We start from the raw sequence: 922,746 nt of genomic DNA on the forward strand, positions 1-922,746 counted from the left end.
TACCCAGTGTTGGAACTCATCGACTGTGGCTCCGTAGGGGAGGAATTCGAAGGCTCCCGAAAGATGGGTAAACTTAAACTTTTCGGTTTGGTGCTTAAAGAAAAGCTCCATCCAGGGCCATGTGAAAAATTCCATACTCATCGAATGAATTTCGCAAGCCTCAAGGGTGGGCCATCCGTATTCGAGAAGACGGGCATCCCGGCTTTGATAGGCTTGGAAGGCATGGCCTGCTTCGTGGGTCATAACCTCGACATCGTGCTGGGTCTTGTTAAAGTTTGCAAAGATAAAGGGAACCTTGTACATGGGGAAGCCCGTGCAATAACCTCCGCCTGCCTTTCCCTTTGTTGAAAGTAGGTCCATTAGTCCGTAATCGGTCATAATGCCGAAGAATTCCTTTGTTTCGGGTGAAAGCTCGTTGTACATCTTCTTTGCCTGCTCAACAATCCAATCAGGCTCGCCTTGGGGAACGGCATTTCCCGTAAGGTATTTGAGGCCGGTATCGTAATAATAGACCTTATCGAGCTTTAATCTCTTGCTTTGTCGCTTTTTTAAGGCCTGAGCAATCGGAACAACAAGCTCATAAATCTGCTTGCGGTAGTTTGCAACCATTTCGGCATTGTACTCGGTTCTTCCGAGGCGGTCATAGGCAAGCTGAACAAAGTTCTTGTAGCCGAGTTTTTTGGCTATCTTTGTGCGTACCTTTACAAGTTCATCATAGATAGAATCGAATTCGGCTTCGTTTTCTTCAAAAAAGCTGTAGTAGGCCTTGGCCGCAGCCTTTCGTACTTCTCTATCCATGTCCTGCATAAATGGGCTAAGCTGGGAAAGGGTGCGTTTTTCGCCTTGGAATTCGATCTGGGCAGAGGCGATGAGCTTACTGTATTTGCTGGTAAGCTTATTTTCGGCCATTAGGTCGTCCATAATTTCGGGGCTGAATACCTTTAAGGATAGGTCGGTTAAATCAAAAACCTGATGACCGAATTCCTTTTCAAGCTCGGCTCTAAATTTCGATTTTACCATTTCTGCACCGAATTCGTTTGAAAGCTTGCTAAAAAGAGGGCCTGCCTCATCATAAAAATCGTTTTCTTTATCGTAGAATTCGTCCCTTGTATCGATGGTGTGTCTGACCGAGGCCAGCGAAGACATGGTGCTGTACTCGCGGTTTATGGCCTGTACCATATCGATAGCTTCGATCTGCTCTTTTACCGAAGCTGCAGCCTTAAATTTAGATAGGGCATCGGCAAAGCCCTTTTCAATCGCCTTCATATCCGGCCTCGTATAAGGCATTTCCTTAAACGGAACCAAAGGCAGAGTTTTTACTGTACATGTGTCTGACATAAGTTCTCCTACTGAGGAAACAAAGGTTTCCGAATTTTTTACAAAAATAAGTATATAGAAGAAATCCTCTTATGTCAATTGAAAATAATTTTGAATTATAGCTTTGTACTCCTCTATTGTTGAGGCTTGTACTAATTCTTGGCGGAGTTTTGAGCCGTCGGGTATGCCCTTGGTGTAGGCGACAAAGCGTTTACGCATTTCGCGGCAGCCTTTTTCTTCTCCCTTTTCATCGCATAAAAAAATGAGCTCTTTAAAGCCGGTGCGGATTTTTTGTTCCGTGCTTATTTCTCCGTATGTTCCCTTGGTCAAAAGCTCCCGCGTTTGTGTAAAGATAAAGGGGTTTCCCATAGCCCCGCGGGCAAACATTATGCCGGCACAGCCTGTTTCTTCAAGCATTTTTTTGGCATCCTCAGGCGAAAAAAGATCTCCCGATCCGAAAACAGGAATTTGATAAGGCTTCGCAAATTGAACCAGCTCTGCAAGGATGTTCCAATCGGCCTTCCCCGAATACACCTGTGCACGGGTGCGCGGATGTAGGGTGAGCATTTTAACCCCGGCATCAATTGCGGCTGAGGCTGCTTCTTTCCAGTTGAGTTTATCGGCGGTAAAGCCCGACCTTATTTTAAGAGTTACGGGTATCTTATATGGAGCCATTGCATCATTTACCGCCTTTACAATTTTGTATAAAAGCGGGATGTCCGTCATCAAAGCCGAACCTGCTCCGTTTTTGGTAATCTTTGCCATAGGGCAGCCCGAATTTATATCGATACATTCGGGAGAATATTTTTCGGCGATTATTACGGCTGTTTTTGCCATGTATTCGGGATTTGAGCCGAAAATCTGCACGGCATAGGCCTTTTCGTTAGGAGATCTTCCGATTAGGCTCTCGGTTTTATTGGAATCCCTCACGAGGGCCTCTGAGGAGACCATTTCGGTGTATGTAAAATCGGCGCCGCAGTCCACGCAGATTGAGCGGAAGGCCTTGTCGGAATAGCCTGCAACAGGGGCCAAAAATATGTTTCCCGATAAAAGAAGCCCGCCTATTGAGACGGGCTTGTAAAGCGGTGTTTTTGCCATCTTATTCCGGCAGCCTGAAGAGTTTGCAGCTGTTTTTCCAAAGCTGATCGGCAAGTTCTTCAATATCCATCTTTAACATTTCAGCCATAAACTTTACAGTCTCGATTGTATTGGCCGGCATATTCCTTTGGCCTCGGTATACCGAAGGAGGCATGAAGGGGCTTTCGGATTCGACTACGATTCGGTCAAGAGGAAGCGCCAATACCGTATCGTGCAAGTTTCTTGCATTGCGGTAAGTCAAATTTCCTGCAAAGGAGAAGTATAGGGGAAGCTTTAAGGCCTCTTTTGCATAAATATCGTCTTCTGAGTAGCAATGTAAAACGCCGCCCTCTTTAGGAATCCTTTCTTTTAATATGTCAAGAAGGTCCTTGCCTGCTTCCCTGTTATGGATAATTACAGGAAATCCCGCTTTTGAAGCAATGTCAAGCTGGGCTATAAAAAGTTCAATCTGAGAACGCTTGTCTCCGTATTTTTTGCAATAATCAAGACCTATTTCTCCTACAGCCACTACATTGGGCAATTTTAAGCTTTCTTCTATAATTTTTTGCCAGTCCTTTCCCGGGGATGTAACTTCGGAAGGAGATACGCCTACGGCATGGTATACTGCAGGTGAAAACCTGAGAGTCTCGTACACCTTTGAAAAGTCGTGGAGGCTGTTACATATACTTATTATCCTTGTTACAGAGCCTTGTCTGGCTTCCTGTACAACCCGCAACTGCTCAATCGGATCAGAATATATCAAGCCGAGATGAGCATGAGTATCAAAAATCTGCATATTATTCTTCCATGTAAACTGATGTTATAAATTTTTACCTATTAACTAAGGTAACACTACCGTCTTGTACAGAATAGCATAGAAAAGCGTAATCGTCAACTTAAATTTTAAAAATTGTCAATAATTTATGTTAATAATAAAAATAGCTTGCTTTTTTGATGGTTTCGGTATATGATTATGGTGTAGGTATATTTTTGGAGGTATATTATGTATAATCAATGTTTAGATCCTTGGTGTATAGCAACTATCGTTTTGTTTGTTGTTATTTCGACAATCCATTTGATTAAGTGTTTTAAGCAAAAACAAAAATGGGCAGATATTACAAAGTTTATGCTGATGCCGTCTTTGCTTTTATTCTTTTTGGCTTTCACTTTTGTTAATGTTCAAAACTTCTCTATTTTACACATTTTAATAATTATTGCTCTGATATCCAGCTTTTTTGGGGATGTTGCTCTTCTTTTTGATAGGGAAAAACAAAACTTTGCGCTTGGAATTTTATTTTTTGCGATTACCCAAATCTGTTACATAGTTTTTGCAATACTCGGTGCTAAGGTTGATTCTATTCCCCTTATTCCCGGAATTGTCACGGCTGTGATTTTTTTAGTTGTAATTATTTACAGCATAATGAGAACAAAAAAACACTTAAAAGGTCTTAAGCCGATTGTAATAGCCTACGGGCTTATACTCTCATCGATGAGCTGGCTCTTTATAGTTTTTGCCTTTGCAAATCCTTCAATCGGACTTATATTGGCTGCTGTAGGAAGCATTTTGTTTATCGTCTCGGATGCTCTTGTTTCAGCCCAATACTTTTTGGGCGGTAAGGCCGGAATGCGCTTTATTATTATGAAAACTTATATTCTTGCCCAACTTTTAATCATATTCGGTGCTATAGGAATTATAGGAGCTTAAGAGTTTAAAACTCTCAGCTTGATAAGCGGCAGCGGTTAAGACTCTTATCCGTTGCCGCTTAATTTTTGTACAGCCGATATTAGGATGTTTTTTAGATAAATTGGTATTGCTCTTTATAACAATATATGGCATAATTCTATTTTAGAAAAATGCGGAAATACGCAAAAATCTAAAATGAGGTAAGATGTTTATGAAAATAGCTGAAAGACAAATTTATTTGCAAAGATTAATCTCAAAAATGAATAACGGTATGATTAAAATTATTACAGGAGTGAGGCGATCAGGTAAATCGTTTTTACTTTTTAATTTATTTTATAAATATTTGCTGAAACAAGGAATTAAAAAACAAAACATAATAACACTTGCTATGGATGACTCTGAAAATTCAGAATTTTTAAATCCTGAAAAACTGGCAAGTTTTTTGCAAAACAGAACGAATGATGAAACTGAGCCGTACTTTATTTTACTGGATGAAGTTCAATTGCTTATTAATCGCGAAGAATTAAAAAACAAAGATTCTTTCATTAAGCTCTATGGAATATTAAACGGTTTATTGCGTAAAAACAATGTTGATGTTTATGTAACAGGGAGCAACTCCAAATTGCTTTCGAGTGATGTACTGACTGAATTTAGGGGCAGAGGAGATGAGATACATATAGCTCCGCTTTCTTTTTCCGAATATTATCCGGTTGTTCAAGGTGATATATATGCAGCATGGAATAATTATCTCATGTATGGCGGAATGCCTTATATTTTACGCCTTTCAAATGACGAAGAAAAAGTCCGTTATCTAACACGTTTAAATAGTGAGATATATTTGAAAGACATCAGTGAAAGATATGCAATCTCAAATAGCTCCGGTATGGAAGAATTGCAAAAAGTTATTTCCTCATCAATTGGATCGCTTATAAATCCGCAAAAAATAGTTAATACTTTTATTACAGGCGGACAAAAAGGAATTTCAGCACCCACAATAAAAGACTATCTTCAATATCTTCAGGACGCTTTTTTAATCCAAAAAGCGGAAAGATATGATGTAAAAGGAAGAAAATATATAACAACGCCGGTAAAGTACTATTATGCCGATACAGGACTACGTAATGCAATTTTAGGATTTAGACAATTTGAAGAAACGCATCTCATGGAGAATGTTATATACAACGAGCTTATTTTCCGCGGGTTTTCCGTAGATGTCGGTGTCGTTGAAATAAATTGTAAAGAAAATAAGGGCAATGTACGCAAACAACTTGAAGTAGATTTTGTTGCAAATCTTGGAAATAGAAGATATTATATTCAATCTGCATTTGCAATTCCCGATTTAGAAAAAATGCAGCAGGAGCAATCTTCATTGCTGCATGTACCTGATTCCTTTAAAAAAATAATAGTTGTCGGAACACAAAGTCCTATTTGGAGAAATGAACAAGGCATAACTATTATGAGCATTTATGACTTTTTGCTCAATGAAAATAGCCTTGATGTTTAGGTTTTAATCTGAGAGAATGCCGATTTGATAAAATTTCTATATTTACGGCAGCATCCGAATACCAAATCAATTTTATTTATAAGATTCTCTAAATTCTATTCGCTCAATTTTCCCGATTTTTTTTCAATATGCACTTTTCTTTTGCTGAAAATATGTTATAATGCTTTTAGGTGGTATAGATGATTAGTGATAGACAGAAGCTGGAGGCTTTAAGTAATACTCCTCTTTTTGCAGGATGGGATGAGGTTTACTTAAAGGATATAGCCGATAGGGCAGGGATAGACAGCTATCAAAAAGGCGATGTTATTTTTAAACAGGACACATGCGGTGACCGTTTTTATATTATTGTAGAAGGAAACGTTATCATTTTGTCTCCTGAAGATAATTCCGTCCTTGCCGAATTTGTAGCAGGCGAGATGTTCGGCGAAACGGCAATGTTGACCGGAGAAGAACAAAAGGCAATCGCTTCTGCCAATGAAGATACTGTCATCCTCTCTTTCCCGAAAGACGGTACACCTATGGAAGATGTCTTTAAGGATAATCCCGTAACCTATGCTCAACTGTTAAAGTCCTTCTTGGTTATGGTTTCAAGAAGAACCCGGAAGGCGAACTCTTTAATAAAAGAAAACTCTCCCATAATGCAGGAATTACAAAAGCAGGTTTATGGGGATAAGCTTACGGGTCTTTTAAACAAGGCCTATCTTGAAGAAAACATTGCAGAGTTTATGAAAAGCTCTTTTTCTCTTATTATGATGAAGCCCGATAATTTTAAGGCTATCAACGACACCTACGGCCACGAAAAAGGCGATGCCTGTCTTACCTTTATAGGCAATCATTTAAGCCGCTTTTTGGATACAGATTCGGTTTTAATCCGTTATCAGGGGAACGAATTTGCCGTTTTAACGCCCGAATTAGGACGTACCGGGGCTGCAAGTTTAGCCGAAAAGATAAAGGCAGAGCTTGAAAATTTGGATATATCTCCGGTCTTAAACAATGCTTTTAAATTGAGCATGAGTTTAGGTATCTTGCTCTATCCGGATACAAAGATTGCAAAGCCTGAATTTATAAAACAATGCTCCGAAATGCCTCTTATAGGAAGAGCCCGTGGCGGCTCCCTCATTCTATTTGAGGAGGATATAAATGAATAGCTCAAAACAAAAATGGCTTGAAATTTTACAGACGGCACGGCTCTTTGCTCATCTTTCTCTGGGTGAGATTCAAGTTTTAGCTGAAGCTATGTTTTATTCCGAATTTGAAGAAGGGCAGGCCTTGGTTTATGAAGGCGAATCGGGCAATGAGCTTTTTATCATAGTCAAGGGTTCTATTTCCGTTTCGGTAAAATCCGAAGGAAAGGAAATTGAACTTGTCCGCCTCGGAGCAGGAGACTTTTTCGGTGAGATGGCTATGCTTGAACAGGAGCATAGGTCGGCAACCTGTAAGGCTGTAGAATCTACTTCCTGTCTTGTTTTAAAATCCCAAGATTTTTCTTCCCTCATTATCGATCAGCCGAAAATTGCTTCGACGGTTTTGTACAATATGCTTAAAATCACAGGCAGTAGATTAAGTAAAACGGACGGGCTTTTGTCGCAGATAATCAGATGGGGTGATGATGCAAAAAAACGCGCCATTACCGATGAGTTTACAGGGCTTTACAATAGAAGATATTTAGATGAGTCCTTTGAAAGCCTATTGAAGCGCTGTGTCCGCCAGCACATCGGGGTAAGCTTTGCCATGGTGGATATCGACCACTTTGGTCAGCTTAACAGGGACTACGGAGCCGTTTTTTGTGATAAGGTTCTATTAGCCATTGTCGAAGTTTTTAAGCGCAATTTTGATACGGACGATATTTTAATCCGATACGGCGGAGATGAGTTTTCATTTATTATCCGAGGAATGTTGGAAAGAGCCGAATATCAGTGCAAAAAAGTATGTACCGAGGTTAACGCCTTGACCTTTCAAGAGCATCCCGAGTTACGGGTTTCATGCTCGATCGGCCTTGCAGCATATGACGAAAAGATGACAACAGCTGAGCTTTTAAAATTTGCCGATACAGCTCTTTATTCTGCAAAAGAAACCGGAAGAAACAGGGTTTTTGTTTATAAAAAATAGCAGTATCTTCCCCTATTGTAATTTTCCTTAACAAGTGATAAAGTAAGCCAAGTAAATTTTTTTTACATTCTTTTTGGAGGCAAAATGAATTATCTTGAATCGAACAACCTCGCAATTATCGCTTGTCCGGGAGGAGAAGAGTTTGCAAATTTAACGATTAGGAATTTGAAGCATATCTATGCCCGTAAGTTGTACCAGCAAAGCGAAAAACTTGCAAAGAGGTACAATACCTCCGCTGAGGATATGATTCAAAAGTTTAACTTTTATAACGATTTGTTTGCAGGCAGAATGTCGGTAAACAAAGATACAAATAAAATCCATGTACCTAAATTTAAGGTAGATGCCCGTTTTACATACTTTATGAACGGGGAATTTAAAACCGAGCTTCTTGAAACAGTCCGAGGAAAAGATGTTTATATTTTTCAGGATGTTGAAAACAAGCAGGAAATTATAATTAACGAAGGAAAAAACAAGGTAGTCTTTTCAGTAAATGATCACCTTATGTCCCTCATCGTAACCATAGATGCAGTGCGCCATGCCGGTGCAGGAAGAATATCCTTGGTTCTTCCGGTTTATCCTTACAGCCGCCAGCATAAAAAGAAGGGAAGGGAAGGTTTGACGGCCAGCTTACTCGGTCATATTTATGAAGACCTCGATGTAGAGCAGATTATAACCCTCGATATCCACTCTCGCGAAATTGAAAATTCCTTCCATTCTGCACGTTTACAAAACCTTCATGCAAGTTATCAGATTATCCGTGAACTTACTAGAATACTCGATTTAAGTGCCGATTCGGAAGAACAATTTGTAGTTGTTTCTCCCGATTCCGGGGCTGTCGACCGCAACAAATTCTATTCGTCGGGCTTGCAAAAACCCCTCGCCATGATATATAAGGAAAGGGATTATTCCGTTGTTACCCAAAATGCCAAACAGTCGAATATCATAAGCATTAAGCTTTTGGGAGATGTAGAAGGAAAAAACGCCTTCCTCGCAGACGACATGTTGGGAACGGGAGGAACTCTTTTAAAGGCTATGGAATTCTTGAAGAGCAAGGGAGCAAAAAAGGTTATAGCCGCAGTAAGTCTTCCCTTCTTTACGGGAGATGCCATTCAGCAATTTGATGAGGCCTATTCCAAGGGGCTTTTTTACAGGGTCATAGGTACAAACGCCGTTTACCACACCGAGTTAAAACAAAAAGAATGGTATATCGAAACCGATGTATCGGGTCTCTTTGCTCAAGTTATTACGCGGCTTCACGAAAACCTCTCGCTTTCGAGTCTCCTCGATAACAGGGATATTATCGAAAAATTGCTTAAAAATGCATCAATGCCTAAAAAATAATTTTTGTGCTGCCGTCTTTGACATAGGAACTTCCTCCCTCAAAGGAGCCCTTATAGCCGAAGACGGCAAGGTTTATACTCAAGGCCGCTTATTTTTTCCTCAAAACCTTGAAGCCGAAACATGGCTTGTTTCTTTTGAAAATCTTTTTAAACAGTTTTCCGACTTTGCGGAAAAAAAAAGCATTGAGATTTGCGGTATCTGCATTTCGGGGAACGGACCGAGCTTGGTCGCCGTATCGGAAAAAAGCGAAAGCAGGGATTTTTTGCTTTTATGGAACAAGACCTCTTCCGAAACCTCTAACGGAAACGCCAAAGAGAAAAATCCTCTTTACGGTAAGTCCATCTTTTTGCCGCGCTTGGACTTATTCAGAAGCTCTTACCCGGAAATATTCGATAATGCAAAATATATTTTATCGGGCCCCGAATATTTAATTTATAAGCTTACAAAAAATGCGGTGACCGTTTTACCCGAAAAGAGATATGTATCCGCTTATTGGTCGGATGAAGAGCTAAAGGCCTTATCAATACCCAAAAAAAAGATCCCACCCTTTGTTCCGCTAGGCGAGCACTGCGGCCTTTACCGTAATATCCCGGTTTTTGCAGGGCCTCCCGATTTTATAGCAGCCCTCATCGGCACAAACACCTTGAAGCCGGGAAGGGCCTGCGACAGGGCCGGTTCAAGCGAGGGAATAAATATCTGTATCGAAGCTCCTCCTGAAAGCTCCAAACTGAAAGGCTTACGCCTTCTTCCTTCTCCCATTCCTGACCTTTGGAATCTTTCGTACATAATAGAGGATTCGGGCAGCCTTTTTTACGAATATATAAAAAAGCACGGGGGGAGTTTTATGGACTTTGATGCCTTTGTGCACAGTATAAATACTATCGAGTCCTATAAAGAAAATGAAGCGGAAGGAAGGGCTATCATCGAGGCTCTTGCTTTTAAGGTAAAAGAGGGAATGGATTTGCTTGAAAAGGCCGCAGGTTTCCGCCCTGTGTATACACTCTCGGGCGGGCAGGCCAATAACAAACTTTGGCGGGAACTAAAGGCCGAAATTACGGGCAGAGAATTTAAGGTGCTGCAAATAGCCGACGCCGAGCTCTTGGGCAACGCCGCAATAGTTTTTACTTCTCTTAAACCCTATGCCTCAATAAGCGAAGCCGCAGATGGAATAGCTATATTCTAGCCTGCCGCATAGCCTTATGCGAGAGGCTCGCATAAGGCGTATAGCTGTTATGCCCTAAAATGTGCTGAACTTCTTTTTTTGTTCGGTTTGATTGCCGACCGGCGGTACTTTCATCTTCTCAAGGGCGCTGTAGGTTGTGTATGCGTCATAGTGTGCAGTCTTTACCTGTATGCCGCCTATTTCTAAAGCATTACAGTTGAAAAAGACAGCGGCAAAGTTTATTCCTGAGGCATTGTAAGGGCAGTTAAGTTTTACTTTTTTTAGAGAAGAACAACCTTTAAAGCAGTAAGACATATCATTAACGCCTTCAGGAATATCGGGGCCTTTAATTAAACTTGTGCAGCCTGAAAAACAATTACTCATATTCGTAACATTTGCGGGGATATTCGCAAGCGATACAAGATCGGTACAGTCTCTAAAACAGCTTTCCATACTTACAAGACCTGCAACCGTTTCGGGCAGTTTAAGGTCTATTTTTTTAGGGGATGCATTCTGTATCTTTTGCCCGAGTGCTCCCGGACCGGAGCTATCGCCCTTAAAGGCGGCAGCCGGTATGGTTCCGGTTATTTCGATGTAGTAGACACCGTCTGTAGCCGCCGGTTCCGTGTTAAGGTAGTTTTCCAAATCGGCATAGTCTACCGGTACATATAAAAGAGGCGGAGGATGCGGCAAGATGATAGGGCTTTCAACACCTCCCGAATCTTTCTTGATTAACTTCCACTTTTTTGTGTCGCGGGCCTTGTAAAAAGCATCTCTTAAATCTGCGGGAAGGGGATCGGTGAAATCATAGTTGTGTTCATTCGAAGATGTTTTAAAAAGAGTGCCTTTTGCTCCATCACCCGCTGCACAGGTAGGCAGATTGGTTAAAATGCCGGTAAAAGCGGCCGCATTAAGTTTATTTTCGTTGCATGTGAATTCCTTTAACTTAGGAGTGTTTTGAATTAAAAGGCTTTGCAATTCGTTATTTCTACAGAATAGTTTCTCCAATTTAACCGCATTTTGCACATTAAGACTTGTTAATTTATTTTCGAAGCAGACAACAGACCGTAATTCGGCTAAGTTTTGCAGATCAAGACTTGTCAGTTGATTTTTGTCGCAGACCAGCTTTTGTAAGCCGGAAAGGCCCCGTACATCAAGGGCGGTAAGCTTGTTGTTAAAGCATTTAAGCTCCGTAATAGAGTTGTTTTTTAAGATAATCTGCGAGCCGGTTGCGGTCAAGGCGGTTGGCACCCGCTTGGTATATCGGTTTTGTCCGCGCCCTCTACTTCTATTGAACCGCTCGTGCATACTACCGTAACAGTGATTGTCGGTTTACTTGGGTCTACGATAAAAATTGCCGCGTTTGATATAATAGGCAGTACAATTTCTTCACTGATGCTTGCACTGTTGTATTTTTTGAGTGTCCAGTGTTTTTCGTCACGGGCTTTTTCAAAGGCTATTCTCAAGTCTGCCGGAACGGTGCCGTCGAATTTGTAGTTTCCCTCGTTATCGCTCGGGTCTTCGCTGAAAAGAAAACATTCGGCGCCGTCGATTGCCTGCCGTGCGGGCAGATCTTTCAGTATGGCGGTCATGGCGGCGGCATCCAGTTGATTAGCGTAGCAGTTCAGTTAACTTGTCTACTTTAAGTGCCGTTAATTGGTTTTCGTCGCAGTCCAGGTACGATAATTTAGTCACATTGTCTACATTAAGCTCCGTTAATTGGTTCTGATAGCACTTCAGGGCTTGCAAGTCGGAAAGTTCCTGTATGTCAAGGGCGGTAAGCTTGTTCCCGCCGCATTTAAGCTCTGTAATTACGGCGTTTTTTAAGGTGATTTTGTTATCCGCCGCTATTGCCGTAAGTTCGGTTTCTTCACCGCTGTTTATGCTTGTTTTGTCCGCACCTTCTACCGTTACCTTGCTTCCGCCGGAGGTTATTACCGTAATTTTTATTGTTTTATTATCAGTGTCTACGGTAAGAACAGCCTTGCCGGGTGTAACAGGCGTAATTGAGCCTCCACCCCCTCCTGCGGCGTTGGGGCAGGCTGTAAAGAGCCCGATAATCAATAACGATGCGGCAAGTGTGAGGACTGCCGCCCAACTTTTAAAGCATTTTTGGCTTTTGTTTGTGTGTTTCATAAGAAACCTCCTTATAATTGTGTAATTTAACCGCCAAGGGCGCAAAGATATTTAAGAGAGATGGTTTTAGATGTGCATTAATTATTCTTGGCGGGGTTTGCCTATTTTGCGTGTTTTTTAATTTAACCGCTAAGGGCGCGAAGGACGCAAAGAAATTTGAGGGAGATGTTGTAAATTCCTTTATAATTCTTTGCGATCTTGGCGATCTTTGCGGTTTATTTAAAAGAGTGCTGAGTGCTGAGTGCTGAGTGCTGAGTGCTGAGTGCTGAGTGCTGAGTGCTGAGTGCTGAGTGCTGAGTGCTGAGTGCTGAGTGCTGAGTGCTGAGTGCTGAGTGCTGAGTGCTGAGTGCTGAGTGCTGAGTGCTGAGTGCTGAGTGCTGAGTGCTGAGTGCTGAGGTATTATGGGGGCAAATTCTGCTTTGTCAAGTAGTTTGACAATTTTTTGAGAACTTTTTATTATACTACACCGATACTCTATTTTTCTTTTCATCCTATACATTATAGCGCAAGTTTTTGAGAATAACAACTTTTTGGGGAAGTTTTTTAATTTATTTTGGAAAAGGGGGAAATGCTGAATGACGAACGGCGAGTGAAGGGAAGTTCGAATGGCGAGTGCCGAACTTCGCACTTCGTACTTTGCCCTTTGTCAATTTTAATAATTTATGTTATAATAATGGGCGAGGAGGCGCAGGAAAATGTCTAAGCATAAACGCAGCTATAAAGATTCGGTATTCGTTGACCTTTTTGCAGAAGACGAAAAGGCCAAGGAAAACTTTTTGTCGCTCTATAATGCCTTGCACGGTACTTCGCTTACTGCTACTGAAGATTTGAAAAATATCCGATTGGATCAGGTTCTCTATATGGCTTTCTATAACGATGTGTCTTATCTGGTCGATAACAAAATAATAGTGCTCGCGGAACATCAATCGAGTATCAATCCTAATATGCCTTTGCGGTGTCTTGAATATATCGGCCGCCTGTATGAAACTCTCTTGGAATCAAAGGAAAAATACAGCCGTAAACTCCTAAATATTCCGACACCGGAGTTTTATGTTTTTTATAATGGAGAAGAAGCCTATCCTTCCGATAAAACTCTGAAACTATCGGATGCTTTTATCGAAAAATCTTCATTGCCTAGTCTTGAATTAACCGTTCAAGTAATAAATATCAACCAACAAAACCGCCATCCTTTATTGGAAAACTGCAAGACGATGTATGAATACACCGTATTTGTGGAAACTGTGCGCAGATGGAAAAAAGAAGACCCTCAAAACGGCTTTCAAAAAGCCATCGAGGAATGTATACAAAATAATATTTTGCGTGATTATCTAAAACGCAAGACCAAGGAGGTAATAAATATGTTGCTCGCCGAATATGATTACGAAACAGATATAGCAGTACAACGAGAAGAAAGCCTGATGATTGGAATACAACAAGGAATTGAACAAGGAATTGAACAAGGAATTGAGAGAGGCTCTTACCAAACCAAACTTGAAATGGCAAAGTTGATGAAGGGGATGAATTATCCGATTAACGATATTTGTACAATATCGGGTTTAAGCATTGAAGAAGTGAAAGCATTATAGGGATCGCTCTTCTTCATTTCCCCTAACTTGAACTGTCCTCTTTAAACATGTATAATGTCAGGCTATGCAAGAATCGAAACCGCTTATAATTCAAGGAGACCGCTCCATTCTTTTGGACATTCACGACCCGGAGGCAGATGAGGCTCGCTTTGCCCTTATACCCTTTGCAGAGCTTGAAAAGTCGCCTGAACATCTTCACACTTACAGGCTGACTCCCCTCTCGCTATGGAATGCGGCAGGGGTCGGGCTTTCAGCCGATTCTATTATGAAAACTCTCACGGGCTTTTCCCGCTTTAAGGTTCCCGAATCGATCTTGGTTTGGATGAAAGAGACGATGGGCCGTTACGGGAAGATAAAGCTTCTCCCTCTCGAAAAGCCTCAAGAAGACAATACTGACATTATAGAAGAAAAAGAAACCGGCGCTGCAAATCTCGAAACTGTTGAGGCGGAATTCTTGCGGCTAAAGACTGAAAACGCTCTTATTTTTAAAGAACTAAAAAGCAGTAAGCTTCTTTCAAAATATCTAATAGAAGACCCGGATGAAGAAAACTCTTTTTTAATTTCTCTTTTAAACAGGGGAACGGTAAAGCAGGCTCTTTTAAAACAGGGCTGGCCCGTGAAAGATGAGGTTCCCCTCCGCGACGGCGAGCCCTTAGATATTTCTCTAAAAGAAAAAACTTCGAGCGGGGCCGAATTCGAAATCAGAGATTATCAAAGGGATGCGGCTTCTTCCTTTGTGGGAGATAAGTCGGCAGGAACGGGCTTCGGTACTATTGTTCTTCCCTGCGGTTCAGGAAAAACTATAGTCGGAATGCTCACGATGAGTCTTCTTAAAACAAGCACCCTTATTCTTACTCCCAATGTGGCTGCCGTTTACCAGTGGAGGCGGGAGCTTTTGGATAAGACAAATATAAGCGAAGAAGATATAGGTTTATATACCGGTGAGGTAAAGGAGATAAGGCCTATTACGATAGCCACCTATCAGGTACTCACTTGGAGACCTAGCACCGATGCGGCCTTTCCTCATTTTAAAATTTTTAGGGAAAGGGCTTGGGGGCTTATAATCTATGACGAGGTTCACCTATTGCCCGCTCCCGTTTTTAGAATTACGGCCGAGCTTCAAGTTATAAGAAGGCTCGGGCTTACTGCAACCCTTGTGAGGGAAGACGGCTGTGAAGGCGATGTGTTCAGTCTTGTCGGGCCTAAGCGCTTCGATGTGCCGTGGAAGGACCTGGAGCAAAAGGGCTGGATAGCAAGGGCTTATTGTACCGAAATCCGTGTAAACATTGCTCCTTCAAAGGAGATAGAGTACGCTGTGGGTACAACGCGAGAAAAGCACCGCATTGCAAGTGAAAATCCTGCAAAGCTCGAAGTAGTCAAAAAACTTTTGGCCAAGCATAAGGAAAATCAAACCCTTATAATCGGGCAGTACCTTTCCCAACTTGAGACAATTGCAAAAGAAATAGAGGCGCCCCTTATTACCGGGAAAAATACAAATGCCGAAAGGGAGGTTTTGTATGATGCATTTAGAAAGGGGGAGATAAATGTTTTGGTGGTCTCTAAGGTTGCAAACTTCGCCATCGACCTGCCTGATGCCTCGGTTGCTATTCAGGTGTCCGGTGTGTTCGGGAGCCGCCAAGAAGAGGCACAGCGCTTGGGCAGAATCTTGCGGCCTAAGGAATGCGATTCTCATTTTTACAGCATCGTAACTCGCCAAACCATAGAAGAGGGCTTTGCCGAAAAGCGTCAAAAGTTTTTGGCTGAACAGGGCTATGACTATTCGATTCTTACCGAAGCCGAACTGGATGACTGTGCCGGAAGCTCATCTTAATTTAGGAAAACATAGATGAATATTGTTTTGTTTTCAGCTGATGATTTTTTAGACGATGATTGCGTACAATCTTATTGCGTAAACTCCGATTTATCCGATTTAAATGAAGAAAGATTTTTTCAAAATGCCGAAGATAGGTGCTGTGTTTTTTACAAAAACGATGAACGCTATCAGCACATAAAAAAGGTCTTGCATCTAAAGGAAGGCGATGTTTTTAAGGCCGGTCTTATAAACGGAAACATAGGAAAGGCTCTTATCTCTCACCTTTCCGAAGAAAAAATAGTTTTTTCTTTTTCTCCGAATGCATCCGTCAAAAGCAGGGCCGATAAGGGTGCCGGTAAAATTGATGATAACACAGATGCCGATAAAATTGAAAGAAAACCGCTGCCTCTTCCGCCGATAAAAATAATCTTGGGCTTTCCACGACCCATTCAGTTGAGGCGCATCTTGCGGGATGCGGCTAGTTTGGGTTTTGCAGAAATCATACTATGCGGAACGGAATTGGGAGAGCGTTCCTATTTAAGGTCGAACCTTTCAAGTTCCGAAGAAATAAAAAAATACATTATCGACGGAATCTCGCAAGCAGGCCAAACCCTGATGCCTAAATTTTATTTTTGCAATTCTGTAAAAGAAGCTTTAAAAGATATAAAAAACTCCTCGTTCAAGGGGAGCAAGGTTCTTCTCGACATAGGAGCCTTTCCATCACTTTCTACGTTTAAGATGCAGGAAGGGGAAGATTTAACTATAGCAATCGGAAGCGAGAGGGGCTGGACTCAAAACGAGCGGGAATCATTTTTAGCCGAAGGCTTTGTTTCTTACTCGATGGGAAAACGCATCTTACGCACCGAAACTGCTCTTACTTCCGCCTTAGCCGTTCTCCTTGCAAACAACGGTTTTTGGGGATAGGGCCATTGGGCTTAAACCTGCCATATAAGTTCATTTTAAAAACGCCGATTTTTATAGGGCTTGGATTTCCTGAATGCTTAAACCTGTTCCTTGGGCTATTTTATCAATATCAATTCCAAGTTTTTTAAAAGCAGCCGCTGTTTCAAGAGCTTTTTGGTAGGCTCCTTGTTCAATCCCCTCTTGATAACCAACATGTTTCCAAGAAGCCTTGTCATGTTCGTATTTCATTCGGTTTTCATAAAGCCATTTTTCTTTCGGGCTCATTTCCATTATTTCAATAGTTGTATTTGCTTTTGCCATCATCGGTGATTCTTGGGCTAACATATTACGGACCTCCCTATCATCGGTTTCAATAAACTTCAACCAGTTATAAAGTTTTTTTTTCTTTTCATCCTGTTCAATATTTTCTTGTTCTTCAATCTTGGCTAAGTTTAAAAAGTGGATTTCAAGTTCATCAGAAAGTTTGTCGTTCAAGTGCTTCTCTACTACATTATACTCACTGTGAATCAGATTGTTCAAATTAAAACCTTCACCCACTATGTTTATTGTAATACATTTAGGCAATTTTGTATACACTTCACCTGTTTTTAAGTTTTCCGTATACATTTTAGCCCAATAAAAGATAGTTCTTTGAGCAAACTCACTGTTCCACCTGTTTTGAATTTCTATATCGATAATGGTATTGTTTTTTAGGCGTAGTTTTACATCTAAAACACCCGTTTTATCGGTTATCGAATCCCTATGAAACTCCTTATCCAGAAGTTCCAAGCCTGCGATGGTTTCAGGTGGAATGTCCAAAATACATTCCAGAAAATCTTGAAGAATGTCTTTGTTTTCCTCTACTCCGAACACTCGTTTAAAGGCATAGTCGTTACGGAGAGTGATTTTAAATAGTTTTTCCATGTTTAATCTCTCTAATAGTTTTTTAAAAGAAGAAAAATTTTCCCCTTTCATAATTATTGTATAAAAAGTTTGTAATAAATGGTAAAATTTAAAAAATTGTTGACTAATTTAATATAAAAAACTCGAATAGCTGTATAAGCTTTTTTTCCTCCCCTATATTTTTTCTTAAAAATGTGATATACTCTCAAGAATTATATCGTTCGGAGGGTATCTTATGGAATTGGAAGAAAATAAGTTTGAACAAATCGAATATTTATTATCCGAAAAACGGTATATTGAAGTACAAAGGCTTTTGGCCGATTTAAACGAGGTAGATATAGCCGAATTTCTTGAGGCCGAATCGGCACAAAATGCCATTCTTATGTTCAGAATGCTGCCTAAGAGCATGGCCGCCGAAGTTTTTACCCTCCTTCCTACAGAACAGCAAAGTAAATTTATAGCTGCCGCTACAGACAGGGAGCTGGTTTCCATCTTGGATGAAATCTTCTTGGACGATATGGTAGATATTGTTGAAGAGATGCCTGCAAATGTCGTAAAAAAAATCCTAAAAAATACGGGCAGTGAAGAGCGGATGCTCATAAATCAGTTTTTAAAATATCCCAAAGATTCGGCGGGAAGCCTTATGACCATCGAGTACGTAGGCTTAAAAAAAGGAATGACCGTTGAGCAGGCCCTTGCCTACATCCGCAAGATAGGTTTGGAAAGTGAAACCATTTACACCTGCTATGTTACCGACCGAAATCGCATTCTTGAAGGCTTTATTTCTTTAAAAGAATTGGTACTCGCCGATGGGGACAAAAAGATTGAGCAGATTTTTAATAAAGAGTATATCTGCGTGAACACCCATGACGATCAAGAAAAGGTTGCCTTCACTTTTAAAAAGTACGGCTTTTTGGCCCTCCCTGTTGTCGATAACGAAAACCGGCTCATCGGCATTATTACCGTTGACGACATAATGGATGTTATGGAGCAGGAGGCTACCGAGGACTTCCAGAGGATGGCCGGTATGCAGCCCAACGAAGAAACCTACCTCGAAACCGGAATTTTTAAACTTGCAAAGCATAGAATAGGCTGGCTTCTTTTGCTCATGGTATCCGAAACCTTTACGGGAACCATAATCGAACGCTATAACCATTTACTTGCCTCTATGACTATTTTGACGGCCTTTATTCCCATGCTGATGGATACGGGAGGAAATTCGGGAAATCAGTCTTCCACCCTCATTATCCGAGGTTTGGCCACAGGAGAAATCGACTTAAAGGATTGGAAAAAGGTATTTTTTAAAGAACTGGGTATCGCCGTTTTGGTAGGTCTTATCTTAGGTATTTTTAGTTTTTTAAAATCGGTTTTCCTCGGAGGAAAGAACCCTATGATAGCCCTTACTGTGGGAGCCACCCTCGTTGCAACCGTAACTATCGCAAAGATTACGGGAGGTCTTCTCCCTATTATGGCAAAAAAATTAAAGCTCGACCCCGCAATTATGGCAGGGCCCTTAATTACAACCATTGTAGACACTGTAAGTTTGATTATCTATTTTAAGATAGCCGCAGTTTTGTGTGCAGGGATGTTTTAGTTTATGAGTTTTTTAAGAAATCTACGGTATAAAAAGCTTTCTCAAAATGCAAGGGTAGAGGATCTGGTAAAAGAAACCTTCCGCAAAGCTATTCATCTTTGTGCAGCCCTTGTTCCCCTCTTTGCAAGATACTTTTTTTATCCGACAGTTATAGCCTTGTCCGTAATAACATGTCTTTATATAGTCTTTGAAATTTTAAGGTTAAGGGGCCATCAAATTTTTATGGTTTCAAGCATTACGGGCTTTGCAGCAAGAGAACGGGATAAGGGAAAATTTGTGTTAGGGCCCGTAACTCTTTCGGCCGGGGTTATCAGCACTCTTCTTATCTTTCCGTTTAAGGATGCAAGTATAGGAATTATGGCCTTGGCCCTAGGCGACGGCCTTGCAAGCCTTGTAGGAAAATTTTGGGGAAGGCATCACTTAAATATTTCCAAGGATAAAACCATAGCAGGAAGCATAGCCTGTTTTACGGCGGTTTTTATTTCTACCTTCGCAATAAGTCTGAGTCTTGTAAAAAGCTTGTTTATTGCCGGCATCGCTGCAGGAACGGAAGCCCTCCCTCTAAAAGATTTTGATAATATACTGATTCCTCTGGTTTGTGCAGGGGTTGCTCTTGTGTTGGGCATGTAAGCAGAGTCCGGCCTATAGAAATTAAAACCGGATTACAGGCTTAGGCTAAGGCAAGCCTTAGGATTTCTTCAGGACTTGAAATTATTGCATCAGCTCCTGCGTTTTCCAATTCGGGACGCTTTCTAAAACCCCATAAAACGCCGATAGTAAAAAGACCTGCATTTTTTCCGGTTTGAACATCCGTTGCCGTGTCTCCTATGTAAAGAAAATCTTTTTTTTCGAGATTAAGCATTTTTAAAATTTCATAGACGCCTGCGGGGTCAGGCTTCAGGGCTACGGAATCCCTGGCACCAAGGATACACGAAAAGGTGTTTTCGCCGAAGATGGTTTTAACAACCTTTTCTGTCGTCGAGTGGGGTTTATTTGAAAGCACGTTTACCGAAATTCCGTTTTTGATTAGGCCGGCTAAAAGCTCTTTGATTCCGGGGTAGGCTTCACAAAGATAAACAGGGTCGGCATCATAGGCTGCATTATAACCTGTAAGGATTTTTTCTTCCAATTCTTTGTCATTTTTTCCTGAGCGTTCAAGCACTCTTTGTACGAGCTTTCTTGCTCCGTTGCCGGTTAAAATTTTAAATTCTTCAGGATCGACAGCCGGTATGCCGTGCTTGGCCGTTTCCGTATTTAAAAAATGAGCTATCGAGTAAAGAGAATTGGTTAAGGTTCCGTCCAAATCAAAAATACATGCTTTTTTCATAAGGCCCTCATTCTAACAAAAATAAAAAATCTATGCAAGGTCAAAAAAAGAGTCCGCTTCCATATATTCTGCTTTTGGTGTATGATGAACACATGGGTAAGAAATTTGAAAAAGAATTGCCGGTTTGCGGCTTTGAAAGCTGTCTAGCCTTGGCAAAACATCATCCCGAAAAAATCTCACGCCTGTTTTTTTCGGAAAAAAGAGCAAAACAGTTCGGCGAGGTTTGTAAGTATTTGGCTTCCAATAAGAGATTATATAGAATAGTCTCCGATGATGAGCTGGAAAGGCTCTCCGAATCGGTTCATCATCAGGGGGTAACGGCGATGATTTTTGAGCCCGAGATCCCTGTATTGGAACATGAAACGATAAACATTTGGGCTCAAAATAGGGCTCAGGTTTTGATGCTCGATGAAATAGGAAATGCAAACAACCTCGGTGCGATAATAAGGAGTGCTGCCTTTTTCGGTATAGAAAACATAGTTTTAACAAAGGAAGATAAACAGGCTTCGATTACTACCTCGGCTTACAGGGTAGCTCAAGGCGGAATGGAATTTGTGAACATTTTTAAGGTTTCGTCAACGGCTTGGTTTTTGCGTCAGTGCCGCGGAAGGCTCACATGTATAGGAACCGACTTAAAAGCCCACCACGAAATAGCCGACATGGGAAGATTGATCGAAAGGGATGAGGCTTGCGTAATTGTTCTAGGAAATGAAGAAAGGGGAATAAGCGAGGAAGCTAAAAAGCTTTGCTCGCACCTTGTAAAAATAAAGGGAAGCGGCAATGTGGAAAGCTTAAACGTCGCCCAAGCCGCAACCCTTTTTTGCCATGCTCTTAGTGCAATAAATCTTCGATCTTTTTAATTACATATTCTTTTAAAGGAAGGCCCGAAATCTTAATATCCTTCGGGTCTTCATAATTCGGAATAAGTTTAAAAAAGTTAATATATATTTTATTTTCCTTTATGTAGAATTCTTCTGCATGGGCCGGAATAAAAATGAGTTCGATCTCATCGAATTTTGCCGAAGCCTTATATTTTTCGGTAAGCTCTGTAAGGTTTAATGTCTTAATCGGAGCCATCATATTGTGCATGGTCTGTAAGTCTTCCAAAATCCACATATTGTTATTCCAAAAGCGGCTCTCGCTCATCGTGCGGTCGTTAAGTCTTTCCCTGTTGGAAATTGCAGACATAACCCTGCGGACAGAATCCTTAGAAAAGTCCCCGTTGTAAACAACTTCCATCTGCGGCTTTTCGGCAATGCTTACAAAGTAATCATCTCCCATCTTATCCTTTGAAGCTACGCTTTCCCAAAAGAAAACCATCATTTCCAAAACATCAAAATCAATCTTTATATTTTTCATAAAGAAACCTCCAAAAAGTTTTTTTAATCAACGAGGATTTTACACCTATTGCCGTTTTTTTTCAATGAGGTCTATTTTTTTATTCCCGACACCCATTTGGTGTTTAGGATTAAAATTACGGCAATCAGACCGGCCGTTATGTTCGAAAAAAGATTTCCCCAGTATATCGAGTAATAGGAAAGATATTTTTCGGTTGTAATTATAAATATGTAGCGCAAAAGCCAGATACGCAAAATACCCAACATTAACGGAACCTTGGTTTTTCCGAGGCCGATAAAGGCTCCCTGAATTGTCATACATATACCGAATCCTATTACCGAGTAGGTGTAAATGTGCAGGGCCTTTACTGCGATTTCCCCTATTTGGGGCATTTCGGGCTTAAACATTGATACAAGATAGGCTGAAGACGGCACTATGATAGCTATAAGGACTGCTCCGCTTATTGCACTTGTGATACAGCCTAAAAGGCAGGACCGCTTTGCTTTTTGGGGATTTTCGGAGCCTATATTCATACTTACCATAGTTGTAACTGCAGCGCTAAAGCAGCCGGGTATATTGAAACAAATTGTAGATATATTGTTTGCAATACTTTGACCATTTAAGATTACTGCGCCGTAAGGCTCCATTTCTCTGTTTATTAAAAAAAAGCCTACATATATAAAGGCATAATTGAGCATTGCCGGGAAGCCGACCCGTAATAATTCGTATATCGCAGGAGAGGAGAATTTAAATTGTTTTAAAGTTAGTTTATCGGGTGTTGGTTTCAAAAAAAGATCGTAGAACATCCACGCTGCGACTACAATATTGGCTAAAAGAGAGGCGAGAACACAGCCGTCTATTTTCATTCTAAAAATATATAAAAAGATAAAGTTGCCTATGATTTTTATGATAAGCATTATGATCATTCTTATAAAGGGAGCTTCCGGCTTTCCGTTGGCATTTTTTATACCGTTGTATATAGCTTCCATAAAGCTGAGAGGCATTACAAGACAATAAAGCGAAATATACCTAAAAACCAGCGGAGCTATTTCACTTTTGAGCGTATAGCTTATTACCGTTCCCAGTATAAATAAAACGGGAATTGAAACCAATCCCAACAAAAAGGCAAATACGAAAATCTGCGTGGCAATTTTTTTGCTTTCATCTATGTTTCCGCGCCCGTTGAGCTGTCCGATAATTGCTGTAGCTCCAACGCTTAAGCCTTGACCAAGCGCTAGGACAATGAAGATAATAGGCTGGGAAAAGCTGACTGCACTTGCCGTTACATGGTCGGTAAGTCTGTTTATAAAGAGACCGTCAGTAAAAGGCATCATAGCTTGCAGCATAGCCATCATAAGAGCCGGTAAAGAAAGGATGATTAATGTTTTGATAGGTGAAGCGGTTAAAATAAGCTCTCGCCTTTGTGCTGTGGTTTGTCCTATAAATTTAAGCTTCATATTCTCGCTATTCTACCCTATTATTAAAAAATAGGGAAGACATATAATTATAAAAAAATATTAAAAATTACTTGATATTATTGACATTTTGTGTGTATATTGTATTATAAATATATCCATCCCTATCATTTTTTCATTTTAATTTAGATATATTAAAGATTTCAGCTGCTTTAGCCGATAAGCTATCGGTTAAATTATTGAATTAGTTTAGGAGTATTTTATGAAAAAAATAACAATGTATTTATTGATAATGTTTAGCTCTTTGAGTTTGCTATATGCAGGAGGATCAAAAGATATAGACAGTGTACAGATGACCAACACGGAAAGCTGGCAGCAATCGATAGATATATCGGCTAAGAAAAAAGGAAAATACAATGTATTGATAAAGGCTGTAGATATAGCCGGTAATGAGGGTTATGTAGGTCCTTTTAATATGTATGTAGACCCTAATTCAGACTTACCGATAGTAAACATAAGTAATCCTAAAACTGAAGCAGTAGTATCAGGTAACTTAAACATAATAGGAACCTGCGTAGACGATGATGCTGTAGAGTATGTAGAGTTACGCATAGACGGCGGAGAAAATATATACCGGGCCAAGGGGAAAGAATTTTGGTCATACTATATAAACACTGAAAATTTTGAAGAAGGAACTCACACTATAGAGGCCTGGGGCGTAGACATTAACGGCGTAAAGGGAAAATCAGTAAAAAACAGATTTTACATAAATCGGCTGTCGCCGATTACTGAGATAGGCAATAAGAGTATAGGAGAACTTGTTTCAGGTAAGATAACAATTGACGGAACGGTAGAAGACGGTAACGGTATAGAAAGACTGCTATATTCATTGAACCATGGAGAGAACTTTGAAGAAGTAAAGTTAGCGTATAACAAAAAAACAAAGCAATCAACGTTTTCATTAAAATTAAACACAAAAACGCTGGAAGACGGGCCTAAGGTAATTTGGTTTAAGGCAATAGATAAGCAAGGAAGTATAGGCATACACACATTTTTGTTGTTTGTCGATAACACAGCCCCTATCGTAGAATTTATCTATCCTGAGGACGACAGTCCTGCTGCTCCGGTATTTTCTGTTGCAGGGAAGGCTGGTGATTCGGCAGGTTTATCAAGCCTTTCTTGGAAGTGTAATGGAGAAGAAGGCAGTTTTGAGCTTACTGCGGGTAATAATTATTGGATAAAAGAGTTCGATGTTAGTAAGAGCGGAGCTAAAAGTGCTGTTGTCGAAATAACCGCAAAAGATATAGCCGGAAACATAGTAAGAGCAAAAAAGACATTTTACATAGATCAAAATAAGGGAAAGCCCGTAATCGAAATGCTAAGCCCTGTCCTTGATGGAAAGGTTTCGGGAGATCTCTATATCTCAGGAGCAATTTATGACTTATATGGACCAAGTGAGGTAAGATACAAGATAGACAAGGGGGAAGAAAAAATAATAGACGCCTCCGATGCAGGTTTTGCAGCTGTAGAAAGCGGATTGAGTGCAGGAACTCATACATTGACTATTTATGCGGTTAATAAAAAAGGCATTAAAGGAAATCCTTTAAGTGTAAAGTTCAGCGTAGAAGGGAAGGAGCCTGTAATCGCTTTTGATAACGGGCAGACAATCATCCCTGTATATACGGCACAAACAAAGAATTCTACTTCTGTCCATGTAAAATCGGCTTCCGGGTTAAAATATATAAGTGCAGGCTTTAACGGAGAAGAAGAATCCGTTTTACCTTTAAAGACCGGACAAACCGATTATGTGATAAAGACAAATATAAGCGGAAAATCGCAGCCGGGTATATATACAGTGTCTGTTACGGCAACAGACATTAATGATAAGGTTAGCAAACAGACTCTGGTTATCCGAGTTTTAAATGCATCGGGAGCAGGCGGTGAAGAAAACTTTGTGTGGTCTAAAGGCAAGATAAATGAGAGCAATCAAATAGTATTGATAAACGATAAAGCCTTGGAAGGGATTTACCAGCCTCGGGACGGAATGGTCATAGAGAGTTTAGAAGTAATAGGCGGTAAAAATATTGAAGCAGAGCAAGAAGGAGAATTAATAAGATTAAGGATAAAAGAAGAGGGCGTATATAAAGGAATCGGAGTAAAGATAACCGATAGTGAGGGTGTAGTTTTTACAAGCCCTTTAGTAGATATTCTTTTTGATAAGAGTTCTCCTAATATAAATCTTGAAATGAGCGAAGCAGCTTCTTTTGTGACAAGTTCTATAAATTTAAAGGGTAATGCTGAAGATTCGGTTGGAATTACAAAAGTTGAATATAGCTTAGGAAGCGGTTCTCCTTATGTAAAGTTATCTAACTCATTTAACGAGAAGATAAATATAAGCGGACAGGCGGACGGTCCCATTGTTGTTACCGTAAAGGCAACAGATGCAGCCGGAAGAGAAAGCTATGAGAGAAGACTGTTTTATAAGGACAGCGAAGCTCCTGAGGTTGTTATGATTTTGCCGGAAGGCGGAGAAAAGGTAAACGGTTCAATATACTCGGCTTTTAAGGTAAGCGATAGGTTTGCCGGAGTAAAGTCTGAGTATAAGGGAGCAAGTAAGGGTGCCGAATGGCAGAGCTTTGAATATAGCTCCTTACCGAATCTTATAATAGGCAGTGCAAAAGAGCCCTTGAGTAAGAATATGCTGTTTAAGTTTACTGACCTTGCAGGCAATTCAAGAAGTTTTAATAGTTATAGTTTTGAAATAGACAATAGCGAAGATGCCCCACGGGTAGACTTACATTTACCGAATGAAAACGAAATAATAATAAAAGACTTTGAAATATCCGGTATGGTATATGATGACGATGAGGCAGCAAAGATCCATTATAGGATAGATAAGGGTGCTTATAAATCGATGGATATAAAAAACAGCTTTTCTATACCTATTTTACTAAGCGAGCTTACGGATAATGAACATGAGATAACCATGTATGCTGAGGATATTTACGGAGTAACAAGCCAGCCTGTAACCAGAAAAATCAGAGTGTCTCTCGATGTACCTCAGGTTGCAGTTTCTTACCCTCTTATAACTGACACAGTGCAAGGGGTAAGCGTAATATCCGGAAGTGCATTGGATAAAAACGGAATCAAGAAGGTTGAAGTATCCTTTGATAACGGGCAGACCTATAACCTTGCAGAAGGCAGAGAAAAATGGCAATACCGTATAAATACCCATATAATAAATGACGGAACCCATGTAGTTTTTGTAAAGGCGACAGATAATTATGAGCAAGTATTTTTATACTCGACATTGATAAACATAGATAACACGCCTCCTATATTAAAACTTGAATATCCCTTAGCCGGTTCAAAATTGGATAACAACCTTTTTGTATCAGGTCAAGTTTATGATAATGTTTCTCTTGAAGGAGTAATGTTAAAAATAAAGAGCCTTGACGGAAAATCGGTGCCTCAAAAGCTATCCGAGATCAAGCTTGAAAAAGATATAATTCTTTCAAAAGATATAGATATAAGCTCATTGCCTGAAGGAAGGTATAATCTTGAGATAAGCGGAGTAGATAAGGCCAATAATACTAATGAGGCTTCTATCAACTTTGATGTGTATAGAAAGAAGGATAAAAACAAGATAGAGTTATTGTATCCTTTAAACGGCGAAACGGTAAGAGGCGAGTTCAATGTATATGGAAGGCTGATGGCTGATAATGGTGTAGAAGAGGCCGCTTTATATATAGACGGAAAAGAAGTTGAAAGGGTTTCTGTATCTAAAACGGGTTATGTTTGTTTTAAATTAGACAGTGAAAAGCTCGTAAATGGAGAGCATAGCCTTGAGTTAAGGGCAAACCGTGCAGGTGCCGGACCGCTTAATTCTGAGGTACATAAGATAAATTATGGCGCAGAGGGGCCGTGGATCACCATAGACAATTTTGCGATGGGAGACTTTGCAATAGAAAGGCCCTACCTTAGAGGAAGAGCCGGTTATACAGTATCCGAAGAAGAAAAGACCCGTGTCTACTCAAAGGGTTCTACATCTGAGGATAAAAGAGCTTTTAAAGCAAAGCGCGTTAAGTATGTAGAAATCAGTTTTGACAACGGAAAAACCTTTGCTCCTGTTAAGTCGGCTGCTAATTGGAAGTACAGGCTTGAAACAGAGGATATGGCAGAAGGAAATCACTTTTTATTGTTAAGGGCCGTTATGGAAAATAGAGAGGTAGCGGTTTGTAGGACAATAATAAAGATAGATAAGACAGCTCCAAAAGTTACCTTGATATCGCCCGGTGAGGGAGGCCGGTACAATGGAGCAATAGAGTTTAGCGGCTTATCTTCAGATGACATAGAGCTGTCAACTGTAGAAGCTCTTTTAAGGAAGGGAGATAAGGCTAGTTATGGAGTACCAAAGTTTATTCAAGGCTTGCATGTTGAAGGTGCGTTTTGGGGAGCGGCCTTATGGGATATAGGCTTAGGTTTAAGCTTTTTTGATGATAACGTAAAACTCCAGCTTCATTATGGGCAGTTTTTACAAAGTCAGTTTAATCTGCTATATGGCGGTAACCATAAGATGAGATATGGAGGGCATATAATATCGTTAAAGCTATTGGCAAACGTATATGAGCTGCCTTTTGGATATTATTTTGGACCTGATTGGAAGTGGTTATATTTGGATGTGGCCTTGGGTGCACAGTTTGGATTGTTTACGCAAACCCAGAGCGGCCGTCCTCAAGTATTGTCAGCTTTGCTTATGCAGCTTGAGTTTCCTAGAGTTAAATTTCATAAGCAAAAGTATTTCAGCGCTATATCCTTATTTACAGAAGGACAATTGTGGTTTGTACCTACTGATGTAGATTCTAAGGGAAAAACGTCTGCGATAAGATCTGTAATTCCTAATATATCTGTCGGCTTAAGGTTTGATATATTTTAATTTAGGAGGAAATGAATGAAAAAGAACAAAAAATTTTTAAGTTTTTTAGTATTAAGTTTATTTACGGTGATAATGTTACTGACATGTAAACCTCTTGTTTCGTTGGGAACTACGGTAGACGTCTTACCGCCTGAGGGAAGAATAACCTATCCTGAAACAGGAGAAACGCCTATCCGGGGCAGCTTTATTATAAAAGGGACCGCCTTTGACGATGAAGAAGTCAAATCTGTATCGGTTATGTTTAAAAATAAAGAAAACCCTGGAATACAGAAAGGCCCGTTTCCCGGGCATGTTACTGCAAGCGGCAGCGGAAACGTAACTTGGGAAATAGCGATAAATAACGAGTCTACCGGTACTGAAGATGGTCATCCCTTGGTAAAGATTTATCCCATACCTGATGGGGAGTATGAGATTACCGTTACTATCAAAGACAAGAATGATAAAATTACAATGCTAAATAAAACTTATAAGATAGATAATACTCCTCCTGTATTTATTGTTTCAAGACCGTCATTAGTGGCGATCGATGAAGACCCTTACCCTACTGTAGACCAATATGGTGCAGTTATGAAAATAGAAGGTTCGGCAGGTGATATGCATGAATTGAGTTTGATTACATTAAAGGTGAGAGATGATTTATCCATAACAAAACAGAACAAAGAAAATTCTGTTGATATTGTTATGGCAGCTTATCCCGACCAATACTATTCAGATTTGATAAATAACGGGGTAAATATAGATAAACCAATAAGAGCCGATATAAAATTGCAGGATAACGCCCGTATGTATAACGGAAGCGTAGACAATAAAGGAAACGAATCAGATTTTTATTACGTAAAAAATGAAATAGAAGGCTCTGTTGATTTAAATAAATATACGGCAAAGGTAATAAGCGATTATTTCTCCGGTAAAAAGGGAAAAGACGGGGGGACATCTCACGAACAAGCTATATATGATTTAAGAAAATCTGAAAGTGAAAGTATCCGAAATATTTTATTAAATAAACAAGTAAAACCTTCAAAAAATAAAAGCGTATTCTCTTTAAATCCGGATAAGTCTCCCGGGTTTAAGGTTATCGGAGCTCATCCGGTAATCTTCCCTGAAGGATCAACTAATCCGGCTCCTCTTCCGGCTCCAATGTTGTTCGGTTCTTCTTCTTCCTTAACTGTTGAGTTATATCCGAATATGGACAAGAATGCTCTTGTTGCCGGTACAGACTATGCAGGAAGCGAATTAAAAGTTATTCTTTGCAAGGGTAATACTGTTACAGATTTAAAAAACGGTAATTATACCTCGCAGTCTCCATTTTTTGATGCTACAGTACCAAGCCCTGATTTTTCGGGAGTTACGCAAAGCGGAGGACTTATAAAAATAACTAAGCCTCTTCCTGGAGACATTGAGCCGGGACTTTATAGGATTAATGTTGAAGGGCACGATGTAAAAGGAAACTCAGATTTTACACCATATAATGATAAAAATAAACCATCAAATGGTTTGCTTATTGTTGATTTTAAAGCGGCCGGAGCTCCATATATGTTTCCCCATCAACCTAATGAATATCAGAATGGAGATGTTGATATAAGCTGTGCTGTTGAAAATCTTGCAGGCGGTTCGGTCTACTATAAGATTGATTCGCCCGCAGATGCAGAGACGCCTACGGATACTGATTTTTTGTTAACTCAAGTCGGGGCAACCAATATATATAAAGGTAAAGTTAAGGTGGCTGGACTTTCAGAAGGTAGGCGTCATATTCATTTTCGAGCTCGCAGTACAAATTCAGTGTTTGCGGTTGGGCAGGTTAGTTTTGTACTTGACAGGACAAACCCTAAAGAACCTTCATTGCTAGACCCCCTTCAAACTGTATTCAGTACTTGGTCCCGTACATTTAAAGGAACAGCAGCGGATATGCCGATAGGCAGTGATCTTATGGGTTCAGGTATAGATAAAGTAACCTATAAGATAGGGGCAAAAATCGGAGGCAATATTAACTATGAAGCAGATGAAACACCCGCAAGATTAATTCCTCCGGAAACAGGTTTGACTGAGTACAAATGGGAGGCTATTGTAAGTTTCCGGCAAAAACAAGAAAACTATGTACTTGTAAGCGTATATGACAAAGCAGGAAATAAAACCGATAAAGAATTCGGTCCTTATGAGGTAAATACCGATGCTCCGCAGATTAAATTCGATGATGTAAGGTTTTCGTTGGGGGCAACATATGTTGAGGCGTCACCCATAACCTTAGTAAAACAAAATACCGTTATCGGTAACTATGCAAATAAACAAGCTTCTTTCAGGATTTTCGCAAAAAATGCTTTTGGAATTAAAACCGTAAAAGTTTCGATAGGCGGCGGTGTAGAAAAAAACGGAACAAAAACAGGTGTTTCCGGAGACTATGAGGAATGGACAATAAACGATGTTGATCTTGCTCATGTTGAAGGAAATCCCAATTTTAAGCTTTATGTTGAGTCTAATTCAGGTACAGTAACCGAATGGCCTAATCCTATAGTAGTTGATTTTACAGCGCCGAAGGTAACGCAGTCATCTCCGGATTTACAAAACATCTTTTTCAAAGAAGTAAAGCTGATGGGCAACATAGTTGATGAATCGGCTTCCGGAAATGTAATTACCTCAGGCGTTAATGAAATGACTGTAAAATATAAAATCGGTAACTCAGGTTTTCTAACATCTCATGTGCATAACAGTGAGGAATTAAGCAAAATAATTTATTCAGGCGGAGCATGGACTATAGTAATTCCGGATATAGCAAAATATCAAACCTTTAGCGGTGTTTCAGCTCCCGGATTAGGCAGCAGCATTTATAGTATTCCTATAGTATTACAGGCATCAGACAAGGCGGGCAATGAGGTTACTTCTTCTCAATTTAGTGTGAAGTTTGACCCTGCCGGAGGTACACCCTTCGCCGAGCTGGTTTCACCAAAAAATGGTGATGCCCTTGGAGGCGATATATTAATAAGCGGAAGTGCCCATGTTGCAAACCCTGCTTCAGGTAAAACCGTCAAAAAGATTTATTTACAGTTGGGAAAAACTCGGGCTGAGCTTGAAGCAAATACAGCTTGGTCTTTAAATAACCAAAACTACGGATCAGCAACCGGAGTTCAAATTTATCCTGACTCGGGTAATGCTGATGTGTATTATTGGAACCATATTCTCCCATCCGAAGTGAAAACAGATATTTTAGCCGGAGCCGATAAAAAGGAAGTATTTTTACGCGTAAAGGCAGAAAATAGCGACGGACTAATCGGAGATTGGACTTCTATAGTTAGCTTTACAATAAATACGGATGTTGCCCAATTTACCGGTATAAAGCAATTAGTGCCGAATAATGCTCCTCCTCCTGATTATATTGAAGAAACGTACGTTCAGAATTCGGTTTGGGTAAAAGGTGATTTATTTAAAATAAAAGGTGCTGTAAGGCATAGTGCCGGTATAAAGCCCAACATTAAAGCCGAATCACCGCCGACATTGCCGGCCGGATATCAAAGTCTTGATACAAGCAATACTTTAGGCTGGTTTACTGAGGGAAATATTAATGATAACGGAGATATTGTTACTGTAGGAGGTTTACCTGGCTACGCTTTTACAATTCCTATCAAAACATCTCATTACACAAAAAAGGCAGGAAATATTCAGTTTGATATTTCGGCTATAGATGCCCGTAACGATGGTTCCTCCGTTCCGGTATCTTATACTATAGTTCTTAGATATGATAATAGTCTTCCGTCTGCAGTATTCGGAACGGCTGCCGGTAAATTTAAAAAGGCTGTATTTACCGCTACCTCAGCTTCAGGTGTTTCGGTAAGTCTTCAAGGTTCTGAAAATATAACACAGGCTGTTGCAAGGCTTAAAAAGAATATAGGTAACCTTGTCTTATTTGCTGAAACAAAGGATGGATCGGCTAAGGCTGTTAAAATAACTAATATAGAGGTAGATGGAAGTCATGCAAAAGTAACCTTTGCAAGTACAGGTATTTTTGCAGATTCAGCGAACTGTATACTGATTGAGCAAAATCCCATTGTTTTCGATAAAGATGGCAGCAATTACCAACTGCAGGGTTTTGCCTATGACAGCGGATCTAAAACAAAGACCCTTTCAGTTAAGTTTGGCGATACATCTATGGCAGATATTAATAAATTTGATGCTGAAATCGGAGACTTTGTAAGTTTTAAGCATAGTATAGAAACTAAAAATATCAATGACGGTATGTATAGCTTAAAACTTAATGCAACCGATGATGCCGGTAATAAGGGTGATGAATATTCATGTCCCATATATGTGCGTAACAAGCCCTTAAAGCTAACGAATGTAAGCTTTAGTACGGATCTAAACGGCAGCAATTCTTATTCTAATAATGTGAGCTCCGGCTTGATTGAAACAGTGACAAAGAATGGTGATGATTCATACATAGATGAAGTAAAAAATTACAGTCAAACTATTGATATAGCAAGTGAATTTACTATTAAAAATGCAGATAAGTCTCAAATTAAGTTTGAATTACTTGGCGGTTATGGAGCACGCAGTTATAAACTTTATAAGGCTGATAGCTCGGGTAATCAGTCAGGAGCGCCGGTTAAAACCGGAACTCTCAGCTCTTCAAATTCGAATCCTGAGCTTAACGATGCGATTAATTTTGAGAACGTAGATTTTGGAAATGCTGCAATACAGGATGGTGATAATCAAAAATTCGTTATTGTTCTAACGGATAGTGCTTCAGTTGAGGATACAGGGCGAAAATTAACTCTTAAGGTAACATTTAACGTAAAAACAAAGGATACCCGCAAGCCTTCTGCCTTTGTTTCTCCTTTCTATTGGAATGGAGAGAACGAAAACAGCCTGGTATCAAACAGCCGGGATAAGGGGCATATTGAGATTGCAAAAGTTTCATCCGGTGCAGGAGAAAGCGATGTTTCGGGACAGGTTGTTATCAGAGGAACAGCCTATCATCCGACCAAGCTTACCAAGCTTACACTTACTGTGGACGGATCGGAAAAAAAAGCAGAGTATGCTGCCGGAAGCTGGACCTCCCTGACTGATTTAAAGGTTAAAGATACGAGACTAGACGTAAACGGTCACTGGGTGTCATGGGAGTATAGCTGGATAACCGGAACACCGGGAAACAACAAGCAGATTTTACTTAAGGCATACCACAGCGGTACAGTAGTAAGCGGCAATACAGTTGTAGGTAGTCTTACGAAAAAAAATGCCCAGGCACGAACGGTTCAGTCTCTTACCCTTGCTCCTGGTGATAAGGCCGTGCCCGGACAATTTATCCGTATTGTTGGTAAGACCGGTTCAACCGATGCCGATGCTTCATATTTGCTTCCTATAACATCGGTAAACGGCTCGGTTGTTGAGTGGAAAGATGTACTTCTTCCTACAGTAGCCAATCCTGCTACAGATGATACATTGATGTCTTATTACCTCTATCCTGTAGGGTATGCGGGCGATGAACCTTCCTTTAATAAGCCGGCGATGAGCGTAAATGTGGTGCCCTATGTAACCGGCATAAAAACAGCTCTTTCAAAACTCGGCGGAAACGATCCCGACTTGTATGCACGGACAGCAACGGGCCGCTATCCGGTAGAGGATAAGGAAAAAATAGAGATACAGGGCTTTAACCTTACCGGTGCTGCCGTAACGGTGGGAGGCGTTTCCTCCGGAACTTTGACCGATACAGGATCTCCGTGGTCTTTGACTCTTGATGCCGGTGCAAAAAGCGGTGCTCTTGAGCTTACCGTAACTCCTTCAGGAGGAAGTGCAGTTAAGGCCGTCAACAATATCAACAATAACGAGAAGCCATACAACAAGGCAAAGAAAACCGCCAGTAACGATAAGCTGACGGATGACCTTTTCCTTGATGTCTGGCAGTTTAACAGTAAAGCTGCTTTGCCCGGCCGCGGTGTTATAACCGAACCCGTTATGCGTATCAATCCTTCAAACGGCATGATAGGCTTTGCCTTTGCCAACGGCCCCGACTTTTTCAGTATGAGTAACGGAACAAGCAATTCGTATACAAAGTGGCAAAGAAACTATGACGACTATGGTAATGTGGAGTTTGTATACGACAGTGTAGGAAAGTCACACGGTGTAGCTGTAGGACGGGATATAAACTCGGGCGGTAATCAAGGCGGTAAATTTGCTTATTTTACAAGTCAATGGGGAACCGGCAGTGTTTCGGATCAGGGTGCCAATTATAACGGACAACAATCCTTACGATTGGAATCTATCGGGCAAGTTGACGATATGAATGGATCAGGAGGTGCCATACTCGATAAAACCCGTATCCAGCACCCCTCTCTTGCGGCGGCAAAACGTACTGCTAATGAAACACGGGTTTATCTTGCCTATTATGACGGCATAAACGATCAAATACGGTTTAAGTACGGCACTATTGCGGATTCATTGACATATACAAGCCCGCCTGCAAACAATGAAAATCCCAGTCCGACCCGATTCGGGCAGTTTGTAGATGAAGCATCGAAACGAGCAGTACAGCCGTACAGCCAAGCCAATGTAAGTATCGTTGCAGGAGAATATAAAAGCAGTTCCGCCGTTGTTAATACGGGTAACGCTACGGGAACCTATTTGTCACTAGGTGTTGTGTCGGGTACCACGGCGGCGGCGGATACGGCCGTCTTAATTTGGTTTGACGAAACGAACCGAAAGCTTAAATACACCTATAAAACCGATCCGCAAAACGGAAACCACGCTTCTCAAAGCGGCAACGGCAGCGGAACTTGGAAAAAACCTATAGATGTTTTCAATAAGATGAATGTGGGCGAATACTGCAAGATTGCCGTCGATAAGGCCGGCGGTATACATATTGCAGCCTTTGACTCGGATACGGCTGATTTGAAGTACGCTTATTTGGCAAGCTATAATGCTGCGAGTTTCCAAACCTCTACGGTTGATTCTTACGGCATAGCCGGAACTCATATTACTTTGGATGTCGCATATACGGCGGCCGGTAAGCCGGTACCCTATATAGGCTACTACTCGGCTTCCGCGGGACGCTCCAAACTTGCCTATCTTGTGGATACGGAAACGGGCGTATCCGGCTCGGCCCAGGGTACCGATGATACCGGCTACTTTACCGGTAAGTGGGAGGTTTCGGTTGTGCCGACTGCCAGCCGTGTCCAGCAGGACAATATCAACGTCGGCGTATGGAAAACTTCCGGAGGTGTTATCAAGAATTCCGTAACCGGCACGAATAGTTCCGGTATTGAAAACGGTACGGTATACGGCAACGGTACCGCAAATCCCGTGCTGGCTTATGCTATACGGCAGGCGATGAACGGCTATATCGAAACTGCACAAAAGAAGTAATTGTATGGCAAGGTAGTTCCTTGTGCCTTGCCGGACGGCGAAGTTTGAGGCTTCGCCTCAAACTTCGTTGCTGCGTGGAACCACTGCCGCCCATGGCGTTACATCCGTGCGGCTAATAAAAATCCCCCCATCGGATTATCCGGCGGGGGGATTCCAATTTACTAATACTTAAAGCTTTTATATATGGTTTTAAATATTTCAAGATATCGATTAAAATTATTAGGATTGGAAGTAAATGTTAAAACATATGCTTCATTTCCTTTCATTTCAACAAACTGTATTTGGGTTACAAGTATACCATTTATATTTCCCGATATTATATGGTAATTTTTTCCTTCCTCTATCAATTTAAAATCGCCGTACACGATTTTTAGAGCTTCTCTTCCTGTTTCCAAATATTTTTTTACCGTATACTTTGTGGGTAATTTTTCAACCGCTAAATTAGCATTTTCTTGAAAGTCATCATTTTCCTCGATTGGCGAATACAACATAAATACTGTAGCCGAATCGATTCTCTGTGCCATCCAGCCTGATGGGACGGTAATTTCATAATTATCGATTTTTATTCTCATACCGTCATCGCCAAAAACTTTTACCGCTGACAATGATATTAACAGCAGTATAAATACAAATCCTTTCTTCATTTACGACTCCTTAAAATATGGGATGTTTTTAAAAATAAATTTTAATACCTGTTTATTATTCTAGTGGCTTTTTTATAAATTGTCTAGTGTAGGGCCCGTATTTTTTTGAATCATCTTATATAAACCTGAACCCCTTAATCTGTAATACTATGCTTGAATTCCCTTAAAAGCTATTGTATAATAGTCCTTATGTTAAACAAGCAAAGAAAGATGACTTGGCGGACTTATCTCGCCTATGGGGCTGCCGATTTATACGGCGGAGGATGTTTTTTTATCGTTACTACATTTGCAATGTATTATCTGGTAAATGTAATAGGACTTCATCCGGTACTTGCAGGGCTTATTCCTGCAATCGGAAAGTTTTGGGATGCTATATCGGATCCTATGATGGGCTATATAGCCGATAATACACCGCAAAACCGCTTCGGTAAAAGAAGGGTGTGGTTTTTGGTCTCGATTGTTCCGATTGCTCTTTCCTTTATCATAATTTGGTTTCCGACCGGGATCGAAAGTCAGGCCGGAAAATTTATCTTTTATACGGTAGCCTACATTATCTTCTTTACGGTTTCTACTGTTTCGTACATACCTTATGCGGCTCTTTCAGCCGAAATAACTAAGGACTTTTCCGAAAGAAATAAACTCAACGGTTCCCGCCTTATGTTTTCTTTTATAGCTACCCTTTTAGGCGGACTTTTGGCTCAGCCTATTATCGATGCCTTTCACGGCAGTATGATGGGCTATTTTGTGATGAGTATAGTCTTTGCCCTCATCTTTGCCCTTCCGTGGATTCCTCTTTATTTTGAAACATGGGAACTGCCTGAAGAAAAACCTCAAAAAAAATCCGAAGCTAAATTTATAAAAAACTTTTTGTCTCTTTTTAAAAGCAAGTCTTGTAGAATTCATATTGCTATGTATGTATGCTCCTATGGAGCCTTGGATATAGTAATGTCTTTAGTTCTCTTCTACATTGTAGATTATTTAAACCGCGGAAGCGTTTTTGTAATAGCCCAAGGTGCTCTTTTGCTGACCATGATGGCAACCCTGCCGATTCATAACCGCATAATAAACAAGAGAGGACACAAGCCTGTCTATGTTGCAGCCCTAATCATCTTTGCTGTTTCTATAGTTCTTATGTCTCTTCATACGCCTCAAACAAATTCGTTTTTTTTAATATTGAACATGGTATTTATGGGTGTCGGAATTTCGGCAAACAATTTGATTCCTCATCAGCTGCTTCCTTTTTTGGCCGACATAGATAAGCTTATGAGCGGAGAAAACCGTGCCGGAACTTATTCGGCGGCTATGACTCTTACCCGGAAGTTGTTTTTAGGCTTGGTGATAATGACCACAATAGGCTTTGTTTTAAGCGGCATAGGTTATAAAAATCCCGTCCCCTCGGTTTTGACTCAAAAGCAATTTAAAGAAGCTCAAGACTTGGCCGTAAAAAATAATGAAAATTTCGAAAAAATAAACAAGTATTATTCTTTGCTGGAAGACGGAAATTTTCATTTAAAATACATGAGCCGAAACACTGATGAGATTATCAGCTCTATCGACAAAAAAGTAAAAGGTAACTTTGATGAGATACCCGAAGCTGTTTTTGAAAGTTTACTTTCTTCTTTTGATAAAAAAGACTTTGAAAAGATCGATGAAAAATTCTTGCTTGAGGCTTCTTATATAAAATCGGGAGCTGTTTATAAAAAAATAGAACCGAAAGATTTTTATACTAAGACCGATTTGTATGATTTAAAAGTTTTGTTGGATAAAATAGATTTTAAATATTCAGGTATAGGGCAGGTCCAAAAACCACAGCAAAAGGAAAGCACCTTAAGAGGTGTCAAAATTTCTTTTATAATAATGCCTTTGTTTATGATTCTTTTCGGTATCTTCTTCGGCCTTAAATTTAATGTAAGCCCCGAAAACCATAAAATTATCCTTGAAGAGTTAAACAGATTGGAAGCCGGAGGCAAAAAAGAAGATGCTGATGAAAAAACCAAGCAGGTTTGCGAGCTTTTGATAGGTGAACCTTACGGAAGAACTTCTTAAAAGCTATCACAATAAAAATCAAAGATAACAAAAACAATAAGAAAAACCTCCGAATCCGTAAAGACTAGGAGGTTTTTTATTTATTCTATAAAAGTCTTATGCTTAGCCGCCGAAAAATAGCGGAACCAAGAATGAGGCCAGCAAGATTATAAAGGCCCCTCCCAAGCGGGACGATATCTGAGCAAAGGGCATCAGCTCCATTCGCTTTGAAGCTGTAAGAACGGCAACATCTCCTGTTCCTCCCATGTTTGCCATACAAAGACCCGCAGTGATCGCAGCTTCAATCGGATAAAAGCCTACAAATTTTCCTATAACTCCGGAGCCGATTATTGCACCTATTACAACCAATAGTACGAGTACTACATATGCGAGACTGAAAGCTCCGATAATGTCACCGAGGTTTGTATAACCTATACCGATACCTACCAAGAGGGCTGCGGTAAAATTCTTTGCAACAAATTTATACCATAAGGCACAAGCGTTTTCAAATGTCTTAGGTAAGATGTTTGCAGCTTTTACAACAGCAACGCTGATAATCATCCAAGCATAGGTATGAATATTTAAACCTACAAGTTTAAATAGGTTGGATACTATATTTCCCCAGGTAAAGAAGGCTGTTGCAATTACTATGGCGATTCCGAATTCTTGCAAAGAAAAATTCTTTTGCATTGCTTCATCGCTTGGAACTTCGAATGTTCCGCTTGCAAGAAGTTGACCGTTTCCTGTCCAAGCCGGTTTAATTTTTCCGAGCTTGTTAAGCATTCCGCCTGCGACTATGGCAAGAGCATTACCCAAGGCAACAGCCGGGACAAGTTTAGAAAGGATTTGCTCTGCAGGAATTTTTAATGCAGAAGCAAAAACTTGCGAAATAGGTACGGCTCCGGCTCCCATTCCTCCTCCCATTATGGGAATACCAATGTGAGCAATGGCTTCGGTTGCTTTCATTCCAAAAAGCGGAGCTCCTATAGCAACAAAGAGTAAGGCTACAGCAACAGAGCCTATGATGCACGGGAAATAGCGTATAGCTGCCTTAATTAAAAGTTTTCTATCCATTCCTAGGATTGAGCCTGTAATAAGGGCTGCAATGTAAAAGTCTAAAAAGCCTCCTCCCTTCATAAAGGTCGAAATATTTTTTAGGATACCTTCAGGCAAGATATGATAATAAGCGAGGGCGCTTGAGGCGAATATAATTACGATTGGTCCTCCGCCGAAGAATGTCTTTACTATAGGAGTATTGTCTCCGATAATGTTTAGCACTTCGCCAAGCACCATCATCAAGAGAAGGGCTCCTATCATTCCACCCGGCAGCTTGTTCCACCAGGTTGCAGCAATTACAACGGCTGCAACAATAACGAATAGTATGAGGGGCATGCCTAAGATCTCATACTTTTTGTTTTCGTTTACCATAACATAACCTCCTTATTTTTTTCTTATTCAGAAACGACTATATTGGTTAAATCGGTTAACTTTAATAATCTAATAGCGTTCTTACTGTCTTGGACCAATAATCCCCTGTCGCTAACTGTTATAGGTGTGTAAGGTAATACTTCAACTGCCGACTTGGCTTGGAGTTCAAGTTTATCGTTATAGCGTCCGATGAGGTATTTTCCGTTATTATCGATTACGGCATAATAGTCTGCCTCATTTTTAACTAAAACGCTCTCTGCTGCAATATTCTCTTGACTTTGTTTAACAATCTCTAAAGATTTTGCATCGATAAGAACCAAAGCTATAACTGCATTTCCTGATTTAGTGCCTGCAATTGCCATAAGGTTTTTGCCTACAATATGCAGGTTTCTTCCTCTGATTGTGTTGATACCCGAGGTTCTAAGCTCTTCTTCGGTTTTAAGGTCTAAAAGAACAAGTTCAGAAAGCATCTTTGAGTCGTCTACAACCTTTAAACCATAGCCGGGAATTGATGAGGCAATGGCAGCATCGCCTTCAGCCTTTTTCTCTGCCTTCTTTTCTTCGATAATTTTTTGTGTATCTGAAGCAATGTCCTTTCTGTCAGTTTGAGCTTCTTCAGTCTTTTTTTCGGCCATCTTTTCTTCTTCTTTTACTTCTTTTTTGGCCTCATCAGCTTTTTTTTGCTTTTCTTCGGCAGTTTCCTTAGCCTTTTTAGCCTCTTCTGTCTTCTTTTCGGTCTCTTTTTGAGACTTTTCAGCCTCTTTTTTCTTTTCTTCGGCTATTTTTTTATCTTCAGGTTTACCTGTTTTTACTGCCTTCTCTTCAGCTTTTTTAGCCTCTTTTTGTTTTTGCTCTGTTTCTTTCTTTTGCTTTGCAGCTTCTTTTTGCTTTGTATCGGCTTCTTTCTTTTGCTTATCGGCTTCTTTTTGCTGCTTTACGGCTTCTTTTTTTGCAAGCTCTGCACGCTTAGCGGCTTCTTCACTTTCTCTTTCTTTTAGGTCTACCATGTCTTTGCGTTTTTCAAGGTCCTTGTCCTTATCTTCACGCATTTTTTCGACAACCTTTTTATCCGAGATTGAAGTAGTGTCTACGGTGCTTATTGTTCCCGTATATTTTTGATCCGTTAGAGGAATAACTATTTGGGTTTGTCCCGGCCATTCATCGTAACGTAAGGCGATACCGGCTTTTTCTTTTGTTAAATTCTTTGTAACAATAGGCTTGTATTTTTGATTAAAAAAATCCATATTTCCGCGGTAGACGGCATTATATATTGTAACAAAGTGTGCAAGGGTTGCGGCATCCTTATCGGAATATCCGTAAGCGGCTTTCAAATATCCTGCAATTATCAGCCTGACGTTGTTAATATGATCAACACCGGCATTTTTCCCGATAATGAAAATATCTGCATCAAGACCTTCTTTTATTGCAGGATCAACACAATGAATAATTGCATATCTATTCATATCGCCTGCACGTCCGCTTTTTACGGCTCCTGCAAGATTCGATCCTATTCCTCTAATTGTGTCAGCACTATCTACCACATCATGAGGTCCGGTGTAGTTAATAAATTCTATAGTCTTGTTTTTTACAGAATCAATTTCAGGCTTGTCAACTTCAATTGCAAACCCCGAAAAAACTACCATAATTAAAAAAAACGAAAAAACTAATAGCCTTCTCATAAGTAAATCCTCCGTTCTTTCTATTTTACTATATTTTTGATTTTTTGTCTTGCATAATTTTGAATAATATTGGAATAAGGGCCCTTAATAATGTAAAAAATATTTGAAATTGCAGCAGATGCTGTCTCATTGGAACCGAACCTCATCAAGGCAGTCAAACAATCGCAAACTGCGGCCATAAGGTTTATGTCATCGTATTTTGCCTTTCCCATGACAAAGCGGATTCCATCCATTGTCCGCCCGTCGGGGTCGTAGGCAAGATATTCCAAGCCCCTTAAAATCCCGGCAAGAACATCCGGATTATCTATTTTATACATTGCGCCCAAGAGAATATCCCGATACTCATAGGAGCCGAGCCTTCCTAAAAGCTCTGCAGCTCTTGACCTGTCAAACGAGTTAAAATCTTGAGAGAAATATGAGGCCTTCCTCTTGTTTTCCAATATGGTTTTTAGCCGGAAGGCATAGCGGGGTTCTTTTTCGCCTACCGTGCCGTCTTCTATTTCTTTTTGTATAACATCTAAAAGTTCTGCCACAGTAGCATATTCCACAAAAAAAGGTAAATCTTCCTTTCCCTTGTCGTCTTTTTGTATTATAGAATAAAAATTTTCGGGAGCTTCGCGTTTTGTTCCCTTGCGTAAAAGCTTGGTTTCGACCCTGTAAGCATTTAAAATTTCATTTGTTATCCCGACCAAGAGTCCGTTTTCGGTTATAATGGGAAAAAAGAGAGTTTCGGGTATCTTTTTTTCCCATTTAATGCGCCCGGTGTCGGTAATCAGACAGCCGAATCCTTTTGCGGTAATATTGAATTCGTTAGAGATCGCATAGCAATTAACTCCGCCCGAAAAATTACCCGAAGTTTTTTCTTCCCATATAAGTTCATTTGTTTTTAGATCTTTAAAAATCAGCTTGCCGCTTTCAAACATGTAAAGAACTTTTCCGCCCTTATAAAAAACATTTTTACATATTTCAGGTTCAATGCTTTGCCAAAGGGCTTCAGATCCGCCTCCCGTTTTATAATAGGAAATCGAGCCGTCCGTACATGCAAGTATATATCCGTCAGGGGCTTCTCCTATGGCCGAAACGGTCTTTTTAAGCCTATGCTGCTCTACAACCGATCCGAAGATAGAAATGCGCAAGAAATCTCCGGACTTTAAAATCAAAACTATATCTTTTGATCCGGTTTCTGCAGGTTGAAAGACGGGAGTAGAAACAAGGGGCAAAGACCATTTTAATTTTCCTCCGGAGGTGAGGCATATTATATTATCTTCTTGAATTATAAAGATGCGTCCATCCCGTGCAGTATGTATAGGAAAGATCGGCTTTTTCTTTAGGGCATAGGTCCAAAGAGGCATCCCCTGAGAGGAAAAGGCTTCAATATTTCCCTTTGTGTTCACCATGAAGACTATTCCGGCTTGAGAAACCGATAAAAACTTGCCGGGGAAACCTTCAGTGTTTCTTCGCCATAAGAAAGTCCCTTGCGAGGTAATGCAGTTTAAGGCCTTGTCATCTCCTGCGGTGTAAATGTTTCCGTTCCAAAAAACCGGAACAGTTATATTTTTCCCTGCAAAAACCAAGGTCCAATGAGCATCAAGGGTTTGAGCCGATACTTTGAACGAAAACAAGGAGAAAATAATTAAAATAAACCACAGGTGTTTTTTTTTCATAATTTTACTCGCATCGGTTAAAATATAAAAGGAAATACCCTCTTAGGCTTTAGAGCCGCAAATTCTTCGGGAAATTCTTCCCTGTATTTTTTGTTTATGGCATAGGCTCTTGGAACAAGGTTTGCGCAAGTCCAAAAAGCGAACAAGAGGCCTACAAAGCTCCATGAAAGAAGAGCAAAGCCGAACCATTCCAATATTTCGCCGAAATAATTGGCGCTGGATACATATTTGTACATCCGTTTATGAGGAAAATAGTGTGAACTATCACCTGGTTTTCGCAAAGAGCGGATATACTTGTCCGAATCTATATTTATAGCCATTCCTATTAAAAAGATAAGAACTCCGATTATAAAACGAGGATCATAAAGCCAAGAGATAGGATACATGGTTTTGGGTGAAAGGTAAAAAAGCCATGCTCCGATTAAAAAGGCATTTATGGTATTAAATGTAATTCCCATCAAAACTATGAGGAGGGGCATCTTACTTTTGCCCTTAAGTAAAAAAGGAAATATAAAAACTCGTTGAGCATAGTGCAGTACAAAAAAAAGACCTATTATAATTCTCACAAAATTTTCAGGTTTAGCCCAGACGGACATGAGCACTATCATTGTTATAAGAGTAGGAACTTCCATTAAAAACCAGCCGAGCTTATTGTTAAAAGAAAAGCCCCATTTTTTATTTATCATCTTACCGTATCCGGCCGGAACAAAAAACAATACTACAAAACAAATTAAGCCTACGCCGAATAGGACAAGCTGTGCAATATTAAAGGTAAATATTAGTCTTTCCATAGGTGTTAAGTATAGATTATCCGTGTATCAAGGTCAAGAGAGGGAGTATAAGGCTCAGGGCAAACGCATCATAGTTTTATCTTCGCAAAAAAATAGGCTGTTCAACCCGCCTTTCGCCGCTATGCGGCTGCAAGAGGGGTATTCACAGCCTATTTTTTTGCTATTTTATTTACCCTCATGATGCGTTTGCCCTGTCCTAAGGCCAAGGAAATCAATTTTGCAATAAAAATTTATACCCTTTTAAAATCAGTTAATCTATGCTATAATGTATGAAACCACCGCCGTCCATGGCGGAATATAAACTAGAGGGCAGAGTTATGAGTACGGCAAACAGAAAATATAAAGATTCGGTATTCGTTGATCTTTTCGCAGAAGATGAAAAGGCTAAAGAAAACTTTTTATCGCTTTATAATGCCTTGCACGGTACAAATTTACAATTATCTTGTCCTGTAGAAAACATAAGGCTTGATAATGTTATGTACATGAACATAATCAATGATGTATCCTGCCTTGTATACGGTAAAATCATCGTATTGGCTGAGCACCAATCCATAATCAATGAAAATATGCCCTTACGCTTTTTACAATATACAGCAAGACTGTATGAAAAACTTCAAGCACCGACCGACAGGTATTTAAAAAAGTTGTCAAAAATACCGACACCGGAGTTTTATGTATTTTATAACGGCACAGACGATTATCCTGAAACTGCAACGCTAAAACTCTCCGATGCCTTTATTACGAGACCTGAACAGATACCTTTGGAGTTGACAGTGCAGGTTTTAAACATCAATACCGATAAGGCAAACAAAGTTCTAACAGCATGCAAACCGCTTGAAGAATACAGCCTATTTGTAGAAGAGGTAAGAAAGCAAACGCAGCTTGACCATGAAAACGGCTTTACCAATGCAGTAAAGATATGTATAGAAAAAGGAATCTTAAAAGAATACTTGACGAGAAAATCACGGGAGGTAATAAATATGTTGATAGCAGAATATGATTATGATACGGATATTGCAGTACAAAGACAAGAAAGTCTGATGATTGGAATCAAACAAGGTATTACACAAGGTCTTGAACAGGGCTCTTACCAAAAAGCTATCGAAACGGCAAGGTTATTAAAACAGTTTGGAGATTCAATTCAGAAAATTACACAAGTTACAGGGCTCTCCGAATTAGAAGTAGAAGCGCTGTAAAGATGTTTGGTAATCAATATGTTACCGGCAGAATATGATTATGAAACAGATATAGCTGTACAGTGCAGAAGAGCGAGAAATAGCCTTTGCCGAAGGAATTGAACAAGGCTTTTCTGACGGTTCTTACCAAAAAGCTATCGAAACAGCAAAACTGATGAAAGATATGAATTACCAGATTAGTGATATTTGCACAATATCGGGCCTAAGCAAAAAAGAAATAGAAGTCCTATAAGGTAAACATATTATCGGCGAATATGGCGGTATGACAGTAATTTGTTTTGCCGTAAATTAAAACCCTCTCCGATTTTAAAACCGAAGAGGGTTTCTAAGCTAAAAATCAGCCGATAATCGGCTTGTTCGATAACTATGTTGCCGAACAGGTTTAATTTAGGCTTGTTTTTTTAGGGTTCCGTCAGGTTTATAGAAAATACCTCTGAGAATCAAGGCCAAGGCTCCGTCGCCTGTTACGTTACATGCAGTACCGAAACTGTCCTGAAGAGCAAAGATAGCTATGAGTAAGCCCGTTCCTGTGCTGTCAAAACCTAAAACGCTTAAAACAAGTCCCAATGAGGCCATAACCGTTCCTCCGGGTACGCCGGGAGCTCCTACTGCAAATACACCGAATAAGAATGAGAATAAAATCATTGTTCCGAAAGAAGGAAGAGAGCCGTAAAGCATTTGAGCTATAGTCATACAGAAGAAGGTTTCGGTTAAAACCGAACCGCAAAGATGTGTTGTAGCACCGAGCGGAATTGCAAAGTCTGCAACTTCTGAAGGAAGAGCATCGGACTTATGGGCACAGCGCAAGGCTACAGGAAGGGTTGCCGCACTTGACATAGTTCCTACAGCTGTAGTATAAGCTGGACCGTAGTGTTTGATAACGTCTAAGGGGTTCTTCTTTGAAACAGCTCCTCCGATAAGGTAAAGGAGGGTAAGCCAGATAAAGTGCCCTATTAAAACGATTATGATAACCTTTAAAAATACCGGAAGCTGCTTTGTTAAGCTTCCGCTGTATGCGAGTTCTGCAAAGGTAGTTGCTATGAAGAAAGGCAGAATAGGTACAACTATGCGGTTTACAATTTCCAAAATCATTTTTTGGAATTCTACTAAAACCTTTTCGACGGTTTCGGCCTTTGTCCATAATACGGAAATGCCGACAAGAATTGCCATAATTAAAGCTGTCATAACAGGCATCAGAGGGGGAATAGATAAAACGAAGGCTGTTTTCGGAATGTCAGCCAATGAACTCATAGAACTGGGTACGTGCAAAAATGGAATCAAAATATATCCCACAATAGCAGAGAATATTGATGCACCTACAGCAGACATATAAGATAAACCTAAAAAGGTTCCAAGCATTTTTCCTGCATTGTGCTTTAAGCCGCAGATTGCAGGAGCAATGAAGCCGAAGATAACCAGAGGTACGATAAAGAAGATAACCGAACCTAAGATTGCCTTAATTGTGTTGATGACGGCCATAACAGATGCGGGGACAAAGAGTCCGAGCAAAATACCGGCCGCAATACCGATACCGAGTTTGGGCAAAAGCCCAATCTTTTTTTCGTTTGCCATAAAAAACTCCTCACATTTTTATGATGTGATATTTTAGCAGTTTTAAATAAATTTGTCCATACGATAAGAAGCTTCTATTAATTTTATTCTATTTCTTATTGAATATTACCCCTCAAATTGGTATATTATATGGACGATTATAGGAGTTTTGATGAAACTATTAGATATACAAGGACTTCAAATGTCGGTTGATGAGAAGCAGATTCTTAAAAACCTTAATTTGAGTATAAACAAGGGTGAGGTTCATGTAGTCATGGGCCCCAACGGAGCAGGGAAGTCTACCTTGGCGGCGGCCATAGTGGGAAATCCGCGATATACTATCGATAAGGGCGAGATTTATTTTGAAGATGAGCTTATAAACGAAGTTCCCGTCTATGAAAGAGCCCGTAAAGGTATTTTTCTTTCTTTTCAGATCCCTGAAGAGGTGCCGGGCTTAAAGATTGAAGAGTTTTTGCGTGCCTCAAAAGAGGCTGTAACGGGCGAAAAAATACCCATGATAAAATTTCACAAGCTTTTATCGGACACGATGAAGCAGCTTAAGATTAATCCTGCCTATGCAAACCGAAGCTTAAATGTCGGTTTTTCGGGCGGAGAAAAAAAGAAAAACGAAATATTACAGCTTGCTATTTTAAACCCGAAACTCGCAATCCTTGATGAGACGGATTCGGGGCTGGATATAGACGCTACAAAGATAGTCTTTGAAGGCGTTTCCAAAATACGCACCCCCGATATGGGAATTTTGATTATTACCCATCATAATAAAGTTTTAGATTATATAAGACCTGACTTTGTTCACATCCTTGTTGACGGCAGCATTGTAAAAACAGGCCGTCTTGAACTGGTAGAATATATCGAAAAGAACGGTTACGAAAACATAAAAGAAAGCCTATGAGTAAGCCTGTAAACCAAAACACAGATAAAGAAACAGAGGAGACAACTCTCTTTCAAGAAAGAAAGCGTACCTTTGTTTCGGACATAGAACGCGGAATCTATGACATAAAGGACAGCATCGATTATAAATACTCGACAGGGCTCGGCTTAAACGAAGAAGTCGTAAAAAAAATCTCCGAACGCAAAAAAGAGCCCGATTGGATGCTGGACTTGCGCCTTAAATCCCTCGCATATTTTAATGCCCGACCCATGCCGGACTGGGGAGCGGATATTTCCGACTTGGATATTCAGGAGATTATCCACTACATTGTTTCCGATACAAAGCCCTTGGCTGAAACATGGGATGATGTTCCCGAGGAAATCAAGAAGACCTTTGACAGGCTGGGTATACCTGAGGCAGAACGCAACTCCCTCGCAGGAGTTGGTGCCCAGTATGACTCGGAGGTTGTTTATCACAGCCTAAAAGAAGACTTGGAAAAGCAGGGCGTGGTCTACTTGGATATGGAAACCGCCGTACACAAGTACGAAGATATAGTAAAAAAACATTTTATGCAGCTTATAAAGCCGAATGACCATAAGTTTGCAGCCCTCCACGGAGCTGTTTGGTCGGGAGGTTCCTTTGTCTATGTTCCCAAGGGGGTAAGGGTCGAGCTTCCGCTTCAATCCTATTTTAGATTGAATGCCCAACAGTCGGGTCAGTTTGAGCACACCCTCATAGTTGTAGAAGAAGGAGCCTACCTCCACTTTATAGAAGGATGCAGCGCTCCAAAGTACTATAAAAATGCCCTCCATGCAGGAGCCGTCGAGCTTTATGTAGGCAAAAAAGCAACCTTGCGTTATTCTACCATCGAAAACTGGTCGAGAAACCTATACAACCTAAACACCAAGAGGGCCATAGTCGAAGAAGACGGAGCTATTGAATGGGTTTCAGGTTCCTTCGGTTCAAGGGTTACGATGCTCTACCCGATGAGCATCCTAAAGGGAGACCGCTCCCGCTCGGAGTTTACAGGGGTTACCTTTGCTTCGGAAGGACAGTGCCTCGATACGGGAACAAAGACCGTCCATATCGGAAAAAACACCGTTTCGGAAATGCGCTCCCGCTCCATCGCAAAAAACGGAGGAGAGGCAAACTACCGCGGACTTTTGTATATAGGAGCAAATGCAGCGGGGGCTAAGGCTTTAGCTGAATGCGAATCCCTAATGCTCGACGATAAATCCCGCTCCGACACGATTCCGATTATCGAAGCTCATACCGATGATGTGGACATAGGCCATGAGGCAAAAATAGGAAGGATAAGCGAATCGATGGTATTCTACCTTATGCAAAGAGGCTTGGATGAGGCCGCCGCAAAATCCCTAATCATCAAGGGCTTTGTCGAACCCATCTCGAAGGAGCTCCCTCTGGAATATGCCGTTGAATTGAATAACCTTATTACAATCGAATTAGAAGGAACAATAGGATAGATATGAGTGACAGAACTTATTTTAAACGGCTTGACTATACAAAAGCGGATGTTCCTACAAAGCCTTTTTGCAACTTAAACTGCCGGGCCGGAGATAAAAGTATAGAGCAAATGCCGATTGAGCAATTTTTAAAAACCGCCCCATCGGAAGATATAGAAAACTTCTTTGACTTTACAAAAACAAGGCGCGAAAAAAATTGCGGCCTCGGGGATAATTATGTTCAAGAGGTAAAGGATAAAAGGAATTCGGGTATTTATGTAAGGGTAAAAAAATCGGAAGATAAGGAGTATGTTGCCAATATTCTAATCAATTTTACAATGGATCAGGCTAACAATGTTCTTTATGATCAAAATCTCATTGTAGTTGAAGAAGGAGCAAGGGCCAAAATCTTTTTTTACCATGATGTGAAGGCCTACGACTGCTCAAAGGCCGATATTTTTAGAAACGGCTTATTAAGCATAGTTGCCGGAAAAAACTCTCAAACGGAATTTATAAAGGTGCAAAATTTGAGCCATTGCGGCATCAACTTTGAAACCGTAAAGCTTTATGCGATGGAGAAGGCTAAAGTTACTCTTTACGATATTCAGCTTGGAGCAAAGATAAACGGAGCGTCAACTTCTACCTATATGCCGGAGGAGTGGGCCGAGGTTCAAATATACCCCCTTTACTTTGCAGATAAGACAAGGCGCATCGACTTGGAGCAAAATTTTATCGTCAACGGAAAAAACTCCCTCGGCGCAATTACCGCAAAAGGAGCCTTAAAAAACAAGGCTCACAAGATGTTCCGGGGCAATATCTTTTTAAACAGGGGCTGCTCAAAGTCCATTGCCCGCTTTTCGGACAACACGATTATGCTGGATAAGACTACCGTCGGCTCTACAATCCCGACCATCTTTTGCGATGAGGATGATGTTATCGGCGAGCACGCTGCGAGCTTTGAGGCCGTAAACAAGGCAAAGCTTTACTACCTTATGACCCGGGGCTTTGACGAGCTGAGCGCCAAAAAACTCATAATCGAAGCCGCTTTTAAACCTGTCTTTAACCGAATTGACGATGAAGCAATCAGAGAAAAGCTTTTGGAAGAGTTTAGGGTGAGCTTGGATGAGATAACGGAATAACTCCTTTTCCGATTGACTTTTTTTTCAAATATTGAGATATTTAGAGAATGAGTGATAAAAAAGAAATTGTTCCGATTGAAAGTTTGCTGCCGCAAAAGCTGAATATTATTCCCTTGAGCGGCAGGCCCATTTTTCCCGGCATTTTTACGCCGCTTTTAATTAATGCACCCGAAGACATAAGATCGATTGAAGATGCTTATGCGGGCGACGGCTTTATAGGGCTTACCCTTCTTAAAAACAATATAGAAAATCCTCAAGCCAAGGACTTGTACAAGGTGGGCTGTGCCGCCAAAATTGTGCGCAAGATAAATCTGCCCGACGGCGGACTCAATGTTTTTATCGCAACGCAAAAACGCTTTAAGATACGCAAAACGGTCAACGATACAAATCCGATAGTCGTAGCCGTTCAATACCTTGATGATGAAGAAGAAAAAAGCCACGAGGTGGAAGCTCTTACCCGAGCCCTCATAAGCGAGATGAAGCAGCTTTCAGAAAACAATCCCTTGTTCTCTGAAGAGATGCGGCTCAATATGATTAACATTGACCATCCCGGAAAAATAGCCGACTTTATCGCAAGTATCTTAAACATTCAAAAAGAAGACCAGCAAAAAATTCTTGAAACCCTAAACGTAAAAAAGAGGATGGAAGAGGTCTTTGTTCACATTAAAAAAGAACAAGAACTTTTACAGGTTCAGCGCAAGATTCAGGAAGACCTTAACATGCGGGTCGAGAAAAACCAGCGCGATTATTTTTTAAGGGAAGAGCTAAAGTCAATCAAAGAGGAACTTGGGCTTACATCGGATCCTAAGACCAATGAAGAAGAAAATTTTGCAAAGAGGATAGAAGAATTTCAGTTTACGGGCGAGGTAAAAGAGGTGGTGGATTCCGAGTTCGAAAAGTTTAAGATGCTCGATCCCTATTCCTCCGAATACATAGTTACCCGCAATTACTTGGAAACAATTCTTTCCCTTCCGTGGAAGAATTCTGAGCCGGAGGAGTATGATATTGCAAAGGCTCAAAAGATTTTAAACAAGGATCACTACGGGCTTGAAGACGTAAAGACCCGAATAATAGAATACCTTTCAGTGCGTAAGCTAAAAAAAGATACCAAGGGTTCTATCATCCTTTTACTCGGCCCGCCCGGTGTAGGTAAAACGAGTGTCGGAATGTCTATCGCCCGTGCTATGTCTAAGCCCTTCTTCAGGTTTTCGGTCGGAGGCATGAGGGATGAGGCCGAAATAAAGGGCCACCGAAGAACCTACATCGGCGCCATGCCGGGTAAAATCCTCCAGGGCTTAAAGATAGTAAAAACCAATTCTCCGGTCTTTATGATTGACGAGGTCGATAAGATGGGGCAAAGCTATCAGGGCGACCCCTCAAGTGCCCTCCTTGAAGTTTTAGATCCCGAGCAAAATATAAACTTTAGAGATCACTATTTGGATTTGCCCTTTGACCTTTCCAACATAGTTTTTATCCTCACGGCTAACACCCTCGATTCCATTCCACGTCCTCTTTTGGACAGGGCCGAGGTAATAAAGCTTTCGGGCTACATCGATGCCGAAAAGGTACAGATAGCAAAAAAACACCTTATTCCGAAGAGTCTTGAAAAGCACGGCCTCAAAAAAAATCAGGCGGTCTACAGTCAGGAGATGCTCCTTTATATTGCCAACTCTTATGCGAGGGAAGCCGGAGTGCGCAACTTTGAAAAGAAGCTTGATAAGATTCACCGCAAGGTCGCAACCGAAATTGTAAACGGTAAAAGAAAGGAAGACGAAAAGCTGACAGTAACAAAAGCCGATATTGAAAAGATGCTCGGCAAGGTTATATTTCGCGATGACGATATCAAAAAGGCCGATGTTCCCGGTACCTCGATTGGTCTTGCTTGGACTTCGATGGGAGGAGATACTCTTTTGATAGAAACGGCATCGATGGCCGGAAAGGGAGGCTTTAAACTTACGGGCCAGGCCGGAAACGTTATGAAAGAATCTGCCGGTATAGCTCTTTCTTGGACAAGAATGTTTGCCGTAAAACATAAGATAAAAAATGCCGACTGGTTCGACAAAAATATAATTCACCTTCACCTACCCGAAGGGGCGACTCCCAAGGACGGACCTTCCGCAGGTATCACCATGGCCACGGCTCTTTTATCTCTTTTTTCGGGTAAAACAATCAAGCCGAAACTTGCAATGACGGGAGAGCTTTCACTCACCGGCCAAGTCCTTGCCATAGGCGGCCTAAAAGAAAAAACCATAGCCGCCCGCCGCAACGGAATAAAGGATGTCATCATTCCGCAGGCTAACACAAGGGACTTGGACGAAATCCCCGGCCACATTAAAAAGGGCATAAGCTTCCACCCCGTAAGTCATGTCGAAGAAGTCTTGGAAATAGCCTTTAAGGGTGCACTGACAAAGAAGAAGAGGTAGGGGAAGACTTTAATTATACTTAAAAGCAGATTAGCTGCTTGGGGAGTAGTTTTTTAAGGTATAAATCTAGTTTTAATATTCAAAACAAGGTATAATATTAGATATGAAACCTAAAGAGAAAAAAGAAATTTTTGATTTCCTAGAAGACAATAAAAATATTCTCCAATCCTATGGTGTAAAAAAAATAGGTCTTTTTGGTTCTTATGTACGTAATCAGCAGAATAAAAATAGCGATATTGATATATTGGTAGAATTTTATGCCGGTAAAAAAAATTATAATAATTTTATAAATTTAGTTTATTACTTGGAAGATAATCTGAATACCGAAATAGATTTATTAACCATAGAGAGTTTAAGCCCATATATCGGCAATAGAATACTCAATGAGGTTGAATATGTATCGATCGAATGAAGATTTATTTAAACATATTTTTGATGAAATTCTTTTTTTAGAATATGAAACAGATAATATGACAAAGGAAGTGTTTCTAAAAGATGAAAAAACTCAACGGGCATTTGCACGAAGTATTGAAATTATTGGAGAAGCCGTTAAAAATATTTCAAATGATGTAATCATTAAATATAAAGAAGTTCCATGGAGAAGTATTGCCGGTATGAGAGATAAACTTATTCATGGTTATTTTTCCGTTGATTATGAAATTGTGTGGGATGTCGCAAAAAATATTATTCCTGAATTTAAAGAGCAGCTGATAAAAATTATGAATGCGGAAAAAAATAAAAGTGACAGTTAAAGAGATAATTGCTGAAATCAATAACATAGAAATAGATATTACTCATTTTATAAGTATCTACAAAGCTGAAAATAGAGCCAGCAATTACAACGATTGGAATCATAAAGATGTCATAGCTCATTTGCTTGAATGGATTGCATTTTCAAAGAATAAGCTAAATGCCATTGCACATAATCAAGATTTTCAAGAGGTCAGTAATATTGATATATTCAATAAAGAAAATTATGTCAAAAATAAAAATAGACATATTGCCGAGTTGCAACATGACATAATCGTTGAACTAAATGAATACAAAAAGGCTGTGCTGTTGTATTCAGATGCTGATTTAAAAAGAAAAGATTTACCGATAGGTTTTTCTTTTGAACTATGGCGGTATATGGTAATGGATACTGTTACCCATCCTATCATGCATTTATTATATTATTTACTCAAAACAGAAAAGTATGAATTGTTCTTTAGATTATGCGAAAAACATAATGAATTATTTTATCGTTATTCAGAAAGAAATCAAAAAAGATTCAACATGGGTTGAAGTTGATTATATGGCAACATGGAAATATGGATATGATTTTATTCTGGATGCAGTTCAAGTTTTAATCGATATGGATTTCAAAGATAATACCCAAAAAGCAGCTACTTTTTTTATTGCCGGAGCCTCCGATGAAGATCATATCGAGGAATTAAGAAAAGCCAACCTTAAAGTAAGAGAATGTCCTGTATTTCAAAAAGAATGCGGGGGAATTTCGATTGCAGGCAGCAGCTCATTTATGGAGGTCTCATTTCAAATTTGTTTCTTTAACCAGACTAATGTTATTAAATTGTTTTGTCCGGTAAAAGAATACTTCGAAAAAAATGGTGATCGGGTCTTTGATAACTATCTTAATAGTATTGAAATAAAAGCATATTGTGCAGATACAGAAAGGAGAGTAAGAGAAGAATTGAAACCTAAATTAAAAAAATAAAAACCGCATAACACAATTTTCAAATCCGACAAACCGGTCAAGGCTGTTTGTGTTTTAAAACAATGTAGGTTTATAATTATTAGTATGATAGACAATAGCAATTATTTAATATATTAAATATTTTTATTTATCTATTGACAAATATGCACTATAATGCATATAATATAATTATGTGGAAAGTTAATGTAACGGAAGAATACGAAGAATGGTATAAATCTTTGGATAAGGATAGTATGTCAGAGTTGTACTATTTGACGGAGCTTTTGAGATTAAATGGTCCTGAATTAAGCCGTCCATATGCGGATATTATCCATGGTTCAAAGAAGATAAAAAATTTAAAAGAATTAAGAGGCCGAACTTCTGAAACAGTTTTAAGAGTTTCTTTTTTCTTTGATAAGGAAAGAAAAGCAATTTTGCTTATAGGCGGGGATAAAAAAGGTGTAAATGAAAAGAAGTTTTATAAAGATTTAATAAAACGATCGGAAGAAATTGCTGAAAAATATGGATATATTTAGGAGGTTAATATGAAAGATGCGTTTGAAATGATGGAAAGATATATGAGTGAGGAAGAAGTAAGGAAAGCAAAATTAAAAGCAGAAAGAGAAAATTTTTCGATCAAATTAGCTAGGATTAGAGAATTACAGGAACTGACTCAAAGCGAGATTGCAAATTTTAGTCAATCATCTGTTTCAAGATTAGAAAAAAGAAAGGATATAAAGCTATCAACACTTATTGATTATATTGATAGTATTGGAATGGGACTAGAAATAAAAATATATCCTAAATTAACTAATTCAAAAGTAAAAGAAGAAGTTTTATTAAGAACATAAGATATCCTAACACCCGCTTCAACGTTGACATTTGATAGGTATTTTAAGATACTTATCTCGTAAAATATTACGAATATTGGAGGTTAGTATGATTGCTATAAAACCAGTTTCGGATTTACGTAATTATAATGAAGTTTGTGCGGAACCGGCCTATAATATTTTTTTTGATCTAAAAATAAATTTATAGGAGACGTGTAGAAATATTTAATAAAAGTTATTGACAGCAAGTACCTAATTTTGTTATAGTATAAGTAAGGAAAGTAAGGAGGTGCTTTATGGAACTTGCAAAAGTAACTTCAAAAGGTCAGATTACAATTCCTCTTACGATAAGAAATCTGCTTGGATTAAAAACCGGTGATAAAGTTTTTTTTAAGGAGAATAGAGGAAAGGTTTATATTATGAATGCGTCTCAAATAAGTTTATCAAATATTCAAGCTCAAATGCAAGGAGAAGCAGAAAAAGCAGGCTTTCAAACAGAAGATGATGTCATTACTTATATCAAGGAATTACGGAAAGCACGTTGAGAGTTTTTGTAGATACAAATATCGTTATTTCTGCGATACTTTTTCCTAATGTTAAAACGGCTAGAGTCTTTTCCCATTTGCTTGCAAAGCATACGGTGATAATTTATTCATATACAAGGGAAGAATGCGAAGAGGTTTTTGAAAAGAAATTTCCGTTGAAAAAAGAACTGTTGGATATTTTTTTTGATGGAATTAGTTTTGAAGAATTTAAAAGTCCTGAGAAAATTGATGAAGATCAATATCCAAAAATTCGGGACATAAAAGATTTACCGATTCTTGTATCTGCAATTTTATCTGATTCCGATATTTTGATTACCGGAGACAAAGATTTTGAAGATATAAAAATTGATAAGCCATTAATTTTTACGCCAACAAAATATTTTGACTTGATTGAAGAAATAACCTAACACTCGCTTCAACGCTGACAACTAGGACAAATCCGTTTGTAGGTTAAGCGAATGTTATGCTCACAAACCATAGTCTTAGTATGAAAGGAAGGTATTAAAACTGGAATTGAGAGAAATAGAAAATATTGCCAAAGAAAATTATTCCGCTGCTAAGCTTCAAAATAAATGGTATGAATGCGTAAATTTTGCTTTTTATTTATTAGATAAAAAAATTGAATCTAAAAACATATATATTTTGGCAGGCTTAAATTCAGATGATTATGATAATATAAATAAATATTTTCTTGCTGTCATTGATGAACTTAAAATAGTTAAAATAAATGAAAATATTAACTATAATTTTTTGTGCTATTTAAGTAGAAAAATTCATAATGATGAAATTGAAGCGATATATGCGCTTACAATAAAAAAAGAAATAATGTTATAGCGACAGGCAGCGGTAGTATGCAGCTTTTCACTGCTTACTAAACTATTATCTGCTTGACATATACACGCAAAACGTATATAATATGACTATGATAAAGAGTTTTGCGGATAAAGATACGGAACTTATCTACAATCAAAAGTTTTCTAGACGGCTTCCTACTACAATACAGAAAGTTGCCTTGCGTAAACTGATGATGTTGGATAACGCAAAATGTCTGGAAGATTTACGAATGCCGCCTAGCAATCATCTGGAACTTCTTGTTGGAAACAGAAAAGGTCAGCATTCAATCCGTATAAATAACCAATGGCGTGTCTGTTTTACCGAAAAAGACGGGCATTATTATGATGTAGAAATTGTGGATTACCACTAGGAGCAAACTATGTCTGATTATATTGAAACACCTACAATGGGAGAAATCCTTAATGAAGAATTTTTCATTCCTCTTGGTCTTTCTGCCTATAAAGTTGCAAAAGAAATAAATGTTCCAACTTCCCGAATTCAGGATATTCTCCATAACCGCAGGAGAATTACCGTAGATACATCTTTGCGTCTTGCAAAATTTTTCGGAATGTCCGACGGATATTTTATGTCATTGCAGAATGATATAGATATTCGGAATGCCAAATTGGAACTTGCTCCCCAGCTGGAAGAAATAAAGACTTATGTGTATGCGTAAAAAAATGCCGTCAGAGCAATAATATAAATAGTATTCCTGAACTTGAAAAACAGGGTATTTTGCAATACAGGGAACTTATTCAAGGATATTATAGAATTGTATATGAAATTTTAAGTGATGCTGCAATAATACATACAATTATTGACGGTAGAAGAAATTTTGAGGATATCATCATTTCAAAATTATCCCGCTATTATGAAAGTAAAATATAAGTTTCTAATTCAACTTTTCCCTAACCCTCATTCATTGACTAATTATAATCATTTATGATAATATATCTAAAAATTTAATATATTGTGAGGTCATTATGATAGAAGTAAATGCTATGGGACAGGCTTGTCCTATTCCCGTTATTATGGCAAAAAAGGCTGTAAGAGAAAATACGGGGAAAGAAAATATTTTGGTTAAGGTGGATAATGAGGTTGCAACTCAAAACCTTTCGAAGATGGCAGCTCAGCTCGGTATAGGGGTTGAAGTAAACAAGACAAATGAAAAAGAGTTTACCGTTCTTTTAAAGGCCGCGGAGGGTGTAAGTTTAAATCCTGTTGCGGTGCCTCAAACTTCAAGCGGTGAATATGCCGTTGTTATAAACTCGGATCAGATGGGATCGGGAGATGAAGGCTTCGGAAAAAAACTTTTAGAAGGCTTTATCTATGCTCTCACAGAACAGGATGTGCTTCCCAAGTTCGTTATCTGTTATAATTCGGGAGTAAGGCTTACAACAGAAAACGAAAAAACCGTAAACGACCTAAAGGCTCTTGCTTCTCAAGGCTGTGAGGTTCTTTCTTGCGGACTATGTCTTGACTTTTACGGGCTTAAAGAAAAGCTTCAGGTCGGTTCTCACACAAATATGTACCGCATCACCGAAATTATGCGTACCCATTTTGTAGTGCGTCCCTAAGCTTCAAATTATAATTTAAGAAGATATCGAGGTTAAAAGATTTTGAAAACCTACGGCATTTTTTCGTTTTCGTCTTCTCATCATGCGATAGCGGCTGAAGCCGTAACTTCAGGCGGAAGAGCCTCGGAGGACGGGGGGCTGACTGAGGCGAGGCTTATTCCGCTGCCGCCTGAGATTTCTGCGGGCTGCGGACTTGTTCTAAGGGTAAATGAAGGCGGAATAAAAGAAGCCGCTCGCCTCCTAGCCGAGGCCGAGATTCCCTACACGGGAACCTATCTATTAAAAACAGAAAAAGGTGAGAGGATTGTGGAAAAATATGATCTATCTTGACAATAGTGCAACCACTCTTCAAAAGCCCGAAAGCGTGGCTCAAGAAGTTTTTCGCGGGCTTGCTTCAAACAAGTTCGGGAATCCGGGCAGAGGAGCTCACTCTTCGGCCCATGCAGCCCTCACGGAGCTTTTTAAAACAAGGCAGACCCTTGCAAGGCTTTTTAACATAAAAAAAACCTTAAATGTTGCCTTCTGCCAAAATGCTACTTCCGCCTTAAACCTTGTAATAAAAAGCTTATTTTTAGGCAAAGAAAAGGATACCCACATCATAACCACCGCCCTTGAGCATAACTCGGTTTTGCGCCCCCTTTATCAGCTTGAAAAAGAAGGGGCTCACCTTTCGGTTATTCCCATCGAAGAAGGCTTTTTGCGTTATGATCTAATCGAAAAAGAAATCGAAGAGCACACCAAGGCGATTATAGTAAACCACTGCTCAAACGTCATAGGCTCAATCTGTGATTTGGACCGGGTTCATTCCATATGCAAAAAACACGGACTAATCATGATTGTGGATGCTTCTCAAAGTGCGGGGACTATTCCTATAGATGTTTCAAAATACGGGCAAAGTATCTTTTGCTTTACGGGGCATAAGGGGCTTTACGGGCCTCAAGGGACGGGCGGAATTGTCGTAAACGGCGCCTTCGATTTTGCTCCCGTCTTTTCGGGGGGAAGCGGGGTTCATTCTTTTGATAAGGCTCACCCTTCCGAAATGCCAGACATCTTTGAAGCCGGAACCATGAATGTTCCCTCCTTTATGGGCTTAAATGCCGGCGCCTCCTATGTTTTAAAAACAGGCATTGATTCCATTCAAAAAAAATTGGCCGATTTAAAATTAAGCTTTATCGAAGAAATAAAAAACATTCCCAATATCAAAATATACGGAACCCCTTGGAGCGAAAAAACGGGGCCTGTTGTAGGCCTAAACATAGGCTCCATCCCGTCGGGCGAAATAAGCCGCCTCCTCGATGAGGATTACGGTATTGCAAGCCGCCCGGGAGCCCACTGTGCTCCCTTGGTACACAAGGCTTTGGGCACCGAAGAGCAGGGCATAGTACGATTCAGCTTTTCTTCGTTTAATACCTTTGAAGAAATCAAGCAAGCTGCCGAGGCCTTAAAAGAAATAGCCGGCAAGTCATAAAAAAAGCGGCCGATTTTAAAATCGGCCGCTTGCTTAAAATCTTTTAATAAATATTAAGAATTATTTATCCGTTTAGATAACTGCTCCTGAAAGCTCGCCTGGGGCCTTTTTGCCTCTGGTAATCATCTCTCCGGCTTTTTTACCCTTTGACGTTGCAGCGATAAAATATGATGCAATATAAATTGACGAATAGGTACCGCTTATAAGACCTACAATTAGGGCTAAGGCAAAGTCCTTCATGGCATCGGTTGTAAACACATAAAGAGCTACAACTGCAACCATTGTCGTCATTGTTGTAATAATTGTTCTGGTAAATACTTCAGTTAAAGCCTTATCCAAAACTTCGTTACATTCAAGCCTTGGCTCAAGATGAATCTTTTCACGGATACGGTCAAAGATAACGATTGTATCGTTTATCGAGTAACCGATAATCGTAAGGATTGCAGCTATGGTCGTCGAATTAAATTCCATCTGAGTCCATGAGATGAACATAACCATTACCATTGTATCGTGAAGCAGGGCTAAGATAGCAGCTACAGAAAAATTCCACTGGAAGCGGAACATTGCATAAACAAAGATTAAGACCAAGGCACCGCCCACAAGTAAAATTGCCTGTTTGGCCAATGAAGAAGAAAAGCGCGAACCTACAAAGTCTGTTCCCATAACTGCAATGTTTTCAGTGCCGTAGGCAGCATTTAAAGCAGAGGTTATAATTGAGCGCAGCTCTTTGTTTGCATTTTCGTATTTTCCGTCATCTGCTAGTCTTATCTGAAAATACCTGTCTTCAGGTGTTCCCAATTGCTGAACTGAAACCGAAGGAATGGAAGAAAGAGCGTGGCGCACCTCATCAGTGCTTATTGGTTTAAGATTTTTATCCAAATAATGGAGTCTAAAAATTTCTTGAGAAAGACGGGGTGAGGATTCCGAATCCGTAAACAAGTCTTTGAGCAGTGTGTTTGCAGATGCATTTATTTTAACCTTTAGACCTTCGATAGAAGCAATACCGTCAGCAAAGTCTTTAAGAGTCGGATTATCGGCAAACTTAAATACGTAAGATTTGTTTTCTGCATCCAGAGAGGTGGTCGTAATTGAAATGTCGGATATACCTTGTGAAAAGGAAACTGTTAAAGGCCCTTCATAGGAAAGCTCTACTGCCGTAGGTGCAATCTTGATCTTTTCAATAAAACCGGCCTGAAAGTCAATACCAAAATTTATTCCTTTGGTGAAATAGCCTATAATTCCAAAGGTCATAAGCCCTATACTGATAATTACGCCCGGAACAAAAAATTTTGAAAAACTAATTACTTTTTTCATTTTCTAACTTCCTCCAGCTGATATGAATCTTATTTAATTTTAGAGTTTGAGTTCCGAAGTCGAATATTAAGCGCGAAACAAACAAGGCGGTAAATACTGAAGAAACAACGCCTATAGCTAAGCTGTATGCAAAGCCCTTTATCGGTCCTGTTCCTAGGATGGATAAGAAGAAGGCTGCAATGAATGTTGTAATGTTGGAGTCCATAATTGCAGAAAATGCATGTTCAAATCCTGCATTTATAGCGGCTTCCCTTGTTTTACCGAGTTTAAGTTCTTCTTTTATTCTTTCAAAAACAACAACGTTAGCGTCAACAGCCATACCTATGGTCAAAATCATACCGGCAATGCTGGGCAAGGTAAGAGTTAGGTTAAAGGCTGAAAGAATACTGAACATTATATAAAGGTTTAAAATTTGGGCAATACAAGCGTTGATACCCGCTTCTTTATAGAATACAAGCATGAAGATCAAAACGGCTATTAAGCCCCACTGTAAGGCCATAATACCTTCGTTAATCTTTTCGTCTCCTAAGCTGGCTCCTACAACCTGCTGTGTTTCAAGCTGGAGAGGAACATTTAGCCATGCAGTTCTTAAAACCGTTTTAAGGTTATTTGCCTCTGTTGCAGACATTCCGCTTATACTTCCTGCTCCTCCCGTTATAGGTTCTTTGAGGTTGGGGGCAGACTTTATCTTATTGTCCGAAACTATGGCGAGTCTTTTTCCGACATTGTTTGCCGTCAATTCTGCAAATATCTTTGCTCCTTCGGCATCAAGTGAGAAGTTTACTAAAGGATTATTGGATCTTTGATCTGCTGAGGTGTCTACGCTTACAAGATGCTTTCCTTCAAGACCTGCCTGTTTTTTTACAACTAGGAAGGGCTCTCTGTCGTCTCTTTCGTCTATGCCGTAGGCATCTTTATGATATACGCCCAGAACCATGCAGTCTGCAGGTATAATTCCGGGGTTTAAAAGATTGTATTCTGCATCAAAGGTTTTTCCCGGATTGTTTCGGTAGTACTCTCTAAAGGCCTGTGTTGCCTCATCATCCACTATATGAAAAGCCAAAATACCGCGTCCCATGATAATGGAGTTTATCTTATCTGCATCGGCCGCTCCCGGCATTTCAATATAGATTCGATCATCTCCTTGGCGTCTAATTACAGGGTCTGTAAGGCCGAACTTGTCTATTCGGCTTCTGAGGGTGTCCATGGCTAAAGTCATGGCGGCCTTCTTTGAGTCGGCTATGGTCTCGCTGCTTGCTCCGTCTGCAGAAATAGCTGCATCCAAGTCGGCTTTGATAATAACCAGCATACCGCCTGAAAGGTCAAGTCCTAATTTTACGGCATTTGTTTGATATTTTTTTATACCTAAAATCGAATCCCTATACGCAGTTTCTAAGATAGGCTGGGCTACAGGAATGAACTTTTCCTTTGAGGAAAGCTTAAAACTTGCTGCCACATCTTGAGCTGTCCATTGAGAGGGAATTTCCATACCTAAGGCCTTTCTACGGGCCTTAGCTTCTTTAATGATAGGATCATATTTTTCCGAAAGAGGCTCTGTTGAATTTGAAGCAGCCATTTCTATAAGTTTGTCCACATCAGCTCTTGCCATGTTTTCGGAATAATCTTTAATCTTTTCTCTTGATGCCAAGGCTAATGCCTTATCTTCTTGATTTGTCCAAAAATACCATTTAAGGGTAGGGTGTAAGAAAACAAAGCACAAGGCAATGACAAGAAGAACAACGATAAATCTAAATCTTTTGCTCATTATTTATCTCCCTTTGCGGTTCTAAGTTTAAAATTTAAAACCGCAAATTGTTTTATTTTGATTCGTTTTGTGAGGCGCTATCGTTGCTTTCGGAGTCATTTGATTTTTTTCCGAATAAAGATCTTTTCTTTTCTCCTTCCCCGCCGAAATCGGGCTTGGGAGGCTCATCTTTTAAAACGGCTCCTACTGCAGAACGGTTAATTTCGATTTTGCAGTTATCATCAACTTTTATGATAATGGTCTTTTCTTTTGTAGAACTCACAACACCATGAATACCGCCGATAGTGATTATCTTATCTCCCTTTTGAAGCTGAGAGATCATTCTTTCTGTTTTTTGCTGTTCTTTTTTTTGCGGGCGTATAAGCAAAAAATAAAAAATAACGAAAACCAAGAGCATTGGTATTAAAAAACCGAAGGAGCCGAAACCGCCCGGAGCTGCTCCTTGTAATAAAGGCATAAAATTCATAAAACCCATCCTTTTTAAAGTAATTTAAAATATAAATATAGTGAAACACAATACCATATTTTTACATATTCAGTCAATAAGAGGTAAACTTTTAAAAAATAGTTTTTTTTATGTTGAATTTTATAAAACTTTTTTTCTGAAATTTTACTAAAAATTGCGTTTACAAGCCTATAATTAGTTGAAAGCAAGGGAGCGGCGCCGCCTTAAGCTTTAGTAAAATTATTGAACAAGTGTTCAAATTAAAGTTATTTTTTGATTTTTGGAGGTATGAAATGAAATCATTAAACTCGCTAATTATTGAAGGAAACATGGTTCGGGAACCTGTTTTAAAAACTACGGCAAATGGGACTGCCTTATGTACCTTTGCTATTGCTTCAAACCGAAACTACAAAAAAGATAATGAATTTGTGCAGGAAACTTCATATTTTGATGTAGAAACATGGGCAAGTCTTGCAAAATTATGCGAACAAAACGGGGCTAAGGGCAGGGGAGTCCGTGTTGTCGGCAGAATTAAGCAGGACAGGTGGGTTGGTACGGATGGGAAAAATTACAGCAAGGTAAAGGTCGTTGCAGAACATGTAGAATTTAAGCCCGTCTTTAAAAATTCGGGCGATAGGGCCGAGGCAAGAGAGGAGGTGCTTATTGAAGAAAAAGTAATGACATTTTAAATAATTGTGCTATCAGGGCCTAAAACGATTTCTTTACCTAAAAGCTGCTTTACAGGTTATTCACTCATCGGGCCTTGATAGCACCTTATTAGGCATATAGCTTTTTTACTATAAAAAGGCCTAATCTGCGGGGTAAAATTCTATACAAAAGCAGCAAGAAGGCGTAAGTCCAATCATAAGGATAAAAAAATCCGATTTTCCGCTTTTCGGCGAGGGAGACAACGAATTTTCCTAATCTTTCGGGGTTCATTCCTTTTTGCTCGTCCTTTTCCATTTTGGAAACGCTTTTTGAGATTCTCCCATCATAAATATCGTCTCCGGCATTTGATTTGTCCCTCGCAGCCGTGAAGGGGGTAGCAACGTCTCCGGGCATTATCAAGGCACAGTCTACACCGAAGGGTTGAAGTTCCGCTCTAAAAGCTTCTAAGAGTTTTCCTAAAGCAGCCTTCGATGCCGAATAAAAGGCCTGAAAGGGGATGGCAATTTCTCCTGCTATAGAGGTGATCACAAATATCTTTCCGAAAGACTGAGGTCTCATATACGAGGCTGCAACCCTTATAAATAAAAAAGCACCGAAAAAATTTACATCCATCTGTCTTTTTGCATCTTCGAGACTTGTAAATTCCACAGCTCCCGAAATGCCGAATCCTGAGGCACAGACGGCTAAATCAATCCTTCCTTCCTTTTCCCAAATATCGGCAAAGGCCCTTGTCAGTTTTTCTTCATCCGTAATATCAAGTGAAATATGCTTAACTTTATCTTCCTGCAAGCTTAAAAATTCTCTGCGGCTCATGGTGTATACAAAATAATTTTTTAGAACCAAGGCCTTTGTAATCTCAAGGCCTATACCGCTTGAGCCTCCGCTTACCACCGCTATTTTTTTCACAACTATATCCTCTTTTATTTAATTGAAGTCTGCCTCATTATAGGTAAAAATATAATTTTCTTCTATCGGAAAAATTGTAAATTGTGCGGATACTTGAAAATTTATAAATCTTCATATATACTTGGCGGGTAAAAATTTATCCTAAGGAGTTTAAAATGATTTCACGAAATGCAGCTTTTAGAGAATCTAATTTACCTCTTCCTTCAAAACAAACCGGAAAGGTCAGGGACTGGTATTCACCTGAAGCAGGCAAGCGCTTGATTGTAACAACCGATAGAATTTCTGCCTTTGACAGGGTTTTAACAGCTCTTCCGTATAAGGGGCAGGTTTTAAACCAGCTTTCTCTTTGGTGGTTTGAAAATACCAAGGATATAATCAAAAATCACATAATTTCTTGTCCGGATCCTAACTGCATTCTCGTAACGGAGGTTAAGCCCCTTCCCATAGAGGTAATAGTGAGGGGATACATTACGGGTGTAACTTCAACGGCTCTATGGTATAGGTATTCCTTAGGCGAAAGAAACATTTACGGGTACGATTTTCCTGAAGGCTTGACAAAAAATCAGGCTCTTCCTAAACCGATTATTACACCCACTACAAAGGGCGGTCCCACGGGTCACGATGAAAGGCTTACCTGCGATGAGGTAGTTTCGCAGGGCTATCTGTCAAAAGAGCAGTGGAACTCTGTGCAAAAGGCAGCTCTTGCCCTTTTTGAGTGCGGCCAAAAAAGTGCAAAAGAAGCAGGCTTAATTTTGGTTGATACAAAATACGAATTCGGTGTAGATAAGGATAATAATATTCTTTTGATAGATGAGGTTCATACCCCGGATTCTTCACGCTATTGGAAGCTCGACACTTATGAGCAAAGACTAAAGGAAGGTAAGGAGCCCGAAAACTTCGATAAGGAATTTGTAAGAATGGCCTACGCCGCAAAGGGCTACCGAGGCGACGGCGAAATACCGGAACTTGATGAAGATGTCTGGAACGAGGCTATTCAGCTTTATATTACGGCCTACGAAAAGTTGACAAAATCGAAATTTGTTCCGGGAGAATATCCGGCCGAAGAGCGCATAGCAAAAAACTTAAAAAAGGCAGGTCTGATGTGAAACCTCTCGTAATAATACTTATGGGCTCGTCCTCGGATATGAGCCATGCAGAAAAAATAGCCTCAGAGTTAAAGGTTTTTGGAATAGAGTATGCTATAAGAATCGGCTCGGCTCATAAAACGGCAGAGCATGTTGTTTCTATGCTAAAAGAATATGAGGCTCTCGATAGGCCGAAACTATATATTACAATTGCCGGAAGAAGCAATGCTCTTTCAGGTTTTGTGGACGGCTTTGTAAAGGGTGCGACAATTGCCTGTCCTCCTTCTTCCGACAGCTTTGCAGGGGCAGACATTTATTCTTCTCTTAGGATGCCATCAGGCATTTCTCCTGCCCTGGTGTTGGAGCCTAAAAATGCCGCCCTCCTCGCTGCAAGAATCTTTTCGCTTTACGATAAGGAAATAGCAGGCGCAGTCAGATCTTATATGGAATCAAATGCTCAAAAAATAATTGAAGATGATTCCAAACTAAAATTAACAAACTAAAATTAAAATCAAGGCAGTTTTATATGTACTATAAGACTGCCTAAATAATATTATGGTGGAATAAAATGCACAAACGATTTTTTTTAACGGCTGCACTATGCTGCCTTTTTGTAACTAATCTTTATACTCAAAACACTGATGAAAAACTCGAAGCCGGTAAGCCGGTTGCTGTTACGGCTTATAAGATTGAAAGTGTTGAATACATCATAAAAGGTTTTACTAAGGTGAAACCCCTATCGGCTAAAGTTCCTGTGGATACAAATCGAGTGTTTACCTCTAAAGAAGAATTTGATTTATATATAGCAGAACTGAATTCGGAATTCACTAATATGAGGACAATAGAGTCCCATGAAATTACTTTCGATTTTTTGGAGTCTCAAAATAATATTACTCCTGTAAAGCTTAAAATATATGTTAAAGATACATGGAATATCATAGCCTTGCCTTATCCGAGCTTTGATTCGAACAAAGGGCTTGAGTTTAAAATTAAGTTAAAAGATTTTAATTTTTTAGGTTCTCTTGAGCCTCTTACAATGGACTTAATATATAACCGTAACAATGATGGAAAATCTTCTTTTTCACTAGGATCAAATTTTGCTCTGCCCTTTTATATTAATCCGGTGAAGCTTCTTTGGAGCACTAATGCAGGAATGAATATAGATCAGGATAAAAATTTCGGATTTAACTTTGGTACTGGGCTAAATGCTTCATATAAACCGGGTGTTGATTGGATTACTTTAACGGCAGGTATAACTCAGGGTATAAATGTTTATGCATCTCCGTCAGAAAAAAATTATTATCTTACAAACGGTTTTTATACATCTTTGTCTTTTGACATATATAAAAATCAGACCTTAGGTACAATCACATGGACTCCTTCTTTTGGTATAAACGGTAATTGGAAGTTCACAAAAATTATCGATGAGAATAGAAAAGGATTAAATATTAATTGGGCCCATAGTTTTGATATGGGAAGAGTGAACTGGATAAATAATTTCCGGCAGGGTTTTAATTTAGATTTAAGCAATACGTATACTTATAATACATATAGAAAGGGAAATGTAGATGTTTCTTTTGAACTCGAAACAAAGGGCTTTTATTCTTTCTTGGATAGGGTAGGACTGTACGGCCGGCTTGATTTCCATTATAACCTATTTACTAAAAAGTCAAACAGGGGCGGAGAAATTTTGCGCGGTATTTTAAATAAACGGATTTCTACAGATACGGCTATTAGTTTTAACTTTGACGTACCTGTAAAAATCGGAGTTTTTAAATGGGAAGAAATTACCGGAATTGAATGGACCCGCTTTTTCGGATTTGAGTTACATATATCTCCATTTTTAGATATGGCCTTGGTACATGATACCGAATCAAACACTTATTATAATCCTAAATACGGCTGGTATTCGGGCGGTTTAGAAATAATAATGTATCCGATAAAAATGAGAAGTATTTATGCGCGTATAAGCTATGGGCATGATCTAAGAGAAATAAAAAATAGAAAAGGCTATGCAAAGCGTGACGGCGGGCCCGTTTCCGAAATTTTTATCGGTATAGGTCTTCATTATTAAAAAAAGTATTCCTAAAATATGGAGGCAGAATGCGGTTTAGTTCCCATTATAAAATGGAAGGCGATGATATCATCGATTATGTCTTTGAGCACAGCAATTTTTTCGATGCAAATGAAAATTTAGTTTATGAAGAAATAGGAGACGGCAATATAAACTACGTCTACCGAATTTTCGAAAAGGGCACAAAAAAATCCCTTATTTTAAAACAAGCCGATGTTCAAACGAGGGTGCGCCCCGACGGATATTTAAATCCGGATAGAAGCGCACGGGAAGCCGGAGTTTTAAAACTGTATAATGAATGTGCTCCAGATTTTTCGCCGAAAGTAATTTATGCCGATCCCGTGATGGCCGCAATCATAATGGAGGACATAGGTTCTTATTCCAATTTAAGAAAGGAGCTGATGGCCGGTAAAATATTTTACGGACTCGAAAAATTAATTGCAGGTTTTATTGTAGACACATCCCTACCCTCTACCGATTTAGGTTTGGGCTATCAAAAAAAATGTCAAGCAGCTTTTAAATTTTATAATCCCGATCTTTGTAAGATTACTCAAGACTTAGTCTTTACTCATCCCTATAAGGGTGTGAGGGGAAGAAATATTTTCCTGCCCGAAAATGCCGATTGGCTTAAAAAAAAGTTTTATGAAGACTCAAAGCTCATTGCAAAAGTTGCGGCCTTAAAAGAAAAATTCAATAATTACCCGCAAGGGCTTATTCATGGGGATTTACATTCCGGTTCTATCTTTGTAAAAATCGAAAATGAAGAAACAAAGATAAAAATAATCGATCCTGAATTCGCATTTTACGGACCGATAGCCTATGACCTTGGAAATGTGCTTGCTCATTTTATATTCGCTGAAGGGTATGCAAAGTACTCGTTTATCTTTGATGATGAAAATAAAAAGGCTTCATTTTTACTTTGGATTGAAAATGCAAAAAAAGATCTGCTTAAATTCTTTTCTATTTTTGCAAAAGAATTTCTTATTAAGAATATAAAAGACCCGATGTATAAAAATGAAATTTTTATTGACGATTATATCGAAAAAATAAAAATAGATGCAGTTTCTTTTTGCGGTACCGAATTAAACAGACGGATAATCGGTTCTGCAAAAACGCCTGAAATTACCGGTATAAAACAGATAGAAAACCGCATCCTCCTCGAAAGAGAATTAGCTGAGGCGGGATGTGCCATGATTTTAAACCCCGAAGAAATTTTAAGAGGGATTAAAGCTTGATGAAGGTGCTTGCCGGTTTAAGCGGAGGCGTTGATTCCGCCGTTGCAGCAAAACTATTAATCGATCAGGGCTATGAGGTTACAGGAGTTACGATGAAGCTTCTGCCGAAACTATCCGGCATTTATAAGGAGCAGACCGATGATATTGAAGATGCAAAAAAAGTTGCCGCAAAACTCGGTATAAAACACATGGTGTACGATATGCGTGAAACTTTTAAAACTGCAATCATCGACTATTTTGTTGAAGAGTACAAAGAAGGAAGAACGCCGAATCCCTGCTTTATATGCAACAGCAAAATTAAATTCGGCCTTTTTTTGGAGCAAGCCTTAAAGGACGGCTTTGATAAGATTGCAACAGGCCATTATGCAAAAATAGAAAAAACCGAAATTGAAGGCGAGGAAAGATTTTTACTAAAACAGGCTAAAGACAGCCAAAAAGATCAAAGCTACTTTTTAGCTCTTCTTAATCAAAAGCAGCTTTCCCGTTCTATTTTTCCGTTGGGAGATTTTACAAAAGAAAAAGTGAGATGTATGGCCGAAGAGGCGGGGCTTATAAATGCTCACCGCCCCGACAGCCAAGACATCTGCTTTGTTCCCGATGATGATTACACGAGGGTAATAAATGCCCTTGCAAAAGATTCTTTTAAAGAAGGCAAATTTGTAGACACGCAAGGAAAAGAAATAGGCAGGCACAAGGGCCTTCAATATTACACGATAGGCCAAAGGCGCGGGCTTGCTATCGCGATGGGCTATCCCGTCTATGTCGTAAAAAAAGATGCACAAACAAACACTGTTACTGTAGGTAAGGACGAAGAACTCTTTGCCGAAAGCCTCATCGCTTCAAATGTAAATATAATCTCAAAAAAAATAATATATAAGGAAATAGATATCGAGGTAAAAACACGCTACCGCCAACAAAAGAAAAAAGCAAAATTAATTCCGCTAAAAACTGAAGATCTTAAACCTACAGGAAAATTTAAGGTAGAATTTCTAGAGCCCGAAAAAGCCGTCGCCGAAGGACAGGCCGCAGTTTTTTATGACAGGGATTATATTATCGGCGGCGGCATAATAGAATCGGTAAAGAGACCGGGAATACTTTAAAAAAGACTTGACCGCATATGTATATTGTATAATAAGTAAGGAGTTATGATAAACAACTTGGCAGAAATTCTGCCTCATTGTTTATCCGGCGAGTTTTTATAGGAGAAACTGTTCATGTTGTATAAAAAATGTTATTTTAAATTACATGCTAAAATTGTTTTGCTTTCCATTATTCCGCTTGCATGTTCTGCGGCGATTCCTTTGCTCTTAGGACAAATAATAGATAGTTTAAGCAAGGGGTTTTCACCCGAAGTATTTAGAACAATAACAATTTGTTTTATCGTTATCTTTGTTCAAAAAATTTTTAATTTTATTTGGAACTATAATTTTAATACGGCAAAAAATATTGTTGCCGCCTCCGAGACCGAAATTCTTTTTGACGAGTTTTTAAGTGCAAAGTCTAATTTGGCAGGTACCTTTAATAACGAAAAACTTTTAAACCGTATCGCAAATGAACCTTATAAATTAGGCTCTCTTTATGGGATAAGTCCCGTAATGCTTGTCAACAACATTATGATGTTTGTATTGGCTTCCGGTGTTCTTTTATATTTAAATTGGCAGCTTTTACTTTTAACCTCTCTTTTTATTCCGCTGATTTATCTTATAGGCTGCTTTGTAAGAAAAAACATTATAAAGTATTCGAAAGAAAGTTCTTTAACTTCCGAAAAATTTCTTTTACACTTAGGCGAAGCCTTAAAGGGTTTTTCGGATATAAAAATTTTTTCTGCCGAAAAGAAAATAAAAACCTCCTTAACGAAGGTAAGAAGAGATATGCTGACAGTGGAAAAATCGGAAGAGTTTTATCAGAGGCTTTATAGGGATATAAACGGATTTTTATACACATCCTTGCCTCTTATAAATTTGGTTGCCGGTTTTATATTAATGAAATACGGTAAAATCACATTGGGTTCTACAATTTCATTTTATATGTATGTCGGGCATTTTATCGAACCCGTACAAAACCTTGCCGACTTGCGTATGGCAATTTTAAATTCAAACGAAAAAAAGAAACTGGTTGATGAGATAAAAAAGGAATTTGCCGCAGATTTGGCAGGGCATGATAAGGCTGTCGATTTTAATTCACTTTTATTAAAGGATATAAAACATTCGTTTGAAAGTAAGGACATCAACATTAAAACCGATATAGATATTTCTACTTCGGGATTTTACGGCATTTCCGCCCCCTCCGGATTGGGTAAAAGTACAGCCTTAAAAATTCTTTCAGGTCTTTTATATTCCGAAACGGCCGGCCTGTATATTGGAGGGAAGGAAGTGAAAAGCTTAGACCCTGATTCTCTTAACGGAAATATTTTTTACATAAACGATAAGTCGATAATTTTTCAAGGTACTGTTAAAGAAAATGCTGAACTTACGGAAAATGCAAATATTACAAAAGAAGTCTTTGATTCTATTTTTGATGAAAGCGATAATCTTTCTCTTGAAACAGAATTGGAAACTGAAGGAGCAAATATTTCGTTAGGCCAAAAGCAAAGGGTTGTTTTATTAAGACTTTTTGCCCTTAAAGAAGAACCTAAAATCATCATATTGGATGAAGCTCTTTCGGGTCTTGATGAGCTAAGGGAAAGGCGGACTATTGAAACCTTGCGTAAGGCATTCCCTCATTCAATTATTCTTTTTATAACTCACCGCAAAAAATCCTTTGCTCTCTGCGATAAGGTTTTTGAATTTAAAGAAAGTTAATTGAATTTTTTAACCTCAAGACAAAGTTCAAAAAAAATGATATAATCCCGCCATTATAGATGATAAACTATTAGGAGATTTATTTATGATAAAACTTGCCACAATTGCAGGATCTGACGCTTCCGGAGGAGCCGGTTTAGAGGCCGACTTAAAAACCTTTCAGGAATACGGTGTATACGGAATGGCTGCCGTTACGGTAATTGCAACAATGAATCCCGACAAGGAATGGGGCCATGAGGTTTTCCCCCTTGATGAGAAGACAATAAGAGCTCAGCTTGAAACTATTTTTAAGGGCATAGGTGTAAACGCCGCAAAAACGGGAATGCTTGCAACAAACTACGCAGTTGAACTTTCTGCCGAGTACCTCAAAAAATATGATGTAAAAAACTATGTTCTCGACCCCGTAATGGTTTGTAAGGGCGGAGACCTTGCTTTAAACCCTGAGCTTAACAATCTCATCATCGAAAAACTTTTGCCTTTAGCAAAGATTATAACGCCGAATCTTTTTGAAGCGGGGCAGATTGCTAAAATGCCTACTCCTTCTACAATCGAAGAAATAAAAGAAGCCTGTAAGATTATTCACGGAATGGGCGTTCCCTATGTCTTTATTAAGGGTGGAGCCAAGCTGGAAGGTGAACAGTCGGCTGTAGACATTTTTTATGACGGAGAACAATTCCTAAAAGTGGAAGGCGGTCTTATCGACACAAAATGGACTCACGGAGCAGGCTGTACAACAGCCGCTGCCATCGCAGCCGGTTTAGGTATTGGCCTTGAACCCTATGAAGCTGTAAGGAGGGCAAAGAAATTTATAACTTTAAGCCTCCAAAACGGATTCCAACTCAATAAATGGGTAGGCCCCGGTAATCCTGCCGCATGGCGAAAGAGCTTTAATTAATTTGTAATTACCGACGGGTAATGAGCGGATGAACCTCTTATTACCCTTTTTTATCCCTTCTTTAAAGTAACCTCCTATGACAAATGTCATATTTAAAACCTAAAAAACATGACAATTTTTACTTTTAAAATTTTAAAAATAAGGTATAATCTATCCATAAGTGATATAGAAAGTTTTTATAGGGGGACATTATGATTTTAACGGTAAAAAATCTTGTAAAAAGATACAACGAAAAAACGGCACTTGATCATTTTAACATGGAAGTTAAAGAAGGTGAAATTCTCGGTCTTTTGGGGCCGAACGGATGCGGAAAAACTACAGCCATAAACTGTATGCTTTCTCTTTTAAAACACGGGAAGGGCGAAATCAATATTTTCGGTGAAGAGATGAAGCCCAATGCCCTCCATATCAAAAAAAGGATAGGCCTTGTTCCTCAAGAGGTTTCGGTTTTCTATAATTTTACTGTAAGACAAAATATAGATTATTTTTGCGGCCTTTATGTGAGCAATGCTGCGGAGAGAAAAAAGCTGATTGATGAAGCGATCGATTTTGTAGGCTTAAACAATTACGCTTCCTTCCGTGCAAAAAAACTTTCCGGCGGTCTTTTGCGTCGGCTCAATATTGCCTGCGGTATAGCCCATAAACCTGAGCTGATCTTTTTGGATGAGCCGACAGTTGCAGTCGATGCTCAAAGCCGCAACTTCATTCTTTCAGGAATAAAGGAACTTGCAAAAAAGGGCAGCACCATTGTGTATACTACCCATTATCTTGAAGAAGTGGAAGAGCTTTGCGATAGAATCATCATAATGGATGAAGGACGCGATATTGCAAACGGAACTTTGGAAGAATTGCACAAGCTGATCCGCACGAGCGAAAAGATGGTTGTCGAATTTGTTGAAACCAAAGACAATCTGCAAGAAGAACTAAAAAAAATCCCTCACGTTTTGGAAGTTACAAAAAACGGAAACGAATTTTTAATCAGCTTTGAAAATTCGATTAACAACTTAAATGAACTTATCTTATTTATAAACAATAAGAACTTGGCTTACACCAAGTTATATTCGGAATTACCCAGCTTAAACGACATTTTCTTGGAGCTTACGGGAAAGGAGTTAAGGGACTGATGAAATTCTTTTTACGCGAAATAAAATATTATAGCATAGATATGCTTCATTCTTTGGACGGAATGTTTTGGACCCTTATATACCCGATTCTTCTGTCCTCACTTTTTTTTGCAGTATTTTCCGCCGTGGATAATTACGATAGGGGCAAAATAGAAATAGGCATTGAAAAGAACAATCCTATTTATATGCCTCTTCAATTTACAGGAATGTTCAATGCAACCATAATAGACGAAAGCGATGCAAACGAGATGCTCCGTACAAAAAAAATAAAGGCCTTTGTTGAATCCGATCAATCTTTAAGGCTAAGCGAAGACGGATTATCTCAGACAATAACAAAAACGGTTATAGATCAAATAAAACAAATTAAAGCTTTAGATATTCCAATCAATTCTCTTGAGCACGGTAAAAATTATATTGAAAGTAAAAATGAAAAGATGAGTTTGACGATTATCTTGTTCTATTCTCTTTTGGCAATGGTTTCGATTTACACAATGTTCGGGTCACTGGATATTGCCGTAAAAATACAGGGAAACATTTCAAAGCTTGGGGCAAGAATTTGTACAACGCCTATTAAGCGCTTTTATTCTTATCTTGCAGGAATTGTATTTTATATTATTTTTAATCTTACGGCCAATCTCATATACATTTCCTTTGTGCTCTTTGTTTTAAAGATACCCTTTATTACCGATTTTAGGCTTACGCTTTTACTTTTGGTTTATGCAAATGTTTTTGGTGCAGTTGTAGGTTTATTTATAGGTTCTATGTCCATAGGCGATGTCCAATCGAAAAGTATGGTCTGTGTTTTTACAAGTCTTTTTTTAGCCTTCTTATCAGGATTGATGGGACCGGAGGTAAAAGTGTCTCTTGAAAATGCAATACCGATTTTAGGTACGCTAAATCCTATAGCTATTTTTACTACTAACCTTTACAATATAAATATTTTGGGGGAATATAATGCAATATCCGAATTTTTTATCGTCTACACAATAGGTATTATCATTTTTTTATCGCTTTCATTTATTAATTCAAGGAAGGTGCAATATGACAGTTTATAAAAACTTTTTAAGATTGGTTTGGACAAGAAAAGTGAGTACCATGATTTATGTTGTGATTTTTTTGTTTATAAGTTTTATGACACTAAAATCTCAAAACTCTCAGGTAAGCGAATTTGCAGAAACTCCTTTAACCATAAACATAATTGATAGGGACGGTTCTGAGCTATCAAAACATTTAATCTCTTATTTACAGTCAAAGCATGATGTTTATATCATAGATGAAAAAGACAAGACTAATGAAGAGATTTTACGGGAACTGAAAAAAGGAATTTCCTTACAAAGAATCCATGCAGGGCTTATAATAAATGAAAACATGGAAGAAAATGTGACTAAGGGCAAAAAAGCTCTTATAAGTTTTAAAGATGACAGAAAAAAATCCGGCTTTTATATAGATCTTCAGGTGAACATGTATTTGGCTTTTGCCGCAAGCGTAAAAAAAGCTCAAGGAAATTTTGATTTTCAAAAAATAGAAGATGCTTTGAAAGTAAACACAAAGGTGAATAAGGTTAATTTTCAAAAAAACATTTCGGTAAATATTTGGTTTAAAATCTTTTTTAACTTTTTGGGTTGGATAGTTTTTTCGGTTATTCTTAATTCGGTAGGCTGGGCAATGTTCGAGCTTAATAATGAGCGTTTAAAGATGAGGAATAATATCTCGCCCCTTTCTACCTTGCGCTTTGTTTGTGAAAATTTTTTGGCTCAATTAACTGTAGTAGTTGCAATTCTTTCAATTTTAATAGGCTTTGCCGTTATTACAAATATAACAAGACTTGATAACATTCCTCTTCTATTCTATATATTTAATGCTTTAATTTATACGGCTGTTATTTTGAGCCTCACCTTTATGTTTAATTCTTTTTTAAAGAAGGGTTCGGTTATGGGGATAGTTGGTTCAGTTCTTCCTCTCTCCCTGGCTTTTATTTCCGGAGTCTTTGTGGAGCAGGAATTGCTTCCCGATTTTATTGTAAATATCTCCCGGCTTTTCCCGACATATTATTACATAAGCGCAAACGAATTTACTCAAGTTAATTTATCGATTGACTGGAAAAGCATCGGAATGCTGTTTTTGTTTCTTCTTCTTTATTTTACGATAGGAACTTACTTTTCAAAATTGGGAAGGTCTCAAAGCAGAATAGAATTTACCCAGCAATAAAAAAAACCGATAAGATTTTTATCTTATCGGTTTTTTTGTTTAAATCATTCCTTCAACCATTAACTTTTCAAACCATAAAAATGATCCGACTGTAATCGTTAAGGTTCCGTTAACAGAGGGTGTTCCCTTTTTAACGTAAACGATAATTCCGTTGTCTTCAAATTTATCGAAATTATCAATATTGTTGGGCACGCCGACATACACGGTCGGTTCTAACCTAGTGCCCCCTCAAGATGCGCACATTTGAAGTGCACAATAAACCGAGTCTGTATTTTTTGCTTTAATCTTATCTCTAGCAGAATCTTCAACTCTAACATTCATGTTGGGCCTCCAAAAAATAATTGCAATCCGCCTTATCAATACGGTGTGAATTGTTTAGGCTCTTACAGACTTAAAATAAGAATTTTTACCGTAAAAGTCAACAAAATTCTAAAATATTTTTCGTTCAAACTAAGCCGAGCAGTCACAATCATCTACAAAGAACAAGAACCACTTATCTTCAATATCGAAAAAGTAAAAGGTCTTTTTGATAAAGCCTTCATCCAAAATAACGATTTTTAAAATAGCCTTATAATCTTTGGGTAAGTCTATTTTTAATTCCTTTATATCTCCATTTTGAAAACTTGCAGGATCAACGGCTGTAGGAAGCTCTTGTACGATGGCACAATATACACCGTCTTTATCATTTGACTCTTCACAAAAGCCTCCTTTGGGCATTTTTTCATAAAAGGGTATTGAGCCTCCGAACTTATTTGCTGAGGGGATTGTAGAAAAATCGGTGCTTTCATCAAAGCCGAAGTTTTCCTCTGCCGAAAAAAGCCGGACCGTCGTTCCGGGATTATAAAAACGTCTGACTCCGTATTCCGGATGTACAAAATCGGCTAATTTGGAGCTTGAATTTTTTAAAAGAAGATTAAAATTGTTTTCCCAATACACATTCGATAAAAATGAAAAAGCAAAAGAAATGAGTTTTCCCTCATCATAAGAATTATTATGAGAGGCTACTGCAGAAGTCAACTCAAATGAATCAATTATATGAGTTAAAATATCCCTATATGTATCGTAATCTTTTTTATTATATTCAAATCTGATTTTATAAAACTTTTCATTTATAGCAAGGGCCTGACAAAAAAACATTTTATCCTTCGAATAACCTTTTAAAATAAAGCCGTCGCGCCCCATGTTTTTATCGCTTACAGTAAACTTTTCAGATTCCTTTTTTTCGTAAAGGTCGGCGGTTTTAAAAATAAAGTCAGGACCGGTTTCTTCTATATCCGAAACGGAAACCGATAAACTCACATCTCCGTCATTGCTTGCAAATACTTGTTCTGAAGGAGAACTTTCTAACGGTTTTAAAATTTCTGAAGGATAGTCAATCTCATATCCTTCTTGTGTATTTGTGTATGTTAAATATTTTCCGCTAAATTCAGGCTGTTTCTTTGAACATGATAGTATAAAAATTAATGCAAAAAAAATAAAACCGATTTTTTTTAGATTGAACATATTGCCCCCATAAAACTATTATAAAATTTTGCAGGTAAAAAGAAAATGCACTGCAGAAGTCCTGCAGTGCATAAAAATTATTGGATTATTTCTTCGGCCATGTCTATGGTCATCTTCTTTATATCGGTGAGATCTGCAGACATAATAATCTTTGTTTTTTCATCTATAGAGCTTAGAGCGCTTATCCATTCCTGAGAAACGGTGAGCTTTGCAGCTTCCATACCGCCTTGGATTTGGGTAGAAGCGGCAATCTTCTTAATACCCTCGGCAGTTGCTTCGGCAACCGCAACAATTTCGCGTGCCTGACCTTCCGCTTCGTTTATCATTCTTTCTTTTTCACCCTCGCTTATGTTTACGGCTTCTTCGTAAGCGGCTCTCGAAAGGTTAATAACCGTTTCCATCTCTCCGACAGAGTGGGCTATTTCGGCTCGCTTTTCGCGTTCGGCCTTCATCTGGTTTTCCATTGCATCCATGATAGAATCGGAAACTCTTATGTTTTGAATTTCGTAGCGTGTAACCTTTACGCCCCAAGGATCCGAGGCCTCATCTACAGCCTTTACGACCTGAGCGTTTATCTGTTCTCTGGCCTCGAAGGTGTCATCCAAATCAAGCTGTCCTACCACCGAACGCATGGTTGTCTGTGCAAGCAAGATGGTTGCATAGCGGTAATCCCGTATACCGTAGCTTGCCTTAATCGGATCGAATACTTGAAGGTAGAGGATACCGTCAATGCGTACTTGAACGTTATCCTTTGTAAAGCAGTCTTGAGCAGGAACATCTATCGCTTGCTCCTTTAAATTCTGCTTATATTTTACCCTATCCAAAAATGGAAACAGGATGTGGAAACCTGCATCCAAGGTTGTGTGGTATTTTCCTAAGCGCTCTACAATTAAAGCTACCTTATGAGGAACAATGCGGATGCTTCTAAAAAGGGCAACAATAAAAACTATGGCTATGATTGCTGCAATAACAATCGGGATTATAAAATTAAGCATTTCTACCTCCCTCCGGTGTCTTTATTTCTTTACCGGCATTTTTAATAATGTCGGTAAAGGCTGCAAGACCTGCAATGTTTTCGGGGTAAACCGAAACATTGGATTTTTTGATAATGTGTTCAAACCTTTGAATATAGTTTTCGGCAAGGCGGATACCCATAGCCGTTCTTCCTCCCGGCTGAGAAAGGGCATCTGCAATTAAACGCAAACCTTCGGCTGTCGCATTACTCGTTATCTCGATAGCCTTTGAGCGTCCTTCAGCGAGATTGATCCTTCGTTGTTTTTCGCCCATAGCCTTGTTTATGGCTTCCTGCTTTTTACCCAAAGAAATATTTATGCGGGATTGCTGTTTTCCTTCACTCGAAAGAATATTAGCCCGCTTTTCGCGTTCGGCCCTCATTTGCCTTTCCATGGCTTCGAGGATTGTGCGGGTAGGAGTGATATCCCGTATTTCGTAACGGGTAACCTTTATGCCCCAGTTGTCGGAAGCCTCGTCTAAAGCCTTTACAATATTGTCGTTTAGGCCTTCTCTTCCGCAAAAGGTTCTATCAAGTTCCAGCTTTCCTATTTCGCTTCGCATAGTTGTCTTTGCAAGCTGAGCAACGGCATAGCGGTAATTGTCGATTCCGTAGCTGGCCTTAACCGGATCAAAAATCTTTAGGTAGAGAATGCCGTCTACCTGTACCTGAACGTTATCGGCTGTGATACAAACTTGCGGATCTACGTCCAAGGCTTCTTCCTTTAGGTTTTGCTTATAAGCAACCCTGTCTATAAATGGGGTTAAGATATGGAAACCCGCAGTAAGAGTCCGCGAATATTTTCCAAGCCTTTCAATAACATAACTTTCCTGTTCCGGAACTACAACGGCTATAGAAAATAAAATAATAACCGTTATGACCAGAGCAATGTATAAAGCTATCATCAGAGCGACCTCCTAATTTAATTCTTGGTTACTAAAATTTATATTTTAATGACCCTTTTGATTGTAACTTGTTTTGTAAGATTTGTCTATAGTTTTAACATGATGAATCGGGTTATATCGATTTTTTCCTCAGTTATGTCTTTATTCTTTTTTAAGTACTTGCCGAGCTTCGGTCTTCTATCTTCTTGCAAGTTTTTCATCTTTATAGTAGTATGAGCTTTCTTTAATTTAAGGAAGCACCGAACCTATGAAAGAACCGCAAGAAGAAAATAAGGACTTTCTTACCACACAGATAATTACGTATCTCGGAAATAAAAGAACTCTGATAGATAAAATAGAGGAAGAGGTGAAGCTTATTTCAAAAAGCTTAAACAAGGAAAAACTTATCTGTGCGGATCTTTTTTCAGGCTCCGGTATAGTTGCACGCATGTTAAAAAAATATGCTTTAAAAATAATCGTTAATGATTTGGAAAATTATTCGTATGTGATAAACTCATGTTATCTTACAAACAAAGAAGAATATCCTAAAAAACTTTGCGATCAATTAAGAAAAGAAATTATCTCTTCTTGTTCAGATAAAAAAATCCCGGGCATAATTACCGAAAACTACGCTCCCAAGGATGACAACAAAATCGAAAAAGGAGAAAGAGTTTTTTATACACATCAGAATGCTCTTTTAATCGATACCTATAGAAATCTTATCGATAAAATTGTACCGGAAGAAAATTTAAAGAGATTTTTTTTGGCCCCCTTAATTACCGAAGCTTCAATTCACGTAAATACGAGCGGTGTATTTAAGGGTTTTTATAAGGACAAAAATACGGGGATAGGCTGCTTCGGCGCCAGCGGAAAAAATGCCCTAACAAGAATCTTAGGCGAGGTGGAATTAAAAGAACCCGTCTTTAGTAATTTTAATTCCGAACTTGAATTTTTTACAACGGACGCTGTAGAGCTTTCAAAAAAAATAAAGAATATAGATATCGCTTATATCGATCCGCCTTATAATCAGCATCCATACGGTTCAAATTATTTTATGCTTAATTTAATTCTTAAAAATAAACTTGATGTTCCTATAAGCAAGGTAAGCGGAATTACCCAAGACTGGAAGCGTTCCGCCTTTAATAAACCTTATCTGGCTTTAAAATCTATGGAAGAAATTATCTCTTCTCTTGATTCGAAGTATGCAGTTATTTCTTATAATTCGGAGGGCTTTATTTCTTTTGAAGATATGACCGGGATGCTGCAAAAATACGGAGAATTAAAAACCGTCGAAATAAAATACAATACTTTTCGTGGAAGCCGAAATCTTAACAATAGAAACATTCATGTTTCGGAATACTTGTTTGTTTTAAAAAAATAGATTAAAATACCTGTGATGGAAGAACAATTATCTAATTTTAGAATTAAACAGGGCCGCAGCGTTTTTAGTGCGTACAATGGAATCAACTCGTTTTCATTTGCTCTCGTTACAGGAAACACAATCACTCTTTATGCTCTTGCTCTAAAAGCTAACAGTACCGTCATAGGTTTGCTTACAGCCTTTATGTACATGTGCTATTTTACAATTCCCTTAGGAAAGCTGATGGCTCGGCGTTTTACAATTGTAAAAACCTTTGCTTATACTTGGTTTTTGCGAAACAGCTCGCTTTTACCCATCTTGTTTATTCCGTTCTTTTATTTTAGAGGCGAAAATGAAGCCGCCATCTTTATGCTCTTACTTGCAGTAGCTCTTTTTAATTTTTTCCGTGGAGCCGGAATAGTTGCAAACAATCCGGTCATAAGCCTTTTGGCTCCGGGCAAGGATCGAAATTCTTATATAGTCAAAATCTCATTGACAAATAACTCGGCAGCCCTTGCAGCCATAATATTTTTAACCGTCTTTTTATGGTTTTCTCCAAGACTCGGAATCGATATAGTTTCTACATATAATATAACTGCAATAATAGGAATTATTACGGGCTTTGCAGCCTCGGCTCTTTTGCTTAAACTTCCCGATCCCGATTTTGAAAGGAGAATGGAGGCTGTAAAAGAAGCTAAAGCAGAAGGAAGAAGCCGAAAGGAAATACGAAAGCTAAAGAAAGGAAACCAAAACCTGCAAAAGGGTTCTTTTTTTGCTGCTGCAAAGGAAGCCTTTGGCGATAAAAATTTTGCGCTCTATATTTTTTCGTTTTTTATAATTCAGTTCGGAATAAGTTTGGCCCGTCCCTTTATAATTGTTTATGGAAGATCGGTTTACGGTATACCCGATAATTTGGTAATTATCTTTTCTCTTGCTTCAACTATGGGTTCCCTTTTGGTCGGGCTTTTAATGCGTCTTTTAATAGACAGGATGGGAGCAAAGCCGATGTATGTTATTTTTACGGCACTCAGTGTTGCAGCTCTTTTTCCTGCAATTGTAGCTCCTGCGAGAGAAATGCAGCTTATCGCATTTATATTTTTAATTCTGTTTTCGATGATAACCAACATGGGCTTTTCCGCTCAAATGGATGCATCTCAGGCCTACTTCTTCGGAATAGTTCCGTCAAAATCCTTGATGGATTTGAGTATGCTTAATTTTTTTGTTATGGGTATTACAGGAGCTCTTGGTTCAATCTTGGGCGGCCGCATTTTGGATATGCTCCAAACCTCAGGCTTTTCCAATTTGAGTATGTACCGTTTATTTTTTTCGGGCGTTATAATCTGCATCCTTTTCGGAATGATTTTTCAGATTAGGCTTTTAAATCTTGGAGGCCGCCTTGTAAAAGATGCTCTTGCAGTTATTTTTTCGCCGCGCGACATGAAGGCTTTAAACCTTTTATATAAACTGGATTCGAGTGAAAGCCTTCAAACGGAAGAAAAAATTTTGCATGAACTTACGGCAACAGCTTCTCAAGAATCGGCCGACAAGTTAAATCAATATATGAAGTCTCCCCGCTTTTCGATAAGATATTCTGCAATGAAGTCGCTAAATTCCTTAGAAAAACTTTCGGCAAAAAATAGGGAATCTCTTTTAGAAGAATTGAATAAGGGAGAATTTACTACGGCCGCTCTTGCTGCTAAAACCCTTGCCCATTTTAATGTTTACCAAGCTGTCGAACCTTTGAGAAAAGCCATTGAAAGTGAAGACTATCTTTTGGCCGGAGAGGCGATGGTTGCTCTTGCCCGCCTTAAAGATGAGGCTTCTCAATTTAAAATTTATCAAATCCTATCGGGAACACAAAATCCTAAAATTCTGCTTGCAGGCATTAAGGCTATGGAAACTTATAGGTCGGTAAATTCTATTCCTTTTATAATCGACTTGCTCCGCAGGGAGGGACTTCCTTCCTTGGTAGAAGATGAGGCTTATTTAAGTTTGGCTTCGATGATGAATGTGGAGGGCGGTTTTTATTTTGCTTATGACCGCTTTAAAAACGAAGCGAGAGATACGGGAGCTATTTTTACCGACATGCTGGATGAAGCCTTTGCAAAAAGAAAAAATTCTGATCTTGAATTTAAAAAGATAATTTTAACATTTATAAGCGAAGCTTCAAACGATACAGAATTTATAAAATGGTTTTTAGATTTGGCTGAAGATTTTTTAGGCATGAATACGGCTCTTCTTTTGAGCGTTGTAATGGATGTCGATATGGTTACAAATAAATCCTTTAGATTTTTCTTGTGCTATTGGGCCGTGTCGATTTTTAAGGAACCGAAATTGGCAGCAATCTAAACTAAGGAGTGGAATATGAATGAGGTTATTGAGAACATGCTCACTCGTGTGAGTGTCCGTAAGTTTACGGCAGACAGGGTCGAAGACGAAAAGCTTAAAACGATTGTAGAATGTGCTAAGGCTTCTCCGACAGGTAAAAACAGGCAGATGAGAAAATTTACCGTTGTGCATAATAGGGAGAAAATACAGGAACTTGCAAGGGCTGTTTCTTCCGTGCTTGATATTCCGAATTATCGAATCTATGACTGTGATGCGTTGATACTCATAAGTTTTGAAGAGGATGACCGCTTCGGCTACTGCGATTCTTCGGTTGCAATTCAAAATATTTATCTTGCAGCCCATGCCTTAGGGCTGGGGTCGGTTTGGATAAATCAGCTGAGGGAAAAATGTAATTCGCCCGAAATAAGACGCGTTTTAGATTCTTTTAATATTCCTAAAAATCATGTTGTCTGCGGAATATCCGCTATCGGTTATCCTGCTGAACATCCCGAACCTAAAACACGTACCGAGCCTGTGGAATTCATAAATTAAAAGAATAAAAAAAGACCGGTCAACTTTTGCTGTAACCGGTCTTTTATATTAGCCAAAACTATCTAATAATTTTTAGAAGTTTCCTGTAGGTTTTACATAGGGGAGGTAATCTCCGTAACCTTCTTTTTCCATGTTTTCATAAGGGATAAAGCGCAGGGCTGCACCGTTTATGCAGTATCTTAAACCGCCCGCATCGGCAGGACCGTCATCGAAGACATGACCGAGGTGTGCTTCTCCGGTTTTTGAAACAACTTCGATACGGTTCATACCGTAACTTCTGTCTTCCAAATACTCAAGGGCTTGAGTGGTAATAGGCTTTGTAAATGAGGGCCAGCCGCAGCCTGCATCGTACTTGTTTAATGAAGAAAAAAGAGGCTTCCCTGTTGTGATGTCGACATAAATTCCTTCAGCATCAAATTTATCGTACTCGCTTGTAAAAGGTCTTTCGGTCGCTTTTTCTTGAGTAACGGAAAACTGTATTGTCGTTAAAGATTTTTTTAATTCTTCTTTTGACGGCAGTTTAAATTTACTCTCATCATAGAGCGGTTTTAAAGCAAGGGTTAAGTCTATGTGGCAATAGCCGCCGGGATTTTTTTCAAGATAGTCTTGATGATAATCTTCTGCAAGAATAAAATGACGCAGTTTTTCTACCTCAACAACAATCGGCCTTGAATATTTTTTTTGCATAAACTTTACAAAGCTTTGTATTTCTTTAACCATAGAATCATCTACATAGTAGATGCCCGTCCTGTACTGACGGCCTGTATCGTTTCCCTGTTTGTTTAAGGATGTCGGATCTATTATTCTAAAATAATGAGCCAATAACTCCTGCAAACTTACTGTAGAAGCATCATAAACTATCTTTACAGTTTCGGCATGATCACTTTCCTTTAAGCCATTGTAGCCCGCTTTTGAGCTTTTGCCGTTTGCATAGCCCGTGTCCGTTTCTTTTACGCCCGGTATCTGTCTAAAATATCCTTCAACGCCCCAAAAACAACCGCCTGCAAGATATATTTCTTTAATCATTCCGTTTCCTCCAATGGGTAATTTTTGCTCTGCCTGAGCCTTTGTGCATGATAGGAATAAAACTATCATCAGCAAAAGACTCGTGTGCATTAAGATGTTTTTATTTTTCATATCTAATTCCTCTCGAAAAAAAATTTACATCTTTTTTTTATAAAAAACAAGGTATTTTAATAATAAATTTATTTTATTGTTTTTTGTTTGCTGCTTTTTTCTTTATGGTTCTAATAAGACGTGTTGCCGATGTAGAAATAATTAAGCCTATTGATATGGCTATGGCTATAAAAGCTGCTTGAACTCCTTCGCTTACCCCTTTTTCTAACCTGTCAGTGACGAAAAAGAGCATGGTCTTATAAACCTTAAAGCCGGGAACCAATGGAATTGTGCCTATAACGATAAAGCATGTAACCGGAGTCTTTTGAAGGACGGCAAACCAATCAGCTAAGAGGCCTACTGCTAAGGCTCCTGCCAAGGTTGCAAATATATAATTGACACCCATATTCTGAAAAAATATTAAGACCGTCCAAGAGATGCTTCCGCAGAGGGCGCTTAAAACCGTATTTTGTTTCGGAACCGAAAACAAAAAACAAAAACAAAAACTTGCTATAAAAGATGCTATTGCATGTATGTAGAGCGGCATTATATTCCTCCAAAAAGAGAGTAAGCGAAAAGAACGGAACCTATACCGAAGGCGATGGCCACGGCGATGAGTACAGCCTCACAGGTACGGGCAATTCCCGAAATTAAATCTCCCAAAATAAAGTCCCTTATACCCGATGTAAAGGCGACTCCCGGTACAAGTGATAAAACGGCTCCAACTATTATCATGTCAAGATTTTTTACAAAGCCTACATGATAAAAAAGAATGGTTATTATGCCTACAAAAAAGCCCGCTATAAAATTTCCTAAAAATACCGTTTTAGAAAACCGGGTAATCCTATCATTTAAAAATACGGCAGCAAAGGTTGCAAGAAAGGTAACGATAAAATCGTTTACCGTACCGCCTAGAAGTACGGAGAAAACTCCGCAGCCTATTCCGGCCGTCGTCAAGATAAGCCAATAGGGATAACCTTTTTCTGCATCAATCTTTTTTAAAATATCGAGGGCCTCAGTTTCAGCGATTTTGCCTTGAGTAAAGTTTCTTGAAAATTCGTTTACCAATGAAATCTTTTTTATATTGCTGCCGCGGCTCTTTATATTTTTAATATACGTAGTGCCTTCTTTTTTGTCGTCACCTATCATTATTACGGTAGGACTTATAAAAACGGCTATATCTGTAAAACCTCGCGAAGCACAGATCCTTAAAATAGTCTCTTCGGTTCTATTCATCTCGGCTCCGTTTTTTATTAAAAGCTCTCCGGCCGCTAAAGCGATTCTAAAAATTGAAACCGCTTTTTTTTCTTCTTCCATTATTTTCCCCAGTCGTGTTAAAGTCTTGAACCAAAATATAACACAGGCGATTGAAAAAAACAAGTAATCCTGTGTTATGTAAGGGTAATACCGCTTGCAATTTATACGGTACGACTTAATCGGTGAAACTTAAATTAGAGGCAGTACTTTATTTAATGCGGATTTTATGATATAATCACTCAAATATGGATTATTATGTAGTTCAGGTCAGTACAGGTAAAGAAAAGAATTTTATCGAAGATGCGGAATTTAAAAATAAATTTAAAGAACTATCTTATTCTATAGTTTTTCCTCAAAGAATTTTAAAGATAAGAAAGTCCGGTAAGGTAACGGAGAAGCAGCTGCCTGTTTTTGCTGGGTATTTGTTTATAGGTGCTGATGAGATTTCAAAAGAGTTGTATCAGCATATTAGAAAGTGTAAAGGCTTTTATAGATTTTTACCTAATAATCAAGAACCCAGATCTTTAGAAGGAAGAGATTTGGAAATCCTTAATCAATTTATTTCTTTTGGAGGGGTTGCGAAAATTTCACAAGTCGTATTTGATGAAAATGATAGAATAAAAGTTATTGAAGGTCCTTTAAGCGGACTTGAAGGTTATATTGTAAGAGTGAATAAGAGGAAGGGAAGAGCTACCGTTTGTCTGGATATGTGTCAGACTGCTTTTTCTATCGACTTAGGATTTGAAACAATAAAGAAGGAAGAAAAAAATGGACCGTCCTAATAAGCAAAAATCTTCTATATATATAGTAGGCGCAGGTCTTGCCGGAACTATGATTGCGCATGAAATTTCGGCAAAAAAAATATTCGGTAAGGTTGCCGCATTCTTGGACGATGATCCTAAAAAAATCGGAACCAAGATTGATGGAATCCCGGTATTCGGTCCCATAAGTGAAACGGTTCATTTAATAAGAATAGATGCAGGAGATGTGGCTCTGATTGCAATTCCCAGTATACGCTCCGAACGTTTGCGGGAAATATATGAGCTTTTAAAATCGGCAGGGTTTTCAAAAATAAAGTTGTTACCTGCAATTTCGCAAATCATTGACGGTTCGGCGCATTTGGTGCAGGCCCGCGAGATAGACCCGCAGGACTTACTTACCCGCACTCCCGTCACAATTTCTTTAAAAAAAAGTTTGGCATACCTCAGAGGAAAGCGTGTTTTAATTACAGGTGCCGGAGGTTCTATCGGGAGCGAACTCTGCCGTCAGCTTTTATCCGGCGGTGCCGAACGCCTCTATCTTTTCGGGCACGGAGAAAATTCCATCTACCAAATTTATAAAGAGCTTAAAATATTGCAGGCAGGCGGTGTCGGCGACAAAGCTACAATTGTTCCGGTTATAGGAGAGTTAAAAGACTGCGAGTATATGCGCTACATCATCAAGCAATTAAAATGCGATGCGGTTTTTCATACGGCGGCTTATAAACACGTTCCTTTGATGGAAGAAAATCCTGTTGCGGTTATCGAAAACAATGTCTTCGGAACAAAGAATCTTTTGGATGCCTGTGTCGAATTCGGAGTAAAACGCTTCGTTTTAATTTCGACCGATAAGGCTGTTGAGCCTGTTTCGGTTTACGGTGTTTCAAAACTATTAAGCGAAAAATTGGTATTGCAGGCTGCCGAAGCCGTAAAAGAAAAAAAAGATTCGGCCTACATGTTTGTCCGCTTCGGAAATGTTTTGGGTTCAAGAGGTTCTATCTTTCCCTTATTTGTAGAGCAAATACAAAACGGAGGTCCCGTTACCGTAACCGATAAAAAGATGATCCGCTTTTTTATGACAATCCCCGAAGCTTGTTCCTTGGTATTGCAGACTGGAGGTGTCGGCAAATCGGGCGAGTCCTATCTTCTCGACATGGGGGAACCTGTAAATATTTATGAGACGGCAAAACAGTTGATAAGCTACATGGGCTTTGAACCTGAGAAGGATATTAAGATAGAAATAATCGGCCCCAGAGAAGGGGAGCGTTTGGAAGAACCTCTTTGGTCATCAACCGAATATCTTGAAAAAACCGATTACGAAAAAATTATGCGTCTCCGCGATAAAAAAGAATTCGATTCTAAAATCTTAAACGAAATTTTAAAGACCCTGCACCCTTTTTGTTTTTATAGTGAAGAAAACAAAGATGACTTCCGCAACAAAGAAAAGATGCGCAAGTTTTTAGAGGAAAAAGAGCTTTTAAGATAAACCTTGACATATATTTGAGTTGTGTTATACTTATAAAGATGATATTTATAACCACCACGGAAAACTAATTTTACTGTTTAATAAAACCGCGAAAAAGATGTCTTGTTGCGTAATTTGTAAAATTTTAGTATGCTTTTGAAAGGTGTTTGCAAGCAGGAGTTTAAGATGAAAAAAATTATCTTTCGAATTGTTATTGCTGTTTTGATTATTGGAACTGCCGCTTTTTTTATTTTATTTTCAAAATATTCCGAAGCAGATGAGCAAAAATATAAAAATTCTTATATGTCAAAAAAAGAATTGGAAGAAGATTACGCCTTTGTTTGGGATTTTATAGAAAACGGTTATCCTTTTAAAAATGTTTGTATAAGAGCCGGAACTGATTTAGAAAAAATAAAAAAAGATTATTTTAAAAAGTTACCGGATATAAAAGATGAATTGGAGTGTTATTTATTTTATATGAGTTTGCTTTCTAAAATACAAAATAATAAACATATTGGGCATCTTGATGTATATGATGTGTATTCATTAAATTCGGATACATATAGAGTACAAAATACTAATGTATATGATAATGATGTAAAAGTAAATTCGTTTTATTATTTACTTCTTATGAGAATGAACTCTGCAATAGAGCAAAATCGTTCGGAAGAGATATTAAAAAAATATGATTTAAACTTAAAGCCTACTATTGATTTGGAAGAGGAGAATGGTCTTCAATCTTATTTTGAAACAAAAATTATTGAAGATAAAAAAATTGCCTATTTAAATATAAAAAGCTTTTATACGTATACTAATGAAATTAAAGAAGCATATAAAAAAAGACTGAATTCAATTTTAACTTCATTTCAAGATTATGAAAATTTAATCATAGACCTGCGGGAAAATAGAGGGGGTGTTAGACGCCTTTGGCAAGATTGTATTGTTTCTCCCTTAATTAAAAAAGAGCAGGAGTTTTGCTGGGAGGTTGCTTATAATAGTAATAATAAATTTACAAAGGCTTTTATAAAAGATTTTCATTCCAGTAAACTTGAACCCAATAGAAATTTCGATTCTTTTAGTTTTAGCAGCAAAAATAAACCCGATAAAGAAAATTTTGATTCTATATGCAGTTATACAAAAATTATTAAACCCTTGCAGCCTTCTATTAATTTTTCAGGAAAGATTTGGTTATTGATAGGATCGGCCGCCGAATCTGCGGCTGATGAATTTGCATCATTTGCAAAGCAGACAAAGTTTGCGAATGTGATTGGAGAAAATACTTCAGGAAACGGTCTTAACAGCAGCTGCTTTTATTTAAAACTACCCAATAGTTCCCTTCTTATCCAAAGCGATATTTTGTACGGTCTTAATTCCGATGGTTCATGTAATTCCGAAGTAGGCACAGCTCCCGATATTTATAATCTCCCCGGTAAGGATGCCTTAGAGACTTGTTTGGAAGAAATCAAAAGATTGGAAAATAAAAACTAGTTTTTTACCGTTTAATTTAACCGCCAAGCCCGCGAAGGGCGCAAAGAAATTTTTAGGGGAGAAGAAAAACTTTTGATGGAGCAAAAGTTTTTCTTCTCCCCTAATATAGCGGTATGGATTATCATTAAGACAAACCTGCGGTTTTTCTTAATAATCTTTTTCCTTTGCGTTCCTTACGGGTTATTAAAAATAAATAAAATTGTAAACTTCTAAAATAAACACTTGACAGATTACAAAAGTATGTTAAGATTAAATTAAGGTCTTTTTAAAAGACTAAAAATATTTGAATTTAGGTGTAGGAGCCTAAACAAAGGAGTTTTTATGAAAGACTTATTGAACAATGGGTTTTCAGCCTGTGTCTGAAACAGAGATGCTGATGGTTGAGGGCGGTGCAGGTGATAATGGGCCGCAAAAAGGTAAAGATCCTTTATGTCCATTTCCTGATGAAGGCGGAGGAAAACCGAAAGAACCGAAAGAACCAGATCCTGGTTCCGGCGGAGGCAGTGGTGACCTACAAAATTTTAATGTATGATAATAACAATTAATCGTTGAGATGGATTTCTGTCTCAACGATTAACAATTATCATATTAAGGAGAATTTTTATGAAACCTGATGCTAAAAAGAAAGTAGAATTTTTTTTTATTTGTGCTTTAGTTGTTCTAGTAATTTCTTTTTTTGCATTTTCTATATATTTATCAAAAAAAGAGGAAAATGGAGAGTTTAGTTTTAATTCATTCAAATCGGGTTTTATTTCTTTTGAAGATTGCATCGCTGATTACGAAGCTTTTTGGGATTTTATCTACACCGAATATCCTTTTACCGAAGTATGTGAAAGAAAAGGAGCCGATTTAAAAAAAATAAAGGACGAAGGACATAAAAAAATTGAATATTCAGCCCCCATAGATAGTCAAAACTCATATATATCTTTTTATGCAAAACTTTGTGAAGATATCACTTCCCGTTATTTTACAGGTCATCTTTATCCTGTATCTATGAGAGATTATGAATATGGTATGGCTTCTTCCGATTCCTATTTTAAGTTATATGATGTAGATTTAATGAACTCTTTTTATAGTGCTAAGCCTTATTATACCGTTAATTCTTTAATAGGCAGCGGTGCAAGAATGGTTAAGGCCGATATAAAAATAATCGAGGAGGGTAAGATAGCTTATGTAAGGATAGATTCTTTTCGGAAAAGAGGATATGCAAAAGAGTATGTACAGTATAAAAAGGATATGAAAAAGTTTTTCTTGGATACCGAAAAATATAAACATATAATAATAGATGTATCTCATAACGGCGGGGGAAGTGTTGAATGTTATGACAGTGATATTTTGAGTTATAATAATATTGGCAGAAATATCCGGCAAAAAATATATTTTTTATGCTCAAAAAACAAATATACAGAGCTTAATCCTTCATTTAAAAACAATCAAATAGATATAAAAGAAGTTCCCAATATAAAAAATGCAAATACAAAAAAAAATACTATAGCTCTTTATGAAGAAGATGCTGCCAGTTTTCAAGAGTTGTCTCCCGGATATGCTCCGCCCAAGGATAGGAGATATTGGTTATTGATAAGCGGAAAAACAGCCTCGGCCGCTGATAGGCTTGCAGGTTTGTGTAAGGCTTCAGGGTTTGCGACCCTTGTAGGCTCTAATACGGGAGGCTTGGGACATAACGGTTTCTATTCTCCTATTCACATGATGCTCCCGAAAAGCGGACTCCTTATAAAATTCGATCTATTGTACGGATTAAATTCTGAAGGATATTGCACAGACGAATTCGGCACCGCCCCCGATATTTATAATCTTCCCGATAAGGATGCTTTAGAGACCTGTTTGGAGGAAATACAAAAATTAGAATCGAGAGATTAATTTAACCGCGAAGTTCGCAAAGGGCGCAAAGAATTTTTAGGATGTTTTTATAACCAAATCTTTAATATCCCGTTGCGGTCTTGGCGTTCCTTGCGGTTATTAAAAAAATAAAAATTATAAATTTATGTAAAGAAACACTTGACAGATTACAAAAGTATGTTAAGATTAAATATAGTGTCTGAAACAGAGATGCTGATGGTTGAGGGCGGTGCAGGTGGTAATGGGCCGCAAAAAGGTAAAGATCCTTCATGTCCATTGCCTGATGAAGGAGGTGGGGGTAAAATAACACGACCTCCTAGGCCTGGAGGCGGCGGCGGAGGATCAAGCTGTGGTCACAGTTAAATAAGTTATTATTAAAAGATAGCCGGTTTAATATTAAATCGGCTATTAATTAGGAGCGCTTTGTGAAAAAATCTCATATATTTATAGTTATAAAATGTTTATTCTTAGCCGCCTTTGTAATATGTACAATTGTTATCTCAAAAAACCGGTATAAAATATCAGGTTTTATAAGTTTTGAAGACTCCGAATCCGATTACGAAGCTTTTTGGGATTTTATTTATAACGAATATCCTTTTACCGAAGTATGCGAAAGAAAAGGGGCCGATTTAAAAAAAATAAAAGAAGAAGGTTACAAAGAAATAAAATCTTCATCTCCTAGATATAGTCAAAACACATATATATCTTTTTATGCAAAACTTTGTGAAGATATCACTTCCCGCTATTTTACAGGTCATCTTTATCCTGCATCTATGAGTGATTATGAATATGCTATGACTACTTCCGATTCCTATTTTAAGCTATACGATGTAGATTTAATGAACTCTTTTTATAGAGTTAAGCCTCATTATTATATTAATTCGCGTATAGGTTATAGAGGAGTCGTTAAAGCTGATATAAAAATAATAGAAGAAGGTAAGATTGCTTATGTAAGGATTGATTCCTTTTGGTCAGGAGGATATGCAAAAGAGTATATACAGTATAAAAAGGATATGAAAAAGTTTTTCTTAGATACCGAAAAATACAAGCATATAATAATAGATGTTTCTAATAATGGCGGAGGAGATGTGAAATGTTATGACAGTGATATTTTGAGTTATAATAATATTGGCAGAAATATCCAACAAAGAATATATTTTTTATGCTCTAAAAATAAATATACCGAGCTTAATCCTTCATTTAAAAACAATCAAATAGATATAAAAGAAGTGCCCAATATAAAAAATGCAAACACTAAAAAAAATACTATAGCTCTTTATGAAGAAGATTCTGCCAGTTTTCAAGAGCTGGCTCCCGGATATGCTCCGCCCAAGGATAGGAAATATTGGTTATTGATAAGCGGAAAAACAGCCTCGGCCGCTGATGGGCTTGCGGGTTTGTGTAAGGCTTCGGGTTTTGCAACCCTTGTAGGTTCTAATACGGGAGGCTTGGGACATAACGGCCGACATTCACCGATTTATATGATGCTTCCGAAAAGCGGACTTCTTATAAAATTCGATCTATTGTATGGATTAAATTCGGAAGGCTATTGTGCAGACGAATTCGGCACCGCTCCCGATATTTATAATCTCCCCGGTAAGGATGCCTTAGAGACCTGTTTGGAAGAGATACGAAAATTAGGGGAAAAGACAAACTTTTGATGGAGCAAAAGTTTTTCTTCTCCCCTAATTTAGAGGTATGGATTATCATTAAGACAAACCTACGGTTTTTCTTAATAATCTTTTCCCTTTGCGTTCCTTACGGGTTATTAAAAATAAATAAATAAAAACGAAAAAAAATATTATAAATATTTGTAAACATCACTTGACAAATAAATAAAGTATGCTATACTTAACCTAATCTTAAATTTGAGTTTAGGTGTAGGAGCCTAAACAAAGGAGTTTACATGAACAATTTATTAAGAAAAGGGTTTCAGCCTGTGTCTGAAACGGAGATGGTAATGGTTGAGGGCGGTGCAGGTGATAATGGGCCGCAAAAAGGTAAAGATCCTTCATGTCCATTGCCTGATGAAGGTGGTGGGAGAATTGGACGTAAAAAAAAGCAGAAAAAGACTTGGGATCTCACTCGTTTTCCTGAAGAACGTTTTGGTCCAGATACTATAGGTGGGGTATTACCAATTACTCCATGGATGTTATATCGTTAATATTAGTTTTTATTGCTGTTAAAGATATTTTTTTGCGTATAGTAACTCTTTATGATTAAAAAAATTTTAGGTATCTTTCTTGTTATTAACTTACTATTCTCTTGTTCAAAAAAGATGGAAAGTCGAGATAATAAATTTATGTCGCTTAGCCAAATGGAAAAAGAGTATGAATATTTTTGGAAATTTATTTACGAAGCTTATCCTTATAAAAATGTATGTATTAGAAATGGTATTGATTTAGAAAATATCGAACAGATATATAAAAATAATCTGGAGAGTATAAAAAACGAATTTCAGTATTATAAATTTTATAAATATCTTATTGCTCAAATAACCGGACATAAGTATTATGGACATTTTTATCCTTTAAACTATACTATGTATTACTATGATATAAAAACGTGGTTACCCGAGTATGATGATTATGAATTAGTTAAACCTATTCAAGAAGATGAAAATGTAATTAAATTTTATGATAAAGGTTTGATTGAATATGAAACTGTTTTATATAAGAATTTTACAAGTTCTAAAATGTTTTGCAATAAACCTTATTCAAACACTATTGAAAAATTTGAATTTAAACCTCTTAAAGAGAATGAAATATTTTATATAAAAATTCCTACATTTATGAATTCAGATGATTTTGATTGGGAAAAATTTCATGATGTATGGAAGGAGATTTGCATAAAAAATTATAAACATATAATTATTGATGTTCAAAATAATATGGGCGGATCTATGAGCAATTGTGAGGATTTTATTATTTATCCGTTTTTAAAAGAAAATAAAATCTACAAGGCTTTTGTAATGTATAGATATACTAAATTTTCTGATAAATATATTCCTTATTTTTTTAACCAAGAAAAACAGGAACTTGAAATTTCAATTAGTAAAAATGAAATTTTGGATTTACCTAAAATTAATCAAGATGATAAAGAAGAATTTAACATTTTTTACACAGTGTTCTATAAACTAAATCCTATAAATTCAAGTTATAATTTTGAAGGCAAATTTTGGGTTTTGGTTGATTCAAATTCTTTTTCTGCATCAGATAGGTTTGCATCTTTTTGTAGGCAAACGAAATTTGCAACAGTAGTAGGCTACAATACAGGGGGTGATGGATTACAAGGTTTTCATCCCGTATTCTTAAAATTACCTGATAGCGGGTTAATTATAAAATATGATATGTTTTATGGTCTAAATCCGGATGGTTCATGTAATTCCGAAGTAGGCACAGCTCCCGATATTTATAATCTCCCCGGTAAAGATGCCTTGGAGACCTGTTTGGAGGAAATAAGAAAGTTAGGGGAAAAAACGAATTAGGGGAGAAGAAAAACTTTTGATGGAGCAAAAGTTTTTCTTCTCCCCTAATATAGCGGTATGGATTATCATTAAGACAAACCTGCGGTTTTTCTTAATAATCTTTTCCCTTTGCGTTCCTTACGGGTTATTAAAAATAAATAAAATTGTAAACTTCTAAAATAAACACTTGACAGATTACAAAAGTATGTTAAGATTAAATTAAGGTCTTTTTAAAAGACTAAAAATATTTGAATTTAGGTGTAGGAGCCTAAACGAAGGAGTTGTTTTATGAAAGATTTATTGAACAATGGGTTTCAGATAGTATCTGAAACAGAGATGTTAATGGTTGAGGGCGGTACAGGTGATAATGGGCCGCAAAAAGGTAAAGATCCTTTATACATTCTTGATGGAGATGGTGAATATACACCGCCTCCACCTCCTTCTAATGGCGGCGGATGTGGTGATGTAAATTGGGTTGAGATGAGATAGGAACTCTAATTCTAGGACACCCCCTCACAATTCTATGATTTGAATTGTGAGGGGAAATTATCGATATGAAAAAACAATTTTTATTTATTTTAATATTTATTTTTATTCTTTCTTTTTCATGCTCGGATTATACAAATGGCGATGAAGTCAGATTTATCTCTTATAAAAAAATGAAGGCTGATTATGAATATTTTTGGGATTTTATTTATAAAGGTTATCCCTTTAGTGAAGTATGTGAACGTAATGGTGCCGATTTAAAAAAGATAAAGAGAAAAAATTATGAATACCTGCCGGAGCTAGCCTCTGAAAATGCTTATCTTGCCTTTTATGATAGACTGTGCAGACAAATAACTGTGGGAAAGGCAACCGGTCATCTATATGCTGCAGATAAATATGATTACAAATACATATTTAAAAAATCATCAGCTGTTCTTCCGATTTTTAGCAAATTGTCACTTATAGACGGTTTTTATTCTAAGCTGATAGGCGGAAGATCAAGTATTGAAGCCGAGAAAAATATATTCTATTGTGATTTTTTTAATGATGAACTTCCTTGTTATTCATGTGATATTTATACGGGGTTTTTAAAACGCATAATAGAACCGGGTAAAATAGCTTATGTAAAATTGGACTCATTTTTAATAGTAAATCGTGAGATAGAATATCAATACCTTAGAGATTTAAAAGATTTTTTTATTGAAACTGCCGACTACAAACATATTATTATAGACATACAAAATAACGGAGGCGGGTACACCGATAACTACGAAGAAATAATATCTCCAAATATAAAGGAAAATCTGACAGTAGTCTCTTATGGTCTTTATAACGAAAATAAATATACGAATCCTTATTTGGAAATGTTTTTTAAAGATTATAGAGATATAAAAAAGATAGAAAAACATGAAGTTCCGAATATAGAAAACTGCGGTACCGCAAAAAATGATAAGGCTTATAAATTGGAAGATGTAATTTGTTCTCGTCGCATTAAGGGATATAAACCTTGTGAAGATAAAAAGTTTTGGCTTTTAGTAAGTGATGATGTATATTCAGGTGCAGACCGTTTTACTTATGTGTGTAAAAAGACCGGTTTTGCTACAGTTGTTGGGACTAATACAAAAGGATCCGGAACTAATGGTTTATGGCCTATGTATATCGTTCTTCCCAACAGCGGCTTATTGATAAAGTTTGATTTTATGTACGGTTTAACCGACGACGGCTATTGCACAGACGAATTCGGCACCGCCCCCGATATTTATAATCTCCCCGGAAAAGATGCCTTAGAGACTTGCTTGGAAGAAATAAGAAAATTAGGGGAAAAGACAAACTTTTGATGGAGCAAAAGTTTTTCTTCTCCCCTAATTTAGAGGTATGGATTATCATTAAGACAAACCTACGGTTTTTCTTAATAATCTTTTCCCTTTGCGTTCCTTACGGGTTATTAAAAATAAATAAATAAAAACGAAAAAAAATATTATAAATATTTGTAAACATCACTTGACAAATAAATAAAGTATGCTATACTTAACCTAATCTTAAATTTGAGTTTAGGTGTAGGAGCCTAAACAAAGGAGTTTACATGAACAATTTATTAAGAAAAGGGTTTCAGCCTGTGTCTGAAAAAGAGATGCTGATGGTTGAGGGAGGTGTATTATATTAGCCCCCTGTAGATGAAATTATGGGAGCTGAGTGTTATAAAATGACTGGTAGAAGTCGTCATTTTTCAGGTATACGAGCTGAGAAATATATAAATGGAATTTCAGGAGCAGCATCCGTTGCTTCAGCATTGAATACTGCTAGAAAATTTGATTCGATTGGTACTTCTGGTCTTTTTTGTGCTGTTAAAAGTATAAACGATTGGTTCTAAAGTTAGATTTTATTAAAGATTGTCCTATGTAATTTTGTATTTTACATAGGACAGTTATTTTTTATGGGAGTTTAATGATGAAAAAAATTATCATTCGAATTATTATTACTGTTTTGATTGTTGGAACTGCCGCTTTTTTTATTTTGTTTTCAAAATATTCTGAAGAAGATGAGCAAAAATATAAAAATTCTTATATGTCTAAAGAAAGATTGGAAGAAGATTATGCCTTTGTTTGGGATTTTATAGAAAACGGCTATCCTTTTAAAAATGTTTGTATAAGAGCCGGAGCTGATTTAGAAAAAATAAAAAAAAATTATTTTCAAAAATTACCGGATATAAAAGATGAATTGGAATATTATTTATTTTATATGAGTCTTTTTTCAAAGGTAAGAAATGATAAATTTATAGGTCATCTTGATGTATACAATATTGATTATTTAAATCCCAAGACTGATAGAGTACAAGGCACTATTGTTTATGATAATGATTCGAAGGCAAACGGATTTTATCAATTGCTTCTTAGACGGGTGAATACCGCATTAAAACAAAATAATTTGGAAGAGATTTTTAAAAAGTATGATTTAAAGTTAAAGCCTCCTCTAAGCTTGGAATTTGAAGATATTCTTGAAAATTATTTTGAGACAAAAATTATTGAAGATAAAAAAATTGCCTATTTAAATATAAAAAGTTTTTATACGTATAATGATGAATTTCAAGAATTATATATAAAAAAAATAAATTCAATTTTACACTCGCTTGGAGGCTATCAAAATGTAATTATTGACTTACGGGAAAACAGAGGCGGTTTTAATACACTGTGGCAAGAGCATATAGTCTCACATCTTATTAAATATAGTTTGGAATATTATTCCCACCTTGTATATAATAATCAAAATAAATTTTTTAAGATTTTAGAAGATAACTTTTTATTGGTAAAGCCATTAGAACCTAACGGCAATTTTAAAACGGTGTTTTTTTCTAAGCAAAATGAAGACGATAAAGAACTGTTTAATTCTATTAGAAGTTATTTTGCCGAAGTTTTGCCTTCTCCGCCTTATATTGATTTTAAAAAAATATGGGTACTTATCGGAAACGATACTATATCGGCTGCCGATGAGTTCGCAGCATTTGCCAAACAAACGAAATTCGCAAAACTTATAGGAGAAAATACCGGCGGCGGCGGTTTGAACTGGCTTCCTAAACTGTATTTACAGTTACCTAATTGCGGCTTGCTAATCCAAAGCGATATGCTTTATGCTTTAAATCCCGATTGGACCTGCAATGACGAAGTAGGCACCGCTCCAGATATTTATAATCTCCCCGAAAAAGATGCCTTAGAGACTTGCTTGGAAGAAATCAAAAAGATAGAAGGCAAAAATTAACGGCGGATGAAACTTATCAGGCAATTTGACGGGACGGATTGCGGGGCGGCTTGTCTTGCTATGGTTGCATCCCATTACAAAGCAAAATACTCTGTAACATCGATCCGTGAAATTGCCGGAACCGATACGCACGGTACAAATCTTGCGGGACTTGTAAAAGCGGGTGAGGCTATGGGCTTTTCGGTGCAAGTTTTAAAAGGCGATAAGGAAGCCCTAAGCCAAGACCTGCCGCTTCCCTTTATTGTCCATATAAAAAAATGTGAAGAAAAAAGAGAATTTTTTCATTTTGTTGTTGTCAAAAAAATAAAAAACAAAAAACTTACAATATACGATCCAGCAGGGGAAAAGAAAAAAATTGATATTGAAGAGTTTGCAAAAACATGGACGGGGTATACTGTTTTTCTTAGTCCCTCAGCCGAGTTTAAAATACAGGATAATACCAAAGGATTTTTTGAACGCTTTGCTCCGCTTTTAAAACCCTATATCCACGAAATAATTCAAGTTATAATAGCATCTTTTTTATTGACTTTTTTGGGTATTATAAGTTCCCTTTATTTTAGATACATAATAGATGATGTAGTTTACTCAAAAGCTTTTACGTCTCTTACAAGTCTTTCTATAGGAATAATTATTTTAACTCTTTTTTCCTCAGGGCTTTCTGCGGTACGCTCTCATATTATTTTGTTTTTTTCGTTAAAGATGGATTACCATCTTATCTTTTCATATTTTAAGCATGTGTTTTCTCTACCTATAAAATTTTTCGATACAAGAAAAACGGGCGAAATTCTTTCCCGCATAAATGATGCTCAAAAGGTCCGTTCTGCCCTTTCCGGAACGGCGGTTTCGGTTGTCATTGATTCTTGTATGGTAATTATTGCAGGCGTGGTACTTTATTTTAAATCTCCCTTTCTTTTTTGGATAGGTCTTATTACCGTGCCGTTATCTTCTATTATAATATGGCTTTTTTCAAAAAAATTTGCAAAGGCCTACCGTGAACTTATGGGTCAATTATCCGAAGTACAGTCATACTTGGTTGAAGCCGTTTCAGGGGCGGCCTCATTAAAAGCTCTTAATGCAGAAGATTCCGTTTATGATGAATATGAAAAAAGAGAGGTAAAGTCCGTAAAAATAAACTATAGACTTGGAGTTTTAAGCAATATTCAATCTTTTTTAAATTCTATTTTAACGGGTTGGAGTTCCAATATTATTTTTTTTGTAGGGACTTATTTAATTTTAAAAGATCAATTTACCGTAGGACAGCTCATCTCATTCAATGCTCTTTTGGGCTTTTTTACAAGTCCTCTCCAAAGGCTTTTAACATTGCAGCCTAGTTTGCAGGAAGCCTTTGTTGCAGGAAGCCGCTTGGGAGAAATTTTCGATTTAAAAAAGGAAATAGCAGATGAAGGGTATTGGATAAAACCTGAAAAAATTTTAGGCAATATCGAAATCAAAGACCTGATTTTTAGATATGGAACGCGTAAGCCTGTTTTAAATAAGATATCTTTAAACATAAATGCAGGGGAAAGTATAGGCTTTGTCGGAGCATCAGGCTCGGGAAAAACAAGCCTTATTAAACTGCTTTTAAAATTTTATTCGCCTGAATCAGGCTCAATAAAAATTGACGGACATAATATTGAAGATATAGATACAAAAGCTCTCCGTGCAAAAATAGGCTATGTGCCGCAAGATATCTTTTTATTTTCCGGAACCATTGCAGAAAATATTTCTATTCATGATGACAATGCTTCTATTGAAGATATTATAAGGGTTTCTATGGAAACGGGAGTACACTCTTTTGTAGAAAACCTTCCTGAAAGATATAATACCATTCTTGCAGAAAGAGGTGTAAGTCTTTCAGGCGGAGAAAGACAGCGCATAGCTCTTGCCCGCGCCCTTATATCGGATCCTGATCTTTTAATTTTTGATGAAGCTACAAGTAATCTTGATACAATATCCGAAAAACAAATTCACGGTATAATCGAAAACATAAAAACAAAAAAAATAACCACTCTTATGATTGCGCATAGACTTACAACCGTAAAAAATTGCGATAAAATTTTTGTAATGCAAAACGGCGTAATTGCCGAAGAAGGCAATCACTCATCTCTTTTAGAAAAAAAAGGCTTATACTATAGGTTATGGAATGGAGATGTCCTATGAAAGTAAGGGATTTGGAAACGATTAAAAATAGAATTCTTTTTTTTGAGTACAGGCTTCCGATAGTTTATACCTGCTTTATCTATATAATTTTATCCGTCTTTATAATTACTCTTTTATGGATATGCTTTGCAGAAATGGATCAGACGGTAAAAGCGTCCGGAATCTTACGATTAAAAACAAATACTTCAATAGGTAAGGCGGCTTATTCAGGTACCGTAAAATCAAAGAAATTTAAATCCGGTTCTAGAATAAAGAAAGGGGATATTCTTTTGATTTTAGAAACAGCCGATATTGAAGAAGATAAGACTAATACCGAAAACGAAATACACCGGTTAAATAAAGAGATTAATAATCTTCTTTCATACGAAAAGGCTGTTCATTCGGATAAAAATAATATTCCTTTGGAACAAGCCATAGCTAAGGCCAGAGCCGAAATATATTTTGCAAAAAAAGAAAAGTTAAGAATCTTTTATGAAGAAGCAAAAGAAGAATATGCTCATGAAAAAGAATTACCTTCTTCAATGAAAACAAAAAAATCGTTAAGTTCACTTTTTGATAAAGTTAAAATTGCAGAATTGGATTATAAAACTTTTAGTGCTCAAGAAATAATAAACATAGAAAGTGAAAAAAATCTTCTTACACAAAAACTTGAGTCTGCTAAAAAAACTTTAACCCGTCTTAATAAAGAAATATACGAAAGTAAAATAACATCTCCTCTTAACGGCACAGTAGAAGAATTAATTAGAATAAATGAAGGAGACTATATATTTTCAGGTACGGAAATACTCCGTATCATTCCGGATATGATAGAAGAATTAAAAGCTGAGTTGATAATATCCGATAAGGATATAGCCGAATTAAAAATCGGTATGGAAGTAAATTTAAAATTTACGGCACTGCCGCCTTCCGAATACGGTGTATTAAAGGGTATAATTACAAATATTTCCAATGACAGCTTTAATAATCAAAATACTCCCTCATTTTTTTTAGTCGATGCCGATATCCTTTCTTCTTCTTTAAAAAATAATGAGCAAAAGGAAGTTAAGTTAAAGCCCGGAATGAGTACCGAAGCCCATATTATAATAAAACGTAAAACAATTATAAAATTTATTTTAGAAAAACTGGATTTTGTTAAATGAAGCGTATCGGTTTAATATTGTTGTTTTTGATTTTCCCATATTTACTTTTTACTGAAAGCCGTGATTGGGAAGAATTTTTTAATGAACGGCTTTCATATTCTTTATCAGCATCCTTAAACGATATCGAATTAAAAAAAATAGAGCTTTTGGAATATAAAGAAAAAACAAAATGGATACCCTCTCTTTCTTTTGACTTTCCAAAGCTATTTGCATGGAAAAATATTCCTGTAGAACTTACTAATACAAATTCATTAATTAAGAAAAAATATGCTGATGTTTTTAGCGGTAAGTATTCTCTATTGTTAAATCAAGCCTTGCCCTCAGCCGGAAATATTTTATTTTCATTTAATTTTAATTATGAGAACTTATTACAAAGTAAAGAATTTAAACATACTCCTTCTTTTGCGATTCAATTTACTCAGCCTATAACTAAATATAGTTTCGGGTTTTTAAATGAAGCAAAAAAAATAAACTTTTTAAAAAGCTCGGTTAAAGAAAAAAGATTTGCACTCTATGCCGATTTTATTAAAACATTTTTAAAATCGGCTTTAAATATCGAAGTTTTAAGTGCAGAATCGGAATACTTAAAAAATAATTATCTTTATGCAGCAGAACAATATTCTGCAGCCGAAGCTGAGTTTAAAAAAGAAAGATTTAAAAAAAGTGAATTATTAAAAGTAAAACAAAAGATGATTGAAGCAAAGCAGGAATACGATCTAAATCTAAATTCTTTAAATAGATTAAAGGAAGAGTTTGTCTTAAATTATAATTATGAGTACTCTTTAATGAATGAAAAAGATTCTTCTTCTCTTATTGATTTTTTGGAAACCGTTTTTTTTGATTCGTATATTTTTGATATACAAAATACCGAATATGAAATATTTTTATTAAACTCGGAAAAGGAGCAAGCCCATATTAAAAATGCTCCCCGTTTTAGTATAGGCTTTTCGGTTGATCCTAATCCCTTAAAAAACAGGTTTTCCTCTTATACATCCTCATGGCAAAGCCTTAAAAAAACTGAATGGCTGCCTGAATTATTTATATCCTTTTCTTGGACTCCCGACTATACTTTTACACAAAAAAAAGAAATAGATTTAATCGATTTAAAAATATCTTATGCAAAAAATAAACTTAAAACTTTAAAAGAAAAAAAAGAAATTAAAAATAAGGCTAAAACATTACGAATAAAAAATCTAAAAGAAGATTTACATATTCTTTCTGAGAATTTAAATCTTTATCTTGAATTAAATGAAGAATATAAAAAGCTTTATAAAGATGGAGTTATAACAAACCTTAATTTATTGGAATACACCGTAAGCCATTACCACCAAAAACTTTTAAAATTGAAAAAACTTAAAGACCTGATTTTTGAAATCTTTTAAAAAAATTGCAAATTTATGCAAAAAGACTTGACATATTACAAAAGTATGTTAAAATTAAATTAAGGTCTTTTTAAAAGACTAAAAATATTTGAGTTTAGGTGTAAAAACCTAAACGAAGGAGTCGTTTTATGAAAGATTTATTGAACAATGGGTTTCAGATAGTATCTGAAACAGAGATGTTAATGGTTGAGGGCGGTGCAGGTGCTTCAGATATGGTAATAGATGGTGATAATCCTGGAGCTCAAAGACCAACACCGCCTCCACCTCCTTCTAATGGCGGCGGATGTGGTGATGTAAATTGGGTTGAGATGAGATAGGAACTCTAATTCTAGGACACCCCCTCACAATTCTATGATTTGAATTGTGAGGGGAAATTATCGATATGAAAAAACAATTTTTATTTATTTTAATATTTATTTTTATTTTTTCTTTTTCATGTTCGGATTATACAAATGGCGATGAAGTCAGATTTATTTCTTATAAAAAAATGCTATCCGATTATGAATATTTTTGGGATTTTATTTATAAAGGCTATCCCTTTAGTGAAGTATGTGAGCGTAATGGTGCCGATTTAAAGAAAATGAAAATAAAAAATTATGAGTCCTTATCGGGTCTGGCCTCTGAAAATGCTTATCTTGCCTTTTATGATAGACTGTGCAGACAAATAACGATAGGAAAATCAATCGGCCATTTATATGCTGTGGATAAATATGATTACAAATATGTATTTAAGACATCAATGATAGGAGGTCCGTTTATTACTAAGGTTTCACTTATAGACGGTTTTTATTCTAAGCTGATAGGCGGAAGATCAAGTATTGAAGCCGAGAAAAATATATTCTATTGTGATTTTTTTAATGATGAACTTCCTTGTTATTCATGTGATATTTATACGGGGTTTTTAAAACGCATAATAGAACCGGGTAAAATAGCTTATGTAAAATTGGACTCATTTTTAATAGTAAACCGGGAGATAGAACATCAATATCTTAGAGATTTAAAAGATTTTTTTATTGAAACTGCCGATTACAAACATATTATTATAGACATACAAAATAACGGAGGCGGGTACGCCGATAACTACGAAGAAATAATATCTCCAAATATAAAGGAAAATCTGACAATAGTCTCTTATGGGCTTTATAACGAAAATAAATATACGAATCCTTATTTGGAAATGTTTTTTAAAGATTATAGAGATATAAAAAAGATAGAAAAACGTGAAGTTCCGAATATAGAAAACTGCGGTACCGTAAAAAATGATAAGGCTTATAAATTGGAAGATGTAATTGAACCTTCTTATATTTTAGATTATAAGCCTTGTGAAGATAAAAAATTTTGGCTTTTAGTAAGCGATGGTGTATATTCAGCAGCAGATCGTTTTACTTATGTGTGTAAAAAAACGGGTTTTGCTACAGTTGTTGGGACTAATACAAAAGGAGCCGGAAATAACGGTTTATGGCCTATGTACATCGTTCTTCCCAACAGCGGTTTATTGATAAAGTTTGATTTTATATATGGTCTAACCGATGGCGGTTATTGCACGGATGAATTCGGCACTGCTCCCGATATTTATAATCTACCTGGTAAGGATGCCTTAGAGACCTGTTTGGAAGAGATAAAAAAATTAGGGGAAAAGACAAACTTTTGATGGAGCAAAAGTTTTTCTTCTCCCCTAATATAGCGGTATGAATTATCATTAAGACAAACCTGCGGTTTTTCTTAATAATCTTTTCCATTTGCGAAGTTGAGCTTTAGCTCAACTCTTGGCGTTTCTTGCGGTTTATTTTCGGGGTCAAGCTTAACCGCGAAAAAGGTGTCTTATTGCATAATTCTTAAAATTTTAGTATGGTTTCGAAAAATACTTGCAAATAAGGAGTTTAAATGAAAAATAAGATTCTAGTCATTTTACTGTGTGTATTTATATTTTCTTGCTCAACAATGAATAGTAAACATGCAGCTAAAAATAAACTACCGATTTATATATTATCAGGAAAAGTGCGGATAGAACTTATACGTCAACATTCTGTATATCATCATCAAAATGATTCTATAATTAAAATTCATAGGCAAGGTGTAAATAATGATTCACTATTTGAAAAAGGAATAATGTTTTTTAAGGCGGGTGAGATGTTTGATCAATCATTGGTATTTTATGACTCTATTATAGCTAAAGTTGTTGCAGAGGAGCAACCTGCTGAAATAATGTGTAGCGGAAAATATTATAAAATTACTCCTGATAACAAATCTGGGATAGTTTTTTCTTTTTATAAAAATTAATAAAAAAGAGTTATTGGTATTTATAAAAAATACTTAACAAATAAATCTTTTCTGCTTAACATAATATGCGAATAGTGTTATAATGCGTTTTGAGGAGAGATAAGGAAATGGTTGGGATTTAGAATTTGGAAACGGCTCATTTGTTAAAGTTTCAGGCGGAGGAGGTTCTTTTTCAGTTCATTCTATTAGATTTTCTATAGGTTTTAGTTACTAAACTATTAAATTAAGGAAAGAAAATGAAAGTTATTCAATCTAAAAAAATTATCACAAAAAAAATATTAGCTATGAGTGTATTGATTTATATTTTTTGCTGTGCTGATTTGCTTTTTGCTTTCGATTTTGCTCCCTCGTGGGATTTTGGACACATCAACATTGCAGGAAGTTTTTCAAAAGATTCACAAATCCTATATGGTTCTGGAACTTTATTTGATATAAACCTATCAGATGCTGACACAGGGGTAGCATTTTCTTTCTCGCCTTTAGAAATAGAATCAAATCAACAATTAGGGAAAACCAATCTGTTTTTTATAAATGCTGAATTTTCATATAACACATTTAATAATCTATATAAAATATTTCGCTTAGCAGTGTTTGCTAGAATAAATTGGCTTACAGAATCTAATACTTATAAATATAGATTTATGTCCGGTCTTGAATTTTCAATAATGGCGGAGATGTCTCCATTTTGCGATTGGAAATTTCCACTTATTTTTAAGGCTTTTTCAGCTAAGACAGGTTTCAGATTAGACTATCCGGCTAAACCTTCTTTTTTTGTAGTGCAGGCATAACACTTTCACTCCCCTTTTATGGCTTAAGTCAAAGTGCTAATAAAAATTAGTAATAAAGTAAAAAAATTAAAATAAAAAAATTATAAATTTATGTAAAAAACACTTGACATATTGCAAAAGTATGGTACACTCAAATTAAGGTCTTTTTAAAAGACTAAAAATATTTGAGTTTAGGTGTAAAAACCTAAACGAAGGAGTCGTTTTATGAAAGATTTATTGAACAATGGGTTTCAGATAGTGTCTGAAACAGAGATGGTAATGGTTGAGGGGGGAGGAGGTGCTTCAGATATGGTAATAGATGGTGATAATCCTGGAGCTCAAAGACCGACACCTCCACCACCTCCATCAGGAGGCGGAGGTAATTCATATTCCAATCAGTAAGGTAATATGATTCAACGAAAGGACTGCATGACGTTTTTTAGGTTGTGTAGTCCTTTTTATCGGCATCCTACAATGAAAAAGAAAAAACTAATATTCCGAACTATAGTATCTATTTTTGTTTCCGTGTTTGTTGCAATAGCTCTTAGTGTATCAAAAAAAAATGATACAATATCCGGTTTTATTTCTGCTGAAAAAATGAAGGCTGATTATGAATATTTTTGGGATTTTATTTACAACGGCTATCCTTTTAGTGAAGTGTGTGAACGAAAAGGTATAGATTTAAAAGAAATACAACAAGCGGGATATAGATATTTATCGGATCCTATGATGCAACATGGATATTATTCTTTCTATGGTGATTTATGCAGAAAAATTACAGGAAATAGATATATAGGCCATCTTTATCCTTCAGATTATTTTGATTATAAGAAAATATTTAAGCAGACTACAGCTCAGTTTCCATTGCGTGAACAAGAAGCTTTGATAGATAATTTTTATGCTTCAATGCCTAAAACAGGTGCTTTTGCCGAGAAAAACAATATGCTATATGCAGATGATTTTAAAAATATAAATCCTCCGTTGATGGGGACTCGTAAGTACTCAAAACCATATACAAAGATAATAAATACTGATTATATTGCATACATAAAAATCAATTCTTTTCTTATAACGGAAGGGAAAGAAAAGCAAGAGTATATAAAAGTCTTGGAAGATTTTTTTATTGAAACGGCAAATTATAAACACATAATAATAGATATACAAGATAACGGAGGCGGATATATTGAAAATTATGAAGCAATAATATCTCCCAATATAAAGGAAAATCTGACAATAGTTTTTTATGGTCTTTATAATGAAAATAAATATACTGATATTTATTTAGGTATGTTTTTGAACTATAACGATGTAAAAAAAATAAAAAAGAATGAAGTTCCAAATATAGAAAACTGCGGTACTATAAAAAACGATAAGGCTTATATATTAAAAAATATAATTTTTTCTCGTTCTGCTAAGGGATATAAACCTTGTGATGATAAAAAGTTTTGGCTTCTTATAAGCAGTGATGTATACTCAGGAGCAGATCGTTTTGCTTATGTGTGTAAAAAAACAGGATTTGCTACAGTGATCGGTACCAATACGGGAGGTGCCGGAACAAATGGTGAATCGCCTACGTACATTGCTCTCCCCAACAGCGGCTTATTGATAAAGTTTGATTTTATATATGGTCTAACCGACGATGGCTATTGCACAGACGAAGTGGGAACTGCTCCAGATATTTATAATCTTCCCGGTAAGGATGCCTTAGAGACCTGTTTGGAAGAAATAAGAAAGTTAGGAAAATAGAATGATAAAGTTTTACCTAAAGTTTTTATTTTTTTTACTTGGTTTGATTTTATTTTCATGTAAGGTCTCCATTGAAGAAAATATTGATAACCAAGTAGAAGTATTTGAATTTGAAATACGGCCTATGGCTAGGATAGTTGTTCCGGCAAAACTTGGTAATGTATCTTGTAACTTTATGATAGATACAGGATGTGATTTCTCGGTTCTCTCAGAAGAATTTGCAAATAAAATCGGTAAAAGTTTTTTATTTCCTACGGTTATTAAGACATTTTCCGGGAGCGGTATTAGTCTTGGAGGTAGATGGAAATCAAAAGATGTATTAAGAATAGGAAGTTTTAATTTCGGAAAATTACAATTTGTTATCGGTGAGCTTGATGATTTTATGTTAAAAAATATTCACGGAATAATCGGTACCGATATTTTACAAAAATGTATTTTAAACTTAAATTATTCAAAAGGAAAAGGATATCTTATCCCCCGATCAATTTTCAATGATAAAGAATATTCAAAATACGAGAAATTAAAAATAGACAGAAAAAGTTTAATGCCTGTCGAAATTGAAAATAAAAAATATAAGTTACTTGTAGATTCCGGTGCAGAAGGTATCTTTTTGGATATCGATAATAGAATAACTTTTACTGATTCGGTTGTTGTAAAGAATATTGAATCTAAGTATGATACTATTATTTCTTCTGTTAAAATTGATGGTAAATTATGCCGATCGCAAAAAGGAATTAAGATAAATAACATTCTTATTAATGATATTGTGTATCAGACATATAAATTATCTAAAAAAGTTATATTTAATTCTGAAAAAATAATAGCAGGTATTGTATTTATATCCAAATTGGATTGGGTTTTTGATTATTACAATAATTCGGTGTATATTTTTAAACCGGACAATTTTACTTCTGATTTCAAAGAACATAAAATTAAAGAAGTTGTTTCGTATCGTAAATTAAATGCTCTATGGTTAAAATGGGAAAATAATGAAAATCCTCTTATAAATATAACGGATATTAAAAGCAGTGATAAAATTATTGAAGTCAACGGAGTGTCTTTTAAAGAGTGTATTGAAAAACTGGGTTATGAAAAAGGTTATGATGTTTTTTTATCTGTGATTGAATCTTTAGATTTTGATTCTATCACTGTTATACGGGAAGATAAAAAAGTTATCTTAAAGCGAAAAAAATAACTAGGAATGTATTTGTTTCACTTTTCAATTTAACCGCAAAGCGTTGAGCTTATGCTCAACTTCGCGAAGGGCGCAAAGGAATTTTAAGGTAGCTTTTATAAGCAATATTTTAATTAGTCTTTGCGGTCTTGGCGTTCTCTGCGGTTTATTTTTATAAAGCCCTTGATTTATTGCAGAGTTGTGATATAATTAAAATAGAATTCGGTAAAGGAGGTAAAATAAATATTATGAAAAAATTAATATTCCGAACTGTAGTATCTGTTCTTGTTTTGGTGTTTGTTATAACAGCTCTTATTGTATCAAAGAAAAATGACACTGTATTTGGTTTTATTTCTGAAGAAAAAATGAAGGCTGATTATGAATATTTCTGGAATTTTATTTATAACGGCTATCCTTTTACTGAAGTATGTGAGCGCAAAGGTGTGGATTTGGAACAAATACGGCAAGAAGGATATAAATACTTATCTGATCCCATGATGCAATATTCTTATTATTTTTTTTATAAAGATTTGTGCAGAAAAATTACGGGAAATAAATATCTGGGGCATCTTTATCCTTCCGATTATTTTGATTATTACTTCAATTATTATTTTAATTATAAAACAATACTTAAAAATGATTCAGCTCAAAATCCATTTATTAAGAAAGAGACTTTGATAGATAACTTTTATTATCATATATATCAGGCAGATGCTATTAGTGATAAAGACTATATGGTGTATGCGAGAACCTCTAGTGATAGGATTGCTCCGTTAATAGGAACACGTACATATTCAAAGCCGTTTATACAGATTATCGAGACCGGCCGTATTGCATATATAGAAATCAAATCTTTTTTTACAACGGGAGTAGAAAAACAACAAACGTATCTAAAAACTTTAGAAGATTTTTTTATTGAAACGGCAAACTATAAACATATAATAATAGATATACGAAATAATGGAGGCGGCCGTTCAGAAAATTATGAAGCGATAATATCTCCGCATATAACGAAAGATATGAATATAGTTTTTTACGGCCTCTATAACGAAAATAAATATGCGGATGCTTATTTGGATATGAATTATATGGAAATAGAAAAGATCGAAAAGTACGAGCTTCCTAATATAGAAAACAGCAGCACTATAAAAAACAATAAAGCTTATAAATTAAAAAATGTAATTTCTTCTCGCCCAATTATGGGGTATGAACCCTGTGAAGATAAAAAATTTTGGCTTCTTGTTGATGGCGGTGTATACTCTGAAGCGGATAGATTTGCTTATGTGTGCAAAGCAACAGGTTTTGCTACTGTGGTCGGGACCAATACAGGTGGAGCCGGAACAAACGGTAAATCACCTGCGTATATTGTTCTTCCCAACAGCGGTTTATTGATAAAGTTTGATGGCCTGTATGGTTTAAATGAGGAAGGTTATTGTTCTGATGAATTCGGTACTGCTCCGGATATTTATAATCTTCCCGGCAAAAGTGCTCTTGGAACCTGCTTGGAAGAAATAAAAAAATTAGGGGAAAAGACAAACTTTTGATGGAGCATGCTTAACCGCGAAAAAGGTGTCTTATTGCATAATTCTTAAAATTTTAGTATACTTTGCTGCTGATTTTATGAGGCAAAGGACTAAGATTTATGCAAGATGCTCCGGTTAAAAAAACGATTCCTTTTTTTACTCCTTCCTTTTCTGATGAAGAAGAACAAGCTCTGATAAGGGTGCTCCGTTCAGGATGGCTTACTACTGGAAAAGAAACTCTTGAGTTTGAAAAAGAGTTTGCCGCTTTTACCGGAAGTAAGGCCGCTCTTGCCGTCAACTCGGCTTCAAACGGGCTTATGCTTGCAATGGATGCCTGCGGTATAAAGAGCGGAACTAAAATCTTGACTAGTCCTTATACCTTTATTTCGACGGCAACCTCAGCCCTACACTTAGGCGGTGATGTAGTTTATGCCGATATAGAAAAAGACTCTTACAGTATCGACCCTGAAAAAATTGAAAATATATTAAAAAAAGATAAGAGTGTGAAGGCTATTGTTCCAATTCATATTGCGGGAAATGTTTGCAATATGAAGGCTATAAATGATCTTGCAAAAAAATATTCCGTTGCCGTGATAGAAGATGCGGCTCATGCTTTTCCTTCAAAGACAAAAGAAGGCTATGCCGGTACTTTCGGAACCTGCGGCGTTTTTTCTTTTTATGCAACAAAGACAATTACGACGGGCGAAGGCGGAATGATCTGTACCAATGATGATAAAATTGCAGACCGTATAAGGCTCATGCGTTCTCACGGTATAAACCGCACCATCTGGGACAGATACACCGACACAAAGGCCTCATGGAAGTACGATGTTACGGCTGAGGGCTGGAAGTGTAACCTGCCGGATATTCTTTCTGCAATAGGAAGGGTTCAGCTTAAAAAGGCTCAAAGTTTTTTTGAACAGCGTAAAAAAATTGCCGAAAAATATAATGCTGCATTTGCAGGGAATGATTCTTTTATTCTTCCACCTGATGGAGAAGGCAATGCTTGGCATCTTTATATTTTACGGTTGAACCTTGATGCTTTAAAAATAGGCAGAGACGAGTTTGGTCAAGCCTTACAAGAAAGAGGCTTGGGTATTTCGATGCATTTTATACCTCATTTTGAAATGTCTTATATAAAAGAAAGGTATGGTTTAGATCGTTCCGATTTTCCGGAATCAAATAAAAAATATTTGCAAAGTTTAAGTTTGCCCTTCTATCCTTCAATGAGTGAAGATGATGCCGATTATGTTATTGAAACAATAATTAAACTTGCAAAATTAAATAGGCGCTAATTTATGGATAAAACTTTTGTTTCCGATTTGGAATTTGAAAATCAAGAATGGGCTTGTCTTATACGCTCTTCCGATACAGATGCTAAAATTATAGATATAGAAATTCCCGAATTACCTGAAGGTTTTTCTTTTTTTTCTGCAAAGGATATTGTAGGAAAAAATTCCATCAGCTTTTTAAAAACGGAGATGCCTGTTTTTGCCGACGAAAAAATAGAGTATGCCGGCCAGGCTGTAGGAATTTTGATAGGCCCGGATAAAAAAAAGTTATTTGAACTTTCAAATCTTTTTCAAATCAAAACTCAAGGTCTTTCGCGTCCCAAGGCTCAATTTACCTTTGAGGAAGAAGAAAAAAATTATTTTGATTATCCTATAATTTCTCGGGAAAGTTTAAGTTCGGGAAATGCTGAAGAAGTTTTTGAAAAAAGCTCACAAGTGGTTTATTCTACTTTTTCTTTTAAACAAAGATATCACTATCATGCTGAAACTGCCTGCGTTAAAACAAATTGGATTGATGACAGGCTTGAAGTTCATCTTGCAACCCAGTGGCCTTATCAGGTTTTAAATTCTGTTTGTAATGTTTTAAATTTACCGAAGGAAAAAATAAACATAATTTCACATGCGGAAGCCGAATCTCTTGACGGAAGAATTTGGTTTCCTGCTTTACTTGCTGCACAAGTTTCCATAGCATCTTTTTTGACAAAGAAAAATATAGTGATTGAATTTTCCCGTCAAGAAGATTTTCTATACACGGCGAAGACTCCTGTCGTTATGATTCAGCATAAGACTTCCGTTTCCGAATTGGGAAAAATTACGGCTATGGATGTTTCGATAATTGTGGATGCTGGTTCATTTAATCCTTTTATAACTCAAATGCTTAAGCAGATGGTTGTAACTGCTGCCGGTATTTATCATCTTCCCGTTTATATGATTAGTGCCGTCGCAATAAAAACCGAAAAAGGTTTGACGGGTTTATTTTCAGGCTGGGGAGATTCTTATGTAATATCTGCATTGGAAAAACATATCAGTGAGATAATCAATCAGCTGGATTTATGTCCCATTCAATTTAGACTTCAAAATAATTTGAAAGTAGGGCAAAAAACAATTACGGGAATAAAAAAAGAAGAAAATTTTATTTTTGAAAATATCTTAAAGGCTGTTTGCAACACCAGTGATTTTTATAGAAAGTTTTATGCTTATCGATTGATGAATAAGGGCCGTAAAAACCGTTATGACGGAAACTGGAGAGGTATAGGAATTGCTGTAGGTTGTCAATATAACGGCTTACACATTCTTGTAAAATCGGGAATGAATTATAGTGCTGAAATAACTTTGACAAAGGACGATAAGGTCTTGGTTAAGGCCGAACCTACCTCAGAGGGCTTAAAGCGTATTTTAAAAAAACAAATTGCAAAAGAATTGGAAGTTGAAGAAAATCAAATTGTTTTTTTAGGAGCTTCAACCGATGAAATGATTCCCACAGGAGCTTCAACTGCATCCTGCGGTATCAGCATCTTGCCTGACCTTATTGCAAAATGCTGTACGGGAATAAAAAATCAAAGATTTAGAAAGCCTCTTCCTATTACCGTAAGCAGAACCTACAAGCTTTCACGTTCTAAAGACTGGGATAACGAAAGCTTAACAGGTCATCCCTTTATTTCCGAAACTCCCGGGGCCTGTGTTATTGAGCTTGAACTTGATCCGAGTACCTATCAAATTAATGTAAGAGGTATTTGGTTTGCCTGTGATCCCGGAAAAATATATTCAAAAAAAATGGTGCATAGAAATATTCATAAGACAATTGCAAATGCCGTCTCAAATATTTCTGTAGAAGATATTAGAGAAAATAATTTACTTCCCTCAAATTATAAAATAATTGCAACAGGGGCGATTCCTCCTATAAGAGATTTTATTTTAGACAGCGAATTAAAAACCAGAGGTCTGGGAGAATTAGCTGAAAGTCTTGTACCTGCAGCCTATATTTCTGCACTGAACCAAATTATGCTTAACCACGAACGTATAGATTTTTTACCTGTCTTTACTGAAGATATTTTTAATGCCGTTACAAAAAGCGAGGCTGTAGATGAAGATTAGTTTTAATTTAAATAAAACCGCAGTTCAAATTGATGCTCCTGCAAATGAAAGGCTTTTATCGGTGCTGAGAAGGGAGTTTAATCTTTTAAGCTTAAAAAGTTCATGCCTAAGCGGTCAGTGCGGTTCGTGCACCGTTTTAATGAACGATAAACCCGTACCTGCATGTTTTGTTCCTGTATTTAATGTTGAAGGAAAAAATATAATAACCTTGGAATATTTTAAAACAACCGAAGAATATAAAATAATTGCAACAGGTTTTGATCAAGCCGGTGTCGATATGTGCGGCTTTTGCGATGCAGGAAAAATATTTTTTACATATGCAATTTTAAATTCTAATATAGATATCAGTTCCCCTGATGCAGAAGAGATTGTAAGAAAATATTATTCGAGTACGATGTGCCGATGTACAAGCTTTGAAGATTTATTTTCGGCTATTGAAAAAATAGGTAAAAATCAACGGAGAAAATAGAGCTTATGATTGAATTAACTAAAAATAGTATTGTTTATAGGGTACGTCATATGCAGGAAATGCAGGCTATCTTAAAAAATATTTCAAATATAAAACCTATTGCAGGCGCTACCGGTTTTTTAAACCATCAGACTGAAGAGATACTCGATTTACCTGAACATATTTTGGATTTGAATTTTTTACCCGAATTAAAAGTTATTTCAAAAACCGAGCGCTATTTCGAGTTCGGTGCCGCCGTTACATTAAATGATATATTGGATCTAGGTAAAAAAAATATTCCGCCTTCCTTATATTATTCGATAGAAAAAATTGCAAATAATGCCATACGCTCTCTTGCAACAATAGGCGGCAACATAGCAACGGCAAACCCTCTTGCAGGAACTTTTTTACCTATGCTCGCTCTTGATGCAAAGCTGGAAATCAGAACAGCCGAAGATATTGAATGGGTTCCATTTGCAAGGTATATTGATAAGAGTTATGCCGAAAAAAGACAAGAAAAGTATATTATCAGCCGGATTAGAATTCCCAACGAAACATGGACAAAGAGTTTTTATACAAGGCTCGGCACTCCCGGATATATAGGAAGCGATACAGCCTCGTTTTTATTTTTGATTCTTATTCAAAAGAATATATTATCAGATATGAGATTGTTTTTTGCATCGGATAAACTTATAAGGAATAAGGAATTCGATAACTTGCTTTTAGGAAGATCTTTGCCTCTTTCTCAATCTGAAGTTCCGGTAATTATTCAAAAAGCAAGACAGATTTTTACTCCCGAACAATTTTCTTCGGAGTTTCATAATTCTTGTTTTTATAATTTACTTGAAGATAACTTGTACAATCTGACCTAAACAGGGTTTAAATATTATCTAAGGTATACTGCTCTATTTTATTTCCGGACTTACAAGCTATTTCATATAGGCACATATCCATAACAAGGTTTTGAAGTCCTGTACCTAAGGACCTTAACTCCAAATCCGTTTCCGATAAGAGAGCAATTATTTTTACGCATTGAACCTCATTCCAGAGTTTTGCAGCTCTTCTGTATTGAGATAGTGCGGTCTTTCCCGAAAAACCGAAACGCTTTAAAGCAAAATCATCCAAGTATTCGTTACCCCGATGTATTTTGTGCCAGTCCTGTAAGCGCCTAAAACAATAGCTTAAGCCTGCAATAATTTGAGCCGGTGAAGAATTTTTTGAAAGTATTATCTTTTGACTTATGGATAAGGCTGTTTCGAGGCTTCCCATTGTTAGGGCATTAAAAAGACTGAAAGGCGTTTCTTCTTTATTGTGCGCAAAAAGTTTTTCGATATCTTCCTGTATAAGATGTGAGCCTTTTTGAAAGTAGAGTACCAAGTGAGAACAGGCTGTTTTTAAAGCGTCGGTATTATTTTCTACTAATTCCAAAAGTTCATCTACAGCTTCATCTTCAATCTCAATGCCTTCTCTAAAAAGAAAAGATCTTATCCACTCTTGTTTTTTGTTTTCAAAAAGTTCCCAAAATATTTTTTGTTGAGTTTTAGAAACCGTATCGCTTATTTTTTTTGCAACAGATGTTTCGTCGGAAACTAAAATTAAAAAAGAATCGTTTGTATTTTCTTTTTTTGAAACGGATTGAATCCAGTCTGTAAGCAGATCGATGTCTTCTTTCTTTTTGATAAGCTCTGCCGATTTTAATATGAGGAGCTTTGCCGAAGAAAAAAGAGATGCGTTTTGTAATAGTGAAATTATACTGCCCATGCCTGTATCTCCTGCATAGACGGTATGCGTTTCAATATCACCGTATTGCTTTGAAAGAGTTTTTAACACTGTGTCGACAGCGGTGTTTCTTTCTCCGATTTCAGGCCCCATAAAAAGCCAAACAGGACTTGTCAATTGTTTCTCCCTAAAAAAATTTATACACAGCAGTATACAATAAATACAGGACTTTGTCAGCCGCTCTATTCTACAATTTCACTAAAGGCTAAAGCTATTGCCTTTGCAATAGCAACTGAGGCCGATCTATGAGCTTCTTTTTCGGTAAAGCCTGCACCTCTTTTGCTTATATGTTTTTTATAAAGGATTTCTTGTGTGCGCAGATTTTTTATTTCTATATGTGCATTAAGCCTCACTAAAAATCCATCGGCAGCCTTTGAGACTTCGTCTGTTTCTATCCTTGCGTGAATAAAAAAATCCGTAGATTGGTTTTCGTTTTTTGCAGACATGGTTTTAAAATTCATATCTTCTAAAATATCGGAAGTTTTTTCTTCGGTAATTGAGCTTTTAATATCAGCCTGTTCTATAAAAAGCGAAACTGTTCCTTTTTTTTCGTTTTTTATTTTATTGTCATGTTTTTTAAATTCAAAATTTATCACTTGTTTAAAAACAATTTGCTGAAGATCTCTGACAGCTTCTTTATATTCATCAAAATCTTTTGATCCGAGGATTTGTTTTATTTCGGAAATATCCAATTCTATTCTTATCCGGCTTTTGTTTTCAATTTTTTCATCATGTAAAATAAAATGTGCAGTTCCGTTTTGATCCGTTTCAACACCTTCGATTATTATGGATGTAGTATTTTTTATTTTTGTTTTGTAGCTTATCAATAAGGGAACTCCTTCTTCAAGGCTTCCTATATCGATGGGAATTAAAAATTCGTTTGAAGGATCTTCAAGGCCGGCTTTTTGTACATTAAGCTTAATCTTTTTTAAGCTCTCTTTTGCTTTTGAAATATTGTTTCTATATTTTATGTCATAGTTTTCTATTTGCGAGTTCAACGCTGCAGAGGCTGCTTTAATATAATGAAGAGTCGCAGAGTAATATTTTTTATCTTCAAAAAATTCATCAGCTTTTTTTTGCGGTTCGCTCACCGATAAGATTTTTTCTTCTGCAATTTTTAATAAGCGGTTTCGTTCTTTACGAAGCTCATGCTTATCGTATTCGGCCAAAAGATAAACGGTAACGCTGTCTTTGCCTTTCTCGGTATAGCGGTTTTTGATTTTTAATTTTTTTATATTAGCAGCTGAAGACTGAGAAATTTCGGACTTTAATATTTTTTCAAGATTCTCAACGGAACCTAAAGCTGTCGTCGTCGTTTCCGTTTTTATTGATACACCTAAGTATCTTATGATTTCATTTATAAGATTATTTTTTGCATCCGTTTCTGCAAGGGTAAAATCTGTGTTTGTTCCTGAGGCTGTAAAGTATTCGTAATTTTCATCACCTGCCGGTACCTTCTCTATCCAAGCAGGATACTGTTCCTCGGTTTTGTTTTTATAACTTGCACAAGAGAATAAGGTTAAGGTTAAAATCAATAAAATTAGTATTTGTTTTTTTTTCTGCATATTCTTTATTTTTTAAAGGAATAATGCGAAAGAAAGAAAATTTTATAATTTATAGCTTATAAATAAAGGCTTTTCTTTCTTCCGCAATTTAAAAGATTTATAGGCCTTCTGAAAGAGCTTCCCTTACTCTTTCACGGACAACCTTCTCTTCTTCACTCTTGGGTTTATCCTCGTCTGCTCCGTTGATTGCGTTCTGAATGAGCTTATCCAAGGTTTTTTTGGAGATGCTGTATAAAACTAGGTAGGTATAATCATCTCCAGTGGGATTTCCATCGGCGTCAAAGTACCTCATCTGAACCCAATAATCAGTTTCTTTCTTAAAGCCGGAAAGTTTTGTAGAAGTAACCGTTTTGACTATGTCTTCAAGGTAGCCTTCAATCTTATCCTTATCGCCTGCAGCGGCAGCGGCAGCCTTGCTTTCTACTCTTACCTTAACCATCCTTGCCATTTCGGAAGGGACTGAAAAATCTCTTGTCCATAATTCGGCTCCCTCCAAACTTTTTGATCTGGGTGATTCAAACTTAAAAAGATAAACGTCCTTGCTCTTATAGTCATCCGTTCTTTCGATAACATTGGGTTCTTCTGCAACCCAGCCGGGGACAGGCTTATCCCATTTAAGGTTTTTGTGATCGAGCATTTCCGGCTTTTTAACCTTGCTCGAGACGGTTCCAAGCGGTTTTAATTTGTTTGCACAGCCTGATAAGGCTATAACTGCAAATAATGCAAGGAACATAATTTTAATTGCTTTTTTCATATCTTGCCTCCTAAAATAATGCAAATATATTTTTAAAATTAGGCGTATTTTACGTCCAATTTAAAAGCCCGATTTAAATGTTAAGGTCTTACCTCTTAGCATTACCAATTTTATATTTTCGAATCCCGGGACGGAATCTGCTGCATCGTAAATAACGGCTTCAAGGTCATCAATCGTTCCGAAAAATGAAACGGCGTATTTTGTTTGTGCCGAGGATTGATATAAGGTTTTTATATCATTGAGATTTTCGCTTAAAGCCTTTCTAAGGCGGGACATGCTCTTGCTGTCGGGAGTTTCGTTTATGATAACTTCATATCTTATACCGCGTGAATAGGCCTTGGCCAAAAGAATCTTTGCCTGGTCTATAGCCATAGGTAAAGCCTTGTTTACTGCTGATTGGATGGCATTCGATTGGGCATCATAGCTGCTTACTCGGCTGAAAGTTTTTTGACTTGTGTACGGAACAGCTCCCAACAGTTCGCCTGTTGAAGGATTAAATATTTTTAAGGTTATTTTAGCCGAACCGTAATAGCCGTTTGACTCATAACCGCCTTCGGTTACCGCATCAATTTCCATATAGACATCGGCATTCAGCTTTTGGGCTATCAGCTGAATGGCAGACATTCCTTCTTCGCTGCTTTCCTGATATATGACGGCTTGGTCTTTTTTTAGTTTTTCTACCTCTTTGGAATCTATTGCCCTGTATCCCTGTTTTAGAAGAAAGGCATTGCCCGTTTCTACTGCTGCTTTTAGTAAAAATCTGTCTGCATTTGCTTCTTCTGCATCAAAGACCATATAGGTCATGTTTTCTATGTAATTATTTAAAAATTGAAGATTTTTTTTGCCTTCGCCGGAAGCTTGGGCTTCTTTTAAAATAAGATCTGCATCCTTAGGTTTTTGTGCGGAGTTGGGGTTTTCATTCAATTGTCCATCTCCGAAAACCAAGTCATCCATAGTTTTATTGTTTGAAGTTTTTTGTGAAAAAATCCCTGCTGCAGAAAGAGCGGCCGAAACCTCATTCATTTTTACGGGGATCTTAATCTTGATTATATATACATCGCCTGTTTTTGACTTTTGTAAAACATCCATTTTTTCATTTACTACATACTTGTTTGGATATTCAGTATTGTAAAGCTCTTCTCTAATTCGTTCGTAATTGTTTTTTTCCGATTCGGGGCCTATAATATCTATGACTCCTTGACGGATTGCTCCTACTTTTGCCTTATTTATTGCCTGCAAAAAAGAAACATCTTCTCCCATTGAAGTATACTCTTTTGTTTCAGTGTAAGCCGGCCTTTTTACGTCTAAGGCATCTTCAATACTTGCACATGAAAAAAAGAATAAGGGTACAGATAAAAACAAAAAAAGTGAAATCTTTCTCATTATATTTCTCCTAAAGTTATAATTTTATTGTAAAGCCGACTCCTGCGGTAAATCTTAGGATTCCTCCTATCCCATCGTGAAAGGTTGAACCTATTTTTACGCCCGCATCGCCCCCTATTTTAAAATTCTTTGTTACAAGAAAGCTTGCATGTACAAAGGCCCTAAGTCCTGCTCCTCCAGGAAGCGGAATCTTTTCTTTAGAACCGGTTATAATCATTGTATAATAAAATTGCACAGTAGGCAAGATTTGTAAACGTCTAAGGTAGGTATTTCCTATTTCGGCGCCGGCGAATATTGTTATAGGAGCCCCTAAAGAAAGCAGTTTTGGGAAATGCGTGTCAATCGTCATCTCAGTTCCAAAGCATGGTCTAAATCGGTAAAATCCTCTTGTCCCCGAAATATGAAGGCCGAAAGTCCCTCCTGCGTCATATAAACCATTTTCGAGAGAAAAAACGCCTATTTCTCCTAGGGCATAAGCCCTGTATTCAAATGGCCCGTGAGGAACTTCCTTAATAGGATCTCCTAACTTTAAGGGATTTTTTGAATAAAGTATTAAGCCTTCCGAAAAATCGTTTTCTGTTTTGGTAACAACAATTAAGCCTGTTTCTTTCTTTCCGTCCTCGTTTAAAACAACATACTCATCTCCAAGTTTCACACCCATTTTTTTCCCAAGCTCAAATGTAATGGTGTTTTTTTCGGACTTGATTATACCTGTCTTTATCTTAAATGCTTCTATTTTGCGCAGCTCAAGATCAAGTTTATCTGATAAGCTTGAAGCGGCTGCCTTACAGGCTTTTTCATAAGAGTAACTTGCAGATTCTATTCCTACAAGAAATTCTTCTTTTAGATCTTCTTTTGGAGAATATACGGTAAATTTAGCTGTAAATTTTACGCAAAATCCGTCAATTTCTCCCAAAAACAGATCATTGTATTTTTCTTTTTTGATGGAAATGTTTTTGACTACCGGTACGGCTACATAGTAAGAGTTGACTAGTTTCTCCCAATCTTCTCTTGTAAAGGCTTCAAGGCCCCTTAATACATCCTCAGGTATGGAAACATTTTCTTCACGGGATTTGAGGATGACTTCGGTAAAGGCATCTGCATCCTCTGTAGTTAACCTGTATTCTAAGCCTATTATATTAAACCTTTCTAAGCTAAAAAAAACATCCATGATTGCTTCATCAATCATGGCAATGAATTCGCTTGAAGTATAAAGATCTTCATAGAGTGTTGCAAATACGGCTACATCCTTTTTTTCGCTGACCTTTTGTGCATAAAAAGGGAGTGAGAAGAAAAATGTCATAAAAAGTACGGAAAAACAAATTTTTTTCATTTTTGTCTGCTTACTTTGCCTTTCTCCTTAGTTTATTGGCAGTATATACCATTTATTAGGTATTTTCAAGTAAAGCCGTTGCCTTTTTTCTGTGCGAAATTTTAGACAAAATTTCGCATATTTTTTTGCGAATATAAGACTCTGATGTGTTTGCCCTGATTACATCTTGATTAAAATGATAAAACCTGATATATTTGTGAGGAAATATTTAGGAGGACTTTATGTCAGAAAAATATGATTTGGTTATAATTGGAGGCGGTCCCGGCGGTATGGCCGCAGGAATTTATGCAGCCCGTTCAAAGTTAAAGACTGTTATTCTTGAAGAAAAGCCCAACCAGGGCGGACAGTGCTTCATAACAGAGGAAATCGAAAACTACCCCGGTTTCCCCGAATCTTCAGGTCCTGCACTAACCGAGGCCTTTCAAAAACATGCCGAGAAATTCGGTGTTGAGTTCAAAAGAGCAAGGGCCGAAAAAATCGAGCTTGTTCCCAATTCACCTACACGAATCGTTCACGGAAGTGACGGCGTAAAATATGAATGCTTGGCTGTTGTTGTAGCAACAGGTGCAAGCGCAAGAGAGCTCGGCTGTAAGGGTGAAAAAGAACACTGGGGTAAGGGTGTTTCATACTGTGCGACCTGCGACGGTGCCTTCTTTGAAGAATGCGAAATCGTAGTTATCGGCGGCGGAGACTCTGCTGTTGAAGAAGCTATGTACCTTACAAAATTTGCCGACAAGGTAACTATCGTTCACCGAAGAGATGAACTTAGAGCTGCAAAATCCATTCAGGACAAGGCCTTTGCCAATCCCAAGATGGCCTTTAAGTGGAATGCCGTTGTTGAAGAAGTTTGCGGAGAAGGTCTTGTAGACAGCGTTATCTTAAAGGATACAAAGACAGGAGAAACTTCCAAATTCGATACCGAAGGTGTATTCGTATTTATCGGACACAATCCTCAGACAGCCTTTATTCAGGGCTTGGTAGACCTCGATGAAAACGGCTACATCCTTACAAACGGAAAAATGGAAACAAACGTACCCGGCATTTACGGCGTGGGCGATGTTATTCAAAAAGAATCTCGCCAGGTTGTTACAGCCGCAGCCGACGGTGCCCTTGCAGGTATCTGGGCCGGTCACTATATCGACGATATCAAAGCCAAAATGGCTATGAAAAAATAAGGAGATACGATAAACAGTTCGGCGGGAATTCGGCCTCACTGTTTACAAAAAGTTTTTATAGGAGAAAAAAATGATTGAATTGACAAAAGAAAATTTTGAACAAGAAGTTCATCAGTCAAAGGGTGTAACCTTTGTAGATTTTTGGTCGGACGGATGCGTCCCTTGTAAACAATTAATGCCTGATGTTCATGCAATGGCAGAACGCCATGCAGGAAAGGCTAAGTTTTGCTCATTCAATATTGACGGTGCAAGACGAGTCGCCATGAAAGAGCAGGTCTTAGGTCTTCCTACAATGCTCATCTATGTTGACGGAGAGCGAAAAGACGGTGTTACAGGAAGCGACTTAACCATCGATCAAATCGAAGAGATGGTAAAAAAATACATCTAATTTTACTTAATTTTTAATCTTTTAAGCCGGAGGAAAGGTGATAAACTTTTTTGACGGCTTTTTAAAGATACGGTTTAATAGACCGTGGGCAGGTTCTCCCTGCCTCAATAAATTTTATCCTAGGAGGATGCTATGGTTGAATTGAAAACCAAAAAAGTCATCATCATTGGTGACCGAGACGGCGTTCCCGGGGAGGCTATTAAGCTCTGTGCAGAATCGGCAGGTGCTGAGGTTGTATATGCTGCAACCGAATGCTTTGTCTGAACAAGCGCAGGAGCAATGGACTTGGAAAACCAAAAGCGAGTCAAAGATTTAGCTGAAAAATACGGTCCTGAGAACGTAATCGTTCTTTTGGGCGGTGCAGAAGCCGAATCTTCAGGTTTAGCCTGCGAAACTGTTACAGTAGGCGACCCGACTTTTGCAGGTCCGTTGGCTGGAGTCTCGTTGGGACTCTTGTGCTATCACGTGGCAGAACCGGAAATTAAGAGCCAAATAGACCCTGCGGTCTATGAAGAGCAGGTAAGCATGATGGAAATGGTTATGGACGTCGATGCTATTATCGCGGAAATTTCGGAATACCGAAATAAAGGCTGCAAATTTCTGTAATGCCTTTCGGAGCTTATGAGTTTTAAACCATAGGCTTCTTTCGTGTTAGTCGGCGGTGCGGTTATACAAAAATGATTCCATTCTTTAAAATGGAGCATCTTGTAGCTGCACCGCTTTTTTTATTTACAGCGGGATAGGTTTTCATAAAATAAAATTACATATCAAGTATGTTTTTTTTTCGACTTTTAGAAGGATAAATAATGGCTAAGAAAAATAACGCAAACATAGGTTTTGAAAAACAAATTTGGGAAGCGGCTTGTGTGCTTTGGGGATTTATTCCTGCCGCTGAGTATAGAAAGGTCATCATCGGTTTAATTTTTTTACGCTATATTTCCAATGCTTTTGAAAAGCGGTATGCAGAGCTTGTTGCCGACGGCGAAGGGTTTGAAGATGATAGGGATGCCTATGCCGAAAGGAATATTTTTTTTGTACCCGAAAAAGCCCGATGGAAGGTTATTGCTGCTTCGGCCCACACTCCCGAAATAGGTTTGGTAATCGACAAGGCTATGCATTCTATTGAAGAAGAAAATAAAAGTCTTAAAAATGTGTTGCCTAAAAACTACGCGAGCCCCGATTTGGATAAAAGAGTTTTGGGCAATGTTGTAGATCTTTTTACCAACATGGATATGGAAGAAACGGAGGATAGCAAGGACCTTTTAGGAAGAACCTATGAATATTGCATAGCCCAGTTTGCCGCCTATGAAGGGAAGAAGGGCGGAGAATTTTATACTCCTGCGAGCATCGTAAAAACGATAGTTGAAATTTTAAAGCCTTATTCAAACTGCCGGGTTTATGACCCCTGCTGCGGTTCGGGCGGAATGTTTGTTCAATCCGTAAAATTTTTAAAAGAACATTCAGGCAAGCGGTACAGCATATCGGTATATGGACAGGAAAGCAATGCCGACACATGGAAGATGGCCAAAATGAATATGGCTATTCGCGGAATAGGTGTAGACTTCGGCTCCTATCATGCGGACACCTTTTTTAATGATCTTCATCCGGCTCTTAGAGCAGACTTTATTATGGCAAATCCTCCCTTTAATTTGTCAAACTGGGGACAGGAAAAACTAAAGGATGATGTAAGATGGAAATATGGAGTTCCTCCTGCCGGAAATGCAAACTATGCTTGGATTCAGCACATGATTTATCATCTTGCCCCTAACGGAAAAATCGGCCTTGTTCTTGCAAACGGAGCCTTGTCAACTCAAACGAGCGGGGAGGGAGAAATAAGAAAAAAAATTATAGAAGATGATCTTGTTGAAGGTATCGTAGCTATGCCGACCCAACTTTTTTATAGCGTTACAATCCCCGTAACTCTTTGGTTTATTTCAAAAATTAAAAAACAAAAAGGAAAGACCTTATTTATCGATGCCCGAAAAATGGGTTACATGGTTGACAGAAACCACAGAGACTTTACCGATGAAGATATTCAAAAGCTCGGCAAGGTCTTTGAAGACTTTCAAAACGGAAAAACAGAAGATGTTAAGGGCTTTTGCGCAGTTGCCTCAACTGAAGATATAGCAAAACAAGACTATATCTTAACTCCGGGGCGCTATGTCGGGGTAGAAGAACAAGAAGATGACGGTGAACCCTTTGACGATAAGATGAAGCGTCTTACCTCCGAACTATCCGAACTTTTTGCAAAATCCCATGAACTTGAAACCGAAATCCGCAAAAACCTGGGAGCTATCGGCTATGAGATGTGAAGGTGGAGATGTTGGTGTTATAAAGATGGAAACTATTCCTGCATACAAATATTGTAAATTTGTTACAGATGGTACTCATGATTCACCAAAAAGAACAAATTTTGGAAGAAAACTTATTACATCTAAGCATTTAGGAAGATATGCATTAGATTTTCAATCTGCCAATTATATTTCCGAAGAAGATTATCTTAAAATAATAAAAAGAAGTAATGTTGAGCAGTGGGACATTTTATTCAGTATGATAGGCACAGTAGGAAATATTTATATTGAAACAATGCCTAATGTTGATTATGCATGTAAAAATGTAGGCATATTCCAATGCGGCAATGATCAAAATAAATCTAAGTGGTTGTATTATTATTTACAGACTCCTAAAGCAAAAAAACATATTTATTCTTTTATTAGAGGTACAACACAAGGGTATATTCCTCTGGTATCATTACGAAATATACCTATTGATATTATTGATTTTACAACGCGAGATAAAATAATTCAAATACTGTGGTTATTGGATGAAAAGATAAAGAATAATATGCATATAAATGATAATTTAGAGCAGCAAGCACAGGCCATTTTTAAAGCATGGTTTGTCGATTTTGAACCGTTTGGCGGTATAATGCCTGATGACTGGAAAGTATATAAACTAGGAGACTTTTTACCTGTTATAACCGGTAAAAAAAATGCTAATGTTTCTTCCTTAAAAGGGAAATATCCTTTTTTTAGTTGCTCCCATGATATAAGCTGGACTGATGAATACTCTTTTGACGGATATGCTATCCTAGTAGCAGGTAATGGTGATTTCAATGTTAAGTGGTATGACGGAAAATTTGAAGCATATCAACGTACTTATGTATTAATTCCGAAGGATCCAAGATATACAAGTTGGTTATATTATGCCGTTAAACATAATTTATCCGACATTACAAGGGCTGCTAGGGGATCCGTTATCAGTTTTATTACAAAAAGTAATCTGGAAGAGTTCAGTTTTGTTGCTCCTAAAAATCTTGAAAAATTTAACCTTATTGATAAATTTATATCTATTAACAAAATAATTGATCATAATATAAAACAAATTTATCTACTAACATCCCTCAGAGACACTCTTTTACCAAAACTCATGTCAGGCGAGATAGATGTTTCAAATATAGAGATATAGTACGCAGAAATAAGATTTTCATTAATTAGCTGAAAAAAGTGGGACGAGGCAAAATGGCTGCCCTGTTAATCAATTATAGATTTATACTGACAATCTAATATTTTATTATTATATTGTACTTGCAAATTTTTTATTTTGTATTATAATGTTATATGGAGGTAAGTATGGCAAGTACATTAGTACAAATTCGAGTTGATGAAAAATTGAAAAATGATGTGACTGCTGTATATGAACAGCTGGGCCTAGATTTATCAACAGCTGTACGTATATTTTTTAAGCGAAGCATTGCTGAAAATGGAATTCCTTTTAGTATGAAGTTGGAAAATACCAAGCAGAATGATATAAAAAAACAAATTCCGCCTGAAATTCTGTCTGCAATGCGTACTATGTCGCAAAGTGCTGCTATAAATGGTGTGGCAGAAATGAACCTTGATGAAATCAATAATGAAATAGAAGCTTCCCGTAAAGGACTATAATATGCCTTTGTATGCTGTCATTGATACAAATGTTCTTGTTTCGGCATTTTTAAAAGAAGATTCTATTCCCCGCTTTGTTATTAACTATATGTATTCAGGTAATATTGTTCCAATCTACAATGAAGATATTATTGCAGAATATTTTGATGTATTGCATCGTCCTAAATTTTGTTTTCCGCCAGAAGCGGTTGATATTGCCGTTAATGAAATTCAAAAAATAGGCTTAAAATTTGATGGTATAAAAGTTTTAGATACAATGCCTGATCAGAAAGATACCGTTTTTTATTCAGTCACATTACATGCTAGGCGTACTTTCGAGACTTATTTAATTACAGGCAATATAAAACATTTTCCCAGAGAAGATTTTGTATTAACGCCTCATCAAATTTTGGATATAATTGAATGTCAAACTTAGTGAAGTTTAAAACCATTTTAAGCCTCGGCTTAAGCCGATAAATTATCATTTATGAGCTTATTTATCTCAATTTTACTATCAATTGCTCTAAGTATTTTGGTTAGTTTTTTCTGAATTTTATATTCAAAATCATGTATATCAAATTTGTTTATTGCAGATTTATCACCTCTAGGCATCTTAGTACCCTTAGAAGTTTTCATAACATAGTCAAAAAAACGATCGTTCGCTAAATTATAATAAATAAAATCATAATAATAATTTTCTTTAGCTCGAAATACAAGAACATCATTGGAGCAAACTCCATCATGTGTTGCGAGCCATATTTTTTTAAAATACGGTCTAATATTTGATACCAAAATATCATTGATTTTGTATTTATTAGTACTTTTAATATCAGGAATAGATTTTGATGGTATAATTCCGTTTTTATTCGGTAACATATTTTCTGTAGATATATAATTCAAATTTATGAGATGGTCATTTATAATTTTGTTAAGTGGAATTTTTTCAGTTATAATGTCGCATATATATTCTAGCGTTGTAATCTTATTCATATTTTCCTACCCTATGTATTTTCTATGTGCAATTTTTACATTGCTTTGTTTTACCATTGCGTATTGCAAGGTGGTATCTATACGTTTATGCCCTAAAAGCTGTTGGAGCTGCTCAATGGGCATTCCCTTATCTATTGCCATTGTTGCCAATGTCCTCCTGAATTTATGAGGATGAACCTTAGAGATACCAAGTTTTTTACCGATCCGCCTTAATCTTACTTCAATTCCTCCGATGTTCATTCGTTTGTGCGGAGACCTTAACGATACAAAAAGAGCCGGGTTATTGTCGGTTCTATGTCGTAAATAATCTTTTAAATGTATCTTAGTTCTTGCATCAAAATATACTATTCTTTCTTTGTTTCCCTTTCCTAAAACGATGCATTCCCTTTCATTAAAATCTATATCATTCCGGTTAAGAAGAACCATTTCTCCAATCCTCATGCCTGTTGAAGCAAGCATGTCTATCATGGCTAGGTCGCGTTTTTCCATGCAGCTGTCTCTCATAAGCTCAAGAGCTTCATCGGAGTAGGTTTCTTTTATATTTGTTGCAGTTTTAACCTTATGGATTCTTCTTACAGGACTTTTTAAAATATAGTCTTCATCTTCAAGCCAAGAAAAAAAACTTGATAGAATACGTCTAATATTATCTATGGTTACCTTACCGGAATTGTTTTTGTATTGATAATCTGTTAAATAAGAGCGTATGTCCTCAGTTTCAATTTCTTTTACATTTTTTTTCATATAATTAAGCATAGATTGAATTGTGGAGTAATAGTATTTTAAGGATTTTTCAGAACAGCCCTCCACCCTCTTTGCAGACAAGAATAGATTTACAAAATCAATTTTTTCATCTTCCGAGTTTTCTTCTTTTTTATTTACTTCATAACTAAAAAGAACATGCTGAATTACCGTTTGTAATTTTTCGATCTGAGCATTATTCAAATGAGGCAGCATTTTTTGAGTAATGTCATTAATAAGTCTTTGTTTCATTCTTATTTTCTCCTTAATTACTATGGTATCGGCATAATTTTAACTTAGCTCTTTTTAGATAAATGATAATTTAGAGCAGCAAGCACAGGCCATTTTTACAAAAAATTTTATAAATATTTCTCATATTCCTAATGACTGGAAAAAGAAAAGTTTATTGGATATAGCCGATTTTTTAAATGGTTTACCAATGCAAAATTATCGCCCTGTCGAGTCTGAAAAAGGGATTCCTGTTATGAAAATAAAAGAACTTAGACAAGGATTCTGTGATGCTAATAGCGAACAATGTTCACCAAGTATAAATTCAGAATATCTTATACAGGCAGGTGATGTTATTTTTTCATGGTCAGGAAGTTTAATAGTTGATTTTTGGTGTGGGTTAACTTGTGGACTAAATCAACATCTTTTTAAAGTTACTTCAAATAGATATGATAAATGGTTCTATTATTCTTGGATTAAATACCATCTTTATAGTTTTATCAATATAGCTGCAGATAAAGCTACTACACTCGGTCATATTAAAAGAGAGGATTTAGCAAAAGCGGAAGTCATAGTTCCTAATCAAAAGGATTATATAAAATTTGCTAATTTATTGGAGCCAATATATAATTTAATAATAGCAAACCGAATAAGCAATACCATGCTTACATCCCTTCGTGACACCCTTTTACCGAAACTCATGTCGGGAGAGATAGATGTTTCAAATATAAAGGTATAGGATGCATAACCGACAGCCATTTAAGAAAAAATAATTGATTGTCTCTTAAAGTTATTTTTTTATAATAATTCATTAGTATGCTTGATAAAAAGTATCAAATTTGATACAATATATTTAATGAAAATGGATAAAATAGTTGTAGCCAAATTTTTTAAGACCGAAACGGGAAATGAACCTGTTCGTGATTTTCTAAAAGATTTAGCACCGGCTGATCGAAAAACAATAGGAGCGGATATAATGGCAATAGAAATGTCTTGGCCTCTTGGATATCCTGCTGTAAGGAAGCTTGATTCAAATTTGTGGGAGGTGCGTTCGAATATTTCGGATAAAAGAATTAGCAGAGTGTTTTTTACGATAGAATACGGTAACATGATATTGCTTCATGCAATTATAAAGAAAACTCAAAAAACTCCTCAAGAAGATATAGATTTGAGTAAAAAAAGAAGAAATTTAGTATTAGGAAGGCATTATGAATGAGAAGTACATAGGAAGGTCTTTTGATGATTTTCTTGAAGAAGAAAATATTGAAGTTGAAGTTAGAAATGAAGCTATAAAAAGATTAATTTCATATAATTTATTGAATGAAATGAAAGCTCAAAATATTAACAAAACAGAAATGGCAAAAAAAATGAACACATCACGAGCCGCATTAGATAGACTTCTTAATCCTAAAAATGATTCGGTTACCTTGGCTACGCTAACAAGGGCTGCTAATGTATTAGGCAAAAAGTTGGTTTTACAATTACAATAGTATATTGAGTTCTTTTAACCAATGTTTTAATTTAACCGCTATTTAAGCCGATAAATTATCATTTATCATAATACCGTCTTATTTGACTTGGCAATTCATCGATAAAAGGTTATAATCTAAAAAAAGCCATAGAAGGCAGAAAAAACATGTAGAGGCCGATATGTCGACATCATTTACCGAAAACGATTATGAAAATTCAATTATTGAGCTGTTTAAAAATAATTTGGGATATACTTATGTTTACGGTCCTGATGTCGAGCGCAATTTTTCGAGTCCGCTATATGATGAGGTTTTAGAGGATTGTCTTTACCGCTTAAACAGCGGGCTGCCAAGGGAGGCTATACAAAATGCTCTTTTTAAATTAAAGCATTTTGAAAACGGGGAGCTCGCTCATAAAAATGAAATTTTTACAGACTATCTTCAAAACGGCATACCTGTACATTATCTTGATAAAAATGAAACACGGTCGGGAATTGTATATCTCGCAGATTATAAAAATCCTCAAAACAATTCCTTTATAATTGCAAATCAGTGGACCTTTATCGAAAACAGCAATAAACGCCCCGATATAATTTTATTTTTAAACGGTCTTCCATTAGTTTTGATGGAATTAAAGTCTCCTTCAAGGGAAGAGACCGATGCTTCCGATGCATACCGCCAAATCCGTAATTACATGACCGAAATACCTTCTATGTTTATCTACAACTCAATCTGCGTTATGAGCGATCAGTTAACTTCAAAGGCGGGAACCATAACTTCAGGCGAAGACCGCTTTATGGAATGGAAAACAAAGGACGGGAGTTACGAAAACACTCAATATGCCCAATTCGATACTTTTTTTGAAGGCCTTTTTCAAAAAGAAAGGCTGCTTGATATTATAAAAAACTTTATCTGCTTTTCAAACGAGGGTTTGCAAACTTTTAAAATTCTTGCAGGCTACCACCAATATTTTGCGGTTCGTAAGGCCGTTTTCTCCACCCAAAAAGCTGCGTACAGTGACGGAAAAGGCGGAGTTTTTTGGCATACCCAAGGCAGCGGAAAATCTTTATCAATGGTGTTTTATGCGCACCTATTGCAGGAAGTCTTGGAAAGTCCGACAATTGTAGTTATAACGGATAGAAATGATCTTGATGATCAGCTTTTCGGTCAGTTTGTTAAGTGCAAAGAATTTTTACGCCAAGAACCTATACAGGCTGAAAGCCGAAAAGACTTAAAGAAACTTCTTGCCGGAAGAAAAGCAAACGGAATAATTTTTACGACGATGCAAAAATTTGAAGAGTCTGCCGATGCTCTTTCAGAAAGGCGGAATATAGTTGTTATGGCTGATGAAGCTCATCGAGGGCAATACGGACTTACCGAACAAATTAAAATAATAAAAAATAAGGCCGGAGAAGATGTCGCAAAGAGGGTTATAGGCACTGCCCGTATTATTCGGAACAGCCTTCCCAATGCGAGCTATATAGGTTTTACCGGCACTCCTATTTCTGCCGCTGACAGGAGTACCCGTGAAGTATTCGGAGACTACATCGATATTTACGATATGACTCAGGCAGTGGAAGACGGAGCAACTCGCCCCGTGTACTATGAAAGCAGGGTTATCAAACTTAAGCTTGATAAAAAAACTTTGCAGCTGATTGATGAAGAATATGATCTCATGACTAAAGATGCCGATGAAGAAGTTATCAAAAAAAGTAAGCATGAACTCGGCAAGATGGAAGTGCTCTTAGGCAATGATGAAACTATAAACTCCCTAGTGAACGATATACTCTTCCATTATGAAAACAACAGGGAACATCTGCTTACAGGTAAGGCAATGATAGTCGCTTACACCCGTGCCATAGCTATGAAGATTTACAAAAGAATCTTGGAACTTCGTCCCGGCTGGGAAGAAAAGGTTGCCGTTGTTATGACTTCTGCAAATACCGATGACGAAGAGTGGAGAGAGATTATCGGGAACAAAAACCACAGGGACAAGTTGGCTAAAAAATTTAAAGACAATGCCGGTCCTCTAAAAATTGCAATTGTAGTAGATATGTGGCTGACAGGCTTTGATGTTCCTTCCCTTGCGACTATGTACATATATAAACTTATGGCAGGACATAATCTTATGCAGGCTATCGCCAGAGTTAATCGTGTATTTCAAGATAAAGAGGGAGGATTGATCGTCGATTATGTGGGAATAGCCGGTGCCTTAAAGCAGGCTATGAACGACTATACAAACCGCGATAAAAATAATTACGGCGATACCGACATTTTAACCGCTGCCTATCCTACCTTTCTTGAAAAGCTTTCTATATGTAAAGATATGTTCCATGGATATGATTATTCAAGTTTTATGAAGGGCAGCGATCTTGAAAGGGCCAGGACAATAAGCGGTGCCGTAAACTTTATAGTTGCCCAAGAAAAAGAAGAAGAGAAAAATATCTTTATAAAAGAAGCTCTTATGATGAGGCAGGCCTTATCCCTTTGTTCATCCGTAGTTGAAGAAAGTTTGCGCTTTGAGGCTGCCTTTTTTGAATCGGTCAGAGTCTTCCTTTCAAGGCTTACAAATGCAGGAAGCGGAAAAAAGATTTCTTTACCCGAAATGAATGAGCGTATAAATTCTCTTTTACAGCAGAGTATAAAAAGCGAGGGCGTTATAAACCTCTTTTCTGACATTAAAGAAAAATTCTCTCTTTTTTCTCCCAAGTTTCTTGAAGAAATTTCCAAGATGAAAGAAAGAAATTTGGCTGTCGAATTATTAAAAAGACTCATTGCAGAACAGGTAAGAGTTTATCGAAGAACCAATGTAGTTAAGTCCGAAAAATTCAGCGAGATAATGCAAAGAACCGTTAATTCGTACCTAAACGGGCTTCTCACAAATGAAGAGGTTATAGCCGAAATGCTGAAACTTGCCAAGCAGATTGTAAGTGCCGAAAAGGAAGGGCAAGACCTCGGCTTAAATGCCGAAGAAGCCGCCTTTTACGATGCCCTCACCAAGCCTCAGGCCATAAAAGACTTCTATCAAAATGAAGAACTGATTGCAATAACCAAGGAACTCACCGAAACCTTGCGTAAAAATAAGGCCGTAGATTGGCAGAAAAGAGAAAGTGCACGGGCTCATATGCGTATGCTCATTAAAAGACTTTTAAAGAAGCATAAATATCCGCCTGAAGGTATGGATGATGCAGTTCAAACCGTTATGGTTCAGTGCGAGCTTTGGGCCGACAATCTAATGGACCATTATTATTTTGACAACGAAAATAATAACTATGCAGAAATTGCCGCAGATAGAGAAGAGGTTTATCTGTAGCCCAATTTTCCTGCGGTAAACTAAAAATTATAAATGACTATTTAGCCAACAAATCTTCTTGAAGTCTTTATTGTTATTATTATCGTTTCTATATGAATCTTTTGATGATGCTTCATAAATACCTAAAAACTGTTTTAGACTTGGTACACGAAACTTTATTCCGTCTAGTTGAATAAGTTCTATATCCGATTCATAAATACCTGCAAAATCATACAATGCATCAATTGTGCCGTATTCTACGCTCACTCCGGTTTTTTGAAATTCATGCTCATGAACATCTATTAAATTATATCCTAATTCTTTCATAACCGCCATTATTTTGTCCCAATTATAAATTCTAAGTTCGTCAGGAGCTTCCCATCCTCTTGGATCGCCTGGAACATGAATATCAATATCTGACGGCTCCCAATCTTCTTTTGATATAAATTCTAATCCTAAAGAACCCATTAGTGTAGGTATGATTCCGGCTTTATTTAAATGTAAACAAATAGTCTTAAATTCATCAAATAAAAAACTCATTTCTCCTCCATAAATTCTAAATCGTCAGTTTTACCGATTGTAGTTATGCAAGCACAAAAAATCAGGTTTATTTAAGCAATGATAGCCGGAAATTAAAAAAAGCTGCACGGTGCTTTTTCACAATGCAGCCTTTGTTTGTTCTTATTTTTTCTTCAACCTTACCTTCGGTTCGCTTGCGATTCCGAATTTGGGGAAGATTCTGTCTATTCCGAAGAGGGTAAACAATAAAATAGTTGCAACCGAAATATGGGCCATAAAGTTATACTGTATTATCTGGGTTTGGCTGAATTGGTAAAGAGGATATACCGTGCCTGCGATGCCGATAAAAAAGCTTAAATAAACATGCCAAGGAATCAGCTGGGATCCGAAGATACCGAGGGCAGAAGAGAAGGTTGCGTTTCTCAATTTTAAAGAATAAAGGTCTTTTTCATCTCCTTCTACATTTTCTTCCGTAATATCTCTTATTATCGGGCCTACCGTAACTATTTGAGCCATCTCATCGGCAAGGGCTGCATTTCCCAACAAAGAGATGATGCCGTTCCAGAACATTAGCTGTCTTACGTTTCGGGAAAGTTTTACGGCAAGGTTTGAAAGGGGCCTGAAGGCATCCATCTTCGACATTATGCCTCCGAAGGCTGCAACCCACATCATCATTATGATAACCCATGAGCCGGCTCCCACAAAGCCGTTATACACTATGTCAAAAAAGGCGAGGAGTCCTGAGACCGTTCCTGCAAAGCGTCCTAAGATAAAGCATGATACAATGCCTGCTCCCAAGCAAAGGAGGGTAGAGTAGCCTTTTAAGGCAATCCCTATAACCAGGATGAGGGGAATTACCATGTAAACCGGAACTCCGTGCTGTACCTGATGGAGGAGGTCGACTGCAACAGGCTTTTCTTCAGCCAGTTTTTCCCAAACATCTTGGGGAATAGCCTCGATGGCTTTTTGCGGGCTTACGGCATCTCCGGGGAGGCTCAAGCCTGCAACCAAGAAGAGAACTCCGGCTATAACTAAGCACATTAAAGACCAAAGGCCCTGATTTTTCATACGGTGGGTAACCTCAACCCTGTGAATACCTGAGCTTACGACTGTTGTGTCCGAGATAAGACCGAGGTTATCGCCGAAGCAGGACCCGCCTGCAATGGCTGCAATGCTTAAAACCATGTTTCCGCTTAAAATATGGGTCATCCACAAGAAAATCGGAGCACAGGCGGCGAAGGTTCCCCATGATGTTCCTGTAGCAACCGACAATACTGACGAAACCAAAAAGGCAACAAGGGCAACGGTTCTTGCCGATATACCTATGTTCAGACTCAATGTAATAATCGAGGCTCCGACCCCTGTAGACATAAAGGCATCTGCCATGGCATAGGCAAACATGAGAATAAAAAATACCAATTGCATTTCTTTAACATTGTCTACGGCAGAGTTTAAAATATCGTTGAATTTGAATTTTTCGGTTATCATAGCAACGATGGACGCATATATTACGGCAATAGGGGCTATGATTAAAATGTCCAGTTTAAATCCCAAGGCAGTCGAAAATGATTCAATATTCGAAATCATCATCAGACCTGCAAGCAATAAGACCGGAGTGAGCTTAAAAAAAGCGCGCATAAAGTCTCCTTTTATGTGAAATAAGGGTGCCAGTGTATCATATTAGTAAAAAAAAGTGTATAGGTGTTGGATATAGAGATTTACATCATAAAAATCGGATTAAACGCTTTTAAAGATTACATGAGGCTTTTTTTCTTCATCATAAATAATTTTAGCATCCACATCATATAAGGCCTTAATTACTTCTTCCGTTATGACCTCATCTACGCTGCCTGAGGCGATAATCTTTCCTTCTTTTAGTGCATATATTTTGTCGCAATACATTGCAGCTATGTTAAGATCATGGATTGCCGATATGACGGTTATTTTTAAATCTTTTGCAAGGCTCATAAAATGCAGCTGATGTTTTATATCCAGATGGTTTGTAGGTTCATCGAGAATGAGACAATCGGTATTTTGCACCAAGGCACGGGCTAAAATAATTCTTTGTTTTTCTCCTCCCGAAAGGTTGGAAAAACTTCGTTCTGCAAAATCTTTCATATCAACCTGTTCTAGTGCCTTATACGCAAGTTCAATATCTTCGGCGGAATCACGCTCCATAAATTTTTTATGAGGCGATCGGCCGATCAAAACCATTTCAAGTACGTTAAAGTCAAAATGAGTTTCGTTGTGCTGGGCAACTACAGCCATCTTTTTCGCCGTTTCTCTAAAGGGATAGTCATTTATGTTCTTGTTGTCTATAAATATGGTTCCTGTTTTGGGTTTAAGGACACGGTATATACATTTGAGCAAGGTGCTTTTTCCCGAACCGTTGGGGCCGATTATACCGACAATGCCTTTATCCGTAATTGCAAGGTCAATGCCGTTTAAAATATTTTTATCACCGAAGTTAAATGAAAGAGTGTTAATGTCAAGAAGCATTACGATTTCCCTCCAAACCCGTATTCTTTATTTATCAATAAATATAAAAATACAGGGGCTCCTACAAGGGATATGACTACTCCTACAGGGATTTCTCCAAGAGAAGAGATTGATCGGGCAAGTACATCCGCCCAAACAAGAATGATAGCACCGATTAATACTGAAGCCGGTATTATGTTTTTATGATTAGTCCCCCAAAATATTCTTGCAATATGAGGTACTATGAGTCCTATAAAGCCTATAATACCTGCATTATATACCAAAAAACCTATAACTGCAGAACACATTAAAAGGTAGATTTGGCGGTAAATATGTAAGTCTTTACCTAAGGTAATTGATACGCTGTCGCCCAGGAGCATTAAATTAAGAGTTCTGTATTGCGTCATAAAGGCAAAAATGCTCAAAAATACGATAACGGATAATAAGCCTAAATTTTCCCATTTTGCTCCTCCGAAACCTCCCATCAGCCAAAAAGAAATACTTCGTATAGCTTCTCTGTTTTTTGTAGTAAAAACTATGAATGAAGAAAATGCCGAAAATATTGTACTTATAGCGATTCCGGCCATTAATAATTTTACGGAATTGGCTCTGCCGTTTATATTTGCAGTTGTCATCACAATTACAGATGCACCGAATGCAGAAAAACAAGCAGACAAGCCTACATAATTGGGGCCCAGACTTGCTCCTATCCCCAGGGCAATAGCCAAGGTTGCTCCAAGAGAAGCCCCTGAAGAAATACCCAATATATAAGGATCTGCCAACGAGTTTTTTACGATAGCCTGCATTACAACCCCCGTTAAAGCCAAGCCCATACCGGTAAGGCAGGCTAAGATAATTCTAGGCATCCTTACAATCCAAACGATATCTACAGTAGATTTTTTTACTCCTTCAAGGCTGCCTATTCCGAAGATTTTATATTGAGCGATTTTTAAAATATCGGCGGGCACTATATTTACGGCTCCGAATCCTACCGATAGGATTATTGAGAGTAGAAGTCCCGCCAAAAGAAAAAGAAGTGCTGAAGATATAAAAATTATTTTCAGCACCTTGGTTTTATTGTTTTGCATATTATAGGTCAGGATATAGACCTGAAATGATAGTCTTTATTCCGTCATAGGTTCTTATGCCGCTTGCATAAACCTCACTTAAATTAATCGGAAAAACTTTTTTATTTTGAATTGCTGCTATGCTTTGTAAGGCCTTATCTTTTGTCAGCATTTCTATAGATTGATCTTTTTCAATATAGTCTCCAAAATAAACGGTAAATATAACATCCGGGTTAAGCTCTATAAGCTCCTCTTTTCCTATGCCGTTTTTTTCTTTGCCCACAAGGTCTGCCCCGACTTGCATCGCAATTTGTCCGCCGATTGTTTTTTCTCCATAAACACGGTATTGCCCTTCTTTTTCTACCTCAATTATTATAGCCTTTACTTTTGTTTTTCCTTCAACATGTTTTTTTGCTGCCTCAATTTCGCCTTTCATCTTATCGACAATCGATTGCGCTTTGTCTTCTACATTGAAAATTTTACCTATGTTAAGAATATCCTGATATTCATTTTCGAGAGAATCCTGTTTTTTTAAGCCGGAATTTTGCCATATATAGGTTTTTGTACCTCTATCATGCCAAAAATTTACATCCCCATAACGTTTTTCGCCGAATAAAGATGACCATGCAAAAATAAAATCGGGCTCCATGTCGATAACCTCTTCTTTTGTAGGGCGTTTGTCACGGTAATCTACTTTGCTAAAAGCTTCTTTAAATTCATCTTTTACAGGATCATCAAGACCGACAGCTAAAATGAGTTTGTCTGAAAGTCCGAGTGCAAGCATAGTTTCTATCGGGCTTTGGTAAAAGGCAGCGACTTTTTCAGGGGCTTTTTCAAATGTAAGCTCGATAGGTTCTGCCGCATAGTTATAAGTCGTGATTGTTACAGGATAATACTGTCCATCCGCTTTCGGCATCGTTTTGCCGGAATTTTGTGATTGATTTTCTTTAGGACTGCACCCTAAAAAAAACAAAACTGCCGATACTAGCAGTAGTGAGTAAAAAAAAGTTTTTTTCATACTTCCCCCAAATGTGTTAATTTTACGGTTTCAAACTTAAAAGACTTGAGTTTATGCAGCAGGTACAAAGATACTTTGGGGATCTTATTAGTTTATAGAGAAAACAAAAAGGCTATAAGTTCCTTCAAGCGTCCGGTACTTTATCGCTCGTAAAGCACAAGGTTTAAGCCCTCTACAGGCAGGTATTCTGACTTCGAGCTTCATCATCTTTTTAAGCCTTCCCCGATTCCTCTCGAGTGACATATTTTAAAAAGACTCTTCTCTTACAGCGGCGGGACCGTGACGGAATTACACCGTACTTCCCTTTTAACCGAATTTCGGCACCTGAAAGGTTTGAAATGTCGCGTCCGATTTTAATGCTTTTGTAGATTAATGTCAAGGCTATAATTTATCGCCGTTTTTATAATAAAACTAAGATTTACACTATAATTTTAATTATTTTTATAAAAATTCCCAAAAATATGAAAAAAAAGTCTTGTTTAATATAATCAATTGTGTTACACTTCTTACATGAAATATCATGTTGTATTGTTATTTATATTTTTAAGTTTGTTTGGCTGTAAAACTACGCCTAAGAAATTTTCCGAAATTTCTGCAACAAAATCCGATAAAACATTTAAAAGAAGCATTGATTCTGATTTAAAAAAAATTGAAGAAGCCGATAAATCTTCGCTGAAAATTGTTGAGATCGCTTATGAAATTTTAGCTCAAGGAAATAACTTTAAGGAAGGTCTTTCATCAATTATTCGGTTACAAGAAGATCTTGATAAGCTTTATTCCATTTTATATGCAGATTCCGTAAAGGCTCCAGTAATAGATTTTTCCAAAAAGGCAGTAGTTATAGTTGAAGCAGGGCCTTTTAGCACGGGAGGTTATTCCATTATTCCTGTGTCTGCAACAAAGTCAGGTAAGATTATAAAGTTTGTTTTTGAGGTATCGGCTCCGGGGCCTATGGATATAGTTACTCAGGCCTTTACACATCCCTATTTGATAGTTGCTGTGGATGCAGATCCTTATGATGATATCTTTATTGAGGTTAAAGGGAATAATAAAAAGAAAAAATATAAATCTAATTTTTAAATGATTTAAGGTATTATTTGGTATAAAAAATATTTACTTATGGATGACATTTTTTAGATTATTTTGATAAATAAGGGGGACTTTTATGTCACAAAAAAAATGGAACGCTTTTGCGTTATTTGTTGTTATTGTTTTGACTGTGCTGCTTGGATCTTGTTTTCATGAAGCAGGTCAACATTTCGGGCCGGAAGACGGGATTGCCTTTTTAGATATCTTTGTTGTAGATTCGATTGGAGGAACTGTGGTTGACGGTACAAAGCTAAATGTAATTGACTGTGAAACCAATCATACAGTTTATTCCTCTGTTTCTGTATCCAATGGAAGAGCAAGCTTGGTACTTACTTCCGGGAAAAAATATGACATCAGTCTTGCTGGAGAAAAGGGAAAGTGGGCCGGTTCACTGATTCAAGACTATTATGTGGATAAAGTATTGCAGCAAAAGCTGACAATATTTCAGTTTAAACATGGGCAGATAACAAGAGGTGTTACCCCCCCCCGTATCGAAAAGGTGATGGGTCTCGATATCGACTTTAACTTGATTTCCGATATAACCGACGGTTATACTATTAATGACGCTGTAAAACATGTTTATGTAGAATTTACCTCAAAGGTAGGTGCTGTAGAAGATGTTGCTTGGAGCGGCTTTGGAGCAAAGCTCGGAATAGGAGCTGTCCCTTCAGGTTCAAGCGGTATTTACGGTTATTACATACCGGACTCTGATCCTAATGACGGAATTTTTAAGTCAGAATATGTCTTTAACATAGAACATGCTTCATTGCCTAACGGCGATACGGAACTTGTAATAGTAGGTTACGATATCGCAAACAACAGGGTCGAAAAACACATTCCGGTAAAATTTAATAAAACCCCTGCAGGAAACGATCTTGCAAACGCAGAATTCGACGATCCTTTTATGATTATGGAAAGGGTTCCCTTTACAAATAATACCTTTTCGGCTGACCCTGATCAGGGGTTGGTTCAATTAAGTGCCGAGAGCGGTTTAAATCCTGCTGCCTTAATGCCCATCGGAGGTGAAAATTCCTCTTATATGGCAGTTGTTGTTTTCCAAGTTGTTGATAAGACTACTTCTGCTAAGATTCCTATTATAGGTTTTGATTTATACCGTAAAGAAAGAGGAGCAAGCGATGAGTTTAAATTCGTAAGCAGGACTCATTACGATGCACCAAAGACGAAAACCAGGCCCGGTTGGGAAGTTCATCAAGGTTTTGATACATCTTCGGAGCTTGAAGAAGGTAAGGAGTACGAGTATAAGATTAGGGCCTTTACTGCAAACGGCAATTTGGAATCCGGAGTGCTTACCGGTAAGATTATGGAATCCTTTACCTACACCTTGGAAGAGCCTAAGAACCGCAAACAGGTTCCTGTTGCTCAAGCCTCAGGCATATCTTACTCCTGTAAGATAAGTAACCCCAAGCTCTTAACTAAGGAAGAGGCCGATTGGTGTGATCTTGGTATATTGATTCTTGACGGACAGGGTGAGCCTGTATTCGGCTCAAAATTCCGCTATGTGTTTGACGGCGGCGATGGTACTCCCGACTTATGGATTGATACCATAGGGTTCGCTCCGGGAGACGTTAAGCGTTTTTCATATAAGCAGCACCTCGCTGCGCCGCTACAAAACTATTACGGAATTACTGGCCTTGATGACCTTATAAAGGTTGACTCTGCTGCCGGCCTTATCACCATTACCGCTAAATTTGTAAAAATACCTAATTTTAATGTAGCTAAAGGCGCTCCCATGGAATATCAAGCAGGTGTAAACTACCAATGGGATATACAGGATTGGGGAAAAGATCCTTATAGACTAGACGACGACAGGGCCTTAAGAATAGTTAAAATGTATGGGTCTAATCAATCTAGGTCTATGGGAAACAACAGTTCAAGCGGTTCCAATGCCGTAAACGGCAGGTTTACCTTGGTAATTACCGAATAGGAGGTTTGATATGAAGAAAAAAATATTATTCTTTTTAATTGCAATGACTTTAATCCTTTCTTCCTGTAATTTAGGCATGTATAATGCCGGTTCGGGAGTATACGGCGGGCATACGTCGCAAGATATAAGCGGTTCGTCAATTGAATTGCCGAATGGTGCAAATTATGCACCCAAGGATGAAGATATAGTTGACGGGTTCTTTATCGTTAAGACAAGGGACGGCTTTGATAAGGCTCTTTTTGAAGAAAAGGGTTTTGCAGTCAAGGGAAAGATTTCTCTTGCAGGTACGGGTTTTACTTACTGGTATCTTAATAAGGAAGGAAATGATAAAAAAAATCTATCCCTTGCAGCTTCGGTAGAAGGAGTGCTTTCAGCCGAGCATGATTATAAGGTTGCAGAGCCTGACGGTACTAAGGTAAATAATCAAAACACTCAGCTTGTGGACCCTGCCGGTGAAGGAACCTACGGGCTTACGGATGGAAACTACCTGAATGACCCTATAGCTCACAATTCCGATTACGGACTTTCGATAACCGAGGCTTTAAAGGCATATGAGGAAATCGGGTATGGGGATAAAACCGTAGTTGCAGGTATTATAGATACCGGTATAAACATGAAGCATAAAGATTTTAAAGATGAAAACGGAGAGTCGATAGTGCTGTATGCAAAATCCTGCGCTACCGATGGTACCGGTGGTACATATATCGGTGATGGAAACCCCTTTACCGAAATTCCTATCGGACTAAACTGGGATAAGGGAGCACACGGCACGCACTGTTCGGGCACTATCGCCGCTCGCGGTAATAATAATATCGGTATCGCCGGCGTTGCATGGAAAAACACAAAACTCATTTCATATCAATCGCTGGGAGTTGAAGGCAGCGGTAGGACTTGGTCTGTTTACGGCGCAATGGCCGACCTTACAAAGATGGTTACAATCTTGCGTAAAGCAAAGGCTGATAGAACCCCGGCAGAGAATGCTGCCTTGCCATCTTATTTACGAGGCACAGATTTTCAAATTACCCAAAAAACGGTTCCCGTAAACATGAGCTTGGGCGGCTCTTACGGCTCCGAATTTGCATTTGCGGTTTTAACCAATGCAGTAAAACACAATATACTCCCGGTAATTGCTATGGGTAACGAAGGCCGATACACGGCAGCTTATCCTGCAGCCTTCCCGGGCGTATTGGCAGTTGGAGCTACCAACGGTAAAGACAAAAAAGTGCATTTCAGCAATTCCGGTGCATGGATAAGCGTTTCCGCTCCCGGCGACGGTATTAAGTCTTGCGGTATCTATGGTAACGACTCTTATGAAACTATGAGCGGTACCTCGATGGCGACCCCCTTTGTAACAGGTACTTTGGCTTATCTTCTTTCCTTCCCTGAGGCTCATAACTTGACCCCCTATCAAATTAAAACCTTGCTTGAAAAAACTTGCGATAAGATTGAAGGGGCAACAGGTTTTACCGACAGCTTAGGACACGGACGCGTTAATGTGTACAAGGCTGCAAAGGCATTAAAAGACGGTAATGTTTCTCCGGCTAATGATATTTATAGCGAGGCAGAAGTTAAGGTTGCCGTACAAAATAATGACGGTATTTCAAACGATATAGTTCCGGCTAAGATTACTCTTGTAGATGAAGTTACCAAGGCTCCTCTAGCCTATGTTGCAGGTTATGGAGGTGAGTCTCCCGCATTTAAGGGTTTAATTAAAGACCGTTCATATTCGGTTTACACTTCTTTCTTCGGTGAGGTAAAAAAAGAAACCTTTACTATGGGGGATGCCGATAAGAATATTACCTTCCAGTTTAATAAGAAGCTTGTCTTTGTTTCGACCGTTAAAAATCTTCATTATAACGGCGGTAATGATAAAACCGATACTATAATCACCGTTTACAAGGCTGATGCCTCAGGTGATCTCCCTGCAAATGCCCAACCGATTTTAAGGTATGATTACGATGCCCTTGATACGGCTTATTTTGAGGCTGAACATGGTAAAACGTACTACGTAAAAATTACCGGCTATGGTGCTCTTACAGGTTCTAAAAACTACGTTATAAGTATTGACAGAGCTCCTCTTCCCGGAGATGAGAGCCTCGATGATCCGGCACGGTCACCGAATAATGCTGTAACAAATGACAGCCACGAAGACGATGACACGGCTGCTGCTGCAAAATTAAAAGGTAATGCCTGGCAGCAAAAGTATGCCTGTAACCTTGTGGCTCATCCTATAGGTTCTGCAAACACTGATGAAGATTGGTTCTATGTAGAGTACCCGTAAAAAAGGGATTATAACTTAAGTATAGGCAGTGTGCTGTTTTAAGTACGCTGCCTTTTTTCCTTAAAACAAAACGATTTTACTATTGACATTTTTTTTTCTTTATGGTATAAAGAACGCTGATATTTACATTATGATTTAAGGCCTAAAAAGGCTTTAGATCGGTATTCTTTAGAAGTTTTGCATTGCCGTAAAGCCTTTTAGGCAGGCGTATGCCGCCCTCATTTATACAAATAAGGGAAGAATTCTTTAAAACTTCGCAGGATGCCAAACCAGTCATCGGAGTTACGGTTTAAGGTGATCAGGTGGGTCCGAATGCTGTCCGAAAACCTATGGGCGGTGGATAAAAAGCGTTTTTCTTTCTATAAAATAGAGAAAATGCTTAAATCTTATCTGATTTTAATCACTGCTTTATGTTTCTCCGGTTTGTTTCTTTGTTAAGCTTGTTTTTCGGTTACGAAAGACCGGTTAACTTTTTAATCTCGTCATTTTTAATGCGGGAAATATTAGACTTGCCTACGTCTTTTAGGAGGATCTCATGGCAAAGGAAAAATTTAACAGAACGAAAGTTCACATGAATGTTGGTACCATCGGTCACGTTGACCATGGTAAGACCACTCTTTCGGCAGCGATCACTACGTATTGTGCAAAGAAGTACGGTGATAAGCTTCTAAAATATGACGAGATCGACAATGCGCCGGAAGAAAAAGAGCGCGGTATTACTATCAATACCCGACACTTGGAATATCAGTCCGATAAGAGACACTATGCACACATCGACTGCCCCGGCCACGCTGACTATGTTAAGAACATGATCACGGGTGCTGCCCAGATGGACGGCGGTGTTCTCGTAGTTTCCGCTCCGGACTCGGTTATGCCCCAGACAAAAGAGCACTTGCTTCTTGCCCGACAGGTAGGTGTACCTTCAATCATCGTATTCCTCAACAAGATTGACCTTGTTGATGATCCCGACCTTGTAGAGTTGGTAGAAGAAGAAGTTCGAGACACCTTGGCTTCTTACGGCTTCCCTGAAGATACGCCTATTATTAAGGGTTCTGCTTTTAAAGCTCTTCAGGAAGGCGCTCCTGCCGAAGATACAGCCTGTATCGAAGAATTGCTCCAGACAATGGACAGCTACTTCCAGGATCCTGTTCGAGATGCCGAAAAACCCTTCCTTCTCCCCATTGAAGACATCTTCACAATTCAGGGTCGAGGAACAGTTGTTACAGGAAGAATCGAACGCGGTATCATCAAGATGAACGAAGAAGTTGAAATCGTCGGTATCCGCCCCACAAAGAAGACTGTTGTTACGGGTATCGAAATGTTCAACAAGCTTCTTGATCAGGGAGAAGCCGGAGACAACGTAGGTCTTCTCTTGAGAGGTATTGAAAAGAAAGAAGTTGAACGCGGACAAGTTCTCGCTAAACCCGGTTCAATTCATCCTCACACCAAATTTGAAGCTCAGATTTACGTTCTTTCAAAAGAGGAAGGCGGACGACACAGTCCCTTCTTCTCAGGTTACAGACCTCAGTTCTATTTCAGAACAACCGATATCACAGGAACTGTAAACCTTCCTGAAGGAACAGACATGGTTAAGCCCGGCGATAATACAAAGATTATCGGTGAACTTATTCACCCCATAGCTATGGATCAAGGTCTTAAACTCGCTATTCGCGAAGGCGGACGAACTATTGCTTCGGGTCAGGTAACTGAAGTTATCGAATAAATGATGCAAAAAAACGGCGCTTGCGCTTTTGTAAGTGCCGTTTGCATCTCTTCGGAGGGAATGATGACAAAGGAAAAGATTCGCGTAAAGCTTCGCGGATTCGATGTAGAATTGGTTGATCAGAGTTCAAAGGCTATTGTACAGGCTGTTCAAAAAGCAGGCGCAAAGGTTTGCGGTCCTATCCCGCTTCCCACTCGGATTAACAAATTTACAGTGCTTCGCTCACCCCACGTAAACAAAAAGTCACGTGAGCAGTTTGAAATGCGAACGCACAAAAGGTTAATCGATATTATCGAACCTTCGGCGGATGTTATGAATGCCTTATTGGCATTGGAACTTTCAGCCGGTGTTGATGTAGAAATTAAACAATAAGATTTAATTAATGGTAGACGGCCTTTAATCAGGGGTGCGTACCTTAGGAGAAATTAAATGATTGGACTGATTGGAAAAAAAATCGGTATGACCCAAATCTTCAATGAAGTCGGTCACCTTATGCCGGTTACAGTTATTCAGGTAGAACCCAATACCGTTGTTGCACTAAAGGACAAGGAAAAGTTCGGATACTCTTCAGTAGTGCTCGGCTTGGGTGAACTCAAAGAAAAGCACACCAGTAAACCCTATGCAGGACAGTTCAGCGGAGACATTAAGCCTTTAAAACTTTTAAAGGAATTCCGTGATTTTGACAAAGAAGTTGCAGTAGGTGATAAACTCGGTGTAGAGGTTTTTGAAAAGGTTCCGTATTTAGACATTACGGCAATTTCAAAAGGTAAAGGTTTTCAGGGTGTTATGAAGCGATGGGGCTATGGAGGCGGTAGAGCAAGCCATGGTTCTAAGTTTCACCGTGAAGCAGGTTCGACGGGACACTGTACAACTCCGGGCCGTTCTTTTAAAAATACGACAATGCCCGGAAGAATGGGTTTTGACAAGGTTACCGTTCAAAATTTGCAAATCGTAAAGATTGATCCTGAATTGGGTGTTATAATGGTTCGCGGTTCTGTTCCGGGTAAAAAGGATGCAACTGTATTCTTAAAATCCGCAGTAAAGCGGGCTAAATAAGGACGGTAGAAGACATGGAAAAGAAAGTCTATTCAGTCGATGGTAAAGAATTGAGGACAATTAATCTTGATGACAAGGTGTTCGGTCTTCCCGTAAATGATGATGTTATTTACTACGCCATCAATAATGAACTAGCCAATAAACGAGTCGGAACGGCTTGTACAAAGGGCAGAGCTGAGGTTCACGGTTCAAATTCCAAGCCTTACAGCCAAAAAGGTACAGGACGCGCACGACGCGGTGATAAAAAATCCCCTCTTTTAGTCGGAGGAGGAACTATTTTTGGACCTAAACCGAGAGATTTCGGCTATTCTATGCCTAAAAAAGCAAAAAGATTGGCTATGAAGTCAATTTTGAGCCTTAAAGCTCAGAACGACAGGTTAGTGGTTGTTGAAGATTTTACGGTAGAAAGCGGTAAAACACGCGACCTTGTAAAGATTTTAAATAACTTTGCAAAGGACGAGCGCACTGTTGTTATTCTAAAGGACGACGATTCCTTGGTAAAAAGAGCAGGACGCAATATTCCGCATCTTTCATTCTTGGCATATAACCGCCTTCGAGCCCATGATTTATTCTACGGCCGAAAAGTTATCGTGCTTGAATCTGCCGCAAAAAATCTTTCCGATTTTTACGGATGTAAGGAGGCCGAATAATAATGGAATACAATGATATACTTATCGCGCCTGTTCTTACCGAAAAAAGCACAGAACTTCGCGAGCAGGGCAAATATGTTTTCAAAGTAGCGCCAAAGGCTACCAAGATTCAGATAAAGGAAGCAGTACGAAGATTGTTCAATGTAAAAGTTACCGATTGTACTGTTGTTAATGTTCGAGGAAAGACTAAACGTCTCCGCTACAAGGAAGGTAAAACTTCATCTTGGAAAAAGGCAACCGTAAAACTTGCTAAGGGCGAGACGATTAAGATTTTTGAAGGTGCGTAAGCCTTAATGTGCTTATGCTAAGGGGATAGCAAAATGGCTCTAAAAGAATATAAGCCGATGACGCCCGGATTGCGCGGACGAATTGATTTGCGAAAAGATGAAATTACAGCTCAAAAGCCTGAAAAGTCCTTGACTACAGGCAAAAAGAACAGAGCAGGACGCGATTCAAGAGGACGCATTTCAGTTCGAGGCCAAGGCGGCGGACATAAACAGAAATACCGACAAATCGATTTTAAGCGAAACAAATATGGTATTCCGGGCACTGTAAGGACAATCGAATATGATCCTAACCGCAGTGCAAATATTGCATTGATTTTTTACGCTGATGGAGAAAAGCGATATATCATCGCTCCCAAGGGTTTAAGAATCGGTCAAAAAGTTATGAGCGGCGAAATGGCTACATTGGATGTTGCAAATGCTCTTCCTTTGGAAGCAATTCCCGTCGGCTTTACCGTGCACAATATTGAGCTTACAATCGGAAGAGGCGGACAAATGGCGCGTTCGGCAGGTGCCGGCGCATTGGTTGCTGCAAAAGAAGGTGAATATGTTACCATAAAGTTGCCTTCCGGAGAAACTCGCTTGGTAAACAAAAAATGTTATGCAACAATAGGCGAAGTCGGCAATGAAGATCACATGAATACAAGTCTTGGCAAAGCCGGTCGATCAAGATGGCTTGGAATTAAACCCACCGTTCGCGGTATGGCTATGAACCCGATTGATCACCCCCTCGGAGGCGGTGAAGGACGAGGAAAGGGACGACATCCCGTTACTCCTTGGGGTCAGCCTTGTAAGGGTTATAAGACCCGCAAGAAGCGCAATCCTTCGGATAGCTTCATTGTCTCAAGACGAAAGAAGAAGAAGTAGGGGGTTGCAAAAGTGTCAAGATCAGTTAAAAAGGGACCTTTTATTGCAAAGAGTCTTTTTAAGAACGTAAACGAGATGAACAGATCGGGCAAAAAGAAGCCGATTAAGACTTATTCCCGCTGTTCTACAATTATACCTGAAATGGTCGGTAACACTATTTCGGTACATAACGGTAAGACGTGGATTCCGGTTTATATAACCGAGAATCTTGTTGGACATAAACTTGGAGAGTTTGCTCCTACGCGCACATTCCGCAAGCATGCAAACTCTGACAAGAAGGTTGGAAGATAGGTGAATGAAGATGACTGAAAGAACAGGATATCGAGCAACAACTAAATTTCTTATTGCATCACCTACCAAGGTAAGACCGGTAGCAAATGTTGTAAAAAACAAGCCCTATCCGGAAGCAATGGCTATTTTGGAAAATATGCCGCAAAAGGGAGCCGTCTTAATTTCTCAGACAATGAAATCGGCTGCCTCAAATGCTCTTTACAAAAATAAGCAGCTTGATGAAGACATGCTCTTTGTTAAGGAAATTATGATTGACGAAGGGCCTAGGCTAAAAAGAATTTGGTGTCGCGGCAAGGGCCGTGCGGACATTCTCTTAAAGCGAATGTGTCATATCACAGTTGTCGTTGACGAGAGAGCAGGAGAGTAGATATGGGACAGAAAGTAAACCCTACAGGATTAAGACTTGGTATAAACAAAACTTGGTCGTCTCGCTGGTATGCAGGCCCCCGAAATTATGCCGACTTGTTGCTTGAGGATTTAAAAATTCGAGCTATGATTCAGGAAATTCCTGAATGCAAAAATGCCGACATTGCCGAAGTTGAAATCATCCGTCATCCCCAGAGGATTACAATTATGATTCATACGGCTCGCCCGGGCGTTATAATCGGTGTAAAAGGCGCCAATATCGAAAATATCGGAGCCATTGTACAGAAAAAGCTAGGCAAAAAAGTGCAGATTAAGATTAAGGAAGTAAAGAGAGCCGAATTAAGGGCTTCTTTAGTTGCTCAAAACGTTGCACGCCAGCTTGCCGGAAGAGCTTCTTTCCGAAAGGTATTAAAGCAGGCTTGTTTTAATACGATGAGGTCCGGTGCTCAAGGAATAAAGATTAGAATTTCAGGACGCTTAGGCGGTGCTGAAATGTCGCGAACCGAAGAAATGAAGGAAGGACGAGTTCCTCTTCACACACTTCGGGCAGATATAGACTACGGTTTTGCTGAAGCCGATACAACCTACGGAAAGATAGGTGTTAAGGTATGGCTTTACAGCGGAATGATGTTTGGCGGAGAACAAAAAGAAGATGCAGGCGCCTTGCTCAAAAAGCAAAGAAGACCCCGATCTGAAAAACCCGCTCAAGCAGGGAGGCAATAATTATGGCATTCAGTCCCAAACGTGTAAAACATAGAAAGGTTCAGCGCGGTAGAATCAAGGGCGAAGCTACACGATGCAACAACATCGATTTCGGCGATTACGCCTTAGTTTCTCTTGAGCCTTTTTTGCTTACAAACAGACAAATTGAAGCTGCCCGTGTTGCTTTGAATCGTAAGATTAAGCGAGGCGGAAAATTGTGGATTCGAGTTTTTCCGGATAAACCATATTCAAAAAAACCCGCTGAAGTTCGAATGGGCGGCGGAAAAGGCGCCCCCGAATACTGGGTAGCGGTTGTAAAACCCGGAACTATTATTTTTGAATTAGCCGGCGTTGATAAGAATTTGGCCGAACAAGCTATGACCTTGGCAGGAAGCAAGCTTCCCTTTAAGACAAGGTTTGCCGAGCAGATTCAGGCCGACTAAGGAGCGTTTAAAATGAAAAAGAAGTCAAAGTACAGAGAAATGTCGTATAAGGAACTTGTTTCAAAACGCAATGATCTAAAGCAAAAATACATGGATTTGAGATTTCAAGCTGTGGTAGGCCATTTGGATAACCCTCTTGAAAAGAGAATTATGCGTCGTGAAATAGCGATGTTAAATACCTTTATCCGCCAAAAAGAATTGGCAGGCGAAGGTGCAAATTAGGAGCTAACCCGTGGAAAAAACAGAAAACACAAAAAAAATCGGGAAGCGCGAGTTTGTCGGAATCGTAACAAGCGACAAGATGGAAAAAACCATCGTTGTTGAAGTCCGAACCAAAAAGCTTCATAAGCTTTACAAAAAATACGTATCGAGCAGTAAAAAATACAAGGCGCACGATGAAGAGAACACAGCTCACATCGGCGATACGGTAAGAATTGTAGAGCATAAGCCTATCAGTAAGGATAAGGCTTGGATGCTTACTGAAGTTATTGAGCGGGCTAAGTAAGGCAAGGAGTTAAGGTAAATGATACAGGTTGAAACAAGATTAAACGTTGCCGATAACTCAGGCGCTAAACTCGTCGAATGTATTAAGGTTATCGGCGGATCAAAACGCAGATATGCAGGTATTGGGGATATAATCGTTGTGGCAGTTAAAGAAGCCTTGCCTACATCGGTTATTAAAAAGGGCGCGGTACAAAAAGCCGTTATTGTGCGTGTTTCAAAAGAATACCGTCGTCCCGACGGAACTTATATTCGTTTTGATGATAATGCTTGCGTAATCATCGACGATAATAAAAACCCTAAGGGAAAACGTATTTTCGGCCCTGTAGCCAGAGAACTTCGTGATCATGATTACATGAAGATAGTTTCTCTTGCTCCGGAAGTTCTTTAAGGAGAGTTTATGGCAGGAAAGATGAAAATTCACCGCAATGATAGTGTTGAAATCATTGCCGGTAAGGAAAGGGGCAAGCGGGGCGAAGTCGTAAAGGTCTTGCAGGAAGATAACAAGGTTATCGTCGGCGGGCTTAATATGATAAAAAAAGCCATGCGCAAAAGAAGCCAGCAGGATCAGGGCGGAATTGTAGAAATTGAAGCTCCGATATCTGCATCCAATGTTATGATTATATGCAAAAAATGCGGCAAAACCCGAATTGCATACGAAATAAAGGACGGCAAAAAAATAAGAGTTTGCCGTAAGTGTGGAGAAACGTTATAATGAGTAATTACGTACCTCGGCTTAAGAAAGTCTATACAGAACAAATCATGCCCGAGCTTAAAAAGGAATTTAACTACAGTTCTGTTATGCAAATTCCTCGGCTTAAAAAAGTCGTAGTAAGCATGGGTGTTGGTGTAGCTCTCACGAATAGGAAACTACTTGATGCTGCAGTAACTGACCTTGAAACAATCACCGGTCAAAAAGCTGTGAAAACAAAGGCAAGAAAGAGTATAGCAAACTTTAAACTTCGTGAGGGAAATGAGATTGGGGCAATGGTAACATTACGCGGTGCCAGAATGTATGAATTCTTAGATCGCTTTATCAATGTTGCTTTGCCGCGTGTTAAGGATTTCCGCGGAGTTAACCCGAACGGTTTTGACGGTCGCGGAAACTATTCAGTGGGTATTACCGAGCAGATCATCTTCCCCGAAATCGACTTCGACAAGATCGAACGCATTTCAGGATTGAATGTGAACGTAGTAACTTCTGCCGAGACTGATCAAGAGGCAAGATCGCTTCTTGCAAAGTTTGGTATGCCCTTTAGAAAGTAAGAGAGGATTTCATGGCTACAGTTGCAAAAATTAATCAAGCTAACAGAAAAGCGAAGTATCCGACACGACAGTATAACAGATGTAAGGTTTGCGGACGCCCCAGAGGTTATCTGCGAAAATTCAAGATGTGCCGTGTTTGTTTTAGAAAATTAGCAAGCGAAGGGCAAATCCCCGGCGTTACAAAGTCAAGTTGGTAGGAGGTAGATAATGAGTGTTTCAGATCCAATAGCAGACATGCTCACTAAAATTAGAAATGCTGCTTCCGCCGGTCACGAATCGGTTGATGTTCCTTCTTCAAAAATGAAATGGGAAATTATCAGTATTCTTAAATCGGAAGGTTATATTAAAAACTTTAAAAAGATGACCCAAGAAGGGGCAAGCAATATCCGTGTATTCTTAAAATACGATGATAAAGAATCTTCGGTTATTCACGGAATCGAAAGAGTTTCAACACCCGGCCGCCGAGTATATTTAGGTTATAAGAGCTTACCGAGAGTTTTTAACGGCTACGGTACTCTTATTGTATCGACTTCAAAGGGTATCATTACCGGAAAAGCTGCCGGCGAAAGCCAAGTAGGCGGCGAGCTTATTTGCAAGGTTTGGTAGGAGGAGCAATATGTCAAGAGTTGGAAAAATGCCTGTTGCTATTCCTGCAGGTGTAAAAGTAAATGTTGCAAACGGTACTTTTACCGTTGAAGGCCCCAAGGGAAAACTTTCACAAAGCTATCATACCGAAGCTGTTGACTTTAAGATTGAAGGCGACCATGTTCTTGTAACAAGAAAAAATGATGCCCTTCAGACAAGGGCTTATCACGGTTTATACCGAAGCCTTCTCAGCAACATGGTAACCGGCGTAAGCACAGGCTTTACAAAAACCTTGGTAATCAATGGTGTAGGTTATAGAGCTGAAGTTCAAGGCAAACTCCTTGTAATGGCCCTAGGTTATTCAAACGACTTTTCAGTTATTATTCCTGAAGGAATTGAAGTAAAGGTTGATCAGTTAAAGGTTATTATTTCCGGAAATTCAAAGGAAGCAGTCGGTCAGTTTGCTTCTCAGGTACGAAAGTTGAGAGGCCCTGAACCCTATAAGGGCAAGGGAATTCGTTACGAAGACGAAATCATCAAGCGAAAAGTCGGTAAGTCCGGTGTAAAGTAAGGGTAGTATTATGGACAAAAAACGTAATGATAAAGATAGAAAAAGATTTAAGCGAAAGATGCACATTCGAAAGTCTATTTTCGGTACTGCAGAACGCCCGCGCATGACCGTTTTCCGAAGCAATAAGCGCATTTCGGTTCAGGTTATTGACGATGTAGAGGGCAAGACATTGGCTGCCGTTTCTACAATGGAAGAAGATCTTCGATCGCTTAAGGTTAATGTTGAATCTGGGGCAAAGGTCGGTGAAGAAATCGGCAAGCGCCTCAAGGAAAAAAATATTGACACTGTTGTTTTTGACAGGAACGGATATCTTTACCACGGTGTTGTAAAGGCCGTTGCCGACGGTGCAAGAAAAACAGGAATTAAGTTTTAGGAGAGGTTATGAGTCATCAAAAAGAATCAAAACGAGATAACCAGCATACCGATAAAGAATATGTTGAAAAGCTTGTTAAATTGAACCGAACAGCTAAGGTTGTAAAGGGCGGACGCAGGTTCTCCTTTTCTGCTCTGACTGTTGTCGGCGATCAAAAAGGACGAGTCGGATACGGTTTCGGTAAGGCAAATGATGTAAGCGATGCTATCAGAAAGAGTATCGAAAAGGCAAAAGCCAATATGGTAACCTTTCCGCTTAAAAACGGTACGATTCCTCATGAGGTTCAAGGCAAGTTCAAGGGCTCTGAAGTTCTTTTGCGCCCTGCTTGTTCCGGTACGGGAATTATCGCAGGCGGTACAATCCGTGCTATTATGGAAGCTGCCGGTGCTACCGACTTGCTTTCAAAGTCTTTGGGATCAAGCTCCGCAGTAAACGTAGTTAAGGCAACCTTTGATGCTGCAAGTCTTTTGATGGACGGCAAAAAGATTGCTAAAAACCGCGGAAAAACCCTTTTGGATGTATGGGGGTAAGTAAATGGCAAAGAGAATTAGTGTAAAATTAGTAAAAAGTACAATCGGTCAAAAGCAGCCGGTTTGTTCGACTATCCGCTCTTTGGGATTAAGAAAGCTTAATTCCACAGTTGAGCATGATGCAAATCCTGCCGTCTTAGGTATGGTAAAACGCGTTGCTCACTTGGTTGAAGTTAAGGAGTTAAACTAATGTCCGAATTTAATTTAACTGTTCCTGCAGGAGCAACTCATAAAAAGAAGATTGTAGGACGCGGTTCTTCTTCCGGCTGGGGTAAAACCTCCGGAAAGGGACATAAGGGTCAGCAAGCCCGTTCAGGCGGCAAGGTTTATGCCGGCTTTGAAGGAGGTCAGATGCCCTTGTACCGACGTGTTGCAAAAAAAGGATTTTCAAACTATCCTTTTAAAAAGGAATTCTATGTTGTAAACCTTACCATGCTCGAAACAAAGTACAGCGATGGTGAAACCGTAAACAAAGAGTCCTTAATGCAGAAAGGGCTTCTCCGAAAAGGTTCTCTTTATGTTAAAGTTTTGGGAACAGGAGATATAACAAAAAAATTGACGGTTGATGTAGATAAGATTTCTGCATCAGCTAAGGAAAAAATAGAAAAGGCAGGCGGAACAATAGTTCAGTCTGAAGCATAAAAGGCGGTAAAAAATGGCTAATAATGTAGTTGCAAATATGTTCAAAATAAAGGATTTACGAAACCGTATTTTCTTTACGATCATAGTTTTAGCAGTTTTCCGCTTAGGTTCGGTACTCACCATCCCCGGTATCGATCCTAGGGCTCTTACAATGTATTTCCGTCAAGGTCAGGGAAATGCTTTTGCAGATCACATGGACTTCTTTGTCGGAGGAGCATTTTCGAACTTTTCGGTATTTATGCTCGGTGTAATGCCCTATATTTCGACTCAGATATTGATGCAGCTTGCCATGATTATTTTCCCGCGCCTTAAAAAAATAGCGGAAGAAGACGGAGGACGCAAAAAGATTCAGGTTTGGACAAGAATCATAACCGTTTTTGTTGCCCTTCTTCAATCTTCCGCTGTCGGTACATGGGCCAGAGCAATTCCGGGTGCCGTTGTAATTTCAAGTCCTGTTTTACACTTGTTTATTACGATGGTTACGGTAACAACAGGTACCATGATTACCGTTTGGATGGGTGAGCAGATTACTGCAAGAGGTATCGGAAACGGTATTTCAATGTTGATTTTTGCAGGTATCGTTGCCCGTCTTCCTCAGGCTGTTTGGGAATTGATCAAGCTTGTAAGCACTAACGAATTGAACCTTGTGTTCGTAATTATTGCTTTTGCAATGTTTGTCGGAATCATAGCCTTGGTTGTTTACGAACAACAAGGTCAGCGCAAAATACCGGTTCATTATGCAAAGCGCGTTATCGGCCGAAAAATGTATGGCGGACAGAATACTTATATTCCGTTCAAGATTAACCCTTCAGGTGTTATCCCCATCATTTTTGCTTCGTCATTTTTGACCTTCCCCCTCATGCTTTCACAGATGTGGGGTCCGAATGTTTCTTGGTTGGCTGCAGTTGCAAGATTTTTGCGTGCAGACGGCTGGGGCTATAACATTCTATATGTTGTTTTGATTGTTTTCTTTGCTTACTTTTATACACAGGTTGCACTTAACCCCACGGAAATAGCAAAACAAATAAGGGAAAACGGCGGATCGATTCCGGGAATCAGAACCGACAAAACTGAAGAATATTTACAGAAGATTTTAAACAGGTTGATATTGCCCGGTTCGCTTTATTTGGCTGCAATTGCGGTACTTCCTACTGTAATTCAGTGGGCATTTAGTTTCCCCAGAAATATTTCGATGTTGATGGGCGGAACTTCACTGCTTATTTTGGTTGGTGTTGACTTGGATACCATGAGCCAAGTTGAAGCATTGCTTAAAATGCACCATCATGACGGCTTGCTTAAAAAAGGCAAGATTAGATCAAGGAACCTATAGAATTTTTTTTAAGAATGATATAAAATACATTCTTTAAAGGAGTGGATATGAAGGTTAGAACAAGTGTAAAGCCTATTTGTGATAAATGCAAGGTTATTAAGCGCAACGGAATAGTACGGATAATCTGTACAAACCCGAAGCATAAACAAAGACAAGGTTAACGGAGGACACTGGATAATGGCTCGTATTGCGGGAGTTGACCTCCCTAATAAACATGTTAATGTTTCATTAACGTACATTTATGGAATTTCGACTTCATCGGCAAACAAAATTTGTGAAGCCACAAAGGTTGATCCGATGAAAAAAATGAATGATTTGGATGAAGCCGAATTAGCTGCAATCCGTGAAGTGATTGACAGAGAATACAAGGTAGAAGGCCGCCTTCGAACCGAAGTGGCTTTAAATATCAAGCGTCTTCAGGATATCGGATGCTACCGAGGACAAAGACACAGAAAGGGTCTCCCGGTACGCGGACAGAGAACTAGGACAAATGCCAGAACACGCAAGGGTAAGAAGAAGACCGTTGCCGGTAAGAAGAAATAATCGTGGTTGGAGGTAATTAAAAACATGGCTACTGTAAAGAAAAGAAAAGAAAAGAAAAGCATATATGAAGGCAATGTTTATATTCAAGCAACCTTTAATAACACAATTATTACGATAACCGACTTAAAGGGAAATGTTCTTTCATGGGCATCTTCAGGCGGCTTAGGCTTTGCCGGTGCCAAAAAATCGACACCCTTTGCGGCTCAGACCGTTGCAGAAACAGCTGTACAAAAATGCCAGCCCTACGGCTTGCATGAGGTTCATGTTTTTGTAAAAGGACCCGGAGTCGGCCGTGAATCGGCTATCAGAACGCTTGGAACAATGGGATTAAAGGTTCGCTCAATCAGCGATGTAACTCCCATTCCGCACAACGGCTGCCGTCCCAAGAAGACGCGCCGAATATAAGGAGACGTGAATGGCCCGTAAAAATCTTTTAAAAGGATTTAAGAAGCCGAAAGGCTTGGAATTTGCTCAGCAAGAATCAACCGAAAGCTATGGTAAGTTTACGGCATCCCCTTTTGAGACAGGTTTTGGAACCACAATCGGAAATTGTTTGAGGAGAATTTTATTATCCTCTATTCAAGGTTATGCCATATCGGCAGTGCTTATAACATCGCATGATGCCGACGGAGTACCCCATACGATTTCAAGTGAGTTTGAAAATATTCCGAATGTCTCTGAAGATACGCTGGAAATTTTGAATAAGCTAAAGCAGATCCGCCTCCGTTTATCGGATGAATCGGAACAAGGTGACTTTCATTTTGAATTTAAGGGGCCTGCGTCGATAACCAGCAAAGATTTTGCCGTTGAAGGACAGCTTGAAATTTTAGGCGAACCTTTCCATGTTATGGAATTGATGAAGGGTGCTAATGTTTCGTTTGATGTTCAAGTAGATTTCGGCCGAGGTTATGTACCGGCAGAAGTTAATGAAAAATACATTGAAATTGTCGGAACCATTCCGATGGACGCAATCTACGGTCCTGTTCTAAAGGTAAGCTATTCTATTGAACCTTGCCGAGTAGGACAAAGAAACGACTACGATAAGCTCATCCTTGAAATTTGGACTGACAGCACAGTCAGACCTGAGGATGTTTTGGGCGAAGCTGCAAAAATTGCAAAAGATCATTTTTCCATCTTTATTAATTTTAACGAAAATGATTATCTTGGTGAAGATGAAGATGATGATGAAGAAGCGGCAATAAAGCAGCTTTTAGCAACCTCGATTACTACTCTCGATTTTTCCGTTCGGGCTAAAAACTGCTTGGACTCTGCCGGTATTAAAACTCTCGGCGAGTTGGCTCAAAAGTCGGAAGATGAGATCGAAAGTATGCGCAATGTCGGCAGAATGACTTTGAATGAAATTCATGCTAAGTTAGCGGAATACAATTTGCGCTTGGGTATGACTGATTACAGTCATCTAAAAAATACGATAAAAGTATCAAGACAGAAGGAAGAAACAGATGAAGCATAAGAACGGCTTTAATCCGCTCTCGCGTACAACTGCACATCGCCGTGCTTTGCACCGAAATATGGTTACATCGCTATTTAAGTACGAGCGGATTACGACAACAAAACAAAAAGCGATGGAAGTACGCCGAACTGCGGAAAAATTGATTACCCGCTCAAAGGTTGATACGTTCAACAACCGAAGGCATGCTGCAAAGTATATCTGGGATGATGATATTGTAAAAAAACTATTCAGCGATATCGGTCCTAGAATGAAAGACAGAAACGGCGGTTACACCCGGATCTTAAAAATCGGCTTCCGTGAAGGCGATGCAGCTGATGTTGCTATCTTGGAACTTGTAGACTATGACTTTGAAAAAAAGGAAAAGGATACAAAGAAAAAAGATGATTCAAAAAAATCCGATGACAAGAAAGCTTCCAAAAAAGAAGCAGGCTTTAAATCATCAAAGAGTGAATCTGAACACAAAAAGAATACCGACCAGGTAGTAGATAGTTCATCAAATCGGAGGTACAACCGTGTCAAAGGCTCATAGAGGTAAGGGTATCCGCGCAGAGCAAAACCGCGGACGCGGGGTATGCCCCGTATGTAACAAAACCGGAATCAAAGTTTTATACGAACAAGAGATTAACGGTGCAAAATCAAAGATCTGCAAAATATGCAGAGCAAACATCAAGAATAAAAAGGCTGCCGAACCATCTGCAGAAAAACCGGCTGAAGCATCGGCCGAATAAATTATTAAGCCTTTTTTGCACAACGCCCGCCTTGGATGCGGGCGTTTTTTTATATCTCTATGTTTTTTCCATGGAGATTAGTGATACATTCCTGCATATATTTTTCATCATGTTCCTTGTAAATAGGATAGGTCTTTTTGATTTTTTTTAGGTCCTCGTATGGCGGACATTTTTTTCCTCTGTAATTTTGATCTAACCATTCTTCTGAAACCTTATAGCCTCTTTTGTGCATCTCTTCCATTACCAGTTTATGGTATTGAAAAAGTTTGTACGGTGAATATAAAAATACATAGTCTACTACAGAATGCTTTTTCCCCCAGCCGTTTCCTCGTAATGCACAGCATTCTCTGTGCTGGCCTAATAGCTGCTGTGTCGGTAGTCTTTGTATCAGGTCTTGGTGCCATAGTCTCATTTTTTAACACTCTATGATATTTTTTGTTTTATGTAGAAACTGTATCACAAAATTCCGGCCTTTTTCAAGCATTTTTTCACAAAATTCCGGTAAAAATTATTAAAAAAAATCACAAAATTCCGACTATTTTTGACTTTATTTTCACAAAATTCTATATTTTATTCTTCTATTAAGGCAACTGCACCGGAATGTTTCTGAAGCGGTTGCCTTCTTTCTGTGCGAAATTTTAAACAAAATTTCGCACATTTTTCAAAAAAGGGCAAACGCATCATGGGGTTAAATAAAATAGCAAAAAAATAGGCTGTGAATACCCCTCTTGCAGCCGCATAGCGGCGAAAGGCGGGTTGAACAGCCTACGTTTTTTGCGAGGATAAAACGATGATGTGTTTGCCGCTATATTCTCCGATTGACAAAGACTTCCATAATAAATAAAATTATGTTGATGAAAGAAAGCAACTTAATAAGCAATTTCCACACCCATACTTATTTGTGTAAACATGCTGACGGCAGGCCCGTCGATTATGTAAAAGAAGCTATAAAGGACGGCTGTTCGGCCCTAGGTTTTTCGGACCATTGCCCCTATCCCGATTCTTCATGGGATTATTGCCGTATGGGAGAGTATGAGATAAATCTCTATAAGAGCATGGTGGAGGAAGCCGTTATTGATGCGCCCTTCCCGGTATATTTCGGCTTTGAGTGCGAGTGGCATCCTCGCTATAAGAACTGGTACAAGGATTTTTTAAGAGGAGAAATGAAATCCGATTTTTTGGTTTTGGGTTCCCACTGGTATGATTCTGAAGGAGTATTGGAATATGCACCTAATCTTACAAAAAAAGAACTTTTCGGATATATAGATTTTACAATTGACGGGATGAGATCCGGGCTTTATAATTTTTTGGCTCACCCCGATCTTTTTTTGGCGAATGTTTCAAAGATAGATGCCGATCACATGGCTTGCTCCAAAGCTTTGATTCAGGCAGCTATTGATCTTGATATGCCTATAGAAATAAACGGTTACGGCACTTTTAAAAGAAAGATTGAACGTGCCGGAGCTGATGAGTTTATTTACCCTGTCCGGCAGTTTTGGGAGCTTGCTTGGGATATGGGGGCAAGAATTATCTGTAATTCCGATGCTCATTTTCCTGAGCATACTATTTTGGGCTGTAGGAATGCAATAGCTTTTGCTAAGAGTATAGGAATTAAGCCCATAGATCCGGCTAAAGCCCTGGGTTTTGAATATTTGGACTCTTCTAAACTTATAGCAGCCAATGAATAAAGAAAATTTGAGAGCTCTTCATATTATAGTCAAGGGCAGGGTTCAAGGTGTGGGCTTCCGTTATTGGACGCGTTCTCTTGCAAGGAGCCTTAAAGTAAAAGGTTGGGTGTGCAATCGTGCAGATTACTCGGTAGAGATTCTTGCAGAAGCCGATACGGAAACTCTCGGAGAATTTGTTTATGCTCTCAAACACGAGCATCCCTATGCCCGTGTTGAAAGCCTTAGTTCCGAAGAAGTTCAGGTGAAAGGATATGCTGACTTCCGAATTGAAGTATAATAAACTTAAACCTACATTCAAACATCTTAAATAAAAGTTTATTCTACCTTATCGTGCTTTTCGCCGCGAGTAACCCTTCCCATCATAAGCCAGGCAAGAAGGAAAAAACATGCACAGTATACAAAGACTGCTCTGTGGCCTGCAAAGTCGATTATAAGACCTGCAAGGAAGGGAGCTATTATTGCAGCTCCTTGAGAAAAGGTATAGTATAAACCTGTGTAAAGACCTATGTGTGAAAAGCCCGCCATTTGCCAAAGCATTGGGAAGGAGTTTGCTATTATGCAGATCCAAAAAATACCGAAGATAAACATCATACCCCAAAAAAGATATTTTATTTGTCCTCCGGCAAGTCCTAGGATGGAGGCAATTTCGGTTAAAAAGAATTGAGCTAGACACAAGCTTGCAACAACGACCAAGGCGATTCTTATCATTCTTTTTCGTCCCCACTTACTTGCTGCATAGCCCATTGGAATGGCCGATAGGGCTGAGGCTATGCCTACCATTCCTGCCGCAAAGGCTCCCTGACCTGTTGATACGCCGAAATTTTTTATGCTGTACTCGGCGATATAGGGCAGCATTCCTTGATAACCTAGGAACCATAAAAAAAGCGAAACAAGAACAAAGAGGGCGCTCTTATCAGGCTTTTCTTCTCCTTCAATTTTTCTGCCTGCCAATACGGTTTTCATTGCCTGTATAAATGGAACTTTTTTTTCTTCTTCTTTTTCGGGAGAATCGGGAGGCGGAACATTCTTTTCTTTTACGAAGAGAAAGAGCATTAGGGTTGCAAGGATTACCAAAAGACCTGCTGCAGGAAAAGAAAGAACATCCTTTGTGTGACCTATAATGGGCAGGACTGTATCTACGTCCATTAAACGGGCTAAAAATAAGGTTCCCACTATTGCTGCAATGTTTCCCATAGTATTTATAACTCCGTTGCCTTGCGAGCGGAATTCGGCAGGAACAATGTCAGGCATTAAGGCGATAACGGGGCCCCGCACCGATTGTTTAAATAAATTTAATAGAGCTAAAACTATAACCAATGAGGCCAACGAGGTTTTTGCTGCATATGGAATAAAGCTAAAAGAAATTGCAGACAATGGAAGCAAAATTATAATCCACGGCATTCTCCTTCCTATTTTTGTCCGTGTTCGATCCGACCATGCCGAAACGATGGGGATTAATAATATTGCCAAAACATTATCAAGCGACATCAACATTCCGACAAGCCATTTGAATGGAATATAACGGCTTAAAAAAATCGTTACATAGCTGTCATACAATGGATCCATAAGTCCCATCGTAAAAAAACCTGCTCCGATCAAAAAAGTTATCGGAAGGTATTTTCTAAATCCGTCTTGTGGTTTCATAGTTTCTCCTTATGTAATACACTTAACAGTATAACCTATATTTGGTATAATCTCTATAGTAAAAATAAAAATTATTTCATTTATGAGGAAAAGAAATATGCATAAAGAAATTTTACCTAATGCAAAAAGGCCTCTTTTGTTTGGCCATAGGGGTGTTCCGAGTCTTGTGCCCGAAAATACAATTGCCTCATTTAAGAAGGCTGTAGAGATGGGTATCCCCGGAGTCGAATTGGATGTGCATTTAACCAAGACCGGAGAACTTGTTGTTATTCATGATTCCTCAATTAAGCGCACCGGAAGAATCTATGAAAATGGAAGGCTTATTGAGGCTCCGGATTTGAAAGTTGAAGATTTATCTTGGGAAGAATTACAAAAATACGACTTCGGTCTTTGGTTTTCAAAAGAATATGAGGGAGAAAGGCTACCATTGCTGTACAATGTGCTTAAGCTTTTAGGTTCCGATATCTATGTCGATATAGAAATTAAAATAGATAACTTAAAATACAAGGGTGTTGTAGAAAAAACTTATCAGGTTTTGCAGGATATTTTAAAAATTCTGCCTGAAAATCCGCATAGATTTTTGGTTTCTTCTTTTAATCCCTTTGCAATAAGATATTTTTCAAAGATATGTTCCTATATTCCTACTGCCTTAATCTATGACAACCATCCCAATACTCCCTTCTTTTTAAAAAAGGGCAGGGGACTGTTATTTTGTAAACCTGATATTTTAAAGCCTTCTTATAAATGCTTTACTAAAAAGAGAAATAAAGAAGCTTGGTGCTGGACTGTTGACGATAAGGAAAAGGCCGCGGAGCTTATCAAAAAAGGAGTAAGCGGAATTACTTCTAATAGGCCTCAGGATATAAAGGAGATTTTATAAATTCTTTAAAACAAGATTAAGGTTTTCTTTTAGTTTTTGCATTTCTTTAGGAGCCTTCATTGAATGGCGGTACATAAACTTATTTCCGAATTCGCTCTTATATGTTAGTTTTAAGATGAAGGCGATAAGAAAAAGAGGACAAATTGTAACAAGATAAAATTTATTGGGCGAAAGCATTTTCCGTTTTGCCAAGAGCCTAAAATTATCCCTCATCGTTTTACCCGCTTCGTACATAATTTTTTTGTTTAAGTATACTGTTTCAGGTTCATCGCTTTTATAATAAGCATCCGCAAGCGGAACGACCATTGCAAGATGGGAAAGCTGCCAATTATGCATATCGGGGACAATCTGATAAGGAATTCTGCTCTTTTTAAAAAGAGAGGCTAGAAGTTTTGATCGTTCAGTGTGTTTGCCGTCTTTTTCCCCGAATGTTGTAGGCTGAATAAGACGGGGAGTGAGAGCTGCATCCAAGATACCGTCATCAATACTGCCGCCTGCTCCCGGAAAGGCCGGTAGAATTTTCCCTTTTCCGCAAAGTTTTTCAAGCTCGGCATAGGGGCTTATGGTATTTACCATTGTAACGATGGTTTTACTCTTGTTTTCTTTTAATTCGGTCAATGCTTCTTTTAAGTTATCTTCACGGACGGTCAAAAAAATAAAATCATAGATATCATCATCAAAAACTTTTTCAAGCACTTTCACATTTACAGTTTTTATTTTATTTTTTTCAAAATAGGATAGACCTTTTTCTTTTATCTCCTGCAAACGGCTTCCCCTTGCATAAATTGAAACATCAGAGCCTCCTTTTGAAAAATAAACCGCATATAAACTGCCTATAACCCCGGCCCCATAAATTAAAATTTTCATTTGTACAGCTTACTCCATGTTCATTGTATAAATATTTGATTCAAATTCCATATCGGTACCGCGTTTTTTAAATGTTTGTGTCTCTTTTATTTTTAATCCGCATTTTTCCATCACTCGGCACGAGGCCTTATTTTCTTTTGCAACTGTACAATAAAAATTACGCACGCCGAATGAGTACGCAAAATTTATCAAAGCTTTTACCATCTCGGTTGCAAGTCCTTTGCCCCACAACTCTTTTTTTACCGTATAGCCGAAACCCCAATGACCCTTTGGTCCTTCCGTCCCTAAACAGCAGGTTGCAACGGGTTCGCCCGTATTTTTGCAAACAGCAATAAAAGGATATTCATCTTCCCATTCGTCTATATCGTAAATTACCTTTCTAAGTTCATCGCCGTTTTTATACGGTGCATCTGCAAGATACTTTCCGTTTTCAGGATCACCCCAAAGCTTTGCTGCAAAATCTGCATCGTCAAGTGTCATGCTGCGTAAAATAAGTCTTTCCGTTTCTATATCTTTTGTTTTCATTTGTACTCCATGTTTTTTATTTTATTTAAAATGGCTTGCAGGGTAAATGAATTTAATTTTTTTTCGAGGGCGGTTTGCGCGTCTATAAAGTAGCCGTCAAGTAAAAAATTTATTCTTTGTGCAACAGGGCATTCGTTTGGAGGTGTATCATGTATTTTAAAAAGTTTACCGTCTTTTACGGATTCTACTGCATTAAAGATATCGAGGAAGGTGATTTGGTTTGCATTTTTTTTTAATGCGATACCGCCTGTCCCTTGAGTAATTTCTATAAGTCCGGCATCTTTTAACGCACTCATAAGTTTGCGTATAACTACCGGATTTGTCTTTACACTTTCGGCAAGAAAATCGCTGGTTACCTTACACTTATCTTTAAAGAATTCCACGCAGAGTAGGATATGAATTGACACCGAAAATTTTGTTCCTATTTGCATAAGCCGTCCTGATCTTATATAGTTTATACTAAAACTATATAAGATACAATAGGGCGGACGGCTGATGGAGCTTTTATAAACTTACAACCGAAAAATTATCTTGAACGAATTTTGCATTTTCTACTTCATCAATCATAGCAACGGCATAATCGGCATAGCTTATTGTACTCTCTCCCTGTGAATTGAAAGCGAGCTCTTTACCTGCAAGTTTATATTTTCCGGTACGTTCACCTTCGGCCTTAAAATCCAATGGCGGCGATAAGTAAGTCCACAAAACATCTTTTCTTTCTTTTAATTCAAAAAAAGCATCCGTTTCTGCCTGTGCTAAGGGCCGGAATTCTTCGGGGAAATTGGGAGCATTAAGTAAGATTGTTTTATGCTCCTTGTCCGTGTAAAGGCAAGCTGCTCCTCCGACTACTAAAAGCCGCGTTTTAGTGTTTTTTAAGCAATCACATAAATGCCTTAATGAAGTGATGTGCAGATTAAAAGTTTCCGGTGTCCACGCGCCAAAGGCATCGATGACCGCATCAAAGCTTGCCAAATCTTCAGGTTTTAAATCAAATAAATCTTTTTGAAGAACTCTTGCCTTTTCATTTTTAGCGCAAGACTGACGGATAACGGCAGTTACATCAAAGCCCCGCATTACAGCTTCATTTGTGAGGCATTGACCTTGCTTTCCATTTGCTCCGATAATTGCAATCTTTTTCATTAGAACCTCCAATATTTTTATACTATAGTTGTAACTATAATTGTTATAGCTATAGTATAATCTTTTGTTGGTGTAATGTCAATGGTTACAGCTAAAATTTTTTAATATATTTTATTCGTGCGGAGGGTTTAATACCCCGACGCTTTGCGTCGGAGTTGTTGATTTGAGATTCACATATAGTTCTATTTTTATTTCCAAATCATTAATTACACGGATATGATAAAATTTTCATCATAATATGGAATCAATGCATCATGAGTCATGAGAAACATATTTTCTACCTTTGCTTGGCAAATTAATATGCGATCAAATGGATCGTTATGTATTTTTGGTGCCTTTTTAGAATAAGTAAGTGTTCCAAGTGCAGTTACATGATTTGGTTTTACATATAGGCAAGATAAATTTGCTTTAAGGCTTAGTTTATCCAAATGTTCTCCTGAAAATTGAAAAGAATCAGGATATTTTAAATGTTTAAGTTGAGCTTCCCAAATATTTATTGAGCTATAAAAAATGTCATTTTGAGGATTTAGTATAATTTTTCTAGCTTTTTGAGAAAGTCTTTTATCATTTTGGTGCAGCCATATTAAAATATGTGTATCTAATAAGATTTTCATATGTATTCCCCGAACATATCAATTATTTCGTCATCATATGCATTTATGTCATCAGGCGTGGGGAATTTTCCCTCTGCAAGTCCTATAATAGGAATTTTTTTTGAAAGCTGATTTTGATTTAAAAAGGAAATCTTATACTTTAATAGTTCAATATATTCTGCCACAGATTCAAGGTATTCTTCGGGCAGTGTTTTCAATTCTTTTTCTAATGCACTATAACTCATATTTTACCCCATTATCTTCATATTATATCATATTTTTTATCGGTAGTATACTATTTTTCTTTTTTTTAATATAATGTATACATGAAAACTGTTAAACTATTTTCTTTATCTTTAATTTTATTGAGTCTGTTTGTGTTGATGACCGGATGTGCAAGCATGTATATTCACGGTTCAACACCTGTTCAAAGGGCAGTATCAGCTGCCGAACTTCTTATTGACGGCAATGTATCGGATGACTATATACGGGTTTATAAAACTGAGGTTTCGCAGGCTGAGAGGTCTATAATGGATACGATAAGCAAGGCTGAAAGAAACGATATATATTATGCCGATATTGCAGATAATATTTCCGATTGGCTGCTTCTTTACAACCGTGTTTATACTCTTCAAAGAATGTATCCCGAAGGTTTACGCGGAAAAAAAGAGTTTGTAGTATTTGAAGCCCGCGATTATAGCAGCCTAAAAGATACCGCTTATACGCGAGCAACAGAAGCTCTTTATAATGAAGCCTTGCGTATTGTGCAGATGTCGGGAAACAATTCTAAAAATATTTCAAAGGCATTAGCTCATCTAAAACGTGCAAAAAAATACTCCCGCCATTTGGATAACGAAATAAATTCTTTAGGTGCCGATATAGCCTATAATGCTGCCGAAACTCTTGCTTATACAAATAAGCCCGATAACCTTCTCCAAGCTTCAGAATATTATATGCTTGCTCACTCATGGGTTCCCGGATATAGGGGGGCTTTGGAAAAGGGCAGGCTCGCAAAAGAAAAAGCTGCTTATCTTTATATCGAAGAAGGTACTTACAATTTAAAACTAAAAGACTATACTGCATTCCGCCATGCAAAAGTTTCTTTTCAAAAAGCGGAAAAAATAATTCCGGGTATAGCTTCAAGAGAAATTGCAGAAGTAAACCGGCTCCTTACAGTGAGGCTTGTTATTGTAAGACCCGATAATAGCTACAATGATGAAGATAGAATACGGAGGACAATAACTTCCGAGCTTGCTTCGGCAAAGTCAGGCCCTGAGACTATAGAAATAAATTTTATCAGAGGCGGAATGAGTTCTATTTTTAATCTTATAGATATCAGAGATGCAGATTTGGTTTTTATGCCTTCGGATAAATATGGAAATGTTAAAGAAACATATGGACCTGTTAAAACTGTAAATAAAAATATATCAAAGACTATAAATGGAATTTTATACACCGGTACGATAACTGAGCAAAGTCAGCTTGTTACTGTATATGCTCAAAATGATTTTGTGCTATACGATATTAGAACATGGAGAAAAACCGAATTACGTTATTTTAATAATGAAACAAATAAATTGTCTAAAAATTTTACAGTGCGGTATTACAGCGGAGCTCCTGAAGCAAAGCCTGCAGATTTTAATCCCGGATTTTTATATGAAGCCGGGCAGTATAAAAAATTCTTTCCCGAATTAATGAATGAAGGTAATTCAATGAATTTGATTAACAATTACGGCAGTCTTAGTTCAAACGGTAAAGAGTTGTGTAATGTAATTAAGAGCCTGCAATATATAGAGCGGAGGTAATTAAAATTAGCGAGAAGAAAAATAAAAAACGAGCAATATTTATTTCTATTGTATTGGCAGTGTTTCATACTCTCGGCTTTTTTAGCTCCTTGAATGCTATTATGACATCGCGGACTTCTCAAGGAGCTATTGCATGGACTGTAGGATTAAACTCTTTTCCGGTTATAACCGTTCCTGTTTATTGGATATTCGGCCGTAATAGATTTGACGGGTATGCAGAAGAATGGAAAAACAACTCCGAAGTTACTCAGACTAGAGTCAACGAAATAAGAAGTGCTCTGGAGCCTTATTTTGTAGAACCTCCGGATGTTTTCCCTGAATATGAAGTGCTGAAAAAATTAGCTCTCTCTCCTTTTTTAAACGGAAATAAAATTGATTTATTATTAAACGGAGCGGAAACATATAGAAGTATTGAGGAAGGAATTGAAAAAGCAGAAGAATATGTTTTGTTTCAGTTTTATATTTTAAAGGATGATGAGATTGGAACAAAGTTTAAAGATCAGTTAATACGCAAAGCTAAAGAGGGTGTTGCCGTCTATGTTTTATATGATGAGTTAGGAAGCAGGGGAATATCCAAAGAATGGTTAAATTCTTTTTCTGTAAATGGAATAAAAGTTCTTCCGTTTAATACTCAGCAAGATCACCGCTTTCAAATTAATTTTAGAAATCATAGGAAGATTGTTGTTGTTGATGGTAAGGCTGCCTGGGTAGGCGGGCTCAACATAGGTGATGACCACTTAGATAAAGATCCCGTTTTTACGCCGTGGCGAGATACTCATTTGATGATTGAAGGGCCTTCAGTAATTGCGGCGCAAGCAACTTTTTTGGTTGATTGGCATTGGGCAAGTAAAGAACTTATAAGCGGTTTAAACTGGGAGCCTAATATTTTTAAAGGTGATAATTCCGATAAGAACGTATTGGTTTTAGCATCGGGGCCGGCAGATAAATACGAAACTGCAAGTTTATTTTTTACTAATCTTTTAAACGCTGCAAGAAAAAGAATTTGGATTGCAACGCCTTATTTTATTCCTGATGAAGCAACTATGACGGCTCTTAGGTTAGCCTTGTTAAAAGGAATTGAAGTTCGTATTTTAACTCCGAGGATGTACGATAATTGGTTTGTATTTAATGCTGCAAATGCTTACCTTGATGAATTAGCGGATGACGGTGCAAAAATATATTTTTATGAAAACGGTTTTATGCATCAAAAGGTAATGCTCATAGACGATTCTTTATCGGCTGTCGGAACCGTAAACTTTGATAACAGATCTTTTAGATTAAATTTTGAGATTACGGCTTTGATAGCAGATAAACCCTTTGCATCGGAAATAGAACAAATGCTTTTAAATGATTTTGCTGTAAGCTCAGATGCTACGGCCGGTTATGGAAATAAACAATCTTTTTGGATTCGTCTAAAGTCCAAATTCAGTACTATGTTTGCCCCGGTATTGTAGGAGTATGCTAATTAGGTGCTTTGAAGTTATATATCGGTTTTACAAAATCTTTTACATCGGCAGTCGGCTTAATGTGTTTTAAAATTATTTCCTTATTTTTATAAGCAGAGGGAGCCTCATCCAATGTATTTTTTGTTGCAGTTGTAGTAAATATTCCGGCACTTTTCATTTCTTTTTGAAAGGCATTTAGTGAAAGCTCACTAAATGCCTTGGAGCGGGACATAATTCTTCCTGCCCCATGAGGAGCCGATTGGTTGTAGTTATCATTTCCTTTTCCTACACAAAATGCAAATCCGTCACGCATATTAAAGGGAATAATAAGTCTTTCATTTAATCCTGCTGAAGTCGCCCCCTTTCGAATAATGCCGTCTTCACCTATAAAATTATGAACTGATTCTACCGTTTCTTCAATTTCTGCACTTAAAAATTGCGAGATTAGTTCTATCATTTTTTTTCGGTTTTCTTTTGCATATTTTTGAGCAAAATAGGTTGCCCTTAGATAAGCTTTTCCTTCATCACTTGTTGTAAATAGGTATTCTAAGTTTTTATCTTCAGGGGTGAGAAGTTTCTGTTCATCTAAAAGCTGCTGTGCTTTTTTTTGATAAAAAACGGCAATTTGAAGACCTAGATTTCTGCTTCCTGAATGAACAGTCAGCCATAATCTTCCTTGAGAGTCTCTTCCAAGCTCTATAAAATGGTTTCCGCCTCCTAAGGTACCTATACTTTTTAAGGCCCTGTCCTCATCCATATTAACCTTTTTTGATTCTTCTATAATTTCTTCTTCAAATTCTTTATTGTCTATTTTCATGCAGCGATGGACGCTTTTTCCATGGGGAATGTTTTTTTTGATAAAGTTATCCAGCTCTGCAAGATCCGGATTTTTTATATTGAGCCGGGCGGAAAGAATTCCGCAGCCGATATCTACACCCACAATGTTTGGGATTATGTATTTATCTATATTCATCGTAAAACCGATAACGGCTCCCTTGCCTGCATGGCAGTCCGGCATTATTGCTATGTTTGTGCCTTCAAATGCCTTATGATTGAGAAAGGTTTTTATTTGTTTTTCGGTTTCAGAATCGATTGAATCGATCATTACACTAGCTTTGTTGTATGTTCCTTCAATTATTTGCATGAGTTTATTTTAGCATAAGGAAGGTAAAAAGTCAAATTGGATTTATAGGATGTATATTTATATAGAAATATAAAGCGGATAGTGGTATAATGAATTATCCTGTATTGAAAAAAATTGAATAAGGGGGGCAAATGACAATTCATGAATTCGGACGTAAAAATACTGAAAAGATACTTTTGATTCATCCTTCTTGTGTAAGATGGGATTATTTTGAGAAAGTGATTACCTTGCTTGAAGACCGATATCACTTAATTGTTCCTGCCTTGCCCGGCTATGATTTTGATCGAGGAAGTGATTTTACAAGCGTTGAACAAATTGCTTCGGAATTGAATGAATGGATGATGGAACAAAAAATCGAAGGCCTTTATGCAGTCTACGGCTGCTCTATGGGAGGTTCAATAGCCTTACTGACAACGCTGGAGAAAAGAACACGAATAGATCACTGCATAATGGACGGCGGAATTACTCCATATGAACTGCCTTGGCTCCTGACACGTTTTATTGCCTTGCGCGATTATCTTATGGTGATGATAGGAAGGATAGGCGGTGTAAAATTATTGTCAAGAGTTTTTTCTACGGATGAGTATAGCGAAGAAGACATCAAATACGCAGCTGAAGTTTTGCGGCACAGCAGCCGGAAGACTCTGTGGAGGAGTTTTGATTCCTGCAATAATTATAAGATGCCTTTTCCTATTCCCGTCCTTTCCACAAAAATTCATTATTGGTATGCCGAGACTGAAGAAAAAGCTCGCTCTTGGGATATCCGCTATATGAAAAAATATTTCCCCCAAACAGATTTTAAGATTCTGCCTAAGCTCGGGCATGGCGGGCTTGTTTTGCTTAAACCTGAGCTTTTTAAAGAGATGATTGTGGGGATGTGAGTATGCAAGATTCTTATTGAGATCATTTATCCGCTGCAATTTGTATACCGTATCCGGGATCGGTTTTGTAGATATTGGTTGACTCCGTTTTAATTGTGTATGTTTTTGCGAGATGGGAAAAAAGGCAATGTAGTCAGCCGTGTATTCGGGAAAAACGGTTTGGCATTGGTCTATTCCTTTTCTTCTTCGTTTTCAGTATGTGATAAAATCCATTGTTTTATTTTATTGCGGGTTATCTCACCTGATGCAATTCCTAAGCCTAAATCTACTAAGTCCTTTTGAGTATATATCATTTTTTTATTATTGAGTTCAAGAAATATAAGCATTACATGAACCCCTATTCTTTTATTACCGTCAATAAACGGATGATTTTGAATGAGTGCATAGCAAAGCTGGGCTGCTTTGTCAATAATGTCGACATAGAGTTCTTTTCTATTGAATGTTTGGAATGGGGAATGTAATGCTGAATCGAGAAGACCCTCATCTCTTATGCCGTCTATTCCGCCGGTTGCATTGATAAGGCTACGGTGTATTTCTTTGACCTGATGTTGTGTAAAGAAAATCACTGTGCCAGAGCCTTATATGCTTCAAGATTTTTATTTATAAGATTATTGGAAACTTCAAAAAGTGTTTTGTCCGCAACGATTTCGGCCTTTGTTCCGAATAATGAAGTAGCCGATAAGTTATCTGCTTGAGTTTCTTTCATGTTTTCTTCGTGCGTTTGTTTACTCAATTCTTTATTTTTTAGAAACAGATATTCAATATAGTGCTGTACTTCCTGCTGTAATTCTTTTGAAAGCAAATTATATTGATGTAACATTACCTCATTCATAGATACCTCCATCCTATTGCCATTATATCACATTTTGCTGTTTGTTTGAACTACCTATGAGTCTTCATTTCCTTTATCGACAGAGAATTTGCATCGTCTTTGATAAGATACGTAGTTCCGGTTTTATTTGCTTATCCTTGTCGTACCACGTTAGTTCAAGTTTTTGGGACATGTATACAGTATAGCACAAAAGAGGGAAAGGTGGGAGGGGGCAAAGATTTTAGCAACCTAAAACCATATTTATAAAAATTGAAATAGCTTCTAACCGATAGTGGAAATGGATGATAATAAAGCTCCCGTTATTTTTTCTAATGTTTCATCTCTTCTTTTTATTGTTAAAGTACATTGCCAAACTACTATCACATTATACCCCATTTTTTTTAAATCACTTATATTTTTCCTATCTCTAATAATGTTTTTATCTATTTTTTCTTTCCAGAAATTAAAATTGGTTGTAGGTAGAGCGGCTTTTTTACAGTTTTTATGACCGTGCCAAAAACAACCGTTGACAAAAATAACGGTTTTATACTTGGGTAACACTATATCAGGTTTGCCGGGTAAAGTTTTGACATTTTTACGATATCTGAATCCTTTTGCAAAAAGATATTTACGTACTAAAATTTCAGGTTTTGTTTCTTTTCCTGAAATTTTAGACATAATTTCACTTCGTTTTTTTTGAGAAAATTTATCCATATTTTTTAATTCAATTGATTAAATACTTCTTCAAATGTTTTTTTATATTTATTGCTTGTATCTTACAGAATTGCGGTGGTAAAGCGTTTCCTATCATCAATGCTATTTTTGAAATAGGTACATCAGTAGGAAATTTATAGTTCTTAGGAAATGATTGTAATAATGCCGCTTCACGTGCGGAAATACAACGATCTTGTTCGGGGTGTAAAAATCGCCCCTTTGAAGGATTTAAACATCCTCCTGTGATGGTTGTCGAATAATCGTCCCACCGCAATCTACCGTAAACGTCATTAAAACCTACATTTGCTTTTTTATGGCATTCCAATTGCCTACTTTCTCCCAAATCTTTTCTGCTGCCTCCGTCATGAGGAATATCTTGGATTAAATCTTGAATCCGTTTTGTATGTTTAGGATATATTTTATGCAATTTGTCGGATGATTCTTTCGGATGTGGTAAACTGCCTATTGTTTCTTTTACCGTTACTTTTTTATTGGACGGTTTTGCTATTTCTATAGGTCCCAATCTTGAACCTACCATTACCAATCGCTTTCTATTTTGAGGAACCTCATAATCTTTAACATTAACCGTTTTATAATCTAAAATATATCCTATATTTTTTAATTCTTTTACGGCTTGTTCAAAATTTGATGATAATGCCAGACCGGGAACGTTTTCCATCATAAAGGTAAATGGATTTAATTCTTTTATGAAACGAACATATTCATCGATAAGATCGTTTCTATCATCTGCAACGGGGTTGGGTTTATTAAGTCTACGTATGGCACTGAAACCTTGACATGGCGGGCATCCGGCTAATAAGTGAATTTTTTCATCCTGTAAAGCTGCCTTGATTTCATCTATATCAACTTTGCGAATATCTTTTGTTATTACTTCTACTCCTTTATGATTCATGGAATAAGAGCGAGAAGCAACTTCATCAATTTCAAATGCATACTTTGTTTTGAAGCCCGCTTGTCGAAGGCCTTCAGTTAATCCCCCGACCCCGGAAAAGATATCTATTGCCGTAAAAATCACTTTTTCGATCCCTCCATTCCTATTGCTTTATTAAATTTTTCTTTTAAATACTCCGATAATGTTTTCGGAAAATCGGGACAACCGTAACCCGTAATATTGTCTTGTACAAATTGTATGAGTTGGTTTTTAAAATTTTCGGAAATTGAAACGACTTTTGCTATAGTATTTCTATCATGTACATCGACATAGTCAAGTGCTTTATTATTCTTTATCTTCTTTTGTGCACTTTTATCTTTTACGGGAGGAAGAGAAATTTCTATAGTTCTTATCGCTTTCGGGCAAAGGATATAATCAAAAAAATCATCATTGATCGGAATTGCCGGTAATACGGCTATATTCTCAATACCTTGGGTGTTTGTTAAAGAAGTCGGATAAAAATTTTTTGATTTTTTTAAATCTCCGAATAAATCTTTACATTTTTCATTTTTATCAATTTTATATAAAGGTATTACAGCTAAAAAGCCGTAATTTTTACACCAAAATTTTTCCATGTGACAGTCTGAGGAAAAAACCAAAAATAAATCATCTTGATATTTTATTATATCGCCTTGTTTGACTTGACCGTTTTTCGAAGTGTAATATAATCTATAAGACCAAATCTTTTTTATGACATCTTCAGAAACATCTTTCTTTTCAGTTGAAGGATTTTTTAAAGGAGGTAGATTTTCTATCAGCTTTTGTTTATATTTATCAAAAATAATACCTGCAAATTCTTCAGATTCGACAATAAAATTATTATTCTCTTGATATCCGAAAGAGTTTATAAACTGATCCACAGATAATGAGGATATTTCAGACAATACTTCATTTAAACTTCTATTTGCATTGTACAGTAATTCTTTTGCATATTTGTATGAAAAATTGAATTCGAATCTGTTTTTTGCTTCTTTTATGACTTTATCAACACTTTTTTCAGCATTGTTTTCATCATTGAGCGGTTTGCCTTTTTCGATAAGAGTTAACCTATCTTTGTAAGGTTTGAACTCTTCTTTTTGAAGTATACCGGTAAGCTCATCATTTTTATCCGCCCCGGTATATATTATTATGATGGAGTGTGTTGATTTTAATAGTTCAAATAAATGTACTTCGGAACTATCGGAACTTATCGAATCGTTATAATCCCAATCGTACAGTATAATATCAGGATTGATGTAATTTCCGTTTTCTCTATGATTTATAAAAAATTGTGGAGCTGTAAATGCATAGCACTCCCAATCTGCTGAATGGTCTAAAAGAGATACAATTACACCTTTTACATTCTCGTCTTCCGACCAATCGGTTGTATCGTTTTTCAACAAAAATCTTAAGACCTGTTGATCAATTAATTTTGTCTCTTCAAAATAATCGGGAAAATTGGCAACAGGTATTTTATCATCAATATAACAAACTGTTTTCATTTGGCATTCTCCTTTGTTTCCGGAACTCTTTCAAAATCTATAGTTATTTGCGCTCCTTGCATATCAGGTATTCTTTCACGTATTCCGGTTTCGTATATTTTTCCGTTCATGGCAGCCATATATGATTTACATATATATAAACCCAATCCGCTCGGTGGAATTTTTAAACTATAACCGGGTTCAAATAAATAAGGGCGTATTGAATCATCGATTCCGATTCCAGAATCGGCAAAGATAAGTGTTCTATATTTCTTGTTCAGCTGTATTTTTATTTTGCGTTTTTTTATATCTTTTGACATCATCCAATAGATACTGTTGTCTATAAGATTTATCATAATTTGGTTAAATGTGGAGTATCGTGCATATACTTGAAAATCGTTGTCAAAATCGACAATAACTTGTACTTTCGCTTTTTTTAGAGCCGCAGCATATATTTCTAAGGCATATTTTATTGATTGAGATAGATAGAATTCTCTTCTGTTTTCATTTCTTATAGTCCTTAAAGGGCTTAAACGTTTTAATTCGGATTTTAAAGAATTTGAAGCATCCTTCAAAGTTTCAAGTTTCATTTTATCCGCATTACCGGTATTTATTAAGTATGATATACCGTTGTAAAAGTTACTTGCTATCTTGGTTAATTCATGCAGAGAAACCGCCACCGCTATTCCGAATCCTGCTTGTTCGGTTATTTTTTCTTGAATATTTTCTATCACTTCAATACTCTTTTTTAAATTTTTTATTGAAGATTCAAGGTTTACAAGACCTTCTTTACGCTCCGCAACGGTATTACCGAAGCGTTCAAGTATACTCCATGGATCGTTTAAAATTTCATAATTATCATGAATGCTTTTTATGAGTTCGGCACTATCGGCGGTAACGGTTTTCAGTTTTTGAGGATCACGTATAAGCCCTTTAGTTAATTCATTGTATGTATTTCGTACCGATATATATCGTATTTCCACTATATTTTGAATAACGGTTTCAATCAATTTGGATAAATCCAGATAAGCTGTGTTTTCAAGCATTCCTTCTCTATTTGTTTTATCAATCAACTCAAAATTTTCCGATTGTTCTATTTCTATATTGCCGATCATATGATAATATGAAATTCTAAAAGCTTGCTTTATTTGTCTTTGCGACAAATTCAGCCAATCGTTTTTTGTTCCGGATTCGGCTGGAAAAATGATTACATTATCACGATAAATTGATATGCCTCCATATTCTGCCAGATAGTCTTTCATTTCTTTTGCATCTATGCCGTCTATCCACGGTTTTTCTCTGTACCAAACATCCAAATGCATATAAAATGCACCGCATTTAGGTGTGCGGAATACATTTTCTTTCGTCATCCAATAGTCATGTGCCGGTACTTTAAGATCATATTTTTCATCGCTCCATGTTTCTTTTGATAGAGGTATGCCGGTAGGCGGATTAAATTTTAATGTGTAGTTGTCGGCGATACCGTTTTTATTAACAAATATATCCAAACTGAAAATGGGATCGAATTTTTTATATACTTCTTCTTGATCCAAATCATTGATTTGCGGACACTCTACTGATGCATAAAACGGCGGTTTCATTTTCTCAGGATTAGGGTTTGGGGTATTTAATCTCAAAACGGATTTATTTATATCGCGTATTTTATCTTCCGTTAATTCAAATCCTTCTTTACCTCCGAATATAATAATCTTTGTCCATGATTTTAGTTTATCATTTTCTTGAGAGATATGTCGTCGTGTAAGTTTTACCGGTATCCTGTTTAAATCTTTAGGTATTCCATCCTTAGAATCAAAATCATCCCAATCAATGGACAAAATATTCTCAAAGTCGATATTTTTAGGTTTAGTTTCTATCAATAATCTTCGTCCTAATCTATGTGTTGCAAACCTACCTACACCTTTTTCTCCTAATGGAATTCTTCCTCCGTTTTCTTTTTTTATCTGCTCTACAATTGTATTGTATGAAGCGAGTTTTCCCGATTTTTCGGCTTTTTCACGCTCTTTTCTAAGTTTTTCTTTGACTTCCGTTTTTATGGTAGAAGCAGGTCTTAACCACCCGTTTTCAATAATATCTTTATCCATACCGTCACCGTCATCTTCAATAACGATAACAGGACCTTCAAAATCATTATATTTATATTCATTTGAATCCACCGGTTTCAAGTTGGGTATTTTTTCAAATCTTATTCTACAATACGATGCATTTGCGTCTATAGAGTTTTTTACAAGTTCTAATATACCTACTTTTTCAGAGCCTATAAGTTGCTCCCCCAATACTTTAATCAGGTGAGCATCCGCACTAAAATTCACTAACAGCTGACCGTCCATGCATACGTTATCCAAAAACTCCGGAGAGATTTTTCTAACGGCGTTGTTAGAGTTATATGTTTCCGGATTATACTTTTGTTCTATGACTTCTCCTAAGGCATTTTTATAACTTACAGGTTTTGCAAAAGATTTGTACTCGGAAATTTCTATAAATGAGAAATCTTTGTCTCTTTTATCATCAAATGACGGTTTATGTATTTTACCGTAACCGTAAAATACTCCTTCTCCTTTTTTGTACGGTTCGTAATAAATAAATTCTATAGGTAAATTTTGAAATGACGACAAATAATTTTTCTTGTTATTTGAAGGAAAATGATAGAATTTCCCAATAAAATCATTGTATTCGTCGCCTTCTCTATATTGTGTTAAAACCAAACAATTCCTTTTTTTCATATAATAAGTTCTAAATCCTTTTATTTTATAATTTTATAGAAAATATTACCTCCTTTTATTTTACTATATTTTGTTTTATTTTTCTATATTGTGGATTAATATATAGCTTATTTTATTCCAACCTTTTTAATACCTTCCACTCCCCCCCCACATTACGCCCATAATAGGCGTCCTCTTTCAGCTGCAATAGAACACCTATTACAGCCGTAATAGATGGCATGTTTCAGCACTACACTAGACGGTCTCGTGTAGTACTGCAATAGATGACCTATTACAGCTACAATAGGGCACATGTTTCAGTACTACACGAGGAGCCCTCGTGAAATACATCAAAAAAACTGTAATTTTTAAACAAAAATCGTATAAATTCTACAAAATTTGTAGAATTTATTTGTAAAATCTGTTGACTTTATTCTTTATTTTGTGTATTATATAAACATAAGGAGTGTTTATGGCTGGGGTTACATTGTATGGTAAGGCTTTAAGGAAGCTTCGTGTAGAACATGAGCTTACGCTTAAAGCACTGTCGGAGAAGTTGGACGAGGAATTGTCGCCGGCGTACTTATCTGCAATAGAGATAGGTAAGAGGGCGATACCTCAAAACCTTTCCGACAAAGTAAAGGAAAAGTTGGGACTGAGTGAGGCGGAGTACAACGAGTTAAAGGAGGCCGAATATAAATCCGCAAGTGAGTTAAAGCTCAATTTTAATGAGATGGAAGAATATCAGGCAGAAACGGCGCTCGTTTTTGCACGATTATTAAAAAACTTTGACACTGAAAAGTGTAAAAAACTGCAAAGTATGATGCAGAAACCATAAATTATCGGAACAGCATACTTATGTCCGGTAAAAGGAGAAATTTTATTGGAAAAGATAAAAAGACTAAAAACGGTATGCATCAGTGAGGCTGACTTATTGATAATCGCCGTGATTGTACACTGCATTTTGAAAACGGACACAATGTATGTAAATGTCCCGGCTCTTATAGAGCTGAAACTGCAAAAGTTTGATGAACATTTTCAATTTATCGTGCTTGAAAAGGACGAGTTTATCGATGAGGTAAAAGACAAGAATATTCAGGCTTTTACCGAAATTATTCCGCAGAGTAATGAAGCGGTTCATTCCATTGTTGTGCCTTCCGATGTGTATGATGGTGCCTGTATAGGTAACTTTCAGGATAGGATGACTTTGGCACATGAACTTGCTCACTACATATTGCACGGTATTTTGAAAATACCCGTCAGTGAATTGCAGGATGGGGAGATCTGCTCAAAGTATGAAGACCCTGAAGCAATTGCAGATATGCTGGCTAGGTTTTTATTGTCGGTCTGCGGTCTTGTTCAAAATATGAGTACTGCAGAATTATCCGCCGAATGCGGCCTAAGTGAGCAGGATGCCGTATCGGTACAAAAAGAATATAAGGAGGGCGTAGCGAAAATACTGTTTAGTATCAAGACAGTGCTGTTCAAGCACAAAATAAGCTCAAAGTCGGCAGCATAGCATTCGGCTTTGAGCTTATTTTTTAAGGATGTTACCATCTCTTTTAAGCATAAGAACATGGTAGCACTCCTTAAAAATAAAGTCAAGAGCTGTATTAAGAAATTTTATAGCTCATCGTTTTCTATATTTAATTTTTAAGGAGGAAATTCTATGATGAATTTTCAAATCCCTGAACACCGGGTAAGTATGGTGTTGTACAAGAACCGTTTTGATAAAACGGGAGAATCATTTTATGGTCGGGTACACCGCAGTAATAAGACGCTCAGTCTTGAAAATCTTATAAGTTTGATTGATGAGCGGGATACGGGCATATCGGCACATTTGGTACAGCATAGTGCACAGCTGCTGCATGAAGAAATTATGAGGCAGCTTAGACAAGGTAAGGCTGTAAATGTGCTGGGCATAGGTACATTCTATCTTGCCGCTGACGGTATAGTGAAGGGCAAAAACCCGACACCTGCCGATGCTCCGCCTCTGTGCCTGCGTTTTACTCCTTCTGCGGAAGTAAACAAAAGCTTAAAAAAGCTTTCGGTTTCGCTTGTAGTACAGTCTCAGCACGATCCTCAAATCGATGCAGTAAGGGATTTATTCAGTCAAAAAGACAATGAGATTATTACTTGCGGAAAATCGCTTAGGGTTTCGGGAAACAGAATCCGCATTCTCGGTACGCTGGAAGACTGCGGTATATACTGTGTACCTCAAGACGGTTCGGAGCCTATCAAGGTAAAAGAGGAACACATTTTTACCAACACTCCTTCATTAGTGGAATTTTTTGTTCCTCCCGAACTTGAAAAGGATAAACAATACGCTATCCGTATTTGCACGCAATTCTCATCGGGACAGATAACCGTCAAGGATCTCCGCACTACGGAAACGGATTTTTATCTAAAAGCAGTGTAGGTTGGCTAAGGCGAAAAAGCTTTTTGATGTTCCGTCTTAATCTTTTAACTGCTAAAACTTTCCGGCTAATCTGTAAAAGGATTAGCCGGATTTTTTGTTTTTAACAAACAGGGTTGGTTAAATCATTACGGGAATAAAATTGACATTGCTAATTCTTCGGCTTCAATTCTATTTGCATCTTCAGGGGTAACAAAAGCTGCGGTTTGAACTATTTTGTTACCTGATAGATAAGCAGTTGTTCTTGCATCTGCATTTGCTTCTACTTGTTTTGTTTTTGCATCTGCTTTTATTTTTGTACGCTCGGTGTTTCCTTCTTGAGCAATTTTGAGTAATTCTTGTTTAGCTTGTGCTTTTTGTTGTTCAGGTGCAAGATTTTCCTGAACTGTGAGCATACGGCGTTTAGCTTCAAGTTCAAATGCTTTTTCTTGTTGACTCATAACAGTCGGATGACGCGCATCTTCCATCATTGTCTTTACTAAGTCCTTAACATCCTCTTGTTCAGGACTTAAATCTTCCGGTATTTCGTGACGAATCTTATTTAGATAATAGGCACAAGTTATTGCCCATGTTTTTTCCGGGATTACATAAACTTGATATACAATACACTTGCGTGTAATCTTACCGTTTAGAGCATCTTCTTCATCGACTATGTGATAGAATTCGGCTTTTTTTTCATGTCCCGATATTTCGACTTGAGACTGCGAGGTTGTAACTTCTTCAATAGCTTGTCTTGTTTTTTCGGATATATCTCCATTACGTGCCTTTTCCGCTGCTGTTACACAAATGCTTCTTTGAAGCTCTGTAGCTACTAATCGGGCATAATTCATATCGGCATACATTTGTGCTCCTCTAACATCACTTGCACTTACCATAGATACCTTTACAATATCGTTATCCGAAATACCGAATTTAGCTCTAGTCTTATCATAGTTATTTTGAAATGCTTCCATCAACCACTCAGGTCTGGCTTCAGTTCCAAGAGAACGTCCCGACCAATCTCTAACATAGGTCTTGTTAGCTTCAACTTTAACACCTGATTCGTTGTATTGCTTTGCCGAAGTTTTATTTTCTTTTTCCGATAAAGATACACAACCTGTAAAAATCATAAGTACGGCTGCTGTACTTATTATGATGATATTCCTTTTCATATCACCCTCCTAAAATTTACATATTTCATTCACCGGCCTTTTTAAAGGCTGGCGGTAATGACACTTTTATTTCAGAACAAATGTTATGTTCTATGCGTTTTTTTGCCATAACTTCAGTACTGGCTCCCATCCTGACAAATCTTTTTTTATAAGAAAACACAAGCTCATCGTTTTGTTGAGATACAATATCTATACTCAAGTCCGGCGTAAAAAATACACCTGCTTGCAATTCGCTTTTATTTTCAGCTAACTTGGTTTTACAAATATATGCTGCTTGTGTGTTCTTATTACTGAGAGGGAATCCTAAATTTAGAAGAACCTCTTCTATCGAAGTTTTTATTTGTTCCGGCATCGCTCCGGTTAAAGTAACCGAAACCGTACACTTTGTTTGTATTTCCTTTATTTTTGCATTGAGATTAATGATTTTATCTTCTACATCCGCATAATTTTCCGCTTCATCAGGAGATAAAACATGTAAGAATTGCAGAACTTTTAATGCTGAATTATTTTGTACTATATTTTTTGCCTGTAAATAAAAAATAGTTTTTTTAAATAAATCTCTTTGTATTTCTGCCTGTGAATAAATGGCTAAAAACGGTTTTATTGCTTCTTTTATTTTAGGTTCGTATATTTTCAGAGCTTCATCACGGTTGATGTAAGAAATTACCTCATATTGTTTTGCCGTTTTATTAAATTTCGGTTTTGTATAATGAACGGCAAAAAGTTCCGTATCGGACAGCACCCTTGTAATGTCTTCAAGACGGCTTTGACTGACGCTTTCTTGAACAATAGTTTTTTGAGCTGTTTCAACTTTTATTTGAGAAGAAAAATATCGTGAAAGAGCAGCAATAGCATTTTGACAAGATGCCTCTTCACTTTCTCCATAACCTCGTGCTGCAATATAAGCGGAAGAAAAAAGTTCATCTTCCGTTAGACCTGTTGTTTTAGGTTTTGGCGTGGAAACACATGAACAAAGGATGCACGATATTAAAAATATAACAATATTTTTAAAAGTTTTTTTCATGCTTTATTCCTGTTCTTCAAGATAGATTTCCCATTCTTCAAGAGAAAAAATTCCTGACATGTTAGAATGTCTTTTATGATTCTCAAAAAATTGAAAGTCTATAATACGAGGTATTAATATTTCGGTAAATTTGTCATCTATTTGGATATCAGAAAAAGTTACTTGATAAAATTCTGCATTATTAAATAATCTAAACTGAGGCGGTATTGCCTGATTTTCAAACCGCACATCTTTATAATGCATATTTTGAAGATTATGTATGTTTTTCCAACTTCCATACCAAATATTACCTAATAATTCTCCGTATTTATTATATAAACCTATTTGTATATGAAAACTCATTTCGTAATCATGATATTCTCTAACATTTCGTACCCATTCGTAGTTTTCTTTATTAGCTTTTATTTTTTTCCATTCATCCCATATAGTGTTAAATACAACAAGAGCTTTTCTGTTTGGAACAAGTTTTATTCCTGCTTTCAATGTTATATCTACCGTATTTTTACGGCTGTTTATTTTATCACTCATTTTAGAAAAATCATATATAATTATTGGATAATTTCTATTCATATATTTTTCTAAATCTCTCCATATTTTATTCCATTTTGCTATTTGTTCTTTGTAATAATTTGCTCGTTCTCTAATATTTGTAGGTGTAGAAACTGATAATATTTCGGATATGACGGTAGCTGCTTCTATATTGCCTGATGTGGAAGGAGCGGAAAGAAAGGAAAGTGCAGTGACAAAGTCACCGTTTTTTTCGGCTGCCATACCTTGAGCTAAATTTTTTATATTTGATGTTTCCGATTTATTTTTTGTGATGCTTTTTAGCTCTGTTTCACTAAGCGGAATTTCAAGCCCATTAAATAAATCTTTAATGATTTCTGAAACGGCTTTTCCGTTTTCTATGTCAACCGTTGCATATTGACCGTTAAACGAGGCCTTTATTTCATTCGTTGAAATATCATTTACGCGAAAGGTTAAAGAATAAAGGGTAGGCAGTTTTTGTATTGTTCCGGTTAAAACATATTCAGCATTTGTAAGTTGTCCGAAAGTTGCTGCATTGTCAAAAGAATAATGTCCGCTTTCAGAAAGTTTTTGCTCGGCAATAATTACGCTTTCATTCTTCCGATCCAATACCTTCATATCAGAAAGCCTTGCAAATTGTCCTGTAAGCGAATCTTGTAAAAATTGAGACATCCAAATGTCATTTTTAGGTGCTTTTTCAAATTGAGGAGCAAGGATTGCAATAGTTTTATCTTTATATTTTGTATTTTTATGATTAATAACTTTATCTTCTTTATTTTTACGGCTTTTTTTATCAAGAGGATCTTCAATCATTGTCAGCTTAAAGTCGTCTTTTGTAGTTTTATCTGCTTTATTATTAGATATTTGACTGTTATTTGAATGTGTATCTAATGAAAGGCAGCTGGTGAGTAAGAGTGCTGCCAATATTGTAATACTTAATATGAGTATTTGAAATACAAGAAATTTTTTCATAAAATTTTCTCCTTTAGTTATAGCATATTTATTTATGTGGTAAGTGTCTCCAATAACCGGAAACTATAGTACCATTACTTCTTGGGTAGCTTTTGATAAAAATCTCTCCTTTATGCATATCCACTTGTTGTACTTCGGACGGCTGATAAAATGCATTTGAAATTAATGTATGTGCAAGCCAAACAATTAAAGCAGTTATCGGTATTGCCATAAAGATGACTACTTGACGCATCATTGCATTTTTTAGACTATACTTAAACGCCAGGATAAGTGAAGTGAGTGCTGAAAGGCTTATATATCCCAACATTATTTTTGAAAAACTAAAATTGAGCCCAAAAATAGATATTTTTATAGTGCCATACATAAAATCAAAAAGATCATATAGATTAAATTTTATGATTAAAATATCTGCAAAAAGTAAGGCGGCAAATAAAATACCCAATAAAAGCATGGGTATCATTTTTATAACGGAAATTATTTTTGAAATCATAGATATGATTCCAATAATAGCGATTATGATTCCCAACGGAGGAAAAATAATTGCCAGCACAGCTCCTATTATAGAAATAATCATTCCAACAATCATATTTTTTATAATATGTTCTGTGATAATATAAAAAATCAAAAAAATTATACTATAAGCAACGACTACAAAAGCTATGCCTAGTGCAATATCAGAAAGAGAATTTCCGTTTACAATCATTTTTTGCTTTAAAACTACCAAAGCAAAAAAGATACAGAATAAAATCGCACTTTTTATTAACCACCCTAAAAGTAGTATTAGTTTACTTGTAAGTGTTAAGTCAGAAAAAGCAATGCTATCACTAAAATCAGACATGTCTTATACCTCCCATATAATGGGAAAATTCTGATATTTTAGCTTATAAGCTTACCATCGGAATCAGTAAATTTTCCCATTAATATCATAATTAAATCAAATAAGATACCAAAGTAACCGAGCCCCATAGTTAGAGCATATAATATACCGGTAAAATACTTACCAACATAAAAACGGTGAATACCGAATATACCTAAAAAAAGACAAAGTAATAACATTGTTCCCTTTTTTCGTGGTGATTGATTATTGTAATCATGGCCTGTAACTATCATAAATTTCTCCTATAGATATTATTAATTTTCCACTTTCATCGCTAATGGAATAATATTTTGTAATAAATTATACAAAGCAATGGTTCCCTTTAATATTTGCTCTGTTTCCACTTCTGTTGTATTTATTGTTAATTTATTTGATGTAAATTTTACTGTAGCATCAATAAATTTTATATCTGCTAAAGGAATACATTGTTTTAGTTTTCCTCCACTACCGATATAGATATTTTTATTTGTCAATACAAATCCATTCTTACAATTTAATGTCCATGTATTGTCAAATATAAGGATAGCATTTTCACCTATACAATCTTTTGCATATGTTTTGACTGCTTTTGCAATCATGTCGGGCCTTTTATCAGCTAGATTAACATGTTTTTTAAAATCATCCATATTTTCACCAGCTTCGCTTATTGCTTGATAATAAAACGCTTCTATTTGTTTTTCTGAATCTTCGATCTCTACATTTTCTTGTATATTTGATTCTTCATAAGTTAATGATAGATTCTCAGATTTAAGTGATTCTATTGCTGCCTCACAAGTAAGTTTTTCAAACATATCCGCAATATCATCTGTATCTTTTTGGACAATCCCTGCCAGAGCTTTATAGCATTCAGCTAGTTCAGAGCGTTGCATTAAAAAATATTTTTTTATTAGATACATGTTATATATATGTGCGGGGGTAATTGCCTCTTTAGCTATTAATTCTGTATACATATAAAGCATATATGTATAAATAATTGCCGCACAATATCTATCATTAGTGATAGATACAATTCCACTGAAGAATGTTTTTGGATTAGTGTCTTTTATCTGTGAATAAGCATCATCTATTTGATCCTCAATGGAAAATAAAGAAATTTCTTCATCATATAATTGTGAAAGTGCATTAGCTATAGCTTTTTTGCCGCTTCGTTCCAACTCCATGTTATACGATACCATGAAAACCATTGTTTTTAACATGTCTAGCCTATTAGATTCTTGCTGTGCAATTTCCTCTTGTTCAGCTTGATCTGCAGCATGTTTTTGCATAGCAGATGAGAAGGAATTTATTACTCCATCAGCAATAGCATCTCCTAATCTTAATTTAAACATTTCAAAACCAATACCCATAATTACTCTCCTATAAAATGTATTTTTGATTGAAGTAACTTTATGATAGGTTTTAACCAACGCTTTTAACAAGCTGTTAGCTTATCAACCCGTATATTGTACTCCAATGCATAAAAACTAAAAAATGAAGTAAAGCCTGATTTGTTTGTCATAAAACTTTCGAATCAAGTTTTACTTCCACATTCAATAATCTGAATTTATGTATCACATATTATTCAAAGTATTTTCAGCGTTTTTGATTAATCCGGTAAGAATATAATTTACTCCATGAATAAATTTATCTAATCCGCTTACCTTGCCTTCTTTCAAATTAGCTTTATATTCGTTATTTTCTATTTCTTGTCGAGCTAATCTTTCCTGAGCACGGTCATTAAAATCATTTCTTCTTTCTTCAAATTCATCTCTTGTCATGTCATATTCCCTATTTTTTGTGTATACCGGTAACAGACTGGCACTGGCGATTTTTTGCTTTAAATTTTGCTTTAGCCTCAGAAATACTACCAGCTTGTATTGTACTTGCCGCTGTATGTGTTTTTCCTTTGATATCAATCCATACTGTAATTACATAAGTATCCATTGTTTAACTCTCCTTTATAAAAATTTATTTTCTATATTTTCCCGTTCAACCCATAATCGAAAGGGTTCTGCACAGACGGATTTTGTAAAGAAATGCCGGCTGTCATTTCGTACAGGTTGACCGTAAAAACCTAAGCTACTAAACCGCCTTACTAAATTGTAAAACAAAAATCTTGATTTACTTTCAAATTTAATTTCAAGGCGGTAAATATATAAAAAAACACACAAGACAAAATAACATAATTGTCTTATGCGTTTATTACAAAAGAGAAAAAAATAATGATATAAAAGATTTTGACTTAGTTTATAAACTGTGTCATTTTGATACACGGGGGGGGGGTAAAATGGCACAGTATTTTATTTATAAGATCACTGCGTTTTTTTACCTTATCTAAAGCATTTAATGAGAAAATTTTAAAAAAGCATAAACTCAAAAAATCCTGCATGTGCTTACCTTAGCATAAAAATATCTATTTTGTCAAGCATTGTGAACAAAGATTAAATTAATTTTTATTTATATATCCCTCTGCATTATAATCTCATCTTCGTCTTTGTCGATTTCATAAAAGCCGAAATTTTCATAGAGGCGTTTTGCTGCTATATCGCCTTCAACATAACAAAGCTGAATACATGGATATTTTTTTTCTGCTTCTATCATTGAAAGCCATTTTTTTAAAGCTGCTTTTCCTAAACCCCTTCCTTGACTTTTTTTGTCTATCATAAATTGGTCCATAATGCAGACTGTTTTTTCACCGTCAATCCAGTCCCTCTGCATTATAAGACCTATGGGTTCATCCGAATAATAGACGGCAAAAACTTTTGCATTTTCTTTTCTGTAAGCAAAGGCTCTTGCAAGGATGGTAACATTCGAGGCTGCAAAATTTTTTTGTTCTTTTTTTATGGAAAGAGAATTGATTATTCTCCAGTTATCGGGAGTAACCTCTTTAAATTCGAGGCTATCGGGAGTAGGGTGATTAGATTTCATAAAAACATAATATGAACTTTAAGTGTAAATTTCAATAGACCAATAATATTTATTGGAAAAATATTTATAAGTTTTGCCTTTTAGTAAAATTTCAAATTCTTTTTCGGGGTAAAAGTTTTTCATTATTTCATATTCGGTGCCGTCTTTAAGTTTTCGTATTTGATAGGTGTTGCCGTTTTTATCGGTTTTGGATATCGGGGTGCTTTCTCCTTCTACAAAAAGGTTATCCATAAAAAAAATTAAAGAAGGCTTTTTAGTTTTTTCTATGAGGTTTTCGATAAGGTTTACAAATGCAGGTTTTGTCAGATGACTTGCCAAAAAGCCTATAAATATGCCGTTGTATTTGTTATTAGGTTCATAGTTTCTATAATCTAAAATTGCAAATTCCGGCTTGCAGGCTTTAAAAATTTTTTGTTTTGCAAGTTCCAGTACTTCTTTATTAATGTCGGTTGCAAGTACGGTTTTTGCAGTCTTGGTTAATGTTTCCGTCCAAAATCCGGTTCCGCAGGCAAGCTCTAACACATTCCTGTTTTGAAAAAGTTTTTTAATATAATCTTGGTATTCAAGAATACTCTCTTGTCTTTCAGGCTTTTTATATATGTCTTCATATTCTTTTGCTCTTTTTTTGTAATATTCGATCATACCTTTTACTTTTCCTTTGATAGTTTTAAATTCCCCTCATAGTCCAAATCGCCGTCCAAACCGAAAGCTTTGAAAACTGAATTCTTATCTTTTTTGTTGGCGGGATTATTTAGGCCGCCGCCGGTTGCCGGATAAAGGGGGGCGTTTGATTTTGCTTTTATACATTCTTCCAATTTTTCTATGTTTAAAGAAAAGCCTATTGATTCTGCCCGGTAATTTTTATGATACCATTCTTCGTCTTTGTATAGAGCGTATTCTTTTAAAGACATTTCTTTATATATCAAGCCGTATTGGAGATAGGCAATATCCTTGTCTTGATGATTTATACTCTTGCTTGTCGATATTGGAGCGTCATTTAAGTCTTGGTAAGTAACTTTTTTGTTTCCGATAATTTTGTATTCGCCGTAATAGATATTGTTATCCATGATGGGCTGTGCGGGGAGGGAAGGGCATTGTTCCAATTCGTCAAGATTGATGTTTATGCCGGTGCTGATTTTATGGTAGACCTTTACAATTAAAGCGGTTCCCATGAGGTTGTTAAGACCGTAGTTTTTATTCTTTTTAAATTCCGGATTTTTTCTTAACTTAACAATATCGATTAAAATTTTTCCGAAACCGTATTGCCGTCTTCCTATTTTAAAAGCAAAGATATCTCCTTCTTTATATTTTTGGTGAGCTCTTTTTTCGTTTCTAAAATTTTCCAAATCGACTAAATCTTCTTTTGATGTTTCTTTTATCCATTTTTCAATCCAAGAATTGAGAGCCGAAACCTTGCTTTCTTTTAAGTTTTCCGAATAGTAGGTTTTTTGTGTGGTGTAGTTTCCGATAAGCACATGTCCGCTTCCGAATGAAAAATACACTCCGATTCCTTTAAATGATTGAGTTGCCGTAAAGTTTAATTTTTTCGGCTTTCCTTTTGCCGTCTTGGGAAGAACAATAGTTCTGTTTTCTCCCGTTTCAACATCAAGCTCGTTTTCTTTATAGTAAAAAGCTTCTCCCTCATAGTCCGATGCGGAAATTTCTTTTTTGATAGTATCTCCGTCAAAATAATATAGGCTGCCCTTTATATCCATTACTTCCCAGTGAGCCTCAATCGGATTTAGACCCAGATATTTTCGCTGTTCGTTGGCTAAGATAAATTTTTTAGACATGCTTAATTCCTTTTAATGATTGTACCTTTTTTTATAATATTAGGCAAGGGCGAGGTTAATCTAATTTTCAGTATTTTTGAATAAGATATATTGTTTTTATGCTTTTTTTATATAAATAAATTCCGACAATGCCGAAACTTAGACATATTGGAATTATTATATAAATAAAATTTATAATAAAAAATAATGAAGTTGATATTATAATAGTGATTATAGCAATTAGATGTGTGATAATAGATGCCGGACTATGCTTTATAATGCTTATCTCATCATTCCAATTTAGATTTAAATATTTGATGTTAAAAAAAATTCCTACAGTCGAAATAAAAAAGGAATAAAAAACAGGTACAAAGACTGTTAATAAAATTTGTAAAAAACCGCTCCGTATATTCGGTAAAATGGCAATCATTGCAAAAAGATATCCTATTAGATGAATACTCATATTGACTGCGATTTTACTATTTAAAATTTGGGATATGCCGATTGGAGCTGTTTGCAGTATCCATACATTTTTTCCTTCCAAAGATATTGATGAAGATGTGGTGCAGCTCATAAGAAAAAATGCCCCTATCACCGATGAACCGTAGTGTGTAAGAATATGTTCAAGACCTCTAATACCGAGTAATATTTCAATCTTGTTAAATCCCAATATCATGCACCCGACAGATAAAACACATAAAGATATAATACCTAATCCGCAATTTAACACACGAATAGGCGAAGTAATAAAACGGTTAAACTCTTTTAAATATAAACTAAAAAATGGTGTTCTTAAAATAGATTTTGTTTTTTTATTTTTAAAGCTTTGAGTGTTTAGTTTTTGATGAATTTTATTATAGTTTTTACCTATAAAAAATATATATACAATGGTTACAATAATTGTAAGACTTATAAATTGTAAAATCTTTAGGTAAATATTTTGATCTATATAAAATAATTTGGATAACGGAAATATTTTATATAATTGTGTTTGAAGTAAATTGTCTAATAAAATGGAATCTAAATTGCGATTAAATGATACGGTTATAAAATATCCTGTCATCAATAAATAAAAAAATAAAATTGATATTTGATTTTTTCTTTTAAAAAATACACTGCAATATTCTATAATAGTACTTAATATAGAAGCTGCACACATAGGTATCACCGGAATGGTGAAGCCTGACAGTAAAAATATTATTCCGGCAGAGACGCTGATAATTTTTTTAAAAATTAAAAGAATGACTGCCGGAAATATACAGCTGCAACTGATAATAAGATTTAAAGAATATAGTACTAGAAATTTACTTAGAATAATATCTTTTTGTGTGATCGGTAAAGCCGATAACATATTAAAGGGCACCTCTAAAAACCCCCTTTAAAAAAGATTAAAAAAATGATAAAATGAGGTATGAAACAAAAAGGATTATTTGATGAAGAAGATCGTTTAAGAGTATTAAGTAACTTAGGTGATAGTCTTGAAAAATTAAACAAAAAAATAAATTGGGAAATATTCAAACCACTATTAAAAAAAGCATTAACCAAAGAGCCAAAAGGTTTAGGCGGAAGACCTGCATACGATTATGTAATGATGTTTAAAATAATAATCTTACAAAAATTATACAACATAAGTGATGATCAAACGGAATATCAAATAAACGATCGGCTATCCTTTATGAGATTTTTAGGATTGGAATTAAAAGATAAAGTACCCGATTCAAAAACAATATGGCTTTTTAAAGAAAAACTCATTGAAGCGAGAGTATCAAAAAAGTTATTTGAAAAGTTTGGAAAAGAATTAGCTAGAAATAACTTAATAGGAAAAGAGGGAACGATAATAGATGCGACAATAGTAGAAGCTCCGATACAGCATAACAGCAAAGATGAAAATGAACAAATTAAAAACGGAAAAATCCCTGAACAATGGCAAGAAGCAAAAAATAAGGCAAAATTATCACAAAAAGACTGTGATGCTAGGTGGACAAAGAAGCACAAACGTAGCTATTACGGTTATAAAGATCATATAAAAGTAGATAAAAAAAGTAAGCTTATATTGAAAGCAACTGTAACAGCAGCTAATGTTCATGATAGTAAAGAATTAAAAAATTTAGTTGAAAAGGAAGATGAAAGATTATACGCAGATAGTGCCTATATAGGAGAAGAAATAGAGAGAGTTTTAAAAGCGAAAGGAATAGAAGGGCAAATTTGTGAAAGAGGAGCAAGAGGGAAACCTCTTAGTAAAAAACAAAAAATCGGTAACAGAAAAAAATCAAAAATACGGGCGAGAGTCGAACATGTATTTGGCTTTATGACAAACTCAATGAAAGGTATATATGTAAGAACGATAGGATTAGCTCGTGCAACATTTTCGATAATAATGATGAACTTAACATACAACTTATGCCGATATTGCTATCTAAAGAAATAAAATGAGGGAGCATATAGGTAATAAAATGAAAAGTAAGGGAACTTAAGATAAAGAATCCAAGTTTTACACTAGACAATTTATAAAAAAGCTACTAAAATAATAAATAGGTACACTAAAAATAGGTTTTTAGAGGTGCCCTAAAATCTTTATTATAAAAAAACATTGAGTTACTTTTTAGCACAGTCATCATAAAAATAAAAAAACTTGATATTGCTGCCGAATAGGATAGGGTAAAAGAATGCAGCCCTAATTTCATTACTGAATTTATCGAAATAATATTATATAGGCATAACAAAAAAAATATTACGATAAATCCTAATAAATGATAGTTGGTTTTTTCCGAATTTGTAAAAATTGAGTACCGAAATACGGAATTTTTAAAAAGTATTATTATATTTTTCATTTTTAATAATATCCATAAAATACTCTTCTAATGAATCGGTCTTGCTCAAAACAGTGTTTACGTTTCCTTGCACAATTAATCTGCCTTTATTTATTATTCCTATCTTGTTACATAGTTTTTCTGCAACTTCTAAAACATGTGTAGAGAAGAATATTGCATTTCCGCTTTCTACTAATATTTTCATTTCTTTTTTTAAAAGATAACAAGCTTTTGGATCCAAACCTACAAAGGGTTCATCCATTATTAATAATTTTGGTGAATGGATAAGGGCTGCAATAATTACAATCTTTTGTTTCATTCCGTGAGAATATGAAGATATCGTATTATCTAAAAATGAGCTCATTTCAAATATTTCACTGAATGATTTTGTTTTTTGTATCCGCTCATTTATAGATACTCTATACAAATCTGCTATAAAATTGATATATTGCCGCCCTGTAAGATATTCATATATATCCGGGTTATCGGGTATATATGCTATATTTTTTTTAAATTCTACAGGATTATTTTTTATGGAAATTCCATTAACATATATTTCTCCTGTAAAATCATGAATTCCTACAATGGATTTAATTGTTGATGTTTTCCCGGAGCCGTTTGTTCCTATAAAACCATAAATATCGCCTTGAGAAACTTTTAAGTTTATATTATTTACTGCAATGCGGTTTTTATGATAGATTTTTGTTAAATTCTTAATTTCCAACATAGTTATTCTTTTTACAACCTCAGTAAGTTCTCTAAACTGAGGTTGTAGTGTGTTTAATTTAATTATAAAATTGCCAAGAAAATAACTAGGAAGCTGATTATAATAGCAGATACCGGTATGATATAGTACTTCCATATATTTCCCTTTTGATTTTGAAATTTTATAAACCCGATAAGATTGATAAGAAGATATGCAAACGGTGCTCCGAATGTCAGATATACCTTTTCGATGGTGCCGTTTACATTTCCTGCTGAATCCCAGTGTACGGGAACCGTCTCCGGGAGTTTGCTTCCAAAGGCTATAAAAATAACCGTTGTAGCTAAACATAATAAGCTTCCGATAATCAAATGCTTTTTGTCGGATAAATTACTCATACAATCTCCTTTCTTTGTTTAAAAGTAATAGTGAATATATTAATGGAATAACATACAATAGGGAAAAGTAAATTATTAGATATTCCCATCTTGCAGATACTCCAAAACTCAACAAAAGAATTCCTGTGATTATCCATAAAAATCCGGCAAGGCGATGAGTTTTATACCATAACACGGGTTTATCCAATAACCAAAAAAATTTTAAACCGACAAATCTGCTTGGTTTTGTTTTAGGCAAATAGTTTCCGATTATTATGATAATCATTGAGGCTAAGATATGAATATATTTTTCAATGCCGGAACTGATTGAATCTTTAAATATATATTTGCTGCTTTGAGCGATTGCAAATAATAGAGGAGTGCTTAAAACAATTGGAATATATAGTTTTTTAGGCAGTTTATTATTATTCGATAATGTATTTACTGCAATTTCCATTACAATGCTGAAAATAATTATTAATATAGGCAGTATATATAAATCATAATTTTTTATATTTTCATTTCCAATATTTATTATATAATAAATACTTGGAGAAAAACTGAGTAATATAATAATCATGTATACTATTCTTTTAGTCATTTTTCTTATCTCCTTTAAACTGTGACAGCCACATAATTGCTTCTTCAAAAATCGATATATTGATGTCGTAGTAAATAAAATTTTTATATTTTCTTTCACTTATTAAATCGGCTTTTTTTAACAAGGATAGATGATATGAGATGGTGGAATTTGATAATTCATATTTATCGGCAATTTCACCTGCCGTAAGCGATTTTTCTTTTAAAGAAATCAAAATGTCTCTTCTTACAGGGTCTGCCAATGCTTTGAATGTACTTTCAAAACTCATCCTTGTTATACCTCTCAATCTATTTCGATTTTTATCTAAATAGATTATAATATGTGCAGGATGAAAAGTCAATAGCTATTTTGATTTTTTTCAAAATAGTTTTTACCCAAACACAATCTTAGGCAGGGTTAGCAAAACCGTCTTATCGTTAAAGGTGTAGGATATTTGTTCGGATGTGTTTTCCAATATAAGCGCTTCCGGTTTGAGTTTGGGGGCGAGGGCAAAGTAGGCGGCAACTTCGGATAAGCCTTTTTGAATGGGAAACTTTTCGGTCAGCTCTGCAAGAGAAAATTGAGGTCTTCCGTGTAAAAATTCGTTGCGGTAGTTTAAGATATTTTTTTTAAGAAGATTTTCATCAACATAAAACTGATTGAATATTCCGCTTTGCCTCAAAAGCTCTGCCGATTCTTGTTCGGTAAAACTTGTGATAGGTTCAAAACTTTGCTCTTGTTCGGGAAATTTTAAAGTGCGTGCCTGAGGAAAATATAAAAAGGGTCTTGTCTCAATCGAAAGAGGTTCCCGTAATTCAAAATCGCTGCCGGCCAATTCAAAGGCTCTTGTCTTTATAAAGGATATTAATTCTGTGAGAAGTTTGTGTTCTTGTCTTCCTTGAGAAAGAAGAACCCGATTTAACCGGTGCGTAAGGGAGCGGTTTGTATCTATTATTTTTCCGCCTGCTTCGTGAAGATATTGCTTTAAGTGAAAAAGAAAACCGTCTTCCCATTCTATGCCTTGATTTCTCACCTGTTCGATTATGTTTTCTGTCAAGCTGTTGATTTCATTTTTACCTGCATCGGCTGCGAGGAAGTCCCAAAAAGAATCAAAGCTTTGTCCCTGAGGTGTTTCTTTCATTTCCAAATATGCATCTAAGGCATAGCCGAGAACAGCTCCCTTTGTTTCACTTACAGATTGTTTTTTGTAAACATCCGAAAGAATTGATTTAAAGTTTTCTTCGACTTGGCGGAAGTCCGATAAAAGTTCTCTTGACGCTCTTGAAATTTCATGGAGGCGTTCAACCATTTGAACAGGCGTGTATATTTCGGCCTTACCGGTTTTTTTAATTCGGTTTATGCGGTCTTGTAATTCTTTTTTCTTTTTTTCCAAGTCGGCAATTTGAGAGGCCGGGTCATGGGTTGTGTTTTCAGAAAGCTCACGCAATTTATATAGGATGTCTTTAAAGCGGGATTCCGTTCCGATAAAAGTTCTTGAATCCATATTGTCAAGCCATGTAAAAAGACGCTCTACTCCTGCACTTAATTCTATAATCAATTCTTGATTTTCGTTATAATATTTTCTGATAAATCCTATTTTTTCGGAGCACCATTTATTGGCTAAAAAATGAGAGCGGCTTTCGATGGTTTGCATTGCAAGCCGAAATTCTCCGTTATCGGGTTCTTCCGAATCAAAATCATAATGAGTATTTGAGAATTCTTGATCCCTCAAAAAATCTGCGAGCAGGGTTTCAAAGCGGTCGGCTGAAATTGTTTGAATATGCTTTTCTCTAAAAATCTTATATAAGAAGGAAATAGTAAGAGCTGCATTTTTTGTTCTTAAAAGTCTTATGCCCGAATCTTCTGAAAGCATGGCCGATATATAAGCACTGTCCGAACTTTTCATTTTTCCTCCTCATTTATATTGTTAAATATTTCTTCCATACGGCTTTTGATAAAGGCATGAGATATTTTTTCTTGTTCAAGCCTTCCGGTTCTTTCTCGCAAAAACTTAAAAAGTATTAATTCTTCTTCATTAAGATTAAGGTCTTCAATTTTTGAGTGAGAATTTTCTCCCCTTACTGCAAAGATCGAAAAAGTTTCATAAGTTTTTTTATCCATGCAAAATGATTTTACATTTGGAAAAATGCCGCGTACATTTGAAAGTATTTCAAAGCCGTGTTCATCCATATCTCCGAAATAGTATAATTTTTTTTCGTTTAATGCTTTGTTTTCTTTTAAGTTTACGGCAGCGAAACCTGAACCGAAAATGCAAAGAGCTTTGCTAAAAGGCGGAAGTGTAAGATAGACCATTAAATTTTCAACAATAAAAATATATTCTACGGAATTAAAATTTATTTTTGCAAAGGCACCTAAAGGAATTTGAGCTTCATAGCTTGCAATTTCTTCGTTTAGAATTTTTAAATTTATGTCTTTATCGAGGCAGCGGAATCTTATGAAGGGTTCGGGTGTGCGAATTCTCCACCTTTTATATATATCTGCATTTGAGTTTATCTTATCCTTATTTTTATTTAGGACTGTATAAACCGAAAAAATCAATGAAGTGTTTTGTTCTATAAATTTTGTGTGTACCGATAGGGGAATTTCTCTTAGATACAAATTACAATTAGGATTATTTAAAAACCAGATTGCACAACGAAAAATGTTTTGCCAATAATCGGCTTCAACCTCGGTAATAAGATTACGCAGATGTTTATTTAGCCAATCGTTTTGAATATCCTCGGCATTTAAATTTGAAAATTGTTTTTTAACAATGGAAAGATGCTTTTTAAAATTTTCAGTTTCTTTTTCTTTTCCTATAAAACTTATAAAATCGATTTCAGTTTCAAAATATATTTTTTCTATTATTGTCTGCATTCCTTGTTTATGAGTTTTAAGGGTTTTTGTTTCTACGGTATAGCCTATTCCCTTAGCGTTCTTTGAGTCCTTGTAAAGCTTTTCCGCTTCAAGTTTTCTTTCATCGAAGGCATCTTTTACGGAACCCTTTGCAGACGGAATGAGGAGAGGAAAGAAATTTTTTTCATCTATAATCGAGTGTAAAAACGGTAAAAATTTATTTTCGGCTTTTTTCTTTATTTCATCAATACTTATCATCTTATTCCCTTAAAGTAACTGTCTTAACTTAAATCTCTCTTTTCTTGCTTGTACCTTTCGATTGTTATTTCAAGCAGACGGGAAGTATTGTCGTTTTTCTTTTCGGTGATGTGCATTGAAGAGATATAATCTTCGACAATGTTTATCTTATCCATAGGTGTTACCAAAATCATCTGTAAACCGATCTGCTTAAAAAGTTCCATTGCATAACAGGAATTATCAATATCGACCTTGCTGAATACCTCATCTATAATTACCAAACGGAGGGAACGAGGTGAACCGCTTGTTATTCCGAATTGAAAGGCTATGGCCGAAGCCAAAATCGTATAGGTGAGTTTGGATTTTTCGCCTCCCGATAAACTTGCGGAATCTTCATAGTATTGTTTTTGAGTATTATCGTTTTGGTAATATTCTATTGCCGCAAATATAAACCATTGGCGGACATCAAGAACTTTTTTCCGCCTTTGATCGTTCTCTTTTAAATATGAAATCAATATTTTTATTTTTTTAAAATTCTCGAATTCGGAATCAGCTTCTTTATTAAATACGGAGGCTGAGTCGGGTATGGCGGCCAGTAAGATACCTTGAAATTCTTTTATTTGAATATCATTTGTAAAACGGTGTTCAAGTTTTATATAGGTCGGAGGATTTTTACTGTAAGGGATTATCTTTAAACTTTTGTTAAGTTCTCCGATACCTTCAATAATTTGTTGTGTTCCTCCGTCTAAACGTGCTTTAAAGTCTGTAATATCTTGTTTTACGCTATCGTTAAATTTTCGTTTGAATTTTTTTAAGCAGGCTGGTAAATCGTCATGGTTTAACCTTTCATAAAAGGCCTTAAAGTCGGGCAGGGCTGCGGATTCAGCCTGCAAATCTCTTACATCCGCACTCCATGAAGGAAACTTTATTTTTATTTCATCCTTGGCATTTGTAAGGGCCGACATCTTTTCGCGCAGTTTTCTTTCCGTATTTTTTAAACTTTGCTCCGATTTTTCTGCATCCTTTTCGAGTTTGGCTGTAAATGTTTCTTTTGCACTATCAAGAAGCTCTAAGTTTTCAAAGCCCCTGTCTATCTTAAAATGTTTTTCAAAACTTAAAATCAGGCTTTCGGTTTCCTCATCGTTTTTATCGGAATAGTTTTCGTTAAATTGAACCTGCATCCTTGCTTGTTTTAAGTTTATATCGGCGAGCTGCTGCTCAAGTCTTCCCATTTCATTGGTGAGTTTGGATCTTTCCTCCTCTCTTGACTGCTTGTCATCTTTTAAAATTCTAAGTCTTTCTTCAAGCCGGTTGAGTTCCTTATCTCCTTTTAAGAGCTTAGCTTTTTCTTCAAGATTTTTATCAAGTGCCTCAGCATATTTTTGAACATCGATTGCATCCCAGTCTGTAAGCTTAGTTAAATTTTCCAAGATGATGAGCTTACTCTTTGTTTCGTCTTGTTTGCTTTTATATTTGTTTAAGTTTTGACTATTTTTTTCTATTTCGTTTTTAAGTTTATCCAGCCTAAAAGAAAGCTCTCTTCGTTTTTGGATATTGTCCCAGCCTAAGACAAAGGATTGAGTTCCGGAACGCTGAGGCCTGTCGTCTTTTTCATGCCTTATCTTTGCCTTAATTAAACCGCTTGAAGTTATTGCCTTTGCTGCATGGTTAAACTCTTCCATATTGTCAGTGCAGATATAATCAAAATTATCTCCGATATAGCTTTCAATCCAATCTGCAAGTTCATGCTTTTTGTTAATCTCAAGTTTAGAAATAAGGGAATTGCTCTCAGACGTAAAATTTTTAAGTTGGGGTCTTTTATCCGTCTTAAAATAAACAAGCCTTCCCTTCAAATTATTTTTTGCCGCATAGGAATTGACCTTTGCATAAAGATTTTCAGGAACCAAAAGACAGAGGGCAAAGTGATGGAGAAGTTTTTCTATTGCCGCCTCCCAACGGGATTCGGTTTTGAGTACTTGCAAAAGCTCGCCTGCAAAGGTAAGCTCTTTTGGAGAACAATTAATTCCCGCGGAAATTTCATCCCTTATCCTGATATTTTGGGAGGGAATATTTGTATTGCGCTTACTCAAAGATTCAAGCTCCGATTTAAGCTCTGCAACTTCATTATTCCTTTCCGTGTTTAAGGTACCGGCTTCGAGAATCAGGTCAAAAAGGTTTGTTTCTTTTTTTGTAAGTTCTTTTTTTAGTTCCGGTAAAAGCTTTAAGTTTTCATTAAACTTTTTTTCCGTTTGGGGAGTTTCCAAAGAAAGAACTTCGGCACAACGCTCATAGCCGCGTACATTGTCTCGGCGTAGTTTTAATTCCCTTTCGTTAATATCTATTTTATGTTCTACTGCAGCAAGGCGTATCGAAGCGGCATTTTGTTGAATTGCGGATTTTACCGAGTCGAGATCAAAATCCAGCTTTTTTATTTCTTCTTCTATTAAAGAAGTTTTATTTTCGATTATTAACTTTTCTTGATTAAAATCTATTGTTCTTTTTTCGATTAAGGTGAGAGCCGTTTTTAAGTACCAAAGTTGTAAGTTGTTTTTAATTTCTTTTAATTCCAAATCCTTCTTTTCGCAAAGTTCAAAGGTTTTGCCTGCTTCCAAAACTTCTTTTAAAAGCCGTATCTGTTCTTGTGCTTTTTCAATCTCGTTATAGATTTGTGAAAGCTCTTCATAGTGGTTTACCATCTCCTCAAATTTGGTTTCGGTATTTTGCCCCTCGAACATGTGTGTCCGTATAAACTCGTTTAAGTTACCGACTCCTTTTAAGCCGACCGTTTGCGAAAAAAGATAGAGAGCCCTGTCGGAGCGTAAGCCTGCAAGCTGCGAGAAAGCTTCGGAATAAGAAGAAAAATTATCTCCGTAAAAAGTGGTATTGAATTTTTCTGCCATGATTTTTTTCCATTTGCCGTAGGGTGTCAGGTCTCCGGTTTCTTTTTGAATATCTTCGATAGAAAGCCTTTTTCTTGTTATGGAGTATACCCTTTGCAAGGTTCCTGCTTGCGAAAAAAATCTCATCTGCATGAGGGTTACAGGTCCCTGATCGTCTCCCAGAACAAAGCAGCCTAAAAGAATGGAAAAACACTTATCCTTTGAGCGCAAGTTTTTTGCAGTACTTGAAATAAATTCCTCGTCCCTCTTGCTTCCGTAAGTACCGAGCACGTAGCTTGCCTCATCTCTTTCTTTTTTGCTTTCGGCTCCGGCAGATTGATTATAAAACCTGCGCCGCGGCGGAACAATGAGAGATAAAAAAGCATCGACTAAGGTTGTTTTTCCTGAGCCGTTTAAGCCTGTAAGAAGGGAAGATTTTTTTCTGCATCGCATTGTGTAGATATTCGAATCGAAGATGCCCCAGTTATACACTTGAAAAAAATCCAAATAAAAGCCGTTTTTATTCTCTTCACTCATCAATTCAAATTGCATCATTTTTCTTCCCTATTATAATTTTCAAGCCGCTTTTTAAATTCGGATAAGAATTCGGTTGTGATTTTTGCCCTAAGAATTCTGCGTACTTCAAATTTTCTATCGATTAAATCGTCGCCGATTCTTCCGTTTTGGTCTTGATGCAGTTCTTTTAAAAAGCCTAAGTCTACTGCCTGATTCAAATATTTGGTAAGTTCGTTATAGAGTTTTGTTTGATCGGTTTTTTCTTTAAAGTAAACCGAGAGCATACTGCGGATTTCGCTTTCAGGTAAAACCAAAATAGAAGAATCGCTTTGAGAAATATCGAATTGTTCTAGGGCTTCCCGCAATAAAACGCAGAGGATGGACATTTCAAAGCTAAGAGGATAGCGGCGTATCAGCCTAACCGATTCGGTTTCTCCTTCTTCATCTTCTTTTTGTTCTAAAAAGGCATAGCCTTCGGCAGGTTCAATAAAAACGCTTATTCCTATTTGATCGAAAAAAGAAGAAATTTCCCCTTGGTATTGAATCAAGAGTCTCCAAGAATCGGGGTCTCCTTCTTTTTCATACAAGGGGCCTTGTAGAAGCTTTATACAGGGTGCCGCCCAAACCGCCGTCATTCCTACCTCCATAAAAACTTTCTGCAGGAAATATTAATTTCCAAAAAAAGTCTTTATATTATAGAAGATTTTTAAGAGATAGTTAAGTAGGCTGTTGGGCAGCAATTAACTTAAGTTTTATAAAGCCAGCTTTTCAAGATATGAAAATATTTTTGAAACAGCTTCTTTGTTTTCTTCGGTCATGTTCATAGCACGCTCGATTTCAGTTGCAATGAGCTCAGATTTTTGATTTATTTCGTTCATATTATTGCTTATACTCTTAGAAATATCTACAAGTCTTGTCATTTCTTTTCCTGCTTCAGTGTTTCCTATAAGCATTTCTTCCGAACCGTTTTTGACTTCAGAGGTTATCTGCATAATGTTTTTTATTGCTTGAAGTATCTGTGTGCTGCCCACATCTTGTTCATTCATGGCATTCATTATTTCACTGTTTCTATTATTGACAAGATTTAGGATACGCATGACTTCAGTAAACTGTGTTTCACCCATTAAAGAGGCTTTGGTTACTTCTTCGATTTGATTTTTTAATTCCATTAAAACGGTAGTTATGGCTTTGCCCTGAGTGCCCGACTCTTCGGCAAGTTTTCTTATTTCATCTGCAACGACGGCAAACCCTTTTCCTGCTTCTCCCGCATGGGCAGCTTCAATGGCGGCATTCATAGCCAACAGGTTCGTTTGACTTGCTATATTTTGGATAACGGAGGTCGTTTCTAAAAGGCCCTCCGATTTTTCACTCAAGGACTTCACAAATTCGTTTGTTTCGGAAATAGATCTTCTTCCCTTTTCGGCTGCAATATTTAATTCTTTCATAGAATCTAAATTACTTTTTAAAACCGATGTAATGGATTTTATGTTTGCCGTCATTTCTTCTATTGCTGAAACCGATTCTGTTACTGCTGAAGATTGATTTGTAATATTTTGGTCAAGGCACTCAATATTTTTTGCTATTTGTTCAAGTGTAGATTGAGTTTGCAAAACTCCCAATGATTGATTTTGGATGCTGTTATTGATTGAAGCAATATTTCCGGTTATTTGATCTACAACATTGCCGGTTGTAGTCATATTTGATAATAGTTTATTTGCTATGTTGTGAGAAGTCTCTCCCGAATTTTTTACATCATTAAAAAATTCTTTATTAAATGCTAAAAGAGTGTTAAAATCTTTTATCAAAAGAGCCGCTTCATCACGTGAATCGGCTGTGAGGAACTCTTGATTATAATTACCTAAGGATAGATTATTGATTGCCGATTGAAGACTTGCTATTTTCTTTTTGGTAGACTGAGTTATAAGGACTATATTTATTATTGAAAGAGTAATTCCATAGCTAAAAAGCGGAAGTACCTTTGTCAAAAGCTGCATATAAATATCGTCTGTTTTTGTTCTAACCAACGGAGCTATCGTAAAAAAAGCGATTGAGAGAATACTTAGGATACTTACAATGGCTGTTCTTCGCGTCATAGAAAGATCCAAGTGCTTTTCTTCTAAGGGCAAAAAAGTTGCCCATCTTTCCAATGATCTTACCATAAAACTGCTGAAGAATGTGCTCATCAAGAACATATTTCCCATGGTTATACTCATGTACGAAATGAATGTTCTTGTTTCGGTGATTAGGCCCGACTCCAATGAAGTAAAAAATGGACCGAAGAGGGCAATCATCAATGGAATAATAAATGCAATCATTACATACAAGGAGATACTTTTTTGTGCTTTTACGGGGTTTTCTTTCCAATTTACTATTGAGGGCATAATAAATTTCCATTTTAGTATCGGATTAAAAGTTGAAGTTATCATGATAACTGCAAAAGCTTTTGTACTCAGAATATTCATGATGTTTCCTGAGCTGCCAACAATACGGTTGGTTAAAATAGTGGATAAAATCCACGCAAGGTTAGTTAATAAATCAAATATCAATATCTTTTTAGGCGGATTGTAAATATCCATATTTGTTTTTTTCATTGCATACTCCTTCGATACTTTTACATCGTTTACTGGTACTGTAAGGATGGTTTAAGGTACAGTTTCATTTTTTAAGCAATTACCACTTATAGTAACTAATAAGTTTTAGGATATAAATAAATTTACTGTAAATAGGTTACTCGGCAAGAGGCATTTCTTCATTTTTTTGCCATTTAGTAATGCCTGTCCTTAATAATCTGAATTCGCGCAAAAGAAGGATGGAAACAGGTATGCCGCTTAAAACTTCTATGAAAAATGTACCATAGTATACGCCTGCAACGCCTATAAAGATAGGAAAAATCAACATCACCGGTATGTAAAAGACGATTTGCTGTAAAATTCCCAATATCGAGCTTATTTTTCCTTTGTTGACGGCAGGAAAAAAGGCTAGAGCAAAAAAGACTAAGGGCATAATGGGTAGGAGTGCCATGTAAATCCTAAAATAGGAAATATTTTGAATGCTTAGATGAGGATTTTTCATCATCAAAGAAACTGCTGTTTGCGGGAAGATAATCATTAAAATCCATAATGGAGCTATCAAAACAAGGGCTGCAAATACAAATCGCTTAAAGGCTGAAATAAGACGTTCCGTCTTATCTGCTCCGAAGTTTATTCCGATTATGGGACTGAGGGCAAACATGAAACCTCCTATCGGCTGTAGTACAAAGGAAAAAATACGTGTAACTATTCCGTAAAAGGCAATGTCTTCTTGCGAACCGTACCGGTTGAGTACATTTAAAACCAAAAGCATTTGGATAGTTCCCATAAACTGCATTATAAAACCTGCCAATCCCATCGAAATAATCTTAGATATAATTTCACCGTCCATTCTGATTGTAAATACATAAGCCGGAGAATCCGTGTTCTTTTTTGCAAAATAATAGGCGCCGATACAGGCCTGTACTGCCATACCTATATTTGTTCCGATAGCTGCTCCTTTTACTCCGAAGCTGAATATAACCATAAGAATGTAGTTAGCGCATCCGTTTACAATAAGGCTTATTCCCATAATTGCCGCTGCCGTTTTCATTTTCCCTTCGGAGCGGATAAGGTTATTAAGAGCAATGGCATATATCCAAATCGGAGTACCCCATAAAAGGGTGAGGTAGTATTCGCCTCCGTGTATTAGAGCCTTGCCCCTGCCTCCCATTAAAAAAAGAGTTTGTTCCGAAAAAATAAAGCCTAAGCTCATTACGATTACACTTATTATAAGTGTCAAAAAATTGACATTTCCGAGAATATTTTTTTGTACTTTTTTGTCTTCGGCACCGATTGCAATGCTTGAAAGAGTTCCTGCCCCCGAACCTACGAGAATACCTAAACCTATTATTGTTATAACGGGGGGCAAGGCTACCGAAATACCTGCAAAAGCTCCTTCCTCGGCAAAGTGCCCGACAAAGATTCCGTCCAGCACATTGTTTGCTCCCAATAAAATCATTGCAATAACGGCAGGCCATGAAAGATCAAAGATAACTTTCCACAAGTTTCCGTTTAATATAAATTCTTTTTGCTTTTCGTTTTCCATAATGTAAAAATCCTTAAATAGTTTATGATGATTATTTTAAATTTTTCGGAATTCTTGTTTATGTTTTAGAACTCCTATTAATAAAAAAGGCAATGCTAAAAGTATTATAAGAAATGAAATAACATTGTCCATTTGTTCTAAACCATAACTTTGTGCGGCTGTAGGTAATATGTTGTGAGCAATATAATTGCAAACGCCAAGCACAAGGACAGTAGCTGATACGCCATACCATGTGTTCAGCTTTATTCTTGCCCAAATGAACATAATAACTCCGGCTGTTGTTATACATAAAAGGAATTGCGGTAACGCAATATTTAAAAACCATTGTCCGGGACTTGTACACTGTTCCGTTATATAAAGGAATATCGGAATTGTGCATACAGCCGTCAAAAACAAAACCACTATCTTTTTCTTTTTACAGATAAATAAGGGTAAAAACAATATCCATGATAAGGCGACTGCACTGTCAACAATAACAATGGTAGAAAGATTTTCTCCAATAATACTTAGGACGAGGGTAGGAACAAAAATACCCAGAAAATGTGCCGTTGAAATTAGTATAAAAAGGTTTCTTTTGATTTTACTATTCATAGTAACTCCCATAAAAACTTTTTGCAGCAAATATTAATTTGCAAAAAAAGTTTTTTCAAGTGTGTGCCGGAAAGCACACACATATAATAATGCGATGTTTTGTACCTAATGGGTACAAAACTCGGCAGATAAACAGCGAGGCAGAATTTCTGCTGAACTGTTTATCATATCTCCTTACTTTAACATATAATGCGGAATTTATCGGTCTTTGTCAAGAGTTTTTATTGATATCAGAATGATTTTTAAAATATTTTTTAATTTTTCAATGTAATTTTCTTTATTTTGGAATGTTTATAATAGTAAATGGAATGTTTTTAGGGCATATCTAAAAACCTTGTCGGCTTTTTAGATATGCCCGTCGAGTTTTTAATAAGTCTTTATCTAATAATGACTTATTAAAAACATCGCAAATAAACTTAATGTGAATCTCTAAAAATTGATATTTTTAGAGATTTCCTTTACTTTGAGGAAAGATATGCGCAGTTTGGAAGAACATTGGAATGATTTGGAAAGGTTAGGCTTTACCCGTGCGGAGGATAGGGGAACTATAAGATATGAGGTGCCGCCTAAGTTGGGGAAGGGGGCGGTTACAATCTTAGGAGATTTTGATCGAGCCTTGGTATCGATTGCAGATTTGGAATTTTTTGAATCCATAACCTTATTAGAGAATGTAAACGAAAAAACCGTTTCTATCGGTCAGTTTTATGAAGGTGAGCTGGACATATATGAAAAAGACAGCTCCGAACTGTTGCCCTGCGAACACGGTCTTAATGCCTTTGTGAATAACGCTTATTTTTCGGGCTTTAAGCGTTTTAGTGCAGGTGTCCGTTTGGTAAATGTCGGCTTTGTTTTTAGGCAGTTATTTTTTGATGAGATGGAAGATAAAATCGGCTGCAAGCTGCCTGAAGATTTTTGGGAAACTTCCGCAAAGATTTTAAACCCCGGAGTGCTTTATGTTCCTCAAATTACCGAGATTTGTAATCAGGTAAAAGATTGCCGATTAGAAGGTTTTGCTCTTAACATGTTTATTCGGGCAAAATGTCTTGAAGTCTTTTCAATTTTATTTGATTATGTTTATGCGAATAAAAAAAAATCAGCCGTTTATCTTTCCGATTCAGATATTAAAGCCTTAGACGGGATTCGTAAACTTTTGGAAACCGAAATGCTTTCGCCTCCTTCGATAAAAGAATTATCAAAACGCTTCGGTATAAATCAGCAAAAACTGATGTTGGGCTTTAAGGAGCGTTACAATATGACGGTGTATTCTTATGTAAAAAGACTTAAAATGGAAAAAGCCTTGCAGCTTTTACGGGATGAAAATCTTTTGATTGGAGATATCGCCCGTCTTTCCGGCTATAAGGGAGAGGGGCATTTTCAACAAGTGTTTCGGGAAGTTTACGGTCTTACACCTCATAAGATGCGGAGAGAATTATTTAAATAAAATAATTTAATCTTATTTTGTTCTATATCTTAATTCATTCTTGACAGTAATTACTCAAAGTACTATAATCTTATATGTTAGCTCTGTATTACAAGGAGGATAATAATTGTTTCGGTTTATATTCAAACAAAAAAAATATTTTGTGCTTTTTTTTGCCTTAGGCGGAGTTAATTTGTTATGTACAATGAAGCTTCAAATATGGAATGGCCGGATTCTTGATACGGCCTTAGGAAAAACTTCCTACTCTATGTCTACCCTAATGCTATTGTCATTAGGGGCAATGATTTTTGCAGCTTTGTTTACCTATTTTTATGATCTTGTAAAATCAAAACTTGTAATTGTTGCTGAGGCTGATTTACGAAAAACTTATTTTGATGCCCTTCTTAAAAAAAATATGGGAGAGTATATCAACATACCTGAAGGAAAAATAAGTGCAGATTATACCGATAAGATAGATGCCGTAAGCGGAGAGTATTTTTATGTATGGACTGCTTTAACCGATCATGTTTTGATTTTTTCTGTAACTATAATAACGCTTTTAACAATAAATATACAGACTGCTTTTGTTACTGTTGTTTTATTAATGATTCCTCTTATGGTTCCGACGGTTTTAAAAAATATTTTGGCCAAAGTTTCAAAGGAAAGGATGGCAGCGGTCGAAAAACATTTTTCGGCTGTAAGGACATGGTTAAAAGGAATTGATATTATAAAAGTTTTTTCTTGCGAACAGTATATAATTTTCAGATATGATAAAGTAAACGAGTTTTTAAGAAAAAAACAAATGGATGCCGTAAAGGTGAGCTGCTTTGAAACGGCTTTGAGTTTTTTTGTATCTGCTATAGTTAATTTGCTTATGACAGCTTATTGTGCATACTATGTTTACAAGGATGTTTTTTCTATAGGAGAACTTTATACGATAATGGGATTGGTTGCAATGATGTCAAGACCCATGTATTGGACTGCCAATTTATTAAAAACTTTCTTTTCTTCCCGTCCTGTGCGTGATGCAATGGTTGAATTTATAGATGCTAAAACTGAAATAGGGGAAGATGAAGTATTAGAAGATTTTACTGTTGATGCTAAGGGACTATCGTTTTCGTATAATGAAAAAAAGATTTTAAACAATACGGATTTTACATTTAAACAAAACGAAAAAATATTGATTTTAGGTGAATCGGGGTCAGGAAAATCTACTATAATGCGTCTACTTTTAGGAATACACGTTCCCGATTCCGGTTCAATTACGATAGGCGGAACCGCTCCCAAAAAAATAAAAAATATTTCCGATGTTATTTCCATTCAGCAGCAAGAAGCTTATATCTTTAAAATGAATCTTTTGGATAATTTATTTTTGGATAAGGAAATAACTGAAGAAAAAGTTAAGGATGTTCTTAACTCCGTAGGTTTAAATAAGTACACCGAAGATAAGTATTTGAAAGAAACCGTCATAGGTGAAACCTACGGTTTTTCGGGCGGAGAAAAAAAGCGTATAAGCATTGCAAGAGCCGTTTTGCATAAACGCCCGATTATGATATTCGATGAGCCTCTTGCAAATATCGATAACGAAAATATTGAGCGGGTAAAAAATTTAATTTTTTCTATAAAGGATTCTACAGTAATAATTATTTCGCACATTGCGGATACCGAAACAAAAAAACTGTTTGATCGAATTTATAAATTCGATACAAATGAAAGGAGCTTATATGAAGAAGCTGTCTAATCTTGAAAAATTATTTATATTTTTTGCTCTTCTATTTTTAGTCTTTTCGGCTGCAGCCGTTACGGTTTTTTCATGGCTAGGCGGAAAGATAGCCGATGCCGCCGTAAGTAAGGATATTCAAAAAGTTATTGTTTTTATTTCCGTATATTTTACTGCAATACTGGTAAGAGCCGGAGGACACGGTCTTTATTCTTATTTTTTCGGAAGATTTAAAACAAGCCGCTTAAAGTTTCTCAGGCAAGGTCTTTTTCATTCTTGGGTAAGAGCCGAGTACGAAGAATTTTATAATATTGATGAAGGAAAAAAACTTTCATACTACCAACAACAGCTTCCTTCCCTCAACGGACTATATTATCAGTCCTTCTACGGAATGGGTCAGATTCTTATGGAAACTATTTTTGCTTCCGGCTTTCTTTTATATATTAATTTAAAATTAGCCCTTGTAAGTTTATTTTTTGTTTTAATAACCTCTCTTATTCCGCAACTATTTAAAAAGATTTTGGATAAAAAACAATCCGAGTCCATAAGTATTTTAAACGGACACATGGGGGAATTTTCGGATTGGTTAAAAGGTTTTGAAGTAATAAAAAATTACGGCAGTGAAGGACGTTTTCAAAATCTCTTAAATAAGTCGGTAGAAAGGTTAGCAAAAAAACAATTTTCCGTTTCAGCCGTAAGTATCCTATCCCGAAATCTTTCTTCTCTTGCCTCTCAATTAAGTATAATTACCGTTGTTTTTTACGGTGTTTATCTTATTTATAAAAACGAATTAAGCATTGCCGAATTTATGATGGCTAACGGTTTGATTGTACAGCTGAAATCTCAAGTTTATTATATTTCGATGTATGTTAATCACTTTATTATGAGCAAGGTTATCTTCGACGGTTATAAGAGTTTGGTGGTTAAAGAATCGGAAGAAAAAAAGATTGAAGCCGAGGTTTCGTCAAGCAATATATCTTTTGATGATGTAAGCTATGCTTACAGCGAATTACCCGTTCTTCAAAATGTAAATAAAAAATTTACCGGCAACGGAATACATATCATATACGGAGAAAGCGGAAGCGGAAAGTCCACTGCAATGAAAATTCTTTTAGGTCTTTTAAAACCCAAAAACGGAAATGTTTTAATCGATGAAAAAAATATTTATTCCATCAAGAATAGGTCTACTCTTATTTCGTTTTTAGCTCAAGAAGCCGTTTTCTTTGACGATAGTTTAAAAAACAATTTAACCTTAGGTGAAGATATTGCAGAAGAAAAAATCTTTACCTTAATGGAAAAATTAGGTTTAGAAAAATTTGCAAATGCCGAATCTTTGAACATGGACTTTACGCACATCGAAAATAAATTTTCAGGCGGAGAATTAAAGCGTCTAAGTTTTGTGCGTACCCTATTGCGCGATACGCCTGTAGTAATTTTTGATGAGCCCTTTGCAAATATCGATGCTCAAAACATAGGAAGGGTAGAAGATCTTATTTTAGGCTTAAGGAATAAAAAAGTTTTTATTGTAACTCATCAGCTTAATGACAGGATCAAAGAAAGGGCCGTCTCTCTTTGGAAGATAGGCAGATAATTGTATGACACCTTCTAAACGGTATAACCTTCTTAGAAGGTGTCAAATCATAAACTATCAATTAAGAAAGGATTACTCTATAATCGTTACCCTGTCATCAATATTTTCTTTTTCTTTCGGGTCGGGCTCGCTGCCGATACCGCCGAAGGGCATTTGAGCAATCAGCACATATTCCTGCGGAATGGAAAAAAGCGATTTTACCTTTTCATCAATAACGGGATTGTAGTGCTGCAGTGAAGCTCCAATGCCTTCTTCCCGTAAGGCTGTCCAAACGGCGAGCTGAAGCATTCCGTTTGCCTGATTTGCCCATACGGGAAAATTGGCTGCGTAGGAAGCGAATTTTTCTTGCAGAGCCTTTACGGTTTTTTCGTCATAAAAGAACAGAACCGTACCTGCCCCCGCCTTAAAAGAATCGATTTTTTCACGCGGAACTTTGCCGCCGAATGCCTCGTATATCGAATCCCACAATAAATCGTGCTTTTCGCCGAATACCGTAACTATCCGTGCACTTTTCATATTAAAGGCATCAGGCACCAATTCTACCGCTTTTTTTATTAAAGCTCCGGCTTCTGCGGCAGACACCGGCAGGTTTTTATTAATGTTGTAATAAGACCTGCGTTTTTCCAAAGATTGTATAATTCCCATATCCTTCTCCTATAAAAACTTTTTGCAAGGATTATCAAATCCTGAAAAAAGTTTTTTCAAGCAGTTTGTTTACAAACCGCATACAATAATATGATGTTTGTCTGAAAGACAAACTCAAATATAAACAGCGAGGCAATATTTCCGCCGAGCTGTTTATCAGCTCTCCTATAAAAACTTTTTGCAAGGATTATCAAATCCTGAAAAAAGTTTTTTCAAGCGGTTTGTTTACAAACCGCATACAATAATATGATGTTTGTCTGAAAGGCAAACTCAAATATAAACAGCGAGGCAATATTTCCGCCGAACTGTTTATCATATCTCCTAATATATAGCTCTGTATCGGTTAAATAAACGTTCCATCATGCAAATCGCTAAAAGCTTTTTGCAATTCTTCTCTTGTATTCATTACAATGGGACCTCCCCATGCAATGGATTCGTTTAAGGTTTTTGAGCCGACAAACAAAACTTTTGCCGTATCTGTTCCTGCCTTTATCGTAACGGAGTTTCCTTCAGTCAGTTTTACTGCCGTTTTTTCTTTTACGGTCTGACCGCTTATAACCGCATCCGAAAGGAGGGTAAAAAGCATAACCGAATCATCATGTTCCGTTTCGATTGTTATTTCGGCACCGGCATTGAGTGTAATGTCGTAATAGTTAAGCGGAAGATACTTGCTTTTAAAGCCGGTGTGTTCTTTATATGAGCCTGCAAGCAAGCGTATAAAACCTCCGTCAAAAGGTATTTCTTTAATTTCCGTATTTTTTATGCTGCGGTATTCCGGCGGTACCATTTTTTTAGCCGCAGGCAAATTGAGCCAAAGCTGAACACCGAGGAGGCGTTCGCTTGCAGGCAGCTTTTCTTCATGAAGAATTCCTTTTCCGGCTGTCATCCATTGTACTTCGCCGTCGCCTACCGTGTCTTCAAAGCCAAGGCTGTCCTTGTGCTGCATTTTTCCCTTGTACACATAGCTGATTGTTTCAATTCCTCTATGAGGGTGCATTGGGAAACCTGCCGTGTAGTCATCGGGATTGGTGCTGTCAAAAGAATCAAGCATTAAGATGGGATCAAAATCGCTTGTTGTGCTATGCCCCAACACACGGACAAGATTAACGCCTGCTCCGTCTTGTGCAGGGAAGCCGGTAACTGCTGTTTTTATTTTTCTTTCCATAGGTTTTTCCTTTTCCTTAGGTTATAAAATACATAATACACGGCATTTAGTCAAATTCAATTATACATTTTAAGAATATATATTCTTTTCATCTTATTTTTGCATGGACTTTAACACCTTCATATGTATCATAATTCTCGTTTTATATTTTTAGCGGATAGATAATAATCACAGAGTTTGCAAAAACAGTTAAAAAATGATAGAATATAAACCGTAAAAAAGACGGACAAATCTTTTTTGGAGGCGGGCTATGCATACGGGGGTTGATTTTTGGAAGAATTACATGGATAGATGGTTCGGAAATGAGCTGATAGCCGAATGGAATAAAAATGTAAAAGTTGAATATGCGAGAAAAAACTTTACCGGGAAAGTATTTCTCGGAGGAGCCGGTATGGGCGGCCCCTTAGCTTATGCTTGCGATGCAAGATATAATCTCGCCGATGGATTAATATGCTGGTGTCTATGGGATTTTCCCGGTCCGCATTTTCCCTTAAAAAAGGAAACATACCGGAAATGGGCAAAAGAAGTAGATGCTTTTATAAAAGAAATATAGCCTGGCAGTTAAGAATCAATTAGTATTTGATAAAGTTACTTCTTTATTTGAATCGCCTCGCGGCAATGCCCTAAGCATTTACGGCATTAACGTTTTTCCCGTTTTCCATGCCTGACCGACTTTTTCGCCGATTGCATAATAACCGTACTGAAATTGATCAAATACAAAGGCGTTTAGTTTTGCAGGGTTTATTTTGCCGTTTTCGTCGAGTACTTTTTCATCGGCTATGACATTGACTATTTCTCCTACAACGCGGAAGCCGAAGCGGTCATTCTGGATGGCGGCTGCCGTACATTCAAGCGTCAACGGAAATTCTTCTACGATGGGAGCATCCACACGGCTGCTTTTTACCGCATGCAATCCCGAGCGTTCAAATTTATCGTGCATGGTATTTGCACTCGCAATTCCGAAAAAATCCGCCGCTTCAATATGCGGAATATCCGCCACGCTGAGCGTAAAGGCCTTCCGGTTTTTAATATTGGCTGAAGTTTTATGCGATTCGTCAAGGTTTAATGCGACCATGTTATTATCGCAGATTCCGCCCCAGGCCATATTCATAACATCGACAGAGCCGTCTTCATTGTATGTTGCAACCATCAACACCGGCATCGGAAACACAAAGGGATGTACTCCTAAATCTTTTTTCATATCTACCTCTCTTCTGTTCTAAATGATTTTATACATACTATCACTTTTTTGTTATTTATTCAGCTGCCTCGCATTTTTGTATTTTCGGAATTCGCATAGTCTTGCAGCAATCTTGCTTTCGGGCAGGCTCCGGAAAAATATGCTATCGGCACCTTGCTTCCATCCTTTCATGATTCTCCTCTCCCCATTTTTGCATGGACTTTAAGACCTTCATAAAACTTTTCCCCATCTCGGTTAGAGAATATTCTACACGCGGCGGGATTTCTTTATAGTCATACCGTAAAAGAAACCCATCCGCTTCAAGTTCGCGTAATTGCTTAGTCAAAGAAGACTCGTTAATTTCGCCTATCTTGCGGCGCAATTGTCCGAAACGATTAATCTTTTCAATTCCGATATAGTAGAGAATTTCAATCTTCCACTTTCCGCCCAGCATTTTTTGAATTGCCGAAACCGTTTCACATTTTTTTATAGCTTCTGCCGTTTTTTTCATATTATGATGATTTTATCACAAAAACTATATAAAAACAAGTACGCTAAAAAATAATAGTACTTGTTTTATCATAGAATAGTATAACTAATATTTAGAAACTACATCCCTGTCCAGCTTATTAAATCCAGTAAAAATACAGATATAAAAGATAATAGAATTAAGGCTATTACCGGTTTAATTACCCATTTAAACCATTTATCATAAGAAACTTTGGCTATTGTCAAAGCTCCCATCGTCCAGCCCAGAGCCGGTGAAATCATATTTGTAAAAGCATCACCAAATAGAAAAGCTTGCACTGCAACTTGTGATGTTATTCCTAAAGTTTTGGCAATTGGTTCCAAAATCGGCATTAGTACCGCAGCTTTTGCTGTAGCAGACGGTACTATCGGATTTAATATTGTGATAACTGATGTAATTCCAATTACTGACATACCTCTATTTAAGTTCATCAGTGGTTTTGTTATAAAATATACAATTGTGTCCAATATTTTTCCTTCTACCATAATTATTTGCATTGTAGAAGCAAGTCCAATAACAAAGGTAACAAATGCCATTGCTCCCAAACCTTTAGCAAAAGAGTTGCCTAATTGATCAGCCGACAAACCTCCTATGAAGCCGATTATTATGGAAGTTACTATAAAAAATCCGATTAAAAATTCATAGATATTCGTACCTACCGTTAAAGAGTATACTACCAAAGCAACATACTGTAAAATTGTTAAAATCAAAACTATTACAGATCCAACAGGAAGTTCGATTTTTGCAAATTGCTCGTCACTATTAATTTCTTGAAGCCAATCCGTTCCTAATATAGAGTTATTCGGATCTTTTTCTATTTTTCTAACGTACCTCATCGTAAACATTAGACCGATAATTCCGAAAAGATTCATCATAATAAATCGAAGCCCAAACCCTGAAAGAGATTCCACTCCTAGCATAGTTTGGGGAATCAGTACTTTAAGAGTCGGCCCCATACCGAATCCGATCATCGATGGGAAAAAAGTGGCTGCCAATCCGCTGACGGGATCCAATTTTAACTTTTTAGCAAAAATAACACCTATAGGGACCACTGCTATCAAAGCATCCGTTCCGGCAAATCCGGCAATATATAATATTAAAAAATACAAGACGGGAATTAATACCTTGGTACTTTGTTTTTCCAGTTTATAAGTTGCCCAATTTAGAAAATTATCTATAGATTTTGTTTCTAAAACTACAGCCATATTTGCTCCGCTGATCATAACAACCCAAACCACTAAACCTGAATTTACCAATCCTTTCATAAACATAAACATAGATTTGATTAAACTCACAGGTTGTTGTGTTTCCAAAAATTGGAAATTACCGGCATCTATATTACCGTCTACATCTTTATAAAATGTTCCTGCGGGAATAATATATGTTAGACAAGACATTATTATAATTAAACCGATCATGATAAAGAATAAATGCGGTAATTTAAATTTTTTTTTATTTTTTTCAGTCATAATAGTTACCCTCTTAAATAATCATAAACAAATTTTACTTGAGCAGCCGTTCCATAATATAATGCTTTTTCATCCATGTCAAAAAATTCATTATGATGCTCTGCTCCCATCCCTTCTTCTAAATTTTTTATACCGACAAAGGCAAAGACAATAGGAGCTAAACAGCTGTATTTGGAAAAAGACTCTGATGCAAACCAATTCACACCCTGTATTAAAACTCCCGGTAGAATTTCATTAATGCCGTCTCTGGCAATTTTCGATAATTCAATATCATTGATTACCGGATGGACTGCTATTTGATTGGCGCCTTCTGTAAACTCTACTGAACAGTTTTGTGACATTGCCGCATGTTTTGAAGTGTTTTTCATAATGTTAATCGCTTTTTCCCCCTCTTCAGAATCGTAAAATCTTAACGAGCCTGTAATTTTAACTTCGTCCGGAATAACATTAAATGCTGTGCCTCCATTTATCGAACCTAAGCCAAGTGTAACTGTTTTAGTTACATCAATTTGGTTTGACCAAGCGGATGCCAACGCATTTAAAACATTTGCAGAACCGAAAATAGGACTAACTGACAAGTCCGGTCTTGATCCATGCCCTCCTTTACCTATAACTTTAAAGTCTACCAATATTGCACCTGCCATTACCGGCCCTGCATCAACAGAAATTTTTCCAGCTTCTAGAAATGAAACTAGATGATTTCCGTAAATTGCATCAATTTTATAATTTTTTAAAATTTCAATGATTTGTTCAGCTCCTCCTCCTGCTTCTTCACTTTCTTCAAACATAAAGATTATTTTTCCGGCTAGTAAATCCTTCATTTCATTAAGAATTTTTGCGGCAGCTAATATTATAGCCATATGACCATCATGAGCACACGCATGCATAGCCCCGGCATTTTTTGAGACGCTAACTTTTTTCTTCCTCAAATTCATAGCATTTTCCTGAATTGGTAGAGCGTCAATGTCTGTTCTCAGTGCAACAGTCTTACCTTCTTTTCCCGTATCTAAAATTGCAATGAATCCCGTACCGGGAGTCTCGATAATTTCAAATTCAAGTTTTTTAATTTCTTGTTTTAAAAAAGTTGAAGTTTGATATTCCTTATGCGAAACTTCCGGATTTTCGTGAAGATACCTTCGAGTGGAGATTAGATAGTCTTCAAGATTAGATACATTTTTCAGAATAAAATCATTTGACATTTTGTACCTCCTTTATTTAGCACTTTAATGATTAAATAGCTTAACTATATACTACTATCATAATGCTCAGTTGTCAAGGCCAAAAATAGAAATTTTTGTAATAAACTTATACGCTTTTCATTTTATCGGGAAAACCCTCTAACAATCTTGATGAAGTACTCTCGGTATTTTTCACACGCAGTATTTGGTTTTATAAAATCACAAAAGCTATATAAAAACAAGTACGCTAAAAAATAATAGTACTTGTTTTATAATTGTAAAAGTCTTATATTAGAATTACTTTGCAATTTTGATAAATTTTAAATATGTTTTTATGGAGGAAGTTATGCATTTTACGGGAACTATTTGGAGGCCGCCTTATGAGGCCTCATCGTCTTTATTACAGGTTACAGCCGGCTGCACACATCATAAGTGCAAGTTCTGTTCTCTTTATTCGGATCTGCCCTTTAAATTCCGCCTTTCACCCGGCTATGAAATAGAAGCGGATTTAAAGGAGTTGAGTATTTACTATCCGCAAGGGAAGCGGATGTTTTTAACCGGTGCAAATCCCTTTGCCCTATCGGTAGAAAAACTCAAAGCTCTTGCGGACAAGATTCATAGATACCTGCCCATGATTAAAACGATAGGCTGTTTTTCACGGGTAACGGATATAAGCCCGAAAAGTTTGGATGAGCTTCGAGAGCTTAAAGAATTAGGTTATGATGAAATTATTATCGGAACCGAAACCGGTGATGACGAAACTCTTTTATTTATGCGCAAGGGCTACAAGGCTCAAGATATAGTTTATGAATTGAATAAATTGGATGAAGCAGGAATAAGCTATCATATTTCATATTTGAACGGGCTTTCCGGAGAAGGAAACGGAAACCGTGCTGCCTTAAATACGGCTGCAATTTATAACCGAATAAAGCCGATAAGTATAAGTATCGTTGCTCTTACCGTATTCCCCGAATCGGAACTTTATGATGAAATACAAAAAGGTCTTTTTATTGAAACTTCTGAAATAGAAAAATTAAAAGAACAAAAAACCTTAATCGAAAATCTAAATATCGAAACCATGATTTATGCGAACACGGTTTCAAATACGGCTCCTATCTCAGGCAAACTTCCTCACGACAGGGACAAGATGTTGAAGCACTTGCAGTATGCTATAGATACAATCGATGAGAAAATGCTGAAACATTACAGGAACGGAATAGTACATTTGTGATGAGGTTTGACAAGATTCAATTAGGAATGAAGAAGTAAAGTTTTTTGCTTTAACTTCTCCACACCTAATTATTTCAGTACACCCACTTTTCCGTGGCTGTAGATTTATCGATCATACTTCTGTACAAATCCGATTTTTGTAAAAGCTCCGAGTGTTTGCCTTCGGCTTCAATTTTACCTTCGTTCATCACGATGATCTTATCGGCATTTTCAACCGATTTTAATCTGTGTGAAATGATGATGACGGTTTTATTCTTTATGAGCGTATTTAAACTCTCTTGAATCTTCATCTCATTTTCGACATCTAGGGATGCGCTGATTTCATCCAAAATAATTATCGGGGCATTTTTTAAAAATGCACGGGCGATTGAAAGACGCTGGCGTTCTCCGCCTGAAAGACGGCTGCCGTTTTCTCCGACAAAGGTATTCCAGCTTTCCGGCAAGGCTTCGATAAAGTCCGTACAGTTTGCAAGGCGGGCTGCTTCCTTTACTTCTTCGTCGCTTGCATTTTTATTCCCGACGCGGATGTTTTCCATAATCGATGTGTTAAATAAACCGACATCTTGGAATACAATCGAAATTTTTTCGAAAAGACTGTCGGTGTCAATTTTTGCAATGTCTTTTCCGTCGATAAGAATTTGTCCCTTGTTGTAATCGTATAGGCGGGAGGCTAAGCGGAGCACCGTTGTTTTTCCGCAGCCTGAAGGGCCGACAAGGGCCGTAACTTGATTTTGTTCTGCTGTAAAAGAAATACCGTCAATAATTTTTTGTCCATCATTATACGAAAATTCTACATCCTTAAATTCAATTCCGTATTTTTGTAAGTTTGCAGGAGTTCCTTCTTGAACTTCAGTTTCTCTAAGTTCATTGATACGCTTAACTCGCGAATCAATGTACATAAGTTCTGCAAGGTTTGCTTCAACAGCTGCAACCGCATCAACGACACGGGCTGCTGCAATAATATAACCTATAAAGTAAAGAAGAGATGCTGTACCGGCCAAGTACATTTTTAATCCGAAGAAGACTGTTACGCCTATAGAAAATTTCAATGCGGCCATGGCGATATTAAGCGGAATTGCTTGATGTGCCTCGACGGAAAGATGAAGTCTTTCGGCTTCATCAACATTGCGGTTTAGTTTTTCTGCGACCGTATCTGTGCGGCCGTAGCTTTTAATTTCTTGCTGAAGCTCAATTGCTTCTTGAAAAAATTCGGAACGCTGTCTTTGCTTGTGAAAGTCCCGTGTGGTTTCGCGTATTTGAATCTTTTTTGATAAAACAAGTAAAATAAAACTAATGATAATGGGAATAAAGACGCAAAGTCCTAATGCCGGATGAGCCGCTATCATCATTATTCCTACAATTACAAGGTAAATAACAAGGCCTATAGTTTGAGGAATGGCATGACTTATTGCATGTTCTATTACCGCAACATCGGCCATAACAGTTTGAGATAAATCCGATATGTCATGTTTGGAAAAATATGCAAGAGGTAAGGCTCTAAGTCTGTTTGCAATTTCGACTCTTAATTCTTTGCATTCTTTAAATGTGACGGTATAAAGAGTATTGTAATTTATACGTAAAAAAATATGCATTACAACAGCAATTGCTGCTATAAACCCTGCATAAAACCAAGCACCTTTTAATGAGCCTTCAAAGTATCCTTGTAAAAAAAACATAGTTAAAAATACGGGCAAGATATATACAATATTTGAAATAACTGACCATATCGATGCCGTAACCAAATCCCGAGCTCCTTGCTCGGTAACTGCAAATAATTTTTGTAATCTTTTTATCATTCTTAAACTCTCCAATTTTAGGGGAGGGAAGACACTTTTTCGGATAAAAGTTTTCTTCACCTCGAAACTTCGTTGGTTGTACCTCCCCTATGACCCCTCCTATCTTCAAAAGAACCGCTTAGGGGCGCGGCCCCTAAGAACCCCGGCTTTTATCGCTAGGTTTAGGTGTATTTTTAAGTTGAAGTAATCAGTAATGTTTTTCCCGAATACTTCAACGTCCGATTTAATAATTGCAAAGGTACATTTGTACTTTGTTTAATTTTTAATTCATAATTATGAGTTAAGTTAATGTACGTCGAGGACTGTTTTTTGTTAAGCGACAACGCAGATGCCCGCATATTTTCAAAAGCGCCATTCGTTTGCCTTAGAATACAACTTCTGAAGCTGACAATATTTTCCGTCTTTTGTCATAAGCTCCTTGTCGCTGCCGCGTTCTATTATGTTTCCGTCTTCAACAACCAAGACCTCATCTACGTTTTTAATTGAACTTAAACGGTGAGCAATCATGATAACCGTTTTGTTTTTCATCAGATTGGAAAAGGCTTGCTGAATTTCGTATTCGTTTTCCGGGTCGGCGGCGGCGGAGGCTTCGTCCAAAATAATAATGTCGGCATTTTTCAAAATTGCGCGGGCGATTGCAACACGCTGAATCTCTCCTCCCGATAAATGAACTCCTTTTGAGCCGATTAGAGTATGTTCTCTATCTTTAAACTTATCCAATATGTCATCACATCGGGCAAGGCTCAAAGCCTTCATTACTTCTTCATCGCTTGCGTTTTTGTTTCCCATTTTCACATTTTCAAAAATACTTGTCTTAAAAAGTTTAGAAGTTTGGAATACAAAGGCAATATTTTTCATCAGTGCATTTTTGGAATATGAAGCGATATTTTTTCCGCCGATTAAAATTTCTCCTTCATTGATTTTATAAAAACCGGAAATAAGTTTTGCAATTGTAGATTTTCCTCCGCCGGAAGAACCTACCAATGCATAAGTTTTATTCGGTTCAAGTTTAAAGCTGACATTGTTCAAAATATTTTCTTTATTGTAACCGAATGAAACATTTTTAAATTCGATTCCGAAGTTATCGAATTTTTCTTCGGTTCCGTGCTCAATGTTATCTTTACTCATTTCTGTAAAAAGATTTTCCAATTTATCAACGACGCTTTTAGCTTGAAAATTATACATGCCGACATACATAACGCGCATAAAGGCGCCGAAAAGGATGCCTGCAAAACAAACATAAAAAATAATCTTTGCAATGATGATATTTCCATCCGCTCCCTTATTCATATAGTAAATTGCAGCAGGTATTGTAAAAGCGGTAAACAAATTGAACAAGACTTGAAACATTACATAAGGCTTTCGGCAGCTGAGCGTGTACTTATACGCCAGATCGGAATAGTCGGTAATTGCAGTGTAAAAAGCTTTAAAAGATTCTACCGTGCTTTTAAAAATTTTTACTACCTGCATACCGCGCACATACTCCACCGCTTCGCCGTTCATCTTTTCCAAAGCGGCCTGATATTTTTGCATAAAGTGCTTGTCGCCCATCATAAACATCATCTGCACACCGCCGATAATTGCGATGAGTAACAGCAAAAGACCGAGCTTTATGTCCACCATAAAAATAATGACAAACATTAAAATCGGGGTAACAATAGCTGCAACATTGTCGGGAATAAGGTGGGCGACAATCATGTGTGTTTCTTGTGCGTTGTCGTCGATGATTTTGCGGATTTTTCCCGAATTGTTTACATCGAAAAAAGCAAAGGATGCATTCATCAAATGTTTGATTGCTTCTTTACGTAAATTCGATTCGAGCCGGAATCCCAGCACGTGAGAAGCCCACAAGGAAGCAAAATACACAACGGAATATCCTAACATCAGTGCAACAATTACAGTTGCGTAAAATGAACCGTCCGTAACGCTTTTTGTTACCAAAAGAGCGTGTAAAAACTTCCATAAATACCAAAATGCTCCCATTTGGCAAGCAACGCCCAAGGCGGAGCAAACAATGGAAATATACACGCAGTGCATTTTTTCAGGCGTGTATTTAAACAATCTTTTATATGTGTCCATAGACACCTCCTATAAATAATTTGTATTACTTAACGGATAATGTGTATTTGAGAATGTAATTACCCATTACCGAGACTTGTACAGTATAAGCAGGCAAGTTAAATTCCTAATTCACAAGTTAAGCATTTGCCGCCAGTTTCCAGCTGATACCCGATTGAAAGTTGTTCCACATTTTGGTATACGAGCCGCCCTTTGCCAAAAGCTCCGCATGGGTGCCGGTTTCTTCAATTTTACCGTTGTTGATAACGCAGATTTTGTCTGCACTCACAATAGAAGAAAGACGATGGGCAATCATAATGACGGTTTTGTTTTTAAGCAGCTGACTGAAGGTCTTTTTGATTTTATACTCGTTTTCCGCATCGGCAAAACTAGTAGCCTCGTCCAGCACGACAATGGGAGCGTCCTGTAAAAGGGAGCGGGCAACGGCAAGCCGCTGAGCTTCTCCGCCTGACAGGTAAGTTCCTTTGGTGCCGTACACGGTGTCTATACCGTTTGGAAGTTTTTCGATAATGTCCATGCACTCGGCTTTTTCGAGCACAGCAAGCACTTCTTCGCGCGTTGCGTCTTTTTTGCCGTAGCGGATATTTTCAAAAATACTTTCGTTAAAAAGTTTATTTTCTTGAAACACAAAGCTGATAAGGTGCATAAGGTCATCCGTTTTGATATCCTTAATGTTCACGCCGCCGATGCTAATTTCCCCCGAATCGAGCTCCCAAAAGCGTCCGAGCAAATTGACGAGGGTTGTCTTTCCTCCGCCCGAAGGCCCTACAAGGGCGGTAAGTGTATGTTCCGAAAGATTGAGCGATACACCGTCAATCGCTTTTTTAAAAGACGGGGCAGCTTTTTTTTCCGCATTCTCCCCATTCGTGCCTTGCACCATGCTTTCGGAATTTTCTTTATAAGAGAACACAACATCTTTAAAAGCAATGTCGAATGTGTGCGGCATAACGGACTTTTCAGGTTCCGGAGCGGCTTTTTCATTTAAAATAGCTTCAATACGGTTTAGGGCATCGCCGCCTTGCATATTTAAGCTGGAGCCGTACATGATTTTTATCATCATATTGAGTATAACAGGCGAAAGTGAAAGATAGAAAATAAAGCCGTATAAAAACTTTGCATAGCCTTCACCTTGTATTACCGTACCTGCAAAAATAATGGCAGCCGGTACCAAAAACACAAAGCCCGCTTTTAAGAGTGCAAGAAAAATCGAATAACCGTTTTCCCAGCTCATCGAATATTTTAAAACATAATCGCGGTAGTTTATAATTGAAGTATAAAAGTCCTTAAAACGGTGTACCGATTGATTAAAGGTTTTTACTACCGAAATGCCGCGGATATATTCGGTTCCTGCACTGTTCATCTTTTCGAGGGCATTTTCGTAATTTTCCATAAAGCCCATTTTTTGCCCCTTTGCCATCATTACCCCTTGCAATATAAAGGCAATAACAAGCGGCAAAAACGAAATAAGCCCGAAGCGCCAATCAAAAAAGAACATCAAAAACAAAACTGCAATGGGCGTTACCGCATTTTGTACAACATCGGGAAGCATGTGAGCGATAAGAGCTTCAAGCGAATAAACGTTTTTTTCAAAAACCTTGCGTACCGAACCGCTTGCATGTGTTGTATGCCAGCCGACAGGAAGACGTGCAAAGGTATCCGTTAAGCGCATATTTAAATTCCCCATTAGGTTAAAGGCGGTAAGATGCGAACACATGAGTGCCGCAAAATAGAGGAGGAAGCCCGCAGCCGCAGCAATAAGAGCGGTAAGCCCGTAGATAAGCATTTGCCCCACATTAACAGTAGTTCCCACCGTATATGTCGAAATAATGTCTCGCATAACATAAAACACAACCGCATACGGAACTAGCATTGCAAGCGTGCTTAAAGCCGACAAAAAAAGCGACAAATAGATAAAGGGCTTGTGTTTTCCCGCATAGGCTAAAATGCGGCTTACAACTCCTGCCTGTTTTTCCTTTTTAGCTTTCTTTTTTTCATTTTTATTCATATATACTCCTATAAAATTTTTTTGAAGGAAACTTCAGTTTCCGAAAAAAATATTTTATCTGTGCTTTTACGGGCAAAGTGCAGCTTTGAACGAAAAGCACATACAACAACCGATGTTTGCCTATTGTCCACCTATTAAGGCAAACTCGTAGATAATCAGTGAGGCGGCATTTCGCCGAACTGATTATCCTACACTCCTATAAAATTAATTCGTAATTCCTAATTACCTAAACCAACCCTGTTTTTTCAAAGTGTTTTTTTAAGACCTTTTTACCCAAAAGCCCGCCGAGTAATCCGCCTGTAAAAGCGGTAGCGTAGAGAATGGGCATAATCCAGATAGGCAATCCCGTTAATTCAGCGGCATAGGCGGTTCCCATCATTTTTTCGGTGAGAGCAAAATATTGCTCTTTTAAAATAAAAATTTGCCAAAAGCCTCCACACAACGCTAGCGACATAACAGCATAGCTTAGTATGCTTCCCTTTGCCGTGTTATAACCGAGCACCTTACGTACAATTTCTGCAAGGGCGGCAACTATAAGCGAATGGATTGCAACGACCGGAGTGTGTCCCATCAGCGTCATCAAACAGCCAGGAATAGCGACGAAAATAAAAAGTGCAAAAGGCTTTTGCACCTTGGCAAGTAAAAACAGTACTGAGATTCCCAACATTACACTGACGGCAAAAGGAACCGCTAAAAAAGTCAGCACCAAAAAACCAAGGGGAGTTCCAATTACAGTCAACCCAACAAAATAAATAACGGAAAAAATGGCGATATTTATCAAATCCTTTAAAACCAATTTGTTGTTCATAACAACCTCCTTAAAAATTAAACACTCCAGCTTTCACTCTCCTTTTGCAGCCTATACATCACAGGGTACGAGGAGCTTCCTTTCATCAATTCAGCGTGTGTGCCGATTTCTTCTATTTTGCCTTCTTTGAGGACAACGATTTTATCGGCGTGTTCTACGGTGCGCAAACGGTGAGCAATAACAATGACGGTTTTATTTTTGACAAGTTTCGTCAAGGCTTCTTGAATAAGCGTTTCGTTTTCGGGGTCGAGGGCTGCCGTGGCTTCATCGAGCAAAATAATAGGCGCATCTTTTAAAAGTGCGCGGGCAATGGAAAGCCGCTGCCTCTCGCCGCCTGAAAGGGTATAGCCGTTTTCGCCGATAACCGTATCGTAGCCTTCGGGCAGTTTTTCGATAAAATCATGGCAGCGTGCAGCTTTTGCGGCTGCAAGCACTTGTTCTTTGGTTGCGTCCTTATTGCCGACGAGGATATTGTTATAAACTGTGTCGTTAAAAAGTACGACATCTTGGAACACAATTGAAAAAGCCGTTAAAAGCGTTTCAGGCTCTACTGTAGAAACGTCAACCCCGCCAACACGTACTGTACCTGAAGCGGTATCCCAAAAGCGTGCTGCAAGACGGGCAATCGTAGATTTTCCGCAGCCTGAATGTCCGACAAGGGCGGTTATTTCTCCCTGCTTGGCGGTAAAGCTGATGTTACTTACCGTGTCGCGGTTTGCATCATCATTGTATGAAAAGGAAACATTGTCGTATTGAATGTCGTAGCCGTTGGGATTAAACGTTTCGCTTCCTGTCTGCTTGGGATAATTGACGATTTCCAGCTGACGTTCTACCGCCGTACGTGCATGAAAAAATTCGCCGAGCAGCATAAAAACGGCGGTAAGGGGCTCAAAAATTCTTCCTGCAATCAGCAAAAAAACAAGATAGGTAAAAAGCGGCAATGTCCCTTGTGCAAACAAAACCGCACCGACGGCAATAACCAACGGAAAGCCGAAACGGATAACAATAATAGAACCTATCATAATAGAGCCGACAAATAATTCAGCTTTTACGGCTTCCTTTGTGATGTATGCAATATCATCTTTTACCTTTTTAACATAGTTCTCTTTTTTGTCGGAGGATTTAAGCACCTTTATGTTATCAAGCATCTGCTGGATTGAATTATAAATACCAAAAAGGATTCCGTTCACATGAACTGCATAGCGGCGTGCCTTTTTACGCGACAAGTACACGAATAAAAAACCGAAAGCTGCACAGGTAAAAAGGGCAAGTGTCATACGCCAGTCAAAAAAGGCGAGCATTGCCGCCGATATGATGATTGAAGCTATCGCCCCGAATAATTCTGCCCCTGTGTGTCCAAGTGCATGTTCTATTGTAGTAACATCGTTTAAAAGCGTTGCCGTCAAATCGGACAAATCTTTTTTTCCAAAATACGAAAGGGGCAGTTTTCGGATATGTTCGGCAAGAGAAATACGCACGTTCGCCGCTTCTTCATAGCAGGTATTGAACGTTTTGCGGTATTTCAGTTTTTCAATCAAAAAAAGAACAAAAACGATTAAGACACACAAACCGGTAATCGCCCACGGATTGAGTGCCGAAAACGTACCGCCCTCCAAAGGCTTTAAAAGCTCCTGCAAGGCATAAAATGAAAGTCCCATAGGCACAATCAAAAACAAATTCCCCAAGGTTGCAATTACGACTGCCTTATTTAAGTCTCGCGCGCCCTTGTCCGACAGTGCAAAATATTTTTTTAACATAAAAATCTAAAACCTCCTGGTGTTTAATTTATATTTCATTTAATGAACTACCCCATTTTTCAAATAATTAAAAACTTCTTCAGCCCTGTCTTTTGTAAATGCAGAGTGCGAAATTACCGTTCCCTTTTCCATCAAGAGTATTTCGTCTGCAACAAGGCTTAAAAATTCAAAGTCGTGACTGATAATTAAAATAAGTGTTTCGGGCGAGCGTATCGAGTTAATTAGTTTTGCAGTTTCTTTCATGTGAAAGTAGTCCATACCCGAAGTCGGTTCATCCATTATGATGATTCGCGAGTTTGAACTGACGGCAGCTCCAATTGAAACCCTTTGTTTTTGTCCGCCGGATAAACTTAAAGGGTGCTTATCTTTTAGTTCGGTTAAATTCATTGCTTTTAAAATTGTTTCAATACTTGGAGCTATGTTTCCCGTACTTTCGGTTTCGCTGATGTGTTCCCGTTTAATCTTTTTATTTTTTCCTAAAGCTATTTCATCTTCAACGCTTTCGGTAAAAAGCTGATAGCCTACATCTTGCAATACCATGTACGAAAGGTTGAGCCTTTGTTTTGCATTAATCTTTTTTCCATTTAGCAAAACAGAATCTTTTTTTGCTTTAAGTAAACCTGTAAGACATTTAGCAAATGTACTTTTGCCTTGCCCGTTTTTTCCGGTAAGAGATATTACCTTGCCGAACTCCATTTTTAAATTTTGCACATGGAGAAAATCCTCTTTTTCTTTTTTAAAACGGTAGCGTAAATTTTCTACAGTCATAAAATTTGAAGATGGCACTTGAGTATAATGCGAATTTTCCGGACGGTTAAAAACACTTTTATCCATCGTTATAGGGCGAAGTAATAGTTCTTTTCTATTTTGTTCCGAAAGCAAAATAAATTCTTCTTGAGAAAATTCTCTTTCGATTTTACCTTCTTTTATTAAAAAAGCCCTATCTATAAGGTCTTTTAAAAAATACAGACGGTGTTCACTTATGATTAAAGTTTTTCCCGATTTTTTTAAAAGGTTAAGAACTTCAGTTATTTTTTCTATATAGAATAAATCCAAATTGGAGGTCGGCTCATCCAAAACAATGATATCGGTATCCGCAGCAAGGGCAGAGGCTATAGCGATCATCTGTTTTTCTCCGCCCGAAAGGTTAAAAATATTCCGGTCAAGAAGATGCTTGATATTTAAAAATTCCGAAATAAATGTAAGCCTTTCATGCATACGTTCAAAAGGTGTGCCTGTGTTTTCAAGAAAGAAAAGAATTTCGGAAGTAGTATCCAAATTAAAAAACTGTGATTTCGGGTTTTGAAAAACGGTAGAAACTTTTTTTGAAATCTCGTAAATGGGTTTTCCCTGTACCAGTTCTCCTAAAAGTTCTATCGAACCTAAAAGTGTTCCTTCATAATAGTTTGGAATTAAACCGTTTATTGTACGCAGCACACTTGTTTTTCCGCAGCCTGAAATTCCTGTAAGCAGAATACATTCTCCCTTTTTGACCGAAATTGAAATATCATTTAGGGCAGATAAATTTTTCGTATTTGCTTGATCCGTATTTTCCGAAGAACGATAATTAAAACAAAGATTTTGAAGATTGACAGCCGTTTCCATTATGAATGAATCCTTGTTATAGCGGCAGCGATAAACACTGCAATGATATAAATAAAAATAACAACATCGGCGCCTGTAAAACGGGAAGTTTTATAGCGCACCTTTTTTAAAGGAGCATCTACTCCCTTTGTATGTCCTGCTGCAGCAAGTTCATCTCCTATTCTTGAAGCGGATGATAGAAGGGGAACCATCACATATTCAAGCGTTAAAAGGGGCTTAGTAATTACGTTTACTGCATTAAGGCCGATACCGCGCATCTTCATTGCATTTTTAATATTTCCGTATTCTTCTTTTAATGTAGGAAAAAAACGGAACATAACTGCCGCAGTTATGACTATTGAATAAGGCAGTTTTAATTTTTCTAGGGCATTCATTAAAAGCCCTACAGGGGTTGATGCGATTAGATAATTTCCTGCAACAATAGGCATCATAAAACGGCGTACCATAAAACCGACCGGCAATACGACGGTTGTAACTCCCGATAAGTTTTTCGGTAAATAGGTGAGAGCTGCAAAAAATAAAAAAACTGCCATCAATTTTATTGCAGACTTAACTTGCCCGTTCATCAAGAATAAGAAGGCTAAAAGACCTGCGCTTAAAATCTCTACATATATAGGAACAAGAATTGTTATCGAGGCTCCCATAGCTAAAACTAAAAATATTTTTGTCCGCGGATCAAGAACCACGAGTGCGTCTTTTTTCATCAAAATCTCCCTTACCATAGTTCCGAATTAAATCCCGCCATGGATGGCGGTGTTTTAAGCAGTAACGAGTTTTGCATAATGCAAAACTCGTTGTAAAAGAATTGACACGGATGTCAATTCTTTTACAGAAGCCCTGCCTTTTCAAAGTGTTTCTTTAAAACCTTTTTACCCAAAAGTCCTCCGAGTATTCCGCCTAAAAATGCGGTAACATAGAGCATGGGCATAATCCACCAAGGAAGACTTGTTAATTCTCTTGCATAGTCTGTTCCCATCATTTTTTCGGTGAGGGCAAAGTATTGATCTTTTAAAAGGAAGATTTGCCAAAACGCACCGCAGAGCCACAGCGACATTATAGAATATCCTACGATGCTTCCCTTTGCTGTGTTATAGCCGAGTACCTTTCGTACGATTTCTGCAAGGACTGCAACGATTAAACTGTGGATTGCAACTACAGGTGTGTGTCCCATAAGAGTCATAAGACAGCCGGGAATTGCTGCAAAGATAAAAAGTCCTAAAGGTTTTTGTACCTTTGCGAGCAAGAACATTACTGCAATTCCTAAAATTAAGCTTACTGTAAAGGGGAAGGCCAAATAGGTTATAACCAAAAAACCTAAGGGCATACCAATCACAAAAAGTCCGACAAAATAAATAACGGAAAAAATACCGATATTTATAAGTTCCTTTAAAGCTAACCTGTTGTTCATCAACAACCTCCTAAAAAATTAAATGAGCAATTCTTCAGAATTGCAAATATAATTTTTAAGCACTTTCGTAATGCAATGAGAAAGTGCATATAATAATATGACGTTTTGCGCTTTTGCGCAAAACACAAGTTGAAGCTGAAGACGCTATTTGTGTCTGAAGCTTCAACGCCCCTCCTAAAAAATTGTAAATTATGAATTCACTTTTTCCATCCAATAATATTTCCATCCGGCACAGTGATAGGTATTAAAATCCAGTACATACTCTATAGCTTCTTTTTTTGTTAAGTCATGATAGAATATTTCTTTTAAATTATCGAAATGCGAAGAAGCCATGACATGAATAAAAAATTTTATTCTTTTGTTAATTTTTACTCCGTCATATTCTAACCATCGTATGGTTTCTTTTTCCATCATTGCTGCAGCTTCATCAAAAATGAATTCATAAGAGCTTCCTCTTGCACAGCAAATAAGAAGCTTCATCTCATCCCGATGTTCGAAGAAAAAATCGATCATGTATAAAAAACGCTTGCGTGAATTTTCAACAATCACGGAAAGGTCGCTTGTCTTCATATTATATCCGCTTTCTGAAGGAGAGGTATCTTTTTTTAATGCTTTTATCATCTCATCAAAAACTTCTCCAACAAGGGCTTTGAAAATAGCGTCTTTGTTTTTGAATAGGTTATAAATTGCTCCTGTTGTAAGACCTGCTTTATCGGCAATAGAGCGAACTCCGGTTCCCATAAAACCCTTTCCAAGAAATTCTTGCTTTGCAGCGTTTAAAATTTTTGCCGCCGTATTGAGATCTTCCTTATCTGCTAAAATTTTTTCTTTCATACATCCGTATAATGATAACAGCGATATTTTTTAATAACACTGTTATTAAAAAAGTAAAAATAAAAACAGTCATCGCAATGAAGAAGTCTGCGATACTGTAATCAACAGCTAACATTATACAAAAAATAAAAAATTAGTCAACTATTGATAACTTTTTTTAGATACATTTTTATAAAAATACTTATAAAATAAGTCCTCCTTGTTTAATTCTTTTATTTTGTGTAAAATTGACTAATTATAAATATTTATTACCATATTATATATTCTATGGAAGATAAGGAGAAATTTATGAGTCTTACAAAAGATATAGAAAGTTTGATTCCTCACCGAAAGCCTTTTTTGTTTGTTGATGAGATTATATCTGCCGATGAAAAAGGCAGTGTGAGCGAGCATGTTTTTACACAAGAAGAATTCTTTTTTAAGGGACACTTTCCCGAATATCCAGTAGTGCCCGGGGTTATCCTTGTCGAAACAATGGCTCAGGCCGGAGGAGCCGCTTTAAGCTTTCAAAAGATTTTTGAAGAAGGCTCTTTATTCTTTTTGGCCACCGTGGATAAGGTTAAATTCCGCTCTCAGGTTAAGCCGGGGGACAAGGTGAGAATGGAAGTTACAAACTTGCGTGTATCGCCCCGAATGATTAAGCAGGCGGGCAAGGCATTTATAGGCAATACCCTTGCCGCCGAAGCCGAATGGATGTGCCTTGTCGGCAAGGAGGCTTAAAGCCTATTTTGAAATATAGTCCCCTGCGAAGTCCATAACGCTTACGGCACCGTAGGGGGCCTTACCAGTATCATTATAACCGATACCTACCTTTTTAAATTCTTTTTTGAGGATATTTATGCGGTGGCCGCGGTCCGGAACTCCGTCATCGATTAAAAGCTGTGCTACAATTTCTCTTCCTGTTTTAGGGCCGTATGCACAGTTTTCTCCGGCAGTTATAAGCCGCTTACCGTAACGGTTCATTCGGTCAAAGGGAGAAGACCCGTCGCTTCCGTAGTGACCTGCCTGTCCTGTTTTGGCTTGATCATCGGCAAGCCACTGGGCTGCAAGACTGAGACCCTTTTCAAGCTCTAAAGTTCCCATAGGCTTTGTCTTCATTAGAACATCTATACATTCCCGTACAGCCGGAGCTCCTTCATTTGTTAATATGGGGATTTCGCCCGGAACCTTATAAAGCTTTCCTTCAAAAAGTTTCAGTCTGGGTTTAATTTCTTCTTCGGCATATTTTTTAGGATTGCTTCTTACTCTGTTAAGTTCAATTAGAACATCTCTTACGATAGGATTTTGTATTATATTATTGTTTAAAGAAATATTTTTGGCTGCATGGGAAGAAATACTTTCACATGAACTTAAAAAAATAAAAGTAGTAAACAGCCAAAGTGCAAATAATTTGTTTTTCATATAATTGCTCCCTTAATTAAAAATAATTTCCTTAAGAGTATTGTAACATAAGTTTTGCCTTCATATCAATATGACTTGATAATTTTCATCTTATCAATTATAATTTTTATTATGGAATACACAAAATCGATTGCGGAATGTATCAAGGCTGTTGAAGTTGTAAATAGCTTTGGAAACGATAAGTCTCTTATAAATTCTACCGAATATGATTCACGCAAAGTCCGTCCTTGCGGCATTGATGATAAAACGCATCTTAAAAAAGGCACCGCCTTTTTTGCTCTTCCGGGCATTCATACCGACGGAAAAAAATTTATAAATTCTGCAATCGAAAACGGAGCCCTTTGTGTTTTTTATGAAGGAGATTTAGAAGTCTCTGATGCCGCAGATAAAACGGGTGCTTCAGCCATAGAGAAGGCCAAGGATGTTTGCTTTGTTCAGGTGAAGGATGTACGCAAGGCCATGTCCAAGGTTTCTGCCTTTCTTTATGATAAGCCTTCAAGTGCCCTAGGCGTAATCGGTATTACCGGAACCGAGGGGAAGAGCAGCACGGTTTCTTTTATTTTTCAGCTTTTAAACCTCTGCGGAAAAAAGACAGGCTTTTTCTCTACGGTCGAATACTCCATAGACGGAAAGGTAATTCCTAACCCTGAGCACCAGACTACTCCGGAATCAACCATTGTCCAGCTTCGCCTTGCACAAATGAGGGATTCAGGCTGCGGTTATGCTGTGGTAGAGTCTTCCTCACACGGCCTTTCACCTAGGACGGCTCGCCTTGAAGATGTGATCTTTGACGCAGGTGTTTTTATGAACGTAACTCAGGAGCACTTGGAATTCCACGGAACTATCGAGCAGTACCGCTATGACAAGGCCAATCTTTTTAGGGCCTTGGATAAAAATGAGGGTAAGGGTATGCCGATATTCGGGGTAGTAAACTATGAAGACCCTTCAGCTCCTTATTTTATGGAAGCAACCAAGAAGAATGTCTATCCTTTCAGTACTGAGCCTAAAGACCTAAAAAAGATTGAAGAATATGAAGGCCTTTTTGCAAAGGATATTGAAGAGTCGTCAAACGGAATTAAATTTACACTTTGCGATTTTTCTTCTAAAAAAGAATACGGGTGCGAATTAAAACTTGCCGGAATCTTTAACGTAAAAAATATTTTGGCCTCTATTTTGGCTGTTCAAAAAATTACCGGCCTCGATATCGAAACCATAATCGAAAAGCTCCCCCTTGTAAAACCCGTAAAGGGCAGGATGATGCTCATAGATGAGGGGCAGGATTTTGAGGTTCTTATAGACTATGCACACACTCCTTCTTCCTTTATGACGATTTTTCCTTCGATAAAGAGACGTATAGAAAAATCCGGCGGAAAGGTAATAAGCCTTTTCGGTTCCGGCGGAGAGCGTGACGTAAAGAAAAGACCGGAGCAGGGCAGGATAGCGGCTCTTTATTCCGACATCGTAATCCTTGCAGATGAAGACCCTCGCGGAGAAGACTCCGTTGAGCTTTTGGAAATGATAGCAGCAGGCTGTCCCGAAAAAAGGCGAGGCGAAGAACTCTTTATCATCCCCGATCGCCCCTCAGCCATCAAAAAAGCCTTCAGTCTTGCCGGCAAAAACGACGCAGTCCTCCTTCTGGGAAAGGGACATGAAAACTCCATCATCTTTAAGGATAGAACCATGCCCTACGATGAAGAAACAACGGCAAGGAAATTGTTAAAAGAAATGCTTGGAAAATAAGAGCCTAAATTTATTTGAAAGATACATATAAGCCTCATTTAAAGTTTTTCGATCGTTATATATGAAAATTATCATAATTATAAAATTTTAGACTTGACATTTACCAAAAATTAAGCCAAAATATAAAACAAGGGTTTAAAATCCGGTTTTTATAGGTGCCCATAAGCTATATAATGTGGGACATTTGAAATGGAATAGTTATGTAAATTTTATGGAGAGAATATAGTTGGGTGTTTTTATAGGTATTGATTTAGGAACAACTTCCTTAAAAATTATAGGTATCAATGAGAGTGCGGATCATCTTTTTACTGAATCGATACCTAATGTAGTAATTACAAAAGGGAGATGCAAAGAACTGGATATGGCTGTATTATGGAATAGCGTTTGCACCTTAATAAAAGATACCATTTTAAAACACAACCTTCAATCTAGAAATATCTTAGCTGTGGGAATTTGTGGTCAAGGTGAAGGCCTTTTTGCTTTAGATGCAAATAAAAAGCCTTTTCAAAATGCTATTTTATGGAATGATAACAGAGCAGCTTCTTTGGCAAATTCATTAAATGAAGATATTAAAATTAGAGAAAAAATAAAAAATATAACGGGTTCTTTTCCGTTTTCCGGTGCGACCGGTGTTTTGCTTACTTATTTAAAAACAACCAATCCTAAAAATTATAAAAATATTCAGTATGTTTTATTTTGTAAAGATTATATTAGATTTTGTTTAACAGGAAAAATATATACTGATTATACGGATGCTTCTACTTCTTTATTAAATTTAAAAACAAAAAATTATTCAGAAGAATTATTTTCCTTATTGGGTATCTCGGATATTATCGATAAATTACCGGAGTTAAAATCACCTTTTGATTTAGGCGGAACAGTAAGTCGGGAAGCTGCAAAGTTAACCGGTTTGTTGGAAGGTACTCCTGTGTCTGTAGGTATGTTGGATCTTGTTTCCGCATTTATGGGTAACGGAGCAAAGAACATTAATGATGTGAGTATTACTCTCGGTACTACAAGTTCAGCAGGTATAATATTAAATAATGACACGTCTTTAAACACTCTTGCAGGCTTTGAAATGCACTACATCGATTCTAAACTAATAGAAGTAATGGCTACTATGAGTGGGGCCGGTAATTTAAACTGGATAAAAAAAATATTTTTTACCGACACAGGCTGTGAAACAAATATTGACGATAAAACCTTTTTTGAATACTTGGATAAAAATATTCCGCTAATTCCGCCCGGGGCTTTGGGTGTAATGTATTTGCCTTTTATAAGTCAAGGCGGAGAAAGAATGCCTTTTAACAATCCTAACGCCAGAGCAAGTTTTGTAGGCTTATCACAAAATGTATCTATCAGTGTGATGATTCGCTCTGTTATGGAAGGAGTTGGTTTTTCTATTTTGGACTGTCTAAAACATTTAAGCGATTGGGATAAAATTAGTCAAGACAATAAAATCTTTCTTTCAGGAGGAGGAGCTTCAAGTGCTGTGTGGCCTCAAATTATATCCGATATATTAGGAAAAAATATAATGGTTATAGACGGAAAAGCTTTTTCTGCAAGAGGGGCTGCATATTCGGCTTTATATTGTTATTATAAAACGGCCCCTGATAAAACAAACCTTGTAGATTTTTCTACTTTTAAACTTTTCAAACCAAATATAGAAAATCATAAATTATATGAAAAAATGTATAATTTATACTACAAATTAAGATTATCGCAGGCTGAAATGTGGGATGAACTCAAACAAATAAGAGATATAAGCAAAAGCTTAATTACGGAGAAAGAACAATGAAAATATTGATAACTGCCGAATTAACGGAGCATGTAGTTAAAGAGCTTTCAACCTTAGGAACTGTAACAAAAGATGGATGGCAGACCGAGTTTAGAGTTTTTAATGAAGATGAAATGCAAAAAATAGTTGCCGGTTATGATATAATAATTACCAGTTATGATGAAATAACAAAAAAAGTTATAGATTCAGCCGATAAAACAAAAAATATAATTTGTACCAGAGCATCTCCTGTTAATGTGGATATTGCCTATGCAAATGCAAAAGGTATAAAAGTATCTTTTACCCCCGGAAGAAATTCCGATAGTGCAGCGGAGTATACAATTGCACTTATGATGACTATAGGCAGAAAAATTGCTCAGTCATATACTGCTTTAAAACGAGGCGAGTATACGAAAAAATCACAATCTGAAAAAAAACTTAAAGATGGATTAAAAGAAGATGTAACATGGGCTCTTAGTGCCGACACACCTTATGTTATTTTTAAGGGCAACCAATTATGCGGTAATACTTTGGGTATAATAGGTTACGGTGATATTGGGCGGAGAGTTTCTAAAATTGCTAATGCTATGGGAATGAAGGTTTTGGCTTATGATAAATACAGTAAAGCGGCGGATGGAATTGCGGAATTTGTTGATTTTGATTATTTACTAAAGCACAGTGATTTTATAAGTGTACATGTTAAACCTTCACCGGAAAACAAGCATTTTATAAATGCTGATGCTTTCAAACTTATGAAAAAAACAGCATATATCGTGAATACAGCCAGAGGCTCTTTGATTGACGAAAAAGCCTTGATAGAAGCTTTAAGAAATAAGGAAATTGCAGGAGCTGCTTTGGATGTATTTGAATCGGAACCTATTTCTGAAAAACATCCGTTTATTACTGAGTTAGATAATGTTCTTATAACGCCGCACTTGGGCGGTGCTACTTATGAAGCAATACAAAATCATAGTAAAATGGTGTTGGAAGAAGTAAAAAATATTCTAGACAATAGAAAACTCAGTTATGAATATAAATTATAAGGAGAGCCTTATGGAAAATTTAATACAAGAAAATTGGGACTTTAACACAAAAGCGGTGCATATAGGCAGCGAACCTTGTCCTTTAACGGGAGCCTTGGTTCCGCCAATATATCAAACATCAACCTACACTTACAAGGATACGGAGGAAGCCGGTAAGATTTTTTCCGGAGAGATATTTGGCTACCTTTACGGAAGAGACCACAGTCCAACCCAAATTCAATTGGAAGAAAAAATTGCCGCATTGGAAGGCGGAGAAGCTTGTAAAACTTTTGCTTCCGGAATGGCTGCAATTGCTGCTACTACTGTCGGATTATTAAAAGCCGGAGACCATGTAATTTGTAGTGATGTTGTATATGGAGGCTCTTACGGGTTATTTGAAAAAATATTTAGCAGATACAGTGTCGAGACAACATTTATGGATACCTCTAATTTGGAAAATGTCGAAAAGCAAATTAAAAAGAATACGGTCCTATTATATTTAGAAACTCCTGCTAATCCGACTTTAAGGCTTACAGATATAGAGCAGGCGGCAAAAATATGCAAGGCTCACAATATAACCTTGGTTGTAGACAATACATTTATGACTCCTTATTTTCAAAGACCATTAGAGTTAGGTGCAGATATAGTTGTGCATTCCGGAACCAAATATATGGGAGGACACGGGGACTTGATCGCCGGAGCTGTAATCGGTAAAAAAGATTTTATAACGAAAGGATTGCATGAGCCTGTAACAAAACTAGGCGGTCTTATTTCTCCTTTTACCGCATTTTTAATGAAGCGGGGTATTCAAACTTTACCTTTAAGAATGGACAGGCATAATAAAAATGCTATGGCGGTTGCAGAATTTTTAGAGGGGCATAAGGCAATAGAAAAGGTTATATATCCTGGATTAAAATCTTTTCCGCAACGAGAGCTTGCTTTAAAACAAATGAAGGGTTTTGGCGGTTTAATTTCTTTGGAAGTAAAAGGCGGTATTGAAGCAGGAAGGGCTTTTTGTGATAACTTAAAGATGATTCATTTAGCGGTAAGTCTTGGTGATGTCGGCTCCTTGGTACAACATCCTGCCAGTATGACACATAAATCTGTACCTCGTGAAACTCGTATTAAAAATGGAATTACCGATGGTCTAATCAGGCTATCCTGCGGGATAGAAGCAGTGGAGGACATTATAAAAGATATTGATAATGCTCTTTCAAAAATATAAGTCGGAGGATTAAAAGGAATGCAATTTTTAGAAGAGAGAAAAGAACTTGTTGAATACGGGAAAAAAGTCTTGGACATAGGACTTACAAAGGGAACCGGCGGTAATCTTAGTTTACGCGTAAAAAAGGATTTAATGCTGATTACGCCAACCGGAATTCCCTATCATGATACAAGACCTGAAGACATTGTTTTAATGGATCTCAACGGAAATGTTATTGAAGGAACTAAAAAACCTTCAAGTGAACATGGCATGCACTCCATTCTTTACAAGAATAGAGATGATATAGATGCGGTTCTTCACACCCATACAACCTATGCAGCGGCGGTTTCCTGCATGAATATGGACTTGCCCGCAGTGCATTATTTGGTTGCGATGGGCGGAGGAAAAAATGTTAGATGCGCCAAATATGCAACATTTGGTACGCCGCAATTGGCAAAAAACGCTTTGGAAGCCATGGAAAATAGGTATGCCTGCCTTTTGGCTAACCACGGAATGTTAGTGGGGGCAAAAGATATGCCTAACGCTATAAACATTACCGAGGAAATAGAATTTTGCTGTGAGCTTTATATGCGAACTCTTGCCAGCGGTACACCGGTTATATTATCTGATGAAGAGATGGAAGCTATGCTTGGTAAATTCAAAACTTATGGACAGGTTTAGAATTACAATGTGGATATTATAAATATTTTTATGTTTATAATTTAGTAAATATTAAGAGGAGAAAAAAATGAAAAAAGGTAATTTTTGGGGATTAACACCACTTATTGTGTTTTTGCTGATTTACTGCAGTACAGGTATTATTTCAGGTAAATTTGATAACATGCCATTGTTAGTTGCTTTTATGATAACAGCCGGCGTATCACTATTCTTAAACAAGAAAGATGAAAAGTTAAGCATTGACAAGAAAATAGATATATTTTCTAAAGGAGCGGGAGAGCCTACTTTGATGATTATGGTAATCATCTTTATCTTAGCAGGTGCATTCTATTCGATAGCCAACGCTTGCGGTGCAGTACAATCAACCGTAAACTTAGGGCTTAGTCTACTGCCGCCTAATATGTTACTTACAGGCTTATTTCTTATTGGATGTGTACTTAGTTTTTCTATGGGAACTTCAATGGGAACAATTAGTGCTCTGTGTCCAATTGCTATTGGTTTGGCAGAAAATACAACGCTATCGTTGCCGTTGGTTTGCGGTGTTGTAGTAGGAGGAGCGATGTTTGGCGATAACTTGTCATTCATTTCTGATACAACAATTGCTGCAACAAGAACCCAAGAAGTTTCAATGAAAGATAAGTTTAAGGTAAACGTTTTAATCGTCTTACCTGCTGTTATCATAACCGCTATAATTTTATTTTTTATAAAAGTTGAAGTAACGGGATTAGAAAGTTTTGAGTATTCATTAGTAAATATAATTCCTTATGTTTCAATTATTGTATTGGCTTTGATAGGATTAAATGTATTTTTTGTACTGGGTGCAGGTGTACTAATCGGTCTCGTAATCGGATATGCAAATGGCAGCTTTACATTTATAGAATCCTTGGCTTATCTGCAGCGAGGTATGGGCTGGATGGAAGATGTTGCCATTATTGCTATTGTAGTGGGCGGTGTTGTTGCTTTGATGGAGCACTTCGGAGGTATAGAGTGGTTATTGTCATCAATGAAGGCGAAGATAAAATCTAAAAAAACTGCTGAGTTGGGTATTGCCGCGTTAGTGAGTTTATTGGATATAGCAACTACAAATAATACTATTTCAATAATCACCGCAGGACCAATTGCAAAAGATATTTCGGATGAGTTCGAAATTGACCGAAAAAGAACAGCCGGTTTATTGGATATATTCTCATCAGGCTTTCAAGGTTTAATTCCTTACGGCGGACAGCTTTTAGTTGCCGGAGCTTTTGCTAAAATTTCGCCGGTTTCAATAGTGCCTTATGCTTGGTATCCGATGCTGATATTGTTAATGGGAATAATTTCAATTATTACCGGCTTTCCAAAAATTAAAACTGTTAACAAATAAATTGAACTTTTGAGGGGTATAGTAATGAAAAGAAATGATGAAAACTTAGCATTTATGCTGCAATATGAAAATGTTGCATGGTATGATAATGGAAAAGTAAAAGTCCTTGATAGAAGAGTATACCCCTCTGAGGTCAGATTTGAAGTGTGCTGTACTTATCAAGAAGTTTCCAAGGCAATAAAAGATATGGTTACACAAAGTGCAGGTCCCTATACCCTTTGCGGTATGGGGATGGCTCTTGCCGCCTATCAATGTAAGGACTTGCCAAAAGAAAAACAGTTAAAATTTTTAGAAGAAGCAGCCTTTGTTATATCTCATTCCAGACCGACTACCATAAACAGAATGACCCTTATAACTCAAGGCTGCTTAGCGGAACAAAAAAAAGCTTTGGAAAACGGATGTTCTGCTATAGATGCGGCATTTAATAGGACAGTACAATCGCTTGAAAGAAGATACGGAACTATGCAAACCATTGCAGAGCATCTAGTAAGCCTATTTCCCAAAACAAAAACAACGGTAATGACCCAATGTTTTGGAGAAACTATAGTCGGATGCATGGCAAGAGAAATAAAAAAACGCGGACTTAGTGTTAAATTCTTCGTACCGGAAACTCGTCCATATTTACAAGGCTCAAGGCTTACTGCAAGTGTACTTTATGATATGGGCTTTGAGGTTAAGGTTATCACCGATAATATGCCTGCATGGGTAATGGAAAATAATGGAGTAGATATTTTTACTTCTGCCGCCGATACAATATGCATGGATGGAAGTATTGTAAATAAAATAGGTACTTTACAAATTGCAACCATTGCAAAAACTTATGGTGTACCATACTTTGTAACAGGTATTCCAGATGCAGACAAAAAAAATAGAAATGATGTAGTTATTGAAGAGCGTGATAAAAACGAAGTTTTATGTTTTAGAGGAATGCAGGTTACAATGGAAGGGGTTGATGCCTTTTATCCTGCCTTTGATATTACGCCTCCGCATTTAGTAAGTGCAATTGTTACCGATAAAGGAGTTTTTGCACCATACGATTTAAACCGCTATTTAAAACAAGGCGTAAGTGTTTTTTATTAATTGTGTTATAATTAAACTAGGGAGTAGCTATGTATGATAAACATTTTTTATTGGACACAAATACGGTAAAAGAATATGTAAAAGAAAAAGTAAACTTTTTCGATAAAGGCGAACCGCTGTTTTCCGAAGAAATCGGAGACGGCAATATAAATTTTGTTTTTAGAATAAAAAGCAAAAAAACGGGGAAATCCCTTATTATAAAACAGGCGGACATTTTACTCAGGTCTTCCGGTAGACCCTTGGATATAGGCAGAAATAAAATTGAACACAGCATTCTAAAAATACAGGGTAAGTTCTGCCCCGAGTATGTTCCCAAGATATATTTTTATGATGAAAAAATGGCAGTAATAGCTATGGAAGATGTGGGCGAATATAAAAATATGAGAATGGAACTTCTTGCCGGGAAAAGCTTTCCGCTCTTTGTCGATGATATAACTAATTTTATGGTAGAAACTTTAATTTATACTACGGATATGGTCGGCGACAATAAAACTAAAAAGAAAAGAATGGCTTTATTTGTTAACCCCGATCTTTGCGAAATTTCCGAAGACCTTGTATTTACCGAGCCTTATATAAATTATAAAAACAGAAACATTGTCTATACAGGTATGGAAGACTTTGTACAAGAAGAACTATACGAAGATAAGAACTTATTGCTTGAAGTTGCAAAATTAAAATATGCCTTCATGACAGAAACTCAAGCTCTTATTCACGGAGACTTACATTCAGGCTCGATTTTTATAAACGAAAAAGGCATGAAAGTAATTGACCCCGAATTTGCTTTTTACGGCCCGATAGGTTATGATGTCGGTAATGTAATAGCTCATTTAATTTTATCTTATACTTATCATTATGTAAATCATACACAAGTTGATGAAGAATTTTTTAGCTGGATTGAAAAGGCAATCAATAAAATTCTGCCTGTTTTTTTGGAAAAGTTTGACAACCGTTATACTGCACTTGTAGAGGAGCCTGCTTTTAAAAATCCTGACTTTAAAAATTGGTTTATACAAAAAATAAAGAAAAACTCTCTTGCTACAGCAGGTTTGGAAATAATTAGACGGACAGTAGGCGATACAAAGGTAAAAGAAATAGAATTTACAACGGATAAAGCCGCGAGAATAAAAATGGAAAAAGCATTAATAAAATTATCTAAGAAAATGATCTTAGGCGGGACAATTGTAAATATTACCGATGAATTGAAAAATCTGTTAATGTTAATGGACTAAATTATGACCAAATAACCAAAAAAGGTGACACCTTTTTCTTTTATTCTAAAGATGGAGAAGGCAATTTAGTCATAAAAAAATAAATATCAATATTGAAGCTGACATAATAACTATTTATACCAACTAACGCTTTATTGTTAAAAATCCTTCTTCATCATAAACAGTTCCAATCTCAATATTACTAATTCTTTTGTTTCTAACCTCAACCAAAGAACCTGCTATAAACTTCCTTGATATTAGGGGTTTCCAAAGGGATGCCCCCTTTGGCAGCGCGAGTGGACAGTATGTCCGCCTCGGTTTTTAATCAGCCTCTTGTAAATAGGCGGAGCAGATTCAAGCCACGAACAAAAAACGCCCGCAAGCTTATTTTATAAGAACTTTTAAATTTAGCTCAAATCTTTTGTTTCTAACCTCAACCAAAGAAGATGTCAAAAATTTGGTTAAATATACGGGTTCTTAGCGATTGCAAGCCGGCGTAGCAATCCCAGCCCTAAGCGGTTCTTTTGAAGATAGGAGGGGTTATAGGGGAGGTACAACCAACGAAGTTTCGAGGTGAAGAAACTTTTATCCGAAAAAAGTGTCTTTCCTCCCCTAATTTACAAGAGTATAGACAAAAGCATAACATCCGAAGGCCTAATCCCCCTAATCCTGCTTGCTTGGCCTATGGTTTCGGGGCGGACTTCTTTTAGGCGGGTTCGGGATTCGGTAGAAAGGCCTGAGACGGCGTCATAGTCAAAATCGGGAGGAATCTTGGTGTTTTCCATACGCTTAACCTTGGCTATCTTCCTGTTTTGAACAGCTATGTAGTGCTCGTACCTTATTTCAAGCTCGGCCGATTCTAAAAGTTCTGCACTGTAAGTATGAGAGCTCTTATCTATTTCACTGATACATTCAAGGGACACTTGAGGGTCATGGAGAGCATCGGCAAGGCTCTTCCCTATATGGTTTTTAAGCTCAGGGTGCTCCGATGCAAGCTCCCTAGTAATTTTTATATCCTGCCAGCCGGAAATAATTTTTTCTCTCTGTAAAAGTTTTTCCTTTAGGCGGCCGGAAGCCTCCTTGGTTTGAAGGCCTATTTGGTAGGCCCTTTCTGTTAGCCTTTCATCGGCTGTGTCGTGCCTGAGGTTCAGCCTGTACTCCGCACGGGCGGTAAACATTCGGTAAGGTTCATCCACACCCTGGGTTACAAGGTCATCTATCATAACGCCTATATAGGCTTCATCCCTTTTGAGTACAAAGGGAACATATTTTTCATCCTTAAATTTTAGGGAGCGCGAAAAAAGGGCCGCGTTTATTCCGGCTATAATGCCCTGTCCTCCGGCCTCTTCATAGCCTGAGGTTCCGTTAATCTGCCCTGCCAAAAAAAGGCCTTCGATACGGCGGGTTTGAAGATCCGATGAAAGCTGAATGGGCGAAACATAGGCATAGTCTACGGCATAGGCAGGCCGTGTAATTATTACATCCTTAAAGCAGGGAATGGTTCTTATCATCCTGTCCTGAACATCTTCCGGGAGAGAAGAAGAAAGCCCGTTTATATAAAGCTCTTCCGTGTTTAAGCCCTCCGGTTCTATGTAGACATGATGGCGGTCCCTTTCGGGGAACTTTTTAATCTTATCTTCGATGGAAGGGCAGTAGCGGGCTCCTGTACCCGTTATTCGGCCTGAAAAAAGGGCTGCCCTGTGAAGGTTTTCCCTTATTATATCGTGGGTTTCGGTGTTTGTGTGGGTAATGTAACACTTTGCATAGGGCCTGTGTATTTCGGCATTTGCAAAAGAAAAGGGCCGCATAATCTCATCGGCCTCCTGCTCTTCCGTAAGGGAAGGGTCGAAGGATCGGCGGAGGATACGCATGGGTGTTCCCGTTTTAAGCCTTCCGACGGTAAAGCCTTTTTTTGCCAGGGCGGGGCCGAGGCCGAGGGCTGCCCGTTCTCCGAGCCTCCCGTCAGGGGATTCGTACTCGCCTATGTAGATCTTCCCTTCCATAAAGGTGCCTGTTGCAAGGACTACGGCCTTAGCTGAAAATTCCCGCCCTCTTTCCGTCTTTACATACTGAACGCTTCCCTTTTCTACATAGCCTGAAATGAGAGTATTTGAAGAAACTATGTCGATAACGGTGTCCTGGAAAACATGGAGGTTCTTTTCAAGCTCAATCGCGTGCTTTGCAAGTTGCGAATAAAGGAATTTATCGGCTTGAACTCGCGGAGCCTGTACTGCAGGGCCCCGGCTCTTGTTTAAAAGCCTGTACTGAATCATCGAGGCATCGGCGAGCTTTCCCATTTCGCCGCCAAGGGCGTCTATCTCGCGGACTATGTTCCCCTTGGAGATGCCGCCTATCGATGGATTGCATGAAAGGCGGCCTGCACTGTCAAGGGTCTGGGTAATGAGCAGGACTGCTTCCCCCATTCTGGCGGAAGCTAAGGCGGCTTCAATGCCTGCGTGTCCTGCTCCTACGACGATTACATCATAATCGGAAAATCTGTACATTTAACTCATCAATCTCTTAATTTATAAAGCTCTATTTATAAAACTCTGCAAAGGCCTTGGTAATGTACTCTTGATCTTCGGTGCCTCCAAGTTCGCGTACGGAATGCATACCGAGGATGGGGTTTCCTATATCGACGCTCTTTATGTTGAGGTTAGAAAGAGAAATCGGGCCTATGGTCGAGCCTCCTGCAACGTCAGAGCGGTTTACATAGTTTTGACATGGAACTCCTGCCCTCGCACAGATATCCTTAAAGATTCCGCCGGATATTCCGTCCGTTGTATAGCTCATGGAAGCGGCTACCTTAACGGCAGGTCCCTTGTTCATCAGGGGGAAGTTTGTAATATCGTTTTTCTCGGTATAGTTGGGATGAAGGGCATGGGCCTGATCTGCCGAAATCAAAAAGGACTTAGCCAAGGCTTTTTGCAATTCTTCAAAGGAATTTCCCTTTGAAGTTGCAGCTATTATTCTTTGTAAGGTGTCGTGGAGGAAGGGGCTGCCCGCTCCCTGGGCTGTCCTTGATCCGACCTCTTCGTTATCGAAGACGGCGGCAACCTGAACAAAGTTTGAAGGAAGGGCATCGCCTAGGGCATCTATTGAAGCACAGGCCATTCCGAGGTTGTCGATTCTTCCTACCGAAAAGAACTCGTTGTTGGCCCCTACAAAGCAGCCGGGCTGCCTGTCATAAAGGTAGAGGTCAAAGTCCAAAATCTTGTCCACACTTACGCCTGCTTCTTCGGCTATAAGGTTCATCAAAAAGCCCTTTTCTTCAAGCTTTTCGTTTATCAAAGCGATTAGGGGGAGGGTATCCTTTTGCTTGTTGAATTTATAGCCGTCGTTTACTTCCCTATTCATGTGAATGGCGAGGCTGGGAATTGTCAAAAGGTTTTTATCGAAGTTGATGAGTTTAACTTCGGGCTTTAAAAGATCATCCGTTTTTATTACAACCCTTCCTGCTGCCGAAAGGGGCCTGTCAAACCAGGTTGAAAGGATAACTCCTCCGTAGCCTTCGGTGTTGAGTTTTAAATAATGGTTGTTTACCTTAATTTCGGGATTGGGCTTTATGCGGAAGGTGGGAGAATCGCTGTGGCTTCCTACAATCCTAAAACCGTTTTCTGCATTACCTGACTTAGGCATCTGCCATGCAATCAAGGCACTTCCGTTATTTGTTACAAAATATCTTCCTTGAGGTTTTAGCTCAAAGGTGTCTTCTCTGTTTAAATGAACAAAGCCCTTTGCTTCTAAAAATTCACCTGCATTTTTGATTGCATGGTAAACTGAGGGGCTCTTGTCGATGAACTTCATCAATGCTTCCGCTTTTTTCATATATTTAGGCTCCTTAATTATTCTAATATATTGGTGTTGAGGATTATATCAAAATATGGAATTATAAGCAATATCAAATTTAAAACTTTATTCTAAGCTAATTTCTTGGGATATATGGATTTCTAATAAGGGTAATAGGTTCTCCGGTACCTAAAAAATTCATTTTTATTTCAAGATAGTCACTTTGGCGTTCTTTTTTCAAGTTTATGCGTGTAATAAGGAGCAGCTCACCGCTTCGTCCTACCGATAAAAACTTATTGATCGGATTTGCTAAAAGTTCATGTAAATTTGCATCCCCATTAAGGCTTAAAATAAAACCGCTGTTATTTTCATAGTCCAAAGCCGTATTGGAGAATGTCAGCCAATCATTTTCCCCTTTATTTCCTTGTTCCCGCACGAGATACATATTTTCCGGTATGTATTTTTTTCTCCACGAATTAAGAGTTCCCGGGTTTCCGTCTTTGTCATTGCTTTTTACGATAGAAAAACCGAATAAATCTTTTATTGTTTCTTCATTTACCTGTCTAAAGCCTGTTACTTTTACGGTATTTTGCCTTAATGCAAAATTTATATTATCTGTATCACCGATTATCTTGTTTGAAGCAACATAATAAGTTAATGATAAAGAGCCTTCATAATCATCAACTTCAATTCCTCCATTTCGAGGTTCTGAAATTCCTATATTGAGCCCGTCAAAAGTTAAATACTTATTCGGTTTTTTTTCAGTGTAAAGTTTTCGGTATTTTTCTATTGCCGAATCGTTAAATAATTCTTTGGGTGGCCTGCCCGTTACAACGGCGTTTGCATAAAATTCCGATGCAAAGCGGTGAGGATAAACTTTTACAACGTCATTACGTTTGTTTAATTCATTTAAGATATGAATATAAACATCATTTTCGCTAAAATACTTTACAGGCTGTAAAAACCCGGCCAGACTGAAAGTTTCTATTTCTTCTTTTTCCGTTTTATCCGTATCGGTTTTTAGCTTATATTTTATGTTAAAAATAGGTATAATTTTTAAAGCGGTATTATCTATTTTTTCAAGTTCGGCTGTCATGCTGTATGAATCATGCTCACCTAAAACTATTACCTCGTTTATGAGCCTGTTTCCTTTATGGAGCATAAAAGATAACCCGTCTTTAAAAAAGTTTTCGATATCTGCATTTGCTTTTTTAATATAGTCATCAATTAAAAGATTTTCTTCAATACCTGCGGTAAAATCCAAATCTTTTTTATAAACCGATTCGGGCGGATTAACATAAGGATGAGAAAAGCCGCTTATTCTCATTTTTTTGCTGAACGGTTTTTCTTTGTATGTTCCCTTTATATAAACCGTAAAGATCCCTTTTTTATCGTCATAGTTAAGAATTTTATTTTCTTCAAAAATAAAATTACCTATGGTTTTATTTGAGGCTTCTTTAATTTTTTTTGCAGCGGCTGAGGCGGTAATCTTTGTTTCGGTCAAGGAAAGGGCCGAAAAGAGATATTCTTCTTTTATGTCGATAAGCCCTTGAGGAGGGAGAGATTCTTTAAAGCCGCTGATTGTAAAGGTTCTGATTTTAGATCTTAGATGATTCTTTGTAAGATAAAAGGTGATTTCTACTTCTTTTTTTTGTGAATTATATTTTTTTGCAATGTATTGTATAGAATATTGTTTTTTATATCCCGATGCAATAAGCTTGTCTGTTGTAAGCTCATCAAAGCTTATTTTTTCGATATCCGGTATGCTTAATACTACCTTATCGGCTTCAATGTTTATAAGCTCTTGATCACTTAGGTTTTGCTCCGGAGCTTTAAATCCGCTTATAGTAAAAACCTTCGATACCGACTCCGTTCCGGCTTTTTTTAATGATACGGTAATGTAGACCTCTCTTTTTTCGCTGTCAGCTTCTATTTTTTCGTAATTTATTGCATAAACATTGGCATTAAAACCATAGGCCCTTATGTCTTCTTGCCTTAGCTCTCCTGCCGTTATGTTTTCTTTGTTTTTGATTTCAAGCACAACTTTTTTTAACTCGTTATTTATGTCTTCTTGTTTAGAAAGGGTTTTATGATCACAATTAGTTAAAAGTAAAAAAAGACTTAAACTTATTAAAATTATTTTTTTCATGAGATATCTCCTAAATTCCATATATGTTAATTAAAAACACGATACAAAGCAATAACTAGAACAAATTATGTGTAGATAAGGTTACTTTTAACGCAGTTTTTGAATGGTAGAAATGGCGAAGTTAAAGTGCCGAACGGCAAAGGGCAAGCGCCGAAGTTCAAATGTCGAGCTGCAATTTGCATTTTATACTTCGACATTTGAACTTTGTCCTTCGTCATTCGTACTTCATCTTTTAAATCAGTCCTGCGAAGCCTTCAAAGGCCATGGATAAGAGGGCTGCTGCTATAAAAAGAATGGGAGTTCCTTTTAAGAATTTCGGAACAGGGGCATTATCTATTCTCTGTCTTAAGCCTGCTAAAAGCAAAAGCGAGATCATAAAGCCGAAGGCCGAACCTGCAGCATGAATGAGGGCTTGTACAAAGGTGTAGCCTTCATCGATGGCGTCTATTGTAACTGCAAGAATGGCGCAGTTTGTAGTAATAAGGGCCAAGTATACACCCATCGAGCTGTAAAGAGCCGGGGCAGCTTTTTTTAGATAGAATTCTACCAGCTGAACCAAGCTTGCAATTACCAGGATAAAGATAAGGGTCTGAAGGAATTCAAGGTTCCCTATCAAGACGTAATTGTATATGGGATAGGTTACGGCTGTAGCCAAGAGGGTGACAAAGAGTACTGCCCAGCCCATGCCGACCGATTTTTTTACGTCGGATGACATTCCTATAAAGGGACAAAGGGCTAAAAAGCGCATTAAAACTACGTTTTTTACAAGGATCGCAGAAAGAAAAATACTAATTGTTTCAGGCATTTTTTTACTCCTCCTCTTTTTTGGTTTCCGGCCCGGCTTGCGGGGCAGGCGAGCTTTGAATCTTCTTCTTGGGTTTTTCTAAAAGCATTTTTGCAAAGAGGTTTATGGAAATCATAATACCGAATACAAAAAAACCTCCGGGTGCATTTGCAAAAAATCGTATATGATAGGCTTCAGGTATAAAGACATTTCCTGCCAAGGCGCCCGACCCTAGAATTTCTCTTATGGCCGAAATAAGCACAAGAACTATTGTGTATCCGACTCCCATACCGAGGGCATCTAAAACGGATTTTCCGGGGTTTTCTTTTGAAGCAAAGGATTCAACCCGGCCCATGATAATACAGTTTACAACTATGAGCTTAATAAAAAGTCCCATTGCATCTGAAAGAGCAGGTGTATAGGCCTGCATCAAAAGGTCTACAATGGTTGTAAAAGAGGCAATTACAATAATAAAAACCGGAATTCTTATATCCTGAGGAATTAATTTTCTAAAAATACTTATAATTAACTCGCTCATAACGATAACAAAGGTCATTGCCATACCCATTCCAAGACCATTTAAAACATTGGTTGTAACGGCTAGGGCCGAACATAGACCGATCATCAACACCAAAAGAGGGTTGTTCTTTATAATTCCGTTTGTGAAAATAGTTAAGTTTTTCATTTATTTTCCCCCTCCCCCGGGTTGTTTTTGTTAATATATTCCATTGCAGTCGAAGAGGCATCTTTTAAAATAGCTGCAACTCCCTTTGAAGTAATTGTAGCTCCTCCTATGGCGTTTATATCTCCTTTTACCTCAAAAGGAGAATCTATTGGTTTACCTGTAAATTGTCCCTTAAAAGGCTCTTCAGCTGCCTTGCTTCCTAAGCTTGGTGTATCGGTAAGCTCAAGGAATTCGATCTTGCGGATTGTTTTGTTTAGATCAAAGGCTACGAGTATAGTGGCTTTGGCATAAGTAGGTCCGTTTGCTGTGATAGTTATGCCGACATTTTCACCGTTTTTCATTGCCGCATAGGCATTTAAAAATTTTGTTTTGTTTAGGGTTTGAGGTATTTCAGCACTTATTTCTTTAAAGTCTTCAGCTTCAGGGAAGACTTTCTTTAAAGCCCTGTTTGTCTTTTCTGCCTTTACCTCTGCAATTCGCGGAGCTGTAAAGCTGTAAACTGCAGCAAGGGCTAAACATGCTATGACGGCATAGGCTGAAAGGGTGCATGCCAATTTTATCATCTGTTTCATTTTGCAGCCTCCTTGTTCTTTTTAGGCGGTTTTACATAGCCGTATTTTACGGGTATAAGTTTGTTTAAAAACGGCACTACGGCATTCATTATAAGAATACTGTACATAACGCCTTCAGGCATACCTGAGAATAATCGGATAAGACCTGTTATAAGACCGCAGCCTGCACCGAAAAGGAATTTACCCTTGGGTGTTACAGGACTTGTTACATAATCGGTTGCCATAAAAACAGCTCCGAAGGCTAAACCTCCCGAAGTGAGGGTTAAAATCGGATCTATGCCGCCTATGGCAGTAATTGCAACGGCTGTTGCCATCATGGTTACCGGGGTTCTCCAGTCTATAACCTTTTTAAAGAGGAGGTATGCAAAGCCTAAAAGGATTAACAAAATACTCGTTTCGCCTATACAGCCTGCATGGTTTCCCAAAATAAGCCGGGTATAAAGGTCTGTGCTTGAGCTTAAATTTAAGGTTTTTGCTATTTCGGAAGCACTCATTGCAATACCTTCTTTTGCATTTATTAGCTTTAAAGGCGTTGCAGTACTCATTGCATCAAAGAAAGAATTTCCGGGTTGAATCCAGCTTGTCATCGCTCCCGAAAAGCTTGCAAACATAAAGGCTCGTCCTACCAAGGCCGGGTTAAATACGTTGGCTCCAAGCCCTCCGAAAAATTCTTTTCCGACAACTATTGCAAAAAAGCAGCCTAAAATAAGCATCCATATTGGAAGATTAGGCGGAATTACAAGTGCTATCAAAAGTCCGGTAATAACAGCCGAAAAATCTTTTACTCTTATCTCCAGATTACATATCATTCTAAAAAAAGTTTCAAAACCTACACAGCAAAGTACGGCAACTATAATTCGAACCAAGGCAGGTATCGAAAAAAGATAAATTCCGTAAGCCGTAAGGGGGAGAAGGGCGATAATTACATCCAGCATCAAGGTTTGAGTCTTAACCGGTGTTACTACATGGGGTGCCGGAGACATAAAAATTTCGTTTTTATCTGATTCTGCCATTATTTGCCTCCTTCTTCGGTTGTTTGAGCTGCTTGCTTTTCTGCTTCCGCGGCGGCTTTTGCAGCAGCCTTAGCTTCCCGTTTTTGCTTTTCTTCTCTTGCTATCTGCTTGCCCACCTTAAACCGCTGAACAAGTTTGATTCGGGCAGGGCAGGTGTAAGCACAGGTTCCGCATTCAACGCAGTCTAGTAGACCGCAGCGGATAGCCTCTTCGGTATTTCCGGCTTTTAAGGCTCGGATGATTAAAACCGGTGAAAGGCGGCAGCTGCATACATCAATACACTTACCGCAGCCTATACAGGGGCTTTCTTCCTCTAAGGAAACCTCCTCTCTTGTTAAAAAAAGAACTCCTGAGGTGTTTTTTTGAATGGGAAAGTCGGCATTTTTCATGGCGAAGCCCATCATCGGGCCGCCTGAGATTATTTTTACAACTCCGGGTTTAAGGGAAACTACGCTCGGGATAAGATCCCCGACACAGGTTCCTATAGGGGCTATTACATTTAAAGGTTTTTCGCAGGCTCCGCCGCCTATTGTTAAGGCTCTATCGATAAGCGGCTTTCCTAAGCGGAAGGCCTCTGAAATTGCCTTTAAGGTTCCTACGTTTTGAATAACGCAGCCTATTTGAAAGGGAAGGCCGCCGGAGGGAATTTCCCTGTTTACAACTGCATCCGTAAGAGTTTTTTCTCCGCCTTGCGGATATTTTGTCTTACAAAGTTGAACGCTTATATCATATGCTCCCGCTGCAATCGGATTGGCTTTTAATTTTGAAATAGCTCTTTCCAAAACAGGAACCAAATCTTTTTTATTATCCTCAAGGGCGATAATTCCTTGTTTTGCACCTACTATCCTCATAGTGATTGCAAGACCGTCAACAATACTATCCGAGCCGCTAAAAATTGTTGCGGCATCTGTACAAAGATAGGGTTCGCATTCGGCTCCGTTTGCAATTACATAATCGATTTTTGCATCAGGCGGAGGGCTTAATTTTACGTGCGTAGGAAAAGAAGCTCCTCCCATTCCGGTAATACCTGCATCTCTGACTCTTTTAAGTGCTTCTTCTTTTGTGCAAGTAAAAGGATCAAGAGGCGGCATGAAGTCTTCCCTGTTCTCTTCATCAATTTCAATCAAAAAACAAAGATTTTCCGTATTGCCTGTAACAAGATGCGGCTCAATCTTTTTTACCTTTCCCGATACTGAAGAATGGACAGGTGCAGACATAAATTTATCCGTTTCGGCTATCTTTTGTCCGCGTGCTACCAGATCTCCGACACTTACAAGAGGAGTATTAGGCATTCCTCCCTGTGTAACAGGAATCCAAACTGACTTATTTGACGGCAATACCTCAATAACGCTTTCGCTCGGTAAGACCGCCTTTCGCTCGGGCGGATGCACTCCGCCTTTAAATGATTTTATACCCATACCGCCATTTTATACATAAGTAATGAAACTTTCAAGAGGATAAAGTTAATTTTACCTTTGTTTACTTTACAAGTTTAAAAGGATATTCTAAAACTCCGTCAATAGCGTTATAAATTTCCGTGTAACCCAGCTCTGACAGTTCTTGAGCAGCTCTTGAAGAAGCTGTGCCTACATTACAATACAAAAGTAATTTTTTCTTCTTGTCAGGTATTTTGTTAAGATTATTTTTTATTTCCGATATGGGGAATAGCAAGGCGCCTTCTATATGACCTGTATCATAAGACGATTTGTTTCTGCAGTCAAGGATTAAAACATCGGGATCTTTCAGCATTGTTTCAAAAACTATGCCCCGTACAGCGTTGTAAGTGATGGTTTTATAGTTATATTGATTAACTCCATCTGCATTGTAAATTTGAGAAAATCTATTTTCCGCCAATATCTCTGCCGCTTTAAAGCTTTCATCATTAGTTTTGGAATATAAGTATATAGGTTTGTTTTTCCAATCGGTTATTTCTTTTAGATGGTTTTCTATTTCATTTACAGGTATATTTATAGCGTGTAAAAGATGTCCTTTTTTATATTGATCATAGGATCTGACATCAATTATCAATATAGAATCTTTGTTGGAATCGGAATTTAAATATTCAAGTCTTGAGCCTTTAACATCTTCAACTTCTACTTCAATACCGCATGAAATTAGCGATATATTTACAATTAAAACAATAAAAAGTAAAAATTTTATTTTCATAATTTAATCTCCAAAACACTAAAATACGCTGAGATTATTATAATGACTTTTACTCTCATTGTCAAAAGGGATGCTTATTCTCTTTCAAAGACGATAGGCTCATCACCTGTAGGTATTACATCATTTATGCTCAACTTAATTTTTGTCCAAACCATCCGCTGTACATTGTTTTTTTCACTTAGTTCAAGCAGATAAAATTTATTTGTATCCTTTTCCGACTTCATTTGAATGATAACTCTTTCATTTATTTCTAATATGTTAAAATAACCTTTTTCGATATCTTCAGACTGCTGAAGTGTATATGAGTTACCTAAAAGGTCTAAAATGGTGTTATTTATCGATTTCCACTGATTTGAAGATTTTGATAAAATTTTTTTTGCTTTTTCCGCATTATTTTCCTTTTGGTTTGTGTTACTCAAAAGTAAATTGGTATTTTTTTTATAGTTTCCATTCCAAAGAGATGCCGTTCCGAATTTAATTCTTAAAACGTCTTCTATTACACGCACCTGTATTTCGTCAAGTCCCTTAATTTCTATTTCGACTCGTCTTACGATATTCGGAATTGACTTATTGTTTGTTGTAAAAAATAAACCGTATCTTCGGGGTAAGGTTGTTTTTATTTCATATATTTCTTCAACATTGTCTAAATTAAAAATAATATGACTGTCGTTTTTGTCAAAATATACGCTTCTGCCTGTTTCTCTATTTCCCTCTTCTTGAAACCATAATCCCGATAAAAAGTCGATAAAAGATTCCATATTTCCGCTTTGAAGTTTTCTTAAAAGCTGAATCTCTATTTTTTCGCCCGGAATTGTCCTTTGGAAGCCTTCTTCATATTTTTTTGTTTTTACATTCCATGTATATTCCGTTTCAATTTGGTTTAAGGTATTAGGTGCAGAAGGATCGGAGTTGTAAGTGTATACCCGATATGAAGATAGGCTTGATGCAGTTTCTTCTTGAGTTTCTATTTCCTTTATCTGAATCTGCATATCCGCATGTAAGTCAGCTATTTGATCAAGCTTAACACTACCGTTATTTTCTTTTTTGATGGTATGTATGGACAAAACCTGTCTGTTGTCCGATGTCATTCCCGAATAAATGAGGGATTTAGGATCTTCCGTCAAATTCATAATGTAGAATGTAAGAGACTTAGGCTGTGTGATTGTAGTTCTTATTTCTTCAACTCTGTCCCATTTTTGAGTTATCGGGTTTTGGATTGAAATTATAAGGTACAAAAAAGGATCTAATAGCTTTTTTACGGCAATAATTTGATCTTCTACACCGTCTTCATTTAAGTCATCTGAAATTGCATCAACAAAGGCTTCATCATTGAGCAGCTCTAAAAATATTTTTGCCTCCGTATTAGGCGAATCATTTTCGGTCTTTTTATCTGCTTTATCTATTTGTGAAGAAGCTATGGGAATTATTGTTTGTGTAACAATCTTCTCTTCAGTTTTTGTGTTTGACCGTATAAACTTTAAGTAAATTAAAAAGCTCAACAAAACCAAAACAATAAAGGCTGAAGTAAGATACATTATCCGTTTGAGCATACTTTGTTTAAATCCTTATTATCAATTATGGTTACGGATTATCTTTTTTGATTAAGGCTGTATTTTCGTCAGATTGCACCCTGTCCTTTCCTTCGTTTTTTATTAAATCCGAAAAAAGAGCCTTGCTTGTTTTTACAACCCTGTCTTGCAGGCCCATATCAACAGTAATTTCATACCAATTATCGTGTTTTATAATTCTTGATTCAACTAAGTAAGGACTTGAAAACTTTTTTTGTTTACCGCTGTATTTGGAGGTTATAGGAGCATCTTGTTCAAGATCGGTGAGCATAAAAAGAACCTTATACCTTCCGTTTTCGCCTCTTTCATTTACGGCTTCCTGTATTTTATCGAGAGCCTTTCCTACATCAGTAAATCTTCCGTTCGGGCGAATTTTATTTACCGTTTTGATTATCCTGTCTGTGTCTTCTTTGTTTTTTACTTCAATTGAAACCAAATGCTCGGGACTTTCATAGAACTGATAAATGCTTATCCAGTCGCCGTTGATAATAATTTCACCGATTAATTCGTCAAGAACCCATTGTTTTAGACTATCAAATTTGCCGGGATCCTGCATGGATAATGACTTGTCAATCATTATAATCATATCGACAGGCATCGTTCTTTCGCCGGCATTTAAATTAAATAAAACTCCTGCTAAAAGCAAAAATATAAAAATAAGCTTTTTAATTTTCATAAATACTCCTTTTTAGTGCTTTATATACAGTATTATATAACATATTCGAAAAAAAATCATCAACTTTAAATAAAAAGTCTTTACATTATGCAAAATATGTTTATAATTATATAGTAGTGATGTATATTGTAATGTAACAAAATTGCTAAAATTAAGGAGAGATAAGAATGGCAAATTTAGATCTACCACAGAGCCCTAATGTGTTCCATCCCGAAAAGCCCAGTGCTGTCGGTTCAAGAAACTCATTGGCTCAAGATTACCGTGATCAGCAGAAAGAAGTAAATCAGCTGATTGAAGAAGAAACAAATAAAGTGTTACACCACTTGACCACAAAGCTTCCCAAGGAAGTCCTCGAAAGATTGGACGTTATGGGCGGTGTTAAGGAAAAGCTGTATAACTACTTTAACCAGAACTACCAGAACATGTTCAACCGATACATGGTAACGGCTGAAGATGAGATGCTCAAAAAGGTTCGAGGTTTTATCGATCGGGAAGAAATGAAGGTTTTAGACCGCTACACTCCGAAAGAAATCGCAACCCTTCTTGATGCAGTCGGCGGTGCTGACAAGTTTAACACAGGCGAAATCGAAAAGTCGATTGTAAACATGTACGGACACTTACAGGGCCATGTACAGCGCGGTGTTAATGATTTGGAAACCTTAACAAACTCATTGTTAAGACAGAAGACGGACGTAGGAGCCTTTGTTCGAGGTGAAAACGCATATTCAATCGTAAAGTGTGCATTTAAAGACAACCTCTACAAACCAAAAACGGTAACCGATGTTAAGCTTTCAGTAAACATTCTTGATACTGAACTAATCAGCCCGATCTTCCAGTATCAGTCAACGGTTGAATATCTTATCAAAGACCTCTTGTCAAATCACTATATGGATGTAATTGACAAGGAAATTGAAAAGATAAAGGACCGACGAATTGATCAGGGCTTGGATGAATTGTCTGACGGCGAGATCGTTTTTGCAAAAATCGACAAGGTAGGCGATATTACTGATGACGATGTTGAGAATCCCAAGAGCAAGAGATACGATGTTGTATCCAAGCAGCTTATGGAAAGAATCAACAACTTAAGAGCTGAAATCGATCCTGAGACCTTTGATCAGCTTAACATCAGAGAAAACATCAAAAAGATTATCGACCTCGAAAACATCAGAAACCGCGGATTCAACACAGCTATCAACTCGATTACTTCAATCCTTGACACTTCAAAGATGGGATATCAGTACATCGAGAACTTAAAGAATGCCCGTGAACTTATCTTGCGCGAATATGATGACACAGATATCGCTAATCTTCCTGATGAAAGGTATCAAATCCGCCTCAAGTACTATGACAATGCTCAGTTGATCGCAGAACGACAAGCTTATGAAGTAATGATGAGCTCTTTTGAAACTGAGATTCAGCACTTGTGGGATGTAGTACGTGCCACATACGACAAATCCAAGTTTATGACAAAGATCACAGACTTTAACGATTTGGCTGCAAATTACAAGAAATTCATCAAACGAAAGTACAAGGATCAGTCAGGCGAACCTGTATATGAAGACACAGCTAAGGTTTGGGATGAAATCTCCTTTGTTAAGGCCCCCGAAACTGAAGTTGAAAAAATGAACAGAACCTATGTCTACGAAAAAGACAAGCTCCGCAAAAAGCTTATCATCATGCGCAGAAAGATGAAGGATCTATATGATTATCAGTATCCTATCGAAAGACGTGTTATCGAAGACAGACTTTCGTTCTTAGAAGCCGAATTCAACAAATTCGATTATTTAATCAACCCCTTCCACATCCAGCCCGGTCTCTTGCTTGATATCGATATTACATCTATCAAGAGAAAGAAGGCTACCTTGGACGGAATGGCCAACGTGCTCAACGAATTCTTGCACGGTGTATCAAAGGGCTTTGCCGACGCAGCATTTGCTTCGTTCAGCCGCAGACGATCCACAGTCCGTGCCGATATCGCACAGAGCTTTGCTACTTCCGATGAGGATCCCAAAGCCGGTGAGATTGCAGGACGTTCGCAGTTTATCGATATGCTGAACAGCACTCCTGCTATCGAAGCTCCTGCAGCCGAGGCAGTAAGTTCTCCGGCTAAACGCAGAGGACCCAAGAAGGGCGCCGTTAAGGCAAAAAAGACAGGCTCTGTTGATGCAGGACGAGGCCGACGAAAGGCTAAGTCAGGAATTAAAGAAATTTAATTTGGAATTTTAGAGCTTAACTGATTAAACATTAAGCCCCTGGAACAACCCCGTTTCGGGGGCTTTCGCTTAAAAAGGAGTAATTATGGTTAATATGACTAATTTTTTTGTTCCGCTGGCTAAAAAGACTGATTTTAATGTTTCGGTTAAACATATTCAGTCTGTTATAGAAATTTTAGAGGACTGTGATCCCAAAGAGAATATTGCGGACAAGATAAATCTTATGATAAGAGAACAGACGATAAAGCCCGAGCAGGTTAGGGCTATTCTTTCGGTTTCTCTGCTTGATAAATGGAATTATAAAGTTGTATCTGAAAATTTGAAATTTATTTTGGATGACGCATCCTCCTTTGTTGCTGAGGTTGCCAAATGGACCGGTATTGATTTAGTCTTCGCTTACGATCATCCGGATCTGGGTTTTATTGTTATAAATCCTAAAAACCCTGCGGCTGCCCAAGTTATTCAGGGCTTTAGAAAAAATGAGCTTCTTCTAATATTTGTAGGAAAACAAGACAAGGGTACTGTTGATGCAGGTCTTGCCGATTCCGTTATTTCTGCTATTCATAAACTATTTGAAAAAAAAGCTTGCTCGGTACCTGCATCCGTAAAAGCAGGTCCCTTTATATATGTTGAACCAAAAAAAGCTGTTACTGTAAAAGTTAAGAAAGCTGTTGCTAAAAGACCCGGTAAAAAAGCTCCGGCTCCGTCTGCTCCTGTTGCAAAGGCTCAGGCAAGTTCAGTTCCCTCACATTTGGAACGCCCGTCAGCCGTATCCACAGGACCAAAAAAGATGTCGCAGCTTGTTTCCGTTCCTGTTTCAAATGAGCTATTCCATAACGGAAATGTTGAAGCATGGAAGCGAATTATAAGAAGTTATACTGCAAAATATCAAGATGCTGAAGTTATGGTATACTATGACGGAGAGCGTATTGTAGATATAAATACCTTATTTAAATGGGGAAAGGTTAAACATGGAAGTACAATCCAATTTTCCGTTTCTGCACAAGAAATAAACGACCTTTCAAAGTTGTCAAAATATTTTAGGCAGGGAGCCAGTCCCATGTTTGAAGCATTTTTGCGCGGATCTCCGGATACCGTATTAAATCTATTTTAAGGAGTAAAAAATGAAAATTTCAAACAATATACATTTTTTTAACAGTAAAGAGACAGTCAGTAAAAAAGTTGACAAGAATTTATTGGGTATCCGAGGAAGACAGGCAAACGAATTTGCAGAACTGAAACTTCCAATCTTGCCGGGTATTATAATCGATGCTTCTGTGATGCAGGATATAGGCGATATAAATATATATTCCGAAATATCTCCATATTTAAGTAAATTCGGCTCAGAAGTAAAAAAGACATACGGCGATGCTGACTCTCCCTTGCTTTTAAAATTAGTTATTTCGCCTAACATGCTTATTACCAGTTACCCGACCTTGCATAACTTCGGTCTTACTAAGGATACGGTAATAGGATTTCAAGAAAATGTAGGAGAAGATTTTGCCGCAAATGAGGTTCTCTTTTTGCTTAACGGTATTTTAACCGTTGTCCTAAAGATAGAGGAGCTGGAAGAAAACGAAAAGAAGGTTTCAGAGTTGGAAAAGGCCTTACAGGAAATCAAATCAACAATGAATACAGGTAAAATGAATGTAAAGCCCGGTGCCATAATGGATAAATATGCCAAATTTTTACCAGCTCGCTTCTTTGATGATTACAAGGTACAGCTCGAAGAGTCTATCCGCCTTATCGGCCGGCTTTTAACCCTTGAAGAAGATACCGATCATGATGTTGCTCTTTTGATTCAGCCCATGGTCTACGGCAACTACGGCAAAGATTCATATTCAGGTTCTTTCTTCAGCCGCAATATTGTAAACGGCGAGAAAAAATTGCAGGGTCAATTCTTTGCCGAAAAATTCAATGAGGTAAATGCAGAAGGTAAGGATATAAACTCCATCAAGCCCGAATACCTAAAGCACCTCCAGCAGATTGCATGGCAGCTTGAAGATTATACAAAGGATATCCGCAATATCCGCTTTACAATCGAGGCAGGAAGACTTTGGCTTATCGAACAAAAATCCGTTGAGGCTAAGAGCACAATCTCAATGGTTCAGATTTTACTTGATTTGTACAACAGAAAGATTGTAGATGCAGAATATGTTGTTCGCGCCGTTAAGCCCGGCCAATTGAACGAGATTTTGCATCCCGTTATCGATATTATGAGCACAAAGGGAATGAAGTCTTCAAAGGGCGGTATAGCAGGAGCTCCCGGAGCTGCTGTAGGAAGGGTCTATTTTACGGCCGACTCCCTTATCGAAGCTCAAAGAGCGGCCAAGCTCCAGGGCATGGATACAAGGTGTATTCTCTGTATGCCTGCAACCTACGCAGGAGATGTAAAGGGAATTGAAGTTTCTACAGGCGTTATATCGAACGAGGGCGGTTACTCGGCCCATGCTTCAGTTGTTGCCAGACAGTACGGTAAAATATCTCTTGTCCGCCCAGATATGAAGATAATAGGAAAAAAAGCCGTTATTGATGGCGTTACAATAAATGAAGGCGACTATATTACCCTAAATGTTCCTTATTACGGCGACTCTACCGTTTATTTCGGTGAGGCTAAGCTCATTGAACCTGATCCGGAAACATCAGGCCTTTTAGACTTTATAAGCCTTGCAAAGAGCTTCTTATCCAACTTCCATGTAAGGGCCAATGCCGACAGTCCCCGCGATGCCCAGCTAGCCTTGGAGTTCGGTGCTGAGGGTATAGGTCTTTGCCGAACCGAGCATATGTTCTTTAATGAAAAGAGAATAAATGCCTTCCGCGAAATGATTTTAGCTCCAAGCGAAGTTGAAAGAAAGAAGGTTCTTGATAAACTTCAAAAAGTTCAAACTGAAGATTTCTACGGTATCTTTAAGGCTATGAACGGCAAGGAGGTTACTATCCGCTTGTTGGATGCTCCATTGCACGAATTCCTTCCTCATAATGAGGTTGAGCTTGACGGCTTTGTAAAATACTTGACGGCTCAAAAGAAAAAGGTAAGCAAAAAAGATCTGGCTGAAGAAATTGAGAAACTTTCCGAAATCAACCCCATGCTTGGTCACAGAGGCTGCCGAATTGCAATAACATATCCCGAAATTTATGCTATGCAGATCAGGGCTATCTTTGAAGCCGCATACAAGCTTAAAAAGGAAAAAATGGATGTCCGTCCTGAAATTATGATTCCTCTTATCATGAACTTTAGGGAATTAAAGCAAATTGTTTATGGAAAAAAGATCGAGGGACACACCTATGCAGGTATAGCTACTATTGCCGATGAGGTAAAATCTGCCGTAAAGGGCGGCGACCTTGAATATAAGGTCGGAACTATGATCGAGCTTCCTGCCTCAGCCTTAAGTGCTGATGAGATTGCAAAATATGCACAGTTCTTCTCTTTCGGAACAAATGACCTGACTCAGACAACCTTAGGTCTTTCGAGGGATGACTTTAACAGCTTTATGCCTGACTATACCATGTACGATCTTATCGACGGAAACCCCTTTGCCGTTCTTGACAGCCGGGTAAGGGATTTAATCGAAATAGCAATTCAGCGCGGAAAACTTACCCGCCCCGATTTACATCTGGGGCTTTGCGGTGAACACGGTGCCCGTCCCGAAAACGTACGCTTCTGTATGGAAGCGGGACTGAACTATGTTTCATGTTCATCCTATTCCGTACCTATTGCCTTGCTTTCGATTGCACAAGCCGAGCTTGAAAATGCAGAAAAGGCCGGAATAAAACTTGAGCCTAAAGCTCATGTTTCGCGAAAGCCTTCTTCGGCAGCATCTAAGCCGGCCGAAAAAAAGACGGCCCCAGCTAAAAAAACTGCGGCCAAAAAGCCTGCAGCAGCAAAAAAGGCCGCGCCGGCTAAAAAGAAGTCTAAGTAGTATCTAAATTAAACGGCTCCGTATGGAGCCGTTTTAAATTCATCTTAATTTTAGGAGTGTTTTATGGAATACAAAATAATAGGAGAGTCCTTTCCGGCTGTTATATGTAGACTTAGAGCCGGAGAAACAATGATAAGTCAGTCAGGCGGAATGGCATGGATGAGTGAAGGCGTTTCTATGGAAACATCTGCAGGAGGCTTGGGAAAGGCCCTAGGCAGGATGTTTTCAGGAGAAAGTCTCTTTTTAAACAAGTATACGGCACAGTCTGAAGGCGAAATTTCTTTTGCATCAAGATTCCCTGGAACAATTAGAGCTGTCGAGATAAACTCAGGCTCTTCGTTAATTGTTCAAAAAACTGCTTTTTTGGCTTCTACGGAAGGTGTCGAGCTTTCAATCCATTTTCAAAAGAAATTGGGAGCCGGTTTTTTTGGGGGAGAAGGCTTTATTATGCAGAAGCTTTCAGGTACCGGAACTGCCTTTATAGAGATTGACGGATCCGCAGTAGAATATACCTTGGGTGCCGGTGAATCTATGATCTTGGATACAGGTTACCTTGCAGCTATGGAAGATACCTGCTCAATGGAAATACAGATGATAAAGGGAGTTAAAAATATGCTTTTCGGCGGAGAAGGTTTGTTTAATACCAAGGTTACAGGCCCGGGAAAAATTATTATTCAGACCATGCCTATTTATGCCGTTGCAGAAATTCTAAGACCTTTTTTTGCAGGTATAAAGTCCTAGAAAATTGAGTTGGAGACTTCTATGGCAAAAATGCAGATCGTAAAATCGGAAGATTTCGGTTATGACTTTATTTATGATAAATATTTGCCGGCCGGTAAAGACGAGTATTATATACGCTTTAACCAGACAAGTAAAAAAGAGCATAATTACCGGCGGCTAAGCTCAGATGAAATAGAACGCTTAATCAAAAACGGAAATTCAAGTACCGACTGGACGAAGGTTCTTGTAGAAGATCCCTTTGATACCGATTTGATAACAAATAGTCTCTTTGCAGGTTTAGTCCGGATTGCTTCAACTCAAAATTTTTACTTAAAATATCATGATTTTACTGTTCCGGTAGGCATAACAAACAGTAAGGTTATTTCTTGCGATATAGGTGAGAACTGTGCAATTCATTATTGTGCCTATCTTTCACATTATATAATAGGCGACAGGGTTATTTTGAGCCGTATTGATGAAATGTGTACGACCAATCATTCAAAATTCGGAGAAGGTTTAGTAAAAGACGGAGAAGATGAAAAGGTTAGGGTAACAATAGACACGATCAATGAGGCCGGCGGAAGAGAGGTCTTTCCTTTTTATGATATGATTACAGCCGATGCATTTTTATGGGCAAGGTACAGGGATGAAACTGAGCTTATAAAAAGGTTTGAAGAAATAACTCAAAATTCTAGAGACTCAAAAAGAGGATATTACGGTGAGGTAGGCTCCGATTCTGCAATAAAGAGCTGCCGGATTATCAAAGACGTTAATTTCGGTTCTTCAGTGTATGTGAAGGGAGCAAATAAGCTTAAAAACTTAACCATAAAATCAACGGCTGAGGAACCTTCGCAGATAGGGGAGGGTGTAGAGCTTGTAAACGGTATAATAGGCCTCGGGTCCAGAGTGTTTTATGGAGTAAAGGCTGTCCGCTTTGTTATCGGTAATAACTGTGAATTAAAATACGGCACAAGGCTGATACATTCAATAGTTGGAGATAACTCGACCATTTCATGCTGTGAGGTTCTAAATGCCCTCATCTTCCCGTACCATGAACAGCATCACAATAACTCTTTTTTGATTGCAGCTATGATTCAGGGACAGTCCAATATGGCGGCGGGAGCTACGGTCGGTTCCAATCACAACACAAGAGGAAACGACGGCGAGATTATAGCAGGCCGAGGCTTTTGGCCGGGGTTGTCTACAACCCTAAAACATAACAGCCGATTTGCTTCCTTTGTTATTTTGGCAAAGGCTAATTATCCAGCCGAACTTGATATTCCTTTTCCGTTTAGTTTAGTTTTAAATGATGCACATGAAGACAGACTTGAAATTATGCCGGCATATTATTGGATGTACAATATGTACGCCATCGAACGCAATAATAAAAAATTTTTAAAAAGGGATAAAAGGATAACAAAAACTCAGCACATTGAAACTAACTATCTTGCCCCCGACACTGTTGCCGAAATTTTAAATGCCCGCTTTCTTCTTGAAAAATGGATAACTGCCGCTTGGATTGCAGCCGGAAAACCTCCTTTAAGTATAGATGAAATTCTTAAAGAAAAAAAAGAAGAGGCAAAAAAACTTTTTGTAAAAGGCGAGAATATTGAAAGATCCAAACGCACTGTAAAAATCATCAAGGCTATCGAATCTTATGAGGCCTATCGGGATATGCTTATATGGTACGGAGTTACAACCTTTGCCGAATATTTTGATAAAGATTTAGAAAAAGCTAAAACAAATATTGAGGACTTTAAGATTCAGGAAGAATTTGATTTTAATTGGGTGAACATTGGGGGGCAGCTAATCCCCGAAAAAAAACTCGACTCGATTAAAGAAGATATAAAGGCCGGTAACCTTAATACATGGCAGGATATCCACAAATCCTATGATGAAGCCCATGATGCTTATTGCCGTGATAAGGCGGAAAATGCTTATGCTGTTCTATGTAAAATTATGAAGGTAAATAGTTTAGATAGAATCCTTTGGAATACTCTCTTAGATAAAGCTGCTGCAATAAGAAAATATATTGAAGAACAAATATTCTACACAAAGAATAAGGATTATAATAATCATTTTAGGGATATAACATACCGAAATGCTGAAGAAAGAAAGGCTGTTTTGGGAACTGTTGAAGATAATGCCCTAATTATTGAATCAAAAAAAGACACGGAGTATTATCTGAGCCTTTTTGAAAAATGTAAGGCTTAAATTATTATGGAAAAAGAAACGGAAAGTTTTAAACACACAAAGGCTGCCGAAATGATTTTGCTTTTGGATAGGGTATATAAGGAAATTGAAGAAGCCGAAGCGGAGTGGATGGCTAGGTGTCCAATCAAATGCATTGACGGCTGCGGAGCCTGCTGTATTCATTTTGAACCGGAAATTTATGAAGTCGAAGCTCTTTATCTTGCGTCATGGCTTGTTTTTCATCAAAGAGGAAGAGCCTTACAAATACTTGAAGGGAAATTTAATGAAAATGTTATGGATAAAGAAAACGGGTGTCTTCTTTTTGATATTGATAATCCTTATCATTGCACCGTGTATGGAGGGCGTTGTTTGATATGCCGTCTTTTCGGTTATTCCGGAGATAGAGGCAAAGATTTTTCTGTCCGCTGGCGGCCATGTAAATATCTTGTTTCAATGGATAAGAATCTTTCTGCATCTAAGATTAAGCAATATTCTCAAAATGATTTGATGGATACATTCGGTACTTTGCCCCCGGTAATGAGCGATTTTACTTCAAGAATTTTATGCTTTATGACTGAGGGTTCTTCCCATCCTCTTCCGATGCGGGAAGCCTTACCGGCTGCAATTTCTAAAATTCTTATGCTTGAAAAATATTCTCATAATCCTGAATTTGAACCCGATACGGATCCTGAAACGCCTCCTCTTGCATCGTAGTAAATTGGGCTTATTCACTTTTTTTTATCTTTGTGTTAGTATCGCGGCCATGGAAAATACACAACTAACTCAAGGGGTAAATGAAAATGACCCCATTAAGAAAACGAATTTCTTGCCGGTAATTTCCGGACTCTTTGTAGGCGTTTTGGTTTTGTCGAATATTCTTGCGGCAAAGATGGTACAGCTTGGCCCCTTCGTTTTTGACGGAGGTACTCTTCTCTTTCCTTTTTCTTATATTTTTGGAGATGTTTTAGCTGAAGTCTATGGTTATAGGGCTTCAAGAAAGGTTATTTGGACCGGGTTTTTTATGCTTCTTCTTATGAGTCTAAATATCCGGCTTATAAGCGTTCTTCCTGCCGAAGCAGAGTGGATATTTCAAAAAGATTTTGAGAACATTCTTTTGCAGATGCCACGTATTTCTGCGGGCAGCCTTTGCGGTTATTTTATCGGCGAGTATTCCAACTCGGTGGTTTTATCTAAGCTAAAGGTAGCAACAAAGGGCAAGTATTTATGGCTTAGAACAATAGGCTCTACATTAGTAGGACAGCTTTTGGACAGCATCGTTTTTGTTGTGATTGCTTTCTTAGGCCTTTACAGTTTAAATGTTCTCATCATAATGATTTTTTCAAACTATCTTTTTAAAACTTTTATAGAAGTTATCTTTACGCCGCTGACTTATAAAGTAATTTCTTTTGTAAAAAAACATGAACAGATTGACGTTTATGATTACAATGTGAGCTATAATCCCCTTCCGGGAAAATAGACTTTAAAAAATACCCATCCTTAAATTTTTAAGGATGGGTCAAACTTATAACTTTATTGCTTGATGATTTTATGCTAAACCTTGAATTTCATTACCTCACCAGCCAAGCCTTCTATGCTTTCTTTATTCTTTTGAGTTATACCTTGAACCTCTTGGACGGCATGATTTATTTGCAATGCTCCTGATGCCATTTCATTCATCCGGTTTGTAATTGTCCTGGTAAGCTCATCAAGTTTGCTCATTTCCTGGGCTATACCTTCTCCTCCTTTAAGCATTTCGGATGAGCCTTGTTTGACCTCCTGCGTTACGGTGTTAATATTCCGTATAGCGGTTAAGACTTCTTTGCTGCCGTTTTCTTGTTCACTCATTGCCTCCATAATGCTGTTACTCATCTCTTTTACATTTTCTGCAAGAGTAAAAATTGAGTTAAATTTTCCTTCAACGGTTTTAGCTGATTCAGCCAATAGGTCTATCTCACCTGAAAGATTTTTAAGGGTAGATGTAATGGTTTTTCCTTGCGCACTTGATTCTTCTGCAAGCTTCCTTATTTCGTCAGCTACTACTGCAAAGCCTTTTCCGGCTTCTCCTGCATGGGCTGCTTCAATTGCCGCATTCATCGCCAAGAGGTTTGTTTGGCTTGCAATATGCTGTATAACATTGGAGGCTTCCATCAAACTTCCCGATTCTTCAGCTATTTTTTGGGTTACTTCACTTGCCGTAGAAACCTTGCCTTTTCCTTCTGCTGTAGCATCTGCCAGCTCTCTTATAATGTTATCGCTCTTACCCAATGTTTGTGTAATCGATGCAATATTTGCAACCATTTGTTCAATGGATGAAGAGGATTCGGCAACGCTTGCTGCCTGTGTCTCGATGCTGTTGTTAAGCTGTTTTATTGTACGGATGATCTGCTCAACCGTTGCTGCCGTTTCGGTTACGCTTGCTGCCTGAGTTAGAGCCTGCTCTTTTATGTTGTCGATATTTGAGTTAATCTCTTCTACGGCACTTGCAGTTTGGGTCATATTACTTGCAAGTTCATCTCCTATAAACTGCATGGTGTTTGTATTTGTTCCTACAGATTTTATCGAATTGCCTATCTTTTCGATAGTCTGGTTAAAATATCTTGACAGCAAAGTAACCTCATCATTGCTTGCAACGGGAAGCCGAACTGTGAGATCTCCTTCGCCTTGGGCAATATCTTTTAAAGCCAAAACAACTTTTTGCAGAGGCAGGATCATTCGGCGTGTTACAATAAATGTCGATACTAAGGCTACACCCAAGAGTGTAAAGCCCGTTACAACCATAAGATATTGAAGGCTTTTTACGGTGTCCATAAAGTCGTCAACCGGCGCCCTTATTACTACCATCCAGCCTGTTGACTGCATAATAGCATAGGATCCGATATTTTCTTCTCCATTAAAAGTATAATAACCGATGGAGGTTTTTTTTGACTGCATGGCTTGTTTTGCAAAGTTTGCAATTGACACTAATGCCGGATTTGTTTTTGCGTTTTCTTGGAAATTGTCTTGATTGATTACTAAGTCTCTGTTGCGGTGGGCTACGGCATTACCGGTTTTGCCCAATATAAAACAGTAGCCGCTTCTTCCGACTGTAATGTGATCTATGTCGTCCGAAAGCTCTGTGCCCGGAGTATCTGCTGCAAGTACTCCTATTATTTTATTATCATAATCATATACGGGAACAGAAAGAGTATTTACAAGACTTCCGTCAGTTCTTGACTTATACGGCTCCGATACGAATTGTTCTCCTGCTAAAGCTCTTTTAAACCATTCACGATCATTTACATTAAATACCCGTCCGTCAAGTGTGTGACAGTTTCCGTTTATATCCGTTATTGAAAATTCGGATATTCTAGGATTAAAAGCCGCTTCTTTTTTTAAGTAGGCTATTTTTTCGGAATATGGAATATCAACATTTCTTAGCTCCGAGGCCCTGGATGCACTTGATACAAAATTCAAAAAAGAATACACCATCGAATCTATAATGCCGGCGGTATCTGTAGCCTTATCGGTTAAATGTATCTCTATTTTTTGAAGAATTGCTTTTCTTGCCATAAGGGCCCCTATTATTCCCTGAGTAGATACGGAAATAACAACGATTGCAGCAAAAAGGATAAGGAGTTTTTTTCCAATAGAAAATATCCTATCTTCCGATACACCATCCCGCATAACTAATTCTTTTTTTGCAGCAGGCTTTGCAACAACTAATTCTTTATCGTTCATTTTTCCTCCTAAAAAATACACTTTAGATTATGTCTTATAAATAGTTTACACCCATATTGTAAATAATGCAAGATTATATATTTAAATTTTAAACTTTTGTACCTCGTCTACAAGATTTTGAATGCTGTTTTTATTTTTTTGTGTAATCAGATTTACTTCTTGTACGGCATTATTTATCTGTGCCGATCCTGCTGCCATTTCATTTACGCTGTTGCTGATAATATTGCCCAACTCTTCCAGTTTGGACATTTCTTTTGCAACATTTTCGCTTCCTGCAAGCATTTCTGCTGAGCCGTTTTTAACTTTTTCGGTAACATCCGTTATGTCTCTTATAGCTTCAAGAATTTCGGTGCTTCCCATAGATTGTTCTTTCATGGCCTGATTTATAACATCTTCTTGATTGGAAATGTTTGTGGTAAGCTCATAGACTTCATCAAAATTTTTCTCTGCCCCGCTGCCGGCAATGATAAGGTTGTTTATTATTTCTATAGATTCTTTTAAAACCGTACCTATCTGCTTTCCTTGAGCATTTGATTCTTCTGCCAATTTTCTTATTTCGTCGGCAACTACAGCAAAGCCTTTGCCGCTTTCCCCTGCATGGGCTGCTTCTATAGCGGCATTCATAGCTAAAAGATTGGTCTGACTTGCAATGTTTTGGATAACCAAGCTGGCTTCAACAAGCGAATCGGACTTTTCGGCTATTTTTGTAACAACTGAGTTTGCTGTTCTTGCACCTTCTTTTCCTTTTTGAGTTTTTTCGTGTAAATCTTTTATTAAACTGTTGTTTTTATCAAGTATTTGACTTATTGAATGTATATTTGCTACCATTTCTTCAATCGATGAAGAAGATCGGCCTATGCTTGAATTTTGCACCTCGATACTTTCATTTAAAACCTTTATTGTTTTGATTATTTGTTCTATGGTCTCAGCCGTTTTATTGCGGCTTGCGGACTGTGTATAAATTTGTTCACGGACATTTTCTACATTGCTGCTTATTTCTTTTACTGCACTTGCAGTTTCTGTCATATTTGTAGAAAGAACTGTTCCTATTTGGTTCATTGAATCAGCCTCTTTTCTGAGAGAGCTGATCATGCGGCTTATATTATCCAAAGAGGAATTAAAATAATTTACCAGCCGGCCCAGCTCATCTCTTTTTTTGTATGTAAGCCTATCTGAGAGATCTCCTTTAGAAATCTTTTCCAGTATTTGTCCTATTTTTTTAAAAAAGGCTAAAAGCCGTTTTGAAAAAATGAAAACACCTATTAGGCAAAGAATAATTAAGCCTGCACCTATTGCTATCATATTTTGAATGATTTTGTCAAAAGTAGAAACTACCTCATACCTTTCTACAAGTGTAACCAGCTTCCAGTTAAGCTCATCGATATGAAAAATTCTTACATTCCAGTTTTTTCCGTCTATCTTTAATTTTATGGAACCTTCCATCATTTCTTTGAACATACTAAAAGCCGGAATTCCCGAGTCTTCCAGTTTTTTATTATTTACTTCGGGGTGGGCAGGATCTGCTAGAATTATGCCGTCATCTTGGATAAGCATTGCATAACCGGTGTTTCCTATTTTGATATTATTTACAAAACCGGTTAATTCATCAAGACTTATATCTATACCTAAGGCTCCGACAAATTCATTTTTGGGAGATTTAATTGCCTTAGTAAAGGTTATTACCGCCTTACCGCTGGTGGAAATGTAGGCCGGGGTAATTATGACTTTTTCCTGATTACTTTTGGCTTTAACAAACCATGAACGGGTTCGAGGGTCATACCCCGGATCTTCTCCGTTTCCTGATGTAGAGTCCCCACCCCATTTTGTTCCCAAATAAACTTCATCAAATTCCGGAAAATTCTTTGAAGCATTTTTTAGGATTGAATTTATTTCTTCTTGTAAAACCGTATCATATAATTCAGGATCCGGTGCCTTTGTTTTATCAAAGCTATAGTTTCTAAGGTTATCTCTTAAATTTTTTATTTTAGGATTTTCACTTAAAGTTGTAACTATGTTTTTATTGTTTTTTGTAAAAAGTTCAAACATTTGCTGAACAATTGATGCTTGTTGCGATATGATCTGCTCAAATTGATTGATGCCTGCTTTATATACCTGTATTCCTATTATCGTGCAAATTGAAAGTATTATTGCAATAATTGCAGAGGTAAAAGCTATGATAAATTTTGTCCGGATTGATAATCCCTTTGTCTTTTGATTTTTCTCTTTCATGATATGCTCCTAAATATCTTTGTGTCATTTCAGAGAAGACAATCTATACGGATATTAGGATTTGTTCAAGCTGTTACCTCATTATTTATTGCTTTTTACAATTTATATTTTGAATTTGTTGACTTCTCCCGCTAATACTTCAATATTTTGCTTATTTTTTTGAGTTATATCGTTAACTTCTTCTACAGCCCTGCTTATTTGGGTTGCTCCTGATGCCATCTCGTTTATACTGTCATTTATCATTCGTGTCATGTTTTCAAGTTTCCGCATTTCGTCGGCAATGCCTTCTCCGCCTAAGATCATTTCGGCTGAGCCTCCCTTTACTTTCTCCGTTACCGAATTAATATTCCGTATTGCGGTTAGAATTTCCTTGCTTCCGTTTTCTTGTTCCAGCATTGCGGACATTATGGTATTGCTCATTTCTTTTACATTTTCTGCAAGATTAAAGATAATATTGAATTTATCTTCTACGGTTCTTGATGAAGTTGAAAGCATTTCTATTTCATTTGATAAATTTTTTAGAGTTGAGGTGATTGCTTTACCCTGTGAACTTGACTCTTCTGCTAGTTTTCTGATTTCATCTGCAACAACAGCAAAGCCCTTTCCGGCCTCTCCTGCGTGAGCGGCCTCAATTGCCGCATTCATGGCTAAGAGGTTTGTTTGGCTTGCAATATGCTGTATAACGCTTGAGGCTTCAAAAAGACTTCCCGATTCTTCTATTATTTTTTGAGAAAGATTGTTGGATTGTATAATGGTTTCTTGTCCGTCAGCGGTGGCCTCTGTAAGATTTTTAACTATTTCATCAGTTTTAGCCAGTGTTTTGGTTATAGAAGAAATATTTGCCGCCATTTCTTCTATCGATGCAGAAGATTCGCTGACGCTGGCTGCCTGATTTTCAATGCTGTCATTTAGTTGTTTGATTGTATGGATAATTTGCTCTACAGTTGAAACGCTTTCCGTAACGCTTGCCGATTGATTTATAGTTTGCTGCTTAACGCCGTCTATGTTTGCACTTATTTGATGGATTGCGCTCGCCGTTTCGGTCATGTTTCCTGCAAGTTCGCTGCCTGTTTGAACCATTTTTTCGGCACTATTATGTACAGAGCGGAGTGCAGAACTCATTTTTCCTATTGTCTGGTTAAAGTGGGACGACAGAGCCGTTATTTCATCATTTCCGATTAGAGGAATGGAGACAGTTAGGTCGCCTTCTCCAACCTGCTTAAATACTGAAACAACTTTTAAGATGGGCCTTACTATTAGACCTTGAAGGAGGCTTATGGTTATAAGTATTACAGTAACTAAAATAGCACCTGAGCCTATCAGAGTATAGATAACAGCATAATGAAGTTTCGAGCTTATTTCGCTATTGATGTCGGTAATTTCTGTCCCACAGAAAAGGACAAATTGTATCTTACCGTCCCGAACTATAGGCTTATATTTTGTGATAAAGGCTTTATTTAAGATTAGAGCATTTCCGCTATATTCTTTGCTTCGAGATATTGCTTCATAGGCCTCTGAGTGACTAAGCGTTGTTCCTAAAGCTCTTCTTCCTGTTTCATCAAAAATTGTCGTAATGATACGTTTGAATTCATTATTTTCATAAGCAAAGATTGTAATTTCGGCTCCCAGCTTTTTTGAAAGCATATCTATTATTTCGTGATCGACAGTTTTTTTTGTTCCTGTTAGAACAGAGTCCTTGATACGTAAATTACCGTAAACTGCTTCAAGATAGGCCTCTATTATTGCCAAGTCTCCATCGAGTTGATGAATTACACTGCTGTAAACTGCACTTTGAGATGTTGATTTGACCGAATAAACACTGATTCCGGTTAAAACTCCTATAGCAACAAGCAAGGATATAAAAAAAATTCCCCCGATTTTAAGAATAAGACTTCTTCTTTTTGAACCTATTGATTTTGTACTATTTGACATTTTTTTCTCCTTTTACAATTTTAATACATATATTTTAAACCCGTAGAATCAATATGTCAAGTTTCTTTATTCCATGTTTTGATTTTTTGTCTCTAGTTGACGAAAGTGCTTAAATATGTAATAATTAAAAAGAATTAGGAGGCTTTAAATGCTAGCACTTATTATTGGTATTGTTTTAATCGCTTTTACGGTTATTGCAGCCCTCCCCATGGGCTTGGCTTGGGGACAGGATATTCTCTTATTTTTAAGAGGCGGTTTACCTATTTTTGCAGCCTTTGTCGGCCTTATTTCCGTATTTATCGGAATTGCCGATATTAAAGACAAGCAAGACGCAAGAAAAGAAGAAGCAGCTATGAAGGCTGCCGAAAATAAAGCCGAGTAATTGTCATTGCATTAAGTTATTGACACTTATTCTATATTTAGTTATAATATCAGAACCCACATTATCTGCATATATTGTTTGTAGAAGGTATACATTAAATGAAAACTATTTTTTTAAAAGAACATGAAGCGCCGCGCTCTTGGTACGTTATTGATGCCGCCGGGAAGCCGCTTGGCCGCGTTGCTGCTAAGACTGCAGCTATGCTGAGAGGAAAGCACAAGGTAGGTTTTGCACCTCATCAGGAAATCGGTGATTATGTCGTTATTATTAATGCCGAAAAAGTAGCCGTAACAGGAAATAAGGCTAAGGATAAGATGTACTATACTCACTCCGGTTATGTAGGCGGCTTAAAGTCCATCAACTTTAGCGGTTTAATCGCTAAAAAACCGGCTGAGCCCTTGATGATTGCAATTAAAGGTATGCTTCCTAAGGGCCCCCTTGGAAGAAAGCTTTTAACGAATGTTAAGGTCTATGCAGGCCCCGAACATCCTCACCAAGCACAGAACCCCATAGCGGTTGAAGTATAAGGAGAGTAAAGTGAAAAATATTGGAATGGGAACAGGCCGACGAAAAACTTCAGTGGCGCGAGTATACATTCGGGATGGTAAAGGTAAGTTAATGATCAATGATAAAGACATTAACGAATACTTTGCTACTCCGGAACAAATCCAAAAAGCAAAAGAACCCTTAATGGTTACTGCGGGTGAATCTAAGTATGATATTATCATCACTGTACGAGGCGGAGGTCTTACAGGCCAAGCCGGTGCGTGCTCTCACGGAATTGCAAGAGCTTTAGCTCAGGTAGATGCATCAAATCATGCATCCCTAAAGGCTAACGGCTTGCTTACACGTGACTCACGAATGGTTGAACGAAAAAAATTCGGTCAGCGCGGTGCAAGACGAAGATTCCAGTTCAGCAAGCGTTAATCCTTTTTCTATTGCGGATATATGCAGCACTTCTTCGGATTTGGTGAAAATCATCAATTCTGAAGGAGTGTCTTTCGTAACAAGGCCTAATTATTTTGATGAAGATGACTTTGACGGTCTTGTTGGTGAATGCGGTTGCCCTATAAGTGAAGAGTCGCTTGATGCTCTTCTTAATGCGGTAAGAATTTATGAGGCTGAGTGTGCCGCTGCAGCCTATTTGTACAGAGCTGAACATTCCCGGTTTCAGTTGGATTTGAAGCTCAGAAAAAAAGGCTTTTTAGCCTCTGAAATTAATCCGGCACTCGATTACCTTACGGGAAAAGGTTTACTTGATGACAGGCGGTTTGCCGTAGCTTGGCTTAACACCAGAGTTATCAGTAAAAAAGAAGGCCGTAATAGATTGGCCTCCGAGCTGGCCCTAAGAGGAGTGAGCTTTAAAATTGTTGAGGATGTGCTTAATGAGTTTTTTTCGGAGCATTCAGAAGAAGAACTTTGCCGAAAAGCTTTGGAAAAACAGCTGATAAATGGATTGGATAAACCTCGGTTGATGCAAAAAATGTATAGACTGGGTTTTTCCGTTAGCACTGTAAATATATGTTTGGAGGGAATTGAAAACATTACCGACTCTTTTTAAGGTTTGTTTCATTGTTATACTATGGGTAAAAGCGAAAATAGAAGACGAGTTAAAATGTACTCCGCCCTTGAGGTTGCAAATATATGCGGAGTTGTAAATCAGACTGCCATTAACTGGATTAGAAACGGTTATTTAAAAGCTTTTAATACGCCGGGCGGACAATATAGGGTATATTATGAAGACTTGCTCCTCTTTATAAAAGAAAGAGGAATGAAGATTCCTCCTGAGTTGCAAGATTCGTTGGATGATGCTCATTGGAATTCCATCATAATTATAGATGATGACGTTGTTTTAAATGAGGCTGTCGCTTCATTTTTTAATAAAAACCTTCCTAATTTGACTGTATACAAGTCCTTCGACGGCTTTGATGCAGGGACCCAGCTTGTAAAACATAAACCCGGATTTGTTATTTTGGATATAGACCTTCCCGGAGTCAACGGTAAGGAAATATGCAAAAAAATAAAGACAGACCCCTTCTTCGGTCAGCCTTATATAATCGTTATAACCGGATTGGACGACGATACCTTAGAAAAGCAAATGAAAGATCTGGGGGCAGATTCCTTCTTTAGGAAGCCTATAGATTTCAATGCTATATTGAGAGAAATAAACGAGGTTGTAAGCTAGAGCGAATGACCCTTGATAAAGCAAAAAGTGTTATAATAGAGACGGGAAAAAGGCTTTTAACGTCCGGTTTGACGGTACGTACATGGGGAAATGTAAGTGTCCGTATTGATGCCGATACTTTTGCTATCACTCCTTCCGGCTATGCTTATGAAGACTTAAAGCCCGAACACATAGTTGTTCTTAAAATAAACAGGCCTGAAAGCTCAGGGCCTATCAAGCCTTCTTCTGAACGCTATGTTCATGCAGGTCTTTATAAAGCCGATCAAAATATAAAATTTATAATCCATACACATCAAAAATTTGCCTCTGCCGTTTCGGGCTGTTTTTCTTCCATACCTGTGGAGGACAAGGCGTTAAGCTCTATTTTGGGGGAATCCGTACCTGTTGCGAAGTATGCTTCTTCGGGTACAAAAAAAATCGCCCGTAACACCGTAAAATGTTTAACTAGGCCGGCCGGAGCAATAATAATGGCTCAACATGGGGCGGTCTGTTTTGGTGCTGATGCAGATGAAGCTTTTAAGCAAGCTGAGGCTTTGGAAGAACTTTGCCGTAATTTGATTTTTGCTGAAGTTCCAGCCCTGGCCCTTGCTTACCGCCGGTATGAAAAAAAGACCTTGCAGCCCTTGATTAATTTTTATGCAAGCTGCCGTGAAGGAGACTCATGCACCGTTTACGATAAAACTACCAATATTACAATTTGCAAGATGGATATAAAATCCGGAAATATAACGGAAGGCCTTTTTGATTTTCAAGCCGATTTGCATAGGCGTATATACGATACATATCCCGATATTAACTTTATAGAGCAAAGCTCCATGCCTTCCGCTTTTTTTGTTTCAAAAAAAATGAACATAGATAACTGCATCCCCGCTTTTTTAGATGATTTTGCTCAGATTGCCGGAGAAAACATCTTTTTGTTTCCGTTTTTTGAAAGCCGGGCTGAAGAGATGAGCGGCGAAATTGTAGATGCCTTGAAAAACCGTTCTTGCGTGTTGATAAATGAAAGCGGAGCCCTCTGCTGTGTTTCCGATAAGGATGATATTCGGCCCTTAAACGAAATTTTAGAAAAAAATCTTTTGGCCTTCGTCCTTTCATGGAAATTTAAAAATTATTTTCCGATCAGCAGAAGAAGTGCACAAAGAATGAGAAGCGGTTACATCGGAGAGTATTCCAAAATGAGTTTACAAATTTAGAGGTTTAAATTTAAGATGAAAAATATAAAAAAAATATTGCTTGTAGTTTTTATCGGCCTTTTATTCGGCTGTAGACGCGAAACTCCTTTAGAGCTTGAAAGAGAAGAAAAGTTTACCCTTAATTACGGACTTTTTGAAAATGAGCTAAATCTTTTTAATTTGAACAGTACCTACTCACGCCCCGATACTCAGATTTTAATGAAGGAAGGTATATTCTATATTGTAAATTCCGGCGGGCAAAAAATTTTAAAACTCTCTTCATTCGGCGATTTGCTTACATTTTTTTATAATCCCGAGTCAAATATGGAACCTTCCTTTATGCAGAATAATCCTCAGGATGTTAAGGCGACTACAAGGGGATCCGTAAAATATCCCTTTAACCATCCTGCTCTTTTGACCGTAAGCTCTTCTAAGGAACTCTTTGTTGTAGATTCGGTTTTAGATGAAAGGATCGAGTACGATCATGAGGAGAATTTGGCCCTAAGGGATATAATCCTGCATTTCGACGAAAACGGCAATTTTATAGACTACCTGGGGCAGGAAGGTTTCGGCGGGACACCGTTTCCTTCTATCGAAGGAATACATACAAATTCTTCCAACGATATAATAGTCGTTTGCCGGACACAGACGAGTTTAAAAATTTATTGGTATAACCGCATGGGAGATCTTTTATATAAGATACCTATATTTTTTAATGCGATACCGAATCCCTATGAAGGTTCCGTTAAAATATTTTCTTCAATCGATAAGATAATTCCGGATTTTGATGATCTTTATTTATATATCAAGATTGATTACTATCTTGAAGAAAAGGATGCAGCAACTAAGGCGAACCTTGGAGTAAGTTACGATAAGAGCTGTTTGTATTTTTTAAATATTAAAACCGGTAAGTATGATAAAAAAACGGATATAGATGCCTATGAGGGAACTGAAGTATCGGGAAACGAAAATATTACTTTTAAAAAAGTTTATGAGATGATAGGCATTACCGAAAAAGGCTGGTGCTATTTGTTGACTCCGACAAGTAAAGGCTATGCTCTTGAGATTATGAATTTAAAATCCCACAAAAAATATAAAAAAGATTTGATTGTTTCAAGCGGAGAAATGTTTTATAATACCTTCCATGTTTCTTCCAAAGGAATTATCTCGGCCCTTCTTGCCAGAGATGATAAGGCCTTAATCGTATGGTGGAGGGCCGATAAAATTATCGGTGATAAATAATGAGTGATGATGATCTGTTTGAAAAAAGGAATTCTTCTTCGCGTGAAGTTTTTACACGCTATAATAGGGAAGATAGAATAAAAAATGCATCCGAAAAGGTCAGACAGCTGCACGATCCGGATTTTGTAAAAAGAAGAAGCTTTATAAAAAGTGTGACGGAAAACAGGGGCTTAAGATCAGTATTTTTTGTTATAGTTGTTCTGGTAAGTATCAACATTGCTTTTTTTATTACCCGCTCCGATAGAAATAGGGGGAAAATTTATGGAATAAAAACGGAATTAAAATCCCTTATTTATCAAGACAGAGTTTTGGCAAATTTACATTTGAGTGAAAATTCTAAATTTTTAGAAAACTTAAAAGAAAGCCAAGAAAAAGACGGGGCCTTGGTAAGAGTAAATTTTATCTTTTTGGATGACAAGGGCGGTAAATTATCGTCCTCGCTTCAGTCCGGTATTTATACGGGAGGAGAGCTTAGGTTTTCTGCTCAACATGAATCGGGTAATGCAAAAAAAGTTCAAGCCGAGATTTATATTAAAGAAAAACTTTTAGTTTTATCTGCAAAAGTAAAATGAGAAAAAAAATGAGTATAAACAAAAAATATAAGTGCCGATTATGTAAGATCTGTGACGGCAGAGGCTGTATAGGAGAGCTTCCCGGAATGGGCGGAGTCTTTGAGAGCTCTAACTTTATTTTAAACTGTGCCGACTGGAAAAGCTATTATACCTCTCAATCCCATCCTCTGCCGAGGCTGCGGCTTGCTCCGATTACGGGAGCTGTAGAAAATATCGGCTATGAGGACGAAAGGCAGTTTTATTTTGATCTTATCGAAGCTTCGGTTAAGGCCGGCTTGGCTTTGAGCATAGGAGACGGCTATCCCGATTTAAAACTTTTTTCAGGCATTGGAGTTTTAAAAAATGCAAAAAAGAAGGGTGCCGTCTTTTTAAAACCCTACCCGCAAATGAAGCTTTTTGAAAGGATTGAAGCCTCAAAAGAGGTTGCGGAAATTATCGGGGTAGACACGGATGCCTATAACATAGTAACTATGCGGAATCTTGTTCATCTTGAAAAAAAGACTGCAAAAGATTTGACTGCCTTAAAAAAATATGCAAAGCTCCCTTTTGCCGTTAAGGGTGTTTTTACCTCTTATGATATCGAGGTGATAAAAGAACTTAAGCCCGACATTGCCGTAATTTCAAATCACGGGGGACGTATCGAAACCGATAGGGGAAGCGTTGCTGCCTTTGCCCATGCCCATTTAAAGGAAATAAAGAAATATACGGGAGAGGTTTGGGCTGACGGCGGCTTACGAAAAAGAGATGATTTTATCGCAGCTTCATCTTTAGGGATTGAAGAGGTTTTAATAGGCCGGCCCTGCATTACCGCTCTTCTTAGGGATAGGAAAAACGGCATAAAAAATTTTATCGATTCGATTTTAAGTGAAGATTTAAATCGAGAAGCCTCGCGGTCAAGTTAAGGAGCTTTGAAAAAATTTGAAAACCCGTTTAGACAGAATATTGGCCCTAAGCGGCCTCGGCTCCAGAAACGATGTAAAAAAAATGATACGCAAAAAAAACTGCTGTGTGGACGGGGTGCGTATTGTTTCTCCTTCTTTTATTTTGGATACGGAGCTAAATAAAATAACCATAGACGGCGAACCTCTTGTGCTTAGAACAAATGTTTATCTTATGTTTAATAAACCGCAAGGCTGCGTAACCTCGACAAGCGATCCCGTGCATAAGACCGTAATGGATTATATAAAAGCTCCCTTTGACAAGATGAAGCTTTTTCCCATTGGACGGCTTGATATAGATACCGAAGGTCTTTTGATTATCACCGATGACGGGGAGATTACCCATAAGATTACTTCGCCCAAGTCGGGAACAGTCAAGACCTATTATTTGGAACTAAGCCGCGAACTCTCCGCCGAGGAATTTAAAAATTACTGCGAAGAATTTGAAAATGGAATTGTTCTAAAAAACGGCTACAGATGTCTTCCTGCAAAATTTGAAAGATGTGAAAACAAAACAGGTTCCAATAGAAGCGGATTTTTAATGCATATAACCGAGGGGAAATTTCATCAGGTAAAAAAAATGTGCTTGAGCGCAGGCAACGAACTTTGTTACCTGCGCCGCATTGCAGTCGGCTCAATCGTTTTGGATAAAAGCTTAAAAAGCGGGGAATACCGAGAGCTTTCCGCCTGCGAGATAGACTCACTGAGAGATTATTTTTGATGAGGTTTATTTTAAAACATATACTTCCGGTTTAGCCGAAAATTACCCTCATAAAGCGTTTTTTTCCGGCACGCAGAATCATTTCGTTGTCCTTATCGAGTTTATCTTTTCCGATTAAAGCCTTGATGTCGGAGATTTTTTCTTCGTTTATAAAAGCTCCTCCCTGTTCGACAAGGCGGCGGGCCTCGCTCTTGGTTGAGGCAAGTCCTGCTTCGGCAAAGAGGTCAAGCACTCCGATTCCTTCGTTTAATTTTGCAAGGTTTAAATTTGCTGTGGGCATGGCTTCTTTATTGCCGCCGCCCGAAAAAGCTGCCCTTGCGCCTTCCAAGGCTTTTTCGGCTTCTTCCTTTCCGTGGATGACGGCTGTAACTTCAAGGGCCAGTCTTTCCTTAGCCTTGTTTATGTCTCCTGCACAAATAGTCTTTATTTCTTCTATAGATAGGAAGGTAAAAAGAAGCATGAATTTTTCGACATCGGCATCGGCAACATTTCTCCAATACTGGAAAAAGTCGTAGGGCGAAACCATGTCCGGATCCAAGAAGAGGGCTCCCTTTTCGCTCTTTCCCATCTTTTGGCCGTCAGACCTTGTAATGAGAGGAACGGTGAGGGCAAAAACTTCCTTAGATACCTTTCTGCGGATAAGGTCGCTTCCTGCAACCATGTTTCCCCATTGGTCGTCTCCTCCTAATTGGAGCTCTACATTGTAGTTTTGATTGAGCATTAAAAAGTCGTAGCTTTGTAAGAGCTGGTAGTTAAATTCCAAAAAGGAAAGGCCTGTTTCCATTCTTTTTTTGTAGGCCTCAAAGCTGAGCATCCTGTTTACCGAAAAATGAGAGCCTATATCGCGTAAAAAGTCGATGTAATTTAAGTCTGCAATCCAATCCTTATTGTCGGCAAACCGGACTTGAGCGAAGTCTTCGGCTAAAAATTTTTCAAGCTGCCTTTGAATCGAAGCAGCATTTTTATCGAGCTCATCATACGGAAGCATTTTGCGCATCTCGGTCTTGCCCGATGGGTCGCCTATGCGGGCTGTGCCTCCTCCTATCAAGACTATGCCCTTGTGTCCCTCGCGGCATAAATGCTTTAAGGCAAACATCGGAACCATGTGTCCTATGTGTAAGCTGGGTCCTGTGGGATCTGTTCCTATGTAAAAACTGATCGGCCCCTTGTCCATCCTGTCTGATAGGGCTTGCAAGTCGGTGCATTGCTGAAAAAAGCCCCTCTCTTGTAATCTTTTTAATGCTTTGTTCATGTTTTGACTATACAATAATTTTAAGCTTGGGTCAACTAACGTATTAAAATTATAGTTTTTCAATTTCGGATTCTGAAAGACCTGTAACCTTCTTAATTAAAGATATATCCAGTTTTTCCATTTTCATAAGTCTAGCGGTTTCCCTTTTTGTATTGTTCTTGATATCCATTTCAAAAGTAGATAATAACCTATATTCTTGCCTTGCCTGTTCATTTTGTTTTACTGTTTGTATCATTTCTTCTATCCCCCTTGTAAATTCATTATTTGTTTTACCTGTTTTAAGATATTCTAAAAAGTCCTTTAAATCTTTGTCTTCAGTATTTTCAAAGGCATTCGCATTTATTATAACTTTTTTTGTGCCGTCTTGTAAAGATGTGTTTTTATCTTCAAGGCAAATATTTTCAAATGTATAAACAGGTATATTTTACCTATAGCATCAAAGGTGCAGATAAAAATTATAAAGCTGTCGTTTAAAGCGTTATAAGAATTCCCCTTATCCAAAAACGAAATATCAATAGCAGCTTGATAAAACCTCATTCTTTTTGGTATATTCCTTTCATTGCTTACCTGCATTTCCACATCATAAAATTTACCATCTTCTGTTTGCACAAGAACATCAAACCTTACTGACTTTGCCTGTTCATAGGTTTTAATATTATGCTGAACAGAAATATAGATAATTTTACCTATTGTGTCTGATAGTATGATTTCAATAAGTCTTTTACAAAAATTCGGATCTTGCATGACCTTATAAAACATAAAATCATCCTGTAATGTTAATTCTTCGAATCTTTTTACCATTTGTTTTCTCCTAATTTTTTCACATTTACCCTCCTCATTATATTTGTAGGATTTATTTGAAAAAAATACTAAAATTTCCGGATAAAAATATTTATTATTAAAAATTCCTTCGCGGCCTTTGCGTCCCTTGCGGTTTATTCACACGCAGTTTCCAACATAATTGACACGCTATCCTAATTTATGCTATAATAGAGCGTTGTTTGCCCCGATGGTGGAATTGGTAGACACGCTAGTTTCAGGTACTAGTGCTTCACGGCATGGGGGTTCAAGTCCCCCTCAGGGCAAAACTTCAAAACCTACAATGACCTTTGCAAGGATGTTTTATGGATGCCGGAGTTTTAACAGACAAAATCATTATAATTCGTTTGCTTTTAAGCTTTTTACTCGGTTGTTGTATAGGTATGGAGCGCTCAGGGAAGAGGCAGGTAGCCGGTTTACGTACTCATATTTTGATCTGTGTAGGTGCCTGCGGTATGATGATAATATCCATCTGGCTTCCTCAAGTCAGCGGTAAGGGCGATACGGCCCGAATAGCAGCGCAAGTTGTTTCTGGCATGGGTTTTTTGGGGGCCGGTGCTATTTTAAAGATAGGAGCCAATGTAAAGGGGCTCACAACAGCGGCTTCAATATGGGTAATTGCAGGTATAGGCTTGGCTATAGGAAGCGGACTATATACGGCCGGAATAGTGATGACGGTTATATCCCTTCTGACCCTCTCGCTGGTGAACAGGCTTGAACTTAAAATTTTCCCTGCAAGGCAAAATAAATTATTGGAAATATATTTTCACGGAAATAAACCTCCCATGACGGAGATAATCAATGTTTTATCGGAATACTCCGCATCCATTGTATCTACAAATGTCCGCTCATCAAAATCGTCTAAAGAACATTCCAAGGTTGTTCTTTTTATAAATGTTCCTAAGAAACTGAATATTTCTAAGATGACCAGAGATTTTCAAGAAATCGAAGAAGTTGATACGATTGTATTGAGAGAAAAAATAACTTAAAAAATTTTTAGGTAAAACACGAGGTATTTGTAATTGAGAGACACAAACAACAGCATAAGTATAAATAATGAATTATCAAAAATGATATTATCTGCTTCAGGATGGAGGAAGGTTTTTGCCGACTCAGGAAAAGAAGAAGATAGAAATCCTGACATAAAATATGCGGACTCAATATTAATATCCCATGCAGCCTTGGCCTTTGCAGAATTTTTAAGGATAAATTTTCCTAAAATAAAGACGATAGTAATTGGCCGGGACAGCCGTCCTACAGGTGCTGCTATTGAAGATGTGTTTATTAAAACTCTTATTTCAACTTCTTATAATTTAAAAGTTGTAGGCTGTACGGCAGCTCCGGAAATCATGGCCTATTCAAGAACCATAGGTGCCGCCTTTGCTTATATTTCTGCAAGCCATAATCCGATAGGACATAACGGTCTTAAATTCGGCTTGGACTCCGGGGGAGTTCTTGACGGAGATCAAGCAAAGACCTTAATCAACATGTTTAAAGAGCGTCTTAAAGCAGATAATGCCGAAGATGAAGCTTTAAAATTCCTGCATGATTATAATTTGAAAAAATTACAAGATATAAGAATGCAGACTGTCTATGTAAAAAAAGAAGCCTTGGAGGCTTATTATAATTATTCCAAGGCGGTAATTACAAATTCGGCTGACCCCAAAATACAAAACAAATTTTTTGATAAGCTAAAAAAAGCGGTTACTGCTTCGAAAAACGAAGGTCATCTTTTTTCTATAGTGGCCGATTTTAACGGAAGTGCAAGAGCTGCATCCATCGACAGACGGTTTTTTAGGGATAACGAAATAGCATTAATCGGTATAAACGAAGAACCCGGAAATATTTTGCACGGCATATTACCTGAGGGTGCTAACCTGGGTTTTTGTGCAAAAAAGATGGAGTATCTTCACTTGGATCCGGATGCAAGTCCATTGGATAAAAACTGTTTTTTGGGTTATATGCCCGACTGCGACGGCGACAGGGGAAATATTATCTATTGGAATGAGGAGCTTAATAAGGCTGTACCTCTTGAAGCACAAGAAGTTTTTACTCTTTCAGTAATTGCGGAGTTGGCTGATTCTTTCTATTCCGGAAGAGGAAATAAAAGGCAGGCAGTTGCCGTAAATGGGCCCACTTCTTTGAGGATTGAAGAAGTTGCTGCCTATTTTGATGCTAAAGTTTTTAGGGCTGAGGTAGGTGAGGCCAATGTTGTTAATCTTGCTGCTGAGCTGCGGGAGAAAAAGTACAATGTCCGAATTTTGGGCGAGGGTTCCAACGGAGGAAACATAACGCACCCTGCAAAGGTAAGGGATCCTATAAACACGATTTTTGCAATTTTAAAGCTGCTTTTAATAAAAACCGAGTTTATGAAAAAGGGCTTATTCCATATTTGGTGTGAGAAGTCAAAACAAATGGATAAATATAAGCCTGATTTTACATTGACGGATATTTTAAAGACCTTGCCTCAATATACAACAACTCCTACAGGAGAAGAGAGGGCTGTTTTAAAAATCCGTACCGAGGATCATGCAATTTTAAAAGACCGATATCAAAAGATATTTGAAGAAGAATGGAATCAAAAGAAGGAAGAGCTTAAAGAAAAATTCGGTATTGTAAGGTACCGCAGTTTTTCAAATAATGGAACAAAACAGACTCAAGACTTAAAGGACTTTTCCGTTTCGGGTAAGGGCGGTCTTAAGATTCAATTTTATAACTCGAAAGATGAGCCCATAGCATTTATATGGATGAGGGGTTCGGGAACGGAACCAATATTCAGAATAATGGCCGATATAAAGGGCTTATCTCTTGAAGATGAAAAATACTTGGTTGAATGGCAGGGTGGAATGGTAAGGCGTGCAGATCTGGGTGCATAGTCTACAAAAAAGTTTTTATGGGAGATTTGATAACATAAAGGCTTGAGATATAAGCCTTAGGAGAATTATTATGGGAATTAGAGGTGAACTTTTTACAACTCAGGTTTCGGCAGAAAACCGGACCTACTTTTTTAATGTTAAAGAAAATACAAAGGGCGACGTTTTTTTACAGGTTGTCGAAAGCAAGGCATCCGAGGGGTTAGGTTTTGACCGCCATGCTGTTGTCGTTTTTGAAGATGAAATGCGCCCCTTTTTGCAGGGCTTGGATAAGTGCATAGAATTTATCGAAAAAAACAGAAAGGAAAAAGCAAAGGCTAAGGCAAAGAAGCTTAGCGATGCAAAAAAGCCGGCCGAAAAGAAGGATGGGGAAAAATCAAGGGTAAAAAAAGTAATAAAAAAGAAGAGCCGCTGAGGCTGTTAAGTTAACGGAAAGTTTGTCTGTAATTTTGTATTTGAGTTACTTGCACCTTGTTATATCGCCTATTTTGTGATAAAATAAATCTTATATGAAAAATTGGCTGCTTGTACCTGTAGTTTTTATCTCGAATTTTGTTTTAGCTGTTTTAGCCTTTTCTTTATCGGTTGGAATTTGGCAGTCTTTGATGTATGGAGGTGTACCGGGCATATTTTTCTCTGCCTTTTTACATTGCCTTTATCTGATACTTCCCATAGCCTGCATTATTTCGATATTTGCAGTCTATGTTTTTATGATGCGGCATTCCGAAAACTACGGACTTTCTTTTTTAGCCTTGATTATATCTTTTGCGCTGTTTTTTGCTTTAATTATTCCGCTTGTATACTCTCAGGGAGAAAAAATAAATCAAGCCTTTAATTCAAAAGAAAAGGTATTAATTGATGATAAGCACATGGAAGCCTTTATAGAGCAGCCTGCCTTTGTGCTGGCAGCCGGCAGCATAGTTCGCCCCTTTGTGTATGATATATATGGACAGTATAAAATTTCTTACATATCTTATCTTATTTTTTCAGGTTCGATTTTTTTTCTTATATTTTCTCTTTGGGTATTTACAACAATAACGGAATGGAAGATAGTTAATTTTACCCTCCTTCCTTTTTTACTGATTTTAATCCTATACGCTTACAGTTATATAAGAACTGATTATTTTATCCTGAGCATAGACGATATGCTGCCTTTTGAAATTCCGAAATTTTGGATACAGCCTATTTTGTTTTGTCTTTCAGCCTTAGTGCTTTATACTTATACAACGATATTGCTCCTTGTAAGGCGTGCAAAAAAAATGCCGAAAAAAATAAAAAAGCAAAAGGTAAAGGTACCTAAAGTAAAGAAGCTTAAAGTTAAGGGACCAAAAGCCATTAAGCCTAAGAAAGCAAATAAGATCAAGGAAGAGTTCGAGACCTTCATTCCCGATACCTTAGGAGACTTTAGCGAGGGGGACATTGATGCATAAAATTTCAAGATTTTTTTCTTACCTTTTTGTTCACTTTTTACTTGGTCTGCCGGCTTCCTTTGCTTATGTATTTTTTTTACCGATAAAAGAAACCGTACTTCCGGTGTTTTTATTTTCATGGAAAATTCGTGAATCGATATTATTGTTTATTTTTTATTTTCCTTTTATCTATACATCCGCATTGATCTTTGCTTATCCTATTATTTTTGGAAAATTCGGACCTGCAAAAATGGAAAGACGGTCGCCCAATATGATCCGCTTTCTTCAGCATTTCTTTATTTTTTCTCTTGCAGTTTTATCCTTATACGTTATTTTAGCTGAAGCGGTTAAACCTATCCTGATGGAAAGCCAATCCCGCTCTGTTTCTCAAACTCTCACATACAGAGAATACAATAAGCTGGCAAAAGAAGCTTATACAAGAAACGACTACAATCAAGCGGGAGATCATATCGGGAGAGCTTTAAACATATGGCCTCAGTCGGAAGAGGCAATGAAGCTGAATGAAAAGATTAAGATTGCTAAAGAAAAAAATTCTATTGATACGGCCGGCTCCGTTTTAGGTAAAACTATTCAGACAGAAGATAATATAAACAACATGAGTGCCGAAGCTGCCTTAAAAAGAGCGGAACGTGCTGCTCTTTCATTTGATTTTTATACAGCTCACTATTATGCAAAGCTTGCAGTTCAAGCTTTTCGGGATGAGGATCCTTTAAGAGTTGATGCAGAAAACCTTGCAGTGCGAGCTTGGGCTGAAGTTGAAAAAGGTTTGGCTTCATATAAGGATGCTCCCTCTATTGCCTTATATAAAAGTAAAAAGGCTGCCTATGAAGCTTTACAAAGTGGAGATTATATAAGGGCTTATTATTCATTCTTACAAATTGATTCATCTATGCGCGCTTCGAATTCTGACCAAAAAGATCCTGAGGTCGAACGTTTTTTAAGTCTATCCCGGCTTGAACTTGAAAAAAACGTCTTTTTTACCGATGAACTTAAAAATATTCCTAACTTTATAATGCGGGGCGATATACGTTTTACGCTTGCAGAGCAAACCTATGAATATTCCGAGATAAAAATACACGGCATCTCCCATGGAAGCTCAACTTTGCGTAATGAAATATATCTTATGAATGTTGTATATACACGCTTAGGAGTCTCCAATGCCGAAAAATGGTCTATAATGATTCCTTATGCAAAACTTGTAGAAGTTGTAGACAATGAAGGAAAAAACAGGTTAATGCTTCAGATTTGTTCGGTTGACAGATATTCTGAAGAAAAAAATGTTTACCCCAAGGTTTTGGCCGGAGAACTTCCAAGAGAAAATCTTCATAACATTTTACTTCCCATGACCATGCCCGATTTTATTTTAATTGAAAAATCTGTAAGCGGACCATCGACTATGAAGATATCCGATTTGTACTATTTTAGCTTGATATCGGAGAAATATGGTCTAAAAAAAGAAGCCTATTTGAGCGAGGTTTTATACCGCTTGATTGAGCCTCTTTTATTATTGATTGTCTCTTTGCTTGTTCTTATATTGGCTTGGCGCTTTAGAGTATTGCCGGGTAGAAGATTAAATAAAAGGCTTTTTTTGTTTTCGCCTCTTTGTCCGTTTTTGTCTTATATTATAATGGAGACTTTCAGATATATTTTTAAACTGCAAATTGCGTTTTTTGTTTGTTTAACGCCGCGGTATGTATCTCTCATAGTTTTCAGTTTGCCTGTCATAAGCCTTATTTTTCTGATTATTACACTTCTTTATCAGCGTTCGGAATAAAGGGCCTTACAATTCTTTGAAAACTGTGATAGAATACTAAATAGCACTGATTTTTATGGAGGCCTTGATATGTCTTTATTGTTTTCTAGTTTTAAAATTAAAAATATCGAGCTTAACACAAAATTGGTAATGCCTCCTATGGCTTCCGAAAAGGCTGATGAAGGCGGAATTGTAAGCCGAACCCTTTGCGATTATTACGATGAAAAAACCGGAGGGGCTTATATAGGTCTTGTTATAACTGAACACTCTTATGTAAGTCCTGAAGGTAAGGCCAGTCCGGGACAGCTTTCTATTTCGGATGATTCTACAATTGAAGGTTTTAAAGAGCTTGTTTCCGTTTTGCACAAAAATGGAGCAAAAGTGATAGCTCAGATTTCTCATGCAGGTGCTGCTGCAAAACCTAAAATAACAGGATACGATGTTTTAAGTTCAAGTTCTATTAAGATTCCGCGTAAAACATCTGATTATGAGCTGCCTCGTGCTATGACCCAGAAAGATATAGATAAGGTTATAAACGATTTTGCTCAGGCTGCAAGGCGTGCAAAAGAAGCAGATTTTGACGGCGTCGAAATACATTCGGCTCACGGCTATTTGCTAAACCAGTTTTTTTCTCCTATTATGAATAAACGGACAGATAAATATAACGGCTCTTCCATTGAAGGAAGAACAAGACTTCATATAGAAATAATAGAATCAATCCACAAGATAACGGGCCCTGATTTTTTAATTGCAGTCCGTTTAGGGGCTTGCGACTATATTTCGGGAGGCAGTTCCCTTGAAGATTCCGTTAAGGCCTGTCTTCTTTTTAAGGAAGCCGGAGTCGATTTACTCGATATTTCGGGAGGCTTTTGCGGCTACACAAATCCTGAGCTTGAAGAAGAAGGCTGGTTCAGCCGTATAACTCAGGCCGTAAAAGAAAGGGTTCAAGTGCCTGTAATTCTTACAGGCGGAATCGTAAGCCCCGAAGCTGCCGAAAATATTTTGGCTGAAGGAAAAGCCGATCTAATCGGGGTAGGCCGGGCTCTTCTAAATGACTCCGATTGGCCTAAAAAGGCAATGAAAAAACTGGAAGGCTAAATAAACTCACGGCTTACGCATGAAAAAAAATAGCCGATATTTAAAGTATGAAAACATTAAAAGAATATTTTAACGAACTTAATGATAATCGTCAGTCGGGCAAAGTAAAACATCTAATCAGCGAAATATTGGTAATAGCACTGTGTGCTGTTTGTAGCGGAGTTCAAACTGTATTTGAAATAGGGGAATTTGCCGAAGTAAAAAAGGATTGGCTAAGAAATGAGGTAGGACTCTTGTTAGAAAATGGAGTTCCTTCGCACGACACCATAGGAAGAGTCCTTGCGATGATTAATCCCAAACAATTTCAAAGCCTTTTTATCTCGTGGATTGAACAATCCCTTAATATTCCAACAGGTTCATACATTCACATTGACGGAAAAACATTACGTGGAAGTGCAAGTGAACAAAGTAGAGGTATTCATTTGGTAAGTGCATTCGCTCACGAAGCGGGAGTTGTATTAGGACAAATAAAATGTGCTGAAAAATCGAATGAAATCACAGCAATTCCTGAACTCCTTAACCTTTTAAAACTAAAACACTCGATAATTACTATAGATGCCATGGGGTGTCAAAAAGAAATAGCAAAAGAAATCACAAAGAAAAAATGTGATTATGTATTGGCTCTAAAAGAAAATCAGCCGGCAGCGTATAATGATGTAAAAGATTATTTTTCTATAGAAGATAAAGACTTTCAAAACACACTTTTAAGATTTGAAACCTTGGATATAGGGCATGGCAGAGAAGAAAAAAGAGAATACTTTCTTTCAAATAATCTAAACTGGTTTGAAGACAAGAATAAATGGGCAAATTTAAAGAGTTTTGGAATGGTCAAAAGCACTGTAAGGTGCAAAGGCAAACAATACAGTGAAAAGCGTTACTTTATTAGCAGCATAGAGGATATAAATGAGTTTGTAACAGCTGTAAGAACACATTGGACAATAGAAAACACTTTACACTGGTCGCTGGATGTAATATTTAGAGACGATGAATGTCAAATTCGAGAAAAAAATACTGCTGAAAACATAGCAATTTTAAGGAGGATTTGCTTTAATCGAATAAAAATGTATCAAAATGGTAAAACTCTGAAAAGGAAGAAAATGCTTTGTACTTTTGATGATTCATTTAGGTTTAATGTTTTATTTAGCTAAGGAATTCATGCGTAAGCCGTGTAAATAAACTATTCATCATTGACAGGCGCATATACTCATAGTATAATTTTATTGGAGTATGCGTGATAGAATTTTTGCGGTAGTTATATTTTTGATTACCATTTTTTTGCTTATCTTTATGCCTCAAATTCGGACCGGTTTAGGGCAAAGGCCTATGTTTACTCAAGAATTTGCTTTGGGTGTGGTTCAAGATGTCCTAGAAGAAGATCTTACTGAGGATCCTATAGTTGCCGGACGTTATCGCGGAATACAAAAAATTTCAGTAAAAATTCTGGACGGCAGTAAAAAAAATAAGGTTTATGAGACTTACAATACTTTAAGTGCTCTGCATAATACAAGGGCCTATAAGGATCTAAAGGCTGTATTCACAATCAGGACTCAAGACGAAAAAGAAAGCATTTGGTTGTACAATCAAAAACGGGATACTCATATTTATATCTTAGCCTTGGGGTTTTCTTTTTCCCTAATCTTCCTTGGGAAGCGTCAAGGTCTTAAGTCCTTATTGGGTTTGGTCTTTACCTGCACCGTTATTGTGAGCCTTTTAGTTCCTGCTTTATTTGCAGGCTTTGCTCCTATTCCTATTTCCATTTTACTTGTTTCAGTAGTAACCTTCGTAAGTTTTATTTTGGTAAGCGGTTTTTCCCGCAAGACCTATGCGGCAATACTCGGAACCATTTGCGGAATAAGCATAGCAGGGCTTATTTCGATAATAGTTTCGTATACGGCAAATCTTTCCGGTGTGAATATGGAAGGCGGAGAACAGCTTTTGAATATTGCTCCTGACTATAATCTGAAATTAAACGGTCTTCTTTTTATTTCTATTTTGATAGCCTCTCTTGGGGCCGTAATGGATGTAAGCATGTCCGTCTCTTCTTCAATGCACGAAATATTGACAATAGATCCTTCAATCGAAAAAAAGAAATTATTTAAATCCGGCTTAAATGTAGGTAAAGATATAACCGGAACTATGAGTAATACTCTTATCTTGGCCTTTGCAGGGACATCCTTACCTCTGATAATGATGATATGGGGATATGGTATGAGCTTAAGGCAATTTATAAATATCCCCAAAATTGTAATACATATTGTACAAGGGCTTGCAGGCAGCATGGGTATAATCACTTCCGTTCCTTGTACGGCATTTTTTGCGGCAATGCTTCCACGTAAATAAGAAGCGGGATATGATAAACATTCCGGCTTAAAAAGCAAGTTTCTATGTTTATCATAATTGTATGTAGTTTTGCAAAAGCAAAACTTCTCGAAAAAAAAATTTTATAGTAGGAGGAATGCTATGAAAAAAAAGGTTGATGTGTGTTTTAATTTCCATCTTTGTCATTTTTTCTTTTACTTCGTGTTTGGAGACCCGTGTAAAAGATAGCAGTGTAAGATCAAAGAGGGAAATGCTTGCAACAGGCAAGCAGTCGGATGAGGTTAAGTTAACTCATGCGGTAATTAGGAAGGGTGAAGCGGGAAAGGAAAATGTAACCCTCACCTTCGGTGTAACCGGAGATGTTCACGGCAGGCTTTATCCGTTTGAGTATGCTGTTTGTGAAGAGGTGCCGGGTGCCGGTTTTTCTAAAACATTTACCTTAGCCCAAGAGCTAAGAAAGGAAAATCCAAACACTGTTCTCATTGATGTAGGCGATACCGTTCAGGATAATAATGCCGAACTTTTTAATGACTTGGAAACTCACCCGATGGTTCAGGCAATGAACTACATGAACTATGACATTTGGGTTTTGGGTAACCACGAATTCAATTTTGAAAAGGAATTTCTTGCACGGAATATCCGTAATTTTAATGGGGCAGTCTTAAGTGCAAATATCAGGAATGAAAAGGATAAGAGCTTTTTTGTCCTGCCCTATCAATTATTGGAAATTGAAGGAGTAAGGGTTGCTGTTGTGGGACTCATTCCGCCCCATATTCCGATGTGGGAGTCTTCTTCACCTTCTCACTTTAAGGGCTTAAGCTTTGAAGAACCCTTGGATGCTGCGCGCCGCACTGTTGATTCTTTAAAGGGGCAGTATGATGTCTTGGTAGGAGCCTTCCACCTAGGCCGAAATGCCGAATACGGTTCTAACGGAGGCGTTATTGAAATTGCAAAGCAAATCCCGGAATTCGATATAATTTTCGGAGGGCATGAGCACGCTAAATATGCAAGTATAGTGGATGGTATGAACGGGGATAAGACCTGGATAATAGAACCCGGTGCCTACGGATGGGCCTTGGCTGTAGGAGAAGTAAAGGTCAAAAAAGAAAAGGATAAGTGGACGGTTGTTTCTGTAAAGGCTGAGAATAGGGAAACAAAAAAAGTTCCATCTAATAAGCAGATGGAAGAAGAATTCAAATTTGTTCATCAAACTTCTTTAAGTGATGCAAATACGGTAATAGGTAATATAACCGAGGACTTTATAAAGCGCGTCGATTATATTACCGGTGATGATAAGGTTACTACCATGCCGACCATCCAGTTGGAGGATACTGCCTTAATAGATCTTATAAATACCGTTCAGCTGTATTATACGAAGGCTGATGTTTCTTCTGCCGCGGCCTTCAGGTCTGAGATGAATTTGAAATCAGGTCTTTTTAAGAAAAAAGATGTAGCCTTCATTTATAAGTATGCAAACACCTTGATGGGGGTAAATATAAGCGGTGAAAATCTTTTAAAATACATGGAGTGGTCTGCTTCTTATTATAATACTACCAAAAAAGGTGATGTGACAATTTCATTTAATCCCAATATCAGAGGCTACAATTACGATATGTTTGAAGGTATAACCTACGATATTGATATTTCTCAAGCACCTGAAAAAAGGATTAAAAATGCAAGGATAAAAGGAAATCCCATCGATCCGAAAAAGACCTATAAATTGGCTGTAAATAACTACCGTTTCGGCACTTTGACAAAACTTGGCCTTATAAGCGATAAAGATGTTTACTATGATTCTTATATGGAGATGCAAGATGCAGGGCGTATAAGAGACTTGATAGTAAAATATGTTAAGGATGTGTCAAAGGGTGTTATTAAACCTGTGACAAACAATAACTGGAAGATTATAGGTTTTGATTCCAATGTCAAGGGCAGAGAAGAAATCTTAAATAAGATTAGAGCAGGTGAGATAAAGATTCCCAAATCGGAGGATGGAAGAACACCGAATGTAAAATCTATAAATATCTATGAACTAAATTAAACTACCTTGCTTAAAGCTCCGGTTGTCTTATGAGGGCCGGAGCTTTTTGGTTGACTTAAAACGCTTAAGACTTCTTGCTTTTTGCCTAAAAATTCTATATAATAAACAAATCTTTTAGCAGTTCTTAATTTTGAACTGTATTTGATCAAGAAAAATTAAAACTTTTTTATATTTTTTTTAAAAGGGAGAAAAAATCTTTTTTATTTATACAATATTAGTAGAATGAGAAAATTTTTTATAGGAGATTCGATAAACAGTTCGGCAGAAATTCAGCCTCACTGTTTACCTTCGAGTTTTGTGTTTTGTACAAAACATCATGTTATTGTATGTAGTTTTGCAAAAGCAAAACTACTTGAAAAAACTTTTTTCGCAAATTGATATTTGCTTCAAAAATTTTTTATAGGAGAACATTGTGGCAAAAGTAAAGACTGAAACACCGGCGGTTACAAGTCCGGACGATAAGTTAAAGGCTCTGGAGGCAGCCCGTCTTCAAATTGAAAAACAATTCGGGCAGGGTTCCTTGATGAAGTTAGGAAATAATTCCGCTATCGGAAACATAGAGATAATTCCTTCGGGAAGCATTCTTTTGGATGAGGCTCTCGGTATCGGCGGGTATCCGCGAGGCAGAATTATCGAAATATTCGGCCCCGAATCTTCGGGTAAGACTACCATAGCTCTTCATGCCGTCGCCGAAGCCCAAAAGCAGGGAGGCATAGCTGCTTTTATCGATGCCGAGCATGCCCTCGATCCCCAATATGCTAAGGCCTTGGGTGTAAACATTGATGAGCTTTGGGTATCTCAGCCTGATACGGGAGAGCAGGCTCTTGAAATAGCCGAAAGTCTTGTCCGCTCAGGTGCGGTTGACATAATAGTAATTGACTCTGTAGCCGCCCTAACTCCTCAGGCAGAAATCGCCGGAGAAATGGGAGACTCTCACATGGGCTTACAAGCCCGATTGATGAGTCAGGCCTTGCGAAAGCTCACCGCCATTATCGGCAAGTCCAACTGTATGATAATCTTTATCAACCAAATCCGAATGAAGATAGGCGTTATGTTCGGAAGCCCCGAAACCACTACCGGCGGAAATGCCCTTAAATTTTACGCCTCCGTCCGATTGGATGTACGCAAGATTGAAACTCTCAGTAAGGGAGAAGATGAAGCATGGGGAAATAAGATCCGCGTAAAGGTTGTAAAAAACAAGGTCGCTCCTCCTTTTAGAAAGGTCGAAATGGAAATCCTTTTCGGGAAGGGGGTTTGTCCCTATGGAAGCCTTTTAGATTCTGCCGTAAAACAAGAGATAATCGGAAAGAGCGGCTCATGGTATTCTTACGGAGACGATAAAATCGGACAGGGAAGACCCAATGCCGTTAAATTCTTGGAAGATAATATAGAAATAACTCAAAAAATCGAAAAAGAATTGAGAGAAAAGCTCTTCCCGGGCAGGCCCTTTGTTTCAAGCTTTGTAGAAAAAACTAAGGAGCAAAAGGAAGCTCAAGAAAAGGCTGTCGAAGCTCTTAAAAAAGAAGATAGTTCAAAAGAAGCTTCTCCGAAAGGCAATAAAGAAGAAGATGATGATTTTGAAGAAAAACCGGCTGCTTCAAAGACAAAGAAAGCCGAAGTAGTTGGTGTTCCTGCAGACGACAGTCTTTTTTAAGTTTTTTTTTAAAATGCCGAACAATAAAAGAGGAGCGGCATTATGAGTACACAAGCTTTAAGTCAGATTGATACACATGAAACAACCTATTCCAATACGGAATTTAAGGTGCATAATTTTGAAGGCCCCTTAGACCTTCTGCTTTTTTTGATAAACAAAAACGAGGTAAATATCTACGATATTCCGATTGCAGAAATAACCGAGCAATATCTGGAATATCTGGATTATGCAATTGAACCCGATTTGGATAACCTTGTCGATTTTTATTCGATGGCCGCAAATTTAATTTATATAAAAAGCAGAATGCTTTTGCCGGTTGAGGTTTCGGTTGATGATGAAGACATTGAAGACCCGCGTTCAGAGCTGGTCGATAAGCTCATCGAGTATCAAAAATATAAAAAGCTTTCCGAACTTATGGAAGAAAAAGAAAGCGAAGCGGAATGGTTTTTTGAAAGAAAAAAAATTCAGCACGCCCTTCCTTTTGGAGAAGAAGAACTTTGGGAGCGGGTCGATACTTGGGATCTTTTAAAAACCTTTTCACAACTTATGTCGAACTATAATGCCGAACACATCCTAGACCTTTACGAAGAAGTTTCGGTAAACGAAAAGATTACCCTCATGAACGAACTTTTGGATCAAAAGGGTGAGTGTATGTTTACCGATTTGATTGTGCGTAAGGGCAATTTAATGGATGTGGTCTGTGCTTTTATGGCAATTTTAGAAGCCGTAAAATTTAAGATGGCGAGTATCTGGCAAAACAGAATGTTCGGCGATATAAAAATACGCCCGTGGGAGCAGGATAATGGTTCAGAATTATAATTTGGAAAAGGAAATCTCATTGGTTGAGGCCATCCTCTATTTGGAAGGCGACCCCTTAACCGATGAGGCTCTTTGTAAAATATCAGGTCTCTCGCCCGAAATCGTAAACGATGCAATCAAGGCCCTGCAGGAAGCCTATGCTGCGCCTCAAAGCGGAATCGAGCTTGCTAAGATGATGGGCGGCTGGGTGATAATGCCCAAAAAAGAATTGTGGGAGCACCTAAAAGACCGCTACGGTAAAAAAAATGAGGGCCGCCTTTCCCGTGCCGCCATGGAAACCCTTTCGATAATTGCTTATTCCCAGCCGGTAACCAGGGCCGAAATTGAAGCTATCCGCGGTGTTTCCGCCGATAATATGATCCGCCTCCTTGCCGAAAAGGACCTTATAAAAGAGGTCGGCAAAAAGGATGTTCCCGGCAAGCCCTCAATGTTCGGCACCACAAAGGAGTTCTTAAAAGTTTTTAGGCTTAACAGCATTGCTGATCTTCCGAAGCTGGATGAAACCGAAAGAGAAAGATTCGAGCTTGCCCGATAAGGTGTTTTAATTTTTATGGAAGAAATAAGACTTCAAGTTTATTTAGCCCGCTGCGGAGTCGCTTCGCGCCGAGCCTCGGAAAACCTCATCCTAAACGGAAGGGTAAGTGTTGACGGCAAGATTGTAACGGAGCTCGGCACAAAGGTTTCCGGTACGGAAAAAATCTGCTTTGACGGAAAACAAATTTTCCCCGAGGCCGAAAAAAGATATATTCTATTGAACAAGCCTGAAGGCTATGTTTGTTCCCTTGCCGATGAGAAGGATAGACCCATCGCTGCCTCCCTCTTAAAAGATATCTACACCGAAAGGCTTTACAATATCGGCCGCTTGGATATGCTTTCGGGCGGGGCAATCATCTTTACAAACGACGGAGATTTTTCTGCAAGGGTTGAGCACCCTTCTTCCGAAATCGAAAAAGAATATGAGGTCTTAACAGTTTTTGAATACCCCGACGAGGTTCTCCAAAAATTTTTAAGGGGTGTGCGCATTGAAGGCGTTTTTTATAAGGCCCTCTCGGCTGAGCGCCTAGCCAAAAACAAGATGCGCATAGTTTTGATTGAAGGCAAAAACCGCGAAATCCGCCGCGTCTTAAAATTTTTTAATATCAAAATAAAAAAACTTACACGCGTCAGAATAGGCTGCGTGTACCTATCAGACCTTCCCCCCGGCAAACACCGCCCTCTAACTCCCGAAGAAATTAAAGGACTATTGGGTTAAGTGTGCTTTTAATTTTTACGGACAATAAAATCCCAAGAGGCTTTAATTTTTTATTCAAATATAGTATAATTAAATAGTATGGAGGTGAGAGATGGCTACATCAAGTTTGGCAAAATCTTTTGTTATAAAAACAAAAAAAGAAGCCGGTAATTTTGTAAAATTATTTTCAGAACAAGAGAACCAAAGGCCGTTAAAAGATATCAATATTGTAACACTTTCTCAAGAACGCCTAATAGAACTGATAAATGCAAAAAGAAAATAGTTTTGAAATTATTAGATTATTTGATCTATTAGCAACAGAAGGAGGGGAGATTTTTTTTAAATCTATGTCGGATGTGTTTTCTTCAACAAATAAAGATGTTGAAGAATTCTTGAAAGAAAAAGCAGTCCAATCAACAAAACTTAATACCTCATCTACCTATCTTGTGGTTTCTTCAAAAAAAGGATGCGACATTTTAGGATATTTTACATTAGCTACAAAGATGTTAACTTTGAAAAAAGAGGTTCTATCAAAGTCAGAAATAAAAATTATTAGCCGTTTTGGATATTATGATAAAGATTCTAATTCTTATAAAATACCTGCGATTCTTATTGCTCAGTTTAGTAAAAATTTCAATAAAAAATCAAAATCAATTAATGGTTCTGATTTAATGGATATTGTTTTAAAGCAAGTAAAAAATATTTTAAATTTGACCAGCGGAAAAATTGTTTTTATTGAATGCGAAAAAATAGAAAAGGCAATAAATTTTTATATAAAAAGCGGATTTCAAATTTTAGATACTGAAATTATAACAAAAAATAAAAAAGACCTTGTACAGCTTTATCGTGTTTTATAACCAAAATTACCCAAAAATCAACTTGACACCTCAAACTATACCATGTTAAAATGTAGGTATGCACGATATAAAATTAAAATCAATCACTAAAAGCTATTCTATCGGAGATGAAAAACAAATTGTTTTGGATGACCTTTCTCATAATTTTGCTTCGGGAAAAATAAGTTTTATTTTGGGGCCCTCAGGCTGCGGAAAATCGAGTCTTTTAAATATAATTGCAGGCATAGACAAAAACTATTCCGGCGAGGTTTTGTATAAGGGTGAAGCGATTCAAGACTACGATAAATTTAGACGGGAAAATATCAGCTTTATTTTTCAAGACAGTAATTTAATTCCGCATCAAAATTTATTAAAAAATATCGTAATTGCTCTCCATAACGGTATAGAAAATAAAGAAGAGCTTGCAATTAACTTACTTAAAAAGGTCGGCCTATCCGAACATATTTATAAAAAACCTTCTATGCTTTCTACGGGCGAAAGACAGCGGGCGAGTATTGCAAGAGCTTTGGCAAGAAATACCGATATCCTGCTTTGTGATGAGCCTACAGGAAGTTTGGACGAAACAACAAAGATTGAAATCTGCGATTTAATTTTAGAAGTTTTTAAGGGCAAAACAATTATCTTTGTAAGCCATGATGAAGAATTGGCAAGGATATACGCCGATGAAATTTTAACTATCGATAATAAAAAACTAAAATCTATAAAAGAAAAAACTCAATCTGAATCCGATTCACAAATTGAACGCAGAGCGGAAAATAAAATTAAGCCGGAAGATTCAAGTTTTAAAAACAGGTTTTATATAAATATTCTATCAGAAAAATTAAAGCTTTTTAATTCGCTACAACTTTTAGTTATTATTTTAGGAATATTTATATTTTCGATCGGCTCATTTAAGGCTGTAAGTTATGGAATAGATCAATATCTTTACGGTAAGTACAAGGCCGATAAAATTACTTTAAGCAGTGCAGGTATGAGTTTAAACGCCTTGCTTCAAAACATTGAAGACTATAACGGAAAATTTAAAGAAAAAATTTACGGTTTAACTCTAGGCTTGCCTTCAAGTATAAGACTCGAAAAAGAAAAATTACCCGTTTTTATAAATATGATGCAGGAAAAAAATAAGGCGAGCTTTTCGGAAGATATAATTGCAGGACGCTTTCCTGAAAATCCTAAAGAGATTTTATTCAGCAAAGCTTATGCACTTAAACTGCTTTATACTTTTGATAATCTTATTGATATTAAAAATATTTCCGCCGGCGATTTATTTAACCGCTTAAAAGAACTTCCTATTTCGTATAAAGCCGTTTGCAAATTTGCAGGGAAGGTTCCAAAGGACTCCGACTTTTACGATGAAGATTTAAAGATTGTAGGTATAATCGACGACTTAAGATACATCTCTGATTTTGATGAAGGCCTTTTTTTTGAAATGAAGAAATTTAATGAAGATATGGATGTGTCCGGTTTTGTTGCCTTTATGCGTAATATCGGAATTAATTTAAATTATCCTTTTTATTTAGGGGAAGAAGGAATCTCCGATTCGATCTATGTAAATGAAAATATTTATTTTTTGGAAGAAGAATTTACTAAATATCTAAGTAAGATTTATCTTTCTGAAACTACTTATAAATTTACATATTTCGATATATTTATAGATGAAAATTTAGATACCAGAAAAAAGGTGCACACTAATTACCTTTTGTTTAAGTCCATTTTTAAGGGAAGCGATAATATTTCGCTGGAAAGAAAATCATATCTTGATGATATTTACGGTTATAAATTAAGTATAATCTTTACATTAATTATTCTCGGTGTTATTGCCGTGCTTTCGGCATATAACGGCTTAAAAAATTTAATTACGGCTAAACGTAAGGATATCGGCATTTACCGCTCATTGGGTTATACAACAAAGGAATTAAAAAAGATGTTTATCAAAGAAGGATTGATTATTTCTTTTTTTGTCTGCCTTGCATCGGTTTTCTTTTTTATGATAATCAGCTTATTTTTGGGTGAGTATTTTATTAACTTATTGGATTGCAGCAGAATAGTAAATTTAAAGAGCCTTTTTAACTTTGATATTTTTTCGCTCTCTGCAGCGTTTCTTATAATCATTTTGATAATTATAATTTCGATAAGCTCTGAGCTTAAAAAAACTAATATCGATGAACTTATAAGGTAAAGTTTGGAGGAACTATGCTTGAATTAAAAAATATAAATAAGTCATATAAGATTAGAGCCGGTTTGGAGCAAAGGGTTCTTAAAGATTTAAACATTGTTTTCGGCGATAAGGGCTTGGTAAGTATCTTAGGCAGAAGCGGAGGCGGAAAGTCTACAATTTTAAATATAATCGGCGGTTTATGTAGTTTTGATTCCGGAGAGATTTTTTATAATAATAAAAAAGTTGAAGACTATAACGAATTCAGAAAAAGTAAAATTGCCTTTGTCTTCCAAGACTTTAATTTAATAAACCATTTATCAAGTGAAGATAATATTATTGCAGGTATGACTGATAGTATTACCGGCGGTATAAAAAAACGGAAAGAACATTCCGTTTCTATATTAAAAAGTTTAAACATAGGAGAGTTTACAAAAAAGAAACCTACACAATTATCGGGCGGACAAAGACAAAGACTTGCAATTGCCCGAATGCTTGCAAAAGAGGTTGATATTATTTTGGCCGATGAAGCGACTTCAAGTTTGGATAAAAAAAATGCACACCATATAATGGATATTCTAAAAGATATCTCAAAAGAAAAACTCGTAATCTTTGTAACCCATGATAAAGAACTCGCTTATGAGTACAGCGACAGAATTATAAGTTTAATAGACGGACAAATTCTCAAGGATGAAAATATAACTAAGGATATAAACGCAGAATCAGGAAATTCAATTAAAAGCAAATTGAGTGTGCCGAAAAAAAATAACTCGTATAAGAAAAATACACGATACTTACCTTTGAAAAATTTAAAAGGGCGGGCGAAGGCTAGTATCAGGAATATAATAATCATAGGCCTTATTTTTCTTTCTATATTGTTTTCAATTTTTATGGAATCGGATTATTTTAAGAACTATATGCATGATATCTATCTTCAAGAAGGTATCAAAACAAGTGTTTTGGATGTTGCAAAAGAAAAGCTAAGTGATGAAACTCTTGTCGAAGAATTAAATATGCAATACAAAGAGCTTCCTAATATTGAACATTGTTCCTATACATATAATACAAGAATAAAAATTGCAGGTTCAAATTATATTGAAGGCCTTCAAGCAGGAAAGCCTGTTCTTTCATATACAAATCTGGAAGATATAAGCTCTAACAATTATTTTAAGAAAATAATAACCGTCGGACGTTTCCCCAAAAAAGCTGACGAAGTTCTTATGAGTTCATCGGGTGCAATAGCCTTGCTTAAAGAGCTTAAAATCGGCGGGGAAAGATTGGAAGATCAATTTAATACAGGCAAGCTTGATGATAAGTATGTTTTTAGTCTGGTTGAAAATGCTTTTTTCTTTGTTGCAGAATACCGTTTGCCTAAGATTAAAATAACCGGTCTTATCGACAGTACAAAAGTAAGCGAAAAAACTCACACGGTTTATTTTATAGATGGCTTTACAAATCTTTTTGAAATAAAAAAAGGCGGCTTGTACAAACACGGCCTTAAGCTATATAAAACAGATCTAAGCGCAGAAAAGCATACTGAACTTTTAAATGCCTTTAAAGAAAATAAAAAAATAAGAGTGAACGAAGTACATCAAAAACGAGTAAGTATAGCTTATAACAAGATAGCTTCTTTTTTTGACTTCTCAAGAATTTTACTTATACTGATATGCTCAGTTTCAATCTTGTCCTTAATTTCTATTTTTTACACTACTGTCTTAGAAAGAAAAAACGAAATCCGGATTTACCGCTCTTTGGCCTACACCAAAAAAGAAATCGTAAAAATCTTCTCTTTAGAAATATTTTATACAAGCTTGGTTTCTGCAATCTTTGCCGTAATAATTTTGACAGTTGTTTATTATAGGCTGGGGTAAGACTGTGTTTTTGAAAATTATTGTTTATATAAAATATTGACAAATACTTCCGTTTTGCGTTAGTATATGTACCTATAAGAAGAAAATAAACATTTTAAGGAATTTGAAACGATAAGAATGTATTCTTATGCAAAATCGGTTTAAGATTCTTTTATAAGTAGAGTTGTATAATTACTCATTTTTGTCAATAAAAATTAAATCGGCTTAAAAACTTATTTAGAGGTACTTTTATGAATATTTTGGAAAATACGCTGAATTCGATTAAACCCGTTTCGGAAGAAGAGGGGAAGAAGGCTAAGCTTTTTTGGGACAGCCTTGCTCATCCGCCGGGCTCTTTGGGAGAGCTTGAAGAGATGACGGTCAGGCTTGCGAAAATCAAGGGGCTTGACAACCTAAAAATCGATAAAAAAATAACGGCTGTTTTTTGTGCCGATAACGGAGTCTATGCGGAGAAAATTACCTCCCAGCCCCAGATTACCACCTTCTTGCTTGCCGAGATTATGCACACCGGAAAGACGGGCTTAGGAGCAATTTCTAAATGGGCAGGAAGCAGCATCAGGGTTTACGATGTCGGGATGATAAAAACGAGTGAACGGAAAGATGTCATCAACAAAAAGATAAAATGCGGTACCGCAAATATAGCTCAAGGCCCTGCGATGAGCCGCGAAGACTGCATCCGCATGATTGAAACCGGAATAGAGGCGGCCTTTAAAATAGCAGATGAGGGCTTCGATATTGCCGGAATAGGAGAACTCGGAATTTGCAATACCGCCACAACGGCCGCAGTTCTTGCAGGTCTTTGCGGGGCAGATCCTGAGCTGACTGTAGGGCGCGGTGCTTCTACAACACAGGCTATGTATGAGCTTAAGATTAAGACAGTAAAAAAGGCAATCGAAATAAATGCTCCCAAAAAAGGGGATGCAGTAGACTGTATTTCTAAGGTCGGAGGCTTTGATATCGCTGCAATGTGCGGCTGCTACATAGGCCTTGCTGCCCGCGGACTTCCTGCCGTAATCGACGGCTATATTTCCGGCCTTGCAGCCCTCTGCGCCATAAGCTTAAATCCTCTTGTAAGAGATTACCTTTTTGCTTCTCATAAGTCGGAAGAAAAGGGGGCTAAAATATGCACAGCGGAACTTGGTCTTGAGCCCGTTCTCGGTATGAAAATGAGGCTGGGCGAGGGAAGCGGCTGTCCCCTTCTATTTAAGATGCTTGAAGGGGCTATTTTCACAATGCAAAATATGGGAAAATTTACCGAAACCATGATAGATGGAGCCGATTTGGTGGATATCAGGAAGTAGCATAATCCGCGGAATTCCCTATTGACTAATTCTTTTCTTTATAGTATTATGCGTTCTTACCCCTGTTTTCATTAAAGTACGGGGTTTATATTGAAATTTTGGGTTAATCCCGGGAGGTTTACGTGGTAAAGATCAGACTTAAAAGACTCGGAACTAAAAAACGCCCTTATTATCGAATTGTTGTTCAGGATGCCAGAGAGCCCCGAAACGGCAAAACCATCGATGAAGTCGGCATTTATCATCCGATCGAAACGGCAGAAAAGCAGATTTCTTTTGATGCCGATAAGGTTAAAAACTGGTTGGGAAAAGGCGCACAGCCAACCGACACAGTTAGACGCTTACTTAACAAAAAAGAATTCACTCTATAAGTGTAAAATCACTTGAAGAAGTGAAAAGGAAAACAAAATGCAAAAAGATTTAATAGAATACATTGCCAAATCCCTTGTTGACGATCCTTCCGCCGTAACGGTATCGGAAAGCGAAAACGAAAAGGGCACTGTCATCGAGCTTAAAGTAGCCTCCGGCGACATCGGCAAGGTAATCGGAAAGCAGGGAAGAATCGCAAAGTCGATCAGAACCTTGCTGAGCGCAAGTGCAGGAAAGTCGGGAAAGCGTTATTCGCTTGAAATTGTAGACTAATAATGGATTTGCTGGCAACAGGACGAATCCGTGGCACCTTCGGGGTCGAAGGATTTGTAAAAGTTGAAAGTTTTTCCGGGGAATATGAGCATTTTTTAGGATTTGACAGAGTTTTTTTAAGTATCCCGCAGGAAAAATTAAGAGAGCAAAAGTATAAAGATGGCTGGTTTGAAATTGAAGAAGTTAATTTGAGAAAGGCCGATGCTCTCATAAAATTTAAGGGGATAGACAGCCCCGAAGCCGCCAAGAGCTTGACGGGTTCGGAATTGTTTATTCCTAGGGACAAGGCCGCCCCCCTTGAGGAGGGTGAAGTTTATGTCCATGATCTTTGTAATTGTGATCTTGTATGCGAAGGAACTCTTGTTGGAAAAATAACAAGTGTAGCAGAAGGCGGAGGCGGTTACCTCTTAGAAATAGCCGGCAAAACCTCCGAGGCTGCTGCGGAATCGAGCTTTTATGTTCCCTTTAACAAGGAATTTATCGGAAAAATCGATTTAAAGGCTAAAACCGTGGAGCTCATGCACCGCTGGATTCTTGAATGAGATTCGATGTGCTGACCTTATTCCCCGAAATACCCGAAGCTTTTTTTAAAACTTCGATTATGGCTAAGGCTGTAGAAAAGGGAATTATTAGCTGCAACTTGGTGAACATCAGAGACTTTGCCTTTGACAAGCACCGCTCATGCGATGATATCGTTTACGGCGGGGGAGCCGGAATGTTGCTCTTACCGGAACCCTTAAGCCTCGCATTGGATTCGGTTAATGCTTCTTCTAAAAGAGTAATCTATGTTACTCCTTCCGGGAAGCCCTTTAACCAAGAGCTTGCAAAAGAGCTTTCTTTAGAAGAAGAGCTCGTCTTTGTCTGCGGAAGATACGAAGGCATCGATCAGAGAATTATCGACGAATATGTCGATGATGAAATCTCGGTCGGCGACTACGTTATGTCCTCAGGCGAGCTTGCTGCCCTGGTGATAATCGATGCGGTTTACCGCCTGATAGACGGAGTTATCTCCGGTGAGTCGCTTGAAGAGGAAAGTTTTTCGGGATTTTTGCTTGAGTATCCGCAATATACAAGACCAAGAAATTTTAAGGGAAGAGAGGTTCCCGAAGTGCTCCTTTCAGGACACCACCTAAACATCCATAAGTGGAGGCTGAAAAAGCGTATCGAAAAGACGCTTAAAAACCGGCCGGAACTTATCGAAAAAGCAAGAAATTGCGGAACGTGGACAAAGGAAGCAGAAAAAATATTTAAGGAGTTTGAAAATGAGTGATCTTATTATGAAAATTGAAGCTCAGCAAAAGGCTGAAAACCCTCCCGTTTTCCGCGTAGGAGATACGGTTAAAGTTCACTTTAAAATCGTTGAAGGAAAGACCGAGCGAATTCAGGTTTATGAAGGCTTGGTAATCTGTTTTAAAAATTCCGGAATCGGAAGAACATTCACTGTACGAAAAAATTCTTATGGTGTAGGCGTTGAGCGCGTTTTCCCCCTTCATTCACCTCGAATTGCCAAGGTTGAAGTGGTACGCCCCGGAAAGGTACGCCGAGCCAAGCTTTACTATATCAGAGAGAAGGTAGGTAAGGCCGCTAAGATTAAAACCCTTATCACCAAAAAGAACTCATAGTTTTGAGTTTAAAATTTTAAATCGGCGAAAGACTTCGTGATTTATACGGACGGTACAAAACTTTTTTTTACCGCTTCAAGACGGGCTGACTCAGCTTCGATGAGCTTAAAAAACGGCGACATTGTAAATGCCAAAATTTTAAGCTTAAAGACGGATGGAGCAGCCCGTATTTTTTTTAACGGCCATATTTTTGAGGGGAATGTTTCAGGTGCTCTCAAAGAAGGCGACAGCCTTAAAATGCGGGTCATCATTGACTCTGACAGAGTTTTCCTCCTCCCCGAAAAAGGAAGCGAGACCTCTTCTTCAAAGGACATCTTTTCTAAACTGGGCCTCCCTCAAAACGAATTAATCTCAAATATTATCGCCTTTTTTACCGCAACTGAAACTCGTCTCGACGAAAAATCGATAAACCGTATTTTTAACTTTTTGCAAAAAAAAGCAGCTAAAGCAGCTTTAAAAGAAAAAGAAAGAGGAGCCTTTGCCGCCTCCCTCATCGAAAGCAAGGGACTTGAACTTTCCGATGAGCTTTTTTCGCAAATCTATGCAGCTATTTTCGGCGGCGGCAGAGATAAAAATGACGATGAGGTCTTGGAGATGATAAACCATTTAAAAGGCGAGGGGCTCCATTGGATTATCCTTCCCTTTGAAAGAGAATTCGATTCTTCCAAGGCAGCAGGCTCCTTAGCCCTCTTGCTGGATATAGGCTTAAAAGAACTTAAGTCTCTGGTACTTAGGTGCAATTTTAAAAAAGAACCGTCCGGAGCGGATGAGTCTTGGATCTTTTCTTTGCATGATAAAGAGTTTACATTTATGCGTGAAGATGCTGAGCTTTCTAAAAAAGAAAAAGAGGATTTGGAAAAGCTTTTTACTTTTTGTTTAAAGGAGTCAGGTTTTTTCGATTCGGAAGCCGCCTCCGTTTTTGTCCGGTACGGAGAGCCGCCAAAATGCGATCCGCCTCCGTCAGTAGATTTAAGGGTGTGATATTTTGATAAGAAATTGCTCCGGTGTACAAGCTTCAATTCTTGCCTGCTTAAAATCAGACTTTGCTCTTGTTTTTTTTCCTTTTTTACTATATTATTACGGTATAATTTTTGCCTAAAACCGGCGGCTTTTTATGGAAATAACAGAACTTGAAAAACAAGTCTTAAAACAAGAATATCCGCAAGTGAGTCTTTCGGATGATCTTGATATTGAAAGATATTTTGAACTTAGAAAGACAGGGCATTTAAATGAAGCCCTTTTATTATATAACGGAAAACTAAAGCGCAAATACCCCGATGATTCTATGCGCTATGAACTGATGTCTTCATATAGGCAGAGATCGCATAGGTTTCAGGAATTGCTGACTGCAAATTTAATTCAGCTTGCTCAAAAAACCATCATGCAGATTAAGCAGGTAATAGGGTTTATTACCGAAAGAACGGCCAATCTTGATACAAATGATGTTTACAATGTTGTGCAGGAGTGTGAAAAAATAGTTTCGGCCGTTTCTTCCGACAGGTTTGCTTCGATTTCGTTTACCGAAAAATATGCGCGATATGCGGACATCATAGGTTTTAAACAGGCAGCTATGAAAAAATCGGCAGAGCTTATCCGCCTCTATGTTACCGATACCCTTTCATCGGTAAAGGCTTATCGTGATGAACAGGCTGAAATTTTGTCACGTCAAAAAAGAGAACGGGCTGCATACAAGCCTCCTAAGACCTTTGACTTTTCAAAAATTGTTTTTACAAAAGAACAAATAGATGCGATAATTATTTCTCCCGATATTAAACGGGTTGAAGATCAGGTCATTGCCTACACCTTAAAGTATTGGCCGGTTTATGCTGACGGAGGCTTTGAAAATATCGTTCTATTATACAGCCGAAAATATAAGACCAATAATTTTAATATTTTTCAAGCCGTAAAAATCGGAAGGTTTAGAAGCTGGAAGGATGAAGAAATTTTGCAGGCCGTTTTATTGAATCTTGTAAACGGTTACTACTACAGCATAAGCGGAGACCTTTATCTTCAAAGAGAGTGGGCTAGAGTAAAACTTTCGATAGAACCTGTAAAAAAAGAAGCAGAACTTTCCGATACGGCTCCTGATAAGGAAGCTCCTTTAAAAGAGAAGGCAAAACCGAAAAAAGAAAAAAAGACTCCCAATAAAAAGGCTGAAAAGAAAAGCCTGAAAAAAGTTTCAAAAAATTCGGAAGCTGCCGGGCAAAAAGATAATATTGCACAAAACAAAGAAACAGTTCAGTATAAAAAAGCAGAGGAAGTTAAAAAATCCGAAATCAAAAAAGAAAATCTTACAGAAGCTAAAAAAGAAGATCCGATTTTGAGCTCTTATTTTGAAAGGCCTAAACTTGAGACGAATCCTTCAGGCTCCATATCCGAAATGATTAAGACTATGAGAGGCGATAAATATCAAATTCACAAAGGCCTCTTTTTTGAAGGCATAAGACCTTCAATTCGAAAGGTGCTTGAAAGGTCCGCTGTTCAAAAGATTTCGATGTTCGGTAACGAGCAAAACGATGCCGAGAATTTTATCTACGATTTCTTTGATGAAAACTACGACAACCCTTACCAAAACTGGGGCATCTCAGATGAGAGGGTCCAAGTATTAAAATTAGGCTTCGATGTAAAGACTCTGGAACCGATAATAGAGGACTGGATTAAAGGGCTTAAGTTTTGACGAAAGAAAAAGAACTATAAAAGAGTGGAAATCAGTTAATGATGCCCGATAATTTTCCGTTTTAAGTTATAGAAACTTTCCCATTTTTTTGATATACTCACCCTTCCTATGAATGAATTTACTGAAGGTCTTAATCCCGAACAGTTTAAAGCCGTTACGACAATTAACGGGCCCGTGCTTATAATTGCGGGAGCCGGTTCGGGGAAAACACGCGTTATCACTTTTAGAATTGCCCACATGCTCGACAAGGGAATTCCTCAGTCTCAGATTTTGGCCCTCACCTTTACCAACAAGGCTGCTAAGGAAATGGCGGATCGGGTAAAGGAACTCACAGGTAAAAAACTTCAAAACCTGAGCGTGAGCACCTTTCACGCCTTTGGAGTCAAGGTCCTGCGTGCCCATATCGACAAAATAGGCTGGAGGAGCAACTTCAGTATTTATGACGAAACCGACCGCAATCAGCTGATTAAAGAATGCGGAAGAGAACTTAAATTCTCCGCGGATGCCTTGGATGTGTACAAGGTCGGTATTCTTTTTTCAAACATCAAAATGGGAAGAAAGGATTGGACAAACGAGCACGATTCTTACAAGGCTCTTTATAAAGAATATCAAGAAGGACTTAAACTTTATAATGCCGTAGACTTTGACGACCTTATAATGCTCCCCATAAAAATATTTAAAGAGCACCCCGAGGTCTTGGCGGAATACCGCGAAAGATACCAATATATAATGGTTGACGAATTTCAGGACACAAGTACACAACAATATAATTTTATGAAGCTAATCGCCGACAAAAATATCTGCGTGGTAGGAGATGACGATCAATCTATTTATTCGTGGAGGGGGGCGAGCTTTGAAAATATCCGCACCTTTGAAAAAGACTTCCCCGAAATGGTTGAAATAAAACTTGAGCAAAACTACCGCTCCACGGGCACAATCTTGGCCGCCGCAAACGGGGTAATTTCTCATAACGTAAACCGCAAGGTTAAGGCTCTTTGGTCGGAAAAAGATTCGGGCCGGCCCATCGAAATTTTTATCCCCGAAAACGAAGCTGCTGAAGCCGACTTTATTTCGGACATGATTTTAAGCTTAAAGCAAAGGGAAGGCTTTAAATATTCCGACTTCGGAGTTTTAATCAGAGCCAACAGTTTGAGCCGCCCCTTGGAAGAATCCTTTTTGGAAGTAAACATTCCGTATAGAATGTCGGGAGGAACGAGCTTTTTTCAGCGTAAGGAAATAAAAGACCTTATAAGCTATCTGCGTGTGGTTGCAAACCCTGACGATGATGTAAACCTCTTGCGCATTATAAACACGCCGAGGCGGGGTATAGGCAAAAAAACTCTCGAAACCCTTTCGGCCCTTGCAACCGAAAACGCCTGCTCGATGCGGAGTGCAATCCGCCTCCTCCTTGAAAATCCTCCTGAGGACATGAGGGGAAAGAGCATCGAGGACTTAAAGGAATTTGCCGAGCTTATAAGCACTCACCGCACCCATCTTCTTTCGGGAAAGGGCCTTGCTCAAAAGGTAAGAAAGCTCTTGGACGACATTGCCTATAACGAGTATCTTATCGCCGAATATCAAAAAAGCGAAAAGGCCGCCCAATTTAAAATGATGAATATCGAAAGTTTTTTACGCTCGATGGATGACTGGGAAAACAATCCCGACAACCGGGACGGAAGCCTCTACGATTATCTTAACCGTATTACCCTTTTAACCCGCGACGATACTGAAGAAGATAAGGGTGAGGTAAACATTATGACCATTCACTCTTCAAAGGGTTTGGAGTTTCCGGTCGTGTTTATTGCGGGTGCCGAGGACGGCCTTATTCCCCATGCGCGGAGTGTTGAAGAAAATGACGGAGATGTCGAAGAGGAGCGCCGCCTTTTCTATGTTGCCATTACCCGCGCTCAGCAAAAACTTTTTATCACAAGCTGCCGTCAAAGGCGGAAACAGGGAGGAATCGCCGAATGCGCTCCCTCTCCCTTTTTGGATGAAATTCCTGCCGACCTCGTCGAATACCACGAGCCCGATGCCCAAGCCGAAGAAGAACGCATCGCCGATATTTTCAGCCAAATGAAAAAGAAGTTTTCGATGTAGGGAAGGTTAGTTTATTTTCTTGTGAGGAAGTTTCTGAGAGTATAGTTTTATTGCCAACTTTGTATTTTTCTGTTATACTGTATTTATGAGTACACGCAAAATGCCTATCGGCGTTCAAAGTTTTGAAGTTATAAGAAAAGAAAATTTTGTCTACATAGACAAAACGGAGCTTGTTTGGAAATTAATAAATGCAAGCCGTGTTCATTTTTTAAGCCGTCCGCGCCGCTTCGGGAAAAGTCTCCTTCTTTCCACATTAAAGGCCTATTTCCTCGGTCAAAAAGAACTATTTAAGGGCTTGGCTATCGAAAAGCTTGAAGAGGGTGAAAAGGAAAAAAGAGAAATATGGCAGAAGTATCCAGTGTTCTACCTTGACTTTAATCTTTCAAAATACGAAACAAGGGAGGACTTGGAAGAGCTTTTAAATGTAAACCTTTCTTTATGGGAAAAAGAATATGGAACAGAAAAGTCCGAAACCGCTTTTTCAAGCCGCTTTGCAGGCCTTATCCGCCGGGCCTATGAAAAAACAGGTAAGCAGGTTGCCGTTCTCATAGATGAATACGATAAACCTCTCCTTCAAACAATGTGGAAGGATGAAACCCTAAACGAAACCTACCGCACAATACTTAAAGGCTTTTACGGCGTTATTAAAAGTTCCGATCAATATGTCCGCTTTGCCTTTTTAACGGGAGTTACAAAGTTCAGTAAGGTAAGCATATTCAGCGATTTAAACAATCTGCGGGATTTAAGCCTCTTGTCCGATTATTCTGCTATATGTGGCATTTCCCAAGAAGAACTTGAAGCAGGCTTCCTCCCTGAAATTGAAGCCCTCGCAGAAAAAAATGACTTGAGCTATGAGGAAACTCTTACAAAATTAAAGCAAAGATATGACGGCTATAAATTTTCTGAAGACGGAAAAAATATGTATAATCCTTTTAGCTTGTTAAATGTTTTTGCTGACGGAAAAATGCGGGATTATTGGTTTGCAACGGGAACTCCTACTTTTTTGGTGGAATATTTAAAAAAGGCCTATTATAATATTCCCGACCTTGACGGAAATGTAAAAATGAACGAGGCCGGTTTGGAAACTTATAGGGCAGAAGCTCTCAATCCCTTGCCCATACTCTTCCAAGCGGGCTATCTTACGATTAAAGACTATAATGATTTTTCTCGTCTTTACCGTTTAGGTTTTCCGAATGAAGAAGTGCGCTACGGATTTTTGGATAATTTACTGCCTGCCTATACCCCGATAAGAACCGATAAAACCGGGCTTTCTATTTGGGAATTTTATGAACAAATCGAGGCCGGAGATGTAGAAGGTTTTATGCAAAAGATGAGGGGAATAATTTCGGGTATTCCGTACGATAACTTAACGGAAAAAGATCTTGCCCTACGTGAGCAAAACTATCAAACGGCTGTTTATCTTGTCTTCGCTCTTATGAACCAATTTGTGCAAACTGAAGTTCATTGTGCAACAGGCAGAGCCGACTGTGTTATTGAATTTAAAGACAAGGTCTATATCTTCGAGTTTAAGCTTGCATCAAACGGAACAGCTGAAGATGCTCTACAGCAAATCAAAGAGAAAGGCTATGCCGATAAATATTCAGGAAGCGGTAAAAAGATAATAGCCGTGGGTTCAAGCTTTGATGAAGAAAAGAGAACTATCAAGGATTGGGCCGTCTCCCCCTTTACATAAGCCCTCAAAAGTGTTAGGCTCTTTCTCGTAAAAACTTAACACTTTTATGGAGGCTCTATGCACTATCTTGAAAGATTTAAAAAATATATTTCGATGGACACCAAGTCCAACGAAGAAAATGAATGTTGTCCCAGCACTCCCGGGCAGCTTGAACTTGGAAAATATCTTGTAAAGGAGTTGACCGATATGGGCTTAAAGGCCGAGCAGGACAAGCACGGCTATGTTTATTCGTCCCTCCCTGCAAACACCGATAAAAAGGTTCCCGCAATCGGCTTTATCGCCCACATGGATACGGCTCCCGACTTGGACGGAAAATGTGTCAATCCTAAGGTCTTTGTATATAAGGGCGGGGATATTAAACTCAACGATGAGTACACAATGACTGTCAAAGATTTTCCCTTCTTAAAAGAGCTTGAAGGACAGGAGATTATCACAACCGATGGAACAACCCTCTTGGGTGCCGACGATAAGGCGGGCATCACGATTATCATGGGGGCTATAGAATATCTTTTGGCTCATCCCGAAATTAAACACGGCGAAATAAAAATCGGCTTTACCCCCGATGAAGAAATAGGAAGAGGAGCCGACCTCTTTGATGTAAAAAAATTCGGAGCGGACTTTGCTTACACTGTAGACGGCGGCCCCTTGGGTGAGCTTGAATACGAAAACTTTAATGCTGCAAGCGTTAAGATTGAGATTCAGGGAAAGAATGTGCATCCCGGTTCTGCAAAGAACACGATGATTAACTCTCTTTCTGCAGCGCGTGAATTGGAGAACATGCTTCCCGAAGAGCAAAAGCCGGAATACACCGAAGGCTATGAGGGTTTTATTCATTTAACCTCTATCGAAGGCAGCGTCGATTTTACAAAGATGTCCTACATTATCCGCGATCACTTTATGGAAAGCTTCCTTCATAAAAAAGAGCTGATGAAGGCTGCCGTCGATTTTTTAAATAAAAAATACGGCAACATAATCAAGATGGAGATGAAAGATTCCTATTACAACATGAAAGAAAAAATCGAGCCTCACATGGAAATAATCGAGCTTGCAAAAAAATCGATGGCCGATGTAGGTATCGAATCCCATATAGTTCCGATAAGGGGAGGAACAGACGGAGCCCGCCTTTCTTTTATGGGGCTTCCCTGTCCTAACCTTTTTGCAGGCGGCTATAATTTTCACGGCCGCTTCGAGCTCATCCCGACAAAATCGATCGAAAAGGGAATTGAGCTTGTTGTAAAAATTGCAGAGAACAACGCCAAGTAGTTCTTTTAGCTTAAAAGTTTTAACGAAAATGTTTAGCGGGTCAGGAGAAAAAAATCTTTTTGATTTTTCCTGTCCCGTTAAATTTAAAGGCCTAATGCCTGATCTTGTTTCTTATCCTGGTCGAAGTAACTTCCAAAATAATAGCCGTTCCGAAAATAAGATAGGATATAAAGCCGACTTCACTCATATTAAAGTTTAAAGAGCCTGCCATAAAAAGCTCGTAACCTATTCCGCCGGCCCCTGCAGCAGCTCCTACAGCAACCGCATTTCCGAAGTTAATTTCAAATCTAAAGAAGCTCCACGAGATTAAATTGTTTATTGAAGCCGGGAGAACTGCCTGACTTATAATTTCGATGTAGCTTGCCCCGCAGGCTTTTAAGGCTTCGATAGTTTTTTTGTCTATGCCGTCAAAGCTTTCCGAAAAACCTTTTACGAGGTAGGCCGTGCTGTGAAAGCTCATACCGAGGACGGCGGCTTCCGCTCCGATGTTTGCGGTTACCGAAAAAATTAAAACCCAAATAATGGTCGGCACCGAGCGGATAAGGGACATTGCGGTTCTTACGATTTTTACAAGATACTTGTTTGAAAGATTTTCCGAGGCGGCTATTCCTAAAAAGAAGGCAAGCACAATTCCGAATACTGTAGTTAAAAGGGCAAGGCTTAAACTTACCAAAAGAGAAAAAAAGATTTCCGCATAAGAATATTTTTGCGAGAGCTTTGGGTAAATAAATAAATCTTTTGAATATTCCGTAAATTGTAAAAAGGCTTTTTGAATTCCGTAGTCCGGCTTTTCGATTTTAAATAAGGTTATGATTGTAAGGCAGGATAAAAAGGTGAGCACAAGTAAAATTAAAAGCCTTTGTTTTGAGAATTTTTTTATCTTTATTTTTTTGTTTGTCTGTCTGATTTTTTTTGCTTGTTCAATCATAGAAGAATCCGCCTTATTTTATTTGAAAGAATGTCGATGAATAAAACTACGATTATCAGGCTAAAAATAATAAGGCCTGCGCTGTTATACCTGAAACTTTTAAAATAAAGATTAAATAAAAAACCGATTCCCGTTCCGGTTAGAATCCCTATGAGGGCCGAGTCCCTCACATTTGTTTCGATCGTATATAGGAGCCATGAAACAAGGCCGGGTGCTATGCTTGGGAAGACTGAATTAAAGAGGGCAGGAAAATACGGAACGCCTGCAGCACGCAGGGCTGTAAAAGACTCCTCGCTTGTTTCATCTATCATCTCCTTAAAAGCCCTTACAAGATGCCCGAAGGTAATTATAAAGAGGGCTAAAAAGCCGGTAAAGTTATTTTGTTTAAACGAAAACAATAAAAGCATGGCCCATGCAACAAGCGGAATGTTTCTTAAAAAAGAAGCTGCCAAGGTAAGGCCTATTTTAAAGGGTTTATTTATGCCTGTGGTTTCGGAACCGAGGAGGGCAAGTACAATTGCAAAAAAGGCCGCTGCCGTAGTTGCCGAGGCTGCTATCACGCAGGTTTCGCCCAAGGTCTTTATTATAACCGGAGTGTGTTTTAAACTTTCACTGTCGGGGATAAAGTTTTTTATAAGCCAACCTATCGCAAGCGGAAATTTAAAAATTGCTCTAAGGTCTTTAAAGCCCGTTATATTCGCCGCAAAGTAATAAATTAAAATAAGGCTTAAAAGAATACAAATTGCTTTTAGTTTTTTTCTTGCAAAAAATATCTGCTTTTTTTCCCAAGAGTATGAGGCCGTTTTTTTATGATAATGCCTTCTATGCCTTTTTTCTTCTGCGTGAATTTTTAAATCGAACTTCATAAAGTCTTTTCTCCGCTGCATGTAGAAGAATTTGTAAAAATTTCTTTATGGAGGATTTCGTCATTTAAGGAATCAGGCCTTCCGTCAAAAACTATTTTGCCGCTATTGAAGGCTATTATTCTATCCGCATATTTTTTTGCGGCCTCCATTTGGTGAAGACTTATAAGGCAGGCTATTTTTTTTGTTACTGCAAATTCTTTAATATAGTTTAAAACTATTTCTGCAGACTGGGGATCGAGGGAGGCTATGGGTTCATCGCATAATAAAAGTTTCGGGTTTTGCATTAGGGCCCTTGCAATGCCTATCCTTTGCTTTTGGCCGCCGCTTAATTCGCTGCATCTTTGAAAGGCAAAGTCTTCCATGCCCACCGTCTTTAAAAGGGCAAAGGCTCTTTCTTTTTCTTCTTCGGTATAAAGGCCTAAGGCTCCGCGGTAGGACGGAATTGAACCGAGGCAGCCGTGGAGGACGTTTTCGACGGCATTAAGCCTCTCGACCAGATTATAGTTTTGAAAAATCATTCCTATCTTTGAGCGGTATTGTCTTAATGTTTTTCCTTTGAGTCTGTTTATTTTTTCTCCCAAAAAAATCACTTCCCCCTCATCCGGCTCAACCAAGCGGTTTATACATCGCAGCATCGTGGATTTTCCGGCGCCGGAGAGCCCTATTATTGCGGCAATTTCTCCTTCTTCTATTTTAAAAGAAATGCTTTGCAAGGCTCTTCGTCCTGAAGGATAAGTTTTTGAAATATTTTTAAGTTCAAGAATCACAAGGCTGACCTCCAAAAAAAATTAAAGACTCTTCCTAAGTTTTTTAGAAAGAGTCTCAGGTTAGCCGTCAAAATTTTTATGGCTAACCTTCGAGTTTTTCATAAGCCTTTATTCGTGCGGAGGGTTTAATACCCTGATGCTCTGCATCGGGGTTGTTGATTTTTAACGGCTTATGAAAAACATCGTAAATAAAGTTTAAGAGATTAGCACATTGTGGCATACATAACGGCTTTGATTGTATGCATGCGGTTTTCGGCTTCGTCAAAAACAACCGATTTATGAGATTCGAAAACCTCGTTTGTTACTTCCATTTCGGGAAGACCGAATTTTTTGTGAATCTCCTGACCCTTTGTTGTCTTTAGGTCGTGGAAAGAGGGGAGGCAGTGTAAGAAGATTGCATCCTTGTCTGCATTGTCCATAGCGGCCTTGTTTACCTGATAGGGCTTTAAAAGCTTAATGCGCTCTTCCCATACGCTGTCGGGTTCACCCATAGATACCCAAATGTCGGTATAAAGAACATGGGCACCCTTTGTTCCCTCATTTACGTTTTCTGTGAGGGTTACGCTTCCGCCTGTTTCGGCAGCGATCTTCTTTGCTTCGGCTACCAAGTCTTCGGTGGGGAAGAGGTGTTTGGGTGAACATGCAGTAAAGTGCATTCCCATCTTTACGCAGGCTATCATGAGGGAGTTGGCTACGTTGTTTCTGGCATCTCCCATGTATGTGAATTTTAGCCCCTTCAAATATCCGAAGTTTTCTTCGATTGTAAGAAGGTCTGCAAGCATTTGAGTGGGGTGGAAAAGGTCGGTCAAGCCGTTCCATACGGGGACGCCTGAATACTCGGCCAAGGTTTCTACAAGCTCTTGGCTGAAACCTCTGTACTCGATACCGTCATACATTCTTCCCAAAACGCGGGCTGTGTCTTCGATAGATTCTTTGTGTCCCATCTGTGAGGAATTGGGGTCAAGGTAGGTAACGCCCATCCCTAAGTCATAACCTGCAACTTCAAAAGAGCAGCGTGTTCTTGTGGAGGTTTTTTCAAAAAGAAGAACGATGTTTTTTCCTTCGAGGTATCTGTGAGGAATTCCTGCCCTTTTCATGTCTTTAAAATTTTTTGAAAGGTTGAGTAAATAGCGGATTTCGTCTGTAGTAAAATCCAACAATTTTAGAAAGCTTCTTCCGCGCAAGTTCTTTGCGCTCTTTCCGCGAATTTCTTTAAGCATAGTTTTAACTCCTTAAGATGCTATTGATGAATGAGAATAATATATCAGCTTTTGCAAAAATAATCCAGTACCTTTTTTATTCTCCTATTCTTCTCCAATGCCAACCGAATACGGAATGGGCATTGGTTACAACCATAAAGGCTTTAGGATCATTTTGGGCTAGATAGCTCTTTAGTTTTACAAAGTCCCGGCGGCTCATAACGGTTTGAATAACGGAGCGCTCTGCCTTTGTGTAGGCACCGGTTGCCTTGTAGACATTTGCCGAGCGACCGAGTTCTACCATAAACCGGCAAAGATCATCGGGTTTATCGGTGTTTATTATACAGTATTTACTTACATTAAGGCCGTCAATTGTCGAATCTATAACAAGCCCGTTTATGATAACTCCTACAAGAGAGAACAAGGCTATTTCGGTTCCGTAGGCAAAACCTGCAAAGACGGTGATGGTGAAGTCCGTAAGTAAGCAGCCCTTCCCCAAATCGAGGCCGAAATATTTTTGAAAGATCATTGCAAAAATATCGCTTCCTCCGGTAGATGCATATTGATTCAAAACTATACCTACGCCGCCGCCGTAAAGGATAACGGCGATTATCAGCTGTAAAAATTTATCGTTTACAATCGGTCCTTGCAGGGGAACTAAAATTTCCAAAAGCCATACGGCTCCTGAAAGTCCGAGGCTTGCACAAACCGTTTTAAGACCGAATTTGTTTCCGATGATTAAAAAGCCCAAGGCAAACAAAAAAATGTTTACCACGACAAGCAGTGCCCCTGTAGAAAGCGGCAGGTATTTTGACAATACCAAGGCCATACCGGTTGCTCCGCCCAAAGACAGTTTTGAAGGCAGCAAAAAGAAATGAATGCCTGATGCTATCATCAAAACTCCGCAAACAATGTAAAAAAAACTTAATAATTTTTCTTTCATCTTTTTTCCTTTAAAATAAAAATTAATCTATAGTTGTTATTTAAAATTGAAAATCCGCCAAGTCAAATCATCCGCTTATTTTTTTGCATCAAGAATCTTGGCTGCCTTTTTTTTCCATTTTCCCGAACAATAGTAAATGAAGGTTAAAAGACAGCCTGCAGCCGAACCGATAGAAACTGCCAACCAAATTCCGTCCGAGCCTAAGTATTTTGAAAGAAGAGCTGCTGCCGGTACCCTAAACACCCACATAGCCATCAGGGTTGAAATCATCGGGAAAACAGTTTCTCCCGCTCCGCGTACAACTCCATTCAAGGTAAAGGTTATCGTATTAAAAAAATATGCAGGGGCGACTATTATCAGGTATCGGGCTCCCAATGCGATTACTTCGGGATTGTTTACAAAAAGATGCATAACGCTTTTGCCGAAAATAACTATTGCAGTAGTAGCCGTAACCGTAATTCCGAGACCTAAGAGTAATGAAGCATGTAAGCCCCTTTTTACCCTGTCCAATTTTCCGGCTCCTATGTTTTGCCCCGTAAATGATGAAAGGGCAACACCGATATTTAGGGCCGGCATAACGATAAAACCGTCAAGTTTTCCTGCGGCCGAATAAGCTGCTGCCGTCTGTGTGCCGAAGGTGTTTACAATCGAAAGGAGGGCCATAAAGCCTCCTCCGACCAAGGCTTGCTGAATCCCTGAGGGGAAGCCCATTTTGACGGACTGTACACAGATAAGCTTATCGAACCTTAACTTAAAAAAGTTGAGTCTAAAAGCCTCATATTTTTTTCTCGAATACAGGATGAGCCAAAGGCATGAAACAAATTGGGCTATCACTGTTGCTATTGCAGCTCCTGCAATTCCCCATTTAAATGCTATGACAAATAAACAGTCAAGGCCTATGTTTATTATGGTAGAAATTATCAGGGCATAAAGAGGTGTCATCGAGTCACCGAAACCTCTCAGCATTGAATTGAAGGCATTGTATATAAACAAAAAAATCATTCCGCTAAAGATGAGCCTTAGATAAATAAGGGCTTCTTCAAAGACATCCGAGGGAGTGTTCATCATCTTTAAAATATAGGGCGCAAAAAAGATTCCTATGACCGTAACTATAAGACCTGCCCAAAACAAGATCAATATACTTGTTTGAATTACCCTGTCTATTTCTTCATATTTTTTTGCTCCTACAAATTGGGCTATTAAAATATTGCAGGCCATGGTAAAGCCTATGACAAGGGATATAAAAATAAACCATACCGGGAAGGAGATTCCTACGGCGGCAAGGGCATGGTCGCCTATGTTTTTTCCTACTACAATGCTGTCAACCACATTATATAATTGCTGAAAGATATTGCCTAAAAGCATCGGTAAGGAAAAAAGCGTTATTTGCTTTAGCTCATTTCCTTGAGTTAAGTTTTTCATAATTTGTGTCCTTATAAACTAAGAGGTTTATTTTGTTGTCATGTTTACGATATCGCTGTGAGTTGAGGCCGTTTCAGTATCTGCAAGAAGCATATTCATTCTTTCAACATACATCTTTGAAGGCTCATCATCCGGGGCAACTTCCAAACACTTGTTAAAAAGGTTAAGGGCTTTTTGATATTCCCTTTGCCGGTAAAAGTCGATCGCATTTTCAAATATGCCTACGAGCCTTACCATTTCGGCAGGGGCCTCCGATTTTACTGCCATAACATTGTAAAGCTGAACCGGAGTATTGATACCTACAACCCTTACGCGGTCGAGGCGGCGGCCTAAGAAAGCATCATTAGTTTCGTTCCATGTAGATTCGGATGCCAATATCCATGTGCCGTATTTTTTGTTTACACCTTCAAGACGGGCTGCAAGGTTTACGTCATTTCCCATAATCGTGTAGTTCATCTTTTTTTCGGTGCCCATGTTTCCTACAACCATTTCTCCGGTGTTTATTCCTATGCGCGTAAAGATGGGCATGGGAATGTCTCCTGCGTCATAAAGCTGCTTATTGAGTTCTTTTTCTGCCTGCTTCATCCTGATTGCGGCAAGGCAAGCCCTGTAAGCATGATCCGGTAAGTCTGTCGGCGCTCCAAAAAAGGCTACGATGGCATCTCCAATGTATTTATCTATTGTGCCTTTTTCATGTAGAATTAAATCGCTCATTTGTGTGAGGTAAACGTTTAAAACCGAAACTAAATGCTCAGGCGTAATTTTTTCCGAAAGGGTAGAGAAGGATTTTATGTCGGTGAACAGAGCCGTAATTCTTTTTTGTTCTCCGCCAAGAGTGAGTTTGTCGGGGTCGGAAATAATTTCGTTTACAACATCGTCCGAAAGATAAACACCGAAAGCCTTTCTTAAAAACCCCTTTTCTTTTTCGCTAAAAATAAAGTTAAGTAATAGAATGACTATAAAGCTTACAACTACCGTTATAACCGGAAGAAAGAGCTGTAAGTATATCTTTCCGAATACAAATAAAAGGATTCCTAAGGAAAGAGTTAGGCTCAATAAAACTATTCCTAAAATAACTTTTACAAAACCTCTTTCTATTTTCTTTAGCATAAAGGCCGTAAATATTGCTATTACAAAAGCAAGGATTATTGAAACCCATTTCGGAATCGGAGTTATAAAATCCTCATTCATAATAGTATTATAAATATTGGCATGGGTACCTACATTGGGATAGGACTTCCAAAAGGGGTTAACACCTAAATCGGAGGTTCCTACACCGCTGTAACCTATAATTGCAAAGGCATTGTTGCAAAAGCCGTTTATATAGTTTATGTGTTCCGAATAGTTTTTATATTCTTCTTTTGCATTTTTAAAGAGCTCTGCAACATAGGCATCTATATCGTCATATTGGTTTGATCCGCTCTGTTCTTTTATTTTTGCAAAAAGACCGTGTATTTCTTTATCGAAGTCTCCGCTTAAAAATTTGCTGTAGTGATCAAAAAAGGAATTACGCGCTGCGAAGTATTCTTTAAAATTTTGTTTGGATTTATTGAGAAGCTCTTTTTTCCACTCCCCAAGCCTTGCATATTCATCTTCCAGAGAACTAACCGCACTGTGATAAGAAAGATAGCCCTCCGATGTTCTGATTTGCAAATTTTTTATGGCTTCCAAAAGTGAAACTAAATTCTTTTCCATTATGTCGGCATAGGTAAGGGCATAAACCGATAGACTTTTAAAACTGCCGTTTTCGGGGTTGTCGGTATCGGCAAAGCGTTTTTTTAGCCAGTTGATTAAAAGGTTTCCATCCTCATCAAGAGGGATTATAAGATCCTTTCTTTTTTCCAAATCCGACGGGTCTTTTGCATTTTTTAAAATGAGTTTCCTGCCCGACCGGATAATTTTTTCCGGTTCAAGGATGTGAAGTATAGGTGTGAAAACCAGCTGGCCTATGTACTTGCCTTCATATTCCGTTAAAAGCGAAATGCGGCGGCGTACACCGTCTTCGTCTATAACCACGTTCGGAAATCCGGCTCCTCTTGCATGTTTGAGTATCGGCATAATGGCCGGAGCCATTCCGTACTCTTCATTTGCTGCCCTGCGGTTTGCCAATGTTTCTTTTTTTAAAAGACCTGCTTCATCTTCGATATTGGTAAACAAGAAATTGTTATAGGCAAAGTCTTTTAGCTCCTTTGTTTCGCCGCTTATGTTTATATTTACTGCGTTTATGGTTAAAAAAGCGTTTTCGAAAAATCCTGTTGCAGCTCCCATATAGGCGTCATTATCTCGAAACACATTATGTTTAATTGAGTCGGAAAGCTCATCAATTCTTGATTCAAAATATTCGGACATATCCTGTCCTATCGTTTTTACTTCCGAAAGCGGAATGTTTTTGGTTGCTACTGCATCCGAAAAATCTTTTATATATTCTCCGAATTCCTGACGGACGGCTGCATATTGTTTCGGTAATTCATGCTCTACATAGGTGTTGTTTGCACCCGTCCTTCCTGCGGACAGGTACTCAATATCGAAAACGGCAGCCTTACCGCCGGCTTCCTTTAAGCGGATTAAAACATCGGCTAAGACATCCCTCGACCAAGGCCATGAGCCGACTTGTTCTATAGAAAAGTCGTCGACATTTAAAAGAAGAATTTCGCTCTTTTCTTTGATTTCAGGTTTAAGTCTTAACATTGCATCGTAGACCTGATTTTCTATATTCCTTCCTAATTTAATAAAGCTGAAGGCCGTAAAAATTAAAAACATAATTATTGCTATTATAAAATTAAGATTATTTTGCAAAAAAACTGCAAATGCCGATTTACTCGTTTCTTTTTCGACCATAATTTCTCCTAATGCTTTATCAATTGAGGATTATAAATTTCATTATAATGTAAAAATTATTAAAAAACAAGCCTTTGTATCGATAGACTTTTATTATATTTTGAGGTATTATATTCAATAATATTACTTTTCATTTTTAAGGAGATATATAATGAAGATATTGGTTATCAACTGCGGAAGCTCTTCTTTAAAGTATCAGCTAATCGATATGACTAACGAAGATGTTTTGGTAAAAGGCCTTGTCGAAAGAATTGGGATTGAAGGTTCACGTATTAAGCACGAAAAAAAAGGAATGGATGCCGTTTTAATTGAAGAAAAAATGGATGATCACAAAAAAGCAATTCAGCTTGTTTTGGAAGCCCTCATCGATAAAAATCACGGCGTTGTAAAATCTATGGACGAGATTACGGCTGTAGGTCACAGGGTAGTTCACGGCGGAGAAGAATTCAATAAGTCCGTTCTTTTAGACGACAGGGTAATGGCCGGTATCAAAGCTTGTATCGACCTTGCTCCTTTGCACAACCCTGCAAATATTATGGGAATTGAAGCCTGTAAGGCTCTTATGCCTGATACGCCTATGGTTGGTGTTTTTGATACTGCTTTTCATCAGACAATGCCTGCCGAAAATTATATCTATGCTCTTCCCTACGAGTATTACGAAAAATACAAGATACGCCGCTACGGCTTCCACGGAACATCACACCGCTTTGTTTCGGAAAAAGCTGCCGAAACCCTTAAAAACACCTCACCGGATTTTAAGGTAATTACCTGCCACTTAGGAAACGGCTCCAGCTTGGCCGCTATCAAGGGCGGAAAATGTGTAGATACCTCCATGGGCCTTACCCCCCTTGAAGGTTTAGCAATGGGAACCCGCTCCGGAGACCTCGACCCTGCCATTCTTCCCTTTATTATGAACAAGGAAAAACTCTCAGCCGATGACATGAGCAATGTTTTAAACAAAAAATCCGGCGTTTTGGGTATTTCCGGTGTAAGCAGCGACTTCAGGGATATTGAAGCTGCCGCCTCTCAGGGAAACAAGAGAGCTCAGCTCGCTTTGGATGTCTTCTGCAACAGGGTTAGAAAATACATAGCTTCCTATGCAGCTCAGCTCGGCGGAGTAGATGCCTTAGTATTTACAGCCGGTATAGGTGAAAACTCTATCGAGCTTCGAGAAAAAATCTGTCACGGCTTGGAATTCCTCGGCGTTGAACTTGATTCCGAAAAGAACAAGGTAAGGGGAAAACTCACCGATGCAAGCAAGGCCTCATCAAAGGTTAAGGTGCTTATAATTCCTACAAATGAAGAGCTTATGATTGCTAAGGACACAATGAGCTTAGTAAAATAAAAATTAAATAAAAATAAAGCTTAACCAAAACAGACTATAGATGTTATCCGATAGTCTGTTTTATTTTGGAGGTTTATATGAAAAACAAAATTATATGTATCGCCTTTTTTTTGTTGACCCTAACTATTTTTGCCGATATAAGGGATGCGGTATGTATTGTAAGGCCAAATTATGATGAAAAAACTTTACAATTTATGAATGATGCTGCCGATGAGCTTGCAAAGGCCGGTTATGCGAATATTGCTGAACTTTTTGAAAATGCTAAAGACGGTGTTTTCGGTTCGGGATTCTTTATTCAGGGGCAAAATAAGAAAACCTATGTATTAACAAACTACCATGTTGCAGCCTATGCTTCTTCTCTTTCCCTTGAAGTTGAAAATATTGACGGTGCAAAGATTAAAATCGAAAATTGTCCTGTGGTAGCAATAGATGAAGAGTTGGATCTTGCAATAGCCGAGGTTAACGATAAAAGAGTAAAATCTTTTTTAAATTTTGCGGCTAAACTTCCTTCCGATGGAGCTGATGTCTGGTCCGCAGGTTATCCGGGGCTTGGAGGAAAACCGCTTTGGCAGCTTGGAAAAGGAACTGTTACCAATTCAAAGGCAAGGCTTAGTAATGCTGTTGATCCTAAAAAATCCTTTTTTATTCAGCATTCGGCCCCTATCGATTCCGGAAATTCCGGGGGGCCCCTTTTAATAAAATCTCCAAATTCCCCTAGCGGATATGAGATTATAGGCATAAATTCTGCCAAGGCCGTTTTTAGGCAATCTACCAATTTTGCAATTCCTGCAACATCAATTAAAAATTTCATCAATGCAAGAGTTTCTGGCGGAAGAGAACTAGCAGAAAACAATTTAAAAACAGCTTTAGATGAATTTGCACAAGCTTGTAAAAATTTTAAGATTGATAAAGAAGAGCAAAAAAATGAAGAAATTCTAAAACGGCTTCGAAAAATTGCAATGTATGTTTCTGAGGACTATGCCATAAATGAGGGATTGGATGCCTATAAGACAGCCTTGCGAAAAGCTCCTAAACTTTTTAGAACCGAGATTCTGGCTGCTTCAATACTTGGAAACCCAATAAACGGAATCAGAACAGCCCTTGCTTATGAAATATATAGTTCTATAAATCCCGAGGACAATTCATACAACCCTCAAAACGAAATTGATATTGCCGGATTAAAAAAGACCGGTAAAAATTATGAGTTTGTGCTTTATGATGAGGCTGCAAAATCAAAATTTTTTACCGTTTGGAAAAATAACCTCAACTTTTGGCAAATTGAAGACTCTAATTTAAACGAAGCACCTGAAGCAAAGCCTTCTGAAAAAACCGGTAAAAAGGCCAAAGAAGAAAAGCAAAGTACCGGCGGTTCTTTTATTTCTATCGAAGAGATTCCGACAAAAATGAGAATATACGCAGCCTATACAGGTTTAAAAAAGGATACCGGCTGGACATCAGGATTCTCCTTAGGGTATCTTTATAGCTTTAAATATTTAGAAATAGGTTTCTCAGGAATTATCGATAAACCTAGAATTCTGCCCGATTTTTCTTTTAGTAAGCCGCCTAAAATCGGTTTCGGAATGGGACCGGAATTACGGCTTCAGCTGCCCCTTAATATTAAGGATACACTATATATCGCTCCTCAAGCCTTCGTAGGCGGGGGTATATTTGTACCTCCCTTTGAGCCATTTCTTCAATATGGCGGAGGAATCGAGGTTGTACCGGTAAGTTTTACAGCCGTATCATTCGGTATTGAGTGCCTTGTCAGGTCATATATTAAAGAAATAAAAGAAACAAATATAGGAATTCGCGCAAGTATTTCGGTGCGTATATAATAAATATTAGGAGATTAATTATGGAATTGAAAAAGAATTCTATCAAGATTGCCGCATCGCTTATATGCTGTATAGGCTTAATGGTGCTCCTTAATTCATGCCTTTTTTTGGCTTTAGGAGGCAAGGGTGTGACTGAAGGAGAAGCCGGTATCAACGGTGAACAGGTTAAATTAAAAGATTTGGTAAATTCAGATAAGGAATGCCTTGTATACGGTTACTTGAATGTGGGAGGCTTCCATACATATGCTCAGATGGATACTTCAAAAGAGCCTATGTTGCTTTTGCCTAAATCTTTTGGAGGCGGAGTTTTTGCTTTTCCTCCAATGGATAAAGGTTTGAGTTTTCAGCTTTTGGAAATGAATTATAGTAACTGGTTTACTAAAACCACCACAAATTTCACACCCGGTCTGGGTAGAGCAGGTAATATAACATTTATTACCAAGAAAACCGGGTTACAGTTTATCGGGGCTTATGACTTCATAATTAGCGGTTCTACAGCCTCTCTTTCTCTTTACCCGCGTGAAGAACAATCCAAGTACGAGTTAAAATGTTTGAATAAAATGAAGAGTAAGTTTAAAAATACTAAGTGGGAAGCTTTTATTGACAAAAGAATAAAGGAGATTGAAAATGAAAAATAGAAAGTACCTTTTATTATTTCTTATTGCATTTGTGAATATTGCAGTATTTGCAGCCGATAAAAAGCCGCCAAAGCCTCCTGCAAAAAGTGAAGTTGTTATTGTTTTTGCGCTAAAAATTAAGCCTGAGCCTAATACGGATTTCTTTTCAAATTATGTGTATGCTGTTGATTCTAGGTTGGAAACAAAGGACTCGCGAAATGCAAAGGATAAAATAACTATTAAAGCTTCAAACCGTAGGACTCCTATTTTAGGTTTGATTGACGAAGATGCTAAAAAAATTGAATTTGCTATGATAAAGCTGCCTTTTGCTTATGGTCAAAGGTATATCAATGTTGAGTCTTTACAATACCATTTTGCAGGTGCTGAAGCTCTTAGAATAACTATCCCTTTAAATGGAAGACTTGAAGTCCCTGAAGGTGTAAAATACGTTTACATCGGAGATTTTGTCTGCAAATGTTCTCTTCCGTTTTATGATATAACTGATGTCAAAAAAATCGATAATTTTGATGCTGCTGCTAAGGCATTGAAGACAGTATATGGAAAAGATGCTGAGCTTGAAAGACTTCCATTGATTCCAATAGAGAAAAAATAAAACTCTTTTAAACTGAAAACGAAAAAAGGCGGGGCTTTAAACAAGACCCGCCTTTTTTTAATAAGCTTTTATCTGTCAGATAAAAACGCTAAACCTTATTCTACAACAGCAACCAAATCATTTGATTTTAAAATCAAATGATCTACACCGTCGATTTGAATTTGAGTTCCGGCATATTTGTCGTGAATAACTTTTTGTCCGACTGAAACCTTAATCTTTTCTTTGTCGTCTCCTACAGCTGCAACAACACCTCTTTGTGTTTTTTCTTGAGCTGTATCCGGAATGATGATTCCTCCGGCTGTTTTTGTTTCTACGGCATCCGGTTTTACTAAAACTCTGTCTCCTAAGGGTTTAACTTTCATCAAAAGACCTCCTGAAAAATTAAAAGAACACAAAAACCTGTTTTGTGCCTTTTTGGCACTCTTTTTTGTGTTTTATTTCGGGTTGTGTCATTTCAGTACATCTATCCCGAATACCATAAAATATAAGAAAAAAAAGCCAAAAAGGCAATAGGTTTTGATTATTTTCGGTCTCAGATATTAAATTCTGTAAGTATATATTCATTATAAACTTATGGAATTAACCCCTTTTTTTTCTAAGTTAAAAGTATTTTTTTTAGCATATTTTTGTCTTAGCATGATTTTTGCTTGTATATATCGGAGGCCGAAAAAGCTTCCCGATTTTATACAAGGAGTTAAGTTATGTATAACAGGACAAAAAACAATTATGACGCAGAAAAGAATTCGTTGGCTACTTATTTAAAAGAAATAAATCAGATCCCGCTTTTAACTGCGGAAGAAGAAATAAAATATGCTAAACTTGCCGAAAAGGGAGATGAATATGCCAAAAATATGCTGGTAAATTCAAACTTGCGTTTTGTGGTAAATGTAGCAAAAAAATATCAAAATCAGGGCCTTCCTCTTATGGATCTTATCAGTGAGGGAAACATAGGTTTGATGAATGCCGCTGAAAGATTTGATGTCTCGAAGGGCTATAAATTTATTTCTTACGCTGTTTGGTGGATTAAACAGTCTATCTTAAAGGCTATTTGCGAAAAATCAAGAATGATACGCCTTCCCTTGAACAGGGCAAATGAGCTTGTTCAAATCGAAAAGGCAAAAAAGGAAATCGACTTTGCCGGAAACGAAGCTCAGGAACTCAATGAAATTGCAGGCATCTTAAATATGAACAACTCTATGGTTCATACGATTATGAATGCCGCCCGCGATCCTATTTCGATTGATGCTCCCGTTTTTGATGAACCCGGAAGCTCCAGTATAAACGACTTTTTACAGGATGAAACTCATCAGATGCCTGAAGAGTATGCGATGGACATGAGCCTTAGAGATGAGGTAGACGAGCTGCTTAAAAACCTTGATGAAAGGGAAGCGGAGATAATCCGCTATCGTTTTGGGCTTGGAGGTTATGCTCCTCTTTCATTAAAAGAGGTAGGGCTTATCTTTAATCTTACAAAAGAAAGAATCCGCCAGATTGAAAAGAAGGCCTTGCAGCAGCTTAAAAAGCCTGCCGAAAAACAAAAACTTGCCGTTTACGTTGCGTAAACGATTTACGTTGCTTAAACGGTTTACATAAAAATCTGTTCCATATGATGCGGGGCTGCCGGAAGGCAGCCCTTTTTTGTAAGCTAAACCTTCGATTTACTCCATAATGTACAAAACGGTTTCCATGTTGCCGCCGCGGAGGCCGTGTTTTTTTAAGACTGCATCCTTATTTTGCTTACAAAATATTTTTTCAAATTCTTTTTTGCTTGTGATAAAGCCCAGCTTCCAATCAGGGAAGTGCCGGGGGATTTCTGCCATCCTCTTGTAAAGCTCAAAGGCTTCTTCCTCGCTTCCGAGCCTTTCACCGTAGGGCGGGTTGGACAAAAGGATGCCGCTTTCGTATGGGGCTTCCAATTCGGAAAAGTCCGATTGAATAAAATCGGGCCTCTCAATGTGATGGGTAATGCCGGCTGCATGAAGTTCCCTTCCTGCGATTATACAGGCCCTCTCGGCATTGGCCTTTGAAAGAGAAACGGCTTCTTCCGAAATATCCGAGCCGGTTATCCTTGCAAGGCAGTCGGTGCGCACCTGCGAGGCTGCTTTTTCTTTTTCTTCTTTTAAAACGGATTCTATTTTTTCTTTTTCAAAACAGATAAAGTTTTCAAAGGCAAAGTGACGGGCGATCCCCGGCGGAATATTATAGGCATACCAAGCCGCTTCAATCGGGATGGTGCCTGAGCCGCAAAAGGCATCGTGGAGAGGAATCTTTCTTTTCCATTGCATGAGCCGGATTAAAACCGCAGCCAAGGTTTCCCTCATGGGGGCTGCTCCTCCGCTTAAACGGTAGCCCCTCCTGTAAAGCGGTTCTCCGGACAAGTCCAGGCAGACATAGACATTATTGTTTTCTATATATATTCGAATCATAAAACGGGTTCCCGTTTCGGGGAGGGAGTGCATATTCCATTTTTTGCACAGCTTGTCGCAGACAGCCTTATGCACGATGGATTGAACGGCATGTTCCGAAGAAAGTTTGGACTTATAGGTGCGCACCTTATCGATGGTTATGCGGGCATCCCGCGGAAAATAATTATGCCAGTCTATCGAAAAGACCAAATCAAAGAGGTCATCAAAATTTTCGGCCTTTGCGGTATTAATGAGCATAAAAACCCTGTCGGCCGTGCGTAAAAAATAATTTGCCTGAAAAAAGGCTAAAAGGGAATCCTTTTCTTCCGACGTAAAAAACACCCTTCCGGGTAATCTATTATAGGGCTTAAAACCTAAGATTTTTAATTCCCTCGTAAGAACAGGTTCTGCACCTATGGCGCATAAAGCAATAAAATCATTCATAGTACCTCGCAGTATAGCATTTTTTACGAATTTTTTATATACTTTTTGTATAAAATAATCGACTTAAATTTGGAGAAAAAATGAAGAACATAAAAAAACTTTTGCCCGGGATTTTGACCCTTTTATTCCTTTTTTGTTTTTTAAGCTCTTGTGCCACAAAGAACTCTAACTTAAAAGACGGGGCGGAACCTAAGGCCGTTTTAATCAAGCATCCGGAAAGGATGTTTTGGGAAATAAAAACGGATGAAGCTTCAATTTATATTTTGGGAACGATTCACGTTGCAGATAAGGATTTTTATCCCCTGGAAGATAAGATACTTGAGACCTTTGATAAGGCCGATAGGCTGGTAAGTGAGTTGGGCGGACTTCCTGAAATGAATTCTCTTCAAGAAAAGTTACAGGTAAGAATGCTTCAAAACATGAATCTTAATCCCGAAAAAGATTTGTCTAATTTTTTATCCGAAGATGAAATAAATGTCGTTAAGCAGGAATTGGGAGAAGGTATTGCTGCCCCTCTTTTTAAATTTAACCCGTGGATTCTTACAATAACTTTAAACCAAATCCTATATACAAAGGCTGATCTTGAGCCTCAAAACGGTATAGATATATATCTTATAAACCGTGCCGGTGAAAGAAAAATTGAAGCTCTTGAAACTATTGATGAACAGCTGGATATCTTATCATCCGGAAGTTTTGAAGAACAAATTTATGATCTTAAAAAAACTATAGATGATTTACAAAATGCCGATAAAACCATTGACTTCCTGACCAAATTAAAAAGACTTTATCTGGAAAACAATAGCGAGGACTTAAAAGATTTTATAGGTTCTCTTTTAGATATGAGTGAGGGTATACCTCATGATGCCCTGTTAAAAGTCCGAAATATTGTGTGGGCAGAAAAGTTTGATCAGTATCTTAATGAAGGCGGAACAAGCTTTGTATTTGCAGGTATTGCTCATTTTTTGGGCGAGGACAGTGTCTTTGAACAAATGAGATTAAAAGGAATTTTAGAATAAGATGAAAAGGATAATCGTTTTTTTTGCTGTTTTGATGCTTTGCTTTTTGTCATGCAAGACAAAGCAAATTCAACCTACAGGAGCCTATGTGCAGCTGACAGACAAGGCTCAAATATCTTTTAAGGACCTTCCCTGTACTGTTTTCTTTTCGGACGGTACCCAAGAAAATTATATTACAAATGAAGACGGCAAAGTTATAGTTCAAGTTATCGAGGGGCGTCTAATAACGAAGGTCGTATATGATTTTTCCGGGTATAAGAGACCTGAGGGTAGACTATTGGCAAAGGAAGAGTTTTCGATAATAAGAAAACTTAAAACAAAACCCAAGTCTCTGATACAGGAATTCGATATCAATCTTGAGCCGCACAAGGGAATGCAGCTCATAATAATATTGGACGTGTTTGATATTTAACTGTTTAATTTCGAGCTTTTTATTTATTAAAAATTTCTTCCGGCTCTAAAAACCTTCCGGCAAAGCGGTATGCTTTTTTCCAGTACTTTTCGTCAAGGGATGAAATTATTACGCCTGTATGTTTGCCCTGTGATGCCGCATGGATAAATTGCCTATTTCCTATGTAAATTCCTACATGAGATAATTTATTTCCTACAGTATAAAAAAATAAAAGATCACCGGGTTGAACCTCTTTGTTTGGAATGCGTTTTGCAAAGTCCGCAAGGCCTCTTGTACTCCGAGGTATGGTTATTTCAAGGCCGTCAAGGGCTGAGCGGTATACAAAGCCTGAACAATCCATCCCTGCCTTAGTGGTTCCTGCATATTTATATGGAGTTTTTAGATATTTATATGCAGCATTTATAAAATCAAGACGCGGGGATTCAGGCGGTTGAGCCCCAAAGATCATACATCCGTTTAAAAAAAAGCTTAAAACAATAAAAATAAATATTTTTTTCATAAATTCTGCAACCTCTTATCTCTTATCGGGTCTAACTATAAGAGAATTTAGCTAAATTTATTTATAAAAGGAAGATCTTATGGCAAATCTTAATAAAAAGCCCTGGGCTTTTTTGGATGAGTGGAGAGGTAAAAAATTTAAAGGCGAGTGGCCGACCCTCCCTGAAATGTTTGAAATTACCGCAGAACGGTATCCTAAAAGAAATTGTTTTACGGTATTTGAACCCGATCGTATTACCCTTTCATATGCTGAAAGTTTAAAGGTAATCAGAGACTTGGCTTATTGGATGACCGAAAACGGAGTTACAAAGGGAGATCATGTTGCCGTTTCAGGGAAAAACTCCCCCGAATGGGCTGTCGTATATCTGGCTGCTCTCTTTGCAGGGGGAATAATAATTCCTATAGACTACGGTCTTCATAATGAAGAGATTGAAACCTTATTAAAAACTGCAAAGCCCAAAATGTTCTTTGTGGATGAGGAAAAATTCGGCTTTTTTGAAGAAAAAGCAAAAACCGAGGCTTATGTGGGTTCACTTTATTCTTTAAGTAAAAAACATCCCGAAATTTATGTATATAACTTAAAACCCAATGGTACGCCTGAGCTTGCAAAGGCTGAAGAAGGCGATACGGCTGCCATCCTTTTCACCTCAGGTACGACGGGAAACCCCAAGGGTGTTATGCTTACTCACAAAAACTTTGTTTCCGACTGCTATATAGCCCAGTCTAATTTAAATATTTATCACACGGATGTATTCTATGCTCTTTTGCCGCTTCATCACTCGTATACGATGCTTGCGGTATTTATCGAAGCTCTTTCGGTTGGTGCAGAATTGGTTTTCGGCAAGACTCTTGCCGTATCAAAGATGCTTGCCGAGCTTAAAGCCGGAAAAATCACGATGCTTTTGGGCGTTCCGCTCTTGTTTAATAAACTGCTTGCAGGTATCTTCAAAGGCATAAAGGCTAAGGGTGCCGTAGTTTTCGGTATTATCAGGGCCTTGATGGGAGTTTCTTACTTCTTTAAAAAGGTATTTAAGGTAAATATCGGCAGCAAGCTCTTCCACGGCATTTTGGACAAGGCCAGCTTAGGAAATGTGCGTATCGCTATCTGCGGAGGCGGCCCCCTTGCTCCCAATGTATGCAGGGCTTATAACGAGTTCGGTATCGACTTTGTTCAGGGCTACGGTTTGACTGAGACCTCCCCCATTGTTGCTCTTAATCCCAAGGAACACTTTAAGATAGCCAGTGTCGGACAGTATTTTATTTCTTATATGGAAATGAAAATCCTCGATCCGGATGAAAAGGGAATAGGCGAGGTTGCTGTAAAGGGGCCGATGGTTATGCAGGGCTACTACAACATGCCTGAAGAAACAGCCGAAGTGCTTTCACCCGACGGCTGGTTTAGGACAGGAGACCTCGGCCGGCTGGATGATGAGGGCTATCTCTATCTTTGCGGACGGGCTAAGAACCTCATAGTTACTGCCGGAGGAAAAAACGTCTTCCCCGAAGAAATTGAGAACATGTTCCAGCTTTATTATAATGAGATTGAACAGATTACAGCTGCGGGTTATCAGGCAGAAGAAGGCGAGGAAGTTGAAGCCCTTGTTTATCCCTCGGATGAACTTTATAAAAAGCTCAATATGACACGCGGCACAAGCGAAGGCGATGCAGCCGTTCAAAAAGAAATCGATGCCATTATCGAAACTGTAAATAAGAAGCTTTTACCTTATCAGCGGATTACAAAGACAACTTATCTGTCCGAACCGCTTGAAATGACCACAACCAAAAAAGTAAAGCGTTTTAAGAAGTAGGTAGTTATAAAAAGGAACCTCTAAGAGCTTCAGTTTTTTAGAGGTTCCCATATCTTTTAAGATGGAAAGATGTTTGAAATGGGCCTTGCAATATGCAGCAAAACCATGTATACTAAACACCAATGATATGGAAACGCCCGGACAGCAGTTGCAAACATTCTCACCAAAAAATTACAAAAAGTTTTGAAAAAGCTCTTGACATAAAGTACCGCATAGGGCAAGCTTCACAGCTGATAGGTGCCTGTGCTCAGATAAATTTACAATCAAACACAAACAAATTTACTCACATAAAGTACCGCATAAGGGCCGTAGTACGCTTTTATGCGTTTTTTATATTACACCGCAAGGAACGCAAAGCATTGAGCTTTGCTCAAGTTCGCAGAGGATTATTAAGGAATGTCTTATAAAGACTCTATTAAAACCTTTTGTGTCCTTGGCGTGCTCGGCGGTTAAATTAAAAATTAACTTTGACAGGAGGAATTTATGACAAAGTTTAAAACAAATAAGAAGAAAGCAAAAGCCTTCACAGTTAAGGGAGCCGCGGTGCTCATCACAGCCGCAATATTGGCAGTAGGGCTGCTTTTTACCGGCTGCCCCAATAGTGCGGGCGGTTCGGGCTCAGGCAGTTCCGGCGGAGGCGGAACGCCGCCCACGCCGCCCAATGTAGGTTCTGTTGAAGATACAGGCGACGGCTTTATAAAAATAATACCGCCTGCAAACGGCATCACAGGCGTTGCCCCTAACTACGACTTACCCGGAAGTGAAGCTTGGTGGAAAGGCGTATTCCGTGCAGGCCGAAAGGTAAAATTAAGCCCCTACAAGCTCGGCAAGACGGAGGTAACGTATGAGTTATGGCATTCTGTACTCAAATGGAATACTGATAATGCTAAGGGATACATCTTTGCCAATCAGGGCAGGGAAGGAAGCGGCGGAGGTGAAGGAACAGCCCCCACAGATGAAGGGAAAAATGAGCCTGTAACGACTATAAGCTGGAGGGACTGCATTGTGTGGTGTAATGCGTATACGGAAAAAGAAAAAGGAATAGACGCATGTGTATACCGCAACAAAGACAATCACGATTTGGTATTAAAAGACGCAACGGCAGAAGCTGCTTGTGATGCAGCCTATGCTGAGATGAGTAAAAAAGGCTTTAGACTTCCGACTGAAGCCGAGTGGGAGTACGCAGCCCGTTGGCAGGGAAGCGATAAAACAAATGCGGCACAATACGGCGATGTATGGCTGACCAAATTGAACAGTGCAAGCGGAGCGAAAAAGCCCATAGGCTTTAGTGGTCTGACCTTACCTGAAGGAGAGACTTGGGAAAGTTTACGTGATGAAGTTACGAGGGTAGCGGTGTATGATGAATGGTGGGACGGAAGTAATTGGGTAGACCAACCAACAGAGGTAACTAAGACGGCTGCAGTTAAAAGTAAAGCTGCGAATGCTATTGGATTATACGACATGTCGGGAAATGTTTGGGAATGGTGTTTTGACTGGTATGGCAGCATAGGAGCAGGAGAGGTTATCGATCCTCAAGGGGCCGCGTCGGGTCTTAACCGCGTCTTTCGTGGCGGCAGTTGGGTCAACTACGCGCTCGACTGCGCTGTAGGCGTACGGGACTACGGCAGTCCTGGCCGCAGGAACGGCATTCTTGGCTTCCGGCTGGCTTGGTGCCCTTGAGTTCACGCATTTGTGCGTAGGCGGGTAAGCAGTGGAGGGCGCAGCGTAAGCCGCCCGTAACGGCGCACCTGCCAAAGCACAAATGCGTAGATGCGGTGCAGTACATTTTTTGAAGCAAAGATGAAACTGCACTGAGTAGCCGCTTTAGCGGCTCGAAAATTTTTGAGTAAAAAACGGTATGGACTTTATAAGGTGGTGCGTCGGGTACTAACCGTGTTAAACGCGGCGGCAGCTGGAACAATAACGCGAACAACTGCACTGTAGGCAAACGGAACAACAACAGTCCTGACAACAGGAACAACAATCTTGGTTTCCGCCTGGCTTGCGTATTGTAATAGGATTTTATGCCGGTAATGCTGCCGGACGAATGTCAACCGGTTTCTGCTCTTCGCTTTCGGTATGCAGCAAGTTAAAATGCCGCATCTAAACAAAAAAAACACCCCATCGTTCCTGATAGGGTGTTTTTTTGTTTAGGCTTTAGCCTATTCTTCTTGTTCTTCCATAAAGGCCTTGGCTTCTGCTATGATTTCATCGGCAATTTTGCCCGAAATCGGGTCATAGTGATCAAAGGACATTTCAAAAGAACCCGTACCGCTTGTCATCGAGCGGAGGTCGATTGCATAGCGCAAAAGTTCTTTATGCGGAACTTGGGCTCTGATTTCTTCGATGCCGCTTGCAGGAGAAGATTGTCCCAGTATCCTTCCTCGGCGGGAAGAAAGGTCGCTCATTATGTCTCCTAGGTAGCTGTTTTCAACAAAGACGGTTAGGTTCATAATTGGCTCAAGGAGGATGGGGCCTGCATTGCGCATTGCATCCTTAAAAGCATTTCGGGCAGCAATCTTGAAGGCCATTTCCGATGAGTCTACGGGGTGTTCTTTACCGTCAAGAACGGTTACGGCAACATCCACTACGGGGTAGCCAGCCGAAACGCCCTTTTCCATAGCCTCAATAACGCCCTTTTCAACGCCGGGTATGTAGCCCTTGGAGATGGCTCCTCCGAAAACTGCGTTGGTAAACTTGTATTTTTCGCCTCGGGGGAGGGCTTCAATGGCCAAAACAACCCTTCCGAACTGTCCGTGTCCGCCCGACTGTTTTTTGTGCGTGTATTCAGCCTGAGCTTTGCGCTGAATTGTTTCTCGATAGGCAATGCGGGGGATTGAGGTTTGGATTTCTACCTTGGATTGCTTTTTGACCTTATCCAAAACTATGCTTGTATGTAAGTCGCCCATGCCTGAAAGGACATTTTGCTTTGTTTCGGCATTGAATGCGAATGAAAGGGTCATATCTTCTTCGCAAGCTCTAAAGAGCTGCTCGCTGACCTTATCGTCATTCTTTTTATCTATTGCCGAAACGGCCAAAGAGTAGATGGGCTCGGGTGTTCTAAGCCGTACAAAGGGTACTGCATCGGCAGAGGCAGCCAAGGTATCGTTTGTCTTTGTGCTTGCAAGCTTTACCAAAACGCCTATGTCTCCTGCGGCAATTTCTTTTACCTCGCTGAGCTTTTTACCCAAGATCTTATAAATCTTACCGACTCTTTCCTTTTTTTCTTCTCTAAGGTTGAAGACCTCGGAGTCGGCTGAGAGGGTTCCCGTAATAACCTTTACATAGGAAAGACGGCCTGAGAACTGGTCGTTGGAGGTTTTTACTACAATGGCCGAAAGAGGGGCTGAAGGATCCAGTTTAACTGAGATTTCTTCTCCTTCCTTTGTAACTCCTCTTTCCAGGGCTCCTTCCGGTGAGGGGAGAATTTCGCTTATAAAGCGTAAAAGAGATGTAAGACCCGAATTATTGAGGGCTGAACCTGCAAAAAGAGGAACAATTCTATTGTCTGCCATAGCGAGGGTAAGACCTCGGCTTATTTCTTCAGGTGAAAGCTCCCCTTCATCTATAAATTTTACAAGTAATTCCTCATCACCTTCGGCAGCAGCTCCGGCTAAAACTTCCAGGGCTTCCTTGTACTTATCTTGATATTCGGCAGGAATTTCGGTTTCTACTTCTTTTCCGCCTTCGATTTTATAGGCCTTTCCGTGAAGCACGTCTACAACGCCCTTAAAATCGCCGCCTAAGCCCATGGGAAAGCTTACAGGGAAAACGTCTACCTGAAACTGTTTTTTAACGTCGGCTATACAGTTATCGAAGTCGGCCCTGCCTTCATCCATCTTATTTGCAAAAACCAAGCGGGGCTTGTTTCTTCTGTCGAGGTCGCGCCAGTACTTGATTGTTTCGATTTGTACGCCCGATCTTCCGTCTAAAACTATGAGGGCTGATTCGGATGAGCGGAAGGCTGCGATTACTTCACCGATAAAATCAGAAGCTCCGGGAGTATCCCAAATGTTTATGAGCTTATCGTCTTTTTGTAAGTTAACTAAGGTTGAGTAAATAGATATTTTTCGATCGATTTCTTCCTGACTGTAGTCCGTCACGGTTTTTCCCGAGTCTACCGATTCTGCCTTATCGATAAGGCCCGAAACATAGAGCAAGTGTTCCACAAGACTGGTTTTGCCCGATTGACCGTGTCCGGCAACGGCGATGGTTCTGATTTTATCCGTTGTAAATCCCATAAAAACTCCTTTTATATAAAGCGTAAAAGCTTAAAAATTTAATCACAGAATAAGGATACACTATATTTTCAAAAATTGCAAGGTTAAGAATGTAGAAAATTTATTCTTATTTTTTATTTTAAACGACCATATTAAATTCCATATCGGGATCGAATAAAGGTAGAATGCAAAAAGGCCGGCTTTGCCGGATACATTTAATATTTCGAGGGGGACGCTCATGGCGATTGCCCACGGTATTAGGGCAACGACTATTATCGAAGAGTTTTCGAGGCTGATGGCCATTTTTTCTTTGGGCATCAGGTCCCTACACAGCTGATAGGTTAAGATTGAGCCGAGGGTTTGGTTACAGGTGACGGCGCCTGCGACTATTGAAGTAACCAGTACTGCTCCGAAGCTGCTGATTTTTTCGGCTATTACCTTTGTACACTTTTTTAAGAGGCTTAGGATTTCCGTTTCTTCAAAGATGCCTGCGTAGGCAGAAGAAATAGCTACAATGAAGCAAACCTTGACCATAGAAATAGCTCCTCCTCCGCTCATCATTGCATTTAATTCTTCACTTGAAGTTTTGTAGCCGAGGACTGCAAAGCGTAAAAGGTTTACTATGCTTTCTTTTTGAATAAAGAGTGCGGCGGCAAGGCTTGCAATTATGCTTATGATCATTGTTTTTTTTACCCTTACCTTAAAAACAGAAAGAACTATTATGAGGGCTGCGGGAACTATTGTTATAATATTGAGGTTATAGTGGCTGTAAAAAAGAGCTGTTACATCGGTTTCTATGTTTTCTGTTTTTGAGGCAAGGCCTAAGAGCAAATAAAAAATACAGCTTAAAATAAAGGGAACTATCGAAGTTTTAATCATTCCCCTTATGTTTTCAAAAAGATCGGTTTCGGTAATTTCGCTTACAAGGATTGCACTTGTGGACATGGGTGAGCATCTGTCTCCAAAAAAAATGCCGCTTAAAATAGCCCCTCCTGCATGGAGCTCATTTATTCCCATAACCCTTGCTATCGAAATGCAGATTACGCCCATGGTTGCGGCTGTTCCGAAGGCAGAGCCTATCATAACCGACAAAAAACTGCAAAGTAAAAAACTCAAAAGTAAAAAGATTTGAGGAACAATCAGTTTTGAGCCTATTACTATGATTGCAGGGATGGTTCCTGCTGCTCTCCATATTGCGGTGATTATTCCGAGAAGCATAAAAACCATAACTATGTTTTTAATCTTTAAGATTCCTTTAGCAGACATTTTAAGCAGCTTAGAAACAGAGTGACCCTCATAGATTCCGTAAGTTAAAAATATAAAATACCCTGCCAAAAGAGAATACAGGATTTGAATATTGAATATAAGGCAAAAAATTAAAAATACTGCAAAAGCCGATAAGGCTATTATACCTGCCATAACCGAAATTATATCAATATTTGTATGAATTTACAATTGGAGAAAGGCGGATTTTCTTTTCGGCTTGATTTTATTTTGGAATAAGAGTAGAATTAACTATCGGCTTTATCTTAAGGAGGTTAATATGTCTGATATTATTTATATTGAAGGCCGCGAGATTTTAGATTCGCGGGGAAATCCTACTGTAGAAGTTGAGGTTCAGTTAAGCGATTTTAGCTACGGACGGGCCTGTGTTCCTTCAGGGGCTTCTACCGGAGAATATGAGGCTTTGGAAATGAGGGACGGCGATAAGAGCCGCTACATGGGAAAGGGTGTTTTGAAAGCTGTTGACCAAGTTAATACGGTTATTGCCGAGGAGCTTGACGGGGCTGATGCCTTGGATCAGGCCGAGATAGACAACATGCTTCTCAATCTTGACGGTACCGAAAATAAATCCAAGCTCGGCGCAAATGCTATGCTCGGTGTTTCGATGGCCGTAGCACGCGCCGCTGCCGACAGCTTAGGCCTGCCGCTTTACCGCTATTTGGGAGGCGTTCATGCAATGCAGATGCCTGTTCCCATGGCAAATATAATAAACGGAGGACGCCACTCCGACAACAAGATAGATTTTCAGGAGTATATGATTATGCCTGTGGGAGCTCCATCAATCCGTGAAGGCATAAGGATGACTGCTGAGGTTTTCCATGCTTTAAAAGATATTCTAAAAAAAGACGGACATGTTACGGCTGTAGGCGATGAGGGCGGTTTTGCTCCCAACATCGAAAATGTTCAAGCTCTGGACTACATAATGAAGGCGATTGAAAAGGCAGACTACAAGCCCGGCAAGGATATAGTAATCGCCTTGGACTGCGCTTCTTCGGAGCTCTTTGATGCAGGCGGCAGAAAGGGCTACAAGTTCTGGAAGTCCGAGCCTTCTAAAATTTTAAATGCAGATCAAATGATAGATTTGTTTAAGGATTGGATAAACAATTATCCGATTGTTTCTATTGAAGACCCTCTCGATCAAAACGATTGGGAAGGCTACGCAAAGATGACAAAGGAACTGGGAAACCGGATTCAGATTGTAGGCGACGATTTTTTTGTAACAAACACAAAGAGGCTTGCCCGCGGTATTGAAGAAGGAGCTTGCAATTCTATCTTGATAAAGCTTAACCAAATCGGAACGGTTACCGAAACAATCGATGCCGTAAGAATGGCTCAAAAGGCCGGCTACACTGCCGTTATTTCGCACCGCTCAGGCGAGACCGAGGATGCCTTTATTGCCGACTTGGCCGTAGCCCTCGAAACCGGACAAATTAAAACCGGTTCAATGAGCCGAAGCGACCGCATAGCAAAATACAACCAGCTTATGAGGATCGAAGATGAGCTCGGCTACAACGCCCGCTATGCAGGCATGGCAACATTTGCAAACCTGATAAAAAATAAAAGATGATAGTTTTAACCGGCGGGTCCATTTAGGTCTTGCCGGGTTTTTATTATATGGGGAAATAAATATTTTTGTGAGAGTATGAAAAAACTTTTTTATCTTATTTGTATTTTGTTATTGCTTTTTTCTTGTTCCGTTGAAAATCATAACAATGGTGTTCCCGAAAAATGTTTTGATCTTTCAAATGAAAAAGATAGAATATACATTGAGGATAAAGGTAATTTTTGGGAATTATATAAAATAGAAAATTTAAAAAAATGTTCCGTTTATGTGTCTGAAAATATAGTTAATTTTAATTTTTATTTTTCGAAAGATGTAAATGTGACTAGTATTAAAAATACACAAACATTTTTTTCTCATGTTATAACTAAAACATCAAAGAAATATCCTTCCGCTTATGAAGATATTGATAAGTTTATTAAAAACGATACTATTGTTAAACTGCGTATTTTTGTAAATAACAGAATTTTATTATATACTTCTTTTGATTTTAAAATAAACGAATTCGACTACTATGAAAATATTGATATTGATATAGATAGAACTATAGGAAATGTTGATGTAGAAAATTTTGTAAAAGATTTAAAATCTATAAACAAGAATATTGAAAATGTAAAAATATTTAAAGCTTTGAAAGGGTCTGTTGTTTGTGTTGTGATAGATACAAAATCTAAAATTGATAAAATTCAAGAAGCCGAAATTTGTAAATATGCGGAAAGTAGAATAGCTTCTGAATTTGAAAGGGTATCAAAAGATTTATATGGAATGAATATGGATGCTTTAGGACTGTATTTGGAAATTAGATTTAGTAATATTAAAATTTTTGAAGGTACTTATCTTAACGGAGATAAAAAAAGATGGGCTAATATTGATTGGTATAATTTTGATTTTTTTAATTTGGGAAATGAAATATGAAAAAATTTGGAATATGCATTATAATATTGACTGTAATATTTGTAATTCTTGCTAGAACAGATAAGTATTATGCCAGCGGAAAATTAATTTTTGATACAACAGATATTATAAATGGCAATTATTATTTAACTAATAAAGAAGATATGGAAAATATTCAGGTATCAGCTTTACAGTGGTATTATACTAACATTCTGGTTAGTATTTTATTAGTATTATGGATTTTAACAGGCTTATTGTATTTGTATGTGATGGGGCGCCATGTCTTGCCTTATTTCTGGTATAAAAAATATGATCATATGTTTGATGAAAGCTGATTTTTGTTCGTTGTTAAAATAAATAGTTTTTGCTATGAAAACAAAATTTTGCATTTATTCACAAGCAAACTATCTCTTTCGGACAGCGATTGAAAGGGAGCAAAAGCAATTTATAAAAATTGCTTTTGCTGTACATCTTTCCGCAGTAATTTCTGCGGAAAGATACCGAAGCGCTAGCAAAGCCCTGAAAAGAGCGGTGCACAATTTTGTTTTCTTCGTAATGCTAAAAAACAAAATTGAGCAGTCCGCCAAAATAAAATTATTACTAAACCTCCCCACTGACAGGACTTTTGGAAATAGGCGGAGCAGTAGTACATTATCCAAACTGTAAATCGTAAAATAATCTTAACGTATCAGTCCCTATTGTACAAGACATTCCAAAGTTGAAGTTTTTCGGTCATATCGCAGTTTTCGTAATCATCGGTCAGCCTCCATTGCCAGTTTGTACCCAGAGTCGATGGAGCGTTCATTCTTGCTTCCGAATTTAAAAATAAAAGATCCTGCATCTGAACGCCAGCAAAATCGGCGACGGAAGAAAATGTTGTGCGGATTATTTCGGAGGCTAATTCTTTTTTAAATTCAAAAGTTTGTAAAATAGAGCAAATCCTTTCATCCACTTTTTTTCCGTAAAGATAGGTATAAATAAATTTCAGCATCTCCTCGGAAGAACCTTCAAGCCAACCCATGATGGTGTCGTTATCGTGGGAGCCGGTATATACGGCACAATTTTTTTTGTGGTTATGAGGCAGATAGGGGTTAGTCAGTTTTTCTCCTTTTAATTCGTTTAAGTCGAAGGCAAATTGTAATATCTTCATCGTCGGAAAATTAAAATCATCCCGCAGGCGGGCAACTTCGGGTGTTATCACTCCAAGGTCTTCGGATAAAATCGGGAGCTCTGCCCTGTATTTTTCATCCAACGAAATGAGATCCTTTTGTACTTCTTCAAAAAAATGATGGTTAGGCCCCTTAACCCATTTGCCTTCTTGAGCTGTTCGTGCACCTTGAGGAATTGCCCAAAAGGCTTCAAAGCCTCTAAAGTGATCTAACCTGATTATGTCGAAAAGTTTTAGGGTGTGCCGTATGCGGCTTTTCCACCAAAGGTAGCCGTCTTTTTTCATCTTAGCCCAGTCATAAAGAGGGTTGCCCCAAAGCTGTCCTGTCGGGCTGAAAAAATCGGGAGGTACGCCGGCGACGGCTTTAGGGTTGGCTTCCTTGTCCAGTAAAAATAAAGCTTGGTTTTGCCAAACGTCGGCCGAATCCATTGCCGCAAATATCGGAATGTCGCCTACAAGTTGTATGCCGTTTTCTTCAGCATATTTTTTTAATTTTTTCCACTGCGAAAAAAAGAAAAACTGTATAATCTTTTGGATTTCATACTCTTCGGAGTGCGCGTTTAAAAATTCTTGAACAGGTTTTTCTTTATTTAAGGCAAGAGGTTTAGGCCAAACACCGCTCCAGATTCCTTGCGGCAGATGTTCTTTATTTGCCCTCTCTTCATAATCTTCTTTAATTGTCATAAAGGCGGCATAGCCTTCCAGCCAAAAATTTTCTTCTTGATAGAATTTTTCAAGTTCTTCTTTTAAAAATGAGTCCGTTTTTATTTTTTGTGATAAGAATGCTGCGGCTTTTTTTAGCATCCTTGTTTTATGATAATGGATCAAACCGAAGTCAACTCTTTCAGGATTAGTATTTTCGTGTACTATTTTTTTGTATTCGTTAAAATCTCTCTCTTCTAAAAAGCCTTTTTCATAAAGAGCTTCAAGGCTTATAAGATATGGGTTTCCTGCAAAGGCCGAAAAAGATGCATAGGGAGAATCTCCGTAACCTGTTGGGCCTATAGGAAGCATCTGCCAAACTCCTGTTCTTGTTTTTTTTAACCAATCTATAAAGGCAAAAGCCTCTTTACCTATTGTACCTACTCCTTCATTATTCGGAAGGGATGTAGGATGTAAGATGATGCCTGAAAGTCTTTTCATTTGTTTTCCTCCGTTATCAATCTATAGTTTTCTGCTATGTAAAATATAATTCCCGTAATTCCCGGAAATATAAACAGGGCAGGTAATGAAATCAATAATTTTAAGGCGCTTAAAAATATTATCTTATATGTAAAAAAAGAATCTTCAAAAAAAAGATAAAAGGCTTTTTTTAAGTTTGCGATTATTCCCTGACTTTTAGTTTGAAAGCAAACTATTGCGGGATACCAAAAAAGGGAAAGCTCAAAAATTAAGAAGATAAAAATGATGAGTCCCGATAAAAAATATCCGGTAATAGTTTTTAGGCTTAAAAAATATCTTAATAAAAAAATCAGGCTTAAAATAACCGGTACTTTTATTGCAGATAGGGTTAAGGCTTCAGTAAGATTTTCTTTTAAACTGTTTATAAGTTTTTTTACTGCTGCCTCATCTTTTTTATAATAAAAAGAATATAAGGCAAAACTCATTATGTGAAAAATTATATAAAAACTTATGTTAAAACTAAAAGCAGCATAATAGCTTTTAGGCAAAATTACCGGCATAACAATAATTAAAAAGAATATGAGAATAAAAATTATGTTTAAAAAAAATATTTCTTTTTTCTTTTTTATCATCGTTCCTAGTTGATTTAATTTAAGATTGACGGCATGTTTTAAGTTTTCTGTCCGTATCAAATCTGTCGATTGCGAGTTCAATCAAGTGCATGATAAGTTCGTTATATGGAAGGCCTGAAGCTCCGCACATTTTAGGAAACATCGAAATTGAGGTAAAGCCGGGAATAGTGTTCACCTCATTTAAATATATCTTTCCGGTTCTTTTATCGATAAAAAAATCTACTCGGGAAAGACCTGAAAGATCCAAGGCTTCATAGGCCTTGATAGCGGTTTCCCTGATTGTTTTTCTTTGACTTTCGGTTAAGTCTGCCGGAATCTTTAATTCGGCTCCGTTCGGGTCGGTATACTTTGCATCATAGTCATAAAATTTGTGTGTGGGAATTATTTCTCCCGGAATGTAGGCTATCGTTTTTGTGTTTCCCGTAACGGAACATTCTACTTCTCTGGCTTCGATACAGGCTTCAATTAAAATTTTATTATCCCATAAAAAAGATTCTTCTGCCTGCTCCAAAAGTTCTGTTCTGTTTTTTACCATTCCGGCTCCTACAGAGCTTCCGGCTCTGCAAGGTTTTATAAAGAGGGGATATTCCAAATCCTTTTCGGCTCTTGCCAAGAGAGTCTTTTTCTTTTCGGGATCATCCCAGTCTTGTTTTTTGATTGCTATGTAAGGCACGATGGGAAGGCCCGAATAATCCCAAATCATTTTGGTTTTTTCTTTGTCCATAGATATACTTGTGGACATTACATCGCCCCCTACATAGGGGAGATCTGCCATTTCAAATAGACCTTGGATTGTGCCGTCCTCGCCGAACCTTCCGTGTAAAACGGCAAAGACTGCATCGGTCGGTAAAAACTCGTCTCCTGCTTTTAAGCCTTTTTTTGTGCCTCCTCCCGGAATAAGGGTTACTCTCTTTGCCTCATCTTTTTTTATTTTTAAAACGGCCTTTTCGTTTTTGATAATACGCTCTCTTTCTGCGTCATCATGTAAATACCATGTTCCGTTTTTTGAAATGCCTATCAGATGTAGCCTGTGTTTTTTATCTATTGTCCTTATAATCGACGATGCCGATTTTAGAGAAACCTCATGCTCGCTGGATTTTCCGCCATAGATGATTGCTATATTCATATTTACTCCCATAAATTACTGTCTGTAAAATTAAATTGACGTAAGTTATTCTATCATTGTTTTGTAAAATTTTCAATCGGATAAGATTAAAATGTATTAACCGCTTCAATACCCTTATACGCAATCTCACTTTTATTATCCGATAAAAAAACTTCTAAGATGCTGATTGCGGAATTTTTAGGAGCAAATTTATTTCTTAAAGAAAAATTATCCAAGGCCCAGGCGAGAGCCATAGTTATTGTGCCGTAGTGTGTTACGATTATGATGTCTTCATCTTTTAAGGCTGTCTCTTCTAAAAATTCTGCAGTTCTTTTAAAATGGTCAAAGGATGTTTCGCCATCAGGAGGAGCTACGGTATCGTTCTTTTCGATCCAGTTTTTTGCTTCAAGAGGATATTTTGCCTGAGCTTCTTCAAATGTTAAACCCTTAAAAATACCGAAATTATATTCTTGAAGTCTCTTATCGGTTTGAATATTTTTAAGCCCCAGGTACTCGGCTGTTTGCAAGGCTCTTTTAAAAGGACTCGAATAAACCTTAAACGAAGCAAATTCTTTTAGCCTGGGTTTTAACTCGTCAAGCATGGGATAGGCTTCTTCCGCCAAGGGACTGTCATCCAAGCTGAATATCTTTTTTTTATTTGTTACCGTTATTCCGTGTCTTATTAAAACTATCTTCATGTTCTATCCTTAAAGCTTATTTGCAAAATTTTTATAAATGAACTGTGATAAAAAAACTTGTACTTAAAACTGCAAGTTCCGTTAATTCGACAATAAAACCGTTTACGTCGCCTGTTGTGCCGCCGATTTTTTTGTATGAGATTCTTATTACGATAAATGTTAGAATGAGTGCGATTGCAGGAAAGAGTAAATATTTTATGCGCTCCGTTAAAATAAAGGCACCTTGAATTTTTGAAAAGGCTGCTATCTCAGGTGCAAAAAGCGAAAGGATGCATACGATTATGAGCCAAAAGAAAAAACCGGCCTTGGAGGCCGCTTTATGAAAGAGGGCGCCGAGACCCGTATCCTTTGCAGGTTTTGAGAAAACTACCACAGCCAAACCTGAAAGCCGCGAAATTATTCCGGCTAATATAAGAAGTCCTGCATCGGGCATTATGGTAGAATAATTTATGTATCTAAGAAGCAAAAAAACATTGAGGCCTATTGTTCCATAAGTTCCAATTCTTGGATCCTGCATAATTTCCAATATTTTTTCTTTTTTTCTTGCAGAAAAAAAACCGTCTACGGTGTCTCCAACTCCGTCAAGGTGAATGCTGCCCGTTAAAAACAAGTATAGGAGTAAGCTGAGGAAGCCCGATATTTCAAGATACTTTTGCGGAAGAAAATAAATCGGAATAAGCACAAGGCTTGCAATCAGAGCCCCTATAAGAGGGAAAAAATAAAAAGCTCTTTTAATATTTTTTTCGTTAAAGTCGACGTTTATATTTATGGGTATGCGTGTAAAAAACTGCAAAGCTAAGATAAATCCTTTCATATTGATACTCTCTTTTTTAGTTAAGATTTTATTTTTATAGGTAAACCGCAAACGCAGAGTACAACCTCATCTGCAAGTTCGGCAATTTTTGAATTTACTATTCCCTGAATATCCGAAAAAGCTCTTGATACCGGGTGCATGGGTACAATAGATGATCCTACCTCATTTGTTACAAGAATTAAGGAGCCGTTTATTTTTTTTATTTCTAAAATAAGATTTTTAATTTGAGTTAATGAGACTTCTATTGTTTTTTGTATATCTTCTTCGTTCGGTTTTTCTTTTTCTCCGGTTATTTGAAAGAGAATTCGAGAAATTAAATTTGTTATGCAGTCAAGTAAATAGTGCTTTTCTTCTTTGACGGCCTTTTCTAAATTTAAAAAGCCCTCATATGTGCGCCATTTGGGATTGCGTCTTGCAATGTGTTTTTTAACTCTTTCCTGCATTTCATCATCATAGATTTCGGCGGTCGCAATATAGACAACATTGTCTATCCCGTCTAAAAGTTTTTCGGCATAGGCTGATTTTCCGCTCCTTGATCCGCCGGTTATAAGTGTTATCATAAGGTAATTATATCAAAAAAAAGAAAAATGTTAAGAGGGCAAAGACGCCTAGTGACAGGTTTTAAAGCGTTCTATTTTTAAAAAACAACAGCCGCATAAAAAAGCCTTTTACGGCAGGAAGACTTTCATAGTAAACCGTTCCATCAGTTTCTTTTACTCTTTCTTCGATAGCTTTTAAGCCTATTCCTTTTTTGATTTCGGTACAGCCGATGCCGTTGTCCTTCATGGTTACTATGAGAGAGGTCTCTGTATAGGAAAAATGAATTATGATTTTTGAAGCCTTGCCGTATTTTGCAGAGTTGGATAAAAACTCCTGCACTGCCTTATATACTGCGTGGCTTTGTTTTTCGTTTAAACTCCAAATATCTTTTGAGAAGGTAAACTGTACATTGATATTTGTCATTTTTTTAAATTCGTTTATCAGGTTATGAATTAAAATTATTGTTTCATATTTGTTATAGTCTATCGGTTTTAATTCTCTCAAAGCAAATCTGACTTCTTCTAAATTCTTTTTTGCAAAGGAATTTAAATCTAAAATCTTTTGAGGTAACTCATCGTTGTTGTTTTTTGCGGCCGCATAGAGGGCGTTAAGCTGAATAATCATTGTAGAAAGTCCGTGTCCTACGCTGTCATGGATTTCTCGTGATATACGGTTTCTTTCTTTTAAGGTCATAAGATCTTCGATCGACTCATTGTATATTTCCAAATCATGAATGGAATTTAAAAGCTCTTCTTTTTGAATATCAAGTTCGTCTATTTTGTTTTGGAAAGAAATAATTTTATTTTGATTGTTTTTAAAATACTCTAAAACTCCTCCGCTTAAAATAAAAAGAGCCGTATAGTTTACCATTGTTCCTACATCAAAATTTCTTAATGAAAATATTGAGACTGCAAGTCCTGCCGTGCCGAGGATATAGGTATACGGCTTTGAATTATAGTAAAAACTATCTATCAAAGGAATTAAAAATAGGAGAAACGGAATGTCCGCACCGGTTATATGCAGTAATAAACAAAGAGTCCAATCGGTTAAGCAAAGAATAAAAAAAAGAAAGGTCTTATTATTTATATAGAAAAGTCTAAGATTAAATAAAATAATAAAACAAAGATATAATAAAAATTGAACTCCGCTAAGTTTATCTCCATTTATGCTTATTTGAATAAGGCTTGATGCTATTAAAAAATAATGAATAAAAATAAAAAACTTATTTTTCATATGTCTGATTATATTATAATAATTAAGATATTGCAAGATTGGTGTTCAAAAAAGGAGGCAGAAGTTGCCTCCTTTTAATTAATTGATTTCGTTGTTAAACTCTTTTATCTTCCGGCTGCCGGCCGTAAAAATTGCGGCACACATTGCCCAAACTATCAATATATTCGGAAAAAGTTTTTCTTTTTCAAGCATTTCCATAAGCCAATATAAAGGTGATAACATGGAAATATTTTTAAATACAGGCGGAAGCGAAACAAAGGGCATGACAGCAATCAGAGCAAGGAAAAACATTACTATTGTAATCAGGCTTGTCATATTCGATACTAATGGCAGCTGAGATTCTTTTTTAAAAATTCTCGCGACTAAAATGGCTATGGAGAGGGCAAAAAAGCTTGTTGAAACAACAGCTAAAAATATCAAGAGAAGCCCTGTAATCTCCAGTTTAAATACTATTGTCGCAAAAACAAAAACAACCATGTTTATTACTACCTGAATAAATACAAAGGCCGATAAAAAACTTCCCACTATTTTAAATTCGGAATTGGGGCTTATTATTGCACGTGCAAGCATCTTTGTTTCTCTGAATTTTATTAGATCTGTAGCAATTGCATTTGAGCCGAAAAGTATTATGTACAATACGAGTAAGGTCATCATTTTTAAGCCTAGACTTATGATGTTTCCGTTATCTTGAGCTTTAAATACCACATTTATATTGTTGTTTAAAAGACTGCCTTTTTTGCCGGAAAGATCCGAGCTTTTAATAAAGTTATCCAAAAGATAAGCATTTATGCTTAAATTCAGGGCTTGAATTCTGTTATCAAGAACAACGCTTTCTTTCGTTTTTAAAATTTCAAGCTCCGGTTTTTCTCCTTTTGAAATCTTTTCGGAAAAATCTTTAGGTATAATTATAAGGCCCGGTATTTTTCCCATTGCAAGTTTTTCCTTAGCCTTTTCCAGTTCCTTTTCTCTATTTTCAGGACGAATCGTAGACTCGGGACCCGAAAAAAAGTTTTCCCAAAGATCTCCGGAATCATCTACAAAATAGGCTGTCTCATTCATTTGAACTGTATATTCAGTACTCTTTTTTGAAGTCTCAGTCTCTTTTGGTTTAAGAATAAATCCTATTATAAGAATCAAAATTATCATCGCAAAAGGAAAAAAAATCAGCATTCCTGTATTTGACATATTTTTCAATATTCTTTTTAACTGTGCTAAAAATAAAATCAAGAATTTTTTCATATCCGCCCCCTTAAATTTCCGTCTTCCTAAAATTTACCATAAGTAAACCAAAAATATAAAATGCCGCACCAAGGGCTAGCATTATAATAAGGCTGCTTAACATTCCTCCAAAAGAATTTTCCACAACAAGATCCTTAAGAGGGGTTGTTATAATTTTGGAAATATTATATTTTAAAAATATTTTTGAAATTTTATTGTCATTTGGAATTGTAAAAAGAACTGTTCCTAAAACTCCAAATATAAAAAATACACCTATTACTATAGTATAGATAATTTCCTTTTTGTTAAAAGTTGTAAGTGAACATGCGATGCTTCCTGTCACGAGTGAAAAACTTAAAGCGTATATAAAAAGCAGAATAGGATTTCCCATAAAAGAAACTTTTAACAATCTAAAAGTTAAAATATAAATTACGATGGCAATAAAAGCTTTTAGTGCTGTGCTTATTATTTGAGCATTAAAGATATAGGTCGAACTTTTAGGTATCGAATTAATACGCAGGGTAAGGCCTACATGCTTTTTCTTATATGCCAAGGTAATAGGCTCCATAACAAACATAAAGAATAACAATATACTTATGGCTATTGCATAGGCTTCATAGCTTGACATACTTTGCAGGGCCGGGTGCATAGTAATTTTTCCTATAGATTTTGAACTTTCTTTTTGAATATTAAGATATTGCTTCATAAGATCTTCAGGTTGCGAAGATGCCGAAATAGCCTTAGTTATTTTATGATTCCCGTTGATGGAACTGCTTATGTTTTTAATTATATTTGATAAAACCATAATTGCTGCAGAAGACTTTTCTTTTCCGATAATTAAAATATCAAAGTCTTTGTTTTCTTCTACAGAATTTTGATAGCCTTTAGGAATCTTAATTGTGTATTTTGCACTTTGTTCCTCTTCAATTTTTATGAAGTTTTTTAAGATATCCGAATTTAAAATACCGGTCAGCTGTTCCGATAATGCGGATTTGTCTTCATCGTTTAGAAAAACCGGAATAGCCTTTTCGTTTGTTTCGGCCTTAAAATTATCTTTTTGCAAAAAACCGTTGTAGCCGACAAAAATTATCGGCAAACAAAGGTAAACCAAAAAAAATGTAATGAAGTTATCTTTTATCGCTATAAGCGTAATCTTTAAAAATGCTTTCATCTTTTCTCCTATAAAAACTTTTAATAAATTTATTCACGCAATTTTTTTCCGGTAAGCTGTAAAAAAACTTCACCTAAATTGAGCTCGTTTATTTGTAAGGCCTTGATTACGGCTCCTGATGTTTGTAAAATCTTGATAGCCTCATCAAGATTTACCTTCTCTCTTTCATAAAGGATATTTAGCTTGTCTCCTGTCTGCTCTACATTTAAGGCTCCGTCAAGGAGGCGGATTTTTTCCATCAGCTCTTCATTTATATTGTCCGCTCTTATTTCGAGGGTTACGGTTCCGTTGGCCTTTTCCTTTACGGAATTAAGGGAGCCGTAGGCAATCTCTCTGCCCTCATCGATTACAAAGATATTTTTGCAAAGCTCTTCAACCTCTTCCATGTAATGCGAAGTGTAAAGAATTGTAGTCTTGTCTTGTGAATTTATTTTGCGCAAATACTCAAAGATATTGTTTCTGGATTGGGGGTCAATACCTACCGTAGGCTCATCCAAGATTAAAAGACGGGGCTTATGCATGATGGCTGCGGCAAGATTGAGCCTTCTTTTCATTCCTCCGGAAAATTTTTTCACCTTTTCTTTTTTCTTTTCCGTTAAGCCGACTACTTCCAAGGCCTCGTTTACAGCTTCTTTTAGCATTTTTCCTGAAAGGCCGTAAAGGCTTGCAAAAAAATTGAGGTTGTCGATTGCCGATATATCCTCCGATAAGGCAAGTTCCTGTGGTACGAGGCCCATGAGTTTCTTTGCCTCTATCGGTCTTTTTTTTATACTGTGTCCGCCTATAAGCACCTCACCGCTTAAAGGGTCCAAGATTCCCGTTATTATATTTATCAGGGTGGATTTTCCGGCACCGTTAGGCCCTATAAGGCCGAACATATCGCCTTCTTCAATATCAAAAGAAACGTTTGAAAGCACCTGCTTTTTTCCGTATTTTTTTGATACATCCTTAACTTCCAATATTTTCATAAAACGCCTCCATAAGAAGTTTGTTGATTGATATGCCCCAATTTTAATCGATTTTGCTTAAAATAAAAGTGCCGAAAGTCATTTTTTATAGGGAAAATAGTAATGGTGCCTATCAAAAATCTTATCTTAGGCCCTTGTATAAAGGGCTTTTTTTTGCGAGAATGAGAAGTAATGAATTTTTATGATGAAATAAGAAGCCGGTACGGGAACATAAAACGAGCCCGCGGATTTTACCTTTATACCGAAAAAAATATAAGACTCTTGGATATGTACTTGGATGGAGGAATGTCGATATTGGGCCGAAGAGAAAACCAGGCTCCATTGGTTTTTAAACAAAGCATAGATAAGGGTTTAAACGCTTTCTTGCCTTCTTCGGGGGATTATCGTCTTAAAAAGGCCTTGAATTCTCTTTTTCCCGAGCACCCTTATTTTTACCTTCTTTCGGAATGGAACTCCGCTCTTTCATTTTTGGAAATGAGAGATAATACAACCGTTTCCGAATCTTCAATTGGCGAAAATATTTGGAAGCCTTTTTTGCCCTCATCGGAAAATTTAAAGACCAAAGCTGCCTTTTTTGTAAATCCTCCGTTTTGCACCTCGATAAAAATTCTTGTTTCTAAAAATCCTCTTCCTATTATGTCCTGTGCAGTTTCTGCAGCCGAAAAGGAAGTTTTAGCCAAAGCCTTTTTCGATTTGATAAGAATCATTAAATTGAGAGAACAAGAAAAAGAACTTTCGGATGAAGAATTGATAAATTCGGCCCGTGGAAAAAAGAAAAAAGAGCAGCTTGCAAAAAACATAAAGTCATGCAGAAGGGTAGAGGAGCTTTGTTCCAATTTTTGGAATATGGAAGGTCCCTATCTTTTCTCAAAGTTGGATGAAGAAAAATATGAGGATTTTTTTAAATCTGCCTTGGATTCTCATATTCTTTTGTCTCCTTATTTTACTATTCCGTCGATATTGCCGAAAATAAGAGTATACACCGAGCTTGAGAGTTTTCTTAAGGCTCAAACATAAAATAAAGGATTAAATAATGAATGATTTAGTTAAATTTTTATCGGAAGGTTATCCTATTCTATTGTTCACAAAATTGTTTTTAGGAGCGGCTGCCGTTTTTTTCGGAATTATAGTATGGAGTAAAACTAAGAAGGTCTCAATGATTCTTTTTGTGCTTGGTGTGTTTTTGATGTATATTTCGATTTTAACCGATACGCTCACATATTTCGGCTTTATAAATACTAAATTTTTTACTATAGGGCATATTCCCATTCTTTCTCTGATTTTTGAAAGCACACCGATAGCTTTTTTTATAGCAAGTTTTTGCACCTTTTTAAAGGAAAGGCATTTTTAAAGCTAATCAGTCTTGTTCTTTTAGTTCGGTATCCGGTTTTTTGCAAGCCCTTACGATATAAATCGGGTTTTCGCTTTTAAATAAGCCTGTTTTTCCCATTGAGGCGGTTTGAATAAGATGGGCTTCAATTTCGGTATATCCGTATTTCGGGAGGAGCTCTAAAAATTCGTTTAAATTTTTTATAAGAATAAAATTTGCACAGATTATTCCGCCTTTTTTTAAATGCTCTTCAAGATACTCAAAAATATTTTTTAGCTCGCCTCCGCTTCCGCCGATAAAACACTTGTCGAATTTTACAGACCCGTATTCAGAGTTTAAAAGAGCCTCAGGGGCCTTGCCCGAAATCAAATTTATTTTGACCCCGAATTTTTTTGCATTTTCCAGTATCAGGGAGCAGGCCTCTTCGTTAAATTCAACTGTTGAAACTTCCGCTCCCTGCAAGGCCGCTTCAATCGATACGGAACCGGTGCCTCCGCCGATATCCAAAAATCTATCTCCCTTTTCTATTTGAAGATGGGAAAGAGAAAGGTTTCTGATATTGAATTTGGTCATCGGCACCTCGCCTCTGATAAAGTCCGAGTCTTTAATATTTTTCATTTTCAACAAGTACCGTATTTAAAAAAGATTTTACTATAATCTTATCGCCTATATTATATTCTTCAATCAACTCATCGGGATATGAAAGATTGTAGCCTACAAAAAGCCTTCCTCTAAAACCTTCTTCTTTTAAGCGCGCCGAAATTGTATCGGGATTGTTCGTTTTATCGGTAAGAATAAAAAAGCTTTCCTTGTCCTTCATAGAGGAAAAGTCTACCTCTCTTCCATGAAAGGAGTAAAAGGATAGAGCCTGCCATTGTTTTTGAAGTTTGTTCATAAGGTACTGCATTGAAGAAATACCTGTTATAATTTTTTCTATTTTTATGTTTTTCTTTTTTACGAATTCGGTAATGCCGAAAAAACAGGGGTCGCCTGAGGCAAGGACTAAAACTTTTTTTGATTCTATCGGGAGATCGAGAATTTCCGAAATTGTTTTTAGAGTTTTTACGTCATCTCTTATAGGCTGAATATCGGAGGCTATACGCTCAAAACCTGCAACTATATCTGCATTTTTGATTGAATGTACAGCCTCTTGGGTTAAAAGTTCTATATTTCCGGGCCCTGCCCCGGCAATAATTAAAGACATGTTTTATTTTGAGCCTACAGTTTTTAAAGCTGTTTCAAAAAGTTTTTCAAAACCGGCCTTATTTAATCTTCCTGTGTGAATGGTCCCGGGAATGAGCATTCCGCTTTTGTCTACAATAAAACTTGTAGGTACACCTGCAATTTGCTGGTAGATGGGAAGAAAGTTATCGACAGTTATGAGGGCCTGAAAAGAACAGCCTGCATCCTTCCATAATTCTTTGGCAAAGGCTAAGGTTTCTTTATCTCCTTCTTGAAGATCGGCTGTAAGGGCTATCACATTTACTTTTTTATCGGCATAGGCCTTGTAAGCTGCTTCCAAGTCGGGTAACTCCGCCCTGCATGGACCGCAAAATGTTCCCCAAATATTTATCAAGGTAATATCGTATTTGGCGAAAATTTCATCCGTAACCATGTTCCCGTCAAGGTCCTTTGTTGAAAATTTAAGCCGGTTTTTAGCATCATCTGAAGTTTTTGACTCCGACTGACTTGTAATTGCAGATGTCTTTGCTTCTTCATTACCTTTTGCTTCTGCTTTCGAGCAAGATATAAAAAATACGCTTGCAAATATTGCTATTAACACATAAAAATGTAATTTTTTCATTTGTAAACTCCTATATTATAAAATAATTTTCAAATTTCTACCCGAAAATATACTCAGACTTTATGGAATAATCAAGGGATTTGAGAAAAATTATTCTTTTCTTCTATAATTGGGCCTGTGTTTGTAGGTTTTTCCGTAAAAAGAAAACTGTGGTCGATGGCGTGAACAGGGCAGGCCTTGATACATTCTCCGCATCTTATACATTCAGGGCTGTTCGGTGCCTTATATGTCGGAATATCGAGCTTGCAGGTTCTTTCGCATTTTTTGCATCTTATGCACTTGTTGTTGATCTTTAGTCGGTAAAGGCTTATAGGATTGAAGATGCCTAAAAGGGCTCCGAGTGGGCATAAATAACGGCAAAAGGGTCTGTAAAAAATTATTGAAAGCATCGCTATTATTACGGTTATAGTTAGTTTAAGTCCGAATAAGGCTCCTAAAGAGGAGGTAAGGGCTTGGTTTACCGATATGAGCGGAATAGCCCCGAAGACAATTCCGGATGGGCAAATATATTTACAAAAGTAGGGATCGCTTAAGCCGTACTTGTCCTGCAGGGCAAAGGGTAAAACAAACACAAAAAAGGCAAGGATAAAGTATTTTAGGTATTTTAAAATTCTGTTTATCTTTTGCGGAACCTTAAATTTTTTTAATGGAATTTTATCCAAGAGATCTTGTACTAGACCGAAGGGACAAATATATCCGCAAAAAAGTCTTCCCGCCGCTATTGCAAAAAGGGTCGTGAGTCCTACAACATAAAATGCAAAGTTAAAATTCCTGCTTCCTATCGTTGCCTGTATCGAACCTATGGGACAGCCGAATAGGGCACCCGGACATGAGTAACAGTTTAGAACCGGTATACAGACCTTTTTCATAGGCCCTTTATAAATTTGCCCCTTTAAAAATCCTGTGAGGTTTCCGTTTAATGCCATCATCCCTAGGACTTGAATAGCATGACGTTTTTTGTTCAGCGTTTTTTGTTTATTTTGTTTAGCCAATTCCTATGCACTCCGTACAAATATTTACGGCTTTTTTGAGGACGACAGCAACCTCTCCGCGGTATATTCCTATAAGAGTAAAACCTGTTGCCAATATAATAACAAGGAGCGCCGCTATTTTCTTTTTCATTTATCCTCCTGCTTGATTTTAAGTTACATTATATATACAACTTAATATAATATTTGGATACAGACTCTGTTTTAAAATTTTATTTACTTACTCACATTGACCCAAGCCGCTGCCCTTGAAGCCTTCTCAAGTTCTTTTACATTCATACGGACAGCCGTATTTTCGGTACCGGCTGCGGGATATACCGTTTCCAGATTTCTTATAGATTCATCAATATAGACAGGAACCTCGGTCTTTAATCCGAAGGGACAGACGCCTCCTGCCGGATGGCCTATAAAACTTAAAAGCTGTTCTTCATTCATCATCTTTGTTTTGCAATGAAAGGCCTTTCTGAATTTTGCATTATCTATGCGGGCCGAGCCTGCAAGTAGGATGATTATAGGCTCTTCTTTTACCATAAAGGCTAGGGTTTTTACGATAAACTCGGGTGCACATCCTACCGCTTCCGCTGCAAGGTCTACGGTTGCACTTGAGGTATCGAATTCTATAATCCTGTCTTCCAATGAAAACTGCCTTAAATGTTCTCTTGCTTCTTTTAATCCCATTTATTTTACCTTTTAAATCCGCCTATATCTTCATTTAAGTATTTTAGAGCTTTTGCCTTATCCTTATCTTTTATGGCATAAATTATGTTCTCATGGTGTGAGCTAAAAGTCTTTTTTGTTATTTCTTCCCATTTTTCCCAATAATTTTGAATAAAAAAACGTGTCATTTTTTTCATTGTATGCTCCAAACTTAATAAGGCATGAGAATTATTATGTAATTTGAATAAGCCTATATGAAATATCGAGTTATTTTGCCACTCACTTACAGCATTTGTGTTGCTCAATTTTCTAGTATGTTCCAATAGATAATTTAATGTTTCATGATCGCAGCTCGCAACTTCTTTCCAGTTTTTTTCCAAAAAACCGCACTCCAGAACTAAGCGGTAGTTTAACATTTCTACAAGGTCTTCTTGTCGGAGCTTGATTAGTTCATATCCGTATCGCGGAATACTCTTAAAAACGTTTTCATTGCAAAGTTCTATTAGTGCATCTCTAATCGGTGCCCTGCTTATTTTTAAATACTTTTCTAAATCTGAAAGATTGATTATATCTCCCGGTTTGATTGTATTATCGGTTACGAGGTCATATATCTTTATGTAAGCATCCTGCTTTAAGGAGATTTTTATTGTTGTCAATTTATTGTTTGTCATATCAGATTTTCTATATAAGCTTCTTTACTTAAAGTTTTGCGATTAAAAATTATACTCGTCATATTATAGCATAACTTATGACATTAGTTCAATTGTTTTCATATTATATTATTTTAGATTATAAATTGTAAGAGGTTTAAGTCAAAAAAGCAAAGAAAATTTGAAAAAAATAAATTTTTTTGTTGACAGCCGGAAAATTCTGGTTTACAATATAGATATATCAATAATATATCAGTGATTGAATGATGTAAATGGAGGTCCTGATGTTATTGCAGCAATTAATTAATGGTTTAGTTATAGGAAGTACATATGCATTGGTAACCATAGGTTTTAACATGGTATATGGTGTGTTGGAGCTAACTAATTTTGCCCATAGCTCTTTTTATATGCTTGCAGCATATATAGGTCAATTCATTCTGCTAAAATTTTTTATGAATATATCGGTTCCTCTCGCTCTAAGCATAACCTTTTTAACTTCAATAATTATTACAGCTTTTTTGGGGGCCTTGATGGATAAGGTTGCTTTGGAACCTATAAGAGTAAAACGGGGAGCTCCTATTTCGTCTCTGATAAGCACTGTTGGTGTTCAGACAATAATTAATAACTCGGTGCTTTTAATTTTTGGCACTGTTCCCTTATATTTTCCGGATTTATTAAAGTTGGGTAAATTTACGATTGCCGGAGGAACAGTAGTACAATGGATACAGGTTATTATACTTGTTGTTACTTTAGTCATAATGCTTTTATTAACTTTTATTGTTACTAGAACGCGTTTGGGAAAATCAATGAGGGCTATTTCACAAAATCAAACAGCTGCAAGACTTATGGGAATAAATATAAATAGAGTTATAACTATTACATTTTTTATAGGAACAACAGTTGCAGGTATTTCGGGCTTGATGGTTGCAATGTATTATCAGCGAGTTGATACCTTAATGGGTGCCTCTGTCGGCTTAAAATCATTTGCGGCAGCAGTACTTGGTGGTATGGGATCTCTTCCGGGAGCCGCTGTAGGAGGGCTCCTTATAGGATTAGTAGAAACTCTTTTTGCCGCTTATGTAAGTTCCGGATATAGGGATATTGTTGCTTTTGTAATATTGATATTGGTTCTTCTTATTCGGCCCTCAGGCCTAATGGGCAAAAAAAATATAGATAAGGCATAGGAGTCGGTATGAAAAAAAAGTCGATTATCGTAGATAAAATAATTCAAGAAATAGCAAAAAATCAGATAATTGTTTTAATTATTCTGGGTGCAGCGGCAATATTTTTTCCGATTTTTATCGACAATAATTACTATCTTGGAATAGCAATAATGTTCTTTATATATTCAATATTGACCTTATCCCTTAATTTGATTACGGGGTATGTCGGATTTACACTTTTGGGACAAGCTGCATTTTTCGGTTTGGGAGCCTATGTTGCTGCAATACTGGGAACTCGTTTTCAAATTGATTTTATTGTCGGATGTGTAGCGGCTTCTTTATTTGCTGCTATTTTTGGGGCAATGCTGGCTCTGCCTACACTTCGTATAAGAGGCAGATATTTTGCGATTGTAACTTTAGGCTTTTCAGAAATTATGAGGATGATAGAGCTTAACTGGATGGATTTGACCAGAGGACCCCAAGGAATTTCCAGGATCCCAGGTATAGTAATTTTTGGTAAGGATTTCGACTCATATAGATTTAAGTACTATGTAGGACTTGTGCTTTTAATATGTGCTCTTTATATAATTAATTCAATTTTAAAATCAAAGCATGGCCGTGCTATACGTGCAATAAAAGATGACGATTTGGCTGCCGGAGCTATGGGAGTTAATGTGTACAAGTATACTGTCATTATATTTTCGATTTCGGCCGGTATTGCAGGAATGGCCGGAGCCTACTACGCTCATTATATGAGCTTTATTGATCCTAATGCTTTTAATTTTGAACAATCAATTTTAATTTTGTCTATGGCAATATTCGGCGGATTGGGAAGTTTGCCCGGAAGCATTTTAGGAGCCTTGGCTTTGACTATTTTACCTGAAGCTCTCAGATTTTTATCTGATTATCGTCAAATTATATATGGCTTTATATTGGTTTTGATAGTTATATTTAAGCCTTCAGGTATTATGGGAAAAGTGAATTTTGAAAGAATACGGTCCATAGCAAATATGGAAAAGGAGGACTTAAATGTCGAGTCCAATTCTTAAAATAATTGATGTAACTAAGCGCTTTGGAGGTATTACGGCTGTAGATAATATAAACATGTCGATATATCTTGGGAAAATTCAAGGAATTATAGGACCTAATGGAGCCGGAAAAACTACTCTTTTCAATTTAATATCAGGTATATATAAACCCTCATCCGGAAGTATTTACTTTTGTGATGATAATATAACTGCCTTGAAGCCTCATAAAATAAATGAAAAGGGAGTTGTGCGTACATTTCAAAATATACGTTTATTTAAAAATATGACAATCTTGGACAATGTAATGGTAGGGTATCACAATAGAGAAAGTGAGGGTGTATTTGATGCCTTATTTAAAAATAAAAGACATAAACTTGAAGAGAAAAAAAATAAAGATGAGGCTTTTAGACTTTTAGACCGTGTCGGGCTGCTTCATCTTAGGTATGAAATGCCTGATTCATTGCCTTATGGGTTGCAGCGTAAGTTAGAGATTGCTCGGGCTTTGGCTTCTGATCCTAAGGTGCTTATGTTGGATGAACCTGCTGCAGGTATGAATGAACAAGAAACAATCGAGTTGACTGAATTTATACGAAGTTTAAAATCTGAAGATATGGCTATCATGCTCATAGAGCATGATATGAAGTTAGTTATGAATCTTAGTGACAGTGTTTATGTTATAAATCACGGGTTAAAAATAGCGGAAGGCTCTCCTGAAGAGATAGTTAAAGACAAAGCCGTTATCAACGCTTACCTTGGTGAGGAGGATGTTTAGTGCTTTTAGAAGTTAAGGATTTGTATGTTAGCTACGGAGAAATAAAGGCAATACGCGGAATTAATTTTAATATTAATCGCGGTGAAATTGTAACGATCATAGGTTCAAATGGTGCCGGCAAAAGTACAACATTAAACAGTCTAGCAGGATTAATAAAACCTGCATCCGGGCAGGTTATGTTTGCCGGTGAAGATGTTACAAAATTAGAGTCTTATGAGCTGGTAAAAAAAGGGATATCTTTGTCTCCTGAAGGGAGACAAATATTTCCCAGAATGACGGTAATAGAAAATCTTGAGTTAGGAGGTTATTTTAGAACTAAAAATGAATTGGAACAAGGGAAAGAATTTGTTTTTGAACTTTTTCCGATTTTGAAAGAGAGAAGTTGGCAAGCCGGTGGAACCTTATCCGGAGGTGAGCAGCAAATGCTTGCAATTGGGAGAGCTTTGATGGCATCACCTAAGATATTGATTCTTGACGAGCCTTCACTAGGTCTTGCTCCTATAATTGTTAAAGAAATCTTTAAAATGATTAGGAGAATTAGAGATGAAGGAATGACGGTTTTATTAGTTGAACAAAATGCAAAAATGGCTCTATCTATTTCCGATAGAGGATATGTGCTTGAAACCGGAAAAATAAGATTGGAGGGTAAGAGCAAAGAACTATTAAACAATGAAGAAGTCCACAAATTATACTTAGGAGGAATATAGTGGCCATAACAAATGTAAAACGGAAAAGCAGCCCCGCTTTAGATGGGCAACGTAATATATGTCAAAGAAGAGCGGCTACTATCAGTAATATGATAAAGTGTGCAGCTGAGCGCGGACTTGATAAGCAATTTGCAAGAGATGCAATCTACAAGTACGGGCAAGACATTGCGGCAAGTATGAAAGAATCTCTAAATGAAAAATTTACTATTGATGAGTTCCTTGAAGTATTTGCTTCGCAGCCTCACTTTGATATTTATGAAATGGAAGTCGTAAAAAAAACGGAAGATATGTTCTTGATTCATTTTAACTATTGTCCCTATGTTGAAGAATGGCTAAAGCAGGGGTATTGTGATGATGAACTTTCTGAGTTATGCGACATAACAATGGAAGGCGACAAAGCTATCGGAGATTCTTTTCCTGGTTTGAAATTTACACTTGGAAAAACAATAGCTCAAGGTCACTGTGTATGTGAATTATTATTTGAAAAAATAAAGGAGAAATAAAAATGAAAAAAATAAGGAATTCTATTTTAGGTTTATTAAGTGTTGTATTGATACTAAATTCTTGTACAGGAAAAGATGAAACAAAGACGGCTGAAGATAAGTCAAAAAAGCCTATTTATTTTGCATGGTACGGACCTTTAACCGGAGATGCAAAACAATATGGTGATACCGAAAAGATTGCTGTAGAACTTGCTTTAAAAGATATCAATGATGTGGAAAAGGGTGTTCTAGGCGGAAGAAAAATTGTTGTCGATTTTTATGATGATAAAAATGACGCAAAAGAAGCGGTTAATATTGCAAATAAGATTGTTGCAGAAAAGAAATATATTGCCGTTGTAGGCGGCTTTGGTTCTACACCTTCAATGGCTGCAGCTCCAATATATGAAAAAGCAAAGATTATCAATTATTCACCGACTTCCTCACATGCCGACTTTTCCTCATTAGGTAAATTTATGTTTAGAAATACACCTACACAAGAAATTGAGACTAAACAGTATGCAGACTACGTTTATACAAAACTTGGGATTAAAACTGTTGCAATTCTTAATGTAAATGATGATTGGGGAAATAATATTGCAAAAATATTTACTAACCAGTTTATAAAACTTGGTGGAACAATAACCGATCGCCAAACTTATATACCTAACCAGACATCTGATTTTACTCCAATGATATCCAAAGCGAAAACTACAAATCCTCAAGCATTTTTTCCTGTTGCCTACTATCAAGACTCTGCAAATATAGTTCGTCAGGCAAAAAACTTGGATTTTAATGTTCAAATGATTCTTTCAAGTTCTACATTAAAACAAGAGCTTATTGATTTAGCAGGAGATATTGTTGAAGGTGCTTTTATTATGAATGCATATTCGCCCGATATAAACACTCCGGAATTTATCCGTGTAATTGGAGAATATACAAAGATGACAGGCAAACAAGGCGATGCTTTCGTAATGCAGACTTATGATGTTGTTAAGCAGATAGCTGCAGCTATAAATATGGCTAATAGCGATGACCCTGTGGTTGTAAGAGAAACATTAGCTAATATGAAAGGCTATAACGCATTGTCGGGACCGTATAATATGAACGAGTTGGGAGATGCTGTTAGATCACTTGTTCCTATGTTTATTAAAAATGGTAAATTCGTCAGGATTACCGATTAAGGAGCTCCTATGAAAAAAATATTAAATAAACCTGAAGATTTTGTAGATGAGATGATTGAAGGAATTTTGCATGCTTATCCTAATAAGATAACTGCACTAAATGGAGACAGGCGAGTCATCGTAAACAAAACAAAAAAAGAAAACAAGGTCGGTATAGTTACTGCAGGCGGAAGCGGTCACTTACCTGTCTTTCTCGGGTATGTAGGAGATGGCATGCTGGATGGATGTGCTGTAGGAAATGTTTTTGCTTCTCCCTCCGCAAATAAAATGTATGAGATGATTAAAGCCTGTAACTTTGGTAAGGGAGTTTTATGCTTATACGGAAATTATGGAGGAGACAAGCTTAATTTTGAAATGGCTATGTCTATGGCCGAAATGGATGGTATAGAAGTAAAAGAAATAAGAGTAATGGATGATATTGCTTCTTCACCCCTTACGGCAAAGGATAAAAGGCGGGGTGTCGCCGGAATGGTGTTTGCTTATAAAATAGCCGGAGCCGCAGCACAAAACGGCTATGACCTTGAAAAACTTATTTCGGTTACCGAAAGAGCTCTTGATAACATGCGTACAATGGGAATAGCTTTATCTCCATGTATAGTACCTGAAGTAGGTAAGCCTACATTTTCGATCAATGAAGATGAGATGGAAATAGGAATGGGCATTCATGGGGAAGTAGGTATAGAAGTTTCAAAGATAAAAACTTCAGCCGAGGTTGCAAAAATGATTTTTGACAAAATTGCAACAGAGCTTTCTTTTTCGGGCGGTGATGAGCTTGCCGTAATGATTAACGGTCTCGGTGCTACCCCGCTTGAAGAGTTGTTTATTATCTATCGGGATTTATTTAATATTTTAGACGGATTGGGGGTAAAAGTAGTGAGCCCTCACATAGGAGAATTTGCAACTTCCATGGAGATGGCAGGGCTTTCAATTACGATTATGAAATTAGATGATGAATTAAAGACCTTGCTTCTCCATGATGCAAACACCCCCTTTTATACTAATGCCAATAAGAAGTAGGATGCCGACATGATTACAAAAAATATAATTCTGAATGCATTATCTGAAATAGCAAAAACTATGGATGATGAAAAGGATTATTTAATTGAGCTTGACCAGCAAAATGGAGACGGAGATCTGGGCCTTTCTATGAGCGCCGGGTTTAATGCTGCACTTAATGCTTTTAAAGATGACTCCGGAGAAGATTTAGGTATGGCAACCCTTAAGGCTGCTTTTGCTTTTAATGAAAAAGCTCCTTCAAGTCTTGGAACTATAATATCCTTTGGATTGATGGCTTTAGGAAAAAGCTTTAAGGGCAAAACAGAATTAAGCGAAGAGGATCTTGCAATAGGTTTTTCAAAATTTAACGAAGAGGTTATGAATAAGGGGGGCGCTAAGCCTGGAGAAAAAACAATACTAGACGCCCTTGTTCCTACCGAAAAATACATTCGCGAAAATTTAGGAAAAATTTCAAATGTGGATCTTATAAAGGGTGCGGAACAGACTGCAAAAGAAGGTTCGGAATCAACAAAAAGTATGAAATCCGTTCATGGTAGAGCTGCTTATTATGCGGAAAAAAGTATTGGTGTGCTTGATGGAGGTTCCTATGTAGGATACTTAGTATTCAAAGCTTTAAATAAATACCTGAAGGATAAGTAGTTTAAGAGGTGTTAGGTATGAAAGAAAAAAGAAAATTGGTTTTGGATACCTTTGATAATAAATCTGTTTCAAGGGTTCCGGTTGGGTTTTGGTGGCATTTTGCTGATGAGTATAGGCAGTTCCGAGGTTTGCTGGATGACGGAATTATTCAAGCAACAATTGACGGTACAAAAAAAATGTATGATGATTTAAAGCCGGACATGGTAAAAATAATGTCAGACGGTTTTTTCGGACATCCGTCAATAATGGAAAACGATATTAATAGTATTACCGACATTAAAAAGATAAAATCGATAGGAAATTCTTCACCATGGTACGATAAACAAATTGATATGGTTAATGAAATCTTAGCGCACTTTGACGGAGAAGTTGCTGCGTTTTACAATATTTTTGCTCCTCTCAACTATATCAGATTGTATACAGAATGTTATAAAAAACAGCCGGATTTGTTTGTTAAGCTTTTTTTTGAAGATCCGGATGCTATGTTGAATGCTTCCTTAGAAATTGCAGATGACTTGATTATTCTTGCAGATAAACTTAAAAGCAAAACAAAACTTGACGGAATTTATTACAGTGTTCAAAGTGTTCAGTCGCAAGATGCAGATCTAAAATTCCATCAGAAATATGTTTTGCCTTCTGACAAAAAAGTTCTTGATAAAATAAACGCTCTTTGGGACAATAACATTCTTCATATCTGCGGTTATGCTGATTATACAAATAATTTATCTTTCTATAAAGATTATAAAGCTAAGGTTTATAACTGGGCTGTAAATACGGAAAAACTTTCTTTGGCAGAAGGAAAAAAATTCTTTGGAAATGCCTGTGTTTTGGGCGGCTTTGATAATAACAGGGGTACCCTTATTGATGTAGGCCCGGATATCGAGATTGAAAACTGCGTTGAGAAATTGATAAAAGAAGCCGGTACTACAGGCGTTATTATCGGTGCAGATTGCACTATTGCTCCAGAAATAGGATATAAAAGACTTGCACAAGTAAGAAGCTTCGCTGAAAAGCATAGTAAATAAAGCTCCTCCTATTGTAATTGAACAGCCGGCTTTGCATATTTGCCGGCTGTTCTCCCATTTACTTCCTCCTTAAAAGATAGACAAAAAAAGGACCGCCGACCAGGGCCATCAGGGTACCGACCGGTAATTCTATCGGGGCCGCTATTGTGCGGGCAAAGGTGTCGGCGATGAGCAAAAATATTCCTCCGTTTAATATTGAAAGAGGTAAAAGATATTTGTAGTTTGGGCCTGTGATAAGCCGCACAATGTGGGGAATTACAAGGCCTACAAAGCTTATGACCCCGACAAGGGAGGTGGAAATAGCCGCCAAAAAAGAGGCTGTAAGCGAAATTAAAATTCGGCTCCTTGTGATGTTTAAACCTAAACTGCCTGCCTTTTCGTCTCCGAATAAGAGGAGGTTGGCGGGGCGTATGGCTGCAAGGGCGGCGGCAAGGCCTATGAGGGAGTAGGGCAAGATGAGCTTCACGTCATACATACTGCGCCCGGAAAGGTTTCCGCTAAGCCAGAGCATTATGTTTTGAATCTTGTCGCTGTTTAAGATTGTGATAAGGTAGCTTACTCCCGCAAAAAAAGCGTTGACTGCAACACCTGCCAAAATAAGTCGGACGGTTTTTACTCCGCCCTTCCATGCCAAGAGGTAAACCAAGACTGCCGCACCCATTGCTCCTATAAATGCAAAGAGGGGGGCTGCCGTAACAAATTGCGGAAAAATCAAGAGGGCCAGTAAGAGGCCTAACTTTGCTCCGCTCGAAATGCCTATTATCCCGGGGTCTGCCAAAGGATTTTGAATAACCGCTTGGAGAAGAGCTCCCGAAGCTGCAAGGTTGGCTCCGACTATGAGGGCCAAAATAATTCTTGGAATTCTTATATCCCAAATAATTATTGTAAAATCTGAAGCTTCATTAAAAAATATGATTTTTATTATTTCATTGACGGGAATCTTTGTGCTGCCGAAATAGATTGCGGCCAAAACGGATATTGCCAGAAGAACACAGGAAATAAAGAGAAAGATGAGCATTTTTCTTCGGCGTTCTTCCAGCATTTTTTTTACCTTTTGGAATTTAGTTTTCGGTTTCTCCGTAGATTATTTCTTTTAAATTCTCGACAGCATTCATTATTCTGATGTTTCGTGAAACGGTGTATAAATTACTGTCCAGGTCGTAGATTTTGTCTTCTTTTACGGCCTTTACCTTCTGCCAAATTTCGTTTTTTGCAAACTCGGTTCTAAGGCTTTCGGCTGTGTCTTCGGCCTTTGTGTGGGTTAATCTTATGATTACGTCGGGCTGATGTTTTACGATTTCTTCTATGTTTACGGGAACATAGGTTTTGTCGAAGTTTCCGATATCGTTTGCGATGTTGTGAATCTTCAAAACTTCCATTAAGCTTCCCGTATAGCAGAGTTTTGTTCCCATCATCAATTTTTTGGGAGAACCTAAAAGCATCAATACCTTGGGGCTTTTTTTGCCGTGAACGGATCGGCGTACTTCAAGGGTTTTCGCTTCGATGGTTTGAATTACATGCTCGGCTTCTTTTTGTTTTGAGGTAAGTTCGCCTAAATGTCTGATTGTGCTTAAACATGCTTCATAGGAATTTAAATCGACATATTCCGTTTTTATGTTTTGGTTTTGAAAAAGCTTATCCAATGTAGGTTTTGAACCCAGGGAGGCGAGATAAATGTCGGCATTTAATCTTTTGAGAACTTCAAGATCCGGCTGCATGGGCTTTCCGATTTTTTCGGTCTTTGCATAAAGCTCGGGCATAGGATGTCGGCTTGAAGGAACGCCCACAACATTTTTATAGCCTAGGTCGTCCAAAATTTCGACTATGGACATGGTACCTGCAATAACACGAGGTCCTGCTTCAGCTATTGTGCGGTCGGGTAAATCCTTTTTATCTTGCTCAAAAAAATTATTGATTTTTGAACAGCTTACGATAAATAAGGCTAAAACAAAAATGAGTGCAAAAAATTTATTTGTTTTCATAGGGAGGTATTCTAATGGTATAGGCAAAAAAAATCAAGCCCGGCAGAAAACGTAGAGAACGCAAAGACTAATGAAAGACCGTCTTACTAAAGATACCTTCAAAACCTTTGCGTTCTTTGCGAGCTTAGCGGTTTAGTTTAAAAAACGGCAATTTATGAAGAACTTCCTATTTCTTTTTGAGATGAAGTTCCGGTAAGTTCGGCTTGGCATCTCGAACCAAGGCTGCTTTGTTTTCGTTTTGGATTTCTTGGTAGATTTCTTCACGAAAAACCTTGACCGAAGCCGGCGCATCCACTCCGATTTTTACCTGATCGCCCCGAATATCGATTATGGTGATTTCTATATCGTCACCGATAAGGATTTTTTGGTTTGTTTTACGGGAAAGTATGAGCATCAGTTCCTCCCCGCCGCATTCAATTCGGCAAGAATATCGTGTTTGGTATTCCATTTTCCGTCATTTAAGACAGCCTGAAAAGCCTTTTTATTTTTTTTGTTTATGATGAGAGGACCCTGCAGGTTTGCGGTAATGGGACCTCCCGCAGGCGGAATGGTAACAAGGGCAAAAACCAAGAGGTCTGTAGGAGACTCTGCTTCAATAGGTTTTAAAAGCTCATCATCTATATCCAGCTCATAATCCGGCCTAAACAAAAAGGGATCTATAACGATGAAGGCTAAATTTTGATCATCAAGGGATTGAACCCAAAAGAAAGGCTCCTTATCGGAATCCAACAAGGCATATTTATGAAATTCTTCAAATCCGTAAAATCCGTCAACCAATTCAATTATCTGTTCATCTTGAATATCAACAAGCCCCATAGCTTTTGTCTTAATTTCCATCTTAAATTCCATCCTATCGTAAGTAGTTTAAAAGAGAATCTCTGTAAAGCCTTCCCAATACGCTTAAAGAAGCTTGATGAGTGTGTTCAAACATCTTTAAGTCGGTTATCGCCTTTGTAATGTCAAGGTCGGCTTCCCGAGATTCTGCTGCAGTTACATTTAATGTCTGCGTGTCAATGCGTGCCAATATGACCTCTGCTCTTGCATACTTGGAACCTGTTTCGGCCATCCTTGTAGTAAGATTATGTATACCCTCATCGAGACTTCCCAAAATCTTTCCGCCCAAGGCTTCTTGATCGCCCGAAAGAAAGGCATCGCGCACGGCAATGGCTGCATCAAAAAGAGAGCCTCCCGAAACGCGTACCGAATTTGCCAAATTATAGGGAGGTCTTTGCTCGGCCTTTATCAAGCCCAGTTCCGATAAAACTGTGCTTCCTTCGGCATCTCTCAGCCAAAGCTGGCGGGCATCGGTGGTTGTTAAGTTTAAACCGCTTGTAATTGGGTCAAGACTTGCCTTTACGGCTGCTCCCGAATCGTTTATCTTTGAGATAATTGCATGAACATTGTCTCCTGCAATTAAAGGAATTTCAACCCCGTCAACCTCGATGCTTGTGTCTTCCTTTATGACAAAGTTGCTTGCATCAGTTTCCGAAATAAGAATTTGCTGTTCGGCCCAAAATACCCTGTTTCCGGCCTGATCTGCCCTCATAAAAGAAAGCTCGTCGGTTTCTATTTCTTTTGAATCGACTGTGCCGTTATATCTAACCTGAGTTATAAGGGCTGAACCTGCTCCGTCCACATCTCCCATTACGGTTTCAAAGGGTTCGGTAAAGCTCTTGGTTCCCGAAAAAACTCTGACTCCGTCTGAATTGACGGCATTTCCGTTTTGGACTAGTTCTTTTAAAAGTTCATCAGCCTCGGCTGCCATGTCCTTTAAGTCGTCCGGAGTATAGGTTCCGTTTGCTCCCTGTACGGAAAGTTCTCTTAATCTTTGCACAACTTGAAGCGAATTATTCATATAGGTTTCGGCCGCCATATATTGATCTCGCAAGGTCTTTGTGTTTTTTTCGAACCTTTCGAGGCGGGCCAGGAAGGACTTGTACCTTACCGAGTGTCCTGCAGAAACAGGATCATCTCTAAGTTGGGTTATCCTTCGCTGAGACTGAATCTGATTGTTCAGATTGTGAAGCCTCGACTCCTGATTGCGCATCGAAAAATTGCTGTCCGTATGCTGAATATTTGTACTAATTCTTTTCATCATATTCTACTCCAAAAAGGCTAAACACCCAGCCTGTTTATAACGGTATCGATCATTTCGTTGATGACCGAAACAAACCTTGCAGATGCATTATATCCGTGCTGGAATTTGATAATATCCGATAGTTCTTCATCTATGTTTACGCCCGACACGGAATCCCTCATATCGTGTAATTCCTTTACGATAGCAATCTGTGTATTTAGACTCATTTCTGCCTGCTCGCCCTTTAGACCGATTTCGGTTACGGTGTCGGCAAAAAAGTCGTCAAAGGTGGCTGAGCGTCCTACCATAACGGGCGTATTTCTGATTGCGGCTATTGCAAGGGCTGCCCTATTGTCTCCCGGATAGGCGACACCTTCAGGGCCCTTATAACCTGCGGCGATATTCTGTATATCGTTTTTGATTACGGGGTTCATTTCCATCCAGCCTGAAGGATGGGCTATGGGAGAAACCGCATATTGGGCTCCGGCCAATACGTCAACAGCATTTAGCCTTCCCCAGTCATAGGCTCCTTCCGGCCCGGCCTGAGAAAGCACGCCCGAATAGCCTGCCAAAAATCTTCCCGAATCCTCGATATGGCGGATAACAAAGTCGGGGTTTTCCTTGTCGAGGCTGGTCATACCCTTTAAAACAAGTTTATTGTTTTGGTCGAGGTAGGCCGCCACTTCGGAACCGGATCTATTGATTCTTTCTACAAGGTCCGAAACCATGTCCGTCGAATAATAGGGAACCTGCACAAGGCCGTCTCCCGAAGAAAGGGTCAAAGTTCCTTCCAATCCTATTTGTTCTCGAGGATCAAGGATGTTTGTGCCCGTAATTCTAAAAATATAGGAAGAATCCTCTTCTCCGTCTCCGTTTCTGTCAAAGTTACCGAGGGTATTGTTTATAAAGTATTGCTCTTTAAAAAAGTCGATGCCTGTTTTTCCGTTGGGGCTCATGGCATTTCTGTGGACATCGTTTACCAGATCGACAAAGTTCATTGTCATGGTATCGAGTTTTCTGATTTCGTCCCGAATATCCACATCTCTCAGCTCAATCAAGGCTGCCAGTTTTCCCGATTCAAAATGAGCCAAGTTGCCTGAATCGGACCAAACCACATCAGCATATTTATCGTTTTCAAGCGAAGCCTTAAAGTCAAAGGTTCTGTGAGTTCTTCCCTGCACTATTTCCAAACCTGCGGTATGAATTACATAGGTTTCATCTTCATCCCTCTTATCTACGGAAATGTCTATGAGTGAGGCAAGTTTTTCGGTTAAAAGGTCTCTTTTATCCATTAAATCGTTGGGATTGTCTCCCATAGCCTTAACCTTAACTATCTCTTCGTTTAGTTTGGCTATACGGCCCGTTATGTCGTTTACCTGCTTTACGGTCGCTTCTATATCGTCGTGAACCATGTCCCTTATGCCCTGCAAGCCTCTAAACTGATGATGAATGGCATCGGTTAAGGTTTCCGTTCGGGTACGCACAACCTGACGGGCTGCATCCGACTCAGGGTAGAGCGACAACTCCTGCCATGCTTCCCAAAATTGATCCATACGGCTTCTGACCGAAATATCTTCGGGTTCGTTATGAACTTGTTCTAAAAGTGCTATGTAGGAATTTCTTGTTTCCCAATAACCCAGGTCATCGGTAGTTCCGACTATTCTTTGGTCTAAAAGCTCATCCCGTAATCTGGTAATCGAACCTATGGTAACGCCCTGTCCTATTTGTCCCGGAGTTTCGGCTCTGGTTAAATCGGGCCTGTAAATGGGCTCAAAGGCTTCAAGGTTTACCCTCTGCCTCGTATATCCCTTTGTTGATGAGTTCGAAATGTTATGGCCTGCCGTTTGAATCGACTGCTGGTGAGCAAATAAACTTCTTTTTCCTAATTCTATTGCATCAAATGTCGCCATCTATACCTCCATCTTTTCTATAAGACCTCATTTAAAACGAGGCTTGTTATTTCCGTATTAACCCGCTTTCCTTCAGCTGTATAACACTTACCGTTTCTTTCTTCCGAAATAATATCGACCACGCCCTTAACCAAGGCTTGAGCGTGTGAAACATAATTTGAGAAGACGTCATTTTCAATCTTTGAGTAAAAAACTTTTTCTTTTAGTTTTTCATATAAAGAATCTATCTTTTTTTTATCCGATGAAGTAAATTGCTTTGTATGCATATAAAAGTCAAATTCTTGAGAATTATCCTCATCAGCCTGTAAAAGTCCATATAGTTTCTTATCCAAATTTGAAAATTTTACTGAAGCCTCATTTAAGGAACTCAAATTTTTTTCACTTTCCTGCCAGTCTCTATCCAAGACTCCTTGGTACATGGCCTTTTGTAATTCATAGATATTATCTATTAAATCGATTTGTTCATGTAAGATGTCTTTTATGTCTGCTGCAATTGAATGTTTTTCCATAACAATCTACTCCTCAGAACCAGTATCGGCATATAGAAAAAAAGCATTAGAGATTTTTTTATTTGATTTCATACAAAGAAGTAAAATTTTAGTTGACTCAAGCCGAAAATAAATGTATTATGGATAGTATGAAAAAGACTGTTTATTTTTTAGGCCTGTGCCTTGTTTTATTTTTAATAGTTTCATGTACTTCTGCACCTGAAACAAAGCCCGTTCCTGTTGTTGAAACTCCGGTACCGCAAGAAAAGCCTCAGGAGGTTCAAAAGCCCGCTGTTGTTGAAAAGCCTGTAGAAAAGGCAGAACCAAAGGTTGAAGCGGCAAAACCTGCCGATGAAGAGGTTGTAGCCCAATTTGAAGGCGTTTCGATTACCAAAAAGGACAAGGAAGTAGCAAAGTCCGAGATTGAAGAAGTCGTAAAAAAATTAAACGAGATAACTGCAAAAAAGGATTACGGACGCTGGAGATACTGGCTTTCGACAGAGTATATAAAAGAGTTTTCAAAGCCTGAGGTTTTGAAAAAGACCAGTGAAGGTCTTCCTGCTCATCTAAAAGGAAAGCAGTTAAAAAACATTGAAGATTATTTTTACTATGTTTTTGTACCCTCAAGGCAAAACGGAAGGGTAGATGACATTACTTATTTAACACCGACAAAGGTTAAGGTTTTCAAGATAGAGCCTACACGGACTCTGATATTTTATAACCTTGAAAAAATAGACGGCAGGTGGCTTTTAGTACCTTAATAGTATTTAAAAATAGAACTAAAAGTGAAAAAAGCCGATTTTACTACTTGACTTTACAATGAAAATGATTGAAAATAAAAGTATATGTACCAAACTAAGGGGGTAATTGGAAATGCGACGAAAGTCTTTAGTTTTTATAATGATGATATTATTTTTGGGATCAGCCCTAGTCTTTGCACAGGAGAAGAGCTCCGATTCTATGATGACCGTCGAAGAGGCTTATCTTAATTCGATGGAAGGCGTAATCCTTAGAGAGATGGTTCTTTCTGAAGGAAGGGATGCTAAGTTTGTAGCCTTACAGGTAATTGAAGAAGCTATTGAAGGCGGAAGAGTAACTCCCGAATTGCAGGAAGCTCTTGATACTCTTGCTACTGTAGGTCTTACTTCGGTTGTAAGGGAAAATGGAAGGGTTGCAAACAACTATCCCGATGTTAGAAGGGAAGCTTGCCGTCTTTTGGGAAAAGTTAAAAACGAGCAGGCAAAGAAGTCTCTTCTGACAGTTATGTACACCGATAATGAGCCGATAGTAATCATGGAAGCCGTTAAATCTTTAGGTGACTTAGGTTATAACAATAATGACGAAGTTGTAGACATGATAAACTTCATCAACCGAAAATTCGACATTATCAATCCTACAAGTTCCTTAGCCCTTGAAGTTCTCAATGCTTATGAAAAATTGGCTCCCACTGTAAAGAATAAGAGGGGCATGACTGAAAGTATTTTGAGAATTGCCAACAACTTTAACTACATAACACCTGTTAGAAACAGGGCTATGGAAGTGTTGAAATCAATAATGGCAGGACAAAATAAGAACTAAAATTTACCTAAAATAATGAAAGAGCTGATACTGGCTTCTGCATCACCCAGACGAAAAGAGATCCTCGATTCGCTGGGTGTTTTATTTTGTATTAAAACCTCAAATTTCGATGAATCTTCAATAAATGAAACAGATCCGGTAAAAAAGTGTATCTTAACTGCACGGGGGAAGGCTGAAAGCCTTTTTAAGACCTTTCCTCAAAGTGAAAGTCCTCAAAAGCTTATCTTGGCGGCCGACACCCTCATTTTTACCGAAAATGCTGTTGCTCCAAACACAAAAATAATCTTCGGTAAGCCTAAAAATAAAACTGAAGCCGAAATGATGCTTAAAAGCCACTCAGGAAGATCCCACTTTGTGGTGAGTGCAATCTGCCTGCTTGACTGCGAAACGGGCCTTATAAGCGAAAAACAAAATATCTCTAAGGTTTTTTTTAAACCTCTTTCCGATGAAGAAATTTCGGCCTATATAAAAACGAAAGAATGGAAGGATGCCGCAGGAGGCTATAAAATTCAGGGTAAGGCCTCCCTTTTTATCGACAAAATTGAAGGCTCTTATACCGGAATAGTAGGTTTGCCTGTCAGGGAGCTTTATGAGCTTTTGTCCGAAAAAGGCTTTATAAACCTCTTTTAAGCTGTCTAAGCACTATACAAAATCTTAAAAAAACTATATAATACGCCCATGCCGTTTTTTACGGTAAATATCCGGAAGGATGTCCTGCGTGGCCGGTCTTTGAGGCCGCTAACGGCCGGTAGTCTGTTCCGAGAAATAGAGAAGGCAGGAGCTTTTTAGCTCCAAAGGAGAATCACATGGCAGTAGTAACCATGAAGAACTTACTTGAATCAGGCGTACATTTCGGCCATCAAGTAAAACGCTGGGATCCGAGAATGAAAAAATACATTTTTTCGGAAAGAAACGGAATTCACATCATCGATTTGCAAAAAACAATCGTTGCAATCCGTGAGGCCTATGAGGCTGTCCGCAAGGCAACATCCGAAGGCAAATCGGTTTTGTTTGTAGGAACAAAAAAACAGGCCCAGCAGACAATTCAAAAAGAAGCCGAAAGATGCGGAATGTTTTATGTTAACAACCGCTGGCTCGGCGGAATGCTCACAAACTTTTCCACAATCAAAAAGAGTTTGGCTCGTCTTAAGAAAATCGAAAAAATGGAAGTTGACGGAACTTTCGATAACTTGACAAAAAAAGAAATTGCTTCTTTACAGAAAGAAAAGTCAAAACTCGAAAAAAACTTGGGCGGTATTAAAGAAATGAAGGACCTCCCCGGAATTCTCTTTATTATCGATACTCGAAAAGAAGAAATTGCTATCAGAGAAGCCCGCTCATTGGGCATTCCCATCATCGCTGTTGTAGATACCAACTGCAACCCTGAAGGCATCGATTATCCGATTCCCGGAAACGATGATGCAATCAGAGCTATTTCGCTTTTTACTGGCGTAATTGCTAATGCAGTTATCGAAGCCGACAACGAACACGGTCTTAAAATCATCGAAAACCTTCAAGAAGATGAAGAATCCGGTGATTCAGGCGTTGATCCCTATCAGGACAGAGAAGAAGAAATTACCGATTATTCCAATTACACTCCCAAAGATGAAGCTTCAGGCAGTGATGAGGATGAAGATGAAAATTCTCTCGTAAACGATGAGGATTTGTACGACGACAAATAAATATGAGCAAAAAGTTTTTATAGGAGATTCGATAAACAGTTCGGCAGAAATCCTGCCTCACTGTTTATCTTCGAGTTTTGTGCTTCGCACAAAACTTTGTTATATTTTATGCAGTTTGTAAACAAACTGCTTGAAAAAACTTTTTTTCGGAAGCTGAGACTTCCTGCAAAAAGTTTTTATAGGAGAATTTTATGGACATTAAAGCATCTGATGTAAAAGCATTACGCGATAAGACCGGTGCAGGTATGATGGAATGTAAAAAAGCCTTACAGCACTGCAACGGCGACGCAAAAGAAGCTGAAAAATATTTAAAAGAAAAAGGCTTGGCCGCTGTCGAAAAAAGAGCCGACAGGGTAACAAGTGAAGGTATTATCGTTATCAAAAACGACAATAAAAAAGCCGTTATGCTCGAAATGACCTGCGAAACCGACTTTGTTGCAAAAAATGCAGACTTTATCGCTGTCGGAGACGACATTGCAAATACTGCCTTTGATAAGGACATTGCTGAGGTTACACCCGAACTTAACGATAAGCTCTTGGATTTGGCTACCCGTGTACGCGAGAACATGAACCTTACACGCTTAATCAATGTAAAGGCCGGTGCAGACGAATACCTTTCACGCTATATTCACTCCGATAAAAAAACAGGTGTTATTGTGGTTTTAAAATCGGATAAGCCTGAAATCTTTGAAAAGACTGAGGTACAAGATTTTGCTTATGACTGCTGTTTGCATGCTGCCGCCTTTATGCCCCTCTATGTTAAAAAAGAAGATGTAGATGCAGCTTATATCAAAGAGCAGGAAGAAATCTTTAGAGGCCAGGTTGCCGAATTGGATAAGCCCGATAACGTAAAAGAAGGCATCGTTAAGGGAAAAATTTCAAAACACTTATCCGAAATCTGCTTCCTTGAGCAGGCCTTTGTAAAGGATGATAAGCTTTCCGTTTCAAAGAAAATGGCAGAGGTCGGCAAAGAAGCCGGCGGCTCCTTGAGCTTGTCAAAGCTTATAATTTTTCAGTTAGGACTTGGAATGTAAGTTAAGACCTTTTTAATGCTGCGGGGGACTCCTTGCAGCATTAATTCTTAATTGTTAAAATCAAAGATCGGAGGCAAAGATTATGATAGAAGAAGTTAAAAAGAATTGTGAAGAAAAAATGAAAAAAGCGGTTGCTGCATTAAAAGAAGAATTCAATATGCTGAGAACCGGACGGGCATCTTCTGCTCTTTTTGATAAGATAAGAGTAAATTGCTACGGAGAGTCCACTCCCCTTAACCAGCTTGCAAATATTTCTATCCCCGAAGCAAGGCTTGTAGTAATTCAGCCCTGGGATAAGGGCTTATTGGTCGAAATTGAAAAGGCCGTTTTACAGGCAGATTTGTCGGTTAACCCCACAAATGACGGAAAGGTTATACGCATTGCAATTCCGCCGCTGACCGAGGAAAGAAGAAAGGACCTTGCAAAAAAGGCAAAGACCATTGCCGAAAATTCGCGCGTTTCGGTCCGTAACATCAGACGTGACGGAATCGATGAGGCAAAAAAATTACAAAAGGACGGAAAGATAAGCGAAGACCAGCTAAAGACAGCTGAGGATGCCTTCCAAAAATCCACTGATGCCTACATTGCCGAAATAAACAAGGTGCTTGAAGCAAAAGAAAAGGAAATAATGGAAAACTAAATGTCCGATGACTTAAAACATATCGCCATTGTCATGGACGGCAATGGCAGATGGGCAAAAAAAAGAGGCCTTCCCCGATCTATGGGACATAAGGAAGGTCTTAATACGGTCAAAAGAATAACAAAGGCCGTATCCGATTTGGGGATTCCTTATATAACACTTTATATATTTTCTACCGAAAACTGGAAAAGAACGGAAACGGAGGTTGGCTTTTTAATGGGGCTTATTAAGCAGCATTTAAAAGCCGAGCTTAAGTTTTATGCCGATAATAATATACGCATAGAGCACATAGGCAATTTAAGCGGACTACCTCAAGATATTCAAGATGAAATTAATTCGGTAAGGGAGAGAACTTCCGCTTATACCGGAACTGCGATTGTGCTTGCCATAAATTATGGAGCACATGATGAAATTATAAGAGCAGTAAAGAAACTGAATTCCGATGAGCTTGCTTCTATAAATGAAGAGTCTTTTTCATCAAAATTGGACACCGGCTCTATTCCTCCTGTGGACCTGCTTATCAGAACCGGGGGAGAAAAACGGTTGAGTAATTTTTTGCTTTGGCAAAGCGCCTATGCGGAACTCTATTTTACGGATACCTTGTGGCCTGATTGGACGGTGGAAAATTTATATGAAGCAATAGAAGATTATAAAAAAAGAAACAGGCGTTACGGAAACGCCTAATGTAATAAAGGGAGAAATAAAATGAAAATTAAAAAAATTATTGAAAGGCTTATCATATTTTTTGTAGGAGCACCTTTAGTTTTAGCTTCAATTTATTTTTTACCTCATTATAATTTTTTAGTTTATCATATCGAATTGTTTATTGCAGCCCTTATTGCAAATTATGAGATATATAATATTTTGTCCCAAAGGTCTCCTGCCTATCCTAAAAAGATACTTGCTTTTTTCGGTGCAATTTTAGTTCTTTCATCATACCTCATAGGCTTACATGCCGTACCATTCTATTATATCTTTATAGTGTTCGGCTGCGTAATCGTGGGAATGATGTTTATGGAAATTATATTTTCATTATCAGGAAATTTTACCAATAGCATTGCCCGTCTTGCAACCGGAATGTTTATGCTGATTTATCCTTGGGGCTTGGCTGTCTATTTATCTGCAATTGCGAACCTTCCAAATGCAGGTGCCCTTATTATCATGTTTTGTCTTATGACCTTCGGCTGCGACTCCTTTGCATGGTTTTTCGGTATGCTCCTAGGAAAAAACAATAGAGGTTTTATTAAGGCCAGCCCCAAAAAAAGTGTTGCAGGTTTTATAGGTGGCTTCATAGGTTCCATTACAGCTGCCGTTGCTTCATTCTATTTTTTTAATAGACAATTTAACGGAAAATTAAGCGAGCTTATAATCATAGCTGTTTTTACGGCCTTATTTTCGATAATCGGAGACATAATAGAATCTATTTTAAAGCGTTCTGCAGACGTAAAGGATTCAGGTAAGGTAATTTTAGGGCGGGGCGGCATTCTTGACAGCATTGACTCCCTGCTTATAGCAGCCCCTGTATTCTATACCCTGTGTATGTTCTTATTAGGCGGTTTTTAATGGGCAAAAAACGGGTTATCGTCCTCGGTGCCGGAGGCTCAATCGGAAAAAACAGCTTGGAAGTAATAAGAAGATTTCCCGATAGGTTTGAGCTTGCAGGTTTTTCCGTGCATTCAAATTTGGAATTTGCAAAAACTATTCTTGCCGAATTTGAAGATGCACAATTTGTTTCTACAAAAAAAAACGATTCTAATTTAAAATACGAGATAGATGTAGAAGCTGTAAGGCAGCTGATCGAAAAATCAAGGGCCGATATAGTCATTAACGGTATAGCGGGTTCGGCAGGCTTAAAGGCTTCCGTCGAAGTTATAAAAAGCGGCTTGGATTTAGGCCTTGCCAATAAAGAAACCATAGTAGAGGCTGGTGAGCTGATTTTTAAAGATGCCGAAAAGTCGGGGAGTACAATAATTCCTGTCGACTCGGAACACGCTGCGATTTTTCAGCTTATAAATGCCCACAAAAAGGAGAACATCGAAAAGATTATAATAACCGCCTCAGGCGGCCCTTTTTTGCACAGTCCTAAGGAAAAGCTCGGCACAATGAAGCTTGAAGATGCCTTAAAGCATCCGACATGGAAGATGGGCGGAAAGATTACGATAGATTCAGCCTCTCTTGCAAACAAGGCCTTGGAAGTAATCGAGGCCGTAAATCTCTTTTCTTTTCCGCCTGAAAAAATCGAAGTTACGGTTCATCCTCAAAGTATAATCCATTCGATGGTGCAGTGTAAAAACGGTGAGATCTTTGCTCAAGCCTCTCCTCCCGATATGAAAAATCCTATTTTAAATGCTTTAAGTTTTCCCGATATGCCTGAACCTTTTTTAAAGCCCTTGGATTTTTCTCAAGCCATAAAACTGGAATTTATGCCTCCCAGAACCGATGACTTCCCCATGCTGGCTTTAGGATTTGAAGCGGCTAAAAAAGGCGGTGCCTATCCTATAGCCTTTAATGTTGCAAATGAAGAAGCCGTTGAGGCCTTTATGCAGGGAAAGATAGGCTTTACCGATTTAGCCGATATTACCCAAGAGGTTTTAAATTCGGATTGGACTATGAAACCTTCTTCTTATGAAGAAGTTTATGACTATGAAAACAGGGCAAGGGCTGTTGCCTTGGCAAGGATCCTTGCCCGCAACTCCTCTTGCAATAAGATTTATTAAGATGGGAAATTTATGATTAAGATTTTAATAGGTTTGATTATATTGAGCATCATGGTTTTTATCCATGAACTTGGACATTTTATTGCCGCAAAACTGTGCGGTGTTGTGGTCGAAAGTTTTTCGATAGGCTGGGGCCCTGTTCTTTTTAAAAAAAAGAAGGGAGACACCGAGTATAGAATTTCTGCAATTCCCATGGGAGGCTATTGCGGCATGAAGGGCGAAAAAGCCTTTCAGCAGGCCATCGAAGAAAACTTATCCGCAATTCCTAAAAAGGAAGGAGAGCTTTACGGTGTTCATCCTTTTAAGCGGATTATAATTGCCTTTGCCGGCCCCTTTGCAAACTATATAAGTGCAGTTCTTGCTCTTGCAATTGTAAGTGCCATAGGTTCAAGCTATTATACAAGTTCTAACAAGATAGCTCCCGTTTATTATTACAACGAAGCCGATGACTCTCCCGCCCGCGAGGCCGATTTAAAAATGGGGGATGTGATCTTAAGCATTAACGGCGAAAAAACCGAAACCTTTGCCGACATTGTGCGGCTCATAGTGCCGGAAGCAAAGGAAGAGGTTACCTTAAAAATAGAAAGGGATGGCCAAATCTTAACAAAAAAACTTAGGCCCAAGCTCGACCCAAAAACCGGAGCAGGGATAATAGGTTTTTATTCTTTTATTCCTCTTGAAATAGAAGGAGTAAAGCCTTCTTCTGCAGCCGAGCTTGCAGGGCTTAAAAAGGACGATCTTATTGTATCGGTAAACGGAATTGAAGTTGCCAATACTGTAGACCTAAACCGTGCCCTGGATGCGATAAACGAAAAAACAGCCGAATTAGGGATTTTAAGAAGCGGAAATAAAATCACAGCAACCGCGAGTCTTATCAGAACTGAAAACGGAATAGATCTGGGGCTGAATATAAAGAGCATCAAGGTTGAAATCCCCGGAACCGGATTTTTTAAAAGCATAGTGAACGGCTTTGTTTCGACTCATAAGAGTTTTATATTAACGTTTAAAAGTTTAAGTCTCTTGTTTAAGGGCGTTGACTTGAGGCAGGCCGTTTCAGGACCGGTTCGCATTACCCACATGCTGGGCGATGTCGCCTCCCAAGGTTTTAAGGCCGGTTTTTTAATCGGGCTTTCGGATATCTTAAACTTTGTAAGCATAATTTCTATTTCTCTTTTTATAATGAATTTACTGCCGATTCCGATTTTGGACGGAGGCTTAATTCTTTTCGCCTTTATAGAATTTATTTTTAGAAGACAAATTCATCCGAAGGTGTTGTACTATGTTCAGTTTATCGGCATAGCCTTTATCGGCATAGTTTTTATATTCGCCCTCTGGGGAGACATAGGATATTTTTTAGGAAGGTAAATTTTTTAATATGAAGAAGATTTGTTTTACCATTATAGTTTTTGTTTTGAGTATTTTTTTATTTTCTTGTAATGTAAAAAATGATGAAAAGATTGTTTCAGGTATTTTTGAAGGAAAGGCCGAAGGCTTAATGGGAAATATAAGCGTAAGGGTTGTGATAGAAAAAAACGAAATTAAAAATATAGATATCTTAGAGTATGCCGATACGCCCGGCTACAGCGATACCGTTTTTGAATACCTGCCTAAGAGGGTTATCGAGAAGGATTCTACGGATGTGGATCTTGTGGCCGGGGCTACCCTGACGAGTAAGGCTTTTTTAGAGGCTGTAAATGATGCTTTAAAAAAAGCCGGTATCCATGCCGAAAAAGAATAGCCCCTGTTAAATAATTTCCCTACTGCACTACAATATTTACAAGCTTATCCGGCACGGTAATTATCTTTTTAATCTCCTTGCCTTCAATGTTGCGGATTGCTCCCTCATTTGCGAGTGCAAGCTTTTCTAATTCCTCTTTAGAGATTCCTGCCTCAGCCTCAAACTTACCGCGGAGCTTTCCGTTTACCTGCACTACAACTGTGCATGTTTGATCGATACAGAATTTTTCGACAAACATGGGCCAGTGAGAATAGGCTATCGATTCGTCATTCCCCATCTTTTGCCAAAGCTCTTCAGCCAAGTGGGGAGCGTAGGGGTTTAAAAGTTTTACAAAATTATACCAAACATAGTGGGGTATCTTTTTGTGCTTTGAAACCTCATTTATAAAAATCATCATCTGGCTTATGGCCGTGTTAAAGTTAAGAGAGGCTGTATCCTCGGTTACCTTTCGAATCGTCTTATTTAAGAGAACGGTCAAGGCCTTAGTTTCAGGAGTCGAGGTATCGTTGACGGGAGTTTTGTATATTTCCCTGTCGGAAAGGTTCCAGATCTTTTCCAAAAATCTGAACACGCCCATGATGCCGCTTGTGTTCCATGGTTTTGAAACCTCCAATGGGCCTAAGAACATTTCGTAGAGGCGCAAGGTGTCTGCTCCGTATTCCTTTATGATGTCGTCGGGGTTGATAACGTTCTTTAAGCTCTTGGACATCTTGGCTATTACCTGCTCAAGTTTTTCGCCTGTTTCCATGTCTTCAAATTCGGTTTCGGATATTTTTTTGACCTTATCGACCGGAACAAGGCTTTTGTTTTTCCGCATATAGGCAAAGGAGGTTATCATTCCCTGATTTACAAGCCGTGTAAAGGGTTCCTTTGTAGAAACAAGACCTAAGTCATATAAGACCTTGTGCCAAAATCTTGCATATAATAGGTGTAGAACGGCATGCTCCGTTCCTCCTACATAGAGGTCAACCGGCATCCAATAATCGCATTTTTCCTTGTCGGCAAAGGCTTCGCTGTTATGAGGATCTGTGTATCGGAGGTAGTACCAGCAAGAGCCTGCCCACTGGGGCATGGTATTGGTTTCTCGTTTTGCTGCTTTCCCGCACTTGGGGCATTTTGTGTTTACCCAAGAATCGATTGCAGCCAAGGGGCTTTCTCCTGTTCCTGTAGGTGTATAGCTCTCTACTTTCGGCAGTGTTAGGGGAAGATCATGCTCGTCTATGGGGACTATGCCGCAGCATGGGCAGTGTACCAAGGGTATGGGCTCTCCCCAATAGCGCTGTCGGCTGAAGATCCAGTCGCGGAGCTTATAGTTTACGGCTTTTTTTGCAATACCGAGATTTTCAAGATGCTCGGTTATCTTTGTCTTGGCTTCTTCGGTTTTTAATCCGTCAAATTGTTTTGAGTTTACGGAATAGCCGTCCTCGGTTGTACAAGCCTTGGGTTCTTCCGAAAAGTCTCTTTTTCCGCCTTCCCATTCTTCTACTCCGGCTACTACCTTGATTTTAGGTAAATTGAACTGAGTTGCAAATTCAAAGTCCCTTTCATCGTGGGCAGGAACAGCCATAATTGCTCCCGTTCCGTAAGAGATTAAAATATAGTCCGAAATCCAAACCGGGATTTTTTGCTCTGTTAATGGATTGATTGCATAGGCTCCCGTAAAAACGCCGGTCTTGTTTTTTGCAAGATCGGTTCTTTCAAGATCGCTTTTTTTTGCAGTCTCCTCTATATAATCGGCAACGGCTTTTGATTGTTCCTTTGTTGTTATGCTTTTTACAAGCTCGTGTTCCGGAGCCAAGACCATGTAGGTTGCACCGAAGATTGTGTCGGGGCGGGTTGTATAAACCTTGATCTTTTGCCCGGTTTCTTTTCCGTCCTTATCGATGAGAGCAAAATCTACCTCGGCTCCCGTGCTTTTTCCTATCCAGTTCTTCTGCATGATTTTTATGGATTCGGGCCAGTCGAGTTCATCCAAGTCCTCTAGGAGGCGGTCTGCATATTCGGTTATCTTTAAAATCCACTGCCTCAAGTTTTTGCGTTGGATTTGAGCTCCGCACCTTTCGCATTTACCGTCCTTTACTTCTTCGTTGGCAAGGCCTGTTAAGCAGGAAGGACACCAGTTGATGGGGGCTTCTTTTTCGTAGGCTAAGCCCTTTTTAAATAATTGGAGAAAGATCCACTGGGTCCATTTATAATAGGATTCTTCGCTTGTAGAAATTTCCCTGTCCCAATCATAGCTTAAACCTATGGACTTTATCTGGTTTCTAAAGGTTTCCATATTTTTTCGGGTAGTGATAAGAGGATGAATACCGGTCTTTATTGCATAGTTTTCTGCAGGGAGACCGAAAGAATCAAACCCCATCGGATGGAGTACATTGTATCCGTTCATGCGTAAAAAACGGCTGTAAATATCCGTTGCAGTGTATCCTTCAGGGTGTCCTACATGAAGTCCGTCTCCCGAAGGATAGGGGAACATATCTAAAATATAAAGCCTCTTATCCTTGGGATAATTTTTGTCTTCGACTGTTCTAAAGGTTTTGTTTTCTTCCCAATATTTTTGCCACTTAGGTTCTATTGTACTAAAAGGATAAGCCATATTTTACTCCAACTAACTTGATGAATTTATCAAAATTGACGAAAAGTATTTTATAGAAAAGAAAGGAAAAATTCAAGGGCCGTCCAAAAATGTACATCCTTGTACATTTTTGGACTTCGAGTTTTTAGCTTCGCAAAAAACATCGACAGGGTGCCGAGCTTTGCGGTTTCTTATATCGCCCAGTTTCCGTTTTTTAGGATTTGGACTTGAGTTCCGTCTTTTTTAACACCTATAACCGAAAGTTCGGGGCCGCCTACCATGAAGTCTACATGAATTATAGAATTGTTCATTCCTATTTTTTTCTTATCTTCATCTGAAAGTTCGGCTCCTCCTTTTATGTTTTCGCTGTAGGCATTTCCTATTGCAAAGTGACAGGATGCATTTTCGTCAAAGAGGGTGTTTTTAAAAAGAACTCCCGTGTTGCTGATGGGGGAATCATCTGCGACGAGAGCGACCTCTCCTAGTCGGCTTGCTCCTTCATCGGAATCTAAGAGGGATTGAAGCACTTCCTTTCCTTCCTTGGCATCGAAATCTACAACCTTTCCGTCCTTAAATGTAAAATGAAAATCATCGATAATTCTTCCTCTGGCAGCCAGAGGTTTTGTGGCTTTTAGTTTTCCGTTTACTTTAAAGGCATGCGGCATCGAAAAAACTTCTTCGGTCGGAATATTGGCCATAAAGACGTCTCCTCTTGTGCTCTTGCCTGAACCGCCTACCCAGCGGTGGCCTTCTGTAAGGTATACTTCCAAGTCTGTTCCCGGTCCCTTGTATAAAAGTTTTTCAAAGGCCATTTCGTTTAAAAAGTTTTGATGCTTTTTTAAGGCTGCATCGTGTTCTTTCCATGCGGCGACAGGATCGTCCATGCTGACCCTTGTTGCATCAAAGACTTTTTCCCAAAGTTTGGCAAGGGCTTGGTCTTCGGGTAATTCGGGGAAGACCGATTTTGCCCAAGCCGGAGTAGGGTGGGCAGCAACGCACCACTTTACATGGTTTTCCATTGTATATTTCATTATCGGTTTTGAGGCTATAGCCCTTGTCTTATTCCATTCCGAAACTTTTTTTGCATCGGCATTTTTTAAGAGCTCTGGATTGTCGGCTACTATGGCAAGACGGTGATAGTTATTTTTATAGGCTGCTTCCATGTAGTCGATTTTAAATTTGGGCATTTCCTTAAAAATGCCTTCATCGCCATAGGCATAGCGGGCAAGGGTCATCTCGTCATCCGAAAAATCATAGATAACATCCTTGGCTCCCATCTTATAAGCCTGCTTTGTAACTTCCCGAACCATGCCGATTGAGTGTTCGTTTACAAGCACAAAAATTCCGTCGCCCTTTTGTATATTAAGGCCGACTTTTAAAATAAGCTCAACATATTTTTCTATATTGCGTTTAAAATCCATTAAAGACCTCCAAAATGATTTATAGCTTTGATACTCTAACATAAAAAAGATAAAAAGTAAATGATTTATGCTTTATTAAATTTTAAAAAAAAGACTTGCGGTTTGACGGGTTCAATGGTAGAATGATTATTAGTTTTGTTGAATTATATAAAAATAATTCGCAATTTTATTAGGAGGGAGCTAATGAATAAAAAGCTCGTATGGATGATTTTTATAGCATTCATCCTTGGTTTGGTTGTCGGTATCGTCCTTTGGCAAACAGGTGTCGATGTTGGCGGTTATGTAACTTGGGTATCGCCTTTTGGAAATATCCTTGTATCTATGTTAAAGATGATCGTTATTCCGGTTATCTTTTTGTCTCTTATTTCCGGTGCGGCTTCTTTACCGACAAAGGAATTCGGTAAGATAGGCGTTAAGGTTATAATTTGGTATTTTGTTACTTCTCTGTTTGCAGCGATTGTAGGATCCTTCCTTGCTCTCGCCTTTAATCCGGGATCGGGAACTTCTCATGCCGAATGGGCAAGTTTAATGAGTATGGGATCGGCCGAGGTTACTCCGGCTTCCGCAGGTTCTCTTGCCGATGTATTTTTGGGTATGTTTCAAAACCCATTTAAGGCTCTTGCTCAAGGTAACTTCTTAGCTATTATCGTTTTTGCCATTGCTTTCGGAATCGCGTTAAAAATAATTTCCGAAAAGAATGATGTAAAATTGCAGGAAGGTGCAAAACTGTTTTTAAATATTGTTGAAACTTGTAAAGAAACCGTATTTAAGATGGTTGACTGGATATTGGCTTATTCTCCCATAGGTGTATTTTGTTTGACTTCCGTAAACTTTGCACAATACGGTTCAAAACTTTTCGGTCCCTATGTAATGCTGACCCTCGGTGTTGTTATAGGTATTCTTGCAATGGTGTTTGTTGTTTACCCTGTAATGATTGCAATTTCGACGCGCAAAAATCCGATTAAGATTATGATGCAGATACGAGAGCCCATGCTGACAGCCTTTGTTACCCGAAGCTCTGCAGCCTCTCTTCCCGTATCTTTGAGAACGGCAAAAGAAACCTTACACATAAGCGATAATCTTTCATCGTTTTCGCTTCCCCTCGGTTCAACCGTAAACATGGACGGTGTATGCGTTCACCTGCCTATGTTTGCAGTTTTGGCTGCAAATATGTTCGGAGCGGATATCGGGTTTACAGCCCTCTTGGTTTTGGTCATTACAACGGTTCTTGCCTCAGTCGGAGCGGGCGGTGTTCCGGGCGGAAGCTTGATGCTTTTATTCATTATTTTGCAAAATATGAATTTAGATCCGGCACAGATAGCTGTCATCGTAGGTCTTGCCCTCGGTATCAATCCTATTCTAGATATGTTTGAAACGATGAACAATGTCGCCGGAGACTTGGTATGTACCTACTGTGTTGCCGATATGTCGGGAATGATTGAAAATGAAGAAAAAAAATAATTATGTTTTATAATTAGAATTTAATGGGTAATGTCTAAGACACTTACCCATTAAATTACTTTTTTTTAATGTCTAAAGTATTGACAATATCAGCCTTGCTGTATTATACTATTTTGTAAAGTTAAGTTTACAATAGTTGGAGAAGTTATGTTTAAGATACAAAAAGAAGCAGGTGATATTTTTAAATCTATCAGATTTAAAAGAATGTTTGGAGGTTTGTTTTTACTTTCGGATGAATTTTTGACTGTTGTACCGGGATACTACATAGGCCTTGCAGTAGACGAGCTAAAAAATTCTACGATGACCCAAAGCTCTCTTATTGCATACGTGCTAAAAATAATTTTTTTCACTTGTCTTGGATATTTCTTTTCTGCCATGTTCATGTTTTTTATTCATAATTCGGGGAACAAGGCTTCTTATCTTTTTAGAAAAAAAATACTTTCTTCGGTTTTAAAAAAGACTCCGCCGTTTTTTAAAAAATATACCTCAGGAGATATTTTGGCAAGGACTTCAAACGATGTTATTGCGCTGGAAAATTATTTTTCCTTGGGCTTTATAATGATGATGGATTCTTTTGCTTATCCCGGAGTTGCAATTTTTATGATGTCGGTTTTAATTTCGTGGAAGCTGACCGTTGCAGTCGTCCTTCCGATTCCGCTTATAACTCTTATTTATTTTTCTTTGGGTAAAACAATAAAGGATAGAACGAGTAAATCCTATGCGGAATTTTCCAAGGTCAATCAGGGTATTTTGGAACTTGCTGAGGGAATAAAACTTATACGCTGTTATGTGAACGAACAAGTCAGGTTAAAAAAACTTTCTTCGATTGTCAAAAATTATTTTTCGGTTTTGTATGCTCAAGTTAAACTTACATCTCTTTTGCAGCCCTGTACGGTTTTTATTACAAACCTATGTATCATAATTGCGTTTTGCTACGGCGGTTATCTTGTTCATGCAGGCGAAATTACTTCAGGCAATCTTGTTTCATTTTTTGTTTTTGTCGGAATGATTGCATGGAGCGGAATCGCAAGCGGTTTTTATTTGCAGCTGCAAAAATCGGGAGAAGCTGCTATCGACAGAATAAATGCTCTTATAAAAGATAATAACGAATTCCCTCCGATGGACGGAAAAACTCAAATCGAAAAGGTAGAAAAAATCTCTTTTAAAAATTTCAGCTTCGCATATTCCGATTCAGAAAAAAAAGTTTTGCAGGATGTTTCACTTGAAGTTTCGCAAGGACAAATTTTAGGAATTACCGGTAAAACGGGTTCCGGTAAAACAAGTTTGATAAAACAGTTTTTCAGCCTGTATCCTCAAAATGAAAACATCTTTATAAACAATCTTCCTTTAAAAGATTGCGATGTTTTTTCTTTTAGAAACAAAACAGCTTATGTAAGTCAGCGTCCTGAACTTTTATCGGGAACCGTCTGCGAAAACCTTTGTTTTTATACACAGAATATCGAAAAAGAAAAAATACTAAAAGTTTTGGAAACGGCTGACGTAAAAAGCGACATCGAAAAACTTGCAAACGGAATCGATTCAAAAATAGGAGAAAAGGGCGTTATGCTTTCAGGAGGACAGAGGCAAAGAATAGCTCTTGCCCGCGCCCTTCTTAAAGAACCGCAAGTTTTAATTTTAGATGATGCAATTTCCGCAGTTGATGCGGACACCGAAGTTAAGATTATCGAAAACTTGAAAAAATCTTCTTCATTTAATATTTGCATTATATCGGCACACCGCCTTTCGGCTGTTCAACATGCAGACAAAATAATTGTACTTGATGAAGGCAAAATTATTCAGCAAGGAACCCATGAAGAACTTATAAAAGCCGGCGGCTGGTATGCAGAGCAATTTGAGTACCAACACAGCCATTCTGCGGAGCTCATACAAAAAGAAGATTCCTATTTACAAATTGACAAAATTGACGGAGGGAAAAACGATGGAAGATAAGACAAAAAAACTTAAAGTAAATTACAGATTTTTTCTTTCGTATTTAAAATACTGCAAGGCTTATGTTTTGGCGGCTTTTATTGCCGTAGGCATTTTTATTGCATCCTCTGCATACCTTCCCGTAATTTCGGCAAACGTTATAAATGCCGACCTTGCAAATATGATCGATTTAAAAGCTTTTTTATTTAGGCACGCTCTTTTGTTTTTGGGAACAGCCGTTTTATTCTTTTTGTCGATGTACATAAAAACCCTGCTTTTCAGAAAAATTGCCAACACCGCCTGTGAGCATATTCAAATGGACATGGCCGGTCATCTTTTAAATTTAAAGATGAAGCATTTTGATGAAATGACTTCGGGAAATATAATGAGCCGGTTTTCGTCCGATGTAAATGCAGTAGGCGATTTATACTTTTTGGTTTTGGGCGAAGTTTTCAGTGTAGTTTTATTGAGTATCGTTTTATATATCCGCTTGGCTTTTATGAGTCCTTATCTTTTCGGAGCGAGCTTTGCGTATCTGCCGGTTGTTTATTTTCTTGCACGGTACTATTTAAAAAAGAGCGATAAGCCGACACGGGATCACAGGAGCTCAATCGGAGAGTTAAGCGGTTTTTTTAACGAAAGCATTAACTCTATTGAAACTGTGCAGGCCTTTTGTGCCGAAGAAAAAATAGAAAAAGAATTCGATACATTTAATCTTCCGGCATATAAAGCAAAGCGTAAAATGCTTTTACTTTCAGCTCTTTTTTCGTGGAACATTATTGCAAGAATCAGAACTTTAGTTTATGCAGCGCTTTTAGGCGTGTTCGGTTATCTGCATTTTCAGGGAGCTCATTTTCTTGTGGGTACTCTTGTAATCGTTATAAGCTATAACAAAGAAATAACCGATGTCTTTTTAAAATTGTTTATGCAGATGAACATTTACAAAAATGCCTTTGTTGCGGCAGGAAGAGTTTCCGAGATAATCAATTATGAACATGAAAGAACAAACGGCGCTCCTCACTCTCCCTTGGGGAATATAAAATTTTCAAACACCCAGTTCGGATACAGGGAAGATACTCCCATTTTAAAAGGGCTTGATTTTACTTCGGAAGACGGAAAGACAATGGCATTTGTCGGAAAAACCGGCTGCGGAAAATCTACAATTATGAATTTGATTTTAGGTTTTTATGAAAACTCCGGCGGGCAAGTTTTAATTGACGGGGAGGATATACGCTCTCTCGAATTAAAAACTCTGCGCTCAAAAATTGCAGTGGTCTTGCAGGAGCCCTATCTTTTTACCGGAACCCTTTTTGACAATATAAGTTTAAATGATCCTTTTATAACTAGAGATGCTTGCGAAAAAGCCTTAAAAGCTGTGGGCGGTATAAATCTTATAAGACGCTCAGAAAAGGGTTTGGATACGGAAGTAAACGAAAACGGAAAAAACTTTTCGGAAGGTGAAAGACAAATTATCTGCTTTGCCCGAGCCATGGTGCGCGATCCTAAAATTTTAATTTTAGATGAGGCTACTGCAAACATCGACACCGAAACCGAAAAACTTATAAATGCAGGAATCGAAGTTTTAAAGAAAGGACGCACCACACTGATAATTGCACACAGGCTTTCTACCGTAAAAAATGCCGACATAATAAACGTAATTGATGACGGCAAATTATTGGAGTCGGGGACTCATGAAGAACTGATTGCCCTAAATTCCAAATACGCCGAATGGTACAGACTGCAAAAATAGAACTTACTCTTTTATTATTGTCATATCGTTTGCCTGATATTCGGGCATAAAGCGTTTTATAAGGCCGGTTTCAAATTGGATGTTTACTACGAGTTCTCCGCTTGAAGCATCGGCCTTTACTATTACCCCGTAGCCGTAATCGTCATGGTATATTTTTTCTCCCTTCTTCCATACGGAAAGGAGGGGGTGTTCTTCTTTTTTTGTTCCGAAATCTTCAGGCTTGATTTGTTTTCCGAAGCCGCCTGAAAAAGATGAACCTGAAAAACTTGGATAAGAGGACGAGGATTCAGAGATATTTACAAGGCTTTGGTCTATTTCGAAGATAAAGCGGCTGGGTTGGGTAAATGTCAGGCTTCCGTAAAGGCGGCGCGAGGCGCAGCTTGTCATGTAGAGGGCATCCTTTGCGCGGGTGCAGGCTACATACATTAGTCTTCGTTCTTCTTCAAGCTCATCAAAGTTTCCGTTATCGCGAGGGAAGACGCCTGTTTCAAGCCCCGTGATAATTACATTTTTAAATTCCAAACCCTTTGTGTTGTGAATGGTGATGAGGTTGACGGAATCTTTTTGCTCGCCGCTGTCGGCAAGGCTTCTATCCAGTTCGATGTGCTCTAAAAATTCGTTTAAGCCCTTTACCGAAAAATCGTAAAGAGAGGCCGTGTTTGCAAGCTCGTTTAAGTTTGCAGTTTTTTGGGTGCCTGAAGCCGAGTCAACCGATTCGTAGTATTCGGCAAAGCCCGATTGTTTTAAAATCTCATATATAAAAGGTGCCAAGCCTTCACCCTTAGGTTCTTCTTTTTTAAAAAAGATGTCGCCCGCTTCTATTATGCTGCGTAATTCCTTTATGGTGTTTAAAAAATTTTTTAAGCCCTCCTTGGCTTTTTTTGTGAGGGAAGCCGAATCTAAAAGGGCGGACATGGCCGATATATAATCGTCCTTGGATTCAAGTCCCAGCTCATCGCTTTTTTTGGAAAACATAAGTTCTCTTGAGAGATCGATGAGTTTTTTTTGGGTGATTTCTCCCACGCCGCGGGTGGGCTTATTTATTATGCGCCTCAGGGCTACCTCATCCCTTCCGTTAGAGATAAGGGCAAGGACAGCGAGGGCATCCTTTATTTCTTCACGCTCATAAAATTTTAAGGTTCCTATAACCTGATATGGAATTTTTTTGTGTAAAAAATCCGTTTCAAAATTTAAGGATTGGGCGTTAGTTCTGTACAAGACAGCCCAGTCGGAATAGGCTCCTCCGCTTTCAACATCCTTCGATATGAGACGGGCACAAAGTTCCGCTTCGGTTTCCTGATTAGGTAAAAAATAAATGTGAGGCTTTTGCCCCTTGCCTCTTTCGGCGACGAGGGTTTTACCGAGCCGGCCCGTATTCTTTTTTACGACGGAATCTGCGACCGCAAGAATTTCCGAGTATGAACGGTAGTTTTTTTCAAGCCTTATTATCTTCGTGTTTTTAAAGGTATCGGCAAATGTTAATATGTTTTGAACCTCGGCTCCGCGGAAACGGTAGATCGATTGGTCGTCATCTCCTACCACGCAGATGTAGGTATTTTCTCCCGTGAGCACTTTTAAGAATTCGAATTGGGCTATGTTCGAGTCCTGATATTCGTCTACCATGATTACCGAAAAGCGGTTTTGAAGAGAGGCTCTGATTTGCGGGTTTTCTTTTAAGAGCATAACGGGAATCATGATGAGATCCCCGAAGTCTACGTTTCCGGTTTCTTTTAATCTCTTTTGATATTCACCGTAGATTTTTGCAAACTCAGGGTTAGGATCTATTTCCTGCAAGAGAGGGTCATCGGGGAGAAGGCAATAATCCTTTGCCCGCGAAATTTTTTTGATGATGCCGCGGGCAGTATTTTTTGTAAGAGCAGGGGAGGCCTGTACCAAAAGAGAAAGGGCATCATCGTCATCATAGATTGTAAAATTATGTGAAAGCCCTGCCCATTCCGCATACATGCGTAAGATCCACGCTCCGAAGGAATGAAAGGTACGGAGCATTGCTCTTTCCGCCCTCTTATCAAGATGAGAAGCTCTTTCGGACATTTCTTTGGCTGCCTTATTTGTAAATGTTACGGCGAGAATACGCTCAGGCTCGATATTATGCTCGGCAATGAGGTAGGCAATCTTGGTGGTAATAACCCGTGTTTTTCCTGAACCGGCCCCCGCAAGAATCAAAAGGGGAGAACCCTGATGCTTGACAGCCTCGAGCTGTTCTTCATTTAGAATGTTTAAATAATCCGGTTGAGCCAAAACAATCCTCCAAAAAATTATAATTTTACCACTCAATTATTAAATCGGTGCTCAGCTTATAAACTTTTTATATTCATATAAAAATAACGGAAAAGCATTTAGTATTGCTGTTTTTTGCTGCGGCAATACATACGTACTGACTTGAGATTTAAATATTGCAAGTTGATTTATTTCTGATTTTTCTTTAGGAAGCACATCATTTTCAAAGCATATATAATTGGCTTTTCTAACATTTAAATTCTCTATATGATTCCAATTACTTTTTAGCTTTCGAATTTTTTCAGGATTATCAGGAATTTTTATTTCAAGTGTTTTTTTATCTATTTTAAAACTGACAAAATCAAGATTTTTATAAAAAGATTCCTCATTTGCCAGCTCTTTAAAAGATTTTTTGCTGTCTAAATTTACGGTATAATATATATAATCATTATCAGGTAATGGCTTTTTAAAATATCGAATTGATTCAATCATGGGATAATTAATATACAGCTTTCCATTTCCGGTTTCATCATCAAAATATTCCAACATTTCTGTAACATCATTATTTTGCTTTTCAATTGATGTTTTATTAATCTTATCCGGCATGTGTATATCATAGTCAAAAAAAAGATATATTTCGGAAAAGATATCGCTGTCTTTAATATCTTTTAACACATTATCTGCATCATTTTTAGAAAGTTCTTCTTTCAATATTTGAACAATATCGGAGCCCGAATTATTAAAACTGTCATGCTGTTTCATCTTTTTGCAGAGTGAATAAATATTGTTACAATATGAAACAAGTATTTCATTTTTTGAGTCTGAGTCGAAAAACAAGTATTGCATTGTTTTATAAATTTGAGGTTCCCGTTTTTCGCCTTCAAAAATAAATAAAATCATTTCCCGAAAGTTCCGCCTCTGTACAGTTTTTCAAGATTATGACCTAAGCGGAGTTCTTTTTCCGTTGCATTATGTGCATTGACAATCTTTTCTTTTGAGCAAATGTAAAAACAATCAGGACGTAACAAATCGTTTGTAAAAAGTGTTGTGTTATGTGTGGTAAGAAGAACTTGACAGTCAAGCTCTTTTAATTTCCTTACGATAAAGCGTGAAAGTTCAAAGTGATAAAAAGCATCGAATTCGTCAATACATATAAATGAAGGACATCTTGCAGGATTGCGCACATCTTGCAACCAATAGTAAACAAGCAAAAGAGAGCGCATTCCTGTAGAACAAGCACTATAAAAGTTCAATAATTTTTCATCGTATTTAACATATATTTCTTCACTGCCTGAGTGGTTGCTATAAACCAGTTCATCGGTAAACCCAGCTTCCCGAAAAAAGAATTGCAATTCTTTAAAATGGTTAGATTTTATAATTCTCTCAATGATCTTATCATTATCATTTGATGTATAACCAACAAAAGAGCGGGTATCCAACGACCAAAATAAAAGCATTTTATTCACAAAATCAAAGAGTTCATTAAAAAGATGATTTTCGATGTTATCGTCAAGAACGCTATTACTTTTAATCCATTTTAAAGCGGAAATTTGAAGATTAGGCAAATCTTTATTTAGGTTTTCTGTACCGGAAAGAAAAACATCAAAGTCTTTGCTGCTCGAAGCCCTGTCATAGTTTATCACGGTTCTCTTGTCAATTATAAGTGTTTCTTGAATAAATATATTACTACTGCTTTTTCTATACTTATAAATTACATCCGTATTTTTAAAACTGAATGTATACTCAAATTCCACAGGTTCTTCAGGTGAAAACATGTTTTGATAATTCTTGTAATTGCCGGGATTGGTGTAATTATCGGTCAAATTTCCTACAACATCAAATAGAGCTAAGGCAAGTGAAGATTTTCCGCCGGCATTTTTACCGTACATAACAGCAGTCTTTACAATACCGCCTTTTACAGCCTCGGTGTTGAACTCATAGTTCCCGGTTGCCGAAAAATCGAGAGTTACACTATTTCGAAATGCTTTAAAATTTGTCACAGTAAATGATTTGATCATAATATACTCCAAAGGTAATCCAACACTATTATCGGTAAATATCAAATAAAAATCAAGTATGCCGTAAAAAAATTACGGATAAAATACGCGTTTTATGCCTTTTTTTTATCCTTCCCATACCGCTTTACCTGTCGCCCAAACCCCATGCTGCGATTCGGGCACAAATATCCATATAGCATTGTCAGCTTATTTATTGTATAATAGCTTGTAGGAGGCTATTATGGACCGTAAAGTTTTTTGCGAAAAAGATGGAATTTTAATTACATATACCGAGAAAGATGTATGTTTTGAAGATTGCAAAACAGCCGAATCTATTTTGCTTACAAATGAAGGAGAAATAATACATTCTAATTTTGATTTAGAAAAGAATGAATATTTTAAAAATTATCTTAAACAAATTTACCGGTCGATAACGGATTTCCGCAATCTTGATGCATTGGAGAGTGCTTGATGCCCATATATCTCCGTACTGCAGGTTATAAAATTTATTTTTGGTCAAATGAAGCCGGTGAACCTATTCATTTTCATGTCACTAAAGGTGATCCAAGCAAAAATGATACAAAAATTTGGGTTTTATCGAACGGTTCTTTTAAACTAGCCCACAACAGGGGCAAAATTCCTCAGAAAGATTTGACTCGCATTTTTTCTGCTATGCAAAGCTACTATTTTGACTTTATAAACTTTTGGAAGATATATCATAACTCGCAGGTGCAATTTTATAATTGACCATATAAGAACCCACCCTGCCGTCCAAAGGATGGCAGGGTGGGTTTTTTAAGCTAATCCGAAAGATCGATTAGATATGGATAAATGCTCCGGGGCCTAAGGGCAGACCGAAGATGTACCAGATAATCATGAGACCTATCCATGAAAGCAGGAAGCAGATTGAATAGGGCAGCATGGTTGAAATCAATGTTCCAAGACCGGAATCTTCATCGTATTTTTTCATAAATACAACAATCATTGCAAAGTAGCTCATCAAGGGTGTGATGAGGTTTGTGCTTGAATCTCCGATTCGGTAGGCGACCTGTGTTAAGGCAGGTGAAAGACCTAAGTTTACCATCATGGGAACAAAGATAGGAGCCATGATAGCCCACTTTGCAGAAGCCGAGCCCATAAAGAGGTTAAGGAAGGCCGAAATAATAACGAATGAGATTATAAGCGGCAAACCTGTAAATCCGATGCTCTTTAAGAAGTTTGCACCGTTTACCGAGATGATTGTTCCGAGGTTTGTCTTTCCGAAGTAGTTTACAAACTGTGCTGCGAAAAAGCTCAATACGAGGTAACCGCCCATAGAGCTCATTGCTGCAGTCATTCCCTTGATAAGGTCGTGGGAGTTATGAATTTTCCCCGTTTTTCTACCATATATAAGACCGGGAATCAAGAAGATTAAAAGAATTACGGGTAAAAGACCTCCGTGCATAAAGTTTGAAATTGAACTTTCCCCTGTTTTGGGGTCAATTTCTCTTAAAACTGCAAGACCGGGAAGCTTGGGAAGACCGAATAGACCAATAATTAAAATAACGGCCATAATCAAAATAGAAATACCGGCAAGCTTTAATCCCTTGTTTTCAACGTCAGAAATAGGCATGTTGTCCGGTTTGTATGATCCGTTATATGTGCCCAAGTTCTTTTCGACGATTCTTTCCGTAACGAAGGTTCCGACAATTGTAAGAATGAAGGTAGAAGCAATCATAAAAAACCAGTTACATGTCGGGTCAATTGCAATATCCATACCGGCATTGTGTAAGGCCTCGGTTGTGATACCTGTTAAAAGCGGGTCAATTGTTCCGAGCATGAGGTTGGCTGAGAAGCCTCCCGAAACACCGGCAAAGGCTGCTGCAAGACCTGCCATCGGGTGGCGGCCTGCATTAGCAAATACGATGGCTCCTAGAGGAATAACTACAACGTAACCTGCGTCGGAAGCGATATTGCTCATAATACCTGCAAAAACAACAACAACAGTTAAAAGTCTGGGGTGAACACCTGAAAGAAGCTTTTTAAGAGAGGTATTGATAAGTCCTGTCCACTCTGCAACACCTACACCGAGCATAGCAACCAAAACTGTTCCCAAGGGTGCAAAGCCTGTAAAATTCTTGGTAGCGGTATTTAAAATGTACCTAAGACCATCAAGATTTAAAAGCGAAACGGCTCCTATAGTAACTTCTTTTCCCTTTCGGGCATCAAAGTATGTAACAGGGGTTCCGAATGCTTCTGCAAGAGCAGAGACAATGATTACAATGATACTTAAAATTAAGAAAATCATAGCAGGATGCGGCAATTTATTTCCGATCCTTTCAACTCCTTTGAGGAAGCCTGAAACTTCCTTGTTCTTTTTTTTATCCATGAAGAACTCCTAGAAAATGTATTTGTCTATGTAAAATAGACGTTCGGGGCATTATATATGATGATTGAAAATATGACAAGTCAGCCTTGTCAAATTCCTTTAATATTTTAGCATTATTTTTGCGTATCATTGATTTTTTTATCGATTTTTATTATTTTTTATACATGAATATAGATAAGTATACAGTTAAGGCCTCTGAAGCCGTTCAAGAAGCTTCATCGCTGGCTCAAAGAGATGACCACAGTCAGGTTGAAAGCGAGCATCTTTTATATGCTCTTTTAGAACAAGAGGACGGAATTGTTCCTCCCTTGGTAGAAAAAATCGGCGTCAATCCCGAAAGTCTTTTGGATGAACTCGACAAAATGCTTGACAGAAAGCCCCGTGTTACAGGGCAGTCTGCTCAAACCTATATTTCGCCCCTGCTTGCAAAGGTCTTTGCCCATGCAGAAGGCTATGCTGATAAGTTAAAGGACGAGTATGTTTCTACCGAACACCTTCTTCTTGCTCTAAGCGAGTCTAAGGACGCAACGGGAGAACTCTTGCGCTCGCGGGGAATAAATTTAAAAAATCTCCTTTCAGCCTTAAAAGAGGTTCGGGGCAACAACAGGGTAACAAGCGAAACGCCTGAATCTACATTCAGAAGTTTAGAAAAATTCTGCCGCGACCTAACCCAACTTGCTAAAAACGAAAAGATAGACCCGGTAATCGGCCGGGATGAAGAAATAAGGCGGGTAATGCAGGTGCTTTCCCGCAGGACAAAAAATAATCCCGTTTTAATCGGAGAGCCGGGAGTCGGAAAAACCGCCATAGTCGAAGGCCTTGCAAGGCGGATAGTTTCAGGGGATGTGCCCGACAGCCTGAAGGGAAAGCGTCTTTTATCCCTCGACCTCGGCGCCCTTGTTGCAGGAGCCAAATTCCGCGGCGAATTTGAAGAAAGGTTAAAGGCCGTAATTTCCGAAGTTCAAAAATCCGAAGGAAGGGTAATCCTCTTTATCGACGAGCTTCACACCCTTGTAGGTGCCGGGGCAAGCGAGGGTTCGATGGACGCTTCAAACCTATTAAAGCCTGCCCTTGCCCGCGGAGAGCTCAGGGCGATAGGAGCTACCACCTTAAACGAGTACCAAAAATACATCGAAAAAGATGCAGCCCTTGAACGCCGCTTTCAGCAGGTTTACTGCCCCGAACCCACGGTCGAAGACACTATAGCCATCTTGCGCGGCTTACAGGAAAAGTACGAAGTTCACCACGGGGTGCGCATAAGGGACGAGGCCCTAATTGCCGCGGCCGTCCTTTCCAACCGCTATATCACAAGCCGCTTTTTGCCCGACAAGGCTATCGACCTTGTGGATGAGGCTGCAAGCCGCCTTAAAATGGAAATAGAAAGCCAGCCCGTTGAGCTCGATCAGGTTGAACGCAAAATCCTTCAACTAAATATCGAAAAAGTTTCTATCGGAAAAGAAAACGATACGGCCTCAAAGGAAAGGCTTTTAAAACTTGAAGAAGAGCTGGCAGAGCTTTCTTCCAAGAGGAATGCGATGCAGGCCCAATGGCAAAACGAAAAATCTCGCATTAACGAATCGCGCAAATACAAGGAAGAGCTTGAACAGCTCCGCATTGAAGAAACCAAGTACAGCCGCGAAGGAAACTTAAACAAGGCCGCCGAGCTTAAATACGGCAAGATTCCCGAGGTCGAAAAAAAGATAGCCGCCGTTACGGCCGAGCTTGAAAAAAAGGCCGGCCAACAGGGGCAGCTTTTACGCGAAGAGGTATGCGAAGAAGACATAGCCCGAATAGTTTCCATGTGGACAGGCATCCCCGTCGCCAAAATGCTTGCAAGCGAGATGCAAAAGTTCTTGGAGCTTGAAAAGGTTCTTCAAACGAGGGTTGTAGGCCAAGATGAGGCTGTAAGGGTGGTATCAGACGCGATAAGAAGAAACAAGGCCGGGCTATCGGATATGAACCGTCCCTTGGGAAGCTTTTTATGCATAGGCCCGACCGGTGTCGGTAAAACGGAATTGGCCCGCACCTTGGCAGACTTTTTATTTAATGACGAAAAGGCCCTTACCCGCATAGACATGAGCGAGTACATGGAAAAACATTCCGTAAGCCGCCTCATCGGAGCTCCTCCCGGTTATGTAGGCTATGACGAGGGCGGTCAGCTTACCGAGGCCGTAAGGCGCAGGCCCTACAGCGTAATCCTTTTTGACGAAATCGAAAAGGCCCATCAAGATGTCTTTAATGTCTTTTTACAGATTCTGGATGACGGCCGCCTTACCGACGGACAGGGCCGAGTGGTGGACTTTAAGAACACCATTATAATTATGACAAGCAATATAGGTTCGGAGTATATTTTGACGGCCAAGGACATGGGAAGCATCAAAGAAGAAATTACCCAAATCCTGCGCGATAACTTCAGGCCCGAATTTTTAAACCGTATTGACGAGATACTCACCTTTAACAGGCTCGAAAAAGGGCATATCAGAAAGATTGTCGATATTCAGCTTAAATCGGTTGCAGAACGCTTGAAGGCCAGACGCCTTGGCTTAAAGGTTTCGGATAAGGCTAAGGATTTGCTTGCAGACATAGGCTATGACCCGATGTTCGGCGCTCGCCCCTTAAAGCGAGCCATACAGGCCGAGCTTGAAAACAAACTCGCCCGTGAAGTCCTCGAAGGTAAATTCCCCGAAGGAAGCACGATTCTTGTTGACAAGGGAGAGGCCGGTCTTATCTTTAAGAAGGGATAAAAGATATTCGGGCTTGTGTTTAAGAAAGGTAAAAGAATGCGCCCTGGTTTATCTTTAGAAAGGACAGCGCTTGAAAAAGACTATAAATTATGTTAATATCCCGATTTATAAGCATACATTTAAAGTTCGTAATTACTATAGATTAGGGGTTATCCATAATGATGAGACAAGAAACTGGGCAAACTAAGGTAAGGTTTTCGATAGGTGCAAAACTGGTTACGATTATATCTATTTTGATCATCCTATCCTTGGGCGGAATTACGGCTTTAGTTACATGGTTCGGCCGCTTGGATGTTCAGCTCACGGCTGAAGAAAACAACCGCACCGTAAATAAGCAGGCTGCATCTTCGGCTGAAAAAGATTTGACGGCATTAAGAGCCAATGCTTCTTTGCTCTTAGATATGCTTAACACAAATGAAAGTTCAAGCTCTTTTTCAAACCGGGTTTCGTCCTTATATTTTCAGAAAAACCCTTATGTAGCTGCAATATTGGTTACGGATTCCAAGAGGGAAAGCGGTGTTGAAACCAAACTTTTAAGCTCTCATTTTTTTGCTTCCAATGATATTGATTTTGACTTGGTAGATGAATTTTTGAAGCAATCAAAGAATTCCTTGCTTCAAACCGAAAAGGGGATAACTCAGGTTTTAAACGCTGCTTGGCTTTTCGATATGCCTATGCTGGTTTTTTTCTATCCCTACACCGAAAAAGGTTTAGCTCAGGGCTTGGTTGTTTTCTTTTCAGCCGAAAAGCTGTCGGAAAGTTTCGGTGCCGGAACAATGCAGACAACCTATCTTGTTAATAATGAGGGCGATGTGCTTGTTCACCCTGATTTTAATCTTGTAAAAAATAAGGCGAATGTAAGTAATTTTCCTCTCTTTATACAGATGCGGGAAAACGGAGACAATGACAGACAGGTTCTTGTAAAAGATGAGGACGGAAAAGAATATTTCGGCTCATATAACAGGCTCTCATTGGGAGATCTTGCGGTTTTAACAAGTGCTTCGGCCGATGTTCTTTTGGAACCTGTAGAAAATACCACAAGGCGGAATATCTATCTCAGTATAATTGTTTTGTCTTTTTCTGTAGTCTTCGTATGGTTCTTTTCAAAATCGATAAGCCGTCCCGTAAAAAGTTTAGCCCTTGCGGCAGACGAAATAAAGCAGGGTAATTACGAAATAGACTTAAAAGCTAAAACCAAGGATGAGCTTGGTCTTTTGACTACAAGCTTTGTCGAAATGGGTAAGGGCCTCGCCGAAAGAGAAAGGCTTAAAGATTCTTTCGGCCGATTTATAAATAAAGAAATAGCCGAGCTTGCTGCCAAGGGAAAGCTGGCTCTCGGAGGAGAAACAAAGGAAACAACGATTTTCTTTTCGGATATCCGTTCTTTTACTTCGATTTCCGAAAAAATGGATCCGGCTGAGGTTGTAGAATTTTTAAATGAGTACATGACCTTGATGGTAGATTGCGTAAATAAAACAAACGGAGCCGTAGATAAATTTATAGGAGATGCCATCATGGCGGTTTGGGGTGCGCCTACGTCTACAGGGAATCCCAAAGAAGATGCTTTAAACTGTCTTCGTGCAGCTCTTAAAATGCGTGCAGCTCTTATATTTTTTAATCGGGGCCGCGGAGGAGATAAAAAACCGATAATCAGAATAGGCTGCGGAATAAATTCCGGGGCAGTGGTTGCAGGGCAGATAGGCTCGCATGAGAGAATGGAGTACACTGTTATAGGGGATGCGGTAAACACGGCTTCAAGAGTTGAAGCTTTAAATAAACCCATGGGCACCGATATTCTTATTACCGAACATACTTACAATTTGGTAAAGGATCATGTTGTTGTTGAAGAAATGCCCTCGGTTACCGTTAAGGGAAAAGCAAAACCCTTACGAGTTTTCGCCTTAATCAATATGCCGAACGAAACAAATATTCCCGGTGCAGGATTAAAAGGACCTAAAAATCTGGCACAAATAAGAAAGGTTCTCGGAATACCTGCCCCCGATTTTTCAAAGGTGGATGTAAATGAAGACGAAAAAAAATACAAGATCCAATCCTAAACTTGATAATAAATTTGCGGACATCTTTGTTGTCCTCATCGCATTATTGATAGCCTGTTCTACCATATTTTTGTTTTGGAAGAATTTAAACAAAACGCTTAATAGAGATAAGCCTTCAATTGCAATTGTAAGTTATAAAGAAAAGAGTGTTCAGCGTAAATTTATAGATAGGGCTGTTTGGGATAGACCTGCCCAATATTCTCATGTATATAACGGGGACACAATACGCACAGCATCGAATTCGGAAGCGGTTATTTATTTTACCGATAAGAGTACGGTAAATGTCGGTGAAAACACCATGATTCAGATTTTTAAGCCTAGGGCCGAAAAAGATGTTTCAGTTCAAATAAGTGAAGGAAATGTTTCGGTAAAAACCGTAGATTCCAAAATGCTTGTAAGGTCCGGAAATGCTTCGCTTGCTATCGAAAAAGAGTCCGTGCTTCACACTTCAAAATCCGGAGAAGAACCGATAAAAATTGCAGTCGAAAAGGGCGAAGCCTCGGTATCTAAAGTTGAAAACGCTCAAGCGGAGGATTCTTCCGATTCGGTTATCGAGTCTTCAGTTTTGAAAGCCGGAACTGTTTTGGTTGAAGGAGGTAAACCTTCCATTACCATGATAAGTCCGTCTTCTTCCGAGAAGATTTTTAATTTTAATAAGGAACCCATAGAAGTTTTGTTTAGATGGCAAAGTTCTTTTCCCGAAATGGAAGACCTGATCTTTGAAATTTCTTCGTCACGGAATTTTAATGCCGATACCGAAAAAGTTCAGGTAAAGGGCTTGAGCGAATTAAAGCGGAGTGTTTCATCGGGAAATATTTTTTGGCGGCTTTATTCTTCTTCTTTGGGGCCGGAAGATGTTTCAGCGGCAAAGGGAAAACTTAGCATTACCGATGCTCCGCCTCCTAAGCTACTAGAACCTAACTTAAATGAAGAATTTTCTTATGTAAACGATTTACCTGCAATAAAATTTTCTTGGGAAGGAAATTCTGCTGCTTCAAATTACTTGATTGAGCTCGCAGATAATGACTCCTTTGAAAATCCGAAACTCAGCCGGCTTATAAATGCTTCGTCGGTAAACCTTAGCGGTATTGAAGATGGAAAATGGTATTGGCGTGTTGTTCCGAATTATATTACGGAAGGTGCTCCTTCTCAAACTTCCGAGACAGGTGTTTTTTATGTTCAAAAGACAAAAAATAAAGAACCCATAGTTTTAGACCTTTCTCAAAATATGAGCGAAACGCTTGAAGGGAATAAGGCCTTTTTTTCTTGGCCGTCAGTACCGGAAGCAAAAAAATATAATTTTCGCATTTCTACAGATGAAAGCATGTCGAACATAGTGTTCGAAAAAGTATTAACTTCAAACTATTTTGAAATAAAAAATTTTGAAAATCTTCTGCCTTCATCCGGCTATTACTGGAATATAGCAGCTCTGGATAAAAATGAAATACCGGTGGGCTTAAGTAAACCCGAAAAAATAAAAATAGGCGGAGAAGAAATTTTTATACGCTCGGTCTTTCCTCCGGACGGTTATGTTATTGCAGATTCTTTTTGCAAAGATACGCAGTTTACATGGAAAACAAATACAAAGGATGAACTCTATTTTCAAGTTTCGTCATCTCAAGATTTTAAGAAACTTGCAGCCGATAAAAAAGTAAATGGTTCTTCGGTAGAAGGTGTTTCCTTGGAAAAGGGTGAATGGTATTGGCGTGTTTTAACAAAAAATAAAAACAATGATTTAAAGAGCGAAGTAAAAAAACTGATTATTGTTCCGCCTCTTTCCAAACCGGAATTTATCGATTTAAAAAATAAAATAATTATTTTGCCCAAGGGAGAAAATAAATTTAAGTGGACGCAGGTTCCTGAAGCGGAATATTACCGGTTTAGGATTACACCTGAAGGTTTAAATCAAAAACCTGTATATGAAAACTCATTTATTACCGGAACCGAAATTGATGTTGATATAAAATCTATTGAGAACGGTTCTTATATAATAAGTGTTCAAGCTTTTGCATCTTTAAACGAAACGGCAGGTAAACGATACGGTTATACAGCTGACCGTAAAATAGAATTAATGCATTTAAAACCTGTTGAACTTATATATCCTATTGACGGTATGAGTATTAGCGGCATGGATGCAGTTTTAAAACCGGAAGTTTTAAAATGGTCCTCCGTTGAAGATCCGGAAACATCCAGGTTAATTTTGATTAAGGTGGGAGAAAAGAATCCTGTTCTTTCTATACAAAATCCTGAGACATCCGTTCAATTACCTCCTCTTGGTGCAGGTAAATATATATGGAAACTAATCGCAAAAACTGCAAAGGGCTTTGATATTTCAAGCCGAAAAGATGCTTCATTTAAGGTTCTTCCTATTCCTTTATTGGAGGCTCCGGATATGCTTGCGCCTAAGCAAGACACGACATTGAATGCAGACTTCTTTAAAAATAATCGAAGTATAAAATTTGTTTGGACTAGGATCCCTGAAGCAGATCACTACCTTGTAAGAATATATAATTCTTCAAAAACGGTTTATAGAGACAGCCTTCCGCAAACCGTTACAGGAAATATTGAATTAAATTTTACTAAATTGAATTTGTTGTCACGTGGTGTGTTTTATATAGAGGTAAGGGCTCAACAAAAATTTGAAGGCACTAATATCGTTCAGGATGGAAAAGCTGCCGTTAGGAAATTTAAGATAGAGCTACCTCAATCAAAAAAAGTTTCTACTGATGAAACCGGAGTTATGTATGGTCAATAGAATTTGTTTTATTTTTTTAGTTTTATTATTTTGCAGACTTGTATATTTATATCCTCAAGAAGCGGCGAAGGCAAGCAACAATGATTCAAAGATTCAAAAAAGCTATTTTATAGAAGAAGGAAAGGAAGGCTCTTCTTTATATCAACACTTGTCATGGGAAGCAATAGATGACATATTGGGTTATGAATTCTTACTTGAAAAAAAAGATCAATCCGGAAACTGGATTCAAATTGATAAAAAAACTTTAAAAAAGAATTCGATAAATGTTTCTTTAAAACCTGGTAAATATCGTTATAGGGTAGCAGTCATTAACCTTCTTAATCAGAGTGAGTTTGCAAGTGAATATAGGAATTTTGATGTACGTGTTGCATATCAGCCCGAAGTGCTGTCCTTATCCATCGAGTCTATATATTTTGATGAACCTGCAGCAGATTATATTATAGTTTCCGGAAAAAATATATTTCCTGAAACCATATTTACATTGACTAGGAATAACGAAAATCCGGTACAATGTGAGGTTGTTGATTCCGATAAGCCCGGTAAGAAAATTAAAATTCAGCTTAACTTTTCAAAATTAAAGGCCGGGACCTATGTTCTTACAGCTAAAGATCCCAGCGGTCTTTATGACAATTCAAAAAGTATAAATTTTAAATTTCAAAAACCTATCGATATCTTTCTTTCTCTGGGTTATACTTTCAGTTATTTTATTCAAAATGAAACTCTTTATAAATATTTTAAATCCAACATTTCCCCATTAGGAGGCTCTTTGAGATTTGCTTTTGTGCCTTTAAAAAGAGCATATGGGCATTTCGGTTTGAGTCTGGGGCTTTCCTTAATGCAGTTGAAAAATAAGCCCGCTTCATATATCTTAAAAACCGGTTTTATCTTACCTCAGGCTAATTTTGTATATATGTTTCCTATAATTAAACGTAGACTTAACTTTGATTTACACCTTGGCGGCGGCGGTGCATTTATGTTTCAGGCAAAATTTGAATATCCGGGAACCGATATCAAAAGTCCTGCATATTGGTTTTGGTGTCCTTCGGTTAATGCAGGAACTGCCGTGCAGGTTTATCTTTATAAAAAATTATATATTGAATTAAATTTGGAGCATACTTTTTTGTTTAGAAAAGATTTTCCTAAATATGTAATTCAACCCTCTCTTTCTTTAGGTTGGGAATTTTAAGCTATAGGAGAACCGGAGTATTATGAAAAAAATTTTAACTAACTTTTTGATTTTTTTGATTTTGTTTAGTTTAACATCATGTCAACAGCTGATTATCGGAATTGAAGAAACTTTTTCATATTGGGCAAATAATGCAGTCATAATTGATATAGAAATTCCGCCCGGAAGTTTAGTTGATGGTGAAGGGTTTTCCTCTTTACCCTCTAATAAAAATGCACAAATTATTTTTAAACTTCATAATCCACAAAAATTTGATTTTATAATGCCCCATGATTCGGATGCTCCTAATGATATTATCGTTTTTGATGAAAACGTAAAAGGTAAAAACGGCGGAAGCCCTGAGCAGGGAATAGATTATTCTTTAGAGCAAATAGGTTCCGATAAAATACGGCTTGAATACAAAAAAGAATTTTTACTTAAAAATGAACAAGGCAAGACGAATCTCAATCCTAAAATAAACCTGTATAATAAAAAAGATAACAGGAGGTTTGAGCAAAACTACAATTATAAACTTAGAGCTAACACAGTTCCGCCTAAACCGGAATGGGTTACTACAGGGAAAATACAAGAGGGAAATGATTGGTACTATGTTCTGATATTTGAGCTTGAAAGAATTTCAGAATCAATAGATCTTCACGGAGATATATCTGAGGTTCACTTCACTGAGGGTGGTGTTACAAAAGCTCCCATTTTAATAAAATTAACAAATAACGGCTTCGATGTGAGCGCTTCCCAGGGAAACCTTCTTTCTTCGGATAAATTAATCACGCCTCTTGCAGCTGGAGATGTAACAGGTGACGGCATAAGCGGCTTTAACTCTATTCCTGATGCAAATGCTAGAAAATGGATGCTATGCATAAAAACCGATGCAAAAATCGGAAATAGTTTAAATTATAAGATCAGAGTAAAAGATTTAAGAGGTCTTTACTCTCAAGAAACTTCAGGGGTAACCAATTTAGCAAAGCTTCCCATTCCCAAAATCAAATATGAGGCTTCAATGGCGCAGTTAAATGTTTTAGGCGTTTATATCGACAACCAAAATGCTTTAACTCCTTCGGCTTCAAGCTCCGGTAATCCCGTCATTATTTCATCATGCTTTGATGAAACCGTAATTCTTGAAGCTTATCATGACTCATACACTTCCGGTGTAACAATACGTGCCGAGGTAAAATTGTCCAATTCTACTCCCCCGCCTTCAGGTCATACGGGCGATACCGGCAGTGTCGCACTAGATGAAAATAAAACAAAAATCAGATTAGATTCTATTCCGGGAGTGGATGAAATATATGAGGTTAAATTAAAGGCTCAAGCTTCTAATTATGCCGACAGCGACGAAAAAACTTATTACTATAAGGTCAGAAAGGAAGTAAGGTCGGGAAACTCATCCTGGCACATTCTTAAAACGGCAGTAGCCAATGCAAAAGAAAACGATACTATTTATATAAATGGGGCAATAAGTTCGACGGATGATGTAAACAACTACGGCGAAATTGAGGTAAATAATAGTATAAGTATCCAAGGCTTGACAGGAAAAACTTCGGATATAATTGATGCAAATAAGGATGCTGTAACTACAAAACATCGAATATTTACATTAAAACAAAATAAAAAATTGACTTTGACTAACCTAACATTACAAAACGGAAAGGCCGGTGTAGGCGGGGCTGTAATGGCTAATAATGGCTTCGTTTTAACCCTCGACAATACCGATATAAAGGACTCGGAAGCCGTTACGGGAGGAGGAGCCGTATATACAGACGGAACCTTAAATATTAAGAGCGGCTCTGTCATAAGCGGAAATAAAACGACCGGTTCAGTAGGTGCAGGAGGAGCAATTAATATTACTCCTTCCGGCAGTCTTATAATGACGGGCGGAACAATAGAAAACAATACCGCCGTCTTAGGAGGTGCTGTCTACAATGGCGGAATCTTTGAGATATCGGGTGCTGCAAAGATTGTCCCCTCCTCCGGATCTGATGAGAATTCTATAGGAAAAAATGATGTTCATCTTCCTGCAAACAAGTTAATTACGGTTACGGGAAATTTAACTCAGCCTATTGCAGCTCGAATAAGCCCTGTAAACTATCCTTCTACATTTAACTCTACAATCAAGGTCTTACAAGCAGGTTCCGGCGTTGATCTTTCGACTCAAGTTTCCAAATTCAAGGTTACCGATTCCACTGACGGCAAAAAGTGGAAGATAAATAATTCGGGACAATTGGAAGAGGTTACTCCCGGCGGGAAGACGGTTACAAGCTGGTCAGAATTAAAAAGTGAGGTTGAGAAGACCAGCGGGGGAGCTGAGGTAATTATTGTGGATGGTACACTTACTGCTAGTGGTGACCACGATAAAATTACCGTAGGACGTAACCTCACTATTCGAGGTAAGGATGGTACCGCAATTCTTGACGCCGATAAAAAATGCAAGATATTTAAGGTTAAAAAAAATAATAAACTTATTCTTGAGAGTCTTACATTGCAAAATGGAGATGCAACAAAGTTATCAAAGAAAGAAAGAAATGGAGGAGCTGTTGATCTTGAGGAGCATGCCTCTCTTGAAATAAAATCGGGAGTAATAATAAAGGATAATGTGGCGAATCAGGGAGGGGGTGTATATATAGGCCAAAATGCTGAGCTTTTAATGACTAGCGGAATTATTCAAAGCAACATAGGAAAAGGAGTTTCTAATAAAGCTCATGGAGGTGCTGTCTATGTATCCGGAACTTTTAAAATGTCAGGAGATGCAAAACTAGATCCTTCAGGCGATCATACAAAAGGGAAAAATGATGTTTATCTTATTAACGGTGCTACAATCATACTTACCGGTTCCTTGACCTCAGCTGAAAATCAAATCGCACGAATTACAGTGCCGGATACCAATTATTCTGAGGGAAGACTCGTATTGGAAGCTGAAGACGGCGTTGTTCTTTCAAATGAAGCTAAAAAATTCAAAGTTACACAGAAAGATGGATACAACTGGTATGTGGATGGTAATGGTAAATTAACAACTACAGCCCCCAGCCCTTAGAAAAGAAGTTTTAAAGCAGGCCTTATTTAAGGCCTGCTTTTTTAAATTCCGCCCTTAAATCCCGGCTATCTTAAAAATAAAATCCATATCGCTGTTCTCTTCGATGAGGGCAGCGAGTTTGTCCAGTTCTTTTTCGATCTCGGCCTCGCTTTGGCCTTGGGTATTGCATTTTTTATCATCGTCTATGAGGCTGTCCTCATCGGCGAGTTCCAAGTGCATGTAGGGGATTGTAGCGATTACGGGAATCTTTACGAGCTCTTCAATCATCTTTATGCCTGGATCTAAAAGGCTCTTGTCTCCGCGGAATTTATTTATGATCATGCCCTTAATTCTCTTCCTGTCCTTTTCGGGGAGGAGCATTACGGTCCCGTAGAGCTGGGCAAAGACGCCGCCCCTGTCTATGTCGGCAATCAAAAGGACGGGAGCATCGGCCATTTCTGCCATGCCCATGTTTACTATGTCGTTTTGGTTTAGGTTTATTTCGGCGGGGCTTCCTGCTCCCTCGATAACCACAATATCGTTTTCCCTTTCAAGCTTTTGAAAGGTTTCCAGAATTATAGGTTTGCAGGTCTTTTTATACTCAAAATATTCCCGCGCCTTCATCTCTTTTTTTTCTTCTCCCAAAATTATCACCTTAGAGCCCACATCCGTTTTAGGGATGAGGAGGATGGGATTCATTTCGGGGCGGGGTTCAATGCCGGCGGCCTTGGCTTGAAGGGCTTGGGCGCTGCTTATTTTTTTTCCGTCAGCTGTAGTAAAAAAAATCGAGGACATGTTTTGGGATTTAAAGGGAACAACCTTTAAGCCCCTCTTTTTAAAGATTCTGCAAAGGCCTGTACAAAAAAGGGACTTGCCCGCAGAGGATGTAGTCCCTTGAATCATTATGCTTGCCATTATCTTAAGAAGCCGTCTTATTAAGAGTTATCTTAAAGCACAAAGGCTATAAGGTGGGCGACAAAGCCTGCAAAGAGGCCGCCTATTGTGTGGCTTAAAATAGCCTTGCCCGTCATCTCCTTTGTGTCGAGGGCGTCCATCATTGCAATATGGGTAGAAATATAACCGCTCCAGCACATACAGATGGCGGTAAAGACAGCTATATCGTTTGCGTTTATTTTTCCCATTAAGGACATTTCTTTTACAATGCCGAGGGCGGCTCCCGTAGAACCTAGGGCCGTAATCGGGACAGAAATAGCCTCAGGAGAACTAAAACCGTAAAGGGGATTTAAGATAAAGCTCAGCTTTTGACCTATCCATGGAAGGAGGGCGATTCCTTCTCGTGCTGCTCCCGTGTAGGTGCCGTCTGCACTCGGGCCGTTTGTAAGCATTATAACTATCGTACAGATAATTACTACACCAGGGATTATGGCCATACCCATGCTGACCCCCGATTTTCCGCCGTCAAGCATAGCCTGAATAAACCTAGCTCCGGCTCCGCCCTCACGGACAGGGCGCATTTTTTCGGGGATTGGGTCTACCCTTCTTGTAGAAACCATAGCCTCTGTTCCGTAGCGTTTTTTTGAAAAATGAATCATCAAGCGGACCGAAACTATACTTCCGGCAACAGCTCCGACATTTCCGATTAGGGCTGCCGGGACTGCCGATTTTACGTTTAAGCCCATCATTGCCGTTGTGGTAATCAAGCCCATTCCGAAGGCAGTGCCGAGGTTTGTAAGGGCAGGAAGCTGGTATTGCTTAAAATAGCGCCTAAAATTATCGTCATCGGCAAGGGTTAAAATTGCAGGGTTGTCCGATAAAAAACAGTTTAAGATACCGAGGGAGGAGGCTCCGGGTAAATCGTACAAGGGCTTCATCAGCTTGTACAAGATCTTGTTGATCAAGGCAACCGTTCCGAATTCCGAAAAAAGACCTGAGACGGCTCCGGCCAATACGGCTACCGCCATCAGATACAAACAGATATTGATAAGAAGATCAAAGCCTGTTTCCATCATTGTCTTAATCATATTTACGCCGCCCATAACAGAGCCGACACCGAAAAAGAAGGCAAAAAACAATCCTAAAAAGATAAAGTTTTCTATACCGACTTCTTTTTTATAAAAAGCTTTTGTTTCCATACCTTAAGCACTCCAAAGTAACTGTACCCGATTGAATAAAAGTACATAATATTCGCGAATTATATTCCAACTAAGGCTTTTTTTCAAGCGGGGGAGGAAATGTGAATGAAATGGCTATGAATTGAGGCTCAAGAATTTACACAATTCCGTTTTTAAAGGCAAAGGCGGCGAGCTGTGTTCTATCCGAAACAAAGGTCTTATCAAATATTACCGAAATATTGTTTTTGATAGTGCCTTCAGAAAGCCCCTGCTTATAGGCAATCTGTTTATTGGAAAGCCCTTCAGAAACGAGCCTTATAATTTCTACTTCCTTTTGGCTTAAACCGTACTCGTCTTGAATTTCGGTCAAGGGCCTTAAAATTCTTTCTTCTGTTTCTTCATTGTTTTTAAAAAGCATGGTTTTTGCGACTTCAGGGTTTATAACGATGTTTCCCGAAATGGCAGCCTTGATTCCGTCATAGATTACGTCGGGCGAGCTGTCTTTTAAAAGATAGCCGGATGCTCCGTATTGAAGGGCTTTTTGAATATATTCCGTATCGTTAAATGTGGTGAGAATCAAAATCTTTGTATCGGGAAAATCTTTTTTTATTTTTTTTGCGGCTTCCACTCCGTTACATTCGGGCATTCTTATATCCATGAGGAGGAGCTCAGGCCTTTTTTCTTCACATATTTTTAAAGCTTCATTTCCGTTATTGCCTGTTGCAACAACTTCAATATCCGGATAGGTAGAAAAAATAAATTTTAAGCCCTCGCATATGAGCTTTTCATCGTCTACAATCGCTATTCTCATAGGGCTACTATAACACAGTTTGTACACCTGAATCAAGAACTTAGGTTTTCAAAAGCTCTTTACAGAGTCGGCTTTTTTAATTAAAATCAAAGGGATATTTTTAAAGGGGCTTTGTATTCTATGCAAAATATTATGGATAATTTTCAAATGTGGCTTTCGGAATATTCTGTGCGAAGCGATATTTTTTGGCTGATTAGCGTTTTGGCTTTTTCTTTTATTCTTCACAAAATATTAAAAAAGACGGCAACGGGAGCAATAAGAAAGATTATTTCACGCCTTACGGCTAAGACAAAGAGCAAGTTGGATGACTATATCTTTGATGAAATCCATGTTGAACGCATTTCTTTAATTATCTACATATTTGCCTTTAATTTTTTATCGGTAAAGCTTAGCTTCGGTGCCGCTGTCATGCAAAAGCTTTCAAGTATTATTTTAATCTGGATAATCATAAGGCTTTTGCACGGCCTTTTGGACGGGCTTACAGCCTATACCGAAAATGCCCCTCAGTTTGAAGGCAAGCCCTACCGCAGCTATATTCAGGTTTTTATCCTGATTGTTTATATTGCAGGTTTTATAATTGCTGCGGGAACAATCAGCGGTAAGTCTCCCTTAACCCTCTTAAGCGGAATAGGAGCGATGACAGCCGTTCTTCTTTTGGTCTTCCGCGAAACGATTTTGTCCTTTGTGGCAAGTTTGCAAATTTCTTCCTACGATTTGGTGCGCCGAGGAGACTGGATTTCGGTTCCCAAATACGATGCCGACGGGGATGTTACCGAGGTCGCCTTACATACGATAAAAATTCAAAACTGGGATAAGACGATTTCGGTTTTGCCTACAAGCGACCTTATGCAAAGCGGTTTTAAAAACTGGCGCGGTATGCAGGAAACGGGCGGAAGGCGTATCAAGCGTTCAATCTTTTTGGATGTTTCTTCCGTAAAATTTATGGATGAAGAGCTGAGGCGCAGGGTAGGGAAGATAGAGCTTTTAAAGTCCTATTTTGCCGAGGTTGAAAGCTCCGACATAAGTGCCCAATACGGCAGCGATACCGAGCATCCCTTAAACGATAGAAGGCTTACCAATATCGGAACCTTTAGAATGTACGTTACCAGATATCTTCAAAGCCTTGACACCTTACGAAAGGATTTGACTTTTTTGGTGCGCCAGCTTGAACCGGGAGCTACAGGGATCCCATTGGAGATTTATGTTTTTACGGCAACTACGGTCTGGGGCGAATACGAAAAAATTCAGGCCGATATTTTTGATCACCTTTTTGCGGCTGTCCACGAATTCGACCTTAGAATCTTCCAATATCCTGTGGGCGGTTTTTTGGCAAAAAATTAAAAGCTTACTATTTAGAGGGTTTTTATGGGTAAGAATAAACGGAAGGGCTTAACGCTGTATATCTTTCTTAAATACCTCCTTTTTGCGTTAATCGTAATTATAATTGCAGGCTCCGTTTTTTCTCTTTTTAATAAAAAAGATACCGGTGAGCTTATAAAACCCAAAAGCCCTTCGGAGATACGCGGAAAAAAAGCTCTTTATGCCGACTTGGGGCGGCTTAGGATTCCTACGGCCGATAAGACATCCGGAACCCTTGTAGTTTTTCCCGTTTTGGAGTATAATTCTGAGGATAAGGCCTTTGAAGAAGAACTTGTTCAAAAAAAGGAAGCTATCCGAAAAAGCCTTATCGATTGGTTTTCGCAAAAAACCGTATATGAACTTTATACCATGCCCGAAAATGAGGTAAAAAAAGAAGTATTGACCGAGGTAAATTCTATCTTGAATTTATCGCGTATAAAGCGCATATATTTTAAGGACTTTGTTATTTTGGAATAAAAATTGTTAAGGGTAAAATTTTGGAGGATTAAAATGAGCGGACAACCTGTTGCTGCTGCACAAATTATTATAGCCGTTGTTCCTATAGTCGGTATTCTTATGGCCGGCGTTTTAATTTTTTTCTACTTATTTTGGCGTAACAAGCAGATAATCTGTCAAATTCAAACTAAAACATATATTCCGATAAAATTCAATTTGTCGGGGTTTTGCCTTATATCCGGAATTCTTTTATTGATGATAGGAAGCGTTTTGACTGCCCTTTTTTCCGTAATAGACGGAGTAAGTTATGTTCTTTTAGGAGGGCTTGTTCCCCTAAGCTGCGGTATAGGTCTTTTGGCCTACTATTTTATCTCATCAAGGGCCGGGAAGGAGAGGTCTAAAGATGATTAAATTTTCCGGTTTCCTCAGAAAAGAATCTCCTGAAGCCTTACAAGACCGCCTCTTATGTAAAGCCGTCCTTGCAGGAAATACCGAAGCCTTCAGCCTCATTGCTGCAAAGTATCAAAAGCGTGTCTACTCTTTGGGGATGAGCTTTTTTAAAAACCATGACGATGCGGAGGATTTTGTACAGGATATAATGCTTAAAACCTTTTCGGCCCTGCCCAAATTCCGCGGCGAGTCTTCTTTTTCTACATGGCTTATGAGGATTGCCTATAATTCGGCGATAAATTCCGTTAAGCGTAAGAGAGAATTCGTTTCAGCCTTTGATGATTTTGAGATAAAAACAAACGATTTAACTCCCGAAGAAAGGCAAATTCAAAACTGTGTAAAAAACGCAATCAGGCGGGCTGTAAACGATCTTCCCGAAAAATACAGAATATGTATAGACCTTTACTTTTTTTACGATATGCCCTATGCCGATATAGAGTCCGTTACCGGAATCCCTGTAAATACGATTAAATCCCATATTTTCCGCTCAAAAAAAATATTAAAGACAGAGCTTGAAAATCAAGGGATTTACGGACAAGAGGAAAGTCCTGAATATCCGGTTTTATTTAAATTGAATTTGGCCTATGACATGTAATGAAGCTATTAACCGTTATATGATGCTTGATAAGCATGAGGCGGTTCCTTTTACCGTTACCTTTCATCTTTTGCGGTGTAAAAAATGCCGCAGCCTAGTCCGTGCTCTTACCCAGGCTTCAAATCTATATACTTCTTCTTTACGGACAAAGGCGGATGAGGTTCTTACCGAAAAAACTATGGTAAAGATTCAGGCTGCTGCTCCGGATTTTTTTAATTTGCAGGCCGAAAAATATCAACTGCCCACCGTAAGTATCCTGCCTTGGGCCCTTGTCGGCATATTGATGATTGTCGGTCTTGCCTATATCCCCTTTACAGGAATAGGTAAATGGGCTGCGGAAAATTTTAAGCTTAGTTTTGTAATTCCCTTTGCTCTTGTTTTTGCCGTCTTTGTGAGCGTTTATTCTGCTATCTTTGTTTACCGTAACCTTGATTTTTTTGTAAAAAAATTCGATCTAAAAAAAGAGAAGGTTTAGTTCCATACGGCCACGGGGTTTATCGTTGCTCCGTTTTTATATACCGTAAAATGAACATGGGGGCCGGTACTTCTTCCTGTAGTTCCTACGGTTCCTATCTTACTTTGAGGTGTAACATACTTTCCTCGTGAAGTTAAAATAGTATGCATGTGTCCGTAAAGGGTTTGATAACCGGAGTGATGTCTTATTATAACATAGTTGCCGTATACATTGCTGTAGCCCGTCGCGGCTACGGTTCCCGGAAGGGCTGCGTAGATGGGAGCACCGTGGTATGTCGCAAGGTCTATTCCGTTATGAAAGCTGCGTTTTCCCGTAAAAGGATCCCTTCTCCAGCCATAGCGGGAGGTTACCCTGTATCTTCCGTGTATAGGAGACTTAAAAAGATCTCCGTTGATTTCTTGAAGTGTTATCCAATCCAGCTTTGCATCAGGCAAAAAGATAACGGAACCTGCTTTTAGAATATTGTTGTCCGAAATATTATTTACCAGAGCAAGTTTTTCCAGCGAAATTTTATAGGTATCGGCTAATTTTTCAGGGGTGTCGCCTTTTTTGGGTGTATAAACGATTCCGTCCATTGAGGGAATCTTTAAGAGCTGGCCTATTTGAAGGGTTCTTGTATTTCGAAGTTTATTTACGCTTATAATTGCGTCCTGACTTACCCCGTAGCGGGAAGCTATTTCGCCTACCATGTCGCCTTTTTTTACGGAATATACTATGTAGTCAAGCGGGGGGAGTGTTATATCCGAAATTTCCTTGTCAGGTCTAAAAGTAGGCAGCCTTGTATCTCCTCCTCCCATTCCGTCATCCAATGAGTTTTGAGGCACACTAATAACATCAAACCCGTTTAGCGCGAAATAGGCTGTACCGAGTACTAGGAGAAAAACGATTATACCTGCAAACAAATAGTGATTTTTTTTCATTTAAACCTGCAAAACTTTTTCGATTTAATTATCGGCAAAAAGTAAATTTTATTCACTCTTTCCAAGTAAATTATAATAAAAACTGCGAAAAATTGCAAGGTAATAGGCAACTTTAATCCTTTTAAGTTGTCTAAATAATTATGAAAGAAGAAAAAATTAAACGCAGATATTCTATAGGTGAAGAAATTGCAAATGCAGTAACCCACGGCATAGGGGCAGGTCTTTCGATTGCAGCCCTTGTGCTTTTAATTATAAGGGCAGCCCGTTATGCTCCGCAGGATTTGAAAGCCGGTTATATTGTGGGTTTTACAATCTTCGGTGCATCCCTAATAATCCTATACCTTTTTTCAACCCTCTATCATGCCTTGCCTTTAAAGGCAAAAAAAGTATTCGGTATTTTCGACCACTGTTCAATCTATATTTTGATAGCCGGAACCTACACGGCCTACTGCCTTTCGGCCCTTCACGGGGCTGTCGGCTGGGCCATCTTCGGTATTATCTGGGGAATGGCCGTTCTAGGCATAGTTTTATACTCGATATTCGGAAGCCGGGTGAGGGTTCTATCGGTTATAACCTATATTCCCATGGGCTGGCTCATCATCTTTGCGGCAAGGCCCTTAAAAGAACAGCTGCCCCTTTTAAGCTTTAAGTTTTTACTTATAGGCGGAATTCTTTACACTGCCGGCTGTATTTTTTACGCAATGAAGAGGGTAAAATGGTCTCACAGCATCTGGCATCTTTTTGTGATGGCCGGGAGCATAATGCACTTTTTTTCGCTTTATTACAGTCTTTAAATTTTTTAGCTTTTTATAGTTTTTCGCTTAACCACTCGTCAACGGTACCTTCTTCAGGATCAAAGCTTACGCCGATAAGGATAATTTCTTTGCTATCTGCCTTGTACCTTTCGGCATAGTTTTTTTCTTTGATTTGTTTTAAGGCCGCTTCCGCATTTTCTTTTAGTTTAAACTCAAAGATATAAATTGCCTTTTCGGTTTTTACAACGCAGTCCGTTCTTCCTGTAGATGAGGGTGTTTCAACTTCGACAAACTGTCCCATAAGGGCAAAGATCAAATAAACACAGACTTGAAAATTATGCTCTTTCAATGCGATGCTTTCGCCGCTTTCTTTTTTTACGGTGTCGTAGGGAAGACTTGCCATTATCGACTTTAGCCTTTGCATAAATTCGTCCACCCTTCCGGCCTTTAAATCTTTTGTAAACTGAACCACATTAAAAGAGGTTTTTATAAAACTTATATTTGAATATTCGGGTAAGAGGTTGTACAAAAAGCCGTAACGCACTTCCTCATTTGGAAAGCCCAGCCTGTACATCCTGTATTCTTTATCGTAATCCTTAATCGTTAAGTAGCCGGCTTGAAAGAGTACCGGTATAACCGAGTCCGCACCTACTCTGTAATCCGACAAAAAGGATTCAATCATTTCCACATTTCCATCCAATTCGGGAATGTTGTAGTCCTCTCTTTTTAATTCGTTTACCAAAAAGGTCGGTGTTCCCGTTGCAAACCAATAATCTGCAAATTGTTTTCCATCAAAAACATTGAGCAAACTAAAGGGATTGTATATTGTTTCGGTTCCGTAAGAAAAACAATAACCGTCATATTTTTTCTTTAAAGCTGAAAGACAATCCTCATAGCTTAACTCGTTTCTTTCAGCTAAGGTCTTTATTTCCGGGCGGAAGGTTTCCTCTAACTCTTTTTGAGTTAGTCCGCAAATAGCCGAATATTCAGGTTTGAGACTTATGTCGTTTAAACTGTTTAAATCGCTGAATATGCTTACCTTGCCGAATTTGGTAACTCCGGTTAAAAAAGCAAACCGGAGATATTGATCGGTACTTTTTAATACGGAATAAAAGGCTCTTAAGACAGCCTTGTACTCTGCGTTTAGCTCTTCATTTAGTCCCATTGTTTGAAGAAGAGGTTTATCGTATTCATCTACCAAGATGACAACCTGCTTGCCTGTTTTTTCGTAGGCTGTTTTTATAGCTCTTTCAAATCTTGAACCTAAACTGTCTCTACTGCCGGGGATAATTTCATATTGTTTTTCTATATCTTTAAGTAAAAAATCTAACCTTTCATTGAGTGCTTCCGTATCGGCATACTTTCCTACATTAAAATCAAAATAGAATACGGGATATTCTTGCCAAATTTCTCTTTTTCCTTTTTCGGCTTCTTCAAACTTTTCGATTGCCAAGCCCTTAAACAATTCTTTTTGACCCAAAAAATAGGCTTTCAATGTAGAAAGAAAAAGGCTCTTTCCGAACCTTCGCGGACGGCTTAAAAAGTAGACACGGCCTGAAGAAGCCAGTCTATAAACATATTCGGTCTTATCAATATAGAGAAAATTATCATCACGCAATACCTTAAAACTCTGTACGCCTATAGGCAGTTTTCTACTAAAATCCATCATAACTAATAGTCTAGCATAAGGCTTGACTGCTTGTCAATCGAGGTGTTCCCCGGCAGACAGGCGATAGACTATGCTTTAGTTTTTTATAAAGAATTTTGCGCCATTAAGCGGTATGAGTGTAAAGTCAGTCGTAGTTCCGCCTATGGAAAAATCTACCGTGGAGTCTGTGAGTTCTCCTTCATTTCCCATATCTAAATCAAAGCCTTTTAGATGACTTATACTCTTATTATTTCCGGAACTTCCGTTAAAAGTTTCATAGTTAAAAGTCATCACAAGACCGATGCCGGTAACTGGAATCATATCAGTTACGGTAATGTATCCGAATTTTCCTTCATTTGTTTTATAAATAATGGAGGATGGTGCACCGCTTTTAGTCTGTTCGTTTGAAGACATAAAACCTTCCATTCCGGCTATTGAATCCTCGGTTAATGGTAATGTAGAAAAATTTAGTAATTTTCCGTCATCACTAATAACCCAATACTTTGGACCTGTTGTTGGAGACTCCACTTTAAATTTGGTCTTATTTTTAGGAGATCCGCTTGTTATTGCTCCGCTTAATACCTTTGTACTTGAGTTATAATTTTCAGGCTCAATGCAGGCTACAGGTGTATTATCTGATAGAGTTCCTTCTAGCTCAATAACAGAGCCGGCATCGATATAAATTTTACTCTTTGTATCTAGTTTTACTTTGTCGCCCGAAATAGTCAGCTTTCCGCCTGCAATAAGTGCTATTCCTCCTCCTTTTCCTCCTAGATCACCGCTGCTTGCTTGCCCGTTTTTGAGAGTAATATTTTCTAATTTGAGTGTTTTGCCGCTTGTAACCTTAAATATTCGGGACAGGTTATTTGCATTAAGAACGGCTGTAGAAAAACCTGCTTGTTTTATAGTGAGGTTTCTGCCTATTGAAATTTCCCCGTTATTGCCGCTCGCTGCTGCTATTTCTCCGCTTATCAAAATAGTCGGGACTCCGCTTGATTTGCCGGCTTCTGTTTTAAGCTTAGTCCATGCGTTGCCATCGGTTGAAGATATTGTTACACTATCACTGACAACCTTATAATAAATTATTTTGGTATTTTCAGGCATTCCTTCAGCAGAAACTCTAATCTCTACCTGATAGATTGCAGACGATCCTTCAACAGGAAGAAATACTGTTGCATTATCGATGCCGCTTGGATTGCTTACAAGATTACTAAAACCTATTCCTTTTTTGATATAGCAATTTATATAAGCCCCCGGAGTGCTTGTCGAAAGATTAAGCTTTACATTATTTGTTCCTTCCTTTGCGTTTATTTCATGTGGAGAGGCTGCACTGTTAGTGTTGTTTAAATTTGCCGAAGTTGTTCCCGTTGATGTATCAAGATTTACGGTTACAGAAGGGCTGTTTGCAGGCGTGCTGATGTTTATAGGAGAAGCACCAAGACCTCGTTCATCTTTAATCTGAATCTGATATGTTTTACTTGCTCCTTTTAGAGGTACAGGAACTTTTAGGTATATGAACCAATTTTGGTGTGAGTCAGGATAATCAGGTTTTGGTAATACATTTACTATGTCTTCATCATCTAAATCTTCTGCTGCACTGTGTTTAATAAGTCGGATTCCTGAGTTACTCTGTATAGGCGGAGCAAAATCCGTATAATCACCATTCATACCTATTATCATTCTAGTGTGGTCTACGAATAGATAATGAACATCTTGATGTAGCCTTTCATACTTGAAAGTACCGGGCAGGTTCCCCGATTCAACATTATAGCCGGGCATGTCTTTTACTTTAAAGACGAGAACATAGTGATATTTTCCTTCTTCATTTTTTTTTGTTTTACCGCAGCCTATATAGTCAAGTTCAGGAGCCGGCGAGTTCACTTTTAATTTAAAACTCCGGGTTAAAAACTTTCTCCCTTCTTTGCTGTAAAGAATGATTGTAGGGTGCAGATCTACGATACCGCATTCATTTTTTCGTAAAAAGCCGCTCTTTAGAGTGAGAATAAGTTCTGTAGGATTGGGTTGAGTAAGGGTATAATCCGTATTGTACACGGGCGAGCCTGTTCCTGAGCCTATTACTCCGTTTCCGAAGACTATGATGTCGTGAGGAGCCCCCGGTTCTCCGGGAAGTTTTAAAGTGTAATTTTGCGGGTTTATAAGTTTTATTTTTATGATTTGATCGGTATCACTTTTTATGCAGGGATAGTTTTGTGTGTCTGTTCCAATAGAAGGTATATCTATACTTTGAATTATAATTGTAGATGACCAATATTCAAAATCTCTTTCTATATCTGCTACAAACTGATCACATCCGGAAAGTAAAAGGATAATTACGAGGTTTATAAAAAAAAATAATTTTTTACACATGAAATTTCTCCTTACACTACTATACCATTATAGCATAGGATAAGACGCTTTTCAATAATTCTGAAATAAAAATTGATAAAAAAGGAAAAGTGGGCCCAGCTGGACTTGAACCGGCGACCCGCGGATTATGAGTCCGCTGCTCTAACCAACTGAGCTATGGGCCCTTAAAAGAGTTTTGAGTATATCAAAAAGTTTAAAACTTGTCAATCGGTAAATTAAAATTTGTCAGGGTAAACTTGTGCTCGTTTTGGGTAAAAAATTTGCCTCGTTATCTACCAAATTGGGAGAAAGTTTGGGACCGAACTCGCTGACTCCGTATTTATCGAATTTTTCTCTCGGCTCTTTTAAGGGTGCCGAAAAGCCCAAGTCTATGTCCGAAAAAGAGGCGCTCATCGAGATAAATTTTTTAGGTTTTGGAGGAGAGAGAGCTAAGAGCCTATCGGTATATGCTTCCCCTGCATAGATGAACTTTTCGCACTTTTGTTGGGTTACAAAGAGGTTGCAGTGTTCTTTTTCTTCGGCTATCTCAATTTTTGCCTTTGAAAAGTTTAAGCAAAAATCGGCCGCACTTACAATGCCGTTATTAAATGTGAGGCTGCCGTTTGAAAGTGCAATCAGGCTGTTTTTTAAGCGGGAGCCGGTAATTTCAGCCTTGTTAAAATTCCCCGAAGCCGAAAAATGGACGGCCTTTATGCCTTCTATCTTTATGGAAGAATGAGATGCTAAAACTCTGCACGATTCGAGTAAAAAATCTTTCGGAACATAGATAAAGAGCTTTCCGCTTGCCGGCCTTATCTCTGTAAACCTCAACTTTTTTTTATGCTCAACTATCGAAAGTTTTGTGCCCGATTTGAGCTCCGTTCGATAGGCTATTGTGTCGCCGTCATAGCTGCTTATAAAAACATCCACCTCAGAAACGGCGGCTTCTATATTTACAACCCTCTTTTGAACCTTCGTTAAATTCTCAATATCTTGAGAAAAAAGGGCAGAGCCGTAAAAAAGAGAAAAAAAACATAAACCCAAAAAAAGTCTACACTTCAACCTTTGCATTTTCGTTCCAATAATAGGAATCGGGATAGTTTCTTTTACCGAAAATTGCAGTGCCTACCCTTATCAGGGTCGAACCTTCTTCGATGGCAATTTCAAGATCTCCGGTCATGCCCATAGAAACTGCCTCCATGGAAACATTCGGAATCTTCTTTTCGGTAATCTCCTTGCGGATTTTTTGCAGGAGTTTAAAACAAAGCCTTACCTTATCCATATCATCGGAAAAAAGACCTATTGTCATAAGGCCTTTTATGTTTAAGCAGGGAAGTTTTGCAATTTTTTCGGTAAGATCGAGCGCTTCTTCAGGCTTACACCCGAATTTACTTTCTTCTTCGGAGGTGTTTACCTGAATAAGAATATCTATGCTTTTTCCTTCAGCCTCAAGTCTCTTACTCAACTTTTCGGCCAGGTCAAGCCTGTCTACAGACTCGATGCAGTCGGCATATTTTATAACATCTTTTATCTTATTGGTTTGAAGGTGGCCTATAAAATGGGTTTCATGCCTTACCGATGAAAGAGCCTCGTATTTTTCGCAAAGTTCCTGAACCTTGTTTTCTCCGATTAAAAGTTCTCCGTATTCAAAGGCCTTTAAAATGCGTTCTGGTGTAACTGTCTTTGTGGCCATAAGAAGTCTCACCTCTTTAGGGTCCCTCCCGCAAGCCTTACAAGCGGCTTCCATCCGTCTATGGACTTCTTCTAAATTTATTTTAATATCGTCTTTCATAATTCCCCCATAAAATCTTGTATGTGATATTCTACCCAAATTTTCTTTCTTATTCAATCATGTTGATAAAGCCTTTTGACAAAGATTGATAATGAGGGTATAATCGCAGGGTATGAATAAGGCTATACCCGTATTAAATAAAACCAATCCCATCTCTGCCGAGCAGGTGCTTGAGCTCATCCTCGAAGCCCTGAGAGAGCTTGTCAATTACGAGCTCGCAGTTGTAATGCGTTTTGAAGATAATAATATTTTAAAGGTCAGGAAGGCCTTGGGGCCTCTTTCATCTAAACTCCTTGAGGATTTTACCATAAATTTAAATTCCAGAAAGGATATAGCTAAAATTTTATCCGAAAAAAAAGCCTATCTTTTTGATGAGGCAAGTCCTCATGTCGATACCTATGACGAAATAATGGAACTGCCCGAAAACCATTCTTGCTTGGTAGCTCCCCTCTACATAGGGGATAATGCTATAGGAATGATGACCTTGGATCACAGAATGTGCTCCCAGTTTACTCCCGAAATTGTCCGCTTTGTTTCTACAATTTCAAAGCTGATTTCCGTTGCCTTGGTTCAAACAGATGCATCCCAATCCCTTATTCAAAAAACCGAAAGCCTCTTGCTTGAAAGAAATGTTTTGCTCCGGTCGTCGACAAATGTTTTTAAGGACATGGTCGGAACTTCCCGGGCTTGGACTACCGTTTTGGATTCTATAAAACTGGTTGCGGCCTCGGATGTGCCTGTTTTAATTTCGGGAGAAACGGGAACGGGAAAGGAACAGGCTGCCCGCACCATTCACAGGCTTTCCAACAGGGCGGAAAAACCCTTTGTGCCCGTAAACTGCTCGGCCCTTGTGCAGAGCCTTGCCGAAAGCGAAATCTTCGGGCACGAGAAGGGGGCCTTTTCGGGTGCGGCGGCCTTGAGGAAAGGAAGGTTCGAGCTTGCCGACGGAGGAACCCTCTTTTTGGACGAGGTCGGGGATTTACCCTTTGATTTACAGCCCAAGCTTTTGCGTGTTCTTCAAGACGGAAAATTCGAGCGTGTCGGCGGGGAAAAGCCCGTTTCCGTTGATGTACGCATAATCGCTGCAACCAATGTCGATTTGGCCGAGGCTGTTGCCATGGGCCGCTTCCGTGAAGACCTTCTTTACAGGCTGGATGTTTTTCCTTTACGGCTTCCGCCATTAAGGGAAAGGGAAGATGACATAGCTCTTTTAGCTGAGCACTTTATTTCGGATATACGCAAAAGAATAGGATTTGAGAACACAAGTCTTTCTATGGCTGCTATCGAAAAACTTATGTCTATGCCTTGGCATGGAAATGTCCGCGAGCTTAAAAACGTTGTGGAGCGTGCCGCTATTCTTTCTCAGGGCGGAGAAATTCCTGCCGAGCACTTAGTTCCCGGCACAAGAGAATCCTATGTTTTAAACGGGGTACAAAAAAAGCCCGTAAAAGCCGCCGGCAATAAAGAGGCCGAAAAAGATAAGGTTTTGCCCGAAGAAATTAAGACCTTTGATGAGGCCCAAATCGAAATTATCGAAAGAGCTCTCTCAGCTTCTAACGGAAAAATTTACGGAAAAGACGGAGCCGCAGCTCTTTTAAACCTAAAACCCGGAACCCTCCAAAGCAAGATGAAAAAGCTCGGCATAAAGTATTAAGAAAGATAGATAAAATCCGTTATAAATAAAAAAGCCGATTAAGTAATTTTGTTCTTACACAAAACTTCTTAATCGGCTTAAGCCGGGACCGGAGGGACTCGAACCCCCTACCTACTGCTTAGAAGGCAGTTGCTCTATCCTGATGAGCTACGATCCCAATACTGTAAGGATCGGGATGGAGGGATTTGAACCCCCGATCTTCTGGTCCCAAACCAGACGCCTTAGCCCCTAGGCTACATCCCGATGCGAGTCAACATAATACGCAAAAAGTGCATCAATGTCAATACCTGGGAGCAAAGGTTTTTTATAATTTGATTTTTACACCGAGTCTTCCGCTTATAGACTTAGCTAAATCAGGCATATGATTTGATGCAATATCTCCTGAAGTCGTTTTGTCGCCTATTTTGTTCGACCACTTACCTGATACAGGTTTATAGTATGTATTCGAAATACCTGCAAACATTCCGATCTTATTGGTAAACATAAATGAAGCCGTAAGATTGATTCCGGCCCCTATGTTAAAGAATCTATTTGTGATACTTACATTTCCTGATGACCACTTAAACACTGAACCGCCGAATGCTAAACCTCCTCCCAAAAAGAGGTCAAATCCCTTTCCCGGTTTAAACGTATAACCGGCACCGAGCATTGTGTCGCTTACAAAGGTACGGTTAAAAGCAAATACCGTGCTTACAAATACTGACCAGTTTTTCGGAAGAGGGTAAGATACCCCTAAATTAAATCCGAATAAGCTTTTTGATTTTATCCCCTGATGTTTAAAGCCGTCATGCCTTGTATCATTATCAAAATAGTGTAATTGATGATTTGTATAAGCCGCACCAGCTTCCAAATTTAAACCGATTGATTTTGCTGTCAGCATCCCTGTAAAAACCAACGCAAAAACAAGACAAACAAAAAATATTTTTTTGTTCATAAAATACCTCCAAGATATAAAAGATTATCAATACTAATAATCTTAAAAAAATCGGTATTTGTCAAGCCTCAAACGTACAATTGCTCTAAAGTCTTGACAGAATTCAAAATAAAAAGTACAATTTTATCATGTTAGATTACAAATTTATTAAAGAAAACCTTGAAGCCGTAAAACAAAATATTAAAAACCGGCACATGAATGCGGATGCCGATAAGGCTGTAGAACTGTATGATAAGCGTACTGCTCTCGTTACCTCCTTGCAGAACCTGCAAAAAGAACGTAACGATAATTCCCAATCAATGAAACAAAAGCTTAGTCCCGAAGAAAGACAAAAATTAGTCGATCAGGGGAAGATTATAAAAGAAAAAATTGCCCAAGTTGAGTCCGATTTAGCTGAGGCTGAAAAAGCCTTACACGAGGCTGTAAGCAAAATTCCGAATATGGCTCATCCCGAAGCTCCTGTCGGTAAGGAAGATTCCGATAATTTGGAAATAAAACGCTGCGGCACAGTGCCCAAGTTTGCTTTCGAACCTAAGGATCATGTTCAGCTCGGTCAAGATTTGGATCTTATCGACTTTGAAGCCGGTACAAAGGTTTCAGGCGTTAAATTCTATTTTTTAAAAAATGAGGCCGTATTTTTGGAGCAAGCCCTTACCATGTACGGGCTTAATATATTAAGAAAACACGGATTTAAGCCCTTTATCACACCCGATATAGCAAAAGAGGAAATCTTATACGGTATAGGTTTTAATCCTAGAGGGGAGGAATCAAACGTATATTCTCTTGAAGGCGAGGGCACTTGTTTGGTTGCAACTGCCGAGATTACTCTGGGAGGCTACCATGCCGATGAGATTATCAAAAAGGAAGCTCTTCCTTTAAAATACTGCGGTATTTCCCATTGTTTTAGGCGGGAAGCCGGAGCTGCAGGCCAATTTTCAAAGGGGCTTTACAGGGTACACCAGTTTTCAAAACTGGAAATGTTTGTTTACTGTACGCCGGAAGAATCGGATGCTGTCCATGAGGAGCTTCGGGTAATCGAAGAAGAAATATTCACCGGACTTGGAATCCCCTTTAGGGTTGTCGATACTTGTACAGGCGACCTTGGAGCTCCTGCTTATCGAAAGTGGGACCTGGAAGCATGGATGCCGGGAAGAAACGGGGGAGAGTGGGGAGAGGTTACTTCTACTTCAAACTGTACCGATTATCAGGCACGCCGCTTAAATATACGCTACAAGGACGATGACGGTAAAAACAAATTCTTACATACCCTAAACGGAACAGCCATTGCCATGTCCAGGGCTATGATAGCTATCTTAGAAAACTATCAGCAGGCTGACGGTTCTATTAAGATACCCGAAGTGCTTGTGCCCTATTGCGGATTTGATAAGATCGGTTAAAATAAACAGTCTTTTAGAATTGAAATAAAAAAGCCGGAACTCAAGTCCGGCTTTTTTTTATGTGCTTGATGTAAGCTCCGAAATATCTTTTTTCCATTGATAGAGCTTATTTTTGTCTTCCCATTCTATAAGCTTTATTATTTTAAAATTCTTACGTATCTTCGGGTTTTCAAAATATGCAACTGCAAAATTTCCGTTTCCTATGTAAATGACTTCTTCTCCTTCTTTGAGGTTTTCAGCCTTTTTTAAAAACTCAATAACGCAGTCAAAGTGTACGGGAAGACCGCTTTCTTTATCGGCAATTGCATAGCTTAGATCCTGTATTATTTCTCCGCATTTTGTACATTTGTATTCCGGATATTCTATTTTTTTAAAAGCCGGTTCCATATTTTGGGCTTGGAATGGTTTATTTTTTTTGATTTGGCCGTCAAAAGGACGTTTGGAACCTGCATCATCCGTTCGTTTTTCCGGTCTTTGGCTTCTGCCGGGTTTAAACCTTCTTTTGCTCATACTCTGCTCCTCTTGTTTAAATTCATATCTTCGTAATCCAAGCCTCCATTTAAAATTCTTTCCGTTATGATTGAAGCCAATCGGTAAATAGCGGCATTTATATATTCGGGGTCTTCAAGTTTTAATTCCATTGCATGAATTTCCGCATCCGTTAATACGGTATTGTGGGTTGATGTGTTTTTTTTATGTGGAAATAAATTCACACTAGTCATAGCAATCTCCAAAGGCATCTTTTAAATGTAATATCTCAAACGGCTGTTCCAAAAAAGGGTTGGACCTTAACACAACCACATCAAATCTTATATACATCTTATTATATTTTCGATGATTTAGGAGAAAACATTTAGCTGTTTTTATAATCCGTTCTTGTTTTTTTTTGTTGATAATAAGATCCAAATCGGATAGTTCGGTTTTTAATAAGGTTTTTACTTCGACAAAAACCAAGACCCCGCAGGGTAGATTTTGATCGCTTTTATCTAAAGCGATTATATCTACCTCTCCTGTGCGGGTTCTCCAATTTTTTTCTAAGATAAGATAGCCCTTATCGGTAAGCCAATCGGATATAAGTTTTTCTCCTTTTGAGCCAAGAGAATCCATTATTTATTTCTGTAAACCCTTGGATCGATAGCTCGAACTATAAAAAGATTTTTATTTTTCTTTAAATCTACGGGCTCCGAATTATCATCTAAAACCTCTCCTGTTGAGTCAATCAGGATACGGATGAAGGGGCGCATCGGTGCTTCCGGTGAGCTTTTAATTACTCTGGCAAGAGAAGCATCATTCATTAAAACAATGGAGCCGATAGGATAAATTCCCACACTTCTAATCATAGCCTTTATTATTTCGGGATCAAAAATGCGTGCATTATCTGCGAGCAGGTTTTTCATGGCTTGATATCCCAGCATTAGATCTCGGTATGACTTAGGTGTTATCATTGCAACAAAGGCATCGGCTACGGTTATAATTCTTGCTCCTATATCGATATCGGTTCCGGAAAGACCGTTAGGATGGCCCTTTCCATCCCACCTTTCGTGATGCTGCATGATGCTCAAGGCAATTTCTCTTGTGTACATGAGCTCACTCATGGCTGTCTTATAACCGTATGCAGTATGAGCTGCAACAGCCTGCTTTTCAATATCAGTCAGGGTTTCTGTTTTATTGAGGATTTTTTGAGGGATTTTCATCATACCGACATCGTGTAAGAGGGCTGCAATAGTTATTTCGTTAATTCTATTTTTTTGAAGTTCAAGAGCTTCGCTTAAAATTATGGCTAAGATAGCCGTATTTACTGAGGATCTGGCCAAATTATCTTCTTCAAGCTCGGTGCCCAATATAAAACCCACACAAAGAGGGGGATTTTTTCTGACAAGTTCTATCAACTGTGTTGCGTGATAATTTACAGGCATATTATCCAACGGTTTTCTGGCTTTGAAATTTTCAAATATTTTTTCAAGGCTCTTTATAATTTCCAAATATTCGGTATGGAGCTGCATTGAGCGGGGGTCTTGTGTAAGTTTTAGAATACAGTCAGCAGAAATCTCTCCTATTTCTGTTCTTTTAAGTTTAGTGCCGTTTATGGGATATTCTTCCTGAACTTCTTCGACTTCATCATCCAAATCTTCAAGATCTTCTACTTCACTAAGCTCTTCTACTTCTTCGTCTAAGGTTTCTCCCTCAGGTACGGGTTCTCCTGATGTAACTACATATTGGATTTTCCACCTTTTTAAAGTATTTAACTCATTTTCGCTTAACGGCATACCCCTTAAAAGAAACATGTTTCGCCCGTCATCAAAAAACACGGGAGCCGAAAAACGGGCTCCAATCTTTAATTCAGCCGTTTTAATTTTCTTTAACATTTTAATTCCCCTTTTAAGTTAATCCTTTTTCAGCAAAAAAGCAAAGATAGCGGCTACAGCTTTATATGTATACTCCGGAATACATGAACCTATCTCGTGATGAATAAGAATGTTTGCCAAGGGTTCATCTTCTACAATTTTAATTCCGTTACGTTCTGCCGTCTCTTTGATTTTTTTTGCTGTCAGCCCCTTCCCTGATGCCGTAATTATCGGCGCCTTTGCCTTTAAAGCATAACTAAGAGCTACTGCGCAATCAACTTTTTTTTTATCAATTTTTGTCATAAATCCATTTTATCACAAATATAAAAAAAAACAAGGTAATAAACAAATTTTCAATAGTTTTTTTTATGTAACTTGACTTAAAACCTCTTGTTTTATTATCATAATTATAAGTGAGGCTAGATGTATGCGTAAATTAAAAAATCCATTTTCAGCAACGGCCGGAATTTTATTGATTATACTTTTTTCGGTGTTTCTTCTTTCCGCCCGCTGTTCAAGCAATCCCGAAAATGCGGCAACGGTATATGCCGATTCCGGTCTAAGAACGGAACTGAGCAAAGAGTCTGTTTCTGCCCTTGAAGCCCTTCAAAGAGCAAATCGTGAGCTTACCTCGATGATTTTACCCTCGGTAGTCACCCTTGATGTTATCGAAACAAGAAAGGTACAAAACAATATAGACGGTTTTCCTTGGTTTTTCTTTAACCGCCCTCAGGATCAAAAAGAAGGTCAGGGCGAAAGGGAGTATGAAGCCGAAGGCATGGGCTCAGGAGTCATCGTAAGAAAGACGGGAAAGACCTATTATGCTTTAACAAACCAGCACGTTACCGGCAATGCCAAGACAATCTCGGTTATCCTTTATAACGGGGATAAGGTTCAAGGTAAATTGGTCGGTTCCGATCAGAGGAAGGATGTTGCCCTTGTTTCCTTCGATTATGATAAAGATTTGAGGGTTGCCGTTTTAGGAGACTCAAATACCGTACAGGTTGGCGATCTTACATATGCAATCGGAGCGCCCATGGGTTATGTATCGACTGTTACAAGCGGTATTGTAAGTGCGGTAGGCCGTTCAGGCGGACCGAACAGAAATAACATAAACGATTTTATCCAAACCGATGCAGCTATAAATCAAGGCAACTCAGGAGGCCCCCTCGTAAATATTTACGGTGAGGTTATAGGCATAAACAACTGGATTGTTTCATCGAGCGGCGGCTCCCAAGGTCTTGCCTTTTCGATTCCTATCAATAACCTTAAAAAGGCTATTGACGATTTTATTAATTCCGGTGAAATCAAATACGGCTGGCTCGGTGTTCAGCTTCTTGAGATAAACGATAAGTTTAGAGAAAGCTTAAAATTAAAGGATATTGAAGGCGCCTTTGCAGGACAGGTGTTTTTAGGCTCGCCTGCAGATAAGGGCGGCATCAAACCCGGTGATTATATTACCGAGGTCAATTCAACAAAGGTTAAAAATGTTGACGATATTTTGCGCATTATTGCCGACTTAAAACCGGGAGAAAGCTCATCGTTTAAGATTTTACGCAGGGGAAAAGAGATATCCGCTGCGGTAAAGATTGAAGAAAGGGATGAAAAAAACGTAGCCGATTCATCTAAACTTTGGCCGGGCTTTGTTCCTTCACCATTAACGGACGAGATTATAAAACAATTAGAGCTTAAAAAAGGTCAAAACGGTGTACTGGTAACAAGTTTACAGCCTAAGAGCCCTGCTGCCGTTATGAGCTTGCAGCCCGGCGATCTTATAGTAAGTGTAAACGGAAAAGATATTAAAGATGTTTTAAGCTTTTATGAGGAGCTTTCAAACACGAAGGGTGAAATTTGGTTTGACTTTATAAGAGAAGGTCACAATCTGGTTACCCCTAAGATTAAACGATAACAACATTCTTAAATAATTTTACCTCCTTTTTGGGCTAAGGCGGCAGCTAAAAAAAGCGCTGTTTTAGCCCTCCTTTTTTAGGTGCCTTTGATTAAATTCCAATATCATGTTAAAAATCAATATTAAAAAGATACCGATAGGAAACCAATCCTTATAAGAAGCATAAAATGTTTTTGTGTGCTCATAAATGGGAACTTCCGTATAAAGGGAGCCGGCTTCAAATAAGGGAAGATCTGCTAAAATCTTTCCTTTGGGGTCTACAACTACAGAGTAGCCTGAGTTGGTTGAGCGCACCAAAGTTGTTCTAAGCTCTATGGCTCTAAAGTGAGCTACTACAAAATGCTGATATTCGGCACTCTTTGTTTTGGACCAAGAGTCATTTGTTATGTTTATAAGAACCTCACTTCCCGCATTGTGTAAATTAAGACAGACTGAAGGAAAGGCATCTTCAAAGCATATAGGGGCCGTAAATTTGACTGTCTTTCCTTCCGAATTTTTGATACTAAATACCTTATATTCAGTTCCCGGATTCCATCCTGAAGAAAAGCCGACCAGCTTATCAAAAAAACGGGCAACAAGAGGATTATCTATAAAGGGAATATACTCGGCAAAGGGTACGAGCTGTATTTTTGAATAAACGTCTATAATTTCTCCTTGAGAAGATAAAAGATAGGCTGAGTTATATTGCTTTTCTCCGTCTACATATGGGGAACCTACTAAGATGGGAGAGCCTGTCTCGGCTAAAAAGCGTATAAAAGGATCTCTGTAAGGGATAAATCCGTAAAAATCCTCATTGTCCTTGTATGGAGCTATCAGGGATGATTCGCTCCAAACGATGAGGTCCGGTTTTTTGTCTGCCGGTAAGATCGCCTTACGGCTTAAATTTTGAGAGGTTTTTAGATTTTCTTCAAACCGGGAATTGTCCCAAGGATCCGTGTTTTGCTGGACTATCACGGTGTTTAAAAAGGTTTTAGGCTGCATTTCGGTGAATAAAATTTTTATCCCGTAAATGTTGATAATTAAAACCAAAAAAGAGGTAAAAATAAGGGGGCGTTTAATTTCGTCTAAGTTTTTAAGAAAACCGGCTGAATTTGCCGAAAGGGCATAGCTTTGTAAAATTTCACCTAAGCAGGCTGCAATAAGGGGGACAATAAAGGAAAGTCCCCAAACTCCCGTTATGTCTATAAACTGAATAAGGGGCTTTAAGTTAAAGCAGATCATCGGAGCTGTTCCCCAAGGATAGGCTAAAAAACCTGTAGATTTGGAAATTTCCCAGAGGAGCCAAACTGAGGCGAAGAAGAACGGGCGTAAATTTTTATTTTTTTGAAGACCATGATAAAGTAAAAAACCGAAGGGCATGGCCATAAAAAAATATGCAAGGGTACTGGCTCCTAGCGTAAATATTGCAAAATCTTCAAAAAAAGCAAGCCAAAAGCTTGACATAAAATTTACAAAGGCGGCAAAAAATCCGTATAAAAGGGCCGCTCTTTTATGTGAGCCGCAATTAAGGAATGTATAATATAACAGAATCAAACCTGCAAAACCGGCAAAGGGAGAGCCTGAATTTAAGAATTCATTGGGGATTCCGAGAGAAAATAGGGCTGATGATGCAAAAATACTAAAAAAAGATAAAAAAAAGTGCATATTTATATATCTATTTAATCATTTTTCTTGAAAAATTTCAATATAACGAGTATTATATAATTATGCAAAAAATAGTTACATTTCATATTGACGAATATGGAGATGAGCCTGAAGTATGTGCTGCCGCCCCGGGGCGTTTTCATCTTCTAGGTGAGCATACATGGTTTGCTCAAGGAAATACTCTTTCCATGAGCATTAATCACTGTTTGTATGCTTGTGCATCGAGACGCAGCGATAATAACTTTAGGCTGTTTTCAATTTCGCTTAATGAGCGGAAAAAAATATCCTATTCCGGTCTCAGGTATAAGAGGGAAGACCGATGGGCCAATGCTGTTAAGGCCGTTATTTCGGCATTTAACGACTTCGGCTACCACATTTCCGGTTTGAATTTTACTATTTTATCCGAAATACCTGCGGATGCGGGATTGGGAACTCCCAATGCTCTTAAAACGGCTACTGCCCTTATATTGAGGAAGATGTTTGCTCCCAAACTTACCAAAGGCGACTTGGTCGATATTCTTGAACATGCAAACGTTCAGCACCTAAACACCTATGCTCATAGGGCGGATATTTTATGTGCCCTCTTTGCAAAATCCAATCACTGTGTGCGTACCGATCATCGAAAAAAAACTGCGGATATTTATCCTTTCCCCATAGAGGGGCATTCCATCATATTAACGGATTCCCGCGTACCGCGCATAATTGCCCGTGAAGAGTTGACGGCCCGATTGGATGAATGTGTAGAAGCCTATGAACTGGTAAAAAAACAGCCTGATATGCCTAAAAACATGATGTATTTGACCGAAAAAATGCTTGAAGAGATCGATATCCCCGAATCGGTGCGGAGAAGGGTTACCTATATTATCAGAGAGTCTTTAAGTGTCGATGAAGCTGTGGATGCCCTAAGGCGTAAAGACAATATCATGCTTTCACGTATCTTAAACCGCTCCCATGACGGACTTAGAGACCGCTTTGAGATTTCTTGTCCCGAATTGGACTGGCTGGTTAAGCGCTCCCTTGAGTTTATGGAGCCTTCGGTAACCAACCTTGTGTGTTCACGAATGACGGGAAAGGGCTTCGGCGGCTGTACCTATACTATTCTTAGAGATGAGGATGCAAAAGCTTATATAGAAAAAGTTGGAGACTATGAAAGAATTTTCGGATTTAAGCCTTTGATATATAAGGCTAAGCCCACAGGTTCTGCAAGAACTTTTTGATAAGGCTTGAAGATAGGTGAATTTTTAAGTGTACTTCTCTGCTATTGTGTAAAAAGTTTTTTTTCTGTATAATTTGAAAAAGGGAGGGTTTCATGTATTCCGAATTAAAAGAGGGTGTAAACCTATATAACAAAAAAGACTACCAAGAAGCTTTAGTTTTCTTTTTAAGTGTAAGTACGGAAGATGTTCTTATTAAAATCGAAATAAACTATTATATAGGTCTAATATATTCCCGGCTATCAGAGTATGAGCAGGCTCTCGAATATCTTGAACAGGTCGTTACTGCAAGCAAGGATATTGCAAAGGTTTATCAATGCAGATTGATTTTAGCCTTTATCTACGCAAATACCGGCCGAACAAGGCTTGCAGAGTTTGAACTTTCAAAACTTATTGAAGCCGGCTATGAGTCGGTGCAGGTTTACTCTTCATTAGCCTATGTTTATTATGAACATCATGAAACCGAAAAGGCTATAGACTATTACGAAAAAGCCTTAAAGGCCGCTCCCGAAAACAGCACGGCTCTAAACGGTTTGGCCTACATTCTCGCAGAAACAGATAGGGATCTGACCCGTTCCTTGCTTCTTTGCAAAAAAGCCGTAGAAAAACAGCCTGAAAATCCGGCTTATTTGGATTCTATGGCCCTAATCTACCATAAGATGGACCTTGAGCCGGAGGCTAATTCCTATATTACTCGAGCAAAGGAAAAATTACCCGATAATAAGATTATACTCAAACACTTTGAAATGATAACCGCCGGTGCACGGGAGGCTTAAGATGAAGTTCGCTATAAAATTTCGTATAATTGTTTTTATAAGCTTAATCTTATTTACTCTTCCTATTTTTTCGCAAGATAAGAGTTTTACCGATAATCCGTCCTCGTCGGATAAGAGGGTCGCTTCCGAAGAATTCAGACGGGGCGTTCAAGCCTATTACCGCGGAACCTTTAACGAAGCTATTCTATTATTCGAAAAAGCCCTTTCGTATTTGCCCGGAGAGTCCTTAATTTTAGATTGGCTCGGCAAGGCTTATTACAGCTCCGGGGTTGAGGGGGCCGCCTTAACTCAGTGGGAATTTGCTGAAGCCTCAGGCTACGGCGGAATGCTTTTAAAAAACAAGATAGAAATTTTAAAAGAATCGAGGAGCCTCACTCCCCATTCTTCAGATAACATAAAATATGTAGAAAATTCATCTTTTAGCTCGAAGAACGGAAATGTAGAACTTTTCCGTCAGCCTCTTTCGATAGCTGCCGTTTCCGACGGATCTTTTTGGATGACGGCCTACGGTTCAAACGAGCTTTTGCATTTTAATGTAAACGGTATAATCCTTGACAGAACTCGCGGTCCCATTCAAGGCTTTGACAGACCCTTCGATGTTATAGCCTTATCGGACGGGAATCTCTTGGTTTCGGAATTTGCCGCCGACAGGCTTTCTCTTCTCGATAAAAATGGTTCCTTTATAAAATCTTTCGGAACGAGGGGCAGGGGAAACGGGGAATTCATCGGCCCTCAGTTTTTGGCCGAAGACGATTACGGCAATATCTATGTTTGCGATTTTGGAAATGCAAGGATTGTAGTTTTTTCTTCTGCAGGAGAACCTCTTTTTACCTTTGGAACAAAAAGCGGTCTTTTCGGGGGCTTTACGGCTCCTTCCGGAATAGCTGTAGTTGACGGACTTGTCTATGTTGCCGATGCGGTAAAGGGTGCCGTCTACACCTTTGATACGGCCGGAAACTTTGTACAATCCCTTTTGCCTGAAGGCACATTAAAACAAATAGAGTCGCTTAGAGAGTGGAACGGCAATTTGGTGGCCTCTGCCGGAAACAAGGTTTATCTTATAGACATTGCTTTTTCGACTGTGAGTGAGTTGATGAGCTTGGGAAATGTTCCTACAAAGATTACGGCAGCTGTTCCTGATGTAAATGGAAGTCTTCTTTTGATAGATCATAAAAATCAAACGGTAGAAATAACTTCAAGAATAAATGAGCTTGCGGGCGGTCTTTTTGTGTTGATTAAAAAAGTCTACTCCGATAAATTCCCTGAAGTTTTGATTGAAGTAAGCGTTCAAAATCGGGACGGCAAACAAATTGTCGGTTTGACTCAGGATAACTTTATCATCACGGAAGGTAATAGACCTGTTGCCGACTATGCCCTTACCGGTTCTTCATATTTTAATAAAACCTGCGACATAGCCGTCATTGTTGAAAGATCTCCTAGTTCCCTAAAGGAAAAAGCCTTGATAGAGGCTGCCTTAAAGGAAATTGCAGAAGCCATGCAGGGTAAGGGAAGGATAAGTCTTATTTCGGCATCATCTATTCCCTCTCTTGAGGGTAAATTCTCTCCTGCCGATTTGGTGACCCTACCTAACCGCATAAAGGCTCATGCCTCGCCTGATTGGAAATTCGATCTAGCTTTGCGCCTTGCCGTAGGGGAACTGATAAATGCCGAACAAAAAAGAGCCGTCCTTTTTTTGAATTTCAGCGATCCCAATTCGGATAATTTTAAGCAATATAATTTAAACGATCTTGCTGCATATATGAAAAATAACAATATACATTTTTATCCGATTAGCTTAAAAAAGGGAGCTCCGGCCTCCGAAATGAGTTATCTTGCAAAAAAGACAGGCGGTAAGGCCGCATACATATATGCCGAAAGGGGCTTAAAACCCATCATTGATGACATTATAGAACAGCCCTTGGGAATGTATCAGCTGAAATATACTTCTACCATGTCCACCGATTTCGGCAGGGCTTTTTTACCAGTAGAAGTAGAAGTTCAGCTTTTAAAAAGATCCGGAAGGGATGAAATAGGCTACTTTGCTCCTTTGGAGTAGGGATTGATATAGACATCCATCTGTGGGAAGGGAATCTTGATTTCGGCTTCTTCAAATAGCTCGTTTATCAGCTTAAAAACCGAATTCTTTATTACAAGAAAATCTTCATTTAATCCCCAAGCATAAAAGGCGACTTCTATGCCGGAATTTGCATAAACCGACCATAAAACAAAGGGTTCGGGGTCTTGTAAAATTTGGGGTACACGGTTCGGGATTTCCATTAAAACGGCTTCTACCTTTTCCATATCGGTGCCGTATGCAACGGTTATCTTTGTTTCAATTCTCCTTATAGGAAGGCTTGAATAGTTTATGAGATTTCCCTTTATGACTACCTCATTAGGGATACGCACTATGTTTCCGTCAAGGGTTTTTACCCTGACAGCCATAAAATCGATAGATTCTACATTTCCCGTTATGTCTGCAAGCTGGATGCGGTCGCCTACCTTAAAGGCTTTTTCGGCAAGGACAAAGAAGCCGGAAATTATGTTTGATACCGAGGTTTGGGCTGCAAAACCTATGGCAACACCGGCTATACCGGCAGCTCCGACAAAGGCATTTATGTTTATGCCTAGCTTTTTGAATATTGTCATCAAGATAACTGCCAGACAAGTGTATTGGAGAATCTTTGTTATAAGGTTCTGAATTGCAGGACTTACCTTGTGTTCGGTAAATTTTCTTATGGATTTAATTATAATTTTAAAAAAGATGTATGTAATTAAAATTATTCCCAAGAGGGACAAAACAGACATAAAAAAGGGCAGGGTAAAGTTTTCCCTGAAAAAAATTTGTATTTGTTCTAAGCTTATCTTCATTTTGGTAATCTATCAAATTTTTTGTAAAAAGCCAATGGGGGCATTCTGAATCGGCAGGGCAGCCTCATTAAAGTTTTATCTTTGCAAAAGCTATGCTGTTCAATCATTACTTTGCTGCTATTTTGATGTGTTTATATTTATTTTTTAAATTTTACTAATTATTTAATTTATAACCCTATAATTAGGTGAAGGCAGGGAAGAAAATAATACCTGCAAAGGAGTTATTATGGATGAAGAAAAAATTTTAAATCCCAAGACCGATTGGGTTTTTAAGTTAATGTTCTCTAAAGGTGAAGAAGGCAACAAGGCCCTTATAAGCTTTCTTAATGCCTTTTTGGAAGATTCTTACGGTAAAATCAAAAAAGCCGAAATCCTAAACACCGAACTGATTCGGGACAGGCCGTCGGGTGAAACTTACCGCCTCGATTTTTTGATTAAAACCGACACAGGTCTTCTTGTAGACCTTGAAATGCAGCAGTTTTGGAAAACCAACTATCCAAGGCGGAGTCAAATGTACCTTATGCGGTTAGCTTCTCGTTTTTTAAAATCGGAGCCCAACGAAGACGATTTTTTGTATGCAATAAGCCTCTCTGTCTTTGGCTGCGATGTTCCTAAAAACGCAGAGCTTGTAAAGATGCCTGAAGGTTCTGTAATTCAATATCTTTATGTTGAATTAAACAAGCTAATAGTTTATACTATGAAAAAGAGATTAGAAGAGTATAATCTAAAAGATTTTTGGATAAGATTTTTAACCAACTATGAAGAAGATAAAAAAAGCGGGATGTTGGAAGAATTGTGCAGATTAGAGGAGGGTATAAAAATGGCAGAAGCAACACTCTTTAGGGTAACTGATGAAGAGAGGCGAATGGCAATAGAGCTCTCTAACGAAAAGTACGAGATGTATGTGGAATGTGAAAGGAATGAAGCTAGAAGACTGGGATTAGAGGAAGGCCGTGCCGCAGGTTTAGAAGAAGGTTTAGTCGAGGGCCGAGCTGAAGGTTCATATCAAGCAAAGTTGGAAACAGCAAAAAACTTGCTTGAAATAGGGCTTGCCTTAGAAATAATCTCAAAAGCTACAGGGCTTAGTAAAGAGGAGGTGGAGAAACTATGATTAGTGGAGGCCGGCAATTAAAAACAACCTCCTAGACAAAGCTTCTCATTTTATAGTATAAGTATCTATGAAGTACGGTATTTCTGCTATAGCCTTTGACATTGACGGTACGCTCTATCCTTCATGGCGCTTTAATTTACGTATAATTCCTTTTCTTTTAAAAAATTTTAATTTTATGTCTGCTTTTAATAAGACCCGCAAAGATATTCGATTATGGCAGGAAAAAAATCCCGATAAAGTTTTAGATAATTTTTTTGATTTTCAAGCCGAAATTTTGGCAAAATATGCAGGAAAGAGCAAGGAAGATGTTAAAAATTTTTTGGAGGCTGAAATTTATACCGGCTGGAAAAAGCGTTTTGCAAGGATAAGGCCTTACTTTTTTGCAAGGGAATCTATAGAGGAATTTAAAAGCCGAGGACTTAAAATAGCCCTTCTTTCGGATTTTTTACCGGAACAAAAAAATGATGTATGGGGTATTTTACCCCTTTGCGATGCCGCTTTCGGGACAGAGACTATAGGAGCCTTAAAGCCTTCTCCTCTCCCCTTTAGAAGATTGGCAGAAGCCCTTGATCTGCCTTGCGATAAGATTCTCTATGTGGGAAACAACCTCAAGTATGATGTAGCGGGAGCCAAGGCTGCAGGAATGTACACTGCCTGCATAAAGAGCAGATTATTTATTTTGCTGAAAAAGATTTTTGCTCAAAAAGATACCGAAAAACCTGATATTTATTTTTCAAACTATCGCCAATTATTGAAATTTATGATATAATCTGATATTATAAAAAAAAGGGTGGGAATTTTTAATGAGTTATATTCTATTCAATCTTATAACACTGGTAATTTGTGTGGGTATTATTATTGCTTTTAGACAAAGCGATAAGAATAACCGCTCCATCGAAAAAGCAAAAAGATACGGAGATAAAATAAAGGAAGATCTTGAAGCTTTTGTAAACGAAAAAAATTCTACTTTAAGCGATCTTTCCACAGAATTAGGGGTACAGCAAAGTAAGGCTATTGCGACGGTAAAGCGGCTTGATGAACTTCGAGCCGATTTTTTAGTGCAAAGTCAAACAGTAGAAGAACGGTCTGCTGCCATCAGGGATATTGATAGATATATTACGGAATCAGGTCAAACAATTCAAAAACTTATGGATATGACGGCCTTGGCAGAAAAAAATCTAATGGAAATTACAAGAGAAGCGGACTTTGTCGATTCGCTTGCAAAATCCATCAATAATGCAAGGGCTCAACTTAATAATCTCACCGAGAGTATTCCGGAATTAAAGCAAAATTTTGCAGCCGAAGCCGATGCAAAACTAAGTGAATATAAGAGCAAAATATTGGACGAAATGGGGCTTGTAATTAATGATGTTGAAAACCGCCTTGCTTCAGCCCAAAGAGATACCGGCGAGCTCTTGGAAGTGACGGCTATCAAACTTCAAGACTTATATAAAGAAGCGTATAACTCTGCTGCAGACAAGGCCGGTGCCCTTCAAGAGGCTGCCTTTGCTAAGTTAAAGGAAGAAACGGCGGAAAGGGTTCAAAGCTACCGCAAAGAATTTGAAGAGACAGCTGCAGAGATTGAAGCTCAGATGGATGACAATTTAAGTCAAACAAGACAGATTGCTTCCGATTTTAGGGCAGAATGGGAAACTCAGGCAAAGGACTATCTTGCTCAAATGCAGTCTGATTTTTCACAAACCGAAGAAAATATTTCTTCACGTATAAACTCCATATCCGAAAGATTAAAGGATGCTGAGGATAGTGTTTCGGTGCGCTCGGATGCTCTTTCTGCAGATTTGAGCCAAACGGAAGCTACAATGAGGTCTCAGTTTAATTCCCTTGCTGCGAACTTTCAGGATAACGTAAATTCTCTTTCTAAATTTACGGATAAAAAATTAAATGAATTTAAGATTCAGACAGAAGAGAGATTTACCAAATTTGAAAAGGCTATTGAAAACGTCGACAGCTTAAAAGAAGAAATCGAAAAATCTCAAGGTCTTATCAAAAATGAGATGATGGCCGAATTCTCTTCTTATGTAAATGCTGCAAAGCAAAGCCAGCAGAACTTTTTTAACGAGTTTACAAATAATTCCGAAAAAATACGCGAACGCATGAAGACTATTGATGCAGGCATCGATGATCTAAAAGCTAAGGCCTATACAAACGTTTCGGAAAAACTCAAAATGTTTGAAGACGATTTCTTTGCAGACCTTGCAAAGAGGAGCGAGGCTATAAACTTAAGTTTTGATCAGTGGAAAGAGGATGTTTCCGCCAACATGACTCTTCTTGCTTCTGAAAACGAATCTGCAAGAAAGGATTTGGAAGAAAAATATAAGGCAGAACTGCGTGTAAGACTTGGTCAGGCCGCCGAAGAATATAAGGCCCTTTTTGCAAAACTGGATGACAAGGTTAAAGATGTTGAAGCAGGTTTAAATTCGAGAGTTGCTGCAATGGACGGTACTGTAGAGCAATATATAGAATCCTTCCGTGCAGATATAAATCAGATAAAAGCAAAGGCCTCGCAGCAGCTTGAGACTGAGCTTGCTTCATATAAGGATCAGGTTCGAGAGGCTATATCCAATCAAAATGCAGAACTTGAAAATACCTCAAAGGGCTTGCAAGAAAAGCTCCTTTCAATCCGGGAAGAATCGGAAGCTAAGTTTGAGACAATTAAAAAAGATTTTGAAGCTTGGAAGAGCCGCACAGATCAGCAGTTTACGGATGCCCGCTCCTTCTTTGATGAGAAGATTACAAACTTTGCAGGCTTGACGGAAAATGCCATTAAAAATCTTGATACCAAGTACAATGCCCAATACAAGGACTTTGTAGCAAAGAGCGGAGATGCCTTTAACGGTATTCAAGCTAAGCTTAATTCCGTTGATACCAAGGTTGCAGCTGCAAATAAGGCCATTGATGAACATGCTGCCGAAATAACGAACCGCTTTAATACTGAGGCCGAAAAACTCGATGAGGCAATCAACAAAAGAATCAATGATGCCGCTTCTGAGGCAGAGCAATCCGTACAGGGTATGAATGATATGATTCTCGAAGTAAGAAACCGCCTTGATGAAACCCAAGAGAAGGTCCGCGAAAAGATACAGGCCGATGCAGACCGCCTAAATTCGCTCATAGAAGAGATAGATAAAAAACAAAATGACTTTATTACTCAAACTAAGGTCTTTGAAAGAGCTGACGAGCTAAAAGAGGGTTTAGAGAAAGACATTGCTTCTCTTAAAAATGAGGTTACTAAATTTGAAGTTTATAGAAACGCAATGGATGACTTGGCTCTTCAATATGAGAAGGTTACTCATTTGGAAGAGGAAGCTAAACAAAAGGTCAGCCGCTTTATGAATGAGCGCAAAAATATCGAGCTTCTTGAAGGCGAGTTTATAAAGCTTAATACCCTTTCCGATTCTATGGACAAAAAAATCATCGAGCTTACTGCCGTAAATGATGATTTACAGCAATATCAGGTGCAAATCAGACGGCTGGAAGAGGGTATCGGTGATGTAAACACCCGCTACGAAAGGCTTGAGAAAAAAGAAGCGGTTTTAAACCAAACTCTTGAAAGTATTGATTCCGCCTTTGAAAACCTAAAAGAACTTGAAGCTGATATTAAACAGTTTAAGACTGAGGTAAGTGTAATTCCTCCTGAAATGGAAAAGATAAAGGTAACCCTTGAGACTCTTTTGTCAAATCAGGGCAGGGCTGAAGCTGTTTGCGAGAAGATTGAAAGCGTAGATTCTACATTAGAGGATTTGAATTCCAAGATGGATAACCTAAAGCAGGCCAGAAGCTGGCTTGCCGCCACCGAAACCAGGCTAAAAGAAATTTCAGGCGAATCCGAAGCTCAGTTAAAGCTGATGGCAGACCTCTTTAAGGGAGAAAAACCCGAAAGGAACGAAAGCGGAAGTCCGTCATTAAATGTGCAAGAAAACGTACTAAAACTTTCCCGACAAGGCTGGAAAAACAACGAGATTGCAAAGGCCTTAAACTTATCTCTCGGGGAAGTAGATCTTATTCTTGAGTATGCCGACAAAAGATAAGGCATGAGGCAAGGGCGGCAACGGCCTTGCCTCTTCCTATTATTCCTATGCCTTCGCCGGTCTTAGCCTTTATAAAAATTTGCTTCTTTTCTATTTTTAAAATTCCTGCTATTGAAGCTCTTATTTCTTCTCGGAAGGGAAGGATTTTTGGTTCTTCGATTATTATTACACAGTCAATATTTTGAATTTCCCATCCTTGCTCACTTATCTTTTCCCATACCATCGATAAGAGATCTGCAGAATTTGCATCCTTCCATTTTTTATCGATTGGAGGAAAAAATTCTCCTATGTCGCCCATGCCGCAGGCTCCGAGAAGGGCATCGGTTATGGCATGAAGGAGGACATCTCCATCCGAGTGGGCTTTTTCACCTTTTTTAAAAGGAATATGGATTCCGCCTATCATAAGTTTTTTTCCTCTGATCAAGCGGTGTAAGTCGTAGCCTAGGCCTGTTCTCATTTTATATCTTCCTTAAAAGTTATTTTTTTGTTGGATATTTCTCCCGGGCAAATAAAAACGTCTCCTGCGAATTCTCCGTAAATCTCACTGTCGTCTGTATACTCTTTCCCGTTTCCTGAAGCTTTTTTGTGAGCGGCCAATATCTTTTCAAAGTCGAATCCTTGCGGAGTTTGTACTGAGAATACGGAACTGCGTTTGAGGTGCCGGGTTATTTTACCGGATTTGTCGGCTATTTTTTGCGTATCAACGGCTTGATAGCCGGGGATTACCGCTCCGTTTTTGCTTAACTCATCAGAAACGAATTTTATAAGCTCAGGACTGACCCTGGGGCGGGCCCCGTCATGGATTAATACAAAGTTAAAATCGGCTTCGTTTTTTTCTTTAAGTTCTTCAAGTTTAACAAGTGCCTTAAAGACGGAAGCCTGTCTTGTATCGGCACCGGCTGCAAAGATTATTTTTGTATTTTTTTCAAGCAGAGTTTTTGCTATTCTCTTATCTTTAAAAATTAAACTTTCGGCTTTTGAAATATCGCTGGAGGGAACAGTGATAACTATTACGTCAAACAGCTTTGTTTGCAAAAATTTTAAAAGACATTCGGAGAGAACCGTAACGTCCTCTCCGTATTCAGGTAATTTTAAATATTCTTTTTTTGTGTCTAAATTCATCCGTTGGGATTTGCCCGCTGCAGTTATTACAGCTGCAAAGCCTAAACTTTTAATCGTCCTCATACATATCCGAATCTTCTATGTCGTCTTCATCCATATCGTCATCGTCAAGTCTTTCATCCTCATTTACGATTAAGTCGTCATCGTCATCATCATATTCATCTTTGAATTTTTCTATCGGGCCGCCGAGCGGTTCAAGGTGTAAGTGTATGGATGCCTCTACTTCGGTTTTCGTCATCTTTAATGCTGCTGCTATTTCGTCTTGAAAAATTCTATAGGCTGAGTCGTAGAGCTTTCTTTCCTGAATGGGAAGCTCCTTTGTTTTGCTGCGCTGGTAGAGGGAGCGTACAACAGAGGCTGTGTCCAAGATTTTTCCGCTTTTAAATAAATCCATATTCATTTGATAGCGTGCCTTCCAATCTATGGGGATGGGTTCAAAATCTTCAGACAGGAATTTGAGGGCTGCTTCAGCTTCTGTCTTTGTTACTATGCGCCTTATTCCAAGATTATCGATTCCGGTAATAGGAACTAAGACCGTCATATCGGAGTCAGCCAGATAAATAACATAATAGTCTATAACTTCGCCGGCTATCTCTTTTTTGGTGATATCGGTGACAGTACCAACACCCTGACCCGGGTAAACGACAACTTCTTTTGCGGAAAAAACAAATTTCTTACTCATATGTTTGAGCATTATAGCATAAATATTTTTTTTAGTCTACGAGGCTGAATTTTTGCCTTTAGCACTACGTATGAAAAGGTCTAGCTGTATGAAAAATCGCTGTCTCCTATAAATTCTCGCAATATGGATTGTCCATGCACAAAACCGGCCGGAAGAGGTAAAAAGTTTCCTAAAAAGGTTAATAGTCTCGATGCTTCGTTGTATTCCTTTTGATTCGGCTTTACAGCCTTTAAAAGAGGTTCTGCATAAACCTTTAAGACTGAAAGCTCGTAGTCCAGGGCTGTGTTGAAGACTGCATCGGCGTTTCCTTGGAAGGGGAAAATATATTTTGATTCTCCGCTTCTTACATCGCCCCACATTCCTATTGTCCTTGCTGCAGGGCTGCCTCTAAATTGGGCATCCCGTACTATGCGTCTTATAAGTCTGTTGTCCGAAGTCGGAATGCGGTTATGGTCATCCAAATTAAGCTGGGTCAGGGCTGAAAGGTAGACCTTAAATTTTAATGACTCGTCTATCTTTGCCGTAAGTTTATCGTTTAGAGCATGTATTCCTTCAAGTATAAAGATGGTGTTTTGTTCGGGAGTGAACATCTTGCCTTCAGGACGGCGGCTGCTCACCTTAAAATCGTAGGAGGGCATTTCGACTGTTTCGCCCTTAAAAAGGCGGAGGAGTACATCGTTTAAAAGCTCAATGTCCAAGGCTTCAACGCATTCAAAGTCGGGCCGCCCGTCTTCTTTTTTCGGCGTTTTGGCTATGCCGAGGTAAAAATCATCAAGGCTTATAACCTTAGGCACATAACCAAGGACCTTAAGCTGCATTGAAAGTTTTTTGGCGGAGGTAGTCTTTCCTGAGCTGGATGGCCCTGCTATCAGGATTACCCGTGCTGTTTTTTTAGCCGTTACTTTTTTTGCTATTTCTGCGAGTTTATTGTTTTGGAGTATCTCGGTAATCTCGACATAATCTTTTATTTTTCTTGAAGTAATTAAATCGTTTAGCTGACCTACCGAGGAAACGCCTACCAGCTTTCCCCATTGTTTATACTCTTTATAAATTTCAAAAAGATGGGGTATGTCTTTAAATTCTGAAAGTTTTGTAGGACATGAGGTCCTCGGAAACCTGAGTAAAAAGCCGTTATCATAGGGCATTACATCAAAGACCTTAACCTCTCCTATTCTATCCATGAGGGGCTGAAAATAAAGGTCTTCATAGCTGCCTAAACGGTTTATTAAAATGCGAGGCTTGCTGGTATAGTTTAAAAGCCTATAGGTGTCAGGCTGATTTGAGTGTTCGAATTTCTCCAAAGCCTCTTCGTAGGAAAGCCAATGGGTATCGATAGGCATGTCTTGAGCTACCATCTCATCCATTTTTGCCTTGATAGCCTTAAAGTCTACCTTAGATGAATTTTTTCCTTCGAGGGTGTAATAATAACCGTAATCCAAACTGTGCCCCATTAAAAGCCTTAAGCCGGGATAGAGTTCCTTTGCAGCTGCTGCCAAAATAAGGCAGAGTGTCCTTCGGTAAAAATTTGAGCCCTCACGGTCCGTTAAGGTTACCGGCTCTATCTTGGATTGTACATCGATGGTTTTATTTAAGGGTAGTACTAAATTGTTGACCTTTATGCCTACTATAGGAGCAGGGGAGGCCGGAAAATATTGCACCAGCTCACGTGCCGACACAGGATGAACAAATTCTTTTTGAGTTCCGTCAGGAAAGGTTATTTTAAATGAAGCCATGAGACTCTCCTTTGTATTAAATTGTACTATATCAATTATATCATATTTTTTATAAAAGTCCAGCTATTGACTGTTTTTTAAAAGATTGGTAATCTTACCCTTCTACATTCAATTTTTATAAGGATTTATTCTATGAAATTTATTAAAAATTTTACTCTTATTTTATGCTGTGCTTGTCTGTTTTTTATGTTTACGGCTTGTAAGGATAAAAAAGCTGAATCTGAGGCTTCTTCAGAAAAAACCTCGGCCGAGGCGGAAAAAATATCTGTAACCGAAAATGAAGTCGGTTATGCATTCGGGGTTATTATAGCACAAACCGTGAAGCAAGACGGTATAAAACTCAATCCTCAGCATATTTTAAAAGGTTATAATGAGGCGATGGCTAAGGACTTTAATGAAAAAGATATTCAAGATGCTCAGATGATTATAAACCAAGCCTTTCAAATAGCTCAGCTGGAAAAAGCTGCAAAGGCCCTTGAAGAGGCCAATGCCTTTTTTGAAAAAAACAAGGCTAAAGAGGGCGTTATAGTTACCGAATCAGGTTTACAGTATGAGGTGCTTTCAAAGGGTAAGGAAGATTTCTATCCTTCGGAAAATGACGAGGTTGAAGTAAACTACATCGGAAAACTTGTAGACGGAAAGGTTTTTGATGATTCATATAAAAGCGGATCAAGCGTAAAGATTCAATTATCGAGAGTTATTCCGGGTTGGAGAGAGGGATTAAAGCTGATGAGCCAGGATGCAAAATTCAGACTTTATGTTCCGCCGGCATTGGCCTATGGAGAGCAGGGGATTGCCCAAGGCAATACGGTTATAATTCCCGGCAATGCAGTCTTGATTTTTGACATTGAGCTTGTAAAGATCGTACCGAAAAAGTAGTAACCGGTAAAAGCAAAAAAAAGAGTTTTGCGGTGTTAGTTTTTAGCTTTTTCTTCAAGCTTAGCCTTATTCCAAAATTCTTCCATTTTTTCAGAATTTTCAGGCAAAAGGTCAAAGCCGTTTTTTTTCATTTCGGATTCGACGAATCGAAAACGGGTTTCAAATTTTCTGTTTGCATGCATGAGGGCCATTTCGGGATCTATCTTTAAAAATCGGGCAGCGTTTACTGCAACAAAAAAGACATCTCCTATCTCGTCTTCCATAGCGGACTCTGAGCCCGATTTAACGGCTTCGGCAAATTCGGCCGTTTCTTCCTTTATTTTTTCGATGACGCCTCCGATTTCGTTCCACTCAAAGCCTGCCTTTGCAGCTTTTTTCGAAATCTTTAAGGCCCGAAGCATCGGCGGAAAATTTTTAGGAATGGAATCCAAAATCGATTCGGTTTTAGGTTTTTCGATTTTTTCCTTTATGTTTTCCCATTGGTTTAAAACCGATTCGGGAGTTGAAGCCTTTTTATCGCTTTCAGGGCCTTCATAGCCCTCGGTTTCTCCAAAAACATGGGGGTGCCTTCTTATCAGTTTTTCTGTAAGATTTTTCATAATATCGGCAGACGAAAAAAGCCCTTCTTGTTCGTACATATAAGAAATCATAAGTACGTTTAAAAGGATGTCTCCAAGTTCTTCTTTTACATGCTCGGCATCCTTACCGGAAGCCTTGTGTTCTTCTATTGCATCGGCGGCCTCATAGGCCTCTTCCAAAAGGGGTCGGCGCATACTCATCGGGGTTTGGGCTATATCCCATGGACAGCCTCCGGGGTCTCTTAATCTTTTAATTACATTAAAAAGAGCTTCAAAGCTCTCAATCAGTTGTGAATTTTCCATAATGAGGGTATTATAGCAAAAAGGTCCGATAATTGACAAGCTATCAGCCTTGTGCTAGACTATTAGTCATGATGGATTTTAGTAGAAAGCTGCCGATAGGCGTACAGAGTTTTAAGGTATTGCGTGATGATAATTATCTCTATGTAGATAAGACCGAATATATTTATAAATTAGCCTCTACAGGACGTGTTTATTTTTTAAGCCGCCCGAGAAGGTTCGGAAAAAGCCTTTTTCTTTCGACATTGGAAGCTTATTTTTTAGGAAAAAAAGAATTGTTTAAGGGCCTCGCAATCGAAAAACTTGAAGAAGCCGAAAAGGGAAAAAGAGAAATTTGGCAGGAGTATCCCGTTTTTTACTTGGACTTTAATGTCGGAAAATATGACAATATTGAAGCTTTGAATACCAATTTTAATGTGTTTTTGTCCGATTTGGAAGAAAAATATGGTACATCCAGGGCTGAGGATAATTTTGCAAAACGCTTTGAAGGTCTTTTAAAAAGAGCCTATGAAAAAACGGGAAAACAGGCGGTTGTACTGATCGACGAGTATGATAAGCCTCTTTTATACTCTATGGAAAATCAAAGTCTGAACGACGAGTACCGTGCCGTTCTAAAATCCTTTTACTCGGTTTTAAAAAGTTCCGACCAATATATACGTATGGCTTTTTTGATGGGGGTGACAAAATTCAGCAAGGTCAGCATATTCAGCGACTTAAACAACTTAAACGATATAAGTCTAACGCCTCAATTTTCAGGCATCTGCGGAATAACTCATACCGAACTGTTAAAAACCTTTGAGCCCGAAATAAAGGCCCTGGCCCAAGCCAACGAATTAAGCTATGAGGCCTGTATCAAAACCCTACAGCAAAAATATGACGGTTATTGCTTTTCGCCCGATACTGAAAGAATGTACAATCCTTTCAGCTTACTCAATGTATTTTTCGGTAATCAATTTGAATATTATTGGTTTGCAACGGGAACACCGACCTTTTTGGTAAACTCCTTAAAGCGCAGCGATTATCACATTCCCAACCTTGACGGCAATGTGGAAATGACCTCGGCCGGTCTATCCGATTACAGGGCCGAAGCCGGTTCGGAAATCCCCGTATTGTTTCAAGCAGGTTATTTGACGATTAAGGGTTACGATAAGCTCTTGCAGCTTTACAGGCTGGGCTTCCCTAACGATGAAGTGCGTTACGGCTTTTTGTATAATCTTTTCCCCAATTATTGCAATGTGGTTTATGCGGAAGGGCCTTTTTGCATAGCCCAATTTTATCGGGATATAATTGCGGGCAGGGTAGAAGAGTTTATGCAAAGGCTAAAGTCGATAATGGCAAGTCTTCCCTACGACAATATAAAAAAGAATACCGGTGAAAGCATCGCTCTGAGGGAGCATAATTTTCAAGTCTGCGTATACTTGGTCTTTGCCCTCTTGGGACAGTTTATCGAGCTTGAAATACCTGTCGCTAACGGCAGAACGGATGCCGTAATAAAAACGGACTCAGCTATTTACATATTTGAGTTTAAACTGAAAGAAGGTGCCGAAGCCGCCTTAAAACAAATCAAAGAAAAAAACTATGCCGAAAGATTCAAGGCCGAAAACAAAAGAATAGTACTTATAGGCGTCAGTTTTGACCCTGAAGAAAAGACCGTCGGGGAGTGGTTGATTGAAGAGGGGTGATCGATTTTGAAATAAGTTTAAGAAAAAGGCCTGCACCTAGGTGCAGGCCGCTTTTTTTGCAGGATAATTACTTAAAAATTATTTAAGCACTATTTCTACTGTAAACTTATCGCCTTTTAGGTCTTCATCTTTTAAAGTATAGTAAAACAGAGAGCTTGCACTGTCTTCATGCTCAATACCGTTAATTTTCCAGCTTTTTACTTCTTCCGAGCCGGATAAAAGAGCATTAAATTCAAGTCTGACACCTGCATAAACTCTTAGGCCTGAATTAAATTCATCTCCATATTGTTGTTTGCATTTTATCTTTTCTGTATCGAAGTCCAAAGCTGCACTTTTTAAGCCTTCTTTAAGCTCGCAGCTTACCCTTATGGCACCGCCTAAGGCTTGTGAGATATATGCTTCTGTTACCGTAAAATCGAACAGGTTGTTTTCTTGCCCATTCCAGCCTTGAGGCTCCTCGTTATTTATCTTCCAGCCTTTAACAGCGGAATAAGGCATACCCAGAGCTTTAAAGTCTATAGATTCCCACTCATAAACAATAGTTGTTCCGGATTCTACATTAATGTCTGTTCCATTTCGGTTTACAGAACACCTTATGTTGTCATCAAAGTTTACCTTTGTCTGAGCCAGATCTTTTACTGTATAGCCTATAGTAATCTTACCGTTTACAAAGTGTTCAGGTTTTACGGTAAGTCGAAATCTGTTAGGTCTGTTATCTGAGCCGCTTGATACTTCAAGGCCGTTTACCATCCACTTATCTACTACTTTTCCTTGAGGAAGTTTGGCATAAAAGTTAAGCTCGGCCCCTTCTTGTACTTGTTGCCCGTTATTTATGTATCCTTGGTTTGCTGTGAAACATGTCATGGGGCTTTCCGCATCCCAGTGAACGGTTCCTTTGGAAGGTGTTTTTTCGGTAAAGCTGAACTTGAGGGTTTTATTGCTGTCTGCATCCGCCCTGTTTACCTTATAGATAAGAGAGCCCATCATTATTTCGCCTGAGACCGGCTTACCGTTTACCAGACATTTATCTATAACCATGCCCGCCGATAAATTTGCTTCAATAACAATCTCTGTGCCTGCATCTACCTTTGAGCCTTTTGGGATGGATGTCCCATTTTTCATGATAAAAACCCTTTTTACTGAGCCGTCATAATCGATTGTAAGTTGTGTACCTGTTACACTAACAAACTTAAGTGTAAGTTTTATACTTTGTTTATCCTTTATTGTGAGTTCTGCTTTTAGCTTATCCGAAGAAACAGAGAGCTCCCCCCCGTGTGGGTGTGAACTGCCCCACATTTTAGGACAGTTTAAGCATATTTTTCGACCGGCGGCTGCCAGCCGAGATTCTTTTGAATACGCTCATTATTGTAATATTTTATAAAATTGTCAATCAGAGCTCTCACTTCTTGTTCTGTCGGAGTTCTGATTTTTATTAGCTCGTTATATCCGCTTTCTATTTTGAGAGTTCCGAAAAAATGTTCCATACAGGCATTATCCCGGCAGGTTGCCCTACGGCTCATACTTTCAATGATTTTCTTTTCCCTAAGGCGATTTGTATATGCTTTGGAAGTGTATACTGCGCCTTGATCGGAATGGAGAAGCGCTCCGGGTTCAAGGCATGGAAGTTTATCCAACATATCCATAACCGGTTTTTCATCATTATGAGTCGACATGTGGTATGCACTAATCTGATTTCTATATAAATCAAGCACAGGACTTAGATACAACCATCCTTTTGTGGTACGAAAATATGATACATCCGTACAGAGTTTTTTAAGCGGTTCTGCTGCATAGAATTGACGATTCAGAATATTCTCAGGTAGGTTTTGCTTGTTTTGCTTGCGCTGCTCGTAATAATGTTTAGGAAACTTTCTTCTTCTATTCTTCGCAAGAAGGCCATATGCTCGGCAAATACGCTCGATGCGCTTGTGATTCACAAGAACACCGAATTTTTGTCTTATAATATTCGCTTTCGCCTTGTTTCCTCGCCGTAATAGGACTTCCTTGGGCAGTTTCTTAAGCAAAGTTACGATTTGTGCATCCTTCTGTGCCTGACTGTCGTTCTTCCGGTTATAATAGAATGTTGACTTTGAAACTCCTGCAACTTTACACAATTTCCGTATCTTCGTGTGCGGTGCTATTGATAGGCAGTCCTCCATCGTTTTCAAAACGAGTTTTTTTTTACCTTGTTTTGCAAGTTCCGCTTCGATATTCTTTGCATAGGTTTCCCAAAAAAGAGCAGCCGTTTTATAATATTCAAGGTCGCACTCTTCGTTGTTAATTTTCTTTTTCCGAGTCATAGTTGTTATTTCATGCAGACGTGGATTTAGACACCAATCGCGTACGGTATCTCGAGAAAGCCCGTATGTTCTGGCGAGTCTTTTGTAGCCGCATGTTCCTCGTTCATATTTTCCTACAACTTCTAGTTTGAAGTCAATACTGTACTTCTCTATTTTTCCCATCTGTACACCTCCAAAAGGTGTCCTAATTTATGGGGTCAGTTCATACAGCCGGATAATAATGTAATTAATTCAAGTTATCTTTTTACTTTAAACATTTATTCTACAATTAAATCGGTTTATATATTTACAACGCTTGAAGATTTTTTATTTGTTGTTTTTACATGCGTTTATTTTAACTTAAAAGCCCGTGCAAATTTATTTTGTACGGGCTTTTTGTGTTTTGATAGAATTAATTGCGTTGGAGGAGGGGGTATGACCTAGGTATTAAAAAATTGTATTGAAAAATAATTTTAAATATTTATTTAAATAATAAACAAGAACAATATTATTTAGTTTATATAATATTTTTTGTAGACAAATATGGAGGTTTTATATTTTGAAAGAAGTAATTGTAATTCCAGAAACAGAAGAATACATACGAGACCCTGTAAAATAAATTGTGTAAATGGCTGAAAAATGATATATTAGGAGAAATATTATGACAGCCAAAAGAAAGAACAAAGAAAAAGATGTAATCGATTTGATGCTTGACCAACTCGATTTTCATGGAATGACAAAAGAAGAACTTAACGGATGTGATGGAATCTTGAGACAGCTTACTAGTAGATTCTATGAGCGGGTATTGCAGGCAGAAATGGATGAACATCTTGGTTATCTTAAGCACGATAATGCAGGGGATAATTCGGGTAACAGCCGTAACGGCTATAGTGAGAAGACTGTAATTTTGGATGATAACAGTACTACCAATATACATGTACCGCGAGACAGAAACAGTACATTTGAGCCTGTTATTATACCAAAACATGAGAAACGCAGTCCCTTATTCAACGATCAGATCATTTCGATGTATTCATACGGTATGAGTTGCCGTGACATTCAGCGGCACTTAATGGTTAGAAGCTCTACCAAATTTGTTTCTTACAAAGACCTTAAAGCTGTATGCAAAGACTTGAAAGAAGTATATTCAGCTATAAATGAAAAAAGCGGCGCTGAAGCTCTTGAAGATTTTGGAAAGAAATGGGATGACAAGTATCCAATGATTAAAGCAGCTTGGCAGAGGAATTGGAATGAGCTAAGTGAGTTTTTTAATTATCCTCCAAGAAATCCGAAAAGCTATTTACACGACGAATGCGATTGAATCGTTAAACTTCAGCTTAAGAAAAATCACTCGCAATAAATCAAGCTTTCCGGACGATGATTCGATATATAAAGTGATGTATCTTGCGATACGGAATGCGAGTAAAAGGTGGACGATGCCTATAAGGAATTGGCCTCTTGCCGTTAATCAATTTGCTATACTATTTGACAAAAGGGTTCCTTTTTGATAAATTAAAAGAAAGCATTTACACAGTTTTTTGGACAAGGCCCTCACACTCCCTCAAATTCCTTGGCGTCCTTCGCGCGCTTCGCGGTTAAATTAAAACAATCACCTACACAGTACAATCTTCTCACACCGTTTAATAAAACCGCAAGGAACGCAAAGACCGCAAAGTATTATAAAAGAATATCTTACGAAGACTCTTTCAAATTCTTTGCGTCCTTGGCGTGCTTCGCGGTTAAATTAAAAAATAAACCGCTGCTTTGGGCTGTTATAATTTGCAGCTCTGCCTCGGTCATTACTCTTTTTATAATTTCGGGGAAGAATAAAAAGACCTATACGGCTATTTTAGGAACCATAGGCGGCGTTATTATTGCGGGCCTTTTTGCCTTTGTTGCAGGAAAAATTTTAAGGCTTTCAGGCCTTGGAAACGAGGATGCTCAAATGCTGGCCTTTGTGCCTCAATACTGCAAGATAGATTATCAGGGCCTCTTATTTGCAGGTATTATGATAGGTTCCCTAGGGGCTGTTATGGATGTCGCCATGTCTATTTCTTCTTCAATGTGGGAAATAATTTCTGTAAGTCCTAAGATTTCGAATAAGCAGCTTGTAAAATCAGGAATGAATATAGGCAGGGATATTATAGGTTCTATGTCAAACACTCTGGTTCTTGCTTATGTCAGTACATCTATCCCCGTGCTCTTGCTCTTTATAATTTTTTCCAACGGCTTTACGGAAATTATAAACTTGGAACTCTTATCTGCCGAGATATTGCGGGCTGTTTCAGGGAGTATAGGTTTAATTTGCACGATTCCTATAACCGTAAACTTGGTAAATATTTTTAGGAAGAATTAAAAAAAGGCTGTTCAAATTTTTTGAACAGCCTTATACTCGGGAATTCCAAGCGGTCTAATCTTTAAGGATTAACCTCATTTCCGTTTGAATCAAGGTAGTAAACAGGTATGGTTACAATCTTGTCTCTTTCATTTCTAAATTCCGTTTTAAAGCTTCTTGTTGTTATATCATAATAAAATGCTTTTGATGTTTTTTCGGCGGTTGAAGTCCAAAAGTTTTTATTTGCAAAAGGAATAATTTTTTCGGCCTCATCACGCGAGGGGAGCCAGCCTCCGACTGATCTGCAATAATGAGCTGCATTATTGGATACTGTGTGCGCGTGAGAACTAAATTCACCTGTTAGATATAAGGTATTAGCTTTTCCTTTTCCCATATCTGCAGCCATATTTTTATCGTTTAAAAATCTGCTTGCATCATTGGCCCACTGTATAGGTTTGGAAGGTGCTCCGATAGCTAAAAAGCGCCAAGAATCACCCTTTGTGTTAACCCAAACAATCGTTTTACCGTTTATTCGGCTTCCGACATCCAATGTCATCGGGGCCGGTTTCGGCGTATCCATGGTTGACTGGTCCAACAAAAAACATCCTTGTACCGAAAATATCAGTACGAGCACCATAAGTGAAAAAATAAGTCTTCTTTTCATGTTTCTCTCCTAAGTTAAGATTATATATTCAGTATAGCAGCTTTTAGCAAAAAAACAAAGTGTTTATGTTTTTTTTCCGACTTTTTGATAATACCTTCAATCTTCTACTCTTCCAGCACTCCCAGTTTTTCAAAGACAAAGAAGATAAAGCTTAAGATAACGGCAACGAGGGAGGCTAGTACCATTCCCTTAAATTCGATTTCGCCGAATTTTATGCTGAGGCCGCTTAAGCCTGTGGTAAAGACGACCGAGGTCAGAATGAGGTTTTTTGATTTTGAATAATCTACTTTTGAGTCTACCAAAAGGCGGATGCCTGAGGCTCCTATCATTCCGTAGAGAAGGAAGGTTATGCCGCCTATGACATTCCCGGGCACGGTGCGGATCAGGGCTGCAAGGGGGCTTATAAAGGCCATGCAGATCGAAATTATTGCTGCTCCTGCAATTACATAGACGCTGTAAATACCTGTAACCGCCATAACGCCTATGTTTTCACCGTAGGTTGTGGTGGGAACTCCTCCGACAAGGCCTGAAAGGGCTGTCGAAAAGTTATCGGCAAAGATACTCCTGTGAAGGCCCGGATCTTTTAAAAGGTCTCTTCCTACTATGTTGGAGGTTACTACCTGATGGCTTATGTGCTCGCTTGTGATAACCAGCAAGACGGGAAGCATTGTAATGACGGCCATAAGGTCGAATTTGGGAAACTGGAAATGAGGAACCGTAAAAAGCCCGGCTTCTCGTATTATAGAAAAATCTACCATACCGAAAAAGATTGCGGCTATGTAGCCTGCAATGCTTGCAATTAAAATGGAAATTGTTGATAAAAAGCCCTTAAAAAGAACGGAGCCCAGAACGGCTGCCCCTATCGTGATAAAAAAGACTATTATGTCTCCCCGTGAGGCCGATTCCGTCATGATGTTTGCCCCGATGGTTCCTCCCCTTACTGTGAGTCCCGTGAGCTCAAAACCGATGAGGGAAACCACAGAGCCCATTGCTGCGGGCGGAAGGATTATGTTTATCCATGAGGTTCCGAACTTATAAATTATAAAAGCAATGAGACAGCCTAGAAGACCCGTTACTATAAAGGCCCCTTGGGCATATTGAAAGCCTATTGAAGAAATAATCAGGGTAGCAGGCCCTAAAAAGGCAAAGCTTGAGCCGAGGTAGGCCGGGGCTTTTCCCTTTGTTATAGCTATAAACAAGAGGGTGCCGACCCCGTTCATAAATAGAACTATGCCTGCGTCAATTCCGAAGATAATGGGAACCAAAACCGAGGCACCGAACATTGCAAATGTATGTTGAATACTTAAGGGTAAGAAAAGCCCCGCAGGAACTTTTTCGTCAACTTGATAAACTCTTTTATGTGACATATTAAATCTCCATCGGGGCTGTATGATAACTTTAATTGACGGTTAAGTCAATCGGGCAGGGTAAATGCCGAGTGATAAATGACAAGTACCAAATGTCGAATGACTATTTTTTGTTTATCTTTTCAAAAACCGTTATCAGGCCGTAGCCTGCAAGCATACAGAGGACCGCCGCCGGCCTCATCGAAGGATGCAGTCAGCCGTCCGGAACCAGATGCCTGATTGAGCCCGCAACGAGGCCTAAAATAAAGGCATAGGTTATCTTGGGGAACCTTTCCATCAAAAAGCCGATTAATCTTGCAGAGAGGATGATGCCTGCAAGGACTCCTAGGCCTACAGGAATCATTATAGGAATGTTAAGGTCGGTAAGGGCCTTAATCACCGTGTAATAAGCCCCCATTATCAAAAGGAGAAAAGAACCGGATATGCCGGGAATGACCATTGCGGCAGCTCCTGCAAAACCTGCAAGGAATAAGAACAAAAAACTGCCGAGGCTTAAGGTTTCTATTGCAGAGGCTGAATAAGCGGAGGCTCCCTTAAAAAAGTAAAGGGCAAGCATCAGGCTTAAACCGATAAAAAACCAAAGGATTTTAGAGGCCTTTGTAAAAGAACTCTCTTTTTCGCGTACAAGGTCAAAAATTATAAAGATGCTTCCTACAATTAAGCCTATAAAAAAGAAGTTTGTCTGTATGGGGAACTTTTCATAAACAAGTTTAAAAAATCGGGCAAAAAGGAGGATCCCTAGGCCCATACCTCCGAAAAGGCAGAGGTAGGTTTTAAAATTAGCCTTAATGGTCTTGACATTAAGGCTTGCTGCCCCTATAAGATCGGAATAAACCCCGAAGACGACGGCTATGGTTCCGCCTGAAACACCGGGTATAACATTTGCAATGCCGACGGCAATACCTGCAATTATTTTCTTTATATAGTTTAACATTGCTCAAATATACATAAATTTTACAATATAAACAAGATAGACACAATCCATCAAAATTTGCTATAATAAGCGAATGTTATATCATATTGCAGAATTGCTCGGCCCATATTTCGGGCCTATGAGACTTTTACAATCCTATGCCGTTTTAATTTCTTTAGGCTTGTTTTTAGGCTTTTTAATTACCGTCTTATTATTGCCTAAATTTTATTCCAAATTACCCAAAGACAGGGGGCGGGAGTTTACCGTAAACCCGGAAGCTGCTGTGGGAAAACCCACAGGAGGCGGAGTAGTTTTTATTTCTATCTTTGTAGTTTGCGTTTTTTTATTGATTAAACCGACTATTACTCAGATTCTCATATTGGGGATAACCTTTGCCGTTATGCTGACAGGCTTTTTGGATGATAAATCCGAAAAATCTTGGGGAGAATATTTAAAGGGCAGCTTGGATTTTATTTTATCGGCTGTAACAGCCCTTGTTATTTTTTATATCTATTTTGAGGGAAGAGTTTCCTTTTGGCTTCCCTTTACTTCCAGCCTTGTCGAAGTGCCTCCTATTGTGTTCTTTGCCGTTTCGATAATTATTTTATGGATTTCGATTAACACGACAAACTGTACCGACGGGGTGGACGGTCTTTCAGGAACTCTCATCCTCTTGGCCCTTGTTTCTCTGGGTATAGTTTTTTATTTTGTTTTGGGTCATATCAAGGTTGCGGCCTATCTTTTGGTTCCCAATATCAGCACAGGAGCAAAATGGGCTGTTATGATTTTTACCCTCTGTGGAGTGCTTACGGGCTATCTTTGGCACAATGCCTATCCTAGTAAGGTTCTCATGGGGGATGCAGGCTCGCGGGCTCTCGGCTTTTTTATCGGAGTTCTCGTAATTATTTCACGCAATCCCTTCATCCTTTTGATGACGAGCGGCGTTATCCTCATAAACGGAGGAACGGGTATTTTAAAGGTGGTTATGCTCCGCTTTTTTAAAATCCGTATTTTTAAAAACATCAGGTTTCCCCTCCATGACCACATGAAAAAGAATTTGCAATGGTCGCCGACTCAAGTTTTGATCCGCTTTGTAATTATTCAAATTTTAATTACTATTGTGATTTTAGGAATTCTATTTAAGATTAGATAGGCTTTTAAGATTTTTAGAAATTGAATTTTTGCCATGAGTTTTTTATCGAGGTTTGAACCTCTTATCGGTTCATCAAATTTAAAGAAGATAGAAAATACCCGTATTGCTGTTTTCGGCCTCGGCGGAGTAGGAAGCTATACTGCCGAGGCTCTTGCCCGAAGCGGTGTGGCCCGGAACGAGGTGTCTCAAAAGGGTGCCGCCCAAAATGGGGCAGGGGAACTCATCCTAATTGACGGCGACAAGATAGAGGAAAGCAATATCAACCGCCAGCTTTATGCCCTCTATTCTACCATAGGAAAATCTAAAACCGAAGTTGCAAGGGAGCGCATTGCCGATATAAGTCCCTCATGTAAGGTAACAGCAATCAATTCCTTTATTTTACCCGATACTTTTTATACTGTCTTAGGCGAAGATTTTTTTGATGGTTTAGACTTTATAGTCGATGCCGTGGACACGGTTGCTCTCAAAATTTTTCTTGCCGTTGAGGCCGAAAAAAATGAGGTTCCTCTTATTTCGGCAATGGGCTGCGGAAACCGCCTAAACTCCGATTTTGAATTTGCAGATATTTACAAGACAAGCGTCTGCCCTCTTTGTAAGGTAATGCGCACCGAGCTAAAAAAAAGGAATGTTAAGCACTTGAAGGTGCTTTATTCTAAAAGTGAATGTACAATAAAGCAAAACCCTCCGGCTTCGGCTGCATGGGTTCCCTCGATCGCAGGTCTTTTAATCGCCGGCGAGGTAGTTAAGCATCTATCTCGGCCAGAAGATTTTTCATGATAAATTTGCGGCGCTCCGGGGTGTTCTTGCCCATGTAGAATTCCAAGATTGAAGGAACTTTTTTTAGGGTTTGAACGGTTACGGGGAGGAGCTTTATATCGGCCCCGATAAATTGACCGAACTCCTTGGGGCTTATTTCTCCCAAACCCTTAAAGCGGGTAATTTCGGAAGATGAACCTAAGCGGCTTACAGCCTCATCCCTTTCCTTTTCGGAATAGCAATAAGATGTCTCTTTTTTGGTGCGCACCCTGAAAAGGGGCGTTTCCAAGATGTATACGCGGCCTGAGGTAACCAGCTCTTCAAAATAGCTTAAAAAGAAGGTTAAAAGCAGATTGCGGATGTGAAAGCCGTCGTTGTCGGCATCCGTTGCTATTACGATTTTAGAATAGCGCAAGCCCTCGATGTCGTTTTCGATGCCGAGTGCCATCATCATATTGTAAAGCTCGGCATTTTTGTATATCTGTGCCCGCTTTTTGCCGTACATGTTTTCGGGCTTTCCTCGAAGAGAAAAAATTGCCTGAGTTAAAACATCCCTGCTTGAAACCATGGCTCCTGTCGCGGAATCTCCCTCGGTGATAAAGATCATGGTGTCTTCACCGAATTTTCCGTCTCCCAAATGGAATTTGCAGTCCTTCAGTTTCGGAATCTTTATGGCAATTTTTTTTGCCGCGGCCTTTGCTTCTTTTTTTACGGTGTTTAGCTCGGTGCGGAGCTTTTCGTTGGCAATTATTTTGCTTTCAAGCTTTGCGGCCGAGTCCGCATTTTTTTGAAGCCATTCTACGACCGCCGACTTTGTATCGTTGACTATCCAGGAGCGCACCTCGGTGTTGCCGAGTTTGTTCTTTGTCTGGCTTTCGAATACCGGAGCTTGAATCTTTACCGAAACGGCAGCACAAGTTCCCTCTCTTACGTCCTCGCTCTTATAGCTTTTTCTAAAATATTCGTTGATGCCTTTGAGAAGCCCTTCTTTAAAGGCGGAAAGGTGGGTTCCTCCGTCGGAAGTGTATTGGCCGTTTACAAAGGAATAATAGGTTTCGCCGTAATTGTTTGTGTGCGAAAATGCAAACTCAAGCTGCTTTTCCTTGTAGCGGCAAACCTCATAGATGGTGTTTGTGCCGACATTGGATTCAAGCAAGTCCAAAAGGCCGTTTTCGGATTTAAAAAGCTTTCCGTTAAAACTTAAAACAAGGCCTGAGTTTAAATAAGCATAGTTCCAAATCCGTTTTTCGATAAAGTCCAAGTTAAATTTATACTCGCCGAAAATTTTTGTGTCGGGAACGAATTCGACAAGGGTTCCGTTTTTGATGCCGGGCTTTGCGTTCCCTTTTTTTTCGCTTACAAGATTACCTCTTTCAAAAATTGCTTCCGCGTATTTTCCGTCCCTTACGGCGACAACCCTAAAATGTTCCGAGAGGGCATTTACGGCCTTTGTTCCGACTCCGTTTAATCCGACGGAAAACTGAAAGACCTCATCGTTGTACTTTGCGCCCGTATTTATAACCGAAACACATTCTACCAATTTTCCCAAAGGAATGCCCCGCCCGAAGTCGCGGACGGTTATCTTGTTTCCGTCTTGCTGAATATCTATGCGGGAGCCGTTTCCCATTATAAACTCGTCTATGGAGTTGTCGATAACCTCTTTTACTAGAATGTAAATTCCGTCATCGGGATTTGAGCCGTCGCCTAAGCGGCCTATGTACATACCCGTTCTCAAACGGATGTGTTCAAGGGAGCTTAAGGTTTTTATTTTGGACTCATCGTAAACAGCCTTTTTTGTTGCCATTATTCTTCCTCCGAGACCGTTTCAGAGATCTTGCCCGAAAATTTTTCTTCAAGCCCGGCTGCGAAGTCTTTCAAGTCCGCTATTTTGGCTTGTGAGTTTTTGATGGCCGCTTCAGAATTGCTGATTTTCTTTTCGGCTTCCTTTATGGAGTTTTCACAATTCTTTATTGTGCGGTTAAGATTTTGGATATGATTTTCTTCCGCCTTAATTTTTTGCATTACTTCACAAAATTCTATATTGTATTTTACCTTGCTTATCTCTTTGCGGTATTTACCGGCTTTTTTTAGATAGTCTGCATATTTTCCAAGAGCTTCATCCGAAGGATTTTCTCCTAAAGCCGAATCTCCTTCTACAGAGTAAAAATTTTCCGTGTATTTTAGACCTGCAGATTCCGAAATAAGGTCTATTTTTTCATCTATTTCTTTTATCCTGTTTGTAAAATTATCAATGCGTTTTTTTGAATTTTTATCTGCTCCGGCATCGGCTAATTTTTGAGTAACAAAGCCGGCCTCCTCATCTATCATTTTAAGGCGGTTTTCGGAGTCGCTTAAATCGGTGCCTAATTTTAAAATTTCTTCGTAGCTTTTTTTAAGTTCGGGTAAAAGCTTATCTTCATCATAGAGGGCTTTTACCTCTTGAGAATTTTCAATGTTTATATCCGATTTTGTTAAAATATTTTTAATCTTTTTTTCGGAATTTTTTATCTTTAATTCGTGGGAGGAAATCTTGCCCGAGAGGCCGAGCTTGACAAAAAAGTTTGCTTCATTTTTTTCCGCCTTTAAGGTTTCAATTCTTTCTTGGGCTTCCTGTATTTTTGCTTCCTCTGTGCGTATTTCGGCAGATAGAGGATCAAAAAGATTTACGCACTGTGGAAAAAAGTCCTTGTATATTTTGAGTAAAAAATCTCCCTTTAGTTTTTCGGTTTCTTTTTTTGTATCCGAGAGTCTGTCTTTTATCTGTTTTTTAAAACTGTCCAGTTCCGAAAGGCGGGTATTATTATTTTTTATATCCAAAACACTTTCAGTACAAAACTTTCTTTCATCGTGCAGCCTTTGCCATTGAAGAAAATTTTCCAGGGAAACACCGTTTGCTTCTGCAGCCGGATCGGCCGTATCTTTGATAAGTTTGTTTCCAAGCTGTTTATAAGCTTCCGTCAATTTTGACTCAAGGTCTTTTAATTCTTTTAAAAGAACAGGGATTGTTTTATTGCTATTATTCATAGCTTCCATTTTACCCTTTTATTTGTTTCTTGACAATAGCTGTTCTCGGATGTTGACTTTTTCCTCTTCATTTTTTAAAATGAGAAAGCGTTGAATCGCCTGATAATTGTATAGGAGTACTTAAATGAAAAAAATTAAAATAGAAATTTGTGCAGGCTCTTTTGAAGATGCCGTTTTAGCTGAAAAGGCCGGAGCTTCAAGGATTGAGCTTAATTCTTCTCTTTTTTTGGGAGGATTAACTCCGTCCCTCGGCACCCTAAGGCTGGTTAAAAAAGAAACAGGTTTGGAGGTTATGGTCATGGTAAGGCCCCGAGCTGCCGGCTTTTTTTACTCTCCTTATGAATATAAAACGATGATTGAAGATGCAAAACTTTTTATAGATAACGGAGCCGACGGCCTTGTGTTCGGTTTTTTAAAAAAGGACGGAACCATCGATGCAAAGAGGTGCGAGACTCTTATAAAGATTGCAGGCAGCAGGGACAAGGTTTTTCATAGGGCCATAGATGTAGTTCCCGATCCCCTAAAGGCTTTAGATGAGCTTATTTCTTTAGGTTTTACAAGAGTTTTAACGAGCGGGCAAGAGCCGACAGCCTATGAGGGTGCCGATTTGATTGCCAAAATGATAAAAAGAGCTAAGGGCCGAATCGAAATTTTGCCCGGCGGCGGCATTACCGAAAAAAACGCTTCAAAAATAATCAAGCTCACAGGTGCGGATCAAATTCACTTTGCTGCTCTTAAGAGGAGGGAAGAACCTTCTACCAAGGCAAACCCTGCAATCTATTACGGAGGAGCCCTCTATCCGCCTGAGGACAGCATCGAAGTTGCCGGCCTCGACGAGATGATAAGGGTAAGGGAAAATTTGAAGTAAAAAATAAAAGTTTTTTTAAATTTTACCATTTATTCAACCTAGAACCCTATAATTAAATGAAAGCAGGTAAGAAGATAATACCTGCAATGAAATATAGGAGTCAGTATGAATAATGAAAAAACTATTTTAAACCCCAAGACCGATTGGGTATTTAAGCTGATGTTTTCCAAAGGCGAAGAAGGCAACAAGGCTTTGATAAGCTTTTTAAATGCCTTTTTGGAAGATTCTTACGGTAAAATCACAAAGGCCGAAATCCTAAACACCGAGCTCATTAGAGATAGACCGTCGGGTGAAACCTACCGCCTTGATTTTTTAATTAAAACCGACACAGGCCTTCTTGTAGACCTTGAAATGCAGCAATTTTGGAAAACCAACTATCCAAGGCGGAGTCAAATGTATCTTATGCGGCTGGCTTCGCGCTTTTTAAAGACAGAGCCTAAGGAAGACGATTTTTTGTACGCCATAAGCCTTTCGGTTTTCGGCTGCGATGTTCCTAAAAACGCAGAGCTTGTAAAGATGCCTGAAGGTTCTGTAATTCAATATCTTTATGTTGAATTAAACAAGCTAATAGTTTATACTATGAAAAAGAGATTAGAAGAGTATAATCTAAAAGATTTTTGGATAAGATTTTTAACCAACTATGAAGAAGATAAAAAAAGCGGGATGTTGGAAGAATTATGCAGATTAGAGGAGGGTATAAGAATGGCAGAAGCGACACTCTTTAGGGTAACGGATGAAGAGAGGCGAATGGCAATAGAACTCTCTAACGAAAAATATGAGATGTATGTAGAATGTGAACGTAATGAGGCTAGGCGGCTGGGTTTAGAGGAAGGCCGAGCTGAAGGTTCATATCAAGCAAAGTTGGAAACAGCAGCATCTTTTAAACGGCTTGGAATCGATATCGATAAAATAGTTGAGGGAACCGGCTTAAGCCGCGAAAAAATAGAAAGTCTTTAGCTCTAAGGTTTTTATCTCAAACTCTTGCCCCACTTGAAGCTCTATATGGCTTTGTGATACAATAACCCCACTATACTTTAGGAGCAAGAGTATGAGATGGAAAAATAAAAAAATCCCTGAGGGAGAGTTTATGGAGATGAGAGAAGAAATTCTCCAAACATGGCCCACGGGAAAGGATGTTGACTTAAAAGAGTCTATCGATTATCTAAAGAAGATCCCGCCTGAAAAAAACTTTGCAATTAAACTTGAACAAGCCGATAAAGAAGGCATTACTACGGCACAGCCTCGTGCCGGTGTTCCTCTTTTGGATGAACACATCAATCTATTAAAGTTTTTACAGGATGAGGGCGGTGCCGACTTTTTACCGAGTACCATTGACGCTTATACGCGCCAAAATAGATATGAAGAGGGTGAGGCCGGTATTGAGGCTTCAAAGAGGGCCGGCCGCTCTTTAATGAACGGTTTTCCTGCCGTAAACTGGGGTGTAGGTCCCTGCCGCCAAGTTTTGGAAGCCGTAAACCTTCCCTTGCAGGCAAGACACGGAACCCCCGATGCCCGTCTCCTTTCAGAGATTATCCATGCCGGAGGATACACCTCCAATGAAGGCGGAGGAATAAGCTACAACGTTCCCTATGCAAAGGCCGTTTCAATCGAACATAGTATAATGTGCTGGCAATATGCCGACCGCCTGGTAGGCTTTTATGAAGAAAACGGAGTTCACCTAAATAGAGAACCCTTCGGTCCTCTTACAGGAACCCTCGTGCCTCCCTCGGTTGCTATTGCAGTAGGCGTTATCGAAGCCTTGCTTGCAGCAGAGCAGGGTGTCAAAAGCATCACTGTAGGCTACGGTATGTGCGGAAACATGACACAGGACGTTGCTGCCGTAATTTCCTTGAGAGAAATCACCAAGGACTATATGAAAAAATTCGGCTACAAGGATACGTGCATCACTACCGTTTTCCACCAATGGATGGGAGGCTTTCCCGCAGATGAGTCCAGGGCCTACGGTCTTATTTCTTTGGGAAGTACAACCGCTGCTCTTTCCGGAGCTACAAAGGTAATCGTTAAAACCCCGCATGAGGCCTTCGGTATTCCTACCAAGGAAGCCAATGCAGGAGGCATCAAGGCTACTAAGATGGTTTTGAACCTTTTGAAGGGACAACGCTATCCCGATTCAAAAATTCTCGCCCAAGAAATTGAGCTTATCAAGGCAGAAACAAAGTGTATTATGGACAGGGTCTATGAGATAGGACATGGAGATCTGGTTGAAGGCACTATCAAGGCCTTTGAAGCCGGTGTAATCGATATTCCCTTTGCCCCTTCCCAGTACAATGCCGGAAAGGTAATGCCTGCCCGCGACAATGACGGATGCATCCGCTACCTGATGCCGGGAAACCTCCCCTTTACAAAGGATATTCTCGACTTTAACAGGGAAAAACTTGAAGAGAGGGCCAAGGCCGATAAGAGGGAAGTTGACTTCCAGATGTCGGTTGATGACGTTTATGCCGTAAGTTCCGGCGTTTTGGTCGGAAGACCGGCTAAACACTAAAATTATAGTAGGATTATATAGGAGTTTCGATAAACAGTTCGGCACATCTGCCTCACTGTTTATCTGACCGAGTTTTGTGCTCATGCACAAAACGTCGCATTATTGTATGCGGTTTGTAGACAAACCGCTTTGAAAAAACTTTTTTCGGAAGCTGAGGCTTCCTGCAAAAAGTTTTTATAGGAGTATAAAGATGAAAATTGTTGATGTTGTTTGCGCAGAAGGAAAAACAGGATTCTATTTTGATGACCAAAAGGCTATCAAGATGGGCGCAGGTCATGACGGATTTTTCTATACCGGAAAACCCGTAACAGAGGGCTTTACCTCAATCAGACAGGCAGGTGAAGCTATTTCCGTTATGTTCGTTCTTGAAGACGGTCAGGTAGCCTACGGCGACTGTGCTGCCGTACAGTATTCCGGAGCAGGCGGACGCGATCCCCTCTTTTTGGCAAAGGACTTTATTCCCGTAATCGAAAAGGACATAAAGCCCCTCTTTGTAGGAAAAGAAATTACAAACTTTAGAGAAATGGCCAAAACCTTTGAAGAACATAAAGTAAACGGAAAGAGAATGCACACGGCTCTCCGCTACGGTATTTCTCAAGCCATCCTTGATGCAGTTGCAAAGGCCCGCCACATAACAATGGCCGAGGTTGTTGTAGACGAATACAAGACCGGCTGCAAAATAAAGAGAATCCCGATCTTCACCCAGTCGGGCGATGACCGCTACTTAAATGCCGATAAGATGATTATCAAGCAGGCTGAAGTTCTCCCCCACGGTCTATTTAACAATGTTGAAGAAAAAACCGGTAAAAACGGTGAAAAACTTTTGGAATATGTTAAGTGGCTCAAAAACAGAGTTGAAACCATGAGAACCTGCAAGAACTACAATCCTATCTTCCACATTGATGTATACGGCACAATCGGAGACTTTACAAATAACGATGTTCCCAAGATGACTGCCTATCTTAAAACCTTGGAAGAAGCTGCCGCTCCTTTTAAACTTAGAATTGAAGGCCCCATGGATATGGGCGACAGAGAAAAGCAGATGCAGGTGCTTGCAGCTCTTACAAAGAGCCTTGACGATAACGGCGTAAAGGTAGAGCTTGTTGCCGATGAATGGTGCAACACCCTCGAAGACATTCAGTACTTTGCAGATAACCGCGCAGGCCACATGATTCAGATTAAGACCCCAGACCTCGGAGGAATTAACAACACAATCGAAGCCATCCTTTACTGCAAGGAAAAGGGAGTCGGAGCCTACTGCGGAGGTACATGTAACGAAACCAACCGCTCGGCCGAAGTTATCGTAAACTGCTCTGTTGCAGCCGGTGCTGCCCAGCAGCTTGCAAAACCCGGTATGGGTGTTGACGAAGGCTACATGATCATCAATAACGAGATGAATAGGATCGTTGCCTTAGCCAATAGGAAATAAGTTGTTTAGGAGTTTCGATAAACAGTTCGGCACAAATAGTGCCTCTCTGTTTATCTTCGAGTTTGTCTTTCAGACAAACGTCGTGGTTATTTTATGCGGTTTGTAAACAAACCGCGTGAAAAAACTTTTTTCAGGAAGCTGAGGCTTCCTTCAAAAACTTTTTTTAAGGAGTAGTTATGAAAAAGTTTAAGAAAATTTTCTTTGTGTTGACCATGATTTTGGCAGCCGGCACCATGGCTTTTGCAGGAGGAGCAAAAGAAGCAAGCCTTCCCTCGATTGATTTAACGATGGACAGGGCCGGTGCTTCCATTACCTTACCTGCAAAGGTTGAAAAAATCGTTTCGATGGCTCCGTCTACCACCGAAATCCTTATCGATTTGGGTGTAGCAGGTAAGATCATTGCAGCCGATACCAACACTCAAAAGGACGGACTTTTAAAGCAGGATATTCCATACTTTGATATGATGAAGCCCGATGCCGAAAAACTTATCGCCCTAAAACCGGATGTAGTTTTTATTTCGGGTATGTCGAATGCAAAGGGAAACACTCCTTTTTCTCCCTTAACAGATGCGGGTATCTGCGTTATAAACATTCCTTCCGCTTCAAGTATTGAAGCCATCTATCTTGATATTGCATACATAGCTGCCGTCGTAAAACAAGATAAAAACGGAGCAAAAATTATTGCAAACATGAAAAAGGAAATCGAAGCTGTCCGAAAGAAGGGGGCTTCTATTGCCCAAGATAAAAAGAAAAAGGTTTATTTTGAAATAGGAGCCGCTCCTTATATGTACAGTTTGGGAACCGATACCTTTATCCATGAGATGATCGAAATTATCGGAGCTCAAAATATCCTTGCCGACCAAAAAAAATGGGTAGCTGTTTCTGATGAGATGGTTTTGGCAAAGGATCCTGATGTGATCGTGACCAATGTAAACTATATTCCTAACCCCATTGATGAAATAATGGCCAGATCAGGCTGGGCTTCTCTTAAGGCTGTCAAGGGTAAACAGGTTTTTGCTGTTGACAATAATTCCTCTTCAAGACCTAACCACAACATTATCAAGGCCTTAAAGGAAATGGCTAAGGCCGTCTATCCCGAAGTTTATAAATAATGAAACTTCAATTCAAGCTTGCAGGCTCAATCGCAGCCTGCATCCTTGTCTTAATCTTGGGAGTAGGAATAGGCTCGGTCTTTGTTCCTCCCCAAGATATAATTAAAATCATCCTTTCAAAAATAGCTCAAAAAGAAATTTTAAGTATTCAAGAAACCTTTGTTGCGATTGTCTGGAATGTAAGGCTGCCCAGAGTTTTGGTTGCTTTTTTGGCTGGAGGAGCATTGGCTGTAAGCGGGGCAGTCATGCAAAGCATTTTAAAGAACGCCTTGGCTTCTTCTTACACCATGGGCGTTTCATCCGGTTCCTCCCTCGGAGCGGCTCTGGTAATTTTGACCGGGCTTACTCTCCCTCTGATGCCCGCTTTTACTCTTCCGCTTGCAGGAACTATTGCAGGCCTCCTTACAGTCTACACTTCGGTTAAATTTGCAGCCTTAGTTGATAGAAATTTTGAAAACTCGACGATTATCTTAGCCGGTATAGTTTTTTCTCTTTTTATAAACGGAATTATAACCGTCATAATCGCCCTTAACAGGGACGGAATGGCACGGCTCATATTTTGGCAGATGGGGAGCTTTGCAAGCCAGAACATAAAAAATTTTAATGTACTTCTGCCTATCTGTGCGGGCGGCACCTTGATTCTTACCTTTCTTTCGCACGAGATGGATCTGCTTACCTTCGGAGAGGAACAGGCTAGAACCATGGGAGTCAATACAAAAAAAATTAAATGGAGTCTTTTGTTTTTGGTTTCCGCCCTTACAGGGGCCGTAATTTCCTTTGTTGGCATAATCGGTTTTATAGATTTAATAGCTCCCCATCTTGTGCGCAAATTATTCGGAGCAAGGCATAAGATAGTTATACCTATGTCCTTTTGTATAGGAGGCACAGGAATGGTGCTCTGCGATATGATTGCAAGAACGATTTTGTCGCCCCAAGAGCTTCCGGTCGGAGCAATTACCGCCCTCGCAGGTGCTCCGTTTTTTTGCTATGTCTACTTTAAAGGCCGGAGGAGGGCTTAACTCTTATGGAGCATCCGCTGATAGAAGCAAAATCACTTTATGCAGGATATTCAAAGACACCCGTTTTAAACGGTATTTCCTTTTCGGTTTTAAGGGGCGAAAGCCTTTGCGTTTTAGGTCCCAACGGCTGCGGAAAAACGACTCTCTTAAAAAGCCTTGCAGGTCTTATAGATTATTCGGGAGAAATTCTTTTAGACGGTAAAAATCTAAAAGATATAAAGCATAAGGATATAGCCAAAAAAATCGCTCTTTTAAGCCAAGTCTCTTCAATATATTTTTCATATTCCGTTTACGATACGGTTATGATGGGACGCTATGCCCGTCTTGAAAACTCGTCTTTCCGTTCTTTTTCAAAAAACGACAGGGCCTATGTAGAAAAATGTTTAAGGGCTGTAGACGTTTGGAGCTTGCGCGAAAAGAAAATAGATGAACTTTCAGGCGGTCAGCTTCAGCGGGTTTATCTTGCCCGAACCCTTGCCCAAGAGCCCGGCCTCATTCTTTTGGATGAGCCTACAAATCATCTGGACTTAAAAAATCAAACCGAGCTGATTTATCTTTTAAAAGATATTTGCAAAACGGAAAACAAGACCGTCATCGGAGTCTTTCACGATATCAACCTGGCCCTTCAATTTGCCGATAAGCTCCTTTTTTTGAAGGACGGAAAGATAGCCTCATTCGGAAAAAAAGAAGATATTTTAACCGGAGAGATTTTACAATCCGTTTACGGAATGGATGTAGCCGGCTGGATGAAAGATTCTTTTAATTTATGGCTTACAGCTTTTTAGCTTACAGGCAAACGATTATCGGAAACTTGAAGCTAAATCTTTTTTTTATTTGCGGCTATTTGCTTTGTTGCTGTGTGGAAAAATGTACAAAAATATGCTATACTGGAACTCGGGAGGTATGATATGTTTTTTGCAGATTATGAAACCCACAAAAAAGAAAAAATTTCTCAGTCAATTCTTTGGGAGTATGATACAAAAGCTCCCGATTGGGATTGGAATATAATGGCAAAAACTGTTGTCGCCCGCGTCTTGGAATACGGCAGACCGGAGGATTATTATGCCATGTTTCAACTTTACGGCGGTTTTGAAAAGGTAAAAAATATTGTTGTACAAATTCCGTACCTTCCCCCAAAAGAATTGAACTGGTCTTGTTTGCTTTTTGATTTAAAAAAGGAAGATTTTTTATGCTGCAAAAGAACACTGTCGAGAAAACTGCATTTGAATTATTAAGAACACTCATGAAAGACTCTCAAATAGATCAATTCTTTTTAGTTGGCGGCACTTCCATTGCATTGAGGCTTGGACACAGGAAAAGTATTGATTTGGATTTATTTACTCAAAATGATATATCGGTACAAGACCTTAATAAACATTTATCAAAAGAATACGGATTTATTGAGAGGTATAAGGCTCATAATACATTAAAAGGCGAAATAAATGGTGTATTTATTGATTGTATCAAATATGATTACCCTTTACTAAAACCATTGTCTACAGAAGAAAATATACGGATAGCAAGTTTTGAAGATGTTATTGCCATGAAACTTTCGGCAATTACCGATAACGGTACTCGGTTGAAAGATTTTGTTGATATTTCGTTTTTATCAACAAAATATTCATTAGAGGCAATGCTGGACTTTTATCGATTGAAGTATAAAAATGTAAATATACTATCTGTTGTAAAAGCCTTATCTTATTTTGATGATATAGACTTTATGGATGAGCCGGTAAACTTAATAGCCGGAAAATTTAATTGGGAACATATTGAAAAACGCTTGCATGATATGATAAAAAATCCTCAAAAAATATACAAAACCTATCCTATATAAGTACAATTAAACTCACATGGTAAGTATATTAATTTCTATATTGTTTTTTTTTGTATTTTATAATATACTAAGAGCCTAAAACATAAATAATTTGGAGGCAAAAATGAACCCATTACAAAACACCGAACCTAAAGAAGTATTTAAATGGTTCTACGAGATCTCTCAGGTACCGAGAGGTTCCGGAAATGAAAAAGCTGTCAGCGATTTTCTTGTAAAATTTGCAAAAGATAGAAATCTTGAAGTACATCAAGATAAGGCTATGAACGTTATCATAAAGAAGAGCGGAACTGCAGGATATGAAAAATCTCCGACGGTTATTATTCAGGGACACATGGACATGGTCTGCGAAAAAGAGGCTTCTTCAAACCACGACTTTTTAAAAGACCCGATTAAATTCGTTGTAAAAGACGAAATGCTCTATGCAGATAAGACCACCCTCGGCGGAGACGACGGTATAGCCGTAGCCTACGCTCTTACCCTTCTCGATTCAAAGGATATTCCCCATCCGCCTCTTGAAGTCTTAATTACGACCGAAGAAGAAACAGGAATGGGAGGTGCGATGGCTCTTACCGGAGAAAACCTTCAAGGAACACGCCTTTTAAATATCGACTCCGAAGAAGAGGGTGTATTTTTGGTAAGCTGTGCAGGAGGGGCCAATATTCATGTCTTTTTCGATATAAAGAAGGAAGCTGCGAAGGGCAAATTCTTAAAAGTTACTGTGGGCGGTCTTCTCGGAGGGCACTCAGGCATCGAGATAAACAAGCAGAGGGCAAACTCAATCAAGCTCTTGGGCCGTGTTTTGTACAACATCAAGCAAAACGAAAAAATCAACATTGTCGAAATTTCAGGCGGTTCAAAGCACAATGCAATTGCAAAGGACGCTTACGCGGTTATAGCCGTTGAAAATGCTGATGCCGTTTTAAAGATTGTAGAAAAAATGGCTGCCGATTTTAAGGGCGAGTACAGGGCCGTGGATAAGCTTTTAAGTCTTACTGCAGCAGAGGCTCAAAATCCTTCCGGTCAAATGTTTACAAAAGAGCTTACCCTAAACATCATAGACTTTATGGCCGGTATCCCCAACGGCGTTCAATACATGAGCATGGAGATTCCCGGGCTTGTTCAAACAAGTTTAAATAACGGCGTTTTGGAAGCGATCGACGGAAGAATCAAATTTACAACCTCCGTACGAAGCAGCGTAAAGAGTGCCCTTGACGAAATTGTGGATGTTCTTAGAATCCAAGCTGAACGCTGCGGAGCCGAATTCAAAAAAGCTTCGGAATATCCCGCTTGGGAATACAGCCCCGATTCACCCGTACGAGATGCGGCCGTTAATGTTTACAAAAAACTTAACGGAAAGGAACCGGTTATTACAGCAATACACGCAGGGCTTGAATGCGGTCTTTTAAAGAAGACCCTCCCCAATGTTGACGCTGTCAGCTTCGGTCCCAATCTGCATGACGTGCACACGCCTAATGAACACATGGAAATCGCCTCTGTAGAACGTGTATGGAAGTTCTTATTGGCATATCTTGCCGAATTAAAGAACTAGAAATAAGGAACAAAAGTTGAGGTCCGGTTTACCGGGCCTTATTAAAAACTAAAAAGGGGCATGAAGTCATGCCCCTTATGGGAGTTGTGCTTTGAACCGCCTAAGGGCGGATGCTCACATCTCCCTCCTAATTTAATTGTATCATAACTATTGTAATTGTCAAGTGAAATAACCGTAAAAATCTAAATTTTCTTTTCGTCAAAACTCTTGTATGATATGTAAAGAAGATTAAAAAGCGTTCCCAGCAATAGGATAAAGGCCCATGTGCGGGCATGGATAAAAGGATTTTTTATGGGTAAAAAAAGATCCGATAGTACAGAGCTCAAATTTGTTACAACATCCCATGAATTCCAGCGTAAAAATCTTCCTAGATAGATGCCGAAGGCTGAAATATAGATTACAAGAACAGAAAAAAATTGCGGAAACCTTAACTTAAAAAGCGCCTTAATCTTTGTCTCGATAAAGTCTAAACTTACAAAGCCGTAAAAAAGTCCTGTAAAGCTATATGAAAATAAAAGAATTAAATCATACCATCTCATAGATGAGGCTGCCGTTTTTAAGTGTATAAAATCGGTTACTATATAAAGGGCATTAGGAAAAAAAATAAGCCATACCGGCAAAAAAATAAGAAAAATTACTTTTTTGTTATTTTTTGACAGGTATAATATTGAAGAAACAAACCAAGGGACAAAGGCTAAAAACAAATTCCAAACCAAGAAAAGTAAAAAATAATTTTCTGCAATAAAAATTCTGCAAACAGATAAAAATATGCAAAAAAAAGATAAGAACATTAGAGCAAAGGTGCTTTTTATTTTGAATATATTTTTAAAGTAATGGCTCATTTATTCTCCAACAATTAGGATAAAGGCGGTCTTTTTTGCATTGAAAAGACCGCCTGATTTTTTTATTTTAGATTTTCATAGATCCGCATTAAATTCGTTTTCATGCGTTCAAGATAGCTCTTGTTATCCTCGGGGCTTTCGATTGTATAAATCTTTTCAACCTTGGCCCCAAGCTCGGCAGCAAGGGTTTTTGAAACAAGGGGGCTTGCCGCTTCTTCAGTAAAGATAACCCTTACCTTATGCTCTCTGCAATAGTCTACCAGTTTTGCAAGCTCTTTCGGATTAGGCTTGTTTTCATTAAAGATATCCGTGACCGAATTTTGCTCCAAGCTAAAGTCTCTGCAAAGATAGCCGAAGGCTGCGTGCCCCGTTACAAAGTGTTTGTTTTTAAGCTTAGAAAATTTTTCTATATATTCTTTTAAAAGGGTATCTAGGCCGTAAATATATTTACTTGCATTTTCATGATAGCTTTTTGCATTTGCCGGATCTGCCGCTGCAAGAGTATTTTCGATATTTTTAACCATAATTTTTGCCGAAGATAGGCTGAGCCACGTATGAGGATCGAATTCTCCGTGGTGGCAGTGCTCATGCCCCTTGCCGTGTTCGTGCTCTCCTGCACAAGCTTCACAGTCGCAATCTTCGCCGTGTTCATCATGGTGGTGGTGACCGGATTTTATCGGTTCAATTCCTGCGCTTGCTTCTACCATAATCAGCTTTCCGTTGTTGACGGCTTTTAAAGCATCTTCAAGCCAAAATTCCATGCCTAAGCCGTTGTATACCAAGATGTCGGCCTTTGACAAGAAGGCAAGGTCCTTGGCCTTGGGCTCAAAATCATGGGGCTCCATCCCGGGCGGGATGATGACCGAAATATTAACCTTATCCCCTGCAACAGCCTGAGTAAGCTCCTTCATTGCATCGAAGGTAACGGCAACATTCTTTTTTCCATTATCGGGCATTTCTTTGGCTCCCATCGCAAAAACATTTATCGATGAAAGGATAGCAATAAATAAACATGTTTTTAATACAGACTTCATATAAACTCCATAGGTAATTTTTTAAGACGGAATAGAATATAATACCGTGCCTAAATTAAGTCAAGAATTAAAATTAAATTTTTAAGGTTGAAGGCCGGGAACCAAGTACTTTTCGGGGATTTTAACAGGCCGTCCTGTGCTGTCGACACAGGCCCAGGTTACCTTTGCTTCTGCACAAACCTTTCCTTCTTCATTCTTTACTACCTGTAAAAAAGTCCCCGACACCTTACCTAAATCCATATGGGTAACCTCAATGGCCAGTTTATCGTAAAGTTTGGCAGAGTGCTTGTATTTAATATCTATGTGTGATACATAGAGCATGTAGCCTTCTTCAATCATCCCTACATAGTCAAAGCCTATTTTTTTTAAAAACTGCATTCTGGCATATTCCAGATAGTTTAGGTAAACTGCATTGTTTACATGATTATAAGCATCAAGCTCGTAGCTTCTTACTTCAACATAAAACGTATGTGTCACAATCTTCCCTTCTTATAAAAACTTTTTAATTCAGTCTTCCGATTTCGTTTGCTTCGTGCATTTTTTCAAGGTCTGCCATTACCTGATCGACTACGGCTTGTTTTTTATCTATTCCTGTAAGTTCTGCATGTTCGGCCTTGACCCTTTCTCTATATTCTTCACAGTTTATGATAGGGCTGGCATCAAAGATGAGTCTATCTTTATGGATAGTATCTTCTGTCATATCTCCGGAATCGGAAATGCGCAGACAGTTTCCATTTGCCGATATCAGGAGCATTATATCGGACATCTTAATATAAGAATCTATTTCTTTTACCCCCTTCTTTGTTTCGGGATTTCCGGGGCGGTATCTTGTGCCTGCAGGATATACAAGAATTACCCGGCCTTCTTCTTTTGCTTTTTCGAGAGCCCGCATTGAAGCGAGGTTTATCATCTTGCTCCTCTTTAATTCTTCTGACAAAACTTCCGGGTCCTTAATTGATTTGATATATCGGCTGGGATAGATATAAATGCGGTCATAGGCACTTGCAAAGGCTGCAACATAGGGATTATCTTCTCCAAGTTTTAAGCCGGCCATTGCGATGCACTTTTCTGCCAGTTCAGTTCCTTTGGGGCCTGTTTTTTTCATCAGATGCATAAAAGCAGGGTAATCCATATTACTGTAGTGTTCTGCAAGGATTATTCCCTTTTTACCCTTGTTTACCTCATCCAAAAATTCTTCCAGATGTTCCGGATGCCTAAATTCCGAATTCTCAAGGGCGAGATCGTCTACCATCTCATCAAGAATTTTAGAAAGAGCGGGATTACCTTTTTGTAATACGTTTTCTGGTGTAACTGCAGGATTTTTCATAGTATGTTTTGCAATTTCCGGTAAAAGGTCTTTAACATATTCCATTAAAGTCTGCTGCATTTTGAACCTCCATAAAGTTTTTTTAGAATTTAAAATAAACCGTCAAAATAATCTTTGTATTTTTGGTACGAAGCCTTATCGACAGTCAAACTTACTACAGTATATTTTGAATTTTCTCTTTTTATTATCAATTTAATATCGTGCTTTATGCTCTTTGTTTCAAGATCATAGACGTTGTTTATGACCTTAAATTTCTTGCTTGAACCGCTGAGTTCCGTATCTTTTGCAAGTACCTTGGACAGCTTACCTGAAGACGAAAAGTATTTTATTAAAAAATCCGTCTCCCTGCCTTTTGCTCCGGGTATAGTTTTTAAGTCTATTGTGTTTACATTTAAAAAGGCCTCATTTCCCATAAAAAAAGTATTGTCTGCTATCTGCGTCCATTGGCTGTCTAAAGAAAGCTTAACCCCGTCAACGCTTCTTTCCTCTTTTTTTGCCTTAGGGTTTAAAACGAATTTGGTCTCAAGCTGTTTAGTTTCTTCTTTGGGGGTAAACTCAAAAAAAGTTTTTTCGTCCCCGGTTTTTCCCATTTCTACCAGCTCAAAGGCTTTGTTCTTATCGGAATCTAAAATTTCTTTTACATGAAAGAGTGGAATGTAAGAGTGGAGTTTTACCTCGCTTTCGCCTCCGAATTGTTCTTCATTTACCGTTTTGGAGCCCGTTTTTATTACAAGGCTTTCAATCAGGTTTTGAGACTTCCATGAATATAGTTTTGGGAGCATTCCCATAAGATAGTTTACGGCATAGGTGTAGGCAGGATCCGTGTTGATACCCGAAATGTTGTTTTGGCCTGTGATTACGAATTCCCCATCCAAAATTTCTCCGCTAAAAAGAACCTTTGCAAAGACCTTCCCGTTTGAGGTGCACAAGAAGCTTCCTATCTCATTGTCATTGTAATATAAAAAACCTGCCCAAGTGCCTTCTTTCCATGAAAGGTCTTGGTATATAACGTAATCACCCGATTCCGTACCCTCCCATGCTGACTTTTCTTCAGCTGCAAGCCGAAAACCGGCTGCCGTCAGGAGGAAAAAAAGTAAAAAGCTTAAACTTAAAATCTTTTTCATCTTAAAAAGCCTCTAGCTTAATTTTGCAAGTTCTTCTTTTACGTTTTTTTCCACCAAATCCATCACTTCATCTTTATTGACCAAGCTGTTTTCGGAACTGCTTCTCAGTTTAAATTCGATATTGGGAAGATTTTTTTCGCCGACTACGAGCCTTATCGGAATGCCTATGAGATCCATATCCTTAAATTTAACGCCGGTTCTTTCTTTTCGGTCATCCAAGAGAACTTCAATTCCTCTTCTTTTGCACTCGTCATAGAGGCGGTCGGCTTCTTTTTGCATTTCGCCCTCGTATTTTATGGGAACTATGGCAACCTGAAAGGGGGCGACGCTCATAGGCCAGATTATTCCGTCCTCATCGTGGTGTTCTTCGACGATTGAAGCCGTAAGGCGGTCAAGCCCTATGCCGTAGCAGCCCATCGAGGGATGCTGCTGTTTTCCGTTTTCATCGAGGTAGGTCATATTCATCGACTTGGTGTACTTATAGCCCAGCTTAAAGATGTGGCCGAGTTCATTGCCTTTTTTAGTGTAAAGAGGAGTGCCGCAAACGGAGCACTTATCTCCTTCTCTTACCGTGCGGAGGTCAAAGACATGGGCAGGGGTAAAATCTCTTGAAGGCTCCACATGAATAAGGTGTTTGTCTTTTTTTAAGGCTCCGGTTACTGCATCGTGTATGAGCATAACGCTTTCATCGGCAATTACGGGAATGTTTTTTAAGCCTACGGGGCCTGCAAAGCCTACAACCGTTCCTGTCGCTTCTTCTACTTCGGCATCGCTTGCAAGGATTGCTTCCGAGGCTTTAAGGGAGAATTTTAACTTTGCTTCGTTTACTTCCAAATCGCCCCTTATGCAGACTGCTGCCAGGTGAGTTTCTTCATCGCTCTCTTTCGCTCTTTTTTTACTATTTTCTGCATTACCGAGTACTTCGGAATTTTCTATGCGGTAAATCAAGGTTTTTATAAAAGAAGAGCTTTCCGTTTTTAAAAAGGCCGTAAGTTCTTCTATCGTTTTTATGTTTGGTGTGTCGATTTCTTCTATATTACTTGCAGAAGCCGAACCTTGCTCCTTATCGGGTGCGCAGGCAGCCTTTTCTTCATTTGCTGCATAACCGCAAGAAGGGCAGAGAAGGAGGGTGTCGTCTCCTACGGAAGACTCTACCATAAATTCCTGCGAGCCGCTTCCTCCCATCGCCCCCGAATCGGCTTTAACTCCTATTACCGTAAGGCCGCAGCGCTTAAAAATCTTTACATAGGCTTTTTCAAAGCTGAGATAGGCTTCATCTAAGCTTTCGTCATTTGTATGGAAGGAGTATGCGTCCTTCATTGTAAATTCGCGAGTTCTCATAAGTCCGTAGCGGGGCCTGACCTCGTCGCGGTATTTTGTGTTAATCTGATAAGTTAAGACCGGATAGTTTTTGTAAGAGGATAATTCGTTCTTTAAAAGAGCCGTAAAGGCTTCTTCGGCCGTAGGGCTTACTACCAACTCTTGGTTTAAGCGGTTTTTAATGCGCAAAAGTTCAGGCCCCATAGAATCCCATCTTCCCGACTCCTGCCAAATTTCACCCGGAACAATTACGGGAGGCTTAAATTCTAGACAGCCTATTGCATCCATTTCTTCCCTGATAATTTTTTCGACCTTTCTAAAGGCCTTTAAGCCGAGGGGGAGATAGGCAAAAAGCCCGTTCGCCAAATTTCTTATCATTCCTGCCCTCAAAAGCAGCTTATGGCTTTCAACGACAGCCTCATTCGGGATCTCTCTCAAGGTAGGCATATACATCTGCGTCATCTTCATAATTACTTCTCCAAAAAAATTATTGTACCGCTTTTGCTTAAAAAAATCTATAGGATAAAATTTAAGATGTTTTTTTTAATTTTACTTTATACTGCATAAAAAATATACAATAATAATGGAGGCATAAATTAATATGGAACAGGAAATTTTAAATCCCAAAACGGATTGGGTATTCAAATTAATGTTTTCAAAAGGAGAACAGGGCAACAAGGCTCTTATAAGTTTTTTAAATGCTTTTTTGGAAGATTCTTACGGTAAAATCAAAAAAGCGGATATTTTAAATACAGAACTTATTAGGGATGCTCCGAATGGAGAAACCTATCATCTTGATTTTTTGATTAAAACCGATTCAGGTCTCATTATCAACCTTGAGATGCAGCAATTTTGGAAAAGCAACTATCCAAGGCGTAACCAAATGTATCTTTTACGTTTGGCTTCTCGTTTTTTGAAGTTGGAATCTAAAAAGGATGATCCTTTATATGCTATAAGTATTTCGGTTTTTGGATGTAATGTGCCTAAAAATGCGAAACTGGCAAAAATGTCTGAAAATTCCGTTATTCAGTATCTTTACATTGAATTAAATGACTTAATAGGTTATACTATACGAAAGAAACTGGAAAAATACACACTAAAAGATTTTTGGATAAGATTTTTGGCTAATTATGAAGACGATAAAAAGAGCGGAATGTTGGAAAAACTATGTAATTTAGAGGAGGGTATAAGAATGGCAGAGGAAACACTCCTGATGGTAACAGAAGAAGAAAGACAAATCGCTAGAGAACTATCTCGAGAAAAGTATCAAATGCTTTTAGAAGCGGAAAGAGCTGACGCAAGAAGAGAGGGCTTAGCCGAAGGCCGTGCAGAGGGGTTTGAACAGGGAATTCAACGAGGAATTGAACAAGGAATTCAACAAGGAATTCAACAAGGAATTGAGCGGGGCATGCTGCAGGGCAAAAAAGAAGGTTTTGCTGACGGTGCATATCAAAAAATACTTGAGATGGCTAAACTAATGAAGATGTTTAAATATCCTTTTACAGAGATCAGTAAAATCACAGGCCTGAATATAGAAGAAATAGATAATTTATAAAAAACGGGTCTTTCAAAACTATAGCACAAAATACAAAAAAGTGATATAATCCGCTGCCTATAGCCCTTTGTTTAGGCGGTTAGCTAATATAGAAATTATCAGGAGTTTTCATGTCAGTTCTTTTTTACGCAGAATCGGTTTTAAGTTTTGTATTTTCAATCTTGTTAATTATAAAAAACGGCTCAGGCCTTGCCGGTGCGGCTTTGGCCTTGGGTTCGGCTTATTCTCTTTGGAAAGCTTTTTCTACCTTTTCTTTTTTTAAGAAAAAGACTGTAAGTACTATGCTTATAATGCGTAAAACTATGGAATATGTGCCCTATATTTTTATGGCCTGCTTTATTATGTCCAGGGCTTCTCAAAGCGGAGAGGATAGGTCTACTCTTGATGCTGTCTTAGCCCTTTATTGGATTGTATTAGTTATTTACAACAGAATTCTTTTGTTTAGATTAAAGGATAAAAGGCTTTCTAAGTATTTTCCTGAATTACCTGAGATACCTAAAAAAAAGCGCTCTTTTATTTCGGAAATTTTAGATTGGGCTGATGCAATATTGCAGGCTGCCTGTATAGTCCTACTTTTTAGCGTTTTTGTTTTGCAGCTCTATGTTATTCCTTCAGAATCCATGGTGCAGCAGTTTATGATAGGAGACAGGGTTGCAGGTTTTAAGGCCGCTTCGGGCCCTACTTTTCCTCTTTCATCGTTCCGTTTTCCCCAAATTTATAATTATAAGAGGGGAGACGTGGTTATAATCCGCAATCCTCATTATGAGAATGACCCGAATAACGAGCTTAAATTTTTTACTTCCCAGCTGGTTCAATACTTAACCCTTACTATGGTAAATATCAACAAGGATGAAAGCGGAAGAATAAAGGCCGATCCCTTGGTTAAAAGAATCGTAGGTGTGGGCGGAGAAAAACTTATGCTTGTAGACGGAGTGCTCTACATAAAGAAAGCCGGCGAAAAGGATTTTAAGGCCTTTGATGAAAGTACCTACGCCGTTTGGGATCTATCCAAACTTCCGCAGTCAAGTTTAAAATATGTAAAAGACGTAAAAATGAATACCCAAGACCTAAACAGGCTTCAATCTGTGGAAGCTTGGAGAGCAAGGGTAAATTTCGATGAGGCAGAAGCTGAGGCTCTTACCCTTGTTAAAAAGATGAAGGAAATAAAGTCTAAACCCGATAAGATTTTTTCGGCTAAAGACTTTTTGAGCAAGGCTCAATATCTTGTTACTCAAATGGCCCGCGATAACGAGGCAATAGCCTCAAAGATTTTGACTACCGACGGCGGACTTACCTGGTTTGAAAACTTTTTAACCTCATGGAAAAAATCTGCCGAAAAAAATTCCCACAATTTATACGAGATGAGAAATGCCCGGCTCAATGTTCTTGTAAAATTGACCTTTGGAAGGCTTCTTGTAAGGAATGCGGAACTTTATAAGGCCAATGTGAGCGAGGCTGCCTTTTCTTCGGATGCGGAGCGTCAAGCTATTATAAACGAGCTTGGTGAGTACCTGTATTATTTGGCCCTCTCATCTCAAAGAAACATGGATGAATTTCCTAAGGGGGAAGAAGAGTACATCCCTGAAAATTGCTATTTTATGATGGGAGATAACCGATTTAATTCCACGGACATGAGGCACGAGTATCAATACCACTTGGAAGCTTTGAATAAAGATGATCCCATGTCGATGATGTTTGTAACAAATGTGGCCCCCCGCTATATTCATTCTTCGAGAATGTTGGGAACCGTAAACCTGATTCTTTTTCCCAGAGCCCGTTTCGGTTTGGTAAAATAAATTTAGTTTAAGTAAAAAGCCGCATAATTTATGCGGCTTTTTTTCAAAGTTTCAATTCGTGCTGCTCTGTTTAGCCTTTTACTTTTAGTTCACGTGCAAGTTCTTTTTCGTCAGCCCATTCGGAACGGGCTTTGAAAACCTCGCTTCCGTCCTTGGCCCTCACTATGGAGTGAATACAGACGTTTTTAGAAAGGCTTGATCTGCATATAAGCTCTTCACCATACATGGCAGACGAAATGAAGTTGGTATCAAGGGTTTTTAATAGTTTTCCCTTGCAAAAGTCCGCATCCATGTATGAAAGAATCCACCTTATATAGTTCAAATTGTTTACATGGGAATTCATATCTATATCCAAGAGGGTGGGGCAGAAATTTTCTTCGATATCCCATTTTTCGGGTATGGCAATCTTTGCAAATACCTTACCTTCAAGATGTTCATCATTGAAACTTAAATTTCGCATAGTTTTTTCGTCAGGCTTTACAGGCTGTCCCGTTTCAGCGTTCAATATTACCCAACATGAGCTTGCCCTAAAAATAGGCTTTTTAAGCTCTTTAAATTCTTCTTCTATAGATAAGCTTTTCTCTCTCCCTTCTTCAATACGGAATTTTTCTTCAAAGGCCTCATCAATGGAAGTTTTTTTTCCGTTTTTGGCATAAAAGAAGGCACAGTCCCTAAAGCAAAAAAAGCCCTTAGACGGCTGTGCCCAAGTCTGAACGATTAGATCATCCATCCAAAGGGGATATTCGGCAGTTTCAAAATGTTGTTTTGTTATAACCCAGGTCATTCCCATTCTTTGTAAGTGAGGGATGGAAAGCCCCGTTGTACTGTAATGCCCTGCTGCCAATTCCTGAACTAAAAGAGCAAATTCCATGGGTGTAGCCCTGCATTTTCCGTCTATGTTTCCTGTTAGGATCTTATGACGGATGGTGTATTTATTGTCTATAATCATAGGCCGGATTATAGCAGTTTTTTAAAATTGTTTCTAGGGAAGAGCTTTAACCCTATATAGACATATTTTATAAAATATAATATACTCACACTCAATTATATTTTAGGAGGTGCGCATTTATGAAAAATTTTTCTAAATTTGCACAGATAGTTTTTTTTGCTCTTCTTATTGTGTCGGCTGTTTTTGTTGTAAGCTGCGGCGGAAACGGAAATGCAGTTCTTAACAAGGATAAGCCTCTGGTATTTTTTAACAGACAGCCTTCAGATCCGACAACGGGAAAAATCGATATGACTTCTATGAATTGGAACGACAAGACCTATTATGTAGGTTTTGATGCCGCAGGCGGCGGTGCGGTTCAGGGAAAACTTATCACCGATTTTCTTGCTTCGGCAGATGCTTCACTTGACAGAAATGAAGACGGCATCATCGGTTATGTTCTTTGTATCGGCGATGTAGGACACAACGATTCAAAGGCCAGAACTGAAGGAATCAGAAAGGCTTTGGGAACTTGGGCCGGTTCCACCGATCCCGGTAAAACAAAGCAGGGTTCCGTAACAATCGCAGGTAAAACCTTTGATGTTATCGAGCTTGAAGGAAAGGCCATGACAGGAACAGACGGTTCTACATGGAATGCCAATGCTGCAACAGAAGCCATGGGCGGATGGGCAACAAAATTTGCCGATCAGATCGATATGGTTGTTTCAAACAATGACGGTATGGCAATGGGCTGTTTACAGGCTTCAAACTATCCTGCAGGTGTTCCGATTTTCGGCTATGATGCAAACGCAGATGCTATCGAAGCTGTAGGCAAGGGCCTTCTTACAGGAACAGTTTCTCAGAACGTTGATGCTCAGGCAACTGCAACCTTACAGGTTTTGCGCAACTTGCTCGACGGTTTAAAGGGAACTGATGTATACACAAAGGGTATTACGGCTGCAGACTCTTACGGCAATAAAATTTCGGCTCCCGTTCAGTACTGGGCTGATGTAAAGGCTGTTATGGCTGCCAACTCAGGTGTTACAAAGGCTAACTACAAGAACTACCTCGGCGGAACACGCGATGCCGGAATCAAGCAGACAAATGCTCCCAAAAAGAAGGTTCTTTTAACGATTTATAACTCAGGCGATAATTTCCTTTCTTCTTCATACTTGCCTGCATTAAAATACTATGCTCCCCTTTTGAACATTGAATTGACAATCGTTCAAGGTGACGGACAAAACGAATCAAGCTGTTTGGATAAATTTACAAACTTGAACAACTTTGATGCCTTTGCCGTAAACATGGTAAAAACGAACTCAGGTTCAAATTACACCGACAAGTTAAAGTATTAATGAGTCTTAAATTTAAGACTGCCGTTAATCTTTGATGGTTTTAAGGCAGGGGAATTTTTCTCCTGCCTTAAAATTAAATAAGAGGCTTTTAAAAGGAGTTGAGATCTTTGGGATGAGTGATGTAGTTCTTGGAATAAAAAACCTTTCAAAATCTTTCGGAAAAAATAAGGTTTTGGACGGTATTAACTTAACCGTAAAACCGGGCTCCGTAATGGGACTTATGGGAGAAAACGGAGCAGGAAAATCCACCATGATGAAGTGCCTTTTCGGTATATATACACGGGATGAGGGTACCATTTCTTTATTAAATAAATCAATCGAATTTAAAAATCCTAAAGAAGCTCTTGAAAGCGGAGTAGCTATGGTTCATCAAGAGCTTAATCTTTGTCTTGACAGAACCGTTACCGACAATTTATTTTTAGGCCGTTATCCGACCAACTTAGGTGTTGTTGACGAAATAAAAATGTTTGAATCTGCAAGTTCTCTTTTTTCTTCGCTCAATATGAATGTCAATCCCAAAACAATAATGCGCACCATGTCCGTTTCGCAGCGGCAGATGGTTGAAATAGCAAAGGCTGTTTCCTATGATGCAAAGCTCATCGTATTGGATGAGCCTACCTCTTCTTTAACCGAAAGGGAAGTAAAAAAACTTTTTTCGATAATTAGAGCCTTGCAAAAAAAAGGCGTTTCATTTATTTATATTTCGCATAAGATGGATGAGGTTTTTGAGGTTTGCGATGAGGTTGCCGTTTTAAGGGACGGCAAGATGATTCTTTCAAAACCCATAGCTGAAACCGATATGAACGAAATTATTGCGGCCATGGTCGGCCGCTCTCTGGATAAGCGTTTTCCCGATGTGGATAATGTTCCCGGAGAAGACTTTTTAAAAATAGAAAACTTAAAAACAAAATATGCTCCCGTTTTGGAAGATATTTCCTTTACCGTAAGGAAGGGAGAAATCTTAGGCCTCTACGGGCTTGTAGGAGCCGGAAGGAGCGAGCTTTTGGAAGCCCTCTTCGGAATCCGCACCATAGAGTCGGGAAGCATAAGTATTAACGATAAATATCTTAATTTTAAAAGCAGTAAAGAGGCTATGGCTTACGGCTTTGCCCTTTTAACAGAGGAGCGTAAATTAAACGGAATGTTCGGCAAGGACACAATCGAATTTAACACGGTAATTACCAATTTGAATAGCTATAAAACTATGGGTGTCTTGTCAAACCGTAAAATGCGTGAAGCCGCAAACAGGGAAATCGACACCATGAGGACGCGCTGTCTTTCAGCCGATCAGAGTATTTCTGCCTTGAGCGGAGGTAATCAGCAAAAGGTTATCATCGGAAAATGGCTGGAGCGTTCTCCCGATGTGTTTTTGATGGATGAGCCTACCCGCGGTATAGATGTCGGGGCCAAGTACGAAATATATCAGCTCATTATCAATATGGCTAAAGAGGGTAAAACCATAATCGTCGTTTCGAGCGAGATGCCCGAAATCTTAGGTATCACAAACCGCATCGCCGTCATGTCCAACCGCCGCCTTGCAGGTATTGTAAATACAAAAGAAACCGATCAAGAAACCCTGCTCAGGCTTTCGGCTAAGTATTTGTAGGAACATTTTAAGGAGTATGTTGTATGGAAAATAAAAACAATGAAAAAGTAGATTTAATCGATTTTAGTTTTTTTAACGAAGATAAAAAACTTGCCGAGTACGGCAAGGCCCTTCATGAGCTCCGCAAGGACGGGGTCGATAAGATAGCTTCTTTAAAAAATCATATCTATGCCCTTAAAAAGAACCGCCTGATAGACGATGAGGTAAAGGCTTCTTCTATCGAAGAATATAAAAAAGAAATCGAAGAAGCAAAGAAGACCGCTCTTGAAAACAAGGATGCCGAAAAGAAGCTTGCAGCCGAATCTGTTGCCTATTCGAATAAGCTTTTTAACGATAATATAAAGGATTTTATAAAATCCGAAAACCAAAAGCAGGAGCAGTACAAGGCTGAGTATGAAAGTCAAGCCGCTTCAATTATGCAGGAAAATGAACTTGCAAAAAAAGCGGTGCATGATGAGTTTGCCGAAACTAAGGATTCGGGAGAGCTTAACCGCAAGCTAAACGTTTTAAAGTTTCAGCTTAACTCTTCCTTGGCTGAGGTAAAAAATAAATACAGGGATGCCCTTGCCGCCTCTAAGGAAGCAAAAAATCAAGCCTACATAGACCATGTTCAAAAAAATATTTCTTTAAGAAACGGAAGAACAAATCTTAAAGAAAACATGGTTTTAAATTTTAAAGATTATGTTTATAAGTTTAAGCTCTCAAGCTTTTTGTTGAGCAACGGTCTTTATCTTGCAATTTTGGTTTTCTTTATTGTCTGTATAATTGTGGCTCCCATATCGGGAAACGGAAACCTACTGTCCCTTCCCAATATCTTTACGATTTTGGAACAGGCTTCGACAAGAATGTTTTACGCCCTCGGTGTTGCAGGGCTTATTCTTTTAGCCGGTACCGACTTGAGTATAGGAAGAATGGTCGCCCTCGGTTCGGTTATTACGGGCTTGATTTTACATCCGGGGCTTAACATAGTGACCTTTTTCGGGCTCGGCCCTTGGGATTTTACTGCCATGCCGATGGTTTGGCGCCTTATTCTTTCGCTCGGTCTTTCAATCTTGTTTTGCGTTTTATTTAGTGCCTTTGCAGGCGTCTTTTCTGCCCGCCTTAAGATTCACCCCTTTATTGCGACCCTTGCAACCCAGCTTATTATCTACGGTCTTTTGTTTTTCGGCACTAGCGGAACTCCGGTAGGATCAATCGATAATGAGGTAAAGGACTTACTCGGCGGAAGATGGATTTTGGGCATTGTAAATAACGAGATGATTACCTTGCCTAAGCTTATAATCCCTGCCTTGGTTGCGATTGTAATTGCATGGTTTATTTGGAATAAGACCGTCTTCGGAAAAAATATGTATGCGGTAGGCGGAAATGCCGAAGCTGCTGCCGTAAGCGGAATAAGCGTTTTTAGGGTTACCATGGGAGTCTTTATTATGGCAGGTGTCTTTTACGGTGTAGGCTCCTTCCTGGAAGCTTTTAGGGCTAACGCAAGTGCAGGAACGGGACAGGGCTATGAACTTGATGCCATTGCTGCCTGCGTTGTAGGAGGCATCTCCTTTAACGGAGGTATAGGAAAGATAAGCGGTGCCGTAATAGGCGTTATCATCTTTACAAGTTTAACCTACTGTTTAACCTTTTTAGGAATAGACACCAACTTGCAGTTTGTGTTTAAGGGTTTTATCATCATTGCGGCTGTTGCCTTAGACAGCGTAAAATACCTAAAGAAAAAATAAGTCTTAGGAGATTTAAATGATCAGCGATAAAAACAATTGCGATAAAAGTGCTTACGATAAAAATGCGATTAAGGATGCCGTAAAAGAACATTACGAAAATTTGGCAAGGGAAAATCTTGCGGTAAACGGAGAAGCCGAAAAGATAACTGCCTCAATAGGCTATGCCGCTAAAGATCTGGCAGGAATCCCTAAGGAGGCAGACTTAGGGCTCGGCTGCGGGAATCCTCAAGAGGCGGCCAAGCCTCGCCTAAACGAAAGCGTTCTTGACCTAGGCTGCGGACGGGGGCTTGACTGCTTTATAGCATCAAAGGCAGTGGGTAAAAACGGAAAGGTCTTCGGGCTTGACGGCTCCGAAACCATGATAAGACGGGCCTCGGAAATCGCCGTAAAAAACGGCTTTACCAACTGCGAATTTATTTTGGGCGAGATTGAAAACATTCCTCTTCCCGATAATTCCTTAGACCTTATCATGAGTAATTGCGTAATAAACCTGTCTACGGATAAATACGGAGTTTATTCCGAGATTTACCGCTGCCTTCGCAAAGGCGGAAGAACAGCTGTTTCGGATATAACCTTAAAAAAAGCCCTGCCCCAAGAGTGGGTATCCGATCCCGATATGGTAAAAACCTGAGTGGGAGGAGCCTGGTCTGCGGAGCAGATCAAAACAGCCTTCGAAAAAATCGGCTTTAAAAATATCGACATAAGCTCAAAAGAGGTATCCGACGAGTATGCCAAAAAATGGGGCCACGGCTTGGAAATAAAAACCTACATCCAAAGCAGCCTCATCTATGCCGAGAAGTAGGAATCTTTAAAATTTACCCGTTTATAGAAAACGCAGGAGTAAAAAATGATTGAATATAAGGGATATATCGGAAAAATAGAATACGATCCGGAAGCAAAAATACTACATGGAGATGTTATAAATACTCGTGATGTTATTACATTTCAAGGTACAAGCGTAGCGGAAATAGAAAAAGCCTTTGTTGACTCGGTTGACGATTACCTCAACTGGTGCCGGGAAGAAAATGTAGAACCCGAGAAACCATATTCCGGAAAATTCAACATACGCATATCACCGGAACTTCATAAACGAATTGCAATCAATGCTAAAAGATTAAATCTTTCATTAAATAGTTTCGTTGAAAAAGCCTTACAACATGAATTAACAATGACTAGAATATAAATTACTATGCTCTCGGCATCCATGTAAGCATTATATATAAAATGAAGGAGGAGAAAACTTTGAACTTAACAGACGATATACAATTACAAGAATTAAAAAATGCCTTTATTTCTTTTTACGGGAATTCGGAAGAAAAAATTATTTTTGCGGCTTCACCTGCTCGCATAAATATAATAGGCGAACACATAGATTATAACGGAGGTCTTGTACTTCCTGCGTCGGTGAATTTATATTTAAGGATTGCCTTGCGTAAACGGCGGGATAAAAAAATAATTTACCGCTCGGTTAAATCGGAAAAAGTTTTTGAATTTGAGCTTGACGGAAATTTAGCCTTTGATGAAGAAAAAGATTATGCAAATTATTTAAACGGAATGTTTTTGTTTTTAAAAGAAAGGGGCTTAAAGGCCGACACCGGTTTTGAGCTTTTAATCACAAGCGACATTCCGCAAGGAAGCGGTATATCTTCTTCGGCTGCCTTGGAGCTTTGTTTCGGCAAAATTATTTCTCATGCCTTTGATTTTGAAATCAACGGAGTTGAGCTTGCTAAAACCGGCAGGCGTGTCGAAAATGAATTTTTAGGCCTTAAATCGGGAATTATGGATCAGTTTTCGATAGCTATGGGTAAAAAAAATCAGGCCCTGCTTTTAGACACTTCCTCACTGGAGTATGAGTACATTCCTCTCGAAACCGAGCCTTACCGAATTGTAATTATGAATTCAAATAAGCCGCGCAAATTGACGGAATCTAAATACAACGAAAGAAAGGAAGAATGCGAAAAAGCCCTTGCCTTTTTACAAAAAGAAAAAGATATAAATTTTTTGTGCGATCTAAGTGTTTCCGATTTTAAAAAATTGGAGCAAGGCTTGGCTTCCAATTTGGGAGAAAAATTTGCCCGCAGGGTAAGGCATTGCGTTACCGAGATGGACAGGGTAAGGCGGAGTGCCGAAGCCTTAAAAAATAAGGACTTAAAACTTTTAGGCGATTATCTAAACCAATCCCACCTTTCCTTAAAAGACGATTACGAGGTTACCGGAAAAGAACTGGATGCTCTTTTCTTTGCAGCCATAAAAGAAAAAAGCTGTATCGGTGCAAGGATGACAGGTGCCGGCTTTTCGGGCTGTGCCATCGCCATTGTTCACAAGGACGGCTTTGAAGACTTTGCCGAAAGGGTCGGGAAGGAGTACACGGAACAAACCGGCTTTACCGCCTCATTTTTTGCCTGCCAAGCATCCGACGGAGTATCTGTTATTTCGGTGTAATTTTAACCGCAAAGCTCGGTGTCAAAATAATAAATCAGTCCTTGACGGCTGCCGCGGATAAAGTACTTCCACCATAAGACGAGATGAGGGCTTAAGGGCTCTCCTATTTTTTGAGTCTTGAGCATCCGTTCTTTTAGCTTCGGTTCAAGGTCAAACGATTTTTTTATTGCTTCCCGAATAGAAAGGCCGTGTACATCAAAGGCCGTATTTAAAAAATCTTTAAAAAATGAAGGGTAGAGAATTTCATCTTCTTCTATCAAAATAGAATTTTCCAATAGCTTATCGAAGCTTTTGTTTTTAATTTTGTCTGTGCTTTTGTTTTGCGGAAATTTAAAAAAGTTCGGCGGATAATTATTTTGCTCAGCTATTGAAGGGTTTGTCTTTTCAAAAAAAAGATTTGTTTTGCTGTTTGCTTTTTCAAGGCGCAAAAAGATTTTTTGGACGGCCTCCATGCTTGCCTTGACTGCTTCCTCATAGCTTTCTGCAGAGCTTAGGACATTGCCGCATTTTTCTACATTGTTTTTAGGAAAGACAGCCTCATCATTTTCAAAGAGGCGTGGTAAAACATCTTTTACGTTTTTTGTGCTTCTTGCTCCTTCAAGCCCTTCTATTTTTTTTATTATTCCCGGCACCGAAATCCAAGCCCGTTCTGCACTAAACCGGGCGGCACCACCTATGGGAAGCTCATCTACGGGTTCGCCTAGGGCGATTTTGACGGCGGCCTTAGTTACATTAAAGCCCGAAGAATAGGGAACCGTCCAGCCTGACATGTAACCCCCTGAAAGGCGGGCCGCGATTTCGCCGACACAGGCAGTCCTTTTGTCGCCCTTTTGGGGATCGGCTTTTCGTAAAAAAATATCTCCCTTGGCCGCTCCGTTTGTAAGCCCCAAGGCCCTTATGCCTAGGCAAAAAACTCTTATAAGCTCATCGCATTCTTCTTTGCCCTTAATAGACGGAATCGTGTGCCCCATTTCGACAAAGTATGGCGGGAAAAAAATATGCCTGTCTGCGAGGGCGTTTAAAAAAATCTCTCCGTTTACAACGAGGGCTTCAAGCGAAAACTCTTCACCGTCGATGAACTCCTCGGCGATGGCCTTTCCGCTCCGCGAAAAATTTACCGCATCTTCTAAGGCCGGTCTTAACTCCTCTTGGGAGTAAACCAAGCGGCAGCCGCGGGCTCCCATATTGTCGGCAGGTTTTATCGTAATAGGAAAGGGAATGTCTTTTTGTTTTAAGATTTGAAGAGCCTCATCGATTTCGTTTTTAAAAATATGGGTAAACTTAGGGGAAGGTACTCCGTGCTTTTCAAAGCACTCCCTCATCAAGACCTTATCGCTTGCGCGGCGGGCTGCTTCCAAGCTGTGCCCGGGAAGAGACCGACTTTCTGCAACGGCTGCAACCGATACTGAAAAGTCCGTAGCTGCAGTAAAGACCCCGTCCAGGCCGGCTATGCCCTTATCGGCCGGGCCGCCTTCTTCTTTTAACTTTTTTGCAAGGTCTATGAGGGAAGGAATATCTTTTAAATCTATCGGAAAAAATTTGTCGGCCTCTTTTGCACAAACCGCATTCGGGTTTCCGTCGACAGCTATAACCTCACAGCCCAATTCCTTTGCAGCCCTTATTGCAGGCCCCTGCATTAACCCTGCTCCTAAAATCAAAATCCGCTTTTTATTTTCTTTCATATCCGGCTTAAACTCATCCTAATTCTAAAAATTTAAAAGCCTGTCGGAATATCTATAAAACAGGTCTCAAGGTTTGTATCAAGTTCAAGCTTTTTTGCAACCAATTGAACGCCTACGGTTTCCGTTTGGTAATGCCCGCCTGCAATAACATTTATTCTGTTTTCGAGGGCATTGTGATAGGTAATGTGTTCTATTTCGCCCGTTATGTATAAGTCGAGCCCTAAGGCTATGGCATCATCTATTTCCGAAGCGGCTCCTCCCGAAATGACTCCCACGGTTTTAATCTTTTTAGGTCCGAAGGGAAGGATGTTTGCAGGTTTTTCTCCTTGGGGGAAAAGCTTATTTACAATCTCGTCTATCTCCAAGCCTTCTTCCGACCCCGGCTTTGCAGGAAGGCTGCCGTAAAGACCTATGTTTATACCCCTGTACATTCCGAACTCTTTTAAGTTTTCAAGCTCAAGGCGGCGGGCAAGCCCGATGTTGTTCCCGTAAAGAGGATGAGCATCGAGGGGAAGGTGAACGGCATAAAGCACAATGTCATTGTCTAAAAGAGCTTTTATCCTGTGATAATGATTTCCCATAATCCTTAAAGAGCGGCTCCATAAAAGGCCGTGGTGTACGAAGAGCATATCGGCCTTCCGCTCGGCGGCTTCCTTTATCGATTGAAGACAGGCATCTACTGCAAAGGCAATTTTTTTTATTTCTTTTCCGCTGTTTTGCACTTGAACGCCGTTTTGCGACAAATCCTGAGCCGCAAAGGCATCTATGTTTAATAATTCGGTAAAATAAAGATCAAGGTCTTTTAACTTCATAATAATCCCCCGCAAAAACTTTTGTTAGATTATACTTTAGATTCTTTTTGAATTCAAGACGGCGGGATGATTGACGATTTATCAATCAAGTTTTATGCGGATTGATGAGGCTATTTAAAAAAATATGTTTTCGTTTCGTAAAAACTATGATATAATTATTCTTAATTAATTTAAGGAGGTTTGAGTATGCAACTTACTCGGGAACAGGAAGAAATTTTAAACGGTTCTCAAGGAGAGATGCAGGCTAAGGTTTTAAAAACCTTGGTCATGTATGGTGAAGCCTTTGGTGCCGAAAGGCTTGTGAAAGTTACGGGAAGATACGGACATCTTGTTACAAGTTTTGGGATAGGAGTTATGAAGCCGGTTTATAAATTGATGGATGAACTTCTTCAATCCCAAGCTGTTTCAGGGATTCCGTTTACGGTAGACCCGCGTCCGCTCGATGACGTGGTGCCCAAAAGTTTTTTGGAACGCCTTGTTTTTAGGTTTATGTACAGCAAGCAGGAAGAATATGAAAAGCAGCTTAAAGCTATGGGGCTTCTTTCAGATGAGGGCTACACTTGCACTTGCTATTTCGATGAGGTAGGGAATACGCCGAAGAAGGGAGAAATCTTAAGCTGGGCCGAATCCTCTGCCGTTAATTATGCAAACTCGGTATTGGGAGCGAGGTGTAATCGCAATTCAGGTATCATCGAAATGTTCGGGCTTATTGCAGGCTGGGTACCCGAGTTCGGCTTATTGACCGATGAGGGGCGTAAGGCCGATTTAATTGTCGAGATCGAAACCGAAAATCTAGCCGAAGCCCAACTTTTGGGAAGCGCTATAGGAATCAAGGCTGTTGAAAACGTGCCCTACATTCGAGGCTTGGATAAATTTTTAGGACATGATCTGAATGAGGAGGTAAGAGCCTACTTTAAGGATATGGGAGCCGCCATGGCATCCAACGGAGCCGTCGGTTTATACCATGTCGAAAACCTGACGCCTGAGGCGAAGGAATCCGGGGCTTCTTTAATCCGTAAAAATGCAGAGACCTATAAAATTACCGAAGCCGAGCTTTTGAGGATAAGAGCTTCATATCCTGATATTAGAAAAAATAAAAATGCCGCTCCCGAGCTTTGTTTTATAGGCTGTCCTCATCTTTCAAAACAACAGCTCATTAAATGGACAAATACTATAGAAAGAAAGTTAAAGGAAAATAACAAATCAAAAATTTCTATACCGACGGTTATGACTTCGCCAAGGGGAGTTTTAAAGGAGTTTTCCAAAACCGAGGAATATGCAAAATTAAAATCCTTCGGTCTTCTTTTTTCTGAAACCTGTCCCCTCATGTATATGAATAACCCGCTTTGTGCAAAAAAATCGGTTATCACAAATTCCAATAAACTTAGAACCTATACTACGGCTGTCTACTATAAGGACGATGAAATAGCCGATCTAATTACGGGAGGCGTTTAATATGAAAACATTTAAGGGAAGAGTAATTGTTCCGGGAACAGTATCGGCAGAGGCCCTTGTAAGCTCTCAAGGTTTTAATACCCTTGCAAGCTTTCAAAAAGCTTTGATGTTCGGGGATAAGAAGGCTCATTGCTCCGATCAAAACAATCCGGACTTGTATAAAAAGGAAATAGCAGGGAAGGCTCTTTGTCTTCCGCAGACCATAGGCTCAACTACGGGCGGAATGGTTATATTCTGTGCCGCTTCTATGGGCCGGCAGCCTGCCTGTATGCTTTTTTCGGAACCCATAGATTCATTGGCTGCAGCAGGCGTAATCCTTGCAGCAAACTTTGCCGATAATCCTATTCCTACAATCGATAACTTGGGAAAAGAATTTTTATCTGCGGTTAAAAGCGGAAGCAGAATCGAAGTTAAAGAAGGTGGTGAAGTTTTAATTGAAGACTAAGGGTTCAATTTAAAACTATAGAGTATAAAACTATTTGGAGGAAACTTATGAAATTTGATGCCGAAATAAAAAAGATGGTGGACGCTTACGGCGGATGGATGGAAGGCGATTTTGAAAACAGGGCAGGGGGAACAGGCCGAATGACTAAGGCTCTCTATCCTTACACCCAATTATTTTCGCCTATTTTAATAAACAAAACAAAAATTAAAAACCGGGTTGTAATGGGGCCGATGGGAAACATAAATATGTGTGAAGAATCGGGACGGCCCAACAAAAAAATGCTCGAATATTTTTTTGCCAGAGCTAAGGGAGGTGTCGGCTTATTGACAACCGGCCTTGTACCCATAAGCCACGGAATAGATCACTCGGTAACGGAACCTCATAATTATTCTTACTTTCCCCGTATCGACGGAACACGTACAAACCTTGTAGGCTGGAGGGATCTGGCTCAGGGCTGCCATGCCTTTGGAAGTAAGATCTTTATTCAGTTGACCCCGGGGTTGGGCCGTGTAGGGAACCCCCAATGTCTTTTAACCAAGTTTAGATTTCCCGTATCGGCCTCGAATAATCCTAACTTTTATATTTCCGAAATTCCAAGCCTTCGCCTTTCCGGCCGTGCCTTAGGAAAAATTATAAAAAATGCAGGACAGGCTGCCGCCGATGCCAAGGAGTGCGGGCTTGACGGCATCTATCTTCACGGCCATGAAGGCTATCTTCTTGAGCAGTTGACCAACCCGGCCTTTAACCGCCGTAAAATCGGAAAATATGCCGACTGGCAAAGATTCGGGCTTGATCTTGTAAAAGAAATAAGAAACAGGGCCGGTGCCGATTACCCTATCATGTACCGTATAGATCTTTCCCTTGCTCTTAACGAAACCTATGGGGAAGAAGGCATGAAGGTTAAGCAGCTTAAAAAATTTAAAAACGGAAGAACAATTCAAGAGACCCTTGATTATATGAAAAATCTTGTAAAATGCGGAGTAGATATTTTTGACGTAGATCTGGGATGTTACGATAACTGGTGGCTTCCCCATCCTCCCGGAGGAATGCCTGCTGGCTGTTTCCTGGAAGTGTCAAAAATAGTAAAAGACTATTTTGCTTCCAATAATATTATATCCAATGCCGGAGTCCCTGTTCCTGTGGTAGCTGTCGGAAAATTGGGCTATCCCGATGTTGCAGAAACCGCATTACGAAACGGTGACTGCGATATGGTCATGCTGGCCCGCCCCTTATTGGCCGATGCCGATTGGTGTAATAAGGCCTATGCAGGAAGAGTCGAAGATATCAGGCCCTGTATAGGATGTCAGGAAGGCTGTATTAACGAATTTGTTTTAGGAGGGCATCCCCAATGTGCGGTCAACCCGCGCACCGGTTTTGAAGATGTGCTTCCCTTTGATGCACCTGCGGCCGAGGTGAAAAAAAATATCGCCGTTATCGGTGCAGGCCCCGCAGGTATCTTGTTTGCATCCAAGGCTGCAAAAAGAGGTCATACTGTAGAGCTCTTTGAAAAAACGGACAGGGTAGGCGGCAGCGTAATTACGGGAAGTGTGCCTAAAATTAAATACGATTTTGAAAACTATTTAAACTATCTTAAAACAGAGGTAGAAAAGGCTAAGACCCTGCCTAACTTTAAACTTTCTTTAAACACTGAAGTTGATTTGGAAAATTTAAAAAACAAAAAATTCGATGCCGTAATTTTTGCATACGGAGGTAAACCCATTTCTCTTTCCGTTCCGGGAATTGAAAAGGCAAAGACGATTCAGGCCGTAGATCTTCTTTTAAATCCTAAAGAGGCGGAAGATGCTCAAAAGATTGTTATAATAGGCGGAGGTGTTGTAGGATGTGAAACAGCCTATTGGCTGAAATATGAGCTCAAAAAAGATGTTACGGTAGTAGAAATGCTTCCTTATTTTATGAAAGGAGTTTGTACGGCTAATAGAGGCTACCTTATCTACTATATGCAAAAGGCCGGTGTTAAACTTTTAAACTGTGCAAAGCTTATAGGGCTTGATTCGGGAAAGGCCCTTGTAGAAAAAAATATTTCGAAAGGTGTTCCGAATCCTTATAATACTTGGCAGCCCATCCTGCCTGAAAATATTCCTAATCCTCTTGAAAAAAAAATAGGCAATGAAACTCAAAGACTTGAGCTTGATGCCGATTTAATCGTTTTTGCCGTTGGAAATAAAACCGATGATAGTCTTTACCTTTCGGCTCAAGCTGCAAACATAGCACCTGAGATTTACAACATAGGGGACAGTTCTTTTTCGGGAAAGGTTTTGGAAGCAACCCGTGCTGCCGAAAGGCTTGCAGCCGGAATTTAGTTTATATGCTTAAATTTAACCTGTATAGATGTGATCATGCTGGCCGTCTGCATTAAGACCTGCTGTAGGTCCGATGGTTGAGTCTGATGCGGGGGATCCAGCATCTCCCAAGGCTCCGGCTGTACCGAGTAAGCAAACAATAGCGGCAGGGTTGAAACCTAATTTTATACTCAGCGGAAGATAGATGGTTGCAATAATCGGGATTGTACCGAAGGATATTCCGACATTGTGCTGTCAACTTTTTTGTTAAAATTTATATTTTTTCCTTGACAATCGGCATAAGCTATGCGATAATCTAGTAATGCAAAATATATGGGTTATTAGGCAGCTTATATATTTTGAGTAAAACTTTTATGGAGGATATTTTTATGGAAAAATCCAAAATTAAACCAAATGGTTTAGCTCTGTTGCCTTTTTTAATTTTTGTTGTCGTTTACCTTGGAATAGGTGTAACACTTGTTGCAAAAGGCGATCCGATGGGTTTTTATGGCTTTAAGGGGCCTATTGCGGTTATTGTAGGTATTATAGCCGCTTTTTTGATGCACAAAGGTTCTATGAATGAAAAATTCGATGCATTGATTAAGGGATGCGGAGATGAAAACATTATTACTATGTGTATTATTTACATTTTAGCAGGCGCCTTTTCGGTTGTTTCAAAACAGATGGGAGGCGTTGACTCTACGGTAAACCTTGGTTTAACATTAATTCCTGCTAACTTTGTTACTGCCGGTCTGTTTATTATCTGCTGTTTTTTATCTATCGCAACAGGTACCAGTGTTGGAACTATTGCTGCCGTAGGTCCTATAGCTGTAGGTTTTGCAGAGAAAGCCGGTATTTCAATGCCTCTCATGATTGCTTCTATGGTAGGCGGTGCAATGTTCGGAGATAACCTTTCCATTATTTCCGATACAACAATTGCAGCTACAAGAACCCAAAATGTAGAAATGAGAGATAAATTTAGGGTAAACATGGCCTTAGCCTTGCCTGCCGCTCTTATAACATTAGTTCTTCTTTTGATTTTCGGAAGACCTGCTGTTCCTCCCCAAATCGAGTCCTTGGAATTCAGTATTGTTAAAGTCTTACCCTACATATTCGTATTGGTTGCTGCCATTGCCGGCCTTAACGTATTTGTAGTTCTTCTTGGAGGAATTGTATTCTCAGGTGTTATAGGAATGGTTTATGGGGCATTTGATCCTTTACAGTGGACAAATCATATCTATGACGGCTTTAACGGAATGTTTGAAATATTCTTGCTCTCTATGTTAACCGGAGGTCTTGCCTATATGGTTACACAGGCCGGCGGTATGGAATGGCTCTTACAAAAAATAAAGGGTATGGTAAAGGGAAGAAAATCAGCCGAGCTCGGTATCGGTGCCCTAACCCTTATTACCGATGCTGCAACAGCCAACAACACCGTTGCAATTATTATCGATGGACCCATAGCGAAGGAAATGTGCGAAGAGTTTAAGGTTGACCCGCGAAGGTCTGCCTCTCTTCTTGATGCCTTCTCCTGTGTAATGCAGGGACTAATCCCCTACGGTGCTCAGCTTTTAATAGCCTGCTCGTTCACAAACGGTCTTGTAAGCCCGGTAGGCGTTATACCCCTATTGTGGTATCAGCTCTTATTGGCAGTTTTATTAACTCTTTCTATCTTCTTCCCGTTTGCAGACGGATACATTAAAAAGCATCCTTGGAATTTTGAAGAGTGGAAGGCTGTTAAAGCAAAATAACTTATTGGATTGTAAGTCTTTATTTTTAAACTAAAGCTTAAGCCTTAGTTTAAGCTAAAACTAAAACCCGAGATTCTTTATGAGTTTCGGGTTTTTATTTGAATATTTTAAATATTTTTCTTTGCCCCTTTTAGAGAAAACAAAACAATACTTGCTATAATGACTACGCCGCCTATAGCCGTGCCTGCATTTAAAGTTTCACCGAGAGCAATATAACCCAAAATACTTGCTATCAAAGGATTACCAAAGAGAAAATTAGTAACATCACTTGTTTTTTCCGCTATTTCTATCCCCTTGTTAAAACAAAAATATCCAAGGGCACTTGTAAAAATTCCTAAATAAATGAGGCTTCCGGTATACTTGAATTCCGCATTAATAATTTGTTTATATGCATCTACACAAAAAGGAGATAAAATAATGGCTGCGGCAATCATACTGTAGGTAACAATCTCTATTGAGGTATAGCCCATCTTTCCGAGCTTTCTGCTTAAGATATTGTAACCGCAGAAAAAAACGGCAGCTGTCAGAGTCCAGAGGACTCCTATGTTTATCGATAGGATTCCCTTCCACAAAATAATAATTAAGACACCGCCAAAGGCAGAAATAATTGATAAGACTCCTATCTTGCTTATTTTTTCTCCGTAAATGAGAGAAGCAGCGGCTGCCGTCATTATGGGAGTTGTAGCGATTATAATGCTTGATGTTGCGGCAGTAATTGTTTTAAGCCCCATATTAAAAACTATAAGATACAGGGCAAAGCCGAGTGCGCCCGACAAAAAGAAAAGGCCTATATGCCGTACCTTGAACGGCGGGCGTAAATTATTAAATTTTCCTATAATCAAAAGAACAATACTTGCTAAAACACATCTTAAAAAGCCTAATGCTTCCGGACCGAAATGCATCAAAGCAAATCGTGAAAACGGAAAAGAGGAGGCAAAAAAAATAACAGCCATTAAAGCAAATAAGTATGATTTTATTTTATTGGACATAGCATGACTCTGGATTTAATATAGACTTTCGTCTAAGGCTATGATATAATAAGATCATAATGAAGTCAAGTATGAGTGTTATAGTTAAATTTTATTTAGTAAACAGTTTATTTTATTTGGTTTTTCTCGCAGTTATGTTTATTGTTTTAAACCGCCTAATTACAGGGCCTGTCAGTTTTGGAGCTCCCTTAATTTTTATTCTTTTAATTCCTGTCATAATTGTAGTTGCTGCATTTTTTTTGGCTCATAAATTTACCGGTTCTGCTTTTCATGCTGTTCCTCCTATTATAATTACGATCTTTATTCTTTTAATTCCTAGAGGCGTAAGATTCGTAAAAAAAAACTACATTCCGGCAGATTTTGAAGAGCTAGTCTGTGTGTATGATGAATATTATAATGCAAAAGGAAAGACCATTGCCGGTATAAAAGACGGGTTATTTAAATATTACGTCAGGGATACAGGCATTCTTCACCACGAAGCTGTTTGGTCAAAAGGTGTGATAGACGGCTATTCCGTTTTTTATTATCCTGACGGACAAAAAGAAATGGAGGGTAATTTAACGCCGATAAAAGATTTGCCTGTTTTTTTTGAAGACAGGGTCTACCGCTGCGGGAAATGGCTTTTTTATAATAAGGACGGCTCATTAAGAGATACCCGAATCTACGATGAGAACGGTATTCTTATTTCGAGCGATGCTTGCCGTTTGTATCAAAAAAAAGAAGGTGAAAATCTATATAGAATCTATGAACTAAAAACCATGCTCCCCTTTACGGGAAAAATTACACGTGAAGCCGTTATCGATGATAAGGATGACTATCCTTATCACACAACAGCCGAAATAAGGGACGGTTATATGGAAGGTCCTTGGGAAGAATTTTCTTCTTTTGACGGACTTGTTCTTGTAAGCCGCGGAAACGCAAAATCAGGCTATCTTGACGGCGAATACACTTCTTATTATGAAGACGGGCAGATCGAAGAAAAGGCTTTTTTTGTTATGGGAAAATTTGATGGAGAGTATAAGGCCTTTTATCAAAACGGTAATCTTCAATGTTCCATATTTTTTAAAGATCGTCATCGTCAAGGCCTTGCTCAATGGTTTTATGAAAACGGAAACCTTGAAACGGAAATAGAATATGACAATTCCGGAAATATAATCAATGAAAGAAATTTTGATAAAAACGGAAATATGATATCAAACAAGGATTAATTTCTTTTTTACCTGCTGTTATTTTTGAATTTTTCGATTTTTATACTTGCGCTAATACAATAAATGTCTTATAATAATCGCAATATGTGTCTTTTATTTGGAGGAAGATATGGATAAAAAAGAATTAGAAAAACTGGGATTTGCTTCAAAACAGATTCATGCAGGAAGCATCAAGAACAAATACGGTGCCTTAGCTACACCTATTTATCAAACTTCAACATTTGCATTTGACTCTGCAGAGCAGGGCGGCCGCAGATTTGCCTTAGAGGAAGATGGCTATATCTATACCCGCTTAGGCAATCCTACGACTACAGTTGTTGAGGAAAAACTTGCCTGTCTTGAAAACGGTGAAGCATGTATGTCTGCAAGCTCCGGTATCGGTGCCGTTACCTCATGTATTTGGTCAATTGTAAATGCAGGAGATCACATCGTTGCAGGAAAAACTCTTTACGGCTGTACCTTTGCTTTTTTAAATCATGGTCTTTCACGCTTCGGTGTTGAGGTAAGCTTTGTCGATACACGTGATCCTGAAAATGTTAAAAAAGCCTTAAAACCGAATACAAAGGCTGTTTATTTGGAAACACCTGCTAACCCTAACATGTATCTTTGCGATATTGCAGAAATAAGCAAAATTGCTCATGCTCATAATCCTGAATGTAAGGTAATAGTAGACAATACCTATATGACACCCTATCTTCAGAGACCTCTTGATTTAGGTGCAGACGTTGTTCTTCACTCTGCAACAAAATACCTAAACGGACATGGAGATGTTATTGCAGGTTTTGTTGTAGGAAAAAAAGAATTCATCGATCAGGTACGCTTTGTAGGTGTCAAAGACATGACAGGTTCTACATTGGGCCCCTTTGAAGCCTACTTAATCGGCCGCGGTATGAAGACACTCGATATCCGAATGGAAAAACACTGTGCCAATGCTCAGAAAGTAGCAGAGTTCTTGGAAAAACATCCTGCAGTTGAATCCATCGCCTTCCCCGGTCTTAAGTCCTTCCCGCAATACGAGCTTGCAAAAAAGCAGATGAAGCTTTGCGGAGCCATGATTGCCTTTACCGTTAAGGGAGGTTTGGAAGCAGGTAAGACTCTTATAAATTCCGTTAAGTTTGCAACTATTGCAGTAAGCTTAGGTGATGCCGAAACCCTCATCCAGCATCCTGCAAGTATGACTCACTCTCCTTATACACCCGAAGAAAGAGCCGCTTCGGACATTGCCGAAGGTTTGGTACGCCTTTCTGTAGGTCTTGAAGATGCTGAGGATATTATTGCCGACTTAAAGCAAGCCTTGGATAAACTTGTTAAATAAGTCTTAATTTAAAAACGGACAGGTGTTTTCACCTGTCCGTATTTAAAATGGAGGTTGTTGATTTTTGAAAGCAGCTGTGTTTGCCGGAACCACAGTTGATACCCGAATGGGAGTAGAACTTTTAAAAGGGCACGGTTTAGAAGCTATTGCCGTTCCTATGTCGAGTAACTGTGATGAGCAATCAAATTTACAGTATTTTTCACAAGAAGCTCTTGAGGAACTTTTTATTACGAAATCAAAAGAAGCTTTATCCCAAGGAGCTGATATTATCGTCATATATTGTAACTCCTTAAGTGCTGCCGTTGATTATGAAAAAATAAAAAAACTTTTAAATATCGAAATTTTTAGTCCTTTAGATACATATAAAAATTTACCCGGCTATTGTAAAAATATAGCTATTTTAGCTGCAAACGGATTATCGGCTTATACAATAGACAGGATTATTCAAAGCTATAACCAAGATAAGAATACTATTCCTATAGGAAATATTAGTATAGTCAGACTCATCGAAAAGGGTCTTAGTCCGGCTGAAATAGTAAAACTATTAAATCTTAAAGGCTTTTTATCTTATCTTGAAAAAATTGAAATAGATGAATACAAAATAGACAGCCTCATATTAGGCTGCACCCATTTTCCATATATAAAAAAAGAATTGGAAAAATACACTTCAATTAGAATTATAGACCCGGCAGATAAAATGCTGGAAACCATATTACATACTAAGGAGAAAAAAGAGTATGCAAAAGAAAACACAAACAATGACCGGTAATAATGCGGCTTCGTATGTAGCCTATGCCTTTACCGATGTGGCTGCCATTTATCCGATTACGCCCTCATCAGATATGGCTGAGCTGGTTGACTCATGGGCTGCCAACGGAAGAAAAAATATTTTCGGTCAAACTGTTCTTGTTTCGGAATTGGAATCCGAAGCGGGAGCTGCAGGATCAATGCACGGAGCCCTTTCTGCCGGAGCCTTAGCTTCAAGCTTTACAGCCAGTCAGGGGCTTTTACTTATGATACCCAATATGTACAAGATGTCTGGTGAACTTTTGCCGGGTGTTTTGCATGTATCGGCCAGAGCCCTTTCGTCTCATGCCCTTTCTATTTTCGGCGATCATCAGGACGTTATGGCTTGCCGTCAGACCGGTTTCGGTATGCTTGCCTCAGGCTCGGTTCAGGAAATCATCGACCTCGGCGGTATTGCTCACCTTGCAGCAATAAAGGGAAGAGTTCCCTTCCTCCACTTTTTTGACGGGTTTAGAACCAGCCATGAACTTCAAAATGTCGAACTCATCGATTATGAAGAGTTCGCAAAGATGCTTGATTGGAAGGCCTTAAACGATTGGCGCACCACAGCCATGAATCCCGAGCATCCCTTTACAAAGGGAACGGCTCAAAACCCCGATGTTTATTTCCAAGCCTCGGAAGCCTCAAATAAATTCTACACAGACGTTGTAGAAATAGTTGCAGACTATATGAAGCAGATTTCTGCCTTGACAGGAAGAACTTACCGCCCCTTCGACTATCACGGAGCACCCGATGCCGAACGAGTAATTATCGCCATGGGTTCTATCACCGAGACGGCCGAAGAAACGGTTGACTACCTTGTTTCTAAGGGAGAAAAGGTAGGTCTTATTAAGGTAAGACTTTACCGCCCCTTCTCGCCTAAATATCTTTTTGATGTAATGCCGAAGACGGTTAAAAAGATTGCCGTTCTTGACCGAACAAAGGAAAAAGGCGCTCTTTATGAACCCCTTCATTTGGATATACTCGGTGCTTACATTGATGTACCCAATAAGCCCTTAATCGTGGGCGGAAGGTACGGCTTGGCTTCTAAGGATACGACCCCCTCAATGGTAAAGGCCGTATTCGATAATCTTAAAGCCGATGCACCTAAAAATAACTTTACTGTAGGAATCGAAGACGATCTTACCAATTTAAGCCTTCCTGTTTTAGAGGAAATTAAAACCGAACCTGCCGGAACAATCAGATGTAAATTCTGGGGCTTCGGTTCTGACGGAACTGTCGGTGCAAATAAGAGCGCCATCAAGATTATCGGAGACAGCACGGGTATGTATGCCCAGGCCTATTTTGCCTATGACAGTAAAAAATCGGGAGGCGTAACAATTTCTCACCTCCGCTTCGGAAAGCAGCCGATAAAGTCAACATACCTTATAAGCGATGCCGACTTTATTTCTTGTTCAAAACAGTCCTATGTTCATCAATACGATTTATTGAAGGGCTTAAAAAAAGGCGGAACCTTCTTGCTTAACTGTCTCTGGTCAGATGAGGAGCTTGAAGCCAACCTCCCCGGCGAGATGAAACGCTTTATCGCAAAAAATGAAATTAAGTTTTATACCATAAACGCTACAGGTATTGCTCAAGATATCGGTCTGGGCGGAAGAATCAATATGATAATGCAGTCTGCCTTCTTTAAACTTGCAGAAATTATTCCTATTGAAGAAGCCGTTGACAGTTTAAAAAAATCCATAGTAAGAGATTACGGTAAAAAGGGTGAAGACATCGTAAACATGAACTATGCAGCAGTAGAAAAGGGAGTTAACTCTCTTCACATGGTTGCCGTTCCTGCCGCTTGGGCAAATGCAGAGGATTCTGCTATTTTAAATTCTCATCTTCCGCCCTATGTACGCAATGTACTTATTCCTATCAACAGGCAGGAAGGCGATGCTCTAAAGGTAAGTACCTTTAAGGGTGTTGAAGACGGAAGAATGCCTAACTGCACAAGCCGATATGAAAAGCGCGGCGTTGCTGTTGAAGTTCCGCATTGGATAAAGGAAAACTGTATTCAGTGTAACCAGTGTTCATTTGTATGTCCGCACGCCGTAATCCGCCCCTTCCTTCTTGACGAAAAAGAAAGATCTGCAAAGCCTGAAGGCTTTGAGACAATAAAGGCCAACGGAAAAGGTCTTGAAGGGCTTGAGTACAGGATGCAGGTTTCGGTTATGGACTGCACAGGCTGTTCAAACTGTGCAAATGTCTGTCCTGCAAAGAACAAGGCCCTCGTTATGAAGCCCTTAGCAGAGGAAGAAGCTCAGGCGAAAAACTGGGACTATGCAGTTGACAATGTTTCTACAAAGCACGGTCTTATGGATCAGTTCTCGGTTAAGGGAAGCCAGTTTAAGCAGCCTCTCTTGGAATTCCACGGAGCTTGTGCAGGCTGCGGCGAAACAGCTTATGCAACCCTTGTTACCCGTCTTTTCGGAGACCGCATGATGATAGCAAATGCTTCAGGCTGTTCTTCGATATGGGGAGGTTCTTATCCCACTGCCGGCTTTACCTATAACGAAAAGGGTAAGGGTCCCACTTGGGCAAGTTCTCTTTTTGAAGACAATGCAAACTACGGCTACGGAATGGCCCTCGGTGCCCGCAAGCTAAGAGAACAAGCCGAAGACTATATGAAAAAATTTATCGAGCTCAATGTCGGAACCGATTTTACTCCGCTCTTTAAAGAATGGATTGAAAACAAAAAAGATGTTGAAGCAAATATCCTGACCTGCGATAAGATTAAGGCCCTCTTTGATGCTCATCAGCCGCCTAGAAATACGGCCGTAAAGAATACGGATGCTGCCGATTATCTTCCTCAACCCGAAAGCCACACCTTCAAATATAATACGGGAAATATCGAGGCTGACAGGCTCTTGGAATATATCTACAAGCTGAAGGACTTTATCGTCAAAAAGAGTGTATGGTCCTTCGGAGGAGACGGATGGGCCTACGATATCGGTTACGGCGGTCTTGATCACACCATGGCTTCGGGCGAAGACTTTAACATCCTCGTATTCGATACTGAAGTTTATTCCAATACGGGAGGACAGTCCTCAAAGTCGACCCCCACAGCGGCTGTTGCAAAATTTGCGGCAGGCGGAAAACGAATCCGCAAAAAGGATTTGGGTGCAATGCTTATGACCTACGGCTATGTTTATGTAGCTCAGGTTGCCATAGGTTCCAATATGAGCCAGTTTGTAAAGGCCATAAAAGAAGCCGAAAGCTATGACGGTCCTTCTATCGTTATCTGTTACGCTCCCTGTATTAACCACGGACTCAGATCCGGAATGGGAAGAAGCGTTGAACAGGAGAAAAAGGCTGTTGAGGCCGGCTATTGGCACCTATACCGCTTTGACCCGCGCTTAAAAGCTGAAGGCAAAAATCCCTTCCAGCTCGACAGCAAGGAACCGACCGGCTCATTCCAAGACTTCATCAACTCCGAGGTCCGCTACACCTCGCTTAAAAAGACCTTCCCCGATGTTGCGGAAGTCTTATTCAAGCACGCAGAGGAAGACGCTAAGGAGAGGTATAATCGGTATAAGCGTATGGCCGAGTAATTTTTATTGGCTCCTAGTACTCGCCTCGGCTATTTAAAAATTGAATTTTTAAACAGCCGGGCGATTACGCTGCCGCTCCAATAAAAATTAGCTGATAAGCGGACATCCTTTTCCTACGGGAAAAGATGTCCGCTTTTTTTATGTTTAAGATTGTTTTTTGATTTGTGATTGCTATAATTTTTGTATTTCTTCTTTACTAAGGCCTGTTCCTTCAGCTATTTTTTCGATATCTATTCCTAGTTTTTTAAACATAGAGGCTGTTTCAAGTTTTGTTTTATATGCTCCATCAGCAAAGCCTTGTTCAATTCCGGCTTCAAGCCCCTGTTGATAACCTTCATTTATACATGAAGCTTTATCGTGTTCATATTTCATGCGGGATTCATAGAGCCATCTATCCTTGGGACTCATTTCAATTATTTCTATCATTGTATTTGCCTTTCTCATCATGGGTGATTCTTGTGCCAACATCTTTCTTACCTCCTTATCATCGGTTTCGATAAATTTTAGCCAGTTTAATAAGCCTTTTGTTTTATTATCTTTGCATTGAGATTCTTTTAAGGTTTTAGCTTTTTCAAGGTTTAGTATATGAATCTCAAGCTTTGAAAGTAAGGGCTCTTTTGTGTCTTTTTCCAGAACAAGATACTTGTTGTGGAGACGTTTGTTTTTATTAAAACCTTGCCCTATTAAGTTTATTGTAATACACTTTGGAAGTTTTGTATAGTCTTGACCTTGCTTTATACCTCCATTGTACATTTTAGACCAATAATACAAAGTTCTCTCAGCAAAATCACGGTGCCAAAGGTTTTGAATTTCGATATCTACAAAAGTTCCGTCTTTTATTCTTAGTTTTATATCCAATACACCTAATTTTTCACTTAAAAGCTCCTTATGAAACTCCTTATCTAAAAGTTCCAAACCTGCGATGTTTTCAGACGGAATATCCAGAATGCATTCCAGAAAATCCTGTAGAATATCCTTGTTTTCTTCTACTCCGAAGACACGCTTAAAGGCGTAGTCGTTTCGCAGGGTAATTTTAAATGCTTGTTTCATATCAACCTCCATGATAAATTATTTAAAGGAATATTTTTCCCCTCTCATAATTATTATAGAAATTGTTTGTAATACATAGGAAAATTTTAAAAAATTCAAGAAAATAACCGGCCTTCCCGAATCCGAAATCGAAAAACTGTAATCTATTTGTCAAACTCTTTTGCTTTTAAGCAAGCTTCAATGCAGGCCGACCATAGCTTATCGGGAGAGGGCGGAAGGGCGGAAATTTCTATTTGTTTTTTTGTTTGAGGATGGCAGAAATTTAGGGAGTAGGCGTGGAGTCTTATTCCGCCCGATTTTTCGGTGCGCTCAAAGCCGTATTTGATGTCTCCCTTTATTGGCATCCCCAAATGGGCGAGCTGAATGCGGATTTGATGGGTGCGGCCTGTTTCGGGAAAGACCCGTAAAAAATTATAGTTATCGCCGATACCTGAAAGCTCCCAATAAAGCGAGGCTTTTTTTCCTCTTTGTTTTGATTCGGTTACAAAGCCCTTTTGTATTTTGGTGTTAAACTCAAGATAGGCTTCGCACAATTCTTTTTTGTACAAAGACTTAGGGTTTATTTTAAAATCGGCTGCGGGGGATTTAGTTTTGGCTTCTTCTCTTTTTTTGCAGATTGCCCAATATTCTTTTTTTACACTTTTTTCTTTAAAAAGATTATTTAGTTTTGTATGTATTTGAGGAGAAAAAGCTACAAGAACCAAGCCGCTTACCGGCTTATCCAAGCGGTTTACGGCCTCGGCATATTTTTTTTCGCTAAAGGCTTTTTTAAAAAAGGTCTGGGAATTATCTCCGCAGTTTTTTAAAACCACGGCAAAAAAATTGTCTTCAAATAAAATTCTCACTTCATTTTGCATTTAAAAATCCCTGACCAAAAAATTCTAAAGCATGATATAAAAAAATCAATAGCCTTGTCAACAGGTTTTAATTTGTTCAAGCATATCGGCTGATGACGGCTCTTGACAATATCGCCAAAAAGATAAATAATGTCTCAATCTTAAAGTTATTTACCTTTAAGAATTTTAAACATTTTATTAGGGGGAACCTATGTCGAATATCCATGATATGGAATTTTTACAAAAGAAAGTTCAAGAATTAAAAGAGCAGGGCTTATACAAGGAGCTTGTTACTCTTGAAGGTCCGAGTGACGCGGAATGTGTTATTAACGGAAAAAAAGTTATTAACCTTTCATCCAACAACTACCTAGGATTTGCCAATCATCCTCGCCTTAAAAAGGCTGCTATCGAAGCAATCGAAAAATACGGAGCCGGAGCCGGAGCCGTACGCCCCATCATCGGTAACATGAAGATTCATGACGACTTGGAAAAACTCTTAGCCGAATTTAAAAGAGAAGAAGCCGTTTTAGCCTTCCAATCGGGTTTTAACTGCAATGCAGGCGTTATCCAGGCCATTACAGATAAGGGAGACCTAATCATCTCCGATCAGCTTAACCACGCTTCAATCATCGACGGTACCCGCCTTTCAAAAGCCGACAAGGCAGTTTTCCAACACTCGGATATGGCTGACCTTGAAAGAGTTTTAAAAGAAAAAAGAAACAACTACAACAACGTTTTGATTATAACCGACGGAGTTTTCTCTATGGACGGAGATATCGCCAAGCTCCCCGAAATCGTTGCTCTTGCAGAAAAATATAATTGTCTAACCTATGTTGACGATGCCCACTCAAGCGGTGTTTTGGGAGAAAGCGGACGCGGAACCGTAGACCACTTTAAGCTTCACGGAAGGGTTGATGTTGCAATGGGAACTCTTTCAAAGGCTATCGGTGTCGTAGGCGGTTATGTCGCAGGAAAGAAGGTAACAATCGACTGGCTTAAAAACAGAGGCCGCCCCTTCTTATTCTCGACAGGTCTTCCTCCTGCAGCAGTAGGAGCCGCCATAGAAGCCGTTAAGATGCTCATGGAATCAACCGAACATACGGACAAACTTTGGGCAAATGCCAAGCACTTTAAAGAGGGCTTAGGAAAGCTCGGCTACAATATCGGCCGCAGCGAAACCCCCATCACCCCGATTATCATCGGAGATGAGGCCAAGACCTTGGAATTCTCCAAAAAGCTCTTTGAAAACGGTATGTTCTCAGGCCCCATCGTATTCCCCACAGTTCCCAAGGGAACCGGCCGAGTCCGATGTATGGTAACTGCAGGCCACACCACAGAGCAGCTTGACAGAGCCGTAAAAATCTGTGAAAAAGTCGGCAAAGAAATGGGAATTCTTTAATCCTATTCTTTGAATGCGGAAAAGCACCGATTTGGAAAGCTCAAACCGGTGCTTTATTTATAGGGAAAAGTTTATGGCAGCAACAAATAACAATGAAGAAAAATATAAGCGCCCCTCATGGGATGAATACTTTATGGATGTTTGCAGGGCAATTGCAAAAAGAGCTACCTGTGACCGCGGAAGGTCGGGCTGTGTTATTGCACGCGATCACCAAATTCTTGTTACCGGCTATGTAGGAGCTCCCACAGGCCTTCCTCATTGCGATGATGTCGGTCACCAATTTAAAAAACTTCAGCACGAGGACGGAAGCATTACCCAACACTGCGTGAGAACCGTCCATGCAGAACAAAACGCCATCTGTCAGGCAGCAAAGCGAGGTATCGGCATAGACGGAGCAACCCTCTACTGCAAGATGACCCCCTGCCGTACTTGCGCCATGCTCATCATAAATTGCGGAATAGTGCGTGTCGTAGCCGAAAAACGCTATCACGATTCAGCCGATACAATCGAAATGTTTAAAAAAGCAGGGATAATCCTTGAGCATATTTCCGATTCACTCGAAGAATATAAGGGTCAGTAGGGAATCACTCTTTTTACTTTTAAGCCTTTAGAGAGATAATGCCCATTCTTTGAATTCGTAATAGTCGGGAGAGAGATTTACCGCTTTTAAGGGCCTATATTGCAGGCTTTCAAGTCTATCCGGTAATGAAGGCGGCCTTCCTATGGCCGGTTTCATGATTTCGGGGAACTTTGCAGGATGAGAGGTCTGAAGAATTATGCCTATCATGTTGTTTCTCCGGATCGAAGATGCCCATGTTTCTACATCTGCATATTTTGAAGGAATTCCCGGTTCTTCGCCGCTTTCGGAATTTTTTCTCTTTACTGAATTTAAGACTCCGTGGTAGATATCCTGCCATGCAGTCCACGCCATACCGCCGTAAGGATCGATAATATAACCTGTTCTTTCATGACAAGACCTGACAGCTGTCACGGTTCCTGCACCGTCAAGCCAATAAGGAATTATCAGTTTTTTTAGTTCTTCAAAATCGTAGATTTGAAGCATACGTTTAAAGTTGATTGTATTTGGAATATCCAGGGCCGGCGTATTGGTTTTTATTGCTGTTCTTTTTTCAAAATCTCCAAGGGTCAGCCAGTCTGAAAGAGCATGATTTTCGTTTTCTGCCGAAATAAAGCCGCTTATTGGAGTTCCCATTTTTTTTGCAATCAGGGCTGCCGTAAGAGATGAAAAACTTCCTGAAGGCACTGAAGCTATAATTGAAGGATTTTCAATTTTGTTATCGTAATCGCTGCGGTATAAGACGGTCAGGGCTGCATATACAAAAAAGGCCGTTTGCGGTAAAAGAGGTGCTATGTTTAAGGCTCCTCCCGAGACCAATTTTAATTTTTTCAGTAAATCTTCATCTTTTATTGCCTTATCCACAAGATTTTCACAATCTTCAAAGGATCCTTCCACACAAACGGGGTAGATATTTTTAGGCATTGAAGAAAGGATGTTTTCCTGTATTTCCGTTAATGAGCCTTGAGGATATAAAAGGAGGGCATTGACTCCCGTAACCTTGGAAACGGCTGAGGCAAGAGCACAGGCTCTTTCTCCTGAGGCTGCAACAATGAGGTTAATCTCTCCGTCTTCGTCTCTGTTAAAATATTCTAAAAGATAGGCTAAAAAACCGGCCCCGATGTCCTTGTAGTTGCATGTAGGTCCGTGAAATAGCTCTAAAACGTAGGTTGTGGGCGTTATCGGGTTTATCGGTAGCCTGTGAGGATAAAACTGGGCTATTATCGACATTAGATCGCCTTCAGGGATTTCGTCTCCGCAAAAATTCTTTATAATTTCAAAACTTATATCCCTAAAAGAAGACGGAGGATTTCGGTAAATCATGGCCTGACTTACCTTGCCGAATTCCGCCGGCATAAAAACTCCCCCCGTTTCAGAGTTAAAACCTCTTAGTACGGCTTCTTTAAAAGAGACCTGAATATTTTTATCGGTTATATCGTAAAATTTCATCCCTACTTATCCACAAGTTTTACATAGATTCTTCACATTTGATATTTTACAATATAAATCATTCATTGTCAATTATCAAGTCAATCAAGTTTTAGACTTGACATTTATGTTTTTTCATACTAATATCAGAAATGAGAGGTAACACATGAGAGCAACAGATATTATTATGAAAAAACGCGGAATAAAGGGGCAAAATCTTGAACCCTTAAACCGCAAAGAGATAGAGTTTATTGTAAATTCTTATGTAAGAGGTGAAATCCCCGAATACCAGATTTCGGCATGGCTTATGGCCGTGTATTTTAACGGAATGACCTTTGAAGAAACTGCCGTCCTTACCGATGTTATGCTTCATTCCGGGAAGGTTATGGATCTTTCAGGGCTTGAAGGGCCCTTTGTCGATAAACACTCTACCGGAGGGGTAGGGGATAAGCTCTCTCTTCCGCTTGCACCCATTGTTGCGTCAAACGGCATTAAGGTTCCCATGATGAGCGGCCGGGCCCTTGGCCATACGGGCGGAACCCTCGATAAGCTTGAAGCCGTTACGGGTTACCGTACCAACTTAACGGAAGCCGAATTTAGATCCTTTATAGAAAAAACAGGCTTTGCGATGACGGGGCAGACAAAGGAAATTGTTCCTGCCGACCGCCTCCTTTATGCGATGCGCGATGTTACGGCCACGGTCGAATCGGTTCCGCTTATTACTTCGAGTATTTTGTCGAAAAAAGTTGCGGAAGGCTCCGAAGCCCTCGTTTTCGATGTAAAATGCGGAAAGGGCGCCTTTATGAAGACCTTGGACGATGCAGAGGCTCTTGCAGTGAGCCTTGTAGGCACGGCTAAGGCGATGGGAAAAAAGGCGAGGGCTCTTATAACCAATATGAATGAACCCCTCGGCACAATGGCCGGAAACTTTTTGGAAATAGAAGAAACCATCGATATTCTAAAGGGACAAGGCCCCGCCGACAGCACCGAGCTCACCCTGCATCTGGCAGCCCACATGCTCATCCTCGGCGGCAAGGCAAAGACTGAAGAAGAAGGCCTTGTTCTTGCAAAAGAAGCCGTAAGCTCAGGCAAGGCCTTGGAGCTTTTTATGCAGAATATAGAACTTCAGGGCGGTAATCCTAAGACCCTCATGGCCGAGTACAAAACCCGCCGAAGCAAATTCTTTGAAGAATTGAGGGCCGAGAAGGACGGCTTTATCGAAAGCATAAATGCCTTTGAGGTCGGAATGGCCGGCGTAAACCTCGGAGTCGGAAGAAACAAAACCACCGATCCCGTATGCCCCGATGCCGGAGTCGAAATTTTAAAGCACAAGGGAGACTCTGTAAAAAAAGGCGACCTTATAATGAGGGTCTACGGAAAGGATTCGGCTTCCGTTTCCGCTTCGATGCCCTTATTGAAAAATGCCTTAGCATATTCCGATAAGGCTCCGCAAAAGGATAAGCTTATTTTTAAAATTATCAAACAAGAAGATCTTTAAAATTTAAGCCTGCTGCGGAGAAAAAAAATGAACTGGCAAAAAAAAGAAATCGGTCCCGAACTGGTAAACGAAATAAAAAGAAAATACGGTTGTGATCCCCTGACCTCGGCAATCTTGGTGCGCCGAGGAATTATAGACGGGAAGGATATTCTATTCTATCTGGAAGAGGACATGCGCTATCTTTACAGTCCCTTCCTCTTTAAGAACATGGAAGATGCCGTAGACCGTATTTTGGATGCAAAGGAAGAAGGCGAGAGGGTTTTAATTTTCGGCGACAGGGATGTTGACGGTATTACAAGCACAACCCTTCTTTATGAAGCCCTAAAAGATCTGGGCCTTGATGTGTCATGGCGCATCCCGACCGGGGATGAAAGCTACGGGCTTTCTATTGAAGCCGTAGAAAAACATGCAGCAAATGACGGAACTCTTATCATCACTGTGGACTGCGGTATTTCCAATTTTAAGGAAATCGAAAAAGCCAATAGTTTAGGCATTGATGTAATCGTGGTCGATCACCACACTCCCCAAGAGACCTTACCGGATGCAGCCGTAATAATAAACTGTAAGGTTCCCGATTCAGGCTACCCTCACGAAAACCTATCGGGCTGTGCAACGGCGTGGAAGCTCATTACCGCCCTCCGCTTCGGAATGCAGCCCTTTTATAAGCAGCAGGTTTCCCTTTTAAATGTAAGGCCTGTAAATGATGCTTATTCGATCGAAGCCGTAAAACTTGTAAACATGGTTCAAATCGGAAAAATCACCGAAACCATCGTTCCGGGGATGCTTTCCTTTTCGGAAACAAGGCTCGGCTCTTTTTTAAACGGTCAGCAGATCTTTGTCTGGGATGCTCCCTTGCAAAAAAAACAGCTTAAAAACATCTTCGGGAACGGAATCGAATTTAATTTTTTTGATTTTCAACCCGAGGTTGCAAAACAGTTTCCGCAGATGGGAGACATGAGCCTCTTACGCCTAAAAGAATTTTCTACTATAGGAAAATACTACGAAGAAAACCGGTCGGAACTTGAAACCTTTAAAAATATCTTCATAACCTTTGTTCAGCAAAAAAACAATTTTTACGGAAAACGCGAGGCCTCCGAAATTCAGCTGGTCGCTCTTTCAACCCTTGCCGACCTCATGGAGCTCTCCGGGGAAAACCGCATCATAGTAAAACAAGGCTTAAAAGAGATAAACAAAAAACCCCGACTCGGACTTGTAGACCTGATGGCCATGCAAAAACTCTTAGGAGCACCCATAGGCACCGAAGACATAGCTTGGAACATCTCGCCCTTGGTAAACGCCGCCGGCAGGATGGGCCGCCCCGAAACGGCTATCGAGCTTTTTCTTGCTCAAGATTCAGGTGAAAGAACAGCTAAGGCCCAAGAAATATTTCAAATGAATGAGGATCGAAAGGCTCTCGGAGCTAAGGCTTGGGAAGTTGCCCTGCCTCTGGCTATTGAAAGCTTAAAGGATTATAACGAAAAATTGGTAGTTGCCGTCAGCGCGGAATTTCATCGCGGCATTACCGGCATCCTTGCAGGAAAGTTGGCCGAATACTTTAAGCTCCCGGCCCTTGCCATCTGCCTGATGCCTGACGGAAGTGCGGTTGCCTCCATAAGGTCAGCCAGAGGCTTCCGTCTCTTAGACTTCCTTGAACCCTACAGCGAGCTTTTTTTGGACTACGGAGGACACGATTTTGCGGCAGGTTTCGGCATCGAGCAGGAAAAGCTTCGTCAATTTTTGGAAAGTTTAAAACAATTTTCCCGGGCAATGGAATTTGAAAATGATTCAAATTCCGAAACGCTTACAATTGATGCCGAACTTCCTCATGAATATTTAAAACCGGAAATCTTAAACTTGGTCGATAAATTTGAACCCTACGGATGCAATTCTCCGGCCTTGACCTTTATGACAAAGAGGGTAAAGATTTTAAATGCAAACATTATAGGCAAGGCTGAACCTCTTCATCTGCGCTTTAACTTGGAATGCGGAAAATATAAATGGAATGCTCTTTATTGGAAGGCTGCCGAAAAGCTTGGAACGGAATTTAAGGTTGGGGACTATGCCGATATAGTATTCAATGTATCTAAAAATTACTTTAACGGATCCGTTACGCCTAAGATGGTGATCCGGGATTTAAAAAAAATAGATTAGCTAAAATTACTGATTAGCTAAAATCAAGGATGATGAATGTTAAAAAGAAAGCTCCATGTATTTATTTTTTTCTGTTTTTTGCTAAATATTTATGCATCGGGTAAAGCTGAAGTTTCAGAAAAAGAACAGGATGCCGAATCCGCAAAACCTCTCTATATTGTTTCGATGCCGGAGAGCGGAGAGCTTGGATCTTTTTTTACCGTCAAATTTAAGGCTATGCGCGGGATAGAAAGGGCTTGGATTAGTGTATACAATGTGGAAGAAAAAAAAGTACAAACCATCAATGCCTTTCCCATCGACAAATCGAAAAAAGAATGGGCTGTTATTTCTGCTGTCGCCGTTTGGTGGAAAAGCGGAAGCTGGAAGATTCGGACTCATCTGATAATCGAAGGTGCTTTGTTTGAAGAAGACAGGGGCTTTGAGGTTTTGGAAAAGGAATTTAAAGAGCTTGTAATGAACTTAAGCGTAAAAAACACCAAAATTTTAAAAGACAAAAGCCCCAAAAAAGCGGAGCAAAGAAACAGATTTGCAGAAATTTTAAAGGTACAAAACCTTGAAAGCCTTTATTTTAAGGGCCCCTTTTCAATGCCCTTTGATGCTAAAAGAATAAGCTCAACATTTGCCGAAAAACGCACCTCAAAATATACTGACGGAAAAACCTCGGTAAGCCGTCACTGGGGAGTAGATTATCCGGCTCCTATAGGAACTCCGATCTTTGCTCCGGGAAAAGGAAAGGTTGTGCTTGCCGAAAACAGAATAGTAACCGGATGGACCCTTGTAATAGAGCACGCTCCTGCCGTTTACACCATTTATTATCACCTCAACAAGATTCATGTAAAAGAAGGCTCTTTTGTAAAAATGAGAGAAAAAATAGCCGATATCGGAACAACAGGTTTTTCTACAGGCCCCCACCTTCATTGGGAGCTGCGGATAAATGAAGTGCCTGCCGATCCCGAACTTCTTCTGAAAAAAGAATTATTTTAGAGTTTTATGGTTATATAGCTACATAGTGTTGACAAGTTCTCTTAAATTTTTTATACTGTTCGTATGAGGTACTATATGAAAAATTTTAAATCTTTTATTTTATTCACCCTTATTGGAGTCCTTTCCTTGAGCCTTATTATTTCCTGCGGCAAAAAGGACGAAAGAGACATTATTGCATTAAAAAAAGAGTCGAGGGCGAGAGCCGAAAAATCCATTAAGAAATTTGCAGATGAATATTTTATGAGCAGTGAACTGGAAAAAAACGGTTCAATTACTTTTGATGCCGGGATTAAGGATTTTAAAAATACTATTAAGAGAACCGAGGCTGATAAGAAACCTTTGAATACAGCCGGTATTGAGAAGCTTATCGAAAACAACATCGGTTTAAATTTTACTTTTATCAATGACCAAAAAGAAAAAGCTATAATTTATTATTATGGTATCAAAAGTCCGGTTCCCGGAATGTCTGAGCTTCCTGCTTTGATTATGAAATTGGGAAATAAAAATATTGAGGCTGCAAGTCCCTTGCTGCAAGATAAGACCTTCTATCTGCCCTCAAACGGCATAGGTAAATTTTTAGCTCTCATCTATCCTAAAGACTTTCTTTCGTTTTTTAATATGAATTTTTCATATAACGAAATAAAAAACATGATGACTATGAAGCTTGACAGACATTCTCAAAAAAGATATGCCAAGGCAGAAAAATCTCTTTATAAAAATGCCGACATCAAAAAAACGGATTCCGGTTATATGGTTAGTTTTAATAATGAACAGCTAAAACAAGTTCCCTCTCTTATTTGGTATGCATTAAAAAACGATAACCGGCTTAAGTTAATGTTGAGTATGTATGAAAATATTCTTACAAAAGAAATAATGGATAAGTTTTCCGAAGAGATTTCGCCCGAAAAATTGGCTATCCCTGAAGGTTTCCGTATTACCGAAGAAATAAGCGTAAAAGACGGATTAATTTCGAAGGATATGTTTACGATTTTTGTAGAAAATAAGCCTGCAGCTAAATTAAGCTATGAAATTGGAGACTATGATTATGTTCTAAATAATTTAACTGCAAGTATAGAAGTTATTGAAAATAAACTCCCTTCTTCCGCCGTTATGGAATTTAAAAGCAGAGGCGAATCAAATGAAAACAAGGCTGATTTTAGTATAAATATTTGCTTGAGCCATAAAAATTCAATGGATGAAAAATCGGTAATTTTTGATGCAAATTATTCCGTGTTTATAGATAAAACAAAGCAATCGGATAATTTTAAGGTGTCAATGAATTTCGGCTTCCCAAAAATGATACCTGTATATGCAGAACAAACCGAAGCAGATATGGATAAAGACAATACGATGGAAAGAATGGAAATGTCTGTTTCGGGCAGTTTTAATAAGACTGCCGATACTGCGGAATTCGGTATCTATAAAATAAGCTTAAATACTCCTGAAGAGCTGGGCGGCGGCAGCCTTGAAGCTGAGCTTGAATCAAAAATGCTTATCACAAACAAGATTGTAAAAACTATGGAAATGCCGAAAGATAAAGTGAATGTACTCGAAATGAATCCTGAGGAGTGGACAAAACTTAAAAATGAGGTTATGATGAAGCTGGAGAGTATGTCAAAGGAGTATGGAAAATAAATCCTTTGATACAAGGAGGACTTATGCAGATTCCCATAGAGGAGATAAGGGTAAGGCAAAGAGCCAGAAAAGAATTTATAGAAATTGATGAGCTGGCAGAAAGCCTAAACCGTATCGGGCTTTTAAATCCGATTATTGTAGATCAAAACAAGGTGCTTATAGCCGGTCAGCGAAGGGTGGAAGCAGCAAAAAAACTGGGTTGGAAAACTATAGAAGCAAGGGTTCTTTCTGTAGAAGATGAGAGCCTCGCTCTCGATATCGAGATTGAAGAAAATGTGCAAAGACAGCAGTTTTCGGATGAGGAGCTTTTAAATGCTTTTACCCGTCTTAACCGCTTAAAAAATCCCGGATTCTTTGTAAGGCTCTGGCGTTCAATAAAAGCCTTTTTTAAACGGATCTTCGGTAAAAAAAAGGAATTGCCGGAATCTTAATATTTTACCGGAGTATCAAACCGATTTTAGTAAATGTAGTAAACAAAAAAGCCTCCCTTTTGGGGAGGCTTTTTTTATTCTTCTTCTTTTGTCTCTTCAGGTTGGGATTTTCTATGACGTAGAGAATAAAGATAGCGCTTGATTTTTTGGCTTGCCGTTTTTTCGAATTCTTCTACAACTTCGATTTTATCTATCTTTGAAAATTTGTTTACTTTCGAGTTTACAAAAAATCTTATCTCGTTTAGAACTTCTTCTCTTTTATGTAGTATTGCATTGGAAAGCTCTGACACGGCATCTCCTATGGCATCCTGTAAGCGGACATAGGCAACCAAGGATGTGTTTTCGCCTTCAACGACGAGGGCCTCTGATACAAGAGGATGCTGGTTTAAGACAAATTCTATATCTTCAGGGTAGATGTTTTCTCCTGCAGCCCCTAAAATCATATTTTTTGATCTACCCTTTAAGCTGACCCTTCCCTTATCATCCATAACGCAGAGATCGCCGGTCTTAAACCATCCGTCTTCGGTAAAGACTTCCTTTGTTAAGTCCGGGGCATTGTAGTATCCCTGCATTACATTGGGACCCTTTACCAAGAGCTCTCCGACTCCGGTTTGCGGATCTTGATCTCCTATTTTTATTTCGACTCCGGGAAGATTAACCCCTATCACTCCGGGAATAGTTTTATACACTGCGGAGTAGGCTACCAAGGGAGAGGTTTCGGTAAGGCCGTAACCTATCGCATATGGAAACTTTGCATCGATCATAAACTGTTCAACAATAGGATCCGTTTTTGAACCTCCTATACCGAAAAATTTAAGACGGCCGCCGAAGGTCTTCTTTAGCTTTTTTCCGGCCTTACGGCATAATAATTTTCTTCCGAGCCTTGTTCCGTAAATTTTCTTTATAAGAGGACTTGCATTAAAGGCAGGCAAAATTTTTTGCTTATATATTTTTTCGATTACAATAGGAACGGTCAGCATAAAATGAGGCCTTACCTTTTGAAGGGCAGGAAGCAGATTTCGGGGAATAGGCGGTCCTTCAAGGTAGTAGATGCAGGCTCCGTTTAGCATGAACATTAAAAAGCCTATTGTAAACTCATAAACGTGGGACATGGGTAAGATTGAAAGAGCTACCTCATATTGGTTTATACGTTGACAGTGTTGACCTGCGATAGCCGTAAAGATAAGGTTTTTATGTGTAAGGACAACTCCCTTAGAGCGGCCTGTTGTTCCAGATGTATAAATAATTGAAGCTGTGTCTTCTTCCTTACATTCATGATCCGGCAGGGGAGAGTCCGTTTTTACCTCTCCTTTTTTTACTGCAAAATCGCTTATGTTGATTATGATATCCAAGTCATCCGTATTGTTTAATTTTGCTAAAAGTTTTTCTCCCGCAAAGACAGCCCTTGCTCCCGAATGTTTTAAACAGGATGAAGCCTCACTTTCATTAAAATCAGGTAAAAGAGGTACGGCAATAGCTCCGAGTGTAACTATCGCAAAATATGAAATTGCCCACTGGGGGGAACTTGTACTGAAAATTGCTACCTTATCAAGAGGTTTTATTCCCAGTGAATGTAATAAGGTTTTTATAGAGGTAACCTTTTCGTCCAATTCTTTGTAGCTTATGGGCTGTTCTGATACATATGAAAGAGCGGGTCTATTCGAAAATTTTAAGGCCGAATTTCTTAATAAGGCCTGAAAGGTGTATTTTCCAAGATCATCAATTGTCTGCATAAGTCCTCCGTGCTAAAATAATTCCTGCTATGAGTAAGACACTTGAAGGGGAATAAGGTTGCATTTTTATTGATTTTTGTACCATTCTGCTATCCTTTTATTAAGCGAAGGGATAGAATCAGGATAGATTGAGGTATTACATGTATCCTTTAAATAGGGCATTAGAATTTCTTTTTTTAGCATCGGCCAGTTGCTCGGCAGTATATGGGGTGCATAAAAACTTTGAGTTTGAGGGAGATGCGACAATAAAAGAGGGTAATACCTTGGGAATAGTTTTTCCGTTACTTGGCGCAAGGCCGAAAAGCCTCCTGCAAGGCCGAAGGCGCTTATCATAAGATCCATCTCATTGGCTCGATTTAAAAGCTGCTCTTGAGTTTTGACCTGAAAAAACCAAATAAAAAAAGCTTCCGCGGCCTTAGCGTTTTTTGCCTTGCTGCAGATTCCTCCATATAGAATATCGTCCTTTAAAGGGGTTTTTCCGTTAAAGGCAAGCCACCTAAAATCTATATTTTCCAATCGTTTTTGAGGTGTAGAAAAAAGCTCCTCACTCGAGGCATAATAAAAAAGACATTTTCCGTTTTTGACTAAAACATAGGGCGAATCATAAAGGTATTTAAACTTAAAGTCGTCTTCGGCTGCTGCTGATGTATTTACCTCGCTGCTCCAATCTCTTATATAGTTTATTGCATTTTGAAGAGACTTATCGCTCCACGAAAAAAAATCGTTTTCTTCTTCAAAGGAGGCATTGAAGCCCTTGGTGTTCATGTATAAAAAGTCATCTGACCAGCGGGGTGAAAAGCCCATTGCTGTATATGTCCCTCTGTTTGCCTTGTTAAACTTAATCGAAAAATCTCTTATCTCATCAGGAGAAATTGAAAAGTCGCTCTTTGTTTTAAACTTATTTGCCGAGGAAAAAATAATCATCGGTAAGTTAAAGCTTATAGGCAATAGATATTGATTGCCCGAAATATTTCCCAAGTTTAAGAGCTCGGGATAAAAATCGTTCTTGTTTATTTTTTTTTTCTCCGAAAAGATTATTGATCTTTCTAAACTTTACTCTGGCGGATTTGCCCTTAAGCCATGCACCGATAACTATGTCGGGCTGGACTTCCGTATTTATAAGGGCATCGACCGGATTTTTTTTGTATTCTACAATAATTTTGTGCTCGCTTTGAGAGTTGTTAAAAACCTCACAGTATGAAACAAACTCCGCCCTGTCCGTCCAGATGACCGCTATCTTGTCCTCTTCGGTTTTTGTACATGAGGTAAAAATTATCGCTGCAAGGATCAAAAATAAAATATATTTTTTCATAAATTTTCTCTTACTCTATGTTTATTGTTTTTAAAATAGCCCCGGTCTTCCGCTCATACCACGATAGGGTATCGCCGAAGTTGAGACTTATAAAATATTTTTTTAAGATAATCGCTTCTTTAGGAAATCCATAGGAACGGGACAACCTTTTTCCCTGCTTTGAGGAGGTATTGTAGTGAACAAGGGAGCTGTTCCCTAAGTTTGTTAAAATGTCGTTTCCCGAAATTTCCAAAAAAGCATCTACGTCTTCTTCCTTATAAGAAAGGATGGGCTTAAAAGTGCTGTCTATCAAATTCTTACGGTTTAAGCCTATATGAAGAAGTTCAGTCTTAGGTGAAGGATTTGTTCCGGTTAAAAAACATGCAAGGCTGTTAGGGCGCGAGCTGTTTTGCTCAAGGGAAAAGGCTAAATTTCCTTCCATAGGAATCGGGCTTGTTTCTTCCGTCAGGGTGTTTATTATAAAGACCGGGCTTTGAGAGCGGCCTATGGCGCTTTTAGCAATCAGCATTGTGCTGTCGTCTACTTGAACCGCATTTTGAATTCCCGGGGCATTATAGACAAATTCTTTTTTTCCGTTTTCAAAATTAACCAGTGTAACTCCGTTAAAGGACTCGACATATAAAAATAAATTCTTATAAACCGAAATCGATATAACCGTTTCCTTAGGCGTGATAATCTTTTTTAGGCTCTTTGTATCAAGGGAGTAGTGGGATATGGGAGTTCCTTTTTTTATGTCCGACCAGAGCAAAAAGCCGTTGTTATAAAATGTAAACTTATTTGTTTTCAGGTTTTCTATTATTGAAACGGGTTTTTCTTCAGGTGAATTTTGAACATAGATTTTTCCGTCTTTTAGGATGTACAAAACATTTCCGTCGCTTGTTATGTCGTCTATTTTTGAGTCGGAGTAGGCGAGCGGTTTTTCAAGATTGACCGAAGAGTCTTCGTTTAAGCCTATCATGTAAATCGAACCGTCTCGGGTTCCGATTATCATGTGATTTTTAATATGGCGGGCTGCCGTTATTTTGGAATTCCCCGGCACATAAAAGCCCTTTGAAGATGCATCTCCTTGTCTTATGCACCATTCATTTTTTCTCCTTGTTCTTTCGATCCAAATAGGAACCGAGTCTTGAATTTTGGAAGCGAAGAGGGCATATCGGGCTTGATGTTTCGATACCGTTTCACCGGTAACGGCATCTATTACATAGACATTATTGTCCTTATAGCCGATAATTCTTGTAAAGTTTTTTATAAGATTCGGATTTTCAAGTTTGTTCTCTGTTCTGAATTCTTTTAGCTTTTTTTTCTTTGATATATCTGTGTAAACGAGGCGGCCCGATTCTCCGTAAGTTACAATGCTTCTTTCGGTTGATGCTGTCGCTGCCAAAAAAACTATTCCGGGGGCTTCCTTATAAATATTTTGTACGATGCCCTTTGAATCCAATACGGTAATGCCGTCGGTAGATCGGTTGCCTACGAAGAGGTAGGTTCCGTTTGCCGACCATGAAAGGGATACGACCGAATCGGATAAGCGCTTTGAAAATAGGGCCTTCTTTTTTGCCCAATCCCAAAGGGAAACTTGGTGAACGCTGAATCCGTTTGTTTCATAAACGGCGACGAGTTTTCCCTGAGGATGGACGGCTATTTTTTGTATGGGCATACTTGAAAGCTGCCAAGTATCGGGCTCAAATTTGGGATAGGAATATCTGGTAACAAAGCCGTCCTTTCCGGCCGCAAAAAATATCGGCAAGGTGCCTGAGTTCATTATCTCTGTAACTCCGCCCGAAAATTTGTGGACAACCTTTGCCGAGCGGAATCTGTCTTTTTCAGGGGCGTTTGCTCTTGAAGCTGTGTTGCGTGAATAAAGAGCCTTGTCGTTTGCAACTGCAAGGGTCATAGCCTGAGCAAAGGCAAGGGCGTTTATTTTTTTTTCTTCCGGCGGAGATTGCTGTGGTGTGTTTGAATTTTCTGCCGGTTGAGTTTGTTGGCTTGTATTAGCGCTTGTTTCAGGCGGCGCCTGCTGTGATGTACTTGCGTTTTCTTCTGCCGGTTTCTGTCCTTGCTCCGTGCTCTCTGTGTTTGCCGTTTCACTGCTTTCCGTTTGTTGGAATTCAGGTTTATCTGTGCCGGCGTTGCCTTCGTCCGGAGCAGTATTGCCCGTTTCTTGTCCTTGATTTTCGGCAACCTCGCTCCAAGGGAGATCCTGATTTTGAGCCCCTAAAGAAAAACATAAAATTAAAGCAAAAAATAAACAAAGATATTTTTTGTACATAAACTATGAATCCCTTCCTTCGGTAAAAATATTTTGGTAGGAAAGATAGTTCCCCAAATATACGGCTGTAAAGACTTCAGACTTTTTATTGTTTTTGATATCTTGACAAACCGAGTCATACAATCTGACAGGAATTTTCATAACCGCTACTTGGTCTTCTTTTAAGCCGTAGACATAAAATTCAAAGTTTCCGTCATTGCATATCGAGTGGAAAAAGATTTTTATCTTTTTTCCTTTTATGTCCTTTCCGCTGTCCAATATAAAGAATTTTAAAACTTCCATGGCATGGGGATCTAAACCTGCTTCAACAACGGCAAGCCGCTCAGCCAATTCCGAGTAACCTATAACCGGGGTTTCATCGGCTTTTTCATATTCTATCTTTTCAGCTTTTTTTGTTTTTTCGTTTATCTCTTTTAATCCCGAGCAGCTGGAAAGACAGGCTATTCTATCGGCCTCCGGAACAAAAAGTAAAACAAGCTTTTTTGAAGGCCATTCTATTCTTGTCTTTATCTCCGAACGGACCTTTCTCCCGCATTGAGGGCACTTAAAGGTCAAATATGAACCGTCGGCTATTTTTTTTAATATTTCAGGTTCCTTATCCAAATTTATTTTAGCATGATGTTCAATTTCAAAACTTTTATCGCAAGGACAATGTATCTTCATAATAAAACTCCAATATTCTCGTATTGTACCATATTTTAGAGAAAAATGTAAGGGCTTTATGAGCCGGGTTGTCAGACCGGCAAAATACCGGCTTGCATATATCTTCAATTTATGGCATTATGTTGCCCTATGAAAATTTTTTATTGCGGTAAAAGAGCTTTAAGGCTTGCTTTTGTTTTGTTGATTATTATGCTCCCGCTTTATGCTCAAGATGTTTTTTTGGCAGGAAGCTCTGAGGGCTTGTTTAGAATAGATAATTTTAGAGTAAAGAAGATTTGGAGAGATGCGGCTGTTTTAAAGATATCTAAGGCCGGAAATCAATGGCTTTTTTTAACCGGGAAGGGGCTTGCCGCAAGCAAAAATTTAAAAGATTTTTACTATCTAAACGATAAGCTTCCAAAAAAAATAATTAAAAATATAGATAAAAACGGAAACAAAACCTTTATAGAAAAAATTCCTCAACTTAAAGATTTGGAAGTTCATCCCTTTAATCCGAACATCTTTGTTACTGCAACTTCAAGCAATGTTTTTTTGACGAGGGATTCAGGAAAAACTTGGGAGGACCTTGGTGCCAATCATTCGGTAAACGGAATAAAGGCTGTAAGTGTTTTGGACATGCCTAATGCAAGTGGTGAAAAAGTTTTAACGGTTTTTGTTTCGCACTCCATTGCCGGTATGGCATGGAAGCAGCCCGATGTAAATTCTAAAATTTGGAACAATATAAGCGACGGCTTAAAAAAAGGTCCGGAAGGAGTTGAAGAAGTATCCGATATTGTTTTTAATCAAATCTCAAACGAGTCTCAAGTTTACTGTGCTCAAACATTTTCAGGTTTGATGTACAGGCTTGATTGGAATAAAAAAATCTTTATACTCTTAAACGAAAAAGAAGCAAACGATAAAAAGCTTGTTTGTGTAGATAGTTTAAATATAATAGACAATACCGTTTTCGGAGTTATGGAAGGCGGTTTATTTGAAACTAATTTAATTATCCCTAATACCCAAATTTACACTTCTAAAAAATTATTAAAAAATTATGACAAGGTTAAAAAATATCTTAAAAATTCAAACTATCTGTGTGCCTTTGTGCCGAGTAATTTGACCTCATTTAACGGTAATTTATCCCTATCCGAACTCTGGTTATTGCATGATAAAAAAAATCAAAGCAATCCTTACTTAAAGATCTCAGACGGTAAAAAAGGAATTTATACGCCTACCCATCAGATGCGGGAAGATAAATCTTTTGAAAAGCATCTTAAAACAATCAAGGACAATAAACTCAATGCCCTTGTCATCGATATGAAAGATGAAGCGGGTTTTGTCCGCTATGAAAGTAAAAATGAGAATATAAAAAAATATAATGGTGTAAAATATACTCTCGATATCGAAAAACTTATAAAAAAGGCAAAGGCTGAAAATATCTACCTTATCGCCCGCATTGTAGTGTTTAAAGATAAAAACTTATACAGATATAACGAAGGTCAATACGCCGTCAAGGATAAGGAAACCGGAAAGCCATGGCAGGGTTATAATATTTATAACGGAGAAAAAGAAATTATACAGGAGCATTGGGTCGATCCTTATAATGAAGACGTTTGGAAATACAATGTCGATATAGCCGAAGAGCTTTGCTCGCTCGGCTTTGATGAAATTCAGTTTGACTATATCCGCTTTCCTACAGACGGCCTAAACCTTGCAAATGTCCGATACCCGGCCCAAGAAAACGGCATGGATAAGGTTAGTGCCCTAATGTCCTTTTTAGCCTACTCGCGCGAAAGAATCAAGGCTCCTCTTTCTATAGATATTTACGGGGCAAACGGCTGGTACCGCACGGGAGCCCGCACCGGACAGGAGGTAGAACTCCTTGCAGAATATGTAGATGTTATCTGTCCTATGTTTTATCCCAGCCATTTTTCTCAAAGCTTTTTAGCTTATAAGCCTGCCGAAGAAAGGCCCTATAGAATTTATCATCAAGGTTCATACAGAAACAAATTGATGGCACGCAATAAGGTAATAGTGCGTCCATGGGCTCAAGCGTTTTTTATTCCGGTTTCTTACGATAAAAAATACTATGATGAAAATTATGTAAAACGCCAAATTTTAGGAATTAAGGATTCCATAGATGAGGGTTATATTTATTGGAATAATTCGGGCCGCTACTTGGATCTGCGTCCTGACGGGGAGGGCTTATAATGACGGAATTTACAGCAGCTTCAAAAGAATTTCATGCCGTGCACCAATGGGGGATAGAAGTAATTAGGACTGTGCAAAATTTTTCAAATCCGGTTATTACCGAAATCCTAAAAGTTTTTACGGATGCTTCAACCTACGGCTTTGTAGTTTTTATTATAGGCCTATATCTTTGGTGCATCGATTACAAAAAGGGGCTTCACCTTGCTTACGCCGCCGCCTTTACCTCAGGGCTTAACGGAGGAATTAAGCGTATCTTAAAAGTCCCGAGGCCTTTTACTCATGCCCCGGAAATTATGCTTAAAAGCATAGGAGGATATTCGACGCCTTCGGGGCACTCTTCGATAAGTGCCTTAATTTATCCGGCAGCCTTGTTTTATAAGCCCTTTCAAAAAGAGCCATCGAAAGATTCCCAATCGAATAATATCGAAACAAAGGGTACAGCTTCAGCTAGGCTAAAAATAGCAGCGGCAATTAGCCTTCCGCTCTTGGTGGGTTTTTCACGTGTTTATCTCGGAGTACACTATCCGACCGATGTCCTTTTGGGCTGGGCTCTTGGAGCATTTATCTTTTTAGCTTTGATGTTTTTGCTTCCCGCAGTTGAAGCAAGGCTTTCTTCCTCAAACAAGACCGATGAAGAAGATCCGCAAAATATTAAATTCAAAAAAGATGCTTCAATAAGGTTTACCCTTGCCGCTATTTTTTCATTTATACTCATTTTAATTTCGAAGGAAAAGGTAAATGAGGCAGGCGTTATCCTTGGGCTTGCTTTTGGAAATATCCGAATCCTAGAAAATTCAAAATATAATTTTGATGCTTCTTCAGGCTCTGCGCTTCAAAAGCTTTTAAGATTTATTATCGGGGCAACTCTTTCATGTATTCCGATTTTAATTTTCTATCTTTTAAAAATAGATTCAAGCTATGCCCAATACAGGCTCTACCGCTTTTTGGAATTTTTTGCGGTTGGAGCTGTTGCTTCGGGTTTAGCCCCGATAATCTTTTGCCGTTTAAAACTTTCGGGAGGAGAGAATGCAGACAGGTAAATATTCCCTAGACGATCCGATAGCCGCAATAGCTACGGCCTTAAGTCCTGCCGCCCTCGGCATTGTCCGTACCTCAGGGAAGGGGGCGATAGACCTTGCTTCCGCAATTTTTTCCCGCCCCGAAAAACTAAAAGAGGCTCAAGGAAACACTATCCTGCATGGCTGGATCTTGGATCCCGAATCAAAAAAAGAAGTCGATGAGGTTACGGTCTGCGTTTATAGGGAGCCTAAGAGCTTTACGGGAGAAGATGCTGTTGAGTTTATCTGTCACGGCGGCACTGCCGTCGTTTTAAAAATATACCGCCTACTAATCGAGAACGGTTTTAGGGCTGCCGAGGGCGGAGAGTTTACCTTCCGTGCCTTTGCGAACGGAAAGGCCGACCTTACGCGTGCAGAGGCTGTAAACGAAATTATCAATTCAAAAACCGATATAAATATAGAACTTGCAGCAGGCCGCCTGTCGGGAAATCTTTTTTCGGGGATAGAGGAAATAAAGCAAGGTCTCACAAGGGTTATCGCTGCCGCCGATGTCGAAATAGAATACCCTGAGGATGAGGAAACGACAGAAGGGGCCTTTTCGCCTGATTTGATTTTAAAGGTGATAGAGCCTCTTCAAAATTTAGCAGACTCATGGGCAGCAGAAAAAATCTTTATTCAAGGGGCTAAGGTTGTTCTTGCAGGTAAAACCAATGCCGGAAAATCCTCCCTCTTTAATGCCCTTTTAAAAGAAGACCGGGCCATAGTTTCGGACATTCACGGCACGACAAGGGACTGGCTTGAGGCCTCCTTAAACTTTAACGGAATCCCTGTAAGCCTTTACGACACGGCAGGTATTCGTTATACCCAAGATTCCATTGAGGCTATCGGGGTAGAGCGGAGCTTGGAGATGAGCCGCAACGCAGACCTCATCCTCTACCTTTGCGATCCTAAAGATATTTTATCTTCGGGTAGTTTAAACAAGGATGATTTAGACTTTATAAAAAATACAAGGCCTCCCGTAATTACCATTATCACAAAAGAAGACCTGCTTGATGCCGAATCGAAAGAAAAGCTAAAAGAAATTTTAAGTAAAGAAAAAATTGAAGAGGCCCTTATAATTTCATCGAAGGCGTCAAGCGGGATCAGGGTTCTGTCCGAAAAGGCTTATGCGGTTTTAGCAAAAAACACCGACAGGTCCGGCTTTTCAAAGGCAGCCTCCCTCGGAAGCGAGAGGCAAAGGGATGCCGTTCAAAAGGCCTTGGATGTGCTTGAAACGGCTTATCAAAACGCTGTCTCAGGCTTCCCTCTCGACCTCATCGTAGAAGACCTTGAAGAGGCCTTAAGCTTTTTAGGAGAAATTACCGGCGAAGTCCGCTCCGACGATATCCTCGATAAGGTCTTTTCAGGTTTTTGTGTCGGTAAGTAAAATCGGTTTATTCCTCGACTTGAGCCATCTCTGCGATTTGCTCCAAATGGGACTCTACATGGCGGCCGTGGGTTAAGACTACGAGTCTGTCGCCTGCCGAAATAGATGTGCTTCCGTCTGGGATGATTTCTTCTTCGCCGCGGGCAATGCTTACGATTAAACACTCATCGGGCCATGTAACATCCTTTATCGGCTTTCCATCCAAAAAGGATTCGGGAGAAACGCAGACTTCAAAAACCTGCTTGCCGTGATCTTCTTCCTTTTCTTTTTGATTTGAAAAATCTTCGCCGGTTAAAATCTGCTTTAAAAGTACCTCGTCATTTGGCGGAGACTTTATTATGTTTGCCGTAATGTAGGCAGCGGCCGAGGTAAGCACCAAGCCGCCTAGGTGGAAAAGGTCTCCGCTCGTTTCTGCAAGAAGCACTATTGCTGTAACCGGAGCCTTTATTACTGTCGTAAAAAAGGCGGCCATCGCAAAGACCATTAGGTTTACGGCATATTGGGCTTCGATTAAATTAAAATAAACCAAAATATTCGAAAAGATAATTCCGGTCAAGGCTCCGCATGAAAGGAGGGGAACAAAGATGCCTCCTATAGCTCCCGAACCTGCCGAAAGGCCTGTAAAGATTATCTTTGCCGCAAGAATCAAAATCAGCATGGAAAGCGGAAAGCTGTGTTCCGCAAGGGCCTCGATAAGGTGATCTCCTCCGCTTGCCGCAAGGGGCAAAAAAAGACAGACGGGTACCGAAATAAGATAGGGAATCAGGGGCGCAAATTGGGGAGGAATATTTAGCTTTTTGTAAAGTTTTTGAGAAGTATAAATCGATTTTTTAAAGAGATGTCCTATTACCGCCGCCGCAGCGCCCATCAAAAGGAGCCAGCCGAAATATTTTATCGGGAAAAGCTGAAGGCCGTGAAAATCAAAGATAGCTCCCTGCTTAAAAAATACCGAGGCGACAAGGTCGCCTGCAAAGGCTCCAAGCATTACGCAGGTTAAAAGGAGGGGGCTTAGATATTGATGAAGATCCTCTATTGCAAAGACAATACCTGCAAAGGGAGCCCCGAAGGTAGCTGCAAGTCCTGCTGCCGCTCCGCTTGTTACCAGGCAGACCCTTTCTATATGGGAGGTCTTGCCGATTTTTTCGAAGGCGCTTCCTACATAGGCACCGATTTGAACTGATGGACCTTCCCGTCCGACTGAAAGACCTGCACTTATATTTAAAACGCCGCCTAAAAATTTCAAAGGTAATTCGGGCCAGGGCGTCATGTCAAGCTTTTTCATAAACTTACCCTTGATTTGCGACACTCCGCTTCCCTTAATCATCGGATATTTTTTTATTATAAAGCCCATAAAAATCCCAAGAAGCGTTACCGCTAAAATCAAAACGGCAAGGTTCAATAGATTTCCGCCTGCAGCCTTGTCATAAAAATCAATCCGTAAACCTGAAAGAAAATCGATTGACTTTCTAAATGCCGTAATTGCAAGCCCTGTAAGAATACCAACAATAAAACTTTCTCCTGCAATTATAAGATGATTGCCGTACCAATTTTCAAGAATTTTCTTTGTGCTTAAACCTGTGTATTTCATCTTTGATATTATATAAATAAGTCTTTTGCCTGTCAATTAAAATGCGCTCCAAATATCATGGAAAGCAAGATTAATGAAAAATGTAAATCCTTACCGTGTCGGTTGACAGTGTCTTATTGCGCTTTTTGACATCACAGGCGGTTTAATAAAAATATTAAAAATCGATTTTCATAACCATAAATACCCTCTTGATAAAAAAACAATGACGTGCTACTTTAACTTTTAGATTGGAGGAAAACTTGAAAAAACATATTTGGAAATTTGCAAGATTCGGCGGGGTAACTCAGTTGGTGTTTGAAACTGCCGATGATATTCTTAATCTGAGGCAATTAGATCAAAAGCTTTGGACTACATTAGCGATGCCGACAAAAGGCATTTTCTTTAATCCCGAAACGGCTGCCATACTGGATACGGATGCCGACGGATTTATCCGCCCTCCGGAAGTTTTAGATGCCGTCGATTTTTTAGCAGAAAGTTTACAGGATGTCGGTATCATCATGAAAGACGGCGATACACTTTCACTCGGTGATATAAAAAGTACCGAAATTGCCAAGACAGCGGAATGGGCTTTAAAAAGTCAGGGAAGAACAGGCAGTATAATTTCGCTTGCGGATATTGTAAACGAAAATGAAATTATAAAATCAAATGAACTCGGAGAACTATCTGATAATGACAGCGATGATCTCCGCCTGAAAAAAGTGCTTTCACTGTATGTAAAAGAAAATATAAACAGCACGAGTGAAGCCATCTTTGACATGTTTACTAATGACAGGAACCAATGCCTCCAAAACACCGAAGATTTAAAAGCCGTCAGTGCCGGTTTGGAAACCGCATCGATGCTAAAAGCCGTTGCCGCTTTTGAAGCCGTTAAAAACAAGATAGATGACTTTTTTGTTCGTTGTAAACTTTTGACCTACGCCAACGGGGACAATACCCCGCTCACCGACTACAGTGAAATTTTTAAAAACTTCACTACTGTTGAATTGGACACATCCAGCGAAAAATTACGCGAGCTTCCCATTGCATTGCCGAATACCGAAATGCTTTTGGACACACAAAGCAAAATAAACCCGGCTTGGGCAAATGAAATAAAAAAGCTCTACGCAGATGCTGTTTCACCTTTATGCGGAGAGATTTTGGTACTGACAGAAAATGATTGGAAAAATATTTCACAAAAAATTTCCGACTTTACTACGGTGTATTCAAAGCAGGCTGAAATTAAGGCTGCAAAAATCAATCCTCAGTTTTTGGAAACAAAGCTCAATCAAAAAGATGAAATTATCACGGAAATAAATGAACGGTTGACCTTTGAAAAGGAAAAACAGCACATCCAATCGCTTAAAAAATTATTGCTCTTTCGAAAAGACTTTTTTACACTTTTGAAAAATTATGTCAGTTTTTCCAACTTTTATACCGGAGGAGAAACGGCCTTTCAGGCAGGCGTTTTATTCTTTGACACAAGGGCAACGACCTTGTGCTTTGAATTAAACGGAGATGACCGACATGCAACCTTGGATATTTTGTCGGGAGCGTATTTACTTTACTGTGATATAACACGAGGAACAGCCAAGCGAAAACTTTTGGCTCTTTTAACCAATGGCGCTTCTGACAATATTGTTGTTGGAAGAAATGGTTTGTTTTATGACAGAGATGGAAACGATTGGAACGCAACTATTACTAAAGTTATTGCCAATCCGGTCAGTGTGCGTGAAGCGTTTTTCTCACCGTATAAAAATTTAGCCCGCATGATTGAAGAGCAAATTGCAAAAAAGGCAAATGCAGCAAACGAAAAATCGGATGCCCTCGTTGCAACGGCCGCAGACAAAACGGTCAATATGCCGAAAGAAGCGGCGGCGAGTTTGCCGAACAAAAAGCTTGATCTCGGGACGATTGCTTTAATCGGAACAGCAATAGGCGGAATTTCAACCCTCATCGGAAGCTTACTTCAAGCATTATTCGGCTTAGGCTTGTGGGTCCCTCTAGGACTCATCGGGCTTATACTGATTGTATCGGGGCCGTCGATGATACTCGCCGCCATGAAATTGCGCAAGCGAAGTATCGGTCCGATTCTTGAAGCAAACGGCTGGGCGATTAATGCACATGCAAAAATCAATATTCCTCTTGGAAGCTCGCTTACAAAATTGGCATCATTGCCGAAAAACGCACGGCTCGCACACCTTGACCCGTTTGCCGAAAAGAAAAAGGGTAGAAATATTTTTATTGCCGTTTTAATCCTGCTGCTTGCAGCCGCCGGTGTCTTTTGCTATTTTTATCTTATTAAAAAAACGGGTATCTATCCGTTCAATCTAAAATAAAACCGTAGACACACAAAGGGGAGATGGAGCACCATTGGTAATTCCATCTTCCTCTTATTTGTCGAATTGATGCACTTTCGGAGTAGTGAAAATCACTGCTCCTTGACAATATCAAAGACTTTGAAGGAACAGCCAAGGAGTATGGAATTGATTTTGCTTTGAAGAAAGACATTTTAGAGAATCCACCAAGGTATTTAGTTTTCTTCAAGGGCCGTGATGCAGATGTGATGGAAGCAGCCTTTAAGGAGTATATGGCGAAGAATCTCCGCAAGGAGAAAAAGCCATCCGTGAAAAAGGCGCTATCTGCTTTCAAGGAAGCTGCGGAAAAAAATCACAAGACTCGTGAGAAAGTTAAAGTGAAAGATCGTGGGGTGGAGCTATGAGTGATTCTTCACATCGGAAACAGGAGTGATATATAGACACAAAAAAGGAGGATAATGCCATGATAGAATATCATAATAAAATCACAGCACTATACTCCCGCCTTTCAGTTGGTGATGAAGATAGAGACGGTGGCGAGAGTAATAGTATTGTAAATCAAAAAGCATTTTTAGAAAGGTATGCACGAGAGCAAAAGCTGATAAACATTCGCCACTATACCGACGATGACGAAAGCGGTAGGTTCTTTGACCGCTCAGCCTATACACAGATGATAAACGATGTAGAACAAGGCAAAATCGGAATTGTCATCATGAGTTTAAGGTAATACATTCTAAGGGGGAATAGTAGCGAGTAAGTGGGAAATCTGGCAGTAGAAAAAAATCGCTTAAAAATGTTACAATATTAGCCGATATAGACAAATAAATTTGAATTTACGGTGGTGATTTTATGAAAATAGTTATTATACATGGTCAAAGTCATAAAGGTTCAACATATAATAGTTCAAGAATGCTTGCAGATAAATTGGGTGGAGAAGTATCGGAATTTTTTCTACCAAAAGATTTTAATCATTTCTGTATTGGGTGTGGGAATTGCTTTACTAAAGGAGAAAGTATGTGTCCGCATTTCGAACAATTACAGCCAATTACAAATGCCATAGATGAGTCGGATATAATTATTCTTGCAAGCCCTGTATATGTATATCATGTTACAGGTTCAATGAAAGCGTTTCTTGACCATTATGGTTATAGATGGATGGTTCACCGACCAAGTGAAAGTATGTTTTCAAAACAAGCTGTCTGTTTTTCAACAGCTGCTGGGGCAGGAATGAAAAAAGCTAATAAAGATATGGCAGATAGCACATTCTTTTGGGGATGTGCTAAAACTTATAAATTAGGTATTGCAGTTTGGGAGACGGATTGGAAGAGAGTTGACGAGAAGATAAAATCAAAGGTTGACCGCCAAACAACAACTCTCTCGAATAAAATAAAAAGCAACTATACAATGGTAAGACCTTCAATAAAAACAAGGATTTTATTCAATATCATGAGAATTATTCAAAAAAAGGGATGGAATGAGAGAGATAAGACATATTGGCAAGAGAAAGGATGGCTTGCTAAAAATCGTCCATGGAAATAATCAAATCCCGGTTGTTTGTTGAACTAACAATTTAATAAAAACTACCACAGAAACAGTAAATCGGAAAAAGGTTTACTGTTTTTTATTTGCTCAAAATTAAAAAGAGAGGAAACGAAAAAATAAAAAACATAGAAGAAAAAATCTTAATGGCAGATGAAGAAATCAAGTAGTTACAAAACAAAAGAAAAAAGCTCATCAGTCAACAGAAACAGGAAGAACGAAAAAAGAGAGATAGACGCCTTTATGAAAAAGGATCAGTCTTTGAAAGTATCTTTACAGAAAGTAAAAATCTAACCAAAGATGAATTTTATCAGCTAATAACAAGTCAAAGAAATAAAGATGAAATCAATCTTAAAAATCATAGAGAGTAGAGAAATTGCAACAAGAAAACAGAGAACTATCACAGGAAAGAAGCAAGAATTAGACCTGTACAAATTGGCTAAAAAAATGGTATAATATTACAAACATCGAGTAAAACAAATTAGAATTTGTAGAGGTGAGAAAAATGTAATGGCAACACATCCAACTTAAATCGAAATAGTATAAAATTACGAGGAGATTATAAGATCAACAATTATATAAAATTAAATGAAGATAGATGGAATAATGTAAAAAATGACTATACTGAACCATTGACACATGAAGAATTAGAAGAAGTTAGAAATAATTCAATTTCTGTTGCATTAACTGTTGGGAAAAAAGTTCCGAAAGAATGGTTTGAAAAAGCCAACGGAAAAAAGATATTAGGTTTAGCTTGTGGTGGTGGACAGCAGGGTCCGGTTTTTGCTATAAAAGGTTATGATGTAACCATAATGGATTTTTCTAAATCACAATTACAAAGAGATGATATGGTTGCTAAAAGAGAAGACTTAAAAATCAATACAGTTCAAGGCGATATGACAAAACCATTTCCATTTGAAAATGAAACTTTTGATATTATTTTTAATCCGGTTTCAAATGTATATATAGAAGATTTAGAAAACATGTATAAAGAAGCCTCTCGAGTATTGAAAAAGGGTGGACTGTTAATGGTCGGATTTATGAATCCTTGGATATACATGTATGATGCTGACATTGTATGGGACAAACCCGATGAGGAATTACTTTTAAAGTTTTCAATACCTTTTAATTCAAAAGAGCTTGAAGAGGAAGGCAAAATAACCATAAATCCGGAATATGGATATGAATTTAGTCATACCTTAGAAACTCAGATTAGAGGACAACTTAAAAATGGTCTCGCTATGATAGATTTTTATGAATCATGTGATAAAAGACATAGATTATCACGTTATGGAAATGACTATATAGCTACACTCTGCATTAAACTATAATATTAAGGAAGACGCAGGCCAAGAAGATTGAGAAAAAGAATCCCCATCATTACCATTTCTGTCTGGCTTGTTGAAATGCTCTTGCTGTGGCAAAGGGATGTATGGCAATGTAGGCAGAAATATTTTTATTCGTGCAGAGGGATTGTTGATTGCCGTTTTAATCTTGCTGCTTGCAGCCGCCGGTGTTTTTTGCTATTTTTATCTTATTAAAAAAACGGGTATCTATCCGTTCAATCTAAAATAAAACCGGAAACACAAAAAGGGGAGATGGAGCACCATTGGTCATTCCATCATCCCCTTTCTTGCGAATTGTGCTTTACATTTAAAGAGCATCTCTAAAAATTCAACAAGTTTTTGTGGTGCTCAAATATCGTTTATCATGCAAAAATAACTACAGTTAAAATAATCAAAACGACAATATTTATAAACACAATAAAGGGAATAACTTGATTTAGTCTTTTTTTATTTTCTTTTACCAAGAGAATTGAAACTGCAATCATCGTAAAAATTACATAGACTGCTATTACAAGTTTTTCGGTTTGCTTGGACATTTGAAAGAATTGAAAAAAAAGACCTACTGCCAAGGAAAGAACTGAAAGAAAATAGAGGCAAAACCCTACATGCTTGCCTATGGAAGATGCATTATATTCTTCTTTTTCCTCTTTGCTCATCATATTATAACCTGCAATCAAAAAATAGAATTTAAACTTTTGAATTAAAATACCGAAAACCGCAAGCAATCCTGCAATTATATAAAAAGCTGTCATTCTTTCCTCCAAAAACGTTTTTACTTTTAAATTATAGCATGATAGGTTCTTGTTGTAAACTATAAGCCGCATTAAAGAATCTTTGCTCTCCTTGCGGTTTATTTCAATTCAATTTTATCTTAAATCATTTCTATTTACTTTTTTAGGTCTTTGTGATAAAATTCAAGCTTAAGTGCCTGCGGATAAATCCGCAAATGAGTTAAACATTATTTACTTTTATGGAGCGTTTTATGAGTAAAAAAGACAAGCCTAAAAAAATCTTGTATGCAGTCGATTATAAGCCTAAAAGAAAGAGCCCATTTCTTTTGGAATTTGCCAACCATCTAAACCGGACAAAACCCGGTTCCAAAAGGTCAATTACCTACGACGACCCCGAATACTATGTTATGGAAAACATCGTTACCGACGAAATGGCAAAGGTCGGTATGTTTTTAAAAATCAGAACACCTCTAAGTGCTCAAGATATATCTCCCCTATGCGGAAAAACCGTGGAGGAAACCGAGAAGATTCTTTGGGATTTGGCCTATGTAGGCTGCTGTATTACAAATACCATTGACGGAGTAAATAAGTATTGGACCGAAATATGGGTTCCCGGCATTATGGAGATGATAAACAACAACAAGGAGCTTACCTCAAAGCATCCCGAAATAACCATAGCCTTCGATGCCTACGGAAAAAAGAAAGGAGAAATAGCTCCCGGTATCTTGCCCATGGGTGTTTCCCCGATGAGGGTTATTCCTATCGAAAGTGCAATCGAAAGCGATACCCATCATGCAAGTTACGAAGAAATTTCTCATTACCTAAACCAGCACACTCTTTTTAGTGTTTCAGATTGTTCTTGCAGAACGGTGCGCGAAAAGATGGGAGAAGGCTGCGGCCATCTAAAAGAAGATATGTGTATTCAGATGGGACATGGAGCCGAGTATTATATTAAAACCGGAAGAGCCAGGCAGATTACTCGTGAAGAAGCCTTTGAAATTATAAAAAAGGCTGAAGAAAACGGACTCATGCACGATATTCCGAACCTGGACGGGGAGGGAAAAACTCATGCTATCTGTAATTGCTGCGGCTGCGGCTGCCTTGCAATCCGAAATGCGATTATGTACAGGAATCCCGATTTTTCCCGCTCAAATTATATTTCGGTAATTGATGAAGAAAAATGTGTAGCCTGCGGTGAATGTGTAGAGCACTGTCCGTCTAATGCCCTAAGACTGGGGCAAAAAATCTGCTCGTCAAAGCCCATCCCCGAAGAAAAGACCGTAAAAACTCCTCGAGACCACCGATGGGGGCCTGAAGACTGGAATCCTGATTACCGCACAAACAGGCAGGTTGTCGTAAAGACCGGAACAAGCCCCTGTAAGGCTAACTGTCCCGCCCATATAGGTGTTCAAGGTTATATAAAACTTGCATCTCAAGGAAAATACAGGGAAGCCTTGGAGCTTATAAAACTCGAAAATCCCTTCCCGGCAGTATGCGGTCATGTCTGTCCCCGTTATTGCGAACAAGGCTGTTCACGGCTCGGTCTCGATGAGGCCGTTGCCGTTGACGATATCAAAAAATTTATAGCGGAGCAGGATCTTAATTCGGAGCACCGCTATGTTCCGAAAAAGAAAAGAGACTATCACGATAAAAAAATTGCCATTATAGGAGGCGGTCCTGCAGGTCTTTCATGCGCCTACTATCTTGCAATAGACAATTACGATGTAACCGTCTTTGAAAAAGAAAAATCCTTGGGCGGAATGTTAAAATTCGGCATCCCCTCATTTAGGCTCGAAAAAAATGTTCTTGATGCCGAAATAGATGTTTTAAGAGAACTGGGCGTAAACTTTAAAACCGGAATCGAGGTAGGAAAGGATATAAGCCTTGATGAACTTAGAGCTCAAGGCTTTAAGGCCTTTTACCTTGCAATCGGAGCCCAAAAGGGAAGGCTCTTGGGCATTGAAGGCGAAGATGCTGCCGGCGTAATTACCGGTGTGGACTTTTTAAGGGAAGAAAACTTAAACGAAACCAAAAGCCTTTCAGGCAAGGTAATCGTTATCGGAGGCGGAAACGTAGCCGTTGACGTTGCCCGAATGGCTGTCCGCGCAGGCGGAGAAGAAGTTTCTATGTTCTGCCTCGAAAAGAGGGAAGAAATGCCGGCCCTCCCCGAAGAAATCCATGAGGCCGAAGAAGAGGGTATAAAGATTACAAACTCATGGGGCCCCAAACGAATCCTCGTTCAAGGCGGAAAGGTAAGCGGAGTGGAATTTAAAAAATGCGTTTCCGTTTTTGATAAGGACGGAAGGTTCAGCCCTGCCTATGATGAAAACGATACCATGACTGTCGAGTGCAGCTTTGTTATAACCTCGGTAGGACAGGCAATCGATTTGGGCTCTATCTTGGAAGGTTCCGCCTGCGAGATAAACAAAAACCAAACCGTAAAGGCCGACCCGGTTACCTATCAGAGCGCTCAAAAAGACATCTTTGTAGGCGGCGATGTGTTGACAGGCCCCAAATTCGCCATAGATGCCATAGCCCAGGGAAAGGAAGGTGCTGTTTCGATTCACCGCTTTGTACACCCGGGGCAAAGTTTGGTTATGGGAAGAACAAAGAGGGATTATAAACCCTTAGACCGTGAAAACTTGGAGCTTGCAGGCTTTGACCGGCTGCCCCGCCAAAGAGCGGAAGAACCTTCCGGCGAAGAAGGCAAAAAGACCTTTAGGGATTTACGCAAGACCTTAACCGAAGAGCAGGTCAAGGCTGAAACTGAACGCTGTTTAAAATGCGGAGCCGTCAAGGTTGACGAGTATATGTGCATAGGCTGCGGAATGTGTACTACGCGCTGCCGCTTCGGAGCCATCAGCTTAAAGCGTGTTTATGATGCTCGCCCGAGTACCCTCGAAAAGATTAAGGGTGTCGTTATAAGAAACATGGTAAAAAGGGAAGGGAGAATTTTATTTAACAAGATTTTTAAGCCTTCTCCAAAGCGCAAATAAAAACCGGATTTAAGTTTATGCACGAATTAAGTTTGGTCATGGAAGTTGTCCGCCGTGTTGATGCAATCGCTAAATCGAACAATGTCAGCGAGGTCGATACAATAGTTTTACAAATCGGCGAAATTGCAAGCGTTGTTCCTCACTTTGTTCAAGCCTGCTATCCTGCCGCCGTAGACGGGACATGGATGGCAGACACAAAGCTGAAAATCGAAATGGTAAAGGCTTCTGTACGCTGCAACAGTTGCACTCAAGTTTTTGACCCGATAGAATATCACGGTGTCTGCCCCTCCTGTTCTTGTAATGAGCATGAGATTCTTACAGGTCGGGAATTTTTAATAAAAGAAATTGTATGTTATTGAATTTTTATGGGAGTTATGATGAACGAGTTTAAGGTTATCGAAATTAAAGAAGGTGTTTACGAAACAAACAATGCCCATGCGGCAAAACTTCGCAGTAAACTAAAGGAAGAGAAAAAGTTTTTATTGAATTTGATGTCGTCTCCGGGGTCGGGAAAAACTACCTTGCTTAAAGCAAGCATCGAGGCTTTAAAAAAAGATTTTAGAATCGGTGTTATGGAAGCCGACCTTGATTCTGCCGTAGATGCCGAGACCATTTCGCAAACAGGTGCAAAGGTTATTCAGCTTCACACAGGCGGAATGTGCCACTTGGATGCCGATATGACCGAACAAGGCTTGGAAGCCCTCGGTATTGCAGACCTGGATCTTATCTTTCTTGAAAATGTGGGCAACCTGATTTGCCCCGCAGAATTCGATACGGGCGCCTTAAAGAATGTTATGATTTTAAGCGTTCCCGAGGGAGACGATAAACCCTTAAAATATCCTCCGATGTTTCAGGTTTGCGATGTTCTTTTAATCACAAAGATGGATACCGTAAGCGTCTTTAATTTTGATTTGAAAAAATGTACCGAGTACGTAAAGAAGCTCAATCCCGATATAAAAATCTTCCCCGTATCTGCCTTAAAAGGAGACGGAATGGAAGCATGGATTGACTGGCTGCGTTCTGCCGCAAAAGACTTTTAAGTATCTTTTTTTGATAAGCAATTTTAATTGAAACTTTTTGAGCTTATTGTACTTTATATCTATATCCGGTATAAAAGTAGAAAGTTTTTATAGGAGATACGATAAACAGTTCGGTAGAAATTCCACCTCACTGTTTATCCATATTTTATAGGAGAAATGAAAGTGAAATGTATTAGAACCATTATGTTTATGCTGATTGCAGGTCTTGTATTGGCTTCTTGTGCGCCTAAGGCCGATATCTTTGTTCAGCAGTCGGGAGATGTTGTGGTAACCTTGGATATCCAAACAGGAAAAACAATCGATGCCCTTCTCGAAAATGCGGCTCAGTTTACCGAAGAGGAAAAGGCTAAAAGCCCTTCAATCTTTAATACGGAAGAAATAAAAAAAGAGCTTGAAGCCAAGGGAATAAAAGTTTTAAACATGACTACCAATTCGATAGCCGGTATAAATGCAAAAATCAAAATCATGAGTAAGGACATGGATAGTGAAACCTCCTTTGTAAAAACCGATATGAAGGCCGGTCTTTTGTCTTTGAGCATAGGTCCCGATAATATAAAGGAATTTGTAAGCCTGCTTTCAGAAGACGACAGGGAGTATATCGAACTTTTAATGGCTCCGGCTATAACGGGAGAGCCTATAGGAACTGCGGAATATGAAGATCTTATTAAGGCCGCTTACGGAGATAAGCTTGCTTCCGATTTAAAAAGATCAAAGTTCCATGTTTCCATTACCTGTCCTAAAAAAATTAAAAGCATCAAGATTACTCCTTTCGGATATTCTTCTAAAGACGGTAACAAGGGGACAGTCGATATCCCCCTTTCAGAATTGCTTTGTGTAAGAGACCCCATCTTCGTTGAGGTTAAATTCTAAATTTTTTTGGAGGAGTTTATGTATTTCGATTATTATTATTTGGTTTTGGTTGTTCCGACCCTGCTTTTATCCTTGTATGCTCAATTTAAGGTAAAGTCGGCCTTTTCAAAATACTCTCAGGTCCAGACCATGAGGAAAATTTCAGGCAAAGAAGCTGCAGCCCTCCTGCTTAGATCAAATGCAATATCCGATGTGAATATCGAAAGGGTAGGCGGAAGTTTAAGCGATCACTATGATCCGTCTCACAAGGTTTTACGCCTTTCGGATCCGGTCTACGATAAGACCTCGATAGCAGCCGTAGGTGTTGCCGCCCACGAAACAGGACACGCCATTCAGGATAAAGAAAAATACGGCCCGCTGGTTTTGCGCAGCACCTTGGTACCGGCTGCAAACATAGGTTCGGCTGCCGGCCCCTATTTGGCCCTCGCCGGTATAATCTTCGGAATGAATTTGCTTCTCAACATAGGTATAATTCTTTTTGCCTGCGCCGTTTTATTCTATCTTGTAACCCTGCCGGTTGAAATCGATGCTTCAAGGCGTGCCTTAAAAGTCTTGGAACACAATGCAGTTTTAAGCCAAGAAGAACTAAAAGGTGCCAAAAAAGTTTTGTCGGCTGCCGCCTTAACCTATGTGGCCTCAGCCCTTACTGCAATGGCAAACCTCTTACGCTTAATTTTAATTTCGCGGGATAGAAGGTAAATTTAATTTTTTTGAATGAGTGAAAAATAGATGGGCCCTGCTCCCTCCGCCTTATCGGGAAGAAAACGGAATCCGTATTTTGTTTTTTCGGGGAGGATGGGCCCAAGGCTGTCAGGTTTTTCTTCAAGCCTTACTCTTTCCTTATATTTTTTTATAAGCTTTTCGATTAAAAAATCGTTTTCTTCATCGGCAAGAGCACAGGTCGAATAGATCAAATAGCCCTTAGGTTTAAGGAGCAAAAAGGCCGCAGATAAAAGAGCCCATTGTCTTTGGCTTAAATTTTTTATGCGGGCTTCCGTCCATTGTTTAAGATATTTTTCGTTTTGAAGCACATGCCTTTCGGAAGAGCAGGGGGCATCGAGTAAAATTCTCTCGTAAAGCTCTTGACCGTAGCGGGGCATTCGGGAAGCATCATAGCCGGAAATCTTGATTCGTTTTCGGTCGTCTTCATTTAAGTGCTCATCGAGAACCCTTATAAGCCTGTTCCGCCTATCGGCCGAAAGCTCGTTTGCCTGTATTTCGGCATCTCCCTTAATCCTGCTTAAAAGAACCAGGGTCTTTCCTCCGGGGGCAGCACACATGTCGAGGCAGCTTCCTTCTTCAAGAAGAGGCATGGCCTTGGCGGCTTGGATGCTTGCATAATCCAGATAGTAATTTTGTATGAGGTTTTCGCTGTAGGCTTCCGCCTTGTTTTCTTCTAACAGGGCTGCTTTGAGGGCAGACCACCTTTCTCCAAAAATGGAAAGATAGTAGTTTTCAAAACCTTCTGCCCCGCTTAGTTTTTGTTTTTTCATAACTAAAAAATTTTTTTCGGATAAATAAAACTATAAATAACCTATAGTTCAAACTCGGGATGCTTTGCATAAAAATCTTCAGGGATAATATCCATTAAGATTATGTCGTGCATTTTCCGGTTGCGAATCAGGGCTCCTCTCCTTGCTCCTATTTTTTTAAAGCCGACCTTTTCGTAAGCCTTAATAGCTCTTTCATTATAAGAATATACATTTAAGATTATGTTGTGCAGGTTGAGTTTTTGATAGGCATAGTTTATAAGTAAACACATAGCCTCGGTGCCGTAGCCCTTTGACCAGTAAGCCTTGTTACCGATAAAGATGCCGAGCTCTGCAGTTCTATCCAAATGACTGATCTTCATAAGCCCCATGTTTCCTATAAGCTCATCGGTTGCAGTATCCACGATTGCGTAATTATGTTCCTTTGAAATCCTATCGATTATTAGGCGTTCGGTTTCAAGGCCGATAATAGAAGAAGCAAAGTTAAGATATTCGGCCACTTCCTGATCGTTTGCCCAAACAGCATATTTTTCGGCATCTTCAATTCTCATTGGGGCAAGATAGCATTTTTTTCCGATAAGTTTTTTTATGTACATGAGACCTCCCATAAAAATCCAATAAAAGCTTTTTAAAAGGATTATAGTTAAAAGATGGGGCAGGGTCAAGAACTTGTTTTAGGCCGCCTATTATGTTATACTATATTTATGAGTACTAAAAGAAAAATGCCTATCGGCGTTCAAAGTTTTGAAGTTCTACGAAAAGATGCTTTTGTTTATATAGATAAAACGGAATTTATTTGGAAATTGGTGAACGAAAGCCGTGTTCACTTTTTAAGCCGGCCGCGCCGTTTTGGGAAAAGCCTCTTGCTTTCTACCTTGAAAGCCTACTTCCTCGGGCAAAAAGAGCTGTTTAAAGGTTTGGCTATCGAAAAACTTGAGGAGTGCGAAAAAGACAAAAGAGAAATCTGGCAAAAATATCCTGTACTCTATTTGGATTTTAATCCAAAAAACTACGCCGACACTAGGGCTTTGAATGATATTCTTAATGCCCACTTATCTGAATGGGAGGATGAATTTAAGATAGAAAAAACGGAGGAATCTCCTGACGGACGCTTTAGAAATCTTTTAAAACAGATTTATGAAAAAACAGGCAAGCAGGCTGTCATCCTCATAGACGAATACGATAAGCCCCTTCTTCAAACTATGTGGAAGGATGAAGCCTTAAACGAAACCTACCGCACAATTCTTAAAGGTTTTTTCGGAGTAATAAAAAGTGCAGACCAATATCTCCGCTTTGCTTTTTTGACAGGAGTTACAAAATTCAGTAAGGTCAGCATATTCAGCGATTTAAATAATTTAAGGGACTTAAGCCTCTTGTCGGATTACTCTGCCATCTGCGGTATTTCCCAAGAAGAACTTGAAAAGGATTTTCAACACGAAATTGAGGCCCTTGCCGAAAATAATGATTTGACCTATGAGGAAACCCTCGCAAAATTAAAACAAAGATATGACGGTTATAAATTTTCAGAAGACGGAAAAAATATGTACAATCCTTTTAGCTTGTTAAATGTTTTTGCCGATGGGAAAATGCGGGACTATTGGTTTTCAACAGGCACCCCGACCTTTTTGGTTGAGTATCTTAAAAAAGCCTATTATAATATTCCCGACCTCGATGGAAATGTAAAAATGAACGAGGCAGGTTTAGAAACCTATAGGGCAGATGCAATCAACCCCCTGCCTATTTTGTTCCAATCGGGCTACTTAACAATCAAAGACTATAACGACTTTTCAAGACTTTTCCGCTTAGGTTTTCCTAATGATGAGGTGCGTTACGGTTTTTTGGATAATTTACTTCCGGCCTACACCCCGATACGAACCGATAAAACAGGGCTTTCTATTTGGGAATTTTACGAGCAAATAGAGGCCGGAGATGTAGACGGCTTTATGGAAAAATTAAAGGGAATAATATCCGGTATCCCTTACGACAGCTTAACAGAAAAAGACCTGGCCTTGCGTGAGCAAAACTATCAGACCGCCGTCTATCTTGTCTTCGCCCTTATGAACCAGTTTGTGCATACTGAAGTCCGCTGTGCAACAGGGAGAGCTGACTGTGTTGTGGAATTCAGCGATAAGGTTTATATCTTTGAATTTAAACTCACCTCAAACGGAACGGCCGAAGATGCTATAAACCAAATAAAAGAAAAGGGCTACGCAGACAAGTACTCGGGGACAGGCAAGAAGGTAATAGCAATAGGTTCAAGCTTTGATGAAGATAAACGCACAATTAAAGACTGGCTGATTGATAAATGACAAAGTTCAAATGTCATTCGCTCTTCGTCATTCGTCATATGTACTTCGTGCTTTGACACTTGAACTTCACACTTCGCAATTTTAACTTTATTTTATTCCGGAATTCTTAAAATGTTTTCCCAATATTTTTGAGCCTATAAGAACTCCTACAAAGCCCAAGGCAAAGGTTGCAATTAAGATGATGACTCCGAGGTATCCTGCACTTGCAGCAACGCTTTGTTCAACCTGAGCTTCATTCATCTGCATTCTTTCAAAGCAGAATTTTTTATAATGCTCTACGAAAAAGAGAATGGGGATAACGCCTCCTGAAGCGCTTCCCAAACACATAAAACCGCTTGCAACGGCTATCGTGTATTTGTTCTTATACTTCGAGGTATTGGCTGCAATGTCGGCCAGCAAGGCTCCGATAAACATACCTATCAGCCAAGGAAGGTATCCCATTCCCAAAATTAAAACAACCATGATGAGTAAAAGCTGGCTGATAGTAAAAACACCGAATTTGGGAACCTTAATAGCCAAGAATAAATAAATTGTTCCGACTACAAGTCCCGAAATTGCCGGGGAAAAGGCATGTAAAAAAGGGTTTATTGCCGCAGTAACAAAACCTATGATCATAAAGACCGCAATATAAACCACAGTCATTATTCCGATAAAAACAAAATCCTTTGTTTTAAATTTGTTTGACTTTTCCATAAAGTCCTCCATAATCTATAAATATGTAGAAAAAATACTTTCCAATTTTTTGTCGTGTTTCTCGAGCCTTGAATCTAAGGCTATTTTTTTATCTTTTAAAAGAATCAACCTGTTGCATATCTTCGAGATAAATTCAAAATCATGGGTTATTATAAGCACTGCAGAAGTCTCTGCTATCTCTTCGATAAGTTCTCCTACCCTGATCATGTTTCCGTAGTCCAAGCCGCTTGTCGGTTCATCAAGAATTGTAAGCGGACAGCCTCTTACATAGGTGGCGGCAATTATAAGCCTTTGCTTTTGTCCCATCGAAAGAGAAAAGGGGTGCTCATCCTTGTAATCGTAAAGGTTGAGCTTCTTTAAGGCCTTCTCTATTTTTTCGTTTATGTTTTCAAGCTGCTTGTTTCCTATCAAAAGTTCCGAAAAAACATCGGCACCGAAAAGCTGATATTCAACATCTTGAAGAACAAAATTTGTACGGCTCACTCTTTCTTTTTCGTTTAGAATTTTTTCTCCGAATTTAATGCAGCCCGAATTTTGGCGGTAAATACCCGATATGATTTTTGCGAGGGTTGTTTTTCCTGCTCCGTTTTTCCCGGTAAGGGCGGCAATGTCATTTTTGTAAAGGTTTAAGTTGATCGAGTTTAAAATCTCGGTTCCGTCCTTAAACGAAAACGAAATATCGGAAAGACTGCAAATTTTTTCGCCTTCCTTATAGGAATTAAATTTATTTGAATCAAATTTACCGTTTAAATCTTTATTTGTTATAGAGCTGATAGCTTCCGTTTCATTTTCATTTTTAAAAAGATGCAAACTTCTTAAGCCTTTCGAATTTAAGTCTGCATTTTCAAGAGCTAAAAATTCTTCACGAGTGTATTCGTCTTGTATGTTTCCTTCATTTATATAGATAACTCTGTCAAAAAGATCTTTTAGATAATGAAGACGATGCTCCGCTATAATTATAGTAAAGTTTCTTTGTTTTAAAATTTTTAAAATATCGGCTAAGATTAGGATGGAGTTAAAATCCAGATTGGACGAGGGTTCATCAAGAACTATAATTTTAGGCCGCAAGGTTAAAATTGAGGCGACGGCTGCTTTTTGTTTTTGTCCGTTTGAAAGGTTTTCAAGTTTTTCGGTTAAGAGGTTTTCGATGTGTAAAATAGAACAAACCTCGGCAATCCTTTCTATTATTTCATCGCGGGAAAGCCCGTAGTTTTCGCAAGGAAAGCTGAGCTCCGAAATTACGTCATCGGTAAAAAACTGACTCTTGGGTGATTGAAAAACCGAGCCTATATCTTTTGAAATTTCATCTATGCTGAAATTCGAAACATCTTCTTCGTTTATAAAAACGGAACCTGAAAATTCGCCCTCGTAAAACCGCGGGATAAGGCCGTTAATACATTTTGTCAGCGTAGACTTTCCGCAGCCGCTTATGCCTGTAACAAGTAAGAATTCTCCCTTTTTGATATTAAGAGAGTTTTTTTTTAAATTTGCTCTTCCGTCTTTTGAGGATTCATATATAAAAGAAACATCTTTTAATTCTACTGCTGTATTCATTTTATCGTCCTTTAAAAGAGCCTAGTAAATACGGAATCGAAGTCGAAGATTATTGCAGCACCGACAACAAAAAGGGAGATCAGGGTAAAGGAGTAATCTGTTATTTCGAATTTTATTTTAAAAAGCTCTGCAGCAGTTTTTGGGGATTCGGCTCCCTTTACGAGGGCTGCAGCCGTCATGTCATCCGCAAGAGATACGGCCCGAAAAAGAACAGGAACGAGAGCATACTCCAGACTTTTAATAGGATGAAAAAAAACGTTTTTTGCCCCTAGTTCGATTCCTCTCATTTTCATGCTGTTTGTGATTATGATCATCTCTTTTTTTATGGTAGGTAAAAAACGCACTGCAACCGTAAAGCCGAGCATTATACTCTTAGGAAGCTTCATTTTATTTAAAGAACTTACGAGGCTCTTTGTATCTACCTTGTTAAAAATTACCGTTGCCGCCATAAGGAAGGGTAAAAATTTTTGCACACCCATTGCGATGAGGGAAACGGAGTTAATCAAAAACTGTATGGGCAGATCGGGCAGGGCTCTTATCCCGAAAGGAAGAGCGAGCGCTAAAAAGAATATTAAGGTATATTTTATTGCCTTTTTGTACATTTTAAAAAGGCAGACAATGCTCAAGGACACAAAAAAAATAAAAATATTTGCAGAAAAAGATGAAGAAACCGTAGTTATAAGTGAAAGCACAATGTTTAAAAATACTATTGTGCGGGGATCCAAGATAGTTCTTTTTTTTGAAGTGTAGGTTCTTATCTGCTCTGCAAGAACCGAAATATCGTTTGAATTTTCCGTATAAAAAGCGTAGCCTTTTAGCTCCGAGTTTAAGTATACTATATTGTTAGACATAGGCGACATATTAACCGAAAAGAAAAATTTTGTCAATCGATGAGACAAGATATTTTTGCATTTGGATTTACACAAAGCTCTGGTATTTTTTGCGGATTTGTGTTAAATTTTACTTAGCTGATTATTTTCACTTTCCATAAAAGGAGATTAAAAGAATGAAAAAAAATATTGTAAGTTTTTTGTTTATCATCATTACTGTTTTCGTTATTCATTGTGAAGAATTATCATATATAAACTATGCAAATAATTACAATATTTCAGAGTATGATATTAAAAATATTCTAGGGACTTATATGGAAAAAAATTAATATGGAGATTGTGTGATATGGCTGCTTCAATTTTAATATTATGCGCTTTTTTGAGTATTTTTTTATTTATATCATGTTTTATATTATCTATATTTATAGGTTTTTATCAAAAAAGAATACCCGGATTAGATTATAATTCTCTTGTAGAAACTGCTTTTTTAGAAGGACATTATTACGGTAAATATTGGAATCATAAAAATAATGAGGGGAATTGGACATGGGTAATGCCTGATTCATATATTAAGAAAAAGGCATTGGAATTTAGGGATGATGATACAGAGAAAATAATAAAATACAGAAAAAAACTTGTCAAGACTATAAAAATTAGAACTGTATTATTTGTAATTATAGGTTTTATATATGCCATTGTTTTTTTTATTTCGTTATTTGTTGACTCAAAATAAAAGATTTTTATATGTTATTGGTACAAATATAAAAAAGATTAACATTATGAACTCAAAACCTTGTCTTGAGTACCGATACTTGTTTACTGTTATGTTTTGTGTAATAATAAAAGCTAGGATTATATTAAATGAAATTTAATACGAAAATTGAATATTGTTTAGTAGAATTTAAGATGTCTAATCAAACATGTTATTGTTTATGGTTTTCTGATAATCGTGATGCGTTTTTGATTGATGAAAATGACAAACTAATTATGTTTTATTGTGAAGATGACATGAGAGCGTTTTGTAAAATTCATAGTTTAGATATTCAGATGGAGGCTGCTGTATTGTATGATATTGATGCATTTATGGAAAAATATGTCTGAATGACATAGATTGCAATCTTATTTTGCGTTTTTGGAATATTGCATCTGACATGGCGTATACATTGAAAGAATCGTTTATAGGTGATGATGATGGTGTGGATTGTGTAATATTGGATGTATATAATAAACTGTTTTACGGAACAAATCCGCCGGCTCTGAAAAAAGACTCTCAGGAAGTATATATTCCTAAATGGACAAAAGAAGAAAGTCTTATTATAAATAATGTAATGGATGATGCGGTTAGAATATTTTATAAATATTTAAAATAAATATTGGAGGTGTATGATGACACATGTATTTTTATTATCATATGAGATACCTAATGATATAAAAATATGGAGGGAAAATAAATGTCAAGCCACATAGATAATTTTTTTACAATTTTGTCGTTCTTGCCCGGACTTTATTGGGTGATATTGTATATTCTTTTATTGTTATATGTAATTGCCTCATGGTTAGGAAGATTGAACAAAAAAATAAAAAATATTGTATTTGATAGTCCGGCAGTTGATACATGGTTCCATATTTTTAGGTATACAATACTGCCTTTAATAATATTAATTATTTTTACGATAATTTTAGTTAAAAGGATATATTATGGTAATATGGACTATCATTATGGTTCTATAAAAATTTTAATAATATTTATTGTAGGAATAATTTGGTTTTTAGGAGCGTGGATCATATCAAGTATACAAAAGAAACGTGCAGAAAATGGTGATTTGGGATTTGCTTATAAAATAACAGCAATATTATCATGTATTTTATTTCCTCTAGTTGCATTAATTATTGTATTTCTTTTAGTGAGAAAATAATAACGAAATTGAGGATGTATGATATGAAAGAATTAGATTTATCTTATAAGCAATTTTGCATATTTAATAGATGAAGAAATAACAAAATTAACAGATTTTGTGTTAGATAGAAAATCTGCAACTTAAATAAAATAGCAGCTACGACACTTGTTTGCTTTTATATTTTGTGTAATAATAATTAGGGGGTTAATTATGAAAAAATTATGTATTTTATTAATTATTTTTGTTTTGATTTTTTCATGCAAAAAAAGTGATGAATTTTATGAAAGAAGCTTTTTACTTGATTGGAATTTTTTTAGACCTAAAGGGCGCAACAGTAATTTTCTCCCTTCATCATATAGTTATGTTAAGAGCGGTGTCAGCCATATTATGACTGAAACTAAATTTACTTGTATTTTTGCAGCTATTTTTATGTGAGTTGACAAAAATTAAAGATAGTATTATAAAGAGATACCTAGCAGGGGAGGTAAAAAATTTGAGATTAGATCGTAAATTTGGCATAATATTTATAATTTTATTGCTTTTTTATTGCGATGCTTTTTCAATGGGAATCCTTTGGAAGCAGAGAGTTTCTCGAAAGAAAGAGAAAGAAGTGGAACAATACATGCAAGGTGTTATTGATAATATCAAAACATTAACTGAAGAAAAATTTATTTCATTATTTTATGAAGACAAGGTTAGTGTTTATATGCAAAAGCCGTACAGTGCCTATGAGAATCCCAATATAGGATCTTATTCTTGTATTCCTGATGATATAGAAGAAGTAATTTTTAAGAGCGACCTATTTAATACGGAACCCCCGGCTACTTGTTTTAAATCATTGACTACAGTATTCTCTCTTGGAGATATTATTTACAAAAAGAAGCCTGAGATGCATAGACCTTATGGGTTTGATCACGAGGCTATAAATGCATCGCTGCCATATAACCAGCTTATTGATTATTTTCAGAGTATTTTTATAGAATGTAACGAAAAAATACTTCGTATTTCTTTTGTTGCTTCATTGTATGATGACGGAAAAGGTAATTTTTATATATTTAATATTATTTGCGATTTTAGTGAATTCTCCTCTATTGAAGAATATGAACGAATGAAAAAAGAAGAAAAATATTATTGATTTTTAAACCCCGCCGATAAAATCGATATATTCTTCCTCTTTACTTTTTTCATCTTCAGAGCTTGACTATTTTTTTTATTTTCGATATAATTAACCCTAAATTTTATTATATCGCACGCTTAAGGAAGGTGCAGAAGGAGAATCGTTGGCTGAAGTAAAAGGTTTGCGGATAAATGATCAAATCCGCGTGAGAGAGGTTAGGTTAATTGGGGCTAATGGCGAACAAGCAGGTATTGTTCCCACTATTGAGGCTGTAAAAATGGCCGCAGAAGCCGGACTTGACCTTGTTGAAGTTGCGCCTACCGCGAAGCCTCCGGTTTGCAAAATAATAGATTACGGTAAATATCGATTTCAAATGGAGAAAAAGCTCCGTGACTCCAAGAAAAATCAAAAGCAGCAAATGATGAGAGAAATCAGAATGCAGCCTAAGATACACGACCATGATCTTGAGTTTAAATCCGCACATATCAAAAAATTCCTTGACGGCGGCGATAAAGTAAAGGTAACCGTGCGTTTTTGGGGACGCGAACTTGCTCATACAGAGCTCGGTTATGAAGTTTTAAACAAGGTTTTGGAAAAACTGGGGGGTGAAGAAGCCTGTACCCTCGAGAAAAAACCTGCTATGGAAGGACGGACAATGTCTATGACATTGAGTCCCAAACAAAAAAAATAAGCTTATAATAAATTTTGGAGGTACTTATGCCTAAGATGAAGAGCAAAAGAGCTGCTAAAAAGAGATTTTCTCTTACTGCAAGCGGTAAGGTAAAATACAAGCAGATGAACAAGGGTCATATTATGACTAAAAAATCTCAAAAACGTGTACGCCGTCTTAAGAAATCGGCCATTCTTTCAGAGGCTGACAGCATGAAGATGCGAAAGCAGCTATTGCCCTACGGTTAATTTATTTGAAATAGAAGTCAGGAGTTTATAATGTCAAGATCAACAAGCAGTGATAGAAGAATTACAAGAAGAAAAGCTATATTGAAGCAAGCCAAGGGCTTTAGAGGCCGCCGTGGTACCAACTTTAAGGCAGCCCGCGATGCAGTTCGAAAGGCCTTGCTTCACAGCTATGTAGGACGAAAAGATAAAAAAAGCGATATGAGGCAGATATGGATTACCCGTATCAATGCAGCCGTTAGAGCTGAGGGTATTTCCTATTCACGCTTTATTGCCGGAATGAACAAGGCCGGAATCCAATTAAACAGAAAGGCCCTGTCAAATATGGCAATCGAAGATCCCTCCGCTTTTAAGGCTGTCGTAGAAGCTTCAAAAAAGGCTTTAGGAGTCTAATATGCTCAATCTCGATCAGGTAAGGCTCCTTGAAAACAAGGTAGAAAGGGCTGTACAGATGATAAAAAGCCTTCATACCGAAAAAGATTCTCTAAAAAAAGAAATTGAAGCTAGAGACAAGCGGATTTCCGAATTAGAGAAGCTTATAGTAACTTTTAAGGATGACCAATCTAAGATCGAGGAAGGAATAATCAACGCACTTAATCAATTAAGTGCGTTTGAGGATGCCTCTTATACAAAAAAACACGAAATGAGGCCTTCTGCCTCTGAATTTGAAACCGCAGTCCCTGTTTCAGCCGGATCTGAACCGGAGTCTTTTTCACCTCCTCCTAAAACCCCTTTACAACAAGCTCCTGCAGCAGATCCCGTTTCGGAAGAACCGGGTTCCGGTAATCTTCAAAAAGACCTTGATGATGTACTGGGGCAAGCCTCCGATACAAGTAAACAGATGGATATATTTTAGGTAAAATGAGCAAAGGACAATTAAATATAGACGTATTGGGAACTTCCTTTGCCATTCAAGCCAACGAAACCGATGAATACCTAAATCGAATTTACAATCACTATCTAAATGTTTTAGATCAAGTGAGGCAAAGTTCGAAGGTTACCGATCCTTTAAAACTTGCCATTCTTACTGGTATTTTAATTACCGATGAGCTTTACAAGGAAGAATTTTCGGAACAAAATTCGCAAGATCTTATCCAAAAAGCTTGTGACATAGAAAAATCCGCTATGCGGATGATAGAAAAAATCAATGAGGTAATATGAAAATCTGGGTGGATGCCGACTCGTGCCCTGTAAGAATAAGACAAATTACGGCCAAGGCCGGAGAACGTCTAAAGCTGCCCGTGATCTTTGCAGCAAACAGGGAAATCCCCGTGCCTAAGGGTGCAAGCATGGTTGTTACCGAAAATACGGAACAGGCGACCGACCTCTACATAACCGAAAACTCGGCTGAGGGAGATTTGGCTATAACGAGGGATATCCCCTTGGCAAAACTTTTGGTAGATAAGGGGCTTTATGTTATAAACGACAGGGGAACAATTTTTACCCGCGACAATATAAATACCTACCTGTCTGCAAGAAATTTTATGTATGAGCTTCAGGCCAACGGTCTCGCTCCGGAAAAAACCGCCTCTTTCGGTAAAAAAGAGATTCAGAAATTTTCAAATCTTTTAGACAGCCTTTTGGCTAAGGCCTTAAAATAAGGACCCCGTATTCAAGGTTTTAAGTCCTTATTGTACTTTTAGGGAGAAAATGATATTATAAGCAGATGAAAAATAAACTTATTTTAATGTTCATGCTCTGTCTTGTTTTTATAAGCTGTAAACAAGATCCCGATTTTTACTTATATGATGACATGGATAACTTAAAAGACGAGCAAAAAACTCTTATTGAAGTTTTAAAAAAAACGGAAAGCAAGGAAATGAGCTTTGCCGTTAAGGATAGAATAGCAAAAAATCTCAAGGTTAAAAAGAAAAATAAACTTTTAATTGTCTTTTTAAGCTCCCTTGTAGAAAACGACCCTGATGACACTTACAAGGGCTATTGGCTTTTAATGCTGGCAAACGAATATATGGAACAAAAAATGAATGAGCCGGCTGCTTATTTTTTTGAAAGAGTTATAAAACTGGATAAGGATATGGAAATTTCGGGAAAGTCCATTCAATATTTAAGCTTAAAGAATTTGATAAATATAACAACTGATCCAAAACGCCTTGTCGAGTATTATTCTCTTTTGCTTTCCAATTTTTATGACAGCATAGATCCCGCTTATTCTTATTTTATGCTTGCACAAAATTACGAAAAGCTCGGAGAATGGCATTTGGCGATTCAAAGCTATTCAAAATTTATAGGACTGGGACGTTTCGATTTGATTATACCCGGCATCCCCGACAATTACGGCTATGCTCGAAAAATCGTAGACTACAGCTCTTCAACAAAGAGCTGGACCATGGAAAGCCTTGACGAACTTTTGTCCATTATTAAGTCTGCAATTCAAAGGAAGGACTTTGATACCTTGGAAAGGTACCGCTCAAAGGTAAACTTTTTTTCGATGGCTTGGAAACAGGAGCTTTCGGATATTTACGGTTCTCCCGATTTTTCTTTAAGAAATTTTATGCGCGGAAGTTATATAAAGATAGAATCCGAAATTGACCCTTCCTCTACACCCTATGAGGCCTATCTTAAAACCTCAGGTTGGAATCAATATTCGAGAATATGGTACCTGTATTTTAGAAAGGTCAACTTCCCGGCAGATCCTGAAATTCACGGAAGATGGGAATGGGCAGGTATTTACTACGGAGAAAAAATTTAGTGAAAATACGGCTTTTTTTTATAGTCTTTATTTTTTTTAGTTTTAATTTCATTCATTCAGCCTCTTTAAATTTTACAAGGGATGAATCAGCTAAGCTCAGACAGTTTAGCAAGATTTCCCTGTCTTATAACCGTCAAAAATCGCTCCACGGTACGGTTATTGTGCCTCCAAGATATCCCCTAATTGAAAGATTTAGGAATCAGTATCTTACCGAAAACGGCTTAAGGTACTTGGAGGCCATTATGCAAAGATCCATCCCTTACCGGAATTTTATTATTCAAGAATTGCGCAGGGAAAATCTTCCTCCCGAACTCTTGTTTTTACCTGTAATAGAGTCGGGTTTTTCGCCTAAGGCTGTGTCAAAGTCGGGAGCTGTAGGCATTTGGCAATTTATGCGGAACAGTATAGGCGGCTATGATATTCACATCGATGAGTGGATGGATGAAAGACGGGATCCATGGAAGACCAGTGCTGCAGCAGTAAAAAAACTGAAATGGAATTATAATTATTATAATGACTGGTACTTGGCCCTTGCGGCCTATAACTGCGGGGTAGGGGCCTTGGATAAGGCAATAAAAAAGGCCGGAAGCCGAAACTATTGGTATCTGGCCGAAAAAAAATTCTTAAAACCGGAAACTTCCCTCTATGTTGCCAAATTTTTAGCTATTGCAGAAATTCTTATGAACAGCGAAAAATACGGTATTGATTGGGGCGAAGCTCTTGATTATGAAGCCACCGAGCTTATTCCGATAAAACGCTCTGTGGATATCATCTTACTTGCAGAAAAAGTTAAGGCTGATACCGATCTTTTTTCGGCCCTTAATCCGTCTTTAAAATTTAATATTACACCGCCCAATGTAAAATATAACCTGCGGATTCCTATGGAGCATAAGGAGGCCGTTCAAGACTTGCTCGCAAAAAACACCCTTCTTATAAAATACTACAGCTATAAGATAAGATCGGGAGATACTCTTTACGCCTTATCAAGACACTACGGTGTAAGCATTAAGTCGATTATAAACTATAATCCCGGTATCAAGGCTTCGGCTCTTAGGATAGGGCAGGTGCTTAGAATACCTGCTCTAAAAACGGTGAATTCCTACAGGCGTAAAAAAGACGATCAAAATGTTGAATTTAATGGTGTATACATAATTCAAAAAGGCGATACCCTCTGGTCAATAGCCTTAAAACATGATGTTCAAGTTGAAACTCTTGCGGCAAAAAACGGAATAGAAGTAAATTCGGTGCTTTCCTTAGGTCAAAAACTAAAGGTGCCGATAATAAACTGATAAGCAAGGGGATAAAGCAAATGAACAAATTTTTAAATAAAAACACAGCTTTAAAAAATGCCAAGGCTTTAAGCGGCTTTTTTTTGTTTTTCTTCCTTTTTAATTTAGCCTTAACCGCCTATGAGCCTGTTCTCCAATCTTCTTCCGTTCAAAATTGGGAAAAGGGCACAATCGAATCCTTAATAAAACTTGATATGAATAAAAGCGGCTTTTATCTTCCCGGTGACAGGGATGCGGCTTTTAATACGATAGAAAAATACATGCCCTCTCTTTTAAAAGATATCTATCTTTCGGTTGTAGTTGACTCTTCCCACCGCTTGGGCAACTATCTTGCTGAAGAAAAAGTAAACTTAAACACCATAAACAAGATAATCGAAAAAGGGAACTATAAAAATCCTCATTTTTCAAATGATCTGTCAAATGCGCTAATTAAAACAAGCACCGAAATGCATGAAATTGCAAAACTTTTTATAAAACATTCTACCCCCTATGCTCCGTCGATTCCTCCAAGTACCACGGTCAGCAAGGTGTATACGGGTATTTTAATCGATGCGAGGGGCTTGCTGCCCGTACATGGGGAGTATACAAAAGAGAAACTTCAGCCCTGTATTTTCCCTAAAATTTGGAATACAGATATGTCTACGATATACGAAAAGAATATGGTAGATCCTAAAATTGCAAAAAAGCTTGGAATCGTTTTATATTCTTCAAGTCTTAATGAAGAACTTTATAGGGAATATGTGGGTACCGAGCCCCTGCGTATCATAGCGAGAGGAGTTTTCGGCCAAAATAGAACCGATCCGATTATCTCGATGGAAGATAGCAGCCGTATTTTGTCAAAACCTGAAAACTTAAAGCTTTTAGAGGAAGGGCGGATAGTCATAATCTGTGATGAGGATATGCTCCATGTTACCGAAGCCTTTACTCCTCCGGATGAAAACTATTACTTTGCCTATCATGATATTGAACTCTTACTTGAAAAACGTAAGGAAAAAGGAATTGAACTTTCCAATCCTAAAAATATCATTAAGATAACGATGTACGATATCAGGTTCGTTGCAGATATGCCCGATGTTCTTCCTGAAGAGACCGGAAAAATAGATGTAATTGCTGAGGCTCTTTTAAAATTGGGTCCCTATACAAAATTTTTAATTGAAGGTCATACGGCAGATCTTAACAGGCCTGAGGACGAAAAGATTCTTTCGGTTCAAAGGGCGGAAAGAATTGCAGATGAAATTTCTAAGCGGGGTATTGACCGCTCAAGGATAATGACTGCCGGCTATGGAAGTACAGTACCCAAGGCTCCCAGCAATAACGAAAAAAATATGGCAAAAAACCGCCGTGTCGAGATTACGGTAATCCGTGAATAAACGCTTATATTAAGCTTAAAATGATACTTTTTGTAATATTGTTTGTTTAGGACGTATTAACACAGGTTTTAAATAAAATTTGGAGAATAAAAATGACAAAAAAAATTAAGGCAAGATCCTATTTTTTTAATTTAATCGGTTTTATAACTTTAGCTGCAGCATCAGTTATGCTTTTTTCTTGTTCAAGTCTTCCGACTGATGAAACGGTTCCCGGAAATCTTACGCCCATTGAGTTAAATCAAAGGGCCCAAGAAGAGCTTGACAACGGTTATTTAAGAAATGCTCTTGAGTATTATAAAATAGTAATAAAACGTTACGGCTCTGATGCCTCTATCAGGACAGCTGCAGAATATGAAATTGCTCATATCTATATAACTCAAAACAAGTGGCTTGAAGCCGATGATATGCTTAAAGCCATTATCGACAGATACGAAATGGCCGGAGGAGCCGGCCTTGCTCCTAAATATCTGGTTCTTGCAAGAAAGGACTATAAAAAGACTCAAGAGTATATTCAAAAATATAACTTAAGAAAAACAACAAAGGATAACCCCGAAAAAACTGAAGAACAAGTTTAATCGGGCTTTACCCTATCCGTTTTTCTATCCATTCAAAGATATCGGCCTTAACTTCTTCCTTATTTGTTTCGTTTAAGATTTCATGACGGGCTCCTTCGTAGAGCTTTAAGTTAAGGTCGCTTATACCGTTGGCCTTGTAAATATCATAGAGTTTTTTTACGCTTTTACCTAGGTTAGAAACAGGATCCCGCTCGCCTGATGTGATGAGTATAGGCAGCTCAGACGGAATCTTTGCCATTTCTGTGCCCCTGTGGGTTTGTTTTAATCCTTTGATCAAGTCTTGGTAAAAACCTACAGTGCACACAAAGCCGCAAAATTCATCATCAATATATTTTTGAACCTCTTTTTCATCTCTCGAAAGCCAGTCAAAATTTGTTTTGGGGGAATCGACCGTCTTATTGTAGGCTCCAAAACTCAGTTTATCCATAAACTTGGAGGGTATTTTTCTTCCCGAAAAGAGCTTATTTAAGCCGGCTGCAAGGCCTGCAATGCTCATCATAGGGTTCGGGCCTGCACTTCCAACTAAGATAGCGGCATTAACGGTTTTACCGTAGTTTTCTATATAATTTTGTGTGATAAAAGAGCCAAACGAGTGTCCCAGTATTATAATTGGAATATCGGGATAAATCTTTTTAATTTCTTCGTTTATCTCTTTTTGATCTTCTACTACCCGCTTAAAGCCGTCTTTATCGGCAAGATAACCTTTGAGCATTATATTTCCACAAGTTTTACCGTGCCCTCGATGATCCGATGCAAATACCGTAAACCCGCGTGTACATGCATCTTCGGCAAAGTCGGCATATCTTAATGCATGTTCTGCCATGCCATGAACTATATGAATTACAGCCCTAGGCTTTTTTTTGGGCAGCCACTGATGAACTGCAACGGCCGACCCATCGCTCATTGTTTGATAAATTGTCTGCATAAATCATCCCCCATAAAAATAGTATAATCCATAAAAATAAAATTTTCAATCAAAAAAAAGATAAAATTTATTTTATCTTTAAAATCTATTTTGTTGATTTTTTACCGTTAATATGTTATAAAGCTTATCACCGTTTTTTGGAGGATGTATGCATTTTTTTAAGCAATTTTTGAAAAAAATTAAAAATATGGATCCTTATGCTAAGACAAATATATTTTATTTATTTCTTGCCGCGGCAATAATAGGAGGTCTGCTTTTTTTTACCCGTGAAAAAATTATAAACTATCCCTATGATTCAATCGAAAATTTTAAGACAATGATAAATGTTACAAGGAAGAGCGTAACAGTAATAGGCAAGGGAGATGACGGGGTATTTTTGGAAGGGCGGAGCATCACTTTAAGTCCCTACAAAATAGGAAAATATGAGGTTGCTTTTACCTTTTGGCACGAGGTATACAATTGGGCTGTTAACGAAAGCAAGCATAAATATGTATTTCAGTCTATGGGCCAGCCCGGAATTTTTATGACCTCCGGTTCAAGTCCTGATGACTTATACGAGATTCCTGATGTCAGAAAAAAAGCGGAATCTCTTGGTCTGCCTTATGAAACCGTAAAATGCGGTCTTTATCCCGTCACTAAAATGTCATGGAGCGATGCAATAATCTGGTGTAATGCCCTCAGCGAAAAAGAAGGTCTTGATCCTGTTTATTTTTATGACGGACAGGTTTTACGTAATTCTCTTGAGATAACAAAGAGTGAAAATCCTGAAGTGAGAATGAAAAATAACGGATACCGATTGCCTACTGAAGCTGAATGGGAATTTGCTGCAAGGGGAGGCGATGTTTCCGCTCCCGATTGGAATTTCGGCTTTGCAGGTACCGATGACTTTAACGCAGCGGATGACTATGCCTGGCATTCCGGGAACAGTTCTTTTTTAAATGCAGGTGCAATAACTGAGGTTATAGATATTCATCCTATCGGTCAAAAAAAACCTAACAGGCTCGGCCTCTACGATATGTCCGGTAACTGTTGGGAATGGTGCTTTGACAGACATAATAGAAGACAGCCCGGAGAATTTATAGATCCTATCAATAATATGGGTGCCCGTCCCCGTATTATAAAAAGCGGTTCTGCAAGAAATCCGCCGGCCTTTGCCCGAGTAAAATCTTGGGGTTATGCCGTGCCTGTAAATCCGGGATATATTTTAGGTTTTAGATTGGCCCAAACAATTACAGGAGATGATAAGTAATCCTTATCCGATATGTTGACATGATTTTAATATCCGGTTAAGATAAGGTTATAATTTTAATTTGGAGAAAGAGTATGAGCTTAGATAAATCAAAAAAGGAAAAGTATGTTCAAATTCTAAAAGAAGAGTTGGTTCCTGCCCTTGGGTGTACGGAGCCTATAGCAATCGCTTTCACAGCTGCCAATCTGCGTAAAATCATGGGAGGAATCCCCGATGAAATCTTGATTGAAAGCAGCGGAAATATAATTAAAAATGCAAAGTCGGTTATTGTGCCTAATACCGGCGGAATGAAGGGAATGGAAGCTTCAACCTTGATAGGTCTTATCGGAGGAAATGCCGATAAGGGCTTGGAAGTTTTGGCCGATGTTACTGAGGAACATGTAAAACTGGCTCATGAGTATTTAGCTAAGTCCTGTACTAAACTTAAGCTCATGGATACACCCGCAAGCCTTCACATAAGGATTACCGGAAAACTAAACGGCGATACGGGAGTTGCCGAGTTAATTCATCAACATACCAATATTGTCCTTCTTAAAAAGAATGATGAAGTTATTTTCGAAAAGCCGTACAGCTTAAACTCTGCCGCAGGGGCCTTGACCGATAGGTCCTGCTTAAACGTAAAAGATATTTTGGAATTTGCAGATACTGTTCCGGTGGATGAAGTTGCTCCTATAATAAACAGGCAGATAGAATATAATATGCGTGTTTCCGAAGACGGTTTAAAAAATTCTTACGGCATTGAAACCGGAAAAAATATTTTAAAATACAATCAAAGGAAAGGCGATCATTTTTCGGTTAAGGTTCAGGCTGAAGGCGAAGTGGCCGCTGCCTCCGATGCCCGTATGTGCGGCTGCTCTTATCCGGTTATTACCAATTCGGGAAGCGGAAATCAGGGCTTAGCCGTTTCCGTTCCTGTTGTGGTATATGCCCGCGAAAATAAGATAAATGAAGAAAGACTAATCCGCTGTCTTATTGTAAGCAATCTTTTGGCCATTCACCAAAAGACAGGAATCGGAAGACTCTCTGCTTATTGCGGGGCCGTAACTGCCGGAGCTGCCTGTGCTGCTGCTATTACCTATATGAAGGGCGGCTCTTATGAACAAATATGTGGAACAATAGCAAACACCTTAGGAACCGTATCGGGAATTCTTTGTGACGGAGCCAAGCAGTCATGCGCCGCTAAAATCGCTTCTGCCTTGGACTCGGCCCTATTTTCTCACGAGCTTGCAATGGAAGGAAACTTCTTTGCAGGAGGCGACGGAGTAGTTAAGGACGATATCGAAAAAACCATAGCAGGTATCGGTGTAGTCGCGGCCGAGGGAATGCACAAGACCGACGAGGTCGTGCTTCAAGTAATGCTCAAGGACTAATGGTCAATTTAAAAAAACTAACATAGTTTTTGGAATGTTCCTAATTCTCGTTTAAGACGTAAAAAATTCTTTTGCGGGTATTTCCCCTGTTATCTGTAAGGGTGAGCTCATGCCTTCCCCTTACAGCCTGTATCTTCATTTGATGATAGGTCTTAGTGCTGCCTAAATATTCTCCGTCCAAATCCCAGTAAATTACCGCCTCAGGGTTTTTATGAGCTGCTTCTGCAACCAAGGCACCGAGGGAGCCGTCAAGCTCTGTCGGGATATAAACCGAGGTTCCGTCTTCGGGAAAGAGAATTTCAAACTCGCCCTTATTTGATGCCGTACTTTTAGGAAGCCATTGGGGGAGTGGCCTATATTCGGGATGCCCCTGCTTATAAAAATATTCCGCGGCAGCCGGAAGGACGAACCTTTTTTCTATTTTGGGTAATTCGTTTATGTCGTTTGCCTTAACCTGAAACTTGCCGTCGGGACTTAAGGAAATGATTTTACAGTAAGGGCAGGTGCCTTGGCAATGACTTTCCCTCGGCTTTAAAACGTCCCTTGTGCCGTTACAAAACTCTCCTGCAGGATAGCCCGAATCTGCACAAGTTTTGATAAATTCAAAATCCTTTAACTCTTGTTCGGGCCATTCGGACTTTGGAAGAATATTAAAAATTTCAAAGAGGATGGGGGCAGCGAGTTTTGTGCTTGTAATTTCAGGCCTTCCCTCGCCTGAGGCGTTTCCGCACCAAACACCCACGGAATATTTAGGCGTAATGCCTATGGTCCAAGCATCCTTGTTTCCGTAACTTGTTCCCGTTTTCCATGCAATTTTTTGGTTTTCTGCATAGAGCTGCCAGACGGCTTCTTCTTCAGGCCTGTTTCCCTCTGTGAGGACATCCATGGTGATCCTAGAGGCAGCGGAAGAAAAAGGAAATTTTTCGTCAAGCTTGTTTTGCGCCCTTAACATCATCTTCCTGTAAGTGTTTGTAATTTCGTAAAGCGTTATCTCTCCTCCGCCTAAAATTAAGGGAAGGCCGTAGTCATCGGCAGAGCGGTTAAAGGTGGTAAAGCCCGACCGCTTTAGAATATCCAAAAAGGCAGGTACGGTAAATTCTCGTAAGGCCCGTATAAAGGGAATGTTCAAGGAATAGGATAGAGCCTTTCGGGCAGGGATTGCTCCCGAATATCTGTAGTTACTGTTTTGAGGCGTGTAGCCTGCAATCTTTGTCGGAATATCGATGAGGAGCTGATCAGGTAAAATCATTCCCGCGTCGAGCATGGCCGCGAACAAAAAAGGTTTTAGTAAGCTCCCGGAACTCCGTCTGGCATAGATCATATCGACATGTTCGTTTTTTGCATTCGCACTTTGAAGCCCTGTGTTTCCTATATAGGCTAGAGTTTTTCCCGTTTCGGTATCTAAAATTAAAACGGCCGTATTGTAAACTCCGCTTAAAAGATTTCTTTTAAAATGATGATCTGCAATTTCAAAAACTATTTCCTGTAAAGAGGCATCCAGACTGCTTATGTTTTTTTGATTGGAGCTTTGTGTTTTTGAAAACTCAAGGTAGTGGTAGGCCTTTTGCGGAAGGGCTTTGGGTTTATCGGGAACGGGTTCCGCAAGAGAAAGGACATAGGTTTCTTCATCTATTTTTTTTTGCAAAAAAAGATTGTATAAAAGATTGTCTCTTTTTTGTTTTAAGATTTCGCTTCCTTTTCCCGGGCGTACGAGAGATGGCTGATTTGGAAGAACTGCCAAGCAGGCCGCTTCTGCCCAGGTTAAGTCATCGGGGCTTCTGCCGAAGTACCGCCATGAGGCAGCTTCAAGCCCGACCACGTTTCCGCCGTAGGGCGCATGGGAAGAATAAAGATTAAGGATATTTTCTTTTGAATAGGAAAGCTCCAAAAAAAGAGACAAAAAGCTTTCTTTTAGTTTTTGCTTAAAAGTCCTTAAAGAATTTTTTTCCGAAAGGCGGGCGGTCTGCATCGTAATTGTAGAAGCCCCCGAAACTATTTTTCCCTTTACCGTATTTTCTTTGACAGCCCTAAAAACCGAAAGAGGGTCTATCCCGAAATGAAAATAAAAGTTTTTGTCCTCGTAGGAAAGCAGGGCTTCTTTGTATTTTAGAGGCAGGCTTGTATTTTGCGGAAAGCGCCATTGCCCGTCCCTTGCAGCCGAGGCCCCCAAGAGTTTTCCGTCTGAACTGTAGAGGGTAAAAGAATAATCGTTTTTAAAATCGGGAGTAAAAAAAACTATTGACAGTAAAACTATGCCGGTAAAAATAAAGGCAGGGAGCAGGGCTTTTAAGATTTTCTTTTTAGGCAGCTGTTCGGGAAAATACATTCTTTTTGTTCTCCGGAAGGTATTATAGCATAAGGGAAAAAAAGATAATAGGGCATCTCTAAAAACCTTGTTGGATTTTTAGAGGCTCCCAATAGTATTTAAGCGTGTTGTTTTTTTAATTTAACCGCGGAGTACGCAAAGGACGCAAAGAAATTTTTAAGTAGGTTTTTGTAAGGACTTTCTTTAATAATCCTTGACGAAGTTGAGCGAATTTGCAAGGCTTGGTTTTGATTTGGATAATAAGGATAAGTTGTTTAGTTATGATTCACGGCTTACGCATGAAAAAAAATAGCCGATATTTAAAGTATGAAAACATTAAAAGAATATTTTAACGAACTTAATGATAATCGTCAGTCGGGCAAAGTAAAACATCTAATCAGCGAAATATTGGTAATAGCACTGTGTGCTGTTTGTAGCGGAGTTCAAACTGTATTTGAAATAGGGGAATTTGCCGAAGTAAAAAAGGATTGGCTAAAAAATGAGGTAGGACTCTTGTTAGAAAATGGAGTTCCTTCGCACGACACCATAGGAAGAGTCCTTGCGATGATTAATCCCAAACAATTTCAAAGCCTTTTTATCTCGTGGATTGAACAATCCCTTAATATTCCAACAGGTTCATACATTCACATTGATGGAAAAACATTACGTGGAAGTGCAAGTGAACAAAGTAGAGGTATTCATTTGGTAAGTGCATTCGCTCACGAAGCGGGAGTTGTACTAGGACAAATAAAATGTGCTGAAAAATCGAATGAAATCACAGCAATTCCTGAACTCCTTAACCTTTTAAAACTAAAAAGCTCGATAATTACTATAGATGCCATGGGGTGTCAAAAAGAAATAGCAAAAGAAATCACAAAGAAAAAATGTGATTATGTATTGGCTCTAAAAGAAAATCAGCCGGCAGCGTATAATGATGTAAAAGATTATTTTTCTATAGAAGACAAAGACTTTCAAAACACACTTTTAAGATTTGAAACCTTGGATATAGGGCATGGCAGAGAAGAAAAAAGAGAATACTTTCTTTCAACTAATATAAACTGGTTTGCAGATAAGAATAAATGGGCAAATTTAAAGAGTTTTGGAATGGTCAAAAGCACTGTAAGGTGCAAAGGCAAACAATACAGTGAAAAGCGTTACTTTATTAGCAGCATAGAGGATATAAATGAGTTTGTAACAGCTGTAAGAACACATTGGACAATAGAAAACACTTTACACTGGTCGCTGGATGTAATATTTAGAGACGATGAATGTCAAATTCGAGAAAAAAATACTGCTGAAAACATAGCAATTTTAAGGAGGATTTGCTTTAATCGAATGAAAATGTATCAAAATGGTAAAACTCTGAAAAGGAAGAAAATGCTTTGTACTTTTGATGATTCATTTAGGTTCAACGTTTTATTTAGCTGAGGAATTCATGCGTAAGCCGTGGTTATGATTATATCCCTGTAGACGGAAAACCTTCATCTCCTTATAATGTAGGCTGAAAATATACTGAGCATAAGAATATGCTCTTATGCTCATAAAAATTTAGGAGAAACAAATTGAAGCAATCCGATTTTGGAAAACCGCCCATGGCGGAAATAAAAGCAACGAATTTCGAGAAGTTTGGAAAGACGAGAACCGATAATTATTATTGGCTTAAGGACAAGACCGATAAAAATGTTATCGATTATCTAAATGCAGAAAATGCTTATACGGATACGGTAATGGCCTCTTCAAAAGATTTACAAAAGAGTATTTACGATGAAATTGTAGGCCGTATAAAAGAAGACGATGAAACCTATCCCGTTTTTGAAAACGGATATTATTATTACAACCGCGTCGAAAAAGGAAAGCAGTACCGAACCTATTGCAGAAAAAAAGCTTCCCTCGATGCACATGAAGAAATTATCTTTGATGTGAACAAGATGGCAGAAGGAAAACAGGCCTTTATTTTTATGGATTATATAGTAAGCCCTGATAATAAAAAGGCCTGTTATTTTTATAACGAAACGGGCTCCTTTGCTGAGTTTACTTTAAAAGTGCGCAATCTTGAAACGGGAAAAGACACCGGCTTTAGCTACGACGGAGCCGCTTCTGCGGCATGGGCATCTGACAGCGGAACTCTTTTTTACAGCGCAATCGACAGCACCCTGCGTTCAAGCAAGGTCTTACGCCAAGGCCTTAATGAAGAGGCAGGAACTCTTGTTTACGAAGAAAAGGATGTAAAGTTTTCCTGCTATGTAAGCGGTACAAAAACAAGGGACTTTATTTTTATTTCAAGTTCAAGTTCTACAACTTCCGAAGATCGTTTTATACGCGCCGATAAGCCTGAAGAAGAATTTAAGAGCTTTCTTCCGCGAGTTAAGGATACGGAATACTCCGTTCATCCTCACAAGGAAAAGTTTTTTATCCGCTGGAAGGATAAGCAAAACCTAAACGGCAAGATCTATTCCGCTCCTCTTTCTTCTTATTCGGATAAATCTACATGGAAGGAAGAAAGAGCCCATGACGAAGATGTACGCATTGAAGCCGTTTCCGTATTTGAAAACTACCTTGTGTTAGAGCTCCGCAAAAACGGCCTTATCGAGATTGAAGTTAAATCTCTTAAAACGGGCGAGGTCAAAAATATTTCCTTCCCCGAACCCGTTTATACGGCCTATTTGGGGGCAAACCCCGAATACACTTCTTGTAAGGTGCGCTATAACTACACCTCCTTAAACCGCCCCAACAGCTTGTACGATTACGATATAGTAAGCGGAAAATCGGTCTTGTTAAAACAGCAGGAAGTTCCGTCAGGCTTTAACCCTGATGACTACACTGTAGAGAGACTTTGGGCAACGGCAAAAGACGGAGTAAAGGTTCCTATGGCTGCCGTTTATAAAAAAGGCTTGGCAAAGGATGGCGCAGCTCCGGCTCTTCTATATTCTTACGGAAGCTACGGCTACAGCTCTGATGTGTATTTTAGTCCGAGCGTTTACAGCCTTGTCGAAAGGGGTTTTGTGTACATAGTTGCTCAAATCAGGGGCGGAAGCGACATGGGAGAGCAATGGTATGAGGACGGTAAGCTCTTAAAAAAGAAGAATACCTTTACCGACTTTATAGCCTGTGCCGAGCACCTGATTTCTCAAAAATATACTTCTTCGGAAAAAATTGCAATCATGGGCGGAAGTGCGGGCGGTCTTCTTATGGGAGCCGTCACAAACATGCGTCCTGATCTTTTCCATTCGGTTGTAGCTGCCGTTCCCTTTATAGACGTTGTTACCACCATGCTCGACGATTCCTTACCCCTTACTACAGGCGAATACGAAGAGTGGGGCAACCCGAACGAGGAGGAGTACTATAACTACATGCTTTCATATTCACCCTATGACAATATCGAAGCAAAAGATTATCCGCACATTCTTGTAACAGGCGGTTTAAACGATTCGCAAGTTCTTTTCCACGAGCCTGCAAAATATACGGCAAAGCTGCGCGCAAAGAAAACCGGGGATAATATTTTAATCCTCCACATGAATATGGATTCAGGCCACGGAGGCGCTACCGGCCGCTATGACAGAATTAAGGACACAGCCTTTGAATATGCTTTTATTCTTAACATGGTAGGGATAGATAAATAGCTTTTGTTTCTTTAATCACCGCAATTCCGGTCAAGGTTTTGCGGTGAACTTTTAACGGTTTCTTTATACCTTAAGCACTTATTTTTCTGCAGCGTAGATTGTCGAGTATTCCGTTAAATCGCTTGGGGTAAAATTATAATCAGAATAGCAGCCTATCTTTTTAAAGCCTGCTTTTTTTAAACTTTCTTTTAAAAATTCCTGTTTTAGGGGGAGCAAAAAGGTATGATCCGATAGACTTTCGTTATTTTTTTTATCCGTAAAGTTTATGATAAATTTAAGCCTTTCTTGTTCTGCAAAATCATAGGAACGTTTAAAAATAAAATCCCCATTTTCGATTGTTTTAAAATTTACCTTTTGTTCTGAAATAATTTTATCGTAATTTAATATCTGGAAGATAAAAACTCCGTCTCCTAAAAGGCTTTTATAAATATAAGAAAAAAATAAAAAAACTTCATTCTTATTTTTTAGGTGAGGAAGAGTGTTGCCGAAACAGAATACGGCGTTGAGTTGCCCGAATTTTACAATGTTGAGCATATCCTCAACTTCAAATCTTATATTTGAAGCGGAAGGTCTTATTTTATTTTGTGCAATCGAAATCATTTTTATGTTTAGGTCTATTCCGGTTGGTGTAAAACCTTCATTTAAAAGAGTAAAACAAAGCTCTCCCGTTGCACATCCTGCATCGATAATTTTTCCTTTTTTACAAAAAGTTTTAATAAAGTCAACTTTTTCTTTTTCGAGAGGAAAAATTGTTTCGTAATTTTCTGCAATTAAATCGTAAAGTTTCATAAGGCATCCTCTTCTTATTAAAAATTATAACAGATATTTTAATAGTGCCGAAGTTCGAACTTTGCACTTCGACATTCGCTTCTTCACTCGGTAAACTCGAATAGAACTCCGTATGTTTTTTGGGGGTCGGTATAAACCGATGAGCCCGTATCTTTACCGATTAAATCTTTTTCCGATAAAAAGGATCGCGCCTTCTCTAAGGATTTAACCTTTACTTCAAAACTTATAAACTTGTCGTAATCGCCTTTGATTATTTCGATATTTGGGGAGGCTTCTATTTCCCAAAAGCCTTCTTTAGTTTCTTTGTGCGGAACAAGAAGCTTCCTCCATAAATCGAGGGTCTTTGTATAATCGCTGTATGCTATTTTTACTTTTTCTACATATCGAATCCCTAGGTTTCCTCCGGGTTCTTTTTCCGGTCTGTTGACAGGAATTTGATACTCGCAAAAAAAGACTGTTCCTCCTGTAGACAGCTCATTACAGATTAGATTTTTCCAATACTGATTTGAATAAAGATTTGTTTCTTTAAATCCTTTTTCTCTTAGCCTGTCCTGTATATCCGAAACCTTCATTGCAGGTTCAAAGGCCATTCCCAGTATTCCCTCAATGTCTTCTTCTATTTTAAAGTCAATCGCTTCCAATACACAGTTCCCGAATTCTATTCCCCCGCTTGTAAAATTACCCATACTGCGGTACTGCCATGAGACTGGTAAATCAAATGTATATACCAGCATGTCGTATAATTCTTTGGGCTCCTTGCAGGTCAGCATAAAATGATCAATCTTTTTAACAAAGATTTCTTGACTCTCTTTTGAAGCGCAGGCTGTTAATAATAAGCTTAGACATAAAATAATTAGGTTGCTTTTCATCATTTTCTCCGGTTTTATAAAGATTTTAAGTAAGTAATTAATTCTTCATTCTTTGCTAAAAGAGCATAATCTTTTATTGTCATGCCGTCCTGCTCTCCGCCTGTAACTTTTTCATCTATGCAGGCGCCTTCTGAGATTACATAGTCAAGCATTTTTTTGTCGCCGCCTAAACCGACGGCGTGAATTATCGAAAAACTATAATCCGCTTTAATTAAAACATCTGCTCCTTTTTCGATTAAAAACCAAAACAAGTCTTTATAGCCGAATTCGCTGCTTCCATAACAGCCGTAAATCCGTCCTTGTCTTGAGTATTAATATCAAAGCCGTTTTGTAAATAAGCTTTTATAAGTTCAGCATTGTTCTTTTTTGCAGCTTTTATAAATTCGTCAATGTGCATATTACTCAAAAGCCTTGATCCTTGTGCCGGGGAGGATTGCCCTATATGCGTAATCGTACATTGCTTCGACAAAGATTGCCGGTATATAGTATTCTCCTCCATATGTTACGGTTCCCGTAAACTCAAAGTCCTTTGTGCCGTAGCCCTCCAAGGCAAAGTGTGTGTAAATATGGGTGTCTTTTAAATCTTGGAAGTCGTATAATTGTCTTGCGTTACGTTTGTCTTCCGAATCCGTATCGTCATCGCCTCCCAGCCTTGTGTTTGTAATCTCCCAGCCTGTCGGGATGGGGATTGAAAGGGTAAGGTTTTCAAGAGCTCCTTGAGTCTTATTGTGAACTCTTACGCTCATCTTAAATCTCTGTCCTTTTTTAAGAGCTTCAGGAGAAACTTCCTGCCCGTCTTCATTTCTATAGACAAGGTTAAGTCTTAGGTTTTCTTCAATGCGTGTTTCAGTTCCCGGATTGAGTTTGCCTGCCGTGTTGATTGCGGCAAAGATTGGCGTATTTCCGGTATTTTTAATTTCTATCTTTTTTTCCGCTTCGGTATTTACAGGAATCTTATGAAGCTTTGAGGCATTGTTCAATTTATCTTTGATGACGTTTGCTTCGGTTACAATTTCGTAGCTTACACTCTTATTCTTATCAAAGGCATAGTGAGGAGCGAGGGCTAAAAGAATCCAAGCCGTTTCCTGTGTCGAAAGCCATTCATTGCTTGAAGAAATTTTTGCAAGCTTCGAAATAAGGTTTGTCGTCTTTGCATTTTCTCCGGCCATGGTGTAGGCATTTAATATTAAGGCGAGGTCTCTGATGTTCGACGAAAAGTTTCCGCCTGTGCTTCTGTAAACACTTGTCGGCTCGTAGAGTTTTTCGAGCATGGTCTTGGCTGTACTGTTGTGGCCTGCAAGACTGTAAGCGTTTGCAAGGAAGGCCCTTGATACAGAGTTAAGGCTTTGCTCCATATTTTTTAAGCGGTTCATCGCTCCTATTTCGGCTTTGCCTGCGAGGGCGAGGGTGTAGAGGCGGTAGGCTTGAGCTTCCATGCTGTCTGCGAAGGTGCCTGCCCAATTCTTTGCCGTTTCGGTTTGATGGGAAAGCCAACTTTGGTAGATACTGTCGTTTACTTCATAACCTGCCTTTTTGGCTTCTACCATAAAGTGTCCTGCATAGTTTGTAGCCCACGCACTTTCATATCCTCCGTCAGGCCAATAGCTGAATCCTCCCGACCTTAACTGATAGTTTATGTAGCGGTCCAGAACCGAGTTTACATTGCTCTTAGCCCTGTCGATTTCGGTTTGGTCTAAGGCCGTTATGGTGTTTAGATATAATTGCGGGAAGGCCTTGGAAGTGATCTGCTCTATGCAGCCGTAAGGATAGCCCAAAAGATAGGCCAATCGGTTTTCAAGTCCGAGGGCCGGCATTTGAGATACTTCTATGTTTAAACTCTTTGTTCCGTTTTCGCCCTTTAGCGGAAGAGTTTTTGCAAAGGTTTTTCCGGCTTCGATATTTATGAGCTCAACCGTAGAGTAGGGTGTTCCTCTGGAAAGTACATCGATTTCGGTTACGGCCTTTGCCATTTTTGAAATGCCTGAGGCTGAAGCTTCCGCCGTAAATTTTGCAATGCCGCCCTTATCCGTTTTTACCGTAAAGAAAACGGAAGAGTCGGAATTTGCAGGGATGCTGACTTCTTTTGTTTCGTTTGAGTTTACGGCTCCCTCGCTCTTTAAAACTACCCTTGCTTTTTTTTCGGAAGAGGTTCCGTTAAAAACCGTTACGGGAACCTCTATTGTTTCTCCTATGCCCATGGTGCGGGGAAGGGTCGGCATTACGATAAGATCGCTTTTTACCTTTACGGTTTCTTCCTTTATACCGTAGGCTCCGTCCTTGCCTGCAACTGCCATGATGCGCAAGGCTCCGATGTATTGAGGAAGATCGAATTCGATTGTTTTCTTTTCCTTTGCCTTGATTTCAAAGGGGCCGAAAAAGTAAACTATCGGTTTAAAGCGTTCAGCATTCTTTGAGGTTTTATTATCTATAAAGCCTCCTCCTCCTACCGAGAGAATAGACTCTATCTTTCCGCTATACGCTCCGATTACGTACTTGTAAATATCCCAAGAGGCAATTTGTGAAGATTCTTTTTTATAAAAGCTGTCCCAAGGGTTGCCCGTATAAAAGGCTGTAAGTCCCAGTAAGCCCTCATCTACAACGGCAACAGTAAAGGTCATGGGTCTGCCCTTTTCTTCGCTTACCGTAAACGAAACCTTGCTGTTAGGCTCAAAGCTTTGTTCCGTATTTATGACGGGACTTAGGCGGGATAATTTGTTTTCGATCATTACGGGAGTTATACCGTACATTCTTATGGGGAGGCTGTTTTTTGTCTGGCTGTGCTCCTGTATTAAACTTACATGAGCATAGATATTCGGCGCCATTGAAGGATCTAGTTTTATTTTGTACGAAAAAATCTTCCCCTTGGATTTTACCCATTCTTGTTTTAGAACCTTGCCGTTTTTTTCGACCGTGATGAGGGCTTTTGCTCCCTCATAACCTGGGAAGGTAATTTCGGCCGTTTCGTCTGCATAGTATTTTGCTTTGTCGGTTGTGAGCATTATGATTGAATCGCTTGACTCATCAGTTGTTCTTCTGCTTGCCCAGCCCTCCCAGTCGAAGTATACAACCTGAGCAGAGCTGTGTCCGCCGTTCGGATCCGAAACCATAATCAAATATCGGCCCCAGCTTCCGTTATCTACCTTTATGTTCAGCTTTGCCTTTCCGTCCTTTGCCGATATGCTCCAGTCCCTTACATGACGGGTATGCCTTGAGTTTGTGTAGTTGGCGGCTTCTTCATCTTTTTCCCACCACCAATACCATTCGAGTTTATAGAGGCTGACCTTTAAAGCTGCTCCTTCTTTTACAGGATTTCCTTCAGGATCCAAGACCACAAAATTTAAACTTTGGTCTTTTCCGGTATAAAGCATCTCGCGGTATTCGTCATCGCTTTTAGGAATCTGCATTCCTACATAACGTGAATAAGGAGAATAATCGAATACCTTGTTTTCCATAGAGAAGGCACCGGAAGGTTCGTATATCCTTGTTTCAAAAACAGCCTTTAATTTTCCGGGAGATTTAGCTTCCGATGAAAGATAAAGATTTATATCGGCCTTTCCCGAATCATCTAAATTTCCTTCCCAAATTTTATTTAGATCTTGTTGTACTCTAAGTTCGGGATTTATAAAATTATAGTTTTTATAATTTTCAAATGGATTTCTGTTTAAGACATAGCGGGCGGAAATCTCGGCCTTTAAGCCTGAAGCCTTAGCTCCGTGGAGCCATTCGCCTCCGATTACTGCCGGATTGTATCCTTCCGAAAAATATTTTGCTTTTGGATTAAGATTTACAAAAAGACGGTTGGGCACAATGGCTTCAACCTTTATGCTCTTAGACCAAGTTTTTCCTCCGGCGGTAACCCTGGCATACCAAGTGCCGGTCTTGTCTTGAGGATTAGTTTTAGTATCTATTCTGTAAAAACCGTCCACCGAAGAGGTAAAGACCTTGGACTCCGTTTTTTTTCCTAAGGGGTCTTCAAGGTAGAATTTAACGGGATAATCTTTGGGGAGGTTCTTTTCCAAATCCTGTAAAATAAATACCAGATGAATATCGTCGCCCGGCCGCCAAACTCCGCGCTCCCCGTAAATATAGCCCTTGACTCCTTTTTTTGAAGATTCGCCTTCTACCTGAAAGTGACTTGTAGAAAGTATATCGGAATTAAGGGGAAGCCAGTTGACATCTCCATTTTTTTCGGCTTTGATAAGGAATGCTTGGTTTTCGTTTTTGAGCATCAAAAGTCCGTCGCTGTCGGTTTTTCCGGACTCCAATTCTTTTTGAGCAAAGTTGAATAAGCTTATCTTGACTCCGCTCATGGGTTCTGCCGTCAATAAGTCGGCGGCGCTTATATAGAGTTTACCGTCTCTGTCTTTTTTTGCAGATAGGCCTATGTTAGAAACCAAGACCTTTTTTATCGCCATACAATATTTACTGTAAGAAGGGAGGTAGAAGGCCGGATGATTCGGGTTTTCTCTCTGCTGCCAAAAGTTGTATCTATCCTCGTCTTCTATCTCCGAAGTGTTCCAATAATCTGTTTCAATGTTTTTAAAGTTTTCAAGTTCGCTTATGTCCTTGGGGAATGGAAGGTGTGCAAACTCGTTATTCTTTGAAGGAGATTGGTACATGCTGTGTTTTTTTGTAAAGCTCGCACGAAGCTCGAACATTCCGCCGGGGAATTGTTTTACCAGTTTGCTTATATCCAGGGAGTGCTGAACTGTTTTATTTTTCATTGAGCTCGTCCATTCAAAGTCAAAGCTTTGTCTCCAAACAGGCTCTCCAACGCGGTTTAGTTCATCACTTCCGTCTATGCTATTTATTTGAAAGAACTGAGCCATGTTCTTATCGTAGATTTGAAAGGCTTCGAGCATGAGACCGCTTATATTCTTTGTAGAAACAAGGACAGACATTTCCTTTGCCGGAGTTATGTTTCCTGCCTTTGTAAAGCGTATGATAGGCTTTTCCCAGGCAACAGTTATTGCAAAATCCGCTTCCGACTCAAGCTTTTTTCCTCTTGAGTTTTTTATTCCGGGAAGAATCGATATCTTTGTATCGTCGGGGAATATTCCGCTTTGTGAAAATATTTTAAGCTTGTATCCGTCGATGCTGTATCTAAAAGGAATTTCGGGAGAAGAAGCAATTCTTATAAAACCCCTTAAATCTTGTGACGGGTCGAGAGCATCCGAAAAGTTTACGCTTATTTCGCTTCCGGTTTCTTGATAAAACGAAGTTACCTGAAAAACAGACTGGGCAGCAACAGTAAAACCCCTGGAGTCTCCTCCGGCTCCTCCGAGGGCTGCCAGATCCCATGAGATATTTAAATGCTGCACTTCTTTTTTTCTGCTTATTTCTTTTATGATGATCTTATATTGATTGGAATTTGGGCCTTGACTTACCTTTACGGCCGGGTTTGACTTTGTATTTCCTAATTTTAACTCGGCCGTAAGCATCTTCTCTATTGAAGTGATGCTTTCAGGGATATCCGTTTCGCCTATACCCTCAAATCTAAAAATATTCTCCCTTTTTTCGTCAGGAATGAGTTCCCCCGATAAAAGAATAAATTCCGGCCGGGCTATACTGAAGGTAAGGCTTACAGTCTTTTTCTTTTCGGTGTTTTCGAGGAGGAGGCTTACATCCAAATCTAAGTTTAGGTCAGTCTTAAAATTATAGGCCGATGAGGGGATAAAGCTTATTTGATTTTTACCGATTATCTTCCATTCGCCTGAGGGCTTGGGATTAAAAACGCAGGCCTTTTCGAGGTTCTCAGGATACTTTATTTCTTCCTTAAAAATCACATTAATAGGCTCAAGCCGCTTTAAGGCTCCGTAGCTTACACTTTCAATATCATCCATTGCATTTTGCAAGGTTTGTTCACTTTTTTTACAACCGGCAACAAAAACCGATACCGACAAAACAAAAATAAGAGCTTTTAAAAGCTGTTTTAATGAGGGGGTTAAACTTTTCATAGCTATATAATAGCACAGAGTATGAAAATTTTCAATTGAGACATAAGTAAAAATGTACAAGGATGTCCGATTCAATAACTGCCACGGACGGCGGTGGTTCCATGCTTTAGAGAGTTTTGCTGTCAAGCAAAACTCTAAGCTTAAAATCGGACACGGATGTCCGATTTTAACCGAACCCCTTGTCTTTCTCCTACAAAAGTGCTATAAAGTAAAGAGTTTCTTACAAGGACTTTAAAATCATGGATGGGTTAAAAAAGGCGCCTCACATAACTTTATACATTCTTTTCTTTTTTTTGTTTTATCTTTCGAGCGTTAAGCATATAGAAGTTTTAATACTCTGGGTTTTTATAGTTATTTCCATGATCTTGATTTTTTCGCCTGAAAGGATTAAAAACTTAAAATCGGTTTTGGGTGTGCTGCCCTTTGTGATAATGGTGCTCCTTCCCTTTTTTATCCGCGGTTTTTACAATGTGCCGATAGAGCAAAGATATTTTTCTGCAAAGCTCATACTCCGCCTCATGTGTGCGATGATGACTATTTCCTTTATTTCTTCAAAATACTCTTATCTTTATTTGGTCGAAGGCGTGATGAAGCTCGGCCTTCCCAATTTCTTAAATCAAATTATTTCCCTTACCTTTAGATATTTCTTTATGGTAAGGACAGATATAGACAAGACCGCAAAGGCGATGAATGCCCGCTGTTTTGACAATGCCCGTACCTTTTCAAAGGTTTCAACCTACGGCGAAATGATAGGCGGCTTTTTTTTGAAGGCGGCGGATCACGGCGACAAGGTTTATAATGCTATGAGAGCTCGGGGCTTTACCTCCGAAACAAAATTTAAGCCCGAAAAAATTGCCTCGCCCCTTTATATAGGCCTTCTTGTCTTCTTTGTTTTGCTCTTTGCGAGTCTTACAATAATAGAAAGATTTATGGAGATCCCATGGCTGTTTTAATCGAAAATTTATCCTACACCTATCCCGACGGAAGGAATGCAATACACAGTATAAATGCTCATTTTGAAAAAGGAAAAAAGACCGCCGTAGTCGGTCTAAACGGTTCCGGTAAGTCAACCCTTCTTTATCATCTTAACGGAACAATTTTGCCTCAAACGGGAAGGGTGAGCATCTTGGGAGAGGATGTTTCCAAAAAGAGTTTAAATTCGATAAGAAAAAAATCGGGCTTCTTGTTCGATTATCCCGATCATCAGCTTTTTTTGACAAGCGTCTACGAGGACATAGGTTTCGGTCTAAAGAACTTAGGTATGGATAGGGAAGAAATAGAAGCAGCCGTAAACCGTATCTTAAAAAAGCTTAATATCGAGTACTTAAAGGATTATTCGCCCTATCAGCTTAGCTTGGGGCAAAAGAAGATTTGTGCCATAGCAGGCGTCCTTGTTATGGAGCCTGAAATCATCGTATGCGATGAACCCTTTTCGGGGCTTGACAGCAAGGTAAAATCTGCCTTTAAAGCTATCTTGGATGATTTCTCCAAGGAAGGAAAGACGATTATTTTTTCGACCCATGATCAGGATTTTTGTTATGAGTGGGCCGATAATGTTTATGTGATGAACGAGGGAGAGCTGGTTGCTGGAGGGGAGGCCGTGAGCGTTTTTAATAATGCAGAGGTGCTTCAAAGGGCCGGCATAGTTATGCCTAAACTTGCAAGGCTTTTCGGCCATAAAAATCCGGCCCCGCGTTCTGTTGAAGATGCCTTACATCTATTGTTATAGGGTATAGGAGGTTTGATAAACAGCTCGGCACAAATCGTGCCTCACTGTTTATCTGCCGAGTTTTAGGAGGAGTTATGCATATATCCGATGGAGGATTATCGACGGCGGTTTGTGCCGTGGGTTATGCGGCCGGTGCTGTAGGAATTGCGTTTGCCGTCAAGGGAACAAAAGAAGAGGATATCCCGAAGATAAGTCTTATGGCGGGAACTTTTTTTGCTATTTCGTTAATTATGATTCCGATCCCGCCGAGCTCGGTTCATCCGCTCATGTGCGGTCTGATAGGAATTATTGTCGGGCGTAAGGCGCCCCTTGCGTTTTTTCCTGCCCTGCTGCTGCAAGCTCTCTTGTTCCAGCACGGCGGGATTACAACCCTCGGAGCCAACACCCTGATGCTTTCCGTTTCTTCAATATTATCGGCAATTATTTTTTATAATTGGAAGAGCGATAATGTGCTTTTAAAGGGAACGGTTATCGGGGCTCTTTCCGTAATCTTTGTAGTTTTGGTTTTGTCGGTTCTTCTTATGACGGGTGGAAGTTTTGCAAAGGAGACCTTTATAGCCCTCTTTGTTTCTCACTCAGTCGTCATGGCGGTTGAAGCTGTAATTACCGGCTTTGCAGTCAAGCTCATGATGAAGGCGAGACCCGACTGGTTTAAAAGGAATTTATAAAAAAAATCTTAATTAATTTGATTTTTATATAGAAGGTAAATTATGAAAAAATATGCTTTTACATTATTGTTTTTATTTGTTGTAAGCTTTGCAGCTTTTTCTCATGCAATGTTTTTGGAACTAGTAGAGCCCGGAGTTTTTCAGGTGCAGTATGACGGCGGAGGCTTTACCCCCGGCACCAAGGTTATCCTTTATTCAGACGGAGGCTTTGATGTAATTCAAGAAGGTGTGGTAGATGATAAGGGATTTTACCGCTTTGATCCCTCTCTTAAAGTAATGTCGGCAGAGGCTTCGGATGGGGCAGGCCATGTTGCCTATTGGGAGGCAAGCGAAGAAGAAATGTCAGAAGAAGGAACTTCAAAAGAAGTCGAATCTTCCGAAGCTTCTGCAGCAAAACCGAAACGAATCAAAACCAAAAGACCGAGTAAGCTCCCAATAATTTTGACCGTTTTAAATACCTGTGCAATTGTTTTTCTGTTCTTTGAATTTAGAACCTTTAAAAAGAAGGTATTAGATAAAAAGAATTAAAATTAGATTTCTTTATTTTGAAGTTTATATTAGGAGAAGGACAAGACTTTAATTATTCCATATTGGATAGTATTTTGTCTTTCTCCTAATTTTTTATTTAAGTCTTGTCATATTAAAAAAGGCTAGGAGACATAAAAAGCATCCTGCAAAAAGAAAGACCGGATAGAAAATTCCTGTTGCGGCTATGCTGCTTCCGATAAGCATGCCTATCGGTGAGGATATTTGAATCAGCACGGTATTAAAGGCAAAAAATCTTCCTGAAAATTCGGGATCTACTTTTTTTTGGTAAAGGCTTGTTGTATGGACATTAAAGAGTCCCATACTAAAACCCGCCGATAGGGCGGATAAGCTTACAATACTGCCAAGTAAAATTACATTAAATAAAAAGTTGTTTTCTCTTAAAAAATAAAAATAAAAACCTAAGATCAAAAAAGAAAGAGACTGCAAAATCAAAGTAAATAATTTTACATTTTTACCTGAAACTTTTTGGGAAGCAAGACTGCCTAGTATATTCCCTATTCCTATGCCGAAAAAACAAATTGAAGAAAAAAGGGTTAAAAAAGATTTTTCGTCTTTTAAAAAATTATTTATAAAAGCAAAACCTGTCTGCCAATTAAGAGTAAAAACCGTCTTAAACTGATAGGTAAGTATATTCGAAAAAATAGGTGTACAAAAAAAGTTTAAACATGAAGCCAGCAAGGCTAGACTTAAAAGTTCTTTTTCGCCTAAAACATAGCGGTACCCGTCGAAGATTTTTTTTAACTTTGAATCGGTTTTCTTTTGTTCATCTTTCTTTTTAAAATCATAGCGGATAAAAATCTCGGATAGGGCCGATATAAAAAAACTTAGAGCATTGATCAAAATACAGAGCTCGCAGCCTAGAAGCATCACAAGCCCTGCCGCAAAGATAAGGGCAAGCATCGAAATTAAGCTTCTGCTCATTTCCAAAACCGAATTAGCCTTTTTTAAATTTTCTTTATTTATTAGTTCGGGTAAAATTGCCCTGCTTGCCGGTTTAAAGATTGCTAGACAAAAGCCTTGCGAAACACTTATAAGGCAAAATAAAAATACCTTTAAGTTAAAATCTAAATTTACCGCAATCAAAAATAGAATAAAAATATTTAAAACAAATTGAGCCGAGTCGCTTAAGTATAAAAGCTTTTTTTTGTTAAAGCTGTCTACAATTGAACCCGAAAAGAGCGAAAAAACAATTCTTGAAAATTTGGCTGCAGAATAAACAAGGGCGAAATTTACAGGATTATCGGTTTGAAGAGCAACCCAGATAGAAAGGGCTACGCTTCCTATCTCATCTCCTATCAGCGAAGTGATTGTACCGAAATAAATTAAAAATAAATTACGGTCTTCTGTTCTTTTTTGAATTTGCATAAAAGCATTTTAACCTTTGATACCGGATTCGTCAATCCAGTTTTCGAGTTTAAGAGCTTTTATTCTTTTAAATTCTTTTGTATTATTCGTTACCAATATTCCGTTATTGTATAAGACTATTGACGCTATAAGTAAATCGTTGGGCCCGATAATGATACCGTTTTTTTCCGGCTTTGAACGGATGTCTGCATAGGTGTATGCCGCTTCATCCGAAAAAGGCTCAGCTTCAAATTCTTTAAAAAATACTTCAAGCCTTTTCAGATTCTCTTTCTTTTTGATGCTCTTATATGCACCCAATAAAAGTTCAGCCTTTACAATTGCCGGAAGCCTTATCTTGGAAGGAGGAATAGACAAAATTTTATTTTTGATGGATTGATATTTTCCGTTTAAAAAATAAATACAGATATTTGTGTCCAAATAATACATTATAAGAACTCCCTAAGGCTGTCATCTTCCCATTTCGGCTGTTCCGGTCTTTTAAAGGTTTTATCATCTATCGAGCCGAAAAGATCTATAAATTCTTTGGAGTAGGAAGGCTCAATTTGAGGAAGAATTTTTTCCAGCACCCAGCTTGAAATAGATTTGTTTGCATTTTTGGCGGCTTTTTCAATTTTTTCAAAATGACTTTCTTTTACATATAAGGATATCTGCGGCATCCGTCATACCTCCTATTATGTCAATTATAAAGCTTTTTTATTTAACCGTCAAGTATACTTGCAAGTATATTTGTAATATAAGATTAGGAGTCCAAAATTCCAAGATACCGATTTCTCGGTATTTTAAAGCCGCCGAAGCGCCTTATGTTTTCGGAAGGGATTTGGGCATCGATTAAAAGGCCTTTTTTGTTTTTAAAAAAGTCTTGGGAAAAGAGGGCAAAGGCGGTTTTGGAAGCTCCGCTTACCTTGCTGAACATGGACTCGCCTATAAAGACCTCGTTTATGTAAAGCCCGTAAAAGCCGCCTGCCAATTCGCTGCCTTGCCAAGCTTCAACTGAGTGGGCAAAGCCTAATTTATGAAGGAGCCTGTAAGCTTGAAGCATGTCATCTGTGATCCAAGTTCCTTTTTGTCCCTCTCTTTTTATTAGGGCGCAGTTTTCTATAACTTCATCAAAGGCCGTATTTTGCGTTATCCTAAAATCGGCTTTTTTTATTTCTCTTTTTAATCGGGACGGAATATGAAAGGAATCTTTGTTTATAACAAAGCGCAAGGAAGGGGAAAACCAAATTATAGGGTCTTCTTCCGAAAACCAAGGAAAAAAAGAATGTCTATAGGCCGAAAGAATCATGCCGGGTGAAAGGTTCCCTCCCGATATAATCTCATCATCTTGGGATTTTTGAATATAATCTTCTTCACCGAAGGCCTTGTTAAAATCAAAAAAATCATCGCTTTCAAGCCAAGGAAAATCCTTTTGACTTCTTTTTAAGAGTATATTTTTTTCACCGGAACTTAAAAGCGATAATGAAGAAAAACCCGTCAACATTGTTTTTAAGTATTAAGCCCTTTATTTTACGCTCAAAACCAAATAGGGCTTTTTAGTCTTATCCCCGATACGGCATTTTACGGAGCTTCCCTTTTTTGTTTCTCCGAAAAGAATCATGTCGGTTAAGGGCGTTACAAATTCGTCTTCGACAAGGCGGGCCGCATTGCGGGCTCCGAATTCTTCCGAATAGCCTTTTTCGGCTAAAAGAGGAATAACATCTTCTTCAAGCTCAAGTGTGATCTCTTTTTCGGCCAGTTGAGTACATATTTTTTCAACTTCTTTTTTGATGATGAGGCTCATAACCTGCATTGTAAGAGGTCCGAATTTTATGATTGCATCAAGTCTGTTTCTGAATTCGGGGGTAAAGGTCTTTTCAACAGCCTCATCCACGGCCGATTCCGAAATGCGCTCTCCTCCGAAGCCTATCAAGGGTTTTCCTATATTTGAAGAGCCTGCATTGCTTGTCATAATAAGAATTATATTGTTAAAGGCTGCCTTCCTTCCCTGATTATCCGTGAGGGTTGCATAATCCATAATCTGTAATAGAATGTTATAGATGTCGTGGTGAGCCTTTTCTATCTCGTCCAATAGAAGAACCGCATTAGGGCTTTTTTGCACGGCAGAGGTTAAGAGTCCTCCTTCTTCAAAACCTACATAACCGGGGGGAGAGCCTATGAGGCGGCTTACCGTGTGCTTCTCCTGATATTCGCTCATATCGAAGCGGAGAAGGGGAATACCCAACTCTTCGGCGAGGGTCTTAGCAAGTTCCGTCTTACCGACACCCGTTGGGCCGACAAACAAAAAGTTTGCAACAGGTTTATCCTTGGAGCGGAAGCCTGCACGGGAGCGCTTTACAGCCTTGGTAACGCCTTCAATAGCCGGGCCCTGACCGAAAATCTTCTTTGAAAGAATTTCTTCAAAGTGCCTGAGCTTTTCCGTCTCGTTTACGGAAACCTTCTGCTCCGGTATCCTTGCAGCTTTTGCGACAATCTTGTCTATGTCCGAAAGGCTTACCTCAGGCAGAGCTTCTTCGGCAAGGCTGTTTTTATCGGCCTCATTTTCGTTTCTTTCTTTATCGGCTCTTATCTTAATAAGAGCTCCGGCCTCGTCTATAAGGTCTATAGCCTTGTCGGGTAAAAATCTGTCTCTTATATGAAGGGCCGAAAGATGAACTGCCGATTCCAAAACCTCATCGCTGTAATGCACATTATGAAACTTCTCGTAGCTTTCTTTAAGGCCCTTTAGTATCTTAACCGTTTCTTCTTCGCTTGGTTCTTCAATGTCTATTTTTTGAAAACGCCTTGCAAGAGCAGCATCCTTTGTAAAATGCTTATTGTATTCTTCAAAGGTTGTAGCCCCGATGCAGCGCACTCTTCCATTCGATAAAATCGGTTTTAAAAGGTCAGGGGCTTCAATTCCGCCTCCGCCTGAGTTTGCATTTACTACAGTATGAATTTCATCTATAAAAAGAATAGCATTTTTTTCTCTTGAAATCTCGGATATGATCCGTTTAAGCCGCTCTTCAAAGTCGCCCCTGAATTTTGCTCCGGCCAAGAGATCCGATAGGCTTAAGCTGTAGATATTTGCGTTTTTTAAAAAGCTCGGAACCTTGTTTTCCGTAATTCTTTGGGCAAGCCCTTCGGTTATAGCCGTTTTTCCGACCCCTGCTCCGCCTACATGGAGGGGATTGTTTTTTTGTTTGCGGCATAAAATTTGAACGGTTCTTTCTATTTCTTCTTCCCTTCCGATGATGGGAGAAAGGCGGCCCTTGCGGGCTTTTTCGGTTAAATTTACCGTAAACCGTTCAAGATAAGTTTTTTGTGCCTTGTTTTTGTCGTGTTCGGGTGAGCTTTTTTCTTCAACATTATGAGGGGCCGCACCTTCTTTTAAGTCCGGATCTTCTTGGATATTTTCGGTTTGCTCATAGGCACTTTTGGTTTTGCCGTCATCATAGAAGTCGGGGCTGCTTACCAGCTGGAGGAGTCTCAGCCTGTCTATGCCGCTTTGCTTCATAAAAAAAGAACAATGATTTTTTTCTTCATCCATAAGGCTCACTATTATGTCGTTAATGCCTATAACGGGTTTTTCGGCAGCATTGCAGTTTAAAATGGCCCTTTCAAAAACATTTTGCAATCCTACTGTCTGAATCGGTTCTGTCTGATTATTTTGTGTTCTTATCGGAATCTTGTTTTCAAGATAGGTGTTTAGGTTATCGTGGATATAGCCCAAATCCGAACCTGAAAGGGTAAAAAGTTCTAAGGCCTTAGGATTAAACATAATAGCCCACAACAAGTGCTCCGGAGTAACAAATTCATGATTTCTTTTTTTTGCATCCTCTACCGCATCTTGAAAAATGCGTCTGACAGTTATACTTACCGTAAAATTCATACTTTTTCAACCTTGCATTGCAGCGGAAAATTATTATTCTTTGCTGCCGTTAATACTTGAAAGCACTTTGTTGTTGCTATGTCATATACATAGATACCAACAGAGGCTTGTCCCGTTTTGTGAACCTTAAACATCAAAGATTCGGCCTCTTCCGGCGACTTGTTAAATATAGAAATAAGGACGGCCACAACAAAATCCATTGGGGTAAAGTCATCGTTAAGAAGAATAACTCTATAATTTTCCGGTTCTATAAATTTTTCAGATATAATAGTCCCCTTTTGGGTTTGTTTTTTTAGTTCCATACATATAAAGTACTGTAAAAATACATATTTTACAAGCAAATTTTTATTTTTTTAATAATATTCCGTGATAATGTAAGAATTTTTATAAAAAATTGGATATATTTGCAAAAAAAGGAAAAAGAATCTTGATATTTTGGTATAATGTGTTATACTATAATGCAATGAGTTGTAATAATTGTGAAGTTAAAAAGATAAAACCTATCAGTATTGCTGGAAAAAATGCGGTAATGGAAAGGGTTTTTGAGCTTATATATACCAAATCATCATTTTTGCTTTTAGGGCATGAGCACGCTGATGAGGATTGTATATCCTCGGTTGTGGCCTTCGGCTTGTTGTTGCGTAAATTCGGAAAGACGGTAAATGTGTTTTTGGAAGATCATGTACCCGACAATCTTTCTTTTTTTGCGGACATTTGCAGATACAATTCTATTTCGTTGTTTGTTAAAGATGTGACTGAGGTCATAAATCCTGACGTTGTCGTTATTTTGGATACTCCTAAGCCTGATATGATAGCTTCAAATGACGATATTAAATTTTTTTTAAAGGACGCTGCAGTTCCTAAGGTTGAGATAGATCATCATTTTACTGCAGATGCCGGCTATTCGGGAGATGAGGATTACCGGCTGACTATGAGGGCTTCAAGCACATGCGAAATCATAGGTCAAATGTGTTTAAAACTGGAACATAAGCCCGACATTCTTAAAAAATACGGTATAAACGATCTGTATTCCCGTAATATAGTTCTTGCCATGCTTACCGGCATGATAGGGGATGCAAAGATGGGGAACTATCTTTTTAAGAAGCGTGATAAGGTTTTTTATGATTACTTTTTAAAGAAATTTAACGGCATTCTCAGTGAGCAATTTAATAAGGGCTCAGGAAATATAAGCTCTGTTAAAGAAATATTGGAGCTCATAGAAAAGCTTTCAGACGAAGATGCCAAACTTTACAATGAGATAATGAAGAATGCTTTATATGACGGGCGTATAGGAACGATAATATTGGACGAAAAACAGTCTGAAGCCTTAAGTTCAGGAATTGATTATAATCAATTTTTGGGTGTCATAAAGAGGGCTACAGATGATATAGCAGAGAAGGCTCATGGAGTCGGTATATCGGCATACTTTGACCCGGCTGAAGTGTCGGATAAAATTCAATTTAGAATAAGAGCTTCCGGAGATGTAAAGGGAATTGATGTAAGGCCTATTTTAGATGAATTTAATATTACGGACGGCGGAGGCCATCCCGGTGCCATAGGCTTTAGGTTTCCCAGAACGGAAATCAAAGATCTTCCCGGCTATGTAGATAAAATTTCTAAAAAAGTTAAAACCCTTATTCCGCAATGACAGCTCAAAAAATAAACTATGACAGGCTGATGCAGGATACGATAAAAAATTTAGGTTCAACCGATAAAACTCTCCTGCTTCACTCCTGTTGTGCACCTTGCAGTTCTTCCGTTATCTTAAAGCTTGCTCCTTTTTTTAAACTGACTATTTTCTACTATAATAGTAATATCGATACTTCTGAAGAATATGAAAAAAGAGCCCAAGAGCAAAGGCATCTTATTTCCATATATAATGAAGAAAAGCTCTCATCTCACAGGATAGAAATAATAAAAGAGGCCTATGACCCGCAAGAATTCCGTGAAATTTCCCAGGGTTTGGAAGACTGTCCTGAAGGGGGTGAAAGATGTATGCGCTGCTACCTTTTAAGGCTGAAAAAAACTGCCGAAAGGGCTAAAAAAGAAGGTTTTGATTTTTTTTCCACAACCCTTTCCGTAAGTCCTCTAAAAAATGCGGAAAAACTTAACTCTATAGGTCTTTCCCTCGAAACCGAAAACTGTAAATGGCTTCCCTGTGATTTTAAAAAACGCAACGGCTACCTTGATTCCATAAATTTAAGTAAAAAATACGGCCTTTACAGGCAGGACTACTGCGGCTGCGTTTACTCCAAACGATAAAAAATTAGTTATTTTTATCCTTATAATTTAAGTTTTAGAATTGACTATATACTTAATTCCTGTTATAATGGAAGCCAAAGTAATCAATCTATTGACTAAAAATAATAGGAGGTCAAAAGTGAAACTTGAATTAGGTATTATACCCATTAACGACATGAAATTTGGAAACAAAACAGCTGTTAATGGAACATGCCTTGAAGTAAACAAAGCTGAACTTGAGGCTCTTATCAAGGAAGATCCGCTTGTAACCGGTGTTGAATTGCACATTGCAAAGCCCGGCGATAACACCCGAATTATCCCTGTAAAAGATGTTCTTGAACCCCGATGTAAGGTAGAAGGCAGCGGAGTTTGCTTCCCCGGTTTCTTTACCGGCGAAGAGGCTGTTGTTGGAGCAGGTAAAACCCACGTATTGAAGGGTGCTGCTGTAGTTACAACCGGAACCGTTGTAGGTTTCCAGGAAGGTATCATCGACATGAGCGGCCCGGGTGCCGAATATACACCCTTCTCAAAGACCGTTAACCTCGTTGTTGATTGCAAGATCCAGGACGATGTTACCCGTGCTATCAAAGAAAAGGCCTTACGCCTTATGGGCTTAAAGACAGCCCGATATCTCGGAGAAGCTGCTAAAAACGTAAAACCCGCTTCTGTAGAAACCTACGAAACACTTCCCTTCGTAGAGCAGGCTAAGCAATATCCCAACCTTCCCAAGGTCGGATATGTTTACATGCTCCAGAGCCAGGGTCTTTTACACGACACCTACTACTACGGTATCGACGTAAAGCAGATTCTTCCCACAATCATGTACCCCACAGAAGTTATGGACGGTGCAATCGTAAGCGGTAACTGCGTTTCTGCCTGCGATAAAAACCCGACCTATGTTCACCAGAACAGCCCCATTATCCATGAACTCTATAAGAGACACGGAAAAGACATCAACTTCATGGGTGTAATCGTTACAAACGAAAACGTTACTCTTGCAGACAAGGAAAGATCTTCTAACCTTTCAGCAAAATTGGCCGAAATGCTCGGCTGCGATGCAGTTATCGTTTCTGAAGAAGGTTTCGGAAACCCCGATGCCGACTTGATCATGAACTGCCGCAAGATCGAAGAAAAGGGTATCAAGACCGTTCTCGTAACCGACGAATATGCCGGTCAAGACGGTGCAAGTCAGTCTCTTGCTGACTCAAACCCCTTAGGAAATGCAGTAGTTTCTAACGGAAACGCAAACGCTGTTGTAAAACTTCCCCCGATGAAGACCATCATCGGAGATGTAAAGCAGGCAAACGTTATTGCCGGTGCTTGGGACGGAAGTTTACATGCCGACGGAACAATCGAAGCTGAAATTCAGGTTATTACCGGTGCTACAAACGAGCTCGGATTCTGGAATCTTAGCGCAAGAGGAATATAAGGAGTTAAGCTATGAGTAAAGTAATTGTTCATTATATCAATCAGTTCTTTGCCGGAAAGGGCGGAGAAGACATGGCTGACTACAAACCGGAGGTTATTGACGGAACAGCAGGTCCCGGTGCCGGAATTCAGGGCGCCTTGGGAGATGCGGGAAAGATCGTCAAGACCATTATCTGCGGTGATAACTATTTTAACGAGCACGAAGAAGAATGTTTAGCCTTTGTTAAAAAGGTTCTTACAGATGCAAAAGCAGACCTTCTTATTGCCGGTCCCGGATTCAACGCCGGACGATACGGTATGGCTTGCGGTAACGCAGCAAAGGTTGCCTTTGAGCTCGGTATCCCCGCTATTTCGGGTCTCTATGAAGAAAACCCCGGTTATGATGTATTCAAAGCCTTTATGTACACAATCAAGACAGGTAACTCTGCTGTAAGCATGAGAGAAGCCGTTCCTGCTATCGGAGCTTTGGCTAAAAAGATTTTAACAGGCGAGTGCATCTGCTGCCCCGAAAAAGAAGGTCTCTTACCCAGAGGCGTACGCCAAAACTACTTTGCAGAAGAAAGAGGTGCAAAGAGAGCTGTTGACATGCTCATCAAGAAGATTAAGGGTGAAGAGTTCGTAACGGAATATCCGATGCCCGTATTCGACAGAGTACCTCCTCAGCCTGCCGTTAAAGATATTTCCAAGGCAAAGGTTGCATTGGTAACATCAGGCGGTGTTGTCCCCAAGGGTAACCCCGACCACATCGAAGCTTCAAACGCTTCACACTACGGCGAATATTCAATCGCAGGTATGGCCGCTCTTTCATCAGCCGACAGCGAAACAGCTCACGGCGGATACGACCCCACCTATTGTAACGCAAACCCCAACCGAGTTCTTCCGGTAGACGTTTTGCGCGACATGGAAAAAGAGGGAAAGATCGGAAAGCTTCATGACAAGTACTATACAACGGTAGGAAACGGTACCGCTGTAAAGCGCTCAAAGAAATTTGCCGAAGAATTTGTTCAAAAACTTGTGAACGACGGAGTGCAGGCTGTAATTCTTACCTCCACGTGAGGCACATGTACTCGTTGCGGTGCAACGATGGTTAAAGAAATCGAGAGACATCTCCCGGTAGTACATATTGCAACTGTTGTTCCTATCTCAAAGACTGTTGGTGCAAACAGAATTGTGCCGGCCGTAGCTATTCCTCACCCGCTCGGTGATCCTAAAATGAACGATGCAGATGAGAAAAAACTCCGCCGCGCCCTTGTTGAAAAAGCATTAAAAGCTCTTGAAACACCCGTTTCCGAGCAAACCGTTTTTTAATTTAGCTTTTTAAACTAAAAAGGCCCCCTTGCCTTTAGAGCAAGGGGGCTTTTTTATTTATCTTTTACTCTTGTAGACAAATTTTTACTTTTAGTGTATCATCTTAAAATACTTTTTTTTGAGGAAAAAGATGGATTATATTGAAAGTCTTTTTAATAAGAATTTTTTGGAATATGCAAGTTATGTTATCCGCGACAGGGCCATCCCCGACCTTGAGGACGGCTTAAAGCCCGTTCAAAGGCGAATTTTACATTCTCTTTTTGAGATGGATGACGGGAAGTTTCACAAGGTGGCAAACGTTATCGGTCACTGTATGAAGTACCACCCCCACGGAGACGCTTCCATAGGAAATGCCCTCGTGGTTCTTGCTTCAAAAGAGCTTTTTATCGACACTCAAGGAAACTTCGGAAATATTTTTACAGGGGATGAGGCGTCCGCTCCCCGATACATAGAGTGCCGCGTAAACGAATTTGCAAAGACCATCTTTTATAATCCCCATATAACCGATTATACCGTTTCCTATGACGGAAGAAACAAGGAGCCCTTAGCTTTTAGGGCCAAGCTCCCCGTAGTGCTTGCTATTGGGGCCGAAGGTATTGCCGTAGGTATGTCCACAAAAATTTTGCCCCACAATATTCTCGAAATAATAGAAGCCGAAAAAGCTTTTTTAAGCGGAAAATCCTTTGCTCTTTTCCCGGACTTTCCCACGGGAGGCTTGATCGATGTTTCGGAATACGAGGACGGCTTGGGTAAGGTCTTAGTCAGGGCCAAGCTCGACACCTCCGACGAGAAGAGAATTGTAATACGGGAGCTTCCCTTCGGCAGCACTACCGAAAGCATGATTAACTCCATAGAGGCCGCTTCAAAGGCCGGAAAGGTTAAAATTTCGGAAATAAGCGACTACACGGGTGAAAAGGTCGAGATTGAGTTAAAGCTCCCCAGAGGAGTTTACTCGGCCGATGTGGTGGATGCCCTCTATGCCTTTACCGAATGCGAGCAGTCCATTCCCTGTAACCTCTTGGTCATAAAGGACAATCTTCCGGTTCAAATTACCGTAACCGATATAATAAAATATCACGCCAAGCAGCTGGTGCAAATTTTAAAGGATGAGCTTGAATACGAAAAAGCCATGCTGACCGACCGCCTCCACCTGCGAACCCTTGAGCGCATTTTTATAGAAGAGCGCATATACAAAAAGATTGAAACGATGAAGACGGCCGAAGGAGTCATCAATGCGGTTATCAAGGGCTTTGTTCCATTTAAAAAGGAATTAATCCGCGAGGTAACCGAAGATGATGTCGACAAATTGCTTAAAATTCCTATCCGCCGCATATCGCTTTACGATATAAACAAGAACCGTGAAGAGGTTAGGGAGATAAATAACCGCTTAAAGGAAATTGCCAAACTATTGAAGAACTTAAAAGGCTATGCTATTTCGGTTTTGGACGGAATTGCGGCCAAGCTTCCGGCAGAGGAGTTTAAACGCAAGACCGAGATTACCGGCTTTACAAAGGTTGACGTAAAAGAGGCCGTAACAAGGGACACCGCCCTCCGCTATGATGAAGAAACAGGCTATCTCGGCACCTCCGTTACCACAGGAAAAGAGATTTTGCGTGTCAGTCCCTACGACCGCATCTTTATTTTGAGAAAGAGCGGGGTTTATACAGTAATGGATGTACCCGACCGCGTCTTTGTCGATACGGGAATGTGGTACTGCGGTTTTGCCGAAAAAGAAGAACTTTCGAAGGTGCTCTTTACGGTAATTTACCGCGATTCCAAGACGAAGTACGCCTATATAAAGAGGGCGAGGGTAGAAGGCTACATCCTAAACAGAGACTATCTTTTTGCTCCCGACAACACTGAGGTGCTCTTTGCAAGTACAAAGCCTAAATTTTCTTTTAAGCTCAACTATGCGCCGAAACCGAGAGTCAAAAAAATCGAAGAAGAATTTAAGACCGACTCTTTCGCCGAGAAGGGCTTAAAGGCTCAGGGCGTGCGCCTTTCGGTACGAGAGGCTCTTTCTGCCGAAGAATTGACAGAAAAAAAATCCCTGATTAAAAAGGCCCAAGAGAAGAAGAGCGAAATGATTTTCCCTGAAAAAGACGGCGAAGAGTCTTCTTCCAAGAAAAAGACTACAGTCTCCAAGAAAAAAGCCGAAACAAAAAAGACCGTTAAAAAGGAAACTTCTCTAAAAGAGAAAAAAGAAGCCGTAAAGAAAACTAAGGCCGAAAAAGAACCTAAGACAGTCAAAGCCGAAAAGAAGTCTAAGGCCCGCAAATCGGAGACGGCAGAAGGCATCCAGAAGACTTCAAAAACAGGGAAGAATAAAACATCCGATAAATAAGCCGGCTTTTTAGTCAAGAAACAGGATTTTTTTGATTTCTTCCAAAAGTTTAAGCTGTTGTTCGGCTCTGGCTATACCTTCTATTGCGGGATCATAGCGTTTGTCTATCGTTAAAATTTCCTGCCAAAGCTCTATAGCCTTTTCATAGTTTTTATTGTTATACTCTTTTAAGGCTTGAACATAGAGTTTTTTTATTGTGTTCAGCCTTTCATCCCGTTTATCTTGGCCTAAAAGAAGTTTTACACCGACACTTATACGGCTGATATTTGTAACCTGACTGGACAGGTCCAGTGTATAATTTGCAGAAATTTGAATACCTGAAAAATTGACCTCTCCGCCCAAGGTGAATCGAGGGTTTCCTCCCTTAATACCGAAACCCGTTAGAAGATTGAAATGCCTTGTAATTGAAAACATAAATCCTAAACTTCCATAGGGCAGTCCTGAGCTTTTTATGTTTGCAACATTCACCCCCTGATTTACGTCTATTCCGAATAAAAAGAAATCTACAGGTCGATATGCAAAGCCTAGAGAGATATATGAAGGAGGTATGTCACCTCTTATGGGTGCACCGAAGTTTTTTAAGCTAAGACCGAAGTAAAAATTCGGCTCATCACTGTAAAAAATTTTTGCAAGATTGGCTCTTATCATAAGTCCAAAGTCGCCAAGGACTGCATATCCGTTTTGTTGCGATGCATTTTTATGCTGCTTTTCGGGATGATCTAAATCTGCTGCTTCTTCCTGTCCCGAAAAAGGCGGCATAGACCTTATTCCCGCTTTTAGATTTCCACCAAGGCTTATACCTTTAAAATCATAGCCCGCAAAAAAATTATAGGCTATATTTGCGGTTAAAAAGGTTTCACTGTAATATCCGGAGGCCTTTTTTTCTCCCAGGGGGCCATATTCTGTAAAGGGAATATAAAAACATCTTAGAGATGTTCCCCAGCCCAGATGGTTTTTTCTTTGTGTATAGCCTACCGTTTCGAGCTTAGAATCGGCTATCCAGCTATTGTGCAAAACGTTTAGTTCGGTTTCCTTTAAAAGAGCACTTGCAGCAGGGTTTGCATCGAAAAAACTTATATCGTTTGAAAGAGCCGTAAAAGTTCCTCCCAGCCCTTCAAAGCGGCCTCCTGAGGGAATCAAAAGGGAACGGAAGGCTGTCTCTCCTTCAAATTTTTGTGTAAAGATATCGAAAATTGACGATACTCCTGAATAAAAATTTGAAATATCTGCACAAAAAAGCCCTGTTTTTGAAAAAATGAGAAAAATAATTATGCAAACGGCTTGAAAAATTCTCTTCATATTTATACTATTATATATGAATTTCGGTTTTTTTTTAAGCAGTTTTTAGAGATTTTTATTAAAAAAAAGTATAAAAAGCCGAAAATTGATATAGGAGTTTTTTGTTAAGTTGAATAAAAAACGGCTTTTTGCGGGTATTTTTATATGTTTTCTCTCTATTGCTGCCTTTTCAAAGGGATCTGCCGAAGAAGATTATGCAACGGCTAAAAGTCTTTTGGAAGAGTCAAAAAATACTGCGGCCTTGCAGGATATAGTCAATGTCATTGAAAACAAGCCTGAATCCATAGAGAGCGGAATAAGCCTTGCCCGAAAAACAATGAAAAATCAAGCCGAATTTCAAAAAACCTTCCATGAGCTTATAGAGCTTTTAAAAGTAGATCCTAACAATAACTTAAAACGAATTGCCATAATAGATAAGATGGAACTTTTGGAATCCGATATGGATCCTGTGCTTAGAGATTTTTTAAATAAGGTCAAAACCTCCTCATTCTACGCCATTTACCGCATAAAATTTAATGATTTGATGAATGAAGGAATCAAGCTAATACAGGAGAAAAAGTATAATGATGCCGCTAAGACCTTTATTCAAGGTTTTTCAATGTATGACGGTGATACAATGAACGAAGATCAAAATGCCCAAATAAGCAGTATTTTGAAAAAAGAACTTGATCTGGTTAAATCCGACACAAAAAAATATGAAGACGCTTATGCCGAATTTATGTCGGACCTGAATAAATATAGGGCAAAAGCTTTTTCATCATCCTTATCATCTCTTGAAAGCGAGTTAAACAATTTAAAGAATTCTTCTTCTCAGCTTAGAAGTATTACAGATTCATTAGTAAGATCCGGTGCATCTTTAAAACGGATTTATCTAAACGAAAGGAAAAGGAATATTGAGACCGAAGAATCTATTTTACCCTTTGCGTACCGCCTGACTTTAGGAAGAGATTCTGCAAAAGAATATGAAGGTGTTGAAGGAGCTATGGAGGCGGGAGTTCATGATCCGCTTTATTCTTTGGCAGACAGGCATTGGTTGGAAATTAGAAAACTATGGTTTGAGTCATGCGATACATTTGATTTTGAAAGCGACATATCCATCGATAAAAATCTCTCCCTAATTGATTTTCATTTAAAGAGCTTGACCGGAATTTATTCCGTTATAAATACACGTTCCGGCTCAAGATTCGGAAAAATAGTTGATTCTCAAGACAAAAAAAGAAACTCCCTGGCTGAGCTCAATAAAATCATAGATTCGTCAAAAAAATATTACAGCAGTTTTTTAAGCATAAGAGAAAGAATACAGCCTCTTTCATCTTCCTACACCGGAAGCTCTGATGAATTGCGCAATCCTGATAATCCTAAAATTAAAACTTTCAAAGCCGAGATTCAAGAATTGGAATCGATGATATCATCAGTAAAAAAATTATCCGAATCTTCGATACCTCACATTGCGAACGATCTCGGCAAAGAACAAGAAGCTTTAGAAACCAAAAATAGTTTATTGTTAAGTAACTTGGATAAGACCCGTCTTATATGTTATGAGGAACTTGCAATCATAAATAATAGATCCGGTAAAGAGGCTTTCGCTGAGACAAAACAAAGATATGACCGCTTTACAAATAATCAAAAAAATAACGATAAGACATCTCCGGGAGAAGCAAGGCAAGAGCTCATAAACTTAAGGGAGATTATAAAGCTGGATCTTCGTATCTTGAATAATTTTATTAAAGATACGGATTCCTCCATATCCGGATCAAGTAAGGTTTTTGCAGAAAACAAAAACGGTATTGAAAAAACTATCGCATCTCTTAAAGATCTTTCCGGTATTATAGCTTCGGACTTGGCATTAACTGAATCTACTCTTTTAAAAATACAGTTGGCAAAAAATGAAGCCGATTTAAGGTTTGAGGAAGCAAAAAGAAATTTAAAATCCGGTAATTTTTCTGCTGCAAGGAGGAGTATAGAGCTGTCCCGAACAAGAACAAATGATGCTTTACAGCTTGAAGAAGATGCAGAATACAGAAGCTCCACGGATAAAAGGCTCGAACAGCTCGGCAAAGAAATTAATGATGCAGAAAACGCCGTAGTTGTTAAAGACGTCCGTGCATATTTGGAAAAGGCAAAAAAAGATTATTTTAATACCGAGTTTGTAAAGGCTGAAGAAACGTTGAATGCGGCACGCAGCCGTTGGGCAGTAACCAATATTGAACCTAACGAAGAAGTTGAAAACTGGCTGGCTATCGTAAATACTGCAGGAACCTTAAAAACCGGAAGAACAATTCCGCCTTCGGCTCCTCTTTATCCTCAAATGATACAGCTTTTAAATAATGCCAATCAGCTTTATTTGGATGCAGAGCAAAAAATAAAGTCGGGTCAGCGCCGTGCCGCCTTAAATAATTTAAATCAGGCTAAGGAGAATATACGGCAGGTATTATTGATATTCCCGTATAATGAAATTGCAGGACAATTAAATTTAAAAATCGATAAGCTGATCGATCCGGTAAACTTTAATGAGCAATTTAAGCGGAAGGTTCAAACAATCAGAACCGAGTACAAGCGTAATTCTCAAAAATCATACAGCGACCTATTGGACCTCTACGGTATAGATAAAAACTTTCCGGGGCTTGCTGCATTAAAAAATGAGGTTGAAATTTACTTAGGCCTTAAACTGCCTCCTCCCAATCTTAAAGCAATAGCCGAATCTGCAAGTCTGACTAAGTCGGCTCAGGCAATATATAGAGCCGGTGACAGACTTTCGTTCCCGATTGCCCTTCAGCAATTGGATACAGCTATTAAGTTGGATCCTCAAAATATTGCGGCAATACAATTAAAGGACTCAATTCAAATGACCATGGGAGGTGAGGCCGTTGTGGTACTCTCTGCTGCCGATGAGGCTAAATATCAGCAAGCCGTTTCCGAATTACAAAAAGGAAATAGGGTTATAGCTGCTGCATTGGTTGAACAGCTTATGCAAAGTCCGAATGCAAGAAACTCGGCAAAGGTTAGAGAATTAAAAAAGAGGATAGATGCATTACTATGATTAACGGGAAAAAACGCATGAGGAAATTTTTAAATATATTCTTGATATTTTTATTTTTTACGGTCTCTTTATCGGCAAAAGAATTTTATTGGGAAAATCCTTCCGTTATAAGTGGGCGAAATGGGCACTTTTTAAAGTCCGCTTCAAATGCAAATATTTCTGCATCTGTCTGGGAAGAAGCCGTTAAATCCTCCGATAGTGAAGGGCTGATATATATTTCTGCAGGCGTATATGTAAATAACAAATGGACAATAAATGAAAGAATAATTCCGCCTATCCCTTATACAGCCGATATTCCGTCAATTGTTTCTATCGCTGTAGGAAATGATGACAGTATTTTAATTGCATTGGTAAAAAATCGTAATACTATTACAATTTTAAAAAGTACCGATTACGGTAAAACATATACGGTTAAAAATATTACCACAGAAATATACGATTTGCTTTCTCCTCAACTATCCGTTGCTTCAAACGGTAAGTATCTTATGTTTGTTTCGCATGGGGCTGATGAAAAATTTTCTATATTTTCTTCTTCATCTGAGGACGGTCTTAATTGGTCGTCTTTTTCGGAGTTTAACTTTGCAAAAAAAATGGACAGAATTTTTCTTCCGGCACATACAGCTTCTGCAAAAAATGATGTTTTGGTTTTTCAAGCCTTGGATAAGAGCGGTGACAGACGTGCTTATCAGCTTTTTTCTTCTTTTTCTTCCGATGGAGGAAAATCTTGGTCCGAACCTGTAAGAATAACGGATGATTTTAATTTTAATAATCAAAGACCCCATATATCCTATATTCAAGCGGAAAAATCTATTTCAATTGTTTGGGAACAATCTCCTTACCGCAGCGAAAAAAATTCTACAGCCTACGCAGTCTTGGACAATAAAGGGAAACTTTCTTCTCCTATCGAAGTTCTTCCTTCTCAAAATGGAAGCATATTTAGTCCTAAGATTATAACTTATAACAATAAACCTCTTATATCATGGTCCGAAGGCTATGACGGCAGATCATCGGTTTTTATTGCACGAAAAGAAGATAACACTTGGCTGATTGATTCAGTTATATCGATAAACGGTTCCGTACTCTTTGTTAATCCGTTTTTTGTAGACGGTAATCTTCATGTCTTATGGCAAGAAGGCCTTCGTTCGGCAAAAATAATGCATATTGAACCCGATTATGAAGTCGGAAAGGCCCAGCTTCAGCCTTTGAATTTTGATTCAAAGACTTCAGAGGGAAAACAAAAAATTACAATGAAGATAAGGTTTCCCAATGACTCATCCGGTATAGCCGGTTATTCATATGAATGGTCAAAGGATGTCCCTCCCGAATTTGTAGAGCCGGTAATTAAAAAATTAAAAGATGAAACAGTCTTGGTTTATGAACCCGAAGAGGATGGTCTGTGGTATTTGGGCGTAAGAGTCTGCGACTATGCAGGAAACTGGTCTGAGATGACAACGGTTTCTTATGAAAGAGATATAGTTCCTCCTGCACCTCCCGTTTTTGACTTACTGGCCTTAGATAAAAAAGGTTTTTTAAAATCTAATACCTTTGATATTCGATGGGCTCCTCCCGATTTGGATATAAATGGAAAGCCCGAAACGGCTATAAACGGCTATATATGGAATCTCTCTTATATAGGTGATATAGATAAATTTCTTTCATATCTAAAAAAAGCAGACTCTGCCTTTATAGATGATGAGGTTGTGCAAAAAGTTTTGTCAGATAATTTAAAAGCTGAATTAAATACATCAAAAATAAGTTCAGTTTTAAATAAAAGAGAATTTAATAATTATGAAAACGGTCTTTATGCTTTGACTGTTTCTGCCGTAGACGCTTTTGGGAATATCGGTGCTCCGGCAGTAAAATATTTTGCTTTAAATAAATACATTCCGTATACTTATATTGCAGATATAAATGCTTCTCAATCTCTGGATGGATCTATATCTCTATCGATAGTAGGTAAGGGCTTTGCTGCCGGAGGTGAAGTAACCTCGCTCTATGTTGATGCTGATGGAGAACCTCCTTATGATTTAACCGTAGAAAAAAAAGATTTTTCTATTCTAAGCGATAAGCTTATATCAAATATAAAAATAAACTATTTGGATCCCGGCAAATATTATGTAGGACTCATGCACTCAGGCCGCGGAGTCTACTTTGCAAAAAAAACTATGTCTTTTGATGATATAGGAAATATTAAGCTAGGTGATTATGGAAATACATATAAATATAATTGGCTTCTTTCAGCTATCGATTATAATTTTGCCGATTATTTTTTAATTATTTTTTTAGTTCTATTTATTTTACTTGTTATGATTTTGTCGATATTGGGAGTTGTTCATTCGATAAAAGAAGCTATAAAAATAAAGCATGAAGTAACTGTTTTATTGCGCGGAGGTGCTATGACATTTGGAAAAGAAAAAAAACTGTCTGCATTAAAAGTTAGAGGCGGCGGATTAAGGTTGAAGTTTATTGTATTTACAACTACTTTGATAATATCCGTTATTTTAACCTTGGCCCTTCCTTTGGGATTTAGGTTTTCTGAAACACAGGAAAGACTTTTGGCCGAAGGCTTGGCTTCAAATACTCAAGTTTTACTTGAAAGTTTGAGTTCCGGCGCTAAGGCATACCTCCCTTCAAAAAACGTATTGGAGCTGGGCTTTTTACCCTCGCAAGTTTCCGCACTTAAGGAAGCAACCTTTGCAACGATAACCGGTGTTCATATAGATAATAAAAAAGTGGGTTATAATTTTGTTTGGGCTTCCAACGATAACGATATTCTTTCTAAAATAGATACTCCCGATTTTGTTGTCGGCAGATCCGAGTTATCATTGCTCCAATTGGAAGATGTATATAAAAAGCTTGATCAAATTGACCAAGAAGCAAAAGCCAATGTAGGCGAACTTGCAGATGAAATTCAATCTTTAACAAATACGGCAGTTGGAATTGCTCTGAGTACGGATAAAAAATCGGTAGAGCGCCGAAATGAAATTCAGTCTGCCATCAATCAAATGGAAACAAAACTTACTTCCGAGCTTAACAGCTTGAGTATAAAAGGTGCAGGTTCTTATCCCGAATTTAATTCAAAAAAACTTTCAAGGGATGTTACAAGCTATCTTTTTTATAAACCTATTCTTTACAGGCAGCCGGGCGGGCAATCTAATTTTGTTCAAGGTATGGTATATATTCAGGTGTCGACAAGGGGATTGATTGAACAAATTGATGAAGCGACTACAGCTTTGTATAAAATTATATTTTTGATCTCATTGGGTGCTCTTGCAGCAGGTATAGTCGGAGCTTATATTTTGTCTTCAATTATTACTGCCCCAATTAAAAAACTTGTAGAGCATGTTGCTATGATTGCAGCTACCGAAGACAAGGAACTTCTGGCAGGTAAGGATGTTAAACTTAAAACAAAGGATGAAATAGGAGTTTTAGGTACAACCATCAATGCGATGACAAACGGTCTTGTTGAAGCTGCTGCTGCATCTAAGGACCTAACCATGGGTAAGGAAATCCAAAAAATGTTTTTACCGCTTGATGTGGATTCGGCAGGCAGAAAACTTACTTGCGGCAAAACCGTAGACGATAATGTCGAATTTTTCGGCTACTATGAAGGAGCCCGAGGTGTATCCGGTGACTATTTCGATTATATAAAGCTTGATGACCGATATTATGCAATTATAAAGTGCGACGTTGCAGGTAAGGGAGTTCCTGCCGCTCTTATCATGGTTGAGGTCGCAACTCTTTTCTTGGACTACTTCAGAGATTGGAATTACAAAAAGGATGGACTAAAAATAGATCAGGTTGTAGCTCGAATAAACGACTTAATAGAATCTCGCGGATTTAAGGGCCGATTCGCAGCCTTTACCCTTTGTATTATGGATTCGATAAGCGGTGATGTTCATTTTTGCAATGCAGGCGATAACGTTATAAATATTTACGATGCCGCTTCCAAGAAAATGAAAGAAGTTATTTTAACCGAAGTTTCCGCTGCCGGGGTTTTCCCGACATTTATGATAGATATGAAGGGCGGCTTTAAGGTTGAAACCGTAAAACTTAATCCCGGAGATGTTCTTTTCCTTTACACTGACGGTATTGAAGAAGCAAAGCGCTTGTTTAGAAATTCCAAGCTGGAGCCTGTGCTATGTGAAGAACCGGGGCTTGAAAAAGATGAGGAACATGAAACTCATAGTGTAGGTCAAGACGGAGAAGAGTTGGGTAAGCCCCGCGTATGCAAAATTATCGAAAATATTTTTGCCCGCAGTTCTTTTAGTTTAAAAAAATGGCATAACCCAATCGAAAACGAAGAATTTGATTTTGATTTTACAAATCTTGAAGGTTCGATTGAAGATGCTGTTTTAGGTCTTGTGTCAGTCGAAAAAATATTCCGAATGTATCGAGATCCTAAGGCAACCGAACAGGATATGGTTCAGGTAGATAAAAAAATCGACTTATTCTTAAATAAGCATTTTAGGCAGTATCAAACCTATTGCGGGAATCGTAAACCCAATGCCGTCTACGACGAATATCTTTACTATACAAATGTGCGGGAAGATCAGCAGTATGACGATTTGACCATATTGGGAATTAAGAAAAAATAAGCCATGCTCAAGGTTCAAAATTTAGCAAAATATTACGGAAGCAAAAAAAATCCTGTTATAGGCTGCAAGAATATTTCGTTTGAATTAAAGACGGGAGAGATAACTTCTCTTTTGGGTTTAAACGGTGCAGGTAAAAGCAGTATCATAAACTGCATCTCAGGTTATTATACTCCTGATGAAGGTGATGCCTTTATAGACTCATACTCCGTCTTAACTGAGGGGTTTGAAGCAAAAAAACTTTTAGGTATTCTATACGAACAAAATCCTCTTTATTCGAATATGACAGTTTATGATTTTTTATATTTCGCAGGTCAAATGCACGGAATGAAAAAAGATAAATTGGAAGATGCTTTAAATGAGGTAATCGATTTTTGCGAGATAGATGAGGTAAGGGATAGATTGATTAAGGGGTTGTCTAAAGGGTTTAAACAGCGTACCGGTTTGGCTCAAGCCGTTTTACATAATCCTCCCTTAATTATTTTAGATGAGCCGGCCTCAGGTTTTGATTCGGTGCAGGTAAAAGATTTTGAAAAAAAAATCCTGCACATTGCAAAAGAAAAAACTATCTTGATTTGCACGCATGATTTAAGACAGGCGGCAGAGCTTTGCTCCAATCATATTTTGATTAATAAGGGAGAAATAATAGCTATAGGAAATCTTTTAGAAATAAAAGAGCAGCTTCAAGAAGCCGGCTGCGAGTTTGATTCCGGAATTAATTATACCGTATTGGAAAAAGCCTTTGAGTTTTTTGCAGGGATAAATAAAAATGAATTTAGAAAAAACGAATAAGAATCTTATTTTTTTTATTGCAAAAAAAGAATTTAAAATGATGTATAAGAGTTCTTCCCTTTATGCATCCTCTCTTTTTTTTATCTTGGGGGCTGCTATTGCCTTTATCGGTTCGGATTCATGGTTTAATGCAGGTCTATCTGACTTAAAAACATTTTTTTTAAATATGCCTTTTTTGCTTTGTGTTGTAGTTCCTATGCTGACGATGAGTGTATGGAGTGACGAAAAAAAACAGTTTACCGATAAGTTTTTGTTTTCTCTGCCTGTTTCAATCCGTTGTGTTGTACTGGGAAAATATTTAAGCCTGATTTTAATTTGGTTTATTATGCTTTTTTTTAGCTTGATAATACCTGTTTCGGTTTTTTCGTTGGTTTACTTTGATGCCGGTTCTTTTTTCGTTTCTTATTTTTCCGTTTTTTTATTCGGTGCAGGAATTATTTCGATTTCGCTCGGTCTTTCTGCATTAAGCAGTAAAACCGAAGTCAATTTTTTGCTTTCGTTTTTGACGGTTTTGTTTTTTACCCTTATTTATCCTTTAACAAAAAATTTAAATTTTCCGGTATTGCTGAATAGGTTTATAGGCTATCTTTCCTTTAGTTCTCATTTTGAATCGGCTGCACGCGGACTTTTAGATTCCCGGGATCTTATCTTTTATCTTATTTTAATAGCCTTAGGCATCGAGTTAAATGTTTTTATTTTAACAAGGCAAAGGGATGCAAGATGAAAAAAGAATATAGACTTCAATTCCTGCTTTTTGTTTTAATGCTCGTTTTAATTTCTCTTGTTTCTTCAAAATTATATTTTAGATTTGATATGACAAAAGAAAAAAATTATACCTTGTCGGCTTATACAAAAGAATTGTTGCTTAATCTTGAAGCTTCAGTAAAAGTAACTTGGTTTAAAAGCCCGAATGTAGATGTTTTTTTTCCTTCATTAAAATATCTTAACGATATGCTCTCAGAGTATAAACGCTGCTCAAAAGGAAATTTTGATGTTTCGGTAAAAGATACTTCAAGCCTTTCATCTGAAGCGGTAAACAAACTAGGAATAATTCCCCGCGAAATAGAAGCTCAGGATAATGCCGTCAAGGTAATTCATAAACTCTACTCCGGGCTTATGATTGAATACATGGGAGAGACAAGGGTAATACCCTTTGTAGATGATGTTGATTCTCTTGAGTATGACATTGGAAGATTTATTTTGAGTATGAGAGATGTGACTATGGGAAATATTCAAACCGGAACCGTTTCTTTGATTGCCGATCCGGCCTTGCTTGAAAGCGATTATTCTTATGTAATTCCTTGGCTTGAATATGCAGACTTTAATGTTCTGCCCTTAAAACTGCCCATAGATACGGTACCTCAGGATCTTCCTCTTTTGGTTATAGGCTCCGATTATATAGATCATTCTTCGGCCGCTGCCATAGATATGTTTTTACAAAAAGAGGGCAGGGCTGTTTTTTTTGTTTCGGGGAACAAGGTTGATGTAAAAGGCTCATGGAAGCCAAGACCTAAGGTGAAAGATTTCTTATTGGATGTACTTTCTTATCACGGCTTTTATATAAACTCGGACATGGCCCTCGATTTGGTAAATAACTTCCGCATCACGATGTCTCAGGTTGATAATAAGGGAACAAAGTTAATCAATTATCCTTTTTGGATTCAGATTCCTTTGAGCGGAATCAAGCAGGGTAATCCGGTATTTGCAGCCTACCGTCCTTTAATTTCTTTTTGGCCTTCTTCAATAGATATTGATTTAGATAAAAATCCTAATCTTGTTCCCTATGCGTTTACCGGTAATAATTCTTTGACGCTTATCGATTCTTACAGCACCGATCCTCTTGAAAATCATTTTAAAAAATTTGAGGATGCGTCTTTTAAGCCTTCAGTAATTACTGCAGGCCAAACAAAGCCTTCCCGCATCTTGGTTATAAGCGATGAATATATGATAAGCAGGGCAATAGACTATACCGGTTCTACCTACAATATGGATTTTATGGTAAACTGTGTAGAATATATTTCTTTAAAAGATAATCTTCTTTTATTAAAAAATAAAAAACATTCCCCTCCGCCTTTTAAACAATTTGAAGATAGTGAAAAACTGATAAGCCTTATATTCAGAGCCAGATTAATTTCTCTCATCTTTCTTCCTCTTTTGATTTTTATTTTGGGTCTTTACGTGTTTATAAAACAAAGGAGATTAAGGTGAAAAACTTTTTTAAGTTAAAAAAATATACTCAAGGTTTGATTTTTGTAAATATTTTTTTTCTCTTAGTTTTGCTTTTTGTAAATATTCCAAAAGCTGAAGCAAATATTTTTAACACTTCCCTTGTTTTAAAACAAAATATAGAACACATAGATGAAATTATTTTTACCATTCCCGATAATTCTCTCCCGCCTCGATTCAACGAGTTAAGACTTATCAAAAAAAAGGATAAGTTTATTTTAAGTACTAAAACAGGAGAATATAAGGTTCAGCCGGCCCTAATAGAGCGCCTCTTTTCGGCATTAAGCACAAGGCAAAATTTTAAGCTTGTAAGCGATTCCGTCAAACAATATTTTAATTTCGGCTTGGATGAAGATCATGCTGCGCGGTTGCAGCTTTTGCGTTCCGATAAAACCATAATAGGAGATTTTGTTTTCGGAAAAAACGATACTCTCGGTATAAACCGCTATGTGCGGATAGATGCCCGCACAAAAATTTTTATTATGCCCGATGTTTTAGCCTCTTTTTTAACCGTAAGCAGTAATTTCTGGCTTGACTTACAAATTTATAAATACAGGTTTGAGAAAAATTCAATCCAGCTTATCAAAAAAAATAAGGGTTCCATAATCCGTTCAAATAAAAATGAAAAGGTCTTTGATGAGCTGCAAACATTTTTAAAACAATTTTCATGTATAGATATTTTTCCCGCACTTCCTCTTAATAATGCAAAAAGTGAAGAGCTTAATTTAATTTTAGGAAGCGGGGAAAACATAAAGATGATTTTTACACCGATGGAAGGCGGCGATTTTATTTTGTTTGATTCTTCTTCAAATAATTCCTATGTGATAAGCGGATACACAAAACGCCGCATTGATTCCATCTTAAATTCTATTGCCCCTAAAGACTGATGTTTTTAATTGCAGTTTCGCTCAGTAGTTTTTCGGTATTGCTTATGCAAAGCTCCAAATAATTTTCGGGTATAGGTGCTTTTTTCCAAGGATGGGTTAAGCCGCTTGAGCTGTTTATTCTTATAAGGGTCAAATCGCAGCCTGCATTTTTAAGAACTTCCATTACCGTTTTTGCATCACCCCCTTGGGAACCGACTCCCGGAATCAGCATAGGAACTTCTTTAGCTTTTGCATAAATTTCTGCAATGAGTTTTAATTCTTCCATTCCCGTAGCTCCGACAACGGCTCCCGTTCCCGGAAATTCGTTTGCATAAAAAGCGATTTTTTTTGCAATCTCGATATAAAGCTCCGAAGATTCTTTACCGTCCGAGCTCATTCTAAGATTTTGAAAATCCTTTGCACCGGGATTGCTTGTCCGGTTTAAAATATAGGCTCCCTTATCGATATATTTTTCCGAAATAAAAGGAAGAATAGAGTCGCTTCCCATGTAGGGGCTTACCGTTACGGCATCGGCCTTCCAGCTGTCAAAGGCCTCGATAGCATAGTTAAGGCTTGAGCGGGCTATATCGCCCCTCTTCGAATCAAAGATTACCGGAATACCCGGAAAATGCTTTTCGATTAGGCTTAAAATTTCTGCAAGGCTTTCAGAGCCCGAAAAATCCTTTTCCCTGGGCTTATCCAGCGCGGAATAATAACCTATATTCGGTTTAAAGGCTGCAGGAATTAAATTCTTTTCCTGCATCTTATCGAAAAGCTCTTTAAAAAAGCTTACAAGATTTTCTTTTACATTTCCCGTTTTATTTGGAATTGCTTCAAGGACAGGGTCTAAGCCCATACATGCACAGTTGTTTGTTTTTTCTGCCGATTTTTTTAATAATTCTATGTAGTTCATATTGGGATAAGTTTAGCCTAAATTTAAGGCCTTGTCAATTGTCTTTAAATTTTAGTAAAAAATATAGATAAATTTAAAAAAAAACGATTTTTTTACTTGCAGATATAAAATTTCGGATTTATAATATAGATATGAGGAAAAATAAGTTTTTTTTAATAACCATGGTCGCATTTTTAGGTATTGCTCTTTCGGCTGAGTCTCTGTCTTCTAAGTTGGAAGCTGCTCTAAAAACAAAAAATATGAAAGCTGTGCGGGAACTTCTGCTTTCGGCTCCTGCAAGTGAAAAAACAAAATTTGAAAAAACTATTATTAATGCTGCAAAACAGTCTGTTCGTTCTGGTGATTTGGATTATGCAAAAAATCTTGCTGAAGTTGTTCTAATATCAAATCAGGATAATGTTGAAGCTCAAGATCTCTATTCATCGATTGTAGAAATGCAAAAAAATCAAAAAAAGCTTGATGAGCAAAAAAAACAGATGCAAGCTGAAGCTGAAGCCAAGGCTAAGGCAGAAGCTGATGAAAAGGCTAGAATAACGGCAGCAGAACAAAAAGAGAAGGATAAAGAAGCTTTGTATAAATCCGTGTATGAAGTTGACCTAAAAAATTTCTATCTTGATGCAAGTTTGGGGCCCTCATTCAGCATTTTCGGCAGCAGCTTTGCCGATAAAGCCTTTGGGCGTAAAAAAACTAATTCCGATATTGGTGTATTGCTAGGATTTCATGCCGGCTTTGTTCATCCTTATGTATTATTAAAGCTGGGATTAAACCTAAATTGGCTTACCGTAGCGATGGCAGGAAAAGATCTTTCAGTCTTTGTAGTATCCCGATTTGCAATAGGGACCAATGCTGCTGGCGGTGTGCCTATTTTTTTGTCGACGGGACATAGTTATATAAACTATTACGGTAAAGGCGGAGGTGAACAAGCGTCCATGCTGTATACCAAAATAAGCAGTCCCTTTGTGGGGCTCAGTGTTGAAGATTGGCACCCCATCGAAAAGTTAGGCTTAACTTTTAAATTTAATTGGATTCCCATATCGGTTACCAGTCCGTTTATGAGCTTTGGTATGCATACGAATATTGGAGCAACTTATGAATTTTGGAAAAACCACATCATGTCGTTAAGAGTAGGAAGCGACATGGATATATATGCCTTTACTGCAAAGAAGTATGCCGACTGGAATCTTATTCCGAATATATATGTAAATGCAATATTCCATGTTCCCAAATGATTTGAGGTATAATAAAAATGAATTGTAAGACAAAAAAGGACTTAAAAGTTTTATCGTATACTCGAATACTTTGTTCCCTTTTTTTCTTGATTTTTACGGTTCAAGTCTTTGCCGGCACTGAGCTTATGGAAAAAATGGTTGAATCTATTAATCGGGGTATTTTATTAAAAGAGTATGATAAGGCATTTACAAACAGCCTTTTTGTATTACGCAATTACAAGGATCAAGAATTACCTATTGATGTTGAAGATGCCTGCAAAAGAGCCGTAGCCTCATGGCTTTCTTATCTTGAAAACGAAAAAAAATGGGAAGAAATTATATATACTGAACAAAAATTATCTTATGCTCCCGATTCCATTAAAAAACTTTCTAAAATTCCGGTTGATAAGGCAATAGAAAAACTGAAAACCTCTTCTGCTCTTCCTGATTGGCTTAAAAACAACCCGGTTGAACATAGACTGCCTCAAGTTGAAAGCGGTATAAATGAAAGTGCTTCCGTTTCAATTCCGAAGGAGTCCGGCGTTTTAACTATAGAGGATAAAATACAGATTCTGGAAGAGCAACGAAAGATCTTTAAGGAATTTCTTTATAACATGAAAAAGATGGAGAAAGAGCAGGAGAAAATTCGCTATAGCGAAAGGGAATTATATGAAAAAAAACGTTTGGAGATGGATCTTGCAAAAATAGAAGCAGATAACGAGCTGCGTAAGTATATAGGAGAAATTGTTGAAGATAACAAAAGAAATACTAATAAAATTATCATAATGGTTTTAATTGCGGCGTCAATTTTTTGTATATGTTTGACTACAGTTATTATAGTACTTGTACTTGTTAACAAAAACAAAAGGAGTTAACTATGAAACGTTTGTGTGTTATAATTTTAGTTCTTGGGGTATTGATTTCATCATGCGGTATAAAAACAAATTTGGATATTCAGGAGGCTGTTTTTCCGCCTGAACACTCAATCATAGTATATCAGGATGCTACTTCACAAGGCTTTAAAAACGGATCCACATTATCTTTGGTAGGAATAGGTGATGCCGGATACAGTTCATGGGAAGAGCTTCATATTGAAAATTTAACCGAGCATGAAATAAAATTTGACGGTCTTCCTAAAATTACAAATACCGATGTATTTGAAATTAGGGACACTCTTTTTAAATATAAGATCGGTCCTTATGAAAGAACCGCTTTTGAAGTCCGTTATAAGCTTGCCGATATAGGATCGGTTGAAACCGGTCTTACAATAGATTATCGCGTGAATGATCGCAAAAGGAAATTTTCTATTCGGCTTAATGGAAATTTTATAGGTCTTCAAATAGTTGAAGTCATTGATGCAAATCCTCCTGCTATTCCAACAGAGATTGAACGTAACCTGCCTAATGGCGGTGCCGGAGTCGATTTCGGATATAAGCCGAACGCACAAGCTAAGCGGAAATTCCGTATAAAAAATAATAGTAATGAACGCATTACTATCCACAGCGTTTCACTTGATTCCTTTGCAACTATTGCCGGCTTTAATTTTGACGGTCAAACCGGATTGACTTTGGGTGTTATTTCTGCTAATTCTTCAAAAGATTTCGAGCTCATATTTCCTGAATCCTCTATGCCTACATACAAGGAAGGAAATATCGTAATACAGCATGACAGAAGCCCTCTTCCTTATAAAATTGCAGTTTGCGGCGGAGGTGAAATTATGCCTATTGAAATAGTGCATAGAAAAAACGGTCAAGATGTTTCTTGTGTTGTGCCGTACAAGCTGGACAAAAACTGTTATGACTTCGGCTATAAGTCTGCCGTGTCGGAATCTCAGGCTATCAGTATTAAAAATATGAGTAAGGCTATATTGCGCTTTGAGAATATTGATGTGAATCTGGACCCGGGACCTTTTACATTAGAAAAAAATTATGGAAATACAGAGCTTGTCTATCCCGGAGAGAAGGCCGGACTTGAAATTAAATTTACTCCGCAACCAGGTGTGTGGTCTGAAAAAGATATTACCATTGATGATAAAAATACGGGAAGAAAATATACTATATCTCTCACCGGTTCCGGATTTAAACAGCCTAAGGATATAAAAGATCTTGTTCTTTGGTTAAGGGCTGATAGGATTGGATTGGAGCATATTTCTGAAGGTAAAATAAACTGTCTTCCTGATGTATCCGGAAATAATAGACATGCCTATAAATATAAAGGAAATAGTCCTACATATTCCGCTTCGGGAGTTAGCGGACTTCCTTCTGCTACTTTTGCAAATAAGGAAGGCTTGGCTGTAATTTGTGCTCACGATGACTGGATGTTATATGAAGCTACAGCTAGTACTGCCTTTTTGATTTTTAGTTGTTCTAACAATATTAATCAGCAAATAGCTATTACCGGCTCAAATGGATCCAGGCGCGTTTATCCTTCAATAGGTTTGATTCCGTTTCAGTATGATCCTGTAGACGGTGTTTACGGCAATGGTGCCAATACAGGTAAACCTACTAGAATAAAAAGATTTTATATAGAATCGGATTATGTACTGGGTATTAGAAGTCCTTCCGCATCTATGACATATGATGTCGAATCGGGAAAAGCTTTTTCGGCAGGAATACTTGTTAATGTGGATATTTCCGGTAATGATCCTCAAGTTAGATTTTATGTAAACGGTAATGAGACTAAAACGGGTCAGACGCCTATAGCCTATCTATACTCTGCACCGGGAGGTACTTCAGGTGGTAGTGAAACTGCTGTAAACAGAGCCTATGGCTATCCTGTAGGCGAAAATGGGTCAATAAGAGACTATGCACTAGGATCTAATCAAGATACCGATCCTTGTAAATTAGACTATGCCTGGTCTTTGCCGGGCAATAGTGCTTATTTTTCTTCAAGATTGGCTACTCATATAGGTGTTGAAGGCAGCGGAACCTTAAAGAATCTATATATCGGTAAGAATGCTGATGAGTCTTTGCCTTTTTACGGACAAATTGCAGAAGTCATGATTTTTAAACGGGCTTTGACTGATGCTGAAATTAAAGACATAAATAATTATATAGTTAAAAGATATAATACCGTGACTATAGAATCTTTATATACACGGCCTCCTTATCCTCCTGCACCATAATTGCATATTTTTGAGTAATGTGATATAATCTTCCGATTATGTTAATTACTTTTAAAGAATTGGGACTTGACGATATAGTCCTACAAGCAGTTGAAGCCAAGGGGTTTGAAGAGCCGACTCCGATTCAGGTTTTGGCAATACCGAGGCTTCTTTCGGGAGAAGCAAACGTTATAGCTAAGGCTCGTACCGGAACGGGAAAGACGGCAGCTTTTGGCCTCCCCCTTGTGCAGGAGCTGCGCGCAAATACGGGAAAGGTGCGGGCGCTTATTTTGGTGCCTACCCGAGAATTAGCCGTACAGGTAGCAGGTGAACTTGAATCTTTTAGAATCGAAGAGTTTCCCCGAATTACAACCGTTTACGGAGGAGCTGCGATAGGCCCCCAGCTGAGAAGCTTAAAGACCGGTGTCGAAATCGTTGTAGGAACCCCCGGCCGTGTGATGGATCATCTTGAACGGGGTTCCTTAAAAATTGAAGACATCGAATATTTTATTTTGGATGAAGCCGATGAGATGCTCAACATGGGCTTTATCGAAGACATAGAAAATATCTTTTCAAAGGCAAATCCTGAAGCCCGCGTTTTAATGTTTTCGGCGACGATGCCCAAGCAGATCTTGTCTATTGCCTCCGACTTTATGGGGGACTATGAAATTGTCGAAGAAGAGCCTCAAGAAGAAAGAGCCTCTTTAACCGAGCAATTTTTTTGGGTAGTCAGGGAAGGGGATAAGACCGAAGCCCTTGTCCGCCTTATAGATACAAGCCCTAACTTTTACGGCCTCGTATTTTGCCAAACCAAAATCGATGCCGATGATGTTGCAAAAGAACTTGACGAAAGGCACTACGAAGCTGCCGCCCTCCACGGGGACATTCCTCAAAGTCAGAGGGAAAAAATTTTGGAGCGCTTTAGGTCCAAAAAGACCCGCATCCTTGTTGCAACCGATGTTGCCGCCCGCGGTATCGACATTGAAGGCATCTCGCACGTTGTAAACTATGCAATTCCCTATGACGGGCCGACCTATACCCACCGAATAGGAAGAACAGGCCGTGCCGGAGCTGCCGGTATCGCAGTCAGTTTTGTCCGCCCTAACGAGGTAAAAAGAATAGAGTACCTGCGCAAACATGCCCGGGGCGAATTAAAAGAGGGTAAGCTTCCTTCAATCGAACAAGTTATCGAAATCAAAAGAACCCGTATCTTAAAAGAAACGGCTGCTCAAATCGAAAAAAGAATAAATGAAGAAAAACCCGAACAAGGCTTTTCGGCTTTTGCAAATAAGCTTACGGAATACGGAGATGCTCAAACCGTGCTTTCCTTTATTCTTCAAATGCAGTACGGTTCATTTTTATCTCCCTCTCACTATAAGACAATTAAGCCCGTCCGCTCCGAAGGCCGCATACGTAAATCCGATGACGATACCTTACGCCTTTATATAGGAGTCGGCCGAAAGGACGGAATTACAAAGCGTAAACTTGCCGAAATGTTAAGCCGCCTTCTTTCGATTCCTGAAAGGCTGGTCGACGATATCGAGGTTATGGATAAGTTTTCCCTTGCTACAATGCCTAAAAATGCAGCAAATGATGCCCTGCGTCTTTGCAAAAAGAAAAGAGGCTTACCTCATATGCACATTGACGCAAAAAGTGAAGCCCCGGCCTTTTCCGGATCTAAAAGACCTAAGCGCAGTTTGGCCTCAAAGGGAAAACATGATTCAAAAAAGAAAAGAGAATCTTCCGGATCTGCCTCAAAATACAAACGTAAATAAGTTTTATGTATTTGCTTGACAACTCACTCTTTTATGATATATAATTTAACTCCAAGGGGGAATTTTTATGAGTGCTGTTAAGGGTTGCGTTCGGGATAAAAATAAAAAACCGGTAAGCCATGCAAAGGTTGCTCTTTTAACCGAAAGGTTTGAAGTTATTACGGGCGGTGAAGCTGATGAATCCGGCTGTTTTTGCTTAGAAGCCGAATCAAAAAAATACCCTTATTTTATTGCTTCAAAAGGTTTTAATGAAAATTTTCTTGAATTTTGGGGCTACAATATAGATTTAAGGCAAAATGTTGAAATAAATCCTAAGCTGGGAAAAATAGAAATTTTTAGCTTGATATTTTTTCCTTCTTTGGATACTGATAATACCATGATGGTGTATTTTAGGCCTATGAGCTCCAAACTTATTTTAGGAGAAGAAAAAGCAATAGCTCCGGAACTCAATACCGACGATATAACCGTTTCAGTAAACGGCGATTTTTGTGAAATTGTTACTATGAGAGTGATAAACGAGACCCTTGATAAGGATGTTGAACCGATAAAGGCCTATGCCTTAAAGATAGGAATGACAGATATAGAATTTGACGGAAAAAACAAGCTCGAAATAAGTATCATAAAAGACGGCGAGTACGGCGAAGCCGTTTTGTTTTTCTAAATATAGGTTTTTAAAATTTTTAAAAAGAGAAATTTATGATAGATTCACATGTTCACCTTAGGGACGGCCTATTGGCCGAAAAAGAAACCATCGCTCATGCCCTTTCTTTGGCCTGCCCTGCAGGTTTTACGGCCTTCTTTGATATGCCTAATACAAATCCTCCTCTTACAAATGGAGATGCGGTTTTGGAACGCTTTGCTCTTGCAGATAAGTCGATAAAAGCCGCCGGTGTTTCCGGCTTTTACGGTGTTTACGGCGGCCTTACTTCCGATGCTTCGCAGATAGAAAAAATGGTCTTGTTTTATAAGGAGCATTTTCCTAAAATAGTAGGTTTTAAGATGTTTGCCGGTCATTCGACAGGCAATATGGGAATAGTCGAAAAAGAAGATCAAAGAAAGGTTTATTCCGCCCTTGCAAGACTCGGTTATGAGGGCTTAATAGCTGTCCATTGCGAAAAAGAAAGCCTCATGAATAATTCAATCTTTGATATTGAAAATCCTATAACTCACAGCCTTGCCCGTCCGCCTATTGCCGAAATAGAATCTATAAAGGACCAAATTGAACTTATTAAAGCTGCGGGTTTTAAGGGGCACCTTCATATTTGTCACATAAGTACAAAAGAGGGAATAAGGCTGGTCTCTGATGCAAAAAAAAGCGGACTGAATATCTCCTGCGGAGTTACGGCCCACCACGCTCTTTTAAATATCGATTCTTATAAAAAGTCGGGCCTTTTTGTAAAGATGAATCCTCCCTTGCGTGAAAAAAAAGACCAAGAAGCCGTTTTTAAGGCCTTGATTTCGGGTGAGGCCGATTGGATAGAAAGCGACCATGCCCCTCATACAATCGAAGATAAGAAAAAAGGCGCCTCCGGCATCCCCGGCTTTGCAGGCTCTCTCATTCTTTTAAAAGAACTGCGCAAGGCCGGCTGCTCTGAAGCCCGCTTAGAAGAACTTTGCGGCAAGGCCGTCAACCGAATTTTCAAACTTAATTTGCCCTATAAAGTACCCTCAAACACCGAAATTGACGCCTCCCTCCCAATCCTAAGAAACGGCTATCCCTTTGATGCATTTGAATTTATGTAGCTAAGTTGTAAAAAAGATTACTTGACAAATATAAAAAAAATGTATATTATAATTATAGTTACTCTTTATGAGTACTGTTTTAACAAACCTGTATAGTACGGCTTCCCACTTATTCGGGATAAGCCGGAGTTACAGGTTTTTTTATATTGGGAGGAGATTTGATGAAAAGAACTGCTATTTTAGTGGATGGGGGATTTTACCGTAAACAAGCCTTATATCATTTTGGTAAAAAACGGCCGGATGAGCGTGTTACCGAATTAATAAAATATTGTAAACTGCACCTAGTGGAACGAATTATACCGAATATTTTATTATGACTGTCCTCCAATATCAAAAGCCTTATATCATCCTCTAACTAAAAAGAATATAGATTTTTCAAAAACCGATACCAATAAATGGATGGTGGAATTTATTGAACAGTTAATTCATCAAAGAAAGGTTGCTTTAAGGATGGGGACATTGGCTGATAGCACTGCTTACTATGGTTTAAAGAATAATACGGTTAAAAAGCTGTTTTCAGAACGTTTATCAATTTCAGATATAACTGAGAATGATTTTGATTTGGTTTTACGGCAAAAAGGGGTAGACATGAAAATCGGTATAGATATTGCTACTCTTGCATATAAAAAGTTGACTGATCAGATTATTCTTATTACTGGAGACAGTGATTTTGTGCCGGCTGCTAAATTAGCACGCCGAGAAGGCATTGATTTTATAGTTGACCCGATGGGACATAAAATTTTGCCTGATTTAATGGAACATATTGACGGATTACAATCCTATTATAAACATGTTGCACTTAAAAATTCTGCACTGCAATGTTAAAAAGGTAATTCTCCCTCCCAATCCTAAGAAACGGCTATCCCTTTGATGCTTTTAAATTTATGTAATTTTTTCTTCATTTTGCTTGGTATTTTGAATTTTTTGATGTATAATGAAAGAAACAAAGTTCGAAGTTCAAAGTAAGAAGTGCGAAGTACAAAGTTCGAAGTTCGTACTTCCTGCCGTTCGGCATTTGTCATTCGGCATTTGAACTTTCCATCGTTCGGCCTTTATTTTGAGGAGGTTTTTTATGAAAAAGATATTATTTTTTATTTTGGTACTTGTTTTGACGGTGTCATCGTGTAATCTGTTTGTAAATGAAGAATACGGCGAGCTTATTTTGAGCTTTGACGGAACTCTTCCTGACGGAGCAAGGGCATTGGACTCCAATGGACTTCCTGTTCTTTCATCGACAGATATGAAAATCAAGATAGTCAGGGAAAACGGCTATACGATAATACGGGAGCTGGCTGCCGAAGAATCCAAATCCTTAATTGAGCTTGTTCCCATAGGCGAAAAGCTCGAGATAACGGTTACGGCCTCTAATGCTTCTTCCCAATGGTCAGGTAAAAAGACCCACACCGTAACCTCAGGCCGAAATCAGGTAATAGTCCTCTTAAGCAAAAAAGCTTCAGGTTTAAATAACCTGCTGTTTACACAGAAAAAAACAGTTTCCGCATATGGGGACGTTAATTATGACTTAACCCTCTACATGGACGGAAAACCGATTACTGTGCCCCAATCGACAAGGTCGGAGCATATCTTTGCCCGAGACAGTTTGGGAAGAGTGTATGTACGATATGAAGCCGGCAATACCTATGTTGTACGCTATACGAGCGAGGGTGACGGACCTGAGAATATAAGTCTTCCGCTAGCTCCGTCTATTACCCCTTCAGCATTTATGAATGATTTTACAACAGGCATAACTTATGTTGTTTATCAAAACGGTAGTGTTTATGAAATAGAAGAAAACGCGGTCAACGGTTCCTCTCTAACAAGCCTCACGTTTTTTAAAGGTCAGGCAGCAATCGATAACGATCGTGTTGTATGGTTTGGGCATGATGCCCCTACTGAACCTAAAATCTATGTCAAAAATATTGGCAGCACAGAATCACCTACTGAAAAAGAAATCGATGATGATATTGAAATCGATGATTGTGAGACTTCCGAGGTAACCGATATTTTTATCCGCAATGGTTATGCCTATGTACTTTTTAAGACAGAGTATAGACCTAGCGGTTTCAATTTTCCCGTTTATGCTTTCGGCGGCGTTGTGCGCTATAATATAAACAATTTGGATGAGGACCCCGTAAAAATCGGTTTTACCGACCCCAAAATTAATACCAGCAATCATACACTTTATAAGCCGTACGATTATTCCAATAACTTTTACGGGGCGGTAAAGGTAATCGGCTTTGACGAGGACAATATCTACATAGCCGACGACGGCTTTGATGCCGTTTATAGCGGTCATCATACGATCATTACGGCAAACCGCAACCGCATAGCCGCGCTTAATATGGAAACAAACGCGCTCCGCTTTACCGATGCAGCACCTGCAAAATGGTTTAATGAGTGGTAGTGAAGTGCGAAGTTCGACCTTCGTCGTTCGGCATTCGAACTTCCCATCATTCGTACTTTCGGTACAGGGCAACCGCACCAGATTGCTGAAGCGGTTGGCTTCCTTATTGAGCGAAATTTTAAACAAAATTTCGCTCTTTTGTTCAAAAAAACAGGGTAACCGCATCATAGGGGGAACAAAATAGCAAAAAAATAGGCTGTGAATACCCCTCTTGCAGCCGCATAGCGGCGAAAGGCGGGTTGAACAGCCTATGTTTTTTGCGAAGATGAAACTCTGGTGCGGTTACCCTGACTTTCGGTACCTTGACTATGTATGCAATCACATATATACTATAAATTAAAAGAGAGCTGGATATGATTTTTGAATGGGATGAGGTTAAAAATGAAACTAACATAAAAAAACATGACGGTATTTCATTCAGAATAGCAGCTCGTATTTTTCTCGATAATAAGCGTATAGAAAAATACGACGAGCAGCATTCAACTATTGAAGAACAGCGTTGGAATGCGATCGGTCTTGTTGAAGATGTGCTTTTTGTTGTGTTTACGGAACGAAAGAACAATATAATTAGGCTTATATCTGCACGAAAAGCAAATCAGGAGGAAATAAATGAATACTATAGTAACTATGACATTAGATGATTTAAAGAAAACTCCGCTCACAGAAGAAGAAAAACAAACTATCCGAAAAGCAAAGTCTATCCCTGCTGATGATTGCCCCGAACAATCTAAAGAAGAGCTTGCCAAATTCAAACCATGGTATGAAGTACATAAAAAAGATGAAAATAGTATTAAAATAGATGCTGATGTATTGGAATGGTTTAAAGCTCAAGGTAAAGGCTATAAAACAAAAATTAATGCTGTTTTACGTTCTTATGCGTTTGGCTGATGAGGCTGCAAAGTACAAAGTGCGAAGTGCGACATTCGACCTTTCCATAGTTCGTCCTTAGTAATAGGTGACCTATTACAGCTAAAATATGGCACATATTTCAGTACTATACTAGGCGGCCTCGTGGGATATTACAAAATTGGTTTATTGCGGGTTAATTTTATAAAGCTTCAATTTCTTCTTTGCAAAGCCTTGTCATTTGCATAATAAAATTAAGTTCGCAATTTGCTTCTTTCATCAGCTTTGCTGTTTCACGTTCTTCGGCACGCTGTACGGTTATATCGGTTTCATAATCATATTCGGCTAATAACATGTTTATTACCTCCTCTTTTCGAAACGAGGGCATCTCCTGCGTCGCACGGCAAAAAAGTGTCCTCAACGTATACCCGATACGCCTGCGGCCGCCACGGATGGCGGTGGTTTCAACTTTACGATGTTTTGAGCAAAGCTCAAAACTCGAAGATGAAAAATGTACAAGGATGTACATTTTTCATCGGCCTTGAATCTGCTCCGCCTATTTTCAAAAAGGCTTATTCTTATAATGATTTCACTTCTTGAATGCTTAAACCCGTTCCTTCAGCTATTTTAGCAATGTCAAAGCCAAGGCGCTTAAATGCTGCAGCAGTTTCAAGGGCTTTTTGGTGTGAGCCTTGTTCAATACCTTGCTCAATACCTTGCTCAATACCTCGTTCAATACCTTGCTCAATACCCTCGGCAAAGGCTATTTCACGTTCTTCAGCACGCTGTACGGCTATATCTGTTTCATAATCATATTCGGCGAGTAACATGTTGATTACCTCCTTAGTCTTGCGTTTTAGATAGTCTCTCAAAATATTGTTTTGTATACATTCCTCAATGGCTTTTTGAAAGCCGTTTTGAGAATCAGTTTTTTTCCATCTCCTTACCGTTTCTACAAATACGGTGTATTCCTGCATCGTTTTGCAGTTTTCCAGTATAGGATGCCTATTGTTCCGGTTTATGTTTATTACCTTAACGGTTAATTCAAGGTTGGGTTTTTCTGTGCTTTCTATAAAGGCTTCCGAGAGTTTTAGTGTTTTATCGGAAGGAAAAGGTTCTTCCCCATTGTAGAAAACATAGAATTCCGGGGTTGGAATATTAAGAAGTTTACGGCTATATTTTTCTTTTGATTCAAAGAAGGTTTCGTAAAGGCGGCTGATGTATTCAAGGCAGCGTAAAGGCATGTTGGGATTGATAGTTGATTGATGCTCCGCTAGAACTATAATTTTGTTTTCTACAAGGTAGGACACATCATTATAAAAAGTCATGTACAAGACTTGATCCAAGCGGATGTTCTTCAAAGCATCCGCAGCTGTAAGAGAAGTACCATGCAGAGCATTATAAAGCGATAAAAAGTTTTCTTTTGCCTTTTCATCTTCGCTGAATAAATCGACGAAGACCGAGTCTTTATATTTTCTGTTTGAAGTACTCATAGCTATGTCTCCTTGCCGTTCGTATTATAACATAGATTAGCAAGTTTTTAAAGAGTTATAGACAGATATTTTAAGGGAGAAGTGCGAAGTTCAAAGTGCGAAGGACAAATGGCGAAGTGAGAAGTACGGCATTCGTACTTTCAGACATTCGATATTTCCATCATTCGAACTTTCCAATTTTTTTAAAAAAATTTTACTATTTATTCAAAGTAAAACCCTATAATTATGTGAAGGCAGGAAGGAAGATACTGCCTGACACCTAAAATAGGAGTTCTTATGAATGAAGAGAAAATTTTAAACCCCAAGACCGATTGGGTATTCAAGCTGATGTTTTCCAAAGGCGAGGAAGGAAACAAGGCTCTCATAAGCTTTCTTAATGCTTTTTTGGAAGATTCCTACGGTAAAATCACAAAGGCCGACATCCTTAACACCGAGCTCATCAGGGATAGGCCGGCCGGAGAAACCTACCGCCTTGATTTTTTGATTAAGACCGATACAGGTCTTCTTGTAGACCTTGAAATGCAGCAGTTTTGGAAAGCCAATTACCCAAGGCGAAATCAAATGTACCTGATGCGCATGGCCTCACGATTTTTAAAGACAGAGCCTAAAGAAGATGATTTTTTGTACGCAATAAGCCTTTCGGTGTTCGGCTGTGACGTTCCTAAAAATGCAGAACTTGTAAGAGTATCTGAGAGCTCTGTAATTCAATATCTTTATGTTGAATTAAACGAGCTAATAGTTTATACTATGAAAAAGAGCTTGGAAGATTATAGCCTAAAAGACTTTTGGATAAGGTTTTTAGCCAACTATGAAGAAGACAAAAGAAGCGGAATGTTGGAAGAATTGTGTAAATTGGAGGAGGGAATAAGGATGGCAGAAGCAACACTCTTTAGGGTAACGGATGAAGAGAGGCGGATGGCAATAGAACTCTCTAACGAAAAATACGAGATGTATGTCGAATGTGAAAGGAATGAAGCTAGAAGAGAGGGATTAGCTGAAGGCCGTGCCGCGGGTTTGGAAGAAGGTTTGGCCGAAGGCTCATACCAAAATAAACTCGAAACGGCAAAAAACTTACTTGAAATGGGATTTGCTCTAGAGATTATTTCAAAAGCCACCGGCCTAAGCAAAGAAGAAGTGGAAAAACTTTAGAAAAGTTACTCGCAATAAATCAAGCTTTCCGGATGATGATTCGATATATAAAGTGATGTATCTTGCGATACGCAATGCGAGTAAAAGGTGGACTATGCCTTTGACCCACCTGACGACTTCGTACTTCCTACCGTTCGGCATTCGTACTTCCCATCATTCGACCTTTGCTGTTTGTCGTTCGGCATTCGAACTTTTCCTAGTTCGCCCTTTTTAGTACATCAAATACCTTTTCCTCTTCTTTAAAAACCTTTGTTCGTCCTTTTCGATAAATTTAAGGTACTCATCTAAGGAAAGGCTCATTGTGCTTAGCTTATCCGTTCCGGTTAATAGATTTAGGCCGCAGTGTTTTACGGGGTAGTTGTTTATCTTAAACTTATCCGGATACATTTCCTTTATCTTGTACATCACTGCAATTCCGGTCTTTACGGGTAAAAATTTGTTTTTATCCTTTACGATTATCTGAATCCCCTCGCATAGCTCATCCTTATAAACCGAAAGAGAGGGTGTAAAATAAGCGGGTTTAAAAAATACTCCGGCAAGGTTGAGAGCATTTAGTTTTTCTGCCAAGGCTTCAGCCTCTATGTAGGGGGCTCCTATGTATTTAAAGGGCATTGTGGTTCCGCGGCCTACCGAAATATTTACTCCTTCAAAAATACAAAAGCCGGAATAGACCAAGGCCGTATCGGGTGTGGGAATATTGGGCGAGGGCGGAATCCACATCAAATTGAGGTCCTCAAAATAATCTTCCCTCTTCCAGTCCTGCATCGGGATTACTTTTAAATTACAGCCTATCTTAAATTCCTCATTGAACATCAAGGCTAATTCCCCGCAAGTCATTCCGTGACGCTGCACAATGGGAAAATAGCCTGTAAAGGATCTATATTCCTCTTCCAAGATATTTCCTTCGACATTTATTCCGTTTATGGGATTGGGCCTGTCAAAAACTACAAAGGTCTTTCTGTCACGGGCGCAGGCCTCCATGGCATAGGCCATTGTGTAAATATATGTGTAAAACCTTGCGCCTACATCCTGAATATCGAAGCATAAAACATCCACTTGCTGCAGCATTTCCTTTGTAGGCCGCTTTGTTTTTCCGTAAAGGCTGTAAACTGTGAGCCCCGTTTTTTTGTCTACTGTGTTGGAAATTCCCGCTCCCTCCCTTGCGTTTCCCCTTATTCCGTGTTCGGGAGAAAAGAGGGCTTTAAGGTTTGTTTTTTCATATAGAATTTCGATGCTCGATCTTCCCAAAGAATCTATACCTGTTTGGTTGGTAATCAAGCCTATATTTTTTCCTTTAAAAAGGTTAAAAAACTCGTCTACTCTTTCAATGCCGAGCTTAAAATCCGGCTTGTCCGTTTTTTCTTTAGCAAGGGCCAGGATTGTAAGGCTAAAAAAGAAAAATAAACAAAAGGCCTTTTTCATTTTACCGTACCTTCGGAATGGCGTTTTGCCAAATTTTTCTTTGAGTGCCTTGAGGTCAAATCTTCGAATATCTCTTTTGCTTTTTTGCTTTTTAAAAAGCCTCTCAATGCAGCCGATTGCCTTGACTGTTTTTTTATGCCTTCCATAAGGGCTTTTAGGTCTTTGTAGGAACCTTCGTTGCCGTAGATTTCGGGAATCGTATCTATAATTTCTTTTCTGCCGATTGCAAGTTCGATAAGCATTTGATCCAGCATCGCGTCATCATAGTTTTTAAATGCGGAATAAATAAGGGTGGTAAGGGCTCCATAGTTTTTTGCAAGATAAAAATCGCCCTCATACTTTCCGCGAAAGTTTTTTCCGAAAAGGGCAGGGGTGTTTTTTGCACTTGTAAAGATTATAATTATTAAATCTTCCTTAGGATCGATTACGGTCAAGGTTCCCGTCCAGCCCGTGTGCCCTATTGTGTTTGGGCTTGCAAGCTGTGAAAAGGCCCAAGCATAGCTGTTATTAAGCCCCTGCCTCCTCCATCCTAAACCTGCCTGCGAAAAAAAGTTTCCCTGACTGGTAAATAAATTCAAAACGCTTGAATCAAATAGTTTGACGTTTTCGTATCCTCCGCCGTTCAGCATAACCTGAGCAAGAACCGCTATACTTTTTGCATTTGCAAAAAGCCCTGCATGACCGCTTACCTGATTCATGGAATTATAGGCTTCCGGATCGTGCACTGTTCCGTGAACGGGCAAGTATTTTAGATCCTTAAATTTTAAATCCTTTGTTCTTTTTGGGGAATGTATTTCGGTTGCGGTAATATCTTCCTTTGTAAAGCCTTTTTTTAATGGCTCATAGCAAACCGAAGATAAATTTAAGGGTTTATAAAGATTTTCTTCCGCATATTTATCCAAGGGAAGCCCTGTTACCTTTTCTATAATAAAGCCTAAGAGCATATAGTCTATATCCGAGTATAAGACCTCCGTACGGGGTGGATATATTAGCGGAGTGCTGCAAATAAGCTCTAAAACAATTTCCTTGTTTTGTCTTTTATCGGCCTTCTTTTTTTTAGTTATCTTTTTGTTTACATAGTATTGAGCCCCGGCAGGAAAACCCGCCTGATGCTTTAATAAGTCTTCAATGGTGATCTCGCTTTTTCCCTTAAAAAGAGCTCTCTTTTTATCCTTAAACTCCGGGAAAAAACTGCTTACCTTATCGTAAATTGAAATTTTTTCTTCGGATAGAAGCTTTTGTAAGGCAAAATTTACCGTGTACATCTTGGTATTGCTCGCCAAATCGAAAAGGGTTTTATCCGTAATAGGCTTTTTATTTATCAGAGGAGCACCGAACTCGTCTACAGTGCTTATATAACCGTAGGCCGAGTTTTTTATCATTTTTCCGTCCTTTACCACTACAATTTGTGCAGAAGGAAAGCCATTTTCTATTTCTGCCTTCATAAGGTCGTCTATTATTTGAAAGGCCCTATAGTTTACGTTATTTAATTTTTCTTTTTTTTCGATAATGGAAGGGTAGGGGATTTTTACCGACAGGGTATAATCCTTATCAAAGCTTTTTTCGGCTTCAATATTTGTAATAAGTAAATTATTGGTGCCGTTTATTACATCATCTCCAATGTAGATTTGAGTATATTTATTTTTGCATATTTTTTTTGTATCTATTTTTTTTCCGTTTAAATATAAGAAAAAGCTTTTTATATTTTCAGTATAAAAATAAACGGTTCCTTGACCCTTATAAGCCTTAAAGGGAATAAAACTGTTCGGCAAAATTGAAGGATCAAATTTTTCATCTTCCGGAGGAAAGCTTACATCCGTCTGAAAGCCTAAAAAGCCGTCTTCGGTTTTTTCCGATTTATAAAATATTTCCGCTTCTGCCCGATTGGTCCTTATCGTTCTTATTCGAGCCGAGCGGCATGACAGTATTAAAGCAACAAAAAAAATGCACAAAAACTTCTTCATTTATGCATTGTATCATAAAATTTAAAAATATAAAAGAAGAAAAATTTCTTCTTGCACATCAAAGGATTATCGTATATAATAAATTCGGAGGTAATTTATGTCACAATTTAAACTGCAAAAAGCGACTGCCGAAGTTCTGGATAAATTGATAAAGCCTATTTCATCGATTACCGGTCCGAATAATGAGGGTTTTTTACTGACTGCAGGATGCGGAACCGGGCGTGAACAATGGAATACAATGACTGCCGGCTGGGGATCTATAGGGTTTTTATGGAATAAGCTGACAGCTACCGTTTATGTAAGGCCCACCAGATATACTTCCGAATTTATCGATAAAGAAGATTATATAACTCTTTCTTTTTTTGACGAAAATGATCCATGGGCTAGGAACACTCTGGCTTTTTGCGGATCCGTTTCGGGACGAAACGTCGATAAGGCAAGAGAAACAGGCTTAAAGCCCGTTATGCTTGATGAGGGCGTTATCTCCTTTGAGCGTGCTAAGCTTGTGCTTTCATGCCGTAAGCTATACCGCAGCGAATTCGATATGGATTTATTTATTGATCCTCAAATTATAGTAGATTCATACCCAAAAAAAAACTTTCATTACGTTTATATTTGTGAGATAATCAACATCTACACAAAATAAGTATATTTCAAGGGGCTTAGCGTCCTATGATGGATATGTTAGCGCCGAACCATTTTTTACTCGTTTTTTCTAAAAAATCGGTTTTAGCCATATCTTTTAAGGTTGATTCGACTGCATTCATCAGGGCAAGATCTCTTTTTCTAAAGGCTATAACATATTCTTCATATGCTATAGCCTCATCAAGAACTCTGTATGATCCTGTTCTTGCCTGCTGCAGGCTGTTAATTGAAAGAAGGTCATATAATACACATTCTACCTCATCCTTTTCAAGAGCATTTAAGGCTTCTTGGGCTCCCTGAAAGATAACCGTCTTTTTAAATGCTCCGTGAGTAAATTCGGCTTTTTTAAGACTTTCCTGTATAAATGATGAGGCCGTAACTCCTATTTTCTTGTCCCTTATGTCTTGAATGGAATAGTAAGGTGATTTATCCTTTACGACCAGAATGATAGCACTCTTTATATAAGGTGAGGTAAGAGAATAAATTTCGTCCCGTTCCTTGCTGTATGCAAAGGCGCTCCATATACAGTCTATTTCTCCCTCATTAAGTAGTTTATCTCTTTGCTCCCACTTAATGGCCTTAAAAATCGGTTTTACCTTCATCTTATTGCACAGTTCTTGAGCTATCTCAATATCATAGCCTTCCATTTTTGTCGTAAAAAGATTGAGAAAAGAAAAAGGAGGGTGATCATCTCTTATACCTATTATAAATTCTTTTTTTACTAGAATTTTTGCAAGAGAAATATCGTTTTCTTTTTTTTGTATGCGGACGGCCTTAGGTTTACAAGATGTCATAACCAATACCGCAAATAAAAAGATAAAGCTAAGTTTAAAAATATAATTATAATTTTTTTTCATAATAAATTTTCCTTATCTACTTTCCAAAAATTACTAAATCCGCATCAAACCATTTTCTTGAAATTTTTTCAAGAATACCTTTTTTTTCTAATACGTATAAAACTCTTTCTATTTCCATTTTTAAAGCCTTACTTCCTTTTTTACAGGCATATACATAAGAGTCTAAGGCTACAGCCTGTCCGACAAGACTGTATACATCCGGCTCTTTACTCAGGTATCCGGCTATTGTTGAAATATCTCCGACACAGGCGTCTAATCCAAGAGTTTTTAAGTCTCCCAAAATTTGAGGAATATTATTATATGAGTCATTGATTGAATGTATTTGACTCATCATATCGGGATTATTTTTAATCAAGGCTGCCCCTAAACTTCCTTTTTGTCCGCCTATCTTCTTACCCTTTAGATCTTCGATAGTTTTAATTTCCCTTGATCTTAGAGTTAAAAGAACTATTGCATTGCGTAAATAAGCTTGTGTAAGCTCATAGGTCTCATTTCTCTCATTCGAATAAGAAAACCCTGATGCGATACAGTCTATAGCTCCGGAATTGATAAGCTCGTTTACCTCACTTGGAACTATAGGACGGAATTCTGCCTCTATATTCATTATATTGGCTATTTCTTTAAAGACATCGACATCAAAGCCTATGATTTCATTGTTGTTATTGTAAAAACATATGGGCGGATTGTATACATTTACCCCTACAATAATCTTAGATCTTACAAGAACTTCCGCTAAGGAAACGTCATCGGAAGACATTTCATAGGTTTCATTTTTTTTGCATGAAAACATCAAGCCGAAGAGTAAAATTACCGCAAAAAAAAATGCCTTTGAGTTTAATTTATTACGCATGAAACCAATATATCACAGTATCTGCAAATTGTAAAGAACGGAAAAGAAGCTTGTTTTTGAATTTCCATTTATTGAAACTTTTATCAAAAAATGATAAACTCAAAAACAGGAGAAAATTTGTGAACGATAAGATTGCCATTATCGGAGCAGGCTCTTGGGGAACGGCTGTTGCCTGTTCTCTAGGTAAAAACGGACAAAGGGTTGTTCTTTGGAGCCATAGTGCTTCCGTTGCCGATTCGATAAACACGGACCAAATAAATGTAAAATACTTACCTAACCATAAATTGCCTAAGACTGTTTCTGCCTCTACAGATATGGAGGATGTATGCAAGGATGCTTCTTTTATTTTTTTAGCAAGCCCTTCTCTCTATTTAACCTCAACAGTTGAAGAGTTGCTTAAATTTGCTCCTTTCAGCCATGATGACGGTGAAATGCCTTATCCGACAATAGCAGTGTTGACAAAGGGCTTTATTCCGGATGAAAACGGGGAGCCTCAGTTTATAATAGATGTTTTAGAAAAAATGCTTCCCGATTTTTATAAAAATCATCTGGTCTATGTAGCAGGCCCCAGCCATGGAGAAGAGGTGGCTGAGGGTAAGCTGACAGGTCTTATAGCCGCTTCTCAAAATCCCATGTGCTCTATCCGCTGCCGCGAGATTTTAAAATCGAGGAGTATGCTTGTTTATTCCAGCTTGGACATAATCGGAGTTCAGGTTTGTGCAGCCGCTAAAAACGTTATAGCCGTCGCTTTCGGTGTCTTGGATGCCTTGACAGTAACCTCCGATATCTTCGGCGACAATACCGAATCCCTTCTTTTGGCGGCAGGTTTAAACGAGATTCAGATTATAGGCAGGGCAATGGGGGCTACCCATCCCGAAACCTTTACATCGATTTCCGGAGTGGGGGATTTGGATGTAACTTGCCGAAGTAAGTACGGCAGAAACCGCCGTTTCGGAAACGAAATCATAACAAAAAAGATTCTCCTTTCTTTTGAAAATTTGGACGATCTCATTAAAAATATAGATAAGATAGGCTACTTGCCCGAGGGGGTAGTGGCCTGTAAATACTTGAACATTCTCGCAGAAAAGCGTAATTTAAAGCTGCCCATATGTTCGGGGCTTTATAAAATCTTAAACAAGGAATTAAAACCTCTTGACTTAATAGAAAACTTACTAAAGGGAGATACAAAGTAATATGCTCGAAAATATTACCGAAAAATTCGGCGGAATACTGCGCTCTTTGAGCGGTAAATCCAAAATTACCGAAAAAAATATCGAAGATACAATCGAAGAAATAAAAACGGCCCTTTTGGATGCCGACGTAAACTTGCGTGTTGTACGCCGTTTTATAAATGCCACAGCCGAAGAAGCCAAGGGTGAAAGGGTTTTAAAATCCGTAGACCCCGGGCAACAGTTTACAAAAATCGTATACGATAAGATGACCTCCTTTTTGGGGGACGAAAAAAAAGCTCTTGACCTCAGGGGGCCTGATACCCAATCGATTATCCTCTTTTTAGGTCTTCAAGGCTCAGGAAAGACTACAAGTGCCGCAAAATTGGCCTTAAAACTTAAAAATGAGGGCCGAAAGCCCTTGCTCGCTGCCTGCGACCTTGTACGCCCTGCCGCTGTAGAGCAGCTTTCAGTTTTGGGAGAAAATATCGGCGTGCCTGTTTACAAGGAAGAAACAAAGGATGCGGTAAGGGTAGCCAAAAATGCCTTGGCCTTTGCAAAAAAGAACTTTTACGATACGGTCATAGTCGATACGGCAGGACGCCTCCAAATCGACGAAGACATGATGAAGGAAATCGTCAATATCAAGTCGGCCGTAAAACCTATGGAGACCATCCTTGTTGCCGACTCCATGACGGGACAAAGCGCCGTTGATGTTGCAAAGGAATTCGATGAGCAGGTAGGGCTTTCCGGTTTAATCCTTACCAAATTCGACTCCGACACCCGAGGCGGTGCAGCTCTTTCTTTAAAGACCATAACAGGCAAGCCTATTTTTTACATAGGAACAGGCGAAAAGCTCGAAGATTTTGAAGCCTTTTACCCCGACCGCATTGCAAGCCGTATCTTGGGCATGGGCGACATTGTTTCGCTTGTCGAAAAGGCTCAAGCCCTCTATGACGAAGAAGAGGCAGAGAAGCTTCAAAAAAAGATGCAAAGCGAAAGTTTCAGCCTTGCCGATATGCTCATGCAGTTGGAGCAGGCCGAAAAGATGGGCCCCCTAGAGTCCATGCTCGATATGATTCCGGGGCTTTCAGGTCAAATAGATAAGGATAAGCTTGACCTCTCTCTTTTAAAACGCCAAAAGGCTATAATCCAATCTATGACCTTAAAGGAAAGAGATAATTTCCGCATCATAGGCCCGCCCCGCCGTAAGCGAATTGCAAAGGGTTCCGGAACCTCTGTAGGCGATGTAAACAAGCTTTTAAAGCAATTTGAAAAGACCCGTCAAATGATGAGGAAGGTATCAAAAAATAAGGGTTTGCAGGCTAAAATGATGTCGGGCGGATTTTTCGGATAAGTTATCTATAATAAAATTAAAAGAATAAAATTAAAAGGCCTTGAAGCTTTAAGCTCAAGGCCTTTTTAGACGGTCACAGTTTATTTAAGGACGCATCTTTTTTTCGGATTTGGTTTGGCATTGAATGCATTTTAGGGCATAGGGCAGGGCCTTTAGCCTGTCTTCAGGAATCTGCTCCTTGCAGGTAATGCATTTTCCATACTTACCCTCTCTTATCCTTTCCAATGCAGAATCAATCTTTTGCAGCTTTTTTACATTATTTTCGCCGATAAATTCGAGCATATCTCTGTCGGTACTATACGAGGCCAGATCTGCAAAGTCTTTGGGAATGCTGTTTGCTAAGGTTTCTGCATACTCCTCATCATTCCGCTGCAATGAAGCTAGTATTTCGTCCCTCTCTTTTAGCAAATATTCTTTCATTTCCTCAATAAACTTCTTTTTCATATACGTCTCCTAGTTGACAATTTTTTTAATAGACTTTAGAATTATACGACTAAATTAAGCAAAAAGCAAATGTTTTTTTGGAATTTATTCATTTTTTTGGAGGTCTTGTGGCTAAGGAAGAAGCAATTGAAGTTGAAGGTATTGTTAAGGAGTCTCTTCCCAATACTATGTTTAGGGTTGAGTTAAAAAACGGTCATGTTATTTTGGCTCATTTATCGGGAAAAATGCGCAAGCATTATATTAAAATTGTACCGGGAGATACGGTCAAAGTTGCCCTATCCCCCTATGACTTGACAAGAGGCCGAATTATCTTCAGAGAAAGATAAGCACTCACCTTAGGGCTAAGCTCTCAATTAAAGGTAAGCCTTAATCGAATATCGCCATATAGCCTTTCCGTATTCGGAGGACTCCCTCCGTAACAAGGGATAAGGCTAAAAGAAGCCCGAAAATTCCTAAAAAGATAATACTCTTAAAAAATAATAGACCGACTATTGTTAGTATTATACCGCGTATAAGAATTTTGAAGGCTTCGCTTCGGCTGATCTTTTCTCTTTTCTTTGCATTCTCATTGCGGACATCTCTCCACTTTTTCCACCATTTAGAGCTGAAAAGATCTTCTCCAAAGGGACTTGTGTTTTGACTGTAAGTATAGGTTTTTCCTGATGAGTTAAAGGAGCTTGACATACTGAAGTTATAGTCCCTTCGCTTTTGAGGGTCGGAAAGCACGGAGTACGCTTCACTTATACGCTTAAATTTTTCTTCGGCTATCTTGTTGTCCGGATTTTTATCGGGATGATATTTCATAGCCAAGGCTCTATATGCGTGTTTAATTTGGTCTTCATCAGCATTATTAGAAACATTAAGAATATTATAATAATTTTCCACTAGCCTATCACCGTTCCTTTAAATTCTTTACCATTGAGAATGTTTTCCAAATTCTCAATATCCTTGCCTGCCGCACATATTACCTTTAAGCCTGCTTTTTGAGCCCTTTGACTGGCTATGGGATCAAAGGGGGTATTTTTTCCCGGAATCCATTCGGTCCCGACTATTTTTATAAAATCTTCCCAAGATATTGAATCTATAGGTCTTGCTTCAGGATTTTTTTTGGGATCGTCAGTATAAACTTTGGCAATGTTTGAAAGGTTTACTACCAACTTTCCTCCAAAATTTTCTGCAAGGACTACGGCATCATTATCTGTCGAAAAACCCGGTTTCCAGCCTGCTGCAACCAGAATTTGTCCGCCGAATTTATCTATTGCCGTAGGGTCATACACCACGGGATTAGGGCAAAGATCTTCAAAAACTGCCTTTACAAGCTGGGCATTCAGTCTTGTTGCCATTATTCCTATCCAATCTGCCTCATCATTTTTTGCCGGGGCCTTTCTTAGATCACAAACTGTTCTATATGCGTTTTGATAATCCCGGGCAGGAGCGCCTCCTCCGATTACCATAATGAGTTTTCGTGATGAGTCTTGAGAAAGCCAAGTTCTTATAGTTTTTGAAAATTTATCTAAAAAATCGAAATCAGGTTTATCCGGAGCTACTATAGAGCCCCCTACCGATAAAACAGTTACCATAATCTCCCTCCTAAAAGCTAAGCTATTGCGTGTTAAATATACTGCATTACCGTATCATCGGCAATAAAAAAAATATTTTTTTATTACGCCATGCATACTCTCAATTTGTATACTAACAACTGTACATAAAGAAAAGTTTCTTAAAAATTTCAGTTAAATGCATTGTATCGAATTCCGAGGCCCCTGCAGAGGATAAAAGCTCGGTAAAAAAGGTCTCGTTTATTTTTTTACCGCCCTTTTTAAATAAGCCCAGCCCCGAAAGATATTTACATATCTGTTCGGAATTTTCTTGAATCATCTTCATTGAGGCCTTTTTTAAGTAGATGTTTTTTTCCGCGTTCGGATTATTCTTTTCTGCTATATACAGGGAATAGCAAAGAATAAGCACGGCATGGGAAAGATTATAAGAGCCGAAAGCTTCTTCAGCAGGAATATTAACGGAAAAAGAGCATATATTGAGTTCCTCATCTATAAGACCTGTGCGTTCATTCCCGAAAACAAGGCCTAATCTGCCTCCGTAAAATCTTTTTAAGTCAAGACAGAGGTCTTCGGGGCTGATGCCCAGATCTTTACGTTTATGGCCGGTACGTCTGCTGGTTCCTATCAAGGTTGAGCAATCCGATGCCGCTTCTTTTAGCCCTTCGATGGTAGGAGGATAAAAATGAGCATTTCTCCACACGTGGGAAGCGTGAAGGGCCAGTTTTAAGACCTCCGTTTCATCGTAATCTTCCTTGTTTCCCGTAATTCTCAAATCGTTAAAGCCGGTATTTGCCATAACCCTGCATACGGCTCCTATGTTTGCGCTTGTTTCCGGCCGGCAAAGAATAATTGTTTTTTCAAAGTTCATTTTTGTATATTGCTGTCATTCGGCTCTTATGTCAAGAGAAATTAAAAAAAAATCTTAAATTTTGGAAAATAAGCTACAACCCTATGAATATTAGCCGATACTGTAACTGTAAAAGAATTTCTTTGTTCTTGTATAGTATTCTTTGAATTATTAAAAGTACAAGTTACAGAAAAATAGATATTTTTTTGTTTTATGTTTGACTTTTTTTAAAATAAAGGGTATAATACACGTTAGAGATACTGGATTATTTCTTTATTTTGAAAGTAAATCGGGAGAATTATGAGTAATAACAGTGTTATAGCCGGCTTTGATGATGAAAAAGATGACAGCTTGAAGATTCGGCTTCAAAGAGTAGATGGACTTGACAAATGCGTGGTTGTTTTTTTGAACGGCTACATTGATACCTATAACTCTGCGTTTTTTCAAAAGCGCATTGCAAAAATTATAGACGGCGGTTTTATACAGATTGTATTTAACTGTGCAGCTTTAAACTACGTTTCTTCAACGGGTATAGGTTCGTTTACAGCCTTTTTAAAAACAGTAAAACCAAGAGGCGGGGATATAGTTTTATTGGATATTCAGCCGAAGGTATATGAAATATTCCAGCTTCTAGGCTTTTCGCAATTTTTTAATATTAAGGATGCCTTGTCTGATGCGGTAGCATTTTTTCAAAGCTCAAGTACAACCGCAAATGCGCAAGTGTTTCCTAAAATATTTGCTTGTCCTATATGTTCAAAGAAACTTAAGGCTACTAAGGCCGGACGTTTTAGATGCTCGGAATGTAAAACCATATTGGCTATCGACAACAATGCTCAAGTATTCTTGGGCTAAATCTTAAATCCTCTTAAAATACTTGAAGCTTATAGGCTCTTTCCTAACCGAGCTTATAAGCTGAAATGCATATCTTTAAGTACACATTTAACCGTTTAAAATTATCTTGACTTATAAAATTATCTTAAAAACGAATTAACCGATAGGGGGGAGCCTATCCATATACCCTCGGCTCCGAGGTACTCTTTTTTGTTGCCATTGATCAAAAATTGAACCGAGCTTACTGTTGAGAATTCGCATGCAGTGAAAACTATTTGTTCAAGCTGGGCTTGATAGGCTTCTATGCCGTATCTGTTAAATTGAAAGTCTTCGCTTATATTTACTTCTGCAACCCCGTTTTTCACCTCAATCGATAAAAGTTTTGTATCGGGAGGTATAAAGGAGCGGAAGCCTTGTTTTGCTTCTTCCGTTGTGGGGCCGTGTAGGAGGCTGTTTATGGCATCGGTTAAGGGTGAATCCGTTTTTACAAGCTGCCTCATAACTGCCTTTCTTACCAATTTACCGTCCGAATCTATTTTGACCAAGTAAATTTTAGAGCTGCGTTTTTCGGATGCTTTTTCATTTTTTTGTTCAACCTTAGTTACATCTTTTTTAGATTCATCTTTGTTTTTGTTTTCGGAGCTTTTTTTGGCAGTTTTAGCTTCAGTCTTTGCATTTTTTTCGGTTGAGTCTTTAGGAGCAGGCTTTTTTTCTTCCTTAGGTTTATCGGCCTGAGCTTTTTCCGGCTCTGAAGTTTTCTTTACCGTTTTTTGATCTTGTTCAGCAGGTTTTGCCGGTTCAGCCTCGGCTTTTTCTTCAGAAGAATTTTCTTCATCTTTTTCTGCCGCTCTTATTTTTTCTATTTCGTTTTGAATGCCTTCAAGATCTACTTCAGTTTGTTTTTCTTCCGGCGGCTCTTTTTTTTGGAATATGCTTATTGCATTTGTTTTTTCAAAAACCCGGGCAATATTGTCTTTGTTGATAAAAAAGAGCAGGGCTATCAATAAAATAAATGCAAGCCAAAAAAAACAGCCTAAAGATGTATTTTTCTTTCCCATAATTACCCACATAATAATATATTTTAGAAAAAAATACTATACTTTTTATAAAAAAGTATATACATAATGTTAAAAAAATTGTATAATCGTAGAATATGATAATAGCGATTGATGGACCTGCAGGCTCAGGCAAAAGTACCCTTGCAAAGATGCTTGCCGAACACTTGAACATTACATTTATGAATACGGGCAGCTTTTATAGAGCCTTGGCTCTGGCTGTGCTGCGCTCCTTCGGCGGAGGAGATGACGGAAGCGGAGGACAAGCTCCCGATCTTTCCGATGAAGAAAAATGGACCTCTTTTGCCGAAAAAACGGAACTGTTTTATAAAAAGGGGGCAATGTTCTTGGGTAATGAAAATGTCGAAGCCCATCTTCGAAGTGATGCCGTTGAATCCATTGTGGCCCCTCTTTCAGCTATAGTTCCTATAAGGCGTATATTAAATAAGAAAATTCGTGAAGAAGCCGCTAAGACGGGAGCCGTTTGTGAAGGCCGGGATATGACAACCGTTGTGTTTCCTAATGCCGATATTAAGTTTTATCTTGATGCTTCTGCAGAGGCCAGGGCAAAAAGGCGCTTTGATCAGGGGACAAGCAATCTTTCACCGGAAGAAATAAAAAAAACAATCCTCGAAAGAGATGAAGTCGATAAAAATAAAAAAGAAGGGAGCTTAAAGATAGCTTCCGATGCCGTGTATTTAGATACGTCGGACTTAGATATAAATGAAGTTTATGCAAAAATGCTGGCGAAGGTGTCGGCAATAATGCCGGCAGCAAAGTCGGAAAATATCAATAATAAAGGGTTATCTATGGAAAAGATGGAAGTGGTAAAGGATGTTGAAAAAGAGTCCAATGGAAGCATCCAAGCACAATTACAAGAGGAGTACTTAAATAATTTTGAGGCTCCGGAGGCGGGGACAATTAAAGAAGGTTATGTTGTTGCTGTAAACAACGGAACCGTTTTTGTCGATGTAGGCGGTAAATCAGAGGGGCATATTCCCTTGGATGAGTTTGATGAAGAACCTAAGGTAAACGATAAGGTTAATGTTCTTATCGAAAAAACCGAAGGCTCAAACGGTCATTTGTCCGTATCAAAACTTAAGGCCGATAGACTTATTCTTCAAAAAGAGTTTAAACAGGCTCATGCCGATAAGACTCCTATTGAAGGTACTATCTTAAAGCAGGTTAGGGCCGGTTATGAGGTAAAGCTCGGTGGCGGACTGACTGCCTTTTTGCCTTTAAGCCAGGCAGATGTATCCAGAGTCGAAAAGCCTGAAACCTTAGTAGGTTTAAAATCAAAATTCTACATCGAAAAGTTGAGTTTTAACTCGCGCTCAGGTGAAAATATTGTTGTAAACAGGCGCAGGTATATGGAAGAGCGTACCGAAAAAGAAAGAGACGCTTTTTTTGAAAATACAAAGATAGGCGACACCGTAAAGGGTACGGTAAAAAGCTTTACCAGTTTCGGTGCCTTTATCGATTTGGGCGGCTTTGACGGCCTCTTACATATCAATGATATGAGCTGGGGTCATGTAACCCGTCCTAAGGACTTCGTAAAGAAGGGTGAAGAGATTGAACTAAAAGTAATCCGCCTTGATCCCGAAAACAAGAGAATAAACCTCTCCTTAAAGCATTTTACTCAGGATCCTTGGCTTCAGTTTGAAGACAAGTTCCACGTTGACGACATTGTTACGGGAACGGTTACAAAGACAACCGATTTCGGTGCCTTTATCGAGTTGGATGAAGGAATCGAAGGTTTGGCTCACATCAGCGAATTCAGCTGGGTTAAGAAGATTAATAAGCCTGAGGATATCTTAAAGCCCGGAGATAAGGTAACATGTATGATTCTCGGCTACGATATTCAGGCCGGAAGAGTTTCTTTGGGGCTAAAGCAGGTTACGGACAATCCTTGGGATACCATTGAGGAGCGTTACCCTGTAGGAACACGCTTGACCCGAAAGGTTGTTAAAATTACAAATGCAGGCGCCTTTATTTCACTTGAAGAAGGTATCGACGGATTTTTACACGCAGACGATATTTCGTGGATTAAGCGCGTAAAGCATCCGGGCAGCGAGCTTGAAGTAGATAAAGAAATCGAAGTTATCGTTATCGAATGCGATGCCGAGTCGAGAAGAATCCGCTTGGGTATCAAACAGCTTACCGATGATCCGTGGGAAAAATTCGGAGCCGCTTATAAGGTCGGTTCTATTGTTGAAGGTGAAGTTTCCTCAATCACGGACTTTGGTGTATTTGTAAAGGTTCCCGGGGACATCGAGGGCTTAATCCATAAACAAAATTTGGTTGAGTCCAGGGATGAAACACCGGAAGAAGCTCTTGCAAAATATGCTGTAGGCGATAAGATCAAGGCTGTAGTAATCGAAATAAATCCGAGAAACAAAAAGACTGCTTTCTCCATTAAAGATTTTAAACGAAAACAGCAGCAGGAAGAAATTTCTCAGTATATGTCAACCGAACAAGAAGATGACGATTCATCTTATACTCTTGGAGACCTTTTAAAGAATAAACCGGAGTAAATCTGTTCGTTCTATGAGCACGGTTGAGAGCATTAAAAGAGATAAGCTTAATACTCTTATAAACACAAGCTTGCTGATAAACTCAAACTATTCAGATTTGAGTGTTCTTTTGGAAAAGATTGTAGAATCGGCAATGGATGTTGTGGAAGGGGAGGCTGCATCTCTTTTGATGCTTGAGCCGGACGGTGAAAGGCTTAGGTTTGAAATTGCAATAGGACCTAAGGGGATTGAAGCAAAAAAGATGGTTATTGCCTTGGACGGTATTGCCGGCTGGGTTATAAAATACAACCGCAGTGCTATCATAAATGATGTATTAAGCGATCCCCGTTTTGATCCTACCGTGCAGAAGGTTACGGGTTATAAAAACCGTAATATGATTGCGGTGCCTATGTGTATTAAAGACGAGTGTATCGGGGTTATTGAAGTCTTAAACAAGAGAGACGAAAAAGATTTTGATGCAGACGATTTAAACGTATTGGAGCTTTTTGCTACACAGACGGCTATAGCCTATGAAAATGCAAAGCACTATAAAAAGTCCCGGGAAGAAATTATTTGCCTCCAAGATCAATTGGAGCAGGATAGGGGCTACCACACCTTTATTGCAAAAAGTAAGGTGATGAATGAAAAGCTTGAGCTTTGCCGTAATATAGCGGCTTCCGATGCCTCCGTACTCATATTGGGTGAAAGCGGTGTAGGAAAAGAGCTGATTGCCGAGCAGCTTCATTTGAATTCGAGGCGTGTTAATAATCCCTTTATCAGGGTAAACTGCGCAGCCTTACCCGAAGGCTTACTTGAAAGCGAACTTTTCGGTCATGTAAGAGGAGCCTTTACGGATGCAATCTCGGATAGAAAGGGCAGGTTTGAGCTCTCCGATAAGGGAACTATTTTTTTGGACGAAATAGGAGATATCCCTTTAACCTTGCAGACAAAACTTTTAAGGGTCTTGCAGGAAATGGCCTTTGAAAGAGTAGGGTCAAATAAAACTCTTACGGTTGATACCCGGATAATTGCGGCTACAAATAAGAACATAGAAGAGCTTGTAAGGCAGGGAAAATTCAGATCGGATCTTTATTACCGCTTAAACGTCTTGCCTATATATATTCCGCCTCTTAGAAACAGGAGGGAGGATATACCGGAGCTGGCCCATTTCTTTTTGAAGAAATTCAGCAAAGAGGTAAAAAAGCCTTTTTTAGGTTTTTCGCCTGATGCGGAAAAGCTTATAAATGCTTACTCTTGGCCTGGAAATATTCGGGAGCTTGAAAATGCCGTTGAAAGAGCCTGTGTTTTGGGTAAGCCGCCCTATATCGAGGAAAAGGACTTGCTTTTAAAAATTGAATCCTCTTCTTTTGAGCCTGAGGTTAATTACTCAAATACGGATTTAAAATCAGCCGTAAATGATTTTAAAAAATCTTTTATCGTAAAAATTCTAAATGAGAATAAATGGAATCAAACAGCTGCTGCCGAAAAACTCGGAATACAGCGTACATATTTATCGAGATTGATAAAAGAGCTTGAAATTAAGGAGATATAAAATGGTTCTAGATGAAAATAAAGATTTGGCACAAAAAATCAATGATTTTTTAGTCCAATATAGAAAAATAGTGCTTGGCGTTTTGGTTTGTATTTTGGTTGCCGTCGCAGGTATTGTTGTTTGGTTTGTAACAGCCGAAAATTCCAGGAAAACTTCGATTACAAGCGTTGAAAAAATTATTTATGAGCTTGAAGATTTTAAGAGGGAAGATCGGGCTAAAAATTCTGTGACTGAAGATACTGCCGAACAGAGCGAAAAAAAGGTTTCGGAGGCTGTAAAGGAAGCTGAAGATAAGGCCATTGAAGAGTTAAAAGGCCTTGGTTCCAAATATGCTTCTTCTTATGCAGGTTTTAGGGCAAATACGGTTATAGCCGAAATTTATTTTCAACGCAAGATGTATGAAGATGCTCTAAAATTCTATGAACTTGCAGCCGGAGCTGTAAAAGGTTCTTATGTTGAAGGTGTTGCATCTTTTAATGCGGCTGCTTGTGCCGATGAGCTTGGCGATAACGAAAAGGCCCTTTCTTATTACGAGAGAGCTTCAAAGGTTGAAAATTTTCCCCTAATCCCCAGGGCTATCTTTAATACCGGCCGCCTGTATGAAGCTTTAGCAAAGAAAGAAGATGCCATACTTTCCTATAATAAACTTTTGGAAAAATATCCTCAAAATGAATGGGCTCTTCTTGCAAAATCTCGTGTAATTGTTCTTACAGGGAATGATAAGCAGTAATTGATTTTAAGGATAAATTCGGTGTATGCCGGTTTATCCTTAACAGAGGTCATATGCCTGGAAAAAAATTATTATTTTTTTTAAATATTTTTATTTTTTTCTCCTGCGGTATAGACGATATTGATTATTTGGAGCCTCCAAAATTAATTCACAGCCCTACGGGACATAGTGATGAAGCTCAGATGTATTTTGAGTTTGAAACTTCAGATAAAGAAAATTTGAATGCTGCTCTAGGCTTTTTTAAGGGCTTTGAAGTTTATTACCGTATTTACGAATCTGAAGATGATTGCAAAAAATTAATAGAGAAGATGATCCAATATACTGATTCAAATCCTGCCAACTCAGTTAATTATCTCTTGTCATCTTATAATTATAAGCTGTTAACATATCAGGGACACTCCTATCAAGATAGGCCTCTTGTTCCTGCTTCAGGCTCTCCCGCCAACCGTAAGGTAAGATTCCGTATTGAAACTGTGCTTACATTACCTAATGAGTTTTTTGTTGAGGGTGGAAGTTCTTCCAAGGTATTGCGCCAAAACGCTGAAGAATTTACTGGCGTAAAACCCGGTGACTATGATGTTCAATCTTCAAGTAATCCTTCTTCCGATTCGTTTTATGTCGCAGCCTTTGCAGCAACTTACGGCTTCGATAAAAACTTTAAGCCTCTTTATAGCAGCCTTATTTCATTGGGTTATGTTAAAATAAAAAAGAATCCATAGCGTTTATTAAACATAAAAAAAAATACTTTAATTTCTCCATAATACTTGCAATTCTCAATATGATATGCTAAAATATAGCACACGAGGCATTTATGAAAATATTGAAGCTTGTCATTTTTTGTATTCTTTGTTTGCTTATAAGTTCATGCAATCGAATTTTATCTAAAGACAAGACCGTTAAGTATGATGTTGATAAAGTTTTAAATAAAAATGAACCTATCACTATAAATATTTGGCATTATTATAGTGCAACTCAAAAAGAAAAATTTGACAGGCTGGTGGATAATTTTAATGCTTCAGAAGGTGCAAAATACGGAGTCTATGTCCGAGGTATCAGGAGGGCGGGAAATGCAAGCGAAATATCTTCATTCTTGGCAGATGCCCTTTCGCAAAAACTTGGAGCAGATGAAATCCCCGATATTTTTTCGGCTTATCCCGATACAGCCTATGACTTCAACAAACAAGATCTTTTGTTGGATTTAGCAGATTTTTTTACTCAAAAAGAAAAAGACGAATATGTAAAAAGTTTTTTATACTCCTCCGGGTTTGGCGTAAAAGATGAAATTAAATTATTTCCGGTTGCTAAGGCTACCGAGGTTTTTGTTTTAAATAAGACTGCATGGAAACCTTTTGCAGAGGCTATGGGCGTTTCTTACCGTGATTTAGTTACCTGGGAAGGTTTAGTAAAGGTTGCGGAATTATATTATAAGTGGACTGATTCGTTAACTGCCGAGCCTAATGACGGTAAACCTTTTTTTGGGCGGGATGCCTTGAGTAACTATATTTTAACCGGTACTTATGAGCTTGGCCATAGTATTTTCAATGTTTTGGAAAACGGTGATGTTGATTTTGTATTGGATAAAAAATCCTTGCGTGCTTGCTGGGATAATTATTATATTCCGTTTGTAAAAGGTTTTTTTACTGCAAAGGGCCGTTTTAGGGCCGATGATTTAAAAACGGGTGATATTATTGCTTGTGTAACCTCAACTTCATCCTCAATTTATTTACCGTCAAAGGTTATAAATTCTGAGGGTAATTTTGAGCCTGTCGATTTAGAGGTTTTACCAATTCCTCATTTTAGAAATGCAAAGCGTAAAACCATTGTGCAGCAGGGAGCGGGTATGGCCGTATTAAAAAGCAACATAAAAAGAGAGACTGCTTCTATCCTATTTTTAAAATGGTTTACCGATATGCAAAAATATTCCGAATTTGCCGTTTCAACAGGTTATCTGCCTGTCAAGAAAAAAGAACTTGAAGCGGAACAGGTAACTGCTGCTTTTTGCAGTGACGGTATATGTATTTTACCTGTAGTCCAGGATGCGCTTAAGGTAAGCATAGAAACAATGAAATCCTTAGATCTTTATTTTCAGCCGGCTTTTAAGAATTCGGATAAGGCAAGGAATATTCTTGCAGATTTACTTCAAGAAAAAGCAAAAGAAGATAGGGCTAAGGTACTTGAAAAGATTAAGGCCGGGAAAAGCTATAAAGAAGCTGTAACTGATTTCATTGGTGATGATTCCTTTGACGTCTGGCTTAAGCTGCTTGAAAAAAAATTACTTGATTTAAAATAATTGGAGTGATAATGAAAAAAAGTAAAGGTAAACGAAAATATTCTACTTCCATTTTGTCACGGCTTTTGGTTCCTATGCTTTTTGTATTTGTTATTCAGGCAGCTGTAATGATGTCGATGTTTTTAAGCTCAGACATTCTTAAAAAATCCAGCGATAATGCCTATGGAGTTCTAAGTGAAAAAGTTTTAAACCGCAAAATACTGATCGAAAATGAAATGTCGAATAGGTGGACAAGAATTACAGATTTGCATGAAAAGGTTTTAAAAGTAATTCAAGAAGAATTATCCCGTAATAATATTGAGCTTTATCAGCTTGCAGATAATCCTGACTTGCAAAACAGTATTCTCGATATACTTCTGCCCCAGCTTATATATACCATAAGAAGGAACTATGTTACAGGTGTCTTTTTGGTGATCGATGCTCCCGCCCCTCTTGCAAAAACAAACGACTTTTTTTATCCGGGTTTATATATAAGAAATGAAGATCCTTCGTCTTATTCTTCAAGCAATGAGGATATAGTTATATCGAGAGGTCCGGCAGAGGTTGTGCAAAATAATAATATTGCCTTAGGGGTTGATTGGTCTCCCTTTTTTACCATTTCACCTAACAGCCGGGATATTGTTTACAGATATTTTAATGCACCCATTGCAGCTGCCGTAAAATATCCGAATGAATCCGTCAAAAATCTGGCATTTTGGAATACTCTATTTAAGCTGGACCCTTTAAGTGATGAGGCAATTACATACTCTATTCCGATAATGGATGAAAAAGGAAATATTTACGGAATTCTTGGCATAGATCTTTCGGCAAAGTATATTCAGACCTTTTTAGACTTTGATGAGCTTGATATTTCTAAAAAGGGAATGTACTGTATGGCTGTTCATGATATAAGTAATGATGCCGGAACTTTTTTGCCAATAGTTTTTAACAGCATTGCAAGTAATTTGAATTCCAGCCATATTCCTGCCTTTGAGGTTGAACGGACCGATTATAAAAGTGTTTATAGTATTGATAAGGGCTCAATATTTACAGAGAGATATTGTTTGGCCATAGAACCCTTTCATCTTTATCAGCGTAACGGAATGTATGAAAATCAAGAATGGGTGCTTATAGGTTTGGCTCCTGAGGCCGGAATTCTTTCGTTTTCGGTAACACTTAAAAAAATATTTTGGCAGTCTGTTCTTGTATCGGGCTTTTTGTTCTTAGCCGGATCTTACTTGTCGAGTAAGCATATTTCCAATATGTTTACAAAGGTTGTATTAAAGCTGCAAAACAGTGATCCTAGAAAGATAGTAAATATCGAAAAAATGAATATAACCGAAATAGATACTCTAATTGTTGCAATAGAAAAATTAAGTGCCAGTGTTTTTAATGCAGCTTCTCGGGTATCTACGATTATAGAAAAACTTCAAGTTCCTATAGGCGTTTTTGAACACAATATTTTAATGGGGACGGTTTTTTGCAATTCGATTTGGTTTAAGCTTTTTAATATTCAAAAATATTCAGGCGATTCCGTTTTGAAGACGGACGAATTTTATAAATTGTTGGATCATTATGAGTATTATATAAATACAAAGGATGATGCAAAGACTATCTATGCTATACCGACAGGGGCTCATGGAAAGGTTCGTTGGATTAGGTTTATGCAGACGAAGGAAAACGACAAAATTTTAGGTATAGCACTAGATATTACAAAGGAAGTTGAAGACCGCAAAAAACTTGAGCTTCAAATGAATTATGATGAGCTTACAGGTCTTTATAATAGAGCTGCCTTTGATAGAAAGATAACCGAAGTATTTAAACAAAAGCATTTAGGTATTTGTGCCCTTGTTATGTGGGACCTTGATAACCTAAAATATCTAAACGATTCTTTTGGCCATGCTTATGGCGATACGCATCTTATGGCGTTTGGAAAAAAACTTGCTATGCTGCAACAAGACCGCTGTCTTGTTTGCAGACGCTCCGGAGACGAGTTTTATACCTTCTTTTACACCTTTTCGACGTCGGACGAAATAAAGCTTATTTTGACCGCTTTTTGGAAGGATATACAGGAAACGCCTATAACCCTTCCTAATGGAGAGACATCAAGGCTTCGAGTTTCTGCCGGTTTGGCTTGGTATCCTTATGATGCCGACAATCAAGCCGATTTGATTCGATATGCCGATTTTGCAATGTATGACGTAAAACACTCGTTTAAGGGCTCTTTACATGAATTTAACTTGGATGTTTATAAAAAAAATTATATAATGATCCATGGTACGGAAGCTCTCAATCAGATGCTTGAAAGGAATCTTATAGAATATGCTCTACAGCCGATTGTTACTTCCGGTACGGGCGATATTTACGGATATGAAATGCTGATGCGTTCTTCGGCTCCGGAATTTAAAAGTCCGGAGGACATACTGCGTCTTGCTAAAGCACAGTCAAAACTGCATAAACTTGAAGAGCTTACTTTTTTTGGCTCTATGGATACCTTTGTTAAAAAGATCGAAAAAGGAGAGATATCTAAAAATGCGAAGATATTTTTAAATACCATAAGTTCTCAAGTTTTATCGGATGCCAAATTCTTTGAATTTGAAGAAAGATTTAAGCCTTATCTTTCAAATATCGTTTTGGAAATCACGGAATCAGAGCCTCTCAACACGAACTTTTATGATCTAAAAAATGAAAGAATCCGTAATTGGAATGCAATGGTTGCTATCGATGACTTCGGAAGCGGTTATAGTAACGAGTCATCCCTTTTATTCCTATCGCCTCATTTGGTAAAAATAGATATGTCCATAGTAAGGGACGTTCATAAGAGCCTTGATAAGCAAAATGTATTGGAAAACCTTGTTTCTTATGCAAAGAAGAGAGATATAATAATATTGGCCGAAGGTGTTGAAACAATCGATGAGATAGATGTATTGCTGCGCTTTGGTGTCGACTTGTTCCAAGGTTACTTTTTTGCAAAGCCGTCTTTCGATATTGTTCCTATACCTGAAGAAAGGATACAGGAGTTAAACAGGATTTTCTCTTTGTATTAGGGCCTGTTTGATCTTACTTGCGGTAGATCCCAGTTGACCGCAAGCTCCTCCTATTTTTTGCCCTCGTTTTTGTCTGGTGCTTATGTTTAAGCCTGCTTTTTTTAGATAGTTTTCAAAATTACGGACTTCGGCTTCTGAAGGGCTTTTAAAATTCAAGCCTTCTACCGGATTCCAAGGTATTAAATTTATAAAACACTCAAGGCCTTTTGCAAATTCCATAACCTGCTGAGCTGCCTTTTTATCGGTGTTAAGCCCCTTCATAAGGGCCAGTTCTAATGTTACTCTCTTATTTGATTTTGAATTAAAATATTTTATTGCTTGCTTTAATTCGTCAAGGCTGTTTGTTTTATTGACAGGCATAAGCTCTGACCTTAATACCTCGTCAGCTGTTGTCAGAGAGACTGCAAGACGCACTTCAGGCCCCTTATCTGCCATATCGTAGATACCCTCGCATAGGCCTGAAGTCGAAATTGTTATGCGTCTTTTAGAAAGGTTTCTTCCTTTGGGATGAGCAAGAATTTTTATTGCCTTATCTATTTCGCTCAAATTCAACATAGGTTCTCCCATACCCATAAAGACTATATTATCCAAGGCGCCGGCTTCTCTTTCCAAATGCAAAAACTGTTCTACGATTTCTGAAGCCGAGAGGTTTCTTAAAAAGCCTATCTGGCCGGTCTTACAAAATGCGCATTTCATAGGGCAGCCTGCCTGACATGAAACACAGGCCGTTTTTCTTTTTGCTTTATCTGTCAATAATACGGTTTCTATGACGGAACCGTCATAAAGCTCTACAGCCAGTTTGATTGTACCGTCTTTGTCTTTTAAAGCTTCTTTTATTTTGGTCGAAAATAGAGAAAAATCTTTTTTTAGTTTAGAGCGCATGTCAAATGACAGATTTGTCATGTCATCAAAGCTATGTACTCCTGAAGCTATCCAGCGAAAAATTTGTTCGGCCCGGAATTTTTCTTTTAAGCCGCAAAAGTTTTGAATCTCTTCAGGAAACATTCCTGAAAGAGATATTTCGTTTTTTTTAATGGTCATTTTTTGTCAGCTCAAACAGAAGATCCGAAACTGTTTGATTTTTAATTCCAAGTTTTTGGAAATCCATTAAAGTTTCTATTGCTTTTTGTTTTTCTTTTTTTTCTATATAGCACTGGGCAAGTTCAAGATATACCCTGTAGTTTGTATCTTCGGTATCCTTAAGATGCTTTAGGGTAGTAATAGCCTGATCATATTTTTGCTGCAGCTTACACAATATTGCAAGACCTAACATTGCATATGAATCAAAGTCTATATCGAGAGCTTTTTGATAGCTTTCCTTTGCCTTTTCAAAGTCATTCATACTGCGGTAGGCATCGCCTATTCGTGTTAAAATGACCTTGTTGTTAGGATCGAGTTCAAGTATTTTTTTCCAGTATACTATTGAGTTATATTGCTGATTTAAACCTCTGTAACAGTCAGCCAAGCCGAAAAGTCCGTAAAAGTTGTCGGGAGCACGTTCAAGAGCTCTTTCAAAATAATATACGCCTCTATCAAATAATTTCATTTTTCGGTAGCAGTTTCCAATAGATGTTAAGATGCGGATGTCTACAAATTCTCCGCTTGATTCCATTACCTTTTCCCAGTAGACAAGTGCTTCCCTATATTTTTTAAAGTCATAATTTAGGTGTCCCAAGCCTATCAGGGCATAAGCGTTTTTCGGAGATTTTTCCAATACTTTTAGATACAGCTTTTCTGCCTTGTCAAATTCCTTGGTTTTTCGGTAAGCATCGGCAACCCGAGTTAAGACTGTAATGTTTTTATCGTCAAATTTAAGGTACTCTTCCCATATGGATATAGCTTTTGGAAATTGGTTCATGGATTTATAGCAGTCAGCAAGGCCGAAAAGAGCATAGTTATTGCTGGGATGATATTCAAGACATTGTTTGTAAAATTTTATTGCTTCATTGAATTTGTTGTTTTTACGCTCTGCATCACCTAAGCCTACTAATGCATAATTATTTGTAGGATCAAGTTCCAATATTTTTTTAAAAACATTGATTGCTTCGGTAATACTGTTTCCTTTCAAAAGAGAGTAGGCTTGTTTTGAAAGTTCCGATATTTCAACCTGTTTTGAATCCTCGGGGCTGAATATGTCTTCACTAAAGGCCGGACCGGTTATAAAATCCGATTCCTCAAGAGCAGAAATTCCTTTATCTAAATTGTTTTCAAAAATTTCTGTAGTCTTATCCGGAATATCCGTATTGGCTAATTTTTTTTCATATTTGATGTCTGACATTAATCCTCCATAAATGTATGTACTTACATCTAAAATCAATTAAACGCTGCTAATTTTTAAATCAGCATACGTATAATTTCCGCCAACTTATCCAGCAAAATACCTTCTTTATAGGTATTATGAGCCAGATGATAAAATTTTAATGCTTTTAGGTGTTCATTTTGGTTTGCGTAGTAGTCGCCTATTCTTGCGAGGCCGTCCGAATAGCCGGTTGTAATAAAAATCCTTTCTGCAGCAGTTATGTCCTTTTTATTGTAAAGTTCATTACCGCGAAGGTTGAGTTTTGCCTTTTGTTCTGCAGTCAAGGTTTTAACAGGCAATTCGCTTGTTTTTATAAAGCCTTCTTTAATTTTTTGCAATATTCTTTCCTTTAAATATACTTATATAAATATTTAAATTTTATATTGTACGACTGTAAAAATAGTAAGCATTGATTTCATAGAACTTTAAACATCACTAATTGCAAAATGTTACATTAAAGCCTTATTTATACAATCAATTACCGAATATTATACCCCGGCTTTTGGTTTAATTCAATAACTAATAGAAGAAAATTATAACCAAAGAGTAGAATTCGGAGCACTCCTTGGTTATTCGGGAAATTTATTTTTACATATTATTCATCAAAATCATCGTAATCCAAGTCATCATCGTCATCATATTCAAAGTCTTCGTCATCAAAGTCATCGTCGAAATCATCATCAAAGTCATCGTCATCATCAAAATCGTCAAAGTCATCGTCAAAATCATCATCGTCGTCGAAATCGTCAAAATCATCATCAAAGTCATCGTCGAAATCGTCGTCATCAAAGTCATCATTGTAGGAATCACTGAAAATTAAGGTATTATCGAATTTTTCCAATTCAAGATTTTCAAGCATAAACAACCCCTTGTACTACTATTAGTTTATATCTATATGATTATAATAGATGAGAGCTCGTATTTTTGTCAACTAGATAATATCAAATTCTTGTATTTTTTATATAATTTATTGCCGGATTTTATATACCAATAATCCGGTGCGTCCTGTTTCGAAAAAGCTTTGTTCTTCCCAGGCCGAAATTATAATATCATTTTTGATTACAAAGTATGTATAAATAAAGTCTTGGGGTAGAGCAGGCAGTGAGATTTCCTTCCATTCTTGTGTTTCAGTATCTGTATAAAAGAGCCTGCCGGTTTCTAAAAGAACAGCTTTAAAAGGGTTTTGATTGTTTTCAGGCGTAAATTGGCATACGGAGGCTGTAATTTCAAAATCTCCGGCATATGAGTTATTGGTGTTTTGGTAAAAAATTACCTGTTTTGTATTTAAGTCTTCCGAAAATATCTCTGCTTTTATGTTTTTTCCGGTCATCTTCAAAATTTTTCCTATGCCGTCCTTATCTCCAACGAGGGAAGAAGGAGAAGATGCATTGATAAATTCTTCTTGGCTTATTACGGAGTAAGTTCCTTTTAATAAGTCTTCAAAAGAAGAAAAAGAAAAATAGTCGAATGTTACATGGTCACCTTGTTCCGTTTTAAAAGCTGCAAACCATTTTTTATCGAATTCCAGCGCCGAGAGTTGTGAACCGGTTGTGAGTTTAAAATGTTCGGGACGGATGAGGCTTAAAAGCTCTCCGTTTACGCTATTATACCTAAGGAGACTTGAAGGGCCTTCATCGGGCAGAACAGGCGAGAAAATAGTATTGGTATACAGTCTTAAAAGGCTCCCAATGCCGGTTTTATAAAAGCCTTCAGCCGTTTTTGTATAAAATTCGCTTTTGATGTCTATTTTAGGCTCTTCTTCAATGGAGAATGCCGGTAAAATTCCTGCCTTATTTACAAGAAAAAGGGGCGGATCATACATAAGCCCTAGGCCGGACACCCTTAAAGCTTCAGTCCACGGCATAAAACCTTGCTCCGGAACTTTTTCGGGAGAATCCGTTTGCTTTAAACACGGAGTTTCCGATTTTTCAGCTTGAGTAAAATAATACCAGCGTATGTTTAGCGATTTGGTTTCCGCCTCGGTTTTTTCCGTTAAAGAGACTGTTTCTGGTTCGGCCTCTTTGTTTGCACAAGCGGCAAATAAGAGGACCGAAGCCAGAAGTACAGGAAAAACCCGTACTTTAAGTAAATTATGCAAGGGCTATTACTTCAATTTCGACGAGGGCGTCTTTAGGAAGGCGGGCAACCTGTACGGCTGATCTTGCAGGATGGTTTGATGAACCGAAGATTTCTGCATATACCTCGTTCATTGCAGCAAAGTTATTCATATCGCTTAAAAAAACGGTGGTTTTAATTACCTTATCGATGCTTGTTCCTGCCTGCTCCAAAATGGCCTTTACGTTAAGCAAGGATTGGCGTGTTTGGGCCTTAATACCTTCGGGGAAGGCTCCTGTAGCAGGATCCAAGGGAATCTGTCCCGATGTAAACACAAAACCGTTTGCCTTAATTCCCTGGGAATAGGGGCCGATAGCTGAGGGTGCCTTGTTTGTTGCGATAATTTCTTTCATTTAAAACTCCTTAAAAACAAATTTTATGAAGCTATTTTACCTTTTTAAGGCCTCATAGTCAAGCATAAATTATGTCCGCTTTATACGCTTAAAAAGTTCGGTGCGGTCGATTATAAAGTAGAGGGGGCGGCCGTGGGGGCAAAGGGGTTCGGGGAGGGCGAAGGTTTTTACTGCGATGTTGTATGCAGAGACGGGATCGATTATGTCTCCGTCTTTACAGGCTGCTCGGCAGGCTGAGCTTGCAAGGATGTGGTGCATGAGTCCGGACGGGTCCTTTCCTGCTCCTGCAAGGTCTTCTTTTAAGTCTTTTTCGGTGCCGTGCCATCTTATGGGAACAGCCCTTATAATCCAAAGGCCTTTTTTTTCTTCATTTATACTAAAGCCTGCTTTTTGAAGCTCAGAGAGGTTTAATCTTATTATTTCATCGTCTTTGTCCGATTCCGTTTCGATGCGGTACGGAATTAAAAGTTCCTGCGAGGGGCCTAGACTTGCTTTTAAGTCTTCAAAAAGGATCCGCTCGTGGGCGGCGTGCCGGTCTATTATATAGAGGGCATTGTTTTTTTCGACGGCTATGAAGGTACCGCAAAATTGACCTAAAAATTTAAAGTCGGATTTTGGAAGATCTTGCGGGGCTGTCTGCACTCCATGGGTTGCGGCCGATGCTCCATGAGCGGATGCCTGCACTCCATGAAAGGCGGGCGATGTGCCGTAAGGAGAGACTGAAACCTCAATTTGTCTTATCGGAGAGGGCGGCCAATAGGTAGATGTATGGCCGGGCCAATAGGTAGATTTATTTCCCGGCCGATAGTTTTCTTTCAAGCCGGAGCTATAGCTTTCGTTTAAATCGGCAGCTTCATAGTCCGTTTTTTCAAAACCTAAATCGGGCGTATATTCTGGTTCATAGCTTTCCTTTAAAAGATCCGATACCGTTTTTTGCCTATAAAAAGAACTGATGGTTGAGCTTAGACTGTGATGAATTTCTTTATAGTCTTCGAATTTAGCTTCCCTTTTTGCAGGATGGATATTGAAGTCGACTCTTTCGGGTTCTACATTTAAGAAGACAAAGGCCGCCGGAAAACCTCCGTTGGGAAAGTATCCTTCCGAGGCGTAGCAAACGGCTTGAACAAGACCGTACTCGTTTATCCGCCTTCCGTTTACAAAGATGTAGATATTCCGCTTGTCTGAGCGGACTACCGCAGGGCTTCCTAAAACGGCTTTAAAGGAAAAGCCGTCTCCTTCTTGGTTTATCTCATAAAAAAGCTCTTCAGGTTCTTTAAAGCTCATGGCTGTAAGACATCTTTCTTTTAATGAAGAATGAGCCGGAAGGATTAGTTTATTTATTCCGTCAGCTATATAGCGCATTTCTATATTGTAGTGGGGGAGGGCCTTTTCGACAAAGATCTGCCGGCATTGGGTCCCCTCGTATTGAGGCCGTTTTAAAAATTTTTTACGGGCAGGGAAGTTTTCAAAAAGGTTTTTAACTTCGACTGTCGTGCCCTTGTTTAGGCGGGCAGGGGAAATCTTTCCTAAGGAGAGTTTCCAGGCGGCAGGGCCTTCTCTGGTTGAGGTAATTTCGAGGGCGCTTACAGCCTGTATCGAAGAAAGGGCTTCACCTCTAAAGCCCAGGCTGCGTAAGTGGAGAAGGTCTTCGGCTTCTTCTATCTTGCTTGTGGAATGGGTATGGGTGCAAAGCTCCAGGTCTTCCCTTGTCATACCGCAGCCGTCATCACTTACCCTGATTGTACTTATTCCGCCTTCTTCGATTTCTACTATGATTTGAGAGGCTCCCGCATCTATAGAGTTATCCAATAGTTCCCGCACAACGGAGGCCGGCCTTTCGATAACTTCTCCGGCTGCTATTTTGCTTGCGGTTTCTTTTGATAAGAGTTTTACGGGCTTGTATTCTCTCATTAGGACTTCCTTTAGACGTTTTCCGTTACCGTGAACAGGTCAAGTTCAGGTTCTTCTTCAGGCAGTACGGGCTGATTTAATAATATTTCGATTTTTCCTTCCATCTTGTCTATATCTTTTTCAAGCCCTTTGGCAAGTTTTATGCCTTCTTCAAAAAGGGAAAGTGCTTTTTCCAATGGAATATCGGAAGATCGTATATCGTTGCTTATCTTTTCAAGCTTTTCAAGTCTTTCTTCAAATTTCTTCATATGCAGATACTATCCTTTTTTTTGATGAGGGTCAAGTCTGTTTTACGAATTCGGATACTATCGATATAGAAACAATAGCGTTGACATAATTTATAAGTTTTGATAAGATAATTATATACTGAAATTGTGATTTATCGATACAGGATTGAGAGGAAAATAAATTGAATAAATAGACAAAAACAACCGCCGTTTACAGATTTTAACTTTCTTTAAAATTAGATAGTTTTCTCAAAAATTTAATTTTTTGGGCATTGCTGTATGGTGTGCTTTTTAAGTTGTAAACTTTTTTGTCTGGGAGTTCAATTATGTTAAAGAATTTTATTAAGTGCATCTGCACTGTTTTTAAATACGGAGCCTTTCCGGCTGTAGTTTTAGTTTTTCTTTCGGTTTTTACGGGACTTACCCTTCCTTTTACGGTTTTATATACTCAAAAGCTAATAGATTCTATAATCTTATTTTTAGAAAGCTCTATTGCTCTATCTTCCGTTTTATGGAATGCCGCTCTTTTAACCCTCATAATTCTTTTTATGAATCATGTGAATTTTATAAGCAATATAGCCTTTATCTATCTTGAAAAAAAATTGACTTATAATTTATCGGAAGCTGTTTTGACCAAGATGCTGAAGATAGACTTTGCATGTTTTGAGGATCCTGCCTTGCACGATGCCCTAAAGGAAATAAGGAACCGGCCTGCAAAAAAGGTTATAAATCTTTTTAAGGAATGCAGGGCATTCCTTTGCGACAGTATAAAACTTTTCGGAATGATTTTTATCTTTGCAAAGGTTTCTCGTTGGCTTAGTTTGGGCTTTTTTGTTTTTTTGGCTTTGGATTTTATAAACGAATATATTGCAACAAAAAAAATCCAAGCCATCTATGCTTCTCAAGTTTTTGATGAAAGAGAGCTTGAAGATTTAAGCTCCCTTCTTTCAAACAAGGAGGCCCTGCCCGAATTAAAAATATTTTCCGCAGTTCCGTTTATCGTAAAAAAGTTTAAGGATAAGTATAAGGTTTTGTTAAAAGAAAGAATATCGATTACCTTAAAATCTTACCGCTACATGGGGCTTGCTTCCATAATAATGATAGCATGGTTTTCTTTTTTAATCTTCTGTTTAATCCGTTTAATTATAAAGGGCGAAATATCTGCCGGAATGTTTGCGGGGTTTATTACCTCGACAACGGAAATATATTATTTACTTGTATTTATGTCTCAAAGTTTTTGGGGCTTAATCGACGATAATAAGAGCATAGGCTTTTTATACACCTTTATGGATCTTCCCCACGATGTTCATTATAAAGAGCTATGCGGTACGGAAAAAATTTTAGATAAAGAAATTATAGAGCAAAAAATTTTTGATAAAAAGAATACAATAAGTTTTGAAAATGTTTCTTTTTCTTATCCTAATTCGGAAAAGCAAGTTTTAAAAAATATTTCGTTTAGGATTGAGCCCGGCTCTCATATCGCCTTGGTGGGAAGAAACGGCAGCGGAAAAACAAGTTTGATTAAACTGATAACCGGGCTTTATAAGCCCTCAAGCGGAAGTATCTTTATAGGTACAAAAAACATAAAGTCCCTTTCCCGGGCGGAACTTCATCGGAATTTCAGTGTTGTGTTTCAAGACTATGCAAGTTATCAGATGAGCTTGCGCGAAAATGCCGCTCTGGGGTGTATCGAATTTTTAAACGATGATGAACACTTAAAAAAATCCCTTGCCCTTGTTTCCGATGATCCTGTCTTTGATGATTTGGATAAGCATCTCGGAAAACTGGAAGAATCCGGAGTTGAGCTTTCGGGAGGTCAAAGACAAAAACTTGCAATTGCAAGAGCTTGTGCCGCGAAAAGCGATTTTATAATCTTTGATGAGCCTACGGCTTCGTTGGATCCTTCTGCCGAAAGGGAGATGTATCAAAATTTGCAAAAAATTATAGACTCTTCCAATCAGGGGCGGGGTTGTATTTTTATTTCGCACCGTCTTGCAAGTGCAAAAATGGCAGATCTTATTTTTGTGCTCGACGAAGGAAAAATAATCGAAAAAGGCTCCCATGATGAACTTATTCAACAGGGCGGACTTTATTCTAAGATGTACAAGGAGCAGGCTTCTTGGTACCGGGAGGTTTGATAAACAGTTCGGCAGAAATTCCGCCTCACTGTTTATCTGTCGAGTTTTGTACTTTCAGTACAAAACATCGCATTATTTTATGTGTGCTTAAAGCACACACTTGAAAAAACTTTTTTCAGGATTTAATAATCCTTGCAAAAAGTTTTTATGAGAGGAAATTTATGAAAAATAATTATCTATACCGTTCTTTTAAATTTACATTCGGGGTGAGTCCGGTTTCACATATTTTTGTTTTAATTGAAGAGATTTGGCAGGCCTTGTTTCATTCCATAGCGGCTTTTCTTTTAAGCGGTTTTATCGATACAGTCATAGCTTATTCTCAAAAACAAGTTGAGGTCAAAGTTCTTTATTTTTATGCTCTGAGTTTTGCTTCTCTTTACATCTTACAGGAATTATGGGCTCTTGTGTATAACGGTGCAATGAATATCGGAATATATGAAAAGCCGAATAATTATGCCAATCTTTTGATTGCCGAAAAAGCTTCACGGTTGCGCTTAATCGAATTTGAAGATGCGAATATTTTAAACATGTATAAGTATGCCAAGGATAATATCGAAAACGAATATGTTCCTTATCTTGTAATGCGTATGATTTATATTCTGTGCCGATTTATCGAAATAGCTTCTTTGACTTTTGTAATCACCAAATTCGATTGGCGGCTTTTCCTTGTCGCAGCCGTTTCGGTTATTCCGTATTTTATTACCCGCCTTATTCGGGGAAAAGAAATGTATAAATATAAATCGATCCAAATTCCTGAAGAAAGAAAATTGGATTATCTTTGGTCTCTTTTTACCGATAAGAGTGCAGGGAAGGAATTGCGCATTTCAAGATCCGATGAGTATATAAAAGAAAAATGGCTTAAAAAAAACAAGGAAGTTTTTGATCCCGTTTGGAAGTTAAAGAAAAAAGATGCTTTTTCCGTTTTGTTTTGCGACATGCTTTCTTCTATAGGATACGGTATTGCAGTTTTTTTCTGCCTTTATCTTGCCTTAAATAGAATTATCAGTATCGGAATGCTCGGAGCTGCAATAGGGGCTTTTACTATGATTCAGTTTTGTATGCGGAATCTTTTGGAAGCCTTAGGTTCGATTTCAATGTACGCCGCCCACACAAAGCACTTTTTCGATTTTTTGGATTTGCCCGAAGATCTTCCTTTAAAAGAATCGGAAGCTGTGTCTAAGGAATCGCCCGCCGAATCTAAAAATTCGGCTTGCAGTTTAAAAAATTGTATCGAATTGAAAAACTGCATCGAGCTTAAAAATGTTTCTTTTTCATATCCGAACAACGATAAAAAAGCCCTTAACCGTATAAGTCTTTCCATCAAAAAGGGTGAAACGCTGGCTCTCATAGGCGAAAACGGTTCGGGAAAAACCACTCTTTCTAAAATTATTTTAGGGCTTTATGAGGCCGGTACAGGGGAAGTCCTATGGGACGGTACCAATATAAATTCGATAGATAAGACTGCTCTTTATAAAAATATTTCTCTCACCCTTCAAAAACCCGTTCAATATAATTTTAGTTTAAGAGAAAACGTCGCAATTTCCGATTTGACCAGGATAAACGAAGATAAAAAAATTATAGAGACCCTAAAAGAAAACGATGCCGATTATCTTTTAGAAAAAACGGGAGGCCTTGACGGAAGACTTGGGCGTATTTTTAAGGGCGCCGAACTTTCAGGCGGAGAATGGCAGCGCCTTGCTCTAAGCCGCTGCCGCTTTAGGGAGGCAGATTTTTTAATCCTTGATGAGCCGACTTCAGCCCTTGATCCTATCGAAGAAAGCCTTGTGTTAAAGCGCTTTATAAGCCTTATAAAAAACAAAACCGCCGTAATCATTTCGCATAGGGCGGGTTTGTGCAGGCTTGTAGACAGGGTAGCTCTTATGAAGGAGGGGAGACTCCTAGCCCTCGGTACTCACGATGAGCTTTTTTCTTCTTGTGATGAATATAGAAGGCTTTATTCCGCTCAAGCCGATTTATACAGGGATTAAATTTTTATTTTTTTTTAGTTTATACCTTGATTAAAATAAAAAAATAATGTATGTTCCTTGAAACATTTTGTGAGAGGTCACTGACATTGTTACCCTTAATTATTTTAAAGGAAGGCGATAAGGCCTCCGTGCTTAAATTTGACGGAACGGGGGCCGAATTTTCCCGTCTTCGCAGTCTTGGAATAGATATAAATACGGAAATAACCGTTGTTACTTCTCAGGCCGATAAAAAGGGGCCTATTTTGCTTTTGGTAAACGGTTCAAAATATGCGGTAGATTATAATCTTGCTTCCAAAATATTGGTACGTTTATAGATTAAGGTAAAGGAGGTTTAAATGACTCTTGATGAATTGGAGCAGGGTAAAAAAGGAATTATCGAGGACCTTGAAATCAGCGGAATGACCCTGCAAAGGCTTATAAGCTTGGGCTTTACCCCCGGGGCTGAAGTTTCGGTTGTAAGAAAGGCTCCGCTTTTAGATCCTTTTGATATTTCAATCTGCGGTTCGCTTGTAGCAGTCCGTAAGGACGAAGCTAAAAAAATCATTGTAAAAGAAGTTTAGAATATGAAAAAAGAAAAAATAAATATTGCTTTTGCCGGTCAGCCTAACTCCGGCAAGTCAACCCTATTTAACATGATGACGGGAGCTCATCAGCATGTTGCAAACTATCCGGGCATCACAGTAGAGAAAAAAACGGGAGAGTATTTTGCCCTTGATCAGTCGGTTTTTATTACCGACTTGCCGGGTACTTACAGCCTTACTTCTTATTCGCCTGAAGAAAGGGTGACCCGCAATTTTATTCTGCGTGAAAAACCTGAGCTTTTAGTAAACATTGCCGATGCCTCAAATTTGGAAAGACATCTTTATCTTACATTTCAGCTTTTGGAGATGAATTGCCCCATTGTTATGTATTTAAACAAGATGGACTCCGCAAAAAATGCAGGTCTTCAAATTGATGTAGACAAGGTTTCCTCCCTCTTAGGCATTTCTATAATTGCCGGTTCAGCCAAGAAAAAGGAAAAGGTAAACGAGTTAAAAGAACTTATTTCAAGAACGGCTGAGAGCTCTGAGCCTCAAAAGCCCTTTATGCTTACCTACGGTAAGGACATGGAATCCTATTTGGAAAAGATTGTCGAAAAATTAAGGGCCTCCGCAAAAGATGAGCTTTTTCCCATCCCCTTAAGATGGCTTGCAATCAAGCTTTGCGAAAAGGATGCTGCAGTTATCGAGGAAGAGGGTAAAAATTTTACAAACTTTGATTCCGTCTTAAATTTTATAAAAGAAATCGAAGCTGAGCACAAGGAAAAACATAAGCACAGCTTTGAAATCGAAATAGCCCTTGCCCGCTCGGCTGCAGCAAAGAAAATTGTTGAAGCTGCGGTTTCAAAAAAAGAGCTTGAACAAAAAGCCGTCGAGACCTTAAATATTAAAAGAAAGGTTTCCGAGGCTGTTGCAGTCCTTATTCTTTGTTTTGTAACCTATGAGATTTTGGATTCGCTTTTTTTGCTTTTGCCGATTCCCATCTTTGCAAACAACATTCTCCGCTTTGTTCTTAGTCTGGCCGGAGCTCTTGCCTTTACGGGAGGAGCAGCTCTTATCTATACTAAGGGAGGGTCAGGCAGTATAAACTCGACCGACAGGATCGATAAGGTACTTTGTCACAAGGTTTACGGTCTTTTGATCTTGGTTGAGCTTGTTTTGGTCTTTTATTGGATAACCGTAGTTTTGGGTTATAAGATGACCGACAAGGTTTTCCCGATATTTAAATTTGTGCGCACGGTAGTTTCTCAGCTTATTTATCCTGAAGGCCTTATAAACGAAGGTCCTTTGCGAGGTCTCTTTTTAAGCGGAATAATTGACGGTGCAATAATGATTCTAAACTATGTACCCATATTTTTCTGCTTGTTTGCCTTAATAGCCTTTTTGGAAGATGTCGGATACATGGCTCGTCTTGCCTTTATCATGGATAGGGTTTTACGCAAGTTCGGTTTACACGGGCAGTCAACCCTTCCTATGATTTTATCGGGTGTTATAATGGGGGGCTGCGTTGTTCCCGGTGTTATGTCCACAAGAACAATCAGGGATGATAAGTCTCGCTTGGTAACTATCCTAATCTTGCCTCTGCTTAACTGTATGGCAAAGATTCCCTTTTATGTTTTAATTACGGGAATATTTTTTACAAGCTATCAATGGATAGTGCTGGGCGGAATTTCATTCTTTACTTTGATTGTGGCCTTGATTGTTGCAAAATATTTCAGCCTCTATGTTGTTCACGGCAGGCCCGAACCCTTTGTTTTGGAGCTTCCGGCTTATAATATGCCGACTTTAAGAGGCGTTTTAATCCGCACCTTTGAACGCTTATGGAGTTTTATAAAAAAAGTTGCGACTACAGTAGTCGCCGTTTCGGTTATAATCTGGGCGGGTGTAAACTTTCCCTCTTTGAACACGGAAAAAACCGCTCAATACGAAGCAAAAAAAGAAGCCTATATTCAGGACTTTGCAGGAAAACTAAATAATTCATATTCCCAATATTTTGCTTCCGAAAAAGGTTTTATAGAATTCCAGCGTTTAAACGAGAAGCTTTATCTATATGATGCCTTAAATTGGTTCGGCGGAGCTAAGGGGACGGAAAGGAATATAAACAGGCTTTTTTTACAAAATCCTGAAATGACAAAAATAGCCTTAAAAGGAAAAATCGATCTCGGCAGCAATATAGGTGCTTTTAAAAACTACCTTGACATGTATTCTGCCGCAAAAAAAGACTTTGATAAGGCCTATGAGGGTGCTCAAGAATTTCAAAAGCCTATTTTGAAGGCTTCGTTTTATGCTTACTGGCAAAAATTGAATCCTTACTTCTTTGCCCTTGTCAGAACCGGAAAGATAAAAATTTCAGGAACAGCTGTGGTCGATTCTGAGGCTGCCGCCGCAGCAAAGGCTATACGTCCTGCGAGTGCTGATTTAAAGCTGATCTCGGTTCAGCTGCGAAAAGAAACCTTGGAAAACTCTATTTTGGGCTACCTAGGAAAGGGTATGGAGCCTGTCACAAAATATGCAGGTTTTGACTGGAAGGTAAACATTGCTATTTTAGGTTCTTTCGCTGCAAAAGAAGCCCTTGTTTCGACCTTGGGCACTATTTACAGTGTGGAGTCTTCAAGCGAGGATTCGGGTAAGGTTTTGGAAGCCCGTATTCAAGATAAGGAGACGGGGTTAACCCCCTTAGACGGTCTTACCATTATGATTTTGATCGCCCTCTTCCCGCCCTGTATTGCTACCGTTATGGCAACAAAGACCGAGACTCAAAGTGTAGGCTGGACCTTGTTCAGTGTTCTTTATCCTGTAGTGCTCAGTTCTCTGGTTGCCGTCCTTGTATTCCAGTTGGGAAGATTATTCGGCTTTTGATGTTTTAAATTATAAATTTTAGAGGAGTTATATAAATGAAAAAAATAAGCATTTTATTTGTTTTAATGATGTGTTCTATGATGCTTTTTGCACATTCGCCCCTATTGACTGTTGAGGATAACGGCGACGGAACTATCTATGTTCAAGGCGGATTTTCAAACGGAGCTACTGCTGCCGGTGTTAAGCTTTATCTTACGGATAAGGCTACGGGTCAAAAAATCTGGGAAGGAGAATTCCCCGATGTAGGCGAACTCAATCTGCCTATTCCGAGTGTTCCGTATACTGTAACATTTGATGCAGGTCCCGGTCATATTATTGTAAAGGAAGGACCTGAGCCCGCAGGCGGTTTCGGCAGTCAGGCTGCTGATGCATCGGCAAGCGGAAACGAAGCTCCTGCAGAGGCTGCTCCGGCACAAAAACCTGTTGCTGCTGCCGGTTCCGTAGGATGGGTTCCCATGGATACCGTTTCGGCAATGCCCGCTGTCGGTCCCTCTTTTACGGCAATCTTGGCCCTTGTGCTTGCCGTGATAAATTCGGTACTGATTGTTATCCTGTTTAAAAAACAAAAAAGGTAGGTGTCAAAAGTGAAAAAATTATTTCTTTCCGTATTGCTATGCTGTACGGCTTTGAGCCTTTTTGCTCACTTTCAGATTATTTATACTCCGTCTTCCATAATAGAAGATTCAAATAATAAGGTTGATTTTATAATTTCTTTTACCCACCCATTTGAGTCTGGGCTTACAATGGATATAGGTAAGAATGAAGCCGGAGAAGTCAAGGGTTTAAAAGAATTTTATTCCGTTCATAAAGAAGCCAAGACCGATTTAATGTCCTTTTTAAAAAAAGGAGAATTTGAATCTTCGGAAAGCAAGGCCTTTGCGTATACCTTTGAATTTAATAAGGAAGCAGGTTTTAGAGGAGGCGGAGACTGGGTCTTGGTGGCCGTTCCTCATCCTTATTTTGAAGCCTCCGAAGACGGATATATCCAGCAGATAGCTAAGGTCTTTATCAACAAGGCCGGGCTTTCCACCGATTGGCAATCAAGGGTTGCCGAAGGTTATCCCGAGATACTGCCTTTGGTAAAGCCTTATGAAATCTGGGAGGGCGGAGTGATTCGTGCCCTTGTTCTGGACTCCGAAGGAAATCCCGTGCCCTATGCTCAGGTTGAATTTGAAAATATGAACTATGATGTTGATATGGCAAACAAGAAATTTACCGGAGAACCCAAGCTGCAAAAATCCGGTGCCGGTATGATAATGGCCGATAATACAGGCGTTTTCGAATTTATTCCTCCCTGTCCCGGATATTGGGGCTTTGCCGCCCTCGGTGTAGGTAAGGAAAAGGAATTCTCCGGCAAGGAACTTTCTCAGGATGCCGTTATCTGGTTTGAGGTTAGTAAGATTGAAGATGCTTCAGAAGAGGCTGTTATGCCTGTTGCCCAAGCTCCTGCTGCTGAAGCCGCAAAACCTGAAAAAGCCGGTCCTAAGGATGGCTTTTCTCCTGCTGCCTTGATTATCGTAATTTTACTCTTTGTGGTTATGTTTGCGTGGCCTCCTATATTTAAAAAGATTTCGGATAAGGCCGAAAACAAGTAGATAATAAAAGCCGAGCCTCTTTGGGGGCTTGGCTTTTTTTTTAAAATGTTTATAATCATTATCGAGGTTATAGTCAAATAAGGTTCTTAAATAATTTTAAGATTAAAAGGGAAACAGGTGAAAAACCTGCACAGCCCCCGCTACTGTAATTGAGTTTGTTTATCATAATGCTTGTAATTTATTTATATGGTTAGAAGCATGAGCCACTGTTAATATGGGAAGGCGATAAACTTTAAATCATAAGTCAGGAGACCTGCCTATTTGTGTTACGAATCCTTCGGAGGGAAGGAAAATCGGAAAACTAATTATTATATAGCTCTATCCATGTTTTTCGTTTTTTCTTTATTTATTCTCCGTGTATTTTTAATTAAGAGTTTCCTATAAATTTTTATTGGAGGGCTTGCTTTTTTTTAAGAAATAATATAGATTGTCAGCGATAATTTACATTTAAATTCGAAAAAAGATTTATCCGTGAGTTTTAAGGGGTGCCTTTTTACTCTATCTTTTTTTGAACTTAGATAATGAGTCTTTAGACTAGAATATGTATAGGAGTTTTATATGAAAAAAATTACAGGAATAGTTTTACTTTTATTCTTTGTAGCTATGGCTTCATTTGCTCACTTTCAAATGATTTATACCCCGACTTCAATCGTTGAAGGCAACTCTGTTGATTTTAAGATTGTTTTTACCCATCCTGCCGATGCAGGTCACACAATGGACATCGGTAAAAACGAGGCCGGTGAAATTAAAGGTTTTGAAAAATTCTTTTCGGTTCACAAGGAAAAGGTACAGGATTTGCTTCCCTCTTTAAAGAAAACAAAATTTGCTGCTTTAGAAAGTGAGGCTTCTGCTTATGACCTTACCTTGAGCAAGGATAACGGTTTTAGAGGAGGCGGAGACTGGGCTCTTATCGCTGTTCCCCATCCTTATTATGAAGGAGGATCTGAAGATATTTATATTCAGCAGGTTACTAAGGTATTTATAAATAAGGCCGGACTTGATACCGACTGGAGTGCAAGATGTGCCGAAGGTTATCCCGAAATAATGCCCTTGGTAAAACCATATGATGTTTGGGTAGGCGGCATTTTTAGAGGTACTGTTTTAGATTCAAAGGGTAAGCCCGTACCTAATGCAGAAATTGAAGTTGAATACATTAACTTTGATGTAAACATGAAAAAGAGCAAATTTGAAAAGAAGGCAAAAACAAAGAATGCTGCTGCAGTAATTTTGGCTGATGCAAATGGAAACTTTTCCTTTGTTCCTCACAAGGCCGGATACTGGGGCTTTGCAGCTCTTGGTGCAGGTAATACAAAAGAATTTGCAGGTAAAGAACTTTCACAGGACGCTGTACTCTGGATTGAGGCAATGCCGGTAAAATAAGGAATGTCCTTATGACATTAGGAATGGTCTTGACTATTTCCATAGTTGCAGGCGTTATCATCTTACTCATCCGTAAATATTACAGGATATTTAAGGGTAAGGCTTCGGCCTGCAACTGCGGAGAAAAAAACATCAATCCTAAGAGCGGCTGCGGTTGCGGATGCTGTGGCTGTTCTATGGAAGAAAAAAAGTAGACTAACTTGCTTTAATTCGGGGTTCTCTCGAATTAAATGTTAGATATATTTAACTTATTAACTTAAAGGAGTTTTATTTTATGGTTAATAAAAGAATGGGTGCAAAGATTGCACTTATATTGGTTACACTTGCAGTTTTATTTACTGCATGTAAGTCTATGCCTGCTGTAGTGGAAGTAAGTCCCGATAAATTGGTAGCAGGACAAGAACTTGCAGCTTGGAAAGGTAAATGGGTTTCTACTTATACGGTAATGAATGATGAGTCATTGAATGCAGCCTATAAGAAGACTGCTGAAGGAATGCCTTATTATACTGAAGGCGGTTTGAAGGCTGCCGTCAAAGATATGTATGGAAGTTCTGTAACCGCTATGAAATTTAACGGTACCAATAAGGTTACTCTTACAATGCAGAAGAAAGACGGTAGTAAATCCAATGTAGTATGTGAATACAAATACATGGGTACGAAGGCTGTTCCCGGTTATGAGGGTTCACTTTGGTATACGTTTGAAGCGGTAAACCCAGGAAAAGAATTGCAGGCTGTAAAAAATATGATTATTATGCCTCCTCATCAACACGGAGATGGTCCTCTTCATTGGCATGTTCGTTTCGGCTACTACGGTTTTGATTGGCTTATAAACGGAGAAAAATCATGGCCTACCTTTGTTCCGGCCTCAACAAAAAAGAACGATATGTTAAAGGGTGCAGAATCTTCAATTGAAACTATGCCTAAATGGACGGATGCAGCTCCCTTTAAGTCTTATGCAGAACACGGAAGGTGGATCAATAGTCTCCTTGTTTTTGAAAATTCAAGCAAAGAGGTTATGGATGTCTATGCTAAGCTCATCAAAGAGTTTGAAGGAAAAAATCCTAAGGGCGGAGACTTTACCAGAGCAGAAATTATTGCAGAATTGCAAAAAAGCGATGACAGTTTAAAAGATTTTACTCATCTTGAGTTTAATATAAAAGACGGAAAAAATGAGCTTATAGTTTTTAAAGGTTCGAAAGAAATCTTCAGATCAAACTATGTAAGAGTTGCGCCCGGCAAGGCAAAGGCTTATATGACAATGAAAGCCGAAAAGAAAGATGCCGGAATGTTCTCTCTTATATCCTTTGTAGTTGTTCATGGTGCTCCTAATTATCACTTCCATTTGTGGTACGGAGCAACCGAAGAGGATATTGCTGCTCAGAGAGGTACTCCTACCTGTTACAAGGTAGATGTTCCTGCCGATATCCGAGCTAGCGGTATTGAAAGATCCGCAAAAAGAACTCTTTCAGCATTAACCGGAAAATAGTTCTGTTATTAAAAATGAAATTGCTGCCGATTGTTTAAATATAAATCGGCAGCATTTAGTCATAATTTTATTTTAAGGAGATGTTTATGTCTAATAAAAAAATCGGTGCAAAAATTGCACTTATTTTGATTGCTGTTGCGGTAGCATTTACTGCATGTAAGTCCATGCCTGAAGCCGTTAAGTCGGCTAAGGCTGAAGTTGAAAAACTTATTCCCGGAAAGGAGCTTGCTGCCTGGAAAGGTGAATGGGTTTCGGTGGATGTTGTAAAAAATGATCCTTCTTTGAAAGAATTATACAAAGAAGCTGCATCAAAGAATTCAAATTATACCCAAGAGGGTATCAAAGATGCTATTGAAGGAAGAAGAAAGACGCCTTTTGCAAGGGTAAAATTTGACGGGACTAATAAGATAAGTTTTACCGTTATTGATGCAGACGGAAAACAAAAAGAGATCGTTGCCGAATATAAATATCTAGGCAAGGTTCCTATGCCCGGTTATGAAGGTTCTTTTTGGGAAACATTTGAGGCTGTAAAAAATGTACGCGGACTTACTATGGCCAAGTATATGATCTGTACTCATCCTCATAGCCATGACGGAGGACAGGTTCACTGGCATGTAAGATTCGGCGAAACGAATATTGATACCCTTGTAAAAAAAGCCGATCCTTCTTATTGGCCTACCTATGTTGACGGTTCGACAAGCAATGAAAAACTTTTGGAAAATTTTAAAAAATCGATAGAAAATAGTGCTGCAAAACTTCCTGCACCCTTTGCCGTTTATGCTAAAGAAGGAAAATGGATGAACAGCTCCTTAATTTACGATAATACAAGTGCTGAAGTTAATGCTGCTTACGACAAAATCATCAAAGAATTTGCCGGAAAAAATCCTAAGGGCGGAGACTTTACAAAGGCCGAAATCATTGCCGAAATGAAAAAAGCATACGGAACAACAGAGCTTTATACTCACATCGAATTTGTTACCGAGAATGGAAAGAACGAATTTGTAATGTATAAGGACGGAAAAGAAATTTACAGGGCAGCTTATAAGAGAACTGCCGAAAATGCCGCCAAACCCGGATCGCTTGCCGTTAAAACAGACAAAAAAGATGCAGGAATGTTTAAAACGATTTCTCTTACGAGTGCAGGAGGAAGCCCTGCGCATTTCCACTTCTGGTATGGTATGACAGATGCCGATTTTGCTAAAATTAAAGAAAAACCGACTTGCATACCTGCAAATTCATCAAACGAAATGATTGCAAAGCGCGTTGAAGGTTCTTGCCGCAAAATTTTAAGCGGACTCATACAAAAATAAATGGATATTCCTCTAAGGTCTGATTGACTTTAGAGGAACTTATTTGATATTATAATAAAAAATTTTAATAGGAGAAGGAAAGATGAAAAAAAGAACAGCTATTTTTATTTGTTTTTTAGTATTGGGAGCAGCTCTTTTGTTTGCTCATGCCCCGAGGTTGCTTTGCTATGACAATGGCGACGGAACCTTTACCTGTGAAGGCGGTTTTTCTGACGGCTCACCCGCTGCAGGTACCGAAATACGCATTGAAAACCCCAAGGAAAAGGATCCCAAAAAAAAGGTTATTCTTAAGACCAAGCTTGACAAAAACAATGAGGTTATCATTAAATATGCCGACATCAAGGTAAAAGACTTTGTGATTATCTTTGATGCAGGCCCCGGCCATATTGTAAAAGTAAAATCAAGCGATATCGAAAAATAAGCCTTGGTTTTGCTGTTTATTAAAAAGGGACTTTGTTTTACACTGTCCCTTTTTTTTCGTTTAAAAGAACATCGGCTGAGTGCCAGCTTAAAGTTGCACATTTTATGCGGGCAGGCATTTGGGCAAAGTATTCCAAGATTTGAGCATCTTCCAGTTCTTCCTTTTCTTCTTCAGAAACTTCTTTCCCGTTCATCATCTTAAAAAATATTTCTACCTTGCGTTTGCCTTCTTCGGCTTTTTTTCCTTTTATAAGTTCGATGAGCATATTTGTAGAAGCCGTAGAAATTGCACAGCCCCTTCCTAAAAAAGAAGCCTCTTCGATGATTCCGTCTTTTTCCCTGATGAGGAGGGTAAGGTCATCACCGCATGAGGGGTTATGACCTCTTTCTATCTTTACGCCTTCTCCCGAAAGTTCCCGGCAGTTTTCTTTTTTTCGGGAATATTCCAAAATCATTTCCTGATAAATTGTATCTATATCCATTTATGTTTCCTTATCAATATTCTTTTTTAATCCTTTAAAAAAACGCTTTTTACTTTTTTTAAGGCCGTAATCATAACATCGATGTCTTCTTTTGTGTTAAAAATAGAAAAACTTGCACGGCAGCAGGAGTTTATGTTTAAGTGAGCCATTAGGGGCTGAGTACAATGATGTCCGCTTCTTACCATGACTCCGTACTCGTTTAAGATATAGGAAGTGTCGTGCGAGTGTACATCTTTTACATTAAAGGCGATTATGCCTGCCCGCTCCGGAGCATCGGTTCCGTAGGTTTCAACAAAATCGAGTTTTTTTAATTCTGAAAGAGCATAATCGTCCAATTCTTTTACGGTTTTTTCTATATTGGCATAGCCGATTTTTTCTATATATTCTATTGCGTGTTTAAGAGAAACTATGGCGGAAGTGTCATGGGTGCCGCCCTCGTATTTATAAGGGGCTTCCTTAAACTCGCTTGAATCTTCCGTAACAAAATTGATCATATCTCCGCCGTATAAAAAAGGCGGCATCTTGTCTAATAGCTCTTTTTTCCCGTAAAGCACTCCGGCTCCGAAGTCGGAAAAAATCTTATGGCCCGAAAAAACCAAAAAATCGCAGTCAAGGGCCGATACGTTCTGCCTGTAGTGAGCTATCGATTGGGCTGCATCGACTACAACAACGGCTCCGTTTTCATGGGCGAGTTTTATAACTTCTTCTACAGGGTTTATAATTCCTGTTGCATTTACCACGCTTGAAAGGGCAACAACCTTCGTTTTAGCCGAAAGTTTTGCTTTAAAGTCATTCATGTCCAAAGTGCCGTTTTTATTTAGGTAGATAAATTTTAGGGCTGCCCCCGTTTGTTTTGCAACAAACTGCCAAGGTACAAGATTTGCGTGATGGTTTGATACAGCCAATAGAATTTCATCTCCGCTTTTAAGCTGCGATAAGCCGTAGCAATAGGCGATGATGTTTAAAGCCTCTGTAGAATTTTTTGTAAATACAATGCTTTCTATTTTATCTGCCCCGATAAATTCGGCCGTTTTTTTTCTTGTTTCTTCAACCAAAATGGAAGAAGCTATTGCAAGGGAATGAGAGCCCCGCCCCGCATTTCCGTTTGAGTGTAAAAAATATTCTTTAACGCCTTCTATAACTTGTAAAGGCCTTTGTGCCGTTGCCGCCGAATCCAAATAATGAATGTTAGGATTTTGCATAAGCAAAGGAAAATCGCTTTTATACATCTATTTCTATGCTCCTTAAAGCCGCATTTAAAGTTCTATTCATTTTACAAAAAAATCGGCCTTTTGTCCAGCAATGGGGAAAAGCCTATAAGCCGCAAGACCGTTTATCTGCTTTCCGCAACCCCGACCTCTTGCAGAAATGCTTATAAAAAATGGGGTAGTGTACCACTCCGATTTAAAAGATATACAAAACGCTTACAAAATAGCTATGGAGGTATGAAATGAAAGTTACTAAATGGGATATGGCAGATTACATAGAAACAGCCGAAGACGTACTAATTTATTTATCCACAGCCCTTGAAGAAGGCGAGCCTGCCGATGTTATAAATGTACTTGGAGCAATATCCCGTTCAAAAGGCATGACACAGCTTGCAAAACAAATAGGCGTAAGCCGTGAAGCTCTTTATACTTCTTTGTCCGAAAAGGGCAACCCCTCATTTTCAACCGTCTTTAACATACTTCGATCAATGGGCATAACGCTCCACGCACGCCTAACCGAAACGGCTTAATTCCACATTCCTAATTAAGCATTCCTAATTAGGAATGCCCAATTATAAACCGCAAAAATAAAAAAGCTATTAACCAAAAATAAAAAAACAGCTTGACATATAATCAAAAAATGATTATAATTTATATATGTATAGGATAATCCAAAAAAAGCGGATAACAAAAGCTGTAGCAAAAATGCCGCAAAAAGAACAAGAACTATATGCCCAGCTAATACTGGATTTAAAAGAATCAGGCCCCGTGCAAACATGCTGGCCTAATTTCAGTTCTTTAGGCAAAAATAAATATCATTGCCACCTATCCTATCATTGGATTGCCTGTTGGAAAGAAACAATCAAAGGTATTGAAATGGAGGTATACTATGCAGGTTCACGTGAAAATGCCCCTTATTAAAATTGAAGGCGACATTCCGCCCGATTTATTGGCATTCGTAAAAACACAATACAAACATGTTACCGTCGAATATGATGACGATGACGAATACGAAGAGGTAACTGAAACCGAATGGTTTAAGAACATTCAAAAAAATATGACACCTCAAAAAACATTAAAACTTTTAAGAAACCGTGACAATCTTACACAGGCTGGACTTGCAGAAAAACTTTGTATCAATGTACAAAATGTTTCCGGAATGGAGCGGGGAGTCCGCCCTATAAGTATAGCTATGGCAAAAAAACTGGGCGCCGTATTTAACACAAGCTACAAAAAATTTTTATAGTTTATTATGATACAATTTTGCCTTATTTTTCCATCTTGATCTTTTTTATATTTTAGACTATATTGTTTCTATGATAGCTAAATCTTACTTAGGCTTAAAGTTAAATCTTTCGCACTCTAATTTATTGCACACGGCTAGTGTGTTAAAAAATATTAGCCTGAGTTTACCCCCCCCCCAATTTCGCTATTAAGTAGAATATCTCTAATTAAAGCTTTTAATATTTATTTTTCTCAATGTACAAACCGCAGAGTAGGCTTTATTCGGCTTTGCGGTTTTTTGTATAAATTTAATTATTTAAAAGGAGAATTAGTTATGAAACAGACTAATTTCAAATTTAAGACTAAGGTCTTAAATCGGGCAGTAAGTTTTACTGCATTGTTGTTGGCTGCAGGACTTTTTATCGGCTTATTAACCGGTTGTCCTACAGGTCAGGGAAAATCAGGCGGAAGTCAATCTTCCGAAGTAATTCCTAATACTCCCGGAAAGGCTTACACTGTGGAAGGTGTAACTTTTGTGATGAAGTCTATAAAGGCTGTAAGCGGTGCCGGGAATCAGCTGGGAGCAGAGTATATCTATAATAATGGATTACATGATATACAGCTTTCAGCCTACAACATAGGAGAAACTGAGGTAACGCAGGAGCTATGGAACAAAGTTATGGATAAAAATCCCAGTGTTTTTAAATCTAATCCTGCATCCGGAGAGGTACAACAAAGGCGTCCTGTAGAAAACATCAACTGGTACCATGCAATAGCCTTTTGTAATAAGCTCAGCCTAAAGCTTAATCTTGAACCTTGCTATACGGTAAAAGTTGGAGGAAGTCCTGTTGATTTTGATACTCTTACCTTTGATCAAATTCCCACAACCGATAATGCTGATTGGAATAAGGCTGAACTAGATATGAGTAAGAACGGCTTTAGGCTTCCGACGGAGGCAGAATGGGAGTGGGCTGCTAAGGGAGGAAAAAAATATATATGGCCTAATACAAATCAAAAGGATAGGTTAATAGAATATGCTTGGTATTCAAATCTTGACGGTGGAGATTCGGATCTAAAGACCCATGAAGTTAAAAAGAAAAAGCCTAATTATTATGGCCTTTACGACATCGCAGGAAATGTAATGGAGTGGTGCTGGGATTGGCAGGAAAATATTAACGCCGGAGCTGTATTACCACAAGACTATTCCGGCCCTGAGAGTATGTTCAAAGATAAAAAATTAAATAAAGAGGTAATATTTATGGTAAATAATAAGCTAAGAGACGGAATATTTTTAATAATACGTGAGTTTAAAAATAATATAGGAAATAATAATTTTATCCCTATGACCAGTTTTGACTCAAAAATAAGTAAATATTTGGGGCAATATTCAAGAGAAGAAATTGGCTCTGAACTTGAAAAAATGCAGCAGGAAGGGCTTATCTTTTTTCGGAAAGATTCAGGTCTTGCTCATGGCGGTATCAGTCTTACTACTGAAGGAAGAGATATAATTTTTTAAAATTAATATTAAAAAGAGCTAAGAACATACAGTTTATAATCGGACACGGATGTCCGTGGTTCTATGCTTTGAGAGTTTGTGCTTGCCGCAAGCTCTAAGGTTAAAAATGCACAAGGAAGTCCATTTTTAACCGCCTTTCAGCACACTTTCTACATATTGCGGATTAGCCGAAACAATTTTAAGGAGAGATAAGGCCGCTCCGTCAGGTTTACGCCGTCCTTGTTCCCAGTTTCGTAGGGTTCCTATACTGATATTAAGCATAGCGGCAAATTCTTCTTGCGTTTTATTTGTCTTATCACGTATTTTAGCAATATCTAAAGGCTCTATTTCAAAAACCCTTGAAGGGGGGATTTCTCCTTTTTCAATTAAAACAGCTTCTTTTACACTTTGGAGTAATTCAGTAAACATCTCATCACTCATTTTTTTTCTTTTAAACATAAAAACTCCCTATAAATCTTTAATAAAACTTGCCAGCATATTTATTTGTTTTTTTGTAATATTCTCCGCATCGCTTTTTGAATAAGCAAATAGCAAATATATCTTTGTTTCTGTTTTTATAAAATAGATAATCCTAACACCACCACTTTTTCCCGTATTCTTTTTACCCCATCTTATTTTTCGTATTCCTGCGCCTCCTTTAATCAATTTACCTTTTAATGGATTGCATACTAGATATTCTTTAAATTGTTTATATGTATCTTCATCCAGTAATTTATTTATTTGTTTTGTAAAAACAGGCGTTTCTATAATCTTCATATCTTATTATACGCCATTGGCGTAAGTCTGTCAATGCCGATTAAACACTTACTAAAATAAAAAGTTAAAACAAGCTGAATTTATAAAATACGGCCAGATTAAAAAATTAAATCTAATAAAATATTTATGATTTGTTAAAGGGTGGTAAAAAGAAAAGAGATGGGCGCTGACGGGATCGAACCGCCGACATTCTGGGTGTAAACCAGACGCTCGTACCAGCTGAGCTAAGCGCCCGATGAGATGGATAATATTACAAATCACAAAAAATGTCAATACCTGTTTTATAAAAAAATGAATTTTTTTTGTAAAACGGGTATCGGTTTTGGAAAAGCCGGTTTTAGCTTATTTATTTAATTTTACAAGACCGGGAACGGGCCGGGGCTCGATAAATTTTATAAACTTAAAGGGATGTATATCTATTGCGTTTGAATACCAGCCGCCTATGGAGTAAATGTCTATAATGTTTACGCTCAGACCATAGGATATCGGAATAATGACGCTCTCGCCTAACAAAAGTTCCTCTGCCTTGCTTAACATCTCATACCTTTTTTTAAAGTTTTTTTCGGAATGGGATTTAAGTATTATGCGTTCAAATTCCGCATTTTTCCAGTCGGAATCGTTTAGGTTTGAAGCAGGGCGAAACATTTCCAAAAAGGCTGTAGGATCAGCAAAGTCTCCTATCCATGTGATTGTTCCCAAATCGTAATCGTTTAATTTCAAACTGCCGTAATAGCTGGTGAAAGGTAGGCTTTTAACCTCGGTCTTTATGCCGATTTTTGACCATGCAGACGATAAAATTTCGGCAAGCTCTTGATAGTAGGTGTCTTCAGGGATTTTTATAACGAGTTTTTTTTGTTCTTCTTTTAAGTTAAGCTTATTTATAATTTCTTGGGCTTTTTGAAGATTGTACTCGCTCACACCCTTGATTTTGGGATAGCCTGCAAGGGGAAAAATAAGGGTTTCAGCTTTTATCGGATAGCCCTTGCGCAATTCCTCATATGGAATAGCTAAAAGAAGGGCCTTTCGTAATTCGGAATTTTTCACATTTGTGGATGATGCCTTAAAGAAAAAATACTTCGTAGAAAAAAGAGGATCTATGTTGACACTGCGTTGATCTCCTATTTTCGAAATCACATCGCTTCTCGAAAGCCAGTCCATTTCTCCCTTATTAAATTTTTCGATAGCAGCTTCTTTACTTAAGTCAAGGAAGATATTGATTTGAGGAATTTCGACCTTTTCTTTATCCCAATAGTTTTCGTTTTTTACCAAAATCAGCTCTTTTTCCGAAAATTTCTTTATTTTGTAAGCTCCGCTTGATGTAGGTTTAAAGCTGTCTTTTAATTTTTCTATTTTTTCTATGTTAGAAAATTTTAAGGCCGCCGTAAGTTGAGAGTGCTCAACGGCCGAAAAGGCGTGATGACATAGAATATTGGGGAGGTGCTCAATTTCGGTATTTGTGTAAACCAAAAGAACATGCTCGCTTTCGGCTTTGATTCCGACCTGATTTTTATTCTTTAACTTTCCGTTACGGTAGTCTGCGGCTCCGTCTATGCAGTCTAAAAGAGAAGCATAAGGGTGATTCCCGGCCGGGTTTAAAAGATTCAGCCATGAGTCGGCAAAGGTTTGGGCCGTTATGGGCTTGCCGTTTTCGAATTTGGCTTCTTTTCTGATTGTAAAACGCCATGTTCTTCCGCCTGAAACAGTGTATTTTTCTGCCAGGCCCGGCACAGGCTGCAATGTGTAAGGGTCGTATACAAACAGCCCTTCATAAAGGGCTGTTAAGATTTGGGCTTCTCCTGCATCAAAGGCTGTATGGGGGTGAAGCATGGGTATTCCTGAGTTTATGGAAATATTAAGTTCCCGATATTGATTTTCTTGCGAAAACAAACAAAAGGATAGTAAAAACAAAAATAATGCTGTAAGCCTTTTTTTCATATAATCTCCCATGAAAATTTTTATAGGAGCCTATTATATTGTTTTTTATATTATTATTCAATCCGACTATATTTTAGATAACTCCGAGTTTTTTCATATGGCTTACCTCATCCGCCAGAGCTTGATATTCGGCCCTGTACTGGTTTGCCTTTATAATCGAGTTTGTAATCGTTGTAATTTCTATCTTAATGCCTCGTATTTTGCTTCTAAGTTCGGGTTTTACGTTTTTATAGAATTCGTCAAGTCCTCCGAGCTGTTTTAACATTTCATTGCTGTCACTTATGTACTTTGAAAGGCTGTTAAAGAGAAGCTCATCCGGCATAGTTTTTATCTTTTGATTAACGGCCGAATTCGGCATCAAAATATTTTGGAATAAGGCTATTTTTTGAAGCACTTCTTTTTCAAAAACGGAATAGTTGATTGTTTGTTTTTTTGTATTTTGATTTATGTTATCCGTGATGATGATTGTTATATACTTTTCAGGAGGGTCTAATTTTAAAAGCTGCCTGAAAATTTCGGCAATTTTTCTAAATACGGTATTTTCAGCCTTATAGACCAGTTCTTGATTAGTTTTAATTTTTTCCAGAGCAGCCTTTAAGTGAGGAGCCGAATTTGAAAGAACCTTTAAGCCCGATATTAAAATAGGCCTATGATTTACTTCTTGATTTGAAAAAGAGCTCTCCTTTGGTTTAACCTCAAGTCGTGATAAGATCTCCTGCTGTAATATGGCCGAGTCATCACCGTAATCTTCTCTGATTATTTCGACTATAAGATCCGTATAAAAAGGCTTTTTTTTGAGCTTTAGTGTGAAAATCTTTTTTATTTCTCTTAATACATTTGAAGGATTTGCACAGTCGGCCTTGGTTATCTTTACTGACGGTATAATCTCTCTGCGTATTAAAAGTTTATATTCTTCCCGATGAAAGATCGACAGGCTTTTAAGCTGGGTATTGATATAGGTCTCGCTTTTGCCAAGATGGGCTACGGAATCCCTCAATAAGCTGTTTGATAACTGATCAGGTCCTTTAAAAAGGTTGTTTATTATATCGGCTATGGCCCTCGTATTTGTATGATTCGATGTATTTGTAAAATCAGACCAAATAAAGGTACTGTTTAGTTCGAGAAGTATGGAAATTCTTTTTGGGGTTAAAAACTCGGTATTAAACTGATAGTAGTTGTTGACAAATTCCAGCATCGTTTCATAGTGGGCCAAGCGGGTACCTATAACGCTGGCCTTTTCCGAATCTGCAAAGTTCTCTTTGCTGGGAATTTCAACCTCAGTCATTTTACTGTCATATTTATAAGGATCATCATGGATGACCCGTTTTTTTAAAAGAGTGCTTCTGATTGCGTGGAGTGCACTGCTTTGAATATTGTAGTTTTCCCTCACTTTGGGAAGAATTTGAGAGTTAAATTCATTCCTTTTTGTTTCAAGGATTACCGAAAGCTCCTCAACAAAGTTTTTTCTATTTTCCATACCACACTTATCGGCATTTTTGCCTTTTTTTTTAAGTATATAATAAGTAAAGATTTTTACTTATCTTAGGGGTTTGACAAAGTTTGTCTTTTGTCGTATTCTGTTGTATATGTTTGTTTCAGTTGTTATAGATCCGGGAGGAAGGGAATCGGCTTCTCATCTGGCAGAAGTTCTAACGGCCAACGGCTTTGAACGGGTTCAGCATGCTTGCTGGGAATCGGTAACAATAAATGACGAAGGACTTGTTACATTAAAGCAGGATATAGACCGAGTTACCGATTATTACGACATCGTCCGTCTCTACCAATATCCTATTCAGGATGTATTGGCAATAACTACGCTTTATAAAAAAAAGTGGAGGAGGGTCCTTGTGCGCCCGCCTGCAAAAAAATTGGAGAAGTAACCTTATGGAAGACTATAGATCAAATTTAGAAGAATTAAAAAACGATATCTCTAATATTTGGGGGCGTCTTTGACCCTGAGGCGGTAAAATCAAAGATTGCCGAAAAAGAAGCTATAACCTTAGCTCCCGATTTTTGGAATGACAGTAAAAAAGCCGAAAAAATCATGGGTGAGATAAAGGCCCTTAAAAACAGAATCTATCCTTGGCAGGAACTCATGGATGAGGTTTCGGATTTGGAAGTTTTAATGGAGCTTTCAGATGAGTCGGGCAATGAAGAGCTGGCCGAAGAGATCAGCTCAAGCTATAATTCCGTTTACGAAAAATACAAAAAATTAAGTATATTGAGCCTCCTTTCAGGTGAGGTCGATAAAAACGATGCCTATCTTACCGTTCATGCCGGAGCCGGGGGAACGGAGGCCTGTGATTGGGCAAGTATGCTGGTGCGTATGTATTTGCGCTGGTGTGAATCCCGCGGCTTTAAAACCGAAGTCATAGATTTGATTGAAGCTGAGGGAGGGATAAAGTCCGCTACCTTTCAGATTTCGGGTGATTTTGCCTTCGGTCTTTTAAAAAGCGAAACGGGAATTCACCGCTTGGTACGCATAAGCCCCTTCGATTCCAACGGCAGGAGACATACGTCCTTTACTTCCGTGTTTGCCTTTCCCGTTCTTGATGATACGATAGAAGTCGATATAAGGCCTGAAGACCTGCGCATCGATACCTACCGTGCCGGAGGTGCCGGAGGTCAGCACGTAAACAAAACCGACTCGGCCGTCCGCATTACCCATATTCCCACAGGTATAGTTGTTGCCTGTCAAAGTCAAAGGAGCCAAATCAGCAATAAGGCCACGGCAATGAATGTTCTAAAATCAAGGCTTTATAATTATTATGAAGAGCAAAAAGAAAAAGAGAACATGAAATTTGCCGCCGAAAAAAAAGGTATTTCCTGGGGCAATCAGATCCGTTCCTATGTTTTTCAACCTTATACAATGGTAAAAGATCATAGAACCAAGTATGAAACCGGAAATATTCAGGCTGTAATGGACGGAGATATAGACGAGTTTATAAACAGCTTTTTAAATACAAAGATTGAAGATATGAGCATTGATGAGGACGATTCTCTATGATATGTATTGTATGCAAATCCGAATTTTTAGCAGCCGATATAAGGGCAATATGTCTTTCTCATGTAAACGAAACAATTAAGATTTTGCCTCAAGTCTCCCTTTTGCATACATTAATAAGTGAAAATGTCCGCCTTGTTTTTTTTGACTCAAAGCTTTTTACCGATACTGCCGCTTTTCGACAAAAAAGTCCGGGTACCCAATTTGTCGTTATTTCTTCTATAGGGGATGAAGGTCTTGCAGAAAAGGCTCTTATCTGCGGGGCCTCAGACTTTTTATTATGCCCCTTTACCGAAAAAGGAGTTATAAACTGCTTATGAGCTCTTCCTTTAAATTGAAAAAGCTTATTTTTTTATCGGTCTTTTTTTTTATAGTTTCTTTTTTGTTTGCACAAAAAACTGAAGATGAAAATTCCGATTGGACTATTGCCGTTTCCGAATTCAAAACGGAAGGACTTCCTTCCTCTTATCAAAGCTATAAAACGATAGTGCCTCAAATGTTTTTAATCTACATGGATACCGGCTCAAAAAGAATAGTACCCTTTGAAGAAAAAAAAATGCGGGCCTTGATGGAAGCTTCAAACAAAAAACTAAAACTTATAAAAGAAAGGGCAAAACTTATTAAGGACAGGGATGAGCTTTTTTTATCCGTTGAAGATAAAAAAGTAAAAGATGAAAAAGAAAAAAAACTTACGGAGGAAATTTTAAAAAAAGAAAAAGGTATTTACGATGCCGGTATAGATATCAAAATAGAAGAAAACCGTTTTTTTACTTCAGGTCAGCCTAAAAATATAAGCTTGTGGAAATATGGGGAGACTCTGTACAAGATGTCTGAAAATGCCGACTTAGGTGAAAGCTTAAAAAAAGAAAATATATCGGCTCTTATTTACGGCTCGGTAAAAGATATTTCCGGTTATATGGTTATAACCGCTTATTTGGATACAGGACTTTCCGGAATGAAGGTTCACGAATTTTCAGGGGCCGGAAGATACGACGATGTTGAAAAAGTCGTAGAAATGCTGGTGCGTCAAATATACACAATTATTCAAAATACAAAAGAAGTAAAAGTCTTCTTTGAGGTAAATCCTAAAAACGCCAAGGTTTATATTGACGGTAAGCTTATACGGGACTTTTCAAAACCCGTAACATTGCGTGAGGGATTTTATCAAATAGGGGCTTCTGCTCAAGATTATGTTGAGGAAGCAAAAAAAATAGAGCTAAAAAATAAAGATGCCTATACCTTAAAGATTAATTTAAAAAAAGAAAAAACCGAAACAATAGGTTTTAATCTTAAAAGCGGTTCCCCCAATTTATTTTTTAAATCCCAATATTCCATTCGAATACCCGGAATCATAACCATCCCTAAAATGAAATCTATTTTTGAATTTGAAGAAAAGGGGGTGCATACCTTCGGAGTTCTTGAGCCTTCAAATAATAGTTTTTCACGGCAAAATGTTCAAAATATGATAATAAAGTTAAACAAAAAAAATGTAAAAGATTCGATAGAAACTCAACGGAAAATTTTATATTGGTCTTTAGGCGCCTTGTACATAAGTTTGCCCATAACAATGATTTTAAAATCCAGAGTGGATGATGAGGTATATGCTTTTAAAAGCGGTAAGGTTCCTTATCAACAGTCCAAGGTTGAGCGTATAAACAGGCTGGGCATGACTCAAAATGTTTTTCAGGGAATTACGATTGCTTTGGGAGTTAATTATTTTATACAGTTAATAATCTATCTTGTAAAGGCAGATAGGGCCTTACCCCGAAAGATAAAACCTAACTACTCCGATCCTGTTTATGAAGAAACTGCTCTTGATAAACCTGCCGGAGATCAGTCTATAGCCGATAAACCTATTATTAAAGATGAGGAGAATAAAAATGAAGAATAAAAGTTTTGCTGCCGGATTAAAAAAACTATTCGGTTTATATAAGGGCCCGGATGAATCTTTTTTTGAAGATTTAACCGATACCCTGATAGAAGGTGACATAGGAGCAAAAACAGCTCTCGAAATTGAAGCCTCTTTAAGAGATTTATGTAAAAAGGAAAAGCTTGTTTCTGAAGGCGATGTTTTAAACGGTCTTTATAATATTTTATTACCCTATGTAAAGGTAACCTCCTTAGAACCTGAGAAGGGTAAGGTTTCTATTTATCTTGTTCTGGGTGTAAACGGGGTAGGAAAGACAACCTCAATAGGAAAGATGGCTTCTTATTATAAACAAAAATGCGATATTCCCATCATTTTGGCTGCCGGAGATACCTTTAGAGCAGCTGCCATAGAGCAACTGAAATTTCATGGTGAAAAAAATGATGTGAGGGTGGTTGCTCATCAGCATGGCGGAGATCCCGGTGCCGTTATCTTTGATGCAGGGGATGCCATGGCTGCTGCAGGAGGCGGCCTCGTCCTTGCAGACACGGCAGGGAGACTTCACAATAAAGAAAACCTTGTAAGAGAGCTTCAAAAAATAGACAGGATTGCAAAGTCAAAGGCCTCTGAGGGCTGCTATAAAAAGATATTGGTTTTGGATGCAACAACAGGCCAAAACGGTCTAAGGCAGGCCGAAGTCTTCCATGAAGCTATAGGAGTGGATGCAGTTTTTTTAACAAAGTATGACTCTACGGCAAAGGGCGGTGTTGCCGTTACGGCAGGAAAAGAGCTCAATCTTCCCATGCTCTTCGTCGGAACCGGCGAAAAGTATGAAAACATATCTCCTTTTTCGGCTGAAAATTATGTAAAGGAATTTATCGGAAAAATATAAATGAGTTTAAAAAAACTATTATTTTTTGTTTTTATTTTATTTTCTCTTTTTATTTTTGCAGACGGAACGGAAAATGCCGATGTTCAGTCGCCCCCTGCGGCAGCGGAAAGTGCCGATGTTCAATCGCCTCCTGCGGCAGCAGAAAGTGCCCATACTCAATCACCTTCCGGTAACGAAAATCAAAATTTATCCGAAAACGAAAAAGAGCCGGAAGAACTTGATAAGGGTTTTTACTCCATTCAAAGCTCAGGGCTTACGGCCTGTTTTGAAGATCGATGGTTTTTTGAAAAACTGGATGATGACGGCAGACCTCTTATGTCCGTTTTATATGAAAAAGATAAACTCATAGAAAAAAAGACATATACCTACAAAGACGGATATCCCGAATCTTGCGAAGTTGTTTTATCCGATAAACTTATCAAAATAAAATATAATAAAAAAAGAATGGAAACCGAAAAAATTATTTACGATGTCGAAGGTAAAAATGAACTTGAAAAAAATATTTATACCTACGATGAGAATAATTTATTAATTGAATCCTTTTTAAAAAAAGATGGGATTGAATATATTTCAAAATTTGAATACGGGTCTGAAAATAAAACAAAATCCAAAACAGATTTTGTAAACGGAAATAAAATTTCTTACACCGAGTATATGACGGATAAAAAGATAGTCCATTTATTCGAATACGGAAAAGAAATCGGAGTAGTAGAGGAAGAAACATAAGATGAAAAAGCGTAATTATAGATGGATTTTTTTTGTTTTACATAGATTTAACTCCGCAGATACAAAGGGCCGCTCCTCAATCGCTACTCTTTTTTCTATATTGGGGATTGCCTTCGGAGTAATGGTATTGACTGTAATTCTATCAATAATGAACGGTCTTCAAATGGGTTATATCGATACAATTATGCAGGTAAGCTCAGGGCATATAAGGTTATACGGCGAAAAAGAAGATTTAACAAAAGCCGAAAATTTAAACCTTCATGAAGCCTTTTTTATTTTTCAAGAATCCCAAACTCTTATGCAGGGAAATTACGGCAGGCAGCACGGCGTTTTAATCCGCGCAGTGGAAGAAGATATAATGCAAAAAGATAAGGGCTTTTGTGAGGCCTTAAAAATATCTTATGGGTCCTTTAACATCTTAAAAGAAGATGCCGTTATTTTGGGGTATGAGCTGGCCCGCCAGCTTGGCGTAAAGGTTGGGGATAACGTAAATATTATAGCCGCCTCAGGCTCATCCGAGACAAGCCTTTTTCCTGAAAATCAAGACTTAACTGTTACGGGTATTTTTAAGACCGGATATTATGAGGTCGATTCTTCGTTTGCTTTTATATCGTTAGAAAGCGGAGAAAAACTATTCGGAAAAGAATCAAAGCTGTATGCCTCCGTCAAACTACAAAATCAAAACAATGATGCCGCCTATATATCATCCCTAAATGCTTCCTCGATTAACTTAAAATCGGAATCATGGCGCTCTTATAATCATGCTTTTTTCGGGGCTCTTAGAATAGAAAAAAATATGATGATGCTTTTGGTGTTTTTGATTTTCTTGGTTGTGTCGGTTAATATCTATAACGGAATGAGACGTTCAATTTATGAAAGACGGGAGGAAATTTCCGTATTGTCATCTCTTGGTGCATATTCAAAACACATTCAGGCTCTTTTTATTGCAAACGGATTTACGATAGGTTTGATAGGGGCAAGTGCCGGCCTTTTATTGGGTCTTTTGCTCTCGGTTCAAATAAATTCCATTTTTGCTTTAATAGAAAATATAGTCAATTCGGTCTTGACCTTTGTATTTATCTTATTTCAAAGTTCGTCCGATGCGGATTTTGCAGTATTCAGTCCTGTCTATTTTTATATGGAAACCGTTCCTGTCAGAATATTTTTTAATGAAATTTTGCTCATTTTTTTATTCGGCATTTTTTCGTCATCCGCTGCCGCAATGGCAGCTTCAAGGCGCATATTAAAATTAAAGCCTGCGGAGGTATTACGCTATGAGTAGGAATATTGTTTTAATTTCCAATTTAACCAAAACATTTTCTTCGGCAAGCGAAAAGCTCGTTATATTCGATAAGCTTAATTTTTCCATTGAAGAAGGGAAAAAGATTTCGATTACCGGAGAATCAGGTTCGGGTAAAAGTACCTTTTTAAATATCTTGGGCGGCCTTGAGTCGGCAGACAGCGGAGAAATCCTGGCAGGCTCTTATAAGGTTCATTCCCTCGATGAAAAATCCCTCACCGAGTACCGAAGTTCATTTTTAGGTTTGGTTTTTCAGTTTCATTATTTGTTAAAAGATTTTACCGCTCTTGAAAACGTAATGCTTCCTGCCCTGATTGCAGGAAAGCCTAAAAAAGAAATAAAAGAAAAAGCTCTCTCTCTCTTGGAGGATGTAAAGTTGGCAGAACGCAAAGGCCATTTTCCTTCTCAGCTTTCCGGAGGAGAAAGACAGAGGGTTGCAGTTGCCCGCTCCTTGATAAACAGCCCCTCTCTTATTCTTGCAGATGAACCCACCGGAAACTTGGACCCTGCAAATGCCGAGACCGTTCAAAACCTTTTATTTTCTGTTGTCGATAAACACAAAAAGACCTTGGTGCTTGTTACCCACGATCAAAAAATAGCCTCAATGACGGATATTTCTTATAAACTTTATAAGGGCAATTTGGAAGAAGTATGAAAAATTTAGTCTTTATAAAAATGGCATTTAGATTTTTAGGCATAGGTTCGGGAAAGACGGTTTCCAATGCCCGCAAAAGCTTGTTCGGTGCCGTTTTGGGTATAGGCATAAGTATAATTCCGCTCATTGTCGTTTTAGTTGTCTCTGACGGTATGATTCAGGGAATCACTTCCCGTACAATAGAGCTTGGAACCGGACACCTTCAAGCCATAGATATGCGGCCCTTATCAACTTATAAAAATGCCGAAACGGAGAAGGATGCCCGTTCATTAATTCTTGAGTTTTATGAGGGTAACTTTATCGAAAATGCTTGGATCGAAAGACAGGGAAACGGTCTGGTTATAGGTAAAAACGGAAGAAGCGGAGGAACTATCCGTGCAGTCGAGCCCGAATTTTTTACTCAAAATATCAAGGCTCTTAACCTGATAAGAGTAATATCCGGTTCTCTCGAATTTGAAAATAATAAGTCGGCAATTTTGGGAGCTAAGATAGCGGAAAAACTCGGCTTAAAAGTAGGGGATACATGCAGGATTATAACCTTAAATAAAAACGAAAAAGGTAAAACTATTCCCCGTGTAAGTGCATTTAAAATTTCAGGGCTTATATCTTCAGGTTACCAAGAGTTGGATGCCCTATGGGTTTTTATTCCCCTATCTGAAGGCTTAAAGATTATGCCGATGACTTCTTCTTTAACCTCAATAGTGGTTTCGACAAAGGATCCCTTTGATGATGATAAGATGCAGGCCCTTCAATTAAAATTAAGCTCAATATTACCGGAAACTTTTTCTATATATTCTTGGGCCGACTTAAATCGCCCTGCCTTTACCTCCTTTAAAACTACAAAGAATATTTTGCTTTTTATCATGTTTTTGATAGTTTTGGTGGCTTCTGCCAATATTTCTTCAGCAATTGTTATGCTTGTAATGGAAAGAAGAAGGGAGATAGCCATCCTCAAGGCGGCCGGAGCCCATCCTTCCTCCATAAGTCTTGCTTTTTTGCTTGCCGGCCTTTTAACAAGTTTAGGCGGGATTATTTTAGGAATGCCCTTAGGTATTTTAACCGCCTTGCATATAAACGAAATTTTTGCCTATGCCGAGAAGATTTTAAACTATCTTCAAAACTTGTTTTATGTCTTCTTTTACGGGGGCGGAAAACCTCTTGAAATTCACCTTTTGGACCCGGCCTATTATTTGGAGCATATTCCCGTAAAATTAAATTTTTTTGACCTTTACATAATAGCCGTTTGTATGTTAATATTATCAGTAGTAGTGTGTTTGGTTCCTGCAGTACGGGCAGGAAAAGAAAAGCCGATAGAAATTATGAGGAAATTATGATTTGCGATATGTGTAAATTAAACGAAGCTGCGGTTTCTGTGGAACAAGTTGCAGACGGTGTGACTAAAAATATTTATCTGTGTCCGGCTTGCTCACAAAGGCTCGGGTTTGGTATGTTTTCTGAAACTATTGATATTTCCATAACAAAACTCCTTGGATCTAATGATATCGACAATGATGACTGCAAAAAATCGGGGCAATGTCCTATATGCGGATTAAGTTTTAGAGACATAGAATCTAAACAAATTATAGGATGCACGGAGTGTTTTTCGTTTTTTAAAACCGAAATTATGGAAATATTGGGAAAAAAGAAGAAAAATCTAAAGTATTCGGGCTTTACCTCGGATGATCAGGTCCCTGAAACCTTTTTTGAAACTCATAGTTCTCAAGAATTACGTGAAGAACTAAAAAAAGCTGTCGAAATCGAAGATTATGAGAGGGCTGCCGCCTTAAGGGATGAGATCAAAGCTTTGGAGAAAAACCATGATATCAAGACTTGATGGCTGGTATACGGAAAACGGTCCCAACACCGATATTGTCCTATACAGCCGTTGTGATATAGCCCGCAATATATCGGGTTTTTTGTTTCCGAACAAAATTAGTCTTTGCGACTCGGTTGATGTTGTTTCGCTTGTTTTTTCTTTTTTTTGCTCTTTGGGTGATTCCGCTTATTTTAAAAAATTAAAACTTAGAGCAATAGATCCGCTTTCCATCAAATTACTTGAAGAAAAAGGAATTCTTCTTCCCGATATGCCTGAAAAGATAGAAAAGGCTGTTTTAGTACATGAAAACGGTTCTCTTTATATAGGCTTGAACCTTGAAGATCATGTAAACATAACTTCTTTTGCTGCCGGAATGGACCCTGAAGAAGTTTATGCAAGGGCCTCCTTTATGGAAGTCAAAATGAGGGAAAAAATTAAATTTGCGGAAGATAGGGACTTAGGTTTTTTAACTTCCAACCTTATGGAAATCGGTACAGGGGTAAAATTTTCGGTTTTATGCTCTCTGCCGGGTGTCCTTTATTCCAACTGTCTGGGCTCGGTTTTGGAATTAACAAAACAAAGTAATCTTAATGTTGCCGGCTACTATTCGCCTAATTCCAAAAATTCCATAGGAGCTCTTTTTTTGATTTCAAGTGCCGTATCGGCAGGCGATAATGAGGATATTCAAACGGCGGATTTTATCGCAGGTGTAAATACTATCATTGAAATTGAAAGAGAGAAAAGAAAAAATTTTCTGAATGAAAATACATTAAAGGTTGAGGACATGCTTCGAAGAGCTATTGCAATAGCTCAAAGTGCAAAGCTTATGGATTTTAAGGAAGCTGCCGATATAGTTTTTAAAATAAAGTTCGGCTTAAATATGGGCTTGATTACAGGTATTACCAATGAAGAATGTAACTCGATGATTTTTAAATCCCAAATGGGACATCTTGCTTTTTTATTGCTTAACAGCCATATGGGTTTAGCCGATAGAAATTTAAGCGATTTTTCGATAGAAGAATATAGGGCTCGTACCATTCAAGAACTTTGCTCAAAAGTCCGAATTATAATGTGAGGTGTTATATGTGTCAAGGTCTTTCACAAGATGCTCATAAGCTGCTTACTCTTTTCGGTCAGCAGGAAGCCAGACGGGTTAATGCGGATCTGTTTCAACCCGAGCATATTTTATCTGCCCTAATCCGCAATAAGGTAGGCAGAGGCTACATAATTCTTCAAAAATTAAATATCGATATTCTCAATTTACAGCTTTTTATAGAACAAAACACTCCTATCCGTACAGGAGATAGGATCATAGGTGAAATTCCTCCTTCCCGAAGAATTAAAACTCTGGTAGATCTTGCAACAATAGAGGCAAGGACCATGAGGCAAAGTGTTGTCGGTACGGAGCATATTCTTGTAGCTCTTGCCAGAGAGGAAAATTCCATAATATCCGATTTCTTTATGAGGTATAATATCTTAACTGAAGATATAAGGATGATGATATTAAAAATAACGGATCAGATGGAAACTGTCCGGACATCTAAAACAGCCGACGTATCTAAATCAAAACCATCAGCTCTTTCCGAATTCGGGCGAAACCTAACCGATATTGTCAGCTCCGGCAGCCCGGATCCTATAATAGGCCGCGAAAAAGAAATCAGAAGGCTCATTCAAATTCTTTCCCGAAGAACAAAAAATAATCCGATCCTTGTAGGAGAGCCCGGAATAGGAAAGACATCCATTGTTGAAGGTTTGGCCTTTGCCATAATAAATGAAAACGTACCTCACGATTTGCTCAACAAAAGTATTATTTCTTTAGACCTAGGCTCGGTAATTGCAGGAACAAAGTACAGAGGTCAGTTTGAAGAAAGGTTAAAGCAAATTATAAATGAGATAAAAGAAAATAAAAATATAATTTTGTTTATAGATGAAATTCATACCCTCATCGGTACGGGCGGCTCTCAAGGGGCTATGGATGCAGCCAATATTTTAAAGCCTGCCCTAGCCAGAGGCGAAATACAATGTATCGGGGCTACAACAATTGACGAATACAGAAGATATTTTAAAAACGACTTGGCTCTTGAGAGGCGCTTCCAATTAATCCAAATAAAGGAGCCTAATCCTGAAGAAACCTTTGATATAATATGCGGTATAAAACATAAGTATGAAGAACACCACAATGTACTTTATGAGCCTGAAACCATAACAAAGATCATTGAGTATGCAAAACGGTATATCCCTGACAGATTTTTCCCTGACAAAGCTATTGATGTATTGGATGAAGCAGGCGCGATGAAAAAAACCGTCCTTGACAAAAGACCCGGCGAGCTTTTTGAAATAGAAGACAAGATAAAGGTTTTAATGCTTGAAAAAGCCGAGATGGTTGAGATGCAAAACTACGAAAAAGCCGCCTTAATTAGAGATGAAGTCTTAGATCTAAAAAACGACATATATCAAATTAAAAATAAGTGGATGACTTCTTATCAACATCCTATATCCTATGTCGATGAAAACGATATAGCAGAGGTTGTTGCAATGATGACGGATATTCCCGTAAATAAATTAAGCCAAGATGAGGCTGAGCGGATGCTTCACATTGAAGAGGAATTAAAAAAATCGGTTGTAGGTCAGGATGAACCCATATCGATTTTATCCAATTCAATCAGAAGGTCCCGCGCAGGTATTTCATCTCCTGACAGGCCCATAGGTTCATTTTTATTTTTAGGGCCTACAGGTGTCGGAAAAACTCTTCTTGCAAAAACTCTTGCCGAATTTTTATTCGGCACAAAAGAGGCCTTAATCAGAGTCGATATGAGCGATTATATGGAAAAACATAATGCTGCCAAACTTATAGGTGCTCCTCCCGGATATGTCGGTTTTGATTCCGGAGGATTTTTAACCGAAAAAATAAGACGCAATCCTTATTCCGTTTTGCTTTTGGATGAGGTTGAAAAAGCTCATCCGGATGTCTTTAATATTCTTTTGCAGATTTTAGAAGAAGGAGAGCTTAGAGACAGCCGCGGGCATATTGTAAATTTTAAAAACACCGTTATTATTATGACCAGTAATGCAGGCTCAAAGTCCATCATAAAGGAAAACCGGCTGGGCTTTAATCCCACGGGAGATGGAGTAATGGCCTATTCCGAAATACAGGCTAGTGCTCTTAACGAAATAAAAAAATTCTTATCGCCTGAGTTTATAAACAGAATTGATGAAATGCTTGTTTTTAGACCTCTCGATAAAGATGACATCAAACGAGTATTAAAACTTGAGCTTAAAAAATTTGAAGATAGAATTGCAAAGTTAGATCTGTATATTGAGCTTTCAAAAGAGGCTGAAGATTTCTTTGCAGATAAGGGATATGATCCGGCTTACGGTGCACGCCCTATGAGAAGGCTTCTTCAAAATAAGATAGAAGATGCCTTATCGGTTAAAATAATAAGCGGAGAGTTCTCAAAGGGTAAAACCGCCCTTGTAGATTTTTCGGCAGAAGATGATGACATAATAATCAGCATTAAAGAAAACACCGATTATGAAAATGCTTACAGCGCATCGGTCGAATGCAAAACCGAATCCAACTGATGCGCCGCATTTTTATATTGAAGTATTATCAGGTATTATAGAATTTTTTACTATAACGTATATTCCGTCTATAACATGATAGAAGCCGTAGTCGCCGTCGGGAGGTGTTTGGTCCATACCTATGGATACGTTATTGCCTATACGAACATTTTTGTCTATTATTGCAGAGCGTATACGGCAATGATTTCCTATGCCCAAGTTAGGCCCTCCTTCTTTTAAGCGGGCTTCTTTTTCTTCATGGGTTTCGTAATAGTCGGCACCCATACAGATGGAGTCTTCTACAAAGCTGCCTGATTCTATAATTGAACGGACTCCTATGACAGAATGATTTATGGTTGCATTTGTGATAACGCAGCCGTCACTGCACATAGACCTGCTTAAATGTGCATAGTTTACCTTTGATGGAGGTAAGTTTCGGTTATGTGTGTATATCGGGCTGTCGGCATCATAAAAGTCGAATTGAGGTTTTATTTCGGTGAGGTCAAGGGTTGCATCATAAAAAGACTTGATTGTTCCTATATCTGACCAATATCCGTTATGAGGAAAGGCTGAAACCTTGTATCCCCCGTTTATTGCTGCAGGAATTACTTCTTTTCCGAAGTCGGTATGATCGCTGTCTAAACATTCTTCCATAACTTTTGCACCAAAAATATAGATACCCATAGAAGCCAGATATTGTTTATTCGGATCATCAGGCTTGATAAGAGATTTTCCGGGAATTTTCCAATCGTCTATATTTTTTTCGGTGCCCGGTTTTTCCATAAACTCGGTAATTACCGAATCCGAGTTTACCTTCATAATTCCGAAACCTGAAGCATCTTCCCGTGTTACGGGTGTGCAGGCAACGGTAATATCGGATCCCGATTCTTTATGAAAATTTAAAAATTTTTTTAGATCCATGCGGTACAGCTGATCTCCTGCAAGAATCAAATAATGAGAGGGATTTTGATGTCTGAAATGATGAAGATTTTTTCTGATAGAGTCAGCCGTTCCTTCATACCATCCCGTATTATCAAAAGTTTGTTCGGCTGCAAGAATTTCGACAAAGCCGTTTGAAAAACTGTCGAAGGTATAGGCCTTTGCAATATGGATATGCAAAGATGCCGAGTTAAACTGTGTTATAATATAAATGTTCCTAAAACCGGAATTTATACAGTTCGAAAGAGGGATATCGATAATTCGATGTTTACCTCCGAAAGGTACGGCCGGTTTAGACCGATGCATAGTAAGCGGATAAAGACGTGTTCCTTTTCCGCCTCCCAATATTATGGAAAGAACTTTTGCCATAGGCATCCTCCTGCCTACATTATATAATGCTTTTTAAAATTTTACCAGACTAATTTATTAATTCTTTATAAATTTCCTTTTTATATTTACACCGGCTTTAAACAATACTTGACATAGAACCTAAGACCAACTAAACTAATGCTTGGTATGAGGGATTTTTACAGGCGGATAATTATTTTTCTTATTCTTTTTATAAGTGCTAAAACTGTCATAGGTGAAGAAGGAAGATATTCATTTAACCTTTCTGTTTCTCCGTCTTTGATAGCAGGCTCCGGTTTCGAGTATGTCTTTAGAAGTGATTCACTAATTAAAAGCAAGCTTGATTGGCCTATTTTGCCTGCCGGAGGCCTTACTGCCTGTACCGAATTTAAACTTAAAAACGGCTTTTACCTTTCCTTTTTTTCTTCATTTATAATTCCTTCTTATTCCGGAAAGATGTTTGATTATGACTACCTTAATCCCTATGATCCTTCAATGTTAACTAAATTTTCGGAGCACAAGGCCTATATTAAAAAGGGTCTGGATTTAAGTTTAAACCTGGGTTTTATGAAACCTCTTGTTGTGTATAAAACATATTCGGATAAAAAAATAAAAATCTATTGTTCCCCTTCCATAGGAATAAGGTATATTTTAAATTCATGGGATGCAGTAGACGGCTATCGTAAGTATCCTCCTGATACAAATCCGCCAAGTCCGGTTTTACCCGATACTCCTATAACTCCTATGACAGGACTAGGAATCAGGTACAGCCAAACCTTTATTTTGCCTAGTATAGGAATTCTATTTAGATTTGAGCTTCCACGATATTGGAAGATTGATTTGTCTACTCAGCTTTGTCCTAATGCCCTAGGCTTTGCAGAGGATTTCCATTATATGAGGGGTGTTGAAGGTTTAAAATTTGTAGATGTTTTTAAAAAGAAAAATCTGTCTTTTTATTTATATCTTTCGGCAGAGAAAAAGCTTTCAAAGTTTTTTTCTTTTTTTTCTTCCGTTGATTACACCTCGATAACGGCTTATAACGGAAAATCCTTTGTTTATTTTCTTAAGTCCGGATTATTAAAAGAGGTGTCTGCTTCAGGGTCTGCCGGGGCTTCCCTGCATTATGCCCGTATCAATTTAGGCTTTATATTTTATATACTAAAATAGATTTTTACGGTGAGTTTTAATAAAAAACCCGAACCCCTTTTGGAGCTCGGGAAAAATTATTTTAGGAGGTTCTATGTTTTACCAACTTTCTTGGCGTAATATATAATCGTTAAAAGAATTGAGCTCAAGCACTCTTTTTACTTTTTCGAGGTCCTGAGGTCTTATTCCGTATAAAACAACTCTGGTGGTCGTTTCCGTTTTTTCATAAGCAGGTTCAAAACCTATCTTTCTTAATTTTTTGACAAGCCTTAGGGCATTTTCTTCACGCTTAAATGCTCCCAGCTGAATTCGCCATAAAATTCCCGGTGTTTCCGAAGCTTTAGCAGGCGTATAAACAAGGCTTTGATTCCTTGTATTAAATTCCGTATAATTTGGAGCTTGTACAGTCTTTTTTTCCGTTTTTACCAAGTCCTTTGCTCTCGTGCCGGTTTCTTCTTTAGTTTTAACATCCGTAAAAGAACCCATATCATTCGGATTTATCTTTTTTAGGCTTACTCTTACAACTCCGTGGGCTAACATATCCAAGGCGGCGGCTGCAGCCTTTGAAACATCTATTTCGCGGTTGCCTACAAAGGGACCTCTATCGTTTATTCTTACGATGACCTTTTTTCCGTTTTCTAAGTTTGTAACCTCAACAAGGGTACCGAAGGGAAGGGTCTTATGAGCCGCCGTGTAAGCATTCATATCAAAGATTTCTCCGTTTGCGGTAGGCCTTCCGTTAAAGGCTTCCCCATAGTACGAAGCATAAGTTTCCTCGCTTATAATTTCTCCCTGTCCGGTTAAAAAATGAGTAAGAGCTAAGGACAAAATTAATATAAGGATTGCTTTTTTCATTTAATTCCTCCCGAATTAAAATCTTATATATTCAGTATCGGAAGAAAAAAAAAGAAGATTAGAAAAAAAGCCTTAAACCGTTTTGGTTTAAGGCCTTGTGCTGAAGACGGGAATTGAACCCGTACGGCATTACTGCCAAGGGATTTTAAGTCCCTAGTGTCTACCTATTCCACCACTTCAGCAGATGTGGTATACTATCATAAATTTTAAAGGAGGTCAAGATGTTTTCTGACTCTCATGCACATTTTTTTATGATTTTTAAACGAAATGAAGGCGATCCTTCGTTTTTACATACAATGGAAGAGCGCAAATTCAGGTTTGCTATGGACATAGGTACAGAGCCCGGAGATCTGGGGCCCAGACAGAGGTTTATTTCGCAAGTTTTTGAAGAAAAAATGCCCGGGCAAATGCCTGTTTCTTTGTCCTGCCCGGAATCCTTGCATTTGCCCTCATTTTTACACTTTGCGGCAGGTCTTTGGCCCCATGCTTCAAGCATTGCCGAGCCTGAAAAAGCTCTCAAGGCTTTAAAAGCCGACATTGACACTCTCTTTTTGCAAAAGGCCGAATCGGAAAAAACTCATCCGGGTAAGCCCTTTTATTGCTCCCTTGGAGAATGCGGGCTTGACCGCTTTTGGAACGGCCCTGCCTGCGAAAAAAGAGGAGAGAATTTAAACCCCGATGAACGAGGAACTGCCAACATAGAAGGGGAGGAGTTTCTATTTAAAGAACAGCTAAAAATTGCAAAAGAAAAAAATCTTTCGGTCATAGTTCATTCAAGGGATGCTTATGAAGATACCTTAAAATGTATTGATGAGATAGGCCATCACAAGGGGATAATTCACTGCTATTCCTACGGTCTTAAAGAGGCTTATTCCTTTTTGGAAAGGGGCTGGTATATTTCCTTTCCCGGAAACATAACCTATGCAAAAAAGCAGGCCGATAAGGACAGGATTGCCGAGCTTGTGAGGGCAATTCCTGCCGATAAGCTCTTGCTTGAAACCGATGCTCCCTATCTTGCTCCCGTTCCTTTTAGGGGAAAGATAAATACTCCTCTTTTGATAGAATACACCTATGCTGCCGTTTCAGAAATCTTAGGTAAGTCTATGGAGGACTTGGCCGAGCAGGTTTATCAAAACTGCTGTTCCTGTTTTTTGGTAAAGTGAAAAGTGTAAAGCTTTTTCTTTTATAAATGGTCTCTTGTGAATCTAAAAAAAGGCTGCCCTCCCGTGACGGAAGGACAGCCTTATTTTTTTACTTAAAAAGTTTTAAGTTTTACTTGTTACTGCTTAATCAAAATAAATTCTACTCGGCGGTTTTTCCACCAGTTGTCTCTATCGCTCAAAGAAGCTACAGGTTTTGAGCTTCCCATTCCGACAGAAGAAAGGCGGGAACTTCTTACTCCCTCCTTTATGAGGAATTGACGCACAGCGTCTGCTCTCAGCTTTGATAAGGGGAGAAGGGCCGCCGTTTCTTCTTTTTCGGTACCGGTAGTCGTGTTTGCGTGTCCTTCAACCTGAACCTGATATTCGGGGAATTTGTTTAGGATAACGGCAATTCTTTTTAGGATATTCTTATTTTTATCGACAATTGCCTGATCGAGACCGTTAAAGTCGGCCGCATTTGCTCTAAAGATAATCGAAGGTACGGCTATTTTAAGTTTATCCCCGTCCCTTATAACAAGGATGTCTACAGGAATATAGCCCCTGTAAACCGAAGTTAATCCTACCTTATCGGTCACGGTAAAGGTAAAAGGATAGTCGGTTGCAGACTGAACGGTTTCGCCTGAAAGAGAGCGGCCGTCCCAGATAAGTTCCTTTGTTATCTTTTCCTTTCCGGAAGTTTGCCAGAAAAGTTTGCCTCCGTTTTCTTCAGGCTCGGCAATTTCAAACTTCCAGTTTTCGATACCGGCCTTCGAATCGGCTTTTAGACTTATGTATAGATCGTCATCGGTGCCGTCATTGTCGGGACTAAAGTACTTGGGACTTGTACTGACACCTATTTTCGGAGCCTGAGTTGAAAGGATGAAGGCATCGGTAAAGGCCGTTACAATATCGCCTTTTTTGTACTCTATGTACATGGTTGCCATGTACCTGCCGTCAGGAGCCTTAGAGCTTCCGCTCTTGCCGTCCCATACAAGTTTTTTAGGCAGCTTTTCTTCTTTTTTGGAGCTCCATTCGGCAAAAAACTTTCCGCTTTCCACATCCGAAACCTGTATATTCCAGTTGTCGATTTCGGCATCAATATTGGTAAGAACCGAAATGTTTTGAACATCCTTTATTCCGTTGCCTGTGGGAGAAAATACCTTATGTTCGGCGGTTATGTAGCCCTTGGCCTGACGGCGGTCTACAATGATGCCTTCAAGTTTTTGGACGGTTTTGTTTCCGGCCTCATCTTCGGCTTCGGCTATGTAGGTGTATTTTTCGTCAGGCACCTTATTGCCGGTATCGTCATCTGCTTCCCAGATAAACTTATCCGCCTTATCCTTCCACCTTAGGGTTTTTACCGTTTTGTTTTTTGAATCGACAAATCGGCCTGTCCATTCTTTTTCGGAAGAAGAAATTTGATCTATGGGAAGGTTGGGCTTGTTGTTTCCTTCTACAGGAGAAAAGGCCAAATAGGGAGCCGAAATTTGAATTTCGGGATAAACCGTGTCTATCATTATCGACGAAATAATTGATTTTGCCTTGTTTTTATTTGCAAGCTCAACTTCAAATTCGGCAGAGTAAAGGCCGTCAGGTACTATCGGTTTCTCATCAGCTTGACCGTTCCAAGTTATTTTCTTTGGAGAGGTATTGCCCTTGTAGGTCTTGATAAGCTTGCCCTTTGAATCTTTAATGTTTACCGCGTATGAGTCTACCTTAGTTTTTGATTTTACGACAGGATAGAATTCTATGCTGTCCTTTACCCCGTCGTTGTTGGGAGAAAAGGCCGTATAATTTGATTGAAGAATTATATCGGCTTTTTCGGTATTGAGCTCTACAAGTACGGCATTTGAAAGAGCTTCGTTTTGAGCCTCGTCAACTCCCCTTAATACATAGATGTACTTACCGTCTTCGGCAAAGCTGCCGTCGGTTTTTCTTCCGTTCCACTCAAATTGAGGCGGGAGTTTATCGCCGAAGCTGTTTGTAAAAATCGGTGTGCCGGCAGGTTTGCCTGCAAGGATATCGGCAGTATTGCCTGCAAGGCTGTCTTCGCTTGAGGCCCTATATATTTCTGCAATCCATGTTCCCGGTTTTTCTTCCTTGTGAGTAAAAATGAGAGTATCGAGCTCTCCGTCCCCGTCGGGAGAAAAGAGCTTTTGAGATGCAGAGGCTTCGGCCTTGGGCGGTGTAATGTCCAAGGTGAATGATGGTGTTTGAGTTGAAGGAGCATGTCCGTTTATATACCTTGCTGAAATAAAGGCCTTGTACGAGCCTTCCGGCAAGAGCTTTCCTTCCTCGTCCTTTCCGTCAAAGGTTTTAGGCTCGATTTTTGACGGGCTGCCTGCATATGTTTTTACGGCTGCTCCAGCCTGATTTTTTACTTCAATCTTCCATTCTTCAAGACCCTTGGTAATCGGAATAGAAGGAATGAAGTTTATCTTGTTATTCGATTTGCTTGCAGGAGAAAAAGCATTTTTATCGATATTTATGTTAATCGAGGGTTTGTAGGTGTCTACAATTATATTTGAAAGATTAGAGACCGTTTTGTTTTTTGCCCTGTCCATGGATTCTATTTTGTAGCTGTAAACTCCGTCCGGTACAAAAATTCCTGCATCGTCTTTTCCGTCCCAGCTTAAGGGAGAAAGAGCCTTATCCTTAACTTGAATTGTTCTTATAACCTTGCCTTGGGCGTTGCTGATACTTGCCGTCCAAAGGTCTTCATTTGAACCTGTGTTATCAAAGATAAAGACATCCTTGTTTCCGTCACCGTCAGGACTGAAAATGAGGGCATCCTGAGTTTGCGGTTTATTAAATGTAAGAGAAGGAGGCGTTTTATCGATATGAGCCGTGTAAATTTGAGACTCCGATTTATTTTTGTTGTCATCCTGCGCTCTTATTATAAAACTGTACTTGCCGTCGGGGGCTGTTTCTCCCGAATCGGTTCGTCCATCCCAGCGGAGGGCGCCGGGCACTTCAACGCCTTCTTTGGATTTTCCTAAAAGCTTAAAGAACGAGGCTGCATCCTTCATTTCGCGTAAGGGGATTTTATTGGAAATTGTGCGGACAGTGTTTCCTTTTTCATCCTTTATTTCGCAGCTCCAAGCCGTTACATAGCGCTTGTCCGTAATTTTTAAGGGGATTTCCATGGCATCGTTTTCTCCGTCATTATTGGGAGAAAAATATAGGATGCCGCTTTCGGGCATTTCGGCTTGAATTTTAGGTCCTTCGTTGTCCTTTAGACCGAAGTGAACGTTGACCCCTCCGCCGAAGGCCCAAATTCCGTTATGGAAGGGCTTTGCAGCAAATTCGGGACGGATTTCGTTTTCTTCCCAGCCGTTTTTCTTTAAAAAGGAATCCTTTGTTCCTTGAGATTTGATTTTTATATTTACCCCTATGTTAAAGGAAGGGATGAAGCTTTGTTTTTTATGGATTGCTTCAAGTGTGTTGATTACAAAGCCTGTTTTAAAGGATATCATGTCGGCCATGAGCATGTGAAGTCCGGTATTAATGACAAGATTTTGGAAAAAGGGAGCTGAAAGATCTGTGTGCATTCCGAGTTGGAAGCCGTCAATATCGACCAAGGTTGCAGCAAAGCCTGCTCTCGGAGTGATTATTGCAGGGCTTCCGCTTGAAGCTCCTCCCTTTATTCCTGTTGCCTTGGGATTGTAGGTTTTGCCTAAGCCCGTTATTGAAACGCCCAGCTTGGAGTTTTTTAAAAATCCTAGGTCGCCGAACATATAAAGGGCTCCTATATCAAGGCCCAGCCCCCAGTCCTTTCCGAAGTCCGCATAAGAGCCTACGCCTACTGAAAGTTTTTCGGTTAAATCCTTTGAATATGAAAAGCGTAAGCCTCCCATTGTTCCAAGTTTTAAGGAATCAAATTCTGCATTTAAAAAGTGAAGGCTTCCCGCAATGTTTCCCCATCTAAAGGGGTAGAGGAGGGCAGCATTGGCTGCGTGGCCGAAGCCCTTTTCTTTGCCGAGCCCTGCAATCAAAAAGTATGAAGCGTCCAGAATCGGCCTTTGTTCTGCCCCGCCTAGGGCCGGGTTGACAGCCAAACTGCCCGGTACCGTATCTCCGAAGGGACCTCCCGTAACCGAGTTCTGTCCTCCGGCAACCGCCGGGGATTGCAGTGTAGGTTTTTCTTCCCCCCCGGGAAGAGGATCATAGGCAAAGACAGCCGTTCCGATCAAAAAAAAGCATAAAACAAAAAAAACTTTCGCTTTTAAACCGAATTTTAAAAAAATCATATTACAGCTCCTTTAAAAGCAAATATAACCGTTTAGTAAAACATATATTATAGTAAAACTGTTACGAAAATCAATTCCTTAATCTATAAATAAATTCTAGAAAATTGAAATTAAGCTTATGGTGTACTCAAGTTTATAATATTTACCTGATATCTCAAAAAAGTGAAAAAAATAATTTTTTAAGAATTTAAGTCTTGACAAATTAATATATGTATGATAGGTTTACAAATCGGCCGTTTTGTGTGCGTATCATTTTCTCCCTTCAATTTGACGGCTTAATACTTTTATTTTTAGGAAAATCACTTTTATGAAAAAATTAAATATTAAACAGATTTTATGTTTATTATTCTCTGCTTTAATCCTTGCAACCGGCTGTTCAAGCGTATGGAGCAAGAAATACAAAGACGATGCAGGCGTTATGTACGGGATGATATATGATGGGAATGAAGAAGGGGTTTCAGGAGTAAGTGTAAAAGTAAACGGGTGGCTAAAGGCCGTATCGGACGGGCAGGGCAGATTTATCTTAAAATTTTTATATGCAGACATCAAGGATAAAAAAGAACAAAGGATAGAGCTTGAAAAAGAAGGCTATGAGAAAATCGAAGAAGTATTTTATTATGAGCCTATGAGCTTATTGCATATAAGGATGGAAAGCGGAGAAGATATATTAAAAGAAGCTGAAAGCTTGATAGATGAAAAAGAATATGGACGGGCAGAAGAATCTATAGATAGGGCTATAAAGATAGAAGAGTATCGGGATGAAAGCTTTTTTTTAAAAGCAGTGATTAAATATAAAGAAGGTAAGAAAAAAGAAGCTGAGCAATTATTGGAAGAAATAAAAGAAAAAGATGATAAAAGCGTAAAAGAATTTTTAAAAAAATTAAATTAAAGGATAAGTTTAATATATAGTATGGAAAAAGAAAACGGTAAAAGCTCATCAAAAACGATTATAAAATTCTCTGTTATATCTGCTATAATTATAGTGTTTTTTTGTTTTAATATTTATGTAGTTTTTCAAATAAAGAAAGAACAAGAAGAAAGATTAAAGTATATCATTACATTGCTTGAACATACGGAAAAAAATATCATCGGGCAGATAGAACATAATCGGGATGAAATAAATGCAAAAATCGATACAAACACTGAGAATATATTAAAGGACGTAAAAGAAGTTAAAAATCTATTAAAAATTCAAGACAGTGAAACACAAGTAAAACTAAAAAATATATTATCAGGTCAAAAAAGAATAAATGAAACAGACAGAAAAAAAGAGATGAGATTGATATATGCAGACGGTGTATTGGAAAAAAAAGAAATGGAAGCGTATAATTTGCTAAAAGAAAAAAAATATGCGGCAGCATATAAAATATATAAAGAAATAAAAGAAAGTGATCCTGAAAGATTGAGCTCACGATATTACGGAGTATATAGTTTGTTTTATTCAAATGAGATGGATAAAGAAAATTATGATTATATATTGGAAGAAATAGAATACTTAAGAAAAAACGGAATGGAAGAAAGCAGTTTTAAAATAATAGAAAACTTTATAAAAAGAGAAAAGGCAATAAACGATGAACAGAGTTAAGAGTTTAATATTAGCTGTAATAATAATTTTTATGAGATTGGAAGCTGAACAAGTATATATAGCCCCTTTATTAAGTGTAGATGAAGGAGAGGAGAGCTATGAAACAGATACTAAATTGCAAGACGATATTTGTGAGAGCATAGAAGAACAAAAAGAATTTTTAGGAGTAGAAATAATAAAAACGAGAAAAAAGATAAAACAGGTAAGGTCTTCATATGATGCGTTAAAGTTATGCAGAGAAGAAAAAATAAAATATTTGATCTATGGCTGGATAAAGAAAACTGAATATACATACGAAGGTGAATTAAGAATTTTTGACGGCGAGGGAAGGAAAAATATATTTACCGTGTATGAAAAAGATGGAATAGAAAATTATGAAAAATTTATAAAGAACATAAGTAAAAAAGTTCTGGATAGTTTACACGAAATTTTTTATATTCCGAAACAGGAAGAAGTGGAGAAGTATAGCAGAATAAATGTAGGGACTGATATTTGGTATTGGACATTTATGAATAAGGCTTTGGTAAAATACATGAGTGGAACTATCGGAATAGGAGGCAGTTTTGAGATAATACCTGATGACAGCGTGTTTTTTATAAGAACATATCCCGTTTATTTTTCGGTAGGATTATCTTTGGATTATAGATTGGGTGTAAACCGCAAAGAGGCGATAAAAAGTTATTTAAATAATATAAATGCAGTAGGATATACAAATATGTACATAAACTTTTATGATATTCATAGAGTTTACGCCAAAGCCGGAGTCTTATACAGTTTAGACATCGTATCATATCAAGATAAATATTCGGATAGTAAAGTTAATACATCGGGAGCTGTTGGAATTATTACAGGTATCGGTTATAAATACGCAGTAACTGAGAAGATAAAAATAATATTTGCGAATGAATTTGAATTTGTATTCTATAAAAATGTAATGAGTAAATATCTAGGAAAAGTCGGAGTTGAGTTTGAAGTTTTTAAAAAGGAGTATAAAAGAAAATGAAAGGGAAAATATTGAAATTACTTATAATAGTCATTGTAATTTTTAATGGAGCGTGCGGAACCGGAGTATATGAGATAGTATCGAGAGATCAAAGAGATCCTGATAATTTTTATGTAAACGTAGATTCTTTTAGCGAAGAAAATGTAATAAAATGCATTTGGGAAGAAGATGAAAGGTGCGATAAATACATATTGATGAGAAGTGAAGATAAAAACGTATTAAAGTTTAAAGAAGTGTATAATGGAGAAGGGACGGAATATGAAGATAGAGTATTAAAAGAAGATACAAGATATATCTATAGACTTGATAAGATTAGAGGTAAAAAAAGATTTTTAGGGAATATACATTACATGGGCATATACAGTAAACAGGTAAAAGATGTATATGAACCCAACGATAAAAAAGAAAAGGCTGTATTATTGCAAAACGATAAACAAGGAAATGTATATTATTATAGGTCGCATGAAGGAACCGTTTTAGAGGATGAGGATTGGTATAAGGTAAGAATCCCTGCAAAAAGACAGGCCAAGATAGCAATAGTATACGATGCAGCTAATTTACCTTTTATAATAACAAAACCGTATAACGGCAGCAGTGAAAAGCCTGCAACTAATGCGGTTATCATAATAAAAAATGATACGGATGGAGAAAAAGAATTAAGCTTTAAAATATCGCTGGATAGAAATATAGTGGTAAGCGGTAGTGCAGGTGGAGAATGCTATCCGTATACGTTAAGGCTTTTATCGATAGAATAGGAAAGAAATAATGAAAAAGAAGGCCGTTTTATTTATTTTATTTTTCTCGGTATGTATGGTATATGGGCAAGAAGGAATTAAAGATATAAAAAGTGAAAAATATGAATTAAAGTATATTGAAGTAAAAAAATTTATAGATGCATTGCCTGAAGAACTGAAAAAACAAAAAATAAATATTTTGACGGATATAAACGGATTTATAATAAGATGTACTCAGGAAGAACAAAAAATAGTGGAAGAATATATAAAGATACTGGATATAGAAAAAGAAGAGAGAGCGATATTATTAAAATATATATCTTCGGAGGAATTGTTAAAACATCTTCCACCTGCCGTAAATAAAGAAAGTATAGTAGTAACCGGAAATCCCAATTTAATATTTTTTAGAGGGAGCAATATAAAGAGGGAAAAGTTTTTAAAAGAAATGGAGCTGATAGATAGACCTAAGGCACAGATACGGTATCAGCTATTGGTAGTGCAATATGAAAAAAGTGAAAATATAAACTGGGCAAAAAGTCTTGAAGTAAAAAAAACTAAGGGAAAGCCTATGAGTGAGTTTTCAGGTATAATGAGTAATATATTTAATATAAACTTTGATATAGTCAGCAAATTCGGTTATCAATTTATAGCAAAACTTAATTTTGAATTAGCTGAAAATAAGGCAAGAGTTTTAGCGGATACGACATTAAACGGAATAACGGGAGAAGAAGTAAAATTTCAAAATACAAATACATTCAGATATATAGATAAAACACTTGATTCAAACGGTAAACCCTTATATGGTTCTGTAAGAGAGATAACATCTGGGTTATTACTTAATATAAAAGGAAATGTATCCGGAGACGGAATGATAACTATGGAAGTAAATGCACAAGTATCAAAACAGGGGTCAGGCGGAGTTACAAGCGGTGTTTTACCTCCAACATCCGAAAAAATAGTAAGAACAAAGGTGCGGACTCCTTCCGGTAAGCCGATTATAATAGGCGGACTATTACAGGTTGAACAAAACTCAAGCGAAAAGAAAATACCCGGTTTGGGAGACATACCGATAGCAGGATTGGCTTTTAAAGATATAAATGGCTCTGAAACTGTAACTGAAATGGTCATCTACATAGTGCCGTACATACATCGAGAAAGAGAGAAAGTAAAGAGTAAGAAAGAAAGGCTTATAAGGCTCTATAAAAAATACATAGAAGGAGAAGATAAAGAATGAAAAAAATAAAGAAGGTGATAATCTTAATTATAATATTTGTGATAACAGGCTGCGTTAATCCTTATAACCGGATAAGGGATGGAGAAAGCGGGATTTTTGAAGAAGGTAATGAGCTTGAAGGAAATGAAGATGAAGAGGGAGGAACAAATCCATTTGAAGATAAACTGTTTATAAAGGAAGGAGAAAAAATCATATTAAAAACAAACAATACAAAATATTGGGGTGTGAGGGGTTATACGTTATGGAAATTTTTAGGAGAAGAAATAGATAAAAATGCCCCGAGTATAAAAGTAGTAAAAAAAGAAGGGGCAAGCGAAGCAGGATACGGATTAGTATGTTATAGTACAAAGACGGAAGCAGGACAAAAAAAATATAGGATGCTCGTGATTTTAATACATGTAGATGGGAAGTATTCTGTAGGCTATGTAGTAGACGGCTTGTATAAAGATATAGAGTGGAAAAGACAAAGTGAAAAGTTAAATAAAGGCTATGGTGTAGAAAACAGCATCAGTGTAAAAAAGGCAGGGAAGAAAATAGAAGTATATTTTAACGATGAAAGTTATTCCGGAAGCCCGTCATATACGATAAACGATTCAAGTGAATATTTACTTGGAGAAGGGGAAGCCGGGTTAATAGGAGTAGTTTCGGCAAAGGATAAGTTTTCTGATGATTTTGTTTGGATAGAATACAAGGTAAAGTAAAGGATTTTAAATAAAGTCTTATAAAAAGAGTGGAGATAAAAGCAAATGAGAAAGATAATGGAAGGAATAAAAGAAAAAGGCATTTCGATAATATTGTTTATAGTATATATGACGGTAGGAGTACTTCCTTTAAACCTATATGCCGAAGGAACAAGCGGAGAGCAGATAAAAATAAATAACTCTATCTTATTGGCAAGCAAGGTAATAGGAAAAGAAGGGGGCATAATTGAAGGGGAGGGGGTGAGATTTGAAGTACCGAAAGGGGCATTAGAGAAAGAAGTTGAAATAAAGATAAGCCGGTTAATAAGAGTAGAAGAGGGGGAAGTAAAAAACGTAACGGCAGGGTTAGGCGGGTACAGGTTTGAGCCTTCAGGGATACAATTTAAAAAAGAATGCTTGATAAAAATGGCATATGATGAGCGTATAGAAGAAGAATATGCACAAGAGATATATACGTATTATTATAATAAAAGAAAGAAAGCATGGGAAGCGTTAAAAAGGAAGGGCGTAGATGTAGAAAAAAAGGTAATAGAGTCTTACACAAATCATTTTACGGATATGATAAACGGGACGTTAAGCTTACCTGAATCGCCCGGTCCTGTAAACATAAACTTAAACAGCATAAAAGAACTAAAAGCCGCGGATGCAGCAGGGGGGATAGAAAGAATAGAAGGATTAAAGGGGGTAAGTGAAGGAAGTGCCTCATTTAACATGAAACTGCAATTACCCGGCGGAGTAAGAGGGTTTACACCTGAGTTGGCGGTAAGCTATTCAAGCGGAAGCGGGTATGGAGTATTGGGCAAAGGCTTTAGTTTAAGCGGAATAGAAAGCATAAGTATAGATACAAGATTGGGCTTACCTGAATATAACGGCAAAGACACGTATATAATAAACGGAACAAAAGTAAAATATGAGGGAGGGAAATGGAAAGAAGAGAGAAAACAAAGTTATGCAGCAATAAAAAATGAGTGGGCAGAAGGAAGAGGAAGCGAAAACTATTTTGAGATAAGAGAAAAAGACGGAAGTGTTAAAATATATGGGCTAAGGAATTGGAGCGGAATAAGTGAAGGTAAAAAATATATATATTACTTGGATGAGATAAGGGATAGTTTTGGAAACGTAATAGAATATAACTATGAAAATGGAAAAAGCGTAGAAGGGGAAGAGGTAGTATTAAAGGAAATAGTGTATGGGAAAGAAAGAGAGAGGCGAATAAAGATAGAGTATGAGGGAAGAGAGGATGTAAGAGTAGAGGGAAGGGGAAAGTATTTAAAGAAGGAGAGTAAGAGGATAAGAGAGATAAAAACGGAAGTTAAAGGAGAGGAAGTAAAGAGATATAAATTTAATTATAAAGATAATGCATTTTTAGAAAGTTTATTAGAGAGTATAGAAGTAAGAGGAAGCGGAAAGGAAGAAGGAGTATACGCATACAGGTTTGAATACGAGGATGCACAGAGCGAAGGGGATGGTGGAATAAAAGTATTTGGCGATACGGAAGAATGGGAGAAAAGCGGAAGCATATCGGAGAGTGTACATATATCAGGCGGAGGATCGGGCAGTGTAGGAGTTGGAATAAATATAGAAAATTCGGTATCGATAAGCGGAGGAATGACCGGTTCAGGGGGTGTAGGCCGCGGTTACAGTAAGAAGAACTTTGTAGATGTAACAGGGGATGGACTAGCGGATATAGTAGGATGGGAGAAAGGAAAATTAAAATTATATGAAGCTATAAGAGAGGAAAACGGTAAACTGATATATGCAGAAAAAAGAGATTTTGATTTTAGTGCATTGGAAGGTTCTTTTTTAAGTGAAAATGAGGATAGCAGTTGGAGTATAGGCGGCAGAGTCGATATAAATGCCGGCGGGGTAGGAGCTAATGTCGGAGTAACAAAACAAGGAAGTTTAGGCGAAAATAAGGCAGAGTTTACGGATGTAAATAGGGACGGCTTTATAGACTTTGTATCGAACGGGAAATATTATGAAAATAATGAAGGGAAAGGCTTTAAAGCGGGAATAGGCTTTAAGGGAGCAAAGAATGCAAAGATAAAAATGAGTGAAGCTGAAAAAAAAGAAATGGAAAAGGCTCATTATTTTCAGGAAGGGATAAAGGCATGGAGAAGTCCTGTAAGCGGAATAGTTCTTATAAATATAGATGTAAAAAGAAAAGATAAGACAAAATTATGTGTGTATAGAAGTAAAAGAGGAGAAGACAGTGAAAAGCTTTGTGAATGCCTGGAGAATAAAACCTATGAGATTGAAACGGATGTAAAAAGAGGTGAGTACATATATTTTGTAAGTGAAACAGAAAATAAGGTTGAAATAGGGGCGGGAATAGAAGCTGAAATAAGAGTTGAATATAAAAAGTACATGAGGGATGAATTACTTGGAAGAAATATACAGTACCTTTTTCCAAATAAAACGTATAGCACGCCTGAAAAAGAAATCATAAATTTATATGATAAAAATGAAGAATCTATACAATATGAAGATGAAGAAGGGAATACACATAAGGTAGAAAGAACTTTTTGGAGTTTAAAGAGTAATTATCTTTCATTGATAGATGAGAATGCAATCGAAAAAGCACTTGCTTTAAGATATTACGGATATATAGGCCGTGAAATAAAAAAAGAAGAGTTTGAAAAGTTGTATGAAAAATACGGGGATAAAAGCGATATTGAAAATATAATAAAATATGACGGAGGATTTAAAGAGTATATACACACAGGAGACAGGACCGGACATTTAAATCAACATGTAATGAATCGATTTATATCACAGGCAGATAATCAAACTTTAAAAAAACTAACAGGGTATGAAAAAAGCGAAAAATTAAGGTATCCTTTATTTTATGGTAATGGAGAGAAGTATTATCGGGATATATTAAAGGTAGCAGAGAATAAGGAAAGGAAAGAAGAAAATGGAGGATATGAATCGGAAGAAAAAATATTGATAGGAAGGATAAGAGGGAAAGAATACAAGATAAAAAAAGAAGGGGAATATAAATTATATGAACAGGGAATAAAGAATGAGGAAGCTGAAGTAATTTTAGATAAGAAAACTAAAGACATAAAAGTATTATTGAAGAAGAAAGAAGATGCAGGATATGAATTATATATAAACCTTATTAATAAAAATATAGGGTGTGTAATAAGCGATAAAGAATATGAGAAAGGGATAGTGGAAGTAATACAAAAAGATTTGGAGTATAGATTAAACCGTATAGAAAGATTGAGCGGTGATGTATATGAAATAATAAAAGAAAGACTTGCCTTTAAGAAAGGAAAATATGTAAAGATAAAAGAATTATATGAAAGATATGAAGACGGATATAAGATAAAAGATGATGTAGAAGAAGAAAGTATACTCGGAATAATTGAAGCTTTAATTGATGTAAGAAAAGAAGGAAAGATATATATAAAAGAAAGCATACCGTCCGGAGAAAGACGATTAAGAGAAATATGTATATTTACTGAAGAAGAAGTAAAAGAAATAGGGAGAGATTATTTTGAAAAGATTGGAGGCGATTCTAATCAAAGCTACCAAATAAGAAAGGACATTTCACCAGAAGAGAAAGAGAAGTTAATAAAAAAGTTAAAGCTATATGAAGGAGATAAATATGATTTTACATACTTTGAGTATGATAAGCTAAAAAAAGAGTATAAGACAAAAAGAGAAAACCTTGTAAAAGAAAAAGTAAAAAACTTTTTGGAATATTTGGAAAGTTATTATTATGAAAAAGTAGAACTTATAATAGAATATCCTTCAAGCAGTTTGTATCCTGTAAAAAACGGAGAGATAGAAGTCGCCAAAGTAAAAGGAGGAGATCTTGTTATAGAACGTGAAAGGATAAAAAAATATGAAGGAAATGAAAATTATAAGAGCGGAATATATGAGGGTGAAAGAGGTTTGGAAAAAATAAGCCGATATGAAAGGCTATATGGAGGAGAAAATCTATGGTACTACGGATTATATTCACGATATGGAGAACAAACCTTTAGTGAAAATGAACTTCTTAAACAGAATACTCATGAAAACAAAAATAAAGATGATATAGAGAAAGAAAAAGAAGGTGTTGAAAAAGATGTAGAAAAAGATAGGGGAAGTAACGGAGAAGAAAAAGATATAAAAGATGAGGTTAATCAAAAAATAGGAAAAGAAAAACTCGGCGGATATATTTCAGTACAAACATATAAGGCGTTGACAGCGAAAAATGGAAAGGTTCCTGAAAGAGAGAGTAATACAGGTTTTGAATTTAGCGATAATAGTTTAATAGGTTCAATTTCGACACATGTAAAAAATGGATTTGATAGAGAAGGAGAAATAAAAAGCGAAGTAAAACATTATGCTGCCTATATTGACAATAATGTAATTTATGCAAGCAGAATAACAGGCCCTTCTTATAAAGACCTTCCATGGATAAAGGAAGAAGGAGGAGGGGCGGTATCGTTTGCATTAAGCAAAACGGAGAGCGAAAGTTTTGACAAAAATATAGGAGTGTCAGGAGGACATTTAAGCGGCAGCATAGGCTTTAATTCAGGTACAAGTGAACAAACACAAGGTTACATGGATATAAACGGAGACGGGTATCCTGACATATTAAAAACGGAAAACGGATATCTTTTAGTTCAGTATGGCCAGGATAATCTAAAGTTTGAAAAAGAAAAAGGTCTTTCGGGAGCTTCTTTAAGTTCAAATACTAATTCGTCAAAAGTTGTAGGCTCTGCAGTAGGCCTTTCAGGTTCATTAAAAGCGGTAAGAGATAGTAAGGGGAAGATAAAAAGTGTAACGGTAGCCCCATCCGGTGATACCCCCTACGGTATATCCGGAAATGCCGGAGTTAATTATTCAAATGGAAATCAAAGTCAAGAGGCGGGGTTACTAGATGTAAACGGAGATGGGCTTGCCGATTATAAAAATGGGGCAGAGACAAGGCTAAACATAGGAGATGAATTTAAAAAAGCGGGAGGATGGAATACAGAATATATATCTTCCGGAAAGGTAGAAAGTGCAGGGGGAAATATAGGAGGCGGATTTAATGCTCCTATTGGCATTTTTTATGGAGGAGCAAGCTTTGGAGTAAGTGCCAACATAAGCAGAAGCACTACGGAAGAAATATTGACAGATATAAACGGCGACGGTCTTCCCGATAAACTAAGCACGGCAGAAAATGGAAATTATAAAATAAGAATAAATACAGGCAGAGGTTTTTCCTCTAAAGAAAAAAACATTTGTATTGGAAAACTTGAAATCCCTGAGTATGCAAGATTTTTTAAAGAGATGATAAGTAAGGTTGTAGAACAAACGGAGAAAATACAAATTCCTTATAAGCCGCAAAAAATTGCAGGAGATTTTATAACGGAAAAAATAGATAAGATATTAGCAATACCTTCTTCTCTTGAGTTTAACACAAGCCGAAGCATAGGCATATCCGGAAGTCTTTCAGGACAGGTAGGTATTCCGGTGTGGAGCCCTCCTAAAGTCTCATTGATATTTAATTTTTCAGGCGGAGGTAACGGAAACTATAGTGAAAGTGAGGTAAGTTTAAGATTATTCGATATAGACGGGGACGGATTAATAGACAGAGTGTTTAACATAGGAGGAGATAATAAACTATACGTCCAGCGTAACCTTTTAGGAAAGGTAGGCTTACTAAAAAAGATAAAGTTACCCCAAGGCGGAAGCTACGAATTAAAATATGAGAGGGTAGGAAACACGGTAGAGCTTCCCCAAAGTAAATACGTATTAAGTGAAGTAACTGCAAAATCGGGATTAAAAAGTAAAACAGGCAACAGCCAAGAGTATACAACCTATTATAGTTACCACGACGGCTATTATAACAGAATAGAAAAAGAATTCTACGGCTTTAAAACCGTAAAAAGTAAAAACGCAATAGGCACTGTAACTGAAACGGAATACTACACAGACTCTTACTACCGCAAAGGTATGGTAAAACGTGAAATAATAAGAAACGGAAACCGAGTATACTCAATAAAAGAATACGAGATAGACACAGCACCCCATGCGAGAATAAAAAAAGAAACTAACACAATACGAGAAAACTACAACGAAATAAAAACCGAAAGCGAATACGACTACGATAAATACGGGAACGTTACAAAACTTTACGATAAGGGAGAGGTAACAAACACAAACGATGACCTCATAGCGGAAATAACATATTGGAAAGGGGGAAGAGAAGAAGCGTACTTTAAAGCCCACCCCGAAAAAATACATGTCCTGCACGGAAAGACGGGAACTCTTTTGCGTAAAAGGGAGGGTGCATACGACAGCAGAACAGGAGCCTTAACGGAATTAAAACAATACACGTCGCATGGAGCATATCTTGTAAACCGTATAGAATGGACAGAGGAAGGAAACATAAAAGCGGTAACAAGCCCGACAGGTAAAAAAGCGGAATACAAATACCTTGACGGCATATATCCTATCGAAATAAAAGAGATAAGCTCTAAAGGAGATAAATCTTACACGAGCACAATAAAATGGAATACAGCCTTAGGGGTAAAGGTAGAAGAAACAGACAGTGCAGGAAACTTCATGACCTACAGTTACGACAACTTTGGACGGGTAACAGAGGTGAGAAGCCCCTACGACTTTGAAAGAGACAAAGACACCGAAAAAATCATCGGACCAGGAAAAACTCCTTATGCAAAATACACATACATTACTCCAAAAGATTCCTTTTGGTACACCGTAACCGAAAACAAAATAAGCACCGAAGCCGACGATACGGCGGTTATGAAAACAATAGTACTCCATGACGGTCTGGGAAGAATAAGCTATACAGCAAAAGAAGGGGAAGTGTACATCGACGGAACCGATGAGCAAACACAAACAGGCTGGAATATTTCAAGTGCAATAAACTATGATGAAGCAGGGCGAAAGATAGAAGAAGGAATGCCCTTCTTTTACGGAGGGAACTTAGAACAAGAACTGGTAAATAAAAATTCTTATGAAGCCCTTGAAGCGTTTTATGAGCTTAACAATTTTACAACCATACGGAACGGAACAAAATACGAATATGACGACATAGACCGAAACATATTAACGGTTTTACCTGACGGGCACACACAAAGAAATGAATACTCGATAGACTCTTCTTTACAAATAACAAAGGCAACTGACCCGAAAGAAAACGTAAGCATAAGCAAAAAAGATGCACGGGGAAACATAAAAGAAGTAGAACGCTTAGATAAAAACAATACTATATTAACCAAAGCCCGATACGAATACTCTGTCCTCGGAGAAATGCTAAAAGCCTACGATGCTAAAGACAACCTATTGGCAGTAAACTACGATATGCTAGGACGGCGGATAAGTTTAGAAAGTAAGGACACTGGCAAAAAAGAATGGATATACGACGATAAAGGAAGGCTTCAAGCAGAAACCGATTCGGTATTAAAAAACAAGGCAGCCGAAATAAGATACGAGTATGACGGCTTTGACCGCATAATAAAGACGGATTATCCTTTTAGCCAAGACATAGAATATAAATATGGAGCTCCCGGACAAAATGGCGCCGGACAAATAGTCTACAAAAAAGATGAGACTGGAGAAACAAGATATAAGTACGGCTATCTCAATGAAGTAACAAAGGAAACTCGAACCATCAACCGCTATGGAGCGGGAACTAATCCTGAAACAGCCTCTTTTGAATACCGCTCTGACTATCTTGGGCGAATGCAGAGTATGAAATACCCTGACGGAGAAACCATAACCTACACCTATGATAAAGGCGGACAGTTAAAGGGAGTGAGCGGCGTAAAAACCTCGTCAAAGGGAACGGCTGAATACTCTTACGTAGATAAAATCATTTATGACGAACACGCACAAAGAGTTTACATACGCTACGGAAACGGAGTAGAAACAAGATACAGGTACGATGAGAAGCGGCGTTGGTTAGATACAATAGAAACTAAAAATAACCAAACTCAAGATGTCTTTCAAAAAATAAAGTACTCATTCGACCCTGTCGGAAACGTCCTAGGCTATAATAATGATGCAAGTACTTATGAAACAAAACAAACATACTCTTACGATAATCTTTACCAGCTTATAAGCGTAGAGGGTACAAGTAACCAATACAAGGCTAAAAAAAGCTCTGGAACAACACCTGTAAGCATTGCAAAATACAGACAAACCTTTGCCTTTGATGGCATAGGAAACATGAAAGAAAAATTAAGCACCACAAACATACCCGGTGCACAAGGAAACTCCTATCCCAAGGCTGAACTTGACTATAGCTTAAATTACGAGTATGACCCTGCCTATGCACACCGTCTAATAAGAGCCGGCAACCGATACTACCGCTATGACGCAAACGGTAATATCACAGCCGAAAAAGACGGACCTTTCACAGATGAAGAAGAGTTTGTATTTACATACTCATACTTTGAAAATGAAGACGTATACGGTGCCGACTACGGCTTCGGGCTTGACGCACCTAAAGAAACGGAACAGTCAAACCCGCAAGACCTATTTGCCTACAGAAGAAATTACACTTGGAATGAAAGAAATTTACTCACTAAATCAAGTGACCGAAACTTTACCGTACACTACCGCTATGGTGAAGACGGACAGAGGGCACTTAAGTACACCGATGAGGGAAGAAGTGAAACCTTATACTTTAATAACTTCTTTACGATACACATACCCACACAAGACCAAAACAACCCTCAAGGCTTAAGAGTACACAAACATATATTCGTAGGAAACTCAAGGCTTGTAACCGCGATGACACATACGGATAACCAAGGCGACAACGATGAGCAAAAGGCAAAGCGGTACTACTATCATTCAGACCACCTTGGAAGTGCACAATTTGTAACAGATTGGAAAGGCAGGCAGTACGAGCATATTGAATACACGCCGTATGGCGAACTCTGGGTTGAAGAAGTTGCTGCGGGGTTGGACAAGTTACCTTTCCGCTTTACGGGTAAGGAGCTTGACGAAGAGACCGGGCTGTATTATTACGGGGCGAGGTACTTAGACCCTAAATACAGTAGATGGTTGAGCGGGGATCCGGCGTTAAATGACTATATACCCAAAGCACCGATAAACGATGAAGCAAAGAAACATAATGAAAACCTGCCGGGAATGGGCGGCGTGTTTAATACCGTCAATCTTCACGTGTACCATTATGCTGGGAATAATCCGGTGAAGTATACCGATCCGGATGGGAATGCATCAATTCTTATGCGACAGATAGATGCTGGATTAAATGCAAAATATGATTCGGGACATGCTCTTGGGAAATATTTTGATTTTGCAAAGCATTCATTAATTGATTATGGCAGTTTAAAGTCATTTAGAGATTCGTATGGACTAATTCATCAACTAGGAAAAAAATTAGGAATATTAAAGAGAGAAGTAACAAAAAATGATGAATATATCATAAAATATACAAATATGGATGATAACATTACTAAGCAAGCTGTTGAAAATGTTTTGGATATGAAAAGGTTTGGAGGGAGACTAGAAGATGGAAGACATAATAATGACAATGCAAAACAAAAATATAAAATTCTGATAAATGATTGTAATGCATTTACAAGAACTGTATTCAAAGAATACAAAAAATTATGGAAAGAAAATTGGAAAAAAGAGAATAATTCTACTAGTAGATATCAGGCATGGAAAGCGTGGAGAAGACATTATAAAGAAATTTCTGCCAGACGCAATGAAGAAATTCAAATTAAACATTAAAGGAGATATTGTAACATGAAAAAAATACTATTTTTTGTAATTTTATTATTATCTTTTCACCTATTGCAGCTATTTTGCTATGGTTGTGTTGAAATAGAAATGGATGATAATAATAAAAAACGAATAGAAAATTTTATGTCAAATTTTTATACAAGAATCTTTGATTTATCTGCTGAAGAATATGAAGATATTTTTTATAAAAAATTAGTCTCTATTTCTTTTTGTTATGATGGCGTTAATGGGGGTGGTGCTGTATTTAAAAAATTTTTAGATTGTACCGCTTTACCTGAAAATAAAAAAACTAATGAAATAGAACAGCCTTTAGAGCAAATTTTTTTATTTGGTAATGGAAAGAATGCTCGAGAGTTTATAAAGCAGTTTGAAAATATTGATATGTTTATAGAAAAAAATAAAGCAAAAATAGTATGGTTTTCAGGATTTGATGTAGGAGTTGCAGCTTTTGATATCCCCAATGAAAATTGCTGTAGCTTTGATCAAGATTTGCTTTTGGTAATTAACAAAGAAAGGTTTAATGTAAAGGCAACTGCTCTATTATATGTTGATGAGGAAAATATTTTTTTGGCATATATTTTTTTTGAAATAAAAAACTTGGAGGAAAAATCAAAAACTATTTAGTTAAAATAGCTAAGTGTTAAAAATATTATGAAACCAAAACCTTGCATTTTTCCAAAGCCCAACTATCTCTTTCGGACAGCGATTGAAGCAGAAATCCTTTTTGCGGTGTGTTTAAACAAAAAGCAAGCTCTGACCGGAGGAAAGAGCCTTGCCTGTGAAGATAAATACAGCAAAAAGATTGGAGCGGTATTGGTGCAGCAAGCCGATAGGCGCAGCTTCGAAGCAAGCGCGATGCCGGTATTTGTGTACTTTTACATAATTATGATAGTACACAAGTGTCAGCAGTCCGCCGCTCAAAGCTGCTTAGGCACCTTTGAGCTTCGAGTTTTGCCATTCGGCAAAACATCGGGGATTAAACTTTTAAATTTACTAAGTAACTCCACTGACAGGACTTTTGAAAATAGGCGGAGCAGATACAAGGAGTTAGGCAAAAAAGTACCGCAGGCGTATCGGGTATACGTCGAGGACACTTTTTTGCCGTGCGACGCAGGAGATGCCCGTATATTTTCAAAAGAAGTAATCCATGACGGCTTAGGACGCATAAGCTATACAGCAAAAGAAGGGGAAGTGTACATCGACGGAACAGCCGATTCTACCCAAACAGGCTGGAATATTTCAAGTGCAATAAACTATGATGAAGCAGGACGAAAGATAGAAGAAGGAATGCCCTTCTTTTACGGAGGAGATTTAGAACAAGAACTATCAAGTAAAAACTCTTATCAAGCCCTTGAAGCGTTTTACGAACTAAATAATTTTACAACGATAAGAAACGGAACAAAATACGAGTATGACGATATAGACAGGAACATCTTAACTACACTTCCTGACGGACACAAACAAAAAACGGAGTATTCGATAGAAAGCTCTTTACAAATAACAAAAACAACCGACCCATTGGAAAACGTAAGCATAAGTAAAAAAGATGCAAGAGGAAACATACGGGAAGTAGAGAGGCTGGACAAAAACAATACCTTACTTACCAAAGCCCGATACGAATATTCGGTATTAGGAGAAATGTTAAAAGCCTACGACGCAAAGGACAACCTTTTGGCAGTAAACTACGACATGCTCGGAAGACGCATAAGCTTAGAAAGCCTTGACATGGGAAGAAAAGAATGGAACTATGACGATAAGGGAAGACTTGAATATGAAAGCGACTCCGTATTAAGATCAAAATTAGCATCAATAAAATACGAATACGACGGACTGGACAGAATAATAAAAATAGACTATCCCTTTAGTGAAGATGTGGAATATGAATACGGCCCTCCCGGCGATAAAGGCGCCGGCGAGATAATCCGCAAAAAAGACGAAACGGGAGAAACAATGTACAGCTACGGCCAACTAAATGAGGTAAAGGTAGAAACACGGACAATAAAGAGGGGAAGAGAATTTCAAAAGCCCGTAACTGCCGTGTTTAACTACGAAGCCGATTACTTAGGCCGAATGCAAAGCATAAGCTACCCTGACGGAGAAGTGCTGACTTACAGCTACGACAAAGGAGGACAATTAAAAGGAGTTATAGGCACAAAAGGAATAGAAACCTATAAATATGTAGACAATATCTTATACGATGAACACTCACAAAGAGTCTACATCAAATACGGCAACGGAGTAGAAACAAGATACACCTACGACCCTGCACGGCGTTGGCTAAAAGACATCAAGACAGAAAACAAAGATAAGAATTTGGTATTCCAAAAAATAAACTATAACTTTGATGCAGTAGGCAATGTAGAGGGGTATACAAACACTTCAAGCAAATACGAAACAAGCCAAAACTACAGCTACGATGCCCTCTATCAACTTATAAAAGCCGAAGGAACGCACAAACAATACGGAGGAATAAACCCTAACCCCGATAACCCGCATCCTTCAACTCCCTTACACACAAATAAATACAGACAAACCTTTGCCTTCGACATAATAGGGAATATGACGAATAAGAGCAGCACCACAAACCTTCCCGGAGGCTCAATAGGAACTACGGATGACACAAAATTAAACTATGAACTAGACTACGAATATGACAGTAAATACGCACACCGCTTAATAAGAGCCGGAACCCGTTATTACCGCTACGACGCCAACGGCAACATAACGGCCGAAAAAGACGGCCCCTTTACAGAAAAGGAAGATTTTACATTTACCTACTCCTACTTTGCAGAACATGACGTATACGGCGTAGATTACGGCTTTGACTTAGAACCCCCTGAAGATGACCCTGCAAACCTGGAAGTAGGCACAACCACAGGAGGCGGAATACAAGGCGGTTACCGAAGAGATTATACATGGAATGAACGCAACCTATTGATAAAATCAGACGATAAGTTAAACACAGTAATATACCGCTACGGAGATGACGGACAGAGAGCATTAAAGTTTACTCAACAGAGTAATAGCGAAACTTTATACTTTAATAATTTCTACTCGGTACACCAAGTTGCCCATGAACCTAATCACGAACATGGATTACGAGTAAGCAAACACATCTTTGTCGGAAACTCGCGATTAGTAACTGCAATGACACATGCGGATAATAATGGAGACACAACGGAACAAACCGAAAAAAGATATTATTATCATGCAGATCATTTACAGAGTGCACAGTTTATAACAAATGCCAGAGGCGAACAGTATGAACATATAGAATATACACCATACGGAGAGTTATGGATAGAAGAAACTGCTCCCGGAATCGATAAGTTACCATTTAGGTTTACAGGTAAAGAACTGGATGAAGAGACTGGATTATACTACTATGGGGCAAGGTATCTTGATCCGAAGTATTCGAGGTGGTTGAGCGGGGATCCAGCGCTGAATGATTACATACCCAAGGCTCCTATTGACGATGAGGCAAAAAAACACAACGAGAACTTGCCGGGAATGGGAGGCGTGTTTAATACCGTCAATCTTCACGTGTACCATTACGCAGGGAATAATCCGGTGAAGTATACTGATCCTACCGGTAAGTTTTTTATCATTGATGATTTAATAGGGGCGGTAATTCAATCGATTCGTGATAATAATTGGTCAAATTTTGGAGAGAAATTTAAATCTAATTTTATTAATACATGGAAATTGATAGGTCATTCAATAGCAATGTTACCGCAGACCCTGTGGTTTGCACCACAAGAAATTCTTGGATTACTATTAGGGTATGGTTGTATTCTTGGATCAGGAGGAACCGTTGATTGGGATGGCGGTTTTACATATGTAAATATGACAGATTCTTCATGGGATGAGAGGGGAATAACCCTAGGAAGTATTGGTATAGGGGATCCTGATGTAAAATCGCATGAAAAAGGACATTATTACCAATCGTGGATATTGGGGCCCTTATATTTATTTGTCATAGGGATACCAAGCGGTATTCATGCTGCGTTGCATAATACAAATAAATGTAATAGATGTAATGAATTGTATGGAAATGGAGATGAAAAGGCTTATAAGCATTTCTGGACGGAGCAATGGGCTGAAAAATACAATAAAGAAAAGAATAAAGAAGAAAAAAAATAATTGAAATAAGGAGTGCTGTATGAGAAAAATATACATAATATGTATAGCCGTAATAACGATGAGTCTAACATCATGTCTTCCTAGTGCGAGGCTTTATATACTCAATGCAACTGATGACCCTATTTTAGTGGAAGTAAAAACTATCTATCAGGTATCAAGTGATAAATTCTATGATGTTAAAGTTCGATATGATGGACGGATGTCTTTTAAAAAAGACGAAGAAACTAGTTTTGGTCTTTCTGTTGCATTGGCTCCGATAGTCCTAAAACCTTCAGAGTTTGCCAGCTTAGTTAGTAGAGCCGATAGTTTGGATATTCTGCTTAGTATGGGGTTTGGTATTTCTATTTCACGAGATGAAGATGGTAAAGAATTTATAGATATGGATAAAATTATTAAAGCATTAGATACGGTGTTTATTGAAATGAATGTGTATAAAATCGTACCGAATGAAAATGGTAGAGAATTATTATACACTAAAACAGATATTTTGAATGAGAAAAATATCTGTTGTTATTTATTCGATTTAAAAAAAGAAATTGATATTGACAAAAAGTATAAGGAATTTTTAAAAAAACGTTTTCTTAGTAATGATTTTTATATAGTTATAAGGGAAAAAACCGAAGAAGGAAAAAATGAAGATTAGTTATTATTCACAGCTTAACTATCTCCCTCGGACAGCGATTGGAAGGGAGCAAAAGCAATTTATAAAAATTGCTTTTGCTGTACATCTTTCCGCAGTAATTTCTGCGGAAAGATACCGAAGCGATAGCGGAGCCCTGAAAAGCGCGATGCTGACACTTGTGTACTTTTACATAATTATGATAGTACACAAGTGTCAGCAGTCTGCCAAAAGAAAGTTATTATTAAATAAAAACAGCTTATCAGAGGTTTTTCCGCTTACGGTAGGAAACGGAAAAACAATGGCTTTTGAAAATAGACATGATGGATGCAAGGAGCGAGAAAAAATTAACCGCAGGCGTACTTTATGTACGTTGAGGATTAATTTTTTTGAAGCGACGCCGCAGACGGCGTGTATATTTTCAAAAGAGGTAGAAGGATACATAAACACGTCTAGTAAATATGAAACAAGCCAAAGCTACAGTTATGACAATTTGTACCAACTCATAAAAGCCGAAGGAACGCACAAACAATACGGAGGAATAAACCCTAACCCCGATAACCCGCATCCGTCAAATCCCTTACACACAAATAAATACAGGCAAACCTTTGCCTTCGACATAATAGGGAATATGACGAATAAGAGCAGTACTACGAACATTCAAGGCGGCTCAATAAGCAGTGATGACACAAAATTAAACTATGAACCGGATTATGAGTATGACAGTAAATATGCACACCGCTTAATAAGAGCGGGTAACCGTTATTACCGATACGACGCCAACGGCAACATAACGGCCGAAAAAGACGGGTCATTCACGGACAAAGAAGATTTTACATTTACCTACTCCTACTTTGCAGAACACGATGTATACGGCGTAGACTACGGCTTTGACCTAGAACCCCCTGAAGATGACCCTGCAAACCTAGAAAGTGGAGGCACAACAAGTACTACACCTACAGGAGGCTATCGACGGGACTACACATGGAACGAAAGAAATCTCTTGATAAAATCGGACGATAAGTTAAACACAGTAATATACCGCTACGGAGATGACGGACAGAGAGCCTTAAAGTTTACTCAACAGAGTAATAGCGAGACATTGTATTTTAATAATTTCTACTCGGTACACCAAGTTGCCCATGAACCCAACCACGAACATGGATTACGAGTAAGTAAACACATCTTTGTCGGAAACTCAAGATTAGTAACCGCCATGACTCACGCCGATAACCATGGAGACACAACAGAGCAAACAGAGAAAAGATACTACTACCATGCCGACCACCTACAAAGCGCACAGTTCATAACCGATGTCAGAGGCGAACAATATGAGCATATAGAGTATACGCCTTATGGAGAGCTTTGGATAGAGGAAACAGCACCGGGAATAGATAAGTTACCGTTTAGGTTTACCGGCAAGGAACTGGATGAAGAGACGGGGCTGTACTATTATGGTGCGAGGTATCTTGATCCGAAGTATTCACGGTGGTTAAGCGGGGATCCGGCGTTAAATGATTACATACCAAAAGCACCCATTGATGACGAGGCTAAAAAACACAACGAGAATTTACCGGGAATAGGAGGAGTATACAATACGATAAACTTACATGTATATCATTATGCCGGAAATAACCCGGTGAAGTATACCGATCCGGATGGACGGGATATAATTTTGTTGAATAGATCATATGGCGCTGGTGGTTTTGGACATAATGCTGTGTTAATTGGAAATGATACCGATGGATGGTATTATTATAGTAAGGATGGTAAAGCGGATGGAAATCAAAATGGAATTCGATTTGATAATTTAAATGCTTTCAGACAAGCTAACAACAAGGTTGTGGGAAAAAATAATGAATATGGTGCTAGTTTTAATTATGATAAAGGATATCAGTTGAAAACAACACCCGAGGAAGATGCACAAATGCAAGCTTATGCAGCAGGTAGCAGGTAGAGTTAATAAAGATTATTCGCTTTTTGCTGAAAATACAGAACAATTTCTTGATTTTTCTGGTGGATGGAAACAGAGACCCAGCTGGAAATCGATAGCACTTGAAGATAATAAAGCAGAAAATTGTGCCGATTTTTCCGGTAAAGTTATAGAATTTGGTGGTAAAGGGGCGTTTTTTCCGAATATATTTGGAGCAACTATACCTAATACCCAATATAAAAATTTTAAGAACGCACATCCTAAAGGAAAAATCCTAAATTTTAACCCGCTTCCACCAGGAGAATATAATTATGAAAAAGTGGATCGTATGTATGAGTACATGTATGGATTGTAAATATAACAATTAAGTATGAGGAATTATGAAATGGCGAAAAAGTCAAGATTAGTATTATTTGTAGTTTTTGCTGTTATCATTGCTATCATAATTAGATACCAACTTGATAAATATATCATTGCAGAATGTAAAGCAGAATACCTTAAAATAAAAGATCAATTCGTATATGCTAGATATCGAAATAATGAATATGAGTTATGGACTAGTGATGAGTATTTTGTTCTTTCTGAAAAAGAATTCATTGAAAAAAATAAATCTTTAGAAAAACTACATCCGCTTGAGTTTGGAACTTATGGATATCATACATTTATACTGCTTGATGATAATACCATTGTTGCAGGCGGATCCGGAAATATTTTTTATATTGATATACCTACAAAAAAACTTTTAAGGCATTTACGGATGCCTGATAGGAAAGGTGTGTATTTTGATATTTACAATGATAAAGATCTTATATTTATATTTGAGGGCGATGTTTATATCTATGATTATGAATCTGATATAACTGAAAAACAAGAAAGTATAAATATTAAAGAATTTTTTAAAAAACATAAACTTTTTCTGTTTTCAAATAAAATAACATATTCAAAAAAATATAATATTATGTTATACCATGCAGAAGCAACAGTCGACGAGTCTAACCGCACCTTTGATAATGAAATATTTGCTATCAATTTCAATACCTGTGAAACTTCTTTTCTCGGATATGGAAACCATCCCTACAAAGATGCTGCAGGAGAATTATATTATGCATCTAATAATATAATTTATAGATATGATCCTGAGGAGAATAAGACAATAGAATTTTTTACACATAAGAAAACTCTTTTCGAATATAGTGATGTTATTAACGGCTTTATTATTTTAGAGAATACGCTTTTTATTTTTACTTCAGGGTATCCTGACTTTAAAGGATTTAAAGGCTGTGAATTAATTATTTATACCGATAAAAATCGTTTAAGATTAAAGAATATTATTTTCACTGACGGTGCTTATGAAATGGAGAAGCAAAAAAGATTTCTATCTTCTTTTGCCGGAATCGATATAATTCAGCGTAGGTAAGCGAAATAGGACAATAAAACTAAAATAAGAATATGCAATAAAAATAATCATATAAAATAAATTGTGTAAATAGTTGAAATATGATATTATATGAGAAAATAAAAAACTTGGAGGAAAGAGTAACAAGTAATTGATAAAACTTTTAAGGTAAATAGAAAAAACTATGAAACCAAAACTTTGCATTTATCCAAAGCCTAACTATCTCATTCGGACAGCGATTGAAAGGGAGCAAAAGCAATTTATCAAAATTGCTTTTGCTGTACATCTTTCCGCAGCAATTTCTGCGGAAAGATACCGAAGCGATAGCGGAGCCCTGAAAAGCGCGGTGTTCAATTTTGTTTTCTTCGTAATGCTAAAAAACAAAATTGAGCAGTCCGCCAAAAGAAACTCATTACTGAAAAACCTCACTGACAGGACTTTTGAAAATAGGTGGAGCAGATACAAGGAGTTAGGCAAAAAAGTACCGCAGGCGTATCGGGTATACGTCGAGGACACTTTTTTGCCGTGCGACGCAGGAGATGCCCGCATATTTTCAAAAGAGATGACGCATACGGAAAACCAAGGCGACAACGATGAGCAAAAGGCAAAGCGTTACTATTACCATAGTGATCACTTAGGCAGTGCACAATTTGTAACCGACTGGCGAGGTAAACAATATGAACACATAGAATACACGCCTTACGGCGAACTCTGGATTGAAGAAGTTGCTGCAGGCTTGGATAAACTGCCGTTCAGGTTTACAGGGAAAGAGCTGGATGAAGAAACAGGACTGTACTATTATGGGGCTAGGTATCTTGATCCGAAATATAGTAGGTGGCTGTCAGGCGATCCGGCGTTAAATGATTATATACCTTCTCCTGGCACAGATCCGGCCAAACTTGCAGGTATGGGCGGGGTGTACAACACGGTAAACTTACATGTGTATCATTATGCGGGGAATAACCCGGTAAAGTATACCGATCCGGATGGAAAAATATTAAGAATTGCTGGAAGCAACAGTTATAAAAATCAAGTGATGAGTGTATTAAAAAAGCTTGATCCTAATGTAAAGATAAATATGAGAACAGGAATAGTAACGACTAGCAGTACTAATAATTCTGCTGGAGCAAAATTGATACGAAATTTGCAGGTCAGTAAAAATACAGTCACAATAATGAATGATAGTTCAATAGGTACAGCGCCAAAATCTAGAAAAAAAGCTGAGACTCCAGGTATAGGTTCAGATTCAATTGTTTATTTTTCAATTAATGTAAAATTGAGTAATGATTATTTTATAAGAGACGAAAATGGAAATATAGAAAAAGCTAAACATACTCCAGCAGAAATTGTACTTGGACATGAACTTATTCATGGATTACATTATGCGGATGGAACTGGAGATAATAGCACCGATGACTATACATTTATTACTTCAGGATTTCAAGATGGTAAATATAAGTCTGGAGAGGTCGTATTTAAGGGTGGTTTATTCCATGATAAATATCCGCGAGAAGAAGCTAGAACGATAGGTGTTGGAGAATTTTCTAATGATCCAATAACAGAAAATGCATTAAGGAGGCAATTGAAGTATAATGAAAGGCTTACACATTAATAATAAAATATTTATGCTAAATTGTTTATTTTTATTATCTATTTTTTGTTTTGCAGAAGAAAATACTGAAAAACGTCTTGAAAAGAACATTGATAGAATAACAATTGAAAACTATTTTTTGGAAAATATTTCAAAAAAAGATAATGCAACTATTCCTGTTATTATTGTTTATTGTTATGATGGTTATTATTTTTTATATGAAACAAAGATGAAATATGAGGTAATAGATACTAAAAGATATTTTTTTGATTATAAAGTTGATAAAAATATCAACAAGTTATCTACAGATATAGCCGATAAAAATATGAGCCTTGATGATTTTATTAATAAATATTTAATAAAAAATGATGATAACAGCTATAGTATATCTTATAAAAATTATGATATATTTACACCTAAAGATGAATTTTTATCTCCTATATTTTTTGCTGCCCAATACAATTATGACTTTTTAATTTTAATTGAACACGGGTATTCTACAACAATAACATTATATTTACCCAATAGTTATGAATATGTTAAAAAAGAGTATAATATTTTTTTAAATTAGAATTGGAATAACAAATATTAGGGCACCTCTAAAAACCCCCTTTAAAAAAGATTAAAAAAATGATAAAATGAGGTATGAAACAAAAAGGATTATTTGATGAAGAAGATCGTTTAAGAGTATTAAGTAACTTAGGTGATAGTCTTGAAAAATTAAACAAAAAAATAAATTGGGAAATATTCAAACCACTATTAAAAAAAGCATTAACCAAAGAGCCAAAAGGTTTAGGCGGAAGACCTGCATACGATTATGTAATGATGTTTAAAATAATAATCTTACAAAAATTATACAACATAAGTGATGATCAAACGGAATATCAAATAAACGATCGGCTATCCTTTATGAGATTTTTAGGATTGGAATTAAAAGATAAAGTACCCGATTCAAAAACAATATGGCTTTTTAAAGAAAAACTCATTGAAGCGAGAGTATCAAAAAAGTTATTTGAAAAGTTTGGAAAAGAATTAGCTAGAAATAACTTAATAGGAAAAGAGGGAACGATAATAGATGCGACAATAGTAGAAGCTCCGATACAGCATAACAGCAAAGATGAAAATGAACAAATTAAAAACGGAAAAATCCCTGAACAATGGCAAGAAGCAAAAAATAAGGCAAAATTATCACAAAAAGACTGTGATGCTAGGTGGACAAAGAAGCACAAACGTAGCTATTACGGTTATAAAGATCATATAAAAGTAGATAAAAAAAGTAAGCTTATATTGAAAGCAACTGTAACAGCAGCTAATGTTCATGATAGTAAAGAATTAAAAAATTTAGTTGAAAAGGAAGATGAAAGATTATACGCAGATAGTGCCTATATAGGAGAAGAAATAGAGAGAGTTTTAAAAGCGAAAGGAATAGAAGGGCAAATTTGTGAAAGAGGAGCAAGAGGGAAACCTCTTAGTAAAAAACAAAAAATCGGTAACAGAAAAAAATCAAAAATACGGGCGAGAGTCGAACATGTATTTGGCTTTATGACAAACTCAATGAAAGGTATATATGTAAGAACGATAGGATTAGCTCGTGCAACATTTTCGATAATAATGATGAACTTAACATACAACTTATGCCGATATTGCTATCTAAAGAAATAAAATGAGGGAGCATATAGGTAATAAAATGAAAAGTAAGGGAACTTAAGATAAAGAATCCAAGTTTTACACTAGACAATTTATAAAAAAGCTACTAAAATAATAAATAGGTACACTAAAAATAGGTTTTTAGAGGTGCCCATTATTATAAAATAGGAAAATTTGGATGAAAAAATGAAGGTTTATGATCATGTCATAAAAAAATGTAAACAATTAAAGTAATATGTTGCATCACAGACAGAAGAAAAAAATAGAAGACTTGGATGTAAAAGAAAAGAAAATGATGAAAGCCCCTTTTTATTTGTATCTACAACTTGGCCATTTTATCTCTCGGACAGCGATTGAAGCGGAAATCCTTTTTGAGGTTTGTTTAATCAAAAAGCAAGCTCTGACCGGAGGGAAGAGCCTTGCCCGTGAAAACAAATACAGCAAAAAGATTGGAGCGAAAAGCGTGGTGCTCAATTTTGTTTTCTTCGTAATGCTAAAAAACAAAATTGAGCAGTCCGCCGCTCAAAGCTGCTTAAAAAACAACTTATTACTAAACCGCTCCACTGAAAGGACTTTTGAAAATAGGCGGAGCAGATACAAGGAGTTAGGCAAAAAAGTACCGCAGGCGTATCGGGTATACGTCGAGGACACTTTTTTGCCGTGCGACGCAGGAGATGCCCGCATATTTTCAAAAGAACAAGAGTATACCACCTATTACTCTTACGAAGACGGCTACTATGATAGAGAAACAAAGGAATTCTACGGCTTTGCCAAGGTAACAAAAAGAAGCGAAGGCGGCACCATCCAAGAAACCGAGTACTATAACGACAAATATTACAGAAAAGGCATGGTAAAAAAAAGCAAAACCATATATGACGGATTTACCTACACCGAAAAAGAAATAGAAGTAGACATCGCCCCTCACGCCCGAGTAATTAAAGAAGAAGTAACACAAAGAGAAAAAGAAAACCCCTATAGTTACCTAAAAACGTCTAAACGCTATGTATACGATAAATACGGCAACGTTACAAAACTCTATGATGAAGGAGACGTCACAAAGGCAAATGACGACATAACGGCAGAAATAACTTACTGGAAGGAGGCGAGTGAAGAGAAGTACTTTAAATCACACCCCGAAAAAATAGAAGTAAAAGACATAAACAATAAACTCCTACGCAAAAGAGAAGGAAGCTATGACAGTAAGACGGGAGCCTTAACCGAACTAAAACAATACACATCACAGTCCGCTTACCTTGTAAACCGCATAGAATGGACGGATGAAGGAAGTATAAAAGCAGTAACAGCTCCAACCGGAAAAAGAATTGAGTACAAATATTTAGACGGCATATACCCGATTGAAATAAAAGAGATAAGTTCTAAGGGAGATCAAACTTACACAAGCACTATAGAATGGGACAGCGTCTTAGGCGTAAAGTTAAAGGAAACGGACAGTGCAAACAATACAATGACTTATAAATATGACGGCTTTGGAAGAGTAACAGAGGTGAGAAGTCCCTACGACACAGACAAAACCCCTTACGCAAAATATACATACTTTACACCTGAAGAAAGATACTGGTACACCGTAACCGAAAACAAAATAAGCACAAGAAAAGAAGATAAGGCAGTAATGAAGACGGTAGTAATGCATGATGGTCTAGGAAGAATAAACTACACAGCCAAAGAAGGAGAAGTATACATAGACGGAACCGATTACCAAACTCAAACAGGCTGGAATGTTTCGGGAGCGGTTTATTATGATGAAGACGGAAGAAAAAAAGGAGAAGGACAGCCCGTGTTCTATGGAGGAGATATACAAAATGAATTAAGCGGAAGCTCAAGCCAAATCCTTTTATATGAAAAATTAAACGAATTAAAACATCCTACAAGCTATGAATATGACGGACTAGGCCGCGTAATAAAAACGACCCTTCCCGACGGAAACATACAGCGTAATGAGTACTCGATAGATTCTTCCTTACAAATAACAAAAACAATAGACCCTAAAGAAAACATAAACATCAGTAAAAAAGATATAAGAGGAAACATAAAAGAAGTAGAAAGACGTGATAAAAACAACACTCTTCTTACTAAGGCAAAATACGAATACTCTGTTCTTGGCGAGATGCTGCGAGCCTATGATGCTAAAGACAATCTTTTAGCAGTAAACTATGACATGCTTGGACGGCGCATAAGTTTAGAAAGCCTTGATACGGGAAGAAAAGAATGGAACTATGACGATAAGGGTAGACTTGAGTATGAAAACGACTCCGTATTAAGATCAAAATTAGCGTCAATAAAATATGAATACGACGGACTGGACAGAATAATAAAAATAGACTATCCTTTTAGTGAAGATGTAGAATATGAATACGGAGCAGCGGGAGAAAAAGGAGCGGGAGAGGTAATCCGCAAAAAAGACGAAACGGGAGAGACAAAATACGAATACGGTGAATTAAACGAAGTAAAGATAGAAACACGCACAATAAAGCGCGGCAGAGAATTCCAAAAACCCGTAACTGCCGTGTTTAACTACGAAGCCGACTACCTTGGCAGAATGCAGAGCATAAGCTACCCTGACGGAGAAGTGCTGACTTACAGCTACGACAAAGGAGGACAATTAAAAGGAGTTATAGGCAAAAAAGGAATAGAAACCTATAGGTATGTAGACAATATCTTGTATGACGAGCATGGTCAAAGAGTCTACATCAAATACGGCAACGGAGTAGAAACAAGATACACCTACGACCCTGCACGCCGCTGGCTAAAAGACATCAAGACAGAAAACAAAGATAAGAATTTGGTATTCCAAAAAATAAACTACAACTTTGATGCAGTAGGGAATGTAGAAGGGTATATAAATACTTCAAGCAAATATGAAACAAGTCAAAGCTACAGTTATGACAATTTGTACCAACTTATAAAAGCCGAAGGAACGCACAAACAATACGGAGGAATAAACCCCAACCCCGATAACCCTCACCCGTCAAATCCCTTACACACAAATAAATACAGACAAACCTTTGCCTTCGACATAATAGGGAACATGACGAATAAGAACAGCACCACAAACCTCACAGGCGGCTCAATAAGCAGTGATGAGACAAAACTAAACTATGAGCTGGACTACGAATATGACAATAAATACGCCCACCGCCTAATAAGAGCAGGAAACCGCTATTACCGTTACGACTCCAACGGCAACATCACTGCAGAAAAAGACGGAAAGTTCAGCGACAAAGAAGAAATAACATTTACCTACTCCTACTTTGCAGAGCATGACGTATACGGCGTAGATTACGGCTTTGACTTAGAACCTCCCGAAGATGACCCTGCAAACCTAGAAGTAGGCACAACCACAGGAGGCGGAATACAAGGAGGCTACAGAAGAGATTATACATGGAATGAACGCAACCTATTGATAAAATCGGACGATAAGTTAAACACAGTAATATACCGCTACGGAGATGACGGACAGAGAGCCTTAAAATTTACGCAACAGAGTAATAGCGAGACATTGTATTTTAATAACTTTTATTCGGTACACCAAGTTGCCCATGAACCCAACCACGAACATGGGCTTAGAGTAAGCAAACACATCTTTGTCGGAAACTCGCGATTAGTAACTGCTATGACGCACGCAGACAACCACGGCGACACAACAGAACAAACAGAGAAAAGATACTACTACCACGCAGACCATCTGCAAAGTGCACAGTTTATAACCGATTGGAATGGTATGCAGTATGAACACATAGAGTATACCCCGTATGGAGAGCTGTGGATAGAGGAAACGGCACCCGGAATAGATAAACTGCCGTTTAGGTTTACCGGTAAAGAACTGGATGAAGAGACGGGGTTGTACTACTATGGGGCGAGGTACTTGGATCCGAAGTATTCGAGGTGGCTGTCAGGGGATCCTGCACTAAATGATTATATACCAAAGGCTCCTATTGATGATGAAGCGAAGAAGCACAATGAGAACTTGCCGGGAATGGGCGGAGTGTTTAATGTTGTAAACTTACATGTGTATCATTACGCAGGGAATAATCCGATTAAATATATTGATCCGGATGGGAGAATATTAATAATTGATGGTTCGTCATCCGATGACCCTAATTACGTAAAAAAAATTGAAAAATTACTTGATTTAGCTTCCTCTGCTTCTGCAGAATTTAAAGATATGCTTGATGCTATACGAGAAAATAAGGAGATAACAGTTACTATAAAAGACTTTAATGAAGAATTCAAAATTCCTGTATGTGGAATTATGAACAAAAAAAATTTTCTTTTAGACTACCCTTCTGATTCAACTATTTATCTAAGTCCAGAATTTACATATAGTGAAAAATCAACAGGGGATAATTTTAGCGCATTAGAGATTATTGCCCATGAGTTAACACATGCTTATGATAATATGAGAGGGATGTATTATAAGAATTCTTACATTCCGGTTAATGGTGGGAAATCACGTTTCAATAGAAAAAAAGAGTTAAATGCTGTTAATATTGAGAATCAAATTAGACTATTTTTTGGTAAGTCACATAGGAATACATATTCAAGTTATGATATAGGAATAAGAACTTATGAAAAAACAAAAAAACGTGTTGAGATGTGGAGTAAAATTAGATGAAAAAAAAGTTTTTTACTTTAATATTTTTTCTATATTTTAATATTTTAGCATTAAGTTTTGAGATTCCTAATGAGTATCAAAAATTTTCTTATATAGATTCTAAGGATAATTATTATAAAATACTGATAGAGGAATTTAATAATGATATAGATAAATATTATGAAATAATTATACCTGGTTTATATCAAAATCCTAATTCTATTAATTGGCATCTGATCTTTGTGTCTTCATCAAAAAAGAATAAATATTGTATTTTTTACTTTAATAACAATTATGGTAATGTATTATTAGAATTGAATGAAGATATTTTTAATAAATATATTTCTGAAATTGAATTAATTATTAAAAATAAGAAAATATCAGAATATGAAAAAGGTATTATTGATTCACCGTTTCTTATTTTCTTTTTTGGGAGAATTAAATCATTAAATATAAATGAATGTTTTTATGGAGTATTAAATTATAAAAAACATGACGATTATCAAAGAAAATTATACGAGTATTTTACTGAAAAATCAAAAGAACTACTAAAAGAAATAGGAGAAAATGAAAACTAGTTATTTATTTAAACATTCTGCCTACCTCTTTTCTCGGACAGCGATTGAAGCAGAAATCCTTTTTGCGGTGTGTTTAAGCAAAAAGCAAGCTCTGACCGGAGGGAAGAGCCTTGCCTGTGAAGACAAATGCAGCAAAAAGATTGGAGCGGAAAGCGCGGTGCTTAATTTTGTTTTCTTCATACTGATAAAAAACAAAATTGAGCAGTCCGCCAAAAGAAACTCATTACTGAAAAAAACTACTGACAGGACTTTTGAAAATAGGCGGAGCAGATACAAGGAGCCTAGTAAAAATAAAGCGGAGGCGTATCGGGTATACGTCGAGCATTTATTTTTGCGTAGCGACGCAGGAGATGCCCGCATATTTTCAAAAGAAGTAATCCATGATGGTCTAGGACGCATAAACTACACAGCCAAAGAAGGAGAAGTATACATTGAAGGAACAGCTGATTCTACTCAAACAGGCTGGAACGTTTCGGGAGCAGTTTACTATGATGAAGACGGAAGAAAAAAAGGAGAAGGACAGCCCGTGTTCTATGGAGGAGATATACAAAATGAATTAAGCGGAAGCTCAAGCCAAATCCTTTTATATGAAAAATTAAACGAATTAAAACATCCTACAAGCTATGAATATGACGGACTAGGCCGCGTAATAAAAACAACCCTTCCCGACGGAAACATACAGCGTAATGAGTACTCGATAGATTCTTCCTTACAAATAACAAAAACAACCGACCCATTGGAAAACGTAAACATCAGTAAAAAAGATATAAGAGGAAACATAAAAGAAGTAGAAAGACGGGATAAAAACAACACTCTCCTTACTAAGGCAAAATACGAATACTCTGTTCTTGGCGAGATGCTGCGAGCCTACGACGCTAAAGACAATCTTTTAGCAGTAAACTATGACATGCTCGGAAGGCGTATAAGTTTAGAAAGCCTTGATATGGGAAGAAAAGAATGGAACTATGACGATAAGGGAAGACTTGAATATGAAAGCGACTCCGTATTAAGATCAAAATTAGCATCAATAAAATACGAATACGACGGACTGGACAGAATAATAAAAATAGACTATCCTTTTAGTGAAGATGTAGAATATGAATACGGCCCTCCCGGCGATAAAGGCGCCGGCGAGATAATCCGCAAAAAAGACGAAACGGGAGAAACAATGTACAGCTACGGCTTACTGAACGAAGTAAAGACAGAAACACGCACGATAAAGCGGGGAAGAGACTTCCAAAAACCCGTAACCGCCGTCTTTAACTATGAAGCCGACTACCTTGGCAGAATGCAGAGCATAAGCTACCCTGACGGAGAAGTGCTGACTTACAGCTACGACAAAGGAGGACAATTAAAAGGAGTTATAGGCAAAAAAGGAATAGAAACCTATAGATACGTAGACAATATCTTATACGATGAACACTCACAAAGAGTCTACATCAAATACGGCAACGGAGTAGAAACAAGATACAACTATGACCCTGCACGGCGTTGGCTAAAAGACATCAAGACAGAAAACAAAGATAAGAATTTGGTATTCCAAAAAATAAATTATAACTTTGATGCAGTAGGCAATGTAGAAGGATACATAAACACGGCTAGCAAATATGAAACAAGCCAAAGCTACAGTTATGACAATTTGTACCAACTTATAAAAGCCGAAGGAACGCACAAACAATACGGAGGAATAAACCCTAACCCCGATAACCCGCATCCTTCAAATCCCTTACACACAAATAAATACAGGCAAACCTTTGCCTTCGACATAATAGGGAACATGACAAATAAGATAAGCACAACCAATATTGAAGGAGGCTCAATAAGCAGTGACGACACAAAACTAAACTATGAGCTGGACTACGAATATGACAATAAATACGCCCACCGCCTAATAAGAGCAGGAAACCGTTATTACCGCTACGACGCCAACGGCAACATAACGGCCGAAAAAGACGGCCCCTTTACAGAAAAGGAAGATTTTACGTTTACCTACTCATACTTTGCAGAACATGACGTATACGGCGTAGATTACGGCTTTGACTTAGAACCCCCTGAAGATGACCCTGCAAACCTGGAAGTAGGCACAACAAGCACTACACCTACAGGAGGCTATCGACGGGACTACACATGGAACGAAAGAAATCTCTTGATAAAATCAGATGATAAGTTAAACACAGTAATATACCGCTACGGAGATGACGGACAGAGAGCCTTAAAATTTACGCAACAGAGTAATAGTGAAACTCTTTATTTCAATAACTTTTATTCGGTACATCAAGTTGCCCATGAGCCCAACCACGAACACGGACTTAGAGTAAGTAAACACATCTTTGTCGGAAACTCAAGATTAGTAACGGCCATGACTCACGCCGATAATAACGGCGACACAACAGAACAGAATGAGAAGCGATATTATTATCATGCAGATCACTTACAAAGTGCCCAATTCATAACCGACGTCAGAGGCGAACAATATGAACATATAGAGTATACACCATACGGGGAACTCTGGATAGAGGAGACTGCTCCCGGAATCGATAAGTTACCGTTTAGGTTTACGGGAAAGGAATTAGATGAGGAAACAGGATTGTATTATTATGGGGCAAGGTATCTTGATCCGAAGTATAGTAGGTGGCTAAGTGGAGATCCGGCATTAAACGATTATATACCGCAAGCTCCTGTAAATGACGAAGCGAAGAAACACAACGAGAACTTACCTGGAATGGGCGGAGTGTTTAATGTGGTGAACCTTCATGTGTATCATTATGCGGGGAATAATCCGGTTAAGTATACTGACCCGGATGGAGAAAAAATACTGGATGTTAGTACGACTTTGGTCCAAGAAAACGGAGAAGAAGATCCCTTAGGTAAGGGTAATACTACAATTGCTTCACATGGCTGTGTTTTAACAGCATATACTAGAATTGCAAATGCGATAAGTGCTATTGGTGAACGTACATTACAAAATGCTAATTCATTGGCTCTTAAGAAGGATATTTATGATGGAAATAACAAAAATTTAATATTTAACTCTCCTACTGCTTCCAAATTAGTAAATTCCATATCTATTCTAAGTGAATATAAAATGTCATTTTATAAATCATTAAATAATATTAGCTTAAATGAATATGGTAGCGAATTGGAAAAACTAAGCAAATCAGAAGACTTATATGCTATTACCATTAGAGTTTCAAATAAGTATGGAGGTCATACTGTCAACATGAATTCTGATGGAATTATTGTGGATACTGAAGATAATTATACCATCAAAATTAATAATACCTCAGAAAAAGGATATTTACCGTCAACAGTCGTTAATGATATCATAACGGATTCTTCAGCTATAATCCGTATTGATATATTTAAGATAGAAAAGGTAAAAACTGTTCCATTTTTACCCGAATAACTTATTAAGGGAGACTAAATAATGAAAATTTTAAGGAATATGATTTTTATTTTTATGTTGGTTCTTTTGGTTTCATGTACAAAAAGAGAAAATAATGAATTCGATAATAGTAAGATTTTAAATAATATAAACCTAGATTCAAAAAAGGATGATGATATTTATGACCGTGGCTTTCTAATAAAAGAATTAAAAAATAATGATTTAATTCCATATCATTTAGCTTATCTTACAAAAAAACCTGAGTCTATTTTTGTATATGTTATAAAAAGTGAATGGGCACTGAGAGAGGCTATATCTGATTATGAAAAATATGGTGAGAGTTCAGGGGAAATACCTAAATTAGAAAATTTAGGTAAGCGAGAATTTATTTTTGAAAGACATTATGATTATTACGGTAATTATATATATGAAAAAAGAAAGACGGTTGCCGGATATATATATGAGAGTATCAAATATGATAAATATAATCGTCCTATAGAAAAGATAGAAATCTATGAAGACTCTTATGTTAAGAAACTTACGAGTATGATAGTTATTGAGTACGCTCCGGTAAAACAATCAGATAATATATTAGAAGCAAAAATATATAAAGCTGATAAAAATGGAGATAAGAGAGAAATAAATATAGTTAGATCAGGTAAAAAAGAAAATATTTATTTTTTTAATGACAATGAATTTTATTTTGAAAATAATCAGATCACAAAAATTAATACTCCTGATAAAAAATGGATATTTAAATATGCTAATAATACTTTTTTATCCGAGATAGGAATTTCTCATGCAGGAGTAGGATATGAATCTATAAAAATGGAATATGAAAAAGGTGAGTTGGTGCAATGCATAAATGTATTTGGAAAATCAAAATCACGGTATAAATTTATCAGATACGACAAATTTGGAAACTGGATAGAGATGCAAATATTTCATGGAGATAATACTGATTTTACAGATACTATTATCCGTGAAATAAAATATTATAAATAAATACCTAATATTATCTAAAAAACAATATTAGGTATTTTAGAATAGATAAATAAATGAAAAAAATTTTCTTGAATAGAAAATTTATTGATGTAAATTATTTAACTGCTTTAGGAAGATTAGATTTGATAAGAGTATATTTAAATAAAATATTGGAATTGATAAAACAGAGGCAGGAAATAAAAAAACTATGAAAACAAAACTTTGTATTTATTCACAACCTAACTATCTCACTCGGACAGCGATTGAAGCAGAAATCCTTTTTGCGGTGTGTTTAAGCAAAAAGCAAGCTCTGACCGGAGGGAAGAGCCTTGCCTGTGAAGACAAATGCAGCAAAAAGATTGGAGCGGAAAGCGCGGTGCTTAATTTTGTTTTCTTCATACTGATAAAAAACAAAATTGAGCAGTCCGCCAAAAGAAACTCATTACTGAAAAAAACTACTGACAGGACTTTTGAAAATAGGCGGAGCAGATACAAGGAGCCTAGTAAAAATAAAGCGGAGGCGTATCGGGTATACGTCGAGCATTTATTTTTGCGTAGCGACGCAGGAGATGCCCGCATATTTTCAAAAGAGGTAATCCACGATGGCTTAGGACGCATAAACTACACAGCCAAAGAAGGAGAAGTATACATAGACGGAACCGATTACCAAACTCAAACAGGCTGGAATGTTTCGGGAGCGGTTTATTATGATGAAGACGGAAGAAAAAAAGGAGAAGGACAGCCCGTGTTCTATGGAGGAGATATACAAAATGAATTAAGCGGAAGCTCAAGCCAAATCCTTTTATATGAAAAATTAAACGAATTAAAACATCCTACAAGCTATGAATATGACGGACTAGGCCGCGTAATAAAAACAACCCTTCCCGATGGAAACAGTCAAAAAACGGAATACTCGATAGATGCTTCGCTTCAAATAACAAAAACAACCGACCCATTGGAAAACATAAACATCAGTAAAAAAGATATAAGAGGAAACATAAAAGAAGTAGAAAGACGGGATAAAAACAACACTCTCCTTACTAAGGCAAAATACGAATACTCTGTTCTTGGCGAGATGCTGCGAGCCTACGACGCTAAAGACAACTTATTAGCAGTAAACTATGACATGCTCGGAAGGCGTATAAGTTTAGAAAGCCTTGATATGGGAAGAAAAGAATGGAGCTATGACGATAAAGGCCGATTGGAATATGAGACGGATTCAGTCCTGCGCTCAAAATTAGCGTCAATAAAATATGAATACGACGGACTGGACAGAATAATAAAAATAGACTATCCTTTTAGTGAAGATGTAGAATATGAATACGGAGCACCGGGAGAAAAAGGAGCGGGAGAAGTAATCCGCAAAAAAGATGAAACAGGAGAGACAATGTACAGCTACGGCCTACTAAACGAGGTAAAGGTAGAAACACGGACAATAAAGAGGGGAAGAGACTTCCAAAAACCCGTAACCGCCGTCTTTAACTACGAAGCCGACTACCTTGGCAGAATGCAAAGCATAAGCTACCCCGACGGCGAAGTGCTGACTTACAGCTACGACAAAGGAGGACAATTAAAAGGAGTTACCGGCACAAAGGGAATAGAAACCTATAGATACGTAGACAATATCTTATACGATGAACATGCACAACGAGTCTACATCAAATACGGCAACGGAGTCGAAACAAGATACACTTATGACCCTGCACGCCGCTGGCTAAAAGACATCAAGACAGAAAATAAAGATAAGAATTTGGTATTCCAAAAAATAAACTACAACTTTGATGCAGTAGGCAATGTAGAGGGGTATATAAATACTTCAAGCAAATATGAAACAAGTCAAAGCTACAGCTATGATGCCCTCTATCAACTTATAAAAGCCGAAGGAACGCACAAACAATACGGAGGAATAAACCCTAACCCCGATAACCCTCACCCGTCAAACCCCTTACACACAAATAAATACAGACAAACCTTTGCCTTCGACATAATAGGGAACATGACGAATAAGAGCAGCACCACAAACCTTCCCGGAGGCTCAATAGGAACTACCGATGACACAAAACTAAACTATGAATCGGATTATGAGTATGACAGTAAATATGCACACCGCTTAATAAGAGCCGGAACCCGTTATTACCGATACGACGCCAACGGCAACATCACTGCAGAAAAAGACGGAAAGTTCAGCGACAAAGAAGATCTTACCTTTACCTACTCCTACTTTGCAGAACATGACGTATACGGCGTAGACTACGGCTTTGACCTAGAACCCCCTGAAGATGACCCTGCAAACCTAGAAAGTGGAGGCACAACAAGTACTACACCTACAGGAGGCTACAGAAGAGATTATACATGGAACGAAAGAAATCTCTTGGTAAAATCGGACGATAAGTTAAACACAGTAATATACCGCTATGGAGATGACGGACAGAGAGCATTAAAATTTACACAACAGAGTAACAACGAGACACTGTATTTTAATAACTTTTATTCGGTACACCAAGTTGCCCATGAACCCAACCACGAACATGGGCTTAGAGTAAGCAAACACATCTTTGTCGGAAACTCGCGATTAGTAACTGCTATGACGCACGCAGACAACCACGGCGACACAACAGAACAAACAGAGAAAAGATACTACTACCACGCAGACCATCTGCAAAGTGCACAGTTTATAACCGATTGGAATGGTATGCAGTATGAACACATAGAGTATACCCCGTATGGAGAGCTGTGGATAGAGGAAACGGCACCCGGAATAGATAAACTGCCGTTTAGGTTTACCGGTAAAGAACTGGATGAAGAGACAGGGCTGTATTACTATGGGGCAAGGTATCTTGATCCGAAGTATTCGAGGTGGCTGTCAGGTGATCCGGCGTTAAATGATTACATACCAAAGGCTCCGATAGATGATGAAGCGAAGAAGCACAATGAAAACCTGCCGGGCATGGGAGGCGTGTTTAATGTTGTAAACTTGCACCTGTACCACTACGCGGGCAATAATCCGGTGAAGTATACCGATCCGGATGGGAGAAAAAGTAGATCTATATCATCAAATGAGTTATCTTATATTGAAGAAATTCTTGGTACTATAGGTAAAAATATAAATAATAATGTTACTATTAAATCATCACCTATAAATGGCAGCGCATCACTTGCTTGGAAAACAATTTATTTAGATAAAGAGATTTTTAATAATCCTTTGGCGAGTGACCATGGAAAAAAAACTCTAATACATGAGGCATTTCATCAAGTACAATATTTTTTTGACAGTGCAGGTGCTGGTATTATTCCTCTTCCAAAATTATTTCCATCAGCATGGGATCGGTTGGTTATAAATGAAAGAATTTACTCTCTATTTTCAGATGTTTATAAATCAGGTGATTATGAATTAACAGACATATCTAAATATAATAAATTATCTGACATACCATATTTAGAAGGGCAAGCTCAACTGGTTGGTATTTATGCCGCTCTTTATACAAAATTCAGGCGAGGCGATAAGATGTCTGATAAAGATCGTGCAGCTTTAAAAGATATGAATCGTATACTAATAAATTCAGGAATAACGTCGGAGGCTACAAAATGGGTTTCAGAAAATTTACAAGATTAATCTTAATTATTTCTTTTTGTATACATTTATCTGCATGTATATTACCTAAGCCGCCATTAATAAATTTTATTTCAATGGATGGTAATGATATTATCATTGAATATAATGCAAAAAAAATAGGTCATGAAATGACTAAGTTATGGGCAGAGGCAATAAGTGATATGGAGCGAGTGGAAATCCCATTTGAGATTTTAAAATATAGTATAAGTCCGAAGAATAAAAATAAAATATTAATAACTGTGTCTAAGTTTTCTGATAATGATATTTATCAAGGTTCATTTAATATTTTTATAGGATTTCAAAATCGTAGATTTGATAGAATTACGGTGTTTGTTAAAATAAACAAAAAAGATTGTACAATTACAGTTTTAGATGAATATAGTTTTTGGTTTCTATAAATATATGATAAAGGCTAAAATGAAAACTTATAATGTATTATCTACTGTTTATATATTTTCTCAAGTTATAAAGTTGTACTATTATGTTTTACTTTTATGGATGGTTAAAAATCAAACTAAAGCTTCGGGATTCTTAAGGGCAGAGCCCTTAGGTAGCAATTTTGAAGATAGGAGGGGTTATAGGGGAAAGAAGTACATCCGGCGAAGCTTCAAGGTTAATCTTTTATCTGACAAAAGTGTCTTCCCTCTCCTAATAGACTTTAATAACTTTTACTCCGTACACCAAGTTGCCCACGAACCCAACCACGAGCACGGACTCAGAGTAAGCAAACACATCTTTGTAGGCAACTCAAGATTAGTAACCGCCATGACTCACGCCGATAATAACGGCGACACAACAGAACAAACAGAGAAGCGTTACTACTACCATAGCGACCACTTGGGCAGCGCACAATTTATAACCGACTGGAGAGGCAGACAGTACGAACATATAGAATACACGCCTTACGGCGAACTCTGGATTGAAGAGGTCGCCGCGGGCTTAGATAAGTTACCGTTCAGATTTACGGGAAAAGAGCTTGATGAAGAGACGGGGCTGTACTACTATGGAGCGAGGTATCTTGATCCGAAGTATAGTAGGTGGTTATCGGGAGACCCGGCGTTAGGAGAGTATATACCTCCTCCTGGGACAGAACCTAGTAAGCTTGCCGGTATGGGTGGAGTATATAATACGATAAATTTACATATTTACCACTATGCGGGCAATAATCCGATTAAATATATTGATCCGGATGGGAGAGATATAATATATCTTAATGATCAGAGTGCTGTTGGAGGCAATGGTCATGGAGCGATGTTGATTGGCAACGATAAAGATGGATGGATTTATTATAGTAAAGATGGCCCCTTTGAATCTAATAAAGATATTGATCCAATAGATGATAATGATAAAAGACGAAGAACTGAAAATGGAAATTTTAGATATGATAAGTATGATAGTATCGAAGCCTTTGATAAAGATAAAGCTGTTTCAGGACGTTATAATCGTAGAGTTCGTATAAAAACTTCTATAGCTGAAGATAAAAGGATGAAAACATATGCCGATAACCATTGGAATGACAAATATAATTTTGGTATTGAAAACTGTAGTGATCTAGTATTAGATACAATGTATTCAAGTGGTAATTCTATGTTAGGATTTGCATTATTATTAGGTACTACCGACGAATTTTTTCCATTAACATCCCCAAATAGATTATATGATACACTTAACTCAGTATATGGTGAATCTTTTACTTCACGATTGGGTTCTAGAATAAAAAATAAATTTGGTGTATTGCCAAGAATGCTGGTAGATTATTTATTTCCAAAGAGGTAAACTTAATGAAACAAAAACAAATTATAGTTATACTTTATATTATTGTATTAATGATGATTATTCTTCCTGTAGGAATTTTGATTCACTGGTTGTTTTTTAAATCAGGAATAAAACTAAAGCTTAATACACAAAATCGGCAAGAAGTTTCAAGTGAATATATTTATGACTTTGATACATCAGAATATATATTTGCATCTACACAAAATGAGTGGTTTGAAATATCCCAAAAGGGAAAATGGTATGATGTACGGTTCAATGGGAGTGATGTAGATACAGATGTTATCCAACAATTTACTGCAGCCGGACAATATAATGAAGACGGTAAAGAGATGACTTTGTCTTCAGATTCAATTACTATTACAGATGATGGCCTTATTGTGATATCAGGGACCCGGTGTATCTGCTATCTTGATGTTATAAATAAAAAAATAATTAAAGTTATTCCATTAGAATATACAAAGACTGTTGCAGTAAATGTAGGAGGCCGTGATATTCTCTTTTTTGACGGTGGTAATTTATACAAATATGAATTTAATACGGATACTAAAGTCTTGTTATACGAAACAAAAGTTTATAAATTCGAAATATCCAGCAAGGATTTATATAAAAATTCTCCATACACTTATAATAAAGAAGATGAATATATTTTTACGCCTAATGCAACTGTGGAATATCCTTATCCTTACGCTCGACCTGTTCACATTGCATATTCAAAAAAATATAATAGTATATATTATAAAACTCAAATTTTATTGTATGATAAATTAGAAACAGCAGTTATGTCCATGTCATTAGATGATTTTAAGATTTATGTAGTCTGTTTGAATGGTGAATTTAATACTGATCTTGACGGCAATATTTTTTATACACAAAAAAACGCTTTATTCCGCCATGATGGAAAAACAAGAAAATCCGAAAAAATTTTTGAACATGATGAAATAATCAGCTGGTTTAAAGTTTTTGATGATACAATATTTTTTATGCAAAAAAGTTCACCAAATATAAAGGGTGTAAGGTTTCCTGAATTTAAAGTATATCATCAAAACAAAGTAAAATATGTAAAAATAAATGCTAATGTTTATAGAAACTGTTGGGATATAATAAAGAAATACTAATGGTAATACCAATTGCGAGTATATATGAATATTATAAAAATATTATAAAAATATAGGTAATAGACAAACTTATGAAAACAAAACTTTACATTTATTCACAGCTTAACTATCTCACTTCTCGGACAGCGATTGAAGCGGAAATCCTTTTTGCGGTTTGTGTAATCGAAAAGCAAGCTCTGACCGGAGGAAAGAGCTTTGCCTGTGAAGATAAATGCAGCAAAAAGATTGGAGCGGCATTGGTGCAGCAAGCCGATAGGCGCAGCTTCGAAGCAAGCGCGATGCCGGTATTTGTGTACTTTTACATAATTATGATAGTACACAAGTGTCAGCAGTCCGCCGCTCAAAGCTTCTTAGGCACCTTTGAGCTTCGAGTTTTGCCATTCGGCAAAACATCGGGGATTAAACTTTTAAATTTACTAAGTAACTCCACTGACAGGACTTTTGAAAATAGGCGGAGCAGATACAAGGAGTTAGGCAAAAAAGTACCGCAGGCGTATCGGGTATACGTCGAGGACACTTTTTTGCCGTGCGACGCAGGAGATGCCCGTATATTTTCAAAAGAGGAGACAGGGCTGTATTACTATGGAGCAAGGTATCTTGACCCGAAGTATAGTAGGTGGTTAAGCGGTGATCCGGCGTTGAATGATTATATACCCAAGGCACCGATAAATGATGAAGCTAAGAAGCATAATGAGAACTTGCCCGGAATGGGAGGGATGTTTAATACCGTCAATCTTCATGTGTATCATTATGCAGGGAATAATCCGGTGAAGTATACTGATCCGGATGGAGAAGAAATAATACTAGTTAGCGGTTTTGACTTAGCATATCATAATTATATGGGAAAGAAATGGGATATTGATGGAGTGTATGCATTTGAATTAAATGAATTAGATAAAACTTTTATTGGTCAGGTATTTTCACTGTTTGGATATGATAATGGTATGAAGTTAATTGGAAAGGTTGAATATAGCCATAATCGGTACGGTGATAGATACCATGTGGTAGATCAAGATACCGGAGAAGTTATAGGTTCTTTATATTATGATTTAGGTAGGTCTCATGCAAAAAATAGGGATAGGTGGAATATGGGTAAATTTTTAGTAAATGCTGGACTAGATGCTCTTACTGTAGGAGGAATTGCTAAAGGTGTTATAAAAGAAGGGACTAAAAAAGCAGGAGAGGTAGTTTTAAAAAATTTACGACCAACTACTTTAAGTATTACTATTTCACTTGGATCTAGTGAAAAAAAATCATCCTTTTGGGCTGGAGTAAAGGACTTTTTAAAAGGTCTCATTCCTTTTAAAGGGACGTATGATGCTGCAAAAAAAACAATAAATGAAAGTGGAGATATTTATTATATCACTAATGAAGAATTATTAAAGAGGTTAAAATGAATACACAATTAATCCGTCAACTCTTATCAACCATTTCATTTATCTTATGTGGTATATGTTTCATAGTAGCTGTTGTAATTCGATTTTATATTTATAACAGGCTTATTGAGGACGGAACAATGGGAAAATGGTGGATGTCAGTTGAATGGGACTATATGAAAGCTTATCCTGAAGATATAAGAATTTTGGTGATTTACATATTATGTTGTATTGGTTTTCTTCTGTTTCTTGGTATTGGAGGTGCTTTGCAGTGAGTTCTAAGGTCTTGTCATAAATAGTTGTATAAATAACTAAAATCATGCCTTGCATAAAGAATAAAAAATTAGAAAATGTGGAGATAAAATATTAATTGATAAACTGGTTAGCACAAGAGAAAATTATTATGAAAACAAAATATTACATTTATTCACAGCCTAACCATCTCACCTCTCGGGTAGTGATTGCAAGGGAGCAAAAGCAATTTATCAAAATTGCTTTTGCTGTACATCTTTCCGCAGTAATTTCTGCGGAAAGATACCGAAGCGACAGCGAAGCCCTGAAAAGCGCGGTGCCTGCACTTGTGTACTTTTACATAATTATGATAGTACACAAGTGTCAGCAGTCCGCCGCTCAAAGCTGCTTAGGCACCTTTGAGCTTCGAGTTTTGCCATTCGGCAAAACATCGGGGGGTAAGCTTTTAAATTTACTAAGTAACTCCACTGACAGGACTTTTGAAAATAGGCGGAGCAGATACAAGGAGTTAGGCAAAAAAGTACCGCAGGCGTATCGGGTATACGTCGAGGACACTTTTTTGCCGTGCGACGCAGGAGATGCCCGTATATTTTCAAAAGAGGAGACAGGGCTGTATTACTATGGGGCAAGGTATCTTGATCCGAAATATAGTAGGTGGCTATCGGGAGATCCTGCATTAAATGATTACATACCGCAAGCTCCTGTAAATGACGAAGCGAAGAAACACAATGAAAACTTACCCGGAATGGGTGGGGTGTTTAATACCGTCAATCTGCACGTGTACCACTATGCGGGGAATAATCCGGTGAAGTATACTGACCCGGATGGGAATTTTATTGCATCTTATTTTGCAAATACTAAATTCAACGATGCTTTTAATTTTTTTATTGAGAAATATCAAAAAAAATTAGATACAATAAATAGAGCCAGTCAACTTTATCAACAAATATATGATCTACCCAAAAACACAGCTTTGGAAGATGCCATCGTATTTGATAAAGAACAAGCTAATGATTATATTCTTATTACAGCCGGAGCATATGCAGAACAGATGGGATATGAAAAAAAATCTGAAGAATATAATAATTATGTAAAACAAGAAACAAAATTATATTCAAAACTTCAAGACTTAGAAAACAAAAATATCCTGATGGTACTTATAAAAATGGACTTGTCGATAAGATATTAAATACGGCTTTGAATCTATACAATAATAAATACCAAGAATGCATTTCAGAAGGCTTATCGAACACTGACGCCATGAAACATGCGGACAGTGTTGCAAATGAGTATCTAAATAAAACTTTGGAGGAAAATGAATTATGATAAAAAGATATATTTGTTTATTATTTATGTTGTTTCTCTTAATATCTGTGTTTTCGGATAACGAATCAACAGTTTCATCCGGCTTTCCCATAAATAAATATAAATACGCTGATAGAAATTTTAAATTTGATAATATTATGTCTTTAGCTATAAGTTATTGGATAAAAGAAAATCCTTTTCCGAATTTAGATTATTCCGAATCGTATATTGAGTTTAATGAGGAATTTATATTTCTTTCCGATTCTAAATTTCTTGTGATTGAAACTATGTGGACTGCATCATATTTGGAAACAATAAATGAATATATATTTGATCATAGTTTAAGCGGATTGTTTGGAGAATACTCTTATGAGCTAAATGAACAAGGAAATATAGAAAATAAATTTTATATAATAAAGCTCAAAGATAATAAATTATTGGTATATAATAAAATAAAGGAAAAAGAAACAGTGTATGTATGTAGACATAAAACTTTTTTTTAGACAATGTAGTATAACCCCGAGCTATTGCGCATGGTTTTGTTATGTATGTTTTTTTAAGATTAAAAGGAGATGAAATGAAATTTTTATCCACTTTTCACATCTCTCGGACAGCGATTGAAAGGGAGCAAAAGCAATTTATAAAAATTGCTTTTGCTGTACATCTTTCCGCAAGGCTGGAGGCTCAAGCGATGCTACTAAGTCTTGTAGAAGATTTGTCACCATCTGAATTGGATTTGATGTCTTCAGCAATTATCGAAGCTTCTAAATTTATTGAAAAAGTTGCAGCCAATGGAGGCCTTCTTGTAAATGGGGCGATTACTTTTGATGCAGATATCAAAGGTAATCGTGGTGATATTATCTGGAATGGAAAAAATAACATTGTGTTGCCATGAGTAGAAAGTAAATGTTTGTATTACCTGAATTTGCAAATAAATATATAAATACTCTTTTGGAATTACTAAAGAAACTGGATCTAGAACATAAAATAATTAGTTCTCCTTTTTGTGAAAATGAATACATTATACAGATATATGATCCTTTAAATAAAAAAAATTTAATGTTAGAAAATTATGGTGAATCACAATTTAGACATGAAGATAATAAAATTGTAAGTTATAATCTTATGGAAGTAAAAAATATCGTAACTAGTTTGAATATCCATACAAATAATATAGAAATGCATGAAAAAAAACTTAACGATATTATATTATCATTTTTTCATGAAGATATACAAATCTTTAAAGATACGCTTGATAAAAGTGATATTATAGAACATAGAATGACAAAATAATAAGTTTTATGATTATAAAGAAAAAAACATGAAACCAAAACTTAGCATTTATTCACAACCTAACTATCTCATCTTTCGGACAGCGATTGCAAGGGAGCAAAAGCAATTTATAAAAATTGCTTTTGCTGTACATCTTTCCGCAGTAATTTCTGCGGAAAGATACCGAAGCGATAGCGGAGCCCTGAAAAGCGCGATGCCGGTATTTGTGTACCTTTGCATAGTATTGATAGTACACAAATACCGGCAGTCCGCCGCTCAAAGCTGCTTACGCGAAAGCTTATTACTAAACAACCCCACAGACAGGACTTTTGAAAATAGGCGGAGCAGATACAAGGAGTTAGGCAAAAAAGTACCGCAGGCGTATCGGGTATACGTCGAGGACACTTTTTTGCCGTGCGACGCAGGAGATGCCCGCATATTTTCAAAAGAGATGACACATACGGATAACCAAGGCGACAACGATGAACAAAAAGCAAAGCGTTACTATTACCATTCAGACCATTTAGGAAGTGCGCAATTTGTAACAGATTGGCGAGGTAAACAATATGAACACATAGAATATACACCTTACGGAGAGTTATGGGTAGAGGAAGTTGCTGCGGGGTTAGACAAGTTACCGTTTAGGTTTACAGGCAAAGAGCTTGACGAGGAAACGGGATTATACTATTATGGAGCTAGGTATCTTGATCCGAAATACAGTAGGTGGTTGTCAGGAGACCCTGCATTAAACGACTACATACCCAAAGCGCCGATAGATGATGAAGCTAAAAAGCATAACGAGAATCTACCGGGTATGGGTGATGTGTTTAATGTTGTAAACTTGCATGTATATCACTATGCGGGCAATAATCCGGTTAAATATACTGATCCGGATGGAAGGCAAACTGCTGCTATAGGTCTAGCAAAAATTTTATCAAAAATATGGGCTGTTGCTTTTGCTGAACCAACACCTGCTGGTGAAGTTATAGCAGCGGCAGCTACTGTATGTATACTATATCTTTATTTTGTAGATAATGCAGAGTCAAGCCCCACTATTTTAGAAACACCTGATTCGGTGAATAATATAAACCCTAAAACTGAATTTCCTGGATATGACAGTAATAAGACTATTGATGGTTTCCCTGAAACAAATAAAAATAATGTGCATAATACTTTTCCAGATACAGATAGAAGTACAAATATATTTGAAGAATATATTCCTGCCCCAGATAGTATTCCTGGTATTCCGGATGCGAAGATTGCAAAAAGAAAAACGCCTGTGCAAAAAGGTGGGGGGGTAAGGAAACGGTGGAAAGATAATAAAGGAAATATATATGAGCGGGATTCACTGCATGGTGAATTAGAAAAATATAATAAACGGGGGATTCATCAAGGTGTTGTTGATCCCAATACTGGAGAACAGATTGAGCCGCCGAAAAATGATAGAAAGGTGGAACCATAAATGACTAGATGTATTAGATATTTTGATAAAATTTCTGAAGAATATGTAGGAATGTATGAACTTCCTACAACTATCAGCTTAAATGACCTTATAGAATTTTTAGGTGCTAGGGTACCAGAATATGATCCGATGCTTTATTATTGTTATGAAATTTACATAACTGATCGTCCTTTTTATGAAAGAATTCTAAATATAAATTTGGATTTCGATAAATATGATTACTTTTTGGAATGTGATGCTTAATTAGTATGTTAAGTAAATTTTTTAAAGATAATATATTACCATTTTTGATAGAAATGGAAATAATAGGTATGCAATGGGTTTAATTTTATGGTAATGAATATCTCTTTTTAAATTGAGAAAAACTATGAACACAAAGCTTTACTTTTATTCACAACCTACCTATCTCTTTCGGACAGCGATTGAAGCAAAAATCCTTTTTGCGGTGTGTTTAATCAAATGCGGTTTTTGGAGCGACAGCGTAAAAACACCGCCTGAAAAAAGCCCATGCAGCAAAAAGATTGGAGCGGTATTGGTGCAGCAAGCCGATAGGCACAGCTTCGAAGCAAGCGCGATGTTCAATTTTGTTTTCTTCATAATAATGATAAACAAAATTGAACAGTCCGCCAAAAGAAAGTTATTACTAAACCTCCTCACTGACAGGACTTTTGAAAATAGGCCGATAAAAAAAGTACGTCCTTGTACCTTTTTCATCTCAGAGTTTTGCATACGCAAAACTCTCAAAGCTAAAACCACCGCCATCCGTGGCGGGGAAAGAGTATATGTCGAGCTCATTTTGCGCAGCGACGCAGTAGATGCCCACCGTTTCAAAAGAGATTATACCCTTAGATACTAATGGAGAATAATTATGAAAACTGTATATCGTAAATCACTTATACTTAGATGTTTATTTTTTTTAACACTTATTTTTTTTCTTTATGCTGCAATTATTACGATTTTGACTCAAGAAGATATAAGCATATCCATATGGATAGTTATGATGACGATTATATCTATTAATGCATGGGCTTTGATAGATTATGTATTTTCGAAGATAGAATTTCAAGAAGATGTGTTTACATATAAAAAAGTATTTATTAGAGTTGTTATTAGAAAAGATGAAGTAGATTTTGCACGAAGTCTTTGTGATGCAGATATAATAAAAAATAAATATATTATTTATAAAAAAAATGGAGATAAAATAAAATTGAAAGGCGGTCTCGATGGATTTTCGATGAAAACGAAAATGGATTTACTCGCAGATCTTCTAGTTTTTTTTAGGAAAAAGATATAGCAACGGATGAATACGTGAAAGGCGGCTGTAGTAAATCCGTTAATTTTTATATGCAACTTGAGGTAAGTATGAAAAAATTGATAAAAACAAATTCAAAGCAAATATTGTACTCAATACTTGTTTATTTGAATCAAAATTTTGCTTTTTTAAGTATTTCAATAAAGCACTTATAAAAATACTCCAAAGAGCTTAAACTAAAACATTCTTTAGGGCTATGATAGTGCCATGCGTTGGAACCTATCGAAACTATATCCATATTATCAATTTTGCTGTCAAAAAAGCTGCATTCAAGACCTGCATGTATAGCTAAAAAATGAACATTCTTTCCGCCTCTTTCTTCATACACCTCTTTGATAAGTTGACCGAGTTTTGAATTACTCTTATATTCCCAACCGGGATAAGAGCCCCACACGGTATAAGGCATATTATAAGAGTTTGCAATTTTTTTTAGTTTTTTTATTATATATTGTTTTTGAGATTCATAGCCTGCTCTGACATCGGTAATAACTATAATCTGGGAATCTTTGATATATATTTCTCCTAAATTGCAAGAACAATCAACAAAATTTTCAAAACCGTTACTCATTATTTGAATTTCCGAAGGTGATGTCAGAATGTAATCTTTTAAATCGGAAAAAATTTCACGTTTTATACATGAGCTGTCTTTATTTGAGTTTTCAACCATAGTAATCTTTATGCTGTCTTTAATGGCGGGAAATTCTTTTTGCAGGATGGAGTTAAATTTGCAAACTTCATCTTCCAAGTTTTTTAAGTCTTTTTTTGCAACCATCAAAGATACATTGCTTGTTCTTGGAATTGCAAGTCTGAAATTTCCGCCTTTTATATCTTGTAAATAAAAATCTATATTTTCAAGCTCATCTAAAAATCGGAATAGCAATATATTGCTGTTTCCTTTTCCCCTGTGTATATCTTCTCCCGAATGTCCTCCCTCCAACCCTGATAGCTTTATATCACAGCATTTATAATTTTCATCTACTTTAATTTTTTCTATTTTTTTATTAGCTGTAAATGTAATTCCTCCGGCGGCTGAAATTACTATTTCGTTATCGCAGCAATGATCTAAATTTATCAAAAATCGGCTTTTTAATTTACTCATATCGAAGTTTCCTACTCCGGAAAAATCCTCTTCTTCAGCACTTGTAAATACTGCTTCAATTTCCGGATGTGAAATGGTGTTATCGGCAAGCACCGAAAGTATGATACTTACTCCAAGTCCGTCATCGGCTCCCAGCGTTGTCGTTTCCCTCGTAGAAACAATATCTCCGTCTATGTAGTATTTAATCGGATCTTTAAAAAAATCGTGATTTATTCCTTCGGCTTTTTCGCATACCATATCGGTATGAGCTTGGAGTGCTATTGGTTTGCAATTTTCATATCCCTTTGTTGCCGGTTTTTTCATAAAAACGTTTTTAAAGTTATCTTTTTCAACATAGATATTTCTTTGTTTTGCCCAATCATACAAATAATCCCTTATCCTTTCTTCATGAAAACTCGGTCTTGGAATTTTACATATTGCTTCGAATTCTTTTAACACATCTTGCATATTTTACCTCCTATACCCTTTAGTGTTTTATTGTGTATCTTGTATTTCCTTTTTGTCGGGAATAGATACACCCATAAGTTCTAATGTTTCTACCAGAAAATTCATAAATTCTTTTGAATGTTTTTGTATATCTATATTTCTATCTATAATTACTTTGTACAGATAGTATGCATGTACCTTTGTAACAGTATGTATGAGAAAGTCCGTATTTTTTTGAGACAGTATACCTTGATTCACTATGGCTTTTGTTATTTCAATATCACGCCGGATTATATTGCCTTCTTTAAGCATATTGTCTATATCGTCATGATATTTTTCACCCAATTCTTCGGGAAAAATTTCGTAATAATCGGCTATTATTTTGGGGAGTTTTTCCGAATAGATTCCATAGAACATATTAAAATAAATATCGGGATTTTTAAATGAAAAACCGTTAAAAACTTCGTATACTCTAATATATTTTAAGACGGGATCGCTTATAGGTTTGGTTTTTACTTTAAGTTCTGCTATATAGTCTTTTAAATAGCCTAGAGAAGCATATAAAAGGAGGATATCCAGATTTTCAAAGTAATTATAAAGGGTTGCCGTATTATAACCTATTTTTTCTGCAATTTTTCTTATGCTGACTTTTTCTATCCCTAATTCGTTTATTAAGGTTTTTGTTACAGCGATGTATTCAGTCATAAGTTGTTTTTTCCTTTCTTTCATATCTAACATTTCCTTTTAAAATTTAAAATAATTTGCTTGACAAATTTTATAACCGCGGTTATAATTATAACATAATCGCGATTATAAATCAAGTTAAGGAGTTCGTTTATGGATTTAAAAGTTAAACGGTTTAAGCTAAAAGCACCCGATGCGATTGTTCTCATTCTGGTTTTGCTCATCCTTGCATCGATTTTTACGTATGTTCTTCCTACAGGAGAATATACCCGTGTGTTGGATTCGGCTAAGGGGGTAAATGTAGTTGACCCTTACAGCTATCATCCTATTGAAAGGAATCCTGTTTCATTTTGGGGTATTTTACAGGCAGTCCCCAGAGGGCTAAATGAGTCAGCCGAAATAATTAACTTTTTGTTGATAATTGGAGGTATTTTCGGCATTTTAAAAGGAACAGGAGCTCTTGATTCTGTGTTGAAGATGGCTATGGTAAAACTTAAAGGCAGGGAAAGACTTATTATTCCGGTTATTCTTATATTTTGGGGATTGGGCGGAGCTATAATAGGAAATTTTGAAGAATGCCTGGCTTTTTTACCTTTGCATATAACGCTTTGCCTTGCCCTAGGATTTGATTCAATTACAGGTGTTGCACTGGGTATGTGCGGTGTAGGTGTCGGTTACATAGGAGCTATTTTAAATCCTTTTACCATCATTACGGCACAAAAAATAGCGGATGTTCCTATATTGAGCGGTATCGAGCTTAGGATAGTTTCTTTTATTGTTCTTATGGCGATAACGATAGTATACATATACATTTATGCAGGAAAAATTCAAAAAAATCCTAAATTAAGTCCTATGTATGAGCAAGATTTGAAAAGTCCTTATCGGGAAAACGATTTATTATCGAAAGATATTGTATTTACTCTTAAGCAAAAACTTTCTTTGGCAATCTTTGTTTTAGGGATTGTTGTTCTTGTTTATGGGGTTGTAGTGCATCATTTCTATTTGACCGAAATTGCTGCCGTTTTTGTGGGAACGGGAATTTTATGCGGTTTGGCCGGCGGACTCAGTTTAAATGAAACAGTGCGGCATTTCGTAAAAGGTGCGGAAAATCTTGTTTATGCTGCCATTTGTGTAGGCTTTGCAAGAGCTATAACCGTTATAATGATGGACGGCAAAATTTTAGATGTTATAGTTTACGGCTTTTCAAATATGGTTCAGGGGCTGCCGTTGCAAATCAGTGCCGTCGGAATGTTTGTATTACAGTCTTTTATAAATATTTTTATTCCTTCAGGAACAGGTCAGGCGGTTATCAGTATGCCTATAATGACTCCCTTGGCGGATGTCATAGGTCTGACGCGGCAGACTGCTGTATTGGCATTTCAGTTTGGCGACGGTATTACGAATTTGTTTACGCCTACTGCAGGCGATCTTATGGCTGCAATTGCAATAGGAGGTATATCCTATGGCAAATGGTTTAAATGGTTTTGGAAGCTTATGGGGCTTTGGTATATCGCTTGTTCCATAATTTTAATAATAGCTACAATTATCGGGTACGGTCCCGTATAAAAAATTGCTAACTATTGTATGCCGTATAAATTGGTTGTAACCGTTAAGCGGCATATTTGTTCAAACATCAACGGCATCGATAAACTTTTTTAAGGTTAACGATGCCATATTTTTTTGTATTAAGAGGAATCCAAAATTAAAATATCAGGTTTTATAGATGCGGCGGCCTCTGCCTTTATATTCGGGCTTATGCCGCTTTTTACAAAGATTTTATTCGATTTAGGTTTAAACCCCATAGGTTCCAGCTTTTACAGGATGTCCTTAGCCTTGATTTTTATCTTTATTTATTCAAAATTTTTAAAAATTGATATGAAATTAAATAAAAAAGAATTTTGGCTTGTCTTATTAGCTGCTCTGTTTTTTACCCTCAACAGTATAAGTTTGTTTGCCTCATATAAATATATAAATTCGGGAAGTGCTACATCCATCCATTTTTTATATCCGGTTATAATTTTTACGGCTTCGGCTTTTATGTTAAAACAAAGGCCCTCAATATATGAGATTCTTTGTATTGCGGCCGCAGTTATAGGTCTGTTTTTTATAGCCGATTTTAAAGAGGTTTCAAGTGCTCCGGGAATAATATATGCATTTATGTCGGCTATTGTGTACAGCGTGTATTCATTTATTCTGGAAAGAACAAAAAAAATTCATCCTGTTAAGCTTTTATTTTATGTTAATTTTTCCGGCGGCTTGATGATTTTTGCCTTTTCCTTATCTTTACCTGAAAGGATTCCTTTTGATTTTACGCTTCCGCAGTTTGTTCTTCTTATTTTCTACTCCTGTATTTTAACGATAGGAGCGACCTTTTTATATCAAAAAGCCGTTGCCAAGATTGGGGCGAAATATACTTCAATTTTGAGTACCTTAGAACCTGTTACAAGCCTTGCGGTAGGTCTTTTATTTTTAAAGGAAAGCATGACAGGCTTCCAATTTTTTGCTGCCGTTTTGATTGTGCTTGCGGCTCTTGTGCTCATTAAGTTAAAACGGAATTAATTATTACCAGCTAAATCTCCCCTTAATCCAGATAGAGCTTATCTTGTTTAATTGTGCAAAGTCTCCCTTGCCGTCGTAACCTTTTGTGTAAATATCTCCTCCCAAAATTACATGAATGTTGTCGGTAAGAGAGTAATCAACAGCGTAAGTGCTGAATGTGCTTCCGTAATTAATATCGATTGCTCCGCTTGCAGAAAGTTTAAGAGTTTCCCTCAAAAAAGTTTTGCTTATGTTTAAGCTTACAAAACCCTTGTGCATCGGCCTCTCTATATCGTCTTTGTGGTTTAAAATAAGGTCTTCAAAATATTGGGCGCTTATAAACCACGAGCTTTTATTCCAATCAAGACCTGCCAGCATTAAAAGCTGGTGTTTGGGTATTGGCTGTTCAAAGATAAGTTTGGGATTAAAATATCTGTTACCAATCCATGCACTTTCCAATCTAATGGTTACATCTCCTGCCGGTATTGCGGCATCAAGCCCCGCCATTCCTATGCGGTAATATTCTTGGTTTAAGTTTATTAAAACTTCGGTCGGGATATTGATTTTACCGTTTCGCGTAAATTTAGGATTCTTATCCCGGCCGTAAAAGCCTGAAAGCGAAAAATCTATGCCTGGTAAAAAGAAAGAGAGACGAGCTGCCGCTTCCGTGTCCGTAAACATTTTGGGCTTTTCGGTTTCGGTTTTTGTGTATTTTATAGGGAGCGACAAACCTCCTTTAGTATATACATCGGGAAGTTCAATATAAAAAAGAGCATCCTTTGCTCCTTCTTCAAAACTAAACGGAGGCAATTTGTTCGGGGTAAAAAAAGGAATTGCTATAACTTCAAAGGTAAAAATGTCGTGAAAAAATCTTAGGCGGATGCTGTCCGATGCGAGTTTTGTATCATCGGAAGAAAGGGCTAAAAAAGCGGAAGAATCCTTTGCACTCAGCACATCTGTTAGGGTAAAGCCGTCTGCCTGTCCCCAGCTTATAATCTGCCTTCCGAAACTTAAATCCCAAATTTCGCCGGAATAGCGGAAATAGGCTTCATTGAGCTTAAAGCCCGTGCGTGAAGGATTGCGGTAATCGTATTCCGCCACAGCAGATAGAAAGGCATAGGCTGAACCTGCAAGGACTTCTCCTTTTATTTGAGCAATGGAGCGTGAAAGGCTGTACTCGGTTCCATTGTTCCACCTAAGTCCATGGACAGTTTCCAGTTTTCCTCCGAAGTTAAATTCTATTCCGCTTGATTCTTCCATTATTTCTTCTTGAGGATCTTCCTGTTCATTTCCTTGTAGTTCTTCTTGGGCATAACACAAAAATCCTGTCAAAAAGAAAAATACAACCGTTAAAATCAAACCATTATTTTTTATTCTTCTCATATTTCCTCCCTTAATATTTTCTTAATTTTTGATTTTTCCCGCTTCAAGAGAGTTTACCCTAAAATAAGAGTCGGGTATCTCTTTATTGAATTCATGCTTTAAAATTTCAATTACCGTTTTACGCTTTTTTTGAAGGTTATTCATTTCCATTTTATTGCCTGTCCAAAAGCCGTCTTTTTTTTCGATGCCGCTGACGGTAAGCTCCTTCAAAATCGCTCCTTGTTCATCATAGAATTCCGCTTTGATGTTTAAAAGAGATTCTTTATCGATCCATGAAATAAATTTTGAGTACATGGATTTTTTTACCGGAACCGATTCTATTTTCCAGCAGTCTTTGGAATCGATTTTTTCTTCGCCTAAAAGAGTGTGTTTATAATCGTCTACCTTGCGGCTGCCCATGTCTTCATATGTAAATTCCGTTCCCATAAAATCATCTTGGCTTGATGAGCCGCTTATGCGCTTAGCTTTTTTTAATGCCGGAATATAAAGCCATCTGTCATCGTTTTTTAAGGCATCATCATAAGAGTATGCAAGATAACCTGTGCCTTTTACATCTGCCGGAAGTAAAAATACCATGACGATTTTTTCTTCTTTTCCGTAATCTTTTGAATAGGCCGTAACTTCTCGGACTCTCTTTTTCCCGTTTGAGTTTATAAGAGTCATCCTCATTTTAAAAGAATCCGTAACGGCCTTTTCTCTGTTGCTTGCTTTTTGCATAATGTCTCTTCCCGTCAATTCTTGTGCAAAGCCTGCACCCAATGCAATTACTGCAGCCAATAAAATCATAACAATCTTTTTCATCTTTTTCCTCCATAAAAACTTTTCTATGCTTCCTTTCGGATAGAAGTATCATCTCGTTCTTTTCCGAAAGGTTTTGAAATATAAATCAATATCGGTGTCATCAAATAATCTGCGATGAGAGCCGAAAATAAGCCTACTGCTGCTAGGATTCCTAAGCGAAGGAAGGCATCTATCTGACTTGCCATATACATTAAAAATGTTGCCGATAAAATTATGGTTGTCATTGCGAGTGTTTTTCCGATTGAATAAAACGAGCCGACAATAGCTTTTTCGTATCTTCCTTCTTTTTCAAATAAATATTTTGTGTGGTTTGTAAAATGGATGGTATCATCTACTGCTATACCTAAAATCATGGGCATAAGTGCCATTGTTATCATATCCAGAGGAATGCTAAAGTAGCCCATAATTGCCCCGGTTGTAATAATAGGCATTATGTTGGGGATAAGACCAATGAGCCCCATTTTAAGACTTCCGAATACAATCATCATTAAAATACCGATTGCTCCAAGAGAAGTAAAAAACGATGATATTTCTCCATATACTATTTTATTATTTATTTCTGCGGCGTGGGCTGCTGCTCCCGTTAAGAAGGCATCCGCATCGGGAAAAAGCTCAGCGCATTTTTTATAGACGCTTTCCAAATTGGCGGCAAGTTCGTTTCCGTCAAAAGCTGCAACATCGACGGTCATGCGGAGGGTTCTGAATTCGTCATCAACCCAACGGGAAGTTTCTCCTCCCGATATTTCGTATAAAAATAAGAGCTGGGCCAAAAGTTCTTCATCTTCAGGTATCTTATAAAAGGCAGGATCGTCTGCATGCATTGTCTGATTCATGTCTTTTACAATATCCAAAATAGAAAATATTTTCGGTACGCCGTTATTTAATTTTGTTAATTTAAAACCGCCTATGTGCCGGCTTAATTCTTCCAGTTTTTTTAAGTTTTCCGGCTTTTTTACTGCATCTTCTTCTTTAAAGGTCAGCATTACATTGTAATTAAAATAAGCTCCAAGTTGAGAGTGTGTAATTTCGTAAATACGCTTTACATAGGGAATGCGGGTTCCCATAAAGTTAAAACTGTCCATGTTTACATATATCATAAAGAGGGCAGGAAGACACATAGCCGTTATAATTACAAAAATAATTAAAATGGGTTTTCGTCTTTTTAAAACTGAAATTCCTAAGTTTTCAAAAAGAGTATCAAGTTTTTTATAGCGGGCTGCACTCTTATTTTGTTCAGGTGTACAATCTTTTCCGAAACTCATTAAGATTGGAATTAAGATGCTGACATAAACATAAACGGCAAAGACCATAGCTGCACTTGCAAGTCCCATCCAGTGCATGGGATCTAGGTCAACTGTTAAAAAGGATAAAACCGAAACAACTGTCGTAACAACCGTAAAAAAGAGCGGCCAGCCCGTGTTTTCGATGGACTCGATAACTGCTTCTTTTCGTTTTCCTATCGTGTAAAAACTGTTTCTAAAAGAATTTACAAGATGGATTGAATATCCGACTGAAAGAGCCATTGCAAGGATGATTGGAACGGAAAGCATTTCGGAACTTCCTTCAATGTTTAGATGTCCCATAAGCCCCAAAACCGAAACTATTGCACCTGCTGTAGCTATGATAGGCACAATTGTTCCTCTAAGGGAGCGGGCAAAAATAATGAGAAGAATTATCATGCACATAAAACTAAGGCTTACGCATTTCTTTATGTCCGCATTCATAACAATTTTTTCTTCCGTTTCGGTGTAGGGAAGACCTGCCGGTTTTATTGTGTAGGCTGAGCTTTTATATTTGGGATTATTAACAATATCGATAGCCGTTTCTCCCATGATATACATAAGTTCCTTATCCGAATTTTTCATCCATTCTTCTTTACTCGGGGTTGCTTTAAGAGAAAGAACCAGCCATGTTTCTTTTGCATCACTTGAAACAAGTTTATTTACGATTGATTTTCTCGATAAAATAAAATCCTTTGCTTTTTTTAGTTCGGAAGAGTTTTCAGGTATTCCGTCTTTAAAAGGATTTTTTATCTCGATTCCTTCTTCCGTTCCTACGCTTATATCGATATCGGTTATGGAAGTAACCGAATCCGCATATGGAATCTTCTCTAAAAGTTCATTTCCTATCTCTTTAATCATGTTTAAGACTTCAGGTTTAAAAACATCATCGGATTCGATAAGCAAAACTATACTGTCATTACTTCCAAAAAGCTCTTTAAACCTGTCTTCGTGTTCTTTCATATGATCGTTCAAGTTTACAAAGGCTTCCTCGGTCATTGATGAGGCTCTAAACTTTTTTAAGCCCATTGCAGCAAATACGGTTATGGCTGCTAATAAGATGAGTAAGAGAAAACGGTGTTTTAGCTGAAATTTTGCAATTTTACTAAAAAATTTGTGTATTCCTTCCAATTTCATTTTATGCTTCTCCTTTTAAGTTCATAAGCCGATAGGTTTATGAACCTATAATATTTTTCGCTAAAGAACGCTTACTGTAAGTATATACTTACATATTATGCTTGTCAAGTAAGAAAAGATTTGTTTTTATAAACAGCCTATAGCTTTTCGATGTATTGTATATATTTTATGAATGTGATACAATGTCATTCGTTAGATAAAGACTATGATAATTATTCGGCCTATCTTTTAGAAAAACTGTTTTAATCCCATCATATTTTTTAGCTAAAAGGAGTTTTATATGAATAAAAAGGTACTGGTAGTTGGTGCCGGTATAGCAGGGCTTTCGGCAGCTATCCGATTAAAGCATGCAGGATATGAGGTGGAAATTTTTGAGCAAGGAGCTATGCCCGGCGGAAAGATGCACAGGATTGAGGCTGATGGGCACAGTTTTGATGTAGGTCCGACCCTTGTTATGATGCCTTCCGTTTATAGAGAAATTTTCGAGCTTGCAGGAAAGAATGCGGATGATTATATTCCTATGACAAAGCTTGATCCAATGTATGAGGTTTACTTTAAAGATAAGGATAAGTCTAAGGACTATCGGCATTATGTGCTGAATTCGGATCTTGTAGATTTAATGAAGATTACCGAACAAAAGGGGCCTGAAAATGCACGCGGTTTTCTTTCATATATTTCCGAAATTTATAAAAGATATCAAATTGCTCTGGATCATTTTATAACGAGACCATTTAGAAAATGGTCAGATATATATAATCCGTTTATGCTTCTTCAAGCTATTAAATTAAAGACCTTTGACAGTGCAGACAAGATGATGGCTTCCTTTATGCCGGACAGTGATTTACACAGAATGTTGAGCTTTCAAACCCTTTACATAGGAGTTTCTCCCAAAAAAGGCCCTTCTCTTTACAATATAATTCCTATGATCGAGCTTTTATACGGGGTTTGGTTTATCAAGGGCGGAATGCATACGATGGCTTCTCAAATGGCAAGACTTTTTGAAGAACTTGGAGGCAAGATAAATTATAATTCCAAGGTCGATAAAATATTAACCGAGGGAAAAACCGTTAAGGGGCTTTTGGTAGGCGGAGAAAAAATTGAAGCTCCCTATGTTGTGTGCAATGCAGACTTTCCCTATGCCATGACAAATTTAATTGATGATGAAAAGGTGAGAGGAAAATATAGTCCCGAAAAAATAAATACGATGGACTATTCTTGTTCCTGTCTTGTTTTTTATTGGGGTGTGGAGGGATTCTATCCTGAGCTCCCTGCTCATGCCTTTGTAGTATCCGAAGATCTCGACGATAATCTTAAAAGTATTTTTGACGGAAGAAAAATAAAGGATCCGTCCGTTTATCTTCATATTCCGTCTAATGTAGATCCTTCAATGGCTCCGAAGGATAAGTCGAGTTTTTATCTTTTAATTCCTGTTTCCGAAATTGTAACTTCCCAATATGAATGGAACGAAGAAACTGTAGATTATTACAGGCAAAAAGCTATTGAATCCCTTTCAAAGTTGCCGGGCCTTGCAAATTTAAAAAATTCAATCTCGGTCGAAAAAGTTTTTACTCCCAAAGATTTTGAAAAAAACTTTAACGCCTATAGGGGGGCGACCTTCGGGCTTCAGCCGACATTGACTCAGAGCAACCATCTAAGACCTCAGGCAAAGGCAAAAAACTGCGAGGGCCTTTATTTTTGCGGAAGCAGCACCCATCCGGGAGCCGGTGTCCCTATAGTTATGCAAAGCGGCAAGATCTGTGCAGAAGAGTTACGCCGGGATAATCCCGAGGACAACTTTAGTGATAAATAAGTTTAAAGCAAGGTTCCGCTTGCAAAAATCTTATAAGCAGGCGGAGCTGATTATGAAAGAAAGGGCCGTGAGTTTTTATCAAGCCTTTTCAAATCTTCCGCCTGAAAGGTTTAAGGGTGTCGCTGCCGTTTATGCTTTTTGCAGATATGCGGATGACCTTGTCGATAAGAAGCCGATAGACGGCGGCGAAAAAAACATATTAAAAAGTTTGCTCGATCTTGAAAATGCCCTTAAATTTCTTTATTCCAAGGAATCGGGTAGTGCCCTATATTCCAAAGGGATGGGAGTTAAGCCGAATGACAATCCTGTTTTACAAGAAGATTGGTGGCCTGCCTTTGAACATACGGTAAAAAAATTCGATATTCCTTTAAAGGGATTTTTAATGCAGATAGAGGGGCAGCGTATGGATCTTTCCCCTGATGACATTAAAACCTTTGATGAGTTTATAGAATACTGCCGTCTTGTTGCTTCCTCGGTAGGCCTTATGATGCTTCCCTTTTTGGTAAAGAGCGATAAGGAAATGGATGATGGTTTTGTTAAATCTTGTGAAGATCTGGGAATAGCAATGCAGATTACAAATATCTTGCGGGATGTAGGAGAGGATCTACGCGAAAAAAATAAGCTCTATCTTCCGGCTTCCTTGCTGGAGGAATACGGCATCACTAAGAAGGAACTCGAAGACCTTGCAAGGCAGAGTACTGAGGAATGTATCGAAACCCTTATCCCCCAAAATTTTATTTTGCTTTGGGAAAAGCTCGCTTCGATTGCCGATGATTACTATGCTTCATTTGGAAAAAGGCTTTCTTATTTTCATCCAAGCTGTGTCATGCCTCTTTTTGCCGCTGCAAGAATGTACAGGGGAATTGCAGATGCAGTCAGAGAGGCTTCATATAATTGCTTTACAAAAAGATGCTATACTACAGAAAAAATGCGTAATGCCGTACTTGCTCAAGTGAAAGAGCTAAAGCAGCGTATATAATTTTAGGAGGAACTAAAATGCGGAACATTTTGATTATTCTTATTTCATTTTGTTATATTTTCTTTGTTTTATTTTTATCGGCAGTGGTGTCAAAGTTTACAAAAAAAGATTCCGAAGTGCCGAGAAAACTTATTCATATTTTGGTAGGTAACTGGGTCTTTTTAACTCCTATGCATACCGAACTTTGGGCTGTGCTTTTTGTTCCGTTTGCCTTTATCATTATTAACAGCCTTAACTTAAAGTATAAGTTTCTTTCTTCGATGGAAAGGAGCGATACCAACCCGGGAACCGTGTACTATGCTGTAAGTTTATTTTTTTTATCGGGAGCAAGTTTTATTTTGGGGTGGAAAAGCCTTTCATTTATCGGAATTCTTATTATGGCTTACGGCGACGGTCTTGCAGCCCTTACAGGAAAAAAATGGGGATCGATAAAACCTTTTTCATTTGCAAGGGAGAAAAGTCTTGTAGGTTTTCTTACTGTGCTTATATTTTCTTTTGTAATTACGGCCGCCTGTCTTTATGTTTTTGCTCCTTCGGAAATAGGCCGGGAATTGAGCTTGTTTAGTATTGTGCTTATTGCTTTGTGTACAGCCTTCTTTTCAGCCTTTGTCGAAATTACCGGAAAAAATGGTGCCGATAATTTATCTCTTCCTATAGGATCCGCTTTGTTTGCTTCTCTTTTAATGCACTACGGCAGTTTAGGTTTTTATATTTATATCCTTGCCTCAGTCCTAATTTTATTTGCAGCTTATAAGGCGCGTGCAATAAAACCTGACGGAATTGTTGCAGCTATTATAACTGCGATGACTCTTTACGCTTTAGGAGGGACTTGGATGGGCTTGAGCTTAATAGGCTTTTTTGTTGCAGGAAGTTTTGTAAGCTTTTTAAAAAATCAAACCAAACGCAAGGCTGAAGAATTGCAGGAGGATAATGGACCAAGGTCTTGGATTCAGGTTTTATGTAACTCGCTTCCGGCCTGCATATTACTTTGGCTTTTTTATTTTTTCCCCGAAAAAAAAGTTTTCTTACTTCTTTCATTTGCAGTTTTTTCTGCAGCCAATGCCGATACCTTTTCTTCGGAGTTAGGAATGCTTTGGAAAGGAAGAGTGTTTAACATATTAAACGGGAAAAAACTTGAAAGAGGGCTTTCGGGCGGCGTTTCTTGGGCAGGATTTTGTGCCGGCCTTTTAGGCAGCGTGCTTCTTTCTCTTTTTGCCCTTCCTCAATTCGGGCTCCGAGGAGTGATTTTTATAGCAGTTTTAGGCTTTGCAGGTTCCTTGATAGATAGTTATTTAGGTGCAGCCTTCCAACGCAAATATAAAACACCTGACGGAGTTATTTGGGACAAGAATATCGGGCCTTCAGCTGTTCTTATAAGAGGTTATAAGCTGATAAGCAACAACACCGTAAACCTTTTTACCTTAATTTCAGTTTCGGTTTTAGGATATTTAGCTGCCCATTATTTTTGCAGACTATGTTTTTAATATTGACATAAATAGTTTTAAGCGCTACAATCATAATTGACTTAAGGAGATACCAATGCAAAACAAAACTGCACCGAGATGGGATTTAAAAAATATTTATCCCGATTTTAAATCAAAAGAGTATGCGGAATCAAAAAAGAAAATTCCTGCACTGACTTCAAAGTTTGAAAAGCACTTAAAAGCTTTTTCGGACAAGGACTTAAAAAAATGGCTTATAAAGGCTTTGGATATTTTAAACGAGTTTAATGCCGAATCCGAAACGCTTTATGCCTATGCTTCGGCCGTCTATACAACCGATACCGAAAACAAGGAAGCCCTTTCGGAGATGAATTCCATATCCGAAATCTTTGTTCCGTTTACGCCCCTTGGTGTGCGCTTTTCGAATATCTTGGCTTCCGTTTCCAAAGAAGTGAAGGCCTTGATCAAAAGCGACAAGGATTTAAAATATGCAGCCTTTTATTTGGAAGATACCTTGTTTTGGCAAAAGAAACAAATGAGCGAAGAAGAGGAAGCCTTGGCTGCCGACCTTGCCCGCTCAGGCTCTTCGGCTTGGAGCAAATTACAGAGCATGCTGACTTCGACGGCTTCCTGTGTTTGGGATGAAAAAACTAAAGAAGAAAAGACCTTGGTTCAGCTTAGAGCGATGGCCTATGACAAGGATGAGGCTGTCCGCGAAAAGGCCTTTAAAAAAGAGCTTGAACTTTGCAAGTCGATAGAAAAGCCCGTTGCCGCAGCCTTGAACGGCGTAAAGGGAGCTTCCATTACCTTAAACAAGAGGCGCAACTGGAAGGGAGGCACAATCGAAAAATCCGTAAGGCAGGCAAATATAAGTCAAAAAACGCTCGACTCCTTAATTTCCGCCATCGAAGATTCTCTTCCCTCATGGAGAAAATATTTAAAGGCTAAGGCCATGCTTCTCGGCAAAAAGGACTTACCCTTTTATGATCTCTTTGCTCCCGTTTCAAAATCATTCCCCACATATACTTGGGAAGAAGCAAAGGCCTTGGTAATCGAAAACTTTTCTTCGTTTTCAAAGAACATGGGAGATTTTGCAAAGAAGGCCTTCGATTCAAATTGGATAGACGGAGAGGTCCGTAACGGCAAGGTCGGCGGAGCCTATTGTACTCATTTCCCCGTAACAAAGGAACCGAGAGTTCTTTGCAACTTTGACGGCTCTTTTTCTTCGGTCAGCACCCTTGCACACGAGCTGGGACACGCCTTCCACTTTAACGTTGTGAAGAATATGCCCGTTATAAATCAAAGCTATCCTATGACTCTTGCCGAGACCGCTTCTATCTTTGCCGAAACCATCTTGTTTGAAAGCGAAATCAAAAAGATGAATGAAGAGCAAAAAACTGCCCTCTTGGAGATTCACCTTCAAGACGGATGTCAGGTCTTGGTCGATATCCTTTCTCGTTTTTATTTTGAACGGTCCTTTATGGAAGAAAGAGAAAAGCATGAACTCACAGCTGAGGACTGCTGCCGTCTTATGCTTGAAGCTCAAAAGAAAAGCTACGGAAACGGGCTTGATTCTAAATTGCTTCATCCTTATATGTGGCTTGTTAAGGGACATTATTATTCTGCAGGCTTGGGCTTTTATAACTTCCCCTATGCCTTCGGACAGCTCTTTGCCCTCGGTCTTTATAACCGCTACAAGAAGGAAGGACCAAAGTTTACTTCTGTCTATGAGGATATTTTAAGCAAAACCGGAATGATGGATGCCGTAAAGGTAACCAATAGTGCGGGCTTTAATATCGAGACGCCGGACTTCTGGAAAGAAGGAATAAAGATTTTTACCGACGAGATAAGCGAATTTGAAAAGCTCGTAAAAAAAGCAAAGAAAAAATAAGTTAATTAAAAGCCCCGATTGATTTCTTTGTGAGGAAACCAAGCGGGGCTTTTTGATTTTAAATATGTCTTTTTATTTTGAGGCTTTAAAATAAATTTTGAACGAGTTTTCCGCCGTCCGTTTCAGGGTCCTTGGTGCTCAGGTACTCCGAAATGTCTACATCCTTTTTATAATAGTCAAGCATGTCCTTGTTTTTTTCGAAGAAATGCTTTACGGCTATTTTAAAGAATTCCATACAGACTCTGGCATCGTCTTCGGCGCGGTGGGCATTTATTGCTTGAACACCGAACTGCACTGCAAGGTTTTGAAGGGCATAGCTTTGTAAGCCGGGCAGGGTTTCCCGTGCAAAGGTGAGGGTGTCAAAGACCTTGTTTGTAAGCTTTGTTTTTCCGCACCTTTCAAGCTCGCAGTTTATAAAGTTTATGTCGAAGTTTGCATTATGGGCAACGAGAACAGTGTTGCGGATAAAGTCCAAGAAGTCGGGCAGAACTTCCGCGAATTTGGGCTGACCTGCGAGCATCTCGTCGGTTATTTGATTTACCTTTCCCGCCTCGGGAGGCATGGGTTTTTCGGGATCTATCAAAACATTGTAACGGGCAATAACTCCCCTGACATCGAATTTTACGCAGCCGATTTCGACCACTCTTTCAGCCTTGGCCTCCGTTCCCGTTGTTTCGGTATCGAAGGCCGTAAAAACAGCCTTATCATATACGGCGCTAATCCAATCGTAAGAGCTCATTATGCGTTTAGTACTCCGTTAAATTCTTTTTCGAATTCGGCAATCTTTTTATCCGATTGTTTTTTGGCTTCTTCAACAGAAGAAACAACCTTCTCGGAATGAATTATGTAGATCTTTATCTTGGGTTCGGTTCCGCTCGGCCTTATGCAGATTATCGAGCCATCTTCCAAATAGTATTGAAGAACATTGCTCTTAGGTAAGGAAACTGTAGTTTTTTTGGCAGGCTCTAATGGAGAGTACTCCGTGCTTTCCTGAATATCCCTTATGGTCTTTACCTTCACTCCGGCAATTTCGCTCAAGTTTCTTTCTCTTACCCTGACCATCATGTCCTGCATAATCTTCAATCCTTCCGCTCCGGGGTATACCATGTTGATGGTCTTTTCTCCGTAAAAGGCAAATTCCGAAAAGATTTCGTTTAATCGGTCTAAGAGACTTTTACCCTTGCTCCTCCAATAGAGGGTCATCTCTGCACAAATTGCAGATGCGGCAATTCCGTCTTTATCCCGTATTTCGGTTCCGAAATTGTAGCCGAAGCTTTCTTCGTATCCGTAAAGATAGGTGTGGGAACCGGTGCTTACCATGCGTTCGGCGATACCGCAGATCCACTTAAAACCTGTGAGACATTCTTCGCTCTTAACATTATACTTGGCGGCGATTAAATCGCTTAAGGGGGAGGTTACTATGGAGCGTACTATCGCTGCGTTTTGGGGGAGCTTATTTTTTTCTTTTAATGTGAGACAGATATAATCTGCAAAGAGGGCTCCCATCTGGTTGCCGCTTATAAGCTGCATTTCGCCCGCGGCGTTTTTGACTGCACAGGCAAAGCGGTCGGCATCGGGATCGGTGGCCATCAAAATATCGGCTCCTTCCTTTATAGCCAAGTCCATAGCCATCTTTAAGGCTTTCGGATCTTCGGGGTTGGGATAGCTTACCGTCGGGAAATTCCCGTCAGGTTCGCGCTGTTCGGGAACGCTTATAACATTGAAGCCCATTTCGCCCAGAACCTTTTCGACATGTACGGCTCCTGTTCCGTGAAGGGGAGTGTAAACTATCTTCACCTTGGAAGCCATATCCTTAATTATTTCTTGACGGCTGAGTTTTTCTTTCAGCATGGCCCAGTACTTTTCGTCGATTTCCTTATCGATGATTACGAGCTTGCCCTTTTTAAGAGCTTCTTCTTCGCTCATCATTTTAATAGAAGAAACCTCTCCCACCTTTTTGATGATGCCTGAATCATGGGGCGGGGTAATCTGGGCTCCGTCCGACCAGTAAGCCTTGTAGCCGTTATATTCCGGAGGATTGTGTGAGGCGGTTACTACAATTCCCGTATCGCAGCCGAGTTCCCTTATGGCATAAGAAAGTTCAGGTGTAGGTCTTAAACTTGAAAAAAGATAACAGCGGATATTGTTTGCCGCAAAGATGAGGGCAGCCGTTTTTGCAAAGACATCCGAAAAGCGCCTTGAATCGTATGCAATTACGGCACTCAAAGAGCCGGCCTTGGCCTTGTCAGCCTTTGCTTCTATTAAGTAATCGGCAAGGCCCTGAGTTGCATTTTTTATTACGAAAGGATTCATGCGGTTTGTGCCTCCCCCGATAATGCCTCTTAAACCTGCCGTTCCGAATTCCAAGTCCCTGTAAAAGCGGTCATATAATTCCTTTTCATCGTTTTTTTCGATTAAAGATTTAACCTCATCGGCAAATTTTACTTCCCTTTCTTCGGAAATATATTTTTTTGCTCTATTTAGTACTTCATTTTTATCCATAAAAAGTCCTCCGCAATTTGTAAAATCAATAGGATTATATCACAGTTAAGCGGAATTCTTCAAGGGCAAGAACTAAAACCGTTTACAAAAAATCGGGAAGGTATTTTATCCACTGTCTCAAAGCTGCCGCTTCTTCGATATGGGCCAATGAGATATTTTCGCTCGACTCGATGTCGGCTATTGTGCGGGATATTTTTAAGAGGGCGTGGCTTCCCCGGCCTGAAAGTTTTTTTGCTTCTACGATTGCAGAAAAAAAACGTTCCGCTTCGGCACTCATTTTGCAAACTTCTGCCGTTTCTTGAGGTGAGAGTTTTGCGTTTTCATAAATTGTGTTTTGCACTTTTTTCTCCTTATTTATAAATCTTAATCTTTCCCATTGAATGAGCCTTGCGTTCTTTATTTTTTGTCTCATCGTTTGGGTAGAATATTTTGCCTCTGCCAAAATATTTTCAGGTTTGGGCGGAAGGACGGGAACCCTTATGTCGATTCTGTCCAAGAGGGGGGCGGTGAGTTTTTTCCAATATTTTTCGATTTCGTAGGGGAGGCAGGTACATATTTTTCCCATTGCCCCGAAGTTTCCGCAGGGGCAGGGGTTGACGGCAAGGAGGAGCTGAAAGCGGGCAGGGAAGGTACTTGATCTTCCGGCACGGCTCAAGGTTACGCTTCCCGTTTCCAATGGAGAGCGGAGGCTTTGTAAAACGCTTGCCTTAAACTGAGCCGCCTCATCCAAAAAAAGAACTCCGCCGTGGGCGAGGGAGACCTCACCCGGCATACATTTTCCTGCCCCGCCGATGATGCCTTCCATACTTGCATTTTGGGAGGGCATCCTAAAGGGCGGTCTTTTTAAAAGGCGGGAGTTCGGTGCCGATTGGGGCAAAAGCCCTGCGATGCTGTAAATGCGGGTTGTTTCCATTGCCGTTTTTTCGTCCATGTCGGGGAGAAGGAGATGAAAGCGGCTTAGAGATAAAGTCTTCCCGCAGCCGGGAGGCCCGTAGGCTATGAGATTGTGTCCTCCTGCCGCCGCTATTTCGAGCGCACGGATTAGACTGTCCTGTCCGCGGATATCCTCAAAGCCCCTGACCAAGCCGAGCCCTTTTTTTTCGTCTTTTTGAAAATCGAAATTTTCTATTTTGTGTGCATCGTTATCTTCATCGCTCCATACAAAAAGAGGGACTGCCTCTGTACCGGAAAAGTTCTTTTTTTTGAAGCAGCTCGGCCTTTCTGCAAGTCGGCCGCTTTCTATTTGGTAAAAAAATTCCAGGGCTTCGATTAGGTCTGATACTCCGAATACGCTGATGCCTTCTTCGATGAGGGCCTCGGCCTCGTTTTCTTTCGGAACGATAAAGTATTTGATGCCCTGCGAGCGGGCTGCCGAGATGGCTCCTATGAGCCCGCGCAGAGGCCTTACCCTGCCTGAAAGCTCAAGCTCGCCCATAATCATCACGGACTTTTCGGCCATCTCTTCACCTTTTGGAACGATGGTTTGAGCTTCCTGTTTTGCCGCATCAGAATTGTTTGCTGCCTCTTTTGCAGTTAAGACGGCTATTGCAATAGGAAGATCAAAGCCGCTCCCTTCTTTTTTTTGATCGGCAGGGCTTAAATTGATCAAAATCCTGTTTAAAGGGAATTCAAGCCCCGAATTCCTGATGGCAGCCCTCATCCTATCCCTCGCTTCCTTTACGGCAGAACCGGGGAGCCCCACTATGTCGATAACCGGCAAGCCCCGCCTTAAATCCGCCTCAACCTTAATCAATTCTCCTTCATACCCGAATGACGAAAAACTTAAAATTTCCATTGCTAAATCTCTCCTATCTTTTAATAATCAAAATTTGCGACGTTTTTCATAAGCCGTTAAAATGTAAGGGCTTATGAAAAACTCGTCAGGCATATCGAAAAAACAACAAGTTTTTTCGATATGCCGTTCTACTATTATTTTAGAAAAAAAAGACTTTATGTAGCATAATTTGTAAAAGAAAGTTTTTGGAATTTTGAGGTTGGTTGATTTACGGTAATAGATAGCCGAAACGCTTCATTGCCCCTTGTTCCTTTTTGATTTTAGTACTATAATGCTTACAATTATCAATAGAATAGGAGTTTTTTTATGCGAAGGGAACATGACTTGCTCGGAGAGTTGGATATTCCGGAAGATGCTTATTACGGCATTCAGACTTTCCGAAGTGTTGAAAATTTTCAAATTACGGGCTTAAGGCTCTGTGATTTTCCCGATTTTATTAAGGGGCTTGCTTATACAAAACAGGCAGCAGCCGAGGCGAACCACGAGCTCGGCTATTTAAGCGATGAAGTTTACAAGGCTATGATTCAGGCTTGCAAAGAAGTTGCCGAAGGTAAATTCGACAAGGAATTTGTAGTCGATATGATTCAAGGCGGTGCCGGAACTTCTACCAATATGAACGCAAACGAAGTTATCGCCAACCGTGCAAACGAAATTTTAGGAAAGGCTAAGGGAACTTATTCACCCTGTCATCCCAATAATCATGTAAACTTTGCCCAATCCACAAACGACGCCTATCCTACAGGCGCAAAGTTGGGTATCTCGCTAAATACACCGGCTCTTATCGATGAACTCAAAGCCCTTGTTTCTTCTTTTAGAAAAAAGGCTGAAGAGCTCGGCGACAATATAAAGATGGGAAGAACTCAGCTTCAAGATGCCGTACCCATGACCCTCGGCCAAGAGTTTGAATCCTATGCCGCTTCTTTGGAAAGCGAAATTCCTCAGATTCAATTTGCAAGGGAAAATCTTCACACCATAAACATGGGAGCCACTGCTATCGGAACAGGCATCAACTCGGATCCTAACTATACGCCTAAGGTAACCTCTCATTTGGCAAAGATTTCGGGGCTCGACTTAAAGGCTGCAAAGAATATGATTGCCGCCACAAACGACACCTCCGACTTTGTAACTTATTCTTCACAATTAAAACGCCTTGCTGCAAAACTTTCAAAGATATGCAGCGACTTACGCCTTCTTTCTTCTGGACCCAGAACAGGACTTTACGATATAAGCCTTCCTCCGATGCAGCCCGGTTCTTCTATCATGCCCGGAAAGGTAAACCCCGTTATCCCGGAAGTTGTAAATCAGGTTTGCTACAGGGTTATCGGAAACGATACTGCCGTTGTTTTGGCTGCCGAGTCGGGCCAGCTCGAGCTCAACGTTTTTGAACCGGTTATGATTTATTCTGTCTTCGAGTCTATTAAGCTTCTTATAAATGCTATGAAGACCTTGAGAGAAAGATGCGTTACAGGCATTATAGGAAACTATGAGCATTGTAAGGAGAGCGTTCACCGAAGCATCGGCTTGGTTACTGCCTTAAACCCCGTCATCGGCTATGAAGCTTCCTCCGATATTGCAAAGACAGCCTTGCGCGACAACCGCAGCGTTTACGAGCTTGTTTTGGAAAGAGGTCTTCTTTCAAAAGAAAAATTGGACGAGGTTTTAAAACCCGAAAACATGACAAAGCCCAGAAAACTTTAGTCTATAATCGTTATTTCGACGCGTCTATTTTGGGTGCGTCCTTCTTCGGTGCCGTTCGGAGCAAGAGGCCTTGTTCCGCCGGCACCTTGATAAATAAACCTTTCCGCAGATATTCCCTTTTCTGTAAGTTTTTCGATTACGGTCTTAGCCCTTTCTTGGGATAGAATTTTTTCTTCTTCAGGTCTGCCGACATCTGCTGTGTGTCCTTCCACAAAAAAGAAACTGCCGTCCGACTCCTTTAAAATTTTTGCAATCTCGTCAAGCTTCGCTTCTTCTCCTTTTAAAAGAACCGCTCTATCAGGTTCAAATTGAAGATTTTTAAGTTTCAGCATTGTGCCTCGTTTTGTTTTGCTTACCTCAAAATCCTTATTGGGAGTAATTTCAATATTTTTCTCTTTTGAGGGGATATTTTGAGAAGGCGATGTTTGTGCGTAGTAACCTTGAATAGGAGAATTTCCCGTGTAAGAATAAAAATGAAGCAAAAAGCCTCGGTGTTTTATTTTTTTTCCGCCGGAATAAAAAAACTCTTCATCTATTTTTTCGCGTATAAAAATGGGTCTCTTTGCATCGTCAAGGTAGATGTCTGCCTTTCTTCCGCCTTCCGATCTTATAAGTTCTTCATCGCCAAGTATATCGGTACCCTTATACCGCAGGCCGAAGGCTGCTTCTACATGGTTAACACTTTTGCCGTTAAAAATAGTTTTTCCCTTATACTTAAAACCGGCGTTTACGGGGATTCGAGTAGCATTTTTTTCGGGTTTGGGTTTTACGGCAATAGTGCTTTTCCCTTTCCATGTTTTTCCTACATCCTCCGGAGTAAAAGCTTTTTCGGGCAAAATAGGAAAATTCCTTAAAAGGGGATAGCCTTCATCTTCCGTAAAGATTTGCGGCTGGTAAGGATTTTCTATATCTTCTTCATCTTGTGCCGGAATAAATTTAAAAGAAATAGGTAAGATTGAATCTATAGGCAAGGCAGCTTTATGTCCGTTTTTTCGGCTTTTTTGAAGAACAAAGGCTTCTCCTTCGTAAAGATAGCCGGCTCCGGTACCGAGATTTGTTTCGCTCATGTAAAGGCGCGTTTCTCTGGAAGTAAGCCCTGCATATTTTCCGTCAACATAAACGGAGTAATCGGCTCTTTCCGTAATTATTATTTTTCCTTGTGATAAATTTTCTTGGGCCAAAAGAAGGTTTAAATAAAAAATCAAAATGAGACAAATTAAGAAGAACTTTTTTGTGAAGGGGTGTTTTGCCTTTAAATTCCAAAATGTCATTAGCTTTTTTGCCTTTCTACAGTTTTTCTATTTCTTCTTTACTAAGTCCTGTAACCTGTTCAATCTTTTGGCTTGAATCTCCCAGCTGCTTTAATAGTTTAGCTGTCTCGAGTTTGTTTTGGTAGGCCCCATCAGCAAAGCCCTTCTGAATACCCTGTGTAACGCCTTCTTGATAACCGATGTGTTTCCACGAAGCTTTATCGTGTTCATATTTCATTCTGTTTTCATAAAGCCATTTTTCTTTGGGACTCATTTCCATTATGTTTATTGTCGCATTTGCTTTTGCCATCATTGATGATTCTTGTGCCAACATATCACGCACCTCCTGACTATCTGTTTTTATAAACATAAGCCAATTATAAAGTTTCTTTTTCTTTTCATCGTATTCAATATGTTCTTCTTGTTCTTTAACCTTGGCTAGGTTTAAAAAGTGGATTTCAAGCTCATCTGAAAGCTTATCGTTTAAATGTTTTTCAACTACATTATACTCGCTGTGAATCAGATTGTTTAAATCAAAGCCTTCACCCACTATGTTTATTGTAATACATTTAGGTAATTTTGTATACACTTCCCCTGTTTTTAAGTTTTCGGTGTACATTTTAGCCCAGTAAAAGATAGTACGCTGAACAAACTCGCTGTTCCACCTGTTTTGTATTTCGATATCAATAATCGTATTGTTTTTTAGACTCAATTTTACATCTAGAATACCGCTTTTATCGCTTATAGAGTCCTTATGAAACTCCTTATCTAAGAGCTCCAACGCTGCGATGCTCTCAGGCGGAATATCCAGTATACATTCCAATAAATCCTGTAGTACATCCTTGTTTTCCTCCACTCCGAATACTCGCTTAAATGCATAGTCATTTCGGAGGGTAATGTGAAAAAGTTTTTCCATTTCTTACCTCTCATAAAAACTATTTGAACGAAGAAAAATTATTCTCCTTTCATAATTATTATCAAAATAGTTTGTAATAAATAGTAAAATCCGGCCTTGAAATCGGCCGGAAAATATGATAAAATCGGCGTCTTGAGTGATAGGTCTTTTAAATAAATGGAATACTTTGACGATGATTATTTTGATGAGATAAAGCCCCTCGACCCTAAAAAGGTTTCTTCTCTTTTGGATGAGGGCGGCCCCCTTGCTTCTTTTTTTGAAAAATATGAAGCCCGCCAACCTCAACTTGCCTTAACAAAGTCCATTTGCCGCTGCTTTAATGAAGAGGCTATAGGCGTTTTTGAGGCAGGAACGGGGGTAGGAAAGAGCCTTGCCTATCTTTTGCCTGCAATGATGTGGGCAAAACAAAATAAAAAACGCGTTGTAATTTCTACGGGAACCATAAACTTGCAGCAGCAGCTCATCGAAAAGGATGTCCTCACTGCAAAGAAAATTTTGGGAAAAGGTTTTCAGGATATGAAGGCGACCCTTGTAAAGGGGAGGCATAATTTTTTGTGCCTGCGCCGGATGAGTCAGGCATTGAGGGAAAACGATTTTTTTACTGAAGGGCAGGAAGAACTCGAAAAGATAAAAGAATGGGCAACGGAAACAAAGGACGGCAGCCGCTCCGATCTTGATTTTATGCCGTCGGAAAAGGTTTGGTCTACGGTTTGTTCCGAGCCCGATAATTGCCCGATGAACAAGTGCCCCTATTTTTCGGGCTGCTTTGTGATGAAGCTAAAGCGCGAGGCCGAAAACTCATCAATATTGGTTGCAAATCACCATATTTTGTTTGCCGACCTTTCAGTGAGGGCCGAAGGCTTCGGCTATCAGGGGACGGCAGTTCTTCCTTCTTACGACAACATAATAATAGACGAAGCCCATGGAATCGAAGATGCCGCTCAAAGTTTTTTTTCAAGCGAGATTTCCCGCTTTGCCTTGCACAAGCAAATCAATTTACTTTACCGCTTTAGGCGCGGCAAGCAGTCCGGTATTTTAAGCGGCATAGTTTCAATATCCAAAAAGGCTGAACTCTTTACCGAAATCATAAACCTCCTCGAAGTTTGCTCTGCTTCCTTTAATGTTCTCGAAGAACAAGCCTTGCAGATTCTTCAAAGCTATCAGTCAAAGAGCCTCACTCAAACTTCAAGCGATGAAACGGAAAGGCTCTTATCTTGTGTAGATAATTTTTTTAAAAACATAAACAACCTTAATATAAAACTTGAAAACCTTATTAATGCAGCCGATGGGGAGGAAGACGAAGAAGGCTGTATAAGGGACGGCCTTGTAATCCTGCGCCGCTTAAAAAAAATGGCTTCCGTAATGGAAAACTTTTTAGCGAGGAGCGAATTCCCGAATGATGTTTTTTGGTTCGAAAAAATAAAAACTTCGCAAGGGGAGGCCGTCCGCTTTATTCAAACTCCGTTAAACCTTGCTCCGATAATGCGGCGTTCGGTTTTTATGCCCATGGCAACCGTAATCTGTGTTTCCGCCACCTTAAAAATAGGAGAAGATTTTAACTTTTGGCTTAACAGAAACGATCTTTATAATTTTACCGAAAAGAAAATCATCAAAGATTTTTTTCCTTCTCCCTTTCCGTACGAAAAAAATGTTGTCTTTAATATTCCGACCGACATCCCGATGCCGGATGAAAATAATTTTCAAGATGCGGTAAACGAGACCGTCCTCGCCTTATTGGAAATAACCCAAGGCAAAACCCTTATTTTGTTTACCTCTTACGATTCTCTTCAAAAAACTTGCGAGTATGTTAGGGAGCATATTGCTGAAGAGATAAAAATTTTAAAACAGGGCGAGGCTGACAGGATGCAGCTCTTATACGAATTTAAAGACGATGTTACAAGCTGCCTTTTTGCAACATCTTCCTTTTGGGCAGGAGTGGACGTTCCGGGAGAATCCCTTTCCCATGTAATCTTGGTTAAACTCCCCTTTGCGGTTCCGACTGAGCCCATATTTAAGGCCCGTGCAGACTTAATCGAAAAATCGGGCGGAAATTCTTTTATGCAGCTGAGCGTTCCCGAAGCCGTTGTACAATTCAGGCAGGGCTTCGGCCGTCTTATGAGATCGAATACCGACCGAGGTATAGTTACCGTCTTGGATAAAAGAATTTTAGTAAAGCGTTACGGTTCGATATTTATTCAAAGCATTCCTCCGACGATTCAATGTTTTTCGGAGACAAGGGCCGTATTGAACAAAATAGAAGATTTTTTGTATAATTAATCAAAAGTTTTTATGGGAGAAGGAAATGGGTGCTCTTATTGCGATTTTATGTTGTTTGGTTATCTTATCTTGGAGGGCTGTACTCATCGGTGTATTTCATTCCGTTTACAGACGGGGCTGTGATTGGGTTAACAGCGAAGTAATTGTAAGGCCTGCTCCGCGCTTACTTTTTGCAGTTTTTAAGCACTATATAGGTTTTAAATTTGAAGGAGATTACAGTCTTACAAACCGTCTTCCTGAACAATATCTGGTTATATCCAATCACCAAAGTCTTTTAGACATAGTGGTACACATGAACTATTATAACGGTACACGGCTCCGCTTTGTTGCAAAGGAAGAGCTGGGGCACAATGTACCTTTGGTTTCTCCCATGCTCAAAAGCGGAAAACATTGTTTGGTAAAAAGAACCGGAAGCCCGACTCAGGCTATGCAGGCTGTAGATAAATTTGCAGACCATGTTGTAAAAAATAATCTGATTCCCGTTATTTTTCCTGAAGGATCCCGCTCAAAGGACGGCGAATTAAAAACCTTCCATGCTGCAGGATTCCGCAGGCTTTTAAATGCAGCTCCCATGCCCGTAGCTGTTTGCGCCGTTGACGGAGGCTGGAAGATTTCTTCATTGACGAGGATGGCGAAAAACTTAAAAGGCGGCGCATACCGTGTTAAACTTTTAAAAATTTATGATGCCCCTCAAACAAAGGAAGAACAGATTAAGATTCTTGAAGAGGGTAAGGCCCTCATTCAAGCCCAGCTTGACGAGTGGCGTGCATAAACTCCATGCCCTGTTACGGGGTTGGAACAGGGTTTAAAATCTTATCTCTACAATAGCCTTAAATTTTCCTATCTTTACTTTTTCTAATGGGTGAGCATATTCTATACCGATGTTTGCGGCTGAGCTTATTATCATATAGAACTTGCCGTATATCGACCGATAAATATCGGCCTTATTTTTTCCTCCGTCCAAAAAATTAAAAACGGTTCTGTATCCTGTTGTGATATTTAGCCTGTTAAAAAATATGGGAAGCCATGAGCTTCCTGTTTGAATATCATAACTTAAAATATTTACCTCTCCCTCAAAGCCGAATCCGTAATTTATCTTTCCCGGGCGGATAATTTTTTTTACGTTCTCATATTCGCTCATATTCGGAAGATAGGAAGCCATACCCATTAGGGCAGTACTTCTAAAAAAACCGTAGCCGCCGGTGTGCGGGAGGGCAAAGGCATTGTATCCGAAATACGAACTCAAGTTCAGTTTGATCGGAACAAGAGGCGGCCTAAAAGCTGTGAAAGTCTGTAGTGCAAATGCATTTGTTTTTGAAGGAAAATGGAAGCCGTGTTTTAATCCGCCGGCTGCCTGAACCATTATAAAATCTTTTGTAAAAAAATTTGTATTTAATCTTTGAGACGATTTTTGATAGGTATAAACGGCGGATAGTTCTTCCGATAAAACCGGATTTCCCAATTTTTGTTCGTAGAGAGTTTTTGCCTTTTTATCGGCAGAATTAAAAAAACTAAAGCCTTCAATAGATAACCCGGCTCTTCCCGATACATTGTGATAAAAAGAATTTAAGGGTAAGAATAATTCGCTTTCTATAGTGCTTCCTATTCTTCTAAATTTAAAAAATTTATTTTCATCATAAAATTTAATCTTAATATTGGCCGGTCTTGTTTCAGCCTTTAGTAAAATAGATGTTTCATAAAAAAACGGCTTAAAATAAAAAAGAGAAAGGGTTTCAAAATATAAAAGATTTGTAGGATCATTCCAATATAATTTTATACCTATCGGTATGTCTTTTCTCTCTCTTAAAAGTCCCGAAAAATCAATGATGGGCAGAGGAAAGGGTTTATGTATCCATGAAAAATAATTATATTTATCCTTTGTTAAAATATCCGTATTGGGAATTTTGGTTTTAGTTTCTTGATCTGAAATATCAAAGGCTTTTAAAGATGCTTTTCTTTCCGTAAAAAAAGAAGAATCTATTTTATAAAGCGAATTGTATTTTGTAAAAACTCCGGCATAGATAATTTCATATTCTTTAGTTCCATTTTTTTGTTTTACTATCGGAAAAAATGTTCCTCCCGAAATATCTTTTTCTAAAACTTTTAATTCGTTTGTTTTTAAATTAACAAAAGCCGATCGGTAAAGATTGTTTTTATCGGCCCATGAAAAACTTAAAACAGGTTCTTCTTCGGAATTATTGCTTTGCAAATACCTTATTGCGGGAAGAGGTGTTTCGGGCTCCAGCCTTTGTATTTTTTTTGAAACCGTGTCTATTGTCAAGATATCCCGCTTTATGCCGTCGGCTGCAATGAGGGCGATTTTGTTTTTACCTGCAAATACGGGATTGTAAAGAGCCGAATAGGGAAGCCCCGGCCCGGCTTTTAATAGGGCTTCTTTTTTTTCGAAAGATTTTTTATCGATTAAAACAAGCTCCGAAAACTGACTTTTTATTTCTATTCCGCAAAGCGTTTCGCCGCAAAAGGATGCATACCTTAAAGACGTAAGCTCCTTATCCGAAAACTTTTTTTTATCTATGTCAAAGATTCTTGCCCTATTGTGTTCGCCGAGAGGAGAGTTCACTAAATCACTGACCAAAAGAAATTTTCCGTCTTGCGAAAAACTTAAAAAAGAAAGACTAGGTTCCGCCGTAAAAAGTTTTTCTTCTTTTCCTGAATCGTCAACAAATATTACGTTTTTGGTTGTAAAATCAAAACAGGCAAAGCCGTCTTTAGAGCTTGCAATAAGACTGAACCCCGATTTCGCCTTAATAGGATTTTGCGGACGAAGGGCCTTTTCGGGAAAGTGAATCGATTCCAAAAAACTGTTCCAAAGCGTATCAAGCTCCTTATTAAAAATCTTTTTTGTTTTGTGTTTAGGAAAAGAAGAAAGAGGATTGGCCCAGTATTTTACATAGGGTTCCATCCCGTAAATTTTTTGAAGATATTGGGCAAAGGCTCCGCCGTAAATATAAGGCCAAAGTCCTCCGGGGTAGACATCCCTCGCTCCCGCTGCCTCTTTCCATGAAGGACTTGAATTGTCAAGTCTCGCCTGCATTAGATGGTGCATTATCAAAGGATCGTTTAGTCTTCCTTGACCTTCATCCATACTTTCATATGAAACGGCAACACCTTCGGTAAAGGACATGGGAAGGAGGGGCAAAAAATACGTAAGCGAAATTGCATGGGTTAATTCATGATAGAGAACTTTTAAAATTATATCGCTTAAATTGCTTAAGTGACCCTCTTCAGGGAGCGTGTCAAAAAGAACAATCCTGCGATACGGAAAAAAGGTATAATAGCCGTTTAAGGCCTCCTTTCCGCTTTCAATATAGATGGGCATTCTTTTTGGAATTTTGCGGTTTAGTTTTTGGGAAATTTCTTCGGCATAATTATCTGCATATTCCGAAATCAGGGCTGCCGTTTTTTCGGAGCTTGAAGAGTAAATAATATCGAAGTATTTTGTTTTTTGAACAAAAAGATTTTCTGCATTTAAGTGTATGAGCTCACCTATGAAAAATAAGGAAATAAAAAAAACGATTCTTCTTTTGTGTTGCATTACGCAATTATGCGTAAAAAAACTTAGGCTGTCAAGTCGAGTACGGCTGCCGGAAGAGGAGTACCTCCGTAGCCTATGTTTTCCGTTTGTATCATCGTATTTTTAATCTGATTGTGGTAGTAATCTAAAAGCCCGTCTATTTGATTTTCGGTCATTTCAGACTCCAGCTGAGCGGCTGCCGATTCCGTAAGCCTTGCTTTTTGAGCCCCGTTGGTTTTCATGGATACAAGCTGGTCGATTATGGAGTTTAAGATTCTGAGCTTGTCTATGCTCATGCCCGATTGGCCTTGGGCCTGCGCAAAACCTGAAACGTATTTAAAATGAGAGTAGAGTACTTGGCTTGCTTTGACGGGCACATAAGCTCTTCCGCCTGCCGAAATCTTAGGCATTGCAAGTTGAGAAAGAGCTTGAAGCGGCGAGCTGTTTGAAACCATCTATTTCCTCCATAAAAACTTTTATTTCTAAATAAATTATCGGAATTTTTAAAATCTGCTTTAGACCAATAATTTTTTTATGTATACAATTGCAGATTTTGTTTTTTTGTGATAAAATGTATGGATAGGATAATTTTGGGAGAAATTTATGTTAAAAAATGAAGGCTTAAATGAGAAGGTAAAATTCTCGATTGGTGCTAAGCTGATAACCATTATTTCGATTTTGGTTATATTTTCTCTGGGAACCATAACGGGACTTGTGTCTTGGTTTGTAGGTGAGGATATTCAGACCATGTCTGAAGAGAGTAATAGAACCGTTAATTTTCAAGCCGGAGCGGCCGCAGAAAAAGAGCTGTCTTCAATAAAGGCAAATGCTTTTTTATTCTTGGATGTCCTTAACTCGACTGAAACCGGATCAGGCATAGCAAAACAGACGGCTAACTTTTATTTTGAAAGAAATCCTCAGGTAGCGGCAATTGCAGTTACCGATTCAAGAATGGATAAACGTCTTTATCGAAAACTCGTTAGTACCAATTTTTTCCTTTCCCGTGAGCTTGAACCTCCGGTTATAGACGAGTTTATCGAAAAAGAAATGGAAACGGCTATTCAAGCCGAAAAAGGAATAAGTCAGGTCGTGAACGCTTCTCCTTTTTTTGGAGAACCCATACTTGTTCTTTTTTATCCGTACAAAGAGAAAGGCCTGGACCAGAGCTTGATAGTCTTCTTTTCTGCCGAAACCTTATCCGAGCACATAGGTACGGGAAAACTCCAAACAACCTATCTTGTAAACAACCTAGGCGATATTTTAATTCACCCCGATTTTGAGCTTACCAAAAACGGAATTAATGTGCGGGACTCAAAACTCTTTTTGGAGATGCGTGAAAAAGGAGATATGAACAGGCAGATCCTTTTTACCGACAAGGAAGGAAAAAAACAGTTCGGGGCTTATAAAAAACTTTCGATAGCAGATCTTGCCGTTCTTACCACGGCCGAGGCCGATAAGGTTTTGGAGCCCGTATTAAGATCAACCTTTAAAAACGTTACCTTGGGTGTTGCGGTTTTAGCGCTTGCAATCCTTCTTATCTGGTTTTTCTCAAAATCGATAAGTTCGCCTGTTAAGGTGCTCGCTGCCGCAGCCGGCGAAATCGAGCAGGGTAATTATGAGCTTGATCTAAAGGCTAAGACAAAGGATGAAATAGGTCTTTTAACAAAGAGCTTTGTCAGGATGGGCAAGGGTTTGGCTGAAAGAGAAAGGCTTAAGGACTCTTTCGGCCGCTTTATAAACAAGGAAATTGCAGAGCTTGCCATGAAAGGAGAGCTTGCACTCGGCGGCGAAACAAAGGAAACGACTATATTCTTCTCTGACATCCGATCCTTTACGGCTATTTCCGAAAAACTCGAACCGAATGAGGTTGTAGAGTTCTTAAATGAGTATATGACCCAGATGGTAGAATGTGTAAACGATACCCACGGAGTTGTAGACAAATTTATAGGAGATGCGGTTATGGCAGTTTGGGGTGCTCCCACAAGTGCAGGAAGTCCGAAAGAAGATGCCTTGAACTGTATAAGGGCTGCTTTAAGGATGAGGGCTGCCCTGATTATCTTTAATAGGGGAAGAGGCGGAGACAAAAAGCCTATTATCCGTATAGGATGCGGTATTAACTCAGGACCCGTTGTTGCCGGTCAGATAGGTTCAAAAAAGAGAATGGAGTACACGGTAATAGGAGATGCCGTGAACCTTGCATCCAGAACCGAAGCCTTAAACAAACCCTTGGGTACGGATATTCTTATTACCGAAAATACTTATAACCTTGTAAAAGATAAGGTCTTTGTTGAAGAAATGCCGTCCGTTACGGTTAAAGGAAAATCGGCTCCTTTAAGAATGTTTGCGGTTATAAATATGCCTGAAGAAACAGGTATTCCCGGTGCAGGAGAGAAAGGACCTAAGAGCTTGGCTCAAATTAGAGAAAAACTGGGAATTCCTACTCCGGATTTGAATAAGGTGGATTTAAATGAAGACGAAAAGAAATACAACATTCAAGCCCAAAACAAACAGTAAGCTCTTAGACCTCGCTGTGGTTGCAGTATCCCTGCTGGTTATATTTTTTGATTTGTTTTTGTTTGTAAGGGAGCTGAACAGAACCTTTGAACATTTTGATACACCGATAGCTATAGTTAATTATAAATACAAAACCGTTCAGCGTAAATTCAAAGACAGGGCAGTATGGGACCGTCCCGTTCAAAATTCTTATCTTTATGACGGGGATACTATAAGAACGGCTAATGAGGCCTCTGCAACCATTCATTTTTTGGGGGATGAAGAAGCAAGCAACGTAGTTGAAGTAGACTCGAATACTATGGTTCAGATTTTCGGTAAAAAAAACAAAGAATCCGAGCTTAACCTAAATTCGGGTTCGGTATCGGCAAAAACCGCTAACAATAATCTACGCTTAAAGTCGGATAATGCAGATATCAGTATCGAAAAAGGTTCAGTCTTACATGTTCAAAAGGCAGGTGAAGAAAGCCTTCGGTTGGCTGTAGAAGAAGGCTCCGTTTCTTTTACGGGAGATAAAACCGGAGAAAAAGAAATTTTAGAAGCCGGCTCTGTCTTACAGCAGGGAAAAAAGGCAAAACTGGTTATGATAAGTCCGGGTAAAAGTACGAGACTTTTAAATCAGTCGCGGGATAATTTTGGACTTGAAATTAAATTTAAGTGGCAATCTTCCTTTTCCAATGATGAAGAAATTTTTCTTGAAACCTCGCCTTTAAGCAATTTCAGCATAGATACAAAAAAATATGATGTAAGCGGCTTAAAGGAATTTACGCTTAAGCATGATTCCGGCGCTCTTTATTGGCGCTTATACTCGGCCAAGGAGGGCGTTGAAAGTGAAGAGACCTTATCGGGAAAACTTACGGTCATCAAGGCTCCGGCTCCTGCAGCCCTTTTGCCCGAATCGGAAAAGACCTTTGCTTATAATGCTAATCCTCCCCATATCAGATTTTTGTGGGAAGGAAATGAACTTTCTTCATTCTACACTGTCGAAATTGCAGACAATAAGGAAATGAAAAATCCGGTAATAAGTAAAAATTCCGGCTCCGAATCTTTTACCTTGTCAGAGCTGACGGAGGGAACATGGTATTGGCGCGTAGTTCCGAAATACGGGTTCGATTCTTCATTTACGGCCCAAGCTTCTGCAGTTTCGGTTTTTTATATCAAAAAAACCGAAGAGGGCGAAAAGCCGGAGCTTCTTCACATGAAAAGTATTATGGATACCTCGAAAGGAAAGGGTCTTACCTTTTCTTGGAAACCTAATTTGGATGCTGCAAAATACAGGGTAAAGATAGCCCGTGATAAGGCCATGACCGATATTCTTATAGACAACATCGTTATAACAAGCTATATAGAGTTAAAAGAAGCTTCAAAATTCTTGCCTAACGGCGATTACTATATGACGGTTGCCTCCCTTGATGCAAAGGACAATGAGATAGGTATAAGCGATGTTGCGTTTTTTAAAACCATGGATTCGGAGATTATTTTACGCTCCGTTTTTCCTCCTAATGATTATAATTTACTTGATGCCTTAACAGGAGATACCTTCTTTACATGGAAGACTAATTTTGATTCGGAGCAGATTTTTCAGGTTTCAAATACCAAGGATTTTAAAAAACTTACGGTCAATAAAACGGTTAAGGGTTTAGGAACTGACGGAGTCAGCTTGCCTGAAGGCGAATGGTATTGGCGCGTTTATAGCGAATTGGACGGAAAGCAATATATATCCGAGGTAAAAAAACTAAACGTAATACCTCTTCTCGATAAGCCTGATTTAAGCGATGCAAAGAAAAATATTGTAATCGTTCCAAAACATAAAAGTAAATTCGGCTGGAAGCCGGTTGAAGGTGCCGATTATTATCAGGTAAAACTTACAGACAGGACTTCGGATTCCGTTCCCTTATATGAAGACCTTTTTGCTTTAAATACCGAGATTGAAATCGATATGAATAAATTTGAAGACGGGGACTATATATTGAATATACAGGCTTTTGCAAATGCCGGCTTAAATTCGAGCCGAATGTTCGGTCTTTCGCAAGCCCATACCTTTACGGCAAAGCATCTGCAGCCTGTGGTACTTATAAAACCTGCACCGGGTGATAAGATTGACGGTATAGAGGCGGCTCTTAATCCTTCTCAGGCCGAATGGTCATCGGCTCATCCGCCTGTAGGAGTCGAATTTATTTTGGAAAAAATCGGTGTGCGGACTCCGGTGTTTACATTAAAAGATACTGGTTATAAGGTTCAGCTTCCTCCTTTAACGGCAGGAAGATACCGATGGAAGGTAAGGGCCGAAACGGAAGACGGTTTCGATATTTCATCCAAAGACTATGCAGCCTTTACGGTTTTACCGATTCCGCCCCTGGCTAAGGCTCAATTTATATTCCCAAAAGACAAAGAAGTTTTAGGCGTTTCGTTCTTTTCGGCAAACAGAAGTATAGTTTTTAAATGGAAGGCTGTTGATAAGGCAACTCATTATATTTTACGGGTATATAATGAAAAGAATAGAGCAATTTTAAATACCGAAATTCCGGCAAAGGGGGAGAGGGATATTGTCTATGAATTTAAAGATATTCAGCGCTTATCCCGCGGAGCCTTTTTTGTTGAAGTTGTTGCGCAAAGACGGCTTGAAAGCGGTTTGACTTTTCAAACCGGTATTGTTTCAAAAAAGAGGTTTGATATTGACTTACCCAAAAAAGATAACGTAGAAACGGATGAAACAGGAGTTCTTTATGGAAGATAAAAATTTTTTTGCTAAAAAATATTTTATGGTGTCCTTAATGTTTGCTGCTTGCTTAAACCTTTTTTCTCAAGACGGTAAGGTTAAAAATGAAGTTAATACATCGGAAAGTCCCGAGGTAAAGAAAAATTATATTATAGGCACCGAGGGAAAAAAAACTGTTTTTTATCAAACCCTTTCTTGGGAAAATGTAGAAGGAATCTTGCATTTTGAGTTTGAGCTTGAAAAAAAAGAAAAAAGCGGCAAGTGGATTATTGTGGATAAAAAGAAACTAAATAAAAATTCTCTCGAGGTTTCTTTGCCTCACGGTAATTATCGGTACAGGATAAAGGTTATAAATCTTCTGGGGCAGGTTGACACTGTAAGTGCAGACCGCTATTTCGACATCCTTTTGGCTTTTCAGCCTGAGACTTCATCCGTTTCGCCTGATGCAATATATTTTGATGAGGATTACAGCAATATTGTAAACCTTTCAGGTAAGCATTTTAGGGAAGAGACAACCTTTGCCCTTCAAAAAGAAGGCGGAACGCCGATTTTAGGTAAGATTGTGGAGATAAGTCCCGACGGAACTAAGGCAAAAATAAGTTTTAATATGTTGAGAATCAATCCGGGGCAATATAGATTTGTTGTTACAGACCCGAGCGGTTTAAAAGATTCAAAGCAGACGATTGTTTTTAGATTTCAAAAACCTTTGGATATTTTTCTTTCAGGAGGTTATGCCTTTAACGGTTTTGCAGGTAACCGCGTACTTAAGAAATATTTTAAAAAAGATTTTGCGGCCTTAAGCGGTATTTTAAGGTTCAGCCTTGTACCGATAAAGCGCTCTTACGGAAACTTCGGATTTAACCTTACCGGCTCGGGAATGTATTTAAGAAATAAGGAAGATGCATATACCCTGTCCGCAGGTTTTATTTTGACAGGCATTCAGGCTGTCTACATGAAGCCTATAATAAGACATCTTCTTAATTTTGATGCACACATAGGCTTCGGCACCGCGTTTATGGTAGATACAAAATTTGTTTTTACCGGCTTGCAAAGTCCTTCATATTGGTACTGGGGTCCGACAATGAATTTCGGTACAGCCTTGCAGGTTTATGTTTATAAAAAATTATATATAGAATTAAATGTCGATCATATAATTCCGTTTAGGAAAGCCTTTCCCAAATACATAGTACAGCCGTCGCTGTCTGTCGGATGGGAATTTTAAAGAAATGCGAATGGTGAAGGACGAAGTGCGAATGGAGGGAAAAAGATGCGTAAAAAGTTATTATTAATTGCAGTAATTTCACTTGTTATTTTGGCAGGGTGTAAACAGTTTTTAGCCGATATCGAAAAAAACTTTGAATATTGGGCATCAACGGTCATCGTTACGGATACCGTGATTCCTTCAGCCGGTACGGACGCTGATGGCTATCCTTGTATTAAAAGCGATGGGGATAAAGAAATATTAATCAAGATTATAAACCCGAAAAATTATAGGTTACAATTTCCCGGAGATCCCGGTGCTCCCTCGGATATTGCGGTTTTTGCAAGCGGAGCAATAGGCTCAGGCCCGGGTACCCCCCCCGTGCACGGCACAGATTACACCCTTAGTCCAAACGGACATGGCGAGCTTAAACTTACTTTAAAAGAAGCTTTTTTAAAGAAAAACGAACACGGTAAAGCAGACTTAAACCCTTCCATTAAACTTTACAGTACAGACGGAAGAAATTTCGGCACTCACTCCTTTAAGCTGAGAGTAAACACCCCGCCGCCCAAGGTTGAGTATAAAGGCTGCGCTAAAAAAGACAATGTTTATGTTCTTGTATTTGAAGTACCAAATATGCCGGAGTATCCAATAGAGGGTACGGACCGCCTGCATAGCGATGTTGACAAGGTATGGATACAAAAAGGACACGGAGCGTCCTTTGAACACCCAATTACGCTAAACGGAACTACGGGTTTCAATTCTCCTGTTCAGCCTTCAGGCGCTCCGCCTTTTTGCCTTATCAAGCGTGATGGTACTGCCGCATTGACATCTGGCGATGTCGAAGGCGTAAGTCTGCCGGTTTATCCTTCTCATGGTTCTTGGTTCTTGTACCTAAAAACCGATACACCTATAAAGGCAGGAAAAACCGATTATAAAGTTAGGATAAAAGACAAAAAAGGCCTTTATTCGGGAGAGGTTACACTATCCACCCCCGGAAACACCATAGCCCCCGTTACGGTAACTCTTGTTCCAACCACAGGAACCACTAGTGTTCCTGATTTAAGTGACGAAAATACTTCTAATGCTGCATATTTGATAACGGCCAAAAGCGGTCAAAATAATGTACAACTTACAATGTCGACAAGTACAACAACAGCCTCGCTAAGATGTGAAGTCAAAAAAGTAGGTTCCGACGAAACCGTATTTTCTAGTACCGTTAGTAACCCTATAACCGTCAACCTTCCTGTTCCTACGGATTCATATGAAGAGACCTACAAGGCCGTAATAAGGGCAACTGCCGCAGGACTGCCTCAAACTACAAAAACGATTTATTATAAGGTGCGCGGCAGGACAATTACGGTTAAAACATGGAAAGAACTAAAAGAGGCCGTAAAGAACACCGAGATAGACACAATAAAAGTTACTACCACAATAACGGCTGCTGCAAGCGGTAATAACAGAGGAGAAATTGAAGTAAATAGAAATTCAAACGAAACCGTAACCATAAAGGGAGGCGGAACAATCGATGCCAACGAGCAAAACCGCATTTTTTTGGTACAAAACGCTAACACGCTGATACTAAATAATCTTACACTTCAAAACGGAAAGCTTGACTCGGGAGAAAGCGGAGGTGCAGTGCGTATAAATAATGGAGGAACTCTCATTATTAACAATGTAATTATTAAAGACTGTAAGGCCGTACCCGGAAATGGAGGCGGTATTTCAAGCAGCGGTAATTTCACTATGAAAGGAAACTCCTCAATAAAAGATTGCAATGCCGTAAACGGAGGGGCCGTGTATATCGTAAACGGAAATTTTAGTATGTATGATGACGCAATGATTACCCCGTCTACAGGTGCTCTTGCAAACACACCGGGGGAAAACGATGTCTATCTTATCAACAATACAAAAATCAGTATGGACAGCTCGCTTTCTCAAAGCGGCATAGTTGCCCGAATAACGCCGCAGCCTTATAACACTGTCACACAGGTTTTGGCCGGATCGGGGTTAGCGTCAGGATATGAGAAATTCACCGTAACAGATGAGCCCATACTCAACATCGGTATACAAAAATGGAAAATAAAAAATACCGGTAAATTGACAAAAGATGCCGCAGTAATTCCCTTTGACAAATTGGGTACCTATCTTGGTTCTCCTCACGCTTCCGCTGCTGAGGTAAACCTTATAAAAGTAACAGGACTAACAAATGAAAACTTAAAAGGAACCTCCACACCTACTCCGGGTAGTCCGAGCGACTTGGGAGTGGTCTTAAATGACAACTCTGACAAACAGGTTTCATTGATACTGCCCGAAAGGGTAGAGGATCTTACCGATATGAGTTTCTGTTTTTACGGCTGCACAAGTTTAATCGAAGTCTCCGGTATCCCTAAAGGCGTTGAGAATATGGGCAGCTGTTTTAGAGGCTGTTCCAATTTAACCAAAGTCCCCGTTCTCCCTCTAAGCGTTAAGAATATGACCAGCTGTTTTTTAGACTGTACAAGTTTAACCCAAGCTCCCAATATTCCTGTAAGTGTTACGAATATGAGTAACTGTTTTAGAGGCTGCACAAGTTTAATCCAAGCTCCCATTATCCAGGCAAAAAAAGTTACGAGTATGGAGGCTTGTTTTTCCGATTGTACAAGTTTAGCCCAAGCTCCCGTTATCCCTGCAAGCGTTAAGAATATGAGTTACTGTTTTTACGGCTGTACGGCTTTAGCCATAGGTCCCGATATTCCTAAAGATGTTAATAATATGCAGAAGTGTTTTGAAAACTGCTCAAGTATGAGAAGCGTTAAGCTTTATTGTGATTACAATTCGTACAACATTAACGGTTCCCCGGCGTTTAATAATGCCTTTTCCGGCTGTAGCGCTTTGGAAGAAGGCGGCATAAAGGTTCCTTCAGGGCAGCTTGGCACTTACCGGAGCAATGCAACTACGATGGGAACAACGGCAAATAAGTTTAGCGGCTTTTAATTGCAGGCGGCCCGCATCGCCTTATTCGAGCCCCTCGTATCGTTCGGAACGAGGGCCTCGCATGCCTCTATGCGAGAGACTTCCGCTCGGAACGAGCCTCTAGTATCGCTCGGGATCAGGGTGTGCATAAGGTAAGCAGGTCTTACCCCATAGGGTAAGACCGTCCACCCCTATAATGGTGGACAGTTCACACCTATAAGGCCTTAGCGCTTCGCCGCCTTGCTATAGTTTTTCGATTTCTTCAATTGAAAGGCCCGATATTTCTTTTATTAAACTTAAATCCAAATTTTTCAACTTCATCAGCTTGGCAGTTTCAAGTTTGGCTTCGTAAGCTCCTTTATCAAGACCTTGTTGTATTCCTGCTTCTATACCCTCTTGATAGCCTACATACTTCCACGAAGCTTTGTCATGTTCGTATTTCATTCGGTTTTCATAAAGCCATTTTTCTTTTGGATCTTGCATCATGACTTCTATCGTTTTATTTGCTTTTGCCATCACAGGCGATTCTTGTGCCAACATCTTTCTCACCTCCGAGTCATCGGTTTCAATAAATTTCAGCCAATTATAAAGTTTCTTTTTCTTTTCATCCTGCTCAATATTTTTATCCTGTTCTTTAACCTTGGCAAGGTTTAAAAAGTGGATTTCAAGCTCATCGGAAAGCTTATCGTTTAAGTGTTTTTCAACTACATTATACTCGCTGTGAATAAGATTGTTTAAATCAAAGCCTTCACCCACTATGTTTATTGTAATACATTTAGGCAGTTTTGTATACACTTCACCTGTTTTTAAGTTTTCCGTGTACATTTTAGCCCAATAAAATATAGTACGCCGGACAAATTCACTGTTCCACCTGTTTTGAATTTCGATGTCGATAATTGTGTTGTTTTTTAGGCGTAGTTTTACGTCTAAGACACCGCTTTTATCGCTTATTGAATCCTTATGAAACTCCTTATCCATAAGTTCCAAGCCCGCGATATTTTCAGTTGGAATATCTAAAATACATTCCAGTAAGTCCTGCAAGACATCTTTGTTTTCCTCAGTGCCGAATATACGCTTAAATGCGTAGTCGTTGCGGAGCGTAATTTTAAAGATTTTTTCCATATTTAATCCCTCTAATAATTTTTTAAAAGAAGAAAAAATTCCCCTTTCATAATTATTGTAGGGATTGTTTGCAATATATAGTAAATAAATTGAAAAATATTTTTGGCCCCTTTTTCGCTTATCGGCAGTAAGTATAGCGTGCTTCCCCTTTACAAAATAGAACAAAACGGATTATAATAAAGGCAGAGGCATTAAACTGCAATGAATTTAAAAGTAAAGTTTAAAAAAATCTTTGCGGCCTTTGCGTTCGTTGCGGTTAAATTAAAAAATTACCCTTGAAAATTAATATTTTGAATGGGGATAAAAATGCGTAAAAAATTATTTTTAATTACAGGAATTTCATTTATCCTTTTTGCAGGCTGTAAGCAGTTTGTAGCCGATATCGAAAAAGACCTTGAGTATTGGTCTTCAAGTGCTCATATTATTGATATCGTATTGCCCTCATCATCCAATGATATAGACGGTTATCCCTGTGTGGCAAGCAATGATGATGCAGCCATAACTTTAAAACTAGTGAATCCTCAAAATTACACCTTTAAAACCCCGGCAGATTTGGGAGCTCCTTCAGACATAGTTGTCTTTGAAGACGGTGTTCAAGGAAGCAGCGGAGCTGTTCCGGTACACGGTATTGATTACGAGTTTAAGCAAACACAAACTAACGAAGTCCGGCTCATATATAAAAAGGCTTTTTTGGAAAAATCTGAATGGAGCAGTCAAAATTTAAGTGCCTCAATAACGCTTTACAATAGAGAAGGAAGAAAATTCGGCTCTCGCAGTTCTAAACTGAGGGCAAACAGCATACTTCCTGAACCGAAAGGCATAGCCCTGCTTAAGTATTCTGATGGCGGAAAGGACTACTATGTTTTGTGTTTTAAACCTGAGGGTATCGATAAAAAGATAAACAATAATACTGAGCTGCTCCATAAAGATCTTTCGGAAATATACATAAAAAAAGGGAATGAGCCGACTGCTACTTATCCTCTTAAATTTAATAGCTCTAATACCGGCTTTGATATTTCGGAAGCTTCGGAAGTTTTAATATCCTTAGGCAAAACAAATAGCTTAAAAAATGACCAGGTTCCCGCGGGAATGTCTCCCGACCCTCTACCTGCAGGTCCTTGGGTAATTTGCTTAAAAACCGATGTGGAGGTATCTACAAATAGCCCTCAGACAACCTATAATGTATGGCTTAAGGATGAAAAAGGCCTTTTTTCTCTGCCCGGCACAAAAACCACAAACAAATTTAAACTTCCGGATCCTAAGATTAGCTTTTCCAATGATATGAACAATGTGTTTGAGTCCGGTGTGTACACTCCTGTAGGTCAACCGGCCGACAGCACTGCTTTGCTGAACGGAACTCAAGACGGACAGCCTGACGGTTCAAGTGCAGAAAATGCTATTCCCATATATACTGCATACGGAAACGATATACGGCTTAAGATAAAGGTTAATATACATGACTCTATTGTTGCGGCTGGGCTTGAAATCAAGACTTATGTTTACAGAAAAACCGAATCCGGATTTCAATTGTTTTCTGATTCTACCGTATCGGGAGGAAACGAAACTTTTGTTGAATTATCGGCAAAATCAGAGGAAGTTGTTTACAGACTTGAATCATACGCATTTTTATCAGGGTTTGATGACAGTGAATCCTTTGTCAAATACTATAAGGTAATAAGAGGGGTAAACGGTGATACTGCCCCTGATGTACCCGTATGGGGAATCTTAAAAAAAGCCGTCGAAGAAAAAACTGAAGCCGGCGGAACCCTTATAGTAAGAGGCGAAATTAAGGCAACGAATTCTTCAGGCGGAGCCGGTAATCACGGGGAGATAGAAATAAATAAAGATATTACCATAAGGGGTAAAACCGGAAAGGATGTTGACTCTATAAATGCAAATTCAAGCGCTTTGGGCTCTAATCATCACCGCATTTTTAATATAAATGCAAACGGTAAAAATATTCGTCTTGAAGGCCTTACTCTTAAAAACGGTAAAAAATCAAATGCCGATGGAGGGGCCGTTTTACATAAATCGGGCAATCTTCACATAAAAGACTGCAAGTTCGAAAACAATGAGGTAGAGGGAAGTCATAAAGGCGGTGCCGTTTATTACGAAGATGGTACTCTTACATTGAGCGGTTCTGTTGAGCTGCCAAGCACCGGAGAGGGTAAAAACGATATCTACATTGAAAAGTCCGAAAAATTTATAAGCATTGCAAGCCCTCTGACAACTGAAAACGTTGCCCGCATAACGCCCAAAGACTATACTATTGGCGGTTCTCAGCGTAAGGTGCTTGGATCCGTTGCAAGTGTAAACCTTGCTTCTCAAGTGTCCAAATTTACCGTAAGCCCTCAAACTACAAGCGGCGGATCGCAAAAATGGATAATCGATGATCGGGGCTTTCTTCAAAAACTTTTAACGGGAGGCAGCTCTACAGATAATTGGAATACCTTGGTAACTGCCTTGAATAGTGTGCAAAATGGACAGATACTTTATCTTTCAGGGGAATATATGCCGAATTTAAATAATGCAATAATTATGAGTAAATCCTGTACCATAAGGGGTATGGGTGATGCAGTATTAAATGTCAATAAAACCGGCACTATGTTCCGTGTCCTGTCATCTGACAGATTGGTTACTCTTGAAAATCTTGAGATAAAAAACGGCAAAGATGATACCTATGTCCTGATTGCAGATACTGAAGGAAGTTTTAAACTAAAAAATGTAAGGGTAAACGGGGTTAAAAAGCTTGTATCATCCGATTCGGGGGATATAAGTCTTGAGGATGTGACTATCCAAGGAGATAGTGATGATCCGGTAATAAGTCTTGGAGGAGGGGCAATCTTAGGCCTGCAAGTTCCTGCATCTTACCTCAATTTAAGGGGGGCCATAGCCATTCCGGGAAAAATTAAGCTTATCTTCCCTGCAGGAGAAGATAATTACAAAGGCTGCATCAAAGTTTGCGATAATAAAGCATACGCTCTGCATCTCGACTTCGGTAGCGATTATTATACTGTCGAAGGTAAACAAGTCGTTTTTGTAGATCCCAATACAGGCATCTCCTTGGCCGATGCGGTAGCAAACATAAGGGTAGCCCCGTCTCAAGATAATCAAGCATGGTTTATTAGTGATGACGGTCATCTTAGAAAACGATAAATTTTAATTGGCTAGTTTTCCGATTGACAAACTAGAAAATCTTTACTATATTATAAGCTCTTTGTACTTATTAAAGAATTTCATCGGGGGACGATTTGCGAAAATTTTTTTATGGTTTTGTATTTATAATCTTTGTCTTAACATTCACGACTTGTAAACAATTTCTTACCGATATTTCTGAAACTTTTGACTATTGGGCATCTACAGTAATAGTAAAGGAAACCGTAATTCCCAATTCCTTAATGGATAAAGAGTCTTATTCATGTATACCTTCGGATTTGGATAAGAAGATAAGCTTAAAACTTATAAACCCTCAAAATTACAGTCTAAAAATGCCTGAAGGAACAGGTACTTATACCGATATAATTATGTTTGAAAGCGAGGTTGAAGGTACCGGAGGCGGTATTCCTGTACACGGGACCGACTATGAGCTTAAGCAAATAAATTCTGTTGCGCTTGAACTAACATATAAGGATGAATTTTTAAAAAAATACGAGTGGGGTTTACAAAATTTGAGTCCTACGATAACTTTTTATAATAAAGAAGGCAGAGAATTCGGCAGTCATACTTTTAAATTGCGTTCTAATACTCCTCCTCCCGATATAACGAACATCACTGTCTGTAAAACTGCCGCCTCACCGGAGAAATATGTGCTCTGTATCGGTTTCGATCCCAATAAATTAAAAGAAAAGATAGGCAGCAGCGATTTACTTCATAAAGATATTAAAAAGATAAACATAAACAATACCGAATACGCTATAAAACTAAACTCTGCCGGTGACGGCTTTGATACAACTAATTCTAATTTTATTTCTAAGACAGCAGTTGTGCCGATTTCTTCCGACTCGGATCCTGTTCCTCAAGAAAAAGGAGTTCTTTATTTTAAGACCGATATTGTAGTGGGCAGCAGGCAGAAAACTTATAATTTATACATCTGCGATGAAAAGGGTCTTCCTTCTTCTAAAAAGACTGTATCAACTCCATCCAACATACCGGATACAGCAAAACTTTACGATATGACAGGCACAACTCAGACAGAAATTACGTCAACAGCTACTCATAGTTTACCTTACACAATTGCTTATAAAAACATTATCGGTGGTACTATACAATTAAAGGCTGAAACTACGACTACCGGTGCAGTCATCAAAGGAAAAATAGAAAAATATAATGGAAGCACATACATACCCTATGCAGATATAAATAGCGGTTCTCAAAGCGGCACAGATATAAGTCTACCCAAACCCGAATCAGGCGAGGTTTTATATAAGATCACATTTAGAGCAGAAGGTGAAGGCTTTACACCCGGTAATTTCCAGGAAAGGTATGTTAAGCTTGTTGAAGGCGGAACTCTAACAATTACGTCTACAGATTTACATACGAACACGTGGAAAGATCTAAAAGAGGCAGTAGAAAATCCTGCCGGTCCCATTCTTATCATAATCGACGGCGAAATTAAGGCTGATAGTTCTTATAGCAATTATGGTGAAATTACGGTAAAAAGAACCCTTACAATAAAAGGCAAGACAGGATCGGGCTCCGACATACTCAATGCAAATAAAACCGAAGGAGGTAAACCTCATCACAGAATATTTAATATAGAATCTTCAGGAAACCTTACCCTTGAGGGTCTTACCCTAAAAAAAGGGGGAGGCTCTGTAACAGACAAAACAAATGGAGCTGCCGTTTATTCTGAAGGATCTTTTACCGCTAAAAACTGTAAATTTACAGGTAACGAAGCAGGATCAAATGCGGCCGGAAAGGGAGGGGCTGTAAATATTTTAAAAGGAAATACCATAATCGATAACTGTGAATTTACTTCAAATAATGCAAATATGGGCGGAGCTATCTATGTCGATGAAAACGGAAAATGCACAATAGGTAATACCTCAACTCAGACTACAAAAATACATTCTAATACGGCTGTTAATGGGGCCGGCATATATGTAAGCTCTACACAACCAGACGGTTGTCGTATAAATAAGGGAACTATAATAGGCGGTGATGTTTTTAATTTTGCATCTTCGTTTGGTGGAGGTATATTTATTTTTGCCGGAGCTGAATGCACAATAAAAGAAGGTGTAAAGATACAAAAAAATCAAGCCGAAAATGGGGGCGGTATTTATAATGACAAAGGTAATCTTAAAATTGAGGGCCTGGTCTCTGATAAGGTTATTATTTCGGCCTGTGAAGCAGATAGTTCTGATTCTGACAAAAAGAAAGGAGGCGGTATTTATATTGCCGGCGGCAATGTAACAATAGAAAATGCTGATATAAAGGGTAATACTGTAGGGCTTTCAGGTGAAGGACAGGCTTTCTATGTTGCCGGCGGTACTTTTGAAATGAAAACCGGTGCAAAAATAGATGATGATAATGATGTCTATCTAAAAGCGAATGTAACGATACAGGTTAATACTAATGATATATCAGACTTTGGTGCAAAAATTACTCCTGAAAAATATCCTAACAAAAATAATGCTATTAAGGTGCTTGAAGGCTCTGCTATTCAGGCTTCTCACAATAAATTCAAGGTATCTGACAAAGCAAATCATACACATTGGAAGGTCGATGACAGGGGTAACTTAGCTCAATTGGTTAAGTCATCGGATTCATGGAAGATTCTTAAACAGGCAGTAACTGATGCTCATAATGATGCCTTTATTTATATAGACGGGGAAATAAAGGCAACCAATGCCGGTGATAATCATGGATTTATTGAGATAAAAAAAGATCCTGGATTTTCGGCTTTAGATACCAAAGTCCTTACCATCATAGGTGTTTCAGGTTCAGGAAATGATATTTTAAACGCAAACTATGGAACAGGTTCAGCGTATAATACAAATGAACATCAAATATTTAAGGTATTCGCCGGAGTAGAGTTCACCCTTAAAGGGCTCACACTTAAAGGTGCCGCATCTACTACTGATGGCGGTGCAATTTATACTGATGGCACAGTCAATTTGATTGATTGCGTTATAAAGGACAATAAGGCTGCATTGGGAGATGCCTTATATATTGCCGAAAACGGCTTATTTACAATGAGGGGCAGTGCAAAAATCGATAAAAACAATGATGTATATCTTACTACCGGTACGAAGATAAATATTTCGGGTAAACTCACTGCCGAAGGAACTGCGGCCTTGATAAATCCTCAAAGCTATCCTTCAGGCGGCGAGAATATAAAGGTGCTTGCAGGCGATATATCTACTGATGAAAACTACAAAAAGTTTAAAGTAAAAAGTAATGGAAATACACCATGGTATGTAGGCTCTGACGGTTCTCTTACGACCGAAGCACCTTAAACTTAGCCTAAAAAGTGCATGTTATCGTCAAAGTCTTTTCTTGTTTTTTCCCTTAAAGGGTATCCTTCTTTGGGATAGCCCAGGGCAATGACAAGGCGGATTCTTTTTCTTCGGTCTATGAGTTTTTGGATGCGTTTTTCGTCAAAGACGCCGAGGATGCAGGTTTCCAAATTTAAGGCTGAGGCTGCATTTACAAGGTTGGCCGTTAAGATGCCTATATCTATTGCCTTAAAGTCAACCTTCTTTATCATTGAACCTATCTTTGCAGGAAGGCTGTAATTGTCTTCGGCTATTACCAAAAAAGTATTGCACTCGTCAATAAACTTGTTAAATGAAACCATCTTAGCCTCTGCTATTATTTTTGAGTTTTCGCCTTGGGCAACAAAGACCTCGTAGGGCTGGGAATTACAGGCCGATGGCGAAAGCCGTCCGGCTTCTAAAATAGAAACCAAGTCTTCCTTTGAGACAGGTTTGGAATAATCAAAGCTTCTGCAGCTTTGCCTCTTTTTCATAAGATCTAAAAAATCGTCAAACTTCATCTTTTCCTCCATAAAAACTTTTTACCAAGCAAATATCGAATTACTTTTCAGGAAGGCTGTCTAAGGGCCTTTCCTCGTCCGGGGCCTTAGAGATAAACCGGCCTTTCCCGTTATCTCTGTGCTGCACAATTATTCCTGTTTCGGGGTTTTCTCTTTCTTTAATCCCTCTCATTAAAAGCGGAAATATTTTTGCTTCCTTTTTTGGGCTTCGGTTAAAGATTAGGATTAAGGCCTCATCTTTAAAGGCATCCATCATAAAAAAGTCTCCGTCACCGTCTCCTGCTATTAAAACGGGAGCCTTGTTTTGGTGTTTGGGGGCAAGTACTTTTTTTATTGCTTCTGCCTTTCCCTCCCGCCTTGTTGCAGGGATCGAAGTGTCGTTTATAACCGTAAGCTTTTTATTTTTATCAAGAAGTCTTCGTCTTCCGAAAACGTTTTTACTTTCAAGATTATACCCGTACTTTGGGTGGGAGGCAAATACGCGTACATTGTCTTCTTGGGAGGCCGAGCAAATATAGACCTCGATTCCGTTTTCTTTTAAAGCCGAAAAAAGGTTTTGCATTTCTTCCTGAATACGCAAGCCCTTTCTATATCCGCCTTCTACCTCTCCGGCCCTTCCTTTTAAAACCGATGAGGATCTTAGGGTATAGGTTTTTATTTCATCCTTTAAGCCTTGGTCTATTGCCTTCTCGGTAAGGGCCGACAGCTCTTCTATCGTCATGCCTGTGCTTACCGATTGGCCGATGTCTACTCCGCAAAGGGAGGCTGCTCCGCGCATCAAAACCAGCATCTTCGCTTTAAAATCTATAAACTCTTCGGTTAAGGTAATTTCTGCAAGGCTCATTTTTCCGCCGAAGCCGGAATAATTTTTATATAAAAAATCGTATCGCTCGTTTAAATCGTCGGAAAGTTCGCCTGCAGTTAAGGCCTTCCCTTCAAGGTTTGCCGTATGCGGCAAAATCACATCTTGAGGAATTCCTGCCCTTATGGTTTGATCAAATTCTTCGGGGGTTAAATTAAACTTAAGATTTTCAATCTGGTATACAAAGAGGTTATCCTGTGTGTCATAAAAAATCGAAGTAAAATCCCAGTCAAAAACTGCATAGTTTCCGTTAAAAGCCTTTTCTCTTATCAGCTTTTCAAGCCTCTTTTTATTTTGAGGCTCCCAATTTCCCGTCTTTAAAATTAAAGCATAATCTTTAAGCATAAGGCCATTATGAAGTAATCGTAAAATAAAGTCAATCGGAAGGGGCGGGGATTAATTAAAAAATGAGTTTTAGTTTGTCAAATAAAATATTAATTTTTTTTATTTTTACTACTTACTGTAAGAAATATATACAATAATAGTGAAGGCGGCAAAATAGTCTTTTATGGAGGTCTTTTATGACGAAAAAAAAAGAATGTTTAAATCCCAAAACTGATTGGGTATTCAAATTGATGTTTTCAAAAGGAGAAAAAGGAAACAAGGCTCTTGTTGGTTTTTTAAATGCCTTTTTGGAAGATTCTTACGGTAAAATTAAAAAAGCCGATATTTTAAATACCGAGCTTACCCGTGATGCCCCCAATGGAGAAACTTATCATCTTGATTTTCTGATTAAAACCGATTCAGGTCTCATTATAGATCTTGAGATGCAGCAGTTTTGGAAAAACAATTACCCGATACGAAATCAGATGTATTTGCTCCGTATTGCCTCACGCTTTTTAAAAATGGAACCAAAAGAAACGGATCCGTTTTTTGCCATAAGTCTTTCCGTTTTCGGTTGTGATATACCGAAAAATGTAGAGCTTGTACAAATGTCAAAAACATCGGTAATTCAATATATTTATGTTGAATTAAACAAGTTAATAGGTTATACTATGAAAAAGAGCATAACAGAGTATACCCCAAAAGATTTTTGGATAAGGTTTTTAACTAAGTATGAAGAAGATAAAAAAAGCGGAATGTTGGAAAAATTATGTGAGTTAGAGGAGGGGATAAAAATGGCTGAAGAAACACTACTGTGGGTAACTGAAGAAGAAAGACAAATGGCTAGAGAATTGTCCAAAGAAAAATATCAGATGTTCTTAGAAGCGGAAAGAGCCGATGCCAGAAGAGAAGGTTTAGCTGATGGTGCATATCAAAAAGCCAGGGAGACAGCGGCTTCTTTTAAGCGGCTTGGTGTAGATATTGCCAAAATAGTTGAAGGGACAGGCTTAAGCAGGGAAGAAGTAGAGACTCTTTAGGACACAATCAAAATCCACAGATTTGCTCTTGATAGTTTACACACAGCCCCTTTTCAAAATTGTGTCATTGTGATACACTTACGGCTATGAAATGTGTTGTTTTTACCGGAGGCGGAACAGGGGGACATATTTTCCCGGGACTGGCCGTTGCCGAGGTGTTAAGCTCTTCTTCGGAATGTAGGATAGTTTGGATAGGCTCTGCTAAGGGCCTTGACCGCAAAATAGTCGAATCTTCGGCTCTTCATTCGGCCTCTCCTTCAGTTCTCGAATTTAAAGGGGTCCCTGCCGGAAAATTAAGGCGGTATTTTAGTTTTCAAAATTTTATAGATGTTTTTAAGGTCGCCGCAGGCTTTATAAAGTCTTTTTTTATTCTTTTAAGGTTAAAACCTATTTTTGTTTTTTCTAAGGGCGGCTTTGTTTCGGTGCCTCCCTGCGCTGCGGCAAAGCTTTTAAAGATTCCCGTTATCACTCACGAGTGCGATTTTTCGCCGGGCCTTGCAACTAAGATTAATTCCAAATTTGCAAATCACATCATGGTTTCATATCAAGAAACTACGGAGCTTTTACCGGCCTCTATCCGCTCAAAGCTTATCTGCACGGGGAACCCTGTCCGCTTAAGTTTTTATTCGGGCAGCCCTGAAAAGGGCCGTACCTTTTTAAATATACAGCAGGACTTACCCGTTCTCTTTGTATTGGGCGGAAGCCTCGGTGCAAGGCAATTAAACGATTTGATTTCAGATTCGATCGAGTACCTTGTAAAACATTTTGTTGTAGTTCATCAGATTGGGGAAGCCAACATGGATCAGGGGCAAAAAATTAAAGAAGCCCTTTTAAACTCCTCTCCACAATTTGCAGAAAATTATAAACCCTATCCTTTTATAAAAAATGAGATGGCTGATGTTTTAAGCCTGTCTTCAATTGTTGTGTCGCGGGCCGGCGCCAATACTGTTTGGGAATCGGCTGCTGCAGGTAAGCCTATGATCCTGGTTCCTCTAGAAAAGGGAAGTTCGCGCGGCGATCAAATAGAAAATGCCGAATTCTTTAAGAAAAAGGGTGCTGCAGAAATTCTTTTGGGCGAGGATGTAAGGCCCGATGTTTTTATAAGCCTTTTACGGGATCTGGGCTTTGAAGAAAACGGAAGCGGAAACGATAGGCTTAAAAACATGGCTAAGGCCTCGGCAGCTCTTGCAGGCGAAAAACCGGCCGTTATAATTTCGGACTTTTTAAAAAGTTTTTTCACCTCTAAAAACGGAGAGCTTTAAAGAATGAGGATGATTAAATGATGGAGAATAATTAAATGCAGATAGGTAGTGCCGATATAGTTTTTTTGATTATATTAACTTTTTTTGCCGTCAAGGTTACGGTAACGGGTTTTATAGACGAGTTTTTTTCAAAGGCTGCCGTAATAGTCGGAGGGCTTATAGCATTTTTGTTTTATAAATTGCTTACTCCCGTAATTACCGAGCTTCTTGGAGAAAAATCCTTATCGGCTGTTATAGCCTTTTTAATTTTATTTTTGTCTGCTTATTTGATTATAAAACTTGTGCAAGTTTTTTTAGGCTCCCTTTTTTCAAACGAGTCATTAAAAAATTTGGACAGGTCATTGGGCTTTTTTTTAGGCCTTGTCGAGGGATTGATTGTGATAGGCGTTATCCTAATGCTCATCAATATTCAAACCTTTATTTCGTTTGATAAGATATTAAGCGAAAGTATTTTTGCTAAAATACTTTCTCCGTTTATTTTAGATATAACTAAGCAGTTATAGGTAGGAGATGGTGATGTTTGAAAATCTGATAGATCAGGAAGCAGGGCTTAGGCTTATTCGGGATATAGAACAAAAAAAACTTCCGCCTTCGATTTTGTTTTCGGGGCCCGAATGTTCGGGGAAGCTGACTGCTGCCCTTGAGCTTGCCCGCTCCGTTTCATGTACCGAATCGGGGCACTGGACATGTAGCTGCTCTTCATGCTTGAGGCAAAAAGAGATGATTTCTCCGGATGTTCTTATTTTGGGTGCACGAGATCACAGCCCCGAAATCAAGGCTGCCTCTGAAACCTTGTTAAAGACAAAAACTATTTCTTCCCGATACTTATTTTTGCGTAGTATCAGAAAACTTACCTCCCGATTTGATCCTCGTCTTTGGGATACGGATGAAGCTCGGTTTGTTAAGGCTGCCCCCCTCATTGCAGAGATTGAAGATATCCTAGCCGATCTATGCTCGGTTCCTATCGAAACCATGGATGAAAAAACTTTGAGCAAAATTACGGAAAGCCTTGTTTTAAAAAGTACAAAACTTCAGGACGAGTGCATGTACGATACGATTCCCATCAATCAGGTTAGAAAGGCCTCGTCATGGGTGCGTCTGATGCCTTCGGGAATAAAAAAAGTTTTGATTGTCGAAAATGCCGATAAGATGCAGGAAGGAGCACGGAATGCTTTTTTAAAAATTTTGGAAGAGCCGCCTTCATACGCAATCTTTATTTTGACTACCGCTCATCGCGGAGCAATTATGCCTACCATCTTATCTCGGGTAAGGCCCTATAATTTTAAAGAGCGTGATGAAAAATCTCAAGAAGAAGTTATAAGAAGGGTTTTTAAGGGAGAGGTTTCCCACGAACCTTTCGGAAAATTTAATCTTTTAAGCTCTTACCTTTACGGTTTTTTACCCGTAAGTTTTAGGACAATTCAAAATGCCGCTTCCTTATTTTACGAGTATATTTTTTTACTCATAGACAGGCAAAATAAAATTCTTCCCTCTGCTCTTTATAATTCGGTCTCTGATTATAAAAACGAAAATCATTACGACAATTCAAATTGTACGGTGCCGAATATTGTAAATCTTTTAAATAAGTGTAAGCCGCATACTATTTACGTTTTGTTTTTAAACAGCCTTTTGTTTTTTTTGCAGAAAGGCCTAGAAAATGAAGAATGTTCAGCCTTGGAACTTGAGTCCTATTTTAAAATAACGGCCTTGATAAAAAATGCAGAAGCCGCTGTAGATATTTTTAATATCTCTCCTCAGGCCGCCTTAGAAAACTTGGCGGAGGGAATTAAGGAAAAGCTTATATGAGAGAGTTTATGAGAAGGGGAATACAAAAATCCCCGAGCATGAATGAGGCCCAGCTCCGCACCTTTGTAAAGCTGCTTGCAAACGAGTATTCTCTTTTGGACTCCGTGATGGATTCTTTAAACGACGGCGTTATAGTTGCAAATTCCGAAAACAAGATTATAAAATCGAATAGGGCCGCTGAAAGAATTTTAGGCACTCCGCTTGGCGAAAGCCATGAAAAAAATGTATGGGAGCATATAAAGATTCAGGATATTGCGGACTTTGTTTCTTATGTAATTGAAAATGAAAGCGGACAAACTTCAAAAGAGTTTAACCTTAAGGCAGATATGCCGGAAGGTAAAAATAAGTACATTGAAGTATCGGTTCTTCCCCTGGTAAAAGAAAAAAAAATTCAGGGCACGATAATTATGATTGCGGACATTACCGAAAAAAGAAGTGAAGAAATTAAAAACCGCCGCCTTGAAAATCTTGCAAGCCTTACAAATGTTGCCGCCGCCGTTGCCCACGAAATTAAAAACCCGCTTGCAGCGATCAGCATCCACTTACAGCTTTTAAAGAAAAATTTTACCGCCTGCAATTTGTCCATAAACCAAAAGGCTCAAAAGCATATAGGCGTTATCGAAGAAGAAATTGAAAGACTCAATAAAATCGTAGTGGATTTTTTATTTGCCGTGCGTCCTTTAAAATTCGAATTTGTTCCGGTAGATGTAAATGCTCTTTTAAAGAATTTATACGAAACCTTTTTTGACGAGTTTAACGATAAGGGCATAACCATTTCGCTTAACTTTTCAAAGGATCTTCCCAAAATTCAAGGCGATGAAAGATTTTTGCGGCAAGCCTTTATGAATGTATTGACAAACGCAAAATCCGCAATGCCGGACGGAGGTTTTTTGGATATTTCGACAAAGAGCGAAAACGATTTTCTTCTTGTAATTATTTCGGATTCGGGACAGGGTATCCTGCCTGAAGATCTTCATAAAATCTTTGAGCCTTATTTTACTACTAAGCATGACGGAACAGGATTGGGGCTCACCATGACTTATAAGGTTATAAAGGAACATGGAGGCGATATAAATGTTTATTCGGATTACGGATTGGGAACAAGTTTTAAATTTTCTCTCCCGATAGAACGTAAGGGTGCAATGCTTTTACTTTCCGATAAAACTTCCGACTTTGATTCGGTAAAGGATATAAAATGAAATTTACTGTTTTGGTTATAGATGACGAAAAAAATATCCGTGAAGGTCTTGCAATGGCCTTGGAAGATGAAGGTTACGGGGTAATCACGGCCGACAACGGAAAAACAGGGTTGGATATTGCCTTAAAAGAAGATGTCGACCTTGTAATTACCGATTTAAAAATGCCCGAGCTTAGCGGCGAAGATGTGCTCCGTGAGGTTATTTCAAAAACTCCCGGAGTTCCCGTAATTGTGTTAACCGGTCACGGCACGGTAGAGACGGCCGTTGAAGCCATGAGGATGGGTGCCTATGATTTTTTAACCAAGCCATTGGATTTGGAACGCCTCTTCCTCTTGGCAAAAAGAGCCTTACAAAATCGCGCCCTTGTTCTTCAAAACCGTGCTCTTTTACATGACATCGAGACAAAGCAAAGTTTTGAAAACATCATAGGGAAGAGCCCCCTTATGGAAAAGGTTTTTGAGGATATAAAAAAGGTGGCTCCCACAAAGGCAAGCGTTTTAATTACCGGAGAAACGGGAGTCGGAAAAGAGCTGATCGCTCAGGCCATTCATAATCTTTCTAGCCGGAAGGATAAGCCCTTTGTACAGGTTCACTGTGCTTCCTTTGCCGAAAGCCTCTTGGAGTCGGAACTTTTCGGTCACGAAAAAGGAGCCTTTACGGGAGCAGTTCAGCGTACCCGAGGCCGTTTTGAAATTGCAAACGGCGGAACCCTTTTTTTGGATGAGATAGGCGAGGTCAACCAAATGATACAGGTAAAGCTCTTGCGCGTTCTCCAAGAAAAAAAGTTTGAAAGGGTAGGCGGAACCGAAACTCTTAGTGTCGATACAAGGATAATTGCCGCCACCAACAGGGACCTGATCGAAGAAATAAAAAAAGGAAATTTCAGGGAAGACCTTTATTTTAGATTGAATGTTGTGCATATTCATGTTCCGCCCTTGCGTGAACGTAAAGAGGATATCCCTCTTTTGGCTGCCGCCTTTATCAAAGATTTTGCCGAAGAAAATGATAAAAAAATAGATTCACTTGAGCCGCGTGCACGAACTGCAATTTACAATTATGAGTGGCCGGGAAATATCAGGCAGCTTCAAAACTGCATTCAAAGTGCTGTCGTAATGAGCTCGGATAATGTAATTCATTTTGATGACCTCCCTGCCGCCTTACGCGAAAAGGCCGAGGCTTCTTCAATCCGCATTCCCATGGGTGTAAATATGGCCGAAGCCGAAAAGCAAATTATTTTGCAGACACTTGCAAACCAAAACAACAATAAGTCCAAGACTGCCGATATCTTGGGGATAGGACGCAGAACCCTCCATCGAAAGCTCGATGAATATGCGGCCGAAATTGCAGAAGATACGGCTCAGATGTTGGAAGAAAAAGAAGCTCAATCCAAAAAGGAAAAATCGAATGGCAAAAAATAAATACAGCGAACCGGATTATTGGTCAAAAAAAGCTTTTTCGGAAAACTATCCTGCACGCTCCGTGTACAAGCTTGAAGAGATGAATAAAAAATTCAATCTTTTTTCGCCCGGCGATAAGGTCTTGGATTTGGGTGCTGCTCCCGGAAGCTGGACTGTCTATGTTCTTCGCTTTTTAAATAGAGAGGGAAGGGTAACTGCCGTAGATTTAAAGCCCTTGGATTCTTCTGTCTATGATGAGCGTCTTAATTTTTTTCAAGGTGATATGTTCGATAAGGGGATTATAAAATCGGTAAAAGAGCTTGGACCCTATGATGCTGTCATCTGCGATGCAGCCCCCGCAACTACAGGCAACAAGACCGTCGATACTGCCCGCTCCTCAGGCTTGGTAGAGCTTGCAATTTATTATGCCCAAGAACAGCTCAAACAAGGCGGGGCCTTTGTGGTCAAGATATTCCAAGGAGGGGATCAGCAAATCCACTTAAACAACTTGCGGAAATATTTTAAGACGGCAAGGGCCTTTAAACCGGAGGCCTGCCGCAGTTCAAGTTTTGAAACTTACTTGATAGGTTTGGATTTTAAGGGTTAGGCTCTCTTATCTTGTCGATAATAATATTTATCTGAATAATAAGTATACCTGTGTACCGCTCTATGTGTTCGATTATATATTTTTGCAGCTGATGTATCTTTCCCGTCAGCTGGGTTCCGAATGGAATATCCACAGTCAAGTCCAAGCGGTATCCGTCCTCTGCTTTTTTGATGATAAGTTTTTTTATGACTATTTCCTTGTCATACTCTTCAAGGCAATGAAATACCATCTGGCTTAAAGCAGATTCGGATATTTCCACCGTGCCGACCTTTGAGAATTCCGGACGGACTACGGACTTTTCAAAGAGCCTTGATTGTTCCGTTCCTACAAAGGGCGTTTTTTTGTTTTTAAAAAAGAGGCGAATCTTGTCGTAAAATATTTGCGGATAGGTACGCTGTACCTCAATTGAGGGAACAGGTATAACATGTTTACCTTCAACCCGCCTCGATCTCATTGCAGTTTCGATTTCTTCTCTGCTTGCAATATCTTCTATTTTAATTATTTTTTGAGGCTGAGGAATTTGAAGGCGGGCGGCAATCTTGTTTACCATTTTTTCGGAAGTGCCCAATATTAAAATCTTTTTAAAGCTATGGGATTGTAAAGCCTTTGCAGCCCCATCCCTGTGTTTTTTGTCATCAAACAAGGCCACCTTAACGGCAGCCAAAAAAGTTTTTTCTCTCTTTGCCGATTGGCCTGCAATTATCTTATCGTTACAGATTAAAAGCCCGTCATCTATGATGAGCTTTATACCGTATTTTTCGGCAAGCAGCTTTGCTCTGAAGCTCTTACCCGTTCCGCTTTCACCGACGAGGGCATAAACCGAGACTCCTTTAATCTTCCATGAAATTTTTTTAAAAAGTTTTTTTAAATCGATCATCGGCTCTTAATTTCTTTCCGACAGGGTCAAGCGCAGATCTATAAGTTTTTTCCCTCTTATAACCTTAATATCTACGGTTTCTCCCGGCTTTTTATCCTCCAGGACCGAATAATAATCGGTTATATTGTTTATCTTTTGTCCGGCTATTTCGACTATTATATCTCCGCCTATGTAAAATACCGAGCTGTATCTTCCTATGCCTGAGCGGACAGCTTCATTTCCTCCGCGAAGATCGGCCTTTGCAGCATTGCTTCCTCTTTTTACTTCGGAAACAAGAAGCCCGTAAGCAACAGGCAGTTTTGCGTAAGAGGCAAGTCTTCCCGATACTTGAACCAATTCGGCATCGATAGAACCTCGGATAACCTTTCCGTATTTTAAAATATCTGCGACAACTCTTTTAGCCGTATTTACGGGAACTGCAAAGCCGACCCCCGCCGAGCTTCCCGATGTGGAATAAATCATGGTGTTTATTCCTATCATTCTCCCCTGAGTATCTAAAAGAGGTCCGCCTGAATTTCCGGGATTGATAGCCGTATCGGTTTGAATCATGTTTTTGATTATGATGTTTTTGTCGTTTTGAATAGGGCGCTTTAGGGCCGAAACTATTCCGTCCGTAAGAGTTCTTTCCAAGCCGAAGGGGTTTCCTATAGCCAAAACTCTTTGGCCTACTTTTAAATTGGCAGAGTCTCCGAATTTTATGACCGTAAGTTTGATGTTCTTAGGCGGATCGAATTTTAAAACCGCCAAATCGTTTTCGGGATCCATACCTACAACTTGAGCTTCATATTGGCTTCCGTCATAGAGCGAAATAAATATCTTTGAAGCATTTGCTATAACATGGGTATTTGTAAGAACAAGTCCGCTTTCATCTATTATTGAACCTGAGCCTGAGCCGCCTTCAACTGGTACGGGCTCAAAAAACCAGTTGACACCCATCGTTTCCGTTGTGATGTTTACTACGCTCTCGTTGGTGGAAGCGTATACATAAATATTTTGAGTTTCGGCTTGGCTGTAATCCGTATTGTTTGACGTATTAATCGTTATCGGTTCATTTTTCGATACAGTTAGATTAGGAATTTCAGTCAGGGCTTCAGCCTGTGCTTCTTTAAAATCTTGATTTGAATTAAATTTTAGCCCGGCATAAAAACCGGCACTTGCAAAAATAAATGCTGCAATTAGCGAAAATACGAGGGTTTGTCTTCTGCTGTAGAGCTTCATAATCGGTAAGCCTCCTATGGTATAGTCTATTAAAAATACGCCCTATTTGTCAAGCATGGATTGAAAATTCTTATTCTTTTTGTTATACTCCTTGATATGTCTGTAGTTTCTCTTGTATTCCAAATGCTTGGAAGTTTAGGTTTAATTTTATACGGAATGAAGATGATGAGCGACGGTATCCAAAAAAGTGCCGGAGAGAGTTTGCACCGTACGCTCAATTTTATGACCGGAAACAGGTTTTTAGCCGTTTTGACAGGTATAGTTGTTACCGGCATTGTTCAATCCTCGGGTGCTACCACAGTTATGACTGTTTCCTTTGTCAATGCAGGAATGCTGAGTCTTCAACAGGCTATAGGCGTTATCTTCGGTGCAAACATAGGTACTACCGTTACTGCATGGATAGTTTCGCTCATCGGTTTTAAGTTTTCGATAGCGAGTATTGCAATTCCCGCCTTCGGAATAGGCTATTTTTTGACATTTTTTAAAAAGCTAAAAAAAGACAATCTGGGCGAGGCCGTTATGGGCTTCGGCCTCCTTTTTACAGGTTTGGATTTTTTGGCTTCTGCCGTTCCGAATATTTCAGGCGAGCAGATAGCTCTTTTTTCGATTTTTAAGCAGACAGGAATTCAAAGTATCATAATCGGAGTTATCCTAGGTTTGCTGCTTACCGTTTTTCTTCACTCATCGAGTGCCACAACTGCCGTTCTTTTGACGATGGCTCATACAGGTGTTGTCGGCTGGGAATTTTCTGCGGCTGTAGTTTTGGGAAGTAATGTAGGCTCTACCGTAGATGCCGTCTTGGCTTCGATAGGAACAAAACTAAATGCGCGGCGGGCCGCGGCTGTTCACGTTTTATTCAATGTTGCCGGCAGTATCTTTGCCCTTATTCTTTTTACTCCCTTTTTGGCCCTTGTAGAACTTCTCTTTCCGGGAAGCAGCCTTACAACAAAGATTGCTGTTTTCCATACTCTTTTTAACGTAATAAATACTCTTGTCGCCTTGCCCTTTGTAAATCAAATTGCAAATTTTGTGTGCTGGCTTATTAAACCGAGGGAAGATGAGGAGCCTGCCCGCTATGTTCTCCACTTTCAGGCTCCAAGTATGAAAGAAAATACCGAGGCCTATGTACTTCGAGCCGAGGTTGAAATTCTTAAGATGTCCAATATAGTTAGAGAAATGTTCAGCCTCTTGCGTTCTATTTTAAGTAAGGAAGAAGATGTTTCAAGAGAGTTTGTTATAAGACAGTTAACCGAAAAGGAAGATTATACCGATCAGATGCAGGAAGAGCTTTCATTGTATCTTATTAAAACTTCTCAGCTTTCTTTGTCCGAAAAAAACAGGAAGAACGTGCGCCTTATGCTGGGCATTGTAGACGACATAGAAAATATGACCGATCAGATTTTTGAGCTGGGGCTTTTTATCAACCGAAGTATAGAATTAAAGATGCCTATAAGTCAGGACGATATGGATAAACTTTTACCTTATATGGGAATTGTAAATCAGTTTATTCACTTTGTTCATGAACACTTAAATAAGCCCCTTGCTGCAGAACAGCTGGCCATGGCTCACGAAATGGAAGAATCGATTGATGCCATGAGGCAAAACTTAAAACACCTTGCCCGTACCCGCTTGGAAAAGGGTGCAAACGTAAAGGCCGAGCTTTTGTATATCGATATGGTACGCAACCTGGAAAAAATCGGAGACTACGCCTTTAGTATTTCGCGAGCCCTTGCCGAAACCGAGTAGGCCTTTAAACCGAGCCGAGCTTTTATATAGAGGGCTTGCTTACAATACGATTCTGTCGTTTTCCTGTCTTTTTAACTTGCCGTCTTTTTCGAGAAGGTTAAGAATCGGGAGAATGTATTTGCGTGAAAGTCCTGTAACATCCCGTGCATCGGCTATCGAAAATTTATCTCCCGGCTTGTATTTTGCAAATAGAGAGTTTACTGTCTTTTTGTAAAAGTCCGTATGGTAGTGTAAAAAGTTTTCAAGGCAGATGAGCTTACCCAGCTTTATAAGATCGCGGGCTTCTTTTCTGGCTTGAGGAATTTTTATCTTGTCTATTTCGATGCCCTCAAAGCCTGCCTTAAAGGCTGCATCCAAAAGATCTTTTGCATTTTTTGAAAGGTCATCACCGGTTCTTCCGCTTAATTTATAGATGTGGGCTTCTTTTTCTATCTTCTTTTCATCGCAAAGTTTTTTAAAGACGATTGTTTTTACCTTTTGAGGAATGGGTAAATCTACTTCTTCTAGGGTAAAGCCAGCCTGACTTTCCTGAGCAGTTTTTAAAATTTTCTTTTCCCAAAACTCAAGCCGTTTTTTTAAAAAACGCCAAGAGCCGTATTCTGCGACCTCGCTCTTATCCGAGGTAAGCTCCTCGGTTTTGATCTTAGGATCTTCAACAAAGCCCTCGATGTTAAATTGATAGCTGTGTATCGAAGGAAGCTCCTTATCCCTGTAAACCTCAAAGGCTTCTTTAAACTGCATTCTTTTATAGGACGGAAAACTTGCGAGCACCCTGGCCGAGGCTATAATTTCGCTTCCGCCGTGCCTGATTAAAACCGCCCTTTGATTCCAAGCCGAGGCTATGGGTTCATTCAAAGAAAGGCGGCCCAAGCTCTTGTCGAATTGGTTTAAGTGAATGCTGCCTATTGCATGGGCGCTTCCGAGGGCTATTTCGATTTCGGCGTGATTTTTTAAGCCTCCCTCCTTGTTTGTAAAGACCTCATCAATGCGCACCAAAAGTTCCTTTCCGCTTAAAATAAAGTTTGAATCTTTTTGGGCTAAGAGCATTCCTCTTTCAAGATTTGTTTTTTCGCCCAGCTTTAAGTTGAGGGCCGTCCTCGTTCCGGGCTCTATTTTTTCTACATCCTTATGATGGTTTTGAATCGATTTAATTCTGCACTCTTCGTTTGAGGGATAGATTTGTAAATTGTCTCCGGTATGCAATCCCTTTCCTCTCAATGTTCCCGTAACTGTGGTTCCAATACCTTTGAGGACGAAGACCCTGTCAACATATAAAAAGGGAGTAGGGGGACTTTGCTTTTTTGATGAAGAAAGAAGTTTTGTAATTTCGGCCTTGAGTTCCTCGATTCCGCTTCCTGTAAGGGAAGATACGGCAACGGCAGGAAGTTTCCTTCCGATTATTTTTTCGCATTGGGCATTGGCATCCTCGATAAGAAGCTCAAGCATGTCCTTTTCGGCAAGGTCCGATTTTGTGATTACAAGAAGGATGGAATCTATCTTCATGGCCTTTAGTACACGCAAATGATCGGAGGACATCTGCATCCAGCCGTCATCTGCGGCCACTATTAAAAGAGCCGCATCCAGGCCCCAGGTACCTGCAACCATGTTGCGGATAAAGCGCTCATGGCCGGGAACATCGACTATGCCTACAGTGCCGTGAACGGGATCTTCAAGCGAAGCAAAGCCTAGCTCTATTGTCATCCCCCGCTTTTTTTCTTCAGGTAAGTGACTCGTTTCAATACCTGTAAGCCTTTTTACCAAGGCTGTCTTTCCATGATCCACATGTCCCGCTGTTCCCAAAATATACGGCATTCTTCCCTCCAACTCAATAAAACGAAAAAGTTTTTTATCCTGAGCATTTTAGCATAACTAGGTGATTAGGGGAAGGGGGAGATAAATTTGAAAATTTTGGGATAAAGTGTCATTAAAGCAAAATTACAGATTGTGGTGTAACCAAAGAAAAAGTTTATTTAACCGCAAGGGGCGCAAAGACCGCAAAGATTTTGATTGTGGTTTTTATATCTATAAATCAATCAAATTAAATTTTCTTTATTATACGAATACTTGACAATGCGTATATAAAATGCGTATAATAGCTTATGACAGCAAAAGAAATACTTAGACTGCTTCAACAAAACGGTTGGTATATATGTGAAACAAAAGGTTCTCATTATCAGTTAAAACATGATGAAAAAAGCGGCAAAATAACTATTCCCTTTCATAAGGGAGATTTAAAAGCCGGAACATTAAACAGTATATTAAAACAAGCAGGGTTAAAGGAGATATTAAATTGAGAAAACTTACATATCTGGCAGTTTTTGAACCGGCAGAAAACGGAGCTTATAGTGTATATTTTCCTAGCCTTTTAGGCTGTGTAAGCTGCGGTCAAGATTTTTATGATGCACAAGCTATGGCAAAAGAAGCTTTAGAGCTTCATGTCTACGGAATAGAAAAAGATGGGAGTACATTGCCCCGTGAAGATTTTACACTCCTACAAACAAATCAAGGCGATATAGTTTGTCCTATTACTATCTATCCTGACTTTATAAAAGCTGAGATGGACAACAGGAGAGTTCGTACAAATTGTACTATACCATATAGCCTAAAATGTAAAGCTGAACTTAAAGGTATAAATTTTTCTCAAGCATTGGAAACTGCGTTGACCGAATTGTGTAATTAGTCGAACAAAAATTTTATTTAACCGCAGAATTCTTGCAACGCCTTGCTTTTTTGTAAAAAATCGCTTATAATCGGCTTCCAATGAATCTTGAAGCTTTTATTTTAGGCTGCGGCGGGATGATGCCGCTTCCATATAGACATTTAACATCGGTTTTGCTTCGCCGTGAGGGCGATTTATTTTTATTCGATTGCGGGGAGGGAACACAGGTTGCCTTACGCCGCCTTAACTTGCGCTGGAAAAGAATCAATGCGATTTTTATAAGCCATACCCATGCCGATCATATAACCGGTCTTCCGGGGCTTCTCATGCTTTCGTCTCAGGTTGACAGGGAAGAACCTCTTTACATAATAGGCCCTCCCAAGGTTGCCGAATATGTGGAAACCAGCCGGAAAGTTTTGGATATGTATATCAATTACGATATTATCGTAAAGGAAATAAGAGAGCCGGGGATTGTTTATTCTGCCGATGAATTTCAAGTCCGTTCCTTTTGGCTGGATCATACAAAGCCCTGCATGGGATACACATTTGAAGAGTTTGAGCGGCCCGGTGAATTTAATCCCGAAGCTGCAAAGGCCTTAAACGTTCCTTGCGGGCCTCTTTGGTCCAAGCTTCAAGGCGGAAATGAGGTAGTCTCTGCCGACGGAAAAACTGTTCTTCCCGAAGATGTTATGGGCCCTAAAAGAAAGGGCAGAAAATTCAGCTTTGTAACCGATACAAGATATCTGCCCTCGATTGCTGTTGAGGTAAAGCACTCCGACTTTTTTGTATGTGAGGGCATGTTTGAAAAAGGCATGGAAAAAGATGCTGCCGAAAAAAAACACATGACCTGTACTCAGGCAGCCCAAATCGCTAAGGATGCCGAGGTTAAAAAGATGGCCCTAATCCACTACAGCCCGCGTTACACCGATAACGAGCTTAAGGTTCTTTTGGATCATGCCCGTGAGGTCTTCCCCGAAACCATCCTTTCAAAGGACAGAATGAATATTCAACTGGAATATGAAGATTAGAAGTTCCTTTAATATCTCTATTACAATTTGACATAAATTAAAAAACAGTGTATAATTTACTTGCTTTGTTAGTTAATTGTGTCCATAGGTGTTTGGTAATTTTGGACTATTAACCGGCAAAAAAGGAGTTTTTATGAAGAAGATTGTTAAAATTTTGATCGGTTTCCTTCTCATTTTTTCCGTGCTCGCTTCTTGCAATAAGGAAGAAGGAAAAAAAGTTTTAATGGTTGGTATGGTTACGGATGCCGGAACTATAGACGATAAGTCTTTTAACCAAGGAACATGGGAAGGCATTAAAAAGGCCGAAAAAGAACTTGGCGTAAAGGTAAAATATCTAAAACCTGTCGGAACAACTGAGGCTGATTATATCAAAGAAATATCCAACCTCTATGACTCAGGATATAGATTTATCATTTGTCCCGGTTTTAAATTTGAGACAGCCGTTTTTAAGGCTCAGTCCAAATACAAGGATGCAAAATTCGTAATTGTAGACGGAAATGCCCATCCTGCAGATTCTTGGGATGCCCAAAACGGACCTAACACAATCGGTATTTTCTTTTTAGAAAATGAAGCCGGTTTCTTGGCCGGTGTTGCCGCTGCCTTACAGCAAAAAACCGGAAACTTCGGTTTTATAGGCGGTATGGAAATCCCTGCAGTACAAAAATTTAACTGGGGATGGCAGCAGGGCATTAAATATGCAAACGAAAATCTCGGTACCAACATTGAAATCTATCCCGAAAACTTTGTATATCAGGGCGGATTTTCCGATATCGCAGCAGGTCAGCAGATTGCCGCTTCTATGTATGACAGGGGCGTTACGGTAATCCATGCTGCAGCCGGCGGTGTAGGTGTAGGCGTTATCAACGAGGCTAAAACCAGAACTCAGGCAGGAAAAAAAGTTTGGGTTGTAGGTGTTGACGTCGATCAATATGCAGAAGGCATTATCGGTGACGGATCTTCAATAATTCTTACCTCTGCAATGAAGTATCTTGATAAGGCTTCCTATGATATGATTAAGGACGAATTGAACGGGGCCTTCCAAGGAGGTAAAACCTTAGTATTTTCTGCAAAAGAAAACGGTGTAGGAATTCCTATAAAAAATCCGAACCTTTCCGATGATGTACAGCAAAAGGTAAATGAGATTTACCAAAAAATAAAGAAGGGCGAGATTGTAGTAAGTACAACTCGAGGAGATTTGTTTAAATAAACAATTATTTTAGGCCCATTTTTCCTGCTTTTAGCTGACAGGAGAAATGGGCTGTTTCTTATTTTTTGAGGAGTTCAAATTGTCCCATTCTGATTATGTTATTGAAATGAGAAATATCCGTAAGGAATTTCCCGGAATTGTGGCAAACGACGATATAACTCTCCAAGTGAAGAAAGGAGAGATTCATGCAATTTTGGGAGAAAACGGAGCGGGTAAGTCTACCCTGATGAGTATCCTCTTCGGACTTTATCATGCCGACAGGGGAGAAATCTTTGTGAAGGGGAATAAGGTAAAAATAAACAGCCCCAACGATGCAAATGATCTAGGTATCGGAATGGTGCATCAACATTTTAAACTCATCCATAATTTTACAGTAACCGAAAACATTATTTTAGGTAAAGAAGGCGGTTTTATCCTAAACCAAAAAGAAGCCGAAAAGCGTATAAAAGAATTAAGCGATAAATACGGTCTTTTTATTGAACCCGATGCCGTTATAAGCAACATAACTGTAGGTATGCAGCAAAGGGTTGAAATCCTAAAAATGCTTTACAGGAATGCAGACATTCTCATCTTCGATGAGCCTACGGCAGTTTTGACTCCTCAGGAAATAAGCGAGCTTATGCAGATTATGCGGAACCTAGCCGCAGAAGGCAAGGCCATAATCCTTATTACCCATAAATTGCAGGAAATTTTGGATGCAGCCGACAAGTGTACTATTATAAGACGAGGAAAACTCATAGATGTTGTCGATGTGGCTTCTACAACCAAAAATGAACTTGCTTCCAAAATGGTAGGCCGGCCTGTAGACTTTAAGGTTCCGAAAGGGCCTTCAAAGCCGGGCGCTCCGATTCTCGAAATTAAAAACTTAAACGTATTAAAAGAAAAAAAACTTCCTGCAGTCAGCAATTTTTCGCTTGATGTAAGAGCCGGAGAAATTGTAGGCATAGCCGGTGTAGACGGAAACGGACAAAGCGAATTGGTCTATGCTCTTTCAGGCCTCATGCCTTCGGAATCGGGCAGCATAGTTTTGGAAGGAAAAGATATTACAAACCTTTCTATACGGAAAAGAGCCGAATCGGGTCTGGGTCATGTACCTGAAGACAGACAAAAGCACGGCCTTGTTTTGCAGTATTCTATTGCCGAAAACATGGTCATAAAATCCTATTACACAAAAGCTTTCCAAAAGCACGGCTTTTTAAATATGGAGAAAATAAAAAGCTTTGCTCAAAAGGTCAGTGAAGCCTTCGATGTACGCTCAGGTTCAGGCATCGAATCCAAGGCAGGAGATTTGAGCGGAGGAAATCAGCAAAAGGCTATTCTTGGAAGGGAAATAACCCTGGATCCTCCTCTTTTAATAGCCGTCAACCCCACACGGGGGCTTGATGTCGGGGCTATAGAGTCCATCCATAAAGAGCTGGTAAAACACAGGGATAACGGAAGGGCTGTTCTTTTAATTTCCTTTGAGCTTGACGAAATTTTTAACCTTTCCGACAGGATAGCCGTCATGCACAGGGGGGCTTTAAGCGGAATTGTACGCCCTGAAGAAACTACAGCCGAAGAAGTAGGGCTTATGATGGCCGGTATGGGAGGAAAGAATGAGTAAGCTTAAAATAAGAAGCCTTAATTTTAAAGACTTTAACATAGCCGAAAACAATTTTATTATAAGTTTTTCTGCTGTTTTGCTCGGCCTTATTGCAGGAGCCGTTTTTATAGCCGTATTGGGTACAAACCCTTTTTCGGCCTTTTCCTATCTTTTCCGGGGCGGGCTTATGAACATAGAACGCATCGGAAATACCCTTGCAACAGCTACAATACTCCTCTTTGTAGGATTATCCGTCAGCTTTGCTTTTAAAACGGGCCTTTTTAATATAGGTGCTTCAGGCCAGATGCTTATCGGAGGTCTTTGCGCTACAGTTATAGCCTTAAACAGCTCAATGCCTCGTCCTCTTTTATTGATTGTTTTAATAATAGCTGCCATGATAGGGGGTGCCGTTTGGGCGGCCCTTCCCGGACTTTTAAAGGCCGTATTCAATGTGCATGAGGTAGTTTCTACCATAATGATGAACTGGATAGCCTATTGGATAGTTTATTATTCGGTTCAAGGTTATCTAAAGGCAGAGTTTATCGAAACCGAAAGCCGCTCAATTGCCATAGAGCATACCCTGAGGGCTGAATGGCTGAGTAAACTCTTTGGAAGCGAGTACATAAACTACGGTATCTTTTTAGGTATTTTCGGAATGATCCTTGTAAAAATAATATTGGACAAGACAACTCTGGGTTTTGAGTTAAAGGCTGCGGGCTATAATAAGAGCGGTGCCGAATATGCAGGCATAAAGGTAAACAGAAACATTATCTTTTCGATGATGATAGCGGGTGCTCTTTCGGGGCTCGCCGGCTTAACCTACTATGCGGGCTATTCTCTTAATATGCAGATAGGAGTTTTACCCTCGCAGGGCTTTGACGGTATAGCCGTTGCTCTTTTAGGAGCCGGGAATTCGATAGGAGTTGCCTTAAGCTCCCTCTTTTTCGGTGTTCTACATGTAGGAAAAGGCTTTATGAGTGCCAACACAACCGTTCCGCCCGAAATAGCCGATACAATTATTGCAGTTATCATTTATTTTACGGCTACAAGTTTATTGTTAAAGCGCTTTTGGTCTAAAATCCAAAAAAATAAGAAAAAGCATATTAAGGAGGCAGACTAATTATGTGGCATACATTAACTTCAATATTTCCTTATGTTATAGCATATACTATTCCTCTTTTAGTGACTTCCTTAGGAGGCCTTTACAGCGAAAGGAGCGGTGTAGTCAATTTAGGACTTGAAGGCCTCATGCTTGTAGGCAGTTTTGCTGCAGCTATTACCATAAATCTCTTAGAAGGCTTAGTGCCCTCAGGGCTTCTTATTCCCATAGGGCTTTTAGCTGCCGTAATTATGGGAATCTTATACTCTCTTTTACATGCCTTTGCATCAATTACCTTAAAAGCAGATCAGATTATAAGCGGCACTGCCATAAATATGCTGGCTGCTGCCCTTACAGTATATACCGCAAGGGCCATCTTAGGTTCGGGAAACGTCCGAATAAGCAGTATAATCCGAAAAGATATTCCGGGGCTTGCAAACATTCCCGTTTTAGGTCCCTTATTCTTTTCTCAAAGCTATTGGAGCACTTGGCTGGTTTTGGCTATCTTGGTTTTTTCTTGGTTTTTATTGTACAAGACTTCATTCGGTTTAAGGCTTAGAGCCTGCGGAGAGCATCCCTCAGCTGTAGCCAGTGCAGGTGTAAATGTTCATAAGATGCGCTATTTTGCCGTATGTGCAAGCGGGGCCTTGGCAGGTTTAGGCGGAGCCGTTATCCTTGTAACCTATTCCGGGGAATTTAACGGAAGTGTTGACGGCCTCGGCTTTTTAGCCCTTGCAGCTCTGATCTTCGGACAATGGAAACCCTTGGGTATCTTAGGTGCAACCTTCTTTTTCGGTTTTGCCAGAACTGTCGCAAACGTCTCTCAGGTTATACCCTCTTTAAGCCTAATCCCGCCGATTTGGCTTAAGATTTTCCCCTATGTAGTAACCCTGATAGCCCTTGTGCTTTTCAGCAAAAATTCTGCAGCACCTAAGGCTGACGGACAGCCTTATTAAGCTGTCTTAATACGGGATGGCCTATGAAAAAAAGATTTTTTCATCAGTTTAGCCTTGTATTGAGCCTTTTTATAGCCTTTAATCTCTTTGGGCAAGAAAATGTCGATAGTCCCTTATCTCAAAAAGGGCTTTCTATACAAGGCCTATGGGAAAACGGAGGGCGGTTTATAGAGTTTTCAAAAAAAGATGAGGCTTCTCTGGATATGAGGATAGTTTTAAAACCATATTACCGCTTCGTTTACGAAAAAATGGGCAATTTTTCTACCTCAATGGAAACTGTTGAAGATTCTAAAAGCCGATTTTATTTAAGAATAAGATATCCTTATGTAAAAAAAGCCGTTGTAATGCCTGTTTGTATACAAGATGACTTCTTTTTTACTTCATTTTATAAAAAGATTCCCTATGAGGTAAAAAAAGAAAGTGCTGATAATCTTTTTGAAACAAAAGATGAAAATTATGAGAAGTCACTCGAAGATAAAAAATCTCCTTTGGACGGTTTTTGGGTAGAGCAGGGCAGTCCTGACGGAATTCTTCTTTATCCTAATGAGGCTCCCGAATCTATAGATGCTTATTTTTTTACCGGAGACGATTATATCCGCTTCCGCTACTGGCTTGATGACCTTGAGTATAACGATAAAAAGGTAGTTGTTAAAGGAAATGACGGAACCGGCTTAGAGTTTCCCCGTCTTTTAAAGCGCGGCAGCCTTGTATATTCCTGTGTTACCAACACCGGAAGCGTCTTACGCAATTATGAAACGGGAAAATACATAATTTCTTCGGATACAAATGCAGAAAATACTAAGGGCTTGTTTTTAAGTTTTAAGTCCCTTGGTGCAGGCCCCGGAACTCACGCCGCTCCGGATACCTATCCCAAGGCTCAATTTTCGGTTTTAGAGAATTTGCCCCTTTATATACTGGATGAAGGAAGGGTCTTTGCCATGGGTTCTCCATTTTTGATTAGATCTCAGGTTAAAGACCTGGATGCGGAAATCGAAAAGCATAATTCAAAAAGAAGACCTCCGCCTGAACCGTCTATACCGAATGAGGATTTATAAATTTATTTTAAGGAAGGAACTATGCATTATAAGGTTTTATTTAGGATTGAAAAATTTAATTTGATTGACAAGCTAAGGCACAAGATAACAAATTATAAAAGATATTGTGAAGAGATGGGCGATACAGCCGAAATTGAAGTTGTTTTTGCAGGTGATGTTGTAAAACACTTTGAAAATCTTGAAAACGATTTTACGGACTCAGGACTAGACATAGCCCTGTGTCATAACGCCCTGACAGGTCAAAATATGCCCGATATCAACTATAAAAACATCAGGACAGTTAGGGCCGGAATAGGCGAAATTATAAGCCGGAAAGCAGAAGGCTTTATCGAATACACCATCGAGTAAGACCAAAGCTCTTAAACCATCCGGCGGGATCATGCAAAAGAGGTACCTGCTTTAATACTAGGTACCCCTTTAAAAATTTATTCTTTAGGCCATGTAAGGGTTTTTTCGCAAAGAGCTGCAAATTCCTTGGCTACTTTCTTTGCATCGCTTACGGGGATAACGGCTTCCTGATTTAAGGTTTTTTCAAAGAAAAGTTCAATAGACTTAAATGTATCGGGAAGAGGATAAAAGAGGAATGCAAAGTTGATACCCACCGGTTTTACTACAGTAAAAGCCGAAATAGCTTCTTGCGGTTTTTTGCTATAGATAATCGTAGATTGATTTTTTGCAGTATAAATATTCGATTCTTTAAATCTCAAAGGAACCTGAAAATTCTTATCTCTAAACACAGGTTCGGTTGCCTTGTGCGGGAAGTTTGCTGGTTCTACCAATAGGAAAAGTTTTTTTCCGTTTGTTTGGAAGGTTAATCCGTCCCCTGTCATATAAATATCTTTTACGGTTGAATATGAAATTATTTCATAAACACTGTAGGCCGAATCTTCCTTAAAAAAGGATGAAACGATGTATCCTTGATCCATTGGAAGTTTGTTTTGAGCATAAGCTTCAAAAAGGTCAATTGCTTTTAAATTCGACATAAAAATCTCCTTTTGATTTATACGTAAAATTATACACTATTTTTTTTAAGTCTTCAAGGCTTAAAATTGAACTTTGTCTAATTTTATAAAAAAAAGACCTTGACATTTTTTGTATTTTTTAGCATAATATCCCCCGTACTTGGTGGGTATAGTTCAGGGGTAGAGCGCCAGATTGTGGTTCTGGTTGTCGTGGGTTCAAATCCCACTACCCACCCTCTGCGGAGCTTATAAGGCTCTGGATCTTTTTGCGCCTGTAGCTCAGCTGGATAGAGCATCGGACTTCGAATCCGCAGGTCGCACGTTCGAATCGTGTCGGGCGCATGGATTTGCCGCCTATTTTACTGTTTCCATAATTTTTAATTACTTGACAAAACAGTCTGATTTTGGTAGGCTTAATAATCTATTTTATTGTTATAAGAGGTGACGAATGGCGATTAAACAGCCTAAGGGAAAAACAGTTAGACGACTCGGCGTTAATATCTATGGTAATCCGAAATACGACAAGCTTTTGGATCGCAAGCCGAATGGTCCCGGAAAAGAACGCGGCGCAAGAAAACGGGGCAAGACTTCTGTTTATGGTGAACAATTAAAGGAAAAACAAAAATTCAGATTTGCTTATGGAATTTCGGAACGTCAGTTCAGGAATTTATATAAAAAAGCAAGCCGAATGCCCGGTGTTACCGGTGATAATATGATTTCCTTGATGGAACAGCGTTTGGATAATACGATTTATCGAATGGGCTTTGCTATCAGCCGTGCACAGGCCAGACAAATGGTCACGCATGCTTATTTCTTTATTAACGGAAAGCCCGTAAACATTCCCTCGATGTGCGTAAGCGTAAACGATGTTATTACAACAAAAAATAAAAAAGGTATTCAAGCCCTTATCCGTCATAATATGAGCACTTCTCAAAGTACAAGAGGTTCTTGGCTCACAATTGATGACGAAAAACTTTCTGCTACAGTAAATATTTTACCTGTTACTACGGATATTCAGCCTGTAGGAAACATTCAGAACGTTGTTGAATACTATTCAAGAAATGCTTAAACTTTAAGTGTAAACTTGGTTTTAAGCTCTTGCACAAAACGGCTCATTCAAAAGGATGAGCCGTTTTTTTATTATATTCATCATGCTTGATTTTTTGCTTCTTTAGTTCTATAATGTTAAACATAATTAAATTTGGAGAGTTTAGATGAGCGATAATACCGAAACTTTTTTAAGCGAAAAAAATGATGAAGCAGTAACTTCAAAAAGTAATGAAAAAATTAAAAAAAAGCACGGTGTGTTTTTTAAGCTTGGAATGGCTATTTTAGTCATCTTGCTTGTATTGATTTTGCCTATTGCCGGTTTTTTTATTTATTCTGCAATCGATGGTATAAATCCTATCGAGTATATACCTGAAGGGCATTACGCCTATGTGAATATAGATTCCGCAGGGGAACTTTTACAAAAAACTCTTTCAATGCAGACCCTTGATTCGGTTTTAAGCTCGCCTGAAACGGCTCAGTTACAGGGAACTATCCGTTCTTTTAGAGCTTCTCCTATGCTGACCTCATGGTGGTTCAGTTCTGCATCTAATATTAGTTTAGACATAGCGGCCTACCCGGGCGATAACTTTTTGATTTTTGCTAAGTTGGGCTTCCGTTCGGCCGGAACAAGACTTTTACCCTTGATACTTAGATTTAAGACCGACTTGTTTTCCGACTTAAAAGAACTTAAACAGCTTGAAGAAAACGGCATAAGCTTTTGGCAGTATGACTTGGGAGGCGGTCAAAGCATATATGCGGTAAACTACAAGGATTCGATAATACTTTCTACATCCAAGGATTTATTCTTTTCGGCCCTGTCTAAAAAGAATGAAGACGAACACATTAAAACCTTGCGTAAATTTATCAAAGAAAAAAAAGGCGAGACTTTGAGCATATTGAGCGATGTAAATTATTTTACGAAAGATACTCCCAAAGATGATTCGATAAGTAATAATGTTGTGAGGGCTCTTAAATTTACTGAAGCGGCAAAGATAGATCTCAGTTTGGATTATAAGGACATAAGTCTTTCAGGTCTTTGCAAATGGGAAACCGAGTCTGAGGGCTTGAATACTATTCTCCAAAGACAGGCCTTTATTCCGGGAATATTGAACAGGCTTCCGAAATCTACCGATTATATAAGCTTGATAAATATGGGAGATGCCGATTTCTTATTTAAAAACGGAAAAGATATTTTGGGTGCCTCTGTATTGCAATCCTATAATTCGGCGAATAAGGCATCTAAATTCGTTTTTAATAAGAGCATCGATGATTTGCTTTTTTCGTGGATGGGAGAGGAAATAGGTGTTTTTGAAGTAAAGCAATCCGATGTTCCAATCTTTTTTGTTTCTTTAAAAGACGAAAAGCTATGCAGACAGGCCTTCGAATTAATCTATACCTCATTCTTTGTAAACAGAAATATCTCGGCCCTTGTTGACGGTATAAGAATACCGCGTATAGAGTTTCCCGATATTTTAACGGCTCTTTTGAGGGCCTTTAATGCTGAGCTCCCTTCTCCTTTTTATGTTATTGAAGGAGGTTATCTATACCTTTCTCAAAGTGCGGAGGCTCTTGCGTCCATGCTGAATGACGTCAAAAGAGGAAATTTACTTGTAAAAACCGAAAACTGGAAAAACATAACAAGAGCTTTTTCTCCCGAAACTTCGGTCTTTGTTTATTATAATCTTGAAAATCAAATTCCCTTATTTTTAAGATCAAACGATATGATGCAATCGGTTTTGAAAGGCTTCGGCCGAGGGGTTGTTTCAATACGCTTTGAAAAAGAAAAGACCCTTAAATTTGAGGTTTATGCTCAAAAAACCGAAGCCCATTCCTTGGGAGAACTGCCTGCATTTCCATATGAAACTAATTCCAAATTGAATTCTTATCTGTATTGCGGAAAAGGGGAAAACAATGTTCCCTTTGCTTATTGGACAAGCGGGCCTAACCTTTATGCCTTAAATTTGGCGGATAAACAATTAAAATCGATCAAGCTGGATGATAAGGCCTATTTAAACCTTGAGACTAAAAACGGTATTGTGAATGCAGTTTGGGCCGTATCTGCGCGAGGCAGCGTTTATAAGACCGATTATAATTTAAACGTGTCCTCCGGCTTCCCGATTTTAACCGGAGAAAAATTAAATTCTTCGCCATCGATAATACAGAATAAGATGGTTGTGCCTGTTGCCAATAAGCCCGTTCTTTTGTATGTGGAAAGTTCAGCTTCCTTTTATTATTCGGATGAGATGAATACGCGTTTAAGGGCTGCTCCTTCAGTGTATGGAAATTTTATTACGGCTATTCCCCGTTCTTTTGACAGTTATATGTATGTTTTTGATGATAAGGGAAAAATTGTTTCCGGTTATCCCAAGGTGCTTGACGGTATTTCGGCTGTTCAGCCTATTTTATATAAAAATAATACCTATGAAGCCGTCTTGACGGAGAAGGGCGTGTTCTCTCTTAAGCCTTCTGATATTATGCAGGGAAAAGCAGGGGAGGTTTATTCCATAGATCTTAATACTTCTTGTAAGACTCAACCCGTTTATTCCGAAAACCTAAAAATGTTCTTTTTGATTACGGATAACGGCTTTTTGTATAAGATAGATACCGAGTGTAATATAATAGACAAAATTCCTTTAAAGCAAAAAAATGCAGCCGATTATCTTATAAGTTTAATCGATATTGATTCGGACGGCTATGATGATGTGCTTGTTTCGGGAGGCGGAAATTCAATCTATGCTTATAATTCTAACTTTTCGCCCTTAAACGGTTTTCCTGTTGCAGGAACAGGTATTCCATATCTTATCGATGTAGACGGAAATGGAAAGCCTGAATTGATAAGCTGCGGCATAGATAACCGCATCCATTCTTATACGGGAGTTTCAAAATGAAAAAATCTTTATTTTTAGTACTTCTTGCTTCTATACTTTTTGTTTCTTGTTCAACAATGCAAAAAGATTCTATTTATTCTACTACCTCATCGCAGGATAATATTCGAAATATAGAAAATATTGAGGTGAACATAGTCAGGCAGTACCGTGAAAATAATCAGGAAAAGATTTTACAGATAAAACAGGAGCTAAATACCCTCTTGGCGGTTCCTTCATCGGACAGGTCCTATCTTTCTCTTGTATATGCCCTTTATTCCGACTATTTTTTGCTTGTAAGAGACAGGTCTTCTGCTAAAAGAATGCTTAAAACCGCCGAAAGCTATAATCCCCACGAAGAGTATGTGCATCTTGTCAAATCGCGTTTAACCGAAGGGCTTGAAGACAAGAGGGATTATCTGATTTCTATGATTAAATTAAATCCGAGGGCATACAGGCTTCAATCTGAGTTGGGCTTTGTATATTACCTTTTGGAAGATTATACCAGGGCCCTTGTTGCCTTTGATGCTTCCTTGGACTTTTTACATGAGGAGTACGGTCTTCTTTACGGTGAAAAGAGGGAGTATTGCCGCAAATTCTATAGGGTAGATTCCGATTTAAAAAATAGCACAGCACAGATTTTAACCAAAACTAAGATAAGCCTAATAGACATGACAACCCTGACTCAGGATAATACCCATGCCCTCGATGCAATTACAGGCACGGCCTTTTGGAGGCCTGCAATGCTCGCAGACAGGCTAAAGGCAGCAGGCTGGTATGACGATTCGGTCAACCTTTCAAAGGGTACGGCAACAAGGAAGGATGCAGCTCTTTTTTTGTGGCATCTTCTTATAGGGAATGACAATGAGGCCCTCACTCAATACAGCCGCCAATATGTCTATAGCGGAAAGTCAAGCCCGATACAGGACGTCGCCATAGACGGAGTTTACTTTGATGCAATCATAGGTACCGTAGAAGAGGACATTATACCCCTGATCGACGGCCGCCTCTTTGCTCCCGACCGAGACGTTTCAGGTCTTGACTTTTACGAATGGCTCAAAAAAGCCGATGCTCTGAGGTAAAACTAAAAAGACGGCTTTCTTTACCTCTATTGTTAGAAACAATTTTACCGCAAAAGTATATAAAATACACAGTATATGTAAATGCAAAAAAATTAAAAAAAGCGGCTCTTACAAAATTGGGGGTAAGTGTGGTATAATATACAGACTGATCGGCATCAGGGCCGAAATATGGAATATGGAGGCTTGTTATGTATACAATGACTATGACAAATAAAGTGTATCAAGCATTGGAACGGGCGGCGAAAATAACAGGAGCAGCTAAAGATACCGTCTTGGAGAATGCCCTAAGCCGTTATCTTGCCGAATTGCAGGAAGATGCTGAAGATGCCGCTCGTGCCGAAAAAGCCTGGAATGACTTTGAGAAAAGCGGAGAAAAAACCTATACCATTGATGAAATGCGGTACGAGTTAGGTCTATGAAAGTCATCTTGACCGAAACATTTAAAAAACAATTAAAAAAACTGGACACTGTAATCTCAAAGCGTGTTTTGGATTATCTTGAACAAATTGAGCTTCTTGATAATCCGCGTTCCCGAGGAAAAGCTCTTACTTCAAATCTTTCAGGGTTATGGCGGTATCGTGTCGGCGACTACATCATTTTATGCCGCATTCATGATGATAAGCTGATTATTACCGCCATCGAAATTGGACACCGCTCAACGGTGTATAAATTATGATTGATAATGAATAATTATCAATTAAAAAATACACAGTATAAACGCAAAAAATATAATTATTTTTAAATTGCCGTATTGAACTTTTAGGGCCTTTTGTGTATAATCCTCGTTATCTTGATCCGTTAGCTCAGTTGGATAGAGCGGCTGCCTCCTAAGCAGCAGGTCGGACGTTCGAATCGTCTACGGGTCATTTTTTTAATTCGTGCAGGGCATCGAAGGGGTATATTCCTTTGACATCTGTGAGCACTACATTATCAAGGGAGGAGCCGAAGATTACCGGTATATCTCCTGCCATGAATTCCGAAATAACCTGTCTGCATGCTCCGCAAGGGCTTACGGGATAGTCCGCATCGGGTGTTGCGATGGCAATGGCCTTAAAATCCTTTTTTCCTTCAGAAACCGCCTTAAATATTGCTGTGCGCTCCGCACAGTTTGTAAGGCCGTATGAGCGGTTTTCTACATTTACGCCTGTTACAATAGAACCGTCTTCCAACAAAAGAGCTGCGCCCACATGAAAATTAGAGTAGGGCGCGTAGGCTTTTTTTGCAGCCTCAAGGGCTGTTTTGAATAAATTTTCTAACTGACTTGAAATTTCCATAAAAGTAGTATATCATGTTTTCCATGTTATTTAAAGGAAAAAATAAATTTATTTTTATCGGTGTAATAATTCTTCTTGTTATATATATCTTTGCAGCTGCTGTTCCCATGAGGGAAGATGTTTATCTGATGCCTTTGTGGTCTTCACCCATACCGCAAGTTCAAAACGGACAAATTTATTCCGGAGAGGCTGGTGCGTCCGCTGAGGAGCTTAAACAAAGGTTTACCGGAAAAGAGCCCATTGCTTTTTCTTTGGGTAATTTATTCGGGTATTTTACGGAAGGCGGAGAAATTTTGAGGGCTGAAACTGCTGAAGAAAGATTCAGTTCTTCTTTTTATGCTTGGACAAAATATCCTCAAAAGCCTCTTTTTACGGATATTTATAAGCCTGAAGAATTCGATTTAGAAAAACCTTTTTTACGTATCGACAAGCCCGGCTATGTTTACCTCGATAAGGATAGAATTTTTTTGTTTGAACCTGAAGGTTCTTCCCTTTCCCGATATGACAATACCGGTAAAAAATTGTGGCACTATACTCATACCTTTCCTATAACCGCTTTTCAGTCCTCCAAGGCCGGCTGTGTGATAGGTCATTCAGACGGGCTCTTAGTATGTCTTGATTCCGATGGGAATACTCTTTTTAGTTTTTATCCCGGGGGCAGTACCTATCAGGCAATAATGGGGGCTGCAATTTCGGAAGATGGAAAACAGGTGCTTTGCTTATGCGGGCTTGATAAGCAAAGAGTTGTTCTTATAAATATTTCGGGCCGGCAGCATAAAATAGTCTATCACTCATATTTTGAAAAAGATTTAAGAAGGCAGGCCTTTGCTTCGTTTGATGAATCAGGGCATTTTGCAGTTTTTGAATCTGCAGACGGTATAGGAATTATAGACTGTAAAAACTTAACTCTTTCTCTTATCAAGGAAGAAGGTTTTATTGCAGGTTTGGGCTTTCAAAATAAAAATGCCTTACTTACAGTGCTTCTGCAAAAAGATGATGAATGTTCTATTTTGTTGATAGATCCTCCAAATTTGATGATGGGAAAAACCAAATTTAAGTCTCGAAATACCTTTTTAATTCAAAAAGAAAATAAAATTTACATAGGTACCGACGATAAGATTACTGCATTGGATATACGGGGGCTTTAAATGAAAAAAAATATTTATATCTTTTTATTTTTTATGACTTTTTTATACTCTTATTCTTTTGAATGGCCTGTAGAAAATCCTTCTCTTTTGCGTTTGTTTGCTCAAAGAGATGAGTCTTCGGCTTCCGTTTCCCGTTCCTTGGTGTTTAAAGAGGTTGAGACGGTTAGAGCTTCGGGTTACGGTAAACACGTGATAAGTATCGAGGATAAAAACAGCGCTCGCTTTTTTCCAAGCACCTTGGGAAATGCTATGATTTTTATAGATGATGAGGGACTGCAAAGTGTGTACGGCAATCTTTCTGAGACGGATATTTTTGTTTCCAGGAAAGAAACCGAGGCCGGTTCTATTTTGGGATATGCCGGAAAATCGGCATGGACAGAGGAAAAGAGTTTAATTTTTCAGGTTGCAGATACACGCAATAATGTTTTAATCAATCCTCTTTTATTTATGCCTGCCGTTGAAGAAAAAACGGAGCCCCAAATTCAAAATACCGTTTTGATAAACGGAGATAAGCAGATAATTAATTTGGAAACGTCAAAAAAAATAAGGCAGGGCGCCTATGATCTTTATTCTTCAATCTTTGATTCAGCCGAAAAAGGAGGACCGCCTCTCGCACCTTTTAGGATTATGGTTTCAATTAATGGAATGAATATAGCTGACCTTCCCTTTGAGGTCTTGAGTTCTGACGGTAAGGATCTTTACTTGCAAAATAAAAAGGCCTCTCTTTCCCTTTTGTATCAAAAAGAGGGCACAATGCATTTGGGAAAGATAAATTTACCGGCAGGAAAAATTGAGCTTATAATTACCGCCCTCGATAAAAGCGGAAATCAAAAACGGGCTTCTTTTGTTTTTCAAGTAGAGTAGATTTTTAAAATGAGCTTATTTTAAAATCCGCTAGTTTTAAAATGCCTCTATTCTTTCTATTTCCTTTTTTATATCGACGTCCCAATATTCCAAGCAAATAGGAAAATTTAGTCCGTATTTTTCTAATAAGGTATTAAGCTTATTAAAGTCTTCTTTTGAGACGGGATTGTGAAGATCGCTTTTCTCGTCATTGGAATGAAGATGCATGTAGGCTATGTGTTTTTGATTATTGGAAAACCAGCTTTCGATTTTTTCGCCTGAGACCAAGGCATGCCCCCAATCAAGGTTTAATTTTACCTGAGGCATGGCAACGGCTTCTATCAGTTTTGCACTGAGGCGGCTGTCCTTTTCGCAGACGTTTTCTAAAACAACGCAGCCTTTAAAACCCGAATTTTCTACGGCCTCATTAAAAAATTCCGCATTGCTTTTTAAAAACAAATCGAATTTAAAGTCTTCTTTAAACCAAGGCATGATATGTGTGTGAAAAATTAAAAAATCGAGGTTTAAAAGTTTTGCAAAAAACAAATCCCTCTTGTACATTTTTCTGCTGTAAGCGGCTATGTCGCGGTTAAAAGAGGCTATGTTTAAATCGATAAAGCTGCCGTGCATGGATTTTATTCCTTTTAAAGCGGGCAGCTTTTTTTCGTATTCGTTTAAAAGAGAGTATATTTCCGAGTCGGTTAAACAGGGTTCCGTAAAATCTTGAAGCTCGACTCCCAGATTAAGGTCATTAAAAAGATTAAGATCAAAGTCGGCACTTGTCCTAACGGCCTTAATCAGCTTTTTCATGAGAGTTTAGTTTTGAGTTTCCAAAATCTTTTCTATATTTAATTCGCCTGCAAAGCAGGGAATGTTTATGTCCCAGTTTTCCAAGACTTGAGGATGAACCTCCCCGAATATTCCTATTTGTTCTCCCTTATAAAGAAGGCCTGCCTGCCTGCCCGAAATAAAGCGCGGGTCATCGGTTTCGCAAACCTTGTATTCTATTCCGAGGTAGTATAAGAGGTTAGCCGCCTCGCTTGCTGCCGTGTTAAAATTGGCGTTTTGCTCTGCCGTCAAAAAGCCTAAACTTTGGGCTGTACCTGTGCCTGTGGAGTGGGTATCGTCAAAAAAGGCAATTTTTCCCGTCTCAAAGATTTTATGAGGGTAGACCGCATTTGCCGAGCCCATCTCGGCGTTTAAAAGAGAGGGGAGAATAGAGGGGCGCACAAATTGATAGTTTTCGGACATGGGGTTTGAAATCTCGATGACCGAAGATTCGTCTATGCACATTCTTTCGATATAGTCCTTTTTTGATCCCAGGTAGTTAAAAATCATTTCCTGATAGCCCATGCCTGTCATAAGGCCCTTTATTTTTCGGCTTAGCATGGTTGCAGGCAAAAGTCTTCCGATTGTAAATTCGTTGGGTGTTTCGGGAGTAAAGAAGTTAACCGTTTTACCCATCATCACGTCTTCGATTATGTCTACTTCATGTAAAAAGTCGTTCCTGTATGGAGAGGGTTTCAGCCTAATTTTATTGCCCGAAATTTCGGTTTCCGAGTCCATCCGCTTTAGGGCCTCGGCAATTTCTTCTGCCGTAAAGGAGGAACCTAAGAGTTTATTGACGGCTTCCACCGTAGTTTCCGCATTTTCTTGAAAATAAAATGGGGTTGTGACGGTTTTTCCGTATCCCGTTTCGTAAGGATGTTCTATTTTTACCGGAAGAATTGTGTATCCGCAGTCGGCAAAGTCGCAGGCGACTATATTTGCAGAAAGCAGGATGCTTGTCATGTCCGTACCTGTAAATTCTACAAAAAGATCGGCATCGCCTGCCTGGACGGCTCCTATCCTTGCACTGTTTATAACAGGCGGCATCGAAAGGACTTCTCCGTTTGCATCTTTTAAAAGGGGAAAGAGCTTTTTGTCTTCAAGCAAGGGAGCATACTCGATTCCCTTGGGATGTTCCTTTAGGATTTTTCGGCACGAAAGGGGCTTTTCCATGTCGAGCGGAGTGAACTCTTGTTTATCGGGATCTACAGCCGTATATTCTATCGGCCATTTTATAAGCTTTGAGCGATAAACTCCCATCGAAACGGTCTTTCGTTTTCTTCCGAAGTTGCGGCAAAGTTTTTCCTGTGTTTGAATTATGTCTGCAAGCATTAGCTCATCTATCGGCTTACCCGAAATTACAAAGCCCGCCGCAAAGGGACGGATTTCTTTAAGTTCGGGCGAAACCTTAACTACACGTTCGGCGGAGCTTTGAGTTTTTTCCTTTGACGAAAGAAAACTCTGATAGTTTTTTGTATTTGATTCGCCACCTGCATGAATGCGTAAAAGCCTTGTAAGGCCCGCAGTAGACCAAAGGTCGGGTCGGTTTGTGTCGTTTAATTCTATCTTAATAATCCTTTCCTTTTCGGGAAGCGAGGTATCGGGTTTTTCGTCAAGTTCTGCCTTGGCTGACGTTAAAATCTCTTCAAGTTTATCGTAATCGTGCTTTGCTTCGGGCTCTGTCCCTAGCTTTGCTCCCAGCATCTTAAAAAAAAGGCTTTCATTTACTTCAATCTTAGGCATTCTATCCTCCGCAGCTAAAAAAACTGGGAAGAATTATATCATAAATTGCGCCTTTGTGCTATAAGTGTAGAACAAAAACTTAAACAGAAGATGAAGGATTGGCAAAACTGCTTATTTGACAATAATACGAGTATCGGAGGCTATTTTAATGAAAAAAATTATTCTTATTTTGATAATTTTGTTTGAAGTTTTCAGCTTATACTCTCAAGAAGAAACGGAAGAAGAAATTGCAAGTATATTTGAATCATCCACTTCCGAGTATACGGATGAAATTTCGAAAACGGCAAATGAATTTTTCGGTATTGACGCAGGTATAAAAGGTCAAAGCGGAAAATGGCTTTCAGGAAGAAGTTCTGTCTTGATCGAAAAAGGTTTCTCTGAAAATACCTATGAAATCGATAAAATTTCAGATTCCGATTTATCGACGGCATGGGTGGAAGGTGCTAAAGGAGCCGGAAAGGAAGAATATGTGACTTCAACATGTTTTATCGATTATTCTTCAAACGAAAATACCGAAAAAAAGGTGAGGGTGGAGCTCAGGCTGAATAACGGTTTTTGTAAAAGCAACCAAGCATTTAAAAAGAATAACAGGGTAAAAGAGCTTAAAATAGCAATATATGAAGTTCCTATTGCTGCAACTCAGTTTTTTTATTGTGTGGATGGAACCCCTGTAATTTTACATGAGGGAAAAGTCAACCTTTCAGATATAATGACCGAGCAAGTTTTTTCGTTTGATCTCGTTTTAAAGGGAAAACACGAGTATATTTTACCTCTTATTTTGGCAAAGTGCACTATAAAAGATGTTTACAAAGGAATCGACTACGATGATACATGTATTTCTGAGTTAAAGATTTCAGCTAAGTTTATAGAATAGGTTTGATTTAAACTATTTTTACAAAATAAGCGGATGATGGGAGTCGAACCCACGTCTCCAGCTTGGAAGGCTGGGGTAATAGCCGTTATACGACATCCGCAAGACTTTGGTATTATATAGATTTTTAAAATTTATGTCAATACTTTTTTTAAAAAAAACATAAAAATTGCAGGTGAATAACTATATCGGTTGCTTGGGTTATTTTAAAGTCTGTTTATACTCAAAAGAACCGAATCTATTGTGGGGATTATCATTTTGGGCTTGATTTCGTGTTTTACAGATAATAGTTTGTAAAAGACCTCGAATGCTTCTTGGATAGATTTTCCTATCCTGCTTTTAAAATTCATCCTTGCTTTAAGCATCCATTTCGATATGTATATCATTCCCGTCAAAACAATGGCTTTTTCAAATCCTCGTAACAGGGCTTGATGGGTTACATCAATACTGCCTATGCTGAAAATTATCTTTCCCATGGGAGGAAAAAGGTTGAAAACGGTAATGGCCGTAAACATAAAGATTAAATTTAAAAAATTAAGTTTTTGTTTGTCGGCTGCACAAAGAATCAGGGCTGCACCCATGACAATAGCTTGTACCGGCAGAAAAGGCACAAATAGCAAGATTAAAAAAAGGCTTATGCCTGAACCTATCCTAAGATATCTATCTCTTAAAGCTCTGCTTTTTGTTTGTTCAGATTCTTCTTTAATCTTATACTTTCTGACCGCTTGAGAATTATCAGAAACAAAATCAAATCTTTCGGCTTTTACTTTTTGATACCAGACGGATTGTACTTCAAATTCGGCGGCAAACCAGCCTAAAGCAATTGCCGTTATGGCCCCCAGAGAAAATACGGGCGGAATTATATAAACAGCCGATTTTCCGAACATGAGCAGGACTGCTAAAAGAAATTGCAGGCTGTTTGAAACAAAGGCTCCTGCCAAGCTGATTCCTATAAATGAGACGGCTTTCCGCGGAATTTTTCTCATAGAATACATTAAAAGTCCTGAAGAAAAGGTTCCGATTGCAGAAAAAAGAAGAATGTACGAAAAAAGAGTTCCCGAAATTAGGGCTTGGCCTAAAACCTTTATAAGCAAAAGAAGCATAAAGGCCGGAAAAGAGAAGATATCTATACCTAAAAGAAGGGGCAGATTTGCCAAGCCGATTCTAAAAAAAGGAACCGGCTTGGGTATCATTATTTCTATTGCCGAAAGAAAAAAACAAAATCCTCCGAACAAGGGAATAAGGTAATCTGCCTTTTTCGTTTTTAATGGCAACCTGAGCATCCGCAGCCGCAAGCGTCTTCGTCATATTCATGACCGCATCCGCAGCCGCATCCTCCGGACATTTGCTGAATCAAAGCTTGCAGCTCTTCTTCGGTAGTCTTTTTTACCGATAGGACTTTTACGTCAAAGTGAAGGGGTTCTCCCGCCAGCGGATGATTTGCATCTATAGTAATCTTATCACCGTCTATTTTTGTGATTCTTACAATCCGGGTGTGATGACCTTCGCCTGCTTCAAATTCAAGTCCTACTTCCAACTCTGCACCTTCAGGGAACTGAGAGCGGTTTGTTTCGACTATCAGATCGTCAAAGGCTTCTCCGTAGGCTTCTTCAGGAGGAACAACTTGTTTAAACTCGGCTCCTTCTTCTTTGCCTTCAAGGGCTTTTTCCAAGCCGGAAATAATCATATTATATCCGTGGATGTACTCCAACGGACCCATTACATCGGACGAATCAAGAACTTCGCCGTTAGCATCTTTCAGTGTGTATTCCAAACTGACTGTTGTATCTTTTTCTATTTTCATCATAAAGATAATACATGTTTTATAAACAAAAATCAAGACTAATGTCACCTCTTGATTTTTTATATAAAATGGCTTAAACTTAATCTAATGCAGTTATTGCAGTTTTCAAAAATAATCTAACTGTACCGGAGGACAAAATGTTACCTTTTTATTTTCTTTCAATCACAACAAATTTGATTATGGGGCTTATTCTCGTATTTTTTGACAAGACTGTCAGAGGCGATGAGCCTGCCGACCGCGAAAATAAATATCCCGTTTTAAGGGATTCAACCTTTTTGCTTTTGCTTACAATATTTTCCGGTTTTACGGCAATTTCAAAGATGCTCAGTCCTGTCGGAACCAATATAGTAATATTGGGAGATTTTTTACCTGTTGTTTCAGGCCTTGCAGGTGCAATAGTATTTTTGGGAAGATATTTGGAGTCTAACGAAAACGTTACATCATTACCCGACTTTTTCGGCATAATAAAAAATTATGACGAAATAATCGGCTATGTATGTTTAGTTTCTTCGGCCTTGCATCTTTTATTTTCAAAGGCTATCTTTCTTTAATCTATGAAGCGGTTTGCAGTTCTTCTTTTTCTTTTTACAAGTTTTTTGTCTTGCTCAAGGGAGGATCCTTTACAAAGTTTGAATTTGCCGCCTGATTCGGCTATGAATGACGCAAACCGCTTTGCCCTAATAATCGAAACCTATGTTTCGCTTTTAGATAAGCCGGGAGATGACGGAATAACCATCTCTCATGCCCGAAAGCTTGATGTTTTCCCTGTTGAGGGACTTGAAATCGTAAAAGAAGATGAGGAACAGATTCTTTGGGTAAACTTGGGAAAGGGCTGGATTCAAAGATCAAGTGTTCAGCTTTATTCTTCCAAAGAAAAAGTATTGACTGCAGCTAAAAAATTAAAATAAAGGCCTTTTTTTGCCGATATAGGAGCTATGAAGTCTTTTGCTGTTTTATCCGCCTATGATATTTCGGAGTATTCGTTTAAAAAACTCGAAAACGGTATAATCCCCTTTGAAGCCTCTTTCCGTGCGGCTGCCGCCTTTCCCGATTGTAAAAAAATCATTGTTTTAACCTCCGCTTCATGCGAAGAGCCTATTATTTCTATTTTAAAAAATATAAAATCGGAAGAGCTAGGAATAGAGTGGAAGGTTAAGGTCTTGCAAAAAATAAGTCCTCAAGCCGTTTTTGAAGAGGCCGCAAAAGAAGCCGAATCATCCGGTTTTGAAAATGTCTTTTTTATGCATGGGGATGAACCCCTTATCGATTTAAATGCAGCTGAAAAACTTTTTAACCGGCATTTGGAATACAGGGCCGAGTACAGCTTTGCCGACGGATACCCGGAAGGTCTTATCCCTGAAATTCTCGCCTCGGGGCTTTGTCCTATTCTTGCAAAACTTTCCGAAAACGAAACTTCCTTTGAGCGTTCTTTTATTTTCGATACGATAAAAAAAGAAATAAACAGCTATGATATTGAAACCATGATAGCTCCTTTCGATTTACGGCATCTGCGTCTCCGCTTTGCCGCCGACTCAAAACGCAATGCTCTTTTATGCAGCCGTTTTGCAGGTATAAATGCCGAAAACTATGCAGAACTGATAGACGAAAAAAAAGAAGAGCTTTTTACCCTTCCTGCATATTATAGTATCGAGATAAATTCTTCTTATCCTCTTAATTCGATATATAAGCCCAACGAGGTGTTAGGACTTGAAGAAAAAAAAGAAATGGATAAGACGGTTCTTTTTTCTCTTGTCGAAAAAATTGCAGAATATTCCGATGATGCCGTAATTTCTCTTTCGGTTTTCGCTGAACCCTCAATGTACAGTGACACTCTTTCGGTAATCGAAAAAATCTTATCTTTTCCTAAGTTATCCGTTTTGATTGAAACTTGCGGCTTATATTGGCCTTCATCATTTATAGACCGTCTCGAAAAAATTATTGAGGCCTCTCCAAAAAGAAAAAATAAAATGCTTCCCGTCTATTGGATTGTATCTATTGATGCGGTAAGTTCAGGGATGTATGCTAAGGTGCACGGCCTTTCCGAAGATGAGGCAAACATAAAACTAAAACAAGCTCTTACCTTTACCGACGGTTTAAAAAAAGTTTTCCCCGATGCCGTATGGGCTCAAATTATGCGTATGAAAGAAAACGAGATAGAGGTTGAACCCTTTTACCGTTTTTGGAAAAATTTGGGTGTTAATGTAATTATTCAAAAATACGATACCTTCTGTAAATTGCTTGAAGATAGGAGGGTCGCAGATTTATCTCCTTTTAATCGCCATCCTTGTTGGCATTTAAAAAGAGATATGTATATTTTAACAGACGGCTCGGTACCTCTTTGTAAAGAAGATATTAAAAGGAATAATATTTTAGGAAATGCTTTTTCGGATAGTTTAGATTCAATCCGTAAAAAAGCATTCGAGGTATATAAAAAGCATTTGGAATGCAGATACGGAGATTTATGTGGATCCTGCGATGAATACTATACCTACAATTTTTAACGAACGAAAAATTCCTTATACGGTTTTAGGAAAAAGCTCAGGCGATTTTAAAACCCCTGTTTCCGTTTTGGTATTAAACAGAGGAGCCCGATATTATCTTTCTTCTCTTTTTCAAAACCTGATAGATTTAGGTTTTACCTCCATAGTTTTTGTAGACAGCTCCCGCCGAGGGTTTGAGCTTGAGTCCTTGTCCTCTCAATTCCCTGAGGTAAAATTTTTAGTTCCTCTTGAAGAGGTTACAGCAGGGGACATGATTAACTTGGGTATTTCGGAAGTCTCTTCGGATTATGTTATGGTCTTATGGAGTGATATGGCCTTATCCTCTTCGGCCCTTCCTGCAAGTTTGATAGATACCCTTACTCAATCGGACGTAATCTGTGTCGCTCCCGTTTTAATCGATGAAAAAAATGCTCTCATTCCGGTACAAATTGTTCCCTCTCTTACTCACAGGGATTTTTCGACGGAGCAATTTTTATGCAGAAAAGATTTAACCCATACAATCTATATGTATGATTTTGCAGGTATTTATAATAGAGAAAAATTTATCGAAATAGGAGGCTTTGATTATACTATAGAGAATCCTTATTGGCAAAATTTGGATTTCGGGTTTAGAACCCATCTATGGGGTATGGAGATTCTGATTTCAAATTTATATAAAATGAAATATGCCGGAGCTCCCCCTCTTGAAGATATTTCTGCAGATAATTCTTATATAAATTTTTATTTAAAAAATTTGGCCCCTCTTGTAGGTAAAAAAGGAGGGAGCCTGCCTTGGTATTTATTTTTTTCGTATGCGGTAAGATCCGGTTTAAATCCTTTTAAGGCCTATAAATATTTTAAGGCGGTACAAGATTGGGTGCATATAAATAAATACCGTTTTTTAAAATCACCTCAAGACTTAATTTGTAAATGGGAGCCCAGCATATGATTGGTTTATATGAAGGAACGGCCGTAATTGTTCAAGCCCGCTTGAGTTCCAAGCGCTTGGTTAGGAAGGCTTTGTTGGACTTGGGTGACAGGCCTATCTTGTACAGAGTTTTGGATTCGGTTAGAGAATTGCCTGCCGAACATTTTATTTTAGCCTGCGATACCAATTCAAAAAAAGAATTTCAACCGATAGCCGAATCCTTAGGTTATCTTTGTATTGAGGGTCCTGAAGAAGATGTGTTAAAGCGTTTTTGTGATGCCGTTGGGTTTATTAATTCCACTTTTCCGAATAAACCTTTAAAAGCTATTATTAGGGTTACGGCCGATAATCCGTTTCTCTTTGTTCAAGCTGCAGAAGCTTCAATCCGCCGTTATTTTGAATTGGGGGAGCCTGACTATTTTACTTACACAGGCCTTCCGCACGGCTCCGGAATAGAAATTATCAAAGCCGATTCTCTTTTAAAAGCCGCTTCCGAAACCGATGATGAATATGCTCATGAGCATGTGTCTCCTGCAATTTACGGTCATTCCGATAAGTATAGATGTGTTAGAGAGACGACTCCGCCTGCGTGGTATTATCCCGATCTGCGTACTACCGTTGATACCGCCGAAGACTATGAAAAGGCAAAAGAAATTTATAAGTATTTAATTTCAAATAAAAAAAAGTCTCCGTTTATGCCTGCCGATATAGTTGAGGCTGTAAGTTATGCCGATAGATTGGTGGTCTTTTGTCCTTCGGTTACTCCGGGCCGCGGAAGTGGTCACCTGCACAGGGTATGTGATTTGACTAGATCTCTTTTGGGAAAATTAAGATGTTTGATCTATATACCCGAGTCGGATTATCCTAATTTTTCAAAATCTCTTTTAAATTCAATTCCTTCCGATATAATCGTAAATGAGTTTCCAAAAAAAGCAGCCATGATAGTCTTGGACAGGTTTAGAACTTCTGAAGATGAGATGGCTTTTTTTAAGAATAAAGGGCATGTTATAGCAATTGACGACGGCGGCACCGGACGAGGATTTGCAGATTTTATTTTGGATATATTGCCTTCACTTAAAAATGTAAGCTCTTCTGAAGATGCTTCTATCTCCGACCGGATTCCTAATCTTTTTTCGCCTGAGTTAATATCCCTTCCGGTAAATAGGAGAAAGCAGCTTTCAACCAACAAATTTATTAAAAATAAAAAGATACACTTGACTCCTAAAAAAACAAGGGTTCTTGTAGTTTGCGGCGGTGAAAATTCTTATAGGATGACCCTCCCTATTGCGCAAATTCTAGCTTCTTTAAAATTTGATGTTTCTGCAATAGATATAAATTTGAGCTTTGAAGATATAAAACAATGTGAAGGAAAAATTAAAGTTTTTTCAGGAATTGATAATTTAAAAGAGAGGCTTCATGAATGGGATTTGGTTGTAACTCATTACGGGTTTACGGCTTTTGAAGCCTTGGCCGCAGGCTGTTATGTGATTTTGGCTTCTCCTACCGATTATCATTATAAGTTAGGTTTAGCGGCCGGTTTTACATCTCTTCCTCCTGGAATCCCTTCCGTTATAGACTTTGCTAATCTTTTTTCCCATGGAATTAAGATACCTAATATTATTACTCCGTATTCCGAATCCAAGGAGTTACCTTCGCTTATAAAAAATTTATCCTTCGGTTCAAAACACCTGTGTCCCATATGCGGGGAAGAAAGTACCTCCGAAGTTGCAGCCAGAACTCCGGATCGAACTATGGCTCATTGTCTGCGATGCGGTATGTATCATATTTCTTTTATAGTAAGTCCTCCAAAGCAATATACCAAAACTTATTTTTTTGATGAGTATAAGGCTCAATACGGCAAGACTTATTTAGAGGACTTTGAATCTATAAGAAAACAGGGAATGCGGCGGATGGAAATTATCGATAAACTCTATATCGATATTTTTTACCGCAAAAGAGAATACAGTATTTTTGACGGCGAAAAGAAAATATTGGATATAGGCTGTGCCTACGGTCCCTTTGTTCTTGCTGCAAAGTATTCGGGCTGGTACGCAGTGGGAACCGATATTTCGGAAGCGGCAGTAAAATATGTAACCGATGAGCTAAAACTTCCGGCCTTTGTTTCGGCCTTTCCTTCATTGCCTCCATCTTATGAGTACATCTACCAAAAGCAAATGACGGGAAGCGGATTTGAATCGGTTTTAACTCCTATCAAAGACGACGGTTTTGCAGCCGTTACTATGTGGTTTGTCATCGAACATTTTCAAGACTTGGATTCCGTTTTAAAAAAAGTAAACGACCTGTTAATGCCGGGCGGAATCTTTGCTTTTTCTACTCCAAACCTTTCCGGTGTTACCGGAACCTTTTTGCCTTATAAATTTTTTGCAGAAAGTCCTACAGACCACTATTCCATTTGGGATGCTAAAACGGTTAGAGATCAGCTTGGTATGTACGGCTTTAAGGTTTTAAAAATCGTTTCTATAGGGCACCATCCTGAGAGATTTAAATGGTGTAAAAATCTTAAAAAGAACGGAATACTTTGGAAAATTGTTTTGTCTATAAGCAAGATGTTTAGACTTGGAGATAGTATGGAAGTGTATGCAATGAAACAGGGAAGATTGGAGGATCTAAGATGAAAAAATATGTATTAGCTTTTGATCAGGGGACTACCAGCTGCAGGGCAATCTTGTTCGATAAAAGCGGAAAAAAACTTGCAACGGCTCAGCAGGAGTTTTCTCAAATTTTTCCTAAGCAGGGCTGGGTCGAGCATGATGCCATGGAAATATGGGGAAAGCAAAGCGGTGTAGCCCGCGAGGTTTTGGAAAGAAGCGGAGTTTCCACCCAAGAGATTGCCGCAATCGGCATTACCAATCAGCGAGAAACAACCGTTGTCTGGAATAAAAACACGGGCCGCCCCGTTTACAACGCCATAGTTTGGCAATGCCGAAGAACAGCCGATATCTGCGATGCCCTTAAAGAAAAAGGCCTTTCCGATTCCATCAGAAAAAAAACCGGCTTGATAATAGATGCTTATTTTTCGGGAACCAAGATAAAGTGGATCTTAGACAATGTGCCTGAGGCAAGGTCTATGGCCGAAAAAGGCGAGCTCCTTTTCGGGAACATCGACACCTGGCTTATCTGGAATTTGACTCGAGGCAAGGTGCATGTAACCGATTACACAAACGCTTCCCGCACAATGCTTTTTAATATTCACACCTTGCAATGGGATGAAGAACTTTTAAAGGCTATTGATATTCCTAAAGCCATGCTGCCTGAGGTTAAGCCTTCAAGTTATGTTTACGGATATACCGATGAACACACCTTCGGCGGAGCTAAGATTCCTATTGCGGGAGCTGCGGGGGATCAGCAGGCCGCTCTTTTCGGCCAAGCCTGTTTTGAAGAAGGCTCTGCAAAGAACACCTACGGTACGGGCTGCTTTATGCTCATGAATACGGGAGAAAAAATTATCGAATCTGAAAACGGGCTTCTTACGACTATTGCATTCGGCATAGATAATAGTGTAAAATATGCTTTGGAGGGAAGCAGCTTTATAGCGGGGGCTGCAGTCCAGTGGCTGCGGGATGAGTTAAAGCTTATCTATAATGCACACGAAACGGAATACTATGCAGGGCTTGTAGACGATACGAACGGGGTCTACTTTGTTCCGGCCTTTTCGGGCCTTGGTGCACCCTATTGGGATATGTATGCAAGAGGAGCCCTCTTGGGCTTGACAAGGGGAGCAAAAAGAGAGCATATTGTCCGTGCGGTCTTGGAAGCCATAGCCTATCAAACAAAGGATGTCCTTTATGCTATGGAAAGGGATTCCAAGATAAATTTAAAGTCGCTCAAGGTTGACGGCGGGGCCTGCGCAAATAATTTTTTAATGCAGTTCCAGTCGGATATCTTAAACGTTCCTGTGTTGCGCCCCTTCGAAAAAGAAACGACGGCCTTGGGTGCTGCCTATCTTGCAGGCCTTGCAGTCGGCTTTTGGAAGGAGCAGGGCGAGATAAAACGGATACAGGATATCGAAAGGGAATTTAAGCCGGACATGGAAGAAGCAAAAAGAAGCTCTCTCTATGCCGGATGGAAAAAAGCGGTAGAACGCTCAATGAACTGGGCATAAAGTTTTTATAGATTATGGAGGTACGATAAACAGCTCGGCAGGAATTCAGCCTCACTGTTTATCTTCGAGTTTGCCGTAAACGGCAAACATCGTTTATTGTATGCGGTTTGTAAACAAACCGCTTGAAAAAACTTTTTTCGGAAACTGATGTTTCCTGCAAAAAGTTTTTATGGAGGTAGAGTATGTATAATTTTGAATTTGAAGTACCGGTTAAAATTTTATTCGGTAAGGGCAGTATCGAGAACTTAACGTCTGAGATTCTTAAATACGGAAAAAGGGTTCTCCTTTGTTACGGTGGAGGCAGTATCAAAAAAATTGGGCTTTATGACACAATCGTAAAAAAACTTGATGAAGCCGGAATTTTTTATAAGGAACTTTCAGGTATTTCTCCGAATCCCCGTATTGAAGAAGTTGAGGAGGGCATAAAAATAGTCCGCGAGCATAAGCTGGATTTTATCCTGCCTGTCGGAGGGGGAAGCACCATCGACTGCTCAAAGGCTGTTTCTGCGGGCGTAAACTATGAAGGAAGTGCATGGGATCTGATTACGGGCAAGGCCGAAATTAAAAACGTGCTCCCTATAGGAACAGTCCTTACCCTTTCTGCGACCGGTTCCGAGATGAACGGAGGAGCAGTTATTTCAAACCTTAAAACCAAGGAAAAGCTCGGCTTCGGAGCTCCGTCTCTTCTTCCTAAATTTTCGGTTCTTGATCCCGAATACACCTATTCCGTTCCTAAAAATCAGACAGCCGCAGGTACGGCCGATATTATGAGCCACACCTTCGAGTGTTATTTCACTCTAAATGACGGCGCCTATCTTCAAGACAGGTTTGCAGAGAGCATCTTAAAAACCTGTATAGAGTACGGCCCTTTGGCTATTGAAAATCCCGAAAACTACGAAGCCCGCTCAAACCTTATGTGGGCAGGCACTTGGGCTATAAACGGCCTTTTAAGTGACGGCAAAAAAACGGCTTGGTCGGTTCACCCTATGGAGCACGAGCTGAGCGCCTTTTACGACATCACTCACGGAGTGGGCTTGGCTATCTTGACCCCTCATTGGCTGCGCCGGTGCTTAAACGATAAAACCGTAAAAAAGATAGCCGATTACGGCATAAATGTTTGGGGTCTTCCTAAGGGAGGTGAAGTTTATAAAACGGCCGAAAAAGCAATCGAGTGTACTTCAGACTTTTTTAAATCTCTCGGCATTCCGATGACCTTAAAAGAAGTGGGAATCGGCGAAGAGCATTTAAAAGAAATGGCGGAAGCTGCCGTTGCTCACCGAGGCAAAAACGGAGTTATCTACGGCTTTCAAGAACTTAGAGCCGAAGATGTTTATGCAATCTTTAAGGCCGCGCTTTAAACGATAAAATTATGAGCGATGATTTTGAGGTAGTGCGCCCGGAAGAGCAGGCCGGGGACGAAAAGGATAGGGCTCTTCGTCCCCGCTCTCTTGTTGACTTTCAGGGGCAGACAAAGGCAAAAGAAAATTTATCCGTCTTTATAAAGGCTGCCCGCGAAAGGGGCGAGAGCTTAGATCATCTTTTTTTGATAGGCCCGCCGGGCTTGGGAAAAACAACCCTTGCCCAAATTACGGCCAACGAGCTCGGTGTAGACTTTAAAGTTACGGGAGCTCCTGCCCTCGATAAGCCCAAGGATTTGGCAGGTATTCTTACCACTCTGACCGAACGCTCCGTCTTTTTTATAGACGAGATTCACCGTCTAAAACCTGCTATCGAAGAGATGCTTTATATCGCAATGGAAGATTATGAACTCGACTGGATAATAGGGCAGGGGCCGGGAGCAAGAACGGTGCGCATTCCGATTCCGCCTTTTACCCTTGTCGGGGCTACCACGCGGGCAGGGATGGTTTCAAGCCCCCTCATAAGCCGCTTCGGAATTGTGCAGCGCTTTGAGTTTTACAGCCATGAAGAGCTAGCTTCGATTATAAGCCGTTCCGCTTATATCCTCGAAATCAAGATAGAAAAAAAAGCCGCCCTTGCCTTGGCCCGCTGTTCACGCGGAACTCCGCGTGTGGCAAACCGTTTGTTGCGGCGCATGAGAGACTTTGCCCAAGTTGCAGGCAAGAGTGCGATTGACGAGATGACAGTCGCCGCAGGCTTAAAGCAGCTTAACATCGACAGCCTCGGTCTTGAAACCTATGACAGGCAGATACTCCGCTCCATTATCGAAAACTACTCGGGCGGCCCCGTCGGAGCCGAAACCCTTGCAATCTCGATAGGAGAATCTCAGGACACTCTGGAAGATTATTACGAACCTTATCTTATCCAGTCCGGCCTTCTCCGGCGCACTCCGCGCGGCCGTATGGTTACGCTTAAAGCCTATGACCATCTGGGGTTAAATCCGCCTAGACTTGGAGATGGGCAAGACGGTCTCTTTGATTAGTGGGGAAACCTGTCTTTTCGATTAGTATAGAGCCCCGGTCTCTTTGATTAGTGGAGAGATCTGCCTATTTGTCTTCTTCTATCATCCACATCTTGTGTATTTTTTGATTTCTAAAGTCTTCGGGGATTGAGGTCTTTGTTATGTCCCTTACCCTTATCTTTTTTGGGGAAGAATTAATCAGTTCCGCTTCATCGAATTTTATTTTTTGAGAATTGGTCGAAAAATAAAATCTTCCGTTTTTTGAAAGTACGTCGAGGCATAAAAGGCATAGTTTAAGCCAATCCTTATTTACATCGAAGACATCCGCACTTTTTGAATTTGAAAAGGTCGGAGGGTCGCAGATAATTAAGTCCCATTCTTTTTTTTCTTCGATTGCTTTTTCCAAAAATCGGATTACATCGCTTTTTATAAGCCGAGTTTTTTCTTCATCAAAGAGCTTATTTAGTTTTAAGTTTTCCTTTGCCCAATTTAAGTAGGTGTTGGATAGATCTACCGAATCTACTGAAGCAGCGCCGCCCTTTGCCGCATGAACCGAAAAACTTCCTGTGTATGAAAAGAGGTTTAAAACTTTTTTATTTTTTGCTTCTTTAAAAATCATGGAACGGGCAGGGCGGTGATCCAAAAAAAGACCGGAATCCAAATAGTCTTCTACATTTATGTAGAATAAACATTCTCCTTCTTTTACACTCATAAGATTTTTACTTGAGTTAACTTTTTCGTATTGATTTTTTCCCTTTTGCTTTTCCCTCAATTTTGTAAAAATTCTTTCTTTAGGAATAGAAAGGCTTGAGGCTGCCGCTTCTTCAATTTCTAAAAGCCATTCCTTTTCTTCTTCTTGGGATTTTTCGTAGGGCCGCTTGTAAAGATAAATCAGTAAAAAAGCTTTTTTTTCGGCAGAACTGTTTATTATGCAGTTTTCTTCGGCAAAGTAGATGTCTACTGCAAGAGGAATTTCAGGAATATCTTTGTCATACAGTCTGTATGCAAAAACACCTTCTCTTCTTGCCCATTTTGATAAATGCTTAAATCTCTTTTGCAGTCGGTTTTTAAAAAGTTCCGCCTGATATTTATTTTTTTGCATTTTATTTTTTGCCGCTCATCATAACACCGAGCATTGCATAACCGGAACTTAAATCTTCTTTTTGGACTATAACCCCGGCGGGTACATTGATTTTGATGTTTGTAAAATTCCAAATTGCCTTGATACCGGCTTTTACAAGAGCATTTGCGGCTTCTTGGGCATATTTTGAAGGAACAGTCAAAACAGCGATTTCGGGTTTATATTCTTTAACTTTTTTTTCCAATTCATCCATTCCAAATATGGGAAGTCCATGAATTTCTTTTCCTATTTTTCTTTTGTCGGAATCAAAGGCTGCGCAAATTTCAAGGCCGTGTTCTTTAAAATCTTGGTAGCCTGAAAGAGCCGTGCCTAAACTTCCGGCCCCTATTACAAAGGCTTTTTTTTCTTTATTCCATCCTAAAAATTTTTCGATAGCCGTTATTAGAAGTTTAACGGGATAACCTTTTTTCGGTTTACCTACAATTCCGGTAATTGTCAAGTCCTTTCTTACCTGAATAGGCTCAAGTTCCAATTCTTCGGCAATGACTGTTCCAGATATGTATTCCAGCTTATCAGCCTCAGCTTTTTTTATAAGTTGAAGATAAGAAGGCAGTCTCCGCACAGATGGAGCCGCCGGTACTTTTTGTTTTGTCATAGCATCCTTCTTAAAATAAAAGTATTTATACTATGATATTACATTCAAATCCTTGTCAATGTCAAGATTGTTATGTTTTAGGATATTGACCTTTACAGAAATAATTGATTATAATACGTTCACGGAGGAAAATATGAAAAGTGTATACAAGGCACGGCCTTACAGGGTATTTTTAAATCTTTTATTTGGATTGGGTGCAGCAATTTTTGTTACTGCAATAGCTTCTTTTTTTGTAAAAAGTACTGTTGCCGGTTTTTTATTGTTTATCGTTGTTTTTGCTGCTTACGTTTGGTTTATAATTATTAATAATCTAATTACAATAGAACTTGACGGACGTACCCTGCTTATAAAAACAGGAAAAAAAACGGAGAAGTATGACATCGACAAAACTTCGATCCGTGCAGTTACTAAAACTTCCAGAGGGGAAACAAGCTGCAAACTCTATCTTACAAAGGAAGGCGGAACTGAGGAGTTGGTAGATTGCGAGCTTATAGGCATCACTAAGTTTATGGAGCTTTTAGAAGAGCTCGGCTTGGGTGAAACTGTTGCAAAGTTAAATACAAGTCATCAAAAAGACCTTGAATAAGGGGGCTATTATGTCTGATTTTTTTAATAATTTAAATTCCAATTATGTGATAATCATAGCCGGCTTTTTCGCTGTGTATATAATAGGCGTAATCATTTATATGAATTTAAAAAAGCAAAATACGGGTAAATGGCTCAAGGAAAACCCGAATGCGGTTAAAATTTATATAAACTATAATGCAAATATGGTTAAAATGTCCACCGACACTATAAGAATTCTTTCGGTTGACGGAGAAAAGCCTGTGTTTTTTACTGAAAAGCTAAAAAGCGGCTTTTATGTAAATCCCGGAACCCATGTGATTGAATCTACCTTTACTTTTTCAAGGCCGGGTGTTCTTCATAAGAACGTAAGCACAACCTATGGGCCGGTTAAACTGGAAGTTGAAGCTGAAGCTCTTAGAACCTATAATTATACATTTGACAAGGAAGAAGAAAGTTATAAATTTGAAGTTATCAGCTAAATAAGCGCAAATTAGTTAAATAATCAAAGATAGGATGATTTTAAATTATCCTTAAAAAAATGGGGCTTTAGTATTGACAAGCTATCCATTTTGTAATATTATTGACCCTATACTATTTATTTAAGGAGAGCCGGAATGCCTTGCGGAAAAAAACGAAAACGAAAGAAGATGTCGACGCATAAACGAAAGAAGAAGCTTAGAAAGAATCGACATAAGAACAAGAAATAAATTAGGAGTGTCTACCCCTAATTGTTCAAATATCTATAGCTTTCGGTTAAACGGAAGGGGGGCTCAGTTTTGAAGCCCCTTTTTTTTAGATTTCAGCGGAACAGAATGACAAAGAAAACCTTATTAAGTAAAATAAAAGGCCCCGAGGATATAAAGCTCCTTTCCTATGATGAACTTAAAGACCTCGCTGTAGAAATAAGAAAAGAAATTCTCACTGTAGTAGGACACAACGGCGGTCATCTTGCAAGCAATTTGGGGGTAATTGAGCTTACTCTTGCGATCCACAGGGTTTTTTCAAGTCCCCATGATGCAATTGTCTGGGATGTCGGTCATCAGGCCTATACTCATAAGATGATAACAGGCAGACAAGCCCGCTTTTCTACCTTGCGCCTTTGGGAGGGTCTTTCAGGTTTTCCCAAGAGAGAGGAAAGCATCCATGATGCCTTTAATACCGGCCATGCCTCAACTTCGATTTCTGCAGCCCTAGGCATTCTTGAAGGAAAAAGGCTGAACAAGGACAGCGGTAAGGTTATAGCCGTTATAGGTGACGGCGCTATGACCGGCGGGATGGCCTTTGAAGCTCTTTCCAATGCCGGAGAACTAAAAAAAGATTTAATCGTTATAATCAACGATAATAAAATGTCCATAAGCAAAAATACCGGAGCTTTCTCCGAGTACTTGAGCCGCCTTACCGTTCATGAGGGTTACCAGCGCTTTAAGTACCTTTTTGACAAGGCTGTGGGTTCAATTCCCCTTGTAGGAAACAAACTTAATTCTATAATTTGGCGTTTAAAGCGGGGAATGAAGGGGATATTCTACAAGAACAACATCTTTGTGGATTTCGGTTTTGAATATGTAGGTCCCATAAACGGCCATAACATAAGGGAACTTGAAAAGGTTTTAAAAAACGTAAAAAAATTAAACAGTCCCGTTGTTATGCTTGTTGAAACTATAAAGGGCAAGGGCTATCCCTTGGCCGAAATAAATCCTTCGGCCTTCCACGGAATTGGCCCCTTTAACATTGCCGACGGAAAGGTAGAAAAAAACGATGCGATTACCTTTACTCAAGCCTTTGGAAAGTCCTTGGTAAAAGCTGCCGAAAAGAACCCTAAGATAGCTGCCATAACGGCAGCCATGGAATCGGGAACCGGTCTTTCTCTATTTCATAATAAATTTCCTGAAAGATTTTTTGATGTAGGTATTGCCGAGGGCCATGCCGTTACCTTTGCAGCAGGCCTGGCCTCTGCCGGGATGAAACCTGTTACGGCAATTTACAGTACCTTTTTACAGCGTGCAATAGATCAGGTTATACATGATACTTCAATACAAAACTTGCCTGTAGTCTTTGCTATAGACCGAGCGGGCCCCGTTCCTGCTGACGGAGAAACCCATCAGGGGCTTTTTGACATAGCCTTGCTTCGCCCCATTCCCAATATGACAATCCTTTGCCCTGCATCCGAAAAAGAGCTGGATCTAATGCTTTCTTGGTCCCTTATTCAGGATAACCCGATAGCAATAAGATATCCTAAGGCCGATTGTCCTAAAGAAATACCCGAATTTTCTCAAAGCATAGAAAAAGGGCGGGGTGTACTGATAAAGAATTCCGATAAGAGCCGCATTTTAATAGCTTGTACCGGAGGGATGTACAATGAAGTTAAAGAGGCTTCTGCAATTCTTGCGCATAAGGGCTTGTTTACGGATATATATAATGTGAGATTTGCAAAGCCCATAGACGAAAAATATTTTTTAAATATTACAAAAGATTATTCACACATTCTTTTTGTAGAAGACGGCATGAAGATAGGCAGCTTAAGCTCGCACTTGGAATCCCTTATTTTAAGGTCCCAAATTAACAAAGCCGGGCACCAAAGCAGTAAAACCGGATATCAAAATAAAAGAACCGAGGTGCTTGCCTTTGAAGATATGTTCTTCCCCCATGGAACCCGCTCCGAAATTTTTAAAGGAGCAGGTGTATCGGCAGAACACATTGTGCAGGCAGCAGAGCTGCTTCTTGCCGAAACTCATACCGCTTCGGCTTTGACCTCTGTTCCGGTAAAGGAGAATTAGGATATGGAATTTATTAGAAACATTACGGCTTTTTATTCTTCATATCTAAGGCCTGTTTTTGATGTGCTTTTACTTGCTTTTTTGATGTACAAGGCCTACCAAATTTTATTAAAAACTCAGGCAATTCAGCTTATAAAGGGTGCAATGTCGATTTTGGTCATTTATGCCGTTGCCATGATTTTTAAGCTTGAAACCCTTTTATGGATTTTAAATACCCTAGGTCCCGGCCTTGTTATAGGTGTCGCCATCGTATTCCAGCCGGAACTTCGTAAAATATTTTTAAAGATAGGGCAGAGCAACTGGCTCAGAACCGGAAAGCACTCAAACCACAGTCATATAGATTCCGTTGTTACTGCTGCCGAAATCTTATCCGACAAAAGGCGGGGAATGTTGGTAGTTTTTATGCGCCGGAATAATTTAAAGGATATTATCGATACGGGAACAAAACTTAATGCGGGGCTCTCATCAAGTCTTCTGGTTACGATTTTCGGGCATGATACTCCTCTTCATGACGGAGCTGCAATTGTGCAAAACGGAATGGTAGTTTCAGCCGGCTGCTTCCTCCCCCTTTCGGAACAGCAGGATATAAGAAAGAGCTTTGGAACCCGTCACAGGGCGGCAATAGGTGTTTCCGAAGAAACTGATGCAGTAGTTCTTGTCGTATCCGAAGAAACGGGGGCCTTGAGCCTTGCCTATGATTCCCACCTTTATTACGATTTAAGTGCTGATGAAGTTGTAGCCCAGCTTGAGCAGCTTTTGGAAATAAAAAAATATTTTGCTCAAGAAGAATCTTTGGATTTAGCGGAGGCCTTACAAGATGAAAATTAAAAAAATAATTGACCGCTTAGCGGAAAACTGGCTTGCAAAGGTTATAAGTTTTGCCCTTGCCATAGTTTTGGTGCAGTTATATAAGGGCAGCCTTTTAGAAAAAAAATACTTTTATGCTCCCCTCGTTATAGAAAATTCGGGAGAGTTGGTTCCGGCTGTAAATATTCCGAGGCTGGTAAAAATTTCGGTCTGGGGAGATTCTACCGTTATAGCCCCTATTCGGGAAGAACATATAATGGCTTATATGGATTTGTCTGCAATCAGCAGTCCAGGAGAGTACCGCATTCCCATACAGGCTAAACTAAAGGGCTTGGCTTCAAGTATCAGTGATTTTGAAGTTGAAGTTGAACCTTCCGATATAAAGTTGACGCTTGAGGAAAGTTTATCTAAGAGGGTTAATGTCCGCTTAAATCTAGGCGGCGTTCCGGCAGAAAATTATGAGGTTTATGAAAGAGACGTGGATCCTGCTACAGTAGAAATAAAGGGGCCTCACTCTGCCGTTTCGCAAATTGAAGAAATGCTGACAAACAGCGTACAAATAGATAACCGCAAAACAGGCTTTTCGGGCTATGTAGATGTGTTTGCCTCTAATCCCCTTGTTTCCGTAATAGGGACTTCCAGAATTGCCTATTCGATTAAGATACGCGAAATAGTAAGTTTACAAACTTATGAGGAAATAGCTCTTTATTTTGATAATCTAAACGAGAAATTTGAAGTTGTTTCGGATTCCGTTTTGGGAAGTATTACTGTAAGAGGTACTAAGACTGTTATTGCTTCATGGGTTCCGCCTGAAAATGTTTTGAGGGTAAACTGCAGCAATATAACGAAACCCGGTGTATACAGCTTACCTGTTCAAGCCGTTATTCCCGGAAAGCTTTCTCTTATAGATGCAAACCCTAAAAACATTCAGTTTGAAGTCAGGACAAAGTCTTCCGAATAAACTATGATACTCGGTCTCGGTATAGACATAGTTGAAGTTTCCCGCCTCGAAAAATGGCTGAGCAATAAAAAGCTCCTTGAAAGGTTTTTTTGCAAAGAAGAAATTGAATATGTGCTTTCGAAGGAAAATGGAGCAGCCCGTTCCCTGGCTGTCCGCTTTGCTGCAAAAGAAGCCTTAGGAAAAGCTCTTGGAACAGGCTTGGCCGGGATAGAGCTAAAAGATATAGCCGTTGCAAACGATAAGGCCGGAAGACCTTTTTTAAAACTTTCCGGCACCGCCCTTGACGCTTTAAACAAAAAAGGCGGGGAATCTTGTCATCTTTCATTAAGCCACGAAAAAACTACCGCCGCCGCCGTTGTCATAATAGAAGGTTAAACTTTGCTCTTTATGGAACTTTGATCAAAATTCCTTTTTCTCATATATTTTAATGCTCAAAAAAATCGAATAATAAATAGATAAAATAATTATTCCTGCAAAGACTACGGCCGGTGCAATCCCCTTAAGATTTATTATGTAATCGAAAGGTACACTTAAATTTTTTTTACTGACAAAATAAATAGTTAGACCATATAAAATGCCCTTTATAGTATTTGCTTTTTTGTTGTCAAAGTATTCCAAGGGAATAAATAAAACATTATATATAAATTGGCAAACTATAAAAATGATAAAAACTTCTTTAGGTATAGCTATAGGTCTTTTAAATGCGGCAGAAACCGTTATTTGCGATAAAACTGAAAGAAGCATTGCCGACATACCGAATAAAAAGATAATAAGGTATCGGCTGAGAACTATTTCTTTCCGGCTTACAGGCAAGGAATTTAATAAGATATCTTCACCGATTCTAAAGCCTTCTATTCTTTCAATTTTTGTAGCAGCAGAAAAAATATGCATAGATACCACAAACGGAAAAAAGAATCCCAAAATACCGTATTTACTATTTCCCATAACCATAATGGGAGTTAGTATTATTATTGTGATAAGTATCACCATAAAAAACTTATTTTCTCTTGTTTTTCTTATATGTGTTAAAATCAATTGTCTCATAAAATTTCTCCTAACTGTTTATCGAATCTCCTATAAAAACTTAATTTGAAGCCTTTTCATAAAAAAACATGATGTCTTCTAAAGAAGGCTTTTCCATTATTAGGCTTGAAGGAAGACCTTGTTTTTCTTTTGTGAGGGCTTCAAAGCCTACTCCGGTTTTGCGTATTCCGATAAGCTTATTTTCTATTCCGTCTTTTAGCTCATCAAGACCTCCCTTTACTAACGAGTATTCCGAAAAAACATCGTCCTTTCTCTTTGAAAAAACTATTTCTCCGTTTTTGATAAAGGTGATGTAGTCTGCAATGCGCTCCAAATCGCTTGTAATATGTGTAGAAAAAAAGATGCTCGATTTTCCGTCGCTTATTACGTCATAAAAAATATCCAAAAGCTCCCGCCTTATAATCGGATCTAATCCGCTTGAAGGCTCGTCCATAATTATAAGCCTCGCATGATGGGATAGGGCGACGGCAAGGGAGTACTTGGTTTTCATTCCCTTTGAAAGCTGCATTATTTTTTGATTTTCATCCAGCTTAAATTGAGAAAGATAATTTTTGTAAACCTCCCAATCCCAAGAGCCGTAAAATGGAGCGATAATCTTTGTCATGTCCCTTATCTTTAATTGCTCATAAAAACAAGGCTCATCATACACAAAGCCTATATCTTGTTTTATTGCGTTAAAGTTTTTTTCGGCCGGCTGTCCGAAAATTTCTATTTGCCCCGAATCTTTTTTGATTAGCTGCATGATGAGCTTAATCGTTGTGGTTTTTCCGGCTCCGTTTGCTCCAATAAACCCCATCACCGTCCCTTTAGGGATTTGCAAGTTTATGTTTTTAATACTAAAAGTTTTATAATCCTTGTTTAAGTTTTTTATGTTTAAAATATAATCAATCATAATTAATCCTATTTAATCTTCATCAAAAAGAAGTTTTACAATTTGTAAAAATTCTTTTTCCGTTATCTTGAGCCTTTTGGCCTCATCGATGGCCTCGGCTATCTTTTCTTCAACTATGCTCCTTCCGGCTTCTTTAAGCCTTTCAGGATTTTGGTAGGCTACAAAGGAGCCCTTTCCTTGAACCGAGTCTATAAAGCCGTCCCTTTCCAATTCATCGTAGGCCCTCTTGGTTGTGATAACCGAAATTTGTAAATCCTTTGCCAAGGTCCTTATGGAGGGGAGGGGAGCTCCCTCTTCTATTTCTCCGTTTAGGATTGCCTTTTTTATTGCCGAATATACTTGTTCGTATATAGGATCTTGGGATGAATTGGATATAATTATTTTTAGAATTTCCTTTACCTCCTTAAAAAAATAGCGCTGCCTAATGTATATACAGTATATACTGTATATAAACACTTGTCAAGGCTAAAAAAGAAATTTTATAAAAATTCTTATTCCTAAAAGAAGTTAAGCCGTTTCCCTCTTCTCTTTTTCTTTAAATTTTGATACATTATACATAATATGTTAGATTCTATAATTAAAATTCTTTTCGGTTCGAAGCATGAGCGGGATATTAAGGCCATGCTTCCGATTTTACACAAGATAAACGAAAAAGAGGCTTGGGCTCTTTCCCTCTCCGAGGAGGAGTTTAAGGCAAAAACGAATGAGTTTAGGGAACGCTATCAAAAAGGCGAGTCCTTGAATTCCTTTATTCCTGAAGCCTTTGCCCTTGCACGTGAGGCAGCTAGGCGTATCTTGGGAGAGCGTCCCTACGATGTTCAGATTTTAGGCTCCCTTGTTCTCCATTCGGGAAAGATTGTTGAAATGAAGACGGGTGAGGGTAAAACCCTTATGAGCGTTGCCGCCGCCTATCTAAACAGCTTGACCGGAAAGGGCGTTCACATTGTAACGGTAAACGATTACCTTGCGGAGCGCGATGCCGACTGGATGAGGCCTGTTTATTCTTACCTCGGAGTAAGTGTCGGCGTTATCCTTTCCAATATGGAAAACGATGCCCGCCGTATAGAATATAACTGCGATATAACCTACGGTACAAATAACGAGTTCGGTTTTGACTACCTCCGCGACAATATGCAGATGAGGCTGAAGGATAAGACCCAAAGGGAATTTTCCTTTGCAATCGTAGACGAAATCGACTCTATCTTGATAGACGAGGCTAGAACTCCCTTGATTATTTCGGGAGCTGCCGAAGACGACACTCAGCGCTTTTTTGAGGTTGACCGCCTTATCGGTCAATTAAAAGAAGTCGAAAAAAATCCCGAAACGGGAGAATATCCTAATGAGCTTGAAGGCGAAGAAGTTATCGGGGATTATACGGTAGACGAAAAAAGTAAGCGCATTTCCTTTACCGATTCCGGTATGCTCCATATTCAGGACATCCTCCAAAGACAGGGGCTTATCAAAAGCGGAAACCTCTTTGATGAAGAAAACTTTGAATATATTCACTATTTTACCCAATCGGTGCGCGCCCATATTCTTTTCCATATAGATGTAGACTACGTTGTTCAAGGCGGACAGGTACAGATAGTAGACGAGTTTACGGGCCGTGTTTTGGAGGGGCGCCGTTATTCGGACGGGCTCCATCAGGCTATCGAAGCTAAGGAGCATATTAAGATCGCTCAAAGGAATAGAACCCTTGCGACTATTACCTTCCAAAACTTTTTTAGGATGTACGACAAGCTTTCCGGCATGACCGGTACGGCCGATACGGAAGCCGTAGAGTTTACAAAGATTTATAACCTTGACGTTGTAGTTATTCCGACCAACCTTCCCGTTGCCCGAAAGGACGAACATGATGTAATCTATCTAAACGAGAACGACAAATTTGAGGCCCTTTGTACCGAAATAAGCGAGGCCTATAAGAGGGGGCAGCCCGTCCTTGTAGGTACGGTTTCTATCGAAAAATCCGAGCTTATTTCAAAACTCTTGACTAAGAGGGGGGTAAGGCACGAGGTTTTAAATGCCAAAAATCACGAGAGGGAAGCCCTCATCATTGCAGAAGCCGGAGCAAAGGGCTCTGTTACCATAGCCACCAACATGGCAGGACGAGGTACCGACATTAAGCTGGGAGGAAGCCCCGAAATGCGCGCCAAAAAACGTACGGGAACAAATCCCAATCCCGATTACTACGAAAAAGTTCTTGCAGAAGAATATGCAAAATGGCAGGATGACTATAACGAGGTAAAATCTCTTGGAGGCCTTTATGTAATAGGTACTGAGCGTCATGAAAGCCGCCGAATCGATAACCAGCTTCGAGGTCGTTCAGGCCGTCAGGGAGATCCGGGCCGCTCCAAATTCTTCCTTTCTCTCGATGACGACCTCATGAGGCTTTTCGGAGGCGAAAATTTAAAGAATGTTATGTCCAAGGTCGGAATGCAGGCCGGAGACCCAATAGAGCATCCTTGGATAAATAAGAGTATCGAAAAGGCTCAGACAAAGGTGGAAAACCGTAACTTCGATATTCGAAAACATTTGCTGGAATATGACGACGTATTAAACGAACAGCGCTCCTTTATCTATGAGCAGCGCAATGCAATCCTTGCAGACGAAAACCTCATCGAGCGTATTTATGCCACGTTAGAAGAATTTATAAGCGAAAAATTCGATGAGTATAGTTCAAGCTCAAAGACCGAAAAGGAAGAGAGAGCCCGTCTTATAAAGGACATCTTTAGGGAAAAGTTTGCCTATACCCTGACCGAAGAAGATTTTGCAAACATCGATAAAAAGAATCATGAAGAAGAGATAAACGAATTTGTCGAGCATTTTACAAAGGAACTAAAAGAAAAAGAAGCTCTTGCCGGTAAGGAAAACTTAAACATGTTTATCCGCTATCAATACTTGCAGGCTATCGACAAAAAATGGCTCGACCATCTTGAAAATTTGGAATCCTTACGCGAGGCTGTTTATCTTCGCTCCTACGGCCAAAAAAATCCTTTGACAGAGTACAAGCTTGAAGGCTTCGATATTTTTTATTCCATGCTTGACGATATAAGAATCGAAATCGCCTCCCGTCTTGTCCGTGTTCAAATCAGCACGGAAGAAGAAGCCCATGCTTCACGGCAAATGCGTTCCATTCAGGGAAATGCTCAACACAACTCGATGGGTAGTTTTTCTGGCGGAGGGCAGACAGCCCTTTCTGCAAGTAGCCGTCCCGAAAATGCTCAAGTTGTGCGTACCGTTCCCAAGGTCGGAAGAAACGATCCCTGTCCTTGCGGCAGCGGAAAAAAATACAAGCACTGCTGCGGAGCAAATTAATAATTAGGAATTAGGAATGAAGAAAAAACTTGTGGTGCTGGTTTCGGGGAATGGGTCTAATCTTCAAGCCGTAATCGACGGAATAAAAAAGGGTACCATTGATTATACGATTGAGGCTGTTGTATCAAACAAAAAAGATGCCTTTGCTCTGACCCGTGCCGAAAGGGAAGGAATTAAACCCCTTTATCTTCCCTTTAAAAAAGGATCATCCCGGAACGAATATGATGCCCTTCTTGCAGAAAAGGTTAAGGAATTTAAACCGGACTATGTTTTGCTTTTGGGCTGGATGAGAATTTTAACGGATAGCTTTATAGCTTCATTTAAGGATAGGCTTATAAATCTTCATCCGGCCCTGCCCGGGACCTTTCCGGGAACGGAAGCTATAGAGCGGCAGTACGAGGCCTTTATGAAGGGGGAAATTTCGCGGTGCGGAATTATGACCCACTTTGTTCCCGATGAGGGAGTCGATTCGGGGCCTGTAATTTTTGCCGAAGAAGTTCCGATTTTTGAAAATGAGGGATTAGAAGATTTTGAAAAAAGAGTACATGAGGCGGAACACGCCCTTGTAATAAAAACATTAAAAACTTTACATTAAAGGAAAGAAGTTATGGGATTGGTATTGGCATCGGTTTCGGATAAGACTGGGTTAAAGGATTTTGCGGCTTGTTTAAAAGCGGCCGGTTATGATTTTATTGCCTCAGGAGGAACTGCAAAGACCTTGGAAGAGGCAGGCATTAAGGTAAAAGAGGTTTCCGAATATACCTCTTCGCCTGAAATTTTAGGCGGAAGGGTTAAGACCCTTCATCCCATGATTCATGGCGGCATTTTAGCCCGCGATACCGAAGAGGATAGGGCAGAGCTTAAGGCCCTAGGCTTTAGCGAAATCGACATTGTGATAGCCAACCTATACCCATTTGAAAAAACTATAAGCTCCCCGGATTCAACCGAAAGCGATTGTATAGAAAACATAGACATAGGAGGAGTCGCTCTTTTAAGGGCTGCCGCAAAAAACTATTCCCGGGTTGCAATTGTCTGCGACCCCGCCGACTATGAGGCCGCAGCCTCCGAAATCGAAAAGACGGGAGAAATTTCTCTTTCTTTACGCAAAAGATTGGCAATAAAGGCCTTTGATCTTTGTACCCGATATGATGCGGCGATAACTTCTTGGCTTAGCGGGCTTAGCCGGGATATGGAAGAAAAGACCTCCCTCACCCTATGTGCTTATCCCGGGCAGGATTTGCGTTACGGGGAAAATCCCCATCAAAGGGCATGGCTTTACACAAACGAGCCTAAGACAGGCCCCTTAGGAGGCAGGGTCTTACAGGGAAAGGAGCTTTCCTATAACAACATCCTAGATGCCGATGCTGCATGGAGGGCTGTTTCTATGTTTACAAAACCTGCAGCCGTTGTGGTAAAACACCTCACCCCCTGCGGCCTTGCCGAAATAAATAAAGAGGATGCAAAGGAATCCGCATATTCTTCTCCCCATTCGGAAGTTTCTTTAGCCCTAAGGGCCGCCATCGACTGCGACCCTGTTTCAGCCTTTGGAAGTATAATCGCCTTAAACCGCCCCTTCGATAAGGCTTCGTTTGAAACTCTCGGCTCCTTGTTTGTCGAGTGTATTATAGCCCCTCTTTTTACCGAAGAAGCAAAAGAGCTTTTGTCTGGCAAAAAAAACTTACGCCTCATCGAGGCTCCCTTCCCTCAAGAAAAAGAGCTTTATGAATATAAGTCGGTCTTGGGAGGCTTTTTAAAGCAGGAAAAAGATTTAGGCGACCCTGAAAGCACCGAATATAAGGACGCAGCTTCAAGGAAGGCAACACCCCTTGAAAGGTCTCTTTTACAATTTGCCATGAAGGCCTGCACCATGGTTAAGTCCAATGCCATTCTCCTTGCAGCCCCGATAGATGCTTCAAATCCTCAAAAAGGCTTTTGCTCCGTCGGCATAGGCTGCGGCCAGCCCAACCGCGTGGATGCCGCCCGCCAAGCCATCGAAAGAGCCGGAGAGCGGGTAAAGGATGCTGTCCTTGCCTCAGATGCCTTTTTCCCCTTTCCCGACACAATCGAAGAAGCCGGCAAGGCAGGCATAAAGGCCGTAATCCAGCCCGGCGGTTCAATCCGAGACGATTTAAGCATTGAAGAATGTAACAAACACGGAATGGCTATGCTGGTAACGGGAGTAAGGCACTTTAAGCATTAGGAAATTCTAATACGAAATCTTCTGTATAATACTATCTTTTTGGCGCCAGTTTTTGTTGACACGGACTTGAAGATCCAGCTGAACCTTATAAGGAAAGATTTTACGCATTTCGGCCATGGATTTTACTCTTATGCTTTTGATGACGGCCGCTCCCTTGCCTATGAGCATGGCCCTCTGGCTCTCTTTTTCGACATAGAGAAAGGCCCGTACCCAAAGCTCTTTGCCGTTTTTACGCATTTCTGCATCTTCTACCCCTGCATAGAGGGCGTGGGGAATTTCTTCTCTGGTGTGGGCTATGGCCTGTTCCCTTATAATTTCGGTAATCCTAAAGACCACATCCTGATCGGTGTAGATGTCTTTCGGGTAGAGAGCTTCTCCTTCGGGAAGGAGTTCTATGAGGAGGAATAGAATTTCGTTTATGCCCTCATCCTTTAGGGCCGAAATTTCAACGATTCTTTCTTGCGGAATATCGGGAAGAAGCTTTGATATTTCCTTTCTTGCAAAGTCAATTTTTGAGGATGCCGGAGCTTTTGGTGCGCCGTCTCCCTTTGAGGCGGCAAGATCGGCCTTGTTGAGCCCTATTACTGTTTTTTCTTGTAAGGAGCTTAAAAGAGAGCAGATGTTTTTTTCTTCTTCTCCGAATTCCCTCGAAAGGTCTATGAGGTATAGGACGGCATCCCCTTCTTCCAGACGGGTTTTTGCAATTTCTTGAAGTTTTAGGTTTAGTTTTTTTTCGGATTTGTGGTAGCCGGGGGTATCGATAAAAACTATCTGTCCCTTGGTGGTGTTTACGATACCTCTGATTGCATTTCGGGTGGTTTGCGGAATTGAAGATACAATCGAAACTTTTTCGCCCGAAGCCGTATTTAAGAAAGTTGACTTACCGGCTGAGGGGCGTCCTATTATCGTTACAATTCCGCTTTTCATTTTATGCGCTTTGGCAGCCTTCGCAAGATGTGCAAGAGTTAAACTTTATCTTGTTTTCTGTAAGCATGAGAACTTTTGTCGGGCATCCTTCAACGCACTTATTGCATGAATCGCAAAGAGCATAATCTACCTTGGGTATTCCGTCTATTACCTTTATGGCTCCGGTAGGACAGTTCTTTTCGCACTTCATACACTTTATGCAGCCTCGCTTACAGTTTTTCATAATCTGGGGCTTACGCGGGTTTTTGCATGAACAGAGGGCTATGGCTCCCTTTTGATCTATAGGAACAGTGGTTAAAATGTGCTGCGGACATTGGGCAACACAAACTGCACAGCCTGTACACTTATCGTAATCTACTTCAGGAAGTCCGTTTTCTTTGACATGGATGGCATCAAAGGGGCAGGCATGTTCGCAGTCGCCAAGGCCTATGCATCCCCAATCACATTCCTTTGTTCCGTTAATCGAAATCTTTGCAGCCTTACAGGTTTTGACTCCTATGTAGTCACACTTGTTTTTGCATACATCATGAGAACCTTGACAGGTTAAAACCGCTACCATGGCCGAGGCCGAAGCATCGACTCCCATTATCTTTCCTATGGCTTGAGCTACGGGGGCTGCTCCTACAGGGCATCCGTTTACGGGTGCATCTCCTGCCGCAACTGCTGCGGCAAATCCGTCACAGCCGGGGTAACCGCAGGCACCGCAGTTTGCTCCGGGAAGAACCTCTCTTACGGCTGCAGCCGTCTTGTCCGGTTCAACATAAAATATTTTCTTAAAAAAGCCCAATAAAAGGCCCAACAAAAGAGACAACACCAGCGATACGGCCAAGGTCAATAAAATAATATTCATGCATACTCCAATAAAACTTTATTTCTCTTGTATAATGCCATATTTTCAGTTTTTTTGCAAGTGATGGGTTTTAAAATCCTAAAATAAAATAAACCCTTTAATTGTTAATTTTATTTTTTTATGTTATACTGTTTCTATGAATACAAGAAAGATGCCTATAGGCGTTCAAAGCTTTGAAGTTATACGAAAAGAAGATTTTGTTTATATCGATAAGACTGAACTCATTTGGAAATTGGTAAATGAGAGCCGTGTTCACTTTTTAAGCCGTCCCCGCCGTTTCGGGAAAAGTCTTTTGCTTTCAACCTTAAAAGCCTACTTCCTCGGTCAAAAAGAGCTGTTTAAAGGATTGGCTATCGAAAAACTTGAGGAGGAAGAAAAAGAGAAAAGGGAAGTCTGGCAGGAGTATCCCGTACTTTACTTGGATTTTAATATAGGTATCTACGATACAAAGGAAGGGCTTTTAAACAGACTCAGCTCTTTTTTGCAAGAGTATGAAAAAATATACGGAAGTTCAGGCCTTGACTTCCCTGACCGTTTTCAAAACTTGATAAGGACTGCCTACGAAAAAACAGGCAGGCAGGCAGTCATTCTCATCGATGAATATGATAAGCCCCTCCTTCAAACCATGTGGAAGGATGAGTCCTTAAACGAAATCTACCGCACAATACTTAAAGGCTTTTACGGCGTTATCAAAAGTGCGGATCAATATATCCGCTTTGCTTTTTTGACAGGCGTTACAAAGTTCAGCAAGGTAAGCATCTTTAGCGATTTAAACAATCTGCGTGATTTGAGCCTTTTGCACGATTATTCTTCAATCTGTGGAATTTCGCAAGAGGAGCTTGAAGCCGGTTTCCGTCCTGAGATTAAAGCCCTTGCCGAAAAAAACGGCTTGAGCTATGATGAAGCTCTTAGAAAATTAAAACAAAGATATGACGGCTATAAATTTTCCGAAGACGGAAAAAATATGTACAATCCTTTTAGCTTGTTAAATGTTTTTGCCGACGGAAAAATGCGGGACTATTGGTTTGCAACAGGAACTCCGACCTTCTTGGTCGACTACTTAAAAAAAGCTTATTACAATATTCCCGACCTTGACGGAAACGTAAAAATGAACGAAGCCGGTTTAGAGACCTATAGGGCAGAGACCTTAAATCCCTTACCGATTCTTTTTCAATCGGGATATTTGACCATTAAGGACTATAACGATTTTTCCCGCCTTTACCGTTTAGGCTTTCCGAATGACGAGGTGCGTTACGGTTTTTTAGATAATTTGCTTCCGGCTTACACCCCGATACGAACCGACAAAACAGGGCTTTCTATTTGGGAATTTTACGAACAAATCGAGGCCGGGGATGTAGACGGTTTTATGCAAAAGATGAAGGGAATAATTTCAGGCATTCCCTACGATAACTTAACCGAAAAGGATTTAACTCTGCGTGAGCAAAACTATCAGACAGCGGTTTATCTTGTATTTGCTCTAATGAATCAGTTTGTGCAAACAGAAGTTCATTGTGCAACAGGGAGGGCTGACTGCATTGTAGAGTTCAAAGATAAGGTTTATATCTTCGAGTTTAAACTTACTTCAAACGGAACGGCGGAAGAAGCTTTGCAGCAAATCAACGAGAAAAACTATTCCGGTAAATACTCGGGAAGCGGTAAAAAAATAATAGCAATCGGCTCAAGTTTTGATGAAGAAAAAAGGACAATCAAAGACTGGGTAATTGACAAGTGACATTTCGATAGTCTATTAAAACCAAGTGAAATTTAAAAATTGACACAATCCTTTTTTTTCATTATAATGAGCCTTATGTTAAATCCTGAAAATATACGCAATTTTTGTATTGTAGCTCACATAGACCACGGTAAGTCGACTCTGTCCGATAGGCTCATTGAAAAGACTAAGATAATAGATGAGCGCTATCACCGCAATCAGATGACCGACGATATGGACATAGAAAGAGAGCGGGGTATTACCATAAAAAGCCACGCAGTCCGCATTCCGTATACGGCTAAGGACGGTAAAAACTATGTTTTAAACTTTGTAGATACTCCCGGTCACGTGGACTTTTCCTATGAGGTTTCGCGTGCAATTGCCTCTTGCGAGGGGGCTATCTTAATAGTGGATGCCACTCAGGGAGTTGAGTCCCAAACCCTTTCAAATATGTATCTTGCCCTTGAACATGACTTGGAAATTCTCCCCGTCATAAACAAGATAGATCTGCCTGCCGCCGATGTGGACGCCGCAAAGCATCAGATAGACCATGACCTTGGGCTTGATTCCGATACGGCCGTGGCCGTTTCTGCAAAGACGGGCGAAAATATCGATTCCCTCTTTGAATCTATAGTAACAACCTTTCCGCCTCCCAAGGGTTCAAAGGATAATCCCTTGCAGGCCCTTATCTTCGACTGCCACTATGACCCCTACAGAGGAGTTGTAGTCCATGTGCGTGTTTTTGAAGGAATGATAAAACCCGGAATGACCATACGCTTTATGAATACGGGAGGCGAGTACAAGGTAGAAGAAACGGGAACCTTTGTCCTCGACCTTGTAAAGCAGGATTCCTTGCAGGCAGGCGAGGTAGGCTATATAATTGCAGGCATTAAAACGGTTTCGGATGTAGGAGTAGGAGACACCATCACCGATGCAGCAGCTCCCTGTAAGGCCCCATTATCCGGCTTTAAAGAGGTAAAGCCCGTAGTTTTTTCTTCAGTCTATCCCACGGACACAAACGACTACGAGGAGCTCCGCGAATCCTTTGAAAAATTAAAACTGAACGATGCAAGCTTAACATGGGAAAAGGATTCATCCCTTGCCCTCGGGCACGGCTTTAGGTGCGGCTTTTTGGGCCTTCTCCATCTTGAAATTGTACAAGAAAGACTTGAAAGAGAATTCGATCAGGCAGTTATCTTTACGGCCCCGTCGGTACGGTATAAACTGACGATGCGCACGGGAGAAGAAATTATTTGCGACAACCCGGCCGATTATCCCGATGAGGGGCTTATCGCTTCGGCTGAAGAGCCCTATATAAAAGCTACGGTTATAACTCCTGCAACTTATCTTGGAAACGTTATGTCCCTCTGTATGGAAAAGCGGGGAGTGCAGACCAATATGACCTATTTGGACGAGAAAAGGGTAGAGATGTCCTATGAGATGCCCTTGGCCGAGGTTTTGTTTGAGTTCTATGACAGGCTTAAAAGCATAAGCCGCGGCTATGCCTCCTTTGATTACGAGGTTATAGGAACTAGGCCGACAGATTTGGCTAAGATAGATATTTTGATCAACGGAAAACCTGTTGACGCTCTAGCCCAGCTTGCCTATAAGCCTAGTGCCTACGACAAGGCTCGTCTTGTCTGTGAAAAGCTTAAAGACGAAATACCGCGCCAGCAGTTTAAGATCCCGATTCAGGGCGCTATCGGCAGCCAGATAATAGCGAGGGAAACAATTTCAGCCCTGCGAAAAGACGTTTTAGCCAAATGCTACGGAGGCGATATTACCCGAAAGCGAAAACTCCTCGAAAAGCAAAAGGAAGGAAAAAAGCGCATGAAGATGATAGGCGACGTCGAACTTCCGCAGTCCGCCTTCCTGGCTGTATTGAAGACAAAGGAAGATTAAGCTTATTAGGGGAGGAAAGACTCTTTTTCGGATAAAAGTTTCTTCACCTCGAAACTTCGTTGGTTGTACCTCCCCTATAACCCCTCCAATCTTCAAAAGAACCGCTTAGGGGTGCACCCCTAAGAACCCGCATGATTACAAAGTTTTTAGTTTATTTTTTGTGAAGATTAAAACAAAGGATTTGAGCAAATTTAATGGTTGGCTAAGGTTGAGGAAAGTGAAGACATTATTAAAAGTTCCGCCACGGATGGCGGTGGTTCCACGCTTCGAGAGTTTTAGACGCAAGTCTAAAACTCTAAGCTGAAAATCGGACAAGGATGTCCGATTTTCAGCGGACCCCCTTTTTCTTTTCTTCAAAGAATGATATAATCGCCCATTGTTTTAATAAATAATTTTATAAGGATGGGATTAATTTATGAGCAAAAAGACCAACGATATTATTGTTATAGGTTTTGCTTTATTTGCTATGTTTTTAGGAGCCGGAAACCTGATATTTCCGCCTACCTTGGGTCACTTATCGGGAAAAGATTGGTTCTTTTCTCTTTTAGGTTTTTTGGTAACGGGAGTAGGTATGCCTGTTTTGGGTATCATATCTATGGGAAAATGTGACGGGCATCTTTCGAATTTTACCAAAAACATAAATCAATTATTCGGAACTTTTTTTATAATCTTTGTTATGCTCATAATAGGACCTCTTTTTGCTATTCCGAGAACTGCTGCTACTACTTATGAAATAGCGATTAGGCCCAACTTCGGGATAAGCTCAGTTTTATCTTCGTTTATATTCTTTGCAATAACCCTTTTCTTTGTTCTAACACCTAATGATGTTATCGATAGGGTAGGAAAGTTTTTAACGCCTGCCTTGATAGCCGTATTAGGTCTTTTGGTTATAAAGGGCTTTGTTACTCCCATAGGTAAACCATCCGATCCTTCAGTCGATAAGATATTTTTAAGAGGTTTTAAAGAAGGATATCAAACTATGGACGCTTTGGGTTCCATGATATTGGCCACCATAGTTATTTCGAGTATCAGTTCAAAAGGCTACACGGATAAAAAATCCCTTTTAAGGATGACTATATGGACGGGGCTTATTGCCTGTATAGGTTTGGGACTTGTTTATGGGGGTCTCGTATATGTAGGTGCAACCGGAAGTGCCGTCTTACCGGATAATCTTTCACGAACCGAAATTGTAGTCCAGTCCAGCGAGCTTTTATGGGGAAGGGGAGGCCGAATAGTACTAGGCTTGGCAATAGGCCTGGCCTGTTTGACAACCTCAATTGGTCTTACTGCAACTGCGGGAGATTACTTTTCTAAGAGATTTAAGGACGATATAAGCTACCGTGCTACGGTTATTATTATCTGTGTTGTAAGCTTTTTCCTTTCAAACTTCGGCGTCGATAATATTATCTCTATTGCAGGCCCGATTCTTGAAGTTATTTATCCTGTAGCAATTGTTTTGATAGTCTTAAATCTCTTTGCAGAATTTATACCGAACAAGTATTTTTTTCATGGAGCAGTAATAGGAACTCTTTCGATAAGTGTTCTCCAAGGCTGGGTCGCAGCTCAAGATCTTATCAATAATTTGCTTATTAAACTTGAAGCCTTCCCTGCAATGGATCAAGTAGGGATGAGTTTTAATACTACAATTAACGTGCTAAAGACTCTTCCCTTTGAGGGCATAGGATTCCCGTGGCTTCTTCCGGCTCTAGGTTTTTCTCTTTTATTAGGCTTCGGTTATATTATCATGCAAAAAACCGAAAAAGCTCCTTCAATGAAGGGAGACTCTCAAAAAAAGGATGAGTAATGGCTGATATAGAAAAAGTTAATTTATTGGATTTGGATGAAGAAGATTACGATACGGTTTTAGCTCCGGATATCCGGTTTAGCGGTAAGATAGAATGTAAAAAACCGTTTATGATTAAGGGACATGTGGAAGGCTTTTTGGTTTCTACAAGCGATGTAACTGTTGATGAAAATTCTACTGTAAAGGCCAATATCAGGGCCGACAGGGTTGTAATCAAGGGGGCTGTTGAAGGCAATGTTCTAGCCGATACTATGGTTCATGTTTTTTCTTGCGGAAAACTTATAGGCGACGTTACGGCTCCCGAAGTCGTTCTTGAAAGCGGCTGTGTATTTAACGGTATTTGTACCATGACAAAGGATAATCAATTTGGAAGATAAAAAAACAAAAATTAATTTTATCTTTAAATTTACTCTGATTTTTTTTCTGATTTTTGCGGCACCCGTTTTTTCTCAAAATAAGCCGGATGCTCTTGTTTTGTATAAAAACGGCCGCTATGCCGAGGCTGTCGCCGTATGTGAGGCCGAAATTAAGCAGACTCCCAATAATTTGGACAGCTATATTGTAATGACATGGGCTCTATTGGCAGACGGTAAATATCAAAAAACCTATGATATGGCCTTAGCCGGACGTAAAATTGCACAAACCGATCCCCGCCTTATAGCTACTCAAGCCGAGGCCTGTTATCATTTGGGTAAAAATTCCGAAGCTCTTAAACTTTTTCAAGATTATATTTCTTATGCTCCAAACGGGGTTCACATTTCTTCTTCCTATTACTTTATGGGAGAAATATATTTACGGATGGCAAAGTATAGGCATGCAGACATTTCTTTTTCCGTAGCCGTTACCCTTGATTCCTTTAACAGCCTTTGGTGGGTTCGTTTAGGCTATGCCAGAGAGCAGATAAAAGAATACCGATATTCGCTTGAAGCCTACAACAAGGCCTTGAGTTTAAACAAAAACCTCGTTGACGCTCAAAAAGGGCGTGAAAGGGTGTTGCAGCGTTTTTAATCTATGGATAATTTTTTTTCGGTTAGAATCGAAACGCTGGGCTGCCGCTTAAATCAGGTAGAATCGGAAGCCCTTGCCGTCCGCTTTGCCGAGTTCGGTTTTGATGTGTTTTCAAAAGAAACGGATCTTTCGGTTTTGCCCGTAAGGCTTTGTATAGTAAATACATGTACGGTTACGGGAAAGGCTGAGCAAAAAGCGAGGCGCCTTATCCGTCTTTTATTAAAGGAGCACGGCGAGGCTGTCATCCTTGTTACAGGCTGCTATGCAGAGCTTGAAGCCGATTCCATCGAAAAAATAAATGAAAGAATTATAGCCTTTTCGGGCAAAAAAAAAGATGAGCTGGACAGTTTACCTCAATTTTTAAAAGAGATCTGTCTTAAAAATAAAAATCTAAAAGAAGGGACCTTTGAGCTTAAAGAAAATCTTCTTATCTTTAGAAATAAAATATATTCAAAAGAAGTCAAATCGGATAAATCTTTTTTGATAAAGGAAACGGAAAGAAGAAAGGCAATGTTTAAGCTGAGCTCTCCCGTTTTCTTTTTTCATTCCAGAGCGAGCTTAAAGGTTCAAGACGGATGCAATAATGCTTGTGCCTATTGCAGAATAAGGCTTGCCCGCGGCACTTCCGTTTCCCTGCCTGCAGAGGAAGCCGTGCGGAGGATAATCAAAATAGAAAAAAACGGAGCTTCAGAGGTTGTTTTGTCGGGTGTAAATCTCTCCCAATATAGGGACGAAGCCTATGGGGGCTTTGCAAACCTCTTGGCCATGCTTTTAGAAAATACAAAAAAAATAAGACTCCGTATTTCGAGCATGTATCCCGAATGTATCGATGAAGATATCTTAAAAATTGTAGAGGATAAAAGGATTTGTCCTCATTTTCATCTTTCGGTTCAGTCGGGAAGCGATAAAATTTTAAAGGCTATGAATAGACCCTATAGGGAGATCGATATAAGAAGGGCCGTAGATAATTTACGCAAGGTAAAGGATAATCCTTTTATAGGCTGCGATATTATTACGGGTTTTCCATCCGAGACGGAAGAAGATTTTTTGCAAACCTTTAAGATGTGCGAGGATTTACAGATTCCCGGCATTCATGTTTTTCCTTTTTCGGCCCGCCCGGGAACAAGGGCTTTTTTGATGAAACCTAAGGTTCCTGAAAGGGAAGCCGGAAGAAGGGCTGGTCTTCTTTCGGCCTTGAGTGAAAAAAATTATCAAAGCTATTTGGCTTCCTGTAACGGGAAAGTTTTTTTTGGAGTTACCGAAAAACCTCAAAAAAATGAAGATTTGAGAATTGTAACCGAAAATTATTTAACTCTTCCTTTAAAAATGAACAATAAGACCGAAAACTATAAGGGCGGTGAGGGGCTTTTTGTTATCATAAAGGATGGAATTGCATATCTTGCGGATTAGTATTTTTTATGGTAAAATTATTTGAAGCCTAATGTATGGAGCTTGAGCGGAGGTAAAAATGAAGAAAATAATTGTGTTTTTGTTCTTGTGTAATGCGGCAGCTTTTTTTTGTTTTGCACAGATTTCCATGCCGGAGCCTGTAGTGCCCTCATATGTTTCTCCCCGCATAAGCGGATTGGGCGTTCCTTTTACGACATATCAGGCAGGGACGGATACCTTGTTTACAAACCCGGCTATATTTCCTTTTTTGACCAAACGCCGGTCGGCCGGAAAACTTGCTCTCCATGCAAATGAAGATAGTTTTGGAGGTTTGAGCTCCATCTTTGCCCCTGAAAAATTAAAATCTCTTGCAGAATATCTTTACTCAGGCGATAGCAAATATCTTGACCTTTCCTCCACAGGCCCTTTAGCTCTCAGCTTAGCCGATAGGAATTTTGCGGTAGGCCTTTTTAATAGAACTGTTCTGCATGCTGATGTACAAAATACCGTCATGAAAAAACTTTTAATAGGAGAAGAGCTTTTGGTCACGGGCGGTTACGGTATCTGTGTTTATGACGATGAGGTGAATAAGGTCTCCCTAGGTTTTCAGATGAAGGGCTTTTTTCAAACCTTTTCTTATGCTTTGAATAAGACTCAGGCAGACATGGCTTCAGTTGTAAATTCCGGATTAAAGGACTTAAATATTGTTTTAGCAAGCGGTATCGGTTTGGATGCCGGTTTTTTATATAAGTATGATAACTACTTTTTTTTAGGACTTACATGCAGGGATGCTTATACTCCCGTCTTTTTGACCCCCTATAATAATTTTTCCGATTATAAAAAAGCAGTCACAGCAGGTAAAACACAATATAAAACTCTTTTGCCTAATTTGAGTGCGGGAATAGGTTCAATACCTGTTTTTGACGATATGTGGACTACCGTTTCTTCATGGTCCTTTTATCTTGACTATCAAAATATCCTCGAGCCGATTTTTAACAAAAAAAGAAACCCCTTGCTGAACCTCGCCTTTGGAACCGAAATAGTTTTTCACAAGGTTTTGAGCTTCAGATTAGGTATGAATGAGCTTTACCCTCATTTTGGATGCGGCCTTGATTTTACCTATTTTCAACTGGATTTCTCTGCATTTTTAAAGGAGCTTGGTAATAAACCCTGGGAAAAACAAAAAATGGGTTTGGATTTTGCTCTATCATTTGAATATTGATTTTAACGTAATTTATTTTTTAGGAATCCTTATGTCTTTTGAATTAAAATCAGGGAGCCGTACTAAAATTCTTTCACGGCTTGCCCTTCTTTCAGCAACCCTCTTATGGGGAAGTACCTTTGTTGCAGTAAGCAGCACAAACGATTTTTTTAAACCCAACTTCTTATTGGCTTGCCGCTTTTTGCCTGCCTGTCTGATTCTTTGTGCCGTGTTTTTTAAACGCTTAAAACAGCTTGACAAGCGCTATTTAAGAGCCGGAATGTTTTTGGGGCTTATTATGTTTTTAGGTTATTCTTTGCAGGCTATTGCAATTACTACAGCAGGAGGTCTTCCCGGCCGAAGTTCTTTTTTGGTGGCTACCTATTGTGTTCTTGTTCCCTTTGTAAATGCCGTGGTTTTAAAAAAGAGGCCCGATAAGTTCAATGTTTTTGCAGCCTTTCTTTGCTTTGCAGGCATCCTTGCAATTTCAATGCCCGATTTGATTTCCGAAAGTCAAAAGGGCGTAAACTGGGGAGATGTTCTTTCACTTATAAGCAGCTTTATTTTTGCAGTCTACATAGTTCTCCTTCCTAAATTTATGGAAGAACTTGATGCACCCCTTATTACGATAGCTCAATTTGCCTTTGCAGGAAGTTATGCTCTTATTTTTTCTCTTTTGTTTGAAGATAATTCCGGCACAATTTGGAACTATCAATCCGTCTTCACTCTGGTTTATCTGACTGTTCTTTGTACGGCCCTCTGCGTTTTGCTTCAAGCCGTGGGACAAAAGAACACGCCTCCGACGACTGCTGCCCTTATTTTTTCTCTTGAATCGGTATTCAGCATCTTCCTTTCGATAATGCTCACCGGCGAAAAATTCACGCCGGCCTTAGCCCTGGGCTGTTCCTGCATCTTTATTGCAATTATAATCTCCGAAACAAAGCTTGCGTTTTTGAGGAGAAATCGACTTATTACTTGACATTATACTTACAAGGTTCGACATATTTTTCCATCATGGATTTATCGACAGCTCTCTTTTTGATCAGTTCGCTGTAAAAGTGCCCGCTTTTTTTGATGGTACGCTCTTGAGTTTCGTAATTGCAGTGGACAAGGCCGAAACGGGCCGATTCTCCTTCCTTCCATTCGAAGTTGTCGATAAAGCACCAATGGTAATAGGCCTCAAAGGGGAGGGGAGATTCGCTTATTAGTTTCAGGTGATCGTAAATATAACGGCTTCTAAACTCGTCGTTGTTGTCGCAGGTTCCGTTTTCGCTTATTACTATCGGAAGTGAGAGACAGTTATAACAGGTTTGAGCGCACTCGATTAGACCCAAGGGATAAATATCCCAGCCCAGATCGTTTTTAGGAGTGTTTTCAAAGGCCTTGTAAGAAAAGCCTCTTACAGCCTGCCTCGAATAATAGTTGATGGCTATAAAGTCAACATAGTTTTTCTTTTTTATATTTAAAAGATTTTTAAAGGGGAATGAAAACTCGCCCTTAAAACATGCTTCCATGATTCCGTCTTGGAAAATTTTGCTTATTCTTTTAGCCGCCCTTTGGTCGGCTTTTTTATTTTTATCCTTGGGATGGAAGGCCTGCATGTGGTGGGCAAAGCTTACCCTTGTGTCCGTAAGGCCTCTTTCTTTGCGTATTGCATGGATTAAATCATAGGCCTTGCAGTGTGCGGCTATTAAGACGTTCATTACCTTTAGTGTTTTGGCAATCGATTTTTTTTCGGGCGGCCAAAGGCCTAAAAAAAAGGACTGCACGGCATAGACATTGGGTTCGTTTATTGTAACATAATCTCTGCAAAGGCCGGCGAGTTCTCTTATGCAGATTTCTACATAGTTTAAGAACACTTCAACGTTTTCTTTTTTTGTAAAGCCTCCCGAATTTTCAAACCACATCGGATGGCTGAAGTGATATAAGCTTATAAGAGGCTTGATACCTGCTTTTTGTAAAAGACTTAATTCTTCCTTATAGTGTTCAAGGGCTTCCATATCGAATTTACCCTTTTCAGGTTCAATGCGGGCCCATTCAAGGGACATTCGGTAAGTTTGAACACCCATCTTTTTTAAAAGCTTGGTGTCTTCTTCAAACTTTTCGTAGTGCATATTTGCACGGGCAACATCTGAGCCGTCATTGGTCATCTTGCGGTCGCAAAAATCGTTCCAGTTGGAATTTACCCTTCCTCCCTCAATCTGTGTAGAAGCCGTAGCAACTCCAAGTAAAAACTTTTCTTTTAACTTAAACATATTTCCTCCATAAAAACTTTTTGTAAGGATTATAAATCTAGAACTTCTTTACGATAAAAGTCCACAATGGACCTTCCGTATATCCTTTCATCTCTCTTTATCAAAGAGCCTATTTTTTCAGGCATTGCCTTTTCGGATGGCCTATGCATCATCACAAGGCCTCCTTCTTTTAATATTTTTGATTCTTCTATTTTTTCGAGAAGTTCTATGTGAAATTTATAAGGGAAGGGCGGATCAAGGTAGATAATGTCAAAGGATTCCTTTGCACGTTTTATAAAGGTTTCTGCAGGCATCCTCTTACATTCCAGTTTTTTATCGGCCATTGAAACGTTTTTTAATAAGACCGGAAATTTATCTGCATCTTTTTCAACAAGGTAGACGGGGTAGGCCCCGCGCGAGTAGGCTTCCAGGCCGCAGATCCCTGAGCCCGTAAAAAGATCTAAAAAAGAAAGACCTGAAAGATCTCCAAGTATTGAAAAAATAGACTCCCTCATTCTGTCCATTGCAGGACGGATTATTCCCTTAGGGCATTCGACCTGCCTGTTTTTTAAACTGCCTCCGGTTATTCTCATAGGAATAATTATAACATAGACCTATCCTAAGTTCAATAACTCTGAAAGTTCATTTTGAGAAACTATGTTGTATGTTTCGTTTTCAACATTCGTGTCTGAAATATCTATATTTATTTTACCGAGAAAGTCCTGATGCTTTTTATAAATACCTTCAATACGGACTTTTTCCGTGCTAAAAATAGATTCGCTTTCCAGCTTTTCCGTGAGGATGAGTTTTAAAACACCCATATATTTTTTTATACAAAAGTAAAGACAGTTCATAGTATCTATATAATCGGGCAGGTGGGATTGAGGTTCTATCTGGGTAAAAAGTTTTTGCAGGGCTGCATCAAAAAATAAAATATCCCTCATCATCTTATCTGCAAAAATACTTTCGGAAAGGTCTAAGCTAAGGCCGTCCTTTATTACGTCCAACATTCTGGTTATTTGAAATAAATTATCCTGAAAAACAATCTTATGAAGCATCTTTTTTCCCCTCTTAAATATAGGTCATCTCTAAAAACCTTGTTGGATTTTTAGAGATGACCGTCGAGTTTTTTATAAGTCTTTAGTTATGAAGGACTTATAAAAAACATCGCAAATCAAATCTAAGGAAAACCTCTAAAAAACTGAAGTTTTTAGAGGTTCTCTATAAGATTAAAAAACTTCGGTTCTATTTTATTTTCGGAAGATAAAAAAATGGCTTTAATTTAATTCGTAATTATGAATATCTTCATGTTGAGTTTATAAATTTTCTACTTCTGTTTTTGAAAGCCCTGTCATATGCATAATAAAGTCAAGTTCGCACTTGGCTTGTTTCATAAGCTTTGCCGTTTCAATAGCTTTTTGGTGGGCGCCTTCATCAATACCTTGTTCAAACCCTTCTCGATAACCCTCACTTATACAAGAAGCCCTGTCATGTTCATATTTCATGCGGGATTCATACAGCCATTTATCTCTAGGACTCATTTCCATTAATTCTATCGTTGCATTCGCTTTTTTCATCATCGGTGATTCTTGTGATAACATGGTACGTACCTCCCTGTCATTTGTTTCGATAAATTTCAACCAGTTTAATAAGCGTTTCTTTTTATTATGACTATATTTACCTTCTTTTAAGAGTCTTGCTTTTTCAAGGTTTAGTATATGAATCTCAAGTTTTGAAACTAAAGGCTCTTTTGTGTCTTGTTCAAGAATAACATACTTATTGTGTAAACGCCTATTCTTATTAAAGCCCTGACCTATCAAGTTTATTGTAATACATTTTGGAAGCTTTGTATAGTCTTGCCCTTGTTTTATACCGGCATTGTACATCTTAGACCAATAATACAAGGTTCTTTCAGGAAAATCAAAATGCCATCTGCTTTGAATTTCAATATCTACAAAGGTTCCGTTCTTTAGTCTTAGTTTGATATCCAAGATACCTAGCTTTTCACTTAAAAGCTCCTTATGAAACTCCTTATCCAAAAGTTCCAATCCTGCAATATTTTCAGATGGAATGTCTAAGATACATTCCAGCAAGTCCTGTAGCACGTCCTTGTTTTCATCCACTCCGAAGACTCTTTTAAAAGCATAGTCATTGCGGAGTGTTATTGTAAAAAGTCTTTCCATTTTTACCTCTTGAAATAATTTTTACGAAGAGAAAAAAATCCCTCTTTCATAATTATTGTATGAAGAGTTTGCAATAAATAGTAAAATTTAAAAAAGGAACTTTGGAAAATACGAATGATGGAAATGTCGAATGGTGAAAAGCTGGAATCTCGAATGACAAATGTCGTCCTTCTCACTTTCCCCTTCCCCTTGCTTTTTTAGGCATTCTTTGATAGACTTAAGCTCATGGCAAAGACAGTAGACGATAAAAAGATTATTTACACGATGGACAGGGTTTCAAGAACCCATGGAACAAAACAGGTTTTAAAGGACATAAGCCTTTCTTATTTTTACGGTGCAAAAATAGGCGTTATAGGTTCTAACGGCTCAGGTAAGTCAAGCCTCTTGCGCATTATGGCAGGGATTGACGGGGATTATACGGGCGAGGTTTCTTCGGCCCCCGGCTATACAATAGGCTATCTTGAACAGGAGCCCCAGCTTCAAAGCGGTAAGACGGTGCGAGAGGTTGTTTCCGAGGGTGTTCAGGAATTGGTAGACCTCCTTGCGGAATTCGACAAGATAAACGAGGCCTTCGGAGACCCCGATGCCGATATGGATAAGCTCATGGAAAAACAGGCAAAGGTGCAGGAAAAGCTCGATGCGACCGATGCATGGAATTTGGACAGCCGCCTCGACCTTGCAATGGAAGCCCTGCGCTGCCCGCCCGCCGATCAGGTAATAGATGTTCTTTCCGGTGGAGAAAAAAGACGCGTTGCCCTTTGCAGGCTCCTTCTTCAAAAGCCCGATATTCTTTTATTGGACGAACCGACCAACCATCTGGATGCCGAAACGGTAGCCTGGCTTGAGCGCCATCTTCATCAATATGCAGGAACAATTATCTGTGTAACCCACGACCGCTACTTTTTGGATAATGTTGCAGGCTGGATCTTGGAGCTTGACCGCGGAGAGGGTATCCCGTGGAAGGGAAACTATTCGAGCTGGCTCGACCAAAAGCAAAAAAGGCTTGCCCTTGAAGAAAAGGGAGAAACCGAACGCCAAAAGGCTTTAAAACGGGAGCTGGAATGGATAGGCATGAGCCCCAAGGGAAGACATGCCAAGAGCAAGGCCCGTATCAACGAGTACGAAAAACTTTTAGCCCAAGGCTCAAAGGAAAAAATAAAGGATTCTCAAATTACCATTCCGCCGGGGCCGAGACTGGGTAATTTGGTTATAGACGTTAAAAATGCGGCAAAGCATTACGGCGACAGAATCCTCTTCGATAAGCTTAATTTTTCGGTTCCTGCGGGAGCCATAGTCGGCATCATAGGACCTAACGGTGCAGGTAAGACGACCCTCTTTAAGATGATAGTCGGGGCTGCCGGTTTTGAAACTCCTGAAGGCACTGATCAAAAAAAGCAGATTGTAAAACCCGATGAGGGTGAAATCAAGATAGGGGAGTCCGTAAAACTTTGCTATGTAGACCAGACAAGGGAAAAGCTTGATCCCAATAAAACCGTTTGGGAACAGCTTTCAGACGGGCTCGATATCATAAAGCTTGGATCCGCCGACGGTTCTTCAGGTGTACGCGAGGTAAACTCAAGGGCCTATTGCTCTTGGTTTAACTTTTCGGGGCAGGATCAGTCCCGCAAGGTAGGCGTACTTTCTGGCGGGGAGAGGAACAGGCTTAATTTGGCTATGATGCTAAAAGAGGGCGGAAACGTTTTAATGCTCGACGAGCCTACAAACGATTTGGACGTTACCACCCTTAGAGCCTTGGAAGAGGCCTTAGAAAGCTTTGCTGGCTCAGTCCTCGTCATAAGCCACGACCGCTGGTTCTTGGACAGGGTTTGCTCTCATATTCTCGCCTTCGAGGCTGACGGCGAAGTCGTATGGTTTGACGGTAACTGGACCGAATACGCCGAATGGAGACGCGAAAAATACGGTAAGGATGCCGATACCCCTCACAGGGGCGTTTACAGAAAACTTGAAAGGTAGATTATGAAAAGCCCTAAGATGATTATCTTCGATTATGGAAATACCCTTATTTATGAAAGAGAGCTTGATTTACACAGGGCTTATAAGGCCCTCTATGCTCAAATTCATAAAAATCCCAATAAAATAAGCTTTACCTCTTTTTACGAAAAAGGTATGGCTATTTTTGAAAAGGTAAGATCCAGGGCTTTGCAAAACGATTTGGAAATACACACCCATAGTTTTTATAACTGTCTTTTTCAAAGTCTTAATATAGAATTTAAACTTTCTTACACGGAACTGGAGCTTCTTTTTTGGGAAGCTCTGGCTCCCTGCATGGCAATGCCCAATATCGAAAGTTTTTTATCCTTTTTGGAAAGCAAAAATATAAGGACTGCCGTCATAAGCAATATTGCCTTTTCAGGAGAAGCTCTCACTGCCAGAATCAATAAATATCTCCCTTACAACAAATTCGAATTTATAATAGCTTCAAGCGAGTACGGCTTTAGAAAGCCCGATTCCCTCCTTTTTGAAGCAGCCTTAAAAAAGGCTAATCTTTCCGCAGATGAGGTTTGGTATTGCGGGGATAATCCTCGGGCCGATATTATAGGGCCGGCCGCTCTGGGCATAAAGCCTGTTTTGTTTACAAGCAGCTTGGCCTGTCCTTACGATAACGAAACCCATATTTCTCCCGATTTTGAATTTACCAGTGTCAGCGATTGGAATGAGCTTATACATTTAATGGAAGGGTTATTTTAAGCTCTACAAATTGGTACCGCACCCTATTGACAAATTCACAATATAGTTCAAAATAGAAAGATGAATAAAAGAATAACTTGGATAAATACTATTATCTTTTTAACTCTTCTGTTAGCGGCTATTTTTTTTATGCCGCAAAAGGCTCCGGCTACATCTAATAACAATTCTGGTTCCGGAGAGGTTGATACTAATTTACGATATCTTGAATCCGTTTACAAGCTGCTCCAAGAAAATTATGTGGATGAGATAGACCCTGCCGTTTTATACAAAGGAGCTATGGAGGGAATGCTTAATTCCCTTGAAGATCCCTATACTTCATATATTTTTAAGGATACAACTGTAGGCCATGATTTGGAGGATACTACAACCGGTGTTTTTTGCGGTATAGGTGTTCACATTACAAAGTCGAATATATCCACCCCTGAAAGACCTGCCTATGTAGAAATAGCAAGCCCGATTGAAGGCACCCCCGGATGGAGAGCAGGTTTACAGCCCGGAGATTATATTATCGAAATAGACGGTGTTAAAACCGAAGATATTACCCAAGAAGATGTTTTGAATATGCTTAGGGGAAAAGAAGGTACTCAGGTTACGATAAAAATTCTTCGAGGTAAAAACCTAAAATTTGACCTTACCATAACGAGGGCCTTAATCGAAGTGCCTACAATAAAATATACAAAAATCGGAAAGGATATTGCTTACATCCGCTTAATAGAATTTAACCCGAATTCTGCAAAAAGAATAACCGAGGCAATAGAAAAACTTCAAGAAGAAGGCTGCACAAAGCTCATCTTGGATTTAAAAAATAATCCGGGAGGTTTGATTTCGAGTTCTATAGATGTTGCAAGTATTTTTTTGGATTCCGGAGTTGTAGTTTCTACAAAGGGAAGAGCCAGAGGAACCAGCGAAACTCATAAGGTCCGCAGGTTTACAAAAAAAATACCTAAGGAAATGCCCATAGTTGTTCTTATAAATGAGGGTTCTGCAAGTGCTTCCGAAATTGTTTCAGGAGCTTTAAAGGATCATAAACGGGCCTATCTTGTAGGTACCCGCTCCTACGGCAAGGGACTGGTACAAAGTGTAGTTCAGCTTAGCGAAAAAGAACTCGTGAAGTTAACAATAGCCCGCTACTATTCTCCAAGCGGGGCAAACATAGATAAGCTCGGAATCCTTCCAGACTTAGAGGTTGTAAGGCTTAATTTTACACCGGATGAAGAAAAAAACGTGCTTGAGCTTTTAAAGACTTCTAAGATTGCAGATTTTACCAGGAGCAAGGCCTCTCTTTCAAAAGCCGAAATGATAGACTTTGCTAAAAAACTTGGCAGAGAATACAATGTAAGACATGAGCTTATTTTGCGCCTTATAAAGGTTGAATATTACCGCTCCCATGAAAGCCCTGTTATAGATGAAGATGATGAACAGCTTAAAGCCGCTGTAAATCTATTAAACACACAGGATGTAAATGATCTTTGTAAGACCACAAAGACTCTTTTTGAGATGCAGGAAGAAGAAAAAGCAAAAGCTGAAAATAAAGATAAAGCTATAACTGAAGATAAAAACTAATGAAGCAGCTGATTGTTTCCGCAGAGCCGGATAAGGATCTTATCCGGCTGGATAAAAAAGATTATAACTACCTTGTTTCCGTGCGGAGAATTAAAGAAGGGCAGGTTTTAAAAATTTCTTTAAACGGAATCAGACCTGCCTTTGCCGAAATTTTAAAGATTAATATCGAAAAAAAATATATAGAGCTTAAACTTTTAAAGGAAGAAGATGCCTTAGCGTCCGCCCCTTTTACATCCTGTGTAGAAATTATTTTAATGCAGTGGCTTATAAAGGGGAATCACATGGATATCGCTGTAAGGCAGGCTTCGGAAGCGGGCTGTGCTCTCATTGTTCCTGTGCTGGGAGAATTCTCTCTTATAAAAAAGGAAAATATAAATCAAACCGAAAGACGGGAGCGGCTTATCAGGGAGGCAAGGCAGCAGTCAGGCTCCCTTGTGAATACCAAGATTCTTCCTGCGCAAGAGCTCAAAACCGCCTTGGATGAGGTTTTGGACTACACGGCAAACAAGGAAACAGCCTTTATAATGCTGAGCGAAAAAAAGACTGACTCCTTGAGTTTTTTTGACTGCCTATCAGAAAATACCGAGGTAATAGTTCTTGCTGTAGGCTGTGAGGGCGGCATAAGTCCTAAAGAGGCTGAGTTTTTAAAAGAACATAAATTTAAAGAAGTGCATTTTAATACAAATGTGCTCCGTGCCGAAACGGCTGCAATTTATTCGATTGCGGCGGCTCAGGTTGTAATGGAGGAAAAAGGTGGCTGTAAAAAGAATTAATTTTTTAAATGTTCCTCTTGATGTTTTGCATGAAGAAGATATAGAAGAAACCGTGATGAGTCTTTTAAATAAAGAAGGGCCTCAGCAGGTTATATTTATGACGATTTGGGATGTACTTAAAGCCCGCCGTAACGGAGAGTTTAGAAACATGGTTGAACAAGCCGCTCTTTGCTTGCCTGTTTCAAAGAGCTTGATAAGAGGCGCCCGTTTTTTAAAAAAAGATGTGCCTGTAAGACGGCAGCAGTTTTCTGTAGTTATAGATTTTCTAAACGTTATAGATTCTCACTATAAGAGCCTCTATCTTTTCGGAGGACGGCAGGAAAGCCTTGTCATTGCCGAAAAAAATGTAAGAAGCACATTTCCCGGTCTGCGCTTGGTGGGCCGCTTTGCAGGCTTCTATCATAAGTCGATGGAACCCCATATTATTTCGGCTATTTCAAAGGCTGCCCCCTCTGTAGTAATTATAGGCAAGGGTGTTCCCGGAGGAAGAAAGTGGATTTACCGCAATAAGGAGCATTTTAATTCGGGACTTTTTATAAGATATGCAAACCTGATAGATATTTTTTCCAAATTTAAAAAACGCCCTTCCGAAAAACTTTTTGATTCAGGATGGGATTTTATAATTCCCGTTATCAAAAATCCTTTTAGAATTTTTACTTTTTTCGGCTATCTTTGGTACAATATTTTATTGTTGTTTTATAGGTTGTTTAGAAAAGATGAATAGGTAAATTTATGGAAAACTTTTTGATGAGTGTATCGATGTTCTTTTATAAGATGCAGGATAAGGTTAGTATGACTGTGTCCCTTTTTGTGATTGCAGGATGTCTAATCGGCATTTTTCTTGTCCTATTTATTGCAAGTACAAAGGTTAGAAAAATAAACTCTGTGTTTGCAATAATATTATCAACCGTCATATCCTGTATTTTAATGATTCCTTTAATGACGGCTTTTAATTCTTTTGTAAGCAAAAAAATAGTCAATGAGGTAACTAACAGTCAGCTTGCAGAAATAGAAGCCCGCAAGGCTAAAATAAAACTTCTTGCTGCAAATCAAGAGTTAAAAGAAAAGGAAAAAGAAATCCTTGACAATAAAATAAATATGCAAAAGCAATCCATCGAAATAAGCGGCTTAGAAGACAGCTTGAGGGTTTTACAAAATACTCAACTGAACATGCAGAGTTTTAAGGAAATATTGGAGCTGGGATTACTGGAAGCAAATTTAAAACAAACCAATTTATATCGAAACCGGTTAAGCGGTATTACAACCGGAATGGGCTTAAAAGCCGATCAATATTATGATGAGGGCCTTGTAGTATTAACCCACGATATCGACGCAAAATTCGGTGTGGATTTAAAAAAAATTAAAATTACCGTATCAAAAGATTTTCCGAATATTCTTTGGATAAAAGACATTCAGCCTAAATTTTTGGGTGCAAGTAAAAACAAGCACATAAAAGAAGTTGCCGAAATAAGGCGGGTCGATATAAAAAATAATATTAAAACCTATAGCATCCTAAACGGACAAGCCGAGGTGAAAAGGGCAAATCAATATGCGGATCTATGTGAACAAGAGTATCAAACCCGTTTAAGTCAAGGCCTTGAAACGAATTTTATGAATGCCGCCGTTTCAAAGCTGGCCGAAAATTTTATAAAACTTATTTTAAGCCCTCTAAAAAAAGAAATCAGATTTGATTCCGGCTTGGATGGACTTACTATGTCGTTGGAAGATTATATTGAAGGTGAATTAAAAGAAATAAGAGCAAAACGCTTGGGACTTGAAGACAGTAATAAAAACCTTGATGCAGAAACTGAAATAAAAGAAAAAGAACTTGAAAAGTTAAAATCGAAGATTGGAGACTGATGCTCAGCAATAGGTACACAACTTTTAATTGTTTTTGACAAATTGTATTAAGACTTGACATATGCTCTGTAAGGCGGTAGAATACAATCAAGGGTAGGGTATGACAGAATCTTCAGGCCGATTTGAATGGGATAACGAGAAAAACAGTATAAATATAAAAAAACATGGAATTGATTTTGCAGAAATTTTATCTGTTTTTGATGATCCATATTTTTATGAAATATATGATATAAATCATTCGGCCGAAGAAGATCGCTTTGTAGGAATCGGTATAGTTAACGGTCTTCTTGTCGTTGTTGTATCTTATACAGAACGCAGCAAGATAAGACTTATTTCAGCTCGTAGAGCTACAAGATTAGAAAAAGAGGTGTATTATGAAAAAAGAAAAAATATTGACAGCTGAACGCATTGCAGAAATAACGTCACATGAAATCGATTTATCGGATATACCTGAAATAACAAAAGAACAATGGGAAAAAGGGCATTTTAAAAATAAACCTACTTTATCTGTATCAATAGATGGTGATAATGTTTCATGGTTAGAAAAAATAGATAGTTCTGTAAATGAATATACGGTAAACAAAATTTTGCGGTGGGCAAGACAAAACGGTTATCCTGTTGCAGTACAAGGATAAAATTCCGGTATACTTTACAATTTTCCCTCTTTTCCTTAAAATAAGGTAAACCTTCTACAAAATAAAACTTTTTGGAAGGTTTACCTTAATATAATTTTAGGAAGACCTTATGAGCAATCTTATTCACGGCTTTGAAATTATAAGCAAAAATCCCTTACCCGAATTTAATGCTTTAGGCGTTTATGCAAGGCATAAAAAGACGGGCTTAGAACTTTATCATGTTTTAAACGATGAGGATGAAAATCTTTTTTCATATAATTTTATGACGAGCTCTCCCAATTCGACGGGAGTTGCCCACATTATCGAACACACGGTTTTATGCGGTTCTAAAAACTATCCTCTTAAAGACCCCTTTATGGTTTTGGCAAAGCAGAGTGTAAATACCTTTTTAAATGCCATGACCTATCCCGATAAGACTGTCTATCCTGCAAGCTCCGTGGTTGAAGCCGATTATTTTAACCTTATGTCGGTTTACGGGGATGCCGTCTTTTTTCCCAATCTTGACGAATGGGCCTTTAAGCAGGAAGGGCACCGCTTCGAGCTCGACGAAAACGGAAAGATGAGCGTGCAGGGAGTTGTCTTAAACGAGATGAGGGCAAATTATTCCGACTTTGACGGAGTGATGTATGACTGGGCTGCTTCTTCCATTTGTCAGGGCAGCATCTATGCCGAAGATTCGGGCGGTTCTCCCTTGGAGATTCCCGATTTGACATATGAAGAATACAAGGCCTTTCACAAAAAATACTATCATCCCGTAAACTGCCGAATTTTTTTGATGGGAAATATTCCGACCGAAAAGCAGATGAAATTTTTGGAAGAAAAATTCCTTTGCAAATTTGAAGCCGCCGAAAAGCCTCCCTTTGTTCCGCCGATTGAAGCCTATACTGAACCCCGCTTCTTTTCGGTGCCGGCTCCGTCCAGTGAAGAAGGGGCTCTCAAGGATGCAGTCATGCTTAACTGGCTTCTTCCCGAAACTTCCGATACCGAAAAACTTATGCAGGCCTATCTTATAGGAGAAGTTTTAATCGGGCACAGCGGGGCCTGCTTAAATAAGGTTCTCCTTGAGTCCGGAATGGGGGAAGACCTTTACCCGTATAACGGAATCGGAAAGAGTCTTAGGAACATAACCCTCACAATCGGAATGAAGGGGATTGAAAAGGGAAAGCATGAAGATTTTAAAAAGCTTATCTTTGAAGCCCTTGAAGAGCTTGTCAAGAAAGGTATCGATCCTAAAGAAATTGAAACGGCTGTCCACGCAATAGATTTTAGCAACAGGGAAATAAGAAGAAACTACGGCCCCTTCGGTATCAACCTTATGGAGCGGGCTATGGCCGGCTGGGCCTACGGTGTAAGTCCCGAAAAAACTCTCCAATACACGCCTGTATTCGAGAAGGTAAAAAAAGATCTTGCCTCCGATAAGCGGTATATCGAAAAGCTGATTGAAAAGTATTTGATAAAGAATAAGCATCATGCCCTTGTAAGAGTTTACCCTGATGCCGATTTTTGTAAACGCTTGGACGAAAGTCTCGAAAAAAGAGCCGAAAATTTTAATGCAGGTTTGACGGATGAGGATCGAAGGGCAATGCTTAAAGAGCAGGAGAAGATGAATGAGTTTAAGCAAAAAAACGACTCTCCCGAAATGCTTGCCCTTATTCCTCACTTGTCAAAAAAAGATCTGCCTCCTCTTCCGCCTCCAAGCCCTGAAGAACTTACCCTTATCGGAAAGGTTCCACTTGTTATGCACGAACAGCCTACAAATGGAATAGGTTATTTTCAGTTAGCCTTTCCTGTGGATACATTAAGTCAAGAAGATTATAAATACCTGCCCCTTCTTTCAAGCTGTATCACGGGGATGGGAACTGACAGCCTTTCATGGAGCGAGGTTTCTTCTACGCTTGCAAATTTAATGGGAGGCTTTTCGGCAAGTGCCGCCGTTTTTACCGCAAACAAAAATCTTTCTTTGCGTAAAAATACGGATACGTTAAGGCTCTCCGATATAGCCGGAAGGGATTGGCTTTTTCTTTCGGGGAAGATTCTCGGCGAATTGATTCCCGAGGCTGTCTCCTTTGTTTTGCGCTTTTTAAACGAAATTTCTTTTGACGACACAAAACGCTTAAACGATTTGGTCACCCAGCGCAAAAATGATTTTGAAAGCCTCCTTGCCCTTGACGGAAACAGCCTCGCCCTTCTTAGGGCTAATGCTCCTCTATCCGAAAAAAATGCACGGAGGGAGATGCTTTCAGGATTAACCCAGCTTAACTTTTTAAGAAATCTATATGCAAAAGTAAAGGGAGATAATTCCGAAAATGCTGTATCCAAAAAGGGGAATTCCGAACTGAATAAACTGTCAAAAAAACTGTCTTCAATATATAAATCGATTATGAGCTCGGGTTTGATTATCGAGCTTACGGGCACAAAAGAAAATCTTGCCTCTTTAAAAACCGCCCTTGAAAAAAACTTAAAAGATTTTAAGGCTCCGGATGAGGCGGATAAGATTGTCTTTGAAAATCCTTTTAAATTTAAGCGGACCGAAAAAACGAGGCTTGAGCTTATTCCGGCTTCCCTCCAAGTAGGCTTTGCTGTTTCGGTTTTTAAATCGGCTCAGTTCGGCTCAAAGGAGCAAGCTTCAGAGTCTATCTTGTGTAAGTGGCTTTCAAGCGGCCCGATGTGGGAAAAGATAAGAAGCATAGGAGGGGCCTACGGAGCTTTTACCGTTCCTATGTCCTTGGAAGAGCTTTTAGCCTTTGTCTCCTATAGGGATCCTAACCCGATAAACTCCCTTTTGGAATTCTTAAACTCTATCGACCAAACATTGAGCGAAGACTTTTCGGAAGAGACAATCGAAAAGCTCATTACGGGAAGATACAGCAGGGAGATAGTTCCGCTTACGCCTGCGGCAAAAGGAGCTGCAGCCTTTAGAGATCTTCTTTCAGGGATTTCTTATTCCGAAAAAAAAGAAATGGTTGAAAAGATGCTTGAGACTACGGCTGATGACTTGAGGTCTTGTGCAAAAAAACTATCGGCTCAAAGGGATTCGCTTTCTTCGGTAGTTTTGGCTTCGGATACGGCTCTTTCTCAAAAAGAGGCTGTCAAAGAATTTTATCCTTCTCCCATTCTTTCAGAGAAGGTTTAAGAAGTATGGAATGGCTTTAAGGAATTTTATAGAATAGATGGGTATTTTAAAAGCAGCTTCAAATAAAAAAATTCTCAAACCCTGCGTGATAGGGATTGATCCTGGATTGGCAAATACGGGTTATGGAATTATAAGCTTTTCGAATAACCGCTTTGAGTGTATAGAATACGGCGCGATATGTACAGACTCTCATCTGCTCCAAGGGGAGAGGCTCTTAAAAATCTTCGATAAGGTTTCCGATCTCATTGCAAAATACAGGCCGAAGGAGGCCGGTATTGAAACCCTATATTTTGCCAAAAATGCGACGAGCGCTATGTCCGTTTCGGAGGCCCGCGGCGTGGTTCTTTTGGCTTTGGCCCAAGGGGGAGTGAGGGTAGGGGAGTACGCTCCGAATTCCATAAAGAAGGCTGTAACGGGAATTGCTCAAGCCGAAAAAAAGCAGGTGCAGGAAGCCGTAAAATTGATTTTAGGTTTAAAGGAAATTCCTAAGCCCGACCATGCAGCCGATGCCTTGGCCGCAGCCATTACAAAAATAAATTTGGGAGATGTAGGGGAGGTACAAGCCTATGTTTAACAGCATTTCGGGACTTTTAAGCGGTAAGACTACCGATTCGGTCTATGTTGAAAATTCGGGCATTGAATGGGAAATCTTTGTTTCGGCCCTGGCCCTCGATGCTTTCGGCCCTGTGGGAAGGGAAGTAAAGGTTTATACATGGCTTTATCACAGGGAAGATCAGATGAGGCTTTTCGGTTTTCCCAACCAGGCCGAGCGCTCTCTATTTTTAGATCTTACAAAGGTTGAGGGGGTAGGACCGCGTCAAGCCTTAAAAATAATGTCGGGCTTAAATGCTTCTTCTCTTGAAAAAGCCTTGGAAGAAGGAGACCTTGACACCCTTCAAAAGACCCCCGGCGTAGGTAAAAAGACGGCTCAAAAAATGATTCTTGCCTTAAAAGGAAAACTCACCAATTTAAACGAGACTTCCTCAAAGGGGCCGATTTTAATTTCTTCCGAATACGAAGACATTGTAAGGGCCTTAACCGATATGGGCTTTGAAAGAAAATCCGTCATTGCCCAAGTCGAAAAAATCGCCGAAGAAATGAAGACCGCAGGTTCCGATCCCCTTAAAAACGAAGAAGAGCTTTTTAGGCGTTCAATCGTTGCTTTAAGCTGAAAGAGAAAATAGTTTTGGCGGATCCATTATGATTATAGTTTTTCAATTTCTGCTTCGGAAAGCCCCGTAACCTGCATAATTTTTTGTATCGAATCCCCTAACTGTTTTAAAATTTTAGCTGTTTCTCTCTTTGCATTGTCTTTAATATCCATTTCAAAAGTAGATAATAATCTGTATTCTTGTCTTGCCTGTTCGTTTTGTTTTACTGTTTGTATCATTTTTTCTATCTCCCTTGTAAATTCACTATTTACCTTACCTGTTTTAAGATATTCTAAAAATTCCTTTAATTCTTTGTCCTCAGTTTTTTCAAAAGCCTCTGCATTTATTATAACCTTTTGTGTGCCGTCATGTAAAGGTGTATTTTTGTCTTCTATACAAAGATTTTCAAAGGTATAAACAGGCCTGTTTTTGCCTATAACATCAAATAAACAGATAAAAATTATAAAGCTGTCGTTTAAAGCATTATAGGAATTACCCTTATCCAAAAAAGAAATATCAAGAGCCGCTTGGTAAAATCTCATTCTTTTAGGGATATTCCTTTCGTTGCTTATCTGCATTTCCACATCATAAAATTTACCGTTTTCTGTCTGCACCAAAACATCAAACCTTATGGATTTTGCCTGTTCATAGGTGTTAATACTATGCTGTACAGAGGTATATGCAATTTTGCCTATCGTATCAAATAATATCATTTCAATAAGTTTTTTACATAGCTTCGGATTTTGCATAGTTTTACAAAACATAAAATCGTCCGTAAATGTTAAATCTTCAAATCTTTTCACTTTTTTCTCCAATTTTTGTTTAATCCTTAAACCTTATACTTACCGAGCCTATTCCGCCTTTAACGGTGATTGTATTTTCGGCGCCTGTTTCCTTTTGTCTGTCGGCTAAAAAGGTTTTTGATTTTTTACCGTTTATTCTTACCTCTCCTAAACCTGCGCTTACATCAAAATCATAATCCTTTTCGGCTCCATCTATTTTAATATCTACTGAACCTATTCCTCCCTTGATTGAGGTCTTACCCAGGGCCGTACCTGAAAAGCTAAATGAGCCGACACCGGATTTTATATCCATATTGTTTACTTTTGAATCCTTAAGGTTTACTGCTCCGACTCCGGCTCTGATATTGACATCTTTTAAAACCTTTACATCATAAATATTTACTTTCCCGACTCCTGCTGCAAGGTTAAATTTTTCTACATTTATATCACGGATATAGAATCCTCCGACTCCGCTTTTTATTTCAAAATTATTAAATACAATATTCCGAGGCAGACTGATATATATTTTAGGAGAATTGTTTTTAAAATTAAGACCAAGATTCTTAAAAAACTTTGAAGGAGTGTTGTCTTCAAAACTGATTGTGTCTCCTTTTTTTTCTACATCGAAATACTTGGGGTTAATGCGCTCAATTTTATATGAGGCTTCATCCGCACGATCGCTTATTTCTATTTTTACCTCTCCGACTTCTGCCTTAAGAAAAAAATTCTTAATTCCTTCCAAACTGATTGTTTCAGCCTTTTTGTACTCATCTCCAAAATACTCGTCCATATCATCCCTCCAAGATTTTATATCGTCTTCCATATCTTCTAGGTCGTTTTCCATATCTTCGATACGCTCGGCCGCCGACATAATTTTATTATATGCTTTGTCAATAAAATTCCGTCCATGAATTCTACGCTTAGATCTATAAAAAAATCTTCCGCCTAAACTATAACCTATGCCGACAAGCATAAGTCCCAAAAGAATAATTAAAATTGTCTTTCCTATTTTTTTCATATAAATCCCCTTAACGATGTTTTGTTTAAACTGTTTATCGATTATCTTAATAATTTAATAATAGCAAGTATTATTAAAGCCGGAATACCCAGAACGATTGCACCTGCAAATAAAACCGGTATCAGCCAAAATACCAGTTTAAATGCAAGAACTAAAATTCCCCCTACAATCCCGAAGACTGCAGCAATAATTCCGAAAACAAAAACAATAATTAAAAAAGCAATTAACATTTTTCCCTCCATAAAGTATGTTTTGTGCGAAGCACAAAACTCGAAGATAAATAGTGAGGCAGAATTTCTGCCGAGCTATTTATCGCCCCTCCATAAATTAAATTTTTTTTACCAGCTGCGATATTTTTCTTATAATCGCAGTAACAAAAAGGTATAAAAGTCTGGTAAAACCTATGGCTATTAAAATAGCTCCTATTAAAAGAATGCCTGTACCGAAGTCTACAAAAAGCATACCGAAAGCGAATACTGCCAATATACCGCCGCCGAAAACAAGGGCAATAGAGGCAACGCAAAGCCCTACGCATAATAGGACTATTACTATTGTTAGCCCGACGGCCAGAGGTATGGCGATGGGAGCTGCAAAGATTCCGAGGATTGTAAACCAAAGGGCTCTAAAGCCGCCTCGTGCAGATTTTTTTGCTCCTTCGGCTTCTTTTACGGCATAGTCCGAAAGAATTTTTGAAGCAATGTGGGCCGGGCTTCTAAGCTCGTTGATTACGCTTTGCTCATTTTCGATTCCGGCCTCATCAAAATATTCTTCATAGAATTTGACGGCTTCTTTCCTGTCCTTGTAGGGCAGGTGTCTGAGCCTGTCTTCAAGTTCTTCTATAAATTCCCGTCTTGTCATTTTACTCTCCTTCCTTGGTTGTTAGTTTAATTGCTCCGAAACTTGTGTTGATTTTTATATTTGTGTTTGCGGATTTACTTCCAAGATTTATTCTGTCGCCTCTTCTTTCTACATTTTCTCCGTTTAGTTTTATGCTGCCTTGGTTGGAAGAAATACTTATATCGTAATTTTCTATTTCTTTCGGTAAATTAAGATCTACCGGCCCTATGCCGGAATTTATTTTGGCATAGCCGTGTAAATTTCCTTGGAAAATTATGCTTCCTGCTCCCGTGTTCAAAATTGTTTCTGCATTAAAATTACACTTTTGGAATTTATTTGTTCCGGCTCCGGTATTGAAGTTTCCTTTATCTGCTTTTAACTCGTTCGCCGTTATATTTCCGGCTCCCGAATTTGCTTTTATGGTTGAGCTTTCGGTTTTTGTAAAATCGATTGTTCCGGCTCCTGTCGAAGCAGAGATATTGTCAGACTTTATGTTTTCGAATTTAATGGAACCTGCCGAAGAAGAAAGCTTCATGCTTTCAATATCCAAATCGCTCATCTTTATAGCTCCGGCAGAAGTATTAAAATCTATTTTTTTGTGGAGTCCACTCTTGACCGAAAAATTCCCGCAAGTTGTATAACCTTCAATAATTTCGATATTTACATCTTCTATTTTTAAAGAACCCATCTGAGAATTAAATTCGAGTTTTACAAGGTTTGTATCTTTGGGAATGTTTATAGAGATTTCTCTTTTGGCTGCATTCAAAGAGGTGTTGATATTAAAGTTTTCCAAAAAGGAGGCAAAACCTTTTTTGCTGAAAAAGAAAACCGGTTTTTCCTTTATTATAAGTTTTCCGTTTTCAATTTTAGCCGAAAAATCCTCATCAGCAATATTTTGAGTAGTGTACTCAAGCTTTTCACCTTGTGAAGTATTTATTAAAACTTTTGCAGCCGTTATGTTTAAGACAATTTCCGAAATGTTTTCATCCCGAGAAAATTGTTTTGAAATTTCGGTATTTTCACCCTTGTATGAAGCCTTATGAAAATCTATTATTTCTTCAGCCAGTTTTTTTGGAGAGCCGAGATCTTCAATTGCGGCTTCTTCGTTTTCGGCATCTTCAAAATATTCTTCATAAAATTCTATTGTATTTTTTCTGTCCTCAGGTTTTAAAACCGAAAGATAAGAGTTAAGTTCCGTTAAAAATTGATCCTTTGTCATCCTTTTACCTCCTAAAGGGCTGTGCCCTTAAAAATTTTGTCTATTAAATCCTTGTAGGATTTCCATTCTTCAATGTAAAGCTCATGCTGCCTTAAGCCCGCAGGCGTTATTTTGTAGTATTTGCGGTTTCTTCCGTCAATCGGCCGGTCATAGGTTTCCAGATACCCGCTTGTTTGAAGCCTTTTTAAGACCGGGTATAAGGTAGATTCCGATATGGGAAGAAGGCTTTTAACGTCCTGTGTCAACTTGTAGCCGTAAGAATCCGAATCTTTTAAAAGGGCTAAAACGCAGGCTTCAAGCAAGCCGGTGTTTATCGAAAAAATCATTCAATTAACCTCCTTAGTATATTTGATATTATATAATATCTTTTATCATATTATTTATATTTATATATTATATAAAATATAATATTATGTCAAGTATACCTATAAATTTTTATAAAAAAATTTGACAAGTTTATGATTTTATGTTATCATTCTTAGCTTGGGAGATTATAAAATGAAAAAAATTATTTTTACGGCAATTTTTTTTATGTTTGTTGCAACTTTTTGTTTTTCTCAAGACCCTGTTATCGGTTTATGGAAAAGCGTGGATGAAAAAACGAATAAGGTTACGGGAGTCTGGAAAATCTATGAAAAAGACGGGAAACTTTTTGGTGAGATGCTTGTTACTATAGGACATCATCCGCAGGAAGCTGCAAGTTCTTGTAAAGAATCCTATAAGGATTTCCCGAAAAAGGGTAGAGTAAATAAGATGGCTCTTGTAGGCACTCCCTTTATTTACAATCTTGTAAAAAAAGAAGAAGGCTCTTGGCATAAGGGTTATATCATCGATCCGGGTGATGGAAAGTATTACTATTGCAAAATCAAATTTCACAAGGCTGACGGAAAAAAATATAAGACCGACACCCTTGAAATGCGCGGAGAAATCGGTTTAGGCATAGGCCGCAGCCAGTATTGGCTTAGAACCGATAAAGAAGAAACTGATGATCTTATTAAAAATAATGTCATAGATGATGAAAATAAGGATAAGGAGATGGCTGCCGAGTAAAATTTAGGCCGCATCCTAACGCAGTTCCGTATCGTTAATTATGCTTTTTGCAAGGGCTGTAAGGCCTTTAGCGGTAGAAAGCGGATAAGGTTCTATCGAGTTCCATTCAGGGTTTAAGCAGACGCCCGGTACAAATTGGGTCAGCCTCCATCTTGCATTTTTAGGCAGGAGGGAGGCTATCTTTTTTATTTCGTCTTCAGATACCAGGGCCGGGGCCAAGACTGTTCTGTATTCTGTTTCAATTTTTTCGCTGTGTGATTTTAAAATATCAATAGTTGCTAAGAGTAAGTCCTTTGCTTTTCCGGCAGTTTCTCTCGTTTTTGAGGCTAAAAGCTCTCCGTATCTTTCGGGCGAGGTTTTTACATCTAGGGCTATCATGTCGGGTTTAAGATTTTGGGAGCTCAAAATCTCTTCCAGCCGTTCCGGAAAAAGACCGTTTGTATCTATTTTAACTTCAAGATTTAAGGCTTTAGCTTTTTCAATTAGCTCAACCAAGGCCGGGGACATAAGAGGTTCTCCTCCTGATATTACAAGGCCTGAGATAAGTTTTTTTCTTTTTTCCAAAAAGCCGTAAATTTCCGAGAGTTCATAATAATAGTTTTGACTTTCAGGAGTTCCGCTAAAGGAAGAAGGAGAGGCTAGGGCTAACTCGGCATTATGGCAGTAAGGGCAGCGCATATTACAGCCGGGCAAAAAAACCGCCGCAGCGACGCGGCGGGGAAAATTAACTAAGCTGGTTTTTTGTAAACCTGCAAGCATTAGGCTATTTGTTCTTTTTTTTCTGAAAAATTGTTAGAAACTGAAAAGTCTAAGGAACCGCTGATGGGCGGGCAATCGCAGTTACAATCGGACAGAGTTTTTTCAATCCTTTCGTTTTCGGACGAGAACATAATTCTGTGATTATATTCTTCTCGTTTTCCCTTGTTCCAGTTTCGGACTGATCGGTAATAGCCTACGATTCTGGCATAAACTTCAGTTCCTGTACCGTGAACGTTTTCAAGTTCCTTTTTTACATTTTCAATTTCTGCATTGATTTCTTCAATGTTCCGCATTTTTGTTTCCTCCCGGTTTTCGGAATAAACCCTTATTTAGCGTTCTATCCCTTATATCGGCTATTCTAACACTATATGTAGTGTTTGTCAAGCAAAAACTTAAAAAAATTAGAGAATTTTTACAATTTTTTGTCTTGATGTGAGTAAAGATGTAAAATTCCGTCGAATAAATATTTATACTGTATTGACAAAAATTAAAATTTATGTATACTATCTAGCTAGATAACTCATTATATCCTTTGCGGATAAGTCAATTACCGAAAATAAACCGCAAAGGGCTCAAAGAACGCAAAGGTTAATTTAATAGGTAAATGATATGACGATTGTTTACTTAAAAAATGACTTTTGTCACTGGTAAAGTGACCGTAAAATATGTAAACTTACAAAAATGTAAGGCAAAAAATTAAAATGTAAGCTCCCGTAAATGCTCGTTTTAATTTTTATAAATATAATTATGTAGAACTTGTAATGGAGGTTTGTATGAATATTGTACAAGTTAAAAACTTAAAAAAGACTTATCCGTTGGGAAAAGTTTTGGTTGAAGCCGTAAAAGGCGTAGATTTTGCTATTGAGCAAGGAGAATTCGTTTCTATATCAGGGCCTTCCGGTTCGGGGAAATCTACTATTCTCAATATGATAGGTTTGATAGATACACCCTCAGGCGGAGAGCTTATCATAAACAATGAAAGTATTTATAAGGAATCGGATTTTGCTTCTCTTTTAAAAAAACAAAATAAAAAAGTTAAGGTTCCTAACAAATTGGATAAAAAGATGACGGTGCTCCGGCACGAGTATTTGGGTTTTATCTTTCAATCATTTAACCTTGTACCTGTTTTAAACGTATACGAAAATATAGAGTTCCCGCTTTTATTTGGAAGAGCAAAAGAGAGTAAAGCAAAACAAAAAGAGTGGATTAACTATTTGGTAGAAAAGGTAGGGCTTACGGAATGGAAGCACCATAAATCCAACGAACTTTCAGGCGGTCAAAGACAGAGGGTTGCAATCGCAAGGGCCTTGGCTACAAAACCTCAAATAGTTTTGGCAGATGAACCTACAGCGAACCTTGACTCAAAAACGGGTATCCAAATATTGGAGCTTATGAAAGAGGTAAACCGAGAACTTAAAACAACCTTTATCTTTTCGACTCATGATTCAAAGATTGTAGATATGACAAACCACCGCATTAAGATTTTGGACGGTCAAATCCTCGAAGATGTAAAAGCTTCGGCTTAAACTTAGGAAAGTATTATGAATAAGACGATTTTTAAAATGGCGGTAAAAAATCTTTTTGCAAATAAGGCAAAGATGATTATTACCTTATCGCTTATAGGAATAGGAACCTTTTTGGTTATCCTAGGTTTCGGTATCCTAAATTTTTCATTGCAGCAAACTCAGGATGTATGTATAAGCGATTTTTCAGGCGATGTTTTAATTACCGGTAAGCCTGAAAAAGACACTATAATGGTACAGCTTTTGGGAGTTTTTCAGACAGTCAGTGTCAGCATGGATAGGCCTAAGGTGCCTTATCTAACCCCCTTTGAAAAGGTTAGGTCTAAGGTTGAAAGCCTTCCTGAAGTAAGAGGTCTTACTAATTCCGTTTTTGCAAGCGGAATGCTTAAACCCGTTGATCTTCCTGATTCATGGGAGCCTGAGGACAAGAATAGGAGCTCTTTTCCGTATTTACAGATTCTGGGTATTGAGCCTGAAAGCTATAAAAATCTTTTCGATACGATTAAAATTTATGAAGGCGAATTCCCCAAATCTTCAAACGGAAAATTTGCCATGCTTCCCCGCGATAGAAAAGAGAGATTTGAAGATTACTATGGCAGAACTTTAAAACTCGGAGACGAAATATTGATTTCTTCCTTTGCAGGAAAAGCAAGGCAGCAAAAAGTCATAATCACCGGCTTTTTCGATTATGCTCATCCCGATACGGCGATAGACGGAATAGCTTACTTTGATGTAGACACAACCCGCATTCTTGCAGATATGACACTGGGAGCGAGGACTGCAGCGGCAATTCCCGATTCTGTCGATCTAAGCCTTTCAGAAAAATCGGAAGATGAGCTTTTTTCGGATGATTTCGATTCGGATATTATAGACACCGCTGCGAGCTCAAACACAAAGATTGATTATGAAAATCTTTTGGGAAGTACCGAACTGCGCGATCAGCTCAACCTTGCCGATAATGAGGCTTGGCATCACATAGTAATAAAGCTTAAGGATTCTTCAAAAACTCAAAGTGTAATTAAAACATTAAACGACTGGTTTAAGGAAGAAGGAATAAATGCTCAGGCCTTGGACTGGAAACTCGGAATGGCGATGTATTACGGAGCAATAGAAGGCACAAGAACTCTTTTTATTACGATGCTTGCTATTCTTTCCGTGGTAGTTTTAATCGTTATAATGAATACCTTGGTGGTTGCCGTTATGCAAAGAAGTTCCGAAATAGGAACAATGAGGGCTATAGGTGCTAAAAAAGGCTTTGTAAGAAAGATATTTTTTGCGGAATCGTTTTTTATGTCCTGCGTAGGAGTTCTTATAGGTTTGGTTCTTGCTCTTATCGGAGCCGCCGTAGTTAATGCTTTTAATATCAGGGTTGGAGAGATCCTTGCAGCTATGTTCGGCGGAAAGCAAATAAGAGTAAGTATTTCTGCCGTTTCTGCTCTTTGGACAATGGCTGCAATGCTTTTAGCAGGTCTTGCCGCAAACTGGTATCCTGTAAGGCTTGCCTTAAAGATAAGTCCTCTTGAAGCAATCAACCGTTAAAAAAAGGAAAAATAGATTATGAATATATCAAAAATAGCGTTTAGGAATTTAAACAGACAAAAAAGGCGAAGCATTCTTTTGGTTTTTGCAATAGCGTTTGCTTTCTTTGTCGTTATCTTTATGGACGGCATGACTTCCGGAGCCTTAAACAGCATGGCTGGCGAAATTTCAAAAATTGTAGGCGGCCATGTTTATATAATCGGTTCAAAAAAGGCTGCAGATAAAAATGCCGATGACCCTGCTCAAGTTTATATGAATGCCGAAGATATTGCTTTAGTAGAAAAAACCGTAAAAGAATTGGGTATCGATACCGTGTACATCATAAAAAGAAGCCGCTCATCGGGTAAACTCATCTTTGAAGGAAAAGAGGTTACCTCTCAAATTGACGGCTGCAAATTTGATGAAGAAAAAATTTTGCATGACAGTATTCTTTTTAAAGAAGGAAGCTGGGAAGCCATGAAAAAAGAAAATGCGATTCTTCTTTCCGAATCGGTAGCCCAAAGCTTAAATGTAGGTTTACACGACATAGTTTTATTTGAAACCAAGACCTCGAAAGGACAGCTTACCGTTATTGAACTTCAAGTAGAAGGCATTGCAGTAAACCGCTCTCCGTTCGGCGGAATCACAAATTACATCAATTTTGATTATTTACAAAAAGTTACGGAGCTTGAAAAAGGAAGCATAGAAGTATATTCCCTTTTCTTAAAAAATCCTGACATGCAGGAAGCTTATGCTCAGATGCTCGAAAAAAAATTCGGAGAAGCAGGCCCGGCTACAAGCAGAGCTCTTGCACGACAAATTAGTCCTTCACAGCCTGCAAACAATGTACTTAAACAGCTTGAAGAAGGAAAGTGGGAAGGAACAAAATTCGGTGTAGCTTCTTTTTATGATTTTGCACCGCAAATGGTTACCCTGATGAATACCTTAAACGGTATAAGTTTCGGCGTTTTGGTTGTGCTTTTGGTTATTACGATGATCGGTATTTCAAACACCTTTAAAATTATCGTACATGAAAGAAGGGGTGAAGTCGGAACCATGCGCTCTTGCGGTATTATGAGAAGACACGTAAGACATCTTTTCCTTGCAGAAGCTTCATTTTTGTCCTTGTTTGGAGCCGTATGCGGCTTTGTCCTTGCGGTTATCGTAATGCAGGTTATATCCTTTATTCCGATTGCCTCGGATTCTCCCTTTTCGGTCTTCACCAAAAACGGATACTTTACATGGAACTTATCGGTACTTTTGGTTTTATTAAAGTTTGCGATAATGTTGGGCTTAACCCTGCTCACGGTAAGGGGCTCAGCTTCAAGAGCCGCTAATATGATTCCTGCCGAAGCGCTTAGGTCAGGAAAATAATTTAAGGAAGTTTTTATAGGAGAGTTTATGAACAAGAAATTTTTGATTGTGCTCATTGCTTTTTTTGTAAGCATGGCGGCATTTGCTGAGGTTCCTTCGACGGAGGAAATGTATAAGATTATGGACAAGGTTTTCGACAGGGGGAATTTTGAAAAAGATTTTACCAGCACTCTCACGCTGATTGTCGAAAAACCTAATCAACCTAAGGAGGTTGTTCAGTTTAAACTTTTCAGGCGTGATAAGAAAGACCAAACAACTCTTATTCAGCTTGCACCTGAAGCAGATAAGGGAAACGGTTATCTGCAAGAAAAAGATAACCTTTGGTTTTATGACCCGATTGCTCACCAGTTTACTCATTCTTCGCTTAAAAAAAATTTGGCAAACAGCGATACAAAATTATCGGATGTAAATAAAAAGTCCGAGTTTAGGCAGGCTTGGGAAATTCTTAAAATTGAAGAAGCTAAGATCGGTAAGTATGAAGTTTATGCGGTAACGGCTAAGGCTTTGCAAAAAGATGCAGCTTATGCCCAAGAAAAATTCTTTGTGCGAAAAGATGAACACCTTATTTTAAAAACAGAAAGTTACGGTGCAAGCGGAAAACACATGAGAACTACACTTATACCCAAGTATGCAAAGGTTGAAGGATTACCTCTTCCAGTTCATCAAATCTATATAAATGAACTTATAAAGGGAGAAAAAACAACGCAGATATTTCAAGATTTTAGCACTGCAAGAATTGATGATGTAGTTTTTACAAAGGCTTATTTGGAGAAGATAAACTAATATGAAAAAAATTATAATTTTTATTTTTGCCTTTCTTCCATTTTTTGTATTTGCACAAGAAAACTCCACAAATTTGGAAGATGAGCTTTTCGGCGGAGATGAAGATACTATCATCTCTGCTGAGGAAGCCCGCTCCGACAATAAGAGTGATTTTAAGTTTAAGGCCGATCTTGAAAAAGCAAGCCTGACTCTTGAAGCAAAAAAGTTGCGGATAGGCGGAAGTTTGGGTTCTTCGATGGGAATAAATTATGCTTGGGAAGATCCTTATTCAAAGAAAGATGATTACATGAAATCTTTTAAAGACGGAAAAGGTACTTTTAATACCGCCTTAAACGGAAGTCTCTTTTTTGATGCCCGCCCTGTCGAAGACTTAAAGCTCTACGGAAAATTTATTTTCGGATTTCCTTTTGAGAAGAGTTTATCGGGAGCTCTTACGATTCCGAAGAATACATTTTTTAATGCTAATGATATAATAGCTCCCATAAGTGTAAATGGGGCAGTAAACATCAAAATACAAGAACTTTACACGGATTTTTCCGCCAAAGATATTGCCTTTTTCCGTTTCGGAAAACATGCGGTAAAATGGGGAACGGGTTATTTTTATAGCCCTGCCGACGTTATAAATATTTCGAGAATCGATCCTGAAGATCCCACAGCCGACAGGGAAGGGGGGCTTTCATTAAGAACCCACATAATTATTCCTAAAACCCAGCACAATATCTGGCTCTACCTATTGCCTCCAGGGCAAGGAGACGGCTTTGATCCCAAATACACGGCAGGAGCTGCAAAGGGCGAGTTTGTTATCGGAAACTGGGAGTTGGGTGTCGGCGGCTGGTACAAATACGAAAAGGCGCCCCGGCTTGTTGCGACCTTTTCAGGCAGCATAGCAGGAAAGGTTGCCGTCTTCGGCGAAGGCGTTTTTGCCTGGGGAAGCGACTATACCTATTATAAGACCGATATGAGTCCCTATACCGAAAAAAATAAGCCCTTTTTTCAGGCTACCCTCGGCGGTTCTTACTCAAATGATGACACACACACAAGCATAGCCTTGCAATATTTTTACAACGGCTTCGGCTATTCAAATACGGATGCAGCTGTAAATATTTTGGATCAAGCAAAAAATCCTGCTTTGCTGTTTAATGCTGCATTTAGGGAAAAGGTACAAAATATCTCAGCTATGGGGAATATCGGTCAACACTACATTGCATTTACCATAAGCCAAAATAAACTCGGTACCGATAAGTTGAGCTTAAGCCTTTTTCAGCAATTTGCAATATCGGAACTTGAAGGCTTTTCAAAACTCACTCTCAATTGGAAAATATATAAATTTGCAAGTATGAGCACAGGCCCTTCTTTTAGCTATCCCTTGAGTTCTAAGTCAAAGACAAAGGGGGGAATAGGGTATACCTTATCATTCCGCCTAGGCGGCGGCACCTTCTAATCCGGCAATATGCGGCCGATGACTTTGTCGCTTCATAAAAATTAATCCTCGACGTATCAAAGATACGCCTCCGGTTAATTTTTATTCGCTTCGCGTCCTCGACTCGCCTCTTGCCGGATTAAGTCGAACAACCGCCACGGATGGCGGGTGGTTCCTTGCTTTGAGAGTTTTAGACGTAAGTCTAAAACTCTAAGATGAACAATGTACACGGATGTACATTGTTCATCAAGTATCTGCTCCCTCTATTTACGGCTTGGCTGTGTATTATCCGCCATGGATGGCTGGAGGTTCCAAACTTCGAGAGTTTGCGCTTGCCGCAAACTCTGAGATGAAAAATATGCATGGATGCACATTTTTCATCGAAATACTTGCATAATCCATAGAAATGTGCGATAATTAACCCGCATATGAGAAAATAGCTGCTTATAGTATGTTTCGGCTGCATGATGTAGGCTTTTTCTTACAATGGTTTATGTTCAGGCTGTTAAACTTATAGAAATTGAACAGTCATGCATAAATTTTTTGCTTAGGGTTATTTAGCGGTTTATCAATCGTCATAATATACCATGGGAAAGGTGTGCGGTAAAACTGTGTATTGTGCAGTTTTAAGGAGGAGTGTATGTTTGTTGAAATACGGCCTTATGAAAATAAGGCTTTGTCGGTAAATTTTAAAGCTCAAGGAGAGGATTTTTCTAAGGTGCTCCAAGCAATAAAAAAAGTGCCGGGAAGGGCTTGGTTGCCGGAACAACGGTTTTGGATTATCCCTGCCGATCGTAATTCTTGTGACATTTTGTTAAATAATCTTTATTATAACGGAATCTGTATGGCAGATTCAAGGTTTACCGGTAAAAATCATACTTCTAACTATGCTGATGCTTTTAATACTGAAACTATTGGGGAAAATGATAGTCCGGCCTCAACTTATCTTAAATCTATTCTACAAAAGCTGGATGAAGTTATTGCTGCCAAACATTACAGCAAGCGCACAGAAGAGGCTTATAGCTATTGGATAAGCCGCTTTATTAGCGAAAATAAGGATAAAAATCTTAAAGCTCTTTCCGATGATGAAATAAATTCTTTTGTTAGCCGTCTTGCAGTAAAAGAAAAGACCGCTGCTTCAAGCCAAAATCAGGCTCTTGCCGCTATTTTGTTTCTATACAAAAATATATTGGGCTTAACTATAAATACTCCTGAAAATATAGTCCGTGCAAAAAAGCCTAAAAAGCTTCCCACTGTGATGAGCCGGGAGGAAACTGCAAAGATATTTTCTATTTTGCCTGACAATGATTATAGTCTTTGTATATGCCTACTGTACGGAACCGGAATGCGGCTGATGGAAGCCCTGCGGCTAAGGGTGCAGGATATAGACTTTGATAAAAACGAGATTACCGTACATGACGGAAAGGGGGCGAAAGGCCGTAAAACTATGTTGCCGGTTTCCCTTAAATTTCCGCTTCAAAAGCATTTGGAAAAGGTACGCCTGATCCATGAAGCGGATTGCAAGGATGGTTTCGGCTCGGTGCCTCTTCCTTTTTCTCTTGCAAAAAAATATCCCAATGCCGGTAAAACTTGGGCCTGGCAGTGGGTGTTTCCCCAAGCACGCCGCTGGCGGAATAAGGAAACGGGCGAGCAGGGAAGGCATCATATCGACCCTTCCGTTATTCAGCGCACCCTGCATGAAGCTGTTTTAAAGTCAGGCATCCCTAAGCCGATAGGCTGTCACACCTTCCGCCACTCGTTTGCAACGCATCTTTTGGAAGCCGGTTACGATATCCGCACGATCCAAGAACTTCTCGGCCACAGCGATGTTAAAACCACCATGGTTTATACACACGTCCTAAACCGAGGCAGTCTGGGAGTGCAAAGCCCCATAGACAGGATGTGAATTTGTTTATTTATTTATTTAGTGAAGATAGGCCTAATCTGCCGATGGAGTTTTATACGCTTGGTTATTATGGTAGAAAAAGCTTATTTTTGTTTTGCGGCAGTTTAGATTGAAAATTATTGGGTTTTATGATATAGTGAGGAAGGGTCGAAGGAATGTTAGGTTGACAAGCTAACCGCTTGCGGAAAGACTTGTACTTAATCTGCAAATATATTAATTTGTATAGAAATTTATATATTAATAAAGTCTAAAACTGAAAATATAATTCTTAGATTTGCTAAGAATGAAAACAGCTTAATATATGCTAAAATAAAAAGTTAGCTATGGAGTTTATTTGAAATTTGTTAAATAAATAAAAGTTTCGTTTTTCATAATTTAAGCATATGCTTGACAATATATCCTTATAAATATATACTTTTGATAGGGATATTTTATGGGTAAAACTGTTATAAGTGAAAATCGTCGTTTTGAATGGGATGAAGAAAAGAATGAAATCAACTGTAAAAAACATGGTTTCGGGTTTGAAGAGATAACGGATGTCTTTGATGATCCATATTTTCTTGTCCGATATGATAAAAATCATTCTGTTGATGAAGAAAGATGGAATGGTATAGGTTGTATAAATGGAATGTTGGTTCTTGTAACTACTTTTACGGAACGTGAACGAATTAGAATTATTTCAGCTCAAAGAGCAGATAATGATTTGAAGGAGGTCTATTATGATTACATCAAAAAAATTAACGGCTGAACGAATTGCAGAAATTGAGAAATTCCCTATTACCTATGATGAAGATTCTCCGAAATTCTCAAAGGAAGAATTACAGGAATTTGTTCCGTATCATAAAGAGTATTTCGACATAACACCAAAAAAGGTATCAATTTCATTTAAAATTGATGCTGATATTCTTGCAATGATGAAGGCAACTGGTAAAGGTTATCAGACAAGAATAAACAAATGTCTTAGAGATGCTGTTTTCGAAGGTAGATTTTAACCTAACACCCGCTTCAACCTGACATTGCGGACAAGCCGCAAATGCAGGTTAAGCGAATGTTATACGGATGCCTACGGCACTATAAACTGTAACTTTGAAAAAATGGTGTGTGTTTTTTGTAAATTAAAGCGTAATAGCCAAATTAAAAGCTTAGGTTCTTTTGAATAAAGTTTTGTTTTATTATAATATCTACTTTGATAAGTAAAAATAAGCTTTTATCTAAGTATTTAAAACTCATTAAGGAAATCGATGAATAAAAGTCCTTCGGACGGTCTGGTATTTATAATAATTAACTTGTTAAGGAAAATGAGCTTTTATCTTAGTATTTTATAACTCGCTAAGGAAATCAATAAATAAAAGTCCTTCGGACGGTCATGTAATTATAATAATTAACTTGTTAAGGAAAATAGAATTTTATTTTTTGTATTTTAAAATTATATGAAAATATTAAAAATAAAGTTTATTTATAATATAAAGCGGTTAAGTTGTATAAAATTTTAGTATTATAGTTAAATTTTTATTTTTTTAAATTTAGTAATTAAAAGCGGGGTAGTAAAAAAAATAAAGTCTTATTGTTAAGAATAAGTTTATGATTTTAAGATAAATACTATTTATAAAAGATTAGTTTTGTAAATAATATAGAATTATAGTTAAATTATATAGTTTATAATATATGCTTTAAGTAATGTAAAAGTTGAATATGCAAATTATAAAGCTTTATAGTAAAATTTTAAGTTTTTATTTATTGAATGTAGTAATAAAAAGCAAAATAAGGCAAGATTAAAAGCTTAATTGTTAATATAAGCGGTTGAGTTAAAATAAGAGCGTATAACACCCGCTTCAACCTGACATTGCGGACGGAGCCGCAAATGCAGGTCAAGCGAATGTTAGATGGATGCCTAACGGCACAATTAACTGCAACTTTGAAAAAGTAGTGTGTATTTTTTTGTAAATTAAAGCGTAAAACCCAAGTTAAAAGCTTAGGTTCTTTGAATAAAGTTTTGTTTTATTATAATATCTATTTTGATAAGGAAAAATAAACTTTCATCTGAGGATTTTTAAACTCGTTAAGGAAATCAACAAAATAAAAGTCTTTCGGACGGTCTGTGTTTATAATAATTATTTTCTAAGGAAAATTAAAATTTATCTAAGTATTTTAAACTCGTTAAGGAAATCGACGATTTAAAAGTCCTTCGGACGGGCGTGGTAATTATAATAATTATTTGCTAAGTAAAATAAAATTTTAGCTTTATAGTAAAATTATTGATTTTTTTAAATTTAACGATGAAAAGCTGTATAGGTTAAAAAATAAAGTTTTATTGTTAAGAATAAGTTATAATTTTAAGATAATATTATTTATAAAAGATTAGTTTTGTAAATAATATAGAATTATAGTTAAAATAATAGTTTTTAATATATGCGTTAAGTAATATGAAAGTTATATATGCAAATAATAAAGCTTTATAGTAAAATTTTAAGTTTTTATTTATTAAATATTGTAATAAAAAGCAAAATAGTATAAAATTAAAAGCATAATTGTTAATATAAGCAGGATAGGTAAAATAAAATCATCTAACACTCGCTTCAACCTGACATTGCGGACAAGCCGCAAATGCAGGTTAAGCGGTAGTTAGGACGACACGCCTTTGGCGTGCGATGTTTTGGAGGAAATATATGAAATTAGATGGATTTGGTGTTTTTGTAAAAGATATGCCGACAATGGTTCGTTTTTACAGAGATGTATTGGGATTTGAAATCAAAGAGGCAGAAGATGCTTCAAATGTGTTTCTTGAAAAAGACGGTACACTGTTTCTATTTTACAGACGCTCAGATTTTGAAAATATGACTTCTACAAAATTCAATTATGCAGAAAAGATAAATGGGCATTTTGAAATTGCTTTAGGTGTAGAAAATTTTGCGGCAGTTGATAAAGCGTATAATGAAATAGTTGCAAAGGGCGGAAAATCCGTAATGCCACCTACAACAGAGCCTTGGGGACAGCGAACCTGCTATATTGCCGACCCCGAAGGAAATCTTGTGGAAATTGGTTCTTTTGTGAAAGAATAAGTAATATTTTTTCAGCAAGTTCGTATTGCTAAAAAATGAATTGAACTTTGGGGCGAAGCTATAGGCTGTTGTATTTTAAGTTTTTAGGAAATTAAAAAACATTTTCTTATAGAAAAGAAAAATATATAAATAACAAGTTGCTTTATGCCTCTAAAAGGAGGATAATAAGTAATGGCTTCTAGTAAAGATTACTTGGATTTTATGCTTGACCAGCTTTCTGATTTGGAAGATATAACTTTTCGACAGATGATGGGAGAGTATATAATTTATTATAGGGGTAAAATCATCGGCGGAATCTATGATAATCGCTTTCTTGTAAAACCTACAAAATCAGTATTGGAAAAAATGCCCAAGGCTCAGTATGAAGTGCCGTATGATGGTGCAAAGGAAATGATTTTAGTTGAAGAGCTAGATAACCGTGAATTTCTTAGGGAATTGATTTTTGCGATGTATGGGGAACTGCCGGAACAAAAGAGAAAAAGATCCTAACACTCGCTTCAACCTGACATTGCGGACGAGCCGCAAATGCAGGTCAAGCGAATGTTAGATTGACCTGCCTAAAGGCAGGCAGGTAATGGAACCAATCAAAACATTCCTTCGACAAAAAATAAAATGATTGCAGTAAAAAAGGATACTGCAAGAAGGAAGGATTAAAGATGAAACAGAAAAAAATAGTTTCAATGATTGGAACGCTTATATTAGCACTGATAAGCGTTGTATTAGTTGTTGGCTGCTCAACAGTAAGACCTATAGAAACAACAGCACAATTTCCAGCTGATGGAAGTAAGTATGTTATATTAGGTAGAGTAGAGTATAAAGGTAAATTGTCAGGATCCGGAGGTGGATACACAAAATTGCTTGAAGTTGCAAAAGAAATGTATCCTAAGGCTGATGATGTTGTTAATGTAGTCATTGATGGACGAGGAAAGAAAGGTAATTATGATTACATAATTCTTTCAGGTATAGCAATTGACTATGTTGAAGTAAAGTAGAATATTCATAGGAATAAAAAAGTAGTTTACATATAAAAGTTCCATAAAACGTGTAAACTACTTTTTAGCTATGTATTTAAAAATAATTTAGTAAAGAAATCTAACACTCGCTTCAACCTGACATTGCGGAGGAACCGCAAATGCAGGTTAAGCGAATGTTAGGTTGACCTGCCTAAAGGCAGGCAGGTGCGGAACCGACCTATAACATTTATTTCGATCTAAAAATAAATTTATAGGAGATTGTGATGGAGAAAGAAGATGATAAACTTGCTGAAAAACTTGCAGCAGGTACTGGAGCCGCATTGGGTGCTGGAGGTGCAATAGCAGGAGCTGGGGCTGCAATCACGGCAGCAGGTACTGGAGCAGGAGCAGCTGCAATAACATCAGGATTAGCTGCAGTAGGCGGTTCAATGTTGGGAGGAATTGCTCTTGTTGCGGCTGCCCCCGTAGCAGCTGCAGTTGGATTAGGAGCTGCAGGGTATGGAATTGCGAAATCCATAAAAAATAAAAAGAAATTGGAAGAGGAAAACAGAAAACTTAGAGAAGAACTCTCTAAAAGATAAGGTCATAGTTAAAAACTCAGGTTAGATTTTTACAGATGACTAGTGGGTATTTTATCAGCTTTTATTTATAAATGGCATATAAAATATGTAGTAAATTAAACCAAAGTGCAACCTTTAAAAACTTTAGTTTTTAGAGGTTGCCATAAAATTCATTATGAATGTATTATAATGGAAAAAGGAGGGAAATATGTCTGATGCAATGATAAATCTATCAAAAAAACAATCTTATCAAGTTCCATATGAAGTTTTGGAAAAAAGACTTGAATCCATTCCTGTTGAATTTCTTTCAGATGTTTCTGATTTTTTTGATTTACTGGATTACAAAATAAGTGTCATAAAATCTAAAGAGAAAGATAAACTCTCAACTGAAGCAGGAATGGATTTATTGAAACAAATTACAGGTTGTGTTTCTTCAGATATAACTATTGAAGATGCCAAATCAGAGTATTTTTCTAAAAAATATGAATCATAAGTATGAAAATATTAATTGATACAAATATTATTCTTGATATTGTTCAAAATAGAAAACAATTCTTTGATGCATCAAATCAAATTTTTAAAGATTGTATTTGTAAAAAACACGCCGGTTTTATTACAGCTCATTCAATTTCCGATGTATTCTTTATTTCCAGAAAATCTCATAATATTGAAAGCAGGAAAAGTATAATAAAACTACTTTGTAATTTTTTTACAATTTTATCAGAAAGAAAAGAAGATTTTCTTGCTTTTGTAGACAATGCAGACTGGAATGATTTGGAAGATGCACTTCAAATGAAATGCTCGGGAAATGCAAATCTGGATTATATCATTACACGAGATGGTGAAAATGGATTTAGGAATTCTCCTGTCAAAATAATTAGTCCGGAAGATTTCTTAAATCTAAAATAGAAATAATACCTAACACTCGCTTCAACCTGACATTGCGGACGAGCCGCAAAGCAGGTTAAGCGAATGTTATGTGGACTGCCGTCAATAACGGCAGCAAGTTTTAAGTAAAAAACAAACCATATAGCATATTTTTCCCCATAATAATTTGTGAAGGAAGATTATGCGAGATATTGAAAAATATGCACTGGATTATAGTGCAGATGGCTTTGAAGTTATTCAGGAAAGTTTTAGACGAAAAAAAATATTGGAAATTTTGAGGAGATATGAGCTGCAAGAAATATTAGATATAGGCACTGGCATGCAACCAGTTTTTACTGAGCTTGGAAATATAAAGTATAAAAAATATACCTGTATAGAGCCGAGTTTGCAATTATATGAAAATGCGAAACAAAAAGCAATTGGAAATAAAAAAATCGAATGTATAAATGATTTTTTTCCAAGTGAAAAAATGAATAATAAAAAGTATGACTTTATAATCTGTTCAAGTTTACTACATGAGATAGAAAATCAGGAGGAATTTCTAGAAGCAATAAAAAGAAATTGCAAAAAAGAGAGTAAAGTATATTTTTGTGTTCCCAATGCAAATTCTTTTCATAGAATTCTTGCAAAGAGAATGGGGATCATAAGAAATATTAATGAAAAAACGGAGCGCAATGTAGAGCTTCAGCAGAACAATGTGTTTGATGTAGATAGTCTTAAGGAAATGTTAGAAGATAAAGTTTTTTTTATAATGGAATGCGGAACATTTTTTATGAAGCCTTTTACCCATAAGCAGATGTATATGGCATTTAAAGAAAAAATAATAGATGAAAAAGTTTTAGAGGGATTATATAATTGTAGTGAAGAGTTTTCAAAGAATGGCTCAGAAATTTATATGATTGCTAAAGTAATCACATAACACCCGCTTCAACCTTACATTGCGGAGTAGCCGCAAATGCAGGTTAAGCGAATGTTATGTGGACTGCCCTTCGGGCAGCAAAAGGAAGAATTTGTGAAAGTAAAAATAATGTTATTCTTTTTTACTATTACTCTTATTTCTTGTATAGAAAAATCTGCAAATGACTTATTTGAAAGTTTTGTGCAGAAAGAATCTAATGAAAAATATCTTGTATTAAAAACAGCTGATTTAAACCCTACGGAATCACTAGACGGTAATTACCTGAAAATAATAGAAAACCACGGCAATACAAATTATTTACTTGAAAAAGCCGAATCAATAAAAGAAACAAAATATTGTATTCCCAATTTGGTTTGTCCGATGACAGAGGGTGATATTGCTGTTTGTATGCTCATCGACATGTATCAAATGTCCGATAATTATTTTGAAACTGTAATGTATGAAAATATAAAAAGAAAAACGGATAGTGCTAAAGATTTTTGGGATTATATTCATGCTTCCGAAAATAATCGAAAAGAAATCATTCGGAAAATTACGGAATGGATTATGATTTATAAAAGTAGTGATTTATTATTACCTTGGACTGAAGACGAAATTATCAATCATCGCTTTGAACTTATATCGGATACTAAAATAGAAACTTTTGTATTTCATCAAACAGATGATGAAATACAGATAGTAGATTGTATTTATGATAAAAAAGATTCTTTTGTTACAGGTCCAATTGAATATTGGTGTATAGAAAACGGTTTACTTTGTATTTATCAGGATGAAAATATGCTTTTCAAGAAACGAATTATAATCGGTAAAATTCGAATTGATGAAGAAAAAGAGATTTTATATGCCTATAGAAATAATAAAAAGATTGAATATAAATATACAAAAAATAAAAGCACCTAACACTCGCTTCAACCTGACATTGCGGACGAGCCGCAAAGCAGGTTAAGCGAATGTTAGATAGATGCCTAACGGCACAATTAACTGCAACTTTGAAAAAGTAGTGTGTATTTTTTTGTAAATTAAAGCGTAAAACCCAAGTTAAAAGCTTAGGTTCTTTGAATAAAGTTTTGTTTTATTATAATATCTATTTTGATAAGGAAAAATAAACTTTCATCTGAGGATTTTTAAACTCGTTAAGGAAATCAACAAAATAAAAGTCCTTTGGACGGTCTGTGTTTATAATAATTATTTTCTAAGGAAAATAAAGTTTTATCTGAGTGTTTTTAAACTTTTTAAGGAAATCAACGATTTAAAAGTCCTTCGGACGGTCTGTGTTTATAATAATTATTTTCTAAGGAAAATTAAAATTTATCTAAGTATTTTAAACTCGTTAAGGAAATCGACAAAATAAAAGTCCTTCGGACGGTCTGGTAATTATTATAATTATTTGTTAATGAAAATAAAATTTTAGCTTTATAGTAAAATTGTTGATTTTTTAATTTAATGATGAAAAGCTGTATAGGTTAAAAAATAAAGTCTAATTGTTAAGAATAAGCTTATAATTTTAAGATAATATTATTTATAAAAGTTTAGTTTTGTAAATAATATAGAATTATAGTTAAAATAATAGTTTTTAATATATGCGTTAAGTAATATGAAAGTTATATATGCAAATAATAAAGCTTTATAGTAAAATTTTAAGTTTTTATTTATTAAATATTGTAATAAAAAGCAAAATAGTATAAAATTAAAAGCATAATTGTTAATATAAGCAGGATAGGTAAAATAAAATCATCTAACACTCGCTTCAACCTGACATTGCGGAGTAGCCGCAAATGCAGGTTAAGCGAATGTTATACGGATGCCTGACGGCACGATAAACTGTAACTTTGAAAAAGTAGGGTGTATATTTTTACAAATTAAAGCGTAAAACCCAAATTAAAAGCTTAGTTTTTTTGATTAAAGTTGTGTTTTATTATAATGGCTACTTGATTAAGGAAAATAAAACTTTCATCTGAGAATTTTAAAACTAGTTAAGGAAATCGAAGAATTAAAAGTCCTTCGGACGGGCGTGGTAATTATAATAATTATTTGTTGAGGAAAATAAAACTTTCATCTTAGGTTTTTTAAACTTGGTAAGGAAATCGACGAGTTAAAAGTCCTTCGGACGGTCATGGTGATTATAATAATTAACTTGTTAAGGAAAATGAACTTTTATCTTAGTATTTTAGAACTCGTTTAGGAAATCAACGAGCTATAAGTCCTTCGGACGGTCTGGTAATTATAATAATTACTTGCTAAGGAAAATGAACTTTTATCTTAGTATTTTAGAACTCGTTTAGGAAATCAACGAGCTATAAGTCCTTCGGACGGTCATGGTAATTATAATAATTATTTGTTAAGTGAAATAAAATTTTAGCATTATAGTAAAATTTTAAGCTTTTTTATTTATGGATGTATAGTAATAAAAAGTTAAATAGTGTAAGATTAAAAGCTTAATTGTTAATATAACGGTTGACTTAAAATAAGAGCGTATAACACTCGCTTCAACCTGACATTGCGGAGTAGCCGCAAATGCAGGTTAAGCGAATGTTAGATTGACGCTTCGCGCGGAGGATTAAAAATGAGTAGAACACTGTGTTTAAAAATACTTTACGTTATAATACTTGCATTGCTTGGGATTATTGTTTATTGGATTATATCAAATACTAGCGAGGAACATCGATTTATTACTTCTCTTTTTATTGCTCTACTTTTGCTTATACCCGGAAGAGTAAACCAATATCTTTATCAAGATTTCTATAGAGGTAGAAAGTATTTGGATAAAGATGATTTAGATAAAGCGTTATATTACTTTTTAAAATTTGAGCACTGTATTGAGGAAAAGCCATGGAAAAAAAATATTTTCTGGATGACATGGTCTTTCTCTATCTATACTATAGATATCTTAGCCATGGTTAAAAACAATATTAGCACTGTCTATATAAGAAAAGAACAATATGAAGAAGCAGAAAAATATATTAACGCTGCTTTAAAGATTGATGGTAAATATCCACTTCCATATTTTAATCTTTCTATCATTAATATGGTTAATGGTAAGAAAGAAGAATGTATGAATAACATTGAAAAGAGCAGAAAATTGGGAATGAATAATAGCAAAGTAGATAAGTTTATAAGAAATATGCAGTCTATGTATGCTGATATTCAATCTGTTTGAAAGTAAAAATAAATCTAACACCCGCTTCAACCTGCCATTTGTTTTGTCACGAAAGTTGCTTAAGGCAGTCGCTGCTGATGTAGCTCCCTTTTTTATGCAACTTTCGCGCCAACTTTGCTGACGCTTACGCGTCGGCAAAGGCACAAATGCAGGTTAAGCGAATGTTAGACAGATGCCTAACGGCACAATTAACTGCAACTTTGAAAAAGTAGTGTGTATTTTTTTGTAAATTAAAGCGTAAAACCCAAGTTAAAAGCTTAGGTTCTTTGAATAAAGTTTTGTTTTATTATAATATCTATTTTGATAAGGAAAAATAAACTTTCATCTGAGGATTTTTAAACTCGTTAAGGAAATCAACAAAATAAAAGTCCTTTGGACGGTCTGTGTTTATAATAATTATTTTCTAAGGAAAATAAAGTTTTATCTGAGTGTTTTTAAACTTTTTAAGGAAATCAACGATTTAAAAGTCCTTCGGACGGTCTGTGTTTATAATAATTATTTTCTAAGGAAAATTAAAATTTATCTAAGTATTTTAAACTCGTTAAGGAAATCGACAAAATAAAAGTCCTTCGGACGGTCTGGTAATTATTATAATTATTTGTTAATGAAAATAAAATTTTAGCTTTATAGTAAAATTGTTGATTTTTTAATTTAATGATGAAAAGCTGTATAGGTTAAAAAATAAAGTCTAATTGTTAAGAATAAGCTTATAATTTTAAGATAATATTATTTATAAAAGTTTAGTTTTGTAAATAATAAAGCTTCATAGTAAAATTTTAAGTTTTTTTATTTATTAAATATAGTAATAAAAAGCAAAATAGTGTAAAATTAAAAGCATAATTGTTAATATAAGCGATTAAATAAACTAAAAGTGTCTAACACCCGCTTCAACCTGACAAACGGGACTGAGCCCGTTTGCAGGTTAAGCGAATGTTAGACAGACACGCTTTGCGTGCAAAAGGATATAATTATAAAAAATGAGCAGATATGAAAATAAATAAACATGATGTAATTTTTGCTTCTCAACCAAGTAGATTTAATATATTTTTACAAGTATACATATATGTAACCTATATTTTTTTGACTTGTATATATATAAATATTTATTTTATAAACGATATGGCAAGCAAATTAAACGATATTATTGGATGCTTTCTTGGCTCATTAATACTTTTATTTATAATTTTATTTACACCAATAAATAATCATTTGACTATTACAAAAAATGAATTGATTATATTTATCGATCATATTATTCAAAAAAGAATTTATATACCTTTTTCTATAATTAAAGGATTCAGGTTGCATTCCATGTTTCAATTCAGATTAGGCGAAGTATTTATTCTAAATATAAAGCAAAATAACTTAATTTTAAAGTATTATTTCCATGAGCTTTCAAACAATACCATTAACCAATTTTCGCAAATGGATTTTGCTGAACTATCAAAAGAATCGAAAGAAGAAGTACCTGTTATTTATAAATATGGATTATCAATAAAAGGTTTTTTAATTTTATTGCATTATTTTGTTGCAATAGTTATTGCTAGTATTATCTTTTAATAAATAAAATCATCTAACACAGTTTGCAAAACCAAGAAAAGAGATAATTCTGTTTGCAGCTCAACCGCATGTTAGCCGGATGGTTTAATAAACGATTAACTGCAATTTTGAAAAATTGAGTGTGTATTTTCTGTAAATTAAAACTTAAAAGCTTATGTTCTTTGATTAAAGTTGTGTTATAATATCTACTTGGATAAGGAAAATAAGCTTTTATCTTAGGATTTTATAACTCGTTTAGGAAATCGACGAGTTAAAAGTCCTTCGGACGGTCATGGTGATTATAATAATTAACTTAGTGAGGAAAATAAAGTTTTAATTTTTGATTTTTAAGGATTTAGTAATTAAAAAGCTGTATAGGTTAAAAAATAAAGTCTAATTGTTAAGAATAAGCTTATAATTTTAAGATAATATTATTTATAAAAGTTTAATTTTGTAAATAATAAAGATTTATAGTAAAATTTTAAGTTTTTTTATTTATTAAATATAGTAATGAAAAGCAAAATAGTGTAAAATTAAAAGCATAATTGTTAATATAAGCGATTAAATAAAATAAAAGTGTCTAACACCCGCTTCAACCTGACATTGCGGAGAAGCCGCAAATGCAGGTTAAGCGAATGTTAGATTGACCTGCCTACGGCAGGCAGGTGCGGAACCAATCAAAGCATTCTTTCGACGAAAAATAAAAATAATTGCAATGAAAAAAAAACATTGCGAAAGGATGGTTGAAAGATGAAACAAAAGAGGTTAGTTTCAATGTTATTAGTTGCAGCATTATGTACTACATCATTGTTTGCAATTGATCTGAGTGTTGGTGGTGGTATTGATTTTACACATGCCACAAAAAAAGCAGAGATTGATACAGGGTGGTTTAAGGTTAGCCCTAAAGCAACTGGTAATTTTTTTGGTGTAAAATGTTTTTTTGATGCACAATATGTTTTGGGTACTCTCGGTTTTAGCTTTGGTAGTAGTGAAGTTACTCCTTTGGTATCTGGAATTAATATGAGTTACTTTAATATGGCTTTTTTTGGAAAATATCCATTTACAGTTGGTATTGCAAAGATTTATCCCCTGTTTGGATTTGATTTAAATTTTAATATTTCTTGTAAAAAAGATGGAGAAAATTATAAAGAGAATCTTGATTCAAGTTATAATTTTCATCGACATTATGTTGCATTTGGTGTTGGATCAGATGTTTATGTAAAAGAAAGATTATTTTTAAAGCCTAGTTTATTACTTGGATTTCAGATGAATAAAAATATGGGTTCAGCAGCAACGAAAGAGAGCGGTTTTATGTTTAACCTTGGTTTTAGTGTTGGATATAAGTTATAGTTATAACTTTACAGTTTTGCATATAAAAAGTTCCGTAAAATATGCAAAACTGTTTTTAATGGAAGTTTAATATAGTCAAAGTATATAAAGGAAATCGAAAAAATGTGTTAGTTTTTGTTGGAAAAATAAAATCTAACACTCGCTTCAACCTGACATTGCGGACGAGCCGCAAATGCAGGTTAAGCGAATGTTAGGTTGACGTGCCCATGGCACGCTAAATAAGACTAATGTATGTTTTCTAAATTTTATACCTCAATGAAAGGTAAGGAGATTTGTAAGGTGAAAAAAATAATATTAACTATTCTAATCATTTTTATGGTCTTTTCCGGAAATATATCTGCAGAGGATTTAGACAATCAGGAAAAAACCATAAGTATCAATTTTGATTTTACCAGAAAATTCGGCTTAGCAAGCAATCAATTTGCTGTATGGGTTGAAAACGGAAAAGGTATGCTCGTAAAAAATTTATTTGTTACGGATTTTACAGCCGGAAAGGGTTGGGAAAAAAGACCTGAAAGCCTGCCTTTATGGAGAAAAGCTTTAAAAGCAGCCGGAATAGACGGAATAAGCAGTGCAACTCCTAAATCGGAGAAGGTTCAAGCTGTAAAAGAAACTGGCATAGACGGAATAAGTAGTGCGACTCCTAAATCCGGGAAGATTCAATTGGAATGGGATATCAAAAATGAAAATGGAGGACTTGTAGGAAAGGGAACCTATAAAATATGTATTGAAGCAAATATAAAATGGGAAAATACCGTATTATTTACATGCGAGATAAAAATAGATGATAATATCACGCTAGGTGAAATTACCGAAAAAATATCGGGCAAAGGTTATGATAAACAAAAACTGATAACTAATGTAGAAATAAAATAAATTTGACTTTCAGGAGATAATCATGAATAAAACTGCCATCATCTACGCTTCGATCCATCATAAAAATACCGAAAAATTACTAACAGGAATTTCAAAAGAGATAGAAATCGATATCTTTAATGTTAATAAAATAAAAGAAATAGATTTTTCAAAATATGAAACAATAGGTTTTGCCTCAGGAATATATATGGAGAAATTTCATCAATCAATTTATAAATTTTTAGAAAAACACAAAGCAGATATACCTAAGAAAACTTTTGTACTTTGTACCAGTGGAATTGGAAAAGGACGATATGCAAAAAAATTCTTTTCTTATTTACAAGACAAAGACTTTGAAGTTTTAGGAGCTTTTGAATGTAAGGGCTTCGATACCTACGGCTTATTTAAATTCTTCGGCGGTCTAGCCAAAGGACATCCCAATACTACGGATATTGAGAATGCCGTTGAATTTGTGAAAAATATTGGGGCGAAAATGCTGCTGTAAGTGGAAAATTTCTCAATGATTATTTATATTCACTAGCTTATTATAACTTTAATATAAGTAATGTAAAGAAAAAAGTAGTTAATATAATGTATTTATATTATGCGAAACGTAATTATAAAAAATTATTATAATAACCTAACACCCGCTTCAACCTGACAATTGTTTTGTCACGAAAGTTGCTTAGGGCGGTCGCTGCTTGCGCAGCTCCCTTTTTTATGCAACTTTCGCGCCAACTTTGCCTTAACGCTTCGCGTCGGCAAAGGCACAAATGCAGGTTAAGCGAATGTTAGACAGATGCCTAACGGCACAATTAACTGCAACTTTGAAAAAGTAGTGTGTTTTTTTTTGTAAATTAAAGCGTAAAACCCAAGTTAAAAGCTTAGGTTCTTTGAATAAAGTTTTGTTTTATTATAATATCTATTTTGATAAGGAAAAATAAACTTTCATCTGAGGATTTTTAAACTCGTTAAGGAAATCAACAAAATAAAAGTCCTTCGGACGGTCTGGTAATTATAATAATTAACTTGGTAAGGAAAATAAAACTTTTATCTAAGGATTTTTAAACTAGCTAAAGAAATCGACGAAATAAAAGTCCTTCGGACGGTCATGGTGATTATAATAATTAACTTGTTAAGGAAAAATAAAGTTTTATCTTAGGATTTTATAACTCGTTAAGGAAAACAACAAAATAAAAGTCCTTCGGACGGTCATGGTAATTATTATAATTATTTGCTAAGTAAAATAAAATTTTAGCTTTATAGTAAAATTGTTGATTTTTTAATTTAATGATGAAAAGCTGTATAGGTTAAAAAAAGTCTAATTGTTAAGAATAAGCTTATAATTTTAAGATAATATTATTTATAAAAGTTTAGTTATTGTAAATAATAAAGCTTCATAGTAAAATTTTAAGTTTTTTTATTAAATATAGTAATAAAAAGCAAAATAGTGTAAAATTAAAAGCATAATTGTTAATATAAGCGATTAAATAAACTAAAAGTGTCTAACACCCGCTTCAACCTGACATTGCGGAGTAGCCGCAAATGCAGGTTAAGCGAATGTTAGACGGATGCCCTACGGCACGATAAACTGTAACTTTGAAAAATAGGGTGTGTTTTTGTAAATTAAAGCTTAAGACTCGAATTAATAGCTTAGTTTTTTGAATAAAGTTATGTTTTATTATAATGGCTACTTGCGTAAGGAAAATGAGACTTTTATCTAACCATTTTAAAACTTATTAAGGCAGTCAACGAAAAATATGACACTTTTTCATTCTCTTAAACTCAAAAACTATATGAAAAGATAAAATCTTATTTATAAAAAAATAGTTTGAATTATTAATAGATGATTTTTTTTATAAAATATTGTATACTATGAAAAATGGAGGGTTCCTATACTATTTTATGATATATAAAAACAATAATTCATTAAACAACACAGTTGATATTGTTCCAATGGTAACCATTTTTATTGAAAAGGAGGATAAAATTTTGATGTTGAAACGGGCTCCAACAAAGAAGATCGCCCCTAATAAGTGGGCTGGAATTGGCGGACATATTGAGAAAGAAGAATATAAAACTCCAATGAAAGCATGTCTAAGAGAATTGGAAGAAGAAACCGGTCTCATAGTAAATGATTTAATATATATAAACCTTAAATACTTAATTATACGGAACGTAAAAGATGAGATATTAAGAGAGCAGTATGTTTATTTTGGAAAAACGGACAAGAATCCTTTATTTTATGAATTCTCGGAAGGTAAACTGGAATGGATTGATAAAAGTAAAGTAATGACTCTTGAAATGCCAATGACATGTGAATATATACTAAAACATTATTTTGAAAGTGAAATCAGTAAGAGACTGGAAGTTGGCGTTGCAACATATTTTAACGGGAAAGAAAATATACTTTGGAATGAAATGCTGGATTTTGATAATTACAAAGGTAAAAGCGTCTAACACCCGCTTCAACCTGACATTGCCTTTGAGGCAATGCAGGTTAAGCGAATGTTAGGTTGACACCGCTTTCGCGGTGCTAATTGGAAATATAATATGTGTAGTCAAATTGAAGTGCTTCATTTTGGATATCAATGTCCATGGGTTGATCAGACAATAGAAAATTTGGAAAAATATACTAAGAATGAAAAAATATTGTTTAATACATTAGATGTTAGTATGAACAGACATGATAGAAAAATTGTTTTTCCATTTATGATAGCTGTAGATGGTCAAGTAACGACAGGCTCTCCTGTATATCCATCAAATGTTAGTGATTTACTTAAAAAAGAATACAATGGTTTTGTAAAGAATGAAACTGATATGCAAGATGATGATTTGGATATTATTCGAAGTTTAGATAGTTATACAATTGATGATTCAATAAGAGTATGTTGTAATAATGAAAAAATAAATTGTAGGAAAAAACCGTGGTATTTACAAAACTCTGATTTTTTCTTTGGCTATGTTGGTTATAAAAACAATAAGCCAGTATGCATGATTGATATTATCGAATCAGATAAGTTCAGTTGTTTCGATACAATGCAGTGTAACAAAATAATACATATTTTATGTGTATATAGTAATGATAAAAAATATAATTATATAAAAAGTATGTTTAAAATGATTATACCTGAATTATCTGGCAAGTATGATGGAATGCAAATAATAGTTGCTGAAAATAGTTGTTATCCCAATGGGGACATTGCGTTATTTGAAAATATAGGTTTTGTTAAAATAAAAGATCTTGGTTCTACATATCTGTTGAAAAAAGGATATGATAATATTTTTTTAATGTTCAAATTGTTAAGATGATAATTGTATTATGGAATATTCTATAGGGGATTACTAATATGAATAAAATAGTTGTCGATTTTGAGAAAAATTAACATAGCTTCTTTCGATAGTCTTGAGGATATTTTTTGTGACAATATAAAAATATATCTACCAAACACAACAAAAGTTTTCGTATCAAAAAAGAAGTATATATAATTTAATAAAAAATATCTCGGGTGCTGGTATACTACAATTAAAGAATATAATGAATATGAAGAGTATATAATAACTACAGTTCTTATTGAAAACTCAGTAGAGAAGATAAGCTTTTATGTTACATCGTATTTTAAGATTGATGATTACAAGGTAAAAGAGATTAAAGAGTATTGAGGCAATAATGGAGAGTCACCTGTGTGAAGAATAAATGAGAAATTATCAGAGCATACTGATAATCTAACACCCGCTTCAACCTGACATTGCGGAGGAGCCGCAAATGCAGGTTAAGCGAATGTTAGACAGATGCCTTACGGCACAATTAACTGCAACTTTGAAAAAATGGTGCGTGTTTTTTGTAAATTAAAGTGTAAAACCCAAATTAAAAGCTTAGGTTCTTTCGAGTAAAGTTGTGTTTTATTATAGTGACTACTTGGATAAGGAAAATAGAACTTTTATCTGAGAATTTTAAAACTAGTTTAGGAATTCAACGAGTTAAAAGTCCTTCGGACGGTCTGGTAATTATAATAATTACTTTCTAAGGAAAAATAACTTTTATCTGAGTGTTTTTAAACTTTTTAAGGAAATCGACGAGTTAAAAGTCCTTCGGACGGTCTATGTTTATAATAATTGCTTTCTACGGAAAATTAAAATTCATCTAAGTATTTTAAACTCGTTAAGGAAATCAATAAAATAAAAGTCCTTCGGACGGTCATGGTAATTATTATAATTATTTGCTAAGTAAAGTAAAATTTTAGCTTTATAGTAAAATTGTTGATTTTTTAATTTAATGATGAAAAGCTGTATAGGCTAAAAAAAGTCTAATTGTTAAGAATAAGCTTATGATATTAAGAGAATATTATTTATAAAAGATTAGTTTTGTAAATTATAGTTAAATAAATAGTTTTTAGTATATGCGTTAAGTAATATGAAAGTTATATATGCAAATAATAAAGCTTTATAGTAAAATTTTAAGTTTTTTATTTATTAAATATAGTAATAAAAAGCAAAATAGTGTAAAATTAAAAGCACAATTGTTAATATAAGCGATTAAATAAAATAAAAGTGTCTAACACCCGCTTCAACCTGACATTGCGGAGGAACCGCAAAGCAGGTTAAGCGGTAGTTAGACGGATGCCTTACGACACGATAAACTGTAACTTTGAAAAAGTAGTGTGTATTTTTTTGTAAATTAAAGCGTAAAACCCAAGTTAAAAGCTTAGGTTCTTTGAATAAAGTTTTGTTTTATTATAATATCTATTTTGATAAGGAAAAATAAACTTTCATCTGAGGATTTTTAAACTCGTTAAGGAAATCAACGATTTAAAAGTCCTTCGGACGGTCTGTGTTTATAATAATTATTTTCTAAGGAAAATTAAAATTTATCTAAGTATTTTAAACTCGTTAAGGAAATCGACAAAATAAAAGTCCTTCGGACGGTCTGGTAATTATTATAATTATTTGTTAATGAAAATAAAATTTTAGCTTTATAGTAAAATTGTTGATTTTTTAATTTAATGATGAAAAGCTGTATAGGTTAAAAAATAAAGTCTAATTGTTAAGAATAAGCTTATAATTTTAAGATAATATTATTTATAAAAGTTTAGTTTTATAAATAATAAAGTTTTACAGTAAAATTTTAAGTTTATTTATTAAATATAGTAATAAAAAGCAAAATAGTGTAAAATTAAAAGCATAATTGTTAATATAAGCGATTAAATAAACTAAAAGTGTCTAACACCCGCTTCAACCTGACATTGCGGACGAGCCGCAAAGCAGGTTAAGCGAATGTTAGAATGACACGCCATAGGCGTATGTAAGTAAAGGACAAATTCATGAACAAAATTAGAAGATCTGTTATAGACAATAATAAAGTTTCAAAACTTTTATTGTTTAGTTTAGGAGGATTTTCACAAAAGGTTTTAATCGAAGGTAGATGTGATGATTTACCAATATTAATAACATTACATGGTGGTCCTGGGACACCAATTCCTTTTTCTGTAGGTTGTAGAGGGATGTTTCCACAATTTACTGATAATTTTATAATGGTTTATTGGGATCAGCTTGGATGTGGAATCAATAACCACGAAATTGATAACCATTTCACAATTAATCATTTTGTTCAGATGACATGCGATTTAATTGATGCTATAAAAAAAGAATTTCCAAGTAATAAATTGTTTATATTTAGTATGTCGTGGGGAAGTATATTAAGTTTATTAGTATCTGAACAAAAAACAGAATTAATTGATGGTGTCGTAGCTTCAGGACAAATTGTAAAAAATATTTTCTATAATGAAGAAGTATATAATGCCTTAAAGGAAAATGGTATTTCAGAAAAAACAATGAATAAGATAAAAGATACAAATATAAATAATGTAAAAAGTAAAGATTTGCAATTAATATCTAGTTTGTTAAGAAAAAAGACGAATGCGTACAATAATAAAAAATCAAAAACCAATGAAGTTGGAAAAATTATTTTAGGTTTATTTCAATCGCCTGATTATAAATTTAAAGATTTCAAAGCTGTGATTATAAACGGATATAAAAATAATATTTCCTTATGGAAGGAAATTCTTCATATTAATTTATCTGAAAAGTTACAGAAAGTAAATATTCCATATTTTATTCTACAGGGAGAGACAGATATAGTTGCATCTACAAAAATCGTAAAGGAGATTTGTGAAAGTATAAATAATAGAAATTTACAGTATAAAATAATAAAAAATTCAGGACATTTCCCAAGTAAAGAAATGATGGATGAACTTTTTAAACTATTATTAAGTATGAAAGGATAACATTCTAACACCCGCTTCAACCTGACATTGCGGACGAACCGCAAATGCAGGTTAAGCGAATGTTAGATTGACCTGCCTACGGCAGGCAGGTGCGGAACCAATCAAAGCATTCTTTCGACGAAAAATAAAAATAATTGCAATGAAAAAAAAACATTGCGAAAGGATGGTTGAAAGATGAAACAAAAGAGGTTAGTTTCAATGTTATTAGTTGCAGCATTATGTACTACATCATTGTTTGCAATTGATCTGAGTGTTGGTGGTGGTATTGATTTTACACATGCCACAAAAAAAGCAGAGATTGATACAGGGTGGTTTAAGGTTAGCCCTAAAGCAACTGGTAATTTTTTTGGTGTAAAATGTTTTTTTGATGCACAATATGTTTTGGGTACTCTCGGTTTTAGCTTTGGTAGTAGTGAAGTTACTCCTTTGGTATCTGGAATTAATATGAGTTACTTTAATATGGCTTTTTTTGGAAAATATCCATTTACAGTTGGTATTGCAAAGATTTATCCCCTGTTTGGATTTGATTTAAATTTTAATATTTCTTGTAAAAAAGATGGAGAAAATTATAAAGAGAATCTTGATTCAAGTTATAATTTTCATCGACATTATGTTGCATTTGGTGTTGGATCAGATGTTTATGTAAAAGAAAGATTATTTTTAAAGCCTAGTTTATTACTTGGATTTCAGATGAATAAAAATATGGGTTCAGCAGCAACGAAAGAGAGCGGTTTTATGTTTAACCTTGGTTTTAGTGTTGGATATAAGTTATAGTTATAACTTTACAGTTTTGCATATAAAAAGTTCCGTAAAATATGCAAAACTGTTTTTAATGGAAATTTAATATAGTCAAAGTATATAAAGGAAATCGAAAAAATGTGTTAGTTTTTGTTGGAAAAATAAAATCTAACACTCGCTTCAACCTGACATTGCGGATGAACCGCAAATGCAGGTTAAGCGAATGTTAGATTGACGCCTATCGGCGCGAAAGTATAAAATACTTATAAATTATGGACAAGAAAAACAAAAATTGAAATGAATTTAGAAAGGCCCGCGAAATGAGTGATATGATAAAAAAAGAGTCTATACCTGTTATTGAGAATGATTGTGAACTTTGCAAATTAAATAAGAATGACAAAAGATGGTTATTATTCGAAAATACAGAATGGATAGTGTTTTTATCAGATAAGCAGGATTATATAGGAAGATTATTTGTCCTTTCTAAGGAACATATACAAAGCTTATGTGATTTAACGATTAATCAGTGGATTTCGTTGAAAAATATAATTAATTCATGTGAACTAATGTTAAAAGTGGAATTAAATGCAACTATGTTTAATTGGACATGCTTGATGAATGATGCCTATAAGTCTGATAATCCGCAGCCGCATTTACATTTTCATATTAGACCAAGATATTCAAATCCAGTCAGTATATTAGAAAAGCAATATTCAGATAATGAGTTTGGTCACCATTATTTAAATCACAAAAGCAGTTTGCTTTCTAGCAGTGAAATAGATGCTTTGTTTCGATTTTTGAAAAAGAAAGTAGCTTATTACTTTTAATCTCATATGATTAAAACCTCCTTGTAAATGATTTTACACCCGTTTCAGGCGCTTTTTTTAGTTAAAGCGATGAGTAATATGATTGAAGAAGCTGGAGGAGTAGATACTAATAAAGCTAAAGAAATAAAAGCAGAACGATTATTTGGAATAGAATTTGATAGGCAAATCTTTACGTTAGCTTGTGTTAATATGCTAATACACAAGGATGGTAAAACAAATTTAGAATTACTAGATTTCAGAACATATGAAGTTGATTCTTGGATTACTTCCAAACCTATTAATAAAATCTTGATGAATCCTCATTTCGAGTCAAAATACGGTTGTTTAGATATTTTAAAGAATACCCTCAATAATCTAAAAAAATGGTACTTTAGCCGCAATTATACTTCCAGATAAAAAACTGGAAAAAGAATCTAAAAAGAAGGTTAAGGAGTTATTGAGTAAAAATAGAATTCATAAAATAATAAAATTATCAGAAAAGTTAGATGATTTTATCAATTATTTTCAAGAGAAAATTCGAAAACAATGACTTATATAAGGATTAAAATTACATTGTTTTGCAATGAGCTTTGGAGAAATGTGTTAACCTTGCTTTTGTAAAACCTAATACACTTTCGACTCAATCGTTAAGGGGAGATTAAAACTAGGAAATAAAGTAGAATAAGTTGCTCTGGAAAAAAAGCGGGGGAACTTATACGGATAGGAATAAAAAGTAAAAATCTAAAATTTAAAAATAGTTTGAACAAAAGAAATGCAGACTATTTTTAAATATGTATTAGAAAATAATGCATAAAAAATTGAGCTAAAATTATGTTTTGGTTTTGAAAAGAAAATCTAACACTCGCTTCAACCTGACATTGCGGACGAGCCGCAAATGCAGGTTAAGCGAATGTTAGATTGACCTGCCTAAAGGCAGGCAGGTAATGGAACCAATCAAAACATTCCTTCGACAAAAAATAAAATAATTGCAGTGAAAAAAAGGACACTGCAAGAAGGAAGGATTTAAAGATGAAACAGAAAAAAATAGTTTCAATGATTGGAATGCTTATATTATTACTGATAAGCGTTGTATTAGTTGTTGGTTGCTCGACAGTAAGACCTATAGAAACAACAGCACAATTTCCAGCTGATGGAAGTAAGTATGTTATATTAGGTAGAGTAGAGTACAAAGGTAAATTGTCAGGATCCGGAGGTGGATACACAAAATTGCTTGAAGTTGCAAAAGAAATGTATCCTAAGGCTGATGATGTTGTTAATGTAGTCATTGATGGACGAGGAAAGAAAGGTAATTATGATTACATAATTCTTTCAGGTATAGCAATTGACTATGTTGAAGTAAAGTAGAATATTCATAGGAATAAAAAAGTAGTTTACATATAAAAGTTCCATAAATCGTGTAAACTACTTTTTAACTATGCATTTAAAAATAATTTAGTAAATAAATCTAACACTCGCTTCAACCTGACATTGCGGAGTAGCCGCAAATGCAGGTTAAGCGAATGTTAGAATGACGCTTCGCGCGGAGCAAAAAATAATATTACAATCATATGGACTGGGAAAATATTTAATTTCTGATAAAATTAGCGGCAAAATGGACAATTTTATAAGAAAATGATTTTTCGTTATATGATATGTAAAAGTAGAATGATATTCTATGGACAATTAGATAGTATTTATAATGATTTTATTATTGGTGACTATGTAATTATTTCAGTTGTTATATTATTTGATTGTCTTGAAACAAAAAGCGTTATAACATGCGATTAAGATAGTTAAATGGTTACAGTGGATATACTTTATAGGCAACTTGCAATATTTGTTGCCGATATGCCTAATCCTTATAATAAATGGTCATCAAAATCCCTTAATCAAGGTTTCGCATACCGGAAAGGATCTGTTTCATTTGATACAATTGAAGACGGTGAGTTTAAAATATTTATCAATGAAAAAGATAATTTAAAGATTAATGATATAATTCGAAAAATAATTGTTCCGTTAAAAACCAAAAATGGTTTTGAGCTTGGGTCAATTATTTCCACGATTAAAATTGATGCAAAACCAGGAGATTATTCAATTGAATATAGTCTTTATAAAAATAAAATAATTCATATCCAAATACGAAAAGAAGTTATCAGCCCAAAAATACTAATAATGCAAGATAAAGATGATATACAAGATATAGAACTTTTTTTGAATGAAGAAAAAGCTTAAAAAATATTCTAACACCCGCTTCAACCTGACATTGCGGGCAAGCCGCAAATACAGGTTAAGCGGTAGTTATGTGGACGCCCTACTGGGGCGCATGGTGGAAAAAAAGAAAAATATTCGCTGCAAAAAAGTAATCAAAAAAAATGAATTGAACTTTAGGGCAAGGGCGAAGAAGCATTTTACAATAGGTATGTTTAATGAAAAAAAGTATCATATTATTAAGTATATTTATATTTTCACTCTTGGTTTTACATGCAAAAAGGACTCCGCCTCCAGAAGTTCCATCGATAATTCATAATGGATACGAGTATATTGCAAATTATTCAGATGGAATTTTTAAGGGAACCGGTCAGATGATTATTAAATCTATTAAAGACTCAAAAATAAAGAAAACAATATCAATTTATTCAATCTGGTATAATCCGTTTTTAGAAAAAGATGTTCAATGGATTTTTATTAAAGAAACAGAATTGATTGATAATGATACGATTCGTATTTATAATGAAAATGATGAAATTTTTGATTTGGAATTAATTAACTATAAAGTTAAGAAAATAAAGAAAATCACATAACACCTGCTTCAACCTGACATTGCGGACAAGCCTTGTTGCAGGTTAAGCGTTAGTTAGATGGATAAAAATAGGATAAAATTTTGGAAAAAAATGAATTAATACAACGGGTAAAAGAATATACCTATTATCTTACAGATGACTATTTGGAATAAGTATGCAAAGACTTGTTGCAAATTAAAGATACAAATCTTTTCTTCGAAAAATGTTATGAAAATAATGCTATTTATGCATCGGAAAGCCCTTGCCCATTCATTTGTGATTCGGTAACTCATTCACATAAATATCGAGAATTAATATTAAAAAAATATGAAAATGATTGTATTTATAAATTTTGTGAAAAAATGCTATTTGATTCTTCATATATCAGACGAAGAGAAGCATTAATTATAATCTGTGATACCTTAAATATTCATAGAATAACATGTAAAAAAGTACTGGAAGATTATTTTCTTTTTGTAATAGAAAATGATCCGCTTCTTTTATATGATTATATAATGGAATTTACGTGGTTATATGCTTATGAAATCAGAATTAAGAAAAATCTCTATTCAAAAATCTTAAAACTAAATAATGAATATGCTAATCTTATATTATTAGAAACTTTAGATGATTTATCCGTACCTTTTTTTAGTAAGAATGGATTATTAAAATACAAAATTTTATCAAAATTAGCAAGGAATCAAAGTAGATGTGTAAATTCATTTGCTAAAAAAATGAAAAAGAATATGATTATTAGAGATTATAAGAAACAAATTGAAACAAAAAAATATATTTTAGAAAATGGAAGATTGGAATTTAGTAATATAATGTTCATGAATAAAATTGTAAACTATAATAAAGATGATTTTATAAATTTTTATTTGGATTATGTAAAGAAAAACACCTAACACCCGCTTCAACCTGATATTGCGGACGAGCCGCAAATGCAGGTCAAGCGGTAGTTAGACAGATGCCTTACGGCACAATTAACTGCAACTTTGAAAAAGTAGGGTGTATTTTTTTGTAAATTAAAGTGTAAAACCCAAATTAAAAGCTTAGGTTCTTTGAATAAAGTTTTGTTTTATTATTTATCTACTTGGATAAGTAAAAATAAGCTTTTATCTAAGTATTCAAAACTTGTTAAGGAAATCAACAAGTTAAAAGTCCTTCGGACGGTCATAGTGATTATAATAATTATTTGGAAAAAGATAAGAACATATAAAATAAATAAAAATTCTGAGAAAACGGCCGTTAATCCACTTGTTTTTTTTCATATTTTAGGTTATATTTTAATTGTGGGATTTCCCACTAAAAGGAGTTTTGTTATGCCTACAATAGCAGTAAAATCCTATGACGCAAAAATTGACTCAAAAAAAAGAATTACATTACGAAACGCATCTTACGAATATTTCCATGTAGAAGAGTATGACGACGGCAGAATCTTGCTTGAACCCAGAGAACTTACAAAGCCTTTTCAAGTTTCAGTAAGAACCTTAAAAGTGATGGATTTAAGCATGGAAAATTTCAAAAATGGTAATGTTTCTAACCCCATAGATATTTCTGCCTATGAGGATATTGAGTAATGTTCAACATCAGAATGGGAATTCCCGAAATGAAAGAATTTTGGGATGATCTGGAAAAGAAAATAAAAAATAATGTTGCTTCTAAAAAAGAAGTTATTTTATTCAAAAAACTGGTAAGTTGTTTTAAGAAACTTGCTTTAGATTCGAAATATCCAAGTCTTTGTACTCATGATATTGAGGTGCTGTCCAAAAGATATGGAATAAAAGTTTGGCAGTCATATTTAGAAAATCACAAACCTGCTGCTGGTAGGGTGTTTTGGGTATATGGTCCAAACAAGTCTGATATTACGATAATTGGTCTTGAACCTCATCCAAACGATAAAAAAGACGCATATCAAAAAATTACACTTTCAAGAAAACCAGAAGATGAGAAAAATAGTGTCTAACACCCGCTTCAACCTGACATTGCGGAGGAGCCGCAAATGCAGGTTAAGCGAATGTTATACGCACAACGCGTAGCGTTGGAAAATTTTTAGAAAAAAATAAGCAACTTCAGTGTTTATTAATATATAAAATTATATATGATAATTATGACTGAATGGAGAAAATATGTATTATAAAAATTTATTTATTCCTTTTACAATATTAAATCGCCTAAAAAGAAAAGAATTAAATGTAATTGATTATCCACTTTATTATTATATAAATAAAAATGCTCAAGAAGAAAATTTTAAATATTGTGTAAGAATATTAAATTGGGCCGGTTTTGTAGGATTCGGTTCAAATTTTGCAGAGGCATTTAGCAAAATAGAAAAAACTTTTTATGATTATAAAAAAAATAATATTTTACCAAAACCTTGGGAAAGAAAACCGATTGAGTTTGCAAGTGATGATATTTTATTTGAAAATGAAGAATTCGCCGCTGATTTTTTTGAGAAGATTCTTGGGATAGATTTTTACGAAGGATTTTTTGCTGATGAAGTAACAATAGAATTAATATTATTTCCATGGTGTAAAAAAACTCCAGAAGATGTTAAAGAAATTATAATTAAAAAAACAAAAGAAAATTATGGTGTAGATATTAGTAATATGTATGATAATGCAATTGCAGATATAATTATATTTATTAAAAATAATATGAAATGAATTTTTCTAAAATAAAAAGAAAATGTATGTTACGTTATTGCTTAAAAAATATATAATGGAAATGGAGAATTTTTTTGTAGTAAGAACGTCTAACACCCGCTTCAACCTGACATTGCGGAGTAGCCGCAAATGCAGGTTAAGCGAATGTTAGATTGACATGCTGTCGCATGCAAATAAATAATATACGGATATAAAGTCACTATGGAAAACAATTCGGAAATTCTGTATAAAAATTCAGAAAAAATTCATACAACTGAAATGGGTATTGAGCGAATAAAACGTAATCTTGATTTAAATACCCAAGATGTTGTTGAATGGTGTAAAAATAAAATTCTTGATAAGAGAAGTTTAATAATCAGAAAAGGAAAAAATTGGTATATAAGTATTGACGATATTATGATAACCGTTAATACATACAGTTATACAATAATCACAGCCCATAAGAAAAAGGTTATATGACAATAAAAGAATTTGAGAATAAATATTGGTACATGAGTGAACTCAAGGCATTAGCAAAATCGCTTGAAATTCCTTTTGATACAAAAATACGAAAGGATCAGCTTGAAGAGGTGATCATTCAATTTTTAGAAACAGGAACTGTAAATAAAAAGAACAGTTATCGGAGTAAAAGCCGGAATAAGGATATATTGAATAATCATAGTTATGTTGAAAATTTTAGCAATAAAAAAGAAACATGGGAATTCATAAATAGTGAAATGGATAAACGAGTTCGGGGATTAAAGCCGAAATCAGGGGCGAAATATTGGCTTAATCGCTGGATTGAAAATAAACTTTCTAATTGCAAAAAAATAACATATAATGATGTCATTTGTGAATATATTCGTTTAAATAAAACTGAAGGAAAACTTCCGCAAATCCCGTCCTGTAAATTTAATAACTTTATAAGCGATTATCTGGTAAATGAAAAAAATGCAACACGAGAAGAGGCTTTGCAAGCATGGAATAGGCTAAAAGATATGAAGGCAAAAAAAGATTATATAACATGGAAAAAGAATAAAAATACATAGAAAATTTCATCTAACACCCGCTTCAACCTGACACTTGTTTTGTCACGAAAGTTGCTGGAGGCGGTCGCTGCTGGTGCAGCTCCCTTTTTAATGCAACTTTCGTGCCAACTTTGCCTTACGCTATACGCTTCGGCAAAGGCACAAATGCAGGTCAAGCGAATGTTAGATTGACCTGCCTTGTGGCAGGCGGGTACGGAACCAATCAAAGCATTCCTTCGACAAAAAATAAAATAATTGCAATGAAAAGGACATTGCAAGAAGGAAGGTTGAAAGATGAAAAAGGCTCTATCTGCTGTTTTAATGTTGGTGATGTTGGCATCAATACTATCAAGCTGTGTAACGAAAACTCGTGTTACATTTAACACTGATACACCGGGTGCTGATGTGTATATTAATGGCGAATATATAGGAAAAACTCCTGTTTCAAAAAAATTAAGTAATGCTGTATGGGAAGATCCTGATATTCTTATAAAAAAAGACGGTTATCAAGATATGCACTTCAGTGTTCAAAAGGAAGTAAAAACGGTAAATCTTATTTGCGGTTTATTACTATGGTGGCCGTCATTATTGTGGGTACATGGTCCCAAAGGACAGCAGTATTATATGCTTACTCCTATGAATAGATAATGCAAACAAGAATAACAAAATATATTTTTATATTGATTATAAGTCTTGTATTGATTTCATGTGAAGGACGGTCAGTATTATACGGACGCTGGAAAAGCGAAGAAAGAGATTTGATTATCCGTAAAAATACGTTTGAATTGGTATTTCACAAATCTGATACCATTATGTGTTTACAGGGAAGTATTGATATAAAATCGAGATATTTTATTATGAAGTTTGAAAAATATGTTACGCAAGATGGTGTCGTAAGTGATTTGCAAGGAAGCGAATTATATGGTCATACTGAAAAAGTAACGTATAAAGTAAATAAAGAATATCTTGAAACTTATATTGATAATACTGGAAAGACATACAGATATAAAAGATATACTAATGAATAAAAAAATGTAGTATTTTGTATAATTAAGGCTGTTGTGTACAATATAAGTGTATGTAGTAAGTAAGTTCCGTACTTAAAACATACACTTTTATTTAAAAATAAAATAAGATATAATTAGAAGTGAAAATGCTTACAGGGTGTATAATCTAACACTCGCTTCAACCTGACATTGCGGAGTAGCCGCAAATGCAGGTTAAGCGAATGTTATGTGGATGCACCAGTGGTGCACGATTCTATATTGATATATATTATTAAAATGATATAATAACAGTTGAGGTAATTATGACTTGTTCGCCATTACGATATCCAGGAGGTAAATCGAAATTATATGGTTTTATCGAAGCAATTATTGCTAGTCAAGATAAAAGTATAAATACATATATTGAACCATTTGCAGGTGGAGCAGGTATTGGCATTTCTTTGCTTTTAAATGAAAAAGTTGAAAATATTATTATAAATGATTTGAATAAAGGTGTTTATTCATTTTGGAGGGCTATTTGTACAGAGACGGATAAATTTCTAAGTCTTTTAGAAAAAACTTCTATAAATAAAGAAACCTATTTAATACAAAAAAACATATATCAATCTTCAAATAAATATTCCTTAGAATATGGATTTTCAACATTCTTCTTAAATCGGACAAATTATTCAGGGATACTTGATAGTGGACCTATTGGTGGTATGGAACAGACCGGAAATTTCAAGATGGATGCACGCTACAATAAAGACATTCTTGCCGAAAAAATAAAAAAAATATCAAAATATAAGCATAATATCAAAATATACAATAAAGATATCATAATTTTTAATAATACTATTGTAACTAAAACAAATAATGCATTTGTTTATTATGATCCACCATATTATATAAAAGGTAAAAATTTGTATACAAATTTCTTAGAACATACGGATCATATAAATATTCATAATTCTATAAAATCTGTAAAACAACCTTGGATATTGACTTATGATAATGCGAGTGAAATTGCAAGTATCTATAAGGATTCAAAGGCTTATGAGTTTACATTATCCTATTCTGTGAATTCGAAAAATGTGCGTAAAGCAACGGAATTAATGTATATGAGTGATTCAAATTTTATAAAAGCTATTCCAACTACTATTCTTAATAAGATAAATTTAAAAGAGAGGAGATAAAGATGGATATTGTTAGTCAGGTATCAAATCAAGATTCTTTGGTAAAATTGGTACAAAAAGGAAATGAAATTGGAAGAATATTTTCAATTGATTATGAGAATGCCCTTGTATTGACAAATGATATGTGGAAAAGAAAAGTAAATGGTGTTCCTCAAAATTCTTTTTTAATTGCTACAAACATAAATCCTGACAATTATTCAAAGCAAGCTCCCTTTGATAAAGAGATTATTCTTCTTAGGGTTATAGGTTCATGCAAATTACCTCAAGATGATGATAATATTAGAACAAAACTTGATTCTATTCAGGATGCAACTTCTTTTGTAGATAATACTCAAACATTTGATAAGCTTACACAAAATATGCTTCAGTTCAGTGGCTTAGAATGTAGGGTTCTTGGAACTTTCTATATGAAAAATCAAGAATTACAACTTGGTTCTGACATTGAGAATTTTTCAACTTCTTTGACACAAAGAGTTTATTTACCTAAGGGAGATGCACTAAATACAATTGTAAACTATGTAGATCCAATACGAAAAAACAAATCAAAAGAAGATTTTAAGAATCTTGGAATAACAAGTGAAGTAAAAACATTTAAAATAGGAACGGTCCGCTATACATCATCAGATAGGTTACAACGAAGTGATACAGAAATTAAAGTACCAGTTGAAATTCAACCTTCAGATTTTTTATCTCGAAGAACTGCTGTGCTTGGAATGACAAGAACAGGTAAATCTAATATGGTGAAGCAAACAGTTTCTGTTGTAAAAGATATTTCGAATAAATCGAATTTTCCTATAGGACAATTAATTTTTGATATAAATGGCGAATATGCAAATGCTAACAACCAAGATCATGGTGCAATTTCTGATATTTTTAAAAGTGATTGTGTTCGTTATCGTATGATAAAAACTGAAGGATTCGAATCTTTGCTTATTAATTTCTATGAACAGCTGGAAGACGGTTTCCTAATTATTTCCGATAAAATAAATGAAGAAAAAATAAGTTCTGCTCAAGATATAAAAACTTTTGCCAATGGAATGTCATTTGAAAAACCTGAAACTGGGGATTTAAGTGGTAGTAATCGTTATAATGTTAAGATAACAATTTACAAATGTTTATTAAAAGTTGCCGGCTTTGAAACTGAAAATACTACTAAAATTTCATTTAGTGCAAATCCTAAAATTAAATGTATACAATCGTTTGGTAAAAACATAAATGAATACGCACTTGGACAAGGAAAGACACAAGCAGAAGTTGAGAATGAATTAAAAAAGATAAAAGAACCCATTAGTATAAATGATGCTCTTTTCTGGTTTATTAAATTACGAGAAAATGCCCAGAAACTTGCAGATTCTATAAATAAAGAAAATAAAGGTTCAGAAATAAAAAAATTATGGTATGAGGTATTGCCTTCATCTTCAAAAGATAAATTATGGCTTGATGATGTTGATATTGCAATGCTAAACATGATTGTTAAAAAGAATTCAACAGGTACAGCAATGTTTGGTTATAAAGCTTTATTGTCTTCAAAAGATTATCATACTTCATCAAGAAATTCGGATGTTAAAGAAGAAATCTATAATCATTTAGCTAACGGTAAGATTGTTATACTTGATTTATCAGTAGGGAAAGCTAATCTCAGAGAAAAGATAAGTCAAGATTTAGCCAAATATATTTTTAATAAATCAATGGATATTTTTACAAATAATCTCACTCCTCCAAATATTATGATTTTTATAGAAGAAGCTCATAACCTTATAGGTAAACGTATGGAGTTAACTGAAACTTGGCCCCGCGTTGCAAAAGAAGGGGCAAAATATAAAATAGGTCTTGTTTATGCAACTCAAGAAGTGTCATCTGTGCATCCAAATATATTGGCAAATACAGAAAACTGGTTTGTAACTCATCTTAATAGTGAAAATGAGATACGTGAACTTGCCAAATTCTATGATTTTTCTGATTTTAGTAAATCTCTTATACGAGCCCAAGATGTTGGCTTTGCTCGGGTAAAAACACTTTCAAGTTCATTTGTTGTTCCAGTTCAAATTGATAAATTTGATCCTGCTCAATGGAGATAATAGATGCCATACGAAAAAGAAATCGCTAATAAAACATCGCATATAGATATAGTCAAAAATCCTGACGTTCAAGATTTTTTGAAAAGATGTCATAAAATAGATTATCCTGAAGATAAAGAGAAAAAAACAATTTCTCAGATTTTTTCAAATCCATGGAAATCTCATTTTAAAAAACCGCAAAATATTATTTCAATAGATGGAAGTCTTTACGAGTCAAGTATAACAGAAAAATTTCCAAGCAGAAAAATTGGATTTATAAAAATTGGAGTTGTTCTTTTAAAATGTGAATTACTTGAAAATATGAGGCAAGATGCTCCATTTATTGATCCATTCGAAGTTGCAAAATTTAAGGAGAATAATGAATCTTATACATTAATTCTTCCAAGCGCGAATATTGTATATGATAATTGTGAAGATGTTCAAGAAAGTTTCAGAAGGGCTTTAGATGAACAGTTTGATAAATTTCGTTCAGAAAAGAATAATTCTGACTCAAGTCTTCGAATGACACTTTTTAAGCTTGCTTCATTTTCAGAAGGAAGTTCATCTGAAATTATAAAACTTTCCAAATGTCCATGCTGTGAAAAGTATGAAAATATTGTTGTGTCGTATGCAGAAATCAAGAGTAAAGGGTATTCAAGTTGCCCTCATTGTGGTAAGCCTTTGTATGTTACGGATATTCTGCGAGTTTGGGAACAAGTAGAAGGCATGATATCAAATATTTCCGCAATGACAAGAACAATGAATGTAGTAGAAAGATTAATTGCTATACATTATATTCGCACAATTGTTGAAAAGTCCCCTGAATCATATACAGAAGCATTAGAAAATATTTGTTTTTTCATAGATGGACCTCTTGCAATTTTTGGTGAACCAGCAAAGTTACATTCCTGCATTATGAAATATTTAGAAAAGATTAATATAGAAATGAGAAAGCATGGAAAAACAGATATTTTGATGATGGGAATTCAGAAAAGTGGCGCCGTAAATGATTTTTTTGAAAATATAAAAGAATTTGTTCCAAATAATTCTATTTATTCACTAACAGATGATTATAGAGATAAATATATAAATTTCGAAAAAAAGCCAAAATCAAGTAATACATATGGTGCTGAAACATATTTTGGGCAGGATTTTTTATATAAAAGCAAATCTGGAAAAGTATTTGTTTTTAATGCTCCTTATCCATGGTTAAGTAAATCATCTGTTCAAAATTTCTCTTTGGAAAAAGCAAATATAATGAACTATAAAAATATTGAAGTTTATACGAATCTATTAAACGATTTTGAATGTGAATTGTTTGAAAATTCTCTTATTCCAACGGTTTTGGCTCATAAATATACGGCAATTAGCTTGGCTCCAGGAAGTAAAGTATTAGATTTACTCGCTAAAAGTAATATTCTGAATCAAGGAGCTCCTTTATTTGATAAGAAAAGCACATAACACAGTTTTCAAAGCCGACAACGCAGTCGAGCTGCGTTGCGGTTTAAAACAATGTTAGATTGACCTGCCTTGTGGCAGGCAGGGACGGAACCAATCAAAACAGACTTTCGACCAAAATAAAAATAATTGCAATGAAAAAAGCATTGCGAAAGGAAGGTCGAAATGAAACAAAAGAGATTAGTTTCAGTGATTGGCGCATTAGTTTTAATAATTAGTGCAGTAGCGTTAATTAGCGGTTGTCAACAGGCGAATGGTAATCAGAATAATACTAGCAGTGATTGGAGGCCTGTTTCAAACAAAAGTGATTTAGTTGGAACATGGAAGGCAATCGTTTCAGGTTCTGGCGTTGTAGAGAAAAAAATATTCTATGTGGCTTCTGATTTTTCTGGTTATTTTAAAATAGATGCGGATTATTCAATGGCAGATGCCTCATTCTTAGCTTCTGTAGGTGATGTTATATCAGGGCTGGAAGGTATAGGATTTATTGTTGTCCATGATCCGGAAAACAAGACAATCATTGCAACACAGAATTTTACATCTACAGATTTACAAGAAATGGTTTCGTTGATTAAATTGAATTCATCAAAAACGAAGATTAAATTTACTGCTGGTGAAAATTCAGTAGAATATACAAAGCAATAAGAAGTGATTAACCGATACTGATGAATAGCCCACTAAATAAATAGTTCAATTTTAGTGGGCTATCAAAAGACAAAAAATAAGATTAATGATAAAATAATTGCCTATGTATAATGAGGTTATCTAAGAAATAATTGCTAAGAAAATAGTGATGAAGTAAAGAAACATAAAACATAGGATTTATTGTATGAATTTTGAGGGTTGGTATTTTATTATTCTGTATGTACTATATTAAAAATCTAACACGCAGTTCAAGACTGACAAAATCCGCTCTGAAGAGCGGCCGGCTAAACGCCGGTACGTTTTGCAGCTTAACTGCACGTTAGCTGGACAGCACACTGCGATGCTATTGGAGGATTTAAAATGACAAAAGATGATTTCCTATATACATATGCAAAAGAAAGGTACGAATATGAACAAGAACGAAAAAACCAATTGAATGGTATGATTTCTATCCCGCTAGGATTAATATCTATTTTATTTGCTTGCTTGACTTATTTTTTTAAAAACATTCCACCGGCAGATAGCAATGCATGCCTATTAATAATATTTTATTCTTTTTTACTAGTATCAATAATAATATTGGCAGTCTGTATATATTTTTTTGTCATGCATCAAATCGGATATGATTATGCGTATATTCAAGATCCTAGCGTTATGCATAATTATCAAAGACAATTGTATGAGTATCATAAAAAAAATGGTTTCATAGCAGAACAAATAGATAGATTAGTAGAAAATGAGCTTATAGAAACATTATACGATTTTTATGTAAAGGGAAGTCAAAAAAATATAAAAAATAATGAAAAAAAAATAAAAACATATCGAAATCTAATTATGTCAATTATTATTAATATTGCATTATTTTCTTTCACATTTTTTCTTAGATTTCTGTTACCAGAAACAGTTTCTCCAGTCGTAAAAATAAATTCGGATAGACCTATAGTTTTCTCTGTTGATAATAAAATTCCTATCCAAATACAAAATCCAATTGTCATTGAAAATGAAATTCCTATT

825 protein-coding genes, 10 tRNA genes, 14 pseudogenes and 2 riboswitches (2 of these 851 running past the window's edge) are annotated in these 922,746 nt (G+C 38.2%); of the genes and pseudogenes, 551 read left to right on the top strand and 298 right to left on the bottom strand.

Annotation, left to right across the window (positions count from 1 at the left end; genetic code table 11):
* The 3 genes from E4O07_RS00285 to E4O07_RS00295 form a co-directional block, all read right to left on the bottom strand.
* Positions 1-1,338 carry the 5' portion of a M3 family oligoendopeptidase gene (locus tag E4O07_RS00285; protein ID WP_253686690.1) on the bottom strand. 393 nt of this gene lie to the left of the window's left edge, so 1,338 of the gene's 1,731 nt are visible here — the first part of the coding sequence; it begins with the start codon at positions 1,336-1,338; its stop codon lies beyond the left edge, outside the window.
* A 69-nt stretch (positions 1,339-1,407) separates the two neighbouring features.
* Positions 1,408-2,415, bottom strand: a complete 1,008-nt coding sequence (dusB, locus tag E4O07_RS00290) for a tRNA dihydrouridine synthase DusB (RefSeq protein ID WP_253688148.1) — start codon at positions 2,413-2,415, stop codon at positions 1,408-1,410.
* 1 nt (position 2,416) lies between these two features.
* The gene (locus tag E4O07_RS00295; RefSeq protein ID WP_253677995.1) at positions 2,417-3,190 is read right to left on the bottom strand and encodes a TatD family hydrolase; all 774 of its coding nucleotides are present in this window, start codon (positions 3,188-3,190) and stop codon (positions 2,417-2,419) included.
* Between the two features lie 207 nt (positions 3,191-3,397).
* Between E4O07_RS00295 and E4O07_RS00300 the strand changes: the two genes are divergently transcribed.
* The 6 genes from E4O07_RS00300 (at position 3,398) to E4O07_RS00325 (ending at position 10,215) form a co-directional block, all read left to right on the top strand.
* Positions 3,398-4,099, top strand: a complete 702-nt coding sequence (locus E4O07_RS00300) for a lysoplasmalogenase (protein WP_253686691.1) — start codon at positions 3,398-3,400, stop codon at positions 4,097-4,099.
* 190 nt (positions 4,100-4,289) lie between these two features.
* Positions 4,290-5,582: an ATP-binding protein gene (locus tag E4O07_RS00305; protein WP_253686692.1), complete on the top strand. Its 1,293-nt coding sequence runs from the start codon at positions 4,290-4,292 to the stop codon at positions 5,580-5,582.
* Between the two features lie 179 nt (positions 5,583-5,761).
* Entirely contained in the window at positions 5,762-6,730 is a 969-nt protein-coding gene (locus E4O07_RS00310; protein ID WP_253686693.1) for a GGDEF domain-containing protein, read from the top strand.
* Positions 6,723-7,691 (top strand): GGDEF domain-containing protein, encoded by a 969-nt coding sequence (locus tag E4O07_RS00315; RefSeq protein ID WP_253686694.1) that lies wholly within the window; start codon positions 6,723-6,725, stop codon positions 7,689-7,691. The genes E4O07_RS00310 and E4O07_RS00315 overlap by 8 nt, the downstream gene beginning before the upstream one ends.
* Positions 7,692-7,775: 84 nt before the next feature.
* Positions 7,776-9,032, top strand: a complete 1,257-nt coding sequence (locus tag E4O07_RS00320; RefSeq protein ID WP_253686695.1) for a ribose-phosphate pyrophosphokinase — start codon at positions 7,776-7,778, stop codon at positions 9,030-9,032.
* Positions 9,010-10,215 carry an FGGY-family carbohydrate kinase gene (locus E4O07_RS00325; protein ID WP_253686696.1) on the top strand — a complete coding sequence of 402 codons (1,206 nt, stop codon included), beginning with the start codon at positions 9,010-9,012 and terminating at the stop codon, positions 10,213-10,215. The genes E4O07_RS00320 and E4O07_RS00325 overlap by 23 nt, the downstream gene beginning before the upstream one ends.
* 54 nt (positions 10,216-10,269) lie before the next feature.
* On the opposite strand, the gene E4O07_RS00330 is transcribed toward E4O07_RS00325, so the two are convergent.
* The 4 genes from E4O07_RS00330 to E4O07_RS00345 are packed head-to-tail and all read right to left on the bottom strand — an operon-like array spanning position 10,270 to position 12,820.
* Positions 10,270-11,445, bottom strand: coding sequence for a leucine-rich repeat protein (locus E4O07_RS00330; protein ID WP_253686697.1), 1,176 nt, complete (start codon positions 11,443-11,445; stop codon positions 10,270-10,272).
* On the bottom strand, positions 11,430-11,786 hold the full coding sequence (locus tag E4O07_RS00335; RefSeq protein WP_253686698.1) for a hypothetical protein: 357 nt from the start codon (positions 11,784-11,786) through the stop codon (positions 11,430-11,432). Before E4O07_RS00335 ends, E4O07_RS00330 begins: the two co-directional genes overlap by 16 nt.
* A gap of 19 nt (positions 11,787-11,805) precedes the next feature.
* Complete coding sequence (locus E4O07_RS00340) at positions 11,806-12,330, bottom strand: leucine-rich repeat domain-containing protein (protein WP_253686699.1); 525 nt, start codon at positions 12,328-12,330, stop codon at positions 11,806-11,808.
* On the bottom strand, positions 12,296-12,820 hold the full coding sequence (locus E4O07_RS00345; protein WP_253730569.1) for a hypothetical protein: 525 nt from the start codon (positions 12,818-12,820) through the stop codon (positions 12,296-12,298). Before E4O07_RS00345 ends, E4O07_RS00340 begins: the two co-directional genes overlap by 35 nt.
* Positions 12,821-13,025: 205 nt before the next feature.
* Here E4O07_RS00345 and E4O07_RS00350 point away from each other — a divergent pair, with 205 nt between their 5' ends.
* The 3 genes from E4O07_RS00350 (at position 13,026) to E4O07_RS00360 (ending at position 16,653) form a co-directional block, all read left to right on the top strand.
* Positions 13,026-13,916, top strand: coding sequence for an Rpn family recombination-promoting nuclease/putative transposase (locus E4O07_RS00350; RefSeq protein ID WP_253686700.1), 891 nt, complete (start codon positions 13,026-13,028; stop codon positions 13,914-13,916).
* A 64-nt stretch (positions 13,917-13,980) separates the two neighbouring features.
* Positions 13,981-15,747 (top strand): DNA repair helicase XPB, encoded by a 1,767-nt coding sequence (locus E4O07_RS00355; RefSeq protein ID WP_253686701.1) that lies wholly within the window; start codon positions 13,981-13,983, stop codon positions 15,745-15,747.
* 15 nt (positions 15,748-15,762) lie between these two features.
* Positions 15,763-16,653, top strand: coding sequence for a 16S rRNA (uracil(1498)-N(3))-methyltransferase (locus tag E4O07_RS00360; protein ID WP_253686702.1), 891 nt, complete (start codon positions 15,763-15,765; stop codon positions 16,651-16,653).
* A 51-nt stretch (positions 16,654-16,704) separates the two neighbouring features.
* Here the strand turns inward: E4O07_RS00360 and E4O07_RS00365 are convergent, their stop codons facing one another.
* Positions 16,705-17,556: an Rpn family recombination-promoting nuclease/putative transposase gene (locus E4O07_RS00365; RefSeq protein WP_253688149.1), complete on the bottom strand. Its 852-nt coding sequence runs from the start codon at positions 17,554-17,556 to the stop codon at positions 16,705-16,707.
* A gap of 214 nt (positions 17,557-17,770) precedes the next feature.
* On the opposite strand from E4O07_RS00365, the gene mgtE reads away from it, so the two are divergent.
* Positions 17,771-19,129, top strand: a complete 1,359-nt coding sequence (gene mgtE, locus E4O07_RS00370) for a magnesium transporter (RefSeq protein ID WP_253686703.1) — start codon at positions 17,771-17,773, stop codon at positions 19,127-19,129.
* A gap of 3 nt (positions 19,130-19,132) precedes the next feature.
* Entirely contained in the window at positions 19,133-19,759 is a 627-nt protein-coding gene (locus E4O07_RS00375; RefSeq protein ID WP_253686704.1) for a diacylglycerol/polyprenol kinase family protein, read from the top strand.
* A gap of 40 nt (positions 19,760-19,799) precedes the next feature.
* On the opposite strand, the gene E4O07_RS00380 is transcribed toward E4O07_RS00375, so the two are convergent.
* A complete protein-coding gene (locus E4O07_RS00380; protein ID WP_253686705.1) occupies positions 19,800-20,456 on the bottom strand; it encodes an HAD family hydrolase in 657 nt (218 codons plus the stop codon).
* A gap of 92 nt (positions 20,457-20,548) precedes the next feature.
* Between E4O07_RS00380 and E4O07_RS00385 the strand changes: the two genes are divergently transcribed.
* Complete coding sequence (locus E4O07_RS00385; protein ID WP_253686706.1) at positions 20,549-21,316, top strand: TrmH family RNA methyltransferase; 768 nt, start codon at positions 20,549-20,551, stop codon at positions 21,314-21,316.
* Here the strand turns inward: E4O07_RS00385 and E4O07_RS00390 are convergent.
* Together E4O07_RS00390 and E4O07_RS00395 are read right to left on the bottom strand one after the other, a co-directional pair.
* Positions 21,288-21,815 carry a TDE2712 family protein gene (locus E4O07_RS00390; protein ID WP_253686707.1) on the bottom strand — a complete coding sequence of 176 codons (528 nt, stop codon included), beginning with the start codon at positions 21,813-21,815 and terminating at the stop codon, positions 21,288-21,290. The two genes, E4O07_RS00385 and E4O07_RS00390, sit on opposite strands and share 29 nt — an antisense overlap.
* A gap of 71 nt (positions 21,816-21,886) precedes the next feature.
* On the bottom strand, positions 21,887-23,251 hold the full coding sequence (locus E4O07_RS00395) for an MATE family efflux transporter (RefSeq protein WP_253686708.1): 1,365 nt from the start codon (positions 23,249-23,251) through the stop codon (positions 21,887-21,889).
* 220 nt (positions 23,252-23,471) lie between these two features.
* Here E4O07_RS00395 and E4O07_RS00400 point away from each other — a divergent pair, with 220 nt between their 5' ends.
* Together E4O07_RS00400 and E4O07_RS00405 are read left to right on the top strand one after the other, a co-directional pair.
* Positions 23,472-28,145: an Ig-like domain-containing protein gene (locus E4O07_RS00400; RefSeq protein ID WP_253686709.1), complete on the top strand. Its 4,674-nt coding sequence runs from the start codon at positions 23,472-23,474 to the stop codon at positions 28,143-28,145.
* Positions 28,146-28,160: 15 nt separating this feature from the next.
* Positions 28,161-35,492 carry a hypothetical protein gene (locus tag E4O07_RS00405; protein WP_253686710.1) on the top strand — a complete coding sequence of 2,444 codons (7,332 nt, stop codon included), beginning with the start codon at positions 28,161-28,163 and terminating at the stop codon, positions 35,490-35,492.
* 161 nt (positions 35,493-35,653) lie between these two features.
* Here E4O07_RS00405 and E4O07_RS00410 read toward each other — a convergent pair whose 3' ends face one another.
* Positions 35,654-36,136, bottom strand: a complete 483-nt coding sequence (locus E4O07_RS00410; RefSeq protein ID WP_253686711.1) for a hypothetical protein — start codon at positions 36,134-36,136, stop codon at positions 35,654-35,656.
* A gap of 189 nt (positions 36,137-36,325) precedes the next feature.
* Between E4O07_RS00410 and E4O07_RS00415 the strand changes: the two genes are divergently transcribed.
* Entirely contained in the window at positions 36,326-38,182 is a 1,857-nt protein-coding gene (locus tag E4O07_RS00415) for an MFS transporter (RefSeq protein ID WP_253686712.1), read from the top strand.
* Positions 38,183-38,284: 102 nt separating this feature from the next.
* Here the strand turns inward: E4O07_RS00415 and E4O07_RS00420 are convergent, their stop codons facing one another.
* The 4 genes from E4O07_RS00420 to E4O07_RS00435 are packed head-to-tail and all read right to left on the bottom strand — an operon-like array spanning position 38,285 to position 43,723.
* The gene (locus E4O07_RS00420) at positions 38,285-39,589 is read right to left on the bottom strand and encodes a 2-hydroxycarboxylate transporter family protein (protein ID WP_253686713.1); all 1,305 of its coding nucleotides are present in this window, start codon (positions 39,587-39,589) and stop codon (positions 38,285-38,287) included.
* 23 nt (positions 39,590-39,612) lie between these two features.
* Complete coding sequence (locus E4O07_RS00425) at positions 39,613-41,268, bottom strand: P83/100 family protein (RefSeq protein WP_253686714.1); 1,656 nt, start codon at positions 41,266-41,268, stop codon at positions 39,613-39,615.
* 20 nt (positions 41,269-41,288) lie between these two features.
* Positions 41,289-42,932: an outer membrane protein assembly factor BamB family protein gene (locus tag E4O07_RS00430; RefSeq protein WP_253686715.1), complete on the bottom strand. Its 1,644-nt coding sequence runs from the start codon at positions 42,930-42,932 to the stop codon at positions 41,289-41,291.
* Positions 42,933-42,949: 17 nt separating this feature from the next.
* Positions 42,950-43,723, bottom strand: coding sequence for a DUF1295 domain-containing protein (locus E4O07_RS00435; RefSeq protein WP_253686716.1), 774 nt, complete (start codon positions 43,721-43,723; stop codon positions 42,950-42,952).
* Between the two features lie 317 nt (positions 43,724-44,040).
* Between E4O07_RS00435 and E4O07_RS00440 the strand changes: the two genes are divergently transcribed.
* A complete protein-coding gene (locus E4O07_RS00440) occupies positions 44,041-44,919 on the top strand; it encodes an RpnC/YadD family protein (RefSeq protein ID WP_253688150.1) in 879 nt (292 codons plus the stop codon).
* Positions 44,920-45,306: 387 nt separating this feature from the next.
* On the opposite strand, the gene E4O07_RS00450 is transcribed toward E4O07_RS00440, so the two are convergent.
* Complete coding sequence (locus E4O07_RS00450) at positions 45,307-46,491, bottom strand: dicarboxylate/amino acid:cation symporter (RefSeq protein ID WP_253686717.1); 1,185 nt, start codon at positions 46,489-46,491, stop codon at positions 45,307-45,309.
* 151 nt (positions 46,492-46,642) lie between these two features.
* Between E4O07_RS00450 and sufC the strand changes: the two genes are divergently transcribed.
* From sufC to E4O07_RS00540, 18 genes are all read left to right on the top strand, one after another.
* Positions 46,643-47,383: a Fe-S cluster assembly ATPase SufC gene (gene sufC, locus E4O07_RS00455; RefSeq protein ID WP_253686718.1), complete on the top strand. Its 741-nt coding sequence runs from the start codon at positions 46,643-46,645 to the stop codon at positions 47,381-47,383.
* Complete coding sequence (gene sufB / locus E4O07_RS00460) at positions 47,380-48,846, top strand: Fe-S cluster assembly protein SufB (RefSeq protein WP_253686719.1); 1,467 nt, start codon at positions 47,380-47,382, stop codon at positions 48,844-48,846. The genes sufC and sufB overlap by 4 nt, the downstream gene beginning before the upstream one ends.
* A gap of 2 nt (positions 48,847-48,848) precedes the next feature.
* Positions 48,849-49,964: a Fe-S cluster assembly protein SufD gene (gene sufD / locus E4O07_RS00465; protein ID WP_253686720.1), complete on the top strand. Its 1,116-nt coding sequence runs from the start codon at positions 48,849-48,851 to the stop codon at positions 49,962-49,964.
* A 47-nt stretch (positions 49,965-50,011) separates the two neighbouring features.
* A complete protein-coding gene (gene lon, locus E4O07_RS00470) occupies positions 50,012-52,387 on the top strand; it encodes an endopeptidase La (protein ID WP_253686721.1) in 2,376 nt (791 codons plus the stop codon).
* A 103-nt stretch (positions 52,388-52,490) separates the two neighbouring features.
* A complete protein-coding gene (locus tag E4O07_RS00475; protein ID WP_253686722.1) occupies positions 52,491-52,799 on the top strand; it encodes a nucleotidyltransferase family protein in 309 nt (102 codons plus the stop codon).
* Entirely contained in the window at positions 52,783-53,139 is a 357-nt protein-coding gene (locus E4O07_RS00480; RefSeq protein ID WP_253686723.1) for a HepT-like ribonuclease domain-containing protein, read from the top strand. The genes E4O07_RS00475 and E4O07_RS00480 overlap by 17 nt, the downstream gene beginning before the upstream one ends.
* The gene (locus tag E4O07_RS00485) at positions 53,111-53,671 is read left to right on the top strand and encodes a ClbS/DfsB family four-helix bundle protein (protein ID WP_253686724.1); all 561 of its coding nucleotides are present in this window, start codon (positions 53,111-53,113) and stop codon (positions 53,669-53,671) included. Before E4O07_RS00480 ends, E4O07_RS00485 begins: the two co-directional genes overlap by 29 nt.
* Positions 53,616-54,101, top strand: coding sequence for a hypothetical protein (locus E4O07_RS00490; protein WP_253686725.1), 486 nt, complete (start codon positions 53,616-53,618; stop codon positions 54,099-54,101). The genes E4O07_RS00485 and E4O07_RS00490 overlap by 56 nt, the downstream gene beginning before the upstream one ends.
* A gap of 170 nt (positions 54,102-54,271) precedes the next feature.
* A complete protein-coding gene (locus tag E4O07_RS00495; protein ID WP_253686726.1) occupies positions 54,272-54,616 on the top strand; it encodes a type II toxin-antitoxin system RelE/ParE family toxin in 345 nt (114 codons plus the stop codon).
* A 9-nt stretch (positions 54,617-54,625) separates the two neighbouring features.
* Positions 54,626-54,931 carry a helix-turn-helix domain-containing protein gene (locus E4O07_RS00500; protein ID WP_253686727.1) on the top strand — a complete coding sequence of 102 codons (306 nt, stop codon included), beginning with the start codon at positions 54,626-54,628 and terminating at the stop codon, positions 54,929-54,931.
* 275 nt (positions 54,932-55,206) lie between these two features.
* Positions 55,207-55,455 carry an AbrB/MazE/SpoVT family DNA-binding domain-containing protein gene (locus tag E4O07_RS00505; protein ID WP_253686728.1) on the top strand — a complete coding sequence of 83 codons (249 nt, stop codon included), beginning with the start codon at positions 55,207-55,209 and terminating at the stop codon, positions 55,453-55,455.
* Entirely contained in the window at positions 55,452-55,862 is a 411-nt protein-coding gene (locus tag E4O07_RS00510; protein ID WP_253686729.1) for a putative toxin-antitoxin system toxin component, PIN family, read from the top strand. Before E4O07_RS00505 ends, E4O07_RS00510 begins: the two co-directional genes overlap by 4 nt.
* Before the next feature lie 106 nt (positions 55,863-55,968).
* Positions 55,969-56,289: a hypothetical protein gene (locus tag E4O07_RS00515; RefSeq protein ID WP_253686730.1), complete on the top strand. Its 321-nt coding sequence runs from the start codon at positions 55,969-55,971 to the stop codon at positions 56,287-56,289.
* 88 nt (positions 56,290-56,377) lie between these two features.
* Positions 56,378-56,659 (top strand): type II toxin-antitoxin system RelE/ParE family toxin, encoded by a 282-nt coding sequence (locus E4O07_RS00520; RefSeq protein WP_253686731.1) that lies wholly within the window; start codon positions 56,378-56,380, stop codon positions 56,657-56,659.
* 9 nt (positions 56,660-56,668) lie between these two features.
* The gene (locus E4O07_RS00525) at positions 56,669-56,965 is read left to right on the top strand and encodes a HigA family addiction module antitoxin (protein WP_253686732.1); all 297 of its coding nucleotides are present in this window, start codon (positions 56,669-56,671) and stop codon (positions 56,963-56,965) included.
* 307 nt (positions 56,966-57,272) lie between these two features.
* Positions 57,273-57,866: a sulfurtransferase-like selenium metabolism protein YedF gene (yedF, locus tag E4O07_RS00530; RefSeq protein ID WP_253686733.1), complete on the top strand. Its 594-nt coding sequence runs from the start codon at positions 57,273-57,275 to the stop codon at positions 57,864-57,866.
* Between the two features lie 42 nt (positions 57,867-57,908).
* On the top strand, positions 57,909-58,196 hold the full coding sequence (locus E4O07_RS00535) for a putative Se/S carrier protein (RefSeq protein WP_253686734.1): 288 nt from the start codon (positions 57,909-57,911) through the stop codon (positions 58,194-58,196).
* Positions 58,183-59,334: an aminotransferase class V-fold PLP-dependent enzyme gene (locus E4O07_RS00540; RefSeq protein WP_253686735.1), complete on the top strand. Its 1,152-nt coding sequence runs from the start codon at positions 58,183-58,185 to the stop codon at positions 59,332-59,334. Before E4O07_RS00535 ends, E4O07_RS00540 begins: the two co-directional genes overlap by 14 nt.
* 72 nt (positions 59,335-59,406) lie before the next feature.
* Here the strand turns inward: E4O07_RS00540 and secF are convergent, their stop codons facing one another.
* The 3 genes from secF to yajC are packed head-to-tail and all read right to left on the bottom strand — an operon-like array spanning position 59,407 to position 62,879.
* The gene (gene secF / locus E4O07_RS00545) at positions 59,407-60,648 is read right to left on the bottom strand and encodes a protein translocase subunit SecF (protein WP_253686736.1); all 1,242 of its coding nucleotides are present in this window, start codon (positions 60,646-60,648) and stop codon (positions 59,407-59,409) included.
* A complete protein-coding gene (gene secD / locus E4O07_RS00550) occupies positions 60,632-62,413 on the bottom strand; it encodes a protein translocase subunit SecD (protein ID WP_253686737.1) in 1,782 nt (593 codons plus the stop codon). Before secD ends, secF begins: the two co-directional genes overlap by 17 nt.
* A 52-nt stretch (positions 62,414-62,465) precedes the next feature.
* Positions 62,466-62,879: a preprotein translocase subunit YajC gene (gene yajC / locus E4O07_RS00555; RefSeq protein ID WP_253686738.1), complete on the bottom strand. Its 414-nt coding sequence runs from the start codon at positions 62,877-62,879 to the stop codon at positions 62,466-62,468.
* Between the two features lie 272 nt (positions 62,880-63,151).
* On the opposite strand from yajC, the gene E4O07_RS00560 reads away from it, so the two are divergent.
* Entirely contained in the window at positions 63,152-63,547 is a 396-nt protein-coding gene (locus tag E4O07_RS00560) for a single-stranded DNA-binding protein (protein ID WP_253686739.1), read from the top strand.
* Between the two features lie 88 nt (positions 63,548-63,635).
* Here E4O07_RS00560 and E4O07_RS00565 read toward each other — a convergent pair whose 3' ends face one another.
* Positions 63,636-64,433: an SDR family NAD(P)-dependent oxidoreductase gene (locus tag E4O07_RS00565; RefSeq protein ID WP_253686740.1), complete on the bottom strand. Its 798-nt coding sequence runs from the start codon at positions 64,431-64,433 to the stop codon at positions 63,636-63,638.
* Positions 64,434-64,588: 155 nt separating this feature from the next.
* On the opposite strand from E4O07_RS00565, the gene E4O07_RS00570 reads away from it, so the two are divergent.
* From E4O07_RS00570 to E4O07_RS00615, 10 genes are all read left to right on the top strand, one after another.
* Complete coding sequence (locus E4O07_RS00570) at positions 64,589-65,539, top strand: phosphoribosylaminoimidazolesuccinocarboxamide synthase (RefSeq protein WP_253686741.1); 951 nt, start codon at positions 64,589-64,591, stop codon at positions 65,537-65,539.
* Entirely contained in the window at positions 65,536-66,021 is a 486-nt protein-coding gene (purE, locus tag E4O07_RS00575) for a phosphoribosylaminoimidazole carboxylase (RefSeq protein WP_253686742.1), read from the top strand. The genes E4O07_RS00570 and purE overlap by 4 nt, the downstream gene beginning before the upstream one ends.
* 65 nt (positions 66,022-66,086) lie before the next feature.
* Positions 66,087-67,592, top strand: a complete 1,506-nt coding sequence (locus E4O07_RS00580; protein ID WP_253686743.1) for a hypothetical protein — start codon at positions 66,087-66,089, stop codon at positions 67,590-67,592.
* Positions 67,593-67,621: 29 nt separating this feature from the next.
* Entirely contained in the window at positions 67,622-68,827 is a 1,206-nt protein-coding gene (mtnK, locus tag E4O07_RS00585; protein WP_253686744.1) for an S-methyl-5-thioribose kinase, read from the top strand.
* Positions 68,827-69,927 (top strand): tRNA 2-thiouridine(34) synthase MnmA, encoded by a 1,101-nt coding sequence (gene mnmA, locus E4O07_RS00590; protein ID WP_253686745.1) that lies wholly within the window; start codon positions 68,827-68,829, stop codon positions 69,925-69,927. Before mtnK (E4O07_RS00585) ends, mnmA begins: the two co-directional genes overlap by 1 nt.
* A 114-nt stretch (positions 69,928-70,041) precedes the next feature.
* Positions 70,042-71,628 carry an ABC transporter transmembrane domain-containing protein gene (locus tag E4O07_RS00595; protein ID WP_253686746.1) on the top strand — a complete coding sequence of 529 codons (1,587 nt, stop codon included), beginning with the start codon at positions 70,042-70,044 and terminating at the stop codon, positions 71,626-71,628.
* An 85-nt stretch (positions 71,629-71,713) separates the two neighbouring features.
* On the top strand, positions 71,714-72,523 hold the full coding sequence (thiD, locus tag E4O07_RS00600; RefSeq protein ID WP_253686747.1) for a bifunctional hydroxymethylpyrimidine kinase/phosphomethylpyrimidine kinase: 810 nt from the start codon (positions 71,714-71,716) through the stop codon (positions 72,521-72,523).
* A gap of 191 nt (positions 72,524-72,714) precedes the next feature.
* Positions 72,715-73,647: an ABC transporter ATP-binding protein gene (locus tag E4O07_RS00605; RefSeq protein ID WP_253686748.1), complete on the top strand. Its 933-nt coding sequence runs from the start codon at positions 72,715-72,717 to the stop codon at positions 73,645-73,647.
* Positions 73,647-74,702, top strand: a complete 1,056-nt coding sequence (locus E4O07_RS00610; RefSeq protein ID WP_253686749.1) for an ABC transporter permease — start codon at positions 73,647-73,649, stop codon at positions 74,700-74,702. Before E4O07_RS00605 ends, E4O07_RS00610 begins: the two co-directional genes overlap by 1 nt.
* Entirely contained in the window at positions 74,689-75,855 is a 1,167-nt protein-coding gene (locus E4O07_RS00615; RefSeq protein WP_253686750.1) for an ABC transporter permease, read from the top strand. Before E4O07_RS00610 ends, E4O07_RS00615 begins: the two co-directional genes overlap by 14 nt.
* A 39-nt stretch (positions 75,856-75,894) precedes the next feature.
* Here E4O07_RS00615 and E4O07_RS13435 read toward each other — a convergent pair whose 3' ends face one another.
* The 4 genes from E4O07_RS13435 to E4O07_RS00635 all read right to left on the bottom strand — a co-directional run bounded on the left by E4O07_RS13435 (position 75,895) and on the right by E4O07_RS00635 (position 79,275).
* Positions 75,895-76,176: a CC/Se motif family (seleno)protein gene (locus tag E4O07_RS13435; protein ID WP_305879949.1), complete on the bottom strand. Its 282-nt coding sequence runs from the start codon at positions 76,174-76,176 to the stop codon at positions 75,895-75,897.
* A 129-nt stretch (positions 76,177-76,305) separates the two neighbouring features.
* Positions 76,306-77,358, bottom strand: a complete 1,053-nt coding sequence (locus E4O07_RS00625) for a hypothetical protein (protein WP_253686752.1) — start codon at positions 77,356-77,358, stop codon at positions 76,306-76,308.
* 77 nt (positions 77,359-77,435) lie between these two features.
* Positions 77,436-78,353: an SPFH domain-containing protein gene (locus E4O07_RS00630; RefSeq protein ID WP_253686753.1), complete on the bottom strand. Its 918-nt coding sequence runs from the start codon at positions 78,351-78,353 to the stop codon at positions 77,436-77,438.
* Positions 78,346-79,275 (bottom strand): SPFH domain-containing protein, encoded by a 930-nt coding sequence (locus tag E4O07_RS00635; RefSeq protein WP_253686754.1) that lies wholly within the window; start codon positions 79,273-79,275, stop codon positions 78,346-78,348. Before E4O07_RS00635 ends, E4O07_RS00630 begins: the two co-directional genes overlap by 8 nt.
* 247 nt (positions 79,276-79,522) lie before the next feature.
* Between E4O07_RS00635 and E4O07_RS00640 the strand changes: the two genes are divergently transcribed.
* The 3 genes from E4O07_RS00640 to E4O07_RS00650 are packed head-to-tail and all read left to right on the top strand — an operon-like array spanning position 79,523 to position 83,494.
* Complete coding sequence (locus E4O07_RS00640; protein WP_253686755.1) at positions 79,523-80,635, top strand: DNA adenine methylase; 1,113 nt, start codon at positions 79,523-79,525, stop codon at positions 80,633-80,635.
* Positions 80,636-80,650: 15 nt separating this feature from the next.
* Positions 80,651-82,963 (top strand): MFS transporter, encoded by a 2,313-nt coding sequence (locus tag E4O07_RS00645; protein WP_253686756.1) that lies wholly within the window; start codon positions 80,651-80,653, stop codon positions 82,961-82,963.
* A 15-nt stretch (positions 82,964-82,978) separates the two neighbouring features.
* Entirely contained in the window at positions 82,979-83,494 is a 516-nt protein-coding gene (locus tag E4O07_RS00650) for a nitroreductase family protein (protein WP_253677361.1), read from the top strand.
* A 72-nt stretch (positions 83,495-83,566) separates the two neighbouring features.
* On the opposite strand, the gene msrB is transcribed toward E4O07_RS00650, so the two are convergent.
* The 3 genes from msrB to E4O07_RS00665 form a co-directional block, all read right to left on the bottom strand.
* A complete protein-coding gene (gene msrB, locus E4O07_RS00655; protein WP_253686757.1) occupies positions 83,567-84,631 on the bottom strand; it encodes a peptide-methionine (R)-S-oxide reductase MsrB in 1,065 nt (354 codons plus the stop codon).
* A gap of 73 nt (positions 84,632-84,704) precedes the next feature.
* A complete protein-coding gene (locus E4O07_RS00660; RefSeq protein ID WP_253686758.1) occupies positions 84,705-85,157 on the bottom strand; it encodes a threonine/serine exporter family protein in 453 nt (150 codons plus the stop codon).
* Entirely contained in the window at positions 85,157-85,927 is a 771-nt protein-coding gene (locus tag E4O07_RS00665; RefSeq protein ID WP_253686759.1) for a threonine/serine exporter family protein, read from the bottom strand. Before E4O07_RS00665 ends, E4O07_RS00660 begins: the two co-directional genes overlap by 1 nt.
* Positions 85,928-86,112: 185 nt before the next feature.
* On the opposite strand from E4O07_RS00665, the gene loaP reads away from it, so the two are divergent.
* From loaP to E4O07_RS00800, 27 genes are all read left to right on the top strand, one after another.
* Entirely contained in the window at positions 86,113-86,649 is a 537-nt protein-coding gene (gene loaP / locus E4O07_RS00670) for an antiterminator LoaP (protein WP_253686760.1), read from the top strand.
* Positions 86,636-88,111 carry a polysaccharide biosynthesis protein gene (locus E4O07_RS00675; protein ID WP_253686761.1) on the top strand — a complete coding sequence of 492 codons (1,476 nt, stop codon included), beginning with the start codon at positions 86,636-86,638 and terminating at the stop codon, positions 88,109-88,111. Before loaP ends, E4O07_RS00675 begins: the two co-directional genes overlap by 14 nt.
* A gap of 165 nt (positions 88,112-88,276) precedes the next feature.
* Positions 88,277-89,578, top strand: a complete 1,302-nt coding sequence (locus tag E4O07_RS00680; protein ID WP_253686762.1) for a S41 family peptidase — start codon at positions 88,277-88,279, stop codon at positions 89,576-89,578.
* Between the two features lie 340 nt (positions 89,579-89,918).
* A complete protein-coding gene (locus E4O07_RS00685; protein ID WP_253686763.1) occupies positions 89,919-90,110 on the top strand; it encodes a hypothetical protein in 192 nt (63 codons plus the stop codon).
* 71 nt (positions 90,111-90,181) lie between these two features.
* The gene (locus tag E4O07_RS00690) at positions 90,182-91,456 is read left to right on the top strand and encodes a S41 family peptidase (RefSeq protein ID WP_253686764.1); all 1,275 of its coding nucleotides are present in this window, start codon (positions 90,182-90,184) and stop codon (positions 91,454-91,456) included.
* A gap of 404 nt (positions 91,457-91,860) precedes the next feature.
* Positions 91,861-93,096, top strand: a complete 1,236-nt coding sequence (locus E4O07_RS00695; RefSeq protein WP_253686765.1) for a S41 family peptidase — start codon at positions 91,861-91,863, stop codon at positions 93,094-93,096.
* Positions 93,097-93,341: 245 nt separating this feature from the next.
* A complete protein-coding gene (locus E4O07_RS00700) occupies positions 93,342-93,599 on the top strand; it encodes a hypothetical protein (RefSeq protein WP_253686766.1) in 258 nt (85 codons plus the stop codon).
* 51 nt (positions 93,600-93,650) lie between these two features.
* The gene (locus E4O07_RS00705; protein WP_253686767.1) at positions 93,651-94,922 is read left to right on the top strand and encodes a S41 family peptidase; all 1,272 of its coding nucleotides are present in this window, start codon (positions 93,651-93,653) and stop codon (positions 94,920-94,922) included.
* Positions 94,923-95,189: 267 nt separating this feature from the next.
* Positions 95,190-95,390 carry a hypothetical protein gene (locus E4O07_RS00710; RefSeq protein WP_253686768.1) on the top strand — a complete coding sequence of 67 codons (201 nt, stop codon included), beginning with the start codon at positions 95,190-95,192 and terminating at the stop codon, positions 95,388-95,390.
* Positions 95,391-95,455: 65 nt separating this feature from the next.
* Positions 95,456-96,724: a S41 family peptidase gene (locus E4O07_RS00715; protein ID WP_253686769.1), complete on the top strand. Its 1,269-nt coding sequence runs from the start codon at positions 95,456-95,458 to the stop codon at positions 96,722-96,724.
* Positions 96,725-97,089: 365 nt separating this feature from the next.
* Positions 97,090-97,257, top strand: coding sequence for a hypothetical protein (locus E4O07_RS00720; protein ID WP_253686770.1), 168 nt, complete (start codon positions 97,090-97,092; stop codon positions 97,255-97,257).
* 77 nt (positions 97,258-97,334) lie between these two features.
* Positions 97,335-98,639 (top strand): S41 family peptidase, encoded by a 1,305-nt coding sequence (locus tag E4O07_RS00725; RefSeq protein ID WP_253730571.1) that lies wholly within the window; start codon positions 97,335-97,337, stop codon positions 98,637-98,639.
* Positions 98,640-98,645: 6 nt separating this feature from the next.
* Positions 98,646-100,799: a peptidase domain-containing ABC transporter gene (locus E4O07_RS00730; RefSeq protein ID WP_253686772.1), complete on the top strand. Its 2,154-nt coding sequence runs from the start codon at positions 98,646-98,648 to the stop codon at positions 100,797-100,799.
* Positions 100,778-101,938, top strand: a complete 1,161-nt coding sequence (locus E4O07_RS00735) for an HlyD family secretion protein (protein ID WP_253730572.1) — start codon at positions 100,778-100,780, stop codon at positions 101,936-101,938. The genes E4O07_RS00730 and E4O07_RS00735 overlap by 22 nt, the downstream gene beginning before the upstream one ends.
* On the top strand, positions 101,935-103,320 hold the full coding sequence (locus E4O07_RS00740; protein WP_253686774.1) for a hypothetical protein: 1,386 nt from the start codon (positions 101,935-101,937) through the stop codon (positions 103,318-103,320). The genes E4O07_RS00735 and E4O07_RS00740 overlap by 4 nt, the downstream gene beginning before the upstream one ends.
* 128 nt (positions 103,321-103,448) lie before the next feature.
* On the top strand, positions 103,449-103,637 hold the full coding sequence (locus E4O07_RS00745) for a hypothetical protein (RefSeq protein WP_253686775.1): 189 nt from the start codon (positions 103,449-103,451) through the stop codon (positions 103,635-103,637).
* A 65-nt stretch (positions 103,638-103,702) separates the two neighbouring features.
* Positions 103,703-104,971: a S41 family peptidase gene (locus tag E4O07_RS00750; RefSeq protein ID WP_253686776.1), complete on the top strand. Its 1,269-nt coding sequence runs from the start codon at positions 103,703-103,705 to the stop codon at positions 104,969-104,971.
* A 233-nt stretch (positions 104,972-105,204) separates the two neighbouring features.
* Positions 105,205-105,600 (top strand): hypothetical protein, encoded by a 396-nt coding sequence (locus tag E4O07_RS00755; protein ID WP_253686777.1) that lies wholly within the window; start codon positions 105,205-105,207, stop codon positions 105,598-105,600.
* 236 nt (positions 105,601-105,836) lie between these two features.
* On the top strand, positions 105,837-106,388 hold the full coding sequence (locus E4O07_RS00760; protein ID WP_253686778.1) for a hypothetical protein: 552 nt from the start codon (positions 105,837-105,839) through the stop codon (positions 106,386-106,388).
* A 204-nt stretch (positions 106,389-106,592) separates the two neighbouring features.
* Positions 106,593-106,769: a hypothetical protein gene (locus E4O07_RS00765; RefSeq protein WP_253686779.1), complete on the top strand. Its 177-nt coding sequence runs from the start codon at positions 106,593-106,595 to the stop codon at positions 106,767-106,769.
* A 72-nt stretch (positions 106,770-106,841) separates the two neighbouring features.
* Positions 106,842-108,113 carry a S41 family peptidase gene (locus E4O07_RS00770; protein ID WP_253686780.1) on the top strand — a complete coding sequence of 424 codons (1,272 nt, stop codon included), beginning with the start codon at positions 106,842-106,844 and terminating at the stop codon, positions 108,111-108,113.
* 43 nt (positions 108,114-108,156) lie between these two features.
* Positions 108,157-109,308 (top strand): retropepsin-like aspartic protease, encoded by a 1,152-nt coding sequence (locus E4O07_RS00775; RefSeq protein ID WP_253686781.1) that lies wholly within the window; start codon positions 108,157-108,159, stop codon positions 109,306-109,308.
* Positions 109,309-109,535: 227 nt separating this feature from the next.
* Positions 109,536-110,831 carry a S41 family peptidase gene (locus tag E4O07_RS00780; RefSeq protein WP_253686782.1) on the top strand — a complete coding sequence of 432 codons (1,296 nt, stop codon included), beginning with the start codon at positions 109,536-109,538 and terminating at the stop codon, positions 110,829-110,831.
* 98 nt (positions 110,832-110,929) lie between these two features.
* Entirely contained in the window at positions 110,930-112,105 is a 1,176-nt protein-coding gene (locus E4O07_RS00785) for a DegT/DnrJ/EryC1/StrS family aminotransferase (protein WP_253686783.1), read from the top strand.
* 3 nt (positions 112,106-112,108) lie between these two features.
* Entirely contained in the window at positions 112,109-114,196 is a 2,088-nt protein-coding gene (locus E4O07_RS00790) for a xanthine dehydrogenase family protein molybdopterin-binding subunit (RefSeq protein ID WP_253686784.1), read from the top strand.
* Entirely contained in the window at positions 114,186-114,665 is a 480-nt protein-coding gene (locus E4O07_RS00795) for a (2Fe-2S)-binding protein (protein ID WP_253686785.1), read from the top strand. The genes E4O07_RS00790 and E4O07_RS00795 overlap by 11 nt, the downstream gene beginning before the upstream one ends.
* Before the next feature lie 5 nt (positions 114,666-114,670).
* Complete coding sequence (locus tag E4O07_RS00800) at positions 114,671-115,516, top strand: FAD binding domain-containing protein (protein WP_253686786.1); 846 nt, start codon at positions 114,671-114,673, stop codon at positions 115,514-115,516.
* 7 nt (positions 115,517-115,523) lie between these two features.
* Here E4O07_RS00800 and holA read toward each other — a convergent pair whose 3' ends face one another.
* From holA to E4O07_RS00825, 5 genes are all read right to left on the bottom strand, one after another.
* A complete protein-coding gene (gene holA, locus E4O07_RS00805; RefSeq protein ID WP_253686787.1) occupies positions 115,524-116,540 on the bottom strand; it encodes a DNA polymerase III subunit delta in 1,017 nt (338 codons plus the stop codon).
* Positions 116,541-116,605: 65 nt separating this feature from the next.
* Positions 116,606-117,988 (bottom strand): hypothetical protein, encoded by a 1,383-nt coding sequence (locus E4O07_RS00810; RefSeq protein WP_253686788.1) that lies wholly within the window; start codon positions 117,986-117,988, stop codon positions 116,606-116,608.
* A 97-nt stretch (positions 117,989-118,085) separates the two neighbouring features.
* Positions 118,086-118,742, bottom strand: coding sequence for a hypothetical protein (locus E4O07_RS00815; protein ID WP_253686789.1), 657 nt, complete (start codon positions 118,740-118,742; stop codon positions 118,086-118,088).
* A 60-nt stretch (positions 118,743-118,802) separates the two neighbouring features.
* On the bottom strand, positions 118,803-120,125 hold the full coding sequence (locus tag E4O07_RS00820; RefSeq protein WP_253686790.1) for a DUF6175 family protein: 1,323 nt from the start codon (positions 120,123-120,125) through the stop codon (positions 118,803-118,805).
* Between the two features lie 16 nt (positions 120,126-120,141).
* Positions 120,142-121,458 carry a hypothetical protein gene (locus E4O07_RS00825; RefSeq protein ID WP_253686791.1) on the bottom strand — a complete coding sequence of 439 codons (1,317 nt, stop codon included), beginning with the start codon at positions 121,456-121,458 and terminating at the stop codon, positions 120,142-120,144.
* Between the two features lie 221 nt (positions 121,459-121,679).
* Here E4O07_RS00825 and trxB point away from each other — a divergent pair, with 221 nt between their 5' ends.
* The 7 genes from trxB to E4O07_RS00860 all read left to right on the top strand — a co-directional run bounded on the left by trxB (position 121,680) and on the right by E4O07_RS00860 (position 127,380).
* On the top strand, positions 121,680-122,633 hold the full coding sequence (gene trxB / locus E4O07_RS00830) for a thioredoxin-disulfide reductase (protein WP_253686792.1): 954 nt from the start codon (positions 121,680-121,682) through the stop codon (positions 122,631-122,633).
* 70 nt (positions 122,634-122,703) lie between these two features.
* Positions 122,704-123,021 carry a thioredoxin TrxA gene (locus E4O07_RS00835; protein WP_253686793.1) on the top strand — a complete coding sequence of 106 codons (318 nt, stop codon included), beginning with the start codon at positions 122,704-122,706 and terminating at the stop codon, positions 123,019-123,021.
* A 132-nt stretch (positions 123,022-123,153) separates the two neighbouring features.
* The gene (grdA, locus tag E4O07_RS00840) at positions 123,154-123,627 is read left to right on the top strand and encodes a glycine/sarcosine/betaine reductase complex selenoprotein A (protein ID WP_253677343.1); all 474 of its coding nucleotides are present in this window, start codon (positions 123,154-123,156) and stop codon (positions 123,625-123,627) included.
* A gap of 200 nt (positions 123,628-123,827) precedes the next feature.
* The gene (locus E4O07_RS00845) at positions 123,828-125,333 is read left to right on the top strand and encodes a class I SAM-dependent DNA methyltransferase (protein WP_253708536.1); all 1,506 of its coding nucleotides are present in this window, start codon (positions 123,828-123,830) and stop codon (positions 125,331-125,333) included.
* Positions 125,323-126,489 carry a restriction endonuclease subunit S gene (locus E4O07_RS00850; RefSeq protein ID WP_253686795.1) on the top strand — a complete coding sequence of 389 codons (1,167 nt, stop codon included), beginning with the start codon at positions 125,323-125,325 and terminating at the stop codon, positions 126,487-126,489. Before E4O07_RS00845 ends, E4O07_RS00850 begins: the two co-directional genes overlap by 11 nt.
* 164 nt (positions 126,490-126,653) lie before the next feature.
* Positions 126,654-126,965: a type II toxin-antitoxin system RelB/DinJ family antitoxin gene (locus E4O07_RS00855; protein ID WP_253686796.1), complete on the top strand. Its 312-nt coding sequence runs from the start codon at positions 126,654-126,656 to the stop codon at positions 126,963-126,965.
* Position 126,966: 1 nt separating this feature from the next.
* On the top strand, positions 126,967-127,380 hold the full coding sequence (locus E4O07_RS00860) for a PIN domain-containing protein (RefSeq protein ID WP_253686797.1): 414 nt from the start codon (positions 126,967-126,969) through the stop codon (positions 127,378-127,380).
* A gap of 29 nt (positions 127,381-127,409) precedes the next feature.
* Here E4O07_RS00860 and E4O07_RS00865 read toward each other — a convergent pair whose 3' ends face one another.
* On the bottom strand, positions 127,410-127,934 hold the full coding sequence (locus tag E4O07_RS00865; RefSeq protein WP_253686798.1) for a restriction endonuclease subunit S: 525 nt from the start codon (positions 127,932-127,934) through the stop codon (positions 127,410-127,412).
* Positions 127,935-127,940: 6 nt separating this feature from the next.
* Positions 127,941-128,924 carry a site-specific tyrosine recombinase/integron integrase gene (gene xerA / locus E4O07_RS00870; RefSeq protein WP_253686799.1) on the bottom strand — a complete coding sequence of 328 codons (984 nt, stop codon included), beginning with the start codon at positions 128,922-128,924 and terminating at the stop codon, positions 127,941-127,943.
* A 154-nt stretch (positions 128,925-129,078) separates the two neighbouring features.
* On the opposite strand from xerA, the gene E4O07_RS00875 reads away from it, so the two are divergent.
* The 4 genes from E4O07_RS00875 (at position 129,079) to E4O07_RS00890 (ending at position 133,682) form a co-directional block, all read left to right on the top strand.
* Positions 129,079-129,639 (top strand): restriction endonuclease subunit S, encoded by a 561-nt coding sequence (locus E4O07_RS00875; protein ID WP_253730573.1) that lies wholly within the window; start codon positions 129,079-129,081, stop codon positions 129,637-129,639.
* Positions 129,640-129,762: 123 nt separating this feature from the next.
* Positions 129,763-130,116 (top strand): type II toxin-antitoxin system RelE/ParE family toxin, encoded by a 354-nt coding sequence (locus E4O07_RS00880; RefSeq protein WP_253730574.1) that lies wholly within the window; start codon positions 129,763-129,765, stop codon positions 130,114-130,116.
* On the top strand, positions 130,109-130,390 hold the full coding sequence (locus tag E4O07_RS00885) for a helix-turn-helix domain-containing protein (RefSeq protein WP_253730575.1): 282 nt from the start codon (positions 130,109-130,111) through the stop codon (positions 130,388-130,390). The genes E4O07_RS00880 and E4O07_RS00885 overlap by 8 nt, the downstream gene beginning before the upstream one ends.
* Before the next feature lie 160 nt (positions 130,391-130,550).
* A complete protein-coding gene (locus tag E4O07_RS00890; protein ID WP_253686800.1) occupies positions 130,551-133,682 on the top strand; it encodes a type I restriction endonuclease subunit R in 3,132 nt (1,043 codons plus the stop codon).
* Positions 133,683-133,709: 27 nt separating this feature from the next.
* On the opposite strand, the gene E4O07_RS00895 is transcribed toward E4O07_RS00890, so the two are convergent.
* The 5 genes from E4O07_RS00895 to E4O07_RS00915 form a co-directional block, all read right to left on the bottom strand.
* Positions 133,710-134,201 carry a hypothetical protein gene (locus E4O07_RS00895; protein WP_253686801.1) on the bottom strand — a complete coding sequence of 164 codons (492 nt, stop codon included), beginning with the start codon at positions 134,199-134,201 and terminating at the stop codon, positions 133,710-133,712.
* 141 nt (positions 134,202-134,342) lie between these two features.
* Positions 134,343-135,818, bottom strand: a complete 1,476-nt coding sequence (locus E4O07_RS00900; RefSeq protein ID WP_253686802.1) for a Na+/H+ antiporter NhaC family protein — start codon at positions 135,816-135,818, stop codon at positions 134,343-134,345.
* A 99-nt stretch (positions 135,819-135,917) separates the two neighbouring features.
* The gene (locus tag E4O07_RS00905) at positions 135,918-136,679 is read right to left on the bottom strand and encodes an ABC transporter ATP-binding protein (RefSeq protein WP_253686803.1); all 762 of its coding nucleotides are present in this window, start codon (positions 136,677-136,679) and stop codon (positions 135,918-135,920) included.
* The gene (locus E4O07_RS00910; RefSeq protein WP_253686804.1) at positions 136,679-137,746 is read right to left on the bottom strand and encodes a FecCD family ABC transporter permease; all 1,068 of its coding nucleotides are present in this window, start codon (positions 137,744-137,746) and stop codon (positions 136,679-136,681) included. Before E4O07_RS00910 ends, E4O07_RS00905 begins: the two co-directional genes overlap by 1 nt.
* 1 nt (position 137,747) lies before the next feature.
* Positions 137,748-138,743 (bottom strand): ABC transporter substrate-binding protein, encoded by a 996-nt coding sequence (locus E4O07_RS00915; RefSeq protein WP_253686805.1) that lies wholly within the window; start codon positions 138,741-138,743, stop codon positions 137,748-137,750.
* Positions 138,744-138,902: 159 nt separating this feature from the next.
* Positions 138,903-139,086, bottom strand: a riboswitch (cobalamin riboswitch).
* Positions 139,087-139,253: 167 nt separating this feature from the next.
* On the opposite strand from E4O07_RS00915, the gene prcB reads away from it, so the two are divergent.
* From prcB to prtP, 3 genes are all read left to right on the top strand, one after another.
* Positions 139,254-139,823: a dentilisin complex subunit PrcB gene (gene prcB / locus E4O07_RS00920; protein WP_253686806.1), complete on the top strand. Its 570-nt coding sequence runs from the start codon at positions 139,254-139,256 to the stop codon at positions 139,821-139,823.
* Positions 139,824-139,908: 85 nt separating this feature from the next.
* On the top strand, positions 139,909-141,777 hold the full coding sequence (gene prcA / locus E4O07_RS00925) for a dentilisin complex subunit PrcA (protein WP_253686807.1): 1,869 nt from the start codon (positions 139,909-139,911) through the stop codon (positions 141,775-141,777).
* Positions 141,778-141,787: 10 nt separating this feature from the next.
* Positions 141,788-144,058, top strand: a complete 2,271-nt coding sequence (gene prtP / locus E4O07_RS00930; RefSeq protein WP_253686808.1) for a dentilisin complex serine proteinase subunit PrtP — start codon at positions 141,788-141,790, stop codon at positions 144,056-144,058.
* 142 nt (positions 144,059-144,200) lie between these two features.
* Here prtP and E4O07_RS13400 read toward each other — a convergent pair whose 3' ends face one another.
* A complete protein-coding gene (locus tag E4O07_RS13400; protein WP_256487921.1) occupies positions 144,201-144,335 on the bottom strand; it encodes a hypothetical protein in 135 nt (44 codons plus the stop codon).
* Positions 144,336-144,593: 258 nt separating this feature from the next.
* Between E4O07_RS13400 and tuf the strand changes: the two genes are divergently transcribed.
* The 29 genes from tuf to E4O07_RS01075 all read left to right on the top strand — a co-directional run bounded on the left by tuf (position 144,594) and on the right by E4O07_RS01075 (position 158,980).
* On the top strand, positions 144,594-145,781 hold the full coding sequence (gene tuf / locus E4O07_RS00935) for an elongation factor Tu (RefSeq protein ID WP_253686809.1): 1,188 nt from the start codon (positions 144,594-144,596) through the stop codon (positions 145,779-145,781).
* 63 nt (positions 145,782-145,844) lie between these two features.
* Entirely contained in the window at positions 145,845-146,153 is a 309-nt protein-coding gene (gene rpsJ / locus E4O07_RS00940; RefSeq protein ID WP_253688106.1) for a 30S ribosomal protein S10, read from the top strand.
* A 57-nt stretch (positions 146,154-146,210) separates the two neighbouring features.
* Positions 146,211-146,837 (top strand): 50S ribosomal protein L3, encoded by a 627-nt coding sequence (rplC, locus tag E4O07_RS00945; protein ID WP_253677332.1) that lies wholly within the window; start codon positions 146,211-146,213, stop codon positions 146,835-146,837.
* Positions 146,838-146,851: 14 nt separating this feature from the next.
* Entirely contained in the window at positions 146,852-147,487 is a 636-nt protein-coding gene (gene rplD, locus E4O07_RS00950) for a 50S ribosomal protein L4 (RefSeq protein WP_253686810.1), read from the top strand.
* 2 nt (positions 147,488-147,489) lie between these two features.
* Positions 147,490-147,774 (top strand): 50S ribosomal protein L23, encoded by a 285-nt coding sequence (locus E4O07_RS00955; protein WP_002672216.1) that lies wholly within the window; start codon positions 147,490-147,492, stop codon positions 147,772-147,774.
* Positions 147,775-147,807: 33 nt separating this feature from the next.
* Positions 147,808-148,638 carry a 50S ribosomal protein L2 gene (gene rplB / locus E4O07_RS00960; RefSeq protein ID WP_253677330.1) on the top strand — a complete coding sequence of 277 codons (831 nt, stop codon included), beginning with the start codon at positions 147,808-147,810 and terminating at the stop codon, positions 148,636-148,638.
* A gap of 12 nt (positions 148,639-148,650) precedes the next feature.
* The gene (gene rpsS, locus E4O07_RS00965) at positions 148,651-148,929 is read left to right on the top strand and encodes a 30S ribosomal protein S19 (RefSeq protein ID WP_253677329.1); all 279 of its coding nucleotides are present in this window, start codon (positions 148,651-148,653) and stop codon (positions 148,927-148,929) included.
* 4 nt (positions 148,930-148,933) lie between these two features.
* Positions 148,934-149,296: a 50S ribosomal protein L22 gene (gene rplV, locus E4O07_RS00970; RefSeq protein WP_002670000.1), complete on the top strand. Its 363-nt coding sequence runs from the start codon at positions 148,934-148,936 to the stop codon at positions 149,294-149,296.
* Positions 149,297-149,298: 2 nt separating this feature from the next.
* Positions 149,299-150,018 carry a 30S ribosomal protein S3 gene (gene rpsC, locus E4O07_RS00975; protein WP_253686811.1) on the top strand — a complete coding sequence of 240 codons (720 nt, stop codon included), beginning with the start codon at positions 149,299-149,301 and terminating at the stop codon, positions 150,016-150,018.
* Between the two features lie 2 nt (positions 150,019-150,020).
* A complete protein-coding gene (gene rplP, locus E4O07_RS00980) occupies positions 150,021-150,440 on the top strand; it encodes a 50S ribosomal protein L16 (RefSeq protein WP_002670003.1) in 420 nt (139 codons plus the stop codon).
* Positions 150,441-150,452: 12 nt separating this feature from the next.
* Positions 150,453-150,662: a 50S ribosomal protein L29 gene (gene rpmC, locus E4O07_RS00985; protein WP_253677325.1), complete on the top strand. Its 210-nt coding sequence runs from the start codon at positions 150,453-150,455 to the stop codon at positions 150,660-150,662.
* Between the two features lie 10 nt (positions 150,663-150,672).
* On the top strand, positions 150,673-150,945 hold the full coding sequence (rpsQ, locus tag E4O07_RS00990) for a 30S ribosomal protein S17 (RefSeq protein ID WP_253686812.1): 273 nt from the start codon (positions 150,673-150,675) through the stop codon (positions 150,943-150,945).
* Between the two features lie 18 nt (positions 150,946-150,963).
* Entirely contained in the window at positions 150,964-151,332 is a 369-nt protein-coding gene (gene rplN / locus E4O07_RS00995; protein ID WP_253686813.1) for a 50S ribosomal protein L14, read from the top strand.
* Positions 151,333-151,341: 9 nt separating this feature from the next.
* Positions 151,342-151,656: a 50S ribosomal protein L24 gene (gene rplX, locus E4O07_RS01000; protein ID WP_253677322.1), complete on the top strand. Its 315-nt coding sequence runs from the start codon at positions 151,342-151,344 to the stop codon at positions 151,654-151,656.
* Positions 151,656-152,207 (top strand): 50S ribosomal protein L5, encoded by a 552-nt coding sequence (rplE, locus tag E4O07_RS01005; RefSeq protein ID WP_002670018.1) that lies wholly within the window; start codon positions 151,656-151,658, stop codon positions 152,205-152,207. Before rplX ends, rplE begins: the two co-directional genes overlap by 1 nt.
* Positions 152,208-152,218: 11 nt before the next feature.
* Positions 152,219-152,404: a type Z 30S ribosomal protein S14 gene (locus E4O07_RS01010; protein ID WP_002670020.1), complete on the top strand. Its 186-nt coding sequence runs from the start codon at positions 152,219-152,221 to the stop codon at positions 152,402-152,404.
* Positions 152,405-152,414: 10 nt separating this feature from the next.
* On the top strand, positions 152,415-152,813 hold the full coding sequence (gene rpsH / locus E4O07_RS01015; protein ID WP_253686814.1) for a 30S ribosomal protein S8: 399 nt from the start codon (positions 152,415-152,417) through the stop codon (positions 152,811-152,813).
* Positions 152,814-152,823: 10 nt separating this feature from the next.
* A complete protein-coding gene (gene rplF, locus E4O07_RS01020) occupies positions 152,824-153,363 on the top strand; it encodes a 50S ribosomal protein L6 (protein WP_253686815.1) in 540 nt (179 codons plus the stop codon).
* 10 nt (positions 153,364-153,373) lie between these two features.
* Positions 153,374-153,736 carry a 50S ribosomal protein L18 gene (gene rplR, locus E4O07_RS01025; RefSeq protein WP_253677318.1) on the top strand — a complete coding sequence of 121 codons (363 nt, stop codon included), beginning with the start codon at positions 153,374-153,376 and terminating at the stop codon, positions 153,734-153,736.
* An 8-nt stretch (positions 153,737-153,744) separates the two neighbouring features.
* Positions 153,745-154,266, top strand: coding sequence for a 30S ribosomal protein S5 (rpsE, locus tag E4O07_RS01030; RefSeq protein WP_253677317.1), 522 nt, complete (start codon positions 153,745-153,747; stop codon positions 154,264-154,266).
* Between the two features lie 4 nt (positions 154,267-154,270).
* Positions 154,271-154,456 (top strand): 50S ribosomal protein L30, encoded by a 186-nt coding sequence (rpmD, locus tag E4O07_RS01035; RefSeq protein WP_253686816.1) that lies wholly within the window; start codon positions 154,271-154,273, stop codon positions 154,454-154,456.
* Positions 154,456-154,908, top strand: a complete 453-nt coding sequence (rplO, locus tag E4O07_RS01040; protein ID WP_253677316.1) for a 50S ribosomal protein L15 — start codon at positions 154,456-154,458, stop codon at positions 154,906-154,908. Before rpmD ends, rplO begins: the two co-directional genes overlap by 1 nt.
* Positions 154,909-154,921: 13 nt before the next feature.
* The gene (secY, locus tag E4O07_RS01045; protein WP_253686817.1) at positions 154,922-156,238 is read left to right on the top strand and encodes a preprotein translocase subunit SecY; all 1,317 of its coding nucleotides are present in this window, start codon (positions 154,922-154,924) and stop codon (positions 156,236-156,238) included.
* A gap of 47 nt (positions 156,239-156,285) precedes the next feature.
* Positions 156,286-156,399, top strand: a complete 114-nt coding sequence (gene rpmJ, locus E4O07_RS01050; RefSeq protein ID WP_002672206.1) for a 50S ribosomal protein L36 — start codon at positions 156,286-156,288, stop codon at positions 156,397-156,399.
* A gap of 16 nt (positions 156,400-156,415) precedes the next feature.
* Entirely contained in the window at positions 156,416-156,781 is a 366-nt protein-coding gene (gene rpsM, locus E4O07_RS01055) for a 30S ribosomal protein S13 (RefSeq protein ID WP_002670034.1), read from the top strand.
* 24 nt (positions 156,782-156,805) lie between these two features.
* A complete protein-coding gene (rpsK, locus tag E4O07_RS01060; protein ID WP_002670039.1) occupies positions 156,806-157,186 on the top strand; it encodes a 30S ribosomal protein S11 in 381 nt (126 codons plus the stop codon).
* 10 nt (positions 157,187-157,196) lie between these two features.
* Positions 157,197-158,252: a DNA-directed RNA polymerase subunit alpha gene (locus E4O07_RS01065; RefSeq protein WP_253686818.1), complete on the top strand. Its 1,056-nt coding sequence runs from the start codon at positions 157,197-157,199 to the stop codon at positions 158,250-158,252.
* Complete coding sequence (gene rplQ, locus E4O07_RS01070) at positions 158,242-158,781, top strand: 50S ribosomal protein L17 (RefSeq protein ID WP_253686819.1); 540 nt, start codon at positions 158,242-158,244, stop codon at positions 158,779-158,781. Before E4O07_RS01065 ends, rplQ begins: the two co-directional genes overlap by 11 nt.
* Complete coding sequence (locus E4O07_RS01075; protein ID WP_253686820.1) at positions 158,765-158,980, top strand: hypothetical protein; 216 nt, start codon at positions 158,765-158,767, stop codon at positions 158,978-158,980. The genes rplQ and E4O07_RS01075 overlap by 17 nt, the downstream gene beginning before the upstream one ends.
* 49 nt (positions 158,981-159,029) lie before the next feature.
* Here E4O07_RS01075 and E4O07_RS01080 read toward each other — a convergent pair whose 3' ends face one another.
* Positions 159,030-159,392, bottom strand: coding sequence for a TIGR02328 family protein (locus tag E4O07_RS01080; protein ID WP_253686821.1), 363 nt, complete (start codon positions 159,390-159,392; stop codon positions 159,030-159,032).
* A 442-nt stretch (positions 159,393-159,834) separates the two neighbouring features.
* Between E4O07_RS01080 and E4O07_RS01085 the strand changes: the two genes are divergently transcribed.
* Complete coding sequence (locus tag E4O07_RS01085; RefSeq protein WP_253686822.1) at positions 159,835-160,668, top strand: PHP domain-containing protein; 834 nt, start codon at positions 159,835-159,837, stop codon at positions 160,666-160,668.
* On the top strand, positions 160,661-160,945 hold the full coding sequence (locus E4O07_RS01090) for an acylphosphatase (protein ID WP_253686823.1): 285 nt from the start codon (positions 160,661-160,663) through the stop codon (positions 160,943-160,945). Before E4O07_RS01085 ends, E4O07_RS01090 begins: the two co-directional genes overlap by 8 nt.
* A gap of 38 nt (positions 160,946-160,983) precedes the next feature.
* On the opposite strand, the gene E4O07_RS01095 is transcribed toward E4O07_RS01090, so the two are convergent.
* Positions 160,984-162,312, bottom strand: coding sequence for an MFS transporter (locus tag E4O07_RS01095; RefSeq protein ID WP_253686824.1), 1,329 nt, complete (start codon positions 162,310-162,312; stop codon positions 160,984-160,986).
* A gap of 97 nt (positions 162,313-162,409) precedes the next feature.
* Here E4O07_RS01095 and E4O07_RS01100 point away from each other — a divergent pair, with 97 nt between their 5' ends.
* Positions 162,410-163,192: a glycerophosphodiester phosphodiesterase gene (locus tag E4O07_RS01100; RefSeq protein WP_253686825.1), complete on the top strand. Its 783-nt coding sequence runs from the start codon at positions 162,410-162,412 to the stop codon at positions 163,190-163,192.
* Here the strand turns inward: E4O07_RS01100 and E4O07_RS01105 are convergent.
* The 6 genes from E4O07_RS01105 to E4O07_RS01130 all read right to left on the bottom strand — a co-directional run bounded on the left by E4O07_RS01105 (position 163,187) and on the right by E4O07_RS01130 (position 166,562).
* On the bottom strand, positions 163,187-164,059 hold the full coding sequence (locus E4O07_RS01105; RefSeq protein WP_253686826.1) for a ketopantoate reductase family protein: 873 nt from the start codon (positions 164,057-164,059) through the stop codon (positions 163,187-163,189). The genes E4O07_RS01100 and E4O07_RS01105 overlap by 6 nt on opposite strands.
* Before the next feature lie 9 nt (positions 164,060-164,068).
* Positions 164,069-164,584 (bottom strand): GNAT family N-acetyltransferase, encoded by a 516-nt coding sequence (locus E4O07_RS01110; protein ID WP_253686827.1) that lies wholly within the window; start codon positions 164,582-164,584, stop codon positions 164,069-164,071.
* On the bottom strand, positions 164,581-165,015 hold the full coding sequence (locus E4O07_RS01115) for an Rrf2 family transcriptional regulator (protein ID WP_253686828.1): 435 nt from the start codon (positions 165,013-165,015) through the stop codon (positions 164,581-164,583). Before E4O07_RS01115 ends, E4O07_RS01110 begins: the two co-directional genes overlap by 4 nt.
* A 73-nt stretch (positions 165,016-165,088) precedes the next feature.
* The gene (locus tag E4O07_RS01120; RefSeq protein ID WP_253686829.1) at positions 165,089-165,724 is read right to left on the bottom strand and encodes an SDR family oxidoreductase; all 636 of its coding nucleotides are present in this window, start codon (positions 165,722-165,724) and stop codon (positions 165,089-165,091) included.
* 206 nt (positions 165,725-165,930) lie between these two features.
* A complete protein-coding gene (locus E4O07_RS01125) occupies positions 165,931-166,338 on the bottom strand; it encodes a type II toxin-antitoxin system VapC family toxin (protein WP_253686830.1) in 408 nt (135 codons plus the stop codon).
* Positions 166,335-166,562: a DUF2281 domain-containing protein gene (locus tag E4O07_RS01130; RefSeq protein ID WP_253677300.1), complete on the bottom strand. Its 228-nt coding sequence runs from the start codon at positions 166,560-166,562 to the stop codon at positions 166,335-166,337. Before E4O07_RS01130 ends, E4O07_RS01125 begins: the two co-directional genes overlap by 4 nt.
* Before the next feature lie 81 nt (positions 166,563-166,643).
* On the opposite strand from E4O07_RS01130, the gene E4O07_RS01135 reads away from it, so the two are divergent.
* Both E4O07_RS01135 and cls read left to right on the top strand, forming a co-directional pair.
* Positions 166,644-168,122, top strand: a complete 1,479-nt coding sequence (locus E4O07_RS01135; protein WP_253686831.1) for a hypothetical protein — start codon at positions 166,644-166,646, stop codon at positions 168,120-168,122.
* A 101-nt stretch (positions 168,123-168,223) separates the two neighbouring features.
* A complete protein-coding gene (cls, locus tag E4O07_RS01140; protein WP_253686832.1) occupies positions 168,224-169,576 on the top strand; it encodes a cardiolipin synthase in 1,353 nt (450 codons plus the stop codon).
* Between the two features lie 7 nt (positions 169,577-169,583).
* On the opposite strand, the gene E4O07_RS01145 is transcribed toward cls, so the two are convergent.
* Complete coding sequence (locus tag E4O07_RS01145) at positions 169,584-170,711, bottom strand: RtcB family protein (protein WP_253686833.1); 1,128 nt, start codon at positions 170,709-170,711, stop codon at positions 169,584-169,586.
* Between the two features lie 131 nt (positions 170,712-170,842).
* Here E4O07_RS01145 and E4O07_RS01150 point away from each other — a divergent pair, with 131 nt between their 5' ends.
* Positions 170,843-171,592 (top strand): alpha/beta fold hydrolase, encoded by a 750-nt coding sequence (locus E4O07_RS01150; RefSeq protein ID WP_253686834.1) that lies wholly within the window; start codon positions 170,843-170,845, stop codon positions 171,590-171,592.
* Positions 171,593-171,762: 170 nt separating this feature from the next.
* On the opposite strand, the gene E4O07_RS01155 is transcribed toward E4O07_RS01150, so the two are convergent.
* From E4O07_RS01155 to E4O07_RS01180, 6 genes are all read right to left on the bottom strand, one after another.
* A complete protein-coding gene (locus tag E4O07_RS01155) occupies positions 171,763-172,158 on the bottom strand; it encodes a type II toxin-antitoxin system death-on-curing family toxin (protein WP_253686835.1) in 396 nt (131 codons plus the stop codon).
* Entirely contained in the window at positions 172,155-172,424 is a 270-nt protein-coding gene (locus E4O07_RS01160; RefSeq protein WP_253686836.1) for a hypothetical protein, read from the bottom strand. Before E4O07_RS01160 ends, E4O07_RS01155 begins: the two co-directional genes overlap by 4 nt.
* A 261-nt stretch (positions 172,425-172,685) precedes the next feature.
* On the bottom strand, positions 172,686-173,117 hold the full coding sequence (locus E4O07_RS01165) for a very short patch repair endonuclease (RefSeq protein ID WP_253686837.1): 432 nt from the start codon (positions 173,115-173,117) through the stop codon (positions 172,686-172,688).
* 10 nt (positions 173,118-173,127) lie between these two features.
* Positions 173,128-174,153, bottom strand: a complete 1,026-nt coding sequence (locus E4O07_RS01170; protein ID WP_253686838.1) for a DNA cytosine methyltransferase — start codon at positions 174,151-174,153, stop codon at positions 173,128-173,130.
* The gene (locus E4O07_RS01175; protein ID WP_253686839.1) at positions 174,150-175,550 is read right to left on the bottom strand and encodes a hypothetical protein; all 1,401 of its coding nucleotides are present in this window, start codon (positions 175,548-175,550) and stop codon (positions 174,150-174,152) included. The genes E4O07_RS01170 and E4O07_RS01175 overlap by 4 nt, the downstream gene beginning before the upstream one ends.
* The gene (locus E4O07_RS01180; protein WP_253686840.1) at positions 175,547-178,270 is read right to left on the bottom strand and encodes a sensor histidine kinase; all 2,724 of its coding nucleotides are present in this window, start codon (positions 178,268-178,270) and stop codon (positions 175,547-175,549) included. The genes E4O07_RS01175 and E4O07_RS01180 overlap by 4 nt, the downstream gene beginning before the upstream one ends.
* A gap of 451 nt (positions 178,271-178,721) precedes the next feature.
* On the opposite strand from E4O07_RS01180, the gene E4O07_RS01185 reads away from it, so the two are divergent.
* From E4O07_RS01185 to E4O07_RS01195, 3 genes are all read left to right on the top strand, one after another.
* The gene (locus E4O07_RS01185; RefSeq protein ID WP_253686841.1) at positions 178,722-179,087 is read left to right on the top strand and encodes a helix-turn-helix domain-containing protein; all 366 of its coding nucleotides are present in this window, start codon (positions 178,722-178,724) and stop codon (positions 179,085-179,087) included.
* A 45-nt stretch (positions 179,088-179,132) separates the two neighbouring features.
* Entirely contained in the window at positions 179,133-179,768 is a 636-nt protein-coding gene (locus tag E4O07_RS01190) for an ImmA/IrrE family metallo-endopeptidase (RefSeq protein WP_253686842.1), read from the top strand.
* 150 nt (positions 179,769-179,918) lie between these two features.
* Positions 179,919-180,668 (top strand): DUF4469 domain-containing protein, encoded by a 750-nt coding sequence (locus E4O07_RS01195; RefSeq protein ID WP_253686843.1) that lies wholly within the window; start codon positions 179,919-179,921, stop codon positions 180,666-180,668.
* A gap of 125 nt (positions 180,669-180,793) precedes the next feature.
* Here E4O07_RS01195 and E4O07_RS01200 read toward each other — a convergent pair whose 3' ends face one another.
* The 12 genes from E4O07_RS01200 to E4O07_RS01255 form a co-directional block, all read right to left on the bottom strand.
* Positions 180,794-181,816 (bottom strand): hypothetical protein, encoded by a 1,023-nt coding sequence (locus E4O07_RS01200; protein WP_253686844.1) that lies wholly within the window; start codon positions 181,814-181,816, stop codon positions 180,794-180,796.
* 25 nt (positions 181,817-181,841) lie between these two features.
* Positions 181,842-182,840 carry an LPP20 family lipoprotein gene (locus tag E4O07_RS01205; protein ID WP_253686845.1) on the bottom strand — a complete coding sequence of 333 codons (999 nt, stop codon included), beginning with the start codon at positions 182,838-182,840 and terminating at the stop codon, positions 181,842-181,844.
* A 3-nt stretch (positions 182,841-182,843) separates the two neighbouring features.
* A complete protein-coding gene (locus E4O07_RS01210) occupies positions 182,844-184,340 on the bottom strand; it encodes a CsgG/HfaB family protein (protein WP_253686846.1) in 1,497 nt (498 codons plus the stop codon).
* Between the two features lie 28 nt (positions 184,341-184,368).
* The gene (locus tag E4O07_RS01215) at positions 184,369-185,178 is read right to left on the bottom strand and encodes a hypothetical protein (RefSeq protein WP_253686847.1); all 810 of its coding nucleotides are present in this window, start codon (positions 185,176-185,178) and stop codon (positions 184,369-184,371) included.
* Positions 185,179-185,216: 38 nt separating this feature from the next.
* Positions 185,217-185,450 carry a TM2 domain-containing protein gene (locus tag E4O07_RS01220; protein ID WP_253686848.1) on the bottom strand — a complete coding sequence of 78 codons (234 nt, stop codon included), beginning with the start codon at positions 185,448-185,450 and terminating at the stop codon, positions 185,217-185,219.
* 21 nt (positions 185,451-185,471) lie between these two features.
* On the bottom strand, positions 185,472-186,563 hold the full coding sequence (locus tag E4O07_RS01225; RefSeq protein WP_044978816.1) for a hypothetical protein: 1,092 nt from the start codon (positions 186,561-186,563) through the stop codon (positions 185,472-185,474).
* Between the two features lie 204 nt (positions 186,564-186,767).
* Positions 186,768-186,974 (bottom strand): hypothetical protein, encoded by a 207-nt coding sequence (locus tag E4O07_RS01230; RefSeq protein WP_253686849.1) that lies wholly within the window; start codon positions 186,972-186,974, stop codon positions 186,768-186,770.
* 10 nt (positions 186,975-186,984) lie between these two features.
* Complete coding sequence (locus tag E4O07_RS01235; RefSeq protein ID WP_253686850.1) at positions 186,985-187,140, bottom strand: hypothetical protein; 156 nt, start codon at positions 187,138-187,140, stop codon at positions 186,985-186,987.
* Positions 187,141-187,653: 513 nt separating this feature from the next.
* Entirely contained in the window at positions 187,654-188,124 is a 471-nt protein-coding gene (locus E4O07_RS01240; RefSeq protein WP_253686851.1) for a GNAT family N-acetyltransferase, read from the bottom strand.
* Positions 188,125-188,142: 18 nt separating this feature from the next.
* On the bottom strand, positions 188,143-188,766 hold the full coding sequence (locus E4O07_RS01245) for a class I SAM-dependent methyltransferase (protein WP_253686852.1): 624 nt from the start codon (positions 188,764-188,766) through the stop codon (positions 188,143-188,145).
* 5 nt (positions 188,767-188,771) lie between these two features.
* A complete protein-coding gene (locus E4O07_RS01250) occupies positions 188,772-189,917 on the bottom strand; it encodes an immunity 26/phosphotriesterase HocA family protein (RefSeq protein ID WP_253686853.1) in 1,146 nt (381 codons plus the stop codon).
* A 67-nt stretch (positions 189,918-189,984) separates the two neighbouring features.
* On the bottom strand, positions 189,985-191,247 hold the full coding sequence (locus E4O07_RS01255; RefSeq protein WP_253686854.1) for a hypothetical protein: 1,263 nt from the start codon (positions 191,245-191,247) through the stop codon (positions 189,985-189,987).
* Positions 191,248-191,307: 60 nt separating this feature from the next.
* Here E4O07_RS01255 and E4O07_RS01260 point away from each other — a divergent pair, with 60 nt between their 5' ends.
* On the top strand, positions 191,308-192,324 hold the full coding sequence (locus E4O07_RS01260; RefSeq protein ID WP_253686855.1) for an IS5 family transposase: 1,017 nt from the start codon (positions 191,308-191,310) through the stop codon (positions 192,322-192,324).
* Positions 192,325-192,701: 377 nt separating this feature from the next.
* On the opposite strand, the gene E4O07_RS01265 is transcribed toward E4O07_RS01260, so the two are convergent.
* From E4O07_RS01265 to E4O07_RS01315, 11 genes are all read right to left on the bottom strand, one after another.
* Positions 192,702-193,433 carry an ABC transporter ATP-binding protein gene (locus tag E4O07_RS01265; protein ID WP_253686856.1) on the bottom strand — a complete coding sequence of 244 codons (732 nt, stop codon included), beginning with the start codon at positions 193,431-193,433 and terminating at the stop codon, positions 192,702-192,704.
* A gap of 62 nt (positions 193,434-193,495) precedes the next feature.
* Complete coding sequence (locus E4O07_RS01270) at positions 193,496-193,807, bottom strand: DUF1648 domain-containing protein (RefSeq protein WP_253686857.1); 312 nt, start codon at positions 193,805-193,807, stop codon at positions 193,496-193,498.
* Positions 193,800-194,387, bottom strand: a complete 588-nt coding sequence (locus E4O07_RS01275) for an SdpI family protein (protein WP_253686858.1) — start codon at positions 194,385-194,387, stop codon at positions 193,800-193,802. Before E4O07_RS01275 ends, E4O07_RS01270 begins: the two co-directional genes overlap by 8 nt.
* Positions 194,380-194,655: an autorepressor SdpR family transcription factor gene (locus E4O07_RS01280; protein ID WP_253686859.1), complete on the bottom strand. Its 276-nt coding sequence runs from the start codon at positions 194,653-194,655 to the stop codon at positions 194,380-194,382. The genes E4O07_RS01275 and E4O07_RS01280 overlap by 8 nt, the downstream gene beginning before the upstream one ends.
* Before the next feature lie 102 nt (positions 194,656-194,757).
* Positions 194,758-196,272 carry a DUF3375 family protein gene (locus tag E4O07_RS01285; RefSeq protein WP_253686860.1) on the bottom strand — a complete coding sequence of 505 codons (1,515 nt, stop codon included), beginning with the start codon at positions 196,270-196,272 and terminating at the stop codon, positions 194,758-194,760.
* Positions 196,269-197,480 (bottom strand): Wadjet anti-phage system protein JetD domain-containing protein, encoded by a 1,212-nt coding sequence (locus E4O07_RS01290; RefSeq protein WP_253686861.1) that lies wholly within the window; start codon positions 197,478-197,480, stop codon positions 196,269-196,271. The genes E4O07_RS01285 and E4O07_RS01290 overlap by 4 nt, the downstream gene beginning before the upstream one ends.
* Positions 197,481-197,503: 23 nt before the next feature.
* On the bottom strand, positions 197,504-200,893 hold the full coding sequence (locus E4O07_RS01295; protein ID WP_253686862.1) for an ATP-binding protein: 3,390 nt from the start codon (positions 200,891-200,893) through the stop codon (positions 197,504-197,506).
* Entirely contained in the window at positions 200,890-201,489 is a 600-nt protein-coding gene (locus E4O07_RS01300) for a DUF4194 domain-containing protein (RefSeq protein ID WP_253686863.1), read from the bottom strand. Before E4O07_RS01300 ends, E4O07_RS01295 begins: the two co-directional genes overlap by 4 nt.
* A gap of 117 nt (positions 201,490-201,606) precedes the next feature.
* Positions 201,607-203,445, bottom strand: coding sequence for a methyl-accepting chemotaxis protein (locus tag E4O07_RS01305; RefSeq protein WP_253686864.1), 1,839 nt, complete (start codon positions 203,443-203,445; stop codon positions 201,607-201,609).
* Between the two features lie 136 nt (positions 203,446-203,581).
* On the bottom strand, positions 203,582-204,970 hold the full coding sequence (locus E4O07_RS01310; protein ID WP_253686865.1) for an MATE family efflux transporter: 1,389 nt from the start codon (positions 204,968-204,970) through the stop codon (positions 203,582-203,584).
* Between the two features lie 36 nt (positions 204,971-205,006).
* Positions 205,007-205,561, bottom strand: coding sequence for a hypothetical protein (locus tag E4O07_RS01315; protein ID WP_253686866.1), 555 nt, complete (start codon positions 205,559-205,561; stop codon positions 205,007-205,009).
* Positions 205,562-206,036: 475 nt separating this feature from the next.
* Here E4O07_RS01315 and E4O07_RS01320 point away from each other — a divergent pair, with 475 nt between their 5' ends.
* From E4O07_RS01320 to E4O07_RS01330, 3 genes are all read left to right on the top strand, one after another.
* Positions 206,037-207,002 (top strand): helix-turn-helix transcriptional regulator, encoded by a 966-nt coding sequence (locus tag E4O07_RS01320; protein WP_253686867.1) that lies wholly within the window; start codon positions 206,037-206,039, stop codon positions 207,000-207,002.
* A 106-nt stretch (positions 207,003-207,108) separates the two neighbouring features.
* Complete coding sequence (locus E4O07_RS01325; protein ID WP_253686868.1) at positions 207,109-208,722, top strand: ATP-binding cassette domain-containing protein; 1,614 nt, start codon at positions 207,109-207,111, stop codon at positions 208,720-208,722.
* Positions 208,706-210,292, top strand: a complete 1,587-nt coding sequence (locus E4O07_RS01330) for an ATP-binding cassette domain-containing protein (protein WP_253686869.1) — start codon at positions 208,706-208,708, stop codon at positions 210,290-210,292. Before E4O07_RS01325 ends, E4O07_RS01330 begins: the two co-directional genes overlap by 17 nt.
* A gap of 72 nt (positions 210,293-210,364) precedes the next feature.
* Here the strand turns inward: E4O07_RS01330 and E4O07_RS01335 are convergent, their stop codons facing one another.
* On the bottom strand, positions 210,365-210,937 hold the full coding sequence (locus tag E4O07_RS01335) for a nitroreductase family protein (protein ID WP_253686870.1): 573 nt from the start codon (positions 210,935-210,937) through the stop codon (positions 210,365-210,367).
* A 343-nt stretch (positions 210,938-211,280) separates the two neighbouring features.
* Positions 211,281-212,102: a pirin family protein gene (locus E4O07_RS01340; RefSeq protein WP_253686871.1), complete on the bottom strand. Its 822-nt coding sequence runs from the start codon at positions 212,100-212,102 to the stop codon at positions 211,281-211,283.
* Positions 212,103-212,352: 250 nt separating this feature from the next.
* On the opposite strand from E4O07_RS01340, the gene E4O07_RS01345 reads away from it, so the two are divergent.
* Entirely contained in the window at positions 212,353-212,655 is a 303-nt protein-coding gene (locus E4O07_RS01345; protein ID WP_253686872.1) for a hypothetical protein, read from the top strand.
* A 78-nt stretch (positions 212,656-212,733) separates the two neighbouring features.
* Here E4O07_RS01345 and E4O07_RS01350 read toward each other — a convergent pair whose 3' ends face one another.
* The 4 genes from E4O07_RS01350 to E4O07_RS01365 form a co-directional block, all read right to left on the bottom strand.
* On the bottom strand, positions 212,734-213,303 hold the full coding sequence (locus E4O07_RS01350) for a flavin reductase family protein (protein WP_253677242.1): 570 nt from the start codon (positions 213,301-213,303) through the stop codon (positions 212,734-212,736).
* Between the two features lie 142 nt (positions 213,304-213,445).
* Positions 213,446-213,793, bottom strand: a complete 348-nt coding sequence (locus E4O07_RS01355; protein ID WP_253686873.1) for a winged helix-turn-helix transcriptional regulator — start codon at positions 213,791-213,793, stop codon at positions 213,446-213,448.
* Between the two features lie 98 nt (positions 213,794-213,891).
* Positions 213,892-215,280, bottom strand: a complete 1,389-nt coding sequence (locus E4O07_RS01360; RefSeq protein ID WP_253686874.1) for a YfcC family protein — start codon at positions 215,278-215,280, stop codon at positions 213,892-213,894.
* A 5-nt stretch (positions 215,281-215,285) separates the two neighbouring features.
* Positions 215,286-216,479: an amidohydrolase gene (locus E4O07_RS01365; RefSeq protein WP_253686875.1), complete on the bottom strand. Its 1,194-nt coding sequence runs from the start codon at positions 216,477-216,479 to the stop codon at positions 215,286-215,288.
* A 325-nt stretch (positions 216,480-216,804) separates the two neighbouring features.
* On the opposite strand from E4O07_RS01365, the gene E4O07_RS01370 reads away from it, so the two are divergent.
* The gene (locus E4O07_RS01370) at positions 216,805-217,689 is read left to right on the top strand and encodes a radical SAM protein (RefSeq protein ID WP_253686876.1); all 885 of its coding nucleotides are present in this window, start codon (positions 216,805-216,807) and stop codon (positions 217,687-217,689) included.
* Between the two features lie 73 nt (positions 217,690-217,762).
* Here E4O07_RS01370 and E4O07_RS01375 read toward each other — a convergent pair whose 3' ends face one another.
* The 9 genes from E4O07_RS01375 to E4O07_RS01415 all read right to left on the bottom strand — a co-directional run bounded on the left by E4O07_RS01375 (position 217,763) and on the right by E4O07_RS01415 (position 229,980).
* Entirely contained in the window at positions 217,763-219,484 is a 1,722-nt protein-coding gene (locus E4O07_RS01375; protein WP_253686877.1) for an ABC transporter ATP-binding protein, read from the bottom strand.
* Between the two features lie 342 nt (positions 219,485-219,826).
* Positions 219,827-221,563: an ABC transporter ATP-binding protein gene (locus E4O07_RS01380; RefSeq protein ID WP_253686878.1), complete on the bottom strand. Its 1,737-nt coding sequence runs from the start codon at positions 221,561-221,563 to the stop codon at positions 219,827-219,829.
* Positions 221,564-221,681: 118 nt separating this feature from the next.
* Positions 221,682-223,568, bottom strand: coding sequence for an ABC transporter ATP-binding protein (locus tag E4O07_RS01385; RefSeq protein ID WP_253686879.1), 1,887 nt, complete (start codon positions 223,566-223,568; stop codon positions 221,682-221,684).
* A 226-nt stretch (positions 223,569-223,794) separates the two neighbouring features.
* The gene (locus E4O07_RS01390; RefSeq protein WP_253686880.1) at positions 223,795-224,376 is read right to left on the bottom strand and encodes an MptD family putative ECF transporter S component; all 582 of its coding nucleotides are present in this window, start codon (positions 224,374-224,376) and stop codon (positions 223,795-223,797) included.
* A gap of 17 nt (positions 224,377-224,393) precedes the next feature.
* Positions 224,394-226,133 (bottom strand): ABC transporter ATP-binding protein, encoded by a 1,740-nt coding sequence (locus tag E4O07_RS01395; protein ID WP_253686881.1) that lies wholly within the window; start codon positions 226,131-226,133, stop codon positions 224,394-224,396.
* Positions 226,134-226,172: 39 nt separating this feature from the next.
* Positions 226,173-227,738 (bottom strand): ABC transporter ATP-binding protein, encoded by a 1,566-nt coding sequence (locus E4O07_RS01400; RefSeq protein ID WP_253686882.1) that lies wholly within the window; start codon positions 227,736-227,738, stop codon positions 226,173-226,175.
* Positions 227,738-228,442 carry an energy-coupling factor transporter transmembrane component T family protein gene (locus E4O07_RS01405; RefSeq protein WP_253686883.1) on the bottom strand — a complete coding sequence of 235 codons (705 nt, stop codon included), beginning with the start codon at positions 228,440-228,442 and terminating at the stop codon, positions 227,738-227,740. Before E4O07_RS01405 ends, E4O07_RS01400 begins: the two co-directional genes overlap by 1 nt.
* 122 nt (positions 228,443-228,564) lie before the next feature.
* The gene (locus E4O07_RS01410; protein WP_253686884.1) at positions 228,565-229,146 is read right to left on the bottom strand and encodes an MptD family putative ECF transporter S component; all 582 of its coding nucleotides are present in this window, start codon (positions 229,144-229,146) and stop codon (positions 228,565-228,567) included.
* Between the two features lie 189 nt (positions 229,147-229,335).
* A complete protein-coding gene (locus E4O07_RS01415; RefSeq protein ID WP_253686885.1) occupies positions 229,336-229,980 on the bottom strand; it encodes a TetR/AcrR family transcriptional regulator in 645 nt (214 codons plus the stop codon).
* A 288-nt stretch (positions 229,981-230,268) separates the two neighbouring features.
* Here E4O07_RS01415 and fabZ point away from each other — a divergent pair, with 288 nt between their 5' ends.
* Positions 230,269-230,700 (top strand): 3-hydroxyacyl-ACP dehydratase FabZ, encoded by a 432-nt coding sequence (fabZ, locus tag E4O07_RS01420; protein ID WP_253686886.1) that lies wholly within the window; start codon positions 230,269-230,271, stop codon positions 230,698-230,700.
* Positions 230,701-230,703: 3 nt separating this feature from the next.
* Here fabZ and E4O07_RS01425 read toward each other — a convergent pair whose 3' ends face one another.
* Positions 230,704-231,381, bottom strand: coding sequence for a CAP domain-containing protein (locus E4O07_RS01425; protein ID WP_253686887.1), 678 nt, complete (start codon positions 231,379-231,381; stop codon positions 230,704-230,706).
* 111 nt (positions 231,382-231,492) lie between these two features.
* On the opposite strand from E4O07_RS01425, the gene E4O07_RS01430 reads away from it, so the two are divergent.
* The 8 genes from E4O07_RS01430 to mtnK (E4O07_RS01465) all read left to right on the top strand — a co-directional run bounded on the left by E4O07_RS01430 (position 231,493) and on the right by mtnK (E4O07_RS01465) (position 241,474).
* Positions 231,493-233,121: a UDP-N-acetylmuramoyl-L-alanyl-D-glutamate--2,6-diaminopimelate ligase gene (locus E4O07_RS01430; protein WP_253686888.1), complete on the top strand. Its 1,629-nt coding sequence runs from the start codon at positions 231,493-231,495 to the stop codon at positions 233,119-233,121.
* Positions 233,122-233,347: 226 nt separating this feature from the next.
* The gene (locus E4O07_RS01435; RefSeq protein WP_253686889.1) at positions 233,348-234,919 is read left to right on the top strand and encodes an FGGY-family carbohydrate kinase; all 1,572 of its coding nucleotides are present in this window, start codon (positions 233,348-233,350) and stop codon (positions 234,917-234,919) included.
* The gene (locus E4O07_RS01440; protein WP_253686890.1) at positions 234,916-235,941 is read left to right on the top strand and encodes a 2-hydroxyacid dehydrogenase; all 1,026 of its coding nucleotides are present in this window, start codon (positions 234,916-234,918) and stop codon (positions 235,939-235,941) included. The genes E4O07_RS01435 and E4O07_RS01440 overlap by 4 nt, the downstream gene beginning before the upstream one ends.
* A 10-nt stretch (positions 235,942-235,951) precedes the next feature.
* Positions 235,952-237,145, top strand: coding sequence for a trans-sulfuration enzyme family protein (locus tag E4O07_RS01445; protein ID WP_253686891.1), 1,194 nt, complete (start codon positions 235,952-235,954; stop codon positions 237,143-237,145).
* 18 nt (positions 237,146-237,163) lie between these two features.
* Positions 237,164-237,805, top strand: coding sequence for an L-fuculose-phosphate aldolase (locus E4O07_RS01450; protein WP_253686892.1), 642 nt, complete (start codon positions 237,164-237,166; stop codon positions 237,803-237,805).
* Positions 237,806-237,872: 67 nt separating this feature from the next.
* Positions 237,873-239,165 (top strand): Na+/H+ antiporter NhaC family protein, encoded by a 1,293-nt coding sequence (locus E4O07_RS01455; protein ID WP_253686893.1) that lies wholly within the window; start codon positions 237,873-237,875, stop codon positions 239,163-239,165.
* Between the two features lie 24 nt (positions 239,166-239,189).
* Positions 239,190-240,245 carry an S-methyl-5-thioribose-1-phosphate isomerase gene (locus E4O07_RS01460; protein WP_253686894.1) on the top strand — a complete coding sequence of 352 codons (1,056 nt, stop codon included), beginning with the start codon at positions 239,190-239,192 and terminating at the stop codon, positions 240,243-240,245.
* Positions 240,246-240,274: 29 nt separating this feature from the next.
* Positions 240,275-241,474 carry an S-methyl-5-thioribose kinase gene (gene mtnK / locus E4O07_RS01465; RefSeq protein ID WP_253686895.1) on the top strand — a complete coding sequence of 400 codons (1,200 nt, stop codon included), beginning with the start codon at positions 240,275-240,277 and terminating at the stop codon, positions 241,472-241,474.
* Positions 241,475-242,070: 596 nt separating this feature from the next.
* Here the strand turns inward: mtnK (E4O07_RS01465) and mnmG are convergent.
* From mnmG to E4O07_RS01520, 11 genes are all read right to left on the bottom strand, one after another.
* Entirely contained in the window at positions 242,071-243,957 is a 1,887-nt protein-coding gene (mnmG, locus tag E4O07_RS01470; RefSeq protein ID WP_253686896.1) for a tRNA uridine-5-carboxymethylaminomethyl(34) synthesis enzyme MnmG, read from the bottom strand.
* A 31-nt stretch (positions 243,958-243,988) separates the two neighbouring features.
* Positions 243,989-245,281 (bottom strand): M18 family aminopeptidase, encoded by a 1,293-nt coding sequence (locus tag E4O07_RS01475; protein ID WP_253686897.1) that lies wholly within the window; start codon positions 245,279-245,281, stop codon positions 243,989-243,991.
* Between the two features lie 97 nt (positions 245,282-245,378).
* Complete coding sequence (locus tag E4O07_RS01480; RefSeq protein ID WP_253686898.1) at positions 245,379-247,391, bottom strand: lipoprotein 17-related variable surface protein; 2,013 nt, start codon at positions 247,389-247,391, stop codon at positions 245,379-245,381.
* 232 nt (positions 247,392-247,623) lie between these two features.
* Positions 247,624-248,196: an electron transport complex protein RnfA gene (locus tag E4O07_RS01485; protein WP_253686899.1), complete on the bottom strand. Its 573-nt coding sequence runs from the start codon at positions 248,194-248,196 to the stop codon at positions 247,624-247,626.
* Positions 248,197-248,200: 4 nt separating this feature from the next.
* Positions 248,201-248,860, bottom strand: a complete 660-nt coding sequence (rsxE, locus tag E4O07_RS01490) for an electron transport complex subunit RsxE (RefSeq protein ID WP_253686900.1) — start codon at positions 248,858-248,860, stop codon at positions 248,201-248,203.
* A complete protein-coding gene (locus tag E4O07_RS01495; RefSeq protein ID WP_253686901.1) occupies positions 248,857-249,432 on the bottom strand; it encodes an RnfABCDGE type electron transport complex subunit G in 576 nt (191 codons plus the stop codon). Before E4O07_RS01495 ends, rsxE begins: the two co-directional genes overlap by 4 nt.
* Positions 249,429-250,445 carry an RnfABCDGE type electron transport complex subunit D gene (locus E4O07_RS01500; protein WP_253686902.1) on the bottom strand — a complete coding sequence of 339 codons (1,017 nt, stop codon included), beginning with the start codon at positions 250,443-250,445 and terminating at the stop codon, positions 249,429-249,431. The genes E4O07_RS01495 and E4O07_RS01500 overlap by 4 nt, the downstream gene beginning before the upstream one ends.
* Positions 250,445-251,863, bottom strand: a complete 1,419-nt coding sequence (rsxC, locus tag E4O07_RS01505; RefSeq protein WP_253686903.1) for an electron transport complex subunit RsxC — start codon at positions 251,861-251,863, stop codon at positions 250,445-250,447. The genes E4O07_RS01500 and rsxC overlap by 1 nt, the downstream gene beginning before the upstream one ends.
* A 61-nt stretch (positions 251,864-251,924) precedes the next feature.
* The gene (locus tag E4O07_RS01510) at positions 251,925-252,611 is read right to left on the bottom strand and encodes a rhodanese-like domain-containing protein (RefSeq protein ID WP_253686904.1); all 687 of its coding nucleotides are present in this window, start codon (positions 252,609-252,611) and stop codon (positions 251,925-251,927) included.
* Between the two features lie 74 nt (positions 252,612-252,685).
* The gene (locus tag E4O07_RS01515; RefSeq protein WP_253686905.1) at positions 252,686-254,161 is read right to left on the bottom strand and encodes a pallilysin-related adhesin; all 1,476 of its coding nucleotides are present in this window, start codon (positions 254,159-254,161) and stop codon (positions 252,686-252,688) included.
* Positions 254,162-254,192: 31 nt separating this feature from the next.
* A complete protein-coding gene (locus E4O07_RS01520) occupies positions 254,193-254,855 on the bottom strand; it encodes a vWA domain-containing protein (RefSeq protein ID WP_253686906.1) in 663 nt (220 codons plus the stop codon).
* 167 nt (positions 254,856-255,022) lie between these two features.
* Here E4O07_RS01520 and cfpA point away from each other — a divergent pair, with 167 nt between their 5' ends.
* The 7 genes from cfpA (at position 255,023) to E4O07_RS01555 (ending at position 265,378) form a co-directional block, all read left to right on the top strand.
* Positions 255,023-257,068: a cytoplasmic filament protein CfpA gene (gene cfpA / locus E4O07_RS01525; RefSeq protein WP_253686907.1), complete on the top strand. Its 2,046-nt coding sequence runs from the start codon at positions 255,023-255,025 to the stop codon at positions 257,066-257,068.
* Positions 257,069-257,153: 85 nt separating this feature from the next.
* The gene (locus E4O07_RS01530; protein ID WP_253686908.1) at positions 257,154-258,182 is read left to right on the top strand and encodes a hypothetical protein; all 1,029 of its coding nucleotides are present in this window, start codon (positions 257,154-257,156) and stop codon (positions 258,180-258,182) included.
* Positions 258,183-258,192: 10 nt separating this feature from the next.
* A complete protein-coding gene (locus E4O07_RS01535) occupies positions 258,193-260,988 on the top strand; it encodes a putative PEP-binding protein (RefSeq protein ID WP_253686909.1) in 2,796 nt (931 codons plus the stop codon).
* A gap of 63 nt (positions 260,989-261,051) precedes the next feature.
* Positions 261,052-261,729, top strand: a complete 678-nt coding sequence (locus E4O07_RS01540) for a TIGR00266 family protein (RefSeq protein ID WP_253686910.1) — start codon at positions 261,052-261,054, stop codon at positions 261,727-261,729.
* Between the two features lie 21 nt (positions 261,730-261,750).
* Positions 261,751-263,922: a DUF4954 family protein gene (locus tag E4O07_RS01545; protein ID WP_253686911.1), complete on the top strand. Its 2,172-nt coding sequence runs from the start codon at positions 261,751-261,753 to the stop codon at positions 263,920-263,922.
* A 6-nt stretch (positions 263,923-263,928) separates the two neighbouring features.
* Entirely contained in the window at positions 263,929-264,615 is a 687-nt protein-coding gene (locus E4O07_RS01550; protein ID WP_253686912.1) for a YkgJ family cysteine cluster protein, read from the top strand.
* 49 nt (positions 264,616-264,664) lie between these two features.
* Positions 264,665-265,378, top strand: coding sequence for a queuosine precursor transporter (locus E4O07_RS01555; RefSeq protein ID WP_253686913.1), 714 nt, complete (start codon positions 264,665-264,667; stop codon positions 265,376-265,378).
* Between the two features lie 74 nt (positions 265,379-265,452).
* Here E4O07_RS01555 and E4O07_RS01560 read toward each other — a convergent pair whose 3' ends face one another.
* The 3 genes and pseudogenes from E4O07_RS01560 to E4O07_RS01570 all read right to left on the bottom strand — a co-directional run.
* Positions 265,453-267,618: a methyl-accepting chemotaxis protein gene (locus E4O07_RS01560; RefSeq protein WP_253686914.1), complete on the bottom strand. Its 2,166-nt coding sequence runs from the start codon at positions 267,616-267,618 to the stop codon at positions 265,453-265,455.
* An 81-nt stretch (positions 267,619-267,699) separates the two neighbouring features.
* Positions 267,700-269,847 carry a methyl-accepting chemotaxis protein gene (locus E4O07_RS01565; protein WP_253686915.1) on the bottom strand — a complete coding sequence of 716 codons (2,148 nt, stop codon included), beginning with the start codon at positions 269,845-269,847 and terminating at the stop codon, positions 267,700-267,702.
* Between the two features lie 102 nt (positions 269,848-269,949).
* Positions 269,950-271,467 (bottom strand): annotated as a pseudogene (locus E4O07_RS01570) (methyl-accepting chemotaxis protein); the annotation flags it as partial.
* Between the two features lie 460 nt (positions 271,468-271,927).
* Between E4O07_RS01570 and E4O07_RS01575 the strand changes: the two are divergent.
* The 10 genes from E4O07_RS01575 to E4O07_RS01620 all read left to right on the top strand — a co-directional run bounded on the left by E4O07_RS01575 (position 271,928) and on the right by E4O07_RS01620 (position 278,991).
* On the top strand, positions 271,928-272,161 hold the full coding sequence (locus E4O07_RS01575) for a hypothetical protein (protein ID WP_002670146.1): 234 nt from the start codon (positions 271,928-271,930) through the stop codon (positions 272,159-272,161).
* Positions 272,162-272,259: 98 nt separating this feature from the next.
* Entirely contained in the window at positions 272,260-272,688 is a 429-nt protein-coding gene (rplM, locus tag E4O07_RS01580) for a 50S ribosomal protein L13 (protein ID WP_253686917.1), read from the top strand.
* Positions 272,689-272,698: 10 nt separating this feature from the next.
* Complete coding sequence (gene rpsI, locus E4O07_RS01585) at positions 272,699-273,088, top strand: 30S ribosomal protein S9 (protein ID WP_253686918.1); 390 nt, start codon at positions 272,699-272,701, stop codon at positions 273,086-273,088.
* Complete coding sequence (gene recX / locus E4O07_RS01590) at positions 273,054-273,722, top strand: recombination regulator RecX (RefSeq protein WP_253708370.1); 669 nt, start codon at positions 273,054-273,056, stop codon at positions 273,720-273,722. The genes rpsI and recX overlap by 35 nt, the downstream gene beginning before the upstream one ends.
* A 54-nt stretch (positions 273,723-273,776) precedes the next feature.
* On the top strand, positions 273,777-274,346 hold the full coding sequence (locus E4O07_RS01595; RefSeq protein WP_253688107.1) for a response regulator: 570 nt from the start codon (positions 273,777-273,779) through the stop codon (positions 274,344-274,346).
* 5 nt (positions 274,347-274,351) lie between these two features.
* Positions 274,352-275,539, top strand: a complete 1,188-nt coding sequence (locus tag E4O07_RS01600; protein WP_253686920.1) for a class II aldolase/adducin family protein — start codon at positions 274,352-274,354, stop codon at positions 275,537-275,539.
* Positions 275,540-275,554: 15 nt separating this feature from the next.
* A complete protein-coding gene (locus E4O07_RS01605) occupies positions 275,555-276,760 on the top strand; it encodes an LIC_12708 family protein (RefSeq protein ID WP_253686921.1) in 1,206 nt (401 codons plus the stop codon).
* Positions 276,760-277,332 (top strand): hypothetical protein, encoded by a 573-nt coding sequence (locus tag E4O07_RS01610; protein WP_253686922.1) that lies wholly within the window; start codon positions 276,760-276,762, stop codon positions 277,330-277,332. The genes E4O07_RS01605 and E4O07_RS01610 overlap by 1 nt, the downstream gene beginning before the upstream one ends.
* Before the next feature lie 8 nt (positions 277,333-277,340).
* Positions 277,341-278,234, top strand: a complete 894-nt coding sequence (locus E4O07_RS01615) for an alpha-hydroxy-acid oxidizing protein (protein ID WP_253686923.1) — start codon at positions 277,341-277,343, stop codon at positions 278,232-278,234.
* A 16-nt stretch (positions 278,235-278,250) separates the two neighbouring features.
* A complete protein-coding gene (locus E4O07_RS01620; protein ID WP_253686924.1) occupies positions 278,251-278,991 on the top strand; it encodes a 16S rRNA pseudouridine(516) synthase in 741 nt (246 codons plus the stop codon).
* 31 nt (positions 278,992-279,022) lie between these two features.
* On the opposite strand, the gene tyrS is transcribed toward E4O07_RS01620, so the two are convergent.
* On the bottom strand, positions 279,023-280,243 hold the full coding sequence (tyrS, locus tag E4O07_RS01625) for a tyrosine--tRNA ligase (RefSeq protein ID WP_253686925.1): 1,221 nt from the start codon (positions 280,241-280,243) through the stop codon (positions 279,023-279,025).
* Between the two features lie 49 nt (positions 280,244-280,292).
* Positions 280,293-281,044: pseudogene (locus tag E4O07_RS01630) on the bottom strand (Rpn family recombination-promoting nuclease/putative transposase).
* 202 nt (positions 281,045-281,246) lie between these two features.
* Here E4O07_RS01630 and E4O07_RS01635 point away from each other — a divergent pair.
* The 29 genes from E4O07_RS01635 to pepT all read left to right on the top strand — a co-directional run bounded on the left by E4O07_RS01635 (position 281,247) and on the right by pepT (position 312,452).
* A tRNA-Leu gene (locus E4O07_RS01635) sits at positions 281,247-281,328 on the top strand.
* Between the two features lie 39 nt (positions 281,329-281,367).
* Positions 281,368-282,051 carry an MgtC/SapB family protein gene (locus E4O07_RS01640; RefSeq protein WP_253686926.1) on the top strand — a complete coding sequence of 228 codons (684 nt, stop codon included), beginning with the start codon at positions 281,368-281,370 and terminating at the stop codon, positions 282,049-282,051.
* Positions 282,052-282,084: 33 nt separating this feature from the next.
* On the top strand, positions 282,085-283,938 hold the full coding sequence (locus tag E4O07_RS01645; RefSeq protein WP_253686927.1) for a phosphoglucomutase: 1,854 nt from the start codon (positions 282,085-282,087) through the stop codon (positions 283,936-283,938).
* Positions 283,939-284,008: 70 nt separating this feature from the next.
* Positions 284,009-284,350 carry a PUR family DNA/RNA-binding protein gene (locus E4O07_RS01650; RefSeq protein ID WP_253686928.1) on the top strand — a complete coding sequence of 114 codons (342 nt, stop codon included), beginning with the start codon at positions 284,009-284,011 and terminating at the stop codon, positions 284,348-284,350.
* A gap of 94 nt (positions 284,351-284,444) precedes the next feature.
* Positions 284,445-285,365 (top strand): hypothetical protein, encoded by a 921-nt coding sequence (locus tag E4O07_RS01655; RefSeq protein WP_253686929.1) that lies wholly within the window; start codon positions 284,445-284,447, stop codon positions 285,363-285,365.
* Positions 285,358-287,139 (top strand): hypothetical protein, encoded by a 1,782-nt coding sequence (locus E4O07_RS01660; protein WP_253686930.1) that lies wholly within the window; start codon positions 285,358-285,360, stop codon positions 287,137-287,139. Before E4O07_RS01655 ends, E4O07_RS01660 begins: the two co-directional genes overlap by 8 nt.
* Before the next feature lie 69 nt (positions 287,140-287,208).
* Positions 287,209-288,216 (top strand): NADH:flavin oxidoreductase, encoded by a 1,008-nt coding sequence (locus E4O07_RS01665; RefSeq protein WP_253686931.1) that lies wholly within the window; start codon positions 287,209-287,211, stop codon positions 288,214-288,216.
* A gap of 47 nt (positions 288,217-288,263) precedes the next feature.
* Positions 288,264-289,364 (top strand): ISAs1 family transposase, encoded by a 1,101-nt coding sequence (locus tag E4O07_RS01670; protein ID WP_253686932.1) that lies wholly within the window; start codon positions 288,264-288,266, stop codon positions 289,362-289,364.
* 79 nt (positions 289,365-289,443) lie between these two features.
* Positions 289,444-290,556 (top strand): YibE/F family protein, encoded by a 1,113-nt coding sequence (locus E4O07_RS01675; protein WP_253686933.1) that lies wholly within the window; start codon positions 289,444-289,446, stop codon positions 290,554-290,556.
* Between the two features lie 136 nt (positions 290,557-290,692).
* Positions 290,693-292,576, top strand: coding sequence for a bifunctional metallophosphatase/5'-nucleotidase (locus E4O07_RS01680; RefSeq protein ID WP_253686934.1), 1,884 nt, complete (start codon positions 290,693-290,695; stop codon positions 292,574-292,576).
* Positions 292,577-292,988: 412 nt separating this feature from the next.
* Positions 292,989-294,230, top strand: a complete 1,242-nt coding sequence (gene recA / locus E4O07_RS01685) for a recombinase RecA (RefSeq protein WP_253686935.1) — start codon at positions 292,989-292,991, stop codon at positions 294,228-294,230.
* Between the two features lie 42 nt (positions 294,231-294,272).
* Positions 294,273-295,049, top strand: coding sequence for a segregation and condensation protein A (locus E4O07_RS01690; RefSeq protein ID WP_253686936.1), 777 nt, complete (start codon positions 294,273-294,275; stop codon positions 295,047-295,049).
* Entirely contained in the window at positions 295,033-295,584 is a 552-nt protein-coding gene (gene scpB, locus E4O07_RS01695; protein ID WP_253686937.1) for an SMC-Scp complex subunit ScpB, read from the top strand. The genes E4O07_RS01690 and scpB overlap by 17 nt, the downstream gene beginning before the upstream one ends.
* Before the next feature lie 15 nt (positions 295,585-295,599).
* The gene (locus E4O07_RS01700) at positions 295,600-296,301 is read left to right on the top strand and encodes a pseudouridine synthase (RefSeq protein WP_253686938.1); all 702 of its coding nucleotides are present in this window, start codon (positions 295,600-295,602) and stop codon (positions 296,299-296,301) included.
* A gap of 91 nt (positions 296,302-296,392) precedes the next feature.
* Positions 296,393-296,563, top strand: a complete 171-nt coding sequence (locus E4O07_RS01705) for a hypothetical protein (protein ID WP_253686939.1) — start codon at positions 296,393-296,395, stop codon at positions 296,561-296,563.
* On the top strand, positions 296,547-297,137 hold the full coding sequence (locus tag E4O07_RS01710) for a hypothetical protein (protein WP_253686940.1): 591 nt from the start codon (positions 296,547-296,549) through the stop codon (positions 297,135-297,137). Before E4O07_RS01705 ends, E4O07_RS01710 begins: the two co-directional genes overlap by 17 nt.
* A gap of 58 nt (positions 297,138-297,195) precedes the next feature.
* Positions 297,196-299,313 carry an ATP-binding cassette domain-containing protein gene (locus E4O07_RS01715; protein ID WP_253730576.1) on the top strand — a complete coding sequence of 706 codons (2,118 nt, stop codon included), beginning with the start codon at positions 297,196-297,198 and terminating at the stop codon, positions 299,311-299,313.
* Between the two features lie 14 nt (positions 299,314-299,327).
* Positions 299,328-301,160 (top strand): ABC transporter ATP-binding protein/permease, encoded by a 1,833-nt coding sequence (locus E4O07_RS01720; RefSeq protein WP_253686944.1) that lies wholly within the window; start codon positions 299,328-299,330, stop codon positions 301,158-301,160.
* 230 nt (positions 301,161-301,390) lie between these two features.
* Positions 301,391-302,461 (top strand): nicotinate-nucleotide--dimethylbenzimidazole phosphoribosyltransferase, encoded by a 1,071-nt coding sequence (gene cobT / locus E4O07_RS01725; protein WP_253686945.1) that lies wholly within the window; start codon positions 301,391-301,393, stop codon positions 302,459-302,461.
* Between the two features lie 122 nt (positions 302,462-302,583).
* Complete coding sequence (rpsP, locus tag E4O07_RS01730; protein ID WP_253686946.1) at positions 302,584-302,829, top strand: 30S ribosomal protein S16; 246 nt, start codon at positions 302,584-302,586, stop codon at positions 302,827-302,829.
* Positions 302,830-302,866: 37 nt separating this feature from the next.
* Positions 302,867-303,100: a KH domain-containing protein gene (locus tag E4O07_RS01735; protein ID WP_002670215.1), complete on the top strand. Its 234-nt coding sequence runs from the start codon at positions 302,867-302,869 to the stop codon at positions 303,098-303,100.
* 2 nt (positions 303,101-303,102) lie between these two features.
* The gene (gene rimM / locus E4O07_RS01740) at positions 303,103-303,642 is read left to right on the top strand and encodes a ribosome maturation factor RimM (protein ID WP_253686947.1); all 540 of its coding nucleotides are present in this window, start codon (positions 303,103-303,105) and stop codon (positions 303,640-303,642) included.
* Positions 303,639-304,370 carry a tRNA (guanosine(37)-N1)-methyltransferase TrmD gene (gene trmD / locus E4O07_RS01745; protein WP_253686948.1) on the top strand — a complete coding sequence of 244 codons (732 nt, stop codon included), beginning with the start codon at positions 303,639-303,641 and terminating at the stop codon, positions 304,368-304,370. Before rimM ends, trmD begins: the two co-directional genes overlap by 4 nt.
* The gene (gene rplS / locus E4O07_RS01750; protein ID WP_253686949.1) at positions 304,363-304,722 is read left to right on the top strand and encodes a 50S ribosomal protein L19; all 360 of its coding nucleotides are present in this window, start codon (positions 304,363-304,365) and stop codon (positions 304,720-304,722) included. The genes trmD and rplS overlap by 8 nt, the downstream gene beginning before the upstream one ends.
* 36 nt (positions 304,723-304,758) lie before the next feature.
* Positions 304,759-305,703, top strand: a complete 945-nt coding sequence (locus tag E4O07_RS01755) for a hypothetical protein (protein ID WP_253686950.1) — start codon at positions 304,759-304,761, stop codon at positions 305,701-305,703.
* 133 nt (positions 305,704-305,836) lie between these two features.
* Positions 305,837-307,399, top strand: a complete 1,563-nt coding sequence (locus tag E4O07_RS01760; protein ID WP_253686951.1) for a hypothetical protein — start codon at positions 305,837-305,839, stop codon at positions 307,397-307,399.
* 108 nt (positions 307,400-307,507) lie between these two features.
* On the top strand, positions 307,508-309,496 hold the full coding sequence (locus E4O07_RS01765; protein ID WP_253686952.1) for an ATP-dependent helicase: 1,989 nt from the start codon (positions 307,508-307,510) through the stop codon (positions 309,494-309,496).
* Positions 309,497-309,581: 85 nt separating this feature from the next.
* Positions 309,582-311,189, top strand: a complete 1,608-nt coding sequence (locus E4O07_RS01770; protein WP_253686953.1) for an ATP-binding protein — start codon at positions 309,582-309,584, stop codon at positions 311,187-311,189.
* 57 nt (positions 311,190-311,246) lie between these two features.
* Positions 311,247-312,452 (top strand): peptidase T, encoded by a 1,206-nt coding sequence (pepT, locus tag E4O07_RS01775; protein ID WP_253686954.1) that lies wholly within the window; start codon positions 311,247-311,249, stop codon positions 312,450-312,452.
* Between the two features lie 91 nt (positions 312,453-312,543).
* Here pepT and E4O07_RS01780 read toward each other — a convergent pair whose 3' ends face one another.
* The 7 genes from E4O07_RS01780 to E4O07_RS01810 all read right to left on the bottom strand — a co-directional run bounded on the left by E4O07_RS01780 (position 312,544) and on the right by E4O07_RS01810 (position 321,415).
* Positions 312,544-313,380, bottom strand: a complete 837-nt coding sequence (locus E4O07_RS01780; protein ID WP_253686955.1) for a PhnE/PtxC family ABC transporter permease — start codon at positions 313,378-313,380, stop codon at positions 312,544-312,546.
* Complete coding sequence (locus E4O07_RS01785) at positions 313,377-314,246, bottom strand: ABC transporter permease subunit (protein WP_253686956.1); 870 nt, start codon at positions 314,244-314,246, stop codon at positions 313,377-313,379. Before E4O07_RS01785 ends, E4O07_RS01780 begins: the two co-directional genes overlap by 4 nt.
* Positions 314,243-315,013: a phosphonate ABC transporter ATP-binding protein gene (gene phnC / locus E4O07_RS01790; protein WP_253686957.1), complete on the bottom strand. Its 771-nt coding sequence runs from the start codon at positions 315,011-315,013 to the stop codon at positions 314,243-314,245. Before phnC ends, E4O07_RS01785 begins: the two co-directional genes overlap by 4 nt.
* A 203-nt stretch (positions 315,014-315,216) precedes the next feature.
* Positions 315,217-316,233: an ornithine carbamoyltransferase gene (argF, locus tag E4O07_RS01795; protein WP_253686958.1), complete on the bottom strand. Its 1,017-nt coding sequence runs from the start codon at positions 316,231-316,233 to the stop codon at positions 315,217-315,219.
* Between the two features lie 76 nt (positions 316,234-316,309).
* Positions 316,310-317,155 carry a YitT family protein gene (locus tag E4O07_RS01800; RefSeq protein ID WP_253686959.1) on the bottom strand — a complete coding sequence of 282 codons (846 nt, stop codon included), beginning with the start codon at positions 317,153-317,155 and terminating at the stop codon, positions 316,310-316,312.
* A gap of 75 nt (positions 317,156-317,230) precedes the next feature.
* Entirely contained in the window at positions 317,231-318,577 is a 1,347-nt protein-coding gene (locus E4O07_RS01805; RefSeq protein ID WP_253686960.1) for an MATE family efflux transporter, read from the bottom strand.
* Positions 318,578-318,604: 27 nt separating this feature from the next.
* Entirely contained in the window at positions 318,605-321,415 is a 2,811-nt protein-coding gene (locus E4O07_RS01810) for a CHASE2 domain-containing protein (RefSeq protein ID WP_253686961.1), read from the bottom strand.
* Positions 321,416-321,566: 151 nt separating this feature from the next.
* Between E4O07_RS01810 and E4O07_RS01815 the strand changes: the two genes are divergently transcribed.
* From E4O07_RS01815 to E4O07_RS01830, 4 genes are all read left to right on the top strand, one after another.
* Positions 321,567-322,760: an acetate/propionate family kinase gene (locus tag E4O07_RS01815; RefSeq protein ID WP_253686962.1), complete on the top strand. Its 1,194-nt coding sequence runs from the start codon at positions 321,567-321,569 to the stop codon at positions 322,758-322,760.
* 77 nt (positions 322,761-322,837) lie between these two features.
* On the top strand, positions 322,838-324,595 hold the full coding sequence (locus E4O07_RS01820) for a S1C family serine protease (RefSeq protein ID WP_253686963.1): 1,758 nt from the start codon (positions 322,838-322,840) through the stop codon (positions 324,593-324,595).
* A 20-nt stretch (positions 324,596-324,615) separates the two neighbouring features.
* Entirely contained in the window at positions 324,616-325,233 is a 618-nt protein-coding gene (locus E4O07_RS01825; RefSeq protein ID WP_253686964.1) for a hypothetical protein, read from the top strand.
* Complete coding sequence (locus E4O07_RS01830; protein WP_253686965.1) at positions 325,223-325,825, top strand: hypothetical protein; 603 nt, start codon at positions 325,223-325,225, stop codon at positions 325,823-325,825. The genes E4O07_RS01825 and E4O07_RS01830 overlap by 11 nt, the downstream gene beginning before the upstream one ends.
* A 95-nt stretch (positions 325,826-325,920) precedes the next feature.
* Here E4O07_RS01830 and E4O07_RS01835 read toward each other — a convergent pair whose 3' ends face one another.
* Complete coding sequence (locus tag E4O07_RS01835) at positions 325,921-326,187, bottom strand: co-chaperone GroES (protein WP_253686966.1); 267 nt, start codon at positions 326,185-326,187, stop codon at positions 325,921-325,923.
* Positions 326,188-326,526: 339 nt separating this feature from the next.
* Here E4O07_RS01835 and E4O07_RS01840 point away from each other — a divergent pair, with 339 nt between their 5' ends.
* Positions 326,527-327,387, top strand: a complete 861-nt coding sequence (locus tag E4O07_RS01840; protein WP_253686967.1) for a sigma-70 family RNA polymerase sigma factor — start codon at positions 326,527-326,529, stop codon at positions 327,385-327,387.
* Positions 327,388-327,483: 96 nt separating this feature from the next.
* Here the strand turns inward: E4O07_RS01840 and E4O07_RS01845 are convergent, their stop codons facing one another.
* On the bottom strand, positions 327,484-328,674 hold the full coding sequence (locus E4O07_RS01845) for a THUMP domain-containing class I SAM-dependent RNA methyltransferase (RefSeq protein WP_253686968.1): 1,191 nt from the start codon (positions 328,672-328,674) through the stop codon (positions 327,484-327,486).
* Between the two features lie 80 nt (positions 328,675-328,754).
* On the opposite strand from E4O07_RS01845, the gene E4O07_RS01850 reads away from it, so the two are divergent.
* A complete protein-coding gene (locus tag E4O07_RS01850) occupies positions 328,755-329,690 on the top strand; it encodes a TraB/GumN family protein (protein WP_253686969.1) in 936 nt (311 codons plus the stop codon).
* Between the two features lies 1 nt (position 329,691).
* Entirely contained in the window at positions 329,692-330,102 is a 411-nt protein-coding gene (locus tag E4O07_RS01855; protein WP_253686970.1) for a hypothetical protein, read from the top strand.
* 19 nt (positions 330,103-330,121) lie between these two features.
* Here E4O07_RS01855 and E4O07_RS01860 read toward each other — a convergent pair whose 3' ends face one another.
* Positions 330,122-330,601, bottom strand: coding sequence for a C40 family peptidase (locus E4O07_RS01860; protein ID WP_253686971.1), 480 nt, complete (start codon positions 330,599-330,601; stop codon positions 330,122-330,124).
* Between the two features lie 79 nt (positions 330,602-330,680).
* Here E4O07_RS01860 and E4O07_RS01865 point away from each other — a divergent pair, with 79 nt between their 5' ends.
* From E4O07_RS01865 to E4O07_RS13465, 4 genes and pseudogenes are all read left to right on the top strand, one after another.
* The gene (locus E4O07_RS01865; RefSeq protein WP_253686972.1) at positions 330,681-332,408 is read left to right on the top strand and encodes an AMP-dependent synthetase/ligase; all 1,728 of its coding nucleotides are present in this window, start codon (positions 330,681-330,683) and stop codon (positions 332,406-332,408) included.
* A 122-nt stretch (positions 332,409-332,530) separates the two neighbouring features.
* The gene (locus E4O07_RS01870) at positions 332,531-332,815 is read left to right on the top strand and encodes a hypothetical protein (RefSeq protein WP_253686973.1); all 285 of its coding nucleotides are present in this window, start codon (positions 332,531-332,533) and stop codon (positions 332,813-332,815) included.
* Positions 332,816-332,891: 76 nt separating this feature from the next.
* Entirely contained in the window at positions 332,892-334,088 is a 1,197-nt protein-coding gene (locus E4O07_RS01875) for a formylglycine-generating enzyme family protein (RefSeq protein WP_253686974.1), read from the top strand.
* 257 nt (positions 334,089-334,345) lie between these two features.
* Positions 334,346-334,423: pseudogene (locus E4O07_RS13465) on the top strand (hypothetical protein); the annotation flags it as partial.
* Positions 334,424-334,570: 147 nt separating this feature from the next.
* Here the strand turns inward: E4O07_RS13465 and fusA are convergent.
* Entirely contained in the window at positions 334,571-336,649 is a 2,079-nt protein-coding gene (fusA, locus tag E4O07_RS01885) for an elongation factor G (RefSeq protein ID WP_253686975.1), read from the bottom strand.
* A gap of 60 nt (positions 336,650-336,709) precedes the next feature.
* Complete coding sequence (locus E4O07_RS01890; protein WP_253686976.1) at positions 336,710-338,047, bottom strand: Na+/H+ antiporter NhaC family protein; 1,338 nt, start codon at positions 338,045-338,047, stop codon at positions 336,710-336,712.
* Positions 338,048-338,171: 124 nt separating this feature from the next.
* On the opposite strand from E4O07_RS01890, the gene eno reads away from it, so the two are divergent.
* The 3 genes from eno (at position 338,172) to E4O07_RS01905 (ending at position 340,702) form a co-directional block, all read left to right on the top strand.
* Positions 338,172-339,479, top strand: a complete 1,308-nt coding sequence (eno, locus tag E4O07_RS01895; protein WP_253686977.1) for a phosphopyruvate hydratase — start codon at positions 338,172-338,174, stop codon at positions 339,477-339,479.
* Positions 339,480-339,554: 75 nt separating this feature from the next.
* A complete protein-coding gene (locus tag E4O07_RS01900; protein WP_253686978.1) occupies positions 339,555-340,388 on the top strand; it encodes a hypothetical protein in 834 nt (277 codons plus the stop codon).
* Positions 340,385-340,702 carry a hypothetical protein gene (locus E4O07_RS01905; protein ID WP_253686979.1) on the top strand — a complete coding sequence of 106 codons (318 nt, stop codon included), beginning with the start codon at positions 340,385-340,387 and terminating at the stop codon, positions 340,700-340,702. Before E4O07_RS01900 ends, E4O07_RS01905 begins: the two co-directional genes overlap by 4 nt.
* A gap of 353 nt (positions 340,703-341,055) precedes the next feature.
* Here E4O07_RS01905 and malQ read toward each other — a convergent pair whose 3' ends face one another.
* The 10 genes from malQ to E4O07_RS01955 all read right to left on the bottom strand — a co-directional run bounded on the left by malQ (position 341,056) and on the right by E4O07_RS01955 (position 351,036).
* Positions 341,056-342,678, bottom strand: a complete 1,623-nt coding sequence (malQ, locus tag E4O07_RS01910) for a 4-alpha-glucanotransferase (RefSeq protein WP_253686980.1) — start codon at positions 342,676-342,678, stop codon at positions 341,056-341,058.
* The gene (locus tag E4O07_RS01915; protein ID WP_253730577.1) at positions 342,675-343,289 is read right to left on the bottom strand and encodes a hypothetical protein; all 615 of its coding nucleotides are present in this window, start codon (positions 343,287-343,289) and stop codon (positions 342,675-342,677) included. Before E4O07_RS01915 ends, malQ begins: the two co-directional genes overlap by 4 nt.
* 19 nt (positions 343,290-343,308) lie before the next feature.
* A complete protein-coding gene (locus tag E4O07_RS01920) occupies positions 343,309-344,415 on the bottom strand; it encodes a D-alanine--D-alanine ligase family protein (protein ID WP_253686982.1) in 1,107 nt (368 codons plus the stop codon).
* Positions 344,416-344,501: 86 nt separating this feature from the next.
* Complete coding sequence (locus E4O07_RS01925; protein WP_253686983.1) at positions 344,502-345,092, bottom strand: histidine phosphatase family protein; 591 nt, start codon at positions 345,090-345,092, stop codon at positions 344,502-344,504.
* 31 nt (positions 345,093-345,123) lie between these two features.
* Entirely contained in the window at positions 345,124-345,906 is a 783-nt protein-coding gene (cobS, locus tag E4O07_RS01930; RefSeq protein WP_253686984.1) for an adenosylcobinamide-GDP ribazoletransferase, read from the bottom strand.
* A gap of 20 nt (positions 345,907-345,926) precedes the next feature.
* On the bottom strand, positions 345,927-346,466 hold the full coding sequence (gene cobU, locus E4O07_RS01935; protein ID WP_253686985.1) for a bifunctional adenosylcobinamide kinase/adenosylcobinamide-phosphate guanylyltransferase: 540 nt from the start codon (positions 346,464-346,466) through the stop codon (positions 345,927-345,929).
* Between the two features lie 61 nt (positions 346,467-346,527).
* Complete coding sequence (locus E4O07_RS01940; RefSeq protein WP_253686986.1) at positions 346,528-347,679, bottom strand: sensor histidine kinase; 1,152 nt, start codon at positions 347,677-347,679, stop codon at positions 346,528-346,530.
* A gap of 78 nt (positions 347,680-347,757) precedes the next feature.
* Positions 347,758-348,918, bottom strand: a complete 1,161-nt coding sequence (locus E4O07_RS01945; protein ID WP_253686987.1) for an ABC transporter permease — start codon at positions 348,916-348,918, stop codon at positions 347,758-347,760.
* A 10-nt stretch (positions 348,919-348,928) separates the two neighbouring features.
* On the bottom strand, positions 348,929-350,068 hold the full coding sequence (locus E4O07_RS01950) for an ABC transporter permease (protein ID WP_253686988.1): 1,140 nt from the start codon (positions 350,066-350,068) through the stop codon (positions 348,929-348,931).
* A 29-nt stretch (positions 350,069-350,097) separates the two neighbouring features.
* Positions 350,098-351,036: an ABC transporter ATP-binding protein gene (locus tag E4O07_RS01955; protein WP_253686989.1), complete on the bottom strand. Its 939-nt coding sequence runs from the start codon at positions 351,034-351,036 to the stop codon at positions 350,098-350,100.
* Between the two features lie 171 nt (positions 351,037-351,207).
* Between E4O07_RS01955 and E4O07_RS01960 the strand changes: the two genes are divergently transcribed.
* Positions 351,208-352,053 carry a hypothetical protein gene (locus E4O07_RS01960; RefSeq protein WP_253686990.1) on the top strand — a complete coding sequence of 282 codons (846 nt, stop codon included), beginning with the start codon at positions 351,208-351,210 and terminating at the stop codon, positions 352,051-352,053.
* Positions 352,054-352,069: 16 nt separating this feature from the next.
* On the top strand, positions 352,070-352,387 hold the full coding sequence (locus tag E4O07_RS01965; protein ID WP_253686991.1) for a hypothetical protein: 318 nt from the start codon (positions 352,070-352,072) through the stop codon (positions 352,385-352,387).
* A 6-nt stretch (positions 352,388-352,393) separates the two neighbouring features.
* Here the strand turns inward: E4O07_RS01965 and cbiT are convergent, their stop codons facing one another.
* The 7 genes from cbiT to E4O07_RS02000 all read right to left on the bottom strand — a co-directional run bounded on the left by cbiT (position 352,394) and on the right by E4O07_RS02000 (position 356,487).
* A complete protein-coding gene (gene cbiT / locus E4O07_RS01970) occupies positions 352,394-352,984 on the bottom strand; it encodes a precorrin-6Y C5,15-methyltransferase (decarboxylating) subunit CbiT (RefSeq protein ID WP_253686992.1) in 591 nt (196 codons plus the stop codon).
* Entirely contained in the window at positions 352,971-353,570 is a 600-nt protein-coding gene (gene cbiE, locus E4O07_RS01975; RefSeq protein ID WP_253686993.1) for a precorrin-6y C5,15-methyltransferase (decarboxylating) subunit CbiE, read from the bottom strand. Before cbiE ends, cbiT begins: the two co-directional genes overlap by 14 nt.
* Before the next feature lie 3 nt (positions 353,571-353,573).
* A complete protein-coding gene (locus E4O07_RS01980; RefSeq protein WP_253686994.1) occupies positions 353,574-354,170 on the bottom strand; it encodes a TlpA disulfide reductase family protein in 597 nt (198 codons plus the stop codon).
* Positions 354,171-354,241: 71 nt separating this feature from the next.
* Positions 354,242-355,162: a 4Fe-4S binding protein gene (locus E4O07_RS01985; RefSeq protein WP_253686995.1), complete on the bottom strand. Its 921-nt coding sequence runs from the start codon at positions 355,160-355,162 to the stop codon at positions 354,242-354,244.
* Positions 355,155-355,292: a CD1871A family CXXC motif-containing protein gene (locus E4O07_RS01990; protein ID WP_253686996.1), complete on the bottom strand. Its 138-nt coding sequence runs from the start codon at positions 355,290-355,292 to the stop codon at positions 355,155-355,157. The genes E4O07_RS01985 and E4O07_RS01990 overlap by 8 nt, the downstream gene beginning before the upstream one ends.
* Positions 355,293-355,375: 83 nt before the next feature.
* Entirely contained in the window at positions 355,376-355,837 is a 462-nt protein-coding gene (locus tag E4O07_RS01995) for a YbaK/EbsC family protein (protein WP_253686997.1), read from the bottom strand.
* A 5-nt stretch (positions 355,838-355,842) separates the two neighbouring features.
* Positions 355,843-356,487, bottom strand: a complete 645-nt coding sequence (locus tag E4O07_RS02000) for an FCD domain-containing protein (protein WP_253686998.1) — start codon at positions 356,485-356,487, stop codon at positions 355,843-355,845.
* Between the two features lie 263 nt (positions 356,488-356,750).
* On the opposite strand from E4O07_RS02000, the gene E4O07_RS02005 reads away from it, so the two are divergent.
* The 9 genes from E4O07_RS02005 to E4O07_RS02045 are packed head-to-tail and all read left to right on the top strand — an operon-like array spanning position 356,751 to position 364,480.
* Positions 356,751-357,650: a branched-chain amino acid ABC transporter permease gene (locus E4O07_RS02005; RefSeq protein WP_253686999.1), complete on the top strand. Its 900-nt coding sequence runs from the start codon at positions 356,751-356,753 to the stop codon at positions 357,648-357,650.
* Between the two features lie 8 nt (positions 357,651-357,658).
* Positions 357,659-358,678, top strand: coding sequence for a branched-chain amino acid ABC transporter permease (locus E4O07_RS02010; protein ID WP_253687000.1), 1,020 nt, complete (start codon positions 357,659-357,661; stop codon positions 358,676-358,678).
* Positions 358,659-359,429 (top strand): ABC transporter ATP-binding protein, encoded by a 771-nt coding sequence (locus E4O07_RS02015; protein WP_253687001.1) that lies wholly within the window; start codon positions 358,659-358,661, stop codon positions 359,427-359,429. Before E4O07_RS02010 ends, E4O07_RS02015 begins: the two co-directional genes overlap by 20 nt.
* Positions 359,429-360,136 (top strand): ABC transporter ATP-binding protein, encoded by a 708-nt coding sequence (locus tag E4O07_RS02020; protein WP_253687002.1) that lies wholly within the window; start codon positions 359,429-359,431, stop codon positions 360,134-360,136. The genes E4O07_RS02015 and E4O07_RS02020 overlap by 1 nt, the downstream gene beginning before the upstream one ends.
* Positions 360,136-360,639: an L-2-amino-thiazoline-4-carboxylic acid hydrolase gene (locus E4O07_RS02025; RefSeq protein WP_253687003.1), complete on the top strand. Its 504-nt coding sequence runs from the start codon at positions 360,136-360,138 to the stop codon at positions 360,637-360,639. Before E4O07_RS02020 ends, E4O07_RS02025 begins: the two co-directional genes overlap by 1 nt.
* Positions 360,640-360,641: 2 nt before the next feature.
* A complete protein-coding gene (locus tag E4O07_RS02030) occupies positions 360,642-361,799 on the top strand; it encodes an ABC transporter substrate-binding protein (protein ID WP_253687004.1) in 1,158 nt (385 codons plus the stop codon).
* A gap of 9 nt (positions 361,800-361,808) precedes the next feature.
* On the top strand, positions 361,809-362,816 hold the full coding sequence (locus E4O07_RS02035) for a dihydroxyacetone kinase subunit DhaK (protein WP_253687005.1): 1,008 nt from the start codon (positions 361,809-361,811) through the stop codon (positions 362,814-362,816).
* Positions 362,817-362,825: 9 nt separating this feature from the next.
* Complete coding sequence (locus E4O07_RS02040) at positions 362,826-363,455, top strand: dihydroxyacetone kinase subunit L (protein ID WP_253687006.1); 630 nt, start codon at positions 362,826-362,828, stop codon at positions 363,453-363,455.
* 17 nt (positions 363,456-363,472) lie between these two features.
* Positions 363,473-364,480 (top strand): uroporphyrinogen decarboxylase family protein, encoded by a 1,008-nt coding sequence (locus E4O07_RS02045; protein WP_253687007.1) that lies wholly within the window; start codon positions 363,473-363,475, stop codon positions 364,478-364,480.
* 58 nt (positions 364,481-364,538) lie between these two features.
* Here the strand turns inward: E4O07_RS02045 and E4O07_RS02050 are convergent, their stop codons facing one another.
* The 7 genes from E4O07_RS02050 to E4O07_RS02080 all read right to left on the bottom strand — a co-directional run bounded on the left by E4O07_RS02050 (position 364,539) and on the right by E4O07_RS02080 (position 370,958).
* Positions 364,539-365,522 carry a FecCD family ABC transporter permease gene (locus E4O07_RS02050; protein ID WP_253687008.1) on the bottom strand — a complete coding sequence of 328 codons (984 nt, stop codon included), beginning with the start codon at positions 365,520-365,522 and terminating at the stop codon, positions 364,539-364,541.
* A 19-nt stretch (positions 365,523-365,541) separates the two neighbouring features.
* A complete protein-coding gene (locus E4O07_RS02055) occupies positions 365,542-366,462 on the bottom strand; it encodes an ABC transporter substrate-binding protein (RefSeq protein ID WP_253687009.1) in 921 nt (306 codons plus the stop codon).
* Between the two features lie 166 nt (positions 366,463-366,628).
* Complete coding sequence (csrA, locus tag E4O07_RS02060) at positions 366,629-366,856, bottom strand: carbon storage regulator CsrA (RefSeq protein WP_253677025.1); 228 nt, start codon at positions 366,854-366,856, stop codon at positions 366,629-366,631.
* Positions 366,856-367,299: a flagellar assembly protein FliW gene (locus E4O07_RS02065; RefSeq protein ID WP_253687010.1), complete on the bottom strand. Its 444-nt coding sequence runs from the start codon at positions 367,297-367,299 to the stop codon at positions 366,856-366,858. The genes csrA and E4O07_RS02065 overlap by 1 nt, the downstream gene beginning before the upstream one ends.
* A gap of 13 nt (positions 367,300-367,312) precedes the next feature.
* Positions 367,313-368,560 (bottom strand): flagellar hook-associated protein 3, encoded by a 1,248-nt coding sequence (locus tag E4O07_RS02070; RefSeq protein WP_253687011.1) that lies wholly within the window; start codon positions 368,558-368,560, stop codon positions 367,313-367,315.
* A gap of 17 nt (positions 368,561-368,577) precedes the next feature.
* Positions 368,578-370,449, bottom strand: coding sequence for a flagellar hook-associated protein FlgK (gene flgK / locus E4O07_RS02075; protein ID WP_253687012.1), 1,872 nt, complete (start codon positions 370,447-370,449; stop codon positions 368,578-368,580).
* 17 nt (positions 370,450-370,466) lie between these two features.
* Positions 370,467-370,958: a hypothetical protein gene (locus tag E4O07_RS02080; RefSeq protein WP_253687013.1), complete on the bottom strand. Its 492-nt coding sequence runs from the start codon at positions 370,956-370,958 to the stop codon at positions 370,467-370,469.
* A 128-nt stretch (positions 370,959-371,086) separates the two neighbouring features.
* On the opposite strand from E4O07_RS02080, the gene E4O07_RS02085 reads away from it, so the two are divergent.
* The 11 genes from E4O07_RS02085 to E4O07_RS02135 all read left to right on the top strand — a co-directional run bounded on the left by E4O07_RS02085 (position 371,087) and on the right by E4O07_RS02135 (position 380,326).
* Complete coding sequence (locus tag E4O07_RS02085) at positions 371,087-371,698, top strand: hypothetical protein (RefSeq protein WP_253687014.1); 612 nt, start codon at positions 371,087-371,089, stop codon at positions 371,696-371,698.
* 112 nt (positions 371,699-371,810) lie between these two features.
* The gene (locus E4O07_RS02090) at positions 371,811-372,515 is read left to right on the top strand and encodes a HEAT repeat domain-containing protein (protein ID WP_253687015.1); all 705 of its coding nucleotides are present in this window, start codon (positions 371,811-371,813) and stop codon (positions 372,513-372,515) included.
* A 15-nt stretch (positions 372,516-372,530) separates the two neighbouring features.
* Positions 372,531-373,145, top strand: a complete 615-nt coding sequence (locus E4O07_RS02095; protein ID WP_253687016.1) for a Maf family protein — start codon at positions 372,531-372,533, stop codon at positions 373,143-373,145.
* Between the two features lie 176 nt (positions 373,146-373,321).
* Positions 373,322-374,197, top strand: coding sequence for a 30S ribosomal protein S2 (gene rpsB, locus E4O07_RS02100; RefSeq protein ID WP_253687017.1), 876 nt, complete (start codon positions 373,322-373,324; stop codon positions 374,195-374,197).
* Between the two features lie 191 nt (positions 374,198-374,388).
* Entirely contained in the window at positions 374,389-375,231 is an 843-nt protein-coding gene (gene tsf, locus E4O07_RS02105; protein WP_253687018.1) for a translation elongation factor Ts, read from the top strand.
* Positions 375,232-375,313: 82 nt separating this feature from the next.
* Complete coding sequence (gene frr / locus E4O07_RS02110; protein ID WP_253687019.1) at positions 375,314-375,871, top strand: ribosome recycling factor; 558 nt, start codon at positions 375,314-375,316, stop codon at positions 375,869-375,871.
* Positions 375,872-376,555: a di-trans,poly-cis-decaprenylcistransferase gene (locus E4O07_RS02115; protein WP_253687020.1), complete on the top strand. Its 684-nt coding sequence runs from the start codon at positions 375,872-375,874 to the stop codon at positions 376,553-376,555.
* Positions 376,556-376,576: 21 nt separating this feature from the next.
* Entirely contained in the window at positions 376,577-377,434 is an 858-nt protein-coding gene (locus tag E4O07_RS02120; RefSeq protein ID WP_253687021.1) for a phosphatidate cytidylyltransferase, read from the top strand.
* Complete coding sequence (dxr, locus tag E4O07_RS02125) at positions 377,434-378,588, top strand: 1-deoxy-D-xylulose-5-phosphate reductoisomerase (protein WP_253687022.1); 1,155 nt, start codon at positions 377,434-377,436, stop codon at positions 378,586-378,588. Before E4O07_RS02120 ends, dxr begins: the two co-directional genes overlap by 1 nt.
* Before the next feature lie 12 nt (positions 378,589-378,600).
* Entirely contained in the window at positions 378,601-379,953 is a 1,353-nt protein-coding gene (rseP, locus tag E4O07_RS02130; protein ID WP_253687023.1) for an RIP metalloprotease RseP, read from the top strand.
* A gap of 10 nt (positions 379,954-379,963) precedes the next feature.
* Complete coding sequence (locus E4O07_RS02135) at positions 379,964-380,326, top strand: FMN-binding protein (RefSeq protein WP_253687024.1); 363 nt, start codon at positions 379,964-379,966, stop codon at positions 380,324-380,326.
* A gap of 19 nt (positions 380,327-380,345) precedes the next feature.
* Here the strand turns inward: E4O07_RS02135 and leuS are convergent, their stop codons facing one another.
* Positions 380,346-382,922 carry a leucine--tRNA ligase gene (leuS, locus tag E4O07_RS02140; protein ID WP_253687025.1) on the bottom strand — a complete coding sequence of 859 codons (2,577 nt, stop codon included), beginning with the start codon at positions 382,920-382,922 and terminating at the stop codon, positions 380,346-380,348.
* 170 nt (positions 382,923-383,092) lie between these two features.
* Positions 383,093-384,322: an aminopeptidase gene (locus E4O07_RS02145; RefSeq protein WP_253687026.1), complete on the bottom strand. Its 1,230-nt coding sequence runs from the start codon at positions 384,320-384,322 to the stop codon at positions 383,093-383,095.
* A 183-nt stretch (positions 384,323-384,505) separates the two neighbouring features.
* Between E4O07_RS02145 and E4O07_RS02150 the strand changes: the two genes are divergently transcribed.
* From E4O07_RS02150 to E4O07_RS02160, 3 genes are all read left to right on the top strand, one after another.
* On the top strand, positions 384,506-385,783 hold the full coding sequence (locus E4O07_RS02150) for a dicarboxylate/amino acid:cation symporter (RefSeq protein ID WP_253687027.1): 1,278 nt from the start codon (positions 384,506-384,508) through the stop codon (positions 385,781-385,783).
* Between the two features lie 147 nt (positions 385,784-385,930).
* A complete protein-coding gene (locus E4O07_RS02155; RefSeq protein WP_253687028.1) occupies positions 385,931-387,733 on the top strand; it encodes an ABC transporter ATP-binding protein in 1,803 nt (600 codons plus the stop codon).
* The gene (locus tag E4O07_RS02160) at positions 387,723-389,462 is read left to right on the top strand and encodes an ABC transporter ATP-binding protein (RefSeq protein ID WP_253687029.1); all 1,740 of its coding nucleotides are present in this window, start codon (positions 387,723-387,725) and stop codon (positions 389,460-389,462) included. The genes E4O07_RS02155 and E4O07_RS02160 overlap by 11 nt, the downstream gene beginning before the upstream one ends.
* 3 nt (positions 389,463-389,465) lie before the next feature.
* Here the strand turns inward: E4O07_RS02160 and E4O07_RS02165 are convergent, their stop codons facing one another.
* Genes E4O07_RS02165 through E4O07_RS02175 form a run of 3 tightly spaced genes read right to left on the bottom strand, consistent with a single transcriptional unit; the run spans position 389,466 to position 393,718 of the window.
* Positions 389,466-391,721 (bottom strand): ATP-dependent helicase, encoded by a 2,256-nt coding sequence (locus E4O07_RS02165; protein WP_253687030.1) that lies wholly within the window; start codon positions 391,719-391,721, stop codon positions 389,466-389,468.
* A gap of 51 nt (positions 391,722-391,772) precedes the next feature.
* Complete coding sequence (locus E4O07_RS02170) at positions 391,773-392,600, bottom strand: hypothetical protein (RefSeq protein WP_253687031.1); 828 nt, start codon at positions 392,598-392,600, stop codon at positions 391,773-391,775.
* A complete protein-coding gene (locus E4O07_RS02175) occupies positions 392,597-393,718 on the bottom strand; it encodes an AAA family ATPase (RefSeq protein ID WP_253687032.1) in 1,122 nt (373 codons plus the stop codon). The genes E4O07_RS02170 and E4O07_RS02175 overlap by 4 nt, the downstream gene beginning before the upstream one ends.
* Positions 393,719-393,938: 220 nt before the next feature.
* Here E4O07_RS02175 and E4O07_RS02180 point away from each other — a divergent pair, with 220 nt between their 5' ends.
* Positions 393,939-394,169 (top strand): hypothetical protein, encoded by a 231-nt coding sequence (locus E4O07_RS02180; RefSeq protein WP_253687033.1) that lies wholly within the window; start codon positions 393,939-393,941, stop codon positions 394,167-394,169.
* Positions 394,169-394,444 carry a DUF4160 domain-containing protein gene (locus tag E4O07_RS13470; protein WP_371921942.1) on the top strand — a complete coding sequence of 92 codons (276 nt, stop codon included), beginning with the start codon at positions 394,169-394,171 and terminating at the stop codon, positions 394,442-394,444. The genes E4O07_RS02180 and E4O07_RS13470 overlap by 1 nt, the downstream gene beginning before the upstream one ends.
* Positions 394,445-394,514: 70 nt before the next feature.
* Here the strand turns inward: E4O07_RS13470 and E4O07_RS02185 are convergent, their stop codons facing one another.
* Positions 394,515-396,065 carry an AbgT family transporter gene (locus E4O07_RS02185; protein ID WP_253687034.1) on the bottom strand — a complete coding sequence of 517 codons (1,551 nt, stop codon included), beginning with the start codon at positions 396,063-396,065 and terminating at the stop codon, positions 394,515-394,517.
* Positions 396,066-396,229: 164 nt separating this feature from the next.
* Between E4O07_RS02185 and clpB the strand changes: the two genes are divergently transcribed.
* The 5 genes from clpB (at position 396,230) to E4O07_RS02210 (ending at position 407,835) form a co-directional block, all read left to right on the top strand.
* Positions 396,230-398,809 carry an ATP-dependent chaperone ClpB gene (gene clpB, locus E4O07_RS02190; RefSeq protein ID WP_253687035.1) on the top strand — a complete coding sequence of 860 codons (2,580 nt, stop codon included), beginning with the start codon at positions 396,230-396,232 and terminating at the stop codon, positions 398,807-398,809.
* A 158-nt stretch (positions 398,810-398,967) separates the two neighbouring features.
* The gene (locus E4O07_RS02195) at positions 398,968-400,866 is read left to right on the top strand and encodes an adenylate/guanylate cyclase domain-containing protein (protein ID WP_253687036.1); all 1,899 of its coding nucleotides are present in this window, start codon (positions 398,968-398,970) and stop codon (positions 400,864-400,866) included.
* Complete coding sequence (locus tag E4O07_RS02200) at positions 400,832-403,621, top strand: FecR domain-containing protein (RefSeq protein WP_253687037.1); 2,790 nt, start codon at positions 400,832-400,834, stop codon at positions 403,619-403,621. The genes E4O07_RS02195 and E4O07_RS02200 overlap by 35 nt, the downstream gene beginning before the upstream one ends.
* Positions 403,611-404,807 carry a hypothetical protein gene (locus tag E4O07_RS02205; protein WP_253687038.1) on the top strand — a complete coding sequence of 399 codons (1,197 nt, stop codon included), beginning with the start codon at positions 403,611-403,613 and terminating at the stop codon, positions 404,805-404,807. The genes E4O07_RS02200 and E4O07_RS02205 overlap by 11 nt, the downstream gene beginning before the upstream one ends.
* Before the next feature lie 22 nt (positions 404,808-404,829).
* Complete coding sequence (locus E4O07_RS02210) at positions 404,830-407,835, top strand: autotransporter outer membrane beta-barrel domain-containing protein (RefSeq protein WP_253687039.1); 3,006 nt, start codon at positions 404,830-404,832, stop codon at positions 407,833-407,835.
* A 54-nt stretch (positions 407,836-407,889) separates the two neighbouring features.
* Here the strand turns inward: E4O07_RS02210 and E4O07_RS02215 are convergent, their stop codons facing one another.
* The 3 genes from E4O07_RS02215 to E4O07_RS02225 all read right to left on the bottom strand — a co-directional run bounded on the left by E4O07_RS02215 (position 407,890) and on the right by E4O07_RS02225 (position 410,697).
* Positions 407,890-408,729, bottom strand: a complete 840-nt coding sequence (locus E4O07_RS02215; protein WP_253730578.1) for a cobyric acid synthase — start codon at positions 408,727-408,729, stop codon at positions 407,890-407,892.
* A 32-nt stretch (positions 408,730-408,761) separates the two neighbouring features.
* Positions 408,762-409,907: a CD0519/CD1768 family membrane protein gene (locus tag E4O07_RS02220; protein WP_253687041.1), complete on the bottom strand. Its 1,146-nt coding sequence runs from the start codon at positions 409,905-409,907 to the stop codon at positions 408,762-408,764.
* A 136-nt stretch (positions 409,908-410,043) separates the two neighbouring features.
* Complete coding sequence (locus E4O07_RS02225; RefSeq protein ID WP_253687042.1) at positions 410,044-410,697, bottom strand: response regulator transcription factor; 654 nt, start codon at positions 410,695-410,697, stop codon at positions 410,044-410,046.
* A 120-nt stretch (positions 410,698-410,817) separates the two neighbouring features.
* On the opposite strand from E4O07_RS02225, the gene E4O07_RS02230 reads away from it, so the two are divergent.
* Genes E4O07_RS02230 through E4O07_RS02250 form a run of 5 tightly spaced genes read left to right on the top strand, consistent with a single transcriptional unit; the run spans position 410,818 to position 414,032 of the window.
* On the top strand, positions 410,818-412,038 hold the full coding sequence (locus tag E4O07_RS02230) for a mechanosensitive ion channel family protein (protein ID WP_253687043.1): 1,221 nt from the start codon (positions 410,818-410,820) through the stop codon (positions 412,036-412,038).
* A gap of 24 nt (positions 412,039-412,062) precedes the next feature.
* The gene (gene fliL, locus E4O07_RS02235; RefSeq protein ID WP_253687044.1) at positions 412,063-412,533 is read left to right on the top strand and encodes a flagellar basal body-associated FliL family protein; all 471 of its coding nucleotides are present in this window, start codon (positions 412,063-412,065) and stop codon (positions 412,531-412,533) included.
* Between the two features lie 33 nt (positions 412,534-412,566).
* On the top strand, positions 412,567-412,923 hold the full coding sequence (locus E4O07_RS02240; RefSeq protein ID WP_253687045.1) for a hypothetical protein: 357 nt from the start codon (positions 412,567-412,569) through the stop codon (positions 412,921-412,923).
* Positions 412,916-413,557, top strand: coding sequence for an RNA polymerase sigma factor (locus E4O07_RS02245; RefSeq protein WP_253687046.1), 642 nt, complete (start codon positions 412,916-412,918; stop codon positions 413,555-413,557). Before E4O07_RS02240 ends, E4O07_RS02245 begins: the two co-directional genes overlap by 8 nt.
* On the top strand, positions 413,547-414,032 hold the full coding sequence (locus tag E4O07_RS02250) for a hypothetical protein (RefSeq protein ID WP_253687047.1): 486 nt from the start codon (positions 413,547-413,549) through the stop codon (positions 414,030-414,032). The genes E4O07_RS02245 and E4O07_RS02250 overlap by 11 nt, the downstream gene beginning before the upstream one ends.
* On the opposite strand, the gene E4O07_RS02255 is transcribed toward E4O07_RS02250, so the two are convergent.
* Positions 414,029-414,952 (bottom strand): M23 family metallopeptidase, encoded by a 924-nt coding sequence (locus E4O07_RS02255; protein ID WP_253687048.1) that lies wholly within the window; start codon positions 414,950-414,952, stop codon positions 414,029-414,031. The two genes, E4O07_RS02250 and E4O07_RS02255, sit on opposite strands and share 4 nt — an antisense overlap.
* A 140-nt stretch (positions 414,953-415,092) precedes the next feature.
* On the opposite strand from E4O07_RS02255, the gene E4O07_RS02260 reads away from it, so the two are divergent.
* Positions 415,093-415,746, top strand: coding sequence for a PAQR family membrane homeostasis protein TrhA (locus tag E4O07_RS02260; protein ID WP_253687049.1), 654 nt, complete (start codon positions 415,093-415,095; stop codon positions 415,744-415,746).
* Between the two features lie 13 nt (positions 415,747-415,759).
* On the opposite strand, the gene E4O07_RS02265 is transcribed toward E4O07_RS02260, so the two are convergent.
* The 5 genes from E4O07_RS02265 to E4O07_RS02285 form a co-directional block, all read right to left on the bottom strand.
* Positions 415,760-417,373, bottom strand: a complete 1,614-nt coding sequence (locus tag E4O07_RS02265) for an ATP-binding protein (RefSeq protein WP_253688108.1) — start codon at positions 417,371-417,373, stop codon at positions 415,760-415,762.
* 78 nt (positions 417,374-417,451) lie between these two features.
* Positions 417,452-419,722, bottom strand: a complete 2,271-nt coding sequence (locus E4O07_RS02270; RefSeq protein ID WP_253687050.1) for a hypothetical protein — start codon at positions 419,720-419,722, stop codon at positions 417,452-417,454.
* 90 nt (positions 419,723-419,812) lie between these two features.
* A tRNA-Ile gene (locus E4O07_RS02275) sits at positions 419,813-419,886 on the bottom strand.
* A gap of 61 nt (positions 419,887-419,947) precedes the next feature.
* Entirely contained in the window at positions 419,948-420,772 is an 825-nt protein-coding gene (locus E4O07_RS02280; RefSeq protein WP_253687051.1) for a DUF4097 domain-containing protein, read from the bottom strand.
* A complete protein-coding gene (locus E4O07_RS02285) occupies positions 420,753-421,493 on the bottom strand; it encodes a YggS family pyridoxal phosphate-dependent enzyme (RefSeq protein ID WP_253687052.1) in 741 nt (246 codons plus the stop codon). Before E4O07_RS02285 ends, E4O07_RS02280 begins: the two co-directional genes overlap by 20 nt.
* A gap of 112 nt (positions 421,494-421,605) precedes the next feature.
* On the opposite strand from E4O07_RS02285, the gene E4O07_RS02290 reads away from it, so the two are divergent.
* Positions 421,606-423,147 carry a sigma-54-dependent Fis family transcriptional regulator gene (locus tag E4O07_RS02290; protein WP_253687053.1) on the top strand — a complete coding sequence of 514 codons (1,542 nt, stop codon included), beginning with the start codon at positions 421,606-421,608 and terminating at the stop codon, positions 423,145-423,147.
* Positions 423,148-423,230: 83 nt separating this feature from the next.
* Here E4O07_RS02290 and E4O07_RS02295 read toward each other — a convergent pair.
* The 3 genes from E4O07_RS02295 to E4O07_RS02305 form a co-directional block, all read right to left on the bottom strand.
* Positions 423,231-423,304, bottom strand: a tRNA-Arg gene (locus tag E4O07_RS02295).
* Between the two features lie 13 nt (positions 423,305-423,317).
* Positions 423,318-423,390: transfer RNA gene (locus E4O07_RS02300), tRNA-Pro, on the bottom strand.
* A gap of 61 nt (positions 423,391-423,451) precedes the next feature.
* Positions 423,452-424,081, bottom strand: a complete 630-nt coding sequence (locus E4O07_RS02305) for a DUF2715 domain-containing protein (RefSeq protein WP_253687054.1) — start codon at positions 424,079-424,081, stop codon at positions 423,452-423,454.
* 128 nt (positions 424,082-424,209) lie between these two features.
* Here E4O07_RS02305 and serS point away from each other — a divergent pair, with 128 nt between their 5' ends.
* On the top strand, positions 424,210-425,478 hold the full coding sequence (gene serS / locus E4O07_RS02310; RefSeq protein WP_253687055.1) for a serine--tRNA ligase: 1,269 nt from the start codon (positions 424,210-424,212) through the stop codon (positions 425,476-425,478).
* Positions 425,479-425,535: 57 nt separating this feature from the next.
* Here serS and E4O07_RS02315 read toward each other — a convergent pair whose 3' ends face one another.
* The 5 genes from E4O07_RS02315 to E4O07_RS02335 are packed head-to-tail and all read right to left on the bottom strand — an operon-like array spanning position 425,536 to position 428,126.
* A complete protein-coding gene (locus E4O07_RS02315) occupies positions 425,536-425,988 on the bottom strand; it encodes a hypothetical protein (protein WP_253687056.1) in 453 nt (150 codons plus the stop codon).
* Complete coding sequence (locus tag E4O07_RS02320; protein ID WP_253687057.1) at positions 425,985-426,200, bottom strand: hypothetical protein; 216 nt, start codon at positions 426,198-426,200, stop codon at positions 425,985-425,987. The genes E4O07_RS02315 and E4O07_RS02320 overlap by 4 nt, the downstream gene beginning before the upstream one ends.
* On the bottom strand, positions 426,193-426,585 hold the full coding sequence (locus tag E4O07_RS02325) for a YraN family protein (RefSeq protein WP_253687058.1): 393 nt from the start codon (positions 426,583-426,585) through the stop codon (positions 426,193-426,195). The genes E4O07_RS02320 and E4O07_RS02325 overlap by 8 nt, the downstream gene beginning before the upstream one ends.
* On the bottom strand, positions 426,585-427,844 hold the full coding sequence (locus tag E4O07_RS02330; protein ID WP_253687059.1) for a cyclic di-GMP phosphodiesterase: 1,260 nt from the start codon (positions 427,842-427,844) through the stop codon (positions 426,585-426,587). Before E4O07_RS02330 ends, E4O07_RS02325 begins: the two co-directional genes overlap by 1 nt.
* 18 nt (positions 427,845-427,862) lie before the next feature.
* Positions 427,863-428,126, bottom strand: a complete 264-nt coding sequence (locus tag E4O07_RS02335) for an EscU/YscU/HrcU family type III secretion system export apparatus switch protein (protein ID WP_253687060.1) — start codon at positions 428,124-428,126, stop codon at positions 427,863-427,865.
* A 124-nt stretch (positions 428,127-428,250) separates the two neighbouring features.
* Between E4O07_RS02335 and E4O07_RS02340 the strand changes: the two genes are divergently transcribed.
* Positions 428,251-429,732 (top strand): Do family serine endopeptidase, encoded by a 1,482-nt coding sequence (locus E4O07_RS02340; RefSeq protein ID WP_253687061.1) that lies wholly within the window; start codon positions 428,251-428,253, stop codon positions 429,730-429,732.
* Between the two features lie 63 nt (positions 429,733-429,795).
* Here E4O07_RS02340 and lnt read toward each other — a convergent pair whose 3' ends face one another.
* Entirely contained in the window at positions 429,796-431,376 is a 1,581-nt protein-coding gene (lnt, locus tag E4O07_RS02345) for an apolipoprotein N-acyltransferase (protein WP_371921943.1), read from the bottom strand.
* Between the two features lie 62 nt (positions 431,377-431,438).
* Here lnt and E4O07_RS02350 point away from each other — a divergent pair, with 62 nt between their 5' ends.
* The 3 genes from E4O07_RS02350 to E4O07_RS02360 all read left to right on the top strand — a co-directional run bounded on the left by E4O07_RS02350 (position 431,439) and on the right by E4O07_RS02360 (position 435,422).
* On the top strand, positions 431,439-432,593 hold the full coding sequence (locus E4O07_RS02350; RefSeq protein ID WP_253687062.1) for a galactokinase: 1,155 nt from the start codon (positions 431,439-431,441) through the stop codon (positions 432,591-432,593).
* 92 nt (positions 432,594-432,685) lie between these two features.
* Positions 432,686-433,366, top strand: coding sequence for a tetratricopeptide repeat protein (locus E4O07_RS02355; protein ID WP_253687063.1), 681 nt, complete (start codon positions 432,686-432,688; stop codon positions 433,364-433,366).
* A gap of 1 nt (position 433,367) precedes the next feature.
* A complete protein-coding gene (locus E4O07_RS02360) occupies positions 433,368-435,422 on the top strand; it encodes an NHL repeat-containing protein (protein ID WP_253687065.1) in 2,055 nt (684 codons plus the stop codon).
* Here E4O07_RS02360 and E4O07_RS02365 read toward each other — a convergent pair.
* Positions 435,401-436,234, bottom strand: a complete 834-nt coding sequence (locus E4O07_RS02365) for a mechanosensitive ion channel family protein (RefSeq protein WP_253687067.1) — start codon at positions 436,232-436,234, stop codon at positions 435,401-435,403. The two genes, E4O07_RS02360 and E4O07_RS02365, sit on opposite strands and share 22 nt — an antisense overlap.
* Positions 436,235-436,460: 226 nt before the next feature.
* On the opposite strand from E4O07_RS02365, the gene E4O07_RS02370 reads away from it, so the two are divergent.
* From E4O07_RS02370 to E4O07_RS02380, 3 genes are all read left to right on the top strand, one after another.
* Positions 436,461-437,345, top strand: coding sequence for a PD-(D/E)XK nuclease family transposase (locus E4O07_RS02370; protein WP_371921944.1), 885 nt, complete (start codon positions 436,461-436,463; stop codon positions 437,343-437,345).
* A 67-nt stretch (positions 437,346-437,412) separates the two neighbouring features.
* Complete coding sequence (locus E4O07_RS02375) at positions 437,413-438,114, top strand: HAD family hydrolase (RefSeq protein ID WP_253687069.1); 702 nt, start codon at positions 437,413-437,415, stop codon at positions 438,112-438,114.
* 34 nt (positions 438,115-438,148) lie between these two features.
* Entirely contained in the window at positions 438,149-441,394 is a 3,246-nt protein-coding gene (locus E4O07_RS02380; protein WP_253687071.1) for a SpiroCoCo family coiled-coil protein, read from the top strand.
* Here E4O07_RS02380 and ispF read toward each other — a convergent pair.
* The 4 genes from ispF to E4O07_RS02400 all read right to left on the bottom strand — a co-directional run bounded on the left by ispF (position 441,366) and on the right by E4O07_RS02400 (position 444,931).
* Positions 441,366-441,851, bottom strand: a complete 486-nt coding sequence (ispF, locus tag E4O07_RS02385) for a 2-C-methyl-D-erythritol 2,4-cyclodiphosphate synthase (protein ID WP_253687073.1) — start codon at positions 441,849-441,851, stop codon at positions 441,366-441,368. The two genes, E4O07_RS02380 and ispF, sit on opposite strands and share 29 nt — an antisense overlap.
* Positions 441,848-442,579, bottom strand: a complete 732-nt coding sequence (locus E4O07_RS02390) for an IspD/TarI family cytidylyltransferase (protein WP_253687075.1) — start codon at positions 442,577-442,579, stop codon at positions 441,848-441,850. The genes ispF and E4O07_RS02390 overlap by 4 nt, the downstream gene beginning before the upstream one ends.
* A complete protein-coding gene (locus E4O07_RS02395; protein ID WP_253687076.1) occupies positions 442,566-443,198 on the bottom strand; it encodes a CarD family transcriptional regulator in 633 nt (210 codons plus the stop codon). The genes E4O07_RS02390 and E4O07_RS02395 overlap by 14 nt, the downstream gene beginning before the upstream one ends.
* An 80-nt stretch (positions 443,199-443,278) precedes the next feature.
* Positions 443,279-444,931 (bottom strand): nucleoside kinase, encoded by a 1,653-nt coding sequence (locus E4O07_RS02400; RefSeq protein WP_253687078.1) that lies wholly within the window; start codon positions 444,929-444,931, stop codon positions 443,279-443,281.
* Positions 444,932-445,063: 132 nt separating this feature from the next.
* Here E4O07_RS02400 and E4O07_RS02405 point away from each other — a divergent pair, with 132 nt between their 5' ends.
* Positions 445,064-445,810 carry an FKBP-type peptidyl-prolyl cis-trans isomerase gene (locus E4O07_RS02405; RefSeq protein ID WP_253687080.1) on the top strand — a complete coding sequence of 249 codons (747 nt, stop codon included), beginning with the start codon at positions 445,064-445,066 and terminating at the stop codon, positions 445,808-445,810.
* 35 nt (positions 445,811-445,845) lie between these two features.
* Here E4O07_RS02405 and mazG read toward each other — a convergent pair whose 3' ends face one another.
* Entirely contained in the window at positions 445,846-446,691 is an 846-nt protein-coding gene (mazG, locus tag E4O07_RS02410) for a nucleoside triphosphate pyrophosphohydrolase (protein WP_253687081.1), read from the bottom strand.
* Between the two features lie 71 nt (positions 446,692-446,762).
* On the opposite strand from mazG, the gene E4O07_RS02415 reads away from it, so the two are divergent.
* Positions 446,763-448,370 (top strand): ATP-binding protein, encoded by a 1,608-nt coding sequence (locus E4O07_RS02415; protein WP_253688110.1) that lies wholly within the window; start codon positions 446,763-446,765, stop codon positions 448,368-448,370.
* Positions 448,371-448,448: 78 nt separating this feature from the next.
* Here the strand turns inward: E4O07_RS02415 and E4O07_RS02420 are convergent, their stop codons facing one another.
* Entirely contained in the window at positions 448,449-449,666 is a 1,218-nt protein-coding gene (locus tag E4O07_RS02420; RefSeq protein ID WP_253687083.1) for a hypothetical protein, read from the bottom strand.
* Between the two features lie 11 nt (positions 449,667-449,677).
* Positions 449,678-450,832 carry an IS3 family transposase gene (locus E4O07_RS02425; RefSeq protein WP_253730579.1) on the bottom strand — a complete coding sequence of 385 codons (1,155 nt, stop codon included), beginning with the start codon at positions 450,830-450,832 and terminating at the stop codon, positions 449,678-449,680.
* A gap of 523 nt (positions 450,833-451,355) precedes the next feature.
* Between E4O07_RS02425 and E4O07_RS02430 the strand changes: the two are divergent.
* Together E4O07_RS02430 and E4O07_RS02435 are read left to right on the top strand one after the other, a co-directional pair.
* Positions 451,356-452,157 (top strand): annotated as a pseudogene (locus E4O07_RS02430) (transposase).
* A 242-nt stretch (positions 452,158-452,399) separates the two neighbouring features.
* Positions 452,400-453,005, top strand: a pseudogene (locus E4O07_RS02435) (YibE/F family protein); the annotation flags it as partial.
* Between the two features lie 61 nt (positions 453,006-453,066).
* On the opposite strand, the gene E4O07_RS02440 reads toward E4O07_RS02435, so the two are convergent.
* The 3 genes from E4O07_RS02440 to E4O07_RS02450 form a co-directional block, all read right to left on the bottom strand.
* Positions 453,067-453,648, bottom strand: coding sequence for a hypothetical protein (locus tag E4O07_RS02440; protein ID WP_253687088.1), 582 nt, complete (start codon positions 453,646-453,648; stop codon positions 453,067-453,069).
* A 104-nt stretch (positions 453,649-453,752) separates the two neighbouring features.
* Positions 453,753-455,015 carry a uracil permease gene (gene uraA, locus E4O07_RS02445; protein ID WP_253687090.1) on the bottom strand — a complete coding sequence of 421 codons (1,263 nt, stop codon included), beginning with the start codon at positions 455,013-455,015 and terminating at the stop codon, positions 453,753-453,755.
* 193 nt (positions 455,016-455,208) lie between these two features.
* A complete protein-coding gene (locus E4O07_RS02450) occupies positions 455,209-455,949 on the bottom strand; it encodes a DUF368 domain-containing protein (RefSeq protein ID WP_253687092.1) in 741 nt (246 codons plus the stop codon).
* A gap of 73 nt (positions 455,950-456,022) precedes the next feature.
* Here E4O07_RS02450 and E4O07_RS02455 point away from each other — a divergent pair, with 73 nt between their 5' ends.
* Complete coding sequence (locus E4O07_RS02455; RefSeq protein WP_253687094.1) at positions 456,023-457,081, top strand: phospho-N-acetylmuramoyl-pentapeptide-transferase; 1,059 nt, start codon at positions 456,023-456,025, stop codon at positions 457,079-457,081.
* 33 nt (positions 457,082-457,114) lie between these two features.
* Positions 457,115-457,858, top strand: coding sequence for a tRNA threonylcarbamoyladenosine dehydratase (locus tag E4O07_RS02460; RefSeq protein ID WP_253687095.1), 744 nt, complete (start codon positions 457,115-457,117; stop codon positions 457,856-457,858).
* Here E4O07_RS02460 and E4O07_RS02465 read toward each other — a convergent pair.
* Both E4O07_RS02465 and E4O07_RS02470 read right to left on the bottom strand, forming a co-directional pair.
* The gene (locus E4O07_RS02465) at positions 457,824-459,641 is read right to left on the bottom strand and encodes a DNA topoisomerase IV subunit B (RefSeq protein ID WP_253687097.1); all 1,818 of its coding nucleotides are present in this window, start codon (positions 459,639-459,641) and stop codon (positions 457,824-457,826) included. The genes E4O07_RS02460 and E4O07_RS02465 overlap by 35 nt on opposite strands.
* Positions 459,641-460,861, bottom strand: a complete 1,221-nt coding sequence (locus tag E4O07_RS02470) for a hypothetical protein (RefSeq protein ID WP_253687099.1) — start codon at positions 460,859-460,861, stop codon at positions 459,641-459,643. The genes E4O07_RS02465 and E4O07_RS02470 overlap by 1 nt, the downstream gene beginning before the upstream one ends.
* 124 nt (positions 460,862-460,985) lie before the next feature.
* Between E4O07_RS02470 and E4O07_RS02475 the strand changes: the two genes are divergently transcribed.
* From E4O07_RS02475 to E4O07_RS02520, 10 genes are all read left to right on the top strand, one after another.
* Complete coding sequence (locus tag E4O07_RS02475; protein WP_253687101.1) at positions 460,986-461,729, top strand: copper homeostasis protein CutC; 744 nt, start codon at positions 460,986-460,988, stop codon at positions 461,727-461,729.
* A 105-nt stretch (positions 461,730-461,834) separates the two neighbouring features.
* Positions 461,835-462,686: an Rpn family recombination-promoting nuclease/putative transposase gene (locus E4O07_RS02480; protein WP_253687103.1), complete on the top strand. Its 852-nt coding sequence runs from the start codon at positions 461,835-461,837 to the stop codon at positions 462,684-462,686.
* Between the two features lie 91 nt (positions 462,687-462,777).
* A complete protein-coding gene (locus E4O07_RS02485; RefSeq protein WP_253687105.1) occupies positions 462,778-464,235 on the top strand; it encodes a methylaspartate mutase subunit E in 1,458 nt (485 codons plus the stop codon).
* 190 nt (positions 464,236-464,425) lie between these two features.
* On the top strand, positions 464,426-465,664 hold the full coding sequence (locus E4O07_RS02490; RefSeq protein ID WP_253687106.1) for a methylaspartate ammonia-lyase: 1,239 nt from the start codon (positions 464,426-464,428) through the stop codon (positions 465,662-465,664).
* Between the two features lie 176 nt (positions 465,665-465,840).
* On the top strand, positions 465,841-466,776 hold the full coding sequence (locus E4O07_RS02495; RefSeq protein WP_253687108.1) for an ABC transporter substrate-binding protein: 936 nt from the start codon (positions 465,841-465,843) through the stop codon (positions 466,774-466,776).
* Positions 466,776-467,795 (top strand): FecCD family ABC transporter permease, encoded by a 1,020-nt coding sequence (locus E4O07_RS02500; RefSeq protein WP_253687110.1) that lies wholly within the window; start codon positions 466,776-466,778, stop codon positions 467,793-467,795. The genes E4O07_RS02495 and E4O07_RS02500 overlap by 1 nt, the downstream gene beginning before the upstream one ends.
* Positions 467,796-467,800: 5 nt before the next feature.
* Positions 467,801-468,580 (top strand): ABC transporter ATP-binding protein, encoded by a 780-nt coding sequence (locus E4O07_RS02505; RefSeq protein ID WP_253687111.1) that lies wholly within the window; start codon positions 467,801-467,803, stop codon positions 468,578-468,580.
* Positions 468,581-468,703: 123 nt separating this feature from the next.
* Positions 468,704-469,030 (top strand): DUF6922 domain-containing protein, encoded by a 327-nt coding sequence (locus tag E4O07_RS02510; protein WP_253687113.1) that lies wholly within the window; start codon positions 468,704-468,706, stop codon positions 469,028-469,030.
* A complete protein-coding gene (locus tag E4O07_RS02515; RefSeq protein WP_253687115.1) occupies positions 468,985-469,629 on the top strand; it encodes a nucleotidyl transferase AbiEii/AbiGii toxin family protein in 645 nt (214 codons plus the stop codon). The genes E4O07_RS02510 and E4O07_RS02515 overlap by 46 nt, the downstream gene beginning before the upstream one ends.
* Positions 469,630-469,732: 103 nt before the next feature.
* Positions 469,733-471,178 (top strand): aminoacyl-histidine dipeptidase, encoded by a 1,446-nt coding sequence (locus E4O07_RS02520; protein WP_253687116.1) that lies wholly within the window; start codon positions 469,733-469,735, stop codon positions 471,176-471,178.
* A 182-nt stretch (positions 471,179-471,360) separates the two neighbouring features.
* On the opposite strand, the gene E4O07_RS02525 is transcribed toward E4O07_RS02520, so the two are convergent.
* The 6 genes from E4O07_RS02525 to E4O07_RS02550 form a co-directional block, all read right to left on the bottom strand.
* Positions 471,361-472,020 carry a DUF1361 domain-containing protein gene (locus E4O07_RS02525; RefSeq protein ID WP_253687118.1) on the bottom strand — a complete coding sequence of 220 codons (660 nt, stop codon included), beginning with the start codon at positions 472,018-472,020 and terminating at the stop codon, positions 471,361-471,363.
* A gap of 62 nt (positions 472,021-472,082) precedes the next feature.
* Positions 472,083-473,054, bottom strand: coding sequence for a metal ABC transporter substrate-binding protein (locus E4O07_RS02530; protein WP_253687119.1), 972 nt, complete (start codon positions 473,052-473,054; stop codon positions 472,083-472,085).
* Positions 473,055-473,135: 81 nt separating this feature from the next.
* The gene (locus tag E4O07_RS02535; protein WP_253687120.1) at positions 473,136-473,531 is read right to left on the bottom strand and encodes an acyl-CoA thioesterase; all 396 of its coding nucleotides are present in this window, start codon (positions 473,529-473,531) and stop codon (positions 473,136-473,138) included.
* A 25-nt stretch (positions 473,532-473,556) separates the two neighbouring features.
* Positions 473,557-474,441 carry a 1-acyl-sn-glycerol-3-phosphate acyltransferase gene (locus E4O07_RS02540; RefSeq protein ID WP_253687121.1) on the bottom strand — a complete coding sequence of 295 codons (885 nt, stop codon included), beginning with the start codon at positions 474,439-474,441 and terminating at the stop codon, positions 473,557-473,559.
* Positions 474,442-474,470: 29 nt separating this feature from the next.
* Complete coding sequence (locus tag E4O07_RS02545) at positions 474,471-475,505, bottom strand: DUF7954 domain-containing protein (protein ID WP_253687123.1); 1,035 nt, start codon at positions 475,503-475,505, stop codon at positions 474,471-474,473.
* A 12-nt stretch (positions 475,506-475,517) separates the two neighbouring features.
* Complete coding sequence (locus tag E4O07_RS02550; protein ID WP_253687125.1) at positions 475,518-477,293, bottom strand: proline--tRNA ligase; 1,776 nt, start codon at positions 477,291-477,293, stop codon at positions 475,518-475,520.
* A 133-nt stretch (positions 477,294-477,426) separates the two neighbouring features.
* Here E4O07_RS02550 and E4O07_RS02555 point away from each other — a divergent pair, with 133 nt between their 5' ends.
* A complete protein-coding gene (locus tag E4O07_RS02555) occupies positions 477,427-478,380 on the top strand; it encodes a PD-(D/E)XK nuclease family transposase (protein WP_253687127.1) in 954 nt (317 codons plus the stop codon).
* A 110-nt stretch (positions 478,381-478,490) separates the two neighbouring features.
* The gene (locus E4O07_RS02560; protein ID WP_253687128.1) at positions 478,491-480,176 is read left to right on the top strand and encodes a S26 family signal peptidase; all 1,686 of its coding nucleotides are present in this window, start codon (positions 478,491-478,493) and stop codon (positions 480,174-480,176) included.
* A gap of 70 nt (positions 480,177-480,246) precedes the next feature.
* Here E4O07_RS02560 and E4O07_RS02565 read toward each other — a convergent pair whose 3' ends face one another.
* On the bottom strand, positions 480,247-481,125 hold the full coding sequence (locus E4O07_RS02565) for an acyl-[acyl-carrier-protein] thioesterase (protein WP_253687130.1): 879 nt from the start codon (positions 481,123-481,125) through the stop codon (positions 480,247-480,249).
* A 119-nt stretch (positions 481,126-481,244) separates the two neighbouring features.
* Here E4O07_RS02565 and E4O07_RS02570 point away from each other — a divergent pair, with 119 nt between their 5' ends.
* The 7 genes from E4O07_RS02570 to E4O07_RS02600 all read left to right on the top strand — a co-directional run bounded on the left by E4O07_RS02570 (position 481,245) and on the right by E4O07_RS02600 (position 488,231).
* A complete protein-coding gene (locus tag E4O07_RS02570) occupies positions 481,245-482,456 on the top strand; it encodes a substrate-binding domain-containing protein (protein WP_253687132.1) in 1,212 nt (403 codons plus the stop codon).
* A gap of 112 nt (positions 482,457-482,568) precedes the next feature.
* A complete protein-coding gene (locus tag E4O07_RS02575) occupies positions 482,569-484,062 on the top strand; it encodes a sugar ABC transporter ATP-binding protein (protein ID WP_253687133.1) in 1,494 nt (497 codons plus the stop codon).
* A 23-nt stretch (positions 484,063-484,085) separates the two neighbouring features.
* A complete protein-coding gene (locus E4O07_RS02580) occupies positions 484,086-485,789 on the top strand; it encodes a galactose/methyl galactoside ABC transporter permease MglC (protein WP_253687135.1) in 1,704 nt (567 codons plus the stop codon).
* A gap of 16 nt (positions 485,790-485,805) precedes the next feature.
* Complete coding sequence (locus tag E4O07_RS02585) at positions 485,806-486,420, top strand: methyltransferase domain-containing protein (RefSeq protein ID WP_253687137.1); 615 nt, start codon at positions 485,806-485,808, stop codon at positions 486,418-486,420.
* Positions 486,421-486,591, top strand: a complete 171-nt coding sequence (locus E4O07_RS02590; protein ID WP_253687138.1) for a methyltransferase — start codon at positions 486,421-486,423, stop codon at positions 486,589-486,591. It begins immediately after the preceding gene.
* A gap of 45 nt (positions 486,592-486,636) precedes the next feature.
* A complete protein-coding gene (locus E4O07_RS02595; protein ID WP_253687140.1) occupies positions 486,637-486,972 on the top strand; it encodes a type II toxin-antitoxin system HicB family antitoxin in 336 nt (111 codons plus the stop codon).
* Positions 486,973-487,031: 59 nt separating this feature from the next.
* Entirely contained in the window at positions 487,032-488,231 is a 1,200-nt protein-coding gene (locus tag E4O07_RS02600) for a galactokinase (protein ID WP_253687142.1), read from the top strand.
* Positions 488,232-488,233: 2 nt separating this feature from the next.
* Here E4O07_RS02600 and E4O07_RS02605 read toward each other — a convergent pair whose 3' ends face one another.
* On the bottom strand, positions 488,234-489,913 hold the full coding sequence (locus E4O07_RS02605) for an ATP-binding protein (RefSeq protein ID WP_253687144.1): 1,680 nt from the start codon (positions 489,911-489,913) through the stop codon (positions 488,234-488,236).
* Positions 489,914-489,945: 32 nt separating this feature from the next.
* Positions 489,946-490,725 (bottom strand): Nif3-like dinuclear metal center hexameric protein, encoded by a 780-nt coding sequence (locus tag E4O07_RS02610; protein ID WP_253687145.1) that lies wholly within the window; start codon positions 490,723-490,725, stop codon positions 489,946-489,948.
* Positions 490,726-490,911: 186 nt separating this feature from the next.
* On the opposite strand from E4O07_RS02610, the gene E4O07_RS02615 reads away from it, so the two are divergent.
* From E4O07_RS02615 to E4O07_RS02625, 3 genes are read left to right on the top strand one after another with little or no spacing between them, the layout of a single operon-like run.
* Positions 490,912-492,180, top strand: a complete 1,269-nt coding sequence (locus E4O07_RS02615; RefSeq protein ID WP_253687146.1) for an aconitase X — start codon at positions 490,912-490,914, stop codon at positions 492,178-492,180.
* Position 492,181: 1 nt separating this feature from the next.
* A complete protein-coding gene (locus E4O07_RS02620) occupies positions 492,182-492,625 on the top strand; it encodes an aconitase X swivel domain-containing protein (protein WP_253687147.1) in 444 nt (147 codons plus the stop codon).
* A 47-nt stretch (positions 492,626-492,672) separates the two neighbouring features.
* Positions 492,673-494,946 (top strand): oxidoreductase, encoded by a 2,274-nt coding sequence (locus E4O07_RS02625; RefSeq protein ID WP_253687149.1) that lies wholly within the window; start codon positions 492,673-492,675, stop codon positions 494,944-494,946.
* Positions 494,947-494,973: 27 nt separating this feature from the next.
* On the opposite strand, the pseudogene E4O07_RS02630 reads toward E4O07_RS02625, so the two are convergent.
* A pseudogene (locus tag E4O07_RS02630) lies at positions 494,974-495,171 on the bottom strand (Na+/H+ antiporter NhaC family protein); the annotation flags it as partial.
* A gap of 143 nt (positions 495,172-495,314) precedes the next feature.
* Here E4O07_RS02630 and E4O07_RS02635 point away from each other — a divergent pair.
* A complete protein-coding gene (locus tag E4O07_RS02635; protein ID WP_253687151.1) occupies positions 495,315-496,676 on the top strand; it encodes a Na+/H+ antiporter NhaC family protein in 1,362 nt (453 codons plus the stop codon).
* A gap of 107 nt (positions 496,677-496,783) precedes the next feature.
* Here E4O07_RS02635 and E4O07_RS02640 read toward each other — a convergent pair whose 3' ends face one another.
* A complete protein-coding gene (locus tag E4O07_RS02640) occupies positions 496,784-497,665 on the bottom strand; it encodes a DMT family transporter (protein ID WP_256488814.1) in 882 nt (293 codons plus the stop codon).
* Positions 497,666-497,736: 71 nt separating this feature from the next.
* On the opposite strand from E4O07_RS02640, the gene E4O07_RS02645 reads away from it, so the two are divergent.
* The 4 genes from E4O07_RS02645 (at position 497,737) to nifJ (ending at position 504,531) form a co-directional block, all read left to right on the top strand.
* Complete coding sequence (locus E4O07_RS02645; protein ID WP_253687155.1) at positions 497,737-498,873, top strand: toxin-antitoxin system YwqK family antitoxin; 1,137 nt, start codon at positions 497,737-497,739, stop codon at positions 498,871-498,873.
* A gap of 109 nt (positions 498,874-498,982) precedes the next feature.
* Positions 498,983-500,188, top strand: a complete 1,206-nt coding sequence (gene megL / locus E4O07_RS02650; RefSeq protein WP_253687156.1) for a methionine gamma-lyase — start codon at positions 498,983-498,985, stop codon at positions 500,186-500,188.
* Between the two features lie 64 nt (positions 500,189-500,252).
* Entirely contained in the window at positions 500,253-500,957 is a 705-nt protein-coding gene (locus E4O07_RS02655) for an aspartate/glutamate racemase family protein (protein ID WP_253687158.1), read from the top strand.
* Entirely contained in the window at positions 500,926-504,531 is a 3,606-nt protein-coding gene (gene nifJ, locus E4O07_RS02660) for a pyruvate:ferredoxin (flavodoxin) oxidoreductase (RefSeq protein WP_253687160.1), read from the top strand. The genes E4O07_RS02655 and nifJ overlap by 32 nt, the downstream gene beginning before the upstream one ends.
* A 171-nt stretch (positions 504,532-504,702) precedes the next feature.
* On the opposite strand, the gene E4O07_RS02665 is transcribed toward nifJ, so the two are convergent.
* On the bottom strand, positions 504,703-505,581 hold the full coding sequence (locus E4O07_RS02665; RefSeq protein ID WP_253687161.1) for an Rpn family recombination-promoting nuclease/putative transposase: 879 nt from the start codon (positions 505,579-505,581) through the stop codon (positions 504,703-504,705).
* Between the two features lie 143 nt (positions 505,582-505,724).
* Positions 505,725-506,438: an RluA family pseudouridine synthase gene (locus tag E4O07_RS02670; RefSeq protein WP_253687163.1), complete on the bottom strand. Its 714-nt coding sequence runs from the start codon at positions 506,436-506,438 to the stop codon at positions 505,725-505,727.
* Positions 506,439-506,628: 190 nt separating this feature from the next.
* Here E4O07_RS02670 and E4O07_RS02675 point away from each other — a divergent pair, with 190 nt between their 5' ends.
* Positions 506,629-507,816, top strand: coding sequence for a glycine C-acetyltransferase (locus E4O07_RS02675; RefSeq protein ID WP_253687165.1), 1,188 nt, complete (start codon positions 506,629-506,631; stop codon positions 507,814-507,816).
* 73 nt (positions 507,817-507,889) lie between these two features.
* Entirely contained in the window at positions 507,890-508,396 is a 507-nt protein-coding gene (locus tag E4O07_RS02680; RefSeq protein WP_253687167.1) for a deoxycytidylate deaminase, read from the top strand.
* Positions 508,397-508,423: 27 nt separating this feature from the next.
* Here E4O07_RS02680 and E4O07_RS02685 read toward each other — a convergent pair whose 3' ends face one another.
* Positions 508,424-509,842: a PALP domain-containing protein gene (locus tag E4O07_RS02685; RefSeq protein ID WP_253687169.1), complete on the bottom strand. Its 1,419-nt coding sequence runs from the start codon at positions 509,840-509,842 to the stop codon at positions 508,424-508,426.
* A 145-nt stretch (positions 509,843-509,987) separates the two neighbouring features.
* On the opposite strand from E4O07_RS02685, the gene E4O07_RS02690 reads away from it, so the two are divergent.
* From E4O07_RS02690 to E4O07_RS02710, 5 genes are all read left to right on the top strand, one after another.
* On the top strand, positions 509,988-511,319 hold the full coding sequence (locus E4O07_RS02690) for a thymidine phosphorylase (RefSeq protein WP_253687171.1): 1,332 nt from the start codon (positions 509,988-509,990) through the stop codon (positions 511,317-511,319).
* A gap of 27 nt (positions 511,320-511,346) precedes the next feature.
* The gene (recJ, locus tag E4O07_RS02695) at positions 511,347-513,470 is read left to right on the top strand and encodes a single-stranded-DNA-specific exonuclease RecJ (protein WP_253687173.1); all 2,124 of its coding nucleotides are present in this window, start codon (positions 511,347-511,349) and stop codon (positions 513,468-513,470) included.
* Between the two features lie 36 nt (positions 513,471-513,506).
* Complete coding sequence (locus tag E4O07_RS02700) at positions 513,507-514,454, top strand: M23 family metallopeptidase (RefSeq protein ID WP_253687175.1); 948 nt, start codon at positions 513,507-513,509, stop codon at positions 514,452-514,454.
* A 75-nt stretch (positions 514,455-514,529) separates the two neighbouring features.
* A complete protein-coding gene (locus E4O07_RS02705; protein ID WP_253687177.1) occupies positions 514,530-516,089 on the top strand; it encodes a hypothetical protein in 1,560 nt (519 codons plus the stop codon).
* Positions 516,090-516,112: 23 nt separating this feature from the next.
* Positions 516,113-516,520 (top strand): ParB N-terminal domain-containing protein, encoded by a 408-nt coding sequence (locus E4O07_RS02710; RefSeq protein ID WP_253687178.1) that lies wholly within the window; start codon positions 516,113-516,115, stop codon positions 516,518-516,520.
* 74 nt (positions 516,521-516,594) lie between these two features.
* On the opposite strand, the gene E4O07_RS02715 is transcribed toward E4O07_RS02710, so the two are convergent.
* The 4 genes and pseudogenes from E4O07_RS02715 to E4O07_RS02735 all read right to left on the bottom strand — a co-directional run bounded on the left by E4O07_RS02715 (position 516,595) and on the right by E4O07_RS02735 (position 522,497).
* The gene (locus E4O07_RS02715) at positions 516,595-518,253 is read right to left on the bottom strand and encodes an AMP-binding protein (RefSeq protein ID WP_253687180.1); all 1,659 of its coding nucleotides are present in this window, start codon (positions 518,251-518,253) and stop codon (positions 516,595-516,597) included.
* Between the two features lie 66 nt (positions 518,254-518,319).
* Positions 518,320-519,565: pseudogene (locus tag E4O07_RS02720) on the bottom strand (carbohydrate ABC transporter substrate-binding protein).
* Between the two features lie 10 nt (positions 519,566-519,575).
* Positions 519,576-521,834 (bottom strand): YncE family protein, encoded by a 2,259-nt coding sequence (locus E4O07_RS02730; RefSeq protein WP_253687184.1) that lies wholly within the window; start codon positions 521,832-521,834, stop codon positions 519,576-519,578.
* Positions 521,835-521,837: 3 nt separating this feature from the next.
* A complete protein-coding gene (locus tag E4O07_RS02735) occupies positions 521,838-522,497 on the bottom strand; it encodes a CpXC domain-containing protein (RefSeq protein WP_253687185.1) in 660 nt (219 codons plus the stop codon).
* Positions 522,498-522,608: 111 nt separating this feature from the next.
* Here E4O07_RS02735 and E4O07_RS02740 point away from each other — a divergent pair, with 111 nt between their 5' ends.
* Genes E4O07_RS02740 through mnmE form a run of 3 tightly spaced genes read left to right on the top strand, consistent with a single transcriptional unit; the run spans position 522,609 to position 527,132 of the window.
* A complete protein-coding gene (locus E4O07_RS02740; RefSeq protein WP_253687187.1) occupies positions 522,609-524,687 on the top strand; it encodes a putative glycoside hydrolase in 2,079 nt (692 codons plus the stop codon).
* Positions 524,687-525,727 (top strand): phosphatase PAP2 family protein, encoded by a 1,041-nt coding sequence (locus E4O07_RS02745; protein WP_253687189.1) that lies wholly within the window; start codon positions 524,687-524,689, stop codon positions 525,725-525,727. The genes E4O07_RS02740 and E4O07_RS02745 overlap by 1 nt, the downstream gene beginning before the upstream one ends.
* Entirely contained in the window at positions 525,714-527,132 is a 1,419-nt protein-coding gene (mnmE, locus tag E4O07_RS02750) for a tRNA uridine-5-carboxymethylaminomethyl(34) synthesis GTPase MnmE (RefSeq protein WP_253687191.1), read from the top strand. Before E4O07_RS02745 ends, mnmE begins: the two co-directional genes overlap by 14 nt.
* A gap of 7 nt (positions 527,133-527,139) precedes the next feature.
* On the opposite strand, the gene E4O07_RS02755 is transcribed toward mnmE, so the two are convergent.
* Positions 527,140-528,756 carry a ClC family H(+)/Cl(-) exchange transporter gene (locus E4O07_RS02755; protein WP_371921945.1) on the bottom strand — a complete coding sequence of 539 codons (1,617 nt, stop codon included), beginning with the start codon at positions 528,754-528,756 and terminating at the stop codon, positions 527,140-527,142.
* A gap of 203 nt (positions 528,757-528,959) precedes the next feature.
* Between E4O07_RS02755 and E4O07_RS02760 the strand changes: the two genes are divergently transcribed.
* The 6 genes and pseudogenes from E4O07_RS02760 to E4O07_RS02785 all read left to right on the top strand — a co-directional run bounded on the left by E4O07_RS02760 (position 528,960) and on the right by E4O07_RS02785 (position 533,884).
* Positions 528,960-531,035, top strand: coding sequence for a hypothetical protein (locus E4O07_RS02760; RefSeq protein ID WP_253687195.1), 2,076 nt, complete (start codon positions 528,960-528,962; stop codon positions 531,033-531,035).
* 107 nt (positions 531,036-531,142) lie between these two features.
* Positions 531,143-531,418 (top strand): annotated as a pseudogene (locus E4O07_RS02765) (PcfB family protein); the annotation flags it as partial.
* Between the two features lie 59 nt (positions 531,419-531,477).
* Positions 531,478-531,729: pseudogene (locus E4O07_RS02770) on the top strand (recombinase family protein); the annotation flags it as partial.
* A gap of 134 nt (positions 531,730-531,863) precedes the next feature.
* On the top strand, positions 531,864-532,553 hold the full coding sequence (locus tag E4O07_RS02775) for a flavodoxin family protein (RefSeq protein WP_253687197.1): 690 nt from the start codon (positions 531,864-531,866) through the stop codon (positions 532,551-532,553).
* Positions 532,554-532,672: 119 nt separating this feature from the next.
* Positions 532,673-532,909, top strand: a pseudogene (locus E4O07_RS02780) (DUF3847 domain-containing protein); the annotation flags it as partial.
* 210 nt (positions 532,910-533,119) lie between these two features.
* Positions 533,120-533,884 carry a class I SAM-dependent methyltransferase gene (locus E4O07_RS02785; RefSeq protein WP_253688113.1) on the top strand — a complete coding sequence of 255 codons (765 nt, stop codon included), beginning with the start codon at positions 533,120-533,122 and terminating at the stop codon, positions 533,882-533,884.
* Positions 533,885-534,261: 377 nt separating this feature from the next.
* Here E4O07_RS02785 and E4O07_RS02790 read toward each other — a convergent pair whose 3' ends face one another.
* Complete coding sequence (locus E4O07_RS02790) at positions 534,262-534,651, bottom strand: DUF3784 domain-containing protein (RefSeq protein ID WP_253687199.1); 390 nt, start codon at positions 534,649-534,651, stop codon at positions 534,262-534,264.
* 230 nt (positions 534,652-534,881) lie between these two features.
* Here E4O07_RS02790 and E4O07_RS02795 point away from each other — a divergent pair, with 230 nt between their 5' ends.
* From E4O07_RS02795 to E4O07_RS02815, 5 genes are all read left to right on the top strand, one after another.
* Positions 534,882-537,626, top strand: a complete 2,745-nt coding sequence (locus E4O07_RS02795; RefSeq protein ID WP_253687200.1) for an FAD-dependent oxidoreductase — start codon at positions 534,882-534,884, stop codon at positions 537,624-537,626.
* A gap of 17 nt (positions 537,627-537,643) precedes the next feature.
* Positions 537,644-537,985 (top strand): hydrogenase maturation nickel metallochaperone HypA/HybF, encoded by a 342-nt coding sequence (locus E4O07_RS02800; RefSeq protein ID WP_253687202.1) that lies wholly within the window; start codon positions 537,644-537,646, stop codon positions 537,983-537,985.
* An 18-nt stretch (positions 537,986-538,003) separates the two neighbouring features.
* Complete coding sequence (gene hypB, locus E4O07_RS02805) at positions 538,004-538,666, top strand: hydrogenase nickel incorporation protein HypB (protein WP_253688114.1); 663 nt, start codon at positions 538,004-538,006, stop codon at positions 538,664-538,666.
* A 162-nt stretch (positions 538,667-538,828) separates the two neighbouring features.
* On the top strand, positions 538,829-539,536 hold the full coding sequence (locus tag E4O07_RS02810) for a hypothetical protein (RefSeq protein WP_371921946.1): 708 nt from the start codon (positions 538,829-538,831) through the stop codon (positions 539,534-539,536).
* Between the two features lie 18 nt (positions 539,537-539,554).
* Positions 539,555-540,235: a zinc metallopeptidase gene (locus tag E4O07_RS02815; RefSeq protein WP_253687206.1), complete on the top strand. Its 681-nt coding sequence runs from the start codon at positions 539,555-539,557 to the stop codon at positions 540,233-540,235.
* A 2-nt stretch (positions 540,236-540,237) separates the two neighbouring features.
* On the opposite strand, the gene E4O07_RS02820 is transcribed toward E4O07_RS02815, so the two are convergent.
* The gene (locus tag E4O07_RS02820; RefSeq protein ID WP_253687208.1) at positions 540,238-541,029 is read right to left on the bottom strand and encodes a class I SAM-dependent methyltransferase; all 792 of its coding nucleotides are present in this window, start codon (positions 541,027-541,029) and stop codon (positions 540,238-540,240) included.
* A 41-nt stretch (positions 541,030-541,070) separates the two neighbouring features.
* On the bottom strand, positions 541,071-541,622 hold the full coding sequence (locus tag E4O07_RS02825) for a GNAT family N-acetyltransferase (protein WP_253687210.1): 552 nt from the start codon (positions 541,620-541,622) through the stop codon (positions 541,071-541,073).
* A gap of 108 nt (positions 541,623-541,730) precedes the next feature.
* Here E4O07_RS02825 and E4O07_RS02830 point away from each other — a divergent pair, with 108 nt between their 5' ends.
* A complete protein-coding gene (locus E4O07_RS02830) occupies positions 541,731-543,335 on the top strand; it encodes an ATP-binding protein (protein WP_253687212.1) in 1,605 nt (534 codons plus the stop codon).
* A gap of 87 nt (positions 543,336-543,422) precedes the next feature.
* On the opposite strand, the gene E4O07_RS02835 is transcribed toward E4O07_RS02830, so the two are convergent.
* Genes E4O07_RS02835 through E4O07_RS02845 form a run of 3 tightly spaced genes read right to left on the bottom strand, consistent with a single transcriptional unit; the run spans position 543,423 to position 546,433 of the window.
* Positions 543,423-544,028: an MptD family putative ECF transporter S component gene (locus E4O07_RS02835; protein ID WP_253687214.1), complete on the bottom strand. Its 606-nt coding sequence runs from the start codon at positions 544,026-544,028 to the stop codon at positions 543,423-543,425.
* A gap of 15 nt (positions 544,029-544,043) precedes the next feature.
* Positions 544,044-545,582 (bottom strand): ABC transporter ATP-binding protein, encoded by a 1,539-nt coding sequence (locus tag E4O07_RS02840; RefSeq protein ID WP_253687216.1) that lies wholly within the window; start codon positions 545,580-545,582, stop codon positions 544,044-544,046.
* Between the two features lie 11 nt (positions 545,583-545,593).
* A complete protein-coding gene (locus E4O07_RS02845; protein WP_253687218.1) occupies positions 545,594-546,433 on the bottom strand; it encodes an energy-coupling factor transporter transmembrane component T in 840 nt (279 codons plus the stop codon).
* Between the two features lie 155 nt (positions 546,434-546,588).
* On the opposite strand from E4O07_RS02845, the gene E4O07_RS02850 reads away from it, so the two are divergent.
* The 17 genes from E4O07_RS02850 (at position 546,589) to E4O07_RS02930 (ending at position 556,286) form a co-directional block, all read left to right on the top strand.
* Positions 546,589-546,741, top strand: coding sequence for a hypothetical protein (locus E4O07_RS02850; RefSeq protein WP_253687220.1), 153 nt, complete (start codon positions 546,589-546,591; stop codon positions 546,739-546,741).
* Positions 546,742-546,758: 17 nt separating this feature from the next.
* Positions 546,759-547,145, top strand: a complete 387-nt coding sequence (locus E4O07_RS02855; RefSeq protein ID WP_253687222.1) for a hypothetical protein — start codon at positions 546,759-546,761, stop codon at positions 547,143-547,145.
* 128 nt (positions 547,146-547,273) lie between these two features.
* Positions 547,274-547,513 carry a hypothetical protein gene (locus tag E4O07_RS02860; RefSeq protein WP_253687223.1) on the top strand — a complete coding sequence of 80 codons (240 nt, stop codon included), beginning with the start codon at positions 547,274-547,276 and terminating at the stop codon, positions 547,511-547,513.
* Positions 547,514-547,575: 62 nt separating this feature from the next.
* Positions 547,576-547,782 carry a hypothetical protein gene (locus E4O07_RS02865; protein ID WP_253687224.1) on the top strand — a complete coding sequence of 69 codons (207 nt, stop codon included), beginning with the start codon at positions 547,576-547,578 and terminating at the stop codon, positions 547,780-547,782.
* A 336-nt stretch (positions 547,783-548,118) separates the two neighbouring features.
* The gene (locus E4O07_RS02870; RefSeq protein WP_253730582.1) at positions 548,119-548,328 is read left to right on the top strand and encodes a hypothetical protein; all 210 of its coding nucleotides are present in this window, start codon (positions 548,119-548,121) and stop codon (positions 548,326-548,328) included.
* A 192-nt stretch (positions 548,329-548,520) separates the two neighbouring features.
* Positions 548,521-548,745 carry a hypothetical protein gene (locus E4O07_RS02875; protein WP_253687227.1) on the top strand — a complete coding sequence of 75 codons (225 nt, stop codon included), beginning with the start codon at positions 548,521-548,523 and terminating at the stop codon, positions 548,743-548,745.
* Between the two features lies 1 nt (position 548,746).
* On the top strand, positions 548,747-549,445 hold the full coding sequence (locus E4O07_RS02880) for a hypothetical protein (RefSeq protein ID WP_253687229.1): 699 nt from the start codon (positions 548,747-548,749) through the stop codon (positions 549,443-549,445).
* A gap of 145 nt (positions 549,446-549,590) precedes the next feature.
* Positions 549,591-550,118 carry a translation initiation factor IF-3 gene (gene infC, locus E4O07_RS02885; protein ID WP_253687231.1) on the top strand — a complete coding sequence of 176 codons (528 nt, stop codon included), beginning with the start codon at positions 549,591-549,593 and terminating at the stop codon, positions 550,116-550,118.
* A 26-nt stretch (positions 550,119-550,144) separates the two neighbouring features.
* Positions 550,145-550,345 carry a 50S ribosomal protein L35 gene (gene rpmI, locus E4O07_RS02890; RefSeq protein WP_002668131.1) on the top strand — a complete coding sequence of 67 codons (201 nt, stop codon included), beginning with the start codon at positions 550,145-550,147 and terminating at the stop codon, positions 550,343-550,345.
* A 30-nt stretch (positions 550,346-550,375) separates the two neighbouring features.
* The gene (gene rplT, locus E4O07_RS02895) at positions 550,376-550,735 is read left to right on the top strand and encodes a 50S ribosomal protein L20 (RefSeq protein WP_253687233.1); all 360 of its coding nucleotides are present in this window, start codon (positions 550,376-550,378) and stop codon (positions 550,733-550,735) included.
* 1 nt (position 550,736) lies between these two features.
* Entirely contained in the window at positions 550,737-551,198 is a 462-nt protein-coding gene (locus tag E4O07_RS02900) for a cell division protein ZapB (protein ID WP_253687235.1), read from the top strand.
* Positions 551,199-551,203: 5 nt separating this feature from the next.
* Complete coding sequence (zapA, locus tag E4O07_RS02905) at positions 551,204-551,503, top strand: cell division protein ZapA (RefSeq protein WP_253687237.1); 300 nt, start codon at positions 551,204-551,206, stop codon at positions 551,501-551,503.
* The gene (locus tag E4O07_RS02910; protein WP_253687238.1) at positions 551,500-551,943 is read left to right on the top strand and encodes a YaiI/YqxD family protein; all 444 of its coding nucleotides are present in this window, start codon (positions 551,500-551,502) and stop codon (positions 551,941-551,943) included. Before zapA ends, E4O07_RS02910 begins: the two co-directional genes overlap by 4 nt.
* Before the next feature lie 65 nt (positions 551,944-552,008).
* The gene (locus tag E4O07_RS02915) at positions 552,009-553,052 is read left to right on the top strand and encodes a tetratricopeptide repeat protein (RefSeq protein WP_253687240.1); all 1,044 of its coding nucleotides are present in this window, start codon (positions 552,009-552,011) and stop codon (positions 553,050-553,052) included.
* A complete protein-coding gene (locus E4O07_RS02920) occupies positions 553,052-554,341 on the top strand; it encodes a LysM peptidoglycan-binding domain-containing protein (protein ID WP_253730583.1) in 1,290 nt (429 codons plus the stop codon). The genes E4O07_RS02915 and E4O07_RS02920 overlap by 1 nt, the downstream gene beginning before the upstream one ends.
* A gap of 20 nt (positions 554,342-554,361) precedes the next feature.
* Positions 554,362-555,711 (top strand): OmpA family protein, encoded by a 1,350-nt coding sequence (locus E4O07_RS02925; RefSeq protein ID WP_253687243.1) that lies wholly within the window; start codon positions 554,362-554,364, stop codon positions 555,709-555,711.
* Positions 555,712-555,803: 92 nt separating this feature from the next.
* The gene (locus E4O07_RS02930; protein ID WP_253687245.1) at positions 555,804-556,286 is read left to right on the top strand and encodes an outer membrane protein assembly factor BamD; all 483 of its coding nucleotides are present in this window, start codon (positions 555,804-555,806) and stop codon (positions 556,284-556,286) included.
* A gap of 7 nt (positions 556,287-556,293) precedes the next feature.
* Here the strand turns inward: E4O07_RS02930 and E4O07_RS02935 are convergent, their stop codons facing one another.
* On the bottom strand, positions 556,294-557,211 hold the full coding sequence (locus E4O07_RS02935; RefSeq protein WP_253687247.1) for an alpha/beta hydrolase: 918 nt from the start codon (positions 557,209-557,211) through the stop codon (positions 556,294-556,296).
* A gap of 148 nt (positions 557,212-557,359) precedes the next feature.
* Between E4O07_RS02935 and E4O07_RS02940 the strand changes: the two genes are divergently transcribed.
* Complete coding sequence (locus tag E4O07_RS02940) at positions 557,360-558,460, top strand: formylglycine-generating enzyme family protein (RefSeq protein ID WP_253687249.1); 1,101 nt, start codon at positions 557,360-557,362, stop codon at positions 558,458-558,460.
* Positions 558,461-558,534: 74 nt separating this feature from the next.
* A complete protein-coding gene (locus E4O07_RS02945) occupies positions 558,535-559,830 on the top strand; it encodes an L-cysteine desulfidase family protein (RefSeq protein ID WP_253687251.1) in 1,296 nt (431 codons plus the stop codon).
* 40 nt (positions 559,831-559,870) lie between these two features.
* Here the strand turns inward: E4O07_RS02945 and pbpC are convergent, their stop codons facing one another.
* Positions 559,871-562,156 (bottom strand): penicillin-binding protein 1C, encoded by a 2,286-nt coding sequence (gene pbpC / locus E4O07_RS02950; protein ID WP_253730584.1) that lies wholly within the window; start codon positions 562,154-562,156, stop codon positions 559,871-559,873.
* A gap of 306 nt (positions 562,157-562,462) precedes the next feature.
* Between pbpC and E4O07_RS02955 the strand changes: the two genes are divergently transcribed.
* Entirely contained in the window at positions 562,463-563,563 is a 1,101-nt protein-coding gene (locus tag E4O07_RS02955) for an ISAs1 family transposase (protein WP_253730585.1), read from the top strand.
* A 134-nt stretch (positions 563,564-563,697) separates the two neighbouring features.
* On the top strand, positions 563,698-565,755 hold the full coding sequence (locus E4O07_RS02960; protein ID WP_253687256.1) for a S9 family peptidase: 2,058 nt from the start codon (positions 563,698-563,700) through the stop codon (positions 565,753-565,755).
* A 78-nt stretch (positions 565,756-565,833) separates the two neighbouring features.
* On the opposite strand, the gene E4O07_RS02965 is transcribed toward E4O07_RS02960, so the two are convergent.
* From E4O07_RS02965 to E4O07_RS02985, 5 genes are all read right to left on the bottom strand, one after another.
* On the bottom strand, positions 565,834-566,544 hold the full coding sequence (locus tag E4O07_RS02965; protein WP_253687257.1) for a class I SAM-dependent methyltransferase: 711 nt from the start codon (positions 566,542-566,544) through the stop codon (positions 565,834-565,836).
* 83 nt (positions 566,545-566,627) lie between these two features.
* A complete protein-coding gene (locus E4O07_RS02970; protein WP_371921957.1) occupies positions 566,628-567,413 on the bottom strand; it encodes a hypothetical protein in 786 nt (261 codons plus the stop codon).
* Positions 567,414-567,427: 14 nt separating this feature from the next.
* Positions 567,428-567,664 (bottom strand): hypothetical protein, encoded by a 237-nt coding sequence (locus tag E4O07_RS02975; protein WP_253687261.1) that lies wholly within the window; start codon positions 567,662-567,664, stop codon positions 567,428-567,430.
* Positions 567,649-567,810, bottom strand: a complete 162-nt coding sequence (locus tag E4O07_RS02980; protein WP_253688115.1) for an ankyrin repeat domain-containing protein — start codon at positions 567,808-567,810, stop codon at positions 567,649-567,651. Before E4O07_RS02980 ends, E4O07_RS02975 begins: the two co-directional genes overlap by 16 nt.
* 1 nt (position 567,811) lies before the next feature.
* Complete coding sequence (locus E4O07_RS02985; protein ID WP_253687263.1) at positions 567,812-573,370, bottom strand: alpha-2-macroglobulin family protein; 5,559 nt, start codon at positions 573,368-573,370, stop codon at positions 567,812-567,814.
* A 239-nt stretch (positions 573,371-573,609) separates the two neighbouring features.
* On the opposite strand from E4O07_RS02985, the gene E4O07_RS02990 reads away from it, so the two are divergent.
* From E4O07_RS02990 to E4O07_RS03005, 4 genes are all read left to right on the top strand, one after another.
* Positions 573,610-574,323 carry an energy-coupling factor transporter transmembrane component T family protein gene (locus E4O07_RS02990; RefSeq protein ID WP_253687265.1) on the top strand — a complete coding sequence of 238 codons (714 nt, stop codon included), beginning with the start codon at positions 573,610-573,612 and terminating at the stop codon, positions 574,321-574,323.
* Positions 574,311-575,099, top strand: a complete 789-nt coding sequence (locus E4O07_RS02995; protein ID WP_253687267.1) for an energy-coupling factor ABC transporter ATP-binding protein — start codon at positions 574,311-574,313, stop codon at positions 575,097-575,099. The genes E4O07_RS02990 and E4O07_RS02995 overlap by 13 nt, the downstream gene beginning before the upstream one ends.
* Before the next feature lie 74 nt (positions 575,100-575,173).
* Positions 575,174-575,767 carry a CbiM family transporter gene (locus E4O07_RS03000; protein ID WP_253687269.1) on the top strand — a complete coding sequence of 198 codons (594 nt, stop codon included), beginning with the start codon at positions 575,174-575,176 and terminating at the stop codon, positions 575,765-575,767.
* 42 nt (positions 575,768-575,809) lie between these two features.
* Positions 575,810-576,295 (top strand): hypothetical protein, encoded by a 486-nt coding sequence (locus tag E4O07_RS03005; RefSeq protein WP_253687271.1) that lies wholly within the window; start codon positions 575,810-575,812, stop codon positions 576,293-576,295.
* Between the two features lie 93 nt (positions 576,296-576,388).
* Here the strand turns inward: E4O07_RS03005 and E4O07_RS03010 are convergent, their stop codons facing one another.
* The 6 genes from E4O07_RS03010 to E4O07_RS03035 all read right to left on the bottom strand — a co-directional run bounded on the left by E4O07_RS03010 (position 576,389) and on the right by E4O07_RS03035 (position 581,851).
* Positions 576,389-577,681 (bottom strand): MFS transporter, encoded by a 1,293-nt coding sequence (locus tag E4O07_RS03010; RefSeq protein ID WP_253687273.1) that lies wholly within the window; start codon positions 577,679-577,681, stop codon positions 576,389-576,391.
* 9 nt (positions 577,682-577,690) lie between these two features.
* Positions 577,691-578,107, bottom strand: coding sequence for a type II toxin-antitoxin system tRNA(fMet)-specific endonuclease VapC (locus E4O07_RS03015; RefSeq protein ID WP_253687275.1), 417 nt, complete (start codon positions 578,105-578,107; stop codon positions 577,691-577,693).
* Positions 578,107-578,337, bottom strand: coding sequence for a hypothetical protein (locus E4O07_RS03020; protein ID WP_253687277.1), 231 nt, complete (start codon positions 578,335-578,337; stop codon positions 578,107-578,109). The genes E4O07_RS03015 and E4O07_RS03020 overlap by 1 nt, the downstream gene beginning before the upstream one ends.
* An 83-nt stretch (positions 578,338-578,420) precedes the next feature.
* The gene (gene aat, locus E4O07_RS03025; protein ID WP_253687279.1) at positions 578,421-579,161 is read right to left on the bottom strand and encodes a leucyl/phenylalanyl-tRNA--protein transferase; all 741 of its coding nucleotides are present in this window, start codon (positions 579,159-579,161) and stop codon (positions 578,421-578,423) included.
* Positions 579,162-579,182: 21 nt separating this feature from the next.
* Entirely contained in the window at positions 579,183-581,549 is a 2,367-nt protein-coding gene (clpA, locus tag E4O07_RS03030) for an ATP-dependent Clp protease ATP-binding subunit ClpA (RefSeq protein ID WP_253687281.1), read from the bottom strand.
* Positions 581,546-581,851: an ATP-dependent Clp protease adaptor ClpS gene (locus E4O07_RS03035; protein WP_253687282.1), complete on the bottom strand. Its 306-nt coding sequence runs from the start codon at positions 581,849-581,851 to the stop codon at positions 581,546-581,548. Before E4O07_RS03035 ends, clpA begins: the two co-directional genes overlap by 4 nt.
* Before the next feature lie 161 nt (positions 581,852-582,012).
* Between E4O07_RS03035 and E4O07_RS03040 the strand changes: the two genes are divergently transcribed.
* The 5 genes from E4O07_RS03040 (at position 582,013) to E4O07_RS03060 (ending at position 588,870) form a co-directional block, all read left to right on the top strand.
* A complete protein-coding gene (locus tag E4O07_RS03040; RefSeq protein WP_253687284.1) occupies positions 582,013-583,197 on the top strand; it encodes a DHH family phosphoesterase in 1,185 nt (394 codons plus the stop codon).
* Positions 583,194-583,811 (top strand): epoxyqueuosine reductase QueH, encoded by a 618-nt coding sequence (locus E4O07_RS03045; RefSeq protein ID WP_253687286.1) that lies wholly within the window; start codon positions 583,194-583,196, stop codon positions 583,809-583,811. The genes E4O07_RS03040 and E4O07_RS03045 overlap by 4 nt, the downstream gene beginning before the upstream one ends.
* A gap of 118 nt (positions 583,812-583,929) precedes the next feature.
* Complete coding sequence (locus E4O07_RS03050; RefSeq protein ID WP_253687288.1) at positions 583,930-585,219, top strand: glycine/sarcosine/betaine reductase component B subunit; 1,290 nt, start codon at positions 583,930-583,932, stop codon at positions 585,217-585,219.
* 11 nt (positions 585,220-585,230) lie between these two features.
* Positions 585,231-586,526: a glycine reductase complex selenoprotein B gene (gene grdB, locus E4O07_RS03055; protein ID WP_253687289.1), complete on the top strand. Its 1,296-nt coding sequence runs from the start codon at positions 585,231-585,233 to the stop codon at positions 586,524-586,526.
* A gap of 130 nt (positions 586,527-586,656) precedes the next feature.
* The gene (locus tag E4O07_RS03060) at positions 586,657-588,870 is read left to right on the top strand and encodes a DNA topoisomerase IV subunit A (protein ID WP_253687291.1); all 2,214 of its coding nucleotides are present in this window, start codon (positions 586,657-586,659) and stop codon (positions 588,868-588,870) included.
* A gap of 9 nt (positions 588,871-588,879) precedes the next feature.
* On the opposite strand, the gene E4O07_RS03065 is transcribed toward E4O07_RS03060, so the two are convergent.
* Positions 588,880-590,169: a UPF0164 family protein gene (locus tag E4O07_RS03065; RefSeq protein WP_253687293.1), complete on the bottom strand. Its 1,290-nt coding sequence runs from the start codon at positions 590,167-590,169 to the stop codon at positions 588,880-588,882.
* A gap of 109 nt (positions 590,170-590,278) precedes the next feature.
* Here E4O07_RS03065 and E4O07_RS03070 point away from each other — a divergent pair, with 109 nt between their 5' ends.
* The 6 genes from E4O07_RS03070 to E4O07_RS03095 are packed head-to-tail and all read left to right on the top strand — an operon-like array spanning position 590,279 to position 601,709.
* Entirely contained in the window at positions 590,279-593,209 is a 2,931-nt protein-coding gene (locus tag E4O07_RS03070) for a hypothetical protein (protein ID WP_253687295.1), read from the top strand.
* Positions 593,206-597,807: a SpoIIE family protein phosphatase gene (locus E4O07_RS03075; protein ID WP_253687297.1), complete on the top strand. Its 4,602-nt coding sequence runs from the start codon at positions 593,206-593,208 to the stop codon at positions 597,805-597,807. The genes E4O07_RS03070 and E4O07_RS03075 overlap by 4 nt, the downstream gene beginning before the upstream one ends.
* A 3-nt stretch (positions 597,808-597,810) precedes the next feature.
* Positions 597,811-598,596 (top strand): ABC transporter ATP-binding protein, encoded by a 786-nt coding sequence (locus E4O07_RS03080; RefSeq protein WP_253687298.1) that lies wholly within the window; start codon positions 597,811-597,813, stop codon positions 598,594-598,596.
* The gene (locus tag E4O07_RS03085; protein ID WP_253687300.1) at positions 598,574-599,320 is read left to right on the top strand and encodes an ABC transporter permease; all 747 of its coding nucleotides are present in this window, start codon (positions 598,574-598,576) and stop codon (positions 599,318-599,320) included. The genes E4O07_RS03080 and E4O07_RS03085 overlap by 23 nt, the downstream gene beginning before the upstream one ends.
* Complete coding sequence (locus E4O07_RS03090) at positions 599,317-600,804, top strand: GldG family protein (protein WP_253687301.1); 1,488 nt, start codon at positions 599,317-599,319, stop codon at positions 600,802-600,804. Before E4O07_RS03085 ends, E4O07_RS03090 begins: the two co-directional genes overlap by 4 nt.
* A complete protein-coding gene (locus tag E4O07_RS03095; protein WP_253687303.1) occupies positions 600,801-601,709 on the top strand; it encodes a DUF4340 domain-containing protein in 909 nt (302 codons plus the stop codon). Before E4O07_RS03090 ends, E4O07_RS03095 begins: the two co-directional genes overlap by 4 nt.
* Here E4O07_RS03095 and pyrF read toward each other — a convergent pair.
* Positions 601,699-602,601 (bottom strand): orotidine-5'-phosphate decarboxylase, encoded by a 903-nt coding sequence (pyrF, locus tag E4O07_RS03100; protein ID WP_253687305.1) that lies wholly within the window; start codon positions 602,599-602,601, stop codon positions 601,699-601,701. The two genes, E4O07_RS03095 and pyrF, sit on opposite strands and share 11 nt — an antisense overlap.
* A 131-nt stretch (positions 602,602-602,732) precedes the next feature.
* On the opposite strand from pyrF, the gene E4O07_RS03105 reads away from it, so the two are divergent.
* From E4O07_RS03105 to E4O07_RS03155, 11 genes are all read left to right on the top strand, one after another.
* A complete protein-coding gene (locus tag E4O07_RS03105; protein ID WP_253687306.1) occupies positions 602,733-603,830 on the top strand; it encodes a hypothetical protein in 1,098 nt (365 codons plus the stop codon).
* 17 nt (positions 603,831-603,847) lie between these two features.
* Positions 603,848-604,684, top strand: coding sequence for a hypothetical protein (locus E4O07_RS03110; protein WP_253687307.1), 837 nt, complete (start codon positions 603,848-603,850; stop codon positions 604,682-604,684).
* A gap of 2 nt (positions 604,685-604,686) precedes the next feature.
* Complete coding sequence (locus E4O07_RS03115) at positions 604,687-606,933, top strand: LamG domain-containing protein (protein WP_253687308.1); 2,247 nt, start codon at positions 604,687-604,689, stop codon at positions 606,931-606,933.
* 38 nt (positions 606,934-606,971) lie between these two features.
* On the top strand, positions 606,972-608,687 hold the full coding sequence (locus E4O07_RS03120) for a DEAD/DEAH box helicase (protein ID WP_253687309.1): 1,716 nt from the start codon (positions 606,972-606,974) through the stop codon (positions 608,685-608,687).
* A 67-nt stretch (positions 608,688-608,754) separates the two neighbouring features.
* Positions 608,755-609,348 (top strand): carboxypeptidase-like regulatory domain-containing protein, encoded by a 594-nt coding sequence (locus E4O07_RS03125; protein WP_253687310.1) that lies wholly within the window; start codon positions 608,755-608,757, stop codon positions 609,346-609,348.
* 35 nt (positions 609,349-609,383) lie between these two features.
* Positions 609,384-610,430, top strand: coding sequence for a dihydroorotase (locus E4O07_RS03130; RefSeq protein WP_253687311.1), 1,047 nt, complete (start codon positions 609,384-609,386; stop codon positions 610,428-610,430).
* 161 nt (positions 610,431-610,591) lie between these two features.
* Entirely contained in the window at positions 610,592-610,747 is a 156-nt protein-coding gene (locus tag E4O07_RS03135) for a hypothetical protein (RefSeq protein ID WP_253687313.1), read from the top strand.
* An 82-nt stretch (positions 610,748-610,829) separates the two neighbouring features.
* Positions 610,830-611,255, top strand: a complete 426-nt coding sequence (locus tag E4O07_RS03140) for an NYN domain-containing protein (RefSeq protein ID WP_253687315.1) — start codon at positions 610,830-610,832, stop codon at positions 611,253-611,255.
* A 247-nt stretch (positions 611,256-611,502) separates the two neighbouring features.
* Positions 611,503-612,834: a hypothetical protein gene (locus tag E4O07_RS03145; protein ID WP_253687316.1), complete on the top strand. Its 1,332-nt coding sequence runs from the start codon at positions 611,503-611,505 to the stop codon at positions 612,832-612,834.
* 353 nt (positions 612,835-613,187) lie between these two features.
* Positions 613,188-613,475 (top strand): BrnT family toxin, encoded by a 288-nt coding sequence (locus E4O07_RS03150; protein WP_253687318.1) that lies wholly within the window; start codon positions 613,188-613,190, stop codon positions 613,473-613,475.
* Positions 613,444-613,722: a BrnA antitoxin family protein gene (locus tag E4O07_RS03155; protein WP_253687320.1), complete on the top strand. Its 279-nt coding sequence runs from the start codon at positions 613,444-613,446 to the stop codon at positions 613,720-613,722. Before E4O07_RS03150 ends, E4O07_RS03155 begins: the two co-directional genes overlap by 32 nt.
* A gap of 160 nt (positions 613,723-613,882) precedes the next feature.
* On the opposite strand, the gene E4O07_RS03160 is transcribed toward E4O07_RS03155, so the two are convergent.
* Together E4O07_RS03160 and E4O07_RS03165 are read right to left on the bottom strand one after the other, a co-directional pair.
* Positions 613,883-614,035 carry a hypothetical protein gene (locus tag E4O07_RS03160; protein WP_253688152.1) on the bottom strand — a complete coding sequence of 51 codons (153 nt, stop codon included), beginning with the start codon at positions 614,033-614,035 and terminating at the stop codon, positions 613,883-613,885.
* 223 nt (positions 614,036-614,258) lie between these two features.
* A complete protein-coding gene (locus E4O07_RS03165; RefSeq protein WP_253687322.1) occupies positions 614,259-615,173 on the bottom strand; it encodes an Rpn family recombination-promoting nuclease/putative transposase in 915 nt (304 codons plus the stop codon).
* Between the two features lie 276 nt (positions 615,174-615,449).
* Here E4O07_RS03165 and E4O07_RS03170 point away from each other — a divergent pair, with 276 nt between their 5' ends.
* A complete protein-coding gene (locus E4O07_RS03170) occupies positions 615,450-616,322 on the top strand; it encodes an Rpn family recombination-promoting nuclease/putative transposase (protein WP_253687323.1) in 873 nt (290 codons plus the stop codon).
* A 210-nt stretch (positions 616,323-616,532) separates the two neighbouring features.
* On the opposite strand, the gene E4O07_RS03175 is transcribed toward E4O07_RS03170, so the two are convergent.
* Both E4O07_RS03175 and pbp4b read right to left on the bottom strand, forming a co-directional pair.
* Positions 616,533-617,744 (bottom strand): exo-beta-N-acetylmuramidase NamZ family protein, encoded by a 1,212-nt coding sequence (locus E4O07_RS03175; RefSeq protein WP_253687325.1) that lies wholly within the window; start codon positions 617,742-617,744, stop codon positions 616,533-616,535.
* Positions 617,741-619,708 (bottom strand): penicillin binding protein PBP4B, encoded by a 1,968-nt coding sequence (gene pbp4b, locus E4O07_RS03180; protein WP_253687327.1) that lies wholly within the window; start codon positions 619,706-619,708, stop codon positions 617,741-617,743. The genes E4O07_RS03175 and pbp4b overlap by 4 nt, the downstream gene beginning before the upstream one ends.
* Positions 619,709-619,805: 97 nt before the next feature.
* Here pbp4b and E4O07_RS03185 point away from each other — a divergent pair, with 97 nt between their 5' ends.
* On the top strand, positions 619,806-620,354 hold the full coding sequence (locus tag E4O07_RS03185; protein ID WP_253687329.1) for a hypothetical protein: 549 nt from the start codon (positions 619,806-619,808) through the stop codon (positions 620,352-620,354).
* A gap of 16 nt (positions 620,355-620,370) precedes the next feature.
* On the opposite strand, the gene E4O07_RS03190 is transcribed toward E4O07_RS03185, so the two are convergent.
* Both E4O07_RS03190 and E4O07_RS03195 read right to left on the bottom strand, forming a co-directional pair.
* On the bottom strand, positions 620,371-621,210 hold the full coding sequence (locus E4O07_RS03190) for a substrate-binding periplasmic protein (RefSeq protein WP_253687331.1): 840 nt from the start codon (positions 621,208-621,210) through the stop codon (positions 620,371-620,373).
* Between the two features lie 16 nt (positions 621,211-621,226).
* Positions 621,227-622,060: an ABC transporter substrate-binding protein gene (locus tag E4O07_RS03195; RefSeq protein WP_253687333.1), complete on the bottom strand. Its 834-nt coding sequence runs from the start codon at positions 622,058-622,060 to the stop codon at positions 621,227-621,229.
* 119 nt (positions 622,061-622,179) lie between these two features.
* Here E4O07_RS03195 and E4O07_RS03200 point away from each other — a divergent pair, with 119 nt between their 5' ends.
* Both E4O07_RS03200 and ffh read left to right on the top strand, forming a co-directional pair.
* Positions 622,180-623,253, top strand: coding sequence for an NAD(P)H-dependent glycerol-3-phosphate dehydrogenase (locus E4O07_RS03200; protein ID WP_253687334.1), 1,074 nt, complete (start codon positions 622,180-622,182; stop codon positions 623,251-623,253).
* Between the two features lies 1 nt (position 623,254).
* Positions 623,255-624,586 (top strand): signal recognition particle protein, encoded by a 1,332-nt coding sequence (ffh, locus tag E4O07_RS03205; RefSeq protein ID WP_253687336.1) that lies wholly within the window; start codon positions 623,255-623,257, stop codon positions 624,584-624,586.
* An 84-nt stretch (positions 624,587-624,670) separates the two neighbouring features.
* Here the strand turns inward: ffh and E4O07_RS03210 are convergent, their stop codons facing one another.
* The gene (locus E4O07_RS03210) at positions 624,671-625,030 is read right to left on the bottom strand and encodes a TraR/DksA family transcriptional regulator (RefSeq protein ID WP_253687338.1); all 360 of its coding nucleotides are present in this window, start codon (positions 625,028-625,030) and stop codon (positions 624,671-624,673) included.
* Positions 625,031-625,137: 107 nt separating this feature from the next.
* Here E4O07_RS03210 and infA point away from each other — a divergent pair, with 107 nt between their 5' ends.
* On the top strand, positions 625,138-625,356 hold the full coding sequence (gene infA / locus E4O07_RS03215) for a translation initiation factor IF-1 (RefSeq protein ID WP_002668257.1): 219 nt from the start codon (positions 625,138-625,140) through the stop codon (positions 625,354-625,356).
* A gap of 40 nt (positions 625,357-625,396) precedes the next feature.
* On the opposite strand, the gene E4O07_RS03220 is transcribed toward infA, so the two are convergent.
* The 3 genes from E4O07_RS03220 to E4O07_RS03230 all read right to left on the bottom strand — a co-directional run bounded on the left by E4O07_RS03220 (position 625,397) and on the right by E4O07_RS03230 (position 627,457).
* A complete protein-coding gene (locus E4O07_RS03220; protein ID WP_253687340.1) occupies positions 625,397-625,915 on the bottom strand; it encodes a DnaJ domain-containing protein in 519 nt (172 codons plus the stop codon).
* Positions 625,915-626,610, bottom strand: a complete 696-nt coding sequence (gene pyrH, locus E4O07_RS03225; protein WP_253687342.1) for a UMP kinase — start codon at positions 626,608-626,610, stop codon at positions 625,915-625,917. The genes E4O07_RS03220 and pyrH overlap by 1 nt, the downstream gene beginning before the upstream one ends.
* A 112-nt stretch (positions 626,611-626,722) precedes the next feature.
* The gene (locus E4O07_RS03230) at positions 626,723-627,457 is read right to left on the bottom strand and encodes an RNA methyltransferase (protein WP_253687343.1); all 735 of its coding nucleotides are present in this window, start codon (positions 627,455-627,457) and stop codon (positions 626,723-626,725) included.
* A gap of 279 nt (positions 627,458-627,736) precedes the next feature.
* Between E4O07_RS03230 and E4O07_RS03235 the strand changes: the two genes are divergently transcribed.
* A complete protein-coding gene (locus E4O07_RS03235) occupies positions 627,737-628,288 on the top strand; it encodes an STAS domain-containing protein (protein ID WP_253678547.1) in 552 nt (183 codons plus the stop codon).
* A 119-nt stretch (positions 628,289-628,407) separates the two neighbouring features.
* On the opposite strand, the gene E4O07_RS03240 is transcribed toward E4O07_RS03235, so the two are convergent.
* Positions 628,408-629,325, bottom strand: a complete 918-nt coding sequence (locus tag E4O07_RS03240) for a GerMN domain-containing protein (protein WP_253707918.1) — start codon at positions 629,323-629,325, stop codon at positions 628,408-628,410.
* Between the two features lie 95 nt (positions 629,326-629,420).
* Here E4O07_RS03240 and rpsA point away from each other — a divergent pair, with 95 nt between their 5' ends.
* The 6 genes from rpsA to E4O07_RS03270 all read left to right on the top strand — a co-directional run bounded on the left by rpsA (position 629,421) and on the right by E4O07_RS03270 (position 639,433).
* Positions 629,421-631,856, top strand: coding sequence for a 30S ribosomal protein S1 (gene rpsA, locus E4O07_RS03245; RefSeq protein WP_253687347.1), 2,436 nt, complete (start codon positions 629,421-629,423; stop codon positions 631,854-631,856).
* Positions 631,857-631,869: 13 nt separating this feature from the next.
* The gene (locus E4O07_RS03250) at positions 631,870-633,387 is read left to right on the top strand and encodes a sigma-54-dependent Fis family transcriptional regulator (protein WP_253687349.1); all 1,518 of its coding nucleotides are present in this window, start codon (positions 631,870-631,872) and stop codon (positions 633,385-633,387) included.
* A gap of 1 nt (position 633,388) precedes the next feature.
* The gene (locus tag E4O07_RS03255) at positions 633,389-634,117 is read left to right on the top strand and encodes a tetratricopeptide repeat protein (RefSeq protein WP_253687351.1); all 729 of its coding nucleotides are present in this window, start codon (positions 633,389-633,391) and stop codon (positions 634,115-634,117) included.
* 53 nt (positions 634,118-634,170) lie between these two features.
* On the top strand, positions 634,171-634,836 hold the full coding sequence (locus E4O07_RS03260) for a hypothetical protein (protein WP_253687353.1): 666 nt from the start codon (positions 634,171-634,173) through the stop codon (positions 634,834-634,836).
* 92 nt (positions 634,837-634,928) lie between these two features.
* Positions 634,929-636,407 carry an extracellular solute-binding protein gene (locus E4O07_RS03265; protein ID WP_253687355.1) on the top strand — a complete coding sequence of 493 codons (1,479 nt, stop codon included), beginning with the start codon at positions 634,929-634,931 and terminating at the stop codon, positions 636,405-636,407.
* Between the two features lie 11 nt (positions 636,408-636,418).
* Positions 636,419-639,433, top strand: a complete 3,015-nt coding sequence (locus E4O07_RS03270; RefSeq protein ID WP_253687357.1) for a bifunctional diguanylate cyclase/phosphodiesterase — start codon at positions 636,419-636,421, stop codon at positions 639,431-639,433.
* Here the strand turns inward: E4O07_RS03270 and rlmN are convergent.
* The 8 genes from rlmN to xseB all read right to left on the bottom strand — a co-directional run bounded on the left by rlmN (position 639,407) and on the right by xseB (position 646,359).
* On the bottom strand, positions 639,407-640,474 hold the full coding sequence (rlmN, locus tag E4O07_RS03275; protein WP_253687359.1) for a dual-specificity RNA methyltransferase RlmN: 1,068 nt from the start codon (positions 640,472-640,474) through the stop codon (positions 639,407-639,409). The two genes, E4O07_RS03270 and rlmN, sit on opposite strands and share 27 nt — an antisense overlap.
* Positions 640,464-641,711, bottom strand: coding sequence for a tetratricopeptide repeat protein (locus tag E4O07_RS03280; RefSeq protein ID WP_253730586.1), 1,248 nt, complete (start codon positions 641,709-641,711; stop codon positions 640,464-640,466). Before E4O07_RS03280 ends, rlmN begins: the two co-directional genes overlap by 11 nt.
* Positions 641,712-641,767: 56 nt before the next feature.
* A complete protein-coding gene (locus tag E4O07_RS03285) occupies positions 641,768-642,070 on the bottom strand; it encodes a hypothetical protein (RefSeq protein WP_253687361.1) in 303 nt (100 codons plus the stop codon).
* 257 nt (positions 642,071-642,327) lie between these two features.
* Positions 642,328-642,591: a hypothetical protein gene (locus E4O07_RS03290; RefSeq protein ID WP_253687363.1), complete on the bottom strand. Its 264-nt coding sequence runs from the start codon at positions 642,589-642,591 to the stop codon at positions 642,328-642,330.
* 108 nt (positions 642,592-642,699) lie between these two features.
* A complete protein-coding gene (locus E4O07_RS03295; RefSeq protein WP_253687365.1) occupies positions 642,700-643,830 on the bottom strand; it encodes a DUF8086 family protein in 1,131 nt (376 codons plus the stop codon).
* Positions 643,823-644,200 carry a RidA family protein gene (locus tag E4O07_RS03300; RefSeq protein ID WP_253687366.1) on the bottom strand — a complete coding sequence of 126 codons (378 nt, stop codon included), beginning with the start codon at positions 644,198-644,200 and terminating at the stop codon, positions 643,823-643,825. Before E4O07_RS03300 ends, E4O07_RS03295 begins: the two co-directional genes overlap by 8 nt.
* A gap of 69 nt (positions 644,201-644,269) precedes the next feature.
* Complete coding sequence (gene mutL, locus E4O07_RS03305) at positions 644,270-646,111, bottom strand: DNA mismatch repair endonuclease MutL (RefSeq protein WP_253687368.1); 1,842 nt, start codon at positions 646,109-646,111, stop codon at positions 644,270-644,272.
* 11 nt (positions 646,112-646,122) lie between these two features.
* Complete coding sequence (gene xseB, locus E4O07_RS03310; protein WP_253687370.1) at positions 646,123-646,359, bottom strand: exodeoxyribonuclease VII small subunit; 237 nt, start codon at positions 646,357-646,359, stop codon at positions 646,123-646,125.
* Between the two features lie 305 nt (positions 646,360-646,664).
* Between xseB and E4O07_RS03315 the strand changes: the two genes are divergently transcribed.
* The 12 genes from E4O07_RS03315 (at position 646,665) to E4O07_RS03370 (ending at position 660,054) form a co-directional block, all read left to right on the top strand.
* Entirely contained in the window at positions 646,665-648,476 is a 1,812-nt protein-coding gene (locus E4O07_RS03315) for an ABC transporter ATP-binding protein (protein ID WP_253687372.1), read from the top strand.
* Between the two features lie 161 nt (positions 648,477-648,637).
* A complete protein-coding gene (locus E4O07_RS03320) occupies positions 648,638-650,464 on the top strand; it encodes an ABC transporter ATP-binding protein (RefSeq protein WP_253687374.1) in 1,827 nt (608 codons plus the stop codon).
* Between the two features lie 50 nt (positions 650,465-650,514).
* The gene (locus E4O07_RS03325) at positions 650,515-650,778 is read left to right on the top strand and encodes a FeoA family protein (protein WP_371921949.1); all 264 of its coding nucleotides are present in this window, start codon (positions 650,515-650,517) and stop codon (positions 650,776-650,778) included.
* 21 nt (positions 650,779-650,799) lie between these two features.
* Positions 650,800-651,024, top strand: coding sequence for a FeoA family protein (locus E4O07_RS03330; protein WP_253678566.1), 225 nt, complete (start codon positions 650,800-650,802; stop codon positions 651,022-651,024).
* A gap of 3 nt (positions 651,025-651,027) precedes the next feature.
* Entirely contained in the window at positions 651,028-653,862 is a 2,835-nt protein-coding gene (feoB, locus tag E4O07_RS03335) for a ferrous iron transport protein B (protein ID WP_253687378.1), read from the top strand.
* A 35-nt stretch (positions 653,863-653,897) separates the two neighbouring features.
* Entirely contained in the window at positions 653,898-654,437 is a 540-nt protein-coding gene (locus E4O07_RS03340) for a hypothetical protein (protein WP_253687380.1), read from the top strand.
* A gap of 9 nt (positions 654,438-654,446) precedes the next feature.
* Positions 654,447-655,457 carry a DUF4198 domain-containing protein gene (locus tag E4O07_RS03345; RefSeq protein WP_253687382.1) on the top strand — a complete coding sequence of 337 codons (1,011 nt, stop codon included), beginning with the start codon at positions 654,447-654,449 and terminating at the stop codon, positions 655,455-655,457.
* Between the two features lie 63 nt (positions 655,458-655,520).
* A riboswitch (cobalamin riboswitch) is annotated at positions 655,521-655,733 on the top strand.
* A 282-nt stretch (positions 655,734-656,015) separates the two neighbouring features.
* Positions 656,016-656,837, top strand: coding sequence for a DUF4198 domain-containing protein (locus E4O07_RS03350; protein WP_253687383.1), 822 nt, complete (start codon positions 656,016-656,018; stop codon positions 656,835-656,837).
* An 11-nt stretch (positions 656,838-656,848) separates the two neighbouring features.
* Positions 656,849-657,031, top strand: a complete 183-nt coding sequence (locus tag E4O07_RS03355; RefSeq protein WP_253687384.1) for a hypothetical protein — start codon at positions 656,849-656,851, stop codon at positions 657,029-657,031.
* A gap of 80 nt (positions 657,032-657,111) precedes the next feature.
* Positions 657,112-658,323 carry a ZinT/AdcA family metal-binding protein gene (locus tag E4O07_RS03360; protein ID WP_253687385.1) on the top strand — a complete coding sequence of 404 codons (1,212 nt, stop codon included), beginning with the start codon at positions 657,112-657,114 and terminating at the stop codon, positions 658,321-658,323.
* A gap of 86 nt (positions 658,324-658,409) precedes the next feature.
* Positions 658,410-659,633: a ZinT/AdcA family metal-binding protein gene (locus E4O07_RS03365; RefSeq protein ID WP_253687386.1), complete on the top strand. Its 1,224-nt coding sequence runs from the start codon at positions 658,410-658,412 to the stop codon at positions 659,631-659,633.
* 82 nt (positions 659,634-659,715) lie between these two features.
* Positions 659,716-660,054 carry a hypothetical protein gene (locus E4O07_RS03370; protein WP_253687387.1) on the top strand — a complete coding sequence of 113 codons (339 nt, stop codon included), beginning with the start codon at positions 659,716-659,718 and terminating at the stop codon, positions 660,052-660,054.
* Between the two features lie 37 nt (positions 660,055-660,091).
* On the opposite strand, the gene sufU is transcribed toward E4O07_RS03370, so the two are convergent.
* Positions 660,092-660,535, bottom strand: coding sequence for a Fe-S cluster assembly sulfur transfer protein SufU (gene sufU, locus E4O07_RS03375; RefSeq protein WP_253678575.1), 444 nt, complete (start codon positions 660,533-660,535; stop codon positions 660,092-660,094).
* 26 nt (positions 660,536-660,561) lie between these two features.
* Positions 660,562-661,764, bottom strand: a complete 1,203-nt coding sequence (locus E4O07_RS03380; RefSeq protein WP_253687388.1) for a SufS family cysteine desulfurase — start codon at positions 661,762-661,764, stop codon at positions 660,562-660,564.
* 221 nt (positions 661,765-661,985) lie between these two features.
* On the opposite strand from E4O07_RS03380, the gene E4O07_RS03385 reads away from it, so the two are divergent.
* From E4O07_RS03385 to E4O07_RS03400, 4 genes are all read left to right on the top strand, one after another.
* Complete coding sequence (locus E4O07_RS03385) at positions 661,986-662,273, top strand: addiction module antidote protein (RefSeq protein WP_253687389.1); 288 nt, start codon at positions 661,986-661,988, stop codon at positions 662,271-662,273.
* A gap of 127 nt (positions 662,274-662,400) precedes the next feature.
* The gene (locus tag E4O07_RS03390; protein WP_253687390.1) at positions 662,401-662,664 is read left to right on the top strand and encodes a hypothetical protein; all 264 of its coding nucleotides are present in this window, start codon (positions 662,401-662,403) and stop codon (positions 662,662-662,664) included.
* Complete coding sequence (locus E4O07_RS03395; RefSeq protein ID WP_253687392.1) at positions 662,633-662,989, top strand: helix-turn-helix domain-containing protein; 357 nt, start codon at positions 662,633-662,635, stop codon at positions 662,987-662,989. The genes E4O07_RS03390 and E4O07_RS03395 overlap by 32 nt, the downstream gene beginning before the upstream one ends.
* 312 nt (positions 662,990-663,301) lie before the next feature.
* Positions 663,302-664,483 carry a formylglycine-generating enzyme family protein gene (locus E4O07_RS03400; protein WP_253687394.1) on the top strand — a complete coding sequence of 394 codons (1,182 nt, stop codon included), beginning with the start codon at positions 663,302-663,304 and terminating at the stop codon, positions 664,481-664,483.
* A gap of 126 nt (positions 664,484-664,609) precedes the next feature.
* Here the strand turns inward: E4O07_RS03400 and nadS are convergent, their stop codons facing one another.
* The 5 genes from nadS to E4O07_RS03425 all read right to left on the bottom strand — a co-directional run bounded on the left by nadS (position 664,610) and on the right by E4O07_RS03425 (position 668,651).
* Positions 664,610-664,921: a NadS family protein gene (gene nadS / locus E4O07_RS03405; RefSeq protein WP_253687396.1), complete on the bottom strand. Its 312-nt coding sequence runs from the start codon at positions 664,919-664,921 to the stop codon at positions 664,610-664,612.
* A 9-nt stretch (positions 664,922-664,930) separates the two neighbouring features.
* Positions 664,931-665,239: a type II toxin-antitoxin system RelE/ParE family toxin gene (locus tag E4O07_RS03410; protein ID WP_253678581.1), complete on the bottom strand. Its 309-nt coding sequence runs from the start codon at positions 665,237-665,239 to the stop codon at positions 664,931-664,933.
* A 160-nt stretch (positions 665,240-665,399) separates the two neighbouring features.
* Positions 665,400-665,473 (bottom strand) — tRNA-Val (locus E4O07_RS03415).
* Positions 665,474-665,581: 108 nt separating this feature from the next.
* On the bottom strand, positions 665,582-667,066 hold the full coding sequence (locus E4O07_RS03420) for a peptide ABC transporter substrate-binding protein (protein ID WP_371921958.1): 1,485 nt from the start codon (positions 667,064-667,066) through the stop codon (positions 665,582-665,584).
* Positions 667,067-667,247: 181 nt separating this feature from the next.
* Positions 667,248-668,651 (bottom strand): TP0584 family protein, encoded by a 1,404-nt coding sequence (locus tag E4O07_RS03425; protein ID WP_253687400.1) that lies wholly within the window; start codon positions 668,649-668,651, stop codon positions 667,248-667,250.
* Positions 668,652-668,760: 109 nt separating this feature from the next.
* Between E4O07_RS03425 and E4O07_RS03430 the strand changes: the two genes are divergently transcribed.
* From E4O07_RS03430 to E4O07_RS03485, 12 genes are all read left to right on the top strand, one after another.
* On the top strand, positions 668,761-669,054 hold the full coding sequence (locus E4O07_RS03430) for a CRISPR-associated protein Cas2 (RefSeq protein WP_253687401.1): 294 nt from the start codon (positions 668,761-668,763) through the stop codon (positions 669,052-669,054).
* Between the two features lie 4 nt (positions 669,055-669,058).
* Positions 669,059-670,181 (top strand): peptide chain release factor 2 gene (prfB, locus tag E4O07_RS03435; RefSeq protein WP_253687403.1). Its coding sequence is split into 2 segments (ribosomal slippage): positions 669,059-669,124 and positions 669,126-670,181, totalling 1,122 coding nucleotides; the frame shifts between segments, so codons are not numbered across the junction.
* Entirely contained in the window at positions 670,178-670,498 is a 321-nt protein-coding gene (locus E4O07_RS03440) for a response regulator (RefSeq protein ID WP_253687405.1), read from the top strand. Before prfB ends, E4O07_RS03440 begins: the two co-directional genes overlap by 4 nt.
* On the top strand, positions 670,495-672,069 hold the full coding sequence (locus tag E4O07_RS03445) for a PEGA domain-containing protein (protein WP_253687407.1): 1,575 nt from the start codon (positions 670,495-670,497) through the stop codon (positions 672,067-672,069). Before E4O07_RS03440 ends, E4O07_RS03445 begins: the two co-directional genes overlap by 4 nt.
* Entirely contained in the window at positions 672,059-672,937 is an 879-nt protein-coding gene (gene ftsY / locus E4O07_RS03450) for a signal recognition particle-docking protein FtsY (protein ID WP_253687409.1), read from the top strand. Before E4O07_RS03445 ends, ftsY begins: the two co-directional genes overlap by 11 nt.
* Complete coding sequence (locus tag E4O07_RS03455; RefSeq protein WP_253687410.1) at positions 672,938-673,663, top strand: hypothetical protein; 726 nt, start codon at positions 672,938-672,940, stop codon at positions 673,661-673,663.
* A gap of 1 nt (position 673,664) precedes the next feature.
* Positions 673,665-674,945: an ABC transporter permease gene (locus tag E4O07_RS03460; protein WP_253687412.1), complete on the top strand. Its 1,281-nt coding sequence runs from the start codon at positions 673,665-673,667 to the stop codon at positions 674,943-674,945.
* On the top strand, positions 674,938-675,618 hold the full coding sequence (locus E4O07_RS03465; protein ID WP_253687414.1) for an ABC transporter ATP-binding protein: 681 nt from the start codon (positions 674,938-674,940) through the stop codon (positions 675,616-675,618). The genes E4O07_RS03460 and E4O07_RS03465 overlap by 8 nt, the downstream gene beginning before the upstream one ends.
* The gene (locus E4O07_RS03470; protein WP_253687415.1) at positions 675,615-676,952 is read left to right on the top strand and encodes an ABC transporter permease; all 1,338 of its coding nucleotides are present in this window, start codon (positions 675,615-675,617) and stop codon (positions 676,950-676,952) included. The genes E4O07_RS03465 and E4O07_RS03470 overlap by 4 nt, the downstream gene beginning before the upstream one ends.
* Complete coding sequence (locus tag E4O07_RS03475; protein ID WP_253687417.1) at positions 676,949-677,452, top strand: UvrB/UvrC motif-containing protein; 504 nt, start codon at positions 676,949-676,951, stop codon at positions 677,450-677,452. The genes E4O07_RS03470 and E4O07_RS03475 overlap by 4 nt, the downstream gene beginning before the upstream one ends.
* Entirely contained in the window at positions 677,436-678,509 is a 1,074-nt protein-coding gene (locus E4O07_RS03480; protein ID WP_253687419.1) for an ATP--guanido phosphotransferase, read from the top strand. The genes E4O07_RS03475 and E4O07_RS03480 overlap by 17 nt, the downstream gene beginning before the upstream one ends.
* 8 nt (positions 678,510-678,517) lie before the next feature.
* Entirely contained in the window at positions 678,518-681,016 is a 2,499-nt protein-coding gene (locus E4O07_RS03485; RefSeq protein WP_253687421.1) for an ATP-dependent Clp protease ATP-binding subunit, read from the top strand.
* A gap of 12 nt (positions 681,017-681,028) precedes the next feature.
* On the opposite strand, the gene E4O07_RS03490 is transcribed toward E4O07_RS03485, so the two are convergent.
* The gene (locus E4O07_RS03490) at positions 681,029-682,303 is read right to left on the bottom strand and encodes a glucose-1-phosphate adenylyltransferase (RefSeq protein WP_253687423.1); all 1,275 of its coding nucleotides are present in this window, start codon (positions 682,301-682,303) and stop codon (positions 681,029-681,031) included.
* Between the two features lie 147 nt (positions 682,304-682,450).
* Between E4O07_RS03490 and E4O07_RS03495 the strand changes: the two genes are divergently transcribed.
* A complete protein-coding gene (locus E4O07_RS03495; RefSeq protein WP_253687425.1) occupies positions 682,451-683,449 on the top strand; it encodes an omptin family outer membrane protease in 999 nt (332 codons plus the stop codon).
* A gap of 78 nt (positions 683,450-683,527) precedes the next feature.
* Here the strand turns inward: E4O07_RS03495 and E4O07_RS03500 are convergent, their stop codons facing one another.
* Positions 683,528-684,283 carry a septal ring lytic transglycosylase RlpA family protein gene (locus E4O07_RS03500; protein WP_253687426.1) on the bottom strand — a complete coding sequence of 252 codons (756 nt, stop codon included), beginning with the start codon at positions 684,281-684,283 and terminating at the stop codon, positions 683,528-683,530.
* Positions 684,284-684,381: 98 nt separating this feature from the next.
* Positions 684,382-684,465 (bottom strand) — tRNA-Leu (locus E4O07_RS03505).
* 39 nt (positions 684,466-684,504) lie between these two features.
* On the opposite strand from E4O07_RS03505, the gene E4O07_RS03510 reads away from it, so the two are divergent.
* On the top strand, positions 684,505-685,446 hold the full coding sequence (locus E4O07_RS03510; protein WP_253687428.1) for a TatD family hydrolase: 942 nt from the start codon (positions 684,505-684,507) through the stop codon (positions 685,444-685,446).
* Between the two features lie 116 nt (positions 685,447-685,562).
* On the opposite strand, the gene E4O07_RS03515 is transcribed toward E4O07_RS03510, so the two are convergent.
* Positions 685,563-689,675 (bottom strand): FlgD immunoglobulin-like domain containing protein, encoded by a 4,113-nt coding sequence (locus E4O07_RS03515; RefSeq protein ID WP_253687430.1) that lies wholly within the window; start codon positions 689,673-689,675, stop codon positions 685,563-685,565.
* A 307-nt stretch (positions 689,676-689,982) separates the two neighbouring features.
* On the opposite strand from E4O07_RS03515, the gene E4O07_RS03520 reads away from it, so the two are divergent.
* From E4O07_RS03520 to E4O07_RS03690, 35 genes and pseudogenes are all read left to right on the top strand, one after another.
* Positions 689,983-690,564, top strand: coding sequence for a tetratricopeptide repeat protein (locus E4O07_RS03520; protein WP_253687432.1), 582 nt, complete (start codon positions 689,983-689,985; stop codon positions 690,562-690,564).
* Positions 690,565-690,585: 21 nt separating this feature from the next.
* Entirely contained in the window at positions 690,586-691,260 is a 675-nt protein-coding gene (locus E4O07_RS03525) for a hypothetical protein (RefSeq protein ID WP_253687434.1), read from the top strand.
* On the top strand, positions 691,247-692,263 hold the full coding sequence (locus E4O07_RS03530; RefSeq protein WP_253687436.1) for a hypothetical protein: 1,017 nt from the start codon (positions 691,247-691,249) through the stop codon (positions 692,261-692,263). The genes E4O07_RS03525 and E4O07_RS03530 overlap by 14 nt, the downstream gene beginning before the upstream one ends.
* Positions 692,260-693,018, top strand: coding sequence for a hypothetical protein (locus E4O07_RS03535; protein WP_253687438.1), 759 nt, complete (start codon positions 692,260-692,262; stop codon positions 693,016-693,018). Before E4O07_RS03530 ends, E4O07_RS03535 begins: the two co-directional genes overlap by 4 nt.
* Positions 693,019-693,028: 10 nt before the next feature.
* On the top strand, positions 693,029-694,231 hold the full coding sequence (locus E4O07_RS03540) for a type II secretion system protein GspD (RefSeq protein ID WP_253687439.1): 1,203 nt from the start codon (positions 693,029-693,031) through the stop codon (positions 694,229-694,231).
* Positions 694,228-694,932 (top strand): hypothetical protein, encoded by a 705-nt coding sequence (locus tag E4O07_RS03545; RefSeq protein WP_253687441.1) that lies wholly within the window; start codon positions 694,228-694,230, stop codon positions 694,930-694,932. The genes E4O07_RS03540 and E4O07_RS03545 overlap by 4 nt, the downstream gene beginning before the upstream one ends.
* 45 nt (positions 694,933-694,977) lie before the next feature.
* Positions 694,978-704,655 (top strand): toxin TcdB middle/N-terminal domain-containing protein, encoded by a 9,678-nt coding sequence (locus tag E4O07_RS03550; protein WP_253687442.1) that lies wholly within the window; start codon positions 694,978-694,980, stop codon positions 704,653-704,655.
* A gap of 15 nt (positions 704,656-704,670) precedes the next feature.
* A complete protein-coding gene (locus tag E4O07_RS03555) occupies positions 704,671-705,291 on the top strand; it encodes a hypothetical protein (protein ID WP_253678686.1) in 621 nt (206 codons plus the stop codon).
* Positions 705,292-705,318: 27 nt separating this feature from the next.
* Positions 705,319-708,810: an RHS repeat-associated core domain-containing protein gene (locus E4O07_RS03560; protein ID WP_253687443.1), complete on the top strand. Its 3,492-nt coding sequence runs from the start codon at positions 705,319-705,321 to the stop codon at positions 708,808-708,810.
* A gap of 19 nt (positions 708,811-708,829) precedes the next feature.
* The gene (locus E4O07_RS03565; RefSeq protein ID WP_253687444.1) at positions 708,830-709,453 is read left to right on the top strand and encodes a hypothetical protein; all 624 of its coding nucleotides are present in this window, start codon (positions 708,830-708,832) and stop codon (positions 709,451-709,453) included.
* The gene (locus E4O07_RS03570) at positions 709,443-711,386 is read left to right on the top strand and encodes an RHS repeat domain-containing protein (RefSeq protein ID WP_253687445.1); all 1,944 of its coding nucleotides are present in this window, start codon (positions 709,443-709,445) and stop codon (positions 711,384-711,386) included. Before E4O07_RS03565 ends, E4O07_RS03570 begins: the two co-directional genes overlap by 11 nt.
* On the top strand, positions 711,367-711,717 hold the full coding sequence (locus E4O07_RS03575) for a hypothetical protein (RefSeq protein WP_253687446.1): 351 nt from the start codon (positions 711,367-711,369) through the stop codon (positions 711,715-711,717). Before E4O07_RS03570 ends, E4O07_RS03575 begins: the two co-directional genes overlap by 20 nt.
* 30 nt (positions 711,718-711,747) lie before the next feature.
* A complete protein-coding gene (locus tag E4O07_RS03580; protein WP_253730587.1) occupies positions 711,748-712,779 on the top strand; it encodes a hypothetical protein in 1,032 nt (343 codons plus the stop codon).
* A 463-nt stretch (positions 712,780-713,242) separates the two neighbouring features.
* A pseudogene (locus E4O07_RS13475) lies at positions 713,243-713,762 on the top strand (RHS repeat-associated core domain-containing protein); the annotation flags it as partial.
* Entirely contained in the window at positions 713,762-714,370 is a 609-nt protein-coding gene (locus tag E4O07_RS13480) for a M91 family zinc metallopeptidase (RefSeq protein WP_371921959.1), read from the top strand. The pseudogene E4O07_RS13475 and the gene E4O07_RS13480, both read left to right, overlap by 1 nt.
* Entirely contained in the window at positions 714,351-714,920 is a 570-nt protein-coding gene (locus tag E4O07_RS03595) for a hypothetical protein (protein ID WP_253687448.1), read from the top strand. The genes E4O07_RS13480 and E4O07_RS03595 overlap by 20 nt, the downstream gene beginning before the upstream one ends.
* A 74-nt stretch (positions 714,921-714,994) precedes the next feature.
* A complete protein-coding gene (locus E4O07_RS03600; RefSeq protein ID WP_253686855.1) occupies positions 714,995-716,011 on the top strand; it encodes an IS5 family transposase in 1,017 nt (338 codons plus the stop codon).
* Between the two features lie 220 nt (positions 716,012-716,231).
* The gene (locus E4O07_RS03605) at positions 716,232-720,629 is read left to right on the top strand and encodes an RHS repeat-associated core domain-containing protein (protein ID WP_253687450.1); all 4,398 of its coding nucleotides are present in this window, start codon (positions 716,232-716,234) and stop codon (positions 720,627-720,629) included.
* Positions 720,626-721,186, top strand: coding sequence for a hypothetical protein (locus E4O07_RS03610; protein ID WP_253687451.1), 561 nt, complete (start codon positions 720,626-720,628; stop codon positions 721,184-721,186). The genes E4O07_RS03605 and E4O07_RS03610 overlap by 4 nt, the downstream gene beginning before the upstream one ends.
* Positions 721,176-724,592 carry an RHS repeat-associated core domain-containing protein gene (locus E4O07_RS03615; RefSeq protein ID WP_253687452.1) on the top strand — a complete coding sequence of 1,139 codons (3,417 nt, stop codon included), beginning with the start codon at positions 721,176-721,178 and terminating at the stop codon, positions 724,590-724,592. The genes E4O07_RS03610 and E4O07_RS03615 overlap by 11 nt, the downstream gene beginning before the upstream one ends.
* Before the next feature lie 21 nt (positions 724,593-724,613).
* Complete coding sequence (locus E4O07_RS03620) at positions 724,614-725,576, top strand: hypothetical protein (RefSeq protein WP_253687453.1); 963 nt, start codon at positions 724,614-724,616, stop codon at positions 725,574-725,576.
* A 187-nt stretch (positions 725,577-725,763) separates the two neighbouring features.
* A complete protein-coding gene (locus tag E4O07_RS03625; RefSeq protein WP_253687454.1) occupies positions 725,764-729,168 on the top strand; it encodes an RHS repeat-associated core domain-containing protein in 3,405 nt (1,134 codons plus the stop codon).
* A complete protein-coding gene (locus E4O07_RS03630) occupies positions 729,141-729,566 on the top strand; it encodes a hypothetical protein (protein WP_253687455.1) in 426 nt (141 codons plus the stop codon). Before E4O07_RS03625 ends, E4O07_RS03630 begins: the two co-directional genes overlap by 28 nt.
* A 259-nt stretch (positions 729,567-729,825) precedes the next feature.
* Positions 729,826-730,374 (top strand): annotated as a pseudogene (locus E4O07_RS13485) (RHS repeat domain-containing protein); the annotation flags it as partial.
* Positions 730,375-730,949: 575 nt separating this feature from the next.
* Complete coding sequence (locus tag E4O07_RS03640; RefSeq protein WP_253687456.1) at positions 730,950-732,059, top strand: hypothetical protein; 1,110 nt, start codon at positions 730,950-730,952, stop codon at positions 732,057-732,059.
* Between the two features lie 560 nt (positions 732,060-732,619).
* Positions 732,620-732,871: pseudogene (locus E4O07_RS13490) on the top strand (RHS repeat-associated core domain-containing protein); the annotation flags it as partial.
* A 581-nt stretch (positions 732,872-733,452) separates the two neighbouring features.
* Complete coding sequence (locus E4O07_RS03650; protein WP_253687458.1) at positions 733,453-733,710, top strand: hypothetical protein; 258 nt, start codon at positions 733,453-733,455, stop codon at positions 733,708-733,710.
* 575 nt (positions 733,711-734,285) lie between these two features.
* Positions 734,286-734,525 (top strand): annotated as a pseudogene (locus E4O07_RS13495) (RHS repeat-associated core domain-containing protein); the annotation flags it as partial.
* A 484-nt stretch (positions 734,526-735,009) separates the two neighbouring features.
* Positions 735,010-735,495, top strand: a complete 486-nt coding sequence (locus tag E4O07_RS03660) for a hypothetical protein (protein WP_253687460.1) — start codon at positions 735,010-735,012, stop codon at positions 735,493-735,495.
* Between the two features lie 74 nt (positions 735,496-735,569).
* The gene (locus E4O07_RS03665) at positions 735,570-735,887 is read left to right on the top strand and encodes a hypothetical protein (protein WP_253687461.1); all 318 of its coding nucleotides are present in this window, start codon (positions 735,570-735,572) and stop codon (positions 735,885-735,887) included.
* A gap of 11 nt (positions 735,888-735,898) precedes the next feature.
* Entirely contained in the window at positions 735,899-736,285 is a 387-nt protein-coding gene (locus tag E4O07_RS03670) for a hypothetical protein (RefSeq protein ID WP_253687462.1), read from the top strand.
* 28 nt (positions 736,286-736,313) lie between these two features.
* Entirely contained in the window at positions 736,314-737,726 is a 1,413-nt protein-coding gene (locus E4O07_RS03675; RefSeq protein WP_253687463.1) for a colicin E3/pyocin S6 family cytotoxin, read from the top strand.
* Positions 737,727-737,969, top strand: a complete 243-nt coding sequence (locus E4O07_RS03680; RefSeq protein ID WP_253687464.1) for a DUF7683 domain-containing protein — start codon at positions 737,727-737,729, stop codon at positions 737,967-737,969.
* 124 nt (positions 737,970-738,093) lie between these two features.
* On the top strand, positions 738,094-738,582 hold the full coding sequence (locus E4O07_RS03685; protein ID WP_253687465.1) for a hypothetical protein: 489 nt from the start codon (positions 738,094-738,096) through the stop codon (positions 738,580-738,582).
* 12 nt (positions 738,583-738,594) lie between these two features.
* Positions 738,595-739,020 carry a hypothetical protein gene (locus E4O07_RS03690; protein WP_253678698.1) on the top strand — a complete coding sequence of 142 codons (426 nt, stop codon included), beginning with the start codon at positions 738,595-738,597 and terminating at the stop codon, positions 739,018-739,020.
* A 130-nt stretch (positions 739,021-739,150) separates the two neighbouring features.
* Here E4O07_RS03690 and pepD read toward each other — a convergent pair whose 3' ends face one another.
* A complete protein-coding gene (gene pepD, locus E4O07_RS03695; RefSeq protein ID WP_253687466.1) occupies positions 739,151-740,584 on the bottom strand; it encodes a beta-Ala-His dipeptidase in 1,434 nt (477 codons plus the stop codon).
* A gap of 27 nt (positions 740,585-740,611) precedes the next feature.
* Positions 740,612-741,292 (bottom strand): TetR/AcrR family transcriptional regulator, encoded by a 681-nt coding sequence (locus E4O07_RS03700; RefSeq protein WP_253687467.1) that lies wholly within the window; start codon positions 741,290-741,292, stop codon positions 740,612-740,614.
* Between the two features lie 108 nt (positions 741,293-741,400).
* Here E4O07_RS03700 and E4O07_RS03705 point away from each other — a divergent pair, with 108 nt between their 5' ends.
* Positions 741,401-742,813: a YfcC family protein gene (locus E4O07_RS03705; RefSeq protein ID WP_253687468.1), complete on the top strand. Its 1,413-nt coding sequence runs from the start codon at positions 741,401-741,403 to the stop codon at positions 742,811-742,813.
* Between the two features lie 189 nt (positions 742,814-743,002).
* Positions 743,003-743,806, top strand: coding sequence for a DMT family transporter (locus tag E4O07_RS03710; RefSeq protein ID WP_253687469.1), 804 nt, complete (start codon positions 743,003-743,005; stop codon positions 743,804-743,806).
* Positions 743,807-743,809: 3 nt separating this feature from the next.
* Here the strand turns inward: E4O07_RS03710 and E4O07_RS03715 are convergent, their stop codons facing one another.
* From E4O07_RS03715 to E4O07_RS03725, 3 genes are read right to left on the bottom strand one after another with little or no spacing between them, the layout of a single operon-like run.
* Entirely contained in the window at positions 743,810-745,168 is a 1,359-nt protein-coding gene (locus E4O07_RS03715) for a hypothetical protein (RefSeq protein WP_253687470.1), read from the bottom strand.
* A gap of 21 nt (positions 745,169-745,189) precedes the next feature.
* Positions 745,190-745,969 (bottom strand): outer membrane lipoprotein-sorting protein, encoded by a 780-nt coding sequence (locus tag E4O07_RS03720; protein WP_253687471.1) that lies wholly within the window; start codon positions 745,967-745,969, stop codon positions 745,190-745,192.
* A gap of 23 nt (positions 745,970-745,992) precedes the next feature.
* Entirely contained in the window at positions 745,993-748,386 is a 2,394-nt protein-coding gene (locus E4O07_RS03725; RefSeq protein ID WP_253687472.1) for an efflux RND transporter permease subunit, read from the bottom strand.
* A gap of 280 nt (positions 748,387-748,666) precedes the next feature.
* Between E4O07_RS03725 and E4O07_RS03730 the strand changes: the two genes are divergently transcribed.
* From E4O07_RS03730 to E4O07_RS03745, 4 genes are read left to right on the top strand one after another with little or no spacing between them, the layout of a single operon-like run.
* Positions 748,667-750,196, top strand: coding sequence for a phytoene desaturase family protein (locus E4O07_RS03730; protein ID WP_253687473.1), 1,530 nt, complete (start codon positions 748,667-748,669; stop codon positions 750,194-750,196).
* A gap of 52 nt (positions 750,197-750,248) precedes the next feature.
* Positions 750,249-751,175 (top strand): phytoene/squalene synthase family protein, encoded by a 927-nt coding sequence (locus E4O07_RS03735; protein ID WP_253687474.1) that lies wholly within the window; start codon positions 750,249-750,251, stop codon positions 751,173-751,175.
* Positions 751,176-751,192: 17 nt separating this feature from the next.
* Entirely contained in the window at positions 751,193-752,659 is a 1,467-nt protein-coding gene (locus E4O07_RS03740; RefSeq protein WP_253687475.1) for a DUF92 domain-containing protein, read from the top strand.
* Positions 752,660-752,714: 55 nt separating this feature from the next.
* Entirely contained in the window at positions 752,715-754,508 is a 1,794-nt protein-coding gene (locus tag E4O07_RS03745; RefSeq protein WP_253687476.1) for a M3 family oligoendopeptidase, read from the top strand.
* An 85-nt stretch (positions 754,509-754,593) separates the two neighbouring features.
* On the opposite strand, the gene E4O07_RS03750 is transcribed toward E4O07_RS03745, so the two are convergent.
* The 3 genes from E4O07_RS03750 to E4O07_RS03760 form a co-directional block, all read right to left on the bottom strand.
* A complete protein-coding gene (locus E4O07_RS03750; protein WP_253687477.1) occupies positions 754,594-755,247 on the bottom strand; it encodes a 3'-5' exonuclease in 654 nt (217 codons plus the stop codon).
* The gene (locus E4O07_RS03755) at positions 755,247-757,010 is read right to left on the bottom strand and encodes a phospho-sugar mutase (protein ID WP_253687478.1); all 1,764 of its coding nucleotides are present in this window, start codon (positions 757,008-757,010) and stop codon (positions 755,247-755,249) included. The genes E4O07_RS03750 and E4O07_RS03755 overlap by 1 nt, the downstream gene beginning before the upstream one ends.
* A gap of 82 nt (positions 757,011-757,092) precedes the next feature.
* On the bottom strand, positions 757,093-758,805 hold the full coding sequence (locus E4O07_RS03760) for a YifB family Mg chelatase-like AAA ATPase (RefSeq protein ID WP_253687479.1): 1,713 nt from the start codon (positions 758,803-758,805) through the stop codon (positions 757,093-757,095).
* Between the two features lie 306 nt (positions 758,806-759,111).
* On the opposite strand from E4O07_RS03760, the gene E4O07_RS03765 reads away from it, so the two are divergent.
* Entirely contained in the window at positions 759,112-760,503 is a 1,392-nt protein-coding gene (locus E4O07_RS03765; RefSeq protein WP_253687480.1) for an aspartate ammonia-lyase, read from the top strand.
* Here E4O07_RS03765 and E4O07_RS03770 read toward each other — a convergent pair.
* Both E4O07_RS03770 and E4O07_RS03775 read right to left on the bottom strand, forming a co-directional pair.
* The gene (locus E4O07_RS03770) at positions 760,500-761,774 is read right to left on the bottom strand and encodes an OmpA family protein (RefSeq protein ID WP_371921950.1); all 1,275 of its coding nucleotides are present in this window, start codon (positions 761,772-761,774) and stop codon (positions 760,500-760,502) included. The two genes, E4O07_RS03765 and E4O07_RS03770, sit on opposite strands and share 4 nt — an antisense overlap.
* Before the next feature lie 16 nt (positions 761,775-761,790).
* Positions 761,791-762,669 carry an Rpn family recombination-promoting nuclease/putative transposase gene (locus tag E4O07_RS03775; RefSeq protein ID WP_253687482.1) on the bottom strand — a complete coding sequence of 293 codons (879 nt, stop codon included), beginning with the start codon at positions 762,667-762,669 and terminating at the stop codon, positions 761,791-761,793.
* A 156-nt stretch (positions 762,670-762,825) separates the two neighbouring features.
* Between E4O07_RS03775 and E4O07_RS03780 the strand changes: the two genes are divergently transcribed.
* A complete protein-coding gene (locus tag E4O07_RS03780; protein ID WP_253687483.1) occupies positions 762,826-764,946 on the top strand; it encodes an ATP-dependent DNA helicase in 2,121 nt (706 codons plus the stop codon).
* 25 nt (positions 764,947-764,971) lie between these two features.
* Positions 764,972-765,718: a lysophospholipid acyltransferase family protein gene (locus tag E4O07_RS03785; protein ID WP_253687484.1), complete on the top strand. Its 747-nt coding sequence runs from the start codon at positions 764,972-764,974 to the stop codon at positions 765,716-765,718.
* Positions 765,719-765,751: 33 nt separating this feature from the next.
* Here E4O07_RS03785 and E4O07_RS03790 read toward each other — a convergent pair whose 3' ends face one another.
* Both E4O07_RS03790 and E4O07_RS03795 read right to left on the bottom strand, forming a co-directional pair.
* Positions 765,752-768,502, bottom strand: coding sequence for a hypothetical protein (locus E4O07_RS03790; protein WP_253687485.1), 2,751 nt, complete (start codon positions 768,500-768,502; stop codon positions 765,752-765,754).
* 23 nt (positions 768,503-768,525) lie between these two features.
* Positions 768,526-768,936 carry a hypothetical protein gene (locus tag E4O07_RS03795; RefSeq protein WP_253687486.1) on the bottom strand — a complete coding sequence of 137 codons (411 nt, stop codon included), beginning with the start codon at positions 768,934-768,936 and terminating at the stop codon, positions 768,526-768,528.
* A 148-nt stretch (positions 768,937-769,084) separates the two neighbouring features.
* Between E4O07_RS03795 and E4O07_RS03800 the strand changes: the two genes are divergently transcribed.
* From E4O07_RS03800 to E4O07_RS03815, 4 genes are read left to right on the top strand one after another with little or no spacing between them, the layout of a single operon-like run.
* Positions 769,085-770,995: an adenylate/guanylate cyclase domain-containing protein gene (locus E4O07_RS03800; protein WP_253687487.1), complete on the top strand. Its 1,911-nt coding sequence runs from the start codon at positions 769,085-769,087 to the stop codon at positions 770,993-770,995.
* The gene (locus E4O07_RS03805; RefSeq protein ID WP_253687488.1) at positions 770,949-773,729 is read left to right on the top strand and encodes a FecR domain-containing protein; all 2,781 of its coding nucleotides are present in this window, start codon (positions 770,949-770,951) and stop codon (positions 773,727-773,729) included. The genes E4O07_RS03800 and E4O07_RS03805 overlap by 47 nt, the downstream gene beginning before the upstream one ends.
* Complete coding sequence (locus E4O07_RS03810) at positions 773,719-774,933, top strand: fibronectin type III domain-containing protein (protein ID WP_253687489.1); 1,215 nt, start codon at positions 773,719-773,721, stop codon at positions 774,931-774,933. Before E4O07_RS03805 ends, E4O07_RS03810 begins: the two co-directional genes overlap by 11 nt.
* A 45-nt stretch (positions 774,934-774,978) precedes the next feature.
* Positions 774,979-777,888 carry a leucine-rich repeat protein gene (locus E4O07_RS03815; RefSeq protein ID WP_253687490.1) on the top strand — a complete coding sequence of 970 codons (2,910 nt, stop codon included), beginning with the start codon at positions 774,979-774,981 and terminating at the stop codon, positions 777,886-777,888.
* 222 nt (positions 777,889-778,110) lie between these two features.
* On the opposite strand, the gene E4O07_RS03820 is transcribed toward E4O07_RS03815, so the two are convergent.
* On the bottom strand, positions 778,111-778,989 hold the full coding sequence (locus tag E4O07_RS03820) for an Rpn family recombination-promoting nuclease/putative transposase (protein WP_253687491.1): 879 nt from the start codon (positions 778,987-778,989) through the stop codon (positions 778,111-778,113).
* A 306-nt stretch (positions 778,990-779,295) separates the two neighbouring features.
* Here E4O07_RS03820 and E4O07_RS03825 point away from each other — a divergent pair, with 306 nt between their 5' ends.
* Positions 779,296-782,145 carry a right-handed parallel beta-helix repeat-containing protein gene (locus E4O07_RS03825; RefSeq protein ID WP_253687492.1) on the top strand — a complete coding sequence of 950 codons (2,850 nt, stop codon included), beginning with the start codon at positions 779,296-779,298 and terminating at the stop codon, positions 782,143-782,145.
* 95 nt (positions 782,146-782,240) lie between these two features.
* Positions 782,241-785,447, top strand: coding sequence for a right-handed parallel beta-helix repeat-containing protein (locus E4O07_RS03830; RefSeq protein WP_253687493.1), 3,207 nt, complete (start codon positions 782,241-782,243; stop codon positions 785,445-785,447).
* Between the two features lie 2 nt (positions 785,448-785,449).
* Here E4O07_RS03830 and E4O07_RS03835 read toward each other — a convergent pair whose 3' ends face one another.
* The gene (locus E4O07_RS03835) at positions 785,450-785,986 is read right to left on the bottom strand and encodes a nitroreductase family protein (RefSeq protein ID WP_253687494.1); all 537 of its coding nucleotides are present in this window, start codon (positions 785,984-785,986) and stop codon (positions 785,450-785,452) included.
* Positions 785,987-786,026: 40 nt separating this feature from the next.
* Positions 786,027-787,193 carry an HAD family hydrolase gene (locus tag E4O07_RS03840; RefSeq protein ID WP_253687495.1) on the bottom strand — a complete coding sequence of 389 codons (1,167 nt, stop codon included), beginning with the start codon at positions 787,191-787,193 and terminating at the stop codon, positions 786,027-786,029.
* Positions 787,194-787,369: 176 nt separating this feature from the next.
* Here E4O07_RS03840 and E4O07_RS03845 point away from each other — a divergent pair, with 176 nt between their 5' ends.
* The 7 genes from E4O07_RS03845 (at position 787,370) to E4O07_RS03875 (ending at position 794,480) form a co-directional block, all read left to right on the top strand.
* Positions 787,370-788,209 carry an Rpn family recombination-promoting nuclease/putative transposase gene (locus E4O07_RS03845; RefSeq protein WP_253687496.1) on the top strand — a complete coding sequence of 280 codons (840 nt, stop codon included), beginning with the start codon at positions 787,370-787,372 and terminating at the stop codon, positions 788,207-788,209.
* 86 nt (positions 788,210-788,295) lie between these two features.
* Entirely contained in the window at positions 788,296-789,471 is a 1,176-nt protein-coding gene (gene murG, locus E4O07_RS03850; protein WP_253687497.1) for an undecaprenyldiphospho-muramoylpentapeptide beta-N-acetylglucosaminyltransferase, read from the top strand.
* Between the two features lie 35 nt (positions 789,472-789,506).
* On the top strand, positions 789,507-789,974 hold the full coding sequence (locus E4O07_RS03855; protein WP_253687498.1) for a CvpA family protein: 468 nt from the start codon (positions 789,507-789,509) through the stop codon (positions 789,972-789,974).
* Positions 789,975-789,987: 13 nt separating this feature from the next.
* The gene (locus E4O07_RS03860; protein WP_253687499.1) at positions 789,988-791,277 is read left to right on the top strand and encodes a hypothetical protein; all 1,290 of its coding nucleotides are present in this window, start codon (positions 789,988-789,990) and stop codon (positions 791,275-791,277) included.
* Entirely contained in the window at positions 791,274-792,476 is a 1,203-nt protein-coding gene (locus E4O07_RS03865; protein ID WP_253687500.1) for a two-component system sensor histidine kinase NtrB, read from the top strand. The genes E4O07_RS03860 and E4O07_RS03865 overlap by 4 nt, the downstream gene beginning before the upstream one ends.
* A complete protein-coding gene (locus E4O07_RS03870; RefSeq protein ID WP_253687501.1) occupies positions 792,473-793,894 on the top strand; it encodes a sigma-54-dependent transcriptional regulator in 1,422 nt (473 codons plus the stop codon). The genes E4O07_RS03865 and E4O07_RS03870 overlap by 4 nt, the downstream gene beginning before the upstream one ends.
* Positions 793,881-794,480 carry an SAM-dependent methyltransferase gene (locus E4O07_RS03875; protein ID WP_253687502.1) on the top strand — a complete coding sequence of 200 codons (600 nt, stop codon included), beginning with the start codon at positions 793,881-793,883 and terminating at the stop codon, positions 794,478-794,480. Before E4O07_RS03870 ends, E4O07_RS03875 begins: the two co-directional genes overlap by 14 nt.
* On the opposite strand, the gene E4O07_RS03880 is transcribed toward E4O07_RS03875, so the two are convergent.
* Both E4O07_RS03880 and E4O07_RS03885 read right to left on the bottom strand, forming a co-directional pair.
* Entirely contained in the window at positions 794,470-795,357 is an 888-nt protein-coding gene (locus tag E4O07_RS03880) for a hypothetical protein (RefSeq protein ID WP_253687503.1), read from the bottom strand. The two genes, E4O07_RS03875 and E4O07_RS03880, sit on opposite strands and share 11 nt — an antisense overlap.
* Before the next feature lie 6 nt (positions 795,358-795,363).
* Complete coding sequence (locus tag E4O07_RS03885) at positions 795,364-796,575, bottom strand: S1C family serine protease (protein ID WP_253687504.1); 1,212 nt, start codon at positions 796,573-796,575, stop codon at positions 795,364-795,366.
* Positions 796,576-796,671: 96 nt separating this feature from the next.
* On the opposite strand from E4O07_RS03885, the gene E4O07_RS03890 reads away from it, so the two are divergent.
* The gene (locus E4O07_RS03890) at positions 796,672-798,321 is read left to right on the top strand and encodes a Na/Pi cotransporter family protein (RefSeq protein ID WP_253687505.1); all 1,650 of its coding nucleotides are present in this window, start codon (positions 796,672-796,674) and stop codon (positions 798,319-798,321) included.
* A 39-nt stretch (positions 798,322-798,360) separates the two neighbouring features.
* Here E4O07_RS03890 and selB read toward each other — a convergent pair whose 3' ends face one another.
* A complete protein-coding gene (selB, locus tag E4O07_RS03895; protein ID WP_253687506.1) occupies positions 798,361-800,133 on the bottom strand; it encodes a selenocysteine-specific translation elongation factor in 1,773 nt (590 codons plus the stop codon).
* 287 nt (positions 800,134-800,420) lie between these two features.
* Between selB and E4O07_RS03900 the strand changes: the two genes are divergently transcribed.
* The 9 genes from E4O07_RS03900 to E4O07_RS03940 all read left to right on the top strand — a co-directional run bounded on the left by E4O07_RS03900 (position 800,421) and on the right by E4O07_RS03940 (position 808,255).
* Positions 800,421-800,615, top strand: a complete 195-nt coding sequence (locus tag E4O07_RS03900) for a type II toxin-antitoxin system HicA family toxin (protein WP_253687507.1) — start codon at positions 800,421-800,423, stop codon at positions 800,613-800,615.
* The gene (locus E4O07_RS03905; RefSeq protein ID WP_253687508.1) at positions 800,612-801,001 is read left to right on the top strand and encodes a type II toxin-antitoxin system HicB family antitoxin; all 390 of its coding nucleotides are present in this window, start codon (positions 800,612-800,614) and stop codon (positions 800,999-801,001) included. The genes E4O07_RS03900 and E4O07_RS03905 overlap by 4 nt, the downstream gene beginning before the upstream one ends.
* An 80-nt stretch (positions 801,002-801,081) precedes the next feature.
* Positions 801,082-802,008, top strand: a complete 927-nt coding sequence (locus E4O07_RS03910) for a ribonuclease Z (RefSeq protein WP_253687509.1) — start codon at positions 801,082-801,084, stop codon at positions 802,006-802,008.
* 133 nt (positions 802,009-802,141) lie between these two features.
* Positions 802,142-803,215 (top strand): BMP family lipoprotein, encoded by a 1,074-nt coding sequence (locus E4O07_RS03915; protein ID WP_253687510.1) that lies wholly within the window; start codon positions 802,142-802,144, stop codon positions 803,213-803,215.
* Positions 803,216-803,294: 79 nt separating this feature from the next.
* Positions 803,295-804,818, top strand: a complete 1,524-nt coding sequence (locus E4O07_RS03920) for an ABC transporter ATP-binding protein (RefSeq protein WP_305879952.1) — start codon at positions 803,295-803,297, stop codon at positions 804,816-804,818.
* The gene (locus tag E4O07_RS03925) at positions 804,811-805,917 is read left to right on the top strand and encodes an ABC transporter permease (RefSeq protein ID WP_253687512.1); all 1,107 of its coding nucleotides are present in this window, start codon (positions 804,811-804,813) and stop codon (positions 805,915-805,917) included. Before E4O07_RS03920 ends, E4O07_RS03925 begins: the two co-directional genes overlap by 8 nt.
* Before the next feature lie 2 nt (positions 805,918-805,919).
* Complete coding sequence (locus E4O07_RS03930; RefSeq protein ID WP_253687513.1) at positions 805,920-806,852, top strand: ABC transporter permease; 933 nt, start codon at positions 805,920-805,922, stop codon at positions 806,850-806,852.
* A gap of 23 nt (positions 806,853-806,875) precedes the next feature.
* Positions 806,876-807,907, top strand: a complete 1,032-nt coding sequence (locus E4O07_RS03935; RefSeq protein WP_253687514.1) for a deoxyribodipyrimidine photo-lyase — start codon at positions 806,876-806,878, stop codon at positions 807,905-807,907.
* A 21-nt stretch (positions 807,908-807,928) separates the two neighbouring features.
* Positions 807,929-808,255 carry a DsrE family protein gene (locus tag E4O07_RS03940; protein WP_253687515.1) on the top strand — a complete coding sequence of 109 codons (327 nt, stop codon included), beginning with the start codon at positions 807,929-807,931 and terminating at the stop codon, positions 808,253-808,255.
* 77 nt (positions 808,256-808,332) lie between these two features.
* Here the strand turns inward: E4O07_RS03940 and E4O07_RS03945 are convergent, their stop codons facing one another.
* Positions 808,333-808,890, bottom strand: coding sequence for a hypothetical protein (locus tag E4O07_RS03945; protein WP_253687516.1), 558 nt, complete (start codon positions 808,888-808,890; stop codon positions 808,333-808,335).
* Between the two features lie 142 nt (positions 808,891-809,032).
* On the opposite strand from E4O07_RS03945, the gene E4O07_RS03950 reads away from it, so the two are divergent.
* From E4O07_RS03950 to E4O07_RS03985, 8 genes are all read left to right on the top strand, one after another.
* Positions 809,033-809,104: transfer RNA gene (locus tag E4O07_RS03950), tRNA-His, on the top strand.
* Between the two features lie 33 nt (positions 809,105-809,137).
* Positions 809,138-809,211: transfer RNA gene (locus E4O07_RS03955), tRNA-Arg, on the top strand.
* A gap of 106 nt (positions 809,212-809,317) precedes the next feature.
* On the top strand, positions 809,318-809,938 hold the full coding sequence (rpsD, locus tag E4O07_RS03960) for a 30S ribosomal protein S4 (RefSeq protein ID WP_253687517.1): 621 nt from the start codon (positions 809,318-809,320) through the stop codon (positions 809,936-809,938).
* A gap of 253 nt (positions 809,939-810,191) precedes the next feature.
* Complete coding sequence (locus E4O07_RS03965; protein WP_371921960.1) at positions 810,192-812,807, top strand: FG-GAP repeat domain-containing protein; 2,616 nt, start codon at positions 810,192-810,194, stop codon at positions 812,805-812,807.
* Complete coding sequence (locus tag E4O07_RS03970) at positions 812,804-813,865, top strand: hypothetical protein (protein WP_253687519.1); 1,062 nt, start codon at positions 812,804-812,806, stop codon at positions 813,863-813,865. Before E4O07_RS03965 ends, E4O07_RS03970 begins: the two co-directional genes overlap by 4 nt.
* A 188-nt stretch (positions 813,866-814,053) precedes the next feature.
* Positions 814,054-814,284, top strand: a complete 231-nt coding sequence (locus E4O07_RS03975) for a hypothetical protein (RefSeq protein WP_253687520.1) — start codon at positions 814,054-814,056, stop codon at positions 814,282-814,284.
* The gene (locus E4O07_RS03980; protein ID WP_253687521.1) at positions 814,281-814,541 is read left to right on the top strand and encodes a type II toxin-antitoxin system RelE family toxin; all 261 of its coding nucleotides are present in this window, start codon (positions 814,281-814,283) and stop codon (positions 814,539-814,541) included. Before E4O07_RS03975 ends, E4O07_RS03980 begins: the two co-directional genes overlap by 4 nt.
* Positions 814,542-814,657: 116 nt before the next feature.
* Positions 814,658-814,731, top strand: a tRNA-Arg gene (locus E4O07_RS03985).
* Here the strand turns inward: E4O07_RS03985 and E4O07_RS03990 are convergent.
* Positions 814,729-815,139, bottom strand: coding sequence for a cytidine deaminase (locus tag E4O07_RS03990; protein ID WP_253687522.1), 411 nt, complete (start codon positions 815,137-815,139; stop codon positions 814,729-814,731). The genes E4O07_RS03985 and E4O07_RS03990 overlap by 3 nt on opposite strands.
* Positions 815,140-815,162: 23 nt before the next feature.
* Between E4O07_RS03990 and E4O07_RS03995 the strand changes: the two genes are divergently transcribed.
* Together E4O07_RS03995 and E4O07_RS04000 are read left to right on the top strand one after the other, a co-directional pair.
* Positions 815,163-816,287 carry a hypothetical protein gene (locus E4O07_RS03995; protein ID WP_253687523.1) on the top strand — a complete coding sequence of 375 codons (1,125 nt, stop codon included), beginning with the start codon at positions 815,163-815,165 and terminating at the stop codon, positions 816,285-816,287.
* Positions 816,288-817,151: a M23 family metallopeptidase gene (locus E4O07_RS04000; RefSeq protein ID WP_253687524.1), complete on the top strand. Its 864-nt coding sequence runs from the start codon at positions 816,288-816,290 to the stop codon at positions 817,149-817,151.
* Between the two features lie 36 nt (positions 817,152-817,187).
* Here the strand turns inward: E4O07_RS04000 and E4O07_RS04005 are convergent, their stop codons facing one another.
* Together E4O07_RS04005 and pheT are read right to left on the bottom strand one after the other, a co-directional pair.
* Positions 817,188-817,940: a sugar phosphate isomerase/epimerase family protein gene (locus E4O07_RS04005; RefSeq protein ID WP_253687525.1), complete on the bottom strand. Its 753-nt coding sequence runs from the start codon at positions 817,938-817,940 to the stop codon at positions 817,188-817,190.
* A gap of 6 nt (positions 817,941-817,946) precedes the next feature.
* Positions 817,947-819,701, bottom strand: coding sequence for a phenylalanine--tRNA ligase subunit beta (pheT, locus tag E4O07_RS04010; protein ID WP_253687526.1), 1,755 nt, complete (start codon positions 819,699-819,701; stop codon positions 817,947-817,949).
* Positions 819,702-819,849: 148 nt separating this feature from the next.
* Between pheT and E4O07_RS04015 the strand changes: the two genes are divergently transcribed.
* Positions 819,850-820,575, top strand: coding sequence for an NADase-type glycan-binding domain-containing protein (locus E4O07_RS04015; protein WP_253687527.1), 726 nt, complete (start codon positions 819,850-819,852; stop codon positions 820,573-820,575).
* A gap of 28 nt (positions 820,576-820,603) precedes the next feature.
* Here E4O07_RS04015 and E4O07_RS04020 read toward each other — a convergent pair.
* The 3 genes from E4O07_RS04020 to E4O07_RS04030 form a co-directional block, all read right to left on the bottom strand.
* Positions 820,604-820,675: transfer RNA gene (locus E4O07_RS04020), tRNA-Gly, on the bottom strand.
* A gap of 103 nt (positions 820,676-820,778) precedes the next feature.
* Positions 820,779-821,765: a Gx transporter family protein gene (locus tag E4O07_RS04025; protein WP_371921961.1), complete on the bottom strand. Its 987-nt coding sequence runs from the start codon at positions 821,763-821,765 to the stop codon at positions 820,779-820,781.
* A gap of 71 nt (positions 821,766-821,836) precedes the next feature.
* Positions 821,837-822,379, bottom strand: a complete 543-nt coding sequence (locus E4O07_RS04030) for an FKBP-type peptidyl-prolyl cis-trans isomerase (RefSeq protein ID WP_253687529.1) — start codon at positions 822,377-822,379, stop codon at positions 821,837-821,839.
* A 134-nt stretch (positions 822,380-822,513) separates the two neighbouring features.
* Here E4O07_RS04030 and E4O07_RS04035 point away from each other — a divergent pair, with 134 nt between their 5' ends.
* From E4O07_RS04035 to ruvB, 8 genes are all read left to right on the top strand, one after another.
* Complete coding sequence (locus E4O07_RS04035; protein WP_253687530.1) at positions 822,514-822,927, top strand: hypothetical protein; 414 nt, start codon at positions 822,514-822,516, stop codon at positions 822,925-822,927.
* Between the two features lie 78 nt (positions 822,928-823,005).
* Positions 823,006-823,284 (top strand): hypothetical protein, encoded by a 279-nt coding sequence (locus E4O07_RS04040; protein WP_253687531.1) that lies wholly within the window; start codon positions 823,006-823,008, stop codon positions 823,282-823,284.
* Between the two features lie 27 nt (positions 823,285-823,311).
* Positions 823,312-824,877 (top strand): spiro-SPASM protein, encoded by a 1,566-nt coding sequence (locus E4O07_RS04045; protein ID WP_253687532.1) that lies wholly within the window; start codon positions 823,312-823,314, stop codon positions 824,875-824,877.
* Positions 824,852-825,805 carry a glycosyltransferase family A protein gene (locus tag E4O07_RS04050; protein ID WP_253707713.1) on the top strand — a complete coding sequence of 318 codons (954 nt, stop codon included), beginning with the start codon at positions 824,852-824,854 and terminating at the stop codon, positions 825,803-825,805. The genes E4O07_RS04045 and E4O07_RS04050 overlap by 26 nt, the downstream gene beginning before the upstream one ends.
* Positions 825,802-828,420 (top strand): bifunctional glycosyltransferase/class I SAM-dependent methyltransferase, encoded by a 2,619-nt coding sequence (locus E4O07_RS04055; RefSeq protein WP_253687534.1) that lies wholly within the window; start codon positions 825,802-825,804, stop codon positions 828,418-828,420. Before E4O07_RS04050 ends, E4O07_RS04055 begins: the two co-directional genes overlap by 4 nt.
* Positions 828,417-829,907 carry a glycerol kinase GlpK gene (gene glpK / locus E4O07_RS04060; RefSeq protein WP_253687535.1) on the top strand — a complete coding sequence of 497 codons (1,491 nt, stop codon included), beginning with the start codon at positions 828,417-828,419 and terminating at the stop codon, positions 829,905-829,907. The genes E4O07_RS04055 and glpK overlap by 4 nt, the downstream gene beginning before the upstream one ends.
* 182 nt (positions 829,908-830,089) lie before the next feature.
* The gene (locus tag E4O07_RS04065; RefSeq protein ID WP_253687536.1) at positions 830,090-831,265 is read left to right on the top strand and encodes an iron-containing alcohol dehydrogenase; all 1,176 of its coding nucleotides are present in this window, start codon (positions 830,090-830,092) and stop codon (positions 831,263-831,265) included.
* Positions 831,266-831,276: 11 nt separating this feature from the next.
* Entirely contained in the window at positions 831,277-832,308 is a 1,032-nt protein-coding gene (gene ruvB, locus E4O07_RS04070) for a Holliday junction branch migration DNA helicase RuvB (RefSeq protein ID WP_253687537.1), read from the top strand.
* A 64-nt stretch (positions 832,309-832,372) separates the two neighbouring features.
* Here the strand turns inward: ruvB and E4O07_RS04075 are convergent, their stop codons facing one another.
* Together E4O07_RS04075 and E4O07_RS04080 are read right to left on the bottom strand one after the other, a co-directional pair.
* The gene (locus E4O07_RS04075) at positions 832,373-833,389 is read right to left on the bottom strand and encodes a class I SAM-dependent methyltransferase (RefSeq protein WP_253687538.1); all 1,017 of its coding nucleotides are present in this window, start codon (positions 833,387-833,389) and stop codon (positions 832,373-832,375) included.
* Between the two features lies 1 nt (position 833,390).
* Positions 833,391-834,023 (bottom strand): redox-sensing transcriptional repressor Rex, encoded by a 633-nt coding sequence (locus tag E4O07_RS04080; protein WP_253687539.1) that lies wholly within the window; start codon positions 834,021-834,023, stop codon positions 833,391-833,393.
* A 133-nt stretch (positions 834,024-834,156) separates the two neighbouring features.
* On the opposite strand from E4O07_RS04080, the gene E4O07_RS04085 reads away from it, so the two are divergent.
* The 6 genes from E4O07_RS04085 (at position 834,157) to E4O07_RS04110 (ending at position 839,507) form a co-directional block, all read left to right on the top strand.
* Complete coding sequence (locus E4O07_RS04085) at positions 834,157-834,609, top strand: hypothetical protein (RefSeq protein ID WP_253687540.1); 453 nt, start codon at positions 834,157-834,159, stop codon at positions 834,607-834,609.
* Positions 834,610-834,619: 10 nt separating this feature from the next.
* Positions 834,620-835,069: a hypothetical protein gene (locus tag E4O07_RS04090; RefSeq protein WP_253687541.1), complete on the top strand. Its 450-nt coding sequence runs from the start codon at positions 834,620-834,622 to the stop codon at positions 835,067-835,069.
* A gap of 333 nt (positions 835,070-835,402) precedes the next feature.
* A complete protein-coding gene (gene dxs / locus E4O07_RS04095) occupies positions 835,403-837,364 on the top strand; it encodes a 1-deoxy-D-xylulose-5-phosphate synthase (RefSeq protein WP_253688117.1) in 1,962 nt (653 codons plus the stop codon).
* Between the two features lie 3 nt (positions 837,365-837,367).
* A complete protein-coding gene (gene cdaA / locus E4O07_RS04100) occupies positions 837,368-838,192 on the top strand; it encodes a diadenylate cyclase CdaA (RefSeq protein ID WP_253687542.1) in 825 nt (274 codons plus the stop codon).
* Positions 838,182-839,132 carry a CdaR family protein gene (locus E4O07_RS04105; RefSeq protein ID WP_253687543.1) on the top strand — a complete coding sequence of 317 codons (951 nt, stop codon included), beginning with the start codon at positions 838,182-838,184 and terminating at the stop codon, positions 839,130-839,132. Before cdaA ends, E4O07_RS04105 begins: the two co-directional genes overlap by 11 nt.
* Positions 839,133-839,135: 3 nt before the next feature.
* A complete protein-coding gene (locus E4O07_RS04110; protein WP_253687544.1) occupies positions 839,136-839,507 on the top strand; it encodes a holo-ACP synthase in 372 nt (123 codons plus the stop codon).
* Between the two features lie 24 nt (positions 839,508-839,531).
* On the opposite strand, the gene E4O07_RS04115 is transcribed toward E4O07_RS04110, so the two are convergent.
* From E4O07_RS04115 to E4O07_RS04125, 3 genes are read right to left on the bottom strand one after another with little or no spacing between them, the layout of a single operon-like run.
* Positions 839,532-840,176: an ABC-2 transporter permease gene (locus E4O07_RS04115; protein ID WP_253687545.1), complete on the bottom strand. Its 645-nt coding sequence runs from the start codon at positions 840,174-840,176 to the stop codon at positions 839,532-839,534.
* 40 nt (positions 840,177-840,216) lie between these two features.
* On the bottom strand, positions 840,217-841,068 hold the full coding sequence (locus E4O07_RS04120) for an ABC transporter ATP-binding protein (RefSeq protein ID WP_253687546.1): 852 nt from the start codon (positions 841,066-841,068) through the stop codon (positions 840,217-840,219).
* Between the two features lie 12 nt (positions 841,069-841,080).
* Entirely contained in the window at positions 841,081-841,524 is a 444-nt protein-coding gene (locus E4O07_RS04125; RefSeq protein WP_253687547.1) for a GntR family transcriptional regulator, read from the bottom strand.
* A gap of 105 nt (positions 841,525-841,629) precedes the next feature.
* Here E4O07_RS04125 and secA point away from each other — a divergent pair, with 105 nt between their 5' ends.
* From secA to purH, 3 genes are read left to right on the top strand one after another with little or no spacing between them, the layout of a single operon-like run.
* Positions 841,630-844,383, top strand: coding sequence for a preprotein translocase subunit SecA (secA, locus tag E4O07_RS04130; protein WP_253687548.1), 2,754 nt, complete (start codon positions 841,630-841,632; stop codon positions 844,381-844,383).
* 16 nt (positions 844,384-844,399) lie between these two features.
* The gene (gene purN, locus E4O07_RS04135) at positions 844,400-844,978 is read left to right on the top strand and encodes a phosphoribosylglycinamide formyltransferase (RefSeq protein WP_253687549.1); all 579 of its coding nucleotides are present in this window, start codon (positions 844,400-844,402) and stop codon (positions 844,976-844,978) included.
* A gap of 12 nt (positions 844,979-844,990) precedes the next feature.
* On the top strand, positions 844,991-846,583 hold the full coding sequence (purH, locus tag E4O07_RS04140) for a bifunctional phosphoribosylaminoimidazolecarboxamide formyltransferase/IMP cyclohydrolase (RefSeq protein WP_253687550.1): 1,593 nt from the start codon (positions 844,991-844,993) through the stop codon (positions 846,581-846,583).
* A 6-nt stretch (positions 846,584-846,589) separates the two neighbouring features.
* Here purH and era read toward each other — a convergent pair whose 3' ends face one another.
* Complete coding sequence (gene era, locus E4O07_RS04145) at positions 846,590-847,510, bottom strand: GTPase Era (RefSeq protein ID WP_253687551.1); 921 nt, start codon at positions 847,508-847,510, stop codon at positions 846,590-846,592.
* Between the two features lies 1 nt (position 847,511).
* Entirely contained in the window at positions 847,512-848,360 is an 849-nt protein-coding gene (locus E4O07_RS04150) for an RnfABCDGE type electron transport complex subunit B (RefSeq protein WP_253687552.1), read from the bottom strand.
* Positions 848,361-848,496: 136 nt separating this feature from the next.
* On the opposite strand from E4O07_RS04150, the gene E4O07_RS04155 reads away from it, so the two are divergent.
* The 8 genes from E4O07_RS04155 (at position 848,497) to E4O07_RS04190 (ending at position 858,354) form a co-directional block, all read left to right on the top strand.
* On the top strand, positions 848,497-850,092 hold the full coding sequence (locus E4O07_RS04155; protein ID WP_253687553.1) for an ATP-binding protein: 1,596 nt from the start codon (positions 848,497-848,499) through the stop codon (positions 850,090-850,092).
* 75 nt (positions 850,093-850,167) lie between these two features.
* The gene (gene lepA, locus E4O07_RS04160; RefSeq protein ID WP_253687554.1) at positions 850,168-851,973 is read left to right on the top strand and encodes a translation elongation factor 4; all 1,806 of its coding nucleotides are present in this window, start codon (positions 850,168-850,170) and stop codon (positions 851,971-851,973) included.
* Between the two features lie 415 nt (positions 851,974-852,388).
* Positions 852,389-853,777 carry a branched-chain amino acid transport system II carrier protein gene (gene brnQ / locus E4O07_RS04165; protein WP_253687555.1) on the top strand — a complete coding sequence of 463 codons (1,389 nt, stop codon included), beginning with the start codon at positions 852,389-852,391 and terminating at the stop codon, positions 853,775-853,777.
* On the top strand, positions 853,777-854,154 hold the full coding sequence (locus E4O07_RS04170) for a bactofilin family protein (RefSeq protein ID WP_253687556.1): 378 nt from the start codon (positions 853,777-853,779) through the stop codon (positions 854,152-854,154). The genes brnQ and E4O07_RS04170 overlap by 1 nt, the downstream gene beginning before the upstream one ends.
* Complete coding sequence (locus tag E4O07_RS04175; RefSeq protein WP_253687557.1) at positions 854,144-854,785, top strand: tetratricopeptide repeat protein; 642 nt, start codon at positions 854,144-854,146, stop codon at positions 854,783-854,785. The genes E4O07_RS04170 and E4O07_RS04175 overlap by 11 nt, the downstream gene beginning before the upstream one ends.
* Before the next feature lie 3 nt (positions 854,786-854,788).
* Positions 854,789-856,195 (top strand): tRNA (N(6)-L-threonylcarbamoyladenosine(37)-C(2))-methylthiotransferase MtaB, encoded by a 1,407-nt coding sequence (gene mtaB / locus E4O07_RS04180; RefSeq protein WP_253687558.1) that lies wholly within the window; start codon positions 854,789-854,791, stop codon positions 856,193-856,195.
* A 58-nt stretch (positions 856,196-856,253) separates the two neighbouring features.
* Positions 856,254-857,396, top strand: a complete 1,143-nt coding sequence (locus E4O07_RS04185) for a hypothetical protein (RefSeq protein ID WP_253687559.1) — start codon at positions 856,254-856,256, stop codon at positions 857,394-857,396.
* Between the two features lie 31 nt (positions 857,397-857,427).
* Positions 857,428-858,354, top strand: a complete 927-nt coding sequence (locus E4O07_RS04190) for a DMT family transporter (RefSeq protein ID WP_253687560.1) — start codon at positions 857,428-857,430, stop codon at positions 858,352-858,354.
* Here the strand turns inward: E4O07_RS04190 and E4O07_RS04195 are convergent.
* The 4 genes from E4O07_RS04195 to E4O07_RS04210 form a co-directional block, all read right to left on the bottom strand.
* Positions 858,347-859,630, bottom strand: coding sequence for a glycoside hydrolase family 1 protein (locus tag E4O07_RS04195; RefSeq protein WP_253687561.1), 1,284 nt, complete (start codon positions 859,628-859,630; stop codon positions 858,347-858,349). The two genes, E4O07_RS04190 and E4O07_RS04195, sit on opposite strands and share 8 nt — an antisense overlap.
* Before the next feature lie 29 nt (positions 859,631-859,659).
* Positions 859,660-860,202 (bottom strand): 16S rRNA (guanine(966)-N(2))-methyltransferase RsmD, encoded by a 543-nt coding sequence (rsmD, locus tag E4O07_RS04200; RefSeq protein WP_253687562.1) that lies wholly within the window; start codon positions 860,200-860,202, stop codon positions 859,660-859,662.
* A gap of 21 nt (positions 860,203-860,223) precedes the next feature.
* The gene (locus tag E4O07_RS04205) at positions 860,224-860,667 is read right to left on the bottom strand and encodes a hypothetical protein (protein WP_253687563.1); all 444 of its coding nucleotides are present in this window, start codon (positions 860,665-860,667) and stop codon (positions 860,224-860,226) included.
* A 258-nt stretch (positions 860,668-860,925) separates the two neighbouring features.
* Complete coding sequence (locus tag E4O07_RS04210; RefSeq protein ID WP_253687564.1) at positions 860,926-861,792, bottom strand: Rpn family recombination-promoting nuclease/putative transposase; 867 nt, start codon at positions 861,790-861,792, stop codon at positions 860,926-860,928.
* Positions 861,793-862,017: 225 nt separating this feature from the next.
* On the opposite strand from E4O07_RS04210, the gene ettA reads away from it, so the two are divergent.
* The 11 genes from ettA to ruvA all read left to right on the top strand — a co-directional run bounded on the left by ettA (position 862,018) and on the right by ruvA (position 873,637).
* Positions 862,018-863,766 (top strand): energy-dependent translational throttle protein EttA, encoded by a 1,749-nt coding sequence (gene ettA, locus E4O07_RS04215; RefSeq protein WP_253687565.1) that lies wholly within the window; start codon positions 862,018-862,020, stop codon positions 863,764-863,766.
* A gap of 3 nt (positions 863,767-863,769) precedes the next feature.
* A complete protein-coding gene (locus E4O07_RS04220; protein WP_253687566.1) occupies positions 863,770-864,501 on the top strand; it encodes an HAD family hydrolase in 732 nt (243 codons plus the stop codon).
* 60 nt (positions 864,502-864,561) lie between these two features.
* Entirely contained in the window at positions 864,562-866,064 is a 1,503-nt protein-coding gene (locus E4O07_RS04225) for a S41 family peptidase (RefSeq protein WP_253687567.1), read from the top strand.
* On the top strand, positions 866,064-866,837 hold the full coding sequence (locus tag E4O07_RS04230) for an RsmE family RNA methyltransferase (protein WP_253687568.1): 774 nt from the start codon (positions 866,064-866,066) through the stop codon (positions 866,835-866,837). Before E4O07_RS04225 ends, E4O07_RS04230 begins: the two co-directional genes overlap by 1 nt.
* Complete coding sequence (locus tag E4O07_RS04235) at positions 866,818-867,561, top strand: WecB/TagA/CpsF family glycosyltransferase (protein WP_253687569.1); 744 nt, start codon at positions 866,818-866,820, stop codon at positions 867,559-867,561. Before E4O07_RS04230 ends, E4O07_RS04235 begins: the two co-directional genes overlap by 20 nt.
* 8 nt (positions 867,562-867,569) lie before the next feature.
* On the top strand, positions 867,570-868,697 hold the full coding sequence (locus E4O07_RS04240; RefSeq protein ID WP_253687570.1) for a hypothetical protein: 1,128 nt from the start codon (positions 867,570-867,572) through the stop codon (positions 868,695-868,697).
* A 100-nt stretch (positions 868,698-868,797) separates the two neighbouring features.
* Complete coding sequence (locus E4O07_RS04245; protein WP_253687571.1) at positions 868,798-869,100, top strand: BrnT family toxin; 303 nt, start codon at positions 868,798-868,800, stop codon at positions 869,098-869,100.
* Positions 869,072-869,332 (top strand): hypothetical protein, encoded by a 261-nt coding sequence (locus tag E4O07_RS04250; protein ID WP_253687572.1) that lies wholly within the window; start codon positions 869,072-869,074, stop codon positions 869,330-869,332. Before E4O07_RS04245 ends, E4O07_RS04250 begins: the two co-directional genes overlap by 29 nt.
* A 109-nt stretch (positions 869,333-869,441) precedes the next feature.
* Positions 869,442-872,465, top strand: coding sequence for an insulinase family protein (locus E4O07_RS04255; RefSeq protein ID WP_253687573.1), 3,024 nt, complete (start codon positions 869,442-869,444; stop codon positions 872,463-872,465).
* 37 nt (positions 872,466-872,502) lie between these two features.
* Entirely contained in the window at positions 872,503-873,039 is a 537-nt protein-coding gene (gene ruvC / locus E4O07_RS04260; RefSeq protein ID WP_253687574.1) for a crossover junction endodeoxyribonuclease RuvC, read from the top strand.
* On the top strand, positions 873,032-873,637 hold the full coding sequence (gene ruvA / locus E4O07_RS04265; protein WP_253687575.1) for a Holliday junction branch migration protein RuvA: 606 nt from the start codon (positions 873,032-873,034) through the stop codon (positions 873,635-873,637). Before ruvC ends, ruvA begins: the two co-directional genes overlap by 8 nt.
* A 32-nt stretch (positions 873,638-873,669) precedes the next feature.
* Here ruvA and E4O07_RS04270 read toward each other — a convergent pair whose 3' ends face one another.
* From E4O07_RS04270 to E4O07_RS04295, 6 genes are all read right to left on the bottom strand, one after another.
* A complete protein-coding gene (locus tag E4O07_RS04270) occupies positions 873,670-874,380 on the bottom strand; it encodes an Rpn family recombination-promoting nuclease/putative transposase (RefSeq protein WP_253688118.1) in 711 nt (236 codons plus the stop codon).
* 58 nt (positions 874,381-874,438) lie between these two features.
* On the bottom strand, positions 874,439-875,416 hold the full coding sequence (locus E4O07_RS04275) for a DUF4097 family beta strand repeat-containing protein (protein ID WP_253687576.1): 978 nt from the start codon (positions 875,414-875,416) through the stop codon (positions 874,439-874,441).
* Positions 875,417-875,457: 41 nt separating this feature from the next.
* On the bottom strand, positions 875,458-875,646 hold the full coding sequence (locus E4O07_RS04280; RefSeq protein WP_002669623.1) for a hypothetical protein: 189 nt from the start codon (positions 875,644-875,646) through the stop codon (positions 875,458-875,460).
* A 97-nt stretch (positions 875,647-875,743) separates the two neighbouring features.
* The gene (locus E4O07_RS04285; RefSeq protein WP_253687577.1) at positions 875,744-876,274 is read right to left on the bottom strand and encodes a DUF1700 domain-containing protein; all 531 of its coding nucleotides are present in this window, start codon (positions 876,272-876,274) and stop codon (positions 875,744-875,746) included.
* Position 876,275: 1 nt separating this feature from the next.
* Positions 876,276-877,472, bottom strand: coding sequence for a DUF4097 family beta strand repeat-containing protein (locus E4O07_RS04290; RefSeq protein ID WP_253687578.1), 1,197 nt, complete (start codon positions 877,470-877,472; stop codon positions 876,276-876,278).
* An 11-nt stretch (positions 877,473-877,483) separates the two neighbouring features.
* The gene (locus tag E4O07_RS04295; RefSeq protein WP_253687579.1) at positions 877,484-877,798 is read right to left on the bottom strand and encodes a PadR family transcriptional regulator; all 315 of its coding nucleotides are present in this window, start codon (positions 877,796-877,798) and stop codon (positions 877,484-877,486) included.
* A 172-nt stretch (positions 877,799-877,970) separates the two neighbouring features.
* Here E4O07_RS04295 and E4O07_RS04300 point away from each other — a divergent pair, with 172 nt between their 5' ends.
* Positions 877,971-878,522: a DUF2147 domain-containing protein gene (locus E4O07_RS04300; RefSeq protein WP_253687580.1), complete on the top strand. Its 552-nt coding sequence runs from the start codon at positions 877,971-877,973 to the stop codon at positions 878,520-878,522.
* A gap of 15 nt (positions 878,523-878,537) precedes the next feature.
* Here E4O07_RS04300 and E4O07_RS04305 read toward each other — a convergent pair whose 3' ends face one another.
* Together E4O07_RS04305 and nrdD are read right to left on the bottom strand one after the other, a co-directional pair.
* Positions 878,538-879,281: an anaerobic ribonucleoside-triphosphate reductase activating protein gene (locus tag E4O07_RS04305; RefSeq protein WP_253687581.1), complete on the bottom strand. Its 744-nt coding sequence runs from the start codon at positions 879,279-879,281 to the stop codon at positions 878,538-878,540.
* A complete protein-coding gene (gene nrdD, locus E4O07_RS04310; protein WP_253687582.1) occupies positions 879,281-879,574 on the bottom strand; it encodes an anaerobic ribonucleoside-triphosphate reductase in 294 nt (97 codons plus the stop codon). The genes E4O07_RS04305 and nrdD overlap by 1 nt, the downstream gene beginning before the upstream one ends.
* A gap of 480 nt (positions 879,575-880,054) precedes the next feature.
* On the opposite strand from nrdD, the gene E4O07_RS04315 reads away from it, so the two are divergent.
* The 43 genes from E4O07_RS04315 to E4O07_RS04525 form a co-directional block, all read left to right on the top strand.
* On the top strand, positions 880,055-880,807 hold the full coding sequence (locus E4O07_RS04315; protein WP_253687583.1) for an ABC transporter ATP-binding protein: 753 nt from the start codon (positions 880,055-880,057) through the stop codon (positions 880,805-880,807).
* 15 nt (positions 880,808-880,822) lie between these two features.
* A complete protein-coding gene (locus E4O07_RS04320; protein WP_253687584.1) occupies positions 880,823-882,343 on the top strand; it encodes an ABC transporter permease in 1,521 nt (506 codons plus the stop codon).
* Positions 882,344-882,361: 18 nt separating this feature from the next.
* Entirely contained in the window at positions 882,362-883,696 is a 1,335-nt protein-coding gene (locus E4O07_RS04325) for an ABC transporter permease (RefSeq protein WP_253687585.1), read from the top strand.
* A 15-nt stretch (positions 883,697-883,711) separates the two neighbouring features.
* Entirely contained in the window at positions 883,712-884,479 is a 768-nt protein-coding gene (locus tag E4O07_RS04330; RefSeq protein WP_371921962.1) for an outer membrane lipoprotein-sorting protein, read from the top strand.
* Between the two features lies 1 nt (position 884,480).
* Positions 884,481-885,920 (top strand): hypothetical protein, encoded by a 1,440-nt coding sequence (locus tag E4O07_RS04335; RefSeq protein WP_253687587.1) that lies wholly within the window; start codon positions 884,481-884,483, stop codon positions 885,918-885,920.
* A gap of 619 nt (positions 885,921-886,539) precedes the next feature.
* Positions 886,540-887,805 (top strand): integron integrase, encoded by a 1,266-nt coding sequence (locus E4O07_RS04340; RefSeq protein WP_253687588.1) that lies wholly within the window; start codon positions 886,540-886,542, stop codon positions 887,803-887,805.
* A gap of 433 nt (positions 887,806-888,238) precedes the next feature.
* Positions 888,239-888,553 carry a BrnT family toxin gene (locus tag E4O07_RS04345; RefSeq protein WP_253687623.1) on the top strand — a complete coding sequence of 105 codons (315 nt, stop codon included), beginning with the start codon at positions 888,239-888,241 and terminating at the stop codon, positions 888,551-888,553.
* A complete protein-coding gene (locus tag E4O07_RS04350) occupies positions 888,525-888,797 on the top strand; it encodes a BrnA antitoxin family protein (protein WP_253687624.1) in 273 nt (90 codons plus the stop codon). The genes E4O07_RS04345 and E4O07_RS04350 overlap by 29 nt, the downstream gene beginning before the upstream one ends.
* A 1,674-nt stretch (positions 888,798-890,471) precedes the next feature.
* The gene (locus E4O07_RS04355; protein ID WP_253687589.1) at positions 890,472-890,864 is read left to right on the top strand and encodes a VOC family protein; all 393 of its coding nucleotides are present in this window, start codon (positions 890,472-890,474) and stop codon (positions 890,862-890,864) included.
* Between the two features lie 171 nt (positions 890,865-891,035).
* On the top strand, positions 891,036-891,353 hold the full coding sequence (locus E4O07_RS04360; protein WP_253687590.1) for a TfoX/Sxy family protein: 318 nt from the start codon (positions 891,036-891,038) through the stop codon (positions 891,351-891,353).
* 167 nt (positions 891,354-891,520) lie between these two features.
* The gene (locus E4O07_RS04365) at positions 891,521-891,856 is read left to right on the top strand and encodes a hypothetical protein (protein WP_253687591.1); all 336 of its coding nucleotides are present in this window, start codon (positions 891,521-891,523) and stop codon (positions 891,854-891,856) included.
* 245 nt (positions 891,857-892,101) lie between these two features.
* A complete protein-coding gene (locus E4O07_RS04370) occupies positions 892,102-892,419 on the top strand; it encodes a hypothetical protein (RefSeq protein WP_253687592.1) in 318 nt (105 codons plus the stop codon).
* Between the two features lie 187 nt (positions 892,420-892,606).
* On the top strand, positions 892,607-892,891 hold the full coding sequence (locus tag E4O07_RS04375; protein WP_253687625.1) for a hypothetical protein: 285 nt from the start codon (positions 892,607-892,609) through the stop codon (positions 892,889-892,891).
* A 2-nt stretch (positions 892,892-892,893) separates the two neighbouring features.
* Positions 892,894-893,307, top strand: a complete 414-nt coding sequence (locus tag E4O07_RS04380) for a type II toxin-antitoxin system VapC family toxin (protein ID WP_253687594.1) — start codon at positions 892,894-892,896, stop codon at positions 893,305-893,307.
* 160 nt (positions 893,308-893,467) lie between these two features.
* Positions 893,468-894,205, top strand: a complete 738-nt coding sequence (locus tag E4O07_RS04385) for a class I SAM-dependent methyltransferase (protein ID WP_253687595.1) — start codon at positions 893,468-893,470, stop codon at positions 894,203-894,205.
* A 36-nt stretch (positions 894,206-894,241) separates the two neighbouring features.
* Complete coding sequence (locus E4O07_RS04390) at positions 894,242-895,105, top strand: hypothetical protein (RefSeq protein ID WP_253687596.1); 864 nt, start codon at positions 894,242-894,244, stop codon at positions 895,103-895,105.
* Positions 895,106-896,768: 1,663 nt separating this feature from the next.
* Positions 896,769-897,362 carry a tetratricopeptide repeat protein gene (locus E4O07_RS04395; protein WP_253687597.1) on the top strand — a complete coding sequence of 198 codons (594 nt, stop codon included), beginning with the start codon at positions 896,769-896,771 and terminating at the stop codon, positions 897,360-897,362.
* Between the two features lie 987 nt (positions 897,363-898,349).
* The gene (locus E4O07_RS04400; protein ID WP_253687598.1) at positions 898,350-898,922 is read left to right on the top strand and encodes a hypothetical protein; all 573 of its coding nucleotides are present in this window, start codon (positions 898,350-898,352) and stop codon (positions 898,920-898,922) included.
* A 729-nt stretch (positions 898,923-899,651) separates the two neighbouring features.
* The gene (locus E4O07_RS04405) at positions 899,652-900,251 is read left to right on the top strand and encodes a hypothetical protein (protein WP_253679541.1); all 600 of its coding nucleotides are present in this window, start codon (positions 899,652-899,654) and stop codon (positions 900,249-900,251) included.
* A 279-nt stretch (positions 900,252-900,530) separates the two neighbouring features.
* Complete coding sequence (locus tag E4O07_RS04410; RefSeq protein ID WP_253687601.1) at positions 900,531-901,127, top strand: DUF2271 domain-containing protein; 597 nt, start codon at positions 900,531-900,533, stop codon at positions 901,125-901,127.
* Positions 901,128-901,149: 22 nt separating this feature from the next.
* Positions 901,150-901,611, top strand: a complete 462-nt coding sequence (locus E4O07_RS04415; protein WP_253687602.1) for a flavodoxin domain-containing protein — start codon at positions 901,150-901,152, stop codon at positions 901,609-901,611.
* A gap of 1,400 nt (positions 901,612-903,011) precedes the next feature.
* The gene (locus tag E4O07_RS04420; RefSeq protein WP_253687603.1) at positions 903,012-903,566 is read left to right on the top strand and encodes an NUDIX domain-containing protein; all 555 of its coding nucleotides are present in this window, start codon (positions 903,012-903,014) and stop codon (positions 903,564-903,566) included.
* Between the two features lie 93 nt (positions 903,567-903,659).
* On the top strand, positions 903,660-904,418 hold the full coding sequence (locus tag E4O07_RS04425) for a hypothetical protein (protein ID WP_253687604.1): 759 nt from the start codon (positions 903,660-903,662) through the stop codon (positions 904,416-904,418).
* A gap of 2,009 nt (positions 904,419-906,427) precedes the next feature.
* A complete protein-coding gene (locus E4O07_RS04430; protein ID WP_253687605.1) occupies positions 906,428-907,390 on the top strand; it encodes an alpha/beta fold hydrolase in 963 nt (320 codons plus the stop codon).
* Between the two features lie 174 nt (positions 907,391-907,564).
* Complete coding sequence (locus E4O07_RS04435; protein WP_253679541.1) at positions 907,565-908,164, top strand: hypothetical protein; 600 nt, start codon at positions 907,565-907,567, stop codon at positions 908,162-908,164.
* A gap of 284 nt (positions 908,165-908,448) precedes the next feature.
* The gene (locus E4O07_RS04440) at positions 908,449-908,955 is read left to right on the top strand and encodes an HIT family protein (protein ID WP_253687606.1); all 507 of its coding nucleotides are present in this window, start codon (positions 908,449-908,451) and stop codon (positions 908,953-908,955) included.
* 78 nt (positions 908,956-909,033) lie between these two features.
* Positions 909,034-909,351 (top strand): N-6 DNA methylase, encoded by a 318-nt coding sequence (locus tag E4O07_RS04445; protein WP_253687607.1) that lies wholly within the window; start codon positions 909,034-909,036, stop codon positions 909,349-909,351.
* A 612-nt stretch (positions 909,352-909,963) separates the two neighbouring features.
* Entirely contained in the window at positions 909,964-910,299 is a 336-nt protein-coding gene (locus tag E4O07_RS04450) for a hypothetical protein (protein ID WP_253687608.1), read from the top strand.
* Between the two features lie 432 nt (positions 910,300-910,731).
* Positions 910,732-911,166, top strand: a complete 435-nt coding sequence (comJ, locus tag E4O07_RS04455; RefSeq protein ID WP_253687609.1) for a competence protein ComJ — start codon at positions 910,732-910,734, stop codon at positions 911,164-911,166.
* 194 nt (positions 911,167-911,360) lie between these two features.
* A complete protein-coding gene (locus E4O07_RS04460; protein WP_253687610.1) occupies positions 911,361-911,735 on the top strand; it encodes a hypothetical protein in 375 nt (124 codons plus the stop codon).
* A 167-nt stretch (positions 911,736-911,902) separates the two neighbouring features.
* Entirely contained in the window at positions 911,903-912,622 is a 720-nt protein-coding gene (locus E4O07_RS04465; RefSeq protein WP_253687611.1) for a hypothetical protein, read from the top strand.
* 417 nt (positions 912,623-913,039) lie between these two features.
* Positions 913,040-913,297 carry a hypothetical protein gene (locus E4O07_RS04470; protein WP_253679563.1) on the top strand — a complete coding sequence of 86 codons (258 nt, stop codon included), beginning with the start codon at positions 913,040-913,042 and terminating at the stop codon, positions 913,295-913,297.
* Positions 913,297-913,683, top strand: a complete 387-nt coding sequence (locus E4O07_RS04475; protein WP_253687612.1) for a hypothetical protein — start codon at positions 913,297-913,299, stop codon at positions 913,681-913,683. The genes E4O07_RS04470 and E4O07_RS04475 overlap by 1 nt, the downstream gene beginning before the upstream one ends.
* Before the next feature lie 163 nt (positions 913,684-913,846).
* Positions 913,847-914,383: a hypothetical protein gene (locus tag E4O07_RS04480; protein WP_253687613.1), complete on the top strand. Its 537-nt coding sequence runs from the start codon at positions 913,847-913,849 to the stop codon at positions 914,381-914,383.
* Positions 914,384-914,584: 201 nt separating this feature from the next.
* Positions 914,585-914,842, top strand: a complete 258-nt coding sequence (locus E4O07_RS04485) for a DUF3781 domain-containing protein (protein WP_253687614.1) — start codon at positions 914,585-914,587, stop codon at positions 914,840-914,842.
* A complete protein-coding gene (locus E4O07_RS04490) occupies positions 914,839-915,411 on the top strand; it encodes an SAP domain-containing protein (protein ID WP_253687615.1) in 573 nt (190 codons plus the stop codon). Before E4O07_RS04485 ends, E4O07_RS04490 begins: the two co-directional genes overlap by 4 nt.
* A gap of 273 nt (positions 915,412-915,684) precedes the next feature.
* Positions 915,685-916,038: a PEGA domain-containing protein gene (locus tag E4O07_RS04495; protein ID WP_253687616.1), complete on the top strand. Its 354-nt coding sequence runs from the start codon at positions 915,685-915,687 to the stop codon at positions 916,036-916,038.
* Positions 916,038-916,418, top strand: a complete 381-nt coding sequence (locus E4O07_RS04500; RefSeq protein WP_253687617.1) for a hypothetical protein — start codon at positions 916,038-916,040, stop codon at positions 916,416-916,418. Before E4O07_RS04495 ends, E4O07_RS04500 begins: the two co-directional genes overlap by 1 nt.
* Before the next feature lie 281 nt (positions 916,419-916,699).
* Positions 916,700-917,572 carry a DNA adenine methylase gene (locus tag E4O07_RS04505; RefSeq protein ID WP_016519852.1) on the top strand — a complete coding sequence of 291 codons (873 nt, stop codon included), beginning with the start codon at positions 916,700-916,702 and terminating at the stop codon, positions 917,570-917,572.
* A 2-nt stretch (positions 917,573-917,574) separates the two neighbouring features.
* On the top strand, positions 917,575-919,650 hold the full coding sequence (locus E4O07_RS04510; RefSeq protein ID WP_253687618.1) for an ATP-binding protein: 2,076 nt from the start codon (positions 917,575-917,577) through the stop codon (positions 919,648-919,650).
* Positions 919,651-919,653: 3 nt separating this feature from the next.
* Positions 919,654-921,090 (top strand): hypothetical protein, encoded by a 1,437-nt coding sequence (locus tag E4O07_RS04515; RefSeq protein ID WP_253687619.1) that lies wholly within the window; start codon positions 919,654-919,656, stop codon positions 921,088-921,090.
* Positions 921,091-921,252: 162 nt separating this feature from the next.
* Entirely contained in the window at positions 921,253-921,732 is a 480-nt protein-coding gene (locus E4O07_RS04520) for a hypothetical protein (RefSeq protein WP_253687620.1), read from the top strand.
* Positions 921,733-922,092: 360 nt separating this feature from the next.
* Positions 922,093-922,746, top strand: partial view of a hypothetical protein gene (locus E4O07_RS04525; protein WP_253687621.1) — the 5' portion only. Its footprint extends 111 nt past the window's final position; 654 of the gene's 765 nt are visible here — the first part of the coding sequence; its start codon is at positions 922,093-922,095; its stop codon lies off the right edge, out of view.

This window comes from Treponema sp. OMZ 798 (genome assembly GCF_024181385.1).
Lineage (GTDB): Bacteria > Spirochaetota > Spirochaetia > Treponematales > Treponemataceae > Treponema_B.

Bases quoted from the DNA above. Each gene is read 5' to 3' on its own strand.
- dusB (WP_253688148.1), bottom strand. From the start codon at position 2,415: ATGGCAAAAACACCGCTTTACAAGCCCGTCTCAATAGGCGGGCTTCTT.
- E4O07_RS00295 (WP_253677995.1), bottom strand. From the start codon at position 3,190: ATGCAGATTTTTGATACTCATGCTCATCTCGGCTTGATATATTCTGAT.
- E4O07_RS00300 (WP_253686691.1), top strand. From the start codon at position 3,398: ATGTATAATCAATGTTTAGATCCTTGGTGTATAGCAACTATCGTTTTG.
- E4O07_RS00305 (WP_253686692.1), top strand. From the start codon at position 4,290: ATGAAAATAGCTGAAAGACAAATTTATTTGCAAAGATTAATCTCAAAA.
- E4O07_RS00310 (WP_253686693.1), top strand. From the start codon at position 5,762: ATGATTAGTGATAGACAGAAGCTGGAGGCTTTAAGTAATACTCCTCTT.
- E4O07_RS00315 (WP_253686694.1), top strand. From the start codon at position 6,723: ATGAATAGCTCAAAACAAAAATGGCTTGAAATTTTACAGACGGCACGG.
- E4O07_RS00320 (WP_253686695.1), top strand. From the start codon at position 7,776: ATGAATTATCTTGAATCGAACAACCTCGCAATTATCGCTTGTCCGGGA.
- E4O07_RS00325 (WP_253686696.1), top strand. From the start codon at position 9,010: ATGCATCAATGCCTAAAAAATAATTTTTGTGCTGCCGTCTTTGACATA.
- E4O07_RS00335 (WP_253686698.1), bottom strand. From the start codon at position 11,786: ATGACCGCCATACTGAAAGATCTGCCCGCACGGCAGGCAATCGACGGC.
- E4O07_RS00340 (WP_253686699.1), bottom strand. From the start codon at position 12,330: ATGAAACACACAAACAAAAGCCAAAAATGCTTTAAAAGTTGGGCGGCA.
- E4O07_RS00345 (WP_253730569.1), bottom strand. From the start codon at position 12,820: ATGAAAAGAAAAATAGAGTATCGGTGTAGTATAATAAAAAGTTCTCAA.
- E4O07_RS00350 (WP_253686700.1), top strand. From the start codon at position 13,026: ATGTCTAAGCATAAACGCAGCTATAAAGATTCGGTATTCGTTGACCTT.
- E4O07_RS00355 (WP_253686701.1), top strand. From the start codon at position 13,981: ATGCAAGAATCGAAACCGCTTATAATTCAAGGAGACCGCTCCATTCTT.
- E4O07_RS00360 (WP_253686702.1), top strand. From the start codon at position 15,763: ATGAATATTGTTTTGTTTTCAGCTGATGATTTTTTAGACGATGATTGC.
- E4O07_RS00365 (WP_253688149.1), bottom strand. From the start codon at position 17,556: ATGGAAAAACTATTTAAAATCACTCTCCGTAACGACTATGCCTTTAAA.
- mgtE (WP_253686703.1), top strand. From the start codon at position 17,771: ATGGAATTGGAAGAAAATAAGTTTGAACAAATCGAATATTTATTATCC.
- E4O07_RS00375 (WP_253686704.1), top strand. From the start codon at position 19,133: ATGAGTTTTTTAAGAAATCTACGGTATAAAAAGCTTTCTCAAAATGCA.
- E4O07_RS00380 (WP_253686705.1), bottom strand. From the start codon at position 20,456: ATGAAAAAAGCATGTATTTTTGATTTGGACGGAACCTTAACCAATTCT.
- E4O07_RS00385 (WP_253686706.1), top strand. From the start codon at position 20,549: ATGGGTAAGAAATTTGAAAAAGAATTGCCGGTTTGCGGCTTTGAAAGC.
- E4O07_RS00390 (WP_253686707.1), bottom strand. From the start codon at position 21,815: ATGAAAAATATAAAGATTGATTTTGATGTTTTGGAAATGATGGTTTTC.
- E4O07_RS00395 (WP_253686708.1), bottom strand. From the start codon at position 23,251: ATGAAGCTTAAATTTATAGGACAAACCACAGCACAAAGGCGAGAGCTT.
- E4O07_RS00400 (WP_253686709.1), top strand. From the start codon at position 23,472: ATGAAAAAAATAACAATGTATTTATTGATAATGTTTAGCTCTTTGAGT.
- E4O07_RS00405 (WP_253686710.1), top strand. From the start codon at position 28,161: ATGAAAAAGAACAAAAAATTTTTAAGTTTTTTAGTATTAAGTTTATTT.
- E4O07_RS00410 (WP_253686711.1), bottom strand. From the start codon at position 36,136: ATGAAGAAAGGATTTGTATTTATACTGCTGTTAATATCATTGTCAGCG.
- E4O07_RS00415 (WP_253686712.1), top strand. From the start codon at position 36,326: ATGTTAAACAAGCAAAGAAAGATGACTTGGCGGACTTATCTCGCCTAT.
- E4O07_RS00420 (WP_253686713.1), bottom strand. From the start codon at position 39,589: ATGGTAAACGAAAACAAAAAGTATGAGATCTTAGGCATGCCCCTCATA.
- E4O07_RS00425 (WP_253686714.1), bottom strand. From the start codon at position 41,268: ATGAGAAGGCTATTAGTTTTTTCGTTTTTTTTAATTATGGTAGTTTTT.
- E4O07_RS00430 (WP_253686715.1), bottom strand. From the start codon at position 42,932: ATGAAAAAAAAACACCTGTGGTTTATTTTAATTATTTTCTCCTTGTTT.
- E4O07_RS00435 (WP_253686716.1), bottom strand. From the start codon at position 43,723: ATGGAAAGACTAATATTTACCTTTAATATTGCACAGCTTGTCCTATTC.
- E4O07_RS00440 (WP_253688150.1), top strand. From the start codon at position 44,041: ATGAGTACGGCAAACAGAAAATATAAAGATTCGGTATTCGTTGATCTT.
- E4O07_RS00450 (WP_253686717.1), bottom strand. From the start codon at position 46,491: ATGGCAAACGAAAAAAAGATTGGGCTTTTGCCCAAACTCGGTATCGGT.
- sufC (WP_253686718.1), top strand. From the start codon at position 46,643: ATGAAACTATTAGATATACAAGGACTTCAAATGTCGGTTGATGAGAAG.
- sufB (WP_253686719.1), top strand. From the start codon at position 47,380: ATGAGTAAGCCTGTAAACCAAAACACAGATAAAGAAACAGAGGAGACA.
- sufD (WP_253686720.1), top strand. From the start codon at position 48,849: ATGAGTGACAGAACTTATTTTAAACGGCTTGACTATACAAAAGCGGAT.
- lon (WP_253686721.1), top strand. From the start codon at position 50,012: ATGAGTGATAAAAAAGAAATTGTTCCGATTGAAAGTTTGCTGCCGCAA.
- E4O07_RS00475 (WP_253686722.1), top strand. From the start codon at position 52,491: ATGAAACCTAAAGAGAAAAAAGAAATTTTTGATTTCCTAGAAGACAAT.
- E4O07_RS00480 (WP_253686723.1), top strand. From the start codon at position 52,783: ATGTATCGATCGAATGAAGATTTATTTAAACATATTTTTGATGAAATT.
- E4O07_RS00485 (WP_253686724.1), top strand. From the start codon at position 53,111: ATGCGGAAAAAAATAAAAGTGACAGTTAAAGAGATAATTGCTGAAATC.
- E4O07_RS00490 (WP_253686725.1), top strand. From the start codon at position 53,616: ATGAATTATTTTATCGTTATTCAGAAAGAAATCAAAAAAGATTCAACA.
- E4O07_RS00495 (WP_253686726.1), top strand. From the start codon at position 54,272: ATGTGGAAAGTTAATGTAACGGAAGAATACGAAGAATGGTATAAATCT.
- E4O07_RS00500 (WP_253686727.1), top strand. From the start codon at position 54,626: ATGAAAGATGCGTTTGAAATGATGGAAAGATATATGAGTGAGGAAGAA.
- E4O07_RS00505 (WP_253686728.1), top strand. From the start codon at position 55,207: ATGGAACTTGCAAAAGTAACTTCAAAAGGTCAGATTACAATTCCTCTT.
- E4O07_RS00520 (WP_253686731.1), top strand. From the start codon at position 56,378: ATGATAAAGAGTTTTGCGGATAAAGATACGGAACTTATCTACAATCAA.
- E4O07_RS00525 (WP_253686732.1), top strand. From the start codon at position 56,669: ATGTCTGATTATATTGAAACACCTACAATGGGAGAAATCCTTAATGAA.
- yedF (WP_253686733.1), top strand. From the start codon at position 57,273: ATGATAGAAGTAAATGCTATGGGACAGGCTTGTCCTATTCCCGTTATT.
- E4O07_RS00540 (WP_253686735.1), top strand. From the start codon at position 58,183: ATGATCTATCTTGACAATAGTGCAACCACTCTTCAAAAGCCCGAAAGC.
- secF (WP_253686736.1), bottom strand. From the start codon at position 60,648: ATGAAAAAAGTAATTAGTTTTTCAAAATTTTTTGTTCCGGGCGTAATT.
- secD (WP_253686737.1), bottom strand. From the start codon at position 62,413: ATGAGCAAAAGATTTAGATTTATCGTTGTTCTTCTTGTCATTGCCTTG.
- yajC (WP_253686738.1), bottom strand. From the start codon at position 62,879: ATGAATTTTATGCCTTTATTACAAGGAGCAGCTCCGGGCGGTTTCGGC.
- E4O07_RS00560 (WP_253686739.1), top strand. From the start codon at position 63,152: ATGAAATCATTAAACTCGCTAATTATTGAAGGAAACATGGTTCGGGAA.
- E4O07_RS00570 (WP_253686741.1), top strand. From the start codon at position 64,589: ATGATTTCACGAAATGCAGCTTTTAGAGAATCTAATTTACCTCTTCCT.
- E4O07_RS00580 (WP_253686743.1), top strand. From the start codon at position 66,087: ATGCACAAACGATTTTTTTTAACGGCTGCACTATGCTGCCTTTTTGTA.
- mtnK (WP_253686744.1), top strand. From the start codon at position 67,622: ATGCGGTTTAGTTCCCATTATAAAATGGAAGGCGATGATATCATCGAT.
- mnmA (WP_253686745.1), top strand. From the start codon at position 68,827: ATGAAGGTGCTTGCCGGTTTAAGCGGAGGCGTTGATTCCGCCGTTGCA.
- E4O07_RS00595 (WP_253686746.1), top strand. From the start codon at position 70,042: ATGTTGTATAAAAAATGTTATTTTAAATTACATGCTAAAATTGTTTTG.
- thiD (WP_253686747.1), top strand. From the start codon at position 71,714: ATGATAAAACTTGCCACAATTGCAGGATCTGACGCTTCCGGAGGAGCC.
- E4O07_RS00605 (WP_253686748.1), top strand. From the start codon at position 72,715: ATGATTTTAACGGTAAAAAATCTTGTAAAAAGATACAACGAAAAAACG.
- E4O07_RS00610 (WP_253686749.1), top strand. From the start codon at position 73,647: ATGAAATTCTTTTTACGCGAAATAAAATATTATAGCATAGATATGCTT.
- E4O07_RS00615 (WP_253686750.1), top strand. From the start codon at position 74,689: ATGACAGTTTATAAAAACTTTTTAAGATTGGTTTGGACAAGAAAAGTG.
- E4O07_RS00625 (WP_253686752.1), bottom strand. From the start codon at position 77,358: ATGTTCAATCTAAAAAAAATCGGTTTTATTTTTTTTGCATTAATTTTT.
- E4O07_RS00630 (WP_253686753.1), bottom strand. From the start codon at position 78,353: ATGCTTAATTTTATAATCCCGATTGTTATTGCAGCAATCATAGCCATA.
- E4O07_RS00635 (WP_253686754.1), bottom strand. From the start codon at position 79,275: ATGATAGCTTTATACATTGCTCTGGTCATAACGGTTATTATTTTATTT.
- E4O07_RS00640 (WP_253686755.1), top strand. From the start codon at position 79,523: ATGAAAGAACCGCAAGAAGAAAATAAGGACTTTCTTACCACACAGATA.
- E4O07_RS00645 (WP_253686756.1), top strand. From the start codon at position 80,651: ATGGAAGAACAATTATCTAATTTTAGAATTAAACAGGGCCGCAGCGTT.
- E4O07_RS00650 (WP_253677361.1), top strand. From the start codon at position 82,979: ATGAATGAGGTTATTGAGAACATGCTCACTCGTGTGAGTGTCCGTAAG.
- msrB (WP_253686757.1), bottom strand. From the start codon at position 84,631: ATGAAAAATAAAAACATCTTAATGCACACGAGTCTTTTGCTGATGATA.
- E4O07_RS00660 (WP_253686758.1), bottom strand. From the start codon at position 85,157: ATGCCGCTCTACATACATGCAATAGCATCTTTTATAGCAAGTTTTTGT.
- E4O07_RS00665 (WP_253686759.1), bottom strand. From the start codon at position 85,927: ATGGAAGAAGAAAAAAAAGCGGTTTCAATTTTTAGAATCGCTTTAGCG.
- loaP (WP_253686760.1), top strand. From the start codon at position 86,113: ATGGATTATTATGTAGTTCAGGTCAGTACAGGTAAAGAAAAGAATTTT.
- E4O07_RS00675 (WP_253686761.1), top strand. From the start codon at position 86,636: ATGGACCGTCCTAATAAGCAAAAATCTTCTATATATATAGTAGGCGCA.
- E4O07_RS00680 (WP_253686762.1), top strand. From the start codon at position 88,277: ATGAAAAAAATTATCTTTCGAATTGTTATTGCTGTTTTGATTATTGGA.
- E4O07_RS00685 (WP_253686763.1), top strand. From the start codon at position 89,919: ATGGGTTTTCAGCCTGTGTCTGAAACAGAGATGCTGATGGTTGAGGGC.
- E4O07_RS00690 (WP_253686764.1), top strand. From the start codon at position 90,182: ATGAAACCTGATGCTAAAAAGAAAGTAGAATTTTTTTTTATTTGTGCT.
- E4O07_RS00700 (WP_253686766.1), top strand. From the start codon at position 93,342: ATGAACAATTTATTAAGAAAAGGGTTTCAGCCTGTGTCTGAAACGGAG.
- E4O07_RS00705 (WP_253686767.1), top strand. From the start codon at position 93,651: ATGATTAAAAAAATTTTAGGTATCTTTCTTGTTATTAACTTACTATTC.
- E4O07_RS00710 (WP_253686768.1), top strand. From the start codon at position 95,190: ATGAAAGATTTATTGAACAATGGGTTTCAGATAGTATCTGAAACAGAG.
- E4O07_RS00715 (WP_253686769.1), top strand. From the start codon at position 95,456: ATGAAAAAACAATTTTTATTTATTTTAATATTTATTTTTATTCTTTCT.
- E4O07_RS00720 (WP_253686770.1), top strand. From the start codon at position 97,090: ATGACTGGTAGAAGTCGTCATTTTTCAGGTATACGAGCTGAGAAATAT.
- E4O07_RS00725 (WP_253730571.1), top strand. From the start codon at position 97,335: ATGAAAAAAATTATCATTCGAATTATTATTACTGTTTTGATTGTTGGA.
- E4O07_RS00730 (WP_253686772.1), top strand. From the start codon at position 98,646: ATGAAACTTATCAGGCAATTTGACGGGACGGATTGCGGGGCGGCTTGT.
- E4O07_RS00735 (WP_253730572.1), top strand. From the start codon at position 100,778: ATGGAATGGAGATGTCCTATGAAAGTAAGGGATTTGGAAACGATTAAA.
- E4O07_RS00740 (WP_253686774.1), top strand. From the start codon at position 101,935: ATGAAGCGTATCGGTTTAATATTGTTGTTTTTGATTTTCCCATATTTA.
- E4O07_RS00745 (WP_253686775.1), top strand. From the start codon at position 103,449: ATGAAAGATTTATTGAACAATGGGTTTCAGATAGTATCTGAAACAGAG.
- E4O07_RS00750 (WP_253686776.1), top strand. From the start codon at position 103,703: ATGAAAAAACAATTTTTATTTATTTTAATATTTATTTTTATTTTTTCT.
- E4O07_RS00755 (WP_253686777.1), top strand. From the start codon at position 105,205: ATGAAAAATAAGATTCTAGTCATTTTACTGTGTGTATTTATATTTTCT.
- E4O07_RS00760 (WP_253686778.1), top strand. From the start codon at position 105,837: ATGAAAGTTATTCAATCTAAAAAAATTATCACAAAAAAAATATTAGCT.
- E4O07_RS00765 (WP_253686779.1), top strand. From the start codon at position 106,593: ATGAAAGATTTATTGAACAATGGGTTTCAGATAGTGTCTGAAACAGAG.
- E4O07_RS00770 (WP_253686780.1), top strand. From the start codon at position 106,842: ATGAAAAAGAAAAAACTAATATTCCGAACTATAGTATCTATTTTTGTT.
- E4O07_RS00780 (WP_253686782.1), top strand. From the start codon at position 109,536: ATGAAAAAATTAATATTCCGAACTGTAGTATCTGTTCTTGTTTTGGTG.
- E4O07_RS00785 (WP_253686783.1), top strand. From the start codon at position 110,930: ATGCAAGATGCTCCGGTTAAAAAAACGATTCCTTTTTTTACTCCTTCC.
- E4O07_RS00790 (WP_253686784.1), top strand. From the start codon at position 112,109: ATGGATAAAACTTTTGTTTCCGATTTGGAATTTGAAAATCAAGAATGG.
- E4O07_RS00795 (WP_253686785.1), top strand. From the start codon at position 114,186: ATGAAGATTAGTTTTAATTTAAATAAAACCGCAGTTCAAATTGATGCT.
- E4O07_RS00800 (WP_253686786.1), top strand. From the start codon at position 114,671: ATGATTGAATTAACTAAAAATAGTATTGTTTATAGGGTACGTCATATG.
- E4O07_RS00810 (WP_253686788.1), bottom strand. From the start codon at position 117,988: ATGCAGAAAAAAAAACAAATACTAATTTTATTGATTTTAACCTTAACC.
- E4O07_RS00815 (WP_253686789.1), bottom strand. From the start codon at position 118,742: ATGAAAAAAGCAATTAAAATTATGTTCCTTGCATTATTTGCAGTTATA.
- E4O07_RS00820 (WP_253686790.1), bottom strand. From the start codon at position 120,125: ATGAGAAAGATTTCACTTTTTTTGTTTTTATCTGTACCCTTATTCTTT.
- E4O07_RS00825 (WP_253686791.1), bottom strand. From the start codon at position 121,458: ATGAAAAAAATTTGTTTTTCCGTACTTTTTATGACATTTTTCTTCTCA.
- trxB (WP_253686792.1), top strand. From the start codon at position 121,680: ATGTCAGAAAAATATGATTTGGTTATAATTGGAGGCGGTCCCGGCGGT.
- E4O07_RS00835 (WP_253686793.1), top strand. From the start codon at position 122,704: ATGATTGAATTGACAAAAGAAAATTTTGAACAAGAAGTTCATCAGTCA.
- E4O07_RS00845 (WP_253708536.1), top strand. From the start codon at position 123,828: ATGGCTAAGAAAAATAACGCAAACATAGGTTTTGAAAAACAAATTTGG.
- E4O07_RS00850 (WP_253686795.1), top strand. From the start codon at position 125,323: ATGAGATGTGAAGGTGGAGATGTTGGTGTTATAAAGATGGAAACTATT.
- E4O07_RS00855 (WP_253686796.1), top strand. From the start codon at position 126,654: ATGGCAAGTACATTAGTACAAATTCGAGTTGATGAAAAATTGAAAAAT.
- E4O07_RS00860 (WP_253686797.1), top strand. From the start codon at position 126,967: ATGCCTTTGTATGCTGTCATTGATACAAATGTTCTTGTTTCGGCATTT.
- E4O07_RS00865 (WP_253686798.1), bottom strand. From the start codon at position 127,934: ATGAATAAGATTACAACGCTAGAATATATATGCGACATTATAACTGAA.
- xerA (WP_253686799.1), bottom strand. From the start codon at position 128,924: ATGAAACAAAGACTTATTAATGACATTACTCAAAAAATGCTGCCTCAT.
- E4O07_RS00880 (WP_253730574.1), top strand. From the start codon at position 129,763: ATGGATAAAATAGTTGTAGCCAAATTTTTTAAGACCGAAACGGGAAAT.
- E4O07_RS00885 (WP_253730575.1), top strand. From the start codon at position 130,109: ATGAATGAGAAGTACATAGGAAGGTCTTTTGATGATTTTCTTGAAGAA.
- E4O07_RS00890 (WP_253686800.1), top strand. From the start codon at position 130,551: ATGTCGACATCATTTACCGAAAACGATTATGAAAATTCAATTATTGAG.
- E4O07_RS00895 (WP_253686801.1), bottom strand. From the start codon at position 134,201: ATGAGTTTTTTATTTGATGAATTTAAGACTATTTGTTTACATTTAAAT.
- E4O07_RS00900 (WP_253686802.1), bottom strand. From the start codon at position 135,818: ATGCGCGCTTTTTTTAAGCTCACTCCGGTCTTATTGCTTGCAGGTCTG.
- E4O07_RS00905 (WP_253686803.1), bottom strand. From the start codon at position 136,679: ATGCTTCTTGACATTAACACTCTTTCATTTAACTTCGGTGATAAAAAT.
- E4O07_RS00910 (WP_253686804.1), bottom strand. From the start codon at position 137,746: ATGCAAAACAATAAAACCAAGGTGCTGAAAATAATTTTTATATCTTCA.
- E4O07_RS00915 (WP_253686805.1), bottom strand. From the start codon at position 138,743: ATGAAAAAAACTTTTTTTTACTCACTACTGCTAGTATCGGCAGTTTTG.
- prcB (WP_253686806.1), top strand. From the start codon at position 139,254: ATGAAATATCATGTTGTATTGTTATTTATATTTTTAAGTTTGTTTGGC.
- prcA (WP_253686807.1), top strand. From the start codon at position 139,909: ATGTCACAAAAAAAATGGAACGCTTTTGCGTTATTTGTTGTTATTGTT.
- prtP (WP_253686808.1), top strand. From the start codon at position 141,788: ATGAAGAAAAAAATATTATTCTTTTTAATTGCAATGACTTTAATCCTT.
- E4O07_RS13400 (WP_256487921.1), bottom strand. From the start codon at position 144,335: ATGACTGGTTTGGCATCCTGCGAAGTTTTAAAGAATTCTTCCCTTATT.
- tuf (WP_253686809.1), top strand. From the start codon at position 144,594: ATGGCAAAGGAAAAATTTAACAGAACGAAAGTTCACATGAATGTTGGT.
- rpsJ (WP_253688106.1), top strand. From the start codon at position 145,845: ATGACAAAGGAAAAGATTCGCGTAAAGCTTCGCGGATTCGATGTAGAA.
- rplC (WP_253677332.1), top strand. From the start codon at position 146,211: ATGATTGGACTGATTGGAAAAAAAATCGGTATGACCCAAATCTTCAAT.
- rplD (WP_253686810.1), top strand. From the start codon at position 146,852: ATGGAAAAGAAAGTCTATTCAGTCGATGGTAAAGAATTGAGGACAATT.
- E4O07_RS00955 (WP_002672216.1), top strand. From the start codon at position 147,490: ATGGAATACAATGATATACTTATCGCGCCTGTTCTTACCGAAAAAAGC.
- rplB (WP_253677330.1), top strand. From the start codon at position 147,808: ATGGCTCTAAAAGAATATAAGCCGATGACGCCCGGATTGCGCGGACGA.
- rplV (WP_002670000.1), top strand. From the start codon at position 148,934: ATGAAGATGACTGAAAGAACAGGATATCGAGCAACAACTAAATTTCTT.
- rpsC (WP_253686811.1), top strand. From the start codon at position 149,299: ATGGGACAGAAAGTAAACCCTACAGGATTAAGACTTGGTATAAACAAA.
- rplP (WP_002670003.1), top strand. From the start codon at position 150,021: ATGGCATTCAGTCCCAAACGTGTAAAACATAGAAAGGTTCAGCGCGGT.
- rpmC (WP_253677325.1), top strand. From the start codon at position 150,453: ATGAAAAAGAAGTCAAAGTACAGAGAAATGTCGTATAAGGAACTTGTT.
- rplN (WP_253686813.1), top strand. From the start codon at position 150,964: ATGATACAGGTTGAAACAAGATTAAACGTTGCCGATAACTCAGGCGCT.
- rplX (WP_253677322.1), top strand. From the start codon at position 151,342: ATGGCAGGAAAGATGAAAATTCACCGCAATGATAGTGTTGAAATCATT.
- rplE (WP_002670018.1), top strand. From the start codon at position 151,656: ATGAGTAATTACGTACCTCGGCTTAAGAAAGTCTATACAGAACAAATC.
- E4O07_RS01010 (WP_002670020.1), top strand. From the start codon at position 152,219: ATGGCTACAGTTGCAAAAATTAATCAAGCTAACAGAAAAGCGAAGTAT.
- rpsH (WP_253686814.1), top strand. From the start codon at position 152,415: ATGAGTGTTTCAGATCCAATAGCAGACATGCTCACTAAAATTAGAAAT.
- rplF (WP_253686815.1), top strand. From the start codon at position 152,824: ATGTCAAGAGTTGGAAAAATGCCTGTTGCTATTCCTGCAGGTGTAAAA.
- rplR (WP_253677318.1), top strand. From the start codon at position 153,374: ATGGACAAAAAACGTAATGATAAAGATAGAAAAAGATTTAAGCGAAAG.
- rpsE (WP_253677317.1), top strand. From the start codon at position 153,745: ATGAGTCATCAAAAAGAATCAAAACGAGATAACCAGCATACCGATAAA.
- rpmD (WP_253686816.1), top strand. From the start codon at position 154,271: ATGGCAAAGAGAATTAGTGTAAAATTAGTAAAAAGTACAATCGGTCAA.
- rplO (WP_253677316.1), top strand. From the start codon at position 154,456: ATGTCCGAATTTAATTTAACTGTTCCTGCAGGAGCAACTCATAAAAAG.
- secY (WP_253686817.1), top strand. From the start codon at position 154,922: ATGGCTAATAATGTAGTTGCAAATATGTTCAAAATAAAGGATTTACGA.
- rpmJ (WP_002672206.1), top strand. From the start codon at position 156,286: ATGAAGGTTAGAACAAGTGTAAAGCCTATTTGTGATAAATGCAAGGTT.
- rpsM (WP_002670034.1), top strand. From the start codon at position 156,416: ATGGCTCGTATTGCGGGAGTTGACCTCCCTAATAAACATGTTAATGTT.
- rpsK (WP_002670039.1), top strand. From the start codon at position 156,806: ATGGCTACTGTAAAGAAAAGAAAAGAAAAGAAAAGCATATATGAAGGC.
- E4O07_RS01065 (WP_253686818.1), top strand. From the start codon at position 157,197: ATGGCCCGTAAAAATCTTTTAAAAGGATTTAAGAAGCCGAAAGGCTTG.
- rplQ (WP_253686819.1), top strand. From the start codon at position 158,242: ATGAAGCATAAGAACGGCTTTAATCCGCTCTCGCGTACAACTGCACAT.
- E4O07_RS01080 (WP_253686821.1), bottom strand. From the start codon at position 159,392: ATGAGACTATGGCACCAAGACCTGATACAAAGACTACCGACACAGCAG.
- E4O07_RS01085 (WP_253686822.1), top strand. From the start codon at position 159,835: ATGAAAGAAAGCAACTTAATAAGCAATTTCCACACCCATACTTATTTG.
- E4O07_RS01090 (WP_253686823.1), top strand. From the start codon at position 160,661: ATGAATAAAGAAAATTTGAGAGCTCTTCATATTATAGTCAAGGGCAGG.
- E4O07_RS01095 (WP_253686824.1), bottom strand. From the start codon at position 162,312: ATGAAACCACAAGACGGATTTAGAAAATACCTTCCGATAACTTTTTTG.
- E4O07_RS01100 (WP_253686825.1), top strand. From the start codon at position 162,410: ATGCATAAAGAAATTTTACCTAATGCAAAAAGGCCTCTTTTGTTTGGC.
- E4O07_RS01105 (WP_253686826.1), bottom strand. From the start codon at position 164,059: ATGAAAATTTTAATTTATGGGGCCGGGGTTATAGGCAGTTTATATGCG.
- E4O07_RS01110 (WP_253686827.1), bottom strand. From the start codon at position 164,584: ATGAAAACAAAAGATATAGAAACGGAAAGACTTATTTTACGCAGCATG.
- E4O07_RS01115 (WP_253686828.1), bottom strand. From the start codon at position 165,015: ATGCAAATAGGAACAAAATTTTCGGTGTCAATTCATATCCTACTCTGC.
- E4O07_RS01120 (WP_253686829.1), bottom strand. From the start codon at position 165,724: ATGAAAAAGATTGCAATTATCGGAGCAAATGGAAAGCAAGGTCAATGC.
- E4O07_RS01125 (WP_253686830.1), bottom strand. From the start codon at position 166,338: ATGAAAATCTTATTAGATACACATATTTTAATATGGCTGCACCAAAAT.
- E4O07_RS01130 (WP_253677300.1), bottom strand. From the start codon at position 166,562: ATGAGTTATAGTGCATTAGAAAAAGAATTGAAAACACTGCCCGAAGAA.
- E4O07_RS01135 (WP_253686831.1), top strand. From the start codon at position 166,644: ATGAAAACTGTTAAACTATTTTCTTTATCTTTAATTTTATTGAGTCTG.
- cls (WP_253686832.1), top strand. From the start codon at position 168,224: ATGACATCGCGGACTTCTCAAGGAGCTATTGCATGGACTGTAGGATTA.
- E4O07_RS01145 (WP_253686833.1), bottom strand. From the start codon at position 170,711: ATGCAAATAATTGAAGGAACATACAACAAAGCTAGTGTAATGATCGAT.
- E4O07_RS01150 (WP_253686834.1), top strand. From the start codon at position 170,843: ATGACAATTCATGAATTCGGACGTAAAAATACTGAAAAGATACTTTTG.
- E4O07_RS01160 (WP_253686836.1), bottom strand. From the start codon at position 172,424: ATGAATGAGGTAATGTTACATCAATATAATTTGCTTTCAAAAGAATTA.
- E4O07_RS01165 (WP_253686837.1), bottom strand. From the start codon at position 173,117: ATGGATAAATTTTCTCAAAAAAAACGAAGTGAAATTATGTCTAAAATT.
- E4O07_RS01175 (WP_253686839.1), bottom strand. From the start codon at position 175,550: ATGAAAACAGTTTGTTATATTGATGATAAAATACCTGTTGCCAATTTT.
- E4O07_RS01180 (WP_253686840.1), bottom strand. From the start codon at position 178,270: ATGAAAAAAAGGAATTGTTTGGTTTTAACACAATATAGAGAAGGCGAC.
- E4O07_RS01185 (WP_253686841.1), top strand. From the start codon at position 178,722: ATGGCTGGGGTTACATTGTATGGTAAGGCTTTAAGGAAGCTTCGTGTA.
- E4O07_RS01195 (WP_253686843.1), top strand. From the start codon at position 179,919: ATGATGAATTTTCAAATCCCTGAACACCGGGTAAGTATGGTGTTGTAC.
- E4O07_RS01200 (WP_253686844.1), bottom strand. From the start codon at position 181,816: ATGAAAAGGAATATCATCATAATAAGTACAGCAGCCGTACTTATGATT.
- E4O07_RS01205 (WP_253686845.1), bottom strand. From the start codon at position 182,840: ATGAAAAAAACTTTTAAAAATATTGTTATATTTTTAATATCGTGCATC.
- E4O07_RS01210 (WP_253686846.1), bottom strand. From the start codon at position 184,340: ATGAAAAAATTTCTTGTATTTCAAATACTCATATTAAGTATTACAATA.
- E4O07_RS01215 (WP_253686847.1), bottom strand. From the start codon at position 185,178: ATGTCTGATTTTAGTGATAGCATTGCTTTTTCTGACTTAACACTTACA.
- E4O07_RS01220 (WP_253686848.1), bottom strand. From the start codon at position 185,450: ATGATAGTTACAGGCCATGATTACAATAATCAATCACCACGAAAAAAG.
- E4O07_RS01225 (WP_044978816.1), bottom strand. From the start codon at position 186,563: ATGGGTATTGGTTTTGAAATGTTTAAATTAAGATTAGGAGATGCTATT.
- E4O07_RS01230 (WP_253686849.1), bottom strand. From the start codon at position 186,974: ATGACAAGAGATGAATTTGAAGAAAGAAGAAATGATTTTAATGACCGT.
- E4O07_RS01235 (WP_253686850.1), bottom strand. From the start codon at position 187,140: ATGGATACTTATGTAATTACAGTATGGATTGATATCAAAGGAAAAACA.
- E4O07_RS01240 (WP_253686851.1), bottom strand. From the start codon at position 188,124: ATGAAATCTAATCACCCTACTCCCGATAGCCTCGAATTTAAAGAGGTT.
- E4O07_RS01245 (WP_253686852.1), bottom strand. From the start codon at position 188,766: ATGATCGAATATTACAAAAAAAGAGCAAAAGAATATGAAGACATATAT.
- E4O07_RS01250 (WP_253686853.1), bottom strand. From the start codon at position 189,917: ATGTCTAAAAAATTTATCTTAGCCAACGAACAGCGAAAATATCTGGGT.
- E4O07_RS01255 (WP_253686854.1), bottom strand. From the start codon at position 191,247: ATGTTATCGGCTTTACCGATCACACAAAAAGATATTATTCTAAGTAAA.
- E4O07_RS01260 (WP_253686855.1), top strand. From the start codon at position 191,308: ATGAAACAAAAAGGATTATTTGATGAAGAAGATCGTTTAAGAGTATTA.
- E4O07_RS01265 (WP_253686856.1), bottom strand. From the start codon at position 193,433: ATGTTGGAAATTAAGAATTTAACAAAAATCTATCATAAAAACCGCATT.
- E4O07_RS01270 (WP_253686857.1), bottom strand. From the start codon at position 193,807: ATGAGTAATTTATCCGACAAAAAGCATTTGATTATCGGAAGCTTATTA.
- E4O07_RS01275 (WP_253686858.1), bottom strand. From the start codon at position 194,387: ATGACTAAAAGAATAGTATACATGATTATTATATTACTCAGTTTTTCT.
- E4O07_RS01280 (WP_253686859.1), bottom strand. From the start codon at position 194,655: ATGAGTTTTGAAAGTACATTCAAAGCATTGGCAGACCCTGTAAGAAGA.
- E4O07_RS01285 (WP_253686860.1), bottom strand. From the start codon at position 196,272: ATGAAAAGTTCGGACAGTGCTTATATATCGGCCATGCTTTCAGAAGAT.
- E4O07_RS01290 (WP_253686861.1), bottom strand. From the start codon at position 197,480: ATGATAAGTATTGATGAAATAAAGAAAAAAGCCGAAAATAAATTTTTA.
- E4O07_RS01295 (WP_253686862.1), bottom strand. From the start codon at position 200,893: ATGATGCAATTTGAATTGATGAGTGAAGAGAATAAAAACGGCTTTTAT.
- E4O07_RS01300 (WP_253686863.1), bottom strand. From the start codon at position 201,489: ATGACGGCGGTTTGGGCGGCACCCTGTATAAAGCTTCTACAAGGCCCC.
- E4O07_RS01305 (WP_253686864.1), bottom strand. From the start codon at position 203,445: ATGAAAAAAACAAATATGGATATTTACAATCCGCCTAAAAAGATATTG.
- E4O07_RS01310 (WP_253686865.1), bottom strand. From the start codon at position 204,970: ATGGAAAACGAAAAGCAAAAAGAATTTATATTAAACGGAAACTTGTGG.
- E4O07_RS01315 (WP_253686866.1), bottom strand. From the start codon at position 205,561: ATGAATAGTAAAATCAAAAGAAACCTTTTTATACTAATTTCAACGGCA.
- E4O07_RS01320 (WP_253686867.1), top strand. From the start codon at position 206,037: ATGCGCAGTTTGGAAGAACATTGGAATGATTTGGAAAGGTTAGGCTTT.
- E4O07_RS01330 (WP_253686869.1), top strand. From the start codon at position 208,706: ATGAAGAAGCTGTCTAATCTTGAAAAATTATTTATATTTTTTGCTCTT.
- E4O07_RS01335 (WP_253686870.1), bottom strand. From the start codon at position 210,937: ATGGGAATTATACAATCTTTGGAAAAACGCAGGTCTTATTACAACATT.
- E4O07_RS01340 (WP_253686871.1), bottom strand. From the start codon at position 212,102: ATGGAAAGAAAAATAAAAACAGCAGTTACCGGCTTCCCTGCACAAGAC.
- E4O07_RS01345 (WP_253686872.1), top strand. From the start codon at position 212,353: ATGCATACGGGGGTTGATTTTTGGAAGAATTACATGGATAGATGGTTC.
- E4O07_RS01350 (WP_253677242.1), bottom strand. From the start codon at position 213,303: ATGAAAAAAGATTTAGGAGTACATCCCTTTGTGTTTCCGATGCCGGTG.
- E4O07_RS01355 (WP_253686873.1), bottom strand. From the start codon at position 213,793: ATGAAAAAAACGGCAGAAGCTATAAAAAAATGTGAAACGGTTTCGGCA.
- E4O07_RS01360 (WP_253686874.1), bottom strand. From the start codon at position 215,280: ATGACTGAAAAAAATAAAAAAAAATTTAAATTACCGCATTTATTCTTT.
- E4O07_RS01365 (WP_253686875.1), bottom strand. From the start codon at position 216,479: ATGTCAAATGATTTTATTCTGAAAAATGTATCTAATCTTGAAGACTAT.
- E4O07_RS01370 (WP_253686876.1), top strand. From the start codon at position 216,805: ATGCATTTTACGGGAACTATTTGGAGGCCGCCTTATGAGGCCTCATCG.
- E4O07_RS01375 (WP_253686877.1), bottom strand. From the start codon at position 219,484: ATGATAAAAAGATTACAAAAATTATTTGCAGTTACCGAGCAAGGAGCT.
- E4O07_RS01380 (WP_253686878.1), bottom strand. From the start codon at position 221,563: ATGGACACATATAAAAGATTGTTTAAATACACGCCTGAAAAAATGCAC.
- E4O07_RS01385 (WP_253686879.1), bottom strand. From the start codon at position 223,568: ATGAATAAAAATGAAAAAAAGAAAGCTAAAAAGGAAAAACAGGCAGGA.
- E4O07_RS01390 (WP_253686880.1), bottom strand. From the start codon at position 224,376: ATGAACAACAAATTGGTTTTAAAGGATTTGATAAATATCGCCATTTTT.
- E4O07_RS01395 (WP_253686881.1), bottom strand. From the start codon at position 226,133: ATGTTAAAAAAATATTTTGCACTGTCGGACAAGGGCGCGCGAGACTTA.
- E4O07_RS01400 (WP_253686882.1), bottom strand. From the start codon at position 227,738: ATGGAAACGGCTGTCAATCTTCAAAATCTTTGTTTTAATTATCGTTCT.
- E4O07_RS01405 (WP_253686883.1), bottom strand. From the start codon at position 228,442: ATGAAAAAAGACGCACTCGTGGTTCTTGATCCGCGGACAAAAATATTT.
- E4O07_RS01410 (WP_253686884.1), bottom strand. From the start codon at position 229,146: ATGAACAACAGGTTAGCTTTAAAGGAACTTATAAATATCGGTATTTTT.
- E4O07_RS01415 (WP_253686885.1), bottom strand. From the start codon at position 229,980: ATGAAAGAAAAAATTTTAGCAGATAAGGAAGATCTCAATACGGCGGCA.
- fabZ (WP_253686886.1), top strand. From the start codon at position 230,269: ATGAGTCTTACAAAAGATATAGAAAGTTTGATTCCTCACCGAAAGCCT.
- E4O07_RS01425 (WP_253686887.1), bottom strand. From the start codon at position 231,381: ATGAAAAACAAATTATTTGCACTTTGGCTGTTTACTACTTTTATTTTT.
- E4O07_RS01430 (WP_253686888.1), top strand. From the start codon at position 231,493: ATGGAATACACAAAATCGATTGCGGAATGTATCAAGGCTGTTGAAGTT.
- E4O07_RS01440 (WP_253686890.1), top strand. From the start codon at position 234,916: ATGAAAATATTGATAACTGCCGAATTAACGGAGCATGTAGTTAAAGAG.
- E4O07_RS01445 (WP_253686891.1), top strand. From the start codon at position 235,952: ATGGAAAATTTAATACAAGAAAATTGGGACTTTAACACAAAAGCGGTG.
- E4O07_RS01450 (WP_253686892.1), top strand. From the start codon at position 237,164: ATGCAATTTTTAGAAGAGAGAAAAGAACTTGTTGAATACGGGAAAAAA.
- E4O07_RS01455 (WP_253686893.1), top strand. From the start codon at position 237,873: ATGAAAAAAGGTAATTTTTGGGGATTAACACCACTTATTGTGTTTTTG.
- E4O07_RS01460 (WP_253686894.1), top strand. From the start codon at position 239,190: ATGAAAAGAAATGATGAAAACTTAGCATTTATGCTGCAATATGAAAAT.
- mtnK (WP_253686895.1), top strand. From the start codon at position 240,275: ATGTATGATAAACATTTTTTATTGGACACAAATACGGTAAAAGAATAT.
- mnmG (WP_253686896.1), bottom strand. From the start codon at position 243,957: ATGTACAGATTTTCCGATTATGATGTAATCGTCGTAGGAGCAGGACAC.
- E4O07_RS01475 (WP_253686897.1), bottom strand. From the start codon at position 245,281: ATGAAAAAAGCGGAAGCATTGATGAAGTTCATCGACAAGAGCCCCTCA.
- E4O07_RS01480 (WP_253686898.1), bottom strand. From the start codon at position 247,391: ATGAAAAAAATAATTTTAATAAGTTTAAGTCTTTTTTTACTTTTAACT.
- E4O07_RS01485 (WP_253686899.1), bottom strand. From the start codon at position 248,196: ATGCCTGAAACAATTAGTATTTTTCTTTCTGCGATCCTTGTAAAAAAC.
- rsxE (WP_253686900.1), bottom strand. From the start codon at position 248,860: ATGAAAAACTTAACTATTTTCACAAACGGAATTATAAAGAACAACCCT.
- E4O07_RS01495 (WP_253686901.1), bottom strand. From the start codon at position 249,432: ATGAAACAGATGATAAAATTGGCATGCACCCTTTCAGCCTATGCCGTC.
- E4O07_RS01500 (WP_253686902.1), bottom strand. From the start codon at position 250,445: ATGGCAGAATCAGATAAAAACGAAATTTTTATGTCTCCGGCACCCCAT.
- rsxC (WP_253686903.1), bottom strand. From the start codon at position 251,863: ATGGGTATAAAATCATTTAAAGGCGGAGTGCATCCGCCCGAGCGAAAG.
- E4O07_RS01510 (WP_253686904.1), bottom strand. From the start codon at position 252,611: ATGAAAATAAAATTTTTACTTTTTATTGTTTTAATTGTAAATATATCG.
- E4O07_RS01515 (WP_253686905.1), bottom strand. From the start codon at position 254,161: ATGCTCAAACGGATAATGTATCTTACTTCAGCCTTTATTGTTTTGGTT.
- E4O07_RS01520 (WP_253686906.1), bottom strand. From the start codon at position 254,855: ATGAAAATTAAAAAGCTTATTTTTATATTTTTGCTTTTAGCAGGAGTT.
- cfpA (WP_253686907.1), top strand. From the start codon at position 255,023: ATGGCAAATTTAGATCTACCACAGAGCCCTAATGTGTTCCATCCCGAA.
- E4O07_RS01530 (WP_253686908.1), top strand. From the start codon at position 257,154: ATGGTTAATATGACTAATTTTTTTGTTCCGCTGGCTAAAAAGACTGAT.
- E4O07_RS01535 (WP_253686909.1), top strand. From the start codon at position 258,193: ATGAAAATTTCAAACAATATACATTTTTTTAACAGTAAAGAGACAGTC.
- E4O07_RS01540 (WP_253686910.1), top strand. From the start codon at position 261,052: ATGGAATACAAAATAATAGGAGAGTCCTTTCCGGCTGTTATATGTAGA.
- E4O07_RS01545 (WP_253686911.1), top strand. From the start codon at position 261,751: ATGGCAAAAATGCAGATCGTAAAATCGGAAGATTTCGGTTATGACTTT.
- E4O07_RS01550 (WP_253686912.1), top strand. From the start codon at position 263,929: ATGGAAAAAGAAACGGAAAGTTTTAAACACACAAAGGCTGCCGAAATG.
- E4O07_RS01555 (WP_253686913.1), top strand. From the start codon at position 264,665: ATGGAAAATACACAACTAACTCAAGGGGTAAATGAAAATGACCCCATT.
- E4O07_RS01560 (WP_253686914.1), bottom strand. From the start codon at position 267,618: ATGAACGATAAAGAATTAGTTGTTGCAAAGCCTGCTGCAAAAAAAGAA.
- E4O07_RS01565 (WP_253686915.1), bottom strand. From the start codon at position 269,847: ATGAAAGAGAAAAATCAAAAGACAAAGGGATTATCAATCCGGACAAAA.
- E4O07_RS01575 (WP_002670146.1), top strand. From the start codon at position 271,928: ATGCTAGCACTTATTATTGGTATTGTTTTAATCGCTTTTACGGTTATT.
- rplM (WP_253686917.1), top strand. From the start codon at position 272,260: ATGAAAACTATTTTTTTAAAAGAACATGAAGCGCCGCGCTCTTGGTAC.
- E4O07_RS01595 (WP_253688107.1), top strand. From the start codon at position 273,777: ATGTACTCCGCCCTTGAGGTTGCAAATATATGCGGAGTTGTAAATCAG.
- E4O07_RS01600 (WP_253686920.1), top strand. From the start codon at position 274,352: ATGACCCTTGATAAAGCAAAAAGTGTTATAATAGAGACGGGAAAAAGG.
- E4O07_RS01605 (WP_253686921.1), top strand. From the start codon at position 275,555: ATGAAAAATATAAAAAAAATATTGCTTGTAGTTTTTATCGGCCTTTTA.
- E4O07_RS01610 (WP_253686922.1), top strand. From the start codon at position 276,760: ATGAGTGATGATGATCTGTTTGAAAAAAGGAATTCTTCTTCGCGTGAA.
- E4O07_RS01615 (WP_253686923.1), top strand. From the start codon at position 277,341: ATGAGTATAAACAAAAAATATAAGTGCCGATTATGTAAGATCTGTGAC.
- tyrS (WP_253686925.1), bottom strand. From the start codon at position 280,243: ATGAACAAAGCATTAAAAAGATTACAAGAGAGGGGCTTTTTTCAGCAA.
- E4O07_RS01640 (WP_253686926.1), top strand. From the start codon at position 281,368: ATGGATGCCGGAGTTTTAACAGACAAAATCATTATAATTCGTTTGCTT.
- E4O07_RS01650 (WP_253686928.1), top strand. From the start codon at position 284,009: ATGGGAATTAGAGGTGAACTTTTTACAACTCAGGTTTCGGCAGAAAAC.
- E4O07_RS01655 (WP_253686929.1), top strand. From the start codon at position 284,445: ATGAAAAATTGGCTGCTTGTACCTGTAGTTTTTATCTCGAATTTTGTT.
- E4O07_RS01660 (WP_253686930.1), top strand. From the start codon at position 285,358: ATGCATAAAATTTCAAGATTTTTTTCTTACCTTTTTGTTCACTTTTTA.
- E4O07_RS01665 (WP_253686931.1), top strand. From the start codon at position 287,209: ATGTCTTTATTGTTTTCTAGTTTTAAAATTAAAAATATCGAGCTTAAC.
- E4O07_RS01670 (WP_253686932.1), top strand. From the start codon at position 288,264: ATGAAAACATTAAAAGAATATTTTAACGAACTTAATGATAATCGTCAG.
- E4O07_RS01675 (WP_253686933.1), top strand. From the start codon at position 289,444: ATGCGTGATAGAATTTTTGCGGTAGTTATATTTTTGATTACCATTTTT.
- E4O07_RS01680 (WP_253686934.1), top strand. From the start codon at position 290,693: ATGTGTGTTTTAATTTCCATCTTTGTCATTTTTTCTTTTACTTCGTGT.
- E4O07_RS01690 (WP_253686936.1), top strand. From the start codon at position 294,273: ATGAGTACACAAGCTTTAAGTCAGATTGATACACATGAAACAACCTAT.
- scpB (WP_253686937.1), top strand. From the start codon at position 295,033: ATGGTTCAGAATTATAATTTGGAAAAGGAAATCTCATTGGTTGAGGCC.
- E4O07_RS01700 (WP_253686938.1), top strand. From the start codon at position 295,600: ATGGAAGAAATAAGACTTCAAGTTTATTTAGCCCGCTGCGGAGTCGCT.
- E4O07_RS01705 (WP_253686939.1), top strand. From the start codon at position 296,393: ATGGCTACATCAAGTTTGGCAAAATCTTTTGTTATAAAAACAAAAAAA.
- E4O07_RS01710 (WP_253686940.1), top strand. From the start codon at position 296,547: ATGCAAAAAGAAAATAGTTTTGAAATTATTAGATTATTTGATCTATTA.
- E4O07_RS01715 (WP_253730576.1), top strand. From the start codon at position 297,196: ATGCACGATATAAAATTAAAATCAATCACTAAAAGCTATTCTATCGGA.
- E4O07_RS01720 (WP_253686944.1), top strand. From the start codon at position 299,328: ATGCTTGAATTAAAAAATATAAATAAGTCATATAAGATTAGAGCCGGT.
- cobT (WP_253686945.1), top strand. From the start codon at position 301,391: ATGAATATTTTGGAAAATACGCTGAATTCGATTAAACCCGTTTCGGAA.
- E4O07_RS01735 (WP_002670215.1), top strand. From the start codon at position 302,867: ATGCAAAAAGATTTAATAGAATACATTGCCAAATCCCTTGTTGACGAT.
- rimM (WP_253686947.1), top strand. From the start codon at position 303,103: ATGGATTTGCTGGCAACAGGACGAATCCGTGGCACCTTCGGGGTCGAA.
- trmD (WP_253686948.1), top strand. From the start codon at position 303,639: ATGAGATTCGATGTGCTGACCTTATTCCCCGAAATACCCGAAGCTTTT.
- rplS (WP_253686949.1), top strand. From the start codon at position 304,363: ATGAGTGATCTTATTATGAAAATTGAAGCTCAGCAAAAGGCTGAAAAC.
- E4O07_RS01760 (WP_253686951.1), top strand. From the start codon at position 305,837: ATGGAAATAACAGAACTTGAAAAACAAGTCTTAAAACAAGAATATCCG.
- E4O07_RS01765 (WP_253686952.1), top strand. From the start codon at position 307,508: ATGAATGAATTTACTGAAGGTCTTAATCCCGAACAGTTTAAAGCCGTT.
- E4O07_RS01770 (WP_253686953.1), top strand. From the start codon at position 309,582: ATGAGTACACGCAAAATGCCTATCGGCGTTCAAAGTTTTGAAGTTATA.
- pepT (WP_253686954.1), top strand. From the start codon at position 311,247: ATGCACTATCTTGAAAGATTTAAAAAATATATTTCGATGGACACCAAG.
- E4O07_RS01780 (WP_253686955.1), bottom strand. From the start codon at position 313,380: ATGATTGAACAAGCAAAAAAAATCAGACAGACAAACAAAAAAATAAAG.
- E4O07_RS01785 (WP_253686956.1), bottom strand. From the start codon at position 314,246: ATGAAGTTCGATTTAAAAATTCACGCAGAAGAAAAAAGGCATAGAAGG.
- argF (WP_253686958.1), bottom strand. From the start codon at position 316,233: ATGCTTAAAGAAATTCGCGGAAAGAGCGCAAAGAACTTGCGCGGAAGA.
- E4O07_RS01800 (WP_253686959.1), bottom strand. From the start codon at position 317,155: ATGAAAGAAAAATTATTAAGTTTTTTTTACATTGTTTGCGGAGTTTTG.
- E4O07_RS01805 (WP_253686960.1), bottom strand. From the start codon at position 318,577: ATGAAAAACTTAACTCAAGGAAATGAGCTAAAGCAAATAACGCTTTTT.
- E4O07_RS01810 (WP_253686961.1), bottom strand. From the start codon at position 321,415: ATGGTCGAAAAAGAAACGAGTAAATCGGCATTTGCAGTTTTTTTGCAA.
- E4O07_RS01815 (WP_253686962.1), top strand. From the start codon at position 321,567: ATGAAGATATTGGTTATCAACTGCGGAAGCTCTTCTTTAAAGTATCAG.
- E4O07_RS01820 (WP_253686963.1), top strand. From the start codon at position 322,838: ATGAAAAACAAAATTATATGTATCGCCTTTTTTTTGTTGACCCTAACT.
- E4O07_RS01825 (WP_253686964.1), top strand. From the start codon at position 324,616: ATGGAATTGAAAAAGAATTCTATCAAGATTGCCGCATCGCTTATATGC.
- E4O07_RS01830 (WP_253686965.1), top strand. From the start codon at position 325,223: ATGAAAAATAGAAAGTACCTTTTATTATTTCTTATTGCATTTGTGAAT.
- E4O07_RS01835 (WP_253686966.1), bottom strand. From the start codon at position 326,187: ATGAAAGTTAAACCCTTAGGAGACAGAGTTTTAGTAAAACCGGATGCC.
- E4O07_RS01840 (WP_253686967.1), top strand. From the start codon at position 326,527: ATGTATAACAGGACAAAAAACAATTATGACGCAGAAAAGAATTCGTTG.
- E4O07_RS01845 (WP_253686968.1), bottom strand. From the start codon at position 328,674: ATGAATGATTTTATTGCTTTATGCGCCATAGGTGCAGAACCTGTTCTT.
- E4O07_RS01850 (WP_253686969.1), top strand. From the start codon at position 328,755: ATGAAGAACATAAAAAAACTTTTGCCCGGGATTTTGACCCTTTTATTC.
- E4O07_RS01855 (WP_253686970.1), top strand. From the start codon at position 329,692: ATGAAAAGGATAATCGTTTTTTTTGCTGTTTTGATGCTTTGCTTTTTG.
- E4O07_RS01860 (WP_253686971.1), bottom strand. From the start codon at position 330,601: ATGAAAAAAATATTTATTTTTATTGTTTTAAGCTTTTTTTTAAACGGA.
- E4O07_RS01865 (WP_253686972.1), top strand. From the start codon at position 330,681: ATGGCAAATCTTAATAAAAAGCCCTGGGCTTTTTTGGATGAGTGGAGA.
- E4O07_RS01870 (WP_253686973.1), top strand. From the start codon at position 332,531: ATGATATGGAAACGCCCGGACAGCAGTTGCAAACATTCTCACCAAAAA.
- E4O07_RS01875 (WP_253686974.1), top strand. From the start codon at position 332,892: ATGACAAAGTTTAAAACAAATAAGAAGAAAGCAAAAGCCTTCACAGTT.
- fusA (WP_253686975.1), bottom strand. From the start codon at position 336,649: ATGGGATTTACAACGGATAAAATCAGAACCATCGCCGTTGCCGGACAC.
- E4O07_RS01890 (WP_253686976.1), bottom strand. From the start codon at position 338,047: ATGGCAGGTATAATAGCCTTATCGGCTTTTGCAGTATTTTTAATTTTT.
- eno (WP_253686977.1), top strand. From the start codon at position 338,172: ATGTCTGATATTATTTATATTGAAGGCCGCGAGATTTTAGATTCGCGG.
- E4O07_RS01900 (WP_253686978.1), top strand. From the start codon at position 339,555: ATGAAAAAACTTTTTTATCTTATTTGTATTTTGTTATTGCTTTTTTCT.
- E4O07_RS01905 (WP_253686979.1), top strand. From the start codon at position 340,385: ATGAAAAAATTTGGAATATGCATTATAATATTGACTGTAATATTTGTA.
- malQ (WP_253686980.1), bottom strand. From the start codon at position 342,678: ATGAAAAGACTTTCAGGCATCATCTTACATCCTACATCCCTTCCGAAT.
- E4O07_RS01915 (WP_253730577.1), bottom strand. From the start codon at position 343,289: ATGATAAAAAAGAAAAAAGAAATATTTTTTTTAAACATAATTTTTATT.
- E4O07_RS01920 (WP_253686982.1), bottom strand. From the start codon at position 344,415: ATGAATATAGCAATCATCTATGGCGGAAAATCCAGCGAGCATGAGGTT.
- E4O07_RS01925 (WP_253686983.1), bottom strand. From the start codon at position 345,092: ATGAAGATAGTTTTAATAAGACACGGAATAACGGTAACAAATAAAAAA.
- cobS (WP_253686984.1), bottom strand. From the start codon at position 345,906: ATGAAAGGATTTATCTTAGCTTTGCAGTTTTTTACACGCATACCCATA.
- cobU (WP_253686985.1), bottom strand. From the start codon at position 346,466: ATGATAACACTTATAACCGGCGGATCAAGGAGCGGAAAATCAGCCTAT.
- E4O07_RS01940 (WP_253686986.1), bottom strand. From the start codon at position 347,679: ATGAAAAATAAGTTTTTTATTTTTATTCATTATTTTTTAATAGCATCA.
- E4O07_RS01945 (WP_253686987.1), bottom strand. From the start codon at position 348,918: ATGAAAAAATTCTTGATTTTATTTTTAGCACAGTTAAAAAGAATATTG.
- E4O07_RS01950 (WP_253686988.1), bottom strand. From the start codon at position 350,068: ATGAAAGCATTTTTAAAGATTACGCTTATAGCGATAAAAGATAACTTC.
- E4O07_RS01955 (WP_253686989.1), bottom strand. From the start codon at position 351,036: ATGAAAATATTGGAAGTTAAGGATGTATCAAAAAAATACGGAAAAAAG.
- E4O07_RS01960 (WP_253686990.1), top strand. From the start codon at position 351,208: ATGAATTTTTATGATGAAATAAGAAGCCGGTACGGGAACATAAAACGA.
- E4O07_RS01965 (WP_253686991.1), top strand. From the start codon at position 352,070: ATGAATGATTTAGTTAAATTTTTATCGGAAGGTTATCCTATTCTATTG.
- cbiT (WP_253686992.1), bottom strand. From the start codon at position 352,984: ATGAAAAATATTAAAGACTCGGACTTTATCAGAGGCGAGGTGCCGATG.
- cbiE (WP_253686993.1), bottom strand. From the start codon at position 353,570: ATGTCTTTAATTATTGCCGGGGCAGGGCCCGGAAATATAGAACTTTTA.
- E4O07_RS01980 (WP_253686994.1), bottom strand. From the start codon at position 354,170: ATGAAAAAATTACATTTTTATGTGTTAATAGCAATATTTGCAAGCGTA.
- E4O07_RS01990 (WP_253686996.1), bottom strand. From the start codon at position 355,292: ATGAAAAAGAAAATAGCGGCGCTCCTTGTTATTATATTGGCAACAGGT.
- E4O07_RS01995 (WP_253686997.1), bottom strand. From the start codon at position 355,837: ATGGGATTAAAAGAAGCAAGAGAACATTTAAGGCAGTTTTCATTGGAA.
- E4O07_RS02000 (WP_253686998.1), bottom strand. From the start codon at position 356,487: ATGACAAACAATAAATTGACAACAATAAAAATCTCCTTAAAGCAGGAT.
- E4O07_RS02005 (WP_253686999.1), top strand. From the start codon at position 356,751: ATGTTATTGCAGCAATTAATTAATGGTTTAGTTATAGGAAGTACATAT.
- E4O07_RS02010 (WP_253687000.1), top strand. From the start codon at position 357,659: ATGAAAAAAAAGTCGATTATCGTAGATAAAATAATTCAAGAAATAGCA.
- E4O07_RS02015 (WP_253687001.1), top strand. From the start codon at position 358,659: ATGTCGAGTCCAATTCTTAAAATAATTGATGTAACTAAGCGCTTTGGA.
- E4O07_RS02030 (WP_253687004.1), top strand. From the start codon at position 360,642: ATGAAAAAAATAAGGAATTCTATTTTAGGTTTATTAAGTGTTGTATTG.
- E4O07_RS02035 (WP_253687005.1), top strand. From the start codon at position 361,809: ATGAAAAAAATATTAAATAAACCTGAAGATTTTGTAGATGAGATGATT.
- E4O07_RS02040 (WP_253687006.1), top strand. From the start codon at position 362,826: ATGATTACAAAAAATATAATTCTGAATGCATTATCTGAAATAGCAAAA.
- E4O07_RS02045 (WP_253687007.1), top strand. From the start codon at position 363,473: ATGAAAGAAAAAAGAAAATTGGTTTTGGATACCTTTGATAATAAATCT.
- E4O07_RS02050 (WP_253687008.1), bottom strand. From the start codon at position 365,522: ATGCTGGAAGAACGCCGAAGAAAAATGCTCATCTTTCTCTTTATTTCC.
- E4O07_RS02055 (WP_253687009.1), bottom strand. From the start codon at position 366,462: ATGAAAACAAATAAATTTTTTGCACTCATTTTTGTTTTAGCCTTATTT.
- csrA (WP_253677025.1), bottom strand. From the start codon at position 366,856: ATGCTCATACTTTCCCGTAAAACAAACCAAAAAATCCTTATCGGTGAC.
- E4O07_RS02065 (WP_253687010.1), bottom strand. From the start codon at position 367,299: ATGGAAATTAAGACAAAAGCTATGGGGCTTGTTGATATTCAAGATGAA.
- E4O07_RS02070 (WP_253687011.1), bottom strand. From the start codon at position 368,560: ATGATGAAAAGAATTAGTACAAATATTCAGCATACGGACAGCAATTTT.
- flgK (WP_253687012.1), bottom strand. From the start codon at position 370,449: ATGGCGACATTTGATGCAATAGAATTAGGAAAAAGAAGTTTATTTGCT.
- E4O07_RS02080 (WP_253687013.1), bottom strand. From the start codon at position 370,958: ATGGAAAAACATTCAATTGCAGCAGACATAAAAGACATCTTACATGAA.
- E4O07_RS02085 (WP_253687014.1), top strand. From the start codon at position 371,087: ATGAAAAAGACTGTTTATTTTTTAGGCCTGTGCCTTGTTTTATTTTTA.
- E4O07_RS02090 (WP_253687015.1), top strand. From the start codon at position 371,811: ATGCGACGAAAGTCTTTAGTTTTTATAATGATGATATTATTTTTGGGA.
- E4O07_RS02095 (WP_253687016.1), top strand. From the start codon at position 372,531: ATGAAAGAGCTGATACTGGCTTCTGCATCACCCAGACGAAAAGAGATC.
- rpsB (WP_253687017.1), top strand. From the start codon at position 373,322: ATGGCAGTAGTAACCATGAAGAACTTACTTGAATCAGGCGTACATTTC.
- tsf (WP_253687018.1), top strand. From the start codon at position 374,389: ATGGACATTAAAGCATCTGATGTAAAAGCATTACGCGATAAGACCGGT.
- frr (WP_253687019.1), top strand. From the start codon at position 375,314: ATGATAGAAGAAGTTAAAAAGAATTGTGAAGAAAAAATGAAAAAAGCG.
- E4O07_RS02115 (WP_253687020.1), top strand. From the start codon at position 375,872: ATGTCCGATGACTTAAAACATATCGCCATTGTCATGGACGGCAATGGC.
- E4O07_RS02120 (WP_253687021.1), top strand. From the start codon at position 376,577: ATGAAAATTAAAAAAATTATTGAAAGGCTTATCATATTTTTTGTAGGA.
- dxr (WP_253687022.1), top strand. From the start codon at position 377,434: ATGGGCAAAAAACGGGTTATCGTCCTCGGTGCCGGAGGCTCAATCGGA.
- rseP (WP_253687023.1), top strand. From the start codon at position 378,601: ATGATTAAGATTTTAATAGGTTTGATTATATTGAGCATCATGGTTTTT.
- E4O07_RS02135 (WP_253687024.1), top strand. From the start codon at position 379,964: ATGAAGAAGATTTGTTTTACCATTATAGTTTTTGTTTTGAGTATTTTT.
- leuS (WP_253687025.1), bottom strand. From the start codon at position 382,922: ATGGCTTATCCTTTTAGTACAATAGAACCTAAGTGGCAAAAATATTGG.
- E4O07_RS02145 (WP_253687026.1), bottom strand. From the start codon at position 384,322: ATGGATTTTAAACGCAATATAGAAAAATATGTTGAGCTTATTTTAAAA.
- E4O07_RS02150 (WP_253687027.1), top strand. From the start codon at position 384,506: ATGAATAAAAAGCTCGTATGGATGATTTTTATAGCATTCATCCTTGGT.
- E4O07_RS02155 (WP_253687028.1), top strand. From the start codon at position 385,931: ATGTTTAAGATACAAAAAGAAGCAGGTGATATTTTTAAATCTATCAGA.
- E4O07_RS02160 (WP_253687029.1), top strand. From the start codon at position 387,723: ATGGAAGATAAGACAAAAAAACTTAAAGTAAATTACAGATTTTTTCTT.
- E4O07_RS02170 (WP_253687031.1), bottom strand. From the start codon at position 392,600: ATGATTTTATTTATTTTTGAAGGCGAAAAACGGGAACCTCAAATTTAT.
- E4O07_RS02175 (WP_253687032.1), bottom strand. From the start codon at position 393,718: ATGATCAAATCATTTACTGTGACAAATTTTAAAGCATTTCGAAATAGT.
- E4O07_RS02180 (WP_253687033.1), top strand. From the start codon at position 393,939: ATGGACCGTAAAGTTTTTTGCGAAAAAGATGGAATTTTAATTACATAT.
- E4O07_RS13470 (WP_371921942.1), top strand. From the start codon at position 394,169: ATGCCCATATATCTCCGTACTGCAGGTTATAAAATTTATTTTTGGTCA.
- E4O07_RS02185 (WP_253687034.1), bottom strand. From the start codon at position 396,065: ATGGATAAAAAAAAGAACAAGGAAGTTTCAGGCTTCCTCAAAGGAGTT.
- clpB (WP_253687035.1), top strand. From the start codon at position 396,230: ATGAATATAGATAAGTATACAGTTAAGGCCTCTGAAGCCGTTCAAGAA.
- E4O07_RS02195 (WP_253687036.1), top strand. From the start codon at position 398,968: ATGATGAGACAAGAAACTGGGCAAACTAAGGTAAGGTTTTCGATAGGT.
- E4O07_RS02200 (WP_253687037.1), top strand. From the start codon at position 400,832: ATGAAGACGAAAAAAAATACAAGATCCAATCCTAAACTTGATAATAAA.
- E4O07_RS02205 (WP_253687038.1), top strand. From the start codon at position 403,611: ATGGTCAATAGAATTTGTTTTATTTTTTTAGTTTTATTATTTTGCAGA.
- E4O07_RS02210 (WP_253687039.1), top strand. From the start codon at position 404,830: ATGAAAAAAATTTTAACTAACTTTTTGATTTTTTTGATTTTGTTTAGT.
- E4O07_RS02215 (WP_253730578.1), bottom strand. From the start codon at position 408,729: ATGGCAAGCATAATGATTCAAGGGACTACATCCTCTGCGGGCAAGTCC.
- E4O07_RS02220 (WP_253687041.1), bottom strand. From the start codon at position 409,907: ATGGAAACAAAAGCTTTTTATAAAAAAGAAGTCGGTATAGAAAACTTT.
- E4O07_RS02225 (WP_253687042.1), bottom strand. From the start codon at position 410,697: ATGAGAATAGCGATTGTAGACGATGAAAAGCTCATATGCGAGGGCTTA.
- E4O07_RS02230 (WP_253687043.1), top strand. From the start codon at position 410,818: ATGCAAAATATTATGGATAATTTTCAAATGTGGCTTTCGGAATATTCT.
- fliL (WP_253687044.1), top strand. From the start codon at position 412,063: ATGGGTAAGAATAAACGGAAGGGCTTAACGCTGTATATCTTTCTTAAA.
- E4O07_RS02240 (WP_253687045.1), top strand. From the start codon at position 412,567: ATGAGCGGACAACCTGTTGCTGCTGCACAAATTATTATAGCCGTTGTT.
- E4O07_RS02245 (WP_253687046.1), top strand. From the start codon at position 412,916: ATGATTAAATTTTCCGGTTTCCTCAGAAAAGAATCTCCTGAAGCCTTA.
- E4O07_RS02250 (WP_253687047.1), top strand. From the start codon at position 413,547: ATGACATGTAATGAAGCTATTAACCGTTATATGATGCTTGATAAGCAT.
- E4O07_RS02255 (WP_253687048.1), bottom strand. From the start codon at position 414,952: ATGAAAAAAAATCACTATTTGTTTGCAGGTATAATCGTTTTTCTCCTA.
- E4O07_RS02260 (WP_253687049.1), top strand. From the start codon at position 415,093: ATGAAAGAAGAAAAAATTAAACGCAGATATTCTATAGGTGAAGAAATT.
- E4O07_RS02265 (WP_253688108.1), bottom strand. From the start codon at position 417,373: ATGGATTTTAGTAGAAAACTGCCTATAGGCGTACAGAGTTTTAAGGTA.
- E4O07_RS02270 (WP_253687050.1), bottom strand. From the start codon at position 419,722: ATGTGTAAAAAATTATTTTTTTTTATAAACCTCGTAATTATCCTTTTA.
- E4O07_RS02280 (WP_253687051.1), bottom strand. From the start codon at position 420,772: ATGCAAAGGTTGAAGTGTAGACTTTTTTTGGGTTTATGTTTTTTTTCT.
- E4O07_RS02285 (WP_253687052.1), bottom strand. From the start codon at position 421,493: ATGAAAGACGATATTAAAATAAATTTAGAAGAAGTCCATAGACGGATG.
- E4O07_RS02290 (WP_253687053.1), top strand. From the start codon at position 421,606: ATGAATAAGGCTATACCCGTATTAAATAAAACCAATCCCATCTCTGCC.
- E4O07_RS02305 (WP_253687054.1), bottom strand. From the start codon at position 424,081: ATGAACAAAAAAATATTTTTTGTTTGTCTTGTTTTTGCGTTGGTTTTT.
- serS (WP_253687055.1), top strand. From the start codon at position 424,210: ATGTTAGATTACAAATTTATTAAAGAAAACCTTGAAGCCGTAAAACAA.
- E4O07_RS02315 (WP_253687056.1), bottom strand. From the start codon at position 425,988: ATGAGCAAAAGAAGGTTTAAACCCGGCAGAAGCCAAAGACCGGAAAAA.
- E4O07_RS02320 (WP_253687057.1), bottom strand. From the start codon at position 426,200: ATGACTAGTGTGAATTTATTTCCACATAAAAAAAACACATCAACCCAC.
- E4O07_RS02325 (WP_253687058.1), bottom strand. From the start codon at position 426,585: ATGGATTCTCTTGGCTCAAAAGGAGAAAAACTTATATCCGATTGGCTT.
- E4O07_RS02330 (WP_253687059.1), bottom strand. From the start codon at position 427,844: ATGTTAAAGAAAATTAAAACGGCTGAATTAAAGATTGGAGCCCGTTTT.
- E4O07_RS02335 (WP_253687060.1), bottom strand. From the start codon at position 428,126: ATGACAAAAATTGATAAAAAAAAAGTTGATTGCGCAGTAGCTCTTAGT.
- E4O07_RS02340 (WP_253687061.1), top strand. From the start codon at position 428,251: ATGCGTAAATTAAAAAATCCATTTTCAGCAACGGCCGGAATTTTATTG.
- lnt (WP_371921943.1), bottom strand. From the start codon at position 431,376: ATGCACTTTTTTTTATCTTTTTTTAGTATTTTTGCATCATCAGCCCTA.
- E4O07_RS02350 (WP_253687062.1), top strand. From the start codon at position 431,439: ATGCAAAAAATAGTTACATTTCATATTGACGAATATGGAGATGAGCCT.
- E4O07_RS02355 (WP_253687063.1), top strand. From the start codon at position 432,686: ATGTATTCCGAATTAAAAGAGGGTGTAAACCTATATAACAAAAAAGAC.
- E4O07_RS02360 (WP_253687065.1), top strand. From the start codon at position 433,368: ATGAAGTTCGCTATAAAATTTCGTATAATTGTTTTTATAAGCTTAATC.
- E4O07_RS02365 (WP_253687067.1), bottom strand. From the start codon at position 436,234: ATGAAGATAAGCTTAGAACAAATACAAATTTTTTTCAGGGAAAACTTT.
- E4O07_RS02370 (WP_371921944.1), top strand. From the start codon at position 436,461: ATGGATGAAGAAAAAATTTTAAATCCCAAGACCGATTGGGTTTTTAAG.
- E4O07_RS02375 (WP_253687069.1), top strand. From the start codon at position 437,413: ATGAAGTACGGTATTTCTGCTATAGCCTTTGACATTGACGGTACGCTC.
- E4O07_RS02380 (WP_253687071.1), top strand. From the start codon at position 438,149: ATGAGTTATATTCTATTCAATCTTATAACACTGGTAATTTGTGTGGGT.
- ispF (WP_253687073.1), bottom strand. From the start codon at position 441,851: ATGAGAACAGGCCTAGGCTACGACTTACACCGCTTGATCAGAGGAAAA.
- E4O07_RS02390 (WP_253687075.1), bottom strand. From the start codon at position 442,579: ATGAGGACGATTAAAAGTTTAGGCTTTGCAGCTGTAATAACTGCAGCG.
- E4O07_RS02395 (WP_253687076.1), bottom strand. From the start codon at position 443,198: ATGAGTAAGAAATTTGTTTTTTCCGCAAAAGAAGTTGTCGTTTACCCG.
- E4O07_RS02400 (WP_253687078.1), bottom strand. From the start codon at position 444,931: ATGGCTTCATTTAAAATAACCTTTCCTGACGGAACTCAAAAAGAATTT.
- E4O07_RS02405 (WP_253687080.1), top strand. From the start codon at position 445,064: ATGAAATTTATTAAAAATTTTACTCTTATTTTATGCTGTGCTTGTCTG.
- mazG (WP_253687081.1), bottom strand. From the start codon at position 446,691: ATGGAAAATTCACAACTGATTGAGAGCTTTGAAGCTCTTTTTAATGTA.
- E4O07_RS02415 (WP_253688110.1), top strand. From the start codon at position 446,763: ATGGATTTTAGTAGAAAGCTGCCGATAGGCGTACAGAGTTTTAAGGTA.
- E4O07_RS02420 (WP_253687083.1), bottom strand. From the start codon at position 449,666: ATGTGGGGCAGTTCACACCCACACGGGGGGGAGCTCTCTGTTTCTTCG.
- E4O07_RS02425 (WP_253730579.1), bottom strand. From the start codon at position 450,832: ATGGGAAAAATAGAGAAGTACAGTATTGACTTCAAACTAGAAGTTGTA.
- E4O07_RS02440 (WP_253687088.1), bottom strand. From the start codon at position 453,648: ATGAAAAGAAGACTTATTTTTTCACTTATGGTGCTCGTACTGATATTT.
- uraA (WP_253687090.1), bottom strand. From the start codon at position 455,015: ATGTCACATAAAAGAGTTTATCAAGTTGACGAAAAAGTTCCTGCGGGG.
- E4O07_RS02450 (WP_253687092.1), bottom strand. From the start codon at position 455,949: ATGTTAAACTATATAAAGAAAATAATTGCAGGTATTGCCGTCGGCATT.
- E4O07_RS02455 (WP_253687094.1), top strand. From the start codon at position 456,023: ATGTTATATCATATTGCAGAATTGCTCGGCCCATATTTCGGGCCTATG.
- E4O07_RS02460 (WP_253687095.1), top strand. From the start codon at position 457,115: ATGAGTTTTTTATCGAGGTTTGAACCTCTTATCGGTTCATCAAATTTA.
- E4O07_RS02465 (WP_253687097.1), bottom strand. From the start codon at position 459,641: ATGGCAACAAAAAAGGCTGTTTACGATGAGTCCAAAATAAAAACCTTA.
- E4O07_RS02470 (WP_253687099.1), bottom strand. From the start codon at position 460,861: ATGAATAATAGCAATAAAACAATCCCTGTTCTTTTAAAAGAATTAAAA.
- E4O07_RS02475 (WP_253687101.1), top strand. From the start codon at position 460,986: ATGAAAAAAATTAAAATAGAAATTTGTGCAGGCTCTTTTGAAGATGCC.
- E4O07_RS02480 (WP_253687103.1), top strand. From the start codon at position 461,835: ATGAATAATGAAAAAACTATTTTAAACCCCAAGACCGATTGGGTATTT.
- E4O07_RS02485 (WP_253687105.1), top strand. From the start codon at position 462,778: ATGAGATGGAAAAATAAAAAAATCCCTGAGGGAGAGTTTATGGAGATG.
- E4O07_RS02490 (WP_253687106.1), top strand. From the start codon at position 464,426: ATGAAAATTGTTGATGTTGTTTGCGCAGAAGGAAAAACAGGATTCTAT.
- E4O07_RS02495 (WP_253687108.1), top strand. From the start codon at position 465,841: ATGAAAAAGTTTAAGAAAATTTTCTTTGTGTTGACCATGATTTTGGCA.
- E4O07_RS02500 (WP_253687110.1), top strand. From the start codon at position 466,776: ATGAAACTTCAATTCAAGCTTGCAGGCTCAATCGCAGCCTGCATCCTT.
- E4O07_RS02505 (WP_253687111.1), top strand. From the start codon at position 467,801: ATGGAGCATCCGCTGATAGAAGCAAAATCACTTTATGCAGGATATTCA.
- E4O07_RS02510 (WP_253687113.1), top strand. From the start codon at position 468,704: ATGTTTTTTGCAGATTATGAAACCCACAAAAAAGAAAAAATTTCTCAG.
- E4O07_RS02515 (WP_253687115.1), top strand. From the start codon at position 468,985: ATGCTGCAAAAGAACACTGTCGAGAAAACTGCATTTGAATTATTAAGA.
- E4O07_RS02520 (WP_253687116.1), top strand. From the start codon at position 469,733: ATGAACCCATTACAAAACACCGAACCTAAAGAAGTATTTAAATGGTTC.
- E4O07_RS02525 (WP_253687118.1), bottom strand. From the start codon at position 472,020: ATGAGCCATTACTTTAAAAATATATTCAAAATAAAAAGCACCTTTGCT.
- E4O07_RS02530 (WP_253687119.1), bottom strand. From the start codon at position 473,054: ATGAAGTCTGTATTAAAAACATGTTTATTTATTGCTATCCTTTCATCG.
- E4O07_RS02540 (WP_253687121.1), bottom strand. From the start codon at position 474,441: ATGCAGCAGACTTTAATGGAATATGTTAAAGACCTTTTACCGGAAATT.
- E4O07_RS02545 (WP_253687123.1), bottom strand. From the start codon at position 475,505: ATGAAAAAGATTTTAAGTTTAAGCTTTTTACTTTTTTTCCTCCTGACG.
- E4O07_RS02550 (WP_253687125.1), bottom strand. From the start codon at position 477,293: ATGAAGATGACGCAGATGTATATGCCTACCTTGAGAGAGATCCCGAAT.
- E4O07_RS02555 (WP_253687127.1), top strand. From the start codon at position 477,427: ATGGAACAGGAAATTTTAAATCCCAAAACGGATTGGGTATTCAAATTA.
- E4O07_RS02560 (WP_253687128.1), top strand. From the start codon at position 478,491: ATGTCAGTTCTTTTTTACGCAGAATCGGTTTTAAGTTTTGTATTTTCA.
- E4O07_RS02565 (WP_253687130.1), bottom strand. From the start codon at position 481,125: ATGATTATAGACAATAAATACACCATCCGTCATAAGATCCTAACAGGA.
- E4O07_RS02570 (WP_253687132.1), top strand. From the start codon at position 481,245: ATGAAAAATTTTTCTAAATTTGCACAGATAGTTTTTTTTGCTCTTCTT.
- E4O07_RS02575 (WP_253687133.1), top strand. From the start codon at position 482,569: ATGAGTGATGTAGTTCTTGGAATAAAAAACCTTTCAAAATCTTTCGGA.
- E4O07_RS02580 (WP_253687135.1), top strand. From the start codon at position 484,086: ATGGAAAATAAAAACAATGAAAAAGTAGATTTAATCGATTTTAGTTTT.
- E4O07_RS02585 (WP_253687137.1), top strand. From the start codon at position 485,806: ATGATCAGCGATAAAAACAATTGCGATAAAAGTGCTTACGATAAAAAT.
- E4O07_RS02595 (WP_253687140.1), top strand. From the start codon at position 486,637: ATGATTGAATATAAGGGATATATCGGAAAAATAGAATACGATCCGGAA.
- E4O07_RS02605 (WP_253687144.1), bottom strand. From the start codon at position 489,913: ATGAAAGAAAATAAAAAGCGGATTTTGATTTTAGGAGCAGGGTTAATG.
- E4O07_RS02610 (WP_253687145.1), bottom strand. From the start codon at position 490,725: ATGAAGTTAAAAGACCTTGATCTTTATTTTACCGAATTATTAAACATA.
- E4O07_RS02615 (WP_253687146.1), top strand. From the start codon at position 490,912: ATGCAACTTACTCGGGAACAGGAAGAAATTTTAAACGGTTCTCAAGGA.
- E4O07_RS02620 (WP_253687147.1), top strand. From the start codon at position 492,182: ATGAAAACATTTAAGGGAAGAGTAATTGTTCCGGGAACAGTATCGGCA.
- E4O07_RS02625 (WP_253687149.1), top strand. From the start codon at position 492,673: ATGAAATTTGATGCCGAAATAAAAAAGATGGTGGACGCTTACGGCGGA.
- E4O07_RS02635 (WP_253687151.1), top strand. From the start codon at position 495,315: ATGGAAAAATCCAAAATTAAACCAAATGGTTTAGCTCTGTTGCCTTTT.
- E4O07_RS02640 (WP_256488814.1), bottom strand. From the start codon at position 497,665: ATGTCCAATAAAATAAAATCATACTTATTTGCTTTAATGGCTGTTATT.
- E4O07_RS02645 (WP_253687155.1), top strand. From the start codon at position 497,737: ATGAGTGTTATAGTTAAATTTTATTTAGTAAACAGTTTATTTTATTTG.
- megL (WP_253687156.1), top strand. From the start codon at position 498,983: ATGGATAAAAAAGAATTAGAAAAACTGGGATTTGCTTCAAAACAGATT.
- nifJ (WP_253687160.1), top strand. From the start codon at position 500,926: ATGCAAAAGAAAACACAAACAATGACCGGTAATAATGCGGCTTCGTAT.
- E4O07_RS02665 (WP_253687161.1), bottom strand. From the start codon at position 505,581: ATGAAACAAGCATTTAAAATTACCCTGCGAAACGACTACGCCTTTAAG.
- E4O07_RS02670 (WP_253687163.1), bottom strand. From the start codon at position 506,438: ATGCAAAATGAAGTGAGAATTTTATTTGAAGACAATTTTTTTGCCGTG.
- E4O07_RS02675 (WP_253687165.1), top strand. From the start codon at position 506,629: ATGTCGAATATCCATGATATGGAATTTTTACAAAAGAAAGTTCAAGAA.
- E4O07_RS02680 (WP_253687167.1), top strand. From the start codon at position 507,890: ATGGCAGCAACAAATAACAATGAAGAAAAATATAAGCGCCCCTCATGG.
- E4O07_RS02685 (WP_253687169.1), bottom strand. From the start codon at position 509,842: ATGAAATTTTACGATATAACCGATAAAAATATTCAGGTCTCTTTTAAA.
- E4O07_RS02690 (WP_253687171.1), top strand. From the start codon at position 509,988: ATGAGAGCAACAGATATTATTATGAAAAAACGCGGAATAAAGGGGCAA.
- recJ (WP_253687173.1), top strand. From the start codon at position 511,347: ATGAACTGGCAAAAAAAAGAAATCGGTCCCGAACTGGTAAACGAAATA.
- E4O07_RS02700 (WP_253687175.1), top strand. From the start codon at position 513,507: ATGTTAAAAAGAAAGCTCCATGTATTTATTTTTTTCTGTTTTTTGCTA.
- E4O07_RS02705 (WP_253687177.1), top strand. From the start codon at position 514,530: ATGAAAAATTTTAAATCTTTTATTTTATTCACCCTTATTGGAGTCCTT.
- E4O07_RS02710 (WP_253687178.1), top strand. From the start codon at position 516,113: ATGCAGATTCCCATAGAGGAGATAAGGGTAAGGCAAAGAGCCAGAAAA.
- E4O07_RS02715 (WP_253687180.1), bottom strand. From the start codon at position 518,253: ATGCAGACAATTGATGATCTTGGAAAATACACCTTTCAGGCCTTATTA.
- E4O07_RS02730 (WP_253687184.1), bottom strand. From the start codon at position 521,834: ATGTACAAAAAATATCTTTGTTTATTTTTTGCTTTAATTTTATGTTTT.
- E4O07_RS02735 (WP_253687185.1), bottom strand. From the start codon at position 522,497: ATGAAGATACATTGTCCTTGCGATAAAAGTTTTGAAATTGAACATCAT.
- E4O07_RS02740 (WP_253687187.1), top strand. From the start codon at position 522,609: ATGGCATTATGTTGCCCTATGAAAATTTTTTATTGCGGTAAAAGAGCT.
- E4O07_RS02745 (WP_253687189.1), top strand. From the start codon at position 524,687: ATGACGGAATTTACAGCAGCTTCAAAAGAATTTCATGCCGTGCACCAA.
- mnmE (WP_253687191.1), top strand. From the start codon at position 525,714: ATGCAGACAGGTAAATATTCCCTAGACGATCCGATAGCCGCAATAGCT.
- E4O07_RS02775 (WP_253687197.1), top strand. From the start codon at position 531,864: ATGAAAATAGTTATTATACATGGTCAAAGTCATAAAGGTTCAACATAT.
- E4O07_RS02790 (WP_253687199.1), bottom strand. From the start codon at position 534,651: ATGACAGCTTTTTATATAATTGCAGGATTGCTTGCGGTTTTCGGTATT.
- E4O07_RS02795 (WP_253687200.1), top strand. From the start codon at position 534,882: ATGAGTAAAAAAGACAAGCCTAAAAAAATCTTGTATGCAGTCGATTAT.
- E4O07_RS02800 (WP_253687202.1), top strand. From the start codon at position 537,644: ATGCACGAATTAAGTTTGGTCATGGAAGTTGTCCGCCGTGTTGATGCA.
- hypB (WP_253688114.1), top strand. From the start codon at position 538,004: ATGAACGAGTTTAAGGTTATCGAAATTAAAGAAGGTGTTTACGAAACA.
- E4O07_RS02815 (WP_253687206.1), top strand. From the start codon at position 539,555: ATGTATTTCGATTATTATTATTTGGTTTTGGTTGTTCCGACCCTGCTT.
- E4O07_RS02820 (WP_253687208.1), bottom strand. From the start codon at position 541,029: ATGAAAAAACAAAAACTAAGCGGGGCAGAAGGTTTTGAAAACTACTAT.
- E4O07_RS02825 (WP_253687210.1), bottom strand. From the start codon at position 541,622: ATGTACATAAAAAAACTTATCGGAAAAAAATGCTATCTTGCCCCAATG.
- E4O07_RS02830 (WP_253687212.1), top strand. From the start codon at position 541,731: ATGAGTACTAAAAGAAAAATGCCTATCGGCGTTCAAAGTTTTGAAGTT.
- E4O07_RS02835 (WP_253687214.1), bottom strand. From the start codon at position 544,028: ATGGAAAAGTCAAACAAATTTAAAACAAAGGATTTTGTTTTTATCGGA.
- E4O07_RS02840 (WP_253687216.1), bottom strand. From the start codon at position 545,582: ATGAATACAGCAGTAGAATTAAAAGATGTTTCTTTTATATATGAATCC.
- E4O07_RS02845 (WP_253687218.1), bottom strand. From the start codon at position 546,433: ATGTCTAACAATATAGTATACTTAAACTCGGAGCTAAAAGGCTACGCT.
- E4O07_RS02850 (WP_253687220.1), top strand. From the start codon at position 546,589: ATGAAAAAAAATATTGTAAGTTTTTTGTTTATCATCATTACTGTTTTC.
- E4O07_RS02855 (WP_253687222.1), top strand. From the start codon at position 546,759: ATGGCTGCTTCAATTTTAATATTATGCGCTTTTTTGAGTATTTTTTTA.
- E4O07_RS02860 (WP_253687223.1), top strand. From the start codon at position 547,274: ATGAAATTTAATACGAAAATTGAATATTGTTTAGTAGAATTTAAGATG.
- E4O07_RS02870 (WP_253730582.1), top strand. From the start codon at position 548,119: ATGGACTATCATTATGGTTCTATAAAAATTTTAATAATATTTATTGTA.
- E4O07_RS02875 (WP_253687227.1), top strand. From the start codon at position 548,521: ATGAAAAAATTATGTATTTTATTAATTATTTTTGTTTTGATTTTTTCA.
- rpmI (WP_002668131.1), top strand. From the start codon at position 550,145: ATGCCTAAGATGAAGAGCAAAAGAGCTGCTAAAAAGAGATTTTCTCTT.
- rplT (WP_253687233.1), top strand. From the start codon at position 550,376: ATGTCAAGATCAACAAGCAGTGATAGAAGAATTACAAGAAGAAAAGCT.
- E4O07_RS02900 (WP_253687235.1), top strand. From the start codon at position 550,737: ATGCTCAATCTCGATCAGGTAAGGCTCCTTGAAAACAAGGTAGAAAGG.
- zapA (WP_253687237.1), top strand. From the start codon at position 551,204: ATGAGCAAAGGACAATTAAATATAGACGTATTGGGAACTTCCTTTGCC.
- E4O07_RS02910 (WP_253687238.1), top strand. From the start codon at position 551,500: ATGAAAATCTGGGTGGATGCCGACTCGTGCCCTGTAAGAATAAGACAA.
- E4O07_RS02915 (WP_253687240.1), top strand. From the start codon at position 552,009: ATGAAAAATAAACTTATTTTAATGTTCATGCTCTGTCTTGTTTTTATA.
- E4O07_RS02925 (WP_253687243.1), top strand. From the start codon at position 554,362: ATGAACAAATTTTTAAATAAAAACACAGCTTTAAAAAATGCCAAGGCT.
- E4O07_RS02930 (WP_253687245.1), top strand. From the start codon at position 555,804: ATGACAAAAAAAATTAAGGCAAGATCCTATTTTTTTAATTTAATCGGT.
- E4O07_RS02935 (WP_253687247.1), bottom strand. From the start codon at position 557,211: ATGCAGACAATTTATCAAACAATGAGCGATGGGTCGGCCGTTGCAGTT.
- E4O07_RS02940 (WP_253687249.1), top strand. From the start codon at position 557,360: ATGCATTTTTTTAAGCAATTTTTGAAAAAAATTAAAAATATGGATCCT.
- E4O07_RS02945 (WP_253687251.1), top strand. From the start codon at position 558,535: ATGAGCTTAGATAAATCAAAAAAGGAAAAGTATGTTCAAATTCTAAAA.
- pbpC (WP_253730584.1), bottom strand. From the start codon at position 562,156: ATGTATTTTCCCGAACAGCTGCCTAAAAAGAAAATCTTAAAAGCCCTG.
- E4O07_RS02955 (WP_253730585.1), top strand. From the start codon at position 562,463: ATGAAAACATTAAAAGAATATTTTAACGAACTTAATGATAATCGTCAG.
- E4O07_RS02965 (WP_253687257.1), bottom strand. From the start codon at position 566,544: ATGAAACTTTACGATTTAATTGCAGAAAATTACGAAACAATTTTTCCT.
- E4O07_RS02970 (WP_371921957.1), bottom strand. From the start codon at position 567,413: ATGAAAAGCAACCTAATTATTTTATGTCTAAGCTTATTATTAACAGCC.
- E4O07_RS02980 (WP_253688115.1), bottom strand. From the start codon at position 567,810: ATGCACATTGACGAATTTATAAAAGCTGCAAAAAAGAACAATGCTGAA.
- E4O07_RS02985 (WP_253687263.1), bottom strand. From the start codon at position 573,370: ATGAAAAGTTTAACCCCCTCATTAAAACAGCTTTTAAAAGCTCTTATT.
- E4O07_RS02990 (WP_253687265.1), top strand. From the start codon at position 573,610: ATGGATGGGTTAAAAAAGGCGCCTCACATAACTTTATACATTCTTTTC.
- E4O07_RS02995 (WP_253687267.1), top strand. From the start codon at position 574,311: ATGGCTGTTTTAATCGAAAATTTATCCTACACCTATCCCGACGGAAGG.
- E4O07_RS03000 (WP_253687269.1), top strand. From the start codon at position 575,174: ATGCATATATCCGATGGAGGATTATCGACGGCGGTTTGTGCCGTGGGT.
- E4O07_RS03005 (WP_253687271.1), top strand. From the start codon at position 575,810: ATGAAAAAATATGCTTTTACATTATTGTTTTTATTTGTTGTAAGCTTT.
- E4O07_RS03010 (WP_253687273.1), bottom strand. From the start codon at position 577,681: ATGCAAATTCAAAAAAGAACAGAAGACCGTAATTTATTTTTAATTTAT.
- E4O07_RS03015 (WP_253687275.1), bottom strand. From the start codon at position 578,107: ATGTATTATTTGGACACAAATATCTGTATTTATTTTTTAAACGGAAAA.
- E4O07_RS03020 (WP_253687277.1), bottom strand. From the start codon at position 578,337: ATGCCGCAGATATCCTTATATGTAAAAGAAAGTCATTTTGAAAAAATT.
- aat (WP_253687279.1), bottom strand. From the start codon at position 579,161: ATGTTGACGGGTTTTTCTTCATTATCGCTTTTAAGTTCCGGTGAAAAA.
- clpA (WP_253687281.1), bottom strand. From the start codon at position 581,549: ATGAATTTTACGGTAAGTATAACTGTCAGACGCATTTTTCAAGATGCG.
- E4O07_RS03035 (WP_253687282.1), bottom strand. From the start codon at position 581,851: ATGGAACTAAAAAAACAAACCCAAAAGGGGACTATTATATCTGAAAAA.
- E4O07_RS03040 (WP_253687284.1), top strand. From the start codon at position 582,013: ATGAGTTGTAATAATTGTGAAGTTAAAAAGATAAAACCTATCAGTATT.
- E4O07_RS03045 (WP_253687286.1), top strand. From the start codon at position 583,194: ATGACAGCTCAAAAAATAAACTATGACAGGCTGATGCAGGATACGATA.
- E4O07_RS03060 (WP_253687291.1), top strand. From the start codon at position 586,657: ATGGATTATATTGAAAGTCTTTTTAATAAGAATTTTTTGGAATATGCA.
- E4O07_RS03065 (WP_253687293.1), bottom strand. From the start codon at position 590,169: ATGAAGAGAATTTTTCAAGCCGTTTGCATAATTATTTTTCTCATTTTT.
- E4O07_RS03075 (WP_253687297.1), top strand. From the start codon at position 593,206: ATGATTAACGGGAAAAAACGCATGAGGAAATTTTTAAATATATTCTTG.
- E4O07_RS03080 (WP_253687298.1), top strand. From the start codon at position 597,811: ATGCTCAAGGTTCAAAATTTAGCAAAATATTACGGAAGCAAAAAAAAT.
- E4O07_RS03085 (WP_253687300.1), top strand. From the start codon at position 598,574: ATGAATTTAGAAAAAACGAATAAGAATCTTATTTTTTTTATTGCAAAA.
- E4O07_RS03090 (WP_253687301.1), top strand. From the start codon at position 599,317: ATGAAAAAAGAATATAGACTTCAATTCCTGCTTTTTGTTTTAATGCTC.
- pyrF (WP_253687305.1), bottom strand. From the start codon at position 602,601: ATGAACTACATAGAATTATTAAAAAAATCGGCAGAAAAAACAAACAAC.
- E4O07_RS03105 (WP_253687306.1), top strand. From the start codon at position 602,733: ATGAGGAAAAATAAGTTTTTTTTAATAACCATGGTCGCATTTTTAGGT.
- E4O07_RS03110 (WP_253687307.1), top strand. From the start codon at position 603,848: ATGAATTGTAAGACAAAAAAGGACTTAAAAGTTTTATCGTATACTCGA.
- E4O07_RS03115 (WP_253687308.1), top strand. From the start codon at position 604,687: ATGAAACGTTTGTGTGTTATAATTTTAGTTCTTGGGGTATTGATTTCA.
- E4O07_RS03120 (WP_253687309.1), top strand. From the start codon at position 606,972: ATGTTAATTACTTTTAAAGAATTGGGACTTGACGATATAGTCCTACAA.
- E4O07_RS03125 (WP_253687310.1), top strand. From the start codon at position 608,755: ATGAGTGCTGTTAAGGGTTGCGTTCGGGATAAAAATAAAAAACCGGTA.
- E4O07_RS03130 (WP_253687311.1), top strand. From the start codon at position 609,384: ATGATAGATTCACATGTTCACCTTAGGGACGGCCTATTGGCCGAAAAA.
- E4O07_RS03135 (WP_253687313.1), top strand. From the start codon at position 610,592: ATGAAAAGAACTGCTATTTTAGTGGATGGGGGATTTTACCGTAAACAA.
- E4O07_RS03140 (WP_253687315.1), top strand. From the start codon at position 610,830: ATGGTGGAATTTATTGAACAGTTAATTCATCAAAGAAAGGTTGCTTTA.
- E4O07_RS03145 (WP_253687316.1), top strand. From the start codon at position 611,503: ATGAAAAAGATATTATTTTTTATTTTGGTACTTGTTTTGACGGTGTCA.
- E4O07_RS03150 (WP_253687318.1), top strand. From the start codon at position 613,188: ATGATTTTTGAATGGGATGAGGTTAAAAATGAAACTAACATAAAAAAA.
- E4O07_RS03155 (WP_253687320.1), top strand. From the start codon at position 613,444: ATGAATACTATAGTAACTATGACATTAGATGATTTAAAGAAAACTCCG.
- E4O07_RS03160 (WP_253688152.1), bottom strand. From the start codon at position 614,035: ATGTTATTAGCCGAATATGATTATGAAACCGATATAACCGTACAGCGT.
- E4O07_RS03165 (WP_253687322.1), bottom strand. From the start codon at position 615,173: ATGAGTACTTCAAACAGAAAATATAAAGACTCGGTCTTCGTCGATTTA.
- E4O07_RS03170 (WP_253687323.1), top strand. From the start codon at position 615,450: ATGAATGAAGAGAAAATTTTAAACCCCAAGACCGATTGGGTATTCAAG.
- E4O07_RS03175 (WP_253687325.1), bottom strand. From the start codon at position 617,744: ATGAAAAAGGCCTTTTGTTTATTTTTCTTTTTTAGCCTTACAATCCTG.
- pbp4b (WP_253687327.1), bottom strand. From the start codon at position 619,708: ATGAAGAAGTTTTTGTGCATTTTTTTTGTTGCTTTAATACTGTCATGC.
- E4O07_RS03185 (WP_253687329.1), top strand. From the start codon at position 619,806: ATGTCACAATTTAAACTGCAAAAAGCGACTGCCGAAGTTCTGGATAAA.
- E4O07_RS03190 (WP_253687331.1), bottom strand. From the start codon at position 621,210: ATGAAAAAAAATTATAATTATATTTTTAAACTTAGCTTTATCTTTTTA.
- E4O07_RS03195 (WP_253687333.1), bottom strand. From the start codon at position 622,060: ATGCGTAATAAATTAAACTCAAAGGCATTTTTTTTTGCGGTAATTTTA.
- ffh (WP_253687336.1), top strand. From the start codon at position 623,255: ATGCTCGAAAATATTACCGAAAAATTCGGCGGAATACTGCGCTCTTTG.
- E4O07_RS03210 (WP_253687338.1), bottom strand. From the start codon at position 625,030: ATGAAAAAGAAGTTTATTGAGGAAATGAAAGAATATTTGCTAAAAGAG.
- pyrH (WP_253687342.1), bottom strand. From the start codon at position 626,610: ATGGTAACTGTTTTATCGGTAGGGGGCTCTATAGTAGCTCCGGATAAA.
- E4O07_RS03230 (WP_253687343.1), bottom strand. From the start codon at position 627,457: ATGAACTTTGAAAAAACAATTATTCTTTGCCGGCCGGAAACAAGCGCA.
- E4O07_RS03235 (WP_253678547.1), top strand. From the start codon at position 627,737: ATGAGTAATAACAGTGTTATAGCCGGCTTTGATGATGAAAAAGATGAC.
- E4O07_RS03240 (WP_253707918.1), bottom strand. From the start codon at position 629,325: ATGGGAAAGAAAAATACATCTTTAGGCTGTTTTTTTTGGCTTGCATTT.
- rpsA (WP_253687347.1), top strand. From the start codon at position 629,421: ATGATAATAGCGATTGATGGACCTGCAGGCTCAGGCAAAAGTACCCTT.
- E4O07_RS03250 (WP_253687349.1), top strand. From the start codon at position 631,870: ATGAGCACGGTTGAGAGCATTAAAAGAGATAAGCTTAATACTCTTATA.
- E4O07_RS03255 (WP_253687351.1), top strand. From the start codon at position 633,389: ATGGTTCTAGATGAAAATAAAGATTTGGCACAAAAAATCAATGATTTT.
- E4O07_RS03260 (WP_253687353.1), top strand. From the start codon at position 634,171: ATGCCTGGAAAAAAATTATTATTTTTTTTAAATATTTTTATTTTTTTC.
- E4O07_RS03265 (WP_253687355.1), top strand. From the start codon at position 634,929: ATGAAAATATTGAAGCTTGTCATTTTTTGTATTCTTTGTTTGCTTATA.
- E4O07_RS03270 (WP_253687357.1), top strand. From the start codon at position 636,419: ATGAAAAAAAGTAAAGGTAAACGAAAATATTCTACTTCCATTTTGTCA.
- rlmN (WP_253687359.1), bottom strand. From the start codon at position 640,474: ATGACCATTAAAAAAAACGAAATATCTCTTTCAGGAATGTTTCCTGAA.
- E4O07_RS03280 (WP_253730586.1), bottom strand. From the start codon at position 641,711: ATGTCAGACATCAAATATGAAAAAAAATTAGCCAATACGGATATTCCG.
- E4O07_RS03290 (WP_253687363.1), bottom strand. From the start codon at position 642,591: ATGCTTGAAAATCTTGAATTGGAAAAATTCGATAATACCTTAATTTTC.
- E4O07_RS03300 (WP_253687366.1), bottom strand. From the start codon at position 644,200: ATGAAAGAAATTATCGCAACAAACAAGGCACCCTCAGCTATCGGCCCC.
- mutL (WP_253687368.1), bottom strand. From the start codon at position 646,111: ATGAGAGAATACAAGCCCGTAAAACTCTTATCAAAAGAAACCGCAAGC.
- xseB (WP_253687370.1), bottom strand. From the start codon at position 646,359: ATGAAGAAATTTGAAGAAAGACTTGAAAAGCTTGAAAAGATAAGCAAC.
- E4O07_RS03315 (WP_253687372.1), top strand. From the start codon at position 646,665: ATGTTAAAGAATTTTATTAAGTGCATCTGCACTGTTTTTAAATACGGA.
- E4O07_RS03320 (WP_253687374.1), top strand. From the start codon at position 648,638: ATGAAAAATAATTATCTATACCGTTCTTTTAAATTTACATTCGGGGTG.
- E4O07_RS03325 (WP_371921949.1), top strand. From the start codon at position 650,515: ATGTTCCTTGAAACATTTTGTGAGAGGTCACTGACATTGTTACCCTTA.
- E4O07_RS03330 (WP_253678566.1), top strand. From the start codon at position 650,800: ATGACTCTTGATGAATTGGAGCAGGGTAAAAAAGGAATTATCGAGGAC.
- feoB (WP_253687378.1), top strand. From the start codon at position 651,028: ATGAAAAAAGAAAAAATAAATATTGCTTTTGCCGGTCAGCCTAACTCC.
- E4O07_RS03340 (WP_253687380.1), top strand. From the start codon at position 653,898: ATGAAAAAAATAAGCATTTTATTTGTTTTAATGATGTGTTCTATGATG.
- E4O07_RS03350 (WP_253687383.1), top strand. From the start codon at position 656,016: ATGAAAAAAATTACAGGAATAGTTTTACTTTTATTCTTTGTAGCTATG.
- E4O07_RS03355 (WP_253687384.1), top strand. From the start codon at position 656,849: ATGACATTAGGAATGGTCTTGACTATTTCCATAGTTGCAGGCGTTATC.
- E4O07_RS03360 (WP_253687385.1), top strand. From the start codon at position 657,112: ATGGTTAATAAAAGAATGGGTGCAAAGATTGCACTTATATTGGTTACA.
- E4O07_RS03365 (WP_253687386.1), top strand. From the start codon at position 658,410: ATGTCTAATAAAAAAATCGGTGCAAAAATTGCACTTATTTTGATTGCT.
- E4O07_RS03370 (WP_253687387.1), top strand. From the start codon at position 659,716: ATGAAAAAAAGAACAGCTATTTTTATTTGTTTTTTAGTATTGGGAGCA.
- sufU (WP_253678575.1), bottom strand. From the start codon at position 660,535: ATGGATATAGATACAATTTATCAGGAAATGATTTTGGAATATTCCCGA.
- E4O07_RS03380 (WP_253687388.1), bottom strand. From the start codon at position 661,764: ATGTATAAAAGCGATTTTCCTTTGCTTATGCAAAATCCTAACATTCAT.
- E4O07_RS03385 (WP_253687389.1), top strand. From the start codon at position 661,986: ATGAAAGTTACTAAATGGGATATGGCAGATTACATAGAAACAGCCGAA.
- E4O07_RS03390 (WP_253687390.1), top strand. From the start codon at position 662,401: ATGTATAGGATAATCCAAAAAAAGCGGATAACAAAAGCTGTAGCAAAA.
- E4O07_RS03395 (WP_253687392.1), top strand. From the start codon at position 662,633: ATGCAGGTTCACGTGAAAATGCCCCTTATTAAAATTGAAGGCGACATT.
- E4O07_RS03400 (WP_253687394.1), top strand. From the start codon at position 663,302: ATGAAACAGACTAATTTCAAATTTAAGACTAAGGTCTTAAATCGGGCA.
- nadS (WP_253687396.1), bottom strand. From the start codon at position 664,921: ATGTTTAAAAGAAAAAAAATGAGTGATGAGATGTTTACTGAATTACTC.
- E4O07_RS03410 (WP_253678581.1), bottom strand. From the start codon at position 665,239: ATGAAGATTATAGAAACGCCTGTTTTTACAAAACAAATAAATAAATTA.
- E4O07_RS03420 (WP_371921958.1), bottom strand. From the start codon at position 667,066: ATGCTTCACCCCCATACAGCCTTTGATGCAGGAGAAGCCCAAATCTTA.
- E4O07_RS03425 (WP_253687400.1), bottom strand. From the start codon at position 668,651: ATGGAAAATAGAAAAAACTTTGTTGAGGAGCTTTCGGTAATCCTTGAA.
- E4O07_RS03430 (WP_253687401.1), top strand. From the start codon at position 668,761: ATGTTTGTTTCAGTTGTTATAGATCCGGGAGGAAGGGAATCGGCTTCT.
- E4O07_RS03440 (WP_253687405.1), top strand. From the start codon at position 670,178: ATGATATGTATTGTATGCAAATCCGAATTTTTAGCAGCCGATATAAGG.
- E4O07_RS03445 (WP_253687407.1), top strand. From the start codon at position 670,495: ATGAGCTCTTCCTTTAAATTGAAAAAGCTTATTTTTTTATCGGTCTTT.
- ftsY (WP_253687409.1), top strand. From the start codon at position 672,059: ATGAAGAATAAAAGTTTTGCTGCCGGATTAAAAAAACTATTCGGTTTA.
- E4O07_RS03455 (WP_253687410.1), top strand. From the start codon at position 672,938: ATGAGTTTAAAAAAACTATTATTTTTTGTTTTTATTTTATTTTCTCTT.
- E4O07_RS03460 (WP_253687412.1), top strand. From the start codon at position 673,665: ATGAAAAAGCGTAATTATAGATGGATTTTTTTTGTTTTACATAGATTT.
- E4O07_RS03465 (WP_253687414.1), top strand. From the start codon at position 674,938: ATGAGTAGGAATATTGTTTTAATTTCCAATTTAACCAAAACATTTTCT.
- E4O07_RS03470 (WP_253687415.1), top strand. From the start codon at position 675,615: ATGAAAAATTTAGTCTTTATAAAAATGGCATTTAGATTTTTAGGCATA.
- E4O07_RS03475 (WP_253687417.1), top strand. From the start codon at position 676,949: ATGATTTGCGATATGTGTAAATTAAACGAAGCTGCGGTTTCTGTGGAA.
- E4O07_RS03480 (WP_253687419.1), top strand. From the start codon at position 677,436: ATGATATCAAGACTTGATGGCTGGTATACGGAAAACGGTCCCAACACC.
- E4O07_RS03485 (WP_253687421.1), top strand. From the start codon at position 678,518: ATGTGTCAAGGTCTTTCACAAGATGCTCATAAGCTGCTTACTCTTTTC.
- E4O07_RS03490 (WP_253687423.1), bottom strand. From the start codon at position 682,303: ATGGCAAAAGTTCTTTCCATAATATTGGGAGGCGGAAAAGGAACACGT.
- E4O07_RS03495 (WP_253687425.1), top strand. From the start codon at position 682,451: ATGAGGGATTTTTACAGGCGGATAATTATTTTTCTTATTCTTTTTATA.
- E4O07_RS03500 (WP_253687426.1), bottom strand. From the start codon at position 684,283: ATGAAAAAAGCAATCCTTATATTAATTTTGTCCTTAGCTCTTACTCAT.
- E4O07_RS03510 (WP_253687428.1), top strand. From the start codon at position 684,505: ATGTTTTCTGACTCTCATGCACATTTTTTTATGATTTTTAAACGAAAT.
- E4O07_RS03515 (WP_253687430.1), bottom strand. From the start codon at position 689,675: ATGATTTTTTTAAAATTCGGTTTAAAAGCGAAAGTTTTTTTTGTTTTA.
- E4O07_RS03520 (WP_253687432.1), top strand. From the start codon at position 689,983: ATGAAAAAATTAAATATTAAACAGATTTTATGTTTATTATTCTCTGCT.
- E4O07_RS03525 (WP_253687434.1), top strand. From the start codon at position 690,586: ATGGAAAAAGAAAACGGTAAAAGCTCATCAAAAACGATTATAAAATTC.
- E4O07_RS03530 (WP_253687436.1), top strand. From the start codon at position 691,247: ATGAACAGAGTTAAGAGTTTAATATTAGCTGTAATAATAATTTTTATG.
- E4O07_RS03535 (WP_253687438.1), top strand. From the start codon at position 692,260: ATGAAAGGGAAAATATTGAAATTACTTATAATAGTCATTGTAATTTTT.
- E4O07_RS03540 (WP_253687439.1), top strand. From the start codon at position 693,029: ATGAAAAAGAAGGCCGTTTTATTTATTTTATTTTTCTCGGTATGTATG.
- E4O07_RS03545 (WP_253687441.1), top strand. From the start codon at position 694,228: ATGAAAAAAATAAAGAAGGTGATAATCTTAATTATAATATTTGTGATA.
- E4O07_RS03550 (WP_253687442.1), top strand. From the start codon at position 694,978: ATGAGAAAGATAATGGAAGGAATAAAAGAAAAAGGCATTTCGATAATA.
- E4O07_RS03555 (WP_253678686.1), top strand. From the start codon at position 704,671: ATGAAAAAAATACTATTTTTTGTAATTTTATTATTATCTTTTCACCTA.
- E4O07_RS03560 (WP_253687443.1), top strand. From the start codon at position 705,319: ATGAAACCAAAACCTTGCATTTTTCCAAAGCCCAACTATCTCTTTCGG.
- E4O07_RS03565 (WP_253687444.1), top strand. From the start codon at position 708,830: ATGAGAAAAATATACATAATATGTATAGCCGTAATAACGATGAGTCTA.
- E4O07_RS03570 (WP_253687445.1), top strand. From the start codon at position 709,443: ATGAAGATTAGTTATTATTCACAGCTTAACTATCTCCCTCGGACAGCG.
- E4O07_RS03575 (WP_253687446.1), top strand. From the start codon at position 711,367: ATGCAGCAGGTAGCAGGTAGAGTTAATAAAGATTATTCGCTTTTTGCT.
- E4O07_RS03580 (WP_253730587.1), top strand. From the start codon at position 711,748: ATGGCGAAAAAGTCAAGATTAGTATTATTTGTAGTTTTTGCTGTTATC.
- E4O07_RS03595 (WP_253687448.1), top strand. From the start codon at position 714,351: ATGAAAGGCTTACACATTAATAATAAAATATTTATGCTAAATTGTTTA.
- E4O07_RS03600 (WP_253686855.1), top strand. From the start codon at position 714,995: ATGAAACAAAAAGGATTATTTGATGAAGAAGATCGTTTAAGAGTATTA.
- E4O07_RS03605 (WP_253687450.1), top strand. From the start codon at position 716,232: ATGTTGCATCACAGACAGAAGAAAAAAATAGAAGACTTGGATGTAAAA.
- E4O07_RS03610 (WP_253687451.1), top strand. From the start codon at position 720,626: ATGAAAAAAAAGTTTTTTACTTTAATATTTTTTCTATATTTTAATATT.
- E4O07_RS03615 (WP_253687452.1), top strand. From the start codon at position 721,176: ATGAAAACTAGTTATTTATTTAAACATTCTGCCTACCTCTTTTCTCGG.
- E4O07_RS03620 (WP_253687453.1), top strand. From the start codon at position 724,614: ATGAAAATTTTAAGGAATATGATTTTTATTTTTATGTTGGTTCTTTTG.
- E4O07_RS03625 (WP_253687454.1), top strand. From the start codon at position 725,764: ATGAAAACAAAACTTTGTATTTATTCACAACCTAACTATCTCACTCGG.
- E4O07_RS03630 (WP_253687455.1), top strand. From the start codon at position 729,141: ATGGGTTTCAGAAAATTTACAAGATTAATCTTAATTATTTCTTTTTGT.
- E4O07_RS03640 (WP_253687456.1), top strand. From the start codon at position 730,950: ATGAAACAAAAACAAATTATAGTTATACTTTATATTATTGTATTAATG.
- E4O07_RS03650 (WP_253687458.1), top strand. From the start codon at position 733,453: ATGAATACACAATTAATCCGTCAACTCTTATCAACCATTTCATTTATC.
- E4O07_RS03660 (WP_253687460.1), top strand. From the start codon at position 735,010: ATGATAAAAAGATATATTTGTTTATTATTTATGTTGTTTCTCTTAATA.
- E4O07_RS03665 (WP_253687461.1), top strand. From the start codon at position 735,570: ATGAAATTTTTATCCACTTTTCACATCTCTCGGACAGCGATTGAAAGG.
- E4O07_RS03670 (WP_253687462.1), top strand. From the start codon at position 735,899: ATGTTTGTATTACCTGAATTTGCAAATAAATATATAAATACTCTTTTG.
- E4O07_RS03675 (WP_253687463.1), top strand. From the start codon at position 736,314: ATGAAACCAAAACTTAGCATTTATTCACAACCTAACTATCTCATCTTT.
- E4O07_RS03680 (WP_253687464.1), top strand. From the start codon at position 737,727: ATGACTAGATGTATTAGATATTTTGATAAAATTTCTGAAGAATATGTA.
- E4O07_RS03685 (WP_253687465.1), top strand. From the start codon at position 738,094: ATGAACACAAAGCTTTACTTTTATTCACAACCTACCTATCTCTTTCGG.
- E4O07_RS03690 (WP_253678698.1), top strand. From the start codon at position 738,595: ATGAAAACTGTATATCGTAAATCACTTATACTTAGATGTTTATTTTTT.
- pepD (WP_253687466.1), bottom strand. From the start codon at position 740,584: ATGCAAGATGTGTTAAAAGAATTCGAAGCAATATGTAAAATTCCAAGA.
- E4O07_RS03700 (WP_253687467.1), bottom strand. From the start codon at position 741,292: ATGAAAGAAAGGAAAAAACAACTTATGACTGAATACATCGCTGTAACA.
- E4O07_RS03705 (WP_253687468.1), top strand. From the start codon at position 741,401: ATGGATTTAAAAGTTAAACGGTTTAAGCTAAAAGCACCCGATGCGATT.
- E4O07_RS03710 (WP_253687469.1), top strand. From the start codon at position 743,003: ATGCCGCTTTTTACAAAGATTTTATTCGATTTAGGTTTAAACCCCATA.
- E4O07_RS03715 (WP_253687470.1), bottom strand. From the start codon at position 745,168: ATGAGAAGAATAAAAAATAATGGTTTGATTTTAACGGTTGTATTTTTC.
- E4O07_RS03720 (WP_253687471.1), bottom strand. From the start codon at position 745,969: ATGAAAAAGATTGTTATGATTTTATTGGCTGCAGTAATTGCATTGGGT.
- E4O07_RS03725 (WP_253687472.1), bottom strand. From the start codon at position 748,386: ATGAAATTGGAAGGAATACACAAATTTTTTAGTAAAATTGCAAAATTT.
- E4O07_RS03730 (WP_253687473.1), top strand. From the start codon at position 748,667: ATGAATAAAAAGGTACTGGTAGTTGGTGCCGGTATAGCAGGGCTTTCG.
- E4O07_RS03735 (WP_253687474.1), top strand. From the start codon at position 750,249: ATGAAAGAAAGGGCCGTGAGTTTTTATCAAGCCTTTTCAAATCTTCCG.
- E4O07_RS03740 (WP_253687475.1), top strand. From the start codon at position 751,193: ATGCGGAACATTTTGATTATTCTTATTTCATTTTGTTATATTTTCTTT.
- E4O07_RS03745 (WP_253687476.1), top strand. From the start codon at position 752,715: ATGCAAAACAAAACTGCACCGAGATGGGATTTAAAAAATATTTATCCC.
- E4O07_RS03750 (WP_253687477.1), bottom strand. From the start codon at position 755,247: ATGAGCTCTTACGATTGGATTAGCGCCGTATATGATAAGGCTGTTTTT.
- E4O07_RS03755 (WP_253687478.1), bottom strand. From the start codon at position 757,010: ATGGATAAAAATGAAGTACTAAATAGAGCAAAAAAATATATTTCCGAA.
- E4O07_RS03760 (WP_253687479.1), bottom strand. From the start codon at position 758,805: ATGGAAATTTTAAGTTTTTCGTCATTCGGGTATGAAGGAGAATTGATT.
- E4O07_RS03765 (WP_253687480.1), top strand. From the start codon at position 759,112: ATGCGAAGGGAACATGACTTGCTCGGAGAGTTGGATATTCCGGAAGAT.
- E4O07_RS03770 (WP_371921950.1), bottom strand. From the start codon at position 761,774: ATGACATTTTGGAATTTAAAGGCAAAACACCCCTTCACAAAAAAGTTC.
- E4O07_RS03775 (WP_253687482.1), bottom strand. From the start codon at position 762,669: ATGGAAAAACTTTTTCACATTACCCTCCGAAATGACTATGCATTTAAG.
- E4O07_RS03780 (WP_253687483.1), top strand. From the start codon at position 762,826: ATGGAATACTTTGACGATGATTATTTTGATGAGATAAAGCCCCTCGAC.
- E4O07_RS03785 (WP_253687484.1), top strand. From the start codon at position 764,972: ATGGGTGCTCTTATTGCGATTTTATGTTGTTTGGTTATCTTATCTTGG.
- E4O07_RS03790 (WP_253687485.1), bottom strand. From the start codon at position 768,502: ATGCAACACAAAAGAAGAATCGTTTTTTTTATTTCCTTATTTTTCATA.
- E4O07_RS03795 (WP_253687486.1), bottom strand. From the start codon at position 768,936: ATGGTTTCAAACAGCTCGCCGCTTCAAGCTCTTTCTCAACTTGCAATG.
- E4O07_RS03800 (WP_253687487.1), top strand. From the start codon at position 769,085: ATGTTAAAAAATGAAGGCTTAAATGAGAAGGTAAAATTCTCGATTGGT.
- E4O07_RS03805 (WP_253687488.1), top strand. From the start codon at position 770,949: ATGAAGACGAAAAGAAATACAACATTCAAGCCCAAAACAAACAGTAAG.
- E4O07_RS03810 (WP_253687489.1), top strand. From the start codon at position 773,719: ATGGAAGATAAAAATTTTTTTGCTAAAAAATATTTTATGGTGTCCTTA.
- E4O07_RS03815 (WP_253687490.1), top strand. From the start codon at position 774,979: ATGCGTAAAAAGTTATTATTAATTGCAGTAATTTCACTTGTTATTTTG.
- E4O07_RS03820 (WP_253687491.1), bottom strand. From the start codon at position 778,989: ATGGAAAAAATCTTTAAAATTACGCTCCGCAACGACTACGCATTTAAG.
- E4O07_RS03825 (WP_253687492.1), top strand. From the start codon at position 779,296: ATGCGTAAAAAATTATTTTTAATTACAGGAATTTCATTTATCCTTTTT.
- E4O07_RS03835 (WP_253687494.1), bottom strand. From the start codon at position 785,986: ATGAAGTTTGACGATTTTTTAGATCTTATGAAAAAGAGGCAAAGCTGC.
- E4O07_RS03840 (WP_253687495.1), bottom strand. From the start codon at position 787,193: ATGCTTAAAGATTATGCTTTAATTTTAAAGACGGGAAATTGGGAGCCT.
- E4O07_RS03845 (WP_253687496.1), top strand. From the start codon at position 787,370: ATGACGAAAAAAAAAGAATGTTTAAATCCCAAAACTGATTGGGTATTC.
- murG (WP_253687497.1), top strand. From the start codon at position 788,296: ATGAAATGTGTTGTTTTTACCGGAGGCGGAACAGGGGGACATATTTTC.
- E4O07_RS03855 (WP_253687498.1), top strand. From the start codon at position 789,507: ATGCAGATAGGTAGTGCCGATATAGTTTTTTTGATTATATTAACTTTT.
- E4O07_RS03860 (WP_253687499.1), top strand. From the start codon at position 789,988: ATGTTTGAAAATCTGATAGATCAGGAAGCAGGGCTTAGGCTTATTCGG.
- E4O07_RS03865 (WP_253687500.1), top strand. From the start codon at position 791,274: ATGAGAGAGTTTATGAGAAGGGGAATACAAAAATCCCCGAGCATGAAT.
- E4O07_RS03870 (WP_253687501.1), top strand. From the start codon at position 792,473: ATGAAATTTACTGTTTTGGTTATAGATGACGAAAAAAATATCCGTGAA.
- E4O07_RS03875 (WP_253687502.1), top strand. From the start codon at position 793,881: ATGGCAAAAAATAAATACAGCGAACCGGATTATTGGTCAAAAAAAGCT.
- E4O07_RS03880 (WP_253687503.1), bottom strand. From the start codon at position 795,357: ATGATCGATTTAAAAAAACTTTTTAAAAAAATTTCATGGAAGATTAAA.
- E4O07_RS03885 (WP_253687504.1), bottom strand. From the start codon at position 796,575: ATGAAGCTCTACAGCAGAAGACAAACCCTCGTATTTTCGCTAATTGCA.
- E4O07_RS03890 (WP_253687505.1), top strand. From the start codon at position 796,672: ATGTCTGTAGTTTCTCTTGTATTCCAAATGCTTGGAAGTTTAGGTTTA.
- selB (WP_253687506.1), bottom strand. From the start codon at position 800,133: ATGCCGTATATTTTGGGAACAGCGGGACATGTGGATCATGGAAAGACA.
- E4O07_RS03900 (WP_253687507.1), top strand. From the start codon at position 800,421: ATGACAGCAAAAGAAATACTTAGACTGCTTCAACAAAACGGTTGGTAT.
- E4O07_RS03910 (WP_253687509.1), top strand. From the start codon at position 801,082: ATGAATCTTGAAGCTTTTATTTTAGGCTGCGGCGGGATGATGCCGCTT.
- E4O07_RS03915 (WP_253687510.1), top strand. From the start codon at position 802,142: ATGAAGAAGATTGTTAAAATTTTGATCGGTTTCCTTCTCATTTTTTCC.
- E4O07_RS03925 (WP_253687512.1), top strand. From the start codon at position 804,811: ATGAGTAAGCTTAAAATAAGAAGCCTTAATTTTAAAGACTTTAACATA.
- E4O07_RS03930 (WP_253687513.1), top strand. From the start codon at position 805,920: ATGTGGCATACATTAACTTCAATATTTCCTTATGTTATAGCATATACT.
- E4O07_RS03935 (WP_253687514.1), top strand. From the start codon at position 806,876: ATGAAAAAAAGATTTTTTCATCAGTTTAGCCTTGTATTGAGCCTTTTT.
- E4O07_RS03940 (WP_253687515.1), top strand. From the start codon at position 807,929: ATGCATTATAAGGTTTTATTTAGGATTGAAAAATTTAATTTGATTGAC.
- E4O07_RS03945 (WP_253687516.1), bottom strand. From the start codon at position 808,890: ATGTCGAATTTAAAAGCAATTGACCTTTTTGAAGCTTATGCTCAAAAC.
- rpsD (WP_253687517.1), top strand. From the start codon at position 809,318: ATGGCGATTAAACAGCCTAAGGGAAAAACAGTTAGACGACTCGGCGTT.
- E4O07_RS03965 (WP_371921960.1), top strand. From the start codon at position 810,192: ATGGCTATTTTAGTCATCTTGCTTGTATTGATTTTGCCTATTGCCGGT.
- E4O07_RS03970 (WP_253687519.1), top strand. From the start codon at position 812,804: ATGAAAAAATCTTTATTTTTAGTACTTCTTGCTTCTATACTTTTTGTT.
- E4O07_RS03975 (WP_253687520.1), top strand. From the start codon at position 814,054: ATGTATACAATGACTATGACAAATAAAGTGTATCAAGCATTGGAACGG.
- E4O07_RS03980 (WP_253687521.1), top strand. From the start codon at position 814,281: ATGAAAGTCATCTTGACCGAAACATTTAAAAAACAATTAAAAAAACTG.
- E4O07_RS03990 (WP_253687522.1), bottom strand. From the start codon at position 815,139: ATGGAAATTTCAAGTCAGTTAGAAAATTTATTCAAAACAGCCCTTGAG.
- E4O07_RS03995 (WP_253687523.1), top strand. From the start codon at position 815,163: ATGTTATTTAAAGGAAAAAATAAATTTATTTTTATCGGTGTAATAATT.
- E4O07_RS04000 (WP_253687524.1), top strand. From the start codon at position 816,288: ATGAAAAAAAATATTTATATCTTTTTATTTTTTATGACTTTTTTATAC.
- E4O07_RS04005 (WP_253687525.1), bottom strand. From the start codon at position 817,940: ATGAAAAAGCTGATTAAGGCCGTTAGGACAAGTGCCGACTTTGATCTT.
- pheT (WP_253687526.1), bottom strand. From the start codon at position 819,701: ATGCCTAAGATTGAAGTAAATGAAAGCCTTTTTTTTAAGATGCTGGGA.
- E4O07_RS04015 (WP_253687527.1), top strand. From the start codon at position 819,850: ATGAAAAAAATTATTCTTATTTTGATAATTTTGTTTGAAGTTTTCAGC.
- E4O07_RS04025 (WP_371921961.1), bottom strand. From the start codon at position 821,765: ATGATACCCAAGCCGGTTCCTTTTTTTAGAATCGGCTTGGCAAATCTG.
- E4O07_RS04030 (WP_253687529.1), bottom strand. From the start codon at position 822,379: ATGATGAAAATAGAAAAAGATACAACAGTCAGTTTGGAATACACACTG.
- E4O07_RS04035 (WP_253687530.1), top strand. From the start codon at position 822,514: ATGTTACCTTTTTATTTTCTTTCAATCACAACAAATTTGATTATGGGG.
- E4O07_RS04045 (WP_253687532.1), top strand. From the start codon at position 823,312: ATGAAGTCTTTTGCTGTTTTATCCGCCTATGATATTTCGGAGTATTCG.
- E4O07_RS04050 (WP_253707713.1), top strand. From the start codon at position 824,852: ATGAATACTATACCTACAATTTTTAACGAACGAAAAATTCCTTATACG.
- E4O07_RS04055 (WP_253687534.1), top strand. From the start codon at position 825,802: ATGATTGGTTTATATGAAGGAACGGCCGTAATTGTTCAAGCCCGCTTG.
- glpK (WP_253687535.1), top strand. From the start codon at position 828,417: ATGAAAAAATATGTATTAGCTTTTGATCAGGGGACTACCAGCTGCAGG.
- E4O07_RS04065 (WP_253687536.1), top strand. From the start codon at position 830,090: ATGTATAATTTTGAATTTGAAGTACCGGTTAAAATTTTATTCGGTAAG.
- ruvB (WP_253687537.1), top strand. From the start codon at position 831,277: ATGAGCGATGATTTTGAGGTAGTGCGCCCGGAAGAGCAGGCCGGGGAC.
- E4O07_RS04075 (WP_253687538.1), bottom strand. From the start codon at position 833,389: ATGCAAAAAAATAAATATCAGGCGGAACTTTTTAAAAACCGACTGCAA.
- E4O07_RS04080 (WP_253687539.1), bottom strand. From the start codon at position 834,023: ATGACAAAACAAAAAGTACCGGCGGCTCCATCTGTGCGGAGACTGCCT.
- E4O07_RS04085 (WP_253687540.1), top strand. From the start codon at position 834,157: ATGAAAAGTGTATACAAGGCACGGCCTTACAGGGTATTTTTAAATCTT.
- E4O07_RS04090 (WP_253687541.1), top strand. From the start codon at position 834,620: ATGTCTGATTTTTTTAATAATTTAAATTCCAATTATGTGATAATCATA.
- dxs (WP_253688117.1), top strand. From the start codon at position 835,403: ATGACAAAGAAAACCTTATTAAGTAAAATAAAAGGCCCCGAGGATATA.
- cdaA (WP_253687542.1), top strand. From the start codon at position 837,368: ATGGAATTTATTAGAAACATTACGGCTTTTTATTCTTCATATCTAAGG.
- E4O07_RS04105 (WP_253687543.1), top strand. From the start codon at position 838,182: ATGAAAATTAAAAAAATAATTGACCGCTTAGCGGAAAACTGGCTTGCA.
- E4O07_RS04110 (WP_253687544.1), top strand. From the start codon at position 839,136: ATGATACTCGGTCTCGGTATAGACATAGTTGAAGTTTCCCGCCTCGAA.
- E4O07_RS04115 (WP_253687545.1), bottom strand. From the start codon at position 840,176: ATGAGACAATTGATTTTAACACATATAAGAAAAACAAGAGAAAATAAG.
- E4O07_RS04120 (WP_253687546.1), bottom strand. From the start codon at position 841,068: ATGATTGATTATATTTTAAACATAAAAAACTTAAACAAGGATTATAAA.
- secA (WP_253687548.1), top strand. From the start codon at position 841,630: ATGTTAGATTCTATAATTAAAATTCTTTTCGGTTCGAAGCATGAGCGG.
- purN (WP_253687549.1), top strand. From the start codon at position 844,400: ATGAAGAAAAAACTTGTGGTGCTGGTTTCGGGGAATGGGTCTAATCTT.
- purH (WP_253687550.1), top strand. From the start codon at position 844,991: ATGGGATTGGTATTGGCATCGGTTTCGGATAAGACTGGGTTAAAGGAT.
- era (WP_253687551.1), bottom strand. From the start codon at position 847,510: ATGAAAAGCGGAATTGTAACGATAATAGGACGCCCCTCAGCCGGTAAG.
- E4O07_RS04150 (WP_253687552.1), bottom strand. From the start codon at position 848,360: ATGAATATTATTTTATTGACCTTGGCCGTATCGCTGGTGTTGTCTCTT.
- E4O07_RS04155 (WP_253687553.1), top strand. From the start codon at position 848,497: ATGAATACAAGAAAGATGCCTATAGGCGTTCAAAGCTTTGAAGTTATA.
- lepA (WP_253687554.1), top strand. From the start codon at position 850,168: ATGTTAAATCCTGAAAATATACGCAATTTTTGTATTGTAGCTCACATA.
- brnQ (WP_253687555.1), top strand. From the start codon at position 852,389: ATGAGCAAAAAGACCAACGATATTATTGTTATAGGTTTTGCTTTATTT.
- E4O07_RS04170 (WP_253687556.1), top strand. From the start codon at position 853,777: ATGGCTGATATAGAAAAAGTTAATTTATTGGATTTGGATGAAGAAGAT.
- mtaB (WP_253687558.1), top strand. From the start codon at position 854,789: ATGGATAATTTTTTTTCGGTTAGAATCGAAACGCTGGGCTGCCGCTTA.
- E4O07_RS04185 (WP_253687559.1), top strand. From the start codon at position 856,254: ATGAAGAAAATAATTGTGTTTTTGTTCTTGTGTAATGCGGCAGCTTTT.
- E4O07_RS04190 (WP_253687560.1), top strand. From the start codon at position 857,428: ATGTCTTTTGAATTAAAATCAGGGAGCCGTACTAAAATTCTTTCACGG.
- E4O07_RS04195 (WP_253687561.1), bottom strand. From the start codon at position 859,630: ATGTTTAAGTTAAAAGAAAAGTTTTTACTTGGAGTTGCTACGGCTTCT.
- rsmD (WP_253687562.1), bottom strand. From the start codon at position 860,202: ATGAGAATAACCGGAGGCAGTTTAAAAAACAGGCAGGTCGAATGCCCT.
- E4O07_RS04205 (WP_253687563.1), bottom strand. From the start codon at position 860,667: ATGCTTCATAAGATTGTTTTTCAGGATAATTTATTTCAAATAACCAGA.
- E4O07_RS04210 (WP_253687564.1), bottom strand. From the start codon at position 861,792: ATGGAAAGACTTTTTACAATAACACTCCGCAATGACTATGCTTTTAAA.
- ettA (WP_253687565.1), top strand. From the start codon at position 862,018: ATGGCAAAGACAGTAGACGATAAAAAGATTATTTACACGATGGACAGG.
- E4O07_RS04220 (WP_253687566.1), top strand. From the start codon at position 863,770: ATGAAAAGCCCTAAGATGATTATCTTCGATTATGGAAATACCCTTATT.
- E4O07_RS04225 (WP_253687567.1), top strand. From the start codon at position 864,562: ATGAATAAAAGAATAACTTGGATAAATACTATTATCTTTTTAACTCTT.
- E4O07_RS04230 (WP_253687568.1), top strand. From the start codon at position 866,064: ATGAAGCAGCTGATTGTTTCCGCAGAGCCGGATAAGGATCTTATCCGG.
- E4O07_RS04240 (WP_253687570.1), top strand. From the start codon at position 867,570: ATGGAAAACTTTTTGATGAGTGTATCGATGTTCTTTTATAAGATGCAG.
- E4O07_RS04245 (WP_253687571.1), top strand. From the start codon at position 868,798: ATGACAGAATCTTCAGGCCGATTTGAATGGGATAACGAGAAAAACAGT.
- E4O07_RS04250 (WP_253687572.1), top strand. From the start codon at position 869,072: ATGAAAAAAGAAAAAATATTGACAGCTGAACGCATTGCAGAAATAACG.
- E4O07_RS04255 (WP_253687573.1), top strand. From the start codon at position 869,442: ATGAGCAATCTTATTCACGGCTTTGAAATTATAAGCAAAAATCCCTTA.
- ruvC (WP_253687574.1), top strand. From the start codon at position 872,503: ATGGGTATTTTAAAAGCAGCTTCAAATAAAAAAATTCTCAAACCCTGC.
- ruvA (WP_253687575.1), top strand. From the start codon at position 873,032: ATGTTTAACAGCATTTCGGGACTTTTAAGCGGTAAGACTACCGATTCG.
- E4O07_RS04270 (WP_253688118.1), bottom strand. From the start codon at position 874,380: ATGTTTTGTAAAACTATGCAAAATCCGAAGCTATGTAAAAAACTTATT.
- E4O07_RS04275 (WP_253687576.1), bottom strand. From the start codon at position 875,416: ATGAAAAAAATAGGAAAGACAATTTTAATTATTCTTTTGGGACTTATG.
- E4O07_RS04280 (WP_002669623.1), bottom strand. From the start codon at position 875,646: ATGTTAATTGCTTTTTTAATTATTGTTTTTGTTTTCGGAATTATTGCT.
- E4O07_RS04285 (WP_253687577.1), bottom strand. From the start codon at position 876,274: ATGACAAGACGGGAATTTATAGAAGAACTTGAAGACAGGCTCAGACAC.
- E4O07_RS04290 (WP_253687578.1), bottom strand. From the start codon at position 877,472: ATGACAAAGGATCAATTTTTAACGGAACTTAACTCTTATCTTTCGGTT.
- E4O07_RS04295 (WP_253687579.1), bottom strand. From the start codon at position 877,798: ATGATTTTTTCGATAAACACCGGCTTGCTTGAAGCCTGCGTTTTAGCC.
- E4O07_RS04300 (WP_253687580.1), top strand. From the start codon at position 877,971: ATGAAAAAAATTATTTTTACGGCAATTTTTTTTATGTTTGTTGCAACT.
- E4O07_RS04305 (WP_253687581.1), bottom strand. From the start codon at position 879,281: ATGCTTGCAGGTTTACAAAAAACCAGCTTAGTTAATTTTCCCCGCCGC.
- nrdD (WP_253687582.1), bottom strand. From the start codon at position 879,574: ATGCGGAACATTGAAGAAATCAATGCAGAAATTGAAAATGTAAAAAAG.
- E4O07_RS04315 (WP_253687583.1), top strand. From the start codon at position 880,055: ATGAATATTGTACAAGTTAAAAACTTAAAAAAGACTTATCCGTTGGGA.
- E4O07_RS04320 (WP_253687584.1), top strand. From the start codon at position 880,823: ATGAATAAGACGATTTTTAAAATGGCGGTAAAAAATCTTTTTGCAAAT.
- E4O07_RS04325 (WP_253687585.1), top strand. From the start codon at position 882,362: ATGAATATATCAAAAATAGCGTTTAGGAATTTAAACAGACAAAAAAGG.
- E4O07_RS04335 (WP_253687587.1), top strand. From the start codon at position 884,481: ATGAAAAAAATTATAATTTTTATTTTTGCCTTTCTTCCATTTTTTGTA.
- E4O07_RS04340 (WP_253687588.1), top strand. From the start codon at position 886,540: ATGTTTGTTGAAATACGGCCTTATGAAAATAAGGCTTTGTCGGTAAAT.
- E4O07_RS04345 (WP_253687623.1), top strand. From the start codon at position 888,239: ATGGGTAAAACTGTTATAAGTGAAAATCGTCGTTTTGAATGGGATGAA.
- E4O07_RS04350 (WP_253687624.1), top strand. From the start codon at position 888,525: ATGATTACATCAAAAAAATTAACGGCTGAACGAATTGCAGAAATTGAG.
- E4O07_RS04355 (WP_253687589.1), top strand. From the start codon at position 890,472: ATGAAATTAGATGGATTTGGTGTTTTTGTAAAAGATATGCCGACAATG.
- E4O07_RS04360 (WP_253687590.1), top strand. From the start codon at position 891,036: ATGGCTTCTAGTAAAGATTACTTGGATTTTATGCTTGACCAGCTTTCT.
- E4O07_RS04365 (WP_253687591.1), top strand. From the start codon at position 891,521: ATGAAACAGAAAAAAATAGTTTCAATGATTGGAACGCTTATATTAGCA.
- E4O07_RS04370 (WP_253687592.1), top strand. From the start codon at position 892,102: ATGGAGAAAGAAGATGATAAACTTGCTGAAAAACTTGCAGCAGGTACT.
- E4O07_RS04375 (WP_253687625.1), top strand. From the start codon at position 892,607: ATGTCTGATGCAATGATAAATCTATCAAAAAAACAATCTTATCAAGTT.
- E4O07_RS04380 (WP_253687594.1), top strand. From the start codon at position 892,894: ATGAAAATATTAATTGATACAAATATTATTCTTGATATTGTTCAAAAT.
- E4O07_RS04385 (WP_253687595.1), top strand. From the start codon at position 893,468: ATGCGAGATATTGAAAAATATGCACTGGATTATAGTGCAGATGGCTTT.
- E4O07_RS04390 (WP_253687596.1), top strand. From the start codon at position 894,242: ATGCAGGTTAAGCGAATGTTATGTGGACTGCCCTTCGGGCAGCAAAAG.
- E4O07_RS04395 (WP_253687597.1), top strand. From the start codon at position 896,769: ATGAGTAGAACACTGTGTTTAAAAATACTTTACGTTATAATACTTGCA.
- E4O07_RS04400 (WP_253687598.1), top strand. From the start codon at position 898,350: ATGAAAATAAATAAACATGATGTAATTTTTGCTTCTCAACCAAGTAGA.
- E4O07_RS04405 (WP_253679541.1), top strand. From the start codon at position 899,652: ATGAAACAAAAGAGGTTAGTTTCAATGTTATTAGTTGCAGCATTATGT.
- E4O07_RS04415 (WP_253687602.1), top strand. From the start codon at position 901,150: ATGAATAAAACTGCCATCATCTACGCTTCGATCCATCATAAAAATACC.
- E4O07_RS04420 (WP_253687603.1), top strand. From the start codon at position 903,012: ATGATATATAAAAACAATAATTCATTAAACAACACAGTTGATATTGTT.
- E4O07_RS04425 (WP_253687604.1), top strand. From the start codon at position 903,660: ATGTGTAGTCAAATTGAAGTGCTTCATTTTGGATATCAATGTCCATGG.
- E4O07_RS04430 (WP_253687605.1), top strand. From the start codon at position 906,428: ATGAACAAAATTAGAAGATCTGTTATAGACAATAATAAAGTTTCAAAA.
- E4O07_RS04435 (WP_253679541.1), top strand. From the start codon at position 907,565: ATGAAACAAAAGAGGTTAGTTTCAATGTTATTAGTTGCAGCATTATGT.
- E4O07_RS04440 (WP_253687606.1), top strand. From the start codon at position 908,449: ATGAGTGATATGATAAAAAAAGAGTCTATACCTGTTATTGAGAATGAT.
- E4O07_RS04445 (WP_253687607.1), top strand. From the start codon at position 909,034: ATGATTGAAGAAGCTGGAGGAGTAGATACTAATAAAGCTAAAGAAATA.
- E4O07_RS04450 (WP_253687608.1), top strand. From the start codon at position 909,964: ATGAAACAGAAAAAAATAGTTTCAATGATTGGAATGCTTATATTATTA.
- comJ (WP_253687609.1), top strand. From the start codon at position 910,732: ATGGTTACAGTGGATATACTTTATAGGCAACTTGCAATATTTGTTGCC.
- E4O07_RS04460 (WP_253687610.1), top strand. From the start codon at position 911,361: ATGAAAAAAAGTATCATATTATTAAGTATATTTATATTTTCACTCTTG.
- E4O07_RS04470 (WP_253679563.1), top strand. From the start codon at position 913,040: ATGCCTACAATAGCAGTAAAATCCTATGACGCAAAAATTGACTCAAAA.
- E4O07_RS04475 (WP_253687612.1), top strand. From the start codon at position 913,297: ATGTTCAACATCAGAATGGGAATTCCCGAAATGAAAGAATTTTGGGAT.
- E4O07_RS04480 (WP_253687613.1), top strand. From the start codon at position 913,847: ATGTATTATAAAAATTTATTTATTCCTTTTACAATATTAAATCGCCTA.
- E4O07_RS04485 (WP_253687614.1), top strand. From the start codon at position 914,585: ATGGAAAACAATTCGGAAATTCTGTATAAAAATTCAGAAAAAATTCAT.
- E4O07_RS04490 (WP_253687615.1), top strand. From the start codon at position 914,839: ATGACAATAAAAGAATTTGAGAATAAATATTGGTACATGAGTGAACTC.
- E4O07_RS04495 (WP_253687616.1), top strand. From the start codon at position 915,685: ATGAAAAAGGCTCTATCTGCTGTTTTAATGTTGGTGATGTTGGCATCA.
- E4O07_RS04500 (WP_253687617.1), top strand. From the start codon at position 916,038: ATGCAAACAAGAATAACAAAATATATTTTTATATTGATTATAAGTCTT.
- E4O07_RS04505 (WP_016519852.1), top strand. From the start codon at position 916,700: ATGACTTGTTCGCCATTACGATATCCAGGAGGTAAATCGAAATTATAT.
- E4O07_RS04510 (WP_253687618.1), top strand. From the start codon at position 917,575: ATGGATATTGTTAGTCAGGTATCAAATCAAGATTCTTTGGTAAAATTG.
- E4O07_RS04515 (WP_253687619.1), top strand. From the start codon at position 919,654: ATGCCATACGAAAAAGAAATCGCTAATAAAACATCGCATATAGATATA.
- E4O07_RS04520 (WP_253687620.1), top strand. From the start codon at position 921,253: ATGAAACAAAAGAGATTAGTTTCAGTGATTGGCGCATTAGTTTTAATA.